Annotated in this window: 638 protein-coding genes and 11 pseudogenes (2 of these 649 running past the window's edge); 337 read left to right on the forward strand and 312 right to left on the reverse strand. The window is 34.9% G+C overall.

The window, feature by feature from the left end; genetic code table 11:
* Positions 1–591, forward strand: partial view of a DMT family transporter gene (locus UABHE_RS07625; RefSeq protein WP_372369653.1) — the 3' portion only. It extends 240 nt beyond the left edge of the window; 591 of the gene's 831 nt are visible here — the last part of the coding sequence; its start codon lies off the left edge, out of view; it ends in the stop codon at positions 589–591.
* 57 nt (positions 592–648) lie between these two features.
* Here the strand turns inward: UABHE_RS07625 and UABHE_RS07630 are convergent, their stop codons facing one another.
* The gene (locus UABHE_RS07630; protein WP_372369654.1) at positions 649–1,728 is read right to left on the reverse strand and encodes a 6-phosphofructokinase; all 1,080 of its coding nucleotides are present in this window, start codon (positions 1,726–1,728) and stop codon (positions 649–651) included.
* A complete protein-coding gene (locus UABHE_RS07635) occupies positions 1,729–2,430 on the reverse strand; it encodes an RluA family pseudouridine synthase (protein WP_372369655.1) in 702 nt (233 codons plus the stop codon).
* A gap of 199 nt (positions 2,431–2,629) precedes the next feature.
* Between UABHE_RS07635 and UABHE_RS07640 the strand changes: the two genes are divergently transcribed.
* The 9 genes from UABHE_RS07640 to UABHE_RS07680 all read left to right on the forward strand — a co-directional run bounded on the left by UABHE_RS07640 (position 2,630) and on the right by UABHE_RS07680 (position 13,406).
* On the forward strand, positions 2,630–3,898 hold the full coding sequence (locus UABHE_RS07640) for a pyridoxal phosphate-dependent aminotransferase (RefSeq protein WP_372369656.1): 1,269 nt from the start codon (positions 2,630–2,632) through the stop codon (positions 3,896–3,898).
* A complete protein-coding gene (locus tag UABHE_RS07645; RefSeq protein ID WP_372369657.1) occupies positions 3,898–4,215 on the forward strand; it encodes an HNH endonuclease in 318 nt (105 codons plus the stop codon). Before UABHE_RS07640 ends, UABHE_RS07645 begins: the two co-directional genes overlap by 1 nt.
* Positions 4,216–4,328: 113 nt before the next feature.
* Positions 4,329–6,227, forward strand: coding sequence for a PspC domain-containing protein (locus tag UABHE_RS07650; RefSeq protein WP_372369658.1), 1,899 nt, complete (start codon positions 4,329–4,331; stop codon positions 6,225–6,227).
* Between the two features lie 8 nt (positions 6,228–6,235).
* On the forward strand, positions 6,236–7,702 hold the full coding sequence (locus tag UABHE_RS07655; protein ID WP_372369659.1) for a PspC domain-containing protein: 1,467 nt from the start codon (positions 6,236–6,238) through the stop codon (positions 7,700–7,702).
* Between the two features lie 231 nt (positions 7,703–7,933).
* Complete coding sequence (locus UABHE_RS07660; RefSeq protein ID WP_372369660.1) at positions 7,934–8,446, forward strand: RNA polymerase sigma factor; 513 nt, start codon at positions 7,934–7,936, stop codon at positions 8,444–8,446.
* Positions 8,436–8,813 carry a hypothetical protein gene (locus UABHE_RS07665; protein WP_372369661.1) on the forward strand — a complete coding sequence of 126 codons (378 nt, stop codon included), beginning with the start codon at positions 8,436–8,438 and terminating at the stop codon, positions 8,811–8,813. The genes UABHE_RS07660 and UABHE_RS07665 overlap by 11 nt, the downstream gene beginning before the upstream one ends.
* A gap of 60 nt (positions 8,814–8,873) precedes the next feature.
* Positions 8,874–9,815, forward strand: a complete 942-nt coding sequence (locus UABHE_RS07670) for an NADP-dependent oxidoreductase (RefSeq protein ID WP_372369662.1) — start codon at positions 8,874–8,876, stop codon at positions 9,813–9,815.
* A gap of 363 nt (positions 9,816–10,178) precedes the next feature.
* Positions 10,179–11,456, forward strand: coding sequence for a hypothetical protein (locus UABHE_RS07675; RefSeq protein ID WP_372369663.1), 1,278 nt, complete (start codon positions 10,179–10,181; stop codon positions 11,454–11,456).
* Positions 11,457–11,483: 27 nt separating this feature from the next.
* A complete protein-coding gene (locus UABHE_RS07680) occupies positions 11,484–13,406 on the forward strand; it encodes a transglutaminase family protein (protein WP_372369664.1) in 1,923 nt (640 codons plus the stop codon).
* A 168-nt stretch (positions 13,407–13,574) separates the two neighbouring features.
* Here UABHE_RS07680 and UABHE_RS07685 read toward each other — a convergent pair whose 3' ends face one another.
* The 4 genes from UABHE_RS07685 to UABHE_RS07700 form a co-directional block, all read right to left on the reverse strand.
* Positions 13,575–14,855, reverse strand: coding sequence for a hypothetical protein (locus UABHE_RS07685; RefSeq protein WP_372369666.1), 1,281 nt, complete (start codon positions 14,853–14,855; stop codon positions 13,575–13,577).
* Positions 14,856–15,204: 349 nt separating this feature from the next.
* The gene (locus tag UABHE_RS07690; RefSeq protein WP_372369667.1) at positions 15,205–16,155 is read right to left on the reverse strand and encodes a YheT family hydrolase; all 951 of its coding nucleotides are present in this window, start codon (positions 16,153–16,155) and stop codon (positions 15,205–15,207) included.
* Positions 16,156–16,354: 199 nt separating this feature from the next.
* Positions 16,355–16,819 (reverse strand): hypothetical protein, encoded by a 465-nt coding sequence (locus tag UABHE_RS07695; protein ID WP_372369668.1) that lies wholly within the window; start codon positions 16,817–16,819, stop codon positions 16,355–16,357.
* A 9-nt stretch (positions 16,820–16,828) separates the two neighbouring features.
* The gene (locus UABHE_RS07700) at positions 16,829–17,230 is read right to left on the reverse strand and encodes a hypothetical protein (RefSeq protein WP_372369669.1); all 402 of its coding nucleotides are present in this window, start codon (positions 17,228–17,230) and stop codon (positions 16,829–16,831) included.
* Between the two features lie 118 nt (positions 17,231–17,348).
* Here UABHE_RS07700 and UABHE_RS07705 point away from each other — a divergent pair, with 118 nt between their 5' ends.
* Both UABHE_RS07705 and UABHE_RS07710 read left to right on the forward strand, forming a co-directional pair.
* The gene (locus UABHE_RS07705; RefSeq protein WP_372369670.1) at positions 17,349–18,797 is read left to right on the forward strand and encodes a lipid II flippase MurJ; all 1,449 of its coding nucleotides are present in this window, start codon (positions 17,349–17,351) and stop codon (positions 18,795–18,797) included.
* A gap of 140 nt (positions 18,798–18,937) precedes the next feature.
* A complete protein-coding gene (locus UABHE_RS07710; RefSeq protein WP_372369671.1) occupies positions 18,938–21,529 on the forward strand; it encodes an AAA family ATPase in 2,592 nt (863 codons plus the stop codon).
* 627 nt (positions 21,530–22,156) lie between these two features.
* On the opposite strand, the gene lepB (UABHE_RS07715) is transcribed toward UABHE_RS07710, so the two are convergent.
* The gene (gene lepB, locus UABHE_RS07715) at positions 22,157–22,906 is read right to left on the reverse strand and encodes a signal peptidase I (protein ID WP_372369672.1); all 750 of its coding nucleotides are present in this window, start codon (positions 22,904–22,906) and stop codon (positions 22,157–22,159) included.
* Positions 22,907–22,948: 42 nt separating this feature from the next.
* On the opposite strand from lepB (UABHE_RS07715), the gene UABHE_RS07720 reads away from it, so the two are divergent.
* A complete protein-coding gene (locus UABHE_RS07720; protein ID WP_372369673.1) occupies positions 22,949–23,971 on the forward strand; it encodes an IS110 family transposase in 1,023 nt (340 codons plus the stop codon).
* Between the two features lie 203 nt (positions 23,972–24,174).
* Complete coding sequence (locus tag UABHE_RS07725; RefSeq protein ID WP_372369537.1) at positions 24,175–24,603, forward strand: VOC family protein; 429 nt, start codon at positions 24,175–24,177, stop codon at positions 24,601–24,603.
* On the opposite strand, the gene UABHE_RS07730 is transcribed toward UABHE_RS07725, so the two are convergent.
* The 3 genes from UABHE_RS07730 to UABHE_RS07740 are packed head-to-tail and all read right to left on the reverse strand — an operon-like array spanning position 24,592 to position 28,749.
* Positions 24,592–24,972, reverse strand: coding sequence for a response regulator (locus UABHE_RS07730; protein WP_372369536.1), 381 nt, complete (start codon positions 24,970–24,972; stop codon positions 24,592–24,594). The two genes, UABHE_RS07725 and UABHE_RS07730, sit on opposite strands and share 12 nt — an antisense overlap.
* Positions 24,962–27,307 carry an ATP-binding protein gene (locus UABHE_RS07735; protein WP_372369674.1) on the reverse strand — a complete coding sequence of 782 codons (2,346 nt, stop codon included), beginning with the start codon at positions 27,305–27,307 and terminating at the stop codon, positions 24,962–24,964. Before UABHE_RS07735 ends, UABHE_RS07730 begins: the two co-directional genes overlap by 11 nt.
* Entirely contained in the window at positions 27,304–28,749 is a 1,446-nt protein-coding gene (locus UABHE_RS07740) for an aspartate aminotransferase family protein (protein ID WP_372369675.1), read from the reverse strand. The genes UABHE_RS07735 and UABHE_RS07740 overlap by 4 nt, the downstream gene beginning before the upstream one ends.
* A 282-nt stretch (positions 28,750–29,031) precedes the next feature.
* On the opposite strand from UABHE_RS07740, the gene cdd reads away from it, so the two are divergent.
* Positions 29,032–29,436, forward strand: coding sequence for a cytidine deaminase (cdd, locus tag UABHE_RS07745; protein ID WP_372369676.1), 405 nt, complete (start codon positions 29,032–29,034; stop codon positions 29,434–29,436).
* Between the two features lie 34 nt (positions 29,437–29,470).
* On the opposite strand, the gene UABHE_RS07750 is transcribed toward cdd, so the two are convergent.
* Entirely contained in the window at positions 29,471–32,032 is a 2,562-nt protein-coding gene (locus tag UABHE_RS07750) for a protein kinase (RefSeq protein WP_372369677.1), read from the reverse strand.
* A gap of 321 nt (positions 32,033–32,353) precedes the next feature.
* Between UABHE_RS07750 and UABHE_RS07755 the strand changes: the two genes are divergently transcribed.
* From UABHE_RS07755 to UABHE_RS07765, 3 genes are all read left to right on the forward strand, one after another.
* Positions 32,354–33,427 (forward strand): L-threonylcarbamoyladenylate synthase, encoded by a 1,074-nt coding sequence (locus UABHE_RS07755; RefSeq protein ID WP_372369678.1) that lies wholly within the window; start codon positions 32,354–32,356, stop codon positions 33,425–33,427.
* 358 nt (positions 33,428–33,785) lie between these two features.
* The gene (locus tag UABHE_RS07760; protein ID WP_372369679.1) at positions 33,786–35,123 is read left to right on the forward strand and encodes a serine/threonine-protein kinase; all 1,338 of its coding nucleotides are present in this window, start codon (positions 33,786–33,788) and stop codon (positions 35,121–35,123) included.
* Between the two features lie 57 nt (positions 35,124–35,180).
* Positions 35,181–35,489, forward strand: coding sequence for a hypothetical protein (locus UABHE_RS07765; protein ID WP_372369680.1), 309 nt, complete (start codon positions 35,181–35,183; stop codon positions 35,487–35,489).
* A gap of 438 nt (positions 35,490–35,927) precedes the next feature.
* Here UABHE_RS07765 and UABHE_RS07770 read toward each other — a convergent pair whose 3' ends face one another.
* On the reverse strand, positions 35,928–36,641 hold the full coding sequence (locus UABHE_RS07770) for a hypothetical protein (protein ID WP_372369681.1): 714 nt from the start codon (positions 36,639–36,641) through the stop codon (positions 35,928–35,930).
* Between the two features lie 210 nt (positions 36,642–36,851).
* Here UABHE_RS07770 and UABHE_RS07775 point away from each other — a divergent pair, with 210 nt between their 5' ends.
* Positions 36,852–37,763: a tyrosine-type recombinase/integrase gene (locus UABHE_RS07775; RefSeq protein WP_372369682.1), complete on the forward strand. Its 912-nt coding sequence runs from the start codon at positions 36,852–36,854 to the stop codon at positions 37,761–37,763.
* Positions 37,764–37,771: 8 nt separating this feature from the next.
* Here UABHE_RS07775 and lhgO read toward each other — a convergent pair whose 3' ends face one another.
* Genes lhgO through UABHE_RS07800 form a run of 5 tightly spaced genes read right to left on the reverse strand, consistent with a single transcriptional unit; the run spans position 37,772 to position 43,121 of the window.
* Positions 37,772–38,974, reverse strand: a complete 1,203-nt coding sequence (lhgO, locus tag UABHE_RS07780; protein ID WP_372369683.1) for an L-2-hydroxyglutarate oxidase — start codon at positions 38,972–38,974, stop codon at positions 37,772–37,774.
* An 11-nt stretch (positions 38,975–38,985) separates the two neighbouring features.
* Positions 38,986–40,011, reverse strand: coding sequence for a hypothetical protein (locus UABHE_RS07785; protein ID WP_372369684.1), 1,026 nt, complete (start codon positions 40,009–40,011; stop codon positions 38,986–38,988).
* Positions 39,954–40,790 carry a hypothetical protein gene (locus UABHE_RS07790; RefSeq protein WP_372369685.1) on the reverse strand — a complete coding sequence of 279 codons (837 nt, stop codon included), beginning with the start codon at positions 40,788–40,790 and terminating at the stop codon, positions 39,954–39,956. Before UABHE_RS07790 ends, UABHE_RS07785 begins: the two co-directional genes overlap by 58 nt.
* Before the next feature lie 3 nt (positions 40,791–40,793).
* Complete coding sequence (locus tag UABHE_RS07795; RefSeq protein ID WP_372369686.1) at positions 40,794–42,005, reverse strand: protein kinase; 1,212 nt, start codon at positions 42,003–42,005, stop codon at positions 40,794–40,796.
* A gap of 12 nt (positions 42,006–42,017) precedes the next feature.
* Complete coding sequence (locus tag UABHE_RS07800) at positions 42,018–43,121, reverse strand: prenyltransferase/squalene oxidase repeat-containing protein (RefSeq protein ID WP_372369687.1); 1,104 nt, start codon at positions 43,119–43,121, stop codon at positions 42,018–42,020.
* Positions 43,122–43,441: 320 nt separating this feature from the next.
* Between UABHE_RS07800 and queC the strand changes: the two genes are divergently transcribed.
* Positions 43,442–44,116 carry a 7-cyano-7-deazaguanine synthase QueC gene (queC, locus tag UABHE_RS07805; protein ID WP_372369688.1) on the forward strand — a complete coding sequence of 225 codons (675 nt, stop codon included), beginning with the start codon at positions 43,442–43,444 and terminating at the stop codon, positions 44,114–44,116.
* 23 nt (positions 44,117–44,139) lie between these two features.
* On the opposite strand, the gene UABHE_RS07810 is transcribed toward queC, so the two are convergent.
* Positions 44,140–45,087, reverse strand: coding sequence for a ParB/RepB/Spo0J family partition protein (locus UABHE_RS07810; RefSeq protein ID WP_372369689.1), 948 nt, complete (start codon positions 45,085–45,087; stop codon positions 44,140–44,142).
* A 476-nt stretch (positions 45,088–45,563) separates the two neighbouring features.
* Here UABHE_RS07810 and UABHE_RS07815 point away from each other — a divergent pair, with 476 nt between their 5' ends.
* Positions 45,564–46,544 (forward strand): Ppx/GppA phosphatase family protein, encoded by a 981-nt coding sequence (locus tag UABHE_RS07815; RefSeq protein WP_372369690.1) that lies wholly within the window; start codon positions 45,564–45,566, stop codon positions 46,542–46,544.
* 309 nt (positions 46,545–46,853) lie between these two features.
* Here UABHE_RS07815 and UABHE_RS07820 read toward each other — a convergent pair whose 3' ends face one another.
* Both UABHE_RS07820 and UABHE_RS07825 read right to left on the reverse strand, forming a co-directional pair.
* The gene (locus UABHE_RS07820) at positions 46,854–47,828 is read right to left on the reverse strand and encodes a hypothetical protein (protein ID WP_372369691.1); all 975 of its coding nucleotides are present in this window, start codon (positions 47,826–47,828) and stop codon (positions 46,854–46,856) included.
* A 26-nt stretch (positions 47,829–47,854) separates the two neighbouring features.
* Positions 47,855–48,415, reverse strand: coding sequence for a hypothetical protein (locus UABHE_RS07825; RefSeq protein ID WP_372369692.1), 561 nt, complete (start codon positions 48,413–48,415; stop codon positions 47,855–47,857).
* Between the two features lie 1,241 nt (positions 48,416–49,656).
* Here UABHE_RS07825 and UABHE_RS07830 point away from each other — a divergent pair.
* The 4 genes from UABHE_RS07830 to UABHE_RS07845 all read left to right on the forward strand — a co-directional run bounded on the left by UABHE_RS07830 (position 49,657) and on the right by UABHE_RS07845 (position 53,102).
* Entirely contained in the window at positions 49,657–50,208 is a 552-nt protein-coding gene (locus tag UABHE_RS07830) for a recombinase family protein (RefSeq protein ID WP_372369693.1), read from the forward strand.
* Between the two features lie 73 nt (positions 50,209–50,281).
* A complete protein-coding gene (locus tag UABHE_RS07835) occupies positions 50,282–51,118 on the forward strand; it encodes an ATP-grasp domain-containing protein (protein ID WP_372369694.1) in 837 nt (278 codons plus the stop codon).
* Positions 51,119–51,303: 185 nt separating this feature from the next.
* Positions 51,304–51,477 carry an integrase core domain-containing protein gene (locus UABHE_RS07840; RefSeq protein WP_372371589.1) on the forward strand — a complete coding sequence of 58 codons (174 nt, stop codon included), beginning with the start codon at positions 51,304–51,306 and terminating at the stop codon, positions 51,475–51,477.
* 971 nt (positions 51,478–52,448) lie between these two features.
* Positions 52,449–53,102, forward strand: coding sequence for a hypothetical protein (locus tag UABHE_RS07845; RefSeq protein ID WP_372369695.1), 654 nt, complete (start codon positions 52,449–52,451; stop codon positions 53,100–53,102).
* Positions 53,103–53,751: 649 nt separating this feature from the next.
* Here UABHE_RS07845 and UABHE_RS07850 read toward each other — a convergent pair.
* The 3 genes and pseudogenes from UABHE_RS07850 to UABHE_RS07860 form a co-directional block, all read right to left on the reverse strand.
* A pseudogene (locus UABHE_RS07850) lies at positions 53,752–54,497 on the reverse strand (IS1 family transposase).
* Positions 54,498–54,587: 90 nt separating this feature from the next.
* Positions 54,588–55,292, reverse strand: a complete 705-nt coding sequence (locus tag UABHE_RS07855; RefSeq protein ID WP_372369696.1) for a hypothetical protein — start codon at positions 55,290–55,292, stop codon at positions 54,588–54,590.
* Entirely contained in the window at positions 55,264–55,788 is a 525-nt protein-coding gene (locus UABHE_RS07860; RefSeq protein ID WP_372369697.1) for a hypothetical protein, read from the reverse strand. Before UABHE_RS07860 ends, UABHE_RS07855 begins: the two co-directional genes overlap by 29 nt.
* Before the next feature lie 283 nt (positions 55,789–56,071).
* On the opposite strand from UABHE_RS07860, the gene UABHE_RS07865 reads away from it, so the two are divergent.
* Both UABHE_RS07865 and UABHE_RS07870 read left to right on the forward strand, forming a co-directional pair.
* On the forward strand, positions 56,072–56,515 hold the full coding sequence (locus UABHE_RS07865; RefSeq protein ID WP_372369698.1) for a hypothetical protein: 444 nt from the start codon (positions 56,072–56,074) through the stop codon (positions 56,513–56,515).
* Between the two features lie 127 nt (positions 56,516–56,642).
* Entirely contained in the window at positions 56,643–58,997 is a 2,355-nt protein-coding gene (locus UABHE_RS07870; protein WP_372369699.1) for a protein kinase, read from the forward strand.
* Positions 58,998–59,078: 81 nt separating this feature from the next.
* Here UABHE_RS07870 and UABHE_RS07875 read toward each other — a convergent pair whose 3' ends face one another.
* Positions 59,079–60,341, reverse strand: coding sequence for a leucine-rich repeat domain-containing protein (locus UABHE_RS07875; protein ID WP_372369700.1), 1,263 nt, complete (start codon positions 60,339–60,341; stop codon positions 59,079–59,081).
* A 541-nt stretch (positions 60,342–60,882) separates the two neighbouring features.
* Here UABHE_RS07875 and UABHE_RS07880 point away from each other — a divergent pair.
* Both UABHE_RS07880 and UABHE_RS07885 read left to right on the forward strand, forming a co-directional pair.
* Positions 60,883–65,424 (forward strand): protein kinase, encoded by a 4,542-nt coding sequence (locus tag UABHE_RS07880; RefSeq protein WP_372369701.1) that lies wholly within the window; start codon positions 60,883–60,885, stop codon positions 65,422–65,424.
* A gap of 76 nt (positions 65,425–65,500) precedes the next feature.
* Complete coding sequence (locus tag UABHE_RS07885) at positions 65,501–67,336, forward strand: serine/threonine protein kinase (protein ID WP_372369702.1); 1,836 nt, start codon at positions 65,501–65,503, stop codon at positions 67,334–67,336.
* A gap of 45 nt (positions 67,337–67,381) precedes the next feature.
* On the opposite strand, the gene truA is transcribed toward UABHE_RS07885, so the two are convergent.
* Together truA and UABHE_RS07895 are read right to left on the reverse strand one after the other, a co-directional pair.
* The gene (gene truA / locus UABHE_RS07890) at positions 67,382–68,179 is read right to left on the reverse strand and encodes a tRNA pseudouridine(38-40) synthase TruA (protein WP_372369703.1); all 798 of its coding nucleotides are present in this window, start codon (positions 68,177–68,179) and stop codon (positions 67,382–67,384) included.
* 539 nt (positions 68,180–68,718) lie between these two features.
* A complete protein-coding gene (locus tag UABHE_RS07895; RefSeq protein ID WP_372369704.1) occupies positions 68,719–69,294 on the reverse strand; it encodes a hypothetical protein in 576 nt (191 codons plus the stop codon).
* 286 nt (positions 69,295–69,580) lie between these two features.
* Here UABHE_RS07895 and UABHE_RS07900 point away from each other — a divergent pair, with 286 nt between their 5' ends.
* From UABHE_RS07900 to UABHE_RS07915, 4 genes are all read left to right on the forward strand, one after another.
* The gene (locus UABHE_RS07900; RefSeq protein WP_372369705.1) at positions 69,581–70,444 is read left to right on the forward strand and encodes a formylglycine-generating enzyme family protein; all 864 of its coding nucleotides are present in this window, start codon (positions 69,581–69,583) and stop codon (positions 70,442–70,444) included.
* A 112-nt stretch (positions 70,445–70,556) separates the two neighbouring features.
* Positions 70,557–71,411 (forward strand): formylglycine-generating enzyme family protein, encoded by an 855-nt coding sequence (locus UABHE_RS07905; RefSeq protein ID WP_372369706.1) that lies wholly within the window; start codon positions 70,557–70,559, stop codon positions 71,409–71,411.
* A 113-nt stretch (positions 71,412–71,524) separates the two neighbouring features.
* The gene (locus UABHE_RS07910) at positions 71,525–72,388 is read left to right on the forward strand and encodes a formylglycine-generating enzyme family protein (protein WP_372369707.1); all 864 of its coding nucleotides are present in this window, start codon (positions 71,525–71,527) and stop codon (positions 72,386–72,388) included.
* Positions 72,389–72,799: 411 nt separating this feature from the next.
* On the forward strand, positions 72,800–73,465 hold the full coding sequence (locus tag UABHE_RS07915) for a hypothetical protein (RefSeq protein WP_372369708.1): 666 nt from the start codon (positions 72,800–72,802) through the stop codon (positions 73,463–73,465).
* Between the two features lie 279 nt (positions 73,466–73,744).
* On the opposite strand, the gene UABHE_RS07920 is transcribed toward UABHE_RS07915, so the two are convergent.
* From UABHE_RS07920 to UABHE_RS07930, 3 genes are read right to left on the reverse strand one after another with little or no spacing between them, the layout of a single operon-like run.
* Positions 73,745–74,479 carry a hypothetical protein gene (locus UABHE_RS07920; protein WP_372369709.1) on the reverse strand — a complete coding sequence of 245 codons (735 nt, stop codon included), beginning with the start codon at positions 74,477–74,479 and terminating at the stop codon, positions 73,745–73,747.
* A complete protein-coding gene (locus UABHE_RS07925) occupies positions 74,476–75,045 on the reverse strand; it encodes a HEAT repeat domain-containing protein (RefSeq protein WP_372369710.1) in 570 nt (189 codons plus the stop codon). The genes UABHE_RS07920 and UABHE_RS07925 overlap by 4 nt, the downstream gene beginning before the upstream one ends.
* Positions 75,042–77,252, reverse strand: coding sequence for a transglutaminase family protein (locus UABHE_RS07930; RefSeq protein ID WP_372369711.1), 2,211 nt, complete (start codon positions 77,250–77,252; stop codon positions 75,042–75,044). The genes UABHE_RS07925 and UABHE_RS07930 overlap by 4 nt, the downstream gene beginning before the upstream one ends.
* A gap of 960 nt (positions 77,253–78,212) precedes the next feature.
* Between UABHE_RS07930 and UABHE_RS07935 the strand changes: the two genes are divergently transcribed.
* The 10 genes from UABHE_RS07935 to moeB all read left to right on the forward strand — a co-directional run bounded on the left by UABHE_RS07935 (position 78,213) and on the right by moeB (position 93,732).
* Positions 78,213–78,836, forward strand: a complete 624-nt coding sequence (locus tag UABHE_RS07935; protein WP_372369712.1) for a (2Fe-2S)-binding protein — start codon at positions 78,213–78,215, stop codon at positions 78,834–78,836.
* Positions 78,837–78,839: 3 nt separating this feature from the next.
* Positions 78,840–81,152 (forward strand): xanthine dehydrogenase family protein molybdopterin-binding subunit, encoded by a 2,313-nt coding sequence (locus UABHE_RS07940; protein WP_372369713.1) that lies wholly within the window; start codon positions 78,840–78,842, stop codon positions 81,150–81,152.
* Positions 81,152–82,138 carry a xanthine dehydrogenase family protein subunit M gene (locus UABHE_RS07945; RefSeq protein ID WP_372369714.1) on the forward strand — a complete coding sequence of 329 codons (987 nt, stop codon included), beginning with the start codon at positions 81,152–81,154 and terminating at the stop codon, positions 82,136–82,138. Before UABHE_RS07940 ends, UABHE_RS07945 begins: the two co-directional genes overlap by 1 nt.
* Positions 82,139–82,149: 11 nt before the next feature.
* The gene (locus UABHE_RS07950) at positions 82,150–82,359 is read left to right on the forward strand and encodes a hypothetical protein (RefSeq protein WP_372369715.1); all 210 of its coding nucleotides are present in this window, start codon (positions 82,150–82,152) and stop codon (positions 82,357–82,359) included.
* 303 nt (positions 82,360–82,662) lie between these two features.
* On the forward strand, positions 82,663–83,610 hold the full coding sequence (locus tag UABHE_RS07955) for an FAD-dependent oxidoreductase (RefSeq protein WP_372369716.1): 948 nt from the start codon (positions 82,663–82,665) through the stop codon (positions 83,608–83,610).
* Positions 83,611–83,675: 65 nt separating this feature from the next.
* Positions 83,676–85,268 carry a hypothetical protein gene (locus UABHE_RS07960; protein ID WP_372369717.1) on the forward strand — a complete coding sequence of 531 codons (1,593 nt, stop codon included), beginning with the start codon at positions 83,676–83,678 and terminating at the stop codon, positions 85,266–85,268.
* Positions 85,269–85,270: 2 nt separating this feature from the next.
* A complete protein-coding gene (locus tag UABHE_RS07965; RefSeq protein ID WP_372369718.1) occupies positions 85,271–90,241 on the forward strand; it encodes an NACHT domain-containing protein in 4,971 nt (1,656 codons plus the stop codon).
* A gap of 18 nt (positions 90,242–90,259) precedes the next feature.
* Positions 90,260–91,240, forward strand: coding sequence for a GDP-mannose 4,6-dehydratase (locus UABHE_RS07970; RefSeq protein ID WP_372369719.1), 981 nt, complete (start codon positions 90,260–90,262; stop codon positions 91,238–91,240).
* A 15-nt stretch (positions 91,241–91,255) separates the two neighbouring features.
* Entirely contained in the window at positions 91,256–92,629 is a 1,374-nt protein-coding gene (gene menE, locus UABHE_RS07975) for an o-succinylbenzoate--CoA ligase (RefSeq protein ID WP_372369720.1), read from the forward strand.
* Entirely contained in the window at positions 92,626–93,732 is a 1,107-nt protein-coding gene (gene moeB, locus UABHE_RS07980) for a molybdopterin-synthase adenylyltransferase MoeB (protein WP_372369721.1), read from the forward strand. The genes menE and moeB overlap by 4 nt, the downstream gene beginning before the upstream one ends.
* A 92-nt stretch (positions 93,733–93,824) precedes the next feature.
* Here the strand turns inward: moeB and UABHE_RS07985 are convergent, their stop codons facing one another.
* Positions 93,825–97,694: a UPF0182 family protein gene (locus UABHE_RS07985; protein WP_372369722.1), complete on the reverse strand. Its 3,870-nt coding sequence runs from the start codon at positions 97,692–97,694 to the stop codon at positions 93,825–93,827.
* Between the two features lie 97 nt (positions 97,695–97,791).
* Entirely contained in the window at positions 97,792–98,832 is a 1,041-nt protein-coding gene (locus tag UABHE_RS07990) for a HEAT repeat domain-containing protein (protein ID WP_372369724.1), read from the reverse strand.
* 549 nt (positions 98,833–99,381) lie between these two features.
* On the opposite strand from UABHE_RS07990, the gene UABHE_RS07995 reads away from it, so the two are divergent.
* The 3 genes from UABHE_RS07995 (at position 99,382) to UABHE_RS08005 (ending at position 105,475) form a co-directional block, all read left to right on the forward strand.
* Positions 99,382–101,223, forward strand: coding sequence for a choice-of-anchor Q domain-containing protein (locus tag UABHE_RS07995; RefSeq protein ID WP_372369725.1), 1,842 nt, complete (start codon positions 99,382–99,384; stop codon positions 101,221–101,223).
* A gap of 9 nt (positions 101,224–101,232) precedes the next feature.
* Positions 101,233–103,185 (forward strand): choice-of-anchor Q domain-containing protein, encoded by a 1,953-nt coding sequence (locus UABHE_RS08000; RefSeq protein WP_372369726.1) that lies wholly within the window; start codon positions 101,233–101,235, stop codon positions 103,183–103,185.
* A gap of 523 nt (positions 103,186–103,708) precedes the next feature.
* Complete coding sequence (locus UABHE_RS08005) at positions 103,709–105,475, forward strand: DUF255 domain-containing protein (protein ID WP_372369727.1); 1,767 nt, start codon at positions 103,709–103,711, stop codon at positions 105,473–105,475.
* 45 nt (positions 105,476–105,520) lie between these two features.
* Here the strand turns inward: UABHE_RS08005 and UABHE_RS08010 are convergent, their stop codons facing one another.
* The 5 genes from UABHE_RS08010 to UABHE_RS08030 all read right to left on the reverse strand — a co-directional run bounded on the left by UABHE_RS08010 (position 105,521) and on the right by UABHE_RS08030 (position 112,266).
* Positions 105,521–107,152, reverse strand: coding sequence for a leucine-rich repeat domain-containing protein (locus UABHE_RS08010; protein WP_372369728.1), 1,632 nt, complete (start codon positions 107,150–107,152; stop codon positions 105,521–105,523).
* A 189-nt stretch (positions 107,153–107,341) separates the two neighbouring features.
* Positions 107,342–107,491 carry a hypothetical protein gene (locus UABHE_RS08015; RefSeq protein ID WP_372369729.1) on the reverse strand — a complete coding sequence of 50 codons (150 nt, stop codon included), beginning with the start codon at positions 107,489–107,491 and terminating at the stop codon, positions 107,342–107,344.
* Positions 107,492–107,535: 44 nt separating this feature from the next.
* Entirely contained in the window at positions 107,536–108,795 is a 1,260-nt protein-coding gene (locus UABHE_RS08020) for a hypothetical protein (RefSeq protein ID WP_372369730.1), read from the reverse strand.
* 602 nt (positions 108,796–109,397) lie between these two features.
* Positions 109,398–110,894, reverse strand: a complete 1,497-nt coding sequence (locus tag UABHE_RS08025; RefSeq protein WP_372369731.1) for a hypothetical protein — start codon at positions 110,892–110,894, stop codon at positions 109,398–109,400.
* A 151-nt stretch (positions 110,895–111,045) separates the two neighbouring features.
* Entirely contained in the window at positions 111,046–112,266 is a 1,221-nt protein-coding gene (locus UABHE_RS08030; RefSeq protein ID WP_372369732.1) for a hypothetical protein, read from the reverse strand.
* 200 nt (positions 112,267–112,466) lie between these two features.
* On the opposite strand from UABHE_RS08030, the gene UABHE_RS08035 reads away from it, so the two are divergent.
* From UABHE_RS08035 to UABHE_RS08060, 6 genes are all read left to right on the forward strand, one after another.
* Positions 112,467–113,117, forward strand: a complete 651-nt coding sequence (locus tag UABHE_RS08035; RefSeq protein WP_372369733.1) for an arylesterase — start codon at positions 112,467–112,469, stop codon at positions 113,115–113,117.
* Positions 113,114–113,800, forward strand: coding sequence for an ABC transporter ATP-binding protein (locus UABHE_RS08040; protein ID WP_372369734.1), 687 nt, complete (start codon positions 113,114–113,116; stop codon positions 113,798–113,800). Before UABHE_RS08035 ends, UABHE_RS08040 begins: the two co-directional genes overlap by 4 nt.
* On the forward strand, positions 113,784–116,315 hold the full coding sequence (locus UABHE_RS08045; RefSeq protein ID WP_372369735.1) for an ABC transporter permease: 2,532 nt from the start codon (positions 113,784–113,786) through the stop codon (positions 116,313–116,315). The genes UABHE_RS08040 and UABHE_RS08045 overlap by 17 nt, the downstream gene beginning before the upstream one ends.
* A 90-nt stretch (positions 116,316–116,405) precedes the next feature.
* Positions 116,406–119,090, forward strand: coding sequence for an EAL domain-containing protein (locus UABHE_RS08050; RefSeq protein ID WP_372369736.1), 2,685 nt, complete (start codon positions 116,406–116,408; stop codon positions 119,088–119,090).
* Positions 119,091–119,099: 9 nt separating this feature from the next.
* Entirely contained in the window at positions 119,100–122,030 is a 2,931-nt protein-coding gene (locus tag UABHE_RS08055; RefSeq protein WP_372369737.1) for a protein kinase, read from the forward strand.
* Positions 122,020–124,506, forward strand: coding sequence for a serine/threonine protein kinase (locus tag UABHE_RS08060; protein ID WP_372369738.1), 2,487 nt, complete (start codon positions 122,020–122,022; stop codon positions 124,504–124,506). Before UABHE_RS08055 ends, UABHE_RS08060 begins: the two co-directional genes overlap by 11 nt.
* 144 nt (positions 124,507–124,650) lie before the next feature.
* Here the strand turns inward: UABHE_RS08060 and UABHE_RS08065 are convergent, their stop codons facing one another.
* Positions 124,651–125,286: a histidine phosphatase family protein gene (locus tag UABHE_RS08065; RefSeq protein ID WP_372369739.1), complete on the reverse strand. Its 636-nt coding sequence runs from the start codon at positions 125,284–125,286 to the stop codon at positions 124,651–124,653.
* A 33-nt stretch (positions 125,287–125,319) separates the two neighbouring features.
* Between UABHE_RS08065 and UABHE_RS08070 the strand changes: the two genes are divergently transcribed.
* Positions 125,320–125,976 (forward strand): DUF2459 domain-containing protein, encoded by a 657-nt coding sequence (locus tag UABHE_RS08070; protein WP_372369740.1) that lies wholly within the window; start codon positions 125,320–125,322, stop codon positions 125,974–125,976.
* 191 nt (positions 125,977–126,167) lie between these two features.
* Here UABHE_RS08070 and UABHE_RS08075 read toward each other — a convergent pair whose 3' ends face one another.
* From UABHE_RS08075 to UABHE_RS08155, 17 genes are all read right to left on the reverse strand, one after another.
* On the reverse strand, positions 126,168–129,956 hold the full coding sequence (locus UABHE_RS08075) for a DUF4062 domain-containing protein (protein WP_372369741.1): 3,789 nt from the start codon (positions 129,954–129,956) through the stop codon (positions 126,168–126,170).
* 566 nt (positions 129,957–130,522) lie between these two features.
* The gene (locus UABHE_RS08080; RefSeq protein ID WP_372369742.1) at positions 130,523–132,130 is read right to left on the reverse strand and encodes a hypothetical protein; all 1,608 of its coding nucleotides are present in this window, start codon (positions 132,128–132,130) and stop codon (positions 130,523–130,525) included.
* A 76-nt stretch (positions 132,131–132,206) separates the two neighbouring features.
* Complete coding sequence (locus UABHE_RS08085; RefSeq protein WP_372369743.1) at positions 132,207–133,031, reverse strand: dual specificity protein phosphatase family protein; 825 nt, start codon at positions 133,029–133,031, stop codon at positions 132,207–132,209.
* Between the two features lie 77 nt (positions 133,032–133,108).
* Positions 133,109–133,324: a hypothetical protein gene (locus UABHE_RS08090; protein ID WP_372369744.1), complete on the reverse strand. Its 216-nt coding sequence runs from the start codon at positions 133,322–133,324 to the stop codon at positions 133,109–133,111.
* Positions 133,325–133,333: 9 nt separating this feature from the next.
* Positions 133,334–134,365 carry a tetratricopeptide repeat protein gene (locus tag UABHE_RS08095; RefSeq protein ID WP_372369745.1) on the reverse strand — a complete coding sequence of 344 codons (1,032 nt, stop codon included), beginning with the start codon at positions 134,363–134,365 and terminating at the stop codon, positions 133,334–133,336.
* Positions 134,366–134,373: 8 nt separating this feature from the next.
* Positions 134,374–135,030, reverse strand: a complete 657-nt coding sequence (locus UABHE_RS08100) for an MBL fold metallo-hydrolase (protein WP_372369746.1) — start codon at positions 135,028–135,030, stop codon at positions 134,374–134,376.
* 259 nt (positions 135,031–135,289) lie between these two features.
* Positions 135,290–135,811 (reverse strand): hypothetical protein, encoded by a 522-nt coding sequence (locus UABHE_RS08105; protein WP_372369747.1) that lies wholly within the window; start codon positions 135,809–135,811, stop codon positions 135,290–135,292.
* A gap of 8 nt (positions 135,812–135,819) precedes the next feature.
* Positions 135,820–136,428, reverse strand: a complete 609-nt coding sequence (locus UABHE_RS08110) for a hypothetical protein (protein ID WP_372369748.1) — start codon at positions 136,426–136,428, stop codon at positions 135,820–135,822.
* Between the two features lies 1 nt (position 136,429).
* Positions 136,430–137,959, reverse strand: coding sequence for an aldehyde dehydrogenase family protein (locus UABHE_RS08115; protein WP_372369749.1), 1,530 nt, complete (start codon positions 137,957–137,959; stop codon positions 136,430–136,432).
* Positions 137,960–138,204: 245 nt separating this feature from the next.
* Positions 138,205–138,816: a superoxide dismutase gene (locus UABHE_RS08120; RefSeq protein ID WP_372369750.1), complete on the reverse strand. Its 612-nt coding sequence runs from the start codon at positions 138,814–138,816 to the stop codon at positions 138,205–138,207.
* A 93-nt stretch (positions 138,817–138,909) separates the two neighbouring features.
* Positions 138,910–139,419: a HEAT repeat domain-containing protein gene (locus UABHE_RS08125; protein ID WP_372369751.1), complete on the reverse strand. Its 510-nt coding sequence runs from the start codon at positions 139,417–139,419 to the stop codon at positions 138,910–138,912.
* Positions 139,394–140,563 carry an NlpC/P60 family protein gene (locus tag UABHE_RS08130; RefSeq protein WP_372369752.1) on the reverse strand — a complete coding sequence of 390 codons (1,170 nt, stop codon included), beginning with the start codon at positions 140,561–140,563 and terminating at the stop codon, positions 139,394–139,396. The genes UABHE_RS08125 and UABHE_RS08130 overlap by 26 nt, the downstream gene beginning before the upstream one ends.
* A gap of 180 nt (positions 140,564–140,743) precedes the next feature.
* Positions 140,744–141,838: a type II secretion system F family protein gene (locus UABHE_RS08135; protein WP_372369753.1), complete on the reverse strand. Its 1,095-nt coding sequence runs from the start codon at positions 141,836–141,838 to the stop codon at positions 140,744–140,746.
* Positions 141,839–141,863: 25 nt separating this feature from the next.
* Positions 141,864–143,567 carry a type II secretion system ATPase GspE gene (gene gspE / locus UABHE_RS08140; RefSeq protein ID WP_372369754.1) on the reverse strand — a complete coding sequence of 568 codons (1,704 nt, stop codon included), beginning with the start codon at positions 143,565–143,567 and terminating at the stop codon, positions 141,864–141,866.
* 22 nt (positions 143,568–143,589) lie between these two features.
* Complete coding sequence (locus UABHE_RS08145) at positions 143,590–144,657, reverse strand: type IV pilus twitching motility protein PilT (protein WP_372371590.1); 1,068 nt, start codon at positions 144,655–144,657, stop codon at positions 143,590–143,592.
* A 20-nt stretch (positions 144,658–144,677) separates the two neighbouring features.
* On the reverse strand, positions 144,678–146,384 hold the full coding sequence (locus UABHE_RS08150) for a GspE/PulE family protein (RefSeq protein WP_372369755.1): 1,707 nt from the start codon (positions 146,382–146,384) through the stop codon (positions 144,678–144,680).
* A gap of 336 nt (positions 146,385–146,720) precedes the next feature.
* Positions 146,721–148,775 (reverse strand): plasmid pRiA4b ORF-3 family protein, encoded by a 2,055-nt coding sequence (locus UABHE_RS08155; RefSeq protein WP_372369756.1) that lies wholly within the window; start codon positions 148,773–148,775, stop codon positions 146,721–146,723.
* Between the two features lie 34 nt (positions 148,776–148,809).
* Between UABHE_RS08155 and UABHE_RS08160 the strand changes: the two genes are divergently transcribed.
* The 3 genes from UABHE_RS08160 (at position 148,810) to UABHE_RS08170 (ending at position 154,364) form a co-directional block, all read left to right on the forward strand.
* Positions 148,810–149,268: a hypothetical protein gene (locus UABHE_RS08160; RefSeq protein ID WP_372369757.1), complete on the forward strand. Its 459-nt coding sequence runs from the start codon at positions 148,810–148,812 to the stop codon at positions 149,266–149,268.
* 327 nt (positions 149,269–149,595) lie between these two features.
* A complete protein-coding gene (locus UABHE_RS08165; protein ID WP_372369758.1) occupies positions 149,596–153,015 on the forward strand; it encodes a hypothetical protein in 3,420 nt (1,139 codons plus the stop codon).
* A gap of 2 nt (positions 153,016–153,017) precedes the next feature.
* Complete coding sequence (locus UABHE_RS08170) at positions 153,018–154,364, forward strand: hypothetical protein (RefSeq protein ID WP_372369759.1); 1,347 nt, start codon at positions 153,018–153,020, stop codon at positions 154,362–154,364.
* A gap of 48 nt (positions 154,365–154,412) precedes the next feature.
* Here UABHE_RS08170 and UABHE_RS08175 read toward each other — a convergent pair whose 3' ends face one another.
* Together UABHE_RS08175 and UABHE_RS08180 are read right to left on the reverse strand one after the other, a co-directional pair.
* Positions 154,413–154,895, reverse strand: coding sequence for an N-acetyltransferase family protein (locus UABHE_RS08175; protein ID WP_372369760.1), 483 nt, complete (start codon positions 154,893–154,895; stop codon positions 154,413–154,415).
* Between the two features lies 1 nt (position 154,896).
* A complete protein-coding gene (locus UABHE_RS08180; protein WP_372369761.1) occupies positions 154,897–155,277 on the reverse strand; it encodes a nuclear transport factor 2 family protein in 381 nt (126 codons plus the stop codon).
* 583 nt (positions 155,278–155,860) lie between these two features.
* Between UABHE_RS08180 and UABHE_RS08185 the strand changes: the two genes are divergently transcribed.
* From UABHE_RS08185 to UABHE_RS08215, 7 genes are all read left to right on the forward strand, one after another.
* Entirely contained in the window at positions 155,861–157,597 is a 1,737-nt protein-coding gene (locus tag UABHE_RS08185; protein ID WP_372369762.1) for a carbamoyltransferase, read from the forward strand.
* A gap of 7 nt (positions 157,598–157,604) precedes the next feature.
* Positions 157,605–158,717, forward strand: coding sequence for an SDR family oxidoreductase (locus tag UABHE_RS08190; protein ID WP_372369763.1), 1,113 nt, complete (start codon positions 157,605–157,607; stop codon positions 158,715–158,717).
* Positions 158,718–158,802: 85 nt separating this feature from the next.
* A complete protein-coding gene (locus UABHE_RS08195; protein ID WP_372369764.1) occupies positions 158,803–159,390 on the forward strand; it encodes a TetR/AcrR family transcriptional regulator in 588 nt (195 codons plus the stop codon).
* 8 nt (positions 159,391–159,398) lie between these two features.
* Positions 159,399–161,585 (forward strand): iron-containing redox enzyme family protein, encoded by a 2,187-nt coding sequence (locus UABHE_RS08200; protein WP_372369765.1) that lies wholly within the window; start codon positions 159,399–159,401, stop codon positions 161,583–161,585.
* Positions 161,582–165,070 carry an efflux RND transporter permease subunit gene (locus UABHE_RS08205; protein WP_372369766.1) on the forward strand — a complete coding sequence of 1,163 codons (3,489 nt, stop codon included), beginning with the start codon at positions 161,582–161,584 and terminating at the stop codon, positions 165,068–165,070. The genes UABHE_RS08200 and UABHE_RS08205 overlap by 4 nt, the downstream gene beginning before the upstream one ends.
* An 8-nt stretch (positions 165,071–165,078) precedes the next feature.
* A complete protein-coding gene (locus UABHE_RS08210) occupies positions 165,079–166,356 on the forward strand; it encodes an efflux RND transporter periplasmic adaptor subunit (RefSeq protein WP_372369767.1) in 1,278 nt (425 codons plus the stop codon).
* A 119-nt stretch (positions 166,357–166,475) separates the two neighbouring features.
* Positions 166,476–166,892 carry a DUF1761 domain-containing protein gene (locus UABHE_RS08215; protein WP_372369768.1) on the forward strand — a complete coding sequence of 139 codons (417 nt, stop codon included), beginning with the start codon at positions 166,476–166,478 and terminating at the stop codon, positions 166,890–166,892.
* A 49-nt stretch (positions 166,893–166,941) separates the two neighbouring features.
* Here the strand turns inward: UABHE_RS08215 and UABHE_RS08220 are convergent, their stop codons facing one another.
* Positions 166,942–167,577 carry a hypothetical protein gene (locus tag UABHE_RS08220; protein ID WP_372369769.1) on the reverse strand — a complete coding sequence of 212 codons (636 nt, stop codon included), beginning with the start codon at positions 167,575–167,577 and terminating at the stop codon, positions 166,942–166,944.
* A gap of 114 nt (positions 167,578–167,691) precedes the next feature.
* Between UABHE_RS08220 and UABHE_RS08225 the strand changes: the two genes are divergently transcribed.
* The gene (locus UABHE_RS08225; RefSeq protein WP_372369770.1) at positions 167,692–168,060 is read left to right on the forward strand and encodes a hypothetical protein; all 369 of its coding nucleotides are present in this window, start codon (positions 167,692–167,694) and stop codon (positions 168,058–168,060) included.
* Positions 168,061–168,735: 675 nt separating this feature from the next.
* Here the strand turns inward: UABHE_RS08225 and UABHE_RS08230 are convergent.
* Positions 168,736–171,102, reverse strand: a complete 2,367-nt coding sequence (locus tag UABHE_RS08230) for a right-handed parallel beta-helix repeat-containing protein (protein WP_372369771.1) — start codon at positions 171,100–171,102, stop codon at positions 168,736–168,738.
* Between the two features lie 316 nt (positions 171,103–171,418).
* Here UABHE_RS08230 and UABHE_RS08235 point away from each other — a divergent pair, with 316 nt between their 5' ends.
* Together UABHE_RS08235 and UABHE_RS08240 are read left to right on the forward strand one after the other, a co-directional pair.
* On the forward strand, positions 171,419–174,439 hold the full coding sequence (locus tag UABHE_RS08235; protein WP_372369772.1) for a von Willebrand factor type A domain-containing protein: 3,021 nt from the start codon (positions 171,419–171,421) through the stop codon (positions 174,437–174,439).
* A gap of 403 nt (positions 174,440–174,842) precedes the next feature.
* On the forward strand, positions 174,843–176,303 hold the full coding sequence (locus tag UABHE_RS08240; protein WP_372369773.1) for a hypothetical protein: 1,461 nt from the start codon (positions 174,843–174,845) through the stop codon (positions 176,301–176,303).
* 127 nt (positions 176,304–176,430) lie between these two features.
* On the opposite strand, the gene UABHE_RS08245 is transcribed toward UABHE_RS08240, so the two are convergent.
* From UABHE_RS08245 to UABHE_RS08260, 4 genes are all read right to left on the reverse strand, one after another.
* Positions 176,431–177,351 carry a hypothetical protein gene (locus tag UABHE_RS08245; protein WP_372369774.1) on the reverse strand — a complete coding sequence of 307 codons (921 nt, stop codon included), beginning with the start codon at positions 177,349–177,351 and terminating at the stop codon, positions 176,431–176,433.
* A gap of 359 nt (positions 177,352–177,710) precedes the next feature.
* On the reverse strand, positions 177,711–178,973 hold the full coding sequence (locus UABHE_RS08250; protein WP_372369775.1) for a hypothetical protein: 1,263 nt from the start codon (positions 178,971–178,973) through the stop codon (positions 177,711–177,713).
* A 272-nt stretch (positions 178,974–179,245) separates the two neighbouring features.
* Positions 179,246–179,983: a hypothetical protein gene (locus tag UABHE_RS08255; RefSeq protein ID WP_372369776.1), complete on the reverse strand. Its 738-nt coding sequence runs from the start codon at positions 179,981–179,983 to the stop codon at positions 179,246–179,248.
* A gap of 27 nt (positions 179,984–180,010) precedes the next feature.
* Positions 180,011–181,807 (reverse strand): SIR2 family protein, encoded by a 1,797-nt coding sequence (locus UABHE_RS08260; RefSeq protein WP_372369777.1) that lies wholly within the window; start codon positions 181,805–181,807, stop codon positions 180,011–180,013.
* Between the two features lie 163 nt (positions 181,808–181,970).
* Between UABHE_RS08260 and UABHE_RS08265 the strand changes: the two genes are divergently transcribed.
* Positions 181,971–185,423, forward strand: coding sequence for a protein kinase (locus tag UABHE_RS08265; protein WP_372369778.1), 3,453 nt, complete (start codon positions 181,971–181,973; stop codon positions 185,421–185,423).
* Here the strand turns inward: UABHE_RS08265 and UABHE_RS08270 are convergent.
* Positions 185,404–186,441: an IS982 family transposase gene (locus UABHE_RS08270; protein WP_372364909.1), complete on the reverse strand. Its 1,038-nt coding sequence runs from the start codon at positions 186,439–186,441 to the stop codon at positions 185,404–185,406. The genes UABHE_RS08265 and UABHE_RS08270 overlap by 20 nt on opposite strands.
* 17 nt (positions 186,442–186,458) lie before the next feature.
* Between UABHE_RS08270 and UABHE_RS08275 the strand changes: the two genes are divergently transcribed.
* The 6 genes from UABHE_RS08275 to UABHE_RS08300 all read left to right on the forward strand — a co-directional run bounded on the left by UABHE_RS08275 (position 186,459) and on the right by UABHE_RS08300 (position 198,827).
* Entirely contained in the window at positions 186,459–187,067 is a 609-nt protein-coding gene (locus UABHE_RS08275; protein WP_372369779.1) for a hypothetical protein, read from the forward strand.
* Between the two features lie 107 nt (positions 187,068–187,174).
* Positions 187,175–190,582: a PQQ-binding-like beta-propeller repeat protein gene (locus UABHE_RS08280; RefSeq protein ID WP_372369780.1), complete on the forward strand. Its 3,408-nt coding sequence runs from the start codon at positions 187,175–187,177 to the stop codon at positions 190,580–190,582.
* Between the two features lie 85 nt (positions 190,583–190,667).
* Complete coding sequence (locus UABHE_RS08285) at positions 190,668–194,021, forward strand: PQQ-binding-like beta-propeller repeat protein (RefSeq protein ID WP_372369781.1); 3,354 nt, start codon at positions 190,668–190,670, stop codon at positions 194,019–194,021.
* A 203-nt stretch (positions 194,022–194,224) separates the two neighbouring features.
* Complete coding sequence (locus tag UABHE_RS08290) at positions 194,225–196,579, forward strand: tetratricopeptide repeat protein (protein WP_372369782.1); 2,355 nt, start codon at positions 194,225–194,227, stop codon at positions 196,577–196,579.
* A 69-nt stretch (positions 196,580–196,648) separates the two neighbouring features.
* Positions 196,649–196,975 carry a hypothetical protein gene (locus tag UABHE_RS08295; protein WP_372369783.1) on the forward strand — a complete coding sequence of 109 codons (327 nt, stop codon included), beginning with the start codon at positions 196,649–196,651 and terminating at the stop codon, positions 196,973–196,975.
* A gap of 574 nt (positions 196,976–197,549) precedes the next feature.
* Positions 197,550–198,827 (forward strand): Atu1372/SO_1960 family protein, encoded by a 1,278-nt coding sequence (locus tag UABHE_RS08300; RefSeq protein ID WP_372369784.1) that lies wholly within the window; start codon positions 197,550–197,552, stop codon positions 198,825–198,827.
* A gap of 51 nt (positions 198,828–198,878) precedes the next feature.
* Here the strand turns inward: UABHE_RS08300 and UABHE_RS08305 are convergent, their stop codons facing one another.
* Both UABHE_RS08305 and UABHE_RS08310 read right to left on the reverse strand, forming a co-directional pair.
* Positions 198,879–199,241 carry a hypothetical protein gene (locus tag UABHE_RS08305; protein WP_372369785.1) on the reverse strand — a complete coding sequence of 121 codons (363 nt, stop codon included), beginning with the start codon at positions 199,239–199,241 and terminating at the stop codon, positions 198,879–198,881.
* A 29-nt stretch (positions 199,242–199,270) separates the two neighbouring features.
* Entirely contained in the window at positions 199,271–199,939 is a 669-nt protein-coding gene (locus UABHE_RS08310) for a metallophosphoesterase family protein (RefSeq protein WP_372369786.1), read from the reverse strand.
* Positions 199,940–200,220: 281 nt separating this feature from the next.
* Between UABHE_RS08310 and UABHE_RS08315 the strand changes: the two genes are divergently transcribed.
* The 4 genes and pseudogenes from UABHE_RS08315 (at position 200,221) to UABHE_RS08330 (ending at position 203,270) form a co-directional block, all read left to right on the forward strand.
* On the forward strand, positions 200,221–201,408 hold the full coding sequence (locus UABHE_RS08315) for a sigma-54 interaction domain-containing protein (RefSeq protein WP_372369787.1): 1,188 nt from the start codon (positions 200,221–200,223) through the stop codon (positions 201,406–201,408).
* Positions 201,409–201,420: 12 nt separating this feature from the next.
* Complete coding sequence (locus UABHE_RS08320) at positions 201,421–202,740, forward strand: M28 family metallopeptidase (RefSeq protein ID WP_372369788.1); 1,320 nt, start codon at positions 201,421–201,423, stop codon at positions 202,738–202,740.
* Between the two features lie 161 nt (positions 202,741–202,901).
* Positions 202,902–203,009 (forward strand): annotated as a pseudogene (locus UABHE_RS08325) (IS5/IS1182 family transposase); the annotation flags it as partial.
* Between the two features lie 42 nt (positions 203,010–203,051).
* Positions 203,052–203,270 carry a hypothetical protein gene (locus UABHE_RS08330; protein ID WP_372369789.1) on the forward strand — a complete coding sequence of 73 codons (219 nt, stop codon included), beginning with the start codon at positions 203,052–203,054 and terminating at the stop codon, positions 203,268–203,270.
* 166 nt (positions 203,271–203,436) lie between these two features.
* Here UABHE_RS08330 and UABHE_RS08335 read toward each other — a convergent pair whose 3' ends face one another.
* Complete coding sequence (locus UABHE_RS08335; protein ID WP_372369790.1) at positions 203,437–203,694, reverse strand: zinc ribbon domain-containing protein; 258 nt, start codon at positions 203,692–203,694, stop codon at positions 203,437–203,439.
* Between the two features lie 914 nt (positions 203,695–204,608).
* Here UABHE_RS08335 and UABHE_RS08340 point away from each other — a divergent pair.
* Positions 204,609–205,019 carry a pentapeptide repeat-containing protein gene (locus UABHE_RS08340; protein ID WP_372369791.1) on the forward strand — a complete coding sequence of 137 codons (411 nt, stop codon included), beginning with the start codon at positions 204,609–204,611 and terminating at the stop codon, positions 205,017–205,019.
* A gap of 9 nt (positions 205,020–205,028) precedes the next feature.
* Here the strand turns inward: UABHE_RS08340 and gatB are convergent, their stop codons facing one another.
* Complete coding sequence (gene gatB, locus UABHE_RS08345) at positions 205,029–206,783, reverse strand: Asp-tRNA(Asn)/Glu-tRNA(Gln) amidotransferase subunit GatB (RefSeq protein ID WP_372369792.1); 1,755 nt, start codon at positions 206,781–206,783, stop codon at positions 205,029–205,031.
* A 6-nt stretch (positions 206,784–206,789) separates the two neighbouring features.
* Positions 206,790–208,259, reverse strand: a complete 1,470-nt coding sequence (gene gatA / locus UABHE_RS08350) for an Asp-tRNA(Asn)/Glu-tRNA(Gln) amidotransferase subunit GatA (RefSeq protein ID WP_372369793.1) — start codon at positions 208,257–208,259, stop codon at positions 206,790–206,792.
* 864 nt (positions 208,260–209,123) lie between these two features.
* On the opposite strand from gatA, the gene UABHE_RS08355 reads away from it, so the two are divergent.
* A complete protein-coding gene (locus UABHE_RS08355; protein WP_372369794.1) occupies positions 209,124–209,954 on the forward strand; it encodes a protein kinase in 831 nt (276 codons plus the stop codon).
* Between the two features lie 117 nt (positions 209,955–210,071).
* On the opposite strand, the pseudogene UABHE_RS08360 reads toward UABHE_RS08355, so the two are convergent.
* From UABHE_RS08360 to UABHE_RS08375, 4 genes and pseudogenes are all read right to left on the reverse strand, one after another.
* Positions 210,072–211,333: pseudogene (locus UABHE_RS08360) on the reverse strand (ISAzo13 family transposase).
* 348 nt (positions 211,334–211,681) lie between these two features.
* A complete protein-coding gene (locus UABHE_RS08365) occupies positions 211,682–211,987 on the reverse strand; it encodes a hypothetical protein (protein WP_372369795.1) in 306 nt (101 codons plus the stop codon).
* 309 nt (positions 211,988–212,296) lie between these two features.
* A complete protein-coding gene (locus UABHE_RS08370) occupies positions 212,297–213,136 on the reverse strand; it encodes an alpha/beta hydrolase (RefSeq protein WP_372369796.1) in 840 nt (279 codons plus the stop codon).
* 1 nt (position 213,137) lies between these two features.
* The gene (locus tag UABHE_RS08375; protein ID WP_372369797.1) at positions 213,138–214,154 is read right to left on the reverse strand and encodes a zinc-binding dehydrogenase; all 1,017 of its coding nucleotides are present in this window, start codon (positions 214,152–214,154) and stop codon (positions 213,138–213,140) included.
* A 248-nt stretch (positions 214,155–214,402) separates the two neighbouring features.
* Between UABHE_RS08375 and UABHE_RS08380 the strand changes: the two genes are divergently transcribed.
* The 8 genes from UABHE_RS08380 (at position 214,403) to UABHE_RS08415 (ending at position 229,537) form a co-directional block, all read left to right on the forward strand.
* Positions 214,403–215,842, forward strand: a complete 1,440-nt coding sequence (locus UABHE_RS08380) for an aldehyde dehydrogenase family protein (protein ID WP_372369798.1) — start codon at positions 214,403–214,405, stop codon at positions 215,840–215,842.
* Between the two features lie 238 nt (positions 215,843–216,080).
* Positions 216,081–218,663 (forward strand): phosphoenolpyruvate carboxylase, encoded by a 2,583-nt coding sequence (ppc, locus tag UABHE_RS08385; RefSeq protein ID WP_372369799.1) that lies wholly within the window; start codon positions 216,081–216,083, stop codon positions 218,661–218,663.
* 4 nt (positions 218,664–218,667) lie between these two features.
* Positions 218,668–220,317, forward strand: coding sequence for a 2,3-bisphosphoglycerate-independent phosphoglycerate mutase (gene gpmI, locus UABHE_RS08390; protein WP_372369800.1), 1,650 nt, complete (start codon positions 218,668–218,670; stop codon positions 220,315–220,317).
* Between the two features lie 69 nt (positions 220,318–220,386).
* Positions 220,387–223,884 carry a protein kinase gene (locus UABHE_RS08395; protein ID WP_372369801.1) on the forward strand — a complete coding sequence of 1,166 codons (3,498 nt, stop codon included), beginning with the start codon at positions 220,387–220,389 and terminating at the stop codon, positions 223,882–223,884.
* Entirely contained in the window at positions 223,881–225,173 is a 1,293-nt protein-coding gene (gene hmgA, locus UABHE_RS08400) for a homogentisate 1,2-dioxygenase (protein ID WP_372369802.1), read from the forward strand. Before UABHE_RS08395 ends, hmgA begins: the two co-directional genes overlap by 4 nt.
* A 10-nt stretch (positions 225,174–225,183) precedes the next feature.
* Positions 225,184–225,699: a HEAT repeat domain-containing protein gene (locus UABHE_RS08405; RefSeq protein ID WP_372369803.1), complete on the forward strand. Its 516-nt coding sequence runs from the start codon at positions 225,184–225,186 to the stop codon at positions 225,697–225,699.
* A gap of 544 nt (positions 225,700–226,243) precedes the next feature.
* Positions 226,244–228,865 carry an FAD-binding and (Fe-S)-binding domain-containing protein gene (locus UABHE_RS08410; RefSeq protein ID WP_372369804.1) on the forward strand — a complete coding sequence of 874 codons (2,622 nt, stop codon included), beginning with the start codon at positions 226,244–226,246 and terminating at the stop codon, positions 228,863–228,865.
* Between the two features lie 12 nt (positions 228,866–228,877).
* On the forward strand, positions 228,878–229,537 hold the full coding sequence (locus tag UABHE_RS08415; protein ID WP_372369805.1) for a leucine-rich repeat domain-containing protein: 660 nt from the start codon (positions 228,878–228,880) through the stop codon (positions 229,535–229,537).
* A gap of 736 nt (positions 229,538–230,273) precedes the next feature.
* Here the strand turns inward: UABHE_RS08415 and UABHE_RS08420 are convergent.
* The 3 genes from UABHE_RS08420 to UABHE_RS08430 form a co-directional block, all read right to left on the reverse strand.
* On the reverse strand, positions 230,274–230,444 hold the full coding sequence (locus UABHE_RS08420) for a hypothetical protein (protein WP_372369806.1): 171 nt from the start codon (positions 230,442–230,444) through the stop codon (positions 230,274–230,276).
* A gap of 41 nt (positions 230,445–230,485) precedes the next feature.
* On the reverse strand, positions 230,486–232,024 hold the full coding sequence (locus UABHE_RS08425; RefSeq protein ID WP_372369807.1) for a hypothetical protein: 1,539 nt from the start codon (positions 232,022–232,024) through the stop codon (positions 230,486–230,488).
* 358 nt (positions 232,025–232,382) lie between these two features.
* The gene (locus UABHE_RS08430; RefSeq protein ID WP_372369808.1) at positions 232,383–232,961 is read right to left on the reverse strand and encodes a hypothetical protein; all 579 of its coding nucleotides are present in this window, start codon (positions 232,959–232,961) and stop codon (positions 232,383–232,385) included.
* 232 nt (positions 232,962–233,193) lie between these two features.
* Here UABHE_RS08430 and UABHE_RS08435 point away from each other — a divergent pair, with 232 nt between their 5' ends.
* The 3 genes from UABHE_RS08435 to UABHE_RS08445 all read left to right on the forward strand — a co-directional run bounded on the left by UABHE_RS08435 (position 233,194) and on the right by UABHE_RS08445 (position 234,436).
* Positions 233,194–233,520, forward strand: a complete 327-nt coding sequence (locus UABHE_RS08435) for a hypothetical protein (protein WP_372369809.1) — start codon at positions 233,194–233,196, stop codon at positions 233,518–233,520.
* Between the two features lie 86 nt (positions 233,521–233,606).
* Complete coding sequence (locus UABHE_RS08440; protein ID WP_372369810.1) at positions 233,607–234,005, forward strand: hypothetical protein; 399 nt, start codon at positions 233,607–233,609, stop codon at positions 234,003–234,005.
* Positions 234,002–234,436, forward strand: a complete 435-nt coding sequence (locus tag UABHE_RS08445; RefSeq protein WP_372369811.1) for a thiol-disulfide oxidoreductase DCC family protein — start codon at positions 234,002–234,004, stop codon at positions 234,434–234,436. The genes UABHE_RS08440 and UABHE_RS08445 overlap by 4 nt, the downstream gene beginning before the upstream one ends.
* 216 nt (positions 234,437–234,652) lie before the next feature.
* On the opposite strand, the gene UABHE_RS08450 is transcribed toward UABHE_RS08445, so the two are convergent.
* On the reverse strand, positions 234,653–235,579 hold the full coding sequence (locus tag UABHE_RS08450; RefSeq protein ID WP_372369812.1) for a VOC family protein: 927 nt from the start codon (positions 235,577–235,579) through the stop codon (positions 234,653–234,655).
* A 216-nt stretch (positions 235,580–235,795) separates the two neighbouring features.
* On the opposite strand from UABHE_RS08450, the gene UABHE_RS08455 reads away from it, so the two are divergent.
* Entirely contained in the window at positions 235,796–236,485 is a 690-nt protein-coding gene (locus UABHE_RS08455) for a VOC family protein (RefSeq protein WP_372369813.1), read from the forward strand.
* Between the two features lie 133 nt (positions 236,486–236,618).
* Here UABHE_RS08455 and UABHE_RS08460 read toward each other — a convergent pair whose 3' ends face one another.
* The 7 genes from UABHE_RS08460 to UABHE_RS08490 form a co-directional block, all read right to left on the reverse strand.
* Positions 236,619–237,218 (reverse strand): PEP-CTERM sorting domain-containing protein, encoded by a 600-nt coding sequence (locus UABHE_RS08460; RefSeq protein ID WP_372369814.1) that lies wholly within the window; start codon positions 237,216–237,218, stop codon positions 236,619–236,621.
* A gap of 107 nt (positions 237,219–237,325) precedes the next feature.
* On the reverse strand, positions 237,326–237,553 hold the full coding sequence (locus tag UABHE_RS08465) for a hypothetical protein (protein ID WP_372369815.1): 228 nt from the start codon (positions 237,551–237,553) through the stop codon (positions 237,326–237,328).
* 65 nt (positions 237,554–237,618) lie between these two features.
* On the reverse strand, positions 237,619–240,792 hold the full coding sequence (locus UABHE_RS08470) for a protein kinase (protein ID WP_372369816.1): 3,174 nt from the start codon (positions 240,790–240,792) through the stop codon (positions 237,619–237,621).
* Positions 240,792–241,478: a hypothetical protein gene (locus UABHE_RS08475; protein WP_372369817.1), complete on the reverse strand. Its 687-nt coding sequence runs from the start codon at positions 241,476–241,478 to the stop codon at positions 240,792–240,794. Before UABHE_RS08475 ends, UABHE_RS08470 begins: the two co-directional genes overlap by 1 nt.
* 363 nt (positions 241,479–241,841) lie before the next feature.
* Positions 241,842–242,087, reverse strand: coding sequence for a hypothetical protein (locus UABHE_RS08480; RefSeq protein WP_372369818.1), 246 nt, complete (start codon positions 242,085–242,087; stop codon positions 241,842–241,844).
* A 21-nt stretch (positions 242,088–242,108) separates the two neighbouring features.
* Positions 242,109–242,921 carry a thioredoxin family protein gene (locus UABHE_RS08485; protein ID WP_372369819.1) on the reverse strand — a complete coding sequence of 271 codons (813 nt, stop codon included), beginning with the start codon at positions 242,919–242,921 and terminating at the stop codon, positions 242,109–242,111.
* Between the two features lie 135 nt (positions 242,922–243,056).
* Positions 243,057–244,121: a tetratricopeptide repeat protein gene (locus UABHE_RS08490; RefSeq protein WP_372369820.1), complete on the reverse strand. Its 1,065-nt coding sequence runs from the start codon at positions 244,119–244,121 to the stop codon at positions 243,057–243,059.
* Between the two features lie 403 nt (positions 244,122–244,524).
* Here UABHE_RS08490 and UABHE_RS08495 point away from each other — a divergent pair.
* A pseudogene (locus tag UABHE_RS08495) lies at positions 244,525–245,326 on the forward strand (formylglycine-generating enzyme family protein).
* A 217-nt stretch (positions 245,327–245,543) separates the two neighbouring features.
* Here UABHE_RS08495 and UABHE_RS08500 read toward each other — a convergent pair.
* Together UABHE_RS08500 and UABHE_RS08505 are read right to left on the reverse strand one after the other, a co-directional pair.
* On the reverse strand, positions 245,544–247,175 hold the full coding sequence (locus UABHE_RS08500; RefSeq protein ID WP_372369821.1) for a zinc ribbon domain-containing protein: 1,632 nt from the start codon (positions 247,173–247,175) through the stop codon (positions 245,544–245,546).
* On the reverse strand, positions 247,105–247,737 hold the full coding sequence (locus tag UABHE_RS08505) for an IS607 family transposase (protein WP_372369822.1): 633 nt from the start codon (positions 247,735–247,737) through the stop codon (positions 247,105–247,107). The genes UABHE_RS08500 and UABHE_RS08505 overlap by 71 nt, the downstream gene beginning before the upstream one ends.
* A 263-nt stretch (positions 247,738–248,000) precedes the next feature.
* On the opposite strand from UABHE_RS08505, the gene UABHE_RS08510 reads away from it, so the two are divergent.
* On the forward strand, positions 248,001–248,402 hold the full coding sequence (locus tag UABHE_RS08510) for an MAPEG family protein (RefSeq protein WP_372369823.1): 402 nt from the start codon (positions 248,001–248,003) through the stop codon (positions 248,400–248,402).
* Positions 248,403–248,706: 304 nt separating this feature from the next.
* Here the strand turns inward: UABHE_RS08510 and UABHE_RS08515 are convergent, their stop codons facing one another.
* From UABHE_RS08515 to UABHE_RS08535, 5 genes and pseudogenes are all read right to left on the reverse strand, one after another.
* Positions 248,707–250,992: a DUF3160 domain-containing protein gene (locus UABHE_RS08515; RefSeq protein WP_372369824.1), complete on the reverse strand. Its 2,286-nt coding sequence runs from the start codon at positions 250,990–250,992 to the stop codon at positions 248,707–248,709.
* A 152-nt stretch (positions 250,993–251,144) separates the two neighbouring features.
* The gene (locus tag UABHE_RS08520) at positions 251,145–251,741 is read right to left on the reverse strand and encodes an RNA polymerase sigma factor (protein WP_372369825.1); all 597 of its coding nucleotides are present in this window, start codon (positions 251,739–251,741) and stop codon (positions 251,145–251,147) included.
* A 294-nt stretch (positions 251,742–252,035) separates the two neighbouring features.
* Complete coding sequence (locus UABHE_RS08525) at positions 252,036–253,151, reverse strand: RNA-guided endonuclease InsQ/TnpB family protein (RefSeq protein WP_372371592.1); 1,116 nt, start codon at positions 253,149–253,151, stop codon at positions 252,036–252,038.
* A 77-nt stretch (positions 253,152–253,228) separates the two neighbouring features.
* Positions 253,229–253,546: pseudogene (locus UABHE_RS08530) on the reverse strand (recombinase family protein); the annotation flags it as partial.
* 18 nt (positions 253,547–253,564) lie between these two features.
* A complete protein-coding gene (locus UABHE_RS08535; protein ID WP_372369826.1) occupies positions 253,565–253,840 on the reverse strand; it encodes a recombinase family protein in 276 nt (91 codons plus the stop codon).
* A gap of 383 nt (positions 253,841–254,223) precedes the next feature.
* On the opposite strand from UABHE_RS08535, the gene katG reads away from it, so the two are divergent.
* Positions 254,224–256,398, forward strand: a complete 2,175-nt coding sequence (gene katG / locus UABHE_RS08540) for a catalase/peroxidase HPI (protein WP_372369827.1) — start codon at positions 254,224–254,226, stop codon at positions 256,396–256,398.
* Positions 256,399–256,550: 152 nt separating this feature from the next.
* On the opposite strand, the pseudogene UABHE_RS08545 reads toward katG, so the two are convergent.
* Both UABHE_RS08545 and UABHE_RS08550 read right to left on the reverse strand, forming a co-directional pair.
* A pseudogene (locus UABHE_RS08545) lies at positions 256,551–256,851 on the reverse strand (transposase); the annotation flags it as partial.
* A 190-nt stretch (positions 256,852–257,041) separates the two neighbouring features.
* Positions 257,042–257,998, reverse strand: a complete 957-nt coding sequence (locus UABHE_RS08550) for an alpha-ketoglutarate-dependent dioxygenase AlkB (RefSeq protein WP_372369828.1) — start codon at positions 257,996–257,998, stop codon at positions 257,042–257,044.
* A 261-nt stretch (positions 257,999–258,259) separates the two neighbouring features.
* On the opposite strand from UABHE_RS08550, the gene UABHE_RS08555 reads away from it, so the two are divergent.
* From UABHE_RS08555 to UABHE_RS08575, 5 genes are all read left to right on the forward strand, one after another.
* Positions 258,260–258,454, forward strand: a complete 195-nt coding sequence (locus UABHE_RS08555; protein ID WP_372369829.1) for a hypothetical protein — start codon at positions 258,260–258,262, stop codon at positions 258,452–258,454.
* Between the two features lie 19 nt (positions 258,455–258,473).
* Positions 258,474–259,055: a DUF1990 family protein gene (locus tag UABHE_RS08560; RefSeq protein ID WP_372369830.1), complete on the forward strand. Its 582-nt coding sequence runs from the start codon at positions 258,474–258,476 to the stop codon at positions 259,053–259,055.
* Between the two features lie 636 nt (positions 259,056–259,691).
* Positions 259,692–260,417 carry a hypothetical protein gene (locus UABHE_RS08565; RefSeq protein ID WP_372369831.1) on the forward strand — a complete coding sequence of 242 codons (726 nt, stop codon included), beginning with the start codon at positions 259,692–259,694 and terminating at the stop codon, positions 260,415–260,417.
* A 97-nt stretch (positions 260,418–260,514) separates the two neighbouring features.
* Positions 260,515–263,583 carry a serine/threonine-protein kinase gene (locus tag UABHE_RS08570; RefSeq protein WP_372369832.1) on the forward strand — a complete coding sequence of 1,023 codons (3,069 nt, stop codon included), beginning with the start codon at positions 260,515–260,517 and terminating at the stop codon, positions 263,581–263,583.
* A gap of 5 nt (positions 263,584–263,588) precedes the next feature.
* Positions 263,589–264,758 carry an RNA polymerase sigma factor gene (locus UABHE_RS08575; RefSeq protein ID WP_372369833.1) on the forward strand — a complete coding sequence of 390 codons (1,170 nt, stop codon included), beginning with the start codon at positions 263,589–263,591 and terminating at the stop codon, positions 264,756–264,758.
* A gap of 101 nt (positions 264,759–264,859) precedes the next feature.
* Here UABHE_RS08575 and UABHE_RS08580 read toward each other — a convergent pair whose 3' ends face one another.
* The 5 genes from UABHE_RS08580 to UABHE_RS08600 form a co-directional block, all read right to left on the reverse strand.
* Complete coding sequence (locus UABHE_RS08580; protein WP_372369834.1) at positions 264,860–266,536, reverse strand: hypothetical protein; 1,677 nt, start codon at positions 266,534–266,536, stop codon at positions 264,860–264,862.
* A gap of 706 nt (positions 266,537–267,242) precedes the next feature.
* Complete coding sequence (locus tag UABHE_RS08585; protein WP_372369835.1) at positions 267,243–267,650, reverse strand: hypothetical protein; 408 nt, start codon at positions 267,648–267,650, stop codon at positions 267,243–267,245.
* A gap of 64 nt (positions 267,651–267,714) precedes the next feature.
* On the reverse strand, positions 267,715–269,499 hold the full coding sequence (locus tag UABHE_RS08590; RefSeq protein ID WP_372369836.1) for a hypothetical protein: 1,785 nt from the start codon (positions 269,497–269,499) through the stop codon (positions 267,715–267,717).
* Positions 269,500–270,031: 532 nt separating this feature from the next.
* Complete coding sequence (locus tag UABHE_RS08595; RefSeq protein WP_372369837.1) at positions 270,032–271,936, reverse strand: tetratricopeptide repeat protein; 1,905 nt, start codon at positions 271,934–271,936, stop codon at positions 270,032–270,034.
* A gap of 109 nt (positions 271,937–272,045) precedes the next feature.
* The gene (locus UABHE_RS08600) at positions 272,046–273,584 is read right to left on the reverse strand and encodes a hypothetical protein (RefSeq protein ID WP_372369838.1); all 1,539 of its coding nucleotides are present in this window, start codon (positions 273,582–273,584) and stop codon (positions 272,046–272,048) included.
* 264 nt (positions 273,585–273,848) lie between these two features.
* On the opposite strand from UABHE_RS08600, the gene UABHE_RS08605 reads away from it, so the two are divergent.
* The gene (locus UABHE_RS08605) at positions 273,849–274,292 is read left to right on the forward strand and encodes a hypothetical protein (protein ID WP_372369839.1); all 444 of its coding nucleotides are present in this window, start codon (positions 273,849–273,851) and stop codon (positions 274,290–274,292) included.
* A gap of 181 nt (positions 274,293–274,473) precedes the next feature.
* On the opposite strand, the gene UABHE_RS08610 is transcribed toward UABHE_RS08605, so the two are convergent.
* From UABHE_RS08610 to UABHE_RS08620, 3 genes are read right to left on the reverse strand one after another with little or no spacing between them, the layout of a single operon-like run.
* Entirely contained in the window at positions 274,474–277,683 is a 3,210-nt protein-coding gene (locus UABHE_RS08610; RefSeq protein ID WP_372369840.1) for an amidohydrolase family protein, read from the reverse strand.
* On the reverse strand, positions 277,680–278,588 hold the full coding sequence (locus UABHE_RS08615; protein ID WP_372369841.1) for a hypothetical protein: 909 nt from the start codon (positions 278,586–278,588) through the stop codon (positions 277,680–277,682). The genes UABHE_RS08610 and UABHE_RS08615 overlap by 4 nt, the downstream gene beginning before the upstream one ends.
* Positions 278,560–278,712, reverse strand: coding sequence for a hypothetical protein (locus UABHE_RS08620; protein WP_372369842.1), 153 nt, complete (start codon positions 278,710–278,712; stop codon positions 278,560–278,562). The genes UABHE_RS08615 and UABHE_RS08620 overlap by 29 nt, the downstream gene beginning before the upstream one ends.
* A gap of 272 nt (positions 278,713–278,984) precedes the next feature.
* Between UABHE_RS08620 and UABHE_RS08625 the strand changes: the two genes are divergently transcribed.
* The 3 genes from UABHE_RS08625 to UABHE_RS08635 all read left to right on the forward strand — a co-directional run bounded on the left by UABHE_RS08625 (position 278,985) and on the right by UABHE_RS08635 (position 287,206).
* Positions 278,985–281,429 carry a serine/threonine-protein kinase gene (locus tag UABHE_RS08625; RefSeq protein ID WP_372369843.1) on the forward strand — a complete coding sequence of 815 codons (2,445 nt, stop codon included), beginning with the start codon at positions 278,985–278,987 and terminating at the stop codon, positions 281,427–281,429.
* 64 nt (positions 281,430–281,493) lie between these two features.
* The gene (locus UABHE_RS08630; protein WP_372369844.1) at positions 281,494–282,468 is read left to right on the forward strand and encodes a leucine-rich repeat domain-containing protein; all 975 of its coding nucleotides are present in this window, start codon (positions 281,494–281,496) and stop codon (positions 282,466–282,468) included.
* A gap of 763 nt (positions 282,469–283,231) precedes the next feature.
* Positions 283,232–287,206, forward strand: a complete 3,975-nt coding sequence (locus UABHE_RS08635; RefSeq protein WP_372369845.1) for a hypothetical protein — start codon at positions 283,232–283,234, stop codon at positions 287,204–287,206.
* 75 nt (positions 287,207–287,281) lie between these two features.
* Here the strand turns inward: UABHE_RS08635 and UABHE_RS08640 are convergent, their stop codons facing one another.
* The 3 genes from UABHE_RS08640 to hflX form a co-directional block, all read right to left on the reverse strand.
* Positions 287,282–289,444, reverse strand: a complete 2,163-nt coding sequence (locus UABHE_RS08640) for a tetratricopeptide repeat protein (protein WP_372369846.1) — start codon at positions 289,442–289,444, stop codon at positions 287,282–287,284.
* An 83-nt stretch (positions 289,445–289,527) separates the two neighbouring features.
* On the reverse strand, positions 289,528–291,033 hold the full coding sequence (locus UABHE_RS08645; RefSeq protein WP_372369847.1) for an ATP-binding cassette domain-containing protein: 1,506 nt from the start codon (positions 291,031–291,033) through the stop codon (positions 289,528–289,530).
* Complete coding sequence (hflX, locus tag UABHE_RS08650; RefSeq protein WP_372369848.1) at positions 291,033–292,406, reverse strand: GTPase HflX; 1,374 nt, start codon at positions 292,404–292,406, stop codon at positions 291,033–291,035. Before hflX ends, UABHE_RS08645 begins: the two co-directional genes overlap by 1 nt.
* A 281-nt stretch (positions 292,407–292,687) precedes the next feature.
* Between hflX and UABHE_RS08655 the strand changes: the two genes are divergently transcribed.
* Positions 292,688–293,461, forward strand: coding sequence for a protein kinase (locus UABHE_RS08655; RefSeq protein ID WP_372369849.1), 774 nt, complete (start codon positions 292,688–292,690; stop codon positions 293,459–293,461).
* A 41-nt stretch (positions 293,462–293,502) separates the two neighbouring features.
* Here UABHE_RS08655 and UABHE_RS08660 read toward each other — a convergent pair whose 3' ends face one another.
* The gene (locus UABHE_RS08660; RefSeq protein ID WP_372369850.1) at positions 293,503–296,949 is read right to left on the reverse strand and encodes a PQQ-binding-like beta-propeller repeat protein; all 3,447 of its coding nucleotides are present in this window, start codon (positions 296,947–296,949) and stop codon (positions 293,503–293,505) included.
* A 172-nt stretch (positions 296,950–297,121) separates the two neighbouring features.
* On the opposite strand from UABHE_RS08660, the gene UABHE_RS08665 reads away from it, so the two are divergent.
* Positions 297,122–297,655, forward strand: a complete 534-nt coding sequence (locus UABHE_RS08665; RefSeq protein WP_372369851.1) for a DUF4416 family protein — start codon at positions 297,122–297,124, stop codon at positions 297,653–297,655.
* Between the two features lie 29 nt (positions 297,656–297,684).
* Here the strand turns inward: UABHE_RS08665 and UABHE_RS08670 are convergent, their stop codons facing one another.
* From UABHE_RS08670 to UABHE_RS08700, 7 genes are all read right to left on the reverse strand, one after another.
* Positions 297,685–299,274: a diguanylate cyclase gene (locus UABHE_RS08670; protein WP_372369852.1), complete on the reverse strand. Its 1,590-nt coding sequence runs from the start codon at positions 299,272–299,274 to the stop codon at positions 297,685–297,687.
* A gap of 50 nt (positions 299,275–299,324) precedes the next feature.
* Positions 299,325–299,804, reverse strand: a complete 480-nt coding sequence (gene ribE / locus UABHE_RS08675) for a 6,7-dimethyl-8-ribityllumazine synthase (protein ID WP_372369853.1) — start codon at positions 299,802–299,804, stop codon at positions 299,325–299,327.
* Between the two features lies 1 nt (position 299,805).
* Positions 299,806–300,474, reverse strand: coding sequence for a 3,4-dihydroxy-2-butanone-4-phosphate synthase (gene ribB / locus UABHE_RS08680; protein ID WP_372369854.1), 669 nt, complete (start codon positions 300,472–300,474; stop codon positions 299,806–299,808).
* Positions 300,461–301,087 (reverse strand): riboflavin synthase, encoded by a 627-nt coding sequence (locus tag UABHE_RS08685; protein ID WP_372369855.1) that lies wholly within the window; start codon positions 301,085–301,087, stop codon positions 300,461–300,463. The genes ribB and UABHE_RS08685 overlap by 14 nt, the downstream gene beginning before the upstream one ends.
* A complete protein-coding gene (ribD, locus tag UABHE_RS08690) occupies positions 301,080–302,162 on the reverse strand; it encodes a bifunctional diaminohydroxyphosphoribosylaminopyrimidine deaminase/5-amino-6-(5-phosphoribosylamino)uracil reductase RibD (protein WP_372369856.1) in 1,083 nt (360 codons plus the stop codon). The genes UABHE_RS08685 and ribD overlap by 8 nt, the downstream gene beginning before the upstream one ends.
* A gap of 114 nt (positions 302,163–302,276) precedes the next feature.
* Positions 302,277–303,611 (reverse strand): ATP-binding protein, encoded by a 1,335-nt coding sequence (locus tag UABHE_RS08695; RefSeq protein WP_372369857.1) that lies wholly within the window; start codon positions 303,609–303,611, stop codon positions 302,277–302,279.
* A gap of 9 nt (positions 303,612–303,620) precedes the next feature.
* Positions 303,621–306,341 (reverse strand): Hsp70 family protein, encoded by a 2,721-nt coding sequence (locus tag UABHE_RS08700; protein WP_372369858.1) that lies wholly within the window; start codon positions 306,339–306,341, stop codon positions 303,621–303,623.
* Positions 306,342–306,538: 197 nt separating this feature from the next.
* Between UABHE_RS08700 and UABHE_RS08705 the strand changes: the two genes are divergently transcribed.
* The 4 genes from UABHE_RS08705 to UABHE_RS08720 are packed head-to-tail and all read left to right on the forward strand — an operon-like array spanning position 306,539 to position 311,172.
* A complete protein-coding gene (locus UABHE_RS08705; protein ID WP_372369859.1) occupies positions 306,539–306,991 on the forward strand; it encodes a DUF2760 domain-containing protein in 453 nt (150 codons plus the stop codon).
* A gap of 27 nt (positions 306,992–307,018) precedes the next feature.
* Positions 307,019–308,794, forward strand: a complete 1,776-nt coding sequence (locus UABHE_RS08710; protein WP_372369860.1) for an Hsp70 family protein — start codon at positions 307,019–307,021, stop codon at positions 308,792–308,794.
* Between the two features lie 39 nt (positions 308,795–308,833).
* Positions 308,834–310,414 carry a hypothetical protein gene (locus UABHE_RS08715; protein ID WP_372369861.1) on the forward strand — a complete coding sequence of 527 codons (1,581 nt, stop codon included), beginning with the start codon at positions 308,834–308,836 and terminating at the stop codon, positions 310,412–310,414.
* 2 nt (positions 310,415–310,416) lie between these two features.
* Positions 310,417–311,172, forward strand: coding sequence for an MBL fold metallo-hydrolase (locus UABHE_RS08720; RefSeq protein WP_372369862.1), 756 nt, complete (start codon positions 310,417–310,419; stop codon positions 311,170–311,172).
* A 69-nt stretch (positions 311,173–311,241) separates the two neighbouring features.
* Here UABHE_RS08720 and UABHE_RS08725 read toward each other — a convergent pair whose 3' ends face one another.
* From UABHE_RS08725 to UABHE_RS08735, 3 genes are all read right to left on the reverse strand, one after another.
* The gene (locus UABHE_RS08725; protein ID WP_372369863.1) at positions 311,242–312,507 is read right to left on the reverse strand and encodes a protein kinase; all 1,266 of its coding nucleotides are present in this window, start codon (positions 312,505–312,507) and stop codon (positions 311,242–311,244) included.
* 2 nt (positions 312,508–312,509) lie between these two features.
* Entirely contained in the window at positions 312,510–312,881 is a 372-nt protein-coding gene (locus tag UABHE_RS08730) for a response regulator (RefSeq protein ID WP_372369864.1), read from the reverse strand.
* Between the two features lie 95 nt (positions 312,882–312,976).
* The gene (locus UABHE_RS08735) at positions 312,977–315,763 is read right to left on the reverse strand and encodes a response regulator (RefSeq protein ID WP_372369865.1); all 2,787 of its coding nucleotides are present in this window, start codon (positions 315,761–315,763) and stop codon (positions 312,977–312,979) included.
* Between the two features lie 396 nt (positions 315,764–316,159).
* Here UABHE_RS08735 and UABHE_RS08740 point away from each other — a divergent pair, with 396 nt between their 5' ends.
* The 4 genes from UABHE_RS08740 to UABHE_RS08755 are packed head-to-tail and all read left to right on the forward strand — an operon-like array spanning position 316,160 to position 319,592.
* A complete protein-coding gene (locus UABHE_RS08740; RefSeq protein WP_372369866.1) occupies positions 316,160–316,750 on the forward strand; it encodes an HD domain-containing protein in 591 nt (196 codons plus the stop codon).
* On the forward strand, positions 316,734–318,125 hold the full coding sequence (locus UABHE_RS08745; protein WP_372369867.1) for a deoxyribodipyrimidine photo-lyase: 1,392 nt from the start codon (positions 316,734–316,736) through the stop codon (positions 318,123–318,125). The genes UABHE_RS08740 and UABHE_RS08745 overlap by 17 nt, the downstream gene beginning before the upstream one ends.
* Complete coding sequence (locus UABHE_RS08750; RefSeq protein ID WP_372369868.1) at positions 318,125–318,553, forward strand: HAD domain-containing protein; 429 nt, start codon at positions 318,125–318,127, stop codon at positions 318,551–318,553. The genes UABHE_RS08745 and UABHE_RS08750 overlap by 1 nt, the downstream gene beginning before the upstream one ends.
* A 13-nt stretch (positions 318,554–318,566) precedes the next feature.
* The gene (locus UABHE_RS08755; RefSeq protein ID WP_372369869.1) at positions 318,567–319,592 is read left to right on the forward strand and encodes a TauD/TfdA family dioxygenase; all 1,026 of its coding nucleotides are present in this window, start codon (positions 318,567–318,569) and stop codon (positions 319,590–319,592) included.
* 253 nt (positions 319,593–319,845) lie between these two features.
* Here UABHE_RS08755 and UABHE_RS08760 read toward each other — a convergent pair whose 3' ends face one another.
* Complete coding sequence (locus UABHE_RS08760; protein ID WP_372369870.1) at positions 319,846–321,279, reverse strand: DUF4932 domain-containing protein; 1,434 nt, start codon at positions 321,277–321,279, stop codon at positions 319,846–319,848.
* Between the two features lie 194 nt (positions 321,280–321,473).
* On the opposite strand from UABHE_RS08760, the gene UABHE_RS08765 reads away from it, so the two are divergent.
* From UABHE_RS08765 to UABHE_RS08775, 3 genes are all read left to right on the forward strand, one after another.
* Positions 321,474–322,034: a hypothetical protein gene (locus UABHE_RS08765; RefSeq protein ID WP_372369871.1), complete on the forward strand. Its 561-nt coding sequence runs from the start codon at positions 321,474–321,476 to the stop codon at positions 322,032–322,034.
* 160 nt (positions 322,035–322,194) lie between these two features.
* Positions 322,195–324,600 carry a DUF2330 domain-containing protein gene (locus tag UABHE_RS08770; protein ID WP_372369872.1) on the forward strand — a complete coding sequence of 802 codons (2,406 nt, stop codon included), beginning with the start codon at positions 322,195–322,197 and terminating at the stop codon, positions 324,598–324,600.
* 17 nt (positions 324,601–324,617) lie between these two features.
* A complete protein-coding gene (locus UABHE_RS08775; protein ID WP_372369873.1) occupies positions 324,618–326,057 on the forward strand; it encodes a DUF2330 domain-containing protein in 1,440 nt (479 codons plus the stop codon).
* 109 nt (positions 326,058–326,166) lie between these two features.
* On the opposite strand, the gene UABHE_RS08780 is transcribed toward UABHE_RS08775, so the two are convergent.
* From UABHE_RS08780 to UABHE_RS08795, 4 genes are all read right to left on the reverse strand, one after another.
* Positions 326,167–327,219 (reverse strand): hypothetical protein, encoded by a 1,053-nt coding sequence (locus tag UABHE_RS08780; RefSeq protein WP_372369874.1) that lies wholly within the window; start codon positions 327,217–327,219, stop codon positions 326,167–326,169.
* A 136-nt stretch (positions 327,220–327,355) separates the two neighbouring features.
* Entirely contained in the window at positions 327,356–328,054 is a 699-nt protein-coding gene (locus UABHE_RS08785; protein ID WP_372369875.1) for a tetratricopeptide repeat protein, read from the reverse strand.
* 10 nt (positions 328,055–328,064) lie between these two features.
* Positions 328,065–328,172: a 30S ribosomal protein THX gene (locus UABHE_RS08790; protein ID WP_372369876.1), complete on the reverse strand. Its 108-nt coding sequence runs from the start codon at positions 328,170–328,172 to the stop codon at positions 328,065–328,067.
* A gap of 92 nt (positions 328,173–328,264) precedes the next feature.
* Complete coding sequence (locus tag UABHE_RS08795) at positions 328,265–331,804, reverse strand: protein kinase (RefSeq protein WP_372369877.1); 3,540 nt, start codon at positions 331,802–331,804, stop codon at positions 328,265–328,267.
* 202 nt (positions 331,805–332,006) lie between these two features.
* Between UABHE_RS08795 and UABHE_RS08800 the strand changes: the two genes are divergently transcribed.
* Genes UABHE_RS08800 through UABHE_RS08810 form a run of 3 tightly spaced genes read left to right on the forward strand, consistent with a single transcriptional unit; the run spans position 332,007 to position 333,820 of the window.
* Positions 332,007–332,540, forward strand: coding sequence for an RNA polymerase sigma factor (locus UABHE_RS08800; RefSeq protein ID WP_372369878.1), 534 nt, complete (start codon positions 332,007–332,009; stop codon positions 332,538–332,540).
* A complete protein-coding gene (locus tag UABHE_RS08805) occupies positions 332,537–332,989 on the forward strand; it encodes a hypothetical protein (RefSeq protein ID WP_372369879.1) in 453 nt (150 codons plus the stop codon). The genes UABHE_RS08800 and UABHE_RS08805 overlap by 4 nt, the downstream gene beginning before the upstream one ends.
* 48 nt (positions 332,990–333,037) lie before the next feature.
* Positions 333,038–333,820, forward strand: coding sequence for a hypothetical protein (locus UABHE_RS08810; protein WP_372369880.1), 783 nt, complete (start codon positions 333,038–333,040; stop codon positions 333,818–333,820).
* A 414-nt stretch (positions 333,821–334,234) separates the two neighbouring features.
* Here the strand turns inward: UABHE_RS08810 and UABHE_RS08815 are convergent, their stop codons facing one another.
* The 8 genes from UABHE_RS08815 to UABHE_RS08850 all read right to left on the reverse strand — a co-directional run bounded on the left by UABHE_RS08815 (position 334,235) and on the right by UABHE_RS08850 (position 343,356).
* Positions 334,235–335,215, reverse strand: a complete 981-nt coding sequence (locus UABHE_RS08815; protein WP_372369881.1) for a hypothetical protein — start codon at positions 335,213–335,215, stop codon at positions 334,235–334,237.
* A gap of 161 nt (positions 335,216–335,376) precedes the next feature.
* On the reverse strand, positions 335,377–337,800 hold the full coding sequence (locus tag UABHE_RS08820) for a zinc-dependent metalloprotease (RefSeq protein ID WP_372369882.1): 2,424 nt from the start codon (positions 337,798–337,800) through the stop codon (positions 335,377–335,379).
* Between the two features lie 63 nt (positions 337,801–337,863).
* Positions 337,864–338,196, reverse strand: coding sequence for a hypothetical protein (locus tag UABHE_RS08825; protein WP_372369883.1), 333 nt, complete (start codon positions 338,194–338,196; stop codon positions 337,864–337,866).
* A 13-nt stretch (positions 338,197–338,209) separates the two neighbouring features.
* Positions 338,210–339,160, reverse strand: coding sequence for a PH domain-containing protein (locus UABHE_RS08830; protein WP_372369884.1), 951 nt, complete (start codon positions 339,158–339,160; stop codon positions 338,210–338,212).
* Positions 339,161–339,307: 147 nt separating this feature from the next.
* Complete coding sequence (locus UABHE_RS08835) at positions 339,308–339,769, reverse strand: hypothetical protein (RefSeq protein ID WP_372369885.1); 462 nt, start codon at positions 339,767–339,769, stop codon at positions 339,308–339,310.
* Between the two features lie 11 nt (positions 339,770–339,780).
* On the reverse strand, positions 339,781–340,290 hold the full coding sequence (locus tag UABHE_RS08840; protein ID WP_372369886.1) for a hypothetical protein: 510 nt from the start codon (positions 340,288–340,290) through the stop codon (positions 339,781–339,783).
* A 73-nt stretch (positions 340,291–340,363) separates the two neighbouring features.
* On the reverse strand, positions 340,364–341,659 hold the full coding sequence (pgk, locus tag UABHE_RS08845; RefSeq protein WP_372369887.1) for a phosphoglycerate kinase: 1,296 nt from the start codon (positions 341,657–341,659) through the stop codon (positions 340,364–340,366).
* A 5-nt stretch (positions 341,660–341,664) separates the two neighbouring features.
* Positions 341,665–343,356 (reverse strand): SpoIIE family protein phosphatase, encoded by a 1,692-nt coding sequence (locus tag UABHE_RS08850; RefSeq protein ID WP_372369888.1) that lies wholly within the window; start codon positions 343,354–343,356, stop codon positions 341,665–341,667.
* Positions 343,357–344,173: 817 nt separating this feature from the next.
* On the opposite strand from UABHE_RS08850, the gene UABHE_RS08855 reads away from it, so the two are divergent.
* Both UABHE_RS08855 and rlmN read left to right on the forward strand, forming a co-directional pair.
* Complete coding sequence (locus UABHE_RS08855) at positions 344,174–347,416, forward strand: tetratricopeptide repeat protein (RefSeq protein ID WP_372369889.1); 3,243 nt, start codon at positions 344,174–344,176, stop codon at positions 347,414–347,416.
* A complete protein-coding gene (gene rlmN, locus UABHE_RS08860) occupies positions 347,355–348,410 on the forward strand; it encodes a 23S rRNA (adenine(2503)-C(2))-methyltransferase RlmN (RefSeq protein WP_372369890.1) in 1,056 nt (351 codons plus the stop codon). Before UABHE_RS08855 ends, rlmN begins: the two co-directional genes overlap by 62 nt.
* A 320-nt stretch (positions 348,411–348,730) precedes the next feature.
* Here rlmN and UABHE_RS08865 read toward each other — a convergent pair whose 3' ends face one another.
* A complete protein-coding gene (locus UABHE_RS08865) occupies positions 348,731–350,230 on the reverse strand; it encodes a serine/threonine-protein kinase (RefSeq protein ID WP_372369891.1) in 1,500 nt (499 codons plus the stop codon).
* Between the two features lie 762 nt (positions 350,231–350,992).
* Between UABHE_RS08865 and UABHE_RS08870 the strand changes: the two genes are divergently transcribed.
* Together UABHE_RS08870 and UABHE_RS08875 are read left to right on the forward strand one after the other, a co-directional pair.
* Complete coding sequence (locus UABHE_RS08870; RefSeq protein WP_372369892.1) at positions 350,993–351,262, forward strand: hypothetical protein; 270 nt, start codon at positions 350,993–350,995, stop codon at positions 351,260–351,262.
* Between the two features lie 190 nt (positions 351,263–351,452).
* Positions 351,453–352,130: a thioredoxin family protein gene (locus UABHE_RS08875; RefSeq protein ID WP_372369893.1), complete on the forward strand. Its 678-nt coding sequence runs from the start codon at positions 351,453–351,455 to the stop codon at positions 352,128–352,130.
* A gap of 180 nt (positions 352,131–352,310) precedes the next feature.
* Here UABHE_RS08875 and UABHE_RS08880 read toward each other — a convergent pair whose 3' ends face one another.
* Complete coding sequence (locus UABHE_RS08880) at positions 352,311–356,387, reverse strand: FG-GAP-like repeat-containing protein (protein WP_372369894.1); 4,077 nt, start codon at positions 356,385–356,387, stop codon at positions 352,311–352,313.
* A gap of 195 nt (positions 356,388–356,582) precedes the next feature.
* Here UABHE_RS08880 and UABHE_RS08885 point away from each other — a divergent pair, with 195 nt between their 5' ends.
* Positions 356,583–357,374 carry a TraB/GumN family protein gene (locus UABHE_RS08885; protein WP_372369895.1) on the forward strand — a complete coding sequence of 264 codons (792 nt, stop codon included), beginning with the start codon at positions 356,583–356,585 and terminating at the stop codon, positions 357,372–357,374.
* 33 nt (positions 357,375–357,407) lie between these two features.
* Here UABHE_RS08885 and UABHE_RS08890 read toward each other — a convergent pair whose 3' ends face one another.
* The 5 genes from UABHE_RS08890 to UABHE_RS08910 all read right to left on the reverse strand — a co-directional run bounded on the left by UABHE_RS08890 (position 357,408) and on the right by UABHE_RS08910 (position 365,544).
* The gene (locus UABHE_RS08890) at positions 357,408–358,661 is read right to left on the reverse strand and encodes a metallophosphoesterase (protein ID WP_372369896.1); all 1,254 of its coding nucleotides are present in this window, start codon (positions 358,659–358,661) and stop codon (positions 357,408–357,410) included.
* Between the two features lie 129 nt (positions 358,662–358,790).
* Positions 358,791–361,580: an AAA family ATPase gene (locus tag UABHE_RS08895; protein WP_372369897.1), complete on the reverse strand. Its 2,790-nt coding sequence runs from the start codon at positions 361,578–361,580 to the stop codon at positions 358,791–358,793.
* A 3-nt stretch (positions 361,581–361,583) separates the two neighbouring features.
* A complete protein-coding gene (locus UABHE_RS08900; protein ID WP_372369898.1) occupies positions 361,584–362,375 on the reverse strand; it encodes a hypothetical protein in 792 nt (263 codons plus the stop codon).
* Between the two features lie 8 nt (positions 362,376–362,383).
* Positions 362,384–363,748: a hypothetical protein gene (locus UABHE_RS08905; protein WP_372369899.1), complete on the reverse strand. Its 1,365-nt coding sequence runs from the start codon at positions 363,746–363,748 to the stop codon at positions 362,384–362,386.
* Positions 363,749–363,897: 149 nt separating this feature from the next.
* The gene (locus UABHE_RS08910) at positions 363,898–365,544 is read right to left on the reverse strand and encodes a metallophosphoesterase (RefSeq protein ID WP_372369900.1); all 1,647 of its coding nucleotides are present in this window, start codon (positions 365,542–365,544) and stop codon (positions 363,898–363,900) included.
* Between the two features lie 287 nt (positions 365,545–365,831).
* On the opposite strand from UABHE_RS08910, the gene UABHE_RS08915 reads away from it, so the two are divergent.
* Positions 365,832–366,554, forward strand: coding sequence for a zinc ribbon domain-containing protein (locus UABHE_RS08915; RefSeq protein ID WP_372369901.1), 723 nt, complete (start codon positions 365,832–365,834; stop codon positions 366,552–366,554).
* A 150-nt stretch (positions 366,555–366,704) separates the two neighbouring features.
* Here UABHE_RS08915 and UABHE_RS08920 read toward each other — a convergent pair whose 3' ends face one another.
* Together UABHE_RS08920 and UABHE_RS08925 are read right to left on the reverse strand one after the other, a co-directional pair.
* Complete coding sequence (locus tag UABHE_RS08920) at positions 366,705–367,631, reverse strand: S1C family serine protease (protein WP_372369902.1); 927 nt, start codon at positions 367,629–367,631, stop codon at positions 366,705–366,707.
* Positions 367,632–367,641: 10 nt separating this feature from the next.
* A complete protein-coding gene (locus tag UABHE_RS08925) occupies positions 367,642–368,706 on the reverse strand; it encodes a S1C family serine protease (RefSeq protein WP_372369903.1) in 1,065 nt (354 codons plus the stop codon).
* A gap of 187 nt (positions 368,707–368,893) precedes the next feature.
* Here UABHE_RS08925 and UABHE_RS08930 point away from each other — a divergent pair, with 187 nt between their 5' ends.
* On the forward strand, positions 368,894–369,838 hold the full coding sequence (locus tag UABHE_RS08930; protein ID WP_372369904.1) for a hypothetical protein: 945 nt from the start codon (positions 368,894–368,896) through the stop codon (positions 369,836–369,838).
* 86 nt (positions 369,839–369,924) lie between these two features.
* Here the strand turns inward: UABHE_RS08930 and UABHE_RS08935 are convergent, their stop codons facing one another.
* Positions 369,925–370,269 carry an Mpo1-like protein gene (locus tag UABHE_RS08935; protein WP_372369905.1) on the reverse strand — a complete coding sequence of 115 codons (345 nt, stop codon included), beginning with the start codon at positions 370,267–370,269 and terminating at the stop codon, positions 369,925–369,927.
* Positions 370,270–370,605: 336 nt separating this feature from the next.
* On the opposite strand from UABHE_RS08935, the gene UABHE_RS08940 reads away from it, so the two are divergent.
* Positions 370,606–372,873 (forward strand): protein kinase, encoded by a 2,268-nt coding sequence (locus UABHE_RS08940; RefSeq protein WP_372369906.1) that lies wholly within the window; start codon positions 370,606–370,608, stop codon positions 372,871–372,873.
* 114 nt (positions 372,874–372,987) lie between these two features.
* Here the strand turns inward: UABHE_RS08940 and UABHE_RS08945 are convergent, their stop codons facing one another.
* From UABHE_RS08945 to UABHE_RS08980, 8 genes are all read right to left on the reverse strand, one after another.
* Entirely contained in the window at positions 372,988–373,146 is a 159-nt protein-coding gene (locus tag UABHE_RS08945) for a hypothetical protein (RefSeq protein WP_372369907.1), read from the reverse strand.
* 215 nt (positions 373,147–373,361) lie between these two features.
* On the reverse strand, positions 373,362–374,210 hold the full coding sequence (locus UABHE_RS08950) for a UbiA family prenyltransferase (protein ID WP_372369908.1): 849 nt from the start codon (positions 374,208–374,210) through the stop codon (positions 373,362–373,364).
* A gap of 301 nt (positions 374,211–374,511) precedes the next feature.
* On the reverse strand, positions 374,512–376,503 hold the full coding sequence (locus UABHE_RS08955; RefSeq protein WP_372369909.1) for an ankyrin repeat domain-containing protein: 1,992 nt from the start codon (positions 376,501–376,503) through the stop codon (positions 374,512–374,514).
* Positions 376,487–377,623 (reverse strand): glycosyltransferase family 4 protein, encoded by a 1,137-nt coding sequence (locus UABHE_RS08960; RefSeq protein ID WP_372369910.1) that lies wholly within the window; start codon positions 377,621–377,623, stop codon positions 376,487–376,489. The genes UABHE_RS08955 and UABHE_RS08960 overlap by 17 nt, the downstream gene beginning before the upstream one ends.
* On the reverse strand, positions 377,623–378,324 hold the full coding sequence (locus tag UABHE_RS08965; protein WP_372369911.1) for a hypothetical protein: 702 nt from the start codon (positions 378,322–378,324) through the stop codon (positions 377,623–377,625). The genes UABHE_RS08960 and UABHE_RS08965 overlap by 1 nt, the downstream gene beginning before the upstream one ends.
* A gap of 25 nt (positions 378,325–378,349) precedes the next feature.
* Entirely contained in the window at positions 378,350–381,601 is a 3,252-nt protein-coding gene (locus UABHE_RS08970; RefSeq protein WP_372369912.1) for a protein kinase, read from the reverse strand.
* A gap of 10 nt (positions 381,602–381,611) precedes the next feature.
* Complete coding sequence (locus UABHE_RS08975) at positions 381,612–383,006, reverse strand: formylglycine-generating enzyme family protein (protein WP_372369913.1); 1,395 nt, start codon at positions 383,004–383,006, stop codon at positions 381,612–381,614.
* A 10-nt stretch (positions 383,007–383,016) separates the two neighbouring features.
* Positions 383,017–385,032, reverse strand: coding sequence for a hypothetical protein (locus tag UABHE_RS08980; protein WP_372369914.1), 2,016 nt, complete (start codon positions 385,030–385,032; stop codon positions 383,017–383,019).
* Positions 385,033–385,322: 290 nt separating this feature from the next.
* On the opposite strand from UABHE_RS08980, the gene UABHE_RS08985 reads away from it, so the two are divergent.
* Positions 385,323–387,161 carry a hypothetical protein gene (locus UABHE_RS08985; RefSeq protein ID WP_372369915.1) on the forward strand — a complete coding sequence of 613 codons (1,839 nt, stop codon included), beginning with the start codon at positions 385,323–385,325 and terminating at the stop codon, positions 387,159–387,161.
* A gap of 343 nt (positions 387,162–387,504) precedes the next feature.
* The gene (locus tag UABHE_RS08990) at positions 387,505–388,698 is read left to right on the forward strand and encodes a GTP-binding protein (RefSeq protein WP_372369916.1); all 1,194 of its coding nucleotides are present in this window, start codon (positions 387,505–387,507) and stop codon (positions 388,696–388,698) included.
* A 115-nt stretch (positions 388,699–388,813) separates the two neighbouring features.
* Here the strand turns inward: UABHE_RS08990 and UABHE_RS08995 are convergent, their stop codons facing one another.
* The 3 genes from UABHE_RS08995 to UABHE_RS09005 all read right to left on the reverse strand — a co-directional run bounded on the left by UABHE_RS08995 (position 388,814) and on the right by UABHE_RS09005 (position 396,896).
* Positions 388,814–391,117 (reverse strand): protein kinase, encoded by a 2,304-nt coding sequence (locus UABHE_RS08995; protein WP_372369917.1) that lies wholly within the window; start codon positions 391,115–391,117, stop codon positions 388,814–388,816.
* A gap of 231 nt (positions 391,118–391,348) precedes the next feature.
* The gene (locus UABHE_RS09000) at positions 391,349–394,192 is read right to left on the reverse strand and encodes a protein kinase (protein WP_372369918.1); all 2,844 of its coding nucleotides are present in this window, start codon (positions 394,190–394,192) and stop codon (positions 391,349–391,351) included.
* A complete protein-coding gene (locus UABHE_RS09005; protein ID WP_372369919.1) occupies positions 394,182–396,896 on the reverse strand; it encodes a protein kinase in 2,715 nt (904 codons plus the stop codon). Before UABHE_RS09005 ends, UABHE_RS09000 begins: the two co-directional genes overlap by 11 nt.
* 314 nt (positions 396,897–397,210) lie before the next feature.
* Here UABHE_RS09005 and UABHE_RS09010 point away from each other — a divergent pair, with 314 nt between their 5' ends.
* Positions 397,211–397,531, forward strand: a complete 321-nt coding sequence (locus UABHE_RS09010; protein ID WP_372369920.1) for a hypothetical protein — start codon at positions 397,211–397,213, stop codon at positions 397,529–397,531.
* Positions 397,531–401,382, forward strand: a complete 3,852-nt coding sequence (locus UABHE_RS09015) for a DUF4062 domain-containing protein (RefSeq protein WP_372369921.1) — start codon at positions 397,531–397,533, stop codon at positions 401,380–401,382. Before UABHE_RS09010 ends, UABHE_RS09015 begins: the two co-directional genes overlap by 1 nt.
* A gap of 683 nt (positions 401,383–402,065) precedes the next feature.
* On the opposite strand, the gene UABHE_RS09020 is transcribed toward UABHE_RS09015, so the two are convergent.
* On the reverse strand, positions 402,066–403,388 hold the full coding sequence (locus tag UABHE_RS09020; RefSeq protein WP_372369922.1) for an MATE family efflux transporter: 1,323 nt from the start codon (positions 403,386–403,388) through the stop codon (positions 402,066–402,068).
* A 282-nt stretch (positions 403,389–403,670) separates the two neighbouring features.
* On the opposite strand from UABHE_RS09020, the gene UABHE_RS09025 reads away from it, so the two are divergent.
* The 3 genes from UABHE_RS09025 to UABHE_RS09035 all read left to right on the forward strand — a co-directional run bounded on the left by UABHE_RS09025 (position 403,671) and on the right by UABHE_RS09035 (position 407,486).
* Positions 403,671–404,591: a hypothetical protein gene (locus tag UABHE_RS09025; RefSeq protein WP_372369923.1), complete on the forward strand. Its 921-nt coding sequence runs from the start codon at positions 403,671–403,673 to the stop codon at positions 404,589–404,591.
* A 122-nt stretch (positions 404,592–404,713) separates the two neighbouring features.
* Positions 404,714–405,508 (forward strand): hypothetical protein, encoded by a 795-nt coding sequence (locus tag UABHE_RS09030; protein WP_372369924.1) that lies wholly within the window; start codon positions 404,714–404,716, stop codon positions 405,506–405,508.
* A 115-nt stretch (positions 405,509–405,623) separates the two neighbouring features.
* Complete coding sequence (locus tag UABHE_RS09035) at positions 405,624–407,486, forward strand: hypothetical protein (protein ID WP_372369925.1); 1,863 nt, start codon at positions 405,624–405,626, stop codon at positions 407,484–407,486.
* A gap of 114 nt (positions 407,487–407,600) precedes the next feature.
* Here UABHE_RS09035 and UABHE_RS09040 read toward each other — a convergent pair whose 3' ends face one another.
* Positions 407,601–407,903: a hypothetical protein gene (locus UABHE_RS09040; RefSeq protein WP_372369926.1), complete on the reverse strand. Its 303-nt coding sequence runs from the start codon at positions 407,901–407,903 to the stop codon at positions 407,601–407,603.
* On the reverse strand, positions 407,903–409,171 hold the full coding sequence (locus UABHE_RS09045) for an NPCBM/NEW2 domain-containing protein (protein WP_372369927.1): 1,269 nt from the start codon (positions 409,169–409,171) through the stop codon (positions 407,903–407,905). Before UABHE_RS09045 ends, UABHE_RS09040 begins: the two co-directional genes overlap by 1 nt.
* A 1,251-nt stretch (positions 409,172–410,422) precedes the next feature.
* Here UABHE_RS09045 and UABHE_RS09050 point away from each other — a divergent pair.
* Genes UABHE_RS09050 through UABHE_RS09060 form a run of 3 tightly spaced genes read left to right on the forward strand, consistent with a single transcriptional unit; the run spans position 410,423 to position 414,339 of the window.
* Positions 410,423–411,946 carry a serine/threonine protein kinase gene (locus UABHE_RS09050; RefSeq protein ID WP_372369928.1) on the forward strand — a complete coding sequence of 508 codons (1,524 nt, stop codon included), beginning with the start codon at positions 410,423–410,425 and terminating at the stop codon, positions 411,944–411,946.
* Between the two features lie 2 nt (positions 411,947–411,948).
* Positions 411,949–412,743, forward strand: a complete 795-nt coding sequence (locus UABHE_RS09055) for a hypothetical protein (protein WP_372369929.1) — start codon at positions 411,949–411,951, stop codon at positions 412,741–412,743.
* Between the two features lie 3 nt (positions 412,744–412,746).
* Positions 412,747–414,339: an ArnT family glycosyltransferase gene (locus UABHE_RS09060; protein ID WP_372369930.1), complete on the forward strand. Its 1,593-nt coding sequence runs from the start codon at positions 412,747–412,749 to the stop codon at positions 414,337–414,339.
* On the opposite strand, the gene UABHE_RS09065 is transcribed toward UABHE_RS09060, so the two are convergent.
* Positions 414,314–418,258, reverse strand: coding sequence for a protein kinase (locus tag UABHE_RS09065; RefSeq protein ID WP_372369931.1), 3,945 nt, complete (start codon positions 418,256–418,258; stop codon positions 414,314–414,316). The genes UABHE_RS09060 and UABHE_RS09065 overlap by 26 nt on opposite strands.
* Before the next feature lie 22 nt (positions 418,259–418,280).
* Positions 418,281–419,417: an NAD(P)H-dependent glycerol-3-phosphate dehydrogenase gene (locus UABHE_RS09070; protein WP_372369932.1), complete on the reverse strand. Its 1,137-nt coding sequence runs from the start codon at positions 419,415–419,417 to the stop codon at positions 418,281–418,283.
* Positions 419,418–419,719: 302 nt separating this feature from the next.
* Between UABHE_RS09070 and UABHE_RS09075 the strand changes: the two genes are divergently transcribed.
* The 4 genes from UABHE_RS09075 to mutS are packed head-to-tail and all read left to right on the forward strand — an operon-like array spanning position 419,720 to position 427,488.
* Positions 419,720–422,227, forward strand: coding sequence for a tetratricopeptide repeat protein (locus tag UABHE_RS09075; protein ID WP_372369933.1), 2,508 nt, complete (start codon positions 419,720–419,722; stop codon positions 422,225–422,227).
* A gap of 45 nt (positions 422,228–422,272) precedes the next feature.
* Positions 422,273–423,754, forward strand: coding sequence for a TolC family protein (locus UABHE_RS09080; protein WP_372369934.1), 1,482 nt, complete (start codon positions 422,273–422,275; stop codon positions 423,752–423,754).
* A 10-nt stretch (positions 423,755–423,764) separates the two neighbouring features.
* Positions 423,765–424,889, forward strand: a complete 1,125-nt coding sequence (locus tag UABHE_RS09085; protein WP_372369935.1) for a cysteine desulfurase family protein — start codon at positions 423,765–423,767, stop codon at positions 424,887–424,889.
* Position 424,890: 1 nt separating this feature from the next.
* Entirely contained in the window at positions 424,891–427,488 is a 2,598-nt protein-coding gene (gene mutS / locus UABHE_RS09090; RefSeq protein WP_372369936.1) for a DNA mismatch repair protein MutS, read from the forward strand.
* A gap of 48 nt (positions 427,489–427,536) precedes the next feature.
* Here mutS and UABHE_RS09095 read toward each other — a convergent pair whose 3' ends face one another.
* The 4 genes from UABHE_RS09095 to ygeW form a co-directional block, all read right to left on the reverse strand.
* Positions 427,537–427,992, reverse strand: a complete 456-nt coding sequence (locus UABHE_RS09095; RefSeq protein ID WP_372369937.1) for a hypothetical protein — start codon at positions 427,990–427,992, stop codon at positions 427,537–427,539.
* 29 nt (positions 427,993–428,021) lie between these two features.
* Positions 428,022–429,182: a hypothetical protein gene (locus tag UABHE_RS09100; RefSeq protein ID WP_372369938.1), complete on the reverse strand. Its 1,161-nt coding sequence runs from the start codon at positions 429,180–429,182 to the stop codon at positions 428,022–428,024.
* A gap of 338 nt (positions 429,183–429,520) precedes the next feature.
* The gene (locus tag UABHE_RS09105) at positions 429,521–429,799 is read right to left on the reverse strand and encodes a protein kinase (RefSeq protein WP_372369939.1); all 279 of its coding nucleotides are present in this window, start codon (positions 429,797–429,799) and stop codon (positions 429,521–429,523) included.
* A gap of 175 nt (positions 429,800–429,974) precedes the next feature.
* On the reverse strand, positions 429,975–431,159 hold the full coding sequence (gene ygeW, locus UABHE_RS09110) for a knotted carbamoyltransferase YgeW (RefSeq protein WP_372369940.1): 1,185 nt from the start codon (positions 431,157–431,159) through the stop codon (positions 429,975–429,977).
* Positions 431,160–431,321: 162 nt separating this feature from the next.
* Between ygeW and UABHE_RS09115 the strand changes: the two genes are divergently transcribed.
* From UABHE_RS09115 to UABHE_RS09140, 6 genes are all read left to right on the forward strand, one after another.
* Positions 431,322–432,719 (forward strand): M20/M25/M40 family metallo-hydrolase, encoded by a 1,398-nt coding sequence (locus UABHE_RS09115; RefSeq protein ID WP_372369941.1) that lies wholly within the window; start codon positions 431,322–431,324, stop codon positions 432,717–432,719.
* Between the two features lie 465 nt (positions 432,720–433,184).
* The gene (locus UABHE_RS09120; protein WP_372369942.1) at positions 433,185–434,414 is read left to right on the forward strand and encodes a cytochrome P450; all 1,230 of its coding nucleotides are present in this window, start codon (positions 433,185–433,187) and stop codon (positions 434,412–434,414) included.
* 224 nt (positions 434,415–434,638) lie between these two features.
* Positions 434,639–436,102, forward strand: a complete 1,464-nt coding sequence (locus tag UABHE_RS09125) for a serine/threonine protein kinase (protein ID WP_372369943.1) — start codon at positions 434,639–434,641, stop codon at positions 436,100–436,102.
* 9 nt (positions 436,103–436,111) lie between these two features.
* Positions 436,112–437,161 (forward strand): serine/threonine protein kinase, encoded by a 1,050-nt coding sequence (locus UABHE_RS09130; RefSeq protein WP_372369944.1) that lies wholly within the window; start codon positions 436,112–436,114, stop codon positions 437,159–437,161.
* A 27-nt stretch (positions 437,162–437,188) separates the two neighbouring features.
* Positions 437,189–438,361, forward strand: coding sequence for an acetyl-CoA carboxylase biotin carboxylase subunit family protein (locus UABHE_RS09135; RefSeq protein WP_372369946.1), 1,173 nt, complete (start codon positions 437,189–437,191; stop codon positions 438,359–438,361).
* Between the two features lie 9 nt (positions 438,362–438,370).
* Positions 438,371–439,546 carry an exonuclease SbcCD subunit D gene (locus UABHE_RS09140; RefSeq protein WP_372369947.1) on the forward strand — a complete coding sequence of 392 codons (1,176 nt, stop codon included), beginning with the start codon at positions 438,371–438,373 and terminating at the stop codon, positions 439,544–439,546.
* A gap of 76 nt (positions 439,547–439,622) precedes the next feature.
* Here UABHE_RS09140 and UABHE_RS09145 read toward each other — a convergent pair whose 3' ends face one another.
* The 4 genes from UABHE_RS09145 to UABHE_RS09160 form a co-directional block, all read right to left on the reverse strand.
* The gene (locus UABHE_RS09145) at positions 439,623–439,883 is read right to left on the reverse strand and encodes a type B 50S ribosomal protein L31 (RefSeq protein WP_372369949.1); all 261 of its coding nucleotides are present in this window, start codon (positions 439,881–439,883) and stop codon (positions 439,623–439,625) included.
* A 67-nt stretch (positions 439,884–439,950) separates the two neighbouring features.
* Positions 439,951–442,200: an FHA domain-containing serine/threonine-protein kinase gene (locus UABHE_RS09150; protein ID WP_372369950.1), complete on the reverse strand. Its 2,250-nt coding sequence runs from the start codon at positions 442,198–442,200 to the stop codon at positions 439,951–439,953.
* Between the two features lie 88 nt (positions 442,201–442,288).
* Complete coding sequence (mtnA, locus tag UABHE_RS09155; RefSeq protein ID WP_372369951.1) at positions 442,289–443,371, reverse strand: S-methyl-5-thioribose-1-phosphate isomerase; 1,083 nt, start codon at positions 443,369–443,371, stop codon at positions 442,289–442,291.
* A complete protein-coding gene (locus UABHE_RS09160; protein ID WP_372369952.1) occupies positions 443,368–445,326 on the reverse strand; it encodes an endonuclease V in 1,959 nt (652 codons plus the stop codon). The genes mtnA and UABHE_RS09160 overlap by 4 nt, the downstream gene beginning before the upstream one ends.
* Before the next feature lie 757 nt (positions 445,327–446,083).
* Here UABHE_RS09160 and UABHE_RS09165 point away from each other — a divergent pair.
* Positions 446,084–449,284, forward strand: coding sequence for a HEAT repeat domain-containing protein (locus UABHE_RS09165; RefSeq protein WP_372369953.1), 3,201 nt, complete (start codon positions 446,084–446,086; stop codon positions 449,282–449,284).
* A 155-nt stretch (positions 449,285–449,439) separates the two neighbouring features.
* A complete protein-coding gene (asnB, locus tag UABHE_RS09170) occupies positions 449,440–451,212 on the forward strand; it encodes an asparagine synthase (glutamine-hydrolyzing) (protein WP_372369954.1) in 1,773 nt (590 codons plus the stop codon).
* Positions 451,213–451,851: 639 nt separating this feature from the next.
* Here asnB and UABHE_RS09175 read toward each other — a convergent pair.
* Both UABHE_RS09175 and UABHE_RS09180 read right to left on the reverse strand, forming a co-directional pair.
* Entirely contained in the window at positions 451,852–452,997 is a 1,146-nt protein-coding gene (locus tag UABHE_RS09175) for a formylglycine-generating enzyme family protein (RefSeq protein ID WP_372369955.1), read from the reverse strand.
* Positions 452,998–453,577: 580 nt separating this feature from the next.
* Positions 453,578–453,778 (reverse strand): hypothetical protein, encoded by a 201-nt coding sequence (locus tag UABHE_RS09180; RefSeq protein WP_372369956.1) that lies wholly within the window; start codon positions 453,776–453,778, stop codon positions 453,578–453,580.
* 944 nt (positions 453,779–454,722) lie between these two features.
* On the opposite strand from UABHE_RS09180, the gene UABHE_RS09185 reads away from it, so the two are divergent.
* The 3 genes from UABHE_RS09185 (at position 454,723) to UABHE_RS09195 (ending at position 459,990) form a co-directional block, all read left to right on the forward strand.
* Positions 454,723–455,541 carry a M48 family metallopeptidase gene (locus tag UABHE_RS09185; RefSeq protein WP_372369957.1) on the forward strand — a complete coding sequence of 273 codons (819 nt, stop codon included), beginning with the start codon at positions 454,723–454,725 and terminating at the stop codon, positions 455,539–455,541.
* On the forward strand, positions 455,538–459,239 hold the full coding sequence (locus UABHE_RS09190; RefSeq protein WP_372369958.1) for a DUF2339 domain-containing protein: 3,702 nt from the start codon (positions 455,538–455,540) through the stop codon (positions 459,237–459,239). Before UABHE_RS09185 ends, UABHE_RS09190 begins: the two co-directional genes overlap by 4 nt.
* Positions 459,240–459,531: 292 nt before the next feature.
* Entirely contained in the window at positions 459,532–459,990 is a 459-nt protein-coding gene (locus UABHE_RS09195) for a hypothetical protein (RefSeq protein ID WP_372369959.1), read from the forward strand.
* Positions 459,991–460,341: 351 nt separating this feature from the next.
* On the opposite strand, the gene UABHE_RS09200 is transcribed toward UABHE_RS09195, so the two are convergent.
* A complete protein-coding gene (locus tag UABHE_RS09200; protein WP_372369960.1) occupies positions 460,342–463,977 on the reverse strand; it encodes a protein kinase in 3,636 nt (1,211 codons plus the stop codon).
* A gap of 631 nt (positions 463,978–464,608) precedes the next feature.
* Between UABHE_RS09200 and UABHE_RS09205 the strand changes: the two genes are divergently transcribed.
* Positions 464,609–468,340, forward strand: a complete 3,732-nt coding sequence (locus UABHE_RS09205) for a protein kinase (RefSeq protein ID WP_372369961.1) — start codon at positions 464,609–464,611, stop codon at positions 468,338–468,340.
* A gap of 183 nt (positions 468,341–468,523) precedes the next feature.
* Here the strand turns inward: UABHE_RS09205 and UABHE_RS09210 are convergent, their stop codons facing one another.
* On the reverse strand, positions 468,524–471,304 hold the full coding sequence (locus UABHE_RS09210; RefSeq protein ID WP_372369962.1) for a protein kinase: 2,781 nt from the start codon (positions 471,302–471,304) through the stop codon (positions 468,524–468,526).
* Between the two features lie 4 nt (positions 471,305–471,308).
* Positions 471,309–473,558: a protein kinase gene (locus UABHE_RS09215; protein WP_372369963.1), complete on the reverse strand. Its 2,250-nt coding sequence runs from the start codon at positions 473,556–473,558 to the stop codon at positions 471,309–471,311.
* Positions 473,559–474,587: 1,029 nt separating this feature from the next.
* Here UABHE_RS09215 and UABHE_RS09220 point away from each other — a divergent pair.
* From UABHE_RS09220 to UABHE_RS09235, 4 genes are all read left to right on the forward strand, one after another.
* Positions 474,588–475,520, forward strand: coding sequence for a hypothetical protein (locus UABHE_RS09220; RefSeq protein WP_372369964.1), 933 nt, complete (start codon positions 474,588–474,590; stop codon positions 475,518–475,520).
* A 371-nt stretch (positions 475,521–475,891) separates the two neighbouring features.
* Complete coding sequence (locus UABHE_RS09225; protein ID WP_372369965.1) at positions 475,892–476,086, forward strand: hypothetical protein; 195 nt, start codon at positions 475,892–475,894, stop codon at positions 476,084–476,086.
* A 114-nt stretch (positions 476,087–476,200) separates the two neighbouring features.
* Positions 476,201–476,548: a hypothetical protein gene (locus tag UABHE_RS09230; RefSeq protein WP_372369966.1), complete on the forward strand. Its 348-nt coding sequence runs from the start codon at positions 476,201–476,203 to the stop codon at positions 476,546–476,548.
* A gap of 292 nt (positions 476,549–476,840) precedes the next feature.
* Entirely contained in the window at positions 476,841–477,350 is a 510-nt protein-coding gene (locus UABHE_RS09235; protein ID WP_372369967.1) for a hypothetical protein, read from the forward strand.
* 227 nt (positions 477,351–477,577) lie between these two features.
* On the opposite strand, the gene UABHE_RS09240 is transcribed toward UABHE_RS09235, so the two are convergent.
* Positions 477,578–477,814 carry a hypothetical protein gene (locus UABHE_RS09240; RefSeq protein WP_372369968.1) on the reverse strand — a complete coding sequence of 79 codons (237 nt, stop codon included), beginning with the start codon at positions 477,812–477,814 and terminating at the stop codon, positions 477,578–477,580.
* A 984-nt stretch (positions 477,815–478,798) separates the two neighbouring features.
* Here UABHE_RS09240 and UABHE_RS09245 point away from each other — a divergent pair.
* Both UABHE_RS09245 and UABHE_RS09250 read left to right on the forward strand, forming a co-directional pair.
* Positions 478,799–479,002 carry a hypothetical protein gene (locus UABHE_RS09245; protein WP_372369969.1) on the forward strand — a complete coding sequence of 68 codons (204 nt, stop codon included), beginning with the start codon at positions 478,799–478,801 and terminating at the stop codon, positions 479,000–479,002.
* Between the two features lie 566 nt (positions 479,003–479,568).
* Positions 479,569–480,297, forward strand: a complete 729-nt coding sequence (locus UABHE_RS09250; RefSeq protein WP_372369970.1) for a transposase — start codon at positions 479,569–479,571, stop codon at positions 480,295–480,297.
* Between the two features lie 188 nt (positions 480,298–480,485).
* On the opposite strand, the gene UABHE_RS09255 is transcribed toward UABHE_RS09250, so the two are convergent.
* The 5 genes from UABHE_RS09255 to UABHE_RS09275 form a co-directional block, all read right to left on the reverse strand.
* Positions 480,486–480,950: a hypothetical protein gene (locus UABHE_RS09255; protein ID WP_372369971.1), complete on the reverse strand. Its 465-nt coding sequence runs from the start codon at positions 480,948–480,950 to the stop codon at positions 480,486–480,488.
* 343 nt (positions 480,951–481,293) lie between these two features.
* Positions 481,294–481,779 carry a hypothetical protein gene (locus UABHE_RS09260; RefSeq protein WP_372369973.1) on the reverse strand — a complete coding sequence of 162 codons (486 nt, stop codon included), beginning with the start codon at positions 481,777–481,779 and terminating at the stop codon, positions 481,294–481,296.
* A 432-nt stretch (positions 481,780–482,211) separates the two neighbouring features.
* Entirely contained in the window at positions 482,212–482,601 is a 390-nt protein-coding gene (locus UABHE_RS09265) for a hypothetical protein (protein ID WP_372369974.1), read from the reverse strand.
* A gap of 177 nt (positions 482,602–482,778) precedes the next feature.
* Positions 482,779–483,735, reverse strand: coding sequence for a hypothetical protein (locus UABHE_RS09270; RefSeq protein WP_372369975.1), 957 nt, complete (start codon positions 483,733–483,735; stop codon positions 482,779–482,781).
* Positions 483,736–483,808: 73 nt separating this feature from the next.
* Entirely contained in the window at positions 483,809–483,994 is a 186-nt protein-coding gene (locus UABHE_RS09275; protein WP_372369976.1) for a hypothetical protein, read from the reverse strand.
* A 184-nt stretch (positions 483,995–484,178) separates the two neighbouring features.
* On the opposite strand from UABHE_RS09275, the gene UABHE_RS09280 reads away from it, so the two are divergent.
* On the forward strand, positions 484,179–484,895 hold the full coding sequence (locus tag UABHE_RS09280; RefSeq protein WP_372369977.1) for a transposase: 717 nt from the start codon (positions 484,179–484,181) through the stop codon (positions 484,893–484,895).
* Between the two features lie 840 nt (positions 484,896–485,735).
* On the opposite strand, the gene UABHE_RS09285 is transcribed toward UABHE_RS09280, so the two are convergent.
* Positions 485,736–486,572: a leucine-rich repeat domain-containing protein gene (locus UABHE_RS09285; protein WP_372369978.1), complete on the reverse strand. Its 837-nt coding sequence runs from the start codon at positions 486,570–486,572 to the stop codon at positions 485,736–485,738.
* Positions 486,573–486,717: 145 nt separating this feature from the next.
* Between UABHE_RS09285 and UABHE_RS09290 the strand changes: the two genes are divergently transcribed.
* A complete protein-coding gene (locus tag UABHE_RS09290; protein ID WP_372369979.1) occupies positions 486,718–486,939 on the forward strand; it encodes a hypothetical protein in 222 nt (73 codons plus the stop codon).
* A 424-nt stretch (positions 486,940–487,363) separates the two neighbouring features.
* Here UABHE_RS09290 and ltrA (UABHE_RS09295) read toward each other — a convergent pair whose 3' ends face one another.
* The 3 genes from ltrA (UABHE_RS09295) to UABHE_RS09305 form a co-directional block, all read right to left on the reverse strand.
* A complete protein-coding gene (gene ltrA, locus UABHE_RS09295; protein ID WP_372366015.1) occupies positions 487,364–488,641 on the reverse strand; it encodes a group II intron reverse transcriptase/maturase in 1,278 nt (425 codons plus the stop codon).
* Positions 488,642–490,159: 1,518 nt separating this feature from the next.
* Positions 490,160–490,837: a hypothetical protein gene (locus tag UABHE_RS09300; RefSeq protein WP_372369980.1), complete on the reverse strand. Its 678-nt coding sequence runs from the start codon at positions 490,835–490,837 to the stop codon at positions 490,160–490,162.
* On the reverse strand, positions 490,837–498,627 hold the full coding sequence (locus UABHE_RS09305) for an RHS repeat-associated core domain-containing protein (protein WP_372369981.1): 7,791 nt from the start codon (positions 498,625–498,627) through the stop codon (positions 490,837–490,839). The genes UABHE_RS09300 and UABHE_RS09305 overlap by 1 nt, the downstream gene beginning before the upstream one ends.
* 628 nt (positions 498,628–499,255) lie before the next feature.
* On the opposite strand from UABHE_RS09305, the gene UABHE_RS09310 reads away from it, so the two are divergent.
* Positions 499,256–499,420 (forward strand): hypothetical protein, encoded by a 165-nt coding sequence (locus UABHE_RS09310; RefSeq protein ID WP_372369982.1) that lies wholly within the window; start codon positions 499,256–499,258, stop codon positions 499,418–499,420.
* A gap of 218 nt (positions 499,421–499,638) precedes the next feature.
* Here the strand turns inward: UABHE_RS09310 and UABHE_RS09315 are convergent, their stop codons facing one another.
* The 17 genes from UABHE_RS09315 to UABHE_RS09395 form a co-directional block, all read right to left on the reverse strand.
* The gene (locus UABHE_RS09315; RefSeq protein ID WP_372369983.1) at positions 499,639–501,462 is read right to left on the reverse strand and encodes an esterase/lipase family protein; all 1,824 of its coding nucleotides are present in this window, start codon (positions 501,460–501,462) and stop codon (positions 499,639–499,641) included.
* 49 nt (positions 501,463–501,511) lie between these two features.
* On the reverse strand, positions 501,512–502,084 hold the full coding sequence (locus UABHE_RS09320) for a hypothetical protein (protein WP_372369984.1): 573 nt from the start codon (positions 502,082–502,084) through the stop codon (positions 501,512–501,514).
* A 359-nt stretch (positions 502,085–502,443) separates the two neighbouring features.
* Positions 502,444–503,169, reverse strand: a complete 726-nt coding sequence (locus tag UABHE_RS09325) for a HEAT repeat domain-containing protein (protein WP_372369985.1) — start codon at positions 503,167–503,169, stop codon at positions 502,444–502,446.
* A gap of 279 nt (positions 503,170–503,448) precedes the next feature.
* Positions 503,449–504,711 (reverse strand): phosphopyruvate hydratase, encoded by a 1,263-nt coding sequence (gene eno, locus UABHE_RS09330; RefSeq protein WP_372369986.1) that lies wholly within the window; start codon positions 504,709–504,711, stop codon positions 503,449–503,451.
* 180 nt (positions 504,712–504,891) lie between these two features.
* Entirely contained in the window at positions 504,892–505,986 is a 1,095-nt protein-coding gene (locus UABHE_RS09335) for a serine/threonine protein kinase (RefSeq protein ID WP_372369987.1), read from the reverse strand.
* A gap of 173 nt (positions 505,987–506,159) precedes the next feature.
* Complete coding sequence (gene rpsU, locus UABHE_RS09340) at positions 506,160–506,378, reverse strand: 30S ribosomal protein S21 (RefSeq protein ID WP_372369988.1); 219 nt, start codon at positions 506,376–506,378, stop codon at positions 506,160–506,162.
* A gap of 210 nt (positions 506,379–506,588) precedes the next feature.
* Positions 506,589–506,873 (reverse strand): hypothetical protein, encoded by a 285-nt coding sequence (locus UABHE_RS09345; protein WP_372369989.1) that lies wholly within the window; start codon positions 506,871–506,873, stop codon positions 506,589–506,591.
* Positions 506,863–507,786, reverse strand: coding sequence for a RimK family alpha-L-glutamate ligase (locus UABHE_RS09350; protein ID WP_372369990.1), 924 nt, complete (start codon positions 507,784–507,786; stop codon positions 506,863–506,865). Before UABHE_RS09350 ends, UABHE_RS09345 begins: the two co-directional genes overlap by 11 nt.
* A gap of 5 nt (positions 507,787–507,791) precedes the next feature.
* Positions 507,792–508,829: a HEAT repeat domain-containing protein gene (locus UABHE_RS09355; RefSeq protein WP_372369991.1), complete on the reverse strand. Its 1,038-nt coding sequence runs from the start codon at positions 508,827–508,829 to the stop codon at positions 507,792–507,794.
* On the reverse strand, positions 508,829–509,260 hold the full coding sequence (locus tag UABHE_RS09360; protein WP_372369992.1) for a hypothetical protein: 432 nt from the start codon (positions 509,258–509,260) through the stop codon (positions 508,829–508,831). The genes UABHE_RS09355 and UABHE_RS09360 overlap by 1 nt, the downstream gene beginning before the upstream one ends.
* 79 nt (positions 509,261–509,339) lie before the next feature.
* Positions 509,340–513,854: a protein kinase gene (locus UABHE_RS09365; RefSeq protein ID WP_372369993.1), complete on the reverse strand. Its 4,515-nt coding sequence runs from the start codon at positions 513,852–513,854 to the stop codon at positions 509,340–509,342.
* A 78-nt stretch (positions 513,855–513,932) separates the two neighbouring features.
* Complete coding sequence (locus tag UABHE_RS09370; RefSeq protein WP_372369994.1) at positions 513,933–518,789, reverse strand: protein kinase; 4,857 nt, start codon at positions 518,787–518,789, stop codon at positions 513,933–513,935.
* Position 518,790: 1 nt separating this feature from the next.
* A complete protein-coding gene (locus UABHE_RS09375; protein ID WP_372369995.1) occupies positions 518,791–523,167 on the reverse strand; it encodes a protein kinase in 4,377 nt (1,458 codons plus the stop codon).
* 9 nt (positions 523,168–523,176) lie between these two features.
* A complete protein-coding gene (locus UABHE_RS09380) occupies positions 523,177–523,803 on the reverse strand; it encodes an MBL fold metallo-hydrolase (protein WP_372369996.1) in 627 nt (208 codons plus the stop codon).
* Positions 523,803–525,644 (reverse strand): hypothetical protein, encoded by a 1,842-nt coding sequence (locus UABHE_RS09385; RefSeq protein WP_372369997.1) that lies wholly within the window; start codon positions 525,642–525,644, stop codon positions 523,803–523,805. The genes UABHE_RS09380 and UABHE_RS09385 overlap by 1 nt, the downstream gene beginning before the upstream one ends.
* A 76-nt stretch (positions 525,645–525,720) precedes the next feature.
* Entirely contained in the window at positions 525,721–526,113 is a 393-nt protein-coding gene (locus UABHE_RS09390) for a hypothetical protein (protein WP_372369998.1), read from the reverse strand.
* Positions 526,079–527,254, reverse strand: coding sequence for an esterase/lipase family protein (locus UABHE_RS09395; RefSeq protein WP_372369999.1), 1,176 nt, complete (start codon positions 527,252–527,254; stop codon positions 526,079–526,081). Before UABHE_RS09395 ends, UABHE_RS09390 begins: the two co-directional genes overlap by 35 nt.
* 328 nt (positions 527,255–527,582) lie before the next feature.
* Here UABHE_RS09395 and UABHE_RS09400 point away from each other — a divergent pair, with 328 nt between their 5' ends.
* The 5 genes from UABHE_RS09400 to ade all read left to right on the forward strand — a co-directional run bounded on the left by UABHE_RS09400 (position 527,583) and on the right by ade (position 536,967).
* Entirely contained in the window at positions 527,583–528,785 is a 1,203-nt protein-coding gene (locus tag UABHE_RS09400) for a pyridoxal phosphate-dependent aminotransferase (RefSeq protein ID WP_372370000.1), read from the forward strand.
* A 48-nt stretch (positions 528,786–528,833) separates the two neighbouring features.
* Positions 528,834–532,925 carry a protein kinase gene (locus tag UABHE_RS09405; protein ID WP_372370001.1) on the forward strand — a complete coding sequence of 1,364 codons (4,092 nt, stop codon included), beginning with the start codon at positions 528,834–528,836 and terminating at the stop codon, positions 532,923–532,925.
* A 339-nt stretch (positions 532,926–533,264) separates the two neighbouring features.
* Entirely contained in the window at positions 533,265–534,698 is a 1,434-nt protein-coding gene (locus tag UABHE_RS09410) for an ABC transporter ATP-binding protein (protein WP_372370002.1), read from the forward strand.
* Complete coding sequence (gene rsmD / locus UABHE_RS09415) at positions 534,695–535,258, forward strand: 16S rRNA (guanine(966)-N(2))-methyltransferase RsmD (RefSeq protein ID WP_372370003.1); 564 nt, start codon at positions 534,695–534,697, stop codon at positions 535,256–535,258. The genes UABHE_RS09410 and rsmD overlap by 4 nt, the downstream gene beginning before the upstream one ends.
* A complete protein-coding gene (gene ade / locus UABHE_RS09420) occupies positions 535,255–536,967 on the forward strand; it encodes an adenine deaminase (RefSeq protein ID WP_372370004.1) in 1,713 nt (570 codons plus the stop codon). The genes rsmD and ade overlap by 4 nt, the downstream gene beginning before the upstream one ends.
* Before the next feature lie 360 nt (positions 536,968–537,327).
* Here ade and UABHE_RS09425 read toward each other — a convergent pair whose 3' ends face one another.
* The gene (locus UABHE_RS09425; protein WP_372370005.1) at positions 537,328–538,830 is read right to left on the reverse strand and encodes a serine/threonine protein kinase; all 1,503 of its coding nucleotides are present in this window, start codon (positions 538,828–538,830) and stop codon (positions 537,328–537,330) included.
* Positions 538,831–539,277: 447 nt separating this feature from the next.
* Here UABHE_RS09425 and UABHE_RS09430 point away from each other — a divergent pair, with 447 nt between their 5' ends.
* From UABHE_RS09430 to UABHE_RS09470, 9 genes are all read left to right on the forward strand, one after another.
* The gene (locus tag UABHE_RS09430; RefSeq protein WP_372370006.1) at positions 539,278–541,623 is read left to right on the forward strand and encodes an SUMF1/EgtB/PvdO family nonheme iron enzyme; all 2,346 of its coding nucleotides are present in this window, start codon (positions 539,278–539,280) and stop codon (positions 541,621–541,623) included.
* Positions 541,616–542,107: an aminoacyl-tRNA deacylase gene (locus UABHE_RS09435; protein ID WP_372370007.1), complete on the forward strand. Its 492-nt coding sequence runs from the start codon at positions 541,616–541,618 to the stop codon at positions 542,105–542,107. Before UABHE_RS09430 ends, UABHE_RS09435 begins: the two co-directional genes overlap by 8 nt.
* 260 nt (positions 542,108–542,367) lie before the next feature.
* Entirely contained in the window at positions 542,368–543,708 is a 1,341-nt protein-coding gene (locus UABHE_RS09440) for a serine hydrolase (protein ID WP_372370008.1), read from the forward strand.
* A 127-nt stretch (positions 543,709–543,835) separates the two neighbouring features.
* Complete coding sequence (locus UABHE_RS09445) at positions 543,836–543,970, forward strand: hypothetical protein (RefSeq protein ID WP_372364459.1); 135 nt, start codon at positions 543,836–543,838, stop codon at positions 543,968–543,970.
* A gap of 12 nt (positions 543,971–543,982) precedes the next feature.
* Positions 543,983–544,129, forward strand: coding sequence for a four helix bundle protein (locus tag UABHE_RS09450; RefSeq protein WP_372371594.1), 147 nt, complete (start codon positions 543,983–543,985; stop codon positions 544,127–544,129).
* Between the two features lie 156 nt (positions 544,130–544,285).
* Positions 544,286–544,588 (forward strand): hypothetical protein, encoded by a 303-nt coding sequence (locus UABHE_RS09455; RefSeq protein ID WP_372370010.1) that lies wholly within the window; start codon positions 544,286–544,288, stop codon positions 544,586–544,588.
* 98 nt (positions 544,589–544,686) lie between these two features.
* Positions 544,687–545,280, forward strand: coding sequence for a TetR family transcriptional regulator C-terminal domain-containing protein (locus tag UABHE_RS09460; protein WP_372370011.1), 594 nt, complete (start codon positions 544,687–544,689; stop codon positions 545,278–545,280).
* Between the two features lie 229 nt (positions 545,281–545,509).
* Positions 545,510–546,211 carry an L-2-amino-thiazoline-4-carboxylic acid hydrolase gene (locus UABHE_RS09465; protein ID WP_372370012.1) on the forward strand — a complete coding sequence of 234 codons (702 nt, stop codon included), beginning with the start codon at positions 545,510–545,512 and terminating at the stop codon, positions 546,209–546,211.
* Positions 546,212–546,223: 12 nt separating this feature from the next.
* Entirely contained in the window at positions 546,224–547,222 is a 999-nt protein-coding gene (locus UABHE_RS09470) for an NAD-dependent epimerase/dehydratase family protein (protein ID WP_372370013.1), read from the forward strand.
* A 28-nt stretch (positions 547,223–547,250) separates the two neighbouring features.
* Here the strand turns inward: UABHE_RS09470 and UABHE_RS09475 are convergent, their stop codons facing one another.
* Positions 547,251–548,711, reverse strand: a complete 1,461-nt coding sequence (locus tag UABHE_RS09475; RefSeq protein ID WP_372370014.1) for a sigma-54 interaction domain-containing protein — start codon at positions 548,709–548,711, stop codon at positions 547,251–547,253.
* Positions 548,712–548,919: 208 nt separating this feature from the next.
* Between UABHE_RS09475 and UABHE_RS09480 the strand changes: the two genes are divergently transcribed.
* The 3 genes from UABHE_RS09480 to UABHE_RS09490 all read left to right on the forward strand — a co-directional run bounded on the left by UABHE_RS09480 (position 548,920) and on the right by UABHE_RS09490 (position 552,037).
* Positions 548,920–549,228, forward strand: a complete 309-nt coding sequence (locus UABHE_RS09480; RefSeq protein WP_372370015.1) for a 4Fe-4S dicluster domain-containing protein — start codon at positions 548,920–548,922, stop codon at positions 549,226–549,228.
* Positions 549,229–549,740: 512 nt separating this feature from the next.
* The gene (locus tag UABHE_RS09485) at positions 549,741–551,177 is read left to right on the forward strand and encodes a hypothetical protein (RefSeq protein WP_372370016.1); all 1,437 of its coding nucleotides are present in this window, start codon (positions 549,741–549,743) and stop codon (positions 551,175–551,177) included.
* An 11-nt stretch (positions 551,178–551,188) separates the two neighbouring features.
* The gene (locus tag UABHE_RS09490) at positions 551,189–552,037 is read left to right on the forward strand and encodes a hypothetical protein (RefSeq protein ID WP_372370017.1); all 849 of its coding nucleotides are present in this window, start codon (positions 551,189–551,191) and stop codon (positions 552,035–552,037) included.
* A 152-nt stretch (positions 552,038–552,189) separates the two neighbouring features.
* On the opposite strand, the gene UABHE_RS09495 is transcribed toward UABHE_RS09490, so the two are convergent.
* Both UABHE_RS09495 and UABHE_RS09500 read right to left on the reverse strand, forming a co-directional pair.
* Positions 552,190–553,734 (reverse strand): RNA-guided endonuclease InsQ/TnpB family protein, encoded by a 1,545-nt coding sequence (locus tag UABHE_RS09495; protein ID WP_372370018.1) that lies wholly within the window; start codon positions 553,732–553,734, stop codon positions 552,190–552,192.
* Between the two features lie 18 nt (positions 553,735–553,752).
* The gene (locus tag UABHE_RS09500) at positions 553,753–554,346 is read right to left on the reverse strand and encodes an IS607 family transposase (RefSeq protein WP_372365789.1); all 594 of its coding nucleotides are present in this window, start codon (positions 554,344–554,346) and stop codon (positions 553,753–553,755) included.
* Between the two features lie 397 nt (positions 554,347–554,743).
* Between UABHE_RS09500 and UABHE_RS09505 the strand changes: the two genes are divergently transcribed.
* The 6 genes and pseudogenes from UABHE_RS09505 to UABHE_RS09530 all read left to right on the forward strand — a co-directional run.
* Positions 554,744–555,511, forward strand: a complete 768-nt coding sequence (locus UABHE_RS09505) for a hypothetical protein (protein ID WP_372370019.1) — start codon at positions 554,744–554,746, stop codon at positions 555,509–555,511.
* 172 nt (positions 555,512–555,683) lie between these two features.
* Positions 555,684–557,066: a tetratricopeptide repeat protein gene (locus UABHE_RS09510; protein ID WP_372370020.1), complete on the forward strand. Its 1,383-nt coding sequence runs from the start codon at positions 555,684–555,686 to the stop codon at positions 557,064–557,066.
* Positions 557,067–557,077: 11 nt separating this feature from the next.
* The gene (gene rpsT / locus UABHE_RS09515) at positions 557,078–557,350 is read left to right on the forward strand and encodes a 30S ribosomal protein S20 (RefSeq protein WP_372370021.1); all 273 of its coding nucleotides are present in this window, start codon (positions 557,078–557,080) and stop codon (positions 557,348–557,350) included.
* Between the two features lie 69 nt (positions 557,351–557,419).
* Positions 557,420–557,722: an FmdB family zinc ribbon protein gene (locus UABHE_RS09520; RefSeq protein WP_372370022.1), complete on the forward strand. Its 303-nt coding sequence runs from the start codon at positions 557,420–557,422 to the stop codon at positions 557,720–557,722.
* Positions 557,723–558,613: 891 nt separating this feature from the next.
* Positions 558,614–558,832, forward strand: coding sequence for a reverse transcriptase N-terminal domain-containing protein (locus UABHE_RS09525; protein ID WP_372370023.1), 219 nt, complete (start codon positions 558,614–558,616; stop codon positions 558,830–558,832).
* Positions 558,825–558,965 (forward strand): annotated as a pseudogene (locus tag UABHE_RS09530) (transposase); the annotation flags it as partial. The gene UABHE_RS09525 and the pseudogene UABHE_RS09530, both read left to right, overlap by 8 nt.
* A 122-nt stretch (positions 558,966–559,087) precedes the next feature.
* Here UABHE_RS09530 and UABHE_RS09535 read toward each other — a convergent pair.
* A complete protein-coding gene (locus UABHE_RS09535; protein ID WP_372370024.1) occupies positions 559,088–559,303 on the reverse strand; it encodes a hypothetical protein in 216 nt (71 codons plus the stop codon).
* Between the two features lie 616 nt (positions 559,304–559,919).
* On the opposite strand from UABHE_RS09535, the gene UABHE_RS09540 reads away from it, so the two are divergent.
* The 6 genes from UABHE_RS09540 (at position 559,920) to UABHE_RS09565 (ending at position 564,432) form a co-directional block, all read left to right on the forward strand.
* Complete coding sequence (locus tag UABHE_RS09540; protein WP_372370025.1) at positions 559,920–560,429, forward strand: transposase; 510 nt, start codon at positions 559,920–559,922, stop codon at positions 560,427–560,429.
* 845 nt (positions 560,430–561,274) lie between these two features.
* On the forward strand, positions 561,275–561,892 hold the full coding sequence (gene lexA, locus UABHE_RS09545; RefSeq protein ID WP_372370026.1) for a transcriptional repressor LexA: 618 nt from the start codon (positions 561,275–561,277) through the stop codon (positions 561,890–561,892).
* A 10-nt stretch (positions 561,893–561,902) separates the two neighbouring features.
* Positions 561,903–562,151 (forward strand): BolA family protein, encoded by a 249-nt coding sequence (locus UABHE_RS09550; RefSeq protein WP_372370027.1) that lies wholly within the window; start codon positions 561,903–561,905, stop codon positions 562,149–562,151.
* 3 nt (positions 562,152–562,154) lie between these two features.
* Entirely contained in the window at positions 562,155–563,117 is a 963-nt protein-coding gene (locus UABHE_RS09555) for an NAD(P)-dependent oxidoreductase (RefSeq protein WP_372370028.1), read from the forward strand.
* 227 nt (positions 563,118–563,344) lie between these two features.
* Positions 563,345–563,794: a GNAT family N-acetyltransferase gene (locus UABHE_RS09560; protein ID WP_372370029.1), complete on the forward strand. Its 450-nt coding sequence runs from the start codon at positions 563,345–563,347 to the stop codon at positions 563,792–563,794.
* A 53-nt stretch (positions 563,795–563,847) separates the two neighbouring features.
* Positions 563,848–564,432, forward strand: coding sequence for a metal-dependent hydrolase (locus UABHE_RS09565; protein WP_372370030.1), 585 nt, complete (start codon positions 563,848–563,850; stop codon positions 564,430–564,432).
* 89 nt (positions 564,433–564,521) lie between these two features.
* Here the strand turns inward: UABHE_RS09565 and UABHE_RS09570 are convergent, their stop codons facing one another.
* From UABHE_RS09570 to UABHE_RS09595, 6 genes are all read right to left on the reverse strand, one after another.
* Positions 564,522–565,115: a hypothetical protein gene (locus tag UABHE_RS09570; RefSeq protein ID WP_372370031.1), complete on the reverse strand. Its 594-nt coding sequence runs from the start codon at positions 565,113–565,115 to the stop codon at positions 564,522–564,524.
* A 69-nt stretch (positions 565,116–565,184) separates the two neighbouring features.
* Positions 565,185–568,379, reverse strand: coding sequence for a hypothetical protein (locus tag UABHE_RS09575; protein WP_372370032.1), 3,195 nt, complete (start codon positions 568,377–568,379; stop codon positions 565,185–565,187).
* A gap of 507 nt (positions 568,380–568,886) precedes the next feature.
* Positions 568,887–569,864 carry an ankyrin repeat domain-containing protein gene (locus UABHE_RS09580; RefSeq protein ID WP_372370033.1) on the reverse strand — a complete coding sequence of 326 codons (978 nt, stop codon included), beginning with the start codon at positions 569,862–569,864 and terminating at the stop codon, positions 568,887–568,889.
* A gap of 102 nt (positions 569,865–569,966) precedes the next feature.
* Positions 569,967–571,028, reverse strand: a complete 1,062-nt coding sequence (locus tag UABHE_RS09585) for a leucine-rich repeat domain-containing protein (protein ID WP_372370034.1) — start codon at positions 571,026–571,028, stop codon at positions 569,967–569,969.
* A gap of 23 nt (positions 571,029–571,051) precedes the next feature.
* Positions 571,052–572,344, reverse strand: a complete 1,293-nt coding sequence (locus UABHE_RS09590) for a flavin-containing monooxygenase (RefSeq protein WP_372370035.1) — start codon at positions 572,342–572,344, stop codon at positions 571,052–571,054.
* Entirely contained in the window at positions 572,341–573,033 is a 693-nt protein-coding gene (locus UABHE_RS09595) for a TetR/AcrR family transcriptional regulator (RefSeq protein ID WP_372370036.1), read from the reverse strand. The genes UABHE_RS09590 and UABHE_RS09595 overlap by 4 nt, the downstream gene beginning before the upstream one ends.
* 818 nt (positions 573,034–573,851) lie before the next feature.
* Between UABHE_RS09595 and UABHE_RS09600 the strand changes: the two genes are divergently transcribed.
* Genes UABHE_RS09600 through UABHE_RS09630 form a run of 7 tightly spaced genes read left to right on the forward strand, consistent with a single transcriptional unit; the run spans position 573,852 to position 593,706 of the window.
* Positions 573,852–580,886, forward strand: coding sequence for an SDR family NAD(P)-dependent oxidoreductase (locus UABHE_RS09600; RefSeq protein ID WP_372370037.1), 7,035 nt, complete (start codon positions 573,852–573,854; stop codon positions 580,884–580,886).
* Between the two features lie 11 nt (positions 580,887–580,897).
* Positions 580,898–587,650, forward strand: coding sequence for a beta-ketoacyl synthase N-terminal-like domain-containing protein (locus UABHE_RS09605; protein WP_372370038.1), 6,753 nt, complete (start codon positions 580,898–580,900; stop codon positions 587,648–587,650).
* Positions 587,647–588,684, forward strand: coding sequence for a 3-oxoacyl-ACP synthase III (locus tag UABHE_RS09610; RefSeq protein WP_372370039.1), 1,038 nt, complete (start codon positions 587,647–587,649; stop codon positions 588,682–588,684). Before UABHE_RS09605 ends, UABHE_RS09610 begins: the two co-directional genes overlap by 4 nt.
* Positions 588,678–589,547: an alpha/beta fold hydrolase gene (locus UABHE_RS09615; protein WP_372370040.1), complete on the forward strand. Its 870-nt coding sequence runs from the start codon at positions 588,678–588,680 to the stop codon at positions 589,545–589,547. The genes UABHE_RS09610 and UABHE_RS09615 overlap by 7 nt, the downstream gene beginning before the upstream one ends.
* A 9-nt stretch (positions 589,548–589,556) precedes the next feature.
* On the forward strand, positions 589,557–591,182 hold the full coding sequence (locus UABHE_RS09620; protein WP_372370041.1) for a fatty acid CoA ligase family protein: 1,626 nt from the start codon (positions 589,557–589,559) through the stop codon (positions 591,180–591,182).
* Positions 591,179–592,171, forward strand: a complete 993-nt coding sequence (locus tag UABHE_RS09625; protein ID WP_372370043.1) for an NAD-dependent epimerase/dehydratase family protein — start codon at positions 591,179–591,181, stop codon at positions 592,169–592,171. The genes UABHE_RS09620 and UABHE_RS09625 overlap by 4 nt, the downstream gene beginning before the upstream one ends.
* Before the next feature lie 8 nt (positions 592,172–592,179).
* The gene (locus UABHE_RS09630) at positions 592,180–593,706 is read left to right on the forward strand and encodes a PfaD family polyunsaturated fatty acid/polyketide biosynthesis protein (RefSeq protein WP_372370044.1); all 1,527 of its coding nucleotides are present in this window, start codon (positions 592,180–592,182) and stop codon (positions 593,704–593,706) included.
* A 234-nt stretch (positions 593,707–593,940) separates the two neighbouring features.
* On the opposite strand, the gene UABHE_RS09635 is transcribed toward UABHE_RS09630, so the two are convergent.
* Both UABHE_RS09635 and UABHE_RS09640 read right to left on the reverse strand, forming a co-directional pair.
* Entirely contained in the window at positions 593,941–594,855 is a 915-nt protein-coding gene (locus tag UABHE_RS09635) for an aminoglycoside phosphotransferase family protein (protein ID WP_372370045.1), read from the reverse strand.
* Positions 594,856–595,306: 451 nt separating this feature from the next.
* Positions 595,307–595,720 (reverse strand): NUDIX hydrolase, encoded by a 414-nt coding sequence (locus UABHE_RS09640; RefSeq protein ID WP_372370046.1) that lies wholly within the window; start codon positions 595,718–595,720, stop codon positions 595,307–595,309.
* Between the two features lie 236 nt (positions 595,721–595,956).
* Here UABHE_RS09640 and UABHE_RS09645 point away from each other — a divergent pair, with 236 nt between their 5' ends.
* Positions 595,957–596,901, forward strand: coding sequence for an isopenicillin N synthase family dioxygenase (locus UABHE_RS09645; protein ID WP_372370047.1), 945 nt, complete (start codon positions 595,957–595,959; stop codon positions 596,899–596,901).
* 65 nt (positions 596,902–596,966) lie between these two features.
* Entirely contained in the window at positions 596,967–597,695 is a 729-nt protein-coding gene (locus tag UABHE_RS09650) for a site-2 protease family protein (RefSeq protein WP_372370048.1), read from the forward strand.
* A gap of 64 nt (positions 597,696–597,759) precedes the next feature.
* Here the strand turns inward: UABHE_RS09650 and UABHE_RS09655 are convergent, their stop codons facing one another.
* The 4 genes from UABHE_RS09655 to UABHE_RS09670 are packed head-to-tail and all read right to left on the reverse strand — an operon-like array spanning position 597,760 to position 602,830.
* Positions 597,760–598,290 (reverse strand): hypothetical protein, encoded by a 531-nt coding sequence (locus UABHE_RS09655; protein ID WP_372370049.1) that lies wholly within the window; start codon positions 598,288–598,290, stop codon positions 597,760–597,762.
* A 10-nt stretch (positions 598,291–598,300) separates the two neighbouring features.
* Positions 598,301–601,204: a tetratricopeptide repeat protein gene (locus UABHE_RS09660; protein WP_372370050.1), complete on the reverse strand. Its 2,904-nt coding sequence runs from the start codon at positions 601,202–601,204 to the stop codon at positions 598,301–598,303.
* A gap of 4 nt (positions 601,205–601,208) precedes the next feature.
* Positions 601,209–601,994, reverse strand: coding sequence for a lysophospholipid acyltransferase family protein (locus tag UABHE_RS09665; protein ID WP_372370051.1), 786 nt, complete (start codon positions 601,992–601,994; stop codon positions 601,209–601,211).
* Positions 601,995–602,002: 8 nt separating this feature from the next.
* A complete protein-coding gene (locus UABHE_RS09670) occupies positions 602,003–602,830 on the reverse strand; it encodes a lysophospholipid acyltransferase family protein (RefSeq protein WP_372370052.1) in 828 nt (275 codons plus the stop codon).
* 172 nt (positions 602,831–603,002) lie between these two features.
* On the opposite strand from UABHE_RS09670, the gene UABHE_RS09675 reads away from it, so the two are divergent.
* The 6 genes from UABHE_RS09675 (at position 603,003) to UABHE_RS09700 (ending at position 613,910) form a co-directional block, all read left to right on the forward strand.
* Positions 603,003–604,742, forward strand: a complete 1,740-nt coding sequence (locus tag UABHE_RS09675; RefSeq protein ID WP_372370053.1) for an adenylate/guanylate cyclase domain-containing protein — start codon at positions 603,003–603,005, stop codon at positions 604,740–604,742.
* Between the two features lie 13 nt (positions 604,743–604,755).
* Positions 604,756–605,463 (forward strand): hypothetical protein, encoded by a 708-nt coding sequence (locus UABHE_RS09680; RefSeq protein WP_372370054.1) that lies wholly within the window; start codon positions 604,756–604,758, stop codon positions 605,461–605,463.
* A 41-nt stretch (positions 605,464–605,504) separates the two neighbouring features.
* Complete coding sequence (locus UABHE_RS09685) at positions 605,505–609,098, forward strand: COR domain-containing protein (RefSeq protein ID WP_372370055.1); 3,594 nt, start codon at positions 605,505–605,507, stop codon at positions 609,096–609,098.
* A 44-nt stretch (positions 609,099–609,142) separates the two neighbouring features.
* Positions 609,143–609,985 carry a leucine-rich repeat domain-containing protein gene (locus UABHE_RS09690; protein ID WP_372370057.1) on the forward strand — a complete coding sequence of 281 codons (843 nt, stop codon included), beginning with the start codon at positions 609,143–609,145 and terminating at the stop codon, positions 609,983–609,985.
* Positions 609,986–610,933: 948 nt separating this feature from the next.
* Entirely contained in the window at positions 610,934–612,355 is a 1,422-nt protein-coding gene (locus UABHE_RS09695; RefSeq protein ID WP_372370058.1) for a class I SAM-dependent methyltransferase, read from the forward strand.
* Positions 612,345–613,910, forward strand: coding sequence for a sulfatase-like hydrolase/transferase (locus UABHE_RS09700; RefSeq protein ID WP_372370059.1), 1,566 nt, complete (start codon positions 612,345–612,347; stop codon positions 613,908–613,910). The genes UABHE_RS09695 and UABHE_RS09700 overlap by 11 nt, the downstream gene beginning before the upstream one ends.
* Positions 613,911–614,019: 109 nt before the next feature.
* Here UABHE_RS09700 and UABHE_RS09705 read toward each other — a convergent pair whose 3' ends face one another.
* The 15 genes from UABHE_RS09705 to UABHE_RS09775 form a co-directional block, all read right to left on the reverse strand.
* A complete protein-coding gene (locus UABHE_RS09705) occupies positions 614,020–614,784 on the reverse strand; it encodes an SDR family oxidoreductase (RefSeq protein ID WP_372370060.1) in 765 nt (254 codons plus the stop codon).
* A gap of 101 nt (positions 614,785–614,885) precedes the next feature.
* Positions 614,886–615,329 carry a hypothetical protein gene (locus UABHE_RS09710; RefSeq protein ID WP_372370061.1) on the reverse strand — a complete coding sequence of 148 codons (444 nt, stop codon included), beginning with the start codon at positions 615,327–615,329 and terminating at the stop codon, positions 614,886–614,888.
* Between the two features lie 21 nt (positions 615,330–615,350).
* On the reverse strand, positions 615,351–616,589 hold the full coding sequence (locus tag UABHE_RS09715) for an NAD(P)/FAD-dependent oxidoreductase (protein WP_372370062.1): 1,239 nt from the start codon (positions 616,587–616,589) through the stop codon (positions 615,351–615,353).
* Positions 616,590–616,628: 39 nt separating this feature from the next.
* Entirely contained in the window at positions 616,629–617,096 is a 468-nt protein-coding gene (locus UABHE_RS09720) for a TspO/MBR family protein (RefSeq protein WP_372370063.1), read from the reverse strand.
* Positions 617,093–618,322, reverse strand: coding sequence for a CIA30 family protein (locus tag UABHE_RS09725; protein ID WP_372370064.1), 1,230 nt, complete (start codon positions 618,320–618,322; stop codon positions 617,093–617,095). Before UABHE_RS09725 ends, UABHE_RS09720 begins: the two co-directional genes overlap by 4 nt.
* A 41-nt stretch (positions 618,323–618,363) precedes the next feature.
* Complete coding sequence (locus tag UABHE_RS09730) at positions 618,364–620,088, reverse strand: prenyltransferase/squalene oxidase repeat-containing protein (RefSeq protein ID WP_372370065.1); 1,725 nt, start codon at positions 620,086–620,088, stop codon at positions 618,364–618,366.
* 77 nt (positions 620,089–620,165) lie between these two features.
* The gene (locus UABHE_RS09735) at positions 620,166–621,602 is read right to left on the reverse strand and encodes an aspartate aminotransferase family protein (RefSeq protein WP_372370066.1); all 1,437 of its coding nucleotides are present in this window, start codon (positions 621,600–621,602) and stop codon (positions 620,166–620,168) included.
* Complete coding sequence (locus UABHE_RS09740; RefSeq protein ID WP_372370067.1) at positions 621,595–622,860, reverse strand: ATP-grasp domain-containing protein; 1,266 nt, start codon at positions 622,858–622,860, stop codon at positions 621,595–621,597. Before UABHE_RS09740 ends, UABHE_RS09735 begins: the two co-directional genes overlap by 8 nt.
* Positions 622,853–623,437, reverse strand: coding sequence for a GNAT family N-acetyltransferase (locus tag UABHE_RS09745; protein ID WP_372370068.1), 585 nt, complete (start codon positions 623,435–623,437; stop codon positions 622,853–622,855). The genes UABHE_RS09740 and UABHE_RS09745 overlap by 8 nt, the downstream gene beginning before the upstream one ends.
* Positions 623,438–624,511: an NAD(P)/FAD-dependent oxidoreductase gene (locus UABHE_RS09750; protein WP_372370069.1), complete on the reverse strand. Its 1,074-nt coding sequence runs from the start codon at positions 624,509–624,511 to the stop codon at positions 623,438–623,440.
* On the reverse strand, positions 624,498–626,426 hold the full coding sequence (locus UABHE_RS09755) for a class I tRNA ligase family protein (RefSeq protein ID WP_372370070.1): 1,929 nt from the start codon (positions 626,424–626,426) through the stop codon (positions 624,498–624,500). The genes UABHE_RS09750 and UABHE_RS09755 overlap by 14 nt, the downstream gene beginning before the upstream one ends.
* 9 nt (positions 626,427–626,435) lie before the next feature.
* Positions 626,436–627,554: an N-methyl-L-tryptophan oxidase gene (gene solA / locus UABHE_RS09760; RefSeq protein WP_372370071.1), complete on the reverse strand. Its 1,119-nt coding sequence runs from the start codon at positions 627,552–627,554 to the stop codon at positions 626,436–626,438.
* Positions 627,544–627,954, reverse strand: coding sequence for a nuclear transport factor 2 family protein (locus UABHE_RS09765; RefSeq protein WP_372370072.1), 411 nt, complete (start codon positions 627,952–627,954; stop codon positions 627,544–627,546). Before UABHE_RS09765 ends, solA begins: the two co-directional genes overlap by 11 nt.
* Positions 627,955–628,010: 56 nt before the next feature.
* The gene (locus UABHE_RS09770; protein WP_372370073.1) at positions 628,011–629,345 is read right to left on the reverse strand and encodes an MATE family efflux transporter; all 1,335 of its coding nucleotides are present in this window, start codon (positions 629,343–629,345) and stop codon (positions 628,011–628,013) included.
* Positions 629,346–629,355: 10 nt separating this feature from the next.
* On the reverse strand, positions 629,356–630,660 hold the full coding sequence (locus UABHE_RS09775; RefSeq protein ID WP_372370074.1) for a SidA/IucD/PvdA family monooxygenase: 1,305 nt from the start codon (positions 630,658–630,660) through the stop codon (positions 629,356–629,358).
* A gap of 552 nt (positions 630,661–631,212) precedes the next feature.
* Between UABHE_RS09775 and UABHE_RS09780 the strand changes: the two genes are divergently transcribed.
* Both UABHE_RS09780 and UABHE_RS09785 read left to right on the forward strand, forming a co-directional pair.
* Positions 631,213–633,378: a PQQ-binding-like beta-propeller repeat protein gene (locus tag UABHE_RS09780; protein WP_372370075.1), complete on the forward strand. Its 2,166-nt coding sequence runs from the start codon at positions 631,213–631,215 to the stop codon at positions 633,376–633,378.
* A 25-nt stretch (positions 633,379–633,403) separates the two neighbouring features.
* A complete protein-coding gene (locus tag UABHE_RS09785) occupies positions 633,404–633,874 on the forward strand; it encodes an NUDIX domain-containing protein (protein WP_372370076.1) in 471 nt (156 codons plus the stop codon).
* Here UABHE_RS09785 and murD read toward each other — a convergent pair.
* Together murD and UABHE_RS09795 are read right to left on the reverse strand one after the other, a co-directional pair.
* Entirely contained in the window at positions 633,855–635,162 is a 1,308-nt protein-coding gene (gene murD, locus UABHE_RS09790) for a UDP-N-acetylmuramoyl-L-alanine--D-glutamate ligase (RefSeq protein WP_372370077.1), read from the reverse strand. The genes UABHE_RS09785 and murD overlap by 20 nt on opposite strands.
* Positions 635,163–635,241: 79 nt before the next feature.
* Positions 635,242–636,006, reverse strand: a complete 765-nt coding sequence (locus UABHE_RS09795; RefSeq protein WP_372370078.1) for a metallophosphoesterase — start codon at positions 636,004–636,006, stop codon at positions 635,242–635,244.
* A gap of 249 nt (positions 636,007–636,255) precedes the next feature.
* Here UABHE_RS09795 and UABHE_RS09800 point away from each other — a divergent pair, with 249 nt between their 5' ends.
* The 8 genes from UABHE_RS09800 to UABHE_RS09835 all read left to right on the forward strand — a co-directional run bounded on the left by UABHE_RS09800 (position 636,256) and on the right by UABHE_RS09835 (position 646,323).
* Positions 636,256–637,341 carry an STAS domain-containing protein gene (locus UABHE_RS09800; protein WP_372370079.1) on the forward strand — a complete coding sequence of 362 codons (1,086 nt, stop codon included), beginning with the start codon at positions 636,256–636,258 and terminating at the stop codon, positions 637,339–637,341.
* A 296-nt stretch (positions 637,342–637,637) separates the two neighbouring features.
* The gene (locus UABHE_RS09805) at positions 637,638–638,033 is read left to right on the forward strand and encodes a MerR family transcriptional regulator (protein WP_372370080.1); all 396 of its coding nucleotides are present in this window, start codon (positions 637,638–637,640) and stop codon (positions 638,031–638,033) included.
* A complete protein-coding gene (locus UABHE_RS09810; RefSeq protein ID WP_372370081.1) occupies positions 638,026–640,797 on the forward strand; it encodes a VIT domain-containing protein in 2,772 nt (923 codons plus the stop codon). The genes UABHE_RS09805 and UABHE_RS09810 overlap by 8 nt, the downstream gene beginning before the upstream one ends.
* Positions 640,798–640,844: 47 nt before the next feature.
* On the forward strand, positions 640,845–642,617 hold the full coding sequence (locus tag UABHE_RS09815; RefSeq protein ID WP_372370082.1) for a hypothetical protein: 1,773 nt from the start codon (positions 640,845–640,847) through the stop codon (positions 642,615–642,617).
* Positions 642,618–642,625: 8 nt separating this feature from the next.
* A complete protein-coding gene (locus tag UABHE_RS09820; RefSeq protein WP_372370083.1) occupies positions 642,626–643,399 on the forward strand; it encodes a lysophospholipid acyltransferase family protein in 774 nt (257 codons plus the stop codon).
* 9 nt (positions 643,400–643,408) lie between these two features.
* A complete protein-coding gene (locus UABHE_RS09825; RefSeq protein WP_372370084.1) occupies positions 643,409–644,374 on the forward strand; it encodes an RNA ligase family protein in 966 nt (321 codons plus the stop codon).
* A gap of 361 nt (positions 644,375–644,735) precedes the next feature.
* A complete protein-coding gene (locus UABHE_RS09830; protein WP_372370085.1) occupies positions 644,736–645,494 on the forward strand; it encodes a ParA family protein in 759 nt (252 codons plus the stop codon).
* Positions 645,487–646,323 (forward strand): ParB/RepB/Spo0J family partition protein, encoded by an 837-nt coding sequence (locus UABHE_RS09835; protein ID WP_372370086.1) that lies wholly within the window; start codon positions 645,487–645,489, stop codon positions 646,321–646,323. The genes UABHE_RS09830 and UABHE_RS09835 overlap by 8 nt, the downstream gene beginning before the upstream one ends.
* 197 nt (positions 646,324–646,520) lie before the next feature.
* On the opposite strand, the gene UABHE_RS09840 is transcribed toward UABHE_RS09835, so the two are convergent.
* Positions 646,521–648,236, reverse strand: a complete 1,716-nt coding sequence (locus UABHE_RS09840; RefSeq protein WP_372370087.1) for a DEAD/DEAH box helicase — start codon at positions 648,234–648,236, stop codon at positions 646,521–646,523.
* 398 nt (positions 648,237–648,634) lie between these two features.
* Between UABHE_RS09840 and UABHE_RS09845 the strand changes: the two genes are divergently transcribed.
* The 3 genes from UABHE_RS09845 to UABHE_RS09855 all read left to right on the forward strand — a co-directional run bounded on the left by UABHE_RS09845 (position 648,635) and on the right by UABHE_RS09855 (position 653,660).
* Entirely contained in the window at positions 648,635–649,876 is a 1,242-nt protein-coding gene (locus tag UABHE_RS09845) for an SIR2 family protein (RefSeq protein WP_372370088.1), read from the forward strand.
* Between the two features lie 70 nt (positions 649,877–649,946).
* On the forward strand, positions 649,947–652,415 hold the full coding sequence (locus UABHE_RS09850; RefSeq protein ID WP_372370089.1) for a hypothetical protein: 2,469 nt from the start codon (positions 649,947–649,949) through the stop codon (positions 652,413–652,415).
* A gap of 75 nt (positions 652,416–652,490) precedes the next feature.
* Complete coding sequence (locus UABHE_RS09855; protein ID WP_372370090.1) at positions 652,491–653,660, forward strand: hypothetical protein; 1,170 nt, start codon at positions 652,491–652,493, stop codon at positions 653,658–653,660.
* On the opposite strand, the gene UABHE_RS09860 is transcribed toward UABHE_RS09855, so the two are convergent.
* Both UABHE_RS09860 and UABHE_RS09865 read right to left on the reverse strand, forming a co-directional pair.
* On the reverse strand, positions 653,609–654,508 hold the full coding sequence (locus UABHE_RS09860) for a hypothetical protein (protein WP_372370091.1): 900 nt from the start codon (positions 654,506–654,508) through the stop codon (positions 653,609–653,611). The two genes, UABHE_RS09855 and UABHE_RS09860, sit on opposite strands and share 52 nt — an antisense overlap.
* A gap of 204 nt (positions 654,509–654,712) precedes the next feature.
* Positions 654,713–655,942, reverse strand: a complete 1,230-nt coding sequence (locus UABHE_RS09865; protein ID WP_372370092.1) for a serine/threonine protein kinase — start codon at positions 655,940–655,942, stop codon at positions 654,713–654,715.
* A 308-nt stretch (positions 655,943–656,250) separates the two neighbouring features.
* On the opposite strand from UABHE_RS09865, the gene UABHE_RS09870 reads away from it, so the two are divergent.
* From UABHE_RS09870 to UABHE_RS09890, 5 genes are all read left to right on the forward strand, one after another.
* Positions 656,251–657,204: a hypothetical protein gene (locus UABHE_RS09870; RefSeq protein WP_372370093.1), complete on the forward strand. Its 954-nt coding sequence runs from the start codon at positions 656,251–656,253 to the stop codon at positions 657,202–657,204.
* Positions 657,205–657,232: 28 nt separating this feature from the next.
* Positions 657,233–658,789: a CocE/NonD family hydrolase gene (locus UABHE_RS09875; RefSeq protein ID WP_372370094.1), complete on the forward strand. Its 1,557-nt coding sequence runs from the start codon at positions 657,233–657,235 to the stop codon at positions 658,787–658,789.
* Positions 658,790–659,677 carry a 3-methyladenine DNA glycosylase gene (locus tag UABHE_RS09880; RefSeq protein ID WP_372370095.1) on the forward strand — a complete coding sequence of 296 codons (888 nt, stop codon included), beginning with the start codon at positions 658,790–658,792 and terminating at the stop codon, positions 659,675–659,677.
* An 82-nt stretch (positions 659,678–659,759) separates the two neighbouring features.
* Complete coding sequence (locus tag UABHE_RS09885; RefSeq protein WP_372370096.1) at positions 659,760–660,242, forward strand: thioredoxin family protein; 483 nt, start codon at positions 659,760–659,762, stop codon at positions 660,240–660,242.
* Positions 660,243–660,436: 194 nt separating this feature from the next.
* Positions 660,437–661,660: an ATP-grasp domain-containing protein gene (locus UABHE_RS09890; protein WP_372370097.1), complete on the forward strand. Its 1,224-nt coding sequence runs from the start codon at positions 660,437–660,439 to the stop codon at positions 661,658–661,660.
* Positions 661,661–661,699: 39 nt separating this feature from the next.
* Here the strand turns inward: UABHE_RS09890 and UABHE_RS09895 are convergent, their stop codons facing one another.
* A complete protein-coding gene (locus tag UABHE_RS09895; protein ID WP_372370098.1) occupies positions 661,700–662,158 on the reverse strand; it encodes a hypothetical protein in 459 nt (152 codons plus the stop codon).
* Positions 662,159–662,188: 30 nt separating this feature from the next.
* Between UABHE_RS09895 and UABHE_RS09900 the strand changes: the two genes are divergently transcribed.
* Entirely contained in the window at positions 662,189–662,683 is a 495-nt protein-coding gene (locus tag UABHE_RS09900) for a hypothetical protein (protein WP_372370099.1), read from the forward strand.
* Between the two features lie 10 nt (positions 662,684–662,693).
* Entirely contained in the window at positions 662,694–663,467 is a 774-nt protein-coding gene (yaaA, locus tag UABHE_RS09905; RefSeq protein WP_372370100.1) for a peroxide stress protein YaaA, read from the forward strand.
* A 150-nt stretch (positions 663,468–663,617) separates the two neighbouring features.
* Here yaaA and UABHE_RS09910 read toward each other — a convergent pair whose 3' ends face one another.
* From UABHE_RS09910 to UABHE_RS09925, 4 genes are all read right to left on the reverse strand, one after another.
* Complete coding sequence (locus UABHE_RS09910) at positions 663,618–663,881, reverse strand: hypothetical protein (protein WP_372370101.1); 264 nt, start codon at positions 663,879–663,881, stop codon at positions 663,618–663,620.
* Positions 663,882–664,100: 219 nt separating this feature from the next.
* A complete protein-coding gene (locus UABHE_RS09915; RefSeq protein WP_372370102.1) occupies positions 664,101–664,733 on the reverse strand; it encodes a hypothetical protein in 633 nt (210 codons plus the stop codon).
* Between the two features lie 10 nt (positions 664,734–664,743).
* Positions 664,744–667,176 (reverse strand): serine/threonine protein kinase, encoded by a 2,433-nt coding sequence (locus UABHE_RS09920; protein WP_372370104.1) that lies wholly within the window; start codon positions 667,174–667,176, stop codon positions 664,744–664,746.
* 12 nt (positions 667,177–667,188) lie between these two features.
* Positions 667,189–668,460: a TMEM143 family protein gene (locus tag UABHE_RS09925; protein ID WP_372370105.1), complete on the reverse strand. Its 1,272-nt coding sequence runs from the start codon at positions 668,458–668,460 to the stop codon at positions 667,189–667,191.
* 381 nt (positions 668,461–668,841) lie between these two features.
* On the opposite strand from UABHE_RS09925, the gene UABHE_RS09930 reads away from it, so the two are divergent.
* On the forward strand, positions 668,842–670,254 hold the full coding sequence (locus UABHE_RS09930; RefSeq protein ID WP_372370106.1) for a neutral/alkaline non-lysosomal ceramidase N-terminal domain-containing protein: 1,413 nt from the start codon (positions 668,842–668,844) through the stop codon (positions 670,252–670,254).
* 323 nt (positions 670,255–670,577) lie between these two features.
* On the opposite strand, the gene UABHE_RS09935 is transcribed toward UABHE_RS09930, so the two are convergent.
* Both UABHE_RS09935 and UABHE_RS09940 read right to left on the reverse strand, forming a co-directional pair.
* On the reverse strand, positions 670,578–671,399 hold the full coding sequence (locus tag UABHE_RS09935) for a hypothetical protein (protein ID WP_372370107.1): 822 nt from the start codon (positions 671,397–671,399) through the stop codon (positions 670,578–670,580).
* 345 nt (positions 671,400–671,744) lie between these two features.
* On the reverse strand, positions 671,745–672,443 hold the full coding sequence (locus tag UABHE_RS09940) for an IS200/IS605 family accessory protein TnpB-related protein (RefSeq protein ID WP_372370108.1): 699 nt from the start codon (positions 672,441–672,443) through the stop codon (positions 671,745–671,747).
* 157 nt (positions 672,444–672,600) lie between these two features.
* On the opposite strand from UABHE_RS09940, the gene UABHE_RS09945 reads away from it, so the two are divergent.
* On the forward strand, positions 672,601–675,276 hold the full coding sequence (locus UABHE_RS09945; protein WP_372370109.1) for a HEAT repeat domain-containing protein: 2,676 nt from the start codon (positions 672,601–672,603) through the stop codon (positions 675,274–675,276).
* Between the two features lie 91 nt (positions 675,277–675,367).
* Here the strand turns inward: UABHE_RS09945 and UABHE_RS09950 are convergent, their stop codons facing one another.
* From UABHE_RS09950 to lepB (UABHE_RS09960), 3 genes are all read right to left on the reverse strand, one after another.
* Positions 675,368–676,396: a tetratricopeptide repeat protein gene (locus UABHE_RS09950; RefSeq protein WP_372370110.1), complete on the reverse strand. Its 1,029-nt coding sequence runs from the start codon at positions 676,394–676,396 to the stop codon at positions 675,368–675,370.
* Positions 676,393–677,499 carry a hypothetical protein gene (locus UABHE_RS09955; protein ID WP_372370111.1) on the reverse strand — a complete coding sequence of 369 codons (1,107 nt, stop codon included), beginning with the start codon at positions 677,497–677,499 and terminating at the stop codon, positions 676,393–676,395. The genes UABHE_RS09950 and UABHE_RS09955 overlap by 4 nt, the downstream gene beginning before the upstream one ends.
* A 117-nt stretch (positions 677,500–677,616) precedes the next feature.
* On the reverse strand, positions 677,617–678,318 hold the full coding sequence (gene lepB / locus UABHE_RS09960) for a signal peptidase I (RefSeq protein WP_372370114.1): 702 nt from the start codon (positions 678,316–678,318) through the stop codon (positions 677,617–677,619).
* A 378-nt stretch (positions 678,319–678,696) separates the two neighbouring features.
* On the opposite strand from lepB (UABHE_RS09960), the gene UABHE_RS09965 reads away from it, so the two are divergent.
* Together UABHE_RS09965 and UABHE_RS09970 are read left to right on the forward strand one after the other, a co-directional pair.
* Positions 678,697–679,668 carry a YheT family hydrolase gene (locus tag UABHE_RS09965; RefSeq protein ID WP_372370115.1) on the forward strand — a complete coding sequence of 324 codons (972 nt, stop codon included), beginning with the start codon at positions 678,697–678,699 and terminating at the stop codon, positions 679,666–679,668.
* 10 nt (positions 679,669–679,678) lie between these two features.
* A complete protein-coding gene (locus tag UABHE_RS09970) occupies positions 679,679–680,938 on the forward strand; it encodes a hypothetical protein (protein WP_372370116.1) in 1,260 nt (419 codons plus the stop codon).
* A gap of 458 nt (positions 680,939–681,396) precedes the next feature.
* Here the strand turns inward: UABHE_RS09970 and UABHE_RS09975 are convergent, their stop codons facing one another.
* Entirely contained in the window at positions 681,397–682,101 is a 705-nt protein-coding gene (locus UABHE_RS09975) for a hypothetical protein (protein ID WP_372371726.1), read from the reverse strand.
* Between UABHE_RS09975 and UABHE_RS09980 the strand changes: the two genes are divergently transcribed.
* The gene (locus tag UABHE_RS09980; protein ID WP_372370117.1) at positions 682,010–682,375 is read left to right on the forward strand and encodes a hypothetical protein; all 366 of its coding nucleotides are present in this window, start codon (positions 682,010–682,012) and stop codon (positions 682,373–682,375) included. The two genes, UABHE_RS09975 and UABHE_RS09980, sit on opposite strands and share 92 nt — an antisense overlap.
* 145 nt (positions 682,376–682,520) lie before the next feature.
* Here UABHE_RS09980 and UABHE_RS09985 read toward each other — a convergent pair whose 3' ends face one another.
* A complete protein-coding gene (locus UABHE_RS09985; protein ID WP_372370118.1) occupies positions 682,521–683,114 on the reverse strand; it encodes a TetR/AcrR family transcriptional regulator in 594 nt (197 codons plus the stop codon).
* Positions 683,115–683,302: 188 nt separating this feature from the next.
* Between UABHE_RS09985 and UABHE_RS09990 the strand changes: the two genes are divergently transcribed.
* Together UABHE_RS09990 and UABHE_RS09995 are read left to right on the forward strand one after the other, a co-directional pair.
* Positions 683,303–683,803: an SRPBCC family protein gene (locus tag UABHE_RS09990; RefSeq protein WP_372370119.1), complete on the forward strand. Its 501-nt coding sequence runs from the start codon at positions 683,303–683,305 to the stop codon at positions 683,801–683,803.
* A 17-nt stretch (positions 683,804–683,820) separates the two neighbouring features.
* Positions 683,821–684,372 (forward strand): carboxymuconolactone decarboxylase family protein, encoded by a 552-nt coding sequence (locus UABHE_RS09995; protein WP_372370121.1) that lies wholly within the window; start codon positions 683,821–683,823, stop codon positions 684,370–684,372.
* A gap of 57 nt (positions 684,373–684,429) precedes the next feature.
* Here the strand turns inward: UABHE_RS09995 and UABHE_RS10000 are convergent.
* Positions 684,430–684,740 (reverse strand): annotated as a pseudogene (locus UABHE_RS10000) (Tn3 family transposase).
* A 345-nt stretch (positions 684,741–685,085) separates the two neighbouring features.
* Between UABHE_RS10000 and UABHE_RS10005 the strand changes: the two are divergent.
* From UABHE_RS10005 to UABHE_RS10015, 3 genes and pseudogenes are all read left to right on the forward strand, one after another.
* Positions 685,086–686,078 (forward strand): SRPBCC family protein, encoded by a 993-nt coding sequence (locus UABHE_RS10005; protein WP_372370123.1) that lies wholly within the window; start codon positions 685,086–685,088, stop codon positions 686,076–686,078.
* A 258-nt stretch (positions 686,079–686,336) separates the two neighbouring features.
* Positions 686,337–686,531 (forward strand): annotated as a pseudogene (locus UABHE_RS10010) (IS6 family transposase); the annotation flags it as partial.
* A gap of 92 nt (positions 686,532–686,623) precedes the next feature.
* Positions 686,624–687,382 (forward strand): protein kinase, encoded by a 759-nt coding sequence (locus UABHE_RS10015; protein ID WP_372370124.1) that lies wholly within the window; start codon positions 686,624–686,626, stop codon positions 687,380–687,382.
* A 161-nt stretch (positions 687,383–687,543) separates the two neighbouring features.
* Here the strand turns inward: UABHE_RS10015 and UABHE_RS10020 are convergent, their stop codons facing one another.
* Positions 687,544–687,831 carry a hypothetical protein gene (locus UABHE_RS10020; protein ID WP_372370125.1) on the reverse strand — a complete coding sequence of 96 codons (288 nt, stop codon included), beginning with the start codon at positions 687,829–687,831 and terminating at the stop codon, positions 687,544–687,546.
* 460 nt (positions 687,832–688,291) lie between these two features.
* Here UABHE_RS10020 and UABHE_RS10025 point away from each other — a divergent pair, with 460 nt between their 5' ends.
* The 5 genes from UABHE_RS10025 to UABHE_RS10045 all read left to right on the forward strand — a co-directional run bounded on the left by UABHE_RS10025 (position 688,292) and on the right by UABHE_RS10045 (position 699,047).
* Positions 688,292–692,989: a protein kinase gene (locus UABHE_RS10025; RefSeq protein ID WP_372370126.1), complete on the forward strand. Its 4,698-nt coding sequence runs from the start codon at positions 688,292–688,294 to the stop codon at positions 692,987–692,989.
* Positions 692,990–693,133: 144 nt separating this feature from the next.
* Complete coding sequence (locus UABHE_RS10030) at positions 693,134–696,031, forward strand: hypothetical protein (RefSeq protein WP_372370127.1); 2,898 nt, start codon at positions 693,134–693,136, stop codon at positions 696,029–696,031.
* Between the two features lie 24 nt (positions 696,032–696,055).
* Positions 696,056–697,666 (forward strand): FHA domain-containing serine/threonine-protein kinase, encoded by a 1,611-nt coding sequence (locus UABHE_RS10035; RefSeq protein ID WP_372370128.1) that lies wholly within the window; start codon positions 696,056–696,058, stop codon positions 697,664–697,666.
* Between the two features lie 717 nt (positions 697,667–698,383).
* Positions 698,384–698,740: a transposase gene (locus UABHE_RS10040; protein ID WP_372370129.1), complete on the forward strand. Its 357-nt coding sequence runs from the start codon at positions 698,384–698,386 to the stop codon at positions 698,738–698,740.
* A gap of 91 nt (positions 698,741–698,831) precedes the next feature.
* Entirely contained in the window at positions 698,832–699,047 is a 216-nt protein-coding gene (locus UABHE_RS10045; protein ID WP_372371595.1) for a hypothetical protein, read from the forward strand.
* 188 nt (positions 699,048–699,235) lie between these two features.
* On the opposite strand, the gene UABHE_RS10050 is transcribed toward UABHE_RS10045, so the two are convergent.
* Positions 699,236–699,502, reverse strand: coding sequence for a hypothetical protein (locus UABHE_RS10050; RefSeq protein ID WP_372370130.1), 267 nt, complete (start codon positions 699,500–699,502; stop codon positions 699,236–699,238).
* 258 nt (positions 699,503–699,760) lie between these two features.
* Here UABHE_RS10050 and UABHE_RS10055 point away from each other — a divergent pair, with 258 nt between their 5' ends.
* The 6 genes from UABHE_RS10055 to UABHE_RS10080 all read left to right on the forward strand — a co-directional run bounded on the left by UABHE_RS10055 (position 699,761) and on the right by UABHE_RS10080 (position 707,622).
* The gene (locus UABHE_RS10055; RefSeq protein WP_372370131.1) at positions 699,761–700,300 is read left to right on the forward strand and encodes a hypothetical protein; all 540 of its coding nucleotides are present in this window, start codon (positions 699,761–699,763) and stop codon (positions 700,298–700,300) included.
* 423 nt (positions 700,301–700,723) lie between these two features.
* Complete coding sequence (locus tag UABHE_RS10060; protein WP_372364909.1) at positions 700,724–701,761, forward strand: IS982 family transposase; 1,038 nt, start codon at positions 700,724–700,726, stop codon at positions 701,759–701,761.
* A gap of 1,112 nt (positions 701,762–702,873) precedes the next feature.
* Positions 702,874–704,097 (forward strand): group II intron reverse transcriptase/maturase, encoded by a 1,224-nt coding sequence (ltrA, locus tag UABHE_RS10065; RefSeq protein ID WP_372370132.1) that lies wholly within the window; start codon positions 702,874–702,876, stop codon positions 704,095–704,097.
* Between the two features lie 576 nt (positions 704,098–704,673).
* Positions 704,674–705,978: a group II intron reverse transcriptase/maturase gene (gene ltrA / locus UABHE_RS10070; protein WP_372371596.1), complete on the forward strand. Its 1,305-nt coding sequence runs from the start codon at positions 704,674–704,676 to the stop codon at positions 705,976–705,978.
* Between the two features lie 220 nt (positions 705,979–706,198).
* The gene (locus UABHE_RS10075; protein ID WP_372370133.1) at positions 706,199–706,570 is read left to right on the forward strand and encodes a hypothetical protein; all 372 of its coding nucleotides are present in this window, start codon (positions 706,199–706,201) and stop codon (positions 706,568–706,570) included.
* 20 nt (positions 706,571–706,590) lie between these two features.
* Positions 706,591–707,622 carry a pentapeptide repeat-containing protein gene (locus UABHE_RS10080; RefSeq protein WP_372370134.1) on the forward strand — a complete coding sequence of 344 codons (1,032 nt, stop codon included), beginning with the start codon at positions 706,591–706,593 and terminating at the stop codon, positions 707,620–707,622.
* Positions 707,623–707,900: 278 nt separating this feature from the next.
* Here the strand turns inward: UABHE_RS10080 and UABHE_RS10085 are convergent, their stop codons facing one another.
* The gene (locus UABHE_RS10085) at positions 707,901–708,752 is read right to left on the reverse strand and encodes a MucR family transcriptional regulator (RefSeq protein ID WP_372370135.1); all 852 of its coding nucleotides are present in this window, start codon (positions 708,750–708,752) and stop codon (positions 707,901–707,903) included.
* A 381-nt stretch (positions 708,753–709,133) separates the two neighbouring features.
* The gene (locus UABHE_RS10090) at positions 709,134–709,346 is read right to left on the reverse strand and encodes a hypothetical protein (RefSeq protein WP_372370136.1); all 213 of its coding nucleotides are present in this window, start codon (positions 709,344–709,346) and stop codon (positions 709,134–709,136) included.
* 910 nt (positions 709,347–710,256) lie between these two features.
* Here UABHE_RS10090 and UABHE_RS10095 point away from each other — a divergent pair.
* A complete protein-coding gene (locus tag UABHE_RS10095) occupies positions 710,257–714,207 on the forward strand; it encodes a DUF4062 domain-containing protein (RefSeq protein ID WP_372370138.1) in 3,951 nt (1,316 codons plus the stop codon).
* Between the two features lie 253 nt (positions 714,208–714,460).
* On the opposite strand, the gene UABHE_RS10100 is transcribed toward UABHE_RS10095, so the two are convergent.
* The 4 genes from UABHE_RS10100 to UABHE_RS10115 form a co-directional block, all read right to left on the reverse strand.
* Positions 714,461–715,327: a PhzF family phenazine biosynthesis protein gene (locus tag UABHE_RS10100; RefSeq protein WP_372370139.1), complete on the reverse strand. Its 867-nt coding sequence runs from the start codon at positions 715,325–715,327 to the stop codon at positions 714,461–714,463.
* 7 nt (positions 715,328–715,334) lie between these two features.
* Positions 715,335–716,402 (reverse strand): tRNA 2-thiouridine(34) synthase MnmA, encoded by a 1,068-nt coding sequence (gene mnmA / locus UABHE_RS10105; RefSeq protein WP_372370140.1) that lies wholly within the window; start codon positions 716,400–716,402, stop codon positions 715,335–715,337.
* 488 nt (positions 716,403–716,890) lie between these two features.
* Positions 716,891–717,187, reverse strand: coding sequence for a hypothetical protein (locus UABHE_RS10110; RefSeq protein ID WP_372370141.1), 297 nt, complete (start codon positions 717,185–717,187; stop codon positions 716,891–716,893).
* A gap of 333 nt (positions 717,188–717,520) precedes the next feature.
* Positions 717,521–717,655, reverse strand: a complete 135-nt coding sequence (locus UABHE_RS10115) for a hypothetical protein (protein ID WP_372370143.1) — start codon at positions 717,653–717,655, stop codon at positions 717,521–717,523.
* Between the two features lie 287 nt (positions 717,656–717,942).
* On the opposite strand from UABHE_RS10115, the gene UABHE_RS10120 reads away from it, so the two are divergent.
* Positions 717,943–719,784, forward strand: coding sequence for a hypothetical protein (locus UABHE_RS10120; RefSeq protein WP_372370144.1), 1,842 nt, complete (start codon positions 717,943–717,945; stop codon positions 719,782–719,784).
* A 237-nt stretch (positions 719,785–720,021) separates the two neighbouring features.
* Here the strand turns inward: UABHE_RS10120 and UABHE_RS10125 are convergent, their stop codons facing one another.
* The 3 genes from UABHE_RS10125 to pruA all read right to left on the reverse strand — a co-directional run bounded on the left by UABHE_RS10125 (position 720,022) and on the right by pruA (position 725,258).
* Positions 720,022–720,615 carry a DUF6655 family protein gene (locus UABHE_RS10125; protein WP_372370145.1) on the reverse strand — a complete coding sequence of 198 codons (594 nt, stop codon included), beginning with the start codon at positions 720,613–720,615 and terminating at the stop codon, positions 720,022–720,024.
* Positions 720,616–721,056: 441 nt separating this feature from the next.
* On the reverse strand, positions 721,057–723,222 hold the full coding sequence (locus UABHE_RS10130; RefSeq protein WP_372370146.1) for a dynamin family protein: 2,166 nt from the start codon (positions 723,220–723,222) through the stop codon (positions 721,057–721,059).
* A gap of 407 nt (positions 723,223–723,629) precedes the next feature.
* On the reverse strand, positions 723,630–725,258 hold the full coding sequence (pruA, locus tag UABHE_RS10135; RefSeq protein ID WP_372370147.1) for an L-glutamate gamma-semialdehyde dehydrogenase: 1,629 nt from the start codon (positions 725,256–725,258) through the stop codon (positions 723,630–723,632).
* 490 nt (positions 725,259–725,748) lie between these two features.
* Here pruA and UABHE_RS10140 point away from each other — a divergent pair, with 490 nt between their 5' ends.
* Positions 725,749–727,512, forward strand: a complete 1,764-nt coding sequence (locus UABHE_RS10140) for a HEAT repeat domain-containing protein (RefSeq protein ID WP_372370149.1) — start codon at positions 725,749–725,751, stop codon at positions 727,510–727,512.
* Positions 727,513–728,057: 545 nt separating this feature from the next.
* Complete coding sequence (gene ftsH / locus UABHE_RS10145; RefSeq protein ID WP_372370150.1) at positions 728,058–730,160, forward strand: ATP-dependent zinc metalloprotease FtsH; 2,103 nt, start codon at positions 728,058–728,060, stop codon at positions 730,158–730,160.
* 229 nt (positions 730,161–730,389) lie between these two features.
* Here ftsH and UABHE_RS10150 read toward each other — a convergent pair whose 3' ends face one another.
* The 4 genes from UABHE_RS10150 to coaE all read right to left on the reverse strand — a co-directional run bounded on the left by UABHE_RS10150 (position 730,390) and on the right by coaE (position 734,676).
* Positions 730,390–731,265, reverse strand: coding sequence for a HEAT repeat domain-containing protein (locus UABHE_RS10150; RefSeq protein ID WP_372370151.1), 876 nt, complete (start codon positions 731,263–731,265; stop codon positions 730,390–730,392).
* Between the two features lie 10 nt (positions 731,266–731,275).
* Entirely contained in the window at positions 731,276–732,205 is a 930-nt protein-coding gene (locus UABHE_RS10155) for a DUF4352 domain-containing protein (protein ID WP_372370152.1), read from the reverse strand.
* A gap of 9 nt (positions 732,206–732,214) precedes the next feature.
* Entirely contained in the window at positions 732,215–733,591 is a 1,377-nt protein-coding gene (rho, locus tag UABHE_RS10160; protein WP_372370153.1) for a transcription termination factor Rho, read from the reverse strand.
* 437 nt (positions 733,592–734,028) lie between these two features.
* Positions 734,029–734,676: a dephospho-CoA kinase gene (gene coaE, locus UABHE_RS10165; protein WP_372370154.1), complete on the reverse strand. Its 648-nt coding sequence runs from the start codon at positions 734,674–734,676 to the stop codon at positions 734,029–734,031.
* 691 nt (positions 734,677–735,367) lie between these two features.
* Here coaE and UABHE_RS10170 point away from each other — a divergent pair.
* Positions 735,368–737,113: a long-chain fatty acid--CoA ligase gene (locus UABHE_RS10170; RefSeq protein WP_372370155.1), complete on the forward strand. Its 1,746-nt coding sequence runs from the start codon at positions 735,368–735,370 to the stop codon at positions 737,111–737,113.
* A gap of 31 nt (positions 737,114–737,144) precedes the next feature.
* Here the strand turns inward: UABHE_RS10170 and rpe are convergent, their stop codons facing one another.
* The 3 genes from rpe to UABHE_RS10185 are packed head-to-tail and all read right to left on the reverse strand — an operon-like array spanning position 737,145 to position 740,498.
* Complete coding sequence (gene rpe, locus UABHE_RS10175) at positions 737,145–737,822, reverse strand: ribulose-phosphate 3-epimerase (protein ID WP_372370156.1); 678 nt, start codon at positions 737,820–737,822, stop codon at positions 737,145–737,147.
* 10 nt (positions 737,823–737,832) lie between these two features.
* Positions 737,833–739,161, reverse strand: coding sequence for a M48 family metallopeptidase (locus UABHE_RS10180; RefSeq protein ID WP_372370157.1), 1,329 nt, complete (start codon positions 739,159–739,161; stop codon positions 737,833–737,835).
* Positions 739,158–740,498: a protein kinase family protein gene (locus UABHE_RS10185; protein WP_372370158.1), complete on the reverse strand. Its 1,341-nt coding sequence runs from the start codon at positions 740,496–740,498 to the stop codon at positions 739,158–739,160. Before UABHE_RS10185 ends, UABHE_RS10180 begins: the two co-directional genes overlap by 4 nt.
* A 230-nt stretch (positions 740,499–740,728) precedes the next feature.
* On the opposite strand from UABHE_RS10185, the gene UABHE_RS10190 reads away from it, so the two are divergent.
* The 7 genes from UABHE_RS10190 (at position 740,729) to UABHE_RS10220 (ending at position 747,832) form a co-directional block, all read left to right on the forward strand.
* The gene (locus tag UABHE_RS10190) at positions 740,729–743,422 is read left to right on the forward strand and encodes a bifunctional serine/threonine-protein kinase/formylglycine-generating enzyme family protein (protein WP_372370159.1); all 2,694 of its coding nucleotides are present in this window, start codon (positions 740,729–740,731) and stop codon (positions 743,420–743,422) included.
* A gap of 243 nt (positions 743,423–743,665) precedes the next feature.
* Positions 743,666–744,319, forward strand: a complete 654-nt coding sequence (locus UABHE_RS10195; protein ID WP_372370160.1) for a type II secretion system protein — start codon at positions 743,666–743,668, stop codon at positions 744,317–744,319.
* A 170-nt stretch (positions 744,320–744,489) separates the two neighbouring features.
* A complete protein-coding gene (locus UABHE_RS10200; RefSeq protein ID WP_372370161.1) occupies positions 744,490–745,143 on the forward strand; it encodes a type II secretion system protein in 654 nt (217 codons plus the stop codon).
* Positions 745,144–745,155: 12 nt separating this feature from the next.
* Complete coding sequence (locus UABHE_RS10205; RefSeq protein ID WP_372370162.1) at positions 745,156–745,851, forward strand: type II secretion system protein; 696 nt, start codon at positions 745,156–745,158, stop codon at positions 745,849–745,851.
* Between the two features lie 7 nt (positions 745,852–745,858).
* Complete coding sequence (locus UABHE_RS10210; protein ID WP_372370163.1) at positions 745,859–746,413, forward strand: Tfp pilus assembly protein FimT/FimU; 555 nt, start codon at positions 745,859–745,861, stop codon at positions 746,411–746,413.
* 14 nt (positions 746,414–746,427) lie between these two features.
* Entirely contained in the window at positions 746,428–747,171 is a 744-nt protein-coding gene (locus UABHE_RS10215; RefSeq protein ID WP_372370164.1) for a prepilin-type N-terminal cleavage/methylation domain-containing protein, read from the forward strand.
* A gap of 4 nt (positions 747,172–747,175) precedes the next feature.
* The gene (locus tag UABHE_RS10220; protein ID WP_372370165.1) at positions 747,176–747,832 is read left to right on the forward strand and encodes a prepilin-type N-terminal cleavage/methylation domain-containing protein; all 657 of its coding nucleotides are present in this window, start codon (positions 747,176–747,178) and stop codon (positions 747,830–747,832) included.
* Between the two features lie 105 nt (positions 747,833–747,937).
* On the opposite strand, the gene UABHE_RS10225 is transcribed toward UABHE_RS10220, so the two are convergent.
* A complete protein-coding gene (locus tag UABHE_RS10225) occupies positions 747,938–748,117 on the reverse strand; it encodes a hypothetical protein (RefSeq protein WP_372370166.1) in 180 nt (59 codons plus the stop codon).
* A gap of 216 nt (positions 748,118–748,333) precedes the next feature.
* Between UABHE_RS10225 and UABHE_RS10230 the strand changes: the two genes are divergently transcribed.
* The 3 genes from UABHE_RS10230 (at position 748,334) to UABHE_RS10240 (ending at position 750,314) form a co-directional block, all read left to right on the forward strand.
* Positions 748,334–749,044, forward strand: a complete 711-nt coding sequence (locus UABHE_RS10230; RefSeq protein WP_372370167.1) for an FHA domain-containing protein — start codon at positions 748,334–748,336, stop codon at positions 749,042–749,044.
* Positions 749,044–749,490: an FxsA family protein gene (locus UABHE_RS10235; protein ID WP_372370168.1), complete on the forward strand. Its 447-nt coding sequence runs from the start codon at positions 749,044–749,046 to the stop codon at positions 749,488–749,490. The genes UABHE_RS10230 and UABHE_RS10235 overlap by 1 nt, the downstream gene beginning before the upstream one ends.
* 155 nt (positions 749,491–749,645) lie before the next feature.
* On the forward strand, positions 749,646–750,314 hold the full coding sequence (locus tag UABHE_RS10240; protein WP_372370169.1) for a hypothetical protein: 669 nt from the start codon (positions 749,646–749,648) through the stop codon (positions 750,312–750,314).
* Here UABHE_RS10240 and dtd read toward each other — a convergent pair.
* From dtd to UABHE_RS10255, 3 genes are all read right to left on the reverse strand, one after another.
* Positions 750,311–750,751: a D-aminoacyl-tRNA deacylase gene (gene dtd, locus UABHE_RS10245; RefSeq protein ID WP_372370170.1), complete on the reverse strand. Its 441-nt coding sequence runs from the start codon at positions 750,749–750,751 to the stop codon at positions 750,311–750,313. The genes UABHE_RS10240 and dtd overlap by 4 nt on opposite strands.
* A 795-nt stretch (positions 750,752–751,546) precedes the next feature.
* Positions 751,547–752,752 carry a hypothetical protein gene (locus UABHE_RS10250; RefSeq protein ID WP_372370171.1) on the reverse strand — a complete coding sequence of 402 codons (1,206 nt, stop codon included), beginning with the start codon at positions 752,750–752,752 and terminating at the stop codon, positions 751,547–751,549.
* Positions 752,753–752,776: 24 nt separating this feature from the next.
* The gene (locus tag UABHE_RS10255; RefSeq protein WP_372370172.1) at positions 752,777–753,391 is read right to left on the reverse strand and encodes a hypothetical protein; all 615 of its coding nucleotides are present in this window, start codon (positions 753,389–753,391) and stop codon (positions 752,777–752,779) included.
* 299 nt (positions 753,392–753,690) lie between these two features.
* Here UABHE_RS10255 and UABHE_RS10260 point away from each other — a divergent pair, with 299 nt between their 5' ends.
* Genes UABHE_RS10260 through UABHE_RS10270 form a run of 3 tightly spaced genes read left to right on the forward strand, consistent with a single transcriptional unit; the run spans position 753,691 to position 756,885 of the window.
* Positions 753,691–754,227, forward strand: coding sequence for an RNA polymerase sigma factor (locus tag UABHE_RS10260; protein WP_372370173.1), 537 nt, complete (start codon positions 753,691–753,693; stop codon positions 754,225–754,227).
* On the forward strand, positions 754,224–754,976 hold the full coding sequence (locus UABHE_RS10265) for an anti-sigma factor (protein ID WP_372370174.1): 753 nt from the start codon (positions 754,224–754,226) through the stop codon (positions 754,974–754,976). Before UABHE_RS10260 ends, UABHE_RS10265 begins: the two co-directional genes overlap by 4 nt.
* Position 754,977: 1 nt before the next feature.
* Positions 754,978–756,885: a HEAT repeat domain-containing protein gene (locus tag UABHE_RS10270; RefSeq protein ID WP_372370175.1), complete on the forward strand. Its 1,908-nt coding sequence runs from the start codon at positions 754,978–754,980 to the stop codon at positions 756,883–756,885.
* A gap of 78 nt (positions 756,886–756,963) precedes the next feature.
* Here the strand turns inward: UABHE_RS10270 and UABHE_RS10275 are convergent, their stop codons facing one another.
* On the reverse strand, positions 756,964–759,954 hold the full coding sequence (locus tag UABHE_RS10275; RefSeq protein ID WP_372370176.1) for an NAD-glutamate dehydrogenase domain-containing protein: 2,991 nt from the start codon (positions 759,952–759,954) through the stop codon (positions 756,964–756,966).
* A 96-nt stretch (positions 759,955–760,050) separates the two neighbouring features.
* Here UABHE_RS10275 and UABHE_RS10280 point away from each other — a divergent pair, with 96 nt between their 5' ends.
* Positions 760,051–762,816: a MaoC/PaaZ C-terminal domain-containing protein gene (locus tag UABHE_RS10280; RefSeq protein ID WP_372370177.1), complete on the forward strand. Its 2,766-nt coding sequence runs from the start codon at positions 760,051–760,053 to the stop codon at positions 762,814–762,816.
* Between the two features lie 434 nt (positions 762,817–763,250).
* Here UABHE_RS10280 and UABHE_RS10285 read toward each other — a convergent pair whose 3' ends face one another.
* The 4 genes from UABHE_RS10285 to UABHE_RS10300 form a co-directional block, all read right to left on the reverse strand.
* Positions 763,251–764,006 (reverse strand): MerR family transcriptional regulator, encoded by a 756-nt coding sequence (locus UABHE_RS10285; protein WP_372370179.1) that lies wholly within the window; start codon positions 764,004–764,006, stop codon positions 763,251–763,253.
* Between the two features lie 423 nt (positions 764,007–764,429).
* The gene (locus UABHE_RS10290) at positions 764,430–766,067 is read right to left on the reverse strand and encodes a M1 family metallopeptidase (RefSeq protein ID WP_372370180.1); all 1,638 of its coding nucleotides are present in this window, start codon (positions 766,065–766,067) and stop codon (positions 764,430–764,432) included.
* Between the two features lie 105 nt (positions 766,068–766,172).
* Positions 766,173–767,006: a DNA/RNA non-specific endonuclease gene (locus UABHE_RS10295; RefSeq protein WP_372370181.1), complete on the reverse strand. Its 834-nt coding sequence runs from the start codon at positions 767,004–767,006 to the stop codon at positions 766,173–766,175.
* A 58-nt stretch (positions 767,007–767,064) separates the two neighbouring features.
* On the reverse strand, positions 767,065–767,682 hold the full coding sequence (locus UABHE_RS10300) for a hypothetical protein (protein ID WP_372370182.1): 618 nt from the start codon (positions 767,680–767,682) through the stop codon (positions 767,065–767,067).
* Positions 767,683–767,823: 141 nt separating this feature from the next.
* Here UABHE_RS10300 and UABHE_RS10305 point away from each other — a divergent pair, with 141 nt between their 5' ends.
* The 6 genes from UABHE_RS10305 to UABHE_RS10330 all read left to right on the forward strand — a co-directional run bounded on the left by UABHE_RS10305 (position 767,824) and on the right by UABHE_RS10330 (position 775,532).
* Positions 767,824–769,809: a prolyl oligopeptidase family serine peptidase gene (locus tag UABHE_RS10305; RefSeq protein ID WP_372370183.1), complete on the forward strand. Its 1,986-nt coding sequence runs from the start codon at positions 767,824–767,826 to the stop codon at positions 769,807–769,809.
* Between the two features lie 517 nt (positions 769,810–770,326).
* The gene (locus UABHE_RS10310) at positions 770,327–772,123 is read left to right on the forward strand and encodes a C25 family cysteine peptidase (protein ID WP_372370184.1); all 1,797 of its coding nucleotides are present in this window, start codon (positions 770,327–770,329) and stop codon (positions 772,121–772,123) included.
* Between the two features lie 71 nt (positions 772,124–772,194).
* Positions 772,195–773,370: a pyridoxal phosphate-dependent aminotransferase gene (locus UABHE_RS10315; RefSeq protein ID WP_372370185.1), complete on the forward strand. Its 1,176-nt coding sequence runs from the start codon at positions 772,195–772,197 to the stop codon at positions 773,368–773,370.
* 138 nt (positions 773,371–773,508) lie between these two features.
* A complete protein-coding gene (locus UABHE_RS10320) occupies positions 773,509–773,679 on the forward strand; it encodes a small basic protein (protein WP_372370186.1) in 171 nt (56 codons plus the stop codon).
* Between the two features lie 275 nt (positions 773,680–773,954).
* Positions 773,955–775,061: a pyridoxal phosphate-dependent aminotransferase gene (locus UABHE_RS10325; RefSeq protein ID WP_372370187.1), complete on the forward strand. Its 1,107-nt coding sequence runs from the start codon at positions 773,955–773,957 to the stop codon at positions 775,059–775,061.
* Between the two features lie 216 nt (positions 775,062–775,277).
* Positions 775,278–775,532 (forward strand): hypothetical protein, encoded by a 255-nt coding sequence (locus tag UABHE_RS10330; RefSeq protein WP_372370188.1) that lies wholly within the window; start codon positions 775,278–775,280, stop codon positions 775,530–775,532.
* On the opposite strand, the gene UABHE_RS10335 is transcribed toward UABHE_RS10330, so the two are convergent.
* The 5 genes from UABHE_RS10335 to UABHE_RS10355 form a co-directional block, all read right to left on the reverse strand.
* The gene (locus UABHE_RS10335; protein WP_372370189.1) at positions 775,524–775,817 is read right to left on the reverse strand and encodes a hypothetical protein; all 294 of its coding nucleotides are present in this window, start codon (positions 775,815–775,817) and stop codon (positions 775,524–775,526) included. The two genes, UABHE_RS10330 and UABHE_RS10335, sit on opposite strands and share 9 nt — an antisense overlap.
* Positions 775,810–777,123 carry a hypothetical protein gene (locus UABHE_RS10340; protein WP_372370190.1) on the reverse strand — a complete coding sequence of 438 codons (1,314 nt, stop codon included), beginning with the start codon at positions 777,121–777,123 and terminating at the stop codon, positions 775,810–775,812. The genes UABHE_RS10335 and UABHE_RS10340 overlap by 8 nt, the downstream gene beginning before the upstream one ends.
* Positions 777,123–777,680, reverse strand: a complete 558-nt coding sequence (locus UABHE_RS10345) for a hypothetical protein (RefSeq protein WP_372370191.1) — start codon at positions 777,678–777,680, stop codon at positions 777,123–777,125. The genes UABHE_RS10340 and UABHE_RS10345 overlap by 1 nt, the downstream gene beginning before the upstream one ends.
* A 16-nt stretch (positions 777,681–777,696) precedes the next feature.
* Positions 777,697–779,394, reverse strand: a complete 1,698-nt coding sequence (gene pilM / locus UABHE_RS10350) for a pilus assembly protein PilM (RefSeq protein WP_372370192.1) — start codon at positions 779,392–779,394, stop codon at positions 777,697–777,699.
* A 477-nt stretch (positions 779,395–779,871) separates the two neighbouring features.
* Entirely contained in the window at positions 779,872–780,783 is a 912-nt protein-coding gene (locus UABHE_RS10355) for a hypothetical protein (RefSeq protein ID WP_372370193.1), read from the reverse strand.
* Between the two features lie 434 nt (positions 780,784–781,217).
* Here UABHE_RS10355 and UABHE_RS10360 point away from each other — a divergent pair, with 434 nt between their 5' ends.
* Genes UABHE_RS10360 through UABHE_RS10370 form a run of 3 tightly spaced genes read left to right on the forward strand, consistent with a single transcriptional unit; the run spans position 781,218 to position 784,631 of the window.
* The gene (locus tag UABHE_RS10360; RefSeq protein ID WP_372370194.1) at positions 781,218–782,225 is read left to right on the forward strand and encodes an NAD(P)-dependent alcohol dehydrogenase; all 1,008 of its coding nucleotides are present in this window, start codon (positions 781,218–781,220) and stop codon (positions 782,223–782,225) included.
* Between the two features lie 22 nt (positions 782,226–782,247).
* On the forward strand, positions 782,248–782,973 hold the full coding sequence (locus UABHE_RS10365) for a hypothetical protein (RefSeq protein WP_372370195.1): 726 nt from the start codon (positions 782,248–782,250) through the stop codon (positions 782,971–782,973).
* 2 nt (positions 782,974–782,975) lie between these two features.
* Complete coding sequence (locus UABHE_RS10370; RefSeq protein WP_372370196.1) at positions 782,976–784,631, forward strand: cyclic nucleotide-binding domain-containing protein; 1,656 nt, start codon at positions 782,976–782,978, stop codon at positions 784,629–784,631.
* A gap of 93 nt (positions 784,632–784,724) precedes the next feature.
* Here UABHE_RS10370 and UABHE_RS10375 read toward each other — a convergent pair whose 3' ends face one another.
* From UABHE_RS10375 to UABHE_RS10385, 3 genes are all read right to left on the reverse strand, one after another.
* Complete coding sequence (locus tag UABHE_RS10375; RefSeq protein WP_372370197.1) at positions 784,725–785,276, reverse strand: TetR/AcrR family transcriptional regulator; 552 nt, start codon at positions 785,274–785,276, stop codon at positions 784,725–784,727.
* 159 nt (positions 785,277–785,435) lie between these two features.
* Positions 785,436–786,257 carry an IS982 family transposase gene (locus tag UABHE_RS10380; RefSeq protein WP_372370198.1) on the reverse strand — a complete coding sequence of 274 codons (822 nt, stop codon included), beginning with the start codon at positions 786,255–786,257 and terminating at the stop codon, positions 785,436–785,438.
* Between the two features lie 42 nt (positions 786,258–786,299).
* Positions 786,300–786,716 carry a four helix bundle protein gene (locus tag UABHE_RS10385; RefSeq protein ID WP_372370199.1) on the reverse strand — a complete coding sequence of 139 codons (417 nt, stop codon included), beginning with the start codon at positions 786,714–786,716 and terminating at the stop codon, positions 786,300–786,302.
* Positions 786,717–787,133: 417 nt separating this feature from the next.
* On the opposite strand from UABHE_RS10385, the gene UABHE_RS10390 reads away from it, so the two are divergent.
* Genes UABHE_RS10390 through UABHE_RS10400 form a run of 3 tightly spaced genes read left to right on the forward strand, consistent with a single transcriptional unit; the run spans position 787,134 to position 788,504 of the window.
* Complete coding sequence (locus UABHE_RS10390) at positions 787,134–787,553, forward strand: MAPEG family protein (protein WP_372370200.1); 420 nt, start codon at positions 787,134–787,136, stop codon at positions 787,551–787,553.
* A 41-nt stretch (positions 787,554–787,594) separates the two neighbouring features.
* Complete coding sequence (locus tag UABHE_RS10395) at positions 787,595–788,035, forward strand: YHS domain-containing (seleno)protein (RefSeq protein ID WP_372370201.1); 441 nt, start codon at positions 787,595–787,597, stop codon at positions 788,033–788,035.
* A 13-nt stretch (positions 788,036–788,048) separates the two neighbouring features.
* Positions 788,049–788,504 carry a YHS domain-containing (seleno)protein gene (locus tag UABHE_RS10400; RefSeq protein ID WP_372370202.1) on the forward strand — a complete coding sequence of 152 codons (456 nt, stop codon included), beginning with the start codon at positions 788,049–788,051 and terminating at the stop codon, positions 788,502–788,504.
* A 66-nt stretch (positions 788,505–788,570) separates the two neighbouring features.
* On the opposite strand, the gene UABHE_RS10405 is transcribed toward UABHE_RS10400, so the two are convergent.
* The 3 genes from UABHE_RS10405 to UABHE_RS10415 form a co-directional block, all read right to left on the reverse strand.
* Positions 788,571–791,756, reverse strand: a complete 3,186-nt coding sequence (locus UABHE_RS10405) for a protein kinase (RefSeq protein WP_372370203.1) — start codon at positions 791,754–791,756, stop codon at positions 788,571–788,573.
* A 345-nt stretch (positions 791,757–792,101) separates the two neighbouring features.
* The gene (locus UABHE_RS10410; RefSeq protein ID WP_372370204.1) at positions 792,102–792,755 is read right to left on the reverse strand and encodes a pentapeptide repeat-containing protein; all 654 of its coding nucleotides are present in this window, start codon (positions 792,753–792,755) and stop codon (positions 792,102–792,104) included.
* A 279-nt stretch (positions 792,756–793,034) separates the two neighbouring features.
* Positions 793,035–793,739, reverse strand: a complete 705-nt coding sequence (locus tag UABHE_RS10415; protein ID WP_372370205.1) for a leucine-rich repeat domain-containing protein — start codon at positions 793,737–793,739, stop codon at positions 793,035–793,037.
* 434 nt (positions 793,740–794,173) lie between these two features.
* On the opposite strand from UABHE_RS10415, the gene UABHE_RS10420 reads away from it, so the two are divergent.
* Positions 794,174–797,890: a serine/threonine-protein kinase gene (locus UABHE_RS10420; RefSeq protein ID WP_372370206.1), complete on the forward strand. Its 3,717-nt coding sequence runs from the start codon at positions 794,174–794,176 to the stop codon at positions 797,888–797,890.
* Positions 797,891–798,496: 606 nt separating this feature from the next.
* Here the strand turns inward: UABHE_RS10420 and UABHE_RS10425 are convergent.
* Positions 798,497–799,681, reverse strand: a complete 1,185-nt coding sequence (locus UABHE_RS10425) for a thioredoxin family protein (protein WP_372370207.1) — start codon at positions 799,679–799,681, stop codon at positions 798,497–798,499.
* Positions 799,682–800,059: 378 nt separating this feature from the next.
* Here UABHE_RS10425 and UABHE_RS10430 point away from each other — a divergent pair, with 378 nt between their 5' ends.
* From UABHE_RS10430 to UABHE_RS10440, 3 genes are all read left to right on the forward strand, one after another.
* Positions 800,060–801,892, forward strand: a complete 1,833-nt coding sequence (locus UABHE_RS10430) for an acyl-CoA dehydrogenase family protein (protein ID WP_372370208.1) — start codon at positions 800,060–800,062, stop codon at positions 801,890–801,892.
* 149 nt (positions 801,893–802,041) lie between these two features.
* Positions 802,042–803,187: an acetyl-CoA C-acyltransferase gene (locus UABHE_RS10435; RefSeq protein WP_372370209.1), complete on the forward strand. Its 1,146-nt coding sequence runs from the start codon at positions 802,042–802,044 to the stop codon at positions 803,185–803,187.
* Positions 803,184–805,532, forward strand: coding sequence for a 3-hydroxyacyl-CoA dehydrogenase NAD-binding domain-containing protein (locus UABHE_RS10440; protein WP_372370210.1), 2,349 nt, complete (start codon positions 803,184–803,186; stop codon positions 805,530–805,532). The genes UABHE_RS10435 and UABHE_RS10440 overlap by 4 nt, the downstream gene beginning before the upstream one ends.
* 47 nt (positions 805,533–805,579) lie before the next feature.
* Here the strand turns inward: UABHE_RS10440 and UABHE_RS10445 are convergent, their stop codons facing one another.
* From UABHE_RS10445 to UABHE_RS10455, 3 genes are all read right to left on the reverse strand, one after another.
* The gene (locus UABHE_RS10445; RefSeq protein ID WP_372370212.1) at positions 805,580–807,580 is read right to left on the reverse strand and encodes a (Fe-S)-binding protein; all 2,001 of its coding nucleotides are present in this window, start codon (positions 807,578–807,580) and stop codon (positions 805,580–805,582) included.
* 425 nt (positions 807,581–808,005) lie between these two features.
* Complete coding sequence (locus UABHE_RS10450; protein WP_372370213.1) at positions 808,006–809,103, reverse strand: hypothetical protein; 1,098 nt, start codon at positions 809,101–809,103, stop codon at positions 808,006–808,008.
* A gap of 11 nt (positions 809,104–809,114) precedes the next feature.
* Positions 809,115–812,780 (reverse strand): hypothetical protein, encoded by a 3,666-nt coding sequence (locus UABHE_RS10455; RefSeq protein WP_372370214.1) that lies wholly within the window; start codon positions 812,778–812,780, stop codon positions 809,115–809,117.
* 166 nt (positions 812,781–812,946) lie between these two features.
* Here UABHE_RS10455 and UABHE_RS10460 point away from each other — a divergent pair, with 166 nt between their 5' ends.
* The 3 genes from UABHE_RS10460 to UABHE_RS10470 are packed head-to-tail and all read left to right on the forward strand — an operon-like array spanning position 812,947 to position 816,743.
* Complete coding sequence (locus UABHE_RS10460; RefSeq protein WP_372370215.1) at positions 812,947–813,765, forward strand: ion transporter; 819 nt, start codon at positions 812,947–812,949, stop codon at positions 813,763–813,765.
* Between the two features lie 49 nt (positions 813,766–813,814).
* A complete protein-coding gene (locus tag UABHE_RS10465) occupies positions 813,815–814,837 on the forward strand; it encodes a glycine betaine/L-proline ABC transporter ATP-binding protein (protein ID WP_372370216.1) in 1,023 nt (340 codons plus the stop codon).
* A 13-nt stretch (positions 814,838–814,850) separates the two neighbouring features.
* On the forward strand, positions 814,851–816,743 hold the full coding sequence (locus tag UABHE_RS10470; protein WP_372370217.1) for a glycine betaine ABC transporter substrate-binding protein: 1,893 nt from the start codon (positions 814,851–814,853) through the stop codon (positions 816,741–816,743).
* 178 nt (positions 816,744–816,921) lie between these two features.
* Here the strand turns inward: UABHE_RS10470 and UABHE_RS10475 are convergent.
* Positions 816,922–817,305 (reverse strand): annotated as a pseudogene (locus UABHE_RS10475) (mCpol domain-containing protein).
* Positions 817,306–817,634: 329 nt separating this feature from the next.
* On the opposite strand from UABHE_RS10475, the gene UABHE_RS10480 reads away from it, so the two are divergent.
* The 17 genes from UABHE_RS10480 to UABHE_RS10560 all read left to right on the forward strand — a co-directional run bounded on the left by UABHE_RS10480 (position 817,635) and on the right by UABHE_RS10560 (position 839,136).
* The gene (locus UABHE_RS10480; protein WP_372370218.1) at positions 817,635–818,213 is read left to right on the forward strand and encodes an RNA polymerase sigma factor; all 579 of its coding nucleotides are present in this window, start codon (positions 817,635–817,637) and stop codon (positions 818,211–818,213) included.
* A gap of 228 nt (positions 818,214–818,441) precedes the next feature.
* Positions 818,442–819,539, forward strand: coding sequence for a FecR domain-containing protein (locus tag UABHE_RS10485; RefSeq protein WP_372370219.1), 1,098 nt, complete (start codon positions 818,442–818,444; stop codon positions 819,537–819,539).
* A 13-nt stretch (positions 819,540–819,552) separates the two neighbouring features.
* On the forward strand, positions 819,553–822,054 hold the full coding sequence (locus tag UABHE_RS10490; RefSeq protein ID WP_372370220.1) for a hypothetical protein: 2,502 nt from the start codon (positions 819,553–819,555) through the stop codon (positions 822,052–822,054).
* 134 nt (positions 822,055–822,188) lie between these two features.
* A complete protein-coding gene (locus UABHE_RS10495) occupies positions 822,189–825,899 on the forward strand; it encodes a hypothetical protein (protein WP_372370221.1) in 3,711 nt (1,236 codons plus the stop codon).
* A 170-nt stretch (positions 825,900–826,069) separates the two neighbouring features.
* Positions 826,070–827,146, forward strand: a complete 1,077-nt coding sequence (locus UABHE_RS10500) for a hypothetical protein (RefSeq protein WP_372370222.1) — start codon at positions 826,070–826,072, stop codon at positions 827,144–827,146.
* 388 nt (positions 827,147–827,534) lie between these two features.
* A complete protein-coding gene (locus UABHE_RS10505) occupies positions 827,535–828,350 on the forward strand; it encodes a hypothetical protein (RefSeq protein ID WP_372370223.1) in 816 nt (271 codons plus the stop codon).
* Positions 828,351–828,781: 431 nt separating this feature from the next.
* Complete coding sequence (locus tag UABHE_RS10510; RefSeq protein ID WP_372370225.1) at positions 828,782–830,428, forward strand: acetolactate synthase large subunit; 1,647 nt, start codon at positions 828,782–828,784, stop codon at positions 830,426–830,428.
* Positions 830,429–830,538: 110 nt separating this feature from the next.
* A complete protein-coding gene (locus UABHE_RS10515; RefSeq protein ID WP_372370226.1) occupies positions 830,539–831,825 on the forward strand; it encodes a hypothetical protein in 1,287 nt (428 codons plus the stop codon).
* 139 nt (positions 831,826–831,964) lie between these two features.
* Positions 831,965–832,156, forward strand: a complete 192-nt coding sequence (locus UABHE_RS10520; protein ID WP_372370227.1) for an AtpZ/AtpI family protein — start codon at positions 831,965–831,967, stop codon at positions 832,154–832,156.
* A gap of 354 nt (positions 832,157–832,510) precedes the next feature.
* Complete coding sequence (atpB, locus tag UABHE_RS10525; protein ID WP_372370228.1) at positions 832,511–833,320, forward strand: F0F1 ATP synthase subunit A; 810 nt, start codon at positions 832,511–832,513, stop codon at positions 833,318–833,320.
* Between the two features lie 34 nt (positions 833,321–833,354).
* The gene (gene atpE, locus UABHE_RS10530; protein ID WP_372370229.1) at positions 833,355–833,603 is read left to right on the forward strand and encodes an ATP synthase F0 subunit C; all 249 of its coding nucleotides are present in this window, start codon (positions 833,355–833,357) and stop codon (positions 833,601–833,603) included.
* Between the two features lie 46 nt (positions 833,604–833,649).
* On the forward strand, positions 833,650–834,210 hold the full coding sequence (gene atpF / locus UABHE_RS10535) for a F0F1 ATP synthase subunit B (protein WP_372370230.1): 561 nt from the start codon (positions 833,650–833,652) through the stop codon (positions 834,208–834,210).
* 65 nt (positions 834,211–834,275) lie between these two features.
* On the forward strand, positions 834,276–834,833 hold the full coding sequence (atpH, locus tag UABHE_RS10540; RefSeq protein WP_372370231.1) for an ATP synthase F1 subunit delta: 558 nt from the start codon (positions 834,276–834,278) through the stop codon (positions 834,831–834,833).
* Positions 834,823–836,328, forward strand: coding sequence for a F0F1 ATP synthase subunit alpha (gene atpA, locus UABHE_RS10545; RefSeq protein ID WP_372370232.1), 1,506 nt, complete (start codon positions 834,823–834,825; stop codon positions 836,326–836,328). Before atpH ends, atpA begins: the two co-directional genes overlap by 11 nt.
* A 6-nt stretch (positions 836,329–836,334) precedes the next feature.
* Positions 836,335–837,198, forward strand: coding sequence for an ATP synthase F1 subunit gamma (gene atpG / locus UABHE_RS10550; RefSeq protein ID WP_372370233.1), 864 nt, complete (start codon positions 836,335–836,337; stop codon positions 837,196–837,198).
* Positions 837,199–837,297: 99 nt separating this feature from the next.
* Positions 837,298–838,713, forward strand: coding sequence for a F0F1 ATP synthase subunit beta (atpD, locus tag UABHE_RS10555; protein WP_372370234.1), 1,416 nt, complete (start codon positions 837,298–837,300; stop codon positions 838,711–838,713).
* Positions 838,714–838,722: 9 nt separating this feature from the next.
* Positions 838,723–839,136 (forward strand): F0F1 ATP synthase subunit epsilon, encoded by a 414-nt coding sequence (locus UABHE_RS10560; protein ID WP_372370235.1) that lies wholly within the window; start codon positions 838,723–838,725, stop codon positions 839,134–839,136.
* A gap of 122 nt (positions 839,137–839,258) precedes the next feature.
* Here the strand turns inward: UABHE_RS10560 and UABHE_RS10565 are convergent, their stop codons facing one another.
* A complete protein-coding gene (locus UABHE_RS10565; RefSeq protein WP_372370236.1) occupies positions 839,259–839,702 on the reverse strand; it encodes a hypothetical protein in 444 nt (147 codons plus the stop codon).
* Between the two features lie 246 nt (positions 839,703–839,948).
* Here UABHE_RS10565 and UABHE_RS10570 point away from each other — a divergent pair, with 246 nt between their 5' ends.
* From UABHE_RS10570 to UABHE_RS10600, 7 genes are all read left to right on the forward strand, one after another.
* Positions 839,949–840,773, forward strand: coding sequence for a hypothetical protein (locus UABHE_RS10570; RefSeq protein ID WP_372370237.1), 825 nt, complete (start codon positions 839,949–839,951; stop codon positions 840,771–840,773).
* Positions 840,774–841,352: 579 nt separating this feature from the next.
* A complete protein-coding gene (locus UABHE_RS10575) occupies positions 841,353–843,554 on the forward strand; it encodes a SulP family inorganic anion transporter (protein WP_372370238.1) in 2,202 nt (733 codons plus the stop codon).
* Positions 843,555–843,778: 224 nt separating this feature from the next.
* Complete coding sequence (locus tag UABHE_RS10580) at positions 843,779–843,913, forward strand: hypothetical protein (protein WP_372364459.1); 135 nt, start codon at positions 843,779–843,781, stop codon at positions 843,911–843,913.
* Positions 843,914–843,925: 12 nt separating this feature from the next.
* Positions 843,926–844,120 (forward strand): four helix bundle protein, encoded by a 195-nt coding sequence (locus UABHE_RS10585; RefSeq protein WP_372371597.1) that lies wholly within the window; start codon positions 843,926–843,928, stop codon positions 844,118–844,120.
* Between the two features lie 205 nt (positions 844,121–844,325).
* The gene (locus tag UABHE_RS10590; protein ID WP_372370240.1) at positions 844,326–844,958 is read left to right on the forward strand and encodes an IS982 family transposase; all 633 of its coding nucleotides are present in this window, start codon (positions 844,326–844,328) and stop codon (positions 844,956–844,958) included.
* Positions 844,959–845,124: 166 nt separating this feature from the next.
* Complete coding sequence (locus UABHE_RS10595; RefSeq protein WP_372370242.1) at positions 845,125–846,132, forward strand: leucine-rich repeat domain-containing protein; 1,008 nt, start codon at positions 845,125–845,127, stop codon at positions 846,130–846,132.
* Positions 846,133–846,816: 684 nt separating this feature from the next.
* Positions 846,817–847,110: a hypothetical protein gene (locus tag UABHE_RS10600; protein ID WP_372370243.1), complete on the forward strand. Its 294-nt coding sequence runs from the start codon at positions 846,817–846,819 to the stop codon at positions 847,108–847,110.
* Here the strand turns inward: UABHE_RS10600 and UABHE_RS10605 are convergent.
* Genes UABHE_RS10605 through UABHE_RS10615 form a run of 3 tightly spaced genes read right to left on the reverse strand, consistent with a single transcriptional unit; the run spans position 847,100 to position 849,769 of the window.
* On the reverse strand, positions 847,100–847,324 hold the full coding sequence (locus UABHE_RS10605; protein WP_372370244.1) for a hypothetical protein: 225 nt from the start codon (positions 847,322–847,324) through the stop codon (positions 847,100–847,102). The genes UABHE_RS10600 and UABHE_RS10605 overlap by 11 nt on opposite strands.
* A 9-nt stretch (positions 847,325–847,333) precedes the next feature.
* Positions 847,334–849,271: a glutaminase A gene (gene glsA / locus UABHE_RS10610; RefSeq protein ID WP_372370245.1), complete on the reverse strand. Its 1,938-nt coding sequence runs from the start codon at positions 849,269–849,271 to the stop codon at positions 847,334–847,336.
* 48 nt (positions 849,272–849,319) lie between these two features.
* Positions 849,320–849,769, reverse strand: coding sequence for a hypothetical protein (locus UABHE_RS10615; protein ID WP_372370246.1), 450 nt, complete (start codon positions 849,767–849,769; stop codon positions 849,320–849,322).
* A 35-nt stretch (positions 849,770–849,804) separates the two neighbouring features.
* On the opposite strand from UABHE_RS10615, the gene UABHE_RS10620 reads away from it, so the two are divergent.
* From UABHE_RS10620 to UABHE_RS10665, 10 genes and pseudogenes are all read left to right on the forward strand, one after another.
* Positions 849,805–851,418, forward strand: a complete 1,614-nt coding sequence (locus UABHE_RS10620) for a protein kinase (RefSeq protein WP_372370247.1) — start codon at positions 849,805–849,807, stop codon at positions 851,416–851,418.
* A 417-nt stretch (positions 851,419–851,835) separates the two neighbouring features.
* Positions 851,836–852,427 (forward strand): annotated as a pseudogene (locus UABHE_RS10625) (IS607 family transposase).
* A gap of 18 nt (positions 852,428–852,445) precedes the next feature.
* Positions 852,446–853,990, forward strand: a complete 1,545-nt coding sequence (locus UABHE_RS10630; protein ID WP_372370248.1) for an RNA-guided endonuclease InsQ/TnpB family protein — start codon at positions 852,446–852,448, stop codon at positions 853,988–853,990.
* A gap of 193 nt (positions 853,991–854,183) precedes the next feature.
* Positions 854,184–854,597, forward strand: a complete 414-nt coding sequence (locus UABHE_RS10635) for a hypothetical protein (RefSeq protein ID WP_372370249.1) — start codon at positions 854,184–854,186, stop codon at positions 854,595–854,597.
* A 434-nt stretch (positions 854,598–855,031) separates the two neighbouring features.
* Positions 855,032–855,304 (forward strand): helix-turn-helix domain-containing protein, encoded by a 273-nt coding sequence (locus UABHE_RS10640; protein ID WP_372370251.1) that lies wholly within the window; start codon positions 855,032–855,034, stop codon positions 855,302–855,304.
* 32 nt (positions 855,305–855,336) lie between these two features.
* Positions 855,337–856,308: a hypothetical protein gene (locus tag UABHE_RS10645; RefSeq protein WP_372370252.1), complete on the forward strand. Its 972-nt coding sequence runs from the start codon at positions 855,337–855,339 to the stop codon at positions 856,306–856,308.
* Complete coding sequence (gene ltaE, locus UABHE_RS10650; protein ID WP_372370253.1) at positions 856,289–857,323, forward strand: low-specificity L-threonine aldolase; 1,035 nt, start codon at positions 856,289–856,291, stop codon at positions 857,321–857,323. The genes UABHE_RS10645 and ltaE overlap by 20 nt, the downstream gene beginning before the upstream one ends.
* Positions 857,324–857,520: 197 nt before the next feature.
* Positions 857,521–858,552 carry a hypothetical protein gene (locus UABHE_RS10655; protein WP_372370254.1) on the forward strand — a complete coding sequence of 344 codons (1,032 nt, stop codon included), beginning with the start codon at positions 857,521–857,523 and terminating at the stop codon, positions 858,550–858,552.
* Between the two features lie 432 nt (positions 858,553–858,984).
* Positions 858,985–862,023 (forward strand): protein kinase, encoded by a 3,039-nt coding sequence (locus tag UABHE_RS10660; RefSeq protein ID WP_372370256.1) that lies wholly within the window; start codon positions 858,985–858,987, stop codon positions 862,021–862,023.
* A gap of 147 nt (positions 862,024–862,170) precedes the next feature.
* Complete coding sequence (locus tag UABHE_RS10665; protein ID WP_372370257.1) at positions 862,171–863,634, forward strand: S8 family serine peptidase; 1,464 nt, start codon at positions 862,171–862,173, stop codon at positions 863,632–863,634.
* A 73-nt stretch (positions 863,635–863,707) separates the two neighbouring features.
* Here UABHE_RS10665 and tkt read toward each other — a convergent pair whose 3' ends face one another.
* The 5 genes from tkt to UABHE_RS10690 all read right to left on the reverse strand — a co-directional run bounded on the left by tkt (position 863,708) and on the right by UABHE_RS10690 (position 871,703).
* Positions 863,708–865,684, reverse strand: coding sequence for a transketolase (gene tkt / locus UABHE_RS10670; protein WP_372370258.1), 1,977 nt, complete (start codon positions 865,682–865,684; stop codon positions 863,708–863,710).
* Entirely contained in the window at positions 865,677–868,325 is a 2,649-nt protein-coding gene (locus UABHE_RS10675) for a hypothetical protein (RefSeq protein ID WP_372370259.1), read from the reverse strand. The genes tkt and UABHE_RS10675 overlap by 8 nt, the downstream gene beginning before the upstream one ends.
* A complete protein-coding gene (gene cutA / locus UABHE_RS10680) occupies positions 868,318–868,635 on the reverse strand; it encodes a divalent-cation tolerance protein CutA (protein WP_372370260.1) in 318 nt (105 codons plus the stop codon). The genes UABHE_RS10675 and cutA overlap by 8 nt, the downstream gene beginning before the upstream one ends.
* Before the next feature lie 119 nt (positions 868,636–868,754).
* Positions 868,755–870,242 carry a glycerol kinase GlpK gene (glpK, locus tag UABHE_RS10685; RefSeq protein ID WP_372370261.1) on the reverse strand — a complete coding sequence of 496 codons (1,488 nt, stop codon included), beginning with the start codon at positions 870,240–870,242 and terminating at the stop codon, positions 868,755–868,757.
* A 438-nt stretch (positions 870,243–870,680) separates the two neighbouring features.
* Positions 870,681–871,703 (reverse strand): HEAT repeat domain-containing protein, encoded by a 1,023-nt coding sequence (locus UABHE_RS10690; protein ID WP_372370263.1) that lies wholly within the window; start codon positions 871,701–871,703, stop codon positions 870,681–870,683.
* Positions 871,704–872,124: 421 nt separating this feature from the next.
* Between UABHE_RS10690 and nadC the strand changes: the two genes are divergently transcribed.
* Genes nadC through UABHE_RS10720 form a run of 6 tightly spaced genes read left to right on the forward strand, consistent with a single transcriptional unit; the run spans position 872,125 to position 881,343 of the window.
* Entirely contained in the window at positions 872,125–872,976 is an 852-nt protein-coding gene (gene nadC / locus UABHE_RS10695) for a carboxylating nicotinate-nucleotide diphosphorylase (protein WP_372370265.1), read from the forward strand.
* A gap of 7 nt (positions 872,977–872,983) precedes the next feature.
* Positions 872,984–873,904 (forward strand): arginase, encoded by a 921-nt coding sequence (rocF, locus tag UABHE_RS10700; RefSeq protein WP_372370267.1) that lies wholly within the window; start codon positions 872,984–872,986, stop codon positions 873,902–873,904.
* 9 nt (positions 873,905–873,913) lie between these two features.
* Positions 873,914–875,884 carry a protein kinase gene (locus UABHE_RS10705; protein WP_372370268.1) on the forward strand — a complete coding sequence of 657 codons (1,971 nt, stop codon included), beginning with the start codon at positions 873,914–873,916 and terminating at the stop codon, positions 875,882–875,884.
* A gap of 12 nt (positions 875,885–875,896) precedes the next feature.
* Positions 875,897–879,481, forward strand: coding sequence for a hydantoinase B/oxoprolinase family protein (locus tag UABHE_RS10710; protein WP_372370270.1), 3,585 nt, complete (start codon positions 875,897–875,899; stop codon positions 879,479–879,481).
* Between the two features lie 22 nt (positions 879,482–879,503).
* Positions 879,504–880,721: an acyl-CoA dehydrogenase family protein gene (locus UABHE_RS10715; protein ID WP_372370272.1), complete on the forward strand. Its 1,218-nt coding sequence runs from the start codon at positions 879,504–879,506 to the stop codon at positions 880,719–880,721.
* Between the two features lie 52 nt (positions 880,722–880,773).
* Positions 880,774–881,343, forward strand: a complete 570-nt coding sequence (locus UABHE_RS10720) for a glutathione peroxidase (RefSeq protein WP_372370273.1) — start codon at positions 880,774–880,776, stop codon at positions 881,341–881,343.
* 201 nt (positions 881,344–881,544) lie between these two features.
* On the opposite strand, the gene UABHE_RS10725 is transcribed toward UABHE_RS10720, so the two are convergent.
* Positions 881,545–882,828 carry a formylglycine-generating enzyme family protein gene (locus tag UABHE_RS10725; protein WP_372370274.1) on the reverse strand — a complete coding sequence of 428 codons (1,284 nt, stop codon included), beginning with the start codon at positions 882,826–882,828 and terminating at the stop codon, positions 881,545–881,547.
* A 122-nt stretch (positions 882,829–882,950) separates the two neighbouring features.
* On the reverse strand, positions 882,951–887,558 hold the full coding sequence (locus tag UABHE_RS10730; RefSeq protein WP_372370275.1) for a protein kinase: 4,608 nt from the start codon (positions 887,556–887,558) through the stop codon (positions 882,951–882,953).
* A 312-nt stretch (positions 887,559–887,870) separates the two neighbouring features.
* Between UABHE_RS10730 and UABHE_RS10735 the strand changes: the two genes are divergently transcribed.
* The gene (locus UABHE_RS10735; protein ID WP_372370276.1) at positions 887,871–889,970 is read left to right on the forward strand and encodes a hypothetical protein; all 2,100 of its coding nucleotides are present in this window, start codon (positions 887,871–887,873) and stop codon (positions 889,968–889,970) included.
* A 681-nt stretch (positions 889,971–890,651) separates the two neighbouring features.
* Here the strand turns inward: UABHE_RS10735 and UABHE_RS10740 are convergent.
* A complete protein-coding gene (locus tag UABHE_RS10740) occupies positions 890,652–890,843 on the reverse strand; it encodes a four helix bundle protein (protein WP_372370277.1) in 192 nt (63 codons plus the stop codon).
* A 118-nt stretch (positions 890,844–890,961) separates the two neighbouring features.
* Positions 890,962–894,333, reverse strand: a complete 3,372-nt coding sequence (locus UABHE_RS10745; protein WP_372370278.1) for a DUF4062 domain-containing protein — start codon at positions 894,331–894,333, stop codon at positions 890,962–890,964.
* 712 nt (positions 894,334–895,045) lie between these two features.
* Between UABHE_RS10745 and panB the strand changes: the two genes are divergently transcribed.
* The 4 genes from panB to UABHE_RS10765 are packed head-to-tail and all read left to right on the forward strand — an operon-like array spanning position 895,046 to position 898,884.
* Positions 895,046–895,834: a 3-methyl-2-oxobutanoate hydroxymethyltransferase gene (gene panB, locus UABHE_RS10750; RefSeq protein ID WP_372371599.1), complete on the forward strand. Its 789-nt coding sequence runs from the start codon at positions 895,046–895,048 to the stop codon at positions 895,832–895,834.
* The gene (panC, locus tag UABHE_RS10755) at positions 895,831–896,601 is read left to right on the forward strand and encodes a pantoate--beta-alanine ligase (protein ID WP_372370279.1); all 771 of its coding nucleotides are present in this window, start codon (positions 895,831–895,833) and stop codon (positions 896,599–896,601) included. The genes panB and panC overlap by 4 nt, the downstream gene beginning before the upstream one ends.
* A complete protein-coding gene (locus UABHE_RS10760) occupies positions 896,585–897,355 on the forward strand; it encodes a type III pantothenate kinase (protein WP_372370280.1) in 771 nt (256 codons plus the stop codon). Before panC ends, UABHE_RS10760 begins: the two co-directional genes overlap by 17 nt.
* An 8-nt stretch (positions 897,356–897,363) precedes the next feature.
* A complete protein-coding gene (locus UABHE_RS10765) occupies positions 897,364–898,884 on the forward strand; it encodes an aminotransferase class V-fold PLP-dependent enzyme (protein WP_372370281.1) in 1,521 nt (506 codons plus the stop codon).
* An 80-nt stretch (positions 898,885–898,964) separates the two neighbouring features.
* On the opposite strand, the gene UABHE_RS10770 is transcribed toward UABHE_RS10765, so the two are convergent.
* Positions 898,965–900,299 (reverse strand): right-handed parallel beta-helix repeat-containing protein, encoded by a 1,335-nt coding sequence (locus UABHE_RS10770; RefSeq protein WP_372370282.1) that lies wholly within the window; start codon positions 900,297–900,299, stop codon positions 898,965–898,967.
* A gap of 95 nt (positions 900,300–900,394) precedes the next feature.
* Between UABHE_RS10770 and UABHE_RS10775 the strand changes: the two genes are divergently transcribed.
* The 3 genes from UABHE_RS10775 to UABHE_RS10785 are packed head-to-tail and all read left to right on the forward strand — an operon-like array spanning position 900,395 to position 905,391.
* Entirely contained in the window at positions 900,395–901,264 is an 870-nt protein-coding gene (locus UABHE_RS10775) for a hypothetical protein (protein ID WP_372370283.1), read from the forward strand.
* The gene (locus UABHE_RS10780) at positions 901,224–901,913 is read left to right on the forward strand and encodes a hypothetical protein (RefSeq protein WP_372370285.1); all 690 of its coding nucleotides are present in this window, start codon (positions 901,224–901,226) and stop codon (positions 901,911–901,913) included. Before UABHE_RS10775 ends, UABHE_RS10780 begins: the two co-directional genes overlap by 41 nt.
* A gap of 1 nt (position 901,914) precedes the next feature.
* Positions 901,915–905,391, forward strand: coding sequence for a hypothetical protein (locus UABHE_RS10785; protein WP_372370286.1), 3,477 nt, complete (start codon positions 901,915–901,917; stop codon positions 905,389–905,391).
* 24 nt (positions 905,392–905,415) lie between these two features.
* Here UABHE_RS10785 and UABHE_RS10790 read toward each other — a convergent pair whose 3' ends face one another.
* Both UABHE_RS10790 and UABHE_RS10795 read right to left on the reverse strand, forming a co-directional pair.
* On the reverse strand, positions 905,416–906,201 hold the full coding sequence (locus UABHE_RS10790) for an SDR family NAD(P)-dependent oxidoreductase (protein WP_372370287.1): 786 nt from the start codon (positions 906,199–906,201) through the stop codon (positions 905,416–905,418).
* A 1-nt stretch (position 906,202) separates the two neighbouring features.
* Positions 906,203–907,090, reverse strand: coding sequence for a DMT family transporter (locus UABHE_RS10795; protein WP_372370288.1), 888 nt, complete (start codon positions 907,088–907,090; stop codon positions 906,203–906,205).
* Positions 907,091–907,641: 551 nt separating this feature from the next.
* Between UABHE_RS10795 and UABHE_RS10800 the strand changes: the two genes are divergently transcribed.
* From UABHE_RS10800 to UABHE_RS10810, 3 genes are read left to right on the forward strand one after another with little or no spacing between them, the layout of a single operon-like run.
* Positions 907,642–909,465 (forward strand): bifunctional serine/threonine-protein kinase/formylglycine-generating enzyme family protein, encoded by a 1,824-nt coding sequence (locus UABHE_RS10800; protein ID WP_372370290.1) that lies wholly within the window; start codon positions 907,642–907,644, stop codon positions 909,463–909,465.
* Positions 909,466–909,478: 13 nt separating this feature from the next.
* Positions 909,479–911,863, forward strand: coding sequence for a protein kinase (locus UABHE_RS10805; RefSeq protein WP_372370292.1), 2,385 nt, complete (start codon positions 909,479–909,481; stop codon positions 911,861–911,863).
* Entirely contained in the window at positions 911,863–913,218 is a 1,356-nt protein-coding gene (locus UABHE_RS10810; RefSeq protein ID WP_372370293.1) for a hypothetical protein, read from the forward strand. Before UABHE_RS10805 ends, UABHE_RS10810 begins: the two co-directional genes overlap by 1 nt.
* 117 nt (positions 913,219–913,335) lie before the next feature.
* Here UABHE_RS10810 and UABHE_RS10815 read toward each other — a convergent pair whose 3' ends face one another.
* The 10 genes from UABHE_RS10815 to UABHE_RS10860 all read right to left on the reverse strand — a co-directional run bounded on the left by UABHE_RS10815 (position 913,336) and on the right by UABHE_RS10860 (position 922,228).
* Entirely contained in the window at positions 913,336–913,860 is a 525-nt protein-coding gene (locus UABHE_RS10815; protein WP_372370294.1) for a transposase, read from the reverse strand.
* A gap of 208 nt (positions 913,861–914,068) precedes the next feature.
* Positions 914,069–914,176, reverse strand: a complete 108-nt coding sequence (locus tag UABHE_RS10820; protein ID WP_372371601.1) for a hypothetical protein — start codon at positions 914,174–914,176, stop codon at positions 914,069–914,071.
* A gap of 12 nt (positions 914,177–914,188) precedes the next feature.
* Positions 914,189–914,317 carry a hypothetical protein gene (locus tag UABHE_RS10825; RefSeq protein WP_372370295.1) on the reverse strand — a complete coding sequence of 43 codons (129 nt, stop codon included), beginning with the start codon at positions 914,315–914,317 and terminating at the stop codon, positions 914,189–914,191.
* A gap of 240 nt (positions 914,318–914,557) precedes the next feature.
* Entirely contained in the window at positions 914,558–916,423 is a 1,866-nt protein-coding gene (locus UABHE_RS10830; RefSeq protein ID WP_372370296.1) for an ATP-binding cassette domain-containing protein, read from the reverse strand.
* Positions 916,424–916,471: 48 nt separating this feature from the next.
* Positions 916,472–917,713, reverse strand: a complete 1,242-nt coding sequence (locus tag UABHE_RS10835; RefSeq protein ID WP_372370297.1) for a leucine-rich repeat domain-containing protein — start codon at positions 917,711–917,713, stop codon at positions 916,472–916,474.
* Between the two features lie 16 nt (positions 917,714–917,729).
* Positions 917,730–918,872, reverse strand: coding sequence for an MFS transporter (locus tag UABHE_RS10840; RefSeq protein WP_372370298.1), 1,143 nt, complete (start codon positions 918,870–918,872; stop codon positions 917,730–917,732).
* A gap of 7 nt (positions 918,873–918,879) precedes the next feature.
* On the reverse strand, positions 918,880–919,455 hold the full coding sequence (locus UABHE_RS10845) for a DedA family protein (RefSeq protein WP_372370299.1): 576 nt from the start codon (positions 919,453–919,455) through the stop codon (positions 918,880–918,882).
* A 16-nt stretch (positions 919,456–919,471) separates the two neighbouring features.
* Entirely contained in the window at positions 919,472–921,340 is a 1,869-nt protein-coding gene (locus tag UABHE_RS10850; protein ID WP_372370300.1) for a hypothetical protein, read from the reverse strand.
* 13 nt (positions 921,341–921,353) lie between these two features.
* On the reverse strand, positions 921,354–921,833 hold the full coding sequence (locus tag UABHE_RS10855; protein WP_372370301.1) for a hypothetical protein: 480 nt from the start codon (positions 921,831–921,833) through the stop codon (positions 921,354–921,356).
* A 140-nt stretch (positions 921,834–921,973) separates the two neighbouring features.
* Positions 921,974–922,228 carry a hypothetical protein gene (locus tag UABHE_RS10860; protein WP_372370302.1) on the reverse strand — a complete coding sequence of 85 codons (255 nt, stop codon included), beginning with the start codon at positions 922,226–922,228 and terminating at the stop codon, positions 921,974–921,976.
* Between the two features lie 238 nt (positions 922,229–922,466).
* Here UABHE_RS10860 and UABHE_RS10865 point away from each other — a divergent pair, with 238 nt between their 5' ends.
* On the forward strand, positions 922,467–922,746 hold the 5' end (the start) of the coding sequence (locus UABHE_RS10865; protein ID WP_372370303.1) for a response regulator. It continues 347 nt past the right edge of the window; only the first 280 of its 627 coding nucleotides appear in the window; its start codon is at positions 922,467–922,469; its stop codon lies beyond the right edge, outside the window.

Raw genomic sequence — 922,746 nt, forward strand, 5'->3', positions numbered from 1 at the left:
TTGCAACATATTCCCCTTGCTTATGCAACAACTATTCAATATTTGTCCCCGATTTTTACAGTAGTTTTAGCGGGTCTTTTTTTAAAAGAACGCGCTACAGCTTCACAGTGGTTCTTTTTATCCCTTGCGTTTTCAGGGATTGTTTGCATACAGGGATTTGACTCGCGCGTTTCACTAACTTTAGCGCTTATAGGTGTATGTTCAGCTTTTATGTCGGCTACAGCTTATAATCTTATCCGCGTTTTAAAAGATGAAAATCCATTAGTTATAGTTTTTTATTTTCCATTTGTAGCAGGAATTATTTATACGCCTTTAACTGTTATGTATTGGGAAACTCCTCAAGGCCAAGACTGGTTTTTTCTCATTGCCGCAGGAATTTCTACTTATTTTGCGCATACACATATGACAAAAGCTTACCAAGCTGAACGAGCGTCCAGCATTGTACACTTTAAATACCTGGGGACCGTTTTTTCTCTGATATTTGGTTATGTTTTATTCAATGAAAGCATTGTTCTAATGTCATTTGTAGGAATGACACTTATTATTCTGGCAGCAATTGGAACCCAGCTATATACCAAGCGCCAACAATGAAAACATGATTTACGACAAGGTGATCAATTACAATACTGAACTGATCACCTTCTAAACCTAATCCCCAAAACTTAGGCCTAGTTGGCGTGCAGAAATAACAATATCACTGTCTACTGGGACTTGCTTACTATTTTTAATTGCTTCTTCTAAGGGAACAGGGATAATATCAGGCGGGTTTAAGGCAACCATAATACCAAAATTCTGTTCAGCAATCATCCGAACCGCTGCTGCACCAAACCTTGTTGAAAGTAAGCGATCAAAAGCTGTCGGAGTTCCTCCTCTTTGTAAGTGACCAAGAGTTAAGGTACGAGTGTCGCGGACTGTTTTTTCGCGAATTTGAGTTGCGACCCATTCACCAATTCCACCGAGAACAACTTCTTGGCGTCCATCTTCACCTTTTCCTTTTGAAAATAACTCATCGTGTCCCTTTGGCTTTGCACCTTCTGCTACGGCAACAATGGCAAACTTACGACCATTATTGTAACGTTTTTCTATTTTCTCACAAACTCGATCCATACAAAATGGAATTTCAGGAATAAGAATAACATCTGCTCCACCTGAAATCCCAGCATTTAAAGTAATCCAACCTGCATAGCGACCCATAAGTTCGACAACAATAACTCGTTCGTGACTTTCTGCTGTGGAATGTAATTTATCTAGTGCATCTGTAGCATTGTTTACTGCTGTATCAAAACCAAAGGTAATAACAGTTGATGCTAAATCATTGTCAATAGTTTTAGGAATACCAATAACAGGTAAGCCCATTTGGGAAAATTTATTAGCAATGCTAAGAGTTCCATCACCACCTATACAAATTAGAGCATCAAGACCTAATTGATGGAAATTTTCTTTTACACGAGAAGACACATCTTTTTTTTCGTCATTTTCTACATACTCAAAAGGGTTAGCTCGATTTGTTGTCCCAAGAATAGTGCCACCTATGTGGAGAATACCGCGCACGCTTTCTTCCCCCATAGGAATCACTTTATTCTCAGGATCTAAAAGACCAGAAAAACCTTGGAGTACTCCGTAAACTTTCCAACCATTGGTAAGAGAGCTTTTTACTACAGCGCGAATTACTGCATTTAAACCAGGACAATCTCCTCCGCCTGTTAGGAGAGCTATTTTTTTTGACATTTAAAATCCTTTCATAATATTGTCCAAATGTTGTGGAAGAGGAGCTGATATTTTTATTTGATCTTGTAAAAGAGGGTGCTCAAACTCAATAGAGTGAGCATGAAGTGCATGCCCCTTGATATTTTCATGCCACGGAGAAGATCTTTGCAAGTAATATTGCCAGAGAAAAGGAATCCCTGAGCGGCAATAAAGATAATCCCCCACAATAGGATGCCCTATTGCAGCAACATGCAAACGAATTTGATGTTTTCGTCCAGTGACTGGTTGTAAATGAAGTAAACTATGCTCTTCTGTAGTATTAAGTACTCGGTAATCTGTCTTAGCAGCTAATCCTTGCGGATTCTCTGTAGTCATTTTTAGCTTGATAAGTGACGCACTACAAGCGCGTGCAATAGGAAGTTCTATTGTTCCTTGATGTGACTTAACTACACCGTGAACAACAGCGAGATATGTTTTACAAATCAAACGACGAGCGAATTGATTGTACATTTTTTTTATTATTTTTTTTCCACGTGTTACTAATAAAACGCCCGAAGTATTTTTATCTAAGCGATGTAGTAAATGTATATCTTCAGGATAAAGATAAGATAATTGCGATACGACAGTATCTCCCTGGTAACCTCCTACCGGATGACAAACTAAACCAGCAGGTTTATCAATAGCTAATAGATTTTCATCTTCATATAGAATGCGAATTTTCATTTTTTGTTATTTGATAGTTGTTTAGTGTTTAATAAAATAGATTTATTTTAAACGGGTCAATATGCCCTTGAGTTGAGCTTTGCTCAACGAATTACATAGAATGTCAGTATTTAGATTTTATATTGACATTCTAATGGTGCTCTATTTTAACTTGAGTTTGTTATAACTAAAAATACTTTCTTTTCTTTGGGTGAATAAAATGCATTCTATTAGTTTAAATTTAAATGCTAGAGGGCGTAAAACATCAGCAACTATCCATATCAATGAACGAAGTAAAGAATTAAAAAAACAAGGTAAGAAAATTTATGCTTTTGGCTTTGGACAGTCTCCATTTCCTGTGCCAAATTGTGTAACAACCGCGCTTCAAAAAAACGCTTATCGTAAAGACTACTTAAACTCCCAAGGTTTGTTAGAGCTACGTGAGCAGGTCGCTGTTTTTCATAACAAATATGACCAAACATCTGCAAGTGCTGAGAACATAATGATTGGTCCTGGTTCCAAAGAATTAATGTTCATTTTACAATTGGCATTTTATGGAGAAATTATTGTACCTTCTCCATGCTGGGTTTCTTACGAACCTCAGGCGCAAATTATTGGACGGAAAATTCGTTCAATCACCACTTCCTACGAAAATGGATGGCGTATGCAAGCCCAAGATTTACAAAAAATCTGCGAATCTGATCCTAGTTACCCACGTTTACTCATACTAAACTATCCAGGAAATCCTGAAGGCCAAGTATATAGTGAAGATGAATTGCAAGCAATTACCGAAGTAGCGCGGAAATATCAAGTGATTATATTATCCGACGAGATATATGGTTTACTTCACTTTGAAGCTAAACATACTTCTATTGTTCGTTATTACCCTGAGGGCACTATTCTTAGCTCAGGTTTATCAAAGTGGTGCGGTGCTGGCGGGTGGCGTTTAGGAACATTTGTTTTTCCAAAAGAGCTGAACCATCTGCTGCAAACGATGGTTTCCATTGCCAGTGAGACATTTACTTCTGTAGCAACGCCTATCCAATATGCGGCCATATGCGCTTATAAAATGGAAGCAGAAATAGAAGAGTATCTTTGCAATTCGCGGAAAATTTTACAAGAAATTGCCTTAGATTGTTATGAGATCATGGTAAAAGCGGGTATACGTTTATGGAAATCACACGGAGGATTTTACTTATTTTTAGATTTTTCAAATTTCGCAGAAGCGATACGCAAAAATAATATATTAAATAGTAGTGAGCTGTGTGAACATCTTTTAGAGGAAACAGGCGTTGCTATTTTACCAGGAAGTGATTTTAAACGTCCTGAAAACGAGTATACTGCTCGCTTTGCCTATGTTGATTTTAATGGCGAAAAAGCTTTGGAGGCGTGCAAAAGTACAGACGTGGACAAAAACTTTGTCAGATATCACTGCCCAAAGATGCAAGAAGGTGTGTTAAAAATGATTGAATGGTTAAGGAGTTTATAATGACAAGTGAAATGAACGTTTGTGAAATGTGCAAACGAGAAGCTTTACGTCTTACAAAGCATCATTTAATTCCTCGAACTAGGCATAAAAACAAGAAAAACAAAAGGAATTTTTCACGGCAAGAGGTCAAAGAGAGGTTAGCAATGCTTTGCCGCAATTGTCATAGTGCAATTCATGCGTTTTTAAGCAACAAAGAATTAGAGTATGAATATAATACAATAGAAAAGTTATTACAGCACCCAGAAGTTAGTAAATTTGTTTCCTGGTTGCAAAAACAACCTGCTGGTGTCCGCGTACGTACTTTTAAATCAAAGTAAGTTACCTAAAGTAATTACAAACAACATAAATTAAAAATTTTTTAATGAACCTTTTAATAATAAACAGAGTATTACCACTTAGATAAATAAATAAACTTACGAAAGGATAAATAATGCGTGGTAAATACTCTTATAATTATGATAACAAGTTTACGATAAATGCGAAAAAAGTTTTTGAAAAATATATTGATGACTGTGTCGCTATAGGAAAACAGCATCAGTTGTTAGCTAACGCTGTTTGCGAATATATAAAGGATAAAGTTGAACCTTTAGTAAACGATTACGAAACAGTAGATGCTGAAAATATGATGGATATACTATCTAAACTACCTTCGACAACTAAAATAATTGACGAATGTCGCGAAAAACCGGAATTTGCGGAAGACCTTACTACAAAGTTACATCTTTCCGATAATAATCGTTTTCTTGGTGGTGTTTGTGGGGGCTTAGGAGAATATTTTCGTATCGATCCGACATTAATACGCGTGGCTTTCATTGCTGGTAGCTTTATTGGCGGAGCTGCTGTAATTATTTATGCATTTTTGTGGTTAGTGCTTTTCGAGAAAGAAAAAGATAAAGACTATCCTCCTTTAGTAGCGCTTATTTTCCAATTACTTAATATTGCGCGTCTAATTGTTGTGTCTATGTTATGGCTTATTTCTAAAAAAAACAGTGCACATCAAAAAAGTAAAAAAACTCATGTTCCCGAAAATATAGCGAAAGAGGAGCAAAAACCCAAGAAAAATCGTTTTTTTCGACGGGTTTTTGTTTTTCTTTCTTTTGTTGTAATGTCTTTATTTATTTACTTACCTAGCATACTTGTGCTACTTGGAATAGCAAGTTTTTGCCTTTGGGGTATTTTTTACCCTATTGTACACATTGATGGTTTCCAATTTAGTTTTGCTTATCTAAGCATTCCTGGAATTATAATGGCAATTTCAGCAGCCGTTTTAACTTTTATGCTTTTTCTACTGGTTATTACATTTGTAGGGCGTTTACACTTTAAAGCAAAAGTTATGGGAAAAACGATGGGCATCTTCACCATTTTGTTTATTGTGATATCTATTTTTTCTTTAGGCTCATCGCTTGCTGTTACAGCTTTTCAAAACCAAAGTATCGAATCAACAACTTTAGTTCATAACATCCCCAGTAGTGAAAGCATAGACATCAACGATATACATTCTAATTCGCATGTTCGCATAGAAAGTGTTAAAATTCGCGGTGAAAAAGACGCAAAAGAAATGACAGTGCGATGTGAAATTAGCGCGCGCGGGGAAAATAGTGATGAAGCGGAAAGCTATTTACAAAATATCGAGGTAAAATGGATACCTGGAAAAATTTTTCCAGAGATTAACAAACAACACAATGGTTTTCATTTTGAAAAGGCCAAAATTGAAATTATTGTGCCTGCAACGAAAAAAATTGCAATCACTGGAAACAGCGGTAAGCGTTTGTTACTTGAAGGTTTATTCTTACAAGGAATGGAACTTAATTTAACTAACAGTCGTGTTGTTTTAGAAAACGTCGAAACTTCGCAATTAAAACTAACTGTAAGTAAAACAACCTTGCTGCTAGAGAAAGTAAAAGCCTCTAGTATAGAAGCAGATCTACAACGAACGAAAATTCATATCAGGCACAGTAATGCACAAGAAATTACCTTTCGCAACTACCACAGTCATTTAACTTATTTTGCTGTTACAGGAACAACAAAATTACATAATGACAAAGGAAAAGTTTTTATCAATGAAAGTAGTGGAATTCTAAATATTGAAAACCATCGTGGTTATATAGATATCAAAGGGCATCAATTTGCAGAAAAAAGTCAAAATAACATTGATAGTCAGCATGGAAAACTAAATATTGCCTTATCGACAAAAAATCTACCTCAGTTCAATATAACTAATAATAAGGGTAGAATACGCAATAAACTACCACAGTTTTCTTCTAGCGATGCACAAGTAAATTTGAAAATAAATCACGGTCGTATCCATTTACACCCCATATCTCATTAGGATTTTTTATGAACCAAAATCTATGCTTAAAATGCGGAAAAAAAACGCAGTTTAACCATTGTTCTTCTTGTGGTACAACAGATATTATCTGGTATCGCATAAAAGAAGGTCGCAAAATTTTCGGCGTATGCCAAGGCCTGGCAGTGTACATTCATTTACCAGTAATTGCAATTCGTATTGCATTTATTATTGCAGCAATGTTTGCTGGATGGGGGGTGGTACTGTATGCAGTACTCTCATTCTTTCCAAGCAGAAACTGTAACGATTCTGTTCGCCAAAAAGAAAGTTTTGAATTTGAAGACTCAGAAAAACTGAGTTTTTTTGAGTCTTCGGTAAAAACATTGCACAAATTTTTATCCTTCATTTTTTTTGTTGTGTTGTGTGCTTGTCTGTATTTCCCCCTATTTATGATATCTGCTATTGCCACTATTGTTTCTGTTGTAGGGTGGTTTTACCCGTACTTAACTGTGGGCATTCATCACTCGACATTTTTAGAATTGGGAATGATCGGGTTCTTTGCAGGATTTACCAATATTACCTTTGGAATTACTACTATTTATTTGATAGCCCACTGGATACTAGCGCATCATATTAAGAAGCCATACTTACCACTTTCAAGAACGATCATATTGTGGTTTATAGTATGCGCAGCATGCCTTTCATCTTTATGGATGCTTAAATCATTAGAACGTAGTAAAAAACAAAAATCGTGGGTAATTACTACAGAAAAAAATATCGAAGAAATATTAACAACTGAAAATATTTCTATTCGCAATATATCATTTTCAACTCACAAAGGAAACGAAACGCGTGTTGTTTACACACTACAAGTATACGGTTTTTCTAAAAAGCTACTGACTGCTCTTGCTCAAGTGAATATGATATGGAATGGCGAGCCTCTTTGGTCTAATTTGGGTAGTACACAGCCATTTTTCCCTCATTTTGATATTACGGTACAAATGCCAGAAAGCAAAAGTCTAAACATTCGCGATTTTGAAAGTGTCTATGTCAGCGGAAAATGGAATAAAATCCAATTAGAAAATCATAAATCGATTGTTATAGAAAATGCTACGATCGGCACTGTAAAGTCTGATTGTAATTATTGTGAAGTACGCGTAGAAAATGTAAGTATAGAAACATCTTATTTGTATTTTAACAAAAGTGATGTATTGATGGATTCCTTTACAGTAAAAAACGCGAATTTCTATCAGAATAGTGGAAGCCTAACCCTTGTTGACTTTTCTGGTAAACTACAATTGCAGGTTGTAAATAGCCGCTTGAAAATAATTCGTCCGACATTCGAAAATACAAATCGAATTACTGCAGACAATAGTAAAGTATTGATTGATTTTAGCTCCGACTTCATACCAATAATCGTTTACGATAAACTTAATGTTTCTCAACGTTTAGAATCAACAATGAGCTCTAGGCTAGAAATTTCAGGTGAAAATTCGACAGTAAAACTGAGAAAATAAACGAGATCTTTCAATAAAATATAGACGTTTATGGATTTTTCTGCTTCCACGGAAAACTCCATAAAAATAAGAGCTTTTTGGCAAGGAAAAGAGTAGAGAATACCGCAGGTCTAACTCGTAGCTAAGTCGAAGATTATTTTGTACTCCTTGACACAGTATGGGGAAGCTCTTACTTATTTCCCTTAAAATAAAGAAAAAATATAGACGCTATTTTATAGATGGAGTATAATATTGATAGCAGATGAAGCTCTAATGACGCAAGTAGCGGCTGGAGACACTAAAGCGGCAAATGTGTTGTTGAGTCGATATCAAAAACCTTTATACAAATTTATTTTTCAAATGACTGTAAATGAAAATGATAGCGACGATCTACTTCAAGAAACTTGGTTGCGCGTAATTCGTTATCGTCATACATTTAACATCGAGAAGAAATTTAGCACTTGGCTATTCCAAATAGCAACAAATTGTACTAGAGATTTTTTTCGCAAGAAAAAACAAATAGCATCACTAGAGGAAATTGAACCAACTCAGTGTGCTTCTAAATCTTCTTTTGAAAATAGTGAGTGGGCAAGTTTCTTAATTAAAAGCCTACCACTCCACCAAAGAGAAGTAATTGCCTTAAAGTTTTTTCATGAAAAAAAAGAGCGAGAAATAGCTGAAATTCTTGATATTCCGCTTGGGACAGTAAAAAGCAGGTTACACAAAGCAATGCATTATTTAAAGGGGATGAAAAATGAACAATGAGAAATGGATGGATGAACTCATAGCGTCATTCCCAAATCCACAACCACAGCAAGAACTCATTTCTAAAATACAACAACAAATGGCACTCGCAATAGTAGAAAAAAAACGCTTATCGCAAAAAATGTTGCTATCTATTATCGCTATTACTTTAGCAACTATACCGCTTTTTTCGTTGACGAATTATTTTTACTACATCCTACTACAACAGATTATTACTACTTATTTCCCACAGATGTTAACCTCATTTCTTGTACTCTTTACTATCTCTGTTAGTTTAATTGGGGCAATATGTTATGGATTTATTCCTATTTGGTTAGCATATTTCTTAAATCGTAATTTTCATCAGAGTAGTGCCGTGTTACGTTAGAACATATCACGAATAAATTGATATAGCAGATACGTTTATTTTCTATTAGGAGAGGTTTTAATGAGAGCAATGATTATTGAGGAATTTGGCGGCGAAGAAAAAATAAAGTCTGTAGATGTTCCTAAACCACAACCCCAAGATAACGAAATTTTAGTGAAAATTGCTTACGCAGGTGTAAACCCTGTAGATTGGAAAATAAGAGAGGGAATGATCGAACAGTTACTCCCTCATGTTTTTCCTATTATTTTAGGTTGGGATATGGCAGGTACAGTAGAAAGTATAGGGAGTAAGGTTTCTTCTTATAAGGTAGGAGACAAAGTCTATGGTTATTGTCGAAAGCCACAAGTTCAGCATGGTTGTTATGCCGAATATATTACCGTAGATGAAGAAGCAATAGCGCTTCTTCCTGAAAAATTGAATTTTGCTGAGGCTGCAGGTATTCCACTTGTTGGATTAACTGCGTGGCAGTGTCTTTTTGACTTTGCAAATTTACAAGCGGGTGAGACCGTTTTGATTCATGCAGGTGCAGGAGGAATAGGTTCTTTAGCAATACAATTTGCAAAGCATAAAGGTGCGAAAGTGTATACTACAGCAAGCGCAAAAAATCACGAGTACGTTAAAAATTTAGGCGCAGATTATGTTATTGATTATAACACGAGCGATTTTGTAGATGTTATTTTGCAAGAAGAACCACAAAAATTAAACGTTGTGTATGATACCGTTGGTGGAGAAACACAACAAAAGAGTGCTGCACTGATTAAAGAAGGTGGAACTTTAGTCTCTATTGTATCTCCTCCCGATGAATCTTTAGCACCAAATATTAAATCGGGCTTTGTATTTGTAAGTCCTAACGCTAAACAACTGAAAGAGATTTCAAATCTTATTAAAGAAGATAAGGTTCAAATACCTGCTATTACAGAAATGAAACTTGAAGAAGCGGCAGAAGCCTTACGTATCAATCGCGAAGGCCATGTTCGAGGGAAGTTAGTTCTAAAAGTCTGAAAATTTAGGCTTGTTGGCGGAAAAAACTCTCCGCTATTGTTTAAAGAAACTCAAACGCCATTAAAAACATTGTTTTTTCCCTCTCGTTATTCCTACTTTCGTAGGAATAGCTACCATTATCTTAGAAAATCAAAGACCTGAATCCCTCATTACGCTAGGAAGAACAAAATAAGGATTCAGTTTTAATTCAGCAGGAGTGGGTTTTTAAATAAATGGAATTTCAATAGATAATGGATATCCCACTCAACAGAGTAGTTAGAATAAAAACGGCACAATAAAGTTCAAATAAAAACTCTCTTGATACTCAAAACCTACACTCTCTTAGAACATACCAAAACTGCCACTCAAAAAACGGAGAAAAAAATGAGACTGCTTATCTTTATTTTTGCAACGATGTCATTGATTTGTAGCGATATTGAAGTTCATAAACTACTGGAGAATGAGCACTATGATCCTGTTCATCGCACAACGGTAGATTTTGCTAACCACTCTAAACGTAATTATGTAGATATGACAAGCGAAGGCAATTTAGGAATTGTATATCGAAGTGTAGAAGATGTTGGTGATAGAGGCAAAAAAAAGATCACTGTTTTTTATCACGATTTGCAGAGTCATGAATTAGAGGTAATTACTAGTTTTACAACCTACCGAGTCCCACAAATGAATCTACTTCTTGTTTATGACAATTTAGATTTACCACATATTGTTTTAAACTATAAATACAAATTTATTCACTACTCTCGTAGAAAAGACACATGGAAAGAACGGAAATTACCTATTAGTTTAAGAAGAATGCTCGGCGGAGCTGTGCAAAAATCAAGAATGTATCATATTGTTGTTGGAAAAAACAACAATCTGTACTTGTTGCTTTTAGCTATGGTAAATTTGAAGCAACGAATTTTGTTAGCAGAATATTCACAAAAACGCTGGCAGATTAAAGAAATTCCGAATGTTCCTCAAAAATTGCGCAAAATATTTTTTGTTGAGATATATGATTTGCAAAATTTTTCTATCTTGTATAAGAAACTAGATAATCTTTGTTATGCGGAAGTAGAAAATAACGCGTGGCAAGAAGAAACTGTGATTAAAGCCGGAAATCTAGAAGAAGCTGGTTGGGAAGCGAGCTTAGTTCACAACGAAGGCAAAGTATATATTGCTTCCACTTTCCGCCGAGTTGTGTCTAGTGGATCGCTAGTTTTTTCAAAATTATTGTGGAGTTACCGAGCAAAAGGCAAATGGAAAACAGAAACTATCGCTGATCAATCGCAAGGATACTCGGGAAGTGATGGTCGCAAATATACGGGCGCTTCACCACACTCTTTCTTTGATGAAAAAGGAAGAGCTCATATTATTTTTAATGATATTTCTTCTTGGCACAGTAAAGGATTTAATGATTTTACAGAAGGTAACTTACGACACTCTTATCAAAAAGGAAGTACGTGGAAAAATGAAATCTTGTATCCACAAGTAGGGCAATGGCATAAGAAACAACCTCTGTATGAATTTCTATATCCTGTAGCGATTTATACAAGAGGAAAATTACACTGTTTTGGAATTGAGAGAGTTACAAATGGTAAAACAACGCGCTTTAGTGGAGAGAAACCAATGACTTTTTCTATTGTACATATTGTTGTTGATTAGAACATACCATTTATCTAGGAGTAGTACATGAAATGTATATTAACTATCATTTTGATATTTTGTACAGCAATATGCGCGCAAACTGTTAAACAATCTGATAATCCAAACAATGTTGTCTTTGATTCTTGGTATTCTGGTGAGCTTTTTGGCGCTAAAGCTATTGCTATGCATAATTTAGTTCGCAAAATCAACTACCAGGGTAAAAGTGCATACGAAAGTAATGTGTACTATAAAATGAAAATTTCTCGCGGGGAAGACCACTTCGAATCTACGACAAAAGAAAATATTTTGGTTTTTGATGACATGACCCCTATTTCTTCTGTTAGTAAATCTGTTGAAGGAGAACAGAAAACTATTGTTACAACTATTTTTTCTGGAGACAAGATTACGCGCCAAACCCAAGTAGACGGAGTGATTCATGAAGAGTTCTTGCAAACAGATAAAAAAATTATTCTCGACGAGACTACCTATATATATTGGTTAATAAATCAAGGAAAATTGCAAAAAGATACGGTTCATTCCTATACAACTTTAAATGAAGAAACCTTACAAATAGAAACCGAAACTCTAAAAGTACTTAGTTTGACTAGCAAACAAAATAAAGATATTTGGGAAATTGAAGTCAAGTCAACAGAACATACCTTTTCTTTTAAAATGTATGCTGATTCACATGGAGAAATTGTGGCAATTGTTATACCAGGAATCAACATAAAAGCAACGCGTACAACAAGAGAACAGGCTGAAATCTTTGATGAAGAGCTAAGTTTAGATATCATGTTTCCTACTAATGTTGTTGTTCCGAATGAAAATGACGTTACTCAAATGGAATTATTTATCAATACCAATAAGATGCTTTTAAAAAATAACCCATACCAAACTGTTGAGAAAACAAAAGAGGGAGTTAATGTTATTTTGAATCAACATTCTCCAGAAGTAGTTAAAAACTACGTTTGTGATGAAAAAGATTCTAAAAAATTTGACATATATTTAGCTCCACAACCACTTATTCAATGTGAATCGACAATTATTGTTGAAAAAGCAAAAGAAATCATACCTGAAAATTCTTCGACATACACTTCTGTAAAATATTTACAAAAGTGGGTCTATGAAAACCTTAAAAAATCAAGTACTAGTACAGCTAATGCCTCTTCTATTGCCACTTTAAAAACTATGGCTGGCGATTGTACAGAACACGCTAATTTATTTTGTGCTTTAGCGAGATCACTAAAAATTCCTACGCGCGTCTGTGGTGGTTTAGTTTATCTCGAAGGTGAATTCGGACTTCATGCTTGGAACGAAGTATATTTAGGTAAATGGTTAGTTGTTGATTGCGCATTAAATCGCTTAGGTAGTAATGGTAAGTATATCTTTTTTAATTATGACTACGAAAAAGACGGTTCGGATTTAATTATGAATATGCTTGCAACTCGTCCTCAAATAAAAATCATAAATGTATGGAATGGCGTGAAAAAAATTAATATGGACGACTTTATAAAAAGTAATGATAAGTGGGTAACAACCTACGATCCTGACTATAAGGTAAACTATGTAGTTAATAACTTATGGACGAAAAGCGATCATAGCACTGCCGATGAACGAGTTGTGCAATATGTCATCGATTCTAACACCGCAATTATTTACAACTTCTTTGGTTGTTCTGATTATTCTTTAGAAGAATTACAACCTGTAATCGCTAATCACATTGGCAAAAACTTTGCATCTTGGAACGAGGAAGAATTACTTGAATACAGCATAAATGGTTTTGAAGGTCAACTAGGATTGTATGATACTATTTTGGAAGGTGAGAAAGTAACAGTTGAGATATTTTATGGTATTCGAAATAAAGTGTTTTTTAATATCCGTATTATTTATTTGAGTTCTGAAGAGATAAAATATCGCGATAAACTCGCCAAATCTCTTGACTCATTTACAGTAGAAAAAAATAAATAAAATAAATAAATATGCTTTTATTGTAAAAATGTCGTTTGATCGAAACTCAAACAAAGAATTCGGGCTCGGGCTCATAAGTGAGCTCGGGCCCGAAAAAAATGGTAACACTTTAAATGGTGGCAGACCTTAGGGATAACTTACTTCATACTAGACTGCTTTATCTACAACTTATTTTTTTTCTCCGTCAGTTCCCATAAAGTAATTTGCAACTTTTTCTAATTGTTCTTCTGAATTAGCATTTTCAATAGCACTAATACTTAAATCGGGAACATCTTGTGTGCTTTGTGGCTGATGCTTTCCTGTCTGCATGTAAGGAATTCTTCCACGCAAGATAAAAACAATAAGTGCACCTATTTGAAATAAATCATATCTCTTCGAAGGTTTGTCTTCTAGATATTCTGGAGAAAAATATTCTTCGAGCTCTAAAGTATTTTTTGCTATACGACTAGTGTTAATTAATTTTGCTCCGGCAAGTTTTTTATAACGAGGCCATTTTTCTACACCATATAATTTTATAGAGGAAATATCAGGTGTTTTTGTTCCGCGTTCAAAAGGAATAAATATATTTTCAGGGACGATATTACTGTGATAAAGATCTATACTGTGACAAGCTTGTATACCTTTAGCTAATTGTAGAAGTATAATCTTCGCCTCTAGTAAGTTAAGGTTTCCTTTTTTTCTTACAAAATCTTCAAGAGTAACACCATCAAAATGATGGAGAGCAAAGCAGCGCGAATAACTGTCATTTTGATTTTCAAGTACAGAATATAAAGAAAAGTCTTGTAGCTCAGACGCGTCAACTATTTTTCGGAGACGTTGTTTAATTTCTTCTGCCCAATACTCAGAAGGTAGCAAATAAAGCTCAACGGGAATGTTCTTTCCTGTTGCAGTACCCGCAAATTTGCAATAAACAGAATCACGTGGTAATTCTTTTGTTATAAGATACTTATCCAAAAAAGTCATGCCTTTTTTAGGCATTAATGCCGGCCTTCTTTTTCCAATTAATTTTTCCATTCTATCTATGAAAAGATTTTGGTTACTATCTAATTCGTCTGTATGAATAAAATCGTGCCCACGATATTTCCACTGTTTTAGTTGAAGTTCATTTACCGTTTTTCCTATAAAAAGAACAGGAGCGCGTTTTTTTTCTTTCGTTTCTTTCTTGAAAATATCATATATATTTAAAGGATAACTTTTTAATTGATCTAATTCGATAATAAATAAACACAATCTCTTGTGGTAAGGATAAAAGTCGTCTATATCTTTTATAATATGTAACTCGTATCCTTTTAACATAGCTTTTAACTTGTTCAGAACTTCTTCGCTACAACCAATAACAAAAACTACATCTGGCTTACGAAGAACAATACGCAACCATGGAACTATGCGGTATAAATAGATAGCAAGAACAATTAATATAACAAAAGCCAGCATTAGCAAAGGTTTCATGCATAAGACCTTCCACTACATAATTTTAGATGAATTAAGGTATAATAAATACCTCGAAATTCATTATCTAGTAGTTTGTAAGATAAAATAACTATAGAATTTAAAACAAAGCGCTTACGAAATAACTCTATAAATTATAGAGTTAGTAAAACGAACCTAAACAACTCAGAACGCCCTAGATATTTGAAAGATTATTATCTGAAAAATTGAAGTAGAAAACAAGATGTTTATGGCAAATGCTATTTTATTTTTGCGCTCTACTTCTTCGAGGAGTGTATCTAATTTATGTAGATTTCTGGTTAAAATTAAAGAAAAACAACCACTGAGATCACAAGATTACTCTAGATAACTATAACAATTTTTGAAAAAAACTATGGACGTGATTCTCTGCCCAAAAATCTTCCTCTCCTATAAATCCAACGTGCCCTCCATGGTCGCACAACATTAGATTAATATAAGGGTTTTTATTGATTGTACTCTTGAGTTTCTCATATTGACTTACTGGTATGACAGGGTCATCTTTGGCAAAAATCATCAAGGTTTTTAGCTTGATTTTATCTATATGAAAACAAATACTATTTTCGCGATAATACTCTAAAGAATTTTGATAGCCGTGCATAGGAGCCATGATACGGTTATTGAAATCATCGAGATCTCGTACTTTTATAATTGGATTTTCCGATATTTGGCGATGTAAACGCGAGTAAGTTCGCATTAAAAGCCGCAAAAAATACCAATGATAAAACTGAGAAACATTCGATTGCCACTTTAAAGTTTTTGTAAAATCAAGAGGGGCTGAAATTGTAGCAATTCCCTTGACAAAAGGTATGTCTGCTTTAGCTGCCATATTCAAAAGAATATGACCTCCAAGAGATAGCCCTAAGACAAACATATTGTTTTGAGTATTCATTTTATTTGCTACCAAAGCGATATCTTGCCACAGCCCAATATGGTAAAGTTTTTGGCATAGAAAATATTCTCGTCCACAACCTCTTAAATTCATGCAGTGAACGCGAAATCCGCTACGGCAAAATCGATCCACCATACGCAATATGTAATATGAACCAGCAGCGCCATCGGTTCCTGGAACAATCAATAAATCTGCTTTAATTTCTTGGTCTTTTGGCGTGTAGGAATCGACAACTAAAGTATCGTTTGACTTTGTTTTAATATAATGTTTTTGGCATGGATTCCAAAACATGTATTTGAGATTCTTTGGCCATAATTGTGATGCAAATGTTTGGATATGACCGTTTGTTAACCATGTGTTTTTAGCGAATTCTTCTTGTTGTTTTAGCATAGTTTAATCCGTGAATGTCATTCCTGCCTTGATTAGAAATCCAGAAGGTAAAGTCAACTCACGGATTTCTAAATCAAGTTCAGTAGTCAATTGTAATTGTAATCGTTACTCAAGTAAAACTACATTCTTTCTGTAAACGAAAATATACAACTCAATATTTGTATTTCATTTACAATATAGCTTCAAAAAAAGATTACTCTTACTTGTTGCGTAATTTTTCTTTTATATCAATTTGCTTTTGTTCCAATGACACAACTTCTTTTCGTATTTTCTTTATATTTTTAGTAATAGTGTTTAGACTACTATCCATATCAATAAGTCTTTGTATAATAAGTTCAATACTTTTTCCCATTTTTTTTTCGAAAATAGGTTTTACTGCGAATGGTTTTGTTATGCTACTTGAAAACGTTTCTACAGAATTCTCTACATCTAATATTTTCTCACTTAGAAGTTCTAAGTCTTCTTCTATGTTGATAGGAATTTCTGTGTCATTTAATATTTGATAGTTTGAATGAGAGCTATTTGATATTGGCAATACTAGAAGGTTTAATATACAACAAACACCAATTATCATAGTATATAAGCGTATTTTTTGCGGTTGTTGTTCTTTTTCTTCTTCTTCAATGGCTTGTTGTATTGCAGTGACAGGATTTTTTTTTGCCATTTTTCTCTCCTACTTGTTTTCTGTTTCCATAGACGAAAATCGTTTTTTTAGAGTCGATATATCATTGCTCAGATCCGTAATTTTTTTACTGAGATGTTTAAACTTATTTTTCTTTTCTTCTATGTTCGCTAAAATTAGAGAAATACTATTTTGCATAGAATCTTCTAGTACATTTGTATAGTCTACAGACCGAGGTAATTCTTGTTGTAAATTGGAAATTTTTTTGTCCAATAGTTGTAAATTACTTTCAAGTTCTTGTATTTTTGTTTGCAAATTCCCTTGCCACAAAACTTCTGTTTCTTGTTTTTGGGGAGGTCGCGTAAGTAGTATTACTAAGTTAATAGCACTAATTATAATCAACGCATATACTGCAATACGTAGTTTTTTTATGTTATTCTGTAGATTGTTCATCTGAAATCCTTACATTTGTTGTACCGTATCATCGCCTTATTATACACAATTGTCCAAAATTTCAATGCGAATTTTTAGTCGAGAATCTACGCAAAAAATAAACCTATAAGGAAAAGCCGTGATTTTTACTTTAAATCTTTTGAATATACTAAAAATATTTATTGCTATTGCACACCAAATTATTTTTTTGCGAATTTTTGGAGCTAGTCTAGATACGGATGTCTATTTAGTTGTCTTTAGTATAATTCAGCTTTTTAATGTAATACTAGTAAGTACAATAATTGACATTTATGTTCCTTTTTATTCTCAGTTAAAAAACAAGAATAAAATACGGGCTGACGAACTAGTAGGCTCTGTTATTATTTTTTTTATTTTATTATTAACTGTCGTTTGTAGCGCGTTATATTTATATCCGTCTTTAATTGTAAAAATTTTTACATTTGGTTTTGCAGATAACAAAAGTATCCTAGCATCTGAAATTTTAAAAATTTGGTCATTCGCTTTGTTTTTTAATGTAATGTATAACGTTATTAACCAAATTTTAACCGCAAATCTCTATCTCAAAATCCATTATAAACTTAGTTTAGTAATACCAGTAATTAACTTTATTGCTTTGGTTTTTACTGATACTTGGGGAATCAAAGCTCTTGTATACTCTTTTCTTCTTGGAACACTTGTCAATTTTGTTGCAATAACGTTTTACTTTTTTCGTCGTTGCTCTCTAAAGTGGAAGAATCCATTTTTAAATAGCGATTTATATGATTTATTACGGCAAAGTCTACCTTTTTATATTGGAAAATATATATACCACAGTGAAACGTTAATAGTTTCAAATCTACTATCCTTTTTTCCAACAGGCCACATAACTTTATTTCAATATTCACAACGCTTATTCAAGTATATCTCATCAGTTGCAAACTCACCAACACTAAGTGTACTCTATGCAAAAGCATCTCAATTAGTTTTGCAAGACAACAAAGAAGAAATTAAAAAATTGCTTGGAATAACCCTAAAAACAAACACGCTATTATTCGTACTACTTGTGATGGGGAATATATGGATATTTAAACCCTTATATACACTCGTTTTTGGCGAAAAAGTTTCCGTAGAACAACTTGACGTACTGTATTATCTGTTTATAATATTGATTCCTTATAATATAGCATGGGCAATTCAATTGCCGTTCGCCAGAATAACATTCGTTCTGAAAAAAGGGGAGAATTTTTTAGTTATCTCCATTAAATATATTGTTGTGTTTTCAATATCTCTTTGTTTATTTTTGCCTTTTTTGGGAATTTATGGACTCCCTTTATCAATGTTTGTTAGCCAAGTATTCAACGCAAATGCTTATATGAAAGTAGTGTATGAATATTTATTGACGAGTAAGATGTTGAAATATACAAATAGTATTATCTATTTATGTGGCTATATTGTTGGGCAAGAAATTTTAGTTTACTTAGATGCCCCGTTATATGCGACAACTAGTTTCTTAGTACTTTGTTGTCTGCTTATGACACATCGTATTTTGGAAATGTGTAAATACTTATTGGCAAAGACTATAAGCTAAGTGTTCTTTCAATTTAAAACAACTTTAGTCGTAAGTAGTTCTACTGACTATCTGAATCGAGTACGGCTGAAAATAGGACGTGTCTCTATTCAGATTTTCCATAATTCTTTTATTTTTAGGGCGCGTTGGACAGGTGAAAAATGAATAAAAAATATAAAAAACCTGAAGATTTAAAACCTGCAAAATTAACTGCTCGTGAAAAACAATTTTCAGAGTTAAAAGATTATTTACGCAAAGCCGTAAATGGAGAACCTAATTTCGTATTGTTAAAAGGAGATGAAGGTCTTGGTAAAACTCGTTTAGTTGAAGAACTCAGTAACTTTCGTAAAGCACAGTTTCCTAGTACCCAGCATTTTGAAGTTACTTGTGAAAAAGATGACGAGTTACAACCTTTTTTGCGTATCGCCCATACTATTTTTCGCATTCAAGCGGAATGTCCACCCTTAAAAAAAGAATTCCATGTTGGGACTCCTGGGAATACGCTTGACTATAAGTTTATCGATTTTGCCATGTCCAATTACACGGAAGAGTCTGTAGAAAACATATTTTTTGATGTTGAAACGGATCTTAGTACTATTTATAAAAGCATAAGTGGCTATATTCGTTCTCATGCTCAACAACAAACGGTTTGTATTATTATCGAAGACATTCATCACATTGACCGCAACAGCGCTGATTTCTTAATTCATTTTTTAAATGATATAGAACAAGGAGATCGTTTACTTGTAGTTCTTTGTTATCATGGAGATGAAAGCTCTGGTGAAAATGGACTCCAAAGAATATTGCCAACAATGTTTCGTACTAGTAAACTAAAAGAAGTGAAACTGTCTCCTTTTTTGGTTCGAGATATTCCTGGCTTTATAGATTCTATTGTTGGCGAAAATACAAACATTGGTAACGATTTAGCTACTATGCTATACAAAAATAGCAATGGGAATCCTTACCGATTACAAGCTTTTGTCCAAGATTTTATTAAAAAAAAGCTATTATTCTATGATGGTAGTAAATGGAATATTAAGGTTTCTTCTCAATTTTTTCACCAGCTTCCACAAGAAGTAGAAGAATTACTTATAAATAATCTTGATAAACAAAGCAAATATCAACAAGAAATATTACAAGCGCTTGCAATGTCAAAGCGTAGTTTAGATGCTGAAATTTTAAGCACAGTAACAGGTCTTGCTTCATCACAATTACCTTACGTTCTTGAAGAGTTAATGAAGCAAAAGTATATTTTTAATGAAGACGGTATTTATAGTATTTCTAGTGAAAAAATTTCCGAAGAAGTCATTGCGCGTTTAGAAGAAAAGCAATTGCACAAAGCGTATTCTAAAATGGCCAAAATTATAGAAAAGAAATATGCCAAGGATTTTCCGTTTATTGCTGATCTCTATTTCGAAGCGCAAGATAAGAAAAAATTACTTACTTATGGTATACAGGCTGGTGATCTACTCTACAGCAAAGGGAATTTCTCTAAAGCCCTTGATTATTATGATAAAAGCCTTTCCTATGCACAGGTATCCAAGAAAAGTATTTTTAGTAAAACTCTCATTTCAATAGGCTCTTGTCACTATCGTTTAGGTAATTACAAAAAAGCACTCGAGAATTTTTCTGAAGCAAAAACCAACATAACTTCAAAAGAAGATGAATATGCAATTGCCCAAGGCAAAGGTTTTTGCTTACACGCGCAACACAAACATCGCGAAGCTAGAAGCGTACTGCGCAATGTACAGAAACAATTACCTAAACCTAATGAAGAAATATTTTTAGTCTTGTCATCACTAGAACTCGAAAGACTCAATTTTGGAAAAGCAAACGGTTATTTTAAAAAATACAAAGAATTCTCTACAGAAATGGATAATTTAAAACCTGTAGAACTAGCTTGCAGAGGTAGTTTGGATTTTTATTTTGGTAAATGGGAAGACGCGCAAAACAATTTAGACCAAGCGTTGGTGTTTTTTGAACAGTACAAACAAGAAAAAGAATTGGTACAAACTAGTTTATTAAACGCTGAATTTGTTTTTTATAAAAAAGGAATAGATACGGCAAATGAGTTTATTCATACTGAAAGAGTCAAACAACTACAAGACTCGTATCTACAATTTCGCCACGATTATTTACTAGCAAATATGGCGATTGAATTGGGAGACAGTGAAAAAGCAAAAGAGCTGTTTAATAATATTAGAAAACAAGGTAAAGAACGCGGAGATGAAAGAGTCTTTGGTTATGGTACGTATGGTTTAGGCTTGTGTAAATTAGTTTTCGAGCGCCAAGCAGATGAAGCACATGAATTAGCAGCAAAGTCCTTGGATTATGCCAATAATTCTGGCGATGGCTATTTAGCCGCTGAAAATTATCATCTAATTGCCAAGGCTAATTTGAAACAAAAAAACTTTAGTGGTGTACAAAAATATGTTGAATATAGTCGGAACGGTTGGAAAAGTTTAGGGGTTATGTGGAAAAATTACCGCGTTAATTTGTGTTTAATCCGTTTATTCGCATATACTCGAAACATTGACAAAGCAATAGCATCCTTGTTAAAGTTAGAAGAAAAAGCAATATCTCTAGGGGACAATTATCTCTTAGCTGATATTTATTTTGAACAAGGAATAACTCATAGACTAGCAGCGAAAAAAGATATGAGTTATGAACATTTTAAAAAGTCAGCGGAAATCAATCAAAAGTTACAGAGAGTTTTTCAGTATAAAAAAGCATTACATTTATTGAAAAATTAAGGTGTATAGTGGTATTCTATGCAGATAAAATTTCTTGTAATAGTTCAAAATACCAAGTATCCGATATGAGTAGGGGTTCCGTGAGAGCCCCTGCAATCCAAACCAAATGCTTCCCTAAAATACTATAATCTAATCCTAAATCCGAACTTTATAAACCTTACACTAATCTCACTTCTTACCTTGTTGACCATACGGAACATGTTGATTATGATTACTTCAGATCTCTTTGTTTACCTATTGGCAGTGATCGAATCTTCGTGTAAATGGTTTATTCAACAGTAATTCAAAGATTCTGGTATGCGTTGGTCTTTCTCTCGTTTTGATAATTTACTTTCTCTGCGTCTCGCTTGGGTTGATAAACTATTTCTCTGAGCTATTTTCAGCCTTCCACCTTTTGTTACATGCGTCCAGATTGCTCGCAATTATACATGACAGGGAGATGATGAAGGTATTGGTAGTCCAAGAACGAACCCATACTAGACGTTCCGTGTAGTGGGCAAGCTCCCATACCAGAGCCTCTAGCAAGGCTTATCGCTTCAGGATATTCTAGAAAAGAAATTAAGCATATTTACTTTTCACATTACATATCTACTCAAAAATGTCAAAAAAATTTATGCCTAGAAAACTTTATCGTAAATCATTCATACGTCTAAAAGGAAAAAGGATGCCAACACAAACCCCTACAATGTTTCTTTTAGGTACATCTCCATAAACACGACTATCTTTACTATTTTCCGAATTATCGCCAATCACAAAAAATGAATCTTTCGGCACAAGATAAGGAGCTTTACATGCAAAAGATAATTTTTTCTCTTTAAATTCCCTAGTATAAAAAACGCGATAGCTGTTGTTATACTTCAAATCTTTGAATTTGTCTGTAAGCAGTCGTTCGTTATTTATATACACATAAGGCGGTTTTATAAAAATGCGCTCTCCAGGCAAACCAACCACGCGTTTTATACAAAAAATATTATCATTTTCTAGAGACTTAAAGATAACTAAATCACCTCTTTTTACCGGATAATAATCATAATAATAAAAATCACATGTAACATAATCTTCACTCATTAAAGCTGGAGCCATCGATTCTCCAGGTATTTTAAGTATGATAGGATTTACATTATAGGTGGATTTTGTGGCAAAAATAATAAAACAACATAGCAAAGTAAAAGTGACACTTTTTACTACGGAGTGTCCATATAATTTTTTAAAGGTATAAACATGCAGGAGCAATACACAAAACAGCAATATCAAAGCTAGAACGGTAAAGAAAATTCCACCTTTTAAACAAAGTATGCAAGCTAGTGAGAAAAATATTTGAATACCAGTAATAGTAAACCACGTTTTAGGTAGCAAAGGGTCCCCAGAGAACAACACTCAGTGAGAAAGGTATTTCATTCATAAGATAAGGAATAAAAAATGTCAGTTCTCACAGTAGGAATAGATGTAAGCCAAGACAAATTGGATGTCGCAATAATAAGTAAAAGTCAGGATAAGCCAACAGATCTTGGAACATTCTCCAACGCAAACAAAGGTCATAAAAAGTTATTAAAACAGTTAAAGAACATAATAAAAAAACATGAGTTAGAAAAAATACGAGTAGTAATAGAGCCAAGCGGTGGATATGAGCAACCAATAGCAAGATTTGCTCTCGACCACGAATGGACTGTAAACATGGTCAACCCATTTAAAGTAAGAAAGTGGGCTGAATCAGAAGGCATAAGAGCCAAAACAGATCGCATGGATGCAAGATTACTTGCTAATTTTGCTATTGCAAAAGGCACTTTACCACAGTGGCAACCTCAAGAAGAACACATTGCTCAACTTGACGAAATGCTCAAACGTAAAGAAGAGTTACAGCAATCCCTTTTACGTGAAAAAAATCGCCTTAATGCCTTACTTCTCAAACTAAAGTTCGAAGGTTCTGCCCTTGCTAGTATCAAAAGATCTATTGAATGGATTCAAGATGAAATTAGACGCCTTGAGAATGACATCAACGATCACATTGGGAAGCATACTGACTTAAAAGAACAAGTCAAAAAGCTCAAAAAAACTCCTGGCGTTGGTGATAAAAATTCTCTTTACTTTCTTGTTCTGTTTCATCGTTGGACTTCTCTTACTCAAGGTCTTGGTTCTGCAAAGCAACTTACTTCTTATGTTGGTCTTGATCCAGTTCCTCGATCTAGTGGTTCTAGCATTAAATGCCACGAAGCTATTTCTCGTAAAGGTAATCCTTCTTTACGTAAAATGCTGTATCTTGGAGCTCTCGGAGCTGTTTACGGAACTACAAAAAGTCCTCTTCGCACCTTTTTTAATCGTCTTGTTTCTCGTGGCAAGCACAAGAAGCTTGCTCTTATTGCTTGCGCTCGTAAAATTCTTATTTGGGCTTGGACTACTTTTCATAAAAATACGTCTTTTGATCCTTTAAAATTTACTTCTTAACCTTATTTTTTATAGCTTCTTTACTGTTCTTTGAAAATTTTAATTTTACTGAGTTTTTGACTTGTCTCGATGAGAGAAATCTATTATAAGATTGGAAATATTTTTAAAACAAGAATTTTCTCTTTAAAAACAACGAAAATAATGATAATATTTCACAGTAACAAAACCGTACATTATTAACTCATGCAATAAAGGAAATATTTATGGAACCGCGAATAACTATCGTTACTTTAGGTGTCAAAGATTTACAGCGTTCTTATGATTTTTACTGTCGTGGCTTAAAGTTCCCTACAAACAGTGATATTAAAGATGGCATTCTTTTTATCCAAACACAAGGAACAAGATTAGCTTTATATCCCTTTGAGAAGTTAGAAGAGGACATTGGTATTGAATTTCCACAACAACATACAGGATTTCGAGGAATTACATTTGCTCATAATACAAAAAAACGCCAAGATGTCGATGCTGTTTTACAGCTAGCACAACAAAGTGGTGGTACAATAGAAAAAGCGGCTCAAGATGTTTTCTGGGGAGGCTATAGCGGATATTTTTCTGATCCCGACGGTTATTTGTGGGAAGTGGCATATGCTGATAGTTTTCAATTTAACGAGGATGGTAGTTTAGTTATTTAATTTTGGTTCAAAATGAGAATTCATACACTCAATCAATGTCTGTGGTCGAAATGGCTTCGTTATATAGTCTGTACAACCTGCTTGCAAACATTTATCTTTCCACCCTTTCATTGCATGGGCAGTGAGGGCTATTATTGGTATTGTTCGGTATGTGTCCATTTTGCGTACCTCACTTGTGGTTTCCAGACCACTTTTTTGTGGTAAGTGAATATCCATAAGTATCATATCAGCATTATTATTTTTACACCACTCTATAGCATCTTCTCCATTTTCTAAAATTTGCGTTTGATAACCATAAAATTTTAGAATCTTTTCAACAAGTTGGCTATTATCTTTATTATCTTCGACTATTAAAACTTTACGATTCATTTTTTTTATCTTCCGTTATTTCACAAATTATCTTTATTAACTTTTGCGAACTCAAGCCGCTTTTAACTAGAACACCGTCTATTTGCTCAATATTTTTTCGTAATGGATCGTCTGTTAAAACAATCACTGGAATATGTTGAAATTTCTTTTTTATACTACGAATAAATTCCTTTTTTTTATCATTAATACTTAAAAAACTAAGAATGATAACATCAGGTATTCTTTTTCCTGTAAATTCAGGTAAAGAACTCAAACAAGAGTAGTTTTCGATTGTGCAGTTCATTTCAAAAAGATGTTTTTCCAAAAGTTCAAAGTTTTGTTTACTACCAATATGTAGTAATTGTATTTCTTTCTCTTTCTTGGTAACGCAGTTTTTTATATGGTTTAACAATAAATGTTGTTTGATTGGCTTTGTTAAATATGTTATGGCCCCTAGACTAACAGCTAAATCAATACTATCAAATATAGAAATCATAATTACAGGAATGTTAGAAGTTGTTGATTTTTGTTTTAGTTTGGTGAGCACCTGAAAACCATCCATATTTGGCATCATAATATCTAGTAAAATCACTTTTGGTTGTAATTTTTCCGCCATTAAAAAACCAGAGAGACCATCGTGAACTGCAGCAATTTTGTAGCCATTGTTTTCTAAAATTTTACTAGTTATTTCACACACATCAGTATTATCATCAACAATAAGAACATCTATTTGTTTGTCGTCCAATTTGTAGTTATTTTTTTCAAAACAAGGTAAACACAGTGTAAAAGTACTTCCGTAGTCTTCGCGACTTTCTAATATTATATCACCATTATGCATTTCTGCAAATTTTTTAGATATAGTTAAGCCAAGCCCAGAGCCACTATATTTTCGAGTTAACGAACTATCAACTTGCGTAAACACATCAAAAATACGTTGTTGTTGTTCTTTATTAATACCGATACCAGTATCTGTAATTGATAAATACACCATACTACTATTAAAGGACAATTCTACGGTAATTGAGCCACTCTCTGTAAATTTGATGGCATTTCCTAGTAAGTTTATAATAACTTGTCTAATTTTCTTTCCATCAATATATACATCTAATTTTTCTTGTGGATATATTTTTTTTAACTGCAATTTTTTTGAAGAAAGAAGAGGTTGCATTGCTTCTATACAAGATTCGATTAACAAATTTATATTTTGCTTCTCAAGTTGTAGTTCTTCTTTCCCAACCTCTATTTTTGTTAAGTCAAGTATTGTATTAATAAGTTCGAGGAGATGGTTACCGCCATTAATAACTTTTTGAAGACTTTGCTGTTGTTCGCTATTTATTGGACCATCAAAACCGGCTAGCACACATTCTGTATATCCGATAATGGCGTTCATTGGTGTTCGTATTTCATGGCTCATATTTGCTAAAAATTCACTTTTACTATGACTTGATTTCTCTGCTAGGTCTTTTGCTTTTTGCAATTCAATACTTCTTGTTGTATTTTGAGTTATGTCCCTTATAACAGTATAACATTTTTGTTCATCTACCACAGAAGCTATCTTCCAGGATAACCATTGATAATCTCCTTCTCCTCTTTTATATCGATTTTTAAAACTGAGGTGTGAAGAATTTTTGAATAATTTAGATATATTCTCTTTGGTAAGTTTACGATCTTCATCATGAATTAGATTAAGGAAAAAAGATTTTGAAAAATTTTCTTTATCAAGGTTAAGTGTTTCGCGAAATGCTTTGTTAGAGGCGCAAAGATTGTAGTTAAAATCAAATATACACATCATATCTGGAGATATATCGAAAAACATTTCAAATTGACGTTGATATTTTTCGCGTAGTTTCACTTCTTTTGTCAGTTCTGTTATTCTAATTGCGTTAATCTGATCTTCAACAGCTTTTGCTAAGTCCGACAACATTTGTTGATTTTCAGTGTTCCAGGTACGCGGAACTGTATCAATAATACATAATGTACCAATAAAGTGGTCTCGATAGGTCAATGGTTGCCCTACATAAAAGCGAATATTAGGTTCACCAACAACAAGAGGATTATCACAGAAACGACTATCTTTTGTTGCATCTTCAACAATAAAAATTGTTTCTTGGACAATAGCATGCCCACAAAAAGAAATAGTACGAGAGGTTTCTTGCGCACCCAATCCCTGGCATGATTTAAACCATTGACGATCACTATCAATTAAACTGATAAGTGCTATTGGTACGTCAAATATACTCTTGGCTAATCTTGTCAAACGATCAAAACGTTCTTCTGGAGGAGTATCTAAAATTTGTAGTTGTTTTAATGCATTTAGACGCTCTTTTTCATTTGAAGGGTAATCGGGCTCTTTCACTGAATGTTTTCCTTTTGTAAATTTGTTGCAACTTCGTGAATATGACTTAGTAATTTTACTAGTGTTTCTTTTGTTGTAAAAGGATTCATAATTGTTGTTCGCAAGTACACTTTGTCTTTTAAAGTTGTATTCACTATGTAAAAACGTCCCAGTTGTACCACTTTTTTACATATAGCTTTTTGTAATGTATCTAGGCAACCATTATTTGACATAAAGCGAAAACAAACAATATTACCTTGAGGAATAACAGCAAGCTCAAAGTTAGAATTTTTTTCAATTATATCAGCAAAATATTTACCCATATCAAAGGTATAGTCAATATAACTCGCAAAAAAATTCTCACCATAATGGCGCAAGCAAAAATACGCCTTCAGTCCCATTGATGGTTTGGTACATTCCATTGTGCGCTGACTAATAGCTTGCCAATCATCTGTTTTTTCATTTGAGTATAGATAAGGAGCGTGTTGCTTTAATGCCATATACGAATTTTCTTTTTTTCGAAAAACAACGCCTGTACACAAACTCGGCATCATCATCATTTTATGAAAATCCCACACAACAGAGTCAGCTTGAGATATTCCATTTGTTAAATTGCTATATTTTTCTGACAAGACAACAGGAGCACCATGAGCCCCATCAACATGAAACCACAAATCATGCTCTTTACAGAATTCAGCTATTATTTGTAAATTCTCAAAAGTACCTGGCCCCGTATTACAACAACTTCCAACTACAGCAATTACCTTACGGTACTTCTTAAGCGCTTCTTGGAATGATAAATCTAGAGCTTTTCTCGTAACTTGAAAATCGCGATTAGAAGCAATAGAAATAGCACCATTTTTACCTAAACCCATTATTTGTGTAGCGCGCTCAACACAGTAGTGAGCCTGGTCGGAAACTAATACTGCGAGAGGTTGTTGTATACCATCATTCCAAACATCATAGCCTGATTTTACCTGCCTTGCAGCAAGTAAAGCCATCAAATTTCCTAGTGATCCTCCAGCATTAATAAATCCACCAGAGTCTCCTCCGTAACCTATTTTTTGTGCGACCCACTCGATAAGTTTTGTCTCTATAGCTGCGTGTATCGGACCCATTTCAACAATTGCAGTACTGTTATTTAAAAAAGAGCTAACTAAATCAATAGCCGATGCCATTGGAAGAGGAACAGCGACTTGGTGTCCGATGTAATTAGGGTGATGTAAATGCTGTGAATAATCGATTATTTTTTGAACAAAACTTTGCCAATCATTAGAAAATGAACTAGTAGGGCTTAAACATTCGCTCAATATACTTTCCCAATTTGTCGATTTTAACACTTTTTTTGTATCAAAATCTTCATGCATTGATTGTAAATATTCAGATAGCATATTTATTATTTGTTGTGTGTTATATTTGAAGTTCTCTGGCGAAAACGCTTGCGAAAATGATATATTAGTCATATGACTCTCTTTTAGGTACAGTAACCCAAAGCTATTTTTGCTAAAACGAAAGTAAAATTACAAGATCGGTACACTTCAATAATTTTGCTAAAAAAATTAAATATCTTGATTTTTGTTAATAACTTATTATAGAATATGAACCTTTTCCCATTTTACAGTAGATTTTACTGAAATAAAGTATAAAACTTGTCAATAAGAGATAGATTATCTTGTTTGACAATAAATACAATATGTAATATCCACTATAAGAATCTAATTTAATATGATGAGATGTAAAATTTAATGGAAATACAAAAATATCATAATTTAATAGAAGAGGCAAAAAAAGTTAGAAAAAACTCCTACGCACCATATTCTAAATTTAAAGTAGGAGCAGCTCTTCTATGCGAAGATGGAGACATTTACGTGGGATGCAATGTTGAAAATGCTTCTTTTGGATTAACTTGTTGCGCTGAAAGAAACGCCATTTTTAACGCTGTAGCTACGGGAAAGAATCGATTTACAGCAATTGCTGTTGTTGTAAATTCTCCTCAACCTTGCACTCCTTGTGGTGCATGTCGCCAGGTTTTAAATGAGTTTTGCCATGATATGGATATTATTATGGTTAACATTCGTGGAAAAATGAAAGTGGAAGTAACTCCACTGAGTGAACTTCTCCCACGTTCTTTTGATGCCAAAAGCTTATAAAATATTGAGCTATAATAAAAAACAAGATACGCTTTTAATTGTTTGCATTTCTTATTCGTCTTTCTAGATCAGCGCGAGCTTGCCCTCTAATTTTAGGTGAAGCGTATTGTAGCTTTTGTATTGCTTTCTCCCAGTTTTCAACAGCTTTCTTTTTTTGCTTATTTGCGATATAACAGTCACCTAACAAAAGGTAAGAAGCATATACCTTTGGCGCTTTTTTTGTCAATTCTTTGGCTATTTTGAGCGCTTTGTTTAATTCATTCTTTATCAAACACACCTGCCCTAAAGAAAGCCGAGCCTGAATATTTCGAGGATTTATTTCGATCGATTTTTCTAAATCATCTTTTGCTTTATCAAAATTTTGTATTACGGAAAAATATACCAAACCTCTTTCTAAGTATCCATAACTACTCTGAGGATGCTTTCTAATGTGTTTCGTAAAAAAAGTGACTAGTTTGTATGGATCTCCCATTTTCTCCAAAATAGTCCTTGCTCTACTAAAATAAAGTTCATCTTGCAAATTATTACTAAGCACAGTAAAAAAATCATTAGCAGCCTTGTCGTATTTTTTTAGTTTTGCATAAATAATAGCTCTTTGCTCATAACAATGAAAGCACTTGCGAATTTTTAGCGCCCCACTGTAAAACTGCTCTGCCTCTTCAAATCGATTAAGAAGTTTTAATATGTGTCCCTTGTAACTAAGCGATATTGCAGAAGCAGCACTATTTAACGAAATGTCAATGTATTTTAGTGCTTTTTGGTATTTTAATTGGTGTACTAAAATATAACTTTTTTCGTAGTTTGCTCGCGCATTTTCTGGAAAGTCAACCAAAATTTGCTTTACGTATTTATCAGCAAGAGCATAGTTTTTCTGTTTCACAAAAACTCTGATTTGATCTAATTTATTTGCTAATTCATGAGAAGACATTTTTGTTTTAGGTTTTATATCGTTTTCTGGCGTTTTTTCGGGAATTTTTACAACTTCTTCTTCCGTTTTATTGTTATTTTCCTTGTCATTTTCATTAGTATACTTAAATTCATCCGGATTCTTATTTTCAGGTTTAGTGTCACCCGAAGAAGATGCAATCACAACAATGAGTATTAGTACTGCCAATGCTGAGATGATAGCAACAATTATACCTGTATTTGCGTTACTATGTTGTTTACGCCTTTTGCCTTTTTTTCTGACTTTACTTCTCATGTCCGGGTTACGCCCTGTAACCGCTAAATTTTTTCTTCCTGGTTTATGGCTTGCTACCGCATTTTCCAAATCTTTAGCAAAACGTTGCGCACTTGCATAGCGATCTTTTTTCTTTTTAGCAATTGCACGCATACAGATACGAGAAATATCTTCAGGTATTTCTTTTCGAGCTAGGTGTGGTGGTTTTGCTTTTCCCTCTGCTATCTTCCGTAGTAAAGCAGGAAAAGTATTTGCTTCGTAAGGAGGCTTACCAACAATAAGCGAGTAAAAGACAACTCCTAATGCATAAATATCACATTTAGCATCCACAGATTCAGGATGATCTATTTGTTCGGGGGCCATGTAGGCAGGAGTACCCATGAAGCTACCCGCTTGAGTTAGTTCTTGTATTCCTTGTTTGTCTTTTGCTAAACCAAAATCAGTTAACCATGTTTTACCTTCTTTGTCGATCATAATGTTCGCTGGCTTAATATCGCGATGTATTATATCTGTTTGATGAGCTGTATAAAGAGCATTGGCGATAGGAGTAAGCATTTTGATTGCCTTACGATACGGCATAGGAGTTTTTTCATGGTCTAAACCATGCCCTTCGACAAACTTCATTGCAAAGTACGGCATCCCCTCTTCACTACCTAAATCATAAACAGGTATGATATGTTCGTGCTGTATTTTGTAAACAGACCGTGCTTCGCGCTCAAAACGAGCAACATCAAGTTGAGAAGATCCTTCACCGCGAATAAGAACTTTTAGTGCGACTGTACGCTGAAAAGACGGATCATATGCTTTATACACAATTCCCATTCCACCACGAGCGATTTCTTCCTCAATTTCATAGCGTCCGAAATTTTTAGGAACACTTGCTCCCACCTGAAGAACACCATCTCGAAATTGTACCCGCCCCAATCCTTCTTCTATTTCATTTGCTTTTTGAAATATCGTTTGCAGCATATCATTTTCAATAAAACGATTACTCACAGAAAATTGAGCTATATTGCACTGAGTTTTTTCATACTCTTTTGACCATTTTGAAAGGATTTGGTTTACCTGTTGTAGGTTAAACATTCCTTCTTTCATAGCAGCCATCCCAAAAACAGCAGCCTGTTTTTGATCATTATTTAATCTAAAATAATCTTGTTGCTGTTGTGGAATATTATCTATGGAAATAACACCTTCAGTTAAGAGTGAATTCCCAGCAATCGTGAATATACTCATTGAAGTTTCTGTAATTTGCAATTCTTCGTTATGCAATACTTTTTGTGCTTTATCTTTTACGCCTTTTTTGCGCGCTTCTATTAAGATATTAGTATATGCCGTTATTATATTTTTTGATTTAGATTGTTGTAATAAAGCGCCTAAAAATATAATATCTTCTTGCGTTAGATGTGTGTGTTCCATGACTCATTTCTGTCAAAAGAAAGTTATTGTTTTTTATTAGAGGAACAGTCATATTTCTCGATGTTTGTTATGATAAACAGTAAAAGAATTTTTTTTTAGATATGTAGTACTAAAAATTGTAAATTTTTGTTAGCTACACCGTAAATATATCATCCAAACATCTTGTAGTTTACCGACTTTTTATTGTACTGGAAAAAAAACAAGTATTGCAATAAAATTTTTGTAAATAAACGATGTCTTACACTTTAAACAAATGCAACAAGTATTTTAATCTTAGTAAAATAACTATTTATTAAAAAGTAAAACGGAATAGGATGCCATATGGATATAATTAAATTCACTGACAATAACAAAGAAGTTATTGCCGCTGCTATAGAAATTCTAAATAAAGGAGGTATTGTAATATATCCAACGGAAACGTGCTATGGAGTAGGGGTAGACGCCACTAACCAACAAGCGGTAAACAAAGTTTTGGAATATAAAACAAAAAGAGCAGATAAAGCACTTTCTATAGCAGTTTCTGATCGGAAAATGGCGGAAAATTATGTTGAATTAAACAATACAGCAACTAATTTGTACAACTTATATTTACCAGGACCTATTACTGTTATTTCTCGGGGAAAAAATAAAGTAGCAAACCATGTACAAGCGTTAAATGGAACACAAGGAATAAGAATACCTGACTATAAGCTCATTCGCGATATTGTTGCCCAATTTGGAAAACCAATCACTGCGACATCAGCAAATGCTTCGTATAAAAAAACCCCATATCATATTGATGACATTTTAAATAATATTTCGAAAAAACAACAGAAGTTAATCGGTTTAATCATAGATGGTGGACAACTTCCCAAAAGAAAACCAAGTATTGTTACAGATACCACCGTGGAAGATTTAACGGTAGTAAGGCGTAGTGATTTTGATTTTGAAAATTTTAAAGAATATCATTCTTCTTGCGAAAAAGATACGGAAGATTTTTCCCTAGAAATTTTTAACAAAATACAATCTTATATTGGAAAAAAATTAATAGTATTTCTTTTACAAGGTGATCTTGGTACTGGAAAAACTTTTTTTACACGTGCTTTTGCAAAACATCTAGGTGTTAAAGAAACTGTATCTTCTCCTACTTTTATACTATGCCGTGAGCATCAAATACCTGAAGCACAAGGAATGTTATATCATATTGATACATATCGCATGTTCGAAGCGAAAGAAATGAATGACTTACGTTGTGAAAAAATGTTCAAGGCTCCTAATATTCTTATAATAGAATGGTCAGATAAGGTACGTAACTACATTGAAAACTTTTTTGACGGAGCTATTGTTGTGGATATGTATTTAGAACATATTGATATGTGCAAAAGAAAACTATTGTATGCAATTCGAACATTTTAGGATTTCAACTTGATATTCTTGGCATTAATCTTACATAGAAGAAATGTATAAATATAAAACATTGTAACAGTAATCAATACTTTATATGTTAAAATTTTATAAAAAAACAAAAAATAGCAAAAAATATTTTTGTTTAAATTTTACAAAAAATATTAAAGTAAAAATTCAAATAAAATTTGTAATTTGAAAAAAATAATATAAAACTTATATTTTGAAAAAAATAAATTATATTTCTGTTTTTTGTTTATATATTGATTTTGTTCCCATGTAAATTATACGGATAATTTACGAGTGTGTTATTTACTTAACACAGGTATTAAAAGTAGACTTATTTTGCAATATAGCTAGGATTTTTTATATGATTAATTCTAATGAACAGAAGATTATTCAGTACATTGTTCGCAATAAAATGCTTAGTCCCAATGATATCCAACAGTGTTTAAATTTAAAAAAGGGGACTGAAAAAAGCATAATTGATATTTTTATAAAGCAAGATTTACTTTCATATAGCCAGATAGCGAAAATTAATGTCGCTTTAAAAGGTTCAGATTTACATCTTCCGGGAATCCAACTTTTTGAAAAGTTAGGAGAAGGAGGAATGGGAACTGTCTACAGAGGTATGCAAACAAAATTAGAAAGAGAAGTTGCAGTAAAATTTTTACAGTTAGAAGAAGAGGCTCTTGTTTCAAGATTTTTTCAAGAAGCTCGTTTACTAGCCAAAATAGATCACCCTAACATTGTTCGTATTATTGATTTTGGATTCGAAAACGCTTCTCACTATTATATTATGGAATACATAAAAGGGGAGGATATATCAAGGTATGTAAAGAGAGTAGGAGTGCTTTCAGAAACAGAAGCTATACATATTATCTGGAAGGTGGCAGAAGCATTGGAGTGCCTTTATCAAAAAAATATCGTTCATCGCGATATAAAACCTTCCAACATTGTCTTAGGCAAAGATGGGAAAATAAAACTTTGCGATTTAGGTTTAGCTAAGCAAAAACAGGAAAAAGGAATTACTCGTACTGGTGCGGTAATAGGAACGCCGCACTTTATGTCCCCTGAGCAAATAGATTCTTCTGATATTGATATTCGCAGCGATATATATTCTTTAGGCGCGACACTATACTACATGCTTTCAAATTCTCCTCCTTATGACGGCAATTTTTCATCTATTGCTTATCAGCATGTTCATAAAGCCGTACCTAAATTACCGCAAAAAAATATTTCTAAATTTACTCGGCAACTTCTAGAAAAAATGATGGCAAAAGACATAAAAAAACGTATACAAACCCCTAGTGATATTTTGAAAACGATAAAATCTAGTACGCTTAACTACGCAGAAGTAAATTTTTCTATAAATTCACCTTTAACTGAACAGCAAAATGACATAACAACTATTGAACCTCCTGCTCAAAAAACAAAAGAATCTTCCCACGAAATAGAAAGTCCTATTAATGAAACAAAATTTTCTAATCTTGCCGTAGATTTAAAAAATAAAAAAAAATCAAAATTAGAATATCTATTTCTAGTAAGTGCGATAACTATTTGTTTGTTAATAGCATGTTTTCCTCTTTTTGTTTTTTTGTTTAGCTGTCCTTTATTTATTTTTATTTATCTATACCCTCAGAAGTTTTCCTTCCTCAAAAACAATAAGCTACGAGCAGATACACAGTTTTTTATAATATCTATTTGACTTTCTTTTTTAGTTATGTCTTTATCTTTTCTTCTTCATCCTCAAACAAAAACCGCTATGATAGCTATTCTATCAGCTCTGTTTACATCTTTAGGAAGAGCTATTGGATGGACTTTTGCTCTCAAGAGATATTGTTTTTCTTTAAAAGAGCTCTTGCTATGCGATTTTCTTTTATTACTTGCCACTACTTTAAATTTCATGATACCTATAGCTTTTACTCCAGCGATTGGTATTCCTTTCTTACTTTATCAAAATAAATTACAGAGTAAATACAACACCAATGATTGGAAAAAATATGCCATATCTTTGTCAGCTGTTACAGTTTTTACATTTCTCTTATCTTTGCCATTCAAACAAGTAGGTTGACAAAAAAAATTTCCTGTTCAACGAAAACAAAATCACTGCACTTTTGCGAAAATTTAAGACACATTTCACTTAGAATTGTTATTGATTTTGTTTTTGATAAATACACAGGTTTTCCCACCAAATTTTTTCTAAGAAAAAGAAAAAATTAAAATATCTAGGGCGTGTCATCATTCAATACAGATAAAAATATAACGGATTCATTTAATGATACGCCAGTAGTATTGAGCCCGAGCCCGTTTGCGAGCCCGCACCCGAAAACTTTTTGAGAGCGACAGAAAGTGATTTATTGGTTCAATACTAGTTTTTTGCGATGGAAAAAGAAACTTTGCTTCTTTGATAAATTGTTAGTGAAAGTTTCGCAAACGGGCTCGGGCTCGAAAAAACACACAATATTTTGAATGATGACACGCTCTAGTGAGAGATTCATATTTATTTTTCTTATCCAAAAAAGATAAATATTAAACTCAGTAAGACAACTATGTATGGTATAAATAAAAAAACAAAGGCTTTCTCAGGATTTCTTTGAACCAATTTTTTTTGTCGTTCTAAAGTTGGCTTACCTGGTAAAGTCTCTAAAACAATTGCTCGATTAGGATTATAGGGATCATATAGTATTGTTATTTTTTTCTCAGAATTTTCGAGCACATCACTAACATTTTCCCAAAAGGCAGTAAAGTTTTTTGCAACAGTGCGGTATATTTTTCCATCAATTGCTTTAAACTCAAAAGTATACTGGTAAACATCATAAACATCATGATCTTCTTCCTTTTCTCCCCACTCCATTGTTATAGTAAGTGTTTTATCCCCTTCAAGTTTTTTTGTTTTAGAAACAAGTGAGCCTACACTAATAATTCCATTGCGCAATAAATGTTCAGATGTTATAGATTCTTTCATTCCTAAATAAAAATTCTTTAGCACAAAAGAATAAAAGTAGTGTAGGAACAAAAGGGAAGCAGAAATCATTTTGAATATAGAATTATTAGCTTCAGCAAAAAATTCACTTTTGGTCATAATAACGACAATAAAAATAATTATTGCAAGAGCAATCCAAGCCATACTGTTGTACAAACCTCCAAGTAATACAGAGTAGCGAAATACAAATGGGATTTTTCTCGGAGGATAGTTAGATTCGTTATTTATATCAGATAACATAGTGTAACTCCCAAAATTGAAAAGTATATTTGTTATAGATATCGATTCAGTATACAACAACAAAATTATTTTTACAATTTACGTAGACAATTCTCCTCAAAAAAACCCGTACAAAACCAGCAACTTACATTTGACACTAAAATCTTCTTTTGATACAATAGTTACATAATAACAATTATGTAACCATAAATTTTATTTTAGGTGATTAATATGGAGCTGATATTAAAAGGCAAAGAGAACAATAACCCTCTAGATCTTTTTAATAAAGATGTTTGCGAAGTAATTGATGACTACATCTATGAAAAATACAGTAACAAGAACACTATATCATCATACAAGTCTTATATTAAAAGGCACACAAGATCTATTGGTATTAAAAAACTTCAAGATTTAAATCAAATTCACTATATTGATGTACGTAAAGCTATTGTTAATTTTATTAAGAGTTTTTCTTCTTCAAATACAAAACGAGTTGTGATTTCTAGTATACGTGGTTTTTGGAATTATCTTTGTGATGTCTATGGTTATAAAAAAAATCCTGTTCCTGTAAAAATGAATTTACCTCCAAGACAAAGTAAAAGTACTACCAAAAGTCTAAACCTAGACACGATTAAAAATTTATTAAGTAGATTACAGTCGTATAATAAATTTGGATTTTGTGATCACCTCAAATTTGTATTAACAACAACTCTTGCAACAACTGGTTTACGTATATCAGAAGCCTTGCAAATTACAGTCGAAATGATAGAGGAAGGGACTATCACGGTTGTGCAAAAACGCGAAAAAACACGAAAATTAGATTTGCCAAAGGAAACAAAGTCAGCTCTCGTTGATTTTATACAACGCTATGAAATTAAAGGATTTGTTTTTCAAACATCTACCAGAAAGGTAATGGGACGTGTATATGCTCATCGCTTGATAAAACAAGCAACGGGAATCAGTCCGCATGGATTTCGTAAATCAGTGATTGAAATTCTCATTGAAAAAGGAGTGCATAATCACGAAGTTGCAAAGGTAAGTGGACACAGTTCTATTAATATGGTTTTTTATTATGATAATCGCGACACTATTGCTGAAGCACATAAAACTTTGGCTGGAGATTTGTTTGACAAAAAGGAGTAGTCAGAGTTTTAAATAAGCTCACTCATATTAATTATACTTTCTGCAATAGCTAATGAAGCCGTCGCTGCGGGTGAAGGTGCGTTTAAAATATGTAAGGCGTTACGACTTCTTTCAACGCAAAAATCATCGACTAAATTGCCGTCTAAATCTAAAGCTTGCGCTCGTACACCTATCTTTTGGAAAACCATATCTTTCATTGTTACTATCGGAAGTAAACGCTTAGTACTTTGAACAAATGCGCGCTTTGAAAAAGAACGATAGTATTCGTTTACTCCTGTACGCCAATGACGAAAAGCAAATTTCCAAAAGCCTTTATACGATGTAATATCTGCAAAATCTTTCATTGAAAAAGATGCTTTGCTATAACCTTCTCTTTTAAATGATAACACTGCATTTGGACCAATTTCAACACTACCATCAATCATCTTCGTAAGATGAACACCTAAAAAAGGAAACTTAGGGTTAGGGACAGGATAAATCAAGCCGCGTACTAAGTTGCTTTGCTCTGCAACTAATTTATAATATTCTCCGCGAAAAGGAATTAATCGAATAGAGGGAGTAAGACCACAAAGTTTTGCAATATAATCAGCATTTAAGCCTGCGCAATTAAAAAAGTACCTACTCTTAAAAATTTTGTTTTTTGTAATTAAAGAATTGTAATTTGGGTGGGATTTGATTTTTTTTACATGGCAATTAAAAATAATATTTTGATTGGCTGACTTGATGAGCTCTACGAGCTTGTAACATACATCTTTGTAGTTAACTATCCCAGTTGTAGGAACCCAGATTCCAAGAGGAGAATCGACATGCTCTTCTATTTCGCGTAATTTTTTTCGATCAATAATCTCAATTCCTGGAACATTGTTTTCTAAACCTCGTTTGTAAAGATGCTCTACATAAAGTTGTTCTTCTTTATTAGAAGCAACAATGATTTTTCCAATACGTTTGTGTGATATATGATATTTTTCGCAAAAAGAATACAGTTTTTTTACGCCTGCTACACAAGTTTTTGCTTTCATTGAACCAGGTTTGTAGTAAATACCCGAGTGTATAACTCCACTGTTTCTTCCAGTTTGATGTAGAGAATGTGAATTTTCTTTTTCAAGGACCACCACTTTTTTTTGGGGAAACCGCTTCGATATTTCGTAGGCAGTAGCTAATCCTACAATTCCAGCGCCCACAATAGCAACATCATAACAATCTTCATTCATGAAAATTCTATCTATAATTCAAAACTACTATTAATGTTTTTTAGACATTTAACCCATGTCTCTTTTTTTTCTTCTACAGAAGAATCACTAGAAAATATTTCTTGCGTTTTCTTCCAACGTAAATAATCAGTAAACACCTTTTCTAGCTTTTCAATTTTCTTTTCGTGTTTTTCTAGCTTATAGATATGCTGGCTTTGGGATATAATTTCGAAAAAATATTTGTTTTCAAATGTAGCATCTAGGTCCCCTATTTTAGAAGAAAATCGATGAGCATTTGCCGCGTTATGTAAATGTTGTTGATAAATCTCTTTGCCAATATACCACCAAGATTTATGTTGTTTTGTTTCAGGAGTATAAAGTGTTCCAATAACCGTTTGCGAGTCTTGTATGCTATCTAAGGCTTTTTCTAAAGTTGTCTCAGAAAACTCGGTGTATACTTTTTGTTTGTAGTAAGAGATTAAATTGTCAGATCCACCTACTTTTGCTAATTCATAGTAAGATGCGAGTTTTTTTGCAAAAAGAGATTCGCGCTCTATTGAAATATTTGCGACGTCAATCGCATAAAATTTTTTAAAGTATTTGTACAAATGCTCAATAACTTTTTGATTAATTGGAATTCCCCAAGCAACTCTTGTAAGGTAGTGAATAATCTTTTCGTTTTTTAGAAAAGAAATAAAATACTCAATTCCTCTTAATCTCGCCGACATAAGCTTTCGATGGTGTTTATCACTGATATTTAAACAAACTACATGCATAGGAAAGTTTTTTTCCACTACGCGATACTCGCAGCCTACGATAATATAACTAGGAAATTTATCTTTGAGTACTAAAGCATTACTTACATTGTGATAATTGGTAATGGCAACAGCATTTAAACTAGGATAAAGAATTTTTGTAGTGTAAATCGCTTCGATATCTTTTTTTAAAAATTTAGATGCGCCAGAGTAATCAAAAGTGTGGTTATGTAAATCTAAACGCACTACTGGGCCTTTATTTGTCGTATTTTTTCCGTTATCGTTGATAAATTTCTTTCCCATTTTTTAATAAAGTCAACATAGTATCTATATTCTTTGTTCACATATTTTTTGGCTTGTTCGTAACTAAAACCTTTTTTTTCTTTTTCCAAAGAAACTTGTATTTCCAGCAATCTTTTTCCTAATTTTATAGCCTCTGTATAGAGAACTGCTGCTTTACGGTAGTAAATGATAGCATTATTCTTGTCTTGTTTTTTAAAACGCTCTTGCGCATAATTTGTCTTAACGCGGGCTTGACTTACTTTTTGAGTTGCGTTTACCCACAACTTTTCTTCACTCGATTTTTCACTACCATTACCACTATTACCGCTATTCTGCAAGTTTTGATATCGAAGAATAACAAGTACTGCTAAAATCAATATAACTGCAATAGGTAATCCGTAAAAAGCGATATAGTAATGAAATGGATATTTACGTGTTACTTTATTTTTGTTGATTCTTCTTGTACCTCGAGATCTTGTACCTCTTGTTGGCATTTCGCGTTTTTGAGTTTTTCCTAAATCATTATCTACAGGGGAAAAGAAACGATTTTCTACTTCTTTCTCCTCTGGCTGCCACATAATGTCTCCCTCTTCTTCAGAGGTACTGTCGATAATATTAAATAAACGCTCTTTAGAATGAGATATATTTATAAAACTACTTTGTCCTTTGATTGTGACTGATTCATCCTTAGGTGTGGAGTTATTTGGAGAAGGAAAATCGTTTTTATTGTCATTTTTATCAAAGATTTTTATTTTTTCTGCTTCGTGAGAATTTTTATCATCCATGTTAAAACCATTCACAAATTATTCCTTTTTTCTTTTATTTGCAATTTCCACTAATCGTCCTTCTACCTCTTTGTCATCACTGAGTATTGTAATAACATTTTCCAAACCTAATGCAGATAGTATTGTAAAAACTTTTTCATCTACATTGAATAAAAATATATCTCCACCCACTCCTTGAACTTTATCACTAAAATTGATTAAGAAACCGATAGCACTAGAGTTTAGATAATCGATCTTGGCAAAATCAAAAGCAATAAATCTTAAACTTGTGGTCATAATCTCGTCTAGATTTTTAGAAAGCGTGTTGAGGTTTTTTGCATCGACATAGTTTTTTTCTCCCCCAAGACTATACACTGATATAATCGCCGTTTTTTCACTAGTAGGCTTAATTCCTGGTAGTACCTTTGGGGTTTTTTTAACAGCAATATCAGCTTTAATAAACTTCAAAAACTCGGTAATATCTTGAAATACACTATCTGATTTTCCACAACAATGGGCATACAACTCGTCTATTTTATTTGGAAGAGTAGGGTCTATATCACTAGGAAATCCTGCTTGTAAACTAGGATATGTTCCTGTTGTCATTTCAAATATCAACATTCCTAACGAAAATATATCAGCGCTTTGGTCAAAAGAAAAACCTGTTCGTTGTCTTTTTGATTTATAGACAAGTAAACGCATAATTGGTTTAGGAATTTTGACACTATGTTCAGAATATTCTCTGTAATATTCCGCTATTGTTAAAGTAACTACTTTCCCTATAGGATAGTCTATTAATCGCGCATAGCCACTTTTTTCAAGAATAATATGTTCTGGTCTTAAATCCAAATGGGCAATGTTTTTTTGGTGAAGTTTAGATAAAGCATATGCAATTTTTCCAATAAGTCGTATTGTCAACTGCGGAGAAATTTTTTTGCGTTCTCGTAGTAACTGGCGTAGATTTTTACCTGAAAGTAATTCTTGAGCTAGATACGGAGGGTTGGAATTAGGATTATAATCTTCTACATGCGCTAGATATTTTGGCGCTTTGACAACGGGTAAAAATTTTTGTGTTTTTAAGTGGTGACATATTCTCTCGTTAGTAAAAATTTTTAAGCATGTTTCTTTACTCTCAAGATACGAATGTTCCGCTAACCACGTTTCACTGAACACTCCCTGTCCTAACTTTACAGTTAAGATGTAGTTTCCCAAACGCATTCCTGAACGAGGAGCTCTATATTCTGGGCTCACGTTATACTCCTGTTATTTTTGAAAAATGGGCAAATATCTATAAGGGACTTGTAAAATTAAAGTGGAAACTGCTGTTGCATACACATCTCCGATTAAACTATGCCCAGCGGTATTAAAAGGAGTTCTTCCTCCCCAAGAGCCGTTTTTCTTATTTTGCAATTTTAGAAATTCTTTTCGTACAGCAGGGTACCAAATTTTCCAATAGCCCGTGTGTTCAGGAGCGTGAAACATTGCTTGAACAGCGTAAAAATGTCCATAATAAAAAAAACGATTATAGAATTGATCTTTTTTTCCATTTGGAGGTAGATACTGCATCATAAATTTCAGGCCTCTTTTAATTTCAGGTGAGTCATATTCCCCTGTCCCGTTTAAGCTAGAAACTCCTGCTGCTGATAAAGGGAAACTTTTTCTTCTTTGGGTCATACCAAGGCGATACATAAAAGTTCCATCGCCATTTGCTGAGTTACGAATATAACGAATTGCACGATCAATATTACTTTTTGGGACGTGTACGCCCACGTTTCGCGCTGCACGAAGTGCTTGTATTGCACATACAGTAATTGATCCTTCGTGGTCACCATCACCAGGAATATATCCCCAGCCCCCTTCTTCATTGGTTTGTGCCTCTAGAATAGTCTTGATAGATCTTTCTAAGGCTTCGCGTACGCTTTTTACAGAATAAGCTGGATTTTGGCTAAGTTCATCACTATAATCCCTCGAACTACCACATATTTGCGCTAAAAACAAAGCGGCATAACAGTGACCGTGCATTTTTGAATCATCAATATTTTTTGAGATGTAACCACCTCTACCCACAGCAGACAAAACGTATTGTAATGCTTTGTACAAAGCAACGCCATGTTCTCCTTTTTGTGGTAGGTTGCCAGCGGCCATTAGTGATAGGCCTGCAAAACTTGTTACAGCAACAGCATACTTACGATCAGACTTTCCGGCAAAAGAGCCATCTTCTTGTTGATTCTTAATTAAATAGCTTATTCCTAAATTAATTGCGCGCCTATTTTCTCGATGTTCTTCAGGGGTTAGTTCTATGTCCTCGTTACTAAACAAGGAGGTAAGACAAATAAGTATTAGGGGTAGCAATTTCAAAATATTCATGTTTACACCAATCGCTGGTACAAAGGGATCGTTAAATGAAGCACTGTTTAGCTAGAGCGTCTGCTCTAATTGTTATTTCAATTGCAAATATTTCACCAATTCAATAAATTACTAAGCTCAATGTTTTGCTTTTCTGCTAAAATAATTGAGCCAAAATAGCAACTATTTAGTTAAAGCAAAGTTTATTGTTAGCGTGAAATCTTTCCAAAAAACGTTTGTTAAATATCCCTAATTTATAGGAAAAATGTCTTTTGATTTTGTGGTTAGTATAATCCAAATACTACAAGTTTTCAAGGTTTTTTTGTAGGATATAGAAGAACATGAAAAAAAATAATAACGGTCAAAAAGCAATTGTTTTACTAAGTGGTGGTATGGATTCTGTTACAGCTTTGTACTGGGCGTATAAGAACCTTAATCTACGTGCTGCACTTAGTTTTAACTATGGTGCAAAACATAACCATAGAGAAATTCCTTATGCTAAAAAACACTGTGATTTAATTGGAATAGAACACAAAACCATCTCTTTACCTTTTATTAACGAATTATTCGATTCCCACTTGCTCAAAAACGGAGGAGAGGTTCCCGAAGGTCATTACGAAGAAGAAAACATGAAACTGACTGTTGTTCCATTTCGCAATGGAATTATGCTTTCTATTGCCGCAGGCTATGCTGAAAACATTGGAGCAAGTGCCCTTGTTATTGCTGCCCACGCTGGTGATCATGCCATTTATCCAGATTGCCGTGAATCTTTTATGTCTGCGATGTCAAGTGCAATAAAAAACGGAACATATTCGTCCACACAAATCGTTCGCCCTTTCATAAACGACCGTAAGGAAGATATAGCTAAAAAAGGAAATTTATTAGGTGTTGATTATTCTCTTACATGGTCTTGCTACAAAGGAAAAGAAAAACATTGTGGAAAATGTGGTACTTGTGTCGAGCGAAAAGAAGCTTTTACAAAAGCGTATCTACATGACCCCACAGAATACGATTAAAGCCAACAATCTACATGCAAAAGTTATCTTTCTTGTTCAGGAGTTATAAATGTTATCTTTTGACTAAACACATCTCTATCCCGTTTTGGCTTTCCATCTACCTGAACAGTCCATTTCATATTAGAACAAATTTTTTTCAATTGTTCTAATACTTGAGGAGCAGCTTCGTCAGTCCATGTAACTAAAAACGTTGCAGAATTTTGTATTTTTTCTTGCGAAGGAACATTTTTACGACGGAGAGCTCCTCGTAAGTATTTCAAGTGTCCATCTAAAGTCGCACGTAATTCATCGTTATTATTTTTCGCGATTTCCTCACATACCTCAACAAATTCATTCCACTGCTTTTCAGGAATTTTTTGCGCTTTATGCATTTCTAAAATCTCTAACCACAGTTGAATCTTTGGTTCTGTAGTTTCACATAAACATTGTACAACAGAAGTATCAACATTATCTTCCTTTATACAGGTTAATATTTTACGCATTTGTGCGTATTTGACATACGACCAAGACAATCCCACAGCTCGTGCTAGTAACTCATCTACTCGATATTTTTTCGTCACTTTTTTTCCTCGTCTTTGCCTCAACTGAGCTTTTCGTTCGTATATATCTCGCAAGACGCTCTCTGCTATTTTGAAGCGCTCAAACCAACTACGTTTAGCAAATGTATACTGATCTTGTGCATTTGTTTGTATAGATGCCTCAAGAGCCTGTACTTCCGATTCAAAAAAAACTATGCGCGCAGGAATAGTTTCCCACTCCATTCTTTTTGCACATTCTATTCGATGATAACCGCTAATTAAAATATCTTCATTTTTTTGACGCCACAGAAGTATCGGAACAAGAAGTCCTTTTTCTCGAATATCTTCCGTCAATTTTTCTATTCCATCCAAATCTAACTCAAAATGTCTGTACTTTTCTGGTTTAAGGGTAATGGAACAAATATGAACATGTTCTACTAAATTTTTAGACATATTTTTACTCCTATGTTAAACAGTTAACATACGCGAAGATAAACCGTAGATCAAGTGCCTATTTCTTTTTATTAAAAACGACTTTTTGCATAATTAAATAATAAATAAAAAAAACATAAAAATAAGTCAATTTTACTTTTTTATAAAAAAATATAAACATTTCATTATTTCTAATTTTTATTATTTTAATCAAAAAATATTATACTTGACAATTTTCTTGCTAGCAACAATAATTATCAAAATTAATATCTAAATTTATGCTTTTTGCTAAAGTTCCTACATGTTAATATCGGAATTTTTGAACGTAAATGCTTTAAGTGACCCGCCAAAAGTATTTCCCATTGGCATTTTGCCCTTTTAATTTCTAGTTTTGTCAGGCCACTTAGTTTGTTACTGAAAATAGTACATATAGAAAGTTAGTTAGTGCGTAAACTTTAGATACATTTAAAATCAAAACTTATAAAGGAAAACTATACATGAAAAACATCGTTTTAACTTTAACAGTTTTCGTTTCTTTGCTTTATGCAGAAGAAAATTGGGTTCGTCGTGCAGCTTTTGATATAGGATCTGGCTCAACAAAAATGGTTGTTGCTGATGTTGATGTAAACAGCAGTGCAATAAAAATCATTCATACTCAAGACGAAAAAGTCGACTACCAACAAGACCTAGAAACAAGCGAATCCTTTAGTCAATCAGTAAAAGACGCAGGAATACTTGCACTAGCTAAACTAAAATGGATTGCTGTGCAAAAAGGAGCTACGCAATTTCGAGCAGTAGCAACAGCATCATTTCGCAATGCTAAAAATGGTAGTGAATTTGCCCAGTTTATTTCAAAAGTGCTTGGAATTAATGTTACAATTATTTCGCAAAAAGAAGAAGCCACTCTTGGTTTTTATGGAGCACTAGCAGGAGAAAACTTACAACCGCAAAATGCTGTTGTTTGGGATATAGGGGCAGGAAGTATGCAAATAGCAACTATCGTAGATAAACAGTATGTTATTTACGAAGGTAAACTCGCTTCTGTTACACTTGCAAATTATATCGTAAAAGAAATACAGAAAAAAGAAGGAAATTCACCAAACCCTATTAGCCAAGAAGAAAAAAATAAAGCATACGATTATGCGCGCAGTGTAGCGAAGAACATTCCACAAGCCATTAAAGATAAAATCAAAAATAAAGAATCTAAGATTCTAGGTATTGGTGGAGTTCATTATTACAGCTTGCGTCCGCGATTAAAGATGGGCGACGAGTATGGATCTGATGCACTTGCAGAAGCTTTGCGTTACAATGGAATTGGAAAAACAGACGAACAAATAGGGAGCAAATATGCTAGTACAGAAACAAGTAATCTTATACTAGTGGAAGCATTCATGCATGAGTTAGGAATGAAGACTGTCAAACCAAAAAAAGTTAACATGGCAAACGGCGTTTTGATTCACAGTGTAATGTGGGAATAGGTTTTTTGTTGATTGCTACGTCAGTTTGTTATGTGACTACTGACGTAGTATCAGATAGAAAAAGTAAGTTTCCTTTACTCGCAGCAGGTAACTACTTTGTCAGGTCACTTAGAATATTGGTTGTGAAACAGGATTTCCTTTGGAATCGAAAAAAGGAGAAGGTTTATTCATGCCTCTTATTTTCCAAATAAGTAATTTGGAAATACTTCTCACAATTATCCAAAATGGAAAACCAGACTGCTTTCTCTCAATAGGAAGTGTCTCATTGGCAAATTTAACTTGCACATACCCGCGAATAGACCTCAGATTTTAGCCGTTGTTAAATGGCCCTAATTGTAGCTTTTGCTTTGCTTGTGCGATGAATCCTGTTTCTTCTGGAGTTGCCATCAGTTTTAGGAATTCCGCCCTCAAAGCAGTTTTTGATGCATCCTTTTCGTCCTTTAGCAACAATGGTAAAATTCTAGCAACCTCTTCGCGCCTTCTGGAGCTGAAGCTGAGATGCATATAAGAATGATAATTACGCCAAGTAAGGATTGCAACAGTTAATATTATCACAAGGAGTATCACTCTTGGACCAATCAGTATAATCGGTCCCCAAAGTCCTAAGCCGTTAAGGGGTTTTATTGCCTCAAAAAATGTTTGAACAGAGTATATCTGGTAGAATACCACCCCAAAAAATGCTACAAAAAAGAAAATACTTGTTCTGAGCCAATATAGTGCTTTCTTATCGAGTTTTTTAACATCTTGAGCATATAGCACATGTAAACTGTTAACAGCTTCTCTTTGCGCGAATCTATCGATACTTTCTCTGATGGTTATTAAGCGGTTTGTTTCCTCTGACAATGCTTTTATCTGATTTGTAAGCTGTTCAAAATGTTGTTTGAAGATCGGTCTTCCGCCCCATTCCAAAACTTGCTGAGCAATTCGATCTCTAAAATGTCCAGAAGTTTGCTCAAGTTTGTTATAGTTTGCTTGCGATGGCTTCGCTTGAAAAGTTTCAAACTGCTTTTGGAAAGTAGTGAGTGAACCTTCTGCTGATTTATAATCTGGGCAAGCTTTTTCGATCTCCTTAACATTTCCCTCTCTACAGACGTTTTCAGCTGTTGTTAAAGAGGCGTACATTAAGTCAAACTGTATTAGTCCAGCAGCAAGTTCTTCTCTTTTTTTGTACTCTTTCTCTTCAAATACTTTCTCAACTTGCTTTAGTTTTTCTCTTACTTCTTTGAGTGTAGCGTTAAATTGCTTTGGGTCAATATTGATTGTTGGTCCATTTGGTCCACCCATAACTTTTCCCTTTCTTAAAGTTTTTATTATTGTAGTTCTCTAAACCACTCCCAGACGTCTTCAAGTGTTTGTTGCTTAACGATTGGATTGTTTGAGATGAATTCTGCGAATATTGTTTGGTCGGTGTAAGCTTCTACTGATCTTCTTGGGTGACATGCCATCCAGGACTTGAAGAATTTCTTATATATATCAAATCTCTGAGGGGCAAAGTGGAAATGTGTCCAGATATTTCGTAATTCTGATGAACGTCTAATGTCAATAACCTCAGTCAATTCAGTCTGTTTATTTCTCCAAGAATTTTGCATTAGTTCGAGAGCACTCTGGTCTGATGATGGTGCACCGTACCCAAATATGGTAATGATAGCGGCATCTTTTAGTGCACAGGTTAGGAGATTCCATTCATTTCTAATATATTGATCAGCATGGTAGTTCTTCTCTTCTATAGGATAGAGAAGTCTCGTTTGAGCTAATTGCTCTCCGCACTTTTCGCAAGTTGTGTGAAGGTAACCTTTTTGTTTGTGCTTGATGCATACTCCTACTGCCGTGTTTCCGTGTAAAAATATGACTCTGGGAAGTCTAAAATGCAATATATTCCTCCTGTATGCTTGAATAAGCAATGGGTCCCAGTTAAAAGAAGCAACAACGTCCTTTTCCTTTAATGAGAGAAGAAGATAATCGTAGATAGTGGGCTCTTCTGGTAACTCAAGAAAAGAGAAGTAGTCATAAACACGTTTTTCTAGTTCTGGTAATAGCTCTGAGTTCTGGCTGTAGAGACTGCTATAGATACTTTCAAAGTTATTATTTTCACTTAAGTGATCATTTAGGAGATCCCGTAATTCCAGTATATCAATCAGATTGTTCATGACTGGGAGCTGTTGTCCATTCTTATCCCCTTGTGGTAAACAAGCCCTACTTGCTCCTGCGCCTAAAATTACAACATGTGGTTTGCTGTTGTATCGTTTTCGTATTTCTTCTTCTGTGAGTGTGCTCGTGTGTTCCCCTTAATAACTGAAAACATGACATATAATTAGAAGTGTACAACACGTTTATAATCAATACCACTCGGTAGAGATATTATTTTAACATCTGCGGGCATTATGGCTTTGTTGAAGTATTTCTTTTAGAAAAGTGTATAGACATCTGGTTGGCTATTGGTGAATGGTTCTGTCACATACAAATAACGGTAAAAAATTCCCAAAAAATATAAGTGACTATAACTTTAACCTTTGAGATTTGTTTGCTTTGCAAAAAACTGCCACAATCATAAACATAAAATGAAAACGTTCCTCAAAAATTATCAAAATCATAAAACAAAAAAGCCAACCGAACTCATATAATCATAAAGCACGGACACTCAAATGAGGAAAAAAAAGGGTTACAGATGGGTATTGTAATCTTTTAATCGAGAGTGGTTATAAAAAATGAGATAAAGGTTCAAAACTTCATAGGACGATTCGTGTAAAAAACGGCACTGTTGCAAAAAATTTCGCCGATTTTTTTGCAACAGTGCCGCCAGTTGGCATACCATAAATTGGAAAAAAACCAATAGCGTAGTTAATAACCTGAGACGACGGATCTTTAAGGCTGTAAAGGCCTTTGAAGCCCAATGGTACAGTTTTGTACGCTAAGGAATATAAAAATGCTCTGTAATCCTTTATTTACAATGCATACAGCTTTTTAGTTTTTTTACTATTTTTGTCTACAATGTTTTAATTTAATAGACACTCTAATCAATATGTTTTAATATGTCCATTAAATCCTTTTTTTCTACTTTATAGACATTATTGTCTTATATTTATCTACTAAACGATTTAGGAGACAATTTGGCATGAGACTCTTTGGTTATGCTCGTGTATCCACCAGTCATCAATCTCTCGATATTCAAATCAAAGCCTTAAAACATTCTGGTGTAAAAGAAAGTCGAATATTCTCGGATAAAGCTTCTGGAAGTAATGCTGAACGCAAAGCACTCAATATCTTAAAAATTAAAGTTGAAGAAGGCGATGTAATTCTTGTTAAGAAACTAGACCGCCTTGGTAGAGATACTGAAGATATGATCAAAATAATCAAAGAATTCGATGGTATGGGAGTTGCTTTTCGATTTTTAGATGATGGTATCAGTACTGAAGGAGCAACTGGAACAATGGTTGTTGTTATTTTATCAGCTGTCGCTCAAGCTGAGCGTCAAAGAATTCTTGAACGAACCAATGAAGGTCGTTTAGACGCAAAAGCGAGAGGTGTAAAATTTGGACGTAAACGCTCTATTGATAGAAAACGAGTGCTGGAACTCAAAAAGGGAGGTGTTGGAGCTACTGAAATTTCTAAGCAAATGAAAATAGGACGATCAACTGTTTACAAGATATTAGATGAATTCGGATAAATGGTCCAAAGTAAATTACAGCTAAAAGTTAAAGGTGTAGCAGAAGAAAAGAACTTTAATAAAAGGTTATTTTATGATACAAGATTTTGATTTTTTTATACTAGAGAAAAAATTTGCTGTTGTAAAAAAAGATGTCAATATTCCAATATATGATTTCAATTTTCGCCAATTTTTTCATTGTAAATCAATTATTCGTTTGCCAGAAAAAATGACAATAATTGCACGTATCGGAGCTTTTGCAGACTACAATAAGCTTTATAGTGAGTTACTCTCTTACAACATGCAGTTAATTCATACCCCTGAGCAACACCGACGTTGCACACTTCTTTCACAATGGTATCCGATGATAAAGAGTTTAACTCCACGCAGTTGTTGCTATGAAAAAATTCCTACTTTTACAGAAGTTACGAATAATTTTTCACTTCCTATATTTATAAAAGGTGAACGACAAACAAGTAAACATCGACAGGAAGCAAGCATTGTTAAAAGTAAAAGCGATTACCAGAAAGCTATCGAAATTTTTCAGCATGACCCCATCCTTAAATGGCAAAAGTTCGTATGTCGCGAATTTATTCCCCTCCTTCCTGTTGCTGGAGGCACGGCTGGAAAGATACCAGCTTCCTATGAATTTAGAACTTTTTGGTGGAAGAAACAGTTTATGGCGTTAGGACAATATTGGTTTGAGGCTGAAGATTATAAATTAATGGAACAACACCAACAGGATGTTATCAATATAGGGCAAAAAGCAGTAAATTTACTTGAATGTGATTTTGTAGCGATAGATATAGCATTAACAAAAAAAGGACAATGGATCGTTATAGAGTGCAATGATGCGATGGAAAGTGGTTATGCTGATGTTTCACCACATTTTTTATGGCAGCAAATATTAAACTTTGAGAATAGATCTTAAAGAGATCTCTTATTGATGCTGATAAATTCATTGAATTTATTGGTTCACAGAAGGCAAGGACGTTTTTGGGTGATGGTGCCCCATGTAAGAGAAAAAAACATATATTCCTTATTTGGAAAGGCTTACAAGGCGATTTTGAAGCCCTTAGCGTACAATCCTGTACCGATGGGCTTCAAACCCCTAGTTTGAAATACGAAGAAGTGTTTCTGACTGAATACTTCACAGTTACTGAAGCTAGAGAAAGTGTTGCCCAATATATTGATTTTTATAACAAGGTAAGAGTTCATCAATCTCTTGAGTATCATACTCCTTATGAGATTTTCGCGGGTACTAAGAAACTAAATAAATGTCAAAATTAGTGCTACCGTCAGTAACTACGCATTCTACGCAAATGCAAATTGCCTTCCAGTCCCATAAAACCGGGACCGCTGCACTTTGTTTGCTCTGGCATGCAATTCGCTTTTGCTTCGAACAGCTTCGTTTTCTGACTATTCTTTTTAGTACATTTATACTTTTTCTTTACCTCCATAAAAACTGAAGGGAGGGAAAGAAAAATTGTTAGGAGACATTTTACAGTACGTTATTCTTTTATTTTTAACGTTCAAATCGGAGGAATTGTTTGATAAATATAATACGCAGAGATCTTTCTTATTTTTTAAAAAAATTGGTCTTGACGTAGGGGCGCACTATAGAATAAGCTGTTCAAGTACTCCTTTCATCTTTTATAATCTTGATATTAAGAGCAGTTTTTGCTCTTGACCCATAGATGGTTTTTTTAAAAATGATGAAGGAATTATTTTTCTTTGGAAAGAAAATGGAGTTATTAGGTATAATTTTCAAGGAAAAATAGATGTTTTACCTAAAGAATTTAAAGAATCAAAATCTGCCTGGAGTGGTTTTTGGCGTGAAGTAGGAAGTTTAAAAGATATAAAAGCTGCTTTTGAACTGGTTAAATCTTGGATTTTGAAGAATGATGAAGTTTCGCAACTTTCTGAGAGAACGCGATTTTCGTATGAAGAATGCCGGTTGGGATCATAAATATCTTGAAACTTTACTGCTTTCTCTTAAAATCTAATATACTATCGCCCTGGTGAAATGATAGTCATTCCCCAAGGGGTCGAGCATAAATCATCATCAACGACGGGCTGAGCTTGCTCATTGAGCCTGAATGTGTATACCCAATACAGGTGGCGTGGAAAGTGAAATGGTTATGGTAGCATCCTCCAGACAGCAAAAGCGTTGCTCTTCTTACCCCTTTCGTCTTTAGTTATATTCTTTGTTAAATTTTATACTATACATTTCAGAAAAACTATAATAAGGAGATTAGAAAATGGAACAAACTGATCCAAAGACATTAACAAAAATTAGAAACAATGATTTAAAAAAAGACAAGAAGGACAATAGAACTTTAAATAGTCTAATCAAACAAATTAATGTGGTTACAAACCAAGAACTGGAAGAAGATCTCCGCTCAGAAAGAGCAGCACCAGCACTTGTTCTTATTGCCCCCCCACTTGCTGTTGCTTTGGTCACCTTGTCTGCGACTGTAACTGCTGCGGCAACTGTCGCAATAGGTGTTGCCGCATTTAACACAGTTGATCCAAGTGGCTCAAAGAAATCACGTGATGTAAAGATTCAAATTAAGACAACTAAGTGGGCAATACTGTTTTTAAGAATTGGTTTTGTAGAAAATACCATAATATTGCCCCCAGTTGATATAGATGTTGACCTTAAGGTAAATATGTTTAATGAGGACTCTCGTAGGACTGCTGTTATTGTTGAATATATTACCATCGGGGATAAAGAGGAGCTCGTAAAGCTTAGTGAATTGTCTGAAGAAGAATTAAAGAATAGTGGTGCTGGGATTGCTTCTCTTAACCAAACATTCGTTGATAGTGATTTTTATTTAAAAATAGATGATACAAAGTTTTTGGCTGAGGTCTTATTAAGTGGCGATACAAATGATATTTTTGCCATCAATTAGGCAATCTCAAATAGATTGCTTGGTAAGAACTTATCAAAATTCCTATGTCGCATTACGTACCTTTATGGAATTTAACCCGATTTAACCCAAATATTTATTTTAAAATCATAAAAGAAATTCTTATCTCGTTTTTTCATTTATCTTTACTTTGAGGAAAAGCTTAATTTTAGAAATATCTCTTGTTCTTATAACTGTTGCGAAAAAAAATATAAACTTGATTCTTTTTAGGAAATTGAAGCCCAAGTCCAACAATAATATTTGAGTAAATATTTAACGCAACAGTTATAGGGGTATCACAACCATCTGAACGAAAAAGAGCGGTTTGGTTGTGATACCTTTATAAATTAAAGTCAGCAGAAGATACCATTATTCTACGGGAGTAAAGAAAATCTTCGAAACTGTAAACGCCTTTACTTAGAATTATTTACTAAGTAATTTGACTCTCTAAACCTTGATTTTACGTTGGCTGATAACAATAATAGATGAAGTAAAGAAAAAGGGCACTGTTGCAAAAAAATCGGTAGTGTTCCAGAATTGTTGGTTGCTCGACCATAATCATTGCCTAGCAGAAGAAAAATAAAAAAATAGAAATGCTATATCTCAATAAATTCCGCGCTTAGACCTTGTGTTTCAGAATTGTTGGTGAGCATTAAATTTGAAGACCAAATTCATGACGATTGATAAATAGTCCCACCACGAGATCATGCATCCATATGGATTTCGAGAAGCAAATAGTTTTACGAGTCAGCCGTTTTATGCGAGTGCGCAAGATTAATTGCTTTCTTTCGATTTTCTGGGTGTACTTCTTGCCCGTTGTAAGTTTATCTGCTTGGATATGGCGCTTATAAGTAGCAAGGTTATCCGTGTAAAATCGAGTAATTCCAAACGGCTTGAGAAGTTCCTTTAGCTCTAAAAATACTTCATCCTTACGTTTCCAAAGACATAAGCGAGAATTTTGCCAGTGTTACGATCTATAGCGTGCCATATCCAACGCTGATTCTTCTTTTTCTCAATAAAACTCCACTGTTCGTCAACTTCAGCTTCGCCGACCTTTTCAATTTTAACTTCCAAGTTTTCTGGGTTTACTTGCTCTAGCAAAGCGTAATTCACTTGAACTAGCTGTAATCCAGCCTTCTTCAGTATTCCAATTACTGTGGTACAACTAATTTTTAGAACACGAGCCGTATCATGAATTCCACTGGCGTTCACCGTCATGTCAATTATGGTTTGTTTCACCTCTGACTTACATCCATTGTAGGTGTAATCCAATATGAAAGTACTACTGTTACAATCCGCATTTTTACAGAAGAATCGCTGTTTTCTATTTAAAGAAAAGCCATACTTTGTCACATCAATACTTCTACATTCTGGACAATTTACTGGAATTAAAACCATGACTATCTCCCTTCTTTCACTTAAACTGTAAGAGAGATATTATATCCAGGATTCAAAAATACCTCCACCAACAATTTTGAAACATGGAGCCTAGGCATTGATTTTATTAGTATTGCGAGATATGTAGCTTCTGTTTTCCTCTGTAGGCCAATAACTGTGATGGAGATACCAACAATTCTGGAACACTACCGTTTTTCCTATTAAATAGCATTTTTTTGTCACATATTTGTAATTTTTTATGACATTACAATTCAACTGGGTAATGGCATAAGACTTTTTATACAAACCAGCCACTGCTTTGCGTTCGAGTATTTCTACTTTATTATTTTTTATAGTAATTCCAACGGGAAAAGATGTTGAGAAAAGCCATAGCATTCCGAAAATGAATACAAAATATAAGCAAAATAAAAACACATAAACACCTTCTGGCTTCTCACCTCCTACATGAATAATAAGTGAAACAATACATAAATAAGAAAGGCAAAAAGAAATAACGGATCGCCCTTTAACAGATACTAAAAAAAACTTTTTAAAGAGTAGCATTGCTCCACAAACAAATAAAAACAAAAAATCTAGAGAATACTTCTCAAAATTGTCTGGTGAGTACTGAAAAAAAACGACAATTGTGGTAAGCATTGCAATGCTTACTATACGCGATAAACGATCAAACCAGTTTTTTTGTATGATTTTTTTACTTTTGGTATGATGTATTATTAATTCTTGTTCATTCATTTTTACCAATTCATAGTCTGGTAGCAATAGCTCTTTAAACTGAGTTTTGTTTTGTGAAATCATCGCTAAGCACTTTTCTTATTGTTTCCATTGATTTATTATTCGATAAGGTTTTTAAAACCAACTTTTTATTTAAACTATTTCTTTCAATTTCTTCTTCTATAGCAGGTAAAACTACTCTAGCGCAATTATCTAATTTTTGATTCTCTCTTTTTTGTAAACGATAGAGTACTATAAAAAAAAGTGATATCGACAATCCAGCTTTGAGATAAGGAGAAATTGCGATACCAGTGATATTACTATAATCGAAATTGACTATAAAAATTAATTCTATTAAAAGGATAGGAATAAAAAGCGGTATTTTATGTTGTTCTATTTTGTATTGTTGAAGAAGTAAAAAAGCATATAGTTTGGGATGGGTTGTACTTAACAATGAATATTCATCTTCAGTCGCTTTAAAAAAAGCTATATTTGTTTTTTCGTTTGCCGCTTGTAAAAAAACAGTGTCGCCGTTTTCTAATTCTTTATTTAACAGATTATGCAGTTCTTTTTTGTTCACTAGCACTTCCTTATTTGATTACATTTAAAATTTGTATGAATGGTAGGTTACGTTTTGTTATAATTTTTACTAAAATAACTTATGTAATTTGTTGAACTTTGTTCAACTTAAAGACATTTAGTCAATAGACCCGATTTATAAAAGTTAAGGTCTTGTTTAACACGCGAACACCAAGGTAAGTTTGGCGACTCACATTTTTATTAAATTATTTAAGATAATAGTGATCTAGAGCCTACCAATGCGTTCTATTTTGAATTAAAATTTTCTAATTCGGAGAAATAAAATGCCCGCAGATTTTATTATAAGAACAGGTGATTCTATTCAAATAACAATGAACCCTCCCGAAACTTATCCAACACTAAGTGCCCCAATAACTCTCACTGGATCAGGATCATCAGTAAATGGTGTATCTATGGCCATTTGTTTAGAAGGAGATGAAACACCACAACTTCTCTTAGCTCCTCAGCCGTATCAATCTCCGACTTATTATACTACTCCTGGTATGGGAACAGTGACTATAAAACTTGGCGGTACTAATAAAACATCTAAAACAAAAAACGGCAAAGCTATTTTAATTAAAGGACAACCTTTTCAAGCAGAGTTTAGCGTAACAGTTCCTGCAATTTATGTAAATGAAGCTAGTGGTGCTACAGTCACAGATCCTGTATCTAAAAAAACTGGAACTGTGCAATTTATAACTTCTAATACTACGGTAAAAGCAAGTTGAATAAAATATACATCATAATAAAACAAACCCAAATATAAAAACAGTGGATGACTTTTTTACTCTAAGATCTGTTTACAGCACATTTTGTCCAGAATATAATTTTTTTTATCAAAGAAAGTCAACTCCAATGAAAACAGATCAATATATTAATAAATATCAAATTATCAAAAAACTAGGACAAGGTGGGGCTGGACAAGTTTGGCAGGTTTACGATTCTCAATTTAAAAGAAACTTAGCGCTAAAAGTTATTATTGGCAGTCAAACCCCAAAAACATTGCGTCGTTTTCAACGCGAAGCAAAACTCTGCGCATCTTTAGAACATCCGAATATTATCAAAATTTACGACTATTTTTTTTATAATAAGCAACCGTGCATTGTTATGCAATATGTAGAAGGAAAAAATTTAACTGACTATTTGGCTAGGGCGCAAGAAAAACTGGAAAAATTTAGTAAAGCATTCTATAACTACAATAAATGCTCAGAATTTTCCAAAGAAAAAATTTCGCAAGCTCTTGATGGATGCTTACGCATCTTTAGTAGAGATGTAAAGCAAGCAAGTCGTATATTTGATTCTCTAAATATAGTTTATGAATTGCCAGCGCCTCCTAGTTTTATTGATTCTCACGTTAACGATATTGTAAAAAAATACCACAGAGAATTTCTGCGATGGAATTATGCTCAACAGAAGAAAGAAAAAGATTTTAAATCTTTTATAGAAAAGTTCTATCAGAAAACAGACACAACAATAGTAGAACAAATTCTTGCTTCTATGTGTTATTATCCGCAAATAGAAAAAATAATAAAGCAGCGTCTTCATAAGGAAGACAATGAAAATTTAAAACGCACCTTAATACTCATTCGCCAGAAAAGTAAACTTGCTTTGTATTATAAAATTGCAAAGCTTTATCAGAGTATTATTCGTGAGCAAAAAGAACTAGGCATTCGCGGAACTAAAAAAGACATCGTTTCTTATTATAAAGAACAGATCAGTGTTGATAATATTCCTAAACTAAAAGAAATTATAATTGACAAAGAGGAGATGCCTATTCTACGATACCTGGCTTCAATTGCCGTGCATCTCTTAGAAAAAAAAATCGACAAAAGGTTTAAAAAATCTCTTATATATTTTTATGCAATTAATAAATTACGCAAAGTATATCCAACCATAAAAGAAGTTGCATATAGAGAAGATTTTCGCGAACAAAGAAAGAGTTATTTAAAGGACAACCCAAATTCATTTCTTAGTCTACTCATCGTTTCTCAATTAGAAGAAAAAAAAGATTTGCAAATTTCAATTCGCAGTCCAAATATACAAATAAAAATAATTTCAGCTGCTAAACTATGGGGAAATTACGGCGATGAAGTAGGGAAACAAGAACTATTAATCAACACAAGAAATAAGGATCCAATTATTAGGGCGTATTGTCTGCACAACTTTTTTGCATTTGCTTCAACAGATATTATTAGTCGCAACTATACTTCTCTTGTTAAACGCGGTTTTAAAGATTCTAATATTGATGTAAAAAAAGCGACTTTAACTGTTCTACCAAAATATTTTTCTGAAATAAAACAAGATATCTTGTCCTCAGAAAAGCGAAAAGAATTAAAATTTTTCGAAAGCGAAGAGTTTCTTTCGATTCTCAAAGAAATTTTGTATACGTGTCCCGATTCGATAGCAAAACCACATATTATTATATTTCTTGCAAATCTGTGCAAAGATTTTAAAGATTTCCAGTTACATTTAGGTAGTTTTATTACTAATGTAAAACAGCCTCCTTTTTTAAGATGCATAGCCTTATTGAATGTTTTTCATCTTCCGTCATCTTACATGGCTCTTTTCGGCTTTGATACAGAAAATCGCTTACTCAACTATATAAAAAACACCATCGTAAACGATTCTGTTGAAGAATTTCGCATTTTAAATTATTGCCTAATAGGCGGTTTGGGTCTTAGTTTTTTACCTTATTTACAAGAAGAAAAATCACTAAATAGTCAGGCAACAATTATTTTAGTTTCGGGATTAAAGGGAAATTTTCCTGTGCCTCTTCAAATACAAAAACGCAATCATAAAGACGATCTAGAGGCTATAAAAAAATTCTTTATTAGCAGCTCTGGGCATTTAAAAAGAGCTGCAGCGGCAGGTTATACGCTTTATAAGTCAAACTATGATAACAACAATGAAAAACCCTTGGACCACTTTTATACCACAGTAAAAGGCATAGATCTCAACGATGTAGATTTAAAAACAGGAGTGGCCGTTGGCGGTTACTGGCTTTTACAAAACGAGGTATATCCTACTTCTAATCATCTAATGACAGTGTTTCAATTAGCAAAACCATACAATGAAATTTACATTGAGCTATTTGAAAAACAAGTGAATTCTAATCCCAAACGCTACAAAAAAATCATTAAATTTCTCAGTACATTGAGTAATAAGAATAACTATGTTGAAGAAATTAAAGTATTAAACAAATCGCAATAGTGTTTTTGATCGTTAATGTTAACGATCAATTCTTTCGCGCTAATAGCTTATAATCAGTGAGACTTACTTTTGCAAGGTAACTTAGAATAATGAATCACTCGGGTTAATGCGGCAGTTTGGTAGCCAAGATTTAATTTCTTTTTGCGTATTATCTTCTATTTCGTTGTTGTCTAAATATAACTCAACAAGCTTAGTAAGCTTACTTATTGTTGTAGGCAATTTTTTCAAATGATTGTCGTCCAAATTCAGATAAGTAAGATTAGATAGTTGACCAATCTCTATAGGCAAGCTTTCTAAATGATTGTCATTTAAATCCAGATAAGTAAGATTAGATAGTTGGCTTATTTTGTCTGGTAGTTCCAGTATCTCATTACTTGCTATGTCTAATTCCTCAAGTTTTAAAAGCTGACACACTTCTATGGGGAATTTTCCTAACTGATTGTTATACAACTCTAGTTCTTTAAGACTAGAAAGTTGCGTTATCTCTGGCGGTAATGCTTTAAATTTATTGCTGCACAAATCCAATTCCTCGAGGTTAAAGAGCTTTGTTATCACTCTAGGAAACTCTTGAAACTGGTTACTGCACAAATTTAATTCTGTTAGATTAGAAAGTTGCGCTATCTCTGTTGGTAGCTCTTTTAACTTATTAGACGCCAAGATTAAACTTTTGAGATTAGAAAGTTGCGCTATCTCTGTTGGTAGCTCTTTTAACTTATTAGACGCCAAGCATAAACTTTTGAGATTGGAAAGTTTTCCTATCTCCGCTGGCAACTCTGTTATTTGGTTATTATGTAAACTTAACTTAGTTAGATGAGAAAGTTGCCCTATTTCCACCGGTAACTTTCTTAATTGATTCTTAAATAGGTCCAATTCCCTAAGATTAGAAAGTTGTCCTATCTCCGCTGGCAACTCTGTTATTTGGTTATTATGTAAACGTAACTTAGTTAGATAAGAAAGTTGTCCTATTTCTGCTGGTAACTTTGCTAATTGATTATTAAATAGTACCAATTCCCTAAGATTAGAAAGTTGTCTTATCTCTCCTGGCAATTCTGTAAATATGTTATGATGTAAAGTCAAATGAGTAATATCAGAGAAAAGTGGCCTTATCTGATCTGGTAATTTCTTTAGGTGTTTGAGACTCAATGACAAATTTTTTGAAAACCCACAATTTTGAAATTTCGAATCTTCTACATGAGCAAAGTTAACACTTGATCTAAAGCTACAGTGACTAAATAAACAATTTAAGGCATCATAACGTTCTTTTTCGTCCAAATAAAAAGTACAACCTTCATAATGAGTATTGCTTTCTATAGATTGTAATAACTTCTTTTTGATTTTCCTCAAAACAACCCCTTTTGTATCATATTTTTCTACAAAAAATTATCTCAATAAACCAAGTTACATAACTGGTAATCCTGCACAAGTGAGATTTTATTATTACAGTGTATAAAATACTCAATGGTCATACAACTAATCAATTTCGCTGACTAATCGTTGTTGTTTCATTTTGCATTTAGTTAATGTTGTTGTTAAAATCGAACTTGTTAAGTTATTTAAGACTAGGGCTGTTATCATTCAAAAATACTGTTTATTTTTTGGAGCCGAGCCCGCTTCCGAGCCTGCTTCCGAGAACGATCCCCAATTTTTTACTTGAGTTTGATGAAACAAGTAAATATTGCTATAACTTATAAAAGAGAAAATTCTCTACAACAAAATTAGAGAATTATTTAAAAATCAAGATGTTCATGATCGAAATTGTTCACCGCTATCTCTTTTCGAGGACGGAAATAGACTAGGGCTCGCAAACGGGCTCAAAGCATTTCATGCTGAATACTGACATGCCCTAGTAACTTTAAATACATTCTGCGAATTACAAAGGCCAAAAATGGACGACAAAAAATTACGTAGCTTATGGAAAAAAATAGCTTCAGATAAAGAGTTAGAAAGCCAAAATTCGGGTATGACTTATAAATCTATGTCCTCTGACCTTACTGTGATTGGTGATTCGCAAAATGCTAATATTGAAGAAAATACGACTATCTTAGACAAAACCGTTATTGAATCTAAAAATAAATCAGGAGGTTTTTTACGCTCTTCTAGTCTAAAAACTTCTGAACATAAAATATTCGGGGAAATTGCTCGTGGAGGAATGGGAGCCATTTTTCGTGGGAACCAAATTTGTCTAAACCGCGAAATCGCTATAAAAAAAATGTTGTCTCGTAACCCTCAAGCTTGCGAACGTTTTGTTTCAGAAGCAATGGTAACAGCTTTTCTTGATCACCCGAATATTGTTCCGATATACGAATTGAGCAAAAACGATAGCGAAGAAATCATGCTGGCAATGAAACTTGTTGGAGGAAATTCTTGGGATGTCGTTTTAGATAAAGAAGACCTTGACTTCAACCTCGGAATATTAACCAATGTCTGTAATGCTGTTGCGTACGCACACAGTAAAAACATTGTACACAACGACTTAAAACCTTCCAATATTATGATAGGTCAGTTTGGCGAAGTATTAGTCATGGACTGGGGATTAGCTGTTGATATCTCCAACACGCAAGAAAAACGTGCTATAGTGAAATCCGAAGTAACTGGCCCAATGGGAACACCATGTTACATGCCGTCTGAGTTGGCAGAGGGGCGTGGCGAAGATATTGGAGAATGGACTGATATCTATTTGCTTGGAGGTATTTTATACCGTATTTTAGCAGGAAAACCTCCTCACACAGGCGAAACAGTTTTTGAAGTATTGCGTTCTTCTTGTACGGAATCTACTTTTAATTTTCCACCGCAGGTCCCACAAGAAATTTGCGAAATTTGCCGTAAAGCACTTGCTTTTAAAAAAGAAAAACGCTACCAAAACGTAGCTGAATTCAATTACGCTATCCAAAATTTTATCAAACACCGAGAAAGTATTTTTATTACTGAAAAAGCCATTAGTAATACTAACGAGTGTAAGAAAAATAAAAACTTACTCCAAACAAGCAAGATATACGAAAAGCTAGCCGAAAGCATTTCGGGATTACAACAAGCTCTCGAATTATGGAGTGAAAACAGCAGAGCATGTATACTTCTGGAAGAAGCAAGAAACTCTTATGCTCAAATTGCCTTTGACAACGGTGACTTAGGATTAGCAGAAGCCCAAGCTGCCAAAATGGAGATGTCTCAATCCAAACAAGATCTGCAAGCCAAAATAATAATGGCTCAACAACAAAAAATAACTGCTGAGCGCTGGAGACGAATCACCAACTATTCACTAGTTGCATCTCTCATCGCAATTTTTACTATTGGGATTTATTCTTACTTTAAGATCGCAAAAGAAAAATCTATTGCTCTACAAAACGCACTAATTGCAGACCAACAAAAGAACATTGCCGAAGACAGGCGCAAAGATGCCGAAGGTTTACGCCGCGAAAAAGAGAAAGAGTCGGCGAGAATCAAAACAAAAATGGCAACCATCGCTTTAGCCAAAGTAAATACAGCAAAGAAAAGTAAAAATTACAGTGCAGTCGCATTGTATTCTAGTGAAGCATTACAATTCGTTCACGATATTAAAAATCAAGTAGCTAAACAAGCACAAGTAAAAAAAGAAATAGAATCTATTCAAAAAATTGGCCTAGAGAATATAACAAATGCATTAGAAGAGCATCCTTTATTGTGGCAAACATTCGATGAAAAAACTATCGTTAAAGGCGCCACCTTTCCAACATGGAGCCCTAATGGCAAGTATATTGCCATTTCACTTGGCAATAGTGTTATGTTGTGGAACACAAACGGCGAACATTACTGCACGATAGAAACAGAACAAAAAGCACAAATGTCCTGTTTTAGTCCACAAGGAAAGCGTCTAGCAATTGTTGAACAAAATGCCATAAAAATTTGGAATATGGATACACTAAAGTCAGAGAAAACGCTAGCTAATCATACCGACTTGGTCACTTTCATTGCTTTTTTTCATGACGGAGAAAAACTAGTTTCTACATCCACAGATAAAACAATTCGTATTTGGGATATTGCTAGTGGTCAACAAATATCGCAAATACTTCACAGTGACTCTATTTTTAGGGCCGACTTACATCTCGATTCGCAGAGAATGGCGTTTAGTTCTCAGCATAATGTCGGTATAGTAGACCTCATGACAAGTAAAGTAGTCGCCCAAATTGGAGAGGACAGTAAAGTCACTGATGTTAGATATTCTGATGACGTTTTAGCATACAGTTCTCACGATAGTACTATAAAACTATGGGATAAAAATCTAAACAATATTCGTAAAGTGCTAGTCGGACATAAAGGTATTGTTAATAGATTTATATTTGCATCTAGAGGAAAAATGATTTCAGGCGCTAACGATGGAACAATAAAAATTTGGGATACAGACACAGGTAAATATACCGTCTCTTCCAAGCATTTATCTTCTGTGTTGTACCTCGCACATCATCCCCATAAAAATATGTGGTGTTCTGTGACTAGCGGAGAAATAAAACTATGGAAAGATGACAAATTTACGCGACCATTTTCAGGACACGTTAAAGAATTTTTTTATCACGCATCTACAAATAAATACACGGCAACTTCCTCTAAAGAAGAAGTGAGAATTTGGGATATATATTCAGGGAAAAATATAGCAATTATCGCGCAAAAAGAAGCAAAGAGAATAACTTTTAGTAAAGACTCAAAAATATTGGCTTTATCAGGAAATGACGTGCAATTATGGGATCTTTCCACCAAAAAATTTATTGGAAAAATTCCTATTGGCAAGACAATAAAGCACATTGCCTTTCACCCCAAAAACGAAATGCTCGCTATAGTCGCCAATTACAACATCACTACTATGTGGAGCACAAAAACTCTACAAAAAGTCATGGATATAGAAACTCAGTGTTTGAATGTTTCATCGTTAAGTTTTTCTCCTAACGGCAAGAAGTTGTTAATCGCCTCTAATAGCATTTCTGCCGAAGTCTGGAACATTAGTGAACAAAAAAAGCACTACGATTACAAAAGTAAAAATAGTGATGGAACCTTATGTTTAATAGGATTTGACAACGATGAAAAGATACAAAAAGCGCTGTTCAATAGTACAGGAGAGTACTTCGCTATTTTGGGAGAGCGTAGTGGAGTATACTTTTGGAAACTAAATAATACATCTGTAAACCAAATGGGATACCTTGCTAATGAGTTATACCCATACTGGGATATTGATTTTTCTCCCCATGATTCAGAAAAAATCTTACTCAGTAATAGTTTAGGTGTACAAATAAATAGAATATATTGGGAAAAGCAAGTCACAGGAAAAAAAGCAGCAACAACAACTGTTCAAGTTATTCGACAAAAAGGAGTTTTAGGGGCATCTTTTTGTAATGACGGCAAAAATATAGTTACTGTGCTTTCTCGAACAATTCGCGTTTGGCAAGCAAAAGAAACTGATTTGCGTTTTCTCGGCCGCTTAGCAACAATAAATGCTGACGGTAGTTTAATTGCTTGGGTCGAAGGAGAGCAGGCAATTACAATAATGGATACCAAAACCTACCAAAAATGGAAAGTTTCTCAACAACACGATGTAAGTATTGTCCACCTAGCCTTTCATCCCAAAAAAAGAATTTTAGCATCTGCTGACTATCAAAGTATTATATTTTTCCACCAAATACTAGAAGACCGTACAGTGACTAGTGAAACGAATATTATTGGTAGCAGTGTTAGTTTTAGCACAGATGGAAAAGTAGCTACAACCGATATGCAGTTTGAAGCGGCTTATGTATGGGACTATAAGTCAGGTAAACAAATTTGCGAAATCGAGCATGAAGACTTTGCAAATCATGCTCTGTTAGATCCTGAAGGTCGTTTTTTAGCAACAGACAATAGTGATAATATATTTCTGTGGGACGCGACAACTGGTGAACAACTGCTGGCAATACCGATTACGAAAACAATTCATACTTTATCATTCAAGAAACCATTTTCTCTGTTCGCTGTAGGTACAGATAATCATGCGATTATTTGGGATATCAAAATGAGTACTGAGCGAATTAAAATAGGAAATCCTCCTATTTTTAAAGAAAAACGTTCGCTCGTTATTCTAAATAAAAATGAACAAACAATAAGTTATAAACAAAAAAACTCAAAAGTAGTGGATAACAATGCCAAATACATAGGCGTTGCAGAAGGCAAAGTTGTTATCCAGCAACTCGATACAGTGAGTGAACAGAACGTTGTTGTACTACTTCATTTGGATAAAGCTAAAAAAATAGAATTACAACGTAATGCCGCCGGTAAATCATTTTACTGGAATACAAAGAAAAAGAAATGGATAATGCGTACTGATTATGCAAAACTTCGCGGTATTGTGCAGTTATTTTTCAATAAAAAAGTAGCAAAAGATATGTCCTTAGAAAACGTTGTTCCATTCTCTTTTCTATGGTCTGTAAAATAAATCTCAATTTCTGGTTACGTTTTGTAGAACGTGTTTTTCGACTATGGTATTCCTTCGTTTACTTTTAGGAAACAGTATGTATAAAAATCAAAATATGGTTTTTGGGCAAATGGGAATTAGTATTGGGCTTATTCAACAACAACATATACAAAATTATATTCGCGAGTACCCACAACACACTGTACTTCTTTCCCAATGGCTACTTAGTCAGAAATGCTTGAACGAAACACAGGTAGGAGCTATTTCTGAACTTTGTGTACGTAAGACGGCAAATGCAGAAGATACAAATGCTCTAACATTTAAGAAAACGCAAGTCAAAAATACTCCTAAAAGCATTGGACGCTATCAGCTTCTTTCGCTTCTTGGACAAGGAGGAATGGGACGCGTTTATAAAGTTTTTGATCCTGTAGAGCAAAAAGAGTTGGCTTTAAAAGTTCTACTACTTAGTTCAGATTCAAATCAAAAAGCCGTTGCTAGGTTCAAACGAGAAGCAAAAACAATGTCGAAATTAAACCATCCTGGAATTGTTAGATCCTATGAAATAGGAGAAGAAAACAATCAAGTTTTTTTCACAATGGATTTAGTCGACGGAGTTTCTTTAAAAGAAATACAAACTTCACATCCAATGACAGCTAAAAAATCAATAAATTTCATTATCAAAGTATGCGAAGTTATGACTTATGCGCATGAGCAAGGAGTTATTCATCGTGATTTGAAGCCGGCCAACATCATGGTCAAAAACGATAATCCTATTATTATGGATTTTGGTTTAGCGAAAATTACCGAAGCGAGCCAAGAACTATCTAAAACAGGTGTTATTATGGGAACACTGCGCTACATGCCTCCTGAGCAAGCAGAGGGACGACACTCCGACACAACTATCCAAAGCGATTTATACTCCATTGGAGCAATTCTATACGAACTTTTAGCTAAACAACCTGTGTTTAGTAGTAAAACGCATTTGATGCTCCTCAATAGCATTTTTACCAAACCCCCGGTACCTTTATCTGAAGTTAATCCAAAGATATCTAAAGAATTAGAATATATTTGTAACAAAGCACTTGAAAAGAAAAAGAAAAATCGTTACAAAGATTGCCGTGCTCTAGCCCACGCTCTGAAAAGAATCTCTTCTAGTAATATCTCAAAAAAATCATCGAGTATTAATCGAAGAACATCAAGAATTTCAAGCATTCACCAAAGACCATCAAGAGCCTCAGGTATTCGCAAAAGATCATCAAATATTCGAAAGTCATCAAACGCATTTAAAATAACCACTGCTTTGGTATTCCTCAGCATAATCATTTTCATTACTAGTGTATTTAGTAATAAAAAAACAGTCAAACCAGTAAAACCCAGAAACGATAACAAGGTTGCTAAAAAAACTAACTCTAAAAAGCAGGAAAAATCCCTTACTATAAAAAACGACAAAGAACTGTTAAGCGAAGAAAAATCAAATTCAAAAGAAAAAACTGCAAAAAAGAAGAGTCAAGAAGTAAAAATTGCCGGCTTTAGTATTACCAATCACATAGTGCATAAAAACAATGTAGCTCTAAACCTAAACCTTGTTAGTTTGCATCCTAATCGCGGAAATGTATACTTCTTTAACGCAGGTGGGCGCAGCCAACTATCTGTTATTTTTTCCATAGATAAGAAACCACGCAATCTTTTTTTAAAGCTCCGTCACCTTGCTGCAATTGCTAATGGAAAAAATCTTTCCTCTATCAATGTCATTTTAAATGGCAAAATAGTGGCGCAAGATTTTGCGGTAACGGTAAAAAATGTTCCAAAAATTAAAAAATTCGAAATCACTGATCAAATACAAAAAGGAAAAAACGTTCTCTCTATCAAATTATCTAGACGCGCCATGAGTGCTTATTGGTTATATGCACTTGATATTGTCACTTTAGAATAAATGTTTATTACAAGTAAACATCAGGCGGATACACTGTCAAAATAACTATACTTCTTGCCATAAACCAGATTCTTCACAAATATTCGAATTTGGTAAATCAAGAAAAGAATATTCTATTTTTGATAGGTGTAGTCCTTGAGGATAGGCAAGATGAGTAAATTCACTAGCTTTTTTTTCGCGTAGATATTCCTCAAACGCGCTCAGGGACATTTTATCTAAACCTATGTCAATAAGCCTACCAACGATAACACGTACCATCCCTCGTAAAAATCTATTTGCTGTTATTTTAAAACAAATTCTTTGGCGATCTATAGTAGTAAATAATTGACTACAAGTAATATTACATAACGTATTATCATATTTATTTGGTGACTTACAAAAAGAATAATATTCGTCATATAACAATAGTAAATCACATGCTTGTTTCATTTTTTCAACATCGAGTTTTTCGATTAAATACAAAGCACTCGTCTCACTCAAAAAAGGATTTTTAATCATATGAAGATAATAATGATACGTTCTCTTTCGCGCATCAAATCGAGCATGTAGTTTTGTTGGAAAAGTCAGCACATCAAAAATAACAATATCATCTGGTAACATCTTGTTTAATCGAAAAACAATATCAAAATCCCAGTCTTTACGAATATCTACATGAAAAAAATACTGACTAGCATGAACCATTGCATCTGTTCGTCCACACCCAATACAATGAAGTTTTGTTTTGAAAATTTTCTCAAGTTTGTCTTCTATGATCTCTTGAACTGTAGCTGGATTTATCTGTCTTTGCCAACCAGAATAACGATATCCATTGTAGCCAATATGAAAAAAATATCTATACCTCACAAAACACCTCGCTAAAGCTCAATTTACAAAGAGTATTATTAAAGAGACCTTCTACTTTCTTGCATTTCGTAAAATTACCGTTTAAATCATAACAAATAAAAAAACAAACTAGAAGAAATGACCAAAAAATTATTAGTTAGGTTAGCTAACTAAGTTACGAAATCTTTAAAAAAACGAGAAGGACAATACAGTTTTTTGATAAATATCTACATCACAACCTGCTGCGATGTAGATATTAATTGGTAAAAAGAACGCAGGATTAGAGAATGCGTAATTAATGGCTCTCTGATATTCTCGCGTAGAATTAAATACATATATTTTTACCTTTTTTTGCACTTGAAACTTCGAAGAAAAAAACTTCCTATAAGCATTGAATATTTTGTCAACACGAAATATTATTTCGTGGGTAAAATCCAGTGGAGTATTACAATATAGTTTAAAATATTCTCCTTCATAAAACCAACCTTTACCTCTGCCAAACTCCCACTCTACTTCTTTAAGCTTAATACTACTTTTAAATTTACTTTTTGTAATTTTTTTTAAGAAGGACATTTTTTTGTCGCGAACAGTCTCTGATATTTTGTGTATTTTTTGGATATTTTTTTCATAATCAAAGATGATTCATTATTTTTGCGTACTTCAGAGCCAAAAGTAATCATCTGAATAAATGTATCGCGTTCTGTTTTGATTAAGCCTACTTTTTTAGTGCCATCTTTCAAAAAGACGATATCTAAATTTGGTTTGAAAGATTCTCCTTTTATTCTTTTCTTTTTCTTTAGCGTTATTAAAATTTTTCCTGCATTTTGCGGATTCCATGTACTAAATTGTTGTAAAAAACTACCAAAAGCTATGTCTTTCAATTCCTGTGGAGAAGTTACTTTTGTATATTTTAAATGTAGAGAAGAAGATACGACATCATGCCACAGTAACTTATTTTTTTGCCATTTGTTTACGACACATAAAGCGCGTACTTTTTGCCATTTTTGCCACTTCCCATCGTCTACTTCTTTGTGGTGCATTTCAAAGTAACTTTTGGTATTTTTAGTTATTAAGAAATTTAATTCATAACCATTTAAAGCAAATGCCTCTGTCTCTTTGTAATCTACGGAGCTCATTTTCCCAACTACTTTTGATATTTCGATAATAGGAGATCCTGCCGGAGCTATTTGTGGTATTATTCGGTTATGCGTAGGGCTTTCGTCCAGAAGCGTGCGGTCGGCGTTTCGCGACCACTACGAGGCTGACCCTACGATGATAATATTGGCTTTCGTTTTTGCCTGAGATCATAAAATAAAGCAGCGGAACTGAGAAAAGAAATGTATAGGAAACGGTGGAACCGTTGGGAAAACATTTCGAAGAGAATAGAGGCAAAGTAATATAAAATGAAAATTGGAGTTTGAGATGAGTAAAAGAGTAGTAAAGGGTCAATCATTAAAAGCAGTAGAGGCAAATACTAAATATATGGGATGTACATTTTATTTAGATTGTGTTGACGGCCAAGATTTTTTGGGAACAGAGTTTGACAACTGCTCATTTCGCGGATGGTTTAGCGATTGGGGGCGAGATGAATATGGGCTGTGGATGGCGTTTACTTACAAAAATGTACGGCAAGTAATGCGTTGGATAACACCAGGAATGTTTATGATGGGATCTCCAGAAATGGAGGAAGGTCGATATGTAAATGAAGTACAGCATCAAGTAACAATTAGCAAAGGATTTTGGTTGGCAGAAACAGTGTGTACTCAAGAATTGTGGAAAGCGGTGATGGGAGATAATCCAAGTGAGTTTGAAGGTGATAAGAATCCTGTAGAGACGGTAAGCTGGGATGAGTGCAATGCGTTTATGAAAAAACTAAACGAAGAGGTGTTGGAATTGGAATTGCTTTTACCAACAGAGGCACAGTGGGAATATGCATGTCGCGCAGGGACGACGACAGCGTTTAGTTTTGGTGAAAGTATTACAAAAAAACAAGTGAATTATGAAGGAGAGTCAACGGTAGAAGTAAAATCGTTTGGGTGCAATAATTGGGGATTGTATGAGATACACGGGAATGTGTGGGAATGGTGTAGTGATCGGTATGGTGAATATGATAATTATATTTCGATAACAACGGATCCTGCCGGAGCTATTCGTGGTGCCTACCGTGTCATGCGCGGCGGTTTCTGGAGCAATTCGCCTGGGTACGTGCGCTCTGCATCCCGCGGCAGGTACGAGCCCAACGACCGCAACGACGGCATTGGTTTTCGGTTTTGCCTGAGGTCATAAAATAAAGCAGCGGAGCTGAAAAAAGAAATGTACAGGAGACAGTGGAACCGTCGAGAAGGCATTTCGACGAGAATAGAGGTAAAGTAATATAAAATGAAAATTGGAGTTTGAGATGCGTAAAAGAGTAAAGGGTAAGTCATTAAAAGCAGTAGAGGCACATACAAAATACATGGGATGTACGTTTTATTTAGATTGTGTTGACGGCGAAGATTTTGTGGGAACAGAGTTTGACAACTGTTCATTTCGCGGATGGTTTAGCAATTGGGGGCGAGATGAATATGGGCTGTGGATGGCGTTTACTTATAAAAATGTACGCCAAGTAATGCGTTGGATAACACCAGGAACGTTTATGATGGGATCTCCAGAAATGGAGGAAGGTCGATATGAAAATGAAGTACAGCATCAAGTAACAATTAGCAAAGGGTTTTGGTTAGGAGAAACAGTGTGCACTCAAGAATTGTGGAAAGCGGTGATGGGAGATAATCCAAGTGAGTTTGAAAGTGATAATAACCCTGTAGAGACGGTAAGTTGGGATGAGTGCAATGCGTTTATGAAAAAACTAAACGAAGAAGTGTTAGAATTTGAATTGTGCTTGCCAACAGAGGCAGAGTGGGAATATGCATGTCGCGCAGGGACGATGACAGCGTTTAGTTTTGGTGAAAGTATTACAAAAAAACAAGCGAATTATGAAGGTAAGTCAACGGTAGAAGTAAAATCGTTTGCGTGCAATAATTGGGGATTGTATGAGATGCACGGGAATGTATGGGAATGGTGTAGTGATTGGTATGATGAATATGATATTTCGATAACAACAGATCCTACCGGAGCTATTCGTGGTTCTTACCGTGTCTTACGTAGCGGTAGCTGGGGCGACTCGTCTGGGCGCGTGCGCTCTGCGGCCCGCTCCGGGTTCGTTCCCGTCAACCGCGGCGACTTTATTGGTTTTCGGTTTTGCCTGAGGTCATAAAATAAAGCAGCGGAGCTGAGAAAGGGAAACGTATAGGAGGCGGCGGAGCCGTCGGGAAAACATTTCGAAGAGAGTAGAGATAAAGTAATATAAAATGAAAATTGGAGTTTGAGATGCGTAAAAGAGTAGTAAAGGGTAAGTCATTAAAAGCAGTAGAGGCACATACGAAATATATGGCATGTACGTTTTATTTAGATTGTGTTGACGGCGAAGATTTTGCGGGAACAGAGTTTGACAACTGCTCATTTCGCGGATGGTTTAACGATTGGGGGCGAGATGAATATGGGCTGTGGATGGCGTTTACTTACAAAAATGTACGCCAAGTAATGCGTTGGATAACACCAGGAACATTTATGATGGGATCTGCAGAAACGGAGGAAGGTCGATGTGAAAATGAAGTGCAACATCAAGTATCAATTAGTAAAGGATTTTGGTTAGGAGAAACAGTGTGTACTCAAGAATTGTGGCAAGCGGTGATAGGGGATAATCCAAGCGAGTTTAAAGGTGACAAAAATCCTGTGGAGTGTGTAAGTTGGCATGATTGCAATGCGTTTATGGAAAAGCTAAACGAGGAGGTGTTAGAATTGGAATTGTGCTTGCCAACAGAGGCGCAGTGGGAATATGCATGCCGAGCAGGGACGATGACAGCGTTTAGTTTTGGTGAAAGTATTACAGCAAGCCAAGTAAATTACGATGAAACGGTAAGAGCAACAGTAGAAGTCAAATCATTTCCATGCAATAATTGGGGATTGTATGAGATGCACGGGAATGTATGGGAATGGTGTAACGATTGGTATGATAAATATGATATTTCGATAACAACAGATCCTATAGGAGCTACTAGCGGTTCGGAACGTGTAGTACGCGGTGGTAGTTGGTGTGACTTTACCGAAGATGCTCGCTCTGCTTACCATTTGGGCTTCCACCCTGAGGTCTTCATCTACGCTTTGGGTTTTCGTTTTGCTCTGAGGTCATAAAATGAAGTGACGGAGCTGTGAAATAAATGTATAAGAGAGAGCTGTTGAGAAGGAATTTCATGGAAGAAAGTAGAGTAATACTTGCTAATATGAAGTTCCAATTTTTGATTTGAGGATAATTTTTCTTCTTTTGAATCTAAGAGTGAGAAACTATAGGTCTAAAGTAATATCGATATAAAATATGAGTTTTGTGTTGTTTGTTACGTTATCTTAACGTTTAATTTAGCTCCTCATCAAAAAACATTAGAATGGAGAAGAAAATTGTGTTAATCTTTACATGTAAGATATACGATATCTAAAACCTTTAAAACCTTTAGGAGAAATCTATTCAAAAACAAAAGTATATTTAACCAAGAAATCCTAACCAGAGCTCTAGATATAAAAAAACGTTGCTATCAACTTTTAAGACGCATGAATCAAGGATATTATCATGTTCACTACAAAGAGCTTGGAAAATCACTAGAACGTATTAGAATCACCGTTACACAACGCGAAAACATACTACCAACCCTTATAGCCACTATCATGGAAACTTATTCCAATTTGCCTCAAGACAGTAGACCAAAAACTTTTAAAGAACAAGACATCAAAGAGTTTTGTTGTTTTTTTCTTTCTTTTCTTTCCTCTTATAACTATCAAGAGGGTCTTGAATTGTATTTAAAAAAACATTCCTATTGCGATGAAGTTCTGATGTATTCTAACATTCCTTATTTCACAACCAAAAAACTGAAAAAAAGTGACAAGAAGTATGCTGATTTATTTCAAGCTAAAACTTTAACAAAAATTCTAAAAGTATCGAGTTATGAGCCACCACAAAAAGTTATAGAGTTTCTAGCACAGAAAAATTATCTACAACAACCGTTAGCTGCAGTAACATATGCTGAACAGTTGATATTAGGCTGTAAAGGAGAACCAATTTATGTATCATTTTTGGTTTTATGGAGAAGGTTCGCCTGGAGCCAAGGTAGCCCCAAAAAGGACTTTGTATTTGACACCGAAGTAGTTTTAAATGCCGAAAAACAAATAAAGCAAAAAATTACTGATTGCAACATTTTTGGTGGTGAACTAAACGTTTAATATAAAGATCGTTTACGCTCACCAATCGCCGTAAACGATCTTTATCATTGATATATGAACGAAAATCACGAGCGTAAACGAACAATGTAGCAACGAGGCGTATGTAAGGCATGGTAGGAACAACGACTTTGTCAACAGAGCAAATCGTGTCAGAGCAAAATCGTGTCAGAGCAAAATCGTGTCAGAGCAAAATCGTGTCAGAGCAAAATCGTGTCAGAGCAAAATCGTGTCAGAGCAAAACAGATTCTAGTTATAGTTCTGTTATTTCACATCCCAAATTCAATCTATATAGCGTTTATTTAAATAGGCATCATATAAAACTATAGACTTATTCTGCGAAGGGATATAAAACAAAACGCTTCCTGTCCCTAACAACAAGTGTTTTAAGGTACAGCCCTTTGTGCAGTTAATTTGTAAGCCTCCATCCTTGTATGTCACTATTTTGCCAAAAATGTTGCAACTACAAATTTTATTTTCGTTCCAAGTCCAAATCCAACTTTTACACAAAAAATTGTAAGAAATAGTAATCATCGTTACGAGCGTAAGAACTACACCTACTACATAAAAAAAAGAGGACGAAGCGTAAATATTTGTTTTTATTCCTGTTTGTAACAGAAAAATAATTGCATGAGATATAGCAAAAAAACAACCTCCTATTACACCAATCAACCAATTTTCTAGGGAAATCAAAGGCATAATCATAGCCCAGAGAACAATAAACCCCACCATTTTTTGAGCTTGGGGATCGGAGGATATTCTTTCTACAAGAAATGCATAATAGTCATTAGCAAAAAAGAGCGCATATCCAAAAAATAGAATCATCGCAACAAGCATCAACGATTTGAAATCAGAAAAATCGATAACTAAAACTAATAGATTTAAAGTGAATACAAAGAAAAATATAAGAGCGGTAAGTTTATTTTGTTCTGGCATCAAGGAACACACAAAAGATGTAATTATTAACGGATAAAAAAAAGCAATTTTCGGCATCGGTAATATTCGCGTTTTTTTCATTTCTTACCTTTTTTGCTTTGACGCTTTTTTTTGTACTTCCTCCCCAAATTTTGCCAATTTTTACGCATTATTTTTACTCTTTCTAAGGAAGATGCCATAGTAATGTATTTGTTTTTTTTGGTAATTGTTTGCAAAGCAATCATCGCTCTTTTTTGTATCATTATGTTTTCGACTTCTAGCATATTTAGGTAAAATGTTATATTGTGATAGCCTATCTGTAAAAGAGCTTTTAGCGCTACGCTTTTAACCCACCAAGGGTCTTCTTTGTCATCTATTACAGCGAGAAGTGTTTTTTTTGCTGGTTTGTATTTGAATTCACCTAGTTTTTCAATAATAAAGTAGCGTACTGGATTATTATCTTCTCGTCTGCGACCGATTTGTAAGCACTCAAGTAATGTTGGAGCAACGCTGGGATTTGTAAAAGCCATCAAGTCGAATTGTGCTGGACCAGAAACGTATTTTCTGAATTGTAATTTGCTTTTGATAAAATCAACTGCTTTAGTTTCTGAGACTTGTGCTTGCGTTACCATAATAAAAAAAATACCTAAAATTATGTTTTTCATCATTTGTTCTCCGTCAAAATTTTGCGAACACTTTGTAGTCCACTTTGGGCATCTATGTCAATAGGGTAATAAGCTAGGGCTTCTTCGAAATATTGCTGCGCTTTTTTGTATTGTTTTTGCTGCACGCAAATTAAGCCTTTTCCATAAAAAACTTCAGGATCTTGGTAGGTCATTTTTTGTGATTTCTCGAAAAACTCGTTTGCTTTATCAATTTCTCCCATGTGCACTAGTACAATTCCCAACTTTGGATATACATAAGAATAATAAGTCTTAATTTCTGTTTCTAAAACAAATTGTCCTAACGCATATGCCTTATCGTATTCACCTAGTTTTGTATAAAACTGCATTTTTGAAAGTATTAAGAATATGTTGTCAAAAAAGCCGCGCATAGTGTTATTGGCTTTTATATATGAATTGCAAAATTCAATGCCTTTCTTATACTGTCCTGAAACATAATAAATTTGCGCTTCCATTAGAGTTAAGTCAGTGGTAGTTTCGCCTGTTTTTTTTAAATTGTAGGCTTTATCTATGTATTTTAAAGCCTTATCAAATTGTTTAGCACCAATACAAGCTCTGGAAATCAAAACGTACGATGTCACATTCTTTTCTCGTTGTAAACTCTTCTCAAAATTGATAATCGCTTGTTTGTAGTTCCCTTCATAGTATAAATTACTATAAGCAAGTAAATTTAAACATTCGTTATCTTCAGGATGCAATTTAAAACTTAAGCGTATATCTCTTTGCATACGCCTTACCATTTCATCTCTTTGTGGTGAGTGATTCAAACGTTTTACTTCATCTCCATTGAGAGACGAACGATTAAAATATATGTAACCTAATACTTCTCGTGGTTTTAGATTTTTCAAGAATAACTCATTTTTTACCGCCTCTTCTGATATTCCGTAGCGCTCAATATATTCTTCATCAGTTATGTTTTGTGCTGGAATTTGCTCAACGCGGTCACTTTCTTGCAAAAGTTGTAATAACTGTTTCTTGGGGTCTTTGCTATATTTTGGTACGTGAAGAGTTTCAACATTAATACGAGTAGTTCCATCATCCCAACGCACAAAAATATGCTGTGGAACACTAACACCGTAGATTGGAAGTTCTTTACCTTTGTAGCTCAAGCGCTGTGCGAGCGCTATCCATAATTCTGCAAAACCTAAGCAATAACCTTGTCGCCCTTCTAGTATTAAGCTTAAGTAGAGATTACTGTGGTCCCAACCATTTTGACTGCTTCCAAATTGCAAAACTTCGTATAAATGATGAGCAATAGCTTTAATTACCTGTTGTGGCGTCTGTTTATCATTTATATTTTCCTGGACTTCAGCAACTATGGTGTCTAACTCGTGAAGCCATTTCTCAATATCAACATCACGATCAAAAGTTTCTTTTATCGAAGAATTAGATATAAGTAGACAAGCCATTGTAAAATCAAAATCCTCAGGTTTATCTTCTAATAACTGCTCTAGAGATTCGGGTATTTCATATTGCTTTTTAGGGCGCTCTTTTCTCTTGTACGGTTTTTTAAATTTTTTTACAACTTTTGGGTTAGCTTTTGGTTTACTTTTTTCTTTATGAATTTTCTTTATCGGCTTTGTTTTTTTTAAATTTTCTTCTTTTGATATTTTTTTTTGCGGTTTTTGTGAATTACGTTTAATCTGCTGTTTTTTGCTTTGTGCAACATTCGTTCTAACCTTCTGCGGCCCACCAAGAGCAAATAAACATAACGCAATGGTTAAAAACAACACTCCCACGCCGCAAACTATTTTTATCGGCAATTTATTATTCTTCGATGAACTGCGCCGTAACCTTTGAGTTGATCTATTCTGGCGTAAAGAAGAAGAATTTATTCTTTGGGTTGTGCCTGTCTTTTTCGTTATCGATTGTGCACTAGGCTTTTTTGCTGAAGTTCGCTGTGTAGATGAGTTTGTTTTTTGAGTATTATTGCGCTTTGAAATTGTAGATCTGTTTAGTCTTTGTGTATTATTATTGCGCTTTGAAATTGTAGATCTGTTTAGTCTTTGTGTATTATTATTGCGCTTTGAAATTGCAGATCGATTTAGCCTTTGTGTATTTCCAAGATTACCCTTAACAACATTGTAATTCTCTCCGCAGTTCTTGCAATTAACTGTTCTACCCTGTAACCTTTCAGGCACTCTTTGTTTTTCTTTGCAATGTTCGCAAACAGCATAGATAAATCTACTCATAATTGACCTTCTATCTTAATATATTAAGTAAACAAAAGATTAACAATCTGTCTTATGTAGGGTGACATCCATCTTTCTTATGATTAACTCTTTTAGAGATTAGTCTCGTTACATTTCAACTGTAAAGCGCAACTTTGCGCTTTCAAAAAACTACTCTCTAAAATAACCCATTGTATAAAAGTTTAGATATTGACATACCCTAACAATATATCCCCCTATTATATAACGGCGTTCGACAACTATTCCGGCAAATGTTTTTATAATTTTTTTGTAGGTATCTCATCAGTTAATTATTAGTAACTGTTGTAATAGTAGACGTAGTCCAACTAGCTAGGGCGTGTCATCATTCAATACAGATAAAAATATAACGGATTCATTTAATGATACGCCAGTAGTATTGAGCCCGAGCCCGTTTGCGAGCCCGCGCCCGAAAACTTTTTGAGAGCGACAGAAAGTGATTTATTGGTTCAATACTAGTTTTTTGCGATGGAAAAAGAAACTTGCCTCTTTGATAAATTGTTAGTGAAAGTTTCGGAAACGGGCTCGAAAAAACACACAATATTTTGAATGATGACACGCCCTAATAAAATCCATTTTTTTGTAAAATATAGACTACCAAAAATTGATGACAGCGCTAAGAGTAGTCCCAGATATAGGAACAATACATTTCTCATATTACTTACTATAGAGAAGTACTTTTGAACTTGAGAACAGTGATAGACTTGGGAATCATTTTTATAACAGAGCGTTGCTATTAGTTTTATTAATGGAAAGCATAAGGATATATAATTTTACTTACAAAGCAAACAATGACAAGATCTAATTACTGTTCAGCAATGAGATTTTATTCTTGTTAATACAGCGTGGTACTCGAACATAAATATTTTGTAAATTTTTGGAGAACTACTTATAATAAAGTCTTGCTCTATAGGGAGCTTATAATACAAAAGGAGGAGAAGTATGAGTCAGAATAGAAAAGAATCAGAGGATACGCCAGATATTTCGCGTAGATCTTTTCTCAAAGGAGTTGGTATTGCTTCTATTGGTGTTGCTGTTGGTTCAGGTATCACTAGCGAAGGGGTCGAGGGACATTCAGCATCAGAAGTTTTAGGTCCGAATAAGAATAAATTTTCCTTAAGCATCAATGGTAAAGATATCTCAGTTGAAGCAGAACCAAGACAGACTTTGGCAGAAATTTTACGAGATCATTTACAAATGACAGGAACAAAAACAGCCTGCGAACGTGGCGCTTGTGGAGCCTGTACGGTTGTAATGAATGGTAATACTGTACCATCATGCATGACATTAGCTGTCGATGCGATAGGAGCAGAACTCGAAACCATCGAAGGGCTAGAAAAAGAAGGAGAACTGCATCCCATTCAACAATCTTTTGTCGACCATGATGCTTTGCAATGTGGATTTTGTACACCGGGAATGATTATGAGTTGCAAAAATTTACTCGACCAAAATCCTAGTCCTAACTTGGAAGAAATAAAACTAGCGGTAAGTGGAAATTTGTGCCGTTGTGGTACATATCCTAAAGTATTCGAAGCCGTTTCTGCTTTAAAAAATAAAGGAGAATAGATTATGGCGAAAGATGTAGAATTACACGTTGGGGTTGGCAAAGATCTTTCCACAATGACCACAAAAATTCCCGATAATGCACCACGTCCTTGGGACGGAAAATACCAAACAAAACATATTGGAAAACGTGTAACGCGTATCGATGGCAAGGCAAAAGCAACAGGAAAAGCGAAATATACTTTTGATATTCAACTACCAGGGATGTTACACGGGCAATTTGTACGTTGCCCTTATCCGTCAGCGATTGTCGAAAGTGTAGACACAGTTGCTGCGGAAGCATATCCTGGTGTTAAAGCAGTGATGTTAGTGAGCAAGCTACCAATGACAATTCGCCATGCTGATCAAGAAGTTGTCGCAATAGCAGCCACTTCTCCCCACATCGCAAACGAAGCAGCAAAACTCATTAAAATAAAATATACCAAAAAGCCTTTTGTTTTAGGTATCGAAAACGCGATGTCCGATACTGCTCCTCTTGTTTTTAAATCACAAGGTCCTAAAAAGGGTGCAGGAGATGATTTGCATGGAGGTGCAGTAAAGAAAAGTAATAGCCAAAAAGGTAACATAAGAGGACCGCGTATCACACCTACTGATGCTTCCATAGAGAAAGTAGACGAAAAATTGCAAAACTGTGCTTCTGTAGTTGAGGCGACTTACCAAACTCAAGTTCAGACACATTCTGCTTTAGAAACACATGGTGTTGTCGCTAAATGGGAAGACGATGATCATCTCACAGTTTGGGCATCTACTCAATCTACGTTTGTGACAAGAAATGATTTTGCAACGAGACTCGAACTTCCTCAAGCCAATGTTCGCGTAATTACGGAACATATGGGAGGTGGTTTTGGCGCAAAATTTAGAGCGGGTGTTTTTGGAATTATGGCTGCAAAGCTAGCGAAAAAAACCCAAAGCCCTGTAAAGCTCATGCATAACAGACGTGAAGAACATGCGTCTGGAGGAAATCGTCCTGATACTTTACAAAAGCTAGCTATTGGTTGCGATAAAGATGGAACACTTAGCGCTATCAAGTTACACAGCTATGGATCTTGTGGTATGGCAACAGGTGGAGCAAGTAAACTGGCATGGCCAGCTAAAAATATCTATCAATGTGATGATGTCTATTTAGAAGAGTCAGATGTTTTTACCCACTCTTCTCCTGGAACAGCGTTCCGTGCACCAGGACACCCACAAGGAGCTTTTGCTTTAGAACAAACAATAGACGAACTAGCATACAAAGTTAACATCGATCCTCTCGAATTTCGCAAAAAGAACAGTTTACACCACAAAGTACGCCAAGCAGAATACGAAGTGGGCGCAAAAAAATTCGGTTGGGACAAGCGAAATCCTAAAGTCGCCGCCGACAAAGGTGTTATAAAGCGTGGTGTAGGAATGGCAAATTCCGTATGGTATTATTTCTATATGACCGGATTTCAAGCGACAATTGAAGTGCACAATGATGGATCTGTTGAGCTAATGAATGGTGTCCAAGATTTAGGAACCGGCATTCGTACAATTCTTGCAATGGTTGTTGCTGAAGAGCTAGGGTTAGAAATTGCTGATATTAAAATACGCATTGGTGATAGTACCTTAGGATACGGACCAGCAAGTGGTGGAAGCCAAACGACAGGCGGAATTACCCCAGCTGCGCGCGATGCAGCATATCTAGCCAAAATGAAAATGAAGGAAGTCGCTGCAACAGCATTTTCAGTAGAAGCAAAAGATATAGAGTGCGATTCTGCTAAGTTTTTTGTAAAAGGAAAACCAGAAAATGTAATGACCTGGAAGCAAGTAGCGGCACGTATTCCAGGTGATAAGTTCATGGTTATTGGTGAAAGAAAAAAAGATCATCATACTATAGATCCAGCAACAGTTGCAGGTATGCAATTCGCAGAAGTAGAAGTGGATACTGAAACAGGTGTTGTCAAAGTTAATCGAGTTGTTGCTGTTCATGATTGTGGGCGTCCAATGAACCGTTTAACACTCGAAAGCCAAATCAATGGTGGAGTTATCCAAGGTATTAGCTACGCACTTTTTGAAGACCGTATACTTGATCGCAACTATGGAATGATGGTAAATCCAAATCTTGAACAGTATAAAATCGCTGGTTCTATGGACGTACCGGAAATCGATATCGAGATTATGGATGTGCATCATGGATGTAGTAGTACAGGAGCTATTGGAATCGGTGAACCAGCAACAGTACCAACGGCAGCTGCTATTGCTAATGCGGTTTACCATGCTATTGGTGTGCGTATTCGCGAACTTCCTATTACACCAGACAAAGTTTTAAAAGCATTAGCATCAAAAGGAGATAAGTAGTGAATAAATTTGAATATACTCTTCCAAAAAACGTAGATAATGCGTTGCATGATCTAGATGCTAAAGATGCCATACTAAAAGCTGGCGGTGTTGACGTTCTCGACTTGTTGAAAGAAGAAATCATTTCTCCAAAAAGACTTGTCAACATAAGAAATATAAAAGATTTGAGCTACATTACTAAAAACGACAGTGGTATAGTGATTGGTGCTAATACTACACTAAGTAATATCGCCGCAAGTGATGTTCTGGACGAATACCAACTTTTAAAACAAGCAGCTCATGCTATTGCAACTCCTCAAGTACGTAATATGGCAACACTTGCTGGTAATTTATGCCAACGTCCAAGGTGTTGGTATTATCGTAATAAAGATTTTCCTTGTTCACGCAAAGGTGGTAGTGTGTGCTACGCTATCTTTGGTGAAAATCAATTTCATGCAATTATGGGTAATCAGCATGGGTGCTCTATTGTCCATCCTTCAGGTATGGCAACTGCGCTCTTAGCTGTTGATGCGCGCTTAAAAATAGCAACAAAAAAACAACAAAAGGAAATTGCTCTAGCTGATTTTTTTGTTGCCGTTCAACAAGATATAACCAAGGAAAATGTTCTGCAACTAGGAGATATAATTACTGAAATTATCATTCCTAAACCTACGAAAAAAATAAGTAGTTTTTACTATAAACAAAAACAAAAACAAAGCTTTGATTGGCCTATAGCCGAAGTAGCCGTTTCTTTTGTAAAATCAGGAAATACGATTACCGATGTAAAAATTGTTTTAGGGGCAGCAGCACCTACTCCTGTTAGAGCAAGTGATGCAGAAAAAATTCTTGAAGGTAAAACTTTAACCCACGAATTGGCGGCAAGTGCTGGACAAGCGGCAATTAAAAAGGCGACTCCTATGAGCCAAAATGAATACAAAGTCGCTATATTCAAAACGGTTGTTAAACGTACAGTATTATGGGCTGCTGGCATGGATCCATATGCATAAAGGAGAGTACTATGAATTGCGATACAAACAAATGTAAATTTATACGCTCTAGAGCTACAGACATTCCCATTTTACCTAATGGAGAAACTTTAGAAGACGATTCTTGTCGCTCGGGAGTATTTTGGTGTACACATACAATGACTGCTGTTGGTCCAGATGACGACTTTGTCGCCCCTGAAAAATGCCAGTCTGTACGCCAGTGTTACAAAAAAATAGATTAAACAACTATTGAATTAAGAACATGGCAGTAGTTTTCTTCGTCAGGGTAACACCCTGACGAATATTAATTTAAGAATTGAATCCATTTTGTCATCCTTAAACCGAGGATCAAAAAATGGCAAAAGCAATCCTCAACCACATTTGAGTTTCCTTAAATCAATAGTAGTTGCACATTGCCTGAACTAACAGATTACACTTTTTCAAAGTTTAAGTAATCTACTCTTTCTTAATCCAACAGGTCATTCTACACGGCGTTTTGTTTAAGTGAATCTTCTTTTCTAAAACCATTTTAAAGTGTTTATTCCATGAAAATAGCAATCATTGGTGGTGGAGTTTCTGGTTTTACTTGTGCAATTTGTTTACAAAAAGCTGGCTTTTCACCTACTATATATTCTAATAAGTGGTCACCTGAAACCACTTCTGATGTTGCGGCAGCTGTTTGGTATCCTTTTACTGTAGAGCCTTTAGATAAGGTTACCGTTTGGGGAGAAAAATCTTACAATACTTTTTATAGTATTAGCGTTGAGTCTCCGGAATCAGGGGTTCACATTGTCCCAGGTTATGATTTATTTGGTGAAAAAATGCCTAAACAATGGTGGCAACATTTTGTAAAAAACTTTCGTAAACTAGATGCGCACGAAATTCCAGAAGGCTATGCTGATGGCTTTTCTTTTTCTACACCAATTATAGACATGCGCTATTATATGCCGTGGCTAGAGAAACGTTTTTTAGCTTGCGGTGGAAAAAAAATAACCCAAAAAATTCATGATATTGCAAACGTTGAGGCGGATATTATCGTTAATTGTACAGGTCTTGGCTCTAGAGAACTTGTTAATGATGAAGAAGTTTATCCTTTAAAAGGACAAATTGTAAAGGTAGATGCTCCTGAAGTTAAAGAATTTAGGCAAGATTTCAAAAATGGCCCTAATCATCTAGCTTATATTATACCGCGCAAGGATAATTGTGTTCTGGGTGGCACAACGGACGCCAATATTTCAGATTTAAGCATAGACCTTGATGCTGCGCAGGCAATAAAGAAAAGATGCGCTGCACTGATTCCTTCATTAAATGAAGCAAAAATATTAGAACACAAAACTGGTTTGCGGCCGGCTCGTAAAGCTGTTCGTTTAGAAATAGATCATTCATTTTCTGTTCCTGTTGTTCACAATTATGGACATGGAGGAGCAGGAGTTACTATTTCTTGGGGATGTGCCTACGAGGTATGTGATCATGTAAAAAGTTTAGTACCTTAGGCGTAAAGTTTTTTTCCGGCGTTCCTTAAACGATGAGACTCCTAATTCTTTTAGAATGTATAAATATGAAAAATATAAAACCTTATCAACTACTCAACTTTGATTTATTACATGACGAAAGTTCCGTTTACGAAAAAGTAAATCAGTGCTGTCAACACATTGAAAATCTTATTCAATTTAATGGAATAGTTGCTACAGCTCTATATCGTAATTCCACAATAAGAAAAGAAGCTCTTGATCATGCAATTTTTATGAGCTTTGAAAAATCTTTTTTTGGAAGCTGGTTGTATTTAGCGCGTAAAATAGGTGAATTTTTCTACGACAATGACTATACTCAGACTCATTTTTCAGAGTGGATATCTTTTTTACAACAATACGCCTACGACAAAGAACTCATTTCTTTAAGTTCTGATCTTTTACAATTTCGCAATGACGTTCGTCACGGCAGTGCAGCCCAAAACCCCAATTTTGTCAAAAAAATAGTCAAAAAAATAGAAGTATTCCATAGTAAGTATTTTATTTTTTTAACGAACTATCCGTTGTGTCTCTCTATTGATCAAGAAACATACCAAATAGACTATTCGGGGAAAAGCGAAAAAATAAGCGTTAATTTTGTCGCAGCTCTCTGCGATAAAAAAACCAAACAGTATCTCGACATATTTCCTTTTGCTTCTTGGGATAACAAAAATCAGATACTCGTTTTACACAATGCACCCAAAAACAAAAGACAATTTTACAGTAATTTTGGAATTGAAGATCGTTATGATGAATTTTTGCAACAAAAAGAAGGAATCAATCAGCAATCGACTACTCATGAAATACAATTTACAAATTGTGTGTTTGATAAAATAAATACTGCGATAAAAAATAATAAAAATAAAATCGTGGTTTGGGCTCCTCCTGGTGGAGGAAAAACTTACGTTGCGCAAAATATCAATCATGGTAAGTCATGTCATTATGTAATAGAAGAAAGCCCTTTAAAAATAAGGACCTCTACTGCTCTCAAAACTTTTTGTCGTACTTTATACCAGAAAATGCAAAAGCCCATAGAGGTAAAAAATAAAAAAATAGAGCAGCTCATTGCTTCTCTTAAGTCTTTGGCACAAGAGTTTCCCGATGAAAAGTTTACTATTGTTGTTGATGGTTTGTTTTCTGTTTTTGTAAAAGAGTGGTGGCAAAAGCAGTGGCTATCTATATTAAATCAAGACTATCCTCAAAATTTAGTGTGGATAATAACTGCCTGCCCAGGAGAACCTGTTCCACCGTTTTATAGTGCGGATATAAATATTCCGTTAATTGATGTAAATAGTCTTTGCAAAAATTTTCCAAAGCACGATGCTCAAAAAATTATGTCGTACACTCTCGGCTACCCAAAGTTTGTATGGTTCTATGTTAAATACGGTGAAAATAGCATTTTACAGCAGCGTTATTTTTCAAAATGGTTGCGATACTACAATCCTGATGAAAAACAACAGGAAGTTCTTAAGTTACTGGCACAAACACCTACGTATCTTTCGCCAAAAGAAATCGCTGCTACACTTCAAATCTTTACACCGAAAGTTGAGCGTTTTTTGGGAGAAATAGACATTTTAATGGATGAAAAACAGCGTAGTTATACAACTTATCATCCTGCGTTAGCTTCGCATTTAAAAGGATAAAGATGAATATTGATGAAAAGTGGTTGCAAAATCTTCCCTTTCCGCTCAGTCGTTTAATGCAAAATGTAGTGCGATTACAGCGAACGGCAAACCCCTTTCGTTTTCTTGAATTGACTTTTGCAACAACAAAGTTTCTAACTTACATAACCTTAGCAGAATATCTACAAACACATAACGATGATGCCCCTAAACACAATCGATTTATTCTAAATTCATTAGAAAAACCAAGTGATGGTACATGGGTAAGTCTTCTTGACTATTTGTTAAAAATTTCAAAACCACAAAACTTTTTTTCCCAAGAAATAGCAAGTGTTTTGAAAATTGACAATCGACTTATCGATGTTTTTCGCGAAAACGTAGAACTGCGCAACGATATCGTTCATCGTCACGATTCTATTAATCATAAAGTTATAATCAAGAAACTTGAAAATAACCTCCAGAGTTTACAACCACTTTGGGATACTCTTTGTGACTATAATCTTTATGGTAAAACGGGTGTTTTATTTAAAGGGCTTCCTCCTTTTAATGAGACTTCTTTAACCAATGATAAAATTTGCCTTTACAAAGAAGAAAAATGCTTATCTTTGTCACCATGGCTGTTCTCAACAGAAGATATTTTCTTTTACAGCAAACAACAACAACAGCGTTTTTTCTACATTAATTACAATCACGGAGGCCAGTCTATATCTAGTGATTTAGACCCTGATTTAACAAATAAATGTCGCGAAATTTTACAAAACCTGCAACAAAATGCTCTTCCCAAAAATCAAGATTTAGAACAAAAAATAGCTTTAGATTTTTCGCATATCTGTGAGTTTCATCAAACTAACTTCGTTGGTCGTGAGGATATCATGGAGAAATGTCGTAACTTTGTCGACAAAGCTTGTGGAGAATATGGGGTTGTTACTGGTGAAGCTGGTATTGGTAAAACAGCATTTTTCGCGCATATGTATCAACAAAACCCTCATTATATATGGCACTTTTGTGCAAATACTGAAAACCGTAATAACGCACAAGTTTTTTTTCGTTCCCTATTAGCACAAACATACGCTCAGTTTCCTGAATATAAAGAAGAGATTTCATTTTCTGTCAAAAAATTACAATTCCAATGGCAACAATTGCTAAAGAAAATTTCTCGCTCTTTGAACGATAATAAAAAATTTGTTTTCGTTATAGATGCTCTTGATGAAGCATTAATAGGAAGTAATGATGAGTCGATACCGCATTTATTACCTAAAAATCTTCCTCCTAATATTGTCGGAATTCTCAGTATTCGCAAAGACCAAGTTCTTGAGATTCCATTACAGGACAACATTACTTACATTGCAACATTAGAAAAACTTACTCAGCGAGATATACTACAACTACTTACTAAAAAAATTGGCGTTAACGAAAATGAAATTTCAAACAGCGTGGTTGACATTATCTGGAATAGTTCAAGTAACGGAGATCCATTTTATCTTCGTTTTATGGCAGACGCAATTCGCAGTGGTTCTATTTCCATTCACAATATTAGTTTGATGCCAAAAAGTTTAGAAGGTTTCTTTGAAGAATCATGGTTTACGTTACCGGTAGAAGAAGATTTCTTAGCTTACCGCATTCTAGGGCTTCTAGCAATTATGCAAACCTCAGGAAGTGATGCTCTATTTGCAAACCTCCTTCGTAAGTCGGAAGATACGATTACCAATATACGCTTGAAAATCAACAAATTTCTCGTTATGAGTAAAGATAACTATACTATTTTTCATCAAAAATTTCGTTTATATGTGATTGATAAATTCACAGATAAAGATATTGCTGATTTTCACTCTATTCTTCTGGAGTACTACGACATTGTTCACGATGGTGTACGAAAAGTAGAAACTTTCTCAGAAGATGGTCTTCATCATGTTACTCATCATGCTTACCACTATGGTCTTCTACACAAAGATTTTTCTTCTTTGTATTCTATCGTTAGCGATAATAGTTTCTTAAAACACAAACAAAGTAAACTAGCCACGCGATTTGTACTCGAAGACTTACACTATGCAATATCTGCTTCAAAAATCGAAACGGACGCCGATATAACTAAATTCGCGCCTTTTGTTAAATATTGCGTAACATATAATAAAATTATAAATCGTGGGCGTCAACAAGTCCCAGAGACAGCTTTGCAGCTTATTGTAAATAAAGAGTATGACGCAGCACTTAGAGAAGCACTCCTCATCCATTCAGAAGAAGAACGTTTTTATCAACTGCTCATTCTTGGGTTACCTATTTTAGAAAATAATCTTACCGATGAATGGAATTATATAGCGAGTGAGTTAAATCGATTGCCAACTCCTACAATTGATTATGGTAATTTACCGTTATTTTCTGTGTTTTGCCAAGAAAATATTCGCCGTAATATTTCAATAGAATTTGTTGATTACAATCGTGACCTATGGCAAAAAATGCTAGCGTTTTCTTTGGCAGAAAATTTGACTTGTACTACGCAGTTAACTCTAGACATCATAAAAGAAGAAAATGATTTAATAGCAGCGTTTTCTTCCATAGAGATCAATGATAAATTTGTTTCTTCGTGGCATTCACTTGTCAAAGAACATGTAGAAGATCCATTTATTATGGCATCTATTCTCCTGCCTTATGTAAACAAAACTCAGTTTATCGATGAAATATTTTTGCTCATTGGACAAATAAAGCAAACTCAGAATAAAGCTTTGCTTCTCTTGAAATTGATCGCTCAAGGAAATTGCCAAAATACAGGAGCAATCATTGAAATAATTAACACAATTGAAGATGAAGGTGTTAAACTACACTTAGCAAGCGCAATGCTTCAAAAATACAAGCATTTACCCCAAATGGATGTTATTAAAATGTGGCTACAAGAAAGTAGTTCACTCATTAAAAAATTTCCACTAGAGGTAACTTTCGCTTTGTATGATATAAATGAAAATAACTTAGAAGAAAAATGGTTAGAAACAGATGAATTAATACAAGACTTAGGCTCTAGTAATGATGCGAAACAAGTACGAAAGTTAATCGATGTTGCAAAAGCTTTGGTTTTCGTAACCAATCGCGAAATACAGCAAGAACTAGCCTCAAAAATAGCAGCTGAAATTTATAAAATTAGTGATGAGTCATTACGCAGAGAAGTATTATTATCTATTTCTGAAACATTTGTCGATCAGAAAATCTACTCTATAGGAATTCAATTAATTGAGCAACTTCTGTACACAATTAAAGCTCCTTGGAACTCGCATAACGATTATTTAAAACGGATATTATCAAATATAAAAAAGGTACCTCAGAAAGAACAAGAATATGTATATGGCGTCTTATGGACAGCAGTACTACCTCTATTCCCTCAGGAGATGCTCAACAATATATTTTCTTTGTTATGTGATGTGCTACCATATAGCAAAAATAATCAGCAAAATATGCTCAAATTTATATCTGAAAGATCGATATCAGCACAATTATTTTATCAAATTTGTAAATGGCTTCCTGTAAATGTTGATATCAAGCCTTGGTACTCGTGGGTAAAAGCAGTACAAATACCAACTCTAAAAGCCAAGTGTATGTTTTGTATTGCAGAGGTCGCTTATAAACAAGATAAAAATTTATGTCTAGAATGGATGCTTGAAGGGCAAAAGAATTTACTTTGTCGTGAAGACGCTTTATATCCCAAGACTATTTATGAGTGTTGCCAAAAAGTGCCCCAAGAGTATCCGGCTGTTTCCGAGCTAAGCTCGTGGGAAGCTCATTTATTTGCAGGATTGTCGTGCGAAGACTTCAAACAGTTTAATCATCATTTAGAAAAATCTTTACAATTGATTGTTGAAATTCCCAATGAAGAGCAACGTTTTCGAAGTATGCGTTTTTGGCTTCAACAACTCATACCTGTCACTGAGTTAGGTCGCTATCGTTCGATGTTCTCTTTTTTTCAAGAAGCGGTAGCCGCATCGCAAAATTCATTTTGGCAATCGCAATTGATCTTCGATTTGAATTTAGTTCTAAAATCTCTAAATAAACCAAAAGAAATAAAACAATTCTTTCATAATTTACAAGAATTGATCCAGAAATGTTTTGGTGATAAACCACTATACCTATACAAGCATATAGCACAAACTACTTACACTGTATACAAAATTATTAAAGACGATGCACAGGTATACGTAGATCAGCTTTGGAAAATTATCGAAACAGAAGACGATCCGCAAATTTTAGCTATGCTACTGCGTTCCCTCCGATCTTTCGGCTCCTCAAAAAAAATCAAAGAACATATAGAGTCACTATTGGGGCGTTTAAACCAAGAAAAAAGTTCATCATCTCGTAGTCGCATACTCCTTGATATACTATCAACTCTAAATGGTATTGAAGCTACTACACGTATTCAAAGAATTTTGGGGAAATTGTTACAAGAGATTGAACTTGTGGAAGAAGAAATTGAACAACGTAAACATTTAGTTGATATAGCCGCGATGTTACAACGTATTGAAGATTTTTCACATATGGAAGATATATGGATATACCTACCACGCATTGAAAAGATCGCTTCAAAAATTCAAGACATGAGTCAATATTTGTTGGCCAAAATACAAATAGCAAATAAACTGCTTGTTAGCGACAGTGTTCCTCGATCAAAAGAACAAATTCTTTGCGAAATTACAAAATCAATCACCGAAATTTCTCATATAAATAATTTGTATCAAAAAAATACTATCTTTTCTCATGTGGTCAATTTAATGTATGATGTTCACGATTATAAAAAGTCATTGTCATTTATCGAATGCATCCCTATTTATCAAAATAAAATGGAAAAATTAACAGAAAAGATAGCAGTAACTCCCTATAAATGGCAAACGCAAATGATTACAATGGCCATTGCTGATAAGAAAACATTGGATTATTTAATTGCAGTAACAATCAAACAAAATATTGATAATTGTTCTGAAATTATAGATCTTGCAGGTAATTTACTAATTTCCTAAATAGGAGGAGTATTTTTTATGAAATATCAAAAAATACTTATTACAGGAGGGGCTGGTTTTATAGGCTCTCATTTAGCAGAATTTTTTCTCAAGAAAAAATGCCAAGTAACAATTGTTGATAATTTGTCGACTGGGCAATGGGCTAATATTCAGCACCTTGAAAACAACGAATCTTTTTCTGCGGTCATTTCATGTGTTACAGATGAAAAGCTCATGGATGATTTAGTCCGCGAACATGATATTGTATACCACCTTGCTTCAGCAGTGGGGGTGAAATTAATTATGGAAAAACCCATTGATACTATCAATACTATTTTTCAAACCACTGATACAATGATAAAAAAATGTTCGCGCTATCGAAAACCTTTTATATTTACCTCAACAAGTGAAGTTTATGGCAAGCTGGACAAGGAGATGTTTAGCGAAGACTCCGATGTTTTACTTGGTTGCGCAGAAAAACATCGCTGGGCGTATGCAGCAACGAAAGCTGTCGATGAATTTTTGATTCTTGGTTATCACTCACAAACAAACTTACCAGTGTATATTACACGTCTATTTAATACTGTAGGACCTAGACAAACAGGGCAATATGGCATGGTATTACCTAATTTTGTTGAACGCGCACTTCGCAACGAAACCATACAAGTGTTTGGTAATGGAGAACAAACGCGATGTTTTTGCTCAGTGTACGATGTCGTTCGAGCATTAGCACAATTTCCACTGTCACCTGAAGCAATAGGTAAAGTTGTTAATATTGGTAGTCAACAAGAAATTTCGATTAAAAATTTAGCATTGAAAGTTATCGAAAAAACTGGGTCTAGTTCGCAAATAGAGTTGGTACCTTATAGCAAAGTTTATGGAGCTGGTTTTGATGATATACTAAAGAGAGTACCTGATCTCACACGCGCGCAAAATTTACTTCAGTGGTCACCAGAGTATTCTTTAGATGCTATTATCGAACAAGTTATAGAAGATAAAAAAATAGCTAAAACGCCCTAATTAGAAAGATTCTTTGTGAAAATTATTTTCCCTGTCGATCAACATGCGCGCACTAATCCTTCTGACATAGCAATTATTAGCGATAAGCGAAAAATAACTTATCGCGAATTGGCAAACATAACAAACAATATTGCACAACAGTTTTTGCAACTTAAAGTAACTAATCGTATTGCTGTGATATTACCTTTAAGTATGGACTATCTACTATTATTTATTGCTTTGCAACGTTTAAATATTCTCGTTATACCTATAAATTCGAGTTTTCCAGATCAGAAAATTCAAGAAACACTTGATGAGTATTACTGTGCGTTTGTCATTTGCGAACGTGGTCGCTTTTTTAGTTGTGAAAAAGTTTTTTATGTCGATGATATTATAACAAATAATAATAGTCCATCTACTGTCGTCTCTCAAGAAATAAAATTAAACAAACATTCAACAGCAGTTTTTACATCTGGAAGCGTAGGAAAAGCAAAAGGTATTGTTCATAGTTTTGGTAATCATTATTATAGCGCCAAAGGATCAAATAATAACATCCCTTTAGTTCCTGGAGATCGTTGGCTTTTATCACTTCCATTATATCACGTTGCTGGGATAGCCATTGTATTTAGATGCTTAGTTGCAGGAGCAACAATTGTTTTTTCATGCAAAGATATTATAGCGGCTGCTTGTGATTATAAGATTACTCATGTTTCTCTTGTAACAACACAACTACATCGAATGTTAGATAGTGATATCCCAGACATAAAGCATATACTTGTTGGAGGAAGCGCCTTTGCACATTCGTTAATTGAACGTTCTTTATTGCGCGACCTCAATATCTATACAAGCTACGGTTCAACTGAAATGTCATCGCAAATTGCCACAACAAAACGTATAAATTCTGCTAAAGAAGCTCATTTTTTCAAACCACTACAGCATCGCGAAATACAAATAAGTACTGAGGGTGAGATCATGGTAAAAGGTAAAACTCTTTTCCAAGGTTATTTAAAAGGAAAAGAGTTTGTCAAGCTAGAAGGCACATGGTTTTATACAGGTGATTACGGCATTATAAAAGATGGCTTATTACAAGTGCACGGACGCAAGGATCACATGTTTATTTCTGGAGGAGAGAACATTCATCCACAAGAAATAGAAAATGAATTATGTTCTCTACTCGAAGTGCATCAAGCAATTGTTGTGGCAATTCCACACCGAGAATTTGGCTTTCGTCCAGTTGCTTTTGTTGATAGCCTCATGAGTACTGAACAATTAAAACAATACTTACAAAAACGCATTGCTAAATTTAAAGTGCCAGATCAATTTTTGCCATGGCCGCAAAACGTACCACTAAAAGGAATAAAACCAGACCGCCATTACTTCGAAAAATTAGCACAACAGAGGAATCAATGACAAATTTATCAGAGCAAGAGCACAATCGTTATATGCGTCATTTAATGCTGAAAGAGATTGGCGAAAAAGGCCAAAAAAAATTAAAGTCAGCAAGAGTTGTGGTAGTTGGGGCAGGTGGTTTAGGATGCCCTATACTTATGTATTTAGCAGCAGCAGGTGTTGGCACAATTGGCATTGTTGACGATGATGTTGTTGATGAGAGCAACTTGCAACGGCAAATTTTATATAGCTCTCAGGATGTGGGTAAAAGCAAAGTGGAAATAGCCGCGCAAAAAATACTCGATATGAACCCTCATATTCAGGTCAACAAATACAAAACGCGGCTCAATCAACAAAATTACCACCAAATTTTAACAAACTATAACATAGTTGTAGATGGAAGCGATAATTTTCCTACAAGATATCTAGTGAACGATGCCTGTGTATTTTTAGACAAAACACTTATTTATGGAAGCATCTTTCGTTTTGAAGGACAAGTCTCTGTTTTTTGTAATTCTTCACAATCTCCTTGCTATAGATGTCTGTATCCAGAGATACCAGGAAAAGGCGCCATACCTGATTGCAGCCAAGCTGGAGTCATAGGAGTTCTTCCTGGAATAATCGCCATGTTTCAAGCAACAGAAACTCTTAAATATATATTACAACTAGGTGATTCTCTGAGCGGCAAACTTTTGTGCTTTCACGCTTTGGATATGGATATGCGTAAAATTAACATTAAGAAAGATGTCAATTGTCCAGCATGTGCACTTCGAACAATCGATATTAATAATTATTCATATCAAACAAAAAAAACAATACATGATATTTCTTGCGATGGGTTATTCGAAGAATTAGAAAAAAAGAACATAAAATTGGTAGATGTGAGACAAGAAAGCGAGTACCAAAAACAACACATAGAAAATAGTGTTTTACTGCCTCTGAGTTCGATAGAAACGAATATGCCTAATTGGGACAAACAACAGCAGCTTATTTTGTATTGTTATTCAGGAACTCGAAGTCAGAAAGCACTTGAAATCTTCAGAGAGCATGGTTTTTATAACGTACGTTCTTTAGAAGGTGGAATAGTTGCTTGGAATAAATATATTGCAAATAAGCGAAATTAGAAAATCTTGTGCAACTCAGTTAAAATGTAATAAACCAATCACAAAATCTATAAAGAGCATAGGAAGACAGCTTTGCTGTCTTCCTACTTAAACTATCTACTTTCCGCCTGTCCAAGAGCCATTGTCATTGCCTCTTTTAAGGTATTGCCCATAAATGGTTTTCCTCGGAATACAACAATCACTTTTTTCATTTGTGTTGCTGAACTTTGTTCTGAACGAATGAATACTGGTTCAATATACAGAACTTCGTTGCCAACAATTAAAAGAGAAGTGTGTCCACGAATAACTTGTGCACCACGACGATTCCATAATGAAAATTTTTGCGAAATCTCAGGATCTTGGTCAATCATTGCATCTGCCTGCTCAGGGCTTATAGTATAAACCCCTTTTGGTATCTGCAAACTAAACAAACGACCATAATCTTCACCATCTTGATAAACAACAGGTATAGAACGCAAGTTCATGGCTTTTTCTGGAGTGAATGCCATAGTCATGACATACTGACTACCTTCTTTTGATTTCGGAAGAACTCCACCTGTTTGTAAGATACAATTGTATGGTTCCATAGAAAAAGTAATAGATTTACCTTTATCTATAATTGGACCTAAAACTTCATCGCAGTCATCCCACATATCTTCCATGTTGAAGAAAGTCATCTTGTCTTTCATGTGATAGATATTATAAATATCATCAAATTGAACATGGAATAAATGCAGTGGGTAAGAAAGATGAGGTTGTACAGCTTTTGGTATATCTTTCTTATTTGCAAATAGTTCAGGATAAATGTTTGCCCAAGTATTGATAATCGGACTATCAGCGAATTTGTAAAAACGCACAGCACCAGTATAAGCGTCAATTGTCGCTTTTACTGAGTCTTCAACGTAATTTACTCTTTTTGTAGGACGTTTATCATAAGTTCGTTCTACAGACTTGTCGCCAAGATATTCGCGTTTACTATATGGAAAAAGATCACTTGTTGTCATTGCATTGAGCACCCAAGTAATACGACCATCCGCATTTACTGCATAAGAATTGGTGTCGTAATGAAGAAAAGGAGCAATACGTTCTAAGCGTTCAATTGGTCTACGAGAGTAGATAACACGTGTTTTATCTTCAATAAGACTACTAAAGAGTATGTCCACAAATTGCGAGCTGCGCCAACCAATGACCATCTTTTTCCAGATAGAATCAATAACTACCCCAGATTTAACATCTTTAGGCAATTCAACTTCTGCGCGCCCTTGTTCTGTAGGGTAGTCAAACTCTTTCATGTCTTTCACATTGACGTAAGCCATTGTTGCTGAACCTTCACCGTAGTAAATCTCAGGACGAGTTACTTTTAGCTCTGACCAATCAGCAGTGGTTGGAATGTTTTTCGAAACATAGTTTGGATTACCTTCAACAGCTTCGCCTGAAGGTAACATAACCATCCCGTGTCCGTGAGTAAAGAGAACAAATTGTTGCCCCCACCAAGCAAGCCATTGTTGTGGCTCTAAAAGAGGAAGTTCGCGTAATGCACTTACAAACATCTTCTTTTCGTTGCCAATTTTATAACGCACAGTATCTACATTTAAAAAGTTGTAGTATGTACGTAGTTTTTGCTCTTGACGCATAATTTCAAGTGTTGGTCCGTAAACCATTGTATCTCCACCTGTTTGCAGTATGCGTTTAGAGTGTTGTGGATCAGTAAGTGTCTCTAGGTAACTTACATATCCAGGCCACAGTGGAGCATTTTGGATAGCAGGGTCAGCAAGCATGTCTTCTAGTTTTGGTAAAGGATCACCTGGTTGACTAGGTGAGAAATTTACGTCTTCAATTTTGTGAAGTTGGTAGCCACGTAAGGTAGCATCTACATGTCGCTTGATATAATCCAATTGAACAACCGGTTCGTTTGGTTTTACAAATAAAGCGTCACGTGTAACAACAACACCTTTAAAACCAAAATCGAGTATAATGATGTATATCATTATTTTTACTAGCTTCAGGCAATTGTCTTTGGTTTCGCCTTGCCACTTACCAGAACCAGCACTGAAAGTTTTAAGAAATTTGATAGCAACAAAGGTTCCCGCTATAATGGCAACAGAGGTTATCCAAATATAACTAAGATTTGAAAACAAACCAACAATGTCAATGTATTCGGCACCATTGTGTACAGCAGAATCGCTATTGTCTTTTACTAGTAAATCGTAACGAGTTAGCCATTCACCGATTCCAAGAACAACACCAATAATCGCAACGTTGAATAATGTTATGCCTGATGAAGCTTTCGCAACGAATCCATTTAAACCTGTTTCTTTTACATCGTTGTTACTTATATATGAACAGCAGATACTTGAAAGAAGTCCTAAAGTCGTAGCAACAACAATTGCTTTCCATGCTATCCATATTCCAGGTAAGCAGTTTAGATAAAAACCAATATCGTTACCAAAAACAGAATCTACTTTATCTGCGTCTAAACCGTAAAATAAAGGTAAAAACTCGTGGCATTCAATGGCGACAAGATATCCACCAATTAGACCACAAAATGTACCGATCATAACAACCAATTTTTTAGCAGAATCACTTAAACCACATTTATAGGCTGGTAGAATAATACCAGCTGCACAAGGCACGGCTGCCAATAAAAATAATACACTACCAACATTAAAATTAGTCCAGAATACTGAAGATAGTTGTAAGCTTTCCATTAACCATTTATCCATGAATAGAATAGTTAATTGATCGAAAAAGAATACACCTAACGCGACAAAGGCTATTGTTAACAAACGACGGCTAAATGTTAAAGCTTCAGGCCACATAGTAAGATAATTACTTGGTATATCAAGATCGTTCTTATCTTTGCCTTTTTGTTTTTTATCTGCTACGATTTGTCGATGAGTGTCGAAGCTTTCGGTAAACGAAGAATAGCTCGTTGTTGAGTTGTAACGCAGTTTAGTTATCAGAAAGATCACAAACAAAGTACTATAACGAAAGAAACTATCGAAAATAGCTATTGTTGCCGCCTCTGGAAAACCAAGTCCGCCAACATAAAGAGTAGCGGCAAATGCCCACTCAAATTGCCCAATTCCACCAGGAGTAATGCGAAAGAATCGCGCAATGTTACCTGCAACTAGTGCCATAAGTAAAATATCAAAGTCAACATTAAGAATAATGTTGCTTGAGGTAAATGCTTGTGCACAAAAATAGGCAGCTAAGTCTTCTAAAGCAAAAGCTAAAATAGATAAAGTACTTAATTTAAAGAATATACCACCATTTTTTGAAAGTAGATGAGCAACTTTTTTAAAGGAATTGGTATAATTTTGTAAAAGCGAATGACCTCTTCCATAAGTTACTTTATAAGCAACAAATGCAATTAGTAATGCCCAAAACAATTGATGTGCCCAATTTCCCCAACCCATAAAAAATAAAGAAATTGCCCCAAAAAGCACTATTTCAAATAATATAAATAGTCTTGTTGTAAAGATTGTCGCGGCAGATATTTTATAGGTTTGGCTATCGGGTTCTAAGGAACTAGCTTTTGCCATCCTTCCAAATTCAAAGGGAAAGAGATTGTTTATCGTCATACCATAGAAAAAGGCGCGACTATGTTCTCCTAATGTCTTCTTTGAACCATGAAAACGTGCAGCAACTGAAAATTGTATTGCGCGTAGTCCCCAAATAGAGAAAAACATAGCAATAACAACGAAAATCATATTCCATTTTACAGGGTCCTGACTATACATATAGTATTTCAGATGGGAAACACCTTCAACTATCCCTGCATCTTTATCTGTATACTGGACGATACCAGCATCAATTAACAAATCAAGAACGCGCGTGTTGGAAGCGACATTCCAAAAGCCCGCATTCTGAATGAGTAAAAATATTAATATAAAACCTAGTGCATAGGATAAAGTTAAACCTTTTCCCAAGTTTTTTTTAAAAAAAGAAGAGTATTCGTACTCTTGGGTACTCTTTGACACTATAAATCTCCTTGTTCCATGTGTGCTTCTTATGATATCTCGCTATTGAAAATTCTTTGAGCGAAATGTAACAGAGTGTTTTAAAATTTATAGCACTCTATTTAGTAATGTTATTGATTTTTTCTTGTGTTTTTGTCTTGATATTCTTTAGTTTTTTTAATTCATCGCAATATAATTCTTGTTGTTTTTTTTCTAAGTTTGTGATTACCTCTACACAAGCTTCTATATGTTTATTTTGTTGTAGGTTTTGAATTAAGGCTTGTTGTAAAATAGTTGATCTAACCCTCACTAATAGATTCTTACTAAAAGTACTGCGATAATTTTTTTTGTCATACACTGCTTTTAGTAAAACTGTTATAGCTTTTGTAGAAAGTTCGACCGAAGATTTAGAATCTTTTTTTATTTTCTCTACTATAATTTCACTAACAGAGCCTCTAATTCTTCGATCCTCTATTGAACTTGTGAGTAAAAAAGAAAGAGTGTTTTTATCATAAAAACCAGTGCTAGCAAGTCCTTTTGATGCTTGCAACTGTACACGCCAGTCTTTGTCAGCGAAAAGGATTTTTAAAGTTGGTAATGTTCTAAGACTATTAATATTACTTAACGACTCTGCCACTGTTTTGCGTACTTGCCATGCTGGATCTGCTACGCGCGCAATTAAATTGGGAATCGCCTTTTCTTTGTAAAGAACAAGTAGTTCTGTTGCTTCGTCTCGTACTTGACTACTTTTATCTTGTAAAGAAGTTTCAATTGTGGTGAGCATTGCCTTTAGGTCTTTCTCTTGCAATTTATGCATTTCTTTGAGAATAAAAATACGGAATGCTCGAGAATGATTGGCAAAAGCTTCGCGCAGTGCCGGTAATGCTTTTTCGCCAATTTTCACAAATGTAGAAATAATAGCTTTACGCAAACGGTCTCGTGAAGTTGTATCTTGAAGTAACTTTTGTAGTTCAGGAATAGCTGGTGCCCCATTCTCTCCAAGTAGACCTATTTTTTCAACCGTGGTAAATTTTTGAGTGAGATTTTTTACTTTTAACTTTTCGATGAATTTTTCGACATCACTTGCAGAGTTTTCAGGAATAGATTGTTCGCATCCTAAACTAAAAAAACACAGAATAAACAAAAATAGATAACGCAAACTATTCTCCTGGATTGCATTGAAATGATTAGATTGTTTCTTAAAACAATAATATAAAAAAATATGTTATTTGTATAAATACCGTTTATTTGCTATATTTAGCAAGAGTTTGAGTATAACAAATAACTACTTCAACTCCAATGTTTTTTACTATTTTAAGTTGAACGTGGTAGAAAACGCTCTCAATTACAATAGATTTCAAAAGGTTTGCAATACATTTATTTTTGTGGTTGACAATTGCCGGATTTTGCTCTACGAAAAAGTGGACATTACGAATTTATGCAACAAAAAGGAAAAACTCTATTAAAGCGTAATATCCTATTTTAAATACGCACTTTAGGGTGCAATTGGGATAGCAATTATCTGGATTCTATGTGTTTCTCATTTTACTTAAAATCATATATACCCATGTATAAACAATATACTTTACACAAGAATTGTGCTATATTAAACGCTATATAATTAAATCGTTTAAATGATTTCTACTACTCACTCAATAATACGAAAGTACTTTTCGTGTGTTTTTTTGGTGCGGAGGGGTAAAATTTTATGAAATATTTTCTATGTTTATTACTCGTCACTGTTGTTCAGCTACACGCTCAAGCCGTTATTACTGTTGTCAATGGTGACAATGATGGTGACGGTTCTTTTCGCGACGCAGTAGACCAAGCTGTTGCAGGTGATGAAATTCAATTTGACGTTGGGCAAGTAAGGCTTGAAGAGCCCGTTCTTATCGATGAAGATATCACTATTACTGGTCCCGTTACACTTAATGGTGGGAACCAAACAAAGATTGTTGAAATTGTTGGCGGAACAACCGTTATTATCGATGATGTTCGTTTTATTAATGGTAACTCTAATGAAGCAGGTGGTGCTATCGCCATGGAAGGTAATAGTACTTTAACTATTACCAATTGTGAATTTGTAAATAACAAAGCGCGTCTCGCAGGTGGTGCCATTGATATGGAAGGTGGTTCAACCCTATCGGTAAGTGACACACTATTTCAAAAAAACGAATCACAACTCACTGGCGGAGCAATCAGTGTTGAGTCTAATGGTGAAATCACCTTGATCTCCAACTGTAGATTTATTGCCAACAAAGCTGAAGGTGACGAAGATTTTGTGCGCCAAGGGGGAGCTATTTATCTAGAATCAAGTGGTGATCCTTCTATTGTTGATCTTGAAGATACCTTATTTGAAAACAACTTTAGTGATACGGACGGCGGGGCTATTTTTAGCGCTGCAGTAATTACCAATATTGTGCGTTGTGAGTTTTCCAAAAATGAAGCCACTGTGCGCGGCGGAGCCATCGCCAACGAAGGTCAAGATGAAGCGGATGGTCAAGGACAAGACGGTGAAATTACCCTCATTTCGGATTGCGATTTTAGCAACAACGATGCAGAACAAGACGCTGGAGGAGCTATCTTTAACACTGGAGTAATCACTACAATTGAACGAACTCTGTTTTTCAAAAACGACTCCAACTTCGAAGGTGGAGCACTGTTCAACGATGCACCAGATTTGGATGATCGCGATGTAACAGCAATAAATAATACCACTTTTTCTAATAACTCTTCGAAAACATTCGGCGGAGCTATTTTTGACAAAGGTGGGGTTCTCAATTTTGATAGTTGTACTATTGCCTTCAATAAAGCGAATATCGCTGGTGGTGGTATTGCTATTGACCAAGAAAACAGCACTGTTGCTTTGGTAAACACTATCGTTGCAAAGAACAATGCGCCTGTAGATCCTGATGTTTCTGGTAATACTTACGATGTGGGAAACAACAATCTCATAGAAGATCCAGGAAACTCCAACTTTGTCGACGATGATGGTAATGACAACATCATTGGCGAAAATCCTCTTTTAGCTGGCTTAAAAGACAATGGTGGCGAAACAAAGACTCGTGCTATAGCAGCGAATAGCCCTGCGCGAGATGTAGGACTTACTGATCTAGATGAAGATCAGCGCGGTTTTGGTCGTCCTGATCCAATTAATAACCTCGATGATATCGGAGCTTTTGAATTTGGAGCAGTAGAAAGCACAAAGATAACTAAGAAAAAAACCAAAAAACAGGTTCCGGTTTTTTCTGCTGTACGCAATGTAAAAAATGTGGAATTCCTTTTTCAAAAAGGATTTGGCCTTTCTGTATTGTGGACAGAAAAAGATAATGATATCGTTGCTTTTAATGTTTTGCGTAAAACCGAAGATAAAGAAGACTTTTTTCAAATGAACGCAATGCTTATCATGGCGACACCGAAAAAATCTTATTTATTTGAAGATAACAAAGTTGAAACAGGCAAACGTTATTTCTACCGCTTTCAGTGTGTAAGCAAAAGCGGCAAGAATAAACTAACAAAACCGTTTAAAATCATCATTCCACAGAAATAGGAGGACATTATGAACTATAAAAAATTATTTATTTTGGGTTTTGTGTTTTTATTAGTGCATACCCTCCAAGCGCGAACCATTTTTGTGGTAAGCGGAGATGACTCTGGGCGTGGTACTTTACGCGACGCCGTTGAGAATTTAGAAGATGGTGATGTTATTCGCTTTCAAGTCAACCAGGTGAAATTACAATCGCGCATTGAATTTAATTTTGATAACAACGATCTTAATTTTGATATTATTGGTCCTGTTACGCTAAATGGCGACAAACGCACCAGTATTTTTGATTTTGTAGATGCTGGAACTGTTTTAGTTCGCGATATTCGATTTATTAACGGTTTTCGAAACGAAGGTGGTGGTGGCGCTATTTCTGCCGAGAGTGGTAATAAAAATATTACCTTTGAGAATTGCGAGTTTACCAACAACGTAACTGTATTCGCTGGTGGTGCAATGAATTTAGAAAACAATACTTATACAATTCGCAATTGTGAATTTAAGAATAACACCGCTTCAATTTCTGGCGGTGCTATCAATACCGAAGGTGGCGATTTTACCTTAGAAGACAGCGAATTTATCAATAACGAAGTACTCGGCGACTTCTTAGGAGTAGAGGATAACAATGTACTAGTTCCAGGTGATGGCGGTGCATTTCGCGACGACGATGGTGGAACAAGTACTTTTCGCAACTGTTTATTCCAAAACAACGAAGCTGACAATAACGGCGGCGCTATTGGATTCAATAACAATGGAACTTACACTATTACCGAATGTGAGTTCATAAAAAACAAAGCTAATAACGGCCGTGGTGGAGCTATTTTTAATGCTGGTGAAATCACCGAACTTTCCATTTGCCTTTTCGATGACAATTCCGCTGAAGTAGAAGGTGGAGCTATTTTTAACGATAATGGCGATCAAGATGATAACGGCGATGGTGAACTAATACTAGTTGAAGATTGTACCTTTGAAGACAATACCTGCGAAACAGGTGACGGTGGCGCTATTCGAAATAATAGTGTATTTACCGAGATGAATCGCTGTTTATTCGATGGTAACAGAGCAAACGACGGCCAAGGTGGCGCAATTTTTGCTTCAGAAAATATCGATGATATAAGAAACACTACATTCTCTAAGAATTTCTCTTCAGGAGGTGGTGGAGCTGTTTTTGCTGCAGCTGATATCGCTTTTGATAGTTGCACTGTTGTTCTTAACAATGGAACTCTTTTCACTGGTGGAATCGTTGCCTTTGGAGATAATGTTATTTCGTTAGTGAATACTATCGTAGCACTTAATAATCCCAAAGCAAATATTCCCGATGTTTTTGGAAATTTTGATACGGGGAATAACAATCTTATTGGTGACAATAGTGGTTCAAATTTTGTCGACGGTGAAGATGGTAATCAAGTAGGTAATGCCAATGATAGATTAAATCCTCAAATCAAAGCGTTAAAAGATAACGGTGGATTTACAAAAACACATGAGCTAAAAAATAATAGTCCAGCGATCAATACTGGCGACACAGATTTGGATGACGATGGCCGTAGTTTTGCTAGACCTGCTGGAGGAACCGACGATATTGGTGCTCTTGAACTAGGAGCAACTCCAAGTTTGCGTGCAGATCAAATCGTTCAAGAAAATGCAATTAAACCTGAGCAATTAAAGGGTCGTTGCGATGCTAAAATTTCTTACGATGGCAATGCTGTGAATCTTGAGTGGTCTAATCATCAAAAAGATAAGACAATAGTTGGTTTCAATGTTTTTAAGCGCTTACAGAAAAACCAACCACAATGTTTTCAAGTAAGTAAGCTTCTTATTATGGTAAAACCTGGTAGCAAAGTTGTTTATACATTCAGTGATACCAATATCTTACCTAAATTTCGCTATTTTTATCGCTTGCAATATATTACTAATGATGGAAAAAAATATTTTTCTCCACCAATTAAAATAATAACTTCTGTGCAAGATTAACACAAAAGAGATGCTCTTTATATAAAGAGCATCTCTTTTACAATAAATACACTAATAATTCTATTTCATAAACAGACATTAACAATAAACAATCCCCACAATCTAACCTCCGATAGAAATACCAACAACCAATCTATCAACAAATTCAACACTGGTTTATTTGCGGCAAAATTATCTTACCTTGGTATCGCAATCAAGAACTTAAAAACCAAAGAAATTAATAGTTTTACAATTACATCGACTATTTCAATCCTAGCCTTGGCGCTCAGTGTAAATAGGGTTTTGCATATATTGCCAATAAAATTAATGAAATTTACCGATAGTTGTGTGAAAATTCTCCTAAACACTATAATCATTTTTTTGATATTATATATGTTTTATATAGGACATTTCTTTTACAAATCTCTTGATGGAGGTGTAGTGGCAATCATACTTATTGGCCTCTTGGGTGTGGTAGCTTATCATTTTCTTGTTATGGTTATCGCATTGGCGCACCCTAATAAAAATTTATGGAGATACTATCATGCTTCGTTGCTTTATTGTTCTTTTATGTTTTCTCGCTAGTAGCTGTTACACAACTCAAGTTTCGTCAGATTCTTATTCTAATAGTATCAATTGGCAGCAATGGTCCACTAAAATATTTGAAAATGCCAAACAACAAAATCGCTTAGTGATTTTAGATCTAAAATCAAATTGGTGCCACTGGTGCCATGTCATGGAACAAACAACCTACGAAGACAAAGAAGTAGGAAAAATTATTGGCGATCATTATATTGCCGTGCGTGTAGATCAAGACTCTCATCCGGCCTTAGCTAACCGCTATCGTCAATATGGGTGGCCAGCAACAATTGTATTTACAAGTGATGGGAAAGAAATTCTTAAAAATCGCGGTTATATTCCTCCGCAAAAAATGCGCACACTTTTGCAGAAATTACATTTAAATCCTCAGCAGCAAAATGATACCTCTCAGATAAATTATGCCACTAATCATACGTTGTCTGAGGAAATACGCAAGATGCTAAAAAACAAATACCGTAAAACTTACGATGAGAAATTTGCTGGTTTGCGACTTGTAAAAAAGTTCTTGGATTGGGACACGATTGAATACGCTCTTATTCGTGCACAAGCTAAAGATACTTTTAGCGAAAAACTAGCGCGCACAACTTTAGATAACGCAATGAATTTATTTGATCCAGTATGGGGAGGAATGTATCAATATTCAACACATGGAGATTGGCAGCACCCTCATTACGAGAAAATTATGGCCACGCAAATACGTGCAATCAAGTCTTACGCCTTAGGATACCGCGTTTTTCGCGAACCTAAGTATTTACGCGCTGCACAAAATACTTGTGATTACTTACAAAGTTTTTTGATGTCGCAACAAGGAACATTTTATACAAGCCAAGACGCTGATGTTGTGCCTGGTCAAAAAAGCGATGCTTATTTTGCATTGTCAGACATAGAAAGAAGAGAACAAGGAATTCCTCGCGTTGACACAAATACATATTCCCGTGAAAACGGATGGGCAATAGAAGCTTTTGCTGTTATGTACGCGATAACCGATGATAAAAAATATTTAAGTATTGCCGAAAAAGCAAGTAAATGGTTTTTAGAAAATCGTAAACAAGGTTTTGGGTTTACTCATGGAGAAAATGGCAAGATCTTCTTATCTGGAAATATTGCTTTGGCTAAAGCCTTTTTACAACTTCATGAAGTAACAGCAAAGAAAAAATGGTTGGAACAAACGCAGCAAACTTTGCAATTCATCAATGAAAATTTTCGCAATGTAGAAGGAGGATTTTGTGGTGAAATGCAGCAAAAAAGTAGTGTATTGCAACCAGTAAATGATATAGAGGAAAATATATTCATTACGCGGTGCGCAAATAAAGTTTATCACTATAGTGGTGATGAGCAATATTTACAAATAGCACAACACGCAATGAAATACTTAGCAACAGAGTCTATTTTGAAAAAGCGTCTTACAGAACCTGCTATTTTACTTGCTGATGAAGAACTAGGATCAGAACCTGTTCATACTACTGTCATTGGTGTTGATAAAAGTGCACAACAACTTTTCCTGACCGCACAAAAACTGGTAAACTACTATAAAATAGTTGAATGGCTTAAAACCGAAGAAAATGCAACAAACAATACTGGAATTACCTTTCCACAACTACCTTTTTCTGCGGCATTCTTATGTGCAGATGGTTCATGTTCTGCGCCTATAAGTGATGCAAATGAATTAGAAGGCTTACTTCTTGAACAAGCGCTTCTTCAGAAAGAATAATAATTTATTATGCATTCTTTAAACAATTGCTTTTGAAATGGTTACTTAAATCATACAATTTGGTAGTGCTTTTCGTAAAAGCTGTAAACCAACATATTCCGCTTCTGTATAGTTGAGATTGAGATAAGTAAGATTTGTAAGAGATTCGAGATGTTGTAAACCAGCATCACCTACTTTTGTATTCGAAAGATTGAGATTAGTAAGGTTTGTAAGAAATTTGAGATATTGTAAACCAGCATCAGCTATTTTTGTATAGCTGAGGTTGAGATTAGTAAGATTTGTAAGAGATTTTAGGTATTGTAAGCCATTATTACTTATTTTTGTACGGTACAGGTCGAGATTAATAAGGTTTATAAGAGCCCCGAAGTATTGTAAACCAGTATCACCTATTTTCGTATAACCAAGGTTGAGATTAGTAAGATTTGTAAGAAATTTGAGATGTTGTAAACCAATATCACTTATTTTCGTATAGCTGAGATTGAGAGAAGTAAGATTTGTAAGAGATTTCAGGTGTTGTAAGTCAGTACCACCTACTTTTGTATCACAGAGATCGAGATTAACAAGGCTTGTAAGAGATTTAATATATCGCAAGCCAGTATCTCCTACTTTTGTTCTTCTAAGACATAGAAAAGTAAGATTTGTAAGAAATTTTAGGTATTGTAAGCCAGTACCACCTACTTTTGTGTTAAAAAAATTGAGAGAAGTAAGATTTGTAAGAGATTTCAGGTGTTGTAAGCCATTATCTCCTACTTCTGTATTGCTAAGATTGAGAGAAGTAAGATTTGTAAGAGATTTCAGGTGTTGTAAGCCAGCATCTCTTACTTTTGTATTCTCAAGATTGAGAGAAGTAAGGTTTGTAAGAGATTTTAGGTGTTGTAAGCCATTATCTCCTACTTCTGTATCCCCAATATTGAGAGATGTAAGATTTGTAAGAGATTTTAGGTGTTGTAAGCTAGCATCTCCTACTTCTGTATTCCCAATATTGAGAGATGTAAGATTTGTAAGAGATTTTAGGTGTTGTAAGTTAGTATCTCTTACTTTTGTATTTCTAAGATTGAGAGATGTAAGATTCGTAAGAGATTTTAGATGTTGTAAGCTAGCATCTCCTACTTTTGTATTCGAAAGATGGAGAGAAGTAAGATTTGTAAGAGATTTCAGGTGTTGTAAGCCATTATCTCCTACTTTTGTATTCCAAAGATGAAGAGAAGTAATATTTGCAAGAGATTTTAGGTGTTGTAAGCCTGCATCTCCTACTTCTGTATCCCCAAGATTGAGAGAAGTAATATTTGTAAGAGATTTTAGGTGTTGCAAGCCTGCATCTCCTACTCCCGTATTGCTAAGATTGAGAGAAGTAATATTTGTAAGAGATTTTAGGTGTTGTAAGCCTGCATCTCCTACTTCTGTATTGCTAAGATTGAGAGAAGTAATATTTGTACAAGAAGTAATTTTTTCTAAGTATACAAGTTTATTTCCTAAGCGGAGTTCCCCAGAAAACCCACAATTGACAAATTCACAATTATCGAAATTAAGCCATATATCGCTTCTAAAACTGCAATTATCAAACAAGGAATTACTTATGTAGTATCTTTTATCTTTATCCAAATAGAAAGTACACCCGAAATATTTTTTGTTATTTTCTATTTTTTTTAGAGATTTGCCTCGCATTGAAAACATCATTGAAATTCTTCACCTTACTTCGATAGTTTCACGTATGTAGTTACCTACAAGTATTGATACCAATATCTATTTGCCATAAAATGTCGAACATCGCACTATGAGTAAGCAATATGTAAACGTGAAGATAAACGATATTCGAAATTTATGATAATCCTACTTACATAGAATTGCGTTTTTACTGCATGACTTTTAAGCATAGAGTTTTGCCAGTTCTTTGTACTTTTTCATAAAACTTTTTATCGCAAAAATCACTGACTTTTTGGTACTTCCAATATCCAGAGACTTTGTATTTTCTACGTGCCGCGATAAAAATTCAATAGCACGAATAGCACGCGCCATTTGTTATTTGCTGTTTTCATTGAAAATCCTAAATGTTTTCACACCTAAACATCACCATTGCGAACTTTTTTAGCGTACAGCTTCAATGTTTTATCAATAAATACTGGATTTTCCAAGTAACCGTCAATAATCGCTTCTACTTGTTCTGGGCACACTAAATACCAATGTCCAAGTGCGTGTAAACCACTTTCAATACACGCAGGGTGATCCATTTGGATAATTTCCATTAAAACATCGAGTGCCGCTTCATGCACTTCTTGACTTGAAATGGCAAGTGGTAAAAAATCATCAGCATTCCAAAACATAAAGCAGATGTCATTAACAGGATTTTTGTCACTAGAATCGCTGCTATTGTAGTGATGGCTACAAACAACGCTAAACAAATTGCGATACAAATTTTTTGTTGCTTTCATCCAACGTATCTGCATGTTCACAGGAACTTCTTGAGTTAATGCGAATTTTAAATAAGAAATATCGAAACCTTCTGCGATAAACCATAGTCCTTGATTAATTTGTTCGTGTGTATATTTGAGAAGTAACTCAGCGTTGTTAAAAAGCATTTCTAATTTCTTAGCAATTTCTTCTGCATCGGGCTCATAATAGGCTAAATCTTCTGGAGAAGAGGACATGTCATAATACTGACTTTGCGAATTGTAGTCTTTTTTATCTCCCCAATCATCTTCTTCTTTGAAATACCAGCGTTCATCGTCAGTTTGTGAAACTGGTCGATCAAAACAGTACCTCACCCATTCTTTGAAAGGCATACATTTTTCATACAACTTTTTATGTCGCGATGGTAAATAGCGCTTATATTTCTCCTCTATCTGTGGTTGCCTACTTTCATTTGTTATTTGTTGCGGATTTTGTTTTGTTGTTTCTTTATAATTTTGACTTTCTCGATAAATGTCGATTATTCGACTCCGATTGAGCTCGATAAACATTTGAGCATATTCATTGGATTGAAACTCGTAATCTACATGCTCATCACATTTTTCGATATCAATCTCTTCTGGAAATAAATAAATACAGGATATAGGAATGAGAAGGGCTAAGAAAAAAGTTCCTAATGCAAGCATGTCATACTTTTCAAGTGCAGTAGATAAAAAAATCAAAACAAACGCACACAACATCGGTACATATCTTCTGATGTAAAATATTTTTTTATAGTTTTTGCAAATAGGTATTTTCAAATGGCGAAATTCAAATGAAAATGCTAGAGATCCATCAGGGATTTTTTTACCGCTATATATACAAACTTTAGGAAAAAAAGGATTGTAATTTTTTGGTAAAGTAACAGTAGTCATGAAGTATCCCTTAATATTAATTTCACTTCGAATAGTTATCAAGTTAGGTTTAACTTACTGGAGTGTTGACATTTAAAATTTTTGTACTTGATTCTGAAAATAAAATCTATTTTTGCTCGCTTGGTGAACAAGCGCTTATAAAAAATGACTAGAACACCGAATAGTTTTATCTGGGTTTGAAGACAATTGATACGCTATACCACTCCTAGTTGCCCAGAAATTAATACTTTTTAAAATATCTGAGCTTATGAATTCTAAATAAAATCCAAAATTTTAAAAATGTAGTATTTATAATCACTTGGTGTCTTTCGCTACTCTGATACTGAAACAAAAGTATTCAGTGTTCTAGGGCGTGTCATCATTCAAAATATTGTGTGTTTTTTCGAGCCCGAGCCCGTTTCCGAAACTTTCACTAACAATTTATCAAAGAAGCAAAGTTTCTTTTTCCATCGCAAAAAACTAGTATTGAACCAATAAATCACTTTCTGTCGTTCTCAAAAAGTTTTCGGGCGCGGGCTCGCAAACGGGCTCGGGCTCAATACTACTGGCGTATCATTAAATGAATCCGTTATATTTTTATCTGTATTGAATGATGACACGCCCTAATTATTATGTAAAATATTACAATTTGGGAAATCAACATTTCTTACTCTTGTATAACTAACTTCGAGAAAAGTAAGCTTTGTTAGAGATTTGAGATATTTCAAACCGGTATCTCCTATTTTTGTACTACGAAGGCTAAGAGAAGTAAGATTTGTTAGAGATTTGAGATGTTCTAAACCAGTATCTCCTATTTCTGTATTACTAAGGTTGAGAGATGTAAGGCTTGTTAAAGATTTGAGATGTTCTAAACCAGCATCTCCTACCTTTGTATAACTAAGATCTAGAGAAGTAATACTTGTTAGAGATTTTAGGTACTCTAAATCAGCATCTCTTACTTTTTCAGAATTAAGACTTAGAGAAGTGATACTTGTTAGAGATTTTAGATGCTCTAAACCAGCATCCCCTAGTTTTACAGAACTAAGGTTGAGAGATGTAAGACTTGTTAGAGATTTTAGATGCTCTAAACCAGCATCTCCTACTGTTACAGAACCAAGGTTGAGAGATGTAAGATTTGTTAGAGATTTTAGGTGCTCTAAACCAGCATCTCCTATTTTTGTTATACTGAGGTTAAGAGTAGTAAGATTTGTTAGAGATTTTAGGTGTTTGAGACCAGCATCTCCTACCCGCGTAAACACAAGGTTGAGAGTAATAAGACTTGTTAGAGATTTGATATGTTCGAGACCGACATCTCCTACTTGTGTAAATCCAATGTTAAGAGTAGTAAGACTTGTTAGAGATTTGATATGTTCTAGTCCTACATCTCCTAATTTTGTACGGCAAAGATCGAGAGAAGTAAGATTTGTTAGAGATTTTAGGTGTTTTAAACCAGTATTTCCTACTTTTGTGGAATTAAGGCTTAGAGAAGTAAGACTTGTCAGAGATTTGAGGTGTTTGAAGCCAGTATCACTTACTTTTGTAGAATTAAGGCTTAGAGAAGTAAGAGCTGTTAGAGATTTGAGATGTTTTAAACCAGTATTTCCTACTTTTGTAGAATTAAGATTGAGAGAAGTAAGATTTGTTAGAGATTTTAGGTATTTTAAACCGGTATCCCCTATCTCTGTAGAACTAAGGTTGAGAGAGGTAAGATTTGTTAGAGATTTGAGATGTTGTAAGTTAATATCTCCTATTTTTGTAGAGCTGAGATTAAGAGAAACAAGATTTGTAAAAAATTTGAGATGTTCTAAACCAGCATTTTTTACTTTTGTATAACTAAAATTGAGAGAAGTGAGGTTTGTACAAGAAGTAATTTTCTCTAAATAACCAACAGATTTATGCTCTAACCTGAGTTCTCCTGAAAATCCACAATTTATAAACTCACATTTATAAAAATCAAACCATACATCGTTTCTAAAACTACAATTATCGAATAAGGAATTACTTATGCTATATTTTTTATCTTTATTTAAATAGAAAGTACATCCAAAATATTTATTGTCGTTTTCTATTTTTTCTAAAGATTTACCTGTTATTTTCATTTGAAATCCCAAATTTTTCATCGTTGCTGCCCTGAAAGGGCGGAAAAAACATATCGCTCTTTCAGGACTAAAATCTACGTTCTTACCGAGCAATCGCCTCTGTTGACTTAAATCAGAGAAAACATAAACGATGTTCGAGATTTACAACAACCTTACTTATACAAAACTATCTCTACTTTTGAGCATAGAGTTTTGCCACTTTTTCCAGTTCTTTGTACTTTTTCGTAAAACTTTTTATCGCAAAAATCACAGACTCTTTCGTACTTTCAATATCTAGAGACGGTGTATTTTCTGCGCGCGACAATAAAAGTTCAATAGCACGAATAGCACGCGCCATTTGTTGAGGATTTAATTTTTTTGGGCGTGGACCTTGGAACATTGCTTGTTTTTGTACTTTTTCTACTTTTAATCTTAGTTCTTCTAATAATTTTTTGTGTTTATTAATTGTTTCTTGTAATGTCTTTAAGGTTTTTTCCTGCTCTTCTATTTTGTTTTTTAAAGTGCTATTTTTTTCATTCCAATCTTCGTTTTTTTTCTTAAGCAGTTCCATTTTTTTCTTTTGCAAAAGAGACTTATTGGCAAATTCATTAGACATTTTTTCTACTTTTCCCGAAAGATCGGTTAATTGTTTTTGCTTTTGTTCTTCTTCTTTTGCTATCTTTTCTCGCATTTTTTCGTGAAGTTTTTGCATTTCCTTTTGATGTAATTCGCGTTTTTTTTCCCACGCAGCGGCAAAAGTTTGTTGTTGTTCCTCCATCACCTTTTTTGCGTGCTCTTTTTGAGTTGCAATTTCAGCTTGTGTTTCTTCCATCATTCTTTGTTTCTGCTCTTGTAACTCGTCACTAAATTTTTTGCGCTCTTTTTGTAATTGTGCGCGCCATTTTTCTCGTTCATCTATTTTTTGTTGTTGGGAAGCTTCTTTTTGCTTTTGTAATTCTTGCCATTCTTTATTCTCAATAGCTTTTTTCTTGTCTTCTAAAGACGAATGCTTCGTAATAACATATCTCAACTCTTCCACCATCGAAAAGTTAATTGTTTTTTCTGATTCTTTCACAGTTAACATCTGACTACCAATATTATCATTGCGTCTAAAATCGCGATCAACTACATTTATGATAACTTCATCGTTTTCCTCTAGAGATGCAGATATGAGTACCTGTTCGTCGACAATATGGTGATTGGTGAACACCTTACTAACAAAAACTTTTTTCCATTGATCATTGTGTTTTTTCGAAATAATAACCTGAATATCGGGTGCACCTTTGAAGGTATCCCAATATTTCCCGTTATTTTTAGCAGAGACTTTTATTTTTGTAATAAATATTTGATAGGATTCTGCTAAAATAGTACCACTACAAAATAATAGAGTTATATAAAACAATACAAACCGCATTTCACAGTCCTTTCGTGACCGACAAACTGGTGACGTTATCGCATAGACGCGCATAATGAAAATATCATAGTATTTATCTTTTAGTGTGTTTGCAAATTATTTTTGTATAAAATTCAACTGTTTTAAATTTTTTAGAAATACAAGACTGTGCTTTGAGAGTTTATTAGACGCGCCCCAAGTAACGTGAAAGGATTTTATTTATGCGCTATTTTTATTTTCTTATAGTGCTTATTTTGTTTTCTGGTTGTTCAGAAAGAGAAGAACAAAAAATCTCTTGGGACGAACTGAAAAAAACAACTACAGACAAAAAAGTACTTGTTTTTGTTGGAGATTCATTAACCGCTGGTTATCAATTACCAAAACAAAGTGCCTTTCCTTATTTAATAGGAAAGAAACTTGTTAAAAGTAATTACATTACCCGTAATACCGGTAAAAGTGGCGCAACATCAGCCTACATACTTGAAAATTTAGATTGGTATTTACAAGAAGATGTGCGCGCTGTTTTTTTATGTATCGGAGCCAATGATGGTTTACGTGGTAAAAGTATTAATTCAACAAAAGAAAATATAGAAAAAATCATAGATGTATGTCGTAAAAAGAAAATAGTCATCGCAATGGCTGGTATTATGCTGCCAATCAACTATGGTAAAGAATACCGCGCAAAATTTTATAACATGTACAAAGATATTGTAAAAAGTTACAATGTACCCTTTATGCCTTTCTTACTAAAAGATGTGGCAGGTGTTACTTCTTTGAACTTAGAAGATGGTATTCATCCTAATGAAAAAGGGCACGAGATTATATCTGACAATGTGTTTAACTTCATAATGAAAGAAAATTTATTACAATGAACACTCTTCTTTCTTTGAAAAATATATGTAAAGAGTTTTCCTTCGCTAATGAAAACTTAAAAATACTCGATAGTATTAATTGCGACTTGAAATTTGGAGAAACAGTAGCTATTACTGGGCCAAGTGGTAGTGGCAAGTCTACACTCTTAGGTGTTATGGCCGGTTTAGAGCCACCAACATCAGGAGAAATTCTTTTTGAAAAATATGCAATTCACAATAGTACTGATGATGAATTATGTTCTTGGCGTCGCGATAAGGTAGGATTTATTTTTCAAAATTTTCGTCTAATAAAAACACTTAGCGCAATAGAAAATGTAGCTTTTCCCTTGGAGATAAAAGGCAAAAATGCCTTAGAAGCCCAAAGCAAAGCACGCGAGCTACTTACAGCACTCAATCTTGAAAAGCGCTTACAACATTTTCCACATCAATTATCTGGCGGAGAAAAACAGAGAGTAGCTATTGCACGCGCTTATGTACACAATCCTAAAATTATTTTTGCAGATGAACCGACAGGTAACTTAGATGCACATAGTGCACAAAAAGTTTTAGAAAGTTTATTTGCAATAAATGCAAATCATGAAACAACACTTATTGTTGTTACCCACGACACAGCTATTGCAAACCGTATGTCTCGTCGCTTAGAACTCATAGCAGGGAAACTAAAAAATGGCCACGACAGCTAAAGGTATTTTTAAATTAACTACGCGTATATTTTCTTATTACTGGAAAAGAATAGTCTTTTTTGCACTGTGCATGGCTTTGGGAATTGCTTTCCTTTTTACTGTGGGTAACTTAACACATACAATCACTGAACAAGTTTCGTCACAAGCGCGTGAGATATTATCTGCAGATATTGAAATATCTTCGTACCGTTTGTTTAGTGAAAAGCATACTAGTCTTTTTTCACAATTAAAAGAAAACGGTTATAATAAAACACACATAGTCAATTTTGTATCGATGGTTAGTGGTAAGGACGACTCTTTTTTAGCAAGTATCAAGGCAATTGAGAACAATTTTCCTCTCTATGGTGAACTTCATATTCGCGGAGAGCAAAAACTGGCCAAAAACCAGTGTTGGATCGATGAGAGCATTGAATTGCAATTTAACTTACACAAAGGCGATGTAATTGCTCTAGGCGACAACAAATTAACAATATGCGGTATTATTTTAAAAGAGCCAGGACGCGTTTTTAATGCCGCGGGTTTTGCCCCACGTATAATGATTCCTTACAATGCTTTACAACAAACAAAGCTTATCGAAGAGGGAAAAAGTCGCGTTCGTTACTCTTACTTGTTTTCTCGATCTTCTTCATACACTGATAGCGATGTCCAAAAAACCATAGATTATCTTCAGGAAAATATAAAAGAAACCTACGTACGTATTACCTCTTACAAAAATACTCAGCGCAGTGTAAATCGAATAATGCAAAGACAAAGCTATTTCTTTTTACTCATCTCTGTTATTACGCTGCTTGTTGGAACAGTAGGAATGGGCGCTAGCATATACACTTTTTTGAGCGAACAATTAGAAGAAGTCGGCATTTTTCGTGCTTTAGGTATAGAAACAAACAAGATTTTTCAACTGTACTTAGGAATATGTATGTTAATAGGTCTTGGCGGAGGGATTATTGGGGCTATTTTAGGTTATATACTAAATACATTGGGATTTCGTTATATAATTTATTTGCTAGAACTCAACTTAGACATACAGCCAAACGTTCATTTGTGGTATTTTGCAGAAGCGATTGTTCTTTCTATCCTCTTAACAGTGGTGATTAACTACTATAAAATAAAAAACTTAGCCTCTGTTTCGCCTATGGACATTTTTCGCGGCGAAATTATAAATAAAAACTTAAGCTGGAAGTCAAGAGCAATAACTTTTGTATTGACAGCAACTATTTTTTTCGCATATGTATACTATAAAAGTAATTTACAGACGGCGTTTTATTTTTCTTTAACTCTTATCACTGTTATCACACTTACCTTTACAATGATTGCTTTTTTTCTCAAAATACTAAATTGGTGTTTGCTTCTTTTTCATTCACCCAAGTTTTTTGTACTTCGCTGCGGAGTTAAACAATTGGTAAGAGAAAGAGCTCGCACTTTTGTATTTTTAGTTTCATTAACAATCGGATTCTCGTTGATTAATACTTTAAATTTAGTATATACTAGTTTAACCACTGAAGTTTTTTCACTCAATTCGAGTCGCGTTCCAAATATATTTCTAGCAGATGTGTTAAAAAAGCAAGTACAACCAGTCGAAAAAATAATTAATACGTTCACAAAAAATGAAATCGAATTTTCTTCTTTAATTCGCGCCCGGCTTAAATCTATTAACGGTAAAATAGTGCAGCGCAAAACTAAGGTAGCTGATGAAGAAATTGAGCAATATCGCTGGCGTACACGTGAATATAATTTGACATACAAGGACAAACTAAATACCAGTGAGAAAATCATCGTTGGAAATTTTTGGCAAGAGGGAGCTACTCAGCCACATATTAGTTTAGAACGCGATTTTGCTCAAAGAGCTAATTTAAAAATAGGTGATGCACTTAGTTTTGATATTCAAGGAATTGTCGTTAGTGGAAAAGTAACTTCTATTCGAAAAATCGATTGGCTGAGTATGAGGCCAAACTTTTTTGTAGTAATGCCTTCTAATATATTAAGTAAAGCACCACAAACGTTCATCGCATCTTTTAAACTTGATTCAAAAGAGAAAACAGTAACATTACAAAAAGAATTATCTCAGCATTTTTCCAACGTAGTTGTCATCAACGTAACAAGTGTTTTAAAAGTTGTAGAAAAACTCATGGGCTATTTCTTATCTGCTTTACAAATAGTAGCATGGTTTTGTATTGCTGTTGGCGTTATCATATTAGTAGGTACTCTAAGTACAGGACATACTGAGCGTCTCAACCAAGTAGCACTATATAAAACTATGGGTTGCCGAAGGAAAGAAATTGTTTGCATCGATATTGTGGAGTTTTTGTGTATTGGTATTATTACGGCTATATTATCTTTTCTTAACTCTTTTGGGCTAGCACTTATACACAATTATTATTTTGAACTTAGTACGACAATACACTATACACAGTTCATTTATTTTGCTTTTATTGTTGTTCTTCCACTACTAATTGGAATGATTGTCAATCGCAAAATCTATTCTGCTAACGTTATGCAAAACTTTCGCAATGAATAAATAACATATGACTTATACATACCTAGGGGTGGTATTAAATTATACATTCATCTCTTAAAGAAAGTGTCATCAATCTAGAGAAAGTCCAATATGGAAATTATTTTAGCTGTAAAATTAGGGCTGAAACCAGGAACAAAAATTAAAATAGATATATTTCCTGCTATGTTTGGTTCTGCAAGTGAAAATACTTTTTCTTTTTCAGAGCTAGGTGTAGCAACACAACACTTCCTCATTAACAAAAAAGATAATAAAATATTTTTACGCCCTATGGAAGGAAAGGTGACTTTGGTCAACAACATAGTTGTTGAAACTAAAGTAGAACTAACCAATTTAGATTATATCACTGTATCAGAAGACTTGATATTACAAATTCATTTTACCAAAAAAATATCACGAAGAACAAGCAAGGGATATGATCAAATTAAAATGAAGCCAGGAGGAGTACTTCGTCAACGCATTGATGTCGAAAAAACTTCTATTCTTGAACCTTCTACTCAAACACTAAAATATAGCCATAAAGCTTTAAAAGCAATCTACACAGTGCTACGAAAATGTAATAGCGAATCTAATGACGAGCTACTTTTTGATCGTTTACTAGATGCATTATTTGAAGCTGTAGACGCAGAACGTGGTGCCATTTTTTTACAAACAGATAAAGACAATTACGAAGGTAGATCTTTTTTAAATAGCATGGGCGAACGCGACGAATTCCCCGTATCATCTACCGTGCTCAAAGACGTTTTAGAAAATCGCGTTTCTATCATTTCACATATTCCAGAAGAAGAACGTCTCAATTCATCAGAGAGCATACGTATGCAAATGGTAGGTTCTTTTATCTGCGCTCCGCTCATTTCTTATGAAAAAATATTTGGCGCTTTGTATCTTGATCGTACAATACTTCACAACCAACCGCAACTTGTAGAAGAAGGAGACGGCTCTTACCCTAAGCCTTTTATCATTGAAGACTTAGAGTTGCTTGTTGCCATTGGAATTCAAATAGGAGGAAGCTTAGCAAAATCTTTATTGATTCGCAAAGTTCGCAAGTCTCTTATTGAAAAAGAAAAACTGGTTCAGGCTCTAGGCGAAAGTGAAGAAAGATACGCTCTTGCTGCGCGAGCTGCAAACGATGGACTATGGGATTGTAATATTGAAAGCGGCGAAGTCTATTACTCAACACGTTGGAAATCAATGTTGGGTTATGAAGATGATGAAATTCAACCACTATTAGATGAGTGGTTTGGAAAAATTCATGAAGAGGATTTTTCTAAAGTAAAACAAGAATTCGATGAACACGTAGCTGGAAATTTACCGCGTTTTCAAATTGAACATCGAATGCTACACCGTAATGGCAGTTACATATGGGTTTTAAACCAAGGCATTGCTGTGCGTAACAACAATGATATCATTACGCGTGTTGTTGGTTCGCAAACTGATATTACAAAAAGAAAACAAGCGGAAGCTCAACTACTACACGATGCTTTTTATGATATCCTTACAGGATTACCAAATCGTGCGCTTTTAATGAGTCGTCTACAAAGAGCTATTTATCGCGCTAATCGCAGCGAAAAATATATATTTGCTGTATTGTTTATGGATCTTGATAGTTTTAAAGTTATTAATGATAGTATGGGGCATGTTACAGGAGATGAGTTACTTGTTGCAATTGCTAATCGCTTAAAAAAAGTAATTCGACCTGGCGACACAGTTGCCCGTTTTGGCGGAGATGAGTTTACTATTCTTCTCGAAAATTTACAGAGTATAGAACAAGCATCCGAAATTGCAGATATTTTAAACGAAGGACTCGCTGAACCTTTTACTTTGAATGACCAAGACTTTTTTATGGGAGCAAGTATTGGTATTGCTATAGGTAATACAAATTATGAAGACCCTCAAGATCTACTACGTGATGCTGACACTGCTATGTACCGAGCAAAATCGCGTGGCAAACCTTATGAAGTTTTTGATAAGCAAATGCATGAATCAGTGATAATGTTGTTAAGATTGGAAACCGATTTACGCAAATCTCTTGTAGAGCAAGATTTCTTTTTGTGTTATCAACCAATTGTTGACTTGAAAACATTTCAAATCACAGGCATGGAATCTCTTATGAGATGGCAGCACAAAGAACGAGGTCTTGTTTCTCCTGGTGAATTTATTCCTTTGGCAGAGAGAACAAAACTCATTATCGATTTGGGATGGTGGGCTATTCGCGAAGCTTGTCAACAGCTCGCAATATTTCAAAAAGAATTTTCGCGTCCAGATCTAAGTGTTAGCGTTAATATGTCCGCTAAGCAATTTGCAATACACGATTTAGGACACCTAATCGAAGAAGTGGTTAATCAATCTTCCATAAATACTAATAGTTTAAAACTTGAGATTACCGAAACAGTACTGATGGAAAATGCCAAAGCAATGATCAAAACATTAACTGATTTAAAATTGATGAATCTTGATCTCTATATAGATGATTTTGGAACAGGTTATTCTTCTCTTAGTTATTTACACCGATTTCCTATTAGCATTTTAAAAGTAGATCGTTCATTTATTTGCGAAATAACAAAGAAAGAAAATTTCGAGATTGTTCGTACCATTATCACCTTGGCCCACAATTTAGATATGAAAGTTGTGGCTGAAGGCATTGAAACACTTGACCAACTTAAACTTCTTATGAAATTAGGTTGCAATTATGGGCAAGGAAATTTATTTTCAGTGCCCGTACGTAATAATGAAATTGCAAAAATGCTGTCAAAATCTCATCGTTGGGATTTTCTATAGGAGGTATTCATGTCTGATGCTTTATTTGGTAAAGCAGCAGTGTTACTTGACTATATAACACCGCAACAATTAACCGAAGCTTTACAACATAAAGAACAGTTTGCAAAAGTTCAACTTGATATGGATCTTGCACAAATACTTGTGAACAAAAATTATATTGCAGAGAATCTTATTGATGAGGTTAAAAGCTATGCAAGTAAATTACCACAAACTATTCAGAAAGTATCATCCCCAGGTCAAAACATCCCACAAAAATACCAAAAAAAATTAGGTCGTTATTTCATTATTTCTAATTTAGGTAAAGGTGCAATGGGAGAAGTCTTTAAAGCCTATGATCCTCACCTTGATCGTATTATTGCTTTAAAAGTTCTCACTTCTTTAGAAAATGAAAATAATGTCGAGCGTTTTCAAAGAGAAGCTCGCACAATGGCACAACTTACTCATCCTAATATTGTTGCTGTTTATGATATTGCTAACGAAGATAAACAATATTTTTTTGCAATGGACCTTATTGAAGGACAGACATTAGATCAACTTTTGCAAAACAATACTTTAGACTTCAACGATGTTGTCACTATTGTTCTTCAAATTGCCGTTGCTGTCGAGTACGCGCACTCCCATGGAGTAATTCACCGCGACTTAAAACCAGCGAATATACTATTAACACATGAACTTGAACCAAAGGTCACCGACTTCGGTTTAGCAAAAGTTGCTCATGAAGATCAAAAGCTTTCACAAAAAGGCATGATCATCGGAACTTTGCAATACATGCCTCCAGAGCAAGCAGAAGGCAATCTTCGATTAATAGATGCGCGCAGTGATATCTACTCTCTTGGAGCCATACTATATGAAATGATTACCAACTTTCCTCCATTTTCCGCTCCTACGTTTAATCAATTAGTTAAAAAGATTACCAAAGAAGATCCGATTTTACCTCGCGGTATTCGAAGTGATGTTCCAAAGGAGCTAGAAGCCATTTGCTTAAAAGCCCTGAACAAACGTCGCGAAAATCGCTATCAAAACGTAAAAGAATTTATTTGGGATATAAAATGTTTCCAACAAGGTAATTCTATTCAAGCAAGTGCTGTACATTTGCAAAAAGTTCTTCTCCATAAGTTTAGACGCCACCGCAAACTGTCACTCGCTTTTGCCTCAATTATTACTTTATTACTAACGATTTCATTTTTCCTATCGCGTAACGAATACCAAGAGTACTTAGAAAATACATTGCAAAAAATTACGATCGCCGAACAAGGAACTGTAACTGTCCAAAGTCTAAAAAGCAAACATGACTTTTCAAAAAATCTAACAACTACAGCTAAACTCGATCTAGAAGAGGCACTTCTTCGTTCAATCACATTGCACACTCTTGTTGATCAAGCACTTTCTATTGATCGGCATAATGAGTACTTAAAAAACAAAAAACAATTCATTGCTATGCAATTATTAGAATTAGCATTGTTGCTACCTGATTTATTTTTAGCAAAAATGTTCACCAAACATTTCGACAATAGCGACGATATCTATCAAAAATATATTGCTCAAACTCTTGCACAGGAAAAGAAACAAGCTAAGTCTAAACTAAAAAAAATATTTTCTCATTGCTTACAGCAACATAAGATAACAGATGAAGCGCTAACTATCTATGCAAATGAAATTAGTTCACTTCCTTACACGGCAACTGTATCTATCTTATTAGCAAAGGTCCGCAGTAGTAATAAACGAGAAGCAAAGTTAGCCATACGTTGTTTAGGAATGTTAAACTCCGAAGAAGTGGCTACAAAATTACAACGAGACTTACATTTTTTTCTAAAAAAAGATCACGAGCTAGCTTTAGAAACTATCGATACACTAATAAAACTTAGAAAAAAAATCGAAATTTTAAACCCAAAATCCCTTTTAAAGTATAAAAAATCGACTATAAAAGAACATTTATCGAGAAAAATCAATTGGGTAACTTGGTTAGAAGAAACTCCTGACACCGAAAAACTAGGGCAAAGTTATGTGGCTTTAGGTCAATTTGAACTTGCGAAGGTTCTACTAGAAAAAAAACATAGTAGTTTACAAAGTAAAATTTCGTTGGCAAAGACTTATATAGAGTTGAGAGAATTAGATAAGGCAAAAACTCTTATTTCAGCCTTGCCAAAAAATGATGGTCTTTATAATTTTCAAGCTCAAATTTTACTATATGAAAAAAAATGGAATACACTTATCGATGATAACTCTAATATATTTAAAGATGATACTCAAAAAAACTACTATATTGGAGCCGCTTATGCCCAAAAAGAATCGATTAGAGCGGTAACCACTTTCCCTGTTCTCACCAGAAAAAACCAAACGATAGATTTTTTAGTAAACAAAGGTATTTTTTATCGAAAAAAAGGCGAATACGAAGAATCGTTGAAAGCTTTATTTTCGGCAAATTCAGTAGCGAAGAATAGCCCGAATATTTATATACAGATAGCTATTACACTTTTAAAACAAGGCGATGTAAATACTGCACTCTGGTATTTAAATAAGGCTGATTTACGCGCTCCTGAGAATAGCGATGTGTTAATATGGAAGGCCGAGGCGCATTTTTCGATAAAAAATTGGGCTAAATGTATTTTCTTATGTACTAAATATCTTTCTAACAATACACACAGTGAAAAAGCGCACCTCCTTATCGCTGAAAGCTATCTGTTTTTGTCAAAAAATAATGTAGCCGAATCGCAAAAAATCAAACAACTTGCTATTCATCATTTTGATAAAGTGTTAAATGTAAACAAAAAATATGCTCGTGGATATTTTTTACGCGCAGGGCTTTATAGTGATTTGCAATTGTATAAAAAAGCCCTTAAAGATATACTTCGAGCAAAATCGCAAACAAAAAATCGAACGTTACTAAAAAAATTGAAACTATTATATGGCCAAATAAAGGAAAAACAACGTGTTGAATGAGCAAGAAGATTTGCAGTTTAGAGAATCGGCTATTTCTCTAAAGTTTATATCAGCAAAACATCTACAAGATTGCATAAACTTACAAAAGCAATGGTTTTTTGAAGGAGAACATCTTTCATTAGAACAATGCTTACTGCGTTTTGGATATCTAAATCAGCAACAAGTAGATATTATCCATAAAGAAATCGAACAAAAAGGACCGCAGCACCAAATACTAAAGAATTTCGGACGGTACCAAATTATTCTTGAAATAGGTCGCGGTTCGATGGGGATTGTTTATAAAGCGTACGATCCTCAGCTCAAGCGCGTTATTGCTATAAAAATATTGCAAGGCAAAGGACATGACGACGTTGAACGTTTTATGAGAGAAGCAAAAGCTACAGCGAAACTAAAACACCCAAACATTGTCGAAGTTTACGATATTGGTTGCTTTGATCGTAAATATTTTTATGCGATGGATTATATCGACGGTGAATCACTTGAAGAATTAATGAAGCGCAAAAAATTAACGATTAAAAATTCGTTGAACTTTATGATTAAGATTTGTGAGGGGATTGCTTATGCTCACGAAAATGGAATAGTTCATCGCGATTTAAAACCAGCAAATATTATGATTGGAAAAGATGGTATTCCCAAGGTAATGGATTTTGGTTTAGCTAAAATTCTCGATGAACACGATCAACTTTCCAAAAGTGGTATGATCATTGGAACCGTTCAATACATGTCCCCAGAACAAGCAGAAGGAAAAGTTCATCTTGTAAGTACTGCAAGTGATGTTTATTCTCTTGGCGCGATACTTTACGAAATGATTACTGGTAGACCTACTTTCATTGGTAATTCTTTTGCGCAAGTCGTAGATCAAATTCTATACAAACTACCAACCCCTTTAACACACATAAAAAAAATCATTCCCAGCGAACTAGAACATATTTGTTTAAAAACGTTAGAGAAAAAACCTGAAAATCGTTATGAAACTGCAAAAAACTTTTTACTCGATTTATCTAATTTTGTTCAAGGAAAGAGCATTGCTGCGCAAAAAACACAACTAAATTTTAAGGACGTTTTTTTACAGGCTAAATTTTACAAAAAACGTATTATTGTTATTTGTATTCTTACAGTAGTTCTCATTATAAGTTGCTTTTTTTCTGGTAACTATAACAATAAAAAACGATCGCAAAAAGTTATGGCCTATATTGAAAAAAATTTACAAGCACTTAAAAGCTACAAAAATTTCTTATGTATAAAAAATAAACCTTATATTTTTTTTGAAGAAGACCGCGAGCACTTATACAAGAATCTCTCTGGATATATCCAGCTTGATAGATTACTACAACAAAATATTCATTTTGAACAAAATATTGCACAACCATTAATTATACAAATAAAAAAAGAAATCATTCTTCAATCGTTACTTTATGGAGGCGATTTTTCAAGCACTCTGTACTTAAAAACTTGTGAGCCATTGATGAACGATAAGAATTTTTATGACTTCCAACAACTCATTTTCGTAAAACAAAACGAAATGAAAATTAATTTTGTTCGTCGCGTTGAATATATAATGGATAGAATAAGTGAGTTACAAATAAATATAAATAAAAAACAAGAGTACCTACACATCGACGTTTATTGTCAAGAAATAGGTCGCATGCCTTTGAAATATGTTATCAACTCAGTTGCTGGATATTTAGAATCGAAAAATGTATTGCAGAAAATGTTAGCAATTCGCGTACTTGGAAATATAAACAATAATAATTTGAAAATCGATAATAAAAGTTGCACAGAACTCATAATAAATAAATTTCAAAATGCGCAAAGTAATTTCATTATAAACGAATTGATTATTGCATTACTAAATCATAATAATTCTCAATCAATAAACTTTCTTTATAAGTACTTATCGCAAATTCCACCTTATACGATTCTATGGCAACAAATAGTGGAGAGATATAGCACCACTTTACGAAATATTTCGAACTATTCTAATGATAAAGAACTGTCTCTTAATGAAAATATCATCCGATTTATTGAGAACAAAATGTTGTATAAATCCTCCACGATTACCAATAAATCACCTCTGAAAAAAGTGGCGTATTCAACAAGATTTGTTGATGTATTGTATCAACATAAAAACACTTTACACTGTAGGACATTTATTTTTAATGAAAACGACAACTCAGTAAAGGCAGTGAGCCCAAAACACGCTTTTTTATCTTATTCAGAACAACCAAGTATTGATACTCAACTAGAAAAAAGAATCCTAGATTTTTTCAAAGCCCAAAATTTTTCTTATACTCAAGAAGAAATAGAACATATCGAGCGCATTCAAATTGCGAGAATAACCTTTGATTTATATGTAACTACTGTAGAATACGAATACCAATTATCTGGTAAGAAAAAGAGTGCTAAACAAAATTTTTATGCTGCAAAATTAGCAAATCAATATTACGTAATTGCAGCAGGTACATCATTACCTTAGTACTTTGGAACATTAATTTTTGTTTCAATTCAAAGTATAGAAAACCGTTAGAGAAGAAAGATTACTTGGCAATAAAAATATCATTTATACCTGTTATGTGATCTATGATATAGAAGCTTAGAGTGAGAATTACAATTACTAGTATCATTTTAATCTCCATTCACCGCTGCCTAAAATTTCAATTTCAGCATAGCCTGCAAGTGGTAGTTGATGGCGTTCATACCTTTTCCATATAGGTGTTTTCATCGCATGTCCAATCAAAGTTGCGCATATATCACCATGGCTAAAAATAATAATTGTTTTTTGCGATGAATACTGCTGTATCTTTTTAATACTTCGATTGGTAGCATCAAGTAAAGATTCACCATTCTCAGGACGAGGGTCTTCTCCTCGTTTCCAATTTTGTATACGCCACGGCCAATCTTTATTGCCCTTATTCATTGATAAAAAATCAACAATGGTTTCTTTTTTTCCTGAATATTTATTACCCAAAAAAACGAGATCTCTTGTTTCGATTGCTCGATTTTTTGTAGAGCTAATCCACAAATCAATATTGCGATCACATAATATTTTTCCCAAAGAATTGGCCTGTTTTTTTCCCAATTCAGTAAGACTATCTTTATCTATTCCTAATGGAGGCTGAGATAAATTTTTGTACGCCTGTGCATGACGAACAACGATAATCGTTTGCATTACCTTCATTGAAGACCTGAAATGTAAAAACATACTTATAAACATAATAATAGCGCAAAAAAATGCTATTTTTTGTAAATTTTTCACGGTAAACTCCTAAATTTTTGTTTGAGATGATAAATGAAAAAAGTATACAAATACACAAAGATATCAATATTAACTTTTCTAGGAACAGTAGTAGTATATTTACTCGTTGCCTTATTGTGTTCATATATCACAGTAAATTCTCCAAAAGTGGAGAAAACAACACACCAAGTGTTTTTAAATTCAAACGGCATTCACCTTGATATTGTGTTTCGAAAACAAGACTTATCATCTATTTTTCTCAAGGGCATTGTGCATAACAGTTCTGAGCACTATCTTTCTTTTGGTTGGGGGGATAAAAAATTCTATTTAGAAACGCCTACATGGGGAGAGTTTAGTATAAAAAACGCTTTGCAAGCTTTGTTTTGGTATAGTGAAACTTTAGTCCATGTAACAAGATATTACCACAAACAAGACCATTGGGTAGCAATTTCAGTAACCACTAAACAATTGCAAGATTTGGCTAGTTTTGTCGAAAATTCTTTTTACGTCTCAAATTCCTCTAAACAAATTCTAGATGTAAGTTATCATTTGTATGATAATTTCTATAAAGCCAAAGGATCTTACTGTTGTTTTTACACGTGTAACACTTGGACAAATTCGGCATTGAAAAACAGTGATATTAAAGCTTGTTTATGGACACCGTTTTCCTTTAGATTAATGGATATTCATAGAAATTTAAGCAAAAAATGATGTTAAATGTTAGATAAATTTCTGCTATTATCATTGGCAGTTTATCCACCAAGTTCCATTCTTCTTTTGAAATCGTTTTCTTTGTTCGATTTATTATGTATTGTCGTCCACACTCTTTACATTTCTGCTTTGCTTTTCCGTACACGCTTCCATTTTTTATAGACTTCTTGAGATCAACAAACATTTTATTATTAGGTATGTAATTTTAATATATACAAATAATCAGATATTTTACCGGTAATTATACCATTTTCTACTAAATCAATTTGTTCAATAACCATTGGAAATGCGACCACTTCATCACCACTTTCTTTGCACACTACAATACTATCCGTATCGCGCATTACTGCATAATAAGACTGTTTGCGCGACCATTGTTCCACTTTTGCGATACCGTGAATTACTGACGTACATTTGCGGTCAGGAACATCCCATATGCGAATGGTTTTGTCATCAGAACAAGAAACAATGGTATTTTGATCTATAATTGCGATACCATTGATAGATGATTTATGCCCAACAAGGCTACATATACATTGTTGTTGTTCACTGTCCCAAATACGGATTTTTTTATCGAGGTATCCACCACCACTTATTAAAATGCGTCCATTTTCATTCATGCAAACGGCAGTCACATGATCTTTATGCCCTTTGAATACACCTAGACACTCATTATTTTTTGTATTCCATAGTCGAACAGTTTCATCAGCACTTCCGGATGCCATACGTTTTCCGTCAGCACTTCCTCCTACACACCAAACCATACTACGGTGTCCTTGATATTTTTTAGGCTCGGTTGGTTGATCGATGTTCCATTCACTTACAGTTTTGTTTTCTAAACCGCTAAAGATTTTGTCATCATCTATATACACACTCATTACACAATCGTCTTCTTCTAAAGAACGAAATGTTCCATTAGTTAAATTCCAAATACCTGTAGATCTATCTCTACTTCCTGTAACAGCGACATGTGCGTTCATTGCCACACTTTCAATAACTTCAGTGTGCCCTTTTAAGGTCAAAGGTGGTATTTCTATCGATGTATCCCAAACACGAATAGTATTATCATAAGAACCAGAAACAACCATTTTATGATGGCAAGCAACACTTGAGACCCATTCTTCATGACCTCTTAATTCTAAAACACACTCTTCTCTCTCGATATCCCACACTTTCACCAGATGATCCCATGATCCAGAGACAATTCTTTTTTTGTCAACATCAATGCAAACGCTAACCACACTTGTCTTATGGCCCTTAGTGTCAAAAATAATATTATGAGTATTTAAATTCCATAGCGAGATAGTACCATCTTCCATTCCCGCAACAAGATAGTTATCTTGAAGAAACAAACTTTCAACGGCTGCGTTAGTAACGATGGTAGAGTGTTTTCCTTCGGCAATGTCCCAAATACGAATTGTTTTATCATCGCCAGAAGAAATGATGCGTTGTAAATCGTTGGTTAAAAATATCGAAGTAACCGAAGGGCTATACCCATAAAATGTCTTTAGACATTCACCTGTTTCTAAATCCCATAAGCATATTTTTCCATCTCGTCCGCCAGAAGCGATTCGATTTTTTTGGATATGTACACTTTTTACTGAATCACTGTGACCTGTTAACGTTTTCCATAGTTCTCCTGTTAACAAATGCCAAATGTAAATATCGTTATCCTCTCCAACAGAGATAATCTTTTTGTCATCGCCTGTAACACAGATTTCGCGTATCATAATATCTGGCTGATCTATCGTTACTAGACACCTACCACTTTCAATATCCCAAACTTTAATACAACCATCTTGTCCTGCCGAAACAATTTTATGACCATCAAAAGTGATGCACACACACATAATTTCTTCACTATGACCGCGAAATGTTTTTGTTAAAGGCGAATCAAGTCTTGCTGGTAAGGGGCGTAAACTTTGTACCCAAGCACACTTATTTCCACTTAACTGTTTTTGCTCTCGCCAATAACTAACAACTGTGTGTAGCTTCGGTTCTTGTTTGTCCCACGGACCTTCATTCACCGCACAATAGTGATCTTTGGCCTCTGGACTATCGTGCCAAAAACCGCGATTCCATAGACTTTGTAACAGGTGTTGACCATAATGGCTAAGGAATTGGATGTCCATTTGTAAAATACGCCGTAGCAAAGATAAAATGCTACGCGACATCACAACTTTCGGTGCGATCTCGACTTCAAGATCTTGCGGAATAGACGCAGCTTCTCCATCTATAGCCATTTGTAAATTGTAATCGAGATCTGCAACCATATTTTGCGAACATTTTGCTTCAAGGAAATGAATATCAGCAAAAGTGCGCAGCAACAACTCATATTGCTCTGCCCATAGCAATTGATAAGGAATTTCTAACAACGCTCGGTCATAAGAATACTTTTTGCCTGCAAAGTATTTTGCCAAAGTTTCGTGGTATTTGCGCATACCTCCTTTACCCAAAAGCATTTTTATACTACGTTCAAATTCAGGGTGAAAAAAATTAAGTAATTGCTCGCGAAAAATAATAAAATTTGCCAAACTCTTAGAAAGTTCCAACAAAAAGTCGTCCGAAATTTGTTCTTGGTATTCACTCAACAAAATTTCATGTAATTCAACTTCGGCAAGACCATAACGACTCGCGGCAATAACTCCTAAGTAACAATTAACTTTATTTGCTTCATACTTATCTTGTAAACGCTTTACTATTTGATGAAATAAAGTCTCTACTGTTTGTGCTAACTGCCCTACTGCAATTCCGCCAGCAACAATTTCGTCTAAAGCCACTTTTAAAAACAGCGGATTCCCTGCTGCTCTTTGTACCAATGCCTCTCGTTCTTCTTTTTTCAAGACCAATGAGTGTTGTTTCTCATAAAGAGAAATAATTTCATATATCTCTTGCTCTTCTAAAGGTAATAATTCCATACAAACTACTTGGAGAAATGTTTTGACAATTTGCACTTCTTCTATTGGTCTTGTAGTTATAATGACACGTGTTTGCGGTGGACACCACTTTGGTAGCCAAGAAAAATTGTGTTCGTCCATTTCATCTAAACCATCAATAGCAATAATTAGAGGTTGGTGATTTTTTTGTAAGGCATTGCGAATTTGCGCTGATAGCAAAGAGGGGGCGGTTTCAAGATCTTCATCTATAATATTTAATTTTTGTAATTGTTGTGACAAACTTTGCAAAATTCCCAAAAAAGTACGGCTATCCCCAGCCATATTCATATAGTGCCCAACAACTTTTTTATCAGAAACATGCTTTAAAAATTGCGATAATAAAGCCGATTTTCCCGTGCCGGCGACAGCCTCAATTAATAAATAATTTTTGTCATCTTGATTCTTACAAAAATTATTTATTAATTGCAAATACTTATCGCGTCCTACGAATCCACGTACTTTTTCATCAATAATTTCTTGTAGCGCTTGTTCGCGAGTATACTCCTCTATAGGAACAATCTGCCGTGGAGGAAAATCCTTATCAAGAATATTTTGTAACTCAGTCTGAGTGATATCGATGAGCTCTTCTAGGGACGAGTAGTAGTATATACGTTCTTTAGAAGCGATTAGTCGTTTCTTCAATTCCTTTAATTTTTGTGGTGTATTTTCACTGTCTTGCGTAAAGCAAAAAAAGCGCCTATGTGGTTCTATAGTTTCGAGAGCACTATTTATTTCCATTTCTGTAATTGAAATATGTGCAATATTTTTTTCGTTATAGCGATCATGTTCTGGGCACCATCCGTAGCGCTCTCCTAAAATGCCAACAAAATACTGTGATCGATCTACCATTTCCAAACACCATTCAACAATATTTTGATCATTTCTTCGGTCACGCCAACGTAAATCATAAGACAAAATATGAAGTTGTCGATCATATACATTTTGCTGAATTTCTCGAAAAATATTTGTCATGCGATCTCTCTCTAACTCAAGATCTTTGAATGTTGAGCTGACAAATACTTTTGCTGTCTTCCAAATATACATACTTATCTCCTAATTCTCACACTAACTCATCCACAATCAAACTATATATCGCAACATACAATATATGTTATACGAAATGACAGCATTTATGTTAGATGCAAAGTAATAAAAATATTCGTTTGTTGCTGAAAATGACCTCTTTGCTATTCTTTTTATGATAGTCATTAATAATGACAATTACAAAGAATAGAATAAACTCAATAAAAGATAAGAAAAACAACTGAAAATAACAAATTGCTTCTTGAAGCGTTGTTATATCGTTACGGTGTAGGGATTCCTTGGCGAGATTTACTTCTTAGATTTGGGAATTTAAATCTATTCATAATAGATTTGCTCGCTGGAGCGAAAATGGTATTGAGGCAAGCTGTCTAAATGTTAGTACTTAGATAGTAATAATGAATGTGCGATGATTGATTCCATAAGTGCGGGAAAAAAGGAGAATGCCAAAAAATCGAATGAAGTGCAGGAAAATTAACTATCTGCCATGTTTGATGCTACTAATTAAAGAATTTTTTTGCAACAGCTCTTCTTTGCTTTTCCACTAAACATTTGTTTTAGTCGAGATTTTATAGCCCGATTTTTCGGCTTAAATTTATACGCTGTCTTAAATCTCGAGCTTCTTGCTTTTGTAAAAATATTTCTTTTTTAGTATTGGATTTCTTCTTTTTGGCGAGTATTTTTCGGATTTTTTTCGTTAACCATTTTTCAAATTCGAGACAATAGTGTGCATGATATTTGTCAACATAGACCATTTGTTGTATTTGACGCACAAGATCGACGCGACTCCAGTGTTGTGGTTCTACCCACCGATGAGAAACAACGAGTAATTGTTGAATTTTTTGCACACTTCTGCGGCACGATTGTATAATTTTTTCTATATCTTCGTTTTTTTCAATAAGTTTGGAAACCTTGTCAAATCTTTCAATAAGACGTTGTTCAAAGTAGGCAAAATCTTTTTGGTAAGGTTCTAATGTTTTTCTGACTTCTTCACTGTTTTGGTATTCTCTTTCAAAATATTCCAAAAGATGTTCGTAAGCAATAAGCATCTCAACATACATTTCTTCGATTTGGTCACGAGAATATTTCATAAAAAACGTTGTAATAAAAATATCGCGCCACTGTGCAAACCACTCTAAAGGGTTTGGAATAAAACTGAATAAAAAATCAACAATGGATTTTTTGGTTTCTTTTTTTATTTCTATCCAATTTAGGAATGTTAAATCGCGCTTCATTTCATCTAGATGTCCGCGTAAATCCAAAATAAGTTTTGATGGTAAACTACGTTTCTTTGCATCTTCCCATGGATGAGAATACATGTAAGGGTCTTTTGTTTTTGGAATGTGGTCCTCCCAAAAAAAACCTGCAAAAGTAACAGAGCGCGACATCAAAAAGCGTGCTACTCCAATGTCCTCATATATACTTTCTACTTGTGTAAATGGATCTTCACGTTCTAAACGTCGATAAATAGAACGCATTAGTTTCCATGATTGAAAAATACTATTAATATAGCTAGTTACTATATTAATGAGATTATCTATGATATTGAGAAATAAAATTGAGCGCAGTCCTATTGTGTGATGGATAAATTTGACTATATAAACGGAATTAGCAATTATTCTTTCAATTACTCCAGGTCTTCCCGCTGTGTCTCCTAACTTTTTTTCAAAAGTAAAACTCGCTTGATCTTGTGGAGGTAAAAATGTTTCGGCAGTAACTTTTTTGCCTCTAAATTTATCCGAAATATCAATACCTAAGTATCTTTTTACTCCTTCAGCATCAGCAACAAAGATACTTTGCATCGCTCCACTACCTAAAGACTCAAAGCGGTATCCTTTCGGTGCTTCCTTTGGTATAGAAGCTTTTATTTGCTGCGGTTTATCTTCGCTAGGAGGTGCTATCTCTTTAAAAGTTCTTACGCCATAAACACCATATCTTTTTTTTATAGAAACATGATGGATATTGGAAATCTTATCATAGCGTTTTTGTAGTGTTTTTTCTGTAACAAAAATAGGCGGCGCATTATTGTTCCATGAAGCTCCTTCACAAAGAACAACATTCTCCATCCATGTATCAATTTCTTTGTCTAAAATATTTGGCGTTTTTATGATAAGCTTTAGCAACTCTAACGCTACGCGCTGCGTTTCACAATGTAGATACGATCTCTGTATCTCCATAGACTACCTCTCCTTGGTCCCTTGTAAAATTGCTTTAGCATTGTTCTTGAATTTATTTCACTTGTGATTTTACTTTTCATCGCGTGTTTAGTTGTACTAAATGAGTAATTTTTTTCTGCGCGTGAACTTCTAGTCTTCGATTATCACCTTTACTCATTTCTAGATAAAGCTGATATTGCTCTACGGCCTGTTTATAACGCGTTAACAGCTCAAAACATTTTGCTTGCCAATATAATACTTCGGTATTTTCAGGATCTGATTCCAATATCTGCCGTGTAAGAGAAATAGCCACATCCATTTTTCCTGTTGCTAATTGACTATACATACCACATATCATTTTTATTAAATGCAATAAATTCTCTGAATTTTCATTTTTCTTTACGCGATTGTAAGCAATATTTAGTTGCTTTTGTAAATATTTTTTTCGATACTTACTCACTGTTTTTTCAGGATATTTTGCATATTTCATCACCAAATCATAAAGATATTCTTTTTCTAATATTTTACACATAATCCCAAGAGTATGCCGATTTGGATTTGCCTGAGGCCTTATTTTGGCCAATTGATTAACAGCAGATTTATAGCTCATCTCTGAGAGTAAATATCCTAAACAAAGCGCAGAAGACCTACTGATTCCTGCACGACAGTGAAGAATACGCAGGCCACCTTTTTGTAAAAATCTCAAAGCTAGAGAACAGTGCTCTTCTGTTGCTAATACATGAGGAAAAATATCATCATCTTCTTCTACATCATCAAAACGAAGCTCAAGTAACTCTTTGGTTCGTTGTAAAGAAATAGGGAACTCTGGACTACTAATTGAGACTACCCGGTATATATTTGGCGTATTGTTTATTTTAGATTGCGCTTCTTTCGCACTAAGAACAACTAGATCGTTGAGCAAAACTAAATACCTTATAATTAACAGTCACATTAATTCCATCATAATGCTTAAGTAAGTACAACTACAAAACTATTAAACTATCTACCAATGTGAGCCATTAGTTTTTCGTTATCTTTTATATCTTCTATTTTTTCGTGGCATTTACTGCAACTACGTATTAGTCTTGTTGGTTTTGCGCTAATACCAATAGATAACAACACCCAGCCCCAAAATGAATATTTATAATCGTCCAAAATATAAGGGCATTCTTTTTTATTACCCTTCCAATCACAGTCTTGTTTTTTATGCCTCATCGTCGGCTCCTATTTGGGAATTTTTTTCATCGCCATTGTATAGGGCGACATGCTACTACCACGATCTGTTAAATCTTGGAAAGCAGGTAAATCTCTAATATTGTTTAAGTCAGTGTCCGTTGTTAGTTTTGCACGATCAAAGAAGCCTTTACGAAAAGATTTTTCTAAGAAATCAAGAGCTTGATCTTTTTGATCTAAGCGTGAATGTATACAGGCAATATTGTAATAGTTAATAGACAAATCAGAGTTCAATTCTATAGCTCTTGTAAAATTTTGCAATGCAAGTTGTAATTTTTCTTGGCAAAAATAAAGCATCGCTCTGTTGTGATATGCTTCGGAATAGTTGGGAGCAAGATTTAATGATGTCGCATAATCCTTGTCTGCTTTGGCAAAATCTTTGGCTTCAAAAAATAAATTACCACGATTATTATAAAATTCTGGGGCTTTGGGGTTAATACTAATAGCAGTGCTATAATCGTCTATTGCTTTGTCGAATTGTTGTTGTTCTGTATACAAAATAGCACGATTATAATATGCCATAGCATAACCGGGATAGAAAAATATTGCTTGATTATACATCTCGAGTGCTTGCTTATAGTCTTTTTTATTCTTGAAACGAACACCATTGTTATTTGCTTCCATTGATTTTTTTATATTTTCAGTAGAAATATTATGAGCAGAAGAGCTATTTGCTTGGGGTGCGATATTTTGTGGATTTTTTGCCACTAATTTAGACGAGCTTTCTACTTCTTCAAAACCTCCTGACTCTAGTTCATCGACATCTTCTATATCGTCGATATCTTCTATATCTTCTACTTCATCGATATCTTCCACTTCATCGACATCCTCTATATCGTCGATATCATCAATATCTTCCACTTCATCAATATCATCAATATCTTCTACCGATTCGTCAATTTCTGTTTCTTCGACTTCTTCGACATCAGCACTACTCACTGTAGCGTCATTAGCATTTTCTGCTTTGTTTGTTTCCTCTACTTCATCTGCTGTTTTCTTTTTGCGTTTTCCAAATCCAAACATTATAGTTCCTACCACAATTTTCTATCATTTTTTGTATCGGCCATTAGCGCACGGAAATCTACATTTTCACGGCGATCATTTGCGTGCACAGAAAAAACACGGTGAATATTGTAATTATAACGTTTTTCAAAAAGCTCCATTTTTTCTATTGATTTTAATCTTGTTTCCATAGGGACAGCATATTTTTTGCCATCATGGACACTACGAACAGTATTTAGCTCCCAATCACCAGTAAAAATAGTACCGCGAAAAACAATCATTGTATCTGTCCAGCTATGCTTTGGTGCATGAACTAAAATAATTGGCTCATTTGCCAAATACAGATGTTGTTCTTCATCAAAAAATTTTGTTCGCGCTTTATTTTTGATTCGTTTTTTAAAACCATTTTGAAGGTATATTTTTGCCTGAGGAAAATTCTTTTTAGCCTCGTTATATGTTTTTTGGCAAAAGTGGTCGCCATGCGCGTGAGAACATAAAAAGTATTTTATTTTTACATTATAGTCCTGTGATATTCTTTTGCAAAGTTTATATGGCACTACTTCATTTTCAAAATAAGGAGGCATTTCAATAATCGCTCCTTCATCTTCATGTTTCAATAACCACAAACCTGTTTGATAGCGATGGTATTGTCCTAACAAATATATACCAGAACCCCACTTTTCCATTTGTATCCCCTAATAAATTTAATTGTTGGAGAAAAACTAGAGCGTAATAACTACTGTTGAATTAAAAAATCCATAACTTTGTGACTATGTCTGCTCGCTCTAGTTCAAACCCCACAATTGGATTTTGAGCTAGGAAGGCAAAGCTGTGGACTTAACAGCTTCACCCTCTTAAAATTCATCGCGTTTAACTTAACTCAGTATTGCCTGAATGGACATAGGAATCCGTTCTTAATTCAATAGTAGTTGAGTTTCACCTCCTCTAGTCTAGATTTTCTGCTTTCTGCGCAACCCATTCTTTCATTTCAGGCAAAGTCTTTTCTGCCCATTCCTCTGAAAGGCGTACTTTTAAAAAAGTATTGTACGTTTTGTCGATAAGCAAAGCAATTTGCTCTAGATCATCGGAAAGTTCTGCAAAGCGTTCTTCAATGTCTGATGTTGTTGGAGATATAAGCTTCAAAGATGAGATATTAAAGTTGTCACCACTAATAGTAAACGTCCATTCTTGTTGTCCGTGGACAAAAATAACTCTTGTAGTGGATACTTTTTTTCCTTCTAAAAGGGCTACTTGCGCTTCTGGTGATTTTATAGGTACAGGGCCTGATAATTTTTGCATGCAGTTGGCATCGCTTCCTTGCATGACTAAAAGCTCATCCATTCCGTATTCCATACTACCACCATCACTAAAACTAAAATGCCAGTTGTTTTGTTCACCGTAAAACCATAACCATGTTAAAAATTCACGGCCTAAAAAATCTTTTGCTTCACCTTCAGGAAGTAACATAGATATCCCTATTCGTTAAAATCAACAGGTTCAACTTCGTTTAAATATTCACTTAGATTATTCTTTTCTGCCCAATTGCTTGCTAAAGCCCAAGGCGTAAGAGGCATGAATTCTAAACCGAAAGTTTCCAAAAATAGCTTATCAAATTTATTGCGCAAGCCTTTACCTGTAGCAAACAATATACACGTTTGGGTTTGAAAGTTCCACAGTGCACGATATAGACTACTGTTAGGACTAGTTCTCATCATAAGCATATTTTTTACTTGCCTTTTTAGTTCGCGACGGCGATTGAGAGATAATCGTTCTTTTCCTTCTGCAGCTAAAGTTGCACGTTCTTCTATCGCAAAGTGCGCTTCAAGAAGAGCAGCTGGTATTTTTCGTTTATCAATCCGAAAAGTTAAACGAATATATGGCTCCATCAACATTAACGATAAATCCGGTTCTTCCAAGCAGTTTTCGTGAGAAACCCAACCAATAGATTCATCATGGTCGGGAAGCTCTGACAAATCTCGAAAAGAATTTTGTATCAAAGATTTTTGAAATTCTTCTTGGGCAAAAGAAAAATTTCCGATTACTTTAAAGCGAGTGAAGCTCAGAGAACTTTTTAAAAAATGCATTTTAATCTCCGAATTTTATACCTTGTGCTAATGGTAATTCTTTTGACCAGTTAATAGTATTTGTCTGACGTCGCATATAAGCTTTCCAAGAATCAGAACCAGCTTCTCGTCCTCCACCAGTTTCTTTTTCTCCTCCAAAAGCTCCACCAATTTCAGCTCCAGAAGTTCCAATATTAATATTTGCTATTCCACAATCGCTTCCCATGTGGCTAAGAAATGTTTCTGATTCAAGTACATTCGTCGTGAATATTGCTGAAGACAGTCCTTGAGGAACATCATTGTGCTCTGAAATAACTTGTCCTAAATCATCATATTTTAACAAGTACACGATAGGTGCGAATGTTTCATCTTTAACGATATCGTATTGACGATCAACTTCAATAATACAAGGTTTTACATAGTTTCCACATGGAAAATCTTCATTGAGAATTTCGCCACCGCACAGCACATTACCACCAGAAGCTTTAGCTTTTTCTATGGCTTTTTGCATTCCATCGACAGCAAGGTTATCGATGAGAGGTCCCATTAGAGTATTTTCATCAAGAGGATTACCTATCGCTACCTGTGCGTATGCTTTACAAAGCTTTTCTTTTAGTTGCTCATAAATATCTGCATGAATAAAAACTCTACGCGTTGAAGTACATCTTTGTCCAGCTGTACCAACAGCACCAAATAGAATTGCTGGTAATGCTATGTTGACATCGGCGTTATTACTAACAATAAGAGCGTTGTTACCTCCTAACTCTAATATTGTTCTCCCCAAGCGTCCACCAACCACTTCACCTACTCTTTTACCCATACGTGTGCTACCAGTAGCACTGATAAGAGGTAATCGTTTGTCAGCGATCATTCTTTCTCCGACAGTTTCAGTATCTCCTATCACTAAAGACATTACTGCAGGAGGAAGATCATTGGCAACAAAAACTTTTGCGGCGATTTTTTGGCAAGCAATTGCTGTAAGAGGTGTTTTAGGGGAAGGCTTCCATATCATTGAATCACCGCAAACAGCAGCAAGCATTGAATTCCAAGACCATACCGCAACAGGAAAATTAAAAGCACTAATAATTCCAATTACACCTAGAGGATGCCATTGTTCATACATACGATGTAAAGGACGTTCGCTATGCATTGTTGAGCCATACATTTGCCGCGATAATCCTACAGCAAAATCGGCAATATCAATCATTTCTTGAACTTCACCCTTGCCTTCGGCTAGAATTTTTCCCATTTCAAGAGTAACTAATGCCCCTAGATCATCTTTGTGCTCGCGAAGAGCGTCTCCTATTTGGCGTACAATATCACCGCGTTTGGGTCCAGGTATCATTCGCCATATTTTGAAAGCTTTCTCTGCTTCGTTATAAACTTTTTCATATTCCTCTGTTGTTGCTTGAACAACAGTTGCAATCACTTTCCCATCAATAGGAGAAATAGATTCAAGCGTTTCTCCGCTTCCAAACCATTCTCCATTAAAAGCACCATAGTTTTGTGATTCAATGCCTAAATTTTGCAAAATTTTTGCGATATCGCTCATTGTTTTCTCCAAAGCAATTTGGGTATATAAACAAGGCGATAGATAGCTCTAAACTACCTATCGCCTAATAAATGCTGTTATTTAAAATTAGAGAATAAACTCTTTATACAAAATCCTAATTTTAAATTGTATAAAACAACAATGTATTGATTTTCTCTGCTACTTTCTAAAACCACATACCAGTTTATTTACACATAAAATGTAGTTTTACTTTAGTAAAACAGCAATGTATTAATTCTTTGTTACTATTTACCCATTGCCTTGGTGTATTTATCGGCAACGGCTTTCCAATTAACAACATTCCACCATGATGTTACATAGTCTGGACGGCGATTTTGATAATTTAAATAGTAAGCATGCTCCCAAACATCTAATCCAAGAATAGGAGTAGCACCTTCACTAAGAGGATTATCTTGGTTCGCAGTACTACTAACAACTAATTTACTATCTTTTACACTTAACCACGCCCAGCCACTTCCAAAACGCGTGCCTGCCGCTGCTGCAAATTTTTCTTGGAAAGCAGAAAAACTACCGAATGCTTCGTTTATTGCTGTACCTAAATCACCGTCTGGTTCGCCACCTGCATTTGGAGCCATAACTTCCCAAAATAACTTGTGATTTACATAACCACCACCGTTATTGCGAACAGCTCCTCTGATAGACTCAGGAACAGCGCTTAAGTTTTTTATTAAATCTTCAGCGTTATCTGCTGTGTGATTTGCGCCTTCTAGTGCTGCGTTTAATTTTTTTGTGTATCCAGCGTGGTGTTTACCGTGGTGTATTTCCATTGTACGTGCATCAATGTGAGGTTCTAATGCATTGTAATCATATGGTAGATCTGGTAATGAGAATCCCATTTGATTGTGCTCCTTTGAAATCGAATTATTATAAACTGCATCTCAGCAGTATTCCATTGTTACTATACATAAAATATCTGTGCTTGCAAGTATCTATTTGCGCATTTCTAAATTTTTTGCTGCTGCGTTCTTTACTTCTTCATTTTCATCTTGAATTAGCTTTTGTAAAGTAGTTACAGACGTTTTATTGTTAACAGCAACACTCAAACGCACTTCCCACTTGGAGTCGGCTGCTAAGACTGTTAAAATTTCAACACTAACACTTTCATGAGAAGCAACAATATCTCTCACCAGTTGATTTTTATCTTGAGCTAATACTCCGAGTATTTCGATTGATGTGTTTGGGTTCTCAGCAACGGCCCGGCGCACTTCTTCGTCTTCATCTTTTGCCAATTGCGCTAAAATCTCACTAGGAGTATTTGTGTTTTCAGCGGTAGCTACGCGTAAGAGAGGATCGTCACTTTGGGCATAATTTGTCATGTTCTGCTGCGACACATTGTCACTACGCGCCTCATCTAAATTTTTCTGCGATGGTGAACAGCAAGTACACAACACCGCACAAACAAAAACAATGACTCTATTTTGTAATACGTCCTGAAGCATAATAAATCTTTCTCAAATATTTTTCATATTCGCTATTACCATTTAAACGATTAATTTTTACACCTGAATAAGGACCAGATGCAGAACAGTGGATAAAGAGATCATTATCTATATGTAAACCAACATGCGTTGGATGTGTACCATGTTTGCTAAAAAATATTAAATCGCCAGCTTCTGCATTTTGTAAAGTAACTTTTTCGCTGTACTGATACTGTTGATCTGAATCTCTTGGTAAAAGTATATTGTGCAAACGATACGTGAGCTGCACAAAACCACTGCAATCGGTTTGCGGTGTTGTTGTTCCACCCCATAAGTATTTTTGTGTTGTGAGTAATGATTTAGGCAAAAATTTGCGCGCAGTGTCCATTATTTTTTCTTGAGTTGCTAATGACAAGCTAAATTTTTCATGTGTAAATGTCCAGGTACGATTTGCAAAATCGCGAACATGTATATTTTCATCATCTTGGTAATTAAATGCAAACCTTCCGCCTGTGGGAACAAGTATATCATCTAATTTTATTTCTTGCGTATTAAAAGTAACAATACTTGCATTCCATTGTTGCCACTCACGACTAGTCATGAATTTTAAATCGCTGCTTTTTATCCAACCAAGATAACCATCACTAACACCTTGAACGCGGAAAAAGGTGTTATCTTCATTGCTTTGTAAGATAAGAACAGGGGTACCAAAAGCCAGTTGACTAGCAAGATTCCCTCCTGCTTCCTTCCTTGGATCAACATATAAATTACTAATTCCTAAATGGGATACTCCCCAAGCTATAGGACCAGTCGCAAAATTTTGCTCTGTATTTTTCGGTAGAAACATATCTATAGCACTTTTGATAATTTGTTGCTCTTCTATGTAAAGAACTCTAGCATTTACAAATGCTCTGTGCTGTTTTTGTTGAATATTAACAGAAAATAAAGTATCACGCTCACTTCTTTTTGAAAGATAAAAAGTCATTTGTTGAGGAGTAGCTTTAAATTCTATTTTCAAGAGCGGCGCTGATCTTTTAGTTTTTGCCGCTAAGTTTTTTTCCAAAAGAGGTTTTATGTAAGAACTAATGTCTTTGGCCAGTGATTCAGAAAATTCAACTGCCTGTAGTGAGATGGTTAAGAAACACATCCAAACGAATATTTTCATTGTATGATTACGAGGCTCTAATGTTTTAGCCTCGCATCTCCCTTCTGCCTATTGGAAAGGTTATAAATTAGAGACTAGGAAATATAAAGTTTTGGCGGCTGCAAAATAAATTATCGAGCCGAAGTTGATGTGAGAGATGTGGTAAAAACAACTTACCACATCTCTTAATGAACAAGCTTGTTATTGTCCCATATCTTGAACAAGTTTAATTAGTGGTAAGAACAGTGCGATCACAATAAAACCAATGACCAAACCCATTCCGATAATGAGTGCGGGTTCCATCAAACTTACCATTGAGGTTACAAGTACATCTACTTCATCATCATAGTTGTCTGCAACCTTGATAAGCATTTTATCAAGTTCTCCTGTTTCTTCACCTACATCGATCATATTCACGACAATATCATCAAATTCACCACTATTTGCTAGCGGCTCTGCGATACTTTCACCTTCACGAATACTATCTTGAACTGCTTGTATTGCTCGTGCAATAATTTGATTTCCAATAGCGTTTTTTACTATTTGGAGCGCTTCTAATATTGCAACCCCTGAAGTTATTAGGGTACCAAGTGTTCTAGTAAAGCGACTAATACTAGACTTACGAACAATCGCGCCAAATACAGGTAATCGTAAAACAATCGTATCGAGCATTAATTTTCCACGTTTATTGCTAGCAATGAGTTTAAAAATACTAATAATAGCAAAGATAGCAAGTAAAACCACCCACCACAAAGAAGCCATGTTATCGCTAATATTAATAAGAAGTTGTGTAATAAACGGTAAGTCAACTCCCATATCTCTAAAAATCTCTTTAAATTGTGGTACAACAAGAATCATAATTACCGCTAATATTCCTCCTGCAACACAAAGAACCGCAATTGGATATACAGCAGCTCCAATGATTTTTTTCTTTAATTTTTCTGATTTTTCCATGAAGTCGGATAAACGACGGAGAATTACATCTAGAACCCCCCCCATCTCTCCAGCTTTGATCATATTTATATATAATTTATCAAAAATCTTTGGATGTTTAGATAATGCTTCAGAAAACGTACTACCACCTTCTACATCATCAGCAACGGTATAAACTGTTCGTTGTAAAGTACCTGGTTTTAACTGGCCTGCTAAAATTTTTAGACTTCTTACGATAGGAAGTCCTGCGTCCTGCAAGGTAGAGAGTTGACTAGTAAAAACGGTTAATTCTTTTGAACTAACACCTCTACTAAAACCCAAATTTATCGATTTACTTTTTTTTGCCTCAGCAGCATTAGCCATAAATGAATCCTTTCTTCTCGAACTTTTAGAATAATGTTTCTCTTACAACTTCTTCTACGGTAGTTACACCGTCGAAAATAGCGAGTAGCCCACTTTCACGCAATGTTCGCATCCCTTGCTCTCTTGCAAGGTCTCGTATTTGTCCAGTAGAGCCTCTTTCGAGTATCAGCTGTGCAATATTATCGTTTGCTAATAAAATTTCATAAAGAGCTGTTCGCCCACGATAACCAGACTTATTACAATTAGAACACCCTTTTCCATAAGCAAACTTTTTAGAACCTATACTCTCTTGCTCCATACCTAACTCGTGAACTTCCTCTAAGGAAGGTGTATATTCTACTTTACAGTTCGAACAAATTCTACGAACAAGACGCTGTGCGATTACTCCTTGTACTGTTGCTGCAATTAAGAATGGTTCGATTCCCATATCAACAAGACGTGCCACAGAGCCAGCAGAGTCGTTGGTGTGTAAGGTAGAAAATACTAAGTGTCCTGTCAGAGCAGCTTCAATAGCAATACCTGCTGTCTCTTTATCGCGAATCTCTCCTACCAAAACTTTGTCTGGATCTTGACGTAAAATACTTCGAAGTGCCGCCGCATATGTTAATCCAACATCGTGATTTACTTGACATTGCATAATCCCATCAATATCATATTCTACAGGATCTTCGGTGGTGATAATCTTGACTTCTATTTTATTCGCTTCGCTCAGTGCTGAGTAAAGAGTGGTTGTTTTTCCCGAACCAGTTGGTCCTGTTACGAGTACAATACCGTTTGGTTTTGCGATAAAGATACGCATGGTTTCCAATTCTCGTTCACGAAAACCTAAACTTTCTAAATCTAAGTTTACAACGCTTCTGTCAAGGATACGCATTACGCAACTTTCGCCAAACATCGTAGGAAGCGTAGATACACGAAGGTCAACTGGTCGACCTCCTATGGTAAGTTCGATACGACCATCTTGTGGTAATCGCGTTTCAGAAATATCAAGGTTACTCATTACTTTTATTCTTGAAATAAGCGCTAGTGCCAAGTTTTGTGGTGGCGGCATCATTTCATATAGTACACCATCTACGCGATAACGGATTTTAAAATCGCGTTCAAAAGGTTCAAAGTGAATATCAGAACCTTTGTCTTTAATTGCTTGCATTAAAATAAGATTAAGCAACTTAATAACAGGAGCTGATTCAGCCATGCGATTAACATCATCTAAATCATAACCATCTTTGGCTTCAGAAACCTCTATCATTTCTTCTTCTTGTCGGAACTCATTAATAAGTTCATCAAAGTTTCCACCACCATCATCACTGTAATACTTGTCGATAGCTCGTTGAATTTGCTCTTCGTTAGACACAGATCCTTGGACTTCACAGTGCAACATCATACGTAAATCATCTAGAACTTGTACATTCATAGGATCAGCCATCGCGATTGTCAGCATGTCATCGCGAAAAGAAACAGGTATTACTCGGTAAATATTGGCCATGGAGTAAGGAACTTTTTTAATAATATCAGGATCAAGCTCTTTTTCATCAAGATTGATCGCGTCCATTCCAAATTGTTGACCCAATGCAAATAAAACCTCTTGATCCGACACCCACCCTTGTTCAATAAATATTTTACCAATAGCTCCACCTTGGTTTTTTTGAATAGAGAGGGCTTGTTGAATTTGCGGTTCTGTTATTAAGTTTTTATCTTTTAATATTTGTCCTAATAATCGTCTCGCCATATTTTCTTACCTTCTAAATTAGTTATTGAGCCTGTTCGCTTCCTTGTTTAATTCTTTCTTGCAAAGCAATAGGATCTTGTGCTCTCTGCATTACATCAGAGTACTTAACCTTTTTATCTACAAAAAGATTAAACAGTGTATCATCGAGTAACTGCATCCCGTATTTTTTTCCAGTTTGTATAGAAGAATCTATACGAAATGTTTTATTTTCGCGTATCAAGTTAGAAATCGCAGAAGTCACGATCATAATTTCGTGAGCTGCAATTACCCCAGACTTATCGCACCGAGGTACCAAAAGTTGAGAGATTACTGCAACAAGAGAACCTGCTAATTGTACTCGGACTTGTTCTTGTTGCGCTTGAGGAAATGCATCAATTACACGATCAATGGTCTTGGCAGCTCCTGTCGTGTGTAGAGTTCCAAAAACAAGGTGCCCTGTTTCAGCAGCAGTGATAGCGGCACTGATAGTTTCTAAGTCGCGCATCTCGCCAACGAGAATAACATCTGGATCCATACGCAAAGCGCGGCGCAGAGCCTCGGAGAAAGAATCAACATCAATACCAACTTCGCGTTGCGTTATAATTGATTTTTGGTGCTCATGATAAAACTCAATAGGGTCTTCGATTGTAATAATGTGATGATCATGTTCTTCATTGATAAAGTTTATCATTGATGCCAATGTTGTCGATTTGCCACTTCCTGTAGGACCAGTTACAAGCATCATTCCTCTTGGTTTTGCTAACAGGCTTTTTATATTGTGAGATAAACCAATCTGTTCCATAGTTAACAACGTATTTGATATTTGTCTTAGAACTATACCTATATTTCCTCGCTGTTTAAATACTGCTGAACGAAAACGAGCTTTCTCGCCAAATGCAAACCCAAAATCAGTACTTCCTACTTCATCTAATTCTTGTTGATAGCGTTCACCAGTGATACTTTTCATTAAATCAATAGTATCTTCAGGTGTCAGTGGTGGAGTATTTAACGTTCTCATTCTCCCGTGTAATCGTACAACAGGTGGACGACCAACAGTAAGGTGCAAATCAGAACCTCCTTTATCGACGACCAGTTGTAATAGTTGATTCATATCCGGCAACTTTTATCTCCTTAATGCTTAGCATGTGTAACTCTTAGTACTTCTTCAATTGTCGTGTTTCCTGTTAAAATTTTGCGCACACCATCCTGCTGCAATGTTGACATTCCACCTGACAATTTTGCTTCCTCGCGAATTTTAATTGTAGATGCTTGGTGGAATACTAACTCGCGCAGTTGTGGAGACATTTCTAACATCTCATATACACCCATACGTCCTCTATAACCAACACCTTTACACTGATCGCATCCTACAGATCTAAATATTTTTGAATGACGAGTTGCGTCTGGATTTAAACCTACTGAAATTAGTTCTGCATCATCGGGCACATATTGTTCTTTACAATGGGGGCATATTTTACGAATAAGCCGCTGTGCAAGTACTGCTTGTACAGCAGAAGAAACAAGGAAAGGTTTTACATTCATATCAATAATACGAGTCAACGAACTAGGTGCGTCGTTTGTGTGTAGTGTTGAGAATACTAAGTGTCCTGTAAGAGCTGCTTGGATAGCAATCTCGGCCGTTTCTTGGTCGCGAATCTCCCCTACAAGAATAACATTCGGCGCTTGGCGGAGCATTGCTTTGAGGATAACGGCAAAATTCAAGCCTATATTGTGTCGTACTTGACACTGATTTATTCCAGTGATATTATATTCCACAGGGTTTTCAGCAGTAATAATTTTTACATCCGGTCGATTCAATTCTTGCAAGGCCGCGTATAATGTCGTTGTTTTTCCACTACCTGTAGGGCCAGTTACAAGGAAAATACCATTTGGTTTTTTAATAATACGTTGAAAGCGCTCAAAATCTGATTCATGAAAACCAAGAATATCCAAACTCACAAGAGCTTTCTCTTTGTCAAGAATACGCATGACAACACTTTCACCATGATAGCAAGGCAAAGCTGATACGCGTAAATCGATACCACGTCCTTGTAGGGTGAGTTTAATACGACCATCTTGAGGAATTCTTTTTTCAGCGATATTCATATCCGACATGATTTTCAAACGACTAAGTATTGGACCTTGCAATTTTTTAGGAGGTGAATCAACTTCTTGGCATACACCATCAATACGATAACGTACTCGAATTCTATTTGCAAGTGGTTCAATGTGAATATCAGATGCTCTATTTTTCAGTGCTTCGTTTATAATAAGCGTTACCAAGCGGATAACAGGCGCATCATCATTTTCTTCTTCAACTTCTTCTTCTTCTACCTGCTCTATCGAATAATCTAGATCTGCTGCTGTCACTTGGTCATAGAAATCTTCTAAATTACTTTTTTCAACCTCATAGTATTTAGCAATCGCATCTTTCATCGACTGAGGAGTTGTAAGAGCACAGTCTATATCACATGCTAAAAGAAAGCGTAAGTCTTCTAGTGTAGCAAGATCTAGGGGATCTGTCATTGCAACAATTACAGAACGCGCAGTTTTCTTCACTGGAAGAATTTGTTTTTCTTCTACAATTTGTCTAGGAACACACTCTATTACTTCCATCGGAATATTTCCATTTGCGACATCAACAAATGGCAAACTAAATTGTCTAGCTAGTGCTTGAGTAATTTGTACTTGAGTTGCAAATTGCATTTGAATTAGTGCTTCACCAAGTTTCACTCCGTGCTCTTGTTGGTATGCAAGAGCTTTTTTTAATTGCCCATCGTTTATAATTCCGAGTGCTCGAAGAATAGAGCCTAACCTTCTTCGTCTTTGTTCAGCCATTTTCAACTTTCTATATTGAGAATTCTTGCATAAATTTGTAAACCAACGACGACATAGTTATAATTTACCTTTTGTTTTTAAAGACGTAGCGCAAAAAACATAGTAAATTTCACATGGAGATTTCTTTATTTAGTCAGGCATAACATTGTTTTATAAGTCACAAATAACAAAGCAAATAAATTTTAAATTATGCCAAGTGGTAAATTATTTTTCGCCATACCCTCTAGACTATCTTTTTATAGAGAACATAAGTGACTAGATGTTTGATTACTTACTTTATAAATTTAACTGGATTTCTAAGGTTTTTCAAGATTTTTTCAATGATTAAACGCGAAATTATAAATTTTCTAAATACTTATTTACATCTTTTATACTAAAAAGTTTTGGATCAAAGCCGTGTAACCAGTCTTGTAAATCTAGGTGCTCGGGATCAGATGCGTCTTTTAAAATTTGCAACATTTCTTCATATCCATAGATACCACCGCAATTTTCTGGAGGGCAAGCATTTTTTCCGGCAAGACATTTGATTTTTACATCTTTGTCTTTATGCGAAGTAATTTTTTCTACTACAATTTTATGTTGCCAAGAATCTTGGAAATCATATTCGTAAGAAAAAAATGTCTTATTTTCTGTTATTAATTCATTTAGCGCGTATTTTTGCTCGTCTTTCAAATGATAATCGCTACTCATATCTCCGTAAACTACTTCATCGATAGTAAAGCAGTGCTCGTGATTATTCTCCCACCCCATTGTTACTTGAATAATATCATGTAAAGCAGCTAAACTAATATTTCCAGGAACACAGATACGACGCCAAATAAGAGGCTTCGACTTTTTTAAAGATATTTTAAGATAGTAAATATCCTCTTGTTCTTCCCTTGGCGCAGTGTGGCTATTCACAACTTTTAGTATAGGACGCATAGCTCTCGTCGCTTCGCGCTCGATAATTTCTATAAATGTTTTACTCGAATGATCAATATCTTCAAGAGCTATCATCATATCTTTTTGTTTTACAAGATCTTCGCTGTCACCACTATTAAACCCTGCAACCAAATGCATCAACATAACTTGCATTTCTCCAAGTGCCAAGGTCTCGCGCTTAGGGCAATTTTTTTCCTCAATACCTTTTTTCTCTAAACTGTATAACCACGTGTAATAGAATTCAAGTGTTAACAAAGCTTTATTTCTATATTTTCCCGCATGTTTATCGCAAAATATGTTGTAGCTTTTTTCTATTTTATTCCATAGTTGTTTAGTAAGTTTACCAAAGGATTTTTGTTGTTCTTCATCATAAAATTCGATGATTTGCATAGGTAAACATCGCTCTAAAGCTTTTTTGAAATCCTTGCGCTTTGTGTAAAATTCATCGCGAATGAAGGCTTCAACAACCTGTTCGTTAAGTGCAACTCCTAAATCTTGTAATATTCCGTCAATACTGTCAGCATTGCCAGTCATTCCTATTTGATATTCCACCGAATCAAAATCTATTGCATCTTCAGGAGCTTCACCTTGATGCCATAATATACTAGTCATTCCAAGAGGTGCAATTTCAATTTTTTCGCTTACAGCAAGAACACCACCTATGTGTGCAAATGGTTTTTTTAATATTTCTTTACCACTTTTGAAAAATGCAATGGCTAATTGTTCATAAATACTCGTCAATGTTCCTTCATCTTTAAAGGTATCGAGCATCTTATCTTCAAAGTTCTTTATCCACTGTTTTTTATTATTATGATAATCTAAATCACTATTTATCGTTTTCTTGTACTCGATAGTATATTTACCTTGCACCCAGTCCTTCACAGTTACGAGAATAGAATCTCCTTCTTCGAAATTATGAGATGCAAAAAAATCTTTCATATCAAATACATTTAGCAGTGCATCCTCTATCATTATATTCGGTTTTGAAAGAATCTCTCCGTTATCTTCGTGATCAACAAGCAGATAACTAATAATATTCTCCTTGCCAAGTAAGGTATGATAAATTAAAATATCTTGAAACCTTTTTTTTACTTGTATTGTTTTTAGTTTACGCCTTCCCAATCGTAACTGACACGCTGTAGGGAAAACTTCCCAATGACAAAAAGGTATAAATCGATGACCCGGGTATAAAATTCCTTCGCGAATTTCTTCTGTTGTTGGTTTTATCAAAAATTGCGTGTTTTTAAAAAAATAAGATCTTGGAACATACAATTCCTTAAAATTATCATAAAAAAAACGTCTATCGCGACGTAACATTCTATCCAAAGAAATATATAAATTTTTGGGAACTTTTTTCAATCTTGGCACAATGAATTGAATAACTTTTTCTAAACGAAATGGTCTTTTTGTATTTTCAATAAACTGGTCAAGTGCCTTTTCCAGTGACATTTTATTACGAACCTCGGTCATGCTTTCTCAACCTTTACTTTTTTGGAACAATATTATGAATCTAGAGCAAATCCAATCAAAAATGATGATGGCGGTAGACGAAGAAGATTACCATTTGGCATTAGAGTTAGCTCACAAAGCTGTAGATTTAACCGATAGTGAAAAAAAAGCATGGTGCTTGCTTAACGTAGCCGACATATTAATTAAACAGAAAAACTACGAAAAAGCCGGAAAAACAGCGATTAAAGCAGGCCAAATTTTGCAACCTATGTATGGAGCGGATTCTTACGAATATGCTTATGTCTGCTTGTATTTAGGAAAAGTTTATTTCAACTTAAATAAGTATGAAGTTTCGCGGCAATGCTTGGATTTTTTTGTGCAAAGTGCCAAAAGTCATTTACGCAATCTTACAGATGTAGAAGACAAAGCAAATATCGAACTGCTTATCGAAGATGCGCGCATGGGAATTCTAGCAAATAGTGAAATTATACAACATAACATGTTGATGGAATAAAGAATAAATCGAATCCTTAAAGCCTGTCACAAAATTGTTTTAAAGCGAAAATTTGTAGGTGCTTTTGGTCTAGGAAAATGATCAAAATTTGCGCAGACTTAGCAGGAGTTAAGCCGATGGTATTGGTACTTAAAACGACGAGTAACAATCGTGTGTATAAATTGGCAGCCAATTTTGTAGCAGATTTTATACCACGCCACAAGAATCATGTTTTTTATTTGGAAGCATTTAACATATGTATTATACTAAGAAAAACCGCAAAAACAAACAGAATAAGTTAAAAATAGTTTAAGAATTTTTCCTCATGATTTTAGTAAAGGAGGGGGTATGCAAAAAAGAAAAAAACAAAAAGCCTTCGCACTCATACTATGTACAGCAGTTTTACTACTCCTGAGTACTATGGCTATTACATTTACGCGAGTTGCCGTTTTACAGCGAGGTGCATCTGTAAGCTATACTGATAATGTAACAGCTGATATACATGGTTACGGTTCTATAGATCTTGCTATTGCAAATCTTGTAGAAGGATTTAAAAACAATATTTACTATCGCGATTATCTATGTTTTACAGAAGATGCTCCCACTCAATTTGGCAGCATAGACATTGCAGATGATGAAACCGCCGCAGGCTTAAATATAAAAAACTTGCAAGAAGTTTTTGCAAATAATGTGAATGAACCATCATATTCAACAAACGAGGTATTTCAAGGGCATAATATCTCTAACTTCATGAATGATGCGACACACATGTACACACTAAAAGTTTTTGACACTACCTCCCAAATCAATATAAATAGCGATTTGGCCTCTTTACCGCAAATACTTTCGAATCTTGCAGAAGCTATAGAGATGAAACTTTTTGGTCCTGTACGCGCAGACGGTTCCAACAGCGCCCCTTACATTTTTGACGTTGATGTTACAGAAATCGGCAATATTATTGTCAATAATCGTCCTAAAGATAATGTTGGATATCGCTCAAAAGACAGCATCATTGGTCTAACTGATGGAAATAAATCTATCAGCGAAAAAGACTTTGAGGCAATAAAAGACTTTATCACTATTTTTCCTTTGCGTTCAGAAATGGACAACAGTGTTTTCTTTAAGCAAATTACCTTCAAAACAATTGGCAATGAAAATGAATTGGAAAAAGACTCTGTTGCGCCTATTAACATAAATACTGCTGCTTGGCCTGTTCTCTACGCCCTATTTAAAAATATTTCAATGAATAAAAACGGAAATAAAATCGAAATAGATCAAGGTGATGCTATTCGTTTAGCCAATGCTGTTTGTGTTCATCGTCAACAAGATATATTTCCTGATTTTAGTACTTTTATGAAGATCGTTAATCAGCAAGGAGCGAAACTTTTTAATAGTTCATCAAAAAATAAAATAAAATTACTCGATGCAAATTTCAATCCTGATGTGACTTTAAAAAAGCAAAATGCAAATCGCTTGAGGTTTCAAAACCCCAACAGATCAGACTTGTTATATCATACCATTAATTTTTGCTTTTTTTCCGGCGGACATTTCGAAATCACAAGTTTAGTCCAAAATTTCTCCCCCACTCTCGGGATGGTTGTTGCGCAGAAATATTACACAAACGCGCAAATTTTTGAAGTTGATCAGTACGACAGCCAAGAAGATTTTGAAGGCGCACGCCAAGAAGGAAACGTAGACAAAAAGATCACTCAAAATTCCTTTACTGCCCCAAATAATCTTCAATTAGACGATATTGAAAGAGCACTTCTAAAATCCAGCGATATTTCTGGTTTTTTTGATCCAATTCAATTCGATGCTAAAACTGGTTTTACTGGACTCGATAATGCTGTTGATCCTACGGATGCTAGCGGTAACTACCTCTTTCGTGCAGATTTTAATGGCAGTGTAGAACCAAATAAAGCCACCGAGAATTTAACCACAACGAATATAAATCGCGAGCTTCCTCCTAATCCTGCGGTTTTTGAATTAAAGAAGCAGTCAAATGGATTGAGCAAAATAAATCTAGCTGCTGATGGTTTTGTCTTGAAAAAAGATGATGAAAATAGCTTGCTATCATTTGATTCTTTTCCTTCCTCTGATATTGCTAATTTAGAAGAAAATGGAAATCTTCCTGCACTTTTGAATGGTAACTCAGATAATGTTGTAAACAATGAAGGAAAAATTTCTGATAACAAAGGCTCCATTATGTTCTGGTTTAAAATCAATGACGCATGGGGTAACGATGAAGATAATAATGCCCAAGAATTTCGCACTATATTTTTTAGTAATTCGACATTTAAACAGGATGGTAACGACATCAACGAACATTTTCAAATTGGTGTACAACGCGAAATTGAGATGCGCGTTCAACAGTCGAAAACCTCAACAGATGATAATTTACGTAAGTTAGAAGTAAAAGTTACAAATAAATTCGTTATTCAAAAATTCGTAGATGGTAAAGCGCAAGAACTTTCCCCTACAGATAAAGATGCACTGGCAGACCAATTAGGATTTGGAACTTTTCCTGCTAATCCTGGCGAATTTATTACTTTCACTAAGCAATTGACCATTGATCCAGAAACCGATGGTGGAGGTGTCCATACTCAAGAATTTTATCATTTAGCTGTTCGCTGGCATAACGGTACACAAATGAATGGGTTTAGTGATGGTAATGATGCAATCAAAGTAACAGGACAGTTTTATAATAATGCTGGTGGCCTTTTTCAACGAGGTGCGGATTCAGAACTTAGTGATTTCCAAACCTCTGAAAGTCAAACAAACTCACCTAGCTTTATTCAAGATATTCTACAAGATGTTCTTAATGATAATTTTACTCCATTAGACGGCAACTTACAAGACGATGAAGTAAAACCAGAAAAACCAGATCCACCAATAGATCCCGAAAATCCACCAACCCCAGAGGAAGTGGAAAAAGCAAAAGAAGAGAAAGAGAAAAAAGAGAAAGAAAAGGCCGAAAAAGCGGAAAAAGAAAAAAAAGAACGCCAAGAAGCAGGAAGCAATCTTACTTTGCAAAACAAAATTTTCATTGGTCCTCCTGATCCTTCATTTGGAACAATTCCAGAGATAACAATTGATGACATACGCATCAGTGAAAATATTGATTGGATGAGTGATTCTACATTTTTGCCATCGCGTTACGAACTAAACCAAGACCCTAACAGTAATTTTTTCGCGAAATTCGACGTAGAAATAAACACGCCAAACGGTGGACACATTCTCTTTGTCAAACCTGAAATATTACAGGTAGATAATGGTACAAATGTTGAATCCACTCTTAACAACGTGTTAGGTCTTAACAATAAAAAACTACCAAACCTAACAGAGTTCCTAAAAGACACTGTAGAAGAGTTGTCTATCGAAGTAAAAGAAAACAAGCGCGGTAGAAAAAAACGAGAAATAAAAATGCACTTGAAAGACAAAGATGGAGAAGATCTAATAGACACGACGTTTAAAGTCAAATTTAATGGAGACCACCAAAAATTTACAGCTACTCAAGGAAAAACGTTAGAAGAGAGTTTACAGGATTATTTAAAATTCATAAACGAACCTCTAAATGTCGGAAGTTTGATTTCTGATTTTAACGTACTTATCCCTTTGCAGCAAAAACCAGGAGAACCGGTTTCTGTAACTTTTACATTTAACAGACAAGATCGAAATCCTATTTTCCAATCACCATTATTAGACAAAGTAACCTTTGCGTATTTTACAAATCTAAGGCTTTTAGAATATCGTTTCATAGGAAGATAATAATGAAAAACCTTTTCCTTTTGTGGATTGTTTATATCTCTTTATTTGCCAAAAATATCGATTTTTATTTTTCAGAACAGCAAAAAGATGAAAACTTGTTTTGGCAATTTAAAATAGAAGGAGACTTTCCTCAAAAGGACGGTTTTTTACATACCAAGCTTACTTTACTAAATAAAGAATTACCTGTAAGTCGACAGCGAATTTTAATGAAAAATAATAGCGCTACTTTTGTTTACGGTCCGGTTAAAGGTAAAGTATTAAGCGGTATTTACAAACTACAAATCATTTACACACATAAAAAAGTGCGCGAAACATATGTTCATAAATATTTTGTTGGCAATCCCTTACTAGAAAAGCAACAGCAACTTATGTACATTGATTTCTTAGAGAAATTTATTGTATATGTAAGCGAAACCAACAAATCTCCCTCAAAAAAAATTATAGCGAAACACATTCAACAGTTACAAGCACAGAAAAAGAAACAAATTGAACTTTCTTCTCCAAATATACTTGCTCCTTATTTTGCCAAAAGTATGTTCTATGTAAAAAAAATATTGACTCTACAAAAAAATTTACTCACTTTATCAGATAAAAATAAACGAAAAATCTATCGTCAAAATATAAGTCATTATCTCGCCGAAATACAACGAGAAATAGTACCAATCAAAAATATCGATGAACAAACAGTAGAGCATGATATAGAATGGTGTCGTAGAATAATTTCAACTCTAGACAAATTCACCGAAAAAAAAAGTCATAAAATTAAAAACATTAAAATAATACTTAACTATTTCAATCTTGAGCTTGAGCATTTAAAAAAACGCGAAGAACAGTATCAAAAATCTAGCTTTTGCTCGAAACAAATTTTTTCTCTATTTCGAACAGTACGTATTTGCATAAACGATCTTATTCAAGTGCATTTTATAGCTCTCTCTAAAAAATATCAACTCGATCTCAATATAGAACCCATAAAAAATAGCGGTCAGATAAAATCAAAATTTTTAGCTTCATTGAAATCGATAGAAAGTGTATTAGAGAAGAAGAAAGAAATACAAAATAACAATATTCAAAAATCATATATTCGTTATTTCGAAATATACAACGACTACCAAAAAATAAAAAAAGCTATTCTAAAAGGAAGCGATCGCAATCAATTAAATGCTCTTAAAAAACAATTATTACAACTCCCAAACCATCCCCAAAGAAGTAAAATAGCAAAAATGATTTACTACTTGGAAAAAATTTTTCTACTCCGTTCGCGTAAAGATCCGCTCACCTCAGCTTATATCACAAAATATAAACTGTATTTACAAGACCTCGAACAAAACTTCCAAAAAAGCGGGAAATAAAAACTTGATAGACATGCCATTATTCAAATCGCACCAAAAAATACCAACTTACAATTTTTTATACATAATATGAGCATCCACATATTTTTCTTTTCGAAAATAAAAGGCTTGCGGAATAGTTCCTACGATCTCAAAACCAAATTTTTTCCACAACCTTATTGCACCTTCATTTGTACTGACAACTAAATTATACTGCATTGCCAAAAATCCTATTTTTTTTGCCTCTTCAAGAGAGTGTTTACACATCAGTGATCCAACTCCCTTTCCCCGGGCTTGTGACGCAGAAATATAACCACAATTGCAAATATGACTTCCCAACCCTTGCTGATTAGGTTTGATATAATATGTTCCGAGAATAACTTGATCTTGTTCTACGACATAAACATGTAAAGATTTTTTTATCCAGATATCGTAAGCATCTTCCTCTGAGATATTAGCAAAATAGACATATGTTTCTTCGCTGTGAAATGCTTCGCGAAGCACATTCCACACTTGTGGCCAATCATCTTTCTGCGCTTGCCTAATATTCATATTACCCCTTTAACTGTGCCATAGTAGCCTTTAAATCCCAGTACGCTTTTAGCTCCACTATCTTTCCATCATCGTTCATTGAAAAAGTGTCTATTCCACTAAACGATACTTCAACACCGTTATGACCTATTCCTGATGCATTCCATTTTACCGCGACATCTTTTCCACAAATATAAACATTTTCTTCTGCAAACGATACCTTTTGAAAAGCTTTACTAATGCCTAGAAAAAACTTCTGAAGTTGTTCGTGACCTTTATATGAAGGCATTCCAACTGGATCATGGCTAACCGCATTTTCTGCAAATAAGTTGACCCAGGTTTCAACATCTCCTTCACAAATAGCCGCAAAATATTGTGTTACCGTATTAGCAAAAATTTCCATGTTTAATTCCCTTTATAATATAGATCTCTAATTACCACAACAGCTAACAACTATAATTTTACTTTATTCAATGAAGACACGCTCTAAAAAAACACTGCAAATTTATAAAAAACATTTGACAAGAGACTAGATGTCTCTTATGATGAGACGCGATGTCTCTTATGATGAGACGCAACGTCTCTTATATTGAAGTATTCTTGTAATTCAGGTAAATATACAAAGGTATAGATACTCAGTTATTTTTAAAAAACATTGACGTGCACTTATTTTAATTGTACTATTTGGTACAAAAAAAAAGATTTGAATCTTTTTATATTCTCCATATTTGACACGTAATCACTATGAAATATATGGAATAGTTGATTTATGTAAAAAAGAGGAAAGTTATTTCATCTAAAATAGATAATCATTTGCCAAACTGAGAAATCACATGTGCCTTACACAGAGAGAATCGTTATAAAAGTTGCCTTTGATAAATTTTAATTCGTATAAGCAGTCATTAAATTTATCGATTTTCAATAGACAACTTCGCCTATTTTCTTGTGTAAAAATAAATTTTGTACTAATTAGTAAAGAGGTTGTTTTGAACAAATATTATATTGGTCTTTCTACTACATTTCATGACCCAGCAATAGCAATTTTAAATCATAACGGAGAAATATTATTTGCCGAAGCCATAGAGCGATACTTACAAAACAAAAGAGGCTTAAATTGCGAACCAGATAATATTTTTTATTTGCCACAAATTATTAATGAATATTGTGATCCTCAAGGTGAATTTGTCGTTGGAACTAACTGGCCAACGAAAAGACCCTGGACAGAAATTATTCATACTGTAAGAAAAGAACATCGAGCTGAAGCACTAACTCTCGAAAAACATGGTCATTTTATTTTTCAATTTTTTCTAGAAAAATATAAAATGACTTATCAGTTAGCGCTACTAAGAAGCGGCCATCAAAAACGCGGTGTTAACATCGCTCAGTACTTAAGAAATGAATATGGTAATAGAAATGTAAGTTTTCAGCACTTTGAACACCATGACACTCATGCAACTATGGCTTGCCAATCAAGTCCTTTTTCTGATGCTACTTGTATGATAGTCGATTCTTATGGTGGAGATGCTTCTATTGCTTACTACACTTATAAAAATAACAGAGTAAAGCAAATAAAAAAAATACGCGGAACACAAAGCCTTGGTTTTTTTTATATGAAGTTAACAGAATTGTGTGGATTTCACTGGTTAAAAGGAGAAGAGTGGAAAGTAATGGGGCTTGCTCCTTACGGTAAAATAGATAAAGATATTTCAGAGCTTTTTGAGCAATTATTATTTGTAGATGGCATTAAGATAAAGGGGTGTTCCACAAAAAAAATAAATTCAATAATGGAAAAGTTACACAAAAGAAAAAGAGCAAAAAATGCTTCGCCATGGGATGCTGTAAATATGGCTTGCACAGGTCAAGATTTTTTCTGCCGTACTATGACAAAACTCTTGAGTAATTTGAGTAAGATTAGTTCATCAAAAAATCTTGTCTTGGCGGGAGGATGTGCTCTTAACTCTGCTTATAATGGACAAATAACTCAAAAAACACCTTTTGAAAAGCTATATGTACCTTCCGCTCCGGGAGATGATGGGTGCGCTCTAGGAGCTGCGATGATGGCTTACTCACAAAAAAACAGCCCAAAAAAATACTATTTTACTTCGCCATATCTAGGGTCAGATATACCTAAAAAATCTTTTTCAAACTTAATAAAATTTAACAAATCGTTAAATATGCAGCTTCATACAGGAACTGTCCACAAAAAAACAGCAAAATTGCTCAGTGAAGGTAAACTCATTGCGTGGATGCAAGGGCGTGCAGAATTTGGGCCACGCGCATTGGGGAATCGCTCAATACTTGCTGACCCTCGTTCGCCCAAAATGAAAGAAAAAATCAACGATTTAGTTAAATTTCGCGAAGAATATCGTCCCTTTGCTCCAGCGATTTTGCATGAGTATGGCGACGAATATTTTGAAAATTATCAAGAATCCCCTTATATGGAAAGAACATTATCTTTTAAGAAAGATGTAATGGACAAAGTGCCTGCTGTCGTCCACCACAATGGTACAGGTCGTTTGCAAACAGTAAAAGAAGAGTGGAATTCTAAATTTTATCAACTGATACTAGAGTTTTACAATATCACTTCCGTACCTATTTTGCTAAATACTAGCCTAAATATTATGGGGAAACCGATCATTCACTCTGTAGAGGATGCTATCGCTCTTTTTTATACAACAGGTATTGATGCCTTAATAATTGATGACTATTTAATTGAGAAATAATTTAACTATGAATATATTATTAACTGGAGTGACTGGTATTCTCGGATCACAAATTTTATACGATCTTCTTTATCTCTTTATAAAAAATAATAGTAATGGGCAAATTTTTTTACCAGTGAGAACAAGCAAAAAAAGCGGAAAAGAACGCGTCAAAAGTTTACTTAACGACGATGTTCTTCCTGATAAACTAAAATCAAGTGATCTAAAAGATTTTTGGCCGTATATACATGTTATAGAATGTGATCTACAAGACTTGAATGAAAAACATTTTGAAAGTTTTGGCATTAAAAATTGTTATCTCATTCATACAGCAGCTTCTACTAATCTAGATAGTAGTGACAAGGTAAAATCAGAAATCTACTCTTCCAATTATCTTCTTACTTTACAACTCCTAGAAGTAAGTAAGAAATTCATTTGTAAGTTCATTTTTATAAGCACGGCTTATTCTTGTGGAATACGATCAGGAGTTATCGATGACGATTTTTTATCTTTACAGCAATGTGAATATCGCAATCCATATGAAAATTTTAAAGCTCAAATTGAAAAAGAAATAGTATCTTTTTGTGAAAGCAAAAATATTGAGTGGCAAATTATGCGTCCAAGTATTATTTGTGGAAGACTACTAAAATCCCCTCTTTATTTTATTTCCAAATTCAATGTTTTTTATTCTTATTTAAAGTTTTTTTATAAGTCGTTACCCTTGGAAATGAAAGAATTTCCTATACGTATTTGTTTACATCGCGATTCTCATATGAACCTCGTTCCCGTCGACTTGGTAGCTCAAGCAATTACAAACAATTTTCTTGATCCAGAGATTAAACAGTTAAATATTGTAGGTGAAGACATCGAAGTACATTGGATAGTAGAGCATATCTTCGCGATTTCTAAACTTCGGCGTTTTGAGTTTATCAATGAAACGCCTGATAAACAAAACCCTTTAGAAAAAATTTACTACTCATCTATTCATAGCATTTTTGGTAAGTACATGAATAGTCCTAAACTTTTTTATAAGAAAAATAAAATTATAGAGCCGTTTACAGAGAAACTTGATATAAAGAAACAATTTACAAATTTATCTCAATTTGCCATTGAACAAAACTTCAAAAACTGTAAATGGTAAATTCGCCTTAAAAGTATCTATTAACTAAGTTACTTTTAAGGAATACTTAGAAGGAGACTTAGACATCAAAACAAAAGAAAAAATTATGCATGAAGCAAAACAATTATTTCTCGAAAAAGGTGTCAAAGGAACCACTGTTGACGAAATTATTGAAAATTCTGCAACGGGAAAAGGGCAATTCTATTATTATTTCAAAAACAAAGAAAATTTAATTTCTGAGGTTATTGATCATTATGGTTGCGAAGTTCTAGCGGCACACTTGCAATCACTCGCGCAAGTAAAAAATATCGTACATTTTATGGAATGGATTCAAAAAGCTTTTGACTTGGCGATACTGAAAAAAGAAAGAGTTGGTGGGTGCTTACTTGGCGTTGTGATGAACGAAACAACCTCCGAACAAAAAGACAAACTAAGAAAACAACTCATTAATTTGTTACAAGAGTGGCGCTCATTAATCAATGAGCGTTTCGATTTTTTTAAAGAACAGGGTTATCTTATACAAGAAACCCCGAATCTTGAACTAGCGGATTTTTTGATTACGATATTTGAAGGGGCGGCATTGTTTGGTAAAGTTTATCAAAATACCCATCATTTACAAGTAGGGCTTCACCATTACTGCTTGTATTTGGCTAGTTACATATCCCCTAAATATCGAGTAAATATAACAGTGTGAGGTATATCGTGCAACTTCAAAAACCTTCTGAAAATTTTCAAACAATATTTTTTAACAAAGAATATGACCTAGTTACTTACAAAAACAAAAGAACTAGAGAACTATACTACTATTTAATGAATATAGATGAATATATAGATGTTTTACCATCGGCAGAGAAAATAGTACTAGATTGTTTACAAAAAGGCGAGCAGCACAATACTTTATCATATGAAAATCGTAGCGAAATAATTGATTATTTACATTGTTTTCGTCAGCAACAGCAAGATTTACCCCAGCCATCATTATCAGATGAAATGGTCAACTTTGTATTGCAACAATTTGCCCCGCAAGCTTTGATTGATGGCGCATGGTTAAATAACATAGGTAGTATTGTACATTGTCACACTGAAATATCAGCTCTTTTATTTAAGATATATAGTTTCAAATTGGGCGATTTTCAACCCGAGTACAATCATTTTTATCTATACAAAGAAATTTTACAGAAGATGTCTGTTATTGTTCCTGACATACGCTCTTTTGCCTATATTACACAGCCGCAAATAATAGACAGCTCTTTTACTATACCTGTATACTATTTAGCAATATCGCAATTTCCGCGAAAATTTTTACCAGAGATTGTTGGTATTACTCTTGCACATTTTTTTGCTGGTTTTGACCAATTTTATTTACCATTTGAAAAATCATTATACTTTGAGCGCGCTCCTTTCTATCAAAATGACAAACGACATAATAAAACAATAGAAAACATTGTCTCACAACTTTGCCAAGGTCAAAACCAAGATATTGCTTTACAAAATTGGCAAAGAATGTGGAACGGTTTTTACAGCGTAGAAACATTATCTAAGCACTGGAAAGAGCAAATAACTAACCACCTTAATCAAACAAGTACGACTATAGAAGAAAAAGTAATTGATATTATTTCTCAAAAAGCTCCTTATTCACGTGGTCATCATCGAGAAACACTTGTTGGAGACAAAACACTTCCTGAATGGTTTGATGGTGAAAAATTTGATATTACTGCTTTTTTAAAAGCATTTGCCAATTCACCTTTTGTTGATCGCAATGAGCCTGAAAAGAGCTTACTATTTACAAGGCTTATTGCTTTTGGTGGACCAATGTTCAGAGTCTTTACAGATCGAGAAATAGAGATATTGCAAAAATGGGTCGCCAGCCTTCCTCAAAAAGCATCTACATCTCAAAAAGTTGTTTGTCCATTTTATCAATCAAAAGAATCTCTACAGCGTAAACCTTCATCTCCTAGTAAAGTTAGGAATATAAGAGATCTTTTTTACTATTTAGTGAATGTCGATCTCTTCCCTACGACAAGACACTCTGCAAAATTATATGTAGAAAAATCCTTAAAAAAAACGCGTAACTATATGCCTTTCTTCCCTAAAAAATACCATTTATTTAATTATAGCCATGATGCTTTTTCAGAACGCATTCACCAAATATATGAATCGCAAATAGAAGCCTATAAACCATTTGTCAAACCTAGATTTTCGCGGGAATTCTATACAGATTGGTTTATGCATCAGTTGGCTCCTTTGGTTTTAGTTGATGGTTGCTGGTTACAAAATGTTGCAAAGCCTGGGACATCGCACTCTCAAATAGCAACATATTTGTTTAATACTTTTTCTGACGAAATAGGTAATGGCGAGACAGAGTGGAATCACGCCAACGTTTATAGAAAACTTCTTGAGAGTGAAAATGCACAGCTTCCACATTTTAACACCAAAGAATTCGCTTATCATTCTCAAATAGAAAAAGCTTCTTTTCATTTACCAACATTGCAACTAAGTATTTCTCAATTTCCTAAAACATATCAGCCAGAGCTTATTGGCTTAAATCTCGCGATTGAAATGGGAGGTTTAGGCTGGGAATATATGACTTTAGTTGACGAGCTTACATATTGGGATATTGATCCTTACATTGTTAGCTTGCACATATCAATAGATAATATGGCGACAGGGCATACTGCATGGGCAATGGAATCTGTACAAATTTATCTAGATCAAATTCTTGCGCTTCAAGGGCGTGACGAAGTCCAAAAACATTGGAAGCGAATTTGGACTGGTTTTTTGTCTTACAAGGTCATGCGTATTCCTTTAATGAGAAGCGTTGTAAAGCAAGCAATCAAAGATGTTGCCTGTAAATCACTAGGTATTCGCAAAAAAAGTAGGGAAAAATGATTTATAAGATTATTGAGTTTCGCAAAATATTTTTTGTTGGTTCGTTGGCTTTTATTTTTAGCGGTATTATTACTTTTTTACAATTACCGCGTCAAGAAGATCCGACAATCAAATACAATATGGTGCGTGTAGTTGTTCCATATCCAGGGGCAGATCCCTATAAAGTTGAAAAACTAGTTACCAAAGAAGTCGAAAAAACTATCCTGGAAATTAGCGGTGTCGATGAGGTTATTTCCGTTTCAAAGAATGGAATATCTTCTATGGAAGTTTTGTTTGACTACGATGAGGACTTAGATGCAGCCATCGAAAAATTAAAAGATAAAGTTCGCGAACTAGTTCCGAAATTACCATCGGAAATACATCCACCTATAATTTTTGACGAGCTTGTGAAAAATTATTCTCTAATCGCTGTAATGACCGGAGAAAAATACAATCTACAACAACTGAAAAACAATATTGAAATATTAAAAAAGCAGTGCCTAGATCTACCTGGTGTTTCCGATGTGGAGCTAAGAGGAGATCTCGAAGAAATTATTGAAGTTTCTCTTCATCTGGACAAAATATCAAAGTACCGCATACCTATTTCGCGAATTGTTGCCGCTCTTGAAGTCCGCAACAACGTTAAGCCAGCAGGAATCTTAAAAGCAGATAAACAAGATTTCTTAGTGGAAACCCAAGGGGAGTTCCGAACTCTAGAAGATATCAAAAATGTTATTGTCGATATCTCAGCAGAGGATAATCCTGTATATATAAAAGATCTTGCCGATGTCACTGCAAAACTAAAAGATCCTGACTATAGAGTTCGTTACAACAAACAAAATGTAGTCGCTCTTGTCGTCATTATGAAAGATAGATATAATATATTTAATTTTCAAAAACAAGTTCACCAAGCAATAAATTCTTTTCATAAGCCCCCTGGAATCAAAATTGAAATTCCCGTTGATCAAGCCAACTATGTTGATCAAAAACTTGGGAATTTATATTCAAATCTTTTACAAGGCATGATTTGCGTTACTTTTGTCTTGTTCTTTTTTGTTGGTATTCGTGAATCTGTTATTGTTTCAATTTCGATTCCTTTGACGTTCATTATTTCCATCTTTTTTTTGGGAATACTAGATGTAGTCCTGCAACAGATGTCTATTGCTTCACTTGTTATTGCTTTAGGGCTTCTTGTCGACAATTCTATTATCATCATAGAAAACATACACAAAGAGATTCAAACGAGCGATAAACCGTGGTTATATATTTTCTCTGATGCAGTAGAAGAAATGGCTCCTTCTATTATTTCTGGTACTTTAACAACCATTGCTGCATTTATTCCTTTGCTTTTTATGGTTGGCGCAACCGGAGCTTTCTTGCGTTCTATACCTATTGTAGTTATTGTCACTCTTGCTAGTTCGCTATTTGTTGCTATTTGCCTAACTCCAATTTTGTATTTCTGGATTACTCCTAAAAGAGAAAGAGGTGAGAAGTCTAAAACCAAAAATTCAATGCTCAGATACCGAAAGTTTATTCGTTTTTGGTTAAAAAGACGTTATCTTGCGATGGTAATGGGTATAACTTTTATTGCAGCCGGATTTTATTTAGCTTCGCAGATGCGCGTTGAGTTATTCTCTAAAACTACACGCGGACAATTTTTGATAAATGTATTCTTACCAGAAGGTTCTAACCTAGATAAATGCACATCTATAGCGAAAAAAATAGAAAATATACTATTTGATCAAAAAAACTTTACCAATATCGAGAGCGTTTCATGTTTTCTCGGCAATGGTTCACCTAAGTTTTACTATAACGAAGTAGGAGATTGGCAACTCAACAACCCTGCTTTCATGGAAATTGCCGTCAACTTAAAAGCATCCAGTTCTCTAAGCACAACAGAAACAGTTTATGCTGTCCAAGAGAAATTAGACGTTGAAATTGCTGGCGCTAAAATTCGCGTACGTCAATTTCAACACGGAAAGCCATTTAAAGCTCCTGTTGCCGTAAGAGTCTTAGGAGAAACACTTTCAGGCATCAAAAAAATTACCCAACAATTGAAAGACACTTTAGAAGAAATTCCAGGGACCAGAAATATAATGGACAACCTTGGAGAAGATACATATAAAGTGAATGTCAAGATAGACCCTTATCGGCTAAATCAAATACGTGTTCTACATTTAGATGTATCTTCTGATATATACACAGCACTAAACGGACAAACAGCGACATCCTTTTTATCTAATGATGAAAAAATTGATGTGGTTGTTCGTTTAAGAAAGGAAGATAGAAGTTCTTTTCAAGATGTAAGAAAACTGTATTTTACCTCGCGATTCACTGGAGAAAAAATACCATTCTATCAATTAGCAAAACTTGATTTTTCTTTAGAAAAAGGGCAAATCAATCGTTATAACCAAAAATGGTATGCCTCGGTTTTTTGCGATACAAGGCAGCGTTTAGCTTCCGAGGTACTTGGTGATTTGAAAAGAAAAATAAAGGGGTGGGAAATTCCTCCTGGGTATACAATTGAATTTGAAGGAGAGGACAAAGAACTGCAAAAATCAATAAAAGCAATTTCTATTGCTGGGTGTTTTGCTATTATTTTAATTTATGTTATTCTCGCCTTTGAATTTAATAGTCTGTTTCAACCAATTATTATTTTGTCTATATTTCCTGTTTCTGTAGCGGGAGCTCTTTTTGGTTTGTATTTCTTAGACCAACCACTAGGATTCATGACATTAATGGGGTTTGTAAGTCTCGCAGGCATTGTGGTAAACGACGCGATTATACTTATTGATTGCGCAAATCACAAAATGCGTGGAGGGTCTATTCTTAAAAGTTATGAAGGCTATTCGCAAATACTTTCCATCGTTGCCGAAGAACGATTAAAGCCTATTCTCGCTACATCGATAACAACAGCCGTCAGTCTACTACCACTTGCTGTATGGGGAGGGGCTTTTTGGGCGCCTTTTGCATGGACTGTTATTTTTGGTTTACTCACATCTACTTCACTAACCTTAATCTTTACTCCTGTGGTTTTTCGCATTGTCGAAGATCTCAAGATTCGCTTAGGTTTTATGCCTCCTTTTACAATGTATGTTTTTGCTCGTGAATCCAAGAGTGCAAAAAAAATAAGTCGCTTGTTAGGCCATCGTCACTTTATAAAAATTTACTCTCAATCGTATGATATTGCTTCTGGTTCTGACTTTGCCATTTTAGATCAGCGAGACTTCGAAACAAAAGAAATCGTACAAATAATCCAACAAGTTTGCAAAGAACCGCATATTGTTCTTATCATTGTCTCAGATGGTTATCACAACTCAAAAACTTTTGGAGAGAAAATAAAAGATTATAATGTTTCTTCATTTGTAAATCACGTTATAGAAAACGCGCATTATATTGAAGGAAGTGATATTGAAATTATCCCAAAAATTGTAAAACAAAATTCTGAAAAAATGCAAAGTGTTATTCAAACAATCTGGCAATTATCTCGCGAAAAAAGGTTTTGAGGAATACAATGAAACTTTATTACAATAAGATTATGCTTATATGGTGCACTAGCATTTTGCTTTGTGCTTCTTGTAAGCCAGCAACAACAAAGCCAAATGTTCCCAAAGTAAAATCTGTGTCTTGTCTAGTCGTTGATAGTGCCGATGTCGCTTCTCAAGTAGAGGCACGAGGTCTTAGTTCTGCTAATAAAACTTCGCGTTTATCTTTTCGACTTTCAGGTACTATTGACAAAGTAATTGTCAAAAAGGGAATGGCCGTTAAAAAAAATGACACACTTGTCACAATAGATAAAAAAGATTTCGAATTGCAGTTAGAAAAGTCAGAAGCTTTATTAGGACTTGCTCAAAGCAAACTAGAAAGAATAAAAGCCAAAGAACGAAGCGAAGTATTTGAAATAGCGAAAGCTAAAATAAAAGCTTTAGAGAATGATTATAAGAACAAACAAAAGACATACGACTCGCAACTTCGCCTGAACAAATCGCGTATTGTCTCTGACATTGACATTGATCGTTTAAAAACGAATGCAGAGGTCGCTCTACAACAGTTAGAAATTGCAAAACAAGAGCTTATCTTACTAGAGAAAGGTGCCCGTGTTGAAGATATTCGTTTGGCAAATAAAGAAGTGGCTTCTTCAACAGTAGAAACAAGAATTCACAATCAAAATCTACAATACACAGCACTAAAGGCCCCTTTTTCCGGTGTCATAACCTCTGTAAATGTAGAACAAGGAGAATTTTACAATGTCAACCTTGATCCTGTAGCTGTAATTCTCGATGATATATACACCATAAAAATAAAAATCTCTATAGCTGAATCACAAATAAACAAAATTAAAAAAAACCAAAAAGCGAAAGTAACCTTTGATGCAATAGGTGGCAAAAATTTTATGGGAAGAGTTACCTACATATCAAGTAAAGCCGATACTGTGTCGAAAACTTTTCCTGTAGAAGTAACTATCAAAAATGAAAAAGCAGAGCTGAAAATAGGAATGTTCACTCAAGTACGCATTGTCACTGGAACTACTCGAAAAACAATTCTACTTCCTCCACAATTACTGTTACACGATCACTTGGGTACGTACGTATTAAAATTAGCATCACCTCCCAAAGACAAACATGCGCAAGTGATTCGTCAAAATGTAAAAACTGGTTTACTTATCGAGAACTATATACAAGTTGTTTCAGGTGTGAAGGCTGGTGATTGGATAGTTAAAGAGGGGAATCATTACATACGTCACGGTAGCAAAGTGCTCGTCGTCGATTACAAATCCCAAAATAGAAAATAAACAATTATACATAAAAATACGGAAAACTTTCGGTAAAACATTGACATATATAAACTCTTATTTTAATATAGTTTAAGCGTATTTTTAGTAATAAACAATTATCTGTTAAAGGAAACGATATGATCGATATCCCTTTTTCTGAATTTAACTGGCTAGCCATTGCAGCTAGTGTCGTTGCTGGCCAAGTAATTTCAACAATTTGGTTTGTGCTTGTTGTTCCAGAACCATGGGCAAAGGCATATGGAGCAAGTAGTGCAAAGGAACATACCAAAGAAATCCCTGGGTATACATATGGTGTTGGACTTGTATGTACTATACTACTTACTATTAGCCTTGCCACCTTACAACAGTGGCTAAAAATTGACACTTTAAGTGGTGCTATTAGTTTGGGTTTATTTATATCCATAGGATTTTCTGCCGCAACTAGCTTACCTGGACATGCTTTTTTGAAAAGATGGTCAGCTTTTTGGATGATTATAGGAAGCCAAACAGCAATGATCCTTGGCATTTCTACCATTCTTGCTTTGTGGAAATAAGCTACCAGATAGCTCACAAACCTAGTTTTCAAATGACTAGATTTGTGAGCTATCCTTCTTTTCTACGCAATTTATTCCCACTTGCTTTTCGTAAACGCATTTTTTCTAAGCGTTTCTTTCTCACGTTTTCGCGCGCTGGATTTTTGATTTCAATAAGCGGTGTTATAAATATCGACGGAAAAGCCATCATTGTGAACAGTATTCCAATAAAGAGAAGTATTAAAATAGGAACGATAGTAACAGGCTCACGAGCTAAAATGGCAACATAAACTTTTTTATTCTTTAATTTGGGGTATAATTTTGACAAATCTCTCAAGAAGCATTGAATATAAATTTTATTTGATTTAGCGAAGTGACCTATACTAGCTCGTTTTTCTAATTTCAATAATAAAATTTTATCTGATTTTTGAAATGTATTTTTGGAAATGATTGGTACGTAATAAGCTCCGCGTATTACTAACACCCTAGAAGTTTTAATTTTAAAATCGACCAAGTAAATCTTTGTTAAAGAGTCTTTCTGCATAAATTCTTGGAATGTCACTTCGCGGGTTTTTTCTGTTGAGATAAACACTTGAAATACCATGAATGCAAACAAATAGCAAAAAAATGCAACAACCAAACATAAATTTCGTCTACCATTTTCAGTACTCGCCCATGACCATACAATTCCAATTAAAATTTCCACAATGCTCTCCTTTTTTAAAGAATAAAAAACGGTCATGGTCACATCATTTTTTAACTCTTAGTAAATTAAATTTTCATCAATAACATCAATTATAACATTTTGTAGAAGATACATATGAATATAAAAAAATGGGGACTTATTTCGATACACGCTCTAATTGCAATTGGTTTTTCTTTGGCGATGGCTCAACACATTCTCGACTCATCTTGGGAACTTCACGCACGTAATCATGCTTTCCAAGCAACAATTTGGTTGGTAACAGTTCATTTATGTGGTATCGCTATTTTATGGAATGCTTATCCCAAAAAGTGGGCGTGGTACACGTTATTAGCTATAGCATTCTTATTCTTTGGGGGATATTTTGCAGCACTTATTATTATCCCACAAAGCGGTGCACCAGGAACAAAAGACGATATCGCTATTTTTTCTCTTGCTTGTGTATACTTTGCGATATTAGCTAGTGATAGGGTGCAACGTAGGTAAACGACGCGCCCTATTCTAGAGAATCTATCAAATTGACATCTCATCTCTTTACTATTAAAAATAAAACTATCGTTTTAGAGAGGTGGTTGAAAATAGTATACTAGATTTTACATAGAAGTTTTATTTATCAACTAGGCATTTGAGCACGCATAGCCGTAGTTCTGTAAGTGAAGATAACGACGCTTATGGATAAAAGAGCATGTGAAATGGTAAATTATTTTCCGCCACTTCCCTTAAAGGAAACTTATGAAAAAAAAGATGGGTTTAGTCTCATTGAAATTATAGCAGTCATCACATCAGTAATAATACTGATGATATATCCTTTTCAAAGAAGAAACACTCATATAATTATGACAATCAAAATGTAAAGCAAATTCAAGCCAATTTGGAAAAGGCATGTACCTATTTACTAGATTTGGGTAAGCAAACTCAATTTCCTCAGAAAAGTGCTCAAGGATTTGTAGTCAGACTCGTAACCATCTAAAACGTAATGATATTTTGATGTAAGTGAAAATATTATATTTGAATCTAGCCACATTTAATTTTAGGTTTAAAGATAACGATTTAAGAGTTATTCGTTATTTTATTTCTTAAATTAATTAGTTATTGCATCTCTTGTTTTTTCTATATTCAAGTACTCTTTATTGAGCTGGCCCAACACCAATGCCATGGAGTTTATTTTTCATCAGTTTCAGGATTTTTTCCAAAAACCAAAGATATTGCTATAAGCTTTTGGTCGCTGCTAGTTATACATTCTAAGGCGTAGTAATATTTTTTTGTATCTCGAACTCCTATATCAACGAAAGAGTATTTGCTATCACTAATTCCTTCTGTAGATGTGATAAAAAGCGGTGTAACTTTATAGGATTTCTTTTTCGAGATGTCTTTGCGCCATATGTGGAAGCCGCGAATATTTTTATTGAGGACATTTGACCACTGGAGCTCTACACCATTTTCTGTCATACGCGCACAAAAGTCGCTGTCCTTTTGCTTTAGTGCAATAACTTCACCTGCATCAGACTCAAAAGCACCAATATCATTGCTAGAGTTGAGATCAAATTGGCGAGAATCTTCATCAACATTGTTACCGTCATCGCCTGTGTCTATGGCAGCGCTTCCGGTTTTCAAGGCATGAGTTTCAACAACTCCTCCGTTGTCTTTTGCATTACTTTCCAAATCACCGTCGACACCTACAATATTACTATTAACCCCATCTATAAACTCTGATTGTCCTCCATTATCTTCGATGAGGTTGAAACCTCCATCGTCAAAAGCTCCTCCACTGGCTTCTAAATCAAAAAGATCATTTCCTGCCGTTTTTGCAGTATTGTTGTCGATAATGGTACTGTTGATATTAACAATCTCCGATGTGCCCTGATCATCTTGAGCATAGATACCACCACCTTCATCACCCGATTTATTTCTAGTTATAGTGCAGTCGATAAACTCATCACTTGCAGGGTTATCAGCAAAGTGTGCACCTCCATCATCATCAGCTTTATTTTTTGAAAATGTACAGTTGGTGAAACTACCATTAGCCCCTACATTTGAATAAGTTGCTCCTCCTTGGTTTTCAGCTGAGTTATTTTCAAAGGTAGATCTTATCGCTGTAACATTAGAGTTACTGCTATAAAAAATTGCTCCGCCGTTGTTGGTTTTCGTTTTGTTTTTTTCAAAAGTTGTGTCGATAATAATCAACGTACCGTCGGTAAAAATTGCTCCACCATTAAAGAAAGCGATATGGTTTTTAAACACGCATTCCTCCATGGAAACGTTAGAACCTGTGTCCGCTGATATGGCGCCACCGTTGTTGTTTTCTTGTTCGTTGTCTCCAGAATCATTATTATTAAAGGTAACAGCTGTCATTACAAGAGTTCCACTGCTTGTTACTATAGCTCCACCACTACCACCGCACTCGCCATTTTTAATTTCTGTAGAACTTATATTTGTGTCAACATTCACTGTCTCAAGGGAAATAGTTCCTCCGTTTCCATCAGCCGAGCAATTATTGAAGGTACTTTTTGTTATAAGAGCTATACCATCTTCGGCCAAAATGGCTCCTCCATCGCCTCCAGCAGAGCAATTGGTAAATTGGCATCCTGACCAAATTTCTGAATCTTCAGCTACAGATATAGCTCCGCCACTACCTTCAGCACTACAAGTAGTAAACTTAGAAGAATAAATTTCACCCAAATTGGCATCGGCATCAACAGCACCTCCATCAACACCTGAAGTGCATCTGGTAAATGTACAGTTCATAATATTGTCTACATCATCATCACTGTGCATTGCTCCACCACTACCTTCGGCGCTACAATTGGTAAATTTACACCCGAAGAAGTTATCGAGGTCGTTTTCACTATTGATCGCACCACCATCACCACCTGAAGTACAATTTGTGAATGTACAGTTAGTAAAGTCTTCCCCATCATCATCGATGTTTACTCCACCACCATTTCCATCAGCGCTACAATTTTTAAATACTAGATTGTCGCTATCGTCGAAATCGCCAACAGAAAGGCCGCCACCATTACCACCGGCAGTACAATTTGTAAAAGTAAGATTGGAAAACCTTCCATTCACCGCTGAGTCGAAAAAAGCCCCTCCTCCATCTCCTGTTGCAGTGCATTTGATAAAATCACATTCATTGATGGATAGTACAGATGAATCAACATCAGCATTTATTGCCCCACCATCACCAGCTACACTAGCATTTTTAAATTTGATAGTGTCTAATTCTATGTCTGTATCAACTACTTGGAATATTTGTGTGATCTTTTGCCCGTCAAGAGTAACCTTACCTTCTATACGTAAAGTATTACCTGCATCATTGATTGTAATTACACTGTCTAACTTAATGTTACTTACACTAAACACTATCACATCATCTTCGCCATTGGCGTTGGAAGCAGCAACGGCTTCGCGTAAAGAAAGTTTACCATCCTCTTCTTCTACATCTTGATTTGTATCTACAGTAAATACTTCACCGTAACCATTTGCCAGCATTAGCAATAACACAAAAAAATAAATACAACATTTCATAATTAGTCTCCTTTAATTCCAATAAGTATTATTCTTAAAGAATCTAATCAAATTTTGTGCCAAATATAAAAAATAAAACTATTTAGCCTTAAGTACCCTGTTTTTGTATAAATCGCGAATTTATTTCTACATTTTAATCAGAAAACCTGGACAAATAGTTGATAGTTTTTATCAAAAATGGATAAAAATCATCAAGATAGAGTGTTTTGACTGTTAACATTTTCTATTTTTTAAAAAATGTACAGAATTTTTTGCAAAGTTCGATGTCTTTCTTTATACATACCAATAAATTTTATTCATTGTATAAGGAAAATATATGAAAAAGTTATTCATAATAACAGCTCTTGCGCTGCTAATAATTTCACTTCAAGCACAAACTGACCGCAAAATAGAAATTGATATCACCGGAGATTTTCCAGAAGGAGAACGGATTGATCCACAAATTGTTAGCTTCAATGGTAAAGATGTTCGCGATAATATTTTTTTGCCACGAGAGTACGAGCTAAGTATAGAACAACCAGGTTACCTTCCCATAAAAAGAATGATTGTTGTTCCTCCTGGAGAAGAGCCTTTTCTCGTATCCGAAGTTCTGACAACTAAACAGCGTAAAGCTAAAATCAACATTAGTTATGATATTACACCTACGGAAAAGAATAAAAATTACAAAATAACACTGCAGCAGTTCGAAAGCGATAAGATCACAACGATTACCGGAGGAATGTTGATAAAACCCAATAGCTACTATCTAAGTATTACTCAGCAAGGTTATCAGCCGATAAAAAGAAAACTACATGTGTGGCCCGATGAATATTCCATGACCATAGAGCAAAAACTCATATCTCGCCATGTCCCCCTTTCTATCAAAATCCACGGAAAAGTCGATACAAAAAAACTTTTTGTTTCAGTACAAAAACCTAATACAAATTTTCGTCTTGCTCTATCGGATCAAGATAGCCTTAAACCTGGTAACTATCAGCTAGAAGTTTATCATCCGGGATACACAACCATAAAACGCAACATAAATATCCATCCTCAAGAAGAAGAATATTTAATCAATCAAAAATTAGAATTAGGAAATGATGAAACTACGTCGCAGTTGCTATTTGTAAGTAAAGATAAAAACAATGTAATTGAAACTCCTCTAAGCATCACTGTAAATAACAAAGATATATCTACACAAAAATTTACTCCTGGACAAGAGTTACTCGTGGTGGCGAAATATAAAAATTTTGCCACATTTAAACACAAAATAAAATTTGCCAAAACTGGCCCACTACGAGTTCCACTGTCACTTTTGAAACTTAAGTCGTACCAATTTTCTATCAGGAAAAAAAGTAAAATTTTAGATGGTATAGACTATCCATACACTTTTCATACAGATGGTAAACAAATAGAAGATCATCTTATACAAATAGAAAAAGGAATCGGCAGGTACTACTTTACGATATGGCTTCCTCCAAAAGCGAATGCTTTAAAAATAGTTGCTGGTTATTTTGCCGATACTAGACACCTCAATAGATTTCGTTCAGGAATGTCTATTGGACGTATAGATAAGATAGAAATTCCTCACCTGATAGAACATCTCGAAAGAGTGAGCACAAATAGCGATCAAGGGCGTAGAGCCTCCTTAAAAGTCCTCAACAAAATGATGAAAAGCTATCGTTCACGTAAATCATTTGCTAGTTCTCGGAACATTGAGCCGTTAATCAATTACATTGAAAGTTATCGACTAAATTCTCCTAGTGATCGCCAAAATTTGCAAGCGATTAGCGACAGACTATCTAATGTAAAAAACAGACCTAATAAAGTAAAATCTAATCATTACTCAAAATTGCTAAATTTAAAACTCAAAAACGAACAAAACAATTTTGTTCCACCTAACATCCACACAATTGGAGAGGGAAATCCTTTTGCTAAATATGCACAGCAAGAAGAGAATAGAGAAGGATATAGCCATATCGAAGAAAATGAATTCAAATCAACTTTGGACGATCCACTTTCAACCTTTTCTGTAGATGTAGACACCGCATCTTATAGCAATGCCAGGCGCTTTATCAATAGTGCTCAACTACCTCCAAAAGATTCGATACGCATAGAAGAGTGTATCAACTACTTTGACTATGACTATCAACAACCACAAGATGAACATCCGTTTTCCACAACAATCGAAATGTCATCTGTACCATGGAACCCTAAAAGATGGCTACTACACGTTGGACTACAGGGAAAAATCATAAAAAAAGATAATATTCCCCCATGTAACCTTGTTTTTTTAATTGATGTTTCTGGGTCGATGAGCATTTATAATAAACTACCATTGTTAAAATCGGCATTAAAAATGTTAACAAAGCAATTGAGGCAAGAAGACAATGTATCTATAGTTGTATATGCTGGAGCTGCGGGCCTGGTATTAGAACCAACAAACGATCGTAAAAAAATAATGGCTGCTATTGATAAATTAGAAGCTGGCGGTTCAACTAACGGTGGCCAAGGAATTCAACTTGCTTATAAAATTGCCAAGCAAAATTTTCTAAAAAAAGGTTCCAATCGCGTCATTCTTGCAACAGATGGAGACTTTAATGTTGGTACAACTAGCGACGGAGCATTGGTGCGTATGATCGAAGAAAAAAGAAAGTCGGGTATTTTCCTCAGCGTTTTAGGGTTTGGGATGGGTAACTATCAAGATGCCAAGATGGAACAACTCGCAGACAAAGGCAATGGCAATTTCTCTTATATCGACAATATAAGCGAAGCGCACAAAGTTTTAGTAGAAGAACTACAAGGAACTTTGGTAACTATTGCCAAAGATGTAAAAATTCAGATAGAATTCAATCCTAAATATGTACAATCTTATCGTCTAATCGGCTATGAAAATAGAAAATTGACCAAACAAGATTTTAAAAACGATAAAAAAGATGCTGGAGAAATTGGGGCAGGGCATAGTGTTACAGCGCTATATGAAATTATTCCTGTACAAGGAAAAGCGACTTCTAAAACAAAGCTAAAGTACCAGGATCATTCCTTATCAGAATCTGCAAACAGTGATGAGCTACTAACTTTAAAGCTTCGCTACAAAAAACCAGATAGCGATAAAAGTATACTAAGGACATTTCCTACTAAGTTTAATAAACTGGCCTTAGATAAAACTTCTCACAATTTCCGTTGGTCTGCTGCTGTATATGCTTGGGTACAAATGTTGCGAGAATCTAAATTCAAAGGTAACCTTACCTATGAACAAATTCTTACATTAGCCAAAGCAGCGCGTGGTTCAGACGAAAATGGTTACCGTCATGAATTTTTGCGTCTAGTAAAACTGACAAAAGAACTAGCAAAATAGAAAACAAACAAAGCTAATAGATTTCAAAGTTTTTCAACTCTATGTTTCTATTACTATTTCACGCATCGCCCAACTAAGTAATCCACCAAAAAAGCAGTGACAGACGAATAACTAGAATTCAAAACAAATCTCAGTTCTTGTAAAAGGGAACTTGCCAGAGCCAAGTAAAGTTCTGGCATCTTTTCCGACATTAGAGTCTCTATAAGAGGAATACGTTATGAGGAAAATGTTTATATTTTTTATATTAATGATCTGTCCCTTTGTATTTTCTCAAACAAAATATGAAATTACAATTAACGCAAACAAAAAAAATATAGCCAAAGTAAGAGGGGGTTTTGTATTAAAAACTAACTATATTTACACCTCGAAAGAAAAAAAATTTCCTAGAGGATATTCTACATTTATGCAGAATTTAAAAATCATGGATGCCGAAGGAAGTAAGCTACAGTTGATTAGACAAGAGAACAAGTGGCAGATTGTATCTCCTTTTAAAAACCCGATATCTTTTGAATATGAAGTTGTTCTTGGACATCGAGAATTTGAGTGCGATTTAGATACGTCTCCATATTTAAAACCAGACTGTATCCTTTGGACAGGGCGCGCGTTATTTTTTGAAAATCGTGCAAAAAATATAGAGGTTTTATTTCATATACCTCAAAATTGGAAAATTTCTACTCCGTGGATTTCGAATTCTTCCCCAAAAAAAATATTTTTTGTGAAAAATAACAGTGAATTAAATCAATCACTCATTGTTATTGGCTTACACTTAGAAAAACAATTAAAAATAAAAAACACTGAAATATTAATTGCTATAGGTGGCAAGTATAAACAGTTACAAGAACAAATAGTTAACATTATTCATAAAGGATTTGTTGAATTTTCTAATATTTTTGGTGGAATCCCACTAGGAAAAAAATTAATAGTAATAAATCCTTATGAATTGGGAAAATATGGTTTTCAAGGAGGCGTTTTAAATAATAGTGCAAGTGTTCTAACAAGCTATTATCCTGATGGGATAAATTCATTTTGGTTCACTCGCGTTGTTTTACACGAAATATGTCATCTATGGAATGGAAGCGTTATCCGCGCGAAATATCACCGTCGATGTACGTGGTTCCTAGAAGGCTTTACTGATTACTATACACTGGTTGTTGCAAAAAGGCTTAATTTTATAAATAAACAACAATTTCTTACTTTTTTAGAATACGCTTTTAATCATTATCATTTAAAGATACAAAAACACTCTTTAGTTGATAACTTCCAAAGAAGAAATCGTCGTTTTGTTTATCACGGCGGATTTCTAGTAGCTCTTTTTCTCGATATTCGCATTCGCTTAGAAAGTAAAAAAAACTTAGATAATTTAATGAAAATTATGTTTCACACATATAGAAGAAAAGGATATCGGTATAGAATACGAGATATTATGGAAATTGCTGAGCATCTATCATCTAAAAAATTCAACGTTTTTTTCAAAAAATATATTTATGGAAAACATGCTCTACCTTTACAAACTTATGCTCCTCAATTAGGAGTAAAAATATATAAAGAAGAAATTACTTTGCCATATTTTTCATTAAAATCTATAGTGAATATTCCGGAAGGAATTGCTTTTAAAGAAGATATTAAAAGTCTTATTATTAAAATAAACTCTACTGTTGTTACCTCAAAAAAAGACATTGTAAAGGAATTGAGTAAAAATTCGTTGGAAGATAAAGAACTGTTATTTTTTCTCAAAGAAGGCAAACAAATAACTCAGTATGCTACCTTTTCTAACTCTAACACAAAAGTAATCTACTACAGTCTAAAACCAATAATAACAAAGAAAATTACAATTTTAGATAAAATACTACGCGAAAAAAGATAGAATCCTCTAGCAAAATAAAAACGATTCCTCACAAGTAACGGAACTGCGACAGACCTAAAATATGATTTTAAAATCTTTTTTTGAACGAGTAAGAAAAATAACAAAGTATTGGAGTTAAAAAATCGATTTATTTTTCTTCAAAAAAACCTTTTACTTCAGACATAAGACTATACATTAAATAGAGATAGTCACTCATATATTGAACACCATTCATTGTCATAACCCACGAGCCATTAACGTATTTAAGTATCGTTTTTTTCCTTTTTCCATTATGTGTATATTCGACAGTTGCTGTTGAAGAAAAATTAAACTTTTGAGGATTTTTCTTTTTTGTCCACTGACAAGCATTGATAGCATAAAAAAACTTCTTCAGAAACAACAGCGGTGCAATAATTGTTTTGCCTTTTACTTCTATATAAAAAAAGTTCTTATTGCGTTTAACTAAAAACTCATCCGAGCTAAAAGACAATAAGTTGTCTTGGCATATGAATAAGGGCTGCTTAGGTTTATTTTGTTGAGTAAAATCAAAAGTAGGCTCTAGTTCTATAATCGCATTAACATATGGTAATTCTCTATCGAGATCACAGCCAGGTTTATTACTGATAGTACGCCATTGTTCCTTAGGAAAACGAGATAAACAAAATATATAGTTACGTCCTTTTATAAATTTCATTTTATCTCCTTCCTGTTGACTATAAAACCACCACCGTAAATAAACATCGCTTGGTCCAGGTGAAACAATAAAGTTATCGTTTTGCAAAAATGAAATGCCATCTGTTGCAATCGTATAATTATTATCCCCATCATGTTCACACCATTCAATCTCTTTATAATATCCGACATAAGCACACTTTGTTTGTTGTGGGCAAATAATCTTAGAAAATATTTCCCCTGTGCAAATTGCATTGTAATCCACCTTTGCAACATACCAAGGAATGTGATAAGTTGGTTCTCCATCTTCAAAACTCAATACACCCACTTTTTTGTATTCTTGTCCCATGATAGTCCCGCAGATTATAGTAATAGTAAGTATTATTTTAAAAAACATTTTATCTCCTTAAAATCAGACTACTGAGAACCACTAGGTATATTTGGATAACGTTTATCTAAAATTTTGTAGAACAGATACTAAGTGACCTGCCAAAAGTATTTACCCATTGGCATTTTGTTCTTTAATTTTCTAGCTTTGTTGCTCCTCTGTTACGCAGCTACGGCTGCGCGCCTTCGTCGCGCCGCGCTATAAAAATAAAGCCCTGCATTCAACGGGTAACTACTTTTGTCATGTCACTTAGAATTAGAATATCTCTCAAAATAATAGTAACAACTCAGGTAATTGAATGTACAGTTCAATATGAAAATTTGTAGGTTCTTCTTGACCTACAAATTTTCATTTACAAAACGTAACCTTTATTTAAAGGTGTAGGTGAATGTTTCCATTTTTTCTGCCTTATATCCTTCTTTTGGTGCTATTACAAGGCTTTTGAAGCGATCGTTTTGCCACAATCGCGGTGGGAATATGCTTTGTCCCCAAATACGTACTTTGTAAGCACTTATCTGAACGCCTGAATAACTTAGGTAGCTAGATGTGCCTTTTGCAAATTTAAAAGAAATAGGTCCAAACCATTGCCACCCATTATTGCTATTTAATGTATAGAATTGAATATATGCAGTGACAGTTCCTGAGGAATTATTCTGTATTTTTAGATACTTGCGTTCGTAGCTATTTAGTTTAGCTTTAGTTGAAGTCTGTCCTTTGGTATATCTGTATAACTTCCTACCTTCACGTGTGTACAATTCATTTTTCACCACAAGCATTTGCAATTTTTGCGAGGAAGTACTGCCGATATTTTTCCAATCATTGTTCTCGTAAACATAAATTTTATTACCTTCACGAGTAAAAACTTTATTACCCGCTATCTTCATTTCAAATGGTTCTCGATCCACCGAGCCTATTTTTTTCCAAGATTTTTTTGAGTATTGAAAAATATTTTTTCCATCGCGAGCGAAAACAAAATTGTTCGATGTTGCCATCGAAAAATATCCATAATCAATGTCACCAACTTTTCGCCAGATATCATTACTGTAAAGATTTATACTACTGCCTTCTCGCGTAAAAAGACGATTATTTGAAACATACATCTCGAAAGGATTACTACTAACTTTTCCTATTTTTTTCCAGCCATTTTTGTGGCGATATATCAATCTACCATCCCGTGTAAATAACCTTTTTCCTGCAGCCACCATAGAAAAGTCTTGTGTCCGACTCTTACCAATTTTTATCCAACGGTTATCATATTGATATATATTATTTTGATGATATATAAACACTTTTTTGGTAGAGGCAGTCATCTGAAAAAAAGAGTCTTGTATATTGTAAATCGTTCTCCATTTTCCATCGTAAACAAGAACTTCATTTCCTTCTCTTGTAAACAACTTTCCACTTACTGTTACCATTTGAAAAGGTGTTGCTCCCACAACTCCAATTTCTTTCCATTTATTATTACTGTACGAGTGTATTTTTTTACCTTCGCGAGTAAATATTTTTCCCTCTGATGCAACCATTTCAAATGGAGTTGCTCCAACAGCTCCAAAACTTTCCTTGCTCCAACCATTCGGCCCCGCAAATGTCAAACATGAGAGTACAATTGTGATAAAAATAAATCTTATCATTTTTTGCCTTTCTAAAATAAAAATTTCTTTACAAAATAGACGAATTTTCATCCACAGTAACATAGACGTTAAATAGCCAACAAAAGAAATTTTTTTATTAGAGCATGTCAGCATTCAGATTAATAATAGATGTCGTTAAAATATCATTGCCTTATGTTATAATACTGCGAGCAGTATCTCGTTGCCAAAAACTTTCTAGTAAAAAAATAGAGCTTTACGAGTTGTAACAATGCTTCTTTATTTGATGTTCACTTTCAAGACGAAAATATGTTCTAATCAAAACGATACACCGGTCCTTTTGATAACGACTGATTTACCGGATAAATACTCGACGCTAAGCTTTTTCCTGTCTTACTACGCAGGCTAATTGCTTTACTCGAAACATAAATTGTATGAATATAAAATTGCTGGTTTTTCCATTTCCCCCAATTGTGCCCAAGAATCATCTTTAACCGTTTTCCTTGGCGATTAGTATTGGAGTACAAAATAGTAGACCATTGCCCATCAGGGTTGATTCCTGGAATGATATAGCGACCTAAGGCGTCACGTCCAAGTGTATTTATATAGTAACCTTCATCACCATAGTCCTCTAATAAAATGCGTGGTAGATCTTTTTGGTATTTTTTTATACGTTCTATCACCCATTTTTCTTGTGAATTACTTGGTTTTTTTAAAGGAGCCATTTGCGAATAGTTACTGTTTTTTACTACATCAATATTGTGATGTTTACGCACATAAGCACTTTTGTTCTGTGCTTCTTTGTATTTTATGACTTTAGGGTTTGGTGGTGTTGTTTTTTTTTGCTGCCGGTTTGTGGTCTTTCGTTGCGTAATTTTATTGCTTGTCGAAGTAATTTTTTTATTTCTAGTCACATTTTTATTATTAGAACTATTTGCTGTTGTGCTTGTTGAAAAAATGAGAGAAATACCATAAATAATCCCTAGGATAGTGGCTACCGCTAAAATTTTACCTTGGGTAGTTATTTCATATTTTGTGTTTTTTTTTGTCATGCGTTTTTCCTAATTTTTGAGGAAAATCTACTTATGCCAATTTTTGCGCATTTCCCATATTCGAGCTTCGTGGCGTTGTTGTCTTTTACCATCACTAGAACGAAATGCTGCGATTTCAGCAGCCAGCGCGTTTAATTTTATCGATTCAATTTGCGAATCCCGTTCGCGATAGTGGCGTGCGATTTTTTCCCACAGTTCTGAAGAAATACTAAGTCCATTGTTCGTAGCTAATGTAAGCCATGGAAACAGAAAATCAATCACTGAATCAGAAAGAGATTCTTGTTGATCCAGTTTACTGAGAAAAGTATCTAAGACATCTCTCAAGTTATTAATATCCGCTTGCCACTTTAAATCCAAGTTCAATTCATTTGCGTCCTTTGCTAACCAAGTGTTATGAGGTCGAAAACCTATGTATTGTAGCTTATCCAATAGTTTCCACAGAGCTGTTGTTTTTTCATCATTTGTTTTTCCTGAAACGCAAATAATGATAACTCCTTGTTCCTTATAATTTAAAATTTCTTGTTCACTCGCTTCAAAAACAATCATGTAAATCGGACGCTGCGCTTTTTTGAGTAAATTCGCAACTTCTTCCAAAATAATCTTCAGATTAGGGTCTCGTAAGCTGTATCCCACAAATAGAAAAGTACGGTTAAGAAATAAACCTTTTAATAAAGCTGATAACGATGGACGCCTTTCAAAATAATGCTCGTAATCGTCCTTACTAAATGTAATGTTACCCAAATCATCAATGTCTCCATGAATTTTTAAAACATTGACCTGATCTTTGATAGGAGCCCACGCGACGTCAAAAGCTCGGTTTATAGTAAAAGCCACTTTTTTTATACGTAATAAAGATTGTTCTAACAAAGAATCAAAATTTGTGGTTACAACTGTAGAAACTGGAAGAGTCGCTAGTAAGTAATGTGTTATAGAAGGGACAAATTCACTATTTTTAAGTAAGCGTTTAAATTCTTTTGAAAAAGATTTACCTAGTCGGTCCCGACATTCTTGGGCTATACTCATCAATTCTTCTACATTTTCAGCCTTTTGATTTATGCCAGCTATTTCAGCTAAACTTGTAACTAACTCTTGCCAACTAGGAAGGCCCGATCCTTGAGAAATTCCTGCACCTGCAAAAACAACAAGGCGTTCGTTTGCCAATTCATTTTGCAATTCATCAATATGTTTGTGCATTTTGTACTTCGTTACAAACGATTTAATATCTTGAGATGCTTGATTTTGAATCATCAGAGCCATACCGTGCACTGTATCACTATAACTAATAAAAATCGGTTGAATATTAGGATAGTTTTCTCCAAGTATTTGCATTGCTTTTAGCTGCGCGCTTAACACTTCTATACGTTGCGAACGCCCTTTACCTAGCCCAAAAGCTGGAAAAGCGACTCGAATTGTGCGATTTGGTGGATAATTTTCACTCAAAGTCTTACCAATATTTGCAATCAATTGTGCAATGGAATCGCGATTAATATGACCGCGATACTCGCCTCCGACAACTCCAAGTACCATATCAGGTACATTTGCTTCTTCGCACAGTTCGCGCCCTGGTATGTAAGAAGTAAAACCTTGTTCGAGCCCACCATTTCCTACAATATCAGTATTTTCTGCTGTTCTTTTCTCTCTATTAGGTAGATTTTTAGAACTTGCTACAGCAAATTTATGTCGTAAGTATTCGTGAAATCCTTTGCCATATCTCTTTTTTAATGAAGCAGCTAAGTATCCTGGTACTAAAAAACATCCGACACCATAAACAACAACATCTACACGAATCATCGAAATATCAGCTCTGATAACAAGTGGTTGCATACAAATCTCCTGTAACTCCAAGCAAAGTTTTATTTTGAGATATAAGTGACCTGATAAAAATAGTTAGCCGTTGTAAGCTCTTAAAACTAATTTTACAAAGGACTAGTCTTAGTTTATAATAAAAAGCTTACTTTCGCAAAAAATTTCATTGATAGGTGATAAAATGTACGAACAATTTGGTAAATACAAAATCATTTCTGTTATTGGTCAGGGAGGAATGGGAAAAGTCTATAAAGCTTTTGATACTGAATTAAAGCGTACTGTTGCACTAAAAATTGTTTTATCTCCTGATTTACAATTTCTGCAACGTTTTATTATCGAAATGCAAGCTGTTGCTAAACTAAATCATACAAATATTATTAAAATTTTTAACATGGGATCAGACAATGGGGTTCATTTTTTCACAATGGAATACATTGAAGGAAGTGACCTAACTAGTTTTCTTCATAACAACCCACAAATCGATTTTAAAACGCGCGCTGTTATTCTTAGTAAAATAGCGTTTGCTTTACATCATTGCCATGCTATGGGAATTATCCACCGCGACTTGAAGCCTTCTAATATTATGATTCGTAGTAACGGCCAGCCAGTACTAATGGATTTTGGTTTAGCAAAAGACCAAGAGAAGCTTTCAGAATTAACTAAAACAGGTGAGTTACTAGGTACACCTTTTTACATGTCGCCAGAGCAAATTCTTGGAAAAAACAAGTCCATTGACGAACGCAGTGACATTTTTGCTCTTGGCATTATTATGTACGAAATGTTCACCGGAAAAATTCCATATAAAGCGCAGTCAATGTCTGGACTTTTAGTAGAAATTACCGAAGAAAAAATTACAACGTGCAGAAAAGTAAATAACTCTATTCCAAAAGACCTTAGCAAAATTTGCGAAAAAGCTACGCAAAAAAATATACAACATCGTTATCAAAACGCTCAGTGTTTTGCTAGAGATTTACGAAATTATTCGCGCAATAAAAAAATAAAAATACACTTAACTAGTTCTATTAATACTTATATTAAAGCAACGATTCTTATAGTGTTACTCTTAACTACATTTGTTTTTTATCAAAAGACAAACGGTAAAAAAAATACTCTACCCTCTGTTAAAATTTCCCACATACAAAATCCTTTTCAAGAGGCTAAATATTTATATCAACAGCGGTTGTATGAAGAATGCTATGACAAACTACAGAAAATCTTGTTAGCAAAATCAACGAATAGAGACAACGTTTACGAATACTTAGTGTATACTTGTGTTGAAATAGGCGAACATCAAAAAGCACTAAGCTACTGTTCAAAAATTTCAGAGAACAAACACAATAAGCAACCTTTAGTATTAGCGAAAGCTAAAATAGCTTACTTCAAAGAAAACTATGCGAAGGCTCGTTCTTTTTTACAAAAAATAACTGAAAATATCTCTGCAGAAACACTTTGGTATAAAGGATTAATCGAGTTTGCGACAAGTAACTACAACTTAGCAATTGATTTCTTGCACCAGGCTTCTTCGAAAGAAAATCCCCCCCTTTTTACTGCAAATGTCCAACATCTTTTAGGAAAAAGTTACTATTTTCAAGGTAATTTTTCTAAGGCAATAACTTTTCTCGAAGCCAGTTTACCTTTTTTACAGCAGCGAGATACATACGAGTATATTGCTCGCTGTTACCTAGAAAAACAAAAATACCATGAAGCAAAGAAAGTAATAAAAAGAGGTTGGAAACTCGGACGGCAAAACGGAGAGTATCTTACTCTCTACGCAGAAATACTTGAAAAACAAGACAAAATAAAAGCAGCAAGAGAAGTGTATATAAAAGCTTTAAGATCAGAAGTTACTAATACCCAAGCCCTTGAAGGTGTGCTTCGTTGTTATTTACAAAAAATGTCCTTTCGCGATACAAACCTCAATCATATTTTTGTGTACTTTAACGCTTTAACACAAAAATCTTCATTAAAAGCAAGTCCTTTTTTTCAGCAATACCAGGCGTTGGCTAAAAAGTATGCCCCATATCATTTTGAAAGACTACATTTACAAAAAAACACGCAATCTCCGCATTTACTGTTAAAAAAATTAGCATCGACTAATCAACAAATTTACAAACTCGCAATTAAAGGTCTCATAGCACTACGCTATCAAAAAAATATAGAAAAAAATATCAGTATGTGGTTGGATAAAATCCGCGAAAAACCGCTTCTTTACAAAAATGTGAAGCACACTCTCGATTTAATTCATAAGAAAAAGAAACAAGAAAAAAAATATATAGCCTTTTACTATATAGCAAAATGCCAGCTTGAAGACTTAACAACAAATTCATCCTTACATGATTTTGTTGATGATGAAGTGTTACTACAAATATTTAATGACAAAGAAGCAGACGATCTAATTCGCTATTTAAGTACAAAATGCCTTGTAAAAAGATTACATTTTGATTTATTAGAAAAAAACCAAAATAGTGACGATCATAGTAAGAAGATTATTTGTAATATTTTCCTACATACAGAAAAAATAAAATCTTTTTCTCTCAAACAAATAAAGGAATGCAGCCCTTTTCTCACATCAAAGGTAGCGAGAATAGCAAAACATCCACTACGACTAGCTTTCCTTAAAAATCCACACCTCATTGTACGCGTTAGTGCTGCAACTATACTTCTTAGAGAGAAAAGCCCTCCTCTTTCTAAAGAAGACAAAGAAGAATGTATTCAAACAATTGTAGATTGTTTTCGTAGTGAAAAAGCCAACTACCGTAGATATATTCATTTTTCTTTTTGGAGATTAAAATTATCTGTTAGCCTAAAGGATTATGTAGATCATTTCGTTGCTGGTTGTAATGATATAGATCCCTATGTACAACTTTCGACTTTAAAAAACTATAATAGGCTACATAGTTCTCCTGAATTTATGAATGCAATTTCTAGTAACAAAGCTTTTGTTGAAAGAATCTGCGATTTGCTCTCAAACAACCATGATTTTACTACAAGAGTTTTAGCGGGATTGTGGCTACAAAAATGCGATCCAGAAAATAAGTTACTCCAAGAAATTGTTTCAAATCTCGAAGAAGTGTTCTTTATACGATTTATATTTACTTTAGGGGTCGATTCTACGCAATTTTCAATAGGTGGGGCAATGGTTATGATGCGCAAGATCTCTCACTTGTTAACAAGCCCTGATCCTTTATTGCGTGCAGCAGCTTACTTACTAGGAGCAGTTCTTGGGCAACCTGTGGTAAAATATTTGAAAAAAGAGCAAGATTTACGTTTAAAAGCTAATCTCCTAACGAGCTATCGTGTAAAAAGAATCATTGGCTTCGTACCTCGCAATATTCAACAAGAGTACATAAAAGCAGCAAAGAAATATCGCAATCATAAAAATGCAAATATTCGCACAGCAGCTGTTGCTGCTGAAATTGCTTTGTCTTCGCCTAAAAGACGCGAATATTTATCCCAAAAACTATTGAAAAATAAAGATCCACATAAAAAACGCGGCGCAGCACTAGGTTACTACTCTCTTATTTCTCAAGATCTCAATACAAGCTCTCTCACCAAAGGCAAAAAAGCATTTACATCTCAAGCAGATGAATATAATACTTACGCCTTGTGCGAGTTCAAAATACAAAACCTTTAACCTGTAGAACAGGGAGGTCCGATAAATAATTAAGAAAATTAGCTAAATTGAAAGCAGCAATTTTGTTACTAATAGAATTAGCTAATCCTTTTATAGATCGCCTTTTAGTTGCGGAAAGAGAAAATTCGTTAACTAGAAGATTAATGGTAGTTTCAATAATTTTTCGAGCTTTTTGGAGAAGTTGATTAAGAGCACTTCCACGATTATTATATTCGCGCTGCATGGAAAGAAGTTCAACTCCATATTGTTTCTGAATAAATTTCTGAAACTCTTTACCAACGTAACCTTTATCGCTAATACAGAGAGAATGAGTTTTTATAACACGATGTTCTAGCATCTGTTGAACAACAAATTCAAAAGCTTTAACATCAGACATATTTGCTCCAGTAAGACAAGCAAATATAGGAATGCCTCTGAGATCAGAAACAAGATGACATTTGTAGCCATAATAGTTTGACTTTTTAGAGGCACAATGCCCAAAGTTAGCCCCATAATACTCAAATGGTTGCGATGAACTTTTAAGTCTTTGTAGATTACACAAGGAAATTGGAAAAGAATCTACCAAATAGTACTTTCCTGTGTTAGCACCTACTAAATTACAAAGATGCTGCTGAAAAAAACAAATAATTTCGTGCAAGCGAAATGTTCTTTTTACATACTGCGGACGGCAAATAAATTCTGGAAAAAGATACAGGTAATTTTTACGAATATATCTGTGCCAAGCATTTTGTGAATCTTGTTGACATAGCTCTTTGACTATATTGAGTGTTATTATTTCATCATCTGTGAATTTGGGATTATTGTTGTTACTTCTGCGTAATTGTTTTTGGCCGCCAATGCAATTTAAAAAGTTGTTTACTATGAAGTACACGATTATAAATAACTCTTCAACATTTAGTTTTTCTTTTTCTGAAAACTGGCCTAAAGTTGCCTTTACATCATCAATATTAACTTCAACATTTTTTACTAATTCTAATAGACTCTTTTGTTTCTCTTTACTCTGTGGTATCTTTGACATATAGGTATCCTTTAAATTTGTTTTTTTTATTTGGTATATATAGGATACCTTTTTTCTTACTGCATACTACAAATCAAATTTTCTTTACTATTTTGTATTTTTCAACTCGCACAAGGCGTAATACTTATATAAAACTATTAATCTCTAGAAAAAGTAATGCTAAAAAAAATCGCGCATACCAAAAGTGGTTAAGCCAAGCTATTTCATTTATTGACAGCGATTTATTCTACTACGAAAGAGCATTACTCTACAAAGATACTGATTACAAAAAAGCGCTATTAGATTTACGAAAAGCTTTTCAGTTGGTACCAAAAAATAGATATTTATTTACACAAGCGAAAATTCTTAGTACTATAAATCCCAAAGAAGCGAAAAATATCTTAAATAAAATTGATTACGCCATTTGCGACTTAGAAGACTTTGCTTTGGCAACTCGTATCGGAATCACAATAAAAGATGTTGATTATGCTAGGGCTATGTTGAAAAAATACTCATTTCTTCACACAGAAACAAAAGAAAAAGTAGTAATTCACTTACTTTCACACGATATATACAAGCAAAAAGAGCAAAATGTCGAAGCGCAAAAACATCTACATTATGCGCAACAGACAAAAGCAAATCGTTAAAAAAAGTAAAAAATTTTACAATTTATTACTTTGTGTATATTGTGTTGATATTTAGATTTTTATGTTTCATTTTTAAAAGACGTGGTGGGCATCGAGGAGAATACTCTGTGGAAATCGGTTCTTCCGAAAAAAAATATAAGCTATTAAAAACTATCGGCGAAGGTGGAATGGGGAAAGTCTATGAAGCTTTAGAATATAAAACAAAAAAACGCCGCGCTGTAAAACAAATACAAGTACCAGCGAATTGTTCATTTGAAAAGAGCGTATCTCGCTTCAAACGCGAGTATTTATTTTTGCGTTCGCTCCATCACGAAAATATTGTAAAAGCATATGATTTTTTTACAGAAGACAATAATGCTTTTATGGTACTTCAATACGTACAAGGACTTTCTCTACGAGATTATATTCGCGACCGTTCAAGATCACTGTCTATCAAAGAACAATTGGCTATTTGTTTACAAATCATAAGAGCTGTCGAGTACATAAATACAACGGGCGTTTTGCACCGCGACATCAAACCAGCTAATATTATTGTAAACGAAGCTAAAAAAAAGGCCACATTACTCGACTTAGGCATCGCCAAAAACCTTGAAACAAATTTGACAAAATTAACTCGCACAGGAGAAATAGTTGGTACTCCAAGCTACTTAAGTCCAGAACAAGTTGGTGGTGACACCGCTGAAAATAGCGATGTGTTTTCTTTAGCAGTAGTTCTATATCAATTTTTGTCGTGGCAAAAGCATTCTCCTTTTTATCGCAACAATTATATTGCAACCCTAACAGCGATTTCTACACAACAACTCCCTCTATTACATCAATTTATTGACGATTCTCGTTACAAAAACATTAGTATTGTTTTGCAAAAAGCATTAGAAAAAGATAGCGAGAAAAGAATACAAACGGCAAAACAGTTCGCAAATCTTTTGCAACAAATATATAACAGTTACGACAATCAAAAATCGCAATGGAATATTCCGCAACCGCTAAATACAGTGCAAGAGAAAAAACTACACCTTATAGGCGAAAAATATGGTAAAGATAGTATCTTTGTTCGAAGAATTAAACGTATATCAAAAAGAAAACAAAAAAAACAAACATCATCTATTTTCATAGTAATAAGTGTAGCCGTATCTTTGTTTGTTTTATTAGTTTTAGCGAACTACTCTTTGAAACCTGACATCGCAGAATTTAAATTTGACAACGATAGCAACACCACCACTCAGTCACTAAACAGTAAGAAGTCACAAGAAAGAAAAAATATAGAGAAAACAAAAAAGATTCCAACACAACTAAAGTTACCTCCTGAAATTTCAAAAAAGAAAACGGTTGATCCTAGTAACGAAAAATACACAAACCTTCTTGTTGAAATACAAGACACATCTAAATTTGAGAAGTGGAAACAATTAAGCAAATTTATTGCCAAATATCCTCTAAAATCTGTTACTACAGACGCAAAAAAACAACGATTATCTGTCGAAGAGAAAATTTTAGAAGATATGATTAATTTGGAATTGGCAATGAATAACAGTGATCCATCAAACGGGCAACAAATTATATCAAAGTATAATAATTTCAGCGCAAATTTTTTACCTTTACAAGTTCCCTATGGGCAATTACCAAAAGCTTTCAAACTTTTACAAGAAAGTTATAAGAGCTACCAAGTAAAAGTAAAAACGTTTGAAAAAAATCAACAGCATAAAATAAATGAAATAATTAATTCCACCTATGAAAAAATGATGAAAAAGCGCGATTTTAACGAGGGTGTTCTGCTTTTACAACCATGGCTCAAATACGAATTGGCAAAATCGAAAATAGATATACTTCTTAAAGCGCAACAATTATTTGCCAAAATGAAATCTATATTCAAAAACCACCGTGGTCGCAAGATAAGTATTTCTCTTACAAACGGAAAATTTACTCGCGGTTACATTGTAAAGGTACAAAGTAAGCAATTTCTGCTAAAAGATTACAAAAATAAAGTACATACAATCAAATACACAGCGCTTCACTTAAAAACACTTGACAAGTTTCTTGGGCAAAAAATTACTCAAGAAAACCTCTATTGCTTAAGTCTTCTTGCTTTTGCACAAAAAAATTACACTTTATGTAGAGCATTTATAACAAGAATTGTACCTAAAAAAGAGGACGTTAGAGAGTTGTTAACGCAGATTGTAGCAATAGAAAAAAAGTCCAACGCGCAAAAAAGAAGGGTTTCTTTTCTTTCTCCCCAAAACTGGCTTGGACAAAAAAAAATAACATTATCTGCTAATATCTTTGAAATAAATTTCAAACTAAAAATAACAGGAGGAAGCCCTGTTAAACAAGTTACAGTGAACAACCAAAAAATGTTTCACGACGAAAAACAACACATTTTCACATATGATTTATCTCTTATTTCTAATAATGTACAAAAAATAAACATAAAAATAATCAACAGTGACTTAACATTCACAGAGTATTCTTGGTCACTAAAAAAACTTACAGAGAAAAACGTAGCTATATTTCGTGGCTCACTAGAACGTTCTGGTTTTTATCATGCCGTTGATAATTTCAAACCTCGTAACTTAAAATGGAGCTTCAAAACAAAACAAGCTATACATACTTCTCCAATAGGGGCTTACAATAATATCTATGTAGGGAGTGACGCTGGTATTCTTTACGCTATTGATTCAAAGTCAGGCGAAGAAAAATGGCAATATAAGATAGGCGAAACTATTTACGCTACTCCTGTTATTGACAAAGGTACCGTATACCTGGGTAGTTTGAAAAGAAAACTTTTTGCAATCAACGCTAAAAACGGCAAAAAATTATGGGATTTTCCTATAGGTGGGAATATTAAAAGCTCAGCGATAGTTGTTAACAATGTAATATTTTTTGCTTCTATGGATAAGTGTATATATGCTGTAAATACGAAGACACGCAATCTACTCTGGAAATATAGAACAAATGCCGGAATTCTTTCTTCCCCAGTTATTAAAAATAATGTATTATATATCGCAAGCAAAGACAAAAATATATATGCTCTTAACGTTAATTCTGGTAGTCTTTTGTGGAAGTTTACCACGAAAAGAGAATTTGAATATGCAACACCAGCTATTTATGGCAATCGCATCCATTTTGGTAGTATCGATGGTTCTTTTTACTCTTTAAGTCTTGATGGAAAGCAAAAACTGCGCTTTGAAACTCCTGAATCCATTTATTCGTCCCCTTGCTTAGTACAGAATGTCGCATACTTTGGAAACAAAGACGGTAGTTTTTATGCTATTTATTTAAAAACAGGTAAGAAAATTTGGGAATCACAAGTAAATAACCCTATATCGACAAGTCCTATTGGTACTTCTAAATTTATTTATTTTACATGCCAAGACGGTTATATTTACGAATTAGATCGCAAAACAGGACAACAAACGTGGAGTTACAATATAGGTATTGAGATTACGAAATCTTCACCGATGATCTATCACAATGTTCTGTACTTTGGTGGAGACAATGGTTACTTATATGCTTTTGATTAAGACACACTAACAATTTAAATTAACTTAACTTAAGCGCAATTCGCTGCGATTATTCTAGACAATATCTCAATAGAGGACTTAACAAATGGAACTCGACTTAGGAACAAGACTCAACGGTAGATATTCTATAAGACGTATTATCGGCCAAGGAAATATGTCTTATGTATACGAAGCTTTTGATGACTTGTTGCAAAGGTCTGTTGCAATTAAGCAAATGGTAATTCCACATGGTGCATGGGATACAGGATCTTTCATTAAAAGGTTCAAACGCGAATTTCATTTTTTATCTGCCATAGAACATCCAAATGTTATCAAAGCACATGGTTTTTTTGCAGAAGCAAACACTGCTTTCATGGTACTCGAAATTGTAAAAGGTCCTTCACTACAAGAAATTATCGATAAGCGCATACAGAATACCCTTTCTTTATCGATGAACTTAGGCATTGCAATCCAGCTCTCCAGGGCCATAGAAGTAATCAATACCGCAGGTATTATTCATCGCGACATCAAACCTACCAATATAATTATCAATGACTCAAATAAAAAGCTCAAGCTACTTGATCTTGGGGTCGCAACTACAGTAAAGAATGAACTTTCAAGACTAACAAACCATGGTAATATAGTCGGAACACCCGACTACTTAAGTCCTGAACAAGTCGGAGGGGAATACTCTGCCAATAGCGATGTTTTTTCTGTTGCAGTAGTTTTATATCAAATTTTTTCAGGCGCAAATAAATCTCCTTTTCATAATGAAAACCCAATGTCAACAATGATGTCTATATCGACAAAAGAGCTTCCTCCTCTAGTTGAAGTTTCATATCTGACTACAGATTTATATAGAGAAACGTATAAGAAAATAGATATTGTTTTACAAAAAGCGCTAGCAAAAGAGCCAGAAGATAGAACAGCAAGCGCAACAACTCTGGCCGATGATTTTGAGATGTTATACAAAGAATATCGCCTAAACAAAACCCGGGTGAAAGAAAAAAAATCACAAATAGTAAACTGGAACGTTATTGAAAAAGCAAATCCAGAGCAAGTAAAGAAACTAAAAAAACTAGGGGACAAATTTGGTCGCGATGAATTTCCAATTAATAAACCCCTCAAGACAATTTCTTCGCGTCGTAAATCTTCACGATACCCGATTAAAAAAAAATCTAGAACGATAGAAATGCTTATTGGTTTTTGTTTTCTACTTGGAATTGTTCTTTTCATGGTGATGCATTTTTCAAAGATTAAGCCGCGCCCTCAGGAAAAAAATCGTAAGCTCGTTCAACAGAACGCTTTGTTTGATAAACTGCTTAACCAAATAAAACATCTCCCTACCCCTGAGCAATGGGCACGACTTGAAGATTTTAATCGTGAATACTCTATAAAAAGGGCTTTAGTAAAAAAAGCGCAGTTCGAAAGGGATATTTTAGAAACTCTAGTTAATGCCAACTCACTTATAAATAAACGTAATACCTCTTCGACAGCACAATTTAAAAAATGGAATACTATTTATCTTTGGAAAGAAAGTCTTTCTTTTTTTGAATTATGTCTTAGTAAAGAGAAAATTAAACAACAATTTCAACTTTTTAAAAAGCTATTCTCTAGTTTAGAAAACAATAAATTAAACAACTATACTCTTGAGAATAAAATCGATACAGAAGCTTATAAAAAACGACATTTCGAAAATGTTCGTAATGCTTTGAACTCAATGAAGCAGCTCTCAAGTTTTCAAAAACAAACTATTGAGCAGTATTACAAGCAAATGAATGTTCTTGAAAATATCATCCGCTTATTTAAAAAGAAAATGAGTTCTTCCAAGGGAAAGAAAATAAAGCTAATCGTTAGAAATAATGTTTTAAGTTTATTGATCACAAAAGTGCAAAAAAATTATATCCAAGTAAAAAGAAACTCTAATCTCTATAATTTTTACTTTTATGAAATACCAGATGGCGAACAGTCTCTTGATCCGCGTAATTTTATTTATCATATTCCAGCAAGATCCGTCGAAGAAGAATATTGTTATGCACTTCTTGCTTATTATGGAGAAAATTACCAAACAGCTTTAAAATTGTTACTAAAAACTATTAGTTACGGGCGATCTATCTATTTTTTAAACGAAGCATACCAAAAAGTATATTCGCAACCAATGCTAAAAATAGCTTTCAAAAAACCGTTGAAAATAGCGAAAAACAGTTCTGTTGTCATCAACAACAATTCTATCAAAATCACTGGCAAAGTATTAATCAACAAGCATATCGCAAATAAAAAAGAACTTATTCGTAACCTACGAATAAAAATAAATAACCAAAAAGTACAAAGAAAAAAATACTTGTTTTTGTCTACGGTTTTTCTAGAATACGGAAAAAACACTATTGAAATTAGTCTATCCACAAAACAAGATTCTATTTTGAACATACCATTTTCAATTACTAGAAATTTGCCACAAGATAATAATTTCACTAATAGTAACTATTTTCCTTCTTTTAAGGGAAAATTCAAATTATTAAATTGGCAAAATAACTTCGGAAAAAACCTCAGTCATCCGATTGCATACCAAGACCACATATACATAAAAAATTCCAAAAATACATTGTTTAAAATTTCTCTAGATGGTGAAAGTGTTTGGCAAAAAGACAATGTTTATCAAATCACCCCAACGATATGTAAAAAAACAATAAACAGTAGAAAACACTCTCTTTATATTTCATCGCCCAACAAAGTTTCATATTACGAAGAAAAGACCATGAAATTACTTTGGGATGTTCCACTAGAAGAGGTTATTTTTCCAAGTATTCTCTTAAGGAACTATATTTTATTCGGCACTTCGACCACTTTACATGCTTTCTCTTATGTAGATCAAAAACGCAAATGGCGAAAAAATATAGCTTCGACAACAAAGATGATCAAGGCAAATTCAAAAGTATATTTCGCTACTCCCAATGGGGAAATAGCATCCTACAACATAAGAGATGGTAAAAAATCAAACACCTATTCAACAGGCTCACCAATTTTATCTGCACCAACAACTTCCGGACACACTATTTTTGTGGGAAATAATCAAGGAAATTTATATGCTTTTTCCAATGGAAAAAAACGATGGGAGTACTTTTCTAGTGCCGCAATACATCACTCGCCAGCTTTTGCAGAAAATCACATATACTTCGTGAACAAAGATTATAAATTATATTGTTGCGATGCACAAATAGGCAATACCATATGGATTTATCAAGCAGATAATGAAATCGTTTGCCAACCTCTAGTTACAAAAGATAATGTGTATATAACAACAAAAACAGGTAACATCTTTGCTATTAGTAAAACCACAGGAAAACGCACCTGGCAATACTCAACTCAAGATTCGATCAGTAATTCTGGACCAACAATACATAATAACACGATGTATATCGGTGATGATGGTGGAAACCTATACTCTTTATTGTTTGAGTAAAATATATTAATAGAACTTAGTCGTCTCTATTTCAATTATATTGACTCTAAAAATATTTAGAGATAATTTAGGTGACAAACAAAATTTTGGTAAACAAATTAACAAATCTTTCTGTCGATAAAACAACGAAACTGTTGATTTATCAAAAAAGAAGAGCACTTCTCAACCTTAGATATTTCGGCAAATACCGAGAAAGATTAATAATGGAACATAAATTTAAATTTTGTTTTGTTCAAAATGGCAAAATCCAATCCTCGATATTAACTCCAAAAGCAACTTTTCAAAACCAAAATCTATTCTTTGGTAAGAATCCTATGGGTTGCCATCAAATAGAAAAAGTTTTAGTTCGAGGAACTAGAATTATTTTATTTGTAAAAAATACAGATAACTTAAATTCAGCAATAACAAAGCACATCGATAACAATATGTTAGTTCTTGAAGTGTATAAAGTAAAGGTTCATGCTTTAAAACGGTATATCGATTGTGGTTGTTCTAAGGTAAGAGCAGAACAACGTAAAAAAGCATTACTTGAAGAAGGAAATGGGAATTTATTCAGAACAATAAATTGCCCTGAGTGTCAATGTACAATAGATCTATCAACAGTAAGTGAGAGTCTCTATATATTTTGTAATTTTTGCGAATCAGTATTTACTTCAACCAATCAAATAGCAACTCGCGGTCACGAATTTAAGATTTGCGAAAAATGTGGAATGTTCGATTTTGTCAAAGAATATAAAGAAGAATATTTCTATTTCTTAATTCTTGTTTATGGTTATTCTTCTAAGTCCGTTTATTTATGTAATAATTGTGCACACTCTACTTTCATAAAAACTCTTTTGTTAAATTTTTTGTTCATTTTGGGAATCCCATCTTCTATCTTGATCAAACTCAAATCAATGAAAGGGCGCACACCGCGTACACTTAATTTTTCAAAAGCGAACTTTTTAGCAGCCAATGGTCAATACCAAAAAGCAAAACGACTCTATAAACGTATACATGCTAAAGAAAATAATCACCCAGGTTTTTTGTTTAATGAAGCGATGGGTTTCCTAGCTGGAAATAATAAAAAAGAAGCTCTCAAATTATTGCTAGCATCTCAGAAAGTTTGTAGTAACTATACGCCTTCTCTTGAATTGCTTGCAGAGCATCCAGAAGCTAATAATTATTTAAACGAAGTGCAAGATAGTCATTTCTTAGATACACATAAAGATGTTGTAGAAAAGCGACCGATAAAAAACCGTTTAGCCCAAAAACATTATTCTAACAACAAAAAAACAGCAGCGATTCCCATTGTTGTCGGTAGTATTTTTATCGGACTACTAACTATCTTAGTATTTTATATAACTAACCCAAACCAAAAGAAAAATTCAGTAAAAAATGAGCAGCAAGTAGCGCAGAACAAAAAGCAAGAATTAAACAATCAGCAACAGAACCATGACATCGAATTCTATGCTATAGTTACTAATAAAAATGGCGCAACATTCGCAATAGAAAATAAGAAAAGCAAACACCATCAACATATACCTGTTGGCACAAAGCTGCAACTTATCAGTACTGATATCGCCAAAGACTCTTCTGCACATGCTCTTGTCAGAGCTAAAATACTGTCAAATAGCCAAAATGCTTTCATTGGGGCAACGGGATGGTTAAGACTCGATAGTTGTAAATACACCTACAATCATGAAAAAGTAAATAACTATATAAAAAAAGGAACTGAGTGGGTAAATAAACAAAGTAGCATAGATAATTCTATTATTAATGCATCTTTCACTCTTCTGATGTTTCTAGGTATAGGAAATACTAGTAGTGTAGGTAAATACAAATACCAAGTGAAAAAGTTAGTGACATTTTTAATACAAGAACAACAACCAAACGGGCTTATTGGAAAAAAATCTTCTATTCTCATACACGCCATAGCAACTCTTGCAATTGTAGAACATTTTGCATTAAACTCTTTCCTTGGTAAATCTCCTCTAAAAATCCCTTCAGAAAAAGCAATTGACTATTTAATCAAGCAAAATACGCGTAATTGGAAGAATACATTAGCAACAACATGGACAGTTCTTGCTTTTAAAAGCGCTCGTATTTCTGGATTAGAAGTTCCAGAGTATGTTTGGAATAATGCGTTCTCTTTTCTAAATTCGATAACAGATCAAAATTTTCGGACATGGTACAATAAAAGGCAGCGTTCTGCTTCAAAAAAGAGCCAGCATAGAACAGAAACGACTACGGCAGCTGCAATAGTGGCAAAAATATTTCTTGGAATAGAGATAAAAAACCTCGAAAAAAGTGCTGAGCTATTATTAAAAAAACTTCCACAAAAGCATGAGACAATAACATATGATCATGCTTTGTACTACTATTTTGCGACTGAAGCCAGTCATCAAATGGGAAGAAAATTTACCTTCTTAGTTGTCAAAATCATAGACAAAATTGTCACGACACAAAAACAAAATGGCTCATGGCAAGATAACAGAAATATAGATATTACTCTGCTAAATATTATGTCTTTAGCCATTGCCTACCGTAGAGCTAAGGTTTTTTCTGATAAAAAATAATAATGTAAAAAATAAACTGTCATCCATTGGTATTCTAAATTAAAAGGGGAAAATAACAAAGGCGTAAGAATGTCAATTATCAATGTCACTAAGATGAAAAAATCTGTTAGATATAGACATGTTTTATTGCTTGATGAAAAAAGTATTCCTCTGCGCGGTAATCATGCAGGAAGACTAACTTATGTTGATGGTGAATTTTATCTACCTGATTCTCAAAACAATAAGATGTTGGTTTTTCCAATAACAGAAATGCGCGAAATTCCCAAAAAAATCAGAAAAAAGTGTTTGATTATCGATATATTTGTACAAACCCGTAGTTACTCTATCAACTTAAAACCTTCATTCGTATCATATGATTGGAGTCGTAAACAGTTTCTTGTTGGCAGTTTTCATTAAGATAAAAAAGGCCATTTCGCATGGTTTTCTAACTTTTCTGAGCCTGCAAAGTTAGAAGGTCTGTTAAAAAAGAAAATACAAGGGGCAGCCTCACGATGGATGTTTGTAGATTGCTTGCGGTTATGGTCGAGTAGATTCTAATGAATTATACTATGTTAGTAGTATACACCGGGTAGACAAAATACCTTCGTTTAAGAAAATCCAATATCGTCCGGGACTAGAGGATATTCACTCAACAAAATCGGGGAATATCTGGCTTCTAACAGAATTTCCTAAACATATAGAATATGGTTTTGCCAATAGAGTAGTATTCACAATAAAACGAGGTAAAGCTAAGTAAAATCTCTTAAGTAAAATCTCTTTTCTCAGAACAGATTTAGGAGTGTACTTATCTTACCAAATTTATATCTCCTAACTGTTCTTTCTCAAATCCAAAAATGAGTAGCAACTATAAAATTTAGACATAGCATCCATTAACAACAACACTTTGACTAGCCACATTAACTGTAATATAATACCACATTACAAAAGTGTGATTAGAATTTGAACATTATTCCTTATAAAGGGCATTTCCATGAATAGAATATCATGGTTTCTTGTATTTTTAGTTCTTCCGTTATTTGCAGATAATAATCCGTACAACCCAGAGAAAAAGCTTGCGGATATGGATATTACTTTATTTAAACCATCAAAGCCAGCAGCAAGTTTTGTTCCTGCAGTTCGTACAGGAAATTTAGTGTTTCTTTCTGGACATGTTCCGCGTAAACCAGAAGGTGGTTACGTTACTGGTAAAGTAGGAAAAGATTTAACAACTGCACAAGCAAAAGATGCTGCGCGTTTAACAGCAGTAAGTTTACTTTCGTCATTAAAAAATGAGATTGGTAATTTGCAATACGTGAAGAGAATAGTCAAAGTAACAGGAATGGTAAATGCCACTCCATCTTTTACCGAACATTCACTAGTAATTAATGGCTGTTCTGATCTTCTTATTTCCATTTTTGGTGAAAAAGGACGGCATGCACGCGCAGCAGTGGGAATGAGCTCTTTACCGTTCAATTTCGCTGTAGAAATAGAAATGATTGTCGAAATAGGTGATAAAAATTACTGTGCCCTTGTCGATGCTATAAACAGTAGTGAACGTACTCAGACATTTATATCTCGCGATCAATATCGTCACCCTCTAGAAACATTGACATTTTTTGGTATTAAACGTAGCATGAGTGTAGCTGAAGTTTGGCCAGGTAGTTCTGCATGGTATATGGAAGTATTAGCTCCTTATTTACGCGAAGAAGGCTTATATATTGCAGCGGGCTTTGATCAAGAAACCAAATCCGACTTTTTCAAAAAAGCTAACGCAAAATTTGCAGAAAAATTAAAAAGTAAACCTCAGCTTTTTGATAAAGTTAAAGTTTCGGAACTAGCAGCACCACATAAAACAGCCATTGCACCTGCAGGTACCCTAGATGCGATTTTAACATTTCGCAATGTGCACAACTGGATGTGGAGTAAGTCAGAGCAAGATATGTTTCGCGCTTTTTACAAAGCGTTAAAACCGGGAGGAATTTTAGGAGTAATAGAACACCGTGCTCCTGAAACAACAGATGATATAGAAGCCAAGCGTGGCTACGTAAAAGAAAGTTACACCTTAGAACTTGCAAAAAAAGCGGGATTTAAATTTGTAGCTAGTTCTGACATCAACAACAATCCAAAAGACATAACAACTTACCCTACTGGAGTTTGGACCCTTCCTCCGACACTACGGCTAAAAGAAAAAGACCGCGAAAAATACATGGCTATAGGCGAAAGTGATCGCTTTACTTTAAAATTTATCAAGCCTAAAACAGCGAAATAAAACAGTCATGATTCATTTGTCATAAAATGAGGCTTTTTGTAAAGTCTCATTTTAGACGAAACCATTGTCTTTCAAAAAATCAAAAGCTTGGTATTCATCATTGAAAAAATAAAAAAAATCTTCGATTCCGAGCGTCAAAAATAAAAGCCTCAACTTTTTCGAAGCCTTTAAAATTAGACATTTTCCTCCTCGCTCATTGATAAAATCCGCAACTATAATAAAAACCCCAAAGTGAAAACTATTAAACATGAGCTTTTCTACATTAATAATAATACTTTTATATCCACTCAAAATAATTTTTTCTAATTCGAAATGAAGAGGTTGTTTTTTATTAGCAGATGGATCAATAAAACCTTCTATCTTCACAACTGTTGCATTAAAAATCGGAACATTTCGTGACGCGATTTTGTACATGGACACCTCGTTGGTTATTAACAAATTTTTCACAAAAAATCACTGCGTACCTGTCCGTCGTTATTTGCTTGCCAATATTTACAAGACACCAAATCTAACGCTGTTAGCCAACCATTGCGACTACATACATCTGTATCAATACAAATCGCGTGTTCCATATCGCGAGGTAAACCATTTTTTTGCGGTGTGTGACCGCATATCATTTTTTTTCCAGACATATGTGGTGCAGCGTCGTTTATTCTCTCCCAATACAACATATAATCTGGTTGTTCTTCTAAAGGAAGATCAGGATAAGCATTCGCATGGACAACAAAGTACTTTTCTGTTTGGTAGTACGGACAACATCTTTCGAGAAATGACCAATGTTCATCGAGAACATCAGTTATTTTTCCCTTGTCGCCTAAAGGAGAGTATGAACGTAAGGTGGCATTACCACCATTTGATAGCCAATCTTCGTGATGAGCACTCGATTCTCTCGCTCTTAACATCATTATTTCATGATTGCCTCGCAGTGAAATTAGTTGATGATTTTGAGATAACTGAATCAACTGCTCAATTACTCCGTATGAATTTGGCCCGCGATCTACATAGTCACCAACAGTAATAATTATATCATTTTTGCGTAAAGTGATATAGCTAAGCAACGTACTCAGTGCATTTGCACATCCGTGAATATCTCCAATTGCTAAAAACCGCATATTTACCTTTCTTATTCTGTGTTTGCCTTTCTTTACTTTCAACTGAAATTAGCTGGCTATTTTCAGTTCAAAAAATCGCATGACGAGGAAGAGAAATGTTGATGTCAACTAACAGAACATTGGAATTATAACGTTCATCACCGTTTTTTACAATTCATTAGGTAAATAATACTCTTGAAAATTTGTAGTGTTTCGCATATGATAGCAACTATGTAATCAGCTGAAATAGTAAATTTTAGTTACTTGTGCTTTAGAGATCTCCTTACTAAATGAGGTGAAATTTGGACATAACAAAGCTTCAGTATCTTGCAGATCTATCAGTTCTTATTTCTGATAACGATGATTTGTTTGAAAGAACAAAAGCAGCCGCAGTATTCTTGCAAGAATTCGATGACAAATACTTCATTGCAATTACTGGGCAAGCTCCGACAACAGAAATTCTCTACAAAAATGGTAACAAAAAATTTGCAATCGATTGGTTTAAAGAAAATAATACGCCATTACATTGTTACTCCGCAAAAAAATATGGTTTCTGCATAGAAGCAAAACAAGTCATTTATATTGAATCAAAACGCAAGTTTTCACCAAATGAAATAAGCATTTTTACTATTGTACACAACCTCCTACGCATCAGAAATAAACAAAATACTACAACAAAAACTACTAAAAAAAAGCGCATTCAACAACGCGGCAAACTTAAATTCCCTTATGTCGAAATTATTGGGGAAAGCAAAACTCTCATTGCGCAACTTGCAAGACTTGATAAAGTTATTCCATCTAACGTGCCTATTCTAATTCAAGGAGAAAGTGGCACCGGTAAAGAACTTATTGCTCGTGCGATTCATATGTATGGTCTGCGAAATAAACAACCATTTGTCGGTGAAAACTGCGCAGCACTAGCGGAAACTCTTTTAGAAAGTGAACTTTTTGGACATGTAAAAGGTGCTTTTACTGGCGCTGTACAAAGCCGAAAAGGTTTATTCGAACACGCCGATAAAGGAACTATTTTTCTTGACGAAATTGGCGATATGAGTATAAATATGCAAAAAAAATTATTGCGCACTCTTCAAAATGGTGAAATTCGTCAAGTAGGTGGGAAATCTATTAAAAATGTAGATGTCCGCATAGTTGCAGCAACAAATAAGGACTTACAATACGAAGTGCAACAAGGAAACTTTCGCGAAGACTTGTTTTATCGCTTAAATGTAGTTACAATTCAATTACCTGCTCTTCGCGAACGCGAAAACGACATATTGCTACTTTTCGATTTTTTCTACAAAAAAGTATGCAAAGAAATGGGAGTAGAAGAAAAACCTGTCGATGCTGAAGTAAAAGATATGTTTTTGCAATACAAGTGGCCAGGAAATATTCGCGAGCTACAAAACGAAATACGGCGTATAGTCGCTCTCTGCGATGACGTCGTAAATGTCGATATCGTTTCTGAAAATGTAAAGAATAACAAAATTTAGGAGGTCAGGCAGATGAAGTGGATTATATCTATTTTGATATTACCCGCAATATTATTTGCAAATGAAATGAACTATGTTGTTGTTGATATCAACAATATAGGGTACGAAAAATTGCAAGAGTTGAAAGAAAACCAAGCATTTGAGTGGTGGGTTGAACTAGAAGATCAACTACTTACTCTCATGAAAAAAGAAAACATAAACTCCATCACTGAAAATTACAAGTGCTCGACACTACCGATTGCAGTTGAACAACAAAATTTGCATTTCGTTAAACGCGCGCACCAAAAAGACTTGTTGATGCCAGGTGTAGAAATTCTTGGAAACGCAGGTCGTACTGCAGTAATTCAAGCGCAAAAAAGTTGTGTACTTAACATCGGACAATGTCATGATTCTCATTATGACACAACTACAAACTCAGATGCAGTACATGCTTCTCTAGCACCTTTTGCTCCAAATACTGTTGTTGCAAAACAGGCAGGAAATGAAATGCCTAGTTTAGCTTTTTCTACACGCGCGGACTATTCAAAACTAGCAAATAGTATTGATGGCGCTCGTTGGAAAGCAGCAGTTGATCATTTGTCTTCTTACAATCGCTATACACATGGCGACGGGGTTATAGAAGCACGCGATTGGTTAGTTAAGCAGTACCAAGACTTGGGTCTAGAAGTTTCTACACCAAGCTTCAACGTAAGCTTTACAACTGCTTACAATGTTGTTGCTGTTATGAAAGGAACTGAAAGACCAGACGAGTTCTTTATTGTTGGTGGTCACTATGATTCCATTTCGCAAAGCCCCAACACAGCTGCTCCAGGAAGTGAAGACAACGCGAGTGGTGCATCAGGGGTCTTAGAGATGGCACGCGCTTTCGCTAAAAATCCACCAAAATCAACTATTATCTTTATTAACTTCTCTGGAGAAGAACAAGGTTTAGTTGGAAGTTATAAACATGTGGATGAATTGTTTGCAAAAGGTGATCAAGGAAAACTAAAAGCAGCTCTTATCATGGATATGATCGGCTATACAAGCGATGATGACCTTGACTTACTTTTAGAAACAGCAGATGTTGGAAAACATTTATTTCCTGTTTTTACCGCTGCTGCGCAACAATACACATCACTGCGTATTGTTACTTCATTGCGCCCTTTTGGTTCAGATCACGTTCCATATATCAAAAGAGGTCTTCCTGGACTATTGACAATCGAAAATGACTGGGATGACTACAAACCGTATCACACAACCAACGACCGTCCTTCAAAGGTCAGTATTGATATGGGTCGCGAAGTACTACGTATGAATGTAGTTACTCTTGCAATGCTTATGGACCAAGATTAATTTCTTCTAGTTTAATAAGTAAGAGTATTTACGCTCTTACTTATTAACTAATTGTTCAAAATCTCATTAAACGTTTTTCACAAAACTTCCGAAACTCAATCGTCGTATTCATCCCACAATCTAACTTCTTTCAACAATAATTACTACCAATAATCGTTTTAAAAAATTTGATTGAAAATTTTTTCCAAAAATTAAAGCAATACAGAGCTATTGCAACCAGATATGAGAAAACCTCTCAAAACTTTTTAGCCGCTGCTTCATTGATTTAATTGATGACACGTCCTAATCTTAATTTCAATAGGTGATTTATTATGAAAAAAACTACCAGTGAAAAAAAGAAGTATTGGCAAGGGAGACAGTACTTGGTATCTCTTTTTTTCTTTTTATTTATTACAACTGTGTGTTTGTTAGCAATCGCAAAAAACATACCTTACAAAAATATGTATCTAACAATAGCAAGTTGCTCGGGATTAGCATTACTTTTATGTGTTTTTGGCATTATAAAGCACTGGAATCAATACAGCGAATAAAAATAATACCATATTTCTATATATCACAAGTCTACAGCGTAAAAAATTTTCCAAGATGCGAGTTATCAAGTTTGCGGATTTTAGAAAGGTCTTGGCTTCGGTTATTTACTGCTAAGAGTATACCTCCTCCGATAAATTTTTGTTAACAAATGCTAACAAATGCAAGCTACAAAGAATGCAGCCAGGGGTTATCTCCCAATGCACGTAGAAAGATTCCACGCGCTCCATTAAAATCGCGATCAATACGCTTCTTACAAGAAGAGCAATTAAAAAACTTGTGTCCACCGATATTTTCTTTAACATAGCCACAAGAGCTACAAGTTTTGGAGGTATATGCTTCGTTTTGTTCGATAACAATAGAAGACAAGAGCTCAGCTTTAGACTTCAAAGTATTTTTGAACTTGAAGTGCGACCAGTTGAGCATTGCTCTGACTGTTTTTGATCTCTTTCTTTGGCTCTAGAATTATACGAATGTGTTGTTTTTGCAGTTCTTCGAGTTTCGTTGGCAAAATTGAATTCAAAATACTGAACGTACACTCCCTAATCTTCTACCACAAATCCTGGGTCTAATTCCTCCTCTGATGATGGAAAGAAAATCACTGTTAAAAAAGTACTAACTGCTCCTATAGTAAAAGCTGTTAAACTAGGGCTTTCTATGAAAAAAAACCAAATCAAACCAGAAAAAGCAAAGCTTGCTATAAATAATGCTAAAGGTCTAATAATCAGAAAGAGAAAGCCTCCTAGTAGTACAACTAGATAGGATTCTGTCGTCATATTGAACGAGTAAACACAAAAGCAAAAAATCAAAATAACTAACAATATTCGGCAAAAAAATTGAAATTTCCTAAATTTCGACATCGTTTCTCCTTTTGGCAAAATGAAATGGTAATTTTTTTGTTAAAAATCACATATTATTCCGAAACGCAATAATTATTTGCGTTTCGAAATAATATAATGGTTTTCAATAATCCATATCCATATTTTTTATGAATATTTTTGATAGAAAGTGTTCTATGTATATAGACTTCATTATTCAAAGAATATACACAAAAATTTTTAACCATTTTTAATCTTGATACGTCTATATAAATGATCCATCCTTAGTAAGTGACTCATAAAAATAATTGCCCGCTTAGTGCAAAGCTTTTATTTTCTAGATCAGCGCGACGAAAGCGCACAGCGACAACCAGGTAATCGAGAAACAATAAGCTAGAAAACAAAAGAACAAATGCCAATCGGAAAATACTCTTGACGGACCGCTTAACTAAACAAAACTTGTTCAATTCTAATATAAATAATATTTGTCGGTTGGTATTTTTTTAAAGTTTGGAGCTAGATATGTTTTTTTTTCGAAAAAAAAACCATATACAAAAAGATAAACTAATTGGTGTAAATCTATCGAAGAGGTACTTGAAAAAAATTGATTTATCGAAAGCTAATTTGGAAGGTGCTGACCTTAGTAAATCTAACTTAAAGGGCTCTAAGTTAGTTGGAGCTAATTTGCGAGGAGCAAATTTATCTTATGCTAAATTAGAAAAATCCGATCTATCAGGAGCCAACTTATCAGGCGCTAATTTAAGAGATGCGAATTTATCAGGAGCTGACTTATCCGGTGCTATTTTAGTAGGTGCTAACTTAAAGAAAGTTAATCTAAAGGGAGCAAATCTTTCAGAGGCCGACTTGTCGGAAACTAATCTTTCTAGCGCACATTTATTTGGAGCGGATTTGACCGAAGCTATTTTACCATGAAAATTTCACTTAAGATGTATCCACGCACCTTAATTTTTCGCGCAAAATTTTATTTACAATACTTGGGTTTGCTTTGCCTTTGCTTATTTTCATAGTTTGTCCAACAAAGTATCCAAAAATAGTGGTTTTTCCGCCGCGAAACAGCGTAACTTGTTTTTCGTTTTCTGATAATACTCGTTCTACTATACTAGTGATAATTTTTTCATCGTTGATTTGCCGCAACTGCTTTTCTTCAATGATTTGCATTAGACCTTTATTATCATGAAATGCATCTTTGATCACTTGTTTTCCAATTTTACCACTAATTTCACCACGATCAATTGTTTGTAGAAAACAAGAAAAATCTTGTGCTGTAATATGAATAAAAGCTTGAGAGTTCACATAAGAAAGAATTTCACTAAAAAACCAATTACTTATCGTTTTAGCGCTCGAATATAAATCGAAAACACTCACAAAGTAATCTGCGTAATTACAGTTGTGCATTAGGTAAGTAGCTTCTTTTTGAGAGAGTCCAAATTTTATAAACTGTCTTTTGCGCTCTAGCGGCATTTGTGGTAATTCTTTACGCAGAGAATTAATCCACTCTTTTGTTATGCAAAGTGGTTGCAAATCAGGGTCGGAAAAATATCGATAATCGTGAGAATCTTCTTTGGTACGCATCATGAACGTTTTTTGCTTGTTATCATCCCACAAGCGAGTTTGTTGTTCAACGTGCTCTCCATTTTTTAGAATGTGTGCTTGGCGTTTTATTTCATACTCAATAGCACGTTCGATAGCTTTGAATGAATTTAAATTTTTCACTTCTGCTCTTACACCTAGTTCAAGATCTCCTTTTTTACGCAAAGATACATTTGCATCGCAGCGCAAACTACCTTGTTCCATATTCCCATCACAAATTCCCATTGACACTAGTATTGTACGTAACATAATCATATATTCTTTTGCTTCGTAAGCTGTACTCATATCTGGTTCACTGACGATTTCAATGAGCGGTATACTTGTGCGATTAAAGTCAACTGCACTAGCTTGCGCACCCCAAATACCCGCAGCCCCAACATGAATCATTTTACCAGCATCTTCTTCTAACTGAATGCGATTTAAATGTATATCTCGATTGTTTCCCAACTCATCTTCTATTGTTAGAAAACCACCACTACAAAGTGATTGTTCGAATTGAGATATTTGATATGATTTAGGAGAATCGGGATAAAAATAATTTTTGCGCACAAATACACTTTTCGTATTTATCTCGCAGTTCATAGCTAAACCAGCGAGCATCGCCAAGCGCACAGCTTCTTTGTTCAGTACAGGTAAAGCTCCTGGTTGTCCTGTGCAAACGGGACAAGTATTTACATTTGCGGTATTGCCAAACTTCGTTGAACAGCGACAAAATAACTTCGAAGAAGTGCACAGTTGCGCGTGGACTTCTAAACCAATCACCACTTCCCAGTCGTTATCACTGCTCTCGTCGCAAGGTTTTAACTCCTCCTTACTTCGCGATTGCTGTGGAGGAACTAAATAACTATTTTCTTTTAACGCAGGGGCATTTTTTAAAATTTTATCTACGTTGGGCCAAGGAGTAACATTGTCCTCCACCATTAGTTGCGAATCGTCTAATATTTCCTTTCTTTGATAATCAGGAGCCTTATCAATAATTTGTGCATATTGCAAAAATACCTGCAATTCTTCCTCTAATATTTCACGTTCTGTGTCTGTTATTTCAATACCTGAAATTTTCATTAATGATTCAATTTGCTTTTCCATAATATCCTAGCGAGTCATTTTGCCTAAAGGTGGGGAAAAATCGCGCGCAACAGCCTTCTCAAACTGATAAGCAATATTGAGAATTTGTTGCTCCTCTAACATCTTGCCCATAATTTGCAAACCAACAGGAAGTCCATCCACTAAACCACACGGCAAGCTAATAGCTGGTATTCCAGCGAGGCTAGCAACAACAGTTGTGATGTCAGCAGTGTATGTTTTCATAAAGTCTTGTTCATTTTCACCTTTTTTAAAGGCTGTAGTTGGAGTTGTTGGTGTTATAATCGCGTCGTATTTATTAAAGATATCCTTTAAAAGATCACATATATAACCACGCGCTTTTTGGGCTTTCTGATAATAAGCATCATAATAGCCAGAAGAAAGTACAAAATTTCCCAAAAGAATACGCTTTTTCACTTCTTTGCCAAAAGCTTGCGACCTTGTCGCTGTTAACATTTGTTGATAGTTTTTACACTCTTGGCGCACACCGTATTTTACACCATCATAACGTGCCAAATTACTACTAGCCTCCGCTGTAGAAATTAAATAATATGCAGCAACGACATAATCAAACGCTGGAAACTCGATCTCTTCTATAATTACTCCCAACTCTTTCAGAGTTTTTTGTGCTCGATCAAAACACAACGCAACTTGCGGATCAACAACAGAAGATATTTTTCCTAGAACCGCTACTTTTTTTCCTGAGATATCCCGTTGTAACTCATCCAAAATTATTCGGTCACTACAAACTGATGTCGAATCCTTATTGTCGAACCCACTAATAACATTGAGAAGTTGCGCAGCACTGTAAACATCTTTTGTAATAGGCCCTATTTGATCTAAAGAAGAAGCGTGCGCAACTAAACCATAACGCGATACACGACCATAACTAGGTTTTAATCCTACCAAGCCGCAGAAACTAGCCGGTTGCCTAATAGATCCTCCAGTATCGCTCCCTAAAGCTAAAGAACTCATTCCCGAACAAACCGCAACCGCAGATCCTCCAGAAGATCCTCCTGCTACATGATCGACATTCCAAGGATTACTTGTAACTGTCGCCGAATTTTCAGTTGTCGAACCCATGGCAAATTCATCGAGATTTGTTTTTCCAAGAACAACAGCACCTGATTGGCGTAGTTTTTCAATACACGTGGCCTCATAAGGAGGACGATAATTATTGAGAATACGCGAAGCACATGTGGTCAAAAAGCCATCAACATGAATATTGTCCTTTACGGCAACAAAAATGCCATCTAGCAAACTAATGTTTTCACCATTTCCCCAACGCTTATCACTTTCTTGTGCAAGCGCAACAAGATCTTTCCTGCCACCACACTGTAAAAAAGCCCCAAGGCAACTGTCGTATTTTTCGATTACATCTAAATGAGCAAGCAGTATTTCTTCGCAAGAAATTTCGCGCTTTTTCAGCAAAGTAGTCAATTGTTTTAAATTTAGTTGTGCTAAGCCACGACTAACCATTATTTTTCTCTCAAATTTAACAATTAATTTTTTTACTACTTTATTAAGACATGTGCCTTATATCAACTATTTTTTGCCACTAATTTATTACAGCCTGTCCTAGTTAAGTAAGTTATTAGGGCGTGTCATCATTCAAAATATTGTGTGTTTTTTCGAGCCCGAGCCCGTTTGCGAGCCCGTTTCCGAAACTTTCACTAACAATTTATCAAAGAAGCAAAGTTTCTTTTTCCATCGCAAAAAACTAGTATTGAACCAATAAATCACTTTCTGTCGCTCTCAAAAAGTTTTCGGGCGGGCTTGCAAACGGGCTCGGGCTCAATACTACTGGCGTATCATTAAATGAATCCGTTATATTTTTATCTGTATTGAATGATGACACGCCCTAGATTTATAAAAAAATATGTGTATTATGTGTATAACTTTCTGAAGCGTTGAAAAATGTTAAATACCAGGGCGTGTCACGACTACTGTTGACTTAAGAAATTCATAATAGCTCTGAAAGTATTGTATATATTAAATCAAAGAGGAATCGTATACTTGTTAAATCACTGTTGCATTTAGAGCTAGGAGGGCGAAGCTCCTGCTGAACCAAATTTTTATAAATAAAAATTTTAGGAAACAAATAATCAATAGTAGATTCTCGCAGTCAAATATTCGCTTTCATAAGCTTTTTTCCTATAAAGTTTTTGTTAGAATAAGGGGTGTGGAAAAAAATAATGTACCCAAAAAAAAGGTAAATATTATAATGCTCCAAAAAAACAACGAGGATCAAAAATGGAATCAGCGAAGCAAAAAATTTTCTAGGAGGGGTAGCTCGCAAAGGTGAAACACACTTTGGATACTATAAACGAAAGGATCACAAAAGTGAAAATAAAACGAGGATCTACATTAGTAGGATGTCACGGTAAAAATTATACACTAGAGAAACTCCTAAGAGAAAGTTCTACAATAACAGAATGGATGGGCATAAGAAGTTTTGATCAATACACTGTAAGAGTTATCCAATTCGATAGTGATTATTTGGATTATATGTTCTTGCAATTTATTTACGAAAGCAGTCTTATCACCAAGCTAAGCCATAAAAATATAATTCAAGGATTGGATATTATGATAGATAAATATTCGTGTTATTGTATTACTGAATTTTGTAACAACGACCCTTACTGTGCATCTGTTGGGGACTTCATTGAGGAAGAAGTTCTCTTCTTAGATGTGATTGAAGCAACAAAAATAATCCTTGAAGTTGCCTATGCTCTTGAGTATTTAGAACTAAATAATATTATACACGGAGATATCAGACCAGAGAACATATACTACACTTCCGGTATTGTTAAATTAGTTAACTCTGGTTTTATGCGCAAAACCGATGGAGTAGACCTTATAAAAGAATGTTTTTTTATCGGCGGTGTTTCTCCTTACATTTCGCCAGATTCACAAGAAAGTACTCATAGCGATATGTATAGCTTGGGAGCTATGTACTATCATATGATTGTTGGAGAAGTACCTTTTCCTGGAGATAACCCCATTGACCTTCACATAAAACGTTTAAAACAATCTCCTCAACCGCAAAGAGTTAAGCCTAATCTTCCAGAAGGGGTATGTGTCATTATTGAAAAAATGATGAAGATAAATCCCCAAAATCGATACAGGAGTACAAAACACTTGATTGTTGATTTAAAAAAAATAATTTGCTAGTGGCGCTACAAATAAGTATTCTCTATCCAGATTTTGTTGGAAATGCCCGATATACAAGTATTGTAAATATTTATTTCCATAGAACGTATTAGGCGTGGGTGGGAATAAATAATGTGCCTAAATAGGCTCAATAACAACATCCCATTTTGGGAGATTTGATGAGCGATCTAGATATAACTCGTATCTTTTTTTCTCTTGACCAACAAGAGAAACGCCTTTTTGATAAGTTTTACTAAGAAGATAAACAGTGGGAGTAAGACCCTTCCAAATCATAGATGCAGCCCATTTTAGAGTTTTCTCGACAGAATCGAGAAGAGTACCATTCCAATGTACTTCTAAAATTCCCCATACACGCTCGATAGGATTATATTTGCTATGATATGGCGGATAGTAAATAAGACGAACACGACATTCTATATGATCAGTAAATTCAACCATTCTTTTAATAAATTGAGTACGGTTACTCGCTAGATCAGGTCCATTATCCAAATTGATAACTAGTTCAGTAATGTGCTCATAACGCTGTTTATTTCCTTTCCACCAAAGAATTAAACAATCAACATAAAAATCACTGGTTTCAACCGATGTTCCGAAGATAAAAGTAACTAGCCCTGTGACCACATCAAGTATTCCAAAGGGGATCAACTTGGCTTGTGATTGCATATCGTGATCTAACGCCTTTATTTCCTTGTTTGTACGGCATTTACCGTTACGAGAAAATTCGCCAATGCTAATTTTAGCTTTCGTACCAATTGACACCCTCAGAGTTTGTTTGTTTTTATCCGATTCTTTGTTAATCTTATGAACATTCTCAAAAATTTTATCTGTTTCTGCTATTTTTTTTTAGGTTTAGCTTTTTGGACTCTACGTAGTTTATATCCTAAGCGATTAAGAATATTACTTATTGTTCTTTTCGTCGGAGGTATTTCCTTCAAGTATTCTTTTTCTTCTATCAATTTTTTCCTTACTGCTCTTGCCGTTATTCTCGTATACACAAGTGATGTTTTCAAACTTGGATCTGCTTGACTATGCGGTTCTACTATTTCTCGTATATCATCTTCTAATTTTGGTATTTTTTCTTCTGTTTTTTTGTTTCCTCTATTACTGTAATTGTCTTTTTCTGCTTTCCCTTTTTCAGATTCTTTTATCCCTTTTTGGATTGTCCTTCTTGACCATCCGAATTCTCTTTCACCTTTGCGAGCCGATCCTCCTAGCAAATCTTTTACTATCTTTGCTAGAAACGCTCTTCGTTTGCTTCCTTTTAAATTTTTTGCTCCACTTTTCAATATCGCTTTTATTCCTGCTGATAGCTTCGCCATTTTTGCTCCTCGTTGTTTTTTTTGGAGCATTATAATATTTACCTTTTTTTTTGGGTACATTATTTTTTTCCATACCCCTAAAGGCTTTGGCCCAGCAGGAGCTTCGCCCTCCTAGTCTTGTTTCTATCGATAGAATACCTTACTTTGTATTTATCGCAAACGATAAAAATTCTCTATTTAAATTTGTCTTAGTCGTCTGAAAAATAAGCAGTCGGGCGTGTCATCATTCAACATGAAATGTTTCGAGCCCATTTGCGAGTCCAAGCCCCTAGTCAAAATATTTGGAAGTATCGTGTATCCTTAACAATATTTTAAGATCTCCTGGAGAAGAGCGTATTTTGTTAAAGAAGAAGTAGGAATAGGGAAAACGACTTTTATTAATTATCATTACTGGCGGGAACACGAAGTTTAATTGTGATCTCCATCCTGTAGATTTTCTGCTTTTTTGTCCTCTCTGAATAACGATATAAGAATAAAGTTTATGAACAAAGACGTAGTTATTGTTATTCCATAAATTTCCCCCGGACTCTTTTTGTCAGGCGAAACAAGGCTAAAAACTAAAGCGCAGGTGATGGCAACGCTGAGTATAGAACATACAATAGCAACCGAGCACCCTTCTTTTCGATCACTTATCATAACCATTCCCAACAGAAATGTAATAAAAATCATAGGAAAGATTAAAACGATAAGTCCTAATAAAAATGCAAAAGCCATTTTTACTCCTTATTTTTTATACTTAGATTATCTTCTCAATGACACAAATATTATATTTCTTGATGTTGCAAAAAATTTTTCTTTTGGCAAGCATAGCAATAATCGAAGTTTTATAAACATTGAGTTTTTATAATCAAAATCAGTGATAGTCTTTTTCTAAAAACAAAAATTACAAAGACAACTTTACAAAAGTAGAGAATGTCCTTTATTTTTAGGAATAAGATCGAAATCGAGAAAGGGAACGATCTAAAGCTTTAAATGTCAACGCGCCCTATTCATCGGGTAGAAAACAAACATTTTCAATTACGATCAAAGCTCTGTAACACTTTTCTTGATAAAGTTTTCAATGACATACCAATATTTTTTACCACCAACAATGAAGGTATCATTGTGTTTACCTTTTTCTATAGGATAAAGTAATTTGGGTTTCGAAGCGGTTTCGTATAGTTCCTTTGCCATCGAATAAGGAATGAGTTCGTCTTCTGTACCGTGTAAGACAAGAAGTGGTCGTTTAATATAGTTAATTAAGTCTATAGAATTTAGCTTAAACGGGCTAATCCAACAAAAGAAAGCTGCTAACCATGAGGCAAAGAGTTTACGGATAATGTCTCTTAAACTTGTAAATGTTGAGGCCACAATAACAGCTCCAAAATCACGGTTTAAGGCTAGCCTGATTGCCACAGCTCCACCAAGAGATCTTCCAAAACAGACGATTGTTTGCGGATCAATGTTGCGTTCTTTTACCAAGTAATCGTAAGCTGCTTCCGAATCCAAATACAAACCTCGTTCCGAGCACCGTCCTTTACTCTTCCCATAACCGCGATAATCAATAATAAATACCGAAACTTTAATGCAGTGCCACAACGCAATTTCATCAAGGCGATTGGAAATATTTCCGGCATTACCGTGTAAAAAGAGTACTGTCGCAACAGAATTCTCGCATGGGACAAACCATCCATGAATTTCTTTGTTGTCAGTGGTTGTAAAATGAACATCTTCATAAGTAAGTTTATGTTGCTGTGGAGTATTCAGGAGCTCTTTATCTGGAAAAAATAGCATATTATTTGCTAGCTTCCGAGCTGCCCAACGAAAAATAAGCCATATCCATAAAAAAATTACACTATAAAATATAATCACTTTTAATATCATTTTAATCTACTTTCAGAACAACTTTACCAATAGACTTACCACTTTTTAACCAATCGATAGCAGCGAGTGCATTACCAAAAGAAAATTCTTTTCCTATGTGTGGGCGTAAATCGTGTTTTTGCATATCGCTAAACATTGGCTGTAACACTTCAGTTTTATCCCACAACCATATTAAATTGAAACCCATAACCGACTTATTATCAGAAATGAGTTCTAACGAATCGTAGCGCGGGCGACTTAAAAATTTAAACAGTGCTTTTAGATAATTCGGCCGTCTATTTTTAGGAGTGTATTCTGCTGCTCCAAAAATTACTAGGCGACCTGTTGAACATAAGAGATTGTAACTTTGCTGTTGAATTTTACCACCAATTGCGTCTAAAACAGCGTGGAGTTCTTCATCTTTTAAGAGTTTACGTACTTGCTGGGAAAATTGGGCTGTGTCGCGTATAAAAATACTATCGTAACCTTGCTTTGCTAAAAACTGTTTTTTATCCAAAGTACTAACATTTCCTATTGCATTGGCACCTATACTTTTGCAAATTTGCAATGCTTGATAGCCTACTCCACCAGCTGCGCTTTGAACCAGCACATTTTGCCGTGGTTTTATGTTCGCAAGTTCTTTTAAAGCGTACCAAGCGGTCAATGTTTGCGCTGGATATGCCGCTCCTTCAGAAAAAGTCCAATTGTTTGGCAACGAATAACAATATTGCGGTAAACTATCGATAATAGACGCATAACCTCCAAAACGCGTGACTCCAAATACTTTGTCGCCAACCGAATATTGATCAATGTTTTTACCTACTTCACTCACAACTCCAGCAAACTCTAAACCTGGCGTAAAACTTCCCTTTGGCGTTGCCGAATACAAGCCAACAAGAGCAAAAATATCCGCGAAATTTAGGCCAACAGCTTTTGTTGTAACGCGAATTTTATCATTATCAAGTGGAGATAATTTTTCTTCCGTTAGTTGTAGATTATTGATATTACCGGCACGCTTAATTTTCCATAACTTTTTCATTATCCTTTTCTCCACATAAAATTTTACAAAATCTTTTGCTTCATAATAATAGTTTTTTACAAAATCGCCATAGTTTTATGAAACTTTTGTGCCTACGGCAAATTTTCGTTGATCACCGCCTTGTTTTTAGTTAGCATAGGCTAATATTTAATTAGGGTGTATTCACATTATATAAAAACCTAAATGCAAACACACCCTATTACAAAAGGTATTTTTGATATCGCTTTTCATTATGAGGTACTTTGTTTATGTTACAACCTACTTACCCTTATTATTTAGCTAACAAACCGCAATCTCCAAATGCTAATCTCGAAGTTATAGATAAATACACAGGAGAAATTGCTACGCGAATTGCAATGGCAGACCGCGAAGCTATTGATCTAGCCATTCAAAAAGCTGTAGAAGCTTGCGAACCTATGGCAAAGATGCCAAGTTATCAAAGGCAAGACGTTTTGAATCACTGTGTCAAAAGATTTACAGAGCGCGCTGAAGAGTTAGCCGCTGCACTATGTATTGAAGCAGGTAAACCAATAAAAGATAGTCGCGGAGAGGTAAGTCGCCTAATCGATACTTTTCGCATAGCTGCGGAAGAATCAGTGCGAATGACTGGCGAAGTGATGCCTATGGATATTAACTCTCGTGCAAAAGGATACTCTGGTATGTGGCGCCGCGTTCCTATTGGGCCATGTTCATTTATCTCTCCTTTTAATTTCCCTCTAAACCTTGCAGCGCATAAAGTTGCTCCTGCTATTGCTGTAGGGTGTCCTTTTATTTTAAAGCCTGCAAGTTTAACACCAATCGGCGCCATTATCATAGGTGAAGTTCTTGCTGAAACAGACTTGCCAGAAGGCGCTTTTTCTGTTTTGCCATGTGGACGTAATGAAGCAGGTCTATTTACCACTGATGACAGACTAAAACTTCTGAGTTTCACTGGTTCCCCAGGTGTAGGATGGGATCTAAAAGCCAAAGCAGGTAAGAAAAAAGTTATTCTAGAGTTAGGTGGAAATGCTGCGTGTGTTGTAGATGAAGATGCAGATATAGATGACGCCATTTCGCGTATTATTTTTGGCGCATACTATCAATCAGGACAAAGTTGTGTGAGTGTTCAGCGCATACTTGTTCATGAAAAAATCTACGATGAATTCCGCCAACGTTTGGTTGCACAAGCTAGTAATTTGAAAATGGGAAATCCAAAAGAAGATTCTACCTTTATTGGCCCAATGATTTCAGAAAAAGAAGCAAAAAGATTAGATTCATGGATACAAAACGCTGTAAGTGCTGGAGCAAAACTTTTATGCGGAGGCAATCGCCAAGGTGCTATGCTGCAAGCAACTTTACTTGAAGATGTTCCTAAAAATGCAGAAGTTAACTGTCAGGAAGCTTTTGGCCCAGTAGCCATTTTAACAAAATTTTCCAATTTTAATGAAGCTCTTGAAATGGTTAATGATAGTGAATTTGGTTTACAAGCAGGTATTTTCACTAATGATATATACAAAGCTCATAAAGCTTGGAATGAACTAGAGGTTGGTGGAGTTATTATCGGCGATGTACCATCATGGCGTGTTGATCATATGCCTTACGGTGGAGTAAAAGAAAGTGGACTTGGTCGCGAAGGAATTCGCTTTGCAATGGAAGACATGACTGAAATTCGCTTAATGGTACTGCGTACACCTCCTAGTAAAATGTAATTATGAATTGAATGTCATCAATTAAACAACAATAACCTTGACCGTGACCTAGTAATCGTCGTAGCGATGTTAAGGTCGCGGTCCAATCTAACCAAAATATAACAAAGATAACGTAATATTTTTATCGCAACTCTACACTAGATTTGTGATAACCAAACTACTTTTAGAAAGAGTGCAAATTTTGAATAGCGATCCTCACTTAAAACTAAGGGAAAATGTCAAATTATTGGGGAACTTGTTGGGGAGAACAATCAGCGAACAAGAAAGTCCACAAATATTTGAAATTGTTGAACAGGTTCGTAGCTTGTCTAAAAAAGCGCGAAGTGGCGACAACAATAGTTTTACGGATTTAGCGAACTTACTTTCCAGTATGGATATAAAAGACGCTATCCCTGTAGCGCGCGCATTCACACATTTTTTAAACTTGGCTAATATTGCAGAACAACGACACCGCATTCGCCGCGCAAACGAATATAAATCTCAGGGAAAAAAACCGCAAAGAGCTTCTTGTGCCGAGGTTTTTGAACGTTTAATCAATGAAACAGGAATTGCAAAAGAAGATTTGTATGAAGCGATTTGCAAACAAAAAGTAGAGTTAGTACTAACAGCACATCCAACAGAAGTAACACGCAGAACCTTGATCCAAAAATACCAAGCAATTGATGGTTTACTAGAAAAACTAGATTTTTGCCTAGAAGATGATCGCGAAAAATTATTTGAAGAGCTTTACTGTGAAGTAGTGTGCTCTTGGCAGACAGATGAAATCAGACGCAATAAACCAACACCAGAAGATGAGGCACGCTGGGGATTTGCAGTTTTAGAAAAAACACTTTGGGACGCTGTTCCAGCATTTTTACGCAATCTAAATGATAACTTACAAAAATTTACAGGAAAATCTCTTCCACTTGATGCAGTCCCTATCTCTTTTGGTTCATGGATGGGAGGAGATCGTGACGGAAATCCAAATGTCAATTATAAAACAACGCAGCGTGTATGTTGGATGGCAAGATGGGTAGGTGCTGATTTATTTCACAAAGAGATTGAAGCACTCTACAGTGAGCTATCAATTAAAACGTGTTCTCCTACTCTGCGAAAAATTGTAGGGGATTGTATTGAACCTTACCGAAGAATACTACGCGTTATTCGCGATCGAATTCACGAAACTCGTTTACATTTTGCAGCACTACTCGCTGGACAAACGTCTGTATACACCAATTACTATTTAGAAACAAAAACTCTAGAAAAAGATTTACTTCTCATGTATGAGTCTCTTCATGAGACAGGCCTTGGAATCGTTGCCGACAAACGTCTTCTCGACGTGATTAGACGCTTACACTGCTTTGGTCTTTCTATTGTAAAAATAGACGTTCGCCAAGAATCAACTTGCCATACCGAAACGATTGATGCAATCACAACAGCTCTTGGAATCGGCTCATATAAAGAGTGGGATGAGGATAAACGCTATGAGTTTCTCTGCAAAGAATTGCAGAATAAACGTCCTCTAATTCCGCGTAATTTTTCTGCGGAAGGCATGGCCGAAGAAGTGCTAAATACCTTTAAGGTTATTTCTGAAACTCCGAGCGAGAGTTTTGGCGCGTATGTCATTTCTATGGCTGCGACTCCTTCTGATATACTCGCTGTTGAATTACTACAACGAGAAATGGGTGTAAAAAACCCAATGCGCGTTGTCCCTCTTTTTGAAAAAGTAGCTGATTTAAATGGAGCGCAAAATACTCTAAGTACACTGTTTAACAATCAGTGGTATCGTCATAAAATAGGTAGTCATCAAGAAATCATGATTGGTTATTCCGATTCAGCAAAAGATGGAGGTCGGTTTGCTGCAGCGTGGGCCCTTTATGTTGCACAAGAAAAAATGGTAGATGTGTGCAAAAAAAATGATATTGAGTTAACATTATTTCATGGTCGTGGAGGAACTGTTGGACGTGGAGGAGGCCCTACATATTTAGCTATACTTTCGCAACCACCTGGGTCTGTAGACGGTCGTTTGCGCGTTACAGAACAAGGCGAAATGATTAACGCTAAGTTTGGACTTCCAGGGATTGCTTTTCGCACTCTCGAAATATATACAACAGCAACGTTGATTTCCACACTAGAACCTCCAAAACCACCTACGCAAAAATGGCGTGAGCAAATGAACGCACTTACAAAAATTTCGCATAATGCGTATGATCAAATTGTCAAAGAAAACGAACAGTTTGTTCCTTATTTTCGTACAGCTACACCTGAAGTAGAGTTAGGTGAATTAAACATAGGAAGCCGTCCTAAGCGTCGTAAAAAAGGTGGGGGAGTTGAATCACTTCGGGCTATTCCGTGGATTTTCGCTTGGACGCAAACGCGTCTTATCTTACCATCGTGGCTAGGTGTTGGCGAAAGTCTACAAAAACAAATGGTTGAAAACGAGAACACATTGCGAGAAATGTACCAAGAATGGCCTTTTTTCCGTGCACTACTCGATCTCATTGAAATGGTTCTTGCAAAAGCAGATATAAAAATAGCTGAAGAATACGACAAAGCTCTCGTCAATGAAAATTTACGGGTTTTAGGAGAGGAGCTACGAGATAAATTTACCACCACTTACCAAACGGTACTCAACATAACAAAAAACGAGCGACCAGTTGCAAGTAATAACGTTTTACGTCGTTCTATAGATGTTCGCAACCCCTATGTTGATCCAATAAATTTATTACAAATTGAGATATTAAAACGTTTACGTAACGATGACACACTCGACGAAGAGTTAAAAGATGCGTTACTAATTACATTTAATGGTATAGCTGCAGGTATGAGAAATACAGGATAAAAAATTGAAAGCACTTAAAAATTTTAGTGGGCGTAAAGGGCCACTAGTGTTAGTTGTACTTGATGGTGTTGCTATAGGAGAAGAGGACAATGGTAATGCTGTACACCTCGCACGAACTCCGGTTTTAGATTCGTTAAAGAAAGAATCGGTTTATTGTGAATTACAAGCACACGGTACTGCTGTAGGTTTACCAAGCGACAAAGATATGGGAAATTCAGAAGTAGGGCACAACGCTATTGGTGCAGGTCAGATATACGACCAAGGCGCAAAGTTAGTAAGTGAAGCTATTGATTCACAACAAATGTTTATGGGTAGTACATGGCAAGAATTAACTCAAAACTGTACAGATAAAAATACATGTTTGCATTTTATAGGTCTATTGTCTGATGGTAATGTACACAGCCACATCAAGCATTTGCTTGCTATGCTCACTCATGCATCAACTGAAGGAGTTGTCAGAGTTCGCGTGCACTGTCTTCTCGACGGTAGAGACGTTTCTGAAATTTCGGCTATCAAATATATTGATATGTTAGAGGAACACCTTCAACAAATAAATTCCCAACAAAATTGCGACTACAAAATAGCTTCTGGCGGCGGACGCATGCACATTACAATGGACCGTTATGGTGCTGATTGGAAAATGGTTGAGCGTGGATGGCATGCGCATGTTTTGGGTAAAGGACGTGCATTCTCAAGTGCTAAGGAAGCTATAACTACATTTCGCCAAGAAAATTCAGAAATTACCGATCAATTTCTTCCAAGCTTTGTTGTTCACGATGATAAAGGAGCTGTTGGCGAAATTAAAGATGACGATTCGGTAGTTTTTTTTAATTTTCGCGGTGACCGCGCTCTCGAAATTACCCAAGCGTTTACGATGGAGTTTTTTGATAAATTTGATCGCGAGCGTTACCCAAAAGTAAAATTTGCAGGTATGATGCAATATGATGGAGATTCAAAAACGCCAGAAAAATTTCTCGTTGAACCTCCTTTGATTCGCAATACTCTAGGAGAATTTTTAGCCACAAATGGTTTTTCTCAATTTGCAGTATCAGAAACACAAAAATACGGTCACGTCACTTACTTTTGGAATGGTAACCGTTTTGACAAGTTCTCAGAAACTCTAGAAACATACCAAGAAATTCCATCGGACACAGTTTCTTTTGAACAAAGACCATGGATGAAAGCCGCGGAAATTACCGATGCTGCTATCGATAATATTGAAAAATATCAGACTAAATTCACTAGATTAAATTACCCAAACGGTGATATGATAGGTCATACAGGAGATATTAATGCTGCGACAATTGCAGTATCAGCTGTTGATTTATGTTTGGGACGACTACTTAAATTTATTGCTCAAAAAGATGGTGTTGCCATAGTACTTGCCGACCACGGTAATGCAGATGAAATGTATGAAAAGGATGGGCAAGGAAATTTCATACGTAACGAGCAGACGCAAAAATTAAAAAATAAAACGTCGCACACACTAAACCCTGTACCTTTTGCTATTTTTGATCCTCATTATAATAACGAGTACAAAATCAATAATAGTTTAGCTAAAAAAGGCTTGAGCAATGTTGCAGCAACAGTTGTAAATTTATTAGGGTATGAACCACCTTCAGAGTGGCAACCATCGTTGATTGTATTTGAATAGACATTGCTAAAAAATTGCAATGCAAAATTTCATGTGATTTTTGTTTGCTCTCTAGAGTAAATGGGAGATATGATGCTTTGGCAAGAAGAAGACATTTTAGCACAAAAATATAAAATTATTTGTGCGCTAGATTCAAAAAATACACCACATAAAGCATATAAAGTATACGATATAAACTGGGATCGTCCTTTTCGTTTGAAGTGTTTTTGCCCTTCTCTCTATTCTGATGAAAACAAAGAACGGCAATTTATATATTTCTTAAAAAAATGGATATCCTTATCTGGTTGCCATGAAATTGTAAACGTGTATTATATTCGTAAAATCAATAACTATATTTGTCTAGTTTCAGAATACCTAAATGGCTGTAACTTACAAGAATATATAGATAATGGTAACTTAACATCGCTTGATTCACTACTGAATATTTCAATAAAAATTGGGCAGGCTTTATCTCATGCAGCACAAGTAAACATTGTACATACAAATTTAAAATGCGAAAATATTCTTATTTCTCGTGAAAATTTAGATGTAAAAGTCACTGATTTTCTGTGTTTAAGTAATGATACTAAGAAAAATTTAAATGACTACAGAAAATTTCTACAGCATTTGTGCAACATCACAAAACTAACAGAGCTGCCGCAAATGCTTGAGCAGTTTCTCAACAATGATATATACAGTTTTGAGATGGCAATTGAGCAATTAAAACAAATTTATGAAGATGTGCATGGTAAATTGTACCTTAGTTCAATCAAATCTTCGCGCTTTGAAATAGAACAAGCAAACAAGCAGGCTCTTTCATATCTTGAAGTTGAAGACGAAGATCGCGCTGCACAGTTGTGGTTTGCAAATATGACCCAAACTCCTCCGAGTGTAAGTGCTACATGGAATTGGCATTTACTCAATTTCCGCCGCGGTTTAGAAACTTTAGATCAATTTTTAGATGAAACAGAACATTTGAGTAATCACGATCTAGAGCGTATTTCTTGTGCAAAAGCGTTATTAGCTCTTGAGACAGGAACATTAGTTTATGAGAGTTTAGAGGAAATTTTATTTTTCCACTCGCAAATGCCAAAAACTTTGACATCTCAGCGTTTAGAAGGAGAATTATTTTTCCGTTTGGGTGAGCACGAGAAAGCCATTGCTGCTTTCGAAGAAGTTTTACAACAGCAAGGATGTAGCGCAGATGATTGGTATAGACTGGGAGCTGTTTTTTTTGAAAACAAAGAAAAAGAAAAAGCTTTTGCTATTTGGGAACAGGGACATAAATTACACCCTAATCATTTGTTGTTACTTCTGGGAAAAGCAACTCATTTTTTCGAGAATAACGAACTAGAAAATACACAACATTTATTGGAAGAAGTTACCAAGAAATACCCTGATATTTTTTGGGCTAATCTTCATGCGGCAGAATTTTTCTCAGGCCAAGGACTTTATCAACGAGAAGTCAGTAAAGATTTTAAAGAAAAAGCAATAAGTTATTATCGAAAAATTATTTGCGATAACCCTAATATCATTCGGGCAATTCGCGGTTTCCATACATGTAGTAATGAAGATATTCCAGAAGTAGAGAGCGTAGATATTCTCGAAGGCTGGATGCAAATGATGGATTTCGATCATCCTGAAAATTTAATTACCGCTATTGATGTATCCAGAGATGGCCTTGTTATCGCTTCGGGCGATTGCGAAGGAAATATTATTATTTGGGATAGTATTGAATATACCCCTCTTTTTGGATTTAGTGAGCATGAAAAACACATTAGTAAAATAAAAATCAGTGATGATGGTAGCAAATTAGTGTCTGCAAGTTGGGATCATACTATTTGTATTTGGGACCTATCTAGTGGTAAATGTTTACATCAACTACGAGGACATAGTGATCGCGTAGATAGTATAGATATTTCATCCAATTATGTATTATCTGGTAGTTGGGACGGAACTTGCAAGGTATGGGAAATTAAGACCGGAAAATGCTTGACTACCATAGATAGTGGTAGCGGCTGGATTAAAGATGTTGCCCTTTGTAATGATCACCATGCCATTTACTGTGATGAAAATGAAAACATGCACTTATGGGATATCAAAACCCAACAAGTTTTATACCATATGCAAGGTGGCTCTGTGATCGCGGGTAACAATGGCGAACTTGTTTCAACGGACCAAGACGGTATTTACATTTGGGAATCGCAAACAGGTGAGTTACTATCGCAAATAGAAACCTTTGACCATGAAATTGCTATTTCTTTAAGTGAAGATGGATATTTCTTACTAACGCGCAATGAAGATGATATGCTCAAAATTTGGTACCTACCACTAAAATACTGCATAACCATTTTGTTCAATGAGGAAGCTTTATGCGGAGCAATGACTCAAGACGTTAAAACACTGATATCTGCTAATGGCTGTACTATATCTATTTGGAACAATATTTTCGAACAGGCTTTTCCTATTAGACGTAAAGCTTGTTTCCTGCAACCTAAATCAACTCAAATAGCAGTACCAGCGCTTATTCCGCAAAAAATTCGCCAAGCACAGTTGGCGTTTTACAATGAAGAATACGAAAACGCTTATGATACTTATCGTTCCTTACAACGTATACCTGGTTACGAAATAAACAGTGGTATTACAAAGGCAATTCAAAGTTGCGCTGTTTATGGGCAATTTTTTATTAGCGGTGTTAATAAGTGTATTATGCGTAAAATGATTCATACTCCTCAGCAAATATGGTGTTTGGATACCGTGGATAGTGGAAATATATCTGTTACAAGTAGCGGAGATGATCCTATTGCTATTTCAAACTTGTATACAGATTACAATCTAAGTTTTGTCCAAAAAAGTAAGCGCGCCATTTCATCTCTAAAAATAAGTAATAGTGGAAAATTTGCGGTATTAGGTAGTTGGGATCACAGTGTTACCGTTTGGAATCTCGAAAATACACAACAATATGCTGAGTGGCAAAACCACACTCACTGGGTAAACAGCGTTCAAATAAGCCATTGCGAAAAATATATACTTTCCGGCGGACGCGATGGGCAAGTTTTTTTATGGAACATTGAAGACAAAACACTGCAAGCGCAACATAAATTTGAAGATAGCATTTATCAAGTTCATTTCCTTAACAGTGAAAAAGCGATTATTTGCGAGTGGAATGGAAATGTTCATTTGTGGAATTTTTCCAACAAATGCATTGAAGCATCAGTGCGACCTCATTGTCGTCATATACTGGATATTGCAATTGCAAATGATAAAAAACATTTTGCAGTTACTTCGCGTAGCAAAAAAATTAGTATTTTCGACATCGAAACAATGACAATAGTAAAAGAATTTGTAACAGATGATATTTTGAAAGACATTCATCTCGTAGATTATTCTGTGGTTATTGGAACTACGTATACTGGAAAAGTATGCTTTTGGCATATCGATAAAGCCGAGTGTATATATGAATTCCAGGCTCATCGCTCAGATATTGCTGTTTTCAAAGTAATTGAAGACAGGTTGGTTTTAACTGCAAGCGACAGTAACGAAATATGTATATTTGAAATTGACTGGATCTGGAGTAAAGTTTCATGACAAATTTTGAGTACCTAAGCGGGTTTGGAAACGAATTTGCATCAGAAGCGTTACCAAATACCCTTCCTAAAGGGCAAAATACACCGCAAAAAGTAAGACATGGTTTGTATAGTGAACAAATTAGTGGGACAGCATTCACTGCTCCTCGTGAAGAAAACAAACGAACTTGGTGTTATCGTATACGACCTTCTGTAATTCAGGGAGAGTATCAACAAATAGATAATCGTTTGCTGCGTAGTGCTCCTTTCAATGAGGTACCACCCTCACCTAATCAAATGAGGTGGAGCGCATTTCCCCTACCACAACAACAAACCGATTTTATTGATGGACTTATTACAATTGGTGGAAATGGCTGTGTTGACACCCAAGTAGGTCTTGCTGTTCATACCTACACAGCTAACTCATCGATGACTAACCGTTTTTTCTATAATTCTGATGGCGATTTCCTAATCGTTCCTCAACAAGGTACTCTAGTTATTAACACAGAACTTGGTAGTTTAGAAGTTCCACCAGGTGAAATCTGCGTTGTTCCACGCGGAATAAAGTTTCAAGTTGTTATAGAAGAAGAGGTTCGCGGTTACATTTGCGAAAACTATGGTGCTGCTTTTCGCCTTCCTTGTTTAGGTGTTGTGGGCGCCAATGGTTTAGCAAACCCTAGAGATTTCTTAACGCCAGTGGCTCGCTATGAAAAGCGCGAAGGCACATTCAAATTAACCAACAAATACCTAGGGAACTTGTGGGAAACAACAATACCTCACTCCCCTTTAGATGTTGTTGCTTGGCATGGAAATTATGTTCCTTACAAATACAATCTCGATCATTTTCAAGCAATTAACGCTGTAAATTTTGACCATCCTGACCCATGTATATTTACTGTTCTTACATGTCCAAGTTCTGTCCCAGGAACAGCAAACATTGACTTTGTCGTATTCCCATCAAGATGGTTAGTTGCCGAAAATACTTTTCGTCCTCCATACTTTCATCGCAATTACATGAGTGAGTTCATGGGTCTTATTAAAGGTGTTTATGATGGCAAAGCGGATGGATTTGTCCCTGGCGGCTTCAGTTTACATAACCGAATGACCCCTCATGGACCTGACGCCAAAACATTTGAAAAAGCCTCAAGTGAAGATTTAAAGCCTGTATATTTGAAAGGCACTTTAGCATTCATGTTTGAAAGTGTTTTTCCATACCGTCTAACAGAACACATATACAATTCTGAGCTAAGACAAAAAAATTACTTAGATTGTTGGCAAGATATTAAGGCCATTTTTTCTCCAGAAAATTAAAGGACATCTCATGATTCAATTTATTATTTGCTTAACCTGTTTTTTAACAATTGGTTGTAGCAGTTTTCACTATGTAAAAACAGGAGATTCTCAAGCTCCAATAGAGCAAATTGTAGCAGCTGGAGATAGCGAAGACTTAGAACTTGCGCCTGGATTGAAAAAACTATTGCAAAACAGAATATCGAAACCTGAAACTTTAGGAAGCGAAAAAACCATCGAAACGATTATTGCAATTGGTAAACTAGACTCAAACTCTGCAACTGTAGAATTCGTAAAGCTACTACGTGATGAGGATGAAGAAGTACGATTTCACTCTGTAGAAGCTTTGAGTAACATACGTGAGAGTAGCGTAGTCCAAGCACTTATAACAACATCAATAAAAGACGAAGATGACTTAGTTGCAGATGCTGCTTCGCGTGCATTGTCTAAACTCACGCTAACTCCTATTCACAATGAGGATGGAGAAAACCAAGTTTTATGGGGAGAGTGGTGGAAGTTTAATTCGAAGTACTTTATAAAAGAATAAATTCGACATTAGGTGCAAAAAAAAAATGGCACAGTGTAATATCTTTATTGCGCCATTTTTTTTTTGCGCAATAAACGTAAGTTGACATATATTTATTGCATCAGACAATAATCGCTAACACACTCAAAACAAACAACTTGCAACAAATACACCTTTTTGGCATAGTAATTGCTTATATGAAAATCATAATTTTATGGTTAACTGAAATATTTTATTTTTTATTAAGGATCTATGTCATGGGTATTCAACAAAAAGTAATTGATTTCGAACTAGGAATGAATCCAGCTGTTACAGATATACTTGCAACTGATATACAATCAGAAGTTTCCCTTTTCCCTGAACTTGCATAACTAAGTGACCTAATAAATATTACTGCAATAATATTTTGGTCGCCATCTGGATTAGATATTTTTTATAAAAGCAAAATGAAGAAATTTGAAAAAAGTTTCTTCGTTTTGCTTTTTTTTTTGTTACATTAGGGCGGTTAACATGCTTCTCCGAACCTTAAAATAATTTTGTAACAGGCTCTTAGTCGAGGTGATATATGCAAGAAGTATCTAAAGAAAATCTACAGTTATTTAAACAAGAAATGCATTTACAAGAAGACGAGGCGTTGATAACTTTGTATTCAACAGATGCTTCCGTATACCGCTGTAAACCACTTGGTGTAATGTTTCCGAAAAACGAACAACACGTAGTTGATATCGTAAAAGCGGCCGCTAAATATAAAATACCAGTTCTTGCTCGTGGTGCAGGTACATCTCTTTCAGGACAAGCCGTAAGCGAATCGGTTATTTTAGATTTTTGCGCATGGGATAACATTACTGTTAAAGATGATATTGCAACTGTACAACCTGGCGCTGTTATTGATGAAATAAGTCGTAGTCAATCTGGATATCGTTTTGGCCCAGCCCCTGCCTCAGGAAATCGCTCTACCATAGGCGGTCTTTTGGCAAACAATGGCACAGGCGTTCATTCCATTGTATATGGAATGGCTGTTGACTGTTTACTAAAGGCGAAAGTTGTACTAGCTGATGGCTCAATAAGAACATTTGCACGCAATGATCTTGATCGCAATGATAAATTTACAAAGAAAGTTCTTGGTATTATCGAACCGCATGCGAATTCAAAGTATTGGCCAAAAACATGGCGCAACGCTTCAGGACTCAATTTGCGCAAAGTAATGGATTTCAAATCGCTGCTTCCTCTATTTTGTGGTAGCGAAGGACAACTAGGTATTATCATAGAAGCTGACATTCAGCTATTTCCTAAACCACAGCAAACGCAAATGGCACTTTTCTATTACGAAAGCGTCTATGAAGCAGTGAAGGACGTTCCCAATCTTCTCTCTTCAAAACCTTCTGCGGTAGAATTGATGGACCGCACCATACTAGAACTAGCACGCAAAAGTTCTCATTTCCAAACGAAAGCTCTACAAGACTCTCCCGAAGCAATTTTAATCGTAGAGTACTGCGAAGACAAACGACAACAATTGTCAGAGATGGGTGCACATATGATCATTGATGATCAAGAAACGCAGCAAGAAATTTGGACAACACGTAAAGAAGGACTTGGCATACTTATGTCCATAGATCAAAAACGCAAGCCAATCCCCTTTATCGAAGATTGTGCTGTTCCTGTTGATGTTTTACCAGAGTATGTGAAGCGCCTAGATAAAATTTTAAAAAAGCATGGCACCAATGGCGCATACTATGCTCATGCTTCAGCTGGGTGTTTACATATTCGTCCGCTTCTCGACTTAAGTGATCAACAAGATCAAAAACGTATGGATCAAATTCTAGATGAATGTATAGATCTACTCACCGATCTCGGTGGAACTCTAACTGGAGAGCATGGGGACGGACGCTCAAAAGGACCTTACTTAGAAAGAATTTTTGGTAAAGAGTTAGTAGGTGCTTTTGAGGATGTAAGAAAAGCATTTGATCCACAAGATATTTTTCGTTTAAATGGCCGCACACAATTTAGACAAGATTTTTCCATACCCAACAAAAAAACATTTTTACTCGGTGACGGCTTTGTAAGTGCTGTGCAGAAATGTAACGGCGAAGGTGCATGTCGAAAAAAGGTAGGCGTTATGTGCCCATCATTTCAAGTCACTGGCGACGAAGCTCTTTCTACACGTGGTCGTGCTAATTTATTGTCGGCGTGGTTAGAAGGGAAAAAAGTTGACAAAGAACTAGAGTCGTCTTTACGAAGTTGTTTAGCTTGTAAAGGTTGTCATCGCGAATGTCCTTCTCAAGTAGATATGGCAATACTTAAAGCTGAGTATTTATTTATGTCTGGTCCTACATGGCGAGATCGCTTTTTTGCACGATTCTCTACTCTATCAGTCCTAGGTAGTAAATTTGGCATACCATTTCAATCTATTGTGAAAAAAGTTGTCGGTGTTCATTCAAAATGTACACTGCCTACACCGGCCAAAAAGCGTTTTAGTCATAATTACAAATGCCCGTGGACTATAGAAGAATGCGAAGCCTTTCTATTTGTAGACACTCATATCGAATTTTATGAGCCGCAAATGGGATTTTCAGCAATGAATGTTTTTGAAAAATTAGGTCACAAAGTATTTCCAATATATGCAGGATGTTGTGGACGTCCAGCTTTTTCGAAAGGTGTGCTTGACTACGCCAAAAAACAAGTCCAAAAACTAAAACTACCAAAAGAAAAAAAAATCATTGTTGTTGAACCTTCTTGCTTGTCAATGCTACGCGATGATGCTATAAAATTAGATAAAAACTTTTCGCACGAAGAGCAGCTAATACTTCTCGAAGATTATTTGCTTTCCATTATCAGCGAGCAACAAAAACAACAACTTACTTCTCAACATAAAAAACCACTATTCTATCACTCTCATTGCCACCAAAAATCTATGCATTTAGCCATGAAGTCAAAAGAGTTACTCGACATCGTTTCTGATGTAAAACTTATTGTTTCAGGGTGTTGTGGTATGGCAGGAAGTTTTGGCTATGAAAAAGAGAACTACGATTTAGCAATGAAAGTTTCACAAGATAGCTTTATTCCTCAACTCAAAGAATGCGGCAACGCTCCTATCGCACTTAGTGGTCGTTCATGTAGAGAAATGGCACAGCGCCATGAAATTTTAGGTGAACATCCCATTGTATGGTTTGACAAACTCATGTCTTAAGCGGAGATCAAAATGACGATCAGCAACAAAACCCTAAATCAAATAAATCCAGGAACTAAATACGCAAATTGCACTTTCGAACTCGAATTTGTAGAACATGTAAAAGGCAATTCATTTCTAAATTGTAAATTCAGTAGCATTTGTATGGAAATGGTCGAAAATTGCCGTTTTATGAACTGCAGTTTCCCAGAACTAATCATAGAAGAAATAGAAAAAACAACCATAAAAGGTGGCTATATTCAGTGTTTAAGGCTCAGTAATCTCATGACCAGCGATCGCGAATTCAACTTTTTGCAAACAGATAATGCAAAAGAACTCCATCTTGACGCTTGCGAAATAAACAAAATACCACCTTCGCTTTCACAAATGAAAAACGTCATGGTCCTAGATCTATCACAAAACGAAATGACCAACATCACTGAGATTACTAAATTAGTAAACTTAAAAGAACTGCATTTAAATAATAATCATATTCGCGAAATACCTACAAGCATAACAAAGCTACAGAAACTCACAACACTCATATTAGACAACAATAATATCAAAGATGTTCCAGCAGAACTTGGGCAACTACAAAATTTAACGCAACTTTCTTTGCTCAACAACAATATTGATAAAGATAAACAATCAAAAACTTTAGAATTTTTTACCAATTGCGATGTAAAAATTTAATACAATTTTCATTGTGTTGGGTATCTCTTATTGACAGCAGTAATCACACATTTGCACAATAAAATTTGAAAGATCCGCGTGTTTTCCATTTAGCAACACATGGATTCTTTTTTTGAAAAATCAAAAAAGTCTCAGGGAGAAAGAGGGATTTATGTCAGACAAAGGCAAAAGCGAAAAGAAATACAAGAAGAAGTAAGCTGGTACTAACAGAACAGGCATGGAAAGAAATAGAGTATAAGTGAGTAATCTGTAGGTTCAAGAAATCTTAATCTTAATTCTTAATCCTTTAAAAAACACGGTATTTGGAAGTTCTTTTGATCAAAAGAACCAGCATTGAGACAATTGACCGCAGCATATTTTTTCCCAAATTAATTTGCTCTTTAGGGTAGTATTCTTTGGTAATTATTATATCTAAAGCGCCAGCACTTTCAAGCGCAGATGTCGTCCACGCTCTTTACATTTCTGCTTTGCTTTTCCGTACACGCTTCCATTTTTTATAGACTTCTTCGAGCCACATTTCGGACATTTCATTCATATCTCCTTTTCTGATAACTACTTTTTTATTTTAAATTGTATCAAAAAAGAAGTTTTTAGAAAACATCACTACATGATATGGACTACCGTTTTTTTTGGTATGAAGCTGAATTTTTTACTCTTTCACGAGTTAGTTCCATAGAAGAGCAAAATCCGTGTCAGAGTAAAAGAACAAAATGCCTATTCGCTTAACAACTCCAAGTTATAAAGAAACTGAATATTTACATTTTTCACTGTCCCAATAAACGGAATTTTCTACACTGTTGTGCCACTTTTCCCAAATAGCCGAATCTGATGGAAATTCTTTTTCAGTGTAGTGAATTAAAAGAGTGTAAGCTGCCGACTTTATTTCTTTTGATGCAGAAGAAACCATAGATAAGAACGCTCTTTTTTATGCGATACGAAGAAGTTATTTCATTTTCTTTTTCCGTTTTCATCAAACAACGTTGTACCTTGGATTACTATAGTTTTTTGTGCTAATTGTGAAATGTGTTCATAAAATATCTTTTTTACAAATGCCACCACATCGATATTATTTGGAATAACAACTTCATTGATTTTTATCGGAGTATACTTTCTCGACACGTATTTTGGCGGTTCGTAAGAATAAGGTATGTAAGTCGCTCGTGCAGGCTCACCATTTTGACGGAAAACCAAGTGTGTATTTGCCGGAAAAGACAAATTATCTAGAATAATATTTTCTGCACTGATAAACTCTTTGATTTTTCCGTTATTATGAAAATGTATTTTATTGTATCCTTGGCAAAGATATCCTTGAATGCGTAGTATTTGTTGAGCACCAATTGACTTTATTTTTGCATTTTTATAAAACCAAATATTTGTACTTTTTTTTAGCGTTTTACCTAAAATGTTTCTTTTACGTGATAACCAACAATTGATAATTTTATTTTCATCATCCAAAGTGACATGGTCTCCTGCAACCAAAGAAACTTTGCCAAGCTTTATGTCCTGTGCTATTTCGCAATAGCGAAAATTACCACTTGTATGAAAACCACTTTTTCCTGTTCCCCAAATACCTCCCAACAACACTGGTTTTGTCAAAACACAGCTTTTTAAATTACCATTTTTATAAAAAGAAATATCTGCAGCATTACAATACATTCCTTGGATTTTTTCGCGATTTCTTAACTGAGCGTAATGTAGCTTACCACTTGGATAAAACCCTGTATGTCTCGCAGCACAAGCATAACCTTTAATAGTCGCTGGTTTTAATAAGTGAAAACGCTCTACTTGCCCATTTTCATAAAAATATATTTCGGGCATATTGTATGTTCCAACGAGAAACTCCTCTATTTTCGTTGTTTTAGAAATTATGCATTTCCAAATATTTCCATTGCGATGTAAAAAAATTTGAGAACCTTTGTGGAATAATATATTATTCATAACTCTGTCTTCAGCTAAGGTAAAACTAGTCAGTCTACCTACATCAGAAAACCTCACTATTTCTGGAGCACAAGGATATCCATCGATATTTCTATTCTTAGCTAGTTTACAATAACGAATCTTGCCACTTTGCGAAAGCCGCACGTAATAAATATCACAAAGATAGCCATTAATTTTATGCGGTTTTGCCAAAGTAAAAGAGAGTGGCTTTCCTTGTGGAGACCACTCTACTTTTTGCTTACAAGGAAAGCCATGTACAACCACTGTCGAATAAAAAGTGCAAGATTCTAAATATCCGTATTTATTAAATTCAAATGTCGTATTCTGCGGCCAAGTAGTATTATAATAGTTCGTAGTTTTTTTACAGCGCGCCAAAAGCAGCATTCCATCACTATTAAATTCTAAATAATCGTTTGGAGAAATCGAAAGGCCTTGAATTTTGCGCTCTTTTTCTACAGTAAAAATAATTTTCTGGCTTTGTCGTCGACCATATAGTGGAGAAATTGCCAAAAAACCTACTATTATTAAAAATAATCGTCTCGCAAACATCAGATTCATCCCTAACAAAATATTCAAAATAAAAACGAACAACATAACGAAGCATTGTTAAACCTAACACTTCTAATTTGCTAATACATCTAACATATCTGTTATTTCTTCATACCGAGCTTCTGGCTTTATACGTACATGGTCAACATGACCATCTAAGAACAAAAAATTTATCACTGCTCCGTTTTCATAATTATGCGATTCTCCGATATCATCAGAAGCTATTGGTGTAGTTGTTATGTTTTCGTTAAGTTTAAAAATACCAGGATAAGCGTTTTGATCTACATTTCTACGTCTTTTAAAGTTATCCCTTTGTTCGTATGGTGCATTCGCAGTTCCTTAACTAAACCAAATGTCGTTATTTACTATCCGTAGTAAACTCTGACATTTTAACGCGATCTACATCTTCAAGTGTTTTCCAGTATTCGCGTATTGATTCACGGCAAGCAAGCCCTAATTCTAAAGATTGCTTTTTCAACAAGGTTGCATCTTCTACAATTGGCGGTTGATTATTTTTTATGCGCTTTTCACATTTACGTAATGTCTGCCCAAATTCAAATAATGCAACTTCAACATGTTTATCTTCTACAATACTCAAGGCGCCGTAGTACAACTTCCAAAAACCACTCTTTGGCTTATTAGCCAGAAGTGGCTTAATATTGCTACTTGCTGATAACTTTGCCATAAATGTAGATACTGTTGCTGCAGAATTACAAGTTTCAACGTAAATTTCGAAGCGTTTTTCCCAAAAGGTTTTGTATAATTCAAATTGGCGATGTTGGAAACTTTGCTTTTCTTCAAATTTGCGTTCTTTTTCACGTGTCTCTTCATGCAGTTTATATTCATAATAACCGTAAAAAATAGTCGCTAAAAAACCAAGACTAGTTAAAAGCTTAATCAAAACTTCCCATTTCCATTTTCCACTACTACCACTCATTTTTTTTCCTTTCTCATTAGGCGTATCGACATGCCCGATTTTCGTTACTTTTTAGTTGTAGTATAACTTTGGACTTTCAAAATACCTTGTTAGTTCCTAAAATAACTCATGTTATATAAAAAACTAAAGATTAACATGTTTAAATAAAATTTCAATTTGCCTTTTACTTTCTCAGGTCATAATATTCATGCATGATAACGCATTTTCTTATAAAAATAAATGGCAATTTGCTATGATAAAATTATTTTATTCCAAGGAATTTACGATGAACAATGACGACGAGAAAGAGCGCAAACATAGACACGAAGAATTTGTTAAAGAACATAGCAAAAAAGTACAACTACTAGAGAACCTACAAGTGCTACACGAAGTAATGAATCGCTACGCAGAGCTCAGCCAAGGATGGACAAGAGATAGTTTAATGGTAGAACGAGAAATGAATGTAAGTAAAGAGGAAGTTCTTCGACGCATGGAGAAAAAACACAATAGAGGGCTATCTGTCAGCTTAACTATCTCTGTTATACTAAACCTTGTACTTATTTATTTGCTAATATCGTAAAACTATCATCATTTTTGTTAGTGCAAATTTAACAATGGAACGCCAAACCACATACTTCATAGTTTTTCGATTAGTTAGGACAAAGAATGAACAACAATAACTATAGTGATGTCACTGCTTTTGCAATATCGTTTTTTGGTACTATTATCTGCATTTCTTCTGCTGTTATATTTTTTACGATGAGTCTAAATGCTACTTCCACTTTTCAGAAATTAGCAAATGTTTCTTTTAGTTGTTTTTCAATGATTACAGCGATAGTCATCAACTTAGACAAACATTCTCTCGAAGATATATCTGGGCTTTGCTATTGTAATATTCTTGGCTTTTGTATGGTTTTTGGTATAGAGATTATGCCACTAAGTATCTTACAAGGTGTTCTATCCTTTTGTTTCGGCTTGATGTTTTTTATGGTGTGGTTATTAACAGTAAACACTTTTTTACTCAAACTAAAAATCAATCCTAAAGAAATACACAATACACAATGAAAAACACAAAGCTACAAGTCTATTATGATGGAGAATGTTGTTTATGTAGGGCTGAAATCTCACTATACGAACAACAAACCAACGAAATTGAATTCGTAGATATATGTAAACAAAACTTTTCTGCACAGCAACATGGTTTAGAAAATGATGATATTCATGTTAATCTCCATGTTAGGTCAAACAGCGGTGAAATGTACCGTGGTATAGATGCTTTCGTTGCCATTTGGGAAAATACTTCTGGATTTGAAACTTTTGCCAGGATAGTCCGCATACCTTTTTTTTACTTTTGCGCCAAAGGTGCTTATGCTATTTTCATTCGTATACGTCCTTTTTTACCACGAAAGTCATTGTGGATTACACGGTTCTTCCATGCAATAATTAAATTTAAATGGAAGGCCATTTTATGGTTTGTAAAGTGGTTTAAGAAATAAGTTTAACTTATACTGCAAAGAAAATCACTGGTAAATAGCCAAACTACTCGTAGAAAATAAAGCAAAATTAGATATAAAAGACAAGCACGGGAGAGAGTGGCTTTTTGGTAAATTGCCAAGTCACTTATTTAATTCAATAATAGTCAGAAGTCACTTGACTATTATTGAATTAACAACACTTTAAGTGGCACATTAGCCGACATTTTTTCTGAAAAATTATCCTAAATCAGTTATCCACCACTTACCATCTTTTTTAGTCAAACGAAATCTCATTCCCTCATTATCAGCTTCTTTTTCTGGCGTTTTAAAAACTGCGCGAACAGATATATGAGCATTAGCGCCTTGCTCTTCAGTGTAAGATATTTCATGATCTATTACTTGCCAATTTTTCGAAAATATAGCATTGGTAAACGAACGTTCCCAACTCAATTCATGTTTTTGGCATTTCTCTGTCATCAAAGAAAGCATCTTTACTTTGTCAGAATTTTTTATCGCACGATAATATGCACTAACAACAGCCTCAGGCGACAATTGATCTCTGTTAATGATTGATTGTGTATATTTAGCAGCAATATCTTTATCCAAACCAAGGGATACATAATAGTTAGTCATGCCTTCGGCCACAGTTTTAAGATCTTTTGGCTGTCCTTTATCATCAACGCAATTTGCACAATACTTACCTTTTTCTATTGGACCATTGCAACTTTCGCAAGCGAGCATTGAAAAATCTTTTATTGGTGACCAAAAAACTAATTTATAACCATCAAGATCAGTAAGACTAAAAACTCGGTGACCATAAAATTGATCTTCAGGGGCTTTCAAAATATTTGCTCCGCTTTTTTTCGCATTTTTATGTAAAGTATCTACATCTTGATGGTGTATGTATATATACATTCCGGTATTAGCTTCTTCTTTAGAACTACTAAACATAATCATATTAGTGTCTAGTGCAACTTCTGCATGCATAAACCCACCATTAGGACCAGGAATAGCCTCTTTTAATTTGAAATCTAAAACTTGAACATAGAAATTAATACTTTTTGCTATATCTTTAACACCAACTATTGGAATTGCACCAGGATTATGCTGTGCATACATACTCATAGAAAACGCTAAAATAACAGTGATAAAAAGTTTTTTCATGCGAAATTCCTTTTCGAATTGATAAAACATATTGACATTCATTTTACATCATTATATCTGAACGAAAAAAAAACGCAAACAAAAACCGTATGTTTACAGTACATTAGTTGCATGAATTAAAATTTTCTAAATTTAACTTGATAAAAGCAATAATCTCATGTACGGTTTACTTACTTAATTAAAATACATCGTAAAAAAATAACATAAAGGTTCACTATGAAAAGTATTATACAAACTCCTACTAATAATTTAGAAAACAGCATTGAATTTTACAAGAAATTAGACTTCAAAATTATATCAGGGAACAGCTCAACATTAGTAAGCGATGGCAAGGCGTTTATCGAAATTAATCCAGATCGTTTTGCCAGAGCAGGATTAAAATTATTCAAAAACTCATGGAAGGAGGAAGTTGCGCAATTAGAAAAACTCACTCATGTTACCCATTCTGAAAAAACTTATATCCTCAGTTCTCCAAGTGGTACATGGGTTTATTTAGTCGAAGGTGGCGCCCCAACTAACGATCACTTGCAAGAGAAATCTTTCGGATTAACCGGAAATTTTCAAGGTCTAAGCTTAGAAACTACAGATATTAAGCGCAGTGTTGATTTTTGGCATATTTTTGGTTTTGCTAAAACAATGGGAGATATTGAGCAAGGGTGGATGAGCCTTGCTGGCGATGATGGAATGACAATTAGTTTAATGAAGCCATTATGTTGTCCTCATCTGTTCTTTAATCCTTCAATGACCTACTTTAATGGAAAAGAGAACATGGCTATTATCGAAAAAATTCGACAAATAAAAATCCCTATTGTCGAGGAAATAACTCATTTCAATAAAGAAGGAATTGTTGACAATATAATCATTCGTGATCCTGGCGGATTTGGTTTTTTTATCTTTAGTGATTGAGTACCTGCGTGCCATCTTGATAAAATAGAAAATGGCGGCAAACACCAATAATTAATAGATTACATAACGATTGAGTAAACAACTTCTACTGCTATTCTCTTTAGCTTAACTCAAGAAGCTCGATTTTCAAAATTTAAGCTACTTTTTTCTTCCGCGTTCTGATCACAACCAAACCTAATAAACCGAGAATAGCATATGTAGAAGGTTCCGGGACTACACCAACTCTTACGGTTTGAGTTCCAAGCACTGTTGTAGTACCATTAAAAAGCACGGCATTTAAGTCCCCCGTTGCAGTTCCAGGTATAAAGTTAGCATTTTCAAATATCAAGTTGTTTGTAGACAATGTCACAATATCTCCAGCGCCTACAGCTTGCCCACCTGCAGCCTCATAATTAAGAGTATAGTTTATTAATAAATCATTTGCATTTATTATTCCAACGGTATTGTTAAATGTACCAATACTCGTCTCTCCTAAAATACTTACAGGAGCTCCACCATTAAAACTAAGATCAATTGTTCCACTAACGAAATTTCCCGCATTTACTTGATTGTTCAAAAAGAAACCTTCTATTATTGCTCTATGTGCAGCATTCGAATCTTGAACTATTTCAAATATAATAGGTTCTATAGTTATCTGAAATTGATTTCCTCCAAGATCTGTTATAAGAACTTCTGTATTTATTGAAATTAAACCAATAAAAAGACATGTAAATATTGCAATTGTTTTTTTCATTTTTTACTTCCTTATGTTGCTTAATAGAATAAGCAATGATAGTTTGCTTTCGCAATTTTATTATAGCAAAGTTAACAAACGAATAGTCAAAAATTCTATTGAGAATTTCACATTGCTAGACCAAACACATCGGTATTTTCTGAATGATTTCCAGAAATTTGTTCAGGACTCATATAAGCAGGAGTTCCAACTAACCCACCTGTTTTTGTAATAGCAGTTAACTCTTTATTTGTAGATTTTGCGATGCCGAGGTCTAAAATTTTAGGGCGATATGTTTTTCCTACAATCATTATATTTACTAATTTTAAATCACAACGATCATCTAGTAACTCCATATGTTAACTCTTTCCTAACTGTTACGATTACATTTCCAAAGTTGCCTTTCGTTCATAAACCTCCATCACTTATCAATATAGTCACAATCTTTCACTTCTAGTTTTTCGTCTACAAAACGATTAAAAACCATTTGCGATACCGTAGAAGCATTTTTCTCCAACCATTTTTTATCTCGACTGAAAATGTTGTATGGATTGAACTCCGAATTTTTTGCAAAGCTTTTTGCGGAAAATTGATAATAACCCAATATTGTTTCAGGCTTTTGAGAATGAAAAAATAGTTTTGTTCCCTTGTCATTGAAAGATATTTTTTTTAAATCAAAATCCTCAATATGCAAAATTTCATAGACCACGCACCTCTCTTTTATATCCCAAATCTCTATTCTGTTTTGTAAACACAGTGCGATAAGCTTATTGTTGGGATGAATCGTATTACTAATAATCCGAGACGAAGTCACTATTTGTCCAAGATATTTTTTTAATAATACATTCCATACAAATAACGTGTCATCAGAAGTTTTATAAGTGTAAATGCTACCGCTCATACTAAATTGATGAAGAGAAACGCTTCGCTTTTCCTTTATTTCGAGTACTTTCTTTCGAGATAAAATATTCCATATCTGTATTTTATTGTTATGAACAGCAGCGATAAAATTTCCTTTAGGACTTAAGGAGATCTCTTTTACTCCTTTAGTTTTAATAGAAGGCAGTACTTTTTGAGTATTAATATCGAGAAAGCAAAGTAAATCATCTTTTATATAAGCAAGTAAAGATTCTCTGGCAGATAAACGCGGAAAATTTTTCATTTTATGAAGAGACTCAAAAGAAAGAATTCTGGTTGTTTGTCGGCTTGCGAAGTTATGGGAAAAAATAAAAACTCCTCCATCGCAGTAATCCGTAGCGATGTAGTTAATAAAATCTTTACTCATTGAAACCATATTTTCCGGTATAAAGATCGTTTCGGTTTGGTTACCTACCGTGTAGATAGTTTGCTGCATGCTATAAATCTTTTTATCTTCTTTGTGAAAAACAAATAAGTTTTCATTTGGTGTAACAAGAAAATTACTTAAATGAGAAAATTTTCGCCACATAACAACCTTGTCATTAGCAACATCCCACAACTGTATTCCCTGATAGGTTTCATTTGCACAAGCGAGGTAGTCACCTCCTAAAACAGGAGATCGATATTTACGCCTATCAATAACAAAGTGTAATTTATTTTTTTTTATATTCCACGCATAAATTTTATCAGCAACAATGATTAAATCACCATTGGCGAAAGCAAGGGAATGTATTTTTGAAAGATCTTTATTTATAGTATACAAAAGTTTTTTTTGAGTAGTGCTCCATATCTTTATCGAGCTTTTTGTATCAGCGATAATAGCATACGTATCATTAATAACAACCTGCTCAGTAAAATGTTCCGTATAGAAACGCGATATAATTTTATTCTCATTTAAATCCCAAATTTCCACATCTTTTTTAGTAAAAGATGCCACCACTAGTAAATTTTTATACAAGTCAAATTTGATATTTTTTAATTGCGAAGCAAGTTTTTGGTAAGATTGATTTTTATGATTGTAAACAACTAAATTTTTACTAGAAAACTCCAAAATAGCAACTTTATTGTTATCAACAACTAAGCTCTGTATGGGCAATTCTACTTTCATTTTTGTTTTAGTGATTTTTCTCTGTGGGATGAATACCGATACAAACTCCCCCTTTGGAGACACATAACAAAAAGTATCATCACTATCGAAAAAAAATGGAGGTCTATTTTCAGTGAGTGCGAGCATCTGCGAATATGATCGAAACGAAAATATTTTTTTTCCAGTAGTAGTTTGCCACAAAAATATTTGTCCATCTTGTCCAACGCTTGCCAAAATTTTATTATTCGGACTAAAACAAAAATTGCGAATATAACGCTTGTGAACAACTTTTGAATCAAAAAAATTTTTCTTTCTCCACAAACAACGAAAGTTTCTCAAAGCTAGGTACAAAAGCTCATAAGCTTCTTTTCTCAAAATATTTGCTTCACTGGTATGTAAAGTACTAATAAACTCTAGTCCTTTACATACCAGAGCACCACATTCTTGCCAATTTTGTTCGTTCGCAGCTCTATCAGCTAAAAACAAAGCAATTTTTGTTGAACGTAATTGTTCAGTTTGCGCTTGTTGTTGCGCCATTAGTTTTGCTTTTTCTTCTTTGCTTTTAGCTGATAACGTCTTTAGCTGCTCTTGATGCAATGAATACGTATACCAAAATAATGTGAAAACAAAGATAACAACGGAAATAATTGTTAAAGAGCAAATAGCTTTGTTGCGCATAAAAAACTTGCGCATGCGGGTTATTGTAGAAGGCGTTTTGGCACTGATGGGTAAATACAAAATAAAATTATGTAAATCTTGGGCTGTTTGTTGCGCATTTTTATAACGGTATTTACTATTTTTCTCCAAGCATTTTAAGCATATTGCTTCCAGCTCAACTGGAATATTAGGTTTTAATTTTCGAGGCTCAATGGGGTCAGAATATAAGATTTGTGGTACAACATTGTTACCTTGAAATGGAGGCCTTCCCGATAATATTTGATAAAATGTTGCCCCAAGTGAATATATATCAGTCGTTAAATCTAACTCTCGACCTTGAACTTGTTCTGGCGACATGTAAGCTAGAGAACCTAGTACGCTAGCAGTATTTGTGGTGTGATTATTGTTTGCTAATTTTGCTAAACCAAAGTCCATAATTTTGGGTTGATTGGTGTTATCGATCATGATATTACTTGGTTTTAAGTCGCGATGAATAATTCCTTGCTGGTGCACAACATGAATCGTTTGAAAAATTATTTGAAAGATTTGAGCTAGTTTGAACCAATCATCGTTATTAATTAGTCCATCAAGAGTATCTCCCTTTACATACTCAAATGTATAATGTTCCTGCGGTTCATAATCAAAATGAAATAACTGCACAATATTGGGATGTTGAAGTTGTGCTAAAGCCTTTATTTCTTTGAGAAATCTTTGCTTTTGAGAAAACTGGATTTCTTGGCCTTGGATCAACTTTAATGCGACGTGGCGCTCTGTTTCTCTATCGCGAGCAAGATAAACAATACCCATACCACCTTGGCCGATTTTAGAAATTATTTCTAATTTATTGTTAAATATGTCTCCTGCTTTTAAGTTAACAGGGTCTTCCTTTTGGTTAATACTAATTTTAAAAGGATTATTAACAGGTTTCGGCATCACGTTTCCAAATTTTCAAAATGTTGAACCTCAGCGATTATTTCATCGTTGCCAATGGCGAGCTTAGATATTTCATGACGTAATTTATCTTGAAAGTCTTGCCACAATCCTCTATTGCGTTTGTGCCACTGTCTTGCTGCTTGCTTATTTTTTTCGGCATCTTTGCCGCAAATAGCAAAAATATCAACCATTTCTTCTGCTTTTGGCCAACGTCCATTGTCCCAAACCCATAACAATATATCTTGTTGTCGCCCTTTATATGTCTCAATTATTCGCTTTGAAGCTACTTGTAGAATTTCAACAGATAGCGTATCCGTTGTATCCTCCGTAACAGCGCAACCTTCATAAAGATCGACAAACGAGGCAACAGATTTTTGCTTTCGCATATAATCGCTAAGTGCATCTTTAACTAATCTTTTGAGAATGAAACGAAAGCGAATAGATCTTTGCTTTTTAAAACTCCACCTAAAACCTTTTTCGTATACTACAGAGGCTATAGTTTCGGCATCAGCCGTGCGATTCACTGTCCAGTTTGCTTTTTTTAAAATGTAGTTGATAATAGGTGTGTGGTAGCGATCGTAGAAATTTTTCCACTGGTCTTGGTACTTTTCATGTTCAGGCATACCTAACCATTTAATTTCTTGCGAATGAGTAGAAAGACTATCTAGTTTCCGATTGTCATGCATATCGATTTCCTGATTGAAGATAAATATTTCAAGTCAAAAAGTCATTATATACAAAGAGTCGCTTTTTATAAAGTCATTTTAAGAGTTTCAGATAGTCGCAGAAAAAACAAATATTCGCATGTTGAGATAATTATCTATATTTCAGAACTAACGGAGTTTAGTGTAAGTGCCCCACCGGGGCACTTGTAGTGATAACTGTGTAACTTAAAACCTGTTATAAAATTCTTTTAAGTACAAAATTGTTCTTTAACTTCTAATTTCACCATTTTTTATTACAAAATTACTACTTTGCGCTAAAAAAATACCTTATTTAGAAGTTAAAATACTCGAATTTTTCACCTCAACTAATTTTTTAATAGGCTTTTAATACACATGAGTAGATTCTTCTTCCATCACATTTGTTTTCAACAAGTCAGATTTCATTCTCACTCTGAGACGACTATTTCCTCTTGAAATAGCACGTGCGCGAATTTTATAAGATCTTTTTTCTCTTGAAGAAATATCCACGGGTGCAAATACAACTTTATTCCCGTTTATTTTTCCAGGAGAAGCGCTTTCTACAATTCTCGTAGGTATCATCTCCTCAGGAAAATCAAACTCAACTATCACATTTTTATCTTGTGCGGTTCCTCAGTTTGAGATCTGGACAATATAGGTTGTATATTCACCAACAGTCAGAGGATCTACTTCGTCAATAGCTTCTAAAAGCAGTGCTGGCATACCTTGTGAAGTAACACAATATTGTGTAGTTTTACTTATTCGTTTATTTGTAAAGTGCACATGGATGCAATGCTTTCCTTGAAATTTTGCTACAAACCTAATCTTAAATTCAATTTTTTCATTCGCATTTAAATGTGAAATGTGTATTTTTCCATCTCTTTTTAATATGCCTGATTGTGATTTTTTTGTCCACGAGCTTTCGACAATTTTAATTCCTTCTGGCATTTCAAACTCAATACTTATATCATTTAGTTCCACACTACCATTTTTCATAGTACCTTTGACGCTGTGTTTACGGCCAAAAAGATTCATATGATGCCCTTCAACCGAAATCTCTACACTTGGCACCTTATAATTTACAATTTTTAACAACTCTTGCGCAGAAAGAAAAGCTTCGATTCGATGTAAAATATGTTTATTTTTATTCAGAATTAGAATTGTTGGAAATATATTAATATCAAACTCACCAATAATCTCAGAATTTTGCTCTCTTGAAATTTTTATCGGAATCGATTGTCGTAACCATTTCTGAACATTCTTATCTTGAAATGTCAAATGTCTCATTAAACGACATGGCTTCCAGTTCTCTTGTTCAAAATAAACGACTATGTTTTTATCACTTTTTTGCGCAAATTTATGTGCTTGTTCTAATGTAAGAGGCCGAAATATATTTTCAGCAAATACACTCCCCAAACAAAATATAATCAAAAAAACGTACTTCATTTTTGCCCTTTCTTATATTAAATAAGAATAACTTACAGTACATGACTTTCGCACAACTTTATTAATCGTAGTCATAATCAAATAATTATAGCATTTTATAAAGCACAGAAACAATACAGGGCTTTGTATAAAGACTTAAATATCAATGTTTTCTATATTTTTCCCAAAAGAAGTTTTAATAGTATGATTGTTTTTTATTTCATATTTTTGATCTATAATTAATTGCTGTAACCATTTTTTTTCTTCCTCGAACTGACTTCCTAAAATATCTACTTGCTCCAATATGGCATGTGCATTAATTACAGCCTCTTGAAACCATGGCATTTCTTTTGCTAGTGTAAGTATTTTTGCAAACGCTTTAAGCACATATTCAAAACTATTCTTATTTAATAAATAATATGCGTAAGAGCAACGAAAATGAGGACTGTAGTAAAATTCAGTTTCTATTTTTTCCCAAATTTCTTCTGGAGCATTTCTTAATAAAGAACTAGCAAGAATAGGAGATCTCAAGATACCAGAATCAAAGCTAAAAATATTTTCTAATAAGCAATTCAATTCCAAACTCTGACCTTTAAGAATTTTATTATATATTTTATGAGCGCGCGTGTGATCATTTGTTACATGATAAATATCTGCGAGTATTATGTTACTACGAAGATGTTTGCTATTATAACTCAAACCTTTTTTTGCCCATTCAACAGCATTCTTATAATCTCCCATAATCATAAAAGCTTTTGCATAAGATGCACAATACTCTTCGCGCTCTTCTTTTGGTATAGAGCTTAAAGTTAAAATTTCTATTGCATCTAAACCTCTACGGTCTTCTATATAACGTTCAGCTAATCGCCAATCATCAAGCTTATCTCCCATTAGATTATCAAAAATTTCGAAAATAATAGATCTCCTATCAGGTAGACTTTTGACTTCTTTCCACTGTTCAAAAGCATCATGAAAAACAGAACAAAGTGATAAAGGCTCACCAAACGCATCTTTAAAAGAAATGTTCAGGTTTGCTCCGCGACCAGAAACATATCTCGAAGCTGTTTTTTTTATTTCGAACTCAAAATACTTACTAATAGCTTTTTCGTCTTTTAGAGAAAGAGGGGATTCCCCGTATAACAAACACATTTCATCACAATGACTATTTTCAGGTTTATTTTCTTTCTTCCCTAAAATAAAATCCATAATTTTTTTTAACACAATGCACCTCAATAAAAATTCACAAAAGAAATATAATGTTTCTGTTTTGGACGAAAAAAGAAAGCATTATGTTTGCTAAATTTAAAATCAAAGCATTAGTTGTTAATTTGAATTTTGCCTTTATCATATGAGCGGCTTATCAGTACGCGACTTAACAAAAAAATTACAAGAGACACGAGCACCGATCAAGCCTGAATGTTGGTCAATGCTAAAAGTAGCCAAGGCAATAAGTCAACAAACAGAATTGCCTATCTGTTCTAATTTCGAAGACACACACCTTATTTACCAACATGAAGGTAATAATAGCACTGGTTATCCACTTTACCGCAGAAAAAAAGATAATATGCCTTGTGTATTGATTCCGCATGAAAATGTTTCTATTGGTAGCGAGCATGACTTAGCAATGGGTGACGAAAAACCAATTCACAACGTAAGAGTTGATTCATTTTTAATAGATATTGAACCTATTACGAATTGGTCGTTTGCAAGATTTTTAAATTCTATTGGTAATGTTCCTAAACTAGTTATCGAAGACTGGTGCGGAGAAGTTAAAAAGGGAGCGCGCCACAATGCTTTTGCGTTATACTACAAAGATTTGTGGAAACCAATTCCTTCTACAGAGAGTCAACCAGTTGTAGTGGTATCTTGGTATGGAGCTAATGCTTATTCTCTTTGGGTTAATGGATACGATTGGCGTTACTATAAAGGAAATGGCGAAATTCATGGTAAATTGGAGATGATGGATAGCAAAGGAACAAAGCCTACCAATATCAACATGTATAGTTGTTTGCCATCTGAAGTACAATGGGAATATGCAGCACGTGGTAAGTATTCTCAAGAATATCCGTGGGGAAATAATTCTCCTACACCAGAGCTAACTTGTGCCTCACAACATAGCCTCGAAAATACCTACGATACAGCAGCTGATTTAAAATGCGTGGATGTAGCTGTTCGATTGGGAGTTTCGCCATTTGGAGTTTATCATATGGAATTGGTGCCGCGATTGGTATGATGAAGAGTTTTATAAAAGCCCATTATCAACAAGTCTCAATGCACAAAATAACTCTCATACAGGAATCAGAAGAGAGAGAGGAGGAAGTTGGGTTGGTCTTTCCTCTTTGGTTCGTTCTTCCTATCGGCGTGGGCGTAATCCATATGCCAGAGGACGTTGTTTAGGCTTTCGCTGTGTTGGAACCTTGAACTAAACAAGTAGTCCTCTGTGGTTACCTTGTTAAGTCTATTTGTCTACTAAAAAATGATAAAGTTAGTGTCATTTGCTAGAAAAATAAAAGTCAACAGGACTTAACACTACAAAAATTTCACAATGTTGCTATATGTGTTTGAGCATCAAAACAGGAGAATAAACAAATGATTATTTACCGTTCCTCTTTAAACTAAAAAATCCAAAGTAGTGGATAACATTCATACGCGAAGGATTCCAAAGATAGTACCTTTAAAAGAATTAAAACTCTTTTGTACGACTTTGGAAGAGAGGGAAACAGAATGTATCCAGCCCTTCAAATAATAAATGTGACCTTTGCAATGGGTTGTAGCAAAGGCGTCCTGACGGAACAGTGAATCAGGCAAACGAGTCTTCTTATAGACGACTGTTTTTGTACATTTTTTGAGATTCTTTTTAAAAATGGCTTTCCGAGCAATATTCAAGCACGCGACATAATCGCGATCAGCGGAGAATGTGCAATTTGGACAATAAAACCAAGGAAGAGATTTGTGTTGTTTTTTGTGGTTATCAGAAGATGAAAAGTGTTGCCCTTTGTGCGAACATTTTGGGCAAATGGAGCTGGTACCTGCTGGATGAATAGGCTTTTGTAAAGAATAACCACACAGACTGACTTTATAATCAGTCAGAGCAATAATTTTTTGGCGGACAGTGGTGTTTATTTGATGATTTTTATTACGAGAGTAACCACGAGATTTAAGTGATTTTAGGTTTTCATAATAGATTTTTGAGCAATTGTAGTGTTTGGCAAAAAAGACAATGATGTTCGCGGCTGTGTGTGAGATTTCTTTGTTAATCAATGAAATTTTATTCCATCTTTTGGCAATTTCTCTATTACATTGTTTGAATAACGAATCTTTGTGGAGAAGCTTATCGCGCTTGCTTTTCCAGTGATCAATATCTTTGTAAATTCGTTGTAATTTACTTTGTATCCCACAAAAATTAGCAAAATATGGCTGCGAAAGTTGTTCGCCTTTGTTATTAAAAACACAAAGAGTAAGAAGTTTACGTACTCCCCAATCAATGGTAATAAAATTTTCGCTTTTTTGTTTTTTAGGTTTTTCGACAGTGATTTTAAAGTCAAGAATTGGCAAATAATCACCATGAACACAATCAAAGCGAAGATCAGGAGATGTTATTTGTTTCTCTTCGAGAAAAGAGGGAAGTTTTATATTTGTTTCTAACCAACGCCATTTTATTTGTTTACCACAGCGATCTATCACTTTGAAACTGAGTTTTATTTTGTCTTTATCTTTCGTTAGTTTTATCGCTTGTCCATCATCAGGCGCGTAAGTCAGTATTTTCTTCTTTACTTTCGGTGGTTTCTGTAAAGCGTAAAAATCTTCAGGAACATCTCGATGTTTACGTTTATAATTGATTACTTGCTCTCTGATGTTTTTGACATAATCTGCTTTTTCGAATATTTCATTTTTAATGAGTAGTTTGTTTGTCCACTTTTTCGGATCATTTGTTTCCTTCATCAGTAAATCAAATACTCGCATGCGATCTCGTACTTGGCGCATCGTTCGCCCAACAATCTCCAGTACTCCACGATTGATCCGACTTGACATTTTACTTTTTTTGTATAACTTTACAAATATCGGCTCTAACACCTTGTATGAATACTTGCTGTTATTTCCATCAAATACACTATACAACTTGTTTTTGTGCGCAAACTCCAAGTACTCATTCGCTTTTTCTTGTACATAAGCCAATGTTTCGCGTAATTTTTCGGCTACTTCCTTATTCTTTATTGGAATCGGGAACGCCAGTACTTGTCCGTTTTTTATTTTGTCTTTTTTTTCTTCGTTCATGTGAACGCCGTCCATAGATTTTTGCACAATAAACTGTTAGCACCATTAAAACATCTTCTACAACTACCTCTTCAAATTTTTTCTCTGGTCTTTCATTTAGCACTACTAGTTCTACATTTTTCGCTGTACAAACTTGTTCTAATATTTGTGTTGCAAAGCGCATTAACCTATCTTTATAAGATACCACCACTTGCTTTACATTATCATTTAGTATTAAACTTAGTAACTTTTTTAGACCTCGTTTTTCGTAATTTAATCCAGATCCTATTTCTGATATTTCTACTACATTTGATGTTTTGTGTTTTTCACTATAATTCTTTAGCTCTTGTTTTTGCCTGACTAAGTCTTCTTTTTGATCATGCGCACTTACTCTTGAATATAGTATCGTTTTTTTATTTTCGTTTTCAATACCAAGCTTTTTTTCTATGCCTTCCAGGTTGTATCTTCTATGTCCACCTAATGTCCGTATTGCTTCTAATCTCCCCTGTTTTGTCCAATCGCGAATTGACTGTGTTGTTACACCAAAAAACTCTGCTACTTTCCCAATACTTATCCATGTCATTTTATTTCTTCCTGACACAGTAATTTTATTTGTTTTACACTATTATAACGTATAATAAAACAAAGTTCAAATAAAAAAAGTATGTTTTCCGTAAGTTAGGTTTTCAGCATTACTAAGTACTCCAGTATAAATTTTCGGGTATAAAAATAAAACTTATGATAAAGAATACCGTTTCCACCTATTCTATTACTTTTTCGGATGATATCCGAAAACTTTTGCATGGCTGCTTACTTTAGATTTTTACAAGTTAAATCGTTACTGCAGTGTGCCCCATCATCGCAATGGTATTTTTAACTTTTATAGTTACTATTAAAATGTATTTAACTAGGGCAGATGCGATTAAGCGCGGCGATTTGGATATAAAATTTTTTCGAGTTCTTGACAGCTTTAATGTTCCCGAAGATGTCGCTAAGGTGACACGTCACTATACCAATCTCTATGAAATGCCAGTATTGTTTTATCTCGGTGCTGTTCTTATCTTGACACTCAAAATAGACGATGTAACCTTTGCTATAATAGGCTGGTTATATGTTTTTTGCCGGATTGCTCATGCTTATATTCATATTACTTATAATAAAATAGGACACCGAATTAGAGTCTTTCAACTCAGTGTCTATGTACTAATAACTTTATGGATAAAGATTTGCTATCATGTGGTAATCTAAAAAGAAAAAGGGACAGCCAGTATTTGTTTGCAACGAAACTTAATAGAGCTGAACAAAACTTAAAACATAGGTTGTGAAACAATGAAATAGACAAGTGTAATGAACATCGACCTGAGATAGCATGAGGGGCCACATATCAAATAATATCAAGATCTTAGCCTTAATACAAATCAATATTCCTGATATTAATTATGAATATTCAAATAAAAAAAGCACACCGGCCAAGGTGTGCTTTAGAATAAGCATGTAATTCTACATATAAATTGTAAACATAAAAATAGATAAGATTTTAGAGCGCTCAACTTTAATAAGCATACTCATCCATCCATGATGCTAGACCTGGTCTTGAAAAAAGTTCTTGCCATTTTTCTTGTGAAACTTGTCTCATGCTTTGAAATTCGTGGTAACCAAAAATTCCACCTCTTGCAAATTGTACTTTACCGTTTATTGGTATAGCCACCCACATTTCGTAAACAGCACCAACACCTGCATATAAATGATTGTCAAAGTTGGAACTATTGCGATAGTACATTGTCGATATATCTTGAATTGTTGCACTACCGTATTTGCCTTCCCAACCTAAAACAAAATTGCACAATTCTGAGTAATCTTTTTTGGTTAATTCCTTATTTTCTAACATTTTAGATGAAATAACCGCAAGTTTTTTTAGCATTTTTTTATAGTGAACTAATTCTTTTGCAACACCGCTTTTTAAGGGATAACCAATATGTTGTAGAACTTCTTCAAAATGTTCTATTTTTGTTGCCATACGATTAAAAAATTCAGGATATGGCTCAATAGTCCCTTTTAAATTAAGTGTGCTTTCACCAGTGAAAATTGGTTGCCCAAAAGAAAGATCTAGAAGGCCACAAGCAACAGATGTTAGTTTTCGTGCCTGCCACTGCTCAGAATGGCTAAACATTGGAGCCCCCTTACCCTCCGGTATTTTTAGCGAATTTAACATCCACGCTAGACTAATAAGTCCTCCTTTGCCCCATGGATAGCTAGAAGGTTGTAATTCTTTTTCCAAACGATTTTGATACTTACGAACCGTAGTTTCATAGCCTTTGTATCTGTAATAGCCTTTTTCTTCTGCTATGTATTTCGCTTTATGCCAACCCATAATTACTGCAATATCCAGTAAACTAGGATCTACACGTGGCAAATGGAGTTCACCTACATAAGGATAAGTTAATTGCTGTAGTATAAAATCGCAACCTATACTACGGCGCGAAAATATTCTAAGTCCACTTTGTAAACCTAACTCGGAGCGAATTTTTGGTAAACGCGTACGAGAAATAGCTTTGCAAAACTCAAGTAACTTATCTTTTTGTGAAAGAACATCTAGGGTAATTGTTGATCCATATATTTTGCGGGCAGTCTTTAAATAATCAATAAGATGTGGATCATCTGCTTGGCCATAAAGAGCCGTTAATATATAATGAATCTCTTCCCACATCGACATACCATCTGTCGATACTGTTGCCATTAGTAATAACATTGCACTACGCGTTTCAGAAAGGTGCTGTTCTATTATCTTTGAATGGTTATCAGCTATGCGAAATAAACATCTTGCATACCATTCATGAGCAAGAAGGTACCTTTCTAATCGCTTATTTTTAGATTTACGTAGCAATTTAAAGCGACTATAATCCATCGCATAACCAAAAATGGGACTGTTGACAATTTCGACAGGATAATCATTTTCACCTGTATAAATCAACTTCAGTTCTTTTTTAACTTGATCTTCTATTTTCAAAGAGATCTCTTTAGGCCATTGTTGGTGTAAATCTAAAAGTACAGAAGCTACACGGATAAAAGCTAGCGCTCTCAAGCTTGCTTTCTCATATTGTGGCGCAATTTTTTTGTGTAAGTCCATTAATTTATAGCTAATAATTTCAGTGAAGCTCGCAAGCCTGCCATAAAGTGCTTTTTCTTCCACATCAATTCTCAAGCGCCCTAGTATGTGAGAAAAACCAGAGATTGCAGTATCTACTGTTACATACGAAGGTATAGAATTACGCTGATTTTTTTCGTATATCTCATTAAAGGAGCCAAATTTATTCTTAGTTACAACAAAACCTTTTTGATATAAAAATTGTATTTCACGTTGGCTAAGATTTGCTTCCTTGAGGTAACGTATATTTATAGGAACTTCATACTTTGGAATTTTAGCATTTACTTTAATTAATTTGTGTTCGACATTGCTTTTTTCTGGAAAAGCAACCAATGGTGTATAACTTAAAGAAAAAGAATCTGATGCATAAAAATTAGGTAAAAATAAGCTAACTACTATAAAAAGAACTATCGCCACAGTAAAACAGGCTTTTTGCAAAAAACTAACACCCGTTGGAACTGTTTCGTCGTCCATTTTTTCCCACAAGTCTTTGTTGAACTTATCCCAAGAGCAATTTGTTGGTAATGGTGCAATCAAACTATTGCATTGCTGTTTGACAATGTGTAATTCTTCGACTTTTTGTCGTAATGTGTCACTACTATTAATGGCTTTTTCCACGTAGATTTTTTGCTCTTGAGAAAGCTCATTATCGACGTAACCACTGAGTAAGATCTCAAGATTTTCGCATTTCATGCCATTAACCTCTTCACCATTAAGGAATTAAAAACGTATAACAATAACCATTTGATTTATAACAATATTATAAATTAAATTGTTACTTCTTACACTTCTAATTCTTGGTGCTGGCCACGCGATTATATCTTTCTAAGAACTATTATCTACGATTATTTAGACAATTTAATAGCATCGCAATTATAATTTGAAATGTGCTTACGAATATAATCTCTTGCGTAGTATATTCGAGACATTACCGTTCCAACATTGCAATCGAGGATTTCTGAAATTTCCTTGTAAGAATATCCTTCAATATCACAAAGAACCAGTGCTGCTTTTTGTTTTGCTGGTAACTGAGATATCAATTTTGTTAGCTTTAACTGTAATTCTTTTTTCTCTAAACTTTGCAAAGGACTTTCTGTTTGTTCTTTGTACTCAAGGACTAATCTTTCACGATATTTTTTATTTCGTTCGTTCTTTTTTAAAAAATTTAGTGTTAGATTAACACCAATGCGATTGAGCCAACTGTAAAAAGCATTTGGACAACGCAATTTATGAATAGATTTGTACGCCTTGAGCAATGTATCTTGCAATAAATCCATTGCATCTTCTTGGTTGTGAACCATGTAATAAAGTAAACTATACAATTTGTTCTTGTATTTTCCTGCTAACATTCCAAAAGCAGATTTATCTCCAGCCATTGCTTTTTTTATCAGAAATTCTTCGTGGTTTTGCTGATCACTATTGATATTTTTTTCTGAAGTCAATGGCGTTCCTTTCGCGATCAGATACGTTTTTAATAAAAATCATCTACTGTCTGCATGCTTTTCCTTTCTGGATTAAAAAATAATAAAAAAATTACAAAAGTACTGCTGTACCTTACAAATTTAATATAAGAGCTAATGTTTCGAAACATTGTTGTTACATGAACACTCTATAGAGACAAACTATTGTATACTATATTCAAAAAAAAATAAATTTTTTTTAAAAAATCTCAATTTCACAGTTTAGGATATAAGTAAACCGATAAATTTTTGTTAACAAATGCTAACAAATGCAAGCTACAAAGAATGCAGCCAGAGGTTATCTCCCAATGCACGTAGAAAGATTCCACGCGCTCCATTAAAATCGCGATCAATACGCTTCTTACAAGAAGAGCAATTAAAAAACTTGTGTCCACCAATATTTTCTTTAACATAGCCACAAGAGCTACAAGTTTTGGAGGTATATGCTTCGTTTTGTTCGATAACAATAGAAGACAAGAGCTCAGCTTTAGACTTCAAAGTATTTTTGAACTTGAAGTGCGACCAGTTGAGCATTGCTCTGACTGTTTTTGAGCGTATTTTTCGCTTTGAACGTAGCACCATTTGGCTGGTTTCAAAAGGTGGTATAATAATAATTTCAAAATGTTTGCACAAGAAATTGGCAGTTTTGTGATGGATTTCGCTGATGAGATCTTTGATTTTCCATCGCATGCGATCAGCGGCTTTTTTCATACGCTTTTTACGTCGTGATTTTGCTTTCGATATGCGACTGGTAAGTTGATCGAGATGATGACATAGTCGCACAATACGACCAAAATCACCACAGCCGACTTTGCCACAACTGTGTTTGGTGTAAAAAGTTTGAAAAGATCGAACTCCTGGATCTAAAGCAACGATGTCACTCCTTTGGTTTTCAGGTTTCATGACAGGTTTGCCTTCAGGCTTAACAAGAAAAAAACGTCCTTGTTGGAAAACAACACGGCAATCAAAATAAGCTTTACCAACAACTTCGCGAAGTAACAATTTTCCCATTTTGCGTTTATAAAAGGAATCTTGCTTTACAGCACTTTTTGGAATGTAGATGCACTCATCGCGTTTTTTGCGACTTTTGAATTTCACTTCCTGCACTTTACCAGTTTTTGCGAACTTCTTTTTGGCATTTTGTACAGCTTTGCACGCATCTTTAATAGCAATTGATTTGATTTGAAAAGGAGTTTCTTTTGACCACTCAGATAGATCATCAAGTATTTGTTTCTTGATTTTCATCCAGCTTGCAGTTGTATTTGGCTGTTTTAGATAGTGAATCGTTTTGTTGTAAACAAACCGAGCGCAACCAAACCAGTTACGTAAAAGTTGCCGCTGTTTTTTGTTTGGATAAGTGACTTGACAAAAGTAGTTACCCGTTGAATGCAGGGCTTTATTTTTATAGCGCGGCGCGACGAAAGCGCGCAGCCGTAGCTGCGTAACAGAGGAGCAACAAAGCTAGAAAATTAAAGAACAAAATGCCAATGGGTAAATACTTTTGGCAGGTCACTTAGAATCTTATTTTCCTGCTTCTTTTTACTGCTATACCTTCGCATTCCGTGAAGTTTACACGAGAATACGTGTATGATCGATATAAGATCTTCTGTGAGCTTTTGTTGTGCACTACTTTTATCTTCTTCGACAACCATGACTCGCCCACCACCGATTTCCATAATCCACTGGATAAGTCGATATCCAAATCTACTAAGTCTGTCTCTGTGGGTACAAAGTACTTCTTCGATTTCTCCTCTAAGTCCTTGTTCCAGTACTTTGAGCAGCCCTTTTCGTTTGAAGTTGAGCCCTCACCCAATGTCGGTGATGATTTCATGATTTGGATACTTTTCCTTCATAAACTTCTTTTGTCTTTCCAAGTCGTCTTTTTCCTTACTGCTCGATACGCGACAATAACATACTTTTTTCTTTGGCTTTTTATTACCTAATATACTTTCCAAATTGTATCTTCGTTGGTTTGATTTTGTGCGTATTGTTTTGATAAGTCCTTTTTTGTCCCAGTTTCTTAAAGTATTTGCGTGCACTCCTAATATTTCGCAAGCTACTCGACTTGGTACCCACTGCATTTTTTACCCCTTTTTCACTCCTATTTTAACCTTTTTAATATTTGTTAGCAAATGTTAAAATAATAATTACTAGTAAACAACCTTTAAAATTATGGTTCAAATTACCTGCCAAGAATAATAAACAGTTTTGGTAACACTTTAGACGATATATCGTATTTCTTTGATAAATAGCCTTTTTATGGTACGATATATCGTATCTATAAAATACTGTGTATTTATTAGTATTTCGTAAGTCATTTACAAACAGGTAGATATATTTTTTTATGTTTTATGGCATTATTTTTGCAAAATACATAAATGAAAATATAACTAACCGAGCGTGCTCAAATTTTTGAAATACGCCTAGAATAGCGATATAGAATTTATACCAAGATAGGAAATATATGTCTGATGAAAACAAATGCCCTGTAATGGGCGCTCGTAAAGCTACATCAAATAAAGATTGGTGGCCAAATCGCCTTGACCTTAAAGTTTTGCACCAAAATACATCTGAATGTAGTCCAATGGATAAGTCATTTGATTATGCTGAAGCATTTAAAACGCTTGATCTCGAAGCTGTAAAAAAAGATCTTTTTGCTTTGATGACCGACTCTCAAGAGTGGTGGCCTGCGGATTATGGTCACTATGGACCATTTTTCATTCGAATGGCATGGCATAGTGCTGGTACTTATCGTATTGAAGATGGACGCGGAGGAGCAGGTTCTGGTACACTTCGTTTTGCTCCACTTAATAGCTGGCCAGACAATGCGAATTTAGATAAAGCAAGGCGACTATTGTGGCCAATCAAACAAAAATATGGCAAGAAAATTTCTTGGGCAGATCTTATGATTCTTACCGGCAACTGTGCTCTTGAATCAATGGGCTTTAAGACATTTGGTTTTGCCGGGGGACGCGAAGATGTTTGGGAACCAGAAGAAGATATTAATTGGGGTTCAGAAACTGAGTGGCTTGGAGATGAGCGCTATACTGGTGATCGCGTACTAGAAAAACCGCTTGGCGCTGTTCAAATGGGGTTAATCTATGTAAATCCTGAAGGCCCAAATGGCAACTCTGACCCTCTTGCATCTGCTCTTGATATTCGCGAAACTTTTGCACGTATGGCAATGAATGACGAAGAAACCGTTGCATTAGTTGCTGGTGGTCATACTTTTGGAAAATGTCATGGAGCGACAACAGACGATCATCTTGGAGCAGAACCAGAAGGTGCAAGTATCGAAGAACAAGGACTAGGTTGGAAAAATAGTCATAATACAGGAAAAGGTTCCGACACTATTACTAGTGGACTTGAAGGCGCTTGGACCACTCAACCAGCCAAATGGGACAACAACTTTTTTGACAATTTATTCGGCTACGAATGGGAAAAATTCCAAAGCCCTGCAGGTGCTTGGCAATGGAGACCAACAGATGCATCTGCTGAAGGAACAGTACCAGATGCTCACGATTCCTCTAAAAAACACGCACCAATAATGCTCACTTCTGATTTAGCTCTAAGAATGGATCCGATTTACGCGCCTATATCCAAACGCTTTCACGAAAACCCAGAAATATTTGCAGAAGCGTTTGCAAAAGCGTGGTATAAGCTAACTCATCGTGACATGGGACCATACGCAAGATGTCTTGGTTCACTTGTTCCTGCAGAAGCCCAACTATGGCAAGATCCTGTTCCCGCTGCTAACCACGAACAAATTAATAATCAGGACATTGACAATTTAAAAAGTAAAATTCTTGCGTCCGGGTTATCTGTTTCGCAACTTGTTTCAACTGCTTGGGCCTCGGCATCTACATTTCGCGGCACCGATAAACGCGGTGGGGCAAATGGAGCACGTATTCGCCTTGCACCACAGAAAGATTGGTCTGCGAATAATCCAACCGAGCTTGCAAAAGCTCTCGAAACACTCGAAAAAATTCAATCAGAATTCAACGATGCGCAAGAAGGCAAAAAGGTTTCTATTGCTGATCTAATTGTTCTAGGTGGTAGTGCTGCTGTCGAGAAAGCAGCAAAAGATGCAGGACACGATGTTAAAGTAAATTTTACTCCAGGTCGTACAGACGCATCATCAGAACAAACCGACGTAGAATCTTTTGATGTTCTAGAACCACAATCTGATGGCTTTCGCAACCACCTTGGAAAAGAATCAAAAAGAACTCCAGCAGAACAGCTTATTGATAGATCGCATTTACTAACCCTAAACGCACCAGAAATGACAGTTCTTGTCGGTGGTTTACGTGTACTTAATGCCAATACTAGTCAGTCTAAGCATGGCGTTTTTACCGAGAAACCAGGTACATTGAGTAATGATTTTTTTGTAAATCTACTAGATATGGGCACAGAGTGGAAAGTATCATCTACAGATAAGAACATATACGAAGGTTCTGATCGTAAGGTCGGTAATGTAAAATGGACAGCCACTGCTGTTGATTTAATTTTTGGTTCGAACTCACAGCTGCGTGCAATTGCAGAAGTTTACGCTTGTAACGATGGCAAAGATGCATTTGTACAAGATTTTGTTGCTGCGTGGATCAAAGTAATGAACTTAGATCGTTTTGATCTTAGTTAATATTTCAAGAACAGAACTGCTTACTACTGTAAATTTACAGTAGTAAGTTGTTTCTAAAATCAAAGCTTGTTGTCTTTATTTATAGGTAGTTTTAAATGTGATGAGAAAGTTGCGGGAAAAAATGTAAAAAATAGGGCCTGTCATCATTCAAGCTAATGAAGCCAAATAATGCAAGAAACTAAGTATACAGCCGCTAAAAAATTCTGAGCAGTTTTGTCGTACCGCGTAGCAATAGCTCGATATTGCTTGAGTTTGCAGAATAGATTTTCTATCAGATAGCGAGATTTATAAAGGTGGCTATCGCATTCTTTTGGCTTTTTAACTCGGAGGAATCACAACAATAATATCTCTTTGTTCTAATTTTTGAATAACGCGTTCTTCTGCATAGTAAGCTTTGTCAGCAAGTAGCGCTTTAGCTTTGATAGAAGGTAATAGAATATCTGCTCCCACCAGGTAAGTCGCGCCAGGGAATACCTACTCTATCTACAAACGACTACGATTACGATATCTAATTGATGACACTTCTAGTTAGTTGAACTTTCGGGTCAGGATCGTATTTTTATTTCAACTAGGACAAGTCGCATCTTTTACTATTCTTACAATTTGTACTACTTAGAAGAATAGATAAACCGATCGGGTTTTCTTACCGGTCAAAATGCGACAATTTCGCCAATAAACGACTAAAAGACTCTGACTTATAAGCCTTAATTTCAAATAGAGAATTGGATTTACAACAAAAATGAAATCCTTCTTGCGGATCAACAAAATAAGCGTTGCCGTAATTTATTATATTCTTTATATGTATTGCTTGGACAAGACTTATATTCTGAGTTATAAATAGATATTCTCCATCAACGCAGTGCCACTCACCTTGGCAAGCAAGAAGATCATATTTTTGTGGTAAATTGCTAACAACTAACCATATTGATTGTTCTTTAGTAAACAAGCTTTCCAATATTTCTTTCTCCGTATTTTTACCAAACATCTGTACCATGGAAAATGTTTTCCATTGTACCGTACGCATTGTAATTGCAAGGCGACGTTGGCGAATTATTTGTTTCCCAGAAACCAACTCCACCTCACTTTTTTTTATGCCGTGAGCCCACTCATAGCGAGCTTCTTTTTTCATACAAACCAGACTTCCAGGTTCTAATACAATAGCGAATTTCTCTTTTGTTTCTTTGTGTTTAAAAATCATAAAGCATTCAGATATAAGACTAATAGAAACCACTTCTTCTCCAAAACATGGTACGGTATCTACATGGGTACCAATTCCCTGTCCAGGCAAATATTCATTTATCAAGGCTTGTTGCGCTACTTCTGTGACTATTTTTTTTCGGTAAAGTTCACTAGCAACGTTTTGCAGCCACTCCGGAAATTTTCCTAGATAGGAAAATGGATAAATCATTCCCGTTTTAAAAAAGTAACGATAGCCATAATGCTGTGTACGTCTCTTTAAATCTGTAATCCATGATTGTTGATCTATTATTTTCACAAGTATTTGTTGTTGTGCACTGTCTAAATAATTTGCTATATAAAGAAGCCCAGGTATTTTCTGCATCGCTTGTTGTTGTGAAATTCTTGTTACACCTTTATCCACTTTATTTTTCTCCGCCGCTTTTATCTAAGTAATCCGCCAAAAGTAATTACCCATTGGTATTTTGCCCTCTTAATTTCTAGCTTTGTTGCTCCTTAATTACACAGCTGCGCCTCGCCACGCTGCACAAAGGAATACAATACAAAATTTTTTCATTTTTTTCTCATCTTAAATATAATGCAAACAATATTACATTAATCACGTATATACAAACATACTAACATATTTTGTAAGGTCATCTAACATTTACTAAAGGAATTTATTATGTTTCAGAAATGTATTATTGCAATATTAATATTTATAACCGGATTGTTTTTTATGTCGGAAAAAAAGCGTTTTGATAAAATGGAAAACGCAAGAAATCATCAAGTATACTCATTAATTTCTAAAAACGATCATGGCAAAGTGCTTGTTCAAAACTACTATGTAGATGAAAAAGGAGCTGTTGTGTGGTTATAAGTCACGCAAACAAAACAATATGCTTTATATACTACGTCCCTCACCTAACAAAATGCCAAAGCTCTTAAAAAAATGGCAAAAAAATCCTCTGACTTATAGCCAAGTAGGCTGCACTAAAAATGAAGAAGTGCCTAAAGGTTTTAATAAAGATAAACGTCGTGTGCTACTAGGAAACGGCGAGGATATTTTTACCAAAGCTAAAGAAGCCTTAAAAAACTGGAAAATGTACGATGTTAGTTGGATGGATGTACATCGTCCATTTGCACCTTTAGAAAAAGACGAAACTAGCGTCACCTTTATCAAACTATTTGGTATATGGTTTGGTGCTATTCCATGTCGTATTGTTTATACAATAAACGAATGCCATAACGGTGTAACCTACTTTGGTTTTGCCTTTGGTACTGTAAAGGATCATCCTGAGGTAGGAGAAGAGAAATTTGTCGTCGAGTGGCACCACCAAGACGATAGTGTTTGGTATGAGGTCTGTGCTATTTCAAAACCAGGGCATTTTTTGACAAAATGCGGTTATCCCGTAATGCGCTACTTGCAGGGGTGTTTCTTTCGAGACACTCAAAAAGCGATGCAAAGAAGTGTAAAGTAAAAATAATATTGCCTTATTTTACATTTCTTTAAAAATTTATCATTTCTAATATTTTATCATATTTATCACAGAGTATCTATTTTGTAGATACGCCAGTTGCTTTTAATTGTCACCAATTAAAATTCAATATTGACACTAGCTCTTCTACTAAAAATTATAAAAAATACAAATTATTTTTTATAAAAACAATACTTAGTAAATCTTTTACCTGCGTTACAAAACCCTCTTTACTCAAATTCCAACGAAATACTCTTTTCAATCCAACAGAAATCACATCTTTTACTTTACCCAACTACTAAATAATAACATAACACCTTTATCCAACACACCTGATATTGTTCATTCCTCTATATTCCTAGCCACTTTACATTCAGAATGAGTTGATATCCTATCTTTATAAGGCGCCATAAATAAAAATATTTTCAGACAAATAAGAAAATGCTTCCAATAAAAGAATAGAACGTAATTTAACCTACAAGAAGTTTTAAAATATGTAGTTTTTTGTTGCAGATCTTGGATAGCACAACGGTAGATTTCCTAAAGTTTTATTATAGCTGTAGACTAAATTATATACTGGTTTAAAATATATCTAAAACTTCTGCAGTTCGTTGTTAAAAATTTATTAAAGGTATAAATATGAAGCAAATAGTAGTTTGTGCGTTAATATTATCTATGCTTCCGGGATGTTTATTGTCGATAGGTTCTGTCTATCCCTTTTTTTCAGGAAAATCCACTACTAAAATTCCAACTGGAACATGGAAATTTACTAAATTAAATTTTAATTCTAATTTAAATATTAGTACTAGATTAAATTTTAAGACAAAAATTAATCTAAACACGAAATTCAATATGGACATTGGCAAGAGTAACCTCATACCTCTAAAAGAACATGTAGAGATTTCTTTTAGTGATTCTGAGGTAGTTGTCTCGGGAGAAAACTATACCTCTTATTTCTCTGCCAATTATTGCATGATCGGAAAAGAACTCTTTGTGAACATGTTTCCTATAAAAGATAGTTACGGAAAACGGGGAAAATCTAAAATTGTCATAGATGAAGATGAATATTTAGGAGAAACAGAGAAAACGCAAATCAATACCATGGGAAGAGCTTTTTGCGCAAGAATAAATATTCTCGTTAAAATAAACTTAGAAAACGACCAGCTTTCACTTGCAACAATGGAAGCAAAACTAATTAAAAAAGTAATCAAAGAAAACAAATTAACAATCTCTTTTAGAGAAAGCCAAGGTCGTATTTTATTTACTGATTCTTCTGAGAAATTGTTTTTATTTATACAAAAATATAAAAATCATTTATTTTCCAAAAATATTTCTTACCTATTTAAAAAAGTATCAAAAAAATAGATATTGCCAGTAAATTTTGCTAGCGTTTTTTGCATTATACTTGAAAAAAAAATGACGAAAAAATTCAAAATAGCATGAATTTTTTCAGGAGAATCCGGTGAATTTAGAAAAAATGAAAGATTTATTAAGTTTAGGCATGTCTAGTGGATTTAACCCCGTAGATAATAAATCATCCAATAGTGATAGCAAGCAAGATAATATTGTATCTTGTGGACAAATGTTGAATCGATATTTTATTGTAGAAGAAATTGGCAGAGGTGGTATGGGCGTAGTTTACAAAGCTATTGATGAAAAACTTTGCCGTGAAGTAGCTCTAAAGGTTCTTTGTAGTGGAAATACAGACTCTCTATTACAAGAGGCAAGATCAATAGCACAGTTAAACCATCCTAACATTGTCCAAATATTCGAAGTGTGCGAAGACCCTGTTCCTTTCTTTACAATGGAACTTGTGTGTGGTAATTCTCTTAGTCAGTTCATACAGCAACACAGTAAAAAATTTAAAGATAAAGAATACTTTCGTAAGATTACAGCGATCTTTGTTGATATTGCAACAGCTTTACACTTTGCTCATGAAAAAAACACCATTCATCGAGACGTGAAACCAGAAAATATAATACTAGATAGTGAATTAAAGCCAAAAATTATGGATTTTGGTTTAGCTCAACATGGAATCCAAACGCCCGAAAAAATGGCAGGAACTCCTGCATATATGTCACCAGAACAAGTTCAAAGTTTAAGTGTAGGCAATACTAGCGATATATACTCATTAGGCGCCACATTGTATGAGACAATGACGATGAATATTCCATTTCAAGGAGACTCTATTCTCAATACAATCTATCAAGTTGTTATTGACGAACCTATTAGACCAAGACTTCTAAACCCTAAGATTCCCAAAGATTTAGAAGCTATTTGCTTGAAGTGTTTAGAAAAAAAGCCCAAAAAAAGATATTGTACAATGAACAATCTAAAAGAAGACCTAACAAATTACTTAGATAATCATCCTGTATCTGCTAAGTCACCTAGCAGTATCGAAAGATTATGGAAATTTGGATTGCGCAACAAAGCTATTTTTATTTCTGTTCTGATTATTTTGAGCATTACGCTTTTTTATTTCCATGGAATCTATAGTGCTCTTAAAGCCGAAAATAAAGCATTTTCTGAAAGAAATATTGCTATAAAAGAGAAAAAAAAAGTATTATTAAAACATTACCTAAATATTACCAATAATTATGTGTCAAACCAAGAAATTACAGCTGCCAACGAAAGCTTAGAAACTTTAAAAAGTCTATACAAAGATGTGAGCAATCAAAAAGAACACATTGAACTAAATTGGCTACAGAAAAAATGCTACCAGCAAAAATATATGAAAGATTTACATGATAAATCAAAACTATTTTTTACTAACGAAAATATGATTGAAGTAACTCACAAAGGTGACATCTATTCATATAAAAGCGGTAGAGAAACGGGACGCAATATTCAATATTCTATTCCTGCAATTCATAGTGTTTGTATAAGTCCTGACTATAAATACATTGCTATTTTAAGAGGATTAAACGCGAATTGTCGCTTAGAATTGCATGATGTCAAAACCTTAAAAATGGTCTTTAGAAAAAAGATAAATGACAACTATGATCGTATTTGTTCATTTTATGATAGTGACACACTTCTTATAGGCGGAAGATCTCTTCGAATTTGGAAACTTGAGAATAATAGTGTTACAGAACTAAAATCTATAGATAGTTTTTCAGAAGGTGTTGTTGGTTATGGCGACGAATTTACGATTAGTGCTATAAGCGCAAATTTAAAAAAGCAAACTGTAGCATTCATATACAGTGGTGTTTTGTACACTTACTCATTTAAAAATAAACAAATAGCCAAAATACTCTCAAAAGAATACTACACTTGTTGTCAATACTACGCAGAAGACAATCTACTACTGGGATCTTCAAGTGGAAAATTATACAATATTGCTCAAGACCTTAGTGTAAAAGAAATTGGTAATCACAAAAGCGAAGTGAAAAAAATAGTGTACGCACAGAAAAATCTTTTTACCTGTACCTCTAACGGCGAAATATTTAGATGGGATTTAAACTCTAGGTTATTACAAAAAATAATTACTAACGAAGATGTACTTTCTGATTTTACGGTTTACAACAAGGTCCTTTTTACTTTAACAGAACACAAGATATATTATTCTAGATTAAGCCAACCAAATCCTACAATTATTGAAGAAAATGGAACAAATGTTAATATTGTTGGTAATCACTATACTACCGCAGGAGGATTTGGTAAGGTAGTTATTCGCAATTTGAAAACAAAAACGGAACAACAAAACATTGGATGGTTTAAAGCAAAATATGCTTTTTTTGAGCCAATGACAAACACTCTCATTTGGATTACCGGATATGGCGATAGGCAAGTTTATATTAGAGATAAGACTTCATTTTCTACAGAGAAATTAAAAAAAGATTACCCTAATATCTCTTTTTTTGAAAAAGAAGTTGTAGGTGGGTTATATTGTAAAAAAAATAAGCGATTTTTTCTTTATAATTTATTTGGAGAATTAACTGTTTGGGACTTAACTAGTAGAAAACTACTACAAGAATTGTATCATGGACGTGAAGAAATAAATGATGCAGGTGTTTTAACTGCAAACTTAAGTGCAGATGGCCGATACATAGTATTTATTTTTAGATATAGTTTTACAGGAAATGATAAAAGTATATTAGTTTTCGATTTAGAAAAAAATGCATATAAAAAAATTAAAATCGAATATCGTGGTTCTAACACCAAAGTAAAACTTACTTTCTTAAATGGTATAAGATCTTTAATTCTTTGCTTTGAAAACTTTATTAAAATCTGGGATTTTAATAAATTAATGTCTGGAGAGAAATCATCTATAACTCTGAAAAAACACAAAAACTTTATTTCTTCTTTTTCGTTAGCTCAAGATAACAAACGTCTAATTTCAACAGACTACGACGGGCGTATTTTAATGTGGAATTTAGAAAACGTGTGGAGTAAAGAAAAAAGTGATTATTTTTTATTCGAAATTCAAAAACGAGGTAAAACAATTTCTGATAGTGTTTATAGTGAGTCTTTGCAAAAATTAATAACGGTAGGAGAAGATACCCGAATCTGGGATTTTGCTTTAGAGTAAATATTATGTGGAAAACAACTCATTGGTCGCAAATTTTAGAAGCACAACAACAAAATCAGTATGCCATAGAAAATCTATGTAAAGATTACTGGGAACCCGTCTATAAGTTCGCATGTAAGTATTACAAGAACGATGCAGAGGATATTACTCAGGAGTTTTTTGCTAAATTTTTAGAAAATAAATGGATCACCAAAGTATCAAAAACCAAAGGTAAATTTCGAACCTTTCTAATCATCACCTTGATTCGTTTTATAAGAGATAAGTATCAAGGGAAGCAAGTACGGTTTGAGAAAGATATGGTGAATTTGAAAGAATCGGTGCAAATACAAGATTTTAATCGTTACTGGATTGAAAATTTATTATCGCTTATTGCCCGTAGAATGCATTCAAAATACCAAGGAAATTTACTAAACTATATTATATTCAGAATGTACTATTACCATGCTCACAGTGCCTTTTTTCGCCCAGAAGATATCGTTTCTATTGATAGCTTACTGGATATGATAACAAAGCAACAAACCAATATAGATAGATTTCTATATTGCAAAATATGTAACATGCCTTTAGAAGACATAACTTATATCAAAATATCAGAAATATTGAATTCCGTATTGGAAAATAATAATCTCAATGAAATTAGCGAAGTTGATGTCAAAGAAACCTATTACTTAACACTAATTGACTGGAAAGTAACGAATTGGAAAGCCTTTGCACTGGAGTTAATGAAACAACTAAAACCTTTAGCCAAAAAATACAAGTGGTTTGATCACACAGAAAAATATATTATTAATTTCTTGAATCGTGTTATAAAAAACGAAGATCTAGAGGATAGTCTTAATGTTCCTGCAACTATCACCAATAGTAATATGTCTACTGCACAGAAAAATAGAACTATTTTAGAGTACGTTTATTCGCAATACATTGAGAAATATCAAATAAGATTAAATCGAAAGATACTTGAATTACACTATGGTCAATTTTTTGTACCATATCTAAATGAAGATCCTTCTCTTGCCATTATCGCTAATCAGCTCAATGTCTCTAAATATCAGATAGAAAAATCGTTAAAAGAAACAGCCATTATATACAAGGAAATTATGCGCGACGAAGTATCACGTTATGTGTATCCTCCCGAAGTTTCTGACGAGATTGCCTACCTGCAAGCTTTGCTATAAAATTGTAATCATAGGTTACACTGAATATAAGTAACTCCCATGATTACAATTTAAGCGATACCAACTAAACAAAAAAGTACATCTTTTTTATACTCCACTTTCTAATTATCTTCGATTTTAAAATCCATACTTAGTATCTTCGATATAATTGGTAATATATATACACCAAAAGGAGAGTAAAACTTCACCGATAAACCTTCGCTGTCTGCGGCAAACACCTGCACTGAATTTTCTAGGTATTTTTCAAGAGTAGTTGCGTCGGGTAAGAGCGTAAAATCAATTGGTACATAAGACCTTGGCACAATAGCCTGTACCAATGGTACAACTGTACTATACACAGGTATAACTAATTTTTGCAAATTTAAATATTGAACATTTGTATAGCGAACGTTCTTTAATAATTGTTCTAAATCTTTTGGAAAGTGTCCATTTTTTTGCACAATTAGGTTTTTCACTGATTCAGGAAACAAAGTAAAAAGAACTCGATCGTCTGAAATTATATAGGTTGGTGATACTGGGATAAAGTTATTTAGAGAAAATATTTGAAAATAGTTTATCTCATAGCCATTCCATTTTGAGTTATAGCATGTATTTTCAGGTATCGCTTGCGAAATTTTATTTAATAAAGACTTAAATTTCTCCAGATTTGTCAAGCTTAATTGTAATGCAACATCTGGCAATAGACCATTAGAAAAACTAATTGTAAAAAGATATTCTGTTCCCAAATCAGCAAGAGCCTCGTCTATATTTATTCCTAACTGATCATTAATTTGCTGCTCTGTTTTAATAAATTCATTGTAAGTATTGGGACTAAAATCATTCAATATTTTGTAAAAAATATCTTTTGTCGATTTTAAGTTAATATAACCATGGTGTAATGAAATTAAATTTTGAGGAATAAATTTTTCTAAACTGCGCGAAGCAGTCGTAGTTGGAATGATTTCTTTCAAGAGTCCATGACGTTCAGGCATATAAACCTGTAGTGTTTCTACAACTTGTCCATTTTCAAAATAAAGCCCTGCGCCCAAAGATTGTATACTATTGACACCCATCGTCTTCATTATAGAGGCAACATGTTTTCCAAGTGACTTTTCTGCCCACTCTATAATAGAAGTCGGATTTACATACAGAAAAGCACCGTCTTTTTCCTTGATCGTCTTCTTTTTTATATTTTGATACATTGGTAAATCTGCAAGACTATTTTTTACTTGTTTAGTAAATGCCTTTGCAAAAAAATCTTTATCAGTAGAAGTAAGAAGTGTATTCTCAACAACACTGTAAAAAGCTGACTTACTATTTGTAGCGACTAATTCATACACATTATGATCATTGACTTTATGCACCAATATGTTTGCACCCGGAACATTCTCTATGTATAATTTTTTTAATGAAGAAATTATTTTTTCTTTTTGATTGCCTAAATCCCAACTGATAGAGATATTAAAATTGTTATCAACAGCAATAGACATATGCCCAGAAAAAGACATCACCGCATCAGAAAGTGAAGAATCTAATTTACTTTCAATTTCCTCTCGTATTTTAGTTGTTGCTTCAAAAATTTCACTTGGCATTGTTTGAAAAAAAGCTTGCCATTCTTTAGATAAAAATAACTGCCAAACACCAGTTGTTTTCATTTCTTTATACAATTTACTACCATCATTGATTTCAACATAAAGAGTAGTTGAGTCTGACACGATTTCAGCAGTGTTGTATTCTTCGCATAATGTCGTTACCGCTATCAAGGAGCACATTACAATGTAAAATAAAGTTTTTAACATTTGGTTTTTCCTAAAAAAATGAGAATAATCAGAGAATACCCTTCCATTCAAATATTTATTTAAAGCGTATCAGAACGCATAATTAAATGCTCACTGTATTAACATCAATAAGTAAATATCCGAATTAACGGTTAGAGTAATAGTATTTTCATCTTTTTATTGGAGGCATTTTCTACATTGTCTGAAAAATTTTTATTTTAATTCAAATTGTCAGTTCTCTAAAATAAAAGATAAATCATAGTGCGACTTTTTTCATCCTGAATTTTCTTCGAAATATTTCAGCCTAATATAGGACGTGTCATCATTCAAAATATTGTGTGTTTTTTCGAGCCCGAGCCCGTTTGCGAGCCCGTTTCCGAAACTTTTACTAACAATTTATCAAAGAAGCAAAGTTTCTTTTTCCATCGCAAAAAACTAGTATTGAACCAATAAATCACTTTCTGTCGCTCTCAAAAAATTTTCGGGCGCGGGCTCGCAAACGGGCTCGGGCTCAATACTACTGGCGTATCATTGAATGAATCCGTTATATTTTTATCTGTATTGAATGATGACAGGCCCTAATCATAATAACAAAAGCATCTTTTAAATTGTAACATTTGCAATTGTTACGATTTGTGCTAGTTGTTATATTTGCAGCGTCATTTTAAATAAGTTTTCAACTGCTAACAAAAGTCTTTGAATTAAATAAAGTTCAATAAGCTGTAACTTACTTTTGTTTTGGACTCTTGCGTATCAAGTGTATACGTTTTTGTTTTTCATCTTCATAAATAATAGCAGGGAGAGATTTCATAATCGTTTTCCCTTGTGTTTTTTTTATTTTTTTAATTACCATTTTTACTTCTAAAAGTTTCCAACCAGGTGAAAAAGTAATGAGAGTTTTCATTTTAGGTTTAACAATTGTTTTCGCTTTGATTTCTTTACCTGTTTTGATAGCACAAACTTGGGCATAGTATTTGTCATTATGGTATTTATATAGTTTGATAAATGCTGTTTTGTTAGCTACTCCAAGTAACTCGATTTTGTACAAAGACTTTTTGACGGGTACTGTACTTTTTTCTTGGGCACAAAAAAAAGAAAAAGAAACAACTAACAAGAGTAGAGCCTGCAATTTCATAGATAATATCCTAATAAAAGTTTCGAATCGAAACATCATTTCTTCTATAATTATACCTTATAAATCATTTTTCAATAGATAATCTATTTATTATCGCTTTTTGCATTGTTCGCTCTTCCTTGGAGACAGTCAACATCAGTAACAAATTTACAATTTCCTGACGACTTTCTTTTGAAAGAGCAACAACCTTGCGTTTATCTTTCTTATCATCAAGTAGACGCGCCATACAGTGTAGTACTCGAATTGGTCCAGATTTTGCCAAATTTTGTAAATGCTGAAGTAGTAACGAAGGATCAATTTTCGATAATTCGCGAAATTCAAATCTATATTTCACTGGGGATTTATCATAATAAAACCCACAAACAACGCGCAATGTTTGCATTTCTTTTGGCGCGTAAAACTCATAATTCATAAGATTAAATCCATCACCAACAGAAATATGATGTTGCTCTAGAGGAATGCCATCAATAAAGAGTTTTATTGGTTCATTGATACTACCTAGTATCTGATAATATTTTTTACCTATACTTATTCTGTAACGTTTGAGTTTGGTCAAATTAGTCTTTATTGCATACGGACCTTCTCCAGGTTCTACTACGATAGTTTTCTTCATTGTTTTATATGATATATAATGAGCAATAATACTGTATTCGATTCCAGGAAAAAACTTAGTTTCTGGCGTTGCACTAGTACCGTCAATCAGTACCTGTTCTGCCTCAAAGATACAGCAATCATCAAATAGACCAAACGATAACGAACGTGCTTTGGCATGCAAAGTTTCGCGAATTACGTATGGTTTCTCACTGGGAGAAATTCGAATATTCTTTTTATTTTCGCGAAACTCATAGCCAGGACGGGTAATTTCTAGTATATAGTTACCTGGTTTGATACGGTTTTGCTGTTGTACATTACGGCAAATTACATTTTCACCAATGAGAGTTACTTCGCAATCGCCAAGAGCTTTCGCTTCGCTTCCTGGTTCAACATCATACTTAATATCGTGAATAACTTTTAGGTACTTCGCTGTCAATTTAGCAGAAAATTTATATGGACGATTGTCGGGAAAAACAACTGCACGACCTAGATACAAACGATAGCCTTCTTTTTCGATTTTGACTTGATATTCACCAGGAAAAATCATTTCGCCAGCAGGGTAAAATTCGCTTTCTTTTACGCCGCGTAAAAAAACTTTATGAGCAGCGATATTCGATTCAACATCGTGCGCCAGATTTACAATCAAAGGGCGAGAATTTGCAACTAAATTTCTTTTCAACACTAGTTGTCCTTCTCCTGGCTCTATCTTTATTTTTTCCGTTATTTTCTTAAATCCTGGATGAGCAATAACTAGATCATGAACCCCAGGTTTAAATCTTTCCGATAACTCCATCTCTCTACCACCTAAAACTAGGAGCTCAGGATAAAATTTGTCGTTTTCAGCAAGAAAGTCATGAGTAACTTCGATAACAATAAAGCGTGGCTTTGAAATCAACGTCTTTTTAACAATAACTGGAGTTATCCCTATAGAAACGTTTAATAAAAAACTCAGCTCTTCAAAACCTTTTTTTCTTAAAATTACACGATGATCACCTGGAAATAAAAAATCTGTAGCTAAAAACTTTTTGCCACCAACAAGTATTTCGTCAAGCTTCATTAAAGTTCCTGGTCGATAATCGTTATCTATTTGTAAAGTTAAGCGACGCGAACTAGTAAGCGCAGGAAAATGCATCTCTGTAGTTTCTTGGCCTATTTGTAGAGAAAACACTTGCACAAGTGTACAAATTGTAGCGCACAAAAATACCACCATTATACACAATTCTGATCTTTTCCATCGATACCGATTATTAGACATTTTCAAACTTTTTCCTCCAGTGTTTAAAAAGAACTAGGGCGTGTCATCATTCAAAATATTGTCTGTTTTTTCGAGCCCGAGCCCGTTTCCGAAATTTTCATTAACAATGTTATCAAAGAAGCAAGGTTTCTTTTCGATCGTAAAAAACTAGTATTGAATTAATAAATCACTTTCTGTCCCTCTCAAAAGTTTTCGGGCGCGGGCTCGCAAACGAGCTCGGGCCCCATACTACTGGTGTATTATTAAATGAATCATATTTTTATCTGAATGATGACAAGAACTAAAAACAAAATATATAACGGTTCTATTTTTCTAGACATATACATCACAAAAAACTTCAAAAAATAGTAAGGCGATCAGGATTGGCAATGGAATCGGGATCGAAAACAACATGTTAACGGATTAAGATCTATTATTTTGTTTATTCTTCTAAATGTCAACACGCCCCAATTTCACGTGCATTCTTCTTATACATGGATTCTAAGTAGTATGTTTACTTGAGGTGTGCACAAGGTTGTCAAGTAGCGATCATTTAATGATCTTTCACAGTGTCAATCCATCTTTGTAATTTTGCGCTAGGCCCTACTATTGAGATAACTTTTTTCCAATCGTTAATTGCTAGAGCGTACTTTTTTTGCTGTTTGTATATTTTTCCGCGATCGATATAAGCTTGAACAAACTTGGGATAAAATTTTATAAATTTTTGCGTAAATTTTAATTTAAATTCGTTGTTGGTTTCATTTTTCGTTGCTTTGATATATAAATCTTCTTTGAAACTAGTATTACTTCTCGACATATCATCGCTTTTGAGGCTCTGCTCAAATTTCTTTTGAAATTGTTTAAATTTTTTGACATGAGTCTTATGTAACTGCTCGTTAAGATTGAGTGTCTGCTTGTAAAGCTTAGCATTTTCACGTTGTATTATCGGTACAATTGTTAGATCTTGTAAAGCTAAGTTGTATTTTTTTTGTTTTCTATAAAGAAAGCCTCTTTTACTGTACGCATCTTCAAGATTGGGACGTTTTTTTATTAATCTACTAAGATATTTAATAAGTAACTCATAGGACTGTGTAGGAAACGTTTCTACTGTGGGAATAACAACATTATACTCGTTTAACTCAAGCATTTTTTGCCAGTCTTTAATTGCCAACGAGTATTTTTTATGTTTAATGTGCAATTTCGCTCTATCTCTGTAAGCCTCAGTAAATAATGGCTTTATTTCGATGAACTTATTTAAGTACTTTATAACAAACTCATCATCTATAAATAAAAAGAAGCGATTGTATTTTCCATCTATTTTTGCAGCCGTAATCCAATCTTGCATTGCAATATCATATTGTTTTTGTCTATAAAGTGCACGTCCACGATCAAGATAAGCCTGTGTTAATTTGGGTTTTATATCGATAATTTTCGATAAATATGCTACTTGAATATTATTTGGTATCAAAGGAGACATATGTTTGTAATGATCTCCTGTTTGTGCCGCTGCAATCCAATTTTCCACAGCTAAATCATATTTTTTTTGTTTACGATATACTTCTCCCTTCGCTAAATATGCTTTTGAAAATTTACTATCTATTTTAAGCACACGAGTAAAGTCAGATATTGCAGCATTGTGCTGTTGCAACTTAACATACATTTGTCCCCTATAGTAATAGATCTCAACATTGCCAGAATCTAAATCAATGGCTTTTGTCAGGTCCTCAACTGCATAATCGTATTGTTGTTTTTTCTCGTAGAATTTTGCTCGTTCGTGGAACATATAAGAATTTTTTAATCCCAAACGAATTGCTTTTGTTAAGTCGCGTAGAACTTTATCTTCTTGCGCTTCTATTTTGCTGTACAATAAAGCTCTTTGGTAGTAAAGTTCAGGATTTTTGCGATCGAGTTTTATAGCTGTCGCAAAGTTATTGAGAGCTACGAGTTCTTCACCTTTGCGTTGACTATATATCAACGCTTTACGGTAGTATGCTTGTACATGTTTGCGATCGAGCTGTGTCACCTTTTTCAAATCGCGCAAAGCTAAATTTATGCGATTTTGAGTTTTATGTATTAGTGCTCTTTGATAGTACGCAGGTAAATTTTTAGGATGAAGCTTTATCGCTTTCGTAAAGTCGCTCAGTATTAGCTCTACCTTATCACCCATAATTTTTCGTAAAAAACCTCTTTTATAATAAGATAAAGCGTTCGCTGGATTATACTTCAGGGATTTATTTAATTGTTGTAGCGCTTGATCATATTCATGTTTTTTGATATGTATTTCGGCATTATGGTAGTGTACCAGTGATATTTGTTTACTGTAGTAGCTGGAAATAGACCAAACAAAAACAACAAGAACAACAATATAGAGAAAAAATTTCCGCTTATCTTTTTTCTTTTTGATAGCCACATCTCTGATGGCTTTATATTTTTTTTTCGAATCATTATTAAATTTCATATCAGAATTCTTGTCCTAACAAGTATGTCTCATTTGCTGTTTATAATTGGGCATTACTAATCTCTAGTTTTTGCCTGAACCAATGATAAATGCTTTAATTTATTTTAAGCTACTTATCCAACTTACGAAATAGTGTATCTTGCACTAACACATCATACAAATCATAGCGATAGTGATCATTTTTTGTCGCAACAATAATGTGCGATTTTAAAAAATATACACTAGTAATTTTTGATGGTACTTGTAGTTGGTAAATATCTTTTCCCCATACAACCCAAAAAACAGCTTTGGTAGAACTTTTTATTATGATGAGAGGCAACTCTTTCCAAAGCGAAGCGCAACATAGCGTACAGGACTTGTCTTTTTTAGTTATTCTTGACAAGGCGTTTAGATATAATTCGCTATAAGTAAAATTAGAAAAAAGTACTGAGCCTTTTTCGATGAGATTTTTGTTATCCATCTCTACTATGGACATATTTGGTTCAATATAATGAATTTTTTTTACCTTACTTTGACGATAATTATGTTCACGAAGAGACCATTTATCTTTACGACCTATTATCGTAAATTCGATGGCATTCAACTCGCCGCTTTGCAGCCCATTATACACATCATTCAACATAACTCTTTGTTTTTCTAATTCACGAAACACCGCATCTTTCACAACTTTTCGCCCGCCGAACATTATGTTGTTTTCTAGTAATCCACCACATATCCATTCCACATAACAATGTTCTTGTAGTGAGGCAACTTCGCGCCAATTTTGGCCATCAAAATAGTAAAAACCATCTTTGTTATAAGCGTAAATTTCATCGTACGATGGTCCCCACAAATCTTCAACAATAAAAGGTATCGAAAATATTTCCCAGTGACTGTCTTTCCATCTCCAACATTTTTCCCCAATCGCACACAATGTCCCGTCTTGTAAAGTTTTTAAGTGAGACAGTTTTTTAATATTTGGATAAGCGCACCAATTTTTATCTTGCCAATAAGCAAGTTGCGTGGTGCGTAAAATTTTATTTTTATTAATTGCCCACATTTTTTTTTCAGTGTCTTCGACAATAGAATCGATAATACTCCACGAAGGATTTTTGTATTTTGTTCGTTTCTGTACATATGCCGAGTAAACCATATACTTGCGGATACGACACTTTGGTAAAAAATTTTCTGTGGATTGAATATTAACTCGGGTTTGCGAAACATCGAGAAATAACAGCGGGAGACGGTAAATACTTTTTGGTAATTTAGAAATGCGAAGATTTTCGGCAATATCCAATGTTTTTAGTTGAGAAAACTTAACGATATCTTGAGGAAGCTTGTGAATGTTTCGCAAGTGTATATTGTGAACATTGACATTTTGTAGAAAACAAAAAGAAGAACAGCCTTTTAGAGAGAGGTGATTAATATATCCGTTCTTAAATGTTGTATTGTGGAGTGCATCAATTTTTAATTTGACAAAGTTGCAACTAACAAATGTACAATCCTGTGAGCAAACAATATATAGATTCTCATTACGAAAACTACAATTCTCAAAATCGCAGTGAAAGATTTTGTCTATTTTTCTGTCAATATAGAATGTACAACCATTGTATGACATATTATCTTCTATTTTTTGCAATGATTGACGTTTCACTACTTTTTTAGTCACTTGCTATTTTCCTCCACAAAAAAGTGCTAGGCTTGGGTGTTGTGATTTGAAAAAACAACAAAATTTATTCCAAAACCGTACTTTCAAAAACTAACAACCATCATAAAACAATACTCTATCCCCAATCTCTATGTAAACTACCAATAAAATTTATTCATACTCATGCCTATTCATCAAATTCCAAATAACCCCAGATCCTCCAATTAACATCCAAATATCAAAAAATACCACATTTTATATTCTAACATTTCAAAAGGATACTCTATGCAATTCCCCATAGTTACACTTATACATATAGCTCCAGATCTAAGAGATCAAAGCGAAAAAGCTTTCCATTTAAGACAGCGTTTAAAACGGATATGCTCTCTTGCTTTGCAACTAGGTATTTCTGTAAAAGTAATTGACGACTCAATGCTAGTAAATGGATCAAACTTAGATTACATAAAGAAATCTCTACAACATTCTTTAGGGATATGGTGGTTTGGGTGTATGATAACAAAAGAAAAAACACATACTCTATGGAATTACATCCATAGAGTATCTAAATTTAATCCTGGTTACTGTGCTGGATGGGCTCATAAATCGGTATATCTTGTTTATATTCAGTTGTTAGCAACAATTAGTGGCCAGAGCTTTACGGCTTTAGAAGTTTTTCAAAAGATAGATATTGGTATGTGTGGAAAAAATAGTGTTTGGGGACTTTTGTAAAAGTAAATAATTTTAAATATCATTATTTTTTAATCAAACTACTAATGTTAGGGAAGACCTACTTAAACGAGGTGCGATCTTGTGCCGACACAAGACCACCCCTACATCGCGCTGCCGTAAAGAAAATATATTTTAAGTTCTTTTATTCTACGAATTAGAACTTCAATATATAGGCATAACTTTAATGATTACAGCTACAATTTGCTTGCATAAAACTTTGGGTACCACTGTACCAAGGAAAAGCGTTGCTGGTTCGACTGTGCTCCCAGAAAAACTTACCGCGTTTACTCGTATGATTACCTATTTCGTTCATCGTATCACAATCATATAAACGACCGTTTATCATGGTGAAGCGTACTGATTCACTGTTGTAAATATTTTCTAGTGGGTTTTTGTCTAGAACGATTAGGTCTGCTATTTTCCCTACTTCTAGTGAACCGATTTCATTGTCCATACCAATGTATTCTGCTCCCATGAGTGTCGCTGATTTTAGGGCTTCCATTTCACTGAAGCCTCCTTGATGCAGCATCCACATTTCCCAGTGTGCTCCTAAGCCTTGTAATTGCCCATGTGCTCCTAGTTGGACATTGGCACCACCATCTAAGATAGCTTTGCATGCTTTGGCGTTTTCGATATGACCAAAATCATCATCTGGTATCATCATTCTTCTTCGTGAGCGACTGTCTATTATTGAGCGTGGAGTGAAGGTTAATAGGCGCTTCTTTTCCCAAACTTTGGTTTTTTGGTACCAGTAATTTTCACCCCAAATTCCACCGTAGCCTACGATAAGAGTTGGAGTATAGCCTGTTGTGCTCTTACCCCAAAATTTAATCACATCTTCGTACACCGGCGCAATAGGTAAACAGTGTTCTACTCCAGTGTGACCGTCCATCACCATGCTCAGGTTATGGGAATAAAAAGAGCCACCTTCAGGGTAAACCATCATTTCCAGTTCCCTAGCGGCGGTGATCACTTGTTGGCGTTGTTCGCGGCGTGGTTGGTTATAACTTTTTACAGAGAACGCGCCGACGGCTTTCATTCTTTTTAAATGAGAACGCGCGTCATCCAAATTGTTAATTAGCGCTTTGAAGTCTCCTTCTGCACCGTAAAGAATAGTTCCTGTAGAGTAAATACGCGGACCTACCATATAACCTGCTTTTACCATTTCCGACTGCGTAAAGACCATTTCTGTATTAGACGAAGGGTCATGTGTTGTCGTTACACCATATGCAAGAGAAGCGTAGTAAGACCACTGTTGTTGAGGAGAAATTCCGGTTGAGCTATTTCCTAGGTGAGCATGAACATCGATAATTCCAGGCATAATTGTTTTGCCTTCGACATTGATGATTTTTGCTTTTTCGGGAATACTCACTTCTTCGCTTTTGCCTATAGCGACAATACGATTTTTTTCAACAAGAACAGTACCGTGTGCGATTACTTCATTATTGCGCATGGTAATAATTTGTGCCCCTACAAAAGCGATAGTTCCTTGTGGGGTATCAGTTGTTAGCTCTAAGCCAAGTGACGATCCTTGCTCTTCTTTTGGTAGGTCTTTTTTAGTAGAAAAACAGTCGCTAATGTTTCGCGAAAAATACGATGCACCCATTGTCCAATAAACTTGTTTGCTATCTTGTGACCAGTGAAGATAAGCTCCGGCATCTTTAGATAATTTATGTACAGGGACGGTTTTGGTTTTCGAAGAAATGTCAACAGTTGTTCCTGTTTTTGGAAAAGCAGCAACATAGGCTTGAAAAAGTTCTGTAAAGGCAATCCATTTATTATTAGGACTTACAGAGAAATCTTTTGCGTATGTTGATGTGAAATGAACGCGGATATCACGTCCATAAAGATCGCAACTCTTGAAAGCTTTTTTTCCTTGTACACGACTGTGAAAGAATATGCGCGAGTTATCGGTGTTAAAGACTGGTTTACTTCCACGGGTAATAAAATGATGTTCTTTACCATCAGTCCAAAAGATGCCGCGTTTTTTGCCGTGAACAAACCCAAGTATATAATCGCCTCCACCACGCTGATAAACGATTTTGTTATCTGTGGAAGAAAACGTTGGATTGTGATAATAACCTGGTTCAGAGGTTATCTTACGCGAAGTATTTGTTGTAAATGAGTATACGTGAATAGCGCCTTTTTTATCGTCATTCCAAGAAGTATAAATGATTTCTTTGCCGTTTGGATGAAAACTCGGAGAAAACTCCCAGTGATTATTTTGCTTTGTCATGCGCTGTGGTTGACCGTTTGGTAAGCTTTTAATCCAAATGTAACCAGCAGCAAAGAATGCCACTTTACTGCCATCATGAGAAGTGCTTGCATCCCTAATCATTTTCGCACTAAATTTTTGCGGGCTTACTTTTTGAGAAAACTTAACAGCGCGAGCGATTGTTTGTTTTACATCTATTTCAAATGGTATTTCTTTTATTTGTAGTGTTATCGTATGAATACGCCACAGTTTTCCTTTTGCCCAAATAACAATTTCTTTACCGTCAGGTGTCCAGTTGTAGTTTGGATAAACTCCAAAAGTAGCCCATGTTTCTTGCTGATCTTTGCTCAATTTGTCATAAATGGGCCACTCTTCTCCGGTTTTAAGATCATGGATAAAAAGTACACTTTTTGTACGAACGCGACGTACAAAGGACAATAGCTTACCATCAGGAGATATTTGTGGTCTTACTGCTCCTCCAGGCCCAGTAATAATATTCTCAATCTTACCATCTTCTAGGCTCACACGACGAATCATATAAATTTGTTTATTCGGATCTTTGTTGTACTGAAACGTTGATCCACCGCTCATATCTTCACTAAAATAAACATATTTGTTATCTGGCGATAAACAGGGTTCGCCCACATCTTGCTGATCATTTTTGCGTTTAGTTAAACGAATACCGCTTCCACCACTGACATGATATAGCCACATTTCACCAGCACCTAACGAACGTCTACTGGTAAAATGTTTTTTGGTGATAATGTATTCTCCATCGCGACACCATACACCATTATTACACAAGCGAAAACTCTCTTTGGTAATTTGCTGTTTATCACTACCATCTAAAGCCATTTTCCAAATATTGTCCCCTCCAGCGCGATCACTTGTAAAGAGAATATGCTTGCCATCAGGACTGTAGCGCGGGTGAACTTCATATGCAAGTCCTCCAGAAATTAGCTTTGCTTTGCCACCGCTTATTGGCAAAGAATATATGTCTCCTAGCAAATCAAAAACTATTTCTTTACCGCTTGGATGAACATCTAGATTCATCCATGTTCCAGAAGTAACAGAAAAGGAGACATTGTCATGTGGTCCTTTTACTTCAGCCACATTCCAATCTTGAGCTACAAGTAGGCTGCATAAACAGCAAATAGTTATACATATTTTAATCATAATAACCTCATAAATTTTTGTTTGTACTCGTCTAGCATCACATTTTCTTGGTAATTGTTCTGTATCTTGTGATACCAGCTATTAGTGGTGTTGTGAAATAACAGCATCGTTTCATGAGAAAAATTAGCTATTGTCAGTTTATCAAAAGAGATGTTGTTTGAATGTTGTTCGTTTAAAATATTTTTAGTCGCGCAGTATACAAAAAGAGGACTAATACCACTCTTCGCTTTTATTATCGTATAGTCATTTCGTCCAAAAGTGCACTCACTTTGCAACAAAAAATCAGCTTGCGAAATATCTCCCCAATAGATTAATTTTTCTCCATATTCATCATCAGAAAAATCTTTAGCCACCAATATATTTTCAATATATTTATGTGTAAGTGGAGTTACTTCGGCAAAAGAAAACGAAGATGTAGCTATACGACTAAATGGTTGAGATCTGTTTCCTGCTAATTTACTATAAAGTACTTGTGACATTTCTTGTAGGGTTTTATTTATTGCATGATTAATTCTAATCTTATCAGTAATCTGCTGACAAGTAACTACGATACGATTCTGTTGTTCTAAATTGGGAAGAGGGATCATCGTTTTATCTATAAAAGATAAAAAATTCAGCTTTGACAACATACCTTTCGACTCGACAAAATCATCCATGGGATTTTTCGCAATTAAATAGTTTATTAGGTAATCAATATTTATTTCTTTTGTATCTACACGCAGTAAGTAATAATCATCATAATTTTGTAAATTAACATTTTTCGCTAGATTAACTTCAGTAGATGAACATTTTACTCCGCGGCATTTTTTAATGAGAATATCTTCGTTTTCTACATTCGAGAATTCAAGATTTTCTGAATAAAAAACCAATATATCTTTAAAGTTTAGGGATTTCCATTGTACCATTTTTCAAACTTTCTAAAGTATGGCGAATTGCTTCATCTAGTTTTTTTGATTTTTCTAACTGTTCTTCTAATCGAACGATGAGCTTTTGCATTTTTTTTTCAAGCTCTTTGTTGTCGCTAACCATAACAATTCTCCATTAAGAGGTACAAGCGTCTATAGCTTTCATCTAGCTATCAATAAATAACCAATCAGATGATTAGGGCATGCCAATACGCCCTACTTTTTCTTAGATCACTTAGATTCTTTATTTTACCTATCAAGTTCATCAAATAAAAGAAACTTTTGATTGGTTTATGTAGTTGGTATAATATCGACACGCCCTACAACTTTATTTATACAAGTTAGAATTTTACGCGGGATTCCCTACAATACAGTTAATAATTTTAGGAAAGTAGCATGTCCATACAAAAACGAAATCATTTAGTAGTTCAATGTTTGAAAAACCTAGACTACGGTATTTCTATACCTATGGACTTTTTAAAAGGTTTTCGTGAGGATTTAGTCCTACATTTACAGCGGCAAAATGTTATTACTTTAGAACAAAAAAAAGCAATACATAACCTCATGGCATATTACTGTTTATTAAATGCAGTGAAGCGAACAGGTAGCATGAGTGATGTCCACATTGAAAATTTAATAAAAGTACGCTGCACAAGTTTATCTAAAGGTGAGAGTTATAGTATTTCTCTAAATTATTTAGAAAAGAAATTAATCGATCAGAGTACAGCTGAAACTATAGCTCAAAATTTGCAAAGTAGCGGTATTTTAAATAGCATAGAGTCCACTATTATCAAAAACTGGGCTACGCAGCTTAGTGAAAAAAGTGAAGAAAATGCACCTAAAAAAATAGGACAATACCAAATTGTTGAACTGATTGGTTCAGGAGGAATGGGAAAAGTCTATAAAGCTTATCACCCTATTTTAAATAAAACGATTGCCATTAAAGTTCTTTTACAGTTTGATTCTGCTTCGGAAAAATCCCAACAACGTTTTTTTTCAGAAGCGCAAATGATGGCACAACTTGCTCATCCCCATATTGTCAAAATACACGATGTAGGAACTCACAATAATATTTCGTATATTGCTATGGATTTTATCGATGGTCCATCGTTAAAAGAATTTTTAAAAGACAATCGCGTGTCAACGCGCAAAATTTGTGAAATGATGATTGAAATTGCAAATGCTGTAGAATATGCGCACAAAAATCAAATTGTGCATCGAGACCTAAAGCCAGCTAACCTGATGATCGAAGTCACTACCAAAAAAATATATCTTATGGATTTTGGTTTAGCAAAAGATTTGAGTTCTAGAAATGATTTAACAACTTCTGGGCAACTACTCGGAACACCAAAATATATGTCCCCTGAGCAAGCAGAAGGTAATTCACGCAATGTAAGTCATTTGACAGATATTTATGCACTCGGGGTAATTTTTTACGAAATGCTTACTGGTGTTTGTCCTATACAAGGAAGCACACAAACCAAAATAATTCACAATATTCGCTACGGTAATGTAAAACCGATAACTACTTACAAAAAAAATATATCAACCAAGTTGGAATCAATATGCCTAAAAGCTATGACTAAAAGTCCTGAAAAGCGCTACACCTCAGCTCTAAAAATGGCAGAAGATATCGAAAACTTTTTACAAGGGAAAGCGACATCAGCGCGAACGATTCGTCTTAGTAATCATTTAGAAAAAAACAAAAGCAAATATACGTCGATTATTGTTTTATGCGTTGCTATGTTTGTATGTATCTTTCTTGGTATATATATTGGTAGAGGGAACAACGAATTAAATACCAACAGTGCAGCTATAATCAACAAAACCAAAAAGCCATCAAAAAATATTATAAACCCAGAACGAATAATCAAACAGGAAACAATAGAGCAACAAATACCACCAGATAACAAATCTGAATGGAAAAGAATAGGTTATAAAACCTACAACATTAGTTTTTTAGTTAATAGTTTGTGGATTAAACGAATTTTTGTAAAGCAAGCAGCGCAAGTAAAAGTGTCCTATAAACTAGATCCAGATAAAGGAAGTGTATTCTTTTACTTCGCAAAAACACTGCATGACAATTTAGATGAAGCAATAAAATCTGTTGAACAAGAAATCTGGCCAGAAAAAGTTGGCTACATTGTAAATAAGAAAAAAGTAAGTTCCATAGATATTAATGATATTAACGGAAAAAAAGTTAAGTATTATATTCAAACTCCCTCAAAAATAGAAATAGATGTAGAAGCGTTTTATCATTTCGGCAAGGGGAGGCAGCTTTACACAGCTTGTGTTATTATACCGCGTAAAAAACAAGCAAGTGAAAAAGACAAAAATGATTTATTTAAGTCTCTGCATTCTTTGCGTCGATTAAAGCCTGTTAAATCTAGAAAAGGCTTAGTTATTCACCACAAAAAATTTGGTCTTGAATACTCAATAGATAGCACTTGGATTCGTAAAAAACTCAATGAAAATTCATCGAAAATGTTATATCTGTATGCTCGATCAACAGGAGCACGTGTTGATTTACGACATATAAAACTAGGTAAGAGTTTAGACTGGTGGATTAAAAAACTAGAAGAAGTTCATTTGCAAGACTACGAATACAAGAAAATAAAAGAAAAAGTACAGACGATAAATGGTTTTGATGGCAAAAGCGTTTTGTATAAAATGAATGTCAGAGGAAAAAGTCGAAATCTATTTGCTCATCATTTTTACACTATACATAAAAACCACCTAGTTGCTATTTATATTTTCTGCCCGTTTGATCGTCGTAAACAAGTGATGGATAAAATTTTGTTTCCGCTTAGGACATTAACAATAGTAAAAGACAAGAAATGACGAACGGTTCAAATCTATGTGAGAGTACTATAAATAATAGGGGTGTTTGTCGTGGAAAAGACAAATGAAAGTTATTAAGCGCAAAGTACTTCAAAATATAGAAAGTAATACCAAATATTATGCTTGTACGTTTTATCCACAATCGAAAAAATATTTTGTCCAAAACTCTTATTTTGACAACTGTAGTTTTCGTAACAATGTTTACTTTGAGTCATTAAAAAAATGTACTTTTGATAATTGTGGGTTTTGCGAACATGCCTCTCTTTCTCTAAGTAAAATGAATATTAGAAGTTTTCCTAAGTATATTTGCCATTTTACCTTTTTATCCCACCTTGATCTTTCTGGTAATAAATTTGAGCTCTTACCTTGTCTTGAGCAACTTTCTAATCTAAAACATCTTATCGCTCCATCTAGCCCGAACAATCACTTTCATGATCTTCCTAATTTTCCTCAAAGTGTGTTAAAACTAAAAAACCTAGAGAGCCTAACTATTTCGAATGTTTGTGGTTGCCCAGCACAACTAGCACAATTAAAAAATTTACGCTACCTCAACATTCGTGAAGCACAGCTACAAATGTTCCCGTGGACACTTCTCAATTTGCACAATCTCACCCATTTGTGTCTATCGTCTACAGACATAAAAAGTATCCCTACTGAAATTCGCGAATTACATAACCTTACACATTTAGATTTGGGATGTAACAATTTATCTTTATTACCTCTAGGAATATTTGAATTGCGTAACCTACAATACCTTGGCCTAAGAAGTAATGATATCATTGAAATCCCTGATCATATTTCAATGTTAACTTCTCTTCGTTACTTAGATTTTTCATTCAATTGCATCAGTGGTGTTTCTCGTAGTATTGAAAAGTTATGCCACTTACAGAAATTGTTGATTAGCAATAATAATCTTAGTTGGTGGAAAAGACAGTGTCTAAAATCGTGGCTCAAAAATTGTAAAATCCACGATAACTCACACTACATGCCAAATTTAGATGAGGAATATCGCACAGAAGCATTTAAAGTGTTGGATTAATTTTTTCAGGCCACGTAAGTGGCCTAGTATGTTTTAGACCGTTATCGATATAATCTTCTGAAAAGAAGATTTCTAATGAGACATTATGCTTATCAATCGGAAAAAATAAAATAGCCAGGAAAAGAAAAACCCTCTAAAATTTTGTGGTAAACACCCATAGTTTTGTGTAATATAAACATATCGGTAATTTGTTTGTTTCTATTATAATCATTTATGGCGGTGTGTACTACGACATCCTCAAAGTTTACGAAAAGGTTGTTTTACCTTAGCTAAGAGAATGTCTGTTTCCTAAAGTTGTATTACAAAATTCTGCTTCTCCAATAAAAACATAATTATTCTTAATAATAAGTTTTTAGACGAGACTTAGTTTGCTCATTAATCAGACCTCAGACACCTCATTTCATTCAGCTTCGCACAAAACTACCTTTCTGTTTTATTTTTGTAAATAGAGCCTGCGAACATTTAAAATTTATTTAGTACGTAAGTTATTGTAGGGCGTAGCTAGGCGTATCAAACGTAGCATAGCCAAATTCTGTAAGTTTGATACCACGACGCTAGGATTTACAAAACGATCTAGGGAATAAAGTCTAAATGTCCACACGCCTTAAATCAAAATCCTTTAAATAAATAATCTATTCTTCCTATAAATTTTGCTCAAAATTTTAAATGGTATGCTATAGGTCTTTTATTGATTTTTTCAACATTTACAAAATGGAATGCTAATAGAATTAATCTTTAGAGCAGGAAGTAGAATTGCTAAATTATGAAAAAAACTACAAATTACACACTGAATGTAGAAAATAAAAAAGTCACAACTATCCACAACAATACCTACTACCAGGGATGTAACATTTGTACAAAAGACGAAATCTTTGTGGTAGAAAACAGTTATTTTGCCCAATGTTCTTTTCAAAAAAAGTTAAATGGTAGTTTTCGCAATTGCACATTCGCTTTTTGTGAGATAGAACATCTAAAAGGCGACATGAAAAATTCTCAATTTTCAAAATGCAACATAAAGGAACTCATTGCGATAAATTGTGATTTTGGTATTGAAAATAGTAAAATTGAGTCTCTAAAGCTGAAAAAAGTAATTGGTAAGTGGCTTAAAAACTATGCATCACAAATAAATAGCATTTACAAACTTGATGTAAGTTATACTAGTATTGGTAATCGCCAAATAGCCTATATAAAGAGATTTATTCATCTCTCTACACTTAATTTGTCAGGAAGTATGGTGACGGATGCAGGACTAATTCATCTGAAAAAATTAACCAAGCTTTCAGATCTTAATCTCTTCAACCTAAGAATAACGAATAAAGGTATGGCGCATTTACAAAACCTAACTAGACTAACAGTACTTGGCATTGATAATGCAAAAATAACAGATAGAGGGCTAGTTCATCTACAAAAACTAAAAGATTTACGTGAACTCGACCTAAAGGGCACAAAGATAAGTGATGATGGCTTAGTTTATCTAAAAAAACTCACAAAGCTTCGTTGTTTAGATTTATGGGATACAAAGATAACAAATACTGGTTTAACACACCTTGTAGAGCTAAAAGACTTATATGAAATAGATCTTTCTGGAACTAACATCACAAATAATGGGTTAGCCCACATAGCAAAACTCAAGAATCTGCACAAACTCTATTTACAAGACACTCAAATTAGCGATGATGGACTACTCCATCTCAAAAATCTAACTAAATTATCTAGCCTTAATTTGGTTAGCACTAAGATAAGCGATATAGGACTGGCGCACTTAAAAAATCTTAAAAACCTCTGTACAATTGATCTAGTGTGTACCAATATCAGCGATTTAGGTCTAGTCTATTTAAAAAATTTGCCTAAACTTTCTTCACTTAACCTCGAAGGAGCGAATATAAGTAGCGCTGGGTTAGTGCATTTAAAAAATTGTGTCAATATCTCAGCGCTTGCTTTACCAAGTACAAAGATAAAAGACTCTGGGCTAGCTCATCTCAAAAAACTAAAAAAACTCTCTGTTCTCTATTTGGGAAACACACAAATAACTAGTAGAGGTTTAATCCACCTAAAAGATTTGAAAAATCTTTGTGAACTTTACTTAGAAGGAACAAAAATAGACAATAGTGGTCTAAACCATCTTAGCAATCTGAGCAAACTTTCTAAATTATTTCTATCTAGAACTAAGATAGATAGCAGTGGCCTAGTCCATCTTAAGACGCTTACCAATTTGCGTAGACTTGAATTAGCTAAAACGAAAGTCGATAGTAAAGGGCTAGTTCATTTGCGTAAACTTAATAAAATCAACCATCTCAATCTATGGAATACCAATGTAGAAGAACTTATTCATTTGGAAGGATTGATTTATTTATCAGTGATCAATTTGGCGGGAACCAAAATAAGCGATACGAAACTCGCCTACCTTAAAAATTTGAAAAATATATCTGTGATAGACCTATCTAACACCAAAATCAATGGTTCAGGATTGGCACATCTCAAACAATCAAAAAATATATCGCACATATATCTATCTAACAGCAGGATAAATAATAATGGGCTAATTCACGCAAAAAAATTTGCTAGCCTTATTACTATTGAACTTAAAGGAACCAGGGTAAGCGATGCGGGACTTGTTCATCTTAAAAATTTAAAAAATCTATCCGAAATAGATTTATCAAAGACCAGGATAAATGGCTCTGGACTGGTACATCTCAAACCATTGAAAAATCTATCCGAAATAGATCTATCTACTACTAAAGTAAAAGATGAAAGGCTTATTCACTTAAAAGAATTTGCCAATCTTTCTATACTTAGTCTTGAAGAAACAAAAATAAGCGATGCTGGCCTTATTCATCTTAAAAACTTGAAGAATCTTTCCCAACTCAACCTAGCTGATACCAGAATAACAAACAATGGATTAGTTCACCTAACTGGTTTGAAAAATCTATCTGAACTTGATTTGGGATACAAAGAAATTGGCCGCGATGATTTACCTTATTTCAAAAAACTAGAGAATATAAAAATTTTTTCAAAACTTGATTTATTTGGAATACGCGTTAGAGACACTGAATTAGCACATCTACAAGGACTTAAAAAACTTTATGAAATAGATTTGAGTTACACAGGGATTAGTGACCACGGCCTGGCTTATTTAAAGACAGCTACCAGTCTTTCGAACTTACAACTATCTTTTACCAACATCACAAATCAAGGACTGGTTTATTTAAAAAAACTTACAGGTCTTCTTGTGCTTGGTCTTGGGGGAACAAAAATAAATGGCAAAGGATTGGTCCATATAAAAAATCTTACCAAACTCTCTTCTCTCGACCTTTCTGAAACAAAGATAGACGATACAGGGCTAGTTTATTTGCAAAATTTTTGTAGTCTATCCAATCTCGACATAGAAAAAACAGTTATAAGCGACAACGGCCTAGCTTATTTAAAAAAACTTACCAATCTTTCTAGCCTTTATCTGTCTAAAACAAAAATAAGTGGCAAAGGTCTAACCCATTTACAAAATTTCACCAATCTTTCTTCTTTAGGTCTAAGTTATACAAAAATAAACGATGAGGGTTTGGCGTGTCTAAAAAATATCACCAGTCTTTCAAACCTTTATTTGGCTGGAACAAATATAAGTGACAAGGGGTTGGCTTGCTTGCAAAATCTTATTAATCTTTCTTCTTTAGATTTAAGCTATACAAAAATAAGCGATAAAGGTCTTATCTACTTAAAGAAACTTACAAATCTATCTCATCTTAACTTAACAGGAACAAAAATAACAGGTAAGGGGCTTAGACATATAAAAAACAAAGCTAAAATGCAAAAACTTAGTTTATCAGAAACAGAGATAAATAACGCCACTTTATGTTATGTAAAAGACATTGTTTATTTTCGTCTTTGTTTAATAAAGGCTGAAGACAAAGAAACAAACGTACAAAAATACAGAAATCGCTTTATTCTTGATCTATCTAAAACAAAAATAAGTAGTGTTGGCCTAACTCAATTGAAGAATCTTACCAATCTATACAAACTAAATTTGAGCCACACAAAAATAACCAACGCTGGACTAATTCACCTGCAAAATCTCACTGGTCTTTGTAGTCTTGACCTAAACAACACAAAAATAACGAGTGCTGGTCTAGCGAACATTAAGAATCTTACACTTTCTCGTCTTAATTTATCTACAACAAAAGTAGACGGTCTCGCTTACCTAAAAAACTTAAACAGCCTCTGCAATTTTGATATATCTGAAACAAAAATAACAGATGATAGTCTGATCCATATAAAAAGTCTCAAGTTTTCTCGTCTTAACATATCCAAAACAGAGATAAGCGATGATGGTCTGGCTCATCTAGAAGATCTTACCAATCTTATCTATTTCAATGCAAGCCACACAAAAATAAACAACAATAGCCTGGCTCGCCTAAAAAAATCTACCAAACTTGAAAAACTCAATTTATCAAAAACTAACATAAACGACAGTGGACTACTTTGCTTAAAAAAACTAGTCAATCTCGACGAGCTAGATTTGGGTCACACCAAAATAAGCGATAAAGGATTGATATATATCAAAGGGCTTTCTAATTTAGAAAAGCTAAACCTAGAATCAACAAAGATAAGCGGTAATGGTTTAGTCCATCTTCAGAAATTTACCTATCTCTCCAGCATCAATTTAAGTAAAACCAAGATATGCGATAGTGATTTAGCTTATTTACAAAAACTTACTTATCTCGATTCTGTTGGTTTAGTGTTGTAATTATCAAGTTACGACTTATGCTAGTTAAAGTTTTAATATTTTTCACTTTCCCGATCCCGTATCAAGCTGTTTATTTCACTTGTTCAAAATTTGTTTTAGGTAAAGAATTTTTTTCTCTACTACTTTATTTTTATAACCTAAATTCTTTGCTGACTCGTAATCAGAAAGAGCTAACGCGTATTCTTTTACATCGTAATACAAATTACCGCGATTTAAATAAGCATCTCTATATTTAGTATTGCGTTTAATCGCTTCGTTATAATTATGTAGAGCTTTTTTTTGGTTGCCTAAATTTCGGTAGATGTTTCCACGATTGTAGTAAGAGCTTGCATATTCAGGGTAAGCAGTGATAAATTTTTCTAGATCTTGTAGTGCCTGCTCTTCGTTGCCTAGTTTCCGATGTACAGAGGAACGGTTGTGGTAGACCATTTTTTTTTCGGGAGATATTTTTAGCGCGCGGTCGTAATCTTTTAGCGCTTTTTCATATTGCTTTGTTTTCAAAAAAAGATTGCCTCTAGCATAATAACTATGGCTAGCACCTGGAAGTATACGAAAGATTCTCTCATAGTAAGAAAATGCTTTTTCATATTGATTTGTTTTTTCATACAAAAGAGCAATGTTAATGTGTCCTTGTTCTAGATTGGGCTTTAGTTGTATAAATCTTGAGTAATCTGCAAAAGCTAAATTATATTTTTCGAGGTGATCCTTGTAAATATTACCGCGATTTAGAAATGCATTTTCTGTATTTGGATTGTAGGAAATAGCAGTGCTATAATCAGCAAGTGCAAGAGAAAATTGCTGTGTTTCTTCATATAATGTACCTCTTGCGAAATAAACTTCGGCATAACGCGGTTCTATATCAAGACATTTTTCAAAATCGCGAAGGGCTAAATCGAATTTTTTCATGCGTTGGTAAGTCTTTGCCCTATTTAAATAAGCAATTACTTGACGAGGATCATCATCTATTTGATTACTAAAATCGCGAACGGCCGTTTGCAGATGTTGAAGACTTTCTCCTTGAGCTAAAACAATACCGCGTAAAAATTTATATTCTTCGGCATTTTGCAAAAGCTTACTTTGTTCAAAAACTCTCTTAATTGGTCGAATAAAATCTTTGTCAACTAGAAGTCCTGGATAAAGATTACTGTAGCTAGCGTAATTCAGAGCTTCAATCATCGCTGTGTTTAGTTTTTGTAAATTTTGTGATGTTTTTTCTGTTGTTTTTTTTGCTAGTAGTGCATTATTTTTTTCGACTTGTAGTTGATCCAGTGCAATGCGCAACTGTTTTTCTTTTACAGAAGAATACACCGCAAAACTTAATAAAAAAGCTAATACTAAAACTATAAAACTGCATAAAATTTTATTATGATGAATCACTTGACGCATTTGATCTAAGCGGCTATATTTTTTCGCAATAATTGAGCGATTTTCACGATAATTTCGCAATTCGCGAGCAAGTTGTCGCGCATTAAGGTACCGTTTTTGTGGCTTTTTGGCAATACACTTTAAGCATATAGCTTCGAGATAAGGAGATATATCGGGATTGAGCTGTCTTGGAGGAATAGGAATACCTTCTAAAATTTGCACCATAATATTTACATTTGAATTTCCTTGGTACAGTGTGCGTTGAGTAATTCCTTCATATAGAATAGCTCCTATGGCATATAAGTCACTTCTCGGCGAAGCTTCGTGCCCATCGAGCTGTTCTGGTGGCATATAGTGAATTGTACCAATAATTGCTTGTGATTTAGTTATTTTTTGTGACTCTTTGTTATTTTTTGCCAAACCAAAATCCATTAATTTGGGTTCTCCTTGGGAGTCAACCATAATATTCGCGGGCTTGATGTCACGATGAATAATAGAATAGCTGTGCGCTTCGTGAAGTGCATCACACACTTTTATTAGCATATCGACAAGTAAATTTGGTGATAATTTACGATTGTGGATTAAATCACCAAGTGTCACTCCCTCAACATACTCCATGGCGCAATATGGCTGAGGCTGATAACTAAATTCGTAAAAACGAACAGTGTTAACATGACTTAATTTCGCCATTACCTGTGATTCATTTACGAATCGTTCTAAGTCGCTTTGATCATTGTGAGCAATTAATTTTAAAGCAACGACGCGTTTCATAATAGTGTCATATGCCCGGTAAACAACTCCCATTCCTCCGCGACCTAGTTGTTCACACACAACATATTTTCCAAATTGTTTCTGTTTTATTGTCTTGCTCATTTCTATCCACTCTGTGTAGTAACTAACAATGAGGTAATGTACTCATTCTAGAAACGATGAGCAGCATTACCTCAAAAATTCTTTTACAATTGTAAATAGCGCTCTACAGCAATTGCTTTCAAAAACTCGGTGTTATGGCTTGTTATTATAAATCCCGCTCGCCACGATTGCAATGCATAAGTAAGAGCTTGTTGCCCCAATATATCTAAGTTCGCTGTTGGTTCATCTAGTACTAATAACTCAGTAGTTGGTATTTGTTGAAATAAGCAAATAAGTGCTGCACGTATACGTTCTCCCGGACTAAGAGAGCAAAGAGGGCGTTCTGCCAATGCCAATGGAAATTTATGGGCAATGATTAACTCGGTTGCTACTTCTAAAGACTCTACAGCATTACAGTGCAAAAGAACGACCAATAAGCTTTCTTCGACTATCCAGTTACTAGCATTTTGCGCAATATAACCAATGCGCGAAGAAATCCTTTGCGCTTTGCCTACTGTTGGCTCAATTTCACCAAGTATGGTACGTATTAGTGTTGTTTTTCCCGCTCCATTCTTTCCAACAATAGCAGTTCGTTCATGGCATTGACATAAAGATATATTTTTATAAATATATTTGCTGTTAACACAAACAGCAGCGTTATCTAAAGTTACAATGTCACTCAAATTGCTAGTTTCAAACTGAAGTTGCGGTAGTACTAAAGGTAAATCGACATTCAACGCACGCCGCGTTTTTTTTGTCCACGTTCGCAAAGTGCTGATACGTTGTTCTCGTATTTTTTTAGCTTTTCCATGTTGGCATTGCGCGTAATCACGTTTTTGATTCAAACGCTGGCGTGGTGTAGCTCTTTGCAATTCACTTATGCGACCATAACGTTTTTTTCGGCCTTTACGCCTTGCAATATCTAGAGTTTTTTGCTCTTTCTTTATCATACGTTGCAAATTTTGCAGGTAGCGTTTGTTGCTATTTCTCTGCTCTTCTTCCAGGGTTTTTTGCAATTGCGAAAATGTACCATTGAAGTAGCGACAACCTTGCTCTGAAATCATAAAAAAATCACTAAATTCACAAAGAATAGTCGTGTCATGCGACACAATAATGAGTCCGTTACTCCATGATTTTAACCATTTACGCAACCACAAAATACCGCGTTCATCCAAATGTTGAGTTGGCTCGTCGAGAATAAGAAGTTGTGGTTCTTCAAGTTTAGCAACGAGCATTTTTATTTTGCTAAACTCGCCACAACTAAATATACAATGGCGAGCAAGTTTTTCTAAACAAGGTAAGCCAATTTCTACGAGCTCTTTTTCGACAAGTTCACAAGAATAATTAGCTAATTTTTTTATAATGTTTTTTATCTCTAGAGAATCAAAGTGTTGTTTTATAAAGTAAGGTTTGGTATACCGCACTACCTTACCACTTTTACAACTAGTTTTTCCAGAGAGTGTATTAAGCAAAGTTGACTTCCCTACACCATTGCGACCTATAATAGCAACTTGTTCCTTTAAACTGAGGCTCATATTGAGGTCTTTTATCAAAACGCGTTTTTCATTTGTAGTGATGCAAAGATCGCTGGTTTTAATAAGAGATTTCATTAGATAAGCTCCTTCAAATCATGCTCAATTTTTGCCATCACTTGTGGTGAGCCCTCTACTCGAAAATACATTTCTGTGGCTAAGGCTTTACTTTCTATTACGCGTGTTTTTCCGTATATAAGTGACATAATGTGATTTGCTGTATAGGGAACAACAAACTCAATAACTTGTTCCTCGCTACGCACCATTTGCAACAACTTTTCTTTCAGCTTATCGACAGCACTTTTGTCTTTACTACTTAAGATTTCATAGTTATATTCTTCTACTAAACCACTTAGTAAATCGCAAGATGGTAATACTGAAACACAGTCGAGTTTATTAAACACATAGCAACGGGGAATATCTTCGGCTTTGAGTTTTTCTAGCATAGAAATAGTTATTTGTAGATGTTCTTGCCATTCATAGTCAGAAACATCAATAACAACTACAATAAGAGAAGAACTACACATCTCAGCTAAAGTGGTTTCGAAACTCGCAAGCAAACTGTTTGGAAGGCGTCGTATAAACCCAACAGTATCACTGATTATTACATCTCCACCATGACGTGTTAAACATCGCGAAGTAGTATCTAATGTCTCAAATGGCATATTTCGCGATGATAAGTTTTCTTTGACGAGTGCGTTCATCAACGACGTTTTTCCAGCATTAGTATAACCTACTAAAGTAATACGCTTACATTTGTTGCGTTTTTCGCGATGGTTTTTATCAACACGTTCGAGTTTAGATTGTGCTTTCTTTAGTTCAGCTAGGCGCCCATCTAGCTTCCGTGCTAAAAGTTCAGAAGCCGTTTCCCCTGCACCGCGACTACCACTAATTCCACCCGTTTGTTGGTCCATATCAAGACCAATACCGCGAATACGTGGTCGCAAGTATTGTAACTGTGCAATTTCAATTTGAATTTGCGCACTACGCGTTTTAGCATGGCGTAAAAACACATTGAGAATAATTGCTTCACGATCGCAAATAGCAATTCCCGATGCATCTTCAAGATTGCGCATTTGTGAAGGACTAAGTTCGGCATCTAGAACTAAAAGATCAGCGTTTAGCGCATGAGCTCTCTCTGCAATCTCTTGCGAAGTACCTTTACCAATAAGTGTTTGCGGACGTTCTTTAGTGAGATAATATACTTCCTCTCCAACAACAGTATCCCCTTGCGCTTTTACAAGACTAACAATTTCTAACAATTGTGCTTGTTGGACTAGTGGATCACGACTGTAACTAACAGAAAGTATATAGCAACGATTAATATCGTTGTTTTGTGACGAAGAAGTATCGCGCTGTACTGATTGCTCAATAATCTTTTCCCAACGACGATTGTCAGCAACAGGAACTTCTTTATGTTCTGGAACCGGTTTCGAATGAAATTTCATCATATTTTCCTTTAATTTTACGTATAGACATAAAGGCACTCATATCTTTTACTACTTACACTGTAGTTAAAAAGACAGTAAGCTGAATCCTTTAGACTTACCGTAAATCATCATAAACAAATAAATGATTGAGGAAAGTTTTAGACAAAATTATAAGCGAACATTGCAACTCCGGTTTTGAGAAGTGTAAAATTTAAAGGTGAGTTGAAACTCTATTTCAATAATACTGTAAATAAACTCGAATTGCTACTTTTTATCCATTTACAATAAAATGAGGTTCTGATATGGAAATGATTCAAAAAATTGACAACTATCAAATCTTAGAGCAACTAGGATTTGAAGAAGAAACTACTATTTTTAAAGCACAAAAAGCTAATGAAATTTTTACTATATATATCTCTCCTTACAGAGGAGAGAATCGATACGCTGCTTTCGAAGAAAATGCGAAAAAAATAATAAAAATCAACCATTGTAATATAAGAAAGATATTCAAAGTTGGAAAAGAGAAAAACTATTTTTATTATGTAAAAAACTATTTAAAAGAATACAATACTTTGCTTGATATGATTTATAATGAGACGAGGAAATTTGAACAGTTTGAAGTTATTAATATTATTTGTCAAGTAGCTTTAGCATTGGAATACGCTGCGCAGTTTGGGATAGTTCATGGACTTTTACATCCTTATAAAGTTGAATTTTCCAACGAAAAACCTTTCATCTGCTTTGCTAATTCGTATGAATTTCCATTTAAAGTTGTTGGGCGTCCAGTGTTTGCATCACCAGAATGTGTTATAGGTAAAAGTAAGGAAGTAACAAGTGATATTTTTAGTTTAGGAAGCATTGCTTATTTTATGACCACCGGAGTATTTCCATTTGAAGAAAAAACATCCGTGCTTTTAATACAAGCAATTCTAAAAAAGAAACCATTACCAATCGCGAAATATAATACGAAGATCTCTGTCAAAATGTGTAAGATTATCAAAAAAATGATGGCAAAAAAAGTAAAAAAACGTTACCAACATTACTCACAAATTGTACAAGACTTACAATCTATATAACTTTTTGCTTCCGGAAACGTCCGAAAACGTTTCCGAGAAAATTAATTCTTTAATGCATAAACTTTGCCTGATTGCGAAAAAACATACGTACCATACTCATTTGTGACAACGTGTATCTTCTTGCTTTCATTCATTAACTTTTCGCTCCACGTCACATTTCCGTCAAAATCTATTAATAATATTTCTCCTTGTAGATTTGCACCGTATATGTGCTGTTTGTCGTGAGCAATAACAAGATTCGATTGTATATTTACATTTTTTTTCCAATTGCTCGCACCACTTTGGCGGTCAATACTGTAAATAAGACCCTTTTCGCTACTTATATATAGGTTTTTTCCCCAAACAATAGGCGAAAAATTGATTTTTTCATCAAGAAATTTATGCCAAACTTTGTCGCGTTTTTCCATATTAAAACAATAGACATATCCTTCTTGTGTGGTGATATAGACAAATTCTCCTCTACTTACAGGTGTAGCAACAGCTTTACCTAGTAATTTTTGAGACCACTTTACTGAACCACTAAAGATATCAAGACTAACAAGGGTACCCCTCAAAGTTACAAATAAAACTTCAGACTTATGAATTATTGGTTGGGAATATACAGCGCTGTCCAGTTTTTTAGTCCAAACTTTTTTACCTGAATAGCGATTAAGACAATAGATGTCACCTTTGTTTGTAGCAAAGAAAACATTTTTTTCATCGACAACAGGAGTATTCTGAATAAAATAATTTGCTTTGAAGCGCCACGTCTCTTTGCCTCTTTTCAAATCGATATTGTATAAATAATAATCGTTGCTTCCGAAATATAAATTATTATTGAATATCTTAGCTCCTCCAATGATATCTCCGAATCCTTTTCGAGTAGAAAATGACCACCTTACTCGTCCACTTTTTTGAGACAAAGCTAAAATATGTCCACGGCTATCAGTAACAAGGATTTTATTTTGATGAACTAGAGGCATTGAAGAAATGCGTATTTTAAATTTTTGTTTCCACAGTTTAGCCTTTTTTAACTTTATATCATAAGAAGCGTTGAGCCAATTAAGTGTTACCGATTGCTCACTAAACGCATTGTGCGTTAAAACAATTTGAGCTTCTTCGTCAGGCATTTCGTAAAAGCAAGGAGTGACAAAAGGTGTGCCTTTTATTTTAGCCCCTGGTGGAGTAGAGGTAATATATAATGCTAGCTTAACATTTTCGGCAGCGGTTGTTTTTGAAAGTCTAAGGTTTTGTAATAAATCCCATGTTTTTCCATATGCTTCTTTTATTTCTAAACGCTTACGTAGTTCTAAAACTTCACCCCATATCAATGAAGCTTCGCGCTCCCATTTCTCTATGCGATTTTTTGCATTTTCAACTTGTTGTAGTGTATCAGTAACAAAAAAGATATCCTTTTCTAGCAATTCCTTTGTTTTTATTTCTTGTAGCAGTTTTTCTGTTTGTTTATAGTTGGTGTAAGCCAGTTGAATATTACCTTGTTTTTCTCTTTTTTGTGCACTTTCGAATTCTTTTTTAATTCGGGATGACAATATAGATACTTCATCTTTTTCTATACGCGAAATGGCTTCCTGAGCTTCTTTTTTATATTCGTTTATTTTTGTGAGTTTTTGCCACGCAGCAAGTGCTTTATCAACATTTCCTGCTTGTTCCTCTTTTATTGCTTGGCTACGTAAAGATTTAAATCCTTCTTTGTACTTATCTTGTTCTGCGTTCTCTATTAAAGATTCCATTTCTTTAATTTTGAGATTAATTTTTACACTTAAACTTTGCCATTTAGGTGAAGAGTACTCCCACTGATACTCTTTTAACTTGGCTCGTGCTTTTTCGAACAAACCAAGATCTGCGAAATTTTTTATTTCATTTAAGCGTTCGACTATCTTCTCAAACTGAAGATTCTTTAGTGTTTGTTCTTTTCTTTTTAATAAAGCAAAGTATTGGTTAATTTTTGATATGTTGTTTTGAGCATCATCAACTACAGAACTCCAAGAGTAGTCATTAATAATTTCTTGGCTAAATTCTAAAGATTTCGGGTATTTTTTTAATTCAAAAAAAGCAGTTGCCGAATTATAAAGAGAGCGAGCAGATAATTCATAAAATATGGCATAGGAAATACCAATAACAATAATGACAATCACAGTCAACATAGAATAAACAAAATTACGTTTTTGTTCCCACACTAAGCTTTTTTGCATTTGCTGAACACTTTTTTGCAAATCACTATCTTCCATGGGAACTGTCGCTATTTTTTGTAACAAATCGGGGTGATCTCTATTTGTTAATCGTCTAAGTTTTTGGTATGTATTGAACGCTTCTTCGCCATTTTGACTTTCGATATATAAATTCAAAGTATAGGTTTGAAAATCTACATTTGATGTATCACGAAATTCTTCGCAAATAGAGATTGCTTGTCCTATTTCGCCATTGTTTTTATGAATATCGGCAAGTTCCATGGACGCAATAGTTACTTTTTCATGGCTTTCTTTTTCTTTAAGCAGAGTAATTTTTTCTTTATAAGCTTCTAATAGTTGGGGATTTAAATGAATAGCACTATCTATATACTTTGATTTTTTATCAAGATCTTCTACTATACGGCTTAACTCTAAATACCAAGTGGCTGCTTGTTCTTGATTGCTAATATTTTCATAAGCTTTTGCAATGTTAATTATCACTTGTTGATCGTCAGGGTTTAGTGCCAAAGCCTTTTTTAATAAATTGATTTGTAGCTGCACTTTTCCTTTAAACTGCGCTTGCTCTGCTTTTGTGATAAAATGTTCATATTCTGCAGGTTGGATAAGGTCTTGTAAGAGCATCAGTGAAAAAAGTCGACAAACTGCTATCACCGGTGAATTTGTAATTCTAATAATATCGCGAACATCATGAGTTCCATCAATTAATTTACGAATTTCTTTAAACTCATCTTCTAACTTGTCATCGCCCCAGTTTTCGCCATCTTTGACAACAAAAACTAAATCGAGAGATGGTATTTTTTCGCGTATTTTTTTCCACTCTTCTAGTTGCTCTGCTATTCGAAATAATAAGCTTTGGACGTCAAATGAAAAAGAAACTTGCTGTAGTGAACCCACGATGTTTTCGTCTGGTGCACCGTCAGTAAAGGAAAAACGCGCTTTTTCCCAAAAGAAAATATCACATATCTCTTCTTCCATATGTTCATATATAAAGTCTTCTATTTCTTCTTCGGCGACAAGACCTTGTTCTATCAGAACGACCTCTAAATTTTTTGCTGTTTGGTGTTGTTCGTTTATAGCGTTTTCTAGTTCCCAATCTTGCAATTTTCCCTCTTGAACTAGTTTCTCACCTAACAAATTCATTTGCCGATCACCAACAAGGGTAACACCATTATCGCGAAAATGAATTATCTTTTTATTCTTATCATCAAAAACAACAAGAGTACCCTCTTTATTGATTTTACATAAAGTATTAAGAATGTCAGCAAATGAAACACTGTCTAAACTTCCTTCAAAACCCATAATAATTACCTTAATACAGTAAATGAATATGTAAAACTAACTTGACTAAGTGCAGATATTAAGTTTAACTTAGAAATGTAACACAAAATCTTTAGGTCAAATAATAAATTTTCAGCACAAACCTTAAGTGAATTTCCCAAACCGAGTGCTTATTTTTGTAATGGATTGTACAATGGCAAGTATTTTTTACCCCAAACCTGTTAAGTTATTTGTAGGTTGTATTTTTTCTGATGAAATAGCTTTTTGTAATGCCTGTTCTCGTTTAGAGAATCACTATGGAACTATTGATACTCGTAGTGATATTTGGAGTTTTTCACACACAAATTACTATGAAAAAGATATGGGAAAAAATTTACATAAATGCTTCATAACTTTTAAAGATTTAATTTTACCAGACGTAATAAAAGATATTAAAGTTTTTTCTAACGACTTGGAGCGGTTGCTGCAACAAAAAACTATGCGCTCTGTCAATCTTGACCCTGGTTACCTTGATTGCGCAAAAGTAATACTTGCAACAACAAAAGACTACACTCACCGTGTTTATTTAGGGTCAGGTATCTACGCAGAAGTCGAATTGTTTTATCATAAAGGAACTTACAAGGCTTGGCCATGGACCTATCCCGACTATCAATCGGAACATTATATTCAGTTTTTTTTAGATGTACGCCGCATATATAGAAAACAACTTGCGCAAATTGATGGTTAATATGCTTAAAAAATAAGCCTGCAAATGCCTTAGTTTGTAACTACTTCATTACGTCCACGCTCTTTTCCTTTGTAAAGCGCATCGTCAGCTTTTTTTATACACACATCGATATTTTCTTCGTTCTTATGCGTTGTCGCTCCTGCAGTGATTGTTATTGATAATTTTTTATCTTGATATAAGTACGTTTGTGAGGCTATTTTATCTTTTATTTTTTCAGCAACGATTCTACAACCATCAATATTTGTTTCAGGCAATAAAATAATGAATTCTTCTCCACCCCAACGTGCGATAAGATCCTGTTTACGTATGCAACTTTTCATTGTACCTGTGAGAGATTTCAATACGAAGTCACCGCAACTATGCCCATGTAAATCATTGAACGATTTAAAATGGTCGACATCGATAAGAATAATACTTAACGGTTTGTTAGAGCGAATACTACGTACTCTTTCGATTTCCATCTGCTCTAAAAAATGCCTGCGATTAGACAATTTAGTCAACGGATCAGTTCGCGCAAGCTCTTCCATTTTTTTGGCCATTTGTTCCAGTTGTTGGTATTGTTTTTCGCGTATACTTAATTCTTGCGTACGTAATTTTACAATTTCTTCGTTTTTTTGATGTTTATCCAGAACGACTTTCAAGTAAGCAAAAATAATAAAAGTGAAACACAAACTAATTAACATCACCACAAATGAATTACTTTTTAGATGAATATTTTTAAATTCATTTGTTGCATATATTACAATTTGCCATTTTCGTTGAGCAACAAAAATAATTTGTTTATATGTATTCCAAGTATCAGCGTAATCGAAAACTTCTTGATATAAAAACTTGCGTTTCTTGTTTGTTCTATCAAAAATAGAAAACCAAAGTCCTCTAGTGCTTCCATCGGCATGTTTTAATGCTGCTCGAAAAATTTTTTCAACATCAAATACTCCAGCCACAAAACCAAGTAATTCCTGTTGTTGTTTTTCAGAATTATCGACTGTGCGAAAAACAGGAACAAAAACCATAAAACCTTTTTGTTTTTCTCTTCCTTGAATGAGAATAATTGGATTTGTTCCGATCATTTCGTTTTTTTGTATTGATTGAAGCAACGTCTTTTTTCGCCTAGGATTAGAGGCTAGATCAAAACCCAATGCCATTTCATTGTCATACAAAGGAGCTGTGTAATAGACAGGGAAATAAACATCGCGGTTTTTTACTGGAATCATTACTCCTTGTTCTCTCTCTGTAAAAACAAAATTAGTAACTCCTTCTTCTTTTGCTAACTTTTCATAACGCGGTCGCTCATCCTTCTTTATTTTTGGTATCCAATCTAACGCCTGAATACTTGAACGCCCTTTGAGAACCGAACTAGTATATGCAAGAAACATATCTCGCGAAACATTCGGAGACGCAGAAAAAAATGCGCGTAAACCTGTCAGCACTTCAAAATTACGAACCATTTCTCTTTTAAACGAGTTTATCCTTGAATCACTGCGTTTTTGAAATTCGAGTTGTAAATTTTCATACTCAACAGCTTCTACGAAATAGTAGCTACTAATAGAGAAAAATATTCCCACTAAAAAGATGATAAATAATCCTATATACTTGAATAACCATCGCTGTGATGACAAAATAATATATTCTCCAAATTAGAGAAACTAACAATAATACTTGTAAATGGTTATTTATTATTTTCTGTTAGAACTAGATTTAAGTTTGCCATTTCTATAGCAGCAACAGCTGATTCAAATCCTTTGTTCCCTGCCTTTGTTCCTGCTCTTTCAATAGCTTGTTCTATACTGTCGGTGGTCAATACACCAAAGATTACAGGAGTATCGTGACTAAGTGATGCTGAAGCAATGCCTTTTGCTGTTTCTGAAGCCACATAATCAAAATGGGGTGTAGCTCCACGAATTAAAGTGCCTAAGCAAATAACAGCGTTATAATTGTTGCTGTTTACAAATTTTTTAGCCACAAAAGGAATCTCGAAAGCTCCTGGTACCCAGGCAACATCAACTTCTTTGTCCGAAACACCATGACGATATAAAGCGTCTTCAGCGCCAGATAGTAGTTTCTCTGTAATGAAATTGTTGAAACGAGAGACAACAATTGCTATTTTTAAACCTTGTCCTGTCAATTTTCCTGCAAAAACTCTCGCCATATTATTTCCTTTCTCTTCTATATTCAATTAATTCTGCAATAGTAAATATCTTTAAATTGTGCTTGTCTGCAAATTTTTGCAGTTCAGGTAAACGCGCCATTGTTCCATCACTAGCCATAATTTCGCAAATAACTCCTGCTGGAAACAACCCTGCTAGTTGAGCAAAGTCAACAGCAGCTTCTGTATGTCCTGCACGCGCGAGCACTCCATCCGAATGAGCGCGAAGCGGAAACATATGACCAGGCATTAGTAAGTCTTGAGGTTTTGTTTGCGGCGCAATAAGCGTATGAATTGTTTTTGAGCGATCAAAACTCGAAATTCCGGTAGTTGTGTCATGTTTTGCGTCTACCGAAATAGTAAAAGCTGTACCAAATTTATCTTTATTGTCTTTATCGCTAATCATCATAGGAATTTGTAATTCTTCAATCCGCTCTTTTGTAAGAGCGATGCATATTAATCCTTTACCATGTGTAGCCATGAAATTAATTGCATCAGGTGTTACTTTTTCTGCGGGAATAATTAAGTCGCCCTCATTCTCTCTATTTTCATCATCAACAACAATAATCATTCGCCCATTTTTAATCTCTTGAATTGCTTGATCAATAGAATGCATATGAAATTTTTGCTCACTTGCCACAGACACCATGACTTCATCCTTATATAAATCCATTTTTATTTAGAAATTCTTTGCTGATATTTGATTGAGTACGTTTTCCCGTAAAGCTTTCGATATACTTTGCAAGTATGTCCACTTCAATATTAACAACTGTACCATAAGAATAGTTTTTCGCAACCGTATTAGCAAAAGTATGAGGAATAAAAGATACGCTGAATTGATTTTTATGAGGATGAATTGCTGTCAAGCTCATACCATCTATGGCGATATAACCTTTTTCTACAATGTAGCGCATCATGAAATTGTCCAATGTAAATGTTACGAGATAAGCAATGCCTTCTTTTTTTATACAAAAAACTTTTGCTGTAGTGTCAACATGTCCTTGAACAAAGTGTCCTCCTATACGATCTCCTACGCATAAACTTCTTTCTAAATTTACAATGCTTCCAGTACCTAAAGATCCAAGGTTACTTCGGCGTATAGTTTCAGGAGCAACATCAACGGTAAAGTTGTTTTTGGTAAATTTAGTTACTGTTAAACAGACTCCGTTTACAGCAATGCTATCCCCTATTTGCGTTTTCTCCAAAGCCGTTTTTGCAGAAATTTCAAATGTTGCGGAGTTCACCTTGCTTACAATTCCCAATTCTTCGACAATACCACTAAACATTTTTTTCTCTTTTACAATAGCCGCTGATTATTATGTCTGTTGTTAGTTTTTCCATACACAGATTTTCAAGTGCTAACGCTTCAGATATACGATTTACTCCGTTTCCAGAAACCGGAGTAGGAGCTTCCTCACCTCCAATAATCATAGGAGCTATAAACGCTAATACCTTGTTTACGCGATTTTGCATAAAAAAGCTAGACAAGACACTACCGCCACCTTCAACGAGCACAGAGGTGATTTCTCGCTCTCCGAGTTCTTTTAGTAGAGATGTTAAGCAAACACCATTTTCATTCTCTGGCAGTACAATTATTTCAACATTACTCGAAGTATGTTTTTTCTTCGTCGTCGCAAGTATTGTTGTTCCAGGTAATTCATCACTAAATATTTTTGAATCCCAAGCAAGGCCACTACGAGAATCAAGTACAACTCGAATAGGGTGTTTTACTTGCTCATTTTTCAAGCGCGTAGTGAGAAGAGGATTATCTTTTTTTACGGTATTTGCTCCCACAAGAATAGCGTCCACTTCATTTCTTATTTTATGACTTAGAAGTCGTGATTCAGAAGAACTTATCCATCTTGAATGACCTGTTTTTGTTGCTATTTTCCCATCTAAACTCATCGCAAATTTGGCAATAACAAAAGGAGTTTTATACTTGATCCAGTGGCAAAATATTTCGTTAAGTTTTTGTGCTTCTAACTCGCATTCACCAACAACAGTCTTAATTTTAGCCGCTTCTAGAATACGTTTGCCTTTTCCTTGAACTAAAGGGTTAGGGTCCAACATCGCCATGTGAACTTCGTCAATACCAGCATTTATAATAGCATCTGTACATGGAGGAGTTTTTCCGTAGTGGCAACAAGGCTCAAGATTAACGAATAGAGTTGCACCTCGCGCTTTGTCTTGTGCTTGCTCTATAGCAATAATTTCTGCGTGATATTCTCCTGCGCGAGAGTGAAACCCTTCTCCAACAATAATACCGTTGCGAACAATTACTGCTCCTACCATGGGATTTGGGCTTGTGCGTCCTTTTGATTTTTTAGCGAGTTCTAAGGCGCGCAACATAAACTTTGACATATGGAAAACTACCTTTACTACTTTCATTTGTTTCTAAGTAACCGCCAAAGATAACTACTTTTGCCAAGTTACTTAGTACCCTGTAAAATACTAGGTTCAGGATGCTACTCTACTCTAATCTAATGTTTGACGTATAACATAAAGTAAATCTGATACACTATACGGTTTTTTGAGTAATTTTTGATGGTTTTTGTCTATGAATCGCGTTTGTAGTTTTTGATCAGCATACCCAGTCGTTAGTATTACTGGTAAGTTGTGCTTTTTTTGCATCAGATATTCTGTCAACTCTACGCCATTTTTTTTAGGAAGAACGACATCACTGAAAACCAAATCAAACGTACAGTTTTTTTCAAGAAATACATCTATTGCTTCTTCAGCACTATGGGCTTTAAATACTTTATAACCATTTCGTTGTAATATTTTACTTGTGAATCTGCACACTTGAACATCATCTTCCACAAGTAATATTTTTTCTCCTTGTCCTTGATAAAGTTCTTTTGGAGTTTCTGAATCTTTTTCTTCGTGGCAATAAACTGTTTTGCAAAAAGGTAGAAAAACAGTAATATTTGTTCCACGTTTTGTTGAACTTTCTAAATGAATCCAACCATTATGTTGTTTGACAATACCATAAACAACGGAAAGGCCCAACCCTGAGTTTTCGTTAAGTTTTGTTGTAAAAAATGGTTCGAAAACATAAGGGAGATGTTCTTTTTCTATTCCACATCCATCATCACAAACTGCTATAGACACAAAATCACCAAAAACTGCATCAACCATAAATTCTGAAACACGAGGATTGATATGAACTTTATCTATAGTAATCGTTAATTTTCCACCGTTAGGTATAGAGTCACAAGCATTTAGCACTAGATTCATAATTACTTGTTCAATCTGCCCAGGGTCTACCTCAACAAAAGCATCATCAAGACTGAAATCAATTTTAAGTTGAATATCTTCGCGAATCATGCGACTTAAAAATTTACGCATTTTTTGCAGCATGCTGTTGACATCCACTATTTCTGAGTGAAGCACTTGCTTTCGACTAAAAGCAAGTAATTGTCTTGGTAAAGTCGTTGCTTGTTGCGCTACTTGTTTGATTTCTTGTGCTAATTCATATACCGATGGATCATCAGCTGTTTCTTCCATAATAAGATCACTATAACCCAATATAACAGTTAGCAAATTGTTAAAATCATGAGCAATTCCACCAGCAAGCCTACCAATCGCTTCTAATTTTTGAGTATGTAGAAGCTGAGTATGTATTCGCTGTTTTTCTCGACTTGTTTTCTCATGCTGTTGTACTTCGCTTTGCAACTGCAAGTTAATTTTTTGCAATTTAGCATGTGCTTTATGAAGTTCTTTTTCCCATATGTTTCTTTTAATTATATGCCAAAAAAGCAGAGAAATTAAAACAAGCATAACCAGAAATATATATACAATAATATTCACTAAGTGCACCTATTTCAAAACAAGCCCTGTAGGAAGCGAGTCGCCAAAGTAATGCTTTTGTAATTTTTCATTGAGTACTGTAATTGTTTCGACTGATAAACATAGCTCTGCTACCTTTACTGAGTCATCATGATTTTGCAGCTCTTCAATTACACGTTGACGTAGAGTGTCGTTTATATCGATAGCACGATCTCCAGATTTTCGTGCTAACTGCGCTAAAGAAGATAGACGATGAAAATCATCGTTCTTAATCGCGAGAAGTGTTTCTATCCATGGAGTAATTTGTTCTTTATCTAAAGGATTTTGGTTATAAAAAAGAATACGAGCACCTAGCCTCCCTAGAGCCCAGTATAAGTATTCTGTATTTTGTTCTTTTGAAAGCAGCCGTATTACCTCATCTCCTAGTTGCTGTTTTACTTTTACTGATAAATTTTCAAAACTAGAAGCTGTACGCCACATTTCAATCTTTTCTGCAGCTTTAACATGCTTGCGGTTATTTTTTTTCATTTTCCACTTGGTAGATTCCCCAAGCAAATGTTCACCAAATGATCTTAGTATGTTTAGTTGCTGATCTCCGCGTAAACTGGCAGCAATGCGCCTACATAAAATCCAATACTCCATCCAACTTTGTATATTTCGCGGAAAGTGAACGCGATTTTCCAGTATAGGAAACAGTTTCTTTACACGCCAATCATCTCCAGGAAAACCAATACCTGGTCGTAAACAAAATCCGATAAGATGTAGCCAGCGTTCTTCGTGATTTTCACTACGATTTTTTTGCGCGGCGAATAAGATCAGAATATCCCACACTTTACGATTTAATTGTAAATCCCAAGCGTCTTTTTTGCAACCAAGTATTTTTTCGATATCGTTTTTTAATGTTCGAGGAGGATGATCTTCATAAAAAACACCGTGAATAATCTCTTTTACTTTTTGCTCAGGGAATACAATTTTCTTTTTGGAAGATACTTGTTTCGGATTTTTTTGTTTTTGAGTTTCTGTCATTTGAAATTGTAAACGCCATATGCGCTCAGAATCTTTGGCAACTAAGCGTATCTCTAAAAGCCCTATTTCATTCATTTGAACTTGTAAAGTAACTGGTATCTGATGATTTTTAGCTGTTTTTCCCACCTTGATCACAGTTTGTACAGATGGTAAAGGTAACATATCATCTTCAATATTAACAATTTCACCTAACTCATCATTTTTTCTCTCGTTGCTCGAATAAATCTTAAACGAAACAGGTTGCTTTGCTATGACTTCAAGCGCATGTTGATTGATTTCAAAAAATTGCTGTTGGCGTGAAGCGAAAGGTAAAATACACAGCCCTTTTTTTTGCCCTTTGTGTTTCTTTATCTCCAGGTAATATGATCTAGGTATACCTCCACCAATTTGTATCCCTTCTCCACGTTGTACAAGATGAAAATAACTTGCACCTATTGCTACAGCTAAATCCAATTTATTGTTTGTTAAAACAATGGGTTTCCAAGTCGATGAATCAGTAGAGAACCACTGTTGTAACTGTTTAGATATGTGATCGCGAATTGCTTTTGGTGTAAGAACACCACCATTGAAGAGCACTAAATCTGGTTTTGTACCTTGTGGAAGATGCGTTTGTAAAAAATCTCGTAAATGTTTGGTAACGCGCGGATCTGTTTCATAAGGAAGCCCCCATTGTTTTAAGCCAGGTTGAACAGAAGACGAAGGACTTTCCCACTTCAAAAAAGGAAAAAATTGTTCCACGATAACTTTATTTAATAGCGAGTGGTCTATATGAAATTTTTTAGAACCTTTAATGAGAGAACTTCCTCCTCCCATAATATTTATATTTAAGCTCTTTTCTTCATTACCGCTTGTCCACAAATGTTCTTTTGCATGGCGCGCCGAAGACACTAGTTCCAAGAACTGATTATTGGATAACTTGCTTTTTTCTAAACTATGAGCAAGTGCTAAATCCATGTTGTCACCACCAAGAAGCAGATGTTTACCAACAGCAATGCGTTTAAAATTAACATTGTCATTTTGTCTTTTTAATTCAATTAAACTGAAATCTGTCGTTCCTCCTCCGATATCACAAACGAGTGCAAGCATATTATCTTCTACTTTTTTTGGCCATTTAAGCTGATAGAAGTAAATCCACGAATAAAAGGCAGCCATCGGCTCTTCAAGTAAGCTAACATTCATAAAACCTGCTTGAGTTGCTGCTTCTAGAGTTAATTCTCTTGCGTCTTGATCAAAAGCTGCAGGTACGGTGAGTATAATTTGTTGTTTTTCTAAATACTCGTTTGGATTTTTTGCAGTGTATTCATTCCAAGCCTTTTTAATAAATATCAAATAGCGTGCAGAAGCTTCAACAGGAGAAATTTTTTGTGGGTTTTTTGATCCCCACGGTAGAATAGCACTGCGGCGATCAACATGAGAATGACACAACCATGATTTTGCAGAATGAACTATATTGTTAGGTATTTTTTGCTTCTTAGCAAATTCTCCAACAACAAAATTCGGTTTGTCTTCCCAAGGCATTGTAATAGGTAAAGCATCGTGTTCTGATAAATTATAATGGAAAGAAGGCAGTGTTTTGCGCGCCTCGATAGTATTCGTGGATACTACTTGCGGTATCTCAAATATCTTGACCTTATGTTGTGAACGCTTACGCTTACGGTCTATATAAGCAACACTACAATTTGTTGTTCCAAGATCTATTCCTACGAGATAAGGTGTTTCCTGCATGTTCATTTTCCAATCGTAAATCTAAGTAACCTGATAAATATAGCCTAGGGGATGTCCCATTCTGGTGAATATGAGTAGAGGTACGCCCTAATAATACCTTGAAAATAATTTGATTGCAAAAGCCATTTATTGTTTGCCCAAATATAGTGGATGGATTACAATACTAAAAATTTTCGACAAAATCAAAAGGAGTTTATATGAAAAGGTTGTTAAACGCTTTTCGTTGTTTTTTTCGCGCACTTACAGATGGAAATTTTCCTAATCAGCAAAAACAAGACCCCTTAAAAGATGCAAAACTTTTACTTGCTTTTCTGCAAGAAGAAGGCCGGCTAGTTGACTTTTTACAAGAAGATATTTCTGAATTTGATGACGAACAAATTGGAGCAGCTGCTCGCGAAGTCCACGAAAAAACTCGCAAAGCACTAAATAAAATATTCACTATCGAATCTGTTACCCAACAATCAGAAGGCGAATCGATAAAAATAGTTGAAAATTTTGAAAAAAATGCCATACAATTAGTAGGTAATGTCGCAGGAGCTCCACCTTACACAGGAACAGTACAGCATCATGGATGGAGAATAGTTGAGAGTAAAAAACTTCCTGCACAAGAAGATTCATCGGTAATTGCAAAAGCAGAAATAGAAATATAGGGACTTCCTAATATAAAGGCGTTAGATATGGATGGAAACTACATAATTGGCATAGATTTAGGAACAACAAACTCTGTCGTGGCTTACAAAAAAAAGGGCAGCGATTCTCCCATCGAATTGTTTGAAATTTTACAGCTAACAAAAGAAGGACATACTGAAGAACGAAAATCACTGCCATCTTTTCTTTATATTCCTGGAGAACACGACCTAAACAAAAAACAAATTGCCTTACCTTGGAATAAGAGCATGAATTATTGTTGTGGAGAGTTAGCACGCAAACAAGGAAATAAAGTTCCAGGACGTATGATTAGTTCTGCAAAGTCGTGGCTTTCTCATCAACAAGTGAATCGCGAAGAAAAACTACTTCCTTTTCAAGGAGACAGTGAATTAGAAAAGATTTCTCCCGTTGAAGCTTCGACAAGGTACCTACTACATATAAAAGAGAGCTGGAACCATCAATTCCGTAAAGAAAAAAAAGCGGCATTTAGCGACCAAGATATTTATTTAACAGTACCTGCCTCTTTTGACGCTGTTGCTAGAGAATTGACTGTGAAAGCTGCCAAGGCCGCAGGAATAGAAGTTACACTACTTGAAGAACCGCAATCCGCATTTTATGCTTGGTTATACCAGCAAGGTGAAAGTTGGCGAAATAAATTGCAAGTTGGCGATATTGTTTTAGTCGTTGATATTGGAGGAGGAACAAGCGATTTCTGCCTTGTTTCTGTAGAAGAGCGAGATGGAAATCTCGAATTAAATCGCGTTGCTGTTGGTAACCATATTTTACTGGGTGGTGACAATATTGATTTAGCTCTTGCACATTTGGTAAGCTCTAAACTTCCAAAGGCTAAACTTGATCCGTGGCAGTCCTTATCGCTGTGGTATAGTTGTTGTGAAGCCAAGGAAAAATTATTCAGTGACCCTTCATTAGCTAAAACTAACGTAGCTATCTTAGGGCGTAGTAGCAGTTTGATTGGCGGAACTCTGAAAGCAAAATTAACAAAAGAAGAGTTAGAAAATATAGCTAAAAATGGATTTTTTCCCGAAGTTGATATCAATAATTTAGCCATACAAAAACATAAAGTAGGTTTGATGCAAATGGGACTCCCGTATGCTACAGAACCGGCAATAACAAAACATATTGCCAATTTTCTAAAACAAAATTCAATAAACGAGGAACTTCTTTGTCCTACAGCTGTCTTATTTAATGGCGGAGTGTTCAAGGCCGATATTTTACAGGAACAAGTGGTTTCGGTAATCAACTCTTGGCTTCCAGATTCAAATTTAAAAAAACTGCAAAGCAAAGATTTAGACACATCTGTTGCAATTGGTGCTGTTTATTACGGTGCAGCCAAATATGGTGAAGGAATTAGGATACGTGGAGGAGTAGGACGCTCCTATTATTTAGGAATAGAATCGGCAATGCCTGCTATTCCAGGTGTTCCTGCTCCATTAAGGGCTCTGTGTGTTATTCCAAACGGTATGGAAGAAGGCAGCGAAAGTGATGTTCCAGGAACAGAACTAGGACTAGTTGTTGGTGAACCAGTAGAATTTCCTTTCTTTAGTTCAAACACTCGTAAACAAGACGAAATAGGAAATGATATTGAAAGTGTTGACGAATTAGAAAGTAGCTCTCCTTTAGAAACAATTCTTGATGTCAAAGACGGAGTAAACAAAGGAGATATGGTACCTGTAAAACTACACAGTAAGGTTACAGAAGTAGGAACGCTAGAAATTTCATGCCGTACGACAGATAACAAGCACAATTGGGATTTACAATTTAATGTTCGAAAACTCGATCAATAACCATGCGAAAACTCGTATATAAGTTTTAAGGAATGCACTATGCAGAAAATAATATTGATATTGGTATTGTTGTTTTCATGCATTTTATTAAATGCAGAGGAAATGCCAGATTTTGAAGTAAAGGACATAAACGGTCAAATATACAAAAGCACAGACCACAAATCAGCAAAAATTATCTTATTTTTTGACGAAGCAGAAACTATAAGCAGCCCTCTTTTATACTCGCTGAAACTACTAAAAACAAATTACCCTAATATAGAATTTATCTGTTTACTGTCTTCTCTTGAATTTGAACCAGATCTAACTATTATAAATGAATTAACAAATACACTATCACTTAATATTCCCATTTATATTGATGAAGAGCGCAATTTATTAAATGAAATTGGTTATGAGAAAGTACCTGTTACACTTGTAGTCGACAATCAAAATAACATTATAAGTAAAATAACATCCACAAATGATTACTATGGTGTTTTAAAAATAAACCTACAACTACTGCGTGGCGAAATAAATAGTGAACAAGCAATTCTCAAAAGCAGTATTCTTACAAAGACCATTACCATTCCAGAAAATATTTACGACGATGTTTTTGAAGTTGATGATCCAAATAAAATAACTGATAACACCGAAGAATCAGATTCTGAGGTCAACGAAGAACCGTTTATTGACGACACCAACGACACTGAAAATTTTGAAGATCGTTCAGGTAACGATTTAAATAATGATGGTACATCTAACCTAGATTCTAATGTGAACATGGAGTCTGGCAATATGGAGTCCGGTCACATGGAGTCCGCTAACATAGAGTCTGGTAACATAGAGTCTGGCAACATGGAATCTGAGTCTGACACCAATGAGTCCGCTAACATGGAGTCTGGCAACATGGAATCTGAGTCTGGTACCAATGAGTCTGGTAACATGGAATCTGAGTCTGGCACCAATGAGTCCGCTAACATGGAGTCTGACACCAATGAGTCCGCTAACATGGAGTCTGGCAACATGGAATCTGAGTCTGGCACCAATGAGTCTGGCACCAATGAGTCCGCTAACATGGAGTCTGACACCAATGAGTCCGCTAACATGGAGTCTGGCAATATGGAATCTGAGTCTGGCACCAATGAGTCTGAGTCTGGCACCAATGAGTCTGCCAATGAGTCTGGCACCAATGAGTCTGGCACCAATGAGTCTGAGTCTGGCACCAATGAGTCTGGCACCAAAACTAATATAATAAATACGATTACAGATACAAAGTTAATTACTACAGAACATAGTCCTGAAGATACTGTTTTTATTGGTACAGTGAATTTTTGCAGTAGGTTACTGTTAGTATTTGTTTGGTTTTGGGGAGTATTGTATTGTTTAGCAAAAGTTAAGTTATACAAAAGAATGCTTATTGGCGCTCTTGCATGTTTGGGATTTGGAGTGTGGACTGCTCTTTATACTCTCGTAGGTATACCTCAAGAAGTTTTAGTACTTCATAGTTCTTTCTCGCAATGGCAAAATTATGCACATGTAGCTTTTAACCATATGGGACAGTATACAAAATTGATTCATTTTGCTTTAGTTACTCTTGTCGTTACAGCTATTTCAGGTCGTTTTAAGAATGAGGAAATTTAAAAATGAGTGTAAAGATTACCTTTATCGGAACAGGAGATGCAACAAATTCTGGTGGGCGCGCGCAACAATCTATTTTGCTAAGTACAGACAATTTCAAATTATTAGTGGATTGTGGTGCGAATACACTTATGCGTTTTCAACAGATGCAATTAAATCCAAATGATGTAGATGCTATACTTTTCACTCATTTTCATGCAGATCACTTCATGGGAACAGCGCATTTTGATCTTTCATTATTATTTGATTTTCCACGAAAAAGAGATATGCTTTATATTGGCCCTGTGGGTTTAAATGATAGGTGTGAGAAGCTTTTTCAACTGAGTTATCCAAACCTATATTCGAAGAAAGAGTATAATCATTTTGCAAGAAAAATTACCGAGTACGAACCTAATCAAAAGTATGTAATTGATAACAATAAAGTAATTGTAGAGACATTTCCTATGGAGCACGCGCCTGAGTCTCTTGGGTATCGTATTTTTATGGGAGGTAAGTATGTTGCAATTACAGGTGATACACAGTGGCATGAAGGCATTATAGATCTTGCGAAAGGAAGTGACTGTTTAATTTGTGAAAGCTTTCACTACAATAAACCAGAGCCAAGAATAGGACACTGTTCTTATCAAGAAATCAAAGAAAATCGTGATCGCATCGATAGCAATAAAATTATACTTGTACACGGACACAAGGAAGTTATTGCTAATGCAGAAAATTTAGATATCGCTTTGGCTAATGATGGTGATATTGTTGAGCTTGAATAAAGGACAGTAATCGTGGTGCTTTAATCGAAGAAGATTATCGCTCCACGACCTTCTTGAGAGGAATAGTACTTAACAAAAATATTGATAGTATACTTTGGCTATCGCCTGCTCCATTTCTTGGGCATTACCAAAACGCTTTTCTTTCTCTTTTTCTAAAGCTTTTAAACAAATTTCATCGAGCTCTTGTGGAATATTTTCTTGTAGTGTACTTGGTTTAACGGGATCCTCTTGTAATACTTTCCATAACACTTCGTGAATTTTGGTTCCTTTAACTTCAAATGGTGGTTTTCCTGTAATCATTTCATAAAGAATAGCACCTGCCGAATAAATGTCAGTTTGAACATCTATTCCACCTCTTTTTACGTCAATTTGCTCAGGAGCCATATAACAAGGTGTTCCTACAATTTCATTGTCCTTAGTTAATTTTTCGTTTTCTGCTACCTTTGCGAGGCCAAAGTCCATAATATGCGGCTCACCTTGGTCATCAATGATAATATTTGATGGTTTTAAATCGCGATGAACTACACCACATTTATGAGCGGTAAATAGAGCATTGGCAATCTTCTGCGCTATGGTTACCGCGATGTTAGGCGTAACTTCTCCACCATCTATGTAGTGATCTAAAGTATACCCTTCAATGTATTCCATTACAAAATAATGTAAAGGAGTGCTTCCCATATCATAAACAGTAATAATGTTTGGGTGTTTAATTTGAGCGATAGCGCGCGCTTCTTGTTGTAATCGTTTGATCAAGCGTTCACTAGTTTCGCGGATACTTTTAACTGCAACATAACGTTCTAATCTTGTGTCATACGCTTTGTAAACTATTCCCATGCCTCCCTGGCCTAGCTCATCTTCAATTTTATAGTGAAAAAAATCTTCCCCTATCTTTATTCCTGCACTCGTACTCAAGCCGTCCATGGTAACGCACTTTTCAACACTTTCCTTTACTTGTTTATACGACAAGTGAGTATTAATTCGCGCCATGGCAATTACGAAATCGACGGGCTTTGTTATGTAATCGTTAGCTCCATTTTCTAAGGCCCAAGCAATGTCCTCACTTTGGTATCTTGCACTTACCATAACAACTGGTAATTCTGTCATCGAAAATTTTTGACGAATTTCTTGTAAAGCCTCAATCCCATTCATTCCTGGCATATTTATATCTAAGAGGATAAGATCAAAATTGTGTTTATTTACAAGTTCAACAGCCTCTAAACCACTTGCAGCTGTTAATACCGAAAATTTTTTGCGTTTTAATCTACGCGATAGCATGTCGCGATTCATCTCATTGTCGTCTACAACGAGAATATTCGCTCCTTCCGCTTTTTTCACTATTAATCCTCTTTCGTAAGAAAAATATTTATTTTTGACAGAAGTCTTTTTAAATCGACCGGTTTTGTATCGTATTCATCGCAACCTGCTTGTAGTGTTTTTTCGCGATCACCAACCATAGCGTGAGCTGTAAGTGCAATAATCGGTATATTTTGAGTTTGCGGATTTTGTTTGATACGTCTTGTCGCTTCCCAACCATCAATTTTAGGAAGACTCATATCCATTAAAATTAAATCTGGTCCTTGTGACTGTGCTTTGTCAATAGCCTGTTCTCCATCTACGGCAAGAATAATCTCAAATCCCTTTCTTTTTAACCTACGCATTAACATGTCGTAATTTAGTTCATTATCTTCAACTAAAAGAATTTTAAACATAGTGGTTTCCTAGAACTACATCATAGCAAAATAGAAATAAAATCTTGACCGTAAAGTATTATACTGTAACGCTTTAACTATTTATTTTTTAAATATTATGAAGATGATTTTATTAGCGTGCTGATCTTCTTCATTAAATCGTCACTGCTCAACTCACTTTTTTCTATTATTTTCTGAACGCTTCCACTTAACTTTTCACGATCTTCTTTAGTAATATTTTTTGCTGAGACCACTACAACAGGTATATTTTGCCACTGTGAATCTGTACGTAACTTAACTAAAAATTCAAAGCCATCCATTTGTGGCATTAGCAAATCAAGAAGTATTAAATCGGGAACATTTTTCTCAATTTTCTGCAAAGCACTTTGCCCATTTTCGGCAACTATCGCTGTGTATCCTTGTTTTTCTAAAGAACGCATCATCATTTCTTGCATATCTTGATCGTCTTCGACAATTAAAATAGACGGAGTTTCATTGTCTTTATATTTTTGCAACACAGTCGCTAAATGGTCAAGGTCTAATGGTTTTGTTAAATACTCGGCTGCCCCTAATTCAAATCCCATAGATTTTTTGTCGACCATAGAAATCATAATAACTGGAATATTAGCTAAAAGCGGATTTTCTTTTAATTTTTTTAGTACTTCCCAACCATCAATATTGGGCATCATTACATCAAGAAAGATAGTTTGAGGATTAACGGAAGCGGCCATCTCTAAACCTTCTTTTCCGTTCATTGCGATTTCGAGATTATAACCTTCTTTATTAGCAAAACGCTGCATAACATCATGAATAGTAATATCATCGTCTATTACTAAAATTGTTCCTGGTTTATCGAGAACTCGTATTTTTTTGTGAGTAAGAGGTTTACTCTCAATGCCTATATTTTCTACTACTTCTTCATTGTCTTCGACCTCTAATGGTAGTTCAACACTAAAAACAGAGCCTTTTCCTTCTACGCTTTTAACATTGATTTCTCCGCCCATCATTTCGCAGAATTTTTTAGAAATAGTTAACCCTAAACCTGTCCCACCATACTTGCGTGTGGTTGATGAATCGGCTTGAGAAAAAGGCTCAAAAAGTCTATCCGTTTGTTCTGGATTTAAACCTATTCCAGTATCGCTAATGATAAAAAATACGCGATCGCTTGTTAGTGAGGTTTTTAAAGTAATAGTACCTTCATCGGTAAACTTAGCAGCATTGCTGAGCAAATTAAGCAAAACTTGCCTTACTTTAACTAAGTCTGCGCGCATTTCACCTAAATTATCAGGGTACTCAGTTTCTAAGCGATTAGAGTTCTTCAGTGCTAATGGTTCTGCAGTCACAAGTATTTCGCCAAGCATCTCGTTAATATTAAATTTTTCAAGATGCAACTCCATTTTCCCAGCTTCAATTTTTGATAGATCGAGAATACCATTGATAAGTGATAATAAATGTTTACCAGCAAATTTGATTTTGTTCAAATCCGATGCAAAATCTTCTTCGCCCATCTCTTCTGCATCTTCTAATAAAAGTTCACTGTAACCAATAATCGCATTAAGAGGTGTTCGTAATTCATGACTCATGTTTGCTAGGAACACGCTTTTATGTTTATTACTCTCTTGCAATTGCTTGTTTTTTAAGTCGAGTATTTTTTGCTGAGTGATAATCTCGCTGTTTTGTTTTTGTAATTCACGGCGTTGTTGTTCTGTTTTTTCCAAAAGCTTGCGCATTTCTAAACGCGAAAGAGCGGTATTAAAATAAATGGCTATATTTTCCGAAGCATCATCAAGGAATTCCATTTGTTGAATCGTAAACTTTTGGGCACTTCCTATGATAAAAAGCCCTTTTACATCATCTTCATGTAGAAGAGGTAAAAATAAAATATTTTCGACGCGAATTTCTCCAATGCCTACATTAATAGTTAGAGTATCGCCAGCGTTGTCAAGAATAAGACGCTTTTTTTCTTTTACTGCTTGCCCTGGTAAACCTTCACCCCATTTGAACTTTTCTGTCAAATAACTTTGCCCTTTTCCAGCAAAAGAACCAACTAGCTTGAATATATTGTCCCGATCTTTTAAATAAAGAGCCGCCACTTGCGAATTCAAATATGGAACTAAATAGCTCAATATATTCTTGGCCATTACCGGAATTTCTTGTTCGCCGCGCATCTTATCATTGAGTTCTGTCACTCCTGTTTTCATCCAGTTACTCTGTTGAAGAGCTTCCTTATTGCTTTGTAATTCTTGCTCTCTTTTCTCAGCTTGAGATTGTATATCTTGATTTGCTCTTTCTAAATCTACTCTTTTGGAAACGATGCGTAGTATTTCTTTTTTTCCTGCAATAGAATAAGCAATAAAAAATATTGCAACTAAAATGATCCACCCACCACTACTAACAATACTTCCTTCATTTCCTAGAACACCAAGACTATTTCCTGTATATACATAGTACCAAGTAATATGGTGGGTAATTATAAAGACGTAAAACAGAACAAATATATTTACGTTGCGGTATAATGCAAGAATAGATAAAGAGATGATAATCTGTGAATATAAAGCGACAGAAAAATCTCCTTGAGAAAAATAAGCCATGATAATACATAAACAAGCTTGAGCTATACTAAGTGTATAACAAGCAAAAGACGAATATTTTATTGTTGTAAAAATAGAGAACAGAGATAGCACTCCTGCACAACCAACGCACGTTAAAAAATAGTTGTATTGTGCGACATCCATAGATCCTATAGAAAAAAGTTTAAAAGAAAGTAAGACACCTACAAACCACTGTAATACTATCCAACCGCTTAGGAAGTAATTTGCTTGGGCAATAGTTTGCTGTTGGTGCTCTTCAAAAAACTCTTCAATTGAATCAGAATTCGTTGTTGATGTACTTGTATTTAACACGGAATAACCTTTCCTACATTTGCTGCAAGAACATTTTTAAATTGCCTAGAGCCTGTCTCTGTTTAGGTTTTTGTAAAATTCGAACTATTTTAGACAATAGCAAGGTCCTTTGAAAGCACAATAATATTGTTATGTGCTTGAAAAGTAACAAAGCCAGTGTTTAAAATACACAAATCATGAAAAATATAAATAGAGATACTCTCTAGTAAAATTGACAAGCTAAAATAACGCAAAATATACTTCAGCTAACAACAGGGCGGCAATATTTATCTCATGTTGTATAAAACCTTAAATATTGATACACCCAGACATTTTGTGTTGAAATTTGACAGATGGATTGTAACGAAAAAACAGTGGATAATCCAATGATTTCTACGGTAGAAAGAATGAAAACTTATGACAGATATTGATAAGCAGCTACAATTTATTATTGAAATTGACAAAGTGAAAAATATTTTTCGACGCAATTATATTGCAGATGGTTCTCGAAATGAAAACGTTGCCGAACACTCATGGCATTTAGCAGCAATGGCCATTATTTTAGAGCCGCACGTTGAAAAAGTAAATATCCTAAAAGTAATAAAAATGGTCATTATTCACGACATCGTAGAAATAGATGCGGGAGATACATATATTCATGATAAAGAAGGCTTAAAAGATAAAAAGCAGCGCGAAGAACAAGCCGCAAAACGTATATTTTCGATGTTACCAGAAGACCAAGGCAAAGAACTTCGCGATTTATGGCACGAATTTGAAACTGGAGAGAGCAATAACGCTCAGTTTGCAAATGTCTTAGATCGATTACATCCTTTTTTAATGCACATAGAATCAAAAGGAAAAGCCTGGATTGAAAACAATATATCTGTAAAACAAGTTTATGAAGTGATGTCTTCTGTAGAAAAATTTCCTCGTTTATGGGAATACTTGACTCAAAAAATTTCTATAGCTTGCGAGAAAGGCTGGCTACAAAATGACGAAAAAATATAAATCAAGTGCTTTTATCTTTCGTAGAGATTTGCGTTTAGGAGATAATAATGCTCTTAATCGTGCAATTGAAGAGTCGCAACAAGTCACACTATGCTTTATTTTTGACCCGAAACAAGTAAAAGACAATGCGTTTAAAGGCGACTATATTTTACAATTTATGCTAGAATCTCTTAGAGATTTACAACAACAAATAGAAAAGCAACAAGGTTCTCTATACTTTTTTTACGATACACCTGAGAATATTATCGATTACTTAGCTGAGAAAAGCTGCGATGCTATTTTTTGTAACCGTGATTATACGCCATTTAGTAGAAAACGCGATGCAAAAATAAAAAGCAAATGTAAAAAAAATGATATTGATTTTTGTCAATTACCAGATGCACTGCTCACTGAGCCAGAACACGTATTTAATCTAAGTGGTAAACCCTATAAAGTATTTAGTGCTTTTATGAAAAAAGCGCGTCTTATAAAAGTAAGTCATCCGCAGTACTATAAAAAAGCAAAATTTAATACGCAAAATTTAAGCAAAAGTGTATCTTTAAAATCTATTTACGATCAAATACTTCAAACAAGCAATAAAAATTTGTATGTTCCTGGTGGTCGTACTTATGCACTAAAGAAGCTAAAAAAAATGAAACAATATACTAATTACAAACAACAACGAGATTATCCATCTATTCATGGCACAACTGGACTTTCTGCCCACAATAAATTTGGCACTATTTCGGTTCGCGAATTCTATCATACTGTAGCAAAAGATTTGGGAGAAACTCACACTATTATTTCAGAGTTGTACTGGCGAGATTTTTTTACGCACATAGCTTATCATTTTCCCAATGTTTTTCAGGAGTGCTTTCATAAAAAATATGAAGCATTAAAGTGGCTAAACAACAAAAAACACTTTCATTTATGGTGTAAAGGTAAAACCGGATACCCCATTGTCGATGCAGGTATGCGTGAGCTAAACACTACTGGATATATGCATAACCGCGTACGCATGATTGTCGCTTCTTTCTTGACAAAACATTTACACATAGATTGGCGGTGGGGAGAAAAATATTTTGCACAAAAACTTATTGACTATGATCCTTGTGTAAATAATGGCAACTGGCAATGGGCGGCGTCAACTGGCTGCGATGCTCAACCGTATTTTCGCATTTTTAATCCGTGGCTCCAACAAAAAAAATTCGATGCCGATGTTGAATATATAAAAAAGTGGGTCCCTGAACTTCGCGACACATCAGCAAAAGATATTCATAATTGGTTTAAGGAAAAATACGAGGAAATAGAAATTTCATATCCAAGACCAATTGTTGACCACACTACTGAATCTAAAAAGGCCAAAACAATGTTCTCTAGTTTAAAGGAACAATAATGTTCATTATATTTTTGGACATAGATGGTGTATTAACAACTGTAAACAGTGAATACGATGAGCAAGGAATTGTCTTCGACCCGTCCGCCATAGCTTGGCTAAATAAATTATTTGCAAAAATTGATTGCAAAATAGTGGTTTCTTCTGCTTGGCGCGAGTCTTACAGGCTTGACGAGTTGCGTCGCGAATTGCGTAATTTAAATGTAGAAATAGACTCCACAACTCCTGTCCTTAGCCACCGAGGTATTGAAATTCAAACGTGGTTAACCGAAAATAAACATAGTAATTGTTATCTCGTAATCGATGATAATATTAAAGAAATAGAACAATGTATACCGAAAAAAAATATAATATACGTAGAAAATGGGTTTGAGGAGCGCGGTTTTTCAAAAATCCATTACCAAATGGCGTTAGACAAAATTAGCTAATTAAGGAATCTTTATGTACTCAAAAATAAATGGTCCGCACGTATGGTACGCCGATGATTTGCAAAAATCAAATGAGTGGCAATTTCAATTAAACCAGGAAGAACTACGAGAAATAGACAATGCACTTAGTTGCCATGGAGATGTAAAAAATTGGAGTGAAATAACGCCACAAAATTTCCCGTTGCCACAAACCTCTCAAAAACTACTAGATATCCAAAAATACATAGAAAATGATTCAGGCTTGGCTTTACTCAAAGGTTTTCCTAGAAAAAATTACAATACCCAACAACTTAAAGCTATTTTTTGGGCAATGGCTCAATATGTCGGCACTCCTATTTCGCAAAGCGCTGACGATGAAAAGATTTTCAGTGTTCGCGATGCTGGCTTTCCAACAGGACATCCTAAATCACGAGGGCCAAATACCAAAAACAAGTTGAGTTTCCATACCGATCGTTGCGATGTTATTTCTTTTTTTTGCGTTGAAAAAGCTAAGTCAGGTGGAGAGAATTTAATTGTTAGTTCACCAGCTATTCACAATGAAATTCTTGAAAAACATTCTCACTTACTCCCTATTCTCTACGACACTTTTTACAACAAAAGACACAATGTTGATGCAGGTAATAGTAAACCATTTTGTCAGCTTCCCATATTTAGCCAACACGACGGACATTTTGCTGCAAATATAATGCGCGTTTTGATATTTCGCGCTTGCGAAATTCCCGAAGTACCTGATTTGTCTCCTCTTCAGAAAGAAGCCCTCGAAATACTCGAAAAAATAGCACATGATCCAAGAATGTATATTCGTTTTACCCAAGAACCCGGTGATATTTTATTTGTTAACAATTTTATTACTTTTCACTCGCGCACAGAATTTGAAGACCACGAAGCCCTTGAAAAGAAGCGTCATCTACTGCGGATTTGGTTAGCAGTTCCCAATAGCAGAGCACTTTCTCCTCTTTTTACTCCTAACTACGGCAATACAAATGCTGGAGCTGTTCGCGGTGGTATGAAACCGCATCTTTATAGACCACAAACTTAAAACACATAAACATGATAAATCATTTTAGGCTGTTTTCCTGCCTAGCGATTAAAACGAATATGCGCAATTAAGTGAGTCGCAAAAAATCATCAGGTAAATCGCGCCAAAGTATTTCTGCTCTAGAGAAAGATAATAGCGGTAAATAGTCTATTATCTTTCTCTGCAATTTAGCCTACATCCTTCTTTACCTATTAACAATGGTTGACTTAAAAAACAAGTCATTAAAAGCATTGTTTTTTCTCCTCTTGCCATTTTAATTATTATCTGGAAAATCCACCGTTTTGAAATGTATCTCGAAATCTTTTAGTGGAAATCCTTCTTCACTTCTAAACGCACCCCAAAGTACCATTTGATAATCTTTATTAGCTTGTAATGCCATTTCTATATTAACAGACATTCTATCTTCAGAGTAAGTTACATTTTTAATATTTGGAAATGCACTCTCTCCTTTTTGTCCGTAATTAAAACCTGATCCTCTCATTTTTTTATTAAAATATATTTGCAAAATTTTTGTATTGGGAACTACTAGTTGACTTCCGTTTTTAAAAGGTTTTAGTTGGAGTATCTTTGGTCGCTTCTTATCAAAATTAGCCTCTATATTGGAGAAATTGGAAGATACTTTACTAAAGAATATCACGAGTTCAGGTATGAAAGATTCTAATGTAGGATATTTTTTCCTGTTTTGATCATATCTTTCAAGTTCTGCAATTAATTCTTCGGTCCATAAAAAACCAATGGCAAGTTCATGATTTAATCTTTCTTTAACATAATCTTCATCAAAGCTATGGTCTTTTAGATACTTTATAACGCATGCACGTACTAACGTTTCAAAGTACATTGTTCTCCAATTTCCATAACCTATTCGTTCCATCATGTTTTTAACATGTTTAAATATAACCTTTCCACTTTTTTCCAACGCATCTTGATGTTGAATAATAGTTGGATTCACAAAAGAGTGATTGAATTCATGTAGTAAGGTTGGAAAATATTCATCAAATTTATATTTAGGCATTCCGGAATCATCGACCTTCCAAACTCCGGTAATTGCATAGATTATCTCTTTCTCCTTTTCAAGTTTAACATGCGGTCCATAATTTCCACTTCCGTTACCTAACCCATTTACAATGGTAAATTTTGCTTTAGGAGCTGTGCCATAAAAACTAGAATACCAGTTTAAATCTAGTTTTTTATAAACACGACTGTATCGTTCCGACGCAAGTTTATACATTACTTCATTTTTACTAAAAAAAACTTGGCAATTTGCTTGTTCATAGAAATCGTTAAGTAAATCAACAAATTTTAGCATATCGCTTTTGTTCCATCTCTTATCGATAGTTTCTTCAGAGAATGGAAGCAACTTAATTTGTGGCGGATTACTTATCCTTACAGCCATACTCATAACGGCATCGAAAGACACTCCTTTTTTCCTTAATTCATTCTTAGTAAAAGAAATTAGTTCGTGATTTTTATATTTAGAAAAATGTTTTTCAATTTTTTCTACATATTTAGGAAACAATTTAGAACTGTATTCTGAGCTACCAGCCAATCTAAAAACAATACCCAACAATTCGACACGTTTGTCAACTTTAGGGGGTTGTAAAATTGTTTTTTCTTGTGCAGCTAATTCAAAATTAGCTAGCATAAATATTATTGTTAATACTAAAAAAATACTTTTTGGTGTAAACATTTATAACTCCGAAATATATGGTTAAGAAACTTTACATATGATACACGACGTGCTTATTTGTAATAGGTTTAGAAAACAATATTTTTACAATGAGGTATTTAAGTCATAAAAATATTAAAAAAAAATGCAACTTTTTCATTAGCCATTCTCTCTAAGAATATAAATGTTCGTTTCACTTTAATAAAGGAGATTCAATGAAATCCTTATGGGCTATGTGTACTTTGTGTATGGTCAGCGTTGCATACTTGTGGGCGATAAACGACGACACTTTTACTGAAGAAAAACAACAAATTGTCCCTACAACGCAGGACGATTGTGGATGTTCTCCACAACCACAAATAGAAACATGTGTAACAGGATGTGCCGCTATTCCCGATACGACACCTGCACTTACCAAAAAAGATTTTTTGCGCAACTTGCACTTATTCGCTAACGAACCTCTTTCTTCAAAAAGTTTAGCACTAGAGACACTTCTTTTCTACGGCGAAGTAACCCAAAATTGGCTACCTGAAACATCCGTTCTTGACAAAGAACACTTACAGTTTTTACAGCGTGAATTGCAAAAAACGCATGTCGAAATTCAGTTGCGCGTTGTTGACGAAAAAGGAATTGTGCGCATCGAATTGGAACCTACTGTTGTAAAAATAGGTGATAAATATCACCAGCATGTTCACAAAACACAAGAAATCCAGTCACTTGAAATTAGCGGTACCATAAAGCGTGTTGGTCTTTATCATTTATGGAGTCGTTTCTGACTTAACGGCTTCCACTTTGTGGCAGGACCATGGTTCATGGTTCTTGAAAGTAAAAACTCATGGCATAATGTCGACACAATATGGCTTAGTAACGGAAAAACGAATTCCATGGGACGAATTGAATTTAAGTGCCAATTTGTAAATAAAAAGGAGTTGTGTTATGAAGAAAATTAAACTTGTTTTGTTGTTACTTTCACTGGTGTTATTACATGCCGACCCATGTGGAATGGTACCTCCTATATCTGCGGGCAATGGTTTAACTATTAAGCGTATTGGTGTGCAAAAAACTTATGTATTTTATAAGAACGGCATAGAAACAATTGTTATTCGTCCAGGTTTTTCTGGAAAAGTGGATGAATTTGGAATGTTAATACCTTTTCCTAGCCCTCCTTCTTTGCGAAAAGTCCCCGATGATACGTTTGCGCACATTGCGGCTTCGATAGATCCTCCGGAGGTGGTTTTAGATTTATCTCCACGTAAATACAAGGTACTTCGTAAAAGCTCTATGAGAGAAAGAAGCTCTTTAACGGTTAATACACCTAATAGTAGTGTGAGAATAATAAAGCAAGAGGCTGTAGGCATGTACGAAGTGACAGTTCTTGAAGCAGGGAGTGCTACTGCTCTTAAAAAATGGATGGATGAACACGGATACCGCTACCCAAATGGTATGGATAAAGTTTGTAATGATTACATCAAACTAAAGTGGTGTTTTGTCGCTGTAAAAACTAGAGTAGGAGAACAACAAGGTGTTGCTCCTCGACCTGGAATGCGTAAAGTAAATTCAAAACTAACACCTGGTTCTAGCTTTGATGGTCATGTACAAGGAATGGGATTTCGCTTTTACACAAAAGAAATGGTTGTTCCCATGCGTCTTTCTACTTTCAACGGAAACGATTATCACAACATCGTCTATATCTTAGCAGACAAACCTTTAAAAATTTTCCCTATCAACAGTCGCCTTATAAAAAGACAAATTTCAGGAGAAGAACTGTATAAAAACTTAACTGAGCTTCTTCCTCTACGAGTAATAGGCGACGCGGATAACGACTACGCTCAACAACGGATAGCCGCTTTGAAAAATAAACGCAATCCTGTTCCTAAAAATGGTTTGGCGGCAGAGTTATACGCCTCTGACTTACTTGCAGCGAGCAATAATAAACTTTCGCATAAACATGAAGAAAATGAGAAGGTATTACTCAATATCAGTGAAAATCTATCACTGCGAGGAAAAAACATTGATAAACTCCACAGTGACTTTACTTCAAAAGAGCAAAAAAAGATTGTTGAATTAGCATTGCAAAAGATAAAAACAATGACTCTCACTGTCGTTGACGGAAATTTTCCTAAAAAAGCTATTGCCCACCATAATTTGACTTTTCGCGAATATAGTATGCCTTCTCACCGAAACAAACCCGATCAGTCTAAGAAACGCGGACAGCTTTATATTCCAGCAACCAAAAACACTATAAAAAAATCGAGTATATTCCATATATGGACTTTATTAGGAGGTTTACTTTTGTTTGTACTCTACAAAAAACTACCGCGAGCAGCACTATGTTTGCTATTTGTTTATATTAGTATTATTCCTACGCAAATATACGCAGAGAGTAACGATCGTGTTTATGAACTAGTTCAAAAATTAGATAGCCCGCAACATTCTACCTCTGCATTAAACAAACTAGTGAATCTAGGGCAAAAAGCTGTTCCGCATTTACTTGGAGAAGCTGTCGAAGGTAGTAATATTGCACGACGTGGTTGGGCTATTGTCGGTTTATCGCGTATAGGTGGCGGCACAATTGATGCACATTTTCAAAATATACACCAAAATACAAGCCAGCCGATGTTAGTACGCACTTGGGCTCTTGCTGGCCGCATACAAATGACCCAATCGCTAGATGAGCTCGTAAATATAGCATCACTAATGAGTCAATTCCCAGCAATTAATCGACCAATCTCTCAAAGAATTACAATACTATTAGAACGTGAAAATAAAATTTCCGCAGAAAGTCTACTTAGTATTGTTTCTCGTATTCCCAATCTAAGAAGCGTACTTCATTCTACGATTGTCGGTTTGGGAGCAGAAAATCTAGCGCAAGTTATGGCCACCGCAAAAGATCAACAAGTACGTCGCTTAGCAACTGGATATATTGGAAGTATGGCACAAAGTGACAATAAAGTTCCTTACAAAGTTGCAAAGGTATATAGTTTTTCAAAAGACGCAACGCAAGTACCTTGGGCAAATGGGCCACTTTTTGTTCCTGGTTTACGTTGGGATCACGAATCAGCGCAAACACTTGTCGGAAATTTAATTTCATGGCATCTATGGTGCGAAAGAATGGAAAAAAAGCAAGAACAACGTCAAATACACAATAACATTCGTAGTTTACAATTAGCAAGAGCAGGAGGATATCAAAGCCCTGGGTGGTCAGAGATAGGGACAGATAAATGGTTGCTTATTTGGGGAAAGACCGTAGGCAAAAAAGAATTATTGCGTATGTTAAAAGAACAAGGTGTTCATCAACAACAACGTTATCTACAAATACTGGCTCAAGTACCTAATAAATAGAGATAAGGAGTCTTTAGATGAAACAATTACTTTTATTAATAGTTTTTAGTTTTTCATTACTGTGGAGCGATCCATGTGGTATGGTTCCACCTATATATAGCGGTGAAGGCAAGGCTATAACTCGCATTGGCTTACAAAAAACCTATGTTTTTTACAAGGATGGAGTGGAAACCATTGTCATTCGCCCAGGTTTTTCAGGAAAAGTAGACGAATTTGGTATGCTTATCCCTTTTCCCAAACCCCCTGCTTTACGCAAAGTTCCCGATAATATTTTTACGCAAATTGCTGCCGCTATTGATCCACCAGAAGTAGTACATGAACTCTATGATTATGAAGAGGAGATGTTGTACGAATCAAGTGCTGATGACTCATTTAGTGGTGCCACTGAGATACCTTTAAAATACGATACAGTAAAGGTTCTTAAAGAGGAGGCTGTTGGAATGTATGAAGTTGCCGTACTTGCAGCAGGTAGTGCACGTGCACTCAACCGCTGGATGGAAACTCATGGCTACCAATATCCAAAAGGTATGGACAAAGCGTGTAACGATTATATCAAGATGCGCTGGTGTTTTGTGGCAGTGAAAACGCGCGTTGGACAAAAAAAAGGTGTTGCACCGCGGCCAGGTATGCGCGATGTAGACTCTAAACTTCCTCAAGGAGCTAATTTCAACGGAAATGTTCAAGGGATGGGATTTCGTTTCTTTGTAGATAAACCCATTGTACCAATGCGTTTGTCTACTTTTAATGAAGGAAGTTTGCGAAACATAGTCTATATACTCACTGAAAAATCTTGTCGCATTGACTCAATACCGAGTAAACACGTTGTACGTCAAATACCAGGAGAACAATTATATAAAAATGTTACACAATTGTTGCCGTTAAGAGTGATTGGTGGACAACCTCATGAAATAAGCCAAGGAGAGTGGGATAGTCTAGTGGCTCAACGTGATCCTAAGCCTCATAATGGTATGGCGAGTGAATTGTTTGCTTCTGATCTCCTAGCTGCCAAAATAAGAAAATTGTCTCATGAACATGAAGAAACAGAAAAAATGCTTCTCCGTGTTGGCGAAGCCTTGGATTTGCGTGGAGAAGAAATAGATGCGCTTAACATTGCCGAAATAGAAAAAGAACGTTTGTCTGTTATTGATCGTGGTTTAAGTGATCTGAAGTCTATGACAATGACAGTTGTTGATGGTGATTTCCCTCGCGAGATACTTGCTAATGAAAACTTAACATTTTCGGCATATGCAATGAAGAGTAATCTCAATAATGACAAGCATTATAACGCTAGGTCTCACAGCGCAAATTCTATTATTTGGGGAAATGAAGGAACTTTATATTATGGAGCAGAACGTCCAACAAAAAGTTCTGGTATTGTCGGGTCTTGGTGGTTATTGGTAATTTCGCTATTCTTATTAACCATATATTCTTACAAAACTAAATCAATAAGATGTTGAGTTATTGGTAGATAAGTTCACGCTCATATTGGTAAACATTATCATTGATATAAACCAATGAGCGTGAATTTTTACGCGATTTTAACAAGAGTATAATTTTATAATGCCGTTAGTTTGCGCATTCCACTTTTCCGCGTACAATTGCCGGAAATTTTGAAGTCTCGAAAGAAAAATTGCGCACATTACACCGATAAAATGAGATCACATTCGTCGAAAGAATTTTTGCATCAGGATTATACTGCGTGGCCAATCCTACGTGCGGTATAAGTGTCGAAGAGAAGCCATTACAACGATCGTATTGGTTTCCGATATAACCACTGCACATAGTACGACTTATAATAATACGTAGCGGTTGAATATAATCGTATTTGACTTGCGTACGGCCAGGAAATCGAATAACGTAACCAAGTTTATCTGTTTTTCCTCGTTTGTATTTATACATGTAACATTCAAAGTTGATGTTGACAAATTTTGGCCTACGTGCTGTATCTGCCGCAAGAGAAATAATACAGAACGATCCACCGCGTTCGGTAATTTTTTGGGAAGTTGCCACTGTTTTTAAAGCTGTACTAAGTGAAACTGGTTTATCTTTTTGAGAAAAGACTTGCGCGCGTGTTTCTAAATCACTGCCAACAAGTTCTATCTCCCATTTTCGTGCAATCGGCTCATTTCCCAACTCTGCAAAAACGCCATTTTCAGTAACAATAGAATAACTTAAGTCGATGTTTTTCTTTGAAGAGTTGACAGCGCTAAAAATCTGCTGATCGCGATCATAACCTACCAATGTGACCATCGTGCAGTTTAGAATTTTTTGTTCTACGCCTGGAAGATTAATGTATATTTGAATATGATAGCCATTAACCAAAAGCGCTTCAATAAAACGTTCATTATCTAATGCATATAAACTATATGCACTCTCCTCTATTTTCTCTGCATCTATGTTGCGATAGACAGGAAAGGAATTTTCGACATTCTTACTAGTTTTATTAAAAACAAAATAAGGAATGTTTGTATTTTCTTTTTCTATGTGAGATTCAAATTTCTCAAGAATAGAAGTAACTTTTTCTTTACTTGGCATTACTTGGCAACGTACTTGAATAGGCAGTAACGTTTCGGCAGATAAAAACACCAATGAAAAAAAGCATAAATATAAATATTTCATTCTGACCTCCGTTAAATATCAGAGTAATTTTGTATGATATTTAAATATGTTAGCAAAAAAAAGAACTGATGTATAGTGTTATGGGAGGTTGTCATCAATTTAAAAATTCACAAGCGCAATCTGTTTGCAATTTAAGCTAAACTTCAAAAGAAAATAAACTTTTCGCAAATTCCTCTACTGCTTCTCTTTCAGGGTCATTTTTATCAAATGAGAGAGAGACATTATTGTCTATAGCAATTGGAATTAATTGAAAATAAATTACTTTTCCTAAAGAATATTTTGCATTGTCTTGCGCATATTTTGGATCAGAGCAACAAAAAATGAGTTTATTGAAAATAACAGGTTTGTTGTCGTTTAGATGTGTGTATACAATTGCTTGTACTTTGAAGTGGTTGGCGATTTCGACTAATTTTTCATATTGTTGTGTTTGGTAACAAAAATTCTTATAGTCTTCAACACCATATTTTAATAAATCTTTATCTTCTTGTTTTTGTAAAAGCCGCCAAAGATATTCGAAATGTTCCTGGGCTTTTTCATTGTTTTTTAAAGCCCAGTAACTCATCCCAATATTATTGTAAAGCTGTGCGCGCAAAACATTATCCTCGACGTTTTCAAAAACGAGGATGTTTAACGCTTTTTTTGCTGATTCAATACAATTTTGGTAGTCCTCTGTGTCAAATTGTTTTCCGCTAATATGAGTTAAAACTTCGCAAACTCCCATATCAAAAGGACCAAGTTGCGCTTCTACCACTTCGAGAAGTTTTTGGAACTTCTGCAATGCTTCTTGTGGATTTTCAATACTTTGCGCTTCAGTGTATAGTTGTTCTATCAGCATTAGTTATTCTTTACTTTTCTTGCTTTTTTTTCGGTTTATTTTTGTTTTTTAAACGAAATTTTCCAAAACTGCCTGCAGCAACTTTACCGCGACGTGTTCTTCTATCACCACGACCCATAGTTTATTCCCTAAAAATATAAAATTAAATCCAAACAACATTGTGTTTGTACGCATAAGAATTTAATAAGATATGCCAACGAAGCTCTTTTGTCAATTATTTTTTACAACTACTTTGTTATAAAGATACAAATTTTTCACTTCTTCAGAATTAAGAACGCGATCAAATATGTACAATTCGTCCATTTTTCCTATAAATTTTTCTGTTGAATTGGAAGAACCTCCAATAAACAAATCGTCATACGACGCGGGTAATGTACTACGAAAAAGAATGCTGTTTTTCCATTTGCCATTTAAATAGAACTTTGCCTTGCCTCCATTGTATGTAACGGTAAACATATACCACTCTTTTTGAGGTAAAACAAATTGCGTGGGTACTATTGAATACGGTGTGGGAAAACATAACGTAAGATCCGGAATTTGGTTGTCAAATATTAGTTCGTAAGATGGATTCCTGTTAATCGAAAGTTTACTCAAGACAGGTAAAGGGTGAGTTATTTTTTTATGATAAAACCATGACGAAAATGTAAACTTTTGTCGAAAATTTATTCTTGGATTATCTGGAATAGATAAATGACTTTTGCCATCAAATTGAGCGCACTTACCTTTTTTACCTGTAGCTAAAATAACATTTTTATTAGTAATTTTATTATTAGAATTAGAGTGGTCGTTGAAGTCTTTATTAAATGGAAGATACAGAACCGGAGGATATGTTATTTTTTTTTGTTTGATCGGCGTCACGATTATTTTGTCAAGGCCAAAACGATAACTCTTCGCCTTATCATTACGACCTACACAAGAAACAAAAAAGGAATTTTTTCCTTTTCTAAGCTGGTATTCTCCAATATCTTTTATAGCTATCGAAAAACCTTTTTTTTCACGGTATAGATCAAATTCTGGAGCACGACTTCCATTTATAATAACATTGAATTTGCCATAATGCATATTTAATGTTAAGTGTAGCTTGATTTGATATCGTCCGGTTTCTTGCACAAAAAATTTAAATTCTCTGCTTTTACGATTCACGCTGTTTTTCCACAAGCACTGTTTACCATTGCTCCAACCTCCCCAGTGATTCATATCTTTTATGAACCTTTTAGCCATGGAAAAATGCTCAGCTTCAATTGAATTTTCTTCAATTTCCGTAACTTGGTGTTTTTGCAGAAAGTGTGATAATGACTTTATTTGCATATTTAAATTAGATGGAATGTAGATTTTTTCATCACAAATCACTGGTGTGTACAAAGTTGTTATTTTTTTCTTTCCATAATATAATCTATACTGTAGAATTTTTTCACCGCCAATACTATCAATAGCGTAGAGAAAACCATTCCTCGCAGGAGCAAATATTAGGTTTTGGTTTTCTATTTCTACTAGAATAAGAGAAGATTGTACGGGAACTTCTAATATTGTTTGCCATTTAATATTGCCCTTTTGATTGTCAAATGCGTAGATTTCTGAATGAATATTTCCTCCTCTCGCTTTAGCGATAACAGACCAATAAACTAAGCCTTTATATACTAAAGCCGATCCGTAAAACTTTCTTTCTCTAATCGTTTTTTTAAGGGAAGAAGTCCATAATGTTTTTCCTTGTAAATCGAGAGCATGGGCTTGTGTGGAAGAATGATAAAAAATTCTTTTGTTTGTAACATTTGGAGTTGAATGCACTTTAGCAGATATTTGCCAAAGAATATTGCCATTCTCTTTGTTCAACGCATACATTTTTTGACTATCACCAATGTATAGTTTTTCGCCAAAAATAGTAGGTGATGTTAACTGTTGTCCTGATACTTCCCATTTTTTCTCTCCTGTGCTCATCGCAAATGCATAGCACTTTAGACCATCACTAACATATATAAGGCCGTTAGAAAAAATAGGGGCATCTACCAACGATTCTTTAGACAATTTTACCTTCCAATTAACAATAATATTGTCATTCTCTACATTCAAACAATAGAAAGACCCTGCTTTTGTACCGAAATACAAAAGATTATCAACAACAAAAGGAGTAGAACACATCTGAGAATCAAGATTCAGTAACCAACTAGATTTCGATTTTTTAAAGGTAACGAGCTCATAGTCTTTATTTTTACGACGGTAACAAGTGTACAAAGTTTTATTAAATATGCCCACAGGGGAACAAATATTCCCTTCTTCCCTATCATCTATCAGTTTATTAGATTTTTGGGCTTTGTAGATATTGTTGCGTCCTATAACACTCGGTGATTTTTTCGAGTAAATAGCTACCGCCTTATAGATCGTAGTCCATTTTTTATCATACCACAATTTTATTACGATATCATTTGTACCATACGCTAATAAAACTCGTTCTTTGATTATTTGTAATGACTCTCTTGGCGATATAGATACAGTTTCTTTATTGTTAACCCACAAGCTTACAGAGGTTTTCCGCTTTATTTCCAAATCAATATGAAAAGATGGTTTGTCAACTTCAATAATCTGGTGACCAAATTTTTGAGGTTTTAAAACTTTGACAAAGGTGCGTAACTGCGAAATACTTTGCGGCGCAACAAATTTAGTATAAAGAAACCACCCTCCAAGTAAAACATTACAAAGAATAAACAACATTACAACACTTCTTTTTAATTGTGTTATACGTCTTTGCTTATGCGCCAGAACATTTTTGCCTTCTAAAAAATTTTCTAAATCTTGCGCAAATTCCGTAGCGCTTTGATAACGATCTTTTTTATCCTTTGCCATGGCCTTTAGACAAATGTTTTGTAGTTGTTGAGGAATGCGTTTTGATGGCGGAAATTTGATTTGCTCCTGAGTTAATTGAAATATAACACTTATTGAGGAGCCTCCTGCAAATGGCGCTTTACCCGCCAATAAATAAAAGAGTACTGCGCCAATTGAGTAAACATCACTACAATGATCAATATCAGCATTGCGACCAAGAGCTTGCTCTGGCGGCATATACTGAACTGTACCAATAATGGCGCCTGTTTTTGAAAGTTTCTTATCATCGTAATTTATTTTTGCGAGCCCAAAATCCATTACAATAGGTGTATTATTAAGAATCATGATATTCGAAGGTTTTAAATCGCGATGGACAATACCTTTGTCATGAGCATACTGCATCGCTTTGCAAACTTCAATAATCACTGACACTGCTCTTCGGAAAGAAAAACGTTTCTCTGCTAACGTTTGCCCTTCAATATAATCCATAGTGAAATATGGACAACCATTTTCGTGAACTCCCAAATCAATGATGTTTAAAATATTAGGATGTTTTAGCGAAGCCATAACTCTTGCTTCTCGTAAAAAACGCTGTTCGCCATTTTGATCGTTGTTTAAAGAGATTGTTTTTAAAGCGACTATACGCTGCAGCTTCATATCCTGCACTTTGTAAACAGAACCCATTCCGCCTTGGCCGATTTTTTCGAGTACTTGATAGCGATCTGTGCTTAAACCGAATTGGGAAGATTGTAACTCTTTTAAAATAATAGTTATTTGTGCAAGAGTTATAAAACCTTGTTTGTGTAAATAATCTTGGACGGTCATTTGCTGAGGATTATTTTGTAAATATGCGAAACACTGATTTAGAATTTCGCGCGTTATAAACCCTTTTTCTAGCACTGCTTTTGCAAAAAACTTATCTTTTTCAAGCATCCTATCAGCCTTTATTTAATAACCTAAAATAATATTTTATTTTGTTAAAGTTATCTTACATAAAATATTTTAAGTGTACTAGTTTAAAAAATCAGATAGTTAAAGTTGTTGAAAAAAATGGCTAAAAGAAAATTTTTTACACAATAAAAATGCATTTGTAACGTTTTATACTGCAAATCAATAAAATATATACGAGTGAAAAATGAGTGAACAAAAAATTATTTATGATTTACAACAACAAAAACATAGTGCTATTGATGTTCTTATAGATATGTATCATGAGAGAATTTTCCAATTTCTATGGAAATATATTGGAAATTTCCATGATACAGAAGATCTTGTACAAGAAACGTTTTTGCGTGTAATAAAAAATATTCATCGTTATGAAGACCGTGAAATTTTTTCAGCTTGGATTTATAAAATTGCAAGTAATGCGGCAAAGGACTATCTACGCAAAAAAAAACGTACCCAACAAAGACTCCAAAATTTGTCGTTGCCGAAATTAAGTAGCAAAAATCCGTGCCAAGAAGCTGCGAAACGCGAGATTCACAATCACGTTCTGAGATCTGTGCAGGAACTACCTCTTGATCAACGCGAGGTTTTTTTAATGCGCGAAGAAGCGGGATTGACATTCAAAGAGATTTCTCAAATATTGGATATCTCCATAAACACAGCTTTAGGACGTATGCATTACGCAGTAGAAAAGCTACGTAAAAAACTAGAAGGAATTGTATGAACGAATGCCAGCAAATATATCTATATTTTTATGGTGAATTAAAAACACCGGAAAAATTTTCCAAACATTTACAGAGTTGCTCATTTTGCCAAAACCAACTTGCTTTTTTGCAAAAAATGTCAAAGGCTATGGATTTTGAAAAAGTACAAAATTCAGAGATAACCAAAATTAAGTTCAAACAGCGATTTTCATCTCCATATAACAAAAGTAACAAGCAATTATTCGTAGCAGCGGTCATTATTTTATGCAGTTTTATTGCTATATTACCATTTAATTATTCGCAACAAAGCGCTGTAAAATACAGTGATAACATTGATAAAGATATCTCTGAACTTCGCCACAAAATAAAGAACCTTTCACAACGCAAATTTTCTAAACATTTTCATAATAAATCATTAACTAAAATAAAAAATAAGATCGCTAAACTAAAAACAAGTAAAATTTGGTAGTAACTAGGTTTTTAGATACAGATCAATTATTTCCTCAAGGAGATTATTATGTTTAAGTATTTTATTCTGTCTACACTATTCTTCTCTCTTTGTTTTGTACTTTGCGATGACGAAGATCATATTGAAGAATTTAGTGAAGAAATCCGCGAATTAATAGAACATATCGAAGATACCGATGATGTAGACGAACATTGGCATCACGAAATACGCGAGAAAGCAAAACATCTTCAACACGAGTTACAAGAAATGCTACACGAAGCATTTCGCGAAAAACTACAAGATGTAGTTGAAAATCTTGGAGATCGTTTAGAAGAGGAAAATGAAGAAGAAGAAAAAGATGAAATTCGCGAAAAAATAGAAAAAATCCGTAGTTTTATAAATCAAAATAGGCATAAAGAGTTAAAAGAATTTATCAACAAATACATTCCAGAAATGAATGAAGTTTTGAATAGGTTAAAAAGAGAAGATCATGAAGAGTACGCTGAAACTATCGAAGGTTTACACGACGATATGCGTGAGCTAAGTGAACTTAAGGAAGAAAATATTGAGATGTTTCATCTTGCGGTGAAACACCAACGTTACACAATAAAAAGTGAATTGCTTGCTGCAAAGTATAGAGAAAACCAAAATAACGAAACGAAGAAACAACTATTAGAAGTTCTCAATGTAATTTTCGATGCAAGAATTGAAATGAATAAACGCGAAATGCAAGCGTTGGCAGAAGAATTGAAAGAAGTAAAGGAAAGACTTCATAAAAAAGTAATGAACAAAAAGCAAATTATCATTCATCGCTTTGATGATTTGGTAGGTAAAACAGAGTTTGATTGGTAAAATTTATTGCTAGAAATAAAACACTGTTTACATTAAAAAATAAGCAGTGTTTTATATTAGGACCTGCCATCAATAACCGAACAGCTGTGATTTCTTTTTTAAGAAAACTTAAAATATTCGGTTACTAGGGCGTGTCATCATTCAAAATATTGTGTGTTTTTTCGAGCCCGAGCCCGTTTGCGAGCCCGTTTCCGAAACTTTCACTAACAATTTATCAAAGAAGCAAAGTTTCTTTTTCCATCGCAAAAAACTAGTATTGAACCAATAAATCACTTTCTGTCGCTCTCAAAAATTTTTCGGGCGCGGGCTCAATACTACTGGCGTATCATTAAATGAATCCGTTATATTTTTATCTGTATTGAATGATGACACGCCCTACTACAATAGTTATTAATATCTAATTGATGATACTCCCTATTTTCCGTCAGGAGTATAAAGACGATAAAAAATTTGCGCTTTTACCCACCACGGTTGAGCAGCGTTTTTCTTTACTTTACAACGCAAAACAAATTGAACCAACCCTCCTGCTTTATTAATCATCGCAGGATTGCGTGAAAAGCAGTAAACATCTCCCGATACAACGTTATCACTGTAACCGTCTCCCTTACCACCTACTGTGTAGCGAGTCATATGACAGCCTGTTGCACTTTGTTGACTAATATAAATCGTTACAACTCGTTCACCTAAAGTGTTGTAGTGACCTCCTGTAAATTGAATCATTTGGTCAAACTGTGTTTCTCCACTCCAGCCATTTATTTTAATAGGTGAAGATTGTGATACATTTTGCAAGAAAATACGTCCAGACATAATACCGCTTTGTTTTAAAGCATTTGCAATGGAAGTAGCTTTTACTGTAGAACTTTCTAAGATCTTTGCATTATCATCAACGCTAATGACTTGCCAATTTTGCTCAGGATTCTCACATACCACACTTGCGTACTGAATATCAAAATTGTCGTAACCCATCTTCTGTTCTTGGCCATCAATTCCTTTAACAAAAAATATTTTTTTGGAACGATTGTAGCCAATTATTGTATACTCCGCACCTTTATTACTTTCGTGGACATACGCCTGTAAATGGTATCCTTTTGCCAAAAGCGCTTCTAAAAAGCGAATATTGCTGGTGCTGCAAAAAGAAGAAAATTTCCCGCTAAAACTCGTGCGATCGTCGTTGTAAATCCCAGGAAACGTTTTTTGAGAAACGCGAGCACTGTAACTGTATATTTCATTTTCTTCGTTACTATTGTGTTCATAAGTAATGTAGCTCGTCTCTCCTAGGTGCTCTTGCCACGTAGCTATTTCAGGAAAATCTTTAACACTAAAATGAACTTGTGGAAGAGGATCACTTATAACAAAAGACAATATGAAGCTAATAATAAAATAAACTCTGATCATAAACACTCCTTAATTAATTGTGGATCACCACAACCCACCGTTTACTATTATCTAATTGTTATTTCATAGTTGCAAGTTTTTTTCAGAGTAATAAATATTCTACCTACAATTTAAATCGAAATGATCAGCTTAGTTCTGGGTTGTCCTAATCGATAACATCTCTATTTAAAAAATACATTGTTTTCGCAACAACCAATAGGAGAACCTGGTGGTATTGTTAATTTCCCCGTTGGTCTACTATCCTTATATCTTATGCGGTTAATAGCAAAAAAAATCGTTGACATTGGTATATCTATATTGATTGATTCCTCTTCTAAGTACGCCAAAAGATCTTGCAATTTGCCTTGAGTAATCGCCAGTACTTGCGGAGGCATATCGCGGTTTACTGCCAGATTGATTAACGCTGTTAATGTGGCGTCGTTTATGGATTCTTGCACTGCGGCTTTGTAGCTATCTTTTGGAAATTCAGCGTACCATGTTTTTCTTAAAATACGATCGATTAAATACCCTAGAGATGGGAGCGAAGAATCGCGGGAGTTAAATTCAACTAGGCGCGATATTCGTTGCGGGTTTAATAATAATTGTAATGTAAACTCAGTAGCTGCTTCAGCGGGAGCAATAGGGTCAAAAGTTACTCCTGTACGTCCAGGAAATAATTCTTTTGTACTTGGCAGTCCTGCAGGGCGCGGAGGGATTAGTTTGACAATTCTTTTTGGAATTGTTAGAGCATCTACATTTATAGTTTCTAGAATAGTATCTATTGCTTCTTTTTGCTTTTCGCTGTCTATAAATTCGGTAATTATTTGTTTGTCTTCACGTACGGTGTAGGTGTAATTTAGTCCAGCAACTAGTTTGGCTGTTGCCTGTGTTTGGTAACGATGAAAAAAGTAGATTGGCACGAGAATGTCTTCTAATTTAGCAAAGGGAGTGCCTTGAGGAATACTATTCACACCAAATTTTTTCAGTGCTAGGCGACGAACTCTTAATACGTGCTCAAGTTCTGTTATTGCATATTTGCCATTGTCCCATAAGTGGGCATACGGATGGGCACTACCAGGAGAATTAGAGTCCTTATCAGAAATGAACGTTAGCCCTTTTTCGCGCGCTATTTGTAGGATGTTTTGTAGTTGTTTTTGTTCTTCTTTTACAAAATCAGAATAGCCGTAAGCAATAGCGGTTTTATCCCAGTCTCCTACTCCTACCGCGTAAGCTTCACTAAGATCAAAGATTCCTTCATCAGTTATTTTGATTTTAGGATGAGGATAGTCCATAACAGAAGCGCGATTATTGGTACTTGCTGCAAAATTGTGGCGTAAACCGAGAGTATGACCTACTTCGTGAGCAGCCAGTTGACGCAGTCTTGCCAAAGAAAGTTTTAGCATTGGATTATTGTCTGCGTTAATTTTAGATTTAAAAGGAGAGAGTAGTCCTTGTGCAATTAGATAATCTTGACGAATTCGCGAAGAACCAAGAACTATGTGTGCTTTAATTATTTCTCCTGTACGCGGATCAACAACGGAAGGTCCATAAGACCAGCCGCGCGTAGAGCGGTGTACCCACTGGATAACATTATAACGTATATCTTGAGGATCAACATTGTCAGGCAAGGTTTTTACGATAAAAGCGTTTTTATATCCTGCGCTGGTAAATGCGTCGTTCCACCAGCTAGCGCCTTCAATTATTGCTGATTTTATTGGTTCAGGAATACCGTTGTCAACATAATAGATAAGTGGTTGTTGTGGTTCGCTAACTGTTTTATTGGGAAATTTTTTTGTTAGGCGATGACGACGAATAAGATAATTATTCATATCTTGATGTGGTTTTGCGCTGTAGTTAACAAAACCCACAGTGAAAAATCCTGCTCGTATATCATTTTTTCGCAGTTGATATTTACTATTTGGTAGTTGCACAAAAGAATGATGTTGCCTTACGGTAATTGCTGTTGGTGTTGGAGTAACTGATTTTACCCAATCTCCAGGATTTTTACCGCTAAAGGTCAACAATGCTTCTATTTCAGTATTTCGAGAGAAACTCTTACAACGCGAAAGATACATTGCGCTTCGGTTTTTATCAAGCGTATATGTTCCTTGTTTTGATTTTTGTAATTGACCAATTACATCGTGAGCATCGCGGAGAAAAAATTTGCTCGCATCGACAAGTACACGAGAATTTTCGCGGGCAATAATAGAAAAGCCTGCTAAAACTGATTGTGCAAAAGCTTCTTCAACAGAGCGTCGTTCTTCTTTATTATCAGTGATCGCTCGATATTTTAAATTTGGCTCAACCAAAAGTACCTTTCCACCTATTTTTTTAAAAACAACAACACGGCTTTTGCCAAATTGTCCGCGATCAAGACCTATATCATTAGAACCAATTCCTGTAGTTAAATAATTCACGTAAAGAAATTGTTTGTCGAATTCTTTGATTTCTAAAAGAAACTCGCCACTATCTTCTCCCCAGTAAAAATCGAAGAAACCACTATGTTTATCCATATTTTTGGTGTAATCTGAAATAGAAACTTTTTGTGCGTACAAATTGGGATATAAACAGCAACACAAAACTAGTAAAAATATTATACTTTTCATGAGATTGTCCTAGTAAATAATGAAGAAATGTTATTAAGATGAAGAAATAAAAAAAGTCTGGCTCTAAGGCAAACATTTCTCTTCTTCATCTTCTTTCCATTCTGTAGAAACTAATTGAGATTTTAGCACACTTAGGAAAGGAATAAATATTCCTAATACTATCCACATTAGTGAATTGGAATCTTCATCTTCCTCGCGATTTTCCCAATAAAGAATTAGGCTGGTTGCAACTATTGTCAAAACAATCATAAGCATTCCGAGAATAAATATAATAATGTGAATACTTAGTGTTATGTTTCTGATTGTTACTAAAAAAGATATGTTGGTAATTTCTAGTAAGATACCAATACCCAGAAATATAAAACCCCAGGTTATAATTGTAGTAGCAAACTTCATATCAGCAGTCCACTTAGTCAAGCTGATCTTTCATGTTCGCAAGTTGCTGCTCCATTTCCGCTATTTTCCGGCGCCGTGTATGTCCGTATTCGCGCTGTTCCATTTCTTTGAGCATAATAGCCTTTACAATTTCGGGCTCTGGAACACCATAAAGGGAGTAAAAACTTGGTGCGCGTGGAATGGTAACACTTCTTCCACCGCCAATTGAAACGCTCATTGTTGGTCCTAGTGGAAGCTTTCCTTCGATTCCCATTGATGCAAAAGCATGATCGCTGCCTGTTCCCATACCTGAGGCTGATATTGGAATAATTGTTCCAAATTTAAAAATACGTCCTAATACACCTTGCTGAATAATCATATCATCAACTTTGCTGTACATAGTGTCGCGCTCTTTTATTCCTACAAAGCCAAAGTGAGCCAAAATACGTCTGTTAGTTAGGTAATATTTGTGTCCTTTACGATAAGCATTACTTGCGCACAGTCCGATAAAGCCTACTAACATTAATATATGATTGGCGAGTTCTTTTGAAGCAAAAAGCTGCTCAGAGGAAATAGGAACTGGAAAGTATTTGTATATAAAAACAGAGATTAAATGCAAATAGTAAGAACTATGAAGAAAGTCTTGTATAGCCGCTGCTATTTGTTGGTGATAGTGTGTTGATATGCCTCCAGTAATAATAAGCAAAAAAGCTAGTCCCAACCACGACCAATTAATGCGATAAAATGACAAGATGAGTGATGGTAATAATAAACAGCCTGCCCACACACTAAAAAAAAGCTGTGTTGCAAACTTCTCTCCTAGAGGGAGATAATAAATCCATTCCTCAATATGCTCGCGCATAGCGATAAAAGCAACTCCCATACATACAATGTACAACCAATTCAAATAGAGGTTTAACATTGACAATGGATGAGGGCAAGTTACTTTTAGTATTTTTTCATTTTCTAACAGTGAAATAGACATAGTATTTTCCAATAAAGTAATCGGGTGTGTTCATGAAAATAGCCCTTGTAGTTAAGAGTAATAGGGCGCAGCAACACGCTCTAACAAACTCCTAGCTAAATACAAGGGCTGTCTAGATTAGGAAGTATTCCTAAAACAATACTTTATTTATGAATTGCGATCTTTAATACGTGCTATATTCTTAACGTTTTCTAGAGCTACATTACGAATATCTTTTAAATAACCTTCATTAAATTCATCATCATCAGGATCTATTTGTCTTGCTAGAACTTGCGCGTCTTTAAAATCTTTTTGTATATCTAGAGCTGCTTGCAAACTATATTTTTCAATAGAACGCGCTAAATCAGTTAGTAGCCGAGTTTCTAAATCCATTAGACTTTTTGTAGAATGGAGCTTTAAACGGTCTATTTCGCGATCTGCTTTTACATCTATAAGACGCAAAACATAGTCCTGAGCTTTTTTACTAACTTCAACTCTGTACTTCTTCTTGTTTTTCCAGGGAATTTCTTTTTCTCCCTTAGATATTTGTCGGCCTAAGCTTTCAAAAAAGTCTCTTTCAGAGAGAGAAATGTCTTTGCCAGTACATTGGATCGATAAATTACTACTCATAGCCAACTCCTTTATAGTCCATACTTTCTGCGAATTTTTTGGTACAAACCATCTAATAGTTGTTCTCTAAATTTTATTTGTTCCAAACTCATCTTGGCTTCGCTTAAAATCGTTTGTTGCTCCTTAGCTAACTCACGCATTTGCATCTCTTCTTCCAACTTTTTACGAATCGCTTCTTTTTCTTTGCTTTCGTTAAAGTCTTGTACTTTTTGCAAGTTAGCTTGTATGAGTTTTTCCAACTCTTCTTCTTTTATTCCTCGCTCAATGAGCTCGCGAAAAAAGCCTAATGTTGCTGAGTTATTTCCAAGAAGTGCAACGTATTGACCTAAAATTTCATAGTTATGCGTACGTTGCTGAGTCTGTTTTCTACGCAACCACCACCTTATCAAATAAAACGGAAAAAATATTCCTCTAAAAAATAATTTAGAAAAAATATTATCTCGTTTAGCAATGGTTATAGGTACCATTATGAAGAAAAATATCGTACATAGTATTAACAGTTGTGTAGTTTCACTAAACATGGCTAAAACCTTTGTCTCTTATGTGAAAATTTTTTTAGCCCACTAGTACAGATTTTTAGGGCGTCTACACGCTCTATCGAAAACTTTTTTCTAATGCTAAAATACCAGGTAAGTCATTGCCTGCAAGTATTTGGATTAGCGCACCGCCAGACAGGCTTACGTAACTCAATTCGCTAGGCAAGGTATCAAATTTACTTAACATTTGTCCGGTATCCCCACCTCCCATAACTGAAAAAATGTTTGAGTTATTTCTTAAAAGCCCTAAAATTTCTTGCGAGCCTTTTGCGAAAAGTGGATTTAAATCGAACGCCCCTAATGGACCTTTCCAGTACGCCATATTACTATTCTGCAACACTTCTTTATACTTTTGTATAGTTTTTTCACCTATATCGAGTACAGCACCTTTTTCCCGCGCTTCTTGAGGAATTTCATCGACTAAGTATTCTATGCGCTCGCCATTTAGCAAATAGGCTACATCAACAGGCATAACAAAGGCGTCGCGGTGCTTATCAAGTAATTTTTGTAAGTTTTCTTTATAATCTAAAGTAGATTTTCCCTTAGAATCTTTTTTTTCTAGTGGAACACAGCTCGGTTTCCCTAAATCATAACCACCTAGGATTAAACAAAGAGATGAGAACAATCCTCCTGGAAGAATTTTGCTTACACTGTTATTTTGTAGTGCATTTTCCATTAATTGGAAATAGTCTTGTATTTTCGCTCCACCAAATATAAACGTAACGCGACCATCACCTGTTTGATTTTGCGCTAACAATTCTTTTATTTTCTTAGCACCTAATAACTCTTTTTCTACCGCGAGACCAGCAATATTTGGTATAGAAGAGAACCCTACAATAGACATATGAGCGCGGTGCGCTACTGAAAACCCATCAAGTACGTAGTAATCGATACCACTTTCAACTAAATCTACTATAAATTTTTGTTGGGCAAACTCTTTAGTGTCCATCTTAGCAGTTTCGTTTTGTAAAAAACGTAGATTCTCAAGAACAAGTATTTGCTGCGATTGCAGATCTTTAATCGTATTTTTCGTAGCGGCATTTAAACCTAAGTACTGTTCGTCGTAAGTATTTCCTGGACACAATAGTTTCGGTATTTGGGAATTTTGTTTTTGTAGCATTGAAAATAGCGGCCCTAAGGATACAAAACTTGTTTCGCCACCTCGTCCATTATGTGCACCTAAAACCACAGCAGCTCCATAACTAGTTAGTTTGTTTACTGTTTCGAACGCCTGCTCTATGCGCGATGTAAATGGCATCTCGCCGTTTTCAAGTGTAGTATTAGTATCGACGCGTACAAAAACTTTTTTACCTCTCAACTTGTCTTTAAAATCTTCTATTGTATAAAACTGCATTTGATCTACTTTCTCTTAATAGCTACCATTGTAATATCATCGCTTTGTTCACCATCTTCTATAAAGACAAATATGTCGTTATATATATTGTTGAGAATTTTATCCACAGGAAGCTTCGCGTACTCAACAGTAAGCTTGACCATTCTGTCTAAACCAAACATCTCATTAGAATCATTATTTTTCATTGATTCTGTAGTTCCATCAGTAAATAAAATGATGACATCACCTGGGTCCATGGTCAGTTTTTGCTCTTTTAAGTGTGTACTCACAAGTGAGTGCTTAAGACCAAGAACGACTCCACCAGCTTTCGAAACTCTACACTTTCCCTCTTTTGCAATGTAGTGAATAATATGTTCGTGCCCAGCAGAAGTAAACTTAAAGTATTTATTTTTTGAATCCCACAACATCAAAAGTAAACTCATGAACCGCCCTGTGCCTTTGATATCTTTTTCTAGTAGACGTGACAACTGATCCATAATTTCTTTTGTGGAACTATAAAAAGGGTTCAATGCGCGGATAAAAGAGCGAACTTCACTCATAATAAGACCAGCAGCAACTCCTTTTCCTGCTACATCACCAACACTAACAAAAATATCATCTGTCACTTTATCTGGAGGAATTTCTCGATAGAAATAATCGAAGTAATCTCCACCGATCTCTTTAGCACTTTGCATTAAACCGTACAATTGAATATCTTCGCTTTCAGGACGTTCTTTCGGAAGTAAACTACGTTGAATTTTTGTACCAATAAGAAGTTCTTGTTCGTGTGCTTTTTGCTTTTCTTTTTCTAATTGTCTCTCTATGTTTTCAAAAGCAGATGCTACCTGAGTGATAAATAACTCCAGCATTTCAGTGCCTTGACTCTGAGAGGATAAATCATCAATAAAAAGAATGCCCAGAGGGTTTTCTGCTAAAGAAATGGTCAAAAGGCAACCTTTATCCCACATAGAAGGTGTGGTTAGAATTTTGATAACCTGTGCTTTCTCTTCTTCTGTATGTACATTGAACTTACCACTACCTTCTTTAAAAAGCATTTGTCCTTCTTCGCGCATCGCTAAGAAAGCGTGATTACTTCCTGCTATTTGACAAGCCTCTTTGATAGTTGTCGCGCAAAGTTCCTCATGGGTCTGCGTATGAAATAATGAAGGTGTTATGAATAAAACGCGTTGTACATTATTTTGTTGTTTTTTGATTCTCTCCATCGCTAAAATTTGTTCGCGACGCAAATTCCAAGATACGACGAGGTTGCAAGCCGTTTGCATTAATTCCTCTTCGCTAAAAGGCTTTTTTATATAGAGCCATTCATCCTGAGATTCAAATGAATTCCTAACATCTGCAGAAACATCAATGCTAGTTTCATCTGTAACAATAGCACAGAGTAGAGATGGGAAGATGCGCTTGATTTCTCCAATTGTATTGGCTCCATCCATTTCACCTTGCATACTTAGATCAAAAAAACCAACGGCGATGTCCTGGGCGTTTGTTTTGGCTTCTAAAGCAGTACGTATTGCTGCTTTGCCTGACATAGCAGGATATACAGCATAATTTTGATCCTGTGACACGGAGCTCCATTTTGTGGTTATCGATGGTTCAAGCTGGTTAGAAGAATTTGAAAGTACTTTTTTGTATAATTTTAAAGTTTCTTCTTCGGCATCAACGCAAATTACATTCATGTTCCAGGTGTATTCACTACTCACACCACTTTCTCCTGAAAAGATTTTTTAGGGCGTGTTTTGTATAGGGATATGGAGGAAAATAATTTACCATTTAACATGATCCTTTATTCCTCAGCTTCGTTATTTTTCACTTACAGAATACTACTATGTGCGTTCAAAATGCCTAGCTAATGAATAAAATTTCTATGTAAAATTTAGTATATTATTTTTAGCCACACCTCTAAGGCATATTGAAAGAAATAATCCACTCATTTTGCTTGACCTTTTTGTCCACCAACTTTGTTATTTTTCACTTACAGAAATAGACTTATGCGCGTTCAAAATGCCTAGCTGATAAACAAAATTCTGGCGCAAAATTGGGGAGATTATTTCTTTACAGTGCCTAAAACAATATTGATTAAGAAATAATGTTTAGATTTGTAACCAGAAAATCGTTTTTTACTAGAGCATGTCAACATTTAAGTTATTGTATAATGTGGGTTGCTTTAGAGAGTCATTTGGAACTTTGAAAATGCAAAGTTATGTTTTGCAATTGAAAGTAACAAAGTTTAATCTCTAAAAGAGCCAAATTATAAGGAAGATAAATGTTGATATGCCTTAGTAACTTATTTTTTCATAATAGCACAACCCCTAGGTAATTGCTAGTCAAATATCATCCACCTCATCAACGAAATTTTACATAATGATATTTGATTAATTACTTTAAATACTTTAAAATAAAGAATATAATGAATGGCTAGGTTCTTGGTGACCAGCAAAATTCATGCAATTTTGTAACAAGGTTTTGTAAGTTATTTTATTTGCCCTTACTTTACACGCACTCAAATTAGGATGATGTATGGAAAAAGCTTTTAATCAACTAACAGCTCTAAGGAAAAAGCGCGATAAGCTTATTAGTACTCATTCTTGGGAAAAAGCGCTTAGTGTTGTCGATGAGATGATCAAGTTATATCCATCTCCTTCTTCATATACAAGACAAGGCATGCTGTTAGTTAAGTTAAATAGATACAGAGATGCAATAGCAAGTTTTAAACAAGCATTGAAAATAGACTCTGATTATCAACGTGCACGAGAAATACTGGTCAAGTTATCAGCGAAAATGGATGAGACTTGTATTGAAGCTTACCATAGTTTACTTGAATCAAATATACAGGAGAATAAGGAGTTTCACACTTCTGATGTGAGTGTAACTATGTTAGATTTAAAACCTAACGCTGAGAGCTCAATCATACCTCTCGTCGATATCTACGATACAGAAATCATTGAAATAACACCTTTATCTCGTCCGAATCTACGAAAAGTGACCGTTTCTGACAGTGTTGCAAACAAAAAATTTGGCCCTTATCAAATCATTGAAGTCGTTGGTGTAGGAGGTATGGGTAAGGTATATAAAGCTTTTCATCCAGAATTAGACAGAGAAATTGCAATAAAAGTGATGCATGCCGACGTTGAATCTCCTAAACAACGACAGCGTTTTTTTATTGAAGCTAAGCTAATGGCGAAACTTAATCATCCAAGCATAGCTTCTGTTTATGACGTTGGAACTATCGAAAAACAAAATTATATTGTGATGGACTATATCAAAGGAAAGTCTTTACGCACCCTTAATTTGGAAAAATCATTATCTCCAAAAAGATCTATTGAAATTATTCGTTTGTCAGCGCTCGCTATTGACTATGCACATAAAACAGGAGTTATTCATCGCGATTTAAAGCCCGCAAATATTATGGTTGATGAAGATACTAAACTACCTGTAATTATGGACTTTGGATTAGCAAAAGACTTACATCCTTCTGGAGAAGTAACAAAAAGCGGGGAAATTCTTGGAACACCTCGTTATATGTCTCCTGAACAAGCAGAAGGAAAACAGAGTATGATCGGTGCGCCGACAGACGTTTACTCTTTAGGAACGGTGATGTATGAGTTACTTACTCAACAGCCAGCGGTTCCAGGAAATGACCCGGCTGGTATAATTTACAACATTCTGTATCTAGAAGTCGTGCCACCGCGCAAAAAAAATCCACGACTGTCTCTTGGTATTGAAGCGATATGTTTAAAATGTTTAGAGAAAAATCCTAAATATCGCTATCAAACAGCAAAAGCTCTGGCCGATGATATAGAACGCCTTCTCAATGGCGAAATGATTGAAGCACGTTTAGGTTTTCGTCAACGAGTATTTCGCAAAATAAAAGCACGTAAAAACATATTTATATTCGGAACAATATTTATTTCTTCACTTGTCATTCTTGCTGTATCTATTTTCAGTGTGCGCATTATTCAAAACCAAAATTATGTTAAAGACGCGCGCCGACTTTCGCAAGTAAATATTAGTCAAGTAACAAATGCAAAAACACTCAAAGAAAAATTCACCAATATCGATTATGATGCTGCAGCACGTAAGCAACTAGAACATGAAGTTGAAGAATCAATAACCCATTACATGAAATCGCGTTTGTTGTTAGAAAAAGCATTAACAATAGCGCCTGATAATACCACTCTAAAACAAGAGCTCTATCACATTGAAAAAGAAATTGGTTTACTAGCACTTTTAGGAAAAAACTATATTTTGAGCGAACTTTCTTTTCGACGTTGCGAGATTTTATCAGACAAAGAGGAAGCAAAGGTTCTCGTTTCCATTGTTAAAAACTACAAAGATAAAGAGCGTGAAATTCAGATAGGACGCTTGCGTGAAATCATGCAAAAAATTAGTGAGTCACCTCCTGCGGCGGGAATGCTCGGCGAATATATAATTGAAATTGTACGTATGAGCAAGAGTTATATTGTACGCGCATTAATACCTTACTTGAAGTACGGCAACAAATGGCAAAGAGCTATTGCAATTGAATCTCTGGGAAAAATAGGTGATAAATATACAAAATACAAAGGCTTTGATGTTGTCGAATGGTTAATAACACAATTACAAGAAGAAAATATCAACCTCGATGAAGCTGAAAAAATTATTTGGGCCTTAGGACGTTTACGTGATGCGCGCGCCAACAAAATTGTTGATCAGTTTCGAACCAAAATGGGACAACACAGTGTTTTTTGGAATAAAACAGAAATCCCATACACTTGGATTCCGATGGAAAAAGTTAGCGCACCAACAGCTGCTGCTTATTATGAAAGAGGTAAAGGCTGGTTTTTAAAAGGAAATAGTGGAAATGCTATTGTTGATTTTAGTAAAGCTATTGAATTAGATCCTAAGTTTTTGCCAGCGTATAATGGCAGAGGAATTTGTTACAATAACAAAGGTGAGCTGGAAAAGGCGATAGATGATTATACAACGGCAATATCTCTTGATCCAGATTATGTGAAAGCTTACAGCAATAGAGGCGTTTGTTTTCAAGCTAAAAATAACTTTAGTAAAGCTATTTCTGATTATAGCGCAGCAATTACAATCGATCCAAATTTTCATTTTGCTTATGCTAACCGCGCGGAGTGTTACAAAATACAAAATAAAATAAATAAGGCTATAAAAGATTATAGCAAAGCTATTGAAATTAGTCCGCCAAATGAATACTACTATACTAGTCGCGGAGATGGATATTGTGATAAGAAAGACTGGAAAAAGGCGTTAGCAGATCACGCTACTGCAATCCAAATAAACAACAAATATGCTCCTGCCTATAGCAATAGAGCGCGTTGTTATAAAATTCGCCGCGAGTTCACTAAGGCTATTGATGATTATTCCTTAGCAATACAATTAAATCCACAAAGTGAAAATCTATACTTACAAAGAGCCTTGTGTTACAATGAAATAGACGACTACCTAAACGCAATCAACGATTGTTCTATCGCTATCCAAATCAACAACAAAAACGACAAAAGCTATCTACAAAGAGGAGATAATTACCGGCAACTTAAAAATTGGACTAAAACAATGGATGATTATAATTCGGCGATTAGCTTAGAATCCTCTTTTTCTGGTTATCTTAAACGAGCAATTCTCTACGGTGAAATAAAACAGTACGACATGGCAATTGACGATTTACGCAAATGCCTTACGTTTGAAAATATTGATGTCAATCAACAAAAATTACTCAAAAAATATTTCGCGAAATTTAGCCATGACTCCAAATAAAATAAAAAGTTTATATAATTTTACATTTGATGACCTTGCACAACACTTACAGAGCACATTTTACGCACGCTTAGTTTTTCAAAGTATCTATCAACAAAAAGTAGAATGTGTTTCCCAAATTACAATGAAAAACAAGAAATCTTTGATTGCCAACTATCCTCTAGATTTACCAGAAGTAAAATCCGTTATTACCAGTGAAGACAAGCATACGCGAAAATACATATTGCAACTGCATGATAAAAAGCTTATCGAAAGCGTGTGGATGGATTATGACGAACGCTGCACTGTTTGTGTAAGCACGCAAGTCGGATGTGCAATGGGTTGCGTTTTCTGTGCAACAGGTCAGATGGGTTTCAATCGTCATTTGACCACAGGTGAAATTATCGCCCAAATCATGTTATTAGAAAAACTAGAAAAAAATAAAGTGCGTAATGTTGTTTTTATGGGCATGGGAGAACCGCTACATAATTTTGCCTCAACTATGAATGCAATTGATATTCTCACTGATTTTCGTGCATTTGCCATTGCACGCAGACATATAACCTTAAGCACAGTAGGCCTTGTTCCGCAAATTCAACGTTTAATTGATGAACCGCAATCAGTAAATTTAGCAGTGAGTTTGCACGGTGCGACAAACAAAGCGCGAAACAGCCTTGTGCCAATAGGTAAAAAATGGCCACTAGAAGAACTAATGGATGTGTGTAGAGAGTACACTAAGCGTAAAAAAAAGCGCATATTTTTTGAGTGGACTGTAATTGCAAATGAAAATGATAGTATAGATGATGCACATGATTTAGCTAAACTTCTAGAAGGAATCCGCGCCCACATAAATTTAATTCCGTTAAACACAACAAAAGGTTATTCTGGAATTCCTGGAGCAGAAGTAAGAATTAAACAATTTCGCGAAATATTAAACAACTACAATATCCCTAACACAATCCGCCAGAAAAAAGGAATAGATGTCGCTGCTGGTTGTGGGCAGTTAAAAACGTGAATATCTCTTGAAAAGTTTAGGAGCAGTCATCAATTAAAACATTATACTGAAAAATTCGTAACTGTAATCGTAGTACTTAATAGAGCTGTTACAATAAAGGTCACAACTACGACTACGATGGTTATTAATATCTAAATTGATGGCACATCCTAAAGTAAAAAACTTTATTTTAAATGATTTGTTTATATTTGTAATAATCATAAGCCTCTATACATTCATTATCTATAATTACTACAAACATTATTCTGTTCTTTTGCGTTATAGTCAGTTTAATGTTTCGTTAGAAATAAATCTCTTGACTCATCAAGCTCAAAACACATTTAAAATTCTTTCTTCAGTATATCTTCATAGCCGTGGTGGTCTTCTAGACGAAGTAAGTGTTTCATTTGTTTTTGGGCTAACTTCATCGAACTTATATCATTCACTTTTTCTGATTGCCGAAAAAACTCAGCCCACGCTTGTGCTTCATACACTTGATACTCATGTAAGTGATCTTTACATAGAGGACATTTCATTGTTTCATAAGCTTGACGATACCCATCAATGCTTTTTAGTACGTTTTCTTTTTGTCGTTTGGGATTACTTTTTGTTTGAGCCTCTTGCAAAAGGTGATGGGCGTTTTCGACAAGAACAGCTGTAATGCGTCGTTTATTCCATGAGTACCAGCCGATAAAACAGCTAACGACAACAAGCACTGTAGATGCAACAAGAAGTATTTCTTTACGATTTTTGCGGCATATTCTCTTTATTTTGTCTACTAATTTGTAATTGCACGCTTTTACTTCTTTGTTATCGAGAAAATTTTGTATATCTTCTGCCAGTTCGCGAGCTGAATGGTAACGACTCTCTTTTTCTAACTGCGTGCACTTATTAATTATTGCACTAAGTTCTTTAGGAATTTTTCCAAATAGTCCACTTGAAGGTAGAGGCTCTAACTGTGCTTTTGATGCTTGAAGTACAGCCATTATTATGTTTTTGCCTCCGATTGCGCGCTCACCAGTAACCATTTCATAGAGAATAAGTCCAAGAGAATAAATATCGGAAAAGTGATCGAGCTCTGTGATCTTGCCTTTGGCTTGCTCTGGTGACATGTACTGTGGAGTTCCAATTATTTTACCTGTCATTGTTAGAAAACCACCTTCAGAACGCAAAGTAGAAATTGATTCTTCTTGAATAATGTCTTGTCCTTGCCCAATTACTTTTGCAATTCCCCAGTCCATCACCATTGTTTCCCCAAATTTACCTATCATGATATTCTCAGGTTTAAGATCGCGGTGAATTACTTTTTTCGAATGTGCATATTCTATGGCGTAGCACATCGAAAGAAATATTTGCAAGATTTTACTCATAGACCAATCTTGTGGATTTTCTTTTACTTTTATAAGAGTATCATCTAATGATTCTCCCTTGACGTATTTCATCGTGATGTATAAATTTCCTTGTTTATTAACTCCCACATCATGAATAGGTACAATATTTGGATGTTCTAATTGCCCTGCAATCTGTCCTTCTTCAAAAAATCGTTGCAACACTTCATTAGAGATGTTCTTATTATGTAGTAATTTTGTGGCAACAACGCGTTGTAAGTTATTGTCTTTCCACAAAACAACTCTTCCCATTCCACCACGACCAATTTCTTGCAACTCACTATATTTTTCGTTATTCATTTTTGTAATTTTGCGCGTTGTATGTTTTTGTTTTTCAAGTGCAGAAATACTTTTGTCTTCGTTATCTAGTAAGGTAAAAAAAGAACTTAAGGAAATATCTTCTGCAAATCCATCTATCGTTTTCATATTTTGTCGATTGCGATTTTCAGTCATATCTTTTCCTCCACATAAAATAAGAATTCTACATTGTGTAGTTGTCGTCCTTTTTAGTCGAGAGAAATGATACAAACCTTACAAACAATGCAATTTTGTAATTTATTTTAAAGAAAAACTAGAGTATTTCTTTAACTTTTAGCCAACAATTTAGCGCTCCAAATATTACCTTTTACCATTTTGATTAATTTGGTCAAAAGTTTTGACAGGACAACAACAAGAAATACATTTTTTTATACTAGGGCGTGTCATCATTCAATACAGATAAAAATATAACGGATTCATTTAATGATACGCCAGTAGTATTGAGCCCGAGCCCGTTTGCGAGCCCGCGCCCGAAAACTTTTTGAGAGCGACAGAAAGTGATTTATTGGTTCAATACTAGTTTTTTGCGATGGAAAAAGAAACTTTGCTTCTTTGATAAATTGTTAGTGAAAGTTTCGGAAACGGGCTCGCAAACGGGCTCGGGTTCGAAAAAACACACAATATTTTGAATGATGACACGCCCTACTATCCATAGTAAAAGAATTATAGATACACATCTCAAGTTTAATTGACAGAACTACGCACTATTTTGTCAAAAAAATAGATTAAACCCTACTTGTAATAGAAAAATCATTTACAACGTTTGCGTTTTCTAAAAATGAACTTCATATCGATTTGACAAAGGTCTTAAAAAAATTTCAAATTGAGTTATTAAAATGATATAATTTTTAATAGATAAGGGATTATCTTTTATAGAATTTTTAAAAGGAATGAAAAATGAAAAATGAAAAAATTACAATAGAAGAATGGGTCAAAAATTTGGAAGAGTATACTATTGACCAATCTTTTTCAGCAATATCGAGTGTTTGGCTTGAAAAAAACAAAAACATGATAATTGATAGTGAAAATGTTGACGTACTAGAAATTGCTTTAGAGAAATTTTATGATATGTTTGGAGAGGAATTTGCTAACTACATGGAAGAGTTAACTTCGAATTTCGTAGGGGCCGCGAGAAGTCAATATCCTAACAAAAAAGTATCAGTTTAATAAAGTATGCCCTGTCAAAAAGGGCATTTTTTATTAATTGCCTACGATGTTTTATAAAATTTTGTAAACTTTTGGTTATTTATCCGACAAAATACATATAACTATTTTAGTTTTTTTGGAAGATAGCTTTCAAAAAAGGTAGAATTAGGAAAATATCTATATTTACAATAAAATTAATTGGGAGCTAAACATGTCAAAAACAGTTATTTTTTTCCTTAGCTTATGCGTAGCGGTCACATGTTATGCTAACGAAGTAGCTACTAAAGGAGCAGAAGTTGGTAAATGGACCATGGATGTCGACGCTGCTTATAAACTTGCAAAGCAAAAACAACTTCCGATACTCATGAATTTTACAGGTTCTGATTGGTGCGGCTGGTGCAAACTTATGGATAAAAACGTTTTTGCTGAAAACTCATGGCAAACATATGCACAAAAAAATCTTGTTCTTGTGACAATTGATTTTCCGTCAAACCCCAATATTGTTCCAGAAGAATACAAACAACGCAATAAAAAGCTACAAGAGAAGTATGGTGTTCGTGGCTACCCTACATATGTACTACTAAATAAAAGCCAGGAAGCGATTGCGCAATTAGGAGCAGGGAAAGAAAAAACAGCAGAAAGCTTTCGTGGTGAAATTGATGCTGCTATTCACTTATCTCCTGCTGGTATAGAAGCAACTCTAAAAAAGCTAAGTGGTGAACAAAGAAAGCAGTACAAGGCTTTACTGAAAAAAAATCTAGAAATAAATGACTCTCTTGAAAAATGGATATCAACTCGTCCCGAAAGAAATGAAGCAAACTTAAAAAAATACAATCAATTTGTTGCAAAAATAACTGCTATTGAAAAAGAATTAAAAAAATACTGGTAAGCAATCTAGTGTTTTAAAAATTTATGACTGATATAGAAAATCCTAATCGTATTTTTTGTTATAAAGTGTGATTAGGATTCACATTAAACATAAATATTTATAGGTATCTCAATCAGAAAAAGAGCGCAATTAGCATTTTTTTGTTATAAGTCTGCAATTTGGATTTGCGATCAATTGCAACTATTTGTTTAAAAAAAGTATGTTCTGGAGTCCAGTATTTACTCCTATGAATAAATCCAAGTCCCCATCGTTATCAATATCAGCCATATTTGCAGAGAAAGAATTGATGTTGCCAATGCTTTGCTTAAGAGTAAAAATGGCCGATCCGTTATTAAAAAATATGTGTTCTGGACCAAATCCGTTAGCTATAGCAATGTCCAAGCTACCATCGCCATTAATGTCTCCGAGAACACTGAAGCGAGAGAGAAACCCACTTGATAGAATTTGTCCAGTGTCGACAAAGTTAAAATTACCATTATTTAAGTATACATGATTACCTTGTCCATTATTTGTTTGGATAATATCTAAATCTCCATCGTTGTCTAGGTCACCAACAACGGCTGATCGAGTGTCGCCTGTCGATGGTATTTGAATAATGCGTGTAAATATACCACTACCATCATTAGAATATAGATGAATACTCTCATTATCTAGGTTAGTTGAGATATAATCGAGATCTCCATCGTTGTCAAAGTCGTGAAGAGATTTTACATTGCTACAAGAATCGAAATTGTCTAAAGCCTGACCGGAGTCAGTAAAAACTCCCGAACCGTTGTTGAGATAAATTTTATCTGGAGCGCGGTTTCCTGCAATAATATCTAAATCTCCATCTCCATCAACATCACCTAAATCTATATTAAATGTTGAACTGTTTCCTAATTCTTGGCCAGCTGTAAAATTTCCATTACCGTCATTAATCATTACTTGATTTGGTTGGCTATTGGCATTTCCGAAGACCGCATCTAAATCACCGTCGCCATCGATATCACCAATAGCAATTCCTAAAGTATCTCCAGAAAAATTTTGTGTTACTGTAAAATTCCCTGAGCCATCGTTGATAAATAAAGCGTTGCTAGAGTTGCCATTTCCTCTAAAAAAATCTAAGTCACCATCACTATCAAAATCCCCTGCTGCGAAAAAACGCGTATTTCCAGATCCCAAATTTTGTCCTGACTTGACAAAGGTCGCACTTCCCCAGGTTCCGGAGAGGGAATTTTGCAATATTTTGTTTTGCCCCGCAGTGACTAGATCCATATCTCCATCGTTATCAATGTCCCCTATGATAATCGCTTTTGTAGGAATTGCTGAAAAATTTTGCTCAGAGGGCGTAAAATTCCCTTTGCCATTGTTGTGAAAAACCTGGTCGCTTTGATCGTTGTTGCCAAAAACAATGTCTAAATCGCTATCGCCGTCAATATCTATAACAACTAGAGAAGTAGAGTTGTCTGCGCCTACATTTTTACCAGAATTAGAAAAATTTCCTACGCCATCATTGACAAAGATTTGGTTTTGTTGGCTATTGGCAAAAACGAGATCTAAATCTCCGTCTTGGTCGATGTCTCCTAGCGCTAAAGCTTGCGTGTTTTCATTTCCCAAATCCTGACCAGAATCAGAAAAGTTTCCGAAGCCATTGTTTAAGAAAATCTGATTAGCTTGTCCACTACTGTTGCCGAAGATAAGATCTACATCGCCATCTTTGTCAACATCACCCACGGCGACAGAACGAGTATCTCCAAACGCAACAGCTTGCCCTAAACTAAAATTTCCCAAGCCATTATTAACAAATATTTCGTTGTCTTGGTCGTTTGAGTTGGCAAAAATGAGGTCGAAATCTCCATCTTTGTCGATATCAACTATTGCTACAGCTACAGTATTGCTCGTTCCCAAACTCTGACTTAAAGAAAAATTTCCCGTACCATCATTGAAAAAAACCTCATTATTCTGACCACTGCTATTAGCAAAAACTATATCAAAATCACCATCTTTGTCCACATCGCCAACTGCTACTGCTCGGGTATCTCCAACAGAAAAAGAAGAACCACTGCTATAATTGCCAGATCCATCGTTAACAAAAACTTGATTTGTTTGGTTACCATCATTGCCAAAGATAATATCTAGATCTCCATCTCTTTCTATGTCTATAAAAGAAACTGTGGAGCTTTGCCCAGTGTTTTGCTCACTATCGACAAATCCTGGGATTATGTCGATAGCTGTCGATGCACTCGCATCTGTTCCATCAACACCTTCGATAAGATCGTCTGTAATAGCAGGATTTATATCAATACCAGAAGCAGAGTTTGCTGTTGTGGAGGATAAAGTGAATAGCTGTCTCGTTTTTAAACTTGGGTTGCTGCCAAGAGTTATTTTGATTTCGTTGCTGACATCTCCCAAAGATAAACTACTGTTTGCGCCAAAATTGTCCCCAGTAACAGGCAAAGTAAAAGCTTCATCAGCCACATTTGCATTGTTGTTGAGAACAACGCTTTGATCAAAAGGAATAATAATAACATCACCACTGTCTGCGATTTTATTTCTATTGATATCTTGGTAACGAGCTAAACCCTTTACCTGTGGAGAATTGACGTTTCTATAACTAAAAGCGTTGTTTAAAGTATCACTTTGGTTGTCAGAGTTTGTAACCGTTACATTGACGACAGCGCGTTTTGGAGTTTCGGGAGGCGTAGTACAGGTTATCTGACTAGAAGTGATAACCACATTGCTCGCTTCATTGGCACCAAAAAAGACCGTTGCACCATTTTCAAAATTACTACCTATAATAGTAACAGATGTACCACCTGTTGAATTTCCTTGTGCAGGATCAATCGATTCAATGTCGGGTGCAGGAGCAGCAGAGACAACAGCGATATTCCCAGCAATAGGAAAAGAAAGTTCTTTGGTTATAGGTAATCCATTTTTAAGCGTAAACAATTGTGCATACGCTATGTACGAATAATCGCCAAGATCTACGAAATCTCCTTTATTGTTACGTCCATCCCAAATACTTTGTACCTCAATATCAATAGAACGACTAGAAACTTGATTCTTAACCACGATGGTGCGAACAATGTTATTCGCGGAGTCTTTGATCACCTGAGTAAAATCGAGAAATTGTTTAGGAGCGAGTCTTTCTAAACGGACAGTTGCACTTAATATATTTTGTTCGTTTGTCGGATCGAATGGGTCTGGAGAGTCGCTAAAGCTCGTAATTGCTATATTTTTAAGTTTATTGAATACCGCTTTTTGCGAAAATACCCACGATTGGCCAAAAAAAGCAATTGCTTTACCTGCATTAGTTTCTTGCTCGCCACTTGTAAACTTTTCTACAGAGCGGCCAAATAGGTTTGCTTTTACTTCAAGCACTCCTATCATTGATTGTGCTGTTTGTAAAGAAAGATCAGCAATATTTTTGTCCGACAAAACTAGCGAATCCACTACTCGTTGAAAAGTATCTTTAATTGGTTGCGCAGTAGTATCTTTGTCAATTGATTTTGCTAATATGATAGCTGCCTTTTTGCTATTTGAAAAAACTTTTGCACCATCTTTGGCGGATATTCTAAAACCATCGATAAACAGCGGTTGTTCTTTGAATGTTAGACTTTTTTCTACAGATAAACGTGCAGAGTCTATTATTTTTTTTAGCTTTGGGTCGGTTGTTGTAATATTTGATAAAGTAGTTATTGCATTTTCTTTCAATTGACGAGGAGATAAATTAGGCGAATTTTCAATTGATAGTGTTATTACATTTCCAGATGTATAGTTAATTTCTTGTGTTATAGTATCGTTTCCATTGTTTCCTACTACTCCAGTTTTTATAGCCGGAAAAGGGATAGAAAAGATCCTATTAGTGAAAGAAGCTATTCGTGTCGCGTAATCGGTTATAGATTCTCCGTTTTGTGAAGCCAAAAGATTACTGCCAAATTGCGCTGGAGAACTATATATAAATCCTTGCTCATCAAAGAAAAAAGGAGCAGCAGCATTTCTATTTGCTGTTATTACAGATTTACGAATATTATCTATTTTAAAAGTACCAAAATTACTAAATTCGTATGTAATAGAAAGTGGTGTCCCTAAATCTGCTGATCCATTTTCGAAAAATAGCCCATCGTTTATCTCAACAGAAACGGTAACACCTTCTCCCGATACATCTATACCGTTTATATTTCCGGACTCTACTGTTGCTCCTGAGTATGTTAGTATTTCAGCTTGAATGTGTATTACAATAAACAATAATAATATTATGCTTTTTATGCTTTTCATGTTCTTCCCCAGCGTTTTAATTTCAGGATGCTAATTTCTTATTAAGATAAAGATGTTTTATTTTTATAAGGATTTTTTTAAATTTATCTTTTATTATATGAAAATTTATGATAGTTGCCAAGTCTAGTTAGCTTTTTTGTTTTGCATTCTTCTGTGACAATACCTCAATCCTCCGCTTTTATATGAGTATAATATATGAAATATGTTACACTACTTGCTCTTACAATTATTGTCTTTCTCTTCTATAAGCTACTCACCGATCAATCCAGTAAAACGCGACCAATTCTGTGGAAAATCACTGGCAAATCTCCTTGCTATTTATTGGCTTCTTTACACTACGGTATAAAAAAAAATCATATCCATAATGTGGTATGGGAAAAAATGCGTACTTGTCAGACTATTGTCTTTGAAAATAACAACAATGAGGATTTTGCAACGAAAACCGATACTTCTCTGCAAGAGCATTTGGGGAAAGAATACTGGAATAAGGTTAAATTATGTTTCGCGCCCAATGTACTCGCCAAGGTAGAATATTTAGAAATATGGTTACTAGGAGTTTTACTTGTTTATCGTACTTATCCAGAAGGAGAAGGCGTTGAAGCTATTATTACTAAAAATAGTAAACAAAGAATCGTTGGCTTAGAGGATAAACAAGATTTGCTCGTTCGCTTGCGAAATTTTTTTACTTTAGAAGTAGTAAAAAATATTTTAGATACGAACTTTGAACAGGATGACAGTAATATCGTTGCTCTGTATAAATCTGGCGATTTAAGTGGGCTGAATGACTATTTCGATACGCTAGATGAATATTATAAACAGCTACTTATTAGTGAGCGAAATTATAATTGGATGCCTGTTTTAGAAAATATTATCAAACAAGGAAATGCGTTCATTGTTGTCGGAGCATTTCACTTGTTGGGAGAAGAAGGGCTTATTTGTTTGCTACGAGAAAAGGGATATACTGTAACACGCTACAAAGTTTCTTAGCTAGGGAGATAAATTATTTGCCACCTCCTTAAACTATTTGTTTATTACATGTTGATAAAGGTGATTTCCGTAGCGATCTTTTACTTCGATTACTAATTTCTGGTCATGAATCATAACTTGCGAATATCCGTAGCCAGTATGATAAAACGCGGTTCCACTGCCACTTGTAACGGGATCTTTTTTTGCAGACTCGCCACATACGAGTTGCACGCACTTTGTGGAAGTGTTGTTTGTGTTTAGGCTAGTTTTTTGAAGTTCAATGACTTGCGTGCAGTGCTCATGCCCTGAAATAACAAGATCGATACCCGTTTCTTCGATAATACTGTACAATGTTTGTCGATAGTTGTCGTAAGCGCATGAATGAATATCTTGCGGGTAGTGTATAGACCACCAACCCAAGGTCGCTAAAGTACCAAATGGCGGTATTAGTAATAGTTTATGCCACCACTGAGGAAATTGTGGCCACCCTGGTCCGAAAATAAAGCTTCCTAGCTTACCAGGACGATGTTTAGCATATGATTCTAATGAATGGTGTGTTAGTAGTACTTGCCATTTGTTGTTGTTTTTTGGAACTACTTTTATGAGAGACCGCAAATATTGTCGCGCAAGTTTGTCATAACCATAAGCAAATAAATCTATTGCTAATTCACTATCTATAGCAATTATATCAACAGAAGGGTGAACAATTTCTTGTGGAATTATCGTTGGTTTCATGTATTTAACTAAGTTTTGTGGCTTACTATATAGCGTACGATATAGTTCGGAATGTGATTTGTGATTTTGGGCATTGCCAGGCAGAAAAAGCCAGTTTTCAAATAAATGACGATCTTTTGGATGTGATATCTGTGCTAAAAAGTACCAGGGAGCAATATTACCCCATTTGCGTTCGGAAGCAATAGCATCGTCATTATAATCATGATTTCCTGGTATAGTAACAAGTGGTACAGAGTTATTTTTGTAGCGACATTTTGCGAATAATTTAGCTATCTTAAGCAATTTTTTAAATGGTTTAGAGTTACTAACTTCGCTGCGCGGAAACCCTTTTACATATAAATTATCTCCCAAACCAAGAATGCAAGGACGTTCCTTTTGCTGATTTATGTCGCTAGCAATTGCGGTTGTTATATCTTTAAGCGAAGAGCTTGGGCTTCCAAAATCGCCTGCGATATAAATGGTTTGCTTGATGTTTTTAGTATTTACATGTTGTTGTGATTTTGGTGAAGCAATATAGATATTAGAACAGCTAAGAAATGCTATAACACATATAATAATAAATGTCGTTTTCATTGTTTTCTCTATAATCAAGGTCGGAGTCGCTAATGGTACAAAAAATAGCGCAATCCTGTGCAGGATTACGCCCTAATTCAAAACTTGTTATAAGCTTTAGATTTTAAATATCACTCCTAGGAACACGTCCTAATTTAAGCGCCTGATAAAGCGAGGTTTTGGAGCATGGGGTGATTTGTTTGACTTTTTAGTAAAAGACAAAATCAAGTCAGCCACAGACAATGCAGAAACGTTTTCAGTTGTAGGAGTGGTTAGGACAAACTGGGCTTTTGTTGAGCGCAAGAAACGACCAACCTCAACGATTCTTACCGTGTCGAGGTGAGCATTGTGTTCATCCATAATAAAAAATCCACTTGCTTGGTCTTGCTCCATACGAGAAAGCGCAACTAGTAAAATTAAGCTCGCTATTACATCTTGTCCACCAGAAAGTGATTTATCGCGTATATTTACTTCGCGTTTTTGGTCAAAAGCAACACGCACTTCCATTCGCGAATCTTCTATGAGACTCTCCGCATTTCCCATTTCTAGAAAAACGCGCATCTTACAACCTGCAAGTGAAGCGAGGTGCTTTACTGACTTGTTGTAAAAATCAATCGTATGAATGATCATTTCACGATAATCTTCGCGGCATTTCTCTAATTCATCTGAGCGATGCATATAGTCATTTTCTTGACGTACTAGTTGTAGCTTCTTTTTCTTTAATTCTTTAGTTTCGTGATCAAAAAGTAGAATTTTTTCTAGTTCGCGGCAACCACTATAGTTTTCTAACTTTTTAAAAATCTCTTTTATTTTGTGTTCTAACCAATCGCGATCTTCTACATCTTCTCGCGTATAACCAGTGCGAATATCTGACGGAATTTCTTTTTCTAATTCTTCTTTTTGCCAGCGAAGTTGCAATATTTTTTGTTCCACATTGTGCATTTCTTCTTGGAGAGCTTTTTGATCTCTCTGTACACGTGAAAAATCTTTTTCTGCTTGTTGATATGAAGCAAAGTTTTGATTTACTTTTTCATTGAGAAGATCTATTTCTTTGAGAATCTTTTTGCGCACTTCATTTATTTGCTCAGATTCTGCTAAGTATTTGTCGCCTTCTTTTTTTACTTCTTCGTGTTTATCTTTAGAAGATAGCCATTCTTCTTTGCGACGTATTATTTTTAGTTTCTCTTCAATTTTTCTTTTTTGGTCAGAAGCCAAGGTTAACTTTACTTGTAAATTTGGAATTTTTTGCTTTTCGCGCTCAATAGTTTCTTCCACTTCTTGTATTTGTTGTTCAACTGCTAGCCCACCACAGTAAAAACGAATTTTATGGGCAATAAAAATTCCTCCGCGCTTGTCTTGACGATAACCTGATTGAGTAATTGTAATGTGTTTTTTATGTTTGTGCCCATCTTGAACAGTATCCACAAGTAGTATATCTTTTAGTGGCACAAGTCGCTCTGCAATGCGATCATCTGCTATTTGCAATTGCGCTAAGATGGAATTAGTGCGTATTTGGGTTGGAATATCTGTGCGGCCGTAAGGAGAGATATAAAACGCGTAGCGATTTCTTTCTCCTATTTTTTTCGCTGCCAAAAAATCATGTTCATCGACAAATACAGAAAAACGTTCGCGGCCTAAAAAAGCTTCAATAGCTAATTGCCATTTAGGTTCTAAAATCTCAATACATTCTGCAAATAATAAATGATCAATATTGGCTTCGTCAAGAATATCGCGAAAATTATAGATCTCATCAGGGTATGTTGGCAGTGGGCTTTCTTCAAGACTTGCCAGTTCTTTACGTAAATTGGACAGTTTTTTTTCTACTTCGCTTAGCGCATTCTTATTTTGAAAATAAGAGAGCTGAACTTCCTCTTGTTTGTCTTTTAGTTCTTGAGGAGATTCTTTTATATTCATATTCTCCGAAGCTTTACGCAATTCCTCTAGTCTTTGCCATTCCGAATGGCACTTGCCTATTTTTTGATGTAAGGCATTGAGTTGTTTTTCGTGTCCTTGTTGTGTAGTTCTTAACCCATTTTGATCTTTTTGAATGAGTTCGCGTGTTGTTTTTAGTTTTTCTTGTTCTTCACGTATGCTCTTACACTGTTTTTCTGAAACTAACTTGATCTCTTGCTTTTCAGAATAATTTCGTTCTAGTTTATGTAAATTATCAAGAATATGATACCACTTTGAAATAGGTAATTTCTCTGTTTCGATCATTTTCTTTTCATCGATATATTCTTTATATTGCTCTGCTTCATTAGCTTGTTTTTCAAGTTCGGCAGTTTGCATATGGATTTTATTGTACTCAGTTTTTAGCTCTATAAGTTGTTGTGAAGCGCGGCGATAGTTTTGACGTGCATCTTCATAACGTTTTATGATATCTTTGTTCCCTGTGATATCCATTACTAATTGTAGCAGTTGATTTGCACTTAGCTGACCAATGCGGTCGGTTTGTCCTTGTTCAAGAGCAATTAGTTGTAATGTTGAGCGAGAGACACCTGCGTCTTCTAGTTGCTTGGAGTATTGTAAAGGTCTCATTCCACTTTTGAAATCTTTAATTTTTTCAATAGGCGGGTCACCTTTTACTATAAAATACTCCTTTTCAATTTTACGATTTCCTTTATTGCGGATAATACAAATAAGGGATACATCGACATCTCCATAAATACCAAGATGAGAAAAAGTACGCCGTTCACCTACAAGTGTATTTGTCACAACTCCGCGAATCATCGCTGTTTCTACGTCTTTTCGCACATAGTGATGCAGTGTACGACTCTTGCTTAGTCTCGGACCATTTAGCAGTACGCGCAGTGCATCGAGAAAAGTGGTTTTACCGCTACCGTTTTGCCCTATTAATAGAATAATGTCTCCGTCCATCGGAACGCGGTAGTTTGGATAGCAATCCCAATTCATCAACTCTAAAGATTTAAAGCGAAACATATTTTAAGATTCCTCATCTTGATTAATTTGTGTTTCAGAAATAACTAACTCGTCAGCTAAATCGATAAATTCCTCTTCTTCAAGCTCCTCATCCTCTTCCCACTCCTCTACTTCGTCTGTTACCCCTGCTAGTTTGTATGCAAGAGCTGATTTCTTAATTTCATTTCCCATTTGTTGGCCATCAATGAGGAGATCAAGAAAAACACCTTCGGTAATTATTTCATTGTGCATATGAATAAATTTAAGATTTGAGAGTCGCGATACTGTTGATTTAAATGATGTTTTACTTCCAAATTGTTTGCCAAATTCGGCGTATAATTCTGAAAGTTCCACATAAATGCGATTGGGATCTTTTTTCTTCTTTTTGCGAGGCTTTTGCTTTTCGAAAAAATCTTGCTGAACGGTCGTAACTTCTTCATTTTCCTCTTTATTTTCTAACTGTTCTTTCGCCGCTGCTTTTTTTGCAATTGCTTCATCCAAAGCCTTTTGAGCTTGGGTACGTTTTGGTAAAATGAGCTTACTCCACAGAATAACTAACATAGCTACTTCATTGCTCTTAAGGCTGATATTGTTAGATTCTTCTATTGTGTCTTGGCTATCACAAGTAAGTTTTACAGCATAGAAATCAGAGTAAGAATTCATGACGAGCTCCATCCCTACATCTTGTAAGCGGTCGCGTATACTTGTGAGTAAAAGGTCATTGAGTTCTAGTTGTGGAAATTCTGATTTGTGAACGTATCCTTGCCGCAATAAACGTGCACAAATAATAGCGGCTTCGTTTGATGTTGTATTCATTTTTATTTTTATTCCTTTTGTTCTCGCGTGACAACACCTTTGGTTATTTCTTTTACGCCTGTCACAAAATCATTGAGTTTGGCGACTTCTAATTGTAAGCCATCATCAAGTGAGTGTACTTGTAATTTAGGAATAGACTCTTCGTTTTCAATGTCCATGTTTTTAGGTAACTCAGAATGTTCAAGTACAGCAATCATTGAAAAGCGAAAACCTGATGTTGCCCAATTTTCAGCGGGAACAATTTTTTCTAAGGTGACAGAATCGCTTTTGCTTAGTGCATAGTCTATTTCGGTAATAAAATTCAAGAATTGATTATTTTCACTAATCGTATCTTCGCTTTCATTTGCCATTTCAAACTGATCTGCCCAACTACGGCGATTATCATCAGGACGCTCTTTTTCAAATTGCCACTCTGCTTCATAAACCAAAAGAGCAGGTACTAAATCTGGAACATGAATAGGATGAGCGATTAAATCTTTCCCTACCTGCGCTAACTTTTCTAAACTACTATTGATCAAAAAACTGTTAACGTCGTGTTGTGTCAAAGATTTGTCAGCCAGTATAATTTTACGTGCGACAAGATCATTTTGCGCTCTTTGTACTTGTGAAACACGCGAGTGAAATTGCGAAAGTTTTTCGTGAATTTTTTGCTTTAAACGATAATTACGAAAACTTTCTGTTCTCACATTTTGCAAGTATTCTCTCGATTTAATTGCTACATCAAATTGTGAACGAACTTGTTTGTTCATTTTACGGATCAGGTACTCAGATTTACTTGCTATTGTGCTTTCGATATCTTCGTCAATTTTTACCAATTCGTTAATAAACATGCGTAAATTATTTGAAGGATCGTTGTTTTGCTGTGACATTTCAAGTAAAGAAAATGAAGAAATATTTGCGCCTAGAGCGTCTTCTAATCCTTCATCTTTTGGCATTGCTGATAATACCGACAAAATACTTTTCCCAAAACGAGTGATTTCGTAAGAACCTTCATTAAAAATTAGCCAACCACTACGACTAAGTTGTTGTATTATTTTTTTGCGAATTTCTTGACGCATCCAATGAAATTCGTGTGCCATTTCTTGTGGAGTCCAAGAAGTTTTGTCCCTGTTACTAGATAGTTGTAGTAAGACAGACATTCTAATGTAAAAATCATCGAGATTAGTGCGCGTTAATTCTTTAAACAATTGAAAAAAAGGTTTACATGCTTGTGCACTACTTATAGACTCTACTTCAGCTAAAGGAATGTTTTTTTTCAAATAACCTTCTAGCTGATTCTCCGGAATAGTATCTTCACTATTTTCGTCAAATAATGTTTGTTGTTCTTTAGATACTGTATTTTTTTGTGGTATAGTATTTTTTTTATTATCCATAGCGTAAAAATTTTCACCTAAAATATAAACTGACTACTAGTTTTAATACTAGTAGTCAGCTTTTGAAATAGGATTTACAATCAATGCGTATCCCATTCTAAAATGTAAAAATTCAAAATCAAGTAAATACTACGGTTTTTTCACGGTATTTATAATATTTCTAATTTTTTAGCAATTTCTGGTGGTACATCAAAACGCAAAATAGTATTTCGGTTACTTTGATCGTTGTATGAAGAGTGATCTTCATGAGCAAGTTCTCTACATTTTGTTGCAAGAACATTTTTGGAAGATTCATGGTCAACCACACATGTGTGTATTGCTCCAATCGCATTTCCTTCATAAACTATTTCAAATAAACGCGCTTGTTGTGGAAATCCGATTAATGAACTTGTTTGAACTTCCCAGTACCCACTATGCTTTCCATCGATAGCAGTTATTTTATTTGTGTGTTGATGTCCAACAATGTGCAGTACTACATTTGAATAAGAAGCAAGCGTTTGCGTAAAAGTGTTACCATCAATGGTTTGCTTTCTTTCTTCCATATGACCTGCAAACTGCTTTACTACTCTATGCATTTTAGCGTCACTTTGGCAAACATCTACCATGCGCTTTTTCGCACGCGACAATGTCATTATACTGTTAGATGGATGATGCGATGCAATAATGACAAGTTCTCCTGCACGTTTTGCCTCTTCTAACTCTGGAATAAGAAAGTTTTCAAACTGATCTTGGTCTATAATTCCAAAAGCAGTTCCTATTCTCGAAGTAGTGTCAAGGACAATAAGCCTTAAAGGAGTTGAAGCACGTGGCTTTGTGCTGTAGTATGCAAGGTCTTCTCCTGCAAGACTTTTTGGAAAACCAAATACTGGTCGTTCCCCACCACCATTTATGTAAGAAGAAATAAATTCTTCACTACTAAGAGCTGCACGACGAGGGTCAGCAACTATTTTTCCTGGCTTAAGTTTGTCAGGGTTGTAAGGCGTTCCTTTTGGCACAATAACACCGTTACTATAATTTCCTACAGGATCTTCAATAGAGAATTGTTTACCTAAAATAGGCTCGGCAATAGCATTAAAAACTTCGCGAAGATATGGTGGAATATTCCCTTGATATAGTACATCGTGATTTCCTACAGCGGCGTAAAAAGGAATATTACTAAGAAGTCCTTGTACTTTTAGTGGATCATTGCCATCATTTCCTAGACCAGGAACAGGGTCTTCATTTTTACCACTATCAGGATCTATCATTCCTCCACTCATAGCGGTGGTAAACCAATCAAGCTCTATTTTATGAGCATTGTCAATAGAGTCACCTGTATTGAGTAGAAAGTCAAAATTAGATTGTAAAGAGATTCTATTCAATGTGCGAATCATCGAATCAGTACTAGAAAATAATAAATCTTCTTGCGGATGAAATCCACTACTACTAATGTCGAGTTCGGTGAGAATGCTATCGAGTACTGCAAAACGTGCCGGTGATTCTTCATCGATAATGTGCATGTCGGTAATATGACCAAAAAATAGCAGACTCTTTGGTTCTTTTGTTAAAGGTAACTTACTTTTTAAAAAGTCGTTGCGGATTGTCATATCTTCGCCAGACGAAGTTTCAAGATGTTTGTTTTCCGCATTGAACTTGATAGTTTTGTTTAATGTGGTCTGACGCCACACTTGTAAAAAAGCCTTGCCTAGTATTTGTTCGCTGTTGTTTTCCAGCGCAAGTAGTTCTCTACCAAATAAAGGACCAAGTAAAGCAGTTAATCCTGCTGCTTTTATAAATTTACGTCGTGTAAATTGCAAGACCTGACCTCCTTCTTTCGAAATTTTATGAAAGTATTTGTAGGGCGTATTGATATTACATAATTAAACCCCAACACACTTTAAATAAACCACTGATAAAAATGTGTTTGCAAATACTCCTTGTGCAATTTGACATATATTAATTTATAATGAAATGTCACAAATTGCAATGTGTTTGTAAACAAATGATAAAAAATATTGCATCTTTTTCGTTGCATCTGTCACTATAAACTAATAAAATTTAGGAATTGTAGTTCAAATCTCCCACTTCCTAAGAAAGGTAATTTATGGAAAACCTGTCTCTACTCCTAGCTTTGCAAGAGATTGACAAAGAAATCGTTCGTATTGAAAATGAGCAAGAACGTCTTCCTCGGAAATTATCGAAAACTTACCAAGAAGCGATAGAAATCCAAGAAAATATAGCTAAACAAAAAAAATTCATCGATCAGCTCAAAGTGGAAGAGAAAAACAATGAATTAGAAATAAAAAGTATTGATGATTTAATTAACAAGAAAAAGGGACACTTGGCAGTTGCCAAAACAAATATCGAATATAAAACACTTTTAAAAGAAATAGATGATCAAGGTACAACACGCGCTAAAACAGAAGAAAAAACAATCGAACTTATTGATAAAATTGAAGTTGAAAAAAGTAAACTGAAAGAAACAAAAAGCAAATATAATGTTATTGCTGATGAATATGAAAAATTTCGTTTACAAGTAGAAAAAGAACTTCGGGAACTGTCATCCGACCTAGATTCAGTATGTAAAAAACGTGAAAAGAAACGCGAAGATATCGCTGACTTAGAGCCCGGAACTTTATCAGAATACGAGAGAATTTTCAAAAATTTACGTGGTGATGCTCTTGTTCCTGTTCAAGACGAATATTGCACATCTTGTCATATGGAAATTCTAGCAAAAGACATGACAGATCTTCTATGCAAGAAATTAGTTTATTGTGAAGGTTGTTTTCGTATATTATATTTACCTGAACTTATTTCTTCTTCATAACTAAGGCGTGTCGACATTTATCTTCTTTGTAGTATGGCTATTTTAGAGATTAGCTGCGCTTTCTTTTGCACAGCAAAACAAAGCGTCTTCAAGGTAATTGCTACTCATTAAAATCTCACATCATATTAAAATCTAAATGACCGACGCGCTTTATTCATCTTCTTTACTTTTTAGAACAACTTTTGTTGTGACTACTTTGTCTTGACGTTTCACTGTGATTATTACAGATGCATTTGCAGGATAGGTCCATAATTTTCCATAAAACAAGTCAAGACTGTAAATAGGTATATTTGCTATTTTAAGCACAATATCACCTGAACGTAAGGCTTTGATTAGGGATGATTTTATCAGCACTCCCTGATTAAAGTACTCACGCGCTTCTACATCTATTTTGCCATGAATAATTTTTTCGCCTCTCTTTAACAGGGGCAAAAAGTTTTTAACTTGTTTGGAAGTAATAGCAAATCCAACTCCTGAACTACGTCGATTATTAAATCGCGAGGCAATCCTCCCGCAAACACCTACCAATTCCCCTTGTAGATTAACAAGTGGTCCACCTGAGTTCCCCGGATTTAAGGAAGTATCAGTCTGAATGGCATCTCCATAATTGTCTTGGTAACAGTGAAGAGCACTAACAACTCCTAAGGATACCGATGGAGACCCATCTTTTGAATATAAAAACGGATTTCCCATAGCTAAAACCCTTTGACCATGATACAGTAAATCAGAATCACCTAATTTTAGAAAAGGAAGGTTTTTCGGCTGACCACTGATTTTTAATAAACAAATATCTCCTAATACATCGCGACCTACTACAAATGCTCGGTACGCTTTTTTACTACCAGTTATTACTGACCATTTATCAACATCTTCCACAACATGATTATTGGTAATAATATAGCCATCACTAGAGATAATAGCACCTGCTCCGCCACCGATACTAACGTATGCATCAAGACATTTATGAATAGTGTGTTTTATTTGTTGTTGTATTTGAATTGCAATATCAAAATCTGTATTTTCTTCACTATACAATAAAGTCGTACAGGTAAAAATAAGTAAACAATAAATCTTCACTAACAATTCCTTAAAAAAACAGTGGCCTTTTTTTCAAAATAACTTCAAAGTTTTTTATACGACTATTTCGTAGAACTCTTAGTCGTAAAGGTTTGCTATAACCTATTTTTTTTACCCAAGATGAAAAATCGCTACGTTTTTTCATCTTACGACCATCAACAGCAATAATCACATCACCGCTGCGAATTCCTGCTTTGTAAGCCGGAGTTTCAGGAAAAACACTACCTACGACGACTGAGTAGGAATTATCATTGTTAATTTGCATACGATTTACGCGAATACCCATAAACGGTTTTGTTGGAATAGGAATACTTTGTTTTCTTCGTAGCGTGGGCAAAATACGAGACAATCTTTTTGTTGTAGTAAAAAAACCAACACCTGAAGATTGACCACTCTTTGCATAGTGACTTACACGATTGACCACTCCGACAAAATTACCATATATATCAATAACAGCACCACCAGAATTTGCATAATCAACTTTAGCATCGAGTTGCCAAGAAAATCCGTAGTAACGCTTCGTTCCACTTACAATACCCGTATTTAAAGTGTAGTATTTTTTTGATTTACTTTTGGCAATAACAATTGCCCAGTCTCCAAGCTGTGGATCGCGTTTCGACATAGTTAAATACTGTGTGTTTTTGTTAATGCGAAGCAAAGCAATATCATCTAATTTGCTATACGCAACTAATTTAGCTGGATAACTATTGCTACCAATAAACACACGGAGACTACGAATTATCCCTGAAACATTATAATAAGAAGTTACTATTTCTCCTCTAGAAGAAATTATAATACCAGAAACATTACCCTCTGGACGTTTAGATACTTCAATTGTCTCTTGAAGGAACTGTTTCCAGTGGCGGCGATGAATGCGTGGTAAACTTTCAAAATCTTGTAAGAAAAAACTAGGGGGTGGTAGAGATATATCTTTTGTTCTTTCTACTTCTATTTGAACGATATACGCTTCTGTTTTTGATGCCGCTTTTACAAAAGAATTTTGTAGTGATAATAACTCTTGTTGACTTTGAGCAAAGATAAATGGAGAAATTAAAAAAATTAATATTATACGCATATTTTTCTCTTTGGGTTTTAAATTGATATCGGTTGCAAATTTGAGTGCACACTGTTTTCTGAAACTACACTGTGAGCTGTAATCATTATTTTGAAAGTTATATTTTACAGTTTTACTATATTCAGGTACAATTATATTATGTAATATTTGTGGGAAGATATATAAAAAAAATCATTTGGGAGGTTTTATGAAATATTTTGTTGTATTTACCGTTGCTTTAATGGTTTGTTGTAATGGGTGGAGTCAAAATGCTTCTATTGCTAGCGCTGCTGAAAATTTAGAATTTAGTGGTACCTGGAGTATTGATGGTCAATCCGAAGGAACACAGATATTAGCGCAAGGAAATTTATTAGAGAAGTATAATGGAAGCGAGTTTTTTCCTCTTGGCACTAAACAACACATTGCCGAGGCAAAAAACTTTGTTAATATTATTGCTTATGCTGAATGTGGTTATCTACTGCCTTATGGATATGATTACGCTACTCATTCTATAGATGAAGTACAACCAGGTTATATCTTGCAAAAATCTGCTCCTGAAGCTCATACAATGATTGTTGTTTCGGTGAATGGTGAAGAAGTAAAAGTGCTTCATTCTAACTGGGCTGCTTACCACCGCGTATCTTTCAATACTTTTACAAAAACGTGGTTAGCAGAAAAAGGCTTCAAGGTTTTCAAACCAGGAGAAGATGAAGTAAAAAATGTAATTGTTGTTCAAGACAAAAACCCACAAGGACGTGTTCTTGGTTCTTGGCGTGTTGCTATAACAGGGTCTGTTCCTTATCATCGTGTAAGCCAAGGAACAATCATTAGTCATAGTGGTCCGGGTGGCCAAGTACGTGTAAATGAAACACGTAGCGTCTCAAATTCGTTTCGCACAGAAGCAGGTGTTGATGCCGGTGTCGTTTCTGCTAAAGTAGGGTTTGAAGTAACAGCCTCTTTTTCGCGTTCTCTTCAATACTGGCGTGATGTTACACCAGGAAAATACGGCTACGTTGATCTGTATTACAAATATATGCTAAAGAATTTTAACGTTTACTACGATCCACTTATTGGAAGCGAATATTTTGTAGCAACAGGCAAAGCATATAAGTGGCAAGCTGTGGAATTTCAATATCGCGAAACAAGTAACTAATTACTTAGTTTCCTAGCAAATTTTGCATAGAAATTTTGCTTATTCTAGTAGATTAAAAGCTTGCAGTTAAACTGCAAGCTTTTGTTTTATTCACTTGCTAGACGGCTCTTTGCTTTTTCTAATTGTTTTCCAATTTGCCCTGTTATTATGCATACAAACATTACCCAATCAGCAAAAAAAGATTTTAATGGATACTTAAAAGTTGCAGGTCTGTTGTGCTCTACAAAAAAGTGTCCAATCCACGCAAAAGCATATCCTGATACAAAAGCGCCAATTAAATAATAAAGATTACTATAATAAATAGTTGCCGCGAGAAAAAGTAAAGCAATTAAAGATCCTACAAAGTGCAAAAATCGATTTTTAGGATCAGAGTGCTCTAGTAAATAAAAAGGCCAAAATTCACCAAATGTTTCATATTTCTGCTCCGCCATTTTTTACCTTTCTAATCTGCATTCGCAGTAAAATTTTCTGAGTGCGTTGATACACTCTAATTTAGGTTTCTATAATAACAATTTATCGAAAAATATTCTAGAATGTTTCCAAATAGCAAATGGTGGTGTATAATAGATATAATATCTAGGGTTTGTGATATTTATTTTCCTTATAATTTTGTTACTTTAGAGATTTTAGTTGTTACTTTGTGGTTACAGAACATAATTTTGCACTTTTAAAATTCTCGCTACTCTCTGAAGTGACTCACATTATATAAAAACGTTAGCATCCCTGGATGAAAATAAAATACTAAAGTTTTGTATCAGGAAATTGTTATGGATGAACAAGATATAAAAAAGATATGGGAAGAAACTATTGAAAAATCACCCAGTGATAAACCACGAGATACTTATAAGGGTAAAGCCCATCCGTATTTTGCTGAAAAAAATCTAAGTTTTAATATACCTGTTTTCAAAGTCAAACGGCAAGAAAATGGTAGCTCTTATCCATATTCAAGAAAAACGATACAAGATCCAAACGTACGCGATACCAAAGAAGAAATTCTTCAAACTCTTGCAGACCCCTCTTCAGTAAAGTCTCCGATAACAAATAATCATCGTAGGGAATCGGATTTAGATACTCTAGATCTTAAAGAAATTCTTGCAGATCGCGATGAAAAAATCGAACATGATTATAAGGAGAACGTACCACCAGCTTTTTCTAGTTACGAAGTTCAAGGAGAAATAGCTCGCGGTGGCATGGGAGTTGTTTATAACGCAAAACAAAATAGTTTAAAGCGAAATGTTGCCATAAAACAAATACTTCCTAAATCATGGACTCCTTCTATTCAAGAAAAATTTATTGCTGAAGCAACAGTCACAGCTTATCTTAATCACCCTAATATACCCGCTGTTTATGACTTAGGACAAGGTGAAGATGGCGATGTACTTATGGCAATGCAATTAGTTGAAGGCCTTTCTTGGGTTTATCTTCTTTATCCAGAAACCTTTAAACACCAATTAATTGCCGAAAAATATAGCCAAGAAGATCATTTAGATATACTTCTTCATATTTGTAGTGCTGTAGCATTTGCACATAACAAAGGTGTTATCCACAACGATTTAAAACCTGAAAATATTATGGTTGGTGAATTTCGTGAAGTATATATTATGGATTGGGGGATTGCAGTAGATTTTTGGGATAATCGGCCGGATGATCTTCCTATTGTACGCAAAGATATGATAAAGCGTCCAATGGGGACACCAAGCTATATGCCCCCAGAATTAGCAACAGGTGATGGTCAGAAAATTGGTCCTTGGACTGACATTTATCTCTTAGGAGGATTGCTATACGAAATTATAGAACGTCGGCCTCCTCGAACAGGAGAAACGACTTTAGACGTACTTGATTACGCTGTAGAAGGAAAAACCCCACAATTCTCTACGAATAGCTCACCTGAATTAAAATCCATATGTTTGAAGGCCTTACAAAAGAATATTGGTGATCGTTACCAAAATGTCCACGAATTCCAAAATGATATACAAAACTATCTACGCCACAGACAAAGTTTAATTATTGCAAATAATAGCAATCGTATTTTGAATAACTGTTTGACTAATGTGAAAAATCAAAGCCGCGACGAAGAAGATAACATTCGCTGCTACGACAACCTTGCCAAATCAGTTGCTGGTTTTGAGCAAGCCCTTCTTTTATGGAAAAACAATGAAAAAGCCATAAAGGGAAAACAAAAAGCGCGTATTGAGTATGCTGAAATTGCTTTACGAAATGGAGATTTCCTTTTAGCAGAAGCGCAATTAATGGAATTAGACAATTCTACAAAGGAAGTCCAGAATTTAAACATACAAATCCAAGAGGCAAAAAGGAAAAGAAGTCGTGCGCAAAAAATAACGAAAAGACTTCGCTGGGCAATAACGATTGCTATTGTTGTCATCATATGCGGACTGCTTACAGTTCTTTTGTCTATACAAGAAAAACAACAGAAAATGGCCTTGCAATACGCTTCACTATATACTTCATCATTAACGGAGTTTCGAAGTGCGTACTCTTCAAAAATTGTTAATAAAGTAAAAAAATTAGGTGTTAAAGTCACCCACGATTATCACAATAAAGAGAATCAAATACCTTTTCCTGCGACTTTTAGTATTGAGTTAGCAGAACAAATTAGTAAAAATAAAAATGGTATCAAAGCGCGTTTGTATAGCAACTTTCCATTTCCTTGGAGAAAAGACGGAGGTGCTCACGATGACTTTCAAAAAACAGCTTTGGAAAAAGCAGACGAAAACAGTAGTGAACCGTATTATCGTATCGAAAAATACAACGGTGTTCCGGCCTTACGCTATGGTAAAGCTGTGATAATGAAGCGAAGTTGTGTTAATTGTCATAACACTGACAAATATAGTCCCAAAAAGGATTGGAAGGTCGGCGATGTGCGAGGAATTCAGGAAGTCGTTATTCCGCTTGGTTCTACAATAAGTGAAGTAAAAAAATTGGCATTTCGAATATTCTTACCTATCACTATTTTAGCGCTACTTATGATCTTTGTCATTGGTGTTATTGTTGCTAGAAAATATCCGACAACGTAAAGTAACTTCTGGTTAGTGAGTAGGATCTACTCTAGTAGATCTAGATATGCCGAACACACTTTAATAAAATCTCTCTTTTCTTGTGTTAATCGTGTCGGCATACAATTCCACTATTTAATTATCTTGTTTTATTTTATTCAGCATTTTTTTGATTTCTTTTTTATTAAAATGTTTTGAAATCACCAACTTTTCGAGCATTGGTATTGCTTGTTCTTTTAATTGAGATAAACGATTTGAGATAAAGATATTTATTCCTAATTTCCCATGTACCAATATAACCTCTCCAACATGTTGAGGCGACTTTTTTAGAAAACACTGGTCGCGGTTTTATATTTGCAATATATTCTCTTAACGGTTGAGAATAAAGGTTGTTTACTGGCTATATTCTTTACCGTCTAGTTTTTCTGCTAGCTGCGCTGTTGCAAAAATTTTTATAGGAAGTAATACTACCAATAGTAATATTTTCACCAAGGTTATCCTCCATAGTTCTAATTTACAAGAAAGACTCCATATCGCCATACGAAATGAATGGTTGCGATTACCATTAGATTCCACCCAACAAAAAAGATTTTCATGAACCAAACTGGGTAGCGACGTGGCCCAAATGCTGCGTCGAAAATAAAGAACAATACACCAGCAGACATAAAAATAGCGACAATAGGTGTGCGAAAATAAATATAAGCAATAACTACCTCGGCTGTCATAATAAAAATTAGTAACAACTTAGCGCGAAGCGCACCGATAACAACAGCAGTAGATTTACGGCCAGCAACTTTATCAGCATCTATATCCATTATTTGCCCAAATAAGTGACTTTGCATCGCAAAAAGCGTACTAAACACCATCGCTGGCGCATTGAGTTGAGGAACATCACAAAGCCAGCTTGCCATTACAAAAATTAATAAATAGCCTACCTGGTTTAATAAATCAAGTAATGGCAAAGATTTAAATCGCAGAGTATTATATGTAAAGTTAATTAATACAACTCCACTAAACCACACTAACATTTGCCAATTTACTAGTATCACAAAAGCAATAATGAATGGCACTTGCACTAAACCCATCCAAAACGGTAATACTGATCTCATCTTAGAATCAGGTCGAGCGCCAAATAGCCAACTATCTTTTCTTTCATTGGCTTCATCACTAATAGCATCTCCCAAATCATTCCATCCGTAGATTAATAAACTAAGGGGAAAACAAACGTATACAGCCCCAAGCCAAAAAGAAGGATTTGAAAACATATCGCGAGTGGCAAATGGCAAACAAAAAAACCAAAGATGTGTAGGCCAAAAACCTGGTCGAGCTATCTTAATTAATTCGAGAATGTGTTTCATATAAAACCTTCTTCCTAAGTATTCTTCTAGTATTTACAACACAAAAAATTAAACCACGAAAGTAAAACGCATTGTAATATTACCATCTTCTTCTCTAGCCTCAACGAATTCGACCTAGAACACACTTAACCAAAGCGTGGCAATGTCAATTCTTTTTCTGTAAACATGGTCGATAGAGATTTAGATTTATTTGTAGGAGTAAACAGCGGACTTCTGAACATACTTTTTGTAAATAAATAGTTGTCGCGTTGGTAACTGTTATACAGCTTACACTAAACAGTGAACGAAAAGATTGTAATTCTCATTCTTGTTTTTGCTGAAGTAAAGCCATAATTTCTTTGTATTCACTAGCCTTCGCATAGTCAAAAGCTGTATTTAAAAAAAGATCTTTTGTTTTAGTTTCTGCGTTGTTGGCAACAAGAGTTTTTACAACTTCAGTATATCCATCAATAGCAGCGTATATCAAAGGTGTCCAGTGCCCTTCGTCTTTTGCGTTAATATTTGCCCCTTTTTTAAGTAAAAGGTTCACAATATTTTGATGCCCGCCTTTGCACGCAAACATTAGAGGCGTTATACAATCTTTATCTTGAAGGTTGACTTGAGCATTCGCTGTGAGAAGTAAATCAACAATTTTTTGGTGCCCATTTTCACATGCAAGCATTAGAGCTGTTACACCATGTATATTTTCTTTGGCGCGAACATTTACCTTTGCAGCAATCAGTTTCTTTACCATTTTTGTGCGCCCTAAACGGCAAGCGTGCATTAGAGATGTCCAGCCAGCAGAATCTGTGGTATTGCCATTTGCCTTTTTAATAAGAAGAGTATCTAATTGCTCTATATTATTTTCTTTGACAGCTAATATCATAGGAATTATTTCTTTATATATTAGTCTAAACCCTAAGTTATATTCCGAATCCTGAGGTTGTAATCCGTTGATTTGAGGATTGCGTATTACTTTGAATTCTCGAAAATTATGATGCCAATTTTCACACCATTCGCCGCGAACCCCACCAATCATATTGTACATGCCAAATCCACTACGGCTTTTCCATTTACCTTGTGTAAATTCTTGCACGCCTGCGGCAAAACATGCAAACATCCATTGTTTGCTTGTAGGAAGATTAATATTCGCCGATTTGATATACTTTTTGTAAATATCATTCCACGATATTTCACTCAAACCGTAAGGATTCCTCTTTGTAACTCCAAATTCGTGTTTCATCATCCAGAAGCAATCGATGTTATATCCATTGTAAACTCCAGGTGGTACCAGAACAAATACACAACGATTGCGTTTGATTTTTATAATTTTTTCTAGTGGTAAATTATTCTTGATGGCGTACCATTTTTGATATAGATGAGCATATTTTATCTTTTTGTTGGTATCTAAAATTTGCCATTGGTAATTTTGAAATTCAAAATACTGGCCATTCCAACAAACATCCCACACCTTAGGGTCAAATGGTTTCTTTTTGGCAGCGTCTCCAGCGATAAGTTCTAAAATTTCCTTATTATTCTTTGCATAAGTAAAACAAGAAAACCGATCATCTCCAGCAGAAGTAGAAGCTCCAAAGGCCATGAGAATCTTGACAATTTCTACATAACCTTTTTTAATTGCAATGATTAAAGCGGTATCGTTATGTATATTGGGGTGATTTATCTTTGATTTTGGGAGTAATATTTTTAATGACTTTGGGCTGTTGCTTTTTGCTGCAATAATAAGAGCGGTATTTTTTCGATATGCTTCTATATTAACATCAGCTCCTAATTCTACGAGAAGTTCAGTTATTTTTTCATTATCGTTCCTAGCCGCAATCATTAATGCCGTTTCGCGTTGTAGGTTTTGATGATCTATATCGACTTTTGGTAGTAAATTTTGTGCAATGTTAAATTGTTTATGTTTCAAGGCTAACGTAAGCATCGTGTTGTCTTCACCATCTAATACATTGCAATCAGCTCCGCTGCTTAGTAACAGCTGAGCAATTTTTTCGTTTTGCTGATTCAAGGCAACTATAAGCACTGTTTTCTTGTGATTATCTCTAATATTTATATCGGCACCTGCTTCGATAAGTGCCTTTACAATATTGTAATATCCCTTATCTACAGCAATGAATAACGCTGTTTTTCCATTTTCATCACACTTGTTGATTTGCTTGTCTGTGGAAATCAACTTCATGGCCTTATCTGCATTTTCTGTTTTTAAAGCGTCGATGATCGATCCACTATCACAGGACACTAACAAAATGATAATGAAAAAATACAGAGTACGCTTTACTCTATTTTCTTCGAGCATTACCTTTATTCTTTCCTACACTTTCAATAACATCAACAGCTCTATCGTGCTGTGTATAGAGATCGTTTTTGCGTGCATACTCCCAACCATTTTTTCCCCAACGTTCATATAAATCAGAGACTTGTCTCATATCAAATAAAGCTTTATTTAAGCAATTTTGATCAAATGGCGCAGGAATAACAATACCATTTCGCGCTTTCTCAATGTAAAAAGCGTAGCCGCAATTAGCAGTTGTTATAACAGGAAGTCCAACCACTGTAGCTTCTAAAATTACTTTTCCAGCAGATTCATTGTATGAGGGATGAAGCAACATGTCACTTTGTTGATAGAGACTATGTACATCTGAACGAGCGCCTAGAAAGGTAACATTTTCTTCTATATCTAAACGTTTTGCCATGTTTACAAAGAAAGCTTTTTTACCTTTGCCAGCAATAATTAGATGTGTTTTAGAAAGTAGGTTTTTTGGTAGACTACTAAGAGCTCGAATGGAGCGATCAACACCTTTTGTCTGAAAACCAGAACCAACCATTAAAATAAGAAAAGTCCCATCTGCAAGCTTTAGCTCTTTTACAATAGTTCTATTATTACAAGGAGAGTACTCTTTTAAGTTGGCATCAATTCCAGGAGGCAGCATATGAATATTATCTTGTTTTATAGCATAGAACTTCTCAAAATCCTGCATTTGTTGTGGTGCGATAAGCAATAGATGTGGAAAAGGTGGTTGAAAAAGACTGGCTTCTAATCGCAATTTATGACGATGACGCGACACAAGTTTTTTGATGGGTGAAGGTTTGCTTTCTACTTTTCTTGCATAGCAACTATCGGCAGCAAAATAAACGTCAAGTCCAGGTATTTTGTTAAAACCAACCACAATATGTGGTTGGTCTTTCTGCAGTTTTAAGCAAAGTTTCTTAATAAAAGCAACGTCTTTACCTATATTACTTATAGAGTTTGTTTTTAAGAGATGGACATGAAAACCTTGAGGTACTTCTCCTTGCCAACTACGCGTATAAACATGAATATTGTGACCGCGTTCTTGGCATTTTTTAGCAATAGCTAAAAAATCAGACTGTAAGCCTCCAAAGGGAAAGTACTTAAATAAACAAAAACCTATTTCCATTACTCTGCACTTTCTTGCGTTTCTTCGCTAGAATTTTCTTGTTCTATTTGTGGTGCTTTGTTACGACCAGTGCGCCATTTCTTCTCATCTTTAGCAAAAGCTTCCATTTCGCAAATCATTGAAATAACCATATCGCGTTTTTTGACTTGATGCTCTTCGTGATCGCATTTTTCATCTGTGAGTCTTTTCGCTTCTTCAAAGCTCACAACTCTTATTTCTTCAATTCCAGCGCCTTTTTTGAGCATGCCTTCTACATCCTGGAGATTGCAACGTACAAAACAGCCAAGGTAACCTTTTCCTCGCAATCTACTGCGAATGCTAAAAGCACTGATGCGAGCACGCGTTAACAGTCTTTTGTTTTGTAGTTTTATTTTACCTAGTGGTGTGAAGTAGATTAATTTAAAACGCGTTTGTGGTAGTCCTACTTCGCGATTTAAAATATCAGCTGCGGTAGCATGCATATTATCTTCGTATATCCCACCTTGGTTAAAAGACCAAAATCCATTGACTCTAGAAAAAATAACTTTTTCTAGTTGCGGATCAAACACTCCCATCACTGCTGTAGGGCGATAGCCAAAAAAATTCCAACGTCGAACTGGGTCGCGAAAAAAAATACCAATAACAAAAACAAATATAAATGGCTCGATAAAGTTCCAAAAAAAACTAGTATACTCTAGATATTTTACAAGTTGATCTAGCATTTTATTCTCCTAGCGTCATAAATTACTATTGCAATTCAGGTAAACCTCTATCTTGAAATACAGTACTAAAAATTGCGTCTATACACGTTTTATGTAAATTTTTAGCATACTCAACTTTTTTATCCCAACGTTCTTGTTGTTTTTCGTTTAATTCCATAATAGGAGTAAATTGAGGCTCTTTTTTAAGCTCTAAAGCATAGTCAAATAAAACTTCGTACATTATTTTGCGAACATCTCCAACGTCTATACGATCTTGAGGCTGGTGGTGGATCATTTTTTCAATAAGATCGCTTAAAATATCAACAATCGGGTCACTTTTGATATGATCTTTAACTCTTGGTTTCTCAGGGTCCAGAATCTTGCTCATAATATCGAAAGTATTTTTACCACTTACTGGTTTTTTACCTGTCAACATCGTAAAAATAACCATTCCTAGTTGGTACATATCACAAGCTGTTGTTAAAACGACATCTGTTGTAAATTGTTCTGGTGAAGCATAATACAATGAACCTGCAAATCGTCCCTTAAGAGCATTCTCTTCTGCACTTATTGGGCGATATCTCTCTTTGAGTTCTTCGGCGCGATTTGCTTCTTGCTTTTTAACTTTCTCTATCGCTTCTGAGAGAATTTCGATTTTTTCTTGTAGAACTAGGTCTATTGCCTCTGAGTTTTCTTGTATGTGTGTTAGATTCTGCAAAATAGTCTGCATATGTTCTCGTTGAATACTTATTTTACAAAATTTTTCATCGACAATACGCAGCAAACGCTTACGATCATCAGTTAGATGATTACTAGCTTGTGTTGTGGTAATCGCCAACCCAAAATCAGTTAACTTGGGTATTCCTTCTTGGTCTAGAAGTATATTCTGAGGCTTAATATCGCGATGAATAATTCCTTTGTCTTTTAAAATTTGTAATGATTGAATCATTCCATACATGATGGCAAAGGCAATGGAGGGTGACAATCTATTTTCCGGGCAACTTTTATATATTTGTTCTAAATTTCCCTGGTGTGCAAATTCAAGCATTAAGTAATAACCAATTTTCTCCTGGTCTTTTTTTTCGTCTCTTGCAAAGAGCCGTCCTTGTTGAACACAACCGATAATAGTATTACAGATATTTTCATCTTCAGCTAAACTAGTTAAAATTTTTGCTTCTTGGATAAGAGACTCTTCGTACCCTTCAAAGCCTACTTTTATAACAAATTCAGTTTCTTTAGGAAGGTCAGCATAAAATACTTGTTCACCTTTAAGGTTTTTCAAACTTCTTAAGTAAGGAGCAAATTTATATCGAGCCCAGTAATTTTCAGGACGCAAGGAAAGTATTGTGCTATCGTGTTTACTAATAAGCTTTAATATTGCGCCCATACCACCGCGATCCATCTCTGAAATTTCATAATCACCTTCAAAGAACTCTTTGATTCGGTCAATGTGCGCGCTTACTTTTTCATACGCTTTAAGCCTATCAATAAAAATAATAAACGTTTGTTTTTGCTCTTCACTATCTTCAACAATGAATTGTTTTCCTTTGTATAGCTTATATTTACGAACAAACTTTACCCATGCCGTCGCTTCGTGCCTATTATCAAAATCAACAGTGATTTTTACCTTTTTTCCAACTAAATGGCGGCTTACCATCAAACTTTTTTGTGTAAACGACATTGACTTCATAGAATCTTTTATTGAAACCAGCGAATCTACAGTAATATCATTTAACGTTTCAATATGCTCTGATTCTAAGCTATAAGTTTCTAAAAATTTAGAACCACTCAGTTCACTACTGTCAATCTCAACAGAACCTTTTTCTGTAATAATTTTGGTCACACCATCTTTTTCAGAAACGCTAATTTCAGGATTATTTTTTGTGATAAATTCTTGACTATTCACTTCATGAGTCTTATATAAATCGTCACTATCTACTGTGTTTTGTAAATCGTTTTCATCTATGATGTTTTCACTACTCTTTTTAGACAAAGCTTTGGCTTTTATTTGTTTTTCGTCTTGTTCTGTATATTCTGTAGTATTTTCAGGGTTTTCGTACGCCTGAGTAATTGCAGTTTCTAAAATATTCTCAAATTTGTAATAGTGCTTTTGAATGCACCCTTTTTCCAGGTCTATTTCTATTTCTAGATAACTCATTTTCTCAGTGCCTTTAATCAACCAGCACTCTTCGTGGAAAACATTTTGTAAATAGCCAATAATTGTCTCTTCGTATCTTTTAGGAAAATAAAACTTCAAGCACGGAAGAATTTCATTTTTATCCATGCTTTGTTTAGTCAAAGCACTGTCTATTTCTTCTTGAATATATTTTTCCAATTTTCCTTCTGAAAACAATATATTTTCAGCGTCGAAAACAGATTCTTCTTTTTCATCTTCCACAATAGCTTCGCTATTCTCAATTCCGATTTCTCCCCAAACATTCTTATCGGTGCTTGGTCTTTTGACTCTCCGGGTGATCGTTTGTTTTTGAATTTGAATTGTATTACGTGGTGGAGCCTTAAGTGATTTTAAAATTCCATTTAGTTGTTTAACAAAATGAAATGGAGTATCACGTTCTTCAGGATTACTATTGAGGTTTTTGCGAATGATTAACTTTATTTTTTTAGGTAGATGCCCTGGCCACTTATCTAATTGTGGTGGAATATCTGTTTTACTTTGAAGCTCAATAATTTCTTTAACATTTTTTTCACGAAACAAAGGTTCATTCATCATCATTTCGTAGTATATGACATTCAAAGAATACACATCTGATTTACTACTTACTTTTTGCTTTTTTATTTGTTCGGGAGATAGATATCCTAGTTCAATTGCTGGCAAACAATAATCGCATAGTTTTGCAACGCCAAAATGGTCTATTATAATATTAGAAGGTTTGATATTGTTATAAACAATACCAAAGGGATATCCAGAAAAAATACCTTGAGAAATATCCAAAAGAACTTGGGTTGCTTCTATGGCATCAAAAGTTCTAGTTTCAAGTTTTTTTTCAAGACTTTCACCTTCGATAAATTCGCGAAAAAAATAAGCGCTACTCTCAGCAATATGCGCTTTATGAACTTTTGCTAAATTACTATGACTTATGCGAATTGTAGTGTCAAGTTGTTGAAAAAAAGTTTTTGTATGCTCACTATCTTTTAATAGCGTTTTTGAAAATAATTTCAAAACGCATTTTCCGCTCTCAGAATTTTCGGCAATGTATGTTGCCAAAAGATAGTTATTACCTATTTCTTTCCGAAAATTCCATTTGGGAAATTGTTGTGAGATAGAAAAGTCATTCATTGTTTTTTTCCTATAAAATTCTAGCGCAGCGGAAACCGGAACTTTTATCTCGTAAAGTGATTATACCAAAAAAACGATGATAAACTTTTAGCGTATCGATATCATAAGAGAACGCTCCCCCACGACAAACTTTTTCCTCATCTTCACTTTGCGGCGGACCAACGGGATTTTCACGGCAGCTTTTTTCATAATAATCATCATCATACCAATCGTAGCACCATTCCCATGCGTTTCCTGCCATATCAATACAACCATATGCTGAAGCAATATCATCAAAGTTATTCACTGAGGTAAGATGATTAGATTGGCCGCGAAAATTTGCTCTTTGCGAACAAGGAGCTTCATTTCCCCAAGGAAATTGGCGACCATCTGTTCCTTTAGCCGCTAATTCCCACTGTGCTTCTGTTGGTAAATGTTTTCCAACCCAAGCAGCATAAGCCATTGCTTCATACCAAGAAACACCTACAACTGGCAATAAAGCATCGTTAAATTTTGGGTTGTCCCAAAAAGCGGGCAGTGAAATAGAGTTATTAACACGCCACTGCCAACCAAGATCACTCCAAAATCCTTGAAATTGATATCCTCCAGAGTCGATAAACTTTGCAAATTGTTTATTAGTTACCGGGTATTTATCAATCAAGTATTCTGACAGCACAACTTGATGTTCCGGCTCTTCATCCTCAAATCCCATTTTAAACTCAGCTGTCGGAACATGAACCATTTCGCTATTGTCAATCCGACATACAATCGAATCTTTCTTTTTACTAAAACCTTTTGGAAGACGAGAATTATGATTGCTATTCACTGCAACAGGTTGTCCCTGTTTGGTAATAAGTAAAGACTCTATTTCGCTAAGAGTTGTATTATGGCTAGGAGTATAATTCATTGGAGCAGTCGCATAGTTCATCGGCATATAGTGTTGTGGCATTTGTTGAGGATAACCATGCATGAAATTATTCGCGGTTGCCTCTTCATAATCATGTCCAAAGTCTTCTTTTTCCATAAGAGCCTGAATACCAATAACCAGTCTTTCTTCTAAATACTTCAATCCTTCAGGTGTCATTTGATAAATGATAGCTGGGCGTGTTCGCCAATCAAATGGAAGACATTTATGATCTTGTGCCATTAAAATCAGATATTTTTTTTTGGTACGCGCAAATGCCGCTTCATGAACAACATTTGGATTTGGCACTTCAAGCATTCTATCTCCGGTAAAATCGGTTATAAGAAAATCCGATTTAAGTATTTCTTCCTCTATTTGTTTATATATGTCTTCTCTCGCCCACACTTCGTCAATACGAATTACCTTGATATTCAGTGATTCGCATGCGGCGCGAATTGTTTTATAGACCGAATGAAATTTCTGATCAAATGGCATCGCGATAAATGCTTGCGCTTGGTGCATGGGGCGCTCCTTATAGTTTTTGCAGTTGTCTTTGTCTTTCGCTATCAATCATTGACTTTACTTTTCCTCTTACCTTCGGATTAATATCAGTAGAGAGGCTTATTGTTTTTCGCTTAGGGTTACGATAGTATTCTTCGATTACACGTGCAATGGCATAACCATTCAAAAATTGTTGCGATGTGGTACTCGAAAAATTGATATTACCATATGATTTAAAAAGATTAATTACTTCATTTTTAATTAGCAGTAATTCTCGTTTTCTAACTTTATTTTCAATATCTTGTAAAGAAAGGAAAAAGTTAGCGATATTTTTTTCTCCGCGAGATGATTGATTTTGTTTTGCTTGCTCAATTAAAACGCGCAAATTTTTTGGAAATTGTGGTGATGGAAATGAATGTTGTATATTCCGCTGTAACTGTTGCAGAGAACTAGCTTTTATAACTTTTATCTTATCAGCAACACCACGCGGCGAGGTTTCGAAAATACTGATGCTTGACTGTTGGTACTTAGCAAGTGTAAATAATTTTAATAACAAACTTAATCTTGATGCTGCTGGCTCTTTTGAGTACAGAAGCGCCTTCGTTTCTTTATTTAACTCTAGTACCAGATGCGCTTTCATTAGAGTTTCTATTTTGTTACTAAGCGGCGAACAAACAAAATTTAAACTTGCTTTGAAACCAGAAAAAGTTATCTTATTTTCAGGACGCATAAATGAACTAGTGAGTTCTAAAATTTTATCCACTGTAACATTTCTTTCACACTTTTTCAAAGTATTCAAGCAACTAGTAATATTTCTTTCATTTTGAATTTTTCTAAAAATTGTCATATCACCACTATTTGACACAAGTAGTTTTTGCAATTTATTTTTAATATTAGTTTCCCCATAACGACCTAAGTACTTATTCATAATAGAGGCTAATTTTTGCGGATTTCGGTTGTACGCGCGAACAATATTTTTTATCTGATAAATAACAGTTAAATTCCTATATTTTTTTACAATTGTTGTACTTTGTAAAGGATACTTATCAAGTAATTTATCTAACTCTTTTGTTGTAGAAGTTCGTTCAAACTGCTTACGAAAAGACTCTCCATGTTTTTTTAAGTGTACTTCTGTGCAACAGTGTAAATAATCCCGTATCTTGCGATTAATACTCTTTTTTGAGCAAATAAGCGACAATCTATCAAGTGTGTGGTTATAAGATTTTGTTCCTTGATTAACTATATTCACAATAATTTCATTTTCCCACAATAATTTAGAGCGAATCATCAAAGTATTCTTTAAAAAAGTAACAAATTTCTTTTGCTCTTTAGATAAACTAGTCATCAAAGATATACTACGCAAAATCTTAAACACATCTTTAGCTCTGGCGCGCAAAAATTCTCGCTCATTTGGAATGGCAGTCCACGGTTTTGGTTTTTGTTTATGAAATGAAACAAGCGTTTGAACGCGAAGATCTTCGAGTTCTTTATCTTGTAAGGGAGAATTTGTACCTAAAATTGTTTTACTTTTTTTTATAGGGGCCGAAGCAGAAGTAAAAGTCTCTTCGCGAAATAAGTTTTTCATCGCTCTAGGACTACTTTGAATTATCGTTTTAACACGTTTACCGATAACCTTTTTACTCGCGGAGATAGTTTGAATGCGATTACGCCACACGCCTAATTTTTTTTTAGGGGTCACATTTTTTTGCGTAAGAGATAGTCTGTTTTTCTGCAAAACATTACAAAAACTTTTAATCACTTTGTTATGATTTTTCTCTTTTTCCCATTTTGCAAGACTTTTGAGTACTGACTGAGAATTTCCTTTTACTTGTGGATATAGATTATATGCCAAAAATTTAGCTGTCGTTTGCGGAATATTGGTATTTAAAACTAAAACAACCACATTCGCGAATTCTGTTGCACTTTTTCCTTCAGCAAATTTTTTTATGTTTTTTCCCATAAGTTGTCTACTAAATAACAATACAAGAGGTACTAAAGATGGTCGAGCAATCAAATCTTTCTTAAAATTTTTTATTGTATAAGGCATAATTAACCTGTAGTAATGAGTAGTAATACTTGGGGCAAAAAATTATATGCAAGAACCTCTACAACAAACTTCTTTTGAGTTCGTCTATATTAAAGGTCTCTATCGAGATAACAAATTAAGGAGTGTCGCAGTGTAAATATTTTGTTGAGCCACTTTAAAAATATGGCAAAAATTTAGATATTTCTTTATGTCACATCCTTAGGATGTGCCGACAAATACAAAATATTAAAGATATTTTAATGTAAAACACAAGTATATCAAATGGAAAAATTTTTCCTAGAAGGATTTTTATGCGTTTTTTTCACTTTTGTTTTTTACTGTCCTTTAGTTTACAGCTCTTTGCAGCTCCCAATAACTCTTATATTGTAGACAACAAAGATTTGGGAATATATACCATCCTTCCAGGAAGCGATTGGAAAGTATTTGAAGAAAGATCAGTAGAGCAATATGTATTTCTCTACATTTCATCATTATCAAAGTCGCGTTTAGCTTTAATGTCTTTTACTCCTGGAACATACAAAGATATGAATGAGCGTTCACGCGAACTAAGTAAATCAGCACATTGTAAAATACTCAAACTCGAAAATGTTATAATTGACAACAAAAAAGCACAACGTTTAATTTATAGTTTATACGGGTCACACGTAATAGAATTAGGTTTCGTACAAGGTTACGCATATACAATAATACAGCTCACTACAAATGTCGCCGTGTGGCAAACATCTTCACAAATCCAAAGTTGGGAAAATGTTTTTTGGCGTCTAAAGTGGCGCAAAAACAAACAACTATTTCGCTTATACGACCAAAGTTCCAAAAATCAAATAAAGTCTTTTTTAAACCCTACAACAGTTCTTTCTAAATGTCGTACTATTATAAAAGTAAATACCGCTAGCATTGATATAAATTGTTCTTTTAATGTACAACTGGAAACACCTCGCAAAATCACACTGTTTATAGGAATAGGACGTATACATGATGTATTATTTTCACCAAAAACTCGCTGTCGTTGGCAAATAGAAACTTCACCATATCCTGGGGTTCAAAAAATAATTATTTATAACAAACATCCACGTAAACATGTACAAATAAAAGCAAGCATTAAATATCAACGAGGAAAGTGCATAAAACTACATTTCCCCAGCGTTTCTCCAAACCCAATTTCCTACAAACATACAATACACTATTCTAAAAATTTATCGCTAGTAACAAATCATCTCCATTTGCAAACGTTGAGTATAGAAAACGGACTCAATGTTTGCCGTTACCAAGAAAATATCAATCAACATTCTCCATTTTGTTTATACATTGGTAAACAAACAGCTATTGAAAGAATTTCTCCCAAGAACAAACTAGTTGCTCTTGGAGTAGGTAAAGAAATTGTTTCAGAAGTGCGTAAAAAACTATTCATTTTGCAAAAATTACTCAACCAAAAAATTACATTTGACGTAGTTATAACCAATCAAGCGTTTTCTCATGGACATTTTTTGTACACGCCTTCCATCAAAAGCACTAAAGAATTGTCATTTATAAAAAGTCTAGCAATGCTATGGTTAACACATTTGCATAAAAATGTACGCTTAGGAATGGCAAATTATTTGGGATTAATTTATATCCTCAATTCACAAGGGGAGAAAGCTTATCATTCAAGCATAGATCGTGAATTCAAAAAATACACACAGTCTAATATCCTTAAAGAATATGCACTTGCTCATCCATTAAGTATTACTCATCCCAAAGTCACTACCGCAAAGTTTTCGTTTGTACTAAACATGCTGAGAAATCGTTTACAAGATAAAGAATTTGAAATCATCTGGCAAAAAATAGTACATGATAAAAAAATACATAGTTATGAAGATATTCTAAAAACATTTTCCATTTCTTTTTTAAATCAATGGTTTTTTCGCGCTGGTTATCCTCGTTTACACATAAGTTGGTCTCAAAAGAAAGTGCAATTATTAGTAAACATACATCAGCAAATAAAAGGTTCACCATTCGTATTTACAGGCGAAATTTATATTGTTTGTGAAAAAAAAACATATACAATGCCTGTAACAATAAATCAACTTCACCAGCGCTGGTTCATTGCAAGTGAAGATAAAGTAGAAAATGTCTATTTTAAATACAAGTAATACCAAGACTAGAACGCTGAAGAGAAAACTATTCGGTGTTCTAAGTGACTTGACAAAAGTAGTTACCCGTTGAATGCAGGTCTTTATTTTTATAGCTAGGCGCGACGATGGCGCACAGCCGTAGCTGCGTAACTGAGGAGCAACAAAGCTAGAAAATTAAAGAACAAAATGCCAATGGTAAATACTTTTGGCAGGTCACTTAGTTAAAAAGTAAAGAAAAACAAACCACAGAAATCGCAGAGAAATCTTTACCTGCGTGGTTTAATTTTTCAAGAAATAAAACTAGGCGTATTAAATATGTTCTAGTAATTTGATGTAAGTAATATGACGTGTTAGGAAAAAAATGACGAAAAAATTACCAGTCACAATTTTATCTGGATTTCTTGGAGCAGGGAAAACCACATTACTCAATCATATATTGAGTAACCAACAAGGAAAAAAAGTTGCTGTTATCGTAAACGACGTAGCCAAAGTAAATATTGATGCCGAAATACTAAAAAACAACCAAGTGCAAGTCAATGATAGCAAAGAAGAGTTTATCGAAATTTCAAATGGTTGTATTTGCTGTTCACTAAGAGCCGATTTGTTATCTCAAGTACGTGACCTTGCTGCGCAAGAAAAATTTGATTACTTGCTAATTGAATCAACAGGTGCTTCTGAACCTTTGCCAGTTGCGGCAACATTCGCTTATGTTGATGATAGAGGATTTAGTCTAGCTGATATTGCCAATTTAGATACTCTTGTAACAGTAGTGGATGCAGCTCGACTTGCTAATGATTTTTATAGCGTAGAAATGTTAAAAGATCGCGACAAATCAACAAACAAAGAAGACGAACGCTCCATCGCCGACCTAATGGTTGAACAAATCGAATTTGCCAATGTAATTATTCTCAATAAAGTAGACCTACTTGACAAAGAACAACACCAGCAAGCTATGCAAATCCTTCGTCTGTTGAATGGCAAAGCAAAAATACTAACTTGTAACTACTCACAAGTAAATCTAGATGAAATCATGAACACCGGTCTTTTTGACTATAATGAAGCGCAAGATTTCGCTGTATGGATGCAAGAAATACAAAACCTAAAAGGACATAAATTAGAAACAGCAAAATACAATATAAAAAGTGCTGTGTATCGTAGTGTATATCCTTTTCATCCACAAAAATTATTTTCTTTTTTAAAAGACAATTCTCTAGGAATCGTGCGCTCTAAAGGATTCTTTTGGATTGCCTCGAAACCAGAATTTGTTGGCGAACTTTCTCAAGCAGGAAAAATGATTACAGCCCGTCCGATAGGCATGTGGTGGGCAGCACAACCTGAAGAAGATTGGCCGCAAGAGGAAAAAGAAGTCGCTGAAATCAAAACAAACTGGCATAAAGTATTTGGTGATAGACGCCAAGAATTAGTATTTATTGGCGTTGGCTTAGATGCAGACAAAGTCTTAAAAAGAATAGATAGCTGTGTGATCAAAGAAGAACGCATGGACACTAAAAATTGGGGAAAATTAAACGACCCTTTTCCTTGGGATGTAAAGTAATTCACAGCAAACCAACAATAGCCTTGAAATACTCGCGATTTTCGTATATCTTTGAATATGAAAGCCTTACGACTACCGCGAGTATCAATCATTTAAACTCATATAACAAAATTTCTTACTTTACAGAAAAATTTTTTACTACGCGTAGTCCAATATTATTGCGCTTTTCATTGCGCGGAACGTAAAGAGTGAATGTTGGGCTACACTGTATTCCTGGCGAATACCAACCTCCTCCGCGAATCATTTTTGTTCCTGGCTGAATCCCCTCATTCGTACACCATTCAAATACATTACCCAACATATCATGTAAACCGAAAGCATTTGGTTGAAGAACTCCGACAGGTACTGTTACTGTTCCTTCCTTTTCCCAATCAACTTTATTAAACCGCTTTCCTTTTTTTCGCAATTTTGAATCCCAAAACTCTGCGCAAATGACGTTCTGTGGTTGCCAATTATTTCCCCAATAATAAACTGTTTTTGTTCTTGATCGACATGCATATTCCCACTGCTTCTCTGTTGGTAACTCAAATTCCCATTTTTCACAAAACTCGTTTGCTTCAACCCAACTTATGTTTTCAACAGGTCTTTTTTCACTTTTGGGAAGTTTTGTAAATTGCGAAGGGTTCTTACCTTGAGATCGCAACCAAATTTCTTGTGTAATTTCACCTTTTGACATCATAAACGGCTCTATGCTTTCTGGTGTAGGAATTAATACGAAATAAATCCCCGTTTTTTTATGTATATATTCTCTTACTATGTTTTCTGTTTCTCTCCACTTGTAAAGTTTTTTTCCGAGATAATGAAACTCAGATGACTTAATAAGTACTTTCCTACTATTTCGACTCTTACTAGAGGTATTTTTTACAGTGTTATTATTAGAGTCATTTCTACTATTTGGATTCTTACTAGGGGTATTTTTTACAGTATCATTTTTACTTCTATTTTTTATGCGATTGTTTTTATTGGTATTTTTAGTTGTTGTCTGAGGATTACTTGTATTTTTTCTACTGCGTACCTTTTCTGATATTACCATTCGTAAAAAATGACGATAATATTTTTTTATTGTAAAAAATGCTAGAATAGAGATTAAAGCAATAAACACTATTAGCGAAATTTTCCGTAAAAAAGTTGACTTTTTGACTTTTTGGCGAACAGCAGGCTCTTTTTTTTCTTCGTTTTTCGGTGTACTATTCGAATCGTTGATTTGTTGTAAATTTTCTTGAATAACAGAAATTTTTGTTGCCGTTTGCGAAGTATTTGAGGTCATTTGATTTTGAGAAACAGTTCGATCGGCGCTTTGTTGCGCGGATACTGTTTTTAGCGACGCGGTATCTGCGCTTGAAGTATTCTCTCGCGCACGCTGTACTGGTTTACTAGTAGAAATAGTAAAGTCTGTATTGGAAGCCGCAGACTTTAGCGAAGAAAATGCATCAACACAATCTTTTGCAGATGGACGCGCTGTAGCTTCTTTACGTAAACACATATCAACAAGTGAACAAATCGCAGGATCAACATTTAGTTCATTACATTGTGAAAGAGGCGCTGGGGCGTTGTTCATTATCTTTACCATGAGCTGTGTCATATTTGTAGCAATAAAAGGAAATTCACCACTAATAAGTTTGTACATAATAACGCCTAGTGACCAAATGTCTGTTGCTAAATAAGCTTGACCATTGAGAGCTTCTGGGGCAGCATATTTAGGTGTATACCCACCTTTTAGAGAACGCAACGATTCTGTCATATAGGTCATTTGCGAAGTTCCAAAGTCGGAAATTTTGATATCATCGTTATGCAGCAATATGTTTTGTGGTTTCAGATCTCTATGAATAAGGTGATCTGGTTGTAAAGTGTGGGCTGCAAGTAAACCGCTTGCAATTTGATATCCCCAATTTTTAATGTCATGAGCGTTATACGGTTGAGCCATACGCTCTGCGAGAGTTCCCTGGTTGCAAAATTCCAACGCTAAATAGGGTTCGGAAACACTATGCCCAATGACTTTTACTACATAAGGTGATATTGCCAAACGCGCCGTAAGTAGTGCTTCTTCAGAGAATGCTTGGCCAATAGCCATTTTGGCCCACATTTCCCCTTCTGTGCCATGTTTTCCCTCTTCTTGGGCATATTGCTTAATTATATTTTCCGCCGGCTTTTTGATAGCGACAAATCGTTGTTTTTTTGAATGTTTATGCACCTCGAAACCTAAGTAGACGGTCCCGAAAGCCCCTTTTCCTAATTCACGTAAAACACCGTAGTGTCCAATAAATTTAAAGACATTATGGATAGGTTGCCAAGCTTGATTGGCAGTACGGCACATGTTATTTGTGTCAATTTGTTTCGCAATAATTTTTGAAAAAATTTGCGTGGTGTCTAGTTGTTCACCGCTTTGCAATTCCCAGTGTTTTTTTTGCGTTAAGTCCATTGTCAAATCCTAAGTTATTATTTGTTTTATTTACTAAGTTTATTCATTTGATAGCTTTTTCAATACGAGTGATTTCGCTAAGACCATTTTTCTGTTGCGCTTGACTGAGCCTTATTTTCCAGTCGAAAATCACCTATTTCTGCAAATAATACATTAAATATACTTTATTCGTGCCACCAATTTTTTTTGAAACTGATAGTGGTTGTTTAACAATCTCAAATTTTTCATAGTCTACTTTTCTTTTGATTCTAGCTTCGCTTGTTCGCATCTATTTATTGCATCAGTAGCGTATATAAACGGCTGAAATTGTATGTATATTTTCATATAATTAATTGCTTTATCATACATTTTCTGCTGTTCATATAGTATAGCTCGATCATAATAAAAATCGAGCTGATCGCGCAGGGAAAGTCGATGTTGTTTTGCTTGATCAAAGTGATATTTTGCTTTTTGGATATTTTTGTTAGTATAGATACTACCAAGCAAAATGTGCGCGGTACCAGAGTTTTTATAATCATCTATTATTTCGTACGCTAAAAATTGCGCATTCTTGACGTTCTTCCCCTTATACCAGCGCATTAAAGCGATTTTTTCTTCTAATATAATTTCTTTTGTGAACCACGGTGCAAGTTCTTTTGCTTTTGCTAAGTTATAAATAGTACCGTTATAAAGGTTTTGGCTTCTGTAATATTTTGCCATATAAAAATACACAAAATAATAATCGCCTAGTTTTTGGCCTAGTTCTTTAAGCGTAGCCAAACCTGTGTTTGGGACAGCTTTTTTATGAATTATTGTTCCTAAGAAATCAAAGGCATAACGATAAATAATTGCACTATGGTTTTGTTCTTTTTTTAATATTCCAAAAGCCAAGTCACATGCTTCTTTCCAGATACTAATATGCGCTGCGAATTCCAGTTTTTTTGGATTAAGCATTTTCCGGTATATTGCTAGTTTTAAAAAAGGAGTTTTTGCATATTTGATAAGTTTGTACGCTTCGTTTACTCTGTTTACTTCAAAGAAGTAGAGTGCTTTTTCTTCGTTACTAAGTGGAAGAGCGCTAAAGTTTTTACCACCAATACTATTTATCATTTGTTGCCAGATATCACACTCTTTTTCAAGTCTAAGTTTTGCATTTTTATAATATTTTTCATTTTTATGTTCCTTAACCCACTGTAGTGCTTGGTTTAAAGATTCCTGGGCTGCTTTTTTGTTTTTTTTAATAATAAATAAACGTACTTTTTGAAAAAACATACGTTCTCTATGTGTGTTAAAAAAATTGTTTTCTAAAAAAGTTAAGTGCGGTAAAGCGGCACTGTATTCTTCCTTAGAAATTAAAGCGCACGCCATGTTGTAATGCCCAAAAGGAGAGTGAGGGTTTTCTTTCAGCTCTGCTCTAGATAAAGCTATTACCTCCGAATATAAATAATATTCCATATAAAAATTTGCGAGTTGAGTATAAAAGTGAAAATTAGGTTTTAATGCAATGGCGTGGAGTAGGTTTTTTTCTTTTAGCCATCTAGACTGAATATCAAAAGATACCGAAAAATGATGTTGAGCCAAAGTTGCTTTTTCTGAGTGCTCTTTAAATATCATTTGTTTGGTCTTGGAAGGCTTTTTGCCATTTTTCTTTTCGTTTTCAATTTCTTCTAGTGTTTTTAAAGAATAAATTTCTTTAGCACTTTGGAATCTTTTGTATTCATTACTTGATCTATCTAATTTAGATAACCATGCATCACAAATCTTTTCAAAGTTGATTTCAGGTTTTTGGACGAAAGAACCATGTTCAACTTCGGCAATCATTTCTAAAAAACTATAAGCTATTTCGCAATTTTCTTGAGAAAAATTTTGTCTTTTTGCTCTCTGTAGTATTTGCTTTGCTACGTCATAGAGCTGATTAATCCAATTATGATTTATGGACTTTTGATTGAAGTCAACATCTTGGGATGTCGCCATAAAATTTCGAATTTCTTCTGGCCATGCCTTTCTATTTTGAAGTTTAGCTCTTTGGGATAGCATATTTATTTTTTGTAAAGAAAGAGTCTGTTTTTTGTTATACCATGGTAATAAAACAGTGTTTGTTTCTTGGTATAATGGCTTTTTAGAACCTTGAAAAATTATAAATAAAAAGTATATTGAAAACAAAAGAGCGAGAGTTTCTAGTCTCCATATAGAAAATCGCTTGTAAAATGCCGACAAGTTAGAAGATTTTCCCCATAAAGGCCTACCAACTAGAAAATTTTGCAAATCCCGCGCTAAAAATCTGGCATTGGCATAACGTTTATCTGCTGTTTTTTGTATACATTTTAGACAAATTATTTCTAAGTCAGGAGAAATCAATTTATTAATTGTTCGCGGCTTTATTGGCTCTTCGTTCATAATTTGGTAGAAAAGCGAGACATAATTTTTTTCATTAAACGGTAATTTATTTGTTAAAGAACGGTAAATAGTCACCCCTAATGCATATATATCTGCCCGTTTATCTATTTTTTCTTGTTGTAACTGCTCTGGAGCCAGATATGCTGGAGTACCTTGAATACCACTCTGAGAAGCGTTTAAAGTATGACGGTCTTTTGCTAAACCAAAATCCATAATTTTTGGCTCGCGATTTTTAGTAATCATTATGTTGTCAGGTTTTATATCACCATGAATAATTCCCTTTACATGAGCATGATATAAGCCCATTGCAACTTTAGATATAATACGTGCTATTGCTTGTTGACTTAATTCTTCATTAGCAATTATTTGCGAAAGAGTTTCACCTTCTATATACTCCATTGTAAAGTAATAAGTAGGATTTACACCAGCTTCGAAGAGGCGAACAACGTTGTCGTGGTTTAAATTTGCAATAGCCTTGACTTCCCGTAAAAACTGCTTGTGCTCTTTTTCTCCTATAAAACTTGCTTGTAATACCTTTAAGGCAACATAACGCTGTAAACGCTTGTCAAATGCTTTATAGACGACGCCCATTGCCCCTTTTCCTATAATGTTGTGAATTTGATACTGATTGAACATTTGACCTGGTAGTAAATTTATTATGTTTTTTTTGCCTAGTTCTTTTTTGCTTTTACTTTTCATGAGTTAGTTTTCTTTTTTCATAAAGCTCTAAAGCATGTAATTTTTTTTGTTTTATATAATTATGAAAAATAGGTTGTAAGTACATTGCATTTCCCCAATGAACAATTGCCTCAAGGTATTTTTTTTGGTGAAATAAATAGTTTGCGTACGTCATAAAAAAGCAATAATCGTTGCTTGCAGTTTTCAAATACTCTAGGTGACTGCCGATATTAATATTACTTTCTGCAAATAAAGAAATAATGTTCAGAGTAGTAATAAATTTTTCTGTCCCTCCTGTAACATTTTTTTCCTTGAAAAGACTATCAAATTTATCTTTTGAAAACTTCGATTGATTCTGTTGTAACTTTGCGCGATATAAATTTATTCTTAAACGTTGTATTCTTGAATTAATACGTGATTTTTTGTTCTTATCCTGCATTTCTTGTGTTTTGAAGAGAAGCTCTGCTTGCTTTATATATTCCGCAGCCAAATCGAATTCTCTTTTGAGAGTATAGAATGTAGAAATTCTTATCGAAGCATGTACGTCTTGTGATTTCGTTTTTCCTATGGCTCTTTTGAGGAAATTATTTGGTCTTTTTTTCGATAATTTATTGAGAAGAACTAGAGCTTGGCGATCTTCATTGATAAGAAAGAGATACTCACACTTAAGCAATAACACTTCGGGTTTGTTATAAACTTCTAGTTTAGAAAATAAGCTATCTAGTTTAGAAAATTTTCTCTGCTTCATAAGTATTTTAATCAGTAGAATATCTGATTCTATGAGAAATGGATTGATTTTTTGTAAATGGTTGTGAAGGCAAATCGCTTCTTCATAGAATTCTATTTTAGAGTACACTTCCATGAGCTTCAAATAAACTTGTTCTTCAAAAGGAATCATTCTTAGAGCTTTATGTAGATATTTTAAAACCAAATTAAGCGTAGCACCTTCTTGATGAGCTAAAAATAAATTTCCATAACCTGAAAAAGTTAAATTGTTTTGTTTCGGATTTTTAGTTTTTCTCTGTAAAAAAACATTGGCAATTTCTTCAAAGGCGCGGAGTTGTTTTTGCATATGTTGATATCGCGGTAATTTCCCACTTGTTAATAATTTTTCATTAAGCTTTTCGATCTTGATTTTTAATCTTGTTGCAATATTTTTCTTTGTAAAGTTATTTGTTATTAGCCTTACAACATCTATATGTATAAGTTTGTACTTAGCATATAAGATAAAATAGTCAAAATCTTCATCTTGCTTTTTGAGTAATTTGGTAGATTTTTGTAGAGCAGTAATTTTTTTTATATACTTTGTTAAAATAGACATTGAATTTTGTTTTGTGTCTCTGTTTATCTGACGTTTTTGATATAACAACTGTGCTTGGTTGTACAGCTGTAGGTATTGAAACGACCTTTGCCGTGGCTTTGATTTACAAAATTCAGCCAGTTTTTCATAATGGTTGAGGTTTTCTCCTTCTATGAACTGTCGCAACGATTCGCGAGGAGCATTTATAAATCTTTGTCTATTCTCATTAGCATAACTGAACAACAAGACATTCAAACACAACAGTAGTAGCAACCACTTTTTTCCTGCAAGTTTTCGGAGTTGGTGCGAAACTGTGCGCAGGTTATTTTTCTGAGCGGTAATTGGCTTTTTTTCGATAAAATTGCGCAAGTCAGTTGCTAGTTCTTGGGCATCATTGTATCTAAGAGAAGGTTTTTTTTCTAAGCATTTTAAGCAGATTGCTTGCAAATCTTTAGAAATGTCATTGTTAAAACGTCGGGGCGCGGTTGGAATTGTATGTAAAATATCAAAGAAAAGAGAGACAAATGATTCATCTCGAAAGGGCGACTGTTTGGTGAGTATATAGTATAATGTTGCCCCCAGAGAATAAATATCTGCGCGCGCATCAATTTTTGTTCCTTGGACTTGCTCAGGAGATAAATACGCTGGGGTTCCCACAATATTACCTGTTCGCGAAATGCTACTTTGTATTTCATTATCTTTTGCTAAACCAAAATCGGTTATTTTAACTTGGTGTTTCTCTGTTAGTAAAATATTATCAGGTTTGATGTCGCGGTGGATAATTCCTTTTTGATGAGCACAGTGAAGACCAAGAGATACTTGCTCAAAAATAGCGGCGATTTGCGCGTGCGCAAAATTGTGAAAGCTTTTGTGTTTTAAGGTTTTTCCCTCAATATATTCCATTGCATAGTACAAAGTGGGCTGTTCGCCTACTTCATATAACCGCACAATATTTTCGTGTTCCAATCGCGAAATAGCACGCACTTCTTGCAAAAAACGCTTGCGGTCGTCATTAGTAATAATACTTCCACTGATAAATTTAAGTGCCACGATTCTATTTGTAATACTGTCACGTGCTTTATATACTTTTCCCATGCCACCTTCACCAATTTTTTGCTGTATTTCGTAGTGAAGAAAGACTCTTTCTTTTTCTATGTTCATTTGTTTTGTAGGTTCTGCGGTTATTTCTTGTTGTGTCTGGTCGTCTACAGTTTTAGAAGGTGTGTTTGGTGAGAAAATAAAAGATTGTGGTAACAGTTGCTGCTGCGTAGAAAAAATTTGCTGCCAACGTTGCTCATTTAGGTAGCGATGTTCTATTAGCCAATTTTTTAAAGGAATATGTGACAATTCTCGGAGGTAATTAGAAGCTTGTTGTGGGGTAATAATTCCAATTGTAATTAACTTTTTGAGTTTTTCTTTCTCCATCCTTTTCCCCTTGGAATTTATTCCAAAATTTAATTGGCTCAAACACGCCAAATATTTACTCGTATTGTTATTTAGGGGTGGTAGAAAATTTGGTATATTGTTTTCCACTACACTCTCTTAGATATTACCATTTTTTTTTTACGGTAACAAGTAGTAATGAATGTGTCATGTTGTCAAACTCTAACATTTTATTGTAATTTTTACTGCTGTTAGCTATGATATTCGTCCATAATAAGAACATTCTCCATGTTGGGCTCCTCCACTAGAGCGTGTCAAAACGCCCAATCTAAAATAGAATAGAAGAAAGAAATGCTATGCCAAAAAAAATAACTAAAGGACAAGGATGGACTTTTGTGTCTGCTGATTCAGAAAACTGCGATCAGTCAAAGGTTGTATCACTATCCCCTGGGGAACAGCAAATAAAAATTTTTTTAGCTAAACGCAAAAAAGGAAAAATTGTTACTATAATTGATAATTTAGTACTAAAAGAAAAAGAATTGAAGTCTTTAGGCAAAAAACTCAAAGTTGCTTGCGGAGTAGGTGGGACTACAACAAAAAGCCACATTGAATTACAAGGAGACTGTTGCGAAAAAGCAAAAATTTGGCTACAAAAAAATAATTGGGGAGTTAACTAATGAAAAAATGGCATGTGGTGCGTATATTTATATCTTCTACTTTTCGCGATATGCACGCTGAACGCGAAGAAATTGTCCGCGGAGTTTTACCAGCACTGCGCGAAGCATGTCGCAAACGTCGTGTGCTTATTGAAGATATAGATTTAAGATGGGGAGTTCTTGAAAATCAAATGGCAGTGGATGTCTGTCGTCAAGAAATAGATCGCAGTACTATCTTTGTTTGTTTGCTAGGAGAGCGCTACGGCACTATTCCTGAAAATAGTAATATTTCTATTACTCATGATGAAATCCAATACGGGATTTTTGATGGTAAAAATACACGAAAAAGTTTTTTTTATCTTCGCGAGCCTCAAGCAAGCGAGCAAGTCCCCGAAACACATAGGAAAGACTTTTGGGAAGTTCCTGGTTCGCAAGAATCCAAAAAATTAATAGAACTTAAACAACAAATAAAAGATAGTGATCTCGCTACTTCTGAATATAACTGTTCGTGGGATCAAAATAAAATTTGCGCTTGGAATGAATCACAAACAGGTTGTTTTTCTGAACTTCAACAGTTTTCGCAAAAAATGTTCCAAGATTTGTGGGAAGAAATAGACCGTCAGTATCCTAGTGATCGCAATGATGTGTTTACTACAGATGAACAGCAAGCAATGGACTACTTTATTGCTCTGAATACTAAGGTCTATGTTGGACGTAGTAATTCTTTTGAGAAACTTCACAACTTCATTAACTCTCCGCATAACTACTTAATGGTTACTGGTGAATCAGGAAGTGGAAAATCGGCATTTTTAGCTAAATTTTGTAGTGAATTCTCTCAACAACAAGAACAGCTTTTGTATCATTTTGTTGGTGCCAGTGCAACATCGACAGATGTTAGTAGGCTTTTACAACGTCTTTGTTACGCACTTAGCGAGAAAGAAAATATCCTTTACAATCGCGACTATCATAAACTTCGCAAACTTTTTGCCGATCTTCTACGCAACACCAACAAGAAAATAGTGATTGTTATCGATGCAGTAAATCAACTTCAAGATTTCTATGAAGCTCATCATTTACACTGGTTACCTGATGATTTACCTGAAAACATCAAATTCATTATTAGCACATTACCAGGAGAGAGCAAAAAAGCCTTACAGAATAGATTTAGGGCAGAGACTTGTCACCTAGAGCCACTCAGCAAAGACGATCGCAAAAAGTTTATTGTCGATTACTTAGCTCAGTATGGCAAGGTTCTTGACGATGAAAGCGTCGATTTCCTAGTGCAAAAAAAAGAAAGTGCACACCCTCTTTATTTGAAAGTAGCCTTAGAAGAGTGTAGAACACTAGGAGGGAATGATATATATCATCAAATTCGCGAAGTTCTCGCTAATTTACCTCAAGATGTGTTAGGACTTTTTGCGCGTATGTTCGAACGTTTAGAAAAAGACGTTATGTTTGGCCAAAAGTTTGTTCGAAAATTTTTGTGCGCGTTAGCAACAGCAAGAGGAGGACTACAAGTAGGTGAACTGCGTATAATGTTACGCAGAGAAGACGAAGAGCAATTACCTGCTCTTATTTGGGCGCGTTTATACCACTTATTTTCTTCTTATTTAGTTATGCGTGGCGAGAGACTAAATTTCTTTCACCAACAAGTTTATGAAGCTGTAGAACAGAAATATAGTAATTTCACCAACAATAACCATAAGTTTTTAGCTCAATTTTTTATGGAGCAAGGTTTTAGTTATCATCGCACTCTTTACGAAGCTGTTTACCATTTGACTTCCTCGAAACAATGGGGAGAAACATTTAAAACTTTGACAACTCTTGAATTCATTGAGAATAAATGTACTTATGCTATGACTTACGAATTGCTACAAGATTTCGATATTGCAGTAGAACAAATGCCTGTAGGAATTGGTCGCGATTCTTTAGAAGAATTGAAACAAGCTTTGTTAAACGAATATCACAATATTACACGTTTCCCTAACCTAGTTTTCCAACAACTGTTCAATCGTTGTAACGAGAATGTAAATTTAAAAAAGTTATGGGAAGAAGGGCAGGATAAATATCAAAGTAGGCTTGTCACTTTAAATGCACGTCATCCTAAGCAAGTTGCTCAAGATTCCCCATTGTTACAAACAATGCCTAATAACGAACATGTTGTTTTGACAGTGGCTGGCCACCCTCGTAGTACATTGTGGATTTCAGGTGGAACAGACAACGAAATTAAAGTTTGGAGTTCGCAGAATAGGCAAATTTTACGAACTCTTTGTGGACACAATGATATGGTAACAACTCTTTCTTTGTCCAAAGATGAAAGAATTATTGCTTCGGCGAGTCGCGATCGAACTATTCGCACGTGGAATGCTGCAAATGGCGACGAGCTGCAAAAAATGACTGGACATAATCCGACAACAACCAGTTTAGCTTTTTCGCAGGTAAACAATCAGCTATTGTCTACAGGTATGGATAAAAAATGTATTTTGTGGGACTTTCATCACGGAAAAAGACTCAAAGAAATCGAACTACCACATGAAATTACTTGTGCGATTTACAACCATGATGAAACCGAAATTATTTGTGGTTGCAAAAATGGTGATATTTATATTTTGAGTAGTGATCTCGAACTAAAACAAGAAATCAATGCCCATCCAAAAGCAATATACTCTTTAACAATAACTGATAACGGAAATAATTTGGCCTCAGCAGGAGAAGATCAATCCATTAAAGTGTGGGATCTTCCTTCTTATACTCTAAAGCATAACATTGAAGAACATGACGACTGGATATATAGTTTGCAAATTTCTCCAAAACAAAACTATCTAGTCTCAGCAAGTGGTGATAAAACACTTAAAATTTTTGATATAGAGAGTGCTGAATGTACAGCAACGCTATTTGGCCATAGCGACTGGGTTCATAAAGTAATTTTCATAGATGAAACAACTATTGTTTCAGGTAGCGAAGATGCAACTATTCGCTTTTGGGATATAACAAGAGCTAAGCCTGAGGAGCGCGTAGGACATCGCGATCATATTTCCTCTATTTGTCTAAATAAAAAGACTTCGCAAATTATGACCGCTAGTTTCGATAAGAAAATTATGTTATGGGATGTTTGCGGTGATTTTATAGAGGTTTTTGCAACGACAAATAAAGCTTTACAAAAAGCCATTTATTCACCTGATGGAGAAAATGTTTTAGCAGTGGGAGATGATTCGATCATTCATTTATGGAACACCAATGATCGCAGCGAAAGACAAATAAATTCTGGGCAAGAAATTCGTATATTTTCTGCTGATTTTTCCATAGATGGCAAAAAATTCGCTTCCGCTAGTCGCGACTATAGTGCGAAAGTATGGAACGCTGTTAGTGGAGATGAGTTATTAAAGTTAAAACAAGAAGATAGTATTGAAGATGTACAATTTTCAAAAAACAATAAGTACATTGCAACTTGCGGACGAGATAAGCATATTTGTGTTTGGGACGCGGAAAGCGGCGAGAAAATAATAAGGTACCTTGCTCATCAATTACCAATAGAACAAGTTCATTTTGCAAATAATGATGAATGGATTGTTTCAGCAGGTTTAGACAATAGTGTTAAGGTTTGGGAATGGCGCAATCAACTTTTGATGATAGATTGGCCACATCCTGCATCTGTCTATTGTTTAGATGTAAATGAAGACGAACGTTTTTTAGTGAGCGGTAGTTCTGACAAAACGGTACGCATTTTTGACACTAAGTTTCAAAAAGAAGTCGCAATGTTTGTTGCTGAAGGAATGGTCAATTCCGTTAAGATATATAACAACTTAGTTGTTGTTGGAGACGAAGGTGGGGTTCTGTATTTTTGTAATATCGATGCGCTAATAAACTCTTAATTCTCAAATTATTGCGCTCTTCAATTCAAGTGACACTTTGATTTTATAGATATTGCTAAGGTTACCATTATTCAAAATGTTTTTTCGAGCCCGAGAAAGGTATAGCTCGGCTACTGTTAACTAAAAGAAATAGTGTTATTGTCATGAAAGCAGTAGGGCGTATCATCATTCAATACAGATAAAAATATAACGGATTCATTTAATGATACGCCAGTAGTATTGAGCCCGAGCCCGTTTGCGAGCCCGCGCCCGAAAACTTTTTGAGAGCGACAGAAAGTGATTTATTGGTTCAATACTAGTTTTTTGCGATGGAAAAAGAAACTTTGCTTCTTTGATAAATTGTTAGTGAAAGTTTCGGAAACGGGCTCGCAAACGGGCTCGGGCTCGAAAAAACACACAATATTTTGAATGATGACACGCCCTAATTTCAGCATAATTTATTCAAATTTTTATATGCCTGGGTACCTGCTTTTACACACAGCTATCAAGTTGAGAGTATAATTTTTATACTTTTTAACTTGATAGCTATGTGCTCTTACAGGAATAACAAGGCAAACATGCTATTGCAAGCCTTACAACATAAGAGATAATTCTTTGTTAAACCTTATAGAGCCTTTGATTTTCTTACTTTGTAATGCACCGTATAGGTGACCTCAGGCCGTAATTCAGAACATTTCTAATTACTATAACTTTATTTCTTTCCATTTTCCACGGTACCATACAATAGCAAAAATAATGCTTTGCAAAGCGCGATATCCTGCCTGACAAAGCCAAATCCCAAGTAGACCAAAGCCAGCAACAGGGCCAACATAATATGCTAAAGGTAGAAATAATATCCACTGAGTGACAAAAGAAGTAATCATTACAACATTACTTGCTCCTGCTCCTAACAATGCATTTATTAGGACTAAACCTATAGCCTCAAATCCTATAGTTGCCCCTACTAGAATCATCGGTATTTTTGCCAAACTGACTGTTTCTGGATTGATAATAAATATAGATAAAATAGTTTCAGGGATAATCCACATTGGTAGTCCAAGTACAAACAGCACAGAACAACCTATTTTTGTTACATCCCAACCCCACTGCTGCGCATCTTGCGGATCTTTTTTTCCTAGTGCTTGACTTACTAGAGTTGCCGCAGAAATTCCGAAAGCAATACCAGGAAGAATGCATACTAGAGTAACATTAATCAGAACAGATGCCGCAGCAACTTCCGACGGGCCTACTAGTCCTATAATCCAAAATGTCGCTGTAAATCCTGCAGCAAAAGCAAATTGCTGTAGTCCATTTGGAATAGAAAGAGATAGTAGCGATCGAAAAGTTTGCGGATCGGGGCGTCCTTTTAAAAATCCATTATCTCGCGCATAGCGAAAGCCAAGCGAAAAATAACAAACTGTTCCAATTACAGTAGAGATTGCAGTTGCAAGTCCTGCTCCTGTGACTCCCAGTTCTGGTGCACCGAAGTTACCAAAGATAAAAATATAATTGAGAAAAATATTCGTGCTATGCATAATAATAAGTGTTGACATGTATAATCGAGATAAATCGACAGCGTTCCAATAACCGCGGAAAGCATAATTTGTTCCTACAAATATCATAGATAAAATGCGGATTTGCATATATGGTACGCCTAAGGCAATAACATCTGCATCCGAATTGAGGTAAGGGTATAGACTTTCTACTGCGAAATAAAGAATCGCAGAAAGTGGAATACCTGCCATAATGACCAACATAATTCCACCATTAAGGGATTTCGCCATTTCATCCTCGCGGCCTTCGCCTTTTCTCCGCGCGGCAATTGTCTGTACACCTGTTGAGATACCTAAAATAATTGCTTGGCACATAAAAATAGCAAACCCGCCTAAACCTACAGCAGCAAGAGCTGCATCTCCTAACTGTCCAACCATCGCAGTGTCTACAAGATTTAGAACGTTTTGCGAAATCATCGCTCCGATAATTGGAAGCGATAAACTTAAAATTCGGTTAACTCGGTTTGATTCCATATATTTAACTACCATAAAAAGATTTTGTTTTTAGCAAATTTTGTCACAAAATGTTACAATAGAATAGGATGTTCCTATGTAAATTTATAGCCCACACTCGCCACTTTTATATATAAAAGTAACTTACAATGCAAAGAGTATTTGCGCTTGATCGCAACAAAAGCCTTCGGCTATTTTTACTCTCAGAAAGGAGATGCGAGGTTAAAATGGTTTCGATATTTGTTGTCTTTGCACCCAAGTAACGACTCCTTCCTGAAAATTTGGGACCCTCGCCACAATGTGATGAAAAATGTTATATTATTTCTAGTATTTACTGTACTCTTAACAGGTTGCATTTCCCAAAAAGTATTTCGTTATGAAGCGGAACCACAAGCAATAAGCGATCCACTAATGAACGCAAACGTTGTTGTTTTGCCATTTGCAGACAAGCGCGGCAACGACAACACCGATTCGCGTGGAATCACTCTTATTCCCTTAATGTTTTGGGGATCGCAAAATTTTGACGTTCCTGAAAAAGCGAAATGGACAGTTAGTGACAATCAGTGGTTATTTCTTGGTGGACATCGCGTTGCCCATCATCATAAAAAAGCAAATAAAAAAATCGCAAAATGGAATCCGCGTGAAGATATTGCTCGCGCAACTGCTGACGAATTAAGTGCGGCAAACGTTTTTTCGAAAACATATTTTGGAAAATCAATGAGAGGTTCTGATTTAATTTTGCAAGGTATTATCAACTCAAGTAATTACTACGGTATGTTTAATACTTACGGCGTTTCTCTTCTTAGTCCTGTATTTTGGGTACTAGGTGCACCAGTTACTATTAATAATAACACTCTCGATATTACCTTCCAGCTTAAAAACAGAACTGGTACAGTAATGTGGGAGAGAAATTATCGTAAAAAAGGTAGTACTTTTAGTTCAATATACTATATCAGCGAAGATTTTAAATTCAATGATTTGCTTAAAGATATTTTATTAGAAGCTACAGAAGACATACGTGCTGCACTCTCACATATGGATGCCCCTGCACCTGCACCTGTACAACCTCGTGCAGACGATGATTTGCAAGGTGAAATTCCTAGTGAAGAACAAGGCGAAGGTCTAGGAGAGCCCGATTTAGACGAGTTATTACAAGGAATTGATGCTACTGAAGAAGAAAAAAAAGCATTAGGTGATATTTTGAACGATTTAGAAGAAGAATAAGTAAAAATAGCTGATTTTACACAAAACATTTGTTCGTTTAGGAATGCGCCCTACCACTAGGGCGTACCGATACGCCTCAATGTTAGTTAGTGCACTACTATTGTTATTGATAAGGAGAATTTATGTTTCGCAAATTTTCAATCTTCCTGTTTGTTTTACTTTCGTTTTCACTAACAGGATGTTTAAAACAGTTTTATTCCTTGAGTTTCAACTCTGACTTATCTGGAACTTATGCCGTAAGAACAAAAATCGATTTAAATCAAATGTCTAGCTTTGCTTATAGTTATCTTTCTAAAATGGGTAAACAGCAACTACGAGGCGCGACTAAAGAGCAGTTCAAAACGATTTTTATGGCAAGAACACAGCAATTTAGTATGGACGAAGAAAAGAAGAACCTTGAAAAAGCCCTTCCTGAAGGTGTCAAAATTATCGAGGTAAAAAGCCAAAAACAAGGCGAAGTTATGATTATTGATATGAAATTTTCATTTGCAAATATTGCTGCCTTGACAAGCATGAATGATATGGATATCTCCGCTACCGAAATTGCCAAAAAATACTCAGCACAAATGGGTGGAAAAGTTCCTGGTGGTGGTATGGGAGGCGGTAGCAAAGGTCTTGAATTTAAACTTGATGTTGAGCAAAAAGGTGACTACGTTATTTTTCAGCAGCGTGCAGCAGAGAACGAGCAAAAATATTCACGAGATCAGTTACAAATGGTTGAAGGTATTATGCCAGGTCTTACTAAAGCACTAGAAGAGTCTTACACTCAACTTTCCATAAAAACTCCTAAAGGTTTTAAGGTAGTCAAACATAATGCTCCTAAAACCAAAAAGACCAAGAACTTTTGGAAAAAACGGTTTTTACCTAACGAAGAAAAACCAAATGAAGCTGTCTATTTAAAAATCAAGAAAAAGTAACTTTATAAATCGCTGTTGGATAAGATCATTTCTGTTTTTGTGTTATTAATCTACTCTTTTACAGAGATGGTTTTCCAACGCAGCTTGAAAAATTCGTTAAAGAAGGAATTGCTATATGCCGTCTATTACTTGCAAAAAATGCAGTGCAACGTATTCCGATACCAGTACAAAGTGTCCGAAGTGTCAGTACCCTACCGAAATGAATGATCCATTTATGTGGTTTGAAGATGATGAAGTTCAAAGCACAAGTGAAAGTACAGGGGATAAAATAGTAGATCGCTATCGTGCGACACAAGTTGAAAATGCGGCCGAAACGTTTGACGATTCGAATACCAATTATATTGGTGATGATTACAAAGCTACTGTTGTGCAAGATATAGAAGAGGAAGTCTTCGAAGATTCTGTTGTTGAAGTTGAAAGCAAGGTTTATGAAGTACCAGAAGTGATGCCTGATGTGTATGAAATGTCTGAAAATGATTATGATATTTACGAGGCATCTGAAATTGAATATCTGCCAGATAGCTATGTTGATGATATTCCTGATGAAGCTGAAGATATACCTGTTTCCGAGAACATTGACAATATTTCCGGCGAAGAAGAGGCTTTTGATGAAGAAGAGGTTTTTGATGAAGAAGAGGCTTTTGATGAAGAAGAGGCTTTTGATGAAGACTCTTGGTATGATGAAGAGGAAGCAGATATTTATGAAGATTCACAAATTGAAGTTTTCTCAGAGAATCAAAGTGAAATAAACCCCAACGCCTGGTCTGAAGAAGAAAAAGTAAATATCCACGATGAAAAGGAACCAGTTGGTGTAAGTCACTGTAAATGCCCTCGTTGCCACACAGCGCATCGCTTTATCTCAATGGAAAATCAATATATCTATGAAAAGAGATGTGATACCTGCCAACATTCATTTCGCTTTTCAGAGTATGTTTTACTAGAGTCTTCAATAAAAGAGCAAAACCAACAAGTGGAACATCATTGGCAGTTACAAGGAAAAGCTACAGATAAAATTCACTTTGTTTATAAAGAAAAAATTACAATTTCAAACAACGAACCGCTACTCCTTATTTATGGTAGAGATCTTAAATCCAGGCAAGAAAAACTATCGATCATTTCTACTGGAAATCAAAAATATTTTGTAATTCACAATATTAAACGTGCGTATGACATTCGGGGAGCAATAGCAGCAGCAGTACTAATCCCGTTTTTGTTCTTTATAGTCTCTTTCCTCCACATTAAAAACTCTAATACTGAAGTGAATATCGCAACAAACAAAGAAAAAAAATTATCAGAGAATAAAAAAGCACCGACCAAAGTAGTGGCCAAAAAAATTAAGCTAATGATTAAACCTAAAATTTACGCCAAAGGTGGTTATATTTATGTTTTGGGGCAAACGAATTTTCCTAGTGGAACACAACTAGAAATTTCGATAAATAAAGAGTATGGCAAAAAAGTAGGGCGTGCTACTGCAATTGTACACAATAATACTTTTCAAGCGCTAAAAATACCTGCAACTACTATTGTTACATCAGAAGGTCAGCAAATACAGAAGCTGCACGAAGGCTCTGTTATTGTTACCCTCTATTGCGATCTTTATCGAAGTTGGAAGGAAAAAAGCGCCTATACAGTCCTTAAAAACTATGAAGGCAAGTATATAAAAAAAGAAAAGCAAAGACGTGGTTACAGTAAAAAATTAGAAATGAAGAAAAAAATTGTTGTAAGCAAAGAAAATAACAGTAAAGAAGCAAGTCAATATAAATTACAGTTGTGGGCAATTAAAGATATTGCAACAAGTAAAAAATGGAACAGCAATTACTATGTAAGAAAATTAGGTGCACATCTCCAATATAACCCTAGCCAAGGTGATAAGAATATAGAACAATGCTTCTACTTTCCCAAGACAAATATAACTTTTATTGTTAATTTATATTATGGAACAGTTAAAGCCTGGCGCATTGGTAAACACAATAAGTAAGCAATCAATTAGATCAGGAACCTTGGTTGTGATTGTTTTAAAGAGAAAAATCTCTAGTTTCTTTTTAAAACGATCACAGTTACCCAGACAATTCTGAACTACAGGTTCAAATCTTTAATGAAAAATCCACCAAAGTACATAAATAAAACAAGTGGTTATTAGTACTAAATTTGCAATAACAGTAGGTGTTTTTTTATTTTTACGTAAGCTAGAAAAAGCAACAAAAAATACTAATAGTACAAGTAAACCACTCGATATATCTAGTAGCCAAGATAAAATTCTAAGTATAACAAACTCACTTGACATAAAGTTATTTGCCGTATAAAGCAATACTCCTTGACTAATTAAAAAAACAAAAGAGAGCATCATTCCAACAACAACACCTACCAGTGTATGTATCCATTTTTCTACTGTCATTAGCGCACCAGTATAGCATCTCCCCAATTTGCATAATCATTTACATGAGCATTGTCCCCAAAATCGACAACAAGAGTCATTACACTTTTGTTTTTAATACTAATATCAATAGGAACAATAGCAGAGAAATGGTATACAATATCACTCTCATAAGCAACTTTTCCATCTAGCAAAATTCGAAAAACAACACTTCCACCTAGAAAATTGCTTTGTTTTTTATAGCGTTCTGCAATTTCATCATCAATCCCGACATAGCAACGAAATTTTTTAAATTTTCTATCGAGATTCACGCTAATTTCTGTTTTGGAAATAACTCCCAAGCCTTTAAAGAAACGCTGGCCGCGAATTTGTAAAGGTTTTCCTGAGTAACTCTGGTCGCGCTTTACAATATCTTTGATAATGGTATTTGGAAAGTAAGGAGTGTATTTATTTTTAATTTTTTTTGAATCTAAATCTGAAAGATAGACAAAGCCTCCATTTTTAAAGAATAGAAAGCGAATTTTGCTAAGTGGTATTTGTAAAGTCCCCTCCATTACTGTTTTTAAGAATACAATTCCATTGCTTATATTTTCTATATCTCCTGAGAGGTCACTATTATCAAAGCCAACAATATTTGTTGAAAAACGTTGGTCCTCAAGTGGCTCTAATGCTGCAAAACTTACTCTGGTTAAATTATTGAACAATTCTTTTCTTCTACCTAGTTGTTCGTGTTCAATTTGAACGAACCCTTGTCCAAACTGCTCAATAATACCCTGCATTACATCACCAGATTTAAAATAAAGAATATCATTTTCTGATGTATTTACTGGACCTTGGGTGACCGAATTGTTGAAGTACACATCTTTGATGTATACTAAATTAATATCTTTAAAATCAAGTAGATTTGTTTGGATTCCAATTGCTTGCGAAGATCCATCGGTTATTTTTCCGTATAAAATGGAGCTATCGCTTAAAACAATTTTTTGCATTCCATTGGGTTTTGGTACACTCGTAATATTCTCAACTTTAACAATATCTTTACAAGAAATGTTTGTTGTTCTTCCATTAACTGATAAGAACGATATTTGTTGTTTACTTTTGTTAAAATTAACAATATTACCTACATATGTTTTGTTACTAATTGTAGAGATTTCGAAATTTGCATGTGTATGGGCAGCAAACAAAAATAATATAAAAAATAATGTGTGTTTCATTGCTTTATAACGAAGGACTTCCTTCGTATCTCCCTTCTGAGAATAATCAAAACTTGTGTCGGCATTCATTTTCATTATAATTTAGGCCTTCGAAGACTGACACTGTTACTTTAAAAAGTAGAGCACAATCCATACTACCTCTGTACAAAACCTAAATGCTGGCGCACCCGACATATCACTTGCTAGTATTACAAAGCTTTACCGGAAATAGCGATAAAATATTCAAATGTTGTCCTTTATTTAAGGTCTGTCATCATTCAAAAATATTGTTTATTTTTAAAGCCCGAGCCCGATCCCCAAGCTTTTACTTGAGCTTCGATAAAACGAGTACACGTTACTATAACTTATAAAAGACATAATTCTTTCTAATTTTACCTGAAGACGAAAACGGGCTCAAGCTCGTAAACAGGCTCAAAGCATTTCATGTTGAATGATGACATGTCCCAGCTAAAAATATAACTTTGACAGAAAATTTGGAAAAGTTATAATAAATTTACAAAACTCAAGACACTTATTTTGATACGGAATATTTCAGTATAAACAAAAAAATCAAGTGAATCAATTAGAGTTAGGTGAGTCCAAAAAGTTTTTGAGCACGTTTCAAGTCAGCATAGAATTTAAGTGTCAGAGCAAGACAGCCTGAGAGGCACATAACTGTAGCTATGCAATCGAAGGCTCAACGCCGCTATGATACTCAAAGGCAAGCTGCGTGCTCTTAAAAACTTTTTGCGACTTGCTTAAAATAAGCAATCCTGAATACTTTTGTTAACAGGATAGAGGGTATTGTAGTATATCCAGAAAAGTATATACCTTTTAAAGTAAAAGTTTAACAGATGTATATTTGTCAAAACTTTTGCAAACTATTATAAGCACTAGTTACAATACTTAAAAGCTATTTTCTTCCCAAAAACATTATTTACAATTATAATTGCGAATGTTATAATATGCTATAATGCACTTGCTTTCATTAATTATGACCGTGGGTCAATTGAGAACGGTTTTATCAAAATACATTTGTTTTTATGTTAGTGCTAAGCGTTTTGAGAATATTTTGATATATGTAACAGAAATACGATGTGGTTACCTATGTTATAACTATATACAAATACCACTTATACTTTTACCTATATAAAAGTTTTTTTCAAGACAGTTTAAATCTTTATTTTCGAAATTATTATTAAGAGCGCGATAAACATTGACAGATGCATGTAAGTAGTATATAATTAAGAGTTAATAAAAATCTATTGTAATAAACAGGTTGAGATAATTTTTGCAGCCTAGTCAATAATAACAAATCACTATACATCTTTATCGAAAGTTAGCCGTATGCCATACAGGATTGGAGATTACGAGGTCGTTGAAAAAATTGGTAGCGGAGCAATGGGAGACGTCTTTAAAGGGCGAGATATAAAAAATAATAACCTTGTTGCTATCAAGATTTTGTCAGATGATTTGTCTGGTAACCCTCGTGCTGTAGATCGTTTTAAAAGAGAAATTCGCCAAACAATACAGCTAAATCACCCTCATATTATTTCAGCGTGTGCTGCCGGAGAATTTAAGGGTCGTCTATACTATGTGATGGAATTTATTGATGGTACAACTGTAAAAAAGAAAATCATCACCAATGGTACTTATCAAGAACAAAAAGCTCTTGAAATTATTTTACAAATAGCAAGTGCTTTGGAATATGCTGCTAAGTTTGGAATTATACATCGTGATATAAAGCCAGATAATATAATGATTACTGTAGAAAGCAAAGCAAAACTTTGTGATCTTGGACTTGCAAAATCTACAGAAAGTGACAATAAGCTTACTGTAATGGGTACTGTTCTCGGTACTCCACATTACATGTCACCTGAGCAAGCTCAAGGAGAAGAAAATCTTGATGAAAGAAGTGATATCTTCAGTTTAGGTGCGACTTTTTATCATATGTTAACAGGATCTCCTCCCTTTGATGGCCCTGATCCGATCACTATTATGACAAGACTACTTGAATCATCTCCTCCACATATTCAAGAAAGAAACCCTAAAATTTCAGATGAAACATGTCAAGTTGTAGACATGATGATGAAGAAAGACAAAGGGGAACGCTACCAAAGTTTTTCTGGGTTAGTAAAAGATTTAAAAAAACGTATTAGTGAACCTGTTAAAAAGCGAACTATTTCTGCAAGATTTTATGAGTGCTATGCTCCAAACCAAAGCGATGTTTTATTGGGACAAATCGCTATACACAATAAAGTCACAATACCAGCGAAGATGGAAGCTTGTCTAAATCGCCAAGAAAGTCTGTTTTTAATGGGAGTTGAACTTGACATATCAGATATAATGGTAGAGCAAAAAATTATTTCTCATCAACAAAGAAGTCTTTTACACAAAGCTAAAATTCAGTTTTTATTGGACCGTTTTGATGATTGTTTTTTTAAATCGTGCGGATCAAATAATCTTTTATCTCCAGCAGAAATTAATGAAGCCAAAACATATAAGGCAGGCGGAAATAAAGGTGTAGGTGCACTCCTTCTATCCCAAGGAAAAATTGACGAAGGTAAACGACAGAAAATATATGCTTCCATAAAATCATTTCTTATGAGTGAGGAAGGTAAAACGGTTTTGAAAGCAGCTTTAGAAAATAAAGTTTTAACCCAAACTCAAATAGAAAGAACTTCTCGTATTTATTCGAACACCATTGTTATGGGAAAATATCGTTCTGTAGGTCAAATTTTAATAGACAAAGAATATCTGCACACAAACGATTTCCAAGCTATTCTTCGCGGCGTAAGACGCAGTATGATTACTGGCCAACCTATTGCTAAGTATGTACAAGAAAAAAGAATACCAGAGAAAAAAGCATAGCAATGGATGAAAAAAAGAAGAGTATTTTTGGTAGTGTTAATCGCAAACAACTTTCAAATGCTTTGAAAAAAAAGCCTACGTCTTTACCAATAAAGAGTAGCGCGGAAAAGTTGGCTTCTATAAACTCAAATTTTCCAAAAGCACCTAAAACTGCGGCACTACCAAAAAAAACCCGCGTAGTAGAACAAAATCCAGCACCAAAAAACAAGGTAGTCCCACCAAACCAAAAAACACCAATATCATTTTCTTCACAAAAAATTAATTTTGGTGCTTCAAAAAACACATCAAATCCTATTATAAACCAAAAAAAAACAAATATAAAACCACAACCGCCGCAAAAAAACTCTCAACAAAGAATCAATCAACCTATTAGACAGGTGAATTCGAGAACAAATATAAAACCACAATCACCGCAAAGAATCAATCAACCTATTAAGCAGGTAAATTCGAAAACAAACATAAAACAACAAAGAATCAATCAACCTGTTAGGCAGGTGAATTCGAAAATTGAAAAATTCACTAAAAAAAATAAATACCAAGACCAAAAACTTTATGATATCAAAGATCGTAAAATTCAAGGTTGTGGTGAAAAATATCAAGATCAAAAACTTTATGATATCAAAGATCGCAAGATTCAAGGTTGCGGTGAAAAATACCAAGATCAAAAACTTTATGATATCAAAGATCGCAAGATTCAAGGTTGCGGTGAAAAATACCAAGATCAAAAACTTTATAATATCAAAGAACATAAGGTCCAAAGTGGGGGCAAAAAATACCAGGACCATCGTTTGACATAAGTTATGAAAGCAAAACATATATTTCTATTCATTTTTGTATTTTTATCGGTTTCTGTATCTCTTAAATATTCTGGATTAAGAGTTCAGGATGGGTATGATTATGCACAATTAGCACGAAATATTAATAATGGTAAGCTTTTTCACAGCTCTGTAACTATACCATTAACAGTTGAAAAGCAAAAACAACAAAATATTGATATGTGGCGTCCTCCTGTATATCCTCTCATGATTGCTGTTTTCTTTAAAATATTCGGTTCATCAGAAATAGCGATTCTAATACTTTGTATGTTTGCACATCTAGCTTTTGTTGCTATAGTTTTTGTACTTGCAAGATCAATGTACAATGAAAAAACGGCTGTTATTGCGAGTGCTTTGATTGGTTTTTCTCCTGAAATTTGTTGGTACACACTCAATTGTTTACGCGAACCTGTTTTTTGCTTGTTGTTTTCATTGTGCGTTTATCTTTTACATCGTTGCAAAAAACCTTATTTATTAGGATTTAGTTGTGCGATTACTTATCTAACGCGTTACAATTTTCTTTTTTTCTTACCATCGATTGCCGTTTATTTACTTTTACAATACAAAGACAAACACATTAAGAAAGAATTTTTAATAAAAGTAGCTTGTGCTTTTTTTATTGGATTGAGCCCTTGGTGCATACGTAATATATCGAATGATTTATCACCTTTTTTTACATTACAAAGACATGAAGTTGCACTGTTCACTTCAGATTATCCCCATTACACAGTGTATCGCAATTTAAAAGTAGAATCTCCCCTCGAGTATGTTTACAACAACCCAAATAGTGTTTTAGAAAAAACTCTCTACTATAGTTGGTTGTATTATTGGCCGCAAGCAGTCGGACTGAACCCTCTTCATACCAATAAAATACCTTCATTCTTTTTTCCAAAATGGCAAAAAATAGGTGCGCTACCTCAGGAAAATTCATGGGCAAACTTTACGCGTGTACAAAATCGCCAATTTTCATTATACTCTTTGATATTTTTAGTAGCATTATTCTCGTTATTATTTTATAAAAATAACAGCCAAAAAAGTTTTTATTTTGTTTTTATTATTGGCATATTACTTCAAATACTTGTTTTATCATTTATTCATCCTGTTATCAGACACTGTCTTCCGTTTATTACTGTAGGTACTATATTTGTTTGCGGTGAATATCTTTCCCGAATTTGTTGGAAAAAGCTATATATTCTCATTTTTGGGTGCGCGGCACTTAGCACAATTACAATACTAAATACATCTAGTGGGTCACAACTACAAAAATTACCAACGCAACAATCAATGGCGTTTATTAAAGAAAACACAAAAGAAGATTCTTGCATAGCAACAAACATACCTTTTGAGTTATCCTGGCGAACGAATAGGCAAGCATTGTGGTTACCTGTACAAAAAGAAGATTATTTGGAACTCGAAAAAAAATATCCGACATGCCGCTATTTTTATTATCATTCACGGAAAGAAAATGACTGGTTAAATACATCACCACAACTAAAAGAGTACTTACGCCTTAACTATCGATGTATATATCAATATGAAAAAGGTCGTTTTGTTATTTATTTTTTTGAAAAGAAATAAGATTTTGCCAAGTTTTGTTTCTTTCCTTAACAAGTTTAGAATTGCTAGGTGCAGCGTAGAATAAATAATTTTGCTTAAAAATTTGATGAACTTCAGGTAATTTGATATTTTTGAGTTCGCGAAGAATTAAAGGGTAAACTTTGCGCTTTGAGGTGATATCTAGCATTTTATATAAAATTTCTTTCGGTATTGGGGTTTTTTCTTTCTTGAAAATCTTCGCAAGTTCGACAAAAAACACAAAACGCTCTTCTAATGCAACTGCTTTTTGCAAATGTAACTTCGCCTTGCTAGTCTTATTTTCAGCTAAATACACCAAAGCAATATAGTAATGGTGATCAGCTTCATTCGGATCTAACAATAATATCTCTTGTAGTTCTTTGCGATAATTTATTCGTCTCCTCTCTATTTTCAATAACGTTTTATATTCTCGAGTAAATAAATAATTTGCTTTTTCAAAACTCGTTAAACCTAAGTAAATTTCAAGCTGAGTTTGTAGATTAAAATGCTCAATTTTATCTCGTATTTTAAAAAACAAAGCCATAGCAACTCCTTTTTTAATATATGAGTCATCGCTCATTTTTGCTTGCTCTACAAGTTTTTTTCGTTGTTCTTTAGTACCATAATAAGTACTGCCAAAGTAAGCACTCAATCTTAGATTTTCAGAATTAGATTGAAAAAACTTACTAATCATCTTCATTTTCTGTTGTTGGTTTATCTTTGGCATCTCTTTGTATTGAAAAATTTTTCGTATATTTTTTTGCCCAACCTTAAAGAATGAAGAACTCGCAGAGCCTTCACCTATAGAAGAACTAAGTATAATAGCCGCTTTAATATTATCATCATTTTCTTCTTTGAGAAAATGAAGCACTCCACCTAACATAGCGCTGTGCATCATGTGCCCATATGCCCGTAAGAATATGTTTTTACTATTTATAAAAACTTTTATATTCACAGAGTTACTACGAATATATTTACTATTTTTACTAGGAAAGAAAGAGGCACGAACAAGAACCTCTACTTTTTTTTCTATAGCATACATTCTTATAATAGGGTCTTCATTTTTATTTTTGTAGTAAAGACTTAAGGGTTCCAGGCATGATTTTATGGCAAGTGTTCTAATCATTTTTATTTTAGTAAGTAAAGTATCATCCTTATTTGGTCTTACTTTGTTTAGAAACGTTCTTATTTTTGGTGTTACAATCTCGCCTCCCATATTCTCCATAACTGCTAAACGTACATCTTCATGTGAATCTTTCATTCCTTTTAACCATGAATTTTCGAACATTTTAAATTGCAAGTTATTCATTTCTTTTTGGCTTAACCAATAAGAAAGCAATAAGCAGTACGCATTGCTGCGAATATCGGAATTATTACTTGTTGTTAGGGCAATTAGCTTTTTTTCTCCTTCGAAAGGTAAACGATTGGAAGAGTGAATAAATGATTGCAAAATAAAAAAACTAGCGTACTCATCATTACTACGCCAAATTTGCTGTGCATATTCGATGTGTTTTATCGCTAATGTTTTCGCGGTAATAATCTGTGTAAATTGGTCTTTAAATTCATTCAACTTTGCTTGCAGATCAAAACCGAGATTTGCGTATCGCAAAGCCGCACAACATATAGTTTTTTGTAGTCCTTTAGTCGCTAATTGCCGAACTTTACCAAATTGTAATTTTCGCACGAGGCCTAAAGCTGCAAGAAAGCGATACTCCGTTCTTTCTGTTGTATCCTTGACTGTAGTAATCAGCTTTTCTGATGAGATTTCTTTTATTATTTGAGGCCTAAAGTAAGACTCAGCTAAAATATAATATTTAACACGTAACAATTCTTTTTTTCGAAAGCTGACTATTTGCTCATATAATTGTGGTTTTGATTTTGCTAAAAATATGCCTAACTTTTTATTGTAGCGTAATAAAAATAGCCCTTTTTTGGCTCGATCTCTTATTTTGACATCAACCGACATTAATTTTAAAAGTAAACGGTTTAAATGCTCTACTGAACTATTAAGTTTTTGTATTTTTTGCTTTTGTAAGTAATCTTTCTTGTAAATTTCGCGCAGTGGAGCGATGTATTTTTTTAAGAGGTCTGGAGGAGTGAAAGTTGCACTTTCTAACTCTTTTTTCATTCTAGAATAGTAGCGCTCAATGTAAAACATATTTTTCGTTGCAAGTTGCGCAATACCATTGATAGCGTCAATATTAAGACTGTTTAGCATGCGGGCTTTGTTATACATATTTAGCGCTTGTTGATATTTTTTTTGTTTTTGTAAAACATCGCCGAAGGCAGTATACACACTGTCATCTTCATACAACTCCAAACACTGCTGTAAAGACACTAATGCTTTCTGATATTTTCCGATTCGTGTATACATTTTTCCTAGGTATAAATGAGTAGGAGCGTAGTATTGCATATTTTTTGATGCTATTTCTAAATTTTCAGCATTGTTTTCACCTAGTAAGTACTCTGTCTTTCCTAAAAAAAACAATGCCATATACTCGAATAAAAAAGTAGTATTTTGCTTTTTAATTTTTACAAAAATATCGTGCGCTTGTGTATAGTTTTTTTGGCGAAAATAGATTTGCCCTAGGTAATATCCAGCATACACTTTATAACTTTTCTGCGCATTATTCCACACCGATGTAAGGTATTTTCGTGCTTCTGGCCATTTTTTTTCATGGTAAAGAATTTCGCCTTTTGCCAGCTGTAATATAAACGAATCTTGATTTTTTAAAGATGTTAAGCCATGATATTTATAAAATAACTCCTGGTTGCTAAGTTTTGCATATACAAAAGCGAGATACATGTAGTAATCGTTCTTAGATATTTCTTTTTTTAGATAAGCATCTTTAAACTCAAGAAGAGATTCTTTATAAAAACCAAGTTGTAATGATTGCAGCCCACGTTTCTTTGCCGTTATTTGGATTTCTGTTTTTTCGTTGGATACTTGCAATCTCCATGTTGTTACACATACAAATAAAATGCAAAATAGAGACCCGAAGACAACCAGTCGTTTGTATGTCATCCACCATAGCTGTTTCTTGCTAACTGAAATACTCTTGCCACTCACATATGCGTGTAAATCTTCAGCAAAAGCCTCTGCACTTTGATAACGATTTTTGGGATCTTTTTGCAAAGCTTTTGAACAAATATGCTCTAATTCTATCGGAACATCAGGAACGATAGAACGCATGGGAACAATATCAACTTCTACTGAACGTAACAAAAGATCAAGAGGATTTTCTCCACGTATTGGTGGAAAACCACAACAAACAAAATAAAGGACTGACCCCAAGCAATATATATCAGATAAATGATTGATTTTGCGACGTAATCCTTCTGCTTGTTCTGGTGACATATATCCAAGGCTTCCTATCATCATACCTGTTTTAGTTAGGGATTTATTTTCGATGTTAGTAATTTTAGCCAAGCCAAAATCCATTAAATAAGGATGGCCTTCTTCATTCAAAAGAATATTTGAAGGCTTGATATCGCGGTGAATAATGTTTTTTCGATGTGCGTAGGCAACTGCTTCTACGATGGGCAACAATAGACTTGCTTTTTGTTTAAAAGTACAAGAATGGGCTTGAAGATATTCTTTTAAATCACATCCAGGAATATATTCCATTTCAATATAAGGTTTATCATCTTCAAAGTCTAGACTATGTATTTTGATAATGTGCGGGTGTGAAAGACTTGCTATTGCTTTTGCTTCACGCAAAAATCTTTTACTTGTTGTTGAATCCAAAACAAATTTTATAGCGACATCGCGCATTAGAGAGTTGTTGTGGGCAAGATAAACTACTCCCATACCACCGCGCCCTAATTCTTTAATGATCGTGTACTTTCTGATCTCATTATCATTTGTCTCATTGCTGCTTTCGTGAGAACCAAAAAAAGAATCGTCAAGATCATTGTCCATTGTATTGCCTCCAACATCTACTTTATAAGTTTTTCACCCCGAAAAAACCGCGCTCTCTGCGATACCATATACGTGGAAATAAAAAAGAAAAAATTCTAGATATGGTAAGTCGTGCTTCGCGTGAGCGGATTTTATCACGTATTCTATAGCGATGTACCGCTTCTTCTGGTGAGCAATCACTTTGATATAACATTTTATATAAATTATTTACAATAGGCACAAACATATTACTAGATTCACAGAGTTGATATAAGGGTTCTAATGTATAGAAACCTTCGACTGTCTTTATTTGTAAAGCTTCCAAGGTATTTTTTAACAACACATCTATAGTTAAAGTACTATTTTTTTGATATTGTTGGGCAAATTCGCGGCCAAAACGAAAATTACGGCTTCCTTCTGTACAGGTAATGGCTAGGTCTCCTAAGCCAGCTCTACCATCAAGAGTTGCGCGCCTTGCTCCCATATACGAAGCAATTGCTTTCATATCAACGATACTTCGCGTCAAAAAATCACCATTGATACTACTACCCATATCAGTGCCTGACATTACTCCTGCCATAATGCCAAATACATTTTTTAAAGCTCCTCCTAGTTCAACACCAATGACATCTTTGGTTATTTTTACGTCGAAAGTCTCTGTATCGAAAAGCAAACGAATTTCATGTAGCGTCTTGTGATTTTTTCCTCCAAGAGTCACTCCTATGGGATGATGAGCAAAAATATCTTTTGAAAATGCTGGCCCTCCTAGCGATGTAATTTCGTGTTTTATAGCCCCAAGCTCTTCCTTCACTACTTGCGACATTCTCTTAAAAGATCCAACCTCCAAACCTTTTGCTAAATTAATGATCGTTGTTTTATCTTTTACTATATCAGAAAGCTCCTTTGCTAAACTACGTATAGATTGTGCAGGAACTCCCATAATAATATAGTTAGTTTTATCAATAGCTTCATGCAAAGAATTATGCGCAACTAGATTTTTTGGCAAAATAGTTTTCGTGTATTTATTATTTGTGTTACGACCGTTTATCTCCTCTACAATGCTCTTACTGCGCGCATAGAGGCATACATCATATTCTCTGCTATTTTCGAATTTCTTTGCCAAATGATATGCGATAGCTGTTCCGTAACTTCCAGCTCCAAGTACTGCGATCTTTTTCATAACTACTTCCGTTCCAAGTATTTGCCATGCAAGTTTTTATAATAAATTTTTATTGTCAAATGATTTCTCTGCTAGTAGTATATTAACTGACACGCTATTCTCTAAAGTTTGAATATTTATAACATAGAATCCAAAATAGATAAAATGTATAAATTTTTTTCTTTATTTTAGAGCGATTACAGCTAATAGTCAAGGTGACCTCATCTCTAATTGATGACACCAATTTTAACTTTTTTGTAAACTATAAATCTAAAAGCGTTGTAAGAACATCAAAGTCAATGTAGGGCAACTTGGAGTATACGATGAAAAAATATATAGTTTGGTTTATTATTCTTACATCTTGTGATTTATTTGTCGAACAACATAATCCGCCGAATATTGAAAATGCAAATGTGAATATAAGCGTAAAGAAAGTAGATAAAAAAGAAATATCAGAAAAGATAAATATCTTACCCTACCACGGTAAATACTCTCTTAAAAATAGATTTTGGAGTTCTCAAAAACTTTTAAAAGCTAAAAAAGATACTGAGACAGTCTTAGCGGAAAAAATAGGCTTTTTACAAGACCGTTCACTGTCATTAGAAATTGAGTATGTGGATTGGCAACCGCAACACAAAGATCAAAAATTCATGATCACTCCCCAGGCAAATTCAAGTAAACAAATATGGCGTATTACATACATTAGTGAACATTTACAAAATGGTAGTGTTCCCCTTAGTACTATTTACAAAATAGCAATTGCTGAAGTTTTATTGCGTCAAAAAGCTGGAGATCATTACGATAAAATACCTGAGTTTTTATGGAAAAGTATTGTTTCTTATGGATGTGGATTTATCGATTATGAGCTAAAACAACTCTTGCTGCACGTTGTAAACACCAAAAATTTTTCTCTAGAAAAAGCCGTTGTTGGCCTTAATACAAGCCAGCAGCCATTTCCAAAGTTAGAAGGTATTTTTCTATTAATTTTCTTTAAAGAAAAATACGGAGAAGAAAACGTAGTAAAAGATTTTGTTTCTAATATTGTTTTCAATGAAAAAAATTGGGAAAAACAAATTAGTATATCTTCAGGAGAAGATTTTGCTACTTTTACCCAAAAAGTGGCTACTTTTGCGAATAATTACTTGATAAGCCGCTACCGAAGTGTTATTTCCAAGTATAACGAAGCTCTAAAAAGTTATCTTACTGAAAATTACGGTTCTGCAATCGCTAAAGGTCAAACATTTACACTAAACTATCATGATAGTTTTTTAAATCATGACATGCATTTTTGGATGGCAATGTGTTACTACGAACTGAAAAATTATTCTCAGTGCTCAGAACAACTACAAAATATCTTTTCCGATAAAAGATATCTTTGCCACCACTTATCTCTCGCTAATTATCGACAAGCTATGACTCTGTACCGTTCGCAAAAGCTCTCGGTGGCGATCGATATGTTTTCTGATTTTAGACGCGATTTTCCTTGGGAAGTAGATTTTGTTGGTAGTTCATTATTTTTTCAAGGGCAAAGTTTTTTGGCGAATAACCAATATGAACGAGCAATACATCATTTTGAAGAATTTATTGATCGCCATCCTAAACACCATCGAAGGGCTGCTGTAGTTGAAAAAATGGCGTATTTATATTTGCAGATGGAAAGATACAAGCGCGCCAAAACTCTTTTTGCAGAGTTACAACAACTTGATGTTGAAGATAAGATAAAGTTACTAGCAAAACAGTCTGTCCAAAAAATTCGGAGTTTTGAATCACAAAATCCTTCTCCTGAATTAAAATTACAACTAGATGAAATTGTCGCACATTTTCCTTCTCATACGAAAAACCAAAAGCGCGAAACGCTAAGTGATTTGAGTTACATCGGAGAAATATCCTTGCCATGGTTGCAAAGCCTCTACAAACACAGTAGTGATATTCTCCCTAGTTTTATACAATGCATTTCTGATATACAATCTTCAAAAGGGATTTCACTTTTACTAAATATTCTGCGTACAGAAAGTAAATATGATAAAGAATTGTTTGTTGCTTTAGCGCAAATAGGAGTGCCTGTTTCTGAATTAGAAACAATTCTTGTTCAAGAATTTCAAGATGTTCCACAGAAAAGGCGCCTTGAAATATCTAACAATTTTCGCAAATTGTTTTGGGGAGCCCCTATTGAAATTTTACAAAAACTACCTTTATTTATCGAAAATATAAATGGTGATGAACAAAAGCAGGATGAAGTGATCGAGAAAATGAGTTTAACTTTAGGCCAAGAGCAAATTCCCGTTCTTAAAAAATTAGTTTTGCATGGCAAAAGCGAAAAAGTTAAAATTCACGCTTTGGAAAATTTAATACTCTGGGAAGATTCGCAAATGCCGAATTTTTTGAATGATTTGTTGTTTAAAGAACAACAAGAAATCAGATATATAGCTCTTATGGGTTTAAAAAAACAAAAATATTATCGTATAACAAAATTTAAAGAATTGTTTTTGGACTCATACGATAAAGTGCGAGAGCAAGCTCTTAATTTATTGCCATTTGTCGATATTTCGGGTAAAATAGATATACTCGTTTTTTTGCTTAACGATAGTAATTATGACATTCGCAATCGCGCGCGTCAAAATTTAATTGATGCGAAAGATTCAGGGGTAAATTTAGCTTTGGCAAAGGGCTTGGTAAAAGACGTGCAAAACATTAACTACTACAACTACATCATTCAAATTCTGCGCGTACGAACTAATAATTTTGAATTACTTAAAACCTATCACCCAAAAATGAGCTCCGAGCAGCGAAAGGAATTAGCTAACCAGCTAATATTGAAATGGAAGTCATAGGATGTATCTAATGACTAGCCCTAAACATACAATAGAGGTGTTATTATGCGCGTAATGTTGTTTATCACAACTTTATTATTTTTGTGTTCTTTAGAAGCTCAGCAACACGTCGAGTCTGTAACAATAAAAGACTGTTTAATTCAAGCGCTTCGCAATAATATTGAACTTAAAGTAGAAAGCTACAATCCTAAACTCAGTGAATTTGATCTTACAATTGCAAAAAGTGATTTTGATCCTACTTTTACAAGTAGTTTTAGATATATTAGTTCTAATCGCGATGCAATCAATGATTTTTCTTCCAATGAAAACGTAGCAGGACGTTTTAATATTGGCTTACAAAAAGCGAATACTTTCGGAGGAACAACATCTGTTTCATATCAATTAAATTACGATAAAGACTTAACAGATAATCCGTTTCTTGCTTTCAACACTAGTTGGTCTGGAACTTTGGCATTTTCAGTTACTCAACCGCTCTTGCGCAATTTTGGAATTGGTGTAAATACTACAAATATCCGTTCTGCTGAAAATAATGTAAAGTCTTCTTACTACGCTTTTCAATTGCAATCATTAAATCTCGTAACTAGTGTACAGCAAGCTTATTGGGATTTAATCAATGCGCGAGAAAATTACGAATTACAAAGACAATCACTGCGCCAAACGCAAAACCTATATAAAATTACCCAAGCGCGTATTAAAGCAGGTTCTTTAGCTGCCGCAGATATACTTAATGCTGAGCGAAATGTTGCGCAAGTGCGCGATGCGCTTATTCTTGCTGAACAACAAGTTCTTCTCGCAGAAGATCAGCTGAAAAGATTTATCCGCCCTTTGGACACACGTTACTATGAAAATGTGCGATTGATACCTGTTGAACGTCCTTATTTTTCACCTATAGAAACAAATTTTGAAAAAAGTTTAGGTTACGCGCTCAAACATCGTCAGGATCTAAAACAAAACCTTCTAGCTATTGAAAATTCGACTCTATCTGTTTCTTTTCAAAAAAATCAATTATTACCGCGACTAGACTTAACAGGAACACTTGATTTTAATGGTATTGACGAAAATCACCCTGAGGTTGTCGATGTTGTTGTCGATGGAGACTTTCCATCGTGGTCGGTCCAATTAGAATTGGAAATTCCAATTGGAAATCGTGCAGCACGCGCACGTTACCAGCAAGCGATTATGCAAAGAAAACAATTAGAATTACAACACCAACAAATTCAAAGTCAGATTATTTGGGATGTAAGGCAAGCAATACGTAATTTAAATATCGCTTCGCGTAGAGTATACACTGCCCGAAAAACTAGAGAACTCGCAGAAAAACAACTTGCAAATGAAGAAAACAAATTCAGAGCTGGAATTATACCACTATTCCAAGTACAAGAAACAGAGCAAGATTTAACTTCGGCGCGAATTAATGAAATAAATACGGTAATTGCATATCAGAAAGCTATTTACGCTTTAGACCAAGCAGAAGGTGCTTTAGATCGAGTACTACGTAAATATAGTATAAATGTAGACCCAAAGTAAAGGACGCACAGTGATTTACCTCGACAATAACTCTACAACAGTTATTTCTCAAGAAGTTTTTGACTGCATGTCCCCTTTTTTAAAAGACTGTTACGGTAATCCTTCTAGTAGTCATAAATGGGGACAAAAAAACCGCGAAGCAATTGAAAAAGCACGCGAGCAAGTTGCAGCACTACTTGAATGTGAAGCAAAAGAAATATATTTTACTGGTTGCGCAACAGAAGCGAACAATACCTTGATAAAGGGAATTGCCTGTTACTATAAAGACAAAGGAAAGCACCTTATTACTTCGAGCTTTGAACATCCGAGTGTTTTGCGTAGTTTTGCGTATTTGGAACAACAAGGTTACGAAGTTACTTATTTGCCTGTGAGTAAAGACGGACAAGTAAGTATAGATGCACTAGAAAACAGTATACGACCAAGTACTATACTAATATCTATCATGCATGCCAATAACGAAGTGGGAAGTATCCAACCTATAAAGAAAATGAGTACTATCGCTGCTCAAAAAGGAATTTATTTTCACAGCGATGCTGCACAAAGTATTGGAAAAGAAAAGGTAAGTGTAAAGTCTCTTGGTGTTGATATGCTTACTCTAGCAGGGCATAAATTTCATGCTCCAAAGGGAATAGGCGCTTTTTATCTACGCAGTGGTATTGAAATAGAGCCTCTTTTACACGGAACAGGTCATGAGCGTGGAAAGCGCGCAGGAACAGAAAATCTGCCTTTTTGTGTTGCTCTAGGCGCAGCATGTAAAATCATTAACGAAACACATCAAAACTACTATTCGCAGTTACTTGAAATGCGTGATTTATTGTGGGAAAAGATCAGTGAAGGCTGCCCTAATGCGGTTTTAAATGGTGGAAAAGAACGCTTAGCCAACACAGTTAATATATCATTTCCTGGTCTAATCGGTGCTGAAGTTTTAGCATTAACATCTGACATCGCCGCATCAACAGGAGCAGCCTGTACAAAGAAGCCTGGGTCTTTTGTTATGCGCGCTATGGGAATTGATGATAGAGTTGCTCGTGGTGCGATACGCTTTAGTTTAAGCAAATATAACAACAGAGATGAGATTTTACGTGCTAGTGAACAAATTGTCTTAGCCGTCAAAAAGTTACAAAATAAGGAATAATATGTCTCAAACGCCAATGATGAAACAGTATAATGCTGCGAAAGAAAAACATCAGGATTCTATTTTGTTTTTTCGTATGGGAGATTTTTACGAAGTATTTTACGAGGACGCAGAATTATGTTCACGTGCTTTGGGAATTGCTTTAACAGCACGCAACAAGGGAGAAAATGCCGTTCCAATGGCAGGAGTTCCTGTAAAATCACTTGACACTTATTTGACAAAGTTAATTCAACAAGGATATCGTGTTGCTATATGCGAACAAATCCAGGAAGCTTCGGAAGCGCAAGGTATTGTCGAACGCGATGTTGTACGAGTAATAACCCCTGGAACGATTACCGAAGAAGCAGTCCTTAACGAAAAAAGTCATAACTTTTTACTAGCAATTGCTCCCTTAAAAAAAACAATTGGCCTTGCGTGGGTTGATATATCAACAGGAACATTCGAAGTACATGAAATTGCTAGTTGCTTTCTTGCGGATGAATTAGCACGTATTGCGCCAGCTGAATGTTTAGTACCAGAAAAAAAAAGAGATACTGTTGTACGTGTTTGGGAAAGTGATTTAACGATCTCGGAAATTGTTAAACATCAAAAGTCCGCAATTACTTATCGCCCTGATTGGTTTTTTGCTAAAAGTAACGCCAAAAGAACCCTTGAAGAGCATCTACAAGTAAGTTCTTTAGAAGGTTTTGGTTGTCAAAACATGAACGCTGGATTAGGGGCAGCCGGTGCACTATTTCACTATGTAAAAGAAACGCAGAAAAGTACACTCCCTCATATCACGAAAATTGTAAGTTACAACGCCCAAGAAAAAATGCTTCTTGACTCTGCCACTCGCAATTGCTTAGAAATAACCAGATCCTTGCGATCGTCAAATAAAAATACTTTACTTGCTGTTATTGATGAAACACAGACCGCTATGGGCGGGAGACTTCTTAGCAATTGGTTAACTTCTCCACTAATTGTTCTTGAAAAAATTAGAGCAAGGCAACAAGGAGTGCTGGAATTTATACAGCACAATGAACAACATCAAAATATTTGTAAGATATTAGCTTCGATTCAAGACATAGAAAGATTGTGTGCTCGTATTGCAAGTAAAAGAGCTGACGCACGTGATTTACTCGCATTAAAAAACTCTCTTTTAGTATTGCCTTCTCTTCGCGATGAATTACAACCATTTACATCTCTTATTATAAAAGAAATTATTAAAAACTTATTCTCTTTGGAAACACTCGCTACTCTACTAACAAGCGCTATTCATGAGCAACCTAAACCAACATTAAAAGATGGTGATATAATTCGAAATGGCTACAATGAAGAGTTAGACAAGTTAAGAAAAGTTCAATCTTCAGGTGATAAGTGGTTGGAAGATTTTCAAAAACGCGAAGCAGAAAATACGGGAATTCCTTCACTTAAAGTTAGTTTTAATAAAGTCTTCAATTACTACATTGAAGTAACTCACACCCATAGTCACCGCGTCCCAGAACACTACGTGCGCAAACAAACACTTAAAAATGCTGAACGTTACATCACCGCTGAATTAAAAGAATATGAAAGCGATGTTCTTTCTGCTAACGATCGCAGTAAGGATTTAGAATATAAATTATTCCAAGAAATTCGCGAAGAGGTGCAAAAATATCTCAATGATTTGCGAAGTGTTGCTGAGGCAATAGCATGTATTGATGTACTTTGCTCTATGGCTAAAACAGCAAAATCGCGAAACTACACATGTCCAGAACTGATGAACAACCATACTCTTGAAATAAAAGAAGGTCGCCACCCTGTCCTTGAAACAACCTTGGACACTCCATTTATAGCCAATGAACTCTCCATGGAGCCAGGCAATGAAATTATGATTATTACTGGTCCTAATATGGCAGGAAAATCCACGTATATTAGACAAAATGCTTTGATTATTTTATTAGCGCAAATTGGTTCCTTTGTACCTGCTAAAAAAGCTAAAATTGGCATTGTTGATCGCATTTTTACTCGTATAGGATCAGCAGATGAAATTGCAAGAGGTCGCAGTACTTTTATGGTTGAAATGATAGAAACAGCGAATATACTAAATAATGCGAGTGCTGCAAGTTTTATTGTCTTAGATGAAGTTGGACGTGGTACTAGTACTTTCGATGGAGTCTCTCTTGCATGGTCTATTATTGAACACATACAAAAAAAAATCAACGCACGTACATTGTTTGCAACACACTATCATGAAATGTCAGACCTTGCAGACATTTATCCAAATGTTCGCAATTATAATGTTGCCATTCAAGAATGGAATGGACAAGTTGCTTTCTTGCACAAAATACTTGAAGGTAGTGCTGACCGTAGTTATGGAATAGAAGTAGCTAAATTGGCTGGTATACCGCAACAAGTTATTCACAACTCACGCAAAATTCTTATGCGCTTAGAAAGGCATGCTATTGATGTTCGTAATTTTACAGGACAAGCATGCCGTAATCAAAGTAGTAACAATTTATTTTCTATGGTGGGAGAAGATCTGATTGATACTCTCTCAAATCTAAATGTAGAAACACTAACACCTATTGACGCATTAAATATTCTAAAAGAGTTGCAAATAGAAGCGCAAAATTTGTGATCGGGATTTAAAGCAAAATAACATAGTAAATTATTTTAGTCGCTTCCTTTAATGAATTGTGGAAATGATTTTGTTGGTGCTACCAACAATCGTTTCCATGATATCAGAAGGGTTTAACTGCGATATCGCTAATACTTGTTCAATAAATTCTATAAATTCGAACGGATAGCGAATATAGAAAACTTCTTCTTGTACATTTCCAGCAGCAGCATAGATGACAGCAGGTCCCTTTCCAGTAATTGCCCACAGTTTTTCTTTATCATCAACCTTTTGAGTCGCAAGTACAATTTGGTAGCCTGTTATTCTTAGTAAGGTAAGGACATCTCCTCCCAAAGGAGAACGAATAAAATTCTCCAAAGTTTTTGAAAAAAACTTAACTTCCTCGAAACTTTTATCCAAGCGCATTTTTGTAGAATGCTCTGCCCATAAACTTTTTAGCGCACCTTTTAGCGAAGCATGATTAACTTGGAATAATATTTCGCTTATATTTCCACTGTTTGTCATTTACGTACCTTTACCAAAAATATCTTAAATCACTTATTTGCTAATCCATTCACCTTACGAAGTTTCCAATCATCATCTAAATATTCTATTTTACATGATTGAGGTAGAATATTTTGTAATTGAGCGATATTACAAATTTCTGTTCCACAGATATTAATATACTCTAAGTGTTTCAGTTGTTCGAAATATTTTAACCCTTTGTTACTAATCTTTGTCTCTGACAAATCAAGCTTTTTAAGGCTATGCATGTCTTTTATATGATAACGTAGAGCATTATCTGTTACTTTTGTTCCTTTTAGGCTAAGAACTGTGAGATTGGGAAAATGTTTAATGTACTTTAATCCTTTATCTCCTATCCCTGCCAAATAAGATAAGTTGAGTTCAAAAATTTTAGTACAAGGACTTAAGTAACGAAGTCCCTCATCTGTAATCATTGATCGTTCAAGATTAAGCTGTCTTAGATTATGTAGATTCCGTATATATTTTAAACCTTGATTGTCTACTTTTGTGCGTGGTAAATCAAGTTTAACTAATCCAGGTAACACCTGCAAGTATTGCAAACCATAAGAGGTAACCCCATCTCCGAGATATAATTCCTCCAATTGTTGTAGACTTTCGATATATTTCAACCATCTACTACGCATTTTTGATTTAAAAAACATTAATTTTTTTAGGCTTGGTAAGTTTCGAACACCAGAAAAGCCAGTATTGTTAATATTTTCATATTTAAAAATAAGTGATTCTATAGATGGAATTTGCGCAAGAAGATTTTTAAAATCACTATTGCGAATACCTGTTCCTTTTATAGAAAGCTCTTTTAGTTGCGAAAGTTGATAAAGATTTCGCCACTGCTCTTTTTTTATAGACGAATATTTAGAGCCTATTAACTCAAGTGTATTTAAAAATTGAATCTTTTTTAAGCACGAAATACTTTGTTCAAAAAGCCTAAGAACCTCGATATAGCCACTTAAATCAAAATTTTTAACACCATAGCCTATTTTAATCGTTCTGAAATTGCAGTTTAAAAATGAAAAATTAGAAGAATAACTAATTTCTAAATTTTTACGAAAACTGCAATTATCAAAGAAACAGTTGCTTTTATCGTAAATTTCCTCTACGTATAAAGCGCAGGCCATGTATTTCGTATTGCTAGCTATTTGAGTTATATTTTCTCTAGTAATTGTTGCCATATAAAGCCCCTCAACAAACAGCTAAGGTGTACTAATTCGCATAACTTAGTTATGCGATTACGATGGAACCTAACTCAAGCAAACAACAAAATAACTGGCTAATAACAACGCCTGAAAAATTGTGTAGTTGCGAAAACGCCTATCTCAATTAAATTATAACATCCAAAAGGCGTAATAAAAACGCAATTTTCACATTTTCCTTGTTCGCAAAGGATTTTAGTGGGTCACTTACTTGCTCAATTCTTCCAGTTTGCATTCAAACAAGTCATTTTTTATTTTATTTATCTTTATATCTAAATCAGATCTTTGCTCTTCTCCTAAGTAGCGATATAACGCTTTTAGACCTCGGATGGATTCTCTACTAGCTGTGGTTGTGTAAAAACATCATAGATGCGAATAATATTTTTATGATTTAGGTTGTTAATAGCTTGTGCTTCTCGCAAGAAACGTTTTTTTTGCTTTTCTTGTGCTTTATTTCCCTCTAATAAAATCTTAAGAGCTACTTCTATATTTTTTTGTTTATCATATGCTTTATAGACACAGCCTATGCCACCACGACCTATTTCTTGTAATATTTGATAGCGGTTTGCATAGTTTTGTTCAAGATTTGTTTTCATGTTCGTCCACTAACTAATTGGTCTGAGAAAGGTAATCCTGTACAAGTAAGGGTTTTGTCGTAATCGTTTAGAAAATACCAAATAGCGCCAAGATGATTAATAAAAAATAGCTTCTTAATAATGCAAATATAGGGCTATTGATAGCCCTATATTTAAAAGCTAAAAGCTTGAGGTTTTACAAATACAAAGAAGTATTTTGGGCTAACAGTTTTTGGAAAGTTTGGTGTGGAGTTTTGCTTTGTCCTAGTAAAATCATCGCTGCAATAATAAAAGGTTTGTAACTTGCTTCTTGGTAAAGCTCTTTGCGATAACGTTCGAATACGGAATTTTCAACTTCACCTTCTTTACAGCTAACTCCTGTTATATCTGCAGGTAAGCAGTGCATATACAATGCGTTGTTAGTTAGCTCCATCATTTTTTCTGTGCATTCCCAGTCTTTGTGCTGTGCATTTTCAGCAAGAGCATCTTTTTCTAAGTTTTCATAAGCGTTTTTATCGCCACCGCTTAGTAACTCTGCTCTTTTTTCCATGATATTATAAGAAGCCCACGATTTAGGATAAACAATATCAGCACCTTTAAATGCTTCTTCCATAGAATCGGTAATCTTAAAAGAACCACCAGATTTTTCGGCATTGTTTTTGGATGTTTCGACTACATCGGGAATTAAACTAAAATTTTTCGGATGAGCAAGTGTGACATCTGCTCCAAAACGCGTCATAAGTCCTATGATTCCCTGAGGTACTGATAGTGGTTTTCCATAACTTGGAGAATATGCCCAAGTCATTGCGATTTTTTTACCACGCAGATTTTCAACTCCACCAAAATAATCTTCTAGGTGCGCGAGATCTGCCATACTTTGTGTAGGATGATCACGATCACTTTGCAAATTAACAACGGCAGGTCTGTTGTGAAGGACCCCTTCATCAAAACCTTGTTGTACAAATTTTGCTACTTCTGATATATATTTATGACCGATACCTAGATATATATCATCGCGAATTCCAATGGTTCTTGTTAAAAAAGACACCATATTCACAGTTTCTTTTGTGGTTTCACCGTGCGCAACCTGCGATTTTCCTAGGTCAAGCTCAATAGGATTTAAACCTATAAAATTTGTGGCACTATCAAAACTATATCTTGTACGTGTTGATTGGTCTTTAAAAATAGAAATCGCTGTTCCGCTATCAAAAGCTTTAGCCGAAATGCCATTTTTGTGCATTTGTCTTAAAATTTTTGCTGTAATGAGTGTCGCTTTTATATCTTCGTCACTTTTATCCCAAGTTTGCAAAAAATCATAGCCGTAACTGCTATTAAAAGTACTACCAAGTTCTTCAATCAATTTTTCTATATCTTTATGCATTTTTTCTCACTTTACAAATACGTATATTAAACATATGATTATTATTTCAAATTTACATAAAAATGTAAACGTGTAAATTTAACATAAAGCGCATTTGTATGTAAGAGAGTTATAAACTCTGTTAACAGAAAAGCGTACGCGCATATTTAATAAGGGAATTATATGCCTGAATTATATGAAGACATAAAAACGAAAGCTCAAGGCTTGCACAACTATTCAGTGAAACTTCTCTCCGAACTAATCGCAGCAGGGTCTATTGATGGGGGAACCAGTGGTAAGGAAGGTGCTAGAGGAGACATCATTGAGCGTGAATTAAAGAGCATCACTGAACTTGTTTGTAAGGATCGTTTTGGCAATATCTGTGCCGCTATTGGTGAAGGGAAAAATCCGCAAACGATTATTTGGTTGATTGGACACTTTGATACTGTTGCTCCTGGTGAGTGGCCAGAGGCTTATACTCCAGTACTTGATGGCAATAAACTATATGGTCGTGGCTCCTCAGATCAATTAGCAGGCGTCGTTTCTTCTATTGCCGCGATGAAAATTCTGAAAGAACACGAAGCAAAACTAACTGAAAAAGGTATTCGATTTGTCATTACTGCAAATCCACATGAAGAGGATTGTGAAGGAGAGAGTATTAAATATCTTCTTAAAAATATTGCTAACTCTTCTAGAGAATATCCCGACTGGATGCAAAAACTTCCAAATATAATGGTCACAACAGAACCTACTTCAACACGCGATGGAATTCCGCGTCCTTATTTTGGTCATCGCGGACGTTACTTGTATCAAATACGCATGCAAGGAGAAACAGGGCATGGTTCTATACCAGTCAAAGTACCTGTAGCAGAAGTATTTTCGCGAATTGTTCATAATATTTTCCAAAAAGTCACTGGACCTAATTCTCTAAAGTTTGGCGCAGACACATATGCATTTACTACTGGAAAAATTACCTCTCCATCGGGAAATGCCCATACCGAAGTTGCTGCTTGGGATATTGACTTACGCATTGCTCCTACCTCTGATCCTAAATATATTTTAGAAGACATGAGCAAAGTGGCAGATGAAGTAACAAAAGCTGTTGCTTCTGAAAAAAATGTAACTTTAGAAGAAATGCCTAAATTCGAATTCCTCGTTGTTGGTCCAGAGTATGAAACATACAATGGCTATAAATTTGTGGGTGTTCAAGAGTTGCCAGGCCCATGGTTATCTCCATCCGATCCTTTGCACAAAAGAGTAATGGATGTTTACCATGAGATGTTCTCTACTCCTCCGTACGACAAAAGAGACGTAGGAGAAATTAATGAAAGTGATATTAAAGAAAACGAAGGTGATTACACCGTTCGCGACTATTATAATTTTTCTACTGACCTTACCGGTTTAGCACAAATGATTCGCCATGCACAAAAAGAAGGAAATGTAGCCCCTGACATCACTTATTTTGGCTTAGGCTCTGGTATTGAAGAAGAAGCCCATCGTAAAGATGAATATTGCCCTGTCAATTCACTAGATCATGCTGCAGCATATTATGTAGCGTTTGTTCATAGCTTTACAAAATAAAACTAGAGCTACAACAACCGTTTGCGGCTCCCAAATCATAGATTGATAATGTAGCTATTACTTCAAAACGACAAACACCAAAACCGCTGTATTTAAGATGGTAGTGGTATAGAATTGCACTAGACAAGTTCTCGGCAAAATATCCCAGACCACTACATTTGGCGAGTAAAAAAGGAGAGAATTATAAAAAATATCTCCTTGCGCCTCTACTATAAAAAAATCAGATAAATACGATATGGAAATTTTATGTTGCAATTTTCATGTAAGATGCTATAGTACCGAGGCTACGAAAACCCCGAATTATAGGTGTTCGGGGTTTTTTTATGCCTATAAAACTATCTTCATATGATGTCGGCCAAGTTTATAACTCTACTCTATCAGTAAAGTTATCATCACTAGAAAGGGAGCGCGAGGTAACAATTTCAGTCTGGGATTCTCTCTAAGTAGAGTTCCTCGCCAAATAATATGAAATTAAAAGATGTCGATTTAAATAACCTTGATCTTTTTGAGCAAGGTTTACCACACAATATGTTTGAAATATTGCGTAAAGAAAGTCCTGTTTATTGGCAAGAAGAAGAAGATGGCCAAGGGTATTGGGCCATCACTAAATACGAAGATGTTGTTGCTGTAAGTAGAAATACTCAACTTTTTTCTTCGCAAAAAGGAGCCGTATATCTAGAAGAAATGACTCAATCGCAAATGGAGGTTCGCCGTTCTATGCTTGAAACAGACCCTCCTTTACATACTAAATTACGAGGTTTAATTAGTAAAGACTTCTCTCCGCGTTCTGTAGTTCAATATGAAGAGTTTATTCGCAAACTAACAAAAGATCTTCTAGAAAAAGCCTTTGCTCGCGAAAGTTTTAACTTTGTGCAAGATGTTGCAGGGAGCTTAACGATGGGAGTAGTTGCGAAAATGATGGGAATTCCTGGCGAAGATATGGAAGAACTCATACACTGGACAAATCAAATGATCGGAAGCACAGACGAAGAAGAAGATCGCCTTATCGATCGCGATGACCAAACACTAAAAGATCTTCCTATGCGTAGCCCAACATCTTTAAAAGTATATGAATATGCAAAAAATGCCGCAGAGCAAAAAAAACTTGATCCTCAGCAAGATATTATTAGTAAACTAGTACAAGGGTCTATCGATGGACGCCCTTTAACAGAGCAAGAGTATCGCATGTATTTCATTTTGCTGTTGATTGCTGGTAACGAAACAAATCGTTCGACAATGTCACATGGCTTCGTTGCACTTAAGAAATATGATGATTCGCTACGAAAATTACAAAAAGACGCTAGTCTTATTCCTACAGCAGTAGAAGAACTCTTACGATGGGCAACGCCCGTTTATTATTTTAGAAGAACAACAACAAGAGATACTCAAATGCGCGGTGTCAATATTCCCGAAGGTGCTAAAGTTGTTATGTGGTATAACTCTGCAAATTTTGACGAAGACATATTTGCCGACCCATATACTTTTAATATAGAACGTCAAAAAAATCGCCACCTTGTTTTTGGTGGTGGAGGACCACATTTCTGTTTAGGCGCACCACTAGCGCGAATGGAAATACGTATATTGTATGAAGAACTGTTACCACATTTTGATCGTTTACAAATAGCAGAACCTGTTAGTTTAATGCGTTCAAATCATTTTCATAGCTTAAAAGAACTTATTTTGAGTTATAAATAAGTTATCTTTTACAAACCACTTAACTTATGTGAAAATTTAGTGGTATTTTTAAGGCGTGTCGACACTTATTTTCCTGTAGTCTCCTATAAGCAATAGCAGCTCGTTCGCGTTCACATCGACACGCCTTAATACAAGTGGTTTATATTACAAGCAGGGTGCATTCCTAATATTCAAGTGATGAACCCCCTAAATCGACTAGTCTATTCTCTAAATGGTGTAAAATTGTGAAAATTCAACCGTCTTTACAATCTAAACCCGGCTCTTTATTTGCAGATCGATACCAAATTCTTTCTGTAATTGGTGAAGGAGCAATGGGCAAGGTGTTTTTGGTAAAGGATTTACAAAAAAACGCGTCTCTTGCATTAAAAATGATGCGTAATCAAAAGTGGGTTAGCGAGAGCAAAACTAAGCGTTTTTTACGTGAATCGCAAATTTTATGTAAATTAAAACATCCAAATATCATTAATATTCACGATTTTGGCAAGTACAAAGACACCTATTACTTTACAATGGATTTTATCAATGGCGTAACTTTAGATCAGTATATAAAACAAGAAAATCCTTCTTTTCAAAAGCGCGTAACAATACTTATTTCTGTTTTAGAGGGGTTATGGTTTTCGCATCAAAAAGGTATAATTCATCGTGATCTTAAACCCGATAATATACTTATAGATAGTCAAGGGTTAGTTATTATTACTGATTTTGGTATTTCACGCGATAACGACGAGTCACTAACAAAACTTACCAAAACGGGGGATATTCTTGGTACTCCTAAATATATGTCTCCTGAACAAGTCCGCGGTGAAAAAGTAACTATAAAAAGTGACTTGTATACTGCTGGCACTATTCTTTATGAACTCCTTGCTGAGAGATTGCCATTTGAAGGTAATTTGAATACTTTAATGTGGAAAATTAGTCACGAAAAACCTGTGCCTTTGCATTGTATTGACAAAAATATTTCTCGAAAACTGTCATTTATTTGTGCAAAATCAATGAGAAAAGATGATCTTAATCGTTATGAAAACACCGAAGAAATGGCTAACGATCTCAAGAGTTATCTACGCGGAGATAAAATTAAAATAGATGCTTTTAACTGGTTGGAGATCGTTCCTTTATTAAAAAAACACTTAAGTTTACTATTTACGGTATTTTTGATTGTAGTATTTGCTGTAGTATATACAAAAAAAAATACTTATATCAAAAAAACAGCATTAAACGTTATCTATCAAAAATATCGAAACAAATCCAATAAAGCGATACCCAGAAAAGACTTAAAGGGCATTCTTTGGTTATTAACTCACCATTGGAGCCGTTGCCAAAAATGTTCGCAAAATCTAAAAAAACATAATATTATAGTTACTGACCCTCATCCTTTTTGGGAAAGATATTCACCTCAAGTGACCTGGGAGACAATTGCTTGTGCTGTCGAAAATCCTTTGCGGTTTAATGAAAAAAATCAAGCTCAGTTACTTAACGATTTGAGAATTGGTGCTATAAAATTTAGACCATATGAACACATACATATACTTCATGAAGAATTCACTATGCATAAAGAAAAATGTCAAGAATGCACCAATCTTATCAAAAAAGAAAATCTCTACGAACGGGGTATTCCACAGTGGCAATTGTACCCTGGGTATACATTGAAAAAAGTTCTTGATTGTTTACTTAATAAAACTCGAAAATAGAAAAATATAATGAGCGGCCATAAAACCCGAAGAATTGACAAAAAAGATCTGCTACAAAAGGAATTCTCTTTATCTGAAGGTATGATAGATCAAATTATTGATATGGCAAAGATTAGTGACGAATCTGTTATGCTACTGGATAAAAATGAAATTATCGATAGTCGCTATCAGATTGTGAGTAAACTTGGTCAAGGAGGTATGGGAGTTGTTTATCAAGTCAAAGATAAATTTGAGAATAAAGCTCTTGCTCTTAAGATAACCATTGTAGAAGTGGATTCTAGCGATACAGAAGAGAAAAAAAGATTTAAGCGCGAAATAGAAACCATGCGCAAATTACAACACCCTAATATTATGAAAATATATTGTACAGGTGAATACAAAAATCATTTATTTTATACCATGGAGTATGTAAAAGGAAAACCTTTCTATGAATTTCTGCGACAAGGTATACCTTTGAACAAAGGAGTTGAAATCATTGCACAAATTTCGCATGCTGTCCACCTTGCCCACCAAAATTCTATTATACATCGAGATCTAAAGCCGGACAACATTCTTATTACAGAAGGCTTACAACCAGTACTCATGGATTTTGGCATAGCAAAAATAATTGAATATCACACTGAGCTAACAAAAAGTGGGTTTATAATGGGTACACCTTTTTATATGTCCCCTGAGCAAGCTTTAGGAAAAAAAGTTGATCATTTAAGCGATGTGTATTCTCTAGGAGTTATACTTTATGAATTTATCTCAGGATTTCTACCTTTTACTGGAGAATCAAATAGAGAAACTCTCGCAATGGTTGTTAACAATACTCCTGACCCTCCAATATCAATAAATCCTAACGTTAATAAAAAATTAAATGATATTTGCCTAAAAGCTCTTAGCAAAAGAAAAGAAGATCGTTATTCTTCTGCACAAGATTTTGCTTTAGATCTCCAGCATTATCTGGAAAATAGCAATATTTTAAAAAAGTCAAAAAAGAAAAGAGCATTGTTAGTGTTGACCAATGTCATTATTTTAATTATATTAACACTACTTGTATACTATTTTCAATCCTAACATAGTCCACATGTTTTGAGGTTTGTTATGAACTTTGTATTTATTTCTCCCCACTTTCCACCTAATTACATCCATTTCTGTTCACAATTGCGCAAATTAGGCGTTAACGTTCTTGGGATAGGCGATGCACCATTCGAAACATTAGACAATTCGTTGAAAAAAGCTTTAACCGAGTACTATTATATTCCGAATATGGAAAACTACGATGATATTTTGCGTGCTTGTGGCCATTTTACCCACGTATATGGTAGAATAGATCGTATAGAATCGCATAACGAACATTGGTTAGAAACAGATGCGCGTTTGCGCGATGATTTTAATGTTTTTGGCATTCGCAGTAGTGATGTTCAACGTATAAAATTTAAATCTCATATGAAAGAAGAATTTAATAAAGCCAATGTAAATGTGCCTCGCGGGTATGTTGTCAACTCTATCGAAGAAGGACAACATTTAGTGCAACAGGTTGGCTATCCTATTGTTGCAAAACCAGATAAAGGTGTCGGCGCTGTAGGAACGTACAAAATAGAAAATGAAGAGCAGCTACAACATTTTTTTTCTATTAAAGATAAACATCCGTACATGATGCAAGAATATATTGAGGGCAAGATATGCTCTTTTGATGGACTTTTAAATAAAAACGGAGAAGTGGTGTTTTACACTGTCCACCAAAATTGCGATAACGTTATGGATATTATGCATCACAATTTACACACCGCTTACTATTCTTTACGCCACGTAGATAATGACATATACGACCAAGCAATTAAAATATTAAACGTATTAGGTTTGCCAGAGCGTTTTTTTCACCTAGAATTTTTTCGTCGTCCTAGCGGAGAGTTGGTTGTTCTTGAAATTAACATGCGTCCTCCAGGAGGTCTTACTTTGGATATGTTCAATTATGCGAATGATATTGATATATATAAAGAGTGGGCAAATGTAATTGTTAACAATCACTTTGATGCGGAATATTCACGTTCTTATCATTGTGGATATATTAGTAGAAAATTTGATCGCGAATATACATATACTCATGAACAAATATTACATCGCTATCATAATCACATTGTACATCACACAGACTTAGAACCTATGTACTGGAAAGCTATGGGGCATTACGCCTATTTAGTTCGAGATCCACATCTAGATAAGATATTTGAAATAAAGAATTACGTTCACCAATTAGGGCATAGTAACATTTAGGAAAACTCAATGATGAAATTTGTTCATACCGGAGATTGGCACGTAGGGAAGACTATTCGCGGTAAACACCGCGGAGGAGAGTATCGCGCTGTACTAGATGAATTACACGATTTTATTGCCAAAGAAAATGTTGAACTTTTGTTAGTCGCTGGAGATATCTACGATACACCAACACCTTCAGCAGAAGCTGAAGATATTGTGTACAATTTTTTTCATCGTATTTCAGCTCTTGGTGTAAAGTCTATAGTTATTGCTGGTAATCATGACAGTAGTTTGCGATTTGAAGCTATATCGAAAATAATGGCACTTGCTAATGTTACAATGGTTGGTAAATACGATTTTGAAGAACCTCAAAAGTGCGTTTGTGAATATACTTCGAAAGATGGTAAAGAAAAAGTATCTATAGGTATGATTCCTTTTATATTTGAGCGGATGTTTGTTCGCGCTCAAGACATCATTAGTGAAGAACGCGAACAAACAACTATGCGTTATTCCAGTGGGATGAAACATGTATTACAAGAAATTTGTAAATGTTTTGCAAAAAACACAACTCAAATTATGGTTGGGCATTTACTTATGCACGGCGCGCGGCCTGGAGGAGGAGAAAGACGTCTCTATTTAGGTGATAATTACGCTGTTCACCCTACAGCTATCCCAAAAAGTGTCTCTTATTTTGCGCTTGCTCATGTTCATATGTTTCAAGGAATAGAAGGAACTTGTCCTGCATATTATTGTGGCTCTCCCTTACAAATGGATTTCGGAGAAGCAGAGCATGAAAAAGGTTTTTTGGTGGGAGAAATTGATAAGGGACAAGTTAATTCTCCGCGTTTTATACCATTTAAATCAGGCGTTCGCTTACAATTAATAACAGGCACTGTTGCAGAATTAGAAGAGTTAATATCTCAAGATGAAAAACTAGTAGAGTATCACTTAAAAATTATTATCAAAACAGACGCTTCAACTTTAGGGTTATCTCATAAAATCAAGCAACACTTTCCTAACGCTGTGGATATTCGCCGCGAGTTTATTGGTGAAGAAAACAAAAATCTTATTCAACAAGACAGCCCTACTTGGTTACCCGATTTATATCGAGATTTTCATAATAGTCATTATGAAAGAGCAGCACAACCAGAAATTATTGAAGAGTTTTTGCAATTGTATGAAGAGTGTTCAGAGGAAGATTAATAGATTTGAGAATGGAAATATAACAAAGGTGCCATCATCGATGACACCTTTGTTAGCAAATGAAAGCAGGAGAAAATTACTTTTTCTCTTCTTGTTTCCATTTGAATTTTTTCTTGAATTTTTCGACCTGTCCAGCAGCATCCAACATTTTTTGTTTTCCAGTATAAAAAGGATGAGATTCACTAGAAATCTCCACTTTTACTAGAGGATACTCATTACCATCTTCCCATTTGACGGTATCTTTAGTTTTCGCAGTTGATTTTGTCAAGAAAGCATAGCCACAAGACATATCTTTAAAAACTACGGGGCGATAATCAGGATGTATATCTTTTTTCAATTTAATCTCCTATCTTATATTTTAAGCGCCTGATAATAGCAAACATTTACTGCTGTTGCAACTAAATTTAAGAATAATTTACAACAAGTTCAATTTCTTTCATATATTTCTTAAATTCAATACGATCAAAACTATGCATGATCATAATTGCCGCTAACATTGCAACATTTTCCAATGCTTCTCCGCTTTCAAGCGCGTCTAAATCAATATCAATATCACTATCAAAATCACTATCGTCGTCATCATCGTCAACATCACTCACATCGCTAATATTATCGCTATCTTCATCTTCTTTCAACAAGTCTTCTGAAGAATCACCATCAGAAGATTTCATATCATCTTGAGAAGAAAATAGTTCGAGCTCTGTAGAAGTCATTCCAAAAGACTCTTCTTCTGTTTTACTTTCTTGCAACTGATTCATTAAATCAGCGCGATGCTTGTTAAAAGTAGAAAGTAAATTATCATAGCCTTTGTCATCAAAACCACTACACTTGAACAATATACGCACAGCATCTTTGATAATATGAACATTTAAACTCGTGCTTTCTCCACCTTTTAATATTTGCAGTGTTTCCATAAATGCCGTAGGAATAACTCCCTTTTTCAGAACACTAAGGTTTGTTTTTTCTAGCATACTCTGGATGATGCGAGCACTTGTTGCAAAACTAAGATTATCTACAGGTATTTTTAAAGCGAAGTTTGTAGACTGAGCTATTTTTACAGTGTCAGACTCAGAACTTATATTAAATACCTCACTTGGTTGTTGTTGATCGACATTTACTTGGTTTAGGAAAAATAGCTCATGGGAGCCTATTTCAATTTTGTCCCCTTCATGCAGCTCTTTTTTATCTAGCACTTGATCGTTAATGACTACCTTTGCACTTTCATCAAGGCAAATAATTTCGATATCATTATCTTTACATTTAATTTTAGCGTGCTTTGGAAGAACATGCTCGTCGATAAGAGGAATAGAAACATCAGAGTCAGAACCAATGACCAGTTCTTCTACTCCTATGGAGAAAGATTCTATTACGTTATCAAGGTGCTTTAACTTAATACAATGAAATTTATCAACAGCAATACGATCGAGTTCTACGACTTTATTATATAATGCATAATTTGTTTGTTTCATTAAATCAAGACCAAGTTCTGTATAACTTTCAGGATCAAGTTTGCGTCGCAATTGAATCTCGCCGTTAGCATTTTTCAAAAATGATAAGTTTTGCAATTGATCTTCTGTATATAAACTGAACTTACTCTCAAATATATGCAAATAATTTGCAAGACTATTGTTTGTTGGACCGTAGCCTTTGTTATATAAATATTTTTTCTCTAGGTGATTAGCTACAGTAATAGCCCTTTGGTAGCGTAAAACCGAGGAAGGGTTTAGCATTTTTACAATAATTTGCGATAATTCTTCTGGTATGTCTTTTCGCACTTTACTTGGCGGTGCAATCCCTTTATTGATACGTTGCTTTATTTCTTCTATGCGCTGCTCTTTTGGCAAATTACTACTGGTATAAAACAACGATATTCCGGTGAGAATTTGATAGGCAACTAAACCAAGAGCAAACAAGTCCGTTCTTTCATCTACAAACGTATTTAAATATTTCTCAGGAGGTAAATAAGGTAACTTTCCGTCAAAGTAGTCTGATTGTTTGCGAGCGATTGCTTCAACACCAAAATCTCCTAATTTACATATTCCGTGAGTATTCACTAATATATTTTTTGGCGATATATCTTTGTGAATCATATAGTTATGTGCATAACCAAGAGCGCGTGCAATTCGACTAATGATAAAGGCGCCAAATTTTTCAGGAATAAGTATGGACATATTCAAATGTTGTTGGTGAAGTTCTTCTAAGTTCAAACCATCGACAAAATCCATGGCGATAAGTAGTATTTTATCACTTTCTGTACCGCAGGCAACGTGGTTTCCGTTGAGGTGGTCACTGTCGTGAAAATTCAAACGACGAAATTTATAATCTTGTTTTTCAACAATTTGGCGATACGAAAGATTCTTGATATTTTCAGAAAAAGATGCAGGCAATTGCGATAAAGTAATAGACTCTAACCCATAAGCTTTTACAATATTCTCATGGTGGAGAGTAGCAGCTAAATTTGTTTCTTCGCGCAAAATTTGTTCATCTTCATTGCTAAGTGGCTTTAATGCTTTTAGCACCACATAGTCAGTAACTCCCCCAGAATTTCGCGCAGCAAGGTATATAATTCCTAGTCCGCCGCGACCGATTTCTTCCATTATTGTATACTTAGTTTGTGACTGAAATTTCAGTTCTTTTAAGCTAAGATCATCCATAGTTAAACAATCCTCTTCTCCAAGTGTTAATTTTTTTAGCACGCTTTAGTCATGTTAATTCTATTCGTTATGATTGTCAATTGTTTTCTCATAGTTTAGTCACTTCTTCTTGCAACTCAGTAATTTCAGACGCTTGATGTATGCCTTTCTCAGTGATAAAACTACTTATTAAGCGCGCAGGAGTAACATCAAAACCGTAGTTTTTTGCAGGGCTTTGCGGAGGAGTTAAAAGAACGCTTTTTATTTCGCCTTCACATAAACCTTGTATGTACCGAACCTCATCTTGGTTTCTTTCTTCGATAGGAATTTCCTTCACTCCATCACCAATAGACCAATCAATTGTTGAAGTGGGAAGCGCTACATAAAAAGGTATATTATTGTCTTTGGCAGCTAAAGCTTTTAAATATGTACCTATTTTATTTGCGGCATCACCATTTCGCGTTACACGATCAGCGCCAGTAATAACAATGTCAACAAGTCCGTGCTGCATTAGATGACCTCCAGTGTTATCAACGATAACAGTATGGGGAATAGAACGTTGTTGCAATTCCCAAGCTGTTAAGTTGGCACCTTGGTTTCGTGGACGTGTTTCATCGACCCACACATGTATTGGTATTTCTTCTAAAAATGCATGATAAATTGGAGATGTTGCCGTTCCCCAATCAACACAGGCTAGCCACCCAGCATTGCAATGAGTAAGAATATTAACAGGAGCACCCTGCTTTTGAGAGCTAATTTTTCGAATAAGTTCAACTCCGTGCTCGCCTATTTTTTTACAAGCAGCAACATCCTCTAGAGCTATTTTCTGAGCATTTTCTAAGGCAATTTTTCTTTTTGATTCAATGGAGATAGTTTGAGAAATAGCCTTGAGTTGTTCGTCTATTGCCCAATGTAAATTCACAGCTGTAGGACGTGTTTCTCCTAATTCTTTGGCCGCTTCTTTTATATGATATTCATGATTCTCTGGTGTCGCTTCTAGAGTAGCAAAATAAATACCGTAAGCGGCAGTTACTCCTATCAAAGGAGCACCACGAACAATCATATCCTTAATCGCGATAGCTGCATCTTTTACAGAAGTAATGTCAAAAGTGCGGAACTCATGTGGTAAGTATCTTTGATCAATTACACATACTTTTTGTTCGTTATCAAGCCAAATTGTAGTATTTTTCATATCATTTCCCATAAAGGAGTTGCTTTAGGTAGTAAACCTAAATCTATCCAATTCCCGTTTATCCGTGAACAATGTTGTCTAGCTGCTTGGTCTGCTCTTCTTATAGTATCAGGCACTTTAAATTCTCCTTCTAGTGCAAGGCAAATTTCAAGAGACTTGTCTTGAGAAATTAGATGACCAGGGCTTATAAAAACAGGATTGACATTTTCTAATCGCCGTAGGGCAAACCCTAGATTTTCGTTGTCATAAGTCATCGGAACATTACTCTGTGAGGATGTTTCTAACTTTTCTCCTTCATAAGAGATAAGCGTTTCTTTCGCACAGCCTATTGCTGGTACGCCTGTTGCAATTCCCAACCAGCAAGCAACACCGAATTTTCGCGGATGCGCAATACCATGCCCATCGATAATCAATAATTGCGGTTTAATTCCTTCATCTTGCAATATTTTTTGGTATAAAGCTAATAGCGGAGGTCCTTCGCGAAAGCAAAAATAAGAAGGTACATAAGGCACATTTACTTTAAATAAACCAGCGTAGGTTTTTACATGTTTATCTTGCCAGCGAAATATATCTACAGCAACATGCGCTTCTTCTCCTTGGTACTGAATATCAAATGCGAAAACGTAGTCTTGTTTTACGGGACTGTAGCCACCTTTAACAGGAATAGAAACCATTGGCAATAATTTTTCCTGTTCTTTGGCTAGGTGTTTACGAATATCGCGATCGTCTTTTTTTGGATTGTTGACAACTACCATATTATCTGCGTAATTATTTTGTAAATAAAACTCTAATACGTTTTTTGTTTGCAAAGTAGAAAAGCGTTCGCAGCACCATGTGAATAACTTTTCTATATAGTCATCATTTTCCAAATCAAAAAACACATCTGTTGAAATGCGATGGGAAAGTATACTTTTTTCAGAAGCACGGAGTCCCGTCAACTGTCTATCGTAGGTAATAAAAAAAAGATCTTGCAAGTAATATTCATTTTCATGAGAGAAATTCAAAAAAGAACTACTGTCGAAAAAGTATTCTTTACCATGCTCGCTGTGTTTGACTTTCTTGTCAAAATGACCTTCTCTAAAAATTTTCGTTCGGTAAATTTGCCAATCATACTTTTCGCTATTTTTTGTAAACCAGTGAATATTTTCTTGGCGCAACTCAAATCCACCTGCCACATCATTAATATTTTTTTTCACTTCGATAACCGCTAAAACTTTAACGCAAGTTTCTGGCATTTCTTGTATCACCAAATAGTCAATTTCTGCACGCGCACAACCTAAAGTCACGTTGGAAAGAATAACCATGTTATCAGTTTGCAAATTGTATCTTTGGGAAAGCGTGGAGCAAATATTATTCTGAACTATTTTAAGAGAAACATCTTCAAATTGACTACCAGAAAACGAACGCTTTTGACCTTGATTTTTTAAAATGGCTGCTAGTTTTGCTTCTTCTTCGGGTAAGCCTAAGGATTGTTCAAAATTTTTCAAAGTTTCTTGTGCTTTTTCAAAAATAACTTTTTCTGGTGTATCTTTCACTAGTAGATCGCGTTGTTCTTGTAAATTAGAAAGTTTCTCTTGAAAGTTTTTTAATTTTTCTTGGCGTTTCTCATCATCGCTATTTTTTTGTAAAAAATTACTAAGTCCTTGGATAGCTTTTTGCGAACTATCTATTGCATTTTCAACTTCTTCAAAACTTGATTTGTTAGGGTGATTCAAAAAATTGCGCTCTGCGATCTTCAAATTTTTTTGCAGTGTATGATATTCTTCCCAGTTATCTTTCTTCAGATTTCGTATTTTACTACGTTGTTGAAAGCTATTATTATTTTTTTCTCTTTCGACAAGGTTTTTTAACCAATTGCGAAAGTTATCAGTATTTAAATCATGAAAACAAAATGAATTTTTTTGCAAATAATTTGTCAAGAAATCATAACCTGAATATATTAAAGAAGTGTCCATGAATTATCACCTTAGCATTTTTCCTTAAATATATAACAGCAAATATTTTAGCCGAAATAATATAAGGGGATTGTTTGCAAGTCAAGGAAAAAGTCAATTATAGACTTTACGACATAGAACTTTGTCTTATAATAAAGTGTAGCCTGATAAAAGCAGTTGTCCAATTAAAATCTAGGGATTTTATCTTTTAGCAAGACTTAAAGCGCACCGATAATTTCGATACGTCTTAAGGAAAAACGTATAATTCGTTGGCTGAACAAAAAATCTACACCGTTTTAAGATGGATAAATTCTGTTGCTCGGTTACTACCTTTTACCAAAGTACCACTATTTTGCTTTTCGTATAAAGGTTTTTATGTCAATAATAAAGAGACATTATTAAAAGTGTTCCTATCTATATTTCCAATAATTCGATACTTTCAAACACATAAATAGTAACGTATTTAAAAGTATTTTACTACGATTTAGAATAACTCGAATTTTGCAAAATCTAAATAGAAGTACGCCCTATTATAAGCATTTGAAATATTTTATACATAAAATTTTAGAGCGCGTCGACATTTATCTTCCTTGTAATTTGGCTCTTTTAGAGATTAGCTCTGTTATTTTTGAGTTGTAAAGTGCTCCTTGTACGCTTCAAAGTAATCTTGCTACACCTAAAACAACCAACATTACAAAGTCAAATGTCTACATGCCCGAAACATAGTGGTGCATTGCTTAAAACTCCTTATGTCAATCTACGTAGAAAGTAAAAAAATATGAATGATAAAAAAATACGGCATATTTTTTTTGTACTATTTTTTTTGTATATGATTGTGCCTTCTATTGCTCAAGAAGAAACACAAGATACAGATGAAAAGACTACTGTCGAAAAAACAGAGACAAAATCTTCTGACGAAAACGCGAATGAGTCTAGAGAAAAAGCTGATGAAGAAGACCTTGATCAATCCCAAATAGATAAAGATTCGCAAGCAAATACATCAAAAGAAGAATCTTCCGATACAGCCGAAAAAGAAGATGAGAAACAAGTCAATAGTGAAAAAACGAATGACGAAAAAGCAAGCGACAAAAAGACCGATGATGAAAATCAGGACAGTAAAAAAGTAGAGAATGACAAAAAAAACAAAACAGTAGAAAAAAAGCAAGTAGACAACGAAGAAGAAAATGATGAAGAAGCAAAGAATACGCAACTAAATGAAAACGCCAATAATGCTGCTGCTGAACAAAAAAATCCACAAAATAAAAAAAGCGTAAAAGAATTATTATCTACCTTACCAAATAACGTAAAATCACTTGAAACACTAGAAAAAATTTGGGAAGAGAACTCAGAAAAAGAAGAAGATTTACACGCTATTGCCAGTTTTTTATCACTTATCGACGCACCAAACAAAAAAGTAATTGCCCACATGGTGACTTTAGCAAAAAGCAAGTCCCCTAAAGTGAAAAAAATAGTGTTAGATCGTTTATTGGAAATTGTGTCTACACTAGTAAAAATAAAAGCCATTGATGACACACCTAGTGACGAAGACTTTGTGTACATTATTTCGCAGTTTGATTCAGAAATGTCCGTTGCTGCTATGTTGATGGAGTATTCAAAAGAAGAAGAGAGCATCAACTCTCTCATATTGAAATCTTTTGTGAATATGAGATTAAAAAGTTTAGATGGAATTATTCAATTTTTGCGTATCAGCCCAAGTGAAAAAATAAAAAATGTTGCGTTAGAAGTAAGCTATGCAGTCGGCGTTGAATCTATTCCTATAATTGTGCCACTTTTGGGCGATCTCAACCCTTTCATACAAGACTACGCCAAAAGAGCTTTGAAAAAATTTGGGGATAAAACTCTTCCTTCTCTAACAAAATATCTTGAGACTGCTAAAAATGAAGAAAATATTGCTTTAGCAATTTCTGTTATTGGTAATATGGGAGAAAAAGCGAAAAGCACTATACCTGCCTTGAGAAAATATTTGAAAAAAGAAGGTCCTGCACAACTTGCGGCAACTCGTGCACTTAAAAACATGGGAATGGATGCCTATGTTGCTCTTCGCGAATTCATTAATAACCTACGTGCCGATGATTGGCAAGTACGTCAAGCTTCTGCTGAAACAATAGGCAATTTTAAAGAAAAATCAAGTAAGGCTGTTACTCCTCTAATGAGTCAATTTAGAAGAGAAGAATACGGTATTGTTCGTGCTTCTATTTGCCGTCAGTTTGGGCGAATTGGTAAATCTGCACGCGGCGCAATTCGTTTACTTATCGAAGCGCTTAAAGATGAGGATGAAATTGTTATAAAATCGGCATCTGAATCACTGGGAGATTTTGGAAAATATGCGGAGAAAGCAATTCAACCACTTACTAAAGTTTTGATATATTATGATGTTAAAGAACGAGAAGCGGCAGCAAAAGCACTGGCCAAAATCGGCCGAAAATCCGTGGCTGTTTTGACAAACATGCTTAATTTTCATGATGATCCTGCTGGACGCGAAGGAGCAGCAATGGCTCTCGGATATTTAGGCCCGCAGGCAAGACGCTCAGTAAGAACATTAACAAAAGCTCTTAAATTTGACCAAGCAGAAATGGTTAAAATTGCTGCTGCAGATGCCCTTGGGAAAATAGGTGATCGCTATGCTATACATGCTTTAATTGACGCTGTACGCAATGGCACTGATATTATTCGCGAAGTAGCGACTAATTCATTAATTAAAATAGGTAGTGCTGCTGTTATCGATATAACAAAAACTTTAAAGCGACCAGGAACAGAAGCACGCGTTGCTCTCGTTTATATTCTTGGAGAATTAGGTAAAAATGCCATTCCTGCAGTAGGAACTCTCAATAGTTGTCTTGATTCTTGGCGAGGACAAGAGCGCGAAGGGGTAATCAAAACTTTAGGTAAAATAGGAAAAAATAAAAGATCTCCTGAAACGTTAAAAAAGCTTACAAATTTAATGGAAAAAACAAATAAAGACAAAGAAAGAGAGCTAATCACAGAGGCCCTTAAACAATTTGGAGAACTAAGCGTCTCATATGTAATACCTTTGCTCAAAAACGATAGAGATGAAATTGTTTCCCAAGCCAAAAATGTTATTGATCATTTGATAGAACAGGCTTTTTCGACTTTAGAAAAAATTGTAGAAAAGGGTAACGATGAGATTCTTACAGCGAGAGCTATTGAAATACTATCAAAAAAAGAAAAGTCTTTACCTATTATATTGAAAAAATTTAAGCACGAAAGTAGTTTGGTTCGCAATACCGCCAAAGAATCTATAGTAAAAAATATCGGAATGAAGGCAGTACCAGGACTTATTGAGATTTTACAAAATACGGTCTTGTCTATAGAGCGAAAAGTAGTATCGGATACTTTAGCTGGCATTGGCAAAGATGCTGTGTCTTCCTTGGTTGTGGTTATTTCAAATTCACAAAAACCAAAAGCCCGCTTAGCAGCAACTGAAGCTATCGCGCAAATTGGTCCGAAAGCAAAAGAGGCTATTTCTGTATTGCAAGAATCCATTAAAATTCGCCAAGGTTTTGAACAAGCTGCTCTAGCAAGATGCTTGGGGAAAATTGGTTTGCAAGCAATACCAAAGATTATTGAACTTCTAGAGCATGATGATAGAGCAGTACAAAATGCCGCTATAGATGCTTTAGGGGAAACGGGGGCGAAAGATTCTATAGGGCACTTACTTAGTAGTTTAGATAATGAACGCTTACTAAGTTTAGTCGTTAAAGCTATGGTAAAAATGCCAGAATTATCAATCCCAGTACTTATTAGTTCTCTTCAACATGAAAATCGAACTGTTCGTTTTGCCTGTGCAGCGGGTTTATTCGAAATTGCGCCTGCGAAAGCAATTGCACCAATTGCTCAACGAATTTTAATTGAAAGCGATCCGATGGTGAAGTATATGTTACAAACAGCGCTAAACAAATGTCAGAATATTTTAGAAAACCAAAAGTCTTCCGATTAAATATACTTTAGCCGAAATCGTCTATGTCCACGCTCACTTTGAAGGTGAGCGTGGACATTTTGTTTTCTCTCCTCTTTTCATTCCTGCGTGCACATTAGAGAGAGATTTAGTGCTTTTTTAGCTCTTAATCAACAGTAATTGGGAATTATTTCACTATGTGCAGAATAGTTGGCGTAGTAAATATCAACAATCAAAATGTCGAGCATTTACTACCGACCGTCAAAACTATGTGCCATTCTTTGACTCATGGCGGACCTGATGATCACGGTATTTTTAGTCGAAAAAATATAGTATTAGGGCACCGTCGCCTTTCTATTATTGATCTATCCAAAGATGGTAGTCAACCACTGCTGGACAAGGATATAGTCATTGTATTTAATGGCGAAATTTATAATTTCCGTGAATTAAAAATAGAATTGATAGATCTCGGACACACCTTTAAATCTCATTGTGATACTGAAGTCATTATTAAGGCCTATAGAGAATGGGGTGAAAAATCTTTTGGTCGTTTAAACGGTATGTTTGCTTGTGCTATTTACGATATCAAGAAAAATGCTCTTTATCTAGTGCGCGATCACTCCGGAATCAAACCTCTATATTTTGCTGCTGTTGATAATAATATTGTTTTTGCCTCCGAAGTAAGAGCATTTTATCACTACGATTCTAAATGGAAAAAAAATCCATATTGGCAAACCCTTTTTTTGGCTTTCGGTCATATTCCTGAACCTCATACCATTCTTGATGGTGTAAACATGGTTGCCAAAGGAAGCTACTATAAATTTGACATTTCTCAAAAAATCAAAGAACAGTGTAAATACAATACTTTTTGTTTCAAAGAACTAATAGTTGAAGAACACATCGCGAAATCCGTAGTAAGAAAATCATTTGAAAAAGCGGTAAAAAGGCATTTGATTGCAGATGCACCATTAGGAGTATTTCTAAGTGGTGGAGTTGATTCTAGTTTAGTGGCACTTATTACCAAAAAGTATAAGTCAGATTTGCATACAATTTCTATTGCTTTTGATGAAAAAGATTTTTCAGAAGAGTCGTATCAAAAAATTATCATCCAAAAGACTGGCAGTAAACATCACTCTTTCACTGTTCGTTCGCAAGATTTTTTAGAAAACATTCCTAGTCTATTTTCAGCAATGGACCAACCAACAATTGATGGCGTAAATACATACTTTGTTTCTAAATATGCACGACAACAAGGATTTAAAGCTGTTCTTTCAGGACTAGGAGGAGATGAATTATTTGCAGGTTATAATACTTTCAACCGCGGCGAAAAACTATTATCAATGCCATGGTTACCGAATTTCTTGTTCTCATCGTATTTACCTGGTAAATTTAAACGTCTATCTTTTCTAAAATTAAACAATCCTTATCGTTATTATTTAACGCTGCGCGGTATCTTTTGCCCAGATGAAATCGCTATTATTCTTGGAAAACCACAGCAAGCTATTTGGGAACACTTACAAACAATAAATCTCAATGTCCCACAAAGCTCTCCACGCGATTATATAAGTTTTTTAGAAACTAATTTATATATGCAAAATCAATTGCTAAAAGACAGCGACATAATGGGCATGAGTCAAGCTCTTGAAATAAGAGTTCCTTTTCTCGACAAAGAGTTTCTTCACAACATATACCAAATCCATCATCACCTAAGACTGTCTAAGATATCGCCAAAATATCTCCTGACCGAATCTTTTCGCGATGTTTTACCTCAAGAAATCGTAAATCGTCCCAAGCAAGGATTTGTCATTCCTTTTTCATCGTGGTTGAAGAAATACTACACTGAAATATACAAACAAAAAACACAAGGAATGAATCAAAAATTTTGCCATACTTTATGGAAAAAATTTGAAAAAAACCAAGTTCACTGGTCAAAAATATGGGCAATGCTAGTTTTTGCAGAGTATAGTTAACCAGTACTCGAAATTTCTGTTTTACTAAGACAGAAAAACTCGGCTTCTAAATCTAAAAGCTTCGAGGCTACTTTTACGCTCACTTTCGTTACGGTCTTCTGTGAAAATAACTAATGAAAAGAGTAAGAGAAAGTTTGTTCTGATATATAAATCTTCTGTACGGGTATTGTTAGAGAATCTACACTTGAAAGTGCTAGCGCTTTAGATATAATAATTACCAAAGAATACTATCCTAAAGAACAAATTAATTTGGGAAAAAATATGCTGCGGTCAATTGTCGAAATACTCAAAAGAACCTCCAAAAATCTTGTTTTTAAAAGGATTAAGATTAGGATCGCAAAAACATTAAGCAAAATAGAAGTTACTATGAGTATGGAATTTAAATTCCAAATAACACAAATCAACTTTGCTATGCGCTTGCAAGAGATTAATTTTTGATCGTTTGTATTTGGGAAGTATTTGGAGGGCGATAATAAGACATTCGGGCCAGGCTCAAATGCCATTTAGTTAGAGATGAAATTGAGAAAGAATAAGAGATAGAAGAGAAGATTTTTTTTAAGTCTATCACTGAATTAACCCAATTGTAATTTTTCACTTACACCAAAATGTCATTGTGTTTTAAATCGTTACAGTCTGATATTAAATCGGGTAGATAGTTTGAGCAAAACGAAAGCCAATAGCAGAAGCACTGTGATAAGTTAACTCTCCGCTTCGAAAACGATGTGTTATTTTTCTCCAAGAGCACCAAGAATCCCAAGAATGACCACGTAAAACGTGTTTTCCTACGTTTTTGGACCCTTTAGGATTTAAATACTCGCCTGAAGGTAAATCATCGAACCAATCACTACACCACTCGTGTACATTACTATGCATTTCATACATTTCCCAATTATTGGGAGGAAGAGTTTTTACATCAATTGTTTGACGCATTTTATAGGTTTCTATGTTAATTTCTTTGTGATTTTCGTCACTACCAAAACTAAAATTAGCCGAAGTACCAGCGCGACACGCATATTCCCATTCTGCTTCAGTTGGAAATCTAAGGTCTAAATCAATTTTTTTCAAAAAATTACGGCAATCCATCCAGTTTACGCGTTCCGCCGGGCGATTTTTTCCTTTAAATGAGCTTGGATTTTTAGACATAACAATTTCCCATAGTTCTTGCGTACAAGTTGTTTCTGCTAACCAATAAGGTTCTGGTAAAGTTACAATCGGACGATTACTTTGTTCTCTATTTAATTCCCCCATTTCAAACTTACCTGGTGGTATTAGTTGTAAATTAAATTGTACATTTGCCCAACTATATTCTTTTATTGTATTTAACTGATAAACATTGCTATACCAATTACGATATGCTTTTGCGTATTGTTGTTGTTTGTCATGACTAAGATTTTGCCAAGCATCTTGATTAAAATCAAAAAAACTTCCTTGCCAGCACTCGCGCCAAACATCTTCATCCATTTGAGCACTGTTTATTGTTCCGATTTTTACAAATTTCTCTATTTGTTTTATTATTTCTTGTACTGCACATAGATTTTCTATGTAACCGCTTTCAAAAACAGTACTGTGTACTTTGTCTATTATAAGTGAGCTAAAATTGCACTGTTTAAATTGACAACGATTGATTTCGTCTAAATATGTTTGTCCTCGAAAACTGCAGTTTTCAAATCCGCAATTTTCAATGATGCGATTTTGTTCTTTTCCGCCAACAAATGTACAACCTAGATATTTTGTATTTGACTCTATGAACATTAAAGTTTTTGATTTTTTTTGTTGACTAAACATACTTACTACCGCTTTTCTAGTTTGTATTATAGTTTCAATGAGAATCAATTATTTATCTATCAATTTGGGTAACACGATGGAAGGCAAAAAAGAATGTTGTAATGACGGAACAAAAAATGAAATAAGGTTACTTAACAAAATCCCCAGACTTAGAGCCTTTATAAAAGAAATTATCAGCAATAATTGCCTTCCATAAATATTATGAAAAATGTAATAGTTAAGTGGCCTGACAAAAGTAGTTACCCACCGAATACAGGGATTTTATTTTATAGCGCGGCGAGACGAAGGCGCAGCTATAGCTGCGTAACTAAGGAGCAACAAAGATAGGAAATAAAAGAGCAAAATGCCAATGGGTAATTACTTTTGGCAGGTCACTTATTTATCTTTGACGGGCAGAATTAAATGCGTTTTCCATTTGGAAGAGTCAGGCTCAGTACTTGGATTTGTAATGTATATTTCACGCACCACATGGTTCTTTTTTATTATCTGCGACTTGGTCATATAAAGCTTCATGAGATTCTCCTAGTTTTTCGTAAGGACCAATATGCCAATATGTTGCTCCTGCGGGAATAACACTAAACTAAATGTTGTTTTTGCTATCTACCTCCTCAGTTATTTCTATCCCTGTTTCCATGTCAAAAGTACCTTTTTCTTCGTTGTGTCCATGGTAAAGAGCAAAAGGTCTTCCTGGTTGACAACCTTTTTGTTGTGCATAAACATAAACAGCTGGTAAAAATTCTCCTAATTTCTTTGATATTTTTACAGGAGAAGATTCGAACATTTAATTTACGCCAAAAGATATACGGGAAATTTACTTATTATTTGTAATAATAATATAGCACTTTTTTGTAATATGCAAGTTAGAAATTTTTTGTATAAAATTTCTAACGTATCACTGTGCATCACCTCCATGAATCTCATAAAATTCCCGTTGCCTTTCAAAAAATATCAAACTTATGTATACGGTTTTTATACGATAAGTTGGTTTTACAGAAAGCTGTCTACTCGGCTACTCAGTGTCAGATGATTATGTTTTGAGTCTGGTCACTGAAAATATCTTCTAAAAATAAAATGCGAAATTGTCTGTTTTTTCTTGTATTTTTCTGTTTTTTAAACTTAGTACTACAGTTGTAACTAAGTACAGTTCCTTATTTTTCGGTGTTTCTAGCTGTTTACAAATAACAGTATTTTTTGCTATTTGAGAAGAGCTATCGATAAAATAAGACCTACAGAGTGTCTAATTTTTATAGCTACCTATTTGTTATTTTAATTACAACTGTAGTATTAGGGCGTGTCATCATTCAAAATATTGTGTGTTTTTTCGAGCCCGAGCCCGTTTCCGAAACTTTCACTAACAATTTATCAAAGAAGCAAAGTTTCTTTTTCCATCGCAAAAAACTAGTATTGAACCAATAAATCACTTTCTGTCGCTCTCAAAAAGTTTTCGGGCGCGGGCTCACGCTCAATACTACTGGCGTATCATTAAATGAATCCGTTATATTTTTATCTGTATTGAATGATGACACGCCCTAGTTGATTTTGTTTTCTTTATTTCGGATTTCCAGCGTAATACCTAATCATATTCATTTATATTTACTGAAATCATTTACCTGGCAAAGGAGTAAAAGAAAAATGGCTGATACTCTTGAGGTTGTGATATAATTAACATATCATCATTTTGAAACTGCGATTGCATTGAATTTGACAGGAAATATGAGGAAAGTTATGAATAAAGTTATCTTTATTATGTTGATTTCGTTTTCTGTTGTTGTTCTTGTTATTTTTTTAAAAGAAGGCAGAAATGACGAACAATCATTAGATTCTGTTATGGAAGTAATCGGTCAAACAACACGAGATATGGCAGAAACAAGTACCTCTGTGATTAAAATATCTACCGCTGAGGAAAATGAAATTGGTAGACAAATATTTGAATCTTTTCAAGTCCTACCCGATGATAATGATATGGTTGTTCGTGTTCGTGAAATAGGTAACCGATTTTTACCCTATCGACTGCGTGTTGATATCAATTATCGCTTTTATGTGACAAATCAACGATTTGTCAATGCTTTCGCATTGCCTGGTGGTTATATAATCATTACTGCTGGTATGGTTGGTATTGTGGAAAACGACGATGAACTAGCCTGGGTTATAGGTCACGAAATTTCGCACATCGAAAAACGCCATGCTATTGTTCAACTTAAAATTCATAAAGCAAAACAGAAAATAAAAATAGATAAAAATAGAAGGCTTAATAAGCTAGCAACCACAATAGAGCGTTTATATCGAGTTGGCTATAGTGAGAATATGGAATTAGAGGCGGATATTTCTGGATTAAGGCTTATGTTAAATGCGGATTATGATTGTCGTGCAGCAATACGATTGGTTGATTACATGGCAAGTAAAAATCCTCAGCCGCGTAAGAACAGCAGAAATTTTATCAAAATGGGTATAAAGTTATCCCAAAAAACATTGCGCGCATATTTTTCTACTCATCCTCATTGGAATAGAAGAAAAGAAGCAATATTAAAGGATATCAAAAAATGAGATTCGCTTTTTGGCTATGGTTGATATTGATCTTTACTGCAATGTTTGGCATTATGCTTATTGGTGGTTTTTTATACATGTTTGATAAAGGCGGAGTAACTCAGGGATTGGCGATTATACTTTTCAGTGCAGCTCCTTACGTTTGGCTTACTAGAGCTGCTGAAAAATTCAAGCAGCTTCTTGTTGAAGCTAGTAACTCTAAAATAATGTTGTTGCAAAAAAAAGTAAACCATTTAGAAAACATTTGTAAAAAAAACAATGTCGATGTGGAAGAGTTATTTGTTGCTAATCAAGAAATAAAGGGATATTTGGAAAACTTGCAACTAGATACGACAGTCAAATCCATGCCAGCAGCTGAGTTTGATACCGTTCAGAATTTGAACGTTGACTGTAAAGATCAGTATATTGAAGAAGATGCTGAAAAACAAGAATTTGTTAAATTACAGTCTCTTCAAAAAGAAACGCAAGCTTATCCGAAAGAACAACAAGCCAAACTAATTTCTGCGCAAAATAGTTTTAATGATAAAGAAATTGCACAAGAGACAATTTCGAAAAAAGTTACGAGTGATCAGCCGCTCGATTTTGCTAAAAGTAATGACGACAAAGCGCTATACCAAAAAGTTGTTGGAAAATTTGTTAAGCCAATAAAGAAAGCAAAATCAATAGAAGCTCGTTTCTTCTCTGGCAATTTTGAAAATTTCGTTGGAGAAAAGTTACTGAGTTATCTTGGTATTGGTATTTTTGTTTTAGGCTTAGCGTTTTTGTTAGCATATTCTTTAACTCAGATGGGAGCTGTTGGCAGAATATTAACAGGCGTTTTCTGTAGCCTAACTTTACTCGGCTTGGGATCATTTTTAGAGAAAATATCAAAATACGACCTATATGGGAAAATTTTAATGGCTGGCGGTTGGGCAGTATTATATTTTGTTTCTTATGGTTCTTACCACATAGAAGCAATGAAAATATTGTCAAGTCCAATTACGGGAGCTTTATTTATTGCGGTTGTTGCTAGTTGTATTATCAAGCACTCTTTGAGGTATCGTTCTGAGTCATTAACAGGTGTATCTTTGTTAATGGGATATGCTACTTTGTTTATTACAGAAGTTACCATTTATACACACTTTGCTGCTCTCGCCTTAGCCATTTCAATTTGTTTTTTTGTGTGGCGTTTTCGCTGGTTGACGACGGCATTAATTGGCTCTGTTATGTTGTATACTGGCTATGGTTCTTGGCTTTATTCTCAAGCACCAAAAAGTTTACCCAGTGGCAAGATAGAATATACTATTGCAACCGCTATTTTAATTGCTATTTGGCTATGTTTTAAACTGCCTGATTTTGCAACCAATAAAGAAAAATCTGAATCTAAATTAGTTATACTTATGGGGGTTTTAAACCTTTTTGGTTTAGCTCTTACTCGTAAAATATTGCACATTACCTTTGGCACTAAAGGTTCTCCAGCATCAGCTTTATACCTAGGCGCGATATATTTAGTTTTGGCTGAATTAATTAGAAAACGTGGCAAACAAAATATATATAAATTAGATTTTACAGTTGCCACTGGTCTTATTTTAGTTGGAACCTGGAGTAGTTTTTCACAATATGCTTATTGTATGTTTTCATGGATGGCGATCGGCATAGTTATATTTAGTTATGCGTTTTACAGGCGTTTGAAGTATTTTCGAAATTTAGGCAACGTGATACTTGCTATGGCAACTATTCTTATTTTAGGAGGAGCATATCCCAAGCAAATGATCGTTTGGTTCCATAGTCTTTTTTCTGGTGAGTTATTTTTGAATGTGCCAAGTTCTTTGCCAACAGGACAAACAGTTACCTCTTTTTCGTCGGGTGTCGTTGGGATTATTGGCTCTATCCTAATATTTATCACCGCTTTTATTTCATCTTATATTTTACAAAATCGAAAACTTTGGGATAATGTTTCCGAGGCAAGACAACAAGTCGTTCTTCACATATTAGGTACTGTCTCTATGACAATTGGATTGTACAAAATTTTCTCTGGAAATACTTGTATTTATTCATGGATGGTATTTGCTGTTTTTCTTTTTTATTACGGAATTTTTAATAGAAAATTTCACCTTCGTTATTTATCTCATTTGCTATTGTTGCTAGCAGTATGCTCAGGAAAATTACTTGATCTATCAAATGAACATATTGGCTATGCGGTTATCATTGGAGCCATGCTATTCTATATTCATGGTTATATCACTTATAAGCTATTCAAAGAAGATTCGCTAGGAGATAATGAATATATAGAAAAGTTCATAACTGTGATCGCTACGATTGCGATGATGGTTGGTGCAATATTATTATTTAGTAATTTTGTAACCACTCTCGCTTGGCTTGGTTTAGCTTCTTTACTCTTCTTCTATGGAATTTTTCGACGAGATTTTTTTATTCGCTTAGTGTCTAATATTGTCATTGTCCTTGTTAGTCATTATACCTTAATTCCTATTCTCGTAGAAGCGAATATTGATACAGTTACGCTTTGGGGAAACTGGAAAGCAAATCCTCTAGTGATCGCTCTCACTTTGACAACTTTATTGCTTTATTTACATGTTTATTACCTTAGCAAAATTCTCAGCAAAAAGGAGCGGGGAAATATTGAAGAAGAGCGTTACATGGTAATCTTTGCCAATTTGGTATTATTTGTCAATTTGTGGTATACCTTGCCAGCAATTACCGTTGCTATTGCTTATTCTCTTGCGGCCATTATTTTTTTCGAATGTGGTGTAAAATGGCAAAAAAATTATCTGAAAACGTATTCTTCTATAGCTGTTATATTGTCAGGATTTTGGTTTTTTACAGTAAACATGGGAGCCAACGATTTTATTCATGGTATGAGCAGACGCTTATTAACCTCATTACCTATTTTACTAATGTGGGCTTATTGTGCTAATGGCTGGCGCAACAATTCTCAAAAAAGTGATGTTTCTAAAGAGGAAAAACCTTTAATAGCAAGTGATAAATTATTAGCACTTAACAAATTAGCACCTTCGTGGCTGTCTTATTTGATTTTTTCGGCGATTGTGATGTTGGTCTATCATCATGCTTTTATGGACGGTTTGGGGTGGTTAGTTTTGGGAGCTATTTTAACAGTGATGACCACTGTATTTAAACATAGTCGATACTCATTACAAAGTTTTATTGTTGTAGTTATGGGAACTCTTAGTTTTTGTGCTGTTGCAACGCGCAATGTCGGTGATAGCTTCTCTTACATTATGCAACATCCTACAATTGCGATTGGCCCTTTATTGTTATTTGCGATACATTTTTACAGTAAAATAAAGCCTGATTTTTTTGAGCGCGAATCTGACAAAGTTGCAATTGGTCCAGGTACTCGTTTTGTTCATCACTCCAGCTCTAACCACGCGATAATTTTTTGCACAGTAGTAACTTTTGTAGTAGTAACCATGTTAAGTTCATCTTATTATTCGTTTGCTTGGGGAATGGCAGCTTTCTTTTTGGGATGGTACGGACTATCGTTTAGAGAAAAGATTTTTCGATGGGCAGCTTTGAGTTTGTTTGGTTTAGCGGTAGCGAAAATAGCTTTATTAGACATTTTCTATTTTTCAATAGAATTACGCATCGTGACCTTGATTGGAGTGGGTATTGCACTTTTATTAATTTCTTTTATGTATAATCGTTTGAAGGATAAAGTAACTCAATTTTTGAATGGATAATTTTTGAAAAAGAACGATTAGATTTCATAAAGAACAATTGTTATCTTTTCTTCTTTTTTAGATGCTCAACTAGGGCGTGCCATTATTCAGTACGACATAAAATATCGTCTGACATAAGCAATTTTTGCGAGCAAGTGACTAATAATGTTGTATACCTACTTTTTTGCGAATTTCTCTAATTGCTTTCCAAATATCTGAAATCTCATCTTTTCTAAAATTTGCGACAGAACTAAAAAAGCAGAGCAGGTTTATTATATTAAAAATAGGCGATAAAAAAATAATCAGGACAGCAATGAACATTAAAACAAAGAAAAAAAAAGCAAAACAGGTTTATCAAAAATGGAAGAAGTTAATGTTTCTTTATGGATTTTCTTTACCCATATTTCTAATTTCGTTTCTTTCATTCTGGCATGAATTAGTATTGTTATTATTTATGGTATTGGGTGTTTTTTATTTAGTTTCGATGGCAAAACATTGTCCATACAGATGGACATATCATAGTTTAGGACACTTAGTAGTTTTTAATAGCGTATCTTTTCTCGGCATGTGTACTGGTGGTGCTATTTATGGATCATCGGGAGCACATGGACAATTTTTAGAAGTCGGTATAATAGCGTTATTCTTTGTATTGGTATTTTTTATTCCAGGAATGCTAACCATTGGAGCTTTGGTTAATTTTATTGCAAAGATCATGGTTGAGAAAGAAAAGGCAGAACAAATTTACAATGATTGGAAACAATCAAAGTCATAAATCATTGAGAGGAGATTCCTATTATTGATCTTAGATATTCCAAAAAAGGCATGAGTTTCAAATATGGTTAACTAAAGTTATTTTATAAAGAAAATAAATGCGCCCAGTTAGAATTGATCAATGATTTATTTTATATAACAACTAGCTAGATGCGATAATAAAAACTTTTGTTTAAAGAAGATGAGGATTTTATATAATATTTAAAGGTAATAGAAAACCCGCAAAAAATACTCTTTAAAGCCTATACATATATCGCATTACCAGTGACCACGCTTATTTGTTAATATCAACTCCAATAGAGGACAATCTGTCAAAGATAATGCAATGAAGACCTGTCCTCTTTTAAAAGAACTAGCGTTTGATATTAAGAATTTCTTTTTCGCGTAAGTATTTCACTGTTTTATCTAGCTTGATGATAGTTTGAAGCATTTTTTTATATCTTCTTCTCATTTTAATGTTTTGTTGTTGTCGTTTTAAATTTTGGATGTATAAATCAGGGTACGACGCTTTATTCGTACGTATCTGAGTAAAGTGCTTAGATATAGGAAACGCATTATCTTGAAAGAATATGTAACCACCTATTGCTGCCCCTTTTCGTAATACAGGGTCTTTCATTTTAGCTATTTTTTTAGCCATGTTGAGTAATTTATCATCTAGATACCCAGAAACATCTATATTATTCTTGATACTATAGATTAGATAACCTGATGATGCTGCTATTCGGATATTTTTTGATTCGCTTTTCAAAAAACGCTTTATTATTTCTATATCTTTGTCTTTATTTTTAGAACTAAGTGGAAGAAGATAGTGTTTCAAACCAGTAAAAAGTAATGTAATAGCTTGGACATTTGGAGATTTTTCATTTTCAAGACATTCAATCGCATTTAAGCCGAAAAGATTTAGAGTGCTGTATACAATAATTTTAAAGTCTTCGCTCTTATCTTTCATTGCTATTTTTTTTATTTCGTCCAAATGTGCTGTAAAATTTACAAATGAAATTTGAGTTAGTTTTATAAACATTTGAACAAGAACCATAGCTCTGAGATAAGGAGAATATTTCTTATCGTTAGTGAGGAATTTTTTCAGGTATCGATTAAAATCTCTTTTTGATTTTGCTAGTGATGGTAAAATCATCACTAGAGAGAGTTGTATTATCGGATCATCACTTGTGTATAAGATACGCATAAATATCTCTTCAAAATACCCGCGAGCCTGCTTTGTTTCTCTTAGAATCAACGGACGACTAACAAATATAGATAAAATCGTCTTTTTGACTAAGTTATTGTTATCATTTAACCCTTTTTTCATGAAAATTAGACAGTCTTCGAGAATTGGTTTATCGGCAGGGAATGAGCTCCAAAAATGAAAGTGACTGTACGCTCTAACCAAGGGAGAAGGGTCTTTCATGCCATTATTAATTATGATATTTCGAGACTCGTCGCTCTTTATTTGTTTTCTCATTTGTACTGCAGCAGTTAAGGAAATGTACTTATTGGAATTTCTCTGTAAATCTTGAAGAAGAGCTTTATCTTTTAATAAAGAAATAATGACAACAGTTAAAAATTCGTTGCTTTCTAGTTCTATATATTTTTTGGCTTTTTCTGCAGAAAGATTGTAGTGCTGCTGCGTATTTTCCGGATAAATCTCACGTAGTTTGTGTACTGCGCACTCAAAAATTATAGAGTCTTGTTTTTGATTATCCAAAATAAATAGTGTCATAGACGCAAGATAACGCAAAACAGGTTTTTCTTCTTTATCATTTGCTATATGAAGTAAAATTTTCTGTTCACTACCTAATATTTGTTCTTTGTATGAATTTTTGAGATCTTCTATTGCTTTAAATATTGGAATTTGTAAATAGAGTTTTGCTATTTTGTAGTAGAGGATAGCTTTTTGCGTTTGTATGACAGTCTGCAAAACACGATTCAAACCTTTGTCCTCTTTTACCTGGAGTTCCTTTTCTATAATTGTCTTTATCTGTGAGTGGTGGCGAAGAGAAATCAATGCTTGTCGTGCGCGTTGACGAATTTTAGGATCACCCGAACGGTATGTTTTAATAAAATTACTAATTTTTTTCTTTGATTCTTTTTGACGACGCCTCTTTAAAAAATCGTCTTGATAATTTCTTGCAACCTCTTGTATATAATGGTCAGTTAAACTTGGTTGTGTAATAATTTTTTTGTCAAGCATGTTTACAGGGTAGTTAAAAACTTTATCGCTATTCGTAACATCTTTCGCAATAACGCGCATAAAACCAGCTATAGCGCTTGCGTATTTATCTGTCGGAAATTCAAAAGACTTATTGTATAAGTCTAACGCTTTGTCATACTTTTGTAATTGTTCATAAGCTTTGGCAATAAAATAGTAATTTGTGCCGTTGTATGGTTCCAATTCGAGACATTTTTTGAATTGTTTTAGAGCTTTTTCCGGGAATTCATCGAAATAAATTTGCCCTAAATAGCGATGAACTTGTGGAAGATCAAATCGTTCTATTTTTTCGAAATGTTGTCGCGCTATATCCATAAAATTAGAATTTTCTTTTTTTGCTCTCTTGAAATAGCATATTCCCATATAAAGATCGATCAATGGGTATTTTCTAGTAGAAGATTTTTTAAAAATTGAAGTAGCTTTGTTGTATTGTTTTTGATCTAAAGCTATTCTTCCCTGCCAATAATAGAGTTCATCAGAAACGTTTTTTGTAGGAATTACTCCACTTAAACGTTCTATTGCGAGATCAAAGTTCTTCAAAAAATAATCAATTTTTACCATTTCTAATACACAAGTAGAATTTTTTTGTTGTTTAGGGCCAAGTTGCGCGTAGTGCTGTTTTGCTTCTGTGTATCTGCCTGTTCCTACAAGGCTAACTATATAAAGAAGATTAAGTTGATCTTTGAAATTGTTTTCCGTTTTTATTTTTTGCTCGTAAATGTCACTATTTTTTAAAATTTCAACTAATAGATCATATGCGTTTTTGTAGGATTGCGTTCGTATAAATAGTTTAGTATCTTGCCACTGTTTTTGCTCTACTGAAATATTGCTTTTTATGTTTTGAATTGAGTTGCTTTCATCTGCTTTTGAAGGCCACATTGCCAATGAAATTGCAAAAATAGAAGATAAAGTTAAAAACACACGAAATGCAAAACTTCGCCATAATAAATAAAAATATATGTTGCTTGCTTTTTTACCTTTTAATATTTTTTTTATATCCTGACTCATTTCCAGAGCACTTTGGTAGCGTTTATCTGCATTTTTTTCCAAAGAACGAAAGCAAACCATCTGTATACTATGAGAAATTTTTTTGCTGCGATAAAAAACAGGTTTTTTATTTAAGACATCGAATAATATGCCCATTGTTGTGTCGGAGGTAATTAATTTTTTTCCTGTCATCATCTCATATAGAATAACACCTAAAGAGTAAATGTCTGAACGATGATCTAGATCTCTTACGCGTCCAGAAGCTTGTTCTGGAGACATATACCTTGGAGATCCAATTATTTCTCCTGTTTTTGTCAGTGATTTCTCTATTGTGTCATAGCTTTTTGCTACGCCAAAATCTAGTATATGTGGTTCGCCATTCTCGGAGACCAAAATATTTTCAGGTTTCAAATCGCGATGTAAAACCCGTTTTTCGTGAGCGTAACTTATTGCTCCGAGAATCTTACACAGAAGTTTTAGCTTTTCTTTTATAGATAATTGCTTTTTTTGGCAATAGTCCATCAAATTTATGCCTTCGATGTACTCCATAACAATACAAGCCTGATTATTATAAAAGAAAAAGTCGTAAATCTTAGGAATATTTCGATGTTCTATAAAAGCGCCCAATTTCGCTTCACGTTGAAAACGTTGGAGATTTTTTTTATTCTGTTCAATTATAATCTTAAGAGCTAACACCCTACTAAATTCATGATCGTAAACTTGAAAAACTTGCCCAACACCACCACGGCCAAGTTCTTTTATTATCTTATATTTTCCAATGTTTTCTTTCATTGTTTTACTTTTCTAGGAAAACTTCAAATAATATAGAACCTATTATTCATAATATTTGAAGATTATTTGTATTTGAAATCTTAAAATTAGATTTTTGGTATGACAACAGTTGTGAATTCGCCTGATAAGAATTTAATTTTTGGCTTTGTGTTAGAACATTTTTATATTTTAGCTACGTTTATGAATATTCCAAGTGCGATTTTATTTTCTCTAAAATAAATCCTAAGTGGCCTGACAAAAGTAGTTACCCATTGAATGCAGGGATTTTATTTTCTAGCGCGGCGAGACGAAGGCGCGCAGCTATAGCTGCGTAACTAAGGAGCAACAAAGCTAGGAAATAAAAGAGCAAAATGCCAATGGGTAATTACTTTTGGCGGGTCACTTAATTAAAGCGTATTATCATTCAAACTGATAAAACCAAATTATGCCTTTGAGTCTGGACCTGACTTGGAATAGACCTTTATGTATGCTCTCCCAATCCAAAAAAGATCTTTTACATCATCTATATTTTGCTTTACTTGCCGCCTCGTTTTTCGTACAAGTATTTCGACAAATAATGCTTTACTTAGGACCTGTCATCATTCAAATAAAAAGACCATTCTTTAGAATAAAGTAAGGAAGAACCAAGCAGATGGCAAATATTGGTAAATATAGAGTAATAAAAGTTCTTGGGCGTGGCGGTATGGGACAAGTATTACAAGTTTATGATCCAGAATTCCAAAGAACTTTAGCACTTAAAGTTATCATTGGTAAACAAAATCAAAAATCGCTCAAACGTTTCCAGCGCGAAGCTAGACTAAATGCTACTCTAGAACACAATAATATTGCAAAAATTTACAATTTTTTCTTTCACGACAATCAAGCATGTATAGTTATGCAATATATTAGTGGCCAATCTCTAAGTAAATTTTGTAAAAGTCAAAATCTACAAATAGAACAAAGATTACAACTTATGTACAAAATTATTAAAGCTATAGGATATGCACATAAAAAAGGTGTACTACATCGTGATTTAAAACCTGACAATATTATTGTCTCTGCTACTGGTGAACCTTTTATTCTCGATTTTGGTATAGCAAAAACATATAAGATTGAAGATGAAACTCTTACAAAAACAGGAGAAGTATTAGGAACTCCAAGGTATATGTCCCCTGAGCAGATTTCTGGATTTACTAGAAAACTAGATATACGTTCAGACATTTATTCTTTAGGTGTTATTTTATATGAAATAATAGTTGGCGAAAGATTCGTAAAATCTCAAACTACGCTAACTATTTTGAATGAAGTACTAAATAAAAAACCAAGATTTAACCGCAGCAGTAAAATTCCTCATGATGTGCAGGCTATTTATCTTCGCGCTTTGGAAAAAAAAGTAAATAGGCGTTATCAAACTACACAACAAATGGCAGAAGATATCAAGAAAGTCTTAGAAGGGAAGGTAAATACATCTTCCCGATTGTATTTATTGCGTAAAAGCTCATTACTCCGCGTCATTCTTTTATTAAGTATTGTTGTAATTTTAACTTTTGTAGTATACCGTTATATATCAAAACGCGCACCTCAGAATGAATTAGTTATACAAGAATATCGCAGTAATATTTCTTTTGAAGAGCAAGAGTGGTTAAATGTAAAACTTTTAATGCAGATAAAATCCTATGAAGTTGCATGGCAAAAACTACAGAGAATTTTGCAAAATCCAATTATCTACAAAACAAAATTAAAAAACTATAAAGATTTTAAAGATAATCTTCATGTGTATTATATGGTTTCTCTAGTAGGGGTAAATCGTTATGAAGACGCTAAAAGATACTATAACCAGCTGTCAACAAAAGAACAACAAAATATATCGTGTAAGCTAGCAATGGCAAAAGCCTACTATTTCCTAGGTAACACAGATACTGCAAAATTAGAGCTACAACAACTGCAACGCAAAAAATTAGAACCGATGATAATACAAAATGTTCATTATTGGTTAGGAAAAATAGCGGTGGATCAAGATCAATACAAAGAAGCTATTTTCCATTTCGAAAAAATATCTTCAAGGGAGTACCCATTTGTTCATTTTTATCTTGGTATATGTTATTTCAAGCGAGTAAAGCAAGAAGGGAAGTTAATAAATAAAGCGGAATTGCATTTAAAAAAAGCGCAATCTTTGAATTTGCCAAAAATTTATCGCTACCTTGGACAGATTTACCTTGATAAGCAGCCTAAAAATGCACTACGTAAATTTAAGAAATGTATAGAGCTAGAGCCATATAATGGGACCAATTATTATTGGACTGCGGTAGCCTATGAAAAACTAAAACAATATAAAAAAGCTTTTCATTTTTACAATCAATCCTTTACATTCCAAACAAAAAAAGCAGCTGATGCTTTAACCGGCTTTATGCGTGTTGCAGCAAAAGATGTTACTATCAGTGACAAATTATTAAGTTACCCCCTTGATATGTTCCATAAAAATAATTTTTCAACTCCAAAATTAGTCGATATACAAATACGAAAAATCATCAGAGACTATCAAAATGATTTTTTGAAATGGCAAAGCCAAAAAAACTCAAAAGAAAATATTGAAGTCTTTATTCAAAAAACTCAGTCAAGTGAGAAGCAAGTTCGACAACTTTCCTTAAAAGCTTTAGTATCTTTACGTTATCATTCCAGAATAAAAACATTGATAAAACAACAAATTCGCAAAAAAAATGACAAAGATTTATTTACTATTTTGCAAGATGTTCGCCAGGCAGAAAAAGCTATTCTTTGCTATAAGATGGCTCAATTATATTTACAAATACCTACTTACAAAGAAACAAAAGGAATAGAACAACTATATCGTAAAGATATCAAAGGCAAAGAAACAAGCGTTTTACTACAAGATATTATGCAAAATGTAAAACAAAAACCAATTTTACGTTATTTAGCATCTATTACTCATTACATTGCATTTGGTAAAAAAAGTCTCAAAAAAAACTCAATAATATCTTGTTGTGTTATAAAAAAATTAAATATTCTCTATCCACAAAGTATAAAAATAGATCACGTAGTTTTTTTACGCGCGGCGAAAAAATATCTACAAAATCAAAACGATGAATGGCTGACTTTGCTTTTGGCATCGCAACTTGATGATAAACATTTGTTACAGCAATTATTAGATAATGGTAAACTTCCATCTTTAATTGCGGCATCCAAATTGTGGCTTGGGGGTAACTCACAGCAAAAATTACCTTCGCGCCAACTGCAGAAAGTTCAAACAATACTTGAAACTTACTTAAAAGATTCTTCACCTCTTGTAAGAGCTTATAGTCATTTTTGCCTCTTGCAACCAATAAGCGTAAATCAAGTTATTGCTAAAAATTACTTTTCCATTATAAAAAATGGGTTACTTGATCAAGATAATCTAGTTAAAAAAGCAACTTTATCCTCGTTATTCAGATATTTTAATATATCTGTAGAAAAAGTAACATTGATGCTTTTAGGAAATACTCCAAAAGAAATTCTTTTGTTAAGAGAGCATTTAGATAAAACACTCATGAAATTGCTTTACAATTGCGATGACCCAGTTATTCAACAATATGTAATAACATATTTGTCTGTGATTGCAGGAACAAAGAAAAATTTTGATCGCTATTTTAAAAAATTTATTAGTGATATTAACAATTCTCCTTTTCTTCGAACCGCCGCTTTAGTTCAGTTACTGAGGCTTCCTACTTCTTGGAAAGTCACTCTTACAGATATTTCTTTTGATTCTAAAATAATAGATGAAATGAAAAAAATAACAATGAGAGATGAAATAGAAGACTTTCGCATTACTACATTAGGTTTTTTAACTCTTTATGGAATCAATGTAATTGATTGTTTACAAAATGAAAAATCAACGAATGTCCAAGCATTTACTTTATTATTTTCAGGTATCAAAAATTATCGAGTAAAATTTCCTACAAATAAAAAACGTGACTTAAAAGTAATAACTGGTTTCTTAAAAAGTTCATCGTCGAATATAAGAACTGCCGCAGCGTCTGGTTATGTAATATATAATTGGAACAATGATAATATTGTCAAAATTTTTAGCAAAATAACGAATAAAATGATATCTAAAAAAGATATATATCTGCGTAAAGGAGCTGCAATAGGCGGTTATATAGCATTCCAAGATCATTTATTTTCTTGTTCTAAATATTTTGAAGCGCTAGGGTCTTTTGCTGAACGATACCCACAAATATATATGAAGATTTTTCAACTCCAGTTAAACCGTAAAAATCCTCAACGAGATCAAAACTTGGAAACATATAGAAAATTTTTTCAAACTCTTATTAAACTAGACCCAACAGTGAAATATCCAGAAGAAGATATTCTTGGTATAAAACGTTAAATTCCAAAATACGATTTTGTATAATAGCGGTGAAACATTGTTATTAAAAGTGTAACAGAGATAACATAGTTTAAGGTGGATGCCAGGTCACTCTCGTCTTCTATTTCAAGTAACAATTTTAGTGCCGTACTCTGGCACTGTGCAAGTTTCTTTCTTTGCGAAAAGAACTGAAAAGAAGGCTGCCTACTTCAGGCTTTGTGCAAAACGGCGAAAACGTTTATTTTTCATTAACTTTTGATAATCAGGATCAATGTCTAGAGTTGTCACATGTACAGAGTTATTTTCTGCAGCAAGTTTTAAGTACTTCATACATGGTTGCATTTGATCCTCTAAAGCATAAATATTGGCCTTAGCAAAATATGCCATTCCTTTATCAATATCGAGTAATTTTTTATAACACTCATGTGCTGCTCTCTTTTTGTTCATTCTAAAATAGGCGAGTATTTTAAACAAATATGCTTGTTTAATTATAAAAGGTTCTCCATTACTTTTAATCACCTTATTGAGGTGATATATCGCTCTTTTGTATTTTTTTTGTTTCTTATATGAGTCCGCTATAACTAAGTGAAGCTGTATATTTTCAGGAAATGTTTTCAAACCTAAGGAAGCTATTTGAGTTGCTTTTTTATAGTTTTTTTCTCTTGTATAAACAACCCCCTTTAACCAATACAAATGAGCATGATTTTTATCAATACTTATAGCTATATCAAGATCTTTATGTGCTAGAGTATACTTATTTTGTAATGTATAAATATTTGCTCGCTGGTAATATGCATTGATAGCGCTTGGGGATAAATTTATTACTTTTGCAAAATCACTTATTGCTTCGGGCATTTTGTTCTGTGCTAAAAAAGACAAACCTCGTTGGTATAAAATTTCAAAATCATTGGGATAGATTGCATTCGCTTGGGTTAACAATGACTGTGCTTTCTCATGCTTTTTTTGTACTTTTAATACATCATTTAGCAAAAAGTAAGCATATTTATTTCGAGGGTTCAGTTGAATTACTTTTAAGTAGTCTCTTTCTGCTAGACTATAATTCTTCTGACGGATATAAAATATTGCTCTTTCATTGTAACACAAAAATGAATCAGGTTTCTTTTCTATCGCCAATGAGAAATAATTTTCTGCCTCGTTTATTTTTTTCAAAAGATGAGACATTTTTCCTCTTAATATGTAATACTTATGTATTTCTTTAGGTGCTAATGTCTTAAAATGTTCTAAATCTTTAAGTGCTTCCTCATATTTTCCTTCATCAATTAAAAGATTGCTACGATTAAAGTACATCCAAGGTTTGCCATTCTTACTTATTAGCATAGAGTACGTCCGTATAGCAGCTTTGCGATTATTAAATCCATTGATACTTGCATATAAGGCTAATATCCCATCAGAATCATTTCCCGACTGAATTAGGTTACCCAATATATTAAGACGTTCTAATTCTAAAAATACGGTTTTCATTGCCGATAAGAAAGGTTTGCTATTACGTAGGTATTCATGATCATCATATATTTTTTTGATCACGCGAAATGTACTCTTCGTTGCATTTAATGCTTGATTACGTCGATGAATTGTTTCTAGTTTCGTTTGCTTTACTTTTTCATCTGTACTTTTTTGCAGCAAAGTATTTTTTTGTGATATTAACTGCTTTTCGTTGAGTTTTTGAACTTCTTCTTCTAGCTCTTTTAAAGTCTTTTTCAATTCAATCTGCGCTTTTTGCGATTTACGAAGTGCTTTCTCTGTTTCATTTTGCTTTTTCAACTCTAATCGGATTAACGCTTCTTGATGCGACTGATAAACAAACGTAGCAATTGTAATGAAAAAAATTAATAGCATTGATAAAGCAGAAAAAAGGCGATTACGTACAATAAATTTTCGTAACTTGTAGCGCCAAGAAGCTTTTTTGGCTTTTATTGGTTGATTATTCAGAAGACAATGCAAATCATTGGCAAACTCTTGTGCACTGCCATAGCGTTGGTTGGGGTCTTTTTCTAAACACTTCAAACATATCGTTTGTAAGTCGTCAGAAATCTCTGGAGTAAAACTTTTTGGTGGGATAGGATCTTTTTCAATTACCTGTAAAAGTGTATTGAGATAATTTTCTGCTTCAAAAGGGGGACTACCTGTACAAATTTCATAAAGAATCACCCCTAGAGAATAAATATCACTACGACTATCTATTTCTTTACTAGAGGCTTGCTCAGGTGACATATACTTTGCCGTTCCCAAAATATCACCTGTTACTGATACTCCTACAGACTCTACCTTAGCCACTCCAAAATCCATTATTTTAGGTTCTCCCGCTGATGTTACCATTATATTATCAGGCTTTATGTCGCGGTGAATAATTTTATTTTGATGAATGTAGTGCACAGCTTCAGCTATTTTAATTAGTAAACTAACACCTTCCAATATCGTTAGTTTACTTTGTGAAATAAGTTTAGAAAATGTACAGCCATTTACAAGCTCCATGACGAAAAAACAATATGGTGTTGTATATACATTGTACAAAGATACAAGGTTAGGATGCGAAAGTTTTGCGAGAGACTCTGTTTCTAAAAAGAAACGTTGCTTTTCTTTTTCAGAAAACGTATTCAATAGTAATTTTAAGGCAACAAATCTTTTTAAAGATGCATCATAAGCCTTATATACAACTCCCATACCTCCTCTACCAATTTCTTCTTTTACAGTATAACGATCTTGGAGAACACTTTGCTTTAAATTATTTTGCTCATCTTTTAATATTATTTTTTTAGTCTTAAGTAAACTGCGAACTATTTGTTTTAGTTGTTTTAAATTTTCTTCGCTTATAATTTTATTTGTATAAAGGTATGCTGGTAGATCAAACCGTTGTTTTCTTTCTGTAATCCTCTTTTTCACTTGCATTACAGAAAGTGCTTGTTTTGTGGTTAGGTAACCTCGCTCCACAGCCACATGTAAGAAAATTTCATCATTTTTTTGCATATTTTCATCTCAAAATAGTTTGATATTTTTGCAGTAATTTTTTGTAACTATTTGTTCTTCTCAAGTTTAAAAAATAGCGATTTTCTTTTATTTTATTTGCGTTATGAAATCCTGATTTGATCGCTTCTTCCAAAAAGCGGATGGATTGTTGTGTATTGTCCGCATCAGAGTATGCTTCAGCCATCCCCAACAAAGCTTTTATATTCTTCGGTTCAATAGCAAGCGCTGCATTGTATTCTACAATAGCTTTTTTGTGTTTCCGTAATTTCAAATATACTTTGGCTATTTCAATGTAGAAGTATGGAGTAGGTGTATGGCGTTTGATTTCACTTAAAAGAGGAGAAATACGTTGCGTTTTACTTGACTTAAAATAAATCTTGCACATCAACAAACATGTTTTTGCATACAAAATGTTGTTATTTTTTTTTGTTAATCTTTTGACTTTCTCAGCACTTTTTTCTGCCAAAGTATATTTTTGCTGTTCGAAGTATATTTTTGCAAATAGAGTATCCACTTCTACTATGTTTCTAAGCATTTTCTTTGATATAACTTTTAAATCCGCTAATGCCTTATCAAAATTTTGTTTCTTGTAAAAAAGAATGGCGCGCATTAAGTAAGCTATGCTCACGCGATTTGATTGTTCAATGATGGTGTTGAATGTTTGTATTGCCGCATCGATTTCTTTTTGATCTTCATAACTATAGTAGATAGCAGCAAATAATCTAATATCTCGAAAATTTAATGTCTTTACAACATTATTCATCACTCCCATTTTCTTAACTTCTGTCAATATATCTCGCAAAGCAGGTATAATTTTGTTATTGGGCAAATCTTCAAATACATCTCTAGAGGTTTGCACAAGAGAGCGAAATATTATACTCAGAGCCGCCAACGAGTTATTTAACTCCTGTTGAGATTTTTGTTTTTCCCCAATAATTTCTTTTAGCGTTTTCTCGATATGCACTGTTCCATCTTTAATCTTCTTTTTTTCCAGTATGATTTGCTGAACAACTTTTTTTTTCGCAAGTAATTTCTTTTGGATCTCTTGTTGCGCTCGCTTTGCCAAATCTAAATTCTTTTTTATTTGCTTCTGTCTCTGTCTTTCAGCAGATAAAATTTTAGATTTTGAGTACAAATAACTTCCGTTAACAAAAAGAACTCCAACGATAAATACAACTAAAGTTAATACTGTAGATTTATTATTGTATGCCCAGTTTTTAAAATAAGTCATTCTCCCCGATACTTTAGCTTTAATAGGGCGTCTTTCAACAAATCTTTGTAAATCATCTCTCAAAGCTTTGGCACTTATGTATCTTTTTTGTGGATCTTTATTTATACATTTCAAACAGATAGCTTCGAGACTTTTAGGTATATTCGCATTTATCTCACAAGGCAAAATGGGCTTTTTAGTTCGTATTTGTTTGACAAATTCAACAAAACTATTACCAGCAAACGGAACGCGCCCTGTCATCATTTGGTAAAGTGTTACCCCTAAAGAATATATGTCGCTGCGTCTACTAACTTTCTTACCTTCTGCTTGCTCGGGGGACATGTAGGCGAGAGTTCCTGCCACATTACCAGTAATGGAAAGCGAATGTTCTGCTGATTTTACTAAGCCAAAATCGAGTATTTTAAAACCATCTGTGGTGATCATGATATTCTCAGGTTTAATGTCGCGATGGATTATTTTCTGTCCGTGTAAGAAGTGTAAGGTATGTGCTATTTCTGAAAATAGTTGGCCCACAGCTAAATAATCTTTACGTCTACTATACGCCAGATTTTTTCCTTCGATAAACTCCATAGCAATATACGGCCGCGGGGTTGTTCCAAAATCGTATATATCTACAACATTAGGATGACGCAACTTCGCCATACTTTCGGCTTCAACAATAAAGCGCTCCATATTTCCTTGGTTACTAATTATTTTGAGAGCAATAGATCTCTTTAATTTCGTATCGTAGGCAAGATATACAACTCCCATTCCTCCTTGCCCTAGTTGACGTTGTATAACATAATGCGAAAATTTTTTACCATTTTCAATAGATAAACCATCATCACTATTGTAATTGGCATTTTTAATTTCAGTGATTTGTTGTCTAGTAATGGACATATCTTTGCGCAAAAATTCAAACAATTTAAAGTTATCACTATGCAAAGATCTTTGCTTTAAAACAAAAGCGACATCTTCCATTGATAAATATCTTTTTTGTATAGCTATTTTTAAAAATGCTACGTCTTCTTGAAATTGGGACATCTATTCACCTAATATATCGAAATCAACATGAGTAATACGTTAAAGTATAAAAACATAATACTCGTATAAACAAAGTAAACAGTTATTAGAAAAAATATTTTGTCCAAAAAATAGAAACACAGAGGTTCTAGTAATGAATGTGGTGCTATTTTAGATGCTGCAAAAACTATTGGTCTTATTAATCAACAAGATTGGCGACAAGTAAGGAGTTAGTGTTTCGTATTGTTTCCATGCTTTCTAAAAATGATTCTCTAATCTATTTGCTTCTTGTTCATGTTAATCGACAACGATTGCGGTCACGTTTTTCTTGCTTCTGCGAAGTTATATTCTAGATTAGAGGGCGAAAATGGATTATTGTAATTTTAATTGATGACACGCCCTAATGTTTTTTTGGTAATTTACAACTCAGAGAGTTGGACTTCAGCCCAACGCTAATTTACTAATTATAATATAAAACTGTAGTAGAGAAAAAATGAAAAGTATTAGTACTACAGTTGTAATTAAAATAACAAATAGGTAGCTATAAAAATTAGACACTCTGTAGGTCTTATTTTATCGATAGCTCTTCTCAAATAGCAAAAAATACTGTTATTTGTAAACAGCTAGAAACACCGAAAAATAAGGAACTGTACTTAGTTACAACTGTAGTATTAGGCCGTGTCAACATTTAGAAAAATAAACAAATCAAGTGGCGCACATCGTTATTTTTACTGTTATAAAGACTTTCTTCCTTTAAAATAGAAAAAAAAAGTCATGATCTGCCTACTCTACAGAATAGATATGTAAAATAGTTAGCCATTTTATAAGGTGATAGTTACAATGTATAAGAAAATTCTTTTTTTAAAGTATTTCTATTGTAAGTGACCCACCAAAAGTATCTATGGCATGCATCTTTGTCCTGCCATACCAATTAAAAGAGTTACAGCCAACAACTACTTTTGTTAGGTCACTTAACTAGCCCAACTTTATTGACTGTTGGCTTACAAGTCATAGACCTTAAAGATAGATCATTACTAAGAAGGAGTTACAATGCATAATTTTTACCAAAAAGTATTTGTATTAATGCTCTGTTTATTTTTTTGTTTTAATATAGTGACACAAGAACAACCCCTTAGCACCAGTACCTCTCACGCTGTAAAAACTCAATATTACCGTTGGTATCAAATGTACGAGAGAGATATAAATGAACTTCGAGTTGCCAATCAACTTGAAATTTTAGATAGTGATATTGTTATAGAAACAATTGCAGGTACTATGAAGGGACGTGATACTTATCCTGAAAGAGTAAAAGCATATAAAAAATGGAAAAATGCTCATCATGTTCAAAATGTAACAATTTCGAAAAAAGATCAATTATTATTTTTGGAAGCAGATATTATCTATCAAGCGATTTTGCCAAACGAGACAAAGAAAAATTTTGCGCTACACTACACTGCTCAACTTAAAAATGTTGATGGTCTATTACCTATTTTCACTCAAATTAAAATTGTTCCTAAAACAGATAAAATAGAGAGAGAGTTCAAAGACGCATATCCTGACAACAGAATCAAGTCACTCATACACTATTGGTTGCTATGTATGGAACAACTTGACGGAAATGTCAACCCGTTTAAAGAGCTATTGACTGATAATTTTGAATTAAATTTTTCTACGAATAGCCAAATTACTTCGATTACGCAGTTGGAGAAATGGCTCAATGGTATGCCAATGCAGTTACAAAGTAGCCAACACTTTCCTAAAAATCTGTCTATCAAACAACTGAATAAAAACAAATATCAAGTCAATGTAGAATTTGAATGGCTGGGAGTAATGAAAAACGGACCTATGCTCAAAGCAACTACTGCCCATGAATGGATAGTGTTAGACGATATCAATCAACGCTTTGCAAAAATTCAAAAAGCTACTGTTAGACAAATAAAGCCTTTACAGCAATACAATAATAAAGAAAAAGATAAAAAATAAGAACTCTGAACATAATTTCCTCTTGAACGATTCAAGGTCTTTAACATAATCGATATGAAGAGCAATAGAAACTGATAATTGCTCACAACTCAGTAAAATAATATAGAACAATTCAAAAAAATAAGTAGACCAGAAATGCGTAGCGCTGTGTTCTTTTTTATTTGTCTTATTCCCTTGGTTTTTTGCGAACCTAAAAGTTTAAAAGAATTACAAATTGCTTTTGCTAAAGATGGGTACGATGTTGCAAAAGTAATTTACTTTCAGGGAAAAAAGGAATTCTCGCAGAGCATCGTACTGCGAAAAACTACGAGACAAAAGAAAAAAAGAGAGTTTTTTATTTAGAGGACAACTCTTATCAAATGGGATACTTAATGGGATCCTTAGCTCCTGATAAAGTTGAAATTATGAGTACCGAATTTATTGATAGAATTTTATTAGCTCTAATTAACATTAAAGTAGATCCAAAAGAAATACCTGGACTAATTGCCATTCTTCGTAATATGGTAGTAGAAGGTGCAAAAAAAGCGCGTCCAGATATTCCAGAGCAATACATAGAAGAGATATAAGGAGTTGATGGTTGCAAAAAAGCAAATCCAAACACAAAAGTAACATTTGATGCTTTGTTATTTGTAAATGCTGGTTTAGATTGTATCTTAGCAAATTTTTACTGTTTAAACAAAGTGAATGCTAAAGGTCTAAAACCTGAACATATCGAAGCGCCATTAATGTGCAATGATTTTTCAGTATTTGGAAAAGCAACTAGCGACGGTAAACATTATTTTGGCCGTAACTTTATGTTCCCTACAGGTGGAATTTTCGAGTACATGTTCTGTATGACAATATACTGTCCTGACGATAATAGATTACCAATGGTTGTTAATAATGATGGCCAAGTTTTTTATTCTGTAAACAATGGAAAATCGTGGACACAATCTCCCCACCTTGATAACTATACAATGTACACTGCTATCAACTCAAAATATGTATTTATGCCTTTTGTTAGACTTCATAGACATTCTATAAGATAACAAAATTTGGCCCCGCCATACTTTTTTGTACGACTTTGTAAGAGAGGGAAACAGAATGTATCCAGCCCAACAAACAATAAATGTGACCTTTGCAATGGGTTGTAGCAAAGGCGTCCTGACGGAACAGTGAATCAGGCAAACAAGTCTTCTTATAGACAACTGTTTTTGTACATTTTTTGAGATTCTTTTTCTTTTGCTGAGTCTGGTACCAGAATTATGTCTGTTACTGAGTCTGGTACCAGAATTATGTCTGTTACTGACTCTGGCACTAGAATTATGTTACAAATGGAGTATGAATATAATAAATTTTTACCCTCGCGAAATATTCGAAATAGAAAAAAGAGAAATGCGTGTACACGAGAAACTGCTAAGAAGAAATAACAACGGTTTTCAGGATGTCATTCGTAGCGCAAAGTTAATCACTGGTTACGATAAATCCGACTCGATAATGTATTGGTATTTACCTGATTGTTCAGAATCAAATTGCCATAGCAATGATGATTTTTGGTGTAGAAAATTCACTGTATACAAAGATGCAAATACATATCTTTTAAAGAAGATAGACAAACTACCCACAAAAATTTTTCTATCTTTAGGAGATGATGGCCCACTATACCTAGTAAGTAGTAATTTAGTTATGCGCAAATTGGAAGAAATCACTTGGTACTGGTATACACAGGAAAAGTATCAACCTTTTGTAATTAATACAGAAGGCAGTAACTATGGATATGGTATTAGTTACTGTCCAAATGACAACTCAAATGGTATTTTTCAAGTCTTTGGTTGGGGATATGACAGATAACATTTCGCGAATCCTAACAGTACTCCGAATTAATCTATTGCAAAATAAAATAATCTAAAAACATTGATCAATCATATGTCTCCACCGAGGAAGTATTTTACAGTTTTGTACATAAACTTTTTTATCAAAAGCTCAAGTCTTCCAAAACAGAAGATACATCATCATCAGTTATGTGCTCTCGATACATTATACTATTCGGTTACTTTGGCTACAAAATATTCTATAATTTAAACTAATAGTAAAGATTTAAATGCCATCTTTATAGTAAAATCAAATTTTGCTTTTAAATTATCTTTGGTAATATCTCCAGGAAATTTTTGGATGCAACTATCCCAACTATAGATTAAAAAATATTCTAATGCAAAACTGGAAAGTTGGGAACTCCACTCTCCAAGTTCTTTAAAATTGTTTGTTGAATATTCTAGGCAATAATTAGTAACTGGTGGGTTTTCTTTAGCTTGCAATATAAAACAACTAATGGATCACCTTGAATCTAAGTTCTCTGAAGGTGTGTTGGCACAACTATGGGATGTGGCACATTGATCATGTGTTTCCTGTCAGTATGTTTAACTTTAATTCTGTTGACAACCATGAGTTTAAAGAATGTTATCACTTCACTAACCTTCAACCTCTTTGGTCTGTTGATAACTACAGTAAGAACAACAAGGTAGAATGGTTGAACTAATAAAACCTTAGCATCCTTTGAACTTATATACAATGGGGTGGTAGGGGATCGCACTCTTTGCCGAGTCACCAAATTTTCAAAAATCACTTCTAATTTCCACAAATTCTTCTGAAAAATGCGCCTGGTCGCAAAAAATACTATTTCCAAAACTCAAAAATCAACGTCCGATTTCCGAATGTAGTATCTTGGCTCTTACAACTCGCCATTTTGAGTTTTAATCTGTATGCATTTCGAACATATGCTTCTTCTGTATTATTAGATTATCAAAATCCCCATGCTTATAACCATAGTTTGTTACAAACGACCTTCTATCGCCAAATAAGTTCCAAAAAAATGTGACCTTTGAATCTAATTTCTTAATTTTACCGTCAAGCTCACTGTACCAATCAGAAGTAAAAGTCAAAACAATGTTATTAGACCAACTAGAAATAAATGCTTGTTGAAATCTGAATTCATTGAAGATAAATTTTTTTCTGGGTAGCTTCTCCACGAAACCGAACTCAGTAGTAATATCACATCTAGCTTTTACGTACACCCCACAAAAAAAAGCAACTAAGACTATCAGTATTATAAAGACACAAACCACTAATTTTTTCATAGACAATTCTAACTTTCTTAAAGATAAAATATTCACAACTTAAAACAAAGGTTATGGGTATACACCTCTACCAACTGAGCTATAGACGCTCTGTATATTATATGTGAAGATAACAACTTTTGCAAAAAATTCTATAGGAAAAACGTCTCTGTTTTGTGAGGACACATGAAAGACATAGTAAACGGTAAGCAACTAGGCGTGTTATTCGGAATAACTGAGAGAGCTGTACTTAACTTAGTTGAAGAAGGAATGCCAAAACGTACTAGGGGGAAATATAGCCTGACCAAATGTACACAGTGGTACATAGAAAAACTAAAGACCAAAAATAACGGTCGCGCTTCTCGAGTAGAAAAACAAAATCAGTCCTAGATCTACAAATAAAAGAAAAGCAGATAGATATACTAGAACGTGAAGGCAAGAGTTTATTCCTAGAAGATACATGTAGATTTTTAGAGGAAGTATTTGTCTCTCTTCGTTCTCATTTACTAGGAATGACTGCAAAGATAGCCTTAAAAATAGACGCTGATAGAACAGCAGAAATAGATAACATATTACAAACTGAGGTTCGCAAAGGTCTAAGTGGCAGCTGAAAAAATAGAGAGTATGGAACAACCTAAAACCCGCAGCAAAAAGGAAATTCGCAAAAAAAGGAAATAGAAAACTATGTTACTACCTATAAATTTCGTAAACCCTAGGGTGTTGACTCGTGTTATCTCTCAAAACGCCCCTGGTACGAAATGCAAACAAGTGGGCAGTGGATCACCGTGTTATACCTAACCACTATACTGAGTCTGTTCTTGAGTGTCGTACCAAATTTTATCAAATAATTATCTTTTCCGAACGCTTTCTAACATCTAAAACCTACTTTGACTAAAGTTGTCCAGTAAGGTGATATAATAACAATTAATTTTTGACAACTAAGAATAGGAGAAAAGATGCGTGCTCCAAGATTAATTTATGTTGGTGGAGTCTACCATATTGTCGCACGATGTAATAATCGCCAATATTTTTTCAACGACAATGAAGACTTTGATCTCTACCTCGCAATGTTAAACAAAGCGCGAGATAAGTACGATGTAAGTATTCATGGATTCTGTATTACAAGTAACCATATTCATTTGATTCTAGGTACACCGCGAAACAAAAACTTATCTCTCTTTATGCAGTACAGCCAAGGCCATTTTGCAAAAGCATACAATAAGAAACATCGAAAAACAGGGCATTTTTGGACAGGAAGATACCATTCAACTATCATAGAATCAGAAGAATACTACATGAACTGTCTGTTTTACGTTGAATTAAATATGACGAGAAACGGCGTAACTAAACACCCTAAAGATTGGAAATACTCTAGTTATAGACAACATGCATATGGAAAAGGTATTTTAAAAATAGATTACCATGAGCAATATTTACAGTTAGGTTCTTCACCTAAACAAAGGCAAAAAAAATACCGCCAAATAATGCAATCAGCTATGGAAGAAAAAGGCTTACTAAAAAAACAACAGCCTCTCACTTATGGCATCATATACGGCTCAAAGCAATTCGTACAAAATATTATTCAAGAACATGCCAATCATAAATACTATGAAAAACGAAAAAATTACAAGACGGAAGAAAAGGAAATATATACTCTCAGAAAAATGAATATCGATACTAGTTAGTAAGCTGTTCTACTGTAATCCCAGAGCAAAATGATTGCGAACATCGACAATGCTCAAAGTCTGTCAATAACTCCTTAATGTTACATCTTCTGCACACAATTTCCTCATAATTGAATTTTTATTCAACTACTATTTTCGCTACTATTCTCTTTTTCTTAAATTCCATTGATTATTCATCCACAAAATCTTTATTTGTATATATAAGTTTGTCTTCGTGAAAAAGGTCTGACACCCTTAGTTTCACTTACTCTGGTGGTAACGGGCTGGTTTGTGCCGTCCAAGGTATGGATAACAAACACAGGCTTTAGCCTACTACCGTTTATTTTGAGGTTGAAGCTGCCTTTGCGTCTTACTAAGGGACTGCCTAAGTTTTCGACGTCATTTGCATCGACGAATACAAACGTTTCAACAGTCAACTGATCTTGGATGTCATCAAGAGAGGCTGATAGTGGCATTCGTAAACGCTCTCCGTTGAAACTTAGATTAAATAGTCCGTCTTCTCTCGTTGTATTTCTTGGATTCGCGATGTCATTGCCGTTGCCGGAGCTGTCTATTATTGGACCATTTTCGTTGTTGTAGCGGTAGCACGTTTGAAATCTACTACGCGATACAGCGAATCTAGTTCTGCGATAAAGGTCTGTCCCTCTTTTCAAGGTCTGCCCCTCTTTTCAATGAAAAAAAGCGCACAATATTCATTGTGCGCTTTTAGTTTTGGGGTGAGTCTGGCATGAAGATTAATTTTCTGTACACAATTTCCTAATAATTGAATTATTATTCAACTACTATTTTCGCTACTATTCTCTTTTTCTTAAATTCCATTGATTATTCATCCGCAAAATCTTTATTTGTATATATAAGTTTGTCTGTAAGTTTGTCTCCGTAAAAAAGGTCTGACACCCTTATTTTTAATTCTTTAAAATCAATGGGTAATTATTTTTGTCGTATTACTTAGTCGCTTTATAAGTGAAAACTTATTATTTCAACTCGTACAAGTCTCTATTCCATAAAAGGACCTCTTTGTATTTCAAGTATAGAGAAATTATTTAGTATATATTTAGCAATAGCTAAAAAATTATCAGGTGAACCTATTCCTCCCTCGATTTCTATACAGTAAAATCCTTGAGAACTATCAGAAATAATTTCATTTATAGATAACAATTCAAACTTTTGAAGTAAATTGGAATACTCTGTATATTTTTTTTGCTTCACCAATTTTGATATAGAGTCTTTCAGCTTCCAGCAGTAAGAGATTGAAATATAATAATCATCTACTTTTTTTGTAAAAAAAAGGCATTTTTCAGATACATACAATAAATACAACTCGGTTACCTGAGATGCATAATGCTGCTGCTTATATCCAAAAGGTTTTGTTTGCTTATAAATACTGCACTCTTTTACTTTTATACTTTGACTTGGAAGATTTTTAAATATTTTCTTGGGTGGCTTTTCTTTTAAAATAATCCTTTGGGTGGTTATCGTCATATTTCTCCTTTAAAATTTAATTAAAATTGAATAGATAAGTTGATTATTCAATTTTAAGTTTTTAATAAAAACCCACATTCGGCACCTTAAAACTTTTACTGCCGAATGTATGATATTTTGTCATTTTAAAAATCTTTTCCTTTTAAAACCATGACAGCGCAATTGTTCTCGAAGTCTCGAGATTCCAATTTGTATACTGCCTCCACGAGTATCAACAATAGGTATCCCCATCAAATTTAATATTTCAAGAACATGAGTAAAGCAGTCGTTTTCTCCTAGCCAATAATCAGGCTGTCCCTCTGGAAACGCTTCGTCTCCAAGAAAAATCACCTGCCCCAAAAGCCCCGCTCTAGCTTGATTGGCTGTAATTTCTTTACGATACACTCTTGCGGTTTTATTACTTTTTGCGCTGGTATGGTAGTTAGTGTATAATTACACTTGAGACGCAATCCCCAGTCCTTGTATAATAGCATTATTTCCTGCTCGTACGGCTTGCGTTAAAGCTAAACCTTGTTCTTTTGTTAGCCTTTCTGCAACTCTATGGGTCGCTTGTCCTCTAGGCATAGCAGGAGTAATAATATTAATGGCAACATGGGGTAATCTTGCAGGGCCAGCCTCGCTAAAAATTGCTACTTCAACATAATACTTCCCCTTTTTTTTCTTATCTTTATCTTTTACAGGTACTGGCTTAGGAGTAGCAGTAATATCCTTGGGGACATCCTTTGGAATTGCTCGGTCAATATGATACCAAGCCCAGAGTAGAGCTATTCCTGTTGCAATTCTACCAATAGATTTCTTGCTCCACCTACTGCAATTTCTCATATAGCTCTTCCTGCAGCGGCAGCGTTTTCACCTTTTGGATCACTAAATTGATAAGTCCGTAAAAAAGGTCTGACACCCTTATTTATTCTATTGTGATTCAGTTTCATGTCAAAAAAAACTAATGCCTCATTAGCTACCGCTGACACCCTTATTGAAAAAATTTTACCTCCGGATTTTTTATCGGCTATCAAGATTTTTCTGAGCTGCAATTCTCACTGATTCGGAAGAATCAGAGATAAGTATTTTCAAATTTTCAATGGAAATATTCGGATTTTCGGCTACTTGTTTTCTTACAAATTTAGAGCGATCTTTTATTAAGTTTGAAAGCAATTGATTACTTGCTTGGGGACTCGAAGCGACATACAGTCGGTGCAAATGGCAACTTTTTAAAAATAGCGACAAAATTTCATCATTGATATTTGGATGCTTAAATACATCAATAAAATATTTCTCTCCTTCTTGCAACTTAACTTCACATATTACCTTCAGTATTTTTGTTGAAATGCTATAATTTTTTATAAGTTCAGAAAGAACTTTCCCCATTCCATTGTCAATCAAATAATAAGCTGTTTTACTATTTATATTAGGGTTAGATGCTATTTTTTTATGTAAAGATACATTTGGTATTGTAGCAAGATATTCAAGTGTTTCCCTCGAACAATTTCTATTTTCAGCTATCTCTAGTTGTAACTGTAGATCATTACAAACAGCTATTTTCTGCAAAGTAATTTTACTTGATAGTGGATTAGCGGCCAGAACTAAATTACTGCTATCATTAAGCAGCAATTTTAAAATATGTTTATCTGCAACTGGATTTTTTACTACATTATAACGCACTTTAAAATTTTTATTTTCAGCTAAGATTAATAAAAATTTTCTTTGCGTTCGTTTATCACTTGCTAATTTTATTTTTGATGTTTCGCTACCGTACTCCAATAGGTCTCGTACAAAAAAATTAGGTAATGCATAAATTTTTGAATGGTCAACTAATAATTCATTAGACCACTGTTCATCTTTCGTAATCCTGTACATTACAGCTGGAATCATCGCAAGGTTTATTTTAAAGCAATAAACTGTGAAGAAAACCACAAAGATCAGAAATAAAGCTAATAGTTTTTTTGTTTTTATCTTCATTATTGCGCTCCTATTTATTTTGCATTACCTAGAAATTATCTATTATCTCTAGGTAATGTAATTCATTTAGATATTATTTATTTTTTTTATCTTTATCCAACTGTTTTAAGTAATCAAAGAGATTAAAATGTGTTCCTGATGGAATTGAAATACGTTTTTGGCAACGAGTAGTTACAGGGCTTCTATTCGCAGGTACCTTTTTATCAATTATAACTGCTGGAGACTTTCCTGTATCTAAGTATGTTGGAACATGGGTCATCGATTCTACACCTAGTGAAATTTCAATATCGGTGCCAGGCTCAGAAAACAAAGAGAAAAGAAAAGAAGTAAATTGTTTTGTATCAGTGTATTACGGCAAATAAAGATCGTATATATAGTGTATTTTGTCAAACGAACTTGTAAAATGACAGAGTTAAATAAAGTTATTTTACAAAGGAAAACAAATGCGGCCGATTAGAATCTCGATGGTAAATGGTTTATTTCACATAACAACAAGATGCAATAATAAAAACTTCTATTTTAAAGAAGATAAGGATTTCATAGAATATTTAAATGTAATAGAAAAAGCCCGCGAAAAATACTCTTTTAAGCTACACGCTTACTGTATCACCAGCAACCACACCCATTTGTTAATATCAACTCCAATAGAAGACAATCTGTCAAAGATAATGCAATATATCAATGGTGAGTATGCAAAAAACTATAACCGTAGACACAAACGCACAGGACATTTTTGGGGAGAAAGGTTCTATTCGACTATTATTGACTCCGAAAATAAGCTACTTAATACAATATTTTATATTGAACTTAACATGACGAGAAACAAAGTTACTAAGCACCCAAAAGAGTGGAGATGGAGCAGCTATAGTCAACATACAACTGGTAAAGGCCTTATCAATATTGACTATCACGAAATTTATATGAACCTTGGTAAGACTATGAAACAAAGGCAGAAAAAATACATAATAATGATGCAAGAAAGAATGAGAGAAAGAGGTTTACTGGTCAAACAACCACAAATTACTTATGGTTTAATCTTTGGTTCAGAGTCTTTTATAAAAGAAGTCATCAGTAAGTATACATCTCATAAATACTATCAGAAACGTAAAAGCTATGTTCTAGATCAGAGTACATCTTGCTTAAGGAAATTTAAAACCTAAATTTTGACTTATTCACTTAGCCTCTATTTTTTATAGTGATAGCCTACAAGGAAAGTCTGTCTCCATCCCTCAAGTGAGAAAAACATTTCACATTTATCTACCTAAATAGCAATTTTCTTCACACTAATAATTTTTTGTTTTGCATCATTTTTATTACCACTACAGCATCTGTCTTATCTTGGATGATTATTACGTTTTAAGTTGTTACGAGTCTGGCATGAATGTCCAATGAGAGTGTCAGACCTATTTTGCATAAGAAACAACTTAGTGCTTTTTGTTTGTTGAGCCTGACACCGATATTTACAAAGTCTGTGAATAACTCCTTAATGTTACATCTTCTGCACACAATTTCCTCATAATTGAATTTTTATTCAACTACTATTTTCGCTACTATTCTCTTTTTCTTAAATTCCATTGATTATTCATCCACAAAATCTTTATTTGTATATATAAGTTTGTCTTCGTAAAAAAGGTCTGACTGACACCAAATAACATTGTCAGATAGTATTGTTTTTTCAAAGAATTGAGAAAATCTTCAACACTATATAAAATAGTTAATCCAGCTTACTACATTAATAAAAACACTGGTAAAAAAGTTATATCTCAACTAAGCACATTTGCCTGTAGCTTTTCTAAATTAGAAGAGTACAAATCGAAAATTATTATTACAAAAGGTGCATAAACAGATGTCCGTTTTCCTATACTAGTCAATTACTAGCGAGAATTGCTTACGCCAAATGTGAATTAGAATTTCTCTTCTAATTCACATTTGCATATTTTATGCTTGTTTTTTTAAAGATGTGAATGATACCTCTCTTGTTAATTTTCGCAGTGCTATCACTAGAAATAAAATTGGCAATTTGGCAAAAGAGATTTAATTTTGGATTGTTCTTTACTGTTTATTTCATTACTTTTAAGCCTAAATTCAGACAATATTTTTAAATATTTTATTTGGGTAGGAAGTTTTTTAATCCTATTTCGCGAAAGATCAATTTTTTTTAAGTTTATTAATTCCTCAATTTTTTTAGGGAATACCCTAACTTCATTGTTGGCTAAATCAATATTTTTGATTTGTTTTAGCTCTCCAAATTCAGTTATATCTTGTATTTCATTGTGAGATACATCAAGTTCTGATAAATTTTTAAGAGGAAATAATTCAAAAGGTATCATTCCCAATTCGTTGGAAGAGAGATATAGTTTTGAAAGATTTTGTAAATTTTCAAAACTATCAGGTAAATCCAAAATAAAATTGTAAGATATATCCAATTCAAATAAAATTTCTAATTTTTCTATTTCTGGAGGAATCCGAGAAATTTTATTTTCAGACAAATCAAGAGAATGCATATTTTCGAGTTTTTGAATTTTTAGACTTATTATTTCTATTTTATTTTTTTGTGCGTTCAATATGGTGATCAGGTTGTTATCAAATACCCAATCTGGTATTTTTTGAAGTTGATTATTTGATAAGTGAACTATAAATTCTCCAGAAAAATTACAATTATGAAAATGACAGTTTATTAGCGTTTTGAATGTAACATGAGTTCGAAAACTACAATTGTGAAATTCAACATTTACAAGAATATATTTATGATGTTCTTGTAAATAGAATGCACAACCATGATACTCGGTGTTGTTTTTTATATCTTGCAATTGTTCAGATTTAAATTGTTTTGTCATTGTAAATCCATGCTTTTATAAAGAAATTTAGTGGAAAAAAAAATAATTAAAACAGCTTACTAACGAGTATCGATATTCATTTTCCTGAGTATTTTTGCTTGAGTCTGACACTAATTTGAAAATTTATATGAACCTTGGTAAAACCATGAAGCAAAGGCAAAAAAAGTACATTGAAATGATGGAGGAAAGAATGAAAGAGAGAGGGTTACTTACCAAAAAACCTCAAATGACATATGGTTTAATTTTTGGCTCAGAGTCTTTTATAAAAGATGTTATTAGTAAATATACCTCTCATAAATACTACCAAAAACGTAAATGCTGCACTTTAGATCAGAGTACATCTTGTTTGAGAATATTTAAAACCTAAATCCAGTTTAAATTCAATACCCGATATTTAGATTTTTATAACGATAGGAATCGACTACAACCAAAGTCTGCCTTCATTTCTCAAGTGAGAAAAACACTTCACACTTACTTGCTTTAATTGCAATTTTTTCTGTACAACAGTCTTTTATTTCAAATACTTTTTTTATCACAATTCGAAAATTTCACCTATATCGAAATATCATTGCTTTTTAGACCGTAATGAGGTAGGGTCGAAGGCTGGCGCATTACCTTTAGGTAGAAGGTTTTTCCATTATGCTCTTTCGATTGCAAAAAGGGTTCACATATTCTACCGTTGATATGTTTCCAGCAGCCGCCCGTTCAAACGCAGCGGATGGATTTCCCATACTACGCTTTCCTAATAGATTTCGTATCAAGGTTTATGGAACTTATCAACTGTACAGCTTTCAGGATATACAAACTTTGTAGTTGGAAAATAATCCAAGTTTTTGTATAAAGTCCTTACTCCACCTTTTCCAGCCGATTCCTCTTCTTTTACTTGCGCGCTGCATATGTTTTCGAACTTTGGTATTGATCCAGTCTTTTACATATGAGAAGCATTTAGTAGAGTTTCCAAAGCGAAAATAGTTTACCCATCCTTGAATAATAGGATTTATCTGATCAATAACATCCAGTATATGTCGCGAGCAGTTTATTTTGAAAACGTTCTTCATTTTCCTAATCACTTTTGTTCTTGCACTCATTTTCGGCGTTGTTAGAGGAAACCATTTTCCTTTCTTCGATTTTATTCTCTTTATATCGAAGCCTAGAAAAGTTATTTTATCACCTTTTCTCAGGTCTGTTATATTGGTTTTATCTTCGTTCACCTCTACTTCGATTTTGTGCAATTCTTCTTTTAGTCTTTTTGTTATTGCGTTGATTATCCACCTTTGACTCGGATGAGAACTGATCAATATCTTTATATCGTCGGCGAATCTCGCGTATTCGATATTCGAATATTGGCCATTTGTTGTTACCGTTTTCGCTTTTTCCAGCATTTTGTCTACTTCATTTAAGTACAGGTTTGACAATAACGGAGCCAGAGAAGAACCCTGTCCTACTCCTTTTCTTCCGCAACTTTTCAGGATTAGCTTTATTAGTCGCATTATTTGCTTATCATCAACTCTTATCGCTATTTTCTTCAGTAATATATGGTGTCTTATCGTATCGAAATAATTTTTCAAATCGACATCTAACACTATTGTTTTTCCTTTTAAAATTGCCACTTGTACTTTTCTTAATGCTTGGTGTTGAGATCTTTTTGGTCTATATCCATACGAACCTTCTTGAAAATCTGCTTCAAATATTGGTTCTAGTATTAACTTTAGAGCTCCTTGTACTACGCGATCTTTTATTGTTGGAATTGATAATTTTCTCTTCTTGCCTTTTTCAGCTTTCGGAATTTCTATTTTCCTATATTTCGTCGTTGTGTATATCTCTTCACGCAATTCTTTTTGAATTGACAGTAGAAATTCTTTTCTCCCTCTCAACTCTATTTCTGCAAATGTTACCTTATCAATTCCTTCACTTCCGTTGTTGCTTTTCGCTTGTATATACGATTCTTCTAACGTTTCATACTTACATACATGGACATACAGTCCCCAAAATCTCTTTTCTTTTTCAGCTTTCGCCTTGATATATATCTTTCTTCTCAGATCTTGCAAATTTATGGACGCTTTTTTCATTTCATCCTTGCCTCTCTTTTTGTTGAAAGATTTTCTAATAGTCTGGCCGCTTCGCTCCACAGATGTTACTCTGCTTCTACACTACTACCAACCCGTCCGACTGCTTCTCATCTTTCAATCCATTTCCTGCTTTTACAGTTATAGGATCTACCTTGCTCCAGAAGTTTCTTTCTGGGATGAGGAAGCTCTCTCCAGTTCCATAATTATCTTTCTTGCATACCGCCGCTGCTTACCCCGTTAGAATACTTTCTCGTTTCAACTAGTTTTCGATTTTGTATACTGCCTTCATCTTGACAGAACAGACTCGGCTTCTAAATTTAATCATTTCGAGGTTACGTACACGTTCACTTTCGTTGCGGTCTACTAATTTGCTCGCCATTCCTTGAATGACTTTTTCAACAGGCTTCGAATACTTGATTTCTCGTATATCCGCTGTTAAGCTACATAGCTCTAGTTTTTACTATGGAAGGACTTTCACCTTCTAGGTAATTACAGCTTGCTGGACGCTCTCTGTCACTGAATAGGTCGATAAGTTTGTCTCCATGAAAAAGGTCTGACACTTTCATTGTGCGCTTTTAGTTTTGGGGTGAGTCTGGCATGAAGATTATACAGAAGTTTCTTTCTGGGATGAGGAAGCTCTCTCCAGTTCCATAATTATCTTTCTTGCATACCGCCGCTGCTTACCCCGTTAGAATACTTTCTCGTTTCAACTAGTTTTCAATTTTGTATACTGCCTTCATCTTGACAGAACAGACTCGGCTTCTAAATTTAATCATTTCGAGGTTACGTACACGTTCACTTTCGTTGCGGTCTACTAATTTGCTCGCCATTCCTTGAATGACTTTTTCAACAGGCTTCGAATACTTGATTTCTCGTATATCCGCTGTTAAGCTACATAGCTCTAGTTTTTACTATGGAAGGACTTTCACCTTCTAGGTAATTACAGCTTGCTGGACGCTCTCTGTCACTGAATAGGTCGATAAGTTTGTCTCCATGAAAAAGGTCTGACACTTTCATTGTGCGCTTTTAGTTTTGGGGTGAGTCTGGCATGAAGATTATATGCCACGAAAAAAGTCTGACACTTTCATTGTGCGCTTTTAGTTTTGGGGTGAGTCTGGCATGGGACTTCCGTTATTGCTTTTCGCTTGTACATATGATTCTTTCAACGTTTCATACCTTGATACGAAATCTATTAGGAAAGCGTAGTATGGGAGATCCATCCGCTGCGTTTGACCGGGCGGCTGCTGGAAACATATTAATGGTAAAATATGTGAACCCTTTTTGCAATCGAAAGAGCAATCACGGAAAAACCTTTTACCTAAAGATAATGCGCCAGCCTTCGACCCTACCCTATTTTGCATAAGAAACAACTTAGTGCTTTTTGTTTGTTGAGCCTGACACCGATATTTTTAGTAAGACTATATCGTATAGTTTTATTTATTAAAATATACGATATAGTCAAGTTCAACAGTTAATCTCGAAAGTCTGGATCGTAAGTACTTAACCTGCAGAGCAAATCTAATTAAAAAACATGCGACAATGAGGTAAATATGACTGAATAGTTAGTATATCGTTATAGCCTATGGGATTTCTAGCAAGTTTGAGTAAAGACAAGTTTTTTAATTTCTTAATACAAGATGGAAGGCTTTCTAACTTATTAAAAGACAAATTTAAAACTTCAAGCGTTTTTATTTTTGTAATACCACGAGGAAGCGTTGTAAGTCCACTATATGACAAGTCTAAAACCTTCAATTTTCTAAGACTTTCTATATTTTCGGGAATGTTTTTTAATCTATAATTTTCTTTAAATCGAAAAAAGTTTGCTTGGTGCATAAGATCTAATTCAAGGTTTTTCCTTGTAAAAGGTCGTTTACATTTAGGTTTGTGTATAACATACAATTCAGTTAGATCTTTCAAATCGTAAACGTAAGAATTAATTTTTTTTGAATAGCTTTCTGCTAATACATACAAAGCAAAAACATTTACGAATTTACAATTATTGAATTTACATCCTTTAAGGTTTGAAAAACTTATATTCTCAAAGTTACAGTTATCAAAACAAGAATTTTCTATTTCGTATACAAAATCTTCTTCTAAAGAAAAGAAGCAATCTTGGTACAAAGTAGAGCTTTCGATATTTTTCATATTTTTGTTGTATATATTTTTTTTGAATTTCTTTTTAAATAATTTTAACATTATTTCCTCAAATTCTTTATTTTCTCTGCCTTTTCTATCAAAAACAAGTTGTACTTTTCTAAAGAAGTGTAGATATACTGTCCACCATAACGAACAGCGGTAAAATCTATAATTAAAGGTATATTAGTCCCAGCGTAATTAAGACCTTTTCCTTTAATTATATATACAGCGCAGTGTGCTCCTAGAGAATTTTGAGGAGATAGTACACTATACCCAGATTTAGATAGTGCTTTAAATATCTTATTCTTAGCTATAAATATCTCACCAGCTTTACCTGTTCTTTTTGGATTTTTTGCTTTACTTGTTTCAAAAAGAGTAGAAAACTGCCAAGCTGCTCCACATTCTGCTAAGTTTTGATTTTTTCCTCTATATGCTAAGTACTTTGAATAGAACATTCCTTCTATAATAGCTTTTGCAACATCGGGATTTTGAATGACAGACTTTATTTGCTCTGCATACTCTTTTATTTCTTCGAAAGCCTCAAGTATTTCGTTAAATTTCTTATATAATTTCTTTACTTTCTTGATTTTTTGCCCAGCCTTTAGTGCATTACGCATAGCTCCAAGAGGAGTAGAAGATGCTAAACTTTCCATGACTTGCATAAAAAAATTACGACGTGTTGTTTTTAAAACCTCATCTTCTTTTTCTTGTAGGTCTCCTAGCATTAAATCTGCCAATTCTCTTGGAACTATTCCTCTTACCTTTTCTACAATGACCTGTCGTGCTTTGTCTAAAGCTTCTTCTTTTAAATATTTTTGAATTAACTTAGTTAATAATTTATTTTCACCAGTAGGATCAAGATATGAATATGGATTTCCGCCAAAAGCTTCATAAAGTCCATAAGAATCAATATAACCCAAAGGATCACGTTGAATAAACCGCCCAAGTTTCTGATTATAATACCTATTGCGAAAATACATCAACGAAGTTTCTTCGTCAAGTCGCCGCCCTTGAAAACCATAAACAATCTCTTCAAAATCGGTAAACACCTCCAAATCGTTATCGGAATTCACCACAAAGATCTCGCCATAGGTCGTCAACTCAAAACGAAATACAACATTACCACCAATATCGGTAATCGCAGTAGTATCCCCACGATGATTTGAATGAAAATATCTTTCTTCGGAAATAGTACTACCAGTCTCATCGTATATCGCCATCTGCAAATGTTCGTCGATCCCAAGGCCATCAACAAACTGCCGTGTTACAACTTCGTCTCCAAACGCTTGCCCAGCTTCACGCTGTTGTTCGCGTTCTTCAACCACACGCCAACCACTATAGAAAAATGAGCGACGCACATCTTTGTTAATTATACCACCTGGAGCGCATCCGACGCGGGCAATATTTGAAATTCTTGTTTCTTCTAAGTTGCCTACGAAGTTACCTCTTCCGAGAAAGGTTCTTACTGTTGGATCGATTACGACGTTTCCAGTGAGAGGTTTTTCGGCTAAGAGATTGCCGTTTACAAAGATTTTTACACTTTGTCCGTCATAAACTCCAGCAATATGAATCCATGTAGATAGCGGTATGGCAACATTTCCTCTTACCCTCGTAGTAACAGGCTGGTTTGCGCCGTCCAAGGTATGGATAACAAACACAGGCTTTAGCCTACTGCCGTTTATTTTAAGGTTAAAACTGCCTTTGCGTCTTACCAAGGGACTGCCTAAGTTTTCGACGTCATTTGCATCGACGAATACAAACGTTTCCACGGTCAACTGATCTTGAATGTTATCAAGAGAAGCTGATAATGGCATCCGTAAACGCTCTCCGTTGAAACTCAGAGAGCGAGTGTTAAATAGTCCGTCTTCTCTCGTGGTGTTTTTTGGATTCGTAATATCATTGCCGTTGCCTGAGCTGTCTATTATCGGGCCATTTTCATTATTATAGCGATAAAGTGCTAAGGTATTTGCGTCGGCTACGGCTTCGCCTTGTGAAATGTCACAGGTTGTTAGCTCTTGACGTGTAAACTCCTTTGTTGTACGACGGTTGGCGAAGTCATATTTATAAGTTGCGATAACTTCATTGTTCGCTTTGTTGTTGATTTGGGTGATGCGGTTTAGCGCGTCATAAGTGAAAAGTCTTTCGCCGTCGTCGGTCATGTTTCCGTTGTCATCGTGAACAAAGGCTACACCGCCAAATGCGTCGTATTCGTTGACTTCATTTACGGTTTGCGTTTTTTCTTCGCCGTCAATGGTTGTTTTCGCCCAGTTGCCTACACCGTCTAATTGCCAACTTTGACTTTGCGAGGTGTTCCCCAGGGTTTCATCTTCTTTTATTCGAGCACGTTTGAAATCTACTACGCGATACAGCGAATCTAGTTCATATGTTTCACTAAATCTATTGCGGCGTAGGTTCTTCTTTTGGGTTTTGAAATTAACTCTATTATACTGATATTCGTACTCTTGGATGCGTTTTCCGTTTGGGCGGAGGTGACGCATTTGTGTTAGGCGCGGTAAATTGTCATATCCAACGTTACTATCGCCTTCGTCATTTAGAGTAGTGAATTTAGTACCGTTTTTATAGAGTCTTTCGATGACGCGCGCTCCGATGTAGTCGTAGCTTGCGATCGCGGTTGTTGATGCAGCATCTTTGATTTCGCCTACGCGATTTATTTTATCGTAGGTGTATTCAACTACGCGTTCGTTTGGATAAGTACAATCTGTCAAATCTGCGCTTTCACGCCAGTTCATCGAAATCACCTTGCCGTTTTGTTGTTCTTCTACTAAGCGACTTAACGAATCGTAATTTCTTGTTATTGTAGTGTTATCTTGCGCGTCGTTTGGATTGTTGTTGTCAACCGCCAAAGTTAAACGTGACAGTCCATCGTATTCGTAGGTTTGTTGAGTTGTACCTTCGATGTTTGTGGCACGGGTTATGTTTTTTGTTGTGGTGCGGTGAATACCGTCAAATACATAGTCGCAAACACTGCCGTTGTTATCGGTGGTGCGAATTACGTTGCTGTCTTTGTCATACTCTACAGTGGTTTCGCGGGTATCGGCGTAAACGGTTTTTGTTAGACGATTCAGGTTATCGAATTCGTACGTTGTGGTATTTCCGTTGTCGTCAGAGACGTTTATTACCCTTGAATTTTGATCGTAGGTGGTGAATTCGGTTATCTTGCCATCGGTGTTTGATGGGTTTGATAAATCTAATGGGTTGCCCCCTTCGCCATCTACACGTAGTTCACGGGTACTCTCGAAAGACCTTGAAAGACCATCGTATTTCGTTTCAGAGATATTGCCTTCGCTGTTGATGTTACCCGCAAATAATCCTAGTGGATCAGCTATTTCTGCTCCTTGGGCATCGGCGGTGCGAATTAAGAGATCTCGGCTGGAGTAAGTAAAGTAGCTGGTTTGTCCGATGTTGTTGGTGGTTCTTTCTACGCGGTTTAGCGCATCGAAAACGTTGATTGTTTCGAAGGTTTCGCTGGCTATTCTACCGGCGGAGTTTACATCGGTTCTCGTTATACGAATTGGGTTACTGTTATTGTCGTATACTATATTTTGTTCGTTGTTTTCAGCGTCAACCACTCGGATTCGTCTTTGAGCTCCATCGTATTCAAACGAACTTGTTTCTTTGGCACCTTGCGGACTTGGACTTGTGGTGAACGTTACTCTTGAGTTGCGATCGTAGTCTACGAAGGTGGTTACTTTGCCGTCGTTTGGATTAGCATCGTTATCGTCTAGGACTATTGGTCTTACGGTGTTTACTCCGTTTGCTACAAACAAATGAGTGTCGGTTTGGAACACGCGACCGATTTCGTCGTACAGCATTTCACTTTTGGCTAGTAGAACATTACCAGCGGTGCTGTTCGTAGCACGACTTGCTCCACCTATCGGGCCAAATGTTTCGGCTAAAATTGCGTTACTGTCTGGATCATAAGTTACTATCGACTCATTTCCAACAGCATCAATGGTGCGTTTTACACGGTCGAAACCATCTAGAATTATCGTAGTCACTTCTCCTGAACCGTCACCGTTATTATCTTCAGCATCGATCGTTGTTATTATGTTTCCGTTGTTATCTACATTGAAAATAAAAGTACGCTCGTCAGTTGATCCAGCACCAGAAGTTTTTGTAAATACAAGATCTCTTTCATCTAAAACATAGGAAACTGTGTTGTTTTCCTGATTACCATTTACTGATTCAGGAGATTTGGTGAGTATTACATTTTCGTTGGCGTCGCGGAATATTTGAGTTGTAATTACTTCTGAGTTACTTACAGTTTGCTGTATCTCGATTGGATTATTTAAGATATCATATTTTATTATTGATGGAAGAAAATTTGGCAAATCGGGGTTGTTGTCGTCGCGAATTTCTACTTGTGTTTCTACTACGTTATTGTTTGCGTCGTAGAAAACTCTTGACTTGTAAGCGAAATTTGTCAAATTTTGCTCTGGTGACGCTGTGACATCGGCAGCTCTGGTGGCTTCTACTAGTTGATTTAACTCGTTGAAAACCATGGTGTGCTTGATTCCGCGACCGTCTATTATCTCGGTGCGATTTCCTACACGGTCGTAGCCGAACTGTGTTTTTATCTGCGTCGGAGCTGAGTTTCCGCGATAGCGCGTGCTGTGCGAATCGTCGGTTATCATTTCCTTTAGATATCCACCGGTTTGGGTGTCGAAAGGCTTACCAGCGTTGTTGTTTCCAGTTAGGATATCCGCACCATCGCCATCAGGATCTCCTTCAGTAAAATAACTAAACGTCGTTACTTCACCTTCAGGTGTTTCCGTGAATACATATTGACCAAATTTATTGTAGGCCATACGCGATTCGATTATTTGAATTGTGCTGCCTTCTACTCCAGATTGCAGTGATCCACTTAAAAGATTTACATTTGGTTGGCGCACAACTATAGTGTTCCCACATATGTTATCTACGCGACCATCGCCATTTAAATCGCCAGAATTGATTCGATCTTGTACCGAACTAATATCTACTCCGAATTTATCTATAAGGTCTTGTAGAGTGAATCCACATGCACAGCCCGTAGTATCAAGGTCTGCTTCAAAGTAATCTGGAATTGATTCTGTTGTGTATCTTCCTTCAGCGTTTGCTCCACCATTTTGTGGTTGGTACTGCGGATCTAATTCCCTTGGAGATCTTACGCGTAAGATTTTGTTGTAAACCGGTTCGTATTCGTAATCTATACGAATAAATTGTTGGTCACCACCTCTTGCTGCGTCGGGTGTTTTTATTACTGTTAATAGATTTCCTTTTTGGAATTGGTCTTGGGCTCCGTCGTTGTATACAAATTGAACTGAGTTACCTTCTGGCATTGTTATTTTCGTATTTAACTGTATATCATTGTATTCGTAAAGAGTGATAAAAGACGCAGGATCTCCAGGACGAATTCCTCTCGTTTTTTCTTCTTTCTTTAAAAGTAACCCTTCGTTGTTGTATGAAAACACAGTTTCATTGCCATTACGATCAATTACTGTTGTTTGTTCTTTGATCTCAGTATTGTCTTGTGGGTTTGGGTTTATTATTTGTTTTGCGTAGGTAATTGTTCCACCGACTGCCACACCACTATCGTTTGTTCCGCCCCACTGTTGTGTTAGAATTTCATCGTTTGCGTTGAAAGTGTTGATAACTCTTGCAGGACCGTTGTTTGCTACTTCGTTTGGAAAAGTTGCTGTTAACATGTTGTTGTTTAACTTCTCGTCATTAAAACCTTCAGAGTAAGTAAATTCACATGTTTTGCCATTCGGAAAATCATTAAAACCTGTTCCTGTGACGGCTGGAGTTGTAATACTAATTAAATTATTGTTGTCATCGTATACAAAATTAACTTCTCTTTGGATAAAGTCCTTGATCTGAGTTATGTGGCCCCTGTCATCTGTTGTATAATCGATTCTACGCGAGAGACTGTCTAGTGAAAATTCGATTACTCCTTCGTTACTATAGGAGTGAGTAATTTTATTACCACAAGGTGTTGTTATTGATTCGAGTAAACCCTCTTTCGCTGACCCATCTATTGGGAAGAAACGATAAATCATACCGTCTCTTTCGCGCAACAATACAAAACTGTCGTCGTCCTCTATCATTCTCTTAAAATGGAAATCAGGTGAAACAAACTCACTATTTACAACTTCATACTGATCTCCGCGCAACCGACCACTGTAGAGTACAACCGAGCCATCTTGTTGTGGCACTATTCTTCGCGAGTGATTATCAGACCAGTTGTTTCCAAAACGTCCTTCAAATTGAACGCGTGAACGATATGTTAATTGAAATTCAAAGTCTAAACCTCTACCTGCTATATCCAGTACACTTGTACCCATAATGTAATCAAGTGAGTTCAGAATAATTGGATCTCCAGCGTTGGCATCTGTACCTGTAAGATTTACAGTTGCTGATGTTCCAGCCGTAAAGCATTTACAAGTACTGCATCCGCAGTTTGCTGAGTTTCCAGTCTTGTTCATTGCTACTGTTACACAACTTGGGTTATTCACTGCTGGATTGTGGTATGGATGTTCTGTTGTCACAACACTACCATCATTTTCTTTTACTTCGCGGTCAAGTCCACCGCCTTGATTTTGATTTTCTCTATAACAATTGAATGTTGGGTTCGTTGTTGTTTGGCCGAACATCGCAATAATGTTACCAATATCATTGATATCTGTTGCTATTCCACCTGTTGTTGCTTCTTGTGGATTTGCAATTGTTTCTACTGGTAAGAATGCATCGTTTTCAAAGTTTCTGGCGTTAATCACTTCTACACCGTTATTAACCGCCACTGAGACCGCGACACCTTCATTTTGTTCGTTTATTGTGAAACTTTCGATAAACTCATTATTTCCACCAGGAACTAATATTTCTTCCGAAACTCTTTGTCCGCTTTGGATAGTAATTGCGTTAAAATCTCCTGTCGCAATATCAAAGTTTATTGCAAGATATCTTTCTGTTCCTATGTTTTGTAATTCCGCACCTACAGTGCTTGATCCATTGTTGGCATCTACGATAATTGGTGTCGTGAAAATAGTAAGTTTTGAGCTAAAGAATGTATGAAAAAGTCCATCTGTTCCTTGTTGACCAAAAATAATCGCTTGCCCATCTTGTGATAAGCGATAAGTTAGTACTGATCCGACTCCTGTATCAATAGGAAAACCAACCCACGTTGCTCCACCATCAAAAGAAACTTGCGCTTGCAAACGATCATTACCACTTGCGTCCTTTTGCTTGAACACAGCTGATATTGATCCATCACCACTATCCTCAAAGTTGACATTAAAGGAAGAAAGGAGGTCAAGATTCACATCTCCAATCGGAGACGACTCTTGCCAATTCGCAGGATCGCCAATTGGACCAAATGCTGCAAACAATTGATCTTTACCTGAATTGCTGTCAAACTTTTTATATATCGCAACACCATTGCCAGCGTCAGTTACCAAGAAATTCTTTACTTCTATGTCACCACTCATTGCTGGAATGTCGCCTTGAGGGACAAAGCTGCCATTTTGAAATTGGAATAACGAAGCAATATTTGAACCTTGAACGACAGCGGTTATTTCTCCTGAGCTGCTTTTATTTGAGAATACACTAGCATTTGTTATTGGTGACAAAAGGTTAAAATTACCAAAATTTGTTCCGTCAAAAATAACAAAGCCAGCACTACCGCTTTGCTCGACTGTCGCAACTGCGGTAGTGTCTCCAGTAAAGAGCACTTGTTTTTTCTGAATATCTGGTGTTGCAAAGGCTTGCGTTTCGCCTTTCCACTCTTTTTGTGCAAATGCTGGTGCTGTAAACAGCAACATTACCCAAAATAATGCTAAATATTTATTCACTATTGTTCCTCTCTAACTAACTGCTGATCAACATTGTTAATTTTTGCTTTATACACAAAAATGAAAGTTGTTAAAACTACATAGACTTAATAAAAGAGCTACAAGAAGTAATTTCCATAAATTTTTGTTATCGTTTTCTATACCACTCTTGTTGGGTGAGTGATAAAAACATTTTGTAGAATGAGTATCTATATATAGATACTCTTCAGAGTAAAAAAGCGGCAATAAATAATTAGACAATTTTTACTCTAATACATTCAAATTCTAGGGCGTGTCATCATTCAATACAGATAAAAATATAACGGATTCATTTAATGATACGCCAGTAGTATTGAGCCCGAGCCCGTTTGCAAGCCCGCGCCCGAAAACTTTTTGAGAGCGACAGAAAGTGATTTATTGGTTCAATACTAGTTTTTTGCGATGGAAAAAGAAACTTTGCTTCTTTGATAGAATTGTTAGTGAAAGTTTCGGAAACGGGCTCGAAAAAACACACAATATTTTGAATGATGACACGCCCTAATTTTAGTAAAAAATATAGGTCAAATTTTTTTGTATAGCACTTATATTTACGATCCAAAGCGAGTAACGCACATACTATATTTCTGTTTTACTCAAATGAAAAATACTCATGAATGAAAAGCAAATAAAAGAAGTAGATAACAAACTTGTTGGACCAAGATTACTTTGTGAGATTCGCGGCAAAAAGAAAGCCAACTCTCCTTGTAATTTTTGTCAATGTTGGCAAGGGATGAAAAAAATATATTGTCGTGGATGTGGAAGCGATGATTACTGATTTGAGTATAGCAATTGAAACGGCGGAAATAGCACAAAAAATGATCCTTGATCACGAAAGAATTGTTAAAGTAACAGAGATAGAAAGGGAAAATTACTTAGAGAACTCTTTGTAAACCAGAACCATTTATTTTTTGTGCAAATTAAAATACGTATTTGGCAAACGCGTGACGCCATTTTTACCTCATCAATTACTTATAGAGGCGACCGAGATTCTTTCTATTTATTTAAGTGGAGAAAAAGTATTCTTTTTAATTCTGAAATCACCAAAGGATGAGAAGTGCATACGTGCCATTCAGGAACAATAACCTCAGATTCAGCATTATCTAGGTGAGAGCTAGCATATGTTACGACATTGTCAGTCCACTCTTCTTTTGGTCCTTCAGTCACTGTATTGCCAATAATACTATGATAAGGAATATCTATCTTCATTTTATCTAGCGCATCAAAAATAGGATTACCTGTAGACAAACTACTAACACTATTGATTTTTAGGTCAATATTTTCTCCACGTAATGCAACAAACTCCCCCACTAATTTTGCCATATTTAATATCTGTATAGGTAAATTGATAAATGATGATAAAAAGCGCGCTAGCCAGTGATTTCCATATTCGCTGCCACGGTGAGGAACAGCAATAAAGACCACTCTCTTTATAAAGGAATGTGGTTTAAAAAAAAGGGCTGTCTTCGCTAACTCTACCATTTTAGGGTTAAGGTCTTTCTTTTTTTTATCAAAATCTTCATCACTCAACAAGTTCCACAAATGATTTTCACTATGGCTAATATTCATACGCGTAACTAAACCACCCATGCTATGACCAACGACGACCATTTGTTGAAAATATTTATTTGTATTCTCTGGGTCCAAAATGGAGGCTAATTTTTTCAATTTTTGGCGAAATAATGTGGCTGAATACATAAAAGGATTTCCGGTAGGATAGATAAAAAACCAAAATTGATACTTATCTTTAAATCGAGGATCACCGCGTAAATCATTTACTGTTTGAATCCATGTTAAAGGGCTAGAAAATAGCCCGTGAACAAACACCACTGGGATTTTATTTTCATTATAAGGTTCTGTCATAAATAAACGTAATTTATCTTCTTCTTTCGCTGAGTCAAATAAACTAGAGAACTCGAATTTATGAAAATTGTGAATACCAAGTAAGTGAGCAAATGGCTTCGTTATATCAGTTTCCAAGGAAACTCTTTTATCATCAACACTGATGTAATTCACTTTTAAAGTATTGTAAAAATCAAGTTTTATATCGATTTGATTTGGTTGATCAAAAAACGATCCAGTGATCTTAGCGAATATTGTTGCTGGATAGCTTTGTTTCCCCTCTAAATAAAATTCATCAATACCTGTTTGCGATATATCAGGATAACCTTTTAAAATAAGAGGAACACCTAAGCCGTAAGTTTCGTAAGAGTTGGTCATTCCAGTTAATTTATACTGATCTGCAAATAAAAAGCCTGTTATATTTTCATCAGCTATATCAAAATCGTGATAAACAATCGGCCAATTCAATGTCCTCAAAAACATCTCGTCTGACTCTTTTTTTTGCTTTTGACTCACAAATAAACACTTCGCTAAAGATTGGCTATATATATCCGACATCAGTTTTAAATTGATATCGAATGTGTCGGGAAGAGAACCAAGTTTATCATCAAACATATAAAAGTAACTATACTTCATACTCTCAGTGTAATATTTAATTTGTTTGTTATAGTTACTTTGTTGCGTTGCATGGTAATAATAAAGTTCTGCTATAGCAAAACAACCAATGCGACTTTTATCCTCCTTGCACTTTACAATCAGTTTTTCAATAGCCAACGATGGATCTGTAATAAACAAATCATTCAAAAAATGAATGCGTAGTACTTGCCGCGTCTGACTACTTAAGTTGTCTGAATTTAAAATATTGCTTTGTCTCTCACTCCAAGATGACTCAATTGTGGTAGGAGTAAATTGAATTGGTGAAGAAAGGCAACCAAAGAATATTAGCGGCAACGCAAGTAAAATAACATGTATTTTCATGATGATATTCCTAAAAACAATTCTAATTCCTACATATGCTCTACAAAAGTCACAGTTCTTTTTTCAATAAAAAGCTATTACCTCTAAATTTTAGAACACAAATAACACTCAGAAAAAAAAGAATAAAATAAGTACTCGGTTCTGGAACTGCTGCTATTTCGAAAGAAAATTCATTGACAGCAAGCGCCCCTGGAGCATCAATCTCAAAAGAAATTGTATCGGTATTGATATCTGAAAAAATAATATTGCCACTTCCAAAATCATCATTGCGAGAAGTAGTTATACGGTTATCTATATCAATAAGATCTCCATCTAGTGCACTAGGAGTACCTAAGTTAAAATTAGTAATAAACTCATTACTGGCTACTCGACTAACATTGACACTAAAAAATTGAACATTTGAACTAAATTGAAGAGTCACGAACGCAATATTTGCACTAGTATCATCTCTAAAAGCTGTGGCTCCAAATGACTCCGTATTAGTAGTAGTTAGCTCGATATCTACGCCATCAATTGATGTACTTCCTACAAATGGTATCCCACCGCCAAAAGCAAAATTTGAAGTAATTATTTCAGCATGTAGAGGAGCAAGAAAGCACAAAATAATAAACAGGTATTTCATATTTATCCTTTTTTTGGTCATAAAGTTCTTAGAATATTCCTTAAAATAATAGGGCGTGTCATCATTCAATACAGATAAAAATATAACGGATTCATTTAATGATACGCCAGTAGTATTGAGCCCAAGCCCGTTTGCGAGCCCGCGCCCGAAAACTTTTTGAGAGCGACAGAAAGTGATTTATTGGTTCAATACTAGTTTTTTGCGATGGAAAAAGAAACTTTGCTTCTTTGATAAATTGTTAGTGAAAGTTTCGGAAACGGCCTCGCAAACGGGCTCGGGCTCGAAAAAACACACAATATTTTGAATGATGACACGCCCTACATCAAAACAAAAATTTGTTCGAGAAAAATATCCGATATCTATAAAATCCTACTTTTTAAATTTTGTAGAGCTTTTTTTGCACTTAGCATAAAAGATGGTGAAGTGCTTTTTGCTATTTTTTCTAAAATAATGAGAGCTCTTTGATCTCCCATATTTCCTAAAGCTGTAGCTGCTATAGCCACCATTTTTTCATTTTCATCTTGAAGATATGGAAAAATAAAAGGTATAGCTTCTTTTGCTTCTGTATGCATTTTTCCAAGAACATGAATTGCATACATACACGTTTCACCATTTTGTTGACTTATCAAAGAAATTAGAGGCTTAATAGTTTCAGTATCTTTTATATCTCCCAAAGCATGCATGGCATAATAGCGTACGTTTTCACTTGGGTCGCTACACATAAGCTCTAAAAGTTTGAATGTCGAACGAGTATCTTTTGTTTCACCTAATGTATTTGCAGCTATTTCTCTAATTCGATCGCTTTTACTATCTAAAAATGAAATCAGGTCTGGTACAAGTGCTAGTATATTGTCTTCCATATAACGAATAGCCAGTATCAAATAGTATTGAATTTCAATGCGACTATATGCTAACGCTTCACGTACGAGTTGTATGCCATTTGGCTGATAATTAAGTGCATGGCCAAGAGCGATAGCAGCATTATATCTTAATTCGCTATCTCCAAGTAGTTTTACTAAATCAGGAATCACCGCTGAATCAATGTATTTAGCTGTTTGTAGTTTTTCTAAATATTCTCTATCCATAATTTAATCTTTCACTATCTGAATCTAGAATCTTAGGACTTCACTCTATAAATTTTTATACCTTAAATGAATAGAATTGTCCTTCTGTAAAGATGCAGGGACGTCCTTTGTGAGTGTCCGTAATACCTCAGAACAAACACCTCTTTTTTTCGAACATCCCTACAGTCTTTATGGTTGTTGAATAGTTTTATCACAAAGATTCCACCGTCAAAAGCAATTTCTGACGATTACGATCGGTTTTGAATCTTATCTACCTCTGTGATTTTTATAAACAAGCATCTAGCAAAAATGAAAAGAAGCAGCTGTTGATAGTTCGTGTTCTATTTCAAGCAATCGATTATATTTAGCAATACGCTCACTACGACAAGCCGATCCAGTTTTTATTTGTCCACCACCCATTGCGACAGTCAAGTCAGCAATAAATGTATCACTTGTTTCTCCTGAACGGTGGGATATAACAAAATTCCATCCTGCCTTACGGCACAATTGAATCGTTTCAACTGTTTCTGTCACCGTACCTATTTGATTTAACTTTATCAGTACAGCATTAGCGCTTTTTTTCTCAATACCTTTTTGTACAAACTCTTTATTAGTTACAAATAAATCATCGCCAACAATTTGTACTTTATTTCCTAAAACAGTTGTTAGTTTATTAAAACCATCCCAGTCATTTTCATCTAGACCATCTTCTATAGATATAATATGATATTTTTTGCACCAATCTTCATACAGTGCAATCATCTCATCTGTTGTTTTCTTGCCTGCACCAGACCAATGCATATCATAGCTACCTTCTTTGTAAAAAGAACTTGCAGCGCTGTCTAAAGCAAGAGCTATATCTTTACCCGGTTCATAACCTGCTTGTACGATTGCTTCAAGAATAAGTTCGCACGCTTCATCATTGCTCTTCAAATTAGGGGCAAACCCTCCTTCATCGCCGACTGATGTTGCATATTTTTTCCCTTTTAGAATTTTTTTCAGGGTGTGGAAAGTTTCGGTTCCGTAACGCAGTGCTTCTGAAAATGAAGGAGCACCTATAGGCATAACCATAAATTCTTGTAAATCAACGCTGTTGTCCGCGTGTTCACCCCCATTTAAAATATTCATCATTGGTACAGGTAAACGGAATGCTCCCACGCCGCCAAGATATTTGTATAAAGGTAAACCACAAGCTTTAGCAGCAGCAACAGCTGTCGCCATTGAAACGCCCAAAATAGAATTTGCACCTAACTGCTCTTTATTTTTACTACCATCAAGCTCAAGCATCGTTTTATCAACTTCACTTTGGTTAAAAGGATTCATTCCTTCAAGTTGCGGAGCAATACGCTGGCGAATATTCGCAATAGCTTTTTGCACGCCTTTTCCACAGTAACGTTTATCATCACCATCGCGTAGCTCAAGAGCTTCGTGTATACCAGTAGATGCTCCAGAAGGAACAGAAGCACTACCTGTGATTTTATTATCAATAGTAACGTAGGTACGTATTGTTGGATTACCTCGCGAGTCGAGAATTTCCATTGCAGAAACATTAGTTATCTTCATTATGGTTTATCCTAAAAATAAAATTATATGGACCCTTATTAAAATTTTCTCTATAAAATTCAAGATGTAAATGTGTTCTAGTTAGGGAACGGTATTAAGTACTATCTATTTAGAGACAGGAGTCCTAAGGAGTTTTCGGAATAAAAAATGATGTCTTAATCAAGATTAGTCTAAAAAACATTATTGTTTTATACATTTTTCTAAATCGTGTATAAATTCTTTCATTGTTTTATAACGCAATTTTTGTGATTTCTGTAAACACTTTAGTATTACTTTTTGGAGGCATGCTGGTATTTGTGGGTTTATTTCCTGTGGATTTGTAGGTGGTTCTTGTATTATTTTGATAATTAGCTTGTTAGCTTGTTTTTCATTAAACACTGTTTGTTTTGTGAGCATTTCGTAAAAAATAGCACCTAGCGAATATATATCACTCTGTTCATTGATATCAGCGACACGACCCTCTGCTTGTTCTGGAGGCATATAATTTAGTGTGCCTAGTATCATACCTGTTCGCGAAATACTGCTTCTTGTATCGGCGATTTTAGCAAGCCCAAAATCCATTACTTTTGGCTTTTTATTATCTTCCATCATAATATTTTCAGGTTTTAAATCGCGATGAATGATTTTTTGTTTATGTGCAAAATTAACCGCTTTTGCTATTCTTCGAATAATTTGTACACTTCGCGATATAGAGAATTTTTTAACAGAGATCAATTTTTTAAGCGTTGATCCTTTGACATATTCCATTGTAAAATAAAGAATATCATCTTTATGTACCATATCATACACCATCACAATATTAGGGTGGCGAAGTTTTCCTACAAGTAGTGCTTCTCTACGAAATCGCATTACACTCGAATTTTCTTGCATTTCTTTTTTCATTACTTTGAAGGCGATTTCTCGTTCGAGGTTTTTATCTACCGCGTGAAAGACATGAGACATACCTCCCTCACCTATTTTTTCTAGAATGTCATAACGCTTCAAGGTACGAAGATAAGAATCAATGCGATCATTTTCGTCTTTTCCAGTGTCATTATACATAATAGTAACATCTTCTTGGACTATGTCTACCGGGCTTTCGCACATTTTACGAATATATTTTATTTGTGATTTATCAAGGTAGCCTTTTTTAAACATAACCCAATACAATTTGGCATTTTTTCCTTTTTGGGATAACTTTTTTTGAATTTTAATAGATTTTGCTAATTGTTGTGATTGTATAAATCCCAAGTCCAAAGCTTTTTTGCCAAATTCAAGGTCTTCAGATGTAGGCATAATATTCTTTATATGTATGAAGTTTGTGGGATAGTTTAGGTGTAAAACACACCTAAACTATAAGGGTGTAAATAGTAGTCCCAAAATGAGTGATTTACTGGGGCACACCCTAAATTGCAATATAGTAAATTTGTTTATTTACTAATTACCTAAAATTATATTTAGGAAATTGCCTATTTTTTCTTTTTCTTGGTTTGTCTCATTAGGTTCAGCATTTTTAGATGTCTGCGTTTACGTTTTAAATATTCGCGTCTTCTCTTTTGACAAGGCTTCTCGTAGTATTGTTTCTTTTTGATTTCTTTTATCAGTCCTTCTTTTTCGCACATTTTCTTAAAACGACGTAATACCTTGTCTATATTATCGCCCTTCTCTACATTTATCTTAATACTCATAAACTTTTTTCACTTAACCTTTCTATAACACAAGTGACATCTCTTCTTTTGAGATGTATATCTACTCTGTTGAGTACGTGCAATGTCGGCATGTTCTCTTAGTTTCAAACTGCTAATCCTAACACAAAAATAAGTTGAAGTCAATATGACTGTGTCATTTTTTAAAAAGTATCATCAATTTAAATTTTATCGCGTAATATAAGTTAGTGACTATCGCAAAATAACAGCAAGCGGCCCTGCCCACACGGTTGTTTTCGCTAAAACCATTCGCTCTAGCAAAGAAATGAGTTGAATGTTACACATTTTCTTTTCAATAACAACGGGAACTTGTTTTGTTCTAAGACTAACATCTTGTTCATCGCAAACCTTCCACGTACCGTGTTTACTATTTTTAGCCGCAAAAAAAGTATTTTCATCCACACTAACTTCATAAACACTATAGCCTGATTCATTTTCAGGAAAAGTATTTTTAATTTCAACTTTGTTATATTTCATCAGAGGCTCCTTTATATGTGCAAACAAAATCGACTATTTTTTCAAAGATACTGATTTCAGGATCATAGGCTTGAGATATTCCATCAAGCCCTGGACAACTGTTAACTTCGAGAATAACAGGTCCTTCTTTTGTGCGCATAAAATCTATTCCGCAAATGGATAAATTCATTGCCTTTGCAGCAGTAGCACACATATTTTTCTCTTCGTCAGATAGTACTGTTGCACGGACTTGTCCTCCCACCGCAATATTGGTTCTATACTCACCATGTGCTGCTGTTCTTATCATCGCGTAGTGAGTTTCGTGTCCAAGAGTAATAACTCGAACGTCCTCATGGTTTTCTATCGAGCGCACGAAAGGTTGTACTAACAAAATGGCATTGCGATCTCTTACCCAAGTGTAGTCAAACATTGCAAACAATTGTGGCTTATCATAAGCCAGTAGTATATTTTTTCCCCCAGAGCCAAAACAATTTTTTATAATGTAAGGCGGACCTTGTATATTTTCGATACTATCTGCTAATTGCTGACGATTACGAACAATAAGTGAAGGGGTAATTGGCAATTTATGGTTCATGAGAATTTGTAAGGTAAGAAGTTTATCTTTTGCTTTAATAATAGAGTATGTCGGATTTATAACAGGAATATTTCTATTTTCAAAAGCACGTAAGACATAATAGTCTGCGCTGTGAATACTACGTATTGCGAAGCGATTAAAAATGAGATCATAGTCGCCAATTTCTACCCCACGATACAAAATCTTTTCTTCATTGCCAACAACGTAGCAAAGTTCTCCATTTTTGTAAATATCAACCTGAACTTGATGTTTTTCTTTTGCTATTCTTTGAAAATACAAATGAAAATCAGGAATGGGATTTTCTGATAATACACAAGTTACAAGGGCTATTTTTTTCATGGTCTTCACTTGACAAGAGGACGCAGTAAGTCGAGATTTTTTTCTGCTGTGTACTTTGTGTAGTCAATAGTTAGATATTTTGTGATCTCTGGTATTGCCTCTATTGCTCCAAGTTTCCCTAGCACATTGATGGCATTTTTTCGCACTCTTAGAGATGGGTCATTTTTAAGTATACTAAGCACAAAGGGAATATCATTTGCTGTGCCTTGAAGTTTTAAGTAGAACAGGCAAATATTACGCATATGATGCGACGAGTGCTGTAAATTTTTACGTAAAATATCACCACTAGTTTGCGTATGATATTGTCCTATGGTATGAATAGCCTCTATTTGTTTTTGTAAATCTTCACTCTTAAGATCCTCAAGTGCTTTGTCCATTGAAGCAGGATGTGCTTTTAATTTTTCTTCTTCTATAGTTGTAGTTCCTAATTTTCTTTTAACGCGAATAATTGTTTCGCGCAATCTTTTCTTTAAAGATAATTCAGGAATTAGAGGGTAAGTTAAAATAATACCTTGTAGCTTTTCTAAAGTTATTTGTTTTGATCTAGTATTTACAATGTGTTGCCATTCCCAAAAACCATTCCATCTTTGCCAAGATGTATCTGACTTTAATTGATCAATACAAAGAGAAAAATGTTGATCTATGGCTAATTTTTTTGGAAGTTTTTCTATGGCGAGTAATTTATCAAGGGACTGCAGTTTTTGTGGAAAAAATTTATCTAAACTAGAAAATTCTTGAAGAGATTTATAGTTTCTACCTGCAGCCATAGGCTCAACAAATACTAATTTTTCGCTAGTATCCAGTACCGATGGAGCTTTAATATACGGATATATAATATTGATTTTTTGCGAACTTACTTTACCCCAGTGAACACTATCAATAGCAAAAGTAACCAAAACCCCCGAACGAATCCCTGTAGAAGACACAGACTTTCCATAAAGAACTAAAGTATCTTTACTTAAGTATTCTTTTGCTATTTTTGTGATTCTTTCGCCGAGTAGACTTGTGTAAAAAATAATAAAATATATAAACAACTTATACATTATACAACTTCAACCTCTAAAGGAGTACTTTCTACACAAAGCAATTCTTTATCATCGCTACTTTTCTTTAGATACATCTGGGAATTCAATTTCCAACGAATGCGAATAAATTTATCGTTGCGCGAAGCTTCCTTGTGTACTGGTATTCTTATATCAAAAGAATATTCCTCTTCCCCACCATCCAAAGCTTTATCAATATTGTGTCTATACAAGTAGCGAGAACGAGAAGTCACTTTATCAAGAGGCGCACGCTTATCAGTACGTTCGTTGATAAGCTCAAATAAAATAAAATCGGTATGATACGGAGTATCACTTATAATTTTAGCGGTAAAAGAACTAGATTCCCCTATTTGCGGATTTTCAATAGGAGATTCTATTTTTACTTCCGCGTCTTTTATTAACTTGGGTTTTACCGTACCGTACATAATCATAATGTCGTCCTTAATGCAAAACATCTGTTGTAAGTTGGCAACTACGAAGCCAATATTTTACTTTGTTTTATACATACAATCAATATTTTTTCTGTGGCTTTAGACCTCGCTGCAAAATTTCATAGCAACTTTGATTAAACTCAGGATATTTACTCACTTTTTTGAGTTTCAAATGAATCTCAGCTATTTTATCATAAGATTTTCGTTGGTCAGCATCGTGAATAAAACGAGATGTTAATAATATGCGAAGTTTTTTATACAATATTTTATGATACAGTAACTTAGTTTTTTCATCATTATGATTGCCAAGGGCTGCAATTGCTGTATCCAGAAACTCAACGCTATTCATTTGCGGTAAATACTTTTCTATGATTGAGTGTGCTTCATAAAGAGATATTCTACTTTTCACTACCGCAAGCTGCAAATGGTAACGTATTTCGTCTTCAAGAGGAATGCTATTTTTTAAAAGAGAAGTGTGTTTCTTTAGAAGAGTGATACCTTTATTTATATGCTTTTCTGCAAGCTTCAAATACTTTTGGTTATTTTTGGCATTGTTCTTTCTAAAAAATTTGTACATCGCGCTATACAAAAAAGAAATTTCATAATTCAATGTCGCTTTAAAAACATCTTCTCGAGCAAAATTTAAAGCTGATTTTAAACGCTGCACATAATCATTCATTTTCCTAAAACTTTTAGGCTTTCTAGATATATTGTATGCCAATTTTTGTAAATACAAATCATAATATGATGTAGAAGCCGCCGTAATTTTTTCATAAAAGTCAGCGTCTTCCAACATAAGTTCACTACGCAACTTACGATACATTCCCCAAGAAAAACCTGACTTCCATATCGAATTTTTCTTCGTTAAATTCTTTTTGCCAAGAAAAGAATAACTTGCAGCCACACTCCGCAAAATATTTGCTGAATCAGATGACTCATATGCGGAAAGAACTTTTAATAACTCTCTATTCGAGTCATTAGACACTTTAAAAATACTACTTGCAAATGGAACAAGTTTTTTTGGTAGTAGTGGATCAGAGCACAAACTCATAATGATATTTGCTGTAAGTGGAGAACTATAAGTAAACTTATCTAATTTTTTTAATGTGCGAAAGCCTAAAAAAGCCGTAATTTTATAAACAAAACTCTTAAAAGCATCGTTATCTTCGTTATACATAAGTTGGTCGTACAGTTTTATTATATTGTCTATTTCTTGAGACACATTGTTAAAATTTCCCTTAACCATTCTACGCAATTTACCAACAACACCGGAGATGTAAGCCAAAACTCTTTGCGCATTTGCCAAAGAAGTATGATTTAAAATGCGCACAAAATGCTTTGCATATGGCTGCTTATTAGACAGTATATAAGTTGCTTTTAATCTAACAGGACTAGTACTTGTTACAGCAAGATGTTCCAAGATATTAAAAAATTCAACATCTGTAATTCCATCAAAAAAACGATTTGCATTGAGAATATGTAGTTGACTATACGGCAAAGAAGTTTTCAGTGCTTTGTAATATCTATTTTGATGAAGCCTATATTCTCGATATACGTAAGGAGAAATCCAATAAAAATGATGCGCATAAGCAGCGAGTAATTCATCTTTGCTATCCATAGCGTCCTGTAATATTCTTTGGGCACGGTTGCGAAGCTTAGTTTTATCTGCTTCCCACCACACTATACCAGCAACAGCTAAAAGCTCTTTCGATAACTGCGGTTTTTCCCTAGCCATTAACTTGTCATGCATGTTATACCAAAGTAAACTCCCTGTGTTTGTTCTTCGATAATTACGTAAAAATTGTTCATGGTATTTATTATCAATGCGAAATAGGCGTGTGTACAACAAAGTTTTATTTGGTGTATCAAGGGAAATAGGATTATTAATAAAATGGTGAAGGTTTATAAGATAGCCTTCTTCTACAAGAACAGAAGACGCAACGAGCGCAAGATCAGAATCATACATGTTGTTATAATGTTTAAACAAAAGAGAGTCTTGTTGCCGTATGAGAATTTTTGCTGCTAAGTAGCGAATAAGAATACTTTCTTCTTTATCTAAAAATAGCTGTTCACTGTCGCGTAATAAATTGCCTTGATCTTTTTCTGTTGTTGGTAGAGAGTATCCATATAAATAAGAGTTTGCCAAACGATAGTACAATGATTTTTTATGAGCACGGTAAATTTTTCGTATTTCATATTCATAGTTATCGTTTTTATTTGGGGCAATTTCTTGTAAACATCTTTTTACAGAACCAGTGTACTGTTGTATTTCGTGTAGTGGGTAACGGTAACTACCTAAAACTAACATCTTAAAGGCAAGTTTTCTTGCATATTCGCTCTTACCAAAAAAAGCTTGGCATTGTTTTTTTATATCTTGTTTAGTATTGCGATTTAGATACCAAGAGTTGTAATACACACTGCTTTCCAGTTTGATTTTTTCAATATCAGCGCGTAACAAATCCGGTTTTTCCATTTTAAAGTTGCTGCCTAGACTCTTCAAAAGAAGCCAGAAAATACGTTCTTGATAACGAGCATCCTCTAACGGCAATTCTAAGATAGCGTCTATTACTGCAATATCGTTCTTACTATGAATCAAAGCCTTCTTGAAAGAAAAGAAGGCTTTATCATAAAACTTCATTTTGCTATATACTTGACCTCGAAGTATCAGATATTCGTAATTCTGAGGACGAAGCTTCTCCGCCTGTATTAAATATCCTTCCGCTTTCCGCAAACAAAGATTTTGCCCTGTCTCTTTGTGTTGGAAAATGCTTACTTTTGCTAACCCCTCATAAAGTGATACATTACTGCTATTAGCAGCGTTTTCAAGAAATTTATACGCATTATTAAGCACGACTTTTTTACTACCAATTTCTTCAGATAATTTTTTGGCTACTTTAACATTCGTTATCCCTATTTGAAAAAGATTTTTTAGTTGCCGTCTATACTCTTTTAGCTCATTGTTTAATTTCTGCTTCAAGTTTTTGTTCTGTCGTTTTATTTGCAACTTTGTATTTTTTACCTTGTTTTCTAAGATTATAATTTCTTCGTATATTCCAAGATAACTACAACCAACAATAACACCTAGTTCAGAATTCAATACCTTCATTTTCATACACAAAGACAAGGCTTCCACAAAATTCTTTTTGTAAAAGTAATACAGCGCCTCGCTAGCCAAAATTTTATCTATATGTTTTTCATACTCTTTATGTTCTTTGTCTTTTTTCTTTTTTCTTCCATCCTCTTTTTCTCTACGTTTTCTATCTTTCTGTAATATAGAAACATACCTAGTACACAAGTCTAGATTTTTCATTTTCAAACATGCTCGTAGCAGCTCTAAAGCAATATATATATTGACTTTATCGTCAGCAACACTCCCGATGTTAGCAATAACTTCAGAATCAATAACTTCAGAATAAAGCCCTTTGCCATTCTTGATACGTAGTTTTGCAACCTCTAACCTTTGCGCGTTCTTAAAGGAAGATATTTTTATCTCACGAACTAATTCTCCAGCAGAATCAAACAATCTTTTTTTTATTAAATCTTCAACAACATCTATATTAATTTTCAAGCGGATTTCGGCATTTTGCTCTGGAAAAAGTAAATATAGACCGTAAAACAAAACAAAAACAAGAGCTACAGTTGCATAACTAAGGATAGATTTAGTATATGGTTTTAAACGCAATGTTAAACGTTGTAATAAACCGTATTTTTGTGTATCGACATACTGCTGAAGGCTACTAGCAAATACTGAAGCATCGGAATAACGATTATTTTTTTTACTAATACTTCTTTTCCATATAGTTTCAAGAGCTCGAGAAGTATTTTCTTCATCTATAACTAAACACTTCGGTTGATTTCCACGCTGAATGTTATAGAGTATTTCCATAAAACTGTCCCCTTGCATCATTTTTTCTTTAGCAAGGAGTTCGTAAAGTATAGCTCCTAGAGCATAAACATCTGTACGTGCATCTATATGAGGATCTCCTTTGGCCTGTTCTGGCGACATATACCTAGGAGAGCCCATTACTTCGTTGCTTTTAGTTAACTGGAAACTTTCATTATCAGTGAGTTTTGCTAAGCCAAAATCCATTATTTTTACTTGCCCATCGTTTGTTACCATTATATTTTCGGGCTTTAAATCGCGATGAATAACTTTTTGACTGTGAGCATATCCCATTGCCCGACAAATTCGTATAAAAAGCTCTATTTTTTCTGCACAATTCAAACTTTTTTCTTGGCAATAACAATCGAGAGTCAACCCCGAAACGTATTCCATAACAAGGTAAATATGTTTGTTAAAGGAGCCAGCTTTAATCACTTTAACAATATTTTGGTGATCAAGTTGACCAGAAACCTCAACTTCTTGCAAAAATCGCCTTTTGGACAAACTAGTTAAACGATTTTCCAAAACAAATTTAATAGCAACTAGTTTATCGGAATAAATTTCTTTTGCTTTAAAAACGACTCCCATACCACCAACACCAAGAGGAGATAGTATTGTATAGCGGTCAATATTCGTACCTGGTTGCAATTCGCTTTCATAACGTTCCTCTTTAGTGTTATCTAAAAAGTCATCAAAAAATGAATCACTCATCTATCTCTCCTTGCTTGTTTTTGCAAATACGTCTTAGGAATGGCGGAAAAAAATATATCAAATTTTCCGCTACACCCCTTATTTCTGGTTAAGAAGGCGTAAAACAGAATCTTTATTTAACAATTCTTCGGTAACGATAGTTTCATAATTTTCATTATTTAAAGATTTACGTTTCTCGACATCAATAATACACTGTAAATGTTTTCGAGCTTTGCTGTAATGTTTCTGTAATACACAAATGCGAACTAAATCGAGGAAATCCGTAGCTGTAAGAAACGAACCGATTAGAAGCATTTTTTGTAAAGTATTCTCTGCACGCCTCCACATTTTTAACTTCATATAAACATTAGCTATATCTCCTAACAAAGGAATATAACGAGTATTCTTTTCAGCGCGCATTAAAATAGGTAGCAACTTTTTACTATCTTGCGATTTATTTAACATTATTTCAGCTAAACGATAGCAATATTTACTAGAGTCTGGGCTAATTTCTAATGCTTTTCTAAGATTTTTTATAGCAGAATCAACACTATTTTCGATAACATTTAAAATAGCCATTTCATAAAAGTATTTACCTTTACGATCATCAAGATTCAAAGCATATTGCATATACATTTTATATTGAGAAAATCTTTTATAATCATATAAAAAAAGATCCTTCATAAAACCATAAAAACTTTGTGTATAGGCTCGCCCCTGCTCTTCTTCAAGTAATGATTGGTAACCAGAAAATTCTTTCATTTTTGGAAATACTTGTTGCAGTAGAATACTATAAAAACCGTCCGCAGCAGCAATTTTATCATTTAAAGTACCATTTTTTACTTTTTTATATATTGCTTGGCGCTTTTTATGAGAAGCAAGATAAACACGTACGGAAAGTATACTCTTTTGGATGGCCGGTTCCTTTTTGTCTTTGTAATATTGTAATATTGCATACTTTTGTCTTTTGGAAACATCTGGAACTAATCGCTTAATCATGGTAATTTTTGGAGGGGGCAATTTTAAATTGGCAATTATATTTGCAATAATACCTGAATCTTTTTCTTTTTTCACAATATCTAATGGGTGATATCCCCAAGATGCCGTTGCATAGTAAAAAAACGCTTTAACTTCATTTTTTTTGAGCTTCAACATTCCCTTACTTTTAGCTAAAAGCTTTTTTACATTCTCGACTAAAAGTAAAGGATTAGTTTTTATATTGTGAAGAGTGAAAAAATACTTTGCAAGAATGAATGTATAAACGCGAAAAAAACCAGGGTGTTTCTCGTTATTATGAAAATCGAGAACCTCAGCATGTGAAGGGTCTAGTAAAACAAGAATAAGTATGCTCTGCAATCCCAATTTATTATCGGTATTTCGATGTATAAGCGATACCAATTCACGACGTAAAAAACCCATTTCACTCATGTATCTTGGTGCATTCTTCATAACACAGGAGTTTACACAAAGTTCTTCATCTTGCATGCCTTTTTGTAAAAAGGATCTATACTTGCTAGGGGAAGATTGCGCGTGGTAACTATTCCAAAAATGATAGTGTGTATACGCGCGTATAGTCTTTGAAGAACTGTCCATAGCCTCAAGTAATACTTTCTCTGATGTACCTCTCAACATTTTTTTTGAGTTCGAAATAGAAAAAACAGAAGCGGCAGCACACAATTGAACAGTAGGAGTTTCACTAAGGATTAGCTTTTTTAAAATTGCGATATGATTTTTTGGAATAACTTGTTGTGGGTAAGCAACAGAGTATATTGTAATATTTTTGGCCACTGTAGAAAGAAAAAAAACACGATTTTGGTCAGAGAGAGTATCAGCAATAGCAAAAAGATTTTTTAATACTAAAGGCTGATAATAACCCGTTTTACGCAAAGCACAACAAATAATAATGTTGTTTAACTTATTTTTACTTTTCAGCATCTTTTGCAAAAAATTCCACTGACAAGTATGGGTCATTACCACCGCAGTGGCGTATTTTATTGCAAGACTTTTTTCTGTGTCAAAGATTTTTTCAGCTTGTGCGCTTTCTATTTTTTCATTAGTAATCATATGTTTTTGTTTAATTTTTTTATATAAATGACTAATTTTATAATAGGTAGCATATTTTTGTTCGTTGTTAATAATTCTTTGTAGTTCAGAAAGAATTCTATCTAGACGTCTCTGGGCGAATTTTGGAGCTTTTTTTCTAAAAGCCTGAAGATGATGTTTTATATTTTTTTGGTATCGTAAACTAACGATTCCTTTTGCAATAGACAACAAAACCTCTCTATCTAGTGTTTTATTTGTAAGAGGGTCTAAGAAAACCTGTAAATTATAAGGTTTTTGTTGTAGAGCAACTGATCTATTAATAAAATCATCATAATAAATTTTTTCTAATTCATCAAAATAGGACGCAAAAAGGTCTGGTTCTCCAACGTGAATTAAACTTCCAACAGACTGCCTTTGCAAAGTATATCCATCGTATTGAGAAAGCGGCTCTTTGTAAGATATTTGCAACATTGTATTTAATGCAGCGATATCGCTGGGGTTTTTCTCTAAAGCGGCTTTTACTAAATAGTAAGATTCATTATATTTTTGTAAATATAACTTACTTTGTGCTGCCAAAGTGTAGTATTCGCTTGAGCTAGGATCCAAATCTATGCATTTTACAAAACACTCATAAGCGAATAACATGTTTTCTCTATTTACTTCATCATCTAAGTTTTTTGGTAAATAGCTCTTTCCAAGATACTTCCAAGTTCTAACATCTTGGCTAAGTATTGTTGTCGCAATTTTCAAGTGTTTTCTAGCCATACTTAAATTACTTAGTTTGACATTACAAATACCTAAATATAAATGTATCTGAGGAGGATTTTTTTTATTTTTATCATGAAGAATTGCCTTATCAAACAACTTTCTTGCTATTGAAAATTGTTCCTGAAAATAAAAAATGAGTGCGTGGTAGTAGAAAACTTCGCCGGTGCTTTCTTGCAGTGAAGATTTATGCAGTAAAGTAAGGGCAGTATCGTTATCTCCTAAAAAATAGAAAGCTTTAGCGGCTTCTAAGTTTATTACTGCACATAAATTTTGTTCTTGTATTTCGCGATAAATCCTTATAACTTCTTTATACTTTTTGAGCTTATTTTTTAAAGGAATTAACCGTTCAGCAACATACACTTTTCTTTCTAGGTTTCCTTCTTGGTATTTTTTCATAAAATATTTCTCTGACTGCACACTAAAAAAAAGTGCAGGAGATTCACTCTCTGGAGAAAAAAAAGAAAACAATGTGTAAAAAGCAAACACACAAATAGTAAAAGCTGTCACAAAGCGAACATATTTAAAAGTAAAAAAACGATAACAACCATGTAAAAAATTATTGAATCTAAAGCGACCATAATTTTTTTCGATAAAGCAGTTAATATCCGCAAGCATTTCTTCTGCTGTTTGGTAACGGCTTTCGCGTTTTTTCTGCATAGCTTTTAAACATATCTTTTCGAGTACACTGGGGATATCTTTATTCATCTTTCTTGGTGTGGTGGGCTGCCCTGTCGCAATTTGGTGCATAACTTGAATAGGGGTATTGCCTTCAAAGGGAAGTTTTTTTGTAAGCACTTGGTACAAAATAACCCCTATGCTATAAAGATCACTACGTACATCAATATCCTTACTTGCTTTTGCTTGCTCAGGAGACATATAAAACAATGTCCCCACAAGCTCACCAGTTTTTGTAACCTTTTGCGAATCATCAATTTTAGCAATTCCAAAATCCATAATAAAAGGATCACCGTTTTTGTCGACTAAAAGGTTAGAGGGTTTCAGGTCACGGTGAATAATTTTATTTTCGTGAGCACACTCAATAGCTGAAAGTATTTTGGCAAAAATTTTGGCTATTTCTGAAAAAGAAGGACGATTTATATCTATATAATCGTCTATCCGAGCTCCAGCGATATACTGCATTGTAAAATGAATAGGCGACTCTAAATGAATTTCATATAGTTTTACAATATGTGGATGATCTAGTTTCGCAACAACATCAATTTCTCTTTTAAAACGAACAACAAGGCGCTTATTTTTTTCGTGAAGTAATTTTAGTGCCACATTTCTTTTTAATTTTTCATCCCAAGCTTTATATACGGTTCCTGCTGCTCCTTGCCCAAGCACGCTTTCTAAGTAATGTTTACCAACTTTCGCTTTTCCTTGGTATTTAAATGGTAAAGTTTTTTTACCACACTCATTCTCCTTGTGCGTAAAGAACTCCAGACTTTTTTGTAAAAATTCACTTGTCCAACATATATTTACAGGTATTCCTTCTACACACTGTTTTACAAACTGTCGTAAAGTATCATTTAAAAGTTGTTCTTGTTGTGAATCAAAAGACAATTCAGCAAAATGATCATCTATCCCATCAATAATAGTCGAATTTGTCTGGCACATTATCTGATAAATAAATATTCCCAAAGCGTAAAACGTATTCAATTTTTCATCTTCATGGGGTGCGTAGTCTAATTTTTCGGGAAAACAAGTAAACAAACCAAAGTAAAAAGCCACAATTTTCTTTTGTTTTGTATATATAATGTTTTGCGGATGAAGAGTACCAGAGAACAACTCGCTTTTTATTATTTTTTCCACAACCGACAGAAGCTGTAAAATAACACTGACTTTGTCTGATAAATTTTGAGAGGTAGTTGCAAATTGATTTAAAGATATGTGTGAAATATAGCGCCATGTCACTAAAAATTGATCTTTAAATGACTGCACACTAGATATCTCTATAATATTGGGGTGCTTAACGGCCATAATTTTTTTGTACTCAAGAGCAAGTAATTTTTTATCGCAAAGTCCTAGTTGTTGAACAATCATTTGTTCTTCAGATAAAGTATTTTTTATAAGAAAAAGAGAGATTGTTTCTTCACGGTAAATACATTTTTCAACATGGTAGTTTTGCGAAATAGGCAGTTGCATGTTATTCCTTGCTATCAATGATGCTGTTTAATTGTGCAATATATTTTTCTTCTTTTTTAGAATAAAATCCTTTTAGTAAAGACAAACAAATTCTGGTTTTTCTTTTTACTAAAAATTGTTTTAGCAAAAGTTTGACTTTATCAACTTCAGAAATACTTTTATACAAATCCACCACTTTGATAACATCGTAATGACTTAATCCATAAAAATCTATTTTTTCCAAATACTCAGCTATTTTTGTTGTTTCGTTGTAGTGCTTTGCAATCACAGCCAAATCAACATAGTAACTCTGATTAAACTCGGTTATTTTTAATAAGTCTTTTCGACTCTCTTCAAAAAGACCTTTTTCGGCATAGATAACGGAGCGAAGATAGCGATATTTTGCACAATCATTCAATTCAATAGCAAAGTCTAGGAGATTTTTGTAGGTAGCAGAATAATTTTTATTTCGAACAATTTCACGAAGTTGTTGAATATAGAGCGCCTGCTGCTCTTCATTACCAAAATTGTAAAATTTAGTAACAAAAGGAAGAGATTTTAATATTTGTAAACGTACGTAGGCATAAAGCGTTTCTGCATAAAGCTTTTTTTTATCATCACTTAAACTATGTTGTTTTTGCCTAATTTTTTGCAACTGTTTTTGCAGCCCATTTTTTTCAAATATTATACTTGTCAGGAGCGTTGCTTTTGATACCGTAGTATTTTCGTGATAAATAAATCGCTTAATAGTGTTTTGTTCTTCTTGTGTAAGTGGCTTTTGAGCATTCATAAACCCCTCTAAGAAAGCATTTTGATTCTCTGATTTATAGCGCTCAATTTTTTTATAACATAAATTTATCAAGATGTGGTTTGTTGATTCTAGATCTTTTCCTAAATACTCTACTCCGTAGTGATCAAACCACGAACAAAAGCAGCGTATTGCAGCACGAACCTCAGCATTCTTCTCTTTTAAAATTCCTTTTTGAAGTTTATAAGCATCACTTTTAATTCCCGAAAGAACTTGACTAGCAGCAAGAATTTTTTGTTCTCGCAATAAACGCAACGAACTACTAATATTATTAACCATCGGCGCTACATAAAGTATTGTACGCATAAAATTGTATTTCATTCCAATTTTACTAGCCATTATATTTTTTATGATTTTTTCATTATCATTTAAAGTTCGCATGAACATAGCTATTTTAATAGCAATAGGTTGGTCATTAAATTTATCAAAGGCTTGAGAAAATAACTTGATTTGATCTTTGTGTAGTTCGCGAGGAGCTAACATTATTAGACTAATAATATTAGGGTTTTGAAAATCTCCAAGCATTTTTTGGTAGACCTTCATAAATTTTTCTGGTTGTTTTCGAACAACATTTGACTGCCAAAAGTAATAATTCACAAGATAACGTATAATAAAATTATCATGAAAGATATTTTTTTGCATAATTTCGGTTGCTTGCGGGGATTCTAAATGCGACCACTTATCAAAACCAATTGCCGCAAGTATACGAACAGAGAAAGACGGATGTTTCAAGGCTTTTTCTAAAAATACTAGAACATTTTTTGAGACACTTGTCTTTTGTAAAATAGACTGCAAAAACAGTAAAAGTACTTGGTCGTCATTCCAATAAGATTCTAAATTTGAAAGATCTGGAAGTTCTGGTCTAAATTGTTGGTCGTAAAGAGCCGAAAGACTAATAATGCTTGTCGTATTTTTTGTTGCGCACAAATCATAAACACTCTCCCAATAGCCTATTTGGATAAGTGTCCTTCCTGCAAGATAGCGTGTAAGTACATCTTCATGGCTATCTTGTAAAATGTCCTTTATATTATCTTTGACTAGTAGCAATTCTTCACGCGTTTGCTCATCATTATCAAGGTGAAGTTTTGCCATAAGATAGTTATAAACATTTGTACGTTCTTCTTTTACTAATAGAGATGTATTTTGTAAAAAAGAAGCCAAAATCTTTTGCGTCGCCTTAGGGTAGTTTGGTTGTAATTTCTCTAAATATATCAAAAAACCCGAATGGTGGCGCAAACTAAGTAAACCATTATAAGCGGTATTACTGACGCCACCCCTTTTTTGATTAAGAGATTTTAAAAGCGTTTTGGTGCGTTGTCGAGAAAAAGGTTGCTGTAGTAATTTATGATATTCATCATAACTACTTTTAAATAAACGACGGCGTTCTCGAATATCATCTGCATACAATTGCGGTTTTTTTACACTAAACAACTTACCAACATAACCATGGATTAATTTCAAAATGTGAAATTGCTCCTCTGGATACTTTAAAATTAACGACGATACTGTGTTGAGAGTATTGATATTGTCAAAATTATGACTTTCTTTATCCAAAGCTAGCTTTATATGAGTAAAAGCACTTTCGAAATTATCAAGATTCATATAACATTGGGCATGATATGTATGGCAATAGCTATTACTAGGCCTTAGTTTCAAACTTTCAGAAAAATATTCTAACGCTTTTTTCCATTGACGCTTTAGTAAAAAAAATCTACCACAATACTCAAAAAACAAAGGGTTCTTTGTAAATTGCTTCTCTATAAACTCTATTTGCGAAAAAGAGAACTGGTGACTCTCTAATTCAACACTACACATAAACGTGTAGAGAACTGCTTCATTGTATACTGAAGACTGTATTTTCATTGCCGAGAAAAATAAGTCATATGCCTCTTGCCATTTTTTTCCCAAAAACAACAAACGTCCACGATAATAGTCACTTTCACTTTGTTGCTCTTCAGAAATCAGCGTATATTGCTTCAATTTTAGAAGACACTTATTCACTTTTATGTAATTCTGGTGAAAAAAGTAGTACTTAGTGACAGCTAAGTCAATATCGATATCCACGTTTTCAATAAACTTATAGTACTTCTCTAACAAAGAAGTAGAAATATCAGTATTCATCTTATGAGCATTTAGCAATATTTTTTTAGCCATAGCATTTTTTTGCTCTGACTCCAAGTCACTCTTATTAAAAAGATTTTCAAAAAGTTCTATTGCTTGTTTGTACATACCAAAACGGAGAAAATTATTAAAATGATTAATACTAGTTTTGGCATTAGTTTTTGCATCTGTCACTTCTAGAGAAGTGACAGGATATTTATCTGCTTTACCATAATTTTCTATAAGCACAAAAAATAAACACAAAAAACCTACAAAAGCAGCAACGACGACTGGAAAGCTCAAACGCGGTTTTTTATACTTATTTTGAGCGGTTTTTTTATATAAAAAGTTATTTATATCTTGTTGCAATTCATTCATAGATGAATAACGTTCACCTACAGGAGCAACACACTTTTTCCAAATATATTCTACTTCAATAGGGATACGAGTGTTTATTTTGCGCAGTGCAACTGCTCGTTTATGCTGTATGTTATAGAGAACTAGCAAGGGGGTTTTTCCCGAAATCATTGGGCGCATTGCTATTATTTCGTACAATATAGCCCCTAAAGAATAAATATCATCTTGTGTTGAAAGAGGTTTGCTACCAGTTATTCTTTCAGGAGGCATGTATATTGGTGTGCCAACCACTTCTCCTGATTGAGTAATAAGTGCTTCTTCTGATGAAAGAGTTTTCGCCAAACCAAAATCTGTCAATTTGGGAACATCGTTATTGTCAATAATAACGTTTGATGGCTTAATATCGCGATGAATTATTTTTTGTTGATGAGCATACTCTAAAGCTTCCGCTAACTGCGCAATTATTTTCAACTTACGGCGCAAAGATAATTTTTTATAGTGCACATATTCATCAAGAGGTAAACCACTTATAAACGGCATAACAATGTATAGATTACCATTAAAATTTCCGCCACTATACACGCCTACAATATTTGGATGATCAAGTGTCGCTGTTACTTTCATTTCCCGTAAAAACCGTTTTTCTTCTACAGTACTTTGGCGTTTTTTAATCACCTTAATAGCAACTTCTCTCTGTAAATCTTGGTCTACAGCTTTATAAACAATTCCCATACCACCACGACCAACTTCCGTAAATACCTTATATTTATCAATAACGAAATTTGCCGTTGGACGTGGTTGTGGTAACTTCTGCGTTTCTAGTAGCTGCGGTGGTGGCAATAAATCTTTGTCTACTTGAATATCTTTTGTTGTCCAAGTAGCAAGGTTCTTTACTTGAGTTGCATCAGTAGCGCAGTTTTTCTTTTCGCAAATACATTTCTCTATCTCTTGAACTTGCTCTTTGGTTAGTACTTTTAGATCAACACAAATTTGTGTAAAACGAATATTCTCTAGACCATGTTGTTGATGGTTACGCATTGTTTCAAGACATTTTTCAATTGCAGACGAAAGAAGTATTTTTTTTTCTACTATTGTATTTAAAAAAATGCGATCTTGCGGCGTTAAAGTTGGCACAGAAACCTCCTATGTTACACGAATAAGAGAGTTATAGTATTTTTCTTGTTTGATTGTAGTGTTTGGCCCATGCCCTGTATGGACAATTGTTTCTTCAGGAAGAGTATATAATTTTTCGAGAATAGATTTTTTAAGCGTTTCAAAACAACCACCTGGTAAATCAGTACGTCCAATAGAATCCGCAAATAAAGCATCACCGCCTATAAGATCCTTACCAAATAAAAATCCGACGCTCCCGGGTGAATGACCTGGTATATGTAAAATAGAACAACTGCAATTCCCAAAACTTAGAGTATCGCTTTCATCAATAAAACGATCTACTTGTGGAATATCGTTTATCACAAGTCCAAAATGTTGCCCTTGAATAGGTAAACTTTTCAACATCTCTTCGTCATCTTTATGCATAAAAAAAGGTACTTGTAGTTTTTGTTGCATTTCATATACGCCGCCAACATGGTCAATATGACCATGTGTCGCCCATATATATTCGACTTCTACTTTTAAAGCCTGAACACGCTGTAAAATTCGCTCTACTTCATCTCCAGGATCTATAACGACTGCTTTCTTAGTTTCTTCACAAACTAAAATACGCGCATTCTGCGCAAATGGACTTACTGTAAGAACTTCTATTCGCATTATTGAAACTTTCTTAAAATTCGAGTGTATATTTTTTTACCTTGGTGGTAAATTTCACTTTTTACTTCACCTATTTTATCAGCATAATATTCCTTGATAACATAGTCTTTCTTCTTTTTATGTTTTGCTACCACAACAAGACATTCAAAATTGCCCATATCCGTAGTTACTATTTCACCAAAATGGCTTATGTATACATTGTATTGATCTCGCTGCCACGTTTGTGGATTCTTTGCATGGAGAGGTACTAGTTTTTGTAATCCACGTAACACAAAACCTTCAGCTACAGCGATAGAGGGAGCATAATCACTATTATCTTTTAGTCTCCAATTACCATTACCTTGAATAAGACGCCACTGCATAGAAGATATACGATTTTCTTCGTATTTTAGAATATCATATTCCCAACGATGTTGTTTTTGTACAGGAAAATAAGTTGCGTTTTTTGGAAATGGCTTCGAACGATTAAGCCTTTCGTATGTCGAATCTGTTTTATATTCAATAAGAGTCTGTTCATATATTTTTTTACCTCCAGCAAAACGCACTTGTTTTACTTTGCCAATCTCCGGAGCATAATACTCTTTTACAACATTACTTGGGTTCTGTTGAAGTTTTGCATATACGACAATACAATGAAAAGTGCCTGCGCAAGTAGATATCCATTTTTTACCTTTGATAACAACGGTATATCCTTCTTTTTGCCACGTTTTAGTTTTTAAAGCGCATGGAAGAATTTTCTTTCCTTCTTTTTTAATAAATCCGTTAACAAATTTGATACGATGCAAACTATTTTTATTATCTTCTAGGAAAATTTCTCCATCTCGTTTTTTCGCAGAAAAGGCTATTTCAGAAATACTTTTATCTAAATATTTTTTAACGCGATATTTCCAAAAGAATCCTTTTCCAAGAGGGAATAAATCATGTTTAACGGCGTTTTTATTTTTGCTTTTAGCCTTTTTTATAAGATCATCAGCTTCTTGTTTTTTCTTTTTCAAAAGAAGCAACGTTTTTTGCTGTTCTTTCTCAAGAAAAACTTTCTCTTTACGACTTTTATGAAGCAATCTTTCCGCTTCTTTTTTCTTTTTTTCTAAAAGTAGTGCTTGCTGTTTTTTCTTTTGCAAAAGAGCCTCAACTTTTTTCTTTTTTTCTTCAAGAGAAGAAGTCTGTTGTTTTTTTTCCTTAAAGAAAAGTTCCATTTCTTTCTTCTTTTTTGCTAGCTCTTTCATTTCTTTTTGTTTTTGTTCTAAAAGACTTTGCGCTTTCTGCCTCTTTTTTTCGATATCCGTAGCTTCTTGTTGTTTCTTCTGCAAAAGAGCTTGTGCCTTTTGTTGTTCTTTATTCAAACGAGCAATAGCAACCTGTTGCGCTGTAAGACTGTCGTGTAAATTTTTTGCTACATTCTGTACAAATTCATAACGCTCTTTCAGTTTAGTATGAATACTCTGGCGCATATCTTGTGGAAGCTCTTTTATCACTAAATTATCAAGCGTATAATAAAACTTTCGTAAAGAATTCTGTTTGAGAACTATTTGCGATTCTTTGGATGTAGCAAAAATTTTATAATCGGTATTTTCAAACATATACCGTTTGGTCTGCGCTTCACCTTTGTCATCGTGAACAATATAACGAATATCTTGTTCGGAATTTTGTTGAACCAAAGATTCAGCTTCAGCCATTGCCGTTAGCAAAGAATAAGCAATTTTATCATTGAGATTTTTATCAACATTTTTCGAATCATTACTTAAAACTTCCCATTCTTGAAGCAAAGATTTGTAATCGACAAAGTGCCCTCCAGCAGCAATTGCTAGAACTATAATGATAAATGCCCAAAAATATTTCATTGTGCATCCCTTCGAAATTGTTTTTTGTGAAATAGATGTGTAGAAAAAACATTTCATATTGTTTTCTACACATCCTTTATTTTTGAGGGCTTTCCTCAGGAGTTATTTTAAATTTTTTAGTGGAATCTCTTCTAGAAAACAAAGCGGCCGGTAAAAAAAGAGTTCCAAAAACAACTCCGCCACCGTAAGCTCCCCATTTAAGAGGTGTCGAAACAAATTCTTTTCTTCTTTTACTGTCACAGCACACTACATAACTGATAGGGAGCGAAAACAACAATAAAGGAGCGGTTGTTGCTCCTCCAATAACATTCCCCATAATAGTAGGTATTTCAGAGATAACAGACGATTCGACTAGAAAATTATTATAGTCTTGTATACTTTGGCAACTCAAGCATACCAAAGAAGTAAAAACAAAAAATATTCTAATGTATTTTTTATGGTAACTTACAGAGCCTGTCTGCAATTTCAATGTATAATTCCTTTAACCATTCCGCGCCAATAAAAGGATCTTGGTAATGTCCAATTACCTTTACATGATCTTTGCTATCTATTAACTTCACATGATTCCATACACCTTTTTGAGGAGTCCCCTTGTAATCTACAACCTTTGAATTGTGAGGCCCTTTCATTGAAGAGGTGTTCACAATCCCATCATTTTTCCACCAATCTTTGTGTTCTTCAACATCGCTGCCCTTATAATGTCCCATGTAATATGAAAAAGCCCAGAAAATCGGCGTCATTCCCGGTTCGGCCCACTCATAGCCAAAAGACGATAGCAAAACATATGTTTCCTCTGTTGCGTAACTAAAGTAATAAACATCATCAAAATCGCGAACGCGATTATTTAGCTCTTTTGCACCCTTTGGTAAAAGATCGTGTAGTGAGATATCTTTTGTGCTACCAACTGTTTTATCAACACGCTGAAGAAAGTCGCTTAAAGTTTCATCCTTTTTAGGCTCCAAACCCCAGTGATCTAATTTGAAATCATAAATATACCAGTCTGTGCCAGCAAGCGCTAAAAACATACTAATAATCTCTTCTGCAAGCCCGCCAGAAAAACTATCAACCATGGTTGCAAGAGTTGTTCCGTTGTGAGGAGTAGAAATACTAGTGACCGATTTAACCCACTTTTCATTAGAACCTACACCAAAATAATCTTTAGCTAGAAGTTCAACAAGCTGTCTTGCTGTTTGACCTCCCATACTGTGCCCAACTAAATGCACAGGATTTTCTTCGCTCCAACTATTGTAAAGTCCGTTAAATTTTCTACCTGTTCTTTGATGTTTGTATTCCTTACAATGATCTTCACCGTAATCAACAGTCCCACCTTTAATTTGGTAAAAAAGCTCGCAAGCTCGGTCGTGATTTGAAGAAATAGGTCCAACCGTAGCCGTTTTTACCTGATACCCTTTTTTATCGAGATACTTTTCAATATCAAGAGCTGTTCCTCCCCAATATTTATATCCCAAAAGTTCATCTGGTCCCCAACCGCTAAAACCATGAACGAGAACAATAGGATAGTTATTTGTACGTTTTGCAGTACTCATATCTTCGCTAGCTATTGATATTGCAAATATACCAATAGTTATCAGTAGATATATTTTTTTCATAAGACCTCTCCTGAAATTCTTTATTAGTATCCAAAAGTGTAAAATTATAATTAAGATAAGTACAACACCACACAAACCTAAATGTCGGTACGCCTTAAGCATATCTTACTCAATTTTTTATAAAAGGTAAAGAAACTGCCTACAAAAAGGTATAAATTTGTTGAAATTTTTATGTTACCTTATGATTTTATCAGTAGTGGATTTATTTGTTGGAAAGCCTAGAGCAAAATGCTATACTCACTGAGAGCCTGTAAGAATAACCAGGCAAAGTTTTTATCTTATGAGTCACTTGACAAAAAATACATTTCTTTTGATATTGAGTACGACAATGGTTGATAATAATGCATGGTCTGCTGCAAAAAGGACCGAAGAAATCACTTATGCTGTTCGTGATATTATTTTAGTTGCAGATAAAGCAAAAGCAGCAGGAAAAGATATGATATATCTAAATATTGGCGATCCAAATATTTATGACTTTGATACTCCTCCTGAATTAATAGATGCTGCTTGCAGTGCGATGCGGGGTAATCGAAATGGTTATGCTCCTTCACCAGGAATTCCCTCTGCTGTTGAAGCGATTAGAGAAGATGCTCTTCGCAAGGGATTTAAAAATGTTCGCGATGTTTTCACTTCTTATGGTGCAAGTGAAGCAATTGAAACCTGCCTTGCAGCCTTAGCTGATCCAGGAGACAATATTATAATTCCTTCACCAGGTTATCCTTTGTATTCAGCTTTAAACAGTAAACTTAGTTTACAGTCGAAATTTTATCCGCTAGATGAGGAAAACGATTGGCAACCAAATGTTGACTACATAAGCAAAAATATAGACCGTAGAACAAAAGCAATTGTCCTTATAAATCCAAATAACCCAACAGGAAGCGTCTGTAGTCGCGAAACGCTTTTAGAAATAATCGAACTAGCACGCAAACACCGTCTTGTTATTTTCTCAGATGAAATATACGATCGTTTAATCTTTGATGGTAATGAACATATTCCCACCGCATCTTTAGCTGACGATGTACCTATTATTACATTTAACGGTCTTTCAAAATGTTATTTGTCACCTGGCTGGCGTATTGGTTGGGCTATTACTAGTGGACCAAAAGAGATACAACCTTATATAGATGGTATGCAAAAAATGGTACGCGCCAGACTTTGTATTAACCATCCACTACAATACGCAATCCCTGTTGCTCTGAAAGGCGAGCACAAACATTTACCACCAACGATTGAGAAATTACAAAAACGGCGAGATATAGTATGTGATCGTTTGAACAACATCACCGGAATTTCTTGTGTAAAACCCAAGGGCACTTTTTATGTATTTCCAAAGCTAGAGATAGATGTCGCCGACGATAAGTTTATTAAAGATTTAGTTTTAGAAACAGGTGTTGTACTTGTACCAGGTTCTGGTTTTGGAAAACTTTCTTCCGCTGGACATTTCCGCCTTGTCTTCTTACCAAAGCCAGAAATACTCGAAAAAGCTTGTAGCAATATCGAAAGTTTTATGCAAAAGTACCTAAAAACTTAGAAGGTGTGTCACCCCTCCTAACAAAATTCATTTTCAACGGGACCAAGTATGGAATACAAATTATTATATTCCCCAGAAAAACTATCTTCTATAAAATCAGAAAAGCTATCTTCTTCTGAGGAAAAATGGGAAATTGGCAACACAATAGATAACAAGTATGAAATTCAAGAAATACTTGCAGAAGATGAAAACAAAATTATTTATAGAGTACGTCATTGCCAGTGGAACATACATTTGGCTGTGCGTAGCCAAACAAAAAAAGAAGAGCAAGCGCGATTCTTTAGTCAAGCTGAACGTTGGGTTAATTTGGAAAAACACCCCAACATTGTAAGTGCTTACTACACAAAAACAGCCGAAGATATTTCGCGTTTGTTCGTCGAATATGTAAGAGCTAAAACATTAGTCAATTTTCGCAACGAATCAAATTTGGATATTGAAGCAATTCTAGATATAGCAATCCAACTTGGTTGGGGAATGAATCACGCTCACAGCAAAGGTCTTCTTCACGGCGATCTCAGACCAGGAAATATATTTATTACTGATAATTACGAGGTAAAAATTTCAGATTTTCGCTTACGCGATGAAGTTAGCACTTACACTCCCTATATGGCTCCAGAGCAATTCGATATAAATGCGCCCTTACAACACACAGTAGATATGTATGCTTATGGCATTATTCTCTACGAGATGTGCCTTGGCGAACTTCCTTTTAAAATGCCAGGAAAAATACTACAGTCGAATAATATAGAAAAATACAAAACTGTAGCAATGACACAACCACCAAGAAATCCAAGTCAAGTAGTAAGCGAAATCCCAAAAGCATTTTCAGACATAGTGATGTCTTGCATTTCTCCCAATCCAGAAGATCGACCGCGAGATTTTGCCATCATCAACGAAGCAATCACAAATTTATATGAAGACTTTTCAGGATTCAAGTATCCAAGAGAAGAACCACAACACGACACTTTAATGGCAATTGATTTAAACAATCGCGCTTTAGCTCTAATAGATTTAGGAGAAGAAGTAAAAGCAGAGCAATATTTGCAAGATGCTGTAGATTCAAATCCAGAATGTACAGGCGCTGTAATCAATTTAGAATTGCTACGTTTGCGTAAGAAAAAAAATACTATTTCTCACTTACTAAGTGAAACTACTGCTCTACTCGAAGTAGATCCTCAAGTTGTTTCTTACTATCGAGTCAAGATATGCTTAGAATACGGTGGTTTTTTAGAAGAAGCGCTAGAAGAATTAAATTATGTGCTGAGTACATACCCTCACAACAAAGAACTAATAAACCTTAAATCCAGCTTTCTAGAACGCTTAGGAAAATATGAAGAAGCGATTAGTCTACTTAAAACATTTGTCTCATCTGAAAATCACTCTGCTAAAGATCATTTTAATTTAGGAAAATGTTATTTATATCTTCGTAAGTTTAAAAGCGCACAAGAAGCTTTCGAAAAAGGATGCAGTTTATTCGAAAGCAATCATGCATTAAAACTAGGCTTGGGTCTCGCGATGGCACATCGTGGAAAAGTAAAAGAAGCACAAGAGCATTTTGAAAAAATGGTGGTAGAGAAAAATGATGACTTTTGGGCAACGCTACAACTTGCTGAAATAACTTCAGCGATCAGTAAATATATAAAGGTTTATGGTAAAGCAACTCAAGACTATGAAAAAGCAAAAGTCCTATATAGTAAGTTATGGGAATTGGGAGCTGTACCTCGTGTAAAGTATGGTTTTCAACTAACACACGGAACCCCACCCACAACAAAAGGAAATCCAATAAGTGATCGATCAAATTGGCGTTATACACGCAGTTTGTCAGGTCATGATAAAGGTGTTCAGTGCGTTGCAATTTCTCCCGACGATCGTTTTGCAATAGCAGGTGGAGATACATCTCAAATTTTTGTATGGGACATCGCCACAGGTAAAAATAAGAAAATTTTTGACACTGACAGTGAGAGAATTACAGACTTACGCATTAGCCATGACGGACATTTTGCTATTTCTATTGGTGATGGCAATATTGTAGATGTTTGGGATTTAATTGCCAATCAACGTGTCTGCCAGCTAGAAGGACACGTTTCCCACATAACATGCTTAGAACTTACAAAAACAGGATATATTGCGACAGGTAGCGTCGACAAAACTATTCGCATTTGGGACTTAGGTGGACTTGTTTGTCACAAAGTACTAAAAGGGCATAAGGATAAAGTTTTATGCTTAGCCGTCACTCCGTGCGGACAAAAGATTTTATCTGGTGGTGAAGACCACAGCGTTGGTATATGGAATATAGAAACAGGAGAATGTTTTGGTATACTAAGCGGTCATAGCGATGGTGTAAACTGTATAGCGGTTTCTACAAACGGTAAATATGCTGTTTCTGCAAGCTGGGATCAAACCTTGCGCATCTGGGATATTGAAAGTGGTAAATGTTTACAAGTACTCTCAGGACACAGCGGAATTATAAATGCTGTCACTATTTCATCTGATAGTAGTAAAATCATCTCTGCAGGTGAAGACAAAAACATATTTATCTGGGACGCTGCGAGTGGTTTATGTATTAAAGTTTTAGAAGGACACACTGTAAGTGTTACTTGTTTGAAAATCGCTCCTCAAACTCAAACAATTGTATCTGGTAGTTGGGATTATACTATTAAAATGTGGGATATGGATAGCGGAGAATGCCTTAATTCTCTAGAAGGTCATACAGATTTAGTAAACGCAATAGCTATGACAAGTGATGAATCATACATGCTCTCTGGAGGAGATGATCCAGTACTTAGAGTATGGAAAGATATTACCACTGAAATATGTCCTTACTTTAAAGAACCTCCACTTACATATATGATTGAAAGCCCAAAACTACGTAACTTTGGAAATATACTTGAACAGCGCCTTATTGGTAAGCTGTTTAAAAAAGCACAGCAACATATAAAAGAAGATAATGTTGCGCGTTCTTTTGAACTATTTCGCGAAATACAAGAAATGGGTGAATTTGAGAAAAATAACCGCATTCTCGAAGCGATCGCGTCGACTGCTATTCAAAACAATTTTAAACGTAACAAAACGAGAAAAGTATGGAACTCAAGAACACTAAATCCTCACAAAAGTGTTATTAGTACTTTTGCTTCCACAAGTAAAAATGAAATACTCGCAGCGGCAAGCTATGATGGTTCTATTTCATTGTGGAATGTTGAAGAAATGAAAAAAACAGACGTATTAAAAGGACATAATGACTATATTACCAGTATCGATATTAGTCCAAACAAACGTTTTTTGATTTCAGGAAGCCGCGACAACACTATACGTCTTTGGGAACTACAAACAGGACAGTGTATTCATACTTTGAGTGGTCATAAACACTGGGTTGAAAAAGTTAAATTCTCTAACGATGGTCGTAAGATTATATCGGGAAGTCGCGATGGATGTATAACCATTTGGGAAACAAAAAGTGGTGATGTTGTACACAACTTAAAAAACCATACCGATATCGTAAATAACCTAGAAGTGCTACCAAATTCAGAACAAATTATTAGTGCAAGCCATGACCGAAGCATTCGAGTTTGGGACGTAGAAACAGGAAAGTGCCTCAGCACTCTGGAACGCCACCGCGGGCACATAAGTTCTATAGCTATTGTTCCTGGTAGTCCCTATATCGTTTCTGGTGGTTGGGATCACGTACTCTATTTATGGGACACGCAAAATGGTTCTTTTGTACGTAAATTTTACGGACATACGAGCTGGATAAGTAATATTTGTGTTTCCAATGATGGAAAAACAATTCTTTCTACGAGTCTTGACAAAACAATACGAGTGTGGGAACTCGAAACAGGGCAATGTCGCGGTATTTTAGAAAATCACGATGATGATGTTACTCAAGTATTAATCACTCCTGATGATCGCTTTGCCATTACAGCAAGCTATGATAATAATATCTTAATTTGGGACATTCAGAATTGCGAATGTTGTGATGGAGTGACCACTACAGATGGACGAATAACAAGCTTAATTATGTTAGAAGAAGGGCGACGCGTTCTTACAGGTACAGCAAACGGTAATGTTGCCATTTGGGAAATCGACTGGGAATGGGAAATTCCATATGAGTATGAACAAGCAACGAATAACCCAATTGTCTAGTGGTTTAAAACTTCATAAAATAACTAAGTTAAATTCAAAATAGAGAATTCTTGTCCTTCGCGATAAATACGAAGTAAGGTATTATATCGATAGAAACAAAGACTAGGAGGGCGAAGCTCCTGCAAGAGCTTCGCCCTCCTAATTCTAAATACAATAGTAATTTAACAACTATGCGACTTAGCTTTGAGCTAACATCTACCATACTTTCAGCGATATTATAAATTCCTTAATTCAATAGTGATCGAACTTGGCGCCACTGTAAAGAAACAATAACTTATCTGATTTAGTCAACCTTCAACAATTTTAGTTCTTAAAACCAATACATTTTGTAGAGAAAGCATGACCGAAAAACCACAACTATTAGTAGAAATTAAAAATCTAACGGTTCAGTTCCCTAAGCAAGAATTGCCGTTGTTTTCTGATGTAAATATAAAAATCAATTTAAAAACTGTATTTGGAATTTTTGGAGAAACGGGCTGCGGAAAAAGTACTTTAGCTAAATGTTTGGCTGGCTTTATTCCACAAAAATATATCCACGGTGAAATATGGTTTTATGGAAAAGAAAACTTTGCCTTACATAATAAAAATAGTTTTTTTTTTCAAAAGGAAATTAATGGCAAAAATATAGTATATGTTCCGCAAGACCCTTACCAAACATTAAATCCATTCGAAACTCTGCGTACCCAACTATCGCGAATTATTCGTCTGAACGAATCTTCACAATCAATAGACGACCTCCTAGAATGCGTAAAATTTCCATTAGATCGCGTAGACTCTGCAATCACATCTCTTTCCGCTGGGCAACGTCAGAGAGCAACAATTGCTCTTGCCTTAGCCTGTTCTCCATTGCTATTAATTTTTGATGAACCCACAGCTTCGTTAGATCGAGAAACGCGCCAGCAACTCCTAGAGTTTTTTCAAAATTTACCTTTTAAAAAAGATATTTCTATTGCAATTATTTCTCATGAAATACTCGATTACGAAGCGCTTATTTCTCCAGAGAATCGTTATTATTTTCATGAATACGAACATGTAGCTAAACCCATAAACCGTACTAGTCCAATCAAAAAAGAGGAAGCAATTCTTCGTACACAAAAGCTAAAAAAAAGCTATGGTGCACTACAAATATTAAAAGAGATTGAATTTTTCATCGAAAATGGTGAGTGGGTCCATTTACAAGGTAAAAATGGTAGCGGCAAAACAACTTTTATGAATATTTTATCAGGGTTGCAGTCTCCAACCTCTGGAGAAATTTACTGGCAGCAACAAGAAATTTCGCAAAAAATAATCAACTATCAAAAATATATTCATCTTGTTTATCAAGATTCCTTTCATGCTTTAAATTATAATTATACAGTAAAAAAAATATTACAAGAAGTAATAAAAAGCGATAAGGAACATACAAAAACATTACAAACTTTTTGCGAAAAATGGTATATACTACTAGAAATACCTCAGAGAATATATGATAACTACCCACAGCAAATTTCGTATGGCCAACAAAAAAGAGTTGCTTTATTGCGAACCTTATTGAAATTCAAACTTTACGGCCTTCGTGACCCACACCACAAACATCTATTCCTATTAGATGAAATATTTGCAGGCATCCATATACCTCTTCGTTATAAGATTATGACTTTATTTATAAATTTGTTCAATGAACAACAAAATTTTGCAGTATTGTGGATCGCCCATGGTCAAGATTTATTGAAAGATTTTTGTGATAGAGATTATTTATTAAACAACGGCTGTATGAAAGAAACAAAACTATGAGAATATGTAGTGGCTCAATAAAAGGCATGAATTTAAACAGTCCAAAAGGAATGAAAACGCGCCCAATGATCGAAAGGGTAAAACTCGCACTGTTTAATATCATAGGAGAAGAGATACACGGTGCTAAAGTCTTGGATTGCTTTTCTGGTAGCGGCGCTTTAGGTTTAGAAGCCTTATCAAGGGGAGCAGTAGAGTGCCACTTTGTAGAAAATGGTCGCCATGTTTTGCCAGTATTGAAAGCTAACATTGAAAAATCAAAATTTACGCAGTGGAAACTGACTCCCAAAAGCGCTTTTTTCGTAAAAAAATCTTTGCCTGAACAGCACTTTGACATAGTACTAATGGATCCACCTTATAAATACATTGATCATCCGTGTGAACGCAAAGAGACCCTGGAGTTCATCTCCGAACTGATGAAACATGCTTGTAAACAAGATAGTTTGGTTATTTTGCATTGTCGCCGTCATGCGATGGCAGGTAGCCCTATTCCTAAAAGTTTGGAGCTAGAAAGCAAACGTGAATACGGCTCCTCAGAACTATGGTTTTTAAGGAAAGTATGATGGATTTTAGCCAAAATATGAAACATCGTATCGAAGTTGCAATGGGAAAAACCCCTGCTGATATTACGTTTAAAAACGCAAGAGTTGTCTCAACTTTTACAGAAGAAATTTGGGAAACATCGGTAAGTATCGCCGATGGTAGAGTTGTCTCACTAGATGATAACTTAGAAGCCAAACAAGAAATTGATCTACAAGGAAAATACCTCGCTCCATCTTTCATCGATGCTCATATTCACATTGAGTCGTCAATGCTAAGCCCCGAAGGATTCGCAGAAACAGTAGTCCCTCATGGAACAGGAGCAGTAATTAGCGACCCACATGAAATTGTAAATGTTCTTGGCATTGACGGCTACAAATACATGTACCAAGCAGCGCAAAATTTACCAATGGATATTCATTTCAGCATACCATCTTGTGTACCGGCCACGCATATGGAAACTTCTGGAGCGCAAATTACCGCTGAAGACTTCAAAGAAATCTACAAATACAATAACGCCACTCCAGCGTTAAGTGAACTAATGAACTACCCCGGAGTTTATTTTTGTGATGAAGATGTTCTAAATAAAGTAGCAACAGCACATAAACTAGGTTTATCAATAGACGGGCATTCACCTATGCTCAAGGGACGAGAGCTCAATGCTTACTTAAACGCAGGTATATTTACTGATCACGAATGCACTACAGCAGAAGAAGCGACAGAAAAATTACGCAAAGGAATGCACGTCTTAATGCGTGAAGGTTCGGCAGCAAGAAACTTAGAAGCGCTTATTCCTGTATTAAGCGATCATACTGCCCACCGCATTTGTATTGCTTCAGATGACCGTCACCCTGATCAACTCATGGAAAATGGTCACTTAAACCTAATTCTAAAAATGTTGATTGACGCTGGTGTTGATCCTATTCGCGCAATACGCATTATGACTTTAAACCCAGCAACTGTGTACAATTTGAAATGGTTGGGAGGTATTGGTATTGGATACTATGCTAACTTTGTAGTTTTGAATGATCTACAAACCGTAAACATAGAAGAGGTTTACTATCGCGGGCAAAAAGTTACTAAGCAAAAACAAGTTATTAACAAAATAGAACGAATTGATGCCCAGTCTACTTATGACTCTGTTCACATACCAAGTGACTTAAAAGAAAAGCTAAACGCGTACCCTACTTCTGGAAAAGTCAATGCCATTAAAATTTTACCTGGAGAATTGATCACTCAAAAGCAAATTGTAGACCTCGATAACAAAGAAGAAGATGTTTGCTATCTTGCTGTTGTTGAACGTCATGGCAAAAATTCACAGGTAGGTTTAGGATATGTGGTAGGTATGGGTCTTTCCAGTGGAGCTTTAGCCTCTACAGTCGCACACGACAACCATAACCTGATTCTTGTTGGTAAAAGTATCGACGATATGATTACCGCTTCGCAAACTATCCAAGAAATTGGCGGCGGATTTGCTGTTGTTGATAACGGAAAAACCTTGTCGCAACTACCTTTAAAAATAGCAGGACTTATGTCCGATGCTCCTGTTGATGAAGTAGTAAAAAACTTGCACGAAATAGAGAAAAGAGCGCAAGATATCGGCACAGAACTAAAGTCACCGTTTATGGTATTATCATTTTTAGCTCTAGCAGTTATACCACATATAAAATTAACAGATTGTGGTTTAGTAGATGTAGATAAATTTGCTATTATCGATTTAGTGACAGAATAGAACGCGAAAATTAGTAGTGTATTTAAACGCACTACTAATCGTTACTTTGCATTGACCATTTTTTCTGTTTTGCAACTTTAAGAAAGTCATCTTGTACTTTATTTGGTTAGAAACTATTGTTTTCTTTGAAATATTAAGGGAATATCCAAAGGACGAACAATGGACCAGCGCGTGTTTTCAGATAGATATGTAGTGTAATTTTCTATCACATGCTTAAAGGTACTTTTCCTTTTTGTGGCGACACTAGAATACGCATGAATCGTTCCCTTCATTTGAGATAAGTCTATTATTAATTAGTATTTAAATTTTAATTTAATAGAGTTCGAAACGGGATCGGGAACAATTCGTTATTTTCTGAGTTTACATACGCGAATATTGTTGAAGTATGCCTTGTATATCTCTTTGCATTTGTGAAAATGTTTGGTAGCGTTTTTGCGGATCTCTTGCCATTGCACGCGCAACTAAATCACTTATTGACTTACTAACATTCGCAACATCGCTCAAAGGTATAGAATCTTCATTAATTTTAGCACGCATAATATTATGTAGGCCCTTGTGTTGAGAGTAAGGTGCTTTTCCAGAAATCATGCGATACAAAGTAGCACCAATAGAATAGATATCCGTTTTATGATCAACACTGCGCGTATCAATAATTTGTTCCGGCGATATATAATAAGGCGTCCCCATTACTTCACCTGTTTTTGTGTTTCCATTCTGGTTTAGTATTTTACCAATACCAAAATCGGTAAGCTTAACATTACCTTCGTCGCTAGTGATGATAATATTGGCTGGTTTTATATCGCGGTGAATAATACGCCTTGTTAGAGAATAACGAAGTGCTTCAACAACATCCGACATAATATTCAATGAATCTACCGCATCAATTACAGTCAACTCGTTTAAAATCTCTTTAACATTTTTACCTGGAGCAAATTCCATCGCGATATAATATTGATTAATGGCATGAGCAAAACTAAACTCATACATATTAATAATATTTGTATGGTTTAAGCAAGACAGAACCTCTGCTTCTTGCATAAATCTACTTGTCACACCATCAGCAAGATCGTTTGCAAGAATTTTAATCGCCACCTTGCGATTTTGCTTGGTATCTTTTGCTAAATAAATTTCTCCCATACTGCCTTTGGCAACTAACTTTATTATTTGATAATGATTCAAATCATTTGGCATATCTAGGTTATCTTCCAACTGAACGCGTAGAGGTGCTTTCACTACTTTTTCTAAATTGGGAAAGATAAATGTTTTTTCTTTTTCTACTGGTGTAGACATTACCTTATCAATAATCTGTATAGTCTGAGCATGTGGCGAGAGCAAATCCATATTTTTTTGGTCTATAGTAAATTCATTAGCCAAAATTTGTTGTTCTCGTTGTTGGCGTTTTATTTGAGAAGGAGTTATTGTTGCGTTATTTGTACCTAAAGTATTTATATATTGCTGAAATAAATTTTTCAAAAAAGCAGTGTCTTGTTTTGTGAATACCGTATTGTCTTCTAATAATTTGCAAACTCCGCCTACGATATCAAGAGTAAACATTCTTGCAACGCTTATGTCTAGTTGCCATGAACGTTGATTGATAATAACAGATAATTGATTTTTTTGTAGATTTCTCGATTGTTCTTCTGTTATCATTTTTCTCTGCTCTGCAATTTTTAATAAACATCTCATTACAAACAATAAACGTATTACATGTTTTTGGTAGGACGACAATCTGGAATGACCAAGAATAAAGGAATTACAATCGATTTCTTTGCTATAATATTCGTGAATATCTGTATCCGCAAGATAGTTTAGTTTTTTCGCGTAATGAAAGATTATTTTCTCTTTTAAGGTTATTTTAGGCATTCTTGTTTACCTGATTCCCATATTAAGAATTATATGATATAATATTGTTTCCAAATCCTAGGGCATGTTCTATTTAAATTTTTGTAAAATTCGAATTATTCCAGGCAATAGCAAAACACTTAAAAATACATAATATTATGTATTTTTAATATAAGTGACTTAACAAAAATAGTTACCTATTTAGTGCAGAGCTTTTATTTTCTAATGCGGCATGATGAAAACGCATAACTATAGCTGTGTAATTGAAAAGCAAAAAAGCTAGAAAACAAAAGAACAAACGCCAATGGGTAAATACTCTTGGCGGGCTACTTAGTTTAAAAGTATCGAATTATGGGAAATATGAATAAAGGCAAACCCCACATCCCTAAGTATAAAAAGACATCTAATAATGTATTAAATATATGTTTTATAAGCAAGTACAAAAAAGTTTTTTAAGGCAAACGATCAATGAATGGTAATCTGCTCGCAGGAAAGTATTTAATGCAGGAACTAATAGGAAAAGGTGGTATTGGGGAAATTTATAAAGCTTTTGATCAAAAAAAGAAGCGAACAGTTGCCGTTAAACGATTAATGTCTGTAGATAAAGTACGTAAACGTAGGTTTAAAAGAGAGTATCGATTACTACAAAAAATAGATCATCCATTTTTTGTACGCGCATTTGATTTTTTTGAGTACGAATCCCACGCATACTTAGTAATGGAACTCGTCGATGGTAAAACGCTTCGCGAAATTATCCTCCAACAAAAAAGCAGCTTTTCTTTACCAGAACAATTGGCCATTGCAAATAAAATAGCACGCGCAGTAGAAATTTTAAATCTTGCAGGAATTATTCATCGCGATATAAAACCCGATAATATCATTATTGATGATGAAACAGGAGATATCAAGTTACTTGACCTTGGTCTCGCAAAAGACACAACTTATGGAACTGTGCAAATCACAAAAGGCGATGACTTTTTAGGAACGCCTCTCTATGCCAGCCCTGAACAAGTGAAAGGAGAAAATAGTTATCAAAGCGATATATTTTCCCTTTGTACAGTTCTGTATCAATTTTTCCTTTGGGAAGATCGTTCTCCTTTTTATGAAGAAAATGAATTTGCTATTTTATACAAAATTACTGATTTTCATCCACCTAGCCTTATGGAAAAAATCCTACTAAGCGATAAACAATTGAGTGTAAAAGAAAGAGAATGCCTTCAAGAACTCTCGCAACTTCTCAAAGAAGGGATGAATAAAGATCCTCAAGATCGCCCGGAAACAGCTAATAAAGTAGCTGATCGCTTAGCACAAATTCAACAAAATTTACTACACATTAAAAAATATACTGGCGCTGTAAAAAGAATTCAACTGTCGAATCCTGTAGATACACATCTTTCAAAAAAACTAGCAACCATTCGCATCAATTATCAAGAAGTTCACGGAGTAAGTAAAACTTCTCATTCTCAGAATAAACTACAAGCCATCTACGGACGAACAATCTCTTTTTGTCGACAACAGTGGTTTTTATCGCTGGTTGTTGTAAATAGTTTGTTACTTATTTCATTGGTTTTGGCCGCATTTTGGACATTTAGTGGTGATCAAGTTTCCAACACAACCTCAAAAGAGGTTTGGAAAAAAGCACAAGATTACCAAGTGAAAGCAAACTTATTTTTCGACAAAGGAATCACTGCCGAAAAAAATCGCGAACTCCTTTCTAAAAGTAAAACAATGTATCAATTAGCCAAAAGAAAAGGCCAAGAATTCTTTAGTTCTCAAGTTGAAGAGCTACAAAAACGCGACAAAATATCAAATAAACAAGCCATCCACAAACTATCTTCTACAGATTTTGCAAAATTTATTAACAATTGTCAGCAAAAAATAGAAGTTATTGACAAAATGTTATCACTACAACAAGAAACACCCTTTGATCGCGATATTTGGAAATCTTGCTGGAACAATCACTATTTTGATTTTACCAACTTAAAGTGGGTAAACTTATCTGCACACCAGCAAATAGAATATGCGCAAAAATATCAAAAATGGTATGCCAAAAAAGTAAAAAAAGCCGCTGAAAAAAAATACAACATATCAGGGCTCGCGGTCGCGATGATTCTTATTCCTCCAGGAAAGTTTTGGATGGGATCCGCCATTACAGAATTAGATAGAGATGTAGACGAACAACAACACACAGTCATAATAAAAAATCACTACTGGATAAGTAAGAACGAAATTACTCAAGACGAATGGTTCAAAATTGTAGGTACAAAACCATGGGTAGACAAAGACTATATGCACGACAATGTACTCCATCCTGCGACATACATCTCTTGGAACGAGGTAACACGACAGTTTTTGCAAAAGATAGACAATCGTTTTACTTTGCCCAGTGAATTACAATGGGAGTATGCATGTCGCGCTGGCACTGATAGTAGATTTTCTTGGGGCAACGATATCAACTCTATTGGCAAGTACGCAAATATCATGGATAAAACAACAAGTATGAAGCACCCAGAACGTCCAGGCATTGAAGTAATAGACGGATTTCCAGAAGTTGCTCCTGTTGGCAGTATGCAAAGTAATGCGTTTGGTTTACATGACATGATCGGCAACGTAACAGAGTGGTGTAAAGACAACTATAAAAATTTTGCAAATGAAAACTCAAAATCCTTTGCCAACTACAGGGTAGCGCGCGGTGCTGCTTGGGATTCTTTTTGGATTGGTAGCATGCGTTCAGCTTATCGTAGCAAATTTGAGCCGCATTTCAAAAGCGGATCTATAGGGTTTCGCCTTTGTTACGAGTCTAAAAATGAATAAAACGCCGATCACTCCCGCAATACGTTTGCTCAAACAAAACAATATTAATTTTACACCTCATCTCTATAAATATGAAGAGCACGGTGGGGCTAAACTCGCTGCACAAACACTTGGAATTACAGCTCACCAAGTAATAAAAACAATTGTAATGCACAATGAAAACACTGAATATTTTATTGTTCTAATGCATGGTGACAAAGAAGTATCGCTAAAGAAACTAGCGCGAGAAATATCCTGCAAGACAATAAAACTCTGCCATCCCAATAAAGTAAGAAACCTCACAAACTATCTTGTTGGTGGCACCTCACCTTTCGCAACAAAAACACCATTAAAGATCTACTGCGAACACACTATCAAAAATTTAAATGAATTATGGATCAATGCTGGTAAAAGAGGGTTTCTCATTAAAATTCATTTCAAAGACCTACAAGCACTTCTCCAACCGCAACTTGTCACTGTTGCTGTAGATAATAAAATTGAATAAACATAATATCTATGAGTCTACGTATAAGCAAAAACGGTGAGGCCGTTCGCATTTTGTCGTTCACAAACATTTTTATGATGTTTTGCGTCAAATAATCCTACACTTTCATGTGCATCATAAAAAGCGATACACTCTAACTACGCAACTCATAACTATTTTGTTTTTACAAAAGAGAGACACTGAGAAAAGAAAGCTTGTGAAGTGAAGATAGCACAAAAATTTCCTCTGTAATTTTACAACTTTAAAAATAGGAGAACAAAATGTACCAAAAATTAATTGTATGTTTTTTTATCATTCAATCGCTTGCTCTAGCACAAAATACACTACAACAAGAAATCGATAAAATGATCAACCCTATTATCAAAAACGAATGGAATGTTGGTGTTGCCATAGGAATATACCAAAAAGATAAAAAAAACATCGTGTTAACCTACGGCGTAAAAAACAAAGATTCTCAACAAAAAATAACAGAAAAAACCATCTTTGAAACAGGCTCTATTTCCAAAGCTTTTACAGGTATGTTACTTTCAAAAATGATTTTAGACAAAAAACTCTCTTTAGCAAATACTGTTGGCGATTTTATCAAATTTGAAAATGAAATTGCCAAAATCACCTTAGAACAACTTGTTACTCACACCTCGGGATTGCCACGAATGCCGACAAATATTGTCGTGAAAAATCAAGAAAGTCCCTATGCTGATTACACCTATAAAGAAATGTTGTCTTTTCTTCGCAAACACAAACTAAGTAGAAAACCAGGAATAAAATACGAATACAGTAATCTTGGAATGAGCCTTTTAGGTAAAATTTTAGAAACCGTTGCAAAAAAAAGTTACGAAGAATTACTTGTACAAGAAATTTGTAAACCACTGCAAATGAATAATACAAAGATCAATTTTAACGAGAACATACAACTAGCCACAGGTTACGATCCTGATTTTAAGCCTGCTTTGAATTGGGATTTTCCAGCAATGAATGCTGCAGGAGCAGTTCGTTCAAATATTGATGATTCTCTACTTCTTATCGAAAAAACTCTAAAAGCATATGATACAGAAAACAAAAGTACTCTACAACAAGCTATTTTAAACTCACACAACACCCTATTTGAAATAGACAAACGACTCAAAATAGCAATGGCCTGGCACATAATAGACGACATAACATGGCACAACGGTGGTACGGAAGGTTTTAGAAGTTTTTTAGGTTTTGATTCCAAGCGCAGTATTGGTGTAGTTGTCTTTACCAATACAAGAAATAGCTTAGATTACGTTGGACAGAACATTCTACGTTTTCTCTCTGGCAAAGACATAAGGTCCATTTCTTTGCCTAAAATAATCGATGTCGACCAAAAGACATTATTGAAATATGTTGGAACATATCAACTAGGATTAGCCCAAATCAACATTACTCTCGAGAACAACAAATTGATAGCGCAAATGTCAGCACAACCCGCTTTTCGAATTTATCCAGAAAGTGAAACAATGTTTTTCTGGAAAGTAGTCAATGCAAAAGCTGAATTCGTGAAAGACAATAAAGGAAAGATAGAAAGACTTATCTTACACCAATATGGGCAAAAAATGCCTGCGTTAAAAATTAAATAATAACCCAAGTTGCGACCTACAAAAGTTATCGTACAGTCTGGTATAATTACTCTTACAAATTCGATGTGCGCAGTTCGAATCTCGTGAGACGCAGTCGTGGCACATGGCACAAAGTAAGGGTAATGCAATGAATTTTAATCATGAAAAATTAGATGTATATCAAGTATCACTAGAATATACAAAAGAAACATTTAATGTGATGGAGAAAATGCCATCAGGTTACAGCTATTTAAAGGATCAGCTAAAAAGAGCATCGCCTTGAGTCCCTCTTAATATAGCAGAAGGCAATGCCAAATTTAGCAAAAAAGAGAAAGCAAGGTTTTTCTCTATAGCAAGAGCATCAGCAAATGAATGTAGTGCAGTATTCGATGTTGCTAAGATAGCCCAAATAATAGACTCAAAAGAAAAAACTACTCTATAGAATAATTTGTATGCTTTCAAAGTTAATAGTCTAATTTTCGCACATGGAATATCGATCCACGACCACGAACCTCAAAAATCGAATTGCACACATCGTTTTTTTATACTGTTATAACGACTCTTCTCTTAAAGTAGGAAAAACAAGAAGGAGAAAGTCATGGAAAAAGAAATTATAATTGTTTTCTGTATATGTGATGAGATAACACAAGCACTCAAGATTGTAGAAGATCCTCAAGTTAAAATGACTAATTCAGAAATTATGACAACAGCATTAGTTTCTATGCTCTACTTTTCTGGCAACTTTGAAAAAGGACAAAATTTTTTAGCTGAACATGGCTACATCAAAAAAATGCTAAGTAAAAGTCGTTTCAATCGCCGCATACCACAAAGAATCCCTACATCTTCTATGGAATCGAATTTCTGTCTTATAAATAGTCTTCCCCAAATTCAAATTTTATAGACTGCGGTTTAAAAATAATTTGTAGTTATCAGCTTTTAGACATGCAATTAGAGCTGAGTTTTCTTGCATTTTTTTTATGACTACTCTATAATAAAAATATGGCTAAAAGTAAAACGCGACAAAAACTAATAGAAGTGGGAACTCAAGCGATTATAAATAAGAGTTATCATGCTGTAGGAATTCAAGAAATTCTAACCTTAGCACAAGTTCCCAAAGGCTCATTTTACTACTATTTTAAATCTAAAGAAGATTTTGGAATAGCTGTTATTGAGTACCATACAACAATAACAATAGAACTTATGCGTTCTTTTCTTTCTAATCGTAAACAAAAACCTTTACAACGTATGCGCGACTATTTTGAAGCAGGTAGACAGGAACATGCGAAAAATTTTTGTAAGCATGGTTGTTTGTTGGGAAAACTAGGATCAGAAACGACTAGTTTAAACCCTTCCATCCGCGCTACTTTAAAGTGTTGTATGGATCAATGGTTAGCATTATTTGCTCTTTGCATTCGAGAAGCCCAAGAAGTTGAACAAATTAGCCAAAATCATTGTCCTGAAAGACTTGCTGAATTTATTTTAGATTCTTGGCAAGGCGCTGTTACACACGTGCTCATTAACCAAAATCTAAAGCCTCTCGATAATTTTTTTCATTATACCTTCGATCACATTTTAAACTACTCTTCTACTTAGGTCCGCCACATTAATATTAATTTCTAAACTATATAATCGACTGGTCTATTATATAGTTTAGAAATTAAAGATATTAACTAAGGCGTGTCATCATTTAGCATAAAATACTTTGAGTCCGTTTCCGTCTTCTAAAAGAAATGATGATAGGCCCTAGATCAAGTTATATTTTTGTTGATTTAATGTTCAAAAAACATTATACTGACCGGTCTATTATCTAGGAGGTATTGTAATGAATGATATTACACAGCTTAAACGATATGGAAAAAATCTGGAAATGACTCCAAAAACTCTCCTTCTTAAAATAAATTGGTTATTTATTAAAGGAGTGGTTCGCGAGATTGGTTTATGGGCTTCGTTGAGAATCATTCCAAGTGTACTTTTCTACACGCAATTACTTACATATAAGAAAGGTAAAGGAGTAGTTATAGGTCAAAAAGAATTTAGCAAAGATGATGCAAAAAAGATGACGATTTTATTTTCTCTTTTACATGTATTGACTCAAAAATACGGAAAAAATAAAGCTTACGATTTGGTAAAAAAACTTACTCAAGACTCTTCTGCGATCATTATGTGCTATGTCTATCAAGTGAAAGAACTATCGAAGTTTTCAGATCCATATAAAGCATTTTGTGAGTTTCATAAGGCAATGTTTCATCAGGATCATCGCTATCAAGTGAGACGCTTTGTAGAAGAAGAACATTGTTTGACGATGATTGTCAATCGCTGTGCCAATTGCCAGGTTGCTCAGGCATTTCAAAAGCCCGAATTGGCAACTTTAGGTTGCGATAGTGATTTGGTGTCTTATCCTATTGTCATGGATCAAATAGGAGGTGAGTTTGTCCGGGAAAAAACTTTGGCAAAAGGGGGAGCTTTTTGCGAATTTAAATTTTATCGCAAAGGCCACGCGCCTAAGAGCTACAAAAACGTCTAGTGGAGTATCATAATGGAAACAGTTCTAGTAACAGGTGCCAATGGACATGTTGGTTATAATATTGTACAGTGCTTACGTAAAAAAAACTACAATGTGAAAGCAGGTGTTCGTCACTCTCATATCACAGAGAAAGTAAAACCTTTACAAGAGCTAGGAGCGCAAATATGCGAATTAGATATTATGAATCCGAAAACAATAGAAAAAGCTGTAGATGGTGTTTCAGGAGTGTTTCAAGTCGCAGCTGTCTATAACGCTGCACCAAAAAATCCGCAGAGGGAGATAATTAATCCTAGCATAATTGGAGGTATAAATGTATTAAAGGCTGCAGAAAAAGCCAAAGTAAAAAAAGTGATTTTTACTTCTAGTATAGCTGCTATTGTGTCCAAAAAAAACCAACGATTTTTTACAGAAGAAGATTGGAATGACACTCCGATTAGCTCTTATGCCATCGCTAAAACAGAGGCAGAAAAGAAAGCATGGAAATTTGCTCAGGAGAAAGGCATTAATTTAATTACATTATGTCCTTCGATGATTATCGGTCCTGGATTTCATCGGCATACGGCTTCAACATTTTTTTTTGAGCAGGTTTTACGCGAAAAAGTTCCAGTAATACTTCCCTTTAGTTTTACATTTGTTGATGTTCGAGATGTTGCGCATGCCCATATTCTTGCTTACGAAAAAGACCATGCATTGGGGCGTTACATTGTTTGTAATAGTTACAAAACAATGGATAATCTCCTGAAGGAGATCAAAGAGCTTGACTCGACGATAAAAATCCCTTTGACAAAATTACCCAAATCGATGACTAGATTTTTACCTTTATTTGATTGGTTAGGACATAAGTTTACTAAAACGCCACGAATGATTACCAAAAGTACCATGAAAGAATTTACAGGAAAAGAACAGCGTGTTTCCAACGATAAAATACGCCAAGAATTAGGGTGGGAGCCAACGGATTTTCGCGACAGTTTGCGCGATACTCTTGACTGGATTCGCAAGTACTTTATGTAATTGCCTTCTTTTCATCTCGTATATTATTTTAGGCAAACCCATCTCTACTAATGCCTAATTTTTTCATTTTGCTTTGTAGTGTGCTTGGTTTTAGCCCTAAAAGAATTGCCGCACCTTCTTTTCCATAAATTTGGCCTTTACTAGATTGAAGTGCTTTTTCAATCGCATTTTTTATTACCAAATCAAGGGTATCAACTTGATTGTTATCGTAAACACTATTTCCTATCAAAAAATGAGACTTCTGTAACCACTCGCTATTTTGGCCCAAAATAAGAGCTCGTTCTATAATGTTAGATAACTCTCTTATATTTCCTGGCCAAGAATGCGAAAATAAATGATCTATTGCTTGTTCTGATATCTTTGGCATTTTCAGGTGTAAACGCTTTGCAATTTTTTGTGATAATTGGTGCACTAGTAAAGGAATATCTTCTTTGCGTTCTCGTAGAGGTGGTAAATTAATAGGAAAAACATTGAGTCTGTAGTATAAATCTTCGCGAAATGTTTTTGCTTTTATCATTTCTTCTAAAGGTTGGTGCGTGGCAGCAATAATTTTGGTATTAATAGCAATGCTTTTTTTTCCTCCTAATCTCTCTATTTTACGCTCTTCTATAAAACGTAGTAATTTAACCTGGGTAGCTAAAGATAATTCTGCTACTTCGTCTAAAAACAAAGTTCCTTCATGGGCACGTTCAATACGACCAATATAACGTTCAAAAGAACCAGTAAAAGCTCCTTTTTCGTGCCCAAACAATTCATTTTCAGCTAAGGTTTCAGGGAGAGCTCCACAATTCACGGCAACAAACGCTTTATTTTTACGCGGCGAAAGATCATGAATGTGTCGCGCTATTATTTCCTTGCCGCTTCCAGATTCCCCTCGAATCAAGACTGTACTAAGATGCGATGCAACTAATTCTACTTTACTTAAAACAGATCGCATTTTATCACTGCGCGTAATTTCATTAAAATAAATGTACTTTTTGTTTTCTTGGCGTAGACGAGTACTTTCCTCAATTGCATTTCGCGAAAGAGTAGATATTTTTTCTATTAGTAAACATTGTTGGCAAGCTAGATGCAAAACTTTTGCTATTTGCCTAAGAAAGATATCACTAAATTCATAAAAACAATCTAAAGAAAAAGAAACAAAACAACTATCGTCGAGAGGTAGTAATATAAATATTTTTGCTCCAAGTGCTTTTGCTTTTTTCTCTTCGCTAAATGAAAATTTGCGATTGAGGTAGCTAGCATGTGGTAGTGATAATCCAGAAAATACAAATGAATCTTTTGTTGTGCGACAACCATTTTGAACAACAAGCATCTCTTCGTTTTTTTCAATATAAGTTGCATGAACTTTACCTTCATTGACAGACCAAACAATTTCAAATTGCAATAAAGAAATATGCGTTGACATCATCGTTGCAATACTACGAACCAAAGCTACGCGCGTTTTTTTTCCTGCTACAGCATCCAAAAAATTTTCTATAGTAAGCATTATTTCCTCTTTCTTCTCATTACCGATATGTTGGTGGTATTTTACTGAAATATCGGTACATTCTCATCAATAAATTTTCAAATGGATTAATTTCCTTTTAAATCAGTAGCCACAGTCAATTGGCATATTATTTGTTATGAGTATATAAAATTATCCACATCCTAATTTTTATGAGAATATCAAACACAATAACCCAAAGGAGAAAGAAATGACAAATGTAGTAACAGGGAATTGTCATGGTTGCCGTTATACAGATTGCGTACTTGTTTGCCCAGTAGATTGTTTTTATGGAGATGACAAGATGTTATACATAAATCCAGAAGAATGTATTGATTGTGGAGCTTGTATAGCGGAATGTCCAGTAGAAGCGATCTTTTACATAGATGATGTACCACAAAATCAACAACACTGGATACAAATCAATGCCGACAAATGTGAAAATGGAGAAACCACTAACATCTGTAAAAAAGAAGAACCTTTGTCTAAAATCGAAGAAATTCACACAATTCCTAAATAAATTGCATGATATACCAAGGTTTAAAGAATATAGTGGTATATTCAACCACTTTAAAAGAAAGCGACACGAAAGTAAATTAGAACATTTTAGGCAAGAATACGAAGAGCGGTCAGAAATAAGTGACCTGCCAAAAGTATTTACCCATTGGCATTTTGTTCTTTAATTTTCTAGCTTTGTTGCTCCTCTGTTACGCAGCTACGGCTGCGCGCCTTCGTCGCGCCGCGCTATAAAAATAAAGCCCTGCATTCAACGGGTAACTACTTTTGTCAAGTCACTTAGAATACGCAAAGTATAAAGAAATTTTAAACAGTAGAAGTGCAAAAATTGCAGTGGTAGTATATAATACTGGCTAAGTAACTTAGTAAGAGCTATATAAATTTTAAATTCAGTGACCTGACAAAAGTATTTCTTTTTTCTAAAATAGGTTACATAATATACTAAGTAACCTTAGTTGGTAGTATTGTCAAAAGTATGCGTGTTAGAAACCTAAATTGGACTGTAGGAAGAAAATTATGAAAAAAATGCTTGTTGTTGCCCTTGTTTTTACTGTGTCTCTTTTTGCGGATTGGGAACTGTCTTCTCGTGATTTAAAATCAATGATTAAGGAAGCAGATGTAATCGTAGAAGGAAAATTTACTTCTTACAAGAAAATCAAAGTACTAGACGCAATCAAAGGTCCGCAAAAACTTCGCAAAATTAAATTAAGCCAAAACGCTGTTGATATTAAACTCAAACGCGATTATATTTTATTTTTCCAATTGCAAGGCGATGTCTTTACACTTCTAGCAAAGAATACTATAAATAGTGATGTGCTTATAAAATCGCGTATACGTGAAGAAGTTATGAAGGTGCGAGTAGCACAAAGTACCGCAGTAGTAAATGCTAAGGTTTTAGAAACACACGAAATTCTTCTTACTGATAATAAAAAATATACTGTTGCTACTTGTGAATTAACAAAAATTTACAAAGGGGAATGCTCGAAGATTTTCGAAGTGATGTATCGCAGCGATCGCCAGAAAAAGGCAAAGAGAGTATTTTTATTTCCGAAATTAACATACGTTTTCTTTTTAAATGAACAAAAAAATCGCTCGACAATTTATTCATGGAACATAAAAAACATGAAATCATTTGTGCAGGCAATAAGTGCGAAAACCTCTATTGCGAAACGTATAAGAAAGTCTTTGTCTAAAAAAGCATTAAAAATATTACCACATTTATTAACAAAGAATGCCTCTCAAGTTGAGCGACTTTTTTTTGAGGAGCTAAATAAGTCTTTGCGCAAAAAAAGCATGTATACTTCTACAGCATTTCCAAATATAACAGTACCAAAAGAGTGGCAGCACCAACAGTCATCACAAAACATTGCATTGACAAATTGTCTTATTTTAAACAAAAAATATAGTCAATATTTTAATACCGCTATAAATAGCTTTTCGATGGCCCCTTACGATGGCGCTATTATTGATAGACACTATGTTTTAAAAGAAGTGACTAAAGCTTCTTCTGTTAATAGTCGTTTTGAAGATATGGCAGGAAAAGCTCAATCAGGACTCAAAATATTCGGCCAAAGTGGTGGATCTAGCTTTTCAACTGGTGATACTATTGCAATTAATTTGCTCGTACAAAATCTCTCAAAGTCAGAAGTAACTATTTGCAATAGTCATATCCCCTATCTTTTGGGAGTTAACGTTGTAAACATCGATAAAAATAAACTAGTGTTAGATAACGGCCTAAAACCTTTTAAAAAAATGGAGAAAAGCTTTGTAAAACTACAAGCTAACCGTTATATTGTCATTCCTACTTTAGACTTGCGTGATTATTACAGTTTTACACCAGGAAAGTATGGAGTATACATACAATTATATGTACCAGTAAGCTATGCACAAGAGCGATCAGATGCTTGGATAGGAAAAATTTTAACCAATTTTATTGAATTTGAAATTAAGTAGAGGAGTATACTATGAAACGCAATTTAATGTTTTTTAGTTTGATGTTGTTTAGCAGTTTGTTTGCTGCAGATTTATCACCAAGAGAAATTATACAAAGATGCATTAAGCGTCATGGTGGACAACAAAATTTTGACAAGATAAAGAATCTTTACGTCAAAATGGACGTGCACTCTAAAAACGAAAAAGCAGATGTCGAAAGTCTTATTGAACAATATTTTCGTTTTCCGAACAAGTTGCGTGCTGAAATTAGTTCGATGATGAATCCACCAACAAAAGTAAGTTGGAATGGCAAGGAAGCATGGCAATTAACAAAAAACAAGCTAGAAAAGACTAAAGACCCGCGCCAACGTGATAACCTAAAAGAAAGTTTGCGATTTGTCAAACTCATCATGTTGACAAATTTACTAGAAAAAGATAGTACACTAAAGTATGAAAAACACGTAAAGCGCAAAACATACGGCATTCACGTTGTTAGCCAAACAAACAAACAAGGCGAAGATATCAAAATATACATTAAAGATAGCGACTATTCTTTGTTTGGTGGTGAATTTTCATGGCAAGGAAACAACACAATATTTAAAGTGTTTCTAGATAAACAAAATTACTGGGTTGACGGTATTTGTTTTCCGAGAGAAGCACGAATTTATCGCGGTAACGAAAAAGTTTTAGATGCTAAAGTACGACAAATAAAAATTAATCATCTAAAAAATGGTAATAGTTTTTTTACCAATCTAAAAGAAAAACCTAAAATGAAAAAACGCGGTAGAACAAGAAGGGGCCGAGGCGGAAACAAACGAACTCGACAACCTAGACAGTATAAAAAGGACGATGAAAACAAAAAAAACAATGAAGATGATTAATAGCAAAATAAAGTCCAAATAAATCTTCTTAAGCCTTTTACGAATTCAATATTCTATCTAAAGTAAAGTGATTAGCCGAAATTTTGGTTTAAACAACAACTAATCATAGTTCACGAAAACATGATCAAATATTACATTTAATGAATTTTCATTTAAAAAGGAGTGATCCTTTTGGGGAATACTACTATGCCCTCTATCCCGTTAGCAAAAGCATTCGGGATTGCTTTTCGAATAATATTTGCTGCCCCGTTGATATCAGCATTAAGCAAAATATTTTGTTTAGACCTAAATAGACCTCGTTTAACACGGTGTCCCAAATAATTTTGATGTTTCTTAATCGGTTCACTGTCTAAGAAAGAACATTTAGAAGTGTAACTTTCTTCTTGAATAAGAACTTCAATACCAGCAAGTTGGGCTTTGTAGGTAAGTTGGTTAACAAACTGAGAATGGGGAATAGAAACAAAATTTTGATTATTCCTTTTGCCAATGTTAATCTGTTGCTTCCAATCATCGTTTTTGCCAATAACTAATGTTCCAATACTTTTCTCAACTAGCAATTTAATGATATAGCGACTAGATTGATGAAGGTAGTTGCTAACAACGCAATTTCTTTTGTATGTAAGTTTTTCAATTCTTCTACTAGTTCCTTTGTTACCGATATAAGACATTAAACAAGAACGCTTTTTGTTAAAAAATTGGTTAATCGATTTTAGAGGTCTACCGTTAATCAAGACAGGAGTGAAGTCTTTTTGATTTGAAGTTATAGCCGCTAAGTTGTTTAACCCAATGTCTATTCCAGCGATTTTGTTTTTATCAAGGTTAGGATTAAGAACTTTATGTTTTCCTAATTGTTTGTAACAATCTTCTAATAATAATCTATTGAACTCAAGTAACTTTTCTTCTTTTGGCTTTTGACTTAATATTTGTTTTGTTACTTTTGATAGTGTTACAGAATCAAAAATATCTTTGTTATAAATTTTTGTTTTGATCAAAGAATTCAATTTATCTGCTATTGCTTTTTTTAATAACTTTGCTGGTTTATCGCATTTGTAGTTTTCTATTTTTTCTTGCAATATTTTTGAACACTTTTTTCTCAAATACAATGATATTGGTGTGTCTTTTTGTAGTTCTAAGAGAAATTCCGACGTGATATCTTTTTCTTTGAGTAGATACACTGATTTCTCATAAACAATCTCTATTTTGTACATTCCATATCGAGGAACTATTCTTACCTGTTTGATGTGTTTTTGTTGACATGACAATGTTATGTTACACATTGATAGCTTGATTTTGTTCTTTGTTAATTCTTTTTTGTTTATTGCATCTATTGGGTATAAAACTATATTCCGTCCGTTACTCTTATGTTTATACTTTGGCAATTTTGGTTTTGCCTTGAATTTATTTGGATTGATATTGTATCCTTCTAACCCTCTAAAAAATGATTCGAAGTTTTTGCACAATACTCTTAATATCTGCTGACTTACTTTTGTTGGTAGTGCGTAATAGTCTGGCTCCTTACTTTGTTGTAGCTCTTTTTGAAGATTTTCGTAACCTATAAAACCTTTTCCTGCGAAAAAATTTTGACGCACTACATACAATCCAGCATTATATAGATTTTTTGAACGGAAACTTAAGTCGTCCAGTTCAGAGTATTTTTTATTATTTTTTGTTATATTATGTTTTTCTACGAGCTTCATAATTTTGCTTGAACTCACTTATTTTTCAGTTTTACTCATTTCTTCTTCTAACTCTTTTATAATTTTCTCTGTTCGCCTCTTGTTTCTTCTCAACCCATATAATCTAGCACAAAAAGAAGTAATTATACTTACGAAATCTTGCATCAAGTCCTCTTTATCACCACTTGTTTTGTTTATTACTTCTATTTTTTTATTTTCTTTTGCTAATAATATTTCAATGTAATTTAATCCAAATCTTGCCAAACGATCTTTGTGCTCTACTATTAAAATTTCCCAATCATCTGATTCTAAAATTTTCTTTAATTTTGCTCTCTTATCATTTAATCCAGATCCTATTTCTTTGACTTCTTTTGCTATTTGATAGCCTCTAGCACTTGCATAATCTCTTAGGCGGTTGCACTGAGACTCTAGATTTTTTTTATTTTCTGATGATGATACTCGTGCATAAATGATCACGCTTGGCTTTTCTTCCTTAGCTTTTTTTTCCTTTTCGTCGAAAACAACTATTGTTCCTGACGGGAGTTGTTTTCCTTTTATATAGCCTTTTTGCCAATGACGATAAGCTGTTAAATAAGTTATTGAATTCTTTTTTGCATATTCTGATAGTTTCATTACTTTATTATACTTTAGTTTTTCTTTTCGACAAGAACAATTTGATATTTTTTGATAATATTTGATATTGATTTATGTTAAACTTTACTATACCTGTTTAAAATTATCAACCTAAAACAGCGCTCATACCTGTTTAAAATTATCAATTTAAAACAGCGCTCATACCTCAAAAATTTCAAAGATAGCTCTCTTGTACAGAATCGAAATTCTTTTGTACCTGACTCTACCGTTTTCGGTAGCTATAGACTCCAATTTGATAAGCAAATTAACCTTCTAATAGTTTTGACTTTCTATTCGCTTTGTGTTAGATTGATAATCTTTATGTCGCGTTAACACGCTACCTGCCCATATAATCTCTAAGAATCATGAATTTTGTGTTAATAAAGGAATACGCCAAATGAGGCTACTAGTTACAATTTTATTTATGTCTATCTTACTAGTTTCTTGTGTATCTACACAAGTAGATAATGATGCTTCGGATGTTAACAATTCTCAAAGCGATACTACAAACAACGATAACCAAACTAGTGACAATACAAATAGCGATAATACAAACAGCGATAATACAAATAACAATGATAATATAGACAATTCAAGTAATAATGACAATACAGACAACATTATAAATAACGATACAAACAACAATAATCAGCAAACATATATACCTCCTCAACCATCTACTATGGAAGAAAACGTTCTTAGTAGTTCAAACATCAATGAATTGATTGTTGCTGATGGCGACGACGAAGATTGGGAAAAATTTCGCGAAGCTTATATTGTTCAGTACTTAAAGGACTTTAGGCTAGTTCCTGGTTCTCTAAATAAAGAAATGCCAAAAGAAGTTCTTGAATATTTAAACAAGGGCTATGGAATGTATCGTACACCTATAACTGGCATCGAGAAAGAAGTTGAGTACGGTTTTCTTTCTGCGCGTGCTAAAGATGTAGATGGTTTAGAGAAACATTTGAGTGTGATGGCCTCACAAGGAAAAGGAAAAGACTACTATTCTCTTGCTTATATAGCTGCTTGGGCATATGCCAAGAATGGCGCGAAAGACAAAGCGCAAACACTAGTACAAAAAGAAAATTTAATCAATAATGTACCAGCATTCGGTCTTGATGTTCCACAAGAAGATTTACAAAATTTGCAAGCAAGTATACAGTAGAACATTATTTACATAAAATAAGCCATAATAAGCTTATAGTTTTATTTTGCAAAAGCGCAGAAAACATTGTATTATAAACGAAATAAGCAGGGAAAATTTACCAAATTATTTCTGTTATTGTAGAGCTTGGTATATGCTAAAACAAAATCTTTCGCTTTAGAAAGGTGAGGACGTGTCGGAACAAATTAAAAAACTTTATAAAAGGACAGAAGAAGCCTTAAAAAGAAATAACTATGACCTTGCAATTGAACTTCTAAAAAATCAAATTTTGAAATTTACTCCCAACGACGTAAAAGCCCGTAAACTTCTCCGTGCTACAGTAAAGAAAAAACACCAGGCTCATGGTGCGCCAACAAAAGGACAGGCAATGTCCAAAGGTATAGGTGCACAAGCAAAGTTAAAATTTGCACAAATGCGCAAAAAATGGGATACGGTTATAGAAGAATCTGAAAATTATCTGCTACATGATCCTACAAATGTCCCAGTTCTATTTGCACTGGGAGAAGCTTGTATGCACTCTGGGCATACAGATACTGCTATTTTTGTTTTTGAAGATCTTTATTCTATAGACTCAAGTCACGTAAAAAGTTTGGTTAAACTTAGCGAAGTACATAAAAACTTGGGTAATTACGACAAAGCTATATTTTATTGCCAAAAAGCGGCAAAATTAAGTCCTACAGATGGCGATATTTCAAGAGAAGTAAAGCGTATTGCGGCAATGAAGACTACCAATACGTATACCGAAGCAAAAAGCTCTCGCGACTTGATTAAAGATAAAGATAAAGCTAATATTTTAGAAAAACTCAATCAGAAAATACGCTCAAAAGAAGACGCAGAACAAGTCATTGCAATCATAAAAAGACAATTGCAAGAAGAACCAGAAAACAAAAAATTAATTCGCGATTTGGCAGAAAAATACCTCATTTTCGCGAAATACGACCCATCTGGTTACGACCAAGCTGGTGAGCTTCTTCAAAAATATCTAGAACTAGATCCTACAAATTTTGATACAAAATACAAAATTGCGACTTGCAAAATTGACAAACTAAACATGCAAATAGATATACTGCAAAAAAAGCAAAAGAAAAATCCTCAAGACGCAAACATCGCTCAACAGGCAAAACAATTAAAGAAAAAGAAACTTTCTACAGAAGTAGAAGAATACAGAGTTCTAGTAGAAGAGCGTCCAACAGAATCAGAGTTACGTTATAGACTAGGAAAAGCATTGTTTCAATTAAAGCAGTTTGATGAAGCGATTGCTAACTTCCAACAAGCTATTCAGTCACCAGGATTGAGAGTGGAAGCTCTTAATTACATGGGACAAGCATTTCTCCACAAACAGAACTATTCTTTGGCAGAAGCACAGTTTAAAAGCGCATTAGAAGGTCTTGCTTCTAGCCATAAAGCATATAAAACACTGTTGTATAGTTTAGGTGTTGTCTATGAATCTGCAGATAAAAAAGCAGAGGCAATCAATACCTTCACATCTTTAATGAACATTGACATCCAGTACAAAGATGTTAGTGCTAGATTAGATAAACTAAGAGTATCATAAAAGGAAAAGTAATGCCTAATATTCAATCAGCAAAAAAAAGAATGCGTCAAAATGAAAAGCGTCGCGTCCACAACAAAAGCATTAAATCGTCAGTAAAAACACAAATTAAAAACTTCACCACCCTTATCGAAAAAGGTGACGCTGAAGAAGCAAAAAAAGCGTTGCCACAGGTAACTAGTCAGCTTGATAAAGCGTGGCAAAAAGGAATCTACCACAAGAATTATGTTGCTAGAAAAAAATCTTCTTTGCACAAAAAGCTAAGCCAAGTTGCTGTTGCAGAGTAAATTTTTATAAGAAGAATAGACTCTTAAAGGCGAGCAAAATCCTTAAGAACTATTTATTTGGAGCATAAAATGCCAACATATTCTTATGAATGCCAATCTTGCAAACATGTATTCGATTCTTTTCAATATATGAGTGAAGATCCTTTAAAAGATTGTCCTAAGTGTGAAGAAAAAAGCACATTAAAAAGACTTATTGGTCCAGGAGCAGGATTTATATTTAAAGGGGAAGGTTTTTACATAACTGACTATCGCAGTAAATCTTATAAAGATAAAGCAAAGTCAGAATCAGGATCATCTTCATCATCTTCATCATCTGAAACATCGAATACATCTAGTACTAATTCTTCTAGTGCAAGCAGTTCTGATTCGTAAAATAAAGCCCTTTATTGTACATAATAAAGGGCTTTATTTTTTTACTCTTTAATTTTATCTAATGCTTCCTGAAGAACCTGGAATAGCATGACACACCTGTAAGTTTCCAAAATTGAAACAGTTTTAACTGCCACCGAGCCCATCCTAACCAAAGCAAGTAGGAAAAAACTACTCCTCCCAACGATTATCTATAGAAACTCCTTCTATAAAAACAGAAACAATAGGCTTTAAGTCTATAGCATCGCAATCTATTTTTACTGTTGTACATTTTAATCTAACTAAGTGACTTGACAAAAGTAGTTACCCACTCAGTGCAGGTCTTTATTTTTATAGCGAGGCGCGACGATGGCGCACAGCCGTAGCTGCGTAACTCAGGAGCAACAAAGCTAGAAAATTAAAGAACAAAATGCCAATGGGTAAATACTTTTGGCAGGTCACTTAATAAGTGAGTCGTAAAAAGTTTTTGAGCACGTTTCAAGTCAGTGTAGAATTTGAGTGTCAGAGCAAGGAGAGACTGAGAGGCACATAACTGTAGCTATGTAACCGAAGGCTCAACGCCGCTATGATACTCAAAGGCAAGCTGCGTGCTCTTAAAAGGATCTGGGCCTGAACCAAAATGGTATAGATCAACAAGAACACAGGCGGATCATTTCTGTGTTAGTAGTTCTTAGATCTCGGGGTACAGGCTGCACCTAACCCAAATCGTATGTGTTTTCTATAGTAACTCAGGGTATGCTGTACCGGTTACAAAAATAACTAGAGCAACCGCGAGGTTGTTTGAGTTGGGACAGAATACAGGATCAAAGCCAAGCGAAAGCCCGTCTGTAACAGACGAGGATAGGAATTGAGGTAAAACCAACATCATTCCCATCGTAAGGATGGCTGAAGCCGATGTGGTGTTTAACTGGTAATATCATTGAAGTTAACAGTTTATTGGAGAAAGGCGTGGTCTCTAGAAGAGCCAGCTCCAGAGTTATTTACGATCGTGGTCGTCAAGTATCTGCATGGGCAAACATTGACTGGAAACGAACACAATATAATGTCAGAAGGCTTCAAGCACGAATTACCAAGGCAGCGCAAGCCAAAAAATGGCGTCAGCCACCTTCATAAATCTCGCCATCTGATAGAAAATCTATTCTGCAAACTCAAGCAATATCGAGCTATTGTTACGCGGTACGATAAAACTGCTCAGAATTTTTTAGCGGCTGTATACTTAGTTTCTTGCATTATTTGGCTTCATTAGCTTGAATGATGACAGGCCCTAAATACAGACATAAAAAAAGAGGAGAATAGATCTCCTCTAGAAGAAAAAACATTATAGCTCCAGCTACTTATAGCCTTCAATTGCTAAAACATATTTATTTTTTACATAATAACCATATTAATATTTTGTTGTATCCAATCGAAAATCTTTTCCCGCTCTTGTGTTGTGAGTTGTTTATCATTTGTCAGTAAATCGAAAAATTTTTCTTTCTTTTTTTGGATTGCCATAGCACATATCTGATATTTGTATTCTTCTGCTATAGATCTATTAATTAAATTAAACTCATCTCTTGAATTTGTAGATTCTATACACAACATCTCGCACCCCCTACACAATACTCAAATAGTCCGCAAAATATAAATCTCACTTTAAGAAAATTCTTTCCTGGGAACACTACCACACCCCCCGTGTTGTTGAGTCCCACCTGAACATTACCTAGTCAATCTTACAAGATTATACGACTAACTTACTGTAAATGCAAACACAAAATACGGTTTTTTTACGGTATCTAAACAAGAATTAATTCTCATAAGTACTATCACAATATTATCAGAAAAAAAATTCTTATCACCCAAAGTTTTGTTGTTGATAAAATAAAGCTGTTAGAAGACAGAGGTGCTAAAGTCTAGTTTTTATAGTGGAAGTGGTATAGGGCTTCTGCATAAAACTTAAAATAAAAGAAGTATCATCCTTATTTTTCAAGCCTGATCCCGGCTTGCATGCTTGAAGTAAGGTAAGTTACTCATATTCAAATATTTGTGTTGGTTTTGGTCTAGCTCCGAAGGAGCGCAATATTTCAGCTTAGTTCGACAACTTTTGTCATAGGTCACTTTTAACATGTTCTAAATCAAGACTTTATGCCCGCCGCAAGATTATTATTTCAACTGGAACAAGTCGTTATTGCTATATAATCTTCTGAAAAAGACATAGCAAATGAAACACTATTGGACTTTGATTACTTCTTGTTCATCAGATCGCTGTATTGGAAGTAATGGCCCCAAAGCATCAAGGCTCCCAGGAAAGAAAGTTTGGAAGCAGTTTCATCCACAACATCTTTGTTGTGCTAGACAACTTAATTTCGTAGCTCATACAGGAATCAACTTAAGAAGTCAGCTAAAGTTGCAATCTCAACAATTACCGCATTTTTACGGATATGCGAAAAAGCAACTACGTATCTCTACTCTTGACGATGCTAACGTTGTCATGTCTCATAAATTAAAATCTCTTAGCCAACTATTGCACCTTACTCCAGTTAAGTTCCTTCTTTGTTCCAATCTTGAGTTTACACCTGAGAAAATTATTACTTACTATTTTTCACGATGGGAAATTGAAACTTTTTTTCGCGAACAAAAGTCTGATTTTGCTTTTTGCGATTTTCAAGCTTGGGATCCTACTTCTTGTTATCGTTTCATCTTCCATCTTACCTTTACGATGGGAAATTGAAATTTTTTTTCGCGAACAAAAGTCTGATTTTGCTTTTTGCGATTTTCAAGCTTGGGATCCTACTTCTTGTTATCGTTTCATCTTCCATCTTACTATGGCATTTAACTTTCTTCAGTTCTTTCGAATTTCGCTTATTGAATCTCCTGATTATAATCTTATTTATCCTCAGGAATCTTTGCTTTTCATTCGTACTCGTAAACTTAAGGAGTCTCTACACAAAGTTACTTTTGCTGAACAAATCCAATACTTCTATGAAAGAATGCAAACTTCTTATGGAATCAGAAGGCTTCAAAGTTCTTTTTTTGCTCTTGATATGCCTTTAAAGTCTTTTTCTATTTTTACTAATTTTCAAAGAACAAGCAGGTTGTGACCCATTTCATTTTTTCTCTTTACTTTGTATTTACTTTGTTATAACAGTTTTTTTTACTTTTTGTTCAACACTATAGGTCACAGTCACGACAATTTTAATTGATGACACGCCCTAGTACTACAGTTGTAACTAAGTACAGTTCCTTATTTTTCGGTGTTTCTAGCTGTTTACAAATAACAGTGTTTTTTGCTATTTGAGAAGAGCTATCGATAAAATAAGACCTACAGAGTGTCTAATTTTTATAGCTACCTATTTGTTATTTTAATTACAACTGTAGTACTAGTGTAAATTATCTAATTTTATCTCTATATAAACATTATTAATATAAATAATTTCCGTTAGATAACAGTATTTTTCTAGTATAAAAATAGTATTTTTTTGTATGCGATCTAAAATTTGCCTTGATATCATTGGTACTTACGGGTATATTGAATAAGATATATACTATTTAGTTACATTTACAAAGGATTATAAAATGAGGATAACTCCAAAACAAAAAGCTCTTTTGACATTTGTCTGCAATTTTACCGCTGAAAACGGTTATGCACCTAGTCAAAGAGAGATCGCTGACCATTTCGGTTGGAAGTCTTTGGGAACTGTCCAAGATTATCTCAAGAAACTAGAGGCAAAAGGGGTTTTGAAAAAAGAATGGAACGCGAGACGCGCAATAGAAGTTGATCATCGTTTCGTTGAAAATTTCATGATTCCGAAAGAATCGGTTTCTGTACCTCTCTTGGGAAAAATTGCAGCTGGACGCCCTATCGAAGCAATTATTAGTTCGGAAAAACGCATACCAGTTCCAAAAGAAATGGTTAGTAATGGTAGTTTCTACGCTCTTACCGTAGAAGGAAATTCGATGATTGAGGACGGTATTTTTGAAGGCGACTATATTGTTGTTCGTCGTCAACAAAATGCTGAAAACGGCGAAATGGTAGTTGCTCTTGTTGATAATAGCGCTACTGTGAAACGCATGTATCGTCAAAAAAGTCGTATAGAGCTTCGCCCAGCAAACGAAACGATGAAATCGTTTTATGTAAAACCGCATGAGCTTAAAGTACAAGGAATTGTTGTTGGTCTATATCGTAAATATTAAAGAGTAAAAAATGTATGCAGAGTATATGAAGAAACAATTGGAAGAGGCTTTTTCTCCCACGGAATTAGAAATTATAGATGAAAGTTATAAACATGTAGGTCATAAAGGTGCTGGAAAAGGCGGCCACTATAAAGTGCGTATTGTTGCAGAATCCTTTGCTGACAAAAGCAGAATAGAAAAGCACCGCATGATATACAAAGTCTTTGATGATGATATTCCAGATAAAATCCACGCTCTTGCTATAAATGCAAGTAGTTAGAGTATGAGTACCTTACATGTTCATATGTTGTATAAACCAGAGCAACCTTACTATGATTATTTTATAAAAAATTTAGATAAAACTATTCATATTAGTTTTGGTTTAGAACCTGAGGTCACTAATTACAGCATATTAATTAGTGGCCGACCTCCCGAAAAACTCCTTGCCAAAAGTAAAAACCTGTGCTCTTTAATCATTCCTTTTTCTGGTATTCCTCACGAAACAAGCGTTATTCTAAAAAAATTCTCACAGATAAAACTCCACAACATCCATCATAATGCGACTATTACCGCTGAAATGGCAATTGCTTTAATGATGTCAACAGCGAAAAAAATTGTCACTATAGATAAACAGTTTCGCACTCATAATTGGCAAGGTCGAATGACTCCTTCTCCTCTTTTATCACAAAAAAATGTACTCATTTTGGGATATGGAGCAATTGGTAAACGCGTAGCTCGTATTTGTAGTGCGTTAGAGATGAAAGTAACTGCTGTTCGTAGAACAAAAGGCTACAATGACAATGGTATTGTCGTTCACAATATAGGTGATATCGATGAATTAATTCCTAGGTCGCAAGTGGTTATTATTTGTTTACCACAAACACCAAAGACTACCAATTTACTAGACAGTGTACGTCTTAATGCATTACCATCCCAAGCAATCATTGTAAATATAGGACGGGCAGTTGTTATCAATGAGAAAGCGTTATACACAGCTCTATGTGAACGAAGGCTTTTTGCTGGTCTTGACGTTTGGTATAATTACCCCAAGAAAAATCAAATGAAAGACTTTCTTCCAGCGAATTTTCCATTTCACGAACTTAATAATGTTGTTATGAGTCCACATCGTGCAGGCAGATGTGATGAAGTAGAATTTTTACGCATGGATCACCTAATTCATTTGTTAAATACTAAAGCCTCTGGCAAAAAAATGCCAAATGAAATAGATATAAATCGCGGATACTAAGGCGTTGCGACGTTTTAAATTTTAAATCGTTCCCGATCTGATCCCATTTCCAAAAATAAAAGACCTTGCCTGATTTATAATTTTGCCTGTTTACTTTAAAAGAATAGAAAGTTTACAGTACTTACCAAAATAGAATTTTTCGGAATCATAATCTATATTTTTACTCGCTAAGTTCTATTATTTTAGTTATTCTTTTAAATGTCAATCCCCCTAATCAAGGAATTATTATGAATATTCGCAGAGCACTATTAACAGATTATGAAGCTATTGTATTTGGAAATTGCGCAATGGCAATAGAAACAGAAGACAAATCGTTAGATAAAGAGAGAGTAACAAAAGGGGTAAAATCTATTCTCGAAGACGATACTAAAGGTTTCTACATAGTCGCAGAAGATAATGGAGTAGTTGTTGGACAGCTAATGATTACTTACGAATGGAGCGACTGGCGTAACGGTACATTTTGGTGGATTCAAAGCGTGTATATCGTCAAGGAGTATCGTCGTCGGGGAATTTATTCTCAACTGTATAGTTATATTAAAGAGAATTGCAAAAATCATGGTGTATGTGGAATACGTTTATATGTTGACAAAAACAACGACATAGCGCGAACTACATATCAAAAACTAGGTATGGAATGTTGCCATTATGATTTAATGGAAGAAGATTTTACACTGTGAAAATATATTTTTTTTAATTATCATTTAAAATTTGCTAAAGGAGGGCTTAACTGATGTGTACTTTCTTTACTCATTCGTTTTCAGCAGTTGTTATGGGAAAGATTATTTTTAGAGAAAAAATGTCAAAGCGATTTTGGTTTGCTGCTATGATTTGCGCATCTATTCCCGATGCTGATGTCATCGGTTTAAAATTCGGCATTGAATATGGTCATCTCCTTGGGCATCGCGGTTTTACGCACTCTATCTTTTTTGCAATATTCTTGGCTCTTCTTGTTGTTTGCATTGATTTTAAACAAATAAGACACTATACAAAACAGTGGTGGAAAATGATATTGTTCTTTTTTGCCATTATCTCTTCCCATGGTATTCTCGACGCAATGACAGACGGTGGACTAGGAATTGCCTTCTTTTCTCCATTTGATGAGACTCGTTACTTTTTACCTTGGCGTCCTATTCTTGTTCCACCTCTTGGCATTGGAGCTTTTTTTTCCGAGTGGGGACTAGAAACAATGGTCAGTGAAATAAAACTTGTGTGGTTACCGTTAATTTTATTATGGGGAAGTGTTAGTTTATGTCGAAAATTTGTCTGGAAAAATAACTCTCCAGATTTATCGGTAGAACAAAATATCTCAGAATAGCTAACCGAAAAAACCCTATTTTTGATTAGAGCGTGTTACCAATTAGGTCAATGAATTGGTGACACGCCCAAGATAAACGCTGTTCCGTTTTATTTACGAACGCCTAACATCAAACTACTCCACTCTTTGGTAACCCATCTCCCATTGTAATTGTGAACAGTAACAGGACGAGCATTATCTGCGCCATTGCAATTCGTCATTATTTTTAAGCTTCCCTGCCCTTGCTCGCTACGAGGAGTTGTATAAGTAGTTATAGTAAAGGGCAAAGTTACGTCATACTGTGGAGCAGTCGTGCCCTTGAAGTAACTTTGTAAAATGTAACGTTTGTTGCGGACACGATCTTTTAATCGTTGTAAATCAATATTTCGAATCTGTATGCCATTCACTCCTTTTTGGCCAGGATTTTGTTGTGTAGGACTGACAATTATAGACATTGCTTTTTGGCCAAAATCTTGATCTTCAGCATAAATCCACATTGCTAAAATAGTCATAGCAACAGCTCCTTGTGAATTATTGTGTTTCTCACATAACTTTGCAAATTCATCGATATTTTTTGGAATAGCGGTAATAGATACTTGTGGTAGGTTTTTGTTGCTCAAAACTTGTGGAAAAGAATTACTTAGAATTTGTGGAGACTCGCAACTACAAAGAAATAATAGTGCAATCAATATTGCGGTTTTCATAAAGTGCTCCTGAAAAAATGTTATTCTAATCAAAGTGGTATAAACCGCGAGCATAGGCCCGCGGAAAATTTATTTCACCGGAATGCGTACAGGCTTTTTGCCACCTTCAATTCCATCAACAGTTACAGTTACATAAATTACAGGATCAGGAGAAACAGAACTTATACGAAGACGCGCTGTATATTTATTTCCCTGACCCTTTTTAGCAAATTGACCATTTGTTCTTTTTTCATACCAAGTAATTTTTCCTTTGGGAACGCTTGCGGTTATTTTAACTTGTATGCTTTTCGAACTAAAACCCTGTGGTCTTGTGATAGCAGAGATAGGAGCGATCATCAGTCCACTATTTGGGTCGAAATTTTTGGTACTGTTCCAATGGGCAATATAGTTTGACTCAATAGGAGCTTCCGCGAGATCATTAATGTTTATTCCTGCATAATCGAAAAGACCAGCGAAATAAATATCATCACCATCCGCAAAATGACAAACATCTGAAGAAATCACTTGCGATCGTCCTTTACGTAGTAGTCCTCCACCAAATGGCTTTAATTCTCCTGTTTTGATATCGAGAATTGCAGCTCCGTGAAGTGGTTGCCACGAGTTGTCAAAATGAAAACCTCCAGAAAGCAGCAAATGACGTTTATCAATAAATGTCATTTGAAAAATATCGCGCGACACACCTCCTACTTTCGTACACCCTGTCCATTTATTAGTTTTTGCATCTAATTTAGCAATGCCAAATGTCTCTTTTCGTTCAACAACAGGTAAGTGATTATCAACGATAGCGAGTGTACCGCCAACATAAAGGTTTCCAGCTTTGTCCATTGTCATGCAGCGGATCCGCGGAAAGCCAGCCGCTAAAAATCCGCGGTATAGTTCAGGTTTTGCCACAAGCCCTGGTAGACCTTTAGGATAATGTTTTTTATCTAATGCACTTAAACCGATAAAGGTTCCTTCGCCAACAGGTCCCCAATCATTTGTTTTGTAATTCCACTTCGCAATGTTATAGAGCATTCGCTTGTTAGAAGAAACACGTCCATAGTAATTAAACGTCCCACCAAGATATATATCAGATGGTGAAACACTTTCGTCTATGTAAATAGAATCAATGACAAGAACTGGCTTTGTCGGCATTTCTGCCATCAGCATGCGCCCCATGGGGTGATATACATTATTTTTGTCTATGCGGATTACTTGCCCTATCGCTTTTGGAGAAGAATAGCTAGAATTCTCTAAGCCACCGCGCGAACCAACTAAATACAAATCTCCGGTTTTGTTGTCCCATGCGATGTCATTGACAGGACTACCGCGATTTGGATCAGAGTTACCAAAAACATCTTTACCATTTTCAGTTTTACCTGTTAGTGGACTCCATTTTTTTGTAGAGAGGTCATATATAGCGATGCCAGCATAATTACTAATCGAACCATAAATCCATAGTTTACCGTTCTTTAATTTCATACCCTTTGGTGGACTGCCAACACCAGTAATATTTTTACCTTTTTCTACAGCAATACCTTGCCAGCCAGACTTAAGAGAATGTTGCCATACATGCCAATATTCTCCCCTTATAGCTTCCCATCTTCCACAGAAATACAGAACACCTTCGTATTTAATCACTCCTGTAATGTTAGGAGTCCCCGTTCCATCGTCCATGCCTGTTTTTGCAGACATTTGCGATATTTTTCCACGGGCACGAGCAGGCTTAGGGAAAGCGCGTGACCAGTGCTCATTGCCTGTCGACCATGTTGCTGTTGGCGTTTGAAAAACCTGCGATTTCTTAGCTTTTTTCGGTAGCTTTGCAGGATTTTTGTCAAAATTAATATCCTCGTTCCATCTCGCAATGTACCAAGATTCAAAGGCTTTATCTTTACTACTTCGCCCTGTTCTTTGTGCGCCAATATAATTAAAATCACCAACAAAATACACATCATTATTATAAGTCGTTAAACGGCATTCAGGCATAGATCTTCCGGCAAGACCACTACCTAATTGCGCCCAAGTATTTGTCGCAGGATCAAAACTCATTGCCATATGTGCAGCATCACCATTTTGAAAACCCTTTATTTTAGGCCCACCAAATGCCCCAGCAAAATATATCTTGCCATTATTTGCTTTAGCAATGCTGTAAACTTCGCGACCAACACCACCTTTACCTGTAGGATCAATCCACATTTGTTTGCTGCGATCCCATTTGGCAATGCCTTTAAATTTTTGCGATGACCCTTTGCCTTGAGAAAAAGCACCGACTATCCAAATGTCTTTGCCATCAACTAAAAAATCTAGTACACGCACAGAATCAAAATACTTGAAGTCTGCTGAGCGTTGCAAAATCATATCTTTGGCATTTGGCCCCAACTTACGTGCAATTTTATTTGGATATGTAGTCCACCCTTTTCCTTGTTGCCAATGAGCAAATCCAGTAGAGTATTTTGCGGTACTGCTTTTTAAAACAGGATTGAGTCCGTTGCCAGCAGTGTAATGGAACTTTCCACCTACATATATGGTAGAAGGAGTGGTGCTATTATCGACAAAAATTTTGTAGATAGCTGGCTTGCTTCCTCCTACTCCAGGAACAAGAGGCTCAAGTGAATTTGTGTCAAAGTCATAACGATGAATTTGTGAAGAAACTGGCATTTTACGCGACTCTTTGCCTTTGATACCACCAAAAGTTCCTCCCATATAAAGATCGTTACCTTTGCGATCGTAAGCTAAACAATATATAGCGCCACCACCGCCGTTACCATTGTATTGAAAGCTTCCAAGAGGTTTCCATTTATTAGCCGATGGTTCTTTGGGATCGTATATCGCCAATGCACCAACACGGTGGTACATTACCCCACCAGGATTATCGATACGGGTAAATTCCCCAGCGACCACTAGTCGTCCATCAGGTAACCACAAAAAGTCATTGATCTTCCCATCAGGGCCAACACCCCCTTGGGCAGAATGAAAATGACATATCGGCTCATACCCATAATCGGACGACCACGACCATAAATACCAATAATCGTTGAGTTGACGTTTGTTAATATTCCAGCCGCTTGCTCCACTTTCCCATGCGCCACAAATATACAATTTTCCATCGTGCCATTTAGCCTTGCGAAAAATAGGTTTATTGGTGGCGTCTGACATACCAGTAGAAGGCAACATTTTGTTCGATGATTTAGGTTTTTTGAATTGTTTTGACCAGTGTTTGTCGTCACTGTAAATATTCGTAGATAAAATAATCAATAACAACAAGATGATTGATTTTGTTTTCATAATAAATTCCTTTCTATAACTACCAGAGATTTCTCAACTGAGTTGAGAAAGAAATTTATCTAAATTTTTAGCAAAAACTAGAGCATGTCGTTATTCAGAGAATAGCAGGGATGTGGTTAAAATATCATTAACTGCGAATTGTAACAGACGCTTCTTTATTTAATCAAAAGCTTTGAAAAATTCGGGTTTGAGCTCGAAAACATTTAAATAATTATAAGCAAGCAATAAAATTAAACATAAAAATTTAGATTCTAGCGGCTAATGCGATCTATTAAATGGCTGACTATTTTTACAAGGATTGAGAACTTCACTCCTGTGAAAAATACATTGAAAAACAGAAGGCAAAAAAAGTAGAGAAGCTAGAGACAAAACAAGTCCTAAAATCATCGCTATCGATTATTCATAATCGATAACTATAATGCTATTTCTCTAGTTAGTCGGATGTTAAGAGACTTGTCTTTTGTTATCAATAGTAATAATGTTTTTGATAACAACTGATAATGAGCCTTAGTTTTTTGGCGAAACTCTGTCCATCGTAATAGCTTTATTTTTTGGATCCCTTAGTATTTTTACAATGTTGTAAAAACCATAAGTCGATGCAATAGTAATAGCAGTGTGATCGGCTTTATTTTTAATATTTATATCAGCTCCAGCATAGATTAAACTTTTTACTATTTTTTCACTTGGGATAGGATTTTCCAGAGCTCTTACAAGAGCAGTGTTGCCATATTTATCCTGTGTATTGACATCAGCCCCAAAATAGAGGAGGCTAGTAACTCGTTCGTGTAGTCCTAAAAAAGCGGCTTTCATGAGTGCCGAGCGATCAATATTATTTTTAACATTTACATTAGCTCCTGTTCTCATAAGCACTTTAGCTATATTGTCACATGTACTTTTCATAAGAGCAGTATTACCATATTTATCTTGTGCATCTATATTAGCGCCAGCAATAATAACCGTTTCCACTATACTTTTGTTGTGAGTAGATTCTAAAAGAGCAGTATTTCCATCTTTATTTCGGGCATTAACATTTGAACCAGCAGCAAGAAGCATTTCGGTGTACTCTTTACTGTGTCTAGCTGCTTTTATGAGACTAGTATTTCCATTCTTATCTCGAACATTAACGTTCGCTCCTCTAGTAATAAGAGCTTTAATAATATCTCTTCGATTTTTGATGAGAACTGCATACATAAGAGCAGTATATCCGTTTTTATCTTGAACATTAACATCAGCATTAGCATTAAGAAGAATACTTATTATTGCTTTGTTTCCACTCCATGCGGCTCTCATAAGGGCAGTGCAACCATTTTTATCTTGGAAATCAATATTTATGTCTTTGGAGATAAGAAATTTTATTTTTTTTATATTTTTTTTCTTTACTGCTGTAATTAAATTTTTTTCTTTAGCTTTATAATTTAGTAATTTTGAATTTGTTCTACAACTAATTATTAGTAATATATGAAGAACTACTATTGTACTTTTCACTTTTCTTCCTTTTTAGCAAATCAAAGTTTTTCTACTTTGTTTTAACTTTTTCAACTGGAACAAGTCGTATTTTTTACTTTATTTAAACGCCGTAAATTTTATTCAAAAATTCCAAAATCTCTTCGAAGAATCAAAAAAAACTTTGATTTCTTTTGGAATTTTATCAATTTTATTGTGTCTTAAACTTAAAAATTTAAGATGAGAAAGTTGAGTAATTTGTTGCGGAATTTCTGTTATTTGGTTGCGACCTAAAAAGAGATCTATAAGGCGAGCGTTTTCTCCTATCTCCGTGGGGATTTCAAGAATATGGTTATTTCCTAAATCTAGAGATTTAAGAGAGGAAAGTTTGCCAATCTCTTTTGGAATTTTTGCTATTTCATTATTGCGAAGTTTCAAATAACGAAGAGAAGAAAGCATTTCTATTTGTTGTGGAACCTCTACTATTTTGTTATTGTTCAGATAGAGTTGTTCAAGAGAGGAAAGTTGACCAATTTCTTTAGGAATTTTGGCTATTTTATTATTGTTTAAAAACAAAGATGATAATTTAGACAAATAACCAATTTCTACAGGTATTTGCGATATATTATTACCGCTAAGTTTAAGGTCTTCAAGACAATCAAGTTGACATATTTCTTTAGAAATTTCTGTTATTTGGTTATTTTCCAAATTAAGATATCCCAAAGAAGAAAGTAAACCTAACTCTCCAGGAATTTTGGCTATCTTATTGCCACCTACACATATAGAGACAAGCTTAGAAAGCTTGCCTATTTCTTCAGGGATTTCTATTATTTGATTGTTTCCCAAACCTAAAAACCTAAGGCAAGAAAGACTCATCATTTCTTTTGGAATTTCAGATATTCTGTTACCGTCTAAATATAAAGATTTAAGACCAGAGAGTTGTTCTATTTCTTTTGGTATTTCCGTTATTTTATTATAGCTCAGATTTAAAGTTTGTAAGTTGTCCAGTTCAAAAATCCAATGCGGAATAGAAGTCAAATCTTTTGCTGTTAAACACAAATCAACGCAATTTCCGCGAAAAGAACAATTATCAAATTCACATCCTGAAAAATCATCTGGTTTGATATCATTTAAATAAAAAATGCAGTTGACATATTTTGTATTTGGACATATTTTTTTTAAATCTTTGTTTTTAATTACTCTCATTAATATCTCATTAAAAACGATTTCTATTGTAATTGCGCAATATGCTTATTGATCCCTTTTAAATAAGTATCTTTGTGAACGTAGTACGCCATGCGTTCTAACTCCATGTAGTTGTAACCTCCACGCATGTCTGTCAGCCCTGCTTCTTTTTTCTTCTGCATTTTTTTTGCGCAGTTTTTGTTTTCGCTTAAGGCTTTGATAAAGCAGGCAACAACTTCAGCTTGCTTATTGCGTCCTTCCCAACCAATTCCCGTAGCTTCGATCATACCAAGAATAAAGAGATTATCGTATTTTGGGTGAAAGATGTTGAGATATAGTTGTGGAGTGTGACCTTTCCAATTAAGATGCTCGCTATCAATAAATGAATAATTGAGTTTGTAACCTGTGGCAAATAATATAATGTCGTAGTCTTGGTGTGTGCCATCATTAAAATGAACGGTGTTCCCATCAACATTCTTAATATCAGTTTTTACGCTCAAATCACCATGTCCTAAGTGATATAGTACCATTGAATTGACGATTGGGTGAACTTCGTACAATTTGTGATCAGGTTTAGGGAAACCGAATTTTTCGGGATCTCCGGTGAAGAATTTTAATAATACCCCATCGATTTTTTGTTTTAGAAACCGCGGAAGTTTTATTTTTCCACCAACAGTATCAGCTGGTTTTCCAAATACATATTTTGGCACAAAGTGATACCCGCGACGTACACTCATGTCAACTTTAGCTGCATGATGTACAGCATCTACTGCAACATCACAACCTGTATTTCCGGCGCCGACAATTAAAACGCGTTTGCCATGAAAAACACTTGGATCTTTGTACTCAGAAGAGTGCATTATCTGTCCTGCAAATTCACCTTCAACCTCAGGTGTATTTGGTTTCGAAAAAATACCATTGGCAAGAATAACACCTTTATAAATAGAAGTTTGCTGTTCTTGGTCTTTTTCTTTATAAGTCACAGACCAGCCACCGTCTACCGGCTCAACTTTAATCACTTTCGTATTAAATTTATAATGCTCGTATAGAGAAAAATGTTCGGCAAAATCGCGAAAATACTGCTTCATCTCGGTATGATGTGGGTAATCAGCCACATGGTCTTTCATCGGATATTCCGCAAATTCGGTCATCTTTTTAGAGGAAATGAGATGCGCAGATTGGTACACTGCACTATTTGGGTTGTCGATATCCCAAAGACCACCAACATTGCTGTATAATTCAAATCCATCAAAAGCAATATCTTTTTTCTGTAAATTCCGTGCTCCTGCTAGTCCAGCGGGACCAGCGCCAATAATTGCGTATTTTTCGCGTGTCATTTTTTTTCTCCTTGTAGTGCTCTCATAACCATTTCAATAGCCATTTGCCGCGACGTTACTTCGTTAAATTCTGTGGGAATAATATCAAAGTGACGATGGATCGCAAAAAAAGTAATGGTGTTAACCACAAATCTCACAGATGCATTTACATCGAAACTCCGTGAGATATTCCCATTGGAAATATTTTTTTTGATGTAGGACGTCAACATGGTGAACATTTGCTGGCGGCGTTTTTTAAACCACAATTCAGCTAATTCTGGCCAATCAAGGGCAGAACTCTCTATAAGCTTTATTCCTAATCGGTACTTAGTGAGTACATCATATATTTCGCCTATTATTTGTGCAAATTGAGCATTTTGTTCACCGTTAGCTTTGTCTTCTAACGCATTGTTAAGTGTAGGAAAACGGTTTTCTAACAATGTTGCTTTGTGCAAAAAATCAAGTGTATTGCCTGAGGAAGCCAGTGGCCATGTAATTTTCTTTATATCAATATTATTAATATTTACGCGAATCACTAAATCAAACAAAGCTTCTTTGCTTTTAAAATAGCGATAGATAGAACCAGTAGATAATCCTAAAGTTTTCGTTACATCCTCCATTTTGCTTCGTTTGTAACCATTACTAATAAAAATATCAGTTGCTGCTTTTATAATATTTTCTACTTTGTTTATATCGTGTTTTCGCGGCATGTTTTCCCTTAATTTCCAACACCTTCTTTTTTTGAGTGAATGACTCACTCGCTATTATAGTACTCATTTTTGTAATGTCAATATTAGATTTTGCGAAAGTGCGCTTTTTTTATAGATATTTAATGCCATTTAGCTGTATTCCCTATTTTACAAACATTTCAATAGCATGACATGCTGTGTCATTTTAAAAGTAAAGCATCAAGAATGATGACGGCCTGCGTCATAGATTTAATTGGTCTTTGAGCATGAATGACTTACTGCGTTATCTTTTATAAGATAACTTTTTTACAAAAGAATTATAAAAAAAAAATAAGCCCAAATACCTTTTAAAACATGTAGTTGCTGCAAGGTCATTAAAATTTTTGTTTAATGTTTACAAAAGTATTATTGCTTTTCAAAATGAAAGAACTATACTTTCCAGTGGAAAAAGTTTTACAAATACACATACTTATGATCTACCATTAGTTGTGTGATTTTATAAAACAAGCTACGTTCTCTAATCTAAATTTATCCTCCGCCTGAAACTCCACTTATCAACGAAATATCTACCCTTTGTGAGTAACAGTGAACGAGGACATGCCTCATATCCATCCACGAAAATCTTATCATCGCCACATAATTGCGATAAAACACTTTTCGTGCACTATCGGAGAATTAAGCTAGGGATAGGTTACTTTTAGACATGTAGAAAGAAATAAATCATATTGCCGGAATTTTATTCCATAGACATTTTATTTCTCACTTACAGAGATAAATTCTATGTATTTTAAATGCTAGTGCTTAATTTCTTTTTATACGCCTTACATTAAGGAAACATCGTGAAATCTACAGATCGTGCACAACCTCTAGCCATCGTTGGTATGGGTTGCATGTTTCCAAAAGCTGACAATATAAATGCTTATTGGAACAATATAAAAAATCGTGTCGATGCAATTACCGACATTCCTGATACTCACTGGGCAACTAAGGATTATTTTGATAAAGATCCCAAAAAAGCAGATCATACATATGCTGCTAAAGGCGGCTTTATTTCATCCACTCCTTTTCCACCACTTGATTTCGGTGTATTACCAAACTCAGTTGAAGCAACAGACACTTCACAACTTTTAAGTATGCTTGTGGTTGAGCAAGCCTTAGAAGATGCAGGTTATGGCAAAGGTTTAAAAAACTTCAATCGCGATCGCGTAAGCGTAGTACTTGGAGTAACAGGAGCATTAGAACTTGTCGTCCCTTTAGGGGCGAGATTAGGGCATCCTATTTGGCGTAAAGCTCTAGAAAAATACGGTATTGACAGTGATGTTACGGAAGAAATCGTACAAGAAATAGGTGATTCTTATGTCGGTTGGCAAGAGAATTCATTTCCTGGATTACTCGGCAATGTAGTTGCTGGACGTATCGCAAATCACTTTGACTTTGGTGGTTCTAATTGTGTAGTTGACGCCGCTTGCGCTAGTTCATTAAGCGCTTTGCATATGGCAAGTATGGAACTATCTTCTGGCGCTTCTGACATGGTGATTACCGGAGGTATTGACACTTTTAATAGCATTTTTATGTACATGTGTTTCAGTAAAACTTCAGCGCTCTCTCCGCAGGGGCATGCGAAACCGTTTGCTACAGATGGCGATGGAACAATCCTTAGTGAAGGGCTTGGTATTATGGTGGTCAAGCGTCTTGCTGACGCTGAGCGCGATGGTAACAAAATATATGCTGTGGTAAAGAGTATTGGTTCATCGAGTGATGGTAAAGGTCAAGCTATTTACGCACCGAGCGATAGTGGTCAAGCAAAAGCTATTAAAAAATCCCATGAAATTGCAGGAATTACTCCAGACACTATAGAACTAGTTGAAGGACACGGTACAGGAACTAAAGTCGGTGATGGTATAGAAGCTAATGCATTAATTAAGGTATTTGAAGAAACAAAAAAACCTGGAACATGGTGCGCACTAGGATCTGTAAAATCGCAAATTGGTCACACAAAGGCAGCAGCTGGCGCTGCTGGTGTTATCAAGTCGGCACTAGCACTTTATAATAAAACTTTACCACCAACTATAAAAATACAAAAACCGATAGAGCAACTACAAACAGGAAAATCTCCTTTTTATCTCAATGCCCAAACGCGTCCATGGTTACCATCAGAAAAACATCCAAGACGTGCAGGAGTAAGTTCTTTTGGATTTGGTGGAAGTAACTTTCATTGTATTTTAGAAGAGTATAAAGGGCAACAAATTCATTGGGACGGTGAAACGCAAATACTTACCTTCTCTAGTGATGAGAGAGAACAACTACAAGTATCTCTAAATGAAGTGTCCAATGATTTAGATTGGCTACAGTTACGAATTTTTGCAGGCAAAAAACGCTTAGAGTTTTCGACAAAACATCAATATCGATTGGTATTAGTGATAAACCGCAGTAGCAATATAAAAACTCTAATCGAATCAGCACAACAAATGTTGTCGAAGTATCCACAAAAAAAGAATTGGCAAACTCCAAACGGTATTTATTTTGGTAGTGGTTCTCCAGAAAAATTAGGAATGTTATTTAGTGGACAAGGCTCTCAATACGTTGAGATGTTTAAAGATTTAACAGCCCAATTTCCCCATATGGCGCAAACGATTGCAACAATGGACAATAATTTTCAATCTTTTTATAAAAGCGAAACACAAAAAGTAAGTGATATTATCTATCCACTGTCTTCTTTCGCTGAAAATGAATCTGTTCAGCACCAAGAGAATTTAAAAAATACGGAGATTGCTCAACCAGCGATTGGAGCTGTTAGTTTAGGATTGTTCAAGTTACTACAATATTTTTCAGTCACCCCCGATGCTGTCGCTGGACATAGTTATGGAGAGTTAACTGCTCTTTGTGCAGCAAATGTTCTTAGTGAAGAAGATTTTTGTGTACTGTCACTATTACGCGGACAACTAATGTCACAAAGTAGTGAACAAGAAAGTTCAATGTTAGCTGTACAAAGTACATTAGAAATAGTGAGTGAAGTTATCGATAGCAATAATATAGAAGTTGTTATCGCTAACAAAAACGCCCCACAACAGTTTGTTCTTTCAGGAACAATGAAAGAAATTGACAAAGCTTCACAAATACTCAATGATAAAAAAATACGCAACAAAAAGCTAAGTGTTTCAAATGCATTTCACAGCCCGCTCATGGAAAATGCAAAGCAGCCATTTCTCGAAAAACTCAACAAAGTAAACTTGAACAGTGGTTCAATACCTGTTTTTGCCAACAGCACTGGCACAAAATATCCTAAAGAAGCACAAGAAATGCGAGAAGTACTAGCAAAACAAATAGTTAACTCTGTTGAATTTATCAATGAAATCGAAGCTATGTACAAAGAAGGCATTCGCACTTTTCTGGAAGTAGGTCCAGGAGCAACATTAACAGGTCTGACTAAATCAATTCTCGCGGATAAAGAACACGAAGCTTTTTCGGTAAACAACAGCAAGAATAGTGAAATTAGTGGTTTAGCACAAGCTATTGCAAAACTGGCCTCTTTAGGGCACGAAATTTCTTTGGAGAAATGGGACGAAAAAGCTCATTTGCAGCCTACTACTGTCAAAAAGAAATCAGCATTCACAATTCCTATTTGTGGCGCAAACTATGTAAAACCTAAACCACCGCGACCAGTAAAAAAAATACAAAAAGCTCTACCTAAATCTCAACCACAGGTAGAACCACCAAAAGTGGCAAAGTTATCTTCACAACCAAGTTCTCCTCAAAAAACACCCATAACTTCGCCATCTACCCCAAAAAAAGTGAATCGTCCCAAAAAAGAGAACATCATGTCCCAAAGAAATAACATTCAGCCATTACCAGGTGTTGTTGAACAAATACAAAAAAACATTATCGCATTGCAACAAATACAACAACAGAACTCAGAATTGCATCGCCTCTATTTAGAGAACCAAGACAAAAGCAGGGAATCTATTCAACAACTAATCACTCAACAAAATAATACGTTTACAGGATCTAATTTTACTGAATCTTCAGTACCAGCGCCGGTTTCAATTCCAATAGCGCCAAATATTTCATCCGCAAATAATGGGACTCATACACAAGTACAGACTTCTGAAGTTTCTCAAATACCTTCAAAACCAGTAGCAACTCAGATAAAGAGCGTTGTCACCAATCGAAAAGTAAATACCAAAGTTCAGAAACGCGAACTACCGCAAAATCAAAACGTACAAAATAAACTTTTGGAAGTCATTGCTGAAAAAACAGGTTATCCTTCAGAAATGCTAGAGATGGCAATGGAACTCGACAGTGATTTGGGTATTGATTCTATCAAACGCGTTGAAATTTTTTCTGCTCTTCAAGAACAGTTACCAAATGCTCCTGAAATTGAATCGCAGGATCTTGGTAGTCTAAAAACACTCGGAGATGTCGTCGATTTCTTATCTGTTGGCGGCGAAACAACTCAAACAACTACTGTTGTTAGCGATAGCAAAGTGCAACAAACTCTTCTAGAGGTTATTGCCGAAAAAACGGGTTATCCTTCAGAAATGCTAGAGATGACTATGGAACTCGACAGTGACTTGGGTATCGATTCTATCAAACGCGTTGAAATTTTTTCTGCTCTTCAAGAACAGTTACCAAATGCTCCTGAAATTGAATCGCAGGATCTTGGTAGTCTAAAAACCCTTGGTGATGTCGTCGATTTCTTATCTGTTGGCAGTAAAGCAACTCAAACCACTACTGTTGTTAGCAATAGCAAAGTGCAACAAACTCTTCTAGGAGTTATTGCCGAAAAAACAGGTTATCCTTCAGAAATGCTTGAGATGACGATGGAACTCGATAGTGATTTGGGTATCGATTCTATCAAACGCGTTGAAATTTTTTCTGCTCTTCAAGAACAGTTACCAAATGCTCCTGAAATTGAATCGCAGGATCTTGGTAGTCTAAAAACCCTTGGTGATGTCGTCGATTTCTTATCTGTCGGTAGTGAAGTAACACAAACTACTTTAGTAAAACTTCCTAGTAATAATAAAGTACAGGAAACTCTTCTAGAAGTTATTGCCGAAAAAACAGGTTATCCTTCAGAAATGCTAGAGATGACAATGGAACTTGATAGTGACTTGGGTATTGATTCTATCAAACGCGTTGAAATTTTTTCTGCGCTCCAAGAACAATTACCAAATGCACCTGAAATTGAATCACAGGACCTTGGTAGTCTAAAAACACTTGGCGACGTTGTTAATTTTTTATCTTCTGGTAGTGAATCAACGCAAGTAACGACTGTTGTCAATGATAATAAAGTACAGGAGACTCTTCTAGAAGTTATTGCTGAAAAAACGGGCTATCCTTCAGAGATGCTTGAAATGACAATGGAACTTGACAATGACTTGGGAATTGATTCTATCAAACGCGTTGAAATTTTTTCTGCTCTTCAGGAAGCACTTCCTAACGCTCCTGAAATCGGATCAGAAGATCTCGGCAATTTAAAAACGATAAAAGACGTTGTAGAATTCTTATCGACAGGACAACAACAACCAACTCCACAAGTTTCAGCGCCAATCAAATCAGCCAAACCAGAAAAAGTAGTAGAAGAAAAACCTATTTATCGTAGTATTTTAAAACTACAAGCTTTAGAAGGTAAAAATCGCCCCAAAATAAATATATCAAAAGCAGCAAAAATTGCGATCACTCAAGACGATAACGATTTATCAAACTCCATATCTAAAGAATTGAAAAATAGTGGTTACAACGTAACAAATATTGCTATAAACGAAGATTGTCCAGTGGACATAGATATTCTTATTATTGTTGCTCCTATTTCCAACAATGAAGACTTTCTAGAAAATAGTTTTATACTTCTGCAAAAAGCCCAAAAATTAAAGAATAAAGACCAATCAATAGTTGTAACTATTTCCCGTATTGATGGTGCTTTTGGTCTCATTGATGCTGACAAAGGTAATCCTAATTCTGGAGGGCTTGCTGGACTTTTAAAGACAATATCACATGAATGGCCAAATGTACATGCGAAAGCTATTGATGTTGCTCCAGGTATAAAAAGTGCAACAGACATTATCACTGAAATATTTACTCAAGGTCCTTTAGAAGTCGGTATTGCTGCTAAAAAATATACTTTGGCTCTTGAACAAACTCCTTTATCGCAAACCATCAATTCTAATACTCAGCTAAATGCCGGTGATGTAGTGGTGGTTAGTGGTGGGGCACGCGGTGTAACCGCAGAAGCTGCTATTTCTTTAGGTCGTAAGTTTAAACCAACAATTATTATGCTTGGACGAACTCCGCTACAAAATACACCACAGTGGCTAAATAATGATCTTTCAGAAGCGGAAATTAAAAAGAAAATACTAAGCACAACTACCAAAAAACTTAGTCCAAAAGAATTACAACAGCAATACAAGACGCTTGCAGGACAATGTGAAATTGCAAACAACATAGAGCGTATAAAAGCAACAGGAGCAGCGGCTGTATACTATAGTATCGATATCCGCGATGAGCAAGCGATGAACAAAACACTAAGTAATGTGGTTGCAGAGTTTGGAAAAATAAAAGGTATCGTTCACGGTGCAGGAGTCATTGCTGATGATCTTATAGAAAATAAGACCATAGAGCAATTCCGCAGAGTTTATCAAACTAAAGTAGGCGGTTTGCAAAATATTATTGATATGGTTGATTTTGATGAATTAAAATGGATGGTCTTATTTTCGTCGACGACTGCGCGTTATGGTCGTACAGGTCAACTAGATTACGCTGTTGCTAATGAAGTTCTCAACAAAATAGCACAGCAGCAAGCGTGTTTACATCCAAAACTTCGCGTATTGTCCATCAATTGGGGACCTTGGGAAGGCGGAATGGTAACACCGGCTTTGCGCAAAATTTTTGCTAAAGAAGGAGTTGGTTTAATTCCTCTTCGTGGTGGTGCTGATTATATGGTTGAAGAGCTATGTACTAATTCTAACAAGCCAGTAGAAATCACTATCCTTGGTGAATCTAACTTTTCTAATCAACCAGCGAAAACTCAACAAACCTCCTCGTTAAAACTAAGTTTTTCGCGAAAACTAACGATTAAGGACTATCCATTTTTACAATCGCATGTCATTAATAATCGCGCTGTTGTACCAATGGCAATGATGATTGAATGGTTAGGTCATGGCGCTTTACATCAAAATCCTGGGTTTACTTTTCTAGGTTTCGATAATCTACGCGTGTTAAAAGGAATATTACTCAACAAAGGTAGTGAGCGCGAAATCAAAATTTTCGCAGGAAAAGCCCAAAAGCAAGATGGAAACTTTATTGTGCCTGTTGAACTGCGTAGTGAAACAGAAGTTCATGCTTCTGCCAATTTTCTATTGTCAACTAAGCTACCAAAACGATCAACCGCAATTGAATACAACGGTTTGCCAAGTTATGAACGCAATAGTGAAAATATATATCGCGATATTTTGTTTCACGGTTCTCATTTTCAGGGTATTCGTCAAATAGAAGGTTACCATGCCCAACAAATAGTGGGCACTGCTAAAAACGCTCCGCGTCCAAACGAATGGTTTCAAAATCCCCTACGCAGTAATTGGCTGACTGACCCTCTTGTTTTGGATGTTAGCTTTCAAATGATGATTGTCTGGACATTCGAAAAATACGGTATGGGTTCCCTACCTTGCCACATAGGAAAATATCGCCAAGTACAAAAAACTTATCCGCAAAGCGATACAAAAATTATTATCCAAGTAACGAAAGATAGTAAACTGCATGCGGTTGCAGATATGGAATTTGTAGATGGTGATAACAACTTAATTGCTTACATCAAAGACTACGAGTGCACTATTGATACTTCTTTAAACAACAGCTTTCGCAGCAATCAATTGACATAGAAAGGCGAGATATGAAATTTTCTCAACCTATAGCGATTGTTGGAATGGGAGGAGTATTTCCTGGCGGATTAGATTTCCAAAGCTTTTGGGATATAATTGTAACAGCAAAAGACATGGCAAAAGAACCACCTCACAATAGATGGCTCTTTTCGCCGCAGGAAATCTTTGACCCTAAAAAAGGTGCCACGGACAAAGTTTATTCTAAAAAAGGATGCTTTATTGAAAACTTTGTGCCCAATTTGCAAGGATTACAACTAGAAGAATGTGACGATCTCGACACATTATTTAAGTTAGTCCTACATTGCGGCAAACAGGCTTTTGATGACGCATATATGGAAAAAATTGATCGCAATCGCGTTAAGGTAATTCTAGGTAATATCGTTTTACCTACCGAAAAGTCATCACAATTGGCAACGCAAATTTTAGGGCCATCGTGGGAAAAACACATTTCAGGTAAAACAGTACAAAGTTCAGAACCTGTTGCTTCTACAAACAAATATGTCGCAGGTCTTCCAGGAGGATTACTTGCTAAAGCACTCGGTTTGGGAGGAGGAAGCTACACACTTGATGCTGCGTGTGCTTCATCTTTATACGCCATAAAATTGGCCGCTGATGAATTACTTAATCATCGTGTGGATGCAGTATTAACAGGCGGTATATCGCGTCCTGATTGCTTATACACCCAAATGGGATTTGCACAACTCCACGCACTTTCTACAACAGGAAAATGTTCACCTTTTGATGAAAAAGGTGATGGCTTAGTTGTGGGCGAAGGATGTGGAATTTTTGTTTTAAAGAGATTAGAAGACGCCATACGCGACAAAGATCATATTTACGGAAATATAGTAGGCACTGGACTGTCAAATGATATTGGTGGTAATTTACTTTCTCCTGATTCAGAAGGACAACTACAAGCCTTAAATACCGCCTATGCTCAAGCAGGCTGGAAACCAAGTGATGTAGATCTAATTGAATGTCATGCAACTGGAACACCACTAGGAGATGCAAAAGAATTCGAAAGTTTATCTACTCTATGGCAACAAGAACAGTGGCAAAAAAATCAGTGTATCATTGGCTCAGTTAAATCAAATGTAGGACATTTACTTACTGGAGCAGGAGCTGCGGGTCTAGCCAAGATTCTTTTGTCTTTTAAACACAAAACTCTCCCTCCTACAGCAAATTTTTCACAACCCAAAGAAAGTCTGGATTTTGATAACAGTCCTTTTCGCGTTCTTTCACAGCAACAAAAATGGGAAAGACGTGACGATGATACTCCGCGGCGCGCAGCTATCAATGCTTTTGGTTTTGGTGGAATCAATGCACATATATTAGTGGAAGAGTGGCAACCACAAAGCGAAGTAATTGTTTCATCACCACCACCAAAGCCAACAAACTCAGCGATTGCTGTTGTTGGTGTCGACGCGCATTTTGGCCCGTGGAATTCACTCAAACGTTTTCAAAGTCGCGTTCTTGGTGGCGAAAATAATATAAAAACAGAGTTAGCGCAGTGGGCAATTGATAGAGATGAGCAAAGCCATTGCCATGGGTACTTTATTAATGATTTACAAATTCCTTTTGGACGTTATCGTATTCCTCCTAAAGAGTTGCAAGAAATGCTTCCGCAACAGTCTTTGATGTTGCAAGTAGCGACCACTGCTGTGGAAATGGCGAGTTTGCAACAACTAGGTAATGCTGGCGTATTCATGGGAATTGCTCTTGATCTCAACACTACCAATTTTCATTTTCGCTGGCAAGCTTTGAAAAAAGCGCAAAAGTGGGCTCAACAAATGGGCTACACAGATGAATGGATTCGCGAAATAGCATCATCAGCAAATGAACCGCTTAGTGCAAATCGAACAATGGGTGCTCTTGGCGGAATTGTTGCTAGTCGCATTGCCAGAGAACTAAATGTTGCCAACTCTAGTTTTACCATTTCAAGCGAAGAAACATCTGGACTTTCTGCACTCGAAGTCGCAATAAGATCATTACAAAACAAAGACCTTGATACCGCAATTGTCGGCGCAGTTGATTTTGCTGGTGATATTCGCGCAGTGCTGGCTTCGCAACAAAATTCTGCTAAGCACATTGCATTTAGCCAACAAGGTGTTCATAGCACAGTTGGTGAAGGAGCGGGAGCAGTAGTATTAAAACGTTTAGACGATGCTCTAAGCGACAATAACAAAATTCATGCTATCGTTCGCGGCATTGGTAGCGCAACGACAACAAGTATACAAAGTGGTACTAGCAAAGAAGCTTACCAACTTGCCATTCTTCGCGCTTACGAAGAAGCACAAATTTCGCCACAAAATGTTGAGTACATAGAAACACACGGCAGCGGCGATATCGTTGAAGATGCCATTGAAATTGAAACCCTGGGCAAATTGTTTGAAGGTAGTTTTATTGGTAGTGTAAAAACTGATATTGGGCATACCGGAGCCGCAAGTGGTATAGCATCTTTTATTAAAGCAGTGCTGTGTTTACGCGAACAAATAACACCCGCTTTACGCGATATCAAAGAACTTCGCAAAGAACTTACTCAAGACAACACATTGATTTTTCCGCAACATAGTCAGTACTGGCTACATGATCGCAGTAAAGGACCACGTCTTGCTGGAGTAAGTGGAATGAGTACAGATGGTAATGCGTTACATGTTGTTCTTGAAGAATCACCGCAGCAAGTATCTTCTACTTATCCTATCGAGATTTGCGATGAAAAACTGTTTTGTATAGAAGCAAACACACCGCAACAACTACAAGACCAACTAAAAGAGTTAGATAATTTAATAGTAAGTGATCATTGTTTTGCGAGTTGCGCAAAAAAGTGGCAGCACAAACGTAATAAAGATGCAAAGTTAGCACTTACAATTATTGCCAAAGAAAAACAAGAATTACGTAATAAAATAAGTCAAGCGTCACAAGTAATTACACGCGGGCAAGGCGTTGACAAGCAACAAATATACTACCAACAAAATCCTATAAAAGGTGATCTCGCTTTTGTTTTTCCAGGTTCAGGAAATCATTACAGTGGTGCTGGTCGAAAAATTTCAACTACATGGCCACATATTTTACGTGCTCAGGACCTAGAAAGTAAATATTTACGAAGCCAGTTTCTTCCTGAAATTTTTTGGAATAGCCAACAAGTTCCGCAAAACAATCACCAAGCTCTTATTTTTGGGCAAGTTACCATGGGGATACTAGCTAGTGATCTACTACGTAGTTTTGGCTTACAACCGCAAGCGGTAATAGGCTATTCATTGGGAGAGTCTATTGGCTTATTCTCGCTACGCGCTTGGAAAAATCGCGACAAGATGTTACAACGAATTAATGATTCTACTCTTTTCACCTCCGATTTAGCCGGAAGTTGCGAAGCAGTCAAAAAAGCATGGGGTACCAACGAAGACATCGATTGGGTTGTTGGCATTGTTAATTGTTCTCATTCCAAGGTCAAAGAGATTCTTAAAAAATACACACGTGCTTACCTTTTCATTGTAAATACTCATGAAGAATGTGTTATTGGTGGAGATCGTAATCAAGTTGCACAAGCTGTATCGGAACTCAAAGGCAATTTTTTTCCACTTTCAGGTATTACCACCGTTCATTGCGAAGTTGTTGAACCAGTAGCACAGGCTTATAAAGATTTACATGTATTTTCGATTACCGAACCCTCGAATGTTCGTTTTTATAGCGCTGCTTGGGGTGAAAAATATACCTTAGAATCAGACAAAACCGCGCAATCTATTCTCACCCAAGCCACTAATGGTTTTGATTTCCCCAAAGTGGTCGAAAATGCTTACAATGATGGCGCACGTATATTTATAGAAGCAGGCCCTGGAAATTCATGTACACGCATGATCCACAATATATTAAATGACAAACCGCATATTGCACTATCTGCTTGTTTTTCACGTGACGATGAAGTGAATACAGTACTAACTTTATTGGCAAAACTCATTACTCACCGCGTACCTGTGGATTTAGATCATTTGTACGATTATGATATTCCACAGTCAAATAGTAAACGTAGCCTTACTATAAAAGTAGGAAAAAGTAAATGGGGAAGAGTAACTGCACCAATAAAAACTAAGAAAATCGACGACACTACACAGAAAACCACAAAAAGTGTATCTTCGCCACCAGCCCCAATCTCAATTTCTACGGAACGTAAAACAACGTACAATCAAGATATTTCACTAGGAGATTCCAAAATAAAAACTCCAACACCACAAATTCAGCAACAGGAATTGCCAATTATTACTGATGTACTTGAGCAAAGTTTTATAAATGAACAACAACATATGAAAGCGCATGAAGCGTATTTAAGACTTTCGCAAAATATGCTCAGTGATATTGCACAAATGATTTCTCTGCAAATGCAAACGGCACAGTCAGGTAATACGCAACTAGCAGCAGATTACGTACAAACGACAACTACAGTAAAAACAGAAGTGGATAAAGTCGTTGTGGAAAAAGAGTGTTTGTTTCCTCGTGAAGTATGTATGGAATTTGCCATTGGCTCTATTACTGCAATGTTTGGTGAACAGTTTGCCGAAGTAGATTCTTATCCAACACGGGTAAGACTACCAGCCGCACCACTTATGCTCGTAGATCGCATTACTCATCTTGAAGGTGAACCTTGCTCTATGAAATCGGGACGTGTCGTTACTGAGCACGACATTCAATCAGAAGCGTGGTATTTAGACAATAATCGTATTCCAGTGTGTATAGCTGTTGAGTCAGGGCAAGCAGATTTACTTCTTTCGGGATATCTTGGTGTTGATTTCAAAACCAAAGGTTTAGCGGTATATCGTTTACTAGACGCAGAAGTAACATTTCATCGACATTTACCTGGTCCTGGAGAAACAATTAAATACGATATAGAAGTATTAGAATTTTTTCGCCAAGGCAACACCTATTTATTTCGTTTTCAGTTTGAAAGTACAGTAAATGGTGAACGTCTTCTTACTATGCGTAAAGGATGCGCAGGATTCTTCACTGAAGAAGCACTAAATAGTGGGCGTGGTATTGTTCACACTAAACTTGACTTACGACAACAACCAGGTAAACAACCTGCCGATTGGCGAGATCTTGTGCCTATGAAAATAGAGACATATAACGAAGCGCAAGTTGAATGTTTACGCAGAGGTGACTTAGCTGGATGTTTTGGAGAACACTTTAGCAACTTAAATTTGCAAAAACCTCCTTACTTGCCTAGTGGAAAAATGCAGCTAGTTGACCGCGTGGTTCATTTAGATCCGCAAGGTGGCCGTTTTGGATTAGGTGTTATTAAATCTGAAGCTGATATTTATCCTGACGATTGGTTTTTAACCTGCCATTTTATAGATGACCAAGTGATGCCAGGTACTCTTATGTACGAATGTTCTTTGTATACGCTGCGCATATTTTTATGGCGCATGGGTTGGATCGCGGAGCATGAACAACTAGTTTATGAACCGATACCAGGGGTATCAAGTCAGTTGAAATGTCGTGGCCAAGTTATTGCTTCAACAAAAAAAGCAGCATATGAAGTGGTGATCAAAGAACGCGGATATAATCCTCATCCTTATGTTATTGCTGATGCTTTATTATTCGCTGATGATAAACCTATTGTAAAAATATCAAATATGTCTTTACAACTTTCTGGTTTAAAAAGAAATAACATAGAGAAGTTGTGGTCAACTCCTCAACAAAAACAAGTACTATACGATTATGATAAAATCTATGCTTTTTCAAATGGGTTACCATCTGAGGCTTTTGGAGAGCCGTATCGCATTTTTGACCACGATCGCGTTATTGCAAGACTTCCACGTCCTCCATATCAATTTTTAGATCGTATTGTTGATGTAAGCGGCGCACCATGGAAAATGAAAGCTGGCGGAGCTGCAACTGCAGAATATGATGTTCCCGGAGACGAATGGTACTTTACTAGTAATGGACAACAAGGAATGCCATTTGCAATTTTGTTAGAGATTGCTCTACAACCTTGTGGATGGCTTGCAGCATATGTTGGCTCTGCTCTTACTAGTGATACAGATCTTTCATTTCGTAATCTAGGCGGAGAAGGGACACAATTTTGCGAAGTTCTTCCTGACAAAACCTTGACCACTGTGGTTAAAATGACTAGCGTTTCACGATCAGGCGGAATGATAATTCAACATTATAGCTTAGATGTTGATTGTGAAGGACAAAAAGTATACAAAGGCAAAACATACTTTGGCTTTTTCTCAAAGAAAGCTCTCGCTGACCAAGTAGGAATTCAAGAAGCACAGTGGCATGTTCCACAAGCGCCAAAAAATAAATCCCCGTATCCACAACAATCACATTTTCCAACAACTCAAATGAAAATGGTTGATGATATAGAAATACTTTTACCGCGCGGAGGTAAGCATGAACTTGGATTTATTCAAGGAACAAAAAAAGTAGATCCAAAAGAATGGTTTTTTGATGCGCACTTCTTTCAAGATCCCGTTTGCCCTGGTTCGTTGGGACTAGAATCTTTTCTACAAATATTAAAAGTTTTTGCTGAACAACGTTGGGAACTTGAAGCAAATGATATTTTTGAAACCATAGCGCTTAACGAAAAACACCAATGGATATATCGCGGTCAAATTATACCAAGCGACGATTTAGTCACAGTACAAGCAACAATTACCGCAATCGATGATGACAACAAACTACTTAAAGCTGACGGTTATTTGAGTGTTGATGGAAGAATGATATACGAAATGAAAGACTTTTCTCTAAAGGTAAAGAAGAACTTATCATGAGATACCAAAATGTTTTTGTAGAAGCGCTAAGTTATGAACTACCCCCAGTAGTGGTGACCTCTTCTGAATTAGAAATGCAGTTGAAGGCTATGTATAAAGCGTTGCACATTCCCTTGGGACAACTAGAAACACTCACTGGAATTGGTGAAAGGCGCTGGTGGGAGAAAGGGTATTTATTGTCAGACGGGGCCACTAGTGCCGCGCAAAAAGCTTTAGAAAATTCGCCATTTAAAGGTAAGGATATTGAAGCTCTTGTTTATACTGGTGTATGTCGTGAAAATTTTGAACCAGCTACTGCATGTAGGGTAGCGGCAAAGTTAGGGTTAAAAGAAGATGCTTTTGTTTATGACATAAGTAACGCTTGTTTAGGTGTACTCAATGGTATCATCGATATAGCAAATCGCATCGAACTCGGACAAATTGAAGTCGGAATGGTCGTTTCTTCTGAAACAGCACGCGAAATTAACGAAACTATGATCGCTCGTATGCTAAAAGAAACGAATATCGAAGCCTTTAAATATTCACTAGCGACCTTGACAGGCGGTTCAGGTTCTGTTGCGGTCCTGCTCACTAATCAACAAAGGTCAAGTGGTCGCCGTCGTCTACTTGGTGGAACAGCTAAAGCAGCTCCACAACACTACCAATTATGTAAGTGGGGAATGGAACTAGTAGGAGACAGTTATACTCCAACGATGTTTACAGACTCGGTTGCGGTTTTAAAAAATGGCGTGGAACTTGCACAAAAAACTTGGCGTAAATTCCTTGAAGAAATAAATTGGCAGCCGCACAGTGTTGACAAGGTTATTTGTCACCAAATAGGTTCTGAGCATCAAAATACAGTGCTCAAGGCTCTTTCTATAGAAAGAGATAAAGACTTTTGCACCTATCCTTATTTGGGCAATATTGGAACTGTGTCACTGCCTATTACCGCAGCCATTGCAGAAGAAAGAGATTTTATAGAACCAGGAGATCGCGTAGGATTTTTGGGAATAGGAAGTGGACTCAATTGCATAATGTTAGGGTGGGAATGGTGAAAAATCTATATCCGTTTAAAAATAATTATTTAGAACTAAATGGTAGTCGTTATCACTATGTCAATGAAGGCAAAGGACAACCAGTTGTAATGCTGCATGGAAATCCAACTTGGTCGTTTTATTATCGCAATTTAATTTCAGCTCTTTGCGACAATTATCAGGTTATTGCTCCAGACCATATGGGATGTGGTTTATCAGATAAACCGCAAGACTACAACTATACATTTGATCAACGCGCCAAAGATGTTGCCGCACTACTCGATCATCTTGAAATCACCGAGAATATCACTTTGGTGGTTCATGATTGGGGAGGAATGATAGGAATGTTGTTTGCAACACGTTTTCCCGAGCGCATAAAAAGAATCGTAGTATTAAACACCGCCGGTTTTCATTTACCTAAGAGTAAAATGTTTCCTTGGCCTCTGTGGATATGTCGCAATACTAGATTCGGAGCCTTTCTCGTACGACGTTTTAATGCTTTTTGTCGTATTGCTGCTCGTGTATGCGTAAAACAACGTCCTCTTACAAAAGAAGTAAAAGCGGCTTATCTTTCTCCATATGATTCGTGGGAAAATCGCATAGCTGTACTACGTTTTGTCCAAGATATTCCTCTTGTAAAAAAAGACCCAGGATACGATCTTATTAGCGAAGTACAAGAAAATCTTTCGCAGTTTTTGCAAACTCCTATGCTCATTTGTTGGGGCAAAAAAGATTTTGTTTTTGATTATCATTTTCTCGAAGAGTGGATAAAGTACTTTCCACAAGCACAAGTACATCGCTTTCCTAAGTCAGGGCACTATATACTTGAAGATTCAGGAGAACAAATTATCCCACTTATTCAAAGCTTTTTACTAGAGACCTAGGAGAAATTGATGGCAAACATCGCAGAACATCTACCAAAAATGGCAAGTCTGCAACCAGATTCTCAGGCAGTTATTATAGTTGATGGCCGTAAGAATAAAAAACTCAGTTATACCTCCTACACTTTTCGTGAATTAGATGACGCTGCGAATGAAATTGCTGTAGGTTTAGAAGAAATAGGCATCACTCGTGGAGTTCGCACAGCGCTAATGGTTAAACCTAGCCGTGAGTTTTTTTCACTAACATTTGCTCTCTTCAAGGTAGGAGCTGTTCCGGTTTTAATTGATCCAGGAATTGGTATAAAAAATCTTGCTACTTGTTTAAAAGAAGCGAAGCCTCAAGCTTTCATTGGCATTCCAAAAGCTCATATTGCGCGTATCATACTTGGGTGGGCAAAAGAAAGTGTCAAAATCTGCATAACAGTAGGTAAACGTTTATTTTGGGGAGGTAAAACTCTACAACAAATACGTAAACCCGGGCATTCTTACACGATGCAAGAAACTAAAGCAGACGATATGGCAGCGATTCTATTTACCAGTGGTAGTACTGGAGTTCCCAAAGGCGCTATTTATAACCATGGAAATTTTTGTGCACAGGTCGATATATTAAAACGCATATATGATATAAAACCAGGTGAAGTAGATCTCGCGACATTTCCTCTTTTTGCACTTTTTGGCCCTGCACTAGGAATGGCTGTTGTTTCTCCGCAAATGGATGCCACGCGTCCAGCCTCTGTAGAACCGCAAAATATTATTGATCCTGTTCTTGAATTTTCGATTACCAATATGTTTGGTTCTCCAGCGCTTATAAATAGAGTAGGTCGTTACGGACAACAAAACAATGTGCGTCTACCTTCTCTTAAACGCGTGATTTCTGCAGGAGCACCCGTTCCTGGCCCGGTACTAAAATGTTTTAGCACTATGCTGAATGATGAGACACAAATATTCACTCCCTACGGAGCAACAGAATCGCTGCCTGTTTGCTCTATAGGAAGCAAAGAGGTACTAAACACCACTCAAAAGCTTACAGATGAAGGTGCTGGTGTTTGTGTCGGGCGACCCGTTGACGAAATCACTGTTCGCATAATAAAAATAACAGATTCTCCTATCTCTTCTTTCTCCAAAGATCTTGAAGTCACCGCAGGAGAAATAGGTGAAATTATCGTACAGGGCCCTCAAGTAACCTCTGGTTACTATAATCGTTCTGGTTCGAATGAATTATCAAAAATAAAAGATGGCGAAGGTTTTTTTCATCGCATGGGCGATTTAGGATATTTCGACGAAGAAGGACGCATATGGTTTTGTGGACGTAAGGCGCATCGCGTTGTTACTCCGCAACAAACTCTTTTTACGGTTAAATGCGAAGCAATATTCAACACACATCCACAAGTTTATCGCAGCGCTCTTGTTGGTGTGCAACAGGAAAATGTTACTCCAGTATTATGCATTGAGCTAGAAAAAGGGCATTCTCCTAGTGAAAAACTACGCAACGAACTACGTAAACTTGGCGAACAAAAACCTTATACTCAGAAAATAGAAACGATTCTTTTTCATCCTTCTTTTCCTGTTGATATTAGACACAACGCTAAAATTTTTCGCGAAAAACTTGCGGTATGGGCAGCAAAGGAGATATCGTGAAAGTTCTTGTAACAGGAGGAGGCGGATTTTTGGGTTTTGCTATTGTGAAAGAACTCTTAGCAAGAGGAGATGAGGTGCGCAGTTTGTCACGCAAAAGCTATCCTCAACTTCAAAAACTAAACGTAGAACAAATTGCTGGAGACTTGAACAATATGTCCGCTGTCAGTTCAGCAGTGGAAGGTTGCGAGCTCGTATTCCACGTTGCAGCAAAACCAGGTGTTTGGGGTAACTACGACGAGTACTATCAAACTAACTTTGTCGGTACAAAAAATATAGTAGATTGTTGTCGGCAGCACGGGGTCAAAAAACTAGTATACACAAGCACTCCCAGTGTTGTGCATAGTGGAGATAGTATAGAGGCTATTGACGAAACAGCACCATATGCTAAAGATTACCTCACTCACTATCCCAAAACCAAAGCACTCGCTGAACAACTAGTTTTGAATAGTTGTGATAGTGTTTTTTCGGCTGTAGCACTTCGTCCTCATCTTATTTGGGGACCAGGAGACAATCATCTCGTTCCACGCATCGTTGAAAGAGGTAAAGCAGGACAACTACGCCAAATCGGAACAAAGCCTTGTTTGGTAGACTCTGTTTATATAAGTAATGCTGCCAATGCTCATATTCTTGCAGCGAATGAGTTGTCTCCTAACTCAGTTGTTTCCGGAAAAGCGTATTTTATCTCTAATGGCGAACCACTACCAGTGTGGGAACTCATCAATAAAATCCTTGGAGCAGCAAATGTGCCCCCTGTCACCAAAACAATTTCTCCGAAAATAGCTTACTTCGCTGGTTGGCTTATGGAAATGGTGTATAGTGCACTACGTATAAAAAGTGAACCGCGGATGACGCGCTTTGTTGCTAAACAGTTGTCTACTTCTCACTGGTTTGATATTAGTGCTGCACGCAGAGATTTTGGGTATAAACCAACTGTTTCTATTGATCAAGGTATAGAATTACTAAAACAAGACTTTGCCTCACAAAATTAGGAATAAACATGGATATCACCAGATTACTAGAACCAATACGCGACTACAAGCGCGCTATTACTGTAGAAAAAAAAGATAATAATTTTATTGTTCACAACGGTTTTTCCCCAGTCGAAAACAGTGCTTTTATTCCTGCAATGAGCCCAAGGACTCTTGGATGCAAAACATTTCAAACAGCGCATGAGGTTAAATATCCATATATAGCTGGTGCAATGGCAAATGGCATTGGTTCCGCCGAAATTGTTATTGCAATGGCCAGAGCAGGAATGCTTGGTTTTTTTGGCGCAGGAGGACTTTCCCTTGCTAATATTGAAAAAAATATTAGCAAAATACAAAGTGCTTTGAATGGCGAAAGCTATGGTTTTAATCTGCTGCATAGTCCTTTTGAAACGCAACTTGAAGAAGATACTGTAGATTTGTATTTAAAGCATAATATTACGCGTGTTTCTGCTTCTGCCTATTTAAAAATTACGCCTCATATTGTTTATTATCGGGCGAAAGGAATGAGGAGAGTAGGCGATGATATTGTGCCTAAAAATTACATATTTGCAAAAATTTCGCGGACAGAATTAGCGAAGGCTTTTATGTCTCCTCCTCCTCAAAAAATATTAGAGCAGTTACACCAAGAAGGCAAAATTAGTTCACAAGAACGCGACTTAGCATCACTACTTCCATTAGCGGAAGATATTACTGCTGAAGCTGACTCTGGCGGCCATACAGATCAACGACCACTTGTAACTTTGCTGCCTACTATTTGCGAAATACGCAATGAGTACATGAAAAATTTTCAATACGATCGCCCTATTCGCGTAGGAGCTGCCGGTGGAATTTCTACTCCGCAATCAATGGCCGCTGCTTTTGCTATGGGTGCTGATTATGTAGTTACTGGAAGTGTTAATCAATGTTGTGTTGAGGCAGATACATCGCAAATTGCAAAAGAAATGCTATGTAAAGCAGAGGCTCACGATGTAAAAATGGCTCCTGCCGCTGATATGTTTGAAATGGGTGTAAAGTTGCAGGTTCTAAAACAAGGAACGATGTTTGCAATGCGCGCTGACCGTTTATACAATGTATATAGCAACTATAAATCAATTGAAGAAATACCTGAAAAAGAGAAGAATATTTTAGAGAAAACGATATTCCGCCAGCCACTAACTCAAGTATGGGAAGAGACAAAAACCTTTTTTCAAAAACGCGATCCATTACAAATTGATAAAGCGCAAAAAAATCCCCGTCATAAGATGGCACTTATTTTTCGCTCTTATTTAGGACGTTCAAGTATTTGGGCTAAGACGGGAGAAGTGGACAGAAAAATAGACTATCAAATTTGGTGTGGGCAAGCAATGGGAAGCTTTAACGAGTGGGTAAACAAAACTCCATTAGATCCTATTGACAATAGACAAGTTGCTGATGTTGCCAAGAATTTGTTGCGTGGAACGGTGATATTAAATCGTATAAATGCTATGCGCTTACAAGGAATTGATACTCCATCCTACCTCTATAATATACCTGCTGAAAAAGATTTAGTTTTATAATTGTATGTAAATTTTTAGTTTCGAATCGAAACTCCAGAATGAAAAAATTACAGACGGCAATAAATACCTGATTCTGTTCCAAAAAATCTTAAACCATTTTGGTAAGTATAGCAATAATGCGAAGTAAAACCATGAAAAAGAGAGCGTTGATCAAGAGCAAGACAAAATTTAAAAATGTCAACACGCCTAGCTAGTCAAATGTCTGATGCTTTAACAAACATATCTTTTAAAGCGTCAGATATTACTCTCATCGTAAATTTCACTCCAACGACATAGTAACTTACGTAAATAAGGTATCTTCATCATCACAAAGTAGAATGGACTATCAAGTACATATGTAGCGCGTCCCATCACATGGACTAAATTAATTAAATTGTACAAACAGTATAGCTTTTCACAAAAATCAAACTTCTTGTTAGAAAAATACCCAGATAAAACGTTATATTGAGCTTTAGATAAGTAACTTTCGGTACTTGCTAAATCAAATAACGAGTCTCCCAAGTGAGCCCATTCAAAATCAACAATTGCACATATATCACTATTACAACTTAGTAAAACATTTTGTGATTTGAAATCACGATGTAAAAGTACTGTTTTCGGAAATTCAGGAATAAGTTGTGCTGAAGATTCAATAATATGTTTAGTTATTGTCCAATTCTTTACATCAATAAACGGTTTACATAAAGCAAGGTTTTTTTCAGCAAGCAGTAACAAATACTCTCGCCAATTTTCATAAGAAGGGCAAGGCCATTTATCTACAACTTGCTCTGTCTCATCATGTAGTAACCGTAAAAACTTACCCATTTGATAAGAAATATCGTATTCAAAATCGCAAGATTTCCCTTCAAGATATTCAACCACAAAATATGGTTTTAGAAATATATCGAGAGTATTGTCATAACAAATTGGTTTGGCAACAGGTAGTTTGGTATTCAAAGATAAAAATTGATACACTTCAAATTCACTATGAGATAAATTTTGCCAACGTGGTATCTTAAGAAAATACTTACTGCCTTGAGTATTTTCCAAACAAACATTCATGTGGATACCACCAGGGATATAGTTCCACGATCTTAATTCTTTCAAAGAATGTCGCTTTAGTAACAACACTAGCTTTTGTTCAAATTCTCGTTCATCGCAAAATTCCATTGGTCAATTCTCTCTTTAAAATCTAAAAATACAGCACTTTACTTTAAATCGCAGCCATATTCTTTATATCGCCTTAAGTCAACTGCAGTTGGGCGTTGCCCTGAGCTAAATACACGAGGAAAATAATTATTTTGAAAATAACAATGCAATGTAATGCTTCCTTGGTGGGTAAACTTGGCGGCGTTTCTTAATAGGTTATTGATAATACAAGTGAATTTTTCTTTATCTTCATGACAAGTGGTAATTTCTGGAGAAATATCGAGTATTATTTTTACATTATTGTTCTTTAAAACATCAATGTACTACAGACTCTCCTTTAATCTTTCTGTAATATTAAAGTCTCCTAATTTTCTCTTTTACTTATATTTGAAGATATTCGAAAATTATATGCATATTAAAAGTCTGAATATATTTATTATACTTGTGTTCATATAATTAAACTAATTTTAAATTATCTATTTATTGCATTAACATGTTCTATTGCTTTTTTTAAAATACTCTTCATTTCTGCGCGCTGTATTAGATTTTCAGCTTCTGAAAAAGAAACCCAACAGCGCTTGCGATATTTTTTCTCTAGCCACCTATCTTTACATACAGTTACTTCCATTAATTCTGCGGCAACCAAAAGAGAAAGCCCTCTTTTTTCATATGAAAAAGTGCCTAAACTAGTAACGATTGTTCCTTCAAGTCCAGCCTCTTCCTCTGCTTCTTTTAGCGCAGTCTCTTGTGGTGTCTCTGCGCCGTCAATATTTCCCTTAGGAAATATCCAGTCATTATGGCTACGAGATGTAATTAAGCAAAATGTAACTATATTATGCTCCTTACGATAAGGAACAGCACATGCTTGTTGGCAATTTTTACTCATGGTGTACTCCAAAAAATTAACAGCCTAAATATCAATTTTTTTATAAAAAATTTAATATCAATTTTACTTTTCTTTACGTTATTTTTTGTGCACTTTACACAAATCCATACTCCATTTTTTCAAAATAAAAAGCAAAATTTTACTTGATAACACTGCAAATTTATGATTTATGTAGCGCAGTATTGTTATAAGTGGCATTAGTCACTTAATTTTCATAAATGTGATTGGGAAAAAAAATGAAACCTTGTTACGACAAAATCCCCTCGCTAAACTTCCACGATTTTTTAAGTAAGAATGATAACAAAAAACAAAATTTTATTTATAGTTTAGGTAAAGCTTACCAACAACTAGGATTTGTTACTATAAAAAATCACAATTTAGACGAACAGTTTATCAAAAAACTTTTTAATGTATATCATCAGTTTTTTAATTTGTCAGAGGAAACAAAAAACAGATACTACGACGAAAAGCTTTGTGGTGAGCGAGGATATACCGGAAAAATGCGCGAATGTGCAAAGGGATTTAAAGAACCAGACTTGAAAGAGTTTTTCCATGTAGGACAAGAAGGGCAAAGAAAATATCCTGTCAATATTTGGCCTTCAGAAATACCGGACTTTAAGAAGATCAACATTAAAGCTTACCAAGCACTTGAGAATATCGGTTTTTCTATTCTCGAAGCACTCACCTCATTCTTAAACCTTCCGCACAATTTTCTAAAAGAAAAAGTTACTCATGGTAATAGCGTTCTTCGCGCGATTCATTACTTCCCTATCCAAAACAACCATCCTACAAATGCTGTAAGAGCAGCAGAACACTGCGATATTAATTTTATCACAGTACTCATGTCAGCGAGCGCTGAGGGATTACAAGTCAAACGACACGATGGAAAATGGATCGATGTCAAACCTGACCCTGATACAATTATCATAAACGTAGGCGATATGCTTTCGCGAATGACTAACAATCGCCTCAAATCTACTGTCCACCGTGTAATAAACCCCTCTCTCGAAAAAATGCATGAACCACGCTACTCCATTCCTTTTTTCATGCATCCTAAACCAGATGTCAATTTAGCTAGTTTAGAAAGCTGTGTCGATAGAGCTCATCCTAAACTTTACAAAGATATCACTGCTGGTGAATTTTTATATCAAAGGCTTGTAGAAAACGGCCTCAAAGGATAAAGTTTTAGAGAATTCTCGCAAAATGTGAGAGTTCTCGTATCTCAGATAAATTAAGGAATAAGACTATGGACCCAAACTTTATTTCCTTTGGTATTACCTGTTACTTAGTTTTTGTAGTATCAACAACACTACACGAAGCAGCACACGCTTACGCAGCAATGAAGCTAGGCGATTTAACAGCCTACTATGGTGGGCAAGTTTCACTAAATCCGATGCCTCACATCGAACGTGAACCTATTGGAATGATCGCTGTTCCTGTTGTCTCTTATTTGTGGGGCGGAGCTCTTTTCGGATGGGCAAGTGCTCCCTACAGTGTAGATTGGGCTAATCGTTATCCTAAACGCGCAGCTCTTATGGCTTTAGCTGGACCTGTTGCCAACCTCTTTTTAGCGTTTATCTCTTATCTCATTATTATGTGTGGACTTAAGCTTGGTTGGTTTACAAATCCCCAAAGTGTCAGCGGTGGGCTTATAGGTATGACCCAATTTACAGTTCCTATCATAGAAGATGATGCAGTCATGTTAGGAATTGCAACAACTTTGAGCACGTTTCTTTACCTAAATGTTTTCTTATTTTTGTTCAACCTACTTCCTGTTTCACCTTTAGATGGAAGTGCTATTATTAAGGTTTTTATGTCTGATGATGTGGCTAGACGATATCAAAAAGTGATGTCGGACCCTATGAATTCTTTAATAGGCATTGTTGTTGCCTTCATGGTTTTTAGAACTTATATTGCTCCACATCTTTCGTGGCTAGTATTAAAAATATTGTATCCTGATATAGGTTACTCTTAATAAAAGTGTGTCGACTGTCTTATTACTACACCTTGAGATTGGATACTCGCCAACACACATTGAACTACCGAAAGATGCTTTTATACAATTCCAAAGACTTTTTTTGAATTTTTGGTAGCGATTTAATTTGTTCATTTAACTTGACGATTGGGTAGTAAATTTTTTCGACGGTGGTTTGCGATTTAGGAAAATGATATTTTGCTATTTCTAAGCTAGTGATATAGATAGTCATTAAAATAAGTAAAACAAAAGATGTTATCCATACAATGCGACGTTTTTTTGTTTTCGTTTTCTTCGGGGCGAGTTTTTTTTCTGAACGAATAGGTATATGCATTGGATCTATTTTGCGTTTCATCTTTGGTAAAACTCTTTGCTTTAGAGCTGTGGCCTGTTTTTTTATAGCTCTAGTTTCTCTTTGCTTTGGAGCTGTGGCCTGTTTTTCTACAGCTCCAATTTCGTTAGTTTCGCTTTCTTTTACTTCACTGTTTTCCTCTTCGCTTTTTTTTACAATTTTTTGTAATTCACCTATTGTTCCAATGTATGTATTTTCTTCGTATCCTTTAGGTTTTTCCAGTGCAAAGTTCTTTTTTTTCACAATAAACTCCTTACTTGCGGTATAAAAATTGTTTAATTCTAGCTGCATCCTTGAACATCGGGTTTATTTGTAAAACGTTTAAAAAATCAACACGCGCTTTACCATACTCTTTTCTTTGTATGTGAACCCTTCCTCTTTCATAGTAAGCTTCTGAAGCGTTAGGAGCGAGCGCTATTGTTTGCGAAAAGTCCTCTATCGCTGAAACAAACTCTTTAGTAAGAGTATAAACTTGTCCACGTTTATAATATAAATATGAATTTTCGGGTCTTAAAAAAATTGCTTGGGTGTAGTCGTCGATAGCTCCTAAAAAATCTTTCTTGTCCTTTTTAATAGCAGCGCGTAAATCATAGTAGTTAGGATTACGAGGTTCTAAACGAATCAAGTGTCCCATATCGTTAATAGCCACATCGTATTTACCTCTTTGTCGATGAGCTAATGCGCGATTGCGATAAGCATCTAATGCAAAAGGGTCTAATTCAATAGCTTTTGTGAAAGCAGTGATTGCTTCTCTCGGACGTTTCATTTGCATAAAACATGCTCCAAGATTATTATGAGGCATAGCTTCACTTGGTTCAAGTTCTGAAGATCTTTTAAAATCACGTACTGCTTCTTCCATTCGACCAATCATCATTAATGCTGTTCCGCGATTTAAATAGCCTTTAGAGTCGTCAATATCGCGACTAATCAACCTCGTTAATTCTCGAATTCCGTCTTGTGCTCTACCATGCGTAATAAAAAACAGAGCACGATTATTATACGCTTTTTCATTTTCAGGATCTGTTCTAATTGCCGCTTCATAATCGTTGAAAGCCATTTGCGATTTTTTCAATATAGCATAAGCAACTCCACGATGATTATATGCCCTCGAATTTTGTGGATCAACGTGAATTGCTTCTGTAAAATCACTTAAGGCTTCGCGTATATTGCCTTTGAAAAAATTCATTGATCCTCTTCTGTCCCACTGTGCAGAAGAAAGAACCATATCAGTTTTGCGTTCCTGCATAGGAATCCAACTGAAAGGAAGGCTTGTTCGTTTGTAAAAAAAAGAATCATATTCCATGTCGTGTAAAACTTCGTAAACCGGTTCATTCGCCCTAACATCTTTTAAACGTCCTAGTGCCCATATAAGAGCTTCTGCTTCTTCCATATTTTGTCGTACATTTATATTGGCTAATTTTTCAATAAAAATCACAACCAATTCTTTATTTGTAAACATAATGTTTGGGTCGCGAAGTTTTCCTAAAGTTTCAATTGCCATAACTCTTTGCAAAAGATTTTTTGAATTTAGGTAGGTAAATAGTTCTTCGCAAACATAAGCGCTCTTCATTCGTAAAATACGACTAGCATAATCTTCCCAAAGATCTTCAGATATATTTTCTAGCGATGTCATTATTTGCATAAGCTTTTCACGTTGCTTTTCAAAACGATCGTTGTAGGCATTTTTTAATAGATCGAGTAGAAGGAGACCATTTTCTTTGTCAAGGCTTCGACATCTTTCAAAAGACAACTCTGCTAAAAGAAAATTACTTTGACCAAGAGCTAACATACCTAAACGTTTCTCAAGTAAGTATAGGTTTTGCTTTACTTGTTGGTGCCCAGGATCTAACAGTAATAGTTTTTCCAAAGTAAGTAGATTTTCGCGGTATTTTGAAAATAGATTATTATTAGAATTGTTTAATCTAACTTTGTTGACAAATGGTTGCATTTTATTTAGCTCATCTGTTATTTTTATTTGCAACTCTCTATTTTTCTTATAAGTATATAATTTTTCGCGATCTTGTTCTCTTAATTCAAAAACACTCCATACAATAGCAAAAACAAATATTACGATACATAAAATACTAACTGAGACACTTGCTGCTTTACTATTTTGAGTCTTTTTTACAACTCGATCTAGCCATGTTTTTGGTGTCGCAACAACATTTTTACCTTCTATGAATTGTAAGAGGTCATCAGCAAACGAAGCAGCACTCTGGTAGCGATCTTCTGATTTTTTTTCAAGACACTTTAAACATATCGTTTCTAAGTTTTTAGGAATTAATTTTTTTAGGCTACGCGGCGGTTGAGGTTCGCGAGAAATTACTTGCGATAATAGTTCCGAAAAAGAATTTGCTGTAAAAGGTGGGCGCCCTGTTAGCAATTCGTACAAAATCGCTCCCAAAGAATATACATCGCTACGCGCATCTATTTCGCGATTTTTTCCCCGCGCTTGCTCAGGAGCCATGTAGTATGCTGTTCCCATAACTTGTCCACTTTTCGAAAGCTTTTGATTTTCAGAAAGTACTTTCGCCAAACCAAAGTCCATTACTTTCGGTTCTTCCCCTTCCATCATAATGTTAGCAGGTTTTAAATCGCGATGGATTATTCCTTTACCATGAGCATAATGAGTCGCTTCGGCCACTTTCATCATAATTGTTGCAATTTTATTCCAGCTTAACTTATTGCTTTTGTTCAAACTTTCTAAAGTTGGGCCACTTATATACTCCATCGTGAAATAGTGTTGATTGTTTTCGCAGCCAATATCGAAAACACTTATGATATTTGGATGCGCCATCAATGCCGTAGCTTTAGCTTCTTTTATAAAACGCTTTACACCTATTTCTCCGAAGTCACTTTTTAAAATCTTGATAGCAATTGTTCTATTTAGAGTGGGGTCATATACTTGGTATACTTTTCCCATTCCCCCTTTACCAAGCTCTTTCAAAATGTTGTATCTAGAAAAACGTAGTTCAATGATGTTTTCAACTTCTTTTTTTGTTAAAACGTTTTCGTGAACTAAAATTTGCGCAAGACCAACACTTTTGCCTAATTGCCGCATATTGTTTTGTATTTTTAAACAACGCGCAAGTTCATTACCCTCTACATAGCTAAAAGTTAAAGCTCTTTTCGCTAATTCTGTATCATCTATACTCACAAGTTTACTCCTTTGGTTTCCAATCTTCGGGAAAACCTGCTAATAAGTCACTGGTCACTTCTTTTTCATAGTGCTGATAACCAAGATAAGTAACATCGAGTAAGCCATTTTCAACTTTTTTGTGGAATTCATTGAATTCTTGTTCATTCATTTCTGGAGGTGCATAATAAGGTCCTTGAACAAATATTTCGATGTTGTTAAATGGCAGTGGAATCATTGTTCTATCCCATGTTGGTAAAAGAAATTTACGCTTACACCATATCCTTACACAAAAAATAGGAGCTTGCAGTTTCATTGCGGCAACAATCATACCTGTTTTCATTCGATAAATAGGTCCAGAAGAGCCATCGACGGTAATGCCTATAGCAAATTTATCTTGTTTTGCTAAGTGATCTACTAATTCGTCTAACACTTTCTTACGACGTTTTTTGCCTTTGCTAGATCCACCGCGAAAAACCTTAAAGTTATTGGTAGTTAACATTCGCGCAATAATATCACCCGCGTGGCCGCGGCTTGCTAATGTGTAACCATTGAACCTACGATATGCATGCGCAACCAGAAAGACGTCTTGATGCCACAATAGGCCAATATAAGTCACTGGCTTATTTTGTTTATGAAAAAATTCTTCGATATCTTCTGTTCCGTCTTTTGTTTTACTAGTTATCCATACAAACCAACAGTAGGAATTATAGATAAAAGGTATTGTATATTTGCCAATAAAAATGCCAAATCTACGTAAGTAGCGTCCTATTTTTTTAGTAATTCTTTTGGAAAAACGTTTTTTTGTCATATTGAAGTTCAATCAAGTGGAGGTATTTTCGTATTTGGCTTCCAACCAGGAGGAAAACCTTTTAATAATTTATCATCTACTTCTTTTTCATAATATTTAAAACTGTCATGTGCTGTTTGTAGAAGTTCGTTTTCTAAAAAATGATGAAATTCATCAAATTTCTGTGAATCTTCCAACTCGGGAGAAGCGTAGTATGGACCTTTGGTAAAAACACGTATATCGTTAAATGGTAGTGGAATCATTGTGCGATCCCAAGTAGGCAAAAGAAATTTTCGTTTGCACCATATTCTCACACAAAACATAGGAGCTCCTAGTCTTTTTCCCATAACAATAGCTCCTGTTTTCATGCGATAAATAGGTCCTGAAGAACCATCAACAGTAATTCCAACTGAAAATTTATCTTTAGGTTCTAAGTAATCGATGAACTCTTCAAGTATTTTCTTACGTCGCTTTTTTCCTTTGCTAGATCCACCGCGAAATACTGTAAAGTTACATTTTTTTAACATACGAGTAACAATTTCTCCCGCGTCACCGCGACTTGCGATTGTGTGACCACCAAACCTTCGAAAAGCGTAACTAACTAAAAACACATCTTGGTGCCACAATACAGCGATAAAAGTACCAGGCTTGTTTTGGCTATGGCAATATTCTTCTATATCCTCAGTACCATCCTGCACTTTACTAGTTAACCACACAAAGCGACAATATGTCATATAAATAAAAGGAAGTGTGTATTTACCTATAAAAAGTAGAAATTTGCGTAATTTCCGTTTAATTTTTTTGGTTGTACGTTTCCATAAAGATCGTTTTTTCGACATTTTTTTATAATCTTCCATAAATAATTGCGAAATAAATTGCGATTATGCTATAAACTTCTATAGAAGAAGATCTACAAATTGTAAATATTGTGTAAATAGTTGACAAAAGTAATTGCCAATTACTTATTTTACCAAATCTAAGCTGTTAACGTCTATAATTGTTCAAAATTCCTAAGTAACGGAGATTGTGATGAGAATCATGCTCGTTCTTTTTTTACTAAGCCATCTTTATTCTCAAACATCTTTTTTTATAAAAGACTGTTCTTATCAATGGCAAGAGACTAATGATTTTACACAAATCTCTACGGATAAGTGGACAAAAGCGAACTCCATTCCATTGTTCTCAGACAAACATCAAAGGTATTTATGGCTTAGACTACAAATACCACCCCGTACCGTAGAAAAGCCCCTACTCTGTATAAATGCTATCTACCACCAATTTTCGGTAATATACCAAAATAAAATCATCTACCAACACGGAGATTTTTATACAACCTCTCAATTCTATTCTTATGGAGATTTCCACAAGACTTCGTTCACAATGGCAGATGACCACAATTTGTATATTTGTATGTCATCTTCACTGCAAGAAATTGGTATACAAGGCAAGATCTTTATCACAGATTCAGACACATACTACACACAAACAATCAAAGAAGACGTTGGACGCCTCATTCTTGGAAGTATATATGTGTTTCTCGGTATTTTTTCTTTACTAATATTTTTTCAACGAAGAACGCAAGTGATTCTCGTCCCTCTTGGAAGCTTTTTTATCGTTTTGGGAGGCTACACTATTTGTTGGCTGCAAATCAAAAGCTTCTACGCAATTTCCGACTTAACATGGCTACATTTTGAATACGTTTGCCTGTATAGTTTGCCTATCTTCTTCTGTAGCTTTTTCGTACAAATTTTTGGAAGAGGTCCGAAAAATTTTATTGCCAAATCGATAAAACTACACAGTATATACCTATTCTGTAGCCTAACAATTGCCATTTTCAACCCATTTTGGTGGCCGCGATCTCTTATGGGATTTCACATATTGTTTTTGATTACATCGGGTTTAGTACTATTTGTATCAATACGCGCTGCCATGCAAGGAAATCACAACGCCAAAATTTTTATCACAGGTTTAGTTATTCTCATTTCTTTTGGCACTTATGATGTTCTAGGTAAATTAAAAATCATTCCGTGGACAAAACCATTTGTTCATTGGGGTATGTTCATGTTTATGATAAGCATTGCAGTGATTCTGGAACGTCGTTTTTTCCACACGCATACACAATTAGAAGAAATTAATAAAGCATGCAGTCGTTTTGTGCCATGGAAATTTATGGAACTGCTTGGATATCAAAATATAACAGAAGTCGCACTAGGCGACCAAATCGAAATGAAAACAACCGTACTATTTTCTGATATACGCTGTTTTACATCGCGATGTGAAAACATGACTCCGCAAGAAAATTTTAACTTCATTAATTCATACCTTCAGAAAATAGTACCAGTCATTCGCAAGTACAACGGATTTGTCGATAAATATATCGGCGACGCCATTATGGCAATATTTCCCGGCGAACCAATATACGCCTTACAAGCAGCTAAGGAAATGATCGAAACTATCCATAAATACAACGATGAAACAAAACCTACCTACCCTCTAGAAATAGGGATAGGAATTCACACCGGAACTCTAATGCTAGGAATAATAGGCGAATCAGAGCGCATGGACTGCACAGTAATAGCAGACGCTGTTAACACCGCATCGCGCTTAGAAGGACTCACCAAAAAATACAAAACCAGTATCATCACCTCCGACGAAACTCTAGAATCAATACAAGACCAAATAGACCACCGCTTTTTAGATAATGTCACTGTCAAAGGCAAAAAACGTCCGATTGCTATTTATGAAGTGATAAGTACTACCAAAAAATAAGACGGAGAACCTTATGTTAAAAAATAAACCTATAATCAAAAGTATCCTAACAATAGCGCTCATAACACTACTAATAGGTTGCGATCAACCGCGCGTCGACGCTCAACAAAACTTACTTGCCTCTCTTGAAAATCTAAAAAACTCGTTAGAACCCCAAAAACAAAAAACATTCGCACAGGCGATATCTCCCATTTACCGCTACCAAGAAGAATTTGGCAACGTAAGACTATTTGAAGCATCTCTCCACGGCCAAACCGCAGACGAAATCATCGCTCTAGCTCCGATTATCGAGCAAAATCTACAAAGATCATTAAAAACAAAACAAAGAATGAAGGAAAATCCTATAGTAGCGCGTCCTAAAATCAAACGCATGACAGCGCCAAAAAAAGCCTCGAAATTATTTGGAACCACACAAGCGATATTTTCCTTTGACGAAAAACCCAAAATCCAATTTTTGTTCCAAAACTACTCACAACAAACGGTAAGCAAAATCTATTTTGAAAGCTCTATCAAAGAACAAGGCCACCGTCGCAATTGGACGCGCACATTATTTGAATACCAAATAGCAGAAGGAGTCGCACCAAGAAAACAAAAACAAATCGAATTTTTTCCCGAAAAAGAAAGTGGTGGTTGGTGGAGAGCGCCAAGGGATGCTACTTTAATTCTAACAGTAAAAATTTACCGCGCAGATGATGCAACGGGGAAGGGAATCGACAAGTGAATTTGTAAAGATTGGTTACAGTTTATTGCGGAAAGAGAAATATGATGGTGAATGAACAAAATGACAAAGCGCAAAAAGTATTTATTTCCTTTCCTCAAGGGAAAACAATTACCATTAATACAAGAATAGTAAGAGCTAATAGTTTTTTTGAACTAAAAAGCAATGATATGATTACTGTAGAAGGGATGCGTTATATTTACTCTAGTGGTAATCACCTGCATTTTGAGATAGACAATAATCTTTTTTTTGTAAATAATTATTTATTTGGTTGTAAATTAACGAATGAGTCAATCAAACAGGTAAAGAAAAACAAGATTCAGCACATTCTACTAGATGGAAATCTAGACCAAAAATTAGTTACGAAACTCAGCCAAATACCTTTTATAAAAACAGTCTCGGTTAGAAATGTGAAGAAACAAGGATTTCTTGTCGAAATAGTAAAACTTAAAAGCATTCTAGGGCTATTTATCGAAGATAGTTTAGTAACCGATGAAGACCTTCATTTATTAAACGAGTTTACTAGCCTTTACTTACTGAGTCTTAAAAGTACAGGAATAACAGATGATGGACTTATTCATTTAAAAAGACTCACTAATCTTTATTGGCTAGATCTTTCCTATACAAAAATAAATGGAGCAGGCTTCACTTATTTAAAAGAGTTAATCTCTCTTTGTGTATTAAATTGCGAAAGAACAAGATTCACAGGTTCAGAACTTGTTCATTTAGAAAAACTGACTAATCTCTCTATTCTAGATTTATCAGAAACAGAAACAACAGATGCAGGACTTGTCCACTTAGAAAAGCTTACTAATCTCTCCGAGCTCGCTCTACAAAACGCAAAAATAACAGATGCAGGGCTTGTTCACTTAGAAAAGCTTACGAACCTCTCTCTGCTATACATATGGGGTACAAAAATAACAGACATAGGACTCGTCCACTTAGAAAAACTTACCAATCTCTCTTATCTAGATTTATCAAAGACAAAAACAACAGATGCAGGACTTGTCCACTTAGAAAAGCTTACTAATCTCTCCGAACTCGTTCTACAAAACACAAAAATAACAGACGCAGGACTTGTCCACTTAGAAAAACTCACTAATCTCTCCAAACTAGCTATAGCAAAGACAAAAATAACAGATGCAGGCCTTGCTCACTTAGAAAAACTCACTAATCTCTCCAAACTATACATATGGGGTACAAAAATAACAGATGCAGGACTTGTCCACTTAGAAAAACTCACTAATCTTTCTACTTTAGATTTATCAGAGACAGAAACAACAGATGCAGGATTTGTCCACTTAGAAAAACTCACTAATCTCTCCAAACTAGCTATAATAAAGACAAAAATAACAGATGCTGGACTTCTCCACTTAGAAAAACTCACTAATCTCTCTATACTAAACATAGCACAGACAAAAATAACAGATGCACGTCTTGCCCACTTAGAAAAACTCACTAATCTCTCCCAGTTATACATTTCCAGTACAAAAATAACAGATGCAGGACTTGTCCACTTAGAAAAACTCACTAATCTCTCTATACTAAACATAGCACAGACAAAAATAACAGATGCTGGACTTCTACACTTAGAAAAACTCACTAATCTCTCCCAGTTATACATTTTCATTACAAAAATAACAGATGCAGGACTTGTTCATTTAGAAAAGCTTACAAATTTGACAATTCTAGATCTCAGGTATAATAAAATAAAACACCTACCTAAAAACATCGTAAAACTTCCCAAACTTAAGGAACTCAAAGTTTCAGGCAATCCATTAGAAACTCCTCCTTTAGAAGTAGCCAATAAAGGTCTCGATGAAATACGAAGCTATTTTGAGCAACTAGAAAGAGAAGGAACAGACTACTTATACGAAGCAAAACTCATTCTAATTGGTGAGCCAGGTGTAGGCAAGACGAGTCTCGCCAAAAAGATAGAAAATCCGAATTTTGAATTGCAACCACAAGAAGATTACACTAGAGGAATAGATATTATCAAGTGGAGCTTTCGGATGAAAAACAACACTTTCTTTAATGTCAATATCTGGGATTTTGGTGGTCATCAGATATACCACGCAACGCATCAGTTCTTTTTGACCAAGAGATCACTGTACACTTTGGTTGATGACACCAGAGAAGAAAAAACCGACTTTTTTTATTGGTTACATGTCACTGAATTACTTAGTGACTGCAGTCCTTTGCTTATTATTCAAAACGAAAAGCAAAATCGCAGCAGCGATTTGTGTGGCTATACCGATGAAATTACTAATTGGCGTGGAGAATTTTCTAACCTAAAAGAAATCTTGCAAACCAACCTACAAAATAACAGAGGTCTCGACAATATTCTCAAAAAGATCAAACATTACATAACAGAATTACCACATGTTGGGACTAAATTGCCAAAAACTTGGACAAGAATACGGCAAATACTGATTAATGACGATCGCAATTACATTGATTTGAATGAGTACATTTCTATCTGCGAATCTAATGGATTTAAAGAAAGAAATGAGCAGTTGGAGCTAAGTGGCTACCTTCATGACTTGGGGAACTTTCTACATTTCCAGGACAATCCGGTATTAAAAAATATTATTATCTTAAAGCCAACATGGGGAACTGACGCGGTATACAAAGTATTTGACGATGAACATGTTATTAAAAATTTTGGGCGATTTAACAACGGTGACCTGAGAAAAATTTGGGGCACGCCTCAGTACAATAATATGCACGACGAACTTCTTGAGCTGATGATAAAGTTTAAATTGTGTTACAAAATACCAAATAGTGGTAAGTATATTGCTCCACAACTACTGAAAGCTAAAGAAATACCGCACACCTGGAACACCAAAAACAACTTGCATATTCAGTATGAATACGAATTTATGCCAAAAGGCATTATTAGTCAATTTATCGTTATGATGCACACCTACATTCACGAACAACAATATATGTGGAAGCATGGGGTAATTTTATTTAAAAACGATACTAAAGCCAAAATTGTAGAGCACTATTATCAACGTAAAATTACCGTTCACATCGCAGGGGAAAACCAAAAAGATTTGCTCACCATCATTATGTTTAAACTCGAAGAAATTCACCGTGCTTACCAAAGACTCAAATACGAAATCAAGGTTCCGTGTAACTGCCACTTATGCAAAGAATCGCCAACACCACATTTATTTCCACTAGAAGTTTTGCGAAAATGTGCCGCTAGTGGTAAGAACATTTCGTGTTATAAAAGCTTTGAAATGGTCGCCCCTCATATTTTAACCCAAGAAATTCAAGTACACTCAAATAAGGCAAAGCATAGTCATTCAGGTTTTAAAAACGATGATGAATATCGCCTTAGGCAAGAACAGTTTGATTCACAGGAGCCCACAAAGCCTAAGTTTGGCCCGCAGAAAGTCGCAAAGTTAGCGCAAGACTGTGTTGAAAATTACCTAACAAAAGACAAAGCCAATTTAGCGTTGATGATGACAGGTACTAATAGCGAAAATATAGATTCATCAGAAGACTTGCAGGTATATTTTACAAATATAATCAAGCACGTATACAGCACTGGAGTTTTAAAGAATTGGCTAATAGCTCTTTCAGCGGCAAAGTTTCAATTCGTCGAAGACTGGCTAACTGAGTTGTAAGTCATTTTCAAAAATAACTCATACTGTTCGAGGAGGACTAAGTCATGGCTCAAAAAGTAGTAAAAAGCAAAGTCCTAACAACAATGGAATCAAACACCAACTACTTCGGTTGTACTTTTTACTTAAAAAATTATGTTGAACTGGAAAACAGTTGCTTCGACAACTGTAGCTTTAGGTCAAAAGTAGACCTATATGCAAAGCATTTGAAATTTCACAATTGTAGTTTTTCTGACGTTTTTACTTTGATTGTTGATGAATGGAATTCAGACGCGATCATCGAAGATATACAACAATATCGTAGCGCCACAGCTATCTATTCAGGATACCTAGATTATTTGCCTAAAGAGTTAACAGAATTGAAAAATCTCACTACAATTTCTTTACGGAAAAGCTTTATACAAACATTACCAAGAGAGATAGGGCAGTTACAGAAGCTGAGATATTTGAATTTACTTTGCAATCCTTTGAAGAATTTACCAAGGGAGATAGGACAATTACAAAATCTTAGATATTTAAATTTGTATGGATATTCCTTAAGAAAGTTACCAAAAGAAATATGGCAACTTCGAAATCTTAGGTGTTTAAATCTAAGTGGAAATAATGAACTACGACGGCTCCCTCAGGGAATAGAGCAACTCGAGAATATTACTGATTTATATTTGCCTCGTAATCTAAGAAAGATACCAAAAGAAATAAGCAAGCTACCTAAAATAAAGTATTTACACATTTGTGGGTATCCCGTAACAAAAATACCAGAGGAAATACGCAACATGAAAGGCTTATTTATAGAGAAAAAATGTCCAGCGGTTATAGATATTAAAACTCATGGTTCTTCTTATAAAAAAGAACGCATTTCGAATTTTAAGAAGAAATTTTCTCCCAAGTAAGAAAAACGGCAATAGATCTCGATCCTGAACAGGATCGTTCTCGTTCCGAATGTTGTTGAATTAAGGATTAAGGCATTGCTATTTAGATTTATAATGTGTATTTCTTGTAGCTAAAGATTTGCTTTCCTTGTCATGCCTGACTTGATCAAGTATCCAGTAATAATTAATTATCTCTATGTTGTGGATTCCTGGTCGTAGCCAGGAATGACAAAAAAACGGGATCGTTCCTGTTCCGAATGTTGTTGAATTAAGGACTAAGGCATTGCTATTTAGATTTATAATGTGTATTTCTTGTAGCTAAAGATTTGCTTTCCTTGTCATGCCTGACTTGATCAAGTATCCAGTAATAATTAATTATCTCTATGTTGTGGATTCCTGGTCGTAGCCAGGAATGACAAAAAAACGGGATCGTTCCCGTTCCGAATGTTGTTGAATTAAGGACTAAGGCATTGCTATTTAGATTTATAATGTGTATTTCTTGTAGCTAAAGATTTGCTTTCCTTGTCATGCCTGACTTGATCAAGTATCCAGTAATAATTAATTATCTCTATGTTGTGGATTCCTGGTCGTGGCCAGGAATGACAAAAAACGCAAACCTTCAAATCGCAACAAGATACCTTAATTCAACAGCATTCGGCTCGGGAACGGACTCAGATCGGGAATGGGATCGGGAGTAGTGCAATTTATACAAATCCATTAAATTTACAAAACGGTTTGTTTTTTATCTTTTTATAGTACAATATAAAGCCTAAACAATCGGCCGCAACGTATAAATCATTTGTTAGGAGCTATCAATGTTTTTTCTTGCCTATATTGATCCAGGCTCGGGAGCTATTCTTTTACAATTTTTAATCGCTCTCTTTGCGAGTATCATAATTTTTTTCCGAACCGCTATAACGAAAGTCATAACAAAATTTAAGAATATTTTTAAGAAAGATTAATATCTTTATGGATATACAAAGAGACCATGGTTCCTTTCGAGATCCCTCAGGCTATGTTTTTTATTACAAAGATGAAGTTTATCGCGCCATCGATGAAAAAGCATTTTTAATAATTTCTTCTCTTCAAAAAGAAAACACACTCAAAGAATTAGTCGAATTAGGTTACGTTGTTGGAACTGAAATTCTTACTCCACAACACAAAATTTATCAAGAATTACAAGCTTTACTTCCCAAAGAAAAATGGTTTCTAAAACACCAGAAAATTTCAATGATATCCTATCCTTATGAATGGAGCATTGGAATGTTAGCGGATGCGGCTTTGATTACCCTAAAGTTACAAAGTATACTTATTGAAAAAGGTTACTCTCTCAAAGATGCTTCCGTTTACAATATTCAATTTGTAAATGACAAACCAGTATTTATCGATATTACATCTATAGAACAACCTCCTAGGTTAGACATCTGGAACGCTTATGGTCAATTTTGTCAAATGTTTCTTTATCCTGCGATGCTGCAGAAATACAAAGGTTTGCCAATAAAAAACTATTACATTTCCAATACCAATGGTATGGCAATAGAAGATGTTCATAGCATTATTGGTTCGTATAATTCGCTAAAACCTTCGTTTTTTGTCGATGTGTTTTTACAGTTCAAACTTCAAAAAACAGCACAAAAACAAACAGGAAAATTAAAGTCTCGCGTTGCGCAAAAAAACACAAACTTTAAACCTCAAAAACTTAACTTAGATCGACTTATAAGTAAAATTAGTAAACTTAGAAAGAATACAATTGTCTCGGGGCATTGGGCTGATTATGTTAATACTCACTCTTATTCAGATGCGGCTGAAAAAGAAAAAGTCGATTACATAAACAACTTTTTACACAAATATTCACCTGAAAAAGTTATTGATATTGGATGTAATACCGGACAATACAGCATTTTGGCTGCAAAAAATAAAGCAAAAGTTATAGCGACAGACTATGATCACAGTAGTATTGACAAACTATACAATGAAATCAAAGGCAAAGATTTATCTATACTACCTCTGTGTGTGGATATTACAAATCCAAGTCCGAGTATTGGTTTTGAAAACAAAGAGCGAAAAAGTTTTCTGGAGCGAATAGATTGCGATGCTATTTTTGCCCTTGCTTTAATTCACCACCTAGTAATCACATCTCGCATTCCTCTCGTAAAACTTCGAGATTTTTTCTATCAAACCACCAGTAAGTATCTCGTGATAGAGTTTGTTGCTAGAGAAGATAGTATGTTTCAAAAACTATTAGAATTAAGAGAAGATATCTATGAGTCTATTGTCGAAGATGAATTTTTGAAAATCTTTCAAGAGAAGTTTACAATACTCGAATCTAGTAAAATAGCAGGAACACAAAGAACACTTTTTACGTTGGAGAAAATAGTTAATGAAGAATGATTTAATGAAATTAGTATTTTGCAGTACTCTATGCTTTTTGATCTTTCTTCCTTACGCTTACCAATTTACTGCTCCAATAAATAGATTTCTATATTACTATAACACCACTTTAATTTTCGCATTGATATCGACAATTATGATGCCAGCCTTGCTATTGTTTATTCTTGGTTTACTTATCGAAAGATCCAACTTGAAGTTTAAAAAAAAACTTGGAGCCGCTTTCCTAGTGTTTTTTGCTTTAGCTATTTCTTGTAATGTTGGTTTTGCATCTGAAAGATTGATCGTTCGTTTTTTTTCTAATCAGTACAAATACCTATCTCAATTGATCTCAATTATCTTGTTAATCTGCCTAACAGGTACTTTTCTTTATTACCAAGAAATTTCCAAAAAAATATGCATCAACCTTTGTAAACTGCTGTGTTGTTTTTTTCCTGTATTCTTGTTTAATCTATTTTTATTTAGTACCCATGAAGGCAATAGAGGTAATTTAAATCACCTAAAGACAAACCAAAAAACATTAAACAAAAATGTATTTATTTTTGTTTTTGATGAATGGTCTTATAAAAGATCTTTTTCTAACGGTAACTTGGTAAAAGAGCTCAATAATTTGTCTAAAATTAAAGATGATTTTCTCATTTTTCATGAAAACTATTCCACTTTTAGCAAAACAGATCATTCTTTACCTGCGATACTTTTTGAAAAAAAACAAAAGTGGGTTTTTCACAATAATAAAATGGCCTTCCCAAAAGTAAGCTCCATGACATATGCTCATAAAATAAAAAACATTTTTTCTCAAGCCAAAAAGCAAAATTTCTCAACAGCGATGCTTGGCTTTTATCTTCCTTACGCCAGTATGCTAAACAATGATGTTGATTTTATAAATTCTATTTCGTCATATAATCGCTTTGGTGGGAGTTTTAAAGGTTTAGCATTTGAACATTTGCGTGGAGCAGCGGGAAAGACAGTAGGGTTATTTCGAAAAACAGAAATCAATATACTCAATGAATTTCTCTATAATTCACATGGTTTAAAAAGAATACAAATTTTAGATACACTAGTAAATTCAATTATCAAGTTCGAACATTCGGGTATTTTTGCTGTTATTCACTATCCTCTACCACATGCACCTTTTATATTTAATCGCAGCGGTACAGACAGTATTGCTAAATATAATATTTCTAACAGTGATGTCGAAAGGTATCGTGGTAATTTGGAATATTTAGATACGAAAATCAGTAACTTTGTTAATCTTTTAAAAGAAAATGGTAAATATGAAAACAGTTTACTCATTTTTACTTCGGACCATTCTTGGCGAAATGATCCCGATTTTGGCAGTGGTCATTTTGAAACAGAACTTGGTCATGGCAATGACATCAAATCAACAAAACAAAAATTTAAAAGCGACAAACACTTACGCCACGTACCTCTATTTATAAAAGCACCGAATTTAACTCCAGGAAACACAAATCAAGTCTTTACCAATTACATGATTGGCAAACTAGTAAAGCAGTTTCTAGACAATAAAAAGATTTCACTTTTTGATAAGAAAAATTAAAGTAACAGACAAAAAACTCTTTTAAGACAGACGGTTTCTCCAGTAGTGCATAGAGCGCTCGATAAATCATTATAGCATAAATAATTCATCGAGCTAGAAGCACCACTAATTACCAAGGAATTTTTTGACCATCCCAAGCAAAAAAACTACCAGAGTCACTCATCTCTAAAGAGTTCATAACCTCTAGTAAATAATTTACTGATTGTTGAGGAGTAAATAGTTTTTGCGCTTGTATATTTTTAGTAAATGGTGATGATAAATCTGTGGCAACTGTTCCTGGATGTAAGGCGACACATATGGTTGTTTTCGCAGTACGTTTAAATTCTAAGGCTATTGTCTTAGTTAGCATATTTTGCGCTGCTTTGGAGCCACGATAAGCATACCATCCCCCTAGACGATTATCGGTGATACTGCCGACGCGCGCAGAAATATTAGCAAAAATAGCTGGTTGTTTATGATGAAAAAGAGACTGGAAATGTTTGGCTATTAGTACTGGACCAAAAGCATTTATCTGAAAACTCTTTGTTAAGCTTTCTGGGCAAATATCTTGAAGTCTCTTTTCTGGAAATATTTGCGCGTCGTGAAGAATTCCTGTACAGTTGACGAGTAAGTGTAAGTTTTTTGAAATAGTTGATACATTTTCTGCCGCAGAACATATAGTTTGCTCATTGGTCACATCGATGACATGTAGTTTTATTTTATTTGGATGTTTCGATGCTAAATCCTTTAGTAATAAGGCTTCTTTAGGCTGTCGACAAGTTGCATGAACAAATCCTATGTTTTGGTGTTTTACAAGTTGCTTTACAAATTCGAAGCCTATCCCTCGACTAGCTCCTTGAATCAAAACTTGAGAGTTTTTTTCTAATAGTTTCATTGTTAGTACCTATTCTTTATGGCTCGGATCGAAAAAATAGCGAGTACTACTTTGAATAATGACAAGTTCTAGACAAGCACGCTCAAAATTCTTTTTGGGTATTATATTTGAATGAGGTTACTAATAGTATAGCAGTGTATTGCTGCTCGTACACTCCACCCAAAAGTACGTAGCCAATTTGTCATCGTTAGATACTTTTGAGCCTGCGCGTTATAACCATTAAGTAGAATGTTGTGTTGTGGAACCTGTAGAAAAAACGTTGATAGCCATATTAATCCTAGCATTCCACAACCTAGCCATAAAGACCAAAGTGGTAACCATTGCGGCTTTTGCCAAAATAAAAGAAATGCGCATCCCAACTCAATCAACATAACTGCTATCACTGCGTATGCAGTAAGATCAACATGCGCTTTCTCGTACACAGCAAAATCCGATTTTCCCACTTTCGATAAAAGAGGATAGTGAACAATTTGTACAAACCATATCAATCCTAACATATAGAAAGTACAAACAAATTCGGCCATAAAGAAATATTTGAGATCCACTATGAATAGCTCCTCTAGTTATTAAGAATTGAGACCGTTTATAATTGTCTCAGCAGCACGTTTTCCTGATGATAATGCACCATTTATAGAGGGCACATCTAAATAATCCCCACAGTAATATATTCCTTCTTCAATACAACTATTTTTTTGGCATACCTCTGATTTTCCACCGTCGAAAAAAGGAATAGCGCGATCAATTTTGTATGATTTTAAAAACTGCCACTGCTGCACTTGTTCTCCAAACCACGTCTCTGCTTCAGTAGAAATTTTTTCTACAAGATCATCACCTTCATCGAAAGTAGTAATAGAGACTAGATGTTTTCCTGAAGGTGCGTATTTAGAAGAAACCAAACTTGGCACTGCTAAAGTATTTATTACACCTTTATTACCATTTAAAACGAGTATTGGTTCAGTAATTGGTGGTGTTTCAGTGGCAAAATAAAAGCACTTTGCGGGACTATAGCTTACTTTGTTGACGTTCTTAACTAGACCATGAGCATCAATGGCATCTGTAGCAATTAAAACATTGTTTGCGTGAATAATTTTTCCATTTTCTAGTTTTACTGTACCTTTGGATATACTATTTACCTTGCTATTTAGCTGAATAGAAGATTCTGGCAATTTGGCCAATAATTGTTGTGGAATTGCAGATATACCTTCTTCTGGTAGAGAGGCTTGTCCTGACGAAAACATTCGGAACACAAACTCAAATACTCGGCTTGAAGTTTTTAAATCTTTTTCTAAAAACACCCCTGAAAGAAAGGGACCAAAAAAGTTTTCAATCATACTTTGAGAAAATCCAACGCTTTGCAAATATTGCATTGTGGTTATTTCGCGCCTTTGTAACATTTCAGGAATCGTTCCTTGACGTAGTTTGATGGACATTAACAAAAGCCGTACTTTATCACCAAGACTTCCAACTTTGCTTGTTAAAGCAGAAAAAATTTCAAATGGATGGTGTCTCGGATCAACAAAGCGCTCAAATCTTTTTCCAATACGGATTAGAGCTCCATTTTTAAATTTACCAAGTTTTAAATCTGGGTAGTTTAATACATTTTTTGCTTCAGGATAAGAAGTTTGAAAAACTTGGAAACCATGGTCGAGCAAAAAACCATCGATTTTATCTGTTTTTAGTTTACCACCGACTTCAGAACTAGCTTCAAGAATGACAAATGAAATGTTTTTTTTTGCAAGTTCTACACTTGCTCGTAGGCCTGCAAGCCCTGATCCCACAATAACAACATCATAATTTTCTGCCATAACGACTCCTTTTAATTGTAATAATACGGCCTGTTTATTCTAATTTAACCAACAAATTGTGACATTCAAAAAAGCAGCAAATATTACCCATAATATATAAGGAATCATCAAGTAGCCAGCCGTTTTGTTTATTTCTAAAAATGCAACCATTGTTGCGATAATAGCAATAATAAGTACAATAATTCCCACAAAAGCTAAATCAGGGTTCTGCATCCCAAAAAATAATGTTGACCATAAAATATTAGTGATAAGTTGAATAGAAAACAAAGTGATTTGTTTTTCAATTTTATGCTCTTCTCGTTTAAGCCAAATTAACCATATGCTTATTGCCATTAATAAAAATAATGTTGACCACACTGGAGCAAAAATCCAATCAGGTGGATTCCATGCTGGTTTTTTTAAAGTTTGGTACCAAGTTTTTACTGAAACACGAGTAACTACAGAACCAATAAATGCTGCTGTAAAACAAACATAAATAGCTACAACTAACCCACTAATTTTCTTCATTTATTTACCTTGCTATCGTTTTGTGATATTACTTTTGATTCACTATACACTCTATCTAGTAAAGCGCGTAAATCCCACGCTCTTTTGTATTGAGGTCTGTCCTTTGTTTCGCTATTAATACTCTTCCACAAGTCACTTTTTAATTGCTTCGACAACTTATCACTATGTTGTTCATAAATAATGTTTAACGATAGATAGTATATTTTTGTGCATATACTAACATAGCCCATATTATATATAGGCGCACCTTTTTCAATAGTAAACTCTACTAATTCTTCAAGGGAACCTTTTATTAAAAATTCTTTAAATGAAGGAGTAGACTTTTTTACTACATATAGCACTCCATTGCTAGAGATAATTTTTTTTGATGCATTTTCTACATCAAAATTCTCTTTTAAAAATGCATTCAATTTATTAGATGAGTCCGTTATTTGTGTATTAGGGCTAAGGTGTATGGAAAGAAAAAAAATAGTGACTAATTCGTTATTTTTTATCAGCTCTCTATCTCGTTTTGGCATTTGTTCAAATATACTATCATGAGGAACAATTACTGTAAAGTTATTGCGGCTTGCCAGTAACTCTTTGTATTTAGTTTTTTCCACAAGATTGTAAAAAAAGGAAGTGTCTTCATTGCTTTCTAATTTTTGCAATAAATTCAAAGGAATATTTACACTTTGAGATGTTTTTTTGATAGCTTTAATCCACTCAATTTCTAAGCGAAATGGTCCTGGTTTCTTGTCTGAAACCATAAAACCTAAGCGTTTTATTTGTTTGCGATTTAACGATGGAAAAAAAGGAATAGCACGACCAAAAGAAGTGGCTTGAAATTCTGTGAATGGAATAAAAATTTCTGTCCATTTTCCAGCAGTAGTTGTAAAACTACCACGATAAGATCCAGCAGGGATGCGAATATTTGTATATATATTAAATAGGTAATTACGCCCATCACCTTTTACACGTAATTGTATTCCTTTACAAGAGGTCAAGTCTTGCGAGACTTTAGGAGAACGTATCGAAGAAAAACCACCATTGTTCTCTAGAGATAAGTTACCTGAAAAGATTAATTTTTGGTCACTAAGAGAGCTATTACCATTAGATAATCCTCCCATGACGTTGTCATTTACAGCAAACCAATCGCCACTGCTTTTGTTAAAATCAAATATAAAACTATCCTCGGCATAAACTGTGATTATCAAAAATGAGAGATAAAAAAGATATTTAAACATATTAAAATCCTTATTAAAGTTACAATAATATGCGAATACTTTTATTCGTGCATTCTATTATATCGGTAATATATCTGTAGTGTAAGTATATTCATTGCTGTTGTATAAATACGCCCACTGCGTATTTTGTGGAAATTCTCAGAATCCCATGAACCATTTTTACAGTTACTAGTGCATTGACTATCTACCAACATAGTTTTCATTATTTCATTCCAGGAAGCCCAATGGTTTCCCTTAAATTGAGCCATAGCTAACGTTTTGTAATAAAAATATTCAAAGTCGACTTTACTTTTGCTGTTTTTTGCTTCAGGTTGATTTAACAAAAAAGAAACGCATTTCTTCGAATTTTCAATTTCAAGGAATGTCTGATAAAATACAATGGCGGCGATTGCAGTTCGATTACTCGCTTTCATTTCAATATTTTTAGTTATAGAGTTAACCCAACTGGTTGCAGCAACAAGCGCTTTTTGAGAGACATTTAGCCTTGCTTGTTGAGCGCACTTCAAAGTCATAATGCACCAACCAGTAATAAAAATGTTGCTTTCCCCCTCTTTATCGCCCCAACCTCCTCCAAAGTTTTGAGCTTTCACTAAAAAATCCACCGCTTGTTGCGCTGAATTTCTGAGTAGTGGATTATAGTGAAATTGATTGTACGCCTCCACCATTGCCAGAGCAGCAAGTGCATGATTGTACATGTAGTAGTTTTCATTACGCGAACCAAAGCAACCTTCACTATCTTGTATCGATATAAGGTAGCGAAGACCAGATTTTATTTGCTTTCTAAATTCTCCTGTTTTCTGAGTGCGTTCTTCGGTGACAAAACACAGTAAACTAAGTGCTGTTAAACTAGGAGTCAATTGCGAAGAGTATGCCTCGTCACACATACCAGAGTATTTTAGTTCTCGACCACATAAATAAGTAAATTGCTCTCCATCCCAACGACCATTTTGCTGTTGATGACGCTTTAACCACAGTAAACCTGCGCGTACTGCATTTTTAGTTGATTCACTTTCCCCTGTTACATTACGGTCAAATAGGAAAAGAGAACGAGAATGAGCTCCTCCTCCTAAACCAATAGCATCGTTAGTAAAATTTCCTCGGAAAGGGAGGTTCATACTATCCTCTTCAGACATCTCAAATGTTTCTTCTTCCACCTCTGTGAAATCTTCTTCATAATTATTAATACTAGCATTTTCAACAACTTTGTATTCGGCATTTACAATAAAAGAATCTTTAATACCAATTGTGTTTTTTTGTTTATAAAGACGCCAATTGCCATTTTCAGCTTGTATGATAATCCAACCATAGTTATGCAATGAAAATTGATAAATCTCCCAGCGATTATCTATTTTTTTCATTGCAAAATCTACATGACCGCGGTAAAGCCCTTTTACGAAAAAAGTAGCTGCGCCGGTAATTTTTCTGCCATGATTAAAATAAGATATATGTTTAATATACTCAGGACGCAATAATGAGATATAACTCTTGCCATTATTTGGAGTAATAGCAGTTAGCAATTTTAAAGGTTGCGGATATCCTGATGTTAGGTACTCAAAATCTTGTAATACCTTCGGATTTTTTTTACTTTCCGTAAATGGATCTAAAGACAATAACAGTTGAGAAAGAGAGACATTGTCGTTGTTTTTTGCAATTGAATTGTTTGGTATAGCCCCTTCTTCGCAAATTAAAATACGCACTTCATCAAGGCTTGGTTCTTTTGCGCTTATTATAGTTATCACAATAACAAATAGTAATATTTTATGCATAATAGAAACCTTAAAAAAAATAAGAGATGGAAATAGGGCTTGTCATGCCCTAAAAAATGTAGATTACTTCCATCTCCCTACGCGTTTTTATTCGCAACAAGAGAGGTTCTTGCATTTTCTAAAGCGGTAATTAATTTATCTATATTCTCTTTATCTGTACGAAAATTAGAGATACCTACTCTTAAAACCGGACGTTTTTTCCACATGAGCTCGGTGTTTGTTATCCAAGTATCACCTTTACTATTCACTAAATTTAGTAATTCTTTTACATCGCAATTGTGTTTAGTATCCACAAAACAGGCTACTGGCCACGGAGTACTATTGAGTACTTGCCATGAATTTTTTTGTAGTTGTTCTTTTAGATATTTGCCGATGTCGATTTGGTGTTGCAAAACATCGCTATAGCCTTTTTCTCCATGCACTAACAAAGTCAAAAATAATTTTAATCCCGTAAAGCGCCTTGACCATTGTAGAGTATCACGATATGGCTCAGATTGCTCGTTTATTTGCGTCTCGTCGGGCATGTATGCAGTAGATTCGATGGAGAATGTTTGGCGTAATAAATGACCTCTTTTTACTAAAAACATACCGCAACCAATCGCAATCGATAACCATTTGTGTGGATCAAAAGATACAGAATCAGCGTTCTCCATACTTTCTCGCAGATAAGAATATTCTTCTAATAATAACGCGGCACCTCCCCATGCAGCGTCGACATGAAACCATATATTATATTTCTTAGCAATTTTAGCAATGCCATCCAAATTGTCTATTGTCCCTGAACTTGTGCTTCCTAAATTCGCCACTACCATAAGTGGTAATCTTCCTTCTTTGATATCTTCATTTATTTGTTGCTCTAGTTGTTCTAAATTCATTTGCAGATTGTCAACTACATCAATAACTTGCAGTGCATCTGTTCCTAATCCAGATATACGGCAAGATCTTTTTATCGATCCGTGGCTTTCCTGCGAGCAGTAGACTACAGGCCATTTATCTAATTTTTTCAAGCCATTGCTGCGATAGTTATCTATTTTTTCTGCTAATGCGCATAGCAATGCCATAAAGTTGGCCTCTGTGGCACCGGAGGTAAAACTTCCCTTTGTCGTGGTTTCGTTTAGGCCAAATTTATTGGCAAAAAAGCGCAATAAATGATTTTCCATCTCTATACACAACATAGCACTTGCACTTGAAGCTAGTTGTGGATTATATACTGCGAGGAAAGCGTCGGCGATAAGGCTCATACTACTTGCTTGTGGATTAAATACTCCATAGTAGTCGGCACTGGCAATATGTAGTAGATGTTTTTTGAGAAGTGAATTTGTCCATTCAATCGCTTCGTTTACATCTATTTCCTTAGCAAAATCTACAGTTTTTAAAATACTATGTATACTTTCTGCTGTGGCATTTTGCGGGACGTTTAGGTCATCAACACTTTTTATATAGTCTTCTAGTTTTTCTCCAAGATTTTTCCATGCCTCGCGTCTTTTCTCTTCTGGCAAAAGTAAACTAGTCAATGTCATTCTCCATAACAAATAGGTTACCGCGTTCAAATGAGCGTATAAATTCATAATCTTTTTCTATTTGTCGCAAATCGTTATGCGCTAGCACAACAATAGCCGGAATAGAAAAATAGTCAATAGTTGGTTTTAGTTTGTCGCCTGGTTGTTTTATCCATCGAAGATACATACAAGACGCTAACTTTTCGATTTCACCATGGTAATTAATCGCTTCTAGTTTTCCAGATTGATAAGATCTTAGAAATACCCGTCTTGCGTGCAAAGGTTGGCGCTTTACATTGGCAATTCTTTGATGAAAATCTTGTGGAGATAGATAACTATCAACGGTTAGCTCAGCAGGTGTAAAACCCATTATCTTGGCGTTTATGCCAAAAGCCGCCATCCCTTGTAAACGAGCACCTATTTCAACTAGGCGCGGTCCAGAAGAAGTTATTTTAATTTCGGCATGTGAAGGTCCATATCGAAAGTCCAAAGTATCTAGCACTTGAAGCATATAATCACAAAGTGCGGTAACTCTTTCGTCATTTGTGTCTAGAGGAATATACTCATTGTAATCATAAACAAAATCGCGCCCATGTAAACTTTTTTTATGGTAGCGCCACACTTCACAAATGAAATGCTCCTTATCACAACTAACAGCGTTAACATAAAACTCATCGCCGTCTAAAAATTCTTGGGCTAAAACTTGAATATTGGTACCTCCCATTTGATTTTCTTGCCCAATAATTTCATGGAAAGCATGTATTACATCTTGTTGATCCTCACAGGCAAAAACGCAATCACTTCCTGCACTTTCAAGAGGTTTTACGATAATCTTTTTTTCATTTTCGCGTTGTTGCCATTCTAAAATGTCATTTACTTGTAGAGATTTTATTTGTTTGGTTGTAGGAACACCAGCACGGCGCAAAGCTTCTATCATTTCATATTTGTTAAAACGTTGCAGAGATGAAATACTCTTATTTCCAGATAAACCGAGCTTATCAGTCATTTTGTCTGTCAAGGAAATAGCCGTTTCAGTTCCAGGAAGCACGGCCTTTATCACAAAGCCATCGTTGCTAATTTTTTCAATAAGTTCTTCAACATTTCCTGTATATTCGCGAATAAAGTGCTCTTTATAATAGGTTGCCATTAACGCGCTTGAGGGATTTGCTATTGAAAAAACATGGACTACCGGCAAGTTGTGCTTATTAATAATAGGTGCTAGTTGATTTCCTGAAGAAAACGCATCAACAACAATAACAATATCTTTACTCATCAGCCAAATTCCAATCTTTGCGGTTCAGGGAAAAAAACGCCATATCTTGCCAGCATTCTTGGATGGAAGAATAACTTAATTCAGGACGAATGCCAATTTCTCGAAACCCCAATTTTTTTACTAGATAAATAGGCGCTTTGTTTGTCAAAGCAATGTTAGCATCAATTCCGTTTAGATTTAAGTGTGAAAACCCAAAATCAATGACTGAGCATAGTGCTTCATAAGCAAAACCTTGGCCCTGAAAATTTACACTCATTTTCGCGGCGATTTCAGCGCGGCCTCTCAAAACGTCAAACTGCCAAAACCCAATATCACCGACAATTTTCTGATTCTCACTTTTGACAAAAACTCCCCAACGAATAGCAGTATTTGCTTGGAACCACGATGCTAAAATGTTTAAAGTCTTTTGGGTTTGTTGTAAGTCTGTATGAGGATGAAGTCCGTAAGATTTCATCGTTTTTTCTTCAGAGCATAGTTCATGATAGCTTTTCAAGTGATTATTTGTAAGCTGCTGAAGAACGAGTTTTTTAGTTTGTAGTGTAGGTAGTTTTTCAAACGGGAATGGGCGTGGTAACATTTATAAAACCTCGACTATTTTGTTTACAATTTTTTTACCGCTTACCGGAAATAACAAATATCCAGTGCAAGAAAAGCCTCCTGTATATAGTAAATTCTTTATCTTGTTTGACCATTTCACATGACCAAATCCTTGCTTGCTGTAACTTTCTACAGCGCACAAACCACCTTCTAAAGCAGCATTTTTAATCCAGTTTATGCGTTTTCCTATTTCGTATTTTGCTTCGTTTGCTTCGATACTGTTTACTTTTCCTGGCATGACATCTTCACTAGAGCTTTGTTCGCGTAAATATCCACCAATAAACGAACCTGTTGGCAAGTGATGCCCAAAGGTGTTGCGCGGTAAATCGATAAAAAAAGGTAGTTTAAAATCGCGACGGTAACGATTAAATCTATTTAATTGAATCACTTTAGGAAAAAAGGGAAGTTGTTCTTCAAAACCCATAAGACCTGTTGACCACGCACCAGCACACAGCACCACTACTTTTGACGAAACAAATGTGCCATCTTGCAATTCTACACCGCAAACAGCGTCATTTTTATAAGTAATCCGCTTAACCCCCGTCCCAAGACAAACTTTATTTTCTCCTTGGCAGCCACGAGAAGCAAGATGATTGACACTACTTCCTAGTCCAGTTAAGCCTGCACGTGGTTCATAAATAGCGATGTCATCCTCGTACCAACAAAATTCGGGAAAACGCCTTTTTCCTTCTTTCGCCTCTAGCATTTCAAAGTCAACATTACTACTCTTAAAGAAATCCAAATGAGCAGAAAATTCTGGTATGCTATCTTTTTTTAGAAAATACAAAGAGCCTGTCTGAATGTAGTGATTGTCGCCACCAAAATGTTCTTTGAAGTTATAATGGTAGTCAAAACATTGCTGTGCTAGCTTTGTCACCTCAAGTTTGTGGTGAAAAACTCTACTGAGAAACCCCCATGAACCAGATGCTCCTTGACCAAGTTGCGCATTTTTATCAAATAATATGGTTTTTATATTTTTATTTTTCGACAAATAGTAAAGAGCCGATGCGCCAGTGATTCCACCGCCAATTATAACAACATCATACGAGTTCATTTTCTAGTTCTTTCAACAACAGACTATTTTCTTTTATAAATGAAGTAGGAAAATGTTTAATAACAACTCCTTGTGATTTTTCAACTTCGCCAACAACACATTTTTTTTCCTGAAAAGAGCTTTGCAACTTTGTACTATAGCTCGGCATAATTGGTTGCAATAACACCGAAAATCGTCTTAGAGCCAAAAGTAAAAAAGATATATCACTATTTTTATTACCAATAAACTCTGTGTAGTAAAAATCGTGAAAATCTTCCATAATCCCCACTACATATCTGGCTACTTTGTTTAAGCGAAAATTTTTGGCGTCATAAAACGACAAAGCCTCTGAACAATTTCTATTGAAATAGAATAAAAACCGTTCTTCTGTTGCAGACATACTTTTATTACCACTGAATACAAAAGGTAAATTAGTGATTTGGCTATTTATAATTTCAAGTAACTCTTCCCATTTTTTAAGGTTTGTAAAAAAAGATTTAAAGTGTGTCATTTGGAAATCGGTAGTGGATAACTCCGATCTTATTAGTGATAAATACAAACGTAAAGGGTCGGGACTTAATTTACGCAACATATCCTCTCCCCAAATAGCATGATTACGGCTAGTTGAAAATTTTTCTCCATCTAAATGAAGAAAGTAATTTGTCAAAAATGCTTGGAAATTCACATTGCTATTTTTCAAAAGAACAGGAATTAGTAATCCGTAAAAAAAAGCATTATCAAAACCAAAAGTGAGGTTTACTTTCATCGCTGAAAAATCAATTTCCGCATTTTGTTTGTTGATTTTCTCTAACAGATACAAATAACCTCCTGCCATTTCGCACCACTCATAAATAACATTCCCATCTTCATTAGGAGCTTTAATTCCCCAAGAAGCTGGTTGAGATAAAGATACTACTGGTAATTTGGTGTCTAAATAATCACGATAAAAAGCGCGCATAACTTCAGGCATAGAAATGCTGTTGATAAATGATTCTAAAAATGAGCGATATTCTTCTAAATCAATATAAGTTCGAGCAACATCAACAAACTCAATATCGCCTTCACCAATAGTTGATTTTGCATCAATAAGATCCCAAGCATCGTTGTAATGTCCGCAATTTTCGCAACCATTTCCTCCGGTTAATTCGCGACAGTTTGGACACAACCCTTCGATCGATGAGCCGTAAAGAACATTGCCTGTTGTCTTGCAACAAGGAGCCTTGCGCGTACTTATTTTAGCAAGACCACTCTCTTTTAACTGTTGATAAAAGCTAGCAATAAATTGTGGATATTCAGGATCTTTGGTTGGATGGAGAAAAGTGTAGATATCAGAATTGAAATCATCAATAACTTTAGAAATACGTTTACAAAAACGATCTGTGATTTCCTGCGCAGAACAATTCTCGTCGTTTGCTTTTGCACAAACATAACTTTGATTGTCATCTGTTCCCATAACATGAAATGATTTACGGTTAAATAGTGAATTGGCGCGATGGGCTACATCTGCAGCTAAGTATGGACCTGAGAGGTGCCCTAAATGCAAAGGGCCATTTGGTGTTGGTGGAGCGGGAATCACCACTTGGACGGCGTCATCTTTGTCTATATTTTTTGCAATTGTCCAGTAAATTGAATAAAAATCTAGGTCTTGTTCTGTTGTGTTTGAAAGACAATGATTGCTATGTGCTGGAATAAATATAATATCGCCTGCCTGTACATCTTGTTGTTCTTCATTTATTTGTATTTTTCCATGACCATGTGCGATTAAAAACGTTTCGTTTTCGTGGTGGGAGTGAGGAGCGGTACTTGTGCCAGGAGTTACTTTACAAAAAGTCAAACCAAAAGGAGTAAAATCCCCTACAAGTTCTTTGTGAAGAGAGCGACACAAAATGCCATAAGCACTGTCTAGTTTCTTTTTGTCGTACGATAATACTTGCATACATTTTCCTTAGCGTAGTGTAAAAAATTGCAAATTTTGCGGAATATCTTTACCGCAAATAAAAAAATCACTGACCTGTTTCGCTAAAAAAGGACTAAACTTAAATGCATGTCCAGACCCACCTCCTAGAAGAATTATATTGCGATCATTTTTGCTATAATCTAGGATAAAATCTTCGTCACTTGTTAATGTGTATATACAAACGTGAAAATTATCTGGAGTAAGTGGAAGCCACGGGAAAAATTGGCTAGCTAAATCGCGAACAGCATTCCATTCTTCTTTAGTGTAAGATTCTCTTGCTTTATCTAAGTCATCAACAGTATTACTCGGGTGATAGCTGGCAATTTTTATTCCCTTTTTCGAAAAAGACGGAAATCCAAAAACGTAGTCTTTGTTAGTTGCAAACGCAAAACACGGCATTTTTTTTGGAAGCAGAGGTGGAACATCCACCCAAAACTGCACTCCTCTTCTTATAGTCAATTTCATTTCACATAGAGACGTCAAGTTTCGTAACCATGCGCCTACAGTAAAAATTATTTTATCGCAAGAATAGTTGCCCTTTTCGGTAGTTATTTGATAACCTTGTTGCTCTTTCTTCCATGAGCAAACTTTTTCGTTAAAAAAGACTTTTCCTCCTTTAGAAATCAATTGTTTTAAACATGATTTTAAAAAGAGATTCACATTTAAAAAACCAGCATGCTCTTCACAATAACCACGCAGAGAACTATTGATCGTAAACATCGGAAATTTTTGTTTTAACTGTTTGTTGTTGTAGTGGGCTCCGCTGATAGACCACTTTTTAGCATTTTGGGTCATTTTGAGAGCGATATCGCTCTCTTGATCAAAAAAAGTCAAATAACCTGTTTCATGAAAAAGATCCACTGCGAATTCTGTTTCCCAAATTTTCCAAAGTTCGTAAGACTCTTTCAAAAAAGGAATATATCTTTCATCTTCAAAATACGCTTGGCGAAACAAGCGCGTTTCGCCGTAAGAACTTCCAAAATGATGAGGCGCAGAAAATTGATCAAAGAGTGCCACTTTGTGGTTGTGTTTTGCTAACTCGTAAGCACAAGATGTTCCCAATGCGCCTGCGCCAACAACAACAATATCAAAATGATTACTTGCCACCTGCTTTTTCCAATTCTTGTTTGTAAAGAACAATAGGTGTTCGGTCATAGTAACCTTTATGCGAAATGATGAGGCCATCTTTCATTTTCATTACATCAACACCACGAAAGTTTTCGAAAACTTTTCCTTTAAACGGAATATCCACTCGATACAAAAACACAAAACCATCGGCAGTAGCAATAAGCTCCTCAACATCAAATTTCCAATCAGGATAAATTTCGAGCATTTGTTCGAAAAACGACAGCAGTTCACTGCGCCCCTTTAAGCCAACAACATGATTGGGATCAACCAGTTCTGCCTCTTCATGATAAAATTCAATCAATTTTGCTGCTTGTGGTTTCCCACCTTCCCAACAAGGTAACCATTTATCGGTAAACTCTTTCATTTCTTGTTCTGTCATGTTTTTCCTTTCTGAAAAATTTGATAAATATACATTAACGGCTATACTTCTCTGGTTTACTTTTTAGTATAAATCAGCTTCTCAGCTGGTAGCAAACACCAATAGCCAAATAAAATAATCGATATAGATATTAAGCCTACGGTTAGTCCGATCCACAAACCAAGTAATCCTTTACCACAAGTAAAACACAAATAATATGCCAGTGGTAAACCTATTAAATAATGACAAATTAACGCTGTAAATGAAGACAATTGAGTGCGCGCTCCGCCTCTCAAACAACCAGCAACGGAACATTGAGTACCATCAAAGAGAAGAGAGATTGTTATCCATAAAAGAATAGGCGTTCCTATTTGGATTATTCGCATATCACTTGTAAATAAACGAAGAACAGCATCAGTATTATAGTACAAAATCGCAGCGATTCCGGTCATGACTACAGCACTACTAAAAATAGCGATGTATCCTATTTTTTTTGCGTAACCAAATTGATCTTTTCCTATAAAAAAGCCAACGCGATAAGCAGCAGCGCTAGAGATTCCCATGGGTATAGTGTAAAAAATTGAAATAAGAACAATACCAATGTGGTGTACAGAAGTAGCCTCAGCACTAATACGTGTTGCAAATCTTGTAGCAATAGCAAAAACACTTACTTCGAAGAAAAGCATTAGGCCAATTGGAATGCCAATAGCAAACATTTGCCGTAGTATCTTAGTATTTATACTCAAACGCGGTTTTTCTGTATTGCGAAGTTTCAAGTAAGTTAAAATAACGACCAAAAATATCATAAAGAATCGAGATGTTGTAGTGCTAATCGCTGCTCCTTTAATTCCTAGAGCAGGAAATCCCAAACGACCAAATATCAAAATCTCATTTACTGCAAAATTTAAAATATTAGCTATAACAACAATAAATAAAAGCGGCTTTGTTACACCTTGTGCCTGCCAGTAACGTTGAAAAACCGTGAAAAAGAGCAATAGTGGTGCGCTGAGTGCGACAATAAAAAAATAATTCTTTGAGTAAACAAGAAGCTCCGTATTTGCAGTAATTGCTTCAAAATTTAGGTATATAATTGCAAATATACCTAGCGTTAAAGTTGATAATATAGCTCCAAGTATTCCTCCTTGAAAAAGTAAATTTACCAAATGCGAGTCGCGCCCGGCACCGGAGCTTTGAGAAGCTAGAGCATCCATAGCGTATACCACCCCACAAAGTGCCATAAATACTGGCCAAAATAGGGAATTGGCATTACCTAATCCACCAATGGCAATTAAGTCAATACGGCTTACCATGTATAAATCAACAACGCTAAAACACAAAAATCCACATTGAGTTAAAACAATCGGCAATGCAAATTTAAAAGACGCCACAAATTCTTTTGTTAGATTATTCATATTTGCCCGCCTATGAAAAATATTCTTCAGGTAAATCAGAAAAATTCCCTACTGGTATATATCTGGTGAGAATATGATCGGACAACCGACCTAAACTACTTAAATTAGGAAATCCTGGTCCTTGATTAATTGCCGCTAGCATAGGAAAATGAATATATGGTTGTACTTTATCGATAGCTAAGAATTCGTTGATTTTCGATTCGATACTTTTAGCTGTTAACTCATTTAACTGCGATTCTTTTTTAATATGACGAGTCGCACTTTCATCTAAAAAATGAGAAAATGTTTGCCACGGGTTAAAGCCCATAGCTAGTACCACCATATCATATAATCTTTTTTCGCAAGCTTCATTATAAGTAAACTCAACGACTAGCTGATCTAAACAATCAACTGTCACTGATTGAAAAAAGCCAGGTATAAGTTCAATATTTCTCATGACATTTAGTTCTTCTTTAGCGGCAAGAGAGAACACTCCTCTATCGGTACGATGAATAAAGTCTTTCTTATCCTTTTCGGTTAGCTTGTACCAATTCATTTGAATAGGGTCAGTATAAACATGATTCTCTAAATAGCTTTCTCCTCGTGAATAGCTCATTGAGTTGGGGCAGATAATTTCAATTGTAGTATCTCTACCCAGTTTGCCGAGCTCAATGGCAATCGTTGCCGCATTTTCTCCCGTACCAATTAAAGCGACGCGACGGCTGACACACCTCTTTATATCCATGTAGTTACGCCAAAAATTTGTCGCCGTAAAAATATGAGGGTGTTGCGGTAAGTTTTTTGGAAGATGTATGTCTCCAGGCCCTGTCGAAACAATGCCGTCGCAAGCAAACACTCTATTATCCCCAGCAATATGGATTTGCCACTTATCATTATCAAAAGAAATACGATCGACGGCAGAATTGACAAACTCAATACTATCAGAAATTTTTTGAAATACAAAATTTAGGTAATCAAACCACTCATTGTGTAGTGGCGACGGTTGCCCGCGATCAATCCAGTCAGAATAACGGTAAGTTTCTACCAAAAAATTTTGCCAAGAATACTCCAACATCTTCACATTTACCTTGGCATTGTGCTCGCCCCAATGAAAAGAATAATAAGGGAAGCCAATATCTTTCATGGGAGAAGTCCCCAAAAGCAGTTCACCGCTGGTTAATCCAGAGTTTTGTGACCAGTTAAAACCGATATGTTCTTTTTCAAAAAGAACAATATTGGGAACCTCAAATCCCATTTCGCGCAAAACCTTATTTTTCGCAGCAACAGCAAGTGATTTGGGACCACCACCTATTAGTGCTAATGTTTTTATGCCCATAATTTATCTCAACAGTTCACTTTGCAAAAAAAATCCTTAACATGTAAATACATGTATAGTATAGAATTATTTCAATAAGTATGAAAGAACGTTTGCATATTTTTCGCATTTAGCATCGGCACTACTTTTCCAGATCACTCAAAGTAATCTTCTATTTTTTTCCTTCCGATAAAGTATAGAAATATCGCAATATAAAAAACGGAGGTTGTAATAAAAATAAAGTTGTTATTTCTAATAATAGTGTTGTACAGTATTGTTGCTGATAGTTAATTAGAATGTATATTTTCTGTAGAGGTTAGAGCCTACCATTAACTAGAAAAAATTCTTATGTTCTGTCAAAGTTCAAAATCCTAAAAAATTACGACAAATACGTGTAAAGTTTAAAGTACAATGCGATTCTCCGCACCTTAATTGAAATAAATAGCGCATTGCCCACCGATAGAGGAGATTATTTTGGGCCAAATAATGTGTCCTAATTGTAAGACAAATTACAATATAGCAAACAAACAAACATCAAAAACAATCAAATGTCCTAAATGCGACGAAGTCCTTATGTTGATTTCCAAAATCGCCCCAGCCACAAACTTACAAAACGGTAATCAAAACGAAGACAAAAAGTTTGGACGCTATGAGATTCTATCTGTTCTTGGACAGGGAGGTATGGGGAAAGTTTACAGCGCCTTCGACCCAAAACTCAACCGCTCTATTGCTTTAAAAATTCTTCTACCAACACAGAACAAAAACATTAGTGAACGTTTTGTTATTGAGGCACAAGCAATGGCCCGTTTAACTCATCCCAACATTGTCTCTATTTATGATATTGGTAGTGAAAACGGTAGAGATTTTTTCACAATGGAGCACATTAAAGGTGTTTCTCTTAAGGAATTTTCCTATACTGGTAATACTGTTGTTTGCCAAATTATTTTAAAATTAGCAAAAGCAATATCTTACGCTCATAAGCAAGGAGTCATTCATCGCGATTTAAAACCTTCCAATATAATGATGTCGGAACAAGAACCGAAAGTAATGGATTTTGGTCTAGCAAAATTGCAAGAATATCAAAAAAATCTTACCACTACAGGAATGATGCTAGGCACGCTGCAGTACATGTCTCCTGAACAAGCAAATGGCCAAACAGATCAAATAGATGCACGTAGTGATATTTATAGCGTTGGGGTTATTTTTTATGAAATGCTTATGGGACGCCCTCTTGTTAGTGGAGAAACAAATTTTCATTTACTCTACCAAGCGCTCAATTCCAAACCTGAATTTTCAGATCAAATACCAAATACACTTGTTCAAATTTGTAAACGTGCTCTCCACAAAAATCTCAAAATGCGCTACCAAAAAATGGATGATTTTATTGTTGATTTAGAGAATTATAAAGATAAGAAGCCACGAATAATTGTAAAAAACAAAACCTCTTCTAAAATCAACAAGCGTAGAAAAGCCTCTGTAAAAAAATCAAACAATAACATACTCTTATATCTCATCGTGGGCTTTATTATTGTGGCTAGTTTTATTTTTGCAGTTAGTCGTAGTAACCCAACTGTTCCAGAAGAAAGAATAGCAGAAGAAAAAACCAAGAAAAAAGATAATAACAAGAAAATAATCCAGATTAAAAATACCAAAAGTAATGACACTTTGAGTTTAGCTAAGACAACGACAACAACTCTACCTGTTTTCCAAGGGGATACGGCTCATACTGGAATATATGATTCTGCGGCTTTGAAAGATTTAAAAAATATCAAATGGAGAACTCAGATCCAAAAATACGCGACTGCTTCTATTATTCATAGGGGTTTGATCTTTTTTGCGGCGCAAAAAAAATGCTATGCACTTGATTTAAAAACGGGAAAAAAAAAGTGGGTTTTCGACAAAGTTTGGAGCGATGTTTACGCTACTCCTGTAGCTTCCGAAGAAACCGTTTATTTTGCAAGTAGGGACGCTCACATTTACGCCCTCGATATAAAAACAGGGCACTTAAAGGGTAAATATAACTCGAAAGGAGGCATTGATAGTTCCCCTGTTATCGTTGGCAACATGATATATTTTGGTAGTACAGATAAAAACGTGCATGCGCTAAACAAAGATACACTTAAACCAGTTTGGAAATTCGCAACAAAAGGTTCTATTCATGCTGCGCCTGCTATTTATAAAGATTGTATTTACGTCAGTAGCCGTCCAAAAGAGGGTGGCACTTTTGGAAGAGCTGTTTGTTATGCTCTTGATCAAAATGGTAAAGAACGGTGGCGATTTACAACTCAAGACCAAATCATTTTTTCTGCACCTACTATCGCACACGATACTGTTTATGTTGCTGATTATTCGTATACAATGTTTGCCGTTGGTACAAAGACAGGGAAAACTAAATGGAGGATTAAGTTAAGTGGTAATGTTGATGCATCTATTGCTGTTGATACCACTGCTATTTATATTCCAGAAAGAAATGGTCTGCTCCTAAAAATCGACGCGAAAACCGGAAATATCCTGTGGAAATTTCGCATAAAAGGTCAAATAACAGCGTCTCCTATTATCGCTGAGGATATTCTTTACATAGGAAGCCACGATATGTCAATGTATGCTATTAATTGCGGGGCAGGTAAGACTATTTCCAAATTTACAACATCAGGTAAAATAAATAGTTCTGCAAATATTCATAACCAGATACTTTATTTTGCTAGTGATGATGGCTACTTTTACGCTTTAGCAAAGTAATCGAGAAAACACCACGGAGAAATAAATGACTTCTATACACAATGGAGCTGGAATTATCATTACCAACGAAAACTATTCGAAGTTTTTTGTTCAGCGCAAAGATAATACATATCCTTTAGAATCATGCCGTCTTTGTATTTCTTTATTTGGTGGAGCTTGCGATCCTGGTGAACAAAGTTCTGATACTATTGTTCGCGAAATAAATGAAGAACTAACTTTTAATGATATAAAAATTCGGCCGACATTTTGGCGTAATTTTCATTTGCCTGGAGGTCAATTTACAAATTCTTATGACATAGACATCTTTAGCTGTTTTCTTTCACAAGAAAAGTTTGACGCGTTATCCTTGCAAATTCAAAAGCCAAACGTTGTACACGAAGGAATTGGCGAAATAGTTAATCGCCAACAACTTTGCAAATGGTTTGATAGTCCGCACCTATTTTTTGCATCTCTTGACAATGTATTTAAAGCGTTTCTTAGTGATCATTCTTCTTGAGAGTGTCTTCGTTAGCTTTTACTTGATGAACAAAAAAATCGCCTTTCTCTTTGTAGTTAGTAAAAGCGTCATAGCTTGGAGCTGCTGGAGAAAATAAAATAATTCCGCTAGGCGTATTGACTTTGTTAGCTAGTAAAATTGCACTGCCCAATTCATCTATATACGTTGTATTTTTATAACCAAGTTTTTGTAAAAAATCATAGATTTTTTTGCCACTTTGGTAAGTCGTTATAATAAAATGTAAATTGAGATTTTGTAATTTTTTCGCAAATCCCTTCCAATCAAGCCCACGATCTTGCCCTCCCAGAATAAGAGTCACTCTGTAATTTGAGAATGTTTCTATAGCTGCAATTGTCGATTCGGGTGTTGTGGATATACTATCGCTAACATAGATTCCTTGTGGTGTTTCTATTTTTTGTAAGCGGTGTTCTAGAGGAGTAAACGTTTTTAGCGGTGTTTTAATTTTTTCTACAGGCAAGTTTAAAAATGAAAAAGCGGTGAATATAGCGCAAATATTTGTATAGTTATGAACTCCTTCTAACGATATTTCATCACAAGAGATAATTCTATTTTTGCCATGAAAAATTCCTTCAACTGTTGCGTGATAAGAATCTTTAGTATTGTAAATATTTGAATATGCTGTATTCTCACTCATACAGTCAGCATTAACGATGTTAGTACCATTCAAGCGAAATATACTAGTTTTATCGTGAAAATATTTTGCGACACTTTTGTGCCAGTCAAGATGTTCTGGATAAAGATTCAAAAGTATATTGATACTAGCACTATACTTTAAGTCAGCTGCTTGATAGCTAGAAAGCTCTATAACATAGAAATTACTGTCTAGTGGAGTTCCAAGAAGAGGTTGCCCAATATTGCCCGCCAGTGTAACTGCAAATCCTTGATTACGCAGTATGTGGGCAAACAAAGAAGCGGTAGTACTTTTACCTTTTGTTCCAGTAATAATAATAGTTGTAAAACGACTTCCATATAACTCAAACCAGAGATTTGTCACCGAAGTAAAATGAACTCGATTTTTATTTTGTTGTATTTCTTTTCGGTATAAACTAACACCAGGTGATTTTATTACTACATCGAAATCTTTAATTTTTTGCTGTATTTCTTTACCAACAACAACATCTTTTACATTTTCTAAAAATGAATGGGTTTCTGGGTCCTCATCGTTTAACAATGTAAAATTAATATTGCGCTTTTGTAAAAATCTTGCCGCAGCAATACCTTCCTTACCCCAACCCCAAATAGCAATATTTTTATTTTGTTCAATCATTGATTTATGTTCTTAACAATTATTATTTAGATAAATATAGTTTACCATCTGTCACAGCAGAATTTGCTCTGACTCATAATTAATTTTTATCCTTATGAAAAACGTCATAGGTAATATCAAGTAATTTCTTCGCAGCAATATGTGCTTCTCTTGGGTAGCCAAACGCATTATTTATGTAAAGAGTATTATTGCGCCATTTATAGGTGTTTACATGCGAGTGACCGTAGATATGAATACGCGATGGCCAACTGCGAATAATGGTTTCTAGTTTTTTTGTTCCTAAAACAGGCGCTAAAAATCCAGTGAGTTTACTTAAAGCTGGTAAAAGGTCTATTCGCGGTAAAAAATGCGAAAAAGAAATCACTGTTTTTTGAGTTTGAGGTATAACATTCTGTTGTAAAAAATAATCATTTACTTGTGCATCACTCATTCCATTCCAGTCGCATCGGAAAAAATCTCCCCACTGACTTGTTAATTTTGGTGTCATTTTTCCTAAAGTATAATCATACCAACACAAAATAGGGGCAATCACAAATTTTTCATACTCGCTATAATCTTTTTTAATGCCATAATTATCTGCTAAATTACTCAAAAAATGAAAACGCTCTTTAGAAGTTTCGTGCCCTCGTTTTATCCATAAATCGTGATTGCCAGGTACGTAAAAAACGGAAGAAAAACAACTAGAAAGTATTTTGAAAGCTTCCTCAATTAAAGAAACCTTGTGAGAAATATCTCCAGCGAATATTAGTATGTCATTTTTGTAATCACTTTTTGACAATGCTTTTAACCACTCTCTGTTCTCTTCATAATCAATGTGTATATCTGAAACAGTAAATATCCGCATTTAATTCTCCTATTCTCTCTCTAACATAAGATGCGACGGACACGCCCTATTTTAAATGAGTTTATGGTTGTGATCTGCGTTCGAAATTAAAATTTCAAGTTAATCATATACTGTTATTTATAACACACATAATCAAAAATTTTTTTTTATTATGGCAAATGTCACATCTAGTGTTATAATTACTGTCGTAATAGGTGTCACAAAAAAATGCAATCTACATTTTATACTGGGAAAAAAAAGGAGCTTCTTATGTCGACTACACTCAACTTTAAATCAGAAAAAAAACAATTATCAGATGGTAGTTTCTTATTTTGTTCTAAAATTATAGGGGCAATTGACGGAAGAACTGTTCCTAGCTTCGAAAACAAAATACTTGATTTTTTTAAACAAGGTGCAAAACATCTTGTATTAAATTTTGCTAGTGTTACTTATATCAATAGTACTGGCATGGGGCTTTTAGTAAAGCTATCAGACACTTTTCAAACTACAGGGGGTAATATTCGTCTTGTCAGTGTTCCTGAAAAAGTTATTGCCCTTTTTGATATGCTTGGTTTACTTTCTCTATTTAAGATCTATGACAGTGAACATGACGCGATAACAGAGTTAACCCACAAAGTAATTACTAAGGTGACAACTCCAGAAAAGAACAAACGTCAAAATCGCGAAGAAATTCGTCGAAAAACGCCTCCTCCGGAAATGCCCATTATCAAAAAAATACCAGACCTAAACCCGAACCAGATTGACAACCAAATGGGAGTTTCGTCAATGGTAATTGGCGACGAACCAAATACACTACCTATATCATTTCCCTATATTAGTAAATGCGCCGTATGCCGTCGTGATATTGAATTTTCAAATCCTGGAAATTTTAAATGCCATAGTTGTTCTAGCTATATTTCTATAGATCAAAATGGTCAGCAAAAAATTCACGCGCAAGTAAATTCAGATGTCGTTGAAATTACTTTTCCTTCCAACGTCTATCACAAAAATGTTGCAATGTTTGCGGTCAATGGTCTTGTCCAGCAGTTAGGGTATACCAATTATTTTTGGGAAGAAATTAAAGATGTGCTAGACAGTGCGTTAACAATTGCTTTAGAAAAAAATTATTTGCAAGCAAAAGAAAAATTACATCTTTTAGCTGTAGCAGATCAAAAAGAAATGGTAATTGGTTTGAAATCTATGAATCTTTTTTTAGATCCTAATGCTCCCAAAGATCCTAGATTACCAGCTATTGCTCGCAAGGTAGATAAGTTAGAAGTGTTTCCTCTACCAACACGCGGCCAGTTATTAAAAATAACAAAAAAGAATATTATGTCCATGCAGCCAGCAATCTAGAGCTACCAAGAACCTTTATCTCTTAAGAAGTGATGTTCTAGAAATGATTTGCTATATTTCCCTGAAACTTCCTAAGTTGTAAAAAAGTTTTGAGTACATTTGAGTTCGGTATAGAATTTAAGATGCTAAATTTATACAGAATTTTATTGCAACAGTTGCGAATTTGTTGTTAGATAAGTGTTAGGTGACCTAGCAAAAATATTCTATTTTTATTAAGTGACTTATGAATAATAAGAAAGGCTCTCATCAAAATTGAGGGCCTTTCTTATTCTCCTTCTAAGGAAAAAGGAGATGCAATGTACAATATACAAACGTTAGCAGATTTAAGTGGATTTACTAGGCGGACAATACGCTATTATATCCAAAAACAATTACTTCCACCTCCAAAAGGAGATTCAAGTCGCGGATCTTTTTATACAGATGAGCATCTCAAAGTTTTAAAAGACATTCATAAATGGTCAGAGCAAGGTATTCCTCTTTTACAAATTAAAAATATTCTCAGTGGAAAAGCTCTTGTTACCGATACGGATTGTAAAACACTTGTACAAACCACACGATGGGAACGTTTTCAAGTGGCAGAGTTTGTTGAAGTACATTTTCGTGAAAAAGCCTTAGATGCCTCGGATTTAAAAAAAATAGAAACTTTTATCCTCGACTTGGTACAAAACAAAAAAGGGGATGGTGATGCCTGAGTTACTTTTACAGCCACAATGCGAAACACTCGAAAATGGAACAGTTGTTGTTATCATAAAAGTAGTTGGTACAATTACTAAAGTAAATTCAGAGCAGTTAGAGAAAATACTTTTAAAGTACATAAATGAAGGGCAGCATTATATTGTCCTTGATTTGATAAAACTGGAAGAAATAGATGATATTGGAGTTGCTATCATTGTAAGATGGCTATCTTCTTGCCGCGAACGAGGCGGAGATATAAAAATTATAAATTCTCCTACAAAAATTATAAATTTTTTTGATGAGAGTGGATTAGGTTCTTTATTAAAATCTTTGGAAAGTAAAGAACAAGCACTGCAAAAAATTTCTTTAGCACAACCTTCTCCAAGAAAACCATCCTGTTACGAATTGCTGACAAACCATCCTCTAAAAAAAAATGTGCATTTGTCTAGTGTTGAAATTAACATAGAAATTACAGATATTATTTCGCACACTTCTCTAAAACAATACTACACAAACGATGAAAAGTTTTCCATTGAAGCAGTATACCACTTTCCTTGTACTTCTACTGTTTATGAATTTATAATAGAAACGCATAGTAAGATTCTAAAAGGAAAAATAGCAGAAAAAGCAAAAGCTTTCTCTTTATATGATAACTCTATTTCTCAAGAAAAATCGGCGTATCTTTTGGAAGAAGAGGAAGAAAATACTGCAACAATATTTGTCGGCAATATTTTACCACAAGAACAAGTGATTGTGACCATACGATCTATTTCAGAATTGTCTTGGATAGATGACAAAATAGAATTACAAGTGCCAACAAGTCTATCTCCTTCTTATTCTAGCCAAAAAAAAACACTAAAATCTTTGCAAAAATTTGTAGACAGTCCTTATTCTAAAGAAGCAACATATAAAATGTCCGTAGAAGCAAAGGTTGCAAAAAATACAATTGCTGCTATTTCTTGTCCTTCTCACAAAGTAGAGATTCTTCAAGATGAAGAATATCTCACTGCTAAATTACAACAACAAAATGCTTTAGACCGCGATTTTCTTTTACGCTTGACACCTTCAAAATTACACGAGCCCGTATGTTTAGTTGCACGCCATCCTAATGGTGTTCGCGCTTTAGTTGCGCGTATGTATCCACAGTGGAATATTTGGGAAAAATCTTGTGCAAAAGAAATTATTTTTGTTGTAGACTGTTCTGATTCGATGCAAGGCAGTTCCATAGCTAAAGCAAAAGAAGTTTTATGCCGTTGTATAAAATCTCTTAATCACGAAGACCTATTTAACATAATTTCTTTTGGTTCAATATTCTCCCCTTATAAACCCCAAAGTATAGAATTTTCTGAAACAAATATGCGACAAGCTCTAGATCACGTTAATACAATAAATGCAAATCTTGGTAATAAAGAAATGCTGAAAGTGTTTGAATATATCTGCGCCAAAACAAGCTCGTTGCCCCGCGATGTAATTTTAATTACCGACGGACATAGTGATGACATTGACTATGTAACCCAAGCAGTGTCAGACTCTAACATTCGCATTTTTATTTTTGGCGTTGGTTACGGGGCAAACCATGATTTTGTAAAACGTTTAGCGCAAAAAACCCGTGGTATGGGTGAAATCGTAGCACCACAAGAAGTACCGAGTGACAAAGTTCTACGTCAACTAGCGCGTATTTCGGGCCCTGCAATAGATAATATTCATTTCAAAGTAGAAGGAATTGAAATAGATTATCGTGAAATAGATCCTATTTTTGATGGTGACAGTATCACTATATACGCAAGGATATATAAAGGACGTGTAGGAAATAACGCTATTTTATCTGCGAAAGTAGAAGGCCAGAATATTGAATGGGAAGCAAATGTTGTAAATCTAAAACAAAATAAAATGATTCCTACCTTGTGGGCTGCTGATCATTGTGCATTTTTAAACAAAGAAAAAAATCAACAAGAAATTTGCGACATAGGACAACAGTTTCATATTTTAACAAGCCAAACGAGCTTTATTGCGATAGAAAAACGCAAGCGTAAAACTAAGCAAGGAATGCAACCTCCAAAAATTAGAGAAATTGCCGTGCAGCTTACACACGGATTTCGCGGAATTTCAACTACAATACAGATTCCTGACCCACATGAAAGTCATTTAAAAGATTTTTTTTCGACAGAAGATGAAAGTATTTTTCCTACAAAAACATCATTTGATCTTACTGGTGGGATTAATCTTGCTGGAAGTCTAGACTCAAATGTTGCACCTCGCTTACAAAGAGTTTCGTTTCCATATATTGATAGATGTACTGTTTGTCAACGTAACCTTGAATTTGCAAGTGTTGGCAATTACAAATGTGTATCTTGTAGTAGCTATATGAATATTGATACTTTTGGGCGAAAATCAATATATGCACGTGTTGATTCTCATGCGTTGGATTTAAGGTTTCCAAGTCATATTGTATACAAAAATGCTATCATTGCGTCTATAACAGCTTTAGCACAACATTTTGAATATTCGACTGCTTTTTGTCAAGAAATGACCGAGGTAATTGACCATGTTGTAGTATTTATCAATCAGCAAGCTCTTAACCAAAATGAAACATTTCACTTAATGGCTGTTGCTGATAATAGAGAAATGATTCTTGGTTTTAGGTGTGTCAATCTTTTCATCTCAGGAACCTCTTCTGTAGATCCACGTTTAAAAGCAATTGCTCGTATTGTCGATCGCTTAGAAGTATTTCCGATTATTAACAGAGAACAATTGTTAAAAATAACCAAAAACAAAAAATAGAAACATCCCCGACGCGTCAACACACCCTTCAATTTATGGAAAAAAACATGAAATACATAATAATAGGCTTTTTTTTGAAATGTACTCTACTATATGCATCTTACTTTGCAATTGAAATCATTGACGAAGAAACAAAACGCGGCATTCCACTTGTAGAATTGCGTACTGTAAATGATATTGTTTACTATAGCGACAGTAGCGGCATGATCGCTTTTTATGAACCAGGGCTTATGAATACCAACGTTTTTTTTCACATAAAAAGTCATGGTTACAAATATACCAAAGATGGCTTTGGTTATTATGGAACTTCGCTGTACACTAAAAGTGGTGGTAAACATCGTTTGATGATGAAAAGAATCAATGTTGCCAAACGCCTTTACCGAATTACTGGCCAAGGAATTTATCGCGACAGTATAATTTTACAAAAAACTTCGCCTTTAAAAAAGCCTGTTATAAATAGTAATGTCTTAGGACAAGACACTACTATGATGACGCGTTATAATAACAAACTTTATTGGTTTTGGGGAGATACAAATAAAGCCTCTTACCCTCTGGGGAATTTTAAAGTTTCGGGAGCAATCTCTGAAATAGAAAACCCTGATAACGGAATTAATTTTCAATATTTTACCCAACAAGATTTCTGTAAACAATTGTGTTCTTTCGTAAAAAAGGGTATTGTTTGGATTGAAGGTATTATTGTTGTTCGTAATGATAAGGGGAAAGAGTGTTTAATTGCACAGTACGAACAACGACAAAGTTTAGATAAGGTATTACAACGAGGACTTGTTATTTTTAATGATGAAAAATCTTGTTTTGAACCTCTGACAGTGTTTAAACCAGATGATTTATATCCGCGCGGTCATCCCCTTCGTGCTAAAGTAAATGGGGAAGAATACTTATTTTTCGGACACCCTCATCCACAACCTTTTCCAAATGTCCGCGTAAAAGCTTCTTGGAAAGATGTACAAAATCCCAAGTCTTACGAAGTTCTCACCAAAAAAAGCTCTACTTTTGCATGGAAAAGACAAGCAAAATATATCACTGTAGATGATGAGGATTGGGTATATACGCGCGATATTAATAGCAAGAAGAATCTTCGTATTCATGCCGGATCTATTTTTTGGAATGCTTATCGAAAGCGCTGGATTCTCATTGGACAAGAGCTTGACGGAGATGCTTCTTTTTTGGGAGAAATTTGGTACGCAGAAGCCGATACACCTATCGGTCCATGGGTTTACGCCCAAAAAATAGTAACTCATGACAACTATACTTTTTATAATCCGACACAACATCCAGTATTTGATAAAGAAAATGGTAAAACTATATATTTTGAAGGAACTTATACCAATACTTTTACCAGGAAACCAGTTACGGCAACACCTAGATACAACTACAACCAAATTATGTACAGCTTAACTTTAGATGATGAAGATTTACGTTTGCCATGTCCAGTTTATACCAAAAACAATCAACTTTTCTTCAAAAACGATATGAAAAAGCAATATGATGACGTAGCTTTTTTTGCTCTACCTCCTGATAGGAAAAAAGACTCTTCTATCGCGGTCTATGCATACAAAAGTGGACAAGGCATGCGTTTAACTACGGATGAAAAATTAGGAAAATGTTTGTTTTATACTTTAGCTGAAGCTTCTGTGCACAGCGCTATTCTCTACGAATATCAAAATATAAACACTAAAGAATATAAATACTCTTACGAGGAACTATCCAACCAAGAATGGCGAAGGGTCAAATCAATATGTCATATATGGATAAATCCTACTGCAAAATTTGCTTATGACTTTACCATAACACATGAATAGGGAGTACTATGTTTCAACTTTTAGAAAAAACAATACGTATTTTACTTGCATTTACAACCTTTGCCGCTTCTTCTTTATTTTTTTTAGGTGTTTGCCTCTTACTGCTTCCCTTTCGTACACTACGTATTAAAATATGTTTATTTTATGGTACGGTTATGGGAAGAACTGTTCTCTACCTTTTAAAAATAAAACCAGTTGTGAAAAATAAACAACGTTTACAAGAGTCGTTTCCAGCTCTTTACGTAGCAAATCATACTTCAACACTTGATATTTTTATTGGTGGTTGGCTAGCTCCTATAGGTGTTGTTGGAATTAGCAAAAAAGAAATTGTCTATGTTCCTTTTTTTGGATGGTTGTATTATTTATCAGGGCATTTACTTATTGATCGTAGTAATCGTCAAGCTGCTATTACTTCAATGGAAAAGGTAGTTAAAAGAGCAAAACGCGATAATCTCGGAATATGGATCTGGCCAGAAGGGACAAGAAGCAAAGATGGACGTTTGCAAGAACTGAAAAAAGGCTTTGCACATCTTGCTCTAAACTCTCGTCTACCAATTGTACCAATTATTATTCACAATGCTCACAAAAGATGGGGAAAGCAAACTGGATTTAATTTTGTGAAACAACCGCTTGAGGTAGAAGTACTACCAACTGTTGATACTAGTAATTGGCAAGCTGATACTCTTGATGAGCATATCGCAAGCGTTCGCAAAATTTTTATAGATAATCTTCGTGAAGAACAGAAACCTTTGCTAGAAACAGCTAGCGAATCTGAAAGATAAGGAATCCTCATGCAATTTATACCTCAAAAATTTCCTAAAATCCCAGCTTATAAACAACAGGCCGACTGGCTTCATTGTGTAAATAACGTTGTTTGTTTAGAAAAAATAGACGGTACTAATACGCGTATAGGTATTAGTAAAGACGCTAAAACCGCAGGTGATATAGTTATTGGTGGGCGTACTGTACTAGAAGATGAGCCAAAATTCTCACAAGGTTTTATTTGCGATATGATTCGCAACGATAGTGATTTATGCGAGCGTTTAATCACTTTTGCTAAAGATATAGATTGTAATGTTGTGCTCTACGGTGAAACGTGTGGAGCCTCTATTCAAAAATGCGGGATTATCTACGGTAAAAAAATACACTTTGTGTTATTTGCTGTCATGGTCGGAAATATATGGTGTAGCTATAGCCGCAAGGTAAGTGAGAATCGTGTACCAACAGTTGTACAAGCATCAAAGAGTCTGGGGTTACCTATTGCGCCATGTTTGTACCAAGGCCAAGCAAATAGTGAAGAATTTACAGCATTACTAGATAGATCTTCCCAACATAGCGAAAATCAGAAGTTTTCAATCAAAAATATTGATAACACTCATGAAGGCATTGTTATTTGGAGTGATCCACTTCTTTTGAATAGTTATGGTGAACCAATTGTAGCGAAGTACAAACACCCAAACCGCCGTGAATACGTACATAGTAAAGGACAGCAAAGTCCCAATGATTTTGCACAACGCACAGTACTGCCAGAACGAATTCGTCATGCAATTGAGCATATAAAAGAGCAAGGACAATGGCAAGAGGACTTTCATAATAATAAAGAACTTGTGAGACGTCGAGTTATTCAAGATATAGCACGCGAAGTAGAAGAATACCAACAGCAAATAAGTTTACATAGTAAAAAAAATGTACGTAAAGCAATAAGTTCAGAGGTAGAGAAAAGATTTTCCCAAATGAAATTGGAAGAATTTTCCTAAAAAAACATGGTGAATATCACCAAATTTATGTATACTTCGAGGAAAATAATATCTCAGGGCGTGTTTGTCGGTGAGTGGTTTGATTAGGGCGTGTCGATATTTGTCTACACGCCCTAGCTACTTCTACAAATACGCCCTGAAAGCTTTATAGGTGACTTGATAAAAGTAGTTACCCATTGAATACAAGTCTTTATTTTTATAGCACGGCGCGACGAGGGCGCACAGCTGTAGCTGTGTAACTGAGGAGCAACAAAGCTAGAAAATTAAAGAACAAAATGCCAATGGGTAAATACTTTTGGCAGGTCACTTAGTTCTATTCAAATTTGTAATACTCCACAGTTTTATTCAACGGAGAAGATACGTGATAAAAATTGCTTTGGCAAATCAAAAAGGAGGTTGTGCTAAATCGACAACCTCTGTCAATCTTGCAGCATGTTTAGCAGCAAAAAACAAAAAAGTTCTACTTATTGATGCAGATCCGCAAGCACACGCAACAATACATCTAGGAGTAAACCCGTATGAAAGAGAGTATACATTGTATGATATGCTCCTACATGCCAAAAAAGCAAAAGATGTTATTGTAAAAACCAACACAAAAAATTTGGATGTTATTCCTTCTCACATCGATCTTTCTGCAGCAGAAATAGAACTAGTTACGCATATCGGTAGAGAAAATGTTATGCGCGACCAGTTAAAAAATTTGGGAAAAAAATACGACTATCTTTTAATTGATTGTCCTCCTTCTCTTGGTCTTTTAACCATCAACGCTCTTAATACCGTTGACAAAATAATCATTCCAATTCAAGCGGAGTTTTTTGCTTTAGAGGGTTCAGGAAAACTATTACAAACAGTCAATGTTATTAAAGATCGACTGAATCCTAAACTAGAGGTATATAAAGTTTTGATTACTCGCTATGATTCGCGAAAAAATATATGTAAAGATGTTGCCCAAAAGATAGCGCAGCATTTTAAGAAAAAAGTGTTCAAAACGAAAATTCGAGAAAATGTCAAGCTAGCAGAAGCTCCAAGTTACGGAAAACCCATAACAGTGTATGCCCCAAATTCTCATGGAAAAAAAGACTACACTGATCTCGCTAAGGAGGTAATTAAGGATGGCTAAAAAATCAGGTCTTGGTAGTAATCCTCTAAGTTGGATTCAGCCAACCAAAGAAAAAGAAGAATCTCAAACTATTGATGGTAAAGAGATTAAAGTAGTCGCAATATCAAAAATCAAACCGGACCCCAATCAACCGCGCCAAAAAATAGATCTGGGAAGTACTGATATTAAAGAATTAGCTCAAAGCATCAAAAATCACGGTTTTATTAATTTTATCACTGTACGCCAAGAGAAAGATACATACATTATTGTTGCGGGAGAAAGAAGATATACTGCTGCTAAGGTTGCAAGTTTGAAAAAAATCCCAGTGATGATTATTGATGAAAGCAAAGCGCCTTTAGATTACGCTCTTATTCAGTTAGAAGAAAATTTGCAACGTGAAAATCTCAATACTTTTGATGAAGCAGATTTTTATCAACGTTTACAAGCTGAGTTTGGATTGCAACAAAAACAAATTGTTGAAAGAGTTGGTAAAAGCAAAGCATATATTTCTAAAATGATGAAGCTTAAGAAAATTGAACCTCAAGTAAAAAAAGAAGCGAAACAAAAAGCTGTTCCAAGAGAAGTTCTTTTTGAACTGGCGGCTTTAGATGCTGAAAAGCAAACGCATATATGGGAAAAAATAAAGAAAAGTCCAACTATTGCAGCAATAGAAAAAACAAAAGAAAACATAAATAAATCAAAGGTATCCAATAAAAAGAAAAAAAGCAACCATGACCCTAGTTTGGTTTTTAGTGCATTAAAAAAAGCTATCAAAAAAGATCCTGATGCTATTTTTCGATTTATACCTTCAAAAAAAATAGAGAAACTTTTGGAAGATTATAGTAGTTAAAAGGTAGGTACGTCTAAGTAGGTTCTTCCAAACGCTGTCTGGTGAAAATAACCAGACTGGACGTGCCTTATAATTGTACATTTGAAAAACTAGTTCATTCTGAAATATAGGGACATGCCCTATATTTATCACCTGATAGGTGTATTTACTAGATTGATCAAGATGCTACTGTTATAAATCACATCTCAGACAGTAACTCATTTCTTTTTGCGCTTTTTGCGTTTGCGACCTTGTTTTTTGTCGTTGTCCCAGCTTTTAGATGGAGCAGCATTTTTTACTGTGTCAGCTCTTTCAATTTGAACTTCTTTTTCGTCCAAGTACACAGGAGTCGCAGTAAGTCCTTGAACTTCATGCGGTGGAACTTCAAAAAATGAAAAGTTTTTCGCAATATCAATCGCACCTATTGGTATACGCTTTTTTCCAGAAATATCATTTACTAAACCAATGATATCTTGAGGGCGCACGTTGTGCTTTTGACCGACATTAATGAATAAACGCTGGAAACCAGCACTTTTTCTATTTTTGCCTTTGCCTCTTTCACCATCACGATCGCGATCTTTTCTTGTACGTTCTTTAGTTGAAGTACGTTGTGCTACATTTAAGTCGCGTTCATTTTTATAGTAATTGAGTAGCATATTAAATTCTAAAGCAACAAAGTTTTTGATAACTTCTTCGAGGGTTAAAGAATCTAATTTTTTGTAAACCTTTTCCATAAAAGGTGCAATTTGTTCTTCATTCACTTCGACGTTTTTTACACGCTCAATCAAATGAAAAAATTGTTTTTCACATATTTCGTGACCATTTGGAACAAGTCTACGTTCAAATTTTTTGTGAATACTGCGTTCAATACGCTTTATTCGTTCTACTTCTCTACGACTTACAATCGCAATAGAAACTCCTGATTTACCAGCACGTCCTGTGCGCCCACTACGGTGGGTATAAGTTTCTAAATCGTCGGGTAAATTATAACTAATAATATGCGACAAATTCTCAACATCTAATCCTCGTGCAACAACATCTGTAGCAACAAGCATTTGTAAGTTTTTTTTGCGAAATTTACCCATAACGAATTCACGCTGTTCTTGAGATAAATCTCCGTGCAAAGCGTCAGCGTTATAACCGTCTTTAATAAGTTTCTCTGCTATAGATTTGGTTTCAGCTCGGGTGCGGCAAAAAATAATTCCATAAATATCAGGATGCACATCAGCAATTCTTTTTAAAGCCTGATAGCGATCTTGACCGCGAACAACATAGTACGCATGATCAATATTTTCAGCGCCTACATTTTTTCTACCAATGGTGATTTGGTAAGGATCTTGTATGTATGTTTCGGCAATTTGAATCACTTGCCTTGGCATAGTTGCAGAGAAAAGAAATATATTTTTTGTTGGTGGTGTATGTTGTAGTATGCCATCGAGTTCGTCTTTGAAACCCATATTTAGCATTTCATCGGCTTCGTCAAGTACCACCATTTTTATTTTTGTCAGATCTACTTTTTGGCGCCGAATAATATCATTCATTCGTCCAGGTGTTGCAACTACAATTTGCACACCTTTCTTAATTTTATTGATTTGCGAATCAATTTTAGCGCCCCCATAAACAGTTACAATAGCCACATGATTCATATATTTACAAAAAAGTTCCAAGTCTTTGGCTATTTGTAAACACAATTCGCGAGTAGGGGATAATATTAATGCTTGCGGTACTTTTTCTTTCGTTATTTTTTGGATGATGGGTAATCCAAAAGCAGCTGTTTTTCCCGTACCTGTTTGAGCTAAACCAACTAAATCTCGGTTGTTTTCCAATAAAAATGGTATAGCTTGTTCTTGAATTTGCGTTGGAGTGTCAAATCCTATTTTTTCTATGGCTTGTAATAATTCAGAGGAGAGTCCAAATTCACTAAACGTTGTCACTATCTAACCTCTTTTGTATCTAATAATTTGTTATATCCAATTTGTACATGACGCATTATGACAAAGTTTGTCTTGTTTTTATAGACATTCTTTGTCTAGAATGAAAAAAATATTTTTTCATTTGCGATACTTTCTTTTGCAAAGACTAAATACAGGGCATGTCCTCACATTTATTATTAACAACATTGTGCAAAAGTTTTACAATATTTATGCTATTATCCAAAAATATAGAAACAAACAGTAGCATTCAGTGACTAAAATCATTCATACCGACAAACAAAAAAATTGAATTATCAGGATGTTAATGTTTGCTAGCTAGAATAATAAAGTATCTCCCAGCTTAGAAAGATGCAAAGACAACAAAGACTGGCTTGCGAATAGTTTAGAGTTATGATAATATGTTAAAAATACAAAATTTTACTACTCGTTGCAAAACAGTAAAACTGTTGTTAGAAAGGCATGCGATGGATTATGTACAACAATTACAACAAGCATATCGACATAAAAACATCACTTTATACTTAGGAGCTGGTACTTCTATTCCCAATGGTCTACCTAGCTGGGACAAGCTAGTTTTGGCTATGTACTTCTCTGTTATTGGTGAACAAAAGATGAAGGGTTGGCGTCCGCTACCTAACTATTTATTTGCTATCGCTGAATGGTACCTTTCTCAACACAATGAACCCCTTGAAATTACTGTACGCAAGTTGCAAAAATATTTCCCACAAGATAGTGAAGGTCAACGAAAATTTTTAGACACTATGTACAAAACACTATATAGTGGTTTACTCGATGAAAGTGGTTTACCTGCGGAAAATTTAAATAGAGATAGCTTACGTGGCGGAAATCCTACTCTAGATGCAATTGCCTATTTGTGTGAGAAATCAACTTCATCAAGAGGCATTCAGTCAGTGGTAACTTACAATTATGACGATTTCTTAGAGATTTCGTTAGAAGGCACAGCAACCGAAAGTATTTATACGTCGACAATACCTAGTTTGCAAAAACTTTCCATTTATCATGTTCATGGTTTTATTCCTATAAGACAACAACTTCCTAGATCTAGTGTTGACCAATTAGTGTTTACAGAAACCCAGTATAACAAAGTAGCTGGTGATCCAAACCACTGGTCAAATAAAGTTCAGTTAAGTACTATGTCAAATTCTATAGGAGTTATGATTGGGCTATCTCTTGCTGATCGAAATATGCGCCGTTTATTGTACGCTGCTAAAAATGAACACACACACACACGCAATTATGCACTACTTAAAAGAGATAAACTAAGTATTACCACTGACGCTTTGGAAAGTATCAACGATAAAGCTATTGATTATATGCATAATTTCCAAAAAAGCGGTGCTAATCGCGATTTTTCATCGAGCTTGATGGGAGCTAACCGCGCTGGTGTTAAACGTGGTATGAAAAAGAAATCGCGTGCCCCTATGCGAAAAACAGCTGCCCCTATGGAAAGTGGCGAGCCACGTTACCGCTACGAAATTCGTGGCATCATTGAACAGGTTGAAAAACTAGATTTCGAGCAACAAGAATTTGTGATGAAAGAATTGGGTGTTCATCCTATCTGGTATGATCATCACGATGAGATTCCTGAAATTTTGAAACAAATAGCTCATTTTGACTAAGGAGTTAAGCTTTTACCTTTAGTCTATCTTTTGTAATTTATTTAAAAAGAAAAAATAGGGAGGTTGTGTTATGAACAAAAAGTGCCTATTACTTGCGCTGTTTTGTATTACTTTTTGTTTTGGTAAAGAAACATTGCTACTTGATTTCGGCAAAAATTTTCATTCTGTTCCCAAAGAAAGAATTGAAAAATTAATTTCGTCCGTAGGTCAAGATCAATTTTATATTGTTAGTGATGATCCACAATTTACAGATGGTGATATCGTACTGAGTTTTGGAAATACACACTACGCTCAACAAATTATTACACAACACGAGCTCGATACTCTTGGTTCGGAAGGTTTTGTTGTTCGTTCGCAACAAATAGACAACAAACTTGTTATTGCTGTTCGCGGAAACCACAATACTGAAAAAAACGTTTGCGCCTCTGGAGACACGAATATTGGTTTATTGTACGGCGCATACAGTCTTTTGCAACAAATGGGATTTGCTTTCTTACATCCATTAGAACCAACTCTGCCTACAAAATTAACTATTCCACAAACAATAGATTCGCAAGAAAAACCATATTGGCCTATTCGCGCATGGCACTTACACACACAACATCCTCTTGAACTCACTGATATGTTAAATGGTTGGGGCCCACAAGGTCCACAAGATCGTCAAGGTTGGGAACAAACACTTCCAGAATGGGATGTTTTTCTTGAATGGATGATTGCCAACAAACAAAATCGCGTAGAGTGGGTTTTGTTAATGGCAAAAACATGGCAGCAATTTGCCGATAGTCGCGAACGCCAGGAGAGATTGCATACTCTTGTCGACATGGGGCACAATTGGGGAATCGCCGTTGGGATTGATGCGCCTATTATTTTGCGCCAGCAACACTCATGGTTGATGGTACGTCAGTTAGATGGTACTGAAATACAACAAATTCATAAAGCCATTGACTGGCTCCACGAAGCGGGTTTTGATTACTTTGAAATTGAAATGGGCTTTAGCGAGTTTACTCATCCTTCTCCACAAAAAATGCTCAGCTGGATGGACGCAGCGAGCACTTACGCCGAAAACACATACCAAAAAAGAACTTATGTTAAAGTTCACTGCTCACAACACCAAAAAGCCGAAGGTTACAAAGATCCTGAAACGGGAGAAGAACTCAACTTCAATTTTCTTCCTTACTATGCCGACAAAAGTATGGGAGTACTACCACACAGTGTCCAATTTTATTCACTAACAGATCCTGCCCCTACATATGGCGGTAAAGATTTTAGTGAAATACGACGTTATATGCAAATGGAAGCGGGAAAACGCGAAGTTGTTTGGTATCCAGAAACCGCTTATTGGGTGAGTTTTGATATCAATGTTCCCATTTTTCTTCCTATATACTCAGATAGACGTTTTTTCGATTTACGTTTAATTGCCCAAGATGAAATCCAAGGAAAAATGGGGCGCGGAGCACATGCTGGTTCACGTATCCAAGGACAGGTCAATTTTTCGAGTGGTTGGGAGTGGGGTTACTGGCTTAATGATGTGGTCACTGCTAGAGCTGTATGGAATCCAATGATTGAGGAAACAGATCACAAAACAGCGCTACGTAAATTGTTAAATGATATTTTTTCCACACTAGGAGATGGTTCTACTCCAGTAACAGAAACCATTATGGAATTGATTCAGCAACAAGAAGATTTACTCATCTTTGGCAAGGTAAATGGCAAGAGTCCGAAAAGCATTGAAAAACGCAACGGAACAGCGTACATTCAAGGTTATGATACATGGATGGACATGTCGAATTTAACAAATGCGGTTGTTGTATGTCCAAGTAAAAAAGGTTTGATCGACATGCGTAACCCTATTGATGAGCCACCATACGATGCTGAAGTAAAACCTGTTTTACGTGCAATGGACGAAAAATTTAATGCTGTCGCCGATGAATTTTCTATGATTTCTGGAAGTGTAGCAACAAGCGGAAGGAAAATATTCGACGAGCTAAACGACGCTATTCGCATTACCGCATTACGCGCAAAGCAAGTTCACAATCTTTATGAAACAGTAGATGAAATCATGGACAACTCATGGAATGGAACTCTTGGTAAAGCACCGCAACGCTTAGCTGAAGCACGTCGCTGTTTAGACAAAGCACAGGTTATTGTTCGCCGCCAAGAAACTCGTTATCGCGTAGATTTAAATCGCATTGCTGGATGGCGTTATAACCCAACTGCTTATAACTATGGCTATTTATGGACCGCGCATTCTTTGGTATATTGGTGGCGCGATGAAGGCAAAGTTGTAGATCAACCAGCAAGTCCTGGTTATTTAAACTTTATTGATCCTATTAACGTAGCCAATGGTGAAGGAGAATGGGTAATCGATGACGAAATCCCAATAATTGGTGGTCTTAACATTACTCAACTACGTAAAGAACTAATCAAAGCTTTTGGTAATGATAGTTTCTTAAAAGAATTACTAACCAGACCAAAGGAAGAGCCGCAATACCCACAAAATGATCTAAGAACAAGACCTGAGTGGTGCCAAGACTGGTAAGTTTTATTATAATGTGGTTAGCTTATAGTTAATCACATTACTCATCTATTCAAACTACCAAAAGGCAACCGTATAGTGATAGATACTAAAAAAATATTTGCTGATTGCGGCAAGTTATTTCAAGAAAGAAATAGGTCATTACTTCTACAACAACTCGATGAAATATTGATTCAAATTCCTCAGCTATATTTTATCGTAGAAAATTCTCTCCTCCGCATTGATTTGCGAAGTAAAAGTCAGATAATCGCTTCGCAAACGTTCGCAAAATCTAGCTTGTTTGTTCAAAACATAAAAAAAATATTTAACCTACGCAACAATAATCCTGAAGTTCATCAATATCGCTTTCTACAATTGCGCGACTGTGCTATTATTCACTGTACTTACCATTTTTCTACTTTCAAAATAACACTCACACAAGTAAAACCACAAACCTCAAGGTCATTAGCACAACTAGGCATAAACAATGCGACGATTACAGCAATAAAGAAAACTGTTTCGACTTCAAAAATGATTTTAGTCACCGCTCCGAGAGAAGGAGGAGCAACAACAACTCAAGGTGCTGTTCTTGAAATAGTTTCAGGAAAATGTTGTGCTATTGATTATGCAAATAGCAAATGGCCACAAAATACCGAACTCATTCCTATAAAATTAGAAGTAGGTAGAAATTGTAGTGCGCTGTTGCGCTCTCTCGAGAGTAATTGTTATCAAGCGATTGCTCACTCTATCCGCGACAATTTTGCGCTTCAGAATTCCATTAATTTACATCACCAAGGTAAAAACATAATAGCAAGTATATGGGGAGGAATGAGATCTCCGTTACATATAATCAAACGACTAGGTGATCTTGGCTTTCCCAAAGATTTAGATGGCTTAGGTCTTGTTATAACCCAACATCTCGTTCCTAAAATGTGCGAGCACTGTTTACAGCCTTATAGACCACCCAAGCAACTCAAAAAACAATTGGCCAAACAAAAAAGAAATCACAACTCGGTATATTATTTTGCCAACGGCTGCGAACGATGTGAACGCAATAATTACCATGACCAAGTTTTGATTTACGAATCCTGGACTATTTGCGATGAATTTCGCAGCGCATTTTTAGCTAATGCCTGCGATGATACTCTCACTAAAATAGCTAAAAAAACAGCGACTTTCGACAAGGTAGCGTGGGAACTTTTACAAAAAAAACAGCTTCACCTAGATTTATTTTTGCAAATCGCGCGAAACGGTTCATTCTTCTCGTAAACATCTGACTCAAACAATTTATATTCTGCATAAAATTCTAAATTCTCGTTTAGAACAGGGATAATATGAGGTCCGTGGCGATAATCTTCGTAGTGTACACCTAAAAGGAATTTTTGATCTTCGGTGATCAGTTCTTGGCATCCTTCCCAAAAAAAGGCATGTATTTGTTTGTCAACTACACTTTTGGCAATTTTGTTTCTTCTTGATTTTGAGCGCTCCCCAAAACTATCTGCAAGTCCGACAACAATAATATCAATTTCATCGTTTATTCTCATTTCTAACATTTCTTTAACATGACCACACATCATTCCGCCAGAAATAATTTCATCTATATAAATAAAGTAATTGTAATCTTTCATAAACGGTTTTAAACGCTCTAGTTCTTGGTAATTGTTTAATCTTCCCGATGCATTTTTACCTTTCCTACTCATAATAGCAAATTCTTTAGGATAAAGTACAAAACTAGAAGTGACCGGATAATAGACATCTATATTAGACAAGTCCAAAAATTGAGAAATAGCACGCCAAATGGGATATGCTCCACGCATAGGAGCGTATACCAAACATTTTTTGCCTTTAACTTGTACTTCTATTTGCTGTGCAAGTTTTTTACAAGCTAACAAATAAGAATGATTGCGTTGTGAATCGTTTTTGTATTTTCTTTCGTGAGGATGGCGACGATTAAAAAATTCGCCTCCAATTTTAAATAACGAATCTGTAGGCCACAAGATAGAGGAAATAACATTTTTGTCGTATATTAGTTCATGCCACTCATTACGGGAAGTGACTATTTGCTTTTTGTCGAATTTTAATCCACATGCTTTTTTATAACGTAACCATAGCTCCATATTACTATTCCTTAAGCCTTCTTTGACCATATTGTTACAAACTATAAATTTATTAATGGGATAGATTTGGAGAGATTCTTGGAATTTTAAAGAGTGTATAAGCAAGTCAAATAGTTACAAAAATCATTTAACTAAGTTGTGGTGACTGTTCGTAATAGAGAACAAGTTATTGTTCAACAATTACGAACTGAGTATATCGAAATGTTATATTAAAATGCGCTTGAGAGCAAACATTAGATTTTTGATTTCGCGATAGCGCTTTTTGGGATCTTTGCGTATCATGCGATGAACTATTTTTGCTAATTTTTCTGGTATGGTAAAATCGATGGATGTTATTGGAGTGGGGTCATTGTTTATGATACTTGTTTTGATATCTTCTATGCTTTTACCACTTGCAGGAGGATTTCCAGTTAGCATACGATAAAAACAAGCTCCAAGACAATAAATATCAGTGCTCGCATCTAATTGTGAAGAAGTACTGAATTGTTCAGGAGCCATATATTGCGGCATTTTTGTTATCTTGCCAATACTTTTGGCTGGTCCACTTTTTGTTGAACGCGAAGCACTTAAGTCTAAAAGTTTACTTACGCCGTCATCGCGAATCATGATATTGCGAGGATGCACTTCTGTGTGCACCCTTCCCAAAGAGTGCATGTGTTGTAAGGCACGTGCTATTTGCTTTATGATGCGTAAGCTTTCTCCTACTTGGAGACGTTTTTCGCGGTCCAATTTCCCCGATAAATTTTGTCCATCTACGAGTTCCATTGCATAATAATACATGTTATTATCAACGCCTTTGTCGTAGATTCGAACTAAGTTCGGATGATTGAATCGTGCGGTTATTTTAGCCTCGTGAAAAAACTTACGAATGTTATCGTAATTTTCAAATTCAGGAGAAAGAACCTTTACCACAACTAGGCGATCGAGTTCCACTTGGATTGCTTTGTAGATAGAGGCTTTTTTTACTTTGTTGAGTATTCCAACGAGTTCATAACCACGTACAGTAGATTTTCCTGTTGATTTTAGCTTGCGAAAGTGTTGAAATTCAGAATCTTTAATAATTTCTTCTACTTTTTCGCGAACAATATAATTATCCATCATTGCAATAGAAGCAAAATTTAAAAGCTTTCCTTGTAAACTTTCGTTTTCGTGTCGTTTACGTAATTGTTTTACTTGATTAGAGTTTAGTACTCTACTTTTAAATGCGATATGCGCGAAATACTCATTGTCTAATTTCGTCCTGTATATAGTTTGCATTTTCAATACACGTTGAATTTGCTCGTCAGAGAGTAGGCCTTTTTCCTTCATCACTTCACCAATTAACTTTGGCTCGCGATATAATTTTTGTGTATTAAGGCATTCCACTACTACTTTTTGGCTTACGTATCCTTCTGAAACAACTATTTCCCCAAAGTAATTCGGAATCACTTTCATAAAAATTTCCTCACAGGATTTTGTTAGCTATAGAGTTTAGAGTATGTATTAGTGCGACTTACTAGAATATCTTAATTTAGTACAGTATTTCTAATGTTACAAAAATTAAGCTTTATTGTAAATAAAATTCCATTGTACTGTTTTTTCTTGAAAACAGCAGATTTTTTTGCATAATTTCACAAAGTTGGTGGTCATAAAACAAGAAGTGTGTATATTTGTAAAGCTACTTAATAAATGAAGAAGAGCATTGCAATTAAGAAGTATCATCAATTAAAATTTAGTTATGAATTACCACAGGAGGAATAACTATGAAAGTTTATTTTACTTTTTTTCTACTTGCTATTTGTATTTGTTCGTGTAATCAAAGTATATCTACTGAAAAAAAAGTAACTTCTTTTCATAAAGAATTTCAAAAAGGACCACTAAAAATCACTATAGATTTTTCTCCTGAAAAACCAACGATCGCAGATAGAATTGAGTTGAGTTTAAAGGTAGAAACAAGCATCAATTACCAAGTTAAAATGCCTGAATTTTCCGATAACATTGGTCGTGTATTCTATGTCTATTCTTTTTTTCCAGAGCCTCCCAAAGTAAAAGACAAAAAACGCATATATAAACACTTTTATACTTTAGAAGCTTTACTTTCTGGTAAAGTAACGATTCCTCCTATTAAAATACTTTATAACAAAGCGGAGCAGCCGACTAAAAAATATACAACGGTAGTTGATTCGATTGACATTGAAATACAAGCAATAGATCTTGACAGTCAAAAAAAAGGCATTTATGATATCCAGAGTATAATGCCTTTGCACAAATCGAACTTTTATTTATTTTTGGCATGTGTAGTTGTAGGAATTATTTTCATTGTTTTTTTTATAAAAAGCATCAAGTCTTCTCCGGTGCTAAAGGGCATTGAACAAGATTTACGTACTCCAGAAGAAATAGCGTGGGAAAGACTCAAAGAACTTTTAGATAAAAATTATGTTGAAAATCAGAAGTACCAAGAGTTTTATTTTATTCTAACGATGATTGTTCGCCAATATATCGAGAAAAAATATAAAATAAAAGCGTCAGGACAAACCGCGGAAGAATTTCTTGACGACATTAAAAAATTAGATATTTTCGACGCTCAGCGTAAACGAGATTTTTCAGAATTTTTAGCTGCAACAGATTTTGTAAAATACGCTGCGCAAGATCCTCAAGAAAAAGAAGTTACTTTAGTGTTCACTGCCGCAAAAAAGTTTATGAACTTAGAGAGTTAAGAAATGTGTCGAAAATAGGAGAATATCTATGAAAAAAATATTTATAGTCATCGCTATATTACCGTGGGTGTTTGCTGGCAATTATAAATACCAAGAAAATATTACAATCCTTTCCGTAGATGGAACAAAAATATCAGCCAACCTATTCACTCCTGAAGGTGAAGGCACTTTTCCACTTATTATATTCCCTAATAGCTGGGCTATGGATGAACATCAGTATTATGTGCAAGCGTCTTTATTTGCCGAAAAAGGTTATGTTGTTTTTAGTTATAGTTCAAGAGGTTGGGGAAAATCTGGAGGAACGGTAACCGTTGCAGGGCCTGAAGACCTTGAGGATCTAAGTTCTTGTCTTGATTGGGTTTTGGCTAATGCTCCTGTTGACGAAAAAAATATCGGAATAAGTGGTATTTCTTATGGAGCAGGAATTTCACTACTAGGCCTAGCGCATGATAATCGTATAAAAACAGCTGCTGTTATGAGCGTATGGGGAGATCTCATTCAATCTCTCTATGGCAATGAAACTCCACATGTGGTATGGGCTACTGTTTTGTTAGGATCAGGTTACTTAACTGGTAATATGGACCCGATGATTTATGAGCACTACCAAAATTTAGTGAAAAGAAAAGATATACCAAAAACTCTAGCGTGGGCAAAAAAAAGGTCTCCTTTGTATGTACTTGATAAAATAAATAAACGCAAAGCGCCTGTGTACATAAGCAATAACCTTCAAGATGAAATGTTTCAGCCAAATTCAGTTGTGGAGCTCTATGAAAAACTAACTGTTCCCAAGCGTTTAGATTTAAATTTGGGAATCCATGCTTCTGCTGAACTTGGAGGACTTCTTGGTATAGACAACTATGTGTGGAAAAACGCTCATTTGTGGTTTGATCACTGGTTAAAAGGACAAGACAATCGAATTATGGAGCAACCTCCTGTAACTATAGCGGTTAAAAACACCGGAGAGCGCGATTCTTTTGGTGCATGGCCTCACAAAAGCATTCGCGCAAAGCAGTATTTTTTTTCACAAAGAACCATACTCGAAAATGGTACGTTAGTATCCAAGGTTCCTAGTCGAGTAGGTAAAGATAAAATTTCTTCTGGTATTCTGTCAGGTATTACGACAGGGATTCCTATTATTGGAGCTATATTCGAGGCCCATAGTCCTATTCCTATTATTACTTTCTTGCCAACAACCAATCCAATTATATCAATCTACTATCAAAGTGAGCCATTACCAGCAAAATTTCAATTACGTGGTACTCCTAAAGTTGAAATCTGGGTCAAGCCTTCCGACAAACAAGTTCAAATGATAGCTCATTTATATAAACTCGATAGTTTTGGTTTCGCTACTCTTATGACTCATGCTCCTATTACTTTACACGATCAAGTACCTGGAAAAGCAGTGAAGGTAACTTGGGACTTAGTAACAACGGCATACGATCTAAAAAAAGGCGATCGATTTGCACTTGCTATTGATAACTACGATTTAAATTACAAAAGTCCAAGTAAGTATTTTTCTACTGAGATACTATGCGGAGAAAATTTTACATCAAATATAATTATTCCTTACACTGAAAAACCATAAATGCGTGTACTTTCAGAACAAGATTGGCATTGTCAAAGTCGGAACTTAAAAAAAAGAATTGATGGCAAACTCCGAAAATATTTCACTAATCGCAGTCAAAGCACAAAAAATCCTATCGTTGATTTTTTGTTTGAGTACTACTCTTTTCGTTTTGCAGAATTAAAATGTTGGAGTCCAGGCGTAGGTGTTATTTTAACTGGCGAATCCACACAGAGTTTTTTAAAAAATCCTATGTACAAAAAAATGGGTAAGGGTGTTACTTTAGATACTGATCAAATCTCTATAAAGCGCCAAAATTCGATAAAGTGGATTATTGATTTACTCGAAAGAACAAAAGAGCGTACCGCTTATCTTGGTTGTTTAGGTTTACACGAATGGGCAATGGTTTATAAACAACAAAAAACGCGACACAATATTTCTCTGCGTATGACTCCGACTCAAATACAACATTTTGTTGAAAATAGTAGCATTTGCTGTTCTCACTACGACGCTTACCGCTTTTTTACAAAAGAAGCGATTAATTTTAATGAGCTAAAACCAACAAAACAAACGCGTCATCAATACGAACAACCTGGTTGTTTACATACAAATATGGATTTATACAAATGGGCTCATAAATTCTATCCGTGGATAAATAGCGAACTTATCGCTGACACTTTTGAACTGGCCTGGGAAATACGAGAAGTGGATATGAGAGCTAGCCCTTATGATATTCAACATTTAGGTTACAAACCTATTCTCATTGAAACCTCAGAGGGTCGACAACAGTACATTGCTTTCCAAAAAGAATTTTCAAATAAAGCAGCACCATTACGTCAAAGATTGATCGATGAATACCAAAAGCTACTGCAGATGCTAAACTATGACTTTGCAAAAACAAAAGCATAGTTCATAATATTAAGACCACGAAGTTATTGTAGTTTACAAACTAATCTTTATAAAAGGAGGCTGGCTTGAGGCCAGAATTTACATGAAAAATATTTGCTACTTACTTATTCTTATCTCATTTTGTTTGCCATGCTTTGCTGACAAAGCAGAAGACAGTAAAAAAAGTCATTCTCTATGGTTAACAGATCTTGACAAAGGTAAAGAACAAGCCAAAAAACAAAACAAACTTATCCTTGTTGATTTTACTGGTAGTGATTGGTGTCACTGGTGCGTTAGATTAGACAAGGAAGTTTTTGAACATAAAGAGTTTAAAGAATACGCCAAGAACAATTTAGTTCTAGTTATGCTTGATTTTCCAGCGAAAAAGAAATTACCTGCAGCGGTAAAAGAAAAAAACAACAAAGCCAAGAAAAAATATGCTATTCGTGGCTATCCTACTATTTTACTTTTAGACCACACAGGAAAAGAAGTTGCACGCACTGGTTATAAAAAAGGTGGACCAAAAAATTACGTAAAACACCTAACTTCAATACTTGAAGAGTATAAAAAAAGCGCTAAAAAGTAATTGTATTAGGAGCGTTCCTTGTGGGCGTCCACGAAAAAGCCAAACGTTTTGTTTTACTGTATAGAATAAATCTATCCTTTACAACGTGCGGCATAGGGGCGGTGTGACACCGCCCATATTACAAATGAATAGCTTTTGCCACTAGTTGTTACCAAGTGGCTCTCTCATCTTAAAAATAAGAATAAGGAACAAAAATGGATGTGTATTATCATCGCATAGAAGGTTTTCATGGATTAGATAGTATAAAAGGGATTGAGCGTTATGGAAAAAGAGCAGCAGCGCTCTGTAATACAGAAGATATTTTATTGTTAGATTATTATTCTGAAATTAAAATTCCCATAGAAGAAATTGAACTTTTAAATACAGCTGGACTTGGTCCTAATCCAGAAAACATATATGCGGTTAAGTTTTCATCTACTCAAACATGGCAAGAAAATTTGGCAAATAATCGTGAAGTTATTCATACTCTAGAAAAACTTCCACTTAAAAGATTCATGCCTTTTACTGCAAAATCTCCTATTATTCACGATCTAGTAAAACATTTAGACATTGATTATGTTTTTTCTAGCCAAAGTTTAGCTTTTTGGGGAGAAGATAAAAGCACTCTTATTACTCTAGGAGAAAAACACGGGCACGTCCCCAAAGGATTTACTTGTAAGAATAAAGATGAATTTCTTGAAGGTTGGGAAAAGCTATCTTTGCAAAAGAACTTTACAGGAGAAGCTGTTATCAAGCCATTCCAAGGAGCTTCTGGTTTATTATCGACAATTGTTAAAACAAAAGAACAAGTTGATAACTTTGTGACAAATCACGAGTTGCCAGGAGGAGGAGTTATTCAGGAGTGGTTTGAGTTTAAATCATCACCATCAATTAACTACTGGATTCATCAACAAAATATCGAAGAACTTTTTATTAGCGATCAAATATTTGAGGATTCTCCTCCTCTTTACGGTAAAGAAGGAACTTGTATTCATCGCGGCAATGTTTTCCCTAGTAATTGTGGTGACGATATTTTACGAAAAATTAGAGACTATGCGCAACCTATCGTACAAGATTTTGCAGATAGAGGCTATCTTGGTCCTATCGGTTTTGATGCTATTGTTGCCAATGATAATGAAGTTTGGATCGTTGAAGCTAATCCTCGTGTCACAGGTCCACACTACGGTTATTTTGCTGCCAAAAAGAAAAACGCCCATGCTTTTCGTTTGAGTAATGAAGTTATTAAAAAAGGAACAACGCCTCAAGAATTACATAACCACTTACAAAACTTATTTTTGACAAAAAATAGTAGTGAAGGTTACTTTGTTTATAACTTTTCAAACGGTAAATTCACAGGTGTTGTTTTAGGGAAATCGCGTCAAAATGTAGATGAAATTTATGATAAGATCCAAAAAAAGTTAGCTGAAATTCGCAGTTAAGATATTGCGAATTTCAAATGCACAGTTGATAGTTACTCATTAAGTTTTATCTACAAATTCGTGATCTAAGGTTTCTGAAACCACATTTTTGCTAAATAATTTTTTTTCTATTTTTCCAACAGCCCAGTTACCAAGAGGAAAATACGTGCCAAAAAATATTGTCATACTTAATGTAAAATTTCTCACGCCAAAACATATATCAATAAAATTATCGGGAAACGCATATGATGTGCCTAGTGCGTAACCAGAAACTTCTAAAAGAGCAATAGCCACAACTCCATAAGCATATTGATCTACTATCGATTTTTTGCGTAATAAAATAGAAATAGGTACCATGTAACAAAGATAACAAGAGATCACTTGTGACCAGTGCGCAAAACGCGCAATTTGAAAATAATCACCGATATTATGCATGATAATACCACAAGTAAAATACACAATTAAGTAGGTGATAAGTAAAGTTTGTGGTATTTTCAATTTAGCTAACAAATGTTTCATAAAAATTCCTCAAGAAGAAAGGTTTTTCTAATGGGAAAAGCATTAAAAATAGTGGCTTTGGTGTGTGCTTTATGCCTTCTTGCTTTACTTACTATTGCATACTTTTACAAACAGCATCCGAATGTAAAGACTTATATAGATCAAAGTTTAATTAGTTCCATACCTTATCTCTGGGATCTTATTATTCACGCAGAGCATTACAAGGTAAAAATTGAATGGGTTTTATATGTCCTACTTATATCAATGATTGTTGGGTATAAAACGGGTTTTCTGGGAACTTCAAAAGACAAACCTAACGCAGCAGCAAAAACTATTAATCTTTCACTTATTGTATTTATGCTTTTTGTAATTTCAACAGTTATTATCTATTTTTGGCCATCAAATCATATAAATCTTGCTGTTGTCGAATTTAACAAAGGCCCTGATTTTTTTACAAAAACGAAATATGTGTTCGATGTAGTGATCATGAGTTACTTATTTTTCTTTGTTTTTATGTTAATTTCAGCTATCAACAAGGACGTGTAAAGGAAGAGTGATGCTGTTCGTAATATCTCCGTCAAAAACACTTGATTTTGAAACACCTGGGAAAATTAAAAAACATTCTCTCCCTGATTTTTTAGATGATGCACAAACAATAGTCAATAAATTACAAAAACTATCGGAAAAAAAAATCGCTAAGTTTATGAACATCAGCCCTAAACTAGCGGAACTTAATCGCCAAAGATACCAAGAGTGGCAATTGCCCTTTACATCAGAAAATGCAAAACAAGCGATGTATGCTTTTAAAGGTGATGTTTACGCAGGATTAAACGCTGAAAAGTTTACTGGCCATGATAGCAACTTTGCCCAAAAACACTTGCGCATATTATCAGGTCTTTACGGAATACTTCGTCCTCTTGATCTCATTAGGCCTTATAGGTTAGAAATGGGGCGCGAACTAAAAATAGGCCGCAAAAAAAACTTGTATGATTTTTGGCAAAAAAAAATCACCCAAACACTGCAAGAAGAACTGAATTCAGCAAAAGAGAATATACTTGTTAACTTAGCCTCTAATGAATATTTTCAAGCTGTATCTACAAAAGAACTGGGTAGCAAAATCATTACTCCTGTATTCAAAGACATGAAAAATGGTAAATACAAAATGATTAGTTTCTATGCCAAAAAAGCACGCGGTTTAATGGTTCACTATGCAGTAAAAAATCGTGTAAAAAACGTAGAACAATTGAAAGAATTTGACAGCGAAGGTTACTATTTTTCTCCAGAAATGTCAGATAAAGAAAAGTGGGTTTTTCTACGCGAGGAGCAATAGCCAAACATTTGTTTGTGGATGCGAGTAGTATCGAGCCCGGGTTCGGGCTCGAAAAAGCATTTTGAATAATGACAGGTCCCCGTGTAATAAAATCAAAGTGGTGAAAATTTGCTCGCTCAAAATCTGTCAATAATTACTCAATAATAGACCTTAACTGTATCTAAAATTGAGAATGCTGCTGCGTGTAATTTTTTCACCTTGGCATTTGCGAATAATTTCAGGATTGCAAACAATTTTTGGTCGATGGTTTACTAGGTTGACTATCGAGCAAACACCTTTAATAAAACGATGTTTTCCTCTATATCGTCCAATAACTTTTAATCTCTCAGCCATTCCCCAATAACCTCCATAGATATAAACTAGTTGGCCTTTACCAAAACTGTTAGTTGCTTTAGATACATTTGCCGCAATCAACGGAATTTCTTTGGTTTTAGTATTGAAATGTCTATTGCGTTATTGATAAAAAACTTTTTTATTATTTCATCAATTTTTAACTGATATGGAGAAGACTTCATTGGCAAGATTTCCTTTATGGTTTAGATCTACATTTTTAGTTTTAAAGGTCTGGCTCAAATGCGAATAAGCCATAAAGTTCACGACACTTTCTAAAAAGTAGTATTCAAATTTTAAATCCTATTTTTCTGTCATAATAGCAGTTTTATTATTGAAATATAAAAACACAGCACAGCAAATAAAAATAGGAATCGCCATCTCCAAACACTCTTCTGCGTATCGAAAAATACTTCTTTCGTCCATTGTCATATCAATAACCAATGATTTACGCAGTATTGACTTCACCGTCTCTAGCAAATATGAAAAACTAATTATCAATAAAACAGAAAAGATTGCTCCCATAAATTTTTCTTGGGTTTTAGTTATTAATATAGGGACATAGGTCAAACACAAATATAAAAAATAAAAACCACAAAAAATTACAATTATTGCCGCCATTAACTTTACTTGTATTTGTTCATTTGACGCAAAATAAAATTTTATTTTTAAAACATTTCCCGATACTAATGATTTATGGCAATCAAGTTCTCTAGCCACAAGCATCATAGAAACAGCGACGACTTGCAGTAGGAATAGTTTTCTATAAAAATAGAAATAAATCAAAGTTACTAGAATTGTTATGAAATATAATACAACCGTAATATTTTCAATTAAACCGTGTTCTTGTGAAAGGTATCTCGTTTTAGTAAATGAAAATGGAACAATTAAGCCAATAGAAAAACAAAACAATATTAGCCATAAGTATTTATTCATAATTCACCAATTAATATTTGATAAGATTTATATTAAAAATTCTTTTGATTTTTCGTCGATTTTCATAATTTTTAGCTTGTTTTAAATTGTCCAGCTTTAAATTAATATCTCTATCTTTGATTATATATTCACTTCTTAAGATTTTTGGTAGTATAGAGTCAAAATAATCGAAGAGAAACATTTGTTTTTGGTTAATTTCAATTGCCATCAAAGAAAGATTCTTAATTTTATGTTTTGAATCTCCAGAAAAACTTAATCTCCAGCTTTTAGCGTATTCGCGTTCAATTTTAAACTTATCTGAAGTATTAGAAGAGTATATTTGATCGAGTAGCTCTGCAGATAGTTGGGGTTGCCTTGCAATAAAAGAGGCTAGTTTTCTATACCATTCAAACCAAGACTCTAAATATATCGAATTACTATTGTTAATAGTTAGCGCTTTTTCTAAAAATAACTTCCATTGAAGAAGATATTTTTTTTGATTTTGAGAATTCGAATCTTCTCTACGTAACTCTTGATAAGCCTTTGCAACCAAAAAATAGTATTTAGAAGAAGCATTAGGATTTTTTTGAATAATTGATTTCAAAAATTGAATATTTTTCTCTAAAAATACCTTTTTATTCCGTACTTGATATATATTTCCAGGATTTACATAACTAAAATAAGCGGTTAATAAATTCTGATTCTTAATTTGTACTAGTTCTCGTCTTTTTTGATTATCAATATAAAGTTGTATTATGTACTGGTCCTTTTTTACTTCATCGTTATCTATTTTTAGAGAACATGCTTTTGCCAAAAATGCTTTTTCACAAAAAGGATGTAAAGAATGCTCGATTCCTATTTTTTTATACAAAAAATAAAAATCACGTAGCTGTTCACTATTAAACTCTCCTCGGCTATCGAAAATCTTTTGTAATAGCTCAATGGTCTTGTTTATCAAAAAACCATGATGATGTAAATATTTGTTTTCTGAGTCAGAAAAAGGTGATTTTAAAGTAACATTTAGCATTTTTAGCATAACACCATAAACTTCTACAAAATTATCTCTTTTGTACCATCCAGAGTTTTTATTTTGGAGTAGTAGTATTTTTTTTACCATTTCTCCTGAGGAAATTTTTTTGGCGGAATTAATTTCTGCTATAACTTCTTTAAATTCGTTTTGATATGAGTAAAGACTATTTTCTAACGTTTTTATTTTTTCTTCTTTTACCTTTATTTTTTTTTCTTTTGCTTTTATTTTTTGAATGTTTTGTATCGAAAATATTCCCAACAAAACGATAACCGCAGCAGCCAAATAAAAGTGATTAAAAAAGGACTTCTTTGAGCGAACAGTTCTCTTGCGAATTGGAATTTCTTGCCCGCTTAGAAAGCACTCTAGGTCTTCGGCCATATCCATCGCCGAAGTATAGCGGTGGCTTTTATTTTTGGCCATTGCTTTTGAACAGATTTTTTCTAAATCTTTCGACACTAGAGGGTTTAGAGCTGTCGGTGGCGTCGGTTCTTCATTGACAATTTTACGCATAACGGCAAAGTGTTGGTTCCCAGGAAAAGGAAGACGTGTTGTTAGCATTTCGTACATCGTAACGCCTAGTGCCCAAATGTCGGTTTGGTTATCTATTTCTTTCCTTTGGGCTTTTACTTGTTCTGGGGCCATGTAAGAGGGAGTTCCTAGCATTGCACCTGTTTTTGTCAATTTGGCGTTACCTTGAACTTCTTTTGCTAACCCAAAGTCCATTAGTATGGGATTGTCTTTCTCCATCATTATATTGCTGGGTTTTATATCGCGGTGGATAATTTTTTTACTGTGAGCGTAATCTAATGCTCTTGCTGTTTTTGCTACTATTTCAGCGATTTTCAGCATCGACATTTTTTGAGGTATTAGGTCTGAAAGCGGTGCGCCTTCTACATACTGCATCGAAAGATAAAGATTTTCGCCGCTTTGTCCAAATTCATATATTTTGATTATATTTGGGTTATGTAGAAGTTGCATTGCTTGTGCTTCTTGAAAAAAACGCTTTACAGCAATTTCGTTGTTTGCAAGATTGGGTAACATTGTTTTTAAAGCTACTTGACGATCGTGCTTAGTGTCATTTGCCAAGTAAACGCTTCCCATCGCACCTTGGCCTAGGGTTTTTATAATTTTGTATCTGTCGACTTGATCTTGCGAAATTTTTAACTCTTCTAGCTCAAAAGCACTTTTCGCCATTTGTTTTTTAGGTGGCTGGTCGTGAGCATGATGTTGCGTTTTTTGGACAGAAGAATTGATACGCTTTTTTAAATCCATCCACTGTTCCGTCATCATATATTTTGAAAGCATTTCCTCAAAAGGCACTTCCAAATTTTGTTGTTGCAACTTTTGAACCGTTGCAAAAATTTCATTTGCTTGTTGTGGAGATAAGTATTGAGCTTCGATTGCTGTTTTTAGTATTTGCTTGTAATCGACCATTTTGCCACCTAATTATTCATTGTATTGGAAGTAATTATCCCAAAGATAATCTAGTTTTTTACAACCCTCAGTTATCGAAATTGCCTTGTAAACTGTATTCTCTCCTTCTCCTTCTTTAGTGCACAATCCTAGTTCTTCTAGTTTTTTAAGTGCATCATCTATTTCAAAATCTATGTGAATTTTGTGTTTTTCTTGAAACCAACTTTCTATACGGTCATCTAGCTCTATTTCGGTAATACCTTGTGGATTTTGTAGTAAAAAATAATAGCTTAGCATTACTTCTTTGCACTCTTCTTCTTCAGCAGAGTCTACTAAATGGTGGAATACACCAGCATTATTATCTAAATTTTTGAAATATAAATTTTCAGATAACGTTTTCATAAATTCAATTTTGCGCGAACGATATTTTACCCATTGGCGCCAAGCATAAGCTCCTATACCTAATAATGCAGTACCAGCAGCGATAAGTGCTGCTATCTGTGCCGAAGTAATTGTAGAAAAGTCACCGCTTGTGGCTAATATATAAAAAATACTAATTAAAAGCGGAAGTGCATAAAGAATTGTTCCACCTTTGGTTAAAAGAATCCCCAGTCCACCTAGAACGGCAGGAACACCGATGAGAAGTTTATCTTTTAAGCGCATGCGTACTTTTGTGTTTGGAAATAGCATTTCCATATCCGCTTTAGGTATGTTACGAAATAATTTAACGATCATTGTGCCTGGTTTAAAAAGAATGTCGTTTTTATCTTCTACTTTTATATCTTCTTTTTCGCAAAATTTTATAAGCATTGCTATGCGTTTATAAGTAGGTACTTCTATAGTTTTTTTCTTCATATTCCAACGGCGAATTACTACCTTGTTCGTTACGTCACCGCGGCAAAACAGCAAGCATTTGTCAAATTGATCGAAGTCGACAAAAAGACTTATTTTAAACAACGATTCTTTTATGAGGGCTTCTTGTAACTCATCTTCTTCTATTTTCTTATAGTTTGCATCGTTGAGTACTTCACTAAAAAGCTTCTCAAGCTCATCTTCTGATTTTTCTAGTTCTTCCGCTTTATAACGACGAGATTTTTGAGTATCAATGTCAGGATTAAAAGGATAATAGCATTGTTTCATCCTTTCCAATTTTTCATGGAATTTGAAATGATACACACTTTCTAGTATACGACAAAATCTTTTAAAATCCTTTTGACTTTCTGGTGAAATATCTTTAGTTATCATATTAACTAATTCAAATTTTTGATACGGGATAAATCTTTCGCGGTCGTTGTACGTAGCCATGTTACGCCTCTCTAGAGAAATTCATTGTTAACGCAATTTCAATTTTACAATATCTTTATGGATTTACCTAGAGCCTGTCATCAATTAGATATTAATAACTATCGTAATCATCACCCTACCATAACTGCGACCAAATATTTTAGGTATTTCTTGAAAAAAATCGTCGTTGTTCGGTTACGATTACAGTAAGATTACAATCGCGAATTTTTCAACATAATGTTTTAATTGATAACAGGCCCTAGTGTATAATAAGTCATTTAAGGCTTATATTGAAATACGCAGTATGATTTATTGTAAGACAATACTAAATATTCCAAAGCTACACATATTATATAAAAAAAAAACAACGGGCAATCTTTTTTTTTAGTTAGGAGACAAAGAATGCGTAGTAGGATGAAAATCTTTGTACTTGGAGTTTTTTTATTTGGATGTTCTGGAGGATATAAACAGCAGCCTGTTGTCGAAAGAATGACTCTTTCTCAGGATTATGCTGAATTGTATTGTGGAACGAGTCGCGTTGCACTTACTCCCTATAAAAATACATCTATGGCTGGCTATGCACCGGGGAATCGCATAGCGTCAGGAACATATTACGATAAAGAGCGTGAACTGTTTCATCATCTTTACAGTCGTGCAGTTGTTCTTCATAATAAATTGGAGATTATGCCAAATAAAAAATATATGGCTTATGTATCGGTTGATTTACTTATATTAACAGATGAATTAACAGCACGCGTGCGTAAAAAAGTAGGGCAAGACACCGTTGTAAATTTATGTGCAACTCATCCTCATTCAGCTATTGGTGGTTATTGGTGTTGCAATTTACCTTCTATTGCGATGGGCTCTTTTGATGAAGAAAATCTACAATATCTCGCCGAGAAGATTTCTCAAAGTATATTAGAAGCCAAAAATAAATTAAAACCAGCGCAAATTGGCATTACTTATAGTAAACTTGAAAACACCACGAAAAATAGACGCCGCAAGAAAGACCCTGTCGACACAAGATTAACGTTAATGCATATTAAAGACAAGAACAACGAAATTATGGCAGATATGGTGTGGTTTGCAGGGCATCCTATACTTATGCCTCCAGAACTTTGGAAATATTCATCGGACTTTCCAGGAGCATTTGCACGTATTTTAGAAAAAGAACAACCTTCTTCTTATGTGGCTTTGTTTTTTCAAGGAGGGCTTGGAGATGTCACCACAAGACCTCCAAGAGATCTTTGGAAGCATATCGAAGGGCGTGTGCCTCAACGCATGGCCAAAATAGAGATTATGGGAGAGCTTATTGCCAATAAGGTAAAAGAAGCGCGAAAAGAGATACAACTTTCTTCTTCTGTACGTTTACAACATTATTCTCCACAGTTTCTGTTGGGAAATGTCAATGTTAATGCTATTCCCGATTTTTTGGTACCGCTAGAAATTGTCGGACGTATTTGGGTAGATTGGGGATACATGCCAGAGAGGTCAAATTTAGAAATAAGCACAATTGACAATAGCTTACACAAAATAGCTCTCGCCAATTTCCCTTTCGAAATTTCATCAAAATTGACTATCGATTTACGCAAAAAATTAGAACAACACTACGATATAGGAATTGTAACATCTCTTGCAAATGGTTGGTATAGTTATTTAATGCACTCTTATAGTGCAATGTGGCCACCTTCCGGTCCTGAGTATATTGAAAGTTTTTTTGATCCAGGTTATGCTGAAAGCGTTATGGACTACGCTTATAGGGTTGCTGCACAAATGAGTGATAATAAAACTCTTAAAGCCAAAAAAAATCACTAATAGATTAGGACACACCTTTTAGTTGTTACCAGCTAAGGTTTTGCAATGCCTTTTCCTAAATCGTAGCGTACACCATTAACCTTTTGAAGGTTACCATAATTGTGAAAAGTGCAGACTCAAAACTGAATAACTAATTCATAAAAGTCCTGATAATAACTTATTGAAAGCTGGATGCTGCTAACGTGGCACGTCCGGTTTGGAGGAGAGTGATTCGTTATCCAGCTTTTTTTAGAAGGGACGGGTCACTTATCCTACATAATTCGTCCGCAACAATCCCAACCATGGAGCGCTTGAATTTACCCACCCCGTTGCAGAAAACGAAATTAGTCTATCATATCATCTAAATAATCATCAAAATCTTCGAAAAATGCTTTGGTTGCATTTATGTCTATAGTATCTTTCAATTCCTCTACAAGCTCTTCTAATCTCTCTTCGAATTCTTCATTATCCTTTTTAGCCCTTTTAATTGCTTGTACATCATTTTGGAACTCATCAAAAATATCAGAAAGATCCTCTAACCTTCTTTTGTAAGTGCCATCAAGCTCTTCACCTGTTCCTTCGAGAGACCTAGCTCTTTGTAATATGCTAGATAAATCTGAATACGCCCCATTGATCTGTCCGAAAAGATCTTCATCTGTCCCCCTAATATATTCCTTTAGGTCAATTAGATATATTTTCATTTCCGAGAAGAGTCTATGTATCTCTGTGAAATCTTCTCTAATTTGTTTTACAACCTTTTTTAAAAGAACCTTCATTTTTTGTGTTTCCGATATAAACCTACGAATAGCTCTCTCTTTTGTTTTGTCATCATTTCGTTTAGCTTTTTTGCTAGCTGCTTTTAATAGGTTTTCGAATTTTTTTAATTTTTTCGTGAATTTTTTTACGCTATCCATTAACAAATTGTAGTTATTATCACTACTCTTCTTAAGATATTTCTTCCACTTTTTTTTCATTAGTTTTAAAAGTTTTGTTACTTTTTTTCTTTCTTTCCAAAAAGCGGATTTAGGTTTATCTTCTCCTGATTCTTTTTTATAGTTTTCCTGAGCAGACTCCCAACGTTCAGAAACTGTATCACCAAAGGTAGGAATGCAAAAAACCACAAAGATAGAAAGTAATAAAATCATTAAATTTCTATTTAAAAACATAGATAAATTCCTCTTAATTTTTAATCGTTGGATAAAAACATTTAACTAGGGCGCCTTTGCCCCTAGTTTAAATAACACCATATTTGTAAAGCAATATCAAGTATCAAATAAACACGGTGCCTGATAATTGTTGACGATTAGTGATTTTGCCGCGTTTTTTCCAAATCCACCAAGTACAATTTCTATGCAACGGATTTTCCATGTTAAGAAGTTAACGGGTGCGGATGTACCGTTCCTATTAAAACGCAAAAATCTAAAAAGATCTAAGACGATCACCAAACAGTGCTGCGATCGATTACCGCTAGAGAGTTGCACTCTAGAGGACAAGTAAGAGGACAAATTCGTTTAAAAAGGAAGATGCCGAGAGCAAAAAAGAAGTTCAACTTGTCGTTCTCTGTCAGAGACGGCGAGTTTGAGAAAAGCTTTCCAGGGTTTCCAGACGTGACAATGTCTATCCACAGGTAAACATCGGGCGGTTCTGGTGGGAAAGCGTTCCGAAAAATTTTGTGCGCGGCGAGCAATAACAAGGCTTGCGGAAAGATGTGTACTGATTCCAAAAAAATGTGCAAATTTATAACGACCAATAACACTGGTGAAGGCTGGATTTACTTCGATAATTTCGACACCGTTTTTCATAGCTTGACTTTTGATGAGTGCAGCAAATTTACTATAGGCAAAGGAAGAGATCATTCTTTTATATTCTGTATTTGACGACGAGATCAAGTTACTTTTCTTTTTTGAGAAATCTAGTTTTTCAATAGCAACAGGTTTTTGTTCTTTCACAGCACGTGAAATAATTTGTTTGCAAGCTTCAGCAAGAGTTGCAGTCACTTGATGACAAGTGCGATCTTGAATGAGAGTATGTATTTTTTGATGATGGACCAAGTTACCATGCCTGTTTGTTTCAGCAACGGCTATATGAGAATGATTTAAGTCAACACCGATAGCTCCGAGATTTTTGTTGGTGATTATGTCGACTTTTTTGTATTTTGTGGTTACAAACAAATACCAATTTTCTTTCTTGCGTACAAAACGGTAGTTCATTGCTTGGTTTTTTTGTAATGCGTAGAAAATAATATCTTGTTTGTAGCTAAACTATCTTTTTATCTAAAAACCTTAACGCTATTAGTCATGGTCGCGAGTTTTTAGTATAATGTTTTAATTGATAACAGACTCTAAATTATCCCACAAGGAGAAAAATTTGAAAACAACGTATTTGTTTTTGTTTTGTACTTTATTTTTAGTTGCATGCTCAAAATCTCAAGAAGAGTACATAAAAGATTTAACGCATGAAGATCCACACATTGTTACCCAAGCGGTTAAATCATTAGGAGAAATAGGAGTAAAGGCAAAATCTGTGATTCCTCAATTACTTTCACTTGGACTCAGTAAAGATTCTTCTATTCGTGCTGCAGTACAAAAAGCATTAAAACAAATAGATGTAAATTGGTTTGAGTCACCAAAAGCCCAAGAGATGATTCCAGAATTAGTAGATGCCTTGGACAAGGATGATCTACGAGAAGATGCCACTGTGCTTTTAATCGCAATCAATCATTCTAAAGCAATACCTGTTCTTGTTGATGCTTTGCCTCAAAAATACACACCTGAAGGGCAAAATGCCTTGTTAGAAGTATTAAAAGGTTGGGAAAAACATTCTAAACAGGTTATTCCTCATATGATAAAGCTACTTATGACTAGTAAAGATTATGCAATAATAAATAGTTTAGGAAATGGTTTATCAAAAATTGATCCTAGTTGGCGAACATCACCTGAGTTGAGAAAATTTTTTCCAGATCTTCCCAAAAAAATCTTCGAAGAAAAAGAATATAAATATACCAAACATTTGTTATCGCATATAAACAACTGGCCAAAATTTCCGCAAACGAAAAAACTTATCCCTTTTTTAATCAAAAAATTTTCAAATAAAAAACTTAAAAGATTTTCTCATGAGGAGTGGGAACATCGCACAGCGTTTAAAATGCTCAATGCTATTGATCCAAATTGGTATCAATTAGAAGAAACAAAAGCTTGCATTTCTGATCTAATACAAGGTTTAGCAAGTAAGGACATACACTCCATCGTACTAGCGGCTTTAAATAAGGTAAACGGTGATTGGAAAAAGCACCCGAGTGCGAGAAAAATCATTTTGGACATCATTCCACAACTACCTGTGGAAAGTACTTTTCTATCTTTTGCAAAAAAATCTTTTGATGAAATAGATCCCAATTGGAGAAAATATCCAAATGTCAAGCCTGTAGTTATTGCTTTAGGTAAAAGTTTTATTAAAAATGAGTGGTCGCGTAAGGAGACTTTAAAAGTGTTGTCTATTATTCAGCCAGAAATAAGGGAAGCTATTCCTTACCTGATTGATAGATCTATCCAGATAACCGGTGATGATCCAAGACAATTAATAAAACTATTAAGTAATTTTGATGACAAGGAGATTATTGATTATATTCTTCGATATCTGAATCCATATTATTCGTCATCAGTGATCAATACTTTAAAAAAGAAAAAAATTGATTGGAGTATGTTCCGAGAACTAATTCCCAAATTTACGCAAGGACTAGTCTTTTACTCTGGAAGCATGAAAGCTTATGTGGAGGAAGTTCTACCTCAAATAGACCCTAATTGGATTTCTTCTCCTGAGGCAGAGACAGCTATTCCCTCCATTATTGAAGCTTTATGGAATGTCGATAACAAAATACACTCTAATGCTAAACAGTTTTTAACCAAATTTAAAAGCAAGGCAACAATTGTAATGTTAACAAAGGCTTTCTTTACAAAAAGAGAGTCTAAGCCAAAATATCAGGAGTATAGTTTTAAAACATATGATTATAAAGATGTAAATATTGAGTTTATAAAGCAGTTATTAAATGATATTGATCCTAAATGGGCGAGCTATGAATTCACTCAAAAAATTCTTATTCTTGGCTACGCAAAACGGTTACGCTCTCATGCTGGTTATCCAAAACAAATAACGATTCTAGAGAAACTAGCTAAAATCAATCCCAACTGGAACAAATCACCATTTGTAGAACCAGCAATCCCCTATATCGCCGAAAGTCTTAAAAGTGATGATTGGAGCTACCGATGTCATATACTGTATTTATTACTCGTAATTGGTCCAAAATCAGTGGTCGTAATTGATGCAATTATAAAGCAAGCCGCTGATCCGAACAAGGAGGTGCGCAGAATGGCAATGAAAACCCTAGTTGCTATCGAATCTGAAAAGTGCGTTCCCACCTTGGTCAAAGGTTTCTCAGATAGACAAAGTCAGTACAATATAATCCAAGGCCTTGCAAAGCTTGGTCCAAAAGCGCGAATAGCTTTACCAAAATTGATTGAATTTACTTGTAATGAACCAACAGTTATCTACCGTTCGCTTGCAATTCAAGCATTAGAAAAAATTGATTCAAATTGGCGACAATCACAAGACGCAGAACATAACATTTCTCTTTTAATCAAATCTTTATTAAACGATAGTGTAAAAGTTCGAAATAAAACCAAAGATACCTTAGATATTATCGATAGTAGCTGGCAAAAACGAGAAGCCACCAAGAAACTCGTTACCCAATTAATAGAGAACTTGGGAAAGTCAGATTCTAAGTTAAAAGCTATAGATATATTAGGAAAGCTGAAAGAAAGTGCTGAGCCGGCAGTCTATCATTTATTAATGGCACTTGTTGATCAAAACGAAGAAGTTAGAGCAGCAGCAAAGATGAGTTTGGAGGCAATACCTAACTGGTTTGTTCTTAGCGAAGCGAAAAAAGCAATCGTGTATCTAAAGGAAGCTTTAACTCGCGATGACAAAGACATAAAGTACTATGCAAATTTTGCTTTAAATAAATTGGAAAATCCCAAGATTAAAGAATAATCCTCTATTTCTTGTAAGAGATCAACTAATAAACAGTAAAATTGTAGCCGTTATAAAACGGCTACAATTTTAAACCCAATGTTAGACTATTTTACTTAATTTCGTAAAAAAATAACCATTGGTAGCTGTATTTATTTTTTGTTTCTGTGTATTTTTGGAGATTTTCTTTTACTGCAACATCATTTTTTTGCGCCTCATAGATAGAAGCCCGCAGCTGATAAACTGCCGCTGGACGCTTATCCGCAGCGATAGATTTATTAATATATTCTAGTGCTTGCGGATATTTTTTCTGAAATAGAGCGATACGCGCTTTCCAAAAAAACTGAGTGGATTTATCAGTGTTTTTTTCGATAATCTTAGCGACACGAGCAAGCTTCTGGTCTTTTAATTCTTTATCTTTTAGATAGTTTTGGGCAATCATTGCAATGTAAAATGATGGGTATGGGTGATGTATTTCTTCTTTTGGGTTTTGTAATATATTTTCTAGCTTTTGTAATAAATTTAACGCTTTTTGCGGCTGCGATGCAATAATCAAGCGGATAGCTTTCACTACTGATGGTTCACTTTCTGGTGTTGGAAACTTTGTGGCAGCTTCAGCGTAAAGATCAAATGCCTCTATTTTTTTATTTAGTTTTTCAGCTATCTTTGCTGCTTCGACAAAGTATGCAGGCATCTCTTTTTCGCGTTCCAAAACAAATTGAACATCTTTCCATGCCTTTATGTTTTTTCCTAGCGCCGCATACACCTTACCGCGCCACAAAATAGCATGTTGGATTGGCGGAACATGACCGTAGTTCTGACAAAATTCCTCTGTCAATAGCTTATTAAATGTTTTTATTGCTTCTGAGTATTGTTCTGTATTTACATACATTTGCGCCATTCGTATGTACAAATTAGGTAAAGTGCTCGGTTGTTGTCCCATGATAGCAATAGCTTTTTTTATATGTGAAATAGATTCTGCGTATTCATTTTTATTTTCGTAGTAGTGAGAACAAACAATAATCGCTTCTACATCTTGAGCATTCTTTTTCAATCGCTTTTGCATTTCGGCAAAAACCTCAGGAGTAACAACATGTGCTTGTAAGCAGCCTAACATTAGTATTGCAATAAAGAGTCTCATACTATTTCCTTTAGCGTTTTATTTTCCCGTAAACAACGTGATAATAACTGTACAATATCAACATTTTTTTGCATTTGCTCGCGCATAATTGCTGCTGGCGGAAACTGAAAACGTTGACGCAACAGAGCTTCATACTCGCAAGTGTCTTTTTGTAGAAGCATATCAAGTATTTTTTGCGCATAAGTAGGCAAATCGATTTTTTTTTCGCGGATTAGGATGTCCGCACTATTGCCATACAAGGTAGCTTGATGAACATTATAACGCAGCTCATCTTCATTATGAGTTAGAAGCGGCCATAAGTCATCTAATTGTAAAATTATTTTTCGTATTAAATAAGTGATCGCCATCGTTGACTTTACACACTCTTGGGCGTCAATACACCTTATTTCTAAGTATTCAGGATAACCACGCTGTTGATTGAAACGCACAACTTGATTGGTAAACAGTTTGTAGAATCCCCATGTAGAACCACGATATTCACTTACTATTTCCTGAGGTGTTAAATTATTTTGTGTAAAGAAGAAATTATTTTTTTCTGTGAGTTGTTTTTGCGCTTCACTAATAACTTTTTCTAATGACTTACTGTACTGTGTTAGACTGTGTAGAGGAAAAGTACCTGCCAAGCAAACATTGGACTGGATCCCCAAAGAATGAATTAATTGTTGTCTACGGTTCCACACTTTCACCAAACGTCCGTGTATACAAGGCGAAAGTGAAAAAGCATATATAAAAACCGGCGCAAGTCCAACTAAACAATTGTATAATTTTGTATGCAATTCTTTATTGCTAGTGCTTATATTTATGTGGTCAGCTGCGGTATAACGCATAAGAGCGTCTGCTGGAAAAACAATGTTAAATTCGTTCCAGAAGGCATTTTTTCCCATCTGTTCTTCGTTTTGAAAAATATCAAGATCTGGATCATCCTGCCCTTGATAAGTTCCGCAGCTATGGACATAACACTTAGGGATACTATCAAGCAAATTTAGAGTATTTTTTTGCAAATTTCTAGCTGCGTCCTCAATAGAATATTCTTCTTTGCCTTCCCTTGTACGCAATTCAAATAAATTTGCCTGATACTCTAAATCACCTCCGCATTTCTGCAACTTTTCGCAAAAAGATTTATCTTCTTTGAGATTATATGCTTTATATGTTTTTAAATGTTTACCTACAACCCACAGTTCTTTTTCTATTCCGCAGCGTATTGTTTTGTCAATGATACTTTAATCTCCAAACAATTCATTTACTTCAACGGAAGTCGAACGCGCAAAAGGAAACCATATAGAGCTAGCTTTTCCAAGAATATGGCTTTTAGGCAACCAACCCCAATATCGACTATCTTTACTATTTTCGGTGTTGTCACCCATCACAAAATAGCAATCCTCCGGAATGGTGAGTTCCTGTTCACACGCCCAGCGGTAAGGTTTCTTAACGATAGTAGGAAGTCCACGATTGTTAAAAATGATTTGCCCTTCTTTATCGCGATTGTAGTCTTTTCGGCTATGACTGTATTTTATTTTTTTAAAAATATCTGGTTCTTGTAGCTTTTTACCATTGATGTAAACATACGGAAATTTTACTCTTATTTTTTCCCCAGGCAAACCAACTAATCTTTTAATAACAAAAATATCTGGGTTTTCAATAGAAATAAACGCCACTATGTCTCCGCGCCGGAAACGGTCAAATTTAGAAATCCCTTTCCAAGCAAGAATGTGGTCACCTTTAAATAAATTAAAAATGCTATTAGGGTTTGTTTTGCGCCCGCTTTCATTTTTTATACCATAAAACGTTGGTTCCATTGAACCTGTGGGAATACGGTAAGGCTCAGCAATTAGATTAATAAAAGTAATGTAAAAAGCTCCGAAAACAACAATTGTTTTCATCCAGTCTTCAGCAATGCGGTAGACTTTATTTTTATATATCATATTGTTACTTCTTGGAGAAGGAACAAAAGAATGAAAATCGTGTAACATACAAAACCTCGAAAATAATAAACAATAGGCTTGACTATTTCTCTATTGCAACTCACAATTAGGAAGCACACTCTATTGTGTGCTAATAGCATTAAAAGTGTAGTAAAATAACTTGGTAAAATATTTCTAATCGTTTACTAGGAAACGTTCCAAAAACAATTTACCGTTTTATGTTCATCAGTATTGTTGTTTGCAGGACTAGGTCATCTCGTTCAAGTCTCTCACTGATAAACAAAACTTCTGGGCAAAATGTAGTATATTTTTTTAGAACATTCCTTATAACATTATTATTTAATATAAAAAGAACTTTGTCTATTAAAAATATCTAATATGAATACATCTACTTTTCAACCACACCCACTTTTTAAAAGTGGAAATGCGCAAACAGTTGCTGCTGTTTGGTGGCCAACAACACGTTTTTTTCCCAAACATACAAAAAAAACGTTTAAAACAATCGTTGATGCGCAAAATACATTGGTCACTCATAGCCAGATCCAACAACAACAGCCACTTGAATGCGATGATATATTGTTAGTTCATGGCTTTGAAGGGTCTTCTGTTTCTAAATATATGCTACGTATGGCTAAAAAAGGCTTACAACGTGGCTTTAACATTCATCGTATGAATCTACGTAGTTGCGGTGGTAGTATACGCAGTTGTGCTCTACCTTACCACGCTGGTCTATGGAATGATGTTCTTCAAGTAGCCAAACAGGTAAAAGTTGGCAGGCGAATGTTTGTTGTTGGTTATTCTCTTGGCGGAAATTTAGTGTTAAAAATGGCCGGAGAATTACAACAAAAATTACCTAATTATATCACGGCTATCGCTTCTGTTTCTGCTCCTATAGATTTAGAAGAAACTCTCGATTGGCTTATGCAAAAAAAAATGTATCACAACAAATTTTTGAGTTATATTGTAAAGAATTATAAACGGAAAAAACGTATACATCCACAAACATTTCCTGATCTTAATGGTTTACCTAGTTCATTGATGGAGTTTGATGAAAGAATTATCTGTCAGATCTATGGTTTCAAAAATGCGAAAGACTATTATACTCAAAGTAGCTGCGGCTCTGTTATTCAAAATATAACAGCACCTACATTGATAATTTATTCCAAAGATGATCCAATTATTCCCCACACTAGTTACTCTTCTCTACACCAACAAAAAAATGAGAATATAGAACTACTTAGTTCGTGTAGCGGAGGACATGTTGCTTTTATTGGTAATGGAAAAATAGAAGGTGATGATGATCGTTTTTGGGCAGACGAACGAATTTTTTCTTTTTTTTCTCGTTTTTAATGAGGTTGTCATGCAATTCATCGTGAAATTATTTCTTATATGTGCATTATCATCTTTAGCATATGCAAATGTTAAAATAGAAATTTTAAAAATCCAGATAACAAAAGTAGAAACACAAATAGCAGGTGGTGGCGATCTTCTCTATTATGCCTATGGCGACGTATACCGGCGTTTGGTAAACAATACTGGCAGAAACAAACGCCAAAATACTCTACACAAAGTATTTTTAGGTGAATTACGCGATATGCGCCGTTTGGCTAAAATGAATTGGTATTTTGTAGGTTCTATAGGCTACAAAGAGCGCCAACACTTTAAATGGGGGAGAACTTACCGAATTAGTGGCAAAGAGTACACGCGTTTTCTAGGCGTTCGTAACCATTCTACACGTAAAAGTTATCGCTACCGACAAAATCGTAATAGGTTTAATGACAATGACGATCACTATGAACAAGATGGCGGTGGATATGACAATACCTACGAAAATGATTATGAAAACGACACTTATGACGATCGCTATGAAGACGAAAATTACGGGGACAACAACAGAAATGAGTACGATGGTGAAGATCTTTCAAGTAACGACTATGAACAAGATGATTTAGAAGAATATTATGATGAGCACGGCGAATATGATGAGAATAACGATGAGTACGATGAATACGGCGGCGAAGATAATAGATTTAGCACCAAAGTACAACGCTTAGCTTATTTACTTGCAAGTGAGCAATTACTAGAAGAACGTGTCAAAATTTTTCAAGAATATTTTTCGCGCATTAGCGAAGGACACAAGGGATTAGCAAAAAAAATCGATCGCGCTTTACAAGATTCATCTCAAAAAACCCAAGGGATCTTTTTTTCTACAGCAATTCAAAACTGTATAAAAACAGGAAATATCTACGGCTTTTCTTATTATTTATCTAGATTACACAAGCTTGTTAGTGACAAAAAGAGTAGCGTATACGCTCGAAATTACAAAGATGGCAGCCGTTATCTTGGTGAGTGGGTCTCACACCAACGCCACGGTTATGGTGTTCTTACAAAAGAAAATGGTTCGCGTTATCTCGGGCAATGGCGTTATAACAAACGTAATGGAGTAGGGCTATACGAATGGAGTGATGGTTCCTTTTACATAGGTGATTGGAACAATGGGCAAAAACAAGGCTATGGAACACTTGTTTCAGCACAAGGATTTGTTTCTCGTCAAGGCTGGTGGCGTAATAATCGCTTTTTAGGTAAAAATTATTTTAGCGCGCTTGAACAGAAAAAGTAAGACTAGTTGAAAACAAAAAGTAGAAACTGTGACATTAGGTTTATTTGTGTAGGAGAATCAAAAAAACAATTGAGAGGAGAAGAACAACAATCGTTGTTAAGAATACTTATGGTCTATTCCATAAATAAATTACCAGAAGTAGGATCATCATAGAACATAATTAAAATCAATGTTTTATTGAATCAAAAAAAACATGGCTTTTCAAATCTTCTCCAACGATATAATGTCCTAAAGGGGTAAAGTGAAAATTTTATCCCAAGTATGTTTTGCTTTTTTTAAAACAGGTGTCGTATCAAAAAAGGAAATATTTAATTGCTTAAAAGCTTTTTTTACATTGTTTCGAAGATGAATTTCAATTCTAAGCGAGTGATCATCATCGACGACTAACACTTTTTCTGATCTTTTTCTTCTAAACAAACAACCATTTGCGATGGTAAAGTTAGATAATCAGCAAAGAACTACCTCCAGTAAAGTTTAAAGCTCTTGTATACTCTATTACCATGTTCATCAAATTCTTCCTCTTGCTCTATTGTCTTACTAAATTCGATTAACGATTTAGATTTTTTTACATAGATGATAGCTAGAATAATAAACAATAGAAAAAATAAATATTGGTAAGGAACCAATATCTTTTTTACACCGTGATTTTTAGGATCGTGGCGATATATTTCGCGGTTAGTCATTTCACTGTACGTCATGGCCATATCTACTTCCTCGTGCTTTTGTAGTAAATCAGCCTCCATTTTGTAAAACGCAGGCAGCCACGATTGAGATTTTTCTAGTTCTTGTGTGATAGCACCAAGTACAACATCTTTATCTTCAATATAGCACAAAAAACGATTGTTAGCATAACGTTTTAACCCGTCATAAACATAATCAATTTTCAATTCCACGATATCCGGACGAGGATGCTCCAAAGCACGAGCACGCATATAACACCACAAACTGGGATAATAACAACCTGAACTATAAAGTTCATCACCAAGAGTAACAAAACCGTCAGCAAAAGAATTATCTACTTCAAGTAGCATTAGTAGTTTAGCTCTTACATTAGAATAATCTACTAGATTAGTGAATGGTGACTCTTGGTACTCTATCCCTAAAAAGTTTTTGCTTATTCCAGAGTTTATTTTTTCAACTTTCGCTTCAAAATTAAATTGCAAATCTAATTCAAAGGACGTAGATCGTTACATTCCATCTCTTTTATATAGTGGCACAACCGAGTTAGAACAACGTCTGGCTGCTAAGCAATGCGAATCCTGTAACAAAACGGAACAGCCCTTTTATGTCCATCACGTCCGTCGTGTTAAAGATCTGAAAAACAAAAAAGGAAAAAACTGGTTAGAATGGATTCACATAACAAGGCAGCGCCGAACAGTTATCCTCTGCAAGGAGTGCCATCTTAAATATCACCATGGTGACTTTCGTCATGGTTAATGCTCACTAATGATTCTGGAACTCTTGTAGTTCCTTAACTCGGAAAGCCCGGTGCATAGAAATTGTGCCTGCCGTGGTTTGGGAAGAGACGCGGCAAAACCCTAGCTGGTAACGGTTAGAAGGCGTGTCGCGTCGACTTCATATTTCATGTCGACCATCCTTTAATCGTTTCAATCACCATATCAAGTTGTAGTTTAGCTACGGATCGATCTTTGTAAAGACGGCTAATCGACATAGCTCCCCAGAATGAACCGATGATAAATTCTGCTGCGCTATCAATATTGATGTCAGATCGAATTTCTCCGTTTTTTTGCAATCGGCCTAGAAGAGATTTGTAATGACCGATAATCATCTGACGGTAGTTTTTAACATTCTCCGCAATCTGATCGCTAATTGTTTTTGTATCCAAAGCAGTGTTGACCATTAGGCAACCAAATTTTGCGGGTGCTTCGTCAGGGTCTTTGGAAATCACGTTTTGTATGAACTTCACCAAATCATCGAGTGTGGCATTCTCGTTATAAAATTGGCTCATGAAGTCATTCGACGATTGGTAATACATATTCTGTGCGGCGATAAAGAGGTGCTCTTTATCTTGAAATGTGTTGTAGAGGCTTATGCGTCCGATACCTGTGGCCTCTTCCAAATTCTTTAAAGATGAACCCTCATAGCCGTTTTGCCAAAAACACAGCATGGCTTTTTCTAAAACTTCATTTTTATCAAACTGTCTTGGTCTTGCCATGGCAGATTTTCCTTCTTTGTTTGTAGTGCAATTTAAATTTTATTCCGTTCTATATCAACGTACCAAGCAAATTATATACTGAATGGTATAAAATCCCTTGACAGTTATATATTGATCAGTATATAATATATATTGTATACCAATTGGTATATAATATCAAGTAAAATGAAAGGAAAGGAAAGGAAGTCATGAAAATTCAAAAAGACATTACAATTAACGCGCCAATAGATCAGGTCTGGGAGGCTGTAGGACCTGATTTTGCCGAGTGCGCAAAATGGGGAAGTGTTTTGGCAACTTCCACAGCGACAGAAGGAAATGTACCTAATGGTGCGCCATGTGCAGGCCGTGTTTGCCAAACTAATAACGGGATGGGCGGCTTTACTGAAACACTCACACATTACAACAAAGATAAAAAGCAACTAGCCTATTCGGCGCAAGGCGACAAAATGCCAGGTTTTGTGAAAAATCTACGCAACACCTGGAAGTTGGTTCCAGTCGGTGCCAACCAAACAAAAATCATGACAAATTTGACGGCAGATATTGGTTTCCCTTTTAGCCTTCTCATGGGGCTAATAATGAAAATGCAAATGAGCAAGATGCTCGTGATGGGATTGGAAGAACTCAAATACTACGTTGAAAATGGCAAGCCACACCCTCGAAAAGCCGAAGCTGAGAAAAAAGCTGGATAATCAGAAAGGAAATCATTATGAGGAATGGTTTTACACAACACACCGTTGAAAGTGCTCCAGAAGACTCTAAGCCAATCTTGCAAGGAATGCAGGAGAGATACCAAATGATCCCGAATATAGCAGCCGTGATGGCAGAATCTCCGACAATCACAAATGCCTATGCTCAGATTGCTATGGTCTTGGGTGAAGATGCAAATTTAAGCTCTGCAGAGCGCGAAGTGATCTTCATGACCGTCTCTGCGGATAATGATTGCCGTTATTGTATGGCGGCTCATTCTACTATGTCGGGTCTTGATGAAGATACACTTTCTGCATTACGTGAAAATCGTCCTTTACCAAGCACAAAGCTTGAAACACTGCGTCAATTTGCGCGGCATGTGAATGCGACTAAAGGTGAAATTTCAGATGAAGACATTGAAAACTTTTTAGCTGTTGGTTTTACACGCGAACAAATTTTTGAAGTTGTTACAGCGATCGCGCTCAAAACACTTACAAATTTTACCAATCACATTGCACAAACTAATCTCGATGAAGTTTTCAAACCGCAAGCTTGGAAAAAGGAACTTTAATTACACTTAAAAGAAAGGAAAATATGGATAGTATGCACATTCGTGCGTAAATACACCCTAAGAGAAATCTACTCTACTTTTATTTAGGATGTAATCGCCATATAAAATAATGTTTTCCCAGGATACAGGGCTAATGTGGCTGAGAAATTCAAGGTTAATGTCGTCTGGCGTCTGAATAACACGATGAATTTCTTTGGCTTGCCAATAAATAATAGATGCGATAACCAGTGTAAGACAACTACAAGAGTTTTTCTGTTGTAACCTCGTCGATTACATTTGTGCATGTGAGGATCAGAGATGAAATTTAAAGAGTACTCCGTGCGGATGATTCTCCCGAATTCGCGATTAGCACGATAAAGTTCATCCACACAAAACTGAAGCTATGAAAAAAACGGCTTAATTAAAAAATTTGGAGATTTATAGTTGTATTTATCATTTTTGCGATTGTGGTGATTGGCAGGGAGTTTTTTTACATTTAACTCTGGCTTGAAAAGCGATTTGAGCGCTCGCCTGTAAATACCACTAAAGGCAAAGTATCCGATGCTGATATTGCAGCTTTTACCCTTGCATAAATTTTTGAGGTCACAACGGCGATTGTTTTCAAGACCATTACCAACATATCCTGCGTACGAATGTTGATGAAGCGTTGGAGCTACAAGCTTGGGAAAAGGCGCTTAACTTGAATCAAACTTAAATAAATAAAGGAAATAATCATGTTTAAACCACTTTTAAAAACCTATATGGCAATTGCCATTTCAGGCATTTTTTTCGCTTCCTGTACTAGTACTAATGTCCCTGAAACTGGTGTCGCTAGTATGCCGCCGCGTATAATTGGCGTATTAAATGTTGACCAATTCACCCAAGCACCTTTGCAAGTTGCTTATACAGCGCACTTAGAAGCAGCTCCGCAAAAAGTCTTTGATGCGGTATCTTCGGCTGGCCTTACAAAAGGCCATGTTATTAAATCAGACGTAAAGGGCGGAATTTTAGCATGGTCAGGCGTTGAAGGTCATTTAGGTGTGATTCACCTGATGATGACACCAGATGGAGGCACAGGTATAAGCTGGAGCAGTTTTTTTAGCCATAAAGATGCGAAAAATATGAACGTCAAGAAAATGGATTACATTGAAACCAAGGTTAATGAATGGATAGGTAAATATGGCGGACGTTTTACGGGCGCAGCTTATGGAACGGAACAGCTTTCGATTATTAGTGATGTCGTTATTGATATACCTGCTGATAAAGTTTGGGCGGCTTCTGCTGATAACTTCGGCTCAGTTGATCAATGGTCGAGTACTGTTGGCAAAGTTGATGGGTACGGCAGCGGTGCAGATGCAGGACGGACGTGTTATGTGAACATGCCTGGCAATCCGTCTGTTGATGAAAAGATTGTGTCTTACAATAAGAAAAATATGACTTTTACCTATACGATTGCTGGTGCGGTGATGCCTCCATTTGTTACCAATGCTTTAAATACGTGGACACTCAAAGACTTGGGGAATGGCAAAACACATGTCCGTGCTCATATGAAGATTCATACTGTTCAGGGTGCGCCAGCACCAGCTGTGGGCATGGTGAAAGGCCAGTTCTTCCAAATGTTGTCTATGGGTATGGAAGAGTTTGATTACTATGTTGAAATAGGCAACCCACATCCTCGCAAACAGACCTCTATTGAAATAATGAAGAAGCAAATGGAAAAGCAGTAGGGTTTAGGACGATGGATTTGCAACTACTCCGTCAAGTAGCATACAGCAACATCTTATAAGTGATATTTCTTTTTCATAAAATGATACACCTACTCGGCAATTAGAAACTAAAATAATGGCTTGATTTCGATATTTCGCTTACTTTTGCCAAATTATTAATAACAAGGCACTGTTGTAAAAAATAAGTTCTCCATTCATTTTGATTTTTTTGTATAATTAACAGCTATATAAAACCACGAAAAATGAATGGAGCAAATAATGATCGACTTTAAATGGCGTCACTTCCAAGGAGAGATAATATTATGGGCAGTACGATGGTATTGCAAGTATGATATAAGTTATCGTGAAATGGGAGAGATGCTTGAAGAACGAGGAATTAAAATCGATCATATAACGATCTACAGATGGGTTCAAAATTATGCTCCTGAAATCCATAAACGCTTAAAATGGCACACGAAAAATTCTTAAAAAAAACCACGACAACAAATACTTAATCTCTGAAATATTAAAAAAACGGAGTATTCTGAGATAGGACATTTGCACGAATGAAATTCTTTGAGAAAGTAAACGGTTACCAGATTATAGAACAAATAAATCCAAGTTATAACGTTTTTAAAGCAAAAAAGGGCAATAAGTTTTTCGCAGTATATATCTCAATTAAAAGAAACGACGATACGATTTTTGAGCATGACATAAAAAAAATAATAGCACTCAAGAACACCAACATAAGAACAGTATATGATGTTGGAAAAATAAACGGGAGCCTTTACTATGTGAAGCAATACTTTTCAGAATATAACACTATATTTGACAATATTTATTGTCAAGGAAGGACATTCAACGAATCTAACATTCTCCAAATTATTATTCAAATAGCCAAAGCTTTAGATTATGCTTCACAATTCAAAATTATTCACGGATTACTACATCCTAATAAAATTATTATTTCTAACGAAATACCTTATGTTTGTTTAGCTAATCGTAGAAACTATGTTATAGGTCGTCCAATGTTCGCATCGCCAGAACGCGTAATGGGAAAAGACTTTGGATTGCAGAGTGATATTTTTAGTTTAGGTTCCATAAGCTATTTTATGGCAACTGGTGAGTTTCCGTTTAAAGCAACACCATCAGTTTTATTATTGCAAGAAATTATGAAAAAAGAACCAAAAGCAATAACCAAATATAATCCGAGTATCTCCTCCAAAACATGTAAAGTTATAAAAAAAATGATGGCCAAGAGCTTAAAAAAACGTTATCAGAACTATTCGCATCTTTTACAAGATTTACAAAATATACTTTGCTAAATGTATTAGCCACTACAAGATCAAACAGACAATGTCAGATGAAATAAAAATAAGAGGATATTCACTCAAGCTCAAGGAATAGAATTATCTATTCCCTCTGCTATCGCATTGACCCCTATATACTACTAACGTTCAAATGTTTGTTTTTTTTACAAAGAAAATTAAGCAGCAATATCATTAAGTTGTTGAAGAGTAATATGTTGACACTGGAGAATAGCTGCAAGAATTTCGCGTCCTTTTGTAGTAAGATGATAACGATATCGTTTAGTAATTTTTCTAATAAGTCCGTGAGCACGAAGCATAGAAATCATTCTTGTAATTTTTGAACTGGCACGACGTTTATCTTGAATAGAAGAAAACTTTTGAGGAAAAAGATGCGAAAGAATATCTTTATTTGAAAAACCATTAATAACAAACTCACCACGGTTAATTGTTGAAAATAGTTCCAAATCTTGGGTGAAACTACAGATTTAGGGGAAAATCACCATAGGACTCTTGTATCCCCCTATAAACGCTGGATTTTTATTTTTTTCTGCCTAATAACGAGCTTTTTATGGCGAATAATTTTAAACCAAAAAGGTCTGTTAAAAGGTATCAAATATTTATACTCTTAATTGTAAATCTGCGTTAAGAGTATAACATACCAGTATCTAAGACTATTTTATTGTAAATAGCACAGCTGGAAAAATAACCAGCGTGACTGTTTTACCCTAAATGTTTAATTTCACCCAATTTTAAAACACAAAAACACACAAATAAATATACTTATAGCTCTATTAACATTTAACCGACAGTTAGACATATCAACATAAAAAAATAACCAACACAAATACAGTTTATCTAAGTTTTCTTATATTGAAGACTCTTAGATTGGTAATATATGAAAAGAAACTTTTGAAAGATACATCAATGGAAAAAAATACATTTCGCGAGCTCTGGGAAAAAATTCTTTCATCTGAAAAATTGGAGAGTAACGAATTTAACACGACATATCATACCATATCGGGAAGTGGAACTATCGATGGCAATTCTCCTAGCGATACCATATCTGGAACTGGCACTATTGATGGCAATTCTCCAAACGATACCATATCTGGAAGTGGCACTATCGATGGCAATTCTCCTAGCGATACCATATCTGGAACTGGCACTATCGATGGCAATTCTCCTAGCGATACCATATCTGGAAGTGGCACTATCGATGGCAATTCTCCTAGCGATACCATATCCGGAAGTGGCACTATTGATGACAATTCTCCTAGCAAACAATCACCTAATAAACTAGGTTCACAGTCAACAATAAAAAACCACATGATTCCAATTGTCCATCACTATCCAGAAGAAAAAAAAATCGCAGAAGGAGGGATGGGGTTAATTATTAAAGCAAAACAAAGCAGTCTCAAAAGAAGCGTTGCTGTCAAAAAAATAAAAGCTAGTGCTAGTAAACACCGTTTTTTACAAGAATCGTTGATCACCGCATCTCTTGAACATCCTCATATAATACCTATCCACGAATTAGCCGTAAATTACAAGCAAGAGGTAACTCTTGTTATGAAAAAAATAGAGGGATTATCTTGGAAAGAGTTATTGTATCCTAAAAATGAGGAACAAAAACAATATGCTGAACAACTTATCAAAGACACTTTAGGCAAAGATTTAAACCAACAATTAGAAATAGACGAATACTTACAATTTCATTTGAGTATTTTACTTAAAGTTTGCGATGCAATCGCTTTTGCTCATGATAAGAACATCATACACAACGATTTGAAACCAGAGAATATTATGGTGGGAAAATATGGTGAAGTTGTTGTGATGGATTGGGGAATATCCGTTCATATTGGAGAAGAAAGACTAGAAGACAAACGTTTCTTGCACAAATCAGAAATAACCTCTCCAATGGGAACACCTAGCTATATGCCATCCGAGCTTGCAGAAGGAAACAGCGCACTTATTGGAACGCGAACAGATATTTATTTGCTTGGAGCTATTTTGTATGAGATTATCCACGGACATGCTCCTCATCAAGGAAGTAGTGTATGGATGGTACTCCTTGCAGCGCGAAACGGAGACATAAAAAATTATGATTCTCTACCACAAGAAAAACAAGAGTTAAAAGTAATTTATACTAAAGCCTTACAAAAAAATCCTAAGCAGCGTTATGCTACTGTCATGGATTTTAAAATGGATATCCAACAATACTTCAAACACCGCGATAGTATTAAACTTACAAACGAAGCAAAAGAAGTATTATGTAACAAAGAAACAGCTAATAGCTATAACAAATTCGATAACGCTATTTCTGGTTTTAAAAATGCTCTCAAGTTATGGAATGAAAACAACGAAGCACAAAATGGGGAACAAGACGCACGCGTACTTTATGCAAATATCGCTTTGCAAAACGGGGACTTAGGCGTTGTTGAAGCACAATTAGAGAATATGGATGCTTCGCAAACGGCAAAACAATTACAAGAGCAAGTAAAAGTTATAAAACAGCAAAGAATAAAAAGAGAAACCCGTAACAGACGACTACGTCATAGTTTGTTTTTCACCATTATTCTAATAATTACTGGACTTACTATTGGTGTTTGGCTTATTAATACCGAAAAGAATAAAACAGAGGAACAAAGACAAATTGCCTTGAATGAAACAAAAGAAAAAACATTAGCATATCAAAAGGTAGAAAAGCAACGAATTGCAGCTCAGAAAATAAACATTAAATTTCATAAAGAGAAATACATATTTAACAAAGAAAAAGGCAAATATGGCGAAGCTTCATTGTGGTTAAGCAATGCAATTGATATTGGTAAACAAATCAATGAAAATAACGACGATGACAAAATGGCCCTTTCTGCAGAACTACAAAAATTTTCGCGAATCTCGTGGAAAAGACCTAAAGTATTAATTGGGATACAAGCAGAACAACTCACTTCAACATCTCCCATATGGTTATGGGCTTATGAAAAGTCAATACATAGAGGTCTTTTTTCAAAAGAAAAAGGTTGGAAATTCTTTGAAGTATTAGCCAAGTTAGGACGCATAAAATGCATGCGTTTGTGGAAAGAGAAAAATAAACTAGTAGCTGTTTTTGAAACAAAACTGTTTCTTCTCGATGGTGAAACAGGAGCTATTGATGTTGAATTTCCTTTTAAAGGTAACGTCAAAGATGCTTTATCACTGAAAGGAAACAATCTCTATTTTATAGAAGACAATTACCTCAAAAAACTCGATCTCTCTTCTCTAAAAGTAGTTAATACCTGGAAACTACCATATCGATCAGCTTTTGGTGCATGGAGCCTTGACGTAACAGAGAAACACAACCAAGCACTGATAATGGTCTCTATACATAGCGGAAGAAAAATAGTGTTGTTTGACATGAACTTGCAAAAAGAAGTAATGCAAGTAAATCGTAATGGTGGTTCAGCCACAAACTCATTAAAAGTATTTGGAAGTAATGGTATTTATGCAGACAGGCAAGGGCATCTGACTTTCTTTCAACTAGGAAAAGAGCCCTCTTTTCATCTCGTAAAAACACCGTGGATTGCTCAACAAGTAGTAGATATAAACTCCAAAGAAGCAACAGTTGTCCATGAAGATGCCATTCGTAAATGGTCTTTAGATGGTCGATTAATGAATAAAACAACCGTTCCTGAACTTGATAAGATATATTTTTTTCGCAATTTACCTTGTGGAACATTTATCTACGGAAATAGAATTATTGTCAAAGACAAGCAAAACAAGACATTGCTATTAGAAACCCCAGAAAATGGTTACTTTAAATCAATAACTAAAATAGATGAAAACAGTTACCTTGTTGCGGGACAAACACAAATCGAATGGCGTAATACCATTGATAACTCTATTATTAAAAGTTTCGATGTGATTGCGAATGAAGCGCAACTATTAAAAAATTTATTATTTGTACGTAACAAAAAACAGTTGCATTGTTACGATACAAACTCAATGAATTTAAAGCACAGCATTGAAATAGAAGACAAACCTTTCTATGCAATTAATTCTTCTATACAACAAGGAATTATTGCAGTAACCAAGAAAGGAGTATTTCGTTTTTCCAAGCAATTGCAGCGGCGAGAACTATTGTATTCGAAAAATCCTAAACAGATTTTCTTAGACAAAAAAGGTGTATACTTTGTCGATACAAACCAAGACCTCAATCAAATAGAATTAAGATTTTACTCGTGGGAAACAGCAAAAATTTATGGACCAATACTTATCTCTGAAAAGGTAGGAGATATTCGTTGTTATAATGTCCATCAAAAAAAATTATTCTGGGGAAAAACCAACGGAGAATTGCTGTCTTACAACTTTAACAAAGTTAGCAACGAAATTGTTTCTAAAATTCGTATACAACAAATCTTTGAAGCAAGTGGTAATCGCGTTTTAAATATTTTCTGGATGAAAAAAAAGCTCTTTATTGCACGCGTAGATGGTGTTGTTGAAATATGGCAAGAACGACAAAGTAAATACGTTTTACAGGAAACTTTAAAAGTTTTTTCTGCAGCTTACATAAAGACAATTCTTCCTTTTGGCGAAAATAGTTTTCTGCTACTTGCTGTACACGGAGAATATGTATTTATCCATACCAAAGAAGGGAGTGAACAAAATTTTTCAGGACTACACCGTAATAACCTAGCATATACTTCGATCTATACCTCTGAAATATATGCTTATCCAACAAAGAGTCAAACAATAATATTTCATCGAAATGGTAAAAAAACTGAGATTTCTCCCCATAAAGTACTTGGAAACTTTAGTAAGATAAGGGTAAATCCATCTCAAACGATACTTGCTGCTGGAAATACTGGAAGTTTCTATGTTTGGAACTTAAATCCACATCCAAGTTCTCTAAGAGTTGAAGCCTTTACCACTAAAGCATACAACATGAAATTTATTGATGATTATACTCTAGGAATCGATGAAGAAAATAAACTACTTCTTGTAGATACAACATCTCAAAAACCTCTTTCCTTGAAAAAAAAATATGTGTGTATATTTAATAACAAAAACATTTACATACAAAATTGGTGGGTTGCTAACAATCTACTCTTTGTTACCGAAAATAAAGCTAGCTTTTATATTTTTAACCTTGAGGATAAAAACGACAAAAGAATGATTCTATTACCACGTCCAGCTTATAATTTTACAACTAAAAACGACAAATGGTTATTTATAACCTGCGATACAGAAGTTGTTGTTTATGATTTAAAGAATGATCGTATCCATAACCGTATAAAAACCAAAGAACAGATTCCTGGTTTATATTTACAAAACGGTAGTTTTTTACAGTCTACGGTAATCGATAATACTGTTGTCATCAACATGAAGAATAAAATACTTTTTGCGCGTCCACAGGGAAAAACATATTTTCTCGAACATTATTTTAAAGACACAGAGGTAATGCACTTCAATGTAAACAAAAATACTCTCTATTGGCTTAGTAAAGGATCTTATGGATACTTTTCTCTTCCTCGTTTTTCAACAAATTTACCTACAACAGAGCAGTTATCTTCGGCTGTAGGTAAATTTATTGATGAGGGTACAGCAAAGAACTTCAAAGACTCCATTAAGTTATATAAAGTAAAATAAGAAATGATTAAGCGTGCTAGAAGTATTAGCTTATCTACAGAAAGATAACATGACTTTTATTCTCTAAGTCTCTTTATTTTTCGCAAAACCAGATACATTATTTGCCTATACACCTTGATTTCTTTAAAACCAAAGGAACTAAAAATGAAAAGAGCTTTTCTCAGTTTACTTGTATTATTAAGCAGTACATACGCGCAGGTAGAAACATTATTTTTACAGCAAGAATCAAAAAAAACAGCGTCAAAGATTGTAGTCGCACCGATTTCATATAAAAAACCAACAAGCGTAAAAAACGTAGTGCATTATACACATCTACGAGAAAGCTTGATTTTTCAATTAAAAAACCATGGTTTTGCAGTAGCATCTGATTCCCTATTCTCTCAAACAAATTTGGAATTTCCGTATGTACCTATAGCGTACTTGCAACAACTAAAGCCTCAAAACAAAACGATTATTCAATTTGTTGTAGAAGAGCAATGCAAGGTCATTGTCTCTCATTTTCAAGAGAAGGAATCTTTCACTATTGATGTGTCAACAAACCTATTTTTTACAGAAGAAATTAACAGTATTCTTTCTAATCTAAGAAAAACATATAAATGGCAAAGGCAACCAACTAAAATCGTTGGTGAAATCAACCTTGATATATTGCAACAGCAAGATCGTCTAGATTGGGGTTTTGAAAAACGTCTCAAAAAAATAAACAGTTTACTTACAAAACTCAATTATGAAAAAATTGAAATTCAAAATTTACTAGAATTAGCAATCATATTTAATTTGCATGGCAGTTATTTTTGGAATACCGACAGACAAAATGCATACAAATATTTCGGTAAATCACTTGCTTTCATTGAACAAGTTCATCTACAAAAACAACAAGAGTCTGTTAAGCAAATATACAAGGAACTAAAATGGCTAGCAGTGAGATTTAGCGGAGAAGATCAACCTCTCGATTTCTCTACTAAATTAGCAGAAACAAATTTATTAAAAGAGTATCTTGAACTTGAATTTCTTTCTCCTTACCCAACAGTAAAAAATACTTATGATTTTTTTATACGTATGCAGAATCGTTTATTAATCCGCAACTACGATAAATACAATCAAGAATTTGTGCAAAAAACAGAAAATCTTTTAGATGTGGCCTTGATCTCTAACAAAGTCAGGCATCACCAATATATAAACGTCCATCAAAGCAAGAAAATTCTACCTATTTTTCAAAGTGAGTTTTTATCCTTACTGTCTTCATTTGGCGTAGATAAAGAAAAGCTAGCAAGCTATATAAACTCTCAGATAGAAAAAAGTCTATGGTTAATGTTCACTCAAAACCCAGAGATGCAAAAACAAAAAGTAGTCAATGGTAAAGCTCTTTATGTTCTCAGTATTGCCACATTAATTAACAAAATTGCAGGCACACAAAACTACTCAAACAAGTTTCACATACGATTGCAAGATGTGTATAGTGAAATGTCTAGCCGTTATGTTGAAATTGTTATTCTGATGAAAAAAGAACAAAAAGTGTGGGGACAGGATGTTCATATTAATTTTATCGACAAATTATTTCACCACTACGGACCGCATCTAATTCCTAAACGTAATTTTTTAGAGCACAAGCGAACAGAATATCAAAAAGAGATAAAAGACAGAATCGATCAAGCAAATGAACTATATTATCGAGGTCATGTCACGGAAGCATTTTTATTATCAAAGCCTCTCTTAGAAATCCTTAGCAGTGACACGGCGTATCTTTACCAGATTTGGGAGCTTTGGTTAAGAAGTGGACAAGATTTAGATAAAGGAATTCACAAGTTTGCAAAAATTTGGGATGTGAATTTTAAAAGAGGATATTTTCGTAAGCATGTTCAAGGTTGGAAATACAACGATTTTTCTACACTACCTAAAAATTACTGGCTCGGACAAACTAACGATTATTACGATTATCTAACTCGTGCTGAGTATGCTTTTCGAAATCGTCAATATCAAAAAGTAATGTCTATTGTCCGAGATTTTCACTATGGTAAGGATTCTCGTATATCTTTTATGGAGACCATTGCCAATATAATGGTTCTCGACCGTAACAATTCTAGGCTATGGAGAAATTTAAAGCTGCATTTCGAAAATATTACTGTACTTGAAGATCAAAGAGTCTATGAAAATTATCACATACCGATAGATCATAGAGTGAGAGTGTTAAATGAAGAATGTGGTGACAATATACACTGGAAAAAGATAAAAGAAGAACTACTCCTTGAGTATTCATCGCAGTTGTCAAAAATCAAGCGTAGCTTAAACAGAAATCCAAAAACTAGCCTACTAAAAAAACTATACAAAGTAGTAAAAGAAATCACCGCTGTAAGCGAACAAAAAAGAAATATTCGTTTACTTGCAGATTCACTTCAAATAGAACATCAAATTTTAGCACGTATACTTTCAGATAAAGGTACGCAAATTACAGCTAAACTCCTAAAAAGAATCATCATGTTGGTAAAGAAAACATCAAGATTAAAAAAGTTACTGCGCTACAAAGAAACTATTATTCCACGCCAATCTTGGTTTTTGTGCTATATGTATCGTTTTGGAGCTAATGAAAACAAAATAATCAAATGTTACCAACAAATAGCTCCAACGAATAAACTTCTGAGCAATGAAATTTCACAAGCAGCTTTTACTTCTCCACAGACTCTAATAGCTTTTCTAGATACAACAATACAAAAAAATCCTTTGGACCAACTAAAATTCAAAGAAACAGACATTGAAAAAGTTTTCAAAGCCGCTTACCTCGAAGGTAATGATAATTGCGCTATGCTGTGTGCGCTTGACTACTGTACTTCTCAAAAATCATTTGCACTAATGGCTTGTTATTTTGAAAATATAGAAGATGGAAAAAAATGGATAAAGCATAACTCTTTAGACAGAAAAATAGAACGAAACTGGTTAAATCTACTTGAAAAAAGACCTAAAGAAATTACCGAGAGTATAATAGAACGTGTTGCTCAAAAACCGTTGCCTGAAAAACTAATGAATGTATACGAATATATAAATAGATAATTTAAAGTGACAAAGGAGAGATAAATGAGCAAAAAAACTTTTGGTGAATATACAATAATTTCTACATTAGGACAAGGAGCAATGGGTAAAGTATATTTTGCTCAAGATATTAATGGCAATGACGTTGCACTTAAAATAATTTTACCAAAAGCCTTAGAACAGGCCGGAGAACCTCAAGATGTTATCCAACGTTTTAGAAGAGAATCGAAACTTGCACTAAGTTTACAACATCCAAACATCGTACGAACTTATGATACTGGAGAAGTTGATGGTACTCTGTATCTTGCATGTGAAGTTGTAAATGGAGGAGATCTTGAGGATAAAATGAAAAGTAATTGTTCGTTTTCTTTTATTGTGAATACCATGGCTAATGTATTAACAGGTCTTGAAGAATTGCATGAAAAAAACTTTGTTCACCGCGATATAAAACCAGCAAATATATTAATTGACAGAAATGGAACAGCAAAAATTTCTGACCTAGGAATGTTGCGTTCTACTGCTGATGATCGTACGATGTATACTCAAGAAGGACAAATACTTGGAACTCCTTATTATATTTCACCAGAACAGGTAAGAGGTGAAAAAAATATTGACATCCGCTGTGATTTATATGCGTTTGGTGCAATGTTTTATCAATGTTTAGAAGGAATGCCTCCATTTACAGGAGGCAGCTTACTTGAGATTTTACAAAAGCATCTAGAATTCCCTATACCAAAGTTCGAAAATCCAGAAGTATCAAAAGAATTAGCTTCTTTTATCAGTAGTTTACTATCAAAAAATCCAAATGATAGACCTCCAACGCCATTAAAAGCGTTAGAAATACTAAAAAGCATTGTTAACATTAACTCCGAAGTATTTAAAGATAATTCGCAAGATAACAATAACAGTAACTATAGTAGCTCTATATCAATGAACAACACAATTATGAACAGTTCTATCACGAGCGACACAGTCATAGGGTTACCATGTTTAGCCCCGATTAATTCCGATCTAAAGGCTGTACTTTCTCGTGCTAAAATTACCAGCGGTAAACAAACTATTTTTGTTTATGGAAAAGATCGATTACAGATAGGTCGTAATGCCATAGATATAGATAACCAAGATATTTGCTTGCGTTTGTTGCCTGGAAGAGGACAAGAGCAAAAAAACCAAAGTATTTCAGGAAAACATTTTTCTATCTATATAGAAAACAACAATGTATTCATTGTCGATCTTGGAAGTAGAGCAGGTACAAAAGTAAATGGCGAAAAGTTGGTTGCGAAAGAACCTAAAAGGGTAGAAAACAAGTGGACCATGACTGTCGCAGATTTGATAGAACTAGAGTGCCAAATAATACCTCATAAATCTCAAACGTCAAATGAGATAATTGGCCAAGGAATAATTACTGAAACGTCCGCAGTATTAATAAAGCGTATAAATAATACTCCTGAGCATCTTTATGTTTTAGCTCCAGGAAAATTTTTGTTAGCAAATGTGATTGACAATGCTCCAGGTGATTTAGAAATATTTTATGTAAATAATGCTCTCGGCTACAACTCAAAAGGTGTATGTTCTCTCTTTGAAAATAATAGTTCCATTTCTACAGAAAAAGATGCAGTTCATATTACTTCGATTGCTGCCGCTGATCAAAAATAAACAAGTCATGTTTCATAAATCGCTCCTAGACCTGCCGAGCAATAGTTGGATCATTAATAACTATATCATTGTAGTTTATTACGGCCAATAGTCATTGGTTTTCTATATCAATTGTTTGGTATACACCTTTAGCAACGGGCGCATGTAACAAAAGGGGGGGACTTTATAAATACGGTTTAGAAACGAGATAAATACTCTAAAATAAGAAAATGAAAAAATTGATTTTGGAAAAGTTACTTTAACAGAAAACGAATATTAGAAAATTAAAGAGATAAGAGAATTGTTATGCTGGGAAAAAAGAGAAAGAAAAAAGAAGAGGTATGACTATGAAAAGAGTTGATCAAAACGTTGATTAACCCAAGCTAAACGAAGGGAAAGTAAATGATCGAAACCAGAAAAAGACCAACGCATGCCAGAGCCTTTGAAACGATGTTGAATAGCCATTTACAAGAGAGTTGCCCAATTTCTTTTGGTATTTGGACCAGCGGGGGCATTTGAACAGAAACTAGCGGTTTTGAATTTTTGGCTGGCATGATTTTGACGAGTAGGAAACTTTAATTAATGTAGACAAGGCTTCTGTAGATGTATTCTTCTGTGTTAAAAAAGGCTAAGGGGGATTTATCAGGGCAGCGCAAAGACCTCGTATTATTGCGCTGCCCGATTGAAATAACCCAAGAATAAGTTATACTATAAAAAGTACAAAATAAGGAGAAAATAGTGGCTTATTCACAAGATTTACGAACTAAAGTAATAACGGCTTACTGTGATAAAAAATTAGGTAGTATGAGAGAACTTTCAGAAATGTTTTCGATTAGCGAAACAACTGTAAAACGTTGGGTATACAGATATCAAAAAGAAGGTAGTTCAGAACGCTGTCCTTATGGTGGAGGAAGAGCAAGCATACTCAACGATGCAGATCGCGAAGTTCTCCATAAATTACATCTAGAAAAAACAGATGCTACTCTGAAAGAATTAATAAAAAAATTAGAAAGCAAAATAGCAAAAACGGTGAGTTCATCTACTCTAAGTCGAGAACTACTAAAACTACAGCTAACAAGAAAAAAAAACGTTTAAAGCAGAACAGCAAAAAACTGAACGAGTAAAAAAATCTAGAGAAGAATATCTAAAAAAAGTAAAAAAAATAAACCACGAAAAGCTAATTTTTATAGATGAATCCGGTTCAAATACAGCAATGACAAGATTATTTGCTAGAGCACCTAGAGGCGAACGCGCTTTCGGTTATCGTCCACATCAAAGAGGCAATAATATTACAATTGTTAGTGCTATGGGTAGCGATGGTATCGTTGCGTCTATGACTCTTGAAGGATATATAGATGGCAATGCTTTTCTTGCAGCTGACCATCTCGTGGCAAAACCCTAAACAGTAATGTTTAGAAGGCGTGTCGCGTCCACTTCATTTTATTTCATTTCATAATTCAAAGTTGCATTTGGTTTATGCCAAACTAACTCTTCTGAAATTTCGTGTGTTCTCAACCAAAACTTACGATTTTTAAGATAAAAACGATGTATTTATTTCAATATATTTTAGAGTTAAATTCCACGTACGTTCTATTTGACTCTAAAACGCTCACTCCACGCAATAGTTCCAGAACTATCAGTTATTTTAATTTGGTACCTCGTTCCAGTACCAATAAGATCCGTACCTATTTCTCCGATAATATGTCTTTTTTCATTAGCTATTCGATCTGAACTCATATGTCGAACAAAAGATCCATTTTTATAAAGTTCTATTTTTAAATTTCCTGAACCACCATTCCAACGAAGAGGGACACTTGTATCACCTTTTGGCACTTCATTAATTATAATTAAGTCCAAACCGTAACTTTTTATATGAATGTTCGCGCTGGTCCTTTTATGGGGATATTGATTATACAAAAACTAGAATAAATGGAGAATTTTTTTTGCAACAGCGTCAGATATACTTGATATCAACATTCAAAAAAAATCTCTTACAGAAAGCACTAAAAAATGTACAACAAAATATTTACTAACTCTCTATTGTCAAAGCAGAGAGAAACGAAGTTTTCTCCTACTTTATTATTTAGAATTTATCTAAATCTTGGAGAGAATTATATGACGTCTTATGTACCTCGCTATACAAAACCCAAATTACAACTGCAAAAATGGGAAAAAAAGCTTAAAAGATCAATCGAGAAAAACGAAAATATAGACAAAATAAAACTTCTAGCATTAAGAGTTCGAGAATCTAGAGTTCGCTTAGTAAAACCATTTCCATACAGAATAACAGAAGAAATGAAGAGCATTTCTCAAACGCCGATTACAAATATTATTGAAGAGTTTAGTAAAGATATACGAGATAAACATATTTCCGAATGTATCAAAGAGCTAAAAGCGTTAATTAAACGTGGTGAAAAAATAAAAGAAATAATATCTCTATCTGAAAAAATCACAGAATACATGGTTAATTCTGAAACAAAGATTACTATTGGTAAATTAAACCAATACAGCACATATCACACGGTTATGACTATTATTAGAGAACTTACAACTTATAAAGATTCATTGATAATCGAGAAAATATGCAATGAAGTTAACACTTCATCCTCTAAAAACATAGAAACCGTTAGTTTGGGAATTGAATTCAATAAGTGATGGCATCTATGTTTTAGAAAATGTATCGGGATTAAACTCAAAATTTTCAATGATTTCAGAACTCTGACTATTAAAAATGTTTTTTCTTCATAGGTGTTTTCAAACGTTAGAAAAAGATACAAAGCTGATTATTCCATCGAAAAATCAGCTTTGTATGATACTAATTCTTTGAAAACACAGTTCTTTATGTATTAAACCCTTTTATTTATTAACTTGTAGGGTAGGATTTTGCACGAATCCTGGCGGTACCCCTAATAGTTTCAAAGAAAATAGCATATTTTTTGATATTAAGAAAACTAATATAACGCCTTGTGCGAGTTGAAAAATACAAAATAGTAAAGAAAATTTGATTTGTAGTATGCAGTAAGAAAAAAGGTATCCTATATATACCAAATAAAAAAAACAAATTTAAAGGATACCTATATGTCAAAGATACCACAGAGTAAAGAGAAACAAAAGAGTCTATTAGAATTAGTAAAAAATGTTGAAGTTAATATTGATGATGTAAAGGCAACTTTAGGCCAGTTTTCAGAAAAAGAAAAACTAAATGTTGAAGAGTTATTTATAATCGTGTACTTCATAGTAAACAACTTTTTAAATTGCATTGGCGGCCAAAAACAATTACGCAGAAGTAACAACAATAATCCCAAATTCACAGATGATGAAATAATAACACTCAATATAGTCAAAGAGCTATGTCAACAAGATTCACAAAATGCTTGGCACAGATATATTCGTAAAAATTACCTGTATCTTTTTCCAGAATTTATTTGCCGTCCGCAGTATGTAAAAAGAACATTTCGCTTGCACGAAATTATTTGTTTTTTTCAGCAGCATCTTTGTAATTTAGTAGGTGCTAACACAGGAAAGTACTATTTGGTAGATTCTTTTCCAATTTCCTTGTGTAATCTACAAAGACTTAAAAGTTCATCGCAACCATTTGAGTATTATGGGGCTAACTTTGGGCATTGTGCCTCTAAAAAGTCAAACTATTATGGCTACAAATGTCATCTTGTTTCTGATCTCAGAGGCATTCCTATATTTGCTTGTCTTACTGGAGCAAATATGTCTGATGTTAAAGCTTTTGAATTTGTTGTTCAACAGATGCTAGAACATCGTGTTATAAAAACTCATTCTCTCTGTATTAGCGATAAAGGTTACGTTGGTAAAGAGTTTCAGAAATTTATTCAGAAACAATATGGAGTTGAACTTCTTTCCATGCAGCGCGAATATAATAATCGTGGAAGTGCTCTTAATCAACTTCTCCAAAAAGCTCGAAAAATTATTGAAACTACCATTAATCTTCTAGTTAACGAATTTTCTCTTTCCGCAACTAAAAGGCGATCTATAAAAGGATTAGCTAATTCTATTAGTAACAAAATTGCTGCTTTCAATTTAGCTAATTTTCTTAATTATTTATCGGACCTCCCTGTTCTACAGGTTAAAGGTTTTGTATTTTGAACTCGCACAAGGCGTAATATAATATGGTAAAATTAGATCAATTAAATAATCGAACATATTAAGGAACATGTTGCTAAAAACATTTCTTAATGTAAGTATAAATAAGAAAATATTGAAAGGTTAACAATGGAAGTAATGATAATCGTTGGTATAATATGCAGCTTGTTTTTTTCCTTATCTCTCTTTTTTGGCTTACAAAAAGGTGAATTGACAATAAAAAGTAATACAGTTAAAAAAAATGAAAACCCTAAGCTTTTCTTATTGCTAATAATCGTTCACCTTATGGGATGCGGAGCTGGTCTATACATGACGATATTAGCTATAAGCGCATAATATCGGAACTACAGCTAGAAAGAGCTTAATAAAACATTTCAGTGTCCTCAATCTGGCCGCTGTTGCAAAAAATAAGTTCTCCATTCATTTTGATTTTTTTGTATAATTATTTTACATTCCGCACCTAGGGGTTGTTGGCCCGGCCCTGTTGCAAAAAACGTTTTTACCCGAAAAAACGGATAATTTTAAAAATAGGAACTGAGTAAATTCGGACGATTCCGAGGTAGCCAAAATTCAAAAATCCAATATTTTAGTTTTTTGCAACAGAGTGCGTCCAGGTAAGACAACTAAATCCAGGAAGTGAAAGTCTTCTCATGGTAAAAGCCAAAAACCATGTAGCTAAATAGCAGGTATTAGAAGAAATTCAGTGCCTGAAGCCTATTGAAAAAAGTCATCTCAAGGGTGGCTGCAAGTTAACAGGCCGTAACAAATGTGAACGTAGAAGTAGCCTCGTAAAAAAATAATTGTGGAGGTCGAATCTGTTCTGTTGGGATGAAGACAATACAAAATACAGAAAATTGGATGAAACTGTAGTTGCTCCATCGGGGTAGCCAGCGATGGCATGTTAATAAGGATTTAGGATGTAACTGGAGAGATCCTACTTGTCCCAATGAGAAAGAATTGGAGTAAGGTAAGTCTTATAACTGCAAAACAGGAAATAGACTGAAAGACAAGAGGAAGTCGGACGGGCTCATAGTAGTGAAGAAGCGGGGTAACTCCTGTGGAGCGAAGGAGCCAGACTGTGGATAATTCCTTCAACAAGAAGTGAGGCAGGTGAAATGATAAAAACACCAATTAAATTGCAAGATCTGAGGAGAAGGATATATCTCAAGGCGAAAGCAGAGAAAGAAAAGAAATTTTGGGGACTTTATGTACATGTATATAAACTAGAAACATTAGATGAAGCATATAGGCAAGCGTATAAAAATAATGGTTGTGCAGGAATAGATGGGGTAAAATTCGAAGATATAGAAAAAGAAGGAAGGGAGGAGTTTTTAAAAGCGATTCAAACGGAACTAAAAGAAAAGACTTATGTACCAAAAAGGTATAGAAAAGTACAAATACCAAAAGAAAACAAAGGAACCAGAAGTCTTTCAATAGCAACAATAAAAGATAGAGTAGTGCAAACGGCAATAAAGCTGATACTCGAAGCAATTTTTGAAGCAGATTTTCAAGAAGGCTCTTATGGATTCAGGCCGAAACGAAACCAACATCAAGCAGTGAATAGAGTTAAGAAGGCGATAGTCGAAAATAAAACTATAGCAATAGACGTGGATTTAGAAAATTACTTTGACACAATACGTCATCATATACTGTTAGAAAAAATAGCGAAGAGAGTGGATGATAAAGAAATTCTGAAAATAATTAAATTCACCCTCAAGCTAAATGGTAAGAAAGGCGTTGGTCAGGGTTCTCCTCTCGCTCCTCTGTTTTCAAATCTATATTTGAATGAAGTAGATAAGATGTTAGAGAAAGCAAAAATTGTGACAAGTAAAGGTAAGTATACCAATCTAGAATATACGAGATTTGCTGATGACCTACTAATATTGATATCTACACATTATTCGCAAAGATGGCTGATAGAAGCTGTGGAAAAAAGAATGAAAGGAGAGTTGGAGAAGGTAGAAGTGAAAATAAACACAGAAAAGACACAAATAATAAATCTAAATCAAGGTAAACATGTAACTTTTCTGGGTTTTGATATTCGACGTGTAAAGTCAAGGTATGGCAAATGGTTCCCTTTAACAACCCCAAAAATGAAATCGCGCACTAAATTATTGCGCAAAATTAAACCAATATTTAAAAAGTATCGCTCGCAGCCTATCGGTAGAATAGTCAAAGAAATAAATCCCATCCTTAGAGGATGGGTAAACTATTATCGAATAGGAAATTCATCAAAATGTTTTATGTATATAAAAGATTGGGTAATTCAAAAATTGAAGAAGTCGTCAAATACCTGGATTTGGATGGAAAAAGTGGAGTACATCAATACTTTACAGTAAACTCGGCTTATTTAACAATTATGCACTTGTACGTCTGTAAAATACGGAAAGCTAATCCATTACAATACTGCATCATAAACCTTGAAAAGAAGTTTATCAGGTAAGCCCAGTGCGATAATTCCGCACGCTGGGTTGTGCGTCCAGTAAAGGCTGACATATTCAGCAGGAGATAAACCTGCCAAGGCAAAAGTTAGATCCTTGTAGCTCGGGTAGCAGTATGGCGAGAAATCAAAATGTTGAAGCCTACCGACAAACTTATCTATAGGGTAAGTGCGAAATATTAGGGGGTGAAAGCAACATTGCAAAATGAAAACTGACTGACACATTTAGCAACTTCGGCGGGGTGATAGTGATGGCATGATATTAAAGGATATGTTAAGCAACTGGAGAAGCCCTCCTCATCCCAGTGAGAAAGCCACTGGAACAAGGTAGATTCTATAACCAATATGGGAAGTGAATCGAAAGATGAGAGGGTGACGGATGGGTGTGTAGTAGCGATGAAGCGAGGTAACTCTTGTGGAGCAAAGGCACCCTACTGACCATAATTCTTCTAACATTAAGGGAGGTAAGGTTGTCATGATAAAAGCAGCCATCGATTTACAAGACCTGAGAAGGAAGATATATATGAAAGCGAAGGCTAATAAGTCTTGGCGTTTTTGGGGTATCTATGTTCACATTTGCAAAATAGAAACACTTTACACATCGTATAAGCTAGCAAAACAAAACAATGGAGCGCCAGGATTAGATGGTGTAACATTTAATAAAATTGAGCTAGCAGGTGTGGATAAATTTCTACAATCAATAAGGGATGATTTACTAGCAAAAACATACTATCCACTCAAGAACAGAAAACAGGAAATACCTAAATCTGGAGGAAAACTTAGAACTTTAAGTATTCCCTGTATTAAAGATCGCGTAGTTCAAGGAGCAGTTAAGCTAATACTAGAAGCGATATTCGAAGCAGATTTTCAACCTGGCTCTTATGGCTATCGTCCTAAGCGAACGGCTGTAAAAGCAGTAGAAAAGGTAACAATAGCCGCTATTAAGAATATGACGCGAGTGATCGATCTTGATCTCAAATCATATTTTGATACAGTGCAACATGATATTTTGCTAGGCAAAATAGCAATTCGTGTGAATGACCATGAGGTTATATGGTTATTAAAGCGAATACTCAAAGTAGGTGGGAAGCGAGGTGTACCACAAGGTGGTCCGCTTTCACCGTTGATGAGTAATATTTATCTCAACGAGATAGATAAAATGCTAGAACGAGCAAAGGCATTTACATCTAGCGATGGTTACCAACATATCGAGTATGCAAGATGGGCAGATGATATAATTATACTCATCGACAACTATCGAAAATGGGATTGGTTAATGCATAGTGTTTACAAACGACTTTGTGAAGAATTATCAAAATTGGGAGTAACACTAAACTTAGAGAAGACGCGACAAATCGAACTTAAGAAAAATGAAACTTTTAGTTTTCTAGGTTTTGTATTTAGACGAATTAAAACAAGACAAGGAAAATGGGGTATCATAAAAACACCAAAGATGGAAGCCAGAACAAAGCTTTTGAGAAAGCTAAAAGAAGTGTTTCGGCGACATGGATCTCAACCAATTGAAAGAGTTATTTACCTGATTAACCCCATATTGAGGGGCTGGGTAAATTATTATAGGATTGGGAACTCTAGTTGGTGTTTTACTTACGTTAAAGATTGGGTGGAAAAGAAGACGAGGCGACATTTAATGAGAGCTCGTTCTTGGCAAGGCTTCGGTTGGGAGAGATGGAATAAACAACTGCTTTATCAGATATTAGGTCTTTATTCAGACTATAAAATCAGATATTACCAGTTGCCAAAAGTGTCACCAATTCGATAGGATATAAGCTTGAATATGAAGTTGTCAGGAAAGCGTAGTGCGAGAAAATCGCATGCTGCGTTTGACGCGGCGAGTACTGGAAACGTGGCATGGTTATAATATTGTGGCACCGACGGAAAACTAGTCGGAAACAGAGAAAACAAACTTTAACCTAAACCAACGCGCCTGTGCTCGACCCTACTGACGTGGCGGGAGCTGGAAACGTAGTCATGGTAGAAATGTGACCCCTTCTCATAATCGAAAGAGTGATAAAGGAAACCCTCTACCTAAAATCAACGCGCCTGCTTTCGACCCGACGCCTATTCTTTTTATTGCGACATTGTGTGCGTTTGTTATTAGTGGATTACAAGGATGGTTACAATATAAATTTTTCGGACCATATAAAAGCGATTCTTGGAGAGAAATGATGTGGCTTGGTGGGATATGTTCAGCTTTTATATTGATCTTGTATTACTGTTCACGCGTAGGGCATCGTTATTTAGTAAAAGATTCGCAAGAGTACGAACAAATATACCACAGCCAGAGATCTCATCAAAAATTACTTGATATTTTAATGATAGTAATCATCGCAGTAAGTTGGTTGGTACAATAGCGGTCAAATAGAGGAATGCTATGTCAAAAAAACAGATTCATTCAAAGTCTCTTGAGGTAATAGAGGCCTATTCTGAATACAGTCACTGTGCTTTTTTCTTTAGAGAAAACAATTTTCAGAATAACGTTATACAGTGTCATTTTGAAAATTGTAGTTTTCGAACAGATGTTATGTTTGGACGTTTAGAAAATTGTAAATTTACTAATTGCAGTTTTTGGGGAAAATCTCAATTTCTAGATATAGAAGATTGTTTTTTCCGTAATGTAAATATTCCTTATGGAATTTTCTTAGTGTCTTTACGAAATACAACTTTTGAAGATTGTGATTTACACGATACTTGCCTTGAATCGGTTCAAGTTGAATCAACAAATTTTATAAAAGTTTGCTTACAAAAAGCCAAAATTGACGTACTGTTTTCTGGTAATAGTACATTTCAATTTTGCGATTTAAGTTCAGCAAATTTAGAATCTTCCTCTGGAAATTTCAGCATCGAAAACTCAAATTGTTCACATGCAAATTTAAAACTTATAAGTTGTTTTGCTGGAAGTTTGCATAATACAAATTTTAGTTTTGCTCATTTGCAACAAATCTATTGTCGAGATATCGATTTTTCTGGAGCGAATTTGCAAGATGCCATTGTGTTAGACGCTGATTTGGAAGACGCGAACTTTACAAATGCAAACTTACAGAACTGTAATTTAAAATTTTCTAATTTAGCAGGAGCTTCTTTCGTCAATGCTAATCTACAACATACTAATATGAATTGCTGTAGTCTGATGGGAGCAAAGTTTAGTGATTCACAATTAGAACACACAGATTTAGGATTTACCTATCTCCATTGTGCTGAGATTACTATTGAACAATTAGCCAAATGTAAAATTCGCGGTAAAATGCTCGTTGGCTCTTGCCAGTTACTTCAACAAATTAAAAAATTAAGTCTCTATTTAGTTTGGCATGCACGATTTGATGAATGGGAGGCAGAAGTCAAAATTCTCAAGAAAGAAGAGAAAAACCTAAATGGGGTTGTGCGCCCACTCCCTCGTAGCGGTTGACGGTCGCTCTATGATCTAATATTAACAACGTCTGTAGGCCAATTTGCTATAAAATGCTATTTTTTACGGAAAAACAGCATTTTTAAGTACAAAGAAAGTCAACAAATTCTTGCTAAACTTTGCTTTGTTTTTCTTAATGGGTTTTCTTGTGATTTTTCCTACAGAAAAAACATATTTTTGGCACTACAAGGAAAACGCTCGTTTTTTTGGCAGTAAATTTGACCAAAAATGGCAAATCGACCGCTATCCTTTATTTTATAAATAGAACAGATCAGCCGTCAACTGCTACGAGGGAGTGGGCGCACAACCCCAAATAACTTTCTGCTTGCTTTATAAAGACCTTTAGGAAGATTATCTATACGATAATCTTCAATATTTCTTATCTCATGAATAACCTTTTCTTTTGACCATTTTGAAATAGAATTTCTGCGAAATTCAGCATAATCAATACCAGCAGAAGCAAGTGCTTTTTTGTACGATTTAAAATATGACAAACATAAATAATAAAGTGTTTTATCTTCTTTCTTCATCTTTCCAGCAATCAATAACTGTCCTAATTTGTACTTCTCTTGTAAAATAGATAATACCTCTTCTTTCGATTTGCATTTTCGATTTACATTATATTTTAAACCGCAAATTTCAACAGCATTCTTCCATGAGCCAAAGTGAAAGGCAGCGCTACTTTTTAGTTTAGAAGGAGCATTTACTAAATGCTTATTTTCGTTATAAAAATTATTAATCTCATCAATAATTTTTTGCTTTGTCCAAACAGGTGGAGGAACTTTTTTGATCTCGTATTTATAACCAAAAAATACTACAGTTCTCTTCCACGAACCAAATATCCGAATACCTGCCGAAATTAAATGTAAATGCTCTTTCGCAACATCTGTATTAAATAGAGAACCTCCATTTTCAACATACTTGCAAATTTCTTTTTCCAGCATGTCTTTTGTAAATTTAACTCTTAGACTTGAGTGATGCTTTCTTAAAGCCTGAGAAGTAATAAACTTCAAATCGAATTTCTTCTTATATGTGCCACAATCCATACCATGCATATATTTTAAATGACTCCACGAAATCGTTCTAAAATACTCACCACATAATAAGCATTTCACTTTTTCATTATCCATAACAACCCCCATACAAGCATTTCGGCATATGCAATTTTTATGTTTCGTTGCTTTGTTCATATTGGAGGGAAATGAAATATCAAAAAGGGGCGATACCATGCACCTTCCACCCATACGAGTAAAAGTGATATCGCCCGTCTTTGATTTTACATCGAGACGAGCCACTTGTATGGGTACTATGGGTACTGTGAAAGGTGCTATCAAATTATATCATAAGAAAAAATTTAACAAAAGAGGACGGTAGCTGTCGACCTATCACAAACTCATTCGAGCACGTCATAGCAGACTACCGCCCGCCTTTGGCACGTGCTTTATAAATTGAATATGTGATAGGTCGATGTAAAAACTATACCATCATAGATCAATCACAGCAATAATGGTTTACTCTTCATCATCTCCATCAAGTATGAACTGTATTTTTTTAGGTGTCATATATCGACAAAGCTCTATCTTCCCTTTACGAACAATCTTTTTCAAGTGATCCCAGACTATAATCATTTCTTCTTCGGTAAAATCCGTTCGTACATCTGTATTTTTTTTTCTCGATACAGGTTGTACCTCCTCTTCTTCTACCTCTACTCCTACAGATTCCATAAGCTTACTGTACTGAGCTGTTCGTTTGTTTTTGTTTTTCAACTTGGCAATATTATAGAGTTCATTTATAGAAACACCTTTACATTGTTTTTCTATATTTTTAACCCATTCAGCAGGTAAAGCTTTTAAAATTTTGATTCCCTTACTTACCTTAGCCTCTGATATCCCTAAATGCCGTGCAATTTCTCTTTGTCCTAAGCCGTGAGTCGTAAGAGCTTGAAACCCTTTTGCTGTTTCTATTGCTGAGAGATCTTGCCGTTGTAAATTTTCAACAAGCTGAATTGCTTTAATTTCAGATTCAGGTAAATTGTCTTCGTGTACTATACATGGGATAAACTTCTGTATCTGTGGACTTGGTATAGTTCATCATCAGCATACGATCCACAGATACAAATGAATAGAAGAAAATAGATAGAATAAAATCGCATTTATACTTCCTTATAAAATATGTCTATATTTATTTTAAATCTACTATAGCACATGTTATTGGTGGGTTTGCTCTTGAGGTACTGATCAGGCTTGTTATTATGTTGATTTACTTACAATATATCATAATGCTTAAATTTAAGAAAGAAAAACTATGACTAAAACCATAGTCAATTAACGATAGTTTTGAAAAAAACTAAAGCATTCATCACTACTTGGTTGTATCCTAAACAAGTAAGTGGCCTGACAAAAGTAATTACCCATTGAATGCAGGGATTTTATTTTCTAGCGCGGCGAGACGAAGGCGCGCAGCTATAGCTGCGTAACTAAGGAGCAACAAAGCTAGGAAATAAAAGAGCAAAATGCCAATGGGTAATTACTTTTGACGGGTCACTTAGTTTAGCTTTTCCGGATATAAGCCGATATAATTTCGTTTGCTTACACTACATGTAATAGTTTTGTACCATTAATTCTGTTTAGGAATATGGATAGAATGTATACTTGGAAAAATGTAAAGATATTCATTAGCTCTACCTTCAAAGATTTGGAACTAGAGCGCGACGAATTAGCTCAAGTTTTCGAAAAATTACAACAACGTTTCTTTAGTCGTAAAATAGCTATTATTCCGTATGACCTGAGGTGGCAGCAAAAACACAATGAGCAAGATTTAGTAAAATGGTGTGTTGATAAAATAAATCAATGCCAGTATTTTGTTGGTATATTGGGACATAGATATGGTTGGCGTCCACAAAAGAATTACCATGAAGAAGACAATTTAGAAAAACATTCGATAACTGAGATGGAGATCAGACACTCTTGCGAAGTGATTACTAAAGAGAGTAGATTTTATTTTTTTGATAGCGCGTTGACAAGCACGCCAAAAACCAACGAAACTCAGGAGAATTTAGATTCACTACAAAAGTTAACACAGTTTCTAGAGCAAAACAATGAAACGGTATTTCGCTACAACAACAGAGAAGTTATTCTCCAAAAAGTTTACACACAACTCGAACAAATGATTGACCGCGACTATCCTAAATCATTAGAAGTGCAAAGCTCATCGCTACAAAGTATGCGCGACGAAATTATACTTGAAAAAATCAAAGGATTTGTTGGGCGCGAGCAATATTTAAAACAGCTGAACGAATTTTGTGAGCAATCTAATGCCGCCAATTATCTTTGTATTTGTGCTGTCGCTGGCACGGGAAAATCTTCGCTTGTTGCTTACCTCATTGACAAAATGCGCAGTCAAGCTATTGTGTTTTGGCATTATATGAGTATGGGTGGTAACACAGGTGAGGTCAATACCATATATGAAAGTATAGCCGAACAATTAGCACAAAAAGAATTGCTCGAAATAGACCATTCTCGGGATCTCAAAGAACAAATTGTTCAAGTTCTAGAAAGAACTAAAGAAAAAATTATCATAGTTTTTGATGGCCTTGACGAGATGCAAGGCAAGGCACTAGAGCTAAATTGGCTTTTTAGAAATTTACGTCCAAATATCCGAATCATTCTTACTACACGTCCTGTTGATCCTTGGTCAAAAATCCAAAATATTCCAAATATTCAACTACTACAACTTCCACCTCTCGAAATCACCGAGATAGAACAGCTTCTCGATAGTTACCAAAACACACGAAACTTACAATTAACGGCAAAAGAACGAACATTATTGGTACAACGCGCCCAAGGAAGCCCATTATTTTTAAAGGTTGCTTTAGATCAAATGCTTAATTCTGGGGTAGCAGTTGGGCAGTTAGCAGAAAGTGTAAATCAATTATTCCATCAAGCTCTAGAGCGCTTAGAAGACAAGTATGGAAAAGATTTAATCGATAGATACCTGGGCACAATTGCCGCAAGTCGTTCTGGAATATCTGAAAACGAAATTAGTGAAGTACTCGTATTTGGTAAAAAATCAAGAATAAGTGGCGATCTTACATTGGTACTACAAAAATCTTTAGATAATTTCTTAATTCAACGTAATTTTTTGCTTAATTTTTTTCACCCAGAATTCGAACGTACTGTAAAAATGCGGCTTGGTAAAGCTAAAATTCGCGAATATCATCAGTTATTAGCGCAATATTTATTAGATAAAGGATTCAATTACGATCGTACACAATTTGAACTTCCGTATCAGTTACAGTGGGGGGAGCAATATAAACAATTATTAGCGATTTTAACTAACCCCCAATTTTTGCAAAATAAATCAGCAATGATTGACGATCTATTCGAAGACTTTGCTCGTTCTATCTCCGAGCCAGCCGTGCCTATCCCCGAAGATCTGCAAATTCAAAATAGTTTAGGGGTAATAGTTGATAAATCTATACTGAAAGATTTACGGCAAATTTTACAACTACATGGTGGATTCTTAAAACAATTTCCACAAACATTATTTCAATGTGTATGGAATTTGGGATATTGGACAGAAGAAAACTCACGCATTCAAAATTTTGTTGAGGCATGGCGAGAGCAATGTTCACCACAAGTATGGCTAAAAAGCTTGAAACCTCCAGCAAATCACCTACGTTCACCATTACAAAAAGTACTGCAAGGTCATAAATCGCGAACCACTGATGTTATCTTCTCTAAAAATGATAAACATCTAATTTCTTGTGGTGGTATATATGACTTTAAAGTGAGAGTTTGGGATTTATACACAGGTGAATGTTTACACATTTTACGAGGGCACGGAAAACCTGTCGAGTCAGCGCAATATATAAAGAATGGTAAACAAATTATTAGTGTCGGTCGCAGTGGACGTATCATTATTTGGGATGCTCAAACAGGTGAAACTATTCGTATCGTAGAAACAGAGCAGGATAAAACTAAAATTAAAGTAGCTAAAATGGATATTTCTCCTAATGAGAAAATAATTGCTCTATCAAGTAGTAACGATAATAGTATTCGCTTGTGGCATATGGATTCACTTGAAATTTACAAAATTATTACTGGTCACGAAGACTGGGTAAAAGATGTGGCGTTTCATCCCACCAAAAAAATAATTGCTTCGGCGTCCAAAGATTTTACTGTGCGGATTTGGGATTACGAATCAGGGCAAGAATTGAAGTCATTTCGTCATGATGCCGAGGTATGGTCTGTTGTCTTTCACCCTGAAGGAGAAAAAGTTATTTCTTCGTCACGCGATCAAACCGTTCGCGTTTGGAATATAATAACTGAGGAATGTGAAAAAGTACTAACTGGACATACTGGTGGCGGTGTAAATGCCGCAAATATATCTAGCGATGGCAAGATGATTGTTTCAGGTGGCGAAGATCGCACTGTACGCGTTTGGGAAGAAGAAAGTGGTAAATGTATTCGAATCTTCAAAGGACATCAAGAATTAATAAAAGGTGTGGCGTTTGCGAATAAAGGCGATATGGTAGCTTCTGTTTCGAAAGACAAAAATGTCATGGTTTGGTGTTTAAATACGAAGCCCATCGATGCAGACTATGACGAACATAAAAATAAAATATTCAAAGTTTTCTACGACAAAGAAAAAATATACTCTGCCTCTCCTGAAGAAATTCGCATTTGGAAAGAAGAAGGTCCACTTCTCCATTCTATGGCGGGACCTCCTGGTCAGACAACTCTATTAAATATTGCTGGCAATAAACTTGTAACAGCAGGTAATGATCGCAATGTTTGGTTATGGACAGATATCAACAAAGAGCCACAAATACTCCCCAAACACAAGAGCGGAATTCTAAACGTCCAATTTGACGCAAAGCAGCAATATTTCTTGTCCGCCAGCCGCGATAAAACAATTTGCCTATGGGACTCAATAGATGAAAACAATGTCATTCCCATAAAGACCTACAAAGGCCATAGCGATTGGGTACAAAATGCCATATTCCACCCGCACAAAAACCAAATTGCTTCTTGTAGCAAAGATACGACGGTTAAAATTTGGGATAGAGATAGTGGTGAATGCATATATAGCCTAGAAAACCACAAAGATTGGGTACGTGATATAGCCTATAGTGACAACGGCAAATATCTTGCAAGTGTTGCTAGCGATAAAACAGTAAATCTGTGGTGTGCTGAAACAGGCGAGTTGTTGAAAACTCTAAAAGGACACAAAAGTCAGGTTCGCGAAGTTGTTTTTAAAAATAACGATACTCAATTGTTTACACAAGCTTTTTCAGCAACTATTGTTTACGATACAGAGACAGGAGAGTGTTTGTACGATTATCCAGGGTTCACTTATTTGAAGATGATTAAGGACGAAGATCCTTATTTTGTCTTTGCTTCGAATCATCACACAACAGTTGTGGATCGCAAAATTAAACAAGAAATTGCGTGGTGGCCTTTTAGTATGGACTCTGTATTCATTAGTCACACAAAAGTTATTTGTGGTGGCAGAGGTAGCGGTCATTTACCAATGATTCGTTTGGAGTCTGGAGTGCAAGATGGTATTTCACATAAGGAATAAGTTTTAAAATTAACGCGATTATAAGTTATTTGATCAAAAGCTTTGAAATCGGTCTCGGGCTTGGACTCGAAAAAACATTTTGAATAATGACAAGTCTAATAAAGGAGTGTCATCAATCAAAGTGTCACTTCAATTGAAGTGGCACTTTGATTTTATAGATATTACTAGGGATCGATTTTAAATTTTAAATGAATACATTCTAAATCTAGCATATTCGATATCTATGGACTAAAATAAAAGAAGCATTCGATATTTAGCCACCTTGTACTACAAAATCTATGCAATCCCTAGTCAACGCACTTCCTGCAACTTCAACGCGCTTTATCTCGTTTGAATGGACACAAACACGAGTTTGCAATAACGAAGGTTGTTCAATGGAGTAGCCTTGTTCAAATGTAAAAATAGTATTTTCCTTTACTTCCTGCAAACGATGATGAACCAAGTAACAACTCAAAGCTGCGGCAGAAGTACCAGTCGCTGAGTCTTCAAATATTCCAACTAGTGGCGCAAAGTTGCGGCATCTCGAAGTACATTGTTTTACATCCAAAGTAAAACAATAAATTCCGGTGACAGAGTATTTTTTGCTTACTTCGATTATTGCGTCGTGGTTAGGCACAATGCTCTCTAAAATTTGCAAGTTTGAGATAGGCGCAAATATTTTGCGCAGTCCAGTGGAAACAACTTGGATATCGTATGGAAAGTCATCGTTATTCAATTGTAAACAAGGTGCTATTTCGTTTTTAGGGATTTTTTCACAAAATTGTGGCAAATTTTGCTGCATATATATCATGCCATTTATTGTGCATTCAATTTGTAAAACACCTGCTTTTGTTTCCATTGTATAGCTACCAGGATTTATGTGTTTTTGCTCCAAAAGCAAATGAAAACTTGCAATTGTCGCATGCCCACAAAGATTTACTTCTTTATTTGGTGTAAAAAAACGGATGTGAAAGTCTGCTTGCTTTGATGGCAAGATAAAAGCTGTTTCTGAAAATCCCATATGATGAGCGATTTTTTGCATATCTCCGCACGTCAAATTTTCGCTGTTGATCACAACCCCTGCTGGGTTTCCACCTTTATTGTTCTGAACAAAGGCGTTTACTTTATATACTTTTGTCATTTGTTCCTCACTGTATACTTGCACAACCAAGACAAGTATTATCTTGGTAAAAGACTGCAAATTGCCCTGCCGCTATTCCTTGGTCTTTTCCTTCTAAATGAACAACACCAGTATTCTCATTTGTTACTTGTAGAGAACAATCATAAAACAGTTTTCCATGGCGAATCTTTACTTTTAGTTTTTCTGTAGATGGTGGTTCAGCAATCCAATTGAAATTTGCAACATGAAAAACCGACTTTGATTCGCTGTGAGCATTCTTGTCTTTGGAAATATAAACAATATTTTGCTGAACATCTTTTTTTACAACATACCACGGTCCACCCGAAAGTCCTAAGCCTTTGCGTTGGCCAATGGTGTGAAACCAATATCCGCGATGCTTTCCTAATTCTATTTTTGTTTCCCATTCCACAATATTTCCCTGTTCGTTTCCTAAATGATATGCAGTAAAATCACTAAATTTGATTTTACCTAGAAAACAGATTCCCTGGCTATCTTTGCGATTCTTATTTGGTAAATCGTATTTTTGCGCCGCTTCACGCACTTCCGCTTTTGTTAACTTGCCTATAGGAAACAATGTATGTTTTATTTGTTCTTGGCTAAGATGAGCTAAAAAATATGTCTGGTCTTTAACAGGATCAGGAGCTGTTTTTAGTAGCGTGTAGTCATTTTTTTCTTCTAATGTTGCATAGTGTCCTGTAGCAATCTTAGAATATTTATGACCAATTTTATCGTAAAAAGCTCCAAACTTGATACGTTGATTGCAAAATAAATCGGGGCTTGGAGTACGCCCTTTTTTTAATTCGTCGATTGTATAACTAACAACGCGCTCATGGTATTCTCGTTGGAAAGGAACAATTTCTAAAGGTGTTGAAAACTGTTCGCAAACACGTGTGATGTATTGTAAATCGTCTTCCCAGGGACAATCTCCCAAAAAAGAAAGTTCCTCTTCCAGCCAAATTTTTAAATAATAAGCTTTTACATGGTAACCTTGTTCCTTTAGAAGAGCTAAAGCTACTGAGCTATCTACTCCACCAGAGATAAGTAAAGCTATTGTGTTGCGGCAGTCGCCTTGCAAAATTTTCTCCTTTTTTAAAGGTGCTTGGTAAAAATTTATTTTATAATAACTTGATCATAACATATCATTAAATTTGAGTAAAGAAACTGAGAAACACTTGAAAAAAACATACTTAACTTAAGTTGCGACCTAAAAATAACAAGAAAAAGTGAAAGCGAGAACAAAAAGGGCAACTTTTAACTCAAATCCATAAGAGGTAACAGCATGAATTTTCTTTGGAAAAAAAGAAGTGATCTGACTAAAAGTAGTTTCAATCCTTTTACGGGTAACCTTTTGAATAAACTCAGTAGCTCCGACTAATGCGAATATTGTCACAGACCGGAATAGGGAAACTAAGTGGCCTGACAAAAGTAGTTACCCATTGAATGCAGGGATTTTATTTTCTAGCGCGGCGAGACGAAGGCACGCAACTATAGGTGCGTAACTAAGGAGCAACAAAGCTAGGAAATAAAAGAGCAAAATGCCAATGGGTAATTACTTTTGGCGGGTCACTTACCTATGATATAATCTCGCAGATTGTTTCGCTTACTAATTTCAGCAAACAAATGAAAAAGAGAAAGCCATACACTTTCACCAATAGCACGTATGCGGCGATTGAAACGACTTTTACTTAGCATTTTTTTAATGTAGCCACGCCCAGCTAAAAAATTTCGTGCTTTTTCAAAGTTGCCAGAAAAGTAGAGCATAGAAACTAATACTGTTGTCATAATTTCTGAATTAGTCATTTTAACTTGAGGATCTTCTACAATCTTGAGTGCTTGTGTTATTTCATATACAGAAAACAATTATAATTTCTTTTTCTATGACTTTCTCCTTCTTGTTTTTCCTACTTTAAGAGAAGAGTCGTTATAACAGTATAAAAAAACGATGTGTGTAATTCGATTTTTGAGGTTCGTGGTCGTGGATCGATATTCCATGTGCGAAAATTAGACTATTAACTTTGAAAGCATACAAATTATTCTATAGAGTAGTTTTTTCTTTTGAGTCTATTATTTGGGCTATCTTGGCAACATCGAATACTGCACTACATTCATTTGCTGATGCTCTTGCTATAGAGAAAAACCTGCTTTCTCTTTTTTGCTAAATTTGGCATTGCCTTCTGCTATATTAAGAGGGACTCAAGGCGATACTCTTTTTAGCTGATCCTTTAAATAGCTGTAACCTGATGGCATTTTCTCCATCACATTAAATGTTTCTTTTGTATATTCTAGTGATACTTGATATACATCTAATTTTTCATGATTAAAATTCATTGCATTACCCTTACTTCGTGCCATGTGCCACGACTGTGTCTCACGAGATTCGAACCCGCGCACATCGAATTTGTAAGAGTAATTATACCAGACTGTACGATAACTTTTATAGGTCGCAACTTGGGTTACTTAGTAGAAACGGTATATGAAATAATAAATTATTCTCCATCGTGTCCTCAGTAGAGATAAGGTTCTCACAAACTATCAAAAAAAAGTCACTGATTATTCTACTAACAATACACATTTAATATAGATAAACATAACTAAATTTTACGAAAGAGAAAAAAATGAAAAAATTAATTGTACTTATTTCAATATTAAGCTCTTTTGTATTTGCTGATGTAAATAGTAAATATGAAGAGTTTAAGAACAAATTTGACAAAAATAACGATGGCGTTCTGTCGTTAGACGAACGAAAAGCTTTAATAAATAATCTTAAAAGCGATTTGAATAATACACTACACAAATACGAAGAAAATAGCGCTTTGCCGGTGAATTCTTCTGAAACAAAGTTGAGAAATATAAACTTTAATAAGCGCACCAATGGTATTTCTGTACAAGAAAGACAACAGTTCAAAAAGCGTATAAAAGCTCATTTGAAAAAGAAATTTGATCGCGATGGCGACGGTGAGTTATCGAAACAAGAGAAAAATCTTGCCAGAAAACACATCAAAAAAATGCGCGAACGTTTTCGCCAAGGAAATAAAAACTTCTCAGAAAGACGTTTTGTTAAAGGCAAAAAGAACTTTCAAAAGAGAAATGGCAAATCTCCTCGGCATAGACGTTTTGCGAGAGGTAACAAACGTTTTCACAAACAAGGCCGACATTTCGCAGGAAATAAACAGCAACTTAAAAAACGCATAAAAGCTCATTTGAAAAAGAAATTTGATCGCGATGGCGATGGGGAATTATCTAAACAAGAGAAAAAGCTTGCCAGAAAACACATCAAAAAAATGCGTGAACGTTTTCGCCAAAGAAATAAAAACTTCTCGGGAAGACGCTTTGCTAAAGGCAAAAAGAACTTTCAAAAGAGAAGTGACAAATCTCCTGAGCATAGGCGTTTTGCGAGAGGTAACAAACGTTTTCACAAACAAGGCCGACATTTCGCAGGAAATAAACAGCAACTTAAAAAACGCATAAAAGCTCATTTGAAAAAGAAATTTGATCGCGATGGCGATGGCGAATTATCTAAACAAGAGAAAAAGCTTGCCAGAAAACACATCAAAAAAATGCGTGAACGTTTTCGCCAAGGAAATAAAAACTTCTCGGGAAGACGCTTTGCTAAAGGCAAAAAGAACTTTCAAAAGAGAAGTGACAAATCTCCTGAGCATAGGCGTTTTGCAAGAGGTAAGAAACGCTTTCACAAACAAGGTCAGCATTTCGCAGGGAATAAACAGCAACTTAAAAAACGCATAAAAGCTCATTTGAAAAAGAAATTTGATCACGATGGCGACGGTGAATTATCTAAACAAGAGAAAAAACTTGCCAGGAAACACATCAAAAAAATGCGCGAACGTTTTCGCCAAGGAAATAAAAACTTCTCGGGAAGACGCTTTGCTAAAGGCAAAAAGAATTTTCAAAAAAGAGGAGACCACTCTCCGCGACACAGACATTTTGCGAGAGGTAAGAAACGCTTTCAAAAAAGAGGACACTACTCTCCACAACACAGACATTTTGCGAAAGGTAAGAAGCGCTTTCAAAAAAGAGGAGATCACTCTCCGCAACACAGACATTTTGCAAGAGGTAAGAAACGCTTTCAAAAAAGAGGAGATCATTTTCCACGACATAGACGTTTTGCAAGAGGTAATAAACGTTTTCAAAAAAGAGGAGATCATTTTCCACGACATAGACGTTTTGCAAGAGGTAAGAAGCATTTTCAAAAAAGAGGAGATCATTTTCCACGACATAGACGTTTTGCAAGGGGCAAGAAGCATTTTCAAAAAAGAGGAGATCATTCTCCACAGAATAGACATTCTACAAGAGATGAAAAAAATACAAAGAGCTCAAAAAAGATAGTCAAAAAATTAATGAAAATGTTTGATATTGATCGCGATGGAAAGATTTCTAAACAGGAAAGAAAAACATTAAAGAAACACATAAAGAAATTATTAAATCGTCGCGCTAACTAAAAATATATTAAACACCGACACACCCTTATTAATTCTGTTGTTATGTAACGACAGAATTAATATTTTTCGAATACCTGGAGGTGGAAAAGAAGGTCCTTTTATCATCTCCAATAAATGCTTTATAATCTTAAGTTCTAAAATCACTTCATTCTAACACCCATTTATAACTCTATAGTACAACAAGCCTTAATGCAAAAAATGGCTCATTGCACTATAGAATTATTTTAAATTGATAAATTAATCAGGATAAATATCGTTTGAACTATCAAATGGGCCTATGAATAATAAAATCCACTGATTGTAGTAACTAGATCCCCAAAGATCACTTGATTTAGAAACAAAAGTATTGTCTTCGGTTTTATATATCCATAACTGCATTTTACACCATCCCTGAGAAGTATCGCGTCTAAAGAGACTTAAAGGAGGAGTAATAACTGGTGGAAGTTCGGCTCCAATGCCTCCTAGTGCAACAGGTAAACCAGGAATACCAATGGTAAAATCACGATCGTAAATACCTAGTGTTCCATTTCGCACTTCAACAGTGAAATCAGAACCATCAGCAACGATGATTGCTCCTGACTCAGATAAATGTTCACGGAGTGCACTTGTTACGTATGGTTTGTCAACTGAGTCGTAGCGTGAATCGTCAATAGTAACCTTTTTCCCTTTTAAATTTGGGTCTACCTTGTAGTTGTGGATAGCTCTTTCTGCAGCTGTTGAAACAAGAAGTATTTCAGTTGCTGTTCTTGCGGTTGTTGTGTCGCGAATTCCACCGATGCATCCTACTAAAGGAAGGATAGCTGATAAAACTATAATAAAACGCGAGATCATTAAAAACTCCTTTTTTTGATGATGTTTCGTCTCATCATAGACGAAAAATCGTTTAAATAATTTGCTAAATTTTTTGCATGTTTAAGAATTAAGTCATGCATTACAATTCGGTATTATGTCTTTCTCACTAGCAATGTTGAGGTTTTGTCTTAGCACGAGAAGTAGAAAATACACTAGTGTGCGAATCCTCGTACTGACTACTACTAGTTATTCTTTCAAGGAGAACATGCATCAAGAATATCTATAATTTAATAGTCTGAATGAAGATTGCGTTTTTTTCCAATACTTTTTAAAATACATCTGCTCTTCCTGAACAGCAATCAGATACAAATCAATGCAAGAACGCATGTTAAAGATATCTACACTTTAAAATTAACTATCACTAAACTAGTAATCTACTATCGCTAAACTAACAATCTACACCATAAGCAAATTTAATGCCTATTTTTTAAATTTACCAATTAATCCCTTTAATCCGGTTAAAACTTTTTGAACTTTTTGCTGAGAAACATCTTTTTGTTCCATGTTCGAAAACTGAGTTTGGATTTTTTCTAATTGCTCTAATATAGAGCACAACTTTTCGTTTTCTTGCATTTCGTTGCCATTTTCTTTTTGTTGGCGTAATTCCTTGAGGGTTTTATTCACCATCTCAAAAAACTGAGTTATACTAGCATTTGCTTGTTCTTTAAACGAATTCTTTAAGTTGTCAACAGCAGTAATTTCAACTTCATCTAGTTTTTTACGAGTGTTTGCTTCAAATTCATCGAAAACAACCTTTGTTGGCTTGCTATAAAATTTACCTATAAATGTTTTACATTTATCTAGAAAGGGAGCAAAGCGTTTTGCTAATGGTATAGATAAGGCTAAACCAATAATTCCTCCAACTGTTAAAGCTACCAATGATGCCGAATTAACTCCTACCGCAGGTTTGAGAAATGGCACCAAAATTTGCCACCCAGATCCTCCGCACATACTTGCTGCAACATAAGTGATACCACCGTGAAAAATAAAATCAAACGTTCGGTCTAGATACCCTGCTCCGCTAATTTCTCCTACCCCCACTGCTCCTGCGTTTGTATCAAGAACAATATTTTTGAAGGTGGCGCGATTTTGTAATTGTTCGCCAATTTCACTTTGTGCTGTTTCAGTTATTTTCCCTAACTCATCGACAAATTTTTGGTATCTTTGTCCAAAAAGTCGATTAAATGCTGAAACTTGTGTTTTAATATCTTTGAGTTCTCTTTTATTGAGTCGATAGATATTTTTTTCAGCGTATTTTTCCTTTACTTCACCAAGAGCTTGATTAATATCGTCTTTCATTACCCGCGACTTGAGTTCGCGATATAATTCTAGTATCTTCAGGCTTGCGCGGTCAGCGATCATTTCCGTAAGCTGCATAGTTTTTTGCTGTTGTTTTTCTTCTTTGGCAATATTGCGCTCAATTTCTTCTAAACTCTGTTGTAAAAGAGATTGTTTATCTTTTACCATTTTGATTAGCCCGTTCAAAATTAGTTGCCCTTTGACTAAGTAGTCAGCAAGCATATTTTGTCCGCGATGGTTTGTTAGAAAATGATAAAGGTCTTTTTTAAATAGCATAAAGCGGCTATCTGCTAATTTATTTTTGTCTTCTGTACTAAGCTCACTATTTTTACTATTAAGTACATCGTGCGCTGCTAAAGCACATAAGCTATAAAGGTGAATATCATGGGCATTTTTAAATTTATTTAACTGTTCTTCGTCTTTGTCATCACCTATCTTACGAAGTATTTCGCAGTGGTCTTCTTCTCCATAGATATCCTTATTTATTTCGTAAAACCCCAATTTATGCAGATTTTCTAGAGTTTGTGCTTCAAGGGGAATCCATGATTCTAACTTATCTTTTGGTAAATTTTGCACAAGAAAGGTGTTGGGAATACTTTTGTGTATTCTTTTGTAAAAACGTAGTTCTCCTTCCCCGAAAGGAGGATAAGTAGAAACGACCACGGCAACATGGCACTGCATAACGAAATCAAGAGTAATTTTTTCGTGAATACTATTTACCGCTTCCAAACCAGGCGTATCAACAAATACAATTTCTTTTTGTAATGCTAGATTAGGACAGCCGTGCCTTACACTGTGAATTCCTTTTTCATTGTCAGGATTGTGGCGAAAATCAATATATTCATCTTTAAGAGCTGGATCAATAGTTTCCTTTTGACCATTATCGTAATGTACAGTACATTCTTCCACGTCCGAGCTGTAAGTAAAATTGAGTACTCCTGTGGAAATGCGCGTGTTCATCGGAGATATGTATTCTCCGGCTAATGTATTCAGTAATGTGCTTTTTCCAGCTTTAAACCGTCCAAATACACCTAATAAAAACTGACTTTCTTGTAAGTTATTTGCATAATAGTATAGATTTCTAAGTAGATTTTTTTCTGCTTCGACAAGATCTTTTTGGTTATTAATTTGGTTGAGGAGATTTTTCCTGTCTTGAATACTCACATTTCCTGAAAAAACATGATTAGCAACCAAGTCAATTAATCCGTAGAATTGCGAAGACAGTGCCTTTCTACTTTCGTTGAATTCATCAAACATTTGTATTGTTTCAGGGGAACTATCGCTCATTTTTTTTCCTTTTTGTTTTGATGATCTTATTATTAGAGCGTATTCTCAGGAACGCTCTAAGGAATTTCACTCACAACTTCAATGGCCTCCAATAACTTAATTTACAACTACTACGCTTAATTGTTACTTTTGAGAATTTTAGAGCCTGTTACAAAATTAGTTGAGGGTGAAAAATTCGGGCATTTTAGCTTTTAATAAGGTTTTTTAGCATAAAATAATGATTTTATTATACAAAAATAACCAAATGAGAAATTAAAAGGAACAATTTTGCCTTAAAATAATTTTATAACAGGCTCTAAGAGCAATGTTTTGCGCAATTATATAACATTACTCTTAGCAAAAATTATTGCCTTGACAAAACCGTACATTTGCCGTATAATAATTCACATATAAATAGCTTTTGAGGTTTAATTGCCAAGAAATGGGTACCGATAATCTGTAGGAGGGCAGAACGCTTGTTTTATCGAACGTGGAGAAACCCAACGAACTAAATTTAAATACGAACCCGCTTTATCATTTGTTCCTGAACCACGACTTCCACCAAATGGTTGTTGGCCAACAACTGCCCCAGTAACCTTATCATTAATGTAGAAATTTCCAGCGCTATCACGTAAATTTTCGTAAGCAGTTTGTACAGCGTAAATATCTGAGGAAAAAATCCCTCCTGTGAGTGCGTATTCCGATGTTGAACCACATATTTCTAATGTTTCTTCGTATTTTTCGTCAGCGTAAATGTATATTGTGATTACTGGACCAAAGATTTCTTGTGTCATTGTTTCATAATGCGCATTTTTAGTTACAATAACAGTAGGCTCTACAAAGTAACCTTTGCTATTATCACAATTTCCGCCAACAAGAATTTCACAGTCTTCGGCTTTTTTTGCTCTATCAATATAGCTTGATATCTTGTTGTAAGATATATCGTCGATTACAGCTCCCATAAAGTTCGAAAAATCTCCGACATCACCTACTTTAATTGTCGGAATTTCAGTGGTCAAAATGTCTTTTAGTTGTGGCCACATACTTTCGGGAATGTATGCACGTGATGCAGCAGAGCATTTTTGACCTTGAAACTCAAAAGCTCCGCGAATAATTGCTGTTGCAACGGCTTCAGTATTTGCAGATTGGTGAACAAACATAAAATCTTTTCCACCAGTTTCGCCAACAATTCGAGGATAGTTGTCGTATACATCAATATTATTGCCTACAGCTTTCCAAATAGAACGAAAAACATGAGTGCTTCCAGTAAAGTGAATACCTGAAAGATGGCGATTTTTGAGTACTTCTTGAACAAATTCTGCGCCATCAGCTGGTAACATATTAATAACGCCTTTAGGTAAACCAGCTTCTTGTAAAATTTTCATAACAAAATGTGAAGAAAACATTGATTTAGGAGAAGGTTTCCATAAAACAACATTACCCATAATCGCAGGAGCAATACATAAATTTCCAGCAATTGCAGTAAAATTAAAAGGAGTAATCGAAAGAATAAAACCTTCAAGTGGTCGATACTCGACGCAGTTCCAAATCCCTTTTGATGAAATAGGTTGATCTTGGTAAACTTGCTCTGCATATTTTACATTAAAACGAAGAAAATCAATGAATTCACATGCTGCATCAATCTCGGCTTGGTAGCAAGTCTTACTTTGCCCCAACATGGTTGCGGCATTAATTAAATCTCGATGTTTAGTTGCAATAAGTTCAGCTGCTTTTAAGAAAATAGAGGCACGGTGATGAAAAGGGGTTCTTGCCCATTTTTTACGCGCTTCTAGACAGGAATCTATCGCTTTTTGTGCATCTTGTGTACTTGCATGATGAAAAGTAGCCAAAACGTGCTGGTGATCATGAGGGCACTTTACTTCTCTAATATCTTGAGAATGACATTCTTTGCCATCAATAACAATAGGAATTTCTATTTTTTCTTGCTTTAATTCCTGATACTTTTTTTGTAAACTTTCTCTTTCTTTCGAACCAGGTGCATAACTTTTGATTGGTTCATTGTATGGTTGTGGGATTTTGAAATTTCCAAAAAGCATGCTGTTTCCTTTAGTAAATTTTTCGAATAACGTGAACTAAAATAAGGGAAGTGGTATAAAATAACGTATAAAATTTTGTATAGGAATTTGTTCACTAAGAAGGTGTAACAATAGTCTAAAGTCTTAGTTTTATAGATCAAAAGCAGCAAGACCAATGTGAACAAAAGAACAAACAAAATGATTTGTTGTTTTATGCCTTTCCTAGGTCACTAAGAATTTGCTATAAACTTTCGCTTCAACACAATTTTACAGCAGGTTCTAAAATAATCATTGTGCTATTTTATTCTAAGTGTTTGTTGCTTTCAATTAAAATTTTACTTGGGTGGGTCGGCATTTAAATTTTTATATAATCTGAGATATTTTAGGGCGTAGCGAGGTACTTTGAGGACACAATTTGTGGTCTATACTTGAAAAGTCATAAAACTAATCCCTAAGAAAGTTAAATTATAAAAAGAAAATGTCGCCGTGCCTTGTCACTACGGAGAAAAAAATGTCAGAAACCAAAACATTGCGAAGTGTTTTAGGAGAGCAGGTGAACATACCTAAATCGTATGCTCGTTATTTAGATTGTTCAGTGGTATCTCAGCAACAAAAAAACATATTCATAAAAACTCCAAAAGGAAATACTTTGATTTTCAAAGTAGAAGATAACTCTTTAAAGAAATTAACCGCCACAAGTCATATTGACGTTAAAGATATAAAAAAACATGTGGGAGAAGCTAACAACACTACAGATCCAAAAACTTCATCAGAGGTACAGAATCTACAAAAAAGTGTCGAGCAACTACAAAATGTCGAAAAAACTGTACCCGAAATAAATAATCGTTTAGAGAGTTTAGAAAAAAACTCTCCGCAGTTAATAGATCGTTTAAAGCATTTAGAAAAGATCTCTCCTCAGCTAGTTAGTCGTTTAGAGAATTTAGAAAAAATTTCCCCTCAGTTAGTTAGTCGTCTAGAAAACTTACAAAAAGTTTCCCCTGAACTAGTGCAACGTTTGGAGAGTATACAGAAATTTCCTCAAGAGGATATTGTTCTTGTTGCAACAAGTGCACTTGAAGATGTGCAAAAACAGTTGCAAAAAAACGAAGAGTATCAACAAAGAATTTCTAGTTTAGAAAAACGCATAGCAGCACTTGAAAAAAACACTACTGAGGGGCATTCTGCTTCTTCTAAGACAGAAACAATGCAAAAAGTAAAAGAAGGTAGCGGGAAAATAGCAAGGGGATCTGCAAAGGCGGCTGTTACAGGTTCTAAATTTTTATGGCATCATCCGCGAGTGTTTGGTGCGCTTATCATTGTTATTGCATTATTTTCACTACAACCTTGGAATTATTTTTCAAGCTCTTCCAATGAAAATTCACAAAACAATAGAACATCTAACTCAGGTACAACAAACTATATTATAGCAAAAGGAAAAAACTATAAAAGTAAGACGAATAATAATCGAAAATCTCAAGAACTTCGCTCAGTTGACGATGGTAACTATTTGTCAGCGCAAGATCGCAAATATTCAAAAGAATTAAAAGAGCCCCAAGGCTCACATATAAAAGAATTAATACGTCAATTAAACGCACTTTCTTCTAAAGACCGCGAAATTGAAATACGCAAATTAAGCGATTCGCGCGATCCAAGTGCAGGAAAAGTGCTTGTTGCGATGTTGAAAGATAAGCAAGTGGCGTGGAGTGCGATAAGAACTTTAGGTGAATTGCGTTATCGACCGTCTACAGCATTTTTAGTCGAAATTCTTGAAAATAAAAGCGAGCCTAATCATGTGCGCGCTGAAACTTGTACAACTTTGGGTATTCTGGGTAATCCTTATACAGCAAAACTTTTAAAGCGTATTTTCTTAGACAAAGCAGAAAATGAAGAGATACGTCTCAATGCTGGACTAGCCCTAGGGGTTATAGGTGACGCAAATGTTAGTCCAGATCTTTTAGAAGTAGTTTTTTATAGTAAAAATCCTGTTATTCGTCAAGCAGCGATAACTACTTTAGGAAAATTTCAATATCCAGCAGCTGTAACTCCGATTATTGACGTTATGAATGCTACTGAAGATATAGATTTACGCCGTGCTTGTATTGATGCCTTGGGAAATGTACGAAGAAAAGCAAATGAAATAGCCCCTACATTATTAGAAATGCTTGAAAAAGGAGATCCTGATATAGAGGATAATCTCAAAGCATCTTTGCGTAACCTTTCTTCTAGGTTAACACCAAAGCTAAAAGAGAGAGTCGCGGAAATGGTACAAGAGTAAGAATTTGAGTTGAAATTATCTATTAAAGCGACTATAATTTCCCCCTGAGTAGATACAACACTCTAAAGATTAGACTCAATATGTGACAATCCTAGGTTAATAGTTCGATTTAGGATTATCACATATTGTGGTTTCCTACACCCTAGTACTTCCGTAAAGTTAATATGATTTAGCTCGGTCTTTTGTTTTTGAACGTTATTGCTTCTCAGGTACATAACCACAACTGTGTACCTTCGTCGCTTAGTTCAAAAAATAAAATATACAATGCTAAACAAATCAAAACTAACTTTACAGATACTAGCAAGAATTAGGTTTCTATATTCTACTAAACATTAGTACGCGTATTTATTGCGTTATTTACCACAAAATCACAATTTAAGGGATGTGGCGGAAAATGATTTACTATTTTATATAATCTTTGATTTATCAGGTTTATGAAAAACGAAACCGTGTGCATTATTAATGCCTAACTAATAAATCAAATTTCTATATGAAATCTAGTATATTTTTTTACGCCATATTCCTAAAGTCAACGGATATGTATTATGCGCCCCACGAACAAAAATGAAAATAGATTTTCTTTTTTTTACTTTGTATTATTAATTACTATTATTTTATTGATCCAAATTTTATTTTTTACACGTAATGTGGATAGACTTACATATGGCCAATTTAAATCATATGTTCAACAAGAACATCGCATTCAACGATGCATTATTTCTGTAACATCTATTCATGGTAAATACATTAAAGATGAAGAAACTTGGAAAAAATATGTAAAAGAAATAAAAGCAAATCCTGAAATTGAAAAAAACGAAGAACTTAAAAAAGAAACTTTTAAGAGAATCGTTGAAGAAGGTAAAGGAATAGGTAAGTTTACAACTACACGCGTTCACGAAGACCCTAAACTAGTTGAATTGCTTGAAAAGTATGGCGTCAAATTCGAAGGAGAAAGAGAAAATTATTGGGGGGCAATGTTCTTTACTTGGGGACTTCCTATTATTTTACTCATTATATTCTTTATTATTCTTATGAGACGTATGAACAATTACGGACGAGATGTGATGTCCTTTGGAAAAAGTCGCGCCAAAATAACTGCTGAAGAAGATACAAAAACAACTTTTGATGAAGTTGCTGGTTGTGATGAAGCAAAAGAAGAACTAAGTGAAATAGTTGCTTTCTTAAAATCCCCAGGAAAATTCGAAGAGCTTGGAGGTAAAATTCCTAAAGGAGCACTATTAGTTGGTCCTCCTGGAACAGGAAAAACACTTTTAGCACGTGCTGTTGCTGGAGAAGCAGCAGTTCCTTTTTTTAATATATCTGGTTCAGAATTTGTTGAAATGTTTGTAGGTGTCGGAGCTTCGCGCGTACGAGATTTGTTTGCACAAGCCAAAATTAAAAGTCCATGCATTATTTTTATTGATGAAATTGATGCTGTTGGTAGACACCGCGGTGCTGGTTTAGGTGGAGGCCATGACGAACGCGAACAAACGCTCAATCAATTGCTAGCAGAAATGGATGGTTTTGAATCGAGTAAAGGAATAATTATTCTCGCAGCAACAAACCGCCCAGATGTACTTGACCCAGCGCTTTTAAGACCTGGACGTTTTGATCGCCAAGTTGTTATTGATCATCCTGATATACGCGGTCGCGAACACATACTAAAAATCCATGCAAAAGGAAAACCACTCGCAGACGAAGTCGATATAAAGTTATTAGCAAAAAGAACACCTGGATTTTCAGGGGCAGATTTAGCAAATGTTATGAATGAAGCCGCTCTTTTAGCTGCCAGAAAAGATAAAACAGAAATCCAACAAACAGATATTGCAGAAGCTGTTGAACGAGTAATGGCAGGCCCTGAAAGACGTAGCATGATTATTTCAGATAAAGAAAAAGAAAATACTGCGGTACACGAATGTGGACATGGAATCGTAGCTGTTTTGCATCCCGATTCATATTCCGCTGTTCATAAAATTACGATTATTCCACGAGGACGAGCCTTGGGATACGTATTGCAAATGCCAAATGAAGATAAACTTTCTAAAAGCAAAGATGAGTTACTTGCCCAAATTTGTATGACTCTAGGAGGAAGAATAGCTGAAGAAATAGTCTTTGGTCGTTTGACTACAGGTGCAGCAAATGATTTACAGCAAATAACAAATGTTGCACGCTCCATGGTCGCTAAATACGGAATGAGCGATATGGGACCTCTTGCTTTTGAAAAAGACAGTGGGCAAGTTTTCTTAGGCAAGTCGCAAAGCGAACGAAGTAGTTCTTTTAGTGAACAAACTTTGAACAAGATAGATGAAGAAGTTCAAAAGATAGTTGCGAATTGTTACAAAAAGACTACAGAAATATTAACAGAGAACCGCAATGTTTTAGATGTATTAGCAAAAGTACTACTAAAACGAGAAAGTTTAGAAGGTATAGAATTTTCAGAGATTGTCGCAAAAGTTCAAAAAGGAGAAAACATTGATTCTCACTTTGAAGAACCAGCGGAAGCAGTTTCTTCGGAGAAAGTTGAAGAGTCAAAAATCGAAGAACCAAAAGCTGAAAAACAAAGCAACGAAACTCCTAACAAATCAAATGAAGATGCTGATTCAATAAATAAAGAAGCTGATTCAGAAGATGAAAACAAAGAAGGTTAATTTGTTAGTTTGAATTCTAAAATACACCGCATAAATGCGGTGTATTTTTTTGTATATTACTCTACACAGTTTTTATTGGTTGTAACAACCACAATTTGTGGAACAAACATACAATTCTCTTGCCGCAACAGTAATTGGATGTTTGGCTTGATGTGTAGTAATTTTTGCATTAAGTCGACCTTCGTGTCCTCAAGCGAAAGAAAATCCTAAATCAAACTTTGTCTGTCCTCTACTTATAGGCGTATAATAGTACTTCTATACGACTATGATATCTAGATAGTGGAAAATCCTTACGCGATGTTTTTTGGGCTTTTTTTAAGAGATGAGCGTTTTGTGAAGCAGCCATTAGTATAGCAGCTTCAATAGCGGCCTTGCGAACGTCCTTATTAGGATCTGATAAAGCTTTTTCTACTGTCGTTGTACTTTCTTTATTCCAGCGAATTTTTCCAAGAGCTTCCATACAATACACTCTCACTCCATATTGCGAATCACTATCATTTACTCTATTAAGTTGATTATTGTATAATGCAGCAAGCGGAGTTATCGCTTTTACATCCTTTATTTCTCCAAGTGTTTCGACTATTCTACGTTGGAAAGAAGGTTCTCCACGACCAAGATTTTCAATAAGAGCCGGTACTGCTGGAGAACCAATAATCGCAAGAGTTTTTGAACACTGAATTTTCCCCGTTGTACCTAGTTTAGGAATAGCCATAGTCGAAATTAAAAACGGTACAGAAAATTCTTTTAATAAAGATAGTTCATATCGCGAAGCACGCCAATGTTTTTCTAAATCACCGACAGATTGCCGCCCGGCAGCAAAAAATTTAATAAAAAATAAACACAAAGCTTTTTTCGCTGCAGGTCCCATCGCTACAATTTGCGCGCGAGATTTAGCCCATGCATTCTTATTTCCGCTATAATAAACATCTAATAAAGAACGAATTTTATCTATTTCAGATTGCGATAGTTGTGTATTTTGCGTGCCTTCAGGCCAAATCACAACAATTTCCTCACTATTTTGAGATTCATTAGTAGCGGAGATTGTTGATTGTGTTTTACAGGCTATAGTAACAAAAATCAGTGCGACTATTAGTATTTTATTCACAATAACTCCTTTAACGTAAATCTTTGCCAATAAGTTTTTTCTCCAGCCAATCGCCTTGGCGTGCGATATACTCTATTGCATCTATTATAAGACTTTTAAGTTTTAGTGCCTGAATAGAGTATGTCTGAGTAATAACATAAAACTCTTCATCGTTTATAGTTGTAATTCCTATGCCACCAAAAGTAAGCTTAGGATTAAGTTTGAGAAATATGCGATTATTTTTTTCACTGCTTACTGGAGCGCATATCGTTGCAATTGTGATTAAGTCATTACCCTTTTCATCTTTTCCGGAAAAAGTAACGATAATATTTTGTTTTCTTCCTTCAAGTAGAGGTACTCGAAGCAAATAACCATTATCAATTCTTTTGTACGGAATCCCAAATTTTTGGGCAAGTTTTTTGATAATTGTTTTTGTTTGATTTTCAGGAGTTATTTTTTCCTTTTCAAGACTATACTCTATTTGCTTTGTATATTGTTTCATTAATATAGCTTGTTTAGATAAGATTTCAGTTCTCGTTTCTGAAATCTCGGATGGAAGTGCTATATCAAGTAGAATAAAATCATTACTGTTTTCATAGTAAAGATTAGTATTAAACCATAAACGGCTGCTTTCTATATCTTGATATATAGAAAAAAGTAAGCCTCCTGTTACTGTTTGGTCACACTCTAAATTATCTTCTAAATAATCGTCAGGAGCAATAGCATCGCAAAAATAACCTTCAGTGTCTTCTAAGTAGAATTGCTTGAAAGTAATTGGTTGCTGACCTATATCTGTGTAAGTAACTTTAATTTTAATATAGATAAGGTCTTTTTCCGCTTTGAGTTCTTTTTTGCGCATCCATTGACTACATTTATTGGCTTTGACAACATCATTACCTTCAAGAAGATCTTCTATCGAGAAGCGGTATTTTTGTTTTACATTATCAAGTGTTAACGACATTGAATTCCTCTATGAAACGTCTAACGACATTAAAAACTCAGCATTGCTACTGGTTTTTTGTAAATTTTCTTTTAAGCGTTCTATTGCTTCTAGTGAATCCATTTCATTGGCAAGAAACTTACGTAATAACCACATTCTTTTTAACTCTTCTGGATCGCATAAAAGTTCTTCTTTTCTTGTACCTGAACGCGTGATATCTATTGATGGGAAAATGCGTTTATCTGCCAACTTGCGATCAAGATGAAGTTCCATATTACCAGTTCCTTTGAATTCTTCAAAGATAACATCATCCATTTTACTACCTGTCTCAACAAGTGCAGTAGCTAAAATAGTTAAGCTTCCACCTTCTTCGATGTTGCGCGCAGCCCCAAAAAATCTTTTTGGCTTTTGCAAACCAGAAGCATCGATACCACCAGTCAAGATTTTTCCAGAGTGTGGTGCTTCCGTATTGTAAGCACGCCCTAATCGCGTAATTGAATCTAAGAGAATAAGAACATCTTTTCCGTATTCTACCATGCGCTTTGCTTTTTCAATTACCATTTCAGCTACTTGAATATGGCGACTAGCAGGCTCGTCAAATGTAGAGCTAATCACTTCTCCCTTGACTGATCGCTGCATATCGGTTACTTCTTCTGGTCTCTCATCAATAAGAAGTACAATGAGATATATTTCTGGGTGATTTTGGGTAATTGCGTTGGCAATTTTTTGCAGGAGTACTGTTTTTCCTGTTCTTGGTGGAGCGACAATTAACCCTCTTTGTCCTTTTCCTATAGGAGTGATTAAGTCCATAATACGCATATTAGGTTCATTAGACTCTGTTTCAAGTATGATACGCTCTTGAGGGTGTAGAGGAGTTAAATCGTCAAAAACGCTTTTTTCCGTAAGTTTTTCCGGGTCTTCATAATTGATAGCTTCGACTCTTAAAAGCGCGAAATAGCGCTCATTGTCTTTTGGTGGACGAATTTGTCCAGAAACAGTTGCTCCTGTACGTATACCAAATCTTCTAATTTGAGAAGGTGATATGTATATATCATCAGGGCAAGGCAAGTAGTTATATTGTGGTGAACGAAGAAAACCAAAGCCATCAGGTAAAACTTCAACAACTCCTTCTCCATACATAAGACCGTTTTGTTTTACACGCTCTTTTAGAATTTTAAATATGAGTTCTTGTTTTTTTAAACCGGTGTACTCTTTTATACCTTCTTTTTTAGCGGTGGCGTGAAGTTGACTTATGGTCATTTTTTGCAGTTCAGTGATGTGTAGATCACCTTTTTTTAGATCTTCGTAAACGTCGCCATGGTTTTCTTCAACGGGGTTTTCTTGGCTTTTTTTTGTGACTTTTCGACGCGAGTTTCTTTCATCATTGTGATCATTTTTCGAAGTCATATATAATTACTTTCTATAATTTGATGTGAAAAAGTGGTTTGTCAAATGAGGTAGCTGATAACTTTTTATTGCTAGGTGTTTGTACGTTTAGGGACTGTGAAAAAATAAGTTAGATGATTTTGTATTTTATGTTAGCTAGATATTTTTGAATGTGCAAAGTCAATTTCTGCAAACGAAAAATAACAATGCTAACAAGCAGAAGAATTAAGTAAAACATACAGGTTATTTTTTATTTCCCTTATTGCGTGAATTGTTTATAAATTTTGATTCTATTATTTGTGGTGTAGAGAATGAAATGAAGGTGTTAACTACTTGAAAATATGATTAGGGACATACCCTAACAAATATTGAATGACCAATTGTTTTATTCAAGTAAAACTACACTTTTGTGTAAATGAAATTATGTAATTTTGGTTATGTAGCTTAATATCCAATATCTATTTTTCATTTTGCAATGTAGTTTTAGATAAAATTTGATCCCAAATATTTTTTACTTGTTGCTCCATTATTTTTTGGTGCTCATTAATAATAACATAGTCGGAATTTTGTTTTTTGGTTACTAGGTCACTTTGGAATTTTTCACGTCGATCTAACTCTTCTACACTCCAACCTCTATTTTTTTGTGCGCGTTCTCTACGTAATTGAATAGGAGTATCAATAAAAATAAGTGTATCAACACCCTCATGAAGGCCATTTTCCCATAGCAAAGGTGCGTCAATAATAACAACCTGTTTTCCTTTAGTTGCAAAACTTTCAAGCATGTTTTTTATTCTCAACCTTACTTGTGGGTGTAGTATTTGCTCTAGTTTTTTCAAATTACTCTTCACTGCAAAAACATGCTCAGCAAGTAATTTTTTATCAAATTTTGCATCTGGAAAGATATGAGGAAATGTTTGGTTTATACGCTGTTGGATATTTTTTTCCTGTAGGATTTGGTGCACAATTAAATCAGCATTTATTATATGAGCACCATACTTAGTAAATTCACTTGTTACTGTTGTTTTCCCTGAAGCTACACCACCCATTACTCCCAAAATATGTAAGTTTTCTCTATTTTCGAAATGAAAGGTATCTAGTACTTCCATGTAATTATAAGTCCTAAAAATAATTGAGATTTTTATTGCGAACTTGTTTGGTGAGGTTTATTGAAATGGTGTTTTGAAAGTTCTTCGGGATCTGTTAATTCACTAATTTCAGTATTTTATATCAATAAAAACTTTTGTCAAGAAAAAATTTACGAAAATTAGTTTCATAAATTTAAAATGTTACTTGACTCTATTTTGAATTTATGATTTCATATTTTTTACACTTGTGTAAGTTTAAATAATTAGATTTTGCGTAGTTACAAAAAAAAAATTTTGCTATTTTTTAAACTCTATAGCATAATTATATTTAAAGCATACTTATATCTAGAAAAATATACTCTTTAAGAGTAGGATTTAGTTATTTTTCACTTACTAGCATTTAGTTTAGATGGGAATTATATTGTTTAATGGACAAATCCATATAATCATCCAAAAAATATAACCCTTCCATATTAAATACTCTTAATAGTATTTGGATATAAGCTTTAAGTTTCGGATAAACACTCATAGTTTGAGATTTTATCTGTAAAGTGTAAAGGTCAGGTTTTCCTTGAGGTGTTATAGCAAAGATGACACTACCAAAAAACCTATATTTTAGCTCTTGTGTTTGCCCAGAGTTAGAAAACAACATTAGAGGCTATGAATAGAGGGTTGTTTTCTAATGAAAATTCTTGTAAAGGTATAAGGAGTTATGGAAGAAAAAAATAACTTACTGGGCTATATTTTATGTACCCCACAGGAAGAAGATCGGGTTTGTTGCCGCGAATTGGATGATCAACGCAACATCAACGAATATACGTATAAAAATTTACTTCTATCTTCATACAATTTTGGATCATCTTTAATTGAAAATGAAGTAGGAGAGTATATACCGTTATTTTTGGACACGTCCTACGATTTTCTTCGTTCTTTTTTCGGTGTTTTATATGCTCAAAAAGTTTGTGTACCACTTCACACTATTGCCAATGAAGATGCGATCACACACATATTGAGAAAAGTACGTGCTAAATCTATTATTGTTACAAAACCATGTTTGTATAAAAAACTGACACAACTTGATTATGTACAAGAACACATTCACACCATTTTTTGCTCTCCAGATGTTCTTGAACAAAAAGCTTTGCCATGTAAACATGTTGATATTTTCGACATTTTTAACAAGCAAGCTAATGTTGAAACAGCAAGTACAAGCATTCAAAAAGTAGTAGATGAATGTAATCCTGATGATTTAATGCAAATTGTTTTTACTTCTGGTACTACAGGAGAACCAAAAGGTGCTATGTTAAGCCACCGTAATATTGTTTCTTGTGTTGTCCGTGCTGGAAATCATCTTCAGATTAGTCCTACATTTCGTACTTTAACCTTTTTACCTCTTAGCCATGTTATGGCGCAAAATGAGGTTTTTATCGCCCTAACAAATCGGGCTCTCGTTCAAATTGTTGGCCGCGATCACTTATTATACGGTTTAAGCAATTTTCAACCCAACATCTTAGTTGCAGTTCCTCGCGTTTATGAAGCTGTTTACAACGGAATCCAACGCAAACTGCGCAAAAAAAACTTTATGAGAAAACTGTTACATCGTTGTGTAGATACATACCATAAATATCGCAACGCTTCGTTTTTCGGAAAATGTTATTATGGATTGTTTGTCCATACGGTTGGTAACCTTGTTACTTCCAAAGTTCGCAAAAATATTGGACAGTTCAAAATTCTGCTTACCGCAGGAGCAGCTTGCCCGCAACATATTTACGATTTTTTCGAAGCAATAGGTATGCCACTTACCAATGCACAAGGATTAACAGAAGTTTCTGGCGCTATTGTTTATAATGAGCCAAGTAAAACTCATAAAGGTTCTATTGGCTATCCTTTGCCAGGTGTTGAAGCGAAAATAGCGGAAGACGGTGAAATTTTATTCAAAGGTGATCCTGTGTTTAGCGGTTATTTCGAGGAACCTGATTTAAACAAGCTTACTTTACGCGAAGGAGGCTGGTTCAAAACGGGTGATCTCGGCCGTAAAGAGATTATTAATGGTAAAGAATACATATTCCTCTTAGGTCGTAAAAAAGAAATTCTGGTGCTATCGTCTGGTTTAAATATTCCTCCAGCACAAATAGAAGAACGAATTTTACAATCAGGTCAAGAACTAATTCAACAAGCTATGGTGGTTGGTGATGGAGAACCTAGACTAGGAGCTCTCATTATACCGCAAAGTGATCATTTTAATAATCCAAACATTCGCGAAGAAATATCAAAAATTATTCGCCGCGTCAATATGCAAATGGACGCGAGTGAAAAAATAAATAACTTTGAAATTATTTGTGAACCGTTTACTATTGAGAATGGTATGTTGACACCGACAATGAAAATTCGTCGCCCAGTTGTTTTTCAACGCTATAAAGAAGTAATAGGACAACTGTACAGTACTACAGCAGTTTAGTATTTTACATTAGATTTAAAATAAAGCCCTCTTATAGAGGGCTTTTTTTTGTTGATAACCCGTATAATACATCTCTAAGCTTGTGTATTGTTTTAGAAATTTGATTGCTTTTGAATATATACGAACCTGCCACAAAAATGTTTGCACCTGCTTGTGCGGCTTTTATGGCTGTTTCTTGATTAATACCTCCATCAACCTCTATATATTTCGGGCAATTGGGGAGTTTTCGTAACTCGATTATTTTTTTTAAAATTTTTTCAATAAATTTTTGCCCACCAAATCCAGGCTCAACACTCATCACTAAAACCATATCTAAATCAGCTAAATATGGAATAATTGTACTTATGTCGGTATTGGGTTTTATCGCGATCGCAGCTTTGCAATTGTACTGCTTTATTTTTTTAATGATTTCGTGAGCACAGTCCGTAGCCTCAATGTGAAAACTCAGCCACTGACAACCTATACGTAAAAAGTCTTCTACATACTCCTCTGGACGATCAATCATTAAATGTACATCAAATTGCATTTTGGTTATTTCGCGAATACATTTTATAACACAAGGTCCAAAAGTTATGTTTTTTACAAAATTCCCATCCATTACATCTAAATGTAAAATCTCTGCACCAGCGCTTTCTACTGTTTCTATATCTTTTTGCAAATGGGCAAAATTTGCCGATAATAGCGACGGAGCAATGTAAACGTCTTTCATGTTTTTTCTCCTAAAACCTCGGGGTGAAACCACTGCTTCGTAAATTTTCTAAGAACAAGCGATTTGCTTCTATTTCGTGCATACCTAAATGTTTAGTAGCAATGTCCATTAGAAAATGAATTTCTTGTTCACTCAGTTCATGGTCGGCAATGACAACACGGCATAAATAATAAAAAATGGAATAGCGTTCTTCAGGGTCAGCTTCTAAAAGACAATAAATAGCTCCAATAAGCGTTTCTTGTAGACCTTCTCTTGTTTTAGCCTGTGCTTGTAAATTTCTTAAAAATACTTTAGGACGCGCAGTAAATTTAGCAAGATACTCAACAATCTCATCGTTTTCTTCCATTGTGATATGGGCATCAAGACCCGCTATAAGAATACCTCCCGCAGCGACTACCATCGAACGATAGTAATCTCTTTGACTAGTAGGAAATAACTCCATTAAATCTAGAAGCTCTTGCATTTCTTTACCAAGATCTTTGTCACTTTTAACTATTTTGTGCGAAGCGGCGTACTCTTTGTATGTTTTTGATTCACTAAATAACTCGATAGCCTTTACACGTACTGGATTTGAAGGATGTGAGCTGCCAAATAAAATTTGGTATTCACCTTGTTTTGCGCGAATAAGCATTTCATCCATTTTTTTCATAAATGCTTTTGCATTAAGGTTTACCTTTTCTAAACTTATTCCAGAGGAAAGTTTAAAAAAATTAGTGATGCAGCTTTCAACGCAAGGAGATGCTATAAATCCCATACGATCAGCAGAAATTTCTGCAAATTTTTCCCAAAGTGATATAAGGTTCTGAATAGAAATAGGAATAAATCGTTCTTCTTCAAAGAGATAATTAATTAAACGACGAATTTCGGCTGTTTTGTATATAAGATGACCAATTTCGTGCCCAATCACAAATTTCAACTCTTTTTCGCTAAAACTTTCTACAAGACCAGAATTTATGACGACAACATGACTGTTGTCTTGTTCACCTTTCATGTAGGCGGCTGCATTTACTTGTGGATCGTTAGTGATGAAAAAATTAACTGGCTCTGTGAAATGAAGTGTATCAAGCACTTCTTGGCATATTCCAAACAACTCTGGAGATAGATCTTTGTCTATATGAAAACTATGACCTGAAAATACAGAGTGCCAATAGTCTTTACGAACTTGAAAACGACATTTTTCAATAATAGGCTCAATGATATCAGCATGAAGAAGTTTACGTAGTTTATCCCCAATAAGAGTTTCTTCTTTAAAGCGCATTGTTTTCCAGAAATTATCTGCGTTGATTTTTTTCTTTGTGGTAGGTCGTTTTTTCAAAGAAGTATTTTTTTTCTTGGTCATTGGGTTTCTCCTTTTAGTTTTTCATTTGCTAAAGCTAGCTTGGCCTTGATTTCTTCACTATCATCTTGAAGAGCAAAGGCTCTTTGATAGTCTTCTTTAGCATTTTGATATTGTTCTAAACTAAAATGAACATCTCCGCGATCAATATAGGCAGGAAGACAATCTTCCTCTATTTCTATTAATTTTGAAAACGCCTCTAATGCTTCTTCATACATATTTTGTTCTTTGAAGATGCCTCCAAGACTTGCGTAGCAAAACGGCATATTTTTATCGAGATCTATCGCTTTTTGAAAATACATCACCGCTTCCTCGTTTTGATACTCACTAGAATGCAAATCTCCTAAATTTTCGTAAGCCCGCGGATCGACAGCATTGAGAGATATTGCTTTTTGATAACATTGTTTTGCTTCTTCTAATTTGTCCATTTCAACAAGAGTCAGACCTTTGTATAGATGTGCATCATACAAATCCTCATCAAGAGAAATGGCTTTGTTAAAATCTTTTAAAGCGTACTCGTAGGTCGATTTACTATATAGCTGTATTCCTAAATGTAAAAAAGAACGAGCTGATTTTTCGCGTCGCATTTTTTGTTCAAAAAAACGTAATTTTTCAACCCAAACTTCAAGTGAATTTTGATCCGTAACAGTTGGTAAATTTTGTAATTCTTCCTGTAAAAGTGTAGATAACAATTCCATTATTGTTTTTTGAGTAGTAGAGAAATCATCATTTTTTTGAACGGATGCGTGCGAGGCATTCTCATGATCAATACCTAAAGAAGGCTCAATACCTAAATCTCCAACTTTCAAGCTAAAGGTATTATTTTTAGTAACGAGAAGTAAATTAGAAAACTTTAAATTACCGTGTTCTAAGTCTTCTACCTCCATTTTTGCATTGTACACCTTGAGGTGATGAATTTTGCGTATTGCTGAACATAAATGAAGGGACAATTTAAGTCGTTCTAGAGTATTTTCCTTGTGAGTAACAATGTAGTCAGCCAGATTAATAGCTGCATACGGCATTGTAAAATAAGGAACTTCATTGGCAGGACCCTGTATTTGTTCGTCATCAAACAAGCTTTGTAGATTGCGATGACTAATAACACCAATAGTGTCTATTCCCATTATATTTGGATGCGAAATTTTCTTGAGAATTTTTAATTTTTCTAAGAAATTCTTAGTATTGAGTTGTGGTAATTTGTACAGAATTTTTAATGCTTTAGGATAACCTAATTCATTTTTTATTTCCCATACTCCTCCGAGACTACCACTACCTAAAAATCGAACTATTTCTATTTTCTTTTTGTTGATTGTTAAGAATTTATTTTTAAATTTTGCCATAGATAGATTTCCTAAGCTGCTTTTTTACGAATAAAGCCCATTTGCGCGCAATATTATATTATAAACTACAAAAAATGTCATCAATTAAGTGAGTTGTAAAAGTTTTTAAGTACTTTGTCAATCAGCGTAGAATTTGAGTAGAACATTGACATAAACTTTATATTCTTGTAATATTGTTGACGGTGTAATCTCGGATGTGAGTGTTTATGTTTCTTAAGGAAAATAACTAGATGTCGGATGTATTGATTGGTAAAGAAATTGGAGGAGCTGTAGTTCTTGAATTTCTAGGGAAAGGTGCCATGGGAGAAGTTTATCGTGCTTATGATAGTAAATTGAATACTTCCGTTGCTATCAAAACACTAAAAAAAGATCTCGTGGATTCTCCAGAAGTCATTGCACGTTTTCGACGTGAAGCCCAAGGATTACATAAACTAAACAGCCCTTATGTCATTAAAGTATGGGGAATTGGAGAAACAGAAGATATTCACTTTATCAAACTTGAATACATAGATGGCGAAAGCCTTCGAGATTTCCTAGACGACAATCTTCCCGTACCTTTTGAAACTTCCTTAATCATATTACACCAAATAGTCAAGGGACTCGAAGCTGCCCATAAAAAGGGAATCATTCACCGCGACATAAAGCCAGAAAATATACTAATCAATCGTAAAGGTCGCGCGAAAATCGCCGACTTGGGAATTGCAAAGTTCCTTGAAAGTAGTACCCTTACGGTAGATGGCGCAATTATGGGAACACCTTGGTATCTTTCTCCAGAGCAAGTAGAAGGTGGTGAAGTAGATTCGCGAACAGATATTTATTCTTTGGGAGTTGTGTTCTTTTACATGATTACTGGAGAATATCCTTTTTATGGACAGACCACACAACAACTTCTCTATATGCGTTTACGACCACGCGACAATCCTCCTTCTCCGAAAAAAGTGCGCAAAGATGTACCTTCTGAAATAGAGCATCTCTCAATGAAGATGATGCAAAAAAATCGCGATCAACGTTATAAAAACACAACAGAACTCAAAAGAGAGATCAAACGCTTACTTCTAAATTACATCAAAATATCTCCTGAGCAAACACTAAACAAGTTACGAAAATACGAAGAAGAATGGCAAGAATTACTGCGAGAGTCCTTAGAAAAAGGTAATCTTGGTGACAAAGACAGTTTTGTTCCATTTGCCACAAAACTAATTACCAATAGTAGCAATTTTGCACAAAAACTAGAAGGTGCTAATCTCTTAAAAAGTGTAAATTACGATATAAAATCTCTAAATGAAGATGTGCAAATTTACTACTATCTAGTAATGGAACGTTATAAAGCTTTAGAAAATTACGATACAGATAAAGTTTTTGTATGTATTGATGAAATTTACGATATGTACGAAAGTGAAAAACCAGAGCGACAGAAACGCTTAATGAGCTGGTTAAAAGAAAATCTTTCTTATTATCTCATTAATAAAAATCGCACTGTTCGCCGAACATGTATACGTATTTTGAAAAAATTATATCCTAGCGATAACGAAACCTGGGAATTGTTTGATGTACTACACTCCTTTGAAGACGGTAAACGTTTAGCTGCGATAGACAAGTTACAGTCTTATAAACTTGACAACGATTATGCCATAGATCTTTTGCGCGGATGTCTATGGGAAGAGAGTAGCAAAGCTAAACAAAAAATTATTAAAATATTGACACAAAAAGACAAAGATTTTTATGAAATATGGGAAGAAAGCCTTGAGCTTTTTAGTGAAGACCCTAGTGTTAAACGCCGCGCACTCGGTAATCTACTCAAACTGCAAAAAGAACAACTTGAATGGCTAAGGCCGATTGTGTTAGATTTAATTAGCGATTTGAATCCAATGGTAATAAAAGATTTCTTTAGCAAACTAGATAAGCAACATCAAAATTCGTTACGATGCATGATTTCAATGTATTTTGGACGCTTATTATTTGATATTTTAGTAAAAAGCCATCGCGAACCAGAAACAATGCAAAGTTTAGTTATTGGGTTTCAAAGTAGAGCTAATGAAGAATTTGGTGATCTTGGGCCAAATATCGAATCAGAAAATGAAGTATGGAAAGAATGCTGGGACAAAGAAGAATTTCTCATGGATTTTTCCAGTGATAAATGGATAAGTTTACCTTGGGATAAACAAGTAGAATACGCCGAAGCTTATCAAAATTGGTACGCAGATCAAAATGAATTGCAAAAAAATATTGAATATGTTTTTGAGGATGTTAGTTTTGAGTTAGTACTTGTTCCACCTGGACGCTTTTTTATGGGATCTTCGGAAAATGAAGAAGGGCGCAAGAGTAGTGAAACTCAGCACATTTCTACTGTTCATCGCGCGGTTTATGTCGCAAAATATCCAGTAACTCAGCGTCAATGGCACAAGATTATGAAAAGCAATCCTTCTCATTTTCAAGGTGACTATCTACCTGTGGAAAGAGTCAGCTGGGAAAATGCCTACTCTTTTTGTGAAAAAGTTGGCTTAAGACTTTTAGGTGAGGACCAGTGGGAGTATACTTGCCGCGGGGGAACGACATTTAAAAACTACTGGGGAGATGATGTAAAAGACGACTATTTCTGGTACCAAGGAAATTCGGAAAATAAAACCCACGAAGTTGGTAAGAAAAAATGTAATCCTTATGGCATCCACGATATGGTTGGTAATGTTTGGGAGTGGTGCGTTGATACGTATAGTAATTATTCCACAAAGAGTGCAAACAATTCTACAACCCTTAGTAGCAAAGGCATGAGCCAAATGTTAAAAGCGGTGCGTCCTGTAAAAGTACAGCGCGGAGGAAGTTGGTTTGACAACATAGCATCGTGTCGTTCAGCAAGTCGTAGCGGTTTAGCTGCAAAATACAGCAACAAAATTTTAGGTTTCCGCGTTTCGAAGAACATCACTTAACTAGAACAACGCCACTGAAAAATGATCTTTGTACAATGCCAGTCCACAATTGCACATAAAGATGATTTTTCTTCGCACAATTATTAAATTGTATCCTCTATAACATCATCAAAACGATACCATTTTCTTACAGTCATTTCAAAAGCAGTTTTTGTTAAATTCCTTGCAAGTTTATAGTTACCACGATACAATTAAATTATAGAGTTACTAACTATTAATTTTACCTTAGTAAGGGAGATTTTTATGAAGAAAAACTCAGGTTTTACGCTAATTGAACTGTTGATAGTGGTTGCTATTATTGGTGTACTCGCTTCTGTTTTAATACCAACAATACAAAGTGCATTATTATCAACGCAGCGCACTGAAGTTAAAACTCTACTAACTACTGTTGATCAGGCACTGACAATGTATAATATTGACCATGGGTCTTTTCCTCCAGATGGCAATACTGCAGGTGGTGATGTAAACGACTGTACGCCGACAAATCGCGCAACAACACGTGGAGAATTCAACGAAGAAGTTAGTGCTTATGCTGACAATAATCTTATACGTCACCTAGATGGTGATACCTCTAATGACGGAGATATTGATGGTTTAGGGATTGTTTCGACAAAACCACTTAACGTTTACCTACAAGTAAGTGAAGCCAATCTAAGAAATGCTAACGGAGATCCTGTAAAAGACGGTGATGCACCAATACTTACCACTCGTTTTGGTACCACTATAAAATATAATGAAATGGATTCAGAAAGAAGAACCCAAAAATTTCAGAGAGATCAAGTGGACGAAGATCCACGCGAGGCCGTTATTTTCTTTGACACATATCAAATGTTTTGTGAAGCTGAAGATGTTCAAATTGAAGACCCTTCGCGCATTATTACTAACTTTACAGAGTAGTTTGTACAAAAAAATACTTTTACATTAGACTACTTCATTGTTGATATTCTTACAAGGTTCGCAATGGTTAATAGAAAAAGCATTGATTGAAAGTTAGTAAGAAATCATAACTTTAGTATTAGGATATAATAAGGTTATTTTGATTACCTATATCCTAAAAGGAGACTTTTATGAAAAAAAATTCAGGTTTTACTCTAATCGAACTGCTAGTGGTGGTCGCTATTATTGGTGTACTCGCTTCTATTTTAATACCAGCAATACAAAAAGCAGTGTTATCAGCACATCGCGCTGAAATTAAAGCACTACTAAGCACTGTTGATCAATCACTGGCAATGTATAACAGCGATCTTGGAGCTTTTCCTCCTGATGGTAATACTTCAGGTGGTGGTGTAAATGATTGTACGCCAACAAACCGTGCAGCAGAACGTGGAGAATTCAACGAAGAGGTTAGTGATTATGCTGACAATAATCTCGTACGCCATCTAGATGGTGATACCTCTAATGACGGAGATGTCGACGGATTAGGACAGGTTTCTGCACGTCCGCTAGACAATTACTTAGATGTAAACGAAGAAAGTTTAACAAATGCTGCTGGAGATCCTGTAGGAGACGGTGATGCACCAATACTTACTACTCGCTTTGGCACTACTGTAAAATATAATGAAATGGATTCAGAAAGAAGAACCCAAAAATTTCAAAGAGATCAAGTGAACGAAGACCCACGCGAAGCCGTTATTCGTTTTGACACATATCAAATGTTTTGTGAAGCTGAAGATATTGAAATTGTAGATCCTTCGCGTATTATTACTAACTTTACAGAGTAGGTGAGTGCTGTTATGAAAAAAAAGCAAAATGCCTTTACATTGATTGAGCTACTCATTGTAATTACTATTATTAGTATTCTCGCGGGATTTATAGTTGTGGCTAGTCAATCCGTGAGAGAAAAAGCATTAATTGAAAGTTCGCGAGCAACAATAATGGCTCTAGTTTCAGGATGTGATGAGTACCGTGCAATATTCAAGGTTTATCCAGACATAAATAACACTGTAACACTTGAAAACAACGGTTACGGAGCTATAGGTGGTGATACATCAGAATTGAGTTCGTTTGACGACGATGCTTTTGAGGAATTTAACCGTCGATTACGTTTTGTACTTACAGACATTAAAGTAAGTAACGATGAAGAAATAGATGGTGATATACTTATTTCTCAAAATTTACCAACAACATTTCCCGATGGTGTAGATCCCGATAATCCAGGAGATAATGATGCGCTAATTTCAGATGGTTTTGGAAATTTTCTACGCGTTTGTCCTGGTCGTGATCATTCAGGAGACGATCCTCAAGGACCAAATAATTTCGATGACGACACCAGAAATTTGCGTATGGTTGATATATATTCTCTTGGAGCTGATGGGTTAGATGGCACCGACGGCAATTCTGACGATGATTCGACTTCTTTTGCCTTAATCGATTCAGATGAGATTGTTAGTTGGAACATCGAAAAGACAAAAAAACGCACTAGTGATTAGGATTAACATGCGCAAACACAAAAAAGGTTTTACGCTACTAGAATTATTAATTGTTATTGCAATTATCAGTTTTGTGGCGAGTTTGTCTGCACCAATGTTCATAAAATTTACACGCAATCGACGTTTAAAAGCCTCTGGACAAATGTTACAATCTATATTTACAAAAGCGCGATCTGTTGCTATTAGTAAAAAAAGTGAAACACATGTTATTTTCTTTATCGATGATACCACAAATACTTTGATTAAAAACGGCGTAGAAACAGACATAACAGGCAGTTTAGGCAGTATGCATATTTATGTTTTGAATAGATCTGACAACACATTTTTTTTACATGAAGAGCCTAGATTATTGCCAGACCGCACCAGCTTTAGTGAACCAGCAGCTAACAAGAGCTATATTTTTTTACCAAGTGGAGAGCTTCATTTTCAAGGAGATAAAGACAATGATCCTGAAGATAGCAATGACACAGATATTGTGATTGTAGAGCAAAATGAAGCTGACAAAAATTGTTATGTTAATATAGTGCGTAATACAGGACGCGTAATTGTATCTGTTCGTTAAATAGTAGGTGTATAATGAATAAAAAACGTGGCTTTACTTTGATCGAACTTCTCATATCGTTGTCGTTAATGATTATCATTATTGGAGCACTTGTCATTATTTTTGACGGTGTAACAGGAATGATGACGACAACAGAAAATAGAATGTTTATTTTTCAAAATGCTCGTGCCGGCTTGAATAATTTAGAAAAAGACTTAAAAAATACCCAAGACAACAATGATCATATTTTTACAATTAATAATCCTCAGAACGATACGAGTCCACACTTACTGATGAAGTTTTTATCTACCACATCATTTATGAACTCAAGTAGTGATGATGTTGAACCTGAAATCGTAACATCAGAAGCGCGAATATTTTATTATTTAGAAGAGAAAAATAATCGCTGGACTCTAAAAAGACATATTGTCGATGCAATTGCAAAAGATGTAAACGGTTTACCTGTTCCCGACCCTGACCCGGTCAATGAATCCTATGAACATACATTAGCAAACGATATTGTTTGTCAATTTATTGCAGAGGAAAATTCTAACAATATAGTAAAACCCTCTTTTCAAATTGATTACTTTGCTTTTGATACGTCAAATGGGCAAATACAAGTCATCAGGCCAAATACGATTGTGTTTAATAACGATATAGACGATCCACTAACAAAGTTTCCATTCGCAATTCGTCTAAACGCAGATCTAACGGATGAAAGAGGACGTCTAACTCGGACTTTTTCAAAAGTAGTACAACTGTTAATTACTCAGGATTAGTCTTATGAAAAGAAAAAATAGTGGTTTCACATTAATTGAAATATTAATAGCAATTGGAATTCTCATTGTTGGACTTGGTGGTGTGTTAGTTCTTTTTCCTGCAGGCCTCCATTCAACAAAAAAAGCAGTAGAAGAAACGCAGTCAACACTCATTGCAGAATCAGTGCATAGTAGCTTTATGTCATCTATGCAAATTTTAAATTCAGAGCCATTAAACACGTCCAAGGGTAAGTTCAAGTTTTTTTACGATGGAATTGATTCTGGATTGAGCTTTATACTCCCTGTAGAAGTTAATGGAGATGATGAAGCCATTTTTGATTCTGATGGCGGAATGAAGCCTTTAGGTTTTGAAACTGCCGACACAAGCGATGATAGTACATTTATTCCTGGTATTCGCGATGCTAATGCTGTATGTAATTTGGGGACGGGATTTGTTGCTGAGAGTGTACCTACATTACCATATAACATAACTGTTTCTGATGAAGATAATCACTTATCACAATACTCTTTTAGTCTAGAAATACAATCGCCAACGCTAGAAAAGCAAACACCGTTGACATTATTTGATATAATTATTAGAATTTTTCGCGCGGGCAAGTTAATTTATCGTGCAAAAACGCAAGTTTTTGTTTCTCCTCCTCCAGGTAATCCCGGTTCGTAGCAGGACGAATTGGTACTATTTAAAAATGCGCCAAAATAATTCGATAAATAAAAAAAGCTCCAAAATAATTGGAGCTTTTTTTATTCACAACAGCAGAGAAAAAAACTACTGTTTATCTGCAACTTGCGTATCATTACCTTTATCAAGTAAATATAAATAGTCCCACTCGGTTTCAGGTTTATAACGAAAAGAATCGATATAGTTATCGTAAACAATTTCTCTTTTTTGACAACCAAACATTGCCAGCGAAAATAATGCCAGCAGAATAAAAAGTCGTAATTTCATGTGAAAACCCCTTGGTAAATGTGGTTCGGCTTTGCGTATAAACACAATAATTTTAGACACTTTGAAGTTTTTTATTTGGTTTTTATATTTTTTTTAGTATCATACACTTCGAGATTATTCATTTATTCTACAATTTGTTTTTTTAGGAAAAAAGAAAAATATAAAATAAATTGTAAAAAGGGAGGTATTAGTCTTCAAGGACTGTACCATAAAAATATGGCTAAAGTACTCTTAAAATTTAAAAATAATATTATTCAAGAATTCTTTGTAGGAGCTGGACCTCTTACAATTGGAAGAACAGAAGATAATACAGTTTGTATTGATAACCTTGGAATTTCACGCAATCATGCGCGAATTATTCAAGCAAATGGTGAATTTTTTATTGAAGATTTAAATAGTCAAAATGGAACAAGTGTTAACTCGCTGCCTATTAAACGCTGTGCTCTTCGCAATAAAGACGAAATAGGCATAGGTAAACAAAACAAGCACAGCCTAATTTTTTACGAAAATGACCGAGAAAAAGTCACCATTTTTAGTGAAATAGCACCAACACAACGCAAAGATTTAGCACCTCCAGAAGAAACACTACAATTAGGAACTAGACGAGTTACCGCTTCGAGTGGTAAAGAAGAAAAAACATCTGCCTATATAGCGATCTTAGAAGGAAATGCCTCGCCTGCAAAAATATTATTAGAAAAAGTACTCTTTATTGCTGGTAGGGGAGATAACGCAGATTTAAAAATCGAAGGCGATTATGATTCTAATGTAATTTTTATTATAAGTAATCGTCCAACAGGGTTTTTTCTTTCCCCGTCTACAAACGTAGAACTGCATTTAGATCAAGCTAAAATAACAGAAGTTGTACAACTAAAAGATGGTGCGATAATTGAATTTCAAAATATTAAAATGAAATTTTCGGCAAGATAATGTTAAATCTACTTTTGTTATTCATAATAGTTCCACTTGTAGATTTATTTTTACTTGTCTACATAGGTCAAACTATTGGTTTTTGGGATACAGTACTTATAGTAATTGCTACTGGTGTTTTTGGAGCCTTACTAGCTCGCTCAGAAGGTCTTTTCCTTTTACAGAAAATTCAAAAACAATTAGCAAGTGGCGTATTACCAGAAAAAGACTTGACCAATGGTTTACTATTAGTTATTGGGTCGGTGTTACTCGTAACACCAGGTGTCATAACTGATATCACAGGCTTTCTGCTTATCATGCCTGGCAGTAGAGATTTGATACGTGTACTTGTCATGTCTCAAATGAAAAAACGTATTAGAGTTGTTCCTTTAAATGAACAAACTCCACGCGCGCACAATGTATTTGATAATGATAATATCATTGATGGCGAAGGCTCTGTGAAATAAGTTAAAAATCTTAAAGTTGATTATTTTGGAAACTTTATTCAATATGCCAAAATATAGTTGATTAGTTAATTTAGATATGTTATATTATATAACGATATATTTTGTAAATTATCGTGGTTTTTGTTTTATATAATAACCGCATCAGGAAAAAGTGAATGGCTGATTTCAGAGAGATTATACAAAAAAGAAAAAGTAAAAACAGACACATGCGTCGCGATCTAAGCATGAATACTCTTGTTGAAACCAATGAAAATTTGGAAGAAAAAATAGAGTGTTTATATGAAATGCTTGGCGGGGATAGCAGTGGTCTAGTCATCCGAGAAAAGCTTTGTGAAGAAAAGCTCAATAAGGTCGGAGAAGCCATCGCGAAACTAGAACGTGCACGACAAGAAATAAATAATATTATAAAAGATGCACACAATAAACTCGAAAAATCAGAGCAAAGAGAAAAAGACGCACTAGTAAGAGTACAACAACTTACCTCTGAAAACGTTAAACTAAAGAGAGATTTAGCCAAAGCGCACGAGTTTAATAGTCGATTGCTAAGAACCACCTCGGAAGATACTGTTCAATATCAAGATACTACAAAACACAGTGAAAGTTCGATCTATGGAAATATTGATAGTATGAAAGAAAAATCAATTGGTATGGATAATGATGGAGTCCAAAGGTTAGATAATATTGAGGAAACGGTAAAGATTCTTACTGGTAAATTAGATAAGATTCAAATCGCTTTGGAAAGATTAACAGACCCAATAACAACTTCCTCCATGTTCCATGCATCCAATCCATATGAACAAATTGAGAAATTTTTAGAAAGCTAACATTTATAATCTAACATAAATGTAGCGGGTCCATCATTCTCAATAGATACTAACATTTTAGCGCCAAAACAACCGCATTCTGTCTTTACAAAAGTTTCTAATTTTCGAATGAATTTTTCATAAAGAGGCTTTGCTAACAGAGGGGAAGCTGCTTGGTCAAAACTGGGACGCCGTCCCTTTTTTCCATCAGCAGCAAGAGTAAATTGACTAATAACTAAAGCTTCTCCTTTTATATCCAACAAAGACTTATTCATTCGACCATTTTCATCACAAAAAATACGATATTCTAATACTTTTTTAACTAAATAATCAACTTCTTTTTCACTATCTCCCTCTAACACACCTAAAAAAACCAACACCCCTTGATCGATAGCTCCAATAATTTTATCATCTACACTAACAGAAGCTTTGCTTACTCTTTGAATTAAAGCTTTCATTTTGAATTTCCTTTGTTGGCAAAATTGAAATCGGAAATGTTATTCATAAAATTTCGTAAAAAACAATAATCTCTCCATAGGTTTACACCTCAAAGCTTATTAATTATATATTAGGGCGTGTCACCATTCAAAATATTGTGTGTTTTTTCGAGCCCGAGCCCGTTTGCGAGCCCGTTTCCGAAACTTTCACTAACAATTTATCAAAGAAGCAAAGTTTCTTTTTCCATCGCAAAAAACTAGTATTGAACCAATAAATCACTTTCTGTCGCTCTCAAAAAGTTTTCGGGCGCGGGCTCGCAAACGGGCTCGGGCTCAATACTACTGGCGTATCATTAAATGAATCCGTTATATTTTTATCTGTATTGAATGATGACAGACCCTAGAGAAAGTCACATAGTTTTCAAATGACTATTGCACTTCCAATCAGGAGAGATCTTCACTCTCCTAGCTTTCATTTCTTCGCATTTATCGCGAAGGACAAAAATTCTCTTTTTGAATTTGGCTTAGTTACTATAAAGCAAGTATCTCAAACCAAGAATGCTTCCTTAAAAGTTAACGGTAGTCGAACTTCGCCTCCCTAGTCTTTGTTTCTATTGATAGAATACCTTACTTCGTATTTACCACCAGACAAAGATTTTTTATAAAGAGTATGTTTCTTTTACGAAGTGAGTCTATCAGCAAAATGATAGCGCAAGTGTGTAGTGGTTATGTGAGAGTGTGAAGGTGTTATTAGAATATGAAATGTGTTGTAGTTTAATACAACACATTTCTCAAAGATATGTTCGTCTTTTTTTACTAATCTTGAAAAGATTTTGTCCCTTCTTGAGATTTAATTGTTTTCCCAAAATCTAAGGTGCTTACCTCTATTGTATTAATTAAATCTCCAACGTCAATCACCTCAACTTCAACTTCAAAAACAATTTTTTGCCCAGGAGACAGACTTGGAATAGGTGAAAAAATAATCGTTTTTCCTTTTACCTCGTGTCCAATATTAGGCATATTCTTTACTTGAGCATTTACAAAAGTAGATTCACTAGGGATTGTATCAACCACTTTTAGCTCGCGAGCGTTTTTATTCCCTTGGTTTGTAATTTCAATTTGATAAATAGTTGTGGTATCTACTTCTACAGGGTCTACAGTATCCAAGTGGTTTATTTTTAAGCCTGCTGAAGCATCAATCATTGTAGCTTTTTTTACTTTTTTCGTAGAACCATCATCAAGAGTAATGTTTGCAACTAGCTTTGCAATTCCTGTTTTCTGTCCATTGGCAGTTACTTTGTATGAACGGCTTGCAAAAGGAGAAACTTCATCCACAGTCCATACAATTTGTTGACCATCTCTTTGCCCATTTCCTGTGGTTGAAAAGAATGTCAAGTTATCAGGAATAGTATGTTTTATCGTAATATTCTTTAGTGGTTTATCGCTTGTATTTCGTACTTTAATTTCGTATGAGAATAAATTATAGATATAGCTTTTTGCCGGTGCTAGTAATTCGGCCGCAACAAATAAACTTTGTTGTTCTGGCTTTTCTGTCGCATCGCTTATTGAATTTTCTTGCTCATTAGCATTTTCAGGAAAGTTAGCATCTGTAGTATTGTCTTCCCAACTATTCTCGTTATTATTTTCAGTTACATTATTTTCAGTTACATTATTTTCAATTACATTATTTTCAGCTACATTATTTTCAGCTACATTATTTTCAGCTACATTATTTTCAGTAGTATTGTTTTCCCAAGTGTTTTCGGTGTTATCTTCGTTTGCCTCATCTTGCTCAGAGGTATAGTCTGGCTGCATTTCTATTGTAGAAGAATCGAAGTTAGTAGGCTGTGGAATATAGACTTCGTTCGTGTTCTCTTGATTTGTATTTTCTACTATAGTGCTATAGCCTGCTGAAGGCCATCCTATACCTGCTACAGAGTCAATATCACAGCAGACTTCTTGTTTTCTACATGACACTAATAATAAGAAAATTGTCATACAAATAATCATAGATCGCAGCATAATTATGTTCCTTGTATTTATTGTTTAAAGTTCGATAGTATTGAGCATTGGCAATATATCTTCTGTTTTTTTCTGTGGTTTCTTTTTCTTTTTCATTTCTACCAAATCCAAACCGCATTCTGTACATTGTTGTATTTCATTTTTTGCGCCAGAAGATGTTGTGGTAATAGAACATTTTTTGCAATAGTATGTTTTGTTCAATTGACTTTCAAGGATAGATGAAACTTGACTAGAGGTAACATAACCTTTTTTAAGTAAAATTTGTCCTATCTGTACACGAACTCCACGTTGTTGATATTTTTCTTGTTCTTGTAAAGCTTGCTCTAGTTGTATTTCACTAATTAAGCATTTTTCTAATGCTAGCGAGCCAAAAAGCGATGCCTCTTCTTTGCTAATTTTTCTAGGTTCAATGTTTGGATCCAACTCGCCATCTATAATTTTTTCAAGTCTACGAATTTGATTTTGCGTCATAAAACCTTTTTCAACTAAGATATCTGTGAGATTCTTATCTTTCTCAAAAAAATCTATAATATTAAGGCATTGAGTATACTGTTTTTCGGTAATAAACTTTCCTTCTACTGCCTTCATTCCCAGAAGTCTTTGTTTAAAGTCTAACCCTATACTTTTGTTTCCAGCCATTTTTTCTCCCTAAATTATGACAACATCATACTTTGCGAAGTAGAACAGTTTAGTTTAGTAAAATGAAGTATTTTCGTCAAGAAATTAATGAGTGGCGCGGTAAAAATATTTACACAATTTGGTTTAGAGCGTGTCTATTCATACCTCCCATAATTCAGTGCTTTTGAACACTAGTAAAAAAATTTAAAAATCAGCAGAAAATTTTTTGATGTGGTGCGTTATGGTATGTAAGGAGCGAGAAATCAAAATCGACTTTAAAACGTATTAAATACTCAACATCGTTTATTGAAAGTAAATTTATGGACAGTTGGCTAATTGAAATGGCAATGATAGGTGATCGAGATGCATTTGCAAAACTAGTCGAAAAATACCACCGTTTTGTTCTAAGTATTGCTTATCAGTTTTTAAAAAATCAACAAGACGCTGAAGATATTGCTCAGGAGGTATTTTTAAAAGTCTACAATCTTTTGCCGCAATACAACAACGAGGGAAAATTCCCTCAATTTTTGCGGCGAATTGTTATAAATGAGAGCATCTCGCGACTCCGAAAAAAGAAGGTGCGCCAGACAACTCCATTAGAAAAAAATGTAGTTTCTCAGGAAAAATTTCCTGTAGAAATATGTGAAAATAAAGAATTAGGAGAAATTTTAGTTGAAGCAACGGAACAACTTCCTGAGCGACAAAGAACAGCTTTTTTACTAAAAACTCATGGAAACTGCTCTTATGAAGAAATAAGTTCTATTCTTGGATGTCCTGAAACATCTATTGGCGGACTTATTTTTCGTGCACGAAAATCATTGATGGAAAAATTAAAGACAATAAAGGATCTGTTATGAATTGTGAACAATATCAACAGTTGATATCAACACAGTGGGACAAAAATCAACAAGATAACGATAGCCAAAAGCATATATCGCAATGCATTGAGTGCGGAGAATTTCTTGAATCTTTGAAAAAATTAGAGCAGTTATACCACGAACCAACATATCCATTTGATTCAAAGCAATTTGTTTCTTCTGTTATTGCGAAAACACATCCTAAAAGACGTAGAGTTTGGAAGCTAACAGCAGCTGCGATATTGTTTGTTGTTGTTGGTATTTGGATGGGTTCTTTTTTCAAAAGACCAGAAGTAATTATTCACAGTGTAGAAAATGAACAACCTTTGGAAGTTGTCGCTGAATATTCTTTAGAAGAAAATCCATGGAAAATGGTACGCCAAGCAATGCAGTATAAAAATAAAAACCTTGCAAAATCTAAATACCTTTTAGCAGAGGTAACACATCGTACTGAAAATACCGAGGTTTTAGCACTTGCTTCGTATCAACTAGCTTTAATTTTCTATCACAAAGAAAACAAGGTGCTCCATTCAATATCACAATTGGCACAACTTATAGAATTTATTGAGGCTGATGAAGATAAAAATGCTTTGTACGCTTCGATGGGACTGCATTTACTACAAGATATTTACATTTCTCTTCCGCAAAACGATGTGAAATTACCACTTATTAGACAAATACTCAAAAGATTTAAACAACTTTCTCAAAAACAGGAACAAGAACAATCCCTTATAAAAATTGGAGATTAATATGAAGATAAAAACAACTATAATTTTTCTTTTGCTTAGTGTATGGATTATGGCAGAAAATTTCTCTGACGAAGATGATTTAGCTCGCTGGAGCGTGCGCCGCGGAATGAAAAGAAGCTTGTATTCATTACCAGAAAATGCCCAAGAAAAAATAAGCAATTTACTACAAGATATAAAAAATGAAAAAATAAGTACCCGCATTGATGCTTTAAAGTCTCTGGCAAAAGTAGGCAGAGGTAACCAAAAAATAGCACTTGCGATTGTTAATTTGCTCAAAAATGAACAGTTCACCGAAGTAAGTATCTGGGCTGCTTTAGCTTTTGGCGACATAGGATTAAAACAACCAAATGTTTTGTCTGCTTTGCGTAAATTGGCCAATGACAAAAACATTCGCGTAAGGCGCGCCGTCTCAATGGCATTGGCTGAAATTAGTGCTGATAATCTAGTTATAAGTTTCGCTACTGATAAAAATCCTACTCTTCGAGAAATTGCAGCTCGTAGTTTTGTAAATATGGGCAAGAGTGCAAAAAAACATTTGGCAGTTATTGAAAGTTTAAGCAAAGATAAAAATATTGGTGTTCGCCGCGAGGCAAGGTGGGCGCTAAATATTATAGCTAACAGTGATAACTTTTATCAAAAAGAAAAAGATCTCATACTCGCTGCACAAAAGAATGATCAAAAAATACGCAAAAAAGCATTTGCATCACTTGTAAAATTTGGATCTGATTCTATTCCTTTTTTTATCGAGCTGACTAAAAGTCATGATAAAAATGTATCATTGGAGGCAAAGGAAGCACTTGAAAATATTCAAAAGCAACAACAATTAGCCATCTTTGCGGAAAAAAGAAAAATACAAGAATATATTCAGTCAGATTCAAGCTATCTTATCGGAGAATTAATAGGAAATTTTGAAATCCCTGTTGGCCAAAAAAGTAGTTATTCATTTACAATTAGAAATACAGGAAATAAAACAGCCTATGGAATAAGAACTCTAATGATGCTTCCTTCTAACTTTGAGTATAATAATCGGGCAGGTTCTACTGCAATTTCATGGAGTTTATCTAGTCTTGAACCAAGCAAAGATCATACATACAAATTCGAAGGTATGGCTCTATCAGCAGGCAAGGATAAGTTTCTTGTTCGTATAACTCAGAAAGAATTACCGCAAATTAATTTACGATATCCTTATATTGTAACAAAAGGAGAACTAAAACCAAAAAGTAATCTCCCACTTAACATATCAATGGATTTTCCAAAAGAACTAAAGGTGAATGAAAAAAATATGTATATTGTTAATTTAGAAAGTGTAAATGGTACTTCTCTAGAAAATATTACTTTACGTATTGTATTACCTTTTAATACGAAATATGGAGATGATAAATATCCAAGTGTCTTTAAGTATAGAATTAACGAACTACGCGAAAAAATAACGCGCCAATTTGAACTTACACATTTATGTAGTGGTAGTGGTTCCTTTGATGTCGTTGCAACTGATGACGAAGGTAGACAAAAAACAGCTAGTTTTGCTCTTAAAATCGACAAGAAAGGATTGCCATATCATAGAGTTACAGCAAAACAAAATAATTATCAAGTCGATATGCAAAGTGCAATGAGTGCTGTAGTTGTAGAAGAAGGAAATGGCTTCATATGTCGAACATCAATACATAATGAGAGTGATAAGGTTAAATCAGTTACAACAAAAATATATACATCATCCAATATAAATTGTCCTGAAAGAGGCGGAGAAAGAAGAACATTTGAGTGGACAAATACCATAAGACCGGGTTTGAAAAGTAATTATTTTATACCACTAAATGGACTAAGTGTTGGCAAAGGAAAAGTCACTGTTAAAGGGCTTGTTGATGGAGAAGAGATATTCGTTGCTGATCATCAAATTACTGTAGAATAAAGCTTTATTTGTAAGAAACTATCAAAAAAATTAATAACAAAAGAAGCGGCAAAAAATAAGCCACTTCTTTTGCTATTATTACTCTGTTTCGTGTAAAGCTTCTCGTGTTAACTCCTTACGAGCATTACGATCGAGGATTTTGGCAATCACTTCTTTTCCTGGTAAATCGGAAGCCAAAATTCGGCTAATATAATCAATAACTAACGAATCTTGGTCAAGATAAACATCGACTAAACGAGGAATATCATTGTAATTGACACTTTTTACCCATCCCAAGCCTTCGCGATAAATAATGTGGCTTGCTATTTGGCTAGCTAATATAGACAACTGGTGCTCTTCAGGAATACTCTCAATAATACGCTCGGAGTACTTTTCAGCAAGAATTGGTGGGCAATGCGATTTCAATAACTTTTGATAACGGTCTACTTTATTTGATTCCTTCATATCCTTACGAATATATGATTTTAAGATATCAGTAAGTTCATTTATCTCAATACTGATTTGAGAAGATAGTGTTGTTAGTGGTATCTTTTTCATTTTATATTCGCGAAAGAGTAATTTTGACTCTTTGCGTGCTTTTTCTTCCAAAATATCGATAACTTCAGTAACATATTGATCTTTGATATCCAGAAACTCTTTTTCGCTTAGTATAAGGCTGGCAATAATTTCATAAGAAGAGCATATAACTCCACCTTTATTCGCTGAACTATCTTTGATAACAACAACACCCATTTCTTCTAGTTTATACCGTGCTTCGTTGGTAAGAAATAAGTTTGCTCCCTCAACAACAGCATTAAAAACAGGTACATTTTTCTCATCTAAAGACAATTGCCAGTTATCAATATTAATCGTATTTGGTCTTCCACCTGCAGGTATAAGAAGGTCGGTTTTTATGCGATTACTCACTTGTAATTCATCTCTCGTTTGCCTACCTTCAATTGTATTAGCATTTACAACAAAGTTCTGAGGGTGTTTAGACAACAGTGAAGATTTGAATTCTGTAATTGATTTTGATTCTTCAACTAAACGAAGAAGTTCTTGATGATTAAGCCCTTTTACATCATATGCTGCTCCACCACCATCAGAAATAGCAACAATTTTTACTTGCGGATAAGAACTAATTAATATTTTCAATTCGTTTCCTGCAACGTCTCCATCGGGTCCACCAATCATTCTAACTGTAAATGATTCTGTTTGCGGATCTATTTTTAAATAGTAGAGACAAGCTTCAACATAAACATTAACTCCGTGAGAAGTTACACCATATTCTTTATGATTGATACCAACTCCTGGTTTACTGGACATAAAAGCATTTGGATATTTATAATTGCGATTTTTTGCGCGTTGAACAATCCAATTAATGCGATCATCTGTAACGTTTTCATCTGGGCCCAAGTATATAATTTCTTCTTTACTATAGTAGTCGACAATACGTGGATGGAGGTTCTCTTTTTCGTCAGTGATAAGCAAATCGAGTAAAGAATCGATAGCACACTCAACACTTTGTTTAACATCCGCTCCTGGTTGCAATAAAAGAATTCCCTTTGAACCACCTTCTGGAATATCTTTGTTTTTTAGCTGTTGCGCACTACTCAATCCGTAAACTTCATCAAAAACGCGCGTAGATTCTAAGTCATAATGTTCACTATCTCTTGAACGAACGATTCTTAAACCTCCACGCGACATGTCTTCAAAGCGGATATGGTAGCCTTTGTAACCACGACCAAAGAAGAAGAAAAAACCAAATGGTTTGGTTTCATAGAGATTACTATCGAGAACTTCTGGATCCATTCGAAATGCTAACCCAATGCTATCTTCAATAAAATAATTTGTCTTGAGTATATTGTCGACAAAACTAAGTGCTGCATTAAAAACCTCTTTATCGACAAAACGCATTAACTGCCGCATTAGTTCGGTAAGTTTTTTGCGAATATTCTCCATATCTAAATTGCGTTTATCAGAAGAAGTTCCACAATGAGGGCAAGTATCTTTTGTGGTTGGATTAAACTTTATGTAAAAGTAATCAGTAAGTAGTTCGGTAATTTTTGCATGTCGTAAAAATGACTTCTTAACCACCTCGTAAGTATAACGTTCTTTTTCTACTTTAGACAAAAATTGATGCACAAAAACCGCCATAGCGCGAATCAAGTTTACCTTGCGAACACTAAAAGTTTTTTCTTCCACTTTTGCAAGAGTTGAAATTTCATCTTCAACAACCCACTTAACAGCTTTAATCGCAAGACGCATTCTTTGCCATAAAACCGAGTCAGTGCTGATTTTTTCTCCATTTTTATCTCGCCCATAAGCGGTAATAAAAACAACTTCTTCATTGTCATCTAGCTCGATAATATTCACGTACATGCGATTTACTTCAACTTCATGCAAATGAAAAATTTTCGCAACTTGATAAAGATAACCTGTCGCAGGAGGGTTGATTGTGCAAAGAGAAATGCGCGTATACTGCTCATCGCGATCATTATCTAAATTAAAAACCGTTTCATAGTCTTTAATTTCCATAAAGAATAAAATGTGAGCATAAAGACGTGGACTGTCATAGCGCATTAAATACTGAGAATCAACGCCATTAATAAATTTTTCAGCGCGTTGCTTTTTCTCTTCTGGCATGTCGGATAATAATTCGCGAATTTGACTAAGAGTCTCTGCATTTTTAGGGTCACTTTTGTCTAAAGCAGAGGTTGCAGTAAAAAAAGTATGTAGTGCTAAGTAGTCTCCTTCGCGGCTAGTATGCATGGTAGCACCGCGGATATTATGATCAGCTAAAGATTCAAGTGCTTCCAAGAACTGATTGGCGTGACTGCGCACACTTATGTAAGTAATTTTGCTACCGTCTGCGCTTTGCAATGTTGCAGCAGGAACATTTGTTTGTTTCAATGAAATTATAGTATGTAGGTGATCTATTTGTTCATTTTTTGGTGTCATTTGATAATAAAAAGTATGTAGGGCGCTAAAAAACCACGGGGTGATCTTTTCAATCGCTTGAATTAAGTCGTTTTTTACTTGGTCAGATACTTCTTCTATCAATTTATTGTTTTTTATATTTGTCTCCATAGTCTTTCTGTCCTAAAATATCACATTTAGGGCCTATTATAACAATGTCCCTAAGCTAATCGAAATCCCCCATTTTTTCTTTTTAAGAGGTTTATCATGGCTACAAGGGGAATACAATTACCAATACCCAGTGCATCAAAAGTAGTGTACCAAATTATCCAAAAAAGTTATACTAATTTTCCAAATGCATTTTCTGAATATCAAGCACCCCAAGATGCAAAATTATTTGCTAAAAAATACGTCGAGTATTTATCTCAATTTGAGATACATAGAGCGACTTCAGAAGAGAGACAACAAATTGCACAATTCATTCTAGATGATATGTACAATAATTTTTTATTTGTCGAAGGGGAAAACACGACCTCTTTTGCTGAATATATGAAAAAAAGTTGCGAGCCTTTGCCACTCTCTGTTGTTCGTTACCCTTGGATGCAAAACCACAAAGGCTATGAGTTGGCATTTTCATATGATGGCAAGATTTATAATAAAGAAGATGAAGTTCTCTCATTTGTCGATAAATTACAACAGGAAAACACTCTTAGTAGTGAAGCTGCTTTTGCGTTAAAAACTATTGCTGAATACGCTTACAAAAATAATAATGGCTATATTAATCTTCAAGGCAAAAAATTTGTGCTTCTTGGAGGTACGGCAGAACTCAGTCCTATTTATGCACTACTTCAAGCAGGTGCCAGCGTTTTAACGACACACACCAAGAAAGTAGAACACATAGTTGAACAAGCAGGCGAATTTTGCGGCGAACTACACTACGCTTCTTCTGGCATGGATTTACTCACACAAACCAATGAAATTTCGGAAACCATAAGAAAATTCGCAGAAAATGACAAGGTGCACTTGGGTATTTTAGCTTATCGCGGTGGCAAAGGCCAAGAACTTCGATTATCTGTAGCCCAGGAAGGCATTTTGCGTAAGATACATGAGTGTTTAGCTTCTATTTCTTGTTATATCTCTCCTTCTGTAATAGCAGAAATCTCAGAGGAAGAAGCCCAAAAAGCTCTTAACACATATAACCAACCTCTAGGCGTCGCAAGTAAAACACTACGCAAAACAACAAAACAAAGATGGTACGGATCATCGATAGCTGAAAAGGATGCGCGCTACTGGACTAACACTATTTGTAGCTTTCAAGGTTGCAGTTATGCTGCGGCAAACCTTTTTGGTAAATACTATGTTGCAGAAGCTTATGGTAATGAGAAGCTAAAAGTATCAGCTAATGTAGGAGGAATTACCGCAACATCCTCAATGGACACTCCTATGTTAAGAGCTGCTTTTCGCGAAGCTAAGCGCTTTGGCATTGATGTTTTCGAAGCAGATGAAACAAGAGAGTTGATGCAAGCTTTGATGTTTTATGATTTACTTTGTAAAAAGGACAATAATTTTAGTGATATTTTTACTAAACAAATACATGGTGGAGCCTTATCTGTTCCTTGGATGTTAAATGGATGTGTTGAAGAAGCAGCTATTCGCGGTAACATTAAGCGTTTTGTGTCGCTAAACGAACAAAAATTTATAAACTTTCATGTTAAGCGTTTAAACAAAGGTTCGAATAAACAAGTTATTATGACGCGTTCTGCTTTTATTTTCGAAAAAATTGTGCGCCGTTTATCTGGGACACTAGCCCTGGCATTTGTAGGCGGAAAATCAGCCAAACCAGCAACACATTTATTCTTAGGTAATGCGGCAATGATACCTAAAAAAATGGCGCGTCTAATGCCTATTATTGCTAAAAGTCATCGTTTCCCACTTATCGGCAAACCGCTATATAATTGGAACCGCCAAAAGAAAATATATGGCAATTTATTGACCAACATGTTATGGCCTCACTACAAAAAACACGATCGCTTGGTTACTACTACTAACGAAGAAGGTTCTCTTGTCTCTGTACGTATTTATAAACGCAATCGCCAAGATATCGAATTCTCAATAAGCACAGAAGGCTTTATTGAACAAACTATTTATTTTGGACGTTCTCTTGTTGATGGAAATAATTGTTTGAAAATGAAGTATAACTACGACCCTAAACTGGGTCAGCTGAAAACAGTGGGATCGACATCAATAGAAACAGCAATTATTAATCAAAGTGTGGTGCTCGGTAATTTAGAACTGACAAAAGAAAAACTCACAAAATTTAAAGAGTTGTGTGGAGGCGAGGCACAAGGAAGCATTACTTTTCCAGTCAATAGCGGCTTCCTAGAAGAATGTCTACAACTGTTACAAACACCTGAATGGGGTATTGACTTCACTAGAGTCACTGTATTTAGCGTTTGTTTTGATAAAAAAAGTTCTGTAGATTTGGCTACGACAAAACTCTTAGGTGCGAAAGTAATGCCCACTGAAATTGTCCAAACTGATAAAGGTCAAATATTTACCTCGCAAATCAGTATTTCCAAAGAAGATAAGTGCTTAAATCAAGCTAGTATTTCTCTTTTAGTTAGAGGTAATACCGTCAAAGGAAACAATGAAAAAATACCGCGCTTAGAATATAAAGACTTGCAAGGCGAAAAACTAGATGTACTAACAATGAATGATGCAAAGCTCGTAGACTTTGCAGCATTAAACGGTGACTACAACCCTTTACATCAAATAGACGGTGTTGCCCAAGTTGTTGGTTTCAAAAGACGTATTAACCCAGGGCTTGGACTTCTTTCTCAAATAGAGTCATTGCTGCGAAACCATCTACAAAAAAATCTCGAAAAATTTAGTGGAACAATAGTTCGTCCTGCTTTTCCTAATCAAACATACACTTTAGAGCTTAAAGAACAATCTGATCGTCATTATCTATATCAATTATTACAACCAAAAAGTAATAAAGTTTTAATTGATGGCGAATTTGTTATTGATTAGAACATCTCGACACTTAAAAGAATAGCTATAATAATGCTGCTTTAGCAACAAAAATAGAGACTACAATCTCGCATTAACAACAATATAAATAACCCAAGTTGCTACCTACAAAAGTGTAGAAAATGCGATTGTTTATAAATAGGTAACAACTTGAGTTAGGTTATAGGGCGTGTCATCATTTAAAATATTGTGTGTTTTTTCGAGCCCGAGCCCGTTTCCGAAACTTTCACTAACAATTTATCAAAGAAGCAAAGTTTCTTTTTCCATCGCAAAAAACTAGTATTGAACCAATAAATCACTTTCTGTCGCTCTCAAAAACTTTTCGGGCGCGGGCTCGCAAACGGGCTCGGGCTCAATACTACTGGCGTATCATTAAATGAATCCGTTATATTTTTATCTGTATTGAATGATGACACGCCCTAGAAATTTTCACCTTATTTTTCGCAATAAATTGTAATTGCTTCATTTAAAAAAATGGCTAAATCAGGATGAATATTTTCGAAATAAACAGCAAAACGTCGATCGCTAACATACATCTTGCCTAAACCACGAAATATTTCGGTTGTACATTCATAAAAGTATTTATTGAAACTATTCTGTAGTTGCTCAACTGTCCGCTGAACCTCTAAATCATCAGGGCCTTTGTTTATGTTATCAGCTATTTTCTGATAAAGACCTGTGAGTTGCGATTGGATATCTTCCCAATCCTTTTTATTATATTTGGATGTTCTTTGTTCGCATTCCTTGTATGCTTTAGATTTTCCCCATTTTTCGCGTACTTCTTGCGCATATTTCGTTTTGTGTTCCTCAATCATATTCATATCAAATCCTTGAAAAAGATGTTCTTTTAACACAACATTATCTGTTAAAGATAGCAACGTTTTGTCTATTGTTTTTAAGATGCAATTCAAGCGTTTTTTTTTCTCAAGAAGAAGTTGTTTATGCATCCCTAACGCTCTTCTACGATCGAAATTTGGAGAATCGAGTATTTCTTTAATATCACCTAGAGAAAAATCGATTTCCTTGAAAAATAGAATCTGTTGCAACCGTTCTAAATTTTTTTGGCTATACAATCTATAGCCAGCGCGCGAACTTTGTTCAGGAATAAGTAACTCTATACGATCATAGTGATGAAGAGTCCTCACTGTTATCCCTGTCATCTCAGCAACTTCTTTTACTTTGTACAGCATTATTTTCCCTCCACAAAAAACTATAGCCCATGACGTTACGTTAGGGTCAACAATAAAATTTTTTTCTGACGCAACTTTTGTTAACTCGTATTGTTTCTATGCTCTCCAAAATTTTATAATATTCGACTACAATAACGACAACAATTACGGTCAAGGTCACGTTTTTTTATTTAAATGAGGACAGGCCCTAACTAACTAATGCCAAGTGAAGTAAATTTATCAGGTGAGAATATTGATTGGAAGAGATGAGTACGAGCCAGAAAAATTCGTTGCTTCCTGGCTCATTTTATCTAAAACTATTAGGACGTGTCGACATTTAGAAAAATAAACAAAATAATAGATATTAATCAGTGAACATGGGGTTTTCGATCCCGGCCCGCAATGGGATCGGGATCGATTTCAAATTTTAAATGTCGACACACTCTAGTTTTCTTCTAGTAAATTTTGCGTAGAAACGTAAAAGTTGCGATCTATCCTTAGTTTTTTAAACGATTTCGGTATTCTTGTTTCGCGCCAAGATGTACTAGGATATAACCATACTTGCTTTTCTGTACCAAATGAAACTTTGACTGGCATATCAAATTTGTCAACGGCATTTGTCCATCGGTAAAATAGTTTATTTTGGCGTGTATAGTACTCTAAATTTGGAATTTGAGTACTACGCAAGTATTGGTCAAAAATGCGTCGCAAATTTACTTTTGTATTTTCATTAATATAGGATTCAATTTCTTGAGTACTGACAATTTTATGGTAAAATTTTCGATTTAAACCGCGAAGAATTTCCCGCCACTTTTCATCATCATCAATCAACTGACGGATAGTATGTAACAGGTTTGCACCTTTGTAGTATATATCTTCACCAGTCTTATTTACATTATAAGGACCAATAATAGGTTTGCGATTGCCAATATTTATTCTCGTCCCAATAACATAATCCGAACTTGCTTTTTTACCGTAATAATAATCTAAAAATAGATTCTCCGAATAATTGGTAAAACTTTCATGAAGCCATAAATCAGCAACATCAGAACTAGTAATACTGTTAGCAAACCATTCATGGCCACTTTCATGTATAATGATAAAATCAAATTTTAATCCCCACCCTGATTTACTTAAATCCATACCAAGATAGCCATTTTGATAACCATTTCCATAAGTAACAGAACTCTGATGCTCCATTCCAAGATAAGGAGCTTCCACTAGTTTATAGCCATCTTCATAAAAAGGGTATGGACCAAACCAATGTTCAAAAGCTTTTAACATTCGCGGTACTTCAGCAAAATGTTTTTTGGCTTTGTCTAAGTTGTAAGATAAAACGTAGTAATCACAATCAAGTACTCCTTTTTCACCATTGTATTTTTCTGAAAAATGAGCATAATCACCAATGTTTATGTTAACACCGTAGCTATTTATGGGGTTAGATACATACCAGTGGAATGTTTTTGTTTTTTGTTGTTTATTGTGATCTACTTTTTCTAAACGTCCGTTCGATACATCTGTTAGATCTTCAGGTACAGTGACGCTTATCCGCATACTATCTACTTCATCATAAGGATGATCCTTATTCGGCCACCAAATACTTGCTCCTTCTCCCTGGCATGAACTAGCAATAAAAAAATTACCATTGTCATCTTTTGTCCAAGTAATTCCACCTTGCCAAGGAGGCATTTTACTCACAAGTGGATTCCCTGCATATTCAACGACAACTTCGTTTACAGCACCTACAACTTGCTTTTTTGTGAGTTGAATAAAATGCGAATAACCATCTTTGCGCACATCAAGTTTTTGGTCATCTTGATAAACACTCAGTATCTCCATTGGTTCTTGCATTTCTAATTGTAATTCGTTATGTGAAGAAATAACTTTATAGCGAATTAGATTGGTACCTGAAATATACTTTTGTTGTGGGTTAACAGTAACTTGTAAGTGATAATACTGTAAGTCCCACCATTTTCGTTCTTTTGTGATAGCACCTCTTAAATGATCTTGATGACTAAAGGGCTGAGAATATAAGCTACTTACAAAAATGGCAATTAATAAAAGTGATTTAGAAAGTTTCATCTGTGCCCCTATATTTTTGTGTCTACAATAGTTCCAAGACTTTTATCTCAAAAAAATAACATCGTTTCGTTTTACAACCCACATAAAAAAAGTTTTCACAGCTATTTAAACTACAATATCATCTTTAGTTTTAATCACTGGCCATGGTTGTTGTTTATTTTCGCTTATAAAATTAGCGAGAGGGTCAAACCGTTTTAGATCGCTTTCAGTTGAGGATTGGACTGGTATTTGTTCTCCTAATTCAAAAGTAAAACTGAGATCTGCGAGTTCTTCAATAAGAGAAACAGCTACTTGATAAAGAGTTAGGTTTAAGAATTTCTTACCATTTTTATCATCCCACATCTCGTCTTGTTTCATCAAAAATGCGACAGAGGACAAACCTCCTTGCGGTTTTTTTAATACAATTACTTTCCAAAAAGCTGTGGGAATGAAAATGTCGCGGTATTTCTGATCGCTTTCTTGAAAAATGGGACCTGTAAATACACACATTCGCGCATTGCTTTGATCTGCTTTAGCGAGAAGCCAATTTTCTAATTCTAACCACTCATCTTGATTAAAGTTTTCGTGCTGTGGAGCAGCATTTGTAAAATAAAAAGTATCACTACTTGCCTTCGACGCGGAGTCTCCCCAAGCAACAGCAGTTCTACGTACTAGGTGTCCCCTATCCCAAGGGTTACGTGAATACGCTTCGTTACCAGTTTGATTGTCTCCGACTCTTGGATCCAAAGACCACTTACCATTTCGCGGTACTGACTTTAAATTCTTACCATCTATATTATGCGCTGTGTATGTTGCTAATTTTCGTACACGATTCATCACTATTGAAAAATGTGTATAATCAAAAGCATTTCCTTTTTCTACCGAATCTTCAAGTGATTGACTACCTAGTTTAGGAAGATGAATATTATAGTCACCTAAGAAATTTTCATTATATCCCATTTTATTTCTCCTCTTGTATATGATTTGATAATGTTATGTTCTCTATTATAAATTTGGTTTAAGCGTCTTTTAAATTAGGAATTTTTGCTTTTACCAAAGGTGTAGAATTACGCTTTGCTTTTGTACATTCTTTAATAAAAAGTCGTTTCGTTCCCCAAGGCAAGCCAGCTTTTTTAGCAAAAGCTTTAATTTGCGCTATATCGTATTTCTGTACAAAGTGGTTAACAAAATTATGATTGACATTGTCATTAAAAACAGGGTATATTTCGGCAAGTAAGTAACTATTTTCCTCTGTTGCCAAAAAAGTGGCAGTTACCGAAGCGCAAACAGCTAATGTATCGGTCTTCGTTTCACAAAACCGCAAAATGCGCGAAAAGTATTTTTCTTGGTATGAATTAGGGACTGATTTCAAATTTTGTAGCCCATATATAGCAGCTAGTATATAATAAGGATTAGAATATGACTCAAGACCCTTTTCAATTGTCTGCCAACGATAACTTTCATCTATTATATCTGGATAAAGTAAAATATTTGCAATGGCTTGCTCATCTTCCCATTTGTCGATCACATTGTGCACGATAAAATGATCATCTTCGTTAAGCTTGGATAATTTTTTTTTACTCTCGTGTAGAGAGTCTAAATCCTCTACACCTAAAAAATATAAAATATCTTCCATGTATTCTCCACTACCGTTTTGCAAAAGATTGTTCTATTGGCAAACTACTTGCCTTACGTGAAATGGCGATATCCTTGCCGAACACTAGATTTTAAATAACCAGCTAAAAGTATTGTATCTCCTACATTTAGAAAGTCAAAAATGAAAAGAATTTATTGTATTTTATCTTTATTTTTTTTTATATCTGTATACGCTGATCAGAGTCAAAACACATTACAACTTTTAGATGTTTTCGAATTAGAATATGCTTCCGATCCTCAAATATCCCCCGACGGAAAAACCGTGGCTTACACACATAACTCCATGGACATAATGAATGATCGAAAGGTAACTCAAATATGGACAGTTGATATAGCTACTCAAAAAAACCTACCTCTTTTACCAAAAAATACCCATTCACCACGATGGTCTCCTGATGGCAAGCGTTTGTTATATACAGCAACAGAAAAAAAATCTACTCAGTTATACGTCAAATGGCTAGACGACGGAAAAACGGTAAAAATAACTCATGTAAATTCTTCGCCTCACAGCGCTTCTTGGTCTGCGGATGGTAAAAGTATCGCTTTTTTGATGTTTATAAAAAAAAGTCGCAAAAACTTTATACAACTTCCATCAAAACCACAAGGCGCAAAATGGGCTAAAGCACCTATCTTTATTGATTCTTTGCGATATCGATTTGACGGTGGAGGTTATGCCCAACCAGGTAGCCAGCAAATTTTTGTTGTTCCTTCGTCTGGAGGTACAGCGAGGCAATTGACTTCAGAATTACACGATCATGAAGGACCTTTGGTGTGGAATAAAAACAAAATTATTTATACTTACAATGAAAACAGTGAAGAACCTTCGCATTCAAACATCTACGAGTTAGATGTCAAGAACAGTAAATCGCAAAAATTAACAACGCGCAAAGGTCCTGACTATTCTCCTGCGATTTCCTCCTCTGGTGAAATTGCCTATCTCGGTTTCGACGATAAATACAAAGGTTACCAAATAACAAATCTTTATTTACTGTCTTCGAAAAAAAATCTCACCAAAAACTTAGATCGCAGTATCAGCAAACCAACTTGGGATGCAGCAGGTAAAGGAATTTATTTTTTATTTAATGACTTGGGACAGACCAAAATCGGTTACCTCGAAATATCCACAGAAAAGATAACCACTGTTGTTGATAATGTAGGTGGATTATCTCTGGGAAGACCATATTCTAGCGGTGATTTTTCCATTGCAGCAGATAATACAATTGTCTACACACTCAATCGTTCTGATCGACCAGCTGATTTAGCTTTAGCACATAAAAAAGTAGCGATTACCAATCTGAATGACGACTTACTTGCGCACAAAAATCTTGGAAAAGTAGAAGAGGTGTGGTTTGCATCTTCTCATGATAAACGTAAAATCCAAGGATGGATTGTTAAACCTCCGCAGTTTGATCCGAATAAAAAATACCCACTTATTTTAGAAATACATGGTGGGCCTTTTGCGAGCTACGGGCCACATTTTGCAATGGAATTACAATTGTATGCAGCTGCAGGTTACGTTGTATTGTACATAAATCCCCGAGGAAGCACTAGCTACGGTGACGAATTTGCAAATTTAATTCATCACAACTACCCTGGAGAAGACTATGACGACTTAATGTCAGGAGTAGATTTTATTATAAATCAGGGTTATGTGGATGACAAAAACTTATTTGTAACTGGAGGAAGTGGTGGTGGTGTACTTAGCGCTTGGATTGTAGGGAAAACTAATCGTTTTAGCGCAGCAGTGGTTGCAAAACCAGTAATTAACTGGTATAGCTTTGTACTTACTGCAGACGCTTATGATTATTTTTGCAAGTACTGGTTTCCAGGTTTTCCGTGGGAACATCCTGAACATTACATGAAGCGTTCTCCATTATCTCTTGTTGGAAATGTTGTAACTCCTACAATGTTACTAACAGGAGAATTAGACTATCGCACACCTATTTCAGAATCAGAGCAATTTTATCAAGCATTAAAACTACGAAATATAGACTGCGCAATGGTACGTATTCCTGAAGCTTCGCATGGTATTGCTAGACGCCCAAGTTACTTAATGAGCAAAGTCGCTTACATTCTTGGTTGGTTTGCAAAATATCAAAAAGACTAGAACCTGTCATCAATTAAAACATTATACTAAAAATTTGCGACTGTGACTTTTGTCAGTCCACTTAGTACAGAGATTAAACCGCATTAGTGTTATAGTGGTTACATTGTGTAACACATACTGTTACTTTTTGCACCAATATGCACATTTTGCACTTAATGAGAAATGTATAATATAAATCTAAGAAGTACATTAAACGCAAAAAATACTTATTTTAGTCTCGACTTTTTTTGTTTCTATATATTTTTCATTAATAGCCTGGATCTCCGGTTTTTTAGGGATAGAGAAAATATAGTTATCGTTTATTTGATAGGTTAGGCACTCTAAATATCTAAATTTTTTCGTTGCTGAAAAACGTTATTTTTGCTATTTTTTTATAGTTAGGTATTATTTTTGCTTATGTTGTTTTAGTAAAATGACATGTGAAAATATTACAAATAAAATTAAAATCTCTGTTTCTAGTGTTTAGAAATAGATGCCAGTGTTTTACTGGTAAAACATCTCGGAGGTTACTAAATATATGAGTTTACGTAAATTATTAGTTACTCTACTAGTAGTATGCTTCGCTTTCTCTTCAGTATCATTTGCAGAGTGGCAAGCTCTTTCTTCTGATGCACCACAAGGTCTTCAGATCAAAGTATTGAAATCTACACCTAATTTAACAAAATTAGAGCTTACTCTTCCTGGTTACCATGTTGGTTACGTTAAACATCCAACAGGTGAAAAACCTTTTTGCATTCAATTTATCATTCCTGATGCAAACTGGCACATGAAAGCTGATTGCCCTAACTTACCACGTATTTCTGAACTTGTTCAGATTGCGAACAACGGGGTAGCACAGCTTGAAGTTCTTTCAACTGAAGAAGTTGAAGTGGATCTTCCTGGTTGGGTAATTCCTTCTAAAGGACACTTAACTCGTGATATTAATCCTGCAACTGTACCTTATAAATTTGGCCCAGTTTACGATGCAAACAATTTCTATGTAGAAGATGGTCAACAATTCACTATAGGTGAAGAGTTCATCATGCGTGATGTACGTGGTGTTCGCGTTAGTGTAATGCCAATTACAGTTAATCACGTTACAATGAAAATGCGCGTTATCAAAAAAGCAGTAGTTGCGATTAAGACAGATGGAATTAGCGCAAACAATACTTTGTCTGTTTCTAATGTTCCTTCTAAAAACTTTTCTTCTCTTTACAACGGCGCTTTCTTGAATTATTCTCAGCCTGCAGGAATCAACAATTCTGTACCTGCTGAAGATAACAAAATTCTTGAAGTTGTTGCATACGAAGCTTTCGCTGAACTACAATCATTCATTGATTGGAAAGCAACAAAAGAAGCAAAAGGTTTTAAAGTAACAGTTAAAACTGTAGGGGATAGTACTTCTGCTCAAGACATCAAAAACTATTTAGCACAACGTTTTCAAGAAGAACGTTTTGGTTATGTAGTTCTAGTTGGTGATATTGCGCAAGTTCCTACTCTACAAGGACCTTACGAAAACGCTGATTCTGATCCTGTATACGTTCGCCTAGAAGGTGACGATGTTTACCAGGACGCTTTCATTTCTCGTATTTCTGGTAACAACGCTTCAGAAATTGATGTTCAATTCGACAAAATCATTCGTTATGAAAAATCTGCAAAGCCTGGTGTATGGAACAATTCTGTTCTAGGTATCGCTAGTGATGAAGGTTTTCCTCATTCTGATGAAGATCGTATGGATTGGATCTTAAGAGGTGGTAGTAAAGGTCAGAAGCAACCTATTGAAGGTAAAGGTTTTATGGGCATGGGCTACAAAAAAGATTACAAAGCTTATGGTTATTCTGCAAAACCTTCTGATGTTGCAACTGCATTAGAGTCTGGTGTAAACGTAATTTGTTATATTGGTCACGGAAGTGCTACTTCTTGGGTAACTAGCCGTTTTAGCAACTCTGACATCAAAAATCTACGTAACGGTGAAATGCTTCCAGTTATCTGGAGTGTTGCATGTGTTAATGGTGAATTTGATAGACGTGAGTGTTTTGCTGAAGCATGGTTACGTCAACCAAATGGTGGTGCTGTTGCGGTTGAAGCAGCTTCTACAAACGAAGCTTGGGTTCCACCTTGTGATAAACAAGCTGCAACTGTTAATGCATACATCAACAGAAAACACAGAACTTTTGGTGCTCTTGAAATGGCTGGGCGTTTAGCTGCTCTTAAACTTTGGGGTGATGGAAATCGCGATCAAGGTACACAGTTAGCTGACCAGTGCAACCTTTTTGGTGACTGCACAATGGTTGTCCGCTACCCAGCAGCAAAAGGAAAAGATAAAAAGAAGTAATTCTTTTTATTCATTCATTGCAAAATAAAACGGGGAAAATTCCCCGTTTTTTTATTGGTAAAGGCATATAAATGCAAATAGCAAAACGCGTTAGTAGCCCACAAGCCTCTATTTTTGCTCAAATGACAGCTCTTGCAAATAAATATGATGCTGTTAATCTCGGGCAAGGATTTCCCAATATGCCGTGCGCGAACTTTATAAAAGAGTTTGCACAACAAGCGATAGAAAAAGACTTAAATCAGTACGCTCCAGGAAATGGATTACCTATTTTAACGGAGCGCTTAGCAAATCTTTATGCAAATCAATTTTCGCATTCTATAGACCCTTCTAAACAAATAATGATTACTGTAGGAGCAACGGAAGCTATTTTTGCTACATGTCAGGCTTTTGTCGAAGAAGGCGATGAAGTTATTCTTTTTGAACCTTTCTATGATTCTTATCCTACTGCTGTTAAAATGGCTGGTGGTTCTCCTCTCTATGTTCCTCTCACTTACGAGAATGAAGAGTGGGTATTTAGTCGTGAAGAATTAGAGAAATCTTTTAGCAATAATACCAAGCTAATATTCATCAATACTCCGCACAATCCTTGTGGCAAAATATTTTCAACAGAGGAATTACAATTTATCGCAAGATTATGTTGTAAATATGATGTGATTGCTGTATGTGATGAGGTTTATGAATACATGGTTTTTGATGGTTTAAAACATAAGCGTATGGCAAATATCGAAGGAATGGCAAATAAGACCATCACTATTTCTAGTGCAGGAAAAACATTTGGAGTAACGGGCTGGAAAGTTGGATGGATCATAGCAGATAATCAGTGGATACAAGCAATATCAGAGGCAAGACAGTGGATTTCTTTTTCTGTTGCAACTCCTTTACAATATGCCATCGCAAAATCTATTGAAAAAGCACAAAACGGTGACTTTTTTATTAAGATGCAACAAGATTATCAACAAAAAAGAGATTTACTTATAGAGTGCTTACAGCAGAAAAATTTATACATCTGTAAACCACAAGCAACTTACTTCATTATGGTCAATCATCAGCACTACAATTTTACTGATGATGTTGTTTTTTGCGAATATCTTACTAAAGAGATTGGAGTGACAGCAATTCCCCCGAGTTTTTTTTATAGTGATGCACACCGGCATTTAGCCAAGAACTATGCACGGTTTTGTTTCTGTAAAGATGAGGAAACTTTAGCAAAAGCTGGAAAAAAGCTTGAAAAACTCGGCAAAAAATAATACTATTTCCGTTTAGATATTACATAGTTAAGAGTCATAGTATTGCATTGGTATAAAAATTCTAGGTATGTTTGACCTGTAAACCAATAATAATTTACCTATAGACTCTAAGAAACAATTATTTATGAGGTATTTTTCATGACTATTCATAAAAGCTTACGCATTAAAACTGGCGCAAACAAAATGCGTAATGTGTTAAAAAGAGACGAACGCTTAGCTATTTTACAAAAAGATGGCAGGTGGGAAGAAGGCAAATCTGTATATGGATTACCAAAAACAAAAACAGGTGCTGTTAAAAAGAAAAAATAATACAGCCCTTTTATACGCAATCAAAATTCGCCTCTTATTTTGAGGCACAAAATAACCATATTGTTTATTTTGTGCCTCAATTTCTTTTTAAGGCGTGCGGAAATAAAGAATATATCTGATTTTGCGCCACAATTTTATTCATCGGTTAGACATCTCGAACGCGCAAACGTCTATTTCTGTAAATGAGAATAACGACAGATAAAAGTCAAGCAAAAGGAGTTCATTATTTATTTCTATACGCCTAAACACAAAATTTATTTATGTGGGGACAAATCATGTTTGCAGATCGTGTAAAAAATCTATCAGCTTCAGGTATTCGTAAGGTTTTTGACCTTGGTGCTTCTTTAGAAGATCCTATTAATTTTTCCATTGGTCAACCAAATTTCGATGTTCCCGATAAAATAAAGTTAGCCGCTATAAATGCAATAAGCGAAGGGCATAACAGTTATACTGTTACCCAAGGAATACCAGAGTTACGTGAGAATATCAAAAATAAGATCACTGAAACTAGAAAAGTATGTCCTGAAGAGTGTTTTGTTACTTCGGGAGTTTCTGGCGGAATACTTCTTTCATTTCTTGTACTAATAAATCCAGGAGATGAAGTTATTATTCCTGATCCTTATTTTGTGATGTACAAAAATTTAGTAGAGCTTGCTGGCGGAATTCCTAAATATTATGATTTATATCCTGATTTCCAACTAAAAGCGCAAAAAATAGAAGAGCTAATTTCTGAAAAAACTAAAATCATTTTAGTCAACAGTCCTTCGAATCCGACAGGCGTACTTTTTAATGAAAAAGACTTAAAAGAAGTGGCTGACATTGCTAGAAAGAATAATATCATTGTTATTTCTGATGAAATCTATAGTTCTTTTTTATACGAAGGAAACTATCATTCGATTTTCAGTTATTATCCAGAAAAAACTATTTTATTAGATGGCTTTTCAAAAAGTTATGCAATGACAGGGTGGCGAATGGGTTATGCCGCCGGAAGCAAAGAACTAATGGAGAAAATGATTACACTACAACAGTTTTCTTTTGTATGCGCACCATCATTAGCACAGCACGCTTGTAATAGTGCTTTTGATGTTGATATTACTCCACATATTAACGATTATAGACGCAAAAGAGATATGATCTACGAAGGCCTAAAAAGCAAAGGCTTTTCCGTGGAGAAACCAAATGGATCATTTTATATTTTTCCACAAGTTCCGTGGGGAACCGCCTCTGAGTTTTGCGAAGCTGCGATTGCTAAGAATATGTTAATTATTCCAGGTAAAGCATTTAGTAATAGAGATACACATTTCCGAATCTCGTTTGCTGTAAGTGACGAAAAGATAAAAGAAGGACTTGAAGCACTTGGGGATTTGGCGAATAGAAAATAAGTGATCAATTAAAAATATTTACAATTACTTGACCACTGGTCATTCTTGATTTGACAGAAATCCGTGATACAAGTTGATTTTTATTCGCGGATCCTGAATCAATTCAAGAATGATAATAAATGTAGATAAAGTTATCGTTTTAAACGATTTACGTTTAAATTGATAGTCTTGGACTTACATCTCGAAAAGTTTTAGCTAGCCATATAGGAGAAAGTAATGGATTTTACTCAAGAAATTGATTTAGCTAAATTAAAGAAAATGCCTAAAAGTAAGCGCATGGTAAAGGTTGATGAATTTGAAGAGCAAAAAGCTGTTCTCATTGAAAGATATATTGAACTGCAAGATATTTTAGATGACTATAATGAGCAGATTTATACAATTAGCTGTAAAATTGAACAGCTTAATGTAGTTGTTCGCGAGCTAACAACTATTAAACGAGGACGTAAAAAGAAAACAAAAGTGTCAAAGTAAATCATAATCATCACGAACTATGTTTAATATAATATCCTCATTGTCTCCTTCCACAAAAATTCTACCAATTTCATCGACGTAACCATTCGAGTCAATAGAAAATACTCTTTCTGTTGTATATTCAATGCAAATACCTGGTTGATTTTTTTGCGGATTTTTTAAGAAATGAAGTTGCAAACTCGCTTTTGTCGTAAACGAATAACAACTTCGAATTCTTTGGCAAACACGTTTACACCATTTTTGAAATTTTTTTGTTTGGATTTGTTTGTTTTTGCGTCTATTCATGATGAACTACATTTTTTAATTGGATTGTGAAAAAATATTCATGGTAATCCCAACTAGATATACCACACTGTGTCGCACCTATTTTGTAATGGCTTAGTATTTTTTTGACAATATCTAGTGCCGCGGACTCATCACCTCTTATTCTGCTTTCTAAAATTTTGCGGCAGCACTGCGAGCATGCAACATCTTTATTATATATCTTGTATAAAGAACGTACTTTTTTATCACATTTTGGACACGTATCTTCATTGGTAGATGAATCTTTGATATTTGCCTTCGCTACACCTTTAAAACTCAAAGAGTCGTCTACTTGCGAAATAATAACTAAAATCTCTTCTTCATGAGAAAAGAATAACAACCACTGATAAAAAATCCATGATCCTAATGGTTCTAAAGGGATTGTCATATCTTCAGGAGCACTATCATCATACTGAATTTTAATACTCTGCTTCTCGTCACTTAATTCATTGTGTACCTGGTGCAAAAAATCATCTATTCTAACTTGCTTCGTATTTGTGGTAGCAAGCTCTTTGTTTTCAAGGGATAAAATATTAATAAATGAGTTTTGTTTTTGAGAAAGTGTTTTAAAAATTCTTTGCTGATTATCATCTTGTAAGAGTGTTAAAAATTTTCTCGATAACTTTAATGATTTTTGCAATTGCTTGTAATTCTTGGTTTCAGTGTTAGAAGTTTTTTGTAAAGAGCGTAACTCTTTTTGTAGCAAAAAGTGATCTTGAATGCGATTTTCTTTAATTTCTTTTAATTTGTTTTGCCATAATTTGTAATGCTTTTTTAACAAGAACTCAAAACCATACCAAAGACTTAAAATAAAGATTGATTCTCCACAAAAAAGCACTATAAATGAAATCATTTTATAGGGAGAAGATTCACTTAACAACATACACAAAAATATAAGTAAAAGTAAGTAACCTACAAACATTTTTTTGGGTAATGGAGATTCTAAACGAAGAGAAAGTAGCATTAATGCTATTTGAGTATTGATAAGAACGAGAATTACAAAAACTGGAAATTGCAATAAAGTACAAATAACAATAAACGCTAAATCTGCAAAGACAAGAAGACGCCTTTCTCCCATATAAGGAAGTATTTGATAGTAACAGTGATAACTAGCATTTATAATCACGTAAAGAAAAAGTAAAATAGCCCACATACCATTTGCTATGTGTAGTACATTTTGCGCCGAAGATAGATACCAGCCACCAAGTAAGAAAAATAACAATACACTACAAAACCAAGCCATCATGTAATGTTGGCGTTCCTCTTGGTGTTTTTGTTCGTCATTCACTATCCGTCTTCCTCTTCTGTATTCGGTAAACGATGTACAAACTGCATGTCCACTTTCCACAAATCATCGTATGGTTTTGAATTTTCTACTTTGAACATCTCTAAATTTTTAACAACTAAGTTGACTTTGAGAGATTGAGCACGCTCTTTAATATAGAAAATATAACGCGCTAGTTTTTCGCGGCTGATTGACTTGAAACCAATAGTATAAGTTCTATCAATAAAGTCAATATCGTTCTCATTACCCTTTTCTTGCTCTGGTCCTTCAACTTGCTGTGGAGAAATACCAGGAACTGTACGCTTGAAAAATGTAAATGTTTTTTGGATAACTGGAATAGTCTCTTCATCTTCGTCTTCGTCTTCGTTTGCTGCTGAAGGCGGGATTTCTTTTTCCAAAGCCACTATTTTTTTGTAATCGCGAATTCCCAGCTCAAAACTAGAAGAGTATGAAGAGTAAGAGTAGTAATTATAAACTAGCCATCCCATTGCAAGCATGCACAATATTGCCATCATACCTATATATACTTTATAAGTATCGTAACCTTCACTTGAGTCCATACAGTACCTTTCTTTATTATTCTTCTTCGTCGTTTTCGCGATAGAAAAACTCTATTTTATATTCTCTGGGCAATTCGCGGATTGGTGGGTTACGAATTACTTCATTACCAATAAAGTTTGTTTTATCAGGGTCCATATCAGCTATGCTATTAATACGTCTGCGTACATAATCAAGAGGACTATCATTTTGCCCTAAAAAACCGCCAATAGTACCTTGATTTTCACCAATACTAAGTTCGGTAATAACAATGTAAGAACGACGACGTATCTCAGCAAATTGTTTGCTTATATCCAACCACCGTTGGAAAGCACTGTTCACTGGAGGGAGTTCACCATCACCATCGGCAAGAGTGCTTCTCATACCTTTTAAAATACGATATAGATAATCTTTGTTTCGTACAGGTAATCTTTTTGAAGGCAAGGTGCGTTTATAAATTTTTTCTGCATTATTACACAGCGTGTTGTATTTTTTTTGAGCGGTAATGCGATTTTCTTGAATACCATAACCCATAACTAAAAATAAAAGAAGCATTATTGTTACACAAACAGCTATAGGAAATTTCATCATCTCAAAGCGTTTAGTATAAGCATACTCTTCTTTGCGAAAATCCATATCAATTTTGTTTTTGCCTAAACCCTTAAGTGCACATCCCAATGCAACACTTCCGCTATAAAGAACCTCGTTACTGGTATCGTTCTCTAATGAAATACTACTTGAGTAGTTTAAGAAAGTAGTGTCTATTTTGAGTTTTTCTTTTAAAAATTCAGCGATTCCTTGGAGTTGCGACCCTCCTCCAGTTAGGCAGATGCGCTCTATTGGATATTCTAATTGTAAAGTGAGCATTGTACGACGAATTTCTTTTACTAAGCGATCAAATACTTCTGATTTTCGCTGCCCTTGTTGCTCTTCTTCTTTGCCATCTGACTGATGAACGAGGAACATGCGATCTGAACTCATACCATCAGGAACAGGAAGAGTTACAATAAGCTCGCTTTCTAAATCCCAGTCAATATCATTCCACTCTTCATCTGCACCATCAGTGGAAGCGTTTAATTTTCCTTCTCCTTCAACTGGCTCATCGTCGCGAAGATTTGCTCCTAAACGAATTGCACGTACATGTTTCATGTCATTTTTATTCATGAAAATCAATTTCGTTGCACTTGCTCCGAAATCGATAATGAGAACCATCTCTCTTTTCATTACAGAGGGACATAAAGCGGCAACATTAGCAATTGCAGTAATATCAAGGTCAACAGAAATCGGATCTATTCCACAGGTTTCAAGTATTCCAAGTCGCTGTGACAAAATAACCTTTGGAACAGCGGCCACAAACAGTCGTGACCTTTTTTCATCGGTATTTAGTTTTGCATAGTCAATAATAACTTGCTCTATGGGATACGAGTGTAAATACTTTTCAGCTTCGTATTTGATAATTTTCTTGATATGTTCATCTTGGGAAAAGTCAACGGTAATCTCGCGCAAAATACTATCTTGTGTGGGAAGAGACAAAATCACATTGTTGCGGTCCAGGGTGTTTTCTTTAAAAATTGTATGTATAGCTTCTATCAACAAGTTGGAGTTGGCCTGCTCATCTTCTCCAAACGAAAGTTCTAAGTCAAAAAAGTGAGTTACGCGTATTTTGCCTGCACTTGTTTCTAGTTGAATAATTTTGAGGCTTTTTGAGCCGATGTCTATTCCTACAGCGCGAGCCATTTTTTTGGGCACCCCTTTCTGCCTGAGCAAATAATCGTTTACCTGAAATAAAGAGGAATATGGTGAGATTATTTCTACCACATATAATAAGACGAATGATTGCTACAAAAGTTTACAAGTAAAAGCTTTTAGGAATTTGAAAGTGAATATTTTTAAATTTTCTGTTAATTTTTTCATATCCCTTGGGCGTGTATTCTCAATACCATCAAGTTAAGTGGAAAGAAAGTTAACTCGATCTCGTAAATCCCTAGCTTAATCAGAAACAATATCGGATATAAGTTATTTCTTTTCAGCCAGATACGCTTAGATCAATGGTGTGTTTCTATATTCAATATTCTAAAATATTCTTTGTTATACAAACGATTTGTAGAGCTTATTACAAAATTAACATAGACTACAAATTTTCGCTTCAATGCAATTTTATAACAGGCTCTTAGAGTATAATGAAATTTTATACAAATATCAAGAGGTCAGCTTTTATTTACCAATCATTTGAAAAACTTCTCGCCACACCATCTGTGAAAAACTTCCACCTTTAGATTTTCCTGGGCGAAATTTTTTAATAAATCCAGAAGGAGAACTAATATGCATAAACCCTGCAATGTTTTCAGGTGCTACAGATTTTATAAGCACTTGGCTATTACGTGTCGCTTTTTTTAAGCTACGTTTTTCTAACCAAGAAGGAGAAAACCATTCATTGATGTATTGCCATTTTTTTTGCGATATTTGTAAAGGAAATCGCGTATAGAAATTTTGCCAAAATGATTTAAGGTCAGTATTTGTATTACAATAATTGTGATACACGCTTTCATCTATACTTGCAAAGTGCAATTGCAAAAATTGATAAAATGGTTCACCAATACCAACATGTTGCATAAAACTTAAAAACTCATCACTAACCTCTACTCCTAAAATATTGTACACGTAGCGGTTCTCATCTTTACGTAAATCTTTGTAGTAACCTCGTTGGTCGCACGGAGAAAAAATGCACCTATCCGTTTGTTTTGCCTTACGCTTTTTTAAGTGAGGTTCTGATTTCTTTTTCCACACTTTAAAAAGTTCGTAACCTAGTAAACGAAATTCTTCCCGCACAAAAAAATGAAAACGCACATAGTCATCTAGGATTTTGTTATCAAGTATAGTGAGAACATCACTGTTATTTTCTTCAATATCAATAATAACTAAGTAACCATCACAATTACGATCTCGGGCACCGCGCACGGCAAAATAAGATGGGCTACCTCCTTCTCCGGCATTAGGCTTACTAGCAATACAGCAAAAATTTTCTCCTGTAATTTCGGTAAGCCACTGATCATCAGTTACACTACAAAGACCATTCTTTTTAATGTCTTTTAAAAAAATTTCTGAAGTTCCATGAAAAAAAATCATATGTTTATCCTAAAACAAGTCTGGATTAGAGCTAAGCCCTAAATAAAGAATGATATAAAAAATTTAAGATGTATCTGTGGAACAGATTTTGTGACACATAAATCGCCGTCAAGGTTAGAATAATTAAGATATTCGACATTTAAACCTAAATATCGAACTAAAATAAGTGGCCGCCAAAAGCATTTCTCCGTTCAGATTTGCTTCCCTATTTTTTAGCGCAACGCAATGAATACCCAACTACAGTGTATAATTAAAATGCGACAATTTAATTGGGCATTATTTTTGTCAGTAAAGCCTTAAATAATCGAAAAATTTTCGATTATTGTTTGAAAATTTAAGACAGTCATTATATTTTAACAAACAACTTAGGGATATGACGTAAAATTTGGTAAATTATTTTCGATTCACAAAAGTTATTTTCAGGAGTTACAAGTATGAAATCAGTACAAATACAAGATAGTTTTGGTATAGATCATTTACAATTTAGTGATTGTTCTCAAAAAGAAATTGCTGACGATGAAGTTGAAATCCGCGTAGAGGCTGTTTCTCTTAATTATCGAGATTTACTAATGGTAAAAGGTCTGTATAATCCAAAACAACCTCTCCCTCTTGTTCCTTGTTCAGATGGAGCAGGAATAGTCTCTTCTGTAGGTAGCTGTGTCGAATCTCTCAAAGTAGGAGATAAAGTAACAACCGTTTTTGCTCCACAATGGCAATCTGGTACTCCGACACTTATACAAATGCGTAACACTATTGGCGGTCCTAAAGACGGGGCTTTAACTCAACGTTTTGTAACATCCAGTTCTCATGTTTTAAAAAGTCCACCACACTTAACTTATGCGCAAGCCTCTACCTTGCCGTGCGCAGCTGTTACTGCTTGGAATGCTTTAGTCGAAGTAGGAAAAATTAAAGCCGGAGATAAAGTACTCATCCAAGGAACAGGAGGTGTTGCACTTTTTGCTTTGCAATTTTCAAAAATGTTTGGAGCAGAAACGATTGTTCTTTCCAGCAGTGAAGAGAAGTTACAACGCGTTAAAGAACTTGGTGCTTCGCATACAATCAACTATAAGAAAAATCCTGAATGGAGTAAAATCGTTAAGAGTTATGTAGGAAACGTTGATATTATAATTGAACTAGGAGGGGCAGAAACATTACAACAGTCTTTACGCGTATGTCGTCCAGGAGGAACAATTGCTTTAATTGGTATTCTTTCGGGAACAGCTCCGAAAATAAATCTTTTACCTATTATTATGAATAAGTTAAATGTCTGCGGCATATTTGTTGGATCGCAAAACTGTTTTGAAGAAATGAATAAAGCGATTGCATTTCATAAACTTGAACCAATAATCGACAAAACTTTTGCGTTTGGTGAAGTAAAGAAAGCGTTCGAGTACATCGAAAGTGCGTCGCATTTCGGAAAAATATGTATCCATTTACAATAGTATGACAATCATAGGAATTATTATGAATAAGATTTCTCAAGAAGGTATACAATCAACAGCCATAGGATTTATATTGGCTCTCGGAGTATTTGCATTTCCGTACATAACTTTTATATTTAGCTACTTTGTGATTTTAATACATGAAATAGGGCATGCGGCTTTTGGGATTTTATTTGCATATCCATCAATACCTGCTTTTGATTTTAGATACGGTGGAGGTTTCACTACGATCCAAACACGCAGTTCTTTTTTTCTTGTGGTTGTATTCCTGCTATTTGCAGTAGGTTTAGTTAAAATTTATGATTCTCGACGTTTGTTAAAAGCAGCAGTGGCACTAATTATTTTGTATACTTTCTTAGCTTTTACAGGTATCCATAAGCAAATTATTTTATTTATGGGACATGGTATGGAGCTTATTATTGCTGGAATCTTTATTTATCGCGGGTTAAGTGGTAGTGCTGTTATTCATAAATTAGAACGTCCATTGTACAGCATGCTGGGATTTTTTATCGTTTTTTATGATATGCGTTTCGCCTATCGTTTGGCATATTTAGAATCATATCGCACACAGTATGGCAATGCAAAAGGAGGTGGACACTGGATGGATTTTAGTCAGTTAGCTACTTATATGCAAATGTCTCTTTCTTCTATAGCCTTTTTATTTATGTTATGTTGTATTCTTCCAGTTGTCATAAGTTTTTTACTCCACATATACCGTGAAGATATAATTTCTTTTATTAGGAAGTAGCTATGTTAGTTGATATTCTTAAATTACTTGGGATTTCACCGGAAATCATTCACTTATTTTTTGTTGTAATTATTTCTTTAGGAAGCATAGCTCTTTTTTTTATAGCGCGTGTTATTGATTATGTTTTTTTTCAAAAACGCTTAAAAAAGCAAATATGGCTGATAGATTTAATATGCCTACCTGCTCTTGTTTCAATGATTGACGTTTTTGTCTATAATTTTTTTGGTGCAGAGACTCAAGCATATTATACAACAAACAATGTCAGTAATAGTTTATTATGGCTTGTGTTTGCGTGGTTGTTTTGCCGTGGACTAGAAACATTTATTTGGACAACTCTTTTTAAAAAATTGACAGGAGAGGAGTGCCCAAGGCTCCTAACTGGTTTTTTTGCTGCGATTGTCTATTTTGCTACTTTTTATATCATATTAACAGTCGTTTACAAAAAAGCTCTTACAAGTCTTTTAATTCCCACTGGTATTATTGCTGGTGTTTTAGGGCTAGCCTTACAGAGTCTTATTTCTAATATTTTTGCTGGTTTAGTCATTGCCGTAGAAAAGCCTTACCGCGTTGGAGACTGGATTGAGCTTCCGAATGGGATGAGTGGTCGAGTAATAGATATTACTTGGCGTAGTACGCGTTTATGGTCGCGAAAGAACGGAATCTATATTATTCCAAATGATATGGCTACAGGTAATGCCGTTCATAATCATACAATTCTCGATAATAAGTTTGCTGAGTGGTACTATATTGATGTTGATGGAGAAGTTTCACCGCATGCCGCCTTAGAATTACTAACAGAAGCAGCTCTTAGTTGCGAAAAAATTCTAAAAAACCCTGCCCCTGTTGTTTCTATATACGATGTTACCACTCGCCCTTATAAATATATGGTATACGTGTATTTTGAAGACCACGCTGCGCATTGGCATGGAAAAAGTGAGCTTCTTTTGAAAATCCAAATGAAATTGATGTCTCGTGGAATTGCTCCTGCTGAAATGCGTATCGAACTAAATAAAATAGAGGCGCCAACTATTGAAGTTCAGACACCAGAACTGGGAGCATATTTGCGTGACGCATATTTATTTAAGTCTTTATCTGATGATGACTTGAATATCATTAGCCATAATAGTAAAAAGAAAGAATACTATCCAGGGGATATGGTAATTGTTGAAGGAGAAGAAGCACAAGCACTATTTGTCATTGCCTACGGTATGCTACAAGTCCTTAAGAAAGATAGCACTGGCACTAATCGAGTTATTGCAAATCTTTCTGCCGGAACAGAATTTGGTGAAATGTCCTTGTTGACTGGAAAACATCGTTCTGCCTCTGTGCAAGCGATGAGTAATTGTGTTCTAATCGAAGTACCAAAAGAAAGTATGAAAGAGCTTCTCGATCGCAAACCACACCTACTATCAATGCTTATTGAGCGAATGGTGGAAAGACGAATGAATAGCGAAGGGATGTTGGACAAACTAAGCAAAGAGGCTTCAAAAACACAATTTCTCAATTACACAAAAGAGCTATTTTCAACGATCACTACTTTTTTTGAGTTACCATCGCGTAGAGCTACAAAAACATTACCAGAATCTCCTTTGTCCGTAGCAAGTAGAGAAACAGAAAAACTGGATAAGGAATCTATTGAAGATAAGAAAAAAAAGTAAGCGATCGAGAACGTTCTTTGTCATCAACTAGCACAAGTCGTTAAAATTTACAAAATATAGAATGTGAAATAATTGTTGGGTCTCAGGAGTAAACTAAGCTCCAACAATTATTTTTGCTGCTTCTTTTGCTTGTTTTGCGCTAAAAGAATTGCCATTGATCTGAGCCATAGTAATCGCTCCTTCGAGTAATAAAACTAGATGAGCAGCCACCCCTTCGGCGTTTACTATTTTTGCCTCAACGGCAAGTTGCTCTATGTATTTTCCCATTAAGCGTTTAAAATTTTTACATACATCCCTAATAGGTGTATCCATATCTGGAAATTCGCTACTCGCTCCAACAAAAAAGCATCCATAAAAATCATCCATATTAAACCAAGCCTCAGCAACATCAAAAATACTTAATAACTTTTCTTTTGGTGTCCCACTTTGTTTTTCCACTTGTTCTACAAAAAAATTTCTAAAGGCTAAATCATAGTAAACCAGTACAGCTAAGATTAAATCTTCTTTTGATTTAAAGTGATTGTATAAAGTCTTTTTTGCTACTCCGGATTCTTTGATTATTGTATCAATACCTACAGCATGAAACCCATGTTTTGCGAAAAGCAATCGAGCAGTTTCTATCAATTGCGCTTTTTTTTGCGACATAAAATCTCCTTCACTCTATTTTCAATCATTCAATTTAAATCTAACCTTGACCAATATTCGTGACCCAATTGTTATCTGAATATACCTCTTTGTATTTATTTGTATAAAAGATTTATCAGTGTTTTGTTCTATTTTATTAACTGTAATCCAAGTTGCGACCTAAAAATAACAAGAAAAAGTGAAAGCGAGAACAAAAAGGACAACTTTTAACTCAAATCCATAAGAGGTAACAGCATGAATTTTCTTTGGAAAAAAAGAAGTGATCTGACTAAAAGTAGTTTCAATCCTTTTACGGGTAACCTTTTGAATAAACTCAGTAGTTCGGGAAAAAGCCCTTTTAGAATTTTTCTTTCTCTGAGGTAAGATAGAGACATTAAGAGCTTCAGAAACAATATCTTCGAAAGAGTAATCATTGTAAGATTTATCAGCAAAAACAAAAGAGTTTTCAGGGATATCTAATTGAAATTGTTTGAGAACACGACAATCATTGCAGCCACCAGGAGCAAGCAAAAACTCAACTGGTAAACCAGTTTTGGTGACGAGCATATGAACCCGCAAACCGAAAAAATAACGACGTTTGCTTGCAACACAACTCCGATGATCTTGTGTATTGTATATTTTGCAACGACTAATGCGAATATTGTCACAGACCGGAATAGGGAAACTATCTATGATATAATCTCGCAGATTGTTTCGCTTACTAATTTCAACAAACAAATGAAAAAGAGAAAGCCATACACTTTCACCAATAGCACGTATGCGGCGATTGAAACGACTTTTACTTAGCACTTTTTTGATGTAGCCACGCCCGGCTAAAAAATTTCGTCCTTTTTCAAAGTTGCCAGAAAAGTAGAGCATAGAAACTAATGCTGTTGTCATAATTTCTGAATTAGTCATTTTAACTTGAGGATCTTCTACAATCTTGAGTGCTTGTGTTATCTCATCACATATACAGAAAACAATTATAATTTCTTTTCCCATGACTTTCTCCTTCTTGTTTTTCCTACTTTAAGAGAGGAGTCGTTATAACAGTATAAAAAAACGATGTGTGCAATTCGATTTTTGAGGTTCGTGGTCGTGGATCGATATTCCATGTGCGAAAATTAGACTATTAACTTTGAAAATACAAATTATTCTATAGAGTAGTTTTTTGATTTTCTCTTTTTCTTTTGAGTCTATTATTTGGGCTATCTTAGCAACATCGAATACTGCACTACATTCATTTGCTGATCTTGCTATAGAGAAAAACCTTGCTTTCTCTTTTTTGCTAAATTTGGCATTGCCTCCTGCTATATTAAGAGGCATTGAAAGCGATGCTCTTTTTAGCTGATCCTTTAAATAGCTGTAACCTGATGGCATTTTCTCCATCACATTAAATGTTTCTTTTGTATATTCTAGTGATACTTGATATACATCTAATTTTTCATGATTAAAATTCATTGCATTACCCTTACTTCGTGCCATGTGCCACGACTGCGTCTCACGAGATTCGAGCCGCGCACATCGAATTTGTAAGAGTAATTATACCAGACTGTACGATAACTTTTATAGGTCGCAACTTGGGTTATTTTTAAATATACAAATCGATAACAATGCTTTTTGCCTTCTTACTTATTTTCTTTCCTTCAATATATAGTTATTCTCTGCATTTGCTAGCTTGTTCTTGAATTTTTTCAAAAAAAAAAGATATATACCTTGACAAAAATAGACAGATCTGTATACTTTCACTATCACCAAGTAGACAGATCTGTCTATCAAAGTTGAGCCTTTTAGGAAAAATACTGGATTAGTATCATCGCCAATTTTTTTCGGATCATTAGAATAGACAAAGCTTTTAATTTTAAAAAGGAAATTCAAATGGAAACAGCACTTTATTACTTAGCTCTTAGCGGTGTATTAACTATTCTTCTTTGGGTACCGTATATTTCTGGCCGATTGTTTTTATGGGGTTTACCAGCTTTTTTAACTAATTATCCAAACAAAAATTATCCAATTGAACAGCCGCAACCAACATTATGGATGGAGCGAGCACAACGAGCTCATCTAAATATGGTGGAAACCATGCCAGCTTTTATTGCCGTCGTTTTAGCTGCCGCTTTTATGTCACAGAGTAATCCAGAAGTAGCAGCAACTGTTGGTACGTGGGCTAAGATATTTTTCTTTGCGCGTTTGCTTCACCCTATAGTTTTTATCCTAGGAGTTCCTTTTTTGAGAACTCCTACTTATCTTATTTCGTGGTTTGCAATTTTAATGATAGCTACTACAACTTTGTTATAAGTAAATTTTTACTGGTATATTTCAATCAATGATAGGAGTTTATGATGTTGCGCTTAATGATAGTTTTTACTGTACTCGTAAGTTTTGCCTTAGCAGAAGACTTTTCTAAATGTACAGTTGGAGTACAAGGATATGATGTAGTTTCTTATCAAACAGGTAAGAAACCGCTAAGAGGAAATGGAAATCACATCGCTGTTCACAAAAAAGTTACTTATTTATTTATAAATAAAAAAAATAAAGAAACTTTTGAAACAAATCCAGAGAGATATGTTCCAGCTTATGGCGGATATTGTGCGTATGGTGTTTCGGTTGGAAAAAAGTTTGTTGGGGATCCTGATGTTTGGAAAGTCGTTGATAAAAAACTTTACCTCAACTTAGACACCAAAATCCAAGGTCTATGGAAAAAAGATGTACCTGGCAATATAAAAAAAGCAAATACAAAATGGACAGAAATTCAATCTGTAGCTCCAGAGAAGTTATAGAAAGGAAATGAATATGAGAACTTTAGAGATTGTTCTATGTAGTTTATTTTTAGTAGTGGGGTGTTCCTCTCATAAAGAAAACATAGTAACAGAAAATAGTGTTGTTGCTGTTGGAGGATATGATGTAGTTAGTTATCATCAAGGAGAAAAACCACAAAGAGGTAATGGAAATCACATTACTGATCATGCAGGGGCTACTTACTTGTTTGCTAACGACGAAAATAAAGAAGAATTTGAAAAAGATCCGCAAAAATACATTCCTGCATTCGGTGGTTATTGTGCTTACGGAGTTTCAGTAAATAAAAAATTCGTCGGAGATCCCGACGTATGGAAAATTGTTGATGAAAAACTATATCTCAATTTGGATACAGGAATACAAGAAGTGTGGAGTGAAGATGTACCTGGTAATATAGAAAAAGCAAACGAAAATTGGCAAAGTATAAAACACGTTGCTCCACAAGACTTATAAAGTTCAAACTGCTAAACAGTAATTCTGGAGTAGAATTACTGTTTAGACAATAGTAGCAACTTAATCTTATTTAAAATCCCAAATCAAAATATTCTCTCCAATTGTTACTAATTTCTTATGGTTGGGAAAATACTGACAATCATTAATTGTTCCTTGAGTAGCAAGTTCAAGAAGTAGTCGACGGTTAAATTTGAAATTAGGCTCAATATTCCACACCATCATCTTTTCATGATCTATAGTGATAATTCGTTCTCCATTTTGTACTACAGCAAAGCAAGTAATTTCTTTACTGTGTTCTAAAGCAAACGAAATTTCTTTTTCGAGTAAAAGCTGATCAAAATCTAAAACTTTTATCTTATTTCTCGTTGAAAGAAAGAGCCTTGTTTTTCCGCCATGGGCAACTAGCTGCACTTTTGGGTTTGCAGAGGGATGCTTATGCTTGATTTTTATTGTTTTTTGCTCACCTGTTTTTGTATCAAAGATATAGAGTACAGTTTTAAATTCTTCCGGAAATCGAAAAGGAAGAAGTAAGTAACGACTGTTACTTCCTAAGGTAGCTCCATTAATGTGATTTTTGTAAATTGATTTTTCTTTGTAGAGAATAATATCTGTTATTTTTTTCAATTTCCAAGACCAAATAAGTATTTCTTTTTTGTTTCCATATAAATAGTGAATATCTCTGATAGGATCGTACACACCCCCTCTCATAAGACTCTTATCGCAATCAACAGTTTTACCATTGTAAAGAAGGTCTAGTTTCGTTGTTATAGTAAGCTCACCTAATTTTTTCGGATGTTTAAAAAAATAGTGCGGTTTAAACAGTTTCATATTAGCATTTAACTTATTATCTCTGAAGTCGTAGTTTATAGTCTGATGTAATAAATTAAAGGTAGAAAAGCTATGTTGAGAACAAGCCATATTCAAACTATGAAAAGATTTTTTTAAGTGTACAGGGTTTTTTACCGATAAGTCAAAACTGTATAAGTAAATATCAGCTACACAGAAAATAGAATTATTCAAATAAATAAAATCTTTTATACCATTTTCTGGAAGATAAATTTTGCGTTCAACTTGCTTATCATGATTCCAGATAAAAATCTCACGTTTATCGTTACAGGTAACAATGCAATTGTTATAAATAGCGATTTTTTTCACTTGTGATTTGTGCGTGTCATAAAAAATATCGATATGTCCGGTTTCGTCAATTGAAAACAATTTGCCTCTAGCTGTGCCAGCAAAGATTGTTTTGGTGTTTGGGTTGTAAGTGTAGCAAGTTATCAAATGTCCAGTTAAAGCAGCTTTAATCTTTGGTTTGGCTTTTTTATCTTTCAAGTTATATGAGTACATTTTTCCAGAATAAATAAACAAAACATAACCATTTTTTTGATCTTTAGTTATAGATGTTATTGTATTTATACTCTTATTAAACGGGTTGAGTGGAAATATTTTTTTGAAATTAGTTTTTAATTTATTACCTTCAATGTACGAAGTACCAATAGATAACGCTCGCCCACTTATAAGTGTATTTTTTTCGTAAAAAAAGCACGAACTGTATCCTTCTTTGGGCTTTTGTATCAGTTCTTGTATCGCTATACGTTTAAAATTTTTGATATTGTATACTATTAAGTAATTTATTCCAGCGTATTCGGCAATTATTGAGATTAATGTTTTGTCGTTACTTTGCGCCGCACAAATTACATTAAGTAAGTATCCCTTTTCTCTTAATATTATTATTTTTTCTTCTTTTAAACTACCTATCTTTCTCTGTACGATAGTATTTGAAGAAACAATAATTAAGCGATTTGGCGTGGTAAAAATGTATCTAGGTGCATGTTCTTGTACTTTCGAATATATTTTGTATTTTTTCTTTAAAAATCGGAATTCAATATTTTTAGACGGATTTACACCTAAGTCTCTATAGTTTTCTTCCGCTTTTTCAAAAGGGTCTTCAGTAGGAAGGTAACCATTGTAAATATGCTCCTTCATTAAAAACAAATTGTTTACCAAGTTAAAGTAGCTTTTTTGCCGAATATCTTGTTTCTGTTTTTTTATGAGTTTTTCTTTTTCTACTATTTCGTTTTGTTTTTGTTGAACTATAACTTCTTTATCTGCTATTTCGTTTTGTTTTTGTTGAACTATAATTTCTTTCTTCTCTGTTATTTGATGTATCTCGCGCTCTTTATAATAATAAAAAGCGGACGCAACTAGAATGATAAATGGAATTACAAAAATAATGGAGGATAAGAGTTTATTGCGCTTAGCAAAACGGTATATACGCCTTAATGAATTTATCGGTTTTGCGACAACTGGTTTTCCCTCCAAGTAATTTTTTAAATCGTTACCTAGAAGTTCCATCGCCTTATATCTTTTATCGGCTTTTTTTTCGACACATTTTAGGCAAATAGCCTCTAAGTCTTTTGAAATTTCAGGATTGAGTAGTCTTAAACGCACAGGTTCTTCGTGCATAATTTGGAACATTATATTAAAGAGAGTGTCTCCTTGAAAGATGGCTCTTGTTGTAAGAGCCTCGTATAAAGAAGCGCCTAACGAGTATATATCACTTGAGCGTGTTAACTTACGACTTTTAGCTTGTTCTGGGGACATATACATAGGTGTGCCAGCTAGTTCTCCTGTGACTGAAACATCACACCACTCAATATCGGCAAGTCCAAAATCCATAATTTTAGGCTTTAAATGCTTGTCTAGCATAATATTTTCTGGCTTGATATCACGGTGAATGATTTTTTTGTCATGTGCAAATTGCAGTGCTTTGGCCGCTGAAATAAAGATGTTGACAATTGTGTTCGAGTACTCTTTCCCTCTTATTGTTTTGTTGCGTTTTTTAATGAATTGATCTAAGGACTGTCCATCAATGAACTCCATTACAAAAAATGGTATAGGGGAACTGTGAACCTCAAATACTTGTATTATATTAGGATGACTAAGTTGGGCTATAGATTGTGCCTCTTTTAAAAGTTTCTCGCTATGCTTTTTGTCATTTGGCGACAAAATAACTTTTATAGCCACTTCTCTTTTTAGATGAGAATCTGAAGCTTTATAAACAATCCCCATACCACCACGCCCAATCTCTTCGATAATCAAATACTGATTCAGTTTTTGTCCTGGTTTTAAGTCGAATGTCGCAGGACTTATTTTTTGAGTTTTGCTATCTACTGCTCCACAATCAAAACTTTCAGATAAGGCTATGTCTAAAAGTGCTTTCATATTATTAGTATTCTTTGGATTTGGCACAATCGTCTCCAATTTTGTTAAGTTTAAACGCAGTATCATTGTTTATCTAGCTATTGGTAAAAAAGCCACTTTTATCTGAATATTTTTTTGGTGGAGTAAAAAATATTTGATTTTCAGATTTAAACTTAGTGATCATAATCGAGTAGTAAGAAAGATGGGTACAGCAGTTCCAAGGAGGGTTTGGACCTAGAGTATCTAGGTTAGAGTATAAATTGGTCATCAGGATTTGATTTGTTTTTCTATTTTATTCCCCTCCATATTAGAAATCGTAAGAAAAGTATGTAAGAGAAGTAAACTGTGCAAAAGCACATATTTGTCCTTAGCCTTATTCACAAAATACTTTGTTTATTCTGGTAGTATAGTTCCTTGTAGGTTAGCTTTGAGAAGCAACGCTTCCGTTAAATTAGCTCCAACAAAATTTGCCGAACTTAAATCTGTGGCGCCAAGGTTTGATTTTTGTAAATCTGCACCACTAAAATTAGACCCAATAAACTTTGCTCCAACCATATAAACATCAATCATTATTGCATTAGAAAAATTAGCCCCTGAAAAATCAGCTCTTCGCAAACTACCACCTGTGAGATTAGTATTACTAAAATTAGCATTGATTGCCGTACTACTTTCAAGTTGTGATTTCCCAAGAATTGCTCCACTGAGGTTTGCATTATCTAACATTGCTCTCGTAAGTGAAACATTGCTAATATTTGCCTCACTTAAATCACTATTTTTCAAGTTGCTTCCAACTAAATAAGCTCCGCGAAAATTAGCTTGCCGTAAATTGGAACTTTGTAAATTTACTCCACTCAAGTCACCTTCACAAAAATTTGCTTCCATGAAATTGATATTACTTAAATTGGCTTTGCATAATTTAGATTTTGCAAGATCAGCATGTGAAAAGTCTAAACTATGTAAATTTTGCTGTCGCCACTTATTCCATAAGAGGCAATTATTTTCTTCTGAGATAGATTTTTTGAGTATTTCAAATGCTTGGATATCCATTAACAACTCCTTTTTAGTCGATGAAAAATTTAGGCTTTATATTCTAAGACTACGCGATAATATAAAGAGAAGAAAAGAGCAGATTTACTATTTTGGCATGGTTGAATTTCTCTTGCTAAAAAGGCCAAATAGAGAAATATCTCAAACCTATTGATCCTCATTTGCTAAATTAAATCTCATATATACGAAATATAGCATAATCACTGAAATTTAATAAAAAAAATAGTTAACCATATGGCGCTTGCAGGATTTGCTGAGCTTGAACCTACGGTATTTAGGTTAGAATTTAATATCTGGCCGCCAGAATTTAATTCGTTTTTGTTCTTGCTCTTCTATTTCATTCCATTCTATATCTAAGTATAGATGAGGAAATCCTACTGATTTTTTGGGAAGATCTTCTAATTCTTTTGGAATATGTGTTAACCTATTCCAACTCAAATCTAGATATACAAGAGAAGAAAGTTGGCCAATTTCTTTTGGTATTTTTGTAAGTTTGTTGGTGCTCAAACTTAGGTATTCAAGGGAATAAAGCTGCCATATTTCCTTTGGAAGACTTCTTAACCTGTTATCATCGATATATAAGCTTTGAAGAGAAGAAAGTTGTCCGATTTCTTTTGGTATTTTTGTTAACTCGTTGCTGCTTAAATCTAGGTGAACGATGCGAGGAAGTAAGAATATTTCAGGTGGGATTATCAGATTACGGCATAAAAGTAGTTCTGTAATGTAAGGCAATAAACCTGTTTCTTCTGGCAAGTTTGTTATTTTTTCTCCAGACCAATCAAGGCGTAATTTATCTGAAAATCCACAGTTTATAAACTTACAATGTGTAACTGTACAGAACTCTACGTCTGTTCTGAAACTACAATTATCAAAAATGGAATTTTCTAGGTAGTATGATTTTTCTTCATCGACATAAAAAGTACAACCTTTGTATTCAGTGTTGTTTTCTATGGTTCGTAGCGACTTACCTCTTATTTTTTGCATGATTATCACCCAAAAAAATTAGTATTGTAACTATGCGAAAAACTTAGAAACCGCATATTTTGTTGTTACGCCATTATTTCTCCTAAGCATAAAACGTTATATTTAGACACTCTTTATCATAATAGATAACCGCATACATACAACATTTAATTTGAAAATAGGCCATAGCAAAAAAGGTAGTTTTTATATTTTACTAAATATTTTTCGTTGCTATTCCTGAATACAAATAACATCGAAAAACAGCATTTTCTAAAAGTGACACCTTTCAATTTTTTGTTGCTCATTTTTTGCTTCAAAAATCAAAAGGCGTATCATTTTCTTGTTCTCACAGCAAACTTCAAATAACAATTTAGCTACTATTTTTCGATAGATTTTTTTGTAAAATTCTGCCAAACTAAGTTGTCACTTAGTTCTCAAAATGAAGAGGAATTGATATGGTAAAACCTGAGAGGCTTTTGAAAAATAGGTATAAACTAGATAAAGTTCTTGGCCAAGGTGGTATGGGATGCGTATATCTAGCGACAGACACAAAAAACAGATGCAAAGTAGCGATAAAGCAAATACTTGTTCCATCAAATTCTCGAAGTACAAAGGATCTTATTACTAGATTCCGTCGCGAATATCTTTTCCTGTCAGAGATAAATCACCCTAATATTGTCAAAGCTTATGATTTCTTTAGTGAAGAGCTTGAACAAGTCACTCTTTCACAAAATGTTAGAGTAGAAAAACAATACTTTATTGTTCTTGAATGGGTACGAGGTCTATCTCTAAAGGAGTTTTTAGAGAAAAAACCAGGAAGTCTAAACTTACTTGAGCAACTAGCTATTGCTATTCAACTTGGGCGCGCCATTGAAATTATCAACAATGCAGGAATTATTCATCGCGATATAAAACCTATGAACATTATTATTGACGAACGTCAAAAATGCGTCAAAGTACTTGATCTTGGTATTGCAAAATCAGTAAAGAATGATATGGATTCTTTGACAAATACTGGCAGCGCTGTTGGCACTCCTGAATATATGAGTCCTGAGCAAATAGATGGTGAAATAGCAAATAACAGCGATATATTTTCTCTTGGTTTAGTTCTATATCAGTTTTTCTTATGGAGAAAACAATCTCCTTTTAAAAGTGAAACTCTAGTTGCTACAATGATGGCCATTGCTACAAAGGATCTACCTCCTCTAAGCGAACAACTTCATCTAAATGTGAATAATCGCGAACCTTACTCGCAAATTTCAACACTTCTCTCGCAAGCAATGATCAAAGATCCTCAACAAAGAATAGCAAATATCACCGATTTAGTAGATACTCTAGAAAAAATCCACGAGCAACATTCACAGAACAAAAAGAAAAACAAGCAACAAGCTTGGCTGCCAACAGTTCGACCAAATACTCAACAGTTAGAACATATTCGTAGTTTGCGTAAAAAATACGAGCGCGAGAGTACTGGTTCACCAAAAGTACGGCGCAAAAAGAAAAGAAAATCTCGCCGTTCTACTACTTCAAATGCTCGTATATATCAGTTAATAACTTTATTACTACTTAGCATCGTTGGGGTATCGTTTTTGTTTTCTTTTCAAGAAGATAATTTTTTACAACGAGCTCGTAACCAATTTGAACAACAGAATTTTTCTGCGGCTTTTCACTTTTATATAAAATGGATTGATGAAACAGGAGATACAGGAAATACTCAATTGTGGTTAGAAATTCAAAAAGTTGTTGAACAGTGGAAACAACAATCCAGTGAACACGAAAAAAAGCAAATAATTGTATTTCTGCAAAACGTAAAACAAAAATTCACGCTAACGCCACAGTGGTTGTCTCACGAGATCAATTCACAAATAAAAAATTCAACCCCAACCCAAAAAGTGATAAACGAAAAAAATTTGCAGAAAGAGATGTTAGAAGCAAATAGGCAAAAATTTCAAGATTTTTTAGCAGTAAACTCTAAATTAAGTTATGCAATTCAATGGCAAAACTGCAATGATTTTTTACAAAAAAACGCACAATTTAAAATAGAAATACAAAAACAACTGCAATCGAGCGAAGCTATGATCGAGCAGCAATTGCAGAGCAATATTAAGCAGATCAAACTTGCGATAAAGACCGATAATACTTACAAAAAACAAATCTATAACAATCAAGAATTTCAAATCATTTCCAAAATTTCACAGAAAAATGTATCTATTGCTAGTTTACTAAAACAAATAGAAAATCTTTCTAAAGTAAAAAAAGTACCGGAAATTAAACATTTTCCCAAAAAACAACCTAAAAAAATTACCGAGAAAGAATGGCAAGAATTTTACGAGAATGACTTTAAACAAAAAATCGCCAAACATAAATTTGATACGCTACTTTCGACTGTAAAAAAAATGCACAAACAAGGAGAACCAAATGTTTCTAAGCAAATCAAGTACTATTTATATCATCTAAACAATATAAATAGAGCGTTCAAAAAATTCAGTAACATTTTATATAAAAAACAAAAACAAATAATTACAGTGTCCGATTTAAACGGGCAAGTTATTCGTGGGACTTTACAAAAAATACGTAAGGGAGAGTTATTCGTAAAGAATTACAAAAATGAAATACTCCAGGTTCGTATTCTTAATTTAAATGTACGTTCTCTTGAAAAATATCTATCGCAAAAAGAAAAGGAAAAAAAATCTACTATTTTTGCTTTAGCATGGTTATTTCTATATGAAAACAAGCTGTTGTGGGGCAAAAAATATTTAGAAGAAGCAATTAGAAAAGCCCCTGAGAATGCTAAAGTTTTAAAAGATGAATGGGAAATAGCTTTAAAAAAAGATCAAATAATACAGCGCGTTATTATTACAAGCCCAAAAGGACTAACTCCACAAAAGCCAGTATCGGTCCCTCCTGATTTACAAAAAATTATAATCAGTGGTACAATTGAAAATAAGTTTCTTATTTCATTTGTAAAACTTAATAGTAGAAATGTATCGTGGGATTCAAAAACTAAAACATTTTCGCATTCAGTAAAACTAAAGTACGGAAAAAATGATTTTAAGTTAGCTATTGTAGACATCAAAAAAAATAAAAGAACATACAAATATCAAATTATACGTTCCAAAATAGAAAAACAATTTGTCGAACCTGTTTTTCGCGGAAGTATGTACAACACAGGACACTATATGACCCGCGGTGTGCACCTTCTTCCTAAAATTAAATGGAAACAACGCTTTAGACAAGAAGTACGATGTACACCAACTATTTATAAAGGTAATCTTTATTTTGGAGGAGGTGATGATAATATCTACTCTTTTAATTTACAAAGCGGACGAAAAAACTGGCAGTATTCGACCAACCAAGATATTCATTCCGCACCGGCAATTTACAAAGGCGTTGTGTATTGTGGAAGTACTGATAAAAATATCTATGCTTTAAATATCGAAACAGGGAAAAAAATTTGGTCATATAAAACTCATGACGAAGTACACGCATCACCAAAAATTGTAAATGATATTTTATATGTTGGTGATTTTAGTGGTTATTTTTATGCTTTAGATTGTAAATCTAGAGAATTAAAATGGACTTTTAAAAGTGCAGAGAAAATTTTTTCTTCAGCAGCCATCCATGATAATATAGTTTATTTTGGCGGGCGAGATGACAATATGTATGCTTTTAATGCGACAACAGGAAAACAAATATGGAAATTTCCTTCTAAAGACAGCATTCAGGCCTCTCCCATACTCAATAAAGGCGTTTTGTATTTCAACGATTTCTCACATAAAATATATGCTTTAGATGCAAAAAATGGCAAGAAAAAATGGGTAGAGCAGTACAAAGGAAAAAGCGAAACATACTCGTCTTTAGCCTTAGCTCGTGGAATACTGTACTATGGCAGTAGTGACGGTAATTTATACGCTCTACGAGAAGATAATGGTAAAGAAATTTGGCAATTTCAAGTAGGAGGGCCTATATACACTTCTCCTTCTGTGGCTGATGGAACAGTCTATGTTACTTGTCTCGACCATTATATTTATGCAATAGACGCACAAACGGGAAAAGAGAAATGGCGCTTCAAAGTAAAAGCAGCTATTCAAAGATACAGCTCTCCTGCGATATATAACGGAATTGTCTACTTTGGAGCGGATGACAATCATATTTATGCACTGAGTAATTAAGAGGAAACACCGTTTGTTAAAGTTATTGCGCTCTTCAATTGAAGTGGCACTTTGATTTTGTAAATATTACTCGAGCTTGTCATCATTCAAAATATTTTTCCAAGTCCGTTTCCGAGCCCGATCCCGATTTCAAGGCTTTTGATTAAATAAAAAAGTATTTGTTACAACTCACAAAAAGCTCTATTTTTCTACCACCTTTAGAATGTTTCGGAAGCGGGCTCGGGCTCAGAAACGAGCTCGATACTACTCGCAGTATCATAATATAAGATAATATTTCAACGACATCTGTTATTCCTGTGAATGATAACACACGTCTAACAACAGAGTGTCATCATTAGGCCACTTTAATTGGGCACCGCAATAATTTCAAACTCGCGAAGTAAACAATTAGATTAGCTAATTGACAAAAGCAGGTTGATGTAAGAAAGCAATCAAAATATTCGATACCTTCCGACAATAACCTGTTAAATACAAGAATTTTATTTTTTAGCTCACTAGAAAATAAAAGAGCAAACTTGAATGAGTAACTACTTTTGATGGGCTACTTATTATAATTTGTACGGACGACACATCATATTGATATGTTCAACTATTAAGGTCTTGTAATTACTTGTGTGTTTTTTGTTGTTCTGATTGTAGTAAAGAAATTACTTTTTCGCGTAGAAAATTTTCTGCTTCTTTATCTTGGATATTTTTTGCATGAGTTATAAGTGTTTGATAAGTCGCAACTTTAGGATAAAAAATAATAATTTTTTTGGCTAATAGTGTTGCTTGTGCTTTGTTACCAATTGCCAAAAGCACTTCGTAGTATTTTCCTCCTGTTTTTACAATGTTGTTTTTCATGTAAGGTGTTATATCTTCGGAATAGAAACCCATTTTTTTATTCTCGTGAAAACGATCTATTTTTTTAGTGATATGTTTTAGTATGTTCGGAGTATCATCAATTATATCGTTATATTTCTTTTGACTAAGCAAATAATCAAGGAGATATGTACCTAATTTTTTTTTGTAAGCGCCTAGCTGTTGTTTCTTAAAAAAAGAGTAAATCTCAACTAAATGATGTTGTTCTTTCAAGGTGTCTGTTAGCGCTATCAAGTCATATAAATTTTGGTTGTCAGGTTTTTGCTGTAGCTCGTTTTTACATACAAGCATACGATTTTTTAATTCAACAACTGCTAAGGGGTACTCTTCTTTCATACTATAAATATCTGATAACAAGAAAGATCTACGCACACCTGAAAACCCTTTTGTATCAACTGCGTGGTCGAAACACCATAAAAATTTTTTGAGCGCTTTATCGTATTTTCTTTCTTGTCTTAAAACGCGTGCATATTTCATGATATTCCTTGGATCATTTTTATCACCACTTAAAAACTTATCCTTTGCACGAGTGAGGTTATCTTTCCCATCGAGAATTTGTGTGGCTTCAGATATAAAATCTTGTGCATTGCGATATCCGACAATGCGCCCCATTTCTTTTTGCAAAATATCAATGAAGATGATTGTCGGATAAGCTTTAACTTTGTATTTTTTGGCCAGTTGTTTTTGCTTTTCTGCATCGACTTTCAGAGAAACCGAGTATTTTGTTAACCAGCTAATGACTTTTTTATCTTTCCAAGTAGTCTTGTCTAATTTCTTACAAGGCCCACACCACACAGTATAAAAATCAACAATTATTATCTTGTTGCTTGCCTTTGCTTTTTCGCAGGCTTCTTCAAAATTTAAATCGGGAAATACAGCCATTAGTAAACAGCTATTTAAAAGTAAAAACATAAATATAAAATTTTTCATATAAATCTCCATTAATAAATATGGGCGAATATTCTAAAGTGGAACGACTTGTACTAGCACTCTATTTGGATAATTAATCGCCAGTTTTATTCATAAAAAATTAAAATAATTCTTGAAGTTCCAATTCGCGAAGCTAGTGTAATTAATTATTGCTTTTTACTTGCCCGCGTAGCACTTATATTCTCTAGTTTCAATGTTGGTTTATGTAAATTCTCGTAGCCAAAATATCAATTTTGTGCTAAAATAATGGGGATACAAAGTGTGTATTTTGAGTATTTTACTATGCAAAAAACAAAAATTTGCTATAGTAAACCATCAAAATGACGCGTTGTGTCATAAAACCATAAAATTATAATTTACACAAAAAGGAGTATGTGCATGGAAACTAATACCAAAACAGTTTCTGAAGAAAAAGCTATTACTCATGACGAAAACCACAACATTGGCAATGGTGGATTTCTTGTTTCTTCTTGTCCTCCGGGAACTATTTTTACAAGAGAACAGCTAAATGAAGAACAACTAGAAATCGGAAAAGTTACTTACGACTTTTGCCAAAGTAAAGTGGAAGATTGCCCTCATGACTTAGATAAAAAGCCTGTAGGTAAAGATGGTATTCCTGTTTTAGTTAAACTTTTTCGCGAGGCAGCAGAGCAAGGACTTGTTAGTGCTGCTATTCCTGAAGAGTATGACGGACTGGGAATGGATCTAGTGACCGATATGTATGTTTCTGAAAATTTGTGTCGTTTTCATAGCAGTTTTTCAGTGACTTGTATTGCGCACTTAGGAATAGGTACAAAACCTATTTTGTTGTTTGGAACAGAAGAACAAAAGAAAAAGTATCTTCCTAAACTAGCAACAGGTGAATATATGGGCTGTTATGCCCTAACAGAACCAGGTAGCGGTTCAGATGCTCTTAGTGGATCTACTAAGGCTCATCTTGAAAATGACCACTACATTTTAAACGGCAGCAAACAGTTTATTACCAATGGCGGATGGGCTGATGTTGCTATTGTGTTTACGCGTATCGAAGGTAAGTACTCGACGCTTATTGTTGATTTAGATCTGCCTGGTGTATCCAGAGGTGCCGAAGAAAAGAAAATGGGTATCAAAGGGTCTTCCACAACAACTTTGACTTTTGACAACGTGAAAGTGCCAAAAGAGAATTTGTTAGGGAAACTTGGTGATGCTGCAAACATCGCTCTTAATATTTTGAATATTGGGCGTTTGGCTCTTGGATTTGCCGTACAAGGTGGTGCACGCACAGTTATAAATACTACGATCAAGTACATCAAGGAACGTAAGCAATTTGGTCGTTCCCTTGCTGAATTTGACATGCAGTTAGCAAAATTATCTGATATGTGTGTAGGTCTATTTGGCATAGAGTCTATCAATTTTCGTACAGCAGCACCCATCGATGACAAGATCAATGAGCAGAAATCACAGGGGTTTTCTGCGGAAAGCATTATTCAAGCAGTGCGCTCTTTTGCGATGGAGTCTTCTATTTGCAAGGTAGAAGGTTCTGAAGAACTGTATCATATTTGTGAAAATGCGGTGAAAATGCACGGTGGTTATGGATATACTTCGGAATATAGTGTTGAAAGAGAATTTCGTGATTGTATTATCAACATGATCTACGAAGGAACAAACGATATCAATCGTTTAGTGATCTTTGATTTTTTAATACGCACTATTTATAGCGGTGGAATTCCTTACCGTGTATTCACTGAAGAAATTCAACAAGCTTTACGTACACGCGAGTTTAAATACTCCTACGCGGGAACATTTTTTGAAAAAGAAAAGGCAAGTATACACGCAGCCAAATATGCTACGGCGTACCTTGTAGAAAAAGCAATCTTACGTTATGGTAAAGATATTTCTAATCAACAACAAGTGATAGAGCATGTTTCAGATATGCTTATTCATCTTTATGTTGTCGATTCTGTTATTGCCAGATGCCATTACCTAAAAGAGAGTGGAAAATATACAGAGGTCGAAGAAGCAGTTGCCAAGGTAACTACTGTCGATCGCTTAGAAAAAATCCGCACGCTTGCACGCCGCGTTATTTGGGATATCGCTTATGAATACGATGTTGATCGTTCGCGCGATGATCTCGAATGGTTGCTGTCGCATACTGAGTATAATGGCAATGTATTCCCTCTAAAAAGAGTGATTGGCCAAGCTGTTTTGGAAAAAGAACAGTATTACCTATAGTTTTGCATGGTGTAAGTAATGAACAAAGTGAACAAATGTTTGTTCACTTTGTAAACTCGTTATTTATGGTATTGTAAATGACTTGCCAAAATTCATTTTGGTAGGTCACTGAAATTCTCTATTTTCTAGAAAGACCAAAGGGAAAATTTATGGAACTTAGGAATGTTGTAATTGTCGATTATGGTCGTTCTCCTATTTCAAAAGCAAAAGGAGGAGCCCTCAACAAGTTAACTTCTTTAGAAGTTGGTGCTCAAGTAATCGCTAAATTATTAGAACGCAACGATAAACTACCAAAAGACCAAGTCGAAATGGTAGCTGTAGGTTGTGCATTTCCTGAATCAGAAAATGGCTTAAACGTTGGACGTGCAATGGTAATTAAGTCAGGTTTACCAACATCTGTTGCAGGTATTACTGTCAATCAATTTTGCGCCTCTTCACAACAAACAGTTATGGTAATTGCCGATGCAATTGCTTGTGGCAAAGGTGACATTGGAATCGCTGCTGGTATTGAACACATGGTTCGCGTACCAATGGGTGGTTATAATCCCGCTTATGATAAAGAACTCAATGAAAAGAATTTTTACATTGGCATGGGAGACACCGCCGAAAACTTAGCAAGAGACATTGAAATCTCTCGCGATGACCAAGAACAGTTTGCTATGGATAGCCATAAGAAAGCTTTAAAGGCGTGGGATGAAAATGCCTTTGCTTCAGAGGTTATTGATATCACTTTACCAGATGGAAGTATTTTTAATCGCGACGAATGTATGAAAGAGCCTAATGCTGAGAAAATCAAATCTCTCAAACCAGCTTTTCAAGCAGATGGTACGGTAACTGCAGCGACATCCTCTCCTGTCTCCTCAGGTGCGGCTGCTATTATCTTAATGAGTGAAGATAAGGCGAAAGAATTAGGCTTAAAAATACGTGCATATGTAAAGACCACAGCAGTTGCTGGATGTGACCACGAGCGTATGGGAATGGGACCTCTTCCGGCTACTGATAAAGCTCTAAAGCGTGCAGGTTTACAGTTAAATGATATTGATGTCATTGAACTTAATGAAGCTTTTGCAGCACAATCACTGTATGTAATTCGCAAAGGCAACTGGCCAACAGAAAAAATCAACGTTCTTGGAGGAGCTATTGCCTTAGGTCACCCTCTAGGAATGTCAGGAGCAAGAATCATTGGTACCGCGATTACTGCTCTTGAAAAACTAGACAAAAAATATGCACTGGCTACAATGTGCGTTGGTGGTGGCCAAGGAGCAGCAACTATATTGGAGAGGAGAGGTGAATGAGTCCAATAAAAACCATTAATCACGTTGCTGTTATAGGAAGTGGTGTGATGGGAGGAGGCATTGCTGCTTTTTTTGCAAATCAGGGAATTACATGTGATATGTATGATATTGAGCTAGATATTGCAGCGGCTAATCTAAAAAAACTTGCCGATCCTAAAGCAAAAATACCGCTGCTATATACACCAAGGCTTGCCAAAAAGATTACCCCACGCAGTAATTCTGATATGGCAGAGCACTTACATAAAGCTGATATGGTTGTTGAGGTTGTGCCAGAGATACAGGATCTTAAAGATAAGATGATGGCGCAAATTGATGCAAGCCGCAAGCCTGATTCAATGATTGTTACCAATACTTCGGGATTATCGGTAAATCGGATGATCGCGAATGTTTCTGACAACATGAAAAAATGTTTTGCAGGAACACATTATTTTAACCCTGTGCGTTATCTTCCTTTAGTCGAAATTATACCGGCCGCAACAACTGATTCTGAAATGGTCGCTTTTTTGCAAAGTTTTTTTACGCAGGCAGGTAAAAAAACTATCATTTGCCGCGACACACCAAACTTTGTTGCTAACCGCGTTGGTGTTTATAGTTTGATGAAAACTTTGGCACTTATGGAAAAGTATAATTTTGATGTAGAAACAGTGGATGCGATTACTGGGCCGCCAATTGGTAACCCAAAAACAGCAACACTTCGTTTGTGCGACCTTGTTGGAAACGACACTACTCTACACGTTGCGCAAAACCTTTATGATAACTGTCCTGAGGATAAAGAACGCGACTTATATAAGTGCCCTCCTATCCTTGCGCGTATGGTCGAAGACAAGATGCTCGGCCAAAAAAGTGGTAAGGGTTTTTACCGCAAAGAAGGGCGAAAAATTCTTGCTTTAGATATAAAAAGTTGGGAATACAAACCAGCGAAAAAAATAAAGCTAGATGAAATTAAAGTTGCGCGCAGTTATCAGAAAATCGAAGACCGTTTATATCAAATGGTAAAAGGCGACAGCCCTATTCATAAATTTTGCCGCGAAATTACTCTATCAACAGCAGCTTATGCTATTGATCTTGTCGGTGAAATAGCCGAAGATGTTCTTACCATAGATAATGGTATGAAATGGGGATTTAACCGCGAAATAGGTCCTATTGAAGCTTTAGATGCCATCGGCCTTGATCGATCGATGGAGTGGATGCGTGCTGCTGGTATGAGTGTGCCAAATCTTTTACAAGAAGTGGCAAGTACTACAGGTAGTTTCTACAAAAAATCAGCATCTAGTAAAAGCTTCTTTGATATAGAAAAAAAGTCTTTTGTTTCTGCACCTAAAAACAATAATGCCATTTCCATTGCTGCTCTCAAGCACAAAGGAAATATTTTGCGTGAGAACGTTAGTGCGCGGCTTATCGATTTAGAAGACGGCGCTTTGCTATTAGAGATTGATTCGCGTATGGTACCGACAATGAATCCTATTGATGAATTTGTCGTATCTATGATGGAACAAGCTTTTGAAGAAATTGCCGCTAAAAAGTTTTCGTGTTTGGTTGTTTCTAACCAAAACGCTAACTTTTGTGCTGGAGCAAACATCCAGCTACTCCTAGAGTTGTGTAAAGAAAAGAAATGGGATGCAATTCGCGACATGAGCAAGGCTTTTCAGGACGCTAATATGCGTTTGCATTATGCCTCTGTTCCCGTAGTTGTTGCCCCTCATGGAATGACTCTTGGTGGAGGGATGGAAGTAACTCTTGCTGGTCACAAACGAGTGTCTGCTGCTGAACTCTATGGTGGTTTAGTTGAAGTGGGTGTTGGACTTCTTCCTGGTGGAGCAGGGAATTTATTATTAATAAAACAATTTATTAATAATATGGCTTCTCAAAGACCAGGGCCGGTTGTGCCAACAATGAAAGCTTTGGAACTTATTGCTTACGGAAAAGTTTCTTCTTCTGCACATGATGCTATGAGCAAAGGCTTTTTGAATAGAGATGATATTATTGTTCTCGATAAAGATATGCAAATTCAGAAAGCAAAAGAAGTGGCTCTTGAAATGGTAGATGGTTTTGAAGCCAAAAAACCGCAGGATTTACTCCTTGCTGGTCGTGGTTCTTTCTATGTAATAGAAGAAAACTTAAAAGGCTTGTTACGTGCACACCAAGTACCACCGCACGGCGCTTTTATTGCAACGAAGATGGCTCACGTTCTAACAGGTGGTGAAAGAGCAAATCCAGCCACACCGATTAGCGAAGACTATTTTCTGGAGCTCGAGAGAGAAGCATTTGTTGAATTGTGTTCTGAACCGAAAAGTCAAGAGCGCATAGTACATATGTTGAAAACCAAAAAACCTCTTCTCAACTAATATTCATTTCCAATAAAAAAAGGGAGCGAAAGCTCCCTTTTTTTACTTTACTTTTCTTTTGCTTTTTGTTCTTGTTCCTGTGTAAACTCAATTGCTTCTGCAATCACTTCAACTAAATCAACAGGTTTAAAATCATCTTGTAAACCTGCACTCTTGATTCCATCTTCAAACATAGATAAACAGAACGGGCAATTACTCACCATAACATCAGGATTGGTACGCGACGCTTCTTCTACACGTTCGACGTTAACACGTTTTCCTTCTGTTTCTTCCATGAACATTCTTGCACCACCTGCTCCGCAACAAAAACTCTTGCTGTGACTTCTTTCCATTTCAAGAAGCTTAGCACCTTTTACTTTACTTAGAGCATTACGAGGAGCCTTATATTCTCCATTATGGCGACCCAAATAGCACGAATCATGGTAAACCATGCGTTTATTCACTTCTTTATCTAGCTTAATTTTTCCCTCTTGAAGTAAATTATCTAGAACATTGCTATGGTGAATAACTTCATATGATCCACCATAATCTGGATATTCATTTTTGATTGTATTGTAGCAATGAGGACACTGAGTGATTATTTTTTTGTCTTTGTATTTGTTTAGTGTTTCGACATTTTCTTCGGCAAGCATTTCAAATAAATACTCATTACCAGCGCGGCGCGCTGGGTCTCCAGTACATTTTTCTTCACCTTGCAATATAGCATAAGAAACACCAGCGTGGTCCATTACTTTGCATAAATCTTCCGTAACTTTTTTATTGCGATCATCAAAGCAGCCAAAGCATCCTACCCAATATAAATATTCCGCATCAGGTTTTTCTTTCATAGTTGGAATACTCTTGCCATCTGCCCAATCAAAGCGACTTTCATGGCTCATTGTAAATGGATTATACTGCGTTTCTAAGCTTTTCATCGCTTGCGCAGTTTCGGGCTTCATCGTACCTTCGGTAAGTACCATGTAGCGTCTTACATCCATAATTTTGTCAATGTGCTGGTTGGTGGCAGGACACTCTTCAACGCACGCTCCGCATGTAGTGCATTGCCAAAAGAAATCTTCGCTAAATATATCACCAACAAGACTCGGAAATTCTGCGCCTTCTTTGAGAAGCTCCGTAGCATTTTCTTGTACGGCGTAGCGAATACCAGTGTGTAATTTTTTAGGATTGAGTTCTTTACCTGTACTATTAGCAGGACATACATCAACACAACGTCCGCATTCCATACAAGCGTATGTATCTAACATATCTTTCCATGGAAATTCAGTCCAATTATTTGCCCCAAATACTTCTGCATCTTCATCATCTAAATCGAGTTTACGTAACTTACCAGGCGCTACCTTCTTGGTGTTTTTGCGTAGCATAATATTAGGAATAATCGCAAAAAGGTGCAAGTGTTTCCCGCGAGGAATCCAGTTCATAAAAAACAAAATAACTCCGAAATGCACCCAGTAAGAAACATCGGCAATTGGATTGAGAATAGCCGAAGGAATTGCAGCGGCAATATGCTTTGAAACAAAAAATCCCTGTTTTGCATATTCCATTCCGTGGTCAACGCGTTGTGCGTGCATGAGAAGTAAAGATATAGCGATAATAGAAATACATCCTAGAATAATCATCGCATCAATATGATCAGAGCCTTCATAGCGTTTAGGTTTTACAAACGTTCGTAAAATAAAGGCCATGCATACACCAACGAGAACTAATATCGTAAATAGGTTTTGTGAGAATGCCATCGCAGCAGTTCCACCTATTATTGGAAATACAAATTCTGGATTAAACGCCTCACCGTACATCTCGACAACAGTGGTTCCAAGAACCAAAAATCCCCAAAAAATCATTGAGTGAAGTATTCCAGAATAATGCCAACGCAAAACCTTTGTTTGCGCAAGGACCATCACAAAAAAGTCTTTGATACTTTGCGAGATAGGTGGAAAGTCTTTAGTCGGTTGTGCTTTTTTTAGTAGTGAATATAAAATATATACAGTACGAGTCAAAAAGCCCATAGCTACCAAAGTTAATAAAATAACAATAGTTGCTTTTATAGTCATAGTGTCTCCATGTCTAGTCAAAATGATAAATGATTACATTTCTAAAAATGCTTTTGATGAAGTGAAAGATTTGGTGGGTAAAACTTTTTCTAAAAAGTGCAACCACTGCTCGCGTGCTCACCTATGGTGTATATCTTTAACGTAGTACGGTGTAAGGGTAGCTTTGTGCTGCCCGCTCTTACAAGTCATTAAAAAAACTTGCTTTAGTGAACTGTAAATACAAATAATCACAAACGTTATTTATTTTGTATTTGTACTACGGGCGGCACAAGACCGCCCCTACATCGCTCTTTGAAAAAGAATTTCATTTTCATGAGTATTTTGGAGATATGATCGCAAATATAATACAATCCCTTTCACTAGCATGCTAGCAATGTGCGATTATATTATATTTCCATTGTAATATCAAGGCTTGCAGTGCAGTTCTATTCATTTTCTAGCAAGTCTTGTATTTCCTTTTTGCAATGCCTTAAACTCAATTTCCAATTACTACCATTACTTGTTGTCAACTCTTGTTCCACAAGTTCATGTAATTTTTGCAAATTAAATTTAATGTACTTCATTTTTTCTTTTTGATTGTTATATTTATTTTGAGACGTAGATTTTTCACGCTTTAACTGCTCAATTTCACGCTTAAACTTATCAAAAACAAGTTGCAATTTTTCAGCGCGATCTATACGATATTTTTTACTAATATTTACAAGTACTTTCAAAGATTCCCATCCACCAATTTCTGTTACCACAGAATCTTTCTCTTCTAATTCATACATCCGTTCACGTAACTTAGCATTTGCGGTATCGAGTTTTTGCCGTAATTCGATATTTTCACTTTCCAAATCAGCAGTGCGATCTACACGACTTGAAAAATGAGGCTGCATCGCCGTAGTCATACTTGTTGACATCGGGTTACTACCTGTATCTTGAGTATATGGCAAAATAGCGATTATAGCCATAGCAAACGCAACAGCCCAAGCCAAAGAGCCAGAGCGGCGCTTTTTCATTGGTACTGGTACATGACTTGTTGTCGTACGATTCAGATCTTTTTTTGGCGGTTCTACAGGTTCACCAAGTTTTGTCATTATCGGGAAATAAGCACTGTTATCTTGTATACTTATTTCTATCTGCGGGTTTCTTTTTATTTCTTTTAAGCCCGCAGGTAAAAATTTGTCAGCAAAAGATATATGTGCAATTTCTTTTGGTAAAAAATTATGCGACGTTTCAAAAATACCGACCAAAACATTACGGCGCATCGAGCCTTTTTCTAAGGCAACAATAGCAATAGCTAAGTGTTTTTTGTCATTTTCTTGCCAATGTCGCGTAAAAACTCCTTCGTTTTCTTCTTTTAAGAATACCTTGGCTTCTAAATATAGATTTTCACACTTTTGTTGCCAGCGAATCATAGGAGAATTATCTCCTTCGCGCATATACTTAAGTCCCCAATCATCGTGGTTGGGTAAAACACCTGCACTATTAAGAGGCTTTATTCCTGAAGTATAGAAACAAATTAAATTTAGAGGCGTCATAAGTTGCTCCTTTATTTGTCCCCTGAAGCCTTTCCTTTGATACCATACCATTGATTTATTGTTGCAACAGTGCTACTTACCAAGTGAAATGTAACAGCGTTATGCTTGTTACTGATTGTTCTTTGAGGTACCATTTTTTTCTCTTGGCGATCTTCAACAGTACAGAATTTAATTAAACTAAAACACCCAACTTCCTTGTGAGTGAGTAATACGTTTTTGCTTTTTTTATCACTATCAATAATTTCTAAACTAACAGTTTCGTAAGCTTTCCAATATATTTCTTTTGTTTCGTCCCACGAAACCTCTTGCTTATCTTTGAAAATAGTAAACGGATAAGTTACACTACCAACTTTAATTGAAACCTTAACGCTTGGATTATAGACCCAATAGTTTTTGGCAAATTTTCCACCGCTTAACTTTAAAGTATAGCGCGCACCATTAAGCAATTGCCGTAAAAAAAGTATTTGTTCTTTCGATTGTTCAATAAATTGCTTTTCTGGTCCCCAGTGTTTACTATACTCCGTGTATAGATGACTAATTTCTTCTATACGTTTTCGACCTTCTACTGCTGAAAATTCATCTGAACGATACTGAAAACTTCTCCAAGCAGAGTCTGCTTTTTGAAACTCGCGACGATCCCATTCAAGAGCAGATGCTTTTTTGGCTTTTTCTGCCTTGTGAAGTAGTTCGCGATATAAATAACGATTTGTTGAATATTTACGTAAATACTGTTCGTAAGCATCGTATTTTTTCTGCGGATCAAACATATCTTCACTGTCTTGCAAATGACGTCTTGCCCAATTAATCTTTGCTTCGTGAATCTGCGCTTGAAAATTTGTCAATGCATTATCACCAGGATGTTCTTTTTGGTATTTTTCGTAAGCTTCTTGCGCTTTAGGTAGCGCTGTTTCATCTTCAAAAGCACGTTCTATTTGCGTTGTAACTTGCTTTTTGTGCTCTTCCTTAAGATTGTCGGTCATACTTCTAGCAAGTACCTCTACATCTTCTTCTACATGTTTATAACCAGGACGCTCGCGGTGTAGACGTTGAAAATCTTGTAAGGCTTCTAATTTTTGCATAGTGGTGAGAAAATCATCTTCAATCTTTGTCAATGACGAATTCCAAAAACCCATAATTTCTTGTTTGTTAATTGCCTCATGCATATCAGAAATACGCGTTGCATATTTCCCTGCGCCCCAACCTTCGTATTGTTCAAGTATAAGGCGTGCTTGAGAATAGTCTTTTTTAGCTACAGCAACTTCATACTGCTGTACACAAAGTTGAAAACGCTTTTCGTCGACCTTCTCTTTATATTCTGTACGATAAATCCCCATTGTTACAGGTTGATTGCTGTAACGACGAAATTTTTCGAGATCGCGTATTGCTTTTATTACACTATTTTCGACAAGAATACTTTTCCATTTATTTTCAAGTTCACGTTGCGCAAGCTTTTGCGACCATTCTTGTAGTTCAAGAGCATATTTTTTTAAGCGAATTTGCCCTGAGAGTTTAATATCATAAATTTTTAGTAACGACCACGCTGATTCATAATTCTTAAGCTCTGCCAATTTGAAAATACGTCCTTGAATAACAGGTAAAAATAACTTCCAAAATGCGGTTTCATTTACCACACTAGGAAAACGTTGTTCTTCGTGATTAAATGTTGCAATACCTTGTTCCCAAATTCCGTTTTGCTGAACTTCTTTAGCCACTTCTGCAAGAGCAAGACACACTTTGTTTAATAACGATTCTTTATCAAAAGCACTGTGATGAATGTACTTATCTTTAAAATTTGCGAGAGCATCTAGACACTCTTTGCCGTGAAATTGCAGTGCTAAATTGAGTTCTTGAGCGTATTCTTGCTCATACAGTTGTTGTAGTTCTTGGCGAATACTTTTGCGAATATTCTCTGGTATTCCCTCTAGACGTTCAAAATTCTTTAGTATGCGCTGCGCATTTTTATAATCGCGTTTGTCAAAAGCTTCCTTGCTTTCAATATGCGTTTGTTGCGCGCGTAGTTCCCAAATTTCACTTTCTAGTTTTTGCAAGTCTTCGCTGACAAAATTCATACGCTCTTTCTTCAAGAAAGATTCAAGAGCAATAACTTTATCCTCTAACTTGGCACGCGTATTGTATATATTACCTTGTTCTAAAGCCCTTTTATACAAAGCAGCACTGTAAACACGCTGTAATTTTTTTCGTTTTTCAATTAAGCTCGATCTCTGAAAACTGTGTCTTTTTAAATACTCGTCAAGAATAGAAAGCGCATGACGATAGTCCGCATGTAAATAACTTTGCTGATAGTTTTCAAGAGTTTTGGCGAGAGTTATGCGTTTCTCTAAACGTTCTAGCATGTCGTGTAAATATTTTTTTCCTTGTGGAAAACCAGAGCGTAGATATTCTTCTATCGATCGAGATGCTTCTTGATAGTCGCGTACGTTTTTATCGTTTTGATCGTTTTCTCGTGCTTGCTGAGAAACTTCATCTAACCACTCTGTTTGAACTTTACTACGTATACGCGTTTGTTTTGCTAAAAATTCTTTTCCTTCTTTGTGAGAAGTTCCATAAGCTTTTACATAGTCACTTATTTTCTGGTAGATTTCTTTTTCTTGCGTTTCATTTTCACGAATAAAATTATTGAGAATATTTGCACTCTCATTACGCATCTGCATAGATAGATTGTAATTGTATACCCAACTTACTGCTGACCACAAAATAAATAGCGCAAAAATAATACCTGCTGCAATAGAAGAAATTTGTAACCTTTGTCGCAAAACGCGCGTACTTTCAAATGCAAAAGCTTGTAATACAAAGTTAATTGGCTCAATAACTCCTTCTGGTGAAATTTCAGCAGGAGGACTTTTTTTCGCTGGCAAATCAATATTGTAATCTTCACCATATTGATGAATAAAAATTTGTTTGGTTTTTGCGTCTTGTTCAGGATCAGGTGCAACTGTTTTTCCGACAGAAGATACAAAAAAGTATTCAACATAACGCGCATGTGCCTGAAACCATTTAAATGTCCCTTGAAATTTTTGTTTTAAAGTTTCTATTTCAAGATTAGGGTAGTCGTCTTTTCGCGTAAAGATAACTGAAATAGGTCGACTGATCTTACCATCATTTCCCTCGATTTGATGACTAGTAATAATCTTTTCTAACATTTGCGAATAGTTCCAGTTCATCTGTCGTGCAAATCGACCTTCTTCTGGAATAATAGATTCTAAATAAGCATTGTCACCAGCTGCAACACGTAATTCTTCTTCGGTAAGCAAGTGTTTAGGAGAAACAACAAAGAAATATGCTCGCGCATCATACATACGCTGAACGAGCTCACTGTCCCCTGTTTCAAAGTCACTTCCTTGGATATCTTGAAATTGAATTTTGTAATCACGTATTTTTTTCGGTGTCTCCCAACGCAGAGATATATTTAAATCATGCCAACCGCGCGTAGGCTCAGGCCACTGCTTCTTTTGGCGGATAGGAATGAGGTGACGATTGAGAAATTCATGCGTTCCTTCGGAAACAGTACCTGTCATCTCGGGAACAAGTCCATCTATAATACTGGAAATAATCGCTGTTGTTAGTAGAGTTTTTCCACTACCTTTTGCGCCTAAAACAGCGATGAAATCCGTTGGGTTTTTCTTAACTTTTGATAAAGAGTCTTGTAGGAATTCCATAGTTTTCACCTCAAAGGATTTTAGTTGCGTTGTTCATTCAAATCTACGCATTTTGCAAATATTATCGTGAATCAAATTTTTTTAGAAACTTCTTAGAGTACATAACCTATATATATTATACTGTAAACCAGTGAAAAACGATGGATTTTTTTTCAAGGAAAAATGAATGAAGAAGCGTATATACCAGATATTATCTGATCCTCCTAAGGGCGATATTGTTGGAAACACTATTTCAATTGGCATTTTATTACTCATAGCAGTCAATGTTTTTGTTGGAATACTCGAAACAGTTCCTGAACTTAATAAGAATCATAGCGCATTTTTTTTCAATTTTGAGCTAGTGTCAGTTATTATTTTTAGTATTGAATATATACTACGAGTTTGGGCATGTACATCTCAACCTCAGTACCAAGGAATGATCAAAGGGCGTTTAAAGCAAATGGGCACACCTATGGCGATTGTCGATATCCTCGCAATACTGCCTTTCTACTTAGAAATTCTACTCAACGGCTTGATTGATTTGCGTTTTATTCGCATACTCCGTTTGTTTCGTCTATTCCGTATTTTTCGCGTTGGAAAACTTGCAGAAGCGTTCCAGATGTTAGGGCATGTTTTGTATAACAAACGCGAACATCTTCTTATAAGCTTTGCTATTGTGATTATTGTAACGATCTTAGCGGCCAATTTAATGTATCTAGTTGAGCATGAAGCAAACCCCGCATTTTCCAGCGTACCTGCAGCATTATGGTGGGCAATTATTACAATCACAACTATAGGCTATGGCGATATGTTTCCGATTACTGTTTGGGGAAGAATTATCGGAGGAGGAATTGGATTTTTAGGGATTTGTGTGTTTGCTCTACCTGTAGGGATTTTAGGTGCTGGTTTCGTAGAATGTGTGGAAGATGAAGTTCCGACAGAAAAACTCATTTGTCCTCATTGTGGCAATGATGTACACGAACCTGTAACAAAATCAAATGATTAGCAAAAATTAAAAATATTAAAACTTAAAATTTACAATATTTGGAGTTAACATGAAGATCGTTTGCGAAAACTTATGGAAAATATTTGGTGCTCCAACAAACGTAGTTTCTTTATTGCAAAATGGGCAAAAAGATGTTCATCAAATCTCTAAATTTTACACAACAGCAGTAAATGATGTTTGTTTGTCCATTAACGAAGGTGAACTTTTTGTTGTAATGGGACTTTCAGGGAGTGGGAAATCAACATTGCTGCGATGCTTTAATCGTTTGATTGAACCTACTCTTGGCAAGATTGTGATTGACGGCGAGAACATTATTGATATGGAGGCTAAGAGATTACGAGAGGTGCGTCAGAAAAAAATGGGAATGGTTTTTCAACACTTCGCGCTTTTGCCGCACCGCAGTGTAATTGAAAATGTTGCTTTTGGTCTAGAGGTACAAAACTTAGATAAGAAACAGCGATTAACGCGCGCACAACAAACGCTTGAAATTGTAGGATTAAAAGGGTGGGGAAGTAACTATCCCAATGAACTCAGCGGTGGTATGAAGCAACGCGTAGGTTTAGCAAGAGCTTTAGCACTTGATCCTGATATTATTCTTATGGATGAAGCGTTTAGTGCATTAGACCCTTTGGTTCGTTGTCAAATGCAAGATGAATTTTTACAACTTGTAAAACAATTGAACAAAACGATTATTTTTATCACCCACGATTTAGATGAGGCACTAAAACTAGCTAGTCGTATTGCTGTAATGAAAGATGGAAAAGTCATTCAAGTTGGTACTCCGCAGCAGATTGTGTTGGAACCCGCTGACGACTATGTAAGTGAATTTGTGAGTTCTGTTTCACAAACTAAAGTAACAGTAGCAAAAAACATTATGTCACTAGATAAAGTTCATATCGTAAAAGAAAATATAACTTCATATCCAACTGTAGACATAGATGCTCCTCTGAAAACAGTGCTTACGAAAATAACACAAACAACAACACCCTTAGTTGTTATTGATAAAAATGAAGAAGTTGCCGGCGTAATTGATCGCGATAGTCTATTGCAAAAACTAGCAAACATGGTGTAAATAAGGAGAAAAAATGGAATTCCCTGTTCGAATACCTCTTGGAAACTTTATAGAGTTTGTGATGGAATGGTTAACCGATCATTTTTCTCCTCTACTAACAGGTATTACGCTTGTAATCAATGCAACATTGCAACAAATTAGTAATTTTCTCAATGCACTACCATGGCCGATTATGATGATTATTTTTATTGTAATCGCTTGGCGCTGCGCCGGACGCAAAATAGCTATCCTTACCGCCGTCTCCCTATTTCTACTAGGAGGATTTGGGCTGTGGAAAGAGGGAATGGATACCTTGGCAATGGTTGTAACAAGTGTACTCCTTTCTATCACTATGGGGCTACCTTTGGGAATTTTATCCGCCTATAACGATATAAGTAATAGGATATTGCGTCCTGTTCTCGATGGAATGCAGACAATACCTAGCTTCGTATACCTCATTCCAGCAGTGATGCTCTTTGGTATTGGTAATGTTCCTGGAATCATTGCGACGGTTATTTTCGCTCTACCACCAATGGTGAGATTAACCGACCTAGGAATTCGTCAAGTTCCTTTTGATGTTGTGGAAGCAGGGCGAGCCTTTGGTTGTACACCTTCGCAGTTACTAGTTAAAATACAATTACCTTTAGCAATGCCAAGTATTATGACAGGTGTTAACCAAACCGTAATGATGGCATTATCAATGGTAGTAACCTCTGCGATGATTGGGGCCGGCGGTCTGGGAGTACAAATTTTGACTGCTATTCAGCAAGTTAAATTAGGACTCGGAGTTGAAGCTGGATTAGGTATTTTATTCATCGCTATTATTTTGGATCGTATTTTACAAGGTGTTTCGCAAACCACAAAATCCAATAAAAAAGATGAGGCTTTGCAAAGTTTAGAGCAAGGTGTTGGTTGGAAAAGAGTATGGAAACAATTTGTTCACCACGGTATGACAGCGGCAATAGTACTCACCATTATATTTCTTGTTACTTTTGCTGTGCTACACAAACAAGACTCTACAAATACAAAAAATGTAGAGTATATCACCGAAGAAAAAGTTATTATTGGTGGTATGCAGTGGTCTGGCTCCATCGCCATTGAGCAAATAATGAAATATGTATTGGAAAAAAAACTACATATCCCAGTCGAAATTAAACCTCTTAACGCAAGCATTTTATTTCCCGCTCTTGATAATGGTACCGCTGACATTTACCCTGATTTGTGGATGCCAAACCAACAAGAAGGTTTTGACAAATATGTGAGCGAGCGCAAAACGGTAAAAGTAAAATTAAGCTATGACAATGCTCCCCAAGGGTTTTACATGTCTGCTAAAATAGCGAAAAAACACGGCATTAAAAGTATTTTTGATTTGCGCGGTAAAGAGGGCATCTTTGACAGTGACGGTGATAAAAAAGGGGAAATATGGGTTGGCCCTTTTAGCTGGGGGGCTTCAGAGATTAATATATCAAAAATAGAAGAATACAATTTACAATTACAACCACTCAAAATTGAACAATGGTTATTCTTGGCCATGTTCAAAGAGGCCATGCGTAAAGATAAACCAATTGTCTTTTATTACTGGGAGCCAGAGTGGCCAATGGCCAAGTTCGACCTTGTTCGTTTAGAAGAACCAAAATATGAAAAGAGTAAATGGGTTCACGTAAAAGGTGAACCAGACAATACCAATATTTCCTGTGCGTATCCTCCCGCAACAGTATATGTCGGTATTTCTAAAAAACTCAAAGAACGAATCCCCAAAGCATATCAATTCTTCTCAAACTGGTCTATTCCTATAGAAGAAGTAAGTTTCCTCATTGCAGAACTAGAAGATGTCCCAGGAAATCCAGCGCAAAAACCGCAAGATGTTGCGCGCAGATGGGTAGAAAGTCATCCTGAAATTTTGGAAAAGTGGTTGAAAGAAAAATAATTTTTTGAAAAACTACATATGAGTGAAAGATACAAAGCCGTAGAAGAACATCTTTCACTTGTATATTTTTCTTGAGGTATATTAAAAATAAATTATTACTGAGAGACAAAGAAAAACAATGTAGAGCAATTATTCATGTCAAAATCACTCCCTGACTACAAATGTATAATGAATATACCTAGTTATACATTTCTTTCCACATACAAATTCTATCTTTTCCTTTGAGCTTAGCAAACTTAAGAGACATATAAGATTCACGAAGAGAACGTCCTAGTCCAATAGACAAAGTGCACTTTGTTTTTTTAGTAAAGCTATTTCGTAAATACTCTAATTCTTCTAAAAAGTGATGTTTTTCTATAAACGTTGCTATCAAACTATCTCCCGCTGTAAGAATAATCGTTGCATTAAATTTTTCTTCAATTGCTAAACGAAGTTCTTCAATTCATTCCTCAAAACTTTGCGAAAATATTTTTAGTTGTTTTGAGTCATTACTTATGACCAAGAGTTCTAAATTTCTCCCTATATCATCTCCATCTATTGATAAATAAAGTTTTTCAGTCACCTATTTCTCTAATGTTTTATTGAAATCATCTTTTACTACATAAGATTCTTCCAAGCCTTCTGCCAATGCAATTATTTCTTGTGGTGTTAATTTTTTAGTACAAGAGTTTATTGTTTCTCTTAGATTTCCTGACAAGTCAACACGATCAAGAAACATAACGCTATAAAATTACATGAGGTCACTTTACAATTTTGTGGGAAAACGGTAGAATATTTGACTTTATAGGTATCTGTGGGTATGTTATTCGAGCGTGTTATTTGAAATTGCGCGTTCCAAAAAATATAAAAAAAATTCGAACCTTAATTCTGAGAACGGGTTTATACATATATATGAAGATAGACGAAGATATTAAATTAATGCTGAGAGTTAAAGAAGACGATCTACAGGCTTTCGATACTTTGTACCAAAAATACGCCTCTGTCGTTGGTAATTTTTATATGCGTTTGGGATGCCAACAAGAAACTAGCCAAGACTATGTACAAGAAGTTTTTATGCGTATTTGGCGTGCGCGTTATAATTATAGACCTCTGGCGAAATTTACGACATACTTGTTTCAAATAGCCAAAAACTATTGGATTAATCAACGTGAAAAACAAAAGCGCCGTCCGCAAGTACATAGTATAGAAAGTAATTCTCATATCCAGCAGCAGGAAGAAAACACCCCACTTCCTGATGTAAAAATGTTAACAGATGAGTTATCGCACAAGATATTAGAGTCTATCCAGCAGTTAGGCGATAAGTATCGATTGGTATTTGTCATGAGCGAATTTGAAGGGCTTAAATACCGCGAAATTGCCGAAATTCTTGATATACCAATTGGCACAGTAAAATCTCGCATGTCTACAGCGGAAAAAAAACTTAGGGAAAAGCTAAGCAAATATGTTGAAGAAACTTCTCATGATTCTTAGCTCTATTAATGTTGATACCCTTCGTTAATGCTAACGAAATTTTTGGCAGTGTGATTTTAAATTGTATTTGATTTTTAAGATTTGTGGTCGCAAACTGATATCTACAAGTCATTACAGTTACAAACTTTAGTAAAAAATAGATAGGAATAGGAAAATGGGAAATGTATAGAGGTAATTTAGCCGTTTGCTGCAAAAATGCAGAAAAGCGATATGCAAAAGGAGGCAAATGTGATCAGCTGTCCATCAAATGAAGATCTTCTAGCATTTCACAAAAATGAGCTTGAAGATAGTAAAAGCATTGGCCTGCATATTGATCAATGTAAAAAGTGTTCTGGGGAAATAACGACTCTTAACAAACATTTACAGTTATATTCTCAGGTAAAAACTCCTCAATTTACACCAAAAGATATTAACTGGGCAAGTCTTATTGACAGTCCACTCCAACCTAAAAAACCCCGCGTGCCTTTTTTACAAATAGCGGCTTCTTTTTTGCTTTTAACAATGGCTATTTATTTTTCATTACCACAAACACCAACAATTCAACTTACCCACGGTTTGCTTTATCAGGCTGACAAAAACATAAAAGCTGGGGACTTCATTCCCACGAACAAAGTTATTGATGCTGGTAGCGTTGTTAAATTTTCCATGGGTAGTGTACAGTGTAATCTAGCGCCAGGTACAAAAATGAAAATATCCGGGCCTGACTCGGTACAACTTATTGACGGCAATGCTTATTTCAATGTTGTCCCAGGGAACTCACTTACAATTCAAACCACACATGGTACTGCGCAAGTACTAGGAACAGAATTTTTAGTATCTGTTACCAGCAAAATAACTGAAGTAGACGTATATAGTGGTAAAGTAAAATTCGTGGACGATAACAACAAAGAGTATATTCTTCCAAAAGGGAAGAGGATCGATAGTTCTCTACTCAAAATCCAAACGAACAAAGATACACCATCTTGGGTAAATCAACCATTGCTGCTGCGTACTGCAGATGGTTCAAAAAAAGCAATTGCAGTATTTGCTACAAACTTGACGTCTAGTGCTTTGTACCTCAAGCGCTTCTCTGGCACACCCAACTTTTTGTTCCACATTCGAAATTTACAAACAAATGAAGAATACCAGACACCTGTTTTTTCTAAAAATAAACAGAGTTTTGTGGTAGAGCCGCAGCGAACACAAAAATTAACTATATCAAAAGCCCAACTGTTAAAAAATCGCGGTAAATATGAAATAACTCTTATATTCCAGGACCAAATACAAGGTGACAATCCGTGGAGTGGTATCGTACGCAGTTCATCTATTGTAATTGACTATAACTAAAGAAAGTTTTGCCATGGCCTTAAAATATATTAAAGGTAAAATTGCCCAAGTACGTAGTTTTATTCGTATACTTCTCACAGTAGAAGGTAGTTTTAAAACGATTTTTACCTTATCAATAATAGTACTGTTATCTTTTACGTTAGACTACTTTTTGCATTTTCCTCTTAATGTACGTATTGTTCTACTTGTGTCATACCTATCTGTTTTGACTTACGTTATTGTACGTCATTTGTGTTTGCCTCTGACTAGAAAAATATCCGACGAAGACATAGCACTTGCAGTAGAAAAACAAAACCCACAATTACAAGACCGTTTAATATCTGCACTCCAATTCGCAAGACTTTTAGACAATCCTGAATACCAAGACTCGCGAGATATGACATTAAGTGTTATCCAAGAAACCGAAAAAATTAGTAAAGAAATTCGCTTTTTTAGCGTACTCAACTTGACTAAAACGATACGCAGTGCTATCTTGCCGATTTTGGCTGTAGGTTTAATTTTCTTCTTACACAACCAAATACCAAAACTTTCGAGCATTTGGTTAAATCGCAATGTTTTTTTAAAACAAAATGCTTGGCCACGAAGTACAACAGTATTTTTGATACGCGACGAATTCACCGTTAATCAAAAGCTTCCAACAAAAGTAAATATAAAAATTGAAAACGCTGGCAATGAGGAAGGAGTGTTGTGGTACAAGTATTCCAAATTTTGGAAAAGAACGGCGCTCGTTCCGGTAAAAGACGGTTACGAGGCAACACTACCAGAGCTCAATAGCAATACAATTTTTTATGCTGAAATTGACGATATTGTCTCAAGTGCTTATCGTTTACGAGTAACAAAAATCGAAAAATCAAAAGAAGAAACAAATTCACTTACTATTGATTTACCAGATACCAACCTCGTAATGTCTAAGGGAGAACGTCTTTCTCTTAAAATTTATGCTAGTGGTAAGATTCCCTCTGGTATCGAAGTTCATTATCGCAACAAAGATGTCGAAGAACAAGAGTGGAACAGTGAATTAGCGGGACACCAAGGTGAGGGGATTTTCAAATACACCTTTCCACCGATGATTGAAAACCTAGAATTCTATTTGGAAGGAAACGACGACGTCGACGGTTTTCCAGTGTATAACGTAAATGTGTTGAATCCGCCAAGCGTTGTTGGAAGTTATATGTGGTACGAGTACCCAGCGTATTCAGAATTAGAATCGACAGACAAAGACAAACCCGAACAACACGGTAATGTTAAAGCTCTACAAGGAACAAACGTGCGCTTAGTTTTCGAAGCAAATATTCCCATCAAAGAGGCCCAAATTTTGTTTCCTGACGACCACCAAAAAGTTTTACCAAACAAACAATTATCAATATCTAAAAATGGAAAATTGCTATCGACCTCCTTTGAAGTAAAAATGGATAGTCGTTATCGTATTACACTTCGTGGTCAAAATGGTTTAGAAAATGCTTCTCCTACTAGCTATTACGTAAGAATGTTGCGCGATGCACGTCCTTACATTAAAAGTTTTTACTCAAGTAGTGCCGATAAAGATTCTACAATTATTTCAAATGTGAAACCACGTATTTACATGTTAAAAACAGCCACAGTACCAATGCGTATTGAAGTTGAAGACGACTACGGAATAAGTAATATTGCCATTTTGAAAAAAGTCAATAAAGAAGAGACTTGGAAAAGACAGCCTTTAGAAATTGTAAAGGTAAAAAATGAAAACAACAAAAAAGAAAAAAGAGGAAAAAAAGCTCTTGGTCATTATCTCACTTCACTAGAGAAAGAAACTGTTGTTGACGAAGGAAGTGTTTCTCCAAGGACATTGCAAACAGGAGATATTCTTTATTTTAAGTTCCACGCACAAGACAACAACAATGTTTCTGGTCCAGGAACTAAAGAGTCTGATGTTTACACAATCCAAGTTGTTGAGAATACCCAACTACTCAAAAAATTAAACGAACATCTACTAGAAAACAAACGCCAGCTAGGTCGTGTTTTAGACCTACAAGTAAATAAAAAAGAATCGATACAAGACTTTTTATCGATAAATGCTGAAGTAGAAACAGGTGACTTGGTAAAGATACATCAATGGCATTTTGCGCAAAAAAATATTTCGCGTCAAATATTCGAAATAGCTGAAAAAATTAGATATGTTCTTTGGACGGCAGGAAACAATAGTATTTGGGATGTCTTTACTACTAAAAAAGTTCGAGATGTTCATCAATTACTTTTAAGCATTGCTAAACAATCGAAATCAACGTCTTATGAAGGAAAGTCAAATGATGCGGCGACGGATATTATTGATGCTTATAAAGTTATTTTAAAAGAAAACAGCAAAGGACAAGCAAAACTAGAAGATGCTGTTCTTAACCAAGAAGAAGTCATTGTACTGTTGGAAGAAATTATAGATTTACTTGGCCAGTGGGAAGACCTTCGTGTTGAAGATGATGTTAAACGTTTATTAGAAGAAAGCAAGAAACAACAAAATATATTAAAAAGTTGGACGGAATAGGTGTAAAGGATGTGGCAAAAGTTTTCTACCATCCTTAAGGGCATGAGGACTTGCTCAAAATTATTAGACAAGTTCTCGTACTCGTCTAAAATATTTTACTTTTTCGATGTAATATCGGTTTAAAGGAGAATGATGTGTTAATAAGAATATTCATAATAACTGTACTATTTATGTGTAGCAGTTTAATTGCACAAAATAACCAACAACAGAAAGAGCGTTTGCAAAAACAAAGAATAGCAATGCAAGCTCAAAAAAGATTGGTTAGAATGCTCAATAATCTAAAAGAGAAAATGACACGCGTACAAGACAATTTAAAGAAAAGAGGTCGAGAAAAAGAAGCAGATAAAATCAAAGGAGCTCTCGATAAAATCTTATACAAATTTGATGGTGAATCTTCTTCACAAACTCCTTTAGAAACAGATATGCAAGAGCTCACAAAATTGATCGAAGATGAGCTTCCTAAACGAGCTTTTATTAAGTCCGTAGAAATAAATAAAAAAATCGAATTGATTTATAAATTTTTATTGGACCGCCAAACACCCGAAAAAGTAGACAAAAAAATCGAAGAGCTGCAAAACAAAATAAAAGAAATGAATAAACTAGCATCTAAACAAAATAAGTTAAAGCAAAAAACAAAACAAATAGAGAAAGAACAAAAAAAAGCATTAACTCAAGAAGAAAAGCAGTTAAAGCAAGAACATAAAAATATATTAGAACGCTTGCGCCAACTAATGAATCAAACGCAAAAAACATCCAAAAAAGTAAATTCTGAAATGCAAAAAATGCAAAAAAATTTACAACAAATGGAGCAAAAACAGCAAGATCTTATCTCTCAAACACAAAACAAAGAAGAGCCGACATCCTTAAAAGATAAACTCAAAGATGTAGATAAGATGCTTGATAAGCAAAAGAATGTTGCAGACAAGTTAAGTGAATACAAAGAAGCCAAAGAACTCCTCGAAGCCTTAAAAAAATTACAAAAGCAACAAAATAAACTAGCAAGTGTAAAACAGAATCAACAACAACAACAAGCAGGTCAAGAAAAAGTACAAAATACAATCAAGTCGTTAGACCAACTTTCAAGTGCTGTAGACAACCTGAAAAAAGAACAACAAAAAACGCAAGATAAAACAGAACAAGCACAAGCTTTAAGCGATTTAAAAAAAGAAATTGAAAATTTAAAAAAGCGCCAAAAACGCGCTGCGCGTGTAATGAAGTTAAGTTCCAATGATCCTAAATTTGCTAAAGCATTATCAAGAGGACAAAAAAAATTAGCAGACTCTGCTAAGGACCTTTCTGATAAATTAAAAAAAATGACAATGAGTAAAGAACTTAAAAAACAACTCAATGATCCTAAGGCTGTGCAACAAGCAGAAAAGTTAGCAAAAGAGCTTGACAAAACCGCGAAGAAAATGCAGGAAATTTCAGAGCAAACTAAGCAAGGACAATTGAAAGAAGCAGGAAAAAATCAAGAACAAATAGCAAAGCAACTTGAAAATTTAGAAAAGATGGCCAGCGAAAGTAAATCTCTGGAAAAGCTTGGCGAAAAAATGACCGCTAAGTTACAGAAAGAACAAGCAAAACACAGCGATAAAGCTAAAAAACTACAACAAGCACTGCAAAAAATCAGCAAAAATGTACCACAAAAAGAAAATATGGAAGAAGCCAAAAAATGGGCTAACGCTGCGCAAGAAAAAATGGAAGATGCAAAAAATAAACTTGCAGAAAAAGATGCAAAAAGCGCACAAGAAAACCAAAAACGTGCACTAGAAAATCTAGATGCGATGAAAGATTATCTAAACAAGTCTCTTGCAAAACTAAAGCAAACTCCTCAAAGTGATATGCAAAGAAAAATGGCTGCTATACAAAATAAAATAGCAAATCGAATGCAGAAACTTGGCGCAAAATCACAAATGCAAAAAATGCCGGAAATGAAAGATATTCTCAACGACATGAAAAAAGCGGCCGAGAATACTCAAAAAGGCAACCAAGAAAAGCGCATTGCTGCACAGAAAAGTGCTGCGAGTAAGATGCAAAAAAGCATTGATAAACTGCAAAAAAAATTGTCCGAGCAAACTGGAATGCAAAATGCGCAAAAACAACAGCAAGAAGTAAAAAAACAAGCTGAAAAATTAGCTGAAAACTGGAAAAAAAGCGATCCAAAACTTGCTGAAAATGTCAAGAAAGCAATTGACAAAATGCAGAGTGCGCAACAGCAGATGGAGAAAAAAGATATTTCTCAAGCAAGTAAAACCACAAAGCAGGCAGCGCAAGATCTACAAAAAATGAAACAAGATTTACAAAAAATGATGGCTGACACTAAAAAATCAGATTTAGACATACAAATGGCACAAGAAGATTTAGAAAACAAAGCGCGCAAGATGGCTAGCGATTTGCAACAGATGTCTAAGTCACAAAAAAATGAACTCAAGCAACAAATGAAAAAAGCTTTAGATAACATGATGCAAGCAAGTCGAAAAATGAATAATGCTAATCGCAATATTGAAAGTAAAGATTTCAACAAAGCTTCTCAAAACCAAAAACAAGCTCTTGAAAACGTTCGTAAAACAATGAATGAGTTGCAGAAAAGTTTACAAAAAGAAAACAAGTCAAATGACAAACAAATGGCTAAACTAGGGAAAGAGCAACAACAACTTCAAAAACGTACCGAACAAATGATGAAAAAGATGAATGAAATGATGAAATCTCCTAAAACATCAAAGGAGAATAAAGATCGTATTGCTAAGGCTAAAAAGTCTGTTGAAAAAGCCATAGAGAAAATGAAAAAATCTCTCAAACGCTTAAAAAAGAAAAAGCCAAAAGAAGCTCAAGACAATCAAAAAATGGCTGAACGCGACTTAGAGCAATCAAAACGTACTCTTGACAATATGAAAAACGAACGCCTAACACAACAACAACAAAAACGTTTAGAGCAAGTTCGCAAGCAACAAAAAGAATTGAAAAAAGAAGCGGAAAAATTAGCAAAAAATCTCGATTCATTAAAAAAGAAAAAAGCTTCAAAGGCAGCAAAAGATGCTTCTAAAGATATGGAAAATGCCGACAAAGAAATGAAAAAGAACAAGACAACTAAAGCAGCAGAAGAACAAGAAAAAGCAGAGCAACGCTTAAAGCAAGCAAAGCGAGAAGTTGAAAAAGAAAAATGGAAATATGAGAATCTACGTCAAGAAGAGATTATCTTTAATCTTAGTGGGCAAATTAAAGAACTGATCAAAGAACAAACGGTTGTATACAATGATACCAAGAGCTTATATCAAAACACTAAAAAACATGGTACAACAAGACGAGATCTTATTGCTATTAGACGCATTAGTAATAAACAGAAAAAGCTTATTGGCGAAACAGAAAAAATAATGAAAAAACTAGAAAAAGAAGACAGCCAAGTCTTTAACTGGATTTTTCGAAGAATTAAAGTTAATATGGATGAAGTTGTAAAAAACCTACGTCGCCGCGATATGGGAATTATGACTCAGTCGTTACAAAAAGAAGCAATCAGTCGTTTGAGCAAACTACTAGTGGCTTTAAAAGAAGAGCAAGATAGACGTAAGAAACAAAATCAACAGCAACAACAACAACAGCAACAGCAAGAGCAAATGCAACAGCGTCCGCGCATACTTCCAACAATTGCTGAGTTGAAAATGATTAAAGACATACAAATAGAAATCAAAGACAAAACACAACGACTATTCAATAATATTAAAGATAAAAAAACAATGGATAGTTTAACGCGTAAACGCTTAGAACGACTTGGCTATGAAGAAGGTGACCTTGCTGAAATGACCAAGAGGTTTATCGAAAGCCTAGAGGGTGTATCTGGCGGAAATTAGGGTATTGAGCGGTTAATATATTCCTAAGTTTGGAGAATAGGTGTATTTTGTACTAGTTTCAAGATACACCTACTCCTTGACATTTAATTAATAAACTATCTAAGTGATCAGCTAAAAGTAGTTAGGTAACTATTTTTAACTGACTATTTAGTTTTGTAAAGGAGTCAAAGATGAAAAATATAACTCTATGTATTCTATGGATCTTATTGTTTTCGCTTGTGGCGTTTGCACAAGATGATGGTGAAGATGCGCCAATGCCAGGGCAAGATGATGGCGCTAAACCTCCAATGCCAAATGCCCAAAAGAAAAAGCCACTTGACATGTTAAAAGATATTCAAAAGAAAATGGAAGCAATAGAAAAAGACTTGTTGCGTGGAGGCGTAAAAAAGAGAAACGTCTCAAAGAAGAAAATACGCCAAGCTGTTGCTGAAGTTAAAAACTCTGAAAAAAGACAAAAAGAAGTTGCTGAAGATTTAGCAAAATTATTAGAACAAGATGGCCAAAAACAGCAAGATGCAGCAGAAAAAATAGAAAAATTACTCAAGCAAAAAGATCAGGGTATCCAAGAAGAACTGATGGAGAAAAACCCACAGCGTCAAGAAGAAATAGCAGAAAAAATAGAAGAGTTTATGCAAACTCAAAAAAATCAACAAGCAGCGATTGATAAACTCGAAAAACTTATGCGTGAATCGGGAATGGATCAGCAAAAAATTGCTCAAGAGCTTGAAAGAATCTTTGACGATATGGAACACCAAAAAGACGTCACAGAGACAATCGATAAACTTATTGAAAATATCAAAAACCAGGAAGATGCAATTTCTGAAATGGAAAGAACTTTTAAGAGTTTGGAAGATAGTCAAGATAAAGTAGTTGATCGAATCAATAAGATAATCAAAGAAGCAAAAAAACAACAACAAATGATGCCATCTTCTTCTCAGAAAAAACCAAAGAGTTTAAAAGAACAAAAAAGCGAAAAGAAGAAAAAAGGCGAGAAAGAAAAAAAAGGCAAAAAAAACAAGAAGAAAAAAGGTGACAAGCAACCTGGAGATAAAGATCCAAATAAATCAAAAAAGCTCAATAAAAAAAATCCAGACGACGACAACGAACGCTGGGGAAATTTACCTCCGCACATCCGTGAATTTATTCACGCAGATCGTAAGAAAAAAATAGAAGGTAAGTATAGCGAAAAAATACTACATTATTACGAAGAAACCGCTAAAATGGGAAAAGACAAAAAAGATAAATAGCTAGAAAATCAAAAGTTCTAGAAGGTTTAACAAAAAACGATCTCTTATATTGTAAGGTTTAGGGTAGCACACTCGTACACAGATCTACAAATAACATGTGCTCTGTATCCTTACAATATAAAGATTTTATTTACTTAATAACAAGTGTCGCGACTACGGACTACAACTAGTGATATGCTAATTGTTTGTTTTGTATCACCTGAAATAAATTTTTACAATAGTTTGTACTGCTATAAAAAAAATCTATTTTACAAGTCCTTTTAGTATAAGATTTAAAACTTAAACATAGAGATGTAATTCTTACAAATACTCGCTTTTCCTTTATAAAAAATAATTGTAAACAATCACAAATTACATACAATGCGTCCTGGATTTAGATTTATACATTATGCAAAAACAAAATAAAATAGTATTCACTATTGTCATAACCTTAATAATCACATGGTTACTTCCACACTGGATTTCTCCTGAAACCGCAACAAACCTATCTCAAATTCCTAGTATAACGCTACCATTTGGTTCCTACCATAACAGCAATCTACTACACATAGTTCTTACTGCTGCTCAAATATCTTTAACTATTAGTTTCTATGCGTTAGTAATTAGTACCTTTTTATGCTTATTGATATTAATTGTTGATTTTTATGTAAAGTTTGCTTTCGTTAACCATATATTAAAAGTAGCCAATTACTTTCCTCGTCTTTTTATCTTAGTATTTTTTTCTGCTTTGCTAAAATTACATGAGACTTCTCAACTTTCCATACCTGCTTCTTTTTATTTAATAATTATTTTAGGGTTAAGTGGTACATTTTTTTTACTGGCTCAAACCTATACTGAAATTTCTAAAGGAAAAAAAACCCTTTATGTACATTTTGCATGCTCTCTTCCTATCTCGAAATATAAAATATTTTTGCGCCACATACTACGCAACTCCATTACATTTCCCATTAGCGTAGCAAAGCAAATGCGAGACAATATAATGTTTATTGCTGTTTTACCTTTTACGGGGGTTGTTCATTTACAACCTGAAGATTTGGGAGGACTTATTCACAAATACTTCTTGCAACCAGATGCTTTTAACGAAGGATGGTGGATTTTGGTTTTTCCTTGCTTGTTTTTAGTGTGGTTAATTTTGGTTTTTGATTTACTTGCTAGTCATTTGCAACAGAGGATTTTTTGTGTTGACGTAAATGTTGTTGCATAAGCGCAAGTGCATTTGTTCGTTTTTAACGAAACATGTAATATTTAAATTACAACTCTATCTTGTATAAAACAAGCTTGACAATTTATTTAATTCGAGTTACATTAGGTCGTGTTTGTAAACAAATTTTGCGATGATGAAAACAATTCAACTTGCGCAAAATACCATAAAATAAAATGCAAAATAAGTGGTTTCGTAAAATAGTTATTCAACTAATAATTTCTTTTTTAGCAATGTAGTGGAAGTAACAAAGCTGAAAAAGAAAAAGTTAGTTTAATTGTTAAAATTTTCGATTGGTCACTTAAAAATCTAAACTTGGTAAACGTTTTTTACAGAACTTAAATTTCTCCTAAATGCATACTATAGTAAAAAATATTTAGCCATAGTTTGTTAATAGAAAGGCAAGCCTGTTTTTTTAGGGCTAAATCTTGTATATGAAAGCTTCCGATTTATTTGTCAAATGTTTACAAGAAGAAGGCGTTGAATATATATTTGGACTTCCGGGTGAAGAAAACGCCGATTTTATGATTTCATTGAAAAAAACTCCGATAAAATTTATTCTATGTCGCCATGAACAAGCAGCAGCTTTTATGGCAGATGTTTATGGGAGATTGACAGGGAAACCTGGAGTATGTTTAGGAACTCTAGGTCCTGGAGCAACAAATCTGATTACAGGAGTTGCAGATGCGAACATGGACCGCGCACCTCTTATTTGTCTTACAGGACAAGCAGATTTAAAAAGAATTCACAAAGAATCCCACCAGGCGATGGATGTTGTTCAGATGTTCCGCCCTGTAACTAAATGGAATGCAACAGTAACACACCCAGATACTATTCCTGAAATCGTACGCAAAGCCTTCAAGATTGCAACACGTGAAAAAATGGGAGCCTGCCACATTGAGTTACCTGAAGATGTTGCAGCACTAGAAACAACAGCAAAAACAATAACTCCAGTAAAAACACGCCGTCCTTCTCCAGAATACAAAGCGTTAGATCAAGCAATTAAAATGATTGAAAGTGCTTCTAACCCAGTAATACTTGCTGGAAATGGTTGCGTTCGAACTCGAGTTTCTCAGCAATTACAGTTATTTGCAAAATATACAGGAATTGGCGTTATCAATACATTTATGGCAAAAGGAGCGATTCCGCGTAACGATGAGCATTGTTTATTTACAATGGGATTGCAGTCTCGCGACCATATATCTATTGAAATGGACAAAGCTGATGTTGTAATTGCTGTTGGTTTTGACATGGTTGAATACCATCCGAGTTTATGGAACAGAGGTAACAAGAAACAAATTATTAACATTGACTTTGAAGCTGCTGAAATAGATGAAAATTATCGTGTAGCAATTGATGTTCATTCTGATGTTGCTGGTGCTCTTTGGTCACTTAATGAGCATTTTAAAAACAAACCACCACTGCGAAAAACAGATGACTACAAAGCTGCTCGCGAAGCGATGCTTTCTGATTTTGCAGAACACAAAGACGATGATGCCGAAGGCCTTATTAAACCACAAAAAGTTTTGTGGGATGTACGTGAAGTTATGGGTGAAGGAGATATTTTACTTTCAGATGTTGGTGCCCATAAAATGTGGATCGCTCGTTACTATCAAAGTGATCTTCCAAATACTTGTTTGATCTCAAATGGATTCTGTTCAATGGGCTTTGCACTTCCTGGAGCAATTGCAGCTAAAATTGTTCACCCAAATCGCAATGTCCTAGCTATCTGCGGTGACGCAGGAGTCCTGATGAACTTTCAAGATCTAGAAACTGCTGCTCGTATCGGTGCAAATGTTGTTATTATGGTATGGGAAGACAGAGAATACGGCCTTATTAAATGGAAACAAATGAACCATTTTGGAGAACACTCCGAATTAGCGTTCAATAACCCTGACTTTGTTAAACTAGCTGAATCTTTTGGATGTTGGGGAAAAAGAGTTACACATTCTAACCAAGTTAAATCTGCGTTAGAAGAAGCTTTTAGTGTAAATAAGCCTGCTATAATCACTTTAGATATTGACTATCGTGAAAATTTAAAACTCACCGAAAAACTTGGAAAAATCCAAGGCGTTTTGTAAGACATGATTTTAGGTGTTATAAGTAATCTATGTTTTTTCAGGTAAGCCAAAATCTGAAAAATTGCAAATCACTTCATAACACCTAGAGCTATATTTTGAGGAGAATTGGCATGAATAAAGCAAAGTACTTGCTTCTAGGTTTGTTGTTGTTTAGTCTAGTCTTTGCACCTGCCCAAGAAGAAGATCTCTTTGGCGGTGGCGACAGCGGAGGAGATAGCCTCTTAGATGGTGGAGCTGACGACGGCGGTCTTTTCGGAGGCGGCGATGACAGTAGTGATGGTGGTCTTCTCGGAGGCGGCGATGACAGCGGCGATGGCGGTCTTTTCGAAGGCGGCGATGACAGCGGCGATGGCGGTCTTTTTGAAGACGGCAACACAACCACTAGCGAAGAAACAGCTACAGACGCTGCTGTGGGAGATGATGAAGAAGCTAGTGATGAAACTAGCACAGAATCGTCAGAAACTGCTGCTGAAGACTTCGAAGAACAGTACAACTTTACCTACAAAGATATTCCAGTAACACCTGAGAGAAGAGTTATCGATCTTTACTATCCACAAACAGTTGCACGTGCGGAAGTAAATATACTTCCGGGTATTGATCAAGAAGAGTTTGATGGTGTTGATGATGTTAATTTTGATATTGTAGAGTACCACATTGAATTTGGTCACATGATTGAAATGTCGCCAAATCTTTATGTCAGTGTTGGTCTAAAAACTTCTATTTATGATTTTTCGATTGACGCTGTTGTTGGTGGTGTAGCTGATGACATAACAGAAGCTCTTTATGCTTTTGATATACCTTTGGCACTTCATGTAGTGGCAAGTGATCAGTTGATGATTAGTTTAGAAGTAACACCTGGTTTACATTCAGATTTACAAGGTAGTTTTGATGCTCGTGATCTTCAGGTTCGCGGTGGCATTCGCATTTCTTACGCTGTCAACAATGTATTAGCTCTTATTGCAGGAGCAGATGTACTTCCTGATGTAAGTAGCTACCGTGTAATACCTGTTGCTGGATTTATCTGGAAACCAGATCCACAATTTGATATACATGTTTTATTACCATACAGAGCAAAAGCAGCATTTCATTTAGGCAAATTCAATTTGAGTTTTATTGCCTTTTACGAAAGTATTTTCTTTGAGCATTTTCGTATTGATGATGATAATCAATTTGCTGGTAATGATCAAGACGACGACTTAAACCTTTACTCTATGCGTGCAGGTCTTGGTATTCGTTACCAATTCAAGAAAGGTTGTTATCTTGAACTTCTTGGTGGTGGAACCCTTGATGGTGAAATCGATTTAAACAAAGATGATGCTAGTGATGCAACCCTTGAAGGTGGAAGTTTCTTCGCGAAGATTGGGTTTACCGTTGATGCACAAATCTTTGAAAATTAAATTATAAGATTATCATAATTTACTTGACTTCCTTATATCTGCGGATATAATTCACCAAAATCTGTATCAAAATACATTTATTACTATTTCAATAATTGTTTAGATTATTGAAATAGTAATTTTTTATAGATGTAGGACTATGAGAGACTATATTCAATACTCACATGTTGGCGTGTTGTTTGCTGCCGTTTTTGGATTGTTCGTCTATGGCGGAATCCAATTAGATAAAAAAATGGATATGCAACCACTTTTCACACTTCTAGGTGTAATTCTAGGGTTTGTGATGGCATGTTATAAGTTAATAAAAGAAACAGAAGTAAAAAAAAAATAGTACATGTGTTCTTTGTATATACAGTACTATTATTTTTTGTATGGTTAGTTTCTTTTGTGGTGGTTTCTAATTTCATTGATGCAGAAAAGCTCTTTGACCTAAGTTTAATTATAGTTGTCATGTTGTTAATCATGACAATTGCAATCACCAGTAAAATCATATTACATCAGAAGTTTCCAAACAGCTTAGAATCCTTCTACATTAGCATAATAATCCGCTTTTTTAGCATACTCACTTCTTTACTTTATTTCCGAATTTATCACAATAACAACCTGAAGTTAATCGTGATTTTATGTGTGATTATATATTTTATAACTTTGATTTACGATACTATTTACGTCGAAAGACAACTAAATGTCTGAGTCAAAAGAAAAATTAGATGTTATTCACCATCTACTCGATACACAAAGAATACAAATATTTGATTGGCATTATGATTTGCCAACCTTATTCAAAGGGGAGTGGTACGAACTTCCTATAACCAAAAATGTATTGATGATGTGGATAGCTGCAGGTTTAATGCTGGTCATATTCCCAATTGTATGTCGTCGCAAATCATTAGTACCAACTGGTCTTCGTAATTTTTTCGAAGCTATATTGGTATTTATAAGAGACGATATTGTTTACAGCAACATGGACAAAGAAGATGGCAACAAATACCTTCCGTATTTGTGGACACTTTTCTTCTTCATTTTTTTCTGTAACTTAATTGGACTTGTTCCATTTGCGGCAACAGCTACCGGAAACATAGCTGTGACAGCAACCTTAGCATTAATAAGTTTCCTCTTTATTCATATATCTGGAATGATGAAAAATGGTGTGGGCGGTTATTTAAAATCAATAGTGCCGCACGTTCCTTTAGTAATCTGGCCACTACTCTTGGTTGTAGAAGTTATGGGGCACATCATTAAGCCTTTTGCTTTGGCTGTGCGTCTATTTGCAAACATGACAGCGGGTCACGTACTAATTCCAGTATTTTTAAGTTTTATTGTAGCCTTAACTAGTGGGCTTCCTGCATACTTTGGTTATACCCTAGGGGTACTACCTTTGTTAATGGCTATTGCAATTACCTTGTTAGAAGTGTTAATTGCAATGATCCAAGCATATATTTTTACATTTTTAACTGCGGTATTTATGGGAATGGCGTTACACCCTGACCATTAATACTCTATATTTTGTAAGTAAGAAAGGCAAACATATGTTTATTTTAGAAGCTATGTCACTTGGAAAAGGCCTTGGTCTTGTCGGTGCAGCGTTAGGTGCAGGTATTGCAGCTATTGGCGCTGGAATGGGAATTGGAAAAATAGGTTCTAGCTCTGTTGAGAGTATGGCAAGGCAACCTGAGCACAAAGGTGATATCAGAGGCGCAATGATCTTAACCGCAGCATTCGTTGAAGGGGTTGCACTATTTTCAGTTGTAGTGTGCTTACTGATCAGCTTCCAGTAATGTAGGTGTAAACATGTCTATATTGACGAAAAATTTGGGAAAAATAATGATTATTTTAATGATCGTTATCCCCAATACAGTATTGATGGCAAGTAGCGACGGCGCCCAAATCACTAAACTTGAAAAAGGTTTGATGTTTTGGAGTCTGGTTACATTCTTAATAGTTTTTGTCATTCTGAGCAAAACAGCGTGGAAACCTCTTATAGAGGGATTGCAAAATAGAGAAAACACTATCCGCAATAATATTGAAGATGCGGAGAAAAAGCAAAATGAAGCTGCTGAAAAACTCAAACAGTACGAAGAAAAATTGGCCAAAGCAGAAGATGAAGTAAAAGAAATCATCGACTCAGCTAGAGCAAACGCTGAACAAATCAAGAAAGATACGATTGCTGAAGCTAACAAAGAATGCGAGAGCATTCGAGCTCGTGCCGAAAATGACATAAAACTGGCAAAGCAACAAGCCGTAGAAGAAGTATTCAAAACCGCTGCTGATATATCAATAGCAATAAGTACCAAGCTGATTAAAGAAACGCTCGATGATAAGAAACAAGCAAAAATTATTGAAGATACTTTAAAGCAGTTTGAAGATTTAAAAACACTAAACTAACTGCCAAAATCTGAATGCTAATTCTTAGCATTCAGGTGCTGGCTCATGTGAAAAACGGAAAACAAATGCAAAACACAATAATTGCTCGTACTTTTGCAGAAGCCTTCTACGATATTATTTGTGATAGTAAAGACAAAAAAGACTTGTTAGATCAACTGAGTTTTTTGGTGAAATGCATTGACGAACAACACGATTTTCATACCTTTCTAATAACACCAAAAGTAAGTTATGTTGCTAAGAAAGATTTTATTGAAAAAGTGTTTCGCGGTAAATTGCACGACACCTTAGTCGACTTTTTACAAGTGTTAACCAATAAAGGTCACCTCTCTGCTATTTGCGATATTTATCGCGAAGTAGAAAGTCTACAAGAGTTAGAAGGTAGTAAGGTGAAGGTTTTTGTTACCACAGCGACATCACTCCTAGAAGACGCTAAATCTAAAATAAAAAAAACTTTAGAGAAAAAGCTTTCTGCGGAAGTAGTTCTTGTGGAACAAGTTAATGCTGACATTATAGGTGGATTCATCGTTCGCGTTGAAGATACTTTGGTAAACGGCTCCATAAAACATCACCTTGAAAAGATAGGCAATTGCATTTTAGAAAGAAGTAAGACATATGGGATTTAAACCAGAAGAAATCGCCTCTATTATACAAGAAGAGATTAAGCAGTATGGCAAAGATCTCGATGTATCAGAAGTTGGCCAAGTGATAGAGGTAGGCGACGGTATTGCCCGTATTTATGGCTTAAAGAATGCGATGGCTGGAGAAATGCTTAAATTTGAAAACGGTGTTTCTGGTCAGGTATTCAACTTAGAAGAAGACAGCATCGGGGCAATTATTCTCGGCGATTCAAAAGGAATCAAAGAAGGATTTAGCGTTGAGTGCACAGGGAAAGTACTTAGTATTCCATGTGGGCCAGAAACCATTGGACGCGTTTTAGATCCACTTGGAAATCCTCTTGACGGAAAACCTGCTATTAAAACCGATATCTATCGCCCAGTAGAAAGTACTGCACCAGGTATTGCAGATCGTCAATCTGTATTTGAACCTCTGCAAACAGGTATCAAAGCAATTGACTCTATGATTCCAATTGGTAGAGGACAGCGCGAACTTATTATTGGTGACCGTAAGACAGGTAAAACTGCTATTGCTATAGATGCGATTATTAACCAAAAAGATACAGGTGTTATTTGCGTATATGTTGCGATTGGTCAAAAGGACTCCACTGTTGCAGCTGTAGTTGAAACTTTGAAACAACATGGTGCTATGGACTACACAATTGTAGTAAATGCATCGAGTTCAGCTCCTGCTCCTCAACAGTTTATTGCACCATACTCAGGATGTGCGTTAGCTGAATACTTTATGTATGAAGAAAACAAGCACACTCTTGTTGTTTATGATGACCTTTCAAAACAAGCAGTTGCATATCGCCAAGTATCACTACTTCTAAACCGTCCTCCTGGACGCGAAGCTTACCCTGGTGATGTATTCTATCTTCATTCGCGTCTACTTGAACGTGCCGCAAAACTTTCTGACGATCTAGGAGCTGGTTCATTAACAGCACTCCCTATTATCGAAACACAGGAAGGTGAGGTTTCTGCTTATATTCCAACCAATGTAATTTCCATTACTGATGGGCAAATATATTTAGTTCCTGATTTGTTTTTTAATGGTGTAAGGCCAGCTGTTGACGTAGGGATTTCAGTATCTCGCGTAGGTGGTAGCGCACAGGTAAAAGCAATGAAAAAAATTGCAGGTAGTCTACGTTTAGACTTAGCTGCTTTTCGTGAACTAGAAGCGTTTGCACAAATGGGAACAGATCTCGATCCATCTGCTGCAAGGCAACTAGAACGAGGTAAACGCATGGTTGAAATTTTAAAGCAAGGTCAATACAAACCTTTAAAAATTGCAGACCAAGTACTCATCATTTATGCTGGATCTCAAGGATACCTTGATGATGTTGCTGTAAAAGATGTGGCTAAGTTTGAAAAAGATTTTCTTGAGTATATGCACTCATCCGAAAAAAGTGTTGTAGATGCTTTAGCAGAGAAGAAAGATTTAAGTGAAGAAGACAAGCTAAAATCTGCAATAGAAAAATTCAAGAGTAAATGGAAATCATAGGTAACCATGGCTGAAATAAAAACCTTAGTTAAGCGCCGCAAAAGTGCCAAAAATATACAAAAAATAACCAAAACAATGGCACTTATTGCAGCGGCAAAATTCAAAGTAGCTTCACGCAAAGTGACAGCAGCGAAGCCATACGCCGAAAGCTTGAATAAACTAGTTGCTGACTTAATGAGTAGAGATTCAAGTTTGTCGCATCCGCTAGCTAGTAAAAACGAAAAAGTGCAAAACGTGGCTGTTATAGTTGTCGCTTCTAATCGTGGATTTTGCGGATCATATAATACCCATGTTGTAAATCACGCAGAAAGAGAAATACAACAGCTCAAAGATGAAGGCAAGAATGTATTTTTACATGTCGTAGGAAAAAAAGCGGCTTCAATTTATCATAGTGGCAGTGGCTCCAAAGAATTGCACACTGATTTAGAAGATGCCAAATACGACAATGTATATTCTTTAGCTGAAACGCTTGTAGATCAATACTTAAACAAAGAAGTTGATGAAGTCCGCGTTATTTTTACCGAGTATATATCTGCGACACAACAAAAAACAAAAGCGACAACGTTTTTACCATTTCCGATTGATGAGTATCAAGGGGAAGGAACCTCTGGAAATTATGAAGTTTATCCAGATGTAAACGAAGTCTTAAACTATGTTGTTCCGCAAAGTATATATTCTAATCTATATCGCATTTTTCTGGAAAGTTCAGTAAGTGAACATGTCAACAGAATGATCGCAATGAATAAAGCAACGGATAATGCGGCGGAAATGATCAAAGACTTAACGAGATTGTACAATAGAGCACGACAAGCACAAATTACTAACGAGCTTTCGGAAATTATGGGTGCTGTTCGTTCTTTGAAAAAGTAATCTTACATTATTATGTATTGATTTTATAGAAACCAGCTCTTAAAAAGTACTGAGATACACTTTTTAAGACTACTATATTTCTTTAATGGAATGCTTAAAATGACAGAAGGAAAAATAGTACAAGTAATCGGATCTGTTATCGATGTAGAATTTCTACCTGGCGAACTTCCAGCTATTTACAATGCTCTAAAAATAGACTCTGAAGTTATAGGTGAATTAACTGTCGAAGTACAACAGCACCTTGGAAACAATCGCGTACGTGCGATTGCTCTCGGCTCCACAGATGGTTTACGTCGTGGTGGTGTAGTAAAAGATTCAGGTAGCCCTGTAAAAGTTCCAGTTGGTAAAGAAACTCTAGGGCGTGTATTCAACTTACTAGGTGAACCGATTGATAAAAGAGGTGAAGTAAAAACTGAAGAACGTCGTCCTATTTTTGCCTCTCCTCCAAAGTTAGTTGATCTCGAACCAAAAACCGAGATATTCGAGACAGGAATAAAAGTTGTAGACTTACTAGCTCCTTACGTGCGCGGTGGAAAAACTGGGCTATTTGGTGGAGCAGGGGTAGGGAAAACAGTAATTATTCAAGAACTTATTAACAACATTGCAAAAGAACACGATGGTTATTCTGTATTTTGCGGTGTTGGAGAGCGTACTCGCGAAGGTAACGATTTATGGCGAGAAATGGAAGAAGCAAAAATTGAAGGCGGTAGCGTTCTAGATCAAACCGCACTTGTATATGGACAGATGAACGAACCTCCTGGTGCGCGCTTGCGTGTTGCATTGTCTGGTTTGACAATGGCAGAACACTTTCGCGATACTTCAGGTAAAGATATTCTTGTGTTTATTGACAACATATTCCGTTTCACACAAGCTGGATCAGAAGTATCGGCTCTTCTTGGTCGTATGCCGTCTGCGGTAGGTTACCAACCAACTCTAGCTACAGAGATGGGAGAACTTCAAGAACGAATTACTTCTACCCAAAAAGGTTCTATTACTTCTATTCAAGCGATATATGTACCAGCAGATGACTACACTGACCCTGCACCTGCAACTGCATTTACACACCTTGACTCAACAACAAACCTATCACGAACTATTGTTGAAAAAGGTATATATCCAGCGGTAGATCCACTAGCATCTTCTTCAAGAATCATGGATGCGCAATACGTAGGTGAAGAGCATTATGAAGTAGCAAAAGCTGTACAGGGTATTTTACAACGCTACAAAGAGTTACAGGATATTATTGCGATTTTAGGTGTTGAAGAACTTTCTGATGAAGATAAGGAAGTTGTACACCGTGCGAGACGTATCGAAAAATTCTTATCACAACCGTTCCATGTAGCTGAAGTATTTACCGGTGTGCCTGGTGTCTATGTAAAACGCGAAGACACAGTGAGAAGTTTCAAAGAAGTTGTTGCTGGAAACTACGATCACTTACCAGAAGGCGCTTTTATGTACGTCGGAACAATAGAAGACGCTGTTGCTAAAGCAGAAAAAATGAAAAAAGAAGGGTAATGTAAAAACATGAGCGAAAAAAAAATAAAGTTTCTCATTACCACGCCAGAGGGAGCAGCAGTAACCAATGAAGTTAATTGGTGCGTTCTTCCAGTAGTGGATGGTGAATGGGCTATAAAATATGACCACGCTCCTGTTGTTCTGTTACTCGGCCAAGGAACTCTACGTATTAAGAACGATGCGTGGAAATATTTCCATATTAAGTCTGGCATTGCTCATGTTGGCAATAATGAAGTGAATATTATATGTGATTCCGCTATAGATGCTACTGAACTTTCAGCTGAAGAGCTAGAAAAACAATTAAGTGAACTCTTAGAGCAATCACCTGCTAACGCGAGAGAAAAAAGTAAATTGCACAAAAGTGTAACAGAGATAAAATCAAAACTATACACTTTAAAACAAATGCAACAAGCTTCCGCCTAAGGGATGTGGCATAAAATAATATACCAAAATGGTAAATTATTTTAGCCGCTTCCCTAACAACAAAAGCACCAGATAATCTGGTGCTTTTGTTGTTTCACTCATATCTCTAAACACCGTAGCTATTAGCGCACTGCAACTAAAACATATCGACCCTTGTGGAATACCTTTACATATTTTACGTTTTGATGAGATCTTTTGTAATGGCGATTATTTGAATAAGATCTTTGTCCAGTATTATGACGATAACTGTTATTGCGATAGTTTTTTCTTACAGGACGATGCTGATTATAACTTCTCTTTACTGATCGATACTGATTATAACTTCTTCTTACAGGTCGATTCTGATTATAACTTCTTCTTACAGGTCGATTTTGATTATAACTTCTTTTTACTGATCGATGATTTCTATAGCGTTTTTGCTTTGTTTGGTAATGACGATCATAATTATTGTATTGTTTTTTTGAATATTGTCTTGAGTATCCATCATCATAAGTAGTACAACGGTCAGCGTATAGTGTAGCACAAGATAACACTGCTGCAATTGTCATGAAGTATAGCTTTTTCATTTTGTTCCCCTTGTTTAGAATATGTGTTTGGTTGTTTGCTGATTTGATAAGCAAATGCCATGCCAAAAAATAAAATGCTGAAGAAATAAGGGATTCAGAGCAACATGTTTTTTTATAGATCAAAAATATAATTAGATGTGTATAAAAAAAAGGACATAATTTTCTCAAATTTTATATTATGAGTGACTATTATTTCTCATAAGGACTAAAATTTGTCTAAACAAGAATAATCCGGCGAGAACCATAATGAAGAAAATAGAGTATAATTCCATGCGGCGTAATCGTAATATAGATACAGAGAGAAATGGCTACGGGCAAAATAATAAATTTGTTATACCCGAACCCTTTCACGACATGTTGTGTTACTGGGAAAGACTAAACAATCCATTAATTTTTCCACTCAAAATCAACGGACATCAAATTGTATTATTTATAGAACCGACTAGGAACGACTGTGTTCACGCTTGTACTCCTGAAGACATAATAACAATATTAAATTTAGTAAACAGAAAACATTTACAACAAATAGAATTATTCGTGTTACGCCAACCCAAACGCAAACAAGAAATTATACGCCCAGTGTGGGGAAGATTTGCTTATTACGCCAACTTAGGAAAATACGAAGGACCAGCGATTATTCTCGAAGCAACGCCCCTTAATCATGTTTTACATTGGAAAAAAAATATTGATCCTTATGAGGCAAAAGAACTAGAAGCGTTGAAAAAAGACGGGCATAAAATTGAAAAATCTCGTCGTGGATATCGTATACATACAACTATTGAAACAGTTAGAAATACACAACTATACAGAACTATACCACATGAAATTGGCCACGCTGTCGATTACTTGGAGAATTGTATGGTTCCCTCAATAAACGCAGAGACAGAAGAACAAAAAAATTATATCTCGCGAATTTTTGAAGCAAAGAACCCCTTAGATAAAGAAGAATTTGCAAATCGTTATGCACGTAATTTTTACGAAAAGTGGTCGCAAAAAGGAATGCTACCATTTTCTAAAAAAGACAACCTTTCCTGTTTAGAGAAGAAATTTCATCGGTGGTTTAAGAATTAAATAATTTGCGACCTTCATGTTGAAGGTCACAAAAGTCACTCTATATCAACCACTTATGATTCATGTCTTTAAGCCCAGAAATGCTTTTTGGCTTCTAAGCCTTATAAAAAAAGGTTTTTTTGCGGCCTTCATATTGAAGGTCACAAAAGTCATTGTAAAACAACGACTTATGAAACCAACGTTTTTAGATATTAATAATCAACGGCTTTAGTTTTTACTCACATCAATGATCATACATAAAAATCTTGAAATTACTGCTAACACAGGTATACTATAACGTTAAACAGTTTAATATTTTATTATATATGAAATAACAGATATTGGAATTTGTGCAACTAGTTAAAGTTGGTTGTTTAAGCTAAATAACCCACCAAAAGTATTTACTCATTGGTATTTGTTCTCTTAATTTCTAGTTCTGTTCACCTTCGTTATGCAGCTGCTGTGTGTCGCTTCGCGCTAGAAAATAAAAGTCTATTATATTCAACGTCGACGGATAACTATGCTTGTCAGGTCACTTACTTGACAATCAATAGCGCTATTCGCAGTAAATTAATCTAAGGCTAACGGAGTGTTTATTCTATGGATCACGTATCTCCAAAAGATGGTATTGCTGGACTTTTTGAAAATTGGCGTAATGATCTTATTGCGTCTATAGGTGTTGTTCTTGTTGCTCTTCCGCTTGGATTAGGTATAGCGCTGGCATCAAATGTACCACCGATGGCGGGAGTAACAGCCGCTATTATTGGTGGTATTGTTACTACGTTTATACGTAGTAGTCATTTAGCAATCAATGGTCCTACTGCTGGACTTATTGTAGTTGTTATTTCTGCGATGGAAGTTCTCGGCGATTTTAGATATGTTTTAGCCGCTATTGTTTGCGCAGGTGTTTTACAAATGTTGTTTGGTTTACTTCGCTTAGGTAAATTTGGAGACTTTTTTCCTTCTTCCGTTATCCACGGTTTACTTGCAGCCATAGGCATTATTATTTTTGCAAAGCAAGCACATGTTGCATTGGGAACCACTGCAGAATCGCACTCTTATATAGATATACTTCTTGAAATTCCGCATAGTATTATTACCCTAAACCCATTTCCAACATTAATAGCTGTTCTCAGCCTTGCTATTTTAATTATCCATCCTCGCGTAAAAAATAAACTTGTTCATTTTTTACCAGCACCAATATTTGTGCTTTTTATCTCTATTTCATTAGCATATGTATTTCATTTTTTTGAAAATCATACCTTAACATTTTTATCTAAAGTTTACGAAATAGGGCCTCACTTACTAGTGTCAATTCCAGAAGATATTACCGATAGTATTCTTTTTCCAAATTTTGGGAAAATGGGAGAAATAGAATTTTGGACAATAGTTGTTTCTATTGCTTTAGTTGCCTCTATAGAAAGCTTACTTTCTACAGCTGCTATAGATAAACTAGATCCTTTCAAACGCAAAACAAATCTCAATCGCGATTTGTTTGCTGTAGGTCTTAGTACATGTGTTTCCGGTTGCTTAGGTGGGCTCCCAATTATTACTGTTATTGTTCGCAGTTCAGTAAACATTAACAATGGGGCGAAAACAAGGTGGGCTAATTTTTATCACGGAGCAATATTACTAGTTTTAGTTTTCATGTTTGCTGGGTTGATTTCACAAATACCACTAGCAGCTCTCGCAGCAATTCTTGTGTTTACTGGTTATAGGCTTGCTTCTCCTAAAGTCATGTCTGATATATACAGTAAAGGACCAGAACAGTTTCTTATCTTCGCCGTTACTATAGTCATCACTCTTAAAATGGGACTTCTTCAAGGCATTTTTGCAGGTATTGTTGCTAACCTGATTATTCATATGATTTCAGTAAATATGCCACCTAAACTATTTTTAAAATTCTTATTTAAACCAGTAATGACAGTTATTGAAGAAAAAGAAAAACAACACCATTTAAAAATCGAAGGTGTAGCGAATTTCTTTAACATACTACACTTGATGAAAAAATTAAACGCTATTCCACGAGGCGAAGAAATAGACGTTGATTTTACCCACACAAATCTCGTAGATTTAACCACGCAAGAATATCTACACGATTATGCCGAAAAATATAGAAAACAAAATGGTATTTTCCACGTAATTGGTCTTGACATACACCAAAGTTTTTCAGATTATCCACATTCTCTTCGTATACATAGACCTCTTAACAAGATTTATTCTCCAACAAGACGCCAAGAGGAATTGGAGGAAATGTGTACAAAGCACAACTGGGATTTTGACGCACGATTGAGATGGGGAATAACTACTAATTTAGAAGCATTTCATTTCTTTGATATACGTCCAGTAGAATACTACAATAATAAAATTCACGGTAGTTATGAAGATCTAAAAATCAAATGGGAAATTAGTGACATCACTTTTGATGAAGGAGCTTTACTAGGACGGCAAGTATATAGAACAACAGTTCAAGTCGTAAAACTACCGCGTTCTTTACCAGTATTTTGTCTAGAACGCGAGGAATTTTTTGATCGATTTTTAGGAATCACCGGCTATGAAGAAGTTGATTTTAAAATATTCACCGATATTTCTCACAAATTTGTAGTAAAAGGTATCAATAGCGAGGAAATCCATAGTTTCTTTACAAAGGAAATTGTTGAATTTTTTGAAAGTCAAGAAATCTATCACTTGGAGAGTAATGGGCAAGATTTACTTGTATTTAAGTATCTGCGAGTAGCAAGTCCAAAAAGCATAGAAGACATGGTTTTGTATAGCGACCGTTTTGTTCATTTGATTTCTTAAAGTGTGCCAATTTCCTAAACATTAACTTCGATATTCGTTAGTTCGTGGAGGTGCTGCTGGTGCTGGTATAACTCAGCAGCACTTCCACAAACCATATATTAACCCAAGCTGCGACCTATAAAAGTTGTCGTATAGTCTGGTATAATTACTCTTACAAATTCGATGTGCGATTCGAATCTCGTGAGACGCAGTCGTGGCACATGGCACGAAGTAAGGGTAATGCAATGAATTTTAATCATGAAAAATTAGATGTATATCAAGTATCACTAGAATATACAAAAGAAACATTTAATGTGATGGAGAAAATGCCATCAGGTTACAGCTATTTAAAGGATCAGCTAAAAAGAGCATCGCCTTGAGTCCCTCTTAATATAGCAGAAGGCAATGCCAAATTTAGCAAAAAAGAGAAAGCAAGGTTTTTCTCTATAGCAAGAGCATCAGCAAATGAATGTAGTGCAGTATTCGATGTTGCTAAGATAGCCGAAATAATAGACTCAAAAGAAAAAGAGAAAATCAAAAAACTACTCTATAGAATAATTTGTATGCTTTTAAAGTTAATAGTCTAATTTTCGCACATGGAATATCGATCCACGACCACGAACCTCAAAAATCGAATTGCACACATCGTTTTTTTATACTGTTATAACGACTCTTCTCCTAAAGTAGGAAAAACAAGAAGGAGAAAGTCATGAAAAAGAAATTATAATTGTTTTCTGTATATGTGATGAGATAACACAAGCACTCAAGATTGTAGAAGATCCTCAAGTTAAAATGACTAATTCAGAAATTATGACAACAGCATTAGTTTCTATGCTCTACTTTTCTGGCAACTTTGAAAAAGGACGAAATTTTTTAGCCGGGCGTGGCTACATCAAAAAAATGCTAAGTAAAAGTCGTTTCAATCGCCGCATACGTGCTATTGGTGAAAGTGTATGGCTTTCTCTTTTTCGTTTGTTTGTTGAAATTAGTAAGCGAAACAATCTGCGAGATTATATCATAGATAGTTTCCCTATTCCGGTCTGTGACAATATTCGCATTAGTCGTTGCAAAATATACAATACACAAGATCATCGGAGTTGTGTTGCAAGCAAACGTCGTTATTTTTTCGGTTTGCGGGTTCATATGCTCGTCACCAAAACTGGTTTACCAGTTGAGTTTTTGCTTGCTCCTGGTGGCTGCAATGATTGTCGTGTTCTCAAACAATTTCAATTAGATATCCCTGAAAACTCTTTTGTTTTTGCTGATAAATCTTACAATGATTGCTCTTTCGAAGATATTGTTTCTGAAGCTCTTAATGTCTCTATCTTACCTCAGAGAAAGAAAAATTCTAAAAGGGCTTTTTCCGGGGCTACTGAGTTTATTCAAAAGGTTACCCGTAAAAGGATTGAAACTACTTTTAGTTAGATCACTTCTTTTTTTCCAAAGAAAATTCATGCTGTTACCTCTTATGGATTTGAGTTAAAAGTTGTCCTTTTTGTTCTCGCTTTCACTTTTTCTTGTTATTTTTAGGTCGCAACTTAAGTTATATTACAAATATTATAATTGGAACTCATCTAAATTAGGACACTTTATGACTGTCTATACGAAGAAAAACGTCGAAGAATTAGAACACAACGCGGAATATCGCGGATGTACTATTTATTTGAACGATATTATTACACAAATACAAAATTGTAAATTTGATCAGTGTAGTTTTCGTAGTAAGTCAGTAGTAATAGAATCTATTGTTGATACATCTTTTGTGAATTGTAATTTTCCACACTTGTGTTTGCGAAAAGTAGATAACTTGCACATAGAAGGTGGGTATATTGAGTATTTGGATTTAAGTTTAGCTAAGTCTGCTGATCTTTCAACAGTACACAATACACAAATAGTTGGTTTAAATTTGGATAACTGTAAGCTAAAAAAAATACCGGCTCAAGTGTTTAAAACATTGTCGTTGAAAACATTAAGCTTATCGACAAATCAACTATCTGAAATACCAAGTGAAATAGAACAGCTTCGAGAACTGCTATCATTACGCGTGTCGGAAAATAATATTGGCAATTTACCAAAAAGCATTAGTAAGTTATCCAAATTGCAAGAATTACGATTATGTATGAATCGTATACAAAAATTTCCAATGCAAATCGTAAAATTATCCGAGCTGCAACATCTCAGCTTATGGGGAAATAAACTTAAAAAAATACCAGAGGATATTTGTGAATTACACAACTTAAATGAACTTTGTTTGTGGAAAACCGACATAGAAACACTTCCCAATTCCATTGAACAGCTTTCACAATTAAATAATCTCAATTTATCAGAAAATAAAATACATGAGATACCTAAGTCTATTTGGAATTTACACAATTTAGCAGTTCTAGACCTGTCCCGCAATTTTATTGGTCGCGTATCTAAATCCATTAAAAATCTGCAAAATTTGTTTGAGCTTAATTTCGCTTATAATCATATTCGAGAAGTTCCCGTGGAAATGATCGAACTTTCTAAACTAACTTACTTAGATCTCTACGGCAATAAAATAGCGAATAGCGATTTTCTTCATCACTATCTACCTAACTGTACTATTGAGGTCTAAAATAGCAAACGCTCTGTTTCAAAACGCTTATTCAGTTAATCTAAATATCGCACCTAACGGCATTGAAAAAGAATTTCTCGAAATATATAAACCATTATTAGAAAATCGTTTACAAGCAAAACGCAGGCGACAAAGTTTACGCTAATAGTGTAAACTTTGTACTCAACGCAACTTTCGGAAACTAAGTTACCCCTGGTGAATTTAGTTCTGCCGAGAAAGCTCGTTTTTATAGAATTGCTCGCCGATCTGCTACTGAATGAGCTTCTATTATTGATATCTGTCGATGTTTAAAACTGGCCAACGGACGAGAACTTCTTTTGCGAGTTGTAGCAATGCTTACTCGTTTGGTCAAAGTTCAAGTAAAAACGTAAGACTTAAATTGCTAGACGAGATCGGGCTCGCAAGCGGGCTCGGGCTCGAAAAAATAGACAATACTTTGAATGATGACAGGCCCTATTACTACAGTTGTAACTAAGTACAGTTCCTTATTTTTCGGTGTTTCTAGCTGTTTACAAATAACAGTATTTTTTGCTATTTGAAAAGAGCTATCGATAAAATAAGACCTACAGAGTGTCTAATTTTTATAGCTACCTATTTGTTATTTTAATTACAACTGTAGTACTATACAATGTAAAATAAAATTAGTTTGTAAAAATGACTTTAGAAAGTAGTGAGGAGTAACTATTGAAAAAGATATTCTATGGAACTCTGCTAACTTTAACAACGCTCATAATATCTTTTTTATGTGTATATTTTAAAGCTAAAAGCGACTGTATGGGTATACTAGAAAACTACTCACCTAAACCAGTACTCAAATTTAGTTCAGTAAAATTTTCTCAAACAGACATAATCAAGTTCGTATTTGACACGCACTACGAGACTCCTCACTCAACTTTATCTTGGAATTTACGTTACTGGAGTGTTGACGAAATTGACAAATTTATTTTTATATGGGGGAGTAAAAAAACTAGCCAATAAAGCTCACCGCGGTAGTGTTTGTGTAGATCTTCAGGGCATTGTCACTAATAGGTTTAATTTTTGGTTTTTTAAACTGTGCATTTATCTTATGGTTGTCAAATATTACCGCGCGACATTTTAAACATGTCAAATGAATAAGAGAATTAGCTGGTGATATTGATATCTCAATATTTGATTGGCAGTTATCGCATTTTACATTGAATATTTGAGACATGACAATTCCTTAAGATCTAGCACCATCATTCTTACATAATATTTTTATTATGCTTTCTTGTTTATGGCGATAAGCATCATCGAGTGGAGTGTTTCCCCAACGATCCTGAGCATTAATGTTTACTCCATGTAAGATAAGTAATTCTGCAATAGCAGTGTACCCTTCACAAGCTGCAAGATGTAGAGGTGTGCGCATATCATAGTCGGCTCCCTTTAAGCTAATACCCCTGGCAATCATATACTGCAAAGACTGTATATCACCCATACTAACAGCCCAAATAACGCGAACAATATCTTCTGAGAAAGGCTCACGTTCTTGTTCGTTGTAATTTTCATTAACGACGTAACCACCTTGATGTAAAGCCTTATACATTTGTAATAGGTTAACTATTTCCTGATGATTTTGACCAATGGCATCGTCAAGAGGGGTCCCACCCCAACGATCTTGTAAATTGAGATTAACATTTCTTTTGACAAAATATTCCACAATATTTTTGCGCCCTTCTGCAGCAGCTAAATGCAAAGGTGTGCGTCCATCATAATCCATTCCGTTGAGATCTACTTCACATACATCTAGTCTTTGAATTGCGCCAAGGTCGCCTTTGCTTGCTGCCCAAATAAGCTCATCTATTTTTTGTGATTTTGTTTGGATACGATCTAAGCGTGGGTTTTTTTTCTCAGAAATTCCAGTTAAGTTATCATAATGATGAACACTGAATTTTTGCACAAGTTTTTTACAAAACTCCAATCCACGAACACTATTACCTAGGTGATCAATCCGCGGCGACCATACACATATTCCCATAAGATTAGGAATTACAATGAGTAGCCCTCCACCTACACCACTTTTTGTCGGAAGACCAATTGAAAAAGAATATTCTCCTGAAAAATCATACATACCACAAGAAAACATAACCGACAAACAATGCTGAACTGTTTTTGTGCTAAACAAACGCTCACCATTTGCAGGACAAACTCCACCATTTGCAAGAGTTGCGGCAACTACAGACATCATTTCCGCATTTATTTCAATTGAACAGCACTGAAAATAGAGTTCTAAAACCTCATTAATATGAATATCTTTGGGAAAAGCACCGTTTTCTAACATTAACCATCCAAGTGCACGATTACGGTGACCTGTTTTACTTTCAGATAAATATACAGCTTTGTTATAATTTATTTTTTTGTCACCCGTTAACCGCGACCAAGTATCTAGAACATATTTTAACCGTTCTTTGGTATTAAAATCTGAACGAATTAGTGAAGTTGTTATCACTGCGCCAGCATTGATCATCGGATTGTGAGGAAGCCCTTTGTCGTTGAAAACAATATCATTAAAACGGCTACCGCTTGGTTCGCGTCCTACATGGCAGTGAACCGTTTCTTCACCATGTTCTTCTAATGCTAAACAATAGTTTACGGTTTTACATATGGACTGGATCGAAAAATTCGTAGAGGCGTCTCCAATGGTAAATCGCTGTCCGTCTATTGTGCAAACTGCTGCCGAAAAATAATCAGGGTCAACACGAGAAAGTTCAGGTATATAATTGGCAACTTTTCCACCGTCATTTTTTTTTACAGTTGTGAATATATCAGTAATTTCAGCACAAAAATCTCCAAAGTTAGGTACAATCATATTTCCTTGTAATGCTTGTTCTATGAGGAGAATGTTCGGACGAATAATTTGGCAAAAACGCTTATAAGAAATCATGTCGTTTTTTTTATATGCATTGAGAAGAGCAAAACACTCTTTTAGGCGAAAATCTTTTTCAAGAAGCCCTTGTCTTATGAGAAAGTTTTTCAAATGATATGGAGAAATACGCCGCTGTAATTTTAAGTCTAAAGACAGAAACAATTGATACTCTCGCAAATTCGCTCCCCTTGGGGGTGCACACAATTTTTTCTTTACAGCTTTGACTTGTTTTTTAGGTTTTTTTGATTTAATCATGGCAACAACTTATATTATGAGGTGAACTTATTTTCTTAAGGTACACATTTAATCCATACCAGGCGCATTTAAAGAACGTAAGTCTGGTTTTATCCAATTTTTTCTTGCATCGATAGAAAATAATAATCGAGAAGAGTAAAACTGTAAAGGATAATTTTTGTTAATGATATCTGCTGTTAGTAGTTGCTGAAAATGTTCTATTGACAACGACTCTATATTCTGTTGTTTTATGTAGTTGTTTATTGAAAATATATAAAAATAAGTTATGGTTTTATGATATCCACGCTCTTCATTATTAGGTATCCCTAATGCAATGTTATTCTTTTTTATGGCTTCAGGAAGGTTTTCTAATACAGTAGGTAATGGGTTTTGTAACAAGTACCACAATGCTATAATAAAATGTGCCTCGTGGGTCCAGCTTTCTTTTTGTAGAGTACCTTGTTCGAAATGGTGGATAAATTCTTCGATATTTATCATTGTTTCAAATGTATTATTCATTTTCATATACCTGAATTAGTTGCGAGATTTTCAAAATGCTCAAAGATCGCTATCAATTGCTAGGAAAAATTGGTGAAGGCTCAATGGGGATTGTTCACCGCGCCATGGATAAAAGCAACAACCGTTTAGTTGCTATCAAACAGTGTACTTCATCTACTAAAAATGCCAAAAATATCGAGCGTTTTAAAAGAGAATATCAGTTTCTGTCGCAAAATCAGCATCAAAATATAGTGAAAGCGTTAGATCTTTTTGAGTCAGGTAAAAGCAATTACTTAGTGCTTGAATATATAGAAGGAATAACTCTTGGAGATTTAATATATAATCATCCACGATCTATTTCTTTTAACGATCAGATGAAAATTGCCATACAAATTTGCGATGGAATTGCTTTTTTGAATAATAGAGGTATTATACACCGAGATCTAAAACCCGATAATATCATACTTTCAGAAAACAACGTGCCCCATATTCTCGACTTGGGAATTGCTAAATCACAAGCTACAGATATGGATTCCCTGACGTCAACTGGATCAATTGTTGGTACTATTTCATATATGAGTCCTGAGCAATTTGCAAATAAAGATTCGAAAAAGATCGATGTATTCTCTCTATGTATTGTTTTATATCAGTTTTTTGCATGGTTACCTGGCTCACCTTTTCAAGGAAAGAACTTTTCAGACACAATGGCAAGAATCTTAAAAATGACATTGCCTTCTTTCTCTATATATACCCAGAAAAATGATTTACACCATAAAACTATTGCAAATTTTTTACAAGCAGGAATGAATAAAAATCCGAACAAGCGCATTGATATCAATCAACTACACACATCATTAACTCATACATATCGTGGTAAAAACATAGAACAATTGCATGAACTTAGCCTCAAAATAAATAACAAACCTAATGCTATGTCTCTTAGATTTTTAACTTTTGTATTTGCGATCTTTGTTTTGCTTGTGATTTATACCTTTGGTATAGCAAAGAAAACCCTACCACAAAACCTCCCAAAAAGTAATAGTGTAACTACGTTGCAAAAATTATACGATAACAAAAATTATGCACAAGTTATCCATCTTCTAAAAAATCGAGATCATCTTTCTACAATTGAATTGTATTTGCGGGCAAACAGTTATCAACGAACTAAAAAATATGAAAACGCTATCCAAGATTATAATGCTTGCTTACAAAAAAAACCTGTGTTTTTTCGCGCCTATGTTAATCGTGGTTTGATGTGGATGAAACTTCGAGAATACGACAAAGCTGAGGAAGATTTCAATCTCGCAATTCCCCATTATCCAAAATCCAGTTTTTTGCATTACAAAAGAGGTTTATTATACCAACGCAACAAACGCTATAAAAAAGCGCTTCAAAATTACAAGAAAGCACTTCAAATAAATAGTAAATACGTTGATGTATATGTTAACGTAGGAGATATTTACTTTAAACAAAAGCTTTACAAAAAATCGATAACTAACTATTCTAAAGCACTAGAAATAAAACAGAACTATGCTAAAGCCTATTTTCACCGAGGAGTAGCGTATCATAAAATACAAATGCATAAAGAGGCAAAAAAAGATTTTTTTATGGCGCGAAAACAAAATAACAATTATGCCAAAAAAATAAAAAGATACTACCCAAAAAAGTAGCGACATTTGCTAACAATATAACCTCGGTATTTCTCAGTGCTGTAGATTTTACAACAATTAATTGTCACAGACGGGAATTGGAAAGTTATCCATTATATAATCTCGCAGATTATATTACTTGTTGGTTACAGCAAACAAAACGATGTACGCTACTGGATTTGTGAGATTCGTGGTAATAGGCCGATATTTCATGTGCGAAAGCATACAAATTATTCTTCTCTATTGAATCGTGCACATCGAGTTTGTAAGAGTCATGATACGAGATCATACGACAACTTCTATAGGTCGCAACTTGAGTTATGTTAGCTTTTATTCCAACTCAAAGTATAGTAAAGTTTAACATAAATCAATATCAAATATTATCAAAAAATATCAAATTGTTCTTGTCGAAAAGAAAAACTAAAGTATAATAAAGTAATGAAACTATCAGAATATGCAAAAAAGAATTCAATAACTTATTTAACAGCTTATCGTCATTGGCAAAAAAGCTATAAAAGGAAAACAACTCCCGTCAGGAACAATAGTTGTTTTCGACGAAAAGGAAAAAAAAGCTAAGGAAGAAAAGCCAAGCGTGATCATTTATGCACGAGTATCATCATCAGAAAATAAAAAAAATCTAGAGTCTCAGTGCAACCGCCTAAGAGATTATGCAAGTGCTACAGGCTATCAAATAGCAAAAGAAGTCAAAGAAATAGGATCTGGATTAAATGATAAGAGAGCAAAATTAAAGAAAATTTTAGAATCAGATGATTGGGAAATTTTAATAGTAGAGCACAAAGATCGTTTGGCAAGATTTGGATTAAATTACATTGAAATATTACTAGCAAAAGAAAATAAAAAAATAGAAGTAATAAACAAAACAAGTGGTGACAAAGAGGACTTGATGCAAGATTTCGTAAGTATAATTACTTCTTTTTGTGCTAGATTATATGGGTTGAGAAGAAACAAGAGGCGAACAGAGAAAATTATAAAAGAGTTAGAAGAAGAAATGAGTAAAACTGAAAAATAAGTGAGTTTAAGCAAAATTATGAAGCTCGTAGAAAAACATAATATAACAAAAAATAATAAAAAATACTCTGAACTGGACGACTTAAGTTTCCGTTCAAAAAATCTATATAATGCTGGATTGTATGTAGTGCGTCAAAATTTTTTCGCAGGAAAAGGTTTTATAGGTTACGAAAACCTTCAAAAAGAGCTACAACAAAGTAAGCAGCCAGACTATTACGCACTACCAACAAAAGTAAGTCAGCAGATATTAAGAGTATTGTGCAAAAATTTCGAATCATTTTTTAGAGGGTTAGAAGGATACAAGATCAATCCAAATAAATTCAAGGCAAAACCAAAATTGCCAAAGTATAAACATAAGAGTAACGGGCGGAATATAGTTTTATACCCAATAGATGCAATAAACAAAAAAGAATTAACAAAGAACAAAATCAAGCTATCAATGTGTAACATAACATTGTCATGTCAACAAAAACACATCAAACAGGTAAGAATAGTTCCTCGATATGGAATGTACAAAATAGAGATTGTTTATGAGAAATCAGTGTATCTACTCAAAGAAAAAGATATCACGTCGGAATTTCTCTTAGAACTACAAAAAGACACACCAATATCATTGTATCTGAGAAAAAAGTGTTCAAAAATATTGCAAGAAAAAATAGAAAACTACAAATGCGATAAACCAGCAAAGTTATTAAAAAAAGCAATAGCAGATAAATTGAATTCTTTGATCAAAACAAAAATTTATAACAAAGATATTTTTGATTCTGTAACACTATCAAAAGTAACAAAACAAATATTAAGTCAAAAGCCAAAAGAAGAAAAGTTACTTGAGTTCAATAGATTATTATTAGAAGATTGTTACAAACAATTAGGAAAACATAAAGTTCTTAATCCTAACCTTGATAAAAACAAAATCGCTGGAATAGACATTGGGTTAAACAACTTAGCGGCTATAACTTCAAATCAAAAAGACTTCACCTCTGTCTTGATTAACGGTAGACCTCTAAAATCGATTAACCAATTTTTTAACAAAAAGCGTTCTTGTTTAATGTCTTATATCGGTAACAAAGGAACTAGTAGAAGAATTGAAAAACTTACATACAAAAGAAATTGCGTTGTTAGCAACTACCTTCATCAATCTAGTCGCTATATCATTAAATTGCTAGTTGAGAAAAGTATTGGAACATTAGTTATTGGCAAAAACGATGATTGGAAGCAACAGATTAACATTGGCAAAAGGAATAATCAAAATTTTGTTTCTATTCCCCATTCTCAGTTTGTTAACCAACTTACCTACAAAGCCCAACTTGCTGGTATTGAAGTTCTTATTCAAGAAGAAAGTTACACTTCTAAATGTTCTTTCTTAGACAGTGAACCGATCAAGAAACATCAAAATTATTTGGGACGTCGTGTTAAACGAGGTCTATTTAGGTCTAAACAAAATATTTTGCTTAATGCTGATATCAACGGGGCAGCAAACATTATTCGAAAAGCAATCCCGAATGCTTTTGCTAACGGGATAGAGGGCATAGTAGTATTCCCCAAAAGGATCACTCCTTTTTAAATGAAAATTCATTAAATGTAATATTTGATCATGTTTTCGTGAACTATAAGACTAGCAATTCAGCAGATACATTATCAAACTAGACAAAAAGAAAAAATAACTGGTGTGCAAATGCAATAGTAGCTATAATAAAATTCTATTTGGATCTTATATCCATTATAAAAAAAATACGGTTTTTATTAGGAATTTATATATGAAAAATTTATTTATTTTATTAGCTATTTTTGCGATGGTGCTTTCTCCATTAGCGATTGCAGATTGCGAATGTCCAGAAGGGCAGTGCTCTTGTAAAACAAGTGGTGATGATGCTAAAAAATGCGAATGCGAAGAAGGCAAATGCGAATGCAAAGACGATGCTAAGAAATGCGAATGCGAAGAAGGCAAATGCGAATGCAAAGACGATGCTAAGAAATGCGAATGCGAAGAAGGCAAATGCGAATGCAAAGACGATGCCAAGAAATGCGAATGCGAAGAAGGCAAATGCGAATGCAAAGACGATGCTAAGAAATGCGAATGCGAAGAAGGCAAATGCGAATGCAAAGACGATGCCAAGAAATGCGAATGCGCAGAAGGCAAATGTGAATGCAAAGACGAAGTTAAAAGCTAAATTTACAGATTATTTTCCGCAAGATATGTTTCTATTTAAAATTTATTACAAACGAAGTTAAATCCTAAGTTTTATTCAAGGATAATAGACTTCAAATAGAAACACAACTTTAAGTAAGCTTACATTCATTTTTAAAACGCAAAATTTCGGATGTGGCTTACTTAATCTAACACCCCAAAGACTCCAAACCTATAACGGTATTTTAAAATTAGTATACGTAAGAACGTAACAAACTTTAGGGGATAATCGGTTTTGGCCGACATGGGGCACTGCAAACCAAAATATTTTCTATGTTTTAGGCTGAAATATAAATGTTATAACAATGCACTAGTACCTAAAATAGCCAAATTACACAACATGTATATAGCTGTATAGTCAATATCAATTTATGGCTCCAAGAAGCATCGCAAAATTAACGAAAGGATTTAACTTCAATGGCTTTGGTATCATTAGTTATTTATGGAGTTTTACTGATTGCAGTCGTCTTTATTGTTGCTATGTTATCAATGGGAGGTAACAATAACACTTCTGTCTCGAGCGAAAATTCGTTTTACTCAGAAAACGAAGCAATCAAAATTTTAGGCATTAGTAAAGAAGCGCTAAAAACAATGGTTTCTGAAGAAATTTTACGTAAGTATAATAATGACGGAAACACAGTCTTTCGCAAAGAAGATATCGAAGAATTGTCGAGAAATCATAAAAACTAGACCAACGTGTCTAATTTTACAGGAAAAAACACATGTCTCCCGTTTACAAAAGATTTTACAGAGAAATCACTGCTGGCTTTTTTATTGCAATTGCAACTATTGGATTAGGCTATTTACCTGGGGATGATTTTTTACAAGGAATTTGGGTATTTTTATCCACATCTACTGCAGCTTGGATTGCTCTACGTACTAGAGTAAGGGAAAACGACGAAGAGCGTTATTCGCGATTGGCCAAAAGTTATTTTCGGCATTGGATCAAAGAAGATCCTCAAAAAGTAGAAGGTTTATTCGCTGCAAATGTCCCTTATTCTGTCATTGACTGGTTTCAAAAAGAAGCGAATTGTAACTTACTAAAGTGCAACTCTCCTCATGTTGTAGATTCTTGGTCAAAAGTAGGTGATGAGCCTGGAGAACTTATTTTCCGGAGCGGACTAAGATTGGGAAAGATGCTTCGCGAAAGCAAAGAAAATAATTGTAAAACGCAAGAATTTTTATCCAAGAAATTTTCTGAATTTGCTCAAAACGGCAAAGAATTGTTAGGTGAAGAAATAGCCCCACACGTTTTTTATAAAAAGCTTAAAAAGGGCGATTATCGTCCTGTTGGTATTCATATCAGTAATTCTCATAGCGAATGCTTGATTGTATCGGAAAAGCAAGAAAGACAAAATGGTGAGTCGACTATAACAATAAATAGAATTTCTCTAGGGTTCAAGCAAGAACAGCTAGAAGCACTCAATGAAGAAGAGTGGGAATATGCCAAAAAGCACATTATATTCCAACATTTTCCTTATTTCAAACCTGCACAAGGTGGTAGTGGACCACAAAAGAAAGTTGTTCCTCTTTTTTTAACGGAAAAAAACCTCGACGAAAAACAGCTTTCGCAGTTTCCACAACTTGCAGTACAAGTCTATAATCAGTTAAAAGAGTATACGCAAAAAATAATAGATAAAAAAACTCCCCCTGACACGGAGGAACAAGTAGAAAATGAACAATCAAACAATTGATTTACGTAGTGATACAGTAACACAGCCTTGCAAAGAAATGCGCAAATCAATGGCAGAAGCAATTGTTGGTGATGATATGTATGGCGAAGATCCAACTATAAATCAACTACAACAATTAATATGTGAAATTACGGGTAAAGAAGAAGCATTATTTGTACCTACAGCATCTATGGCAAATCAAATAGCTATAAAGACCCTAACAGTGCTTGGTGATGCAATTGCTGTACTTGAGCATGCCCATGTATACCGTTTTGAATCAGGAGCTGCGCCTGTTTTTTCGGGCGTTACATTATTACAGATCGGAGATATAAACGGTTGTATTTCTATCAATGAATTACAAAAGATTATTCCTCCTGACGATCAGCATTATCCTCCTTTAACATTACTATGTATGGAAAATACTCACAATGGACAAGTTGTTCCTCTTGATAATATTGCTGCAGTGTCAGATTTCTGTAAAGGTCAAGGTATAAAAATGCATCTTGATGGTGCTCGTATTTTTAATGCTTCTGTTGCTACGGGAATACCTGTAAAAGACTATGCTAAACATTTCGATACAGTAACAATATGTTTATCTAAAGGACTTGGAGCACCAGCAGGAGCTTTAATTTGCTCAAGTAACAGTAATATAAAAAAAATACATCGCTTCCGCAAAATGATGGGTGGCGCGATGCGGCAAGCAGGAATTATAGCTGCTGGCGGTTTGTATGCTTTGAAAAATAATGTATCCCATTTAAATAAAGATCATGAGCTTGCAAAATATTTGGCAACAGAAATAAAAAAAATTAAGAAATTAAAAATAATCAATGATCCGATTGAAACAAATATGATTTTTGTTTCATATGAAAAACTACAAATAGAGAATGATGTGTTTCAAAAACATATGTCCTCTAAAGGTATTGAAATAAGCTGTGATGATGCGAAAAAAATAACGCGTCTAGTAGTACATCGTGATATAAACATCCAACAAATTGACTATCTATTAGAGAACCTCAATTTACTTGCACAACAATAACTACATTTTTTCTGCTGCATCATTTAACAAATAATGATATATTAAAATATAAGTCACCTAACCAAAATATTTGTACAACTGAAATTGAATAGATATTTTTGACTAGGTTATTGTAATCGACAATTTTAGGCGATAAGAAGTTTACAAAACGTCTAACTTAATTGATTGTTTTTGCAATTATTTTAGCGAGAATTCACATGAACGAGGGTTACTCTGAAATTACGCAAATCATCAGCCAAATCAAAAAGAAAAAAATTGAACTAGAAAGCCTTCTGGCAAAACACACTGATGATATTTTTACAAGAAAAATAATGAATTCTATTTTAAAAGTAGAGGGAATTATTTCAAAAGCAAAAAAATTACAAATGAGTATTGATGTAAAAGGCTATACAACATCGCATAAAGTATCCTCAGGCATTTTGCATTCAAAACTGTTAAAAGAAATCAATCAAATAAAAAAACAAGAACAAGAAACCGACGAAATACAAAAGAACATTGAAAAATTAATTGCAGGAACTCCCATAGAAAAATGGAAAAAAGCAAAGCCAAAACCGAAGCCAAAACCGAAATTAAAAAACGACACAGCCGAATCATGGGAAGTAATAGATATTCCTTTTCATCCCGAGGAAGATGAAGATATACAAACAGGTGAAGAACTTATTAGTTACGCAAAAACTTCGCCAAAGGCTACAAAAAAGCCATCAAATACATCAACAAGTGCATCAACAAAAGGTCATTACAAATCACATTCAAACAATCTTAGTCAACTTCACAAAAAAAACTCGCTTGAAGTGCAAGAAATGATTAGCCAATTTCGTAAGATGCGTAGCGATTTGGATTCAATGTTATCTTCTTACAGAGGACAAAAATACCGCAAAAAAATTATGGATTCTATTATAAAAATCAAAGCGAACATAAATACTTTGCTTAGTATGCAGTCTTCTTTCAAAGTTACACAAAGCGCGGCAATAAATCATAGTGCAACTATTAACCATGCTCAGTTTGAAAAACAAATTTTAGTATTGAAAAAAGCCAAAAAGGAAATGTTAGAAAAATTGAAAATACTAAAAGCCAAAGTTGCAAAAGAGAAGAGAGAAATTATCCAGCAAAGTTACGAAACAAAAAAAACACCTCGTAATGAGAAAAATCCTAGGAATGAAAAAGATCCTACAATGGTAAATTTACTTTTAAAAATGGGTGTTTTAAAGAAAAAAGATAAAAAAAAGTAAGCCAAAAGTTAAATATTTAGAAGTGATTATTTGTAAATTTTGGAATGTATTTGTGATTTGATAATTTGGAACGTATTTGCGATTTGATAATTTAATAAAAAACAGGAAAGTAGTTTAAACTACTTTCCTGCAAGTGGGAAAAAGGTTTTTTAGGTGCTACTTGGGATAGGGCGCTTATTACAATCTACGCATTTTATATAAGCACATACTATGCCAAAAGAAATATTTTTTACAAAAAAAATGCCAATCATCCTATTTGCAGGGGAAACAAGCTGTATTTTTTTTATATTGCTCATAGGTCTTATATTTTTGGCAAAACAAAACTGTCTATGTTTTAGACATCTTTATCAGAAAAAAATATTTGAAAGTACGGTATAGATTAACGAAAAACAAACTGTCTATATTTTGGACATATTTAAACTAGGTAAAGCTATGCAAAACGAATTTGAGTTAATAGAAAAATCGATTGATAATATAAAGATTGTAGAAAAGCTAGGTGGAAGTGCGTTAGGAAACAGTTATAAGATAGAGCATGAACAACACGGTGTGTGCGTACTAAAAAAAATAGCGAAAAAAGTAACAAAAAACAAAAAATTCGTAACCCGTTTTTTCAAAGAACTATCGAAATTTAAAAATCTACAAAGTGAAAAACAACTTATTCACCCAAATATGGGAAAAGTACTTGAAATTTCAGACTACGAAAATGAGAACCTTTATATTATTAGAGAGTATGCTAAAGGGCAAGAATTACAACAGATAATTTACAGCAAGAAAAAATTAGAAATAGCTGAAGCTGAAAAAATACTAATGCAATTGATATCAGGCGTTGGCTTTTTACATTCTTACGATTTTGTATTTCGTAATTTAAAACCTAACAATATTATTTTAGATAATGACTATAACCTAAAACTCGTAGATTTTTCTTTACCTCCAACTCAAGCACAATATTTGTCTCCAGAACAATGTAAAGGCAAGAAATCAGGTTTTCACTCGGACATATACTCAATGGGTAGTATTTTCTTTTATTATTTGACAGGACGCCCTGTGTTTGTAGGTGCAACTTCAAAAGAAATAATGGAAGCGCATGTGGTCCAAGAAACCCCTGATATAACAAAATATAGAACGGATATATCTTCAGGAATAGTTAATGTTTTAGTGAAAATGCTAGCGAAAAAAGTAGAAAATCGTTATCAAAATTGCTATGAACTCTTTTTTGAAGCGAAAGACGCCGCGAAAGATAAAGAATTGCACTACGAACCACCAAAAGCAAGTGAAACAAGTATTCATGACTCAAAGCAACTAGTTCGAAACGATAGTTCGTGGAAAACAACTAGTCAAGATACACTAGAAACATCTACTATTCAACTGGTACGAAGTGGAAATTCGTGGGTAAATCCAGAACAAAATTTAGAAACATCTACTATTCAACTTATTCGTGATGGAGTGGGATGGAAAATGCCTGGTACAAAACCAAAAACAAATTCTTCAATAAAATCACAAGCAGATGACAATGCAGCAGGTAGCGCACCTTCATCTGCTGATATTCTTGCTGAAAATAGTTCTGCGCAAAACGTACCAACTATAAACACAAATACTAACCTTGATGTTCCTAATTTAAATATAGATATAAGCATTCCAAAAATAAATTTTGAATCTAATACAAACAGTTCTGACAATTTAGATAGTACTCCAAATGGTAGCTTTACACAAAATTTTGAGTCTTATAACACCGAAATTAGTGCCGAAGGCATTGATATCAGTTCAAACTCAGATTCCTATAATACAGACTTTAATGGTGCTGTTTCAGGCATCGATATCAGTTTTACTGATAATACACAAGATATCGGTGTTGATTCCGGTAGCATCGATCTAAGTCAATCTACAAATCCAATGTCTTTTCAATCATATTCAATTCAAGCCGATGAAGCTGATAGTAATACTTCTAATAACATGAATTATTTATTAGAAAGAGGAACGTCTTCTGAAGATGCTGAAGAAAACCCAAATAACTCTTTAGGACTATTTTTTAATCCCTCTACACCATCTAAAATGTTAATTGATAAAGAAGAAACAGAGTCACTAGAAGAATCTCACGCAATTCCTGTTGAGGAAAATGATATTGAAGACATCGAAGCATTTTCTGTTAGTCCTGTTACTGCTATTGAAGCATCCGCTAACCCAGAAATAACGATAGAACTTCCTAGTGATGCTTCTATTATTGAAGATGATGGCTCGATGGTGTGCACCGCAATTGAGGCAAACGATTATGATGATGATGATGGAGATGGTGATTCTCTCTTTGAAATTTACTTGAACCAAGGAAAAGTAGACACGGATGATGTTCTCAATGTATCAGATGGAAATTTAGAAGCAATAACTGATGACTCTCTTCTAAATGAAATTTCAGGAGAATCGCCGGAAAAAACAGTTACGTCAGAAAAATTTACTACAGTGTTTATATCCAAAGAAGATAGCGAACAACAAGAACTAGAGCAATTTCATGATAGTGTTGAAATAGAACTAGACCAAAGCTTTTTTGAAACCCCTAGTATTGACATTAGTAACGAAAATCAAAATAAAGATGAACTCATACCCAATACTGAAAGTTTTGGTACTAGTTTTTCTGAAGATAATTTTACTGCACAAAATATTGCAAGTATGTATGATAGCGCGCAAGTAGATAGTCAGTGGTTACACAGTTCGCCAACAGACGAAAAAGATAGTGAATTTCGCCAAGCAGCTATTTTATTTGTCCGTATCAAAAATAAAGAAACCCAAGAAAAAGATCTGCTGCAAATGGTCAATTTCATCAACGAGGTAACAGAAAATATAGAAGTATGTGTAGAGCGCTATGGTGGTAATCTAGAAACGTTTATGGGAAGCTATTTGTTGTCTGTTTTTAGTACATCTGCTAATGAAGAAGACGCATGGGCAGCAATTCAAACATCATTAGAAATAAAAAATGACTTTGCTAAACTATATCCAGACGTACAAATATACAGCGGTATTCACTATGGCGAAACAGTAAATGCCGATATTGGATCTTCCAAAACAAAACGCAACACCTCTATCGGAGATAACGTTGATGTTGCGAATGAGCTAGTGCGATTATGCGAATATTATCAATGTAAAATCTTAATTAGCGAAGACGTATATGTAAACCACAAAAATAAGTTAATTGTTCGCGAAATTGATTATACACTTGTTAACAACAAACCTTTGAGAATCTATGAGCTTATTTGCTTTGCTACTGACTTTTTAGATGAAGACATTATTAAGGCGCATGATTTATATAGCAAAGGTCGTAGAATGTATAACGAAGGAAAATTTGCCCAAGCTTTAGAAAAATTCATTGGAATTTCTTGTACATTTCCAGACGACCGTCCAACAGCTTTTCACGTCGAAAGATGCATTCAATTTATAGAACGCGCTCCTATAAACTGGGATGGGGTATGGCGACCTAAGTCTTAAGTGAGTCACAAAAAGTTTTTGCGACTTATTTATGTACTCAAACTCTAAATTTTCGCAACTCACTTAAGGCAGAATCTATTTGACTTACAACGTGATAAAAGTTATGTTAGATTATAGTATATTTTATTTCAGTAACGGGAGGTTTTAATGAAAAAATTATTAGCCTTATTTATGGCTGTAAGTATGTTATTTGTTAGTTTTGCAGTTGCAGATGCTCCAGCTGTTGAGTCAACAGTAAAAGAACAATTTGTTCCTGGACAACTAGTTGCATATATTTCTAATGCGAATGCTCGTAATGCAAAAGTAACAGAAGCAACCCAAATTTTAGAAACTTGGGGCTATACCCAAACACGTCGTCAACTTTCTTTTGGCGAAATGACTTTAAAGTTATATGAAGCTAAAGATCGTTCTGCAGCAAAAAATGTTGTAGAAGCTGTTCGTTTATTCAATAGCAGCATGTCTCGCGAAGCGCAAGGTGTAAAGTTGATGCCAAATTATATCTTTAAGATAAATGACAACAACGATCCTTGTTTTAACCGCAAAGATATCTACAGAGACCGCGAAGGAAACGCTCATGATGTTTTACTTCAGTGGGATATGAAAAATCCTGGCGAATTTGGTGGTATCGCAAATAGCGACTTAAACGCTACTGAAGCTTGGAAAATGATCCCTGAAAATCACGAGCAAATCATTGTAGCAGTTGTTGATAGCGGTGTAGACACAGAACACCCAGGTCTCAAAGGCCGCATTTTGATGAAAGATGGCAAACCAGTTGGTAAAGATACCACTGCTTGGTGGGGTGAAGGTGATCATCATGATGACCACGGACACGGATCTCACTGTGCTGGAAGTATTGCAGCTGGTTACTCTGACAAAGAAGGTATGACCGGTTCTTCTGGCCCAACAAATGTTAAAATCATTTCTGTTAAATCAATGGGCAAAGACGGAAGTGGCGACTTATTCTCTATCGGAGACGGGATTAAATGGGCAGGCGCACAAGGTGCTGATATTATCAGTCTAAGTCTTGGTGCAACTCCACTATTTCCAGAACAAGAGCCTATCTTAAAAGAAGCTTTTGATGATATTCTAAATTCTCCTGAGTTAAAGAATGCAATACCTATAGCTGCTGCGGGTAATAACGGTGAAGATCTACATTCATTCCCAGCTTTCTGCGAAAAAGCAATTGCTATTGGCGCAAGTGATCACCAAGATAAGTTAGCTACTTTTTCTAATTTTGGTACTTGGGTTGACGTAGTTTCTCCAGGAGTTAACATTCTTTCTCTTCGTGCAAAATTCAAGGGCAAGTATGTAGACATGTATCGCGATGCTGGTTATGAAAAAGCAGAATTTGCTGTTGGTAACGGTGGCGCAAAAGACCCTTACGATAACAGAGCTTACTACATAGCATCAGGAACATCAATGGCAACCCCTAACGCTGCTGGTGTTGTAGCAATGTTGTTAGCTGTAAATCCAAAATTAAAGGGTAATACACAAGCTGTTCGCAAAATTTTGATGGAAACAAGTGTTAAAAAAGGTAGTTTCAAAATCAAAGAAAACAGTGGACGTATTGATGCTCTTGAAGCTGTAAAAGCTGCTAAAAACTTTAAGTAAGTTTTTATTAAAGATTATGGGAAATTTCCCATAATCTTTATCTTCCAAAATCAAACACTAAACTCTAAAACTTCTATTTAAGTAGTTTCTTCACACAAGACATCACATTTTCTACATTAAAGCCTAATTTTTCATAAGCAATTTTCCATGGTGCAGAAGCCCCAAAGGTATCTAAACCAATTGTTGCACCACTACTCCCCACAAATTTGTGCCAACCAAGTGTTGAACCAGCTTCGATAGAAATTTTTGGAACATTAACAGGAAGAACTTCTTCGCGATATTCAGGAGATTGTTGTTCAAAAAATTCCCAACACGGCATTGATACAACACGACAAGGAATTCCTTCATTGTCTAATTGTTTTTTTGTCTCAAGTGCCAAACTAATCTCTGAACCTGTTGCAATTAAAATAATTCGAGGATCATTTGCTCCGCAAAGTGTATAACCACCTTTTACTGCGGATTTTTCAATAACAAGTCTATACTCATTAAGCACAGGGAGATTTTGTCTTGTAAAACAAAGTGCACTTGGCAAAGAAGAATTTACTGCTTCACGCCACATAACTCCTGTTTCAATAGCATCAGCAGGTCTCATTACTTGTAATTGAGGTATCAAACGCAGACTCATTAGTTGTTCCACAGGTTGGTGAGTTGGTCCATCTTCACCTAGAGCAATACTATCGTGAGTAAATACAAAAATCGATGGTGTTTTCATCAAGGCCGCCAAGCGTATTGCTGGTCGCATATAATCAGCGAAAGCTAAAAATGTTGCAGAAAAAGCAATGACTCCTTGATGCAAGGACATACCGTTTACGATAGAACCCATCGCATGTTCACGAATCCCAAAACGAACATTACGCCCCGCTTCTTGAGCGCTAAAATCACCACTAGACTTGATATCTGTTTTGTTGGACGCAGCTAGATCAGCAGATCCACCAAAAAATTGCTCTAAGCGTTCGGCAATAAAATTGACAGCTTTTCCAGAAGCAGAACGCGTTGCCATTGACTCTTCCTTGCCGAATATATTCGTAATACCTTCACTCCAGTTTTCCGGAAGTTTTCGCTGTAGCATCATTGACAATTTTTTTGCATCTTCAGGATATTTTTGCGCATAAATTTGCCATTTTTCGTCCCATTTCTGTTCTTGCTGTGCGCAACTTTCGCGAATTTTCAACATCTCTTCTTTTACTTCTTCAGGTATAAAAAAAGAGCTATCTGGCCAAGAAAACTTTTCGCGCGTTGACGCAATCGCTTCACTACCAAGCGGGGAGCCATGAACTCCCGCAGTATCTTGCTTTGGGCTTCCATAACCAATATGCGTTTTTACAATAATGATCGTTGGTTTGTTCTGTTCTTTTGCTTGATTAATAGCATCTGCTATCATATCGCAATTGTTACCATCATTTACATGGATTACATGCCAGTTGTATGCTAAAAATCTTTGTTCGACATTTTCCGTAAAAGTAATATCAGTACTGCCGTCTATTGATATACTGTTATCATCATACAGGTAAATCAATTTACTTAGCTCTAGATGTCCAGCAAGAGAAGCAGCCTCGGCAGTTACACCTTCCATCAGATCTCCATCTGAAACCAAAGCATAGACATAATGATCTATAATATTGCAATCATCTTTGTTAAATCTTGAAGCTAAATAACGCTCAGCTATTGCCATTCCTACGCCCATAGCAAAACCTTGTCCTAGAGGTCCAGTAGTTGCTTCAACTCCTGGAGTTTCTCCATATTCAGGGTGACCTGGCGTTTTGCTATGCCACTGACGAAAATTTTTCAACTCTTCTAAAGATAAATCATAACCGTATGTATGTAACAAAGCGTATAAAAGCGCAGATCCATGTCCTGCTGATAAAATAAAACGATCACGATTTACCCATTTAGGATTACTGGGATTGTGTTGCAAAAAACGCGACCAAATAGTGTGGGCAATCGCAGCGCAACCTAGTGGTAAACCAGGGTGTCCGGAATTTGCTTTTTCAACTGCATCAACAGCAAGCATACGAAGAGTAGTTATACACTGTGTTTCCAAATTATTCAATTTTAGCTCCTTGAAGATGTATTTCTAACATGAAACCTTGATCAGTAAAATTTAAATTAGCATATGTATCGGGCCACGCCGTTTTAACTGAACTTGAAGGCATACGTCGTTGTGGCAATAAATTTGTCCCATGTATATCACACTTAAAGCGATAGAAATCGCGCGCATATTTACCTTCTTGCGGACAAACTATTTCGGTGTAACCATACATTTTGTCTTTTATATTAGCAAGTTTTTTTTCAGGGAAGAAGCGCGCGATGATCTCTAACATATTCATATTTATAGCACACTCTTTAAGTAACGAATCGTCCCATTTCATGTGACTGCGTATTTTCGCCATTTTATTTGCACTGAAAAACACTTCAAAATTATTTGCTTTTGCCATAAAAGATTCTACTTTTTCCTCTACAAAAGAAATAATGATATCTTGTTTATTACTAACTACTATAAAATTCTCCTGTACTCTCAAAAATAAAGAATATTGAAGTGATCGATATTTAAGTTGAAAAGCATAATACATTTGTTCATTGTGTTGCTCTTTGATAACTCGTAGGTCAATTTCGTTATCTATCGATTGGTATTTTTTTATATCGCGAATAATCGTATCCAATTTGCGTTGTACTTCACTAGCGTCATTGATCGTAATCGTACTGTAAAATGGTAGTGCCGCAAAAGCGGGTAGTAAAGTTGTTATATCAACATCACGATTTAGTTGCGGAACAAACAGTAAATCACCATCACACAAGTAGAGAGACAACTCCTTACCTAAGTTAGGTAGTAGAGAGTGTAAATGTGGTATGCGCATCTGTTGTAAATATTTCTTTACTTTGCGATTTTCAATTATCTTATCGAGATTACACGAAAGATTAGTGGAAAAGAAAACATTTGGCAGGTACGTTTTTAAAATCTTTTCATTACTACGGGTTAAATATTTAGGTAAATCTTTAAACAAGGTATAACTTGCTGCAGGGGAAAAAACGCGAACATTCAGATTGTCAGCTTTGCGTATTTGAATAGCAATAGGAGATAGCAATTCATTTTCTTGTCCATAGAAACTTTTCCGAAATTTTGTGTAAGCGTCTTGTTCATTTTTAGATATCGTTTTAGGAGTGGTCTCGTCGACAGGTGTTAAATAAGAGAGATGATTATGTACAGAGCACATCGGCTTTGTTTTACTCTGAGTATATTTTCCTCCACTAGCGCAATACATATTTGCAGGTATTTCCAAAGACCCTGGGAACTCTTTATAGCTACTATAATGCTCTAACGATTCATAGTGTAAGAAACGTAAATTTTGCATACACATTGTTCTGCGGTAATGAGAGATTGCGTAACGCGGGCTATTTATTTTATGTAAATAATCACGTGAGACATAAGCAAAAGCTTGTTCTTTTTCTGGAACAGCCTTAAAAATAGCGCGACAATTTTTAAAATCATTGGTACTCGTTAAAGATTTATCAGGTGTTGTGGCAATAATTTTTTTAATCATATTTTCGCTATTGCTCAAAACTAAGAAATTTTGAACATAACAAGAATGGCTGTTTATACTTTTATCGCGATTAGTTATCTTACGGTAAGCAATCCCCTTAAATCGTTTTGTAAAAGACATTGCACCTTGTTTTACAGCCTTAGCAAAATATTTTTTTAGTTGAAAATTCAAGAGAAATTGGCTTTTAACATGTACTATAATTGCATAAGAACTGCCTTCAGAAAACAAGAAATCAGAACCGACGAGCCCAACATCGGCAACAACCCAATCAACTAAACTTTGCCCAAATCCACCACCACTATCTTCTGAATCTTTGTCAAATGTAATGGCGAGTGTTTTAAGCATTTTTTCGAAAAAATCACTTGAACGACCTGTCGCCGTTAATTGGGTAACGAGCGGATCTTCACATTTACTTAACTTATTTGTAAGACCAAAGATTCCTTTAGCAGAAGTAAAATGCAAAAAATAATAATCCTTAGGTACGATATTTGTCATGAGAAATGTTGGTACATTACTATTATCACTTCCGCCGTTTTTTACTTGTAAACCTTCTACATCATTTATATTTATCGTTTTTGTATCTTCAATATCATAAAGTACCTCTTGCGACTGCCCACTGAGTAAGTAAGGTGCTACTTCCACGGGAATACCAAAGCGTTGTGCAGAATTAATTAAACTATGCTCTATGAATTCATCGCGTTGTTGGCGTAGGTATTTTCGATAAGTTAAATTTCTCGCCATAGCCCATCTTTTCGGAATGTCTTGCTGTGTATCTACATTTTTTGGTAACTTTAAAGTGGTAGCAAAAGAGTGAAAAATCTCTTTTGCAAAAAATGACCGTAACATCACATCCAAAGAAATTTTTCCCTCGCCAACAAAACGTCCATACCAATATATGTTTTTTAAAGTATGTTCTTCCGAGGAACTCTCTGCAGTGTATGGTGATAAAAAATGCGCATATGTCTGTCCCGATTTATCTTCCACAACAATATCCATATCAGCAATCGCCTCAACTTCAATCCCTTTGATTTCTATAGTTGCGCAAAAAAACTTTTCTTCATTTACACTATAATATGAAATTGTATCTATTGTTACTTCATGCGCTAAAATAATATGTACTACAGTTGCCAAAATCAATAGATGTTTATACATTGTGATCTCCGGTATTTGCATACAACCATTTTAAATATTCCTCATTCACGTTAGATACACTTAGTTCAACCATTTCAGGAACATCATATGGATGTATTTGCAGTATTTCTTTCTGTAAACGTTCAAAATCGTTTGCTCTAATTTTAATGATAAGCGTTGCTTCGTTATCACAGCACAATTCTCCTTGCCAATGATAAAAACTTTTAACCTGAGGAATAACATTTACACACGCAGCTACCTTTTTTTCTACAAGTTCCTTTGCAATACTATCAGCTTTTTCTTGTGGGCAATTACACAATACAATATTCATATCCCTCTCCTATAGCTCCGACACTCCTGGCTCTTTGACCAACAGAATAATTATGTATCATAATCTATGACAGAGCAACTTTAGTTATTGATTCCTTCAAGAGATCGCGCGAATACCCCCTAAGCATTAGTTAATACTTGTGCTACTGCTTTTTGCCAACCACGATACTTTTCATTGCGCAATTCTTCTGACATTTCAGAATGATAAGATTTTGCTATTGACCATTTTTTGGCTATTTCCTCGCGATTCTCCCAATATCCAACAGCAAGGCCTGCTAAATAAGCCGCTCCTAAAGCCGTTGTTTCAAATACTTGAGGTTTATGTACCGAAACATTGAGTAAATCAGCCTGAAATTGACAAAGAAGATTATTTTGCGATGCTCCACCATCAATCCGCAATTCTTTTAAGTTAATCCCCGAATCTTTTTGCATGGCATCCACTACATCCTTAGTACGATAACACATCGCTTCTAAAGCTGCACGGACTATATGATTGCGATTACTACCTCTAGTAAGTCCCAAAATCGCCCCACGCGCATACATATCCCAATGAGGAGTTCCTAACCCCACAAAAGCTGGTACAAAATAAACTCCCCCGGTATCAGGAACCTTACTTGCATAATACTCTGTATCTTTCGCATCGTGGACAATACGTAATTCGTCACGCAACCACTGAATCGCAGCTCCAGCAATAAAAACACTTCCTTCTAACGCATAATCAACTTTACCATCAATTCCCCATGCGATAGTTGTAATAAGACCAGACTTTGATTGAACAACCTTTTCTCCTGTGTTCATTAACATAAAACAACCTGTTCCATACGTATTTTTTACCATGCCCGGAGAAAAGCATGCTTGCCCAAATAAAGCGGCTTGTTGATCCCCTGCAATTCCAGCAATAGGCACTTCAGCACCAAATATTTTAGCACAAGTATTGCCATATACTTCACTAGAAGATACTACACGCGGCAAGATACTTTTTGGTATATCGAGCTTTTCTAGTATTTCTTCGTCCCATTTTTGCTCGTATATGTTGTAAAGCATCGTCCTCGAAGCATTGCTGTAATCGGTGACGTGAAGTTTACCACCAGATAACTTGTATGCCAACCACGAATCTATAGTACCAAACAAAATTTCTCCTTGTTCAGCACGTTTTCTAACTTGTGGATCATTATCGAGTATCCATTTTACCTTCGTTGCAGAAAAATAAGCGTCTACAGGTAATCCAGTTTTACTTCGAAAACTTTCCTCCCATCCATTTGTTTTTATTTGCTCGCAAATATCAGAAGTGCGCCTACATTGCCATACAATTGCATTGTGAACGGGTTCACCTGTTTTCTTATCCCATAAAACAGTCGTTTCTCTTTGGTTGGTAATTCCAATTGCTGCAATGTCCGAGGCAGAAACATCTTGGTCGCGTAATACTTTGCGAACAGTATGTATTTGCGATTCCCAAATCTCTCTCGCATCATGAGAAACCCAACCAGGATTGGGATATAACTGAGTAAATTCTTTACTGCGGCTAATAACAGGCTGTGATTCTTTATTAAAGAGAATTGTTCGAGAACTTGTAGTCCCTTGATCAATAGCCATAATATATTTTGTCATAATTTGTTTCTCCAAGGCGGTTTTTTAGTGGAATTTTTGTACGGTTAGAGTGTTTTTTTGTAAGAATCGTGCGTTAAGAGCCTGTTACAAAATTAGTTGAGGGCGAAAAATTAGAGCATTTTAGCTTCTAATGAGACATTTTTTTGGCGCAAAGTAGTAGTTTTGTAACAAAAAAATAACGAAATTAGAAGTTAAAAGGAGCAATTTGGCGCCTTAAAATAATTTTATAACAGGCTCTAAGTCAAACGCTAAAAATATCTAGCGATTTTATTACAGTGGGCTAATTTTGTAAAGTCTCAAAAAGTACAGAAGTTTTGTCGTTAAATAACCGTTTCCAAGTTATCTACCGATTGAGAGGGAAAGCGGAGATGGTTTTTGCAGAACTTTGAGATGTTTTACAAGTAAAAATTTGTGCACCATAGCAGTGCACAAATTTGCTTAACGTTCTCTATTAATAAAATCTATCAATTTCTGTTTGTCTTGTTCGCTGAGATCTTGATGATCTTTGAAGCCTCGTCCAGTTAGCATTGTAAGTGACCTTGCAATAGACCTTCTTACTTGCGGACTTTTATCAGATACACTGCTTAGTAACTGCGGAATGCTTTTATTTGCGCCAAGTGTTCCCAGAGCTTTTGCAGCAAAACTACGTACAAGGGCACTTTTATCTTTTAACGAATCTATTAAAAGATCAATGCAAGAACGTTCACGTGTTTGCATGATTTGCAAAATCGCTTCTATTCTCACTGATTCATCAGAGTTTTTTAGTTTTTGAGCAAAACCATTTTGTACTTTCAGTTTTATTTCAGCCACTTTTTCCTTAATAGAGTTTGGCTCTACGCCTCTTCTAGGTTTTATCGGTGGATTTTTTTTGTTTAAATCGTTAAGAATCTCATCTAAAGACTTTTTAGGTGTGTCATTGTTAGACGTGTTATTTACTGTTTTGTCTGTAGCATTTTCTTGAGGATTATCTACCCTATTTTCAACATTATTACTATTTTGAGGTTGTTGTAAGCTTTTGATTATTTTTTGCATTTCTTCGCGAAGAATTGAAATTTCTTGTTTAGTATTGTTTTGTTGCGAAGTTCCTAAACTATCAGATGCATTTTGCATGTAGTGATATAACCACATTGATGAGCCAATCATCATTGGAATTCCTAGAAACAATATAAACACCGCAGATAGATATTTAAAATCCAAGATTTCTCGTGATTTTTTCTCGGCAAATTCTCGGCAACGATGGCAATAAAGCTTGCCTTTTACTAAGGTAGCTTTTCCTGTTCTTAAGAGATCTAGAGAGTGTTTTTTATTGCAACGATCGCAGCTAAAAAGCTCGCGGCTATTTTTTTGAGTTGTTGAACACTCGCCACAAACAACTTCACCATTCTTTTTGCGCGTGCTACCATTTCGTAACTCGGCTTCTGATATAATTTTTTGGCATTGGTCACATAAAAAAACTATCAATTTTTTTCCCTTGCAAATTATTTAATGTTGTGAAAGTGCAACTTGTGATATACTCCAATACAAACAAAGTAACCAAATGGTTTGGCATTTTTTTTATGAGTTATAAAAAAATGTCAAAATAAACAGCAAATTGTAATAAGTGGCTAGCAAAAGTAACTGCTATTAAAGTAATAAATAGGGGTACGCCCTAGAAAAAACTTTAATAGTTACTTAGGATGCAGACTTTTAAATTACACACTACTATTTAAAATATTCTTTGTTACTTTTTAGTTCTAGAGTAAACTACGCATCTTTAAAGTGCCAGCTACTCCCTAAAATATTTCATACTATATAAAACTTAAATGTCGACACACCCTATGTATATTATAACTTAAAGTTACAATTTGTGCGAGTTTAAAAATTATGTTATGATAGTGAAAATATGACAGTAATAACAGAAAACATTATTGATTTAATAAAAGCTGCTTTGGAAGAAGATCTTGCAGAAGGAGATCTTACCACTGATGCCATTCTTGGCAGCGATCACCACCCTACAACAGCCGAAATTTTGTTCAAACAAAATGGGCTTCTTGCGGGCATGCCGGTATTTACTCAAGTTTTTCATACCTTAGACCCTCAAGTAAAAGTTATTTCACTTTTCGACGAAGGACAATGCGTAGATAAGGGAACAGTTGTTGCCAAAATTTCTGGTTCAATGTCAACTCTACTCAAATGCGAGAGAACAGCATTAAATTTTTTACAACGTTTAAGCGGCATTGCCACTTCTACGCACGAATACATTGAGGCAGCTAAACCCCATCATTTAGGTATTTTGGACACAAGAAAAACAACTCCTTTGCTACGACATTTAGAAAAATACGCTGTCAAAATTGCTGGTGGTACAAACTATCGCTCAGGACTTTATGATATGGTAATGATCAAAGATAACCACATCAAAGCAGCTGGAAGTATTATAAATGCTATCGAAAAAATAATAAACAAATACGGAAAAAAGTATTTTATTACTGTAGAAGTGGCGAATCTACAACAACTACAGGATATAATTAGTTATCCAATAAATCGTATCATGTTAGATAATATGAATAACGAAAACATCTGCAAAGCGATTGATCTTATTCGTAGTGGTAATGCACAAACAGAGATTGAAGTTTCAGGAGGTATCACACCACAAAGAGTAAAAGAATTAGCTCCTCTAGATGTGGATTATGTGTCCTGTGGTGCTGTTACAAATCGTGCCGTCTCTTTAGATATAAGTATGAATTTTATCAAGTAGGAAAGTTATGCAATCAGACAAAAGAATCGTTGAAATAATTGGGTTTCCAATGGACTTGGGGGCTGATCGCCGTGGAGTAGATATGGGTCCATCGGCTTTAAGAATTGCGGGTATCGAAAGTAAATTAGAAGATTTGGGGTACGATGTTATTGATCATGGAGATTTACAAATTCAACACCGCGCCCAACAAAAAGTTGTGGACACAAAGCTAAAATACTTAGATGAAATTGTAAAAACCGCTGAAGTTCTTGCTAACAGAGTAAGTAGTGTTTTAGGACGTGGCAATTTCCCACTGTGTATTGGTGGAGACCACTCCATGTCTTTAGCAAGTATTGCAGGCGTCTCTGATTATTGTCGTAAAAACAATAAGACTTTAGGTGTTGTATGGATTGATGCTCACCCAGATATGAATACTGACCAGACAACTCCTTCTGGAAATATTCACGGTATGCCTATGGCTGCTTCTTTAGGTTACGGGCATGAGAAATTGACAAATCTTTTAGGATTTTCTCCCAAAATCGAAGCGCAAAATTGTGCACTTATTGGCATACGCAGTATAGATGTACATGAAAGAAAAACGATCATAGAGTCTGATTTAGATGTATACTCAATGAGTAAAATTGATCAACAAGGAGTATACAATATAATGACTAAAATTATTAATAAATTCAAAGGGAAAATAGACCATTTACATGTTAGTTTTGATGTAGACAGTCTTGACCCAAGATTTGTTCCTGGAGTAGGAACACCTGTTATAGGTGGTCTTTCATATCGCGAAGCGCACATGATTATGGAATCTATTGCTGAATCATCAATGATGTGCTCTTTAGAAGTAGCAGAAGTAAATCCTATCTTGGATGTAAAAAATCAAAGTGCCGAAATTGCAGTAGAAATTGTTGCCTCTAGTATGGGCCAAATCATTATCTAGGAAGTAATTATGGAAAACCTGCAAAATATACACCTCACAGCAGAGAATTTACAACAAAACTTTGAACAAACAATCAATAAAATAGCGAGTGTAAAAGAAGTAACCACTATCGATCGTCGTATAGTAAGTCTACCAGTAGAGTACCAAGATACTTTTATATATGGACTTTTTAATATTTTCAAACGCGAATGTTGGTTACTTAAAACAGCTGAAGAAGATGGGCGTATTGTTGTTGATATCGACCTAAAACAGGCTGCTGTACAATTTTATTACAATAAATTTGAGAGTATTGTACAAAACCACATTCATAGTTTTTCGAATCACCAGCGAACAAATGTTGCAGAAGAAGCTCCTGTCCAAGAAGGCAAAGATTTTGACTTTACCATGTGTTTGGGAGGAGAGGAAGAGAAACCAAAGCCAATAGATGATGCGGTTGATGTTTCAGTTTATACTCAAGCACCTGAACAAATGATTGCTTGGGACCGCTTTGCCAGCGACTACAAACTACAAAATAATCAACATTATACAGTACGAATAGAAAATGCTTTTAAAATATTTACAGTTCGCGTGCTCAAAATTGAACAGACAGAGGTTGTTGAAGATAGTATTTCGAGAATTAAAAAGTTTTTCGAAGGTGACTACAACATTGTCGAACTCGACAAAGGAGGTATGGGAGCGATATTAAAGCTAACAGCAAAGCACGATCCCACTATTTTACCTTTGAGACCAGAAAATATATGGGCAAGACAATATTTTTCTCATTGCCTGCGTGTGCGAACCGACTCGCAAAATCGCGAAAGCATTTATGGTGAAATTCCTAAAGGAACAGAATTTGTTGCTAAAGTAGCTTTTGAAGGCCATGAAGAGGCTCTTATTCAAGAGGCTGCTCTTATGACACGCGTAGCTGAAGACTCTGAAATTTGCGAAACGATTATTGGAGCAATACAGCACGGGCGCGTTTTTGCTGTCGATGGTAATGACAAAGAATGTGTTGGGTATTACTTAATGTTAGAGTTTGCACCAGAAGGTAATACTGAACAACTTTATCGAAAATTTCCCAACGGGCGCCTAACTCCTACTGTTGCATTTGCTATGATGTATGGAATGGTACGTACTTTACAAAAACTAAAACGCAAAGGTATGATTCATCGCGATATTAAACCACTTAACGTTTTACTTGGCGCTAATGGTATGCCAAAATTATCTGATTTTGGTTTGTCTCTAACTATCAAAAGTAATTCTACTCTTTCTAACGAAAGACGTCGCTTACTACGCATTGTTGATGATAGTTTTCTACGTGTAAGCCGCGATAGAGAGCAAACAGAAACACAATTAAAAAAACTATTAAAAGAAGCTCAAGTAACCAAAGACGAACGCACAATGCAACAAATCAAAAAATTACAATTTCGTATACCAACAATGATCGCCAGAGAAGAAGCACGCGCTGAAGAGTTAAAAAATAAATACAGACCTATCACCGCTGAGGAAAATGCTTTGCGCAATAAGTTTGAAGGTTCCATTTATTATGCTGCTCCTGAGCAATTCGAGCCAACAAATGTCCTTACACCAAAATGCGATGTTTATCAGTTAGGCGCAGTAATATTTACGATGTTAACTGGTTTGCGCCCTATTACAGGCAAAAATCTCGATGAGTTGGTTGATGCGGCAATGAATCCAAATAAAGCGCGCGTAAACGATTTTCTCAAAGGACAACCTCTTGTCGATGAGATGAGTGACCTTATATATGAAATGATTACCTTTGACCACGAAAAACGCATTGAAATAGATGAAGTACGCGAACGAATGGACCATATTTTGTTTTCGCATGCTCTTGAATTGCGAAAACAACCGCACTACGAAATGCCTATGGAAATAACACATCCAGAAGATGTTGCTTGGTGGGAAGAAAGCGTAAAATTTGCAAAAAAAATACACAGTACATGTATGGAAACCATATTCAACAGTTTTTTACACGGATAATTATTTGTATAAATGAATAAAAACGACTGGGCAATTGCTGTAGATCGTGGAGGAACTTTCACCGACATTATTGCTATTTCGCAAAATGGTGAAATGCACACGCTTAAAATATTATCACAATCTAAAGATTACCAAGATGCCATCGTTTTTGGTATCGAAAAAATATGTGCACTTTTTTCCATCGACAACATTAACCGCATTCACATTGGCACAACAGTAGCGACAAACGCTCTACTTGAGCGAGACGGTGAAGATGTGTGCTTTGTAACAACTCATGGTTTTGAAGACACTCTTCAAATTGGTTACCAAGATCGCCAAAATTTATTTGCTCTTGATATAAAAAAACCTGCTCCTTTACACTCCTGCACTCTAGGAGTAAAGGAGCGAGTCGCTGCAGACGGCTCGATTATTAGTTCTATCGATATAGCTAGCACAACCCAAGAATTACAGAAAATACATAGTAAAGGAATCGAATCTCTTGCTATTGTATTAATGAATTCATGGCGTAATGATTTACACGAAAAAAAAATAGAACAGATTGCTAAACATATAGGTTTTACAAATATTCATTGTTCTTACAAACTTTGCCCATTAATAAAATTAGTTATGCGTGGACAAACAACAACAATCAACGCTTATCTCCATCCTAAACTACAAAATCACATTGATTTTTTGCTAAAAAGCTTTCCCAATATTCCTACACAATTTATGCAATCAAGTGGAGGTGTTACTTCTGCACCACTATTTTGGGGAAAAGATGCTATCCTTTCTGGTCCGGCAGGGGGAATTATTGCTGTAAAAAAAATCATGAGTGTTTTAAAAAATAACAAAGCAATTAGCTTTGATATGGGAGGTACAAGTACTGATGTTGCGAGATTTGACGGCTACGTCCACAAAATTTTTGAAACGCAAATAACAGGAATTCCTTTTCACGCCGACATGTTAGACATAAAAACAATTGCCGCTGGTGGAGGCTCTATTTTAAAATTTAGCGGTACAAGACTCAGCGTTGGTCCAGAAAGTGCAGGCGCACAACCAGGACCAGCTTGTTATGGGTATGATGGACCGCTTACTATTACTGATGCGAATCTACATCTTGGAAGAATACTGCCGCAATATTTCCCTTGTGTTTTCGGAAAAGACAATAAACAACCATTACAAGAAGGTATTGTAAATGAATTATTTTCAAAGCTAGCGCAAGAGGTACAAACAGAAAAAGATTTTTCTAGTCACTTACTCGCACAAGGGTTTATCGATATCGCCAATGAAAACATGTGCAACGCCATTAAGGAAATATCTATTGCGGAAGGATTTGCTCTCACTAATTATTCCTTAGTATGTTTCGGAGGTGCGGGCGGGCAACATGTCTGTTCTATTGCGCAGATACTTGGAATAAAGCAAATAATTATTCACCCAACGGCAAGCGTTTTATCCGCCTATGGTATTGCTGTTGCCGAAAACAAAGAAAGCGCAGCAAAATCTCTACTTTTAGATTTTGATCACGACAGTTTTTCCTCTTTACCACAATATTTTAAATCTCTCGAAGATTCATTATCTTACAACGCAGATATATTTCATTATTTAGATGTACGTATCACAGGGACAGACTACTGCACTACAATTCCTTACTTGCCTTATAAAGAAGCATATAATTATTTCAAAAAATCATATCTTAAAAAATATGGATATGCTTTAGAACAAGATCAGCAACTTGAAATCGTGAATATCCGCGTTGAAGTTCGCAAAAGCAATGATCATTTTCAAGAGCAAAAATATCCAGTCATAATTCAACAAGTAAGTAGTGATTTAGCAACAATAAAAGACCACTCTTTGTTTTACAAAACATCAATATTAAAAGTAGACGTCTTTCTAAGAGAGCAACTAACACCAGGAAATTACCTGTACGGTCCAGCAATGATTATAGATAAGAATAATACTATTTTTGTTGCTCCAGGTTTCAAAGCTTCTATTAACGAATATAATTATTTAATTCTAGAATTACAAATCGTCGAAAAAAAAATAATTTCAACTGAAAAAGACCCTGTGCTTCTTGAGGTATTTAATAACGCATTTACACACATTGCGCGGCAAATGGGATTTGATCTTGTTAATACAGCGCACTCTACCAACATCAAGGAACGTTTAGATTTTTCTTGCGCTATTTTTGATACAAAAGGAAATCTTGTTGCCAATGCTCCTCACATTCCAGTGCATTTAGGCGCTATGTCAGAAACAGTAAAAGATCTAATTGCTAATCACCAAAAAGATTTGCAACCAAAAGATGTTTATGTGAGCAACGACCCATTTCATGGAGGGTCACATTTACCAGACATTACAGTTATCTCACCTTTTTTCGATGACAACGCGAGGTTGCAGTTTTTTGTTGCTTGTCGCGGGCATCATGCTGACATCGGAGGAATTACTCCTGGATCTATGCCTCCTTTTTCAAAAACGATAGAGGAAGAAGGCGTGACTATCCGCAATTTTAAACTAGTTGATGGTGGAGTATCAAAAATCGCGGAACTTTGTATTTTTTTACAACAAGGGCCTTATCCAGCGCGAAATGTAAAAGAAAGATGTTCTGATCTTCGTGCGCAAATTGTCGCCAATAATAGAGGCATTAGCGAACTCTCTTCTTTAATAGCGAACTATACCTTAGATGTAGTGCAAAAATACACTACTTATATTCAGGAAAATGCTTGTTCTGCGACAAAAAAACTCATTAATAAGTTACTACAAAATCGCAGTGAAGCTAGTTATTTATTTCACGACTATCTTGAAAATGGTGCATGCATTTCCGTGAAAATTGATTTACAAAACAATGGTTACGCGCACATCGATTTTACAGGAACCTCTTCTCAAGATTCAGGGAATTTAAATGCTCCACAAGCTGTTGTCAAATCAGCAGTGCTGTACGTTTTACGTACTCTAATTGATGAAGACATTCCTTTAAACTCAGGCTGCTTACAACCGCTTAAAATTACTATACCAAGTAATTCTATTTTAAATCCACAACCAGGGGCTGCAGTTGTCGGAGGCAATGTCGAAACATCTCAACGCATTGTTGATGTTCTATTTGGAGCCTTGCAAGTTGTAGCTGCTAGTCAAGGAACAATGAACAATTTTACTTTTGGCCAAGATGGAGAAAATAACTTTGGATACTACGAGACTATTTGCGGTGGTACTGGTGCAGGGCAAAATTTTTGCGGTACAGATGCTGTACATTCACACATGACAAATACACGTATTACAGATCCAGAAATTTTAGAATTTCGCTATCCACAAGTAAGATTGGAATCTTTCTCTATTCGTAAAAATTCCGGTGGCCAAGGAAAATTTCATGGCGGAAATGGCGTTATCCGGCGCTTGCGATTCTTACAGCCATGTAAAGTCAGTATCCTTTCTGAAAGACGCAGCATCCCACCCTACGGTCTAGCTGGTGGAAATGATGGTTTGTGTGGGAAAAATACAATTACATATACTGATAATAGAGAGCAAACATTACCTAGTAAAATAACGTTAGATGTAAAAAAACAAGAGATTATATCCATTTATACCCCAGGAGGGGGCGGTTTCGGAGAATCTCAAGATCCGTAAATTACTAAAGGAGTCAGACTAAATGTCATTTTTTACTAAAGAACAAGAAGAAGTGCTATATAAATTGCACCGCAACGATGAAGATTATGAAGAAAATATTGAATTTCTAAAAGGTTCATTGCAAAATCTTATAGAAAATAAGATTGCGCCAAAAGCTTTTGAGAATGATGTAGATGAGAAATTTTGCGAAGAAAACTTTCGCTTGCTAGGCCAAACAGGTTACCTTACTATGCCATTCTCAGAAGAAAATGGTGGACTTAATACCTGCTTTTCTTATTACGCTGCGGGTCTAGAAAGCTTATCGAAAGCAGATTCTGGCTTTACTTTAGGAGTAGCAATTCACGGTACTGTTTGCGACGGTATTGCCCACTTTGCAAGTAAAGAAATAAAGGATTTGTACCTAGAAGATTTAATTAACGGTAGAAAAATAGCCGCTTTTGGACTTTCTGAGTCCGACAGTGGAAGCGATGCCAAAAGCATGACAACTTCTTATGTTTTTGATAGTAATACAAACGAATATGTTTTAAATGGTTCAAAATTTTGGATCACAAATGGAATGAGTGCTGACGTTTTTTTTGTAATGGCACGCGGTCCTGAAAACCAAATTAGTTCGTTTGTAGTGACAAAAGGCAATGGCGGAGAATTTCAGCAAAACAAAATAGAAGATAAAGTAGGTGTAAGAGGTTCAAATACAGCCGAATTGGTATTTAACGATTATCGCGTTCCAGCAAATCATCTTGTTGGTGAAGAGGGTGGTGGTTTTAAATACGCTATGCGCATGTTAAATGGTGGAAGAGTAACTATTGCAGCTTGGTCAACAGGTGTCGCTCAAGCCGGTTATGAAAAACTCATTAAATATGCACATGAACGCAAACTTTTTGGCCGTTACCTAAAAGACTTAGATAACTTGAAAAAAGAACTTGCCGAAATGGCAATAGAAATAGCAAGTAGTCGCGAATTATCCTACGGGGCCGCTTTTTATAAAGAGAGTCCGGAAGTTATGCGTCATGCCGCTATTGCAAAAGTGAAATCCAGCGAAACAGCTGTTTATGTTGGAGAGCGCGCTATAGAGCTTGCTGGAGGCTATGGCTACTTAAAAGAATCGAAAATAGAAAGACATCTTCGCGATGCTCTACTTGGACGTATTGGAGAAGGAGCAAACGAACTTCTTAAAATAGTTGTTATTCCAAGAGCACTATACAAAGCTTTCGAACAAAAACCAGTTACTGCTTCGTGGTAAGTTAGTTTAGGATTTGAAAAAACTGTTCCTATTTATTTTGAAAGAATACATTATGTTAAAAAAAATATTATGTTTATTATTGATGTGCAGTGTTATTTTTGCAGAAAAAGATGTCAAAAAAAGCGAAAAACCAATATATGATGTTGCAATAACTACCATTGATGGCAAAAAAGCTAAGATGTCAGACTACAAAGGAAAAGTCGTTCTAATTGTAAATGTCGCAAGCGAATGCGGTTTTACATATCAATATGAAGGTCTACAAAAAATATATGCCAAATATCAGAAACAAGGTTTTGTTGTTTTGGGTTTCCCTACCAATGATTTTGGAAAACAAGAACCAGGAAGTAACAAAGAGATTCAAAATTTTTGTACTTCGCGCTTCAAGGTCACATTTCCAATGTTTGCAAAAATAACTGTAAAAGGAAAAAGCAAGCATCCTCTTTATGGTCTTTTAACTAAAAAAGACACTAACGAAAAATTTCATGGTGAGATAACATGGAATTTCAATAAGTTTTTGGTGGATAAAAACGGAAATGTTGTTGCTCGTTTTGGTCCACGTAGCAAGCCGCAAGACGAAGTAATGACTTCTGCAATTGAAGGTGCATTAAAAGATAAGAAGTAATTTATTTAAAGAAAAGTGAGTATTTTCAAGGAGTACAAACTGTGAATGTGATTGTATTCCTTGTGGTACTGAGCTTTTGCAAAGATGTAAGACACAATTAAACAGCGCGGTGTAAAAACTGTTTCATAGCACTCCTACACCGCGTTGTCTTAAAAAAAATCTATTCGATTACAATTATGTTGTACCAACGTAAGTAACCATTTACTCCACTTGTAGTACACTACGAAAACCAATGTCATTTTTTGTTGTTTCTGTTGAAACTTCGATAGGTTTTTGTAACATTTCCATACTACTGTTCCAACTTCCACCATAACAAAATTGTTGGTCATTCTCACCATTTTCACTCCACTCCCATACGTTGCCTAACATATTACTACAAAAATAAGGGGAGTCACCTAATCCATCAAAAGCAATTGTTGGTGCTAACCATGCAAAACCATCTGCATTTGCTTTTTCGGGGTGATAATTACAGCGATAAACAAATTTATCAGGAGAATCACTTCCCCAAGGAAAAGTACGCTGAGGCAGAGGGTTCTCTACAAGGGAAATAGATTTATTTTGTAGTTGAGGTATTTGTGTTCCGCCGCGAAAAGATTTTTGCCACTGTGTTGTAGATGGAAGGTTTTTCCCTGCCCACTTACAATACTCTTTTGCACCTAACCACGAGACTTCAACAATAGGATAAAATTCACTACCTTGTTTCGGCGTATACACACCGTCATTTTCTTGTATAAGAGAATGTGGGCTCTTTATATATTCATCTATTTCATCAGGTTTTTGATCATTTAAGAACGTGCAAAATTGTTGATTATTTACTTCATATTTATCAATGTAAAACCCAGGCACTTCTTGGTCAACATTTTTAAATTTTCCCTTTGAAACATATACCATAGCGCTTTGGTCTTTTTCCCAAGTATAAAGACCTGGTGTTTTTGATTTTGTTAATCCAGAAGGCATCTCTTCATTGAACCATCCGCGATTGTTTTTGCTACTTTGTAATTCAGTAACACGCTTCGCAAGAATACTGTTATTTAAGCTTTCAGAGACGCGACTTTGCATTTCTTTCCAAGTTTTTGTACGTATAAACTTGGTTTCTTCCTTACTATCACCTACAGGGAGTATTCGATAAAATAATATTAGTGTATTTGTTTTACGCGAAACATTGATTCCCGAAATGATCAAGTAATCTACTTGTCGTTCTTGTAACCATTTACGAAAATTGGGTTTAATTTTAAAAGATTTAAACAAATATGTAGCTGTTGGTTTAACACCTTTATAAAATTTACGCATTACTGAAAGTGTGTTCTTTGCAGGAATATAATTCACCATTTCTGGAGGAACAATTTGACGTATCATTTTATTGACGTCTTTTGCTTGAGACTTTAATTTTTTATGATACGCTTTACAGTAAATGGAAACTGTGATTTTGTTGTTTTTGGCATACGCAAAGCTAATCAATACCATAATAATTAAGAATTTTTTCATATTTTTGATGCGAAAATGATTTAGAGATATGGCCAAGAAGAACCATTGCTAAATTTTGCGTTCTAATCCTATTAGAGTAGACCTTCGCATCCTCCTTTCTCGTAATATTTGAATGTTCTCATTTACTCAATGATATCCTTTACCCATAATTTCATAACATTTTTTCCTGACGAAAAATACAAAAATTCTTCGTCGCAACTTGGTTTAGAAAAAATTTCATCTTCCTTAGTTGCTTGGTACTCCATGAGTATTTTTCCTGTGGCTTTGGAAAGTCCCCATATATTATATTCACCGCACACAAAAATAACTTCCTTACACTCAAGAAGCGGAGCATTTATTTGGGAAGATACTTTTTGTGTCCATAAGTATTTTTTTGAACTTGTTTTTATACTGTATACTTCTCCACGTTTAGTTGCAAAGTACATTGTACCTTTACTAACAATTGGATTTGAAACAACAGATGATTTACTTGGGTATTTTGCTAAGACTTTTCTCGAAAGACTTATCGCGAGAATTCCTTTAGTTGTTGGTGTATATATAATTTTATTATCGTATGTTGCTTCTCCGCTAATAGGGTATTGTCTTGTTCTTGCTATTCGATTTGTTTGTACATTCACAAAATAAAGTCGCTTTTTTCCAGAGACAACAACCATGTTTTTTTGGTAAATAGGAGAGTATTCTATTTTGTCAGAAATACGAAATGTCTTAGCTATTTTAAAGCTTTTAGACGATTTATTTACAACATACACTTTCCCAGTTCGAGCTGCAACAACTACCTGGTCAAGGTTACGTGCTTGCGGTCCTCCCTTAAAACTTTCTCCTGAAATACGACCTTGCCAGGAAATAGCATCTTTTGCATCAATAACATCTTTTCGCAAATCAATTACATAAATATAGCCTGCAAGAGTTGAAACAAATAAATGATCTTTGTATATTTTCATTGGGCCAGTAATTTCGGATAGTCGTCCAGTGTATAGTTTCCAAATCTCTTCTCCGCTTTTATTTATACAGTAAATTCGATTGTCGCGGCTTGCAAAAATCACCTTGTCTTTGTATGTTAAAATAGGCGACTCAATACGTCCTTGCGTTGCAAACTTCCAAACGGGTACTCTTTTTAAGTTTAAAATGATTTTCCATGTTTTTTGGCTATTTATCTTTTCATCAGTAGCTTGCTTTAGGCGTAAACCTACTGACTTTATTTTCCACTGTAGTTTTATACTATCGTTAAATTTTTGTTTATAAATAATTGGACTGCGGCCCAAAAGCCTATTTCCATCGTAACAATTAATGCCTGTCATTGGCGATGTTGTTATAATTGTTGGCCACATGGCTTCTTTCAAAAAGCGACTATTAATTAGTTTTCTATTCGAAAGAATGCGTTGTAAATAGTCATAGGCTTCTTCTTCATTCCCGTTTTCTAAATGAGTAGTAGCATCTTTTAACCACTTTTCGGTTTCTTGTAAATCTTTTGTTAATGATTCACGGTACGCACTAGCCCGTTTAGCATTAATCGAATTTTTTAGTAACGATTCTACCCGTTCGTAGGTTTCAATAGCTAATTCGATCATCCCTTTGTTTTCATATTCTCTTGCTTCATTGAGAAGTCCTTGTTGCTGCTCTTCACGTACAATTTTTTCGCTAACCCATTTTTGTCTTTCTCTAGACAATAGAACTTTTACTTCTTCTACTCTTTTATTCCATTTTTCATAATTCTGTGTACGCAAGCTTTCTAATATTAATTCTGCTTTTTCGAATTCTTGGCTTTCAATTAATTGAGTAACACTTGCAAAGTCACGTTCGTTTTTTTCTTTTTTACTAATTTCATACTGATAACGAATGTCATCTATTTTTTTCTGTACTATTTTTTCTAAATATTCTTTTTCTGGTTTAAAATATTGAGCATGGATTTTATCTAACTCTTTGAGCAATTGAGTGTGGTCATTACTATACTGCTTCTCAAGTTCCTCTAGTTTTGTTGCAAGCGCTTTTTTATTGCGATTAATAAGAGTAGCTTCTATTTTTTTGTTTTCCTTGATGTACAAACTCATTGCTTCTACGTGAACTTGTGAAAAATAAAAGTTTTTGCCGATATATTCCAATTCCTGCTGTACAACTAGAAAGTTACCAACTTCAATTTGCTGCTTTATTCGTTGAAATTCAAAATAATAGCTAATTTCGCGATAACCAAACCATGCTATAAATAGTCCAACAATACTAACAAAAATGTATTTCGGGTTTACAACAAACGAATTCTTTTTGATCACTTTAGTTGCAGAATCTAAAACACGAATTAACTTGACGGGTTTACCTTCTAACTCAAATAATTGTTCGCGAATATCATCTTTACCAGGATCTATCTTTAGTATTTTTTTGTAAGTTTGAATGAGAGCTTCTTTATTCTCTAAACGTTTGTATATACCAGCTATTTTAATAAAAGAGTCTACAGCCTCTGCGTTTTTGCTCTCGTCAATATAATAATTAACTAGTTCTTGGTGGCATACTAATAGTCCAGGGTCTACTTCAAGCAGTTGTGTACAAATATCAACAAGTAATTTACTTTGTTTTCCTGTACGTAGTTTGGGAATCAACTTTTCACCAATTTTAATAATTTCATCAGCTGGTTTTTCAAGCTTTATATAAAGCTGAAGTAAATGCAAAAGTGGTTCATGATCTTTATTATTAAGGGTACCTGCATATTGATAACAAGATTGTGCTCGGTCAAAATCCCCTAATTCAGCGCGTAGTTTTCCACAATACAGCCAGTATTCGATTGCTTTTTCGCTATTCTTTTTACTCTCATAAAATTGAGCAAGCTCCTCTAAAAGCTTAAAATTGTACCTATAAAATTTTAAACTAACATCAAGAAGAGGCTTTGCAATCGAAATTTCATCTTGCTCAAATAAAACGCGAACAAGTCCACCAATTTTATTTGCAGAGTACATCGCCTTTTCTTTGACAATAGCTCCAGCAAACAGTATCGCGTAATACTTCGGCAGCCCAATATCTTCTAATTTTTTATATTCTTCGAATATTTGCTGTAGTACACGGCCTAATTTAGTCTCTAATTCTCTTACTTTAGTAATTGTTATTTTACTTTCAGAATTAGGGAATATACTTTTATCAAAAATAGAAAATCCCTGGAAAAAGCTGTAGTCTGGGCATCCTTCTAGAATTTGAAAGAAAATACCAGCTAAAGAATTATCCTCAGCCCCTTCGTCCGCAAAAATATCTAAAACGGTCTGATATTCTAAACTGTAATTGCTTTGTGTTATTTTTTCTATTACGCTTTGTGCATCTTCTGGACCTAGAACAGTAGCATTTTCTTCATGAGGTAGAGGGCTGCAAGCATGAATTTTTTCGTGCGTATAAGTTAAAAGCAGAGATTTTATCGGTGTACGAAGAATAAGGGAGCCTGGTTGAAGCAAATTTAAAAACACCTGGATTGCAGTAGACGTATTTCTTAAAAAAGAAAAGATATCTACTCGCGCAACAATACAATAATCCCTAAATTCTCCTGGAGGTTCTTCTTCTACAAATTCCCAAGAAAAAGGGTCCCAAGACAATGAAATAGTAATGAGAAGCGTGATCATCTCTGAAAATGACAACTGAGAGTGTTTTTCCGTAAATTCTTCCATATAATTTTCAAGATAGGCGTATATGGCGTTATTTTCAATATACAAAAAAAGATGCTCTTCTTTAGAACGCACAGAAAGAATCCCTTTACGTCCTTCGTTTATGATTTTTTCAAGACCATCAGCAAGTTGTTCTTGACTAATGCCTGACAAACGATAGATAGTCTTTTCTTCACTAATCCCTTCAGAAACAACAGTGGTCTCTGGCTCAATGAATTTCCGTAGCTCTTCGGCTACTTCTCCGCAATTTTGATAGCGATCTTCACGATTTTTAGCTAGCATTTTAAGCACTATGTCAGATAATTCTTCTGGAATATCAGGTTCTATTTGAGTCAAAGCTTTTGGTGCTTCAGTGATTTGTTTTTCTAAAATATCATAGGAATTGTCTCCCATAAAAGGAGGACACCCGACAAGCAAATAGTATAAAGAAGCTCCCAAAGAATAAATATCTGTTCGCGCGTCTATTTGTGTTCCAACACATTGTTCAGGAGCCATATAAAGAGGCGTACCGACAATCAATCCTGCTGATGCACTTGATGTGGTGTGTATTGATAAACTTTTTGCCAAGCCAAAGTCGGTAATTTTAATAACTTCATCCATTGTTACCATGATATTGGCAGGTTTTACATCGCGATGAATGATGTCTTTTTGATGCGCAGAGTAAAGTCCCTCAGCAACTTGTATCCCATATTCAAGAGCTTTTTCTATTGGCAAACGACCACTGTCAAGGCTTTTAACTAACTTATCAAGTGAAGCACCATCTACATATTGCATAGCAATATAAAAAGTTTCGAGTTCTTCACTATAATCAAGAGCATATATTTGGATAATATTTTTATGTTCTAGTTGAGCAATAGATTGAGCCTCACGCTGAAACCACTCAATGGCTTTACTATCTTTGTTTGGTGTGCTCAAAATCTTTAAAGCCACTTCCCTATTTAGATTAGTTTGTATCGCTTTGTAAACGGCCCCCATTCCACCTTTACCGATAAATTCAACTATCTCACAACCTCCAAGTTGGTAGCCAACCATTTCGGAGCCATATTTTATTGGGCTACCTCCACTAAAACCAATACTTTTTGAATTGTCACTAGTCATGTAATTCACTCCATATATTCGCACATAGAAAGTTGTTTTGCTCTTGCTAAGAACAATAACTTTATTTGAGTACAGGGGTTTTATTTTCTAGTACAGTACAAGAGATTCACAACTGTACACCAAAACTAAAATAAAAAAATAAACTCAAATAAAAATGCTTTTGTTAAGTCACTTATAAAAATTTTATTGGATCTACTCTTCACCTATTATATATTTGTTTATAAAATTGTATATGATATTTCGCAGAAATAGTAAAATAAGAAAGCCCTAGTTCTAAAACCTATACAAACATTGTAATATTTTGAGGTTATTATGTTGGCAGAAGATTTTCCCCCAGAATTAAAAAAGTTTATTAATACTATATCAGAAATCCTGAGCAAAGTGCAGCAGCAAAAACCACATCACACACTGTTAAACACTCAATTATCTATGTGTTTTGATGTTTTTGCATCTCTATTTTTTACCTCAAATAAAAGCATTGTTATTTGCTTTGTTTATGAAAATGCTCAACATCAATTGTATCTACAGTATACAAAATCCTCACTACAAATGAACAAACAACAAGACTATGATCTTAAAATCACTCTCGATTTAAAAATCCTAGAGCCCTACTTAGAAGAAGGATGGATTTTTCTTTTTTTGGCTTTTTTACAAGGGCATGGTACCCATTTTTCTTCTGACCTTCCACCTCTATTAAAATATCTATCGCAAATCAAAATATCGATGTCAGGTTTTAAAACCCTTCTACAGTGGTTTTTTCCATATTCTGGAATTGCAATTGTGATTCGAGACGGCAATAAATGCTTGCCAATAGTTCTTTATGGAGGAAAGACCCTTCATGGCAAAGTATTTCCTATTAGAGAGCAAAAAAAAATACTTGAAGCCACAAAGCAATTTCGCTATGAAAATAATATTGCTTTCGCTATAGGAGTAGAGCTCTCTTTCCTGTTAAAAATTATTTCCAAAACTAAATCACTAAAAGAATTGTTCAAAAACTATCGGAAAAATTGGGCGATCAGCTTACCCACAGAAATAGACGACTTCTTAGTAAATTATCAAAGCTTTTTTACTTTGATTATTCCTAAAAATATTGCTCATAAATTAGTAGAATCAAAAAATAATACCATTTTGCTTTTGAAAAACTACCACCAAAGTTTACAAGAATATTGGAAAAAGAATTTTATCTATATTCGATTTTTTGGAGATGAAAAAGAATTTTGCTTTGCCATTAACGGCCTGCAAATTGAAGAAGTAAAGTCACCACAGGATTATTTATTTCAATTCAATATTGATTCTTTTAATACTTGGTCATCATGGTTAAACGATAAATCTATTCGTCTATTTATTCGATTTCTTGATGCCATTACCCCTATTAGTTGGATAAAGCGTATAGTCTCTGATGAAATACTCCTGAAATTTAAGCTAAGAAATAGCAAAAACAGTGAACTCGATTTATTTATCATCGGAAAAGATATTTCTTTTCATAATAAATTATGCAATGGTGAATTTTACTTTGCTTTGCTGCATAAAGATAAAGTAATCTTCCAACAACAAATATCAGACAACAAACCAACTATAATCCACAAAAATGACCTTTGTGAAATTCACTTTCCACTGCATAGTTCACTATCTGGTATTTCTTTTGTTTTCAATAAAAAACAATGTGCGCAAGTGAATCGCGGATTTAGTCACTTAATCAGCGAAACATCTATTATAGCGGAGATAGCTCCAGGACTACGCAATAAGATTTATTACGGATCGTCAGAAGATATTGGTAAAAATATTACTATTGAAGAAAAAATCTACACAATAATAGATGGAAGCGCGATGATAAATGCAAGCAACGGTCGCAAAATAAAATATGATCCGCCACTGCAAACTTCGCAATTAAGCGTTCTTCAAAAACAAGAGAGCTACTTTGTAGCACACGGTGCAATGCTAAATGCCCAAGAAAATTGGCAAAAATTCGCTGCGTTAACCGAAACAATGGCAACGCATGTCCAGCAAACCCATGTAGCCAAATTTAAATACAACGAAATTAATTTTCCAAAACATAACAACGAGAAAAATGCTGTCCTTGTTTTTGAAGAACTTCCGATTATAGATAATGAAGTATCTACATTTTTTAAATACAGAGTCCTGCAAGCATGGATTGTCCCAGATTACAATTCTTTTCATATACGCATAGTTTGTATTTGTGAACAACGCAAACAACAAAGGGGCGTTGCTGTTTTTGAATACCCATGTGAAATGCCTGAATCACTACAACCTAATAAAATCAAAATGCTTCAAAGCATACAAAATCAAAAACGCATAGAATTCTTAATCGGAAAAACTTGTATTTTTTATATCCAACATCCAAGCTTTTCACTCTTTGCTAAGAAAAGAATTGCCTCTCTTATTTTGGAGTAAGTAGCATCGCAGGAATTCTTTAAATGAAAAAAGTTATCTTTTGGTTAGAGTATATAGATATTTAGAAGAATAGAGCGTGTCCTCATTCAAATAAAAAGACGTGACCTTGACCGTAATCCTTGTCGTGATCGTATAAAAACAATACGAGTTCATAAAGTTTTCCATCTTGCCATTGTTGAGAATCAAGAACTTGCATAGTATGAGTAGCAAGAATAGAGCTACGAACAATATGATAAAATCGAGCTTTATCTGCACCCAGAGGGGGTCAAGGTCATTTAATTCTTTTTTTGTTGATTTTCAAGAAATGCATAAGGTACTTATTTTACTTGCTATAGAGCTAATAATAGCAAAAATCTCTTTTTGAAATTTAAGATAAATTGAAGACAAATAAAAAATCTCAATTATAAGCTGCTACCTTTGTAACATCGAAGAAAAAAAATGAATGTAGGGCCTGTCATCATTCAAAGTATTGTCTATTTTTTCGAGCCCGAGCCCGCTTGCGAACCCGATCTCGTCTAGCAATTTAAGTCTTACGTTTTTACTTGAACTTTGACCAAACGAGTAAGCATTGCTACAACTCGCAAAATTTGTTCTTTAATTTTCTAGCTTTGTTGCTCCTCTGTTACGCAGCTACGGCTGCGCGCCTTCGTCGCGCCGCGCTATAAAAATAAAGCCCTGCATTCAACGGGTAACTACTTTTGTCAAGTCACTTAGTTTTAAACATCGACAGATATCAATAATAGAAGCACATTCAGTAGCAGATCGGCGAGCAATTCTATAAAAACGAGCTTTCTCGGCAGAACTAAATTCACCAGCGCCTTCTGCTATATTTAAAGAAATCGACAAAGCAGGTAATCGTGACTTTATTAACATTGCTGTTCCTACTAGTTCTCAGGCAAGATTTCTCAGAAGACCATTGTCAAGTTTCTCCGTAGAGTTACCAGTAACAACAATTTTTCACTTTAAACATACTCTTACCATACACAAGAAATCATTTGGTGATAATTTCTAACATATATATATAATCTCCAAAATACCCAGCAATGATATTATCGTGGGGAGATATTTTAAATTGCTTCATTTTTGCGGGAAAATATAGTGTGTCTTTAACATGGCGCGCTTTTATTAACAGTTCATCACTTTGCTGTTTTACATGTAGTCGAGGGTTTCCTGGTGGACTCTCTAATGTCCGATATAAACCATGTTTGACCTGAATACTGTTACCGGTTTTTGTTGACCAAATACAAATACGCTTGTCAGCTCCCCCTGTTGAGATTTCTTGTCCACTTGTGGTAAAGTCTAGGTTTGAGATCATTCCTTCATGTCCACGCATTGCGTACACTGATCCTGGTTGTGTTGACCATATGCGAATAGTCCCTTCGGCTCCTGCAGTTACAAGGTTTGTACCTTGAGAATTAATTGCAATGCTATGTATTCCCGTTTCGTGGCCTTTTATTTTTGATATGCATTTTGCAAATGGTAACTCCCAAGTACAAATCATACGATCCCATGATACCGAATACAGAAAATTACCACTTGGATGTATTGCTAACCCTGAAATCAGTTCATTGTGTGCATCAATTGTCGTTAAGCACAGTTGTGTTTTTATAGACCAAATTTTAATTTTGCGATCTTCGCCAGCGGACATTAATTGTTGTCCACTTTTTGTAAATACTAAAGCGTATAAATTGTTTTTGTGTCCTCGTAGAGTAAAATCTAGATTTTGCGTTTCTAAATTCCAAACACAGATGTTTCCTGTTGCGTGCGCTGATGCTAAATACTTACCATCAGGACTGTAGAGAACTTTCCATACATAACCGTTTTTAGGCAACAGTGTCTTTTGCAAATTTCCTTTACTATCCCACAAACAAATTTTGCCATCATAAGAACCACTAGCAAATTGTTGAGAGTGCGGATGAAAATCAACAGTTGTTACAGCAAGCTCATGCCCTTCGCAACTTGCTATTATTTCGCGACGTGCAGCAGACCATAGGTAAATCTTGTTATCATTTGCCCCAGATGCAAATGTATCTCCATCGCTGCAACTGGCAACACAATTTACTTTGTTACCATGTTGTCCTGAGTGAAAGATCGTTTCGCCTGTTGCAGTAGACCATAGATATACTTGACGATCTTCTCCCGCTGATATGACTTGCCCTCCTTGCTGATTAAATACCACATCATTAACTTTGCGCGTATGTCCGTAGAGCACTTTTAATAAAGGTGAATTTAAACCTGGAAGAAGTGGTCTATTGCTCTTGATCCACGCGAAATTTCTGTCAGATTCTTTGATGCGTCGCCAGTGTTCTGCTAAATGATAAATACATTTGTCATTATTGCGATGCCATGGTAATTCACCTTGTTTGAAAGCATCTTTGACGTGGTGTTTGGCTGTTATTGGGGAATCATGCCAGTAGCATCTATTCCATAAACATTGAAAAAGTTGCTCAGGGTGACGGCGAATAAATTGTAAATCGAGATTAAGAGCACGTGCGATGAGCCGTAGTGTTTCTTTATTTGTTTTCCCAGATCCTGGATGCGAAACATTTAAATTTTCATCAATAGGAACGGTTTGGTTATGTAGCGCACGTTCGAAATCTTCCAAAAGACCACTTAACATACCACGCGAACATTTTGCTTCGAGAAAGTGCAAATCACTAAGAGTATTTAACAGTTCACTTTGCTTCTCTGCCCACTGTAATTGGTAGGGTAATTCGGAAATAGTTCTGTCATATTTGTATTTTTGTTGTTGCAAGTATACCGCAAAATGACTATGTGCCCAGCGCATGCCCGATTTTCCTAAGAACATTTTTACTGATCTTTCGAATTCGGGATGGAAAAAATTTAAAAGGCCTTCACGTTTTACAATAAAGTTATCCAAAGACTTATGAATGCGTATCATAAAATCATCTGAAATAGAACGTTTATGCTCTTCAAGAATGATTTGTTCTAACTCGATTTCGGCAATACCACCGCGACCAGCAGCGATAAGTCCTAGGTAGTTTTCAATAGCATTTTCACCATAGGTTCGTTGTAAGCGCTTTAATATTTGGTGAAATAAACCGTTGACATTTTCCGCAAGTTGCGCAATAGCAGTTCCGCCAGCGCTCATTTCATCTAAAGCTACTTTAAGAAAGAGAGGATTTCCCGTTGCTCTTTTTAAGAGTATTTCTTTTTCTGTCACATCCAAAGAAATATTGTATTGTTCCAAGTAATTATCAATTATAGTGAGTATTTCTTCATTTTCTAACGTTGGTAGTTCGATATGTGATAGTTGTGGGTACTGTTTTAGTTTTTCCCATGCGCCAACTGCACGCGTGGTAATCACCACACGTATGTTCGTTGGCAAATTGTTTGCAAGCCATGATAAGTCGTCAATTTCCATTTCGTCAAGACCATCAATAGCGATCACAAGTGGTTTTTTAAAACTAACGAGAGTACTACGCAGTTGATATATCATTTCCTCTGTAGTTTGCGGAACTGTTTCTAGTAGTTTGAGACTTGCCAGTTGTTCTATCAGGCTTTGGGCAATACCATTTATACTGCGGCTATCACCTGCCATACTCATATAGTGCGCGATGATTGGTACTTGCGATTCTTGCTGCCAGCTGCAAATAAAATTAGCAAGAAGTGCCGACTTACCCGTACCAGCAACTGCTTCTATAGCCAAATAGTTTTTGTCCGCATCACTCTGACAAAATTCTCGAAGCTTTGCTAAGTAGTATACACGTCCAACAAAACCCTTATTCTTTTCTTGAACGATTTCTTGCAAAGCGCTCTTTCGATCTAGAAGTCCGGGTTTGACTACTTTTCCAGGTGGAAAATCGCGGTTTATTATATTTTGTAATTCCTGTTGTAATTTCTGTAAAACGCCTTGAGAGTCTTTATAGGTAAATACTTTTTCACCTGAATCTTCAAGGTATTGTTTCAGTTTTTGTAAAGAATCCATATCTTGTTGCGATTCACTAGACATTTGTTCATGAGTGTACTGCTCTAAGTCACCAAAACAGAAAAAGCGTCTGTCGCGAGGAATTATCTCTAAAGCTTTGCGAATTTCCATTTCAGTAATAGAGATATTTTGGGAATTCGTTTTTCCGTCAGCCGCTTGCGGAGGACGCCAACCATAGCGATATCCTAAAATTCCAATAAAATAATCACATTCTTCTACCATTTCCAAACACCAGCGAACGATGTCTTTTTCATGGCGATCACGCCAACGTAAATCATAGGGAATAAGTTGAAGTTTTCGTGAAAAAATAGCACGTTGAATTTTAGTAAAGACTTTTGCGAGATGGTCTCGTTCAAGTTCTAAATCCTTAAAGGTTGAGCTAACAAATACTTTTAGTGTTCTCCACGGTTGCATTAGATTTCCTCACATTGTAAATTTGGATTAGACATACTGCTGAAAACCACTACAATAATACAACACAAAATTCTACAAACCAATATATATTCAAAATTCCTATTGGCGAAAAGCTTTATGAAAAAAATATTATCCTTATGCACAGGGAACTCATGCCAAAGTCAAATAGCAGTAAGGGACGAAATTAAAAACTTTGTGGCTGACATTGATAAATATCTTCAATGATTTTTTTAAAAACAGCTATATAGAAATATAGAAAACATTATAACTATCTACAATAAGGAAACTTAACAAGAACGACAGATTCTAGCATTTTCATAGTTCACAACTGGAGTCAGTCTTATTTGCTCTTAGTCATGGTTGTTTTTTTTGACAAAGAAAAAATTTTATTGTATTATTCTGGTAATGGTTTACAAAGATCACCAAAACGCAAATCGAGACGATTGGTAACAACGACTACGAAAACGCACAAATTGAGTGATAAAATATCTTAACCATTCCAAGTAAAAACTTATAAATAAAACAAGGACCCGATCCAGAAAGGACAGGTACCATGAAAACCACTATAATACAACACATATATTCAAAATTCCTACCACCTATTCTTTTGTAAATATCGCTGTAAGAGTTATATAAATTCTGTTTATTTTTTGGTAAGTAACACTTACCTTTGACTCTATTCGTATGTCGATTTTTACACAAAGGAAATATGATGAACAGTATCTACGATTTTACCAAAGCTAAGCGCAAAAAGTCCAAAATTTCAATGGTAACATGCTACGACTTTTGGAGCGCAAAAATCATTGAAAATTCCAATATTGACTGTGTTCTTGTTGGAGATAGTTTAGCAATGGTTGTTCACGGTTTTGATTCCACCCTTCACGCCACCACGGAAATGATGGCACTACACACTGCCGCCGTATGTCGCGGAACCCAAAAATTTGTAGTAGCAGACATGCCATTTCTTTCTTATCGCAAAGGCACAACTATAGCGCTCAATCATGTGGAATCATTAATGAAAAGTGGAGCAAAGGCAATAAAGCTCGAAGGAATTGATGGTCACGAAGACACAGTGCGCCATATTGTTATCTCTGGTGTACCAGTAATGGGACATATTGGTTTAACCCCACAATCTATTCACCAAATAGGTGGATTTCGCGTCCAAGGCAAAGGCGAAGAAAGTGCACAAAAACTAGTTGATGATGCAATGAAGTTAGAACAGTTAGGATGTTTTGCTGTCGTTCTTGAATGTGTTCCGTGCAATGTCGCACAAAAAATAACCGATGAGCTTAGTATTCCAACAATTGGTATTGGCGCTGGTGTCCACACTGATGGACAAGTACTTGTTTTACAAGATTTGTTAGGAATGGATGATGAATTTCGTCCTAAATTTTTAAAACATTATCTCACTGGTAAGTCACAGGTATTATCTGCTCTCAACCAATTTGATTCAGAAGTAAAAGAGCGCATTTTTCCAAGTAAAAAGGAGAGTTACTCATGAAAATTGTAAAGAGTATCCGCGAATGGAAAAATGCAAAACCAGAAAAAACAGTAGGCTTTGTTCCGACAATGGGCGCTTTGCATCGTGGTCATTTATCTTTGGTAGAAGAGGCCAGAAACAACAATTCCACTGTTGTGGTCAGTATATTTGTCAATCCAACTCAATTCAACGATAAAAATGACTTCCATTCTTACCCCAATACTTGGGAAAAAGATATTTCTATGCTTAAAAATGCAGGCGTAGATTATGTCTTTTCTCCGGAATACAAAGAGCTTTATAGTGATGAATATCGTTACCAAATTAGCGAAAAAAAAATGGCATCTGTTCTCTGCGGAGAAAGCCGCCCAGGACATTTTGATGGCGTTTTAACTGTGGTGATGAAACTACTAAACATTATAAAACCACAGTTTGCTTATTTTGGGAAAAAAGACTACCAGCAATACATGCTTATTCGCGATATGGTCGCCACTTTTTTTATAGAAACACAAATAGTGGGTTGCGATATTATTCGCGAAACAGATGGACTTGCCATGAGTTCAAGAAATTTACTTCTTTCAGAACCGCAACGAAAAACAGCACCACTCTTGTATAAAATACTACAACAAACTTCTAACGTGAACGAAATTAAAAAACAATTAGCTGTTGTAGGCTTTAAGGTTGACTACGTAGAAGAATTTTGGCAACGGCGGTTTGCCGCTGCTTTTCTCGGTAAAGTGCGTTTAATTGATAATGTTCCTTTAGGAGAAACATATGATTCTTGTTCTTGATGTAGGCAACACACAAATCCACGGCGGAGTTTTTGTTGAAAATGAGCTTCGTTTGCAATTTCGTACTGGAACCAAGGAAGGAATTACTTCTGACGATTTGGGTGTATTCTTACGTTCTGTTTTAAGAGAAAACCATTTTGAATTAGGGCAGTTACAAAAAATAGCAATATGCTCTGTTGTTCCAGACTTAACACATTCTATTCGCAACTGTGTCCTCAAGTATTTTCAAATGGAACCATTCTTTTTGCAAGCGGGTGTAAAAACAGGTCTCAAGATCAAGTATCGCAACCCACTAGAAGTTGGTGCCGATCGCATTGCCAATGCTATCGCCGCCACTCATTTGTATCCTAAAAAAGATATTGTTGTCATTGATTTTGGTACAGCAACTACTTTATGTGCTATTTCTCATAAAAAAGAATACCTTGGTGGAATCATTCTCCCTGGTCTGCGTATTGCCATGGAAATGCTCGATTTAAAAACAGCAAAACTGCCAAAAGTACAAATACTAAAACCAAAAGAACTGATTGGTCGTTCTACAGAAGAAAGCATTCAATCTGGTTTATACCACGGTTACTTAGCAATTGCAACAGAACTAACTAAAAATATTAAAAGCGATTATTTTGCCAATAATAAGGCTATGGTTATTGGAACAGGTGGCTTAGCGCGTCTTTACGAAAAAGAACAGGTTTTTGATGATTTCGTGCCAACTTTGGCGTTACAAGGATTAAAAATCGCTTTATCGCTAAATAATTGAGGTGAACTATGGAAAGCAATATACAACAATTTTTTTCATGTTCTTCGGCGCACAGTGACTTGTGGAAGATAATGGAACAAGCTATCGATGCTAGATCATATACCACCAATACCAATTATAATGGTATTGAAAATTTTCCTAGTAAGCCTATTTCTTTTTCAGAGTACTGGAAAAATTTACAAGACACTATTCTTCCTCACACTGTGAATGTAAGGCATCCTAAGTTCATTGGCCACATGACTTCTTCTATTCCAAATTTTTTCCAGGAACTAGCGCGTTTTGTAACAATGATTAACCAAAATGTAGTGAAAACGGAAACATCTGATATTTTAACATTTATAGAGCGTAAGTCTTTAGAATATATACACAACAAGGTCTATCAAAAAGACACTGATTTCTACAGCAACATATCGACAAATGGCAACTATGCATTGGGAACTGTCACCTCAAACGGCTCTTTATCTAACACAATGGCGATGTGGATTGCGCGCAATCGCGTACTTGAAAGCGCCGAATTTTCGTGTGAGAGCGATGGTATCTCTGCATGCCTTGCCCACAAAAAATACAAGCACGCAGTGATTATTTGCTCTACTTTGGCCCATTATTCTATAAAAAAAATCGCTTCACTAATTGGAATAGGTACAAAAAATATTATCGCTATAGATGTCGATGACAGAGGACAAATATTATTAAATGATTTAGAGCAAGAACTTTTGCAGTGTAAAAAAAACAAAGTATGTGTTATTGCTTTATGGGCGGTGGCTGGCTCAACAGAGTTAGGTAGCATTGATCCACTTGAAGAGATGGCGCAACTAGCAGAAAAATACAACACTCACTTTCACGTTGATGCTGCTTGGGGTGGAATTTTTGCTTTAACAAAATATGCACAATTACTCAAAGGAATAGAAAAAGCTGATACTGTTACTATGTGTGGCCACAAACAATTTTATCTGCCACAAGGAATTTCTATCATACTTGCAAAAAAACCTGATTATATGAGAAAAGTCGAAACCCAAGCAAGATATCAAGCACGTTCTCATTCTTTTGATTTAGGACGTTGGTCGTTAGAAGGATCACGTCCAGCTAATAGTTTATTTCTACATGCGGCATTTTATTGCATTGGTTGCGACGGTTATCAATTATTAGTAAACCATAGCTTTGAATTGCGAAAATACTTCGTACAAAAAATTAACGCAAGCCAAGAATTTGAGCTAGTGACTCAACCTTATACCAATATCGTCACTTACCGCTACATTCCTCATTTACTACGTAACAAAGCTTTTCATGATGAAAAGCAACACAATATTATAAATGAGATAAACAAGTCTCTTCAAAAAAAACAATGGCAACAAGGGCATTCTTTTGTTTCTCAAACAACAGTTAATCTACCTCAATACCAGTTGCGCAACACAGTTATCTTGCGTACAGCGCTCATCAATCCAAATACCAATAAAGAAGACCTTGATAGTATATTAAGTGAGCAACTTCATCTTGTTTCCTCTATTGAAAAAGAGGCAAAATATTTGTAAGCAGAGACCAGTAGCTATAAAAAATAGCTACTGGTCTCTGCTTTATATCTTTTTATCAAAAGATTTTACAATCTAATCAATTATTCTTGGAAGTCTTGAATGCCAAAATCATCGAGTCCAATAATTGGTAATACAAATTTTTTCCAGTCTAAATTTTCGCCTTTTTTCATAGGATGCGGATAACGGCTCATGTCGTAATTATTACGTTGTTGTGGCAGTTTACTATAAGTCGGAAATGTTTTTGAGTAACCAGGTATGTGATATTCCTTCAAGCCCAGCATATTTCGTGCTGCCATCAGAGCTTCCTCTGTATTATAGTCTCCAGCTGTCATTCTCGACTCTCTACTAGAATAGCGATCAAACCATGCTACACCAACACCCTTAAGAAATTTTGGCAGTTCATTCACGTTTTCTTCGTTATCGCATTCCAATTCGTCTTCGAATTCGTCTGCAGTAGCCATTCCTTTACCACCGATACAATAATCACCGCGGCGATTGAAATAAAATTTATTATTGTTCAAAGTCATGTTACTTGAATCAAATTTCAAAGTAATTCCACCACCATCAGAAAAAGCGAGTATATTATTCTCAATGGTATAAGCTCCGCTACGCGGGTCAACAGATAAAGCGCGTCCTTCGGTACTCTTCAATTGGTGGTTAAAGGCAATGGTATTGTTTCTAATGATAATATTTGGTTTTCCCCAACCACCTCCAGTTATTGCTTCTACTGCACGTCCTCGTGAAATCAAAATAAGATTATTCTCTATAGTCACCTTGCCATTACCACCACATTTGACATAGATTCCCCACCACGGATTATTAAGAAGAATCATATTGCGTACAGTAAACGACCCTTTACCAATGAGTTCAATTGTCGGATCGGAACCACTTTTCTTTTTGTTTATGGCTCGATATCCCCAACAACTATTGTCATGATGCCCCTCTATTGATTTGTTTGCTCCAGGCTCACCTGTTGAATAGTAATAAGAATGGCATCCACGATCTACACAGAAACCGTCAATTGTGACATTATCTATTTTTCCATTCCATTTTTCCCATTTGAAAACTTCTTTAGAAGACCCTTGGCGATTAGCAGGGGGACCAATGATAGTAAGATACTTAAATGGATTTCTTTCTGAAAAATCTTTGCTCCAACCGCCAATTAATGCAACGTTACTTTTGTCACAAACTGGCATCACTCCCGATTTTCCTCTTCCGTAATATAGCCCTTCTGCAACGTGAATAGTGTCTCCATCTTTGAGCGCCGAAATAGCTTTCCATAATGTTTTTTTCGGCTTTTCCTTAGTTCCAGGGTTGCTATTTTTACCAGTTTTTGATATATAAATATCCTGAGCTGATACTGAAAAACTGGTGATTAGAAGAAATGTTAAAATTGTTTTTATAAAATTTTTCATGAGTCACTTTCTCAAAAAATGTTCTTTTACTAGCCCAAAGTTGGGCATCCTCATCCTTTTCCAGCCCAACTTGAGTTGGGTAAAAAGAGTGAAATATGAAAAAGCGAAAAATTAAGTGCGACTATCCAATACAAAAATCTTTTCCAAAACAAAAATTGGGAGAGAAAGTTATGGAAGTGAAAGATTTATACATTTGTATTTGGCCAGCAAATCCAAATATAAAAGAAAGAATAGCTTTTGATATTTTTTACCAAGATACAAAAAATCACAATAATGAATATCATGCCAATTCTTTAGGAGCTGAACTTAAAAAAGGAAAGCAAATCTCACTACTATTCGACAAAACAGCAAAAGATCTAGAAAACAGTTCGCGTAATTTTTTATTCATGCAAAAAGGAAGTTATATTCGTATAGAGTCTTCGAACTATACAAACGGTTATTATATATTCGACCGCAATAGTGGTGACCGCCGACGAAAATATTTTGAAGGAATGTTAGACAATATAAAGTCTTCTACAATCGAAAAACAATCTTTAATTGACTATATAGACAATCATTTTCCCAACATTAAAACATTTTCTTTTGGTATTTACTTAAAAGTTCCATTCTCTGTAAGCAAAGATTGTTATGTTTTTGAAAACAATCTCGACATTCCTATTTGGAGTGTATTAGTACTTGGAAAGATTGACTCTCCAAAAGCTAGATACACAATTGCAGATGTCGATTTATTAAAAAAATTGCCGCCCAAGGCTATTGTTGAAACACCCCTAGTTAGCGATGAAAGTACAGACCAGTGCAGCGCCGAGGATTTAGGCAAAATGCGAAGAACTATTTTTGCTTTTATAAAAGATGTGTACCGCGAAAATGAAAATGCTGCAGAGAAAATTATTGATACATTTATGGATGAGTTGGCAGAATTAAAAGATGAAATCGGATTACCACAAAATTTTGACGGAAAATTGTAATTTTCTACAAGCAAAGTGTTTCTTTTTTTCGATCACAGAAGAATGGATTACCCCATCTTCTAGTGAAGAACAAATATTTGTTAAGCAAGTTTTTGAAAACACAAAAAACAAATATCCTAACAAATACTACCGAGCAATTTTTCACTTACTATCTTGCCCTTTTTGTTTAGAGCGCAGCAGCGTCTTAAGAGAGAGAAGTCACCCACAATTATGGAAATTATCACAAAAAAATACTTCTCTTCAATTCGCGAAAACAGTACAACTAGCAAAACATGTAACGCGGCAACAAGACGAAGCGTTGTACTACTTGGCGCTGCTACACAGACAACTTTCCGAAAAAAAACCATTTGTAATCCAGCGTAATCGTTTACCTGCCGCTGCTGGAAATTCAGAAGAATTAGTAAGCATACCTCAGGAGTTACTTAAAACTATGGCATTACCTTCTGATATGGAAATTATTTGCGAACACCGAGAAAAAGGCTACGAAGTACGCATACAATGTAGCGTGCCTATAAAACTTAAAATGATATTTTGTAAAAACAAACAACAGCTATTTCAACTAGATATAAGTCAGCGTATTCCCAAAGAATTAATTCCTTCCGAAATAATCAAAGATTGGGATGAAATCCAACTATTACGAGTAAAATAAAATGGTAACGAAATTTCGTATTGGGTATCCGTATGCAAGCGTTGATCCCGAAGAAGAACGCGAAGCCGTAGTAGTTCTTTATCCTCATCGCTACTCAGGTTTTGACACTGTCATAAAAGAACAACGAGAATGTAAACTTGTTGCAACCGATTTAGGACCTCGCATTCTAAGTAAATTGTCCTCTAGAGGTGTTGTTGGTAATCTTATCGAAGCACAAGACGAGCGTGATAGTATTGTGCAACAAGACCGCGTCATAGGACAAGGTACCTCGATGCAACTGGCTTTGATCTTGGCGGTATTTGCCAAATATCAAACGCAAAGTTCTGATCTTCCGCTACTACTCTTTAGCGCAGCTATTAATAATCCCAAAGGAGCACCTCCTTTTATTGATGCCAAAATTGAAACTTACTGTTTACCAGAAGAAGTTCTTGTATGTCTAATCAGTAAATACAAATCGGCGCAAATGGCAAAAGCTCAGGCACTTGTTTTGCCAAAACGCGACGCGCGCATTCTCGCTGCTGCTTTAGGCAAAAAATCTTACGGAATTGATCAATTAAAAAAAATAAAAACCAAAAATATACCTTTAATTGTCGAAGTAGAATCAGATGCTCTTCCGCAATTGGCCAAAATAATAGGTGTTAGTCCATATCATTATCACGATAGAAAATCCTTAAAAAACATTTTTATAAAAGCGTTCATAATTCTTTTTATTATTTTATGTAGCTATTTTTTTTCGATACTTTATTCTTATCCAAATCAATCACCGAATCTATGTGATGTCCGACTACAATTATTTACTTCTTTCCCTAATAAAAAATTACTTCGTCCAGATATTTGTAATCTCAATGGAGAAAATGTAATAACGACCCAATACTTTGCTCCTGGTAAGTATCAGTTAATACTTACTCATCACGGTTACAAAAGTATCAGTAAAATCATTACAATTCCAAAAAAGAAAAAATATACAATTCACTATATTTTGCAAGCCAAACAAATAGAAATAGGGTTACGGATCAGTCACAGTATTGTACTTCCTCAATCGCAGCAAGATTTCGTCTTCGTCTCTCTAAAAAATTTGCAAACGCAAGAAAGTATTCCCGTTACTAAAAAACTGCGAGTGTTTCCTGGAGAATATCTACTAGAAGCGCAAACAAGGTCCCTAGGTTTTCGAAACCTAAAGTATAAAATAACCATTCCAGCAACAGAACATTTGTTTGTAATTCCACTGCATTTCACCAGTGTTTATCCCAATGGCAAAACCCAGCATATTATTTATAGATTAATAGAAGAACTGGATATAATGGCGGTACCTTCTGCAATAAAAAAACAAACGGCAGATCCAATACTTATAACAAAAGTAAAAACTTGGATAAATAATATTGGTGGTGCGAAAGAGATAGAACTGGACGTTTTAACTGCAGGATGTAAACACATAGATTGGCGTGTTAAGCTAGTAACTATTTACATTGCTTTTATTATTTCCCAAGAAAAGCCCGAGGTAGCCACAATTATTAATAAAGCAATCTCTAAAGATGCACTATTTCGAAGGTTTGTTACGAACGACATACAAAAACAACTCTTTATCACACAAGCACTTTTAGAAGATAAACCACTTGTTGATGTTCTTCTCAATGTTTTTAATCATGGTAATTTTGAACAAAAATCTATAGCAATTGGGAAACTTGCAAAATTAAAAGTTTCCGCATCAAAAATGCCTTCGATAGTAACATCAGTACAACAAATGTTAACGGACAACAGTCACTTGTTTTCTAAAGCTCCTCATCATGACAATTTAGTTGATTTTTTCCAAAAACACGGTCCCAAACTACAACAACTCATCCCAACTTTGTTAGAAGAAATCAACAAGGATAATGGTTCTAAATTTGCATATGAATGTTTATTTTTTATTGGTTCAGACGCGGTAAGCAAGATCATTGACTTCAGTAAACGCAATCCTCAGATTACAGGTCTAAACAATGTTTTAAGTATGATAGATATTAAGGATCTGTCAGTGGTTACAGACCTTCTTTTCTGTTTGCGTCAAGATGAATATAGCGCATCGCAAAAAATAGCGACAATTGGCAAAAAAGCTATTCCTTATTTAGTGAAAGCTTTAAGACACCGCAATCACAAAACGAGCCAAATAGCATCCTCAATAATTGCAGAAGATAAAGAGTATGCTAATGCTGCTGTTCCTGTAGTCATAAATTTATTAAGCAAACACGTTCAGTCTTTACGACAAAAAATAACTCACGCAAATTATTCAACTGTTGTAATGTGGATTAAAATACTTGCCAAGGCTCAACAAAACACACCCCAAGTAATTCCTATATTATTACAACTAATCTCTTTTGACCCTCGTTACCAAAAAGAAGTGATTGTAGCGTTAGGAAAAATAGATAAAGAGGCGCAATCTATAACTACACTAATAAAATCAATACACAAAGACTACAGCCAAAATGCTCTTTTGGAAATAGGACAAACAGCTATTTTACCTTTGTACAAGTCTCTACAAGACCCGTTCAACAAAAACTACAGGCAATACATGGCATATGTTTTAAAAAAAATGGAACCAAGAATTTTAGCACAGTCTAACTTTCTGGATATAAAACAAAACAATGAATTATCTATTCATATAAATCACGCGTTATTCTTAAGTAATGAAAACAAAACACTCGGACGAAGAAACCTTTCACGGATAGCCATCAACAAAAATCTATCACCAAAAATAAGAATAGAAGCGTTAGAGTGTCTTCCTAAAGCCGAAATACCAGAATTTGAAATTTGTCTAGACGACAACAATATACTCATTCAGTTAAAGGTTATTGAAATATATGATAAGTTAGATTCCTTATCTGAAAGTACCACAAAAAAAATCAAACACTTTTTAGGATCTTCATCAAAAATACTACGTTCAGCAGCAGCAATTACTCTTTTCTCTCAATCTCCAGAGAATCCGAAGTATCTAAAGCATGTACTTCAAGAACTTGATGATTTAGAATTAGAACCGAATGATCATCGATATATCAAAGTAAAAAAATACATAGTAATGCGTGTTACTAGAAAAAAAAGACTCGCCTTATTTTTGTTACCAACGATTACTAAAGTAATCAACCACAACTATAATGCAAAAGAAAGTATAGTTGATATACTTAAAAATATAGAAAGTCACGATATTGATCTTGGCGAGACACTCTTAAAACTTTTATCTATTTTTATAAATGAAAATAAGATATCCAAAGCAATCGAAAAAGCAATACTAAAACTTGGTTTAAAGATAGTTCCTTCATTATTAAAAGAACTAATTAAAAAACAACGTAAACCATACTACTATGATTTTAGACTGCTCAAAATGTTAGACACACTAGAATACCAAAGGCCAAAAAAATTCGCATACATATTTAATCAATTACAACAAAGTTCTAAATGGCAGGTACGAATTATGGCGAGAAAACAAAATAATATCACTGACAAGTAATCTACTCGCTTGTCAATCTTGGACTTAAGTTTCTTGTTGATCCTTGCGAACAACACCTCCTGCAACCTTCGAAACAAACTTTTGAGAAAAAAATGTTTGCACGCCTATAATAAACCGGTTTTTGATACCAGGAACATACTGCCATTTTTTCTTCTTTAAAGCTTTCAAGCAACCGCGAACAACAATATCGCACGACATGCTATTACGATCAAATTTTTGTTCACTCATACTTGCTATTTTGGCAAATTCAGTGCTTGTTTTTCCTGGACATAGAGTAAGCACATGAACATTGTGTTTTTGTAATTCATGGTAAAGTGACTGCGCCAAAAACTTATCATAGGCTTTTGTTGCCGTATAAACAGAAAAATATGGAATTGCTTGAAATGCAGCCACCGAAGAAACAATAATCATTTCACCATGCTTACGTTCTGTCATTTTTTTTGCAAAAAAATGAGTGATATCGGTAACCGCTGTAACATTTAACTCAATCATTTGTATAATTGATTCGCGCGTTTGTTTTAAAAAAGACCCTGCGTATCCAAAACCAGCATTATTCACTAAAAGGTCTATTTGGTGTCCTTTTCCTTCTGTTTCCGAAAATAGTGTATCGCGGCCTTCTACAGTTATCAAATCTATGACCAAAGGAGTCACCTTTACTTTGTGTTTTTCGCGAATTTCGTTAGCTAAATTTTCAAGTAGGTCACTACGGCGAGCTGTAATAAATAAATCGTAGTTTTTTGCTGCTAAATGCTGAGCAAATACTTTACCTATACCAGATGAAGCACCTGTTATTAACGCTGTTTTTGTCATTTCATTTCCCTTTACTGTAGTATTTTATAGCGACATTGCCAAATACCGTTGCAAAAATTATGGCTGCACCTAAGTAAAAACCTGATGTCATCGTCTCCGTTTCTCCAAAAATAGCAACCGCTAATAAAATGGCATAGATTGGTTCCATATTAATGCTAATCGTCACTGTATACGGTGAAATTTCTTTCATAATTTCTATACTAATAACGAACGCCATCGAAGTGCAAATTAAACCCAAAACTAGTAGATAAAAAGTATCGCTAAAATTTGGCAATGGAATTTCTGGAATAAAATTGAAAAGATACATCACAATTATATAAATAGTTATTGCAATGAAACCTCCAAGCATTTCGTACAAACTAATCGACAAAGAACTATGTTTTTGAATATAGCAACTGTTTATTATGGTAAAAACCGCTGCTAAAAACGCAGAACAAACAGCAAATATAATTCCCCACATAAACTGTGCTTCAAATTCGAAAATCAGATATAACCCAAAAATCGCAAAGAGACCAAGAAAAACCTCGTAAAGAATAAGTCGTGTTTTTAAAAATAAAGGCTGCAAAAAAGCTGTAAAAAAAGGGGTTGATGACATACACACTAGAGCAACAGATACATTGGACACTTTAATAGCTGCAAAAAACAAAATCCAGTGTAAAGCAATAATAAAACCAACACCAAATAACTTAAATTTGTGCGGGATATCCACTTTTTTGCTTTTCCACCAAACAAAAAGAGCCAACCCACAAAAAGCAATAAACATACGATACCATACAAGAAAAATATGATCTAGAGAGATTAACTTACCTAATATACCAGTAAACCCCCACACGAAAACAATTCCATGAAGATAAAGATGGTTGCGATATTTTGTAATCATTTTCCACATAGTAAACTCTCGATTTTGTATTAAAACGCCTTCGGACGTACCAAGGCGTCCTAAATAAAAGCAGAATATATCATTTATAACAAGTTGTAAGGAACTAAGTGACAAAAAAATTGTCTAATTGGAGTAATTATAGTAAATTAAATATCTATTGCTTTTATAAGCTGTTCTTATTTCCATTTTTGCAAAATACTAGCAAGTGTCCAAAACAGTTACTAAAACCCTAAGAGATTTAGGGCGTGTCATCATTCAAAATATTGTCTGTTTTTTCGAGCCCGAGCCCGAGCCCGTTTCCGAAATTTTCATTAACAATGTTATCAAAGAAGCAAGGTTTCTTTTCGATCGTAAAAAACTAGTATTGAATCAATAAATCACTTTCTGTCCCTCTCAAAAGTTTTCGGGCGCGGGCTCGCAAACGGGCTCGGGCCTGGTGTATTATTAAATGAATCATATTTTTATCTGAATGATGACACGCCCTAGAAAAAAATGTATATAAATTTTATTCGCGAAGTGTTTGAATACGCACAACACTACTTTATAAGTGGAAATTTTCAATGACAACAGAGAAAGAAATTCGTTTAGGACATTACTCTGTCATCGAAGAGGTCGGACGCGGTGGAATGGGCATTGTTTACAAGGCCCAAGATTTAAAATTAAACCGTGTTGTCGCTCTCAAAGTAATGATAGGAGAAAATGCCCAAAGTTCCGCAGTACAAAGATTCATCCGCGAAGCAAAGACAATCGCAAAACTAAATCATCCTAATATTATCAATGTGCTAGATGTTGGGTGGGAAGGGAACTATTACTTCTTTGCTATGGATTTTATCGAAGGTGGATCTGTTGAGGACGCTATTAATGATAAAAAAATAACCTATAATAACGCTTTAGAAATTATGGTAGTTATAGCACAAGCCATGGATTTTGCTCACAAACACGGCGTAATACATCGCGATTTAAAACCAGCAAATATTATGCTAAATAGCAAAAAAAAGCCTATAATCATGGACTTTGGCGTAGCATTATCTCTTGATGAAAGTGTACAATTATCGCGCTCAGGAATGATGGTAGGAACTCTTGGCTATATGTCTCCCGAGCAATTAGAGGGTAAGAGAGGACGCATTGATAGAAGGAGCGATGTTTACTCTCTTGGTGCCATCATGTATAAAATGTTAACGGGCCGCAACGCTTTTTTTGGTACCTCAGCACAAATCATTAACAAAATTCGTATAGAAGAACCCATTCCTATAACCAAAATCAAAAGCAATATACCAAAAGATTTACAGTATGTATGTTCAAAAGCCATGGCCAAAAATAAAAAATACCGTTATGATAACGCTAACGAATTAGCAAAAGATATACAATTGGTACAAAATGGCCAAAAAGTAAGACGTAAAGATTCTATATTTATGCAATCGTCTGTTATCCAAGGTATTATCAAGCGCAAGGTCAATTTACCTTTATATGGATTGTGGTTACTCGTTGCAATGATTGGTTTTGGCGCTGGAAGTATCTTTAGCCCTGCACAAGACATGCCGCAAAGTTGGAGTAGTCATGCGTGGAGTGCTTGTTGGAATGGGTACTTTGTTGATTTTACTCACAATGCCTGGCGAACAATGACCTCCGAACAACAAAGTGCGTGCGCAAATTCTTATCAAACTTGGTATTCATTTAAAATGAATATTCCTCAAGAAATTACTCATAGTAAGACAAATATTGATATGGTTCTCATTCCCCCGGGAAAATTTATGATGGGTTCACCTAAAGAAGAGAAAGGGCACAAAGAAAATGAAGTTTTGCGGCCTGTGACAATATATGCTCCTTACTACATTGCGAAATATGAGGTAAGTGTTGCGCAATGGACTAAGTATTTCAAAACCGATATTAAAAAAGTTCTTCACCCCATTCGTCGGATTAATTGGCAACAAGCGAATAATTTTTGTATAAAAAGCGGACTTAGTCTGCCAAGAGAATCTCAATGGGAATATGCTTGCCGCGCTGGAAGTATCACTGCTTTCTTCAACGGAGAAATTCCAGAAAAAAAATCAAAATCAGTTAGTAGAGTCACGAATATACAAGATAAAAATAGTTGGGGATGTTGTAACATGCAGCAGAACGTTCGCGAGTGGTGTATTGATGCTGCACTCATAAGTTCAAAAATTGAAATAGTCAATATGTCTAACTATTTTAAACTTAAGAAAAGTGGTCATATTGTTCGCGGAGGAAGCTGGGGAGCTAAGGTAGAAGATTATCGCTCAGCGGCAAGACGCTCTTTCTCTCAACCACTACCAAATATTGGATTTCGCCCCGTTTTTTCTTTAACTTATTTGATGAATAAGATACCTGAGCTACCAGCTTCAGTACCTGTTGCCAACAATTAAGGATCGTGAGATTATGGTAAGTGAGCAAGATAAAACTTTTATACAAAGAGTAATACAACTAAATTATGCTACTCGTGAACAAATACAAGAATGCCTAGCACTACATAAAATTAATGCTTCAAAATCGATGGCCGATATTTTACTAGAAAAAAGCTACCTTTCGCAACAACAAGTTGTCGAATTGATGTCAAAAACGACAACGAATCTTCATTTTTCAACAGGATTGTTCAGCTCAAAAATACTTAGCGGTAATATTTTGTTCCAAAGATATGAAGTAATTAAAGAGCTCGGGCGTGGTGGTATGGGAATTGTCTACAAAGCAAAAGATCTTCATTTACAAAGAATTGTTGCTTTGAAGATGTTGTTAGAAAGTAATAGTGATGATGTAGCAGTAAAAAGATTTTTACGTGAAGCCCAAACTTGCGCGCAGCTTAAACATGCCAACCTTGTAGAACTATATGATTCTAATGTAGAGCACGGACGTTATTTTTTTACTATGGAGTTCATCGAAGGACCGACTTTAAAAAAATACGCCGAGCAAAATCGTTTATCCACCAATCAAATTACAGAATTGATGATTAAAATGTGTGCTGGCATTCACTATGCACATAGTAAAGGTGTTATTCATCGCGATTTAAAACTGCAAAACATAATGATAAAAGGGAGTAGTGAACCCAAGATTATGGATTTTGGATTAGCAAAAACCGCCGAAAACACAAAGTTATCCAAAAGCGGGGCTATTGTTGGTACTTTAGTTTATATGCCGCCAGAGCAATTATCTGGTAAAAAACGCGAGTTAGACTTACGCAGCGATGTATATTCCTTAGGGGCAATACTTTACGAACTACTCACTGGACGCCCTCCTTTTCAAGGATCGTATTTCAATTTACTAAATTCTGTTCTCAATCACAAGCCCATTCCGCCAAGCGAAGTAAAACCTTATGTTTCCAAAAGTTTAGAGGTAATTTGTCTTAAAGCGATGCAAAAAGACAAGAACGACCGCTACGCAAGTGCAGATAAGATGATGCGCGACCTTAAAAAAGTTCTTGCCGGAAATAAAATTTCGCAAGACAAATGGCAATCTCTAAAAAATATAAAAACTTCGCAAACAATTATTCTCTTGGTCATCGCTGTATGCGGATTTTTTGTAGGGCGTACTCAAACAGTGAATACGAAAGTTCTTAGCCAAAATAACAAAATCAGTAAGGTAAAAACATTACCCACAAAGATTCCAAAAAATATTTGGCAATCTTGCTGGAAAACCTCGTATTTCGACTTCACTAATGAGATATGGACACGATTAGAAACAAGCAAGCAAAACAGCTACAGTCGAAACTATCAAAAGTGGTACGCAGCGCAACAAAATCTCAAGGTCGCCAAGACGCTTGATATATCAGGACAAAAAATTCACTTACAGTTAGTACCCCCTGGAAAATTTACCATGGGACAAAAAAACGACAGAACCTTAGATAATGCTGCGCACTCCGTTATTATCTCAAAACCATTTTATGCCACTAAAAACAAGCTAAATTATCGCACTTTTACAAAACTACTAAAAACAAATCCCAAACCTGATTTTCCGCGATTATCCTGGCAAGATGCAATAGATTATAGTTCTATTCTCGGTTTATCTCTACCAAGCGAAGCGCAATGGGAATTTATGTTTAAGGCTGGTATCAGTGACGATAAATTTTTAGCCGAGAACAATTCCTGGGGACTACAAAACTTTAACCATATTGGTGAGTGGTGTTTAGATCGTACTAACATTGCAAATCCTAGAGGAAAAAAATATATTCTAACACCAAATACCTATGTTGACGGAAATGTAGACCCACTATCTCTCAAAGGTGAAAAAAATATTTTTCGCAAATTTGGAATTAAACGCTATACTAATAGCCTTGAACTAGTAGAGGTACGATTGATACTACCAATTATAGTCCCAGGTCAACCGTCTGTAGAACAACTCCAGGTACCACAAGAAAAAGTAATTGCAAGTTTGAGGCAACAACCTGGAAAGAAAAAGATAGAGATGGTAAATGCAAACCACAGTCTAGAATCTTTTTTTTGGAACCCTCGCCACAATAGATTTATTGTAAATCAATTTAGAACAAAATTTAATTTACAAGAAGTACCAGAAGAACTATTTATTTATTACTATGGTTTGGTCTCGTATTCTACTGATGAAACAGGCGCAAGTATACCGGGAGTAATAACAATACAAATAAACGGGAAAATATTAGAAAATCAAAGTAGGTGGCCATACAAAGAACCGATACTTGAAATATGGTGCGTAGATAAAAGCATGCTACGCAAAGGTGAGAATGAATTTTTTGTTAGCCATATAGGCGGAACTCATGTGTGGTTTGATTGGCTGGAGATTACAGCAAGAGTAAAGTAATGATAAAATATATGATGGTGCTACTATTCGCTATTTCATGCGTATTTAGCCAAGAAATAAATTCAACAGAAGAAGTAGAGCGTACTAACTGGCTTTTTTATCTCTACCAAAAAATAGGTGGAAGTACTTACAATCGTGTAATTCCACTCTATTCATATAATCGCAATAGTGAACAAGCTTCGGAAGATTTTTTCTTGTGGCCCCTTCTCATTGGCTACGAAATGCGCAAAAATCCTTATCCTGAAGCATTGCCTTTTGCAAAACAATTTCGGTGGTACTCGGTACCGATTTTAACTATTAGTGCTCACTCAGCCACAACAACAAGCGATTATATGGAAAGCAATACACTTGTTTCCTTTTCTCTTCTAAGTTTTTACCAAAGTCGCCACATTAGTGAAAAATATTTTGCTACGAGCTGGTTCTCTCTACCAGCACTTTCATATTATAATCGTGAATTATTATATGACACTGAACTTGAGATTGACCATGTTGCCTTCGGGGGTCCACTGTTTCTTTTTGAAGAAACGCTTATTCGCAAACAAAAGAAAATATATAGCGCTAACAACTTGTCTATTGACCCGAGTTTTGTGGCTTTTGGTAAAGATGGTTTTAAATTATTACAATACCAAAATTGGGGGAAGGATTCGGCATTTAAGTTTATTTCATTGTTTAATTTTTCTTTTTTTGAAATCTCAACAACTTTTCACAAATACCCAGGTTCAAGGTATGAATATTTCAAGGAGTATGACCTAAATCCCGAACATGGTTTTCGCCAACTATATCTATATCAAAAATCTCCGACAACACGCCTTGGTTTTTTATCACCATTTATACAAGTTGAATCTAATCCCAATGGAAAATTTTCTTGGCAATTTCTACCTTTTTTTCATTATATTTCTGACGCAGAAGGCTATCAATTTAGCGTAATTCCTTTTGGCATGACTTTTGGCTCTAAAGGAATAGAGTTTTCATTCCAACCTAAATTATTCCCCTTTGTCTATCGTGATGATCAGTATAATCGTTGGGATATATTGTGGCCATTAATTCGTTATCAAGACAACCCTGAATATCCACAAATTTCTTTACAAATACTATTCTTATTCGAGTACAATTGGCAACAAGACTCTGAAGGCACTGTTTCTCAAAACTTCAATATTGTAGAACAATTTTTATTTCATTATTCTCAAGATGAAAAACAAACGGTTGTTGAAGTACTGCCTTTTGGGATACTATTTTCTTTTTTACAAAATGACAATGAGTTTCAATGGCGACTTGCTGGGTTTGGTTACTCAGAAAATCAGCGTAAACGCTATTTACAAATTCTATTTTTTAGTATTGCTGTTGGCAGTAAATAAAAGAATAAACCAATCAAGGCGTAGGAAATGACGCACACAAACTGTACGTATGCCAAGGCAACAACAAAATGCAGGTTATTTAGAAAGAGGTAGTTCATATCATATAGTGATTAGGTGCTATTGAAATTGTTTGAGAACACGACAATCATTGCAGCCGCCAGGAGCAAGCAAAAACTCAACTGGTAAACCAGTTTTGGTGACGAGCATATGAACCCGCAAACCGAAAAAATAACGACGCTTGCTTGCAACACAACTCCGATGATCTTGTGTATTGTATATTTTGCAACGACTAATGCGAATATTGTCACAGACCGGAATAGGGAAACTATCTATGATATAATCTCGCAGATTGTTTCGCTTACTAATTTCAACAAACAAATAAAAAAGAGAAAGCCATACACTTTCACCAATAGCACGTATGCGGCGATTGAAACGACTTTTACTTAGCACTTTTTTGATGTAGCCATGTTCAGCTAAAAAGTTTCGTCCTTTTTCAAAGTTGCCAGAAAAGTAGAGCATAGAAACTAATGCTGTTGTCATAATTTCTGAATTAGTCATTTTAACTTGAGGATCTTCTACAATCTTGAGTGCTTGTGTTATCTTATCACAGATACAGAAAACAATTATAATTTCTTTTTCCATGACTTTCTCCTTCTTGTTTTTCCTACTTTAAGAGAAGAGTCGTTATAACAGTATAAAAAAACGATGTGTGCAATTCGATTTTTGAGGTTCGTGATCGTGGATCGATATTCCATGTGCGAAAATTAGACTATTAACTTTGAAAGCATACAAATTATTCTATAGAGTAGTTTTTTGATTTTCTCTTTTTCTTTTGAGTCTATTATTTGGGCTATCTTAGCAACATCGAATACTGCACTACATTCATTTGCTGATGCTCTTTTATAGAGAAAAACCTTGCTTTCTCTTTTTTGCTAAATTTGGCATTGCCTTCTGCTATATTAAGAGGGACTCAAGGCGATACTCTTTTTAGCTGATCCTTTAAATAGCTGTAACCTGATGGCATTTTCTCCATCACATTAAATGTTTCTTTTGTATATTCTACTTGATATACATCTAATTTTTCATGATTAAAATTCATTGCATTACTCTTACTTCGTGCCATGTGCCACGATTGCGTCTCACGAGATTCGAACCGCGCACATCGAATTTGTAAGAGTAATTATACCAGACTATACGACAACTTTTATAGGTCGCAACTTGGGTTAAGATAAAGTGTATCTTCCAAAGAGTGTATTGAGGGAGATATAGAAATGTCAAAGGCAAAAGCGAAAAGAAGTTTTTAGAAAACATCACTACATGATATGGACTACCCAATATTTTACGCTTGATCTTCTAATTCTTCCCAACGAGAGTAGCAGTTTTCCAGTTCTTTGGCTATCTCTTCTAATTGTTGTTGTATTTTTGTCGTATCATCTTTGTCTCTTTGATAAAATTGGGGATCAGAAGTTTCTGCAAAAAGTAATTGTTGTTGCTCTTCTAATTCTTCAATTTTCAAAGGTAAACTCTCTAATTCACGTCTTTCTTTATGTGATAGAGCACTTTTTTCTCGTTGTGGCTGTTTGTAACTCACTTCTTTTTTCTGAGATGTTTGTTGCGGACGTTGTTCCAACCAATCGTCATATCCCCCCGCATACTCGTTTACTACACCGTTCTCAAAAACAATACTATTGGTAACGACGTTATTCAAAAATATACGATCATGGCTTACCAAAAAAACAGTGCCAGGGTAATCAGTCAATAGCTGTTCCAGTAAATCTAGGGTTTCAATATCTAGGTCGTTTGTGGGCTCATCTAGCACCAATACATTAGATGGACGTAAAAATAATTTTGCTAAAAGTAAGCGATTTTGTTCTCCGCCTGAAAGAGTCCATACTGGATTATTTGCATCCTTTGTTGAAAAAAGAAAGTCTTGTAAATAACCCATAACGTGTTTCTTACGACCATTTATCACTACATGATCATTTCCTTCACCAATATTTTCGTATACAGATTTGTCCCTATCAAGTAGATTACGCAACTGATCAAAATAAGCGATTTCCAAATTTGTTCCTAGGTGAACACTCCCTTGTTGTGGTTGCAAATCGCCAAGAAGAATTTTGAGAAGTGTTGTTTTACCCGTTCCATTTTTTCCAATAATTCCGACTTTATCTCCGCGCATCACTGTCATCGAAAAATCAGGAATGATTTCTGTATCTTCATAAGAGAAAGCAAGATTTTTTACGCGGACAACGAGATTACCCGATTTATCAGCTTGCTGCGCATCCATTCTTACATTGCCCATTTTTTTGCGCCGTTGCCGATATAATTCGCGCATCTCTTTTAAACGACTTACGCGTCCTTGATCGCGCGTGCGCCGTGCGAGAATACCCTTTCTGATCCACACTTCTTCTTCGGCAAGCCTTTTATCAAAGAGCTTTTGTTCTTTCTCTTGCGCGCGTACTAATTCTTCTTTGCGTTCTAGAAATAATTCATAACCGCAATCCCAACTGCTAAGAGAACCATTGTCGAGCTCAACAATACGCGTCGCTACTTTTTGTAAAAACCTTCGATCGTGTGTTACAAACAAAATCGATGAATTATAACGAGAAAAAAATTCTTCTAACCACTTGATAGAAGGTATATCTAAGTGGTTTGTTGGCTCATCGAGTAATAACAAGTCAGGCTTCTTTACTAAAGATTTCCCCAAAAGAACACGACGCTTTTTTCCCGCCGATAAGTTTTCAAATTTCTCGCTCTCATTTAAATTGAGATGAGAAATAATTTCTTCTACGCTTTGGATTTGTTCCCAACCACCACTATCATCGAGTTTTTTTTGCGCATCTTCTAACTTCTGCAAAAGATGATCAGACGAGTCTGTAGCCAGTTTTTGGCTTATATTGTTGTATTCGGCAATTGCTTCGCCTAACTCTCCTAAACCTTGAACTAGAATATCAAAAACGCTGCCACTCATTTGTTGCGGAACTTCTTGGCTAAGATATGCCACTTTCAGCCCTTGGTTTTTTTGGATCTCCCCTTCTTCTGGAGATATTTCCTCACAGAGCAGTTTTAATAGCGTTGATTTCCCTTGACCGTTGCGACCAATAAGAGCTATTTTTTCGTTATCATGGACTTGTAAATTGGCATTCTCTAGCACTGGATGTCCACCAAAACCGAGAGTTACATCTTTCATATTTATATAAATCATGGTGATTTATTCCTACTTACTGTACAAACTTTTTGAAGTCATTTATTGTTAGGAAATTACAATATTTACGCTTTTGTGAATATTTTTGGATAATTGTTTTTCTTGATTATGATCTAAATATATATTGATATTTTTTATTTCTTTGGGGATTTTAGATATTGGATTGTTTTGTATGTCCAGATCTTCAAGCGAAGAGATTTGGGCAATTTCTTTAGGGATTTGCGAGATGTTATTATATCCTAAGCATAACTTTTTAAGATTTGTTAGTTGTGAAATTTCTCTAGGAATTTCAACAATATTGTTACTTTGTAAATGTAGTTCTTCTAATGAAAATATCTCGCTAATTGCTTTTGGAAATTCGTTTAAATTATTAGAGTCTAAATATAGCTCTTTCAAACAACAAAGTTCGCCTACTTTCTTCGGAACATTTGTTATTTTGTTATTGCTCAAGTATAACTCTTCGAGAGAACTAAGCTGCGCAATCTCTTCTGGTATTTTGGATATCTGATTATTACTTAGGTATAATTGTTTAAGAGAACTGAGTAGTCCAATTTCTGGTGGGATTTCCCTAACTTGATTATAATTCAAACATAAATAAACAAGAGAAGATAGTTGGCCTATTTCTCTAGGAATTTGAGAAATTCTGTTATAGTACAAATGCAATTCTTCTAAACAAGAAAGTTGTGCAATTTTTTTGGGAAATTCTTTAATTCTATTACTTCCCAAATATAACTTCTTCAATGAACAAAGAGATTCAATTTCTTCGGGTATTTGCACAATTTGATTATTACATAAATGCAATTCTTCTAAACAAGAAAGTAGCCCTATTTCTTGTGGAACTTTAGTCAGCTGATTAAATGTTAAAAGTAAATACCTAAGAGAGTAAAGTAGCCCTATTTCTTGCGGAATTTCTCTAAGTTGGTTGAAATTTAAATTCAAAAACACAAGAGAGGCCAGCTGGCAGGTTTCTTCCGAAATAGTGGATATTTCATTGCGGCGTAAGTGTAAATATTTAAGAGATGTCAAACGCATAATTTCTTTTGGTATACTACTAATTTGATTATTATTTAGATTTAACGCTTCAAGAGGAATAGAATAAACTGATTTTGGTATCTGTTTTTTTGTTGAATTCGACAAATCTAAACTTAATTGTATACCTCGAAAACTACAGTTATCAAACTCTACATTGACAAAATCTTCGTATCCTAAGCCATCTAAATAAAACGCACATCCCATATATTTCGTATTTGGAGTTATTTTTCTTAATGATTCTCCGCGTACAATTTTCATTACCATTCTCTCCGTTTCACGACGAATTACTTGCGCTTACATCATCAGTCAGAAACAAACACTGAATCAAAGATAGAATTGAAATAACTGCTGAACATAAAAACACATAGAAGCCTTTTCCAACACTATCAAGCATAGCTCCACATAAAAAAGTGCCAATAAAGCCACCTAGAGAAAACGTAGTAATATAAAATATGTTTTGCCCACTAGTGAGCATATCTTGCGGAACAACTTTTCTCAAATAAGTTACACTTATAGTAAAAAAGGCACCAAAAGTAAAGCCTTGAAAAATTTGAACAGCAATGAATGTCGAGATGTTTAAAGAATACCCCATAGTGGACCAACGAAATGCTGATGCTGTGGCAATAATCATAAACCATACTTTGTATGAATTTATTTTTTCAAACCACTTACTAATGCGCGCCATACAAAAAATTTCACAACAGATTCCTGTACAAATTGCAACCCCGGTTACATAGAATGGAAGTCCTAAAAGGTCACGGTGAATATCTAAACACAAGTTATACGAAATATGTGCGCACCAGTGTAATAGAGAAAAAAATAAAAACGGTAATAAACCTGGAATTTTGAGAATTTCAAGTATATATATTTTCTTTACTATTTCAGTATGATTTTCGCGCTTTTCCTCATGTATAAAAATGAGAGCTATCGAATAAACGAAGGCTAAAACTGTTATAAAAAAAATAGGAGAGTAATCTTTAGGAATTATAAATGGTATAACGAGTACAGCACTACCATATCCAACAGATCCCCACAGGCGAATGTTTCCATAATTTTTAATCGGATAGTTAGTAATAGTGATGGTATCAAGCAGTGCTGGCATTGCCGTCATAAAAAATCCTAAAGACCAAAAAAGCAGCGCAGCGATCCATATGTTATTAATAATAGATAGTAAAAAATAAACAATTAGAATGCAAATAGAACCTATGCGAAGTAATGCAGCGCTACACCTAGAACGATCAGCAATTTGCCCCCATACAACATGGGAACAAACGCCAAATAACATATTTCCAGCAAACATTAATGAAATGTGTTTGCCGCTAAAACCATGATATTTCATATAGTAGTTGGGTAAATATGTTGTCTGTACACCGACAATAGCAAAATATACAAAGTAAGAAAAAGATGTTATATTCATATAAATGTTAAATATCCTTGTTTTTTCTCGTTTTACGTATACGATAAAAATGTATAAGCCAAATGATAGCTGCAATAATAATTACTGATAGAAAAACCCATTTTTGATACTCATAAATACTATGAATAACGATCTCAATGGTTTTGCCAAAATAAAAAGAAGCAATTCCCATAGACGTTGCCCAAAAACACGCACCAACAAAATTCATTGTCACAACATAAGATGTCGATAAATGACTAGCTCCTATAACAAAAGGAGTAACGGTACGAAAGCCATAAAAAAATCGAAAGCTAATAAGTACCAAATGTTTGTGTTTTTCTAACATTTTGTTTACTTTTTCCGCAGGTATTTTCCAATTGGGTCTTTTTTCAATGAAAGGCTTTCCATATATTCGACCTAAAATAAAAAAAACTTGATCCCCTGCGATCCCTCCTAAAAAGGATACCAAAATAACTAACCATAAATCCAAATAGCCTTGATATGCAGCAATACCAGCAAGGACAATAGTCGTTTCACCTTCTATAAAGGTTCCAATAAACAAAATGATATAACCATATTCTATAATTAGTTGTTCTAAAGTCATAAATCACCTCAACGCTTTAGAAAGCGCTAAATCTAAACTCTAATAACTGTGGGTAGTAAAATGCTAAATTACAAAGAACAAAAGCCGCAAGCGTAACAAAAAACAATAGTTTTGCCAGAAAAGAGATTTTTACATATATCGGACCAAAATCTTTACAAAAATAATACTTAATTGTTGGACGACAAAAGCGTAATAGCATAAAAAAACTAAGTAGTAGCCACGGAATATACAACAAATAGAGATTGTGATCACTGACTTTCGTCAATAGAGCAGTAAGCCCTGCAATAAATAAAACATTAAACCCGATAGATAAAGCCCGACCTTTTCGACTCAGTAAAGAAAAAGCTATGCACAAATTACTAATCGCAATTATTCCAAGAAAAGAACTAATATACCTTGCAGAATAGTTTTGTATTATCGATATTTTTTGAGACCAAAAAATACCTGCATATGGTAAAAAAGCCAAAATAATAGCGTATAAAGCATAAAACATATGAAGAAAAGAATTTTGTTTTATTTTAGAATCGTAGTCTGGTAATTTTTTCGTTTTTTTGATTTCTTGTGATGGAATTAGTAAATCTTCTAACTCTTTACGCTGCCCGCCAGTATTCTTATTAAAATGTGCCTCTTCGTACATTATTTTTCCAGTAAGCACTTTTTCTAATTTTTTTGAAAACTCTTGGTCTGTTAAACATGGTTGTAATTTGCGATGTTTAAATTGATGTATTTTGTCTTCATCAATCTTTACAATACCAAAAGAAGCAGGGCGATGATTGAATGTAGTTGATTGCGAAGAAAGTAGTTTGCCTGTGACAAGTATGTTATAGTAAGGAACTGTCATTTTACCAAGAATTTTTTGTAATATAGGTAAAATGGCCTCTACTTTTAAATTTTTACGCATATCAATAAATACTTTTTCTTTTTCGCTCTCTGTTAAAAATCGCTCTATTTTCGCCACGTCACGAAAATGAAAATCAGCATCGGCGTTTTGCGCGTGGTATTCAATAACATCGCTAACAATTTGTCGCGAACGTTCTTTTTTTATACGGTTCCTACGTTGCTTAAGAAACTCAATAAGCACATCTTTCTTCTCTTGTCGAGCACGATAAGGAAAACGAAACACCCCTTTCCATTTTGATTGGCGTTTTTCCATAATAGAACAAACCTCTGTAAATATGACAGGATCTATTTCTCCAAGAAAAAAGTAGGGTCTATCTTCGTAATGCTCAACAAAGCGACTAATCACTTTTCTTCCTTGCATCTCAAGAACTTGTTTATTGATTTGAATATCACAGTGTATACCATTTTTCTGTTGGGCTTCTTTTTCCGTACAAAACTCCATTTCGCAACTGTGATTAGGAGCTAAAAACTTCGAAGGCAATTTAAATGAAATAGATTCTTTTGCAAAGTTAACTTTTTTATGATCAAGAATAACGCGTAATGCTGCGCGGAAATGACTAGTTACTTTTTTATCTACACCACGATTAATAATTTTATCTGCTTTGTTTAAAATTTTATGCTTTGGAATCTTGGGCTTTTGAACGGATTTCTTTTTCTTTTTGATCTGATCACTTCGATAGCGAGAGGTCAAACGCCCAATAAAAGACTTGCTATGTTTGTCTACTTCAGGAGATTTTACTTCTCCCATGAATGTTGCAAAGTCATCATCTTCAAGTTCAGGTGTTGCAATGACTAGCGACTCGCTAAAACTTTTTGCTTCGCTAATAAATGTCTCTTCTGAACCTTCTTGAGGTTTAACTTGCGTTTTGAGTTTTACTGGCTGAATAACGATTTTTATTTCTTCCCCAGCAGCAAACGGCAGATCTTCAAGAATCACTTTGTTATTTTTGTCTACTTTAACAGTGATCGTGTGCTTGTTTCCCATGCACATTCTCCAATTACTTATGTTCGACTCCAGTTTTATATTTCTGATACTCTACAATATTTTTTAATTTAAGTTCCCCTTGTATTTTTGTTTCCTCTGCGTGATACAATTTAAATAATCTGAGTAACTCTAATCCCTTTTCCAAGTAATAATTTCGCTTACCTTCTGGTAACTCATTACACAACAGGCTACATGCACAGGCATAATAGAAATAATACATAGAAAATGTTTGTATATCATGATTGAGCATTTGCATAAACACAACAAAGCTCTGGGGATCTTCTATTTTGGCAAAGTTATCTATAGATAGTTGATATTCTTTTGCATCTAAAAAATGCTTTCCCATCAGATAAGCGTGTTTTACTTTTTCGACTTGCTGTTGATAATTAGTCTCTATATCCTTGGTTATTTGACTAATGCGATATAGCTCTTGTAGATGTCTTTGGGAAGTTACTCGATACTCTTTTCTTTGTAGTCGTGTGAAAAAAAACATCAGACCAACTCCCATAATAAGAGAAAAAAATACCGCCGCTATATTCCGCGATTGATCAGAAGTAATGGAGTAGACAACAAATATAATAGCATATACACTTATACCACCAACAAGCGTTCCAAAAACAACTTCCCACCATTTTACTGATGCAGAAAACTAGCAACCCCCATTCCTGTAAGTGACAGAAAAAACATTAAGGCGTAGGCTGGAGACGATTGTTCTTTTGTAAATTTAGGAAATGTATTTTCAACAATTTTAATTAATTTTTCGAAAAGAAAATGTAGAGAAGTTGTAAATAATACACCTACGATCGCTCCCCATATTTCACCATAGGCAAAACCCACCGCAAAACCGATAAAAAGCAGAATATAAATGTGAATAAAATTTGCAATCATTTGTAAAATTTCATTTTCCTAGAAGCTAAAAGTAACAATTTCGCACCTTGAGATTATTTTATAACGTGCTCTTACACTTAGTAGTAAAATTGTAACATTAATACAAGTATTTGCAAAATTTTTACAAGGATACCTTTATTTAAGAATAGAAGCTTCTATTTGTAATAGAAAAGTAGATAAGCAATCCGTCAAAAGTATTTACTTACTGTAGCCACATTCGCAATCAAAGTGGAGGGGGATGACTACATCTGTTTTAGTTGTGGAAGGCGATGAAGAAGATTTGCATTATCCCGCAGATATTTTGCGAGCGGAACAATATCGAATTCGCCCAGTAACAAGTGGGAATCAAGCTTTGAAGTCTATAGAAGCGAAATTACCCGATATCATTTTGTTAGATATTAACATGCCAGATATTAGTGGCTACGATGTGTGTCGAAGGTTAAAAAGCAATGAAAATACCAAGGATATACCAGTTATTTTCATTAGTGGTTTAACTTCTCTAGAGGAAAAAAACAAAG

Source organism: Candidatus Uabimicrobium helgolandensis (assembly GCF_041508025.1).
GTDB lineage: Bacteria > Planctomycetota > Uabimicrobiia > Uabimicrobiales > Uabimicrobiaceae > Uabimicrobium > Uabimicrobium helgolandensis.

Coding starts and splice junctions, on each gene's coding strand:
- UABHE_RS08130 (WP_372369752.1), bottom strand. CDS start 140,563: ATGAAAATATTCGTTTGGATGTGTTTCTTAACCATCTCACTACAGGCA.
- UABHE_RS07915 (WP_372369708.1), top strand. CDS start 72,800: ATGAATCAAGGATATTATCATGTTCACTACAAAGAGCTTGGAAAATCA.
- UABHE_RS09825 (WP_372370084.1), top strand. CDS start 643,409: ATGCAATTTATACCTCAAAAATTTCCTAAAATCCCAGCTTATAAACAA.
- UABHE_RS10085 (WP_372370135.1), bottom strand. CDS start 708,752: ATGGATAATGAAAAAGTGAAATGCTTATTATGTGGTGAGTATTTTAGA.
- UABHE_RS09470 (WP_372370013.1), top strand. CDS start 546,224: ATGGAAACAGTTCTAGTAACAGGTGCCAATGGACATGTTGGTTATAAT.
- UABHE_RS08180 (WP_372369761.1), bottom strand. CDS start 155,277: ATGGAAATTTTTGCTAATACGGTAACACAATATTTTGCGGCTATTTGT.
- UABHE_RS10435 (WP_372370209.1), top strand. CDS start 802,042: ATGGAACTTAGGAATGTTGTAATTGTCGATTATGGTCGTTCTCCTATT.
- UABHE_RS10210 (WP_372370163.1), top strand. CDS start 745,859: ATGCGCAAACACAAAAAAGGTTTTACGCTACTAGAATTATTAATTGTT.
- UABHE_RS09120 (WP_372369942.1), top strand. CDS start 433,185: ATGAAATTAAAAGATGTCGATTTAAATAACCTTGATCTTTTTGAGCAA.
- UABHE_RS08705 (WP_372369859.1), top strand. CDS start 306,539: ATGAAAAGGTTGTTAAACGCTTTTCGTTGTTTTTTTCGCGCACTTACA.
- UABHE_RS09055 (WP_372369929.1), top strand. CDS start 411,949: ATGGATGAAAAAAAGAAGAGTATTTTTGGTAGTGTTAATCGCAAACAA.
- UABHE_RS09325 (WP_372369985.1), bottom strand. CDS start 503,169: ATGGATAGAGAATATTTAGAAAAACTACAAACAGCTAAATACATTGAT.
- UABHE_RS07685 (WP_372369666.1), bottom strand. CDS start 14,855: ATGAAACCTTTGCTAATGCTGGCTTTTGTTATATTAATTGTTCTTGCT.
- UABHE_RS09800 (WP_372370079.1), top strand. CDS start 636,256: ATGTCGACTACACTCAACTTTAAATCAGAAAAAAAACAATTATCAGAT.
- UABHE_RS07725 (WP_372369537.1), top strand. CDS start 24,175: ATGGAACCGCGAATAACTATCGTTACTTTAGGTGTCAAAGATTTACAG.
- UABHE_RS07765 (WP_372369680.1), top strand. CDS start 35,181: ATGATAGCTATTCTATCAGCTCTGTTTACATCTTTAGGAAGAGCTATT.
- UABHE_RS10055 (WP_372370131.1), top strand. CDS start 699,761: ATGACGTCTTATGTACCTCGCTATACAAAACCCAAATTACAACTGCAA.
- UABHE_RS10515 (WP_372370226.1), top strand. CDS start 830,539: ATGAATAAAGCAAAGTACTTGCTTCTAGGTTTGTTGTTGTTTAGTCTA.
- UABHE_RS09705 (WP_372370060.1), bottom strand. CDS start 614,784: ATGAAACTATTAGAAAAAAACTCTCAAGTTTTGATTCAAGGAGCTAGT.
- UABHE_RS09895 (WP_372370098.1), bottom strand. CDS start 662,158: ATGAAACATTTGTTAGCTAAATTGAAAATACCACAAACTTTACTTATC.
- UABHE_RS09480 (WP_372370015.1), top strand. CDS start 548,920: ATGACAAATGTAGTAACAGGGAATTGTCATGGTTGCCGTTATACAGAT.
- UABHE_RS09645 (WP_372370047.1), top strand. CDS start 595,957: ATGAAACCTTGTTACGACAAAATCCCCTCGCTAAACTTCCACGATTTT.
- UABHE_RS09540 (WP_372370025.1), top strand. CDS start 559,920: ATGAAACACTATTGGACTTTGATTACTTCTTGTTCATCAGATCGCTGT.
- UABHE_RS10655 (WP_372370254.1), top strand. CDS start 857,521: ATGAACGAGGGTTACTCTGAAATTACGCAAATCATCAGCCAAATCAAA.
- UABHE_RS08595 (WP_372369837.1), bottom strand. CDS start 271,936: ATGAAATTTAATAATGATTCGAAAAAAAAATATAAAGCCATCAGAGAT.
- UABHE_RS10725 (WP_372370274.1), bottom strand. CDS start 882,828: ATGAAAAAATTCTTAATTATTATGGTATTGATTAGCTTTGCGTATGCC.
- ribE (WP_372369853.1), bottom strand. CDS start 299,804: ATGGCGAGAGTTTTTGCAGGAAAATTGACAGGACAAGGTTTAAAAATA.
- lepB (WP_372370114.1), bottom strand. CDS start 678,318: ATGATATATAAAAATAAAGTCTACCGCATTGCTGAAGACTGGATGAAA.
- rpe (WP_372370156.1), bottom strand. CDS start 737,822: ATGAAAGACGTTTACATTGCTCCGTCGCTATTATCGGCAAATTTTGCC.
- UABHE_RS09845 (WP_372370088.1), top strand. CDS start 648,635: ATGTTAAAAATACAAAATTTTACTACTCGTTGCAAAACAGTAAAACTG.
- UABHE_RS08475 (WP_372369817.1), bottom strand. CDS start 241,478: ATGCATGACAATCGGAAACTAGATAGTCTTTCTACTCATTCGCAAGAA.
- UABHE_RS09585 (WP_372370034.1), bottom strand. CDS start 571,028: ATGAGAGTAATTAAAAACAAAGATTTAAAAAAAATATGTCCAAATACA.
- UABHE_RS07830 (WP_372369693.1), top strand. CDS start 49,657: ATGAGACTCTTTGGTTATGCTCGTGTATCCACCAGTCATCAATCTCTC.
- UABHE_RS08985 (WP_372369915.1), top strand. CDS start 385,323: ATGCGTTTTTTTCACTTTTGTTTTTTACTGTCCTTTAGTTTACAGCTC.
- atpH (WP_372370231.1), top strand. CDS start 834,276: ATGCAAAACACAATAATTGCTCGTACTTTTGCAGAAGCCTTCTACGAT.
- UABHE_RS08765 (WP_372369871.1), top strand. CDS start 321,474: ATGAAATCCTTATGGGCTATGTGTACTTTGTGTATGGTCAGCGTTGCA.
- UABHE_RS09890 (WP_372370097.1), top strand. CDS start 660,437: ATGGATGTGTATTATCATCGCATAGAAGGTTTTCATGGATTAGATAGT.
- UABHE_RS10235 (WP_372370168.1), top strand. CDS start 749,044: ATGTTAAATCTACTTTTGTTATTCATAATAGTTCCACTTGTAGATTTA.
- UABHE_RS09900 (WP_372370099.1), top strand. CDS start 662,189: ATGGGAAAAGCATTAAAAATAGTGGCTTTGGTGTGTGCTTTATGCCTT.
- UABHE_RS08655 (WP_372369849.1), top strand. CDS start 292,688: ATGGAAATGATTCAAAAAATTGACAACTATCAAATCTTAGAGCAACTA.
- UABHE_RS09725 (WP_372370064.1), bottom strand. CDS start 618,322: ATGTTTAAATATCTTTTTTATCTCTCATTTTTGATAATCACAGTTTAT.
- UABHE_RS10125 (WP_372370145.1), bottom strand. CDS start 720,615: ATGATCTCGCGTTTTATTATAGTTTTATCAGCTATCCTTCCTTTAGTA.
- UABHE_RS09025 (WP_372369923.1), top strand. CDS start 403,671: ATGAAAAATGTTATATTATTTCTAGTATTTACTGTACTCTTAACAGGT.
- UABHE_RS09815 (WP_372370082.1), top strand. CDS start 640,845: ATGAAATACATAATAATAGGCTTTTTTTTGAAATGTACTCTACTATAT.
- UABHE_RS08070 (WP_372369740.1), top strand. CDS start 125,320: ATGAAAAAAGTATACAAATACACAAAGATATCAATATTAACTTTTCTA.
- UABHE_RS08505 (WP_372369822.1), bottom strand. CDS start 247,737: ATGACATGGATAAGTATTGGGAAAGTAGCAGAGTTTTTTGGTGTAACA.
- UABHE_RS09030 (WP_372369924.1), top strand. CDS start 404,714: ATGTTTCGCAAATTTTCAATCTTCCTGTTTGTTTTACTTTCGTTTTCA.
- UABHE_RS10265 (WP_372370174.1), top strand. CDS start 754,224: ATGAATTGTGAACAATATCAACAGTTGATATCAACACAGTGGGACAAA.
- UABHE_RS08710 (WP_372369860.1), top strand. CDS start 307,019: ATGGATGGAAACTACATAATTGGCATAGATTTAGGAACAACAAACTCT.
- atpA (WP_372370232.1), top strand. CDS start 834,823: ATGGGATTTAAACCAGAAGAAATCGCCTCTATTATACAAGAAGAGATT.
- eno (WP_372369986.1), bottom strand. CDS start 504,711: ATGAAGATAACTAATGTTTCTGCAATGGAAATTCTCGACTCGCGAGGT.
- UABHE_RS09235 (WP_372369967.1), top strand. CDS start 476,841: ATGAATATAATAAATTTTTACCCTCGCGAAATATTCGAAATAGAAAAA.
- UABHE_RS07930 (WP_372369711.1), bottom strand. CDS start 77,252: ATGAGTAGATTTATCTATGCTGTTTGCGAACATTGCAAAGAAAAACAA.
- UABHE_RS09020 (WP_372369922.1), bottom strand. CDS start 403,388: ATGGAATCAAACCGAGTTAACCGAATTTTAAGTTTATCGCTTCCAATT.
- UABHE_RS09670 (WP_372370052.1), bottom strand. CDS start 602,830: ATGGAAGATTATAAAAAAATGTCGAAAAAACGATCTTTATGGAAACGT.
- UABHE_RS07900 (WP_372369705.1), top strand. CDS start 69,581: ATGAGTAAAAGAGTAGTAAAGGGTCAATCATTAAAAGCAGTAGAGGCA.
- UABHE_RS07700 (WP_372369669.1), bottom strand. CDS start 17,230: ATGAACAATCTACAGAATAACATAAAAAAACTACGTATTGCAGTATAT.
- UABHE_RS09860 (WP_372370091.1), bottom strand. CDS start 654,508: ATGGAGCTATGGTTACGTTATAAAAAAGCATGTGGATTAAAATTCGAC.
- UABHE_RS07880 (WP_372369701.1), top strand. CDS start 60,883: ATGGACGACAAAAAATTACGTAGCTTATGGAAAAAAATAGCTTCAGAT.
- UABHE_RS08415 (WP_372369805.1), top strand. CDS start 228,878: ATGACGATCAGCAACAAAACCCTAAATCAAATAAATCCAGGAACTAAA.
- UABHE_RS09780 (WP_372370075.1), top strand. CDS start 631,213: ATGTTGATTTCCAAAATCGCCCCAGCCACAAACTTACAAAACGGTAAT.
- katG (WP_372369827.1), top strand. CDS start 254,224: ATGTCTGATGAAAACAAATGCCCTGTAATGGGCGCTCGTAAAGCTACA.
- UABHE_RS10280 (WP_372370177.1), top strand. CDS start 760,051: ATGGCTACAAGGGGAATACAATTACCAATACCCAGTGCATCAAAAGTA.
- UABHE_RS09050 (WP_372369928.1), top strand. CDS start 410,423: ATGCCATACAGGATTGGAGATTACGAGGTCGTTGAAAAAATTGGTAGC.
- UABHE_RS10420 (WP_372370206.1), top strand. CDS start 794,174: ATGGTAAAACCTGAGAGGCTTTTGAAAAATAGGTATAAACTAGATAAA.
- UABHE_RS07775 (WP_372369682.1), top strand. CDS start 36,852: ATGGAGCTGATATTAAAAGGCAAAGAGAACAATAACCCTCTAGATCTT.
- panB (WP_372371599.1), top strand. CDS start 895,046: ATGAACAGTATCTACGATTTTACCAAAGCTAAGCGCAAAAAGTCCAAA.
- UABHE_RS09525 (WP_372370023.1), top strand. CDS start 558,614: ATGTGGTGTTTAACTGGTAATATCATTGAAGTTAACAGTTTATTGGAG.
- UABHE_RS08955 (WP_372369909.1), bottom strand. CDS start 376,503: ATGCTCGAAGAAAATAGAGTAAAGCGTACTCTGTATTTTTTCATTATC.
- UABHE_RS10580 (WP_372364459.1), top strand. CDS start 843,779: ATGAATTTTAATCATGAAAAATTAGATGTATATCAAGTATCACTAGAA.
- UABHE_RS09865 (WP_372370092.1), bottom strand. CDS start 655,942: ATGAAAGTGATTCCGAATTACTTTGGGGAAATAGTTGTTTCAGAAGGA.
- ltaE (WP_372370253.1), top strand. CDS start 856,289: ATGAACAATCAAACAATTGATTTACGTAGTGATACAGTAACACAGCCT.
- UABHE_RS09535 (WP_372370024.1), bottom strand. CDS start 559,303: ATGTTGTGTATAGAATCTACAAATTCAAGAGATGAGTTTAATTTAATT.
- UABHE_RS08210 (WP_372369767.1), top strand. CDS start 165,079: ATGAAACTTTATTACAATAAGATTATGCTTATATGGTGCACTAGCATT.
- UABHE_RS07950 (WP_372369715.1), top strand. CDS start 82,150: ATGAATTGCGATACAAACAAATGTAAATTTATACGCTCTAGAGCTACA.
- UABHE_RS09250 (WP_372369970.1), top strand. CDS start 479,569: ATGCGTGCTCCAAGATTAATTTATGTTGGTGGAGTCTACCATATTGTC.
- UABHE_RS08560 (WP_372369830.1), top strand. CDS start 258,474: ATGCTTTATATACTACGTCCCTCACCTAACAAAATGCCAAAGCTCTTA.
- UABHE_RS09635 (WP_372370045.1), bottom strand. CDS start 594,855: ATGGAATTTTGCGATGAACGAGAATTTGAACAAAAGCTAGTGTTGTTA.
- UABHE_RS08815 (WP_372369881.1), bottom strand. CDS start 335,215: ATGATCAGAGTTTATTTTATTATTAGCTTCATATTGTCTTTTGTTATA.
- UABHE_RS10205 (WP_372370162.1), top strand. CDS start 745,156: ATGAAAAAAAAGCAAAATGCCTTTACATTGATTGAGCTACTCATTGTA.
- UABHE_RS09880 (WP_372370095.1), top strand. CDS start 658,790: ATGCGTGTACTTTCAGAACAAGATTGGCATTGTCAAAGTCGGAACTTA.
- UABHE_RS08720 (WP_372369862.1), top strand. CDS start 310,417: ATGAGTGTAAAGATTACCTTTATCGGAACAGGAGATGCAACAAATTCT.
- atpB (WP_372370228.1), top strand. CDS start 832,511: ATGTCTGAGTCAAAAGAAAAATTAGATGTTATTCACCATCTACTCGAT.
- UABHE_RS08785 (WP_372369875.1), bottom strand. CDS start 328,054: ATGCTGATAGAACAACTATACACTGAAGCGCAAAGTATTGAAAATCCA.
- UABHE_RS09035 (WP_372369925.1), top strand. CDS start 405,624: ATGCCGTCTATTACTTGCAAAAAATGCAGTGCAACGTATTCCGATACC.
- UABHE_RS10215 (WP_372370164.1), top strand. CDS start 746,428: ATGAATAAAAAACGTGGCTTTACTTTGATCGAACTTCTCATATCGTTG.
- UABHE_RS08965 (WP_372369911.1), bottom strand. CDS start 378,324: ATGCTAGATCAACTTGTAAAATATCTAGAGTATACTAGTTTTTTTTGG.
- UABHE_RS10595 (WP_372370242.1), top strand. CDS start 845,125: ATGACTGTCTATACGAAGAAAAACGTCGAAGAATTAGAACACAACGCG.
- ltrA (WP_372366015.1), bottom strand. CDS start 488,641: ATGAAAAAAGCGTCCATAAATTTGCAAGATCTGAGAAGAAAGATATAT.
- UABHE_RS08290 (WP_372369782.1), top strand. CDS start 194,225: ATGGAACATAAATTTAAATTTTGTTTTGTTCAAAATGGCAAAATCCAA.
- UABHE_RS08035 (WP_372369733.1), top strand. CDS start 112,467: ATGCGCTATTTTTATTTTCTTATAGTGCTTATTTTGTTTTCTGGTTGT.
- UABHE_RS09590 (WP_372370035.1), bottom strand. CDS start 572,344: ATGACACGCGAAAAATACGCAATTATTGGCGCTGGTCCCGCTGGACTA.
- UABHE_RS10835 (WP_372370297.1), bottom strand. CDS start 917,713: ATGAAAATTGTACGCGGAGAATCATTAAGAAAAATAACTCCAAATACG.
- UABHE_RS08880 (WP_372369894.1), bottom strand. CDS start 356,387: ATGAAAAGCATAAAAAGCATAATATTATTATTGTTTATTGTAATACAC.
- UABHE_RS07800 (WP_372369687.1), bottom strand. CDS start 43,121: ATGAATATTTTGAAATTGCTACCCCTAATACTTATTTGTCTTACCTCC.
- atpD (WP_372370234.1), top strand. CDS start 837,298: ATGACAGAAGGAAAAATAGTACAAGTAATCGGATCTGTTATCGATGTA.
- UABHE_RS08405 (WP_372369803.1), top strand. CDS start 225,184: ATGATTCAATTTATTATTTGCTTAACCTGTTTTTTAACAATTGGTTGT.
- coaE (WP_372370154.1), bottom strand. CDS start 734,676: ATGGAAGTACTAGATACCTTTCATTTCGAAAATAGAGAAAACTTACAT.
- UABHE_RS09730 (WP_372370065.1), bottom strand. CDS start 620,088: ATGCATAAAATATTACTATTTGTTATTGTGATAACTATAATAAGCGCA.
- UABHE_RS08915 (WP_372369901.1), top strand. CDS start 365,832: ATGGAAAACCTGTCTCTACTCCTAGCTTTGCAAGAGATTGACAAAGAA.
- UABHE_RS09180 (WP_372369956.1), bottom strand. CDS start 453,778: ATGTTCGAATCTTCTCCTGTAAAAATATCAAAGAAATTAGGAGAATTT.
- UABHE_RS07710 (WP_372369671.1), top strand. CDS start 18,938: ATGAATAAAAAATATAAAAAACCTGAAGATTTAAAACCTGCAAAATTA.
- UABHE_RS10025 (WP_372370126.1), top strand. CDS start 688,292: ATGGAAAAAAATACATTTCGCGAGCTCTGGGAAAAAATTCTTTCATCT.
- UABHE_RS09640 (WP_372370046.1), bottom strand. CDS start 595,720: ATGAGTAAAAATTGCCAACAAGCATGTGCTGTTCCTTATCGTAAGGAG.
- UABHE_RS10785 (WP_372370286.1), top strand. CDS start 901,915: ATGGTAACGAAATTTCGTATTGGGTATCCGTATGCAAGCGTTGATCCC.
- UABHE_RS09335 (WP_372369987.1), bottom strand. CDS start 505,986: ATGCCTACATCTGAAGACCTTGAATTTGGCAAAAAAGCTTTGGACTTG.
- UABHE_RS09920 (WP_372370104.1), bottom strand. CDS start 667,176: ATGGTCGATTACAAGCAAATACTAAAAACAGCAATCGAAGCTCAATAC.
- UABHE_RS07810 (WP_372369689.1), bottom strand. CDS start 45,087: ATGTCTAAAAATTTAGTAGAACATGTTCATATTTGTTCCATTACCCTT.
- UABHE_RS10745 (WP_372370278.1), bottom strand. CDS start 894,333: ATGCAACCGTGGAGAACACTAAAAGTATTTGTTAGCTCAACCTTTAAG.
- UABHE_RS08190 (WP_372369763.1), top strand. CDS start 157,605: ATGAATATATTATTAACTGGAGTGACTGGTATTCTCGGATCACAAATT.
- UABHE_RS08625 (WP_372369843.1), top strand. CDS start 278,985: ATGTCCATACAAAAACGAAATCATTTAGTAGTTCAATGTTTGAAAAAC.
- UABHE_RS08075 (WP_372369741.1), bottom strand. CDS start 129,956: ATGTATATTTGGAAGACAGCAAAAGTATTTGTCAGCTCAACATTCAAA.
- UABHE_RS08225 (WP_372369770.1), top strand. CDS start 167,692: ATGAATATAAAAAAATGGGGACTTATTTCGATACACGCTCTAATTGCA.
- UABHE_RS07650 (WP_372369658.1), top strand. CDS start 4,329: ATGCGTGGTAAATACTCTTATAATTATGATAACAAGTTTACGATAAAT.
- UABHE_RS10370 (WP_372370196.1), top strand. CDS start 782,976: ATGTTAGTTGATATTCTTAAATTACTTGGGATTTCACCGGAAATCATT.
- UABHE_RS09740 (WP_372370067.1), bottom strand. CDS start 622,860: ATGAGTAAAGATATTGTTATTGTTGTTGATGCGTTTTCTTCAGGAAAT.
- ribB (WP_372369854.1), bottom strand. CDS start 300,474: ATGGATTTATATAAGGATGAAGTCATGGTGTCTGTGGCAAGTGAGCAA.
- UABHE_RS10675 (WP_372370259.1), bottom strand. CDS start 868,325: ATGTATAAACATCTATTGATTTTGGCAACTGTAGTACATATTATTTTA.
- UABHE_RS10560 (WP_372370235.1), top strand. CDS start 838,723: ATGAGCGAAAAAAAAATAAAGTTTCTCATTACCACGCCAGAGGGAGCA.
- UABHE_RS10825 (WP_372370295.1), bottom strand. CDS start 914,317: ATGAATTTTAATCATGAAAAATTAGATGTATATCAAGTAGAATATACA.
- UABHE_RS10320 (WP_372370186.1), top strand. CDS start 773,509: ATGACTATTCATAAAAGCTTACGCATTAAAACTGGCGCAAACAAAATG.
- UABHE_RS08020 (WP_372369730.1), bottom strand. CDS start 108,795: ATGACTACTGTTACTTTACCAAAAAATTACAATCCTTTTTTTCCTAAA.
- cutA (WP_372370260.1), bottom strand. CDS start 868,635: ATGAATATTGTATTGTGTAATTGCCCACAAGAAAAAGCTGATAGTATT.
- UABHE_RS10295 (WP_372370181.1), bottom strand. CDS start 767,006: ATGGGATATAATGAAAATTTCTTAGGTGACTATAATATTCATCTTCCT.
- murD (WP_372370077.1), bottom strand. CDS start 635,162: ATGATTGAACAAAATAAAAATATTGCTATTTGGGGTTGGGGTAAGGAA.
- UABHE_RS08160 (WP_372369757.1), top strand. CDS start 148,810: ATGAATCTAGAGCAAATCCAATCAAAAATGATGATGGCGGTAGACGAA.
- UABHE_RS10450 (WP_372370213.1), bottom strand. CDS start 809,103: ATGACGCCTCTAAATTTAATTTGTTTCTATACTTCAGGAATAAAGCCT.
- UABHE_RS09160 (WP_372369952.1), bottom strand. CDS start 445,326: ATGGACACTTCTTTAATATATTCAGGTTATGATTTCTTGACAAATTAT.
- UABHE_RS09460 (WP_372370011.1), top strand. CDS start 544,687: ATGGCTAAAAGTAAAACGCGACAAAAACTAATAGAAGTGGGAACTCAA.
- UABHE_RS09775 (WP_372370074.1), bottom strand. CDS start 630,660: ATGGGCATAAAAACATTAGCACTAATAGGTGGTGGTCCCAAATCACTT.
- UABHE_RS10395 (WP_372370201.1), top strand. CDS start 787,595: ATGATGTTGCGCTTAATGATAGTTTTTACTGTACTCGTAAGTTTTGCC.
- UABHE_RS10850 (WP_372370300.1), bottom strand. CDS start 921,340: ATGGGAAACAAGCACACGATCACTGTTAAAGTAGACAAAAATAACAAA.
- UABHE_RS07760 (WP_372369679.1), top strand. CDS start 33,786: ATGATTAATTCTAATGAACAGAAGATTATTCAGTACATTGTTCGCAAT.
- UABHE_RS09770 (WP_372370073.1), bottom strand. CDS start 629,345: ATGAATAATCTAACAAAAGAATTTGTGGCGTCTTTTAAATTTGCATTG.
- ade (WP_372370004.1), top strand. CDS start 535,255: ATGATGGATTTTAGCCAAAATATGAAACATCGTATCGAAGTTGCAATG.
- UABHE_RS09700 (WP_372370059.1), top strand. CDS start 612,345: ATGAAGAATGATTTAATGAAATTAGTATTTTGCAGTACTCTATGCTTT.
- UABHE_RS08335 (WP_372369790.1), bottom strand. CDS start 203,694: ATGCTCAACTGGTCGCACTTCAAGTTCAAAAATACTTTGAAGTCTAAA.
- UABHE_RS08750 (WP_372369868.1), top strand. CDS start 318,125: ATGTTCATTATATTTTTGGACATAGATGGTGTATTAACAACTGTAAAC.
- UABHE_RS10120 (WP_372370144.1), top strand. CDS start 717,943: ATGAAAAAATTAATTGTACTTATTTCAATATTAAGCTCTTTTGTATTT.
- UABHE_RS08645 (WP_372369847.1), bottom strand. CDS start 291,033: ATGAAATCTCTTATTAAAACCAGCGATCTTTGCATCACTACAAATGAA.
- UABHE_RS08090 (WP_372369744.1), bottom strand. CDS start 133,324: ATGAGGCATAAAAAACAAGACTGTGATTGGAAGGGTAATAAAAAAGAA.
- UABHE_RS08250 (WP_372369775.1), bottom strand. CDS start 178,973: ATGATAAGATTTATTTTTATCACAATTGTACTCTCATGTTTGACATTT.
- UABHE_RS07910 (WP_372369707.1), top strand. CDS start 71,525: ATGCGTAAAAGAGTAGTAAAGGGTAAGTCATTAAAAGCAGTAGAGGCA.
- UABHE_RS08980 (WP_372369914.1), bottom strand. CDS start 385,032: ATGCCTTATACAATAAAAAATTTTAAGAAAGATTTGATTGCTCGACCA.
- UABHE_RS08255 (WP_372369776.1), bottom strand. CDS start 179,983: ATGACAAAAAAAAACACAAAATATGAAATAACTACCCAAGGTAAAATT.
- UABHE_RS10855 (WP_372370301.1), bottom strand. CDS start 921,833: ATGTTTTTTTTCACACGACTACAAAGAAAAGAGTATCGAGTAACTTCC.
- UABHE_RS08030 (WP_372369732.1), bottom strand. CDS start 112,266: ATGCGGTTTGTATTGTTTTATATAACTCTATTATTTTGTAGTGGTACT.
- UABHE_RS10015 (WP_372370124.1), top strand. CDS start 686,624: ATGAAATTCTTTGAGAAAGTAAACGGTTACCAGATTATAGAACAAATA.
- UABHE_RS08150 (WP_372369755.1), bottom strand. CDS start 146,384: ATGGCTGAACAAAGACGAAGAAGGTTAGGCTCTATTCTTCGAGCACTC.
- UABHE_RS09265 (WP_372369974.1), bottom strand. CDS start 482,601: ATGAGAAATTGCAGTAGGTGGAGCAAGAAATCTATTGGTAGAATTGCA.
- UABHE_RS09675 (WP_372370053.1), top strand. CDS start 603,003: ATGAGAATCATGCTCGTTCTTTTTTTACTAAGCCATCTTTATTCTCAA.
- UABHE_RS09565 (WP_372370030.1), top strand. CDS start 563,848: ATGTGTACTTTCTTTACTCATTCGTTTTCAGCAGTTGTTATGGGAAAG.
- UABHE_RS08575 (WP_372369833.1), top strand. CDS start 263,589: ATGTGGAAAACAACTCATTGGTCGCAAATTTTAGAAGCACAACAACAA.
- UABHE_RS10345 (WP_372370191.1), bottom strand. CDS start 777,680: ATGGACTCAAGTGAAGGTTACGATACTTATAAAGTATATATAGGTATG.
- UABHE_RS08465 (WP_372369815.1), bottom strand. CDS start 237,553: ATGGAGTTACTAGATGATCGTTGTGATTTAAAATTAGTAAATATAATG.
- UABHE_RS09365 (WP_372369993.1), bottom strand. CDS start 513,854: ATGAGTGATTCATTTTTTGATGACTTTTTAGATAACACTAAAGAGGAA.
- UABHE_RS08640 (WP_372369846.1), bottom strand. CDS start 289,444: ATGAGCAAGACAATAAAACAGAAACAATTTGGAAAATATGTTGTGTGT.
- UABHE_RS09405 (WP_372370001.1), top strand. CDS start 528,834: ATGGAATACAAATTATTATATTCCCCAGAAAAACTATCTTCTATAAAA.
- UABHE_RS09320 (WP_372369984.1), bottom strand. CDS start 502,084: ATGAAATACCTGTTTATTATTTTGTGCTTTCTTGCTCCTCTACATGCT.
- pilM (WP_372370192.1), bottom strand. CDS start 779,394: ATGGCTCGCGCTGTAGGAATAGACATCGGCTCAAAAAGCCTCAAAATT.
- UABHE_RS09095 (WP_372369937.1), bottom strand. CDS start 427,992: ATGACAAACAGTGGAAATATAAGCGAAATATTATTCCAAGTTAATCAT.
- UABHE_RS09005 (WP_372369919.1), bottom strand. CDS start 396,896: ATGGAGAAAGAAAAACTCAAAAAGTTAATTACAATTGGAATTATTACC.
- UABHE_RS09440 (WP_372370008.1), top strand. CDS start 542,368: ATGTACCAAAAATTAATTGTATGTTTTTTTATCATTCAATCGCTTGCT.
- UABHE_RS09605 (WP_372370038.1), top strand. CDS start 580,898: ATGAAATTTTCTCAACCTATAGCGATTGTTGGAATGGGAGGAGTATTT.
- UABHE_RS08135 (WP_372369753.1), bottom strand. CDS start 141,838: ATGGCTAATGCTGCTGAGGCAAAAAAAAGTAAATCGATAAATTTGGGT.
- UABHE_RS09015 (WP_372369921.1), top strand. CDS start 397,531: ATGAAAAAATGGCATGTGGTGCGTATATTTATATCTTCTACTTTTCGC.
- UABHE_RS08620 (WP_372369842.1), bottom strand. CDS start 278,712: ATGGTTAGCGACAACAAAGAGCTTGAAAAAAAAATGCAAAAGCTCATC.
- yaaA (WP_372370100.1), top strand. CDS start 662,694: ATGCTGTTCGTAATATCTCCGTCAAAAACACTTGATTTTGAAACACCT.
- UABHE_RS08040 (WP_372369734.1), top strand. CDS start 113,114: ATGAACACTCTTCTTTCTTTGAAAAATATATGTAAAGAGTTTTCCTTC.
- UABHE_RS08460 (WP_372369814.1), bottom strand. CDS start 237,218: ATGAAAAAAACAATTGCAATATTTACATGTCTTTTTATTGGTTTAATT.
- UABHE_RS08370 (WP_372369796.1), bottom strand. CDS start 213,136: ATGATATTAAAAGTGATTATATTTTATAGTGTAATTTTTTTATGGATA.
- UABHE_RS09445 (WP_372364459.1), top strand. CDS start 543,836: ATGAATTTTAATCATGAAAAATTAGATGTATATCAAGTATCACTAGAA.
- UABHE_RS09070 (WP_372369932.1), bottom strand. CDS start 419,417: ATGAAAAAGATCGCAGTACTTGGAGCTGGAAGTTACGGAACAGCTATC.
- UABHE_RS09805 (WP_372370080.1), top strand. CDS start 637,638: ATGTACAATATACAAACGTTAGCAGATTTAAGTGGATTTACTAGGCGG.
- UABHE_RS09745 (WP_372370068.1), bottom strand. CDS start 623,437: ATGTTACCACGCCCATTCCCGTTTGAAAAACTACCTACACTACAAACT.
- UABHE_RS08175 (WP_372369760.1), bottom strand. CDS start 154,895: ATGAATATTAGGCAAGCGCAGAAAGATGATTGGCCACAAGTGTGGAAT.
- UABHE_RS08000 (WP_372369726.1), top strand. CDS start 101,233: ATGAACTATAAAAAATTATTTATTTTGGGTTTTGTGTTTTTATTAGTG.
- UABHE_RS09275 (WP_372369976.1), bottom strand. CDS start 483,994: ATGACCCATGTTCCAACATACTTAGATACAGGAAAGTCTCCAGCAGTT.
- UABHE_RS09195 (WP_372369959.1), top strand. CDS start 459,532: ATGAACATTAAAACAAAGAAAAAAAAAGCAAAACAGGTTTATCAAAAA.
- UABHE_RS10130 (WP_372370146.1), bottom strand. CDS start 723,222: ATGAGCGATAGTTCCCCTGAAACAATACAAATGTTTGATGAATTCAAC.
- UABHE_RS08740 (WP_372369866.1), top strand. CDS start 316,160: ATGACAGATATTGATAAGCAGCTACAATTTATTATTGAAATTGACAAA.
- UABHE_RS10410 (WP_372370204.1), bottom strand. CDS start 792,755: ATGGATATCCAAGCATTTGAAATACTCAAAAAATCTATCTCAGAAGAA.
- UABHE_RS08770 (WP_372369872.1), top strand. CDS start 322,195: ATGAAGAAAATTAAACTTGTTTTGTTGTTACTTTCACTGGTGTTATTA.
- UABHE_RS08515 (WP_372369824.1), bottom strand. CDS start 250,992: ATGAAATGCGAAAATCTTGAGATCTTACTCAGTGGTTACGTCGATAAT.
- UABHE_RS10860 (WP_372370302.1), bottom strand. CDS start 922,228: ATGATTGCAAATTTTATTCACATTTATATTCTGCTTTTTATCGGTTTT.
- UABHE_RS07955 (WP_372369716.1), top strand. CDS start 82,663: ATGAAAATAGCAATCATTGGTGGTGGAGTTTCTGGTTTTACTTGTGCA.
- UABHE_RS10190 (WP_372370159.1), top strand. CDS start 740,729: ATGTCGGATGTATTGATTGGTAAAGAAATTGGAGGAGCTGTAGTTCTT.
- UABHE_RS10710 (WP_372370270.1), top strand. CDS start 875,897: ATGAATAAAAACGACTGGGCAATTGCTGTAGATCGTGGAGGAACTTTC.
- UABHE_RS08795 (WP_372369877.1), bottom strand. CDS start 331,804: ATGCTTGAAAAAGATAAGTTTTTTGCAAAAGCAGTGCTAGAAAAAGGG.
- UABHE_RS10425 (WP_372370207.1), bottom strand. CDS start 799,681: ATGAAAAATTTTATATTTATGTTTTTACTTTTAAATAGCTGTTTACTA.
- UABHE_RS08245 (WP_372369774.1), bottom strand. CDS start 177,351: ATGTTTTTTAAAATAATACTTACTATTACTATAATCTGCGGGACTATC.
- UABHE_RS09500 (WP_372365789.1), bottom strand. CDS start 554,346: ATGAAACTATCAGAATATGCAAAAAAGAATTCAATAACTTATTTAACA.
- UABHE_RS07835 (WP_372369694.1), top strand. CDS start 50,282: ATGATACAAGATTTTGATTTTTTTATACTAGAGAAAAAATTTGCTGTT.
- atpE (WP_372370229.1), top strand. CDS start 833,355: ATGTTTATTTTAGAAGCTATGTCACTTGGAAAAGGCCTTGGTCTTGTC.
- UABHE_RS07690 (WP_372369667.1), bottom strand. CDS start 16,155: ATGCTAAAACAACAAGAAGAATTCGCTAAAAACACATGGTTAACAAAC.
- UABHE_RS09720 (WP_372370063.1), bottom strand. CDS start 617,096: ATGAAGAAAATTAGTGGGTTAGTTGTAGCTATTTATGTTTGTTTTACA.
- UABHE_RS08835 (WP_372369885.1), bottom strand. CDS start 339,769: ATGAGTAGTAATTTATCGATCCAATGTACTGGCAAAGACATTTCTCTC.
- UABHE_RS08630 (WP_372369844.1), top strand. CDS start 281,494: ATGAAAGTTATTAAGCGCAAAGTACTTCAAAATATAGAAAGTAATACC.
- UABHE_RS10480 (WP_372370218.1), top strand. CDS start 817,635: ATGAAGATAGACGAAGATATTAAATTAATGCTGAGAGTTAAAGAAGAC.
- UABHE_RS09075 (WP_372369933.1), top strand. CDS start 419,720: ATGAAAAAATATATAGTTTGGTTTATTATTCTTACATCTTGTGATTTA.
- UABHE_RS10325 (WP_372370187.1), top strand. CDS start 773,955: ATGTTTGCAGATCGTGTAAAAAATCTATCAGCTTCAGGTATTCGTAAG.
- glsA (WP_372370245.1), bottom strand. CDS start 849,271: ATGATTAAATCAAAAAAACCTAAAAAACAAGTCAAAGCTGTAAAGAAA.
- UABHE_RS10365 (WP_372370195.1), top strand. CDS start 782,248: ATGAATAAGATTTCTCAAGAAGGTATACAATCAACAGCCATAGGATTT.
- UABHE_RS10830 (WP_372370296.1), bottom strand. CDS start 916,423: ATGATTTATATAAATATGAAAGATGTAACTCTCGGTTTTGGTGGACAT.
- UABHE_RS09965 (WP_372370115.1), top strand. CDS start 678,697: ATGAATACATCTACTTTTCAACCACACCCACTTTTTAAAAGTGGAAAT.
- UABHE_RS10715 (WP_372370272.1), top strand. CDS start 879,504: ATGTCATTTTTTACTAAAGAACAAGAAGAAGTGCTATATAAATTGCAC.
- UABHE_RS10520 (WP_372370227.1), top strand. CDS start 831,965: ATGAGAGACTATATTCAATACTCACATGTTGGCGTGTTGTTTGCTGCC.
- UABHE_RS09575 (WP_372370032.1), bottom strand. CDS start 568,379: ATGAAAACAAAATCAATCATCTTGTTGTTATTGATTATTTTATCTACG.
- UABHE_RS07770 (WP_372369681.1), bottom strand. CDS start 36,641: ATGTTATCTGATATAAATAACGAATCTAACTATCCTCCGAGAAAAATC.
- rpsU (WP_372369988.1), bottom strand. CDS start 506,378: ATGAGTATTAAGATAAATGTAGAGAAGGGCGATAATATAGACAAGGTA.
- UABHE_RS09410 (WP_372370002.1), top strand. CDS start 533,265: ATGACCGAAAAACCACAACTATTAGTAGAAATTAAAAATCTAACGGTT.
- UABHE_RS10720 (WP_372370273.1), top strand. CDS start 880,774: ATGTTAAAAAAAATATTATGTTTATTATTGATGTGCAGTGTTATTTTT.
- UABHE_RS10115 (WP_372370143.1), bottom strand. CDS start 717,655: ATGAATTTTAATCATGAAAAATTAGATGTATATCAAGTATCACTAGAA.
- UABHE_RS08115 (WP_372369749.1), bottom strand. CDS start 137,959: ATGAGCGATATCGCAAAAATTTTGCAAAATTTAGGCATTGAATCACAA.
- rpsT (WP_372370021.1), top strand. CDS start 557,078: ATGCCTAATATTCAATCAGCAAAAAAAAGAATGCGTCAAAATGAAAAG.
- UABHE_RS09985 (WP_372370118.1), bottom strand. CDS start 683,114: ATGGCAAGACCAAGACAGTTTGATAAAAATGAAGTTTTAGAAAAAGCC.
- UABHE_RS08320 (WP_372369788.1), top strand. CDS start 201,421: ATGAAGTGGATTATATCTATTTTGATATTACCCGCAATATTATTTGCA.
- UABHE_RS08535 (WP_372369826.1), bottom strand. CDS start 253,840: ATGCAGTGGGTACCAAGTCGAGTAGCTTGCGAAATATTAGGAGTGCAC.
- UABHE_RS08565 (WP_372369831.1), top strand. CDS start 259,692: ATGAAGCAAATAGTAGTTTGTGCGTTAATATTATCTATGCTTCCGGGA.
- UABHE_RS09105 (WP_372369939.1), bottom strand. CDS start 429,799: ATGAAAACAAATCTTGAACAAAACTATGCAAACCGCTATCAAATATTA.
- UABHE_RS10645 (WP_372370252.1), top strand. CDS start 855,337: ATGTCTCCCGTTTACAAAAGATTTTACAGAGAAATCACTGCTGGCTTT.
- UABHE_RS09225 (WP_372369965.1), top strand. CDS start 475,892: ATGGGATCCTTAGCTCCTGATAAAGTTGAAATTATGAGTACCGAATTT.
- UABHE_RS10090 (WP_372370136.1), bottom strand. CDS start 709,346: ATGGAATCTGTAGGAGTAGAGGTAGAAGAAGAGGAGGTACAACCTGTA.
- UABHE_RS08905 (WP_372369899.1), bottom strand. CDS start 363,748: ATGGATAATAAAAAAAATACTATACCACAAAAAAATACAGTATCTAAA.
- UABHE_RS10775 (WP_372370283.1), top strand. CDS start 900,395: ATGAAAAAGCGAAAAATTAAGTGCGACTATCCAATACAAAAATCTTTT.
- UABHE_RS08365 (WP_372369795.1), bottom strand. CDS start 211,987: ATGGCTTTTGCATTTTTATTAGGACTTATCGTTTTAATCTTTCCTATG.
- atpF (WP_372370230.1), top strand. CDS start 833,650: ATGATTATTTTAATGATCGTTATCCCCAATACAGTATTGATGGCAAGT.
- UABHE_RS10005 (WP_372370123.1), top strand. CDS start 685,086: ATGTTTAAACCACTTTTAAAAACCTATATGGCAATTGCCATTTCAGGC.
- UABHE_RS08025 (WP_372369731.1), bottom strand. CDS start 110,894: ATGAAAAATTTGGGATTTCAAATGAAAATAACAGGTAAATCTTTAGAA.
- UABHE_RS08300 (WP_372369784.1), top strand. CDS start 197,550: ATGAATAGAATATCATGGTTTCTTGTATTTTTAGTTCTTCCGTTATTT.
- UABHE_RS08780 (WP_372369874.1), bottom strand. CDS start 327,219: ATGAAATATTTATATTTATGCTTTTTTTCATTGGTGTTTTTATCTGCC.
- UABHE_RS10440 (WP_372370210.1), top strand. CDS start 803,184: ATGAGTCCAATAAAAACCATTAATCACGTTGCTGTTATAGGAAGTGGT.
- UABHE_RS09115 (WP_372369941.1), top strand. CDS start 431,322: ATGCCTGAATTATATGAAGACATAAAAACGAAAGCTCAAGGCTTGCAC.
- UABHE_RS08445 (WP_372369811.1), top strand. CDS start 234,002: ATGAAAAACACAAAGCTACAAGTCTATTATGATGGAGAATGTTGTTTA.
- UABHE_RS08870 (WP_372369892.1), top strand. CDS start 350,993: ATGAAAAATGAAAAAATTACAATAGAAGAATGGGTCAAAAATTTGGAA.
- hmgA (WP_372369802.1), top strand. CDS start 223,881: ATGACAAATTTTGAGTACCTAAGCGGGTTTGGAAACGAATTTGCATCA.
- UABHE_RS09695 (WP_372370058.1), top strand. CDS start 610,934: ATGGATATACAAAGAGACCATGGTTCCTTTCGAGATCCCTCAGGCTAT.
- panC (WP_372370279.1), top strand. CDS start 895,831: ATGAAAATTGTAAAGAGTATCCGCGAATGGAAAAATGCAAAACCAGAA.
- UABHE_RS08305 (WP_372369785.1), bottom strand. CDS start 199,241: ATGTACAAAATCGCGTCACGAAATGTTCCGATTTTTAATGCAACAGTT.
- UABHE_RS08950 (WP_372369908.1), bottom strand. CDS start 374,210: ATGAAACACATTCTCGAATTAATTAAGATAGCTCGACCAGGTTTTTGG.
- UABHE_RS10805 (WP_372370292.1), top strand. CDS start 909,479: ATGGTAAGTGAGCAAGATAAAACTTTTATACAAAGAGTAATACAACTA.
- UABHE_RS08805 (WP_372369879.1), top strand. CDS start 332,537: ATGAACGAATGCCAGCAAATATATCTATATTTTTATGGTGAATTAAAA.
- UABHE_RS09220 (WP_372369964.1), top strand. CDS start 474,588: ATGCATAATTTTTACCAAAAAGTATTTGTATTAATGCTCTGTTTATTT.
- UABHE_RS09380 (WP_372369996.1), bottom strand. CDS start 523,803: ATGCGAATAGAAGTTCTTACAGTAAGTCCATTTGCGCAGAATGCGCGT.
- UABHE_RS10510 (WP_372370225.1), top strand. CDS start 828,782: ATGAAAGCTTCCGATTTATTTGTCAAATGTTTACAAGAAGAAGGCGTT.
- UABHE_RS08900 (WP_372369898.1), bottom strand. CDS start 362,375: ATGAATACAACATCAAACGAAGCCGCTATTATTTGTGCACGTTTATTG.
- UABHE_RS09345 (WP_372369989.1), bottom strand. CDS start 506,873: ATGAAATATAACAAAGTTGAAATTAAAAATACTTTTCCTGAAAATGAA.
- ftsH (WP_372370150.1), top strand. CDS start 728,058: ATGCGCCCCACGAACAAAAATGAAAATAGATTTTCTTTTTTTTACTTT.
- UABHE_RS08100 (WP_372369746.1), bottom strand. CDS start 135,030: ATGGAAAAGTGGGGTTCTGGTATATATTTGTTAGGACAATACCATCGC.
- UABHE_RS09995 (WP_372370121.1), top strand. CDS start 683,821: ATGAGGAATGGTTTTACACAACACACCGTTGAAAGTGCTCCAGAAGAC.
- rlmN (WP_372369890.1), top strand. CDS start 347,355: ATGTCAATCAACAAAAATTACTCAAAAAATATTTCGCGAAATTTAGCC.
- nadC (WP_372370265.1), top strand. CDS start 872,125: ATGACAGTAATAACAGAAAACATTATTGATTTAATAAAAGCTGCTTTG.
- UABHE_RS09010 (WP_372369920.1), top strand. CDS start 397,211: ATGCCAAAAAAAATAACTAAAGGACAAGGATGGACTTTTGTGTCTGCT.
- UABHE_RS10455 (WP_372370214.1), bottom strand. CDS start 812,780: ATGGAATTCCTACAAGACTCTTTATCAAAAGTTAAGAAAAACCCAACG.
- UABHE_RS09680 (WP_372370054.1), top strand. CDS start 604,756: ATGTTAAAAAATAAACCTATAATCAAAAGTATCCTAACAATAGCGCTC.
- UABHE_RS10230 (WP_372370167.1), top strand. CDS start 748,334: ATGGCTAAAGTACTCTTAAAATTTAAAAATAATATTATTCAAGAATTC.
- UABHE_RS09315 (WP_372369983.1), bottom strand. CDS start 501,462: ATGAAAATACATGTTATTTTACTTGCGTTGCCGCTAATATTCTTTGGT.
- UABHE_RS10170 (WP_372370155.1), top strand. CDS start 735,368: ATGGAAGAAAAAAATAACTTACTGGGCTATATTTTATGTACCCCACAG.
- UABHE_RS10375 (WP_372370197.1), bottom strand. CDS start 785,276: ATGTCGCAAAAAAAAGCGCAATTGATAGAAACTGCTCGATTGCTTTTC.
- UABHE_RS07845 (WP_372369695.1), top strand. CDS start 52,449: ATGGAACAAACTGATCCAAAGACATTAACAAAAATTAGAAACAATGAT.
- UABHE_RS08410 (WP_372369804.1), top strand. CDS start 226,244: ATGCAAGAAGTATCTAAAGAAAATCTACAGTTATTTAAACAAGAAATG.
- lhgO (WP_372369683.1), bottom strand. CDS start 38,974: ATGAATGAAGATTGTTATGATGTTGCTATTGTGGGCGCTGGAATTGTA.
- UABHE_RS10315 (WP_372370185.1), top strand. CDS start 772,195: ATGCAAATAGCAAAACGCGTTAGTAGCCCACAAGCCTCTATTTTTGCT.
- UABHE_RS09560 (WP_372370029.1), top strand. CDS start 563,345: ATGAATATTCGCAGAGCACTATTAACAGATTATGAAGCTATTGTATTT.
- UABHE_RS08820 (WP_372369882.1), bottom strand. CDS start 337,800: ATGAAAAGTATAATATTTTTACTAGTTTTGTGTTGCTGTTTATATCCC.
- UABHE_RS10760 (WP_372370280.1), top strand. CDS start 896,585: ATGATTCTTGTTCTTGATGTAGGCAACACACAAATCCACGGCGGAGTT.
- UABHE_RS10300 (WP_372370182.1), bottom strand. CDS start 767,682: ATGGAAGATATTTTATATTTTTTAGGTGTAGAGGATTTAGACTCTCTA.
- UABHE_RS09175 (WP_372369955.1), bottom strand. CDS start 452,997: ATGTTTAGTCAACAAAAAAAATCAAAAACTTTAATGTTCATAGAGTCA.
- UABHE_RS10810 (WP_372370293.1), top strand. CDS start 911,863: ATGATAAAATATATGATGGTGCTACTATTCGCTATTTCATGCGTATTT.
- UABHE_RS10185 (WP_372370158.1), bottom strand. CDS start 740,498: ATGGCAAAATTTAAAAATAAATTCTTAACAATCAACAAAAAGAAAATA.
- UABHE_RS09970 (WP_372370116.1), top strand. CDS start 679,679: ATGCAATTCATCGTGAAATTATTTCTTATATGTGCATTATCATCTTTA.
- UABHE_RS09620 (WP_372370041.1), top strand. CDS start 589,557: ATGGCAAACATCGCAGAACATCTACCAAAAATGGCAAGTCTGCAACCA.
- UABHE_RS08875 (WP_372369893.1), top strand. CDS start 351,453: ATGTCAAAAACAGTTATTTTTTTCCTTAGCTTATGCGTAGCGGTCACA.
- UABHE_RS10310 (WP_372370184.1), top strand. CDS start 770,327: ATGAGTTTACGTAAATTATTAGTTACTCTACTAGTAGTATGCTTCGCT.
- UABHE_RS08940 (WP_372369906.1), top strand. CDS start 370,606: ATGGATGAACAAGATATAAAAAAGATATGGGAAGAAACTATTGAAAAA.
- UABHE_RS08205 (WP_372369766.1), top strand. CDS start 161,582: ATGATTTATAAGATTATTGAGTTTCGCAAAATATTTTTTGTTGGTTCG.
- UABHE_RS08605 (WP_372369839.1), top strand. CDS start 273,849: ATGCAATTCCCCATAGTTACACTTATACATATAGCTCCAGATCTAAGA.
- UABHE_RS10140 (WP_372370149.1), top strand. CDS start 725,749: ATGTCAGAAACCAAAACATTGCGAAGTGTTTTAGGAGAGCAGGTGAAC.
- UABHE_RS09505 (WP_372370019.1), top strand. CDS start 554,744: ATGAGGCTACTAGTTACAATTTTATTTATGTCTATCTTACTAGTTTCT.
- UABHE_RS07905 (WP_372369706.1), top strand. CDS start 70,557: ATGCGTAAAAGAGTAAAGGGTAAGTCATTAAAAGCAGTAGAGGCACAT.
- UABHE_RS10590 (WP_372370240.1), top strand. CDS start 844,326: ATGACTAATTCAGAAATTATGACAACAGCATTAGTTTCTATGCTCTAC.
- UABHE_RS07995 (WP_372369725.1), top strand. CDS start 99,382: ATGAAATATTTTCTATGTTTATTACTCGTCACTGTTGTTCAGCTACAC.
- UABHE_RS09040 (WP_372369926.1), bottom strand. CDS start 407,903: ATGACAGTAGAAAAATGGATACATACACTGGTAGGTGTTGTTGTTGGA.
- UABHE_RS08555 (WP_372369829.1), top strand. CDS start 258,260: ATGTTTCAGAAATGTATTATTGCAATATTAATATTTATAACCGGATTG.
- UABHE_RS08110 (WP_372369748.1), bottom strand. CDS start 136,428: ATGCATTTTTTAAAAAGTTCTCTGAGCTTCACTCGCTTTAAAGTAATC.
- UABHE_RS08155 (WP_372369756.1), bottom strand. CDS start 148,775: ATGACCGAGGTTCGTAATAAAATGTCACTGGAAAAGGCACTTGACCAG.
- UABHE_RS09495 (WP_372370018.1), bottom strand. CDS start 553,734: ATGAAGCTCGTAGAAAAACATAATATAACAAAAAATAATAAAAAATAC.
- UABHE_RS08610 (WP_372369840.1), bottom strand. CDS start 277,683: ATGATTAAAATATGTATAACTATTTGCTGTTTATGCAGCCTACTTGTA.
- UABHE_RS08260 (WP_372369777.1), bottom strand. CDS start 181,807: ATGCAACCACTTGTTATCAGAGCTGATATTTCGATGATTCGTGTAGAT.
- UABHE_RS09750 (WP_372370069.1), bottom strand. CDS start 624,511: ATGAACTCGTATGATGTTGTTATAATTGGCGGTGGAATCACTGGCGCA.
- UABHE_RS09610 (WP_372370039.1), top strand. CDS start 587,647: ATGAGATACCAAAATGTTTTTGTAGAAGCGCTAAGTTATGAACTACCC.
- UABHE_RS10500 (WP_372370222.1), top strand. CDS start 826,070: ATGAAAAATATAACTCTATGTATTCTATGGATCTTATTGTTTTCGCTT.
- ribD (WP_372369856.1), bottom strand. CDS start 302,162: ATGTCAAAGTTTATGTTGCGCGCCTTAGAACTCGCTAAAAAATCAAAA.
- UABHE_RS09165 (WP_372369953.1), top strand. CDS start 446,084: ATGAATGATAAAAAAATACGGCATATTTTTTTTGTACTATTTTTTTTG.
- UABHE_RS09755 (WP_372370070.1), bottom strand. CDS start 626,426: ATGCAAGTATTATCGTACGACAAAAAGAAACTAGACAGTGCTTATGGC.
- moeB (WP_372369721.1), top strand. CDS start 92,626: ATGACAAATTTATCAGAGCAAGAGCACAATCGTTATATGCGTCATTTA.
- UABHE_RS08840 (WP_372369886.1), bottom strand. CDS start 340,290: ATGTTTAGTGAAACTACACAACTGTTAATACTATGTACGATATTTTTC.
- UABHE_RS10255 (WP_372370172.1), bottom strand. CDS start 753,391: ATGGCTGGAAACAAAAGTATAGGGTTAGACTTTAAACAAAGACTTCTG.
- UABHE_RS10445 (WP_372370212.1), bottom strand. CDS start 807,580: ATGACTATAAAAGCAACTATTGTTATTTTATTAACTTTGGTAGCTATG.
- UABHE_RS08435 (WP_372369809.1), top strand. CDS start 233,194: ATGATAAAATTATTTTATTCCAAGGAATTTACGATGAACAATGACGAC.
- UABHE_RS10490 (WP_372370220.1), top strand. CDS start 819,553: ATGGCCTTAAAATATATTAAAGGTAAAATTGCCCAAGTACGTAGTTTT.
- UABHE_RS09940 (WP_372370108.1), bottom strand. CDS start 672,443: ATGAACTACCGTTTTGTACGCAAGAAAGAAAATTGGTATTTGTTTGTA.
- UABHE_RS10180 (WP_372370157.1), bottom strand. CDS start 739,161: ATGACCAAGAAAAAAAATACTTCTTTGAAAAAACGACCTACCACAAAG.
- UABHE_RS09200 (WP_372369960.1), bottom strand. CDS start 463,977: ATGAAAGAAAACATTGGAAAATATAAGATAATAAAAGAACTTGGCCGT.
- hflX (WP_372369848.1), bottom strand. CDS start 292,406: ATGATGAAATTTCATTCGAAACCGGTTCCAGAACATAAAGAAGTTCCT.
- UABHE_RS09190 (WP_372369958.1), top strand. CDS start 455,538: ATGAGATTCGCTTTTTGGCTATGGTTGATATTGATCTTTACTGCAATG.
- UABHE_RS09555 (WP_372370028.1), top strand. CDS start 562,155: ATGAGTACCTTACATGTTCATATGTTGTATAAACCAGAGCAACCTTAC.
- UABHE_RS08330 (WP_372369789.1), top strand. CDS start 203,052: ATGAAAAAAACTACCAGTGAAAAAAAGAAGTATTGGCAAGGGAGACAG.
- UABHE_RS08975 (WP_372369913.1), bottom strand. CDS start 383,006: ATGCACCAAGCGCAAGCATTTATCGCGATGCCATTTGATCAGAAATTT.
- ltrA (WP_372370132.1), top strand. CDS start 702,874: ATGATAAAAACACCAATTAAATTGCAAGATCTGAGGAGAAGGATATAT.
- UABHE_RS09915 (WP_372370102.1), bottom strand. CDS start 664,733: ATGAATAAATACTTATGGCTAATATTGTTTTGTTTTTCTATTGGCTTA.
- UABHE_RS08990 (WP_372369916.1), top strand. CDS start 387,505: ATGACGAAAAAATTACCAGTCACAATTTTATCTGGATTTCTTGGAGCA.
- UABHE_RS10415 (WP_372370205.1), bottom strand. CDS start 793,739: ATGCAAAAAATAAGAGGTAAGTCGCTACGAACCATAGAAAACAACACT.
- UABHE_RS07680 (WP_372369664.1), top strand. CDS start 11,484: ATGAAATGTATATTAACTATCATTTTGATATTTTGTACAGCAATATGC.
- UABHE_RS08015 (WP_372369729.1), bottom strand. CDS start 107,491: ATGGCGCGTGCTATTCGTGCTATTGAATTTTTATCGCGGCACGTAGAA.
- UABHE_RS07740 (WP_372369675.1), bottom strand. CDS start 28,749: ATGACTAATATATCATTTTCGCAAGCGTTTTCGCCAGAGAACTTCAAA.
- UABHE_RS07695 (WP_372369668.1), bottom strand. CDS start 16,819: ATGGCAAAAAAAAATCCTGTCACTGCAATACAACAAGCCATTGAAGAA.
- UABHE_RS07895 (WP_372369704.1), bottom strand. CDS start 69,294: ATGAGCTCCGTAGATTACAAAGAGACAGAGGCATTTGCTTTAAATGGT.
- UABHE_RS08485 (WP_372369819.1), bottom strand. CDS start 242,921: ATGAAGTACGTTTTTTTGATTATATTTTGTTTGGGGAGTGTATTTGCT.
- UABHE_RS10620 (WP_372370247.1), top strand. CDS start 849,805: ATGCTCAAAGATCGCTATCAATTGCTAGGAAAAATTGGTGAAGGCTCA.
- UABHE_RS08580 (WP_372369834.1), bottom strand. CDS start 266,536: ATGTTAAAAACTTTATTTTACATTGTAATGTGCTCCTTGATAGCGGTA.
- UABHE_RS09885 (WP_372370096.1), top strand. CDS start 659,760: ATGAAAAATATTTGCTACTTACTTATTCTTATCTCATTTTGTTTGCCA.
- UABHE_RS10380 (WP_372370198.1), bottom strand. CDS start 786,257: ATGGGAAAAGAAATTATAATTGTTTTCTGTATATGTGATGAGATAACA.
- UABHE_RS08310 (WP_372369786.1), bottom strand. CDS start 199,939: ATGCGGTTTTTAGCAATTGGAGATATTCACGGATGTGCAAATGCACTG.
- UABHE_RS10355 (WP_372370193.1), bottom strand. CDS start 780,783: ATGATTTTTTTTCATGGAACTTCAGAAATTTTTTTAAAAGACATTAAA.
- UABHE_RS08005 (WP_372369727.1), top strand. CDS start 103,709: ATGCTTCGTTGCTTTATTGTTCTTTTATGTTTTCTCGCTAGTAGCTGT.
- UABHE_RS07865 (WP_372369698.1), top strand. CDS start 56,072: ATGCCCGCAGATTTTATTATAAGAACAGGTGATTCTATTCAAATAACA.
- UABHE_RS07815 (WP_372369690.1), top strand. CDS start 45,564: ATGAAAAACATCGTTTTAACTTTAACAGTTTTCGTTTCTTTGCTTTAT.
- UABHE_RS09950 (WP_372370110.1), bottom strand. CDS start 676,396: ATGAGACTCTTTATTGCAATACTAATGTTAGGCTGCTTACAAGCACAT.
- UABHE_RS09475 (WP_372370014.1), bottom strand. CDS start 548,711: ATGCTTACTATAGAAAATTTTTTGGATGCTGTAGCAGGAAAAAAAACG.
- UABHE_RS08455 (WP_372369813.1), top strand. CDS start 235,796: ATGAAAAGTATTATACAAACTCCTACTAATAATTTAGAAAACAGCATT.
- UABHE_RS08470 (WP_372369816.1), bottom strand. CDS start 240,792: ATGCCGAAACCTGTTAATAATCCTTTTAAAATTAGTATTAACCAAAAG.
- UABHE_RS07635 (WP_372369655.1), bottom strand. CDS start 2,430: ATGAAAATTCGCATTCTATATGAAGATGAAAATCTATTAGCTATTGAT.
- UABHE_RS07935 (WP_372369712.1), top strand. CDS start 78,213: ATGAGTCAGAATAGAAAAGAATCAGAGGATACGCCAGATATTTCGCGT.
- UABHE_RS08050 (WP_372369736.1), top strand. CDS start 116,406: ATGGAAATTATTTTAGCTGTAAAATTAGGGCTGAAACCAGGAACAAAA.
- UABHE_RS08995 (WP_372369917.1), bottom strand. CDS start 391,117: ATGGACTTAACGCAAAAAAAACACTGGGAATTGCAAAGCGGTGAACAA.
- UABHE_RS10470 (WP_372370217.1), top strand. CDS start 814,851: ATGGAATTCCCTGTTCGAATACCTCTTGGAAACTTTATAGAGTTTGTG.
- UABHE_RS09385 (WP_372369997.1), bottom strand. CDS start 525,644: ATGAAATATTTTTGGGCATTTATCATTATAGTTCTAGCAATTGCTGCT.
- UABHE_RS07855 (WP_372369696.1), bottom strand. CDS start 55,292: ATGATTTCACAAAACAAAACTCAGTTTAAAGAGCTATTGCTACCAGAC.
- UABHE_RS10290 (WP_372370180.1), bottom strand. CDS start 766,067: ATGAAACTTTCTAAATCACTTTTATTAATTGCCATTTTTGTAAGTAGC.
- UABHE_RS07750 (WP_372369677.1), bottom strand. CDS start 32,032: ATGGAACACACACATCTAACGCAAGAAGATATTATATTTTTAGGCGCT.
- UABHE_RS09400 (WP_372370000.1), top strand. CDS start 527,583: ATGGTTGATAATAATGCATGGTCTGCTGCAAAAAGGACCGAAGAAATC.
- UABHE_RS07785 (WP_372369684.1), bottom strand. CDS start 40,011: ATGGGAAAGAAATTTATCAACGATAACGGAAAAAATACGACAAATAAA.
- UABHE_RS09350 (WP_372369990.1), bottom strand. CDS start 507,786: ATGAAAAAAATAGCCCTTGTAACTTGTGTATTATCAGAAAATCCCATT.
- UABHE_RS07665 (WP_372369661.1), top strand. CDS start 8,436: ATGAACAATGAGAAATGGATGGATGAACTCATAGCGTCATTCCCAAAT.
- UABHE_RS10250 (WP_372370171.1), bottom strand. CDS start 752,752: ATGCTGCGATCTATGATTATTTGTATGACAATTTTCTTATTATTAGTG.
- UABHE_RS07730 (WP_372369536.1), bottom strand. CDS start 24,972: ATGAATCGTAAAGTTTTAATAGTCGAAGATAATAAAGATAATAGCCAA.
- UABHE_RS09285 (WP_372369978.1), bottom strand. CDS start 486,572: ATGACAAAACAATTTAAATCTGAACAATTGCAAGATATAAAAAACAAC.
- UABHE_RS09595 (WP_372370036.1), bottom strand. CDS start 573,033: ATGCCGCGAAAACACGATATAAACAAAGTAGAAAATATTATAAAAGCA.
- UABHE_RS08935 (WP_372369905.1), bottom strand. CDS start 370,269: ATGGCGGAGCAGAAATATGAAACATTTGGTGAATTTTGGCCTTTTTAT.
- UABHE_RS09435 (WP_372370007.1), top strand. CDS start 541,616: ATGAATAAAACGCCGATCACTCCCGCAATACGTTTGCTCAAACAAAAC.
- UABHE_RS10605 (WP_372370244.1), bottom strand. CDS start 847,324: ATGTCTCAAATATTCAATGTAAAATGCGATAACTGCCAATCAAATATT.
- dtd (WP_372370170.1), bottom strand. CDS start 750,751: ATGAAAGCTTTAATTCAAAGAGTAAGCAAAGCTTCTGTTAGTGTAGAT.
- UABHE_RS07925 (WP_372369710.1), bottom strand. CDS start 75,045: ATGATGAAAAACATAATTTTAGGTATTTTTTTTATTATGGTAACGCAA.
- UABHE_RS08270 (WP_372364909.1), bottom strand. CDS start 186,441: ATGTCAAAGATACCACAGAGTAAAGAGAAACAAAAGAGTCTATTAGAA.
- UABHE_RS09820 (WP_372370083.1), top strand. CDS start 642,626: ATGTTTCAACTTTTAGAAAAAACAATACGTATTTTACTTGCATTTACA.
- UABHE_RS08170 (WP_372369759.1), top strand. CDS start 153,018: ATGAAAAACCTTTTCCTTTTGTGGATTGTTTATATCTCTTTATTTGCC.
- cdd (WP_372369676.1), top strand. CDS start 29,032: ATGGAAATACAAAAATATCATAATTTAATAGAAGAGGCAAAAAAAGTT.
- mutS (WP_372369936.1), top strand. CDS start 424,891: ATGTCTCAAACGCCAATGATGAAACAGTATAATGCTGCGAAAGAAAAA.
- UABHE_RS10200 (WP_372370161.1), top strand. CDS start 744,490: ATGAAAAAAAATTCAGGTTTTACTCTAATCGAACTGCTAGTGGTGGTC.
- UABHE_RS08340 (WP_372369791.1), top strand. CDS start 204,609: ATGTTTTTTTTTCGAAAAAAAAACCATATACAAAAAGATAAACTAATT.
- UABHE_RS09370 (WP_372369994.1), bottom strand. CDS start 518,789: ATGCAACTGCCTATTTCGCAAAACTACCATGTTGAAAAATGTATTTAC.
- UABHE_RS10195 (WP_372370160.1), top strand. CDS start 743,666: ATGAAGAAAAACTCAGGTTTTACGCTAATTGAACTGTTGATAGTGGTT.
- UABHE_RS09810 (WP_372370081.1), top strand. CDS start 638,026: ATGCCTGAGTTACTTTTACAGCCACAATGCGAAACACTCGAAAATGGA.
- UABHE_RS08855 (WP_372369889.1), top strand. CDS start 344,174: ATGGAAAAAGCTTTTAATCAACTAACAGCTCTAAGGAAAAAGCGCGAT.
- UABHE_RS08230 (WP_372369771.1), bottom strand. CDS start 171,102: ATGAAATGTTGTATTTATTTTTTTGTGTTATTGCTAATGCTGGCAAAT.
- UABHE_RS07870 (WP_372369699.1), top strand. CDS start 56,643: ATGAAAACAGATCAATATATTAATAAATATCAAATTATCAAAAAACTA.
- UABHE_RS10100 (WP_372370139.1), bottom strand. CDS start 715,327: ATGACAAAAGTATATAAAGTAAACGCCTTTGTTCAGAACAATAAAGGT.
- UABHE_RS10505 (WP_372370223.1), top strand. CDS start 827,535: ATGCAAAAACAAAATAAAATAGTATTCACTATTGTCATAACCTTAATA.
- UABHE_RS08080 (WP_372369742.1), bottom strand. CDS start 132,130: ATGGAGATACAGAGATCGTATCTACATTGTGAAACGCAGCGCGTAGCG.
- UABHE_RS10225 (WP_372370166.1), bottom strand. CDS start 748,117: ATGAAATTACGACTTTTTATTCTGCTGGCATTATTTTCGCTGGCAATG.
- UABHE_RS09000 (WP_372369918.1), bottom strand. CDS start 394,192: ATGAAAAGTAAAAGCAAAAAAGAACTAGGCAAAAAAAACATAATAAAT.
- UABHE_RS09045 (WP_372369927.1), bottom strand. CDS start 409,171: ATGAAAATGAATGCCGACACAAGTTTTGATTATTCTCAGAAGGGAGAT.
- UABHE_RS09835 (WP_372370086.1), top strand. CDS start 645,487: ATGGCTAAAAAATCAGGTCTTGGTAGTAATCCTCTAAGTTGGATTCAG.
- UABHE_RS10430 (WP_372370208.1), top strand. CDS start 800,060: ATGGAAACTAATACCAAAACAGTTTCTGAAGAAAAAGCTATTACTCAT.
- glpK (WP_372370261.1), bottom strand. CDS start 870,242: ATGACAAAATATATTATGGCTATTGATCAAGGGACTACAAGTTCTCGA.
- UABHE_RS08295 (WP_372369783.1), top strand. CDS start 196,649: ATGTCAATTATCAATGTCACTAAGATGAAAAAATCTGTTAGATATAGA.
- UABHE_RS07675 (WP_372369663.1), top strand. CDS start 10,179: ATGAGACTGCTTATCTTTATTTTTGCAACGATGTCATTGATTTGTAGC.
- UABHE_RS09205 (WP_372369961.1), top strand. CDS start 464,609: ATGGCAAATATTGGTAAATATAGAGTAATAAAAGTTCTTGGGCGTGGC.
- UABHE_RS10030 (WP_372370127.1), top strand. CDS start 693,134: ATGAAAAGAGCTTTTCTCAGTTTACTTGTATTATTAAGCAGTACATAC.
- UABHE_RS10220 (WP_372370165.1), top strand. CDS start 747,176: ATGAAAAGAAAAAATAGTGGTTTCACATTAATTGAAATATTAATAGCA.
- UABHE_RS10400 (WP_372370202.1), top strand. CDS start 788,049: ATGAGAACTTTAGAGATTGTTCTATGTAGTTTATTTTTAGTAGTGGGG.
- UABHE_RS10795 (WP_372370288.1), bottom strand. CDS start 907,090: ATGTGGAAAATGATTACAAAATATCGCAACCATCTTTATCTTCATGGA.
- UABHE_RS08265 (WP_372369778.1), top strand. CDS start 181,971: ATGTACGAACAATTTGGTAAATACAAAATCATTTCTGTTATTGGTCAG.
- UABHE_RS09615 (WP_372370040.1), top strand. CDS start 588,678: ATGGTGAAAAATCTATATCCGTTTAAAAATAATTATTTAGAACTAAAT.
- UABHE_RS08885 (WP_372369895.1), top strand. CDS start 356,583: ATGAAATATGTTACACTACTTGCTCTTACAATTATTGTCTTTCTCTTC.
- UABHE_RS10060 (WP_372364909.1), top strand. CDS start 700,724: ATGTCAAAGATACCACAGAGTAAAGAGAAACAAAAGAGTCTATTAGAA.
- UABHE_RS07640 (WP_372369656.1), top strand. CDS start 2,630: ATGCATTCTATTAGTTTAAATTTAAATGCTAGAGGGCGTAAAACATCA.
- UABHE_RS08380 (WP_372369798.1), top strand. CDS start 214,403: ATGTTACAACCTACTTACCCTTATTATTTAGCTAACAAACCGCAATCT.
- UABHE_RS10335 (WP_372370189.1), bottom strand. CDS start 775,817: ATGAATAGACGCAAAAACAAACAAATCCAAACAAAAAAATTTCAAAAA.
- UABHE_RS09280 (WP_372369977.1), top strand. CDS start 484,179: ATGCGGCCGATTAGAATCTCGATGGTAAATGGTTTATTTCACATAACA.
- UABHE_RS09130 (WP_372369944.1), top strand. CDS start 436,112: ATGAGCGGCCATAAAACCCGAAGAATTGACAAAAAAGATCTGCTACAA.
- UABHE_RS09310 (WP_372369982.1), top strand. CDS start 499,256: ATGAATGAAAAGCAAATAAAAGAAGTAGATAACAAACTTGTTGGACCA.
- UABHE_RS10330 (WP_372370188.1), top strand. CDS start 775,278: ATGGATTTTACTCAAGAAATTGATTTAGCTAAATTAAAGAAAATGCCT.
- UABHE_RS09715 (WP_372370062.1), bottom strand. CDS start 616,589: ATGGCAGAAAATTATGATGTTGTTATTGTGGGATCAGGGCTTGCAGGC.
- UABHE_RS10660 (WP_372370256.1), top strand. CDS start 858,985: ATGCAAAACGAATTTGAGTTAATAGAAAAATCGATTGATAATATAAAG.
- UABHE_RS09690 (WP_372370057.1), top strand. CDS start 609,143: ATGGCTCAAAAAGTAGTAAAAAGCAAAGTCCTAACAACAATGGAATCA.
- UABHE_RS10780 (WP_372370285.1), top strand. CDS start 901,224: ATGAAATCGGATTACCACAAAATTTTGACGGAAAATTGTAATTTTCTA.
- UABHE_RS08890 (WP_372369896.1), bottom strand. CDS start 358,661: ATGAAAACGACATTTATTATTATATGTGTTATAGCATTTCTTAGCTGT.
- UABHE_RS10565 (WP_372370236.1), bottom strand. CDS start 839,702: ATGAAAAAGCTATACTTCATGACAATTGCAGCAGTGTTATCTTGTGCT.
- UABHE_RS08810 (WP_372369880.1), top strand. CDS start 333,038: ATGTTTAAGTATTTTATTCTGTCTACACTATTCTTCTCTCTTTGTTTT.
- UABHE_RS09665 (WP_372370051.1), bottom strand. CDS start 601,994: ATGACAAAAAAACGTTTTTCCAAAAGAATTACTAAAAAAATAGGACGC.
- UABHE_RS09650 (WP_372370048.1), top strand. CDS start 596,967: ATGGACCCAAACTTTATTTCCTTTGGTATTACCTGTTACTTAGTTTTT.
- UABHE_RS08925 (WP_372369903.1), bottom strand. CDS start 368,706: ATGCGTATAATATTAATTTTTTTAATTTCTCCATTTATCTTTGCTCAA.
- UABHE_RS10640 (WP_372370251.1), top strand. CDS start 855,032: ATGGCTTTGGTATCATTAGTTATTTATGGAGTTTTACTGATTGCAGTC.
- UABHE_RS08825 (WP_372369883.1), bottom strand. CDS start 338,196: ATGAAGTTTGCTACTACAATTATAACCTGGGGTTTTATATTTCTGGGT.
- UABHE_RS08235 (WP_372369772.1), top strand. CDS start 171,419: ATGAAAAAGTTATTCATAATAACAGCTCTTGCGCTGCTAATAATTTCA.
- UABHE_RS07645 (WP_372369657.1), top strand. CDS start 3,898: ATGACAAGTGAAATGAACGTTTGTGAAATGTGCAAACGAGAAGCTTTA.
- UABHE_RS10705 (WP_372370268.1), top strand. CDS start 873,914: ATGGAAAACCTGCAAAATATACACCTCACAGCAGAGAATTTACAACAA.
- UABHE_RS10615 (WP_372370246.1), bottom strand. CDS start 849,769: ATGAATAATACATTTGAAACAATGATAAATATCGAAGAATTTATCCAC.
- UABHE_RS10635 (WP_372370249.1), top strand. CDS start 854,184: ATGAAAAATTTATTTATTTTATTAGCTATTTTTGCGATGGTGCTTTCT.
- UABHE_RS09065 (WP_372369931.1), bottom strand. CDS start 418,258: ATGGACAATGATCTTGACGATTCTTTTTTTGGTTCTCACGAAAGCAGC.
- UABHE_RS08105 (WP_372369747.1), bottom strand. CDS start 135,811: ATGTTACTTCCTGAAGGTGAAGCAAAAGATTTTTTAGGCCGTGAATTT.
- asnB (WP_372369954.1), top strand. CDS start 449,440: ATGTGCAGAATAGTTGGCGTAGTAAATATCAACAATCAAAATGTCGAG.
- UABHE_RS07655 (WP_372369659.1), top strand. CDS start 6,236: ATGAACCAAAATCTATGCTTAAAATGCGGAAAAAAAACGCAGTTTAAC.
- UABHE_RS08960 (WP_372369910.1), bottom strand. CDS start 377,623: ATGGAAATAGGTTTTTGTTTATTTAAGTACTTTCCCTTTGGAGGCTTA.
- UABHE_RS08895 (WP_372369897.1), bottom strand. CDS start 361,580: ATGTTTCGCTTTAAATCTTTAGAGTTGATGAATTGGGATTGCTATCCA.
- UABHE_RS08010 (WP_372369728.1), bottom strand. CDS start 107,152: ATGATGTTTTCAATGCGAGGCAAATCTCTAAAAAAAATAGAAAATAAC.
- mtnA (WP_372369951.1), bottom strand. CDS start 443,371: ATGAAAAATACTACAATTTGGCTTGATAACGAACAAAAAGTATGTGTA.
- UABHE_RS08715 (WP_372369861.1), top strand. CDS start 308,834: ATGCAGAAAATAATATTGATATTGGTATTGTTGTTTTCATGCATTTTA.
- UABHE_RS09520 (WP_372370022.1), top strand. CDS start 557,420: ATGCCAACATATTCTTATGAATGCCAATCTTGCAAACATGTATTCGAT.
- UABHE_RS09430 (WP_372370006.1), top strand. CDS start 539,278: ATGAATGGTAATCTGCTCGCAGGAAAGTATTTAATGCAGGAACTAATA.
- rocF (WP_372370267.1), top strand. CDS start 872,984: ATGCAATCAGACAAAAGAATCGTTGAAATAATTGGGTTTCCAATGGAC.
- UABHE_RS07755 (WP_372369678.1), top strand. CDS start 32,354: ATGGATATAATTAAATTCACTGACAATAACAAAGAAGTTATTGCCGCT.
- UABHE_RS08635 (WP_372369845.1), top strand. CDS start 283,232: ATGAAAAAAACTACAAATTACACACTGAATGTAGAAAATAAAAAAGTC.
- UABHE_RS08760 (WP_372369870.1), bottom strand. CDS start 321,279: ATGTTTACACCAAAAAGTATTTTTTTAGTATTAACAATAATATTTATG.
- UABHE_RS08375 (WP_372369797.1), bottom strand. CDS start 214,154: ATGAAAAAGTTATGGAAAATTAAGCGTGCCGGTAATATCAATAATCTA.
- UABHE_RS09875 (WP_372370094.1), top strand. CDS start 657,233: ATGAAAAAAATATTTATAGTCATCGCTATATTACCGTGGGTGTTTGCT.
- UABHE_RS10730 (WP_372370275.1), bottom strand. CDS start 887,558: ATGACTAGTGACAATTCAAAAAGTATTGGTTTTAGTGGAGGTAGCCCA.
- gspE (WP_372369754.1), bottom strand. CDS start 143,567: ATGGCGAGACGATTATTAGGACAAATATTAAAAGATAAAAACTTAATA.
- UABHE_RS09360 (WP_372369992.1), bottom strand. CDS start 509,260: ATGATTATGTACGGTACGGTAAAACCCAAGTTAATAAAAGACGCGGAA.
- UABHE_RS09630 (WP_372370044.1), top strand. CDS start 592,180: ATGGATATCACCAGATTACTAGAACCAATACGCGACTACAAGCGCGCT.
- UABHE_RS08215 (WP_372369768.1), top strand. CDS start 166,476: ATGATCGATATCCCTTTTTCTGAATTTAACTGGCTAGCCATTGCAGCT.
- UABHE_RS09935 (WP_372370107.1), bottom strand. CDS start 671,399: ATGTTTTTAAATAGAAATTTAATGATTTTATTACTTTCTATCTTTGTG.
- UABHE_RS10460 (WP_372370215.1), top strand. CDS start 812,947: ATGAAGAAGCGTATATACCAGATATTATCTGATCCTCCTAAGGGCGAT.
- UABHE_RS07820 (WP_372369691.1), bottom strand. CDS start 47,828: ATGGGTGGACCAAATGGACCAACAATCAATATTGACCCAAAGCAATTT.
- queC (WP_372369688.1), top strand. CDS start 43,442: ATGAAAAAAAATAATAACGGTCAAAAAGCAATTGTTTTACTAAGTGGT.
- UABHE_RS09990 (WP_372370119.1), top strand. CDS start 683,303: ATGAAAATTCAAAAAGACATTACAATTAACGCGCCAATAGATCAGGTC.
- UABHE_RS09270 (WP_372369975.1), bottom strand. CDS start 483,735: ATGAAGATAAAAACAAAAAAACTATTAGCTTTATTTCTGATCTTTGTG.
- UABHE_RS08800 (WP_372369878.1), top strand. CDS start 332,007: ATGAGTGAACAAAAAATTATTTATGATTTACAACAACAAAAACATAGT.
- UABHE_RS10240 (WP_372370169.1), top strand. CDS start 749,646: ATGGCTGATTTCAGAGAGATTATACAAAAAAGAAAAAGTAAAAACAGA.
- UABHE_RS08450 (WP_372369812.1), bottom strand. CDS start 235,579: ATGAAAAAACTTTTTATCACTGTTATTTTAGCGTTTTCTATGAGTATG.
- UABHE_RS09260 (WP_372369973.1), bottom strand. CDS start 481,779: ATGACGATAACCACCCAAAGGATTATTTTAAAAGAAAAGCCACCCAAG.
- UABHE_RS10080 (WP_372370134.1), top strand. CDS start 706,591: ATGTCAAAAAAACAGATTCATTCAAAGTCTCTTGAGGTAATAGAGGCC.
- UABHE_RS09765 (WP_372370072.1), bottom strand. CDS start 627,954: ATGACAGAACAAGAAATGAAAGAGTTTACCGATAAATGGTTACCTTGT.
- UABHE_RS09210 (WP_372369962.1), bottom strand. CDS start 471,304: ATGCAAAAAAATGATGAAATTTTCTTACATGTGGCTGTGGAGCGAGGT.
- lexA (WP_372370026.1), top strand. CDS start 561,275: ATGAGGATAACTCCAAAACAAAAAGCTCTTTTGACATTTGTCTGCAAT.
- UABHE_RS08830 (WP_372369884.1), bottom strand. CDS start 339,160: ATGTCTATTTCACTGTTAGAAAATGAAAAAATACTAAAAGTAACTTGC.
- pruA (WP_372370147.1), bottom strand. CDS start 725,258: ATGCTTTTTGGAAATTTCAAAATCCCACAACCATACAATGAACCAATC.
- UABHE_RS08240 (WP_372369773.1), top strand. CDS start 174,843: ATGCAGAATTTAAAAATCATGGATGCCGAAGGAAGTAAGCTACAGTTG.
- UABHE_RS07885 (WP_372369702.1), top strand. CDS start 65,501: ATGTATAAAAATCAAAATATGGTTTTTGGGCAAATGGGAATTAGTATT.
- UABHE_RS08195 (WP_372369764.1), top strand. CDS start 158,803: ATGCATGAAGCAAAACAATTATTTCTCGAAAAAGGTGTCAAAGGAACC.
- UABHE_RS07670 (WP_372369662.1), top strand. CDS start 8,874: ATGAGAGCAATGATTATTGAGGAATTTGGCGGCGAAGAAAAAATAAAG.
- UABHE_RS08500 (WP_372369821.1), bottom strand. CDS start 247,175: ATGAACGAAGAAAAAAAAGACAAAATAAAAAACGGACAAGTACTGGCG.
- UABHE_RS10260 (WP_372370173.1), top strand. CDS start 753,691: ATGGACAGTTGGCTAATTGAAATGGCAATGATAGGTGATCGAGATGCA.
- UABHE_RS08045 (WP_372369735.1), top strand. CDS start 113,784: ATGGCCACGACAGCTAAAGGTATTTTTAAATTAACTACGCGTATATTT.
- UABHE_RS09215 (WP_372369963.1), bottom strand. CDS start 473,558: ATGTCCCAATTTCAAGAAGACGTAGCATTTTTAAAAATAGCTATACAA.
- UABHE_RS10770 (WP_372370282.1), bottom strand. CDS start 900,299: ATGAAAAATTTTATAAAAACAATTTTAACATTTCTTCTAATCACCAGT.
- UABHE_RS10840 (WP_372370298.1), bottom strand. CDS start 918,872: ATGAATATAACATCTTTTTCTTACTTTGTATATTTTGCTATTGTCGGT.
- UABHE_RS08685 (WP_372369855.1), bottom strand. CDS start 301,087: ATGTTTAGTGGTATTGTCGAAGAATTGGGAATTGTAAGCAAGGTGAAC.
- UABHE_RS09455 (WP_372370010.1), top strand. CDS start 544,286: ATGGAAAAAGAAATTATAATTGTTTTCTGTATATGTGATGAGATAACA.
- UABHE_RS10285 (WP_372370179.1), bottom strand. CDS start 764,006: ATGCTGTACAAAGTAAAAGAAGTTGCTGAGATGACAGGGATAACAGTG.
- UABHE_RS08145 (WP_372371590.1), bottom strand. CDS start 144,657: ATGAATCAACTATTACAACTGGTCGTCGATAAAGGAGGTTCTGATTTG.
- UABHE_RS07630 (WP_372369654.1), bottom strand. CDS start 1,728: ATGTCAAAAAAAATAGCTCTCCTAACAGGCGGAGGAGATTGTCCTGGT.
- UABHE_RS08930 (WP_372369904.1), top strand. CDS start 368,894: ATGAAATATTTTGTTGTATTTACCGTTGCTTTAATGGTTTGTTGTAAT.
- UABHE_RS09490 (WP_372370017.1), top strand. CDS start 551,189: ATGAAACGCAATTTAATGTTTTTTAGTTTGATGTTGTTTAGCAGTTTG.
- UABHE_RS10035 (WP_372370128.1), top strand. CDS start 696,056: ATGAGCAAAAAAACTTTTGGTGAATATACAATAATTTCTACATTAGGA.
- UABHE_RS10790 (WP_372370287.1), bottom strand. CDS start 906,201: ATGACAAAAACAGCGTTAATAACAGGTGCTTCATCTGGTATAGGTAAA.
- UABHE_RS09185 (WP_372369957.1), top strand. CDS start 454,723: ATGAATAAAGTTATCTTTATTATGTTGATTTCGTTTTCTGTTGTTGTT.
- UABHE_RS08420 (WP_372369806.1), bottom strand. CDS start 230,444: ATGGTTTCTTCTGCATCAAAAGAAATAAAGTCGGCAGCTTACACTCTT.
- UABHE_RS10360 (WP_372370194.1), top strand. CDS start 781,218: ATGAAATCAGTACAAATACAAGATAGTTTTGGTATAGATCATTTACAA.
- rsmD (WP_372370003.1), top strand. CDS start 534,695: ATGAGAATATGTAGTGGCTCAATAAAAGGCATGAATTTAAACAGTCCA.
- UABHE_RS10270 (WP_372370175.1), top strand. CDS start 754,978: ATGAAGATAAAAACAACTATAATTTTTCTTTTGCTTAGTGTATGGATT.
- UABHE_RS08615 (WP_372369841.1), bottom strand. CDS start 278,588: ATGGTACAATGGAAATCCCTAAACTTTAAAGATATATTGGTTTTTTAT.
- UABHE_RS09550 (WP_372370027.1), top strand. CDS start 561,903: ATGTATGCAGAGTATATGAAGAAACAATTGGAAGAGGCTTTTTCTCCC.
- UABHE_RS09150 (WP_372369950.1), bottom strand. CDS start 442,200: ATGGATGATCTTAGCTTAAAAGAACTGAAATTTCAGTCACAAACTAAG.
- UABHE_RS09135 (WP_372369946.1), top strand. CDS start 437,189: ATGAACTTTGTATTTATTTCTCCCCACTTTCCACCTAATTACATCCAT.
- UABHE_RS10815 (WP_372370294.1), bottom strand. CDS start 913,860: ATGGAAAAAGAAATTATAATTGTTTTCTGTATCTGTGATAAGATAACA.
- UABHE_RS09570 (WP_372370031.1), bottom strand. CDS start 565,115: ATGAAAACCGCAATATTGATTGCACTATTATTTCTTTGTAGTTGCGAG.
- UABHE_RS09080 (WP_372369934.1), top strand. CDS start 422,273: ATGCGCGTAATGTTGTTTATCACAACTTTATTATTTTTGTGTTCTTTA.
- UABHE_RS10740 (WP_372370277.1), bottom strand. CDS start 890,843: ATGTTAATAAAGTCACGATTACCTGCTTTGTCGATTTCTTTAAATATA.
- gatA (WP_372369793.1), bottom strand. CDS start 208,259: ATGGTTAGTCGTGGCTTAGCACAACTAAATTTAAAACAATTGACTACT.
- UABHE_RS10575 (WP_372370238.1), top strand. CDS start 841,353: ATGGATCACGTATCTCCAAAAGATGGTATTGCTGGACTTTTTGAAAAT.
- UABHE_RS08055 (WP_372369737.1), top strand. CDS start 119,100: ATGTCTGATGCTTTATTTGGTAAAGCAGCAGTGTTACTTGACTATATA.
- UABHE_RS08660 (WP_372369850.1), bottom strand. CDS start 296,949: ATGGGTTTTGAAGGAAGTTTAGACAGTGTTTCATTTGCTGACATTCTT.
- UABHE_RS10155 (WP_372370152.1), bottom strand. CDS start 732,205: ATGTCGTTAACACTTGATAATGTAAAACAAAAATACCGCTTCTCGATA.
- UABHE_RS09300 (WP_372369980.1), bottom strand. CDS start 490,837: ATGTTAAAATTATTTAAAAAGAAATTCAAAAAAAATATATACAACAAA.
- UABHE_RS08790 (WP_372369876.1), bottom strand. CDS start 328,172: ATGGGTCGTGGTGATAGAAGAACACGTCGCGGTAAAGTTGCTGCAGGC.
- UABHE_RS08440 (WP_372369810.1), top strand. CDS start 233,607: ATGAACAACAATAACTATAGTGATGTCACTGCTTTTGCAATATCGTTT.
- UABHE_RS08755 (WP_372369869.1), top strand. CDS start 318,567: ATGTACTCAAAAATAAATGGTCCGCACGTATGGTACGCCGATGATTTG.
- UABHE_RS10630 (WP_372370248.1), top strand. CDS start 852,446: ATGAAGCTCGTAGAAAAACATAATATAACAAAAAATAATAAAAAATAC.
- UABHE_RS08585 (WP_372369835.1), bottom strand. CDS start 267,650: ATGAAATTGCAGGCTCTACTCTTGTTAGTTGTTTCTTTTTCTTTTTTT.
- UABHE_RS10570 (WP_372370237.1), top strand. CDS start 839,949: ATGAAGAAAATAGAGTATAATTCCATGCGGCGTAATCGTAATATAGAT.
- UABHE_RS10465 (WP_372370216.1), top strand. CDS start 813,815: ATGAAGATCGTTTGCGAAAACTTATGGAAAATATTTGGTGCTCCAACA.
- UABHE_RS09465 (WP_372370012.1), top strand. CDS start 545,510: ATGAATGATATTACACAGCTTAAACGATATGGAAAAAATCTGGAAATG.
- UABHE_RS08395 (WP_372369801.1), top strand. CDS start 220,387: ATGATGCTTTGGCAAGAAGAAGACATTTTAGCACAAAAATATAAAATT.
- UABHE_RS07965 (WP_372369718.1), top strand. CDS start 85,271: ATGAATATTGATGAAAAGTGGTTGCAAAATCTTCCCTTTCCGCTCAGT.
- UABHE_RS08165 (WP_372369758.1), top strand. CDS start 149,596: ATGCAAAAAAGAAAAAAACAAAAAGCCTTCGCACTCATACTATGTACA.
- UABHE_RS09870 (WP_372370093.1), top strand. CDS start 656,251: ATGAAAGTTTATTTTACTTTTTTTCTACTTGCTATTTGTATTTGTTCG.
- UABHE_RS08700 (WP_372369858.1), bottom strand. CDS start 306,341: ATGCAGGAAACACCTTATCTCGTAGGAATAGATCTTGGAACAACAAAT.
- UABHE_RS08745 (WP_372369867.1), top strand. CDS start 316,734: ATGACGAAAAAATATAAATCAAGTGCTTTTATCTTTCGTAGAGATTTG.
- UABHE_RS08665 (WP_372369851.1), top strand. CDS start 297,122: ATGGCAAGTATTTTTTACCCCAAACCTGTTAAGTTATTTGTAGGTTGT.
- UABHE_RS09925 (WP_372370105.1), bottom strand. CDS start 668,460: ATGGCTACGTACAACGACCGCGAAAGATTTATCCCGTATCAAAAATTT.
- UABHE_RS08775 (WP_372369873.1), top strand. CDS start 324,618: ATGAAACAATTACTTTTATTAATAGTTTTTAGTTTTTCATTACTGTGG.
- UABHE_RS09355 (WP_372369991.1), bottom strand. CDS start 508,829: ATGTATAAGTTGTTTATATATTTTATTATTTTTTACACAAGTCTACTC.
- UABHE_RS08125 (WP_372369751.1), bottom strand. CDS start 139,419: ATGCTTCAGGACGTATTACAAAATAGAGTCATTGTTTTTGTTTGTGCG.
- UABHE_RS09485 (WP_372370016.1), top strand. CDS start 549,741: ATGAAAAAAATGCTTGTTGTTGCCCTTGTTTTTACTGTGTCTCTTTTT.
- UABHE_RS08730 (WP_372369864.1), bottom strand. CDS start 312,881: ATGTTTAAAATTCTTTTAGTTGAAGATAATGAACTAAATTACGACATG.
- UABHE_RS09850 (WP_372370089.1), top strand. CDS start 649,947: ATGAACAAAAAGTGCCTATTACTTGCGCTGTTTTGTATTACTTTTTGT.
- UABHE_RS08430 (WP_372369808.1), bottom strand. CDS start 232,961: ATGAGTGGTAGTAGTGGAAAATGGAAATGGGAAGTTTTGATTAAGCTT.
- UABHE_RS09930 (WP_372370106.1), top strand. CDS start 668,842: ATGCGTAGTAGGATGAAAATCTTTGTACTTGGAGTTTTTTTATTTGGA.
- UABHE_RS09785 (WP_372370076.1), top strand. CDS start 633,404: ATGACTTCTATACACAATGGAGCTGGAATTATCATTACCAACGAAAAC.
- UABHE_RS09290 (WP_372369979.1), top strand. CDS start 486,718: ATGAAGCAAAGGCAAAAAAAGTACATTGAAATGATGGAGGAAAGAATG.
- UABHE_RS10735 (WP_372370276.1), top strand. CDS start 887,871: ATGTTGGCAGAAGATTTTCCCCCAGAATTAAAAAAGTTTATTAATACT.
- UABHE_RS09100 (WP_372369938.1), bottom strand. CDS start 429,182: ATGGCAACAATTACTAGAGAAAATATAACTCAAATAGCTAGCAATACG.
- UABHE_RS09245 (WP_372369969.1), top strand. CDS start 478,799: ATGAAAGACATAGTAAACGGTAAGCAACTAGGCGTGTTATTCGGAATA.
- UABHE_RS09685 (WP_372370055.1), top strand. CDS start 605,505: ATGATGGTGAATGAACAAAATGACAAAGCGCAAAAAGTATTTATTTCC.
- UABHE_RS10385 (WP_372370199.1), bottom strand. CDS start 786,716: ATGAATTTTAATCATGAAAAATTAGATGTATATCAAGTATCACTAGAA.
- ltrA (WP_372371596.1), top strand. CDS start 704,674: ATGATAAAAGCAGCCATCGATTTACAAGACCTGAGAAGGAAGATATAT.
- UABHE_RS08285 (WP_372369781.1), top strand. CDS start 190,668: ATGGAACTCGACTTAGGAACAAGACTCAACGGTAGATATTCTATAAGA.
- UABHE_RS07940 (WP_372369713.1), top strand. CDS start 78,840: ATGGCGAAAGATGTAGAATTACACGTTGGGGTTGGCAAAGATCTTTCC.
- UABHE_RS08425 (WP_372369807.1), bottom strand. CDS start 232,024: ATGTTTGCGAGACGATTATTTTTAATAATAGTAGGTTTTTTGGCAATT.
- UABHE_RS07960 (WP_372369717.1), top strand. CDS start 83,676: ATGAAAAATATAAAACCTTATCAACTACTCAACTTTGATTTATTACAT.
- UABHE_RS08120 (WP_372369750.1), bottom strand. CDS start 138,816: ATGGGATTCTCATTACCAGATCTACCATATGATTACAATGCATTAGAA.
- UABHE_RS09140 (WP_372369947.1), top strand. CDS start 438,371: ATGATGAAATTTGTTCATACCGGAGATTGGCACGTAGGGAAGACTATT.
- UABHE_RS09395 (WP_372369999.1), bottom strand. CDS start 527,254: ATGAAAAAAATATATCTACTGATAACTATTGGTATATTTGCAATATCA.
- UABHE_RS10305 (WP_372370183.1), top strand. CDS start 767,824: ATGAAAAGAATTTATTGTATTTTATCTTTATTTTTTTTTATATCTGTA.
- UABHE_RS09060 (WP_372369930.1), top strand. CDS start 412,747: ATGAAAGCAAAACATATATTTCTATTCATTTTTGTATTTTTATCGGTT.
- ygeW (WP_372369940.1), bottom strand. CDS start 431,159: ATGCATAAAGATATAGAAAAATTGATTGAAGAACTTGGTAGTACTTTT.
- UABHE_RS09795 (WP_372370078.1), bottom strand. CDS start 636,006: ATGCGGATATTTACTGTTTCAGATATACACATTGATTATGAAGAGAAC.
- UABHE_RS09425 (WP_372370005.1), bottom strand. CDS start 538,830: ATGCCTAAAATAACCTTAAAAGAGAAAATAATCTTTCATTACGCGAAA.
- UABHE_RS10390 (WP_372370200.1), top strand. CDS start 787,134: ATGGAAACAGCACTTTATTACTTAGCTCTTAGCGGTGTATTAACTATT.
- UABHE_RS10800 (WP_372370290.1), top strand. CDS start 907,642: ATGACAACAGAGAAAGAAATTCGTTTAGGACATTACTCTGTCATCGAA.
- UABHE_RS08970 (WP_372369912.1), bottom strand. CDS start 381,601: ATGAATGACTTTTCTATCTCACAACAATTTCCCAAATGGAATTTTCGG.
- gatB (WP_372369792.1), bottom strand. CDS start 206,783: ATGGAAAAGCAAATTGAATCATTAATGAAAATTTCAGGTATTGAAATA.
- UABHE_RS10275 (WP_372370176.1), bottom strand. CDS start 759,954: ATGGAGACAAATATAAAAAACAATAAATTGATAGAAGAAGTATCTGAC.
- rho (WP_372370153.1), bottom strand. CDS start 733,591: ATGACTTCGAAAAATGATCACAATGATGAAAGAAACTCGCGTCGAAAA.
- UABHE_RS08095 (WP_372369745.1), bottom strand. CDS start 134,365: ATGTTTGGATTTGGAAAACGCAAAAAGAAAACAGCAGATGAAGTAGAG.
- atpG (WP_372370233.1), top strand. CDS start 836,335: ATGGCTGAAATAAAAACCTTAGTTAAGCGCCGCAAAAGTGCCAAAAAT.
- UABHE_RS10665 (WP_372370257.1), top strand. CDS start 862,171: ATGAAAAAATTATTAGCCTTATTTATGGCTGTAAGTATGTTATTTGTT.
- pgk (WP_372369887.1), bottom strand. CDS start 341,659: ATGCAGTTTTATACAATAGAAGATTTTAAAGACAAGTTGAGAGGTAAA.
- UABHE_RS08865 (WP_372369891.1), bottom strand. CDS start 350,230: ATGACTGAAAATCGCAATCGACAAAATATGAAAACGATAGATGGATTT.
- UABHE_RS10095 (WP_372370138.1), top strand. CDS start 710,257: ATGGATAGAATGTATACTTGGAAAAATGTAAAGATATTCATTAGCTCT.
- UABHE_RS08590 (WP_372369836.1), bottom strand. CDS start 269,499: ATGTCTAATAATCGGTATCGATGGAAAAGATCAGAATTGTGTATAATG.
- UABHE_RS07720 (WP_372369673.1), top strand. CDS start 22,949: ATGTCAGTTCTCACAGTAGGAATAGATGTAAGCCAAGACAAATTGGAT.
- UABHE_RS10765 (WP_372370281.1), top strand. CDS start 897,364: ATGGAAAGCAATATACAACAATTTTTTTCATGTTCTTCGGCGCACAGT.
- UABHE_RS10845 (WP_372370299.1), bottom strand. CDS start 919,455: ATGACTTTAGAACAACTAATTATAGAATATGGTTATATCATTTTGTTT.
- UABHE_RS07920 (WP_372369709.1), bottom strand. CDS start 74,479: ATGAAAAAAACGCGAATATTACCGATGCCGAAAATTGCTTTTTTTTAT.
- UABHE_RS07970 (WP_372369719.1), top strand. CDS start 90,260: ATGAAATATCAAAAAATACTTATTACAGGAGGGGCTGGTTTTATAGGC.